646 protein-coding genes, 1 tRNA gene, 1 other RNA gene and 5 pseudogenes (2 of these 653 running past the window's edge) are annotated in these 922,746 nt (G+C 57.3%); 362 read left to right on the top strand and 291 right to left on the bottom strand.

Going from position 1 to position 922,746, the window contains the following annotated elements; genetic code table 11:
• The 3 genes from EC9_RS17090 to EC9_RS17080 form a co-directional block, all read left to right on the top strand.
• On the top strand, positions 1–218 hold the 3' end of the coding sequence (locus EC9_RS17090) for a hypothetical protein (RefSeq protein ID WP_145347081.1). 622 nt of this gene lie to the left of the window's left edge; 218 of the gene's 840 nt are visible here — the last part of the coding sequence; the start codon falls outside the window, past its left edge; it ends in the stop codon at positions 216–218.
• Positions 219–660: 442 nt separating this feature from the next.
• The gene (locus EC9_RS17085; RefSeq protein ID WP_218934208.1) at positions 661–1,353 is read left to right on the top strand and encodes a response regulator transcription factor; all 693 of its coding nucleotides are present in this window, start codon (positions 661–663) and stop codon (positions 1,351–1,353) included.
• A gap of 139 nt (positions 1,354–1,492) precedes the next feature.
• A complete protein-coding gene (locus EC9_RS17080) occupies positions 1,493–2,776 on the top strand; it encodes a PQQ-like beta-propeller repeat protein (protein WP_218934207.1) in 1,284 nt (427 codons plus the stop codon).
• Here EC9_RS17080 and EC9_RS27165 read toward each other — a convergent pair.
• The 3 genes from EC9_RS27165 to EC9_RS17070 all read right to left on the bottom strand — a co-directional run bounded on the left by EC9_RS27165 (position 2,773) and on the right by EC9_RS17070 (position 7,805).
• On the bottom strand, positions 2,773–2,907 hold the full coding sequence (locus tag EC9_RS27165; RefSeq protein ID WP_261342877.1) for a hypothetical protein: 135 nt from the start codon (positions 2,905–2,907) through the stop codon (positions 2,773–2,775). The two genes, EC9_RS17080 and EC9_RS27165, sit on opposite strands and share 4 nt — an antisense overlap.
• Positions 2,908–3,701: 794 nt before the next feature.
• Positions 3,702–5,156: a DUF1501 domain-containing protein gene (locus EC9_RS17075; RefSeq protein ID WP_145347076.1), complete on the bottom strand. Its 1,455-nt coding sequence runs from the start codon at positions 5,154–5,156 to the stop codon at positions 3,702–3,704.
• Positions 5,157–5,162: 6 nt separating this feature from the next.
• On the bottom strand, positions 5,163–7,805 hold the full coding sequence (locus tag EC9_RS17070) for a PSD1 and planctomycete cytochrome C domain-containing protein (RefSeq protein WP_145347074.1): 2,643 nt from the start codon (positions 7,803–7,805) through the stop codon (positions 5,163–5,165).
• A 237-nt stretch (positions 7,806–8,042) separates the two neighbouring features.
• Between EC9_RS17070 and EC9_RS17065 the strand changes: the two genes are divergently transcribed.
• The 10 genes from EC9_RS17065 to EC9_RS17020 all read left to right on the top strand — a co-directional run bounded on the left by EC9_RS17065 (position 8,043) and on the right by EC9_RS17020 (position 22,939).
• On the top strand, positions 8,043–9,095 hold the full coding sequence (locus EC9_RS17065) for a threonine aldolase family protein (protein ID WP_145347072.1): 1,053 nt from the start codon (positions 8,043–8,045) through the stop codon (positions 9,093–9,095).
• A gap of 117 nt (positions 9,096–9,212) precedes the next feature.
• Positions 9,213–10,214 (top strand): glycosyltransferase family 2 protein, encoded by a 1,002-nt coding sequence (locus tag EC9_RS17060; RefSeq protein ID WP_246105737.1) that lies wholly within the window; start codon positions 9,213–9,215, stop codon positions 10,212–10,214.
• Positions 10,207–11,805 carry a hypothetical protein gene (locus EC9_RS17055; RefSeq protein ID WP_145347070.1) on the top strand — a complete coding sequence of 533 codons (1,599 nt, stop codon included), beginning with the start codon at positions 10,207–10,209 and terminating at the stop codon, positions 11,803–11,805. The genes EC9_RS17060 and EC9_RS17055 overlap by 8 nt, the downstream gene beginning before the upstream one ends.
• Before the next feature lie 21 nt (positions 11,806–11,826).
• Positions 11,827–13,116: a glycosyltransferase family 39 protein gene (locus EC9_RS17050; RefSeq protein ID WP_145347068.1), complete on the top strand. Its 1,290-nt coding sequence runs from the start codon at positions 11,827–11,829 to the stop codon at positions 13,114–13,116.
• Position 13,117: 1 nt separating this feature from the next.
• Positions 13,118–16,354: an AsmA-like C-terminal region-containing protein gene (locus EC9_RS17045; protein ID WP_145347066.1), complete on the top strand. Its 3,237-nt coding sequence runs from the start codon at positions 13,118–13,120 to the stop codon at positions 16,352–16,354.
• Between the two features lie 27 nt (positions 16,355–16,381).
• Entirely contained in the window at positions 16,382–16,693 is a 312-nt protein-coding gene (locus tag EC9_RS17040; RefSeq protein WP_145347064.1) for a hypothetical protein, read from the top strand.
• 141 nt (positions 16,694–16,834) lie between these two features.
• Positions 16,835–19,582, top strand: coding sequence for a PSD1 and planctomycete cytochrome C domain-containing protein (locus tag EC9_RS17035; protein ID WP_218934206.1), 2,748 nt, complete (start codon positions 16,835–16,837; stop codon positions 19,580–19,582).
• A 55-nt stretch (positions 19,583–19,637) separates the two neighbouring features.
• Positions 19,638–21,065 carry a DUF1501 domain-containing protein gene (locus EC9_RS17030; protein WP_145347061.1) on the top strand — a complete coding sequence of 476 codons (1,428 nt, stop codon included), beginning with the start codon at positions 19,638–19,640 and terminating at the stop codon, positions 21,063–21,065.
• Between the two features lie 205 nt (positions 21,066–21,270).
• Positions 21,271–22,110, top strand: coding sequence for a diaminopimelate epimerase (gene dapF / locus EC9_RS17025; protein ID WP_145347059.1), 840 nt, complete (start codon positions 21,271–21,273; stop codon positions 22,108–22,110).
• A gap of 88 nt (positions 22,111–22,198) precedes the next feature.
• On the top strand, positions 22,199–22,939 hold the full coding sequence (locus EC9_RS17020) for a lysophospholipid acyltransferase family protein (RefSeq protein WP_145347057.1): 741 nt from the start codon (positions 22,199–22,201) through the stop codon (positions 22,937–22,939).
• A 93-nt stretch (positions 22,940–23,032) separates the two neighbouring features.
• On the opposite strand, the gene EC9_RS17015 is transcribed toward EC9_RS17020, so the two are convergent.
• On the bottom strand, positions 23,033–24,115 hold the full coding sequence (locus EC9_RS17015; protein ID WP_145347055.1) for a hypothetical protein: 1,083 nt from the start codon (positions 24,113–24,115) through the stop codon (positions 23,033–23,035).
• 427 nt (positions 24,116–24,542) lie between these two features.
• Between EC9_RS17015 and EC9_RS17010 the strand changes: the two genes are divergently transcribed.
• Entirely contained in the window at positions 24,543–25,211 is a 669-nt protein-coding gene (locus EC9_RS17010) for an RNA polymerase sigma factor (protein ID WP_246105736.1), read from the top strand.
• A 135-nt stretch (positions 25,212–25,346) separates the two neighbouring features.
• Positions 25,347–26,960, top strand: a complete 1,614-nt coding sequence (locus EC9_RS17005) for an anti-sigma factor family protein (protein ID WP_145347053.1) — start codon at positions 25,347–25,349, stop codon at positions 26,958–26,960.
• A gap of 84 nt (positions 26,961–27,044) precedes the next feature.
• Here the strand turns inward: EC9_RS17005 and EC9_RS17000 are convergent, their stop codons facing one another.
• The 4 genes from EC9_RS17000 to EC9_RS16985 are packed head-to-tail and all read right to left on the bottom strand — an operon-like array spanning position 27,045 to position 32,408.
• A complete protein-coding gene (locus EC9_RS17000; protein WP_145347051.1) occupies positions 27,045–28,685 on the bottom strand; it encodes an ABC transporter permease in 1,641 nt (546 codons plus the stop codon).
• Positions 28,682–29,635, bottom strand: coding sequence for an ABC transporter ATP-binding protein (locus EC9_RS16995; RefSeq protein WP_145347049.1), 954 nt, complete (start codon positions 29,633–29,635; stop codon positions 28,682–28,684). Before EC9_RS16995 ends, EC9_RS17000 begins: the two co-directional genes overlap by 4 nt.
• Positions 29,632–31,959, bottom strand: a complete 2,328-nt coding sequence (locus tag EC9_RS16990; protein WP_145347047.1) for a hypothetical protein — start codon at positions 31,957–31,959, stop codon at positions 29,632–29,634. The genes EC9_RS16995 and EC9_RS16990 overlap by 4 nt, the downstream gene beginning before the upstream one ends.
• On the bottom strand, positions 31,956–32,408 hold the full coding sequence (locus EC9_RS16985) for a hypothetical protein (RefSeq protein WP_145347044.1): 453 nt from the start codon (positions 32,406–32,408) through the stop codon (positions 31,956–31,958). The genes EC9_RS16990 and EC9_RS16985 overlap by 4 nt, the downstream gene beginning before the upstream one ends.
• A 285-nt stretch (positions 32,409–32,693) precedes the next feature.
• On the opposite strand from EC9_RS16985, the gene EC9_RS16980 reads away from it, so the two are divergent.
• From EC9_RS16980 to EC9_RS16965, 4 genes are all read left to right on the top strand, one after another.
• Entirely contained in the window at positions 32,694–34,310 is a 1,617-nt protein-coding gene (locus tag EC9_RS16980) for a permease (protein ID WP_391556702.1), read from the top strand.
• A gap of 972 nt (positions 34,311–35,282) precedes the next feature.
• Complete coding sequence (locus tag EC9_RS16975; RefSeq protein WP_145347043.1) at positions 35,283–35,912, top strand: hypothetical protein; 630 nt, start codon at positions 35,283–35,285, stop codon at positions 35,910–35,912.
• A gap of 109 nt (positions 35,913–36,021) precedes the next feature.
• Positions 36,022–36,801, top strand: coding sequence for a creatininase family protein (locus EC9_RS16970; RefSeq protein WP_145347040.1), 780 nt, complete (start codon positions 36,022–36,024; stop codon positions 36,799–36,801).
• Between the two features lie 145 nt (positions 36,802–36,946).
• Positions 36,947–38,254: a DUF1015 family protein gene (locus tag EC9_RS16965; protein WP_145347038.1), complete on the top strand. Its 1,308-nt coding sequence runs from the start codon at positions 36,947–36,949 to the stop codon at positions 38,252–38,254.
• A 151-nt stretch (positions 38,255–38,405) separates the two neighbouring features.
• On the opposite strand, the gene EC9_RS16960 is transcribed toward EC9_RS16965, so the two are convergent.
• The gene (locus tag EC9_RS16960; RefSeq protein WP_218934205.1) at positions 38,406–38,981 is read right to left on the bottom strand and encodes a PEP-CTERM sorting domain-containing protein; all 576 of its coding nucleotides are present in this window, start codon (positions 38,979–38,981) and stop codon (positions 38,406–38,408) included.
• Between the two features lie 555 nt (positions 38,982–39,536).
• Between EC9_RS16960 and EC9_RS16955 the strand changes: the two genes are divergently transcribed.
• The 5 genes from EC9_RS16955 to EC9_RS16935 all read left to right on the top strand — a co-directional run bounded on the left by EC9_RS16955 (position 39,537) and on the right by EC9_RS16935 (position 44,081).
• Positions 39,537–40,283 (top strand): ParA family protein, encoded by a 747-nt coding sequence (locus tag EC9_RS16955; RefSeq protein ID WP_145347034.1) that lies wholly within the window; start codon positions 39,537–39,539, stop codon positions 40,281–40,283.
• Positions 40,276–41,319 (top strand): ParB/RepB/Spo0J family partition protein, encoded by a 1,044-nt coding sequence (locus EC9_RS16950; RefSeq protein WP_145347032.1) that lies wholly within the window; start codon positions 40,276–40,278, stop codon positions 41,317–41,319. The genes EC9_RS16955 and EC9_RS16950 overlap by 8 nt, the downstream gene beginning before the upstream one ends.
• 240 nt (positions 41,320–41,559) lie before the next feature.
• Complete coding sequence (locus EC9_RS16945) at positions 41,560–42,426, top strand: LTA synthase family protein (RefSeq protein WP_145347030.1); 867 nt, start codon at positions 41,560–41,562, stop codon at positions 42,424–42,426.
• 145 nt (positions 42,427–42,571) lie between these two features.
• The gene (locus EC9_RS16940; protein WP_218934204.1) at positions 42,572–43,609 is read left to right on the top strand and encodes a S49 family peptidase; all 1,038 of its coding nucleotides are present in this window, start codon (positions 42,572–42,574) and stop codon (positions 43,607–43,609) included.
• Between the two features lie 22 nt (positions 43,610–43,631).
• Positions 43,632–44,081, top strand: coding sequence for an RbsD/FucU family protein (locus tag EC9_RS16935; RefSeq protein WP_145347028.1), 450 nt, complete (start codon positions 43,632–43,634; stop codon positions 44,079–44,081).
• 36 nt (positions 44,082–44,117) lie between these two features.
• Here the strand turns inward: EC9_RS16935 and EC9_RS16930 are convergent, their stop codons facing one another.
• Together EC9_RS16930 and EC9_RS16925 are read right to left on the bottom strand one after the other, a co-directional pair.
• Positions 44,118–45,179: a sugar transferase gene (locus tag EC9_RS16930; RefSeq protein ID WP_246105735.1), complete on the bottom strand. Its 1,062-nt coding sequence runs from the start codon at positions 45,177–45,179 to the stop codon at positions 44,118–44,120.
• Positions 45,180–45,383: 204 nt separating this feature from the next.
• Complete coding sequence (locus EC9_RS16925) at positions 45,384–45,932, bottom strand: tRNA (cytidine(34)-2'-O)-methyltransferase (protein WP_145347025.1); 549 nt, start codon at positions 45,930–45,932, stop codon at positions 45,384–45,386.
• A gap of 65 nt (positions 45,933–45,997) precedes the next feature.
• Here EC9_RS16925 and EC9_RS16920 point away from each other — a divergent pair, with 65 nt between their 5' ends.
• From EC9_RS16920 to EC9_RS16875, 10 genes are all read left to right on the top strand, one after another.
• On the top strand, positions 45,998–46,684 hold the full coding sequence (locus EC9_RS16920) for a zinc ribbon domain-containing protein (RefSeq protein ID WP_145347023.1): 687 nt from the start codon (positions 45,998–46,000) through the stop codon (positions 46,682–46,684).
• Between the two features lie 118 nt (positions 46,685–46,802).
• On the top strand, positions 46,803–47,669 hold the full coding sequence (gene metF / locus EC9_RS16915) for a methylenetetrahydrofolate reductase [NAD(P)H] (RefSeq protein ID WP_197451228.1): 867 nt from the start codon (positions 46,803–46,805) through the stop codon (positions 47,667–47,669).
• A gap of 138 nt (positions 47,670–47,807) precedes the next feature.
• A complete protein-coding gene (locus EC9_RS16910; protein ID WP_145347021.1) occupies positions 47,808–48,821 on the top strand; it encodes a hypothetical protein in 1,014 nt (337 codons plus the stop codon).
• A gap of 447 nt (positions 48,822–49,268) precedes the next feature.
• On the top strand, positions 49,269–50,222 hold the full coding sequence (gene mch, locus EC9_RS16905) for a methenyltetrahydromethanopterin cyclohydrolase (protein WP_145347019.1): 954 nt from the start codon (positions 49,269–49,271) through the stop codon (positions 50,220–50,222).
• Positions 50,219–51,109, top strand: coding sequence for an ATP-grasp domain-containing protein (locus EC9_RS16900; RefSeq protein WP_145347017.1), 891 nt, complete (start codon positions 50,219–50,221; stop codon positions 51,107–51,109). Before mch ends, EC9_RS16900 begins: the two co-directional genes overlap by 4 nt.
• A 52-nt stretch (positions 51,110–51,161) precedes the next feature.
• A complete protein-coding gene (locus tag EC9_RS16895; RefSeq protein WP_145347015.1) occupies positions 51,162–52,823 on the top strand; it encodes a fatty acid CoA ligase family protein in 1,662 nt (553 codons plus the stop codon).
• A 386-nt stretch (positions 52,824–53,209) separates the two neighbouring features.
• Positions 53,210–54,598: an asparagine--tRNA ligase gene (gene asnS, locus EC9_RS16890; protein ID WP_145347012.1), complete on the top strand. Its 1,389-nt coding sequence runs from the start codon at positions 53,210–53,212 to the stop codon at positions 54,596–54,598.
• Positions 54,599–54,616: 18 nt separating this feature from the next.
• Positions 54,617–55,594, top strand: coding sequence for a tRNA glutamyl-Q(34) synthetase GluQRS (gene gluQRS, locus EC9_RS16885; protein ID WP_145347010.1), 978 nt, complete (start codon positions 54,617–54,619; stop codon positions 55,592–55,594).
• Between the two features lie 61 nt (positions 55,595–55,655).
• Positions 55,656–57,272 (top strand): isochorismatase family protein, encoded by a 1,617-nt coding sequence (locus EC9_RS16880; RefSeq protein ID WP_145347007.1) that lies wholly within the window; start codon positions 55,656–55,658, stop codon positions 57,270–57,272.
• Between the two features lie 213 nt (positions 57,273–57,485).
• Positions 57,486–58,250 carry an FHA domain-containing protein gene (locus EC9_RS16875; RefSeq protein WP_145347005.1) on the top strand — a complete coding sequence of 255 codons (765 nt, stop codon included), beginning with the start codon at positions 57,486–57,488 and terminating at the stop codon, positions 58,248–58,250.
• Positions 58,251–58,269: 19 nt separating this feature from the next.
• Here EC9_RS16875 and EC9_RS16870 read toward each other — a convergent pair whose 3' ends face one another.
• Together EC9_RS16870 and EC9_RS27350 are read right to left on the bottom strand one after the other, a co-directional pair.
• On the bottom strand, positions 58,270–58,833 hold the full coding sequence (locus tag EC9_RS16870) for a flavoprotein (protein ID WP_246105734.1): 564 nt from the start codon (positions 58,831–58,833) through the stop codon (positions 58,270–58,272).
• A 2,158-nt stretch (positions 58,834–60,991) separates the two neighbouring features.
• The gene (locus EC9_RS27350; protein ID WP_391556730.1) at positions 60,992–61,231 is read right to left on the bottom strand and encodes a pentapeptide repeat-containing protein; all 240 of its coding nucleotides are present in this window, start codon (positions 61,229–61,231) and stop codon (positions 60,992–60,994) included.
• A gap of 915 nt (positions 61,232–62,146) precedes the next feature.
• On the opposite strand from EC9_RS27350, the gene EC9_RS16860 reads away from it, so the two are divergent.
• A complete protein-coding gene (locus EC9_RS16860) occupies positions 62,147–63,148 on the top strand; it encodes an acyl-CoA desaturase (protein WP_145347003.1) in 1,002 nt (333 codons plus the stop codon).
• A gap of 113 nt (positions 63,149–63,261) precedes the next feature.
• Here the strand turns inward: EC9_RS16860 and EC9_RS16855 are convergent, their stop codons facing one another.
• Entirely contained in the window at positions 63,262–64,371 is a 1,110-nt protein-coding gene (locus EC9_RS16855; protein WP_145347001.1) for an alpha/beta hydrolase, read from the bottom strand.
• A 197-nt stretch (positions 64,372–64,568) separates the two neighbouring features.
• Here EC9_RS16855 and EC9_RS16850 point away from each other — a divergent pair, with 197 nt between their 5' ends.
• On the top strand, positions 64,569–68,015 hold the full coding sequence (locus tag EC9_RS16850; protein WP_218934203.1) for a PVC-type heme-binding CxxCH protein: 3,447 nt from the start codon (positions 64,569–64,571) through the stop codon (positions 68,013–68,015).
• Between the two features lie 272 nt (positions 68,016–68,287).
• Here the strand turns inward: EC9_RS16850 and dnaG are convergent, their stop codons facing one another.
• Positions 68,288–70,141, bottom strand: coding sequence for a DNA primase (dnaG, locus tag EC9_RS16845; protein WP_246105732.1), 1,854 nt, complete (start codon positions 70,139–70,141; stop codon positions 68,288–68,290).
• 18 nt (positions 70,142–70,159) lie between these two features.
• On the bottom strand, positions 70,160–71,860 hold the full coding sequence (locus EC9_RS16840) for a hybrid sensor histidine kinase/response regulator (RefSeq protein WP_246105731.1): 1,701 nt from the start codon (positions 71,858–71,860) through the stop codon (positions 70,160–70,162).
• A gap of 956 nt (positions 71,861–72,816) precedes the next feature.
• On the opposite strand from EC9_RS16840, the gene EC9_RS16835 reads away from it, so the two are divergent.
• The 3 genes from EC9_RS16835 (at position 72,817) to EC9_RS16825 (ending at position 78,317) form a co-directional block, all read left to right on the top strand.
• Positions 72,817–74,415: a hypothetical protein gene (locus tag EC9_RS16835; protein WP_449314238.1), complete on the top strand. Its 1,599-nt coding sequence runs from the start codon at positions 72,817–72,819 to the stop codon at positions 74,413–74,415.
• A 212-nt stretch (positions 74,416–74,627) separates the two neighbouring features.
• Complete coding sequence (gene rlmKL, locus EC9_RS16830) at positions 74,628–76,883, top strand: bifunctional 23S rRNA (guanine(2069)-N(7))-methyltransferase RlmK/23S rRNA (guanine(2445)-N(2))-methyltransferase RlmL (RefSeq protein ID WP_145346995.1); 2,256 nt, start codon at positions 74,628–74,630, stop codon at positions 76,881–76,883.
• Positions 76,884–77,309: 426 nt separating this feature from the next.
• Complete coding sequence (locus tag EC9_RS16825; RefSeq protein WP_145346993.1) at positions 77,310–78,317, top strand: fatty acid desaturase family protein; 1,008 nt, start codon at positions 77,310–77,312, stop codon at positions 78,315–78,317.
• A 32-nt stretch (positions 78,318–78,349) separates the two neighbouring features.
• Here the strand turns inward: EC9_RS16825 and EC9_RS16820 are convergent, their stop codons facing one another.
• The 3 genes from EC9_RS16820 to EC9_RS16810 form a co-directional block, all read right to left on the bottom strand.
• Positions 78,350–79,312, bottom strand: coding sequence for a type II secretion system F family protein (locus EC9_RS16820; RefSeq protein ID WP_145346991.1), 963 nt, complete (start codon positions 79,310–79,312; stop codon positions 78,350–78,352).
• Between the two features lie 98 nt (positions 79,313–79,410).
• The gene (locus tag EC9_RS16815) at positions 79,411–80,379 is read right to left on the bottom strand and encodes a type II secretion system F family protein (RefSeq protein ID WP_145346989.1); all 969 of its coding nucleotides are present in this window, start codon (positions 80,377–80,379) and stop codon (positions 79,411–79,413) included.
• A 20-nt stretch (positions 80,380–80,399) separates the two neighbouring features.
• On the bottom strand, positions 80,400–81,725 hold the full coding sequence (locus tag EC9_RS16810; RefSeq protein ID WP_218934202.1) for a CpaF family protein: 1,326 nt from the start codon (positions 81,723–81,725) through the stop codon (positions 80,400–80,402).
• 426 nt (positions 81,726–82,151) lie between these two features.
• Here EC9_RS16810 and EC9_RS16805 point away from each other — a divergent pair, with 426 nt between their 5' ends.
• The 8 genes from EC9_RS16805 to EC9_RS16770 all read left to right on the top strand — a co-directional run bounded on the left by EC9_RS16805 (position 82,152) and on the right by EC9_RS16770 (position 90,859).
• Entirely contained in the window at positions 82,152–82,679 is a 528-nt protein-coding gene (locus EC9_RS16805; RefSeq protein ID WP_145346985.1) for a hypothetical protein, read from the top strand.
• 387 nt (positions 82,680–83,066) lie between these two features.
• On the top strand, positions 83,067–83,696 hold the full coding sequence (locus tag EC9_RS16800) for an RNA polymerase sigma factor (protein ID WP_145346983.1): 630 nt from the start codon (positions 83,067–83,069) through the stop codon (positions 83,694–83,696).
• A 57-nt stretch (positions 83,697–83,753) separates the two neighbouring features.
• Positions 83,754–84,752, top strand: a complete 999-nt coding sequence (locus tag EC9_RS16795) for a hypothetical protein (RefSeq protein WP_145346981.1) — start codon at positions 83,754–83,756, stop codon at positions 84,750–84,752.
• Positions 84,753–85,178: 426 nt separating this feature from the next.
• Positions 85,179–86,591, top strand: coding sequence for a DUF1501 domain-containing protein (locus EC9_RS16790; protein WP_145346979.1), 1,413 nt, complete (start codon positions 85,179–85,181; stop codon positions 86,589–86,591).
• Between the two features lie 215 nt (positions 86,592–86,806).
• Entirely contained in the window at positions 86,807–87,064 is a 258-nt protein-coding gene (locus tag EC9_RS16785; protein ID WP_145346977.1) for a hypothetical protein, read from the top strand.
• 660 nt (positions 87,065–87,724) lie between these two features.
• Positions 87,725–88,186 carry an Lpg1974 family pore-forming outer membrane protein gene (locus EC9_RS16780; protein WP_145346975.1) on the top strand — a complete coding sequence of 154 codons (462 nt, stop codon included), beginning with the start codon at positions 87,725–87,727 and terminating at the stop codon, positions 88,184–88,186.
• A gap of 250 nt (positions 88,187–88,436) precedes the next feature.
• Entirely contained in the window at positions 88,437–89,849 is a 1,413-nt protein-coding gene (locus tag EC9_RS16775) for an aminotransferase class III-fold pyridoxal phosphate-dependent enzyme (protein WP_145346973.1), read from the top strand.
• 2 nt (positions 89,850–89,851) lie between these two features.
• Positions 89,852–90,859 carry an arginine N-succinyltransferase gene (locus EC9_RS16770; protein WP_145346971.1) on the top strand — a complete coding sequence of 336 codons (1,008 nt, stop codon included), beginning with the start codon at positions 89,852–89,854 and terminating at the stop codon, positions 90,857–90,859.
• 25 nt (positions 90,860–90,884) lie between these two features.
• On the opposite strand, the gene EC9_RS26600 is transcribed toward EC9_RS16770, so the two are convergent.
• From EC9_RS26600 to EC9_RS16755, 3 genes are all read right to left on the bottom strand, one after another.
• Positions 90,885–91,295: a DUF2752 domain-containing protein gene (locus EC9_RS26600; RefSeq protein WP_218934201.1), complete on the bottom strand. Its 411-nt coding sequence runs from the start codon at positions 91,293–91,295 to the stop codon at positions 90,885–90,887.
• A gap of 316 nt (positions 91,296–91,611) precedes the next feature.
• A complete protein-coding gene (locus EC9_RS16760; protein ID WP_145346967.1) occupies positions 91,612–92,829 on the bottom strand; it encodes a glycosyltransferase in 1,218 nt (405 codons plus the stop codon).
• Positions 92,830–92,960: 131 nt separating this feature from the next.
• Positions 92,961–93,644 carry a redox-sensing transcriptional repressor Rex gene (locus EC9_RS16755; protein ID WP_145346965.1) on the bottom strand — a complete coding sequence of 228 codons (684 nt, stop codon included), beginning with the start codon at positions 93,642–93,644 and terminating at the stop codon, positions 92,961–92,963.
• 451 nt (positions 93,645–94,095) lie between these two features.
• Between EC9_RS16755 and EC9_RS16750 the strand changes: the two genes are divergently transcribed.
• Positions 94,096–95,745, top strand: coding sequence for a hypothetical protein (locus EC9_RS16750; protein ID WP_145346963.1), 1,650 nt, complete (start codon positions 94,096–94,098; stop codon positions 95,743–95,745).
• A gap of 111 nt (positions 95,746–95,856) precedes the next feature.
• On the opposite strand, the gene EC9_RS16745 is transcribed toward EC9_RS16750, so the two are convergent.
• Entirely contained in the window at positions 95,857–96,060 is a 204-nt protein-coding gene (locus tag EC9_RS16745) for a hypothetical protein (RefSeq protein ID WP_145346961.1), read from the bottom strand.
• Positions 96,061–96,207: 147 nt separating this feature from the next.
• Between EC9_RS16745 and EC9_RS16740 the strand changes: the two genes are divergently transcribed.
• A complete protein-coding gene (locus EC9_RS16740) occupies positions 96,208–97,407 on the top strand; it encodes an aminotransferase class V-fold PLP-dependent enzyme (RefSeq protein WP_145346959.1) in 1,200 nt (399 codons plus the stop codon).
• A gap of 85 nt (positions 97,408–97,492) precedes the next feature.
• Here the strand turns inward: EC9_RS16740 and EC9_RS16735 are convergent, their stop codons facing one another.
• On the bottom strand, positions 97,493–97,741 hold the full coding sequence (locus EC9_RS16735; RefSeq protein WP_145346957.1) for a hypothetical protein: 249 nt from the start codon (positions 97,739–97,741) through the stop codon (positions 97,493–97,495).
• 298 nt (positions 97,742–98,039) lie between these two features.
• Here EC9_RS16735 and EC9_RS16730 point away from each other — a divergent pair, with 298 nt between their 5' ends.
• Positions 98,040–99,854, top strand: a complete 1,815-nt coding sequence (locus EC9_RS16730) for a peptidylprolyl isomerase (protein WP_145346955.1) — start codon at positions 98,040–98,042, stop codon at positions 99,852–99,854.
• A 39-nt stretch (positions 99,855–99,893) separates the two neighbouring features.
• Here the strand turns inward: EC9_RS16730 and EC9_RS16725 are convergent, their stop codons facing one another.
• Entirely contained in the window at positions 99,894–100,814 is a 921-nt protein-coding gene (locus EC9_RS16725; RefSeq protein WP_218934200.1) for a GNAT family N-acetyltransferase, read from the bottom strand.
• Positions 100,815–100,935: 121 nt separating this feature from the next.
• Here EC9_RS16725 and EC9_RS16720 point away from each other — a divergent pair, with 121 nt between their 5' ends.
• The gene (locus EC9_RS16720; RefSeq protein WP_145346951.1) at positions 100,936–102,216 is read left to right on the top strand and encodes a PDZ domain-containing protein; all 1,281 of its coding nucleotides are present in this window, start codon (positions 100,936–100,938) and stop codon (positions 102,214–102,216) included.
• Between the two features lie 357 nt (positions 102,217–102,573).
• Here the strand turns inward: EC9_RS16720 and EC9_RS16715 are convergent, their stop codons facing one another.
• The 5 genes from EC9_RS16715 to EC9_RS16695 all read right to left on the bottom strand — a co-directional run bounded on the left by EC9_RS16715 (position 102,574) and on the right by EC9_RS16695 (position 107,410).
• On the bottom strand, positions 102,574–102,891 hold the full coding sequence (locus tag EC9_RS16715; RefSeq protein ID WP_145346949.1) for a metal-sulfur cluster assembly factor: 318 nt from the start codon (positions 102,889–102,891) through the stop codon (positions 102,574–102,576).
• Positions 102,892–102,932: 41 nt separating this feature from the next.
• Entirely contained in the window at positions 102,933–104,240 is a 1,308-nt protein-coding gene (gene sufD, locus EC9_RS16710) for a Fe-S cluster assembly protein SufD (protein WP_145346947.1), read from the bottom strand.
• Between the two features lie 113 nt (positions 104,241–104,353).
• The gene (gene sufB / locus EC9_RS16705; protein WP_145346945.1) at positions 104,354–105,760 is read right to left on the bottom strand and encodes a Fe-S cluster assembly protein SufB; all 1,407 of its coding nucleotides are present in this window, start codon (positions 105,758–105,760) and stop codon (positions 104,354–104,356) included.
• Between the two features lie 96 nt (positions 105,761–105,856).
• Positions 105,857–106,678 carry a Fe-S cluster assembly ATPase SufC gene (gene sufC, locus EC9_RS16700; RefSeq protein ID WP_145346943.1) on the bottom strand — a complete coding sequence of 274 codons (822 nt, stop codon included), beginning with the start codon at positions 106,676–106,678 and terminating at the stop codon, positions 105,857–105,859.
• 84 nt (positions 106,679–106,762) lie between these two features.
• Positions 106,763–107,410, bottom strand: coding sequence for a helix-turn-helix transcriptional regulator (locus EC9_RS16695; RefSeq protein WP_145346941.1), 648 nt, complete (start codon positions 107,408–107,410; stop codon positions 106,763–106,765).
• Between the two features lie 281 nt (positions 107,411–107,691).
• On the opposite strand from EC9_RS16695, the gene EC9_RS16690 reads away from it, so the two are divergent.
• The 5 genes from EC9_RS16690 to EC9_RS16670 all read left to right on the top strand — a co-directional run bounded on the left by EC9_RS16690 (position 107,692) and on the right by EC9_RS16670 (position 118,332).
• Positions 107,692–108,795: a glucose 1-dehydrogenase gene (locus tag EC9_RS16690; protein ID WP_145346939.1), complete on the top strand. Its 1,104-nt coding sequence runs from the start codon at positions 107,692–107,694 to the stop codon at positions 108,793–108,795.
• A gap of 1,145 nt (positions 108,796–109,940) precedes the next feature.
• Complete coding sequence (locus tag EC9_RS16685) at positions 109,941–113,276, top strand: PVC-type heme-binding CxxCH protein (protein ID WP_145346937.1); 3,336 nt, start codon at positions 109,941–109,943, stop codon at positions 113,274–113,276.
• Positions 113,277–113,391: 115 nt separating this feature from the next.
• Positions 113,392–114,267: a class I SAM-dependent methyltransferase gene (locus EC9_RS16680; RefSeq protein WP_145346935.1), complete on the top strand. Its 876-nt coding sequence runs from the start codon at positions 113,392–113,394 to the stop codon at positions 114,265–114,267.
• 72 nt (positions 114,268–114,339) lie between these two features.
• Entirely contained in the window at positions 114,340–116,799 is a 2,460-nt protein-coding gene (locus tag EC9_RS16675) for a prolyl oligopeptidase family serine peptidase (RefSeq protein ID WP_145346933.1), read from the top strand.
• A gap of 213 nt (positions 116,800–117,012) precedes the next feature.
• Positions 117,013–118,332, top strand: coding sequence for an outer membrane protein assembly factor BamB family protein (locus EC9_RS16670; protein WP_145346931.1), 1,320 nt, complete (start codon positions 117,013–117,015; stop codon positions 118,330–118,332).
• Between the two features lie 100 nt (positions 118,333–118,432).
• Here the strand turns inward: EC9_RS16670 and EC9_RS16665 are convergent, their stop codons facing one another.
• Positions 118,433–119,806 carry a Gfo/Idh/MocA family protein gene (locus EC9_RS16665; RefSeq protein ID WP_145346930.1) on the bottom strand — a complete coding sequence of 458 codons (1,374 nt, stop codon included), beginning with the start codon at positions 119,804–119,806 and terminating at the stop codon, positions 118,433–118,435.
• A 448-nt stretch (positions 119,807–120,254) separates the two neighbouring features.
• On the opposite strand from EC9_RS16665, the gene EC9_RS16660 reads away from it, so the two are divergent.
• The gene (locus EC9_RS16660; RefSeq protein ID WP_218934199.1) at positions 120,255–121,958 is read left to right on the top strand and encodes an FAD-dependent oxidoreductase; all 1,704 of its coding nucleotides are present in this window, start codon (positions 120,255–120,257) and stop codon (positions 121,956–121,958) included.
• A gap of 599 nt (positions 121,959–122,557) precedes the next feature.
• On the opposite strand, the gene EC9_RS16655 is transcribed toward EC9_RS16660, so the two are convergent.
• From EC9_RS16655 to trpC, 7 genes are all read right to left on the bottom strand, one after another.
• Positions 122,558–123,955 (bottom strand): sulfatase-like hydrolase/transferase, encoded by a 1,398-nt coding sequence (locus EC9_RS16655; protein WP_246105730.1) that lies wholly within the window; start codon positions 123,953–123,955, stop codon positions 122,558–122,560.
• A gap of 126 nt (positions 123,956–124,081) precedes the next feature.
• Positions 124,082–126,985: a discoidin domain-containing protein gene (locus tag EC9_RS16650; protein WP_218934198.1), complete on the bottom strand. Its 2,904-nt coding sequence runs from the start codon at positions 126,983–126,985 to the stop codon at positions 124,082–124,084.
• A gap of 113 nt (positions 126,986–127,098) precedes the next feature.
• Entirely contained in the window at positions 127,099–128,574 is a 1,476-nt protein-coding gene (locus EC9_RS16645; RefSeq protein WP_145346926.1) for a DNRLRE domain-containing protein, read from the bottom strand.
• Positions 128,571–129,089 carry a sigma-70 family RNA polymerase sigma factor gene (locus tag EC9_RS16640; protein ID WP_145346924.1) on the bottom strand — a complete coding sequence of 173 codons (519 nt, stop codon included), beginning with the start codon at positions 129,087–129,089 and terminating at the stop codon, positions 128,571–128,573. Before EC9_RS16640 ends, EC9_RS16645 begins: the two co-directional genes overlap by 4 nt.
• Before the next feature lie 349 nt (positions 129,090–129,438).
• Complete coding sequence (locus EC9_RS16635) at positions 129,439–131,298, bottom strand: FAD-dependent oxidoreductase (protein ID WP_145346922.1); 1,860 nt, start codon at positions 131,296–131,298, stop codon at positions 129,439–129,441.
• Positions 131,299–131,337: 39 nt separating this feature from the next.
• A complete protein-coding gene (locus EC9_RS16630; protein ID WP_145346920.1) occupies positions 131,338–132,225 on the bottom strand; it encodes a sugar phosphate isomerase/epimerase family protein in 888 nt (295 codons plus the stop codon).
• A 105-nt stretch (positions 132,226–132,330) separates the two neighbouring features.
• Positions 132,331–133,116, bottom strand: a complete 786-nt coding sequence (gene trpC / locus EC9_RS16625) for an indole-3-glycerol phosphate synthase TrpC (RefSeq protein ID WP_145346918.1) — start codon at positions 133,114–133,116, stop codon at positions 132,331–132,333.
• 158 nt (positions 133,117–133,274) lie between these two features.
• On the opposite strand from trpC, the gene EC9_RS16620 reads away from it, so the two are divergent.
• The 5 genes from EC9_RS16620 (at position 133,275) to EC9_RS16600 (ending at position 137,845) form a co-directional block, all read left to right on the top strand.
• The gene (locus tag EC9_RS16620; protein ID WP_145346916.1) at positions 133,275–134,705 is read left to right on the top strand and encodes a hypothetical protein; all 1,431 of its coding nucleotides are present in this window, start codon (positions 133,275–133,277) and stop codon (positions 134,703–134,705) included.
• A gap of 145 nt (positions 134,706–134,850) precedes the next feature.
• Positions 134,851–135,855, top strand: coding sequence for a hypothetical protein (locus tag EC9_RS16615; RefSeq protein ID WP_145346914.1), 1,005 nt, complete (start codon positions 134,851–134,853; stop codon positions 135,853–135,855).
• Between the two features lie 67 nt (positions 135,856–135,922).
• Positions 135,923–136,150 carry a hypothetical protein gene (locus EC9_RS16610; RefSeq protein WP_145122194.1) on the top strand — a complete coding sequence of 76 codons (228 nt, stop codon included), beginning with the start codon at positions 135,923–135,925 and terminating at the stop codon, positions 136,148–136,150.
• Between the two features lie 14 nt (positions 136,151–136,164).
• A complete protein-coding gene (gene xerC, locus EC9_RS16605; RefSeq protein WP_145122196.1) occupies positions 136,165–137,064 on the top strand; it encodes a tyrosine recombinase XerC in 900 nt (299 codons plus the stop codon).
• Positions 137,065–137,203: 139 nt separating this feature from the next.
• On the top strand, positions 137,204–137,845 hold the full coding sequence (locus EC9_RS16600) for a hypothetical protein (protein WP_246105729.1): 642 nt from the start codon (positions 137,204–137,206) through the stop codon (positions 137,843–137,845).
• Between the two features lie 16 nt (positions 137,846–137,861).
• Here EC9_RS16600 and rdgB read toward each other — a convergent pair whose 3' ends face one another.
• The 3 genes from rdgB to EC9_RS16585 are packed head-to-tail and all read right to left on the bottom strand — an operon-like array spanning position 137,862 to position 140,959.
• Positions 137,862–138,476 carry an RdgB/HAM1 family non-canonical purine NTP pyrophosphatase gene (rdgB, locus tag EC9_RS16595; RefSeq protein WP_145346912.1) on the bottom strand — a complete coding sequence of 205 codons (615 nt, stop codon included), beginning with the start codon at positions 138,474–138,476 and terminating at the stop codon, positions 137,862–137,864.
• Positions 138,477–138,481: 5 nt separating this feature from the next.
• Positions 138,482–139,306 carry a hypothetical protein gene (locus EC9_RS16590; protein WP_145346910.1) on the bottom strand — a complete coding sequence of 275 codons (825 nt, stop codon included), beginning with the start codon at positions 139,304–139,306 and terminating at the stop codon, positions 138,482–138,484.
• Positions 139,307–139,315: 9 nt separating this feature from the next.
• Positions 139,316–140,959 (bottom strand): MotA/TolQ/ExbB proton channel family protein, encoded by a 1,644-nt coding sequence (locus EC9_RS16585; RefSeq protein ID WP_145346908.1) that lies wholly within the window; start codon positions 140,957–140,959, stop codon positions 139,316–139,318.
• A gap of 437 nt (positions 140,960–141,396) precedes the next feature.
• On the opposite strand from EC9_RS16585, the gene EC9_RS16580 reads away from it, so the two are divergent.
• Positions 141,397–143,442 carry a prolyl oligopeptidase family serine peptidase gene (locus EC9_RS16580; protein WP_145346906.1) on the top strand — a complete coding sequence of 682 codons (2,046 nt, stop codon included), beginning with the start codon at positions 141,397–141,399 and terminating at the stop codon, positions 143,440–143,442.
• A gap of 441 nt (positions 143,443–143,883) precedes the next feature.
• Here the strand turns inward: EC9_RS16580 and EC9_RS16570 are convergent, their stop codons facing one another.
• Both EC9_RS16570 and EC9_RS16565 read right to left on the bottom strand, forming a co-directional pair.
• Complete coding sequence (locus EC9_RS16570; RefSeq protein ID WP_145346902.1) at positions 143,884–145,674, bottom strand: aspartate kinase; 1,791 nt, start codon at positions 145,672–145,674, stop codon at positions 143,884–143,886.
• 49 nt (positions 145,675–145,723) lie between these two features.
• Positions 145,724–146,929, bottom strand: coding sequence for a cofactor-independent phosphoglycerate mutase (locus EC9_RS16565; protein ID WP_145346900.1), 1,206 nt, complete (start codon positions 146,927–146,929; stop codon positions 145,724–145,726).
• A 248-nt stretch (positions 146,930–147,177) separates the two neighbouring features.
• On the opposite strand from EC9_RS16565, the gene lpxD reads away from it, so the two are divergent.
• From lpxD to EC9_RS16550, 3 genes are all read left to right on the top strand, one after another.
• A complete protein-coding gene (gene lpxD, locus EC9_RS16560; protein ID WP_145346898.1) occupies positions 147,178–148,230 on the top strand; it encodes a UDP-3-O-(3-hydroxymyristoyl)glucosamine N-acyltransferase in 1,053 nt (350 codons plus the stop codon).
• A gap of 81 nt (positions 148,231–148,311) precedes the next feature.
• On the top strand, positions 148,312–149,241 hold the full coding sequence (locus EC9_RS16555) for an LpxI family protein (RefSeq protein WP_145346896.1): 930 nt from the start codon (positions 148,312–148,314) through the stop codon (positions 149,239–149,241).
• A 173-nt stretch (positions 149,242–149,414) separates the two neighbouring features.
• The gene (locus EC9_RS16550) at positions 149,415–150,191 is read left to right on the top strand and encodes a phosphatase PAP2 family protein (RefSeq protein WP_145346894.1); all 777 of its coding nucleotides are present in this window, start codon (positions 149,415–149,417) and stop codon (positions 150,189–150,191) included.
• Positions 150,192–150,217: 26 nt separating this feature from the next.
• On the opposite strand, the gene EC9_RS16545 is transcribed toward EC9_RS16550, so the two are convergent.
• Positions 150,218–150,736: a peptide chain release factor family protein gene (locus tag EC9_RS16545; RefSeq protein ID WP_145346892.1), complete on the bottom strand. Its 519-nt coding sequence runs from the start codon at positions 150,734–150,736 to the stop codon at positions 150,218–150,220.
• 406 nt (positions 150,737–151,142) lie between these two features.
• Here EC9_RS16545 and EC9_RS16540 point away from each other — a divergent pair, with 406 nt between their 5' ends.
• Entirely contained in the window at positions 151,143–151,370 is a 228-nt protein-coding gene (locus tag EC9_RS16540) for a hypothetical protein (RefSeq protein ID WP_145122217.1), read from the top strand.
• 3 nt (positions 151,371–151,373) lie between these two features.
• On the top strand, positions 151,374–151,571 hold the full coding sequence (locus tag EC9_RS16535; protein WP_145346891.1) for a hypothetical protein: 198 nt from the start codon (positions 151,374–151,376) through the stop codon (positions 151,569–151,571).
• On the opposite strand, the gene EC9_RS16530 is transcribed toward EC9_RS16535, so the two are convergent.
• Positions 151,568–153,184 (bottom strand): calcineurin-like phosphoesterase C-terminal domain-containing protein, encoded by a 1,617-nt coding sequence (locus tag EC9_RS16530; RefSeq protein ID WP_145346889.1) that lies wholly within the window; start codon positions 153,182–153,184, stop codon positions 151,568–151,570. The two genes, EC9_RS16535 and EC9_RS16530, sit on opposite strands and share 4 nt — an antisense overlap.
• Before the next feature lie 189 nt (positions 153,185–153,373).
• On the opposite strand from EC9_RS16530, the gene EC9_RS16525 reads away from it, so the two are divergent.
• The 6 genes from EC9_RS16525 (at position 153,374) to glnA (ending at position 161,963) form a co-directional block, all read left to right on the top strand.
• Positions 153,374–154,189: an SDR family oxidoreductase gene (locus EC9_RS16525; RefSeq protein ID WP_145122220.1), complete on the top strand. Its 816-nt coding sequence runs from the start codon at positions 153,374–153,376 to the stop codon at positions 154,187–154,189.
• A gap of 163 nt (positions 154,190–154,352) precedes the next feature.
• On the top strand, positions 154,353–155,438 hold the full coding sequence (locus EC9_RS16520) for a sugar kinase (RefSeq protein ID WP_145122221.1): 1,086 nt from the start codon (positions 154,353–154,355) through the stop codon (positions 155,436–155,438).
• A 140-nt stretch (positions 155,439–155,578) separates the two neighbouring features.
• The gene (bioD, locus tag EC9_RS16515; protein ID WP_218934197.1) at positions 155,579–156,277 is read left to right on the top strand and encodes a dethiobiotin synthase; all 699 of its coding nucleotides are present in this window, start codon (positions 155,579–155,581) and stop codon (positions 156,275–156,277) included.
• Positions 156,278–156,361: 84 nt separating this feature from the next.
• A complete protein-coding gene (locus EC9_RS16510; RefSeq protein ID WP_145122223.1) occupies positions 156,362–157,402 on the top strand; it encodes a galactitol-1-phosphate 5-dehydrogenase in 1,041 nt (346 codons plus the stop codon).
• 21 nt (positions 157,403–157,423) lie between these two features.
• Positions 157,424–160,450: an MMPL family transporter gene (locus EC9_RS26595; RefSeq protein ID WP_218934196.1), complete on the top strand. Its 3,027-nt coding sequence runs from the start codon at positions 157,424–157,426 to the stop codon at positions 160,448–160,450.
• A gap of 88 nt (positions 160,451–160,538) precedes the next feature.
• Positions 160,539–161,963, top strand: a complete 1,425-nt coding sequence (gene glnA / locus EC9_RS16495) for a type I glutamate--ammonia ligase (RefSeq protein ID WP_145346885.1) — start codon at positions 160,539–160,541, stop codon at positions 161,961–161,963.
• A 262-nt stretch (positions 161,964–162,225) separates the two neighbouring features.
• Here glnA and EC9_RS16490 read toward each other — a convergent pair whose 3' ends face one another.
• The gene (locus EC9_RS16490; protein ID WP_145346884.1) at positions 162,226–166,470 is read right to left on the bottom strand and encodes a GEVED domain-containing protein; all 4,245 of its coding nucleotides are present in this window, start codon (positions 166,468–166,470) and stop codon (positions 162,226–162,228) included.
• Between the two features lie 689 nt (positions 166,471–167,159).
• On the opposite strand from EC9_RS16490, the gene EC9_RS16485 reads away from it, so the two are divergent.
• The 8 genes from EC9_RS16485 (at position 167,160) to EC9_RS16445 (ending at position 181,032) form a co-directional block, all read left to right on the top strand.
• Complete coding sequence (locus EC9_RS16485) at positions 167,160–169,532, top strand: DUF1592 domain-containing protein (protein ID WP_145346881.1); 2,373 nt, start codon at positions 167,160–167,162, stop codon at positions 169,530–169,532.
• Positions 169,533–169,560: 28 nt separating this feature from the next.
• On the top strand, positions 169,561–170,862 hold the full coding sequence (locus EC9_RS16480) for a DUF1552 domain-containing protein (RefSeq protein ID WP_145346879.1): 1,302 nt from the start codon (positions 169,561–169,563) through the stop codon (positions 170,860–170,862).
• A 205-nt stretch (positions 170,863–171,067) separates the two neighbouring features.
• Positions 171,068–174,874 (top strand): S1 RNA-binding domain-containing protein, encoded by a 3,807-nt coding sequence (locus EC9_RS26590; RefSeq protein WP_218934195.1) that lies wholly within the window; start codon positions 171,068–171,070, stop codon positions 174,872–174,874.
• Positions 174,874–175,365 (top strand): hypothetical protein, encoded by a 492-nt coding sequence (locus tag EC9_RS16465; RefSeq protein ID WP_145346877.1) that lies wholly within the window; start codon positions 174,874–174,876, stop codon positions 175,363–175,365. Before EC9_RS26590 ends, EC9_RS16465 begins: the two co-directional genes overlap by 1 nt.
• A 236-nt stretch (positions 175,366–175,601) precedes the next feature.
• Complete coding sequence (locus tag EC9_RS16460; RefSeq protein WP_145346875.1) at positions 175,602–177,047, top strand: IS4 family transposase; 1,446 nt, start codon at positions 175,602–175,604, stop codon at positions 177,045–177,047.
• Between the two features lie 294 nt (positions 177,048–177,341).
• Complete coding sequence (locus EC9_RS16455) at positions 177,342–178,886, top strand: sulfatase (RefSeq protein ID WP_145346873.1); 1,545 nt, start codon at positions 177,342–177,344, stop codon at positions 178,884–178,886.
• Between the two features lie 317 nt (positions 178,887–179,203).
• Positions 179,204–180,343, top strand: a complete 1,140-nt coding sequence (locus EC9_RS16450) for an LptF/LptG family permease (RefSeq protein WP_218934194.1) — start codon at positions 179,204–179,206, stop codon at positions 180,341–180,343.
• Positions 180,340–181,032 (top strand): TIGR04283 family arsenosugar biosynthesis glycosyltransferase, encoded by a 693-nt coding sequence (locus tag EC9_RS16445; protein ID WP_145346869.1) that lies wholly within the window; start codon positions 180,340–180,342, stop codon positions 181,030–181,032. Before EC9_RS16450 ends, EC9_RS16445 begins: the two co-directional genes overlap by 4 nt.
• Before the next feature lie 54 nt (positions 181,033–181,086).
• On the opposite strand, the gene EC9_RS16440 is transcribed toward EC9_RS16445, so the two are convergent.
• The gene (locus tag EC9_RS16440; protein WP_145346867.1) at positions 181,087–181,932 is read right to left on the bottom strand and encodes a sugar phosphate isomerase/epimerase family protein; all 846 of its coding nucleotides are present in this window, start codon (positions 181,930–181,932) and stop codon (positions 181,087–181,089) included.
• A 306-nt stretch (positions 181,933–182,238) separates the two neighbouring features.
• On the opposite strand from EC9_RS16440, the gene EC9_RS16435 reads away from it, so the two are divergent.
• The 3 genes from EC9_RS16435 (at position 182,239) to EC9_RS16425 (ending at position 185,284) form a co-directional block, all read left to right on the top strand.
• Positions 182,239–183,063, top strand: coding sequence for an MlaE family ABC transporter permease (locus EC9_RS16435; protein ID WP_246106144.1), 825 nt, complete (start codon positions 182,239–182,241; stop codon positions 183,061–183,063).
• Positions 183,063–183,977, top strand: coding sequence for an ABC transporter ATP-binding protein (locus EC9_RS16430; protein ID WP_145346863.1), 915 nt, complete (start codon positions 183,063–183,065; stop codon positions 183,975–183,977). The genes EC9_RS16435 and EC9_RS16430 overlap by 1 nt, the downstream gene beginning before the upstream one ends.
• A gap of 92 nt (positions 183,978–184,069) precedes the next feature.
• Positions 184,070–185,284: an MlaD family protein gene (locus EC9_RS16425; RefSeq protein WP_145346861.1), complete on the top strand. Its 1,215-nt coding sequence runs from the start codon at positions 184,070–184,072 to the stop codon at positions 185,282–185,284.
• Positions 185,285–185,539: 255 nt separating this feature from the next.
• Here EC9_RS16425 and EC9_RS16420 read toward each other — a convergent pair whose 3' ends face one another.
• The 5 genes from EC9_RS16420 to EC9_RS16400 form a co-directional block, all read right to left on the bottom strand.
• Positions 185,540–186,646, bottom strand: coding sequence for a hypothetical protein (locus EC9_RS16420; RefSeq protein WP_145346859.1), 1,107 nt, complete (start codon positions 186,644–186,646; stop codon positions 185,540–185,542).
• Positions 186,643–187,593 carry a dihydrodipicolinate synthase family protein gene (locus EC9_RS16415; protein ID WP_145346857.1) on the bottom strand — a complete coding sequence of 317 codons (951 nt, stop codon included), beginning with the start codon at positions 187,591–187,593 and terminating at the stop codon, positions 186,643–186,645. Before EC9_RS16415 ends, EC9_RS16420 begins: the two co-directional genes overlap by 4 nt.
• A 10-nt stretch (positions 187,594–187,603) precedes the next feature.
• Positions 187,604–188,761 carry a sialidase family protein gene (locus tag EC9_RS16410; RefSeq protein ID WP_145346855.1) on the bottom strand — a complete coding sequence of 386 codons (1,158 nt, stop codon included), beginning with the start codon at positions 188,759–188,761 and terminating at the stop codon, positions 187,604–187,606.
• Positions 188,762–188,882: 121 nt separating this feature from the next.
• The gene (locus tag EC9_RS16405) at positions 188,883–189,293 is read right to left on the bottom strand and encodes a transthyretin-like family protein (RefSeq protein WP_145346853.1); all 411 of its coding nucleotides are present in this window, start codon (positions 189,291–189,293) and stop codon (positions 188,883–188,885) included.
• A gap of 102 nt (positions 189,294–189,395) precedes the next feature.
• Entirely contained in the window at positions 189,396–190,322 is a 927-nt protein-coding gene (locus tag EC9_RS16400) for a DUF1559 family PulG-like putative transporter (protein ID WP_218934193.1), read from the bottom strand.
• A 422-nt stretch (positions 190,323–190,744) separates the two neighbouring features.
• On the opposite strand from EC9_RS16400, the gene EC9_RS16395 reads away from it, so the two are divergent.
• The 5 genes from EC9_RS16395 to EC9_RS16375 all read left to right on the top strand — a co-directional run bounded on the left by EC9_RS16395 (position 190,745) and on the right by EC9_RS16375 (position 199,019).
• Complete coding sequence (locus tag EC9_RS16395; RefSeq protein ID WP_145346849.1) at positions 190,745–191,899, top strand: XylR family transcriptional regulator; 1,155 nt, start codon at positions 190,745–190,747, stop codon at positions 191,897–191,899.
• 132 nt (positions 191,900–192,031) lie between these two features.
• On the top strand, positions 192,032–192,382 hold the full coding sequence (arsC, locus tag EC9_RS16390) for an arsenate reductase (glutaredoxin) (protein ID WP_145346843.1): 351 nt from the start codon (positions 192,032–192,034) through the stop codon (positions 192,380–192,382).
• Positions 192,383–192,695: 313 nt separating this feature from the next.
• Positions 192,696–193,493: a type I methionyl aminopeptidase gene (gene map / locus EC9_RS16385; RefSeq protein WP_145346841.1), complete on the top strand. Its 798-nt coding sequence runs from the start codon at positions 192,696–192,698 to the stop codon at positions 193,491–193,493.
• Between the two features lie 409 nt (positions 193,494–193,902).
• Positions 193,903–195,684 (top strand): efflux RND transporter periplasmic adaptor subunit, encoded by a 1,782-nt coding sequence (locus tag EC9_RS16380; protein ID WP_145346839.1) that lies wholly within the window; start codon positions 193,903–193,905, stop codon positions 195,682–195,684.
• Positions 195,681–199,019, top strand: coding sequence for an efflux RND transporter permease subunit (locus EC9_RS16375; protein ID WP_145346837.1), 3,339 nt, complete (start codon positions 195,681–195,683; stop codon positions 199,017–199,019). Before EC9_RS16380 ends, EC9_RS16375 begins: the two co-directional genes overlap by 4 nt.
• A gap of 10 nt (positions 199,020–199,029) precedes the next feature.
• On the opposite strand, the gene EC9_RS16370 is transcribed toward EC9_RS16375, so the two are convergent.
• The 3 genes from EC9_RS16370 to EC9_RS16360 are packed head-to-tail and all read right to left on the bottom strand — an operon-like array spanning position 199,030 to position 200,241.
• Positions 199,030–199,368 carry a tRNA-binding protein gene (locus EC9_RS16370; protein ID WP_145346835.1) on the bottom strand — a complete coding sequence of 113 codons (339 nt, stop codon included), beginning with the start codon at positions 199,366–199,368 and terminating at the stop codon, positions 199,030–199,032.
• The gene (locus tag EC9_RS16365) at positions 199,368–200,003 is read right to left on the bottom strand and encodes an HD domain-containing protein (RefSeq protein ID WP_391556701.1); all 636 of its coding nucleotides are present in this window, start codon (positions 200,001–200,003) and stop codon (positions 199,368–199,370) included. The genes EC9_RS16370 and EC9_RS16365 overlap by 1 nt, the downstream gene beginning before the upstream one ends.
• A gap of 1 nt (position 200,004) precedes the next feature.
• Positions 200,005–200,241 carry a FliM/FliN family flagellar motor switch protein gene (locus tag EC9_RS16360; protein ID WP_246105728.1) on the bottom strand — a complete coding sequence of 79 codons (237 nt, stop codon included), beginning with the start codon at positions 200,239–200,241 and terminating at the stop codon, positions 200,005–200,007.
• A 543-nt stretch (positions 200,242–200,784) separates the two neighbouring features.
• Between EC9_RS16360 and EC9_RS16355 the strand changes: the two genes are divergently transcribed.
• The 6 genes from EC9_RS16355 (at position 200,785) to EC9_RS16330 (ending at position 208,224) form a co-directional block, all read left to right on the top strand.
• Positions 200,785–201,561 (top strand): NRDE family protein, encoded by a 777-nt coding sequence (locus EC9_RS16355; RefSeq protein WP_145346831.1) that lies wholly within the window; start codon positions 200,785–200,787, stop codon positions 201,559–201,561.
• 301 nt (positions 201,562–201,862) lie between these two features.
• Positions 201,863–202,609, top strand: a complete 747-nt coding sequence (locus EC9_RS16350; RefSeq protein ID WP_246105727.1) for an alpha/beta hydrolase — start codon at positions 201,863–201,865, stop codon at positions 202,607–202,609.
• Positions 202,573–203,850 (top strand): MFS transporter, encoded by a 1,278-nt coding sequence (locus tag EC9_RS16345; protein ID WP_145346828.1) that lies wholly within the window; start codon positions 202,573–202,575, stop codon positions 203,848–203,850. Before EC9_RS16350 ends, EC9_RS16345 begins: the two co-directional genes overlap by 37 nt.
• Before the next feature lie 15 nt (positions 203,851–203,865).
• Positions 203,866–204,189, top strand: coding sequence for a hypothetical protein (locus EC9_RS16340; RefSeq protein ID WP_145346826.1), 324 nt, complete (start codon positions 203,866–203,868; stop codon positions 204,187–204,189).
• A gap of 123 nt (positions 204,190–204,312) precedes the next feature.
• On the top strand, positions 204,313–206,124 hold the full coding sequence (locus EC9_RS16335) for a hypothetical protein (RefSeq protein WP_145346823.1): 1,812 nt from the start codon (positions 204,313–204,315) through the stop codon (positions 206,122–206,124).
• A gap of 45 nt (positions 206,125–206,169) precedes the next feature.
• Positions 206,170–208,224 carry a CocE/NonD family hydrolase gene (locus tag EC9_RS16330; RefSeq protein ID WP_145346821.1) on the top strand — a complete coding sequence of 685 codons (2,055 nt, stop codon included), beginning with the start codon at positions 206,170–206,172 and terminating at the stop codon, positions 208,222–208,224.
• A 103-nt stretch (positions 208,225–208,327) separates the two neighbouring features.
• Here EC9_RS16330 and EC9_RS16325 read toward each other — a convergent pair whose 3' ends face one another.
• The 3 genes from EC9_RS16325 to EC9_RS16315 all read right to left on the bottom strand — a co-directional run bounded on the left by EC9_RS16325 (position 208,328) and on the right by EC9_RS16315 (position 211,417).
• Positions 208,328–209,107, bottom strand: coding sequence for a class I SAM-dependent DNA methyltransferase (locus tag EC9_RS16325; RefSeq protein ID WP_145346819.1), 780 nt, complete (start codon positions 209,105–209,107; stop codon positions 208,328–208,330).
• Between the two features lie 577 nt (positions 209,108–209,684).
• A complete protein-coding gene (locus EC9_RS16320) occupies positions 209,685–209,927 on the bottom strand; it encodes an acetyltransferase (protein WP_145346817.1) in 243 nt (80 codons plus the stop codon).
• A 449-nt stretch (positions 209,928–210,376) separates the two neighbouring features.
• Complete coding sequence (locus EC9_RS16315; protein ID WP_145346815.1) at positions 210,377–211,417, bottom strand: linear amide C-N hydrolase; 1,041 nt, start codon at positions 211,415–211,417, stop codon at positions 210,377–210,379.
• Positions 211,418–211,859: 442 nt separating this feature from the next.
• On the opposite strand from EC9_RS16315, the gene EC9_RS16310 reads away from it, so the two are divergent.
• From EC9_RS16310 to EC9_RS16280, 7 genes are all read left to right on the top strand, one after another.
• A complete protein-coding gene (locus EC9_RS16310; RefSeq protein ID WP_145346813.1) occupies positions 211,860–216,095 on the top strand; it encodes a serine/threonine protein kinase in 4,236 nt (1,411 codons plus the stop codon).
• Positions 216,096–216,221: 126 nt separating this feature from the next.
• The gene (locus EC9_RS16305) at positions 216,222–217,979 is read left to right on the top strand and encodes a hypothetical protein (RefSeq protein ID WP_145346811.1); all 1,758 of its coding nucleotides are present in this window, start codon (positions 216,222–216,224) and stop codon (positions 217,977–217,979) included.
• 112 nt (positions 217,980–218,091) lie between these two features.
• Positions 218,092–219,999 (top strand): hypothetical protein, encoded by a 1,908-nt coding sequence (locus EC9_RS16300; protein ID WP_145346809.1) that lies wholly within the window; start codon positions 218,092–218,094, stop codon positions 219,997–219,999.
• Positions 220,000–220,235: 236 nt separating this feature from the next.
• Positions 220,236–220,760, top strand: a complete 525-nt coding sequence (locus tag EC9_RS16295; protein WP_145346807.1) for a DUF4198 domain-containing protein — start codon at positions 220,236–220,238, stop codon at positions 220,758–220,760.
• Between the two features lie 156 nt (positions 220,761–220,916).
• Entirely contained in the window at positions 220,917–222,071 is a 1,155-nt protein-coding gene (locus EC9_RS16290; protein WP_246105726.1) for an SDR family oxidoreductase, read from the top strand.
• 6 nt (positions 222,072–222,077) lie between these two features.
• Positions 222,078–223,169, top strand: a complete 1,092-nt coding sequence (locus EC9_RS16285; RefSeq protein WP_145346805.1) for a glycosyltransferase family 4 protein — start codon at positions 222,078–222,080, stop codon at positions 223,167–223,169.
• A gap of 70 nt (positions 223,170–223,239) precedes the next feature.
• Positions 223,240–223,920 (top strand): RluA family pseudouridine synthase, encoded by a 681-nt coding sequence (locus EC9_RS16280; RefSeq protein WP_246105725.1) that lies wholly within the window; start codon positions 223,240–223,242, stop codon positions 223,918–223,920.
• Between the two features lie 44 nt (positions 223,921–223,964).
• Here EC9_RS16280 and EC9_RS16275 read toward each other — a convergent pair whose 3' ends face one another.
• Positions 223,965–225,596 carry a cation:proton antiporter gene (locus EC9_RS16275; protein WP_145346803.1) on the bottom strand — a complete coding sequence of 544 codons (1,632 nt, stop codon included), beginning with the start codon at positions 225,594–225,596 and terminating at the stop codon, positions 223,965–223,967.
• Positions 225,597–225,878: 282 nt separating this feature from the next.
• Between EC9_RS16275 and EC9_RS16270 the strand changes: the two genes are divergently transcribed.
• Positions 225,879–226,157 (top strand): DNA-directed RNA polymerase subunit alpha C-terminal domain-containing protein, encoded by a 279-nt coding sequence (locus EC9_RS16270; protein ID WP_145097559.1) that lies wholly within the window; start codon positions 225,879–225,881, stop codon positions 226,155–226,157.
• Between the two features lie 290 nt (positions 226,158–226,447).
• Here EC9_RS16270 and EC9_RS16265 read toward each other — a convergent pair whose 3' ends face one another.
• Positions 226,448–227,692, bottom strand: a complete 1,245-nt coding sequence (locus EC9_RS16265) for a hypothetical protein (protein WP_218934192.1) — start codon at positions 227,690–227,692, stop codon at positions 226,448–226,450.
• A 331-nt stretch (positions 227,693–228,023) separates the two neighbouring features.
• Positions 228,024–228,983 carry a carbohydrate kinase family protein gene (locus tag EC9_RS16260; protein ID WP_145346799.1) on the bottom strand — a complete coding sequence of 320 codons (960 nt, stop codon included), beginning with the start codon at positions 228,981–228,983 and terminating at the stop codon, positions 228,024–228,026.
• 20 nt (positions 228,984–229,003) lie between these two features.
• Here EC9_RS16260 and EC9_RS16255 point away from each other — a divergent pair, with 20 nt between their 5' ends.
• On the top strand, positions 229,004–230,011 hold the full coding sequence (locus EC9_RS16255; protein WP_145346797.1) for a hypothetical protein: 1,008 nt from the start codon (positions 229,004–229,006) through the stop codon (positions 230,009–230,011).
• 24 nt (positions 230,012–230,035) lie between these two features.
• The gene (gene mutY, locus EC9_RS16250; protein WP_246105724.1) at positions 230,036–231,139 is read left to right on the top strand and encodes an A/G-specific adenine glycosylase; all 1,104 of its coding nucleotides are present in this window, start codon (positions 230,036–230,038) and stop codon (positions 231,137–231,139) included.
• Positions 231,140–231,185: 46 nt separating this feature from the next.
• On the opposite strand, the gene EC9_RS26585 is transcribed toward mutY, so the two are convergent.
• Positions 231,186–234,473 (bottom strand): protein kinase family protein, encoded by a 3,288-nt coding sequence (locus tag EC9_RS26585; protein ID WP_218934191.1) that lies wholly within the window; start codon positions 234,471–234,473, stop codon positions 231,186–231,188.
• 281 nt (positions 234,474–234,754) lie between these two features.
• On the opposite strand from EC9_RS26585, the gene glgA reads away from it, so the two are divergent.
• Complete coding sequence (gene glgA / locus EC9_RS16240; RefSeq protein WP_145346795.1) at positions 234,755–236,248, top strand: glycogen synthase GlgA; 1,494 nt, start codon at positions 234,755–234,757, stop codon at positions 236,246–236,248.
• A gap of 50 nt (positions 236,249–236,298) precedes the next feature.
• On the opposite strand, the gene EC9_RS16235 is transcribed toward glgA, so the two are convergent.
• Complete coding sequence (locus tag EC9_RS16235) at positions 236,299–238,320, bottom strand: ATP-dependent DNA helicase (protein ID WP_145346793.1); 2,022 nt, start codon at positions 238,318–238,320, stop codon at positions 236,299–236,301.
• Between the two features lie 397 nt (positions 238,321–238,717).
• On the opposite strand from EC9_RS16235, the gene EC9_RS16230 reads away from it, so the two are divergent.
• Together EC9_RS16230 and EC9_RS16225 are read left to right on the top strand one after the other, a co-directional pair.
• Positions 238,718–240,472 carry a hypothetical protein gene (locus tag EC9_RS16230; protein WP_145346791.1) on the top strand — a complete coding sequence of 585 codons (1,755 nt, stop codon included), beginning with the start codon at positions 238,718–238,720 and terminating at the stop codon, positions 240,470–240,472.
• Between the two features lie 264 nt (positions 240,473–240,736).
• Positions 240,737–242,029: a Gfo/Idh/MocA family protein gene (locus EC9_RS16225; protein WP_145346789.1), complete on the top strand. Its 1,293-nt coding sequence runs from the start codon at positions 240,737–240,739 to the stop codon at positions 242,027–242,029.
• A gap of 772 nt (positions 242,030–242,801) precedes the next feature.
• Here the strand turns inward: EC9_RS16225 and EC9_RS16220 are convergent.
• Positions 242,802–243,680, bottom strand: a complete 879-nt coding sequence (locus tag EC9_RS16220; RefSeq protein WP_145346787.1) for a pyruvate kinase — start codon at positions 243,678–243,680, stop codon at positions 242,802–242,804.
• Between the two features lie 412 nt (positions 243,681–244,092).
• Here EC9_RS16220 and rtcA point away from each other — a divergent pair, with 412 nt between their 5' ends.
• Complete coding sequence (gene rtcA, locus EC9_RS16215) at positions 244,093–245,109, top strand: RNA 3'-terminal phosphate cyclase (RefSeq protein WP_145346785.1); 1,017 nt, start codon at positions 244,093–244,095, stop codon at positions 245,107–245,109.
• A 28-nt stretch (positions 245,110–245,137) separates the two neighbouring features.
• On the top strand, positions 245,138–246,538 hold the full coding sequence (locus EC9_RS16210; RefSeq protein WP_246105723.1) for an RtcB family protein: 1,401 nt from the start codon (positions 245,138–245,140) through the stop codon (positions 246,536–246,538).
• A 200-nt stretch (positions 246,539–246,738) separates the two neighbouring features.
• Here the strand turns inward: EC9_RS16210 and EC9_RS16205 are convergent, their stop codons facing one another.
• The 4 genes from EC9_RS16205 to EC9_RS16190 form a co-directional block, all read right to left on the bottom strand.
• Positions 246,739–250,161: an acyltransferase domain-containing protein gene (locus EC9_RS16205; protein ID WP_145346783.1), complete on the bottom strand. Its 3,423-nt coding sequence runs from the start codon at positions 250,159–250,161 to the stop codon at positions 246,739–246,741.
• Positions 250,162–250,182: 21 nt separating this feature from the next.
• The gene (locus EC9_RS16200) at positions 250,183–251,178 is read right to left on the bottom strand and encodes an SMP-30/gluconolactonase/LRE family protein (protein ID WP_145346781.1); all 996 of its coding nucleotides are present in this window, start codon (positions 251,176–251,178) and stop codon (positions 250,183–250,185) included.
• A 750-nt stretch (positions 251,179–251,928) separates the two neighbouring features.
• The gene (gene tnpA / locus EC9_RS16195) at positions 251,929–252,381 is read right to left on the bottom strand and encodes an IS200/IS605 family transposase (protein WP_145346779.1); all 453 of its coding nucleotides are present in this window, start codon (positions 252,379–252,381) and stop codon (positions 251,929–251,931) included.
• Positions 252,382–253,075: 694 nt separating this feature from the next.
• Entirely contained in the window at positions 253,076–254,848 is a 1,773-nt protein-coding gene (locus tag EC9_RS16190; protein ID WP_145346777.1) for a cytochrome c peroxidase, read from the bottom strand.
• 579 nt (positions 254,849–255,427) lie between these two features.
• Between EC9_RS16190 and EC9_RS16185 the strand changes: the two genes are divergently transcribed.
• Positions 255,428–255,964, top strand: coding sequence for a TIGR03067 domain-containing protein (locus tag EC9_RS16185; RefSeq protein ID WP_145346775.1), 537 nt, complete (start codon positions 255,428–255,430; stop codon positions 255,962–255,964).
• A gap of 203 nt (positions 255,965–256,167) precedes the next feature.
• Positions 256,168–256,653 (top strand): MgtC/SapB family protein, encoded by a 486-nt coding sequence (locus EC9_RS16180; protein ID WP_145346773.1) that lies wholly within the window; start codon positions 256,168–256,170, stop codon positions 256,651–256,653.
• Between the two features lie 139 nt (positions 256,654–256,792).
• Here the strand turns inward: EC9_RS16180 and EC9_RS16175 are convergent, their stop codons facing one another.
• The 3 genes from EC9_RS16175 to EC9_RS16165 form a co-directional block, all read right to left on the bottom strand.
• A complete protein-coding gene (locus EC9_RS16175; RefSeq protein WP_145346771.1) occupies positions 256,793–257,275 on the bottom strand; it encodes a pyridoxamine 5'-phosphate oxidase family protein in 483 nt (160 codons plus the stop codon).
• A gap of 87 nt (positions 257,276–257,362) precedes the next feature.
• On the bottom strand, positions 257,363–257,929 hold the full coding sequence (locus EC9_RS16170) for a type 1 glutamine amidotransferase domain-containing protein (RefSeq protein ID WP_145346769.1): 567 nt from the start codon (positions 257,927–257,929) through the stop codon (positions 257,363–257,365).
• Between the two features lie 172 nt (positions 257,930–258,101).
• Positions 258,102–259,100 (bottom strand): NAD(P)-dependent alcohol dehydrogenase, encoded by a 999-nt coding sequence (locus EC9_RS16165; protein WP_246105721.1) that lies wholly within the window; start codon positions 259,098–259,100, stop codon positions 258,102–258,104.
• A 186-nt stretch (positions 259,101–259,286) separates the two neighbouring features.
• On the opposite strand from EC9_RS16165, the gene EC9_RS16160 reads away from it, so the two are divergent.
• Entirely contained in the window at positions 259,287–260,879 is a 1,593-nt protein-coding gene (locus tag EC9_RS16160) for a glycoside hydrolase family protein (RefSeq protein WP_145288795.1), read from the top strand.
• 126 nt (positions 260,880–261,005) lie between these two features.
• On the opposite strand, the gene EC9_RS16155 is transcribed toward EC9_RS16160, so the two are convergent.
• The 5 genes from EC9_RS16155 to EC9_RS16135 all read right to left on the bottom strand — a co-directional run bounded on the left by EC9_RS16155 (position 261,006) and on the right by EC9_RS16135 (position 267,804).
• Positions 261,006–262,592 carry a sensor histidine kinase gene (locus EC9_RS16155; RefSeq protein WP_145346767.1) on the bottom strand — a complete coding sequence of 529 codons (1,587 nt, stop codon included), beginning with the start codon at positions 262,590–262,592 and terminating at the stop codon, positions 261,006–261,008.
• Entirely contained in the window at positions 262,570–263,223 is a 654-nt protein-coding gene (locus EC9_RS16150; RefSeq protein ID WP_145346765.1) for a response regulator transcription factor, read from the bottom strand. The genes EC9_RS16155 and EC9_RS16150 overlap by 23 nt, the downstream gene beginning before the upstream one ends.
• A gap of 3 nt (positions 263,224–263,226) precedes the next feature.
• On the bottom strand, positions 263,227–264,387 hold the full coding sequence (locus tag EC9_RS16145; protein ID WP_145346763.1) for a YHYH protein: 1,161 nt from the start codon (positions 264,385–264,387) through the stop codon (positions 263,227–263,229).
• Positions 264,388–264,494: 107 nt separating this feature from the next.
• On the bottom strand, positions 264,495–265,211 hold the full coding sequence (locus EC9_RS16140; protein ID WP_218934190.1) for a hypothetical protein: 717 nt from the start codon (positions 265,209–265,211) through the stop codon (positions 264,495–264,497).
• Between the two features lie 172 nt (positions 265,212–265,383).
• Positions 265,384–267,804 carry an outer membrane protein assembly factor BamB family protein gene (locus EC9_RS16135; protein WP_145346761.1) on the bottom strand — a complete coding sequence of 807 codons (2,421 nt, stop codon included), beginning with the start codon at positions 267,802–267,804 and terminating at the stop codon, positions 265,384–265,386.
• A gap of 632 nt (positions 267,805–268,436) precedes the next feature.
• On the opposite strand from EC9_RS16135, the gene EC9_RS16130 reads away from it, so the two are divergent.
• The 15 genes from EC9_RS16130 to EC9_RS16055 all read left to right on the top strand — a co-directional run bounded on the left by EC9_RS16130 (position 268,437) and on the right by EC9_RS16055 (position 295,722).
• Positions 268,437–269,054, top strand: coding sequence for an SOUL family heme-binding protein (locus EC9_RS16130; RefSeq protein ID WP_145346759.1), 618 nt, complete (start codon positions 268,437–268,439; stop codon positions 269,052–269,054).
• A 126-nt stretch (positions 269,055–269,180) separates the two neighbouring features.
• Positions 269,181–271,919: a phosphoenolpyruvate carboxylase gene (gene ppc / locus EC9_RS16125; protein ID WP_145346757.1), complete on the top strand. Its 2,739-nt coding sequence runs from the start codon at positions 269,181–269,183 to the stop codon at positions 271,917–271,919.
• 152 nt (positions 271,920–272,071) lie between these two features.
• Positions 272,072–274,225, top strand: coding sequence for a peptidase domain-containing ABC transporter (locus EC9_RS16120; protein WP_145346755.1), 2,154 nt, complete (start codon positions 272,072–272,074; stop codon positions 274,223–274,225).
• Positions 274,222–275,700 carry an HlyD family secretion protein gene (locus tag EC9_RS16115; protein ID WP_246105720.1) on the top strand — a complete coding sequence of 493 codons (1,479 nt, stop codon included), beginning with the start codon at positions 274,222–274,224 and terminating at the stop codon, positions 275,698–275,700. The genes EC9_RS16120 and EC9_RS16115 overlap by 4 nt, the downstream gene beginning before the upstream one ends.
• Before the next feature lie 529 nt (positions 275,701–276,229).
• On the top strand, positions 276,230–277,687 hold the full coding sequence (locus EC9_RS16110) for a TolC family protein (RefSeq protein WP_218934189.1): 1,458 nt from the start codon (positions 276,230–276,232) through the stop codon (positions 277,685–277,687).
• Positions 277,688–277,864: 177 nt separating this feature from the next.
• Positions 277,865–278,884 carry an SDR family NAD(P)-dependent oxidoreductase gene (locus tag EC9_RS16105; protein WP_145346751.1) on the top strand — a complete coding sequence of 340 codons (1,020 nt, stop codon included), beginning with the start codon at positions 277,865–277,867 and terminating at the stop codon, positions 278,882–278,884.
• Between the two features lie 1,261 nt (positions 278,885–280,145).
• Entirely contained in the window at positions 280,146–281,612 is a 1,467-nt protein-coding gene (locus EC9_RS16095; protein ID WP_145346749.1) for a DUF1254 domain-containing protein, read from the top strand.
• Between the two features lie 104 nt (positions 281,613–281,716).
• Positions 281,717–283,159 (top strand): DUF1254 domain-containing protein, encoded by a 1,443-nt coding sequence (locus EC9_RS16090; protein ID WP_145346747.1) that lies wholly within the window; start codon positions 281,717–281,719, stop codon positions 283,157–283,159.
• A 93-nt stretch (positions 283,160–283,252) separates the two neighbouring features.
• Positions 283,253–284,290 (top strand): DUF1214 domain-containing protein, encoded by a 1,038-nt coding sequence (locus EC9_RS16085; RefSeq protein ID WP_218934188.1) that lies wholly within the window; start codon positions 283,253–283,255, stop codon positions 284,288–284,290.
• A 79-nt stretch (positions 284,291–284,369) separates the two neighbouring features.
• Entirely contained in the window at positions 284,370–285,941 is a 1,572-nt protein-coding gene (locus EC9_RS16080; RefSeq protein WP_145346745.1) for a DUF1254 domain-containing protein, read from the top strand.
• Positions 285,942–286,301: 360 nt separating this feature from the next.
• Positions 286,302–288,764 (top strand): arylsulfatase, encoded by a 2,463-nt coding sequence (locus EC9_RS16075; protein ID WP_145346743.1) that lies wholly within the window; start codon positions 286,302–286,304, stop codon positions 288,762–288,764.
• Positions 288,765–288,864: 100 nt separating this feature from the next.
• Positions 288,865–290,946, top strand: coding sequence for a hypothetical protein (locus tag EC9_RS16070; protein ID WP_145346741.1), 2,082 nt, complete (start codon positions 288,865–288,867; stop codon positions 290,944–290,946).
• A 95-nt stretch (positions 290,947–291,041) separates the two neighbouring features.
• On the top strand, positions 291,042–292,439 hold the full coding sequence (locus tag EC9_RS16065; RefSeq protein ID WP_218934187.1) for a DUF1254 domain-containing protein: 1,398 nt from the start codon (positions 291,042–291,044) through the stop codon (positions 292,437–292,439).
• A 108-nt stretch (positions 292,440–292,547) separates the two neighbouring features.
• The gene (locus EC9_RS16060; protein WP_145346737.1) at positions 292,548–294,080 is read left to right on the top strand and encodes a DUF1254 domain-containing protein; all 1,533 of its coding nucleotides are present in this window, start codon (positions 292,548–292,550) and stop codon (positions 294,078–294,080) included.
• A 106-nt stretch (positions 294,081–294,186) separates the two neighbouring features.
• Positions 294,187–295,722: a DUF1254 domain-containing protein gene (locus EC9_RS16055; RefSeq protein WP_145346735.1), complete on the top strand. Its 1,536-nt coding sequence runs from the start codon at positions 294,187–294,189 to the stop codon at positions 295,720–295,722.
• A gap of 123 nt (positions 295,723–295,845) precedes the next feature.
• Here EC9_RS16055 and EC9_RS16050 read toward each other — a convergent pair whose 3' ends face one another.
• The 3 genes from EC9_RS16050 to EC9_RS16040 form a co-directional block, all read right to left on the bottom strand.
• A complete protein-coding gene (locus EC9_RS16050; protein WP_246105719.1) occupies positions 295,846–296,844 on the bottom strand; it encodes a DUF1593 domain-containing protein in 999 nt (332 codons plus the stop codon).
• 456 nt (positions 296,845–297,300) lie between these two features.
• Positions 297,301–297,894, bottom strand: coding sequence for an HdeD family acid-resistance protein (locus EC9_RS16045; RefSeq protein WP_218934186.1), 594 nt, complete (start codon positions 297,892–297,894; stop codon positions 297,301–297,303).
• Positions 297,895–298,079: 185 nt separating this feature from the next.
• Positions 298,080–298,385 (bottom strand): Dabb family protein, encoded by a 306-nt coding sequence (locus EC9_RS16040; protein ID WP_145346731.1) that lies wholly within the window; start codon positions 298,383–298,385, stop codon positions 298,080–298,082.
• A gap of 444 nt (positions 298,386–298,829) precedes the next feature.
• On the opposite strand from EC9_RS16040, the gene EC9_RS16035 reads away from it, so the two are divergent.
• The 7 genes from EC9_RS16035 (at position 298,830) to EC9_RS16005 (ending at position 307,374) form a co-directional block, all read left to right on the top strand.
• Positions 298,830–299,159, top strand: a complete 330-nt coding sequence (locus EC9_RS16035; protein ID WP_145122105.1) for an ArsR/SmtB family transcription factor — start codon at positions 298,830–298,832, stop codon at positions 299,157–299,159.
• Between the two features lie 102 nt (positions 299,160–299,261).
• Complete coding sequence (gene arsD / locus EC9_RS16030; RefSeq protein WP_145346729.1) at positions 299,262–299,633, top strand: arsenite efflux transporter metallochaperone ArsD; 372 nt, start codon at positions 299,262–299,264, stop codon at positions 299,631–299,633.
• A 38-nt stretch (positions 299,634–299,671) separates the two neighbouring features.
• Complete coding sequence (gene arsA / locus EC9_RS16025; protein ID WP_145346727.1) at positions 299,672–301,468, top strand: arsenical pump-driving ATPase; 1,797 nt, start codon at positions 299,672–299,674, stop codon at positions 301,466–301,468.
• Positions 301,469–301,479: 11 nt separating this feature from the next.
• A complete protein-coding gene (locus EC9_RS16020; RefSeq protein ID WP_145346725.1) occupies positions 301,480–301,920 on the top strand; it encodes an arsenate reductase ArsC in 441 nt (146 codons plus the stop codon).
• A 141-nt stretch (positions 301,921–302,061) separates the two neighbouring features.
• Positions 302,062–302,898 (top strand): hypothetical protein, encoded by an 837-nt coding sequence (locus EC9_RS16015; protein ID WP_145346723.1) that lies wholly within the window; start codon positions 302,062–302,064, stop codon positions 302,896–302,898.
• Between the two features lie 57 nt (positions 302,899–302,955).
• Complete coding sequence (gene tssK, locus EC9_RS16010; protein WP_145346721.1) at positions 302,956–304,425, top strand: type VI secretion system baseplate subunit TssK; 1,470 nt, start codon at positions 302,956–302,958, stop codon at positions 304,423–304,425.
• A 231-nt stretch (positions 304,426–304,656) separates the two neighbouring features.
• A complete protein-coding gene (locus EC9_RS16005) occupies positions 304,657–307,374 on the top strand; it encodes an FtsK/SpoIIIE family DNA translocase (protein ID WP_145346720.1) in 2,718 nt (905 codons plus the stop codon).
• A gap of 63 nt (positions 307,375–307,437) precedes the next feature.
• Here EC9_RS16005 and EC9_RS16000 read toward each other — a convergent pair whose 3' ends face one another.
• The 7 genes from EC9_RS16000 to groL (EC9_RS15970) all read right to left on the bottom strand — a co-directional run bounded on the left by EC9_RS16000 (position 307,438) and on the right by groL (EC9_RS15970) (position 316,993).
• Complete coding sequence (locus EC9_RS16000; protein ID WP_145346719.1) at positions 307,438–310,548, bottom strand: [protein-PII] uridylyltransferase family protein; 3,111 nt, start codon at positions 310,546–310,548, stop codon at positions 307,438–307,440.
• Between the two features lie 162 nt (positions 310,549–310,710).
• The gene (locus tag EC9_RS15995; protein WP_145346718.1) at positions 310,711–311,016 is read right to left on the bottom strand and encodes an FmdB family zinc ribbon protein; all 306 of its coding nucleotides are present in this window, start codon (positions 311,014–311,016) and stop codon (positions 310,711–310,713) included.
• A gap of 125 nt (positions 311,017–311,141) precedes the next feature.
• On the bottom strand, positions 311,142–311,729 hold the full coding sequence (locus tag EC9_RS15990) for a nucleotide exchange factor GrpE (RefSeq protein ID WP_145346717.1): 588 nt from the start codon (positions 311,727–311,729) through the stop codon (positions 311,142–311,144).
• Positions 311,730–311,860: 131 nt separating this feature from the next.
• A complete protein-coding gene (gene dnaJ / locus EC9_RS15985; RefSeq protein ID WP_145346716.1) occupies positions 311,861–312,997 on the bottom strand; it encodes a molecular chaperone DnaJ in 1,137 nt (378 codons plus the stop codon).
• Between the two features lie 100 nt (positions 312,998–313,097).
• The gene (gene groL / locus EC9_RS15980; protein WP_145346715.1) at positions 313,098–314,717 is read right to left on the bottom strand and encodes a chaperonin GroEL; all 1,620 of its coding nucleotides are present in this window, start codon (positions 314,715–314,717) and stop codon (positions 313,098–313,100) included.
• Positions 314,718–314,868: 151 nt separating this feature from the next.
• Positions 314,869–315,165, bottom strand: coding sequence for a co-chaperone GroES (locus tag EC9_RS15975; protein ID WP_145122129.1), 297 nt, complete (start codon positions 315,163–315,165; stop codon positions 314,869–314,871).
• Between the two features lie 112 nt (positions 315,166–315,277).
• The gene (groL, locus tag EC9_RS15970) at positions 315,278–316,993 is read right to left on the bottom strand and encodes a chaperonin GroEL (protein WP_145346714.1); all 1,716 of its coding nucleotides are present in this window, start codon (positions 316,991–316,993) and stop codon (positions 315,278–315,280) included.
• Between the two features lie 523 nt (positions 316,994–317,516).
• Here groL (EC9_RS15970) and EC9_RS15965 point away from each other — a divergent pair.
• The 4 genes from EC9_RS15965 (at position 317,517) to EC9_RS15950 (ending at position 324,180) form a co-directional block, all read left to right on the top strand.
• A complete protein-coding gene (locus EC9_RS15965; RefSeq protein WP_246105717.1) occupies positions 317,517–318,161 on the top strand; it encodes a DUF3467 domain-containing protein in 645 nt (214 codons plus the stop codon).
• 15 nt (positions 318,162–318,176) lie between these two features.
• On the top strand, positions 318,177–318,842 hold the full coding sequence (locus tag EC9_RS15960; protein WP_145346712.1) for a Maf family protein: 666 nt from the start codon (positions 318,177–318,179) through the stop codon (positions 318,840–318,842).
• 611 nt (positions 318,843–319,453) lie between these two features.
• Complete coding sequence (locus EC9_RS15955) at positions 319,454–322,831, top strand: DEAD/DEAH box helicase (protein WP_145346711.1); 3,378 nt, start codon at positions 319,454–319,456, stop codon at positions 322,829–322,831.
• A 5-nt stretch (positions 322,832–322,836) separates the two neighbouring features.
• On the top strand, positions 322,837–324,180 hold the full coding sequence (locus EC9_RS15950) for an HD domain-containing protein (RefSeq protein WP_246105716.1): 1,344 nt from the start codon (positions 322,837–322,839) through the stop codon (positions 324,178–324,180).
• Positions 324,181–324,215: 35 nt separating this feature from the next.
• Here EC9_RS15950 and fliD read toward each other — a convergent pair whose 3' ends face one another.
• The 4 genes from fliD to EC9_RS15930 all read right to left on the bottom strand — a co-directional run bounded on the left by fliD (position 324,216) and on the right by EC9_RS15930 (position 332,151).
• A complete protein-coding gene (gene fliD, locus EC9_RS15945; protein WP_145346710.1) occupies positions 324,216–327,260 on the bottom strand; it encodes a flagellar filament capping protein FliD in 3,045 nt (1,014 codons plus the stop codon).
• 159 nt (positions 327,261–327,419) lie between these two features.
• The gene (locus EC9_RS15940; protein WP_145346709.1) at positions 327,420–330,257 is read right to left on the bottom strand and encodes a flagellin N-terminal helical domain-containing protein; all 2,838 of its coding nucleotides are present in this window, start codon (positions 330,255–330,257) and stop codon (positions 327,420–327,422) included.
• Positions 330,258–330,979: 722 nt separating this feature from the next.
• Positions 330,980–331,540, bottom strand: a complete 561-nt coding sequence (locus tag EC9_RS15935; RefSeq protein WP_145346708.1) for a DUF447 domain-containing protein — start codon at positions 331,538–331,540, stop codon at positions 330,980–330,982.
• Positions 331,537–332,151 (bottom strand): anthranilate synthase component II, encoded by a 615-nt coding sequence (locus tag EC9_RS15930; protein WP_145346707.1) that lies wholly within the window; start codon positions 332,149–332,151, stop codon positions 331,537–331,539. The genes EC9_RS15935 and EC9_RS15930 overlap by 4 nt, the downstream gene beginning before the upstream one ends.
• Between EC9_RS15930 and EC9_RS15925 the strand changes: the two genes are divergently transcribed.
• The 11 genes from EC9_RS15925 to EC9_RS15875 all read left to right on the top strand — a co-directional run bounded on the left by EC9_RS15925 (position 332,132) and on the right by EC9_RS15875 (position 343,245).
• Positions 332,132–333,613: a hypothetical protein gene (locus EC9_RS15925; RefSeq protein WP_246105715.1), complete on the top strand. Its 1,482-nt coding sequence runs from the start codon at positions 332,132–332,134 to the stop codon at positions 333,611–333,613. The two genes, EC9_RS15930 and EC9_RS15925, sit on opposite strands and share 20 nt — an antisense overlap.
• Positions 333,614–333,777: 164 nt before the next feature.
• Positions 333,778–333,984: a hypothetical protein gene (locus EC9_RS15920; RefSeq protein ID WP_145288818.1), complete on the top strand. Its 207-nt coding sequence runs from the start codon at positions 333,778–333,780 to the stop codon at positions 333,982–333,984.
• Between the two features lie 66 nt (positions 333,985–334,050).
• Complete coding sequence (coxB, locus tag EC9_RS15915) at positions 334,051–334,974, top strand: cytochrome c oxidase subunit II (RefSeq protein ID WP_145346706.1); 924 nt, start codon at positions 334,051–334,053, stop codon at positions 334,972–334,974.
• Positions 334,971–337,529 carry a cytochrome c oxidase subunit I gene (ctaD, locus tag EC9_RS15910; RefSeq protein WP_145346705.1) on the top strand — a complete coding sequence of 853 codons (2,559 nt, stop codon included), beginning with the start codon at positions 334,971–334,973 and terminating at the stop codon, positions 337,527–337,529. The genes coxB and ctaD overlap by 4 nt, the downstream gene beginning before the upstream one ends.
• A gap of 8 nt (positions 337,530–337,537) precedes the next feature.
• Positions 337,538–337,939: a transmembrane prediction gene (locus tag EC9_RS15905; RefSeq protein WP_246105714.1), complete on the top strand. Its 402-nt coding sequence runs from the start codon at positions 337,538–337,540 to the stop codon at positions 337,937–337,939.
• Positions 337,939–338,601, top strand: a complete 663-nt coding sequence (locus EC9_RS15900) for a cytochrome c oxidase assembly protein (RefSeq protein ID WP_145346704.1) — start codon at positions 337,939–337,941, stop codon at positions 338,599–338,601. Before EC9_RS15905 ends, EC9_RS15900 begins: the two co-directional genes overlap by 1 nt.
• Positions 338,598–339,695, top strand: coding sequence for a c-type cytochrome (locus EC9_RS15895; protein ID WP_145346703.1), 1,098 nt, complete (start codon positions 338,598–338,600; stop codon positions 339,693–339,695). Before EC9_RS15900 ends, EC9_RS15895 begins: the two co-directional genes overlap by 4 nt.
• 198 nt (positions 339,696–339,893) lie before the next feature.
• On the top strand, positions 339,894–341,012 hold the full coding sequence (locus EC9_RS15890) for an AI-2E family transporter (protein WP_218934184.1): 1,119 nt from the start codon (positions 339,894–339,896) through the stop codon (positions 341,010–341,012).
• Between the two features lie 111 nt (positions 341,013–341,123).
• Positions 341,124–342,179: an NAD-dependent epimerase/dehydratase family protein gene (locus EC9_RS15885; RefSeq protein ID WP_145346701.1), complete on the top strand. Its 1,056-nt coding sequence runs from the start codon at positions 341,124–341,126 to the stop codon at positions 342,177–342,179.
• An 83-nt stretch (positions 342,180–342,262) separates the two neighbouring features.
• Complete coding sequence (locus tag EC9_RS15880; RefSeq protein WP_145346700.1) at positions 342,263–342,898, top strand: vitamin K epoxide reductase family protein; 636 nt, start codon at positions 342,263–342,265, stop codon at positions 342,896–342,898.
• Positions 342,898–343,245: a hypothetical protein gene (locus EC9_RS15875; RefSeq protein ID WP_145346699.1), complete on the top strand. Its 348-nt coding sequence runs from the start codon at positions 342,898–342,900 to the stop codon at positions 343,243–343,245. The genes EC9_RS15880 and EC9_RS15875 overlap by 1 nt, the downstream gene beginning before the upstream one ends.
• A 435-nt stretch (positions 343,246–343,680) precedes the next feature.
• Here EC9_RS15875 and EC9_RS15870 read toward each other — a convergent pair whose 3' ends face one another.
• Entirely contained in the window at positions 343,681–344,892 is a 1,212-nt protein-coding gene (locus tag EC9_RS15870; RefSeq protein ID WP_145346698.1) for an alpha/beta hydrolase fold domain-containing protein, read from the bottom strand.
• A 218-nt stretch (positions 344,893–345,110) separates the two neighbouring features.
• On the opposite strand from EC9_RS15870, the gene EC9_RS15865 reads away from it, so the two are divergent.
• From EC9_RS15865 to EC9_RS27345, 3 genes and pseudogenes are all read left to right on the top strand, one after another.
• Positions 345,111–345,572 (top strand): MarR family winged helix-turn-helix transcriptional regulator, encoded by a 462-nt coding sequence (locus EC9_RS15865; protein WP_145346697.1) that lies wholly within the window; start codon positions 345,111–345,113, stop codon positions 345,570–345,572.
• Positions 345,529–346,187 (top strand): annotated as a pseudogene (locus EC9_RS27020) (siderophore-interacting protein); the annotation flags it as partial. The gene EC9_RS15865 and the pseudogene EC9_RS27020, both read left to right, overlap by 44 nt.
• Positions 346,188–346,319, top strand: a complete 132-nt coding sequence (locus EC9_RS27345) for a hypothetical protein (protein WP_391556739.1) — start codon at positions 346,188–346,190, stop codon at positions 346,317–346,319.
• A 117-nt stretch (positions 346,320–346,436) separates the two neighbouring features.
• Here the strand turns inward: EC9_RS27345 and EC9_RS15855 are convergent, their stop codons facing one another.
• Together EC9_RS15855 and EC9_RS15850 are read right to left on the bottom strand one after the other, a co-directional pair.
• Complete coding sequence (locus EC9_RS15855; protein WP_145346696.1) at positions 346,437–349,232, bottom strand: FtsX-like permease family protein; 2,796 nt, start codon at positions 349,230–349,232, stop codon at positions 346,437–346,439.
• Complete coding sequence (locus tag EC9_RS15850) at positions 349,229–350,002, bottom strand: ABC transporter ATP-binding protein (protein WP_246105713.1); 774 nt, start codon at positions 350,000–350,002, stop codon at positions 349,229–349,231. The genes EC9_RS15855 and EC9_RS15850 overlap by 4 nt, the downstream gene beginning before the upstream one ends.
• A gap of 518 nt (positions 350,003–350,520) precedes the next feature.
• On the opposite strand from EC9_RS15850, the gene EC9_RS15845 reads away from it, so the two are divergent.
• Positions 350,521–353,514 (top strand): FtsX-like permease family protein, encoded by a 2,994-nt coding sequence (locus tag EC9_RS15845; RefSeq protein ID WP_145346695.1) that lies wholly within the window; start codon positions 350,521–350,523, stop codon positions 353,512–353,514.
• A gap of 195 nt (positions 353,515–353,709) precedes the next feature.
• Here the strand turns inward: EC9_RS15845 and EC9_RS15840 are convergent, their stop codons facing one another.
• The 6 genes from EC9_RS15840 to EC9_RS15815 all read right to left on the bottom strand — a co-directional run bounded on the left by EC9_RS15840 (position 353,710) and on the right by EC9_RS15815 (position 358,638).
• Positions 353,710–353,928, bottom strand: coding sequence for an addiction module protein (locus EC9_RS15840; RefSeq protein ID WP_145346694.1), 219 nt, complete (start codon positions 353,926–353,928; stop codon positions 353,710–353,712).
• A 228-nt stretch (positions 353,929–354,156) separates the two neighbouring features.
• Positions 354,157–354,687 carry a hypothetical protein gene (locus EC9_RS15835; RefSeq protein WP_145346693.1) on the bottom strand — a complete coding sequence of 177 codons (531 nt, stop codon included), beginning with the start codon at positions 354,685–354,687 and terminating at the stop codon, positions 354,157–354,159.
• Between the two features lie 105 nt (positions 354,688–354,792).
• Complete coding sequence (locus EC9_RS15830) at positions 354,793–355,287, bottom strand: thioredoxin family protein (protein WP_246105712.1); 495 nt, start codon at positions 355,285–355,287, stop codon at positions 354,793–354,795.
• Positions 355,288–355,609: 322 nt separating this feature from the next.
• On the bottom strand, positions 355,610–356,479 hold the full coding sequence (locus EC9_RS15825; protein ID WP_218934183.1) for a sugar phosphate isomerase/epimerase family protein: 870 nt from the start codon (positions 356,477–356,479) through the stop codon (positions 355,610–355,612).
• Positions 356,480–356,833: 354 nt separating this feature from the next.
• A complete protein-coding gene (locus EC9_RS15820; protein ID WP_145346691.1) occupies positions 356,834–357,628 on the bottom strand; it encodes an SDR family NAD(P)-dependent oxidoreductase in 795 nt (264 codons plus the stop codon).
• Positions 357,628–358,638, bottom strand: coding sequence for a Gfo/Idh/MocA family protein (locus tag EC9_RS15815; RefSeq protein WP_145346690.1), 1,011 nt, complete (start codon positions 358,636–358,638; stop codon positions 357,628–357,630). Before EC9_RS15815 ends, EC9_RS15820 begins: the two co-directional genes overlap by 1 nt.
• A 243-nt stretch (positions 358,639–358,881) precedes the next feature.
• On the opposite strand from EC9_RS15815, the gene EC9_RS15810 reads away from it, so the two are divergent.
• On the top strand, positions 358,882–359,727 hold the full coding sequence (locus tag EC9_RS15810; RefSeq protein ID WP_145346689.1) for an amidohydrolase family protein: 846 nt from the start codon (positions 358,882–358,884) through the stop codon (positions 359,725–359,727).
• 194 nt (positions 359,728–359,921) lie between these two features.
• Here EC9_RS15810 and EC9_RS15805 read toward each other — a convergent pair whose 3' ends face one another.
• The 3 genes from EC9_RS15805 to EC9_RS15795 all read right to left on the bottom strand — a co-directional run bounded on the left by EC9_RS15805 (position 359,922) and on the right by EC9_RS15795 (position 363,680).
• Positions 359,922–360,683, bottom strand: a complete 762-nt coding sequence (locus EC9_RS15805) for an HpcH/HpaI aldolase family protein (protein WP_145346688.1) — start codon at positions 360,681–360,683, stop codon at positions 359,922–359,924.
• A 60-nt stretch (positions 360,684–360,743) separates the two neighbouring features.
• Positions 360,744–362,255, bottom strand: a complete 1,512-nt coding sequence (locus EC9_RS15800; protein ID WP_145346687.1) for a sodium:solute symporter family transporter — start codon at positions 362,253–362,255, stop codon at positions 360,744–360,746.
• 132 nt (positions 362,256–362,387) lie between these two features.
• On the bottom strand, positions 362,388–363,680 hold the full coding sequence (locus EC9_RS15795) for an MFS transporter (RefSeq protein WP_218934182.1): 1,293 nt from the start codon (positions 363,678–363,680) through the stop codon (positions 362,388–362,390).
• Positions 363,681–363,692: 12 nt separating this feature from the next.
• Between EC9_RS15795 and EC9_RS26580 the strand changes: the two genes are divergently transcribed.
• Positions 363,693–363,896 (top strand): hypothetical protein, encoded by a 204-nt coding sequence (locus tag EC9_RS26580; protein ID WP_218934181.1) that lies wholly within the window; start codon positions 363,693–363,695, stop codon positions 363,894–363,896.
• On the opposite strand, the gene EC9_RS15790 is transcribed toward EC9_RS26580, so the two are convergent.
• The 15 genes from EC9_RS15790 to EC9_RS15720 all read right to left on the bottom strand — a co-directional run bounded on the left by EC9_RS15790 (position 363,893) and on the right by EC9_RS15720 (position 379,461).
• Positions 363,893–364,330: a RidA family protein gene (locus EC9_RS15790; protein WP_145346685.1), complete on the bottom strand. Its 438-nt coding sequence runs from the start codon at positions 364,328–364,330 to the stop codon at positions 363,893–363,895. The genes EC9_RS26580 and EC9_RS15790 overlap by 4 nt on opposite strands.
• Positions 364,331–364,884: 554 nt before the next feature.
• Positions 364,885–365,619 (bottom strand): tetratricopeptide repeat protein, encoded by a 735-nt coding sequence (locus tag EC9_RS15785; protein WP_145346684.1) that lies wholly within the window; start codon positions 365,617–365,619, stop codon positions 364,885–364,887.
• On the bottom strand, positions 365,616–366,191 hold the full coding sequence (locus EC9_RS15780; RefSeq protein WP_246105711.1) for a hypothetical protein: 576 nt from the start codon (positions 366,189–366,191) through the stop codon (positions 365,616–365,618). Before EC9_RS15780 ends, EC9_RS15785 begins: the two co-directional genes overlap by 4 nt.
• On the bottom strand, positions 366,181–368,250 hold the full coding sequence (locus EC9_RS15775) for a type II and III secretion system protein family protein (protein WP_145346683.1): 2,070 nt from the start codon (positions 368,248–368,250) through the stop codon (positions 366,181–366,183). The genes EC9_RS15780 and EC9_RS15775 overlap by 11 nt, the downstream gene beginning before the upstream one ends.
• A 314-nt stretch (positions 368,251–368,564) precedes the next feature.
• Entirely contained in the window at positions 368,565–369,752 is a 1,188-nt protein-coding gene (locus tag EC9_RS15770; RefSeq protein WP_261342875.1) for a TadE/TadG family type IV pilus assembly protein, read from the bottom strand.
• The gene (locus EC9_RS15765) at positions 369,745–370,827 is read right to left on the bottom strand and encodes a TadE/TadG family type IV pilus assembly protein (protein WP_145346681.1); all 1,083 of its coding nucleotides are present in this window, start codon (positions 370,825–370,827) and stop codon (positions 369,745–369,747) included. The genes EC9_RS15770 and EC9_RS15765 overlap by 8 nt, the downstream gene beginning before the upstream one ends.
• A gap of 2 nt (positions 370,828–370,829) precedes the next feature.
• A complete protein-coding gene (locus EC9_RS15760) occupies positions 370,830–371,174 on the bottom strand; it encodes a DUF192 domain-containing protein (protein ID WP_145346680.1) in 345 nt (114 codons plus the stop codon).
• A gap of 3 nt (positions 371,175–371,177) precedes the next feature.
• Entirely contained in the window at positions 371,178–372,101 is a 924-nt protein-coding gene (locus EC9_RS15755; RefSeq protein WP_145346679.1) for a type II secretion system F family protein, read from the bottom strand.
• Between the two features lie 13 nt (positions 372,102–372,114).
• Positions 372,115–372,966 carry a type II secretion system F family protein gene (locus EC9_RS15750; protein WP_145346678.1) on the bottom strand — a complete coding sequence of 284 codons (852 nt, stop codon included), beginning with the start codon at positions 372,964–372,966 and terminating at the stop codon, positions 372,115–372,117.
• Positions 372,963–374,366: a CpaF family protein gene (locus tag EC9_RS15745; protein WP_145346677.1), complete on the bottom strand. Its 1,404-nt coding sequence runs from the start codon at positions 374,364–374,366 to the stop codon at positions 372,963–372,965. Before EC9_RS15745 ends, EC9_RS15750 begins: the two co-directional genes overlap by 4 nt.
• The gene (locus EC9_RS15740) at positions 374,363–375,622 is read right to left on the bottom strand and encodes an AAA family ATPase (RefSeq protein WP_145346676.1); all 1,260 of its coding nucleotides are present in this window, start codon (positions 375,620–375,622) and stop codon (positions 374,363–374,365) included. Before EC9_RS15740 ends, EC9_RS15745 begins: the two co-directional genes overlap by 4 nt.
• Positions 375,619–377,352, bottom strand: a complete 1,734-nt coding sequence (locus EC9_RS15735) for an RcpC/CpaB family pilus assembly protein (protein WP_145346675.1) — start codon at positions 377,350–377,352, stop codon at positions 375,619–375,621. Before EC9_RS15735 ends, EC9_RS15740 begins: the two co-directional genes overlap by 4 nt.
• A 175-nt stretch (positions 377,353–377,527) precedes the next feature.
• A complete protein-coding gene (locus EC9_RS15730) occupies positions 377,528–377,881 on the bottom strand; it encodes a class III signal peptide-containing protein (protein ID WP_145290607.1) in 354 nt (117 codons plus the stop codon).
• Between the two features lie 498 nt (positions 377,882–378,379).
• Positions 378,380–378,718: a DUF2946 family protein gene (locus tag EC9_RS15725; RefSeq protein ID WP_391556729.1), complete on the bottom strand. Its 339-nt coding sequence runs from the start codon at positions 378,716–378,718 to the stop codon at positions 378,380–378,382.
• Between the two features lie 557 nt (positions 378,719–379,275).
• Positions 379,276–379,461 carry a hypothetical protein gene (locus EC9_RS15720; protein WP_145346673.1) on the bottom strand — a complete coding sequence of 62 codons (186 nt, stop codon included), beginning with the start codon at positions 379,459–379,461 and terminating at the stop codon, positions 379,276–379,278.
• Between the two features lie 286 nt (positions 379,462–379,747).
• Here EC9_RS15720 and EC9_RS15715 point away from each other — a divergent pair, with 286 nt between their 5' ends.
• From EC9_RS15715 to EC9_RS15680, 8 genes are all read left to right on the top strand, one after another.
• The gene (locus EC9_RS15715) at positions 379,748–380,962 is read left to right on the top strand and encodes a DUF58 domain-containing protein (protein ID WP_145346672.1); all 1,215 of its coding nucleotides are present in this window, start codon (positions 379,748–379,750) and stop codon (positions 380,960–380,962) included.
• Positions 380,943–383,177 carry a transglutaminase family protein gene (locus tag EC9_RS15710; RefSeq protein WP_145346671.1) on the top strand — a complete coding sequence of 745 codons (2,235 nt, stop codon included), beginning with the start codon at positions 380,943–380,945 and terminating at the stop codon, positions 383,175–383,177. The genes EC9_RS15715 and EC9_RS15710 overlap by 20 nt, the downstream gene beginning before the upstream one ends.
• Positions 383,174–384,157: an AAA family ATPase gene (locus EC9_RS15705; RefSeq protein ID WP_145346670.1), complete on the top strand. Its 984-nt coding sequence runs from the start codon at positions 383,174–383,176 to the stop codon at positions 384,155–384,157. Before EC9_RS15710 ends, EC9_RS15705 begins: the two co-directional genes overlap by 4 nt.
• Positions 384,157–384,609, top strand: a complete 453-nt coding sequence (locus EC9_RS15700) for a hypothetical protein (protein ID WP_246105710.1) — start codon at positions 384,157–384,159, stop codon at positions 384,607–384,609. Before EC9_RS15705 ends, EC9_RS15700 begins: the two co-directional genes overlap by 1 nt.
• Complete coding sequence (locus tag EC9_RS15695) at positions 384,606–386,171, top strand: permease (protein ID WP_145346669.1); 1,566 nt, start codon at positions 384,606–384,608, stop codon at positions 386,169–386,171. Before EC9_RS15700 ends, EC9_RS15695 begins: the two co-directional genes overlap by 4 nt.
• 272 nt (positions 386,172–386,443) lie before the next feature.
• On the top strand, positions 386,444–387,463 hold the full coding sequence (locus EC9_RS15690) for a DUF1559 domain-containing protein (protein ID WP_145346668.1): 1,020 nt from the start codon (positions 386,444–386,446) through the stop codon (positions 387,461–387,463).
• Positions 387,460–387,891 (top strand): carboxypeptidase regulatory-like domain-containing protein, encoded by a 432-nt coding sequence (locus EC9_RS15685; RefSeq protein WP_145346667.1) that lies wholly within the window; start codon positions 387,460–387,462, stop codon positions 387,889–387,891. The genes EC9_RS15690 and EC9_RS15685 overlap by 4 nt, the downstream gene beginning before the upstream one ends.
• A gap of 749 nt (positions 387,892–388,640) precedes the next feature.
• Complete coding sequence (locus tag EC9_RS15680) at positions 388,641–389,909, top strand: hypothetical protein (protein ID WP_145346666.1); 1,269 nt, start codon at positions 388,641–388,643, stop codon at positions 389,907–389,909.
• Positions 389,910–390,141: 232 nt separating this feature from the next.
• Here the strand turns inward: EC9_RS15680 and EC9_RS15675 are convergent, their stop codons facing one another.
• The 7 genes from EC9_RS15675 to EC9_RS15645 form a co-directional block, all read right to left on the bottom strand.
• Positions 390,142–391,152, bottom strand: a complete 1,011-nt coding sequence (locus EC9_RS15675; RefSeq protein ID WP_145346665.1) for a Gfo/Idh/MocA family protein — start codon at positions 391,150–391,152, stop codon at positions 390,142–390,144.
• A 55-nt stretch (positions 391,153–391,207) separates the two neighbouring features.
• The gene (locus tag EC9_RS15670) at positions 391,208–392,062 is read right to left on the bottom strand and encodes a sugar phosphate isomerase/epimerase family protein (RefSeq protein ID WP_145346664.1); all 855 of its coding nucleotides are present in this window, start codon (positions 392,060–392,062) and stop codon (positions 391,208–391,210) included.
• Between the two features lie 11 nt (positions 392,063–392,073).
• The gene (locus EC9_RS15665; RefSeq protein WP_145346663.1) at positions 392,074–393,612 is read right to left on the bottom strand and encodes a sodium:solute symporter family transporter; all 1,539 of its coding nucleotides are present in this window, start codon (positions 393,610–393,612) and stop codon (positions 392,074–392,076) included.
• A gap of 145 nt (positions 393,613–393,757) precedes the next feature.
• A complete protein-coding gene (locus tag EC9_RS15660) occupies positions 393,758–394,924 on the bottom strand; it encodes an exo-alpha-sialidase (protein ID WP_145346662.1) in 1,167 nt (388 codons plus the stop codon).
• A 41-nt stretch (positions 394,925–394,965) separates the two neighbouring features.
• The gene (locus EC9_RS15655) at positions 394,966–395,880 is read right to left on the bottom strand and encodes a DUF1559 domain-containing protein (RefSeq protein WP_145346661.1); all 915 of its coding nucleotides are present in this window, start codon (positions 395,878–395,880) and stop codon (positions 394,966–394,968) included.
• A gap of 119 nt (positions 395,881–395,999) precedes the next feature.
• Positions 396,000–396,443: a hypothetical protein gene (locus tag EC9_RS15650; RefSeq protein ID WP_145346660.1), complete on the bottom strand. Its 444-nt coding sequence runs from the start codon at positions 396,441–396,443 to the stop codon at positions 396,000–396,002.
• 1 nt (position 396,444) lies between these two features.
• Positions 396,445–397,125, bottom strand: coding sequence for a GntR family transcriptional regulator (locus tag EC9_RS15645; protein WP_145346659.1), 681 nt, complete (start codon positions 397,123–397,125; stop codon positions 396,445–396,447).
• Between the two features lie 154 nt (positions 397,126–397,279).
• On the opposite strand from EC9_RS15645, the gene EC9_RS15640 reads away from it, so the two are divergent.
• The 3 genes from EC9_RS15640 to EC9_RS15630 are packed head-to-tail and all read left to right on the top strand — an operon-like array spanning position 397,280 to position 401,881.
• Entirely contained in the window at positions 397,280–398,263 is a 984-nt protein-coding gene (locus EC9_RS15640) for a dihydrodipicolinate synthase family protein (RefSeq protein ID WP_218934180.1), read from the top strand.
• Positions 398,260–400,122, top strand: coding sequence for an FAD-dependent oxidoreductase (locus EC9_RS15635; RefSeq protein WP_246105709.1), 1,863 nt, complete (start codon positions 398,260–398,262; stop codon positions 400,120–400,122). The genes EC9_RS15640 and EC9_RS15635 overlap by 4 nt, the downstream gene beginning before the upstream one ends.
• A gap of 58 nt (positions 400,123–400,180) precedes the next feature.
• Complete coding sequence (locus tag EC9_RS15630) at positions 400,181–401,881, top strand: alpha/beta hydrolase fold domain-containing protein (RefSeq protein WP_218934179.1); 1,701 nt, start codon at positions 400,181–400,183, stop codon at positions 401,879–401,881.
• Positions 401,882–402,548: 667 nt separating this feature from the next.
• On the opposite strand, the gene EC9_RS15625 is transcribed toward EC9_RS15630, so the two are convergent.
• From EC9_RS15625 to EC9_RS15600, 6 genes are all read right to left on the bottom strand, one after another.
• A complete protein-coding gene (locus EC9_RS15625) occupies positions 402,549–402,806 on the bottom strand; it encodes a hypothetical protein (protein WP_145346656.1) in 258 nt (85 codons plus the stop codon).
• Between the two features lie 282 nt (positions 402,807–403,088).
• On the bottom strand, positions 403,089–406,151 hold the full coding sequence (locus tag EC9_RS15620; RefSeq protein WP_145349179.1) for an efflux RND transporter permease subunit: 3,063 nt from the start codon (positions 406,149–406,151) through the stop codon (positions 403,089–403,091).
• An 83-nt stretch (positions 406,152–406,234) separates the two neighbouring features.
• Positions 406,235–407,590 carry an efflux RND transporter periplasmic adaptor subunit gene (locus EC9_RS15615; RefSeq protein ID WP_246105707.1) on the bottom strand — a complete coding sequence of 452 codons (1,356 nt, stop codon included), beginning with the start codon at positions 407,588–407,590 and terminating at the stop codon, positions 406,235–406,237.
• A gap of 49 nt (positions 407,591–407,639) precedes the next feature.
• On the bottom strand, positions 407,640–409,295 hold the full coding sequence (locus tag EC9_RS15610) for a TolC family protein (protein ID WP_145346655.1): 1,656 nt from the start codon (positions 409,293–409,295) through the stop codon (positions 407,640–407,642).
• 248 nt (positions 409,296–409,543) lie between these two features.
• A complete protein-coding gene (locus EC9_RS15605; protein WP_145346654.1) occupies positions 409,544–410,008 on the bottom strand; it encodes a hypothetical protein in 465 nt (154 codons plus the stop codon).
• Between the two features lie 338 nt (positions 410,009–410,346).
• Positions 410,347–411,174 (bottom strand): CvfB family protein, encoded by an 828-nt coding sequence (locus tag EC9_RS15600; protein ID WP_145346653.1) that lies wholly within the window; start codon positions 411,172–411,174, stop codon positions 410,347–410,349.
• A 429-nt stretch (positions 411,175–411,603) separates the two neighbouring features.
• Between EC9_RS15600 and EC9_RS15595 the strand changes: the two genes are divergently transcribed.
• Positions 411,604–411,909, top strand: a complete 306-nt coding sequence (locus EC9_RS15595) for a VF530 family protein (protein WP_145346652.1) — start codon at positions 411,604–411,606, stop codon at positions 411,907–411,909.
• A 100-nt stretch (positions 411,910–412,009) separates the two neighbouring features.
• Here the strand turns inward: EC9_RS15595 and EC9_RS15590 are convergent, their stop codons facing one another.
• Positions 412,010–412,468 (bottom strand): hypothetical protein, encoded by a 459-nt coding sequence (locus tag EC9_RS15590; RefSeq protein ID WP_145346651.1) that lies wholly within the window; start codon positions 412,466–412,468, stop codon positions 412,010–412,012.
• A 229-nt stretch (positions 412,469–412,697) separates the two neighbouring features.
• Between EC9_RS15590 and EC9_RS15585 the strand changes: the two genes are divergently transcribed.
• Positions 412,698–416,045: a PVC-type heme-binding CxxCH protein gene (locus EC9_RS15585; RefSeq protein WP_218934177.1), complete on the top strand. Its 3,348-nt coding sequence runs from the start codon at positions 412,698–412,700 to the stop codon at positions 416,043–416,045.
• 210 nt (positions 416,046–416,255) lie between these two features.
• Positions 416,256–417,482: a LamG domain-containing protein gene (locus EC9_RS15580; protein WP_145349178.1), complete on the top strand. Its 1,227-nt coding sequence runs from the start codon at positions 416,256–416,258 to the stop codon at positions 417,480–417,482.
• A 709-nt stretch (positions 417,483–418,191) separates the two neighbouring features.
• On the opposite strand, the gene EC9_RS15575 is transcribed toward EC9_RS15580, so the two are convergent.
• The 4 genes from EC9_RS15575 to EC9_RS15560 all read right to left on the bottom strand — a co-directional run bounded on the left by EC9_RS15575 (position 418,192) and on the right by EC9_RS15560 (position 425,501).
• On the bottom strand, positions 418,192–422,391 hold the full coding sequence (locus EC9_RS15575) for a hypothetical protein (RefSeq protein WP_145346649.1): 4,200 nt from the start codon (positions 422,389–422,391) through the stop codon (positions 418,192–418,194).
• 810 nt (positions 422,392–423,201) lie between these two features.
• On the bottom strand, positions 423,202–423,939 hold the full coding sequence (locus EC9_RS15570; RefSeq protein ID WP_145346648.1) for an SDR family oxidoreductase: 738 nt from the start codon (positions 423,937–423,939) through the stop codon (positions 423,202–423,204).
• The gene (locus tag EC9_RS15565; RefSeq protein ID WP_218934176.1) at positions 423,936–424,412 is read right to left on the bottom strand and encodes a MauE/DoxX family redox-associated membrane protein; all 477 of its coding nucleotides are present in this window, start codon (positions 424,410–424,412) and stop codon (positions 423,936–423,938) included. Before EC9_RS15565 ends, EC9_RS15570 begins: the two co-directional genes overlap by 4 nt.
• 288 nt (positions 424,413–424,700) lie before the next feature.
• Positions 424,701–425,501: a 3-keto-disaccharide hydrolase gene (locus EC9_RS15560; RefSeq protein WP_145346647.1), complete on the bottom strand. Its 801-nt coding sequence runs from the start codon at positions 425,499–425,501 to the stop codon at positions 424,701–424,703.
• A 464-nt stretch (positions 425,502–425,965) separates the two neighbouring features.
• On the opposite strand from EC9_RS15560, the gene EC9_RS15555 reads away from it, so the two are divergent.
• Complete coding sequence (locus EC9_RS15555) at positions 425,966–427,066, top strand: DUF1559 domain-containing protein (RefSeq protein WP_145346646.1); 1,101 nt, start codon at positions 425,966–425,968, stop codon at positions 427,064–427,066.
• A gap of 236 nt (positions 427,067–427,302) precedes the next feature.
• Here EC9_RS15555 and EC9_RS15550 read toward each other — a convergent pair whose 3' ends face one another.
• Positions 427,303–428,103, bottom strand: coding sequence for an endonuclease/exonuclease/phosphatase family protein (locus EC9_RS15550; RefSeq protein ID WP_246105705.1), 801 nt, complete (start codon positions 428,101–428,103; stop codon positions 427,303–427,305).
• 109 nt (positions 428,104–428,212) lie between these two features.
• Between EC9_RS15550 and EC9_RS27340 the strand changes: the two genes are divergently transcribed.
• Both EC9_RS27340 and EC9_RS15540 read left to right on the top strand, forming a co-directional pair.
• The gene (locus EC9_RS27340; protein ID WP_145346644.1) at positions 428,213–428,605 is read left to right on the top strand and encodes a GTP cyclohydrolase, FolE2/MptA family; all 393 of its coding nucleotides are present in this window, start codon (positions 428,213–428,215) and stop codon (positions 428,603–428,605) included.
• Between the two features lie 240 nt (positions 428,606–428,845).
• Positions 428,846–429,820, top strand: a complete 975-nt coding sequence (locus EC9_RS15540; protein ID WP_145346643.1) for a fructosamine kinase family protein — start codon at positions 428,846–428,848, stop codon at positions 429,818–429,820.
• Between the two features lie 32 nt (positions 429,821–429,852).
• Here the strand turns inward: EC9_RS15540 and EC9_RS15535 are convergent, their stop codons facing one another.
• Both EC9_RS15535 and thiD read right to left on the bottom strand, forming a co-directional pair.
• Positions 429,853–431,316: a sulfatase family protein gene (locus EC9_RS15535; protein WP_145346642.1), complete on the bottom strand. Its 1,464-nt coding sequence runs from the start codon at positions 431,314–431,316 to the stop codon at positions 429,853–429,855.
• A 229-nt stretch (positions 431,317–431,545) separates the two neighbouring features.
• On the bottom strand, positions 431,546–432,310 hold the full coding sequence (thiD, locus tag EC9_RS15530) for a bifunctional hydroxymethylpyrimidine kinase/phosphomethylpyrimidine kinase (RefSeq protein ID WP_145346641.1): 765 nt from the start codon (positions 432,308–432,310) through the stop codon (positions 431,546–431,548).
• A 572-nt stretch (positions 432,311–432,882) separates the two neighbouring features.
• Here thiD and EC9_RS15525 point away from each other — a divergent pair.
• On the top strand, positions 432,883–434,679 hold the full coding sequence (locus EC9_RS15525) for an exo-alpha-sialidase (protein WP_145346640.1): 1,797 nt from the start codon (positions 432,883–432,885) through the stop codon (positions 434,677–434,679).
• A gap of 590 nt (positions 434,680–435,269) precedes the next feature.
• On the opposite strand, the gene EC9_RS15520 is transcribed toward EC9_RS15525, so the two are convergent.
• The 3 genes from EC9_RS15520 to EC9_RS15515 all read right to left on the bottom strand — a co-directional run bounded on the left by EC9_RS15520 (position 435,270) and on the right by EC9_RS15515 (position 436,846).
• Positions 435,270–435,680, bottom strand: a complete 411-nt coding sequence (locus tag EC9_RS15520; RefSeq protein ID WP_218934172.1) for a rhodanese-like domain-containing protein — start codon at positions 435,678–435,680, stop codon at positions 435,270–435,272.
• Between the two features lie 77 nt (positions 435,681–435,757).
• Positions 435,758–435,922: a hypothetical protein gene (locus EC9_RS26570; protein WP_197452621.1), complete on the bottom strand. Its 165-nt coding sequence runs from the start codon at positions 435,920–435,922 to the stop codon at positions 435,758–435,760.
• Between the two features lie 51 nt (positions 435,923–435,973).
• Entirely contained in the window at positions 435,974–436,846 is an 873-nt protein-coding gene (locus EC9_RS15515) for a TIGR02452 family protein (protein ID WP_145346638.1), read from the bottom strand.
• Between the two features lie 325 nt (positions 436,847–437,171).
• Here EC9_RS15515 and EC9_RS27010 point away from each other — a divergent pair, with 325 nt between their 5' ends.
• Positions 437,172–437,354 (top strand): hypothetical protein, encoded by a 183-nt coding sequence (locus EC9_RS27010; protein ID WP_246105704.1) that lies wholly within the window; start codon positions 437,172–437,174, stop codon positions 437,352–437,354.
• A gap of 186 nt (positions 437,355–437,540) precedes the next feature.
• Here the strand turns inward: EC9_RS27010 and EC9_RS15500 are convergent, their stop codons facing one another.
• The 4 genes from EC9_RS15500 to EC9_RS15485 form a co-directional block, all read right to left on the bottom strand.
• The gene (locus tag EC9_RS15500; RefSeq protein ID WP_218934827.1) at positions 437,541–438,623 is read right to left on the bottom strand and encodes an ADP-ribosylglycohydrolase family protein; all 1,083 of its coding nucleotides are present in this window, start codon (positions 438,621–438,623) and stop codon (positions 437,541–437,543) included.
• 8 nt (positions 438,624–438,631) lie between these two features.
• On the bottom strand, positions 438,632–439,612 hold the full coding sequence (locus EC9_RS15495; protein WP_145346636.1) for an AAA family ATPase: 981 nt from the start codon (positions 439,610–439,612) through the stop codon (positions 438,632–438,634).
• Positions 439,609–440,190, bottom strand: coding sequence for a nicotinamide riboside transporter PnuC (gene pnuC / locus EC9_RS15490; RefSeq protein WP_145346635.1), 582 nt, complete (start codon positions 440,188–440,190; stop codon positions 439,609–439,611). The genes EC9_RS15495 and pnuC overlap by 4 nt, the downstream gene beginning before the upstream one ends.
• Before the next feature lie 501 nt (positions 440,191–440,691).
• Positions 440,692–442,137 carry an IS4 family transposase gene (locus EC9_RS15485; protein ID WP_145346634.1) on the bottom strand — a complete coding sequence of 482 codons (1,446 nt, stop codon included), beginning with the start codon at positions 442,135–442,137 and terminating at the stop codon, positions 440,692–440,694.
• A gap of 444 nt (positions 442,138–442,581) precedes the next feature.
• On the opposite strand from EC9_RS15485, the gene EC9_RS15480 reads away from it, so the two are divergent.
• From EC9_RS15480 to EC9_RS15460, 5 genes are all read left to right on the top strand, one after another.
• On the top strand, positions 442,582–443,898 hold the full coding sequence (locus tag EC9_RS15480; protein ID WP_218934171.1) for a glycosyltransferase family 4 protein: 1,317 nt from the start codon (positions 442,582–442,584) through the stop codon (positions 443,896–443,898).
• Between the two features lie 57 nt (positions 443,899–443,955).
• Complete coding sequence (locus EC9_RS15475) at positions 443,956–446,199, top strand: GH92 family glycosyl hydrolase (RefSeq protein ID WP_145346633.1); 2,244 nt, start codon at positions 443,956–443,958, stop codon at positions 446,197–446,199.
• Between the two features lie 253 nt (positions 446,200–446,452).
• Positions 446,453–446,737 (top strand): hypothetical protein, encoded by a 285-nt coding sequence (locus tag EC9_RS15470; RefSeq protein WP_246106141.1) that lies wholly within the window; start codon positions 446,453–446,455, stop codon positions 446,735–446,737.
• A gap of 433 nt (positions 446,738–447,170) precedes the next feature.
• Positions 447,171–448,838, top strand: a complete 1,668-nt coding sequence (locus tag EC9_RS15465) for a LamG domain-containing protein (protein WP_145346631.1) — start codon at positions 447,171–447,173, stop codon at positions 448,836–448,838.
• A 72-nt stretch (positions 448,839–448,910) separates the two neighbouring features.
• Positions 448,911–449,765, top strand: a complete 855-nt coding sequence (locus tag EC9_RS15460; RefSeq protein WP_145346630.1) for a M15 family metallopeptidase — start codon at positions 448,911–448,913, stop codon at positions 449,763–449,765.
• Positions 449,766–450,144: 379 nt separating this feature from the next.
• Here EC9_RS15460 and EC9_RS15455 read toward each other — a convergent pair whose 3' ends face one another.
• The 4 genes from EC9_RS15455 to EC9_RS15440 all read right to left on the bottom strand — a co-directional run bounded on the left by EC9_RS15455 (position 450,145) and on the right by EC9_RS15440 (position 466,646).
• On the bottom strand, positions 450,145–450,471 hold the full coding sequence (locus EC9_RS15455) for a hypothetical protein (RefSeq protein ID WP_145346629.1): 327 nt from the start codon (positions 450,469–450,471) through the stop codon (positions 450,145–450,147).
• Positions 450,472–450,739: 268 nt separating this feature from the next.
• Positions 450,740–451,732 (bottom strand): DUF1559 domain-containing protein, encoded by a 993-nt coding sequence (locus tag EC9_RS15450; protein ID WP_145349175.1) that lies wholly within the window; start codon positions 451,730–451,732, stop codon positions 450,740–450,742.
• A 217-nt stretch (positions 451,733–451,949) separates the two neighbouring features.
• A complete protein-coding gene (locus EC9_RS15445) occupies positions 451,950–452,606 on the bottom strand; it encodes a GntR family transcriptional regulator (protein ID WP_218934170.1) in 657 nt (218 codons plus the stop codon).
• A gap of 1,419 nt (positions 452,607–454,025) precedes the next feature.
• The gene (locus EC9_RS15440; protein WP_145346627.1) at positions 454,026–466,646 is read right to left on the bottom strand and encodes a choice-of-anchor Q domain-containing protein; all 12,621 of its coding nucleotides are present in this window, start codon (positions 466,644–466,646) and stop codon (positions 454,026–454,028) included.
• A gap of 801 nt (positions 466,647–467,447) precedes the next feature.
• On the opposite strand from EC9_RS15440, the gene EC9_RS15435 reads away from it, so the two are divergent.
• Together EC9_RS15435 and EC9_RS15430 are read left to right on the top strand one after the other, a co-directional pair.
• Positions 467,448–467,747 carry an MTH1187 family thiamine-binding protein gene (locus tag EC9_RS15435; RefSeq protein WP_145346626.1) on the top strand — a complete coding sequence of 100 codons (300 nt, stop codon included), beginning with the start codon at positions 467,448–467,450 and terminating at the stop codon, positions 467,745–467,747.
• Positions 467,748–467,834: 87 nt separating this feature from the next.
• Positions 467,835–468,425 carry an N-acetylmuramoyl-L-alanine amidase family protein gene (locus tag EC9_RS15430; protein WP_218934169.1) on the top strand — a complete coding sequence of 197 codons (591 nt, stop codon included), beginning with the start codon at positions 467,835–467,837 and terminating at the stop codon, positions 468,423–468,425.
• A gap of 80 nt (positions 468,426–468,505) precedes the next feature.
• Here EC9_RS15430 and EC9_RS15425 read toward each other — a convergent pair whose 3' ends face one another.
• The 4 genes from EC9_RS15425 to EC9_RS15410 form a co-directional block, all read right to left on the bottom strand.
• Entirely contained in the window at positions 468,506–469,909 is a 1,404-nt protein-coding gene (locus tag EC9_RS15425; RefSeq protein ID WP_145346624.1) for a UdgX family uracil-DNA binding protein, read from the bottom strand.
• A gap of 70 nt (positions 469,910–469,979) precedes the next feature.
• Positions 469,980–471,233 (bottom strand): putative DNA modification/repair radical SAM protein, encoded by a 1,254-nt coding sequence (locus tag EC9_RS15420; RefSeq protein ID WP_145346623.1) that lies wholly within the window; start codon positions 471,231–471,233, stop codon positions 469,980–469,982.
• Positions 471,234–471,330: 97 nt separating this feature from the next.
• Positions 471,331–471,549, bottom strand: coding sequence for a hypervirulence associated TUDOR domain-containing protein (locus tag EC9_RS15415; protein WP_145346622.1), 219 nt, complete (start codon positions 471,547–471,549; stop codon positions 471,331–471,333).
• Between the two features lie 312 nt (positions 471,550–471,861).
• The gene (locus tag EC9_RS15410; RefSeq protein WP_145346621.1) at positions 471,862–474,867 is read right to left on the bottom strand and encodes a sulfatase-like hydrolase/transferase; all 3,006 of its coding nucleotides are present in this window, start codon (positions 474,865–474,867) and stop codon (positions 471,862–471,864) included.
• A gap of 171 nt (positions 474,868–475,038) precedes the next feature.
• Between EC9_RS15410 and EC9_RS15405 the strand changes: the two genes are divergently transcribed.
• The 4 genes from EC9_RS15405 (at position 475,039) to EC9_RS15395 (ending at position 480,756) form a co-directional block, all read left to right on the top strand.
• Entirely contained in the window at positions 475,039–475,641 is a 603-nt protein-coding gene (locus EC9_RS15405) for a sigma-70 family RNA polymerase sigma factor (protein WP_145346620.1), read from the top strand.
• Between the two features lie 453 nt (positions 475,642–476,094).
• Positions 476,095–476,337, top strand: coding sequence for a hypothetical protein (locus EC9_RS26565; RefSeq protein WP_218934168.1), 243 nt, complete (start codon positions 476,095–476,097; stop codon positions 476,335–476,337).
• On the top strand, positions 476,334–477,740 hold the full coding sequence (locus EC9_RS15400; RefSeq protein ID WP_218934167.1) for a hypothetical protein: 1,407 nt from the start codon (positions 476,334–476,336) through the stop codon (positions 477,738–477,740). Before EC9_RS26565 ends, EC9_RS15400 begins: the two co-directional genes overlap by 4 nt.
• Before the next feature lie 271 nt (positions 477,741–478,011).
• Positions 478,012–480,756, top strand: coding sequence for a serine/threonine-protein kinase (locus EC9_RS15395; RefSeq protein WP_145346618.1), 2,745 nt, complete (start codon positions 478,012–478,014; stop codon positions 480,754–480,756).
• Positions 480,757–480,904: 148 nt separating this feature from the next.
• On the opposite strand, the gene EC9_RS27335 is transcribed toward EC9_RS15395, so the two are convergent.
• Positions 480,905–481,111, bottom strand: coding sequence for an NAD(P)H-hydrate epimerase (locus EC9_RS27335; protein ID WP_391556728.1), 207 nt, complete (start codon positions 481,109–481,111; stop codon positions 480,905–480,907).
• Between the two features lie 200 nt (positions 481,112–481,311).
• The gene (locus EC9_RS15385; RefSeq protein WP_145346617.1) at positions 481,312–482,577 is read right to left on the bottom strand and encodes a redoxin domain-containing protein; all 1,266 of its coding nucleotides are present in this window, start codon (positions 482,575–482,577) and stop codon (positions 481,312–481,314) included.
• 612 nt (positions 482,578–483,189) lie between these two features.
• Between EC9_RS15385 and gdhA the strand changes: the two genes are divergently transcribed.
• The 3 genes from gdhA to EC9_RS15370 all read left to right on the top strand — a co-directional run bounded on the left by gdhA (position 483,190) and on the right by EC9_RS15370 (position 487,899).
• On the top strand, positions 483,190–484,617 hold the full coding sequence (gdhA, locus tag EC9_RS15380) for an NADP-specific glutamate dehydrogenase (protein WP_449314237.1): 1,428 nt from the start codon (positions 483,190–483,192) through the stop codon (positions 484,615–484,617).
• 29 nt (positions 484,618–484,646) lie between these two features.
• Complete coding sequence (locus EC9_RS15375) at positions 484,647–486,287, top strand: acetolactate synthase large subunit (RefSeq protein ID WP_145346616.1); 1,641 nt, start codon at positions 484,647–484,649, stop codon at positions 486,285–486,287.
• A 172-nt stretch (positions 486,288–486,459) separates the two neighbouring features.
• Positions 486,460–487,899, top strand: a complete 1,440-nt coding sequence (locus EC9_RS15370) for an aldehyde dehydrogenase family protein (RefSeq protein ID WP_145346615.1) — start codon at positions 486,460–486,462, stop codon at positions 487,897–487,899.
• A gap of 900 nt (positions 487,900–488,799) precedes the next feature.
• On the opposite strand, the gene EC9_RS15360 is transcribed toward EC9_RS15370, so the two are convergent.
• The gene (locus tag EC9_RS15360) at positions 488,800–489,792 is read right to left on the bottom strand and encodes a DUF3179 domain-containing protein (RefSeq protein WP_145346614.1); all 993 of its coding nucleotides are present in this window, start codon (positions 489,790–489,792) and stop codon (positions 488,800–488,802) included.
• Between the two features lie 967 nt (positions 489,793–490,759).
• Between EC9_RS15360 and hrpB the strand changes: the two genes are divergently transcribed.
• Positions 490,760–493,369 (top strand): ATP-dependent helicase HrpB, encoded by a 2,610-nt coding sequence (gene hrpB / locus EC9_RS15355; RefSeq protein WP_218934164.1) that lies wholly within the window; start codon positions 490,760–490,762, stop codon positions 493,367–493,369.
• A gap of 518 nt (positions 493,370–493,887) precedes the next feature.
• Here the strand turns inward: hrpB and EC9_RS15350 are convergent.
• The 4 genes from EC9_RS15350 to EC9_RS15335 all read right to left on the bottom strand — a co-directional run bounded on the left by EC9_RS15350 (position 493,888) and on the right by EC9_RS15335 (position 499,755).
• Positions 493,888–494,712: a methyltransferase domain-containing protein gene (locus EC9_RS15350; RefSeq protein WP_145346612.1), complete on the bottom strand. Its 825-nt coding sequence runs from the start codon at positions 494,710–494,712 to the stop codon at positions 493,888–493,890.
• Positions 494,713–494,920: 208 nt separating this feature from the next.
• Positions 494,921–496,054: an AI-2E family transporter gene (locus tag EC9_RS15345; RefSeq protein ID WP_145346611.1), complete on the bottom strand. Its 1,134-nt coding sequence runs from the start codon at positions 496,052–496,054 to the stop codon at positions 494,921–494,923.
• 535 nt (positions 496,055–496,589) lie between these two features.
• Positions 496,590–498,461 carry a sodium:solute symporter family protein gene (locus EC9_RS15340; RefSeq protein ID WP_218934163.1) on the bottom strand — a complete coding sequence of 624 codons (1,872 nt, stop codon included), beginning with the start codon at positions 498,459–498,461 and terminating at the stop codon, positions 496,590–496,592.
• A gap of 583 nt (positions 498,462–499,044) precedes the next feature.
• A complete protein-coding gene (locus tag EC9_RS15335) occupies positions 499,045–499,755 on the bottom strand; it encodes a hypothetical protein (RefSeq protein ID WP_145346609.1) in 711 nt (236 codons plus the stop codon).
• A gap of 1,758 nt (positions 499,756–501,513) precedes the next feature.
• Between EC9_RS15335 and EC9_RS15325 the strand changes: the two genes are divergently transcribed.
• The 5 genes and pseudogenes from EC9_RS15325 to EC9_RS15310 all read left to right on the top strand — a co-directional run bounded on the left by EC9_RS15325 (position 501,514) and on the right by EC9_RS15310 (position 503,618).
• Positions 501,514–501,858, top strand: coding sequence for a hypothetical protein (locus tag EC9_RS15325; RefSeq protein ID WP_145346607.1), 345 nt, complete (start codon positions 501,514–501,516; stop codon positions 501,856–501,858).
• 59 nt (positions 501,859–501,917) lie between these two features.
• Positions 501,918–502,121: pseudogene (locus EC9_RS27330) on the top strand (HNH endonuclease); the annotation flags it as partial.
• A gap of 162 nt (positions 502,122–502,283) precedes the next feature.
• A complete protein-coding gene (locus EC9_RS27005; protein ID WP_246105703.1) occupies positions 502,284–502,469 on the top strand; it encodes a hypothetical protein in 186 nt (61 codons plus the stop codon).
• Positions 502,470–502,708: 239 nt separating this feature from the next.
• A pseudogene (locus EC9_RS15315) lies at positions 502,709–503,263 on the top strand (multicopper oxidase domain-containing protein); the annotation flags it as partial.
• Positions 503,264–503,339: 76 nt separating this feature from the next.
• Positions 503,340–503,618: a metal-sensitive transcriptional regulator gene (locus EC9_RS15310; protein ID WP_145346605.1), complete on the top strand. Its 279-nt coding sequence runs from the start codon at positions 503,340–503,342 to the stop codon at positions 503,616–503,618.
• Positions 503,619–503,873: 255 nt separating this feature from the next.
• On the opposite strand, the gene EC9_RS27000 is transcribed toward EC9_RS15310, so the two are convergent.
• From EC9_RS27000 to EC9_RS15295, 3 genes are all read right to left on the bottom strand, one after another.
• Entirely contained in the window at positions 503,874–505,253 is a 1,380-nt protein-coding gene (locus tag EC9_RS27000; RefSeq protein WP_246105702.1) for a hypothetical protein, read from the bottom strand.
• A gap of 113 nt (positions 505,254–505,366) precedes the next feature.
• A complete protein-coding gene (locus EC9_RS15300; RefSeq protein ID WP_145346604.1) occupies positions 505,367–508,882 on the bottom strand; it encodes an efflux RND transporter permease subunit in 3,516 nt (1,171 codons plus the stop codon).
• A gap of 11 nt (positions 508,883–508,893) precedes the next feature.
• Positions 508,894–511,029 (bottom strand): efflux RND transporter periplasmic adaptor subunit, encoded by a 2,136-nt coding sequence (locus tag EC9_RS15295; RefSeq protein ID WP_145346603.1) that lies wholly within the window; start codon positions 511,027–511,029, stop codon positions 508,894–508,896.
• A 1,067-nt stretch (positions 511,030–512,096) separates the two neighbouring features.
• On the opposite strand from EC9_RS15295, the gene EC9_RS15285 reads away from it, so the two are divergent.
• A complete protein-coding gene (locus EC9_RS15285) occupies positions 512,097–513,617 on the top strand; it encodes a TolC family protein (RefSeq protein WP_315852291.1) in 1,521 nt (506 codons plus the stop codon).
• Between the two features lie 151 nt (positions 513,618–513,768).
• On the opposite strand, the gene EC9_RS15275 is transcribed toward EC9_RS15285, so the two are convergent.
• The 5 genes and pseudogenes from EC9_RS15275 to EC9_RS15255 all read right to left on the bottom strand — a co-directional run bounded on the left by EC9_RS15275 (position 513,769) and on the right by EC9_RS15255 (position 522,093).
• Entirely contained in the window at positions 513,769–514,311 is a 543-nt protein-coding gene (locus EC9_RS15275; RefSeq protein ID WP_145346600.1) for an RNA polymerase sigma factor, read from the bottom strand.
• An 85-nt stretch (positions 514,312–514,396) separates the two neighbouring features.
• Positions 514,397–518,389: pseudogene (locus EC9_RS15270) on the bottom strand (efflux RND transporter permease subunit).
• Positions 518,390–518,391: 2 nt separating this feature from the next.
• Positions 518,392–518,745, bottom strand: a complete 354-nt coding sequence (locus EC9_RS15265; protein WP_145346599.1) for a four helix bundle protein — start codon at positions 518,743–518,745, stop codon at positions 518,392–518,394.
• A 9-nt stretch (positions 518,746–518,754) separates the two neighbouring features.
• Positions 518,755–520,917 carry an efflux RND transporter periplasmic adaptor subunit gene (locus EC9_RS15260; RefSeq protein ID WP_246105699.1) on the bottom strand — a complete coding sequence of 721 codons (2,163 nt, stop codon included), beginning with the start codon at positions 520,915–520,917 and terminating at the stop codon, positions 518,755–518,757.
• Between the two features lie 252 nt (positions 520,918–521,169).
• A complete protein-coding gene (locus EC9_RS15255) occupies positions 521,170–522,093 on the bottom strand; it encodes an anti-sigma factor family protein (RefSeq protein WP_145346597.1) in 924 nt (307 codons plus the stop codon).
• Between the two features lie 187 nt (positions 522,094–522,280).
• On the opposite strand from EC9_RS15255, the gene EC9_RS15250 reads away from it, so the two are divergent.
• Positions 522,281–522,670: a hypothetical protein gene (locus EC9_RS15250; RefSeq protein ID WP_145346596.1), complete on the top strand. Its 390-nt coding sequence runs from the start codon at positions 522,281–522,283 to the stop codon at positions 522,668–522,670.
• A 99-nt stretch (positions 522,671–522,769) separates the two neighbouring features.
• Entirely contained in the window at positions 522,770–523,375 is a 606-nt protein-coding gene (locus EC9_RS15245) for a class I SAM-dependent methyltransferase (RefSeq protein WP_218934162.1), read from the top strand.
• 730 nt (positions 523,376–524,105) lie between these two features.
• Here EC9_RS15245 and EC9_RS15240 read toward each other — a convergent pair.
• From EC9_RS15240 to EC9_RS15215, 5 genes are all read right to left on the bottom strand, one after another.
• Complete coding sequence (locus tag EC9_RS15240) at positions 524,106–524,771, bottom strand: ThiF family adenylyltransferase (protein ID WP_246105698.1); 666 nt, start codon at positions 524,769–524,771, stop codon at positions 524,106–524,108.
• Positions 524,768–525,439, bottom strand: coding sequence for a hypothetical protein (locus EC9_RS15235; protein WP_246105697.1), 672 nt, complete (start codon positions 525,437–525,439; stop codon positions 524,768–524,770). Before EC9_RS15235 ends, EC9_RS15240 begins: the two co-directional genes overlap by 4 nt.
• A 704-nt stretch (positions 525,440–526,143) precedes the next feature.
• Positions 526,144–526,216: transfer RNA gene (locus EC9_RS15225), tRNA-Asn, on the bottom strand.
• Positions 526,217–526,622: 406 nt separating this feature from the next.
• Positions 526,623–527,462, bottom strand: coding sequence for an alpha/beta hydrolase (locus EC9_RS15220; protein WP_145346593.1), 840 nt, complete (start codon positions 527,460–527,462; stop codon positions 526,623–526,625).
• Positions 527,463–527,532: 70 nt separating this feature from the next.
• A complete protein-coding gene (locus EC9_RS15215; protein WP_246105696.1) occupies positions 527,533–528,384 on the bottom strand; it encodes a glycosyltransferase family 2 protein in 852 nt (283 codons plus the stop codon).
• A 420-nt stretch (positions 528,385–528,804) separates the two neighbouring features.
• Here EC9_RS15215 and EC9_RS15210 point away from each other — a divergent pair, with 420 nt between their 5' ends.
• Positions 528,805–529,779 carry a hypothetical protein gene (locus tag EC9_RS15210; RefSeq protein ID WP_145346592.1) on the top strand — a complete coding sequence of 325 codons (975 nt, stop codon included), beginning with the start codon at positions 528,805–528,807 and terminating at the stop codon, positions 529,777–529,779.
• A 13-nt stretch (positions 529,780–529,792) separates the two neighbouring features.
• Here EC9_RS15210 and EC9_RS15205 read toward each other — a convergent pair whose 3' ends face one another.
• Together EC9_RS15205 and EC9_RS15200 are read right to left on the bottom strand one after the other, a co-directional pair.
• Positions 529,793–530,926 (bottom strand): cysteine desulfurase family protein, encoded by a 1,134-nt coding sequence (locus tag EC9_RS15205; RefSeq protein WP_246105695.1) that lies wholly within the window; start codon positions 530,924–530,926, stop codon positions 529,793–529,795.
• 286 nt (positions 530,927–531,212) lie between these two features.
• Complete coding sequence (locus tag EC9_RS15200) at positions 531,213–532,187, bottom strand: aldo/keto reductase (RefSeq protein WP_145346590.1); 975 nt, start codon at positions 532,185–532,187, stop codon at positions 531,213–531,215.
• Positions 532,188–532,476: 289 nt separating this feature from the next.
• On the opposite strand from EC9_RS15200, the gene EC9_RS15195 reads away from it, so the two are divergent.
• Positions 532,477–532,692 (top strand): hypothetical protein, encoded by a 216-nt coding sequence (locus EC9_RS15195; protein ID WP_145346589.1) that lies wholly within the window; start codon positions 532,477–532,479, stop codon positions 532,690–532,692.
• Between the two features lie 89 nt (positions 532,693–532,781).
• Here the strand turns inward: EC9_RS15195 and EC9_RS15190 are convergent, their stop codons facing one another.
• Entirely contained in the window at positions 532,782–534,182 is a 1,401-nt protein-coding gene (locus EC9_RS15190; protein WP_145346588.1) for a DUF6666 family protein, read from the bottom strand.
• A gap of 232 nt (positions 534,183–534,414) precedes the next feature.
• Between EC9_RS15190 and EC9_RS15185 the strand changes: the two genes are divergently transcribed.
• A complete protein-coding gene (locus EC9_RS15185; protein ID WP_246105694.1) occupies positions 534,415–535,272 on the top strand; it encodes an NHL repeat-containing protein in 858 nt (285 codons plus the stop codon).
• A gap of 60 nt (positions 535,273–535,332) precedes the next feature.
• Here EC9_RS15185 and ispD read toward each other — a convergent pair whose 3' ends face one another.
• Positions 535,333–536,031, bottom strand: a complete 699-nt coding sequence (gene ispD / locus EC9_RS15180; protein WP_145346587.1) for a 2-C-methyl-D-erythritol 4-phosphate cytidylyltransferase — start codon at positions 536,029–536,031, stop codon at positions 535,333–535,335.
• Positions 536,032–536,044: 13 nt separating this feature from the next.
• The gene (locus EC9_RS15175) at positions 536,045–537,241 is read right to left on the bottom strand and encodes a Gfo/Idh/MocA family protein (RefSeq protein WP_246105693.1); all 1,197 of its coding nucleotides are present in this window, start codon (positions 537,239–537,241) and stop codon (positions 536,045–536,047) included.
• A 217-nt stretch (positions 537,242–537,458) separates the two neighbouring features.
• Here EC9_RS15175 and EC9_RS15170 point away from each other — a divergent pair, with 217 nt between their 5' ends.
• From EC9_RS15170 to EC9_RS15160, 3 genes are all read left to right on the top strand, one after another.
• A complete protein-coding gene (locus EC9_RS15170; protein ID WP_145346586.1) occupies positions 537,459–537,983 on the top strand; it encodes a hypothetical protein in 525 nt (174 codons plus the stop codon).
• A 176-nt stretch (positions 537,984–538,159) separates the two neighbouring features.
• Positions 538,160–540,949 (top strand): DNA polymerase I, encoded by a 2,790-nt coding sequence (gene polA, locus EC9_RS15165; protein WP_218934161.1) that lies wholly within the window; start codon positions 538,160–538,162, stop codon positions 540,947–540,949.
• A 378-nt stretch (positions 540,950–541,327) separates the two neighbouring features.
• Entirely contained in the window at positions 541,328–542,875 is a 1,548-nt protein-coding gene (locus tag EC9_RS15160) for a hypothetical protein (RefSeq protein ID WP_145346585.1), read from the top strand.
• 281 nt (positions 542,876–543,156) lie between these two features.
• On the opposite strand, the gene EC9_RS15155 is transcribed toward EC9_RS15160, so the two are convergent.
• The 6 genes from EC9_RS15155 to EC9_RS15130 all read right to left on the bottom strand — a co-directional run bounded on the left by EC9_RS15155 (position 543,157) and on the right by EC9_RS15130 (position 550,604).
• Positions 543,157–543,567, bottom strand: a complete 411-nt coding sequence (locus EC9_RS15155; protein ID WP_145346584.1) for a carboxypeptidase-like regulatory domain-containing protein — start codon at positions 543,565–543,567, stop codon at positions 543,157–543,159.
• A gap of 270 nt (positions 543,568–543,837) precedes the next feature.
• Complete coding sequence (locus tag EC9_RS15150) at positions 543,838–544,887, bottom strand: DUF1559 domain-containing protein (protein ID WP_145349165.1); 1,050 nt, start codon at positions 544,885–544,887, stop codon at positions 543,838–543,840.
• 651 nt (positions 544,888–545,538) lie between these two features.
• The gene (locus EC9_RS15145; protein WP_145346583.1) at positions 545,539–546,909 is read right to left on the bottom strand and encodes an MFS transporter; all 1,371 of its coding nucleotides are present in this window, start codon (positions 546,907–546,909) and stop codon (positions 545,539–545,541) included.
• A 294-nt stretch (positions 546,910–547,203) separates the two neighbouring features.
• A complete protein-coding gene (locus EC9_RS15140) occupies positions 547,204–549,033 on the bottom strand; it encodes a biotin/lipoyl-containing protein (protein ID WP_218934160.1) in 1,830 nt (609 codons plus the stop codon).
• Positions 549,034–549,113: 80 nt separating this feature from the next.
• On the bottom strand, positions 549,114–550,280 hold the full coding sequence (locus tag EC9_RS15135) for a sodium ion-translocating decarboxylase subunit beta (RefSeq protein ID WP_145346581.1): 1,167 nt from the start codon (positions 550,278–550,280) through the stop codon (positions 549,114–549,116).
• Positions 550,281–550,289: 9 nt separating this feature from the next.
• A complete protein-coding gene (locus EC9_RS15130; RefSeq protein ID WP_145346579.1) occupies positions 550,290–550,604 on the bottom strand; it encodes an OadG family protein in 315 nt (104 codons plus the stop codon).
• Positions 550,605–551,021: 417 nt separating this feature from the next.
• Between EC9_RS15130 and EC9_RS15125 the strand changes: the two genes are divergently transcribed.
• On the top strand, positions 551,022–554,474 hold the full coding sequence (locus EC9_RS15125; protein WP_218934159.1) for a mechanosensitive ion channel domain-containing protein: 3,453 nt from the start codon (positions 551,022–551,024) through the stop codon (positions 554,472–554,474).
• A 111-nt stretch (positions 554,475–554,585) separates the two neighbouring features.
• On the opposite strand, the gene EC9_RS15120 is transcribed toward EC9_RS15125, so the two are convergent.
• Positions 554,586–554,774 carry a hypothetical protein gene (locus EC9_RS15120; RefSeq protein WP_145346575.1) on the bottom strand — a complete coding sequence of 63 codons (189 nt, stop codon included), beginning with the start codon at positions 554,772–554,774 and terminating at the stop codon, positions 554,586–554,588.
• A gap of 373 nt (positions 554,775–555,147) precedes the next feature.
• Between EC9_RS15120 and EC9_RS15115 the strand changes: the two genes are divergently transcribed.
• Complete coding sequence (locus EC9_RS15115) at positions 555,148–555,477, top strand: invasion associated locus B family protein (protein WP_145346573.1); 330 nt, start codon at positions 555,148–555,150, stop codon at positions 555,475–555,477.
• Here EC9_RS15115 and EC9_RS15110 read toward each other — a convergent pair.
• Positions 555,474–556,772, bottom strand: coding sequence for a MerR family transcriptional regulator (locus tag EC9_RS15110; protein ID WP_246105692.1), 1,299 nt, complete (start codon positions 556,770–556,772; stop codon positions 555,474–555,476). The genes EC9_RS15115 and EC9_RS15110 overlap by 4 nt on opposite strands.
• A 486-nt stretch (positions 556,773–557,258) precedes the next feature.
• Between EC9_RS15110 and EC9_RS15105 the strand changes: the two genes are divergently transcribed.
• The 4 genes from EC9_RS15105 (at position 557,259) to EC9_RS15090 (ending at position 562,037) form a co-directional block, all read left to right on the top strand.
• Entirely contained in the window at positions 557,259–558,539 is a 1,281-nt protein-coding gene (locus tag EC9_RS15105) for a CehA/McbA family metallohydrolase domain-containing protein (protein ID WP_145346569.1), read from the top strand.
• Between the two features lie 137 nt (positions 558,540–558,676).
• Complete coding sequence (locus EC9_RS15100; protein WP_231745705.1) at positions 558,677–558,949, top strand: hypothetical protein; 273 nt, start codon at positions 558,677–558,679, stop codon at positions 558,947–558,949.
• Between the two features lie 110 nt (positions 558,950–559,059).
• Entirely contained in the window at positions 559,060–560,631 is a 1,572-nt protein-coding gene (purH, locus tag EC9_RS15095; protein WP_145346567.1) for a bifunctional phosphoribosylaminoimidazolecarboxamide formyltransferase/IMP cyclohydrolase, read from the top strand.
• Positions 560,632–561,077: 446 nt separating this feature from the next.
• Positions 561,078–562,037, top strand: a complete 960-nt coding sequence (locus EC9_RS15090; protein ID WP_145346565.1) for an SMP-30/gluconolactonase/LRE family protein — start codon at positions 561,078–561,080, stop codon at positions 562,035–562,037.
• Between the two features lie 113 nt (positions 562,038–562,150).
• Here the strand turns inward: EC9_RS15090 and EC9_RS15085 are convergent, their stop codons facing one another.
• From EC9_RS15085 to EC9_RS15075, 3 genes are all read right to left on the bottom strand, one after another.
• Positions 562,151–563,479 (bottom strand): sugar porter family MFS transporter, encoded by a 1,329-nt coding sequence (locus tag EC9_RS15085; RefSeq protein ID WP_145346562.1) that lies wholly within the window; start codon positions 563,477–563,479, stop codon positions 562,151–562,153.
• A complete protein-coding gene (locus EC9_RS15080) occupies positions 563,476–565,893 on the bottom strand; it encodes a DUF1588 domain-containing protein (protein WP_246105691.1) in 2,418 nt (805 codons plus the stop codon). The genes EC9_RS15085 and EC9_RS15080 overlap by 4 nt, the downstream gene beginning before the upstream one ends.
• A gap of 91 nt (positions 565,894–565,984) precedes the next feature.
• Positions 565,985–567,304, bottom strand: a complete 1,320-nt coding sequence (locus tag EC9_RS15075; RefSeq protein ID WP_145346560.1) for a DUF1552 domain-containing protein — start codon at positions 567,302–567,304, stop codon at positions 565,985–565,987.
• 310 nt (positions 567,305–567,614) lie between these two features.
• Between EC9_RS15075 and EC9_RS15070 the strand changes: the two genes are divergently transcribed.
• The 4 genes from EC9_RS15070 (at position 567,615) to EC9_RS15055 (ending at position 573,630) form a co-directional block, all read left to right on the top strand.
• On the top strand, positions 567,615–569,594 hold the full coding sequence (locus EC9_RS15070) for a right-handed parallel beta-helix repeat-containing protein (RefSeq protein WP_218934158.1): 1,980 nt from the start codon (positions 567,615–567,617) through the stop codon (positions 569,592–569,594).
• Between the two features lie 69 nt (positions 569,595–569,663).
• Positions 569,664–570,536, top strand: coding sequence for a hypothetical protein (locus EC9_RS15065; RefSeq protein ID WP_145346556.1), 873 nt, complete (start codon positions 569,664–569,666; stop codon positions 570,534–570,536).
• Positions 570,537–570,680: 144 nt separating this feature from the next.
• On the top strand, positions 570,681–571,250 hold the full coding sequence (locus EC9_RS15060) for an ECF-type sigma factor (RefSeq protein WP_145346554.1): 570 nt from the start codon (positions 570,681–570,683) through the stop codon (positions 571,248–571,250).
• Positions 571,251–571,359: 109 nt separating this feature from the next.
• Entirely contained in the window at positions 571,360–573,630 is a 2,271-nt protein-coding gene (locus tag EC9_RS15055) for a serine/threonine-protein kinase (protein ID WP_145346552.1), read from the top strand.
• Here EC9_RS15055 and EC9_RS15050 read toward each other — a convergent pair.
• From EC9_RS15050 to EC9_RS15030, 5 genes are all read right to left on the bottom strand, one after another.
• Positions 573,569–576,859, bottom strand: a complete 3,291-nt coding sequence (locus EC9_RS15050) for an efflux RND transporter permease subunit (protein WP_145346550.1) — start codon at positions 576,857–576,859, stop codon at positions 573,569–573,571. The genes EC9_RS15055 and EC9_RS15050 overlap by 62 nt on opposite strands.
• Positions 576,856–578,469 (bottom strand): efflux RND transporter periplasmic adaptor subunit, encoded by a 1,614-nt coding sequence (locus EC9_RS15045; RefSeq protein ID WP_145346548.1) that lies wholly within the window; start codon positions 578,467–578,469, stop codon positions 576,856–576,858. The genes EC9_RS15050 and EC9_RS15045 overlap by 4 nt, the downstream gene beginning before the upstream one ends.
• Positions 578,470–578,892: 423 nt before the next feature.
• The gene (locus tag EC9_RS15040; protein ID WP_145346546.1) at positions 578,893–580,413 is read right to left on the bottom strand and encodes a hypothetical protein; all 1,521 of its coding nucleotides are present in this window, start codon (positions 580,411–580,413) and stop codon (positions 578,893–578,895) included.
• Positions 580,414–580,495: 82 nt separating this feature from the next.
• Positions 580,496–581,383: a DUF1559 domain-containing protein gene (locus EC9_RS15035; RefSeq protein WP_145346544.1), complete on the bottom strand. Its 888-nt coding sequence runs from the start codon at positions 581,381–581,383 to the stop codon at positions 580,496–580,498.
• Positions 581,384–581,459: 76 nt separating this feature from the next.
• A complete protein-coding gene (locus tag EC9_RS15030; RefSeq protein ID WP_145346542.1) occupies positions 581,460–581,888 on the bottom strand; it encodes a hypothetical protein in 429 nt (142 codons plus the stop codon).
• 373 nt (positions 581,889–582,261) lie between these two features.
• On the opposite strand from EC9_RS15030, the gene EC9_RS15025 reads away from it, so the two are divergent.
• Positions 582,262–583,404: a GntR family transcriptional regulator gene (locus tag EC9_RS15025; protein ID WP_218934157.1), complete on the top strand. Its 1,143-nt coding sequence runs from the start codon at positions 582,262–582,264 to the stop codon at positions 583,402–583,404.
• Positions 583,405–583,953: 549 nt separating this feature from the next.
• On the opposite strand, the gene EC9_RS15020 is transcribed toward EC9_RS15025, so the two are convergent.
• From EC9_RS15020 to EC9_RS15000, 5 genes are all read right to left on the bottom strand, one after another.
• A complete protein-coding gene (locus EC9_RS15020; RefSeq protein WP_145346538.1) occupies positions 583,954–585,456 on the bottom strand; it encodes a mannitol dehydrogenase family protein in 1,503 nt (500 codons plus the stop codon).
• The gene (locus EC9_RS15015) at positions 585,453–587,177 is read right to left on the bottom strand and encodes a purine-cytosine permease family protein (RefSeq protein WP_145346536.1); all 1,725 of its coding nucleotides are present in this window, start codon (positions 587,175–587,177) and stop codon (positions 585,453–585,455) included. The genes EC9_RS15020 and EC9_RS15015 overlap by 4 nt, the downstream gene beginning before the upstream one ends.
• A 231-nt stretch (positions 587,178–587,408) precedes the next feature.
• Positions 587,409–588,590 carry a DUF3500 domain-containing protein gene (locus tag EC9_RS15010; RefSeq protein WP_145346533.1) on the bottom strand — a complete coding sequence of 394 codons (1,182 nt, stop codon included), beginning with the start codon at positions 588,588–588,590 and terminating at the stop codon, positions 587,409–587,411.
• Between the two features lie 289 nt (positions 588,591–588,879).
• Positions 588,880–589,275, bottom strand: coding sequence for a hypothetical protein (locus tag EC9_RS15005; RefSeq protein ID WP_145346532.1), 396 nt, complete (start codon positions 589,273–589,275; stop codon positions 588,880–588,882).
• A 101-nt stretch (positions 589,276–589,376) separates the two neighbouring features.
• On the bottom strand, positions 589,377–590,342 hold the full coding sequence (locus EC9_RS15000) for a DUF1559 family PulG-like putative transporter (protein WP_145349162.1): 966 nt from the start codon (positions 590,340–590,342) through the stop codon (positions 589,377–589,379).
• 586 nt (positions 590,343–590,928) lie between these two features.
• Between EC9_RS15000 and EC9_RS14995 the strand changes: the two genes are divergently transcribed.
• The 14 genes from EC9_RS14995 (at position 590,929) to ltrA (ending at position 617,165) form a co-directional block, all read left to right on the top strand.
• On the top strand, positions 590,929–591,378 hold the full coding sequence (locus EC9_RS14995) for a TadE/TadG family type IV pilus assembly protein (RefSeq protein WP_145346530.1): 450 nt from the start codon (positions 590,929–590,931) through the stop codon (positions 591,376–591,378).
• 37 nt (positions 591,379–591,415) lie between these two features.
• Positions 591,416–592,579, top strand: coding sequence for a VWA domain-containing protein (locus EC9_RS14990; protein ID WP_145346528.1), 1,164 nt, complete (start codon positions 591,416–591,418; stop codon positions 592,577–592,579).
• Positions 592,580–592,585: 6 nt separating this feature from the next.
• A complete protein-coding gene (locus EC9_RS14985; RefSeq protein ID WP_145346526.1) occupies positions 592,586–593,002 on the top strand; it encodes a TadE/TadG family type IV pilus assembly protein in 417 nt (138 codons plus the stop codon).
• Between the two features lie 190 nt (positions 593,003–593,192).
• Positions 593,193–597,710, top strand: a complete 4,518-nt coding sequence (locus EC9_RS14980; protein ID WP_145346523.1) for a PAS domain S-box protein — start codon at positions 593,193–593,195, stop codon at positions 597,708–597,710.
• A gap of 306 nt (positions 597,711–598,016) precedes the next feature.
• Positions 598,017–599,357 (top strand): hypothetical protein, encoded by a 1,341-nt coding sequence (locus EC9_RS14975; RefSeq protein WP_145346522.1) that lies wholly within the window; start codon positions 598,017–598,019, stop codon positions 599,355–599,357.
• Between the two features lie 695 nt (positions 599,358–600,052).
• On the top strand, positions 600,053–601,147 hold the full coding sequence (locus tag EC9_RS14970; protein ID WP_145346519.1) for a linear amide C-N hydrolase: 1,095 nt from the start codon (positions 600,053–600,055) through the stop codon (positions 601,145–601,147).
• 150 nt (positions 601,148–601,297) lie between these two features.
• A complete protein-coding gene (locus EC9_RS14965; protein WP_145346517.1) occupies positions 601,298–603,235 on the top strand; it encodes an amylo-alpha-1,6-glucosidase in 1,938 nt (645 codons plus the stop codon).
• Between the two features lie 286 nt (positions 603,236–603,521).
• Positions 603,522–606,680 (top strand): PSD1 and planctomycete cytochrome C domain-containing protein, encoded by a 3,159-nt coding sequence (locus EC9_RS14960; protein ID WP_246105690.1) that lies wholly within the window; start codon positions 603,522–603,524, stop codon positions 606,678–606,680.
• A gap of 80 nt (positions 606,681–606,760) precedes the next feature.
• Positions 606,761–608,164 (top strand): DUF1501 domain-containing protein, encoded by a 1,404-nt coding sequence (locus EC9_RS14955; protein ID WP_145346513.1) that lies wholly within the window; start codon positions 606,761–606,763, stop codon positions 608,162–608,164.
• A gap of 289 nt (positions 608,165–608,453) precedes the next feature.
• A complete protein-coding gene (locus EC9_RS14950; RefSeq protein ID WP_145346511.1) occupies positions 608,454–609,416 on the top strand; it encodes a DUF1559 family PulG-like putative transporter in 963 nt (320 codons plus the stop codon).
• 349 nt (positions 609,417–609,765) lie between these two features.
• Positions 609,766–610,167, top strand: a complete 402-nt coding sequence (locus EC9_RS14945; protein ID WP_145346509.1) for a hypothetical protein — start codon at positions 609,766–609,768, stop codon at positions 610,165–610,167.
• A 62-nt stretch (positions 610,168–610,229) separates the two neighbouring features.
• A complete protein-coding gene (locus tag EC9_RS14940; protein WP_145346507.1) occupies positions 610,230–613,256 on the top strand; it encodes a DUF1553 domain-containing protein in 3,027 nt (1,008 codons plus the stop codon).
• An 18-nt stretch (positions 613,257–613,274) separates the two neighbouring features.
• On the top strand, positions 613,275–614,705 hold the full coding sequence (locus EC9_RS14935; protein ID WP_246105689.1) for a DUF1501 domain-containing protein: 1,431 nt from the start codon (positions 613,275–613,277) through the stop codon (positions 614,703–614,705).
• Between the two features lie 1,230 nt (positions 614,706–615,935).
• Positions 615,936–617,165 carry a group II intron reverse transcriptase/maturase gene (gene ltrA / locus EC9_RS14930; protein ID WP_246105688.1) on the top strand — a complete coding sequence of 410 codons (1,230 nt, stop codon included), beginning with the start codon at positions 615,936–615,938 and terminating at the stop codon, positions 617,163–617,165.
• 147 nt (positions 617,166–617,312) lie between these two features.
• On the opposite strand, the gene EC9_RS14925 is transcribed toward ltrA, so the two are convergent.
• Positions 617,313–618,632 (bottom strand): NAD(P)/FAD-dependent oxidoreductase, encoded by a 1,320-nt coding sequence (locus EC9_RS14925; protein ID WP_145346503.1) that lies wholly within the window; start codon positions 618,630–618,632, stop codon positions 617,313–617,315.
• Positions 618,633–619,364: 732 nt separating this feature from the next.
• Between EC9_RS14925 and EC9_RS14920 the strand changes: the two genes are divergently transcribed.
• From EC9_RS14920 to EC9_RS14910, 3 genes are all read left to right on the top strand, one after another.
• Complete coding sequence (locus tag EC9_RS14920; RefSeq protein WP_218934155.1) at positions 619,365–620,300, top strand: D-alanyl-D-alanine carboxypeptidase family protein; 936 nt, start codon at positions 619,365–619,367, stop codon at positions 620,298–620,300.
• A gap of 234 nt (positions 620,301–620,534) precedes the next feature.
• Positions 620,535–621,782, top strand: coding sequence for a dipeptidase (locus tag EC9_RS14915; RefSeq protein WP_218934154.1), 1,248 nt, complete (start codon positions 620,535–620,537; stop codon positions 621,780–621,782).
• A 402-nt stretch (positions 621,783–622,184) separates the two neighbouring features.
• Positions 622,185–623,483, top strand: coding sequence for an alpha/beta hydrolase family protein (locus EC9_RS14910; protein WP_218934153.1), 1,299 nt, complete (start codon positions 622,185–622,187; stop codon positions 623,481–623,483).
• A 308-nt stretch (positions 623,484–623,791) separates the two neighbouring features.
• Here the strand turns inward: EC9_RS14910 and EC9_RS14905 are convergent, their stop codons facing one another.
• The 6 genes from EC9_RS14905 to EC9_RS14880 form a co-directional block, all read right to left on the bottom strand.
• Positions 623,792–629,155, bottom strand: coding sequence for a DNA repair ATPase (locus EC9_RS14905; RefSeq protein WP_145346497.1), 5,364 nt, complete (start codon positions 629,153–629,155; stop codon positions 623,792–623,794).
• A gap of 236 nt (positions 629,156–629,391) precedes the next feature.
• Positions 629,392–631,533: a flotillin family protein gene (locus EC9_RS14900; RefSeq protein ID WP_231745678.1), complete on the bottom strand. Its 2,142-nt coding sequence runs from the start codon at positions 631,531–631,533 to the stop codon at positions 629,392–629,394.
• Positions 631,526–632,179, bottom strand: a complete 654-nt coding sequence (locus tag EC9_RS14895) for an OB-fold-containig protein (protein WP_145346495.1) — start codon at positions 632,177–632,179, stop codon at positions 631,526–631,528. The genes EC9_RS14900 and EC9_RS14895 overlap by 8 nt, the downstream gene beginning before the upstream one ends.
• A gap of 347 nt (positions 632,180–632,526) precedes the next feature.
• A complete protein-coding gene (locus EC9_RS14890; RefSeq protein ID WP_218934152.1) occupies positions 632,527–633,981 on the bottom strand; it encodes a DUF1501 domain-containing protein in 1,455 nt (484 codons plus the stop codon).
• The gene (locus EC9_RS14885; RefSeq protein WP_145346493.1) at positions 633,978–636,224 is read right to left on the bottom strand and encodes a serine protease; all 2,247 of its coding nucleotides are present in this window, start codon (positions 636,222–636,224) and stop codon (positions 633,978–633,980) included. The genes EC9_RS14890 and EC9_RS14885 overlap by 4 nt, the downstream gene beginning before the upstream one ends.
• A 13-nt stretch (positions 636,225–636,237) precedes the next feature.
• Positions 636,238–638,481: a DUF1549 domain-containing protein gene (locus EC9_RS14880; RefSeq protein WP_145346491.1), complete on the bottom strand. Its 2,244-nt coding sequence runs from the start codon at positions 638,479–638,481 to the stop codon at positions 636,238–636,240.
• 661 nt (positions 638,482–639,142) lie between these two features.
• On the opposite strand from EC9_RS14880, the gene EC9_RS14875 reads away from it, so the two are divergent.
• The 7 genes from EC9_RS14875 to EC9_RS14850 all read left to right on the top strand — a co-directional run bounded on the left by EC9_RS14875 (position 639,143) and on the right by EC9_RS14850 (position 646,704).
• Entirely contained in the window at positions 639,143–640,558 is a 1,416-nt protein-coding gene (locus EC9_RS14875) for a UDP-glucose 6-dehydrogenase (protein ID WP_145346489.1), read from the top strand.
• Positions 640,559–640,699: 141 nt separating this feature from the next.
• Positions 640,700–641,476 carry a hypothetical protein gene (locus EC9_RS26990; RefSeq protein ID WP_246105687.1) on the top strand — a complete coding sequence of 259 codons (777 nt, stop codon included), beginning with the start codon at positions 640,700–640,702 and terminating at the stop codon, positions 641,474–641,476.
• Complete coding sequence (gene wecB, locus EC9_RS14870; protein ID WP_246105686.1) at positions 641,473–642,660, top strand: non-hydrolyzing UDP-N-acetylglucosamine 2-epimerase; 1,188 nt, start codon at positions 641,473–641,475, stop codon at positions 642,658–642,660. Before EC9_RS26990 ends, wecB begins: the two co-directional genes overlap by 4 nt.
• 224 nt (positions 642,661–642,884) lie before the next feature.
• Positions 642,885–643,943: a dTDP-glucose 4,6-dehydratase gene (gene rfbB / locus EC9_RS14865; protein WP_145346484.1), complete on the top strand. Its 1,059-nt coding sequence runs from the start codon at positions 642,885–642,887 to the stop codon at positions 643,941–643,943.
• A 155-nt stretch (positions 643,944–644,098) separates the two neighbouring features.
• Complete coding sequence (locus EC9_RS14860) at positions 644,099–645,085, top strand: GDP-mannose 4,6-dehydratase (RefSeq protein WP_145346482.1); 987 nt, start codon at positions 644,099–644,101, stop codon at positions 645,083–645,085.
• Between the two features lie 45 nt (positions 645,086–645,130).
• The gene (locus tag EC9_RS14855) at positions 645,131–646,192 is read left to right on the top strand and encodes an NAD-dependent epimerase/dehydratase family protein (RefSeq protein WP_145346480.1); all 1,062 of its coding nucleotides are present in this window, start codon (positions 645,131–645,133) and stop codon (positions 646,190–646,192) included.
• An 8-nt stretch (positions 646,193–646,200) separates the two neighbouring features.
• Complete coding sequence (locus EC9_RS14850) at positions 646,201–646,704, top strand: methyltransferase family protein (protein ID WP_145346478.1); 504 nt, start codon at positions 646,201–646,203, stop codon at positions 646,702–646,704.
• Positions 646,705–646,727: 23 nt separating this feature from the next.
• On the opposite strand, the gene cydB is transcribed toward EC9_RS14850, so the two are convergent.
• The 3 genes from cydB to EC9_RS14835 all read right to left on the bottom strand — a co-directional run bounded on the left by cydB (position 646,728) and on the right by EC9_RS14835 (position 650,089).
• Positions 646,728–647,756, bottom strand: coding sequence for a cytochrome d ubiquinol oxidase subunit II (gene cydB, locus EC9_RS14845; RefSeq protein WP_145346476.1), 1,029 nt, complete (start codon positions 647,754–647,756; stop codon positions 646,728–646,730).
• Positions 647,756–649,225 (bottom strand): cytochrome ubiquinol oxidase subunit I, encoded by a 1,470-nt coding sequence (locus EC9_RS14840; RefSeq protein WP_145346474.1) that lies wholly within the window; start codon positions 649,223–649,225, stop codon positions 647,756–647,758. Before EC9_RS14840 ends, cydB begins: the two co-directional genes overlap by 1 nt.
• 420 nt (positions 649,226–649,645) lie before the next feature.
• Positions 649,646–650,089 carry an Hsp20/alpha crystallin family protein gene (locus tag EC9_RS14835; protein ID WP_145346472.1) on the bottom strand — a complete coding sequence of 148 codons (444 nt, stop codon included), beginning with the start codon at positions 650,087–650,089 and terminating at the stop codon, positions 649,646–649,648.
• A 988-nt stretch (positions 650,090–651,077) separates the two neighbouring features.
• On the opposite strand from EC9_RS14835, the gene EC9_RS14830 reads away from it, so the two are divergent.
• From EC9_RS14830 to EC9_RS14620, 43 genes are all read left to right on the top strand, one after another.
• Positions 651,078–651,962, top strand: coding sequence for a sugar nucleotide-binding protein (locus EC9_RS14830; RefSeq protein WP_145346470.1), 885 nt, complete (start codon positions 651,078–651,080; stop codon positions 651,960–651,962).
• Positions 651,959–652,819, top strand: coding sequence for a glucose-1-phosphate thymidylyltransferase RfbA (gene rfbA, locus EC9_RS14825; protein ID WP_145346468.1), 861 nt, complete (start codon positions 651,959–651,961; stop codon positions 652,817–652,819). The genes EC9_RS14830 and rfbA overlap by 4 nt, the downstream gene beginning before the upstream one ends.
• On the top strand, positions 652,816–653,679 hold the full coding sequence (locus EC9_RS14820) for an ABC transporter permease (protein WP_145346466.1): 864 nt from the start codon (positions 652,816–652,818) through the stop codon (positions 653,677–653,679). Before rfbA ends, EC9_RS14820 begins: the two co-directional genes overlap by 4 nt.
• A 19-nt stretch (positions 653,680–653,698) precedes the next feature.
• Positions 653,699–654,937, top strand: a complete 1,239-nt coding sequence (locus EC9_RS14815; protein ID WP_145346464.1) for an ABC transporter ATP-binding protein — start codon at positions 653,699–653,701, stop codon at positions 654,935–654,937.
• A gap of 153 nt (positions 654,938–655,090) precedes the next feature.
• A complete protein-coding gene (locus tag EC9_RS14810; protein ID WP_145346461.1) occupies positions 655,091–655,651 on the top strand; it encodes an FkbM family methyltransferase in 561 nt (186 codons plus the stop codon).
• Positions 655,652–656,485: an asparagine synthase-related protein gene (locus EC9_RS14805; RefSeq protein ID WP_145346459.1), complete on the top strand. Its 834-nt coding sequence runs from the start codon at positions 655,652–655,654 to the stop codon at positions 656,483–656,485.
• Positions 656,482–657,645 carry a glycosyltransferase family 4 protein gene (locus tag EC9_RS14800; protein ID WP_145346457.1) on the top strand — a complete coding sequence of 388 codons (1,164 nt, stop codon included), beginning with the start codon at positions 656,482–656,484 and terminating at the stop codon, positions 657,643–657,645. Before EC9_RS14805 ends, EC9_RS14800 begins: the two co-directional genes overlap by 4 nt.
• A complete protein-coding gene (locus EC9_RS14795; RefSeq protein WP_145346455.1) occupies positions 657,645–658,763 on the top strand; it encodes a glycosyltransferase family 4 protein in 1,119 nt (372 codons plus the stop codon). Before EC9_RS14800 ends, EC9_RS14795 begins: the two co-directional genes overlap by 1 nt.
• 17 nt (positions 658,764–658,780) lie before the next feature.
• A complete protein-coding gene (locus EC9_RS14790; protein WP_145346453.1) occupies positions 658,781–659,992 on the top strand; it encodes a glycosyltransferase family 4 protein in 1,212 nt (403 codons plus the stop codon).
• On the top strand, positions 659,989–660,999 hold the full coding sequence (locus tag EC9_RS14785; RefSeq protein ID WP_145346451.1) for a glycosyltransferase family 2 protein: 1,011 nt from the start codon (positions 659,989–659,991) through the stop codon (positions 660,997–660,999). Before EC9_RS14790 ends, EC9_RS14785 begins: the two co-directional genes overlap by 4 nt.
• Positions 661,000–661,061: 62 nt before the next feature.
• Complete coding sequence (locus EC9_RS14780) at positions 661,062–662,168, top strand: glycosyltransferase family protein (RefSeq protein WP_145346449.1); 1,107 nt, start codon at positions 661,062–661,064, stop codon at positions 662,166–662,168.
• Positions 662,165–663,151 (top strand): NAD-dependent epimerase/dehydratase family protein, encoded by a 987-nt coding sequence (locus tag EC9_RS14775; protein ID WP_145346447.1) that lies wholly within the window; start codon positions 662,165–662,167, stop codon positions 663,149–663,151. Before EC9_RS14780 ends, EC9_RS14775 begins: the two co-directional genes overlap by 4 nt.
• Positions 663,152–663,326: 175 nt before the next feature.
• A complete protein-coding gene (locus tag EC9_RS14770; RefSeq protein ID WP_218934151.1) occupies positions 663,327–664,088 on the top strand; it encodes a class I SAM-dependent methyltransferase in 762 nt (253 codons plus the stop codon).
• Between the two features lie 206 nt (positions 664,089–664,294).
• Positions 664,295–665,140: a class I SAM-dependent methyltransferase gene (locus tag EC9_RS14765; protein WP_218934150.1), complete on the top strand. Its 846-nt coding sequence runs from the start codon at positions 664,295–664,297 to the stop codon at positions 665,138–665,140.
• Positions 665,141–665,165: 25 nt separating this feature from the next.
• Positions 665,166–666,095, top strand: a complete 930-nt coding sequence (locus EC9_RS14760) for a glycosyltransferase family protein (protein WP_145346441.1) — start codon at positions 665,166–665,168, stop codon at positions 666,093–666,095.
• A gap of 28 nt (positions 666,096–666,123) precedes the next feature.
• The gene (locus EC9_RS14755; RefSeq protein WP_145346439.1) at positions 666,124–666,897 is read left to right on the top strand and encodes an FkbM family methyltransferase; all 774 of its coding nucleotides are present in this window, start codon (positions 666,124–666,126) and stop codon (positions 666,895–666,897) included.
• Between the two features lie 121 nt (positions 666,898–667,018).
• On the top strand, positions 667,019–667,804 hold the full coding sequence (locus EC9_RS14750) for a hypothetical protein (RefSeq protein ID WP_145346437.1): 786 nt from the start codon (positions 667,019–667,021) through the stop codon (positions 667,802–667,804).
• Positions 667,794–668,792, top strand: coding sequence for a hypothetical protein (locus EC9_RS14745; protein ID WP_145346435.1), 999 nt, complete (start codon positions 667,794–667,796; stop codon positions 668,790–668,792). Before EC9_RS14750 ends, EC9_RS14745 begins: the two co-directional genes overlap by 11 nt.
• Positions 668,792–669,439, top strand: a complete 648-nt coding sequence (locus EC9_RS14740) for a sulfotransferase family 2 domain-containing protein (RefSeq protein ID WP_145346434.1) — start codon at positions 668,792–668,794, stop codon at positions 669,437–669,439. Before EC9_RS14745 ends, EC9_RS14740 begins: the two co-directional genes overlap by 1 nt.
• 19 nt (positions 669,440–669,458) lie before the next feature.
• Positions 669,459–670,532, top strand: a complete 1,074-nt coding sequence (locus EC9_RS14735) for a glycosyltransferase family 2 protein (protein WP_218934149.1) — start codon at positions 669,459–669,461, stop codon at positions 670,530–670,532.
• Positions 670,533–670,846: 314 nt separating this feature from the next.
• Positions 670,847–671,455: a hypothetical protein gene (locus EC9_RS14730; RefSeq protein WP_145346430.1), complete on the top strand. Its 609-nt coding sequence runs from the start codon at positions 670,847–670,849 to the stop codon at positions 671,453–671,455.
• A 568-nt stretch (positions 671,456–672,023) separates the two neighbouring features.
• On the top strand, positions 672,024–672,275 hold the full coding sequence (locus tag EC9_RS14725) for a hypothetical protein (RefSeq protein ID WP_145346428.1): 252 nt from the start codon (positions 672,024–672,026) through the stop codon (positions 672,273–672,275).
• A 195-nt stretch (positions 672,276–672,470) separates the two neighbouring features.
• Positions 672,471–673,691: an acyltransferase family protein gene (locus EC9_RS14720; protein WP_145346426.1), complete on the top strand. Its 1,221-nt coding sequence runs from the start codon at positions 672,471–672,473 to the stop codon at positions 673,689–673,691.
• A 6-nt stretch (positions 673,692–673,697) separates the two neighbouring features.
• On the top strand, positions 673,698–674,624 hold the full coding sequence (locus tag EC9_RS14715; protein WP_145346425.1) for a glycosyltransferase family 2 protein: 927 nt from the start codon (positions 673,698–673,700) through the stop codon (positions 674,622–674,624).
• Positions 674,621–675,370 (top strand): class I SAM-dependent methyltransferase, encoded by a 750-nt coding sequence (locus tag EC9_RS14710; protein ID WP_145346423.1) that lies wholly within the window; start codon positions 674,621–674,623, stop codon positions 675,368–675,370. The genes EC9_RS14715 and EC9_RS14710 overlap by 4 nt, the downstream gene beginning before the upstream one ends.
• A gap of 28 nt (positions 675,371–675,398) precedes the next feature.
• The gene (locus EC9_RS14705) at positions 675,399–676,847 is read left to right on the top strand and encodes an MBOAT family O-acyltransferase (RefSeq protein WP_145346421.1); all 1,449 of its coding nucleotides are present in this window, start codon (positions 675,399–675,401) and stop codon (positions 676,845–676,847) included.
• Positions 676,848–676,952: 105 nt separating this feature from the next.
• The gene (locus tag EC9_RS14700) at positions 676,953–677,963 is read left to right on the top strand and encodes a hypothetical protein (protein ID WP_145346419.1); all 1,011 of its coding nucleotides are present in this window, start codon (positions 676,953–676,955) and stop codon (positions 677,961–677,963) included.
• A complete protein-coding gene (locus EC9_RS14695) occupies positions 677,960–678,922 on the top strand; it encodes a hypothetical protein (protein WP_145346416.1) in 963 nt (320 codons plus the stop codon). Before EC9_RS14700 ends, EC9_RS14695 begins: the two co-directional genes overlap by 4 nt.
• Positions 678,919–679,923, top strand: coding sequence for a glycosyltransferase family 2 protein (locus EC9_RS14690; RefSeq protein WP_218934148.1), 1,005 nt, complete (start codon positions 678,919–678,921; stop codon positions 679,921–679,923). Before EC9_RS14695 ends, EC9_RS14690 begins: the two co-directional genes overlap by 4 nt.
• Positions 679,924–680,027: 104 nt before the next feature.
• On the top strand, positions 680,028–680,882 hold the full coding sequence (locus EC9_RS14685; protein WP_145346412.1) for an FkbM family methyltransferase: 855 nt from the start codon (positions 680,028–680,030) through the stop codon (positions 680,880–680,882).
• The gene (locus EC9_RS14680) at positions 680,870–682,027 is read left to right on the top strand and encodes a glycosyltransferase family 4 protein (protein WP_145346410.1); all 1,158 of its coding nucleotides are present in this window, start codon (positions 680,870–680,872) and stop codon (positions 682,025–682,027) included. The genes EC9_RS14685 and EC9_RS14680 overlap by 13 nt, the downstream gene beginning before the upstream one ends.
• A gap of 339 nt (positions 682,028–682,366) precedes the next feature.
• Entirely contained in the window at positions 682,367–683,179 is an 813-nt protein-coding gene (locus EC9_RS14675; protein ID WP_145346409.1) for a hypothetical protein, read from the top strand.
• 459 nt (positions 683,180–683,638) lie between these two features.
• A complete protein-coding gene (locus EC9_RS14670) occupies positions 683,639–684,784 on the top strand; it encodes a glycosyltransferase (protein ID WP_145346407.1) in 1,146 nt (381 codons plus the stop codon).
• 7 nt (positions 684,785–684,791) lie between these two features.
• Positions 684,792–685,823, top strand: coding sequence for a glycosyltransferase family protein (locus tag EC9_RS14665; RefSeq protein WP_145346405.1), 1,032 nt, complete (start codon positions 684,792–684,794; stop codon positions 685,821–685,823).
• Positions 685,824–685,965: 142 nt separating this feature from the next.
• Entirely contained in the window at positions 685,966–687,447 is a 1,482-nt protein-coding gene (locus tag EC9_RS14660; protein ID WP_145346403.1) for a hypothetical protein, read from the top strand.
• Between the two features lie 346 nt (positions 687,448–687,793).
• Complete coding sequence (locus EC9_RS14655; protein WP_218934147.1) at positions 687,794–688,501, top strand: glycosyltransferase family 4 protein; 708 nt, start codon at positions 687,794–687,796, stop codon at positions 688,499–688,501.
• Positions 688,502–688,507: 6 nt separating this feature from the next.
• Positions 688,508–689,635, top strand: a complete 1,128-nt coding sequence (locus EC9_RS26985) for a glycosyltransferase (protein WP_145346399.1) — start codon at positions 688,508–688,510, stop codon at positions 689,633–689,635.
• 30 nt (positions 689,636–689,665) lie between these two features.
• Positions 689,666–691,441, top strand: coding sequence for a carbamoyltransferase family protein (locus EC9_RS14645; protein WP_246105684.1), 1,776 nt, complete (start codon positions 689,666–689,668; stop codon positions 691,439–691,441).
• Between the two features lie 92 nt (positions 691,442–691,533).
• Entirely contained in the window at positions 691,534–693,216 is a 1,683-nt protein-coding gene (xrtU, locus tag EC9_RS14640) for an exosortase U (RefSeq protein WP_145346397.1), read from the top strand.
• Between the two features lie 32 nt (positions 693,217–693,248).
• The gene (locus EC9_RS14635) at positions 693,249–694,712 is read left to right on the top strand and encodes a tetratricopeptide repeat protein (protein ID WP_218934146.1); all 1,464 of its coding nucleotides are present in this window, start codon (positions 693,249–693,251) and stop codon (positions 694,710–694,712) included.
• Positions 694,713–694,841: 129 nt separating this feature from the next.
• A complete protein-coding gene (locus EC9_RS14630; RefSeq protein ID WP_145346393.1) occupies positions 694,842–695,588 on the top strand; it encodes a hypothetical protein in 747 nt (248 codons plus the stop codon).
• A 51-nt stretch (positions 695,589–695,639) separates the two neighbouring features.
• Positions 695,640–697,352, top strand: a complete 1,713-nt coding sequence (xrtU, locus tag EC9_RS14625) for an exosortase U (protein WP_145346390.1) — start codon at positions 695,640–695,642, stop codon at positions 697,350–697,352.
• Positions 697,349–698,758 carry a tetratricopeptide repeat protein gene (locus EC9_RS14620; RefSeq protein ID WP_145346388.1) on the top strand — a complete coding sequence of 470 codons (1,410 nt, stop codon included), beginning with the start codon at positions 697,349–697,351 and terminating at the stop codon, positions 698,756–698,758. Before xrtU (EC9_RS14625) ends, EC9_RS14620 begins: the two co-directional genes overlap by 4 nt.
• Before the next feature lie 11 nt (positions 698,759–698,769).
• On the opposite strand, the gene EC9_RS14615 is transcribed toward EC9_RS14620, so the two are convergent.
• Together EC9_RS14615 and EC9_RS14610 are read right to left on the bottom strand one after the other, a co-directional pair.
• Positions 698,770–700,518, bottom strand: a complete 1,749-nt coding sequence (locus EC9_RS14615; protein WP_145346386.1) for a TIGR03545 family protein — start codon at positions 700,516–700,518, stop codon at positions 698,770–698,772.
• Positions 700,515–701,189 carry a TIGR03546 family protein gene (locus tag EC9_RS14610; protein ID WP_145346384.1) on the bottom strand — a complete coding sequence of 225 codons (675 nt, stop codon included), beginning with the start codon at positions 701,187–701,189 and terminating at the stop codon, positions 700,515–700,517. The genes EC9_RS14615 and EC9_RS14610 overlap by 4 nt, the downstream gene beginning before the upstream one ends.
• Positions 701,190–701,585: 396 nt before the next feature.
• On the opposite strand from EC9_RS14610, the gene EC9_RS14605 reads away from it, so the two are divergent.
• Entirely contained in the window at positions 701,586–701,900 is a 315-nt protein-coding gene (locus EC9_RS14605; protein ID WP_145346382.1) for a hypothetical protein, read from the top strand.
• A 144-nt stretch (positions 701,901–702,044) separates the two neighbouring features.
• On the opposite strand, the gene EC9_RS14600 is transcribed toward EC9_RS14605, so the two are convergent.
• The 3 genes from EC9_RS14600 to EC9_RS14590 form a co-directional block, all read right to left on the bottom strand.
• Positions 702,045–703,310: a hypothetical protein gene (locus EC9_RS14600; protein WP_145346380.1), complete on the bottom strand. Its 1,266-nt coding sequence runs from the start codon at positions 703,308–703,310 to the stop codon at positions 702,045–702,047.
• A gap of 63 nt (positions 703,311–703,373) precedes the next feature.
• Positions 703,374–705,833: a DUF1549 domain-containing protein gene (locus tag EC9_RS14595; RefSeq protein WP_145346378.1), complete on the bottom strand. Its 2,460-nt coding sequence runs from the start codon at positions 705,831–705,833 to the stop codon at positions 703,374–703,376.
• A gap of 71 nt (positions 705,834–705,904) precedes the next feature.
• Positions 705,905–706,729, bottom strand: a complete 825-nt coding sequence (locus EC9_RS14590) for an enoyl-ACP reductase FabI (RefSeq protein WP_145346376.1) — start codon at positions 706,727–706,729, stop codon at positions 705,905–705,907.
• A 214-nt stretch (positions 706,730–706,943) separates the two neighbouring features.
• Here EC9_RS14590 and EC9_RS14585 point away from each other — a divergent pair, with 214 nt between their 5' ends.
• The 3 genes from EC9_RS14585 to EC9_RS14575 all read left to right on the top strand — a co-directional run bounded on the left by EC9_RS14585 (position 706,944) and on the right by EC9_RS14575 (position 713,217).
• Entirely contained in the window at positions 706,944–708,896 is a 1,953-nt protein-coding gene (locus tag EC9_RS14585) for a sigma-54-dependent Fis family transcriptional regulator (RefSeq protein ID WP_145346375.1), read from the top strand.
• Positions 708,897–709,036: 140 nt separating this feature from the next.
• A complete protein-coding gene (locus EC9_RS14580) occupies positions 709,037–709,468 on the top strand; it encodes a peptidylprolyl isomerase (RefSeq protein ID WP_145346373.1) in 432 nt (143 codons plus the stop codon).
• Positions 709,469–709,479: 11 nt separating this feature from the next.
• Positions 709,480–713,217 (top strand): CRTAC1 family protein, encoded by a 3,738-nt coding sequence (locus EC9_RS14575; RefSeq protein WP_145346370.1) that lies wholly within the window; start codon positions 709,480–709,482, stop codon positions 713,215–713,217.
• Positions 713,218–713,347: 130 nt separating this feature from the next.
• Here EC9_RS14575 and argF read toward each other — a convergent pair whose 3' ends face one another.
• The 3 genes from argF to argB form a co-directional block, all read right to left on the bottom strand.
• Positions 713,348–714,283 carry an ornithine carbamoyltransferase gene (gene argF / locus EC9_RS14570; protein ID WP_145346369.1) on the bottom strand — a complete coding sequence of 312 codons (936 nt, stop codon included), beginning with the start codon at positions 714,281–714,283 and terminating at the stop codon, positions 713,348–713,350.
• Positions 714,284–714,319: 36 nt separating this feature from the next.
• The gene (locus EC9_RS14565) at positions 714,320–715,531 is read right to left on the bottom strand and encodes an aspartate aminotransferase family protein (RefSeq protein WP_145346367.1); all 1,212 of its coding nucleotides are present in this window, start codon (positions 715,529–715,531) and stop codon (positions 714,320–714,322) included.
• A 102-nt stretch (positions 715,532–715,633) separates the two neighbouring features.
• Positions 715,634–716,515, bottom strand: a complete 882-nt coding sequence (argB, locus tag EC9_RS14560; protein ID WP_145346365.1) for an acetylglutamate kinase — start codon at positions 716,513–716,515, stop codon at positions 715,634–715,636.
• 454 nt (positions 716,516–716,969) lie between these two features.
• Here argB and EC9_RS14555 point away from each other — a divergent pair, with 454 nt between their 5' ends.
• From EC9_RS14555 to EC9_RS14530, 6 genes are all read left to right on the top strand, one after another.
• Entirely contained in the window at positions 716,970–717,704 is a 735-nt protein-coding gene (locus tag EC9_RS14555; RefSeq protein WP_145346362.1) for an SDR family oxidoreductase, read from the top strand.
• Between the two features lie 115 nt (positions 717,705–717,819).
• A complete protein-coding gene (scpB, locus tag EC9_RS14550; RefSeq protein WP_145346360.1) occupies positions 717,820–718,797 on the top strand; it encodes an SMC-Scp complex subunit ScpB in 978 nt (325 codons plus the stop codon).
• A gap of 561 nt (positions 718,798–719,358) precedes the next feature.
• Entirely contained in the window at positions 719,359–720,513 is a 1,155-nt protein-coding gene (locus EC9_RS14545) for a DUF1559 family PulG-like putative transporter (protein ID WP_218934823.1), read from the top strand.
• A gap of 61 nt (positions 720,514–720,574) precedes the next feature.
• Positions 720,575–721,036, top strand: coding sequence for a hypothetical protein (locus tag EC9_RS14540; RefSeq protein ID WP_145346356.1), 462 nt, complete (start codon positions 720,575–720,577; stop codon positions 721,034–721,036).
• A gap of 249 nt (positions 721,037–721,285) precedes the next feature.
• Positions 721,286–722,524 carry a heparan-alpha-glucosaminide N-acetyltransferase domain-containing protein gene (locus tag EC9_RS14535; RefSeq protein ID WP_145346354.1) on the top strand — a complete coding sequence of 413 codons (1,239 nt, stop codon included), beginning with the start codon at positions 721,286–721,288 and terminating at the stop codon, positions 722,522–722,524.
• A 57-nt stretch (positions 722,525–722,581) separates the two neighbouring features.
• Positions 722,582–723,853: a heparan-alpha-glucosaminide N-acetyltransferase domain-containing protein gene (locus EC9_RS14530; protein ID WP_145346352.1), complete on the top strand. Its 1,272-nt coding sequence runs from the start codon at positions 722,582–722,584 to the stop codon at positions 723,851–723,853.
• An 89-nt stretch (positions 723,854–723,942) separates the two neighbouring features.
• Here the strand turns inward: EC9_RS14530 and EC9_RS14525 are convergent, their stop codons facing one another.
• The 4 genes from EC9_RS14525 to gmd form a co-directional block, all read right to left on the bottom strand.
• The gene (locus EC9_RS14525; RefSeq protein ID WP_145346350.1) at positions 723,943–724,890 is read right to left on the bottom strand and encodes a DUF1559 domain-containing protein; all 948 of its coding nucleotides are present in this window, start codon (positions 724,888–724,890) and stop codon (positions 723,943–723,945) included.
• A gap of 178 nt (positions 724,891–725,068) precedes the next feature.
• Positions 725,069–725,452, bottom strand: coding sequence for a hypothetical protein (locus EC9_RS14520; protein WP_145346348.1), 384 nt, complete (start codon positions 725,450–725,452; stop codon positions 725,069–725,071).
• Positions 725,453–725,728: 276 nt separating this feature from the next.
• Entirely contained in the window at positions 725,729–727,066 is a 1,338-nt protein-coding gene (gene ahcY / locus EC9_RS14515; RefSeq protein WP_145346346.1) for an adenosylhomocysteinase, read from the bottom strand.
• A gap of 329 nt (positions 727,067–727,395) precedes the next feature.
• A complete protein-coding gene (gmd, locus tag EC9_RS14510) occupies positions 727,396–728,424 on the bottom strand; it encodes a GDP-mannose 4,6-dehydratase (RefSeq protein WP_145346344.1) in 1,029 nt (342 codons plus the stop codon).
• Between the two features lie 291 nt (positions 728,425–728,715).
• Here gmd and EC9_RS14505 point away from each other — a divergent pair, with 291 nt between their 5' ends.
• Together EC9_RS14505 and EC9_RS14500 are read left to right on the top strand one after the other, a co-directional pair.
• The gene (locus EC9_RS14505; RefSeq protein WP_218934144.1) at positions 728,716–729,453 is read left to right on the top strand and encodes a 4'-phosphopantetheinyl transferase family protein; all 738 of its coding nucleotides are present in this window, start codon (positions 728,716–728,718) and stop codon (positions 729,451–729,453) included.
• A 34-nt stretch (positions 729,454–729,487) separates the two neighbouring features.
• Positions 729,488–731,296 carry a glycoside hydrolase family 2 TIM barrel-domain containing protein gene (locus EC9_RS14500; protein WP_145346340.1) on the top strand — a complete coding sequence of 603 codons (1,809 nt, stop codon included), beginning with the start codon at positions 729,488–729,490 and terminating at the stop codon, positions 731,294–731,296.
• 145 nt (positions 731,297–731,441) lie between these two features.
• Here the strand turns inward: EC9_RS14500 and mgtE are convergent, their stop codons facing one another.
• From mgtE to EC9_RS14480, 4 genes are all read right to left on the bottom strand, one after another.
• The gene (mgtE, locus tag EC9_RS14495) at positions 731,442–732,803 is read right to left on the bottom strand and encodes a magnesium transporter (RefSeq protein ID WP_145346338.1); all 1,362 of its coding nucleotides are present in this window, start codon (positions 732,801–732,803) and stop codon (positions 731,442–731,444) included.
• A gap of 112 nt (positions 732,804–732,915) precedes the next feature.
• Positions 732,916–734,076 carry a trans-sulfuration enzyme family protein gene (locus EC9_RS14490; RefSeq protein WP_246105683.1) on the bottom strand — a complete coding sequence of 387 codons (1,161 nt, stop codon included), beginning with the start codon at positions 734,074–734,076 and terminating at the stop codon, positions 732,916–732,918.
• Positions 734,077–734,138: 62 nt separating this feature from the next.
• Positions 734,139–735,377, bottom strand: coding sequence for a M16 family metallopeptidase (locus tag EC9_RS14485; RefSeq protein ID WP_145346336.1), 1,239 nt, complete (start codon positions 735,375–735,377; stop codon positions 734,139–734,141).
• Positions 735,378–735,477: 100 nt separating this feature from the next.
• The gene (locus EC9_RS14480; protein ID WP_246105682.1) at positions 735,478–736,713 is read right to left on the bottom strand and encodes a M16 family metallopeptidase; all 1,236 of its coding nucleotides are present in this window, start codon (positions 736,711–736,713) and stop codon (positions 735,478–735,480) included.
• A 350-nt stretch (positions 736,714–737,063) separates the two neighbouring features.
• Here EC9_RS14480 and EC9_RS14475 point away from each other — a divergent pair, with 350 nt between their 5' ends.
• Together EC9_RS14475 and EC9_RS14470 are read left to right on the top strand one after the other, a co-directional pair.
• Positions 737,064–737,999 (top strand): 2-hydroxyacid dehydrogenase, encoded by a 936-nt coding sequence (locus EC9_RS14475; RefSeq protein WP_145346334.1) that lies wholly within the window; start codon positions 737,064–737,066, stop codon positions 737,997–737,999.
• Positions 738,000–738,647: 648 nt separating this feature from the next.
• Complete coding sequence (locus EC9_RS14470; RefSeq protein WP_246105681.1) at positions 738,648–739,634, top strand: DUF1207 domain-containing protein; 987 nt, start codon at positions 738,648–738,650, stop codon at positions 739,632–739,634.
• Positions 739,635–739,981: 347 nt separating this feature from the next.
• Here EC9_RS14470 and EC9_RS14465 read toward each other — a convergent pair whose 3' ends face one another.
• Entirely contained in the window at positions 739,982–740,854 is an 873-nt protein-coding gene (locus EC9_RS14465; protein ID WP_246105680.1) for a hypothetical protein, read from the bottom strand.
• Between the two features lie 1,210 nt (positions 740,855–742,064).
• Between EC9_RS14465 and EC9_RS14460 the strand changes: the two genes are divergently transcribed.
• Both EC9_RS14460 and EC9_RS14455 read left to right on the top strand, forming a co-directional pair.
• Positions 742,065–743,714, top strand: a complete 1,650-nt coding sequence (locus EC9_RS14460) for a leucine-rich repeat domain-containing protein (RefSeq protein ID WP_145346331.1) — start codon at positions 742,065–742,067, stop codon at positions 743,712–743,714.
• A 591-nt stretch (positions 743,715–744,305) separates the two neighbouring features.
• Positions 744,306–744,707, top strand: coding sequence for a hypothetical protein (locus EC9_RS14455; RefSeq protein ID WP_145346329.1), 402 nt, complete (start codon positions 744,306–744,308; stop codon positions 744,705–744,707).
• A gap of 286 nt (positions 744,708–744,993) precedes the next feature.
• Here the strand turns inward: EC9_RS14455 and EC9_RS14450 are convergent, their stop codons facing one another.
• The 3 genes from EC9_RS14450 to EC9_RS14440 form a co-directional block, all read right to left on the bottom strand.
• Positions 744,994–745,851: a methyltransferase family protein gene (locus EC9_RS14450; protein ID WP_218934143.1), complete on the bottom strand. Its 858-nt coding sequence runs from the start codon at positions 745,849–745,851 to the stop codon at positions 744,994–744,996.
• 537 nt (positions 745,852–746,388) lie between these two features.
• Entirely contained in the window at positions 746,389–746,886 is a 498-nt protein-coding gene (locus EC9_RS14445; RefSeq protein WP_145346325.1) for an iron-sulfur cluster assembly accessory protein, read from the bottom strand.
• Positions 746,887–747,489: 603 nt separating this feature from the next.
• Positions 747,490–748,053: a DUF4339 domain-containing protein gene (locus EC9_RS14440; protein WP_145346323.1), complete on the bottom strand. Its 564-nt coding sequence runs from the start codon at positions 748,051–748,053 to the stop codon at positions 747,490–747,492.
• Between the two features lie 595 nt (positions 748,054–748,648).
• Here EC9_RS14440 and EC9_RS14435 point away from each other — a divergent pair.
• The 3 genes from EC9_RS14435 to EC9_RS14425 are packed head-to-tail and all read left to right on the top strand — an operon-like array spanning position 748,649 to position 750,810.
• The gene (locus tag EC9_RS14435) at positions 748,649–749,560 is read left to right on the top strand and encodes a sugar phosphate isomerase/epimerase family protein (RefSeq protein WP_145346321.1); all 912 of its coding nucleotides are present in this window, start codon (positions 748,649–748,651) and stop codon (positions 749,558–749,560) included.
• A gap of 12 nt (positions 749,561–749,572) precedes the next feature.
• A complete protein-coding gene (locus EC9_RS14430; protein ID WP_145346319.1) occupies positions 749,573–750,094 on the top strand; it encodes a PH domain-containing protein in 522 nt (173 codons plus the stop codon).
• Positions 750,091–750,810 (top strand): PH domain-containing protein, encoded by a 720-nt coding sequence (locus EC9_RS14425; RefSeq protein WP_145346317.1) that lies wholly within the window; start codon positions 750,091–750,093, stop codon positions 750,808–750,810. Before EC9_RS14430 ends, EC9_RS14425 begins: the two co-directional genes overlap by 4 nt.
• Positions 750,811–750,888: 78 nt before the next feature.
• On the opposite strand, the gene EC9_RS14420 is transcribed toward EC9_RS14425, so the two are convergent.
• Together EC9_RS14420 and EC9_RS14415 are read right to left on the bottom strand one after the other, a co-directional pair.
• Positions 750,889–752,256, bottom strand: a complete 1,368-nt coding sequence (locus EC9_RS14420) for an SGNH/GDSL hydrolase family protein (protein ID WP_145346314.1) — start codon at positions 752,254–752,256, stop codon at positions 750,889–750,891.
• A 204-nt stretch (positions 752,257–752,460) separates the two neighbouring features.
• Positions 752,461–753,678 (bottom strand): 2Fe-2S iron-sulfur cluster-binding protein, encoded by a 1,218-nt coding sequence (locus tag EC9_RS14415; RefSeq protein WP_218934142.1) that lies wholly within the window; start codon positions 753,676–753,678, stop codon positions 752,461–752,463.
• A 432-nt stretch (positions 753,679–754,110) separates the two neighbouring features.
• Here EC9_RS14415 and EC9_RS14410 point away from each other — a divergent pair, with 432 nt between their 5' ends.
• From EC9_RS14410 to EC9_RS14390, 5 genes are all read left to right on the top strand, one after another.
• The gene (locus EC9_RS14410) at positions 754,111–755,541 is read left to right on the top strand and encodes a sulfatase-like hydrolase/transferase (RefSeq protein WP_145346311.1); all 1,431 of its coding nucleotides are present in this window, start codon (positions 754,111–754,113) and stop codon (positions 755,539–755,541) included.
• Between the two features lie 379 nt (positions 755,542–755,920).
• Complete coding sequence (gene guaA, locus EC9_RS14405) at positions 755,921–757,504, top strand: glutamine-hydrolyzing GMP synthase (RefSeq protein ID WP_145346309.1); 1,584 nt, start codon at positions 755,921–755,923, stop codon at positions 757,502–757,504.
• 5 nt (positions 757,505–757,509) lie between these two features.
• Positions 757,510–758,298, top strand: coding sequence for a glucosamine-6-phosphate deaminase (gene nagB, locus EC9_RS14400; RefSeq protein ID WP_145346308.1), 789 nt, complete (start codon positions 757,510–757,512; stop codon positions 758,296–758,298).
• Positions 758,299–758,422: 124 nt separating this feature from the next.
• Entirely contained in the window at positions 758,423–759,379 is a 957-nt protein-coding gene (locus EC9_RS14395; protein WP_145346306.1) for a rhomboid family intramembrane serine protease, read from the top strand.
• Positions 759,376–760,767: an MATE family efflux transporter gene (locus tag EC9_RS14390; RefSeq protein WP_145346304.1), complete on the top strand. Its 1,392-nt coding sequence runs from the start codon at positions 759,376–759,378 to the stop codon at positions 760,765–760,767. The genes EC9_RS14395 and EC9_RS14390 overlap by 4 nt, the downstream gene beginning before the upstream one ends.
• Positions 760,768–760,810: 43 nt before the next feature.
• On the opposite strand, the gene EC9_RS14385 is transcribed toward EC9_RS14390, so the two are convergent.
• A complete protein-coding gene (locus EC9_RS14385; RefSeq protein WP_145346302.1) occupies positions 760,811–763,768 on the bottom strand; it encodes an O-antigen ligase family protein in 2,958 nt (985 codons plus the stop codon).
• Positions 763,769–764,275: 507 nt separating this feature from the next.
• On the opposite strand from EC9_RS14385, the gene EC9_RS14380 reads away from it, so the two are divergent.
• Positions 764,276–764,914, top strand: a complete 639-nt coding sequence (locus EC9_RS14380; RefSeq protein ID WP_145346300.1) for a hypothetical protein — start codon at positions 764,276–764,278, stop codon at positions 764,912–764,914.
• Between the two features lie 218 nt (positions 764,915–765,132).
• Positions 765,133–766,398 carry a polysaccharide biosynthesis/export family protein gene (locus EC9_RS14375; RefSeq protein ID WP_145346298.1) on the top strand — a complete coding sequence of 422 codons (1,266 nt, stop codon included), beginning with the start codon at positions 765,133–765,135 and terminating at the stop codon, positions 766,396–766,398.
• 160 nt (positions 766,399–766,558) lie between these two features.
• Here EC9_RS14375 and EC9_RS14370 read toward each other — a convergent pair whose 3' ends face one another.
• Entirely contained in the window at positions 766,559–767,872 is a 1,314-nt protein-coding gene (locus tag EC9_RS14370; RefSeq protein WP_246105679.1) for a DUF1598 domain-containing protein, read from the bottom strand.
• Between the two features lie 326 nt (positions 767,873–768,198).
• Here EC9_RS14370 and EC9_RS14365 point away from each other — a divergent pair, with 326 nt between their 5' ends.
• Positions 768,199–770,154 carry a sigma 54-interacting transcriptional regulator gene (locus tag EC9_RS14365; protein WP_261342958.1) on the top strand — a complete coding sequence of 652 codons (1,956 nt, stop codon included), beginning with the start codon at positions 768,199–768,201 and terminating at the stop codon, positions 770,152–770,154.
• A gap of 35 nt (positions 770,155–770,189) precedes the next feature.
• Here the strand turns inward: EC9_RS14365 and EC9_RS14360 are convergent, their stop codons facing one another.
• Positions 770,190–770,687 carry a Coa1/Tim21 domain-containing protein gene (locus EC9_RS14360; protein ID WP_145346295.1) on the bottom strand — a complete coding sequence of 166 codons (498 nt, stop codon included), beginning with the start codon at positions 770,685–770,687 and terminating at the stop codon, positions 770,190–770,192.
• 291 nt (positions 770,688–770,978) lie between these two features.
• Here EC9_RS14360 and EC9_RS14355 point away from each other — a divergent pair, with 291 nt between their 5' ends.
• On the top strand, positions 770,979–771,956 hold the full coding sequence (locus EC9_RS14355; RefSeq protein WP_145346293.1) for a 3-keto-disaccharide hydrolase: 978 nt from the start codon (positions 770,979–770,981) through the stop codon (positions 771,954–771,956).
• A 79-nt stretch (positions 771,957–772,035) separates the two neighbouring features.
• Here the strand turns inward: EC9_RS14355 and fmt are convergent, their stop codons facing one another.
• The 7 genes from fmt to EC9_RS14320 all read right to left on the bottom strand — a co-directional run bounded on the left by fmt (position 772,036) and on the right by EC9_RS14320 (position 782,627).
• On the bottom strand, positions 772,036–773,004 hold the full coding sequence (fmt, locus tag EC9_RS14350) for a methionyl-tRNA formyltransferase (protein ID WP_145346291.1): 969 nt from the start codon (positions 773,002–773,004) through the stop codon (positions 772,036–772,038).
• Entirely contained in the window at positions 772,997–773,581 is a 585-nt protein-coding gene (gene def / locus EC9_RS14345) for a peptide deformylase (protein WP_145346289.1), read from the bottom strand. Before def ends, fmt begins: the two co-directional genes overlap by 8 nt.
• 53 nt (positions 773,582–773,634) lie before the next feature.
• A complete protein-coding gene (locus tag EC9_RS14340; RefSeq protein WP_145346287.1) occupies positions 773,635–774,711 on the bottom strand; it encodes an FAD:protein FMN transferase in 1,077 nt (358 codons plus the stop codon).
• A 95-nt stretch (positions 774,712–774,806) separates the two neighbouring features.
• The gene (locus EC9_RS14335; RefSeq protein WP_145346285.1) at positions 774,807–775,148 is read right to left on the bottom strand and encodes a zinc ribbon domain-containing protein YjdM; all 342 of its coding nucleotides are present in this window, start codon (positions 775,146–775,148) and stop codon (positions 774,807–774,809) included.
• 159 nt (positions 775,149–775,307) lie between these two features.
• Positions 775,308–776,717 (bottom strand): DUF1501 domain-containing protein, encoded by a 1,410-nt coding sequence (locus EC9_RS14330; protein WP_145349152.1) that lies wholly within the window; start codon positions 776,715–776,717, stop codon positions 775,308–775,310.
• A 59-nt stretch (positions 776,718–776,776) separates the two neighbouring features.
• Positions 776,777–779,815 (bottom strand): PSD1 and planctomycete cytochrome C domain-containing protein, encoded by a 3,039-nt coding sequence (locus tag EC9_RS14325; RefSeq protein ID WP_246105677.1) that lies wholly within the window; start codon positions 779,813–779,815, stop codon positions 776,777–776,779.
• 250 nt (positions 779,816–780,065) lie between these two features.
• Positions 780,066–782,627 (bottom strand): GumC family protein, encoded by a 2,562-nt coding sequence (locus tag EC9_RS14320; RefSeq protein WP_218934141.1) that lies wholly within the window; start codon positions 782,625–782,627, stop codon positions 780,066–780,068.
• Positions 782,628–783,204: 577 nt separating this feature from the next.
• On the opposite strand from EC9_RS14320, the gene EC9_RS14315 reads away from it, so the two are divergent.
• Positions 783,205–784,476 (top strand): 6-phosphofructokinase, encoded by a 1,272-nt coding sequence (locus EC9_RS14315; RefSeq protein ID WP_145346281.1) that lies wholly within the window; start codon positions 783,205–783,207, stop codon positions 784,474–784,476.
• Between the two features lie 66 nt (positions 784,477–784,542).
• Here EC9_RS14315 and EC9_RS14310 read toward each other — a convergent pair whose 3' ends face one another.
• A complete protein-coding gene (locus EC9_RS14310) occupies positions 784,543–785,748 on the bottom strand; it encodes a GIY-YIG nuclease family protein (protein WP_145346279.1) in 1,206 nt (401 codons plus the stop codon).
• Between the two features lie 127 nt (positions 785,749–785,875).
• Positions 785,876–786,193: a divalent-cation tolerance protein CutA gene (gene cutA, locus EC9_RS14305; protein ID WP_145346277.1), complete on the bottom strand. Its 318-nt coding sequence runs from the start codon at positions 786,191–786,193 to the stop codon at positions 785,876–785,878.
• Between the two features lie 170 nt (positions 786,194–786,363).
• Here cutA and EC9_RS14300 point away from each other — a divergent pair, with 170 nt between their 5' ends.
• From EC9_RS14300 to EC9_RS14280, 5 genes are all read left to right on the top strand, one after another.
• Positions 786,364–789,975 (top strand): hypothetical protein, encoded by a 3,612-nt coding sequence (locus tag EC9_RS14300; protein ID WP_145346275.1) that lies wholly within the window; start codon positions 786,364–786,366, stop codon positions 789,973–789,975.
• 183 nt (positions 789,976–790,158) lie between these two features.
• Positions 790,159–791,448 carry a serine/threonine protein kinase gene (locus EC9_RS14295; RefSeq protein ID WP_145346273.1) on the top strand — a complete coding sequence of 430 codons (1,290 nt, stop codon included), beginning with the start codon at positions 790,159–790,161 and terminating at the stop codon, positions 791,446–791,448.
• Between the two features lie 27 nt (positions 791,449–791,475).
• Complete coding sequence (locus EC9_RS14290) at positions 791,476–792,294, top strand: PP2C family protein-serine/threonine phosphatase (RefSeq protein ID WP_145346271.1); 819 nt, start codon at positions 791,476–791,478, stop codon at positions 792,292–792,294.
• A 59-nt stretch (positions 792,295–792,353) separates the two neighbouring features.
• Positions 792,354–794,288 (top strand): hypothetical protein, encoded by a 1,935-nt coding sequence (locus tag EC9_RS14285; RefSeq protein ID WP_218934140.1) that lies wholly within the window; start codon positions 792,354–792,356, stop codon positions 794,286–794,288.
• 68 nt (positions 794,289–794,356) lie between these two features.
• Positions 794,357–795,196 carry an alpha/beta hydrolase gene (locus EC9_RS14280; RefSeq protein WP_145346267.1) on the top strand — a complete coding sequence of 280 codons (840 nt, stop codon included), beginning with the start codon at positions 794,357–794,359 and terminating at the stop codon, positions 795,194–795,196.
• Positions 795,197–795,284: 88 nt separating this feature from the next.
• Here EC9_RS14280 and EC9_RS14275 read toward each other — a convergent pair whose 3' ends face one another.
• The 5 genes from EC9_RS14275 to EC9_RS14255 all read right to left on the bottom strand — a co-directional run bounded on the left by EC9_RS14275 (position 795,285) and on the right by EC9_RS14255 (position 803,247).
• Positions 795,285–796,784: a sulfatase family protein gene (locus EC9_RS14275; RefSeq protein ID WP_145346265.1), complete on the bottom strand. Its 1,500-nt coding sequence runs from the start codon at positions 796,782–796,784 to the stop codon at positions 795,285–795,287.
• An 80-nt stretch (positions 796,785–796,864) separates the two neighbouring features.
• Positions 796,865–798,151 carry a metallophosphoesterase family protein gene (locus tag EC9_RS14270; protein WP_145346263.1) on the bottom strand — a complete coding sequence of 429 codons (1,287 nt, stop codon included), beginning with the start codon at positions 798,149–798,151 and terminating at the stop codon, positions 796,865–796,867.
• A gap of 7 nt (positions 798,152–798,158) precedes the next feature.
• On the bottom strand, positions 798,159–801,305 hold the full coding sequence (locus tag EC9_RS14265) for an efflux RND transporter permease subunit (protein WP_145346261.1): 3,147 nt from the start codon (positions 801,303–801,305) through the stop codon (positions 798,159–798,161).
• A complete protein-coding gene (locus tag EC9_RS14260) occupies positions 801,302–802,582 on the bottom strand; it encodes an efflux RND transporter periplasmic adaptor subunit (protein WP_391556727.1) in 1,281 nt (426 codons plus the stop codon). The genes EC9_RS14265 and EC9_RS14260 overlap by 4 nt, the downstream gene beginning before the upstream one ends.
• 182 nt (positions 802,583–802,764) lie before the next feature.
• Positions 802,765–803,247, bottom strand: a complete 483-nt coding sequence (locus tag EC9_RS14255; protein WP_145346257.1) for a MarR family winged helix-turn-helix transcriptional regulator — start codon at positions 803,245–803,247, stop codon at positions 802,765–802,767.
• Between the two features lie 413 nt (positions 803,248–803,660).
• Between EC9_RS14255 and EC9_RS14250 the strand changes: the two genes are divergently transcribed.
• The 3 genes from EC9_RS14250 to EC9_RS14240 all read left to right on the top strand — a co-directional run bounded on the left by EC9_RS14250 (position 803,661) and on the right by EC9_RS14240 (position 806,231).
• A complete protein-coding gene (locus EC9_RS14250; RefSeq protein ID WP_145346255.1) occupies positions 803,661–804,254 on the top strand; it encodes a peroxiredoxin family protein in 594 nt (197 codons plus the stop codon).
• Positions 804,255–804,529: 275 nt separating this feature from the next.
• Positions 804,530–805,084, top strand: coding sequence for a hypothetical protein (locus EC9_RS14245; protein ID WP_145346253.1), 555 nt, complete (start codon positions 804,530–804,532; stop codon positions 805,082–805,084).
• A 217-nt stretch (positions 805,085–805,301) separates the two neighbouring features.
• A complete protein-coding gene (locus tag EC9_RS14240; RefSeq protein ID WP_246105676.1) occupies positions 805,302–806,231 on the top strand; it encodes a DUF1559 domain-containing protein in 930 nt (309 codons plus the stop codon).
• 49 nt (positions 806,232–806,280) lie between these two features.
• Here the strand turns inward: EC9_RS14240 and EC9_RS14235 are convergent, their stop codons facing one another.
• From EC9_RS14235 to EC9_RS14220, 4 genes are read right to left on the bottom strand one after another with little or no spacing between them, the layout of a single operon-like run.
• Positions 806,281–807,645, bottom strand: coding sequence for a coiled-coil domain-containing protein (locus tag EC9_RS14235; protein ID WP_145346248.1), 1,365 nt, complete (start codon positions 807,643–807,645; stop codon positions 806,281–806,283).
• Complete coding sequence (locus tag EC9_RS14230; RefSeq protein ID WP_145346246.1) at positions 807,642–813,887, bottom strand: protein kinase domain-containing protein; 6,246 nt, start codon at positions 813,885–813,887, stop codon at positions 807,642–807,644. The genes EC9_RS14235 and EC9_RS14230 overlap by 4 nt, the downstream gene beginning before the upstream one ends.
• On the bottom strand, positions 813,884–814,522 hold the full coding sequence (locus tag EC9_RS14225) for a 4Fe-4S single cluster domain-containing protein (RefSeq protein ID WP_218934139.1): 639 nt from the start codon (positions 814,520–814,522) through the stop codon (positions 813,884–813,886). Before EC9_RS14225 ends, EC9_RS14230 begins: the two co-directional genes overlap by 4 nt.
• Positions 814,519–816,357: an AAA family ATPase gene (locus tag EC9_RS14220; RefSeq protein ID WP_218934138.1), complete on the bottom strand. Its 1,839-nt coding sequence runs from the start codon at positions 816,355–816,357 to the stop codon at positions 814,519–814,521. The genes EC9_RS14225 and EC9_RS14220 overlap by 4 nt, the downstream gene beginning before the upstream one ends.
• Positions 816,358–816,808: 451 nt before the next feature.
• Between EC9_RS14220 and EC9_RS14215 the strand changes: the two genes are divergently transcribed.
• Positions 816,809–818,080 (top strand): lactonase family protein, encoded by a 1,272-nt coding sequence (locus EC9_RS14215; protein WP_145346241.1) that lies wholly within the window; start codon positions 816,809–816,811, stop codon positions 818,078–818,080.
• Positions 818,081–818,094: 14 nt separating this feature from the next.
• Here EC9_RS14215 and EC9_RS14210 read toward each other — a convergent pair whose 3' ends face one another.
• Together EC9_RS14210 and EC9_RS14205 are read right to left on the bottom strand one after the other, a co-directional pair.
• Positions 818,095–819,558, bottom strand: coding sequence for a DUF1501 domain-containing protein (locus tag EC9_RS14210; RefSeq protein WP_145346239.1), 1,464 nt, complete (start codon positions 819,556–819,558; stop codon positions 818,095–818,097).
• Between the two features lie 74 nt (positions 819,559–819,632).
• Complete coding sequence (locus EC9_RS14205) at positions 819,633–821,663, bottom strand: PSD1 and planctomycete cytochrome C domain-containing protein (protein ID WP_145346236.1); 2,031 nt, start codon at positions 821,661–821,663, stop codon at positions 819,633–819,635.
• Positions 821,664–822,016: 353 nt separating this feature from the next.
• Between EC9_RS14205 and EC9_RS27325 the strand changes: the two genes are divergently transcribed.
• On the top strand, positions 822,017–822,283 hold the full coding sequence (locus EC9_RS27325) for a transposase (protein WP_218934137.1): 267 nt from the start codon (positions 822,017–822,019) through the stop codon (positions 822,281–822,283).
• Here EC9_RS27325 and EC9_RS26980 read toward each other — a convergent pair.
• Positions 822,231–822,386: a hypothetical protein gene (locus tag EC9_RS26980; RefSeq protein WP_246105675.1), complete on the bottom strand. Its 156-nt coding sequence runs from the start codon at positions 822,384–822,386 to the stop codon at positions 822,231–822,233. The two genes, EC9_RS27325 and EC9_RS26980, sit on opposite strands and share 53 nt — an antisense overlap.
• On the opposite strand from EC9_RS26980, the gene EC9_RS27320 reads away from it, so the two are divergent.
• Positions 822,318–822,674, top strand: a complete 357-nt coding sequence (locus tag EC9_RS27320) for an ISAs1 family transposase (protein WP_391556726.1) — start codon at positions 822,318–822,320, stop codon at positions 822,672–822,674. The genes EC9_RS26980 and EC9_RS27320 overlap by 69 nt on opposite strands.
• On the opposite strand, the gene EC9_RS14190 is transcribed toward EC9_RS27320, so the two are convergent.
• The 3 genes from EC9_RS14190 to EC9_RS14180 all read right to left on the bottom strand — a co-directional run bounded on the left by EC9_RS14190 (position 822,671) and on the right by EC9_RS14180 (position 826,320).
• A complete protein-coding gene (locus EC9_RS14190; protein WP_145346232.1) occupies positions 822,671–822,964 on the bottom strand; it encodes a hypothetical protein in 294 nt (97 codons plus the stop codon). The genes EC9_RS27320 and EC9_RS14190 overlap by 4 nt on opposite strands.
• Positions 822,965–823,125: 161 nt before the next feature.
• A complete protein-coding gene (locus EC9_RS14185) occupies positions 823,126–823,641 on the bottom strand; it encodes a DUF6933 domain-containing protein (RefSeq protein ID WP_391556700.1) in 516 nt (171 codons plus the stop codon).
• Between the two features lie 2,022 nt (positions 823,642–825,663).
• Positions 825,664–826,320, bottom strand: a complete 657-nt coding sequence (locus EC9_RS14180; RefSeq protein ID WP_145346228.1) for a DUF4230 domain-containing protein — start codon at positions 826,318–826,320, stop codon at positions 825,664–825,666.
• A 785-nt stretch (positions 826,321–827,105) separates the two neighbouring features.
• Here EC9_RS14180 and EC9_RS14175 point away from each other — a divergent pair.
• The 8 genes from EC9_RS14175 to EC9_RS14140 all read left to right on the top strand — a co-directional run bounded on the left by EC9_RS14175 (position 827,106) and on the right by EC9_RS14140 (position 831,981).
• Positions 827,106–827,711 (top strand): hypothetical protein, encoded by a 606-nt coding sequence (locus EC9_RS14175; RefSeq protein ID WP_145346226.1) that lies wholly within the window; start codon positions 827,106–827,108, stop codon positions 827,709–827,711.
• Between the two features lie 31 nt (positions 827,712–827,742).
• Positions 827,743–828,111: a DUF1257 domain-containing protein gene (locus EC9_RS14170; RefSeq protein WP_145346224.1), complete on the top strand. Its 369-nt coding sequence runs from the start codon at positions 827,743–827,745 to the stop codon at positions 828,109–828,111.
• Positions 828,108–828,302: a DUF2997 domain-containing protein gene (locus tag EC9_RS14165; protein ID WP_145346222.1), complete on the top strand. Its 195-nt coding sequence runs from the start codon at positions 828,108–828,110 to the stop codon at positions 828,300–828,302. Before EC9_RS14170 ends, EC9_RS14165 begins: the two co-directional genes overlap by 4 nt.
• 14 nt (positions 828,303–828,316) lie before the next feature.
• The gene (locus EC9_RS14160; protein ID WP_145346220.1) at positions 828,317–829,801 is read left to right on the top strand and encodes an AAA family ATPase; all 1,485 of its coding nucleotides are present in this window, start codon (positions 828,317–828,319) and stop codon (positions 829,799–829,801) included.
• A gap of 92 nt (positions 829,802–829,893) precedes the next feature.
• On the top strand, positions 829,894–830,838 hold the full coding sequence (locus tag EC9_RS14155; protein WP_145346219.1) for a hypothetical protein: 945 nt from the start codon (positions 829,894–829,896) through the stop codon (positions 830,836–830,838).
• Positions 830,839–830,849: 11 nt separating this feature from the next.
• On the top strand, positions 830,850–831,095 hold the full coding sequence (locus EC9_RS14150) for a hypothetical protein (RefSeq protein ID WP_145346217.1): 246 nt from the start codon (positions 830,850–830,852) through the stop codon (positions 831,093–831,095).
• A gap of 102 nt (positions 831,096–831,197) precedes the next feature.
• Positions 831,198–831,413, top strand: coding sequence for a hypothetical protein (locus EC9_RS14145; protein WP_145346215.1), 216 nt, complete (start codon positions 831,198–831,200; stop codon positions 831,411–831,413).
• A gap of 85 nt (positions 831,414–831,498) precedes the next feature.
• Positions 831,499–831,981, top strand: a complete 483-nt coding sequence (locus EC9_RS14140) for a hypothetical protein (RefSeq protein ID WP_145346213.1) — start codon at positions 831,499–831,501, stop codon at positions 831,979–831,981.
• Positions 831,982–832,238: 257 nt separating this feature from the next.
• Here EC9_RS14140 and EC9_RS14135 read toward each other — a convergent pair whose 3' ends face one another.
• The gene (locus tag EC9_RS14135; RefSeq protein WP_145346211.1) at positions 832,239–833,054 is read right to left on the bottom strand and encodes a hypothetical protein; all 816 of its coding nucleotides are present in this window, start codon (positions 833,052–833,054) and stop codon (positions 832,239–832,241) included.
• A 244-nt stretch (positions 833,055–833,298) separates the two neighbouring features.
• Between EC9_RS14135 and EC9_RS14130 the strand changes: the two genes are divergently transcribed.
• A complete protein-coding gene (locus EC9_RS14130) occupies positions 833,299–833,685 on the top strand; it encodes a hypothetical protein (RefSeq protein WP_145346209.1) in 387 nt (128 codons plus the stop codon).
• 6 nt (positions 833,686–833,691) lie between these two features.
• Positions 833,692–833,919, top strand: coding sequence for a hypothetical protein (locus EC9_RS14125; RefSeq protein ID WP_145346207.1), 228 nt, complete (start codon positions 833,692–833,694; stop codon positions 833,917–833,919).
• Here the strand turns inward: EC9_RS14125 and EC9_RS27315 are convergent.
• Positions 833,912–834,133, bottom strand: coding sequence for a metallophosphoesterase (locus EC9_RS27315; protein ID WP_145346205.1), 222 nt, complete (start codon positions 834,131–834,133; stop codon positions 833,912–833,914). The two genes, EC9_RS14125 and EC9_RS27315, sit on opposite strands and share 8 nt — an antisense overlap.
• Before the next feature lie 299 nt (positions 834,134–834,432).
• Here EC9_RS27315 and EC9_RS14115 point away from each other — a divergent pair, with 299 nt between their 5' ends.
• The 4 genes from EC9_RS14115 (at position 834,433) to EC9_RS14100 (ending at position 837,847) form a co-directional block, all read left to right on the top strand.
• Positions 834,433–835,329, top strand: a complete 897-nt coding sequence (locus EC9_RS14115; protein ID WP_391556725.1) for a helix-turn-helix transcriptional regulator — start codon at positions 834,433–834,435, stop codon at positions 835,327–835,329.
• Positions 835,330–835,505: 176 nt separating this feature from the next.
• Positions 835,506–835,865: a hypothetical protein gene (locus EC9_RS14110; RefSeq protein WP_145346201.1), complete on the top strand. Its 360-nt coding sequence runs from the start codon at positions 835,506–835,508 to the stop codon at positions 835,863–835,865.
• A 100-nt stretch (positions 835,866–835,965) separates the two neighbouring features.
• The gene (locus EC9_RS14105) at positions 835,966–836,199 is read left to right on the top strand and encodes a hypothetical protein (RefSeq protein WP_218934135.1); all 234 of its coding nucleotides are present in this window, start codon (positions 835,966–835,968) and stop codon (positions 836,197–836,199) included.
• Positions 836,200–836,548: 349 nt separating this feature from the next.
• Entirely contained in the window at positions 836,549–837,847 is a 1,299-nt protein-coding gene (locus EC9_RS14100; protein ID WP_145346197.1) for an MBL fold metallo-hydrolase, read from the top strand.
• Here the strand turns inward: EC9_RS14100 and EC9_RS26555 are convergent.
• The 14 genes from EC9_RS26555 to EC9_RS14035 all read right to left on the bottom strand — a co-directional run bounded on the left by EC9_RS26555 (position 837,844) and on the right by EC9_RS14035 (position 860,474).
• The gene (locus EC9_RS26555) at positions 837,844–837,999 is read right to left on the bottom strand and encodes a hypothetical protein (protein WP_218934134.1); all 156 of its coding nucleotides are present in this window, start codon (positions 837,997–837,999) and stop codon (positions 837,844–837,846) included. The two genes, EC9_RS14100 and EC9_RS26555, sit on opposite strands and share 4 nt — an antisense overlap.
• Before the next feature lie 47 nt (positions 838,000–838,046).
• Positions 838,047–838,583 (bottom strand): hypothetical protein, encoded by a 537-nt coding sequence (locus EC9_RS14095; protein ID WP_145346195.1) that lies wholly within the window; start codon positions 838,581–838,583, stop codon positions 838,047–838,049.
• A gap of 231 nt (positions 838,584–838,814) precedes the next feature.
• Entirely contained in the window at positions 838,815–839,633 is an 819-nt protein-coding gene (locus tag EC9_RS14090) for a hypothetical protein (protein ID WP_145346193.1), read from the bottom strand.
• 996 nt (positions 839,634–840,629) lie between these two features.
• On the bottom strand, positions 840,630–842,030 hold the full coding sequence (locus EC9_RS14085; RefSeq protein ID WP_145346191.1) for a hypothetical protein: 1,401 nt from the start codon (positions 842,028–842,030) through the stop codon (positions 840,630–840,632).
• 508 nt (positions 842,031–842,538) lie between these two features.
• Positions 842,539–846,264: a hypothetical protein gene (locus EC9_RS14080; RefSeq protein WP_145346189.1), complete on the bottom strand. Its 3,726-nt coding sequence runs from the start codon at positions 846,262–846,264 to the stop codon at positions 842,539–842,541.
• A gap of 152 nt (positions 846,265–846,416) precedes the next feature.
• Positions 846,417–847,196, bottom strand: a complete 780-nt coding sequence (locus EC9_RS14075) for a hypothetical protein (RefSeq protein ID WP_145346187.1) — start codon at positions 847,194–847,196, stop codon at positions 846,417–846,419.
• A gap of 283 nt (positions 847,197–847,479) precedes the next feature.
• Entirely contained in the window at positions 847,480–850,029 is a 2,550-nt protein-coding gene (locus EC9_RS14070; protein WP_145346185.1) for a bifunctional serine/threonine-protein kinase/formylglycine-generating enzyme family protein, read from the bottom strand.
• An 84-nt stretch (positions 850,030–850,113) separates the two neighbouring features.
• On the bottom strand, positions 850,114–850,740 hold the full coding sequence (locus EC9_RS14065) for an RNA polymerase sigma factor (RefSeq protein ID WP_145346183.1): 627 nt from the start codon (positions 850,738–850,740) through the stop codon (positions 850,114–850,116).
• A gap of 137 nt (positions 850,741–850,877) precedes the next feature.
• Entirely contained in the window at positions 850,878–852,848 is a 1,971-nt protein-coding gene (locus EC9_RS14060; protein WP_145346181.1) for a DUF2779 domain-containing protein, read from the bottom strand.
• 133 nt (positions 852,849–852,981) lie between these two features.
• Positions 852,982–856,092: a type I restriction endonuclease subunit R gene (locus EC9_RS14055; protein ID WP_145346179.1), complete on the bottom strand. Its 3,111-nt coding sequence runs from the start codon at positions 856,090–856,092 to the stop codon at positions 852,982–852,984.
• A gap of 3 nt (positions 856,093–856,095) precedes the next feature.
• Positions 856,096–857,019: a DUF5655 domain-containing protein gene (locus EC9_RS14050; RefSeq protein WP_145346177.1), complete on the bottom strand. Its 924-nt coding sequence runs from the start codon at positions 857,017–857,019 to the stop codon at positions 856,096–856,098.
• Positions 857,016–858,122: a restriction endonuclease subunit S gene (locus EC9_RS14045; protein ID WP_218934133.1), complete on the bottom strand. Its 1,107-nt coding sequence runs from the start codon at positions 858,120–858,122 to the stop codon at positions 857,016–857,018. The genes EC9_RS14050 and EC9_RS14045 overlap by 4 nt, the downstream gene beginning before the upstream one ends.
• Before the next feature lie 254 nt (positions 858,123–858,376).
• Positions 858,377–860,224, bottom strand: a complete 1,848-nt coding sequence (locus EC9_RS14040) for a type I restriction-modification system subunit M (protein ID WP_145346173.1) — start codon at positions 860,222–860,224, stop codon at positions 858,377–858,379.
• Between the two features lie 43 nt (positions 860,225–860,267).
• Positions 860,268–860,474 carry a MerR family transcriptional regulator gene (locus EC9_RS14035; RefSeq protein ID WP_145346171.1) on the bottom strand — a complete coding sequence of 69 codons (207 nt, stop codon included), beginning with the start codon at positions 860,472–860,474 and terminating at the stop codon, positions 860,268–860,270.
• Between the two features lie 940 nt (positions 860,475–861,414).
• On the opposite strand from EC9_RS14035, the gene EC9_RS14030 reads away from it, so the two are divergent.
• Positions 861,415–863,034 (top strand): hypothetical protein, encoded by a 1,620-nt coding sequence (locus EC9_RS14030; RefSeq protein WP_145346169.1) that lies wholly within the window; start codon positions 861,415–861,417, stop codon positions 863,032–863,034.
• A gap of 381 nt (positions 863,035–863,415) precedes the next feature.
• On the opposite strand, the gene EC9_RS14025 is transcribed toward EC9_RS14030, so the two are convergent.
• On the bottom strand, positions 863,416–865,521 hold the full coding sequence (locus EC9_RS14025; RefSeq protein ID WP_145346168.1) for an ATP-binding protein: 2,106 nt from the start codon (positions 865,519–865,521) through the stop codon (positions 863,416–863,418).
• Between the two features lie 366 nt (positions 865,522–865,887).
• Here EC9_RS14025 and EC9_RS14020 point away from each other — a divergent pair, with 366 nt between their 5' ends.
• Complete coding sequence (locus EC9_RS14020) at positions 865,888–866,622, top strand: metallophosphoesterase family protein (RefSeq protein WP_218934132.1); 735 nt, start codon at positions 865,888–865,890, stop codon at positions 866,620–866,622.
• Positions 866,619–867,455 carry an alpha/beta hydrolase-fold protein gene (locus EC9_RS14015; RefSeq protein ID WP_145346166.1) on the top strand — a complete coding sequence of 279 codons (837 nt, stop codon included), beginning with the start codon at positions 866,619–866,621 and terminating at the stop codon, positions 867,453–867,455. Before EC9_RS14020 ends, EC9_RS14015 begins: the two co-directional genes overlap by 4 nt.
• Positions 867,456–867,934: 479 nt before the next feature.
• On the opposite strand, the gene EC9_RS14010 is transcribed toward EC9_RS14015, so the two are convergent.
• Positions 867,935–868,498 (bottom strand): hypothetical protein, encoded by a 564-nt coding sequence (locus EC9_RS14010; protein ID WP_145346164.1) that lies wholly within the window; start codon positions 868,496–868,498, stop codon positions 867,935–867,937.
• 644 nt (positions 868,499–869,142) lie between these two features.
• On the opposite strand from EC9_RS14010, the gene EC9_RS26550 reads away from it, so the two are divergent.
• Together EC9_RS26550 and EC9_RS14005 are read left to right on the top strand one after the other, a co-directional pair.
• Positions 869,143–869,319: a hypothetical protein gene (locus EC9_RS26550; RefSeq protein WP_218934131.1), complete on the top strand. Its 177-nt coding sequence runs from the start codon at positions 869,143–869,145 to the stop codon at positions 869,317–869,319.
• Between the two features lie 2,399 nt (positions 869,320–871,718).
• A complete protein-coding gene (locus tag EC9_RS14005; protein WP_145346162.1) occupies positions 871,719–872,369 on the top strand; it encodes a hypothetical protein in 651 nt (216 codons plus the stop codon).
• Here EC9_RS14005 and EC9_RS14000 read toward each other — a convergent pair whose 3' ends face one another.
• Together EC9_RS14000 and EC9_RS13995 are read right to left on the bottom strand one after the other, a co-directional pair.
• Complete coding sequence (locus EC9_RS14000; RefSeq protein WP_218934130.1) at positions 872,370–873,482, bottom strand: reverse transcriptase domain-containing protein; 1,113 nt, start codon at positions 873,480–873,482, stop codon at positions 872,370–872,372.
• A gap of 722 nt (positions 873,483–874,204) precedes the next feature.
• Complete coding sequence (locus tag EC9_RS13995) at positions 874,205–874,411, bottom strand: hypothetical protein (RefSeq protein WP_145346158.1); 207 nt, start codon at positions 874,409–874,411, stop codon at positions 874,205–874,207.
• Positions 874,412–874,763: 352 nt separating this feature from the next.
• Here EC9_RS13995 and EC9_RS13990 point away from each other — a divergent pair, with 352 nt between their 5' ends.
• A complete protein-coding gene (locus EC9_RS13990; protein ID WP_145346156.1) occupies positions 874,764–875,006 on the top strand; it encodes a helix-turn-helix transcriptional regulator in 243 nt (80 codons plus the stop codon).
• A gap of 431 nt (positions 875,007–875,437) precedes the next feature.
• Here the strand turns inward: EC9_RS13990 and EC9_RS13985 are convergent, their stop codons facing one another.
• Together EC9_RS13985 and ssrA are read right to left on the bottom strand one after the other, a co-directional pair.
• Positions 875,438–877,261 carry a hypothetical protein gene (locus EC9_RS13985; RefSeq protein ID WP_145346154.1) on the bottom strand — a complete coding sequence of 608 codons (1,824 nt, stop codon included), beginning with the start codon at positions 877,259–877,261 and terminating at the stop codon, positions 875,438–875,440.
• A gap of 329 nt (positions 877,262–877,590) precedes the next feature.
• Positions 877,591–877,971: a transfer-messenger RNA gene (ssrA, locus tag EC9_RS13980) on the bottom strand.
• Between the two features lie 377 nt (positions 877,972–878,348).
• On the opposite strand from ssrA, the gene EC9_RS13975 reads away from it, so the two are divergent.
• Positions 878,349–879,869, top strand: a complete 1,521-nt coding sequence (locus EC9_RS13975; protein WP_145349150.1) for a phytoene desaturase — start codon at positions 878,349–878,351, stop codon at positions 879,867–879,869.
• A gap of 15 nt (positions 879,870–879,884) precedes the next feature.
• Here EC9_RS13975 and EC9_RS13970 read toward each other — a convergent pair whose 3' ends face one another.
• Entirely contained in the window at positions 879,885–880,721 is an 837-nt protein-coding gene (locus EC9_RS13970; RefSeq protein ID WP_145346152.1) for a ThuA domain-containing protein, read from the bottom strand.
• Positions 880,722–880,986: 265 nt separating this feature from the next.
• On the opposite strand from EC9_RS13970, the gene EC9_RS13965 reads away from it, so the two are divergent.
• The 3 genes from EC9_RS13965 (at position 880,987) to EC9_RS13955 (ending at position 883,784) form a co-directional block, all read left to right on the top strand.
• Positions 880,987–881,343 (top strand): hypothetical protein, encoded by a 357-nt coding sequence (locus EC9_RS13965; RefSeq protein WP_145346150.1) that lies wholly within the window; start codon positions 880,987–880,989, stop codon positions 881,341–881,343.
• A 75-nt stretch (positions 881,344–881,418) separates the two neighbouring features.
• Positions 881,419–882,714 (top strand): alpha/beta hydrolase family protein, encoded by a 1,296-nt coding sequence (locus EC9_RS13960; RefSeq protein ID WP_246105672.1) that lies wholly within the window; start codon positions 881,419–881,421, stop codon positions 882,712–882,714.
• A 110-nt stretch (positions 882,715–882,824) separates the two neighbouring features.
• On the top strand, positions 882,825–883,784 hold the full coding sequence (locus EC9_RS13955; protein WP_145346148.1) for a putative 2-dehydropantoate 2-reductase: 960 nt from the start codon (positions 882,825–882,827) through the stop codon (positions 883,782–883,784).
• A gap of 5 nt (positions 883,785–883,789) precedes the next feature.
• Here EC9_RS13955 and EC9_RS13950 read toward each other — a convergent pair whose 3' ends face one another.
• On the bottom strand, positions 883,790–884,764 hold the full coding sequence (locus EC9_RS13950; RefSeq protein WP_145349148.1) for a glycosyltransferase family 2 protein: 975 nt from the start codon (positions 884,762–884,764) through the stop codon (positions 883,790–883,792).
• A 144-nt stretch (positions 884,765–884,908) separates the two neighbouring features.
• On the opposite strand from EC9_RS13950, the gene EC9_RS13945 reads away from it, so the two are divergent.
• Positions 884,909–885,931, top strand: a complete 1,023-nt coding sequence (locus tag EC9_RS13945; protein WP_145346146.1) for a ThiF family adenylyltransferase — start codon at positions 884,909–884,911, stop codon at positions 885,929–885,931.
• 259 nt (positions 885,932–886,190) lie between these two features.
• Positions 886,191–887,354 carry a helix-turn-helix domain-containing protein gene (locus EC9_RS13940; RefSeq protein ID WP_145346144.1) on the top strand — a complete coding sequence of 388 codons (1,164 nt, stop codon included), beginning with the start codon at positions 886,191–886,193 and terminating at the stop codon, positions 887,352–887,354.
• Positions 887,355–887,464: 110 nt separating this feature from the next.
• Here the strand turns inward: EC9_RS13940 and EC9_RS13935 are convergent, their stop codons facing one another.
• The 7 genes from EC9_RS13935 to EC9_RS13905 all read right to left on the bottom strand — a co-directional run bounded on the left by EC9_RS13935 (position 887,465) and on the right by EC9_RS13905 (position 899,604).
• On the bottom strand, positions 887,465–887,743 hold the full coding sequence (locus EC9_RS13935; protein WP_145284375.1) for a hypothetical protein: 279 nt from the start codon (positions 887,741–887,743) through the stop codon (positions 887,465–887,467).
• A 762-nt stretch (positions 887,744–888,505) separates the two neighbouring features.
• On the bottom strand, positions 888,506–890,158 hold the full coding sequence (rny, locus tag EC9_RS13930) for a ribonuclease Y (protein WP_145346142.1): 1,653 nt from the start codon (positions 890,156–890,158) through the stop codon (positions 888,506–888,508).
• Positions 890,159–890,285: 127 nt separating this feature from the next.
• Positions 890,286–890,660 (bottom strand): hypothetical protein, encoded by a 375-nt coding sequence (locus EC9_RS13925; protein WP_145346140.1) that lies wholly within the window; start codon positions 890,658–890,660, stop codon positions 890,286–890,288.
• A gap of 325 nt (positions 890,661–890,985) precedes the next feature.
• Positions 890,986–892,359 carry a PhoPQ-activated pathogenicity-related family protein gene (locus EC9_RS13920; protein ID WP_218934128.1) on the bottom strand — a complete coding sequence of 458 codons (1,374 nt, stop codon included), beginning with the start codon at positions 892,357–892,359 and terminating at the stop codon, positions 890,986–890,988.
• A gap of 84 nt (positions 892,360–892,443) precedes the next feature.
• Positions 892,444–896,985 carry a DUF6797 domain-containing protein gene (locus EC9_RS13915; protein WP_246105671.1) on the bottom strand — a complete coding sequence of 1,514 codons (4,542 nt, stop codon included), beginning with the start codon at positions 896,983–896,985 and terminating at the stop codon, positions 892,444–892,446.
• 79 nt (positions 896,986–897,064) lie between these two features.
• Positions 897,065–898,453: a TIGR01777 family oxidoreductase gene (locus tag EC9_RS13910; protein ID WP_145346136.1), complete on the bottom strand. Its 1,389-nt coding sequence runs from the start codon at positions 898,451–898,453 to the stop codon at positions 897,065–897,067.
• A gap of 128 nt (positions 898,454–898,581) precedes the next feature.
• Positions 898,582–899,604, bottom strand: coding sequence for a sigma-70 family RNA polymerase sigma factor (locus EC9_RS13905; RefSeq protein ID WP_145346134.1), 1,023 nt, complete (start codon positions 899,602–899,604; stop codon positions 898,582–898,584).
• A 383-nt stretch (positions 899,605–899,987) separates the two neighbouring features.
• On the opposite strand from EC9_RS13905, the pseudogene EC9_RS27310 reads away from it, so the two are divergent.
• From EC9_RS27310 to recG, 4 genes and pseudogenes are all read left to right on the top strand, one after another.
• Positions 899,988–900,134 (top strand): annotated as a pseudogene (locus EC9_RS27310) (helix-turn-helix domain-containing protein); the annotation flags it as partial.
• 81 nt (positions 900,135–900,215) lie between these two features.
• Entirely contained in the window at positions 900,216–900,878 is a 663-nt protein-coding gene (locus EC9_RS13900; protein ID WP_246105670.1) for a cobalamin B12-binding domain-containing protein, read from the top strand.
• Positions 900,879–901,398: 520 nt separating this feature from the next.
• Positions 901,399–902,592: a sterol desaturase family protein gene (locus tag EC9_RS13895; protein ID WP_145346130.1), complete on the top strand. Its 1,194-nt coding sequence runs from the start codon at positions 901,399–901,401 to the stop codon at positions 902,590–902,592.
• A 62-nt stretch (positions 902,593–902,654) separates the two neighbouring features.
• A complete protein-coding gene (recG, locus tag EC9_RS13890; protein WP_145346128.1) occupies positions 902,655–904,751 on the top strand; it encodes an ATP-dependent DNA helicase RecG in 2,097 nt (698 codons plus the stop codon).
• Between the two features lie 19 nt (positions 904,752–904,770).
• Here the strand turns inward: recG and EC9_RS13885 are convergent, their stop codons facing one another.
• On the bottom strand, positions 904,771–905,478 hold the full coding sequence (locus EC9_RS13885; RefSeq protein WP_218934127.1) for an endonuclease/exonuclease/phosphatase family protein: 708 nt from the start codon (positions 905,476–905,478) through the stop codon (positions 904,771–904,773).
• Between the two features lie 458 nt (positions 905,479–905,936).
• Positions 905,937–907,217, bottom strand: a complete 1,281-nt coding sequence (locus EC9_RS13880) for a tetratricopeptide repeat protein (RefSeq protein WP_145346124.1) — start codon at positions 907,215–907,217, stop codon at positions 905,937–905,939.
• Between the two features lie 445 nt (positions 907,218–907,662).
• On the opposite strand from EC9_RS13880, the gene EC9_RS13875 reads away from it, so the two are divergent.
• The 9 genes from EC9_RS13875 to EC9_RS13835 form a co-directional block, all read left to right on the top strand.
• Positions 907,663–908,700, top strand: a complete 1,038-nt coding sequence (locus EC9_RS13875) for a lipid II:glycine glycyltransferase FemX (protein WP_145346122.1) — start codon at positions 907,663–907,665, stop codon at positions 908,698–908,700.
• Positions 908,701–908,806: 106 nt separating this feature from the next.
• Positions 908,807–910,261 (top strand): MBOAT family O-acyltransferase, encoded by a 1,455-nt coding sequence (locus tag EC9_RS13870; RefSeq protein WP_145346120.1) that lies wholly within the window; start codon positions 908,807–908,809, stop codon positions 910,259–910,261.
• Positions 910,261–911,166 (top strand): hypothetical protein, encoded by a 906-nt coding sequence (locus tag EC9_RS13865; RefSeq protein ID WP_145346118.1) that lies wholly within the window; start codon positions 910,261–910,263, stop codon positions 911,164–911,166. Before EC9_RS13870 ends, EC9_RS13865 begins: the two co-directional genes overlap by 1 nt.
• A 198-nt stretch (positions 911,167–911,364) precedes the next feature.
• Positions 911,365–914,337, top strand: a complete 2,973-nt coding sequence (locus tag EC9_RS13860; RefSeq protein ID WP_145346116.1) for a secretin N-terminal domain-containing protein — start codon at positions 911,365–911,367, stop codon at positions 914,335–914,337.
• A gap of 116 nt (positions 914,338–914,453) precedes the next feature.
• Positions 914,454–916,151 (top strand): GspE/PulE family protein, encoded by a 1,698-nt coding sequence (locus tag EC9_RS13855; protein WP_145289459.1) that lies wholly within the window; start codon positions 914,454–914,456, stop codon positions 916,149–916,151.
• Positions 916,152–916,159: 8 nt separating this feature from the next.
• Complete coding sequence (locus EC9_RS13850) at positions 916,160–917,371, top strand: type II secretion system F family protein (RefSeq protein ID WP_145121660.1); 1,212 nt, start codon at positions 916,160–916,162, stop codon at positions 917,369–917,371.
• A 279-nt stretch (positions 917,372–917,650) separates the two neighbouring features.
• Positions 917,651–919,840, top strand: coding sequence for a threonine--tRNA ligase (gene thrS / locus EC9_RS13845; protein ID WP_145121662.1), 2,190 nt, complete (start codon positions 917,651–917,653; stop codon positions 919,838–919,840).
• Between the two features lie 818 nt (positions 919,841–920,658).
• Positions 920,659–921,777, top strand: a complete 1,119-nt coding sequence (locus EC9_RS13840) for an Lpg1974 family pore-forming outer membrane protein (protein ID WP_145346114.1) — start codon at positions 920,659–920,661, stop codon at positions 921,775–921,777.
• A gap of 232 nt (positions 921,778–922,009) precedes the next feature.
• On the top strand, positions 922,010–922,746 hold the 5' portion of the coding sequence (locus EC9_RS13835; RefSeq protein WP_145346112.1) for a dockerin type I domain-containing protein. 18,844 nt of this gene lie beyond the right edge of the window; the window shows 737 of its 19,581 coding nt (coding positions 1–737); it begins with the start codon at positions 922,010–922,012; its stop codon lies off the right edge, out of view.

Here is a 922,746-nt window from a genome sequence, read left to right as displayed (position 1 = left end):
TGCGGTTGGAATCTCGCCGCGATGTGCACGCGTTAGATCATCTTGCAATCGAAGTTCCATTGGAAGTTGGCAATGCGGTTTTGATTTCCCCCACGGCAACGCCATGTGGAATCGGTGAAAAGATGCTGATGGGAGAACGTGTCGATGAAGTTCGAGACGTGGTCGCGTTGGTTCTTCGCTTGACGCAGCCCCCATCGATTAAATCGATCTCTAACTGAGACGTCGGCTAGCGTCCCCGGTATCCCTTGGTGGGAGATGCGTTTTGAGGCATCGATGTAGATATCGGTTTCTCAAATAGTGCGCGATTTGCGATCACAATTCGCATTGTGAATGAATGTGTTGCGTCTCACGGCGTTTCCTCGATTCCAACGTTGTGTTGTCGACGCTCGTTTCGCTTGCGCCGCGTGAACGTTCTACGCAAGACTTTGAAAGAAAAGTTTGCTTTCTGTGGCGACATCCGATTTAATGTCGTGTGGTTTAACAGAATCCTCATGATGTGGGGCGAATCGCGACTTTCGACGCGTCCTGTGTCTGCGCAGGATCCTGTTTGCCGCTCTTTTCGGGAGCGTCGTTTCGATCGGTTTACTGTTTCGTTGACGAAGGCTTCGCGGTGAGAGCCTTTTTCTTTTGGCGGTCAACGAACGGCAGTAGGTGGTTTGTGTGAATGGGTATTCAAACGCTCCAAGCGACGAGGATTCACGATTCCAACCTATCATACGGATCGACACTCCAACGGTCTATTTGGTCGACGACGATCTGAACGTTCGTAAATCGCTGCAGGAATTGTTGGATGCGATGGGACTGGCATTGCGTGCCTTTTCGTCGGGGGAAGCGTTTTTGAAGGCGTACGATGGTTCGCCCGGTTGCTTGATTACCGACATTCGGACGCCTTCGGGGTTGGCGGGGCTCGAACTGCAATCGCGGCTTGCAAAAACGCCGGTTTCGTTGCCGTTGATTATTACGGCTGCGGTGGCCGATGCCTCGCTTGCGGTGCGAGCGATCCAAAATCATGCTGTCACGTTGATCGAAAAACCTTATCGCGATCATGAATTGATCGAAGCGATCCAGTCGGCGCTGCGGTTCGATAGGATGCATCGCCAACAGGACGTTAAAACGCTTGAGGTCTTCAAAAGGTTGGCGACTCTTTCGGCCAATGAAATGCAAGTCTTAGAGCTGATTATCGAAGGGGTTACCAACAAAGTGGTCGCCAAACGCTTGGATGTCAGTATCCGTACGGTGGAGAATCGGCGCAAACGAATCTACGAAAAGATGCACACCGATTCGGTCGCTGCGTTGGTTCGGATGGTTGTGGAGGCTCGGATCCGGACCGGGCAGAGTGTGCAACAGCTTTGAACGACCCGCGGTTGATCATGGCCGGCTGTCGAAATATCCAGGCAATGATCGTTTGCCGGTGCGCTGACGTTGGGATTCGGCCACTCTACAATGGTCGGCACCCTCGTTCACGTCGACCTCACTCGTTAAGCGAAGCGTCATGCTCAAGCCCCTCTTCAGCTGTTTGTGTTTGTTGACCGTTCTGCCCGCTTGTGACGCAAGCGATCCGGTCATCGCAACTCCCACGCCATCGGCCGCTGGCAGCGTCAGTAATTGGCCCTGTTGGATGGGACCTAACTACGATGGGATTTCGATCGAAGCGAACTGGTCGGAAGAATGGCCTGCCGCCGGTCTGGAAGTCGCCTGGACCGGTCAGTTAGGAATCGGTTTCAGTTCGATCTCCATCGCCGACGGAAGATTGTTTTCGATGGGGCATGTCGATGGCGAAGAGTTTGTCTACTGTTTGGATGCCGCCACCGGGAAAACGCTTTGGACGCATCGCTACGCCTGCGAATTGGTCGACAACCTCTATGAAGGCGGTCCGGGCAGCACGCCGACGATCGATGGCGATCTCGTCTATACGCTCGGCAAGCAGGGCCAGCTGTTCTGTTTTCGCGCTGCTAACGGGGAGATCGTTTGGCAGAAGGATTTGCAAGTCGATCTCGAGATCCCGATGCCCGAATGGGGATTTAATAGCTCGGCACGCGTGGTCGACGATGCCGTTGTTTTCGAAGCCGGCCGCGTCGTTTCGTACCACAAGCTGACCGGTGAGAAGAACTGGCAGAGCGAACCGCATCGGGCGGGTTATGGTTCGGTTGCCCGCTTCGCCGGTGAGCGTTCGGGTTTGTTAGCGACGCTCGACTGCGATGCGGTCCGGGTTACCGATGCTACCGACGGATCGGAGATCGCTTCGTTTCCCTGGAAGTCCCCGTTTGGTACCAATTCAACGACGCCGATCTTGGCTGGCGATAAGGTCTTCATCTCGACCGGATATCAGGTTGGATGTGGTATGTTCCAGCTGCAAGAGGATGGCCTCGATTTGATCTACGAAAATCGATCGATGCGGAACCACTTCAACAACTGCATCCTCTACGACGGCTTCCTCTATGGTATCGACGGCAATTCGAACCTAGGCCGCGTCGTCCATTTGGTCTGCATGAATCTGGAAACCGGCGAGGTCGCGTGGCGCGAGCGCGGGTTCGGATGCGGATCGTTGATGATCGCCGATGGCAAGCTGGTCATCCTTGCTGACGATGGGAGGTTGGTTTTGGCAGAAGCCAACCCCGAGGAATACCGTCAGCTGGCGAGTTCCCCCTTTCTCGAAGGGCGATGTTGGACGGTTCCGGTACTGGCGGGCGGCCACATCTATGGCCGCAACGCCGCAGGCAAGATCGTTTGTGCCCGCTTGCCCGCCAAGCCGTCGACGAATCCCGACGGCGCTTAAGCCAACAGGCCCGGAATAACTTGGCCCGGCTGGCCGTCGGTGAGCGTTTGGTCGCGGTTGGCGCGATGGAACGTCAGCTGTTCGTGATCCAGGCCAAGCAACAGCCCCTGTGGATGGGCAGTCGTGGGCATCCAAACTTGCCCACGTTGTCGAAAACGTTGGTCAAGCACCATCGTGGATGGTCCGAACCGACTAGTAGATCGATCGTGCCTGTGTCCAATCGATCATCGTCGCTGTCGTCGCGGGGGCTGCAGCCGATCTGACAGTCGGAGCAACAGTGACAGTAACCGAGCGCCGCATCGCAGTTAGGCGGCTTCCGTTAATCGATAAGGCCAATGATGAAAGCGGCTAACAATCAATTTGGGAATCAATTTGGGGACAGCCATACTCTGGGGGAAATTTGGGAAATTTGGGGACAGGCAGTTTTGTTATTGTTATCGAATGAAACACAATGCAAAGCTAGAAGCCAAAGCACGGGAATGCCGAGACTGCGTTACTGTTGAAAGCCATGGAACTGGTGGCTTTTCAGCAAGCAGTTTCACTGTGTGGAGATCGCCAAGGACGCAGAAGGGGACAACCCGAGAGGCCTGGCAAAATGTGGCTGTCCCTCAATCGTGACGCCCGGCCAAAGTATGCCTGTCCCCAATTTTTTTGGGCCTTCATCGAAACGATTCGCGCGGTCGGCTGAAGCCTTCACTCCAGCGGAAACTGGGGGACAGGCAGTTTTGTCATTGTTATCGAATGAAACACAGTGCAAAACAAGAAGCCAAAGCACGGGGAATGTCGAGACTACGTGCCAGTTGAATGCCATGGAACTGGTGGCTTTTCAGCAAGCAGTTTCACTGGGTGGACATCGCCACGCCTTTGGGAAGGACGCGCGGCGGGGTACGCTCGCGCTGAAACGAGAAAATATGATACGACGTGCTTAAGCCAACAGTCCCGGGATCACTTGCCCCGGTTGGCCGTCGGTGAGCGTTTGGTCGCGGTTGGCGCGATGGAACGTCAACTGTTCGTGGTCTAGGCCAAACAGATGCAGCAGCGTGGCGTGGTAGTCGAAGTGGTTGACGACATCTTCGATCGCTTTGTGACCCCACTCATCGGTCTTGCCGTGCACGTGTCCAGCTTTAAAGCCGCCGCCGGCGACCCACATGCTGAATCCGTGGGTGTTGTGATCGCGACCGTATTTCGCGCGACCGGCATCGTTTTGCACGACAGGTAAGCGGCCCATCTCACCGCCCCAGTGGACGACTGTCGAATCGAGCAGCCCGCGCTGTTTCAGATCCCGCACCAACGCGGCACTCGGTCGATCGACCTTGCGGCACGCTGCCGGAAGACCCTTGATGATGCCGCCGTGGCTGTCCCACAATTGGTTCGCGGTGTAGACCTGCACGAAACGGACGCCCCGTTCGATCAACCGACGAGCGATCAGGCAACGGCTGCCGTAATCGGCGGTCTCCTTTTCGTGCATCCCATACATTTCCTGAGTCGCCCGGCTCTCTTGACTCAGGTCCATCGCATCGGTCGCGGCAACTTGCATCTTCGCCGCCAATTGGTAACTGGCGATCCGAGCTTGCAGATCGTGTTGCCCCGGCCGCTGGGCGCGGTGCTGTTCGTTCAATTGCTCCAGAAATTCGAGCGCTCGCGCTTGAGCTTTTCCTTTAAGGTGAGCTGGCGGAGTCAGGTCGAGGATTCGTGGTTCGGTCGGCCGGATCACAGTTCCTTGATAGACCGATGGCAGCCAGCCGTTGGACCAGTTTTCCACGCCTTGGACGGGCAGTTGGCCTGGATCGATCAACGCCAAAAACGAGGGAAGGTTATCCGCTTCGCTCCCCAGTCCGTAGGTCAGCCAGCTGCCAAGCGAAGGCCGGCCGGCGGTGATTCGGCCGGTCTGCAGAGCGCGGATCGATTGGCCGTGGTTGTTGACGCCGGTTTTGGTCGACCGGATCAGGCAGATTTCGTCGGCGATCGACCCGGTGTGCGGGATCAGTTCCGACAATTCCATCCCACATTCGCCCTTCGGCGAGAATTTCCATGGCGAAGCAAAGATCTTGGAACTTGCGTTGGCCGCGTCGTCGTATTTGATCTCGTCGGGGAAATCTTCACCGTCATGTTTGACCATCTCCGGCTTCGGATCGAACATGTCGTGGTGGCTGGGCCCGCCCTGCATCCACAACGAAATCATCGCCTTGGCTTTGGGCGGATGGTGCGGTTGCTTGGGGAGCGTGTCGAAGGATAGCGGTTCCAGGTTCGGTTGCTGTGGATTCGCCTTGGCTTCCTGTTGGTTCATCCATGCCATCGCCAACGATCCAACGCTCATCGCGCTTGAGGCCATGAAGTGTCGGCGTGCCGATACGCTATCGATATTTGGTAGGTTCGTCATTGCGTCTTAGTCCACGTACAAGAATTCGTTAGAGCTGAACAACATCTGGCACAATGTCGCCAGCGCTTCCTGGTCCGGAGTTCGTTGAGGCTTCTTCTTTGCATCGGCCTTGTAAGCCGGCTGCGTCGCAAAAATAGCTGCCTGTTCGGCGACCAAATCTTTTGCGGCAGCCCGTTCGTCGTCGCTGCAATCGCGAGCGAAGATCAGTCGCCAAGCGAGCTGGATTTGCGTGTCGAGATCATCAGCGGCGTCGCGTTGCAATCGCTCGGCAAGCAACCGTGAGTATTCGAGCACTTGATCGCTGTTGAGCATCATCAGCGACTGCGTTGAACTGGTCGAAGGCCGTCGCAGGTCGCAATTCGGAGTCATGATCGGTTGATCAAACGCTTCCAACACGCTCAACGGTTGGCTTCGTCGGACCTGGACATAGACGCTGCGTCGCAGATCTTCACCCTTCATGTCGATCACCGCACCGGGACGGCCAGCGCTGCTGTTTTCGATTCCGATGACGAAGCGTCCGACGGGATCGGGCATCACTGGAATGGCCGGTCCAAACGGCTTGGAATTGATTTGGTCGGCGATCGCCAACATACTGTCCCGAATCGCTTCGGCATCGAGACGCAACAGACGCGCTCCGCCGTAGAGTTCGTTGTCCGGATCGGCTGCGATCTGGTCGGGGGCGACGCGCAATTGTTGTTGCCATGCTGTCGAAGAGAGGATCAATCGATGGATGTGCTTCAGGCTCCAACCGCTGTCGATAAACTCTGACGCCAACCAATCGAGCAATTCCGGATGCGACGGCGGTTGCCCAAGGACGCCAAAATCGTTGGGGGATGTGACCAAGCCGCGGCCGAAGTGATGCATCCAGATTCGGTTGACCAAGGCCCGCGCCGTCAACGGATGTTTGGGATCGGTCAATCGCCTGGCAAATGCCAGCCGTCGCCCTGTGGTTGGCAACGCGGTGTCGTTGGCGGGGACCTCGGGAAGGTCGACGTTCATCGAAACGACGGTCAGTCCTCCCGGTTGTAGTTCCTGCTTGGGTTGCTCGTGATCGCCGCGATAGAACAGTTGGGTCACCGGCACGCGTCCGGGAACCTCGGTCAACGCTCGAACAAATTCCTGCTTCGGCTTCTTGTCGCGAACCTTCTTCGCCTCCGCCGCCATCGCCTTCAATTCGTCCGAGGCCTTGCGATCGTAAAGGTACAGCGAACTGGCCGTCACGTTCAGCTTGGGATACTTTTTGATCAGAGCTTTCTGTTCATCGGTTCGCTTTTTTGCTGGCGTCTTGTGAGTCTCGCGAGCCAGTTCGTGCGTCTCTTCGGGCAGCTTCTCCAGTTGTTTTTCGAACGTAGCGTTGATGAATTCGGTCTGTTTGGCGATTCGCTTGGCGTCGAGCTTTTTGGCTTCGGCTTCCACCTTCGCCGCCTCGGCTCGCATCGCATCGGTGTACAGCGAAACCAAACGCTTCGGCGGGCTACGCCATTTCTGCCAATCGAATCCCGGCTCGAAGATCGCTCGGAAACGGAAATAGTCTTCGTGCGAGATCGGATCGTAGCGATGGTCGTGACATTGGGCGCAACCGACAGTCATCGCCAGCAACGAAGAGGAAACGATCGTGACGGTGTCGGCGATCGTCGCGTTGCGAGCCACGTTGACGTCGTCGACTGCCCCGCCAGTCCCATCGGGAGCCATCCGCAAGAATCCGGTCGCGGTCAGCAATTCGGCGTCTTCGGCGCTTAAGTTGTTCAGCGGCGTGGAGATCATTTCGTCGCCAGCCAGTTGTTCGTGGATGAAACGATCGAACGGCTTGTCGTTATTAAAGGCGCGGATCACATAGTCGCGGTATCGCCACGCATGGGGCCGCGGCGCGTCGACATCGTTGTAGCCTTCGCTGTCGGCGTAACCGGCGACGTCCAACCAGTGCCGGGCCCAACGTTCGCCATACTCATGTTTGCTCAACAAGCGATCGATCCATTGCTGCCAGGCGACCTGATCGTTGTCGGCGGCAAACGCTTCGACATCTTGCGGCGTTGGCGGCACGCCGTGCAGATCGATGAACAGCCGGCGAATCAAGGCATTTGCAGGGGCGCGAGGACTGAATCCAAATCCTCTCGCTTCCAGCTTGGCCAACAAAAAGGCGTCGATTGGGTTGGCAACCGCCTCAGCGTCGGCAACTTGCGGAACGGAAGGCCGAACGATCGGCAGCAACGACCAATGCGATCGTTCCTCTTCGGTGATCAACATCGTGTCATCGATCGATTCGGGCTCGGGGCGAAGCGTTGTCGCTCCCGCCTCGATCCACTGTCGCACGATTTCAAGCTCCTCTTCGCTGCACAGCTTGCTCTCGTCCGGCGGCATCTCGCCATCGCGCATCCGTTGGAACAGAACGCTTTCGTCGGCGGCACCGGGGATGATCGAGGGGCCCGAATCGCCGCCGGAGTGCATGAAGCGAACTAGCCGTAGATCCAACGATCCCTCGGGATGCTCCTCTTCGCCGTGGCAATGGAAGCAGTGCTTTTTAAAGATCGCGCGGACGTGTGTTTCGAACTGCGGAGAATCGGCTGGCTCGCTGCCAGCGACAACTTGGGGCAGCAGGAAACTGATCCCAGCGACAATCAAGCCTAGGGTGACGAAAGGTTTCTGATGCATCGCAAACCTGACGGGAAGGGGTGGGCCGATACGCAGACGCATCGTGCGAAGCGAAACTTCGCAGTCGCGAGGCAGCGGGAATAGGAAGGAGGATTGGAGGCGGGGGGGGGGTGGTTTATTGTGACATGAATCGCAGCGAAATGAAAGACATCTACGCACTATCGCAATGATTCATTCTCGTTAAGCTAGGATCCGAACGTTTGCGAAGACTTTTCAACCTCGGGATCGACGAAGACGATGAACGCTATCGAACCTGGATTTCAGTTTGCCAGCGACAATACTTCGGGAGTCTGTCCCGAAGCGTGGAATGCGATGTTGGAAGCCAATAGCGGATACGCAGCCTCTTATGGGGACGATCCATGGACCAAACGGGCTCGTGAGCTAGTTCGTGAGATCTTCGAATTCGATTGCCACGTCTATTTCATCTTCAACGGAACGGCCGCAAATTCGTTGGCGCTAGCGTCGATGTGCCAGTCGTATCACAGCGTGTTGGCTCACCAATTGGCGCACGTCGAGACAGACGAATGTGGTGGTCCGGAGTTCTTTTCCAACGGCACGAAATTGTTGTTGGTCGAAGGCGAAGGAGGCCGCGTCGATCCGGCGGCTGTGGAAAAAGTGGTCCGCCGCCGATCGGACGTGCATTTCCCCAAACCCAAAGTGCTCAGCATCACTCAAGCGACGGAGATGGGGACTGTCTATCGCGGCGAGGACCTCGACCGGATCTACGAAACCGCGCGACGCTTGCACTTGAACCTGCACATGGATGGTTCGCGATTCGCCAACGCGCTGGCGACATTAAACGTCTCTCCGAAAGAGCTGACTTGGAAGGCCGGAGTCGATGTGCTGTGCCTGGGCGGAACCAAAAACGGGATGGCGGTCGGCGATTGTGTCGTCTTCTTCGATGACGATCTCGCGTATGAGTTTGAGTACCGGTGCAAGCAGGCCGGCCAATTGGCTTCGAAGATGCGATACCTGTCGGCGCCTTGGGTTGGTCTGTTGGAATCGGGAGTCTGGCTGAAAAACGCTCAGCATGCCAACGCGATGGCCCGCCTGTTTGCCGAGCGGTTGCAGGCGTTCCCGGGCGTCAGCGTTCGCAATAACGTCGAATCCAACGCGGTCTTCCTGCAGTTTCCACCCGCGGTCGCCGCGGCGCTGCGGTCCGCCGGTTGGCACTTTCACGACTTCATTGGCGTCGGTGAATCGCGGCTGATGTGTTCTTGGAACACGACCGAGCAGGAGATCGAAGCGTTCCTGAAATCGCTGGCCGACGCGATCAAGCAAAACCCTTGAGATAGCGTTTTCCCGGGCTCTGGGCTATGATGTCGGGCTCGCCACCGCGATCCCCAGCTGGCAAGTTGGCCCGCTTGCCCACCCTTTTTTCCCTCCAATTCGCAGCTTCATTTTACAGTGACTCAGCCCACCCCCCCCGCCGCTGCCGCTGAATCGATCAGCTTTGTGATCCCAGTCTGCAATGAAGAGGACAGTCTCGACGAATTGCATGCGGCGATCAGCGAAGTCGTTCAGGAAAACGGCTACGACACCGAGATGATTTTCATCGACGACGGATCGACCGACGCATCGTGGCAAAAAGTGCAGGGCTTGGCAGCTCGCGATCCCCGCGTGCAAGGGCTACGCTTTCGCACCAACTATGGAAAAGCTGCCGGCTTGGCCGCCGGGTTCGACGCCGCTCGCGGCACCTTCATCATCACGATGGATGGCGATCTGCAGGACGATCCGAAAGAGATCCCGCGTTTCCTGCAGCGGCTGCACGAAGGTTTTGATGTCGTCAGCGGATGGAAGCAGGTCCGGCACGATCCGTGGCACAAGGTCTTGCCCAGCCGCGTTTTTAATTGGATGGTCGGTGCGTTGACCGGCGTCCGCATCCACGACCACAACTGCGGATTTAAGGCCTATCGCCGCGAGGTCTTCGACGAGGTGAAACTGTACGGCGAACTACATCGCTTTGTCCCCGTATTGGCCGCCGCCAAGGGATGGCGCGTCAGCGAGATCGCTGTCGAACACCACGCTAGGAAATATGGACACTCGAAGTATGGTGTGCGGCGATTGGTGAAAGGTTTCTTGGATCTGGCGACCGTCTATTTTTTGACCGGGTACTCGCAGCGTCCGCTGCATCTGATGGGAACGACAGGGATTTTGAGCACTCTGTTGGGCCTGGCCGGATTGGTTTGGTTGTCGATCTCGTGGGTCTTCACGCGGTTGAACGATCTTCCTGAAGACGACATGCATCTGCACACTCGGGCGATCTTCTACTTCTGCATCATGGCTTTTTTAGTTGGTACCCAGTTGATGATCGCTGGATTGTTAGCCGAATTGCTGACCGCAACCTCGCGACGCGAGGTGCAACCGTATTCGATCGCAGAGCGCACCGAGGCGTCGACCGATGTCTGAGATTGCCCAGTCGAAGGAACGCCAGCTGCGGCGAATGATCTATCTGCTGCTGACCGTGATCGCCACGACGATGATCTGCGGACGAATCGCGGTGGTTCGATCGAGCACCGGCGAAGTCCCATTTCTGAGTGCCAACGATCGAAGCCGATGGTGCACGATTTCGTCGCTGGTCGACGATGGAACCTATGCGATCGACCGACAGGTCGATTATCGCGAACCGGTGCGAAAACGCCGCGTTTGGTACACGATCGATATGGTCCGGCATCGCGGCGAGGACGGACAACAACACTACTACAGCAGCAAGCCGCCGCTGTATCCGACGATGTTGGCGGGCGTCTATGCGGCGTTTAAAACCCTGACGGGAGCCAGTCTTTTTGGCGAACCGTTTATGGTTGGCCGTTGGTTGCTGGTGCTGACCAATGCCCTGCCGATGGTCGTCTATTTTGCCATCATGCTCGGGCTGATCGAACGTTATGGGAAAACGAACTTCGGCCGTTTGTTAGCCGCGAGTGTGGTCACATGTGGCACCTTGTTAGTACCCTTTGCGATCTCGTTGAGCAATCATCTGCCGGCCGCGATCAGTTCGGCGGTTGCCCTGGTCTGTGTGCTGGCGATCTGCGATCGACGCAGTTCGCCAGCCCTCGGTTTTGTGGCCGGTCTTGCCGGTGGATTTGCCGCGGCAAACGAACTGCCTGCGCTTTCGATGGCTTGTTTGTGGGGCGCTCTGCTGCTCTGGTCGTCAGGGTTGCGAGCGACTTCGATGTACGCGCTGGGCTTGATGGTTGTTGCTGTCGCGTTTTTCGGAACGAATTATTACGCCCACGGCAGCCTGCGACCTCCCTACACGCATCGCGGCAGCGGTCCAGAGATCGCTCGCATCGAATCGGTTGCCGACGCCCCCGATATCGCAACGATTCGCCCGCTGTTGATTCAAGGGGATCGCGGCGACGATGTGACAATCGATGGCGAGACAGCGATGGAGATCCGCGAGACGACCAAACCCGATCTGCTGGAAGTCTGGCTGCCCGATTCCCAGATGCGTTACGCGATCAACCGCGATGGCGCCGGCTGGATCCTCGGTCAATGGGATGACTGGTACGAATATCCCGGGACGTATTGGCAGCCGAAGTACCGGGCAGGTGTCGATAAGGGAGAGCGGTCGCGCGGGCTGTACGCCTTCCATGCGACGTTTGGGCATCACGGAATTTTTTCGCTGACGCCGATCTGGTTGCTGTCGATCGTCGGATGTTTGTGCTGGATTCGCAGCGAGACGGTTTGCTATCGCAACCTCGCCGCAGCGATCGCTATCGCCACGCTCGTCTGCTTCGCGTTCTACATCGCTCGGCCATTGATCGACCGCAACTACGGTGGTGTCAGCTGTGCGTTTCGCTGGATGCTGTGGTTCATTCCGCTGTGGATCTGGCTGCTGCTGCCCGCCGCCGACTGGATATCAAACCACCCGGTGGGGAGGGTGCTCGGCTGTGGAATGCTAGCGGCCGGGCTGTTTTCGGTGGTCAGCGCCCTCGAAAATCCATGGCAACATCCCTGGATCTACCGATACTGGGACTATCTGGGCTGGCTTAGCTATTAACCCGTCCACTACTATTCGCGGATGTTTCCCATCCGAACCGCATACGTCTTTTCCGCTATTCTGCTCGTCGCGCTGACGGTGCGGTGTGGGACGGCGTATTGGTGGCAAACACGTCTGGATCGACAGGACCAGCACTTTGCCTTCGGTGATTCGGAAAGCTATTGGGCCCTGGCGACGCAGATCGCTCGCGGGCTGCCGTATGAATATGGCGGCCCCGAGGCGAAGATCTTTCGCGTGCCGATCTACCCGTTGATGATCGCCCCTTGGATCGACGACGACGATCCGTATCGAAACATCCTGGGCGTCCGCATGCTGGGCTGTCTGCTGGGGACGATTTCGGTGGCGGGCGTGATGTATTACGCGCATCTTATGTTTGGCCCGATCGCCGCGGCGTGCGCTGGCGGTTTGGCGGCGCTTCATCCCGGCGCGATCTCGATGAGCATCTTGGTTCTAAGCGAAGCCCCCTTCTGTCCATTGATGGTGGGCAATTTGTTGCTGTGGCGGTTGGCCTGGATCGCGCCGACGTTGAAGTCGGGATCGGGATGGTCGATCGCCGCCGGAGCGATCGCCGGACTGGCGGTTCTGGTCCGACCCAGTTGGCTGTTGTTCGCTCCCTTTGTTTGTCTGCTGCAGTTCCTTCGGCAACCGAGTCAGTATCGCAAGACCGCCTGGATGGGCTTGGCAATGCTGCTGGGATTTGCCGTCGTGATGTCGCCATGGTGGGTTCGCAGCTATCAGATCACCGGTCACTTTGTCGTGACGACGTTGCAGGTCGGGCCGAGCATGTACGACGGCCTGCACCCCGGAGCGACGGGAGCCAGCGACACGGGGATGGGATTCAATTCCGAATTCGCCCGTCAACAACGTTTACACGATACGGAAGCCACGGTTCTCGACAGCACATTTGAGTACCGTTTGAACCAACGGATGTCGACGGCGGCGAAGACCTGGGCTCTCGAAAATCCAGGCGAAGTGGTTCGCTTGGCCGCGGTGAAAGTTGCCCGTACGTGGCGGCCATGGCCCACGGCGAGCGAGGTTCCTGGGGTTGCGATCCGGTTCGCGTCGGCGGCTGGGATGTTGTTGGTTGTTGTTCCGGCAGCGATCGGTTCGTGGCGGTACCGCAAGCTCGGTTGGTTGGTTTTACTGCTCTGGATGCCAGCACTCTACTTCACTTCGTTACACGCCGTTTTTATCGGATCGATGCGATATCGATTACCGGCGGTCTTGATCTTGACCATCCTTGCCGCCCCCGTTTGGGCGACTTGGTTGGGACGTTTGGTTACGCGCGATTCCAAACACGCAGCGGATTGAAATGCAAAATGCGGTAGCAACACGACAACGCGACACCACAGGGCGAGTCTCTGTGTGGGTGCTCGTGTTGTTGCTGTTGATCGCGGTTGCCGCAGCCGCTTGGTCGGCGCTTCCCACAACGGCCGGTGAACAGGTGCGACGGCATCTGTTGAGCAAGTTGCGCGAACACTACCGCGAAGCGTATGTCGACATCGGGGCGGCGAGATACGAACCGGGCCGCGGTGTGGTGATCGAACAGTTGGTGCTTGGGGATGCCGCGCGACAGGGGCAGTGCAAGGCGTTGGTTTGCATCGAACGGATCGTCGTCGATACCGATTTGAGTTTGCAACGGCTGGCCGACTTCGATTTCAGCCCGAAGAAGCTGACCATTCGAGGGTTGGAGTTGACGTCGCAGATCGATCCCGAGGGGCATTTGGCGATCGAACAATTTTTTCCTTTGCCTAAATTTGGCCCCGGTGCGGAAACGATCGAGATCGAGCGTGGGGTTTTATCGGTCATCGATCCGGCCAATTCCGACGCGCGTCCGATGGTGGTTCGGGAAATCAAAGGCCGGATCCTGAATCGCCCTCCGAACCCCGCGGATCCAAAGACATTCCAACTGACCGCGGAAGCCGACTTCTTCGAGTTGCTGGAAGTCGTGGGGGAATTCGACTCCGAAAAATGGAACGTTCGATCGCGTTTGCGGCGTGCGGAGTTCAATCGAACGGTGGCCGCCCAATTACCTTTCTGTCTACGGAATCGTCTTACGAAATTAGCGGGGCTGTCGGCGACATTCGATGGCGTCGCTTCGGTCGAAGGAGGCTCTCAACAGGCTGCGCTCAACTGGGTTAGCAAAGTTGATTTGATCGATGGTCGCTACGAGTCGTCGTTCCTGCCGTATCAGATGGAACGCTTGCAGGGAGAATTTTTTCTGCGTCCGAGTGGTTTGGAAGTTGCGTTGCTGTCGGCTCGGATCGGCGATGCTCGTTGCGAAGCGAAAGGGGCGACCCAAGGTTGGCGCTGGCCGATGCCGCTGTCGTTTTCATTGGATACCGAAGAGCTATTGCTGCACGAAGAGTTGGCATCGTGCACACCGCAGAAGTGCCAAGAGATCTTCCAGCGTTTGAACCCCCGCGGTCGAATTGCGGCCAATGCCAACGTTCGCTTCGACGGCCAGAAATGGAGCTGGCAATCGGCGATTCAATGCTTGGGGCTCGATGTCCAATTCGATCGGTTCCCCTATCCGGTCAAAGATGTCCGCGGCACGATCTTTTCCAGCGATCGGGAGACGATTGGCCAAGGGCTGGTCGGGCGTTTGGAAGGGCAACCGCTGCGATGTAACTTGCGGTTGGAAAAACGCGATCCAGCGGCCAACAACCGAACGACGTTGGTCGAACTGTCGACCGAGGGGCCGCTGACGATCGACGAGACGCTGTTGACCTCGCTGACGCCTCGGGGAGAAGAGACGTCGAAGCTGGAAAATTTGGTCCGCTCGCTGAATGTTTCAGGGAAGGTTTCGTTGGCGAGCAGCAAGTTTGAAAGCTGGGCCGACGGTACACGTACCAAGATGATGGATCTGCGGTTTGAACAGACCAACCTCCGCTACGATCGTTTTGCCTATCCGATCCATGACATCCAAGGTCAAGTGTTAGTCGACAACGATATCGTCCATATCTCCAACGTCCGCGGTCAGAGTATCGATTCGGCGTCGATTTCGGCGCGGGGTATCTGCCAATCGCTTCCCGCGGGAACGCTTTTCCAATTGGAGATCGATGGCTATGGAATTTCGATGGATCAATCGCTGCGACGCGTCTTGGCCGCCGAGCACCAATCGATCTGGGACACGCTCGGGCCGTCGGGAGTCTTGGAGCACTTGAATGTGTTCATCGATCTCGCGCCAGGCCAGACCACGCCTCAACTGAAGATTATGGCCGATCAATACCCGCGTAGCGATCGCCCGCCACGCTCGGTCAGCATCACGCCGGAAAGTTTGCCGTACCGTTTGAACATCACTGGTGGGCGGGCCGAATATGTCGACGACCAAGTGGTGATCTCCGATCTGCAGGGTTGGCACGGTCAATCGCGGCTTAACGCCCAGGGACGCTGTGTTCGCCAAGCCGATGGGCGTTGGGTGTTGAGCGTCGATGCTCAACCGCCGACCCGTGTATTGGTCGACAACGATCTGCTGACCGCTTTGCCAGAGGAGGTGCAGGGGACGTTCCACGCCCTGCAATTGTATGGGCCCCCGGTCAGTCTGCGGGGGACCGCAAACTTTGCATTCCCCGATCACGACCATCCCGATCTCGATTTTGATTGGGATCTGCGGCTGCAATTGGAAGGAAACCGGATCGGCGATGCCGGACCGGTTCACGATATCCGGGGCGAGGTGCAGATTGCGGGAGAACGGATCGCTCAAACGACCAACGCCACCGGAAACGTACGGTTAGATTCTTTGCACGTCGACAATGTGCAAGTGACCAACGTGCAAGGCCCGATCTTAATTCGCGAAGATCAATTGTTTGTCGGCCAAGCGGTTCACGATGGCCGCTCGGAATCGGTCGCAGCATCGAGCAAATCGATTCGAGGCGGCCTGTTTGGCGGAATCGCCGAACTCGATGGCCAGATGGATCTGACCAGTGGGCGATTTGACGTCAACGGCCGTTTCGACGGGATCGATTTTGCGACGCTGTTGCGCGATTTAAATCAGCCGGCCCAGCACACCAAAGGAGCCGGACGAGCGGTGATGCGGCTGCGCGGTTTGCTGGGCGATTACCAAACGCTCTCCGGGCAAGGGGCCGCCAGTTTGCAAGACGCCAGTCTGTATGAGTTGCCTGCGGTCGTGCGGTTGTTGAATATTCTGAGCGTGAAACCGAACCACGACGGCGATCTTTCCAACTGTGAACTAAAGTTTCGTTTGGACGGTGAACAAATCAGTTTCGATGACATCCGCATCTGGGGCGACATCCTGGTGCTGCGTGGTTCGGGGACCGCAAACCTACGTCAAGAGCTCGATCTGCGATTTGAAACCGGCGTCAGTCCAAACAACTTGTGGAGTCGGTTGCTGAACCCGTTGAAAGATCAACAGTATACACTTTGGACGATCGATGTGACCGGAACGTTGGCCAATCCGGTGTTCGATAAACGGACGTTGAAACAGATCGAACAGGCGCTCGAAAGGCTGTTTCCTGAATTCGACGGCGACAACTCAAACCGGCGAACCGCCGGACGCACCACGCGACAGGAACTCTTGACCCGATAGCTCAACTCAACAGGGGAGATGATTGCGATGTCCATTGAACCCAGTGCTGCAGTGACCGGATTGGCAGGAACCGCGCGAGCCCAGCAGCGCGGCAGCGACACCGAGACGGTTCGGAATCAACAGGCCGCGGTGAATCAAAGTGAATCCCCAGGGCAGGCCGAAGGAGCGGATCAGTTGACGCTCGAAGCCAGCAGTAAAAGCGGGGATCGCGATGGGGATGGGCGGCGGCCGTTCGAACTGCAAGAACGTGAGCATGCGGACGAAGAGCAAGGCGATCCGCCGTCGAACGTGAAGCCGATCGACGATGACTGTGGCGAGCAATTGGATCTCGAAGTCTAAGTCAACAGCGACACCGAATCGCAAGTTGAGGCTGTCGTCGGCTGGCAACGCATGTTCCGGAATAATGTTGGTCGGCGGTATTTTAGTTCGGCTATAATGGTGCCCCTCACGCCATCTCGCCCCTTCCTGCCGTGGATGAACATGAACCGACTGCTTGCCTGCTCGCTGTTCGTGCTGCTGATCGATCCGCTGATCGCCGAGGATTCGATCGATTTTGTCGAACAAGTGCGGCCGATCTTTCAACAGCATTGCTACGCTTGTCACGCCGAAGCGAAGCAAAAAAGTGGCTTCCGGTTAGACATCAAGGCGGCCGCGTTTGAAGGCGGCGATGGCTATGGTGCCGCGATCGTTCCGGGCGAGCTCGACGAAAGTCCCCTGATCGAACTGATCACCAGTGACGATCCCGACACGCGGATGCCTCCCGAAGGAAACCGACTGTCGCCAGCGGAGATCGATCTGTTGATCCGTTGGGTTCAACAGGGAGCTGACTGGCCCGACGGCGTCGACCTTGCCACGTTGGAAGACCGTACTGATCACTGGTCTTTCAAACCGCTCGCCTTTCCAATCGACGCGGCGGCTTCCGATCCGCACACCGCCGCGGACGGACAATTGGATGCGGCCAACGGTTTGCGGATCGATGCGTTTGTGCAAAACGAACTACAACGACATGGACTGACACTCTCCCCCGCGGCGCCGCGCCGCGACTGGCTTCGCCGCGTCTATTTCGATCTGATCGGTTTACCTCCCACGCCGCAACAGATTGTCGAATTCGAACACGATGATTCGAGCGAAGCCCAACGCCACGTGGTCGATCGTTTGCTGGCGTCGCCGCGCTACGGAGAACGCTGGGGCCAGCATTGGTTAGACGTGGTGCGGTATGCCGACACGCATGGCTTCGAGGTCAACACGCCGCGACCCAATGCTTGGCCCTATCGCGATTATGTGATCGCGTCGTTCAACAACGACACGCCCTACGACCAATTCATCCACGAACAATTGCATGGCGATACGATGCAGCAGGATGCGGCGACGGGATTTTTAGTCACCGCGGCCGCGCTGTTGCCAGGACAAATCGGGAAGGACGACGCGTCGAAGCGATTGGCTCGGCAGGACGAATTGGCCGAGATCGTGATCAATACCGGAGAGGCCTTTTTGGGGCTAAGCGTTGGTTGCGCTCGATGTCACGATCACAAATTCGACGCGATCTCGCACACCGACTATTTCGCGATGCAAGCTTTTTTCAGCGGTGTGAAATATGGCGAACGACCGATCGCGTCGGAGGATAGCGATCGGCGACGTCACCAGGCGGCAAAGCTGGCGACGCGAGTCGACGAGATCGAAAACGAACTGCAGCAAGCGGCCGATATCGCGATGCCGGCGGCGACCGAGGCGCAGATGAATTCGCTGGCGTTTGAACCAATCGATGCGAGGTTCGTTCGGTTTACGATCCACGATTGCAATCGGCATCCTTCGTTGGGGTTGATCGAACCGTGCCTAGATGAGTTCGAAATCTTTGCCGCCGATCCGGTGGAGACGAACGTGGCGTTGGCGTCTCGTGGGACGAAGCTGACCGCATCGGGCAGCCGGACTTCGGACAAACACCGACTCGAACACCTGAACGATGGCCTTTATGGGAACAGCCACAGTTGGATGTCCGATACCGCAGGCCGTGGTTGGGTGCTGTTGGAACTGCCCGAGGTGACGTCGATCGGGCGTGTCGTTTGGAGCCGCGATCGACAAGGGAAATTCAGCGACCGGCTGCCGACTTCGTTCACATTGCAGGCGGGGCCTTCGTTGGACGCGATGCAACATCTGGCCGGGCTGGCCGAATCGCAAGTACAAAGGTCGCAAGCGCTGCGCGACGAGAAACAGTCGCTTGAAAAACAGATCGAACAATTAAACAAGACGCCCCAGTTTTTTGCCGGCAGGTTTACAAAGCCCGAACCGACGCATTTCTTGTTGCGTGGCGATCCCGAACAGCCGCGCGAACTTGTTCCACCGGCGGTGCTTACCGCGTTGGGTGACGTTCGCTTGGCGGGCGACGCTTCCGATCGAGAACGCCGCATGGCGCTGGCCGATTGGATCGCCCGCCCCGACAATCCGTTGACCGCTCGCGTGATGGTGAATCGGATTTGGCAATGGCACTTCGGGATCGGATTGGTTGGCACGCCGAGCGATTTCGGCCGCAGCGGCGAGCGACCGTCCCACCCCGAGTTGCTCGATTGGTTAGCGGCGGAGTTCATTCGCAGCGGATGGTCGGTCAAACATTTGCATCGCTTGATCGTGCTGTCGCAGACGTACGGGCAATCGAATCAAATCGTTCCCGCCGGGCAGGCGGTCGATGCCAGCGTTCGCTTGCTGTGGCGATTTCCGTCGCGACGAATGGAAGCTGAAGCGATCCGCGATTCGATGCTGGCCGTCAACGGTCGTTTGAATTTGACGACCGGCGGACCAGGCTTCGATCTGTTCAAGTCGCGTGGGGGATTGAGTGGTTTCCCGCCGATTGAATCGTTCTCCGATCAAGGTCTGCGGCGGATGGTTTATGCGCACAAGATCCGGATGGAACCCGAAGCCGTCTTCGGCGCGTTCGACTGTCCCGACGCAGGCCAAAGCGCCGCCCGCCGGCGACAATCGACAACGCCGATCCAGGCGCTGAACCTATTCAACAGCCGGTTCACGATCGAGCAGTCCGAAGCGCTGGCTGCACGCGCGGCGGCCGATGTCGGTGGGGACGTGCGCGATCAAATTCGGCATCTCTATCGGCTGACATTGGGTCGCGATCCCGAACGCGATGAATTGGATTCGGCTGAAGCGTTGGTCGGCCAGCATGGACTGCCGACCTTGTGCCGCGTGATCTACAACGCGAACGAATTTCTGTTCATGCCGTGATCGCACACGCCATCGGACGTCCTCCCCGCGGTTCCTGAGAAAGAGCATTGAATTCATGAACAATCGACGACGTTTTCTGAGCGACGCGACGACCGGTATCGGTTCGATTGCGTTGGGCAGTTTGTTGGCTGGGGAGCGAGCAACCGCCGCACGGCCAGCGATCGATCCGGCCCGGCCTTATGCTGCGCGACCGTCGCACTATCCGGCTAAAGCGAAGAATGTGCTGGTGATCTTTTGCGCCGGCGCGGTCAGTCAGTTGGAGACGTGGGACTTCAAGCCGGAACTGATCAGGCAGGATGGCAAGCCGTTGAAGGACGGTCCTGCAGTGACGTTCCAAGGACCCGCGGGGGAACTGGCGCGACCGCAGTATACGTTTCGTCCGCGCGGCGAAACGGGGAAGATGGTTTCCGACATGATTCCTCATTTGGCGGAACTGACCGACGAGTTTGCGTTTATTCATTCGCTGACCAGTAAGAGCAATACGCACGGACCGGCGGAGAACTTTCTTTCGACGGGGTTTGTCGAAGACGGATTTCCCAGCGGTGGCGGATGGGTAACGTACGCGTTGGGTAGCGAAAATCAGAACCTGCCGGCGTTTGTGGCGATTCCCGATCCGCGGGGCGTGCCGCAGGCGAGCGTCAACAATTGGGGAGCTGGATTTCTGCCGGCGGAGTTCCAAGGGACGCCCTTCAGTTCGAAGAATCCGATCCGGCATCTCGCTCCGCCGCCGCAGGTCTCCGCGGCTGCTGATCGCGCGGCGCGGGCGCATCTTGAAAAAATGAATAGGCGGCATCTGGAACGTCATCCGGGCGACGGCCAATTGGCCGCCCGGATCGCCAGCTACGAATTGGCGGCAAGGATGCAGTTGAGTGTTCCGGAGATCAGCGACTTGAGCACAGAGACCGCTCAGACGATGGCGATGTACGGGGCCGATGATACTTCGAATCCGATCAAGGCGGCCTATGCAAAGAACTGTATTTTGGCGCGACGGTTGGTCGAAAGTGGAGTCCGGTTTGTGCAACTGTTCAACGGTGCCTACGCCAGCGGCGGCGAATTGAACTGGGATGGTCACAGCAAACTGAAAGAACAATACGACCGGCATGCCGAGATCATGGATCAACCAACTGCGGCGATGATCCGCGACATGAAAGCGCGCGGATTGCTGGAGGATACGTTGGTCGTTTGGTGTACCGAATTTGGCAGAATGCCCATGTTCCAAAAGGGAGCCAAGGGACGCGATCACAATCCCGATGGCTTCACGTGCTGGTTGACCGGTGCGGGCGTGCGGCGTGGTGTCAGCCATGGCGTGACCGATGAACTGGGGCGCAAGGCGGTGGAAGATATCCATCCGCTGTACGATCTGAACGCGACGATCCTGCATCTGTTGGGGCTCGATCATGAACAACTGACCTTTGAACACAACGGGGTTCAGCGGCGATTGACCAATGTGGAGGGGCATCGGATCGCCGAGGTCTTGGCGTGATCCGCCTGTTTGGTGCGGCAGGCGATCGCACCTATTTCGTGAAACTGGGCAAAAGGTTATTTTGGCGTGCGGGTTCGCTGCGGTTTGCGCACGCACGGCGGGCACCGATTTTGGGACACTTTCCTGTCGGTTGGCAACGCTAGCTAGCGTTCACCCTCACCATTCCAACTAGGCTCGACGCGGGCCCATGAGACTGAGAACGACGATGCAATTTACGAAGATGCAAGGGGCGGGGAACGATTACGTTTATATCGATTGCTTTGCGCAGCCGACCCCCGCGGATGTCGACAAGCTGGCGATCGCGATTTCCGACCGGCACTTCGGCGTCGGTGGCGATGGCTTGGTTTTAATCCAGCCTTCGGAAATTGCCGACGCGCGGATGCGGATGTTCAACGCCGATGGCAGCGAATCGGAGATGTGTGGCAATGCGATCCGCTGCGTTGCCAAATATCTGTACGACCACGACATCCGGCGGACACCAACGTTGAACATCGAAACGGGTGTCGGCGTTTTGAAACTGGAACTGCAAGCCGAAGGCGATCGGGTGCAGCAAGTGACCGTGAACATGGGGAAACCCATTCTGGAAGCTCCTCGGGTTCCAACGACGATCCTGCCAACGGGGGCGGTGGTCGACGAACCGTTCGAGATCGATGGGCACACGTTGTCGGTGACCTGCGTTTCGATGGGCAATCCGCACTGCGTCTGCTTTGTCGAATCGGCAACCGATGAATTGGTGTTGGGACTGGGGCCGAAAATCGAAGTCGATCCGCGGTTTCCCAATCGCACGAACATCGAATTTGTCGAAGTCATCGGTCGTGGTGAATTGCGACAACGGACGTGGGAGCGTGGTTCGGGGGAGACGTGGGCGTGTGGGACTGGTGCGTCAGCCGTCTGCGCCGCGGCGGTGCTGACCGGACGCGCCGATCGAGAGGTTTTGATTCATTTGCTAGGGGGTGACCTTCGCTTGCGATGGGATGAGACCACCGGCGAGATCTTCAAGACAGGGCCTGCGGTGGAAGTGTTTAGTGGCCAATGGAACGCTTAACCATCGCGGCGGCGCAGGTGTTGGGATTCGTGGCGTTGAAAGCCAGCCCGTGCCGAGCGACCGCGTCGCAATTTGAAGGAACGCCGCTGTGAAACTGACTTCGGGATGGATTGGCGGTTCGTTCAGTTTGGGGACGTCGATCGCGGTTCGCGCGTGGATGAAAACGCTGCGGTTTCAGATCTCCTATTACGACCAAAGCCACGATCCGGTGAACGCTTCGTATACCACGCCGGGGATTTATATCTTCTGGCATGAATACATACCGTTCATGTTCTATCTGCGCGGACACAACGACGTGGCGATGTTGTTGAGCCAACACCGGGATGCGGAAACCCTGGCGCGGGCGACACGTTTTGTCGGCTTTGGCACAATTCGAGGGTCGACTTCGCGCGGTGGGATCACGGCGCTACGGAAGATGTTTCGGCAGGGCAAGTCGATGAATCTGACGATGACTCCCGACGGACCGCGCGGTCCGCGACGGGAGCTGGCCGCGGGCTGCGTTTATCTCGCGTCGCGTCTGCAATTGCCTTTGATTCCGCTGGGCCTTGGGTACGATCGGCCGTGGCGGATCCGACGGGCGTGGGATCGATTCGCGGTGCCGCGGCCGGGCAGCCGCGCCCGAGCGATCATGGGGCCGGGGATTCGGATACCGGCCAAAGCTGATCGAGATGACTTGGAAACCTACCGTCGACAGGTTGAAGTCGTCTTGAACCAATTGACGGTTGCCGCCGAACAATGGGCCGAAACCGGGCAAGCCGTCGGCCAACCGTTTGTCGCCTCGCGAGCGCCGCGCGGGTTGCAATGGATGCGCAATCCGTCGGAAGACTAGAAAACCGGACTGCGGCTATCTTGGGCCATGCGGGCTCTCAAAAGTTCCCGAACGGTTGCGAGAGACCACGGTGCCGGGGAGCCCCGATCGGTTTCAAACCAGCATCGAGCTGAAGATCAGCCAACGGAAGGTGAGGATCGTGCAGACGAGGCACATCCACCAACACGCCGTTTGCGCGAAGCGGTGTTTCCGCAATCCAATCAACAGCCCGCAGGCGCCCAGCGTGACGGTGGCTTTGAAGGCGATCAGCGCCGCCGGGGAATCGACGAATTGGGCGCCGACGGGATTGATCTCTCGCATCTGTCCGGCTCGAGATGTCAGTAGCGTCCAGACGAGATCAAGCGAAGCGTGGGCGCAGATCAACGCGACCGAAATGACCGTCGCGCGCGACATCACGTCCAACAGATTTGCCTCGGGGAATAACGCAGGCGTCTTGGGCGTGGTCATCATCAGGTGTCCAAACGCGTAGACGCCTACCATCAAGCCAAACATCGTCATCGGATACGTCAACTGGTTCAATGCTGTGGCGGCACTGACTTGGGCGCGGTTGATTTGATTGGCGCGTTCGTAGCGTTCCACGACGACGGTTGCCGCGTCGATCAGATCTTGTGATGGCGTGTAGCTGGTGAACCATGCTTCCATCGACTGTAGTTGTTCTTGATCGGCGATCGAATCCTGGAGTTCCTGATAGGGTTCCGATTCGCGATCGAACTTCAACAGGTTTGCGCAAAATACATTTTCATTCAGAATCACCGCCGGGCTATCGCTGAAGGCGAAGACCGCTCGATTGCCGCGCAATGATTCGACAACGTGTCGTTGAAGATAGCGGTTGTTGCGGAATTGACGCGAGGGATTGTCGTTGCGTCCACGGGGGCGGGATGTCTGACTGGTCCCAACCCAAATCTTGTAGCCGTTGACCGACAGGTGATCGGTGTTTGGGGTGGAGGTGATTTCAAAGGGCCAGGCGATTCGCTCGCCATCGACAAACAGATACCCCTTCTCGATTCGGGTGACTCGAGATTCTTGATCGAAATGCAAGGGGCGTTCTCTGATCGAATCGCGATGCGAGTCGGTCGGCTGTCGACTGGCAACGCTCATCTCCGGTTTGGGCTCTGCCAGCGCGGAAAACGGAGCGCAAATGATGGCCGAATACAAGATCACCGTTCGTAAAATCATTCTATCCTTCCTTCACGCGATCGTTCACCGGTTGGCGTGGACACGTCGATGTAAAATCGCCGTTCCGAACGCCCTCCGCTCCTGAGCCCCCATCTTTGCGGGGATTATTTGCGCCGTCAACGCATGGCAATAGAAACCCTAGCGGCGATGGGAAGTTTCGGCGGGGCGGCAAGCTTGTCGGGTTTTGCGTCAACCGCGCCCGTTGAGCGGGGCGTGCGGTATTTCCTTTGTGAATCGTCGACGCCCAAGGGCGATCAATTTTCCGCGAAACTTTGTCGGATCTTGTCGGTTTAAAGTTTCTGGGTGACGTAGTTTCCGCAGCGGTCGTGCGCTAGACTGAACGGCAGCACATTCTGCGGATTCTGGCGACCACCTGAGGCCCGAATATCGCAAGTTCTAATTCCTTAAGCCGAAGGACGATTCGACTTTGCCCGTTAGCCCATCGACCGCGTTGCGTTATCAACAATTGGACCCCGATGTCCGTTTGATGCTGCGCGTACGCAACGATGACGCCACCGCATTCGAAGAGTTAGTACACCGATATCAGAACCGTTTGGTGCAGTTGTTGGAACACTTGGCACCCCGCCGTGACATGGCCGAAGACTTGGCACAAGACGTTTTTATGCGAGTCTACCGAGCTCGCAAGAGTTACGAACCGGGAGCCAAGTTTTCCACTTGGCTGTTTACGATTGCGGGGAACGTCGCGAAAAACTCGCTTCGTTCGGCGAGTCGACGGCGCGAGGTTCGCGCCACCGACGCGCCACGCCGCAATGACACCGAAAGCGATGCGACGTTGGAATCGTTGGCGTTGGCTGCCAGCGGCCAAATGCCCGCTCGTCAGATCGAAGGCTTGGAAAGGGCCGAGATCGTTCGGATGGCGATTCAAGAATTAAACGAACGCCAACGGATGGCGCTATGGTTGAGCCGGTTCGAAGAACTGAGTTATGCGGAGATCGCCGACGTCATGAAGATGACTCCGCAAGCGGTCAAAAGTTTATTGTCGCGAGCGCGGGTGAACCTGAAAGAAATTCTGGAGCCCTATGTGAATCAGGGTTCCAATTTGGCGACCGCCAATAAAACCGAAGACCCCACGTAATTCGGGGCTCGACCGCGTCGCGCGTTCCACGGCGCCGCGTCGGTACAGTTTCCGTGGAACAATCACGAGCGATTGAACGCCGCGCGATCTGCGATAGCGCGGCGACATCGCGGCCTTTTTAATGTAAGTGGAATCATGGAAGCAACACGCCCGATCGACGACGGTTCGCCCAGCGACCTCGACGAACAATTGGTTGCCTATCTCGACGGTGAACTCGAAGATGACCAACGGGCTGCGCTCGAAGAACGTTTGATGGAAGATCCCGATTGCAAACGGCGCTTGCGATCGCTGCAGCAAACGTTCGACATGCTGGACGAACTGCCACGCACGACGGTCAATAACGATTTTGCTCGCACCACCGTCGAGATGATTGCGGTCAGCGCATCGCAAGAGTTTGAAATCGTCAAACAACGTCGCCCCTGGAAACTATCCGCCGCAGCGGTTGGTCTCTTGTTCACCACCGCGGTCACGTTCATCGTTGGGGGCGTGATCGTTCGCGGTTACCAACAAGAACAGCAACGCGAACTTGTTGAAGGACTGGCGGTCGCGGAGCATCTACGCGCCTATTCGCAGATCAAGAGCGATTCGGATTTGAAATTTTTCGCCTCGCTGGCCGAACAGCCCGCGTGGCAAGAGCATATTTCGATCAGCCGTGATCTGGAGGAATTGCCAGTTCGCAGCGTCGAGGGGCGGTTGGCGGCGGTTGCCGAACCAGAGCGGACGACTCAGTTGGCAGAGATGCCCGCCGATTTGAAACGGGATCTGCAATTGCAGTACGAACAATTGGTCGCTCAGCCACTCCAACGGCAAACGGAGTTGAAGGATTATGTGCGGCAGATCGAAGCTCGCGACGATGCCGATCGATTGACCGAAACGTTGGTCAGTTACGTCGATTGGCTCGATACACTTTCGCCCCCAAAGCAGACGGAGTTGCAATCGGCCGCTGCCACCGAACGTTTGCGATTGGTCACCGCCACGATTCAAGAGACCCGTCGTGGGGATCATGAACAACTGACGGCAGAGGATCTCGACCAGCTGTATGCAGCGCTATTCAAAATCGCCCAGTCGCGGGTCGACGAATTGCCAGACGCACTTTCGGGCGAAGCGTATGCGACGTTGCAGCGGCGCGCGGAAACCGTCAGTAAGGAATTGTCGTTAAACGCCGACGAGGTGATGGCGCACATTTTGGTCAAGTTGTATGTCCTTCCAGCGATGCGAAGGGGCAGTTCGACCGACGGTTGGTGGGGGAAGGTGAGACCGGTAACGGCGGAAGAGAAGAAGTTGGTCCGCCAATCGCTTAGCGCCAAAGCGACTCAATTCCTGCAGAATGTTCAAGACTCCGGGGACCAATCCAATCGGTTGTTCTACTGGACGATGTTTGCGGCTTGGAAACGTTCGCCGATCGATGGCTCGGGCAACAGTCCGTTGGATGCCTACGAATCGGCCGATGCGATGCTTCGCGAACGGATCGATCTGAGCGATCCCAACGAAGCGCTCAAAGCGCTGCGCAGTCGCGGCGGCGGTCGATCGGGCTTTCGGCCTTGGGATGGTCGCGGCGGCGAAGGGCGTGGCGGTGATCGCCGAGGCCCCGAGGGGCGCGGTCCCGGTTTCGATCCGCCAGGTTTCGAAAACGGAAAGCGAGGTGGTGGTCCGCCGCGCGGCGACAACCGTCCCGGCGATCGTCGAGGGCCGCGAGCAGTCGGTGTGCCACGCGATAACCCTCCCTCGCAACCCGACGCCGACAAATGACCTTGGCGATCGGAAACCTTTGTTGCGTTGGATGATTCCGTCTCTTGGTCGATCGCTGTAGAAATCAAATCGGTCGCGGCTGGGTTACGCCAACGGATCGCTCGACGTTTCGCTTTCGGGCAGTGGATTCAGCGCTGCCAGTTCATCCAGCACGCGCTGCGGTGTCGAGACGCGGCGGACCATCACGTCGCGTCCGACGTAAAGTAGATTCGCGGCAACCGCCAGCAATCCCATCGTCAGGACCATCCATGGGATCGATACCGCAGCGGCACCATTGGCGAACTGTCGCAGCGTCCAAGCCCAATTGGTGATCTGGGTTTCGTCCCAGGTGAAGCTGCGAAAGTTGTTCACGTACAGCCCGATCGAATAGGGGATGATACAGCCCAGCGACATCATCAACAGCGTGGCGACAAGCGACACAAACGGCGTGACGCTTCCTTTGCCGCGGACCATCGAGACCAATAAGTGCGTGATCCCGAGAAAGAACATCATGTAACCCAACAGGGTCAGCCCGAGCGGAACGATCGACTGGTTGTTCGCGACGCGATTGATCACGCCCGAGGCTTCCAACGCATAGATCGCGGCGACGATGCCAGCGAAGCTGGAGATGGCGAAGACCATGCCGGTGCCCGGACCAGGATTCAGCCAGGTTAACAGAACGCGACCGAGAAAGGTTTTGGGGAGCCCGCGTCGAACCCGCGCCGACAATGTCTCCGATTCACCCAACATCAATCCGCCCATCGCGATCCAGTAGAAAGCCGATAGCACGAGGATGACGATGCCTGTTCCGCGGCCCGGAAAGAAGTCGTAGAACATGCTGCGCGAAAAACGGACGCCCAGCTCCGCGGAATACATGAGCAAATAAAGTGCCCAGAAAATGGCCACCGCTTGCAGCACCAGCATCATGATCCGCAATCGCGTCGATCGATTCTCGCTGACCGGCGACAAGGCGGCGGCTGACGCGACGATCAAGAAAATCGAAACGCCCAGGTAGAGCGTAAGGATCGCTAGCAATAGTACCAGCAGTTCGCTGTCGTCGCTGCGAATTCCCGATGTCATCAAAGTCATCGCAAAAGCACCGTGCAGGTATTCCGCCAACAGAACCAACAACAGCATTCCGATCATCAGCAGCGATTGCAACGATCGCGTGTTGGAGATCGATGCGAGGAACAGCCCAACGACGACCATAAAGACCGACGTCAGAAAGGTCGACGCGATCAAGAGCGCAATGCTGGGCAGGTCGATCCCGCGCAAGATGTAGGTGAAGGCAACACACGGAACCAGCGCGGTAAAGTAGATCACCAACTGCAGCACGGAACTGGCCAGTTTGCCTAGGATGATCTGGTAGGACGAGAGTGTCGTGATCGACAGGACTTCGTACGTGCCGTCCTCGCGCTCAGCCACCAACGATCGATTGGCCGCCATCGGCGCGACCAACATCATCGGCACCGCCAGGACCCAGTAGTATCCCATCAGCATCGCGCGGCCGCCGGGAACATAATAGATCCCCGGCATCATCAACAGCGTACCGGCGAACGACCAGATCCAGGCGCCAAGCAACAGCACGGCGAAGGTCCAGATAAATTGACGACTCTTTAGCGCCTGCCGCGCTTCTTTGACAAGGATCGGATTGCACCAATCCCCCGCGCGATCGAAGAACGCATCGATGCGTTGGATCCACAGCGGAGCTTCCGCGGTCGTCGGTTGCGTCGCTTCCTGACTCATTGCACCAACCCTTCGGTAACTTGCATGAAGACATCTTCCAGCGATCGGGCGTGCGATGAAAATTCCGCGACACTCACCCCCGCGGCGATCAACGAAGCGAGCAGCGTCGCCTGGTGAGTGACATCCCCTTCGTATTGGAACCGGACCAATTCTCCATCGACGATCAAGTGGCTGACATGATCGTTGCTCTCCAGCATTTGAACCGCCGTGTCGCGATGGTCGATCACGCGAACGACAAACTCGCGATGCGTGCGCTGCTGGCGCTGGATCTCATCGACGCTGCCGGTCGCCAACAGACGACCCTGTTCGATAATCCCGACCCGATCGCACATCTCGGCTAGCTCGGTCAGAATGTGGCTGCTGACCAAAACGGTTTTGCCATCTTCGGCGAGCGCCCGGATCATCCTTCGCAATTCGATCCGCGCCCGAGGGTCCAAACCGGCCGCCGGTTCGTCGAGGATCAGAACCGCCGGATCGTGAACCAGAGCGCGCCCCAGACACAGCCGCTGTTTCATCCCTTTGCTGAGTCCGCGGATCGGTTTCTCCGCGATGCCGTCCAATCGCGTGAAGTCCATCACCCAGCGGACCCGTTGGTGCCGCTGGCGCCCGGCCAGTCCATAGGCCCGCGCGTAGAAGTCGATGTATTCGTGACAGTTCACACTCGGGTAGGTTCCAAAGGCGTCGGGCATGAAACCCAATCGACGGCGAACGTGATCGGGATCGTTGACGACTGAAAAACCGTCGACGTAAGCATCCCCCAATGTCGGCAATTCGAGCGTCGCCAAGATCCGCATGCTTGTCGTCTTCCCCGCGCCGTTGGGGCCGATGTAACCGAACACCGTTCCACGGGGAACGCTGAACGAAACATCGTCGACCGCGCGGGTCTTGCCAAAGTTGCGGTGCAGCCGCCGCAGTTCGATCACCGAATCGTCGCTATGGTAGGGAATCATTCGGCGCTCTCCGCAGTTTCGTCTTTCGTCACCGAAGTATCTTCGTCGGCTGGGGCACCGCTTTGGGAAACCGGATCGGGGTCGCCGACGAATCGAAGCTCGCCCATCATCAAGTGAATGCATTCGACCGGCTTGGCACCTTCGATCCCGATCGCGTCGGCGGGAACTTCCGCCATGGCGACAAAATGGTTCGCCGGCGGCGTACCCTGTTCAACCATCGTGCTCCGGAACATCGCTTCGACCAGCCCACCCACGTTGGCGGTGGTGAATGACCGTGGTCCGCTCGTGTTTCGAAGCCGCCGCATGTTTCCCAATCGAAGCAGTTCGCTTTGCGATGCGTCTTGATACCCGGCCGGCAGTTCCGGCGCGTGGTCCAAAAAGTTGGTCGTCATCCAGCGCGCCGCATCGACTGGCAACATCGCGACCGCGTCGGCTGCACTCCCGGCGTCGATCGCTTCGGCGAACCAAATGCGTTTGCTAGCGTCCGCCAAGAGGATCGATGCGATGGGGTGTCGGGTTTGGTTTTCGACGCGGACGATCCCTTTGCCGCGACGGGCGACGACTGCTCCGCAATCCATTTGAGGCGTGATCGCGACGAATTGCGATTGGGTGCGCGACGGCATGAACGTCCCTTGCAGCCGGAGTGCGTCGCCATCGATCACGACCTGCGCGGCTCCCGGATCATCATTCTCTTGCGACCGCGCCCCCGGTAGCTGCGGTTCTCGCAATGGGTAGACCGCTGTTTCGCGCGACCACGCGACGCCGTCGCGCGGCCGGAGTCCGGAGAAATAGGTCTGTCGCGACCAATTCACGCCCTCGCCGCTAGCATTCAGTAGCGTCAGGTGCCGGATCCGGACTCGGCTGCCGAACCCGTCGGCGATCATCGCGTAGAGTCCAATCGAGGCGGTACAGATCAGGGCCACGATCGGAGCGAAGACGAAAAACAGATACAGCCGCTTGAGGTACAGGAAGACGTAATACGAAACGGGGCCGACCAGCAGCACAAACAACGAGATCATCCCCAGGAAGGTATAGACCGGGGGCTGCCCCACTTCGGCGATCAACCAGGTCCAGAAGTTGCTGTCGCCGCGAACGATGTCGAAGCCCAGTCGGTTCTCGGTCCCGATCTGCATCGGGGCCGCTGCGGCGATGGTGCTCCATTGCTGAACCGATCCGGGAAATGGAAAGGCATCGTCGATGCAAACGATCTTGCCGGCCAGGTACGGATGCGTCGTGACCCTTTTCTGAACCGAACGGGCCCCTTCAACCAGCAAAAAAGGATGCTGCAGACTGGCGTTGGGTAGGGTTCGTTGCTCGAGCTGCCGCGGGCCAGGGTTCCGTCCCATCCCAGGTGGGTTGTGCGGGAGGCCGGATTGCGATGCTTCTTGGATCTTCGATACCGTCAATCGCTCCCAAGCATTGGGCAACGAGAAAAGGTCGTTTAATTCAGCAGTGCCGGAATCACCATAGGTCCAGAGAACGCCGCCGGTCGCGAGCCATTGACGCAACGCTTCCATCGCCGTCGGGTTCTCTTCTTTGATACGCTGCAGCGCCTTGACCGACACCATCACGGCATCGGTGTCATTATATAATGTCCAGCGGTTGGGCAGCCGATCTTCGTGCACCGTCTTGATGGCAAGCGAGGAATGCCCCGGGTTCTGAATCGACGACTTCGCCGCTTCGTGTTCAAGTTGCTGGGGCCGGAAATAATGTGGCGGCATCCGCTCGCCACGCGACGCCATCCACAACGATCGACAATCCGGAAACCGTTGCCAATCGGGCGGGTCCGAATCGACCGTCCGGGCTTCGATGATCGTGAGCGTCAACTCGGGAATATTGTCCGTGGTCAAAAAGACCGGCGTCGATAAGTCACTGTCATCTCCCGGCAAGACGACTCCATCTTCCAGAACGCGAACGCGGCATTGCGCCCAGGGATAATAGATCGGGACTTCCAGCACCTCGCGATGGATGCTGTCCGATTCGCCCAATTGGATCGTCTGGCGGAAATCAAAAGTGTTCTGACTTGGCAGCACCGACCGCGGTCTCAACTCGATCGTCAGTTTTCGGTCCGCTCCAAAACTGGGACCGATCGCCCGCACTTCGACCGTCACGGGACAGACTCCGACTCGCTTGGTTTCCCCCGCGGTCACCGTCAATGCGATCCCCGAACCCTTGGCGCCATCGACGGGGAAGTCTGCTAGCAATTCGTCGGCAAAGGAAGCTTTGGGTGTCAGAGTGCCGACCGCCAAGGCGGTGGCGATCAACACGAGCAGCGATGATGCCCGGTGACTCAATCGGCGGCGGATGCCGCGGCCACCGATCATGACTTCACCTCGTGTTCATTCCCGGGCGTGGGATTCGCGTCCCTTTGCGTCGACGAGGTTCCCAAGTTGGCCAACGCGTTGGGGGCCCAGATCACCATGAACAGGACCGCGTAGATCGCAAACATTCCGCCCATCACGGCCAGGGTGACCATCGCGGCCGAGGCCCACAGGCTACCGAGAACCGATTGCCGGAAGATCCATGCGACCAGAACCGAGAGGGTGAAGACGATCGAAAACCACCGCAAGGTGAACCGGGGCAGCAAGCCATCGGATTCCACGTTTTCCATAATTGTAGATGAGCCCGCTGGATCACCCGCTGGCGGCGACCGGTCGTTCCGGATCGCGGCGGGCGGAGTGGATTGGATTGTTGGGGACAAGATCGGCGGCACGCTATCCGCCGACCGCGGATCGGGCCGAGCGGCGGAGAGGGTGCTGCGGTTGCTGGTCACATTGTAGGAGCAATCGAAGCGAGGATGCAAACACCCATGCTGGCAATTAGGGCTAATCACTTTTCCAAACTGGAGGCTCTCGGGAAATGGTAACCCGACGCGTACGCGAGGAATTCACGCGGTGCCTCGCTTACGCGTCGGGTTACCAAAATGCCTAAACTCAAACAGTGATTCGCCTATGCTGGCAATTGTCGAACACTGCGTTACGATAACGACCAACGAATAGTTGCTCAGCTTAGGCGGAAGCTGCGACTTCTTTCTCCCCACGTCGCAAGGTCTCAACTCGTGAGCAACGACCGATACCGCTGGTTTGCCGTAGGCGACATCAACGCCTTCTTTGGTTTGATGTTGGATAACGTCGCGGGGCTGATCCTGGTGGTCAGTCTGTTAGCCGGCGTCTTCCAGTTCCCGGCCGAAGTCGCCGTGCAGGCGATGGTCCCCGGAACGGCGATCGGCGTCTTCGTTGGCGATCTGATGTTCTTCGCCCTCGCATTCTGGTTGGCCAAACGGACTCGCCGCAGCGACGTCACCGCGATGCCTTTGGGGCTCGACACGCCCAGCACGTTCGGGATGGTCTTCTTTGTCCTCGGTCCCGCTTTCATCGATGGCAAGGTTCGGCTGGGACTCGACGAAATGGAAGCGGCCCGTTTCGCGTGGCACATTGGGATCTGGGCGATCGTGATGAGTGGACTATTTAAAGTCCTCTGCTCTCCGGTCAGCGGCTGGATTCGACGAAGCGTTCCGCGGGCGGGGCTGCTCGGTTCGCTGGCGGCGATCGCACTGGTGCTGATCAGCTTTCTTCCATTGTTGGATATCTTGAAAACGCCGCTGGTCGGTTTGGTCGCTTTGGCGATCGTATTGACTTCGCTGATCGGCCGCGTGCCGTTGCCATTTCGCGTCCCCGGCACCTTGGGCGCGTTGATCGTTGCCGGCGGGATGTTCTATCTGTTGCGAGCGTTGGGCGTGGAAGGGTACGTGGCGTCGGGGGAGCATACGATCACGCCGACGATGTTCCCGACGATGTGGTTGGAAGCGTTTGAGTTCCAGTGGCTCGAGCGCTTTAGCGAAGCGATGAAGTACATGCCGATCGTCCTTCCGTTCGCGATCGGAACCGTCGTTGGCGGGATCGATTGCACCGAGAGTGCCGCGGCGGCGGGAGACGAATACCCGACCGGGACGGTGATCTTTGTCGAAGCGATCGCGACCTTGGCGGCTGGGCTGTGCGGCGGCGTGGTCCAGACGACGCCTTACATCGGGCATCCGGCTTACAAGCAAATGGGCGGCCGCGGCGCGTACACCCTGGCGACGGCATTGTTGATCGGAACCGCGGGTGTCGGCGGCTACTTCGTCTACTTCTACCAGATCATTCCCGAAGCGGCGGTCTTTCCGATCCTGATCTTTGTCGGACTGGAGATCACCGCGCAAAGCTTCTCTGCAACTCCCACCCGGCACTACGCTGCGGTCGCCTTGGCCTGCGTTCCGGCCCTCGCCTTTTTAGCCAACAGCTTTCCTTCGCAGATCTTTGGCGATCCGTCCTACTCGATCGAAGGGCTCGGCGATCCGGGGTTGCGGGACAAGCTGCAAACGCTACTGATCCTCTCCAACGGATTCATTCTGACAAGTCTGCTGTGGGCGTCGGCACTGGCTTCGATCATCGATCAGCGATTGCGTCGAGCCGGGGGGCTGTTTCTTATCTGCGGTTTGTTGACGGTCTTCGGTGTGATCCATTCCCCCGTTCCCGGCTCCCCGTTGTATTGGCCATGGAGTGCGGAGGCGGCGATGGTTCGCCAGTTCGCGTTGGGGTACGCCGTGACCGGACTGCTGTTGGTCGCGTGGTCGTTCTGGTTGCTGACGATCGCCGCGCCTTCGGACAGTCGCGCCGAAGAGGTCGAATCGGAATAGTCGCTCAGGTTTGCCGAACCGAGGCGTGTGAAACCGGAAGAGTTTGTGCACGTGTTCCACGTGGAACACTTCGGTTTCGGGCAGCGGCGTTTTTGAACGGGCGCGTCTCCTGAAATGGTAACCCAACGCGTAAGCGAGGATTCTTCCACGGATGCCTCGCTTACGCGTCGGTTTTTCAGGAGACGCTATGCCCGAACTGAGTCGCCCTGCGGGCTCGCCCGCCTGGGTGCCACTGGCTATGCCAGTGCTCCACAAACGAAGCACCAAAGGCATCTCCAGCCGATCGTGATGGCGGAACCCTCGCCGTTTAGAATTGGAGAATCTGTATGTTGATTCCAATCTCTCTGCTTCGCTGCAGGAACACTGGCATAGCCAGTGGCACACAAAAACAACGCGTCTGGGTGCCACTGGCTTTGCCAGTGCTCCACAAACGAAGCACCAAAGGCATCTCACGCCGATCGTGATGGCGGAACTCTCGCCGTTTGGCATTGGAGAACTTGTTTGTTGATTCCAATCTCTCTGCTTCGCTGCAGGAACACTGGCAAAGCACCAAAGGCATCTCACGCCGATCGTGATGGCGGAACTCTCGCCGTTTGGCATTGGAGAACTTGTTTGTTGATTCCAATCTCCCTGCTTCGCTGCAGGAACACTGGCATAGCCAGTGGCACACAAAAAAAACAACGTGCGATCCAGCATCAAGCCACTGGCCATTATAAATGACACGCCCCGCTGAGCTGTCACCCGACCGGCAAGCTCGTCAGGACTAATCCGTGTTTGTGCTTAGGCAAATTAGCCGCCACGCGTTAGCGTCCGGTTCTCCAGGTAAACCGGTCGCTAAGCTGATACCTCAAATTGAAACACTGAATAGCCCTGCGGGCCCGCCGCGGCGATTTGTTTCGGTCGTGACGGGGCATTATATTGTTGAGTGCGATTTTTTCCGCTTCTTATCTTTTCCCGGGAACGGCTTTATCCATGATTACCCTTCGGATCGCGTGCGCACTGTTGGTCGCATCGGCGGCCAGCGGCTGCAGCAAAGAGAAACTGAACGAATTGGTCGATCAGGCGAAAGAGACTGCGACGAGTGTCGCGTCGGATGTTTCGTCAGAAGTGAAATCGGCGACCGAAGAGGCGGTTGCCAAAGTGGAAGCGACGACCCAGCAGGTTGCCGAGACCGCAGGGGATGTCAGTGGCATCGGCGACACGACCGGCAAGGGGATGATGACGTTGGATTCACCGACCCAGTTCGCCGCCAGTTATGTGCAGCTGATCGCGATCAACCCGGGCCGACCGGCGGTCTTGAAGATCTCCAGCAGCAAAGATGGCGACGACGAGACCTTTCCCGCCTTCCTGTTGCAGGCGAATCTTTCGACGGCCGGAGATCTCAACGCATTGGCGGGGCAGACAGTTTCAGCGCGGTTGTTCGCGCAGAAGGAAGCTGGCGGTACGATTTGGTTCTCGCCCGAGGATCAACCGGTTCCGGTCACGATCGCCGTCGAGCAAGGGAAGGTGACCGCTCGGATCGAGAATGCGTCGGTGATGAGCAGCAGCTCCTCCCAGGAGACTGCTGTTTCGGGGACCTTCGAATGTGTCCTGCATCCGTAGACGCTCTGGCACGCTAGGTCGATCGAATGTTCCGTTTAAGGATGCCCTACGGTCTGTGCGTGGTATCCTGCCGCCGCTGATCTCCTGCCTTTTGAAAGTCGCTGTTCCAATGAAGTCGATCCTCGAAGAAATCACATTGACCGATGTTCGCGATGGCGACTTCCGCGTGGCCGTGCTCCCGTTTGGAGCCACCGAGCCGCACAACCTCCATCTACCGTATGGTACCGACACGATGGAGAGTCGTTGTATCGGGCGGGCGGTTTGCGAAGCGGCCAATGCACAAGGGGGCCGCGTGGTGTTGTTGCCGACCATCCCCTACGGCACTGAAACGAATATGAACGCATTGCCGCTGGCGATGAACCTGAATCCGTCGACGATGCTGATGGTCGTGAAGGATTTGGTGGAATCGATCCAACGGGCGGGGATCCGAAAGATCGTCTTCTTGAACAGCCACGGCGGGAATGAGCTGAAGCCGATCCTGCGGGAACTGCACGGCCAATGTGCGTCGCAGATCTTCCTCTGCAATTGGTTCCAGATGGTTCGCGACCGGTACCACGAGATTTTCGACGTCGCCGAGGACCACGCCGGCGAAATGGAGACCTCGCTGGCGTTGGCCTACTTTCCCGATTTCGTCGCCCTGGAAGATGACAACAGCCTGCGTGCCGATTCGGGAGCGAGACGGCCGATGCGATTCGAAGCGCTCAACGAAGGTTGGGTGTCGATCACACGTCCGTGGCATCTGTTGACGACCAATTCCGGTTCGGGAAATCCGCATGCCGCAACGGCCGAAAAGGGACGCGCGGTGATGGACTTGATCGTCCAGCGGATCGCTCCGTTTTTGGCAGAGTTAAGCCAAGCGGAAATCGACGACCAATTTCCCTTCGCGTAAAACTTGCTACAAGCGTTTGGGGCGGGGAACGAATCCCGCTTTCCCATCGCTTGCTCGCGGTGCGGGCTGCGACAACTTGGGCCTCGAAGCGTACAATGAATCGCTGTTCTCGACGTTTCATTTCGTATCAGCCCCCGAAGTCTTCATGCCGGAAATTTCCGCGATCCGTGCCCTGCGTTACAACCTTGGCCATGTCGGCAACCTGAGCGACGTCGTTGCTCCCTCAGTCGATGCACTCCGTCTCGAACAGAGAGACATCTTATATAAGCGACATCCGGCCGGTTGCATTCGATTGATTGCCAACCGCGAGGAGCCGGGGGACGTTCGGGGCAGCAGCGACCAACGGGCGGCGAAGTTCTGGCGGCGTTGGCAAACCGAAGGGGTTCTGCAGCATGAAGCGGCTCCCGAGGTCTACATCTACCAACAGACGTTTGCTGATGGAGACCAAAGCGTCAGCATGCGGGGCATCTTGTGTGGTGTTCGTTTTGATTCGCCCGAAGACCGCCGACTCTATTCGGCCAGCGAAATGGATGACGCCATCGTTCAGGAACGCTTCGATTTAGTGCGTCAATGCGCCGCGAACTTCAGCCCCGTGGTGGGCCTTTGTTCGGATCCGGGTGATCGGCTGCAGCATCTATTGGATTCCGCGATTCAGGATGGGTTGGAAATTACGTGCGTCGACGATGCTGGAGTCCGGCATTCGATGTGGCCGATCAGCGACGCTCGGACGATTGGTGCCATTCAAGAGATCGTTGGTCCTTCGCCAATGCTGGTCGCGGCGGGAGAGGATCGTGTGCGGGCGAGCGAAAGGTATTTCAGCTGGTTGCAAGAACATGAGGGTCCGGTCGCAAGCGATCATCCCGCCAATTTTGTGCTGACCCTAATCTGGCGGCTCGAGGATTCGGTCGATCTGCTGCACTCGAGTCATCGGGTGTTCGGCGGCGGCAATCCGATCAGCAGCGAAGATTTGGTTGCACGGATTGGGGAATGTTTCACGTGCAACACGATCGCCGAAGGACCCGATGCGGCCGAAATCGCATGGACGCCGATCTCCACCAGCGATCACCAGGGACGGTTAGCAATCTATTGTGGCACGGATCGGCGTTGGGTTTTATGCGAGGCCAAAGAGGCGGCGATCGACCGTTTGCGCGAACTGTGTCCTGAAGCGAGCGACGAATGGTGCGAGCTTTCGGTCAATCTATTGCACCATTTGATCATCTCCGATCTGTTGCAAGATGCCACGCCGACGATCCAATATCGTCGAACGATCGAAGATCTGGTGACCAAGCTCGGTGGGCCGGAGGCATGTAGCTATGCCGCGTTGGTGCCGCCGATCGATGTCGACGCGATGGAGACGATCGCTGTTCAAGAAGAACAGCTTCCCGCGAACACGTTTCATCTGGCTCGCGAACCCCTGACCGGGCTCGTCTTCAATCCGCTGAATCGACGCTAACGCATCGAGGCTGGAGAAGCTCGCATCGATTGGTTTCGTCGCTTGGGCGATCCAACCGACTGCGTAGGCAATCGCTGTGTGCGGATGGTTGACGAGAAGCACGCACGCAATATGTAGTCTGCTGCGTGCGGTAGCGAGTTGCAGGGACGAGCTAGTCGGCCGCGGGCGCTGGAGCCAATTCACTCTCGTTGCGGTCTTCTTTCAATCGACGTTGGCGTCGTCGCAGCAGAGCCGCTCCGGCAAGTCCGCTGGCCATCAGCGCGAGCGATCCTGGTTCGGGAGCTGCAGCGGTTTGCGCCGACTGGACCTGGATCGGCTGGAAACCGGTTGCGTGCGTAGGTCCGGCCGACAGCGGAACATTGTAGCCAGCACCAAGAACGATATTCTCAAAGCTTGTGAGATAGACTTCGCTGTTGGTGCCGCTGAAGCCGGTGCCATAGTTGAAGCTAAAGTTGCTGACCGTGCTGATCGTTCCCGATTGATTCGCTTGTCCAGCAAACTGGGTCGCTAGAAGCAATCCGGTCAGCATGTTGGCGTTGTCGAATTGTAGGACCAGCGCGGCGCTAGTGTCGCTTGTCGGATTGCTTTCGAATTGAAACGCATTGCTAAGGACAAAGGTTGTCGTGTTGGGGGGAGAAGGGTCGGTAGCGTTGGTGTCCCAATACGCTCTCCCGGCCGATCCAGCGTTTCCAAGCGTTCCAGTGTCGGTCCCTTCGAACGAAAACATGCGGTTGGTCGTATCGAGGAGCAAGATGATATCCGCCCTGGCGGAACTGCTCGAAAGCAAAAGAAATACGATAATTGCGAGACGTTTGATCGACGCTGTAGTCATTGTTGATGGTCATCCTGACTTGCCACGCGGTGGTAAGCGAACTGCCCTGATTCGCTTGCGGAGTGTACATGCGTCACTATGGTAGCCGTGGTAAGGGTTTATGGAAACTGGCCATCGTCCGCATGTGAAAATTATTTTCGATTGGGGCAGATGACTTTCTGTGTCTTGGCCATTTGTGTCGATCGGCGATCGGGTGTCGGTTGAATTGCGTCTGGTTTCTGCAAGGCGACCGCGTGGTACAGCCCCTTCATCCGCTACTGTTTCCCGTGAAACCACCGGTCCTAAAACTGGCATTCTGCATTTTTGTAGTTCCTCGCTAGAATGGGACCTCAGGAGAACACGCATCGAATCGACGAAGCGAGGTTTTCCAAGGGCGGCCAGGATGGCTGCATTCACCAATCATCATGGAGGCTTCGCGTCGAGACTGACCGCTCGGCATTGCGAAACAAGATGGGTCGGATCCTGTGCGTTGCGAATCAGAAAGGGGGCGTGGGCAAAACCACGACCGCCGTTAACCTAGCTGCCGGTCTGGCTCGCGGAGGCTATAAAACTCTGCTGGTCGACATGGATCCGCAGTGCAACGCCACCAGCGCGCTGGGGATCGAACCGGCGAAGCGTCATCCGTTGATCGATCCCAATACGCTCCGCGACAGTATTCGCGAATCGACCGAAACGAATCTCGATCTGTTGCCCGGCAGTCGTTCGTTTCAGGATGTGGATCAATTGGCCAAGGCGACCGGTTCCGAAGCGGCGATGTTGCGTAGGCATTTGGAGACTGGCCTGCACTCTTATGACCACGTCTTGATCGATTGCCCACCGTCGTTGGGGACGTTGACCCGCGCCGCGCTGGCGGCGTCGACAGAAGTTCTGATGCCCATTCAATGCGAATATTTTGCAATGGAAGGGCTGACCCAAATGATTCACGTGATCCGCGAAGCGATTCAAGCCACCGATGGCCGACTGACCTTTGGCGGGATCTTGTTGACGATGTACGATCCTCGTTTGGAATTGACCCACGAAGTCGATTCGGAGGTTCGGGAGTTCTTTGGCGAAATCGTGTTCGACACCGTTGTCCCACGCGATGTCGCGTTGACCGAGGCACCTAGCCACGGCGAAAACATTTTTCAGTATTCTCCGCGATCGCGCGGAGCCTACGCTTATACTCAGCTTTGCATGGAGGTACTCGGCCGTGACTAAAGATCGAAGACTTGGAAAGGGATTAGCCGCGCTGTTGGGCACCCCGATCGAAAACGAACGTGGTGGCGACATTGGGCTGTCGACCGAACCACGGTCGACGCAGACCGAATCGGCAGCACCGGCGACGAATGTTGCACCGGTCTCGCGGCAGGCAACCAAATTGCAACCAAGTGACATCGACGACGGGACCGTTCCCGCGGGGCAAGTCGTTCATTTGAACGTCTACGAGATCGATAACAATCCATTCCAACCACGACGCCAGTTCGACACCGAAGAGATCGCCGCGCTTGCCGAAAGTCTGAAGTCGCACGAACAATTGCAACCGGTGATCGTTCGGCGCGATGGCGAACGATACCAATTGATCTCGGGCGAACGCCGCTTGCGCGCTGCGATCCATGGCGGCATGACAACCGTCCGCGCGGAGATCCGCGAAGCCGACGACCGGATGGTCGCCGAGTTGGCGATCGTCGAGAACCTGCAACGCAAGGATCTCAACGCTGTCGAAAAAGCGATGTCGTTCCGCAACTACATCGATCAGCACGGCTGCCCGCAAAACGAATTGGCGAAGCGGTTGAAGATCGATCGCAGCACGGTTGCCAATCTAATGCGGCTGTTGGAATTGCCCGATGCCGTTCTCGATGCGATCCAAGAAGGAACCCTGACCGCCGGTCACGCCCGCGCTCTGTTGCCACTTGGGGACGATGATCTGCAGTGCGAATTGGCGGAAACGATCGCCAAGGAGCAGTGGTCGGTTCGGCAGACCGAGTCGCACGTTTCGGATATTCTGCAAGCGGAAGAGGATCAAGAGACCGGTGGTCAGGCGGCTTCGGCGGTTCGCAAAAAGCAGGTCGCTTCGCCGCAGATCTCGTCGCTGGAACGTCAGCTACGAATGGATCTCGGGACCAAGGTCGAGATCAAACAGACAGCCAAAGGGAAGGGAAAGATCGTCGTCCATTTCGCCAACCCCGAAGAGTTCGAACGGATTACCGCGGCGATGGCGGGCGAGGGGAGTTACCCGGAAGTTGCTGCGGCGTAGTTCGTTTGCTGCGGATCGAAGCTCTACCGCCGCGATCCGCATTGGCTGTTTGGTGCTTGTTGGTAGACAGTCGGGAAAGGCTGTCGCACGGCGGTAGCCGACCGCCACAAGAATCGATTTAATGGGGGCTCCCGCAAATTTGCCCGTGGCCCCCGGTAGACATCGTGATCGATTCCATTCTGCTCTGCCGATCGCTTCGGCAGTTCGCTCTCCAGTATCTTCAGTGCGTGGAGCTTTCCAATGTCCAATGGTGAGCTGACCCATCCGCGGATCGGGGTGCTGTCTGTCTTGGCAGCGATCACGGTTGTGGTTTTGCAGATTGTGTTTGGACTGTGGGTGCGTTTCGATTACGGATCGCCATTTGGCCAAGCTGTTTGGATCGGGCTGATGTGGCTCGGATGTTCGATGACGGCATCGGTCTGCTTTTCGGCGATGTTCTCGTGGCGACGTCTCTTCTTTGGCGCGGCGGCTTTCGTCTGGCATGTCTTGGTGATGTCGATCTGCTGGCGTGAATCGCCGGTACGGTATATGTTGTTGTTGGGTGGGTTGCTGGTGCTGCAGTCGACCGTCTCGACGCTGCTCGGCGTCCCGGCTTGGTTGGCGTGGCATACCAACGAAGGCGATCTGCCACGACGGTATCGGTTTACGATCCGGTCGGTCATGCTGGGGACCACTCTGGTGGCGGTTTTGCTGTCCGCGGCACGGGCCTATGACGTGCCGGTTGTTGCGGCGCAGTTGCTAGCGGTTCCGTTGTTTGTTTTGCTGTACATCGGTTCGGCGTCAACAATGCTAGCGTATGCGCACTTGCGAATCCGCGCTCTCTGTTTGTTGGCGGTTCTGTTTGGCGGAGTGATCCTCTATTCTTGGGTCGCGACGGCGTTGAGTTTGTCGGTTGGGGATCGCCGGACGCTTCGTGGGTTCCTCGATTCTTTGTCCGACTATTCTTCGGACGCCTTTGTTGTGCAGATGCAATTGGTGCAATTCGGTCTGTTTACGGTCGGCTGCTGTTTATGTTTTGCCTTGGGCCGGATCGACCAGCGCGATTTTGAGCGACAGCAGGTTTTGGAGCGGACGCTAGCCTCGGCAAAGTCGCCGCAGCAGTCATGATCGTTCGATGACAGGCAATATGCGGCGGGTATTGGACCGGGTAGCGTTTGTTTGGTGACAGTCGGTGGGGTGAGATTTCCGATCCGTAAGGTAGTGCGTTAGGAACGGATTCCGCGCCGCTCGACCCGCTGATCAGAGCCGCTGCATGACACGCCTATTGATTCTTTGCACCCTGTTTGCGTCCAGCATTGGATGCGGCAAACACGCGATCCAAACCAACAATTTGATTCGGTTGATGCCCGCCCGGGTGCACGTTTCCGCCGATCCGATTGCGATGCAACCTCAAGTCCTACGCGATCGATCGCCACTGAAGGCGATGCCTGTGCAGGCGGGCAGCTGTCGCAAGATCGCTTTGATCGACGTCGATGGGTTGCTGGTCAACCAGAACCAGGCGGGGATCGGTTCGATGGGGGACAACCCGTTGGATATTTTCCGCGAGAAGTTGGACCAGGTCGAACGCGAAGGCGATATTTCGGCGGTTATCATTCGCATCAACAGCTACGGCGGCGGCGTGACCGCGTCGGACATCATGCGTCGCGAACTGGAAGCGTTTCGCGAGCGAACCGGGATGCCGATCGTGGCGGTCTTGATGGATATCGCGACCGGTGGCGGATACTTGCTGGCTACGGCGGCCGATCAAATCGTGGCTCACCCGACAACGATCGTCGGCGGGTTTGGCGTGATCTTGAATCTGTACAACCTCGAAGACGCGATGGCGCAGTTTAACGTCGCCGGACAAACGATTCGGGCCGGAAAGTTTGTCGACATCGGATCGCCTGAGCGATTTTTGGAAGAGGACGAAGAGGAACTGCTGACCGAGATCGCCGAACAATATAACGAGCGTTTCAAAGACGTCGTGCTGCGTTCCCGACAACGCATCCATTCCGACGCGGAGATTTTTGACGGACGGATCTTCACCGGAACGCAGGCAGAAAAGTTGGGCGTGATCGACCAAGTCGGCTATATCGACGACGCGATCGCTGCGGCACGAGCCTACGCCGGCGATCCCAACGCGTGTGTCGTGATGCTGCATCGCGATCAGGACAAGGCGCGAACTCCTTACGCCACGACGCCAAACGAACCTACTCAATTGATGGCGATGCCGCAGATTCCTGGTTTGATGCGTTCACGCTTGCCAACGTTTATGTATATTTGGCAACCCGATCCCGGCCTAGCACCTTAAACCGCAGCGACCTTTCTCTGTTATGCTCAAACACGAATTATTGCATCCCAAGATCAACGAAGTCCTGGCCCGCGGCGGACATTACAGCAAAGTCTTGATCGCCGACGGAAACTATCCCGCGTATCACACGTTGGGACCCAGCGCGGAACTCGTTAGTCTGAACCTCGCGCCGGGATTGGTTTCGTGTTGCCAAGTCCTGGCGACGTTGTTGACGGCGATTCCGATCGATGCCGCCAACACGATGATGTATCCGCAATCGGGGCCCTACGCATTGCCGGCCGATCCGCCGGTGTGGGATGAGTTCCGCAAGTTGTTTGCCGATGCAAAAAGCGATGTCCAGCTGGAACCGATCGAACAGATGCAATTCTACGATGCGGTGCGATCGCGCGAGCACATCTTGACGATTCAGACCGGCGACCAAGCGATCTTCGCCAACCTCTTGTTGACCATTGGCGTCCGCCGCGGAGCGTAGGATGGCAGCTGTCGACGGCGAGAGCGCCAGAAGGGATCAGTGGTTTCCGCGGGCTTTGACCGGCACGATGACCGTCTTGGCGAGCAGTTTCATGTCCAGCCAAGCCGAGCCTTTGTCGACGTAGCGGAGGTCCATTCGCATCCAATCATCAAACGCGATCTCTTCGTGTTTCGCCGTTTGCCAAATTCCCGTGATCCCCGGTTTGACATCCAATCGGCGACGTTGCCACGTTGCGACCGCACGACTCTCCGACCACGGCAAAGGGCGTGGCCCGACCAGCGACATTTGCCCCAAGAAGACGTTGACCAATTGGGGCAGTTCGTCGATGCATGTCGCTCGCAACACCTTGCCGACCGGCGTGATCCGCGGGTCGTTCTTGATCTTGAATGCCGGTCCGTCCCGTTCGCTCAGCCGTCTAAGTTCGGCTTGCTGTTGTTCGGCGTCGACGCGCATCGTTCGCAACTTATAGATAGTGAACGGTTTGCCGTCGGCACCTTCGCGCACTTGGCGGAAGATGGCGGGACCTTTCGAAGTGCAGCGGATTGCCAGGCAAGCCAAGGTGATCGGCACGGCGGAAATCATCAGGCCGACTCCCGAGCCAACAACATCGACAAACCGTTTGGCGATACCCCGTCGACGAGATGCGATCGGTTGCGGTGGCATCAGATGTCCCGACGGGGGATCGTGATCGTCGTGCCGATCGAACAGTTGTTCCTGTTGCCACGCTTCGGGATCGTAGGCAAACAGCTCCAGTGCACACTTCAGCCCGGCGTTGAACAGCAAATCGCGGAGATCGTCGATCACGATCCGGCCCCCTTGTTCGGGGGTGTCGGTTAGCACGATCCCAACTGTCGCGCGGCTACGATGGCCGAGCGTGTCGGTCAACCGCAAGCGACGATGAAGCAAACGGGCGGCGCGGACGACATCGCTCCGGCGACAATTTTCCGGTGAGAGAACCACGTCGATCAAACAGAATGGAATCTCACGGCGGTCGGATCGCAGGCGCTCGCGGTTCAGTTCCCTAGCTAACTGACGCTCCGACAGCAGCAGAGGCGTTGTCGCTCTGCTGGCTCGATAACCACCCAATAGGTTTGGCATCCAGGTCTGTCTCATCTGTAGTTATGTACATCTAGGGAGAATTTGTTCAGCTCTTATACTAACCAGCGGTGCGGAATGGAAAATGGAGATTCGCCGATATTATTGGATTTTGTGTGCCTAATGAGGGGGCGATGGCCCCTCTGTGGTGTCCGCTGGGCCGTGTCGGTGGTTGGACGACAGGTCTGTAAGCGTTGTGGCCTGCGTTCACGACAAAAGGCCATGTTGTCTTAGAACCTCATAGACGGCGATAGCGGCGGTGTTCGAAAGGTTCAAGCTGCGAACCTGTTCGGTCGTGGGGATCCGGATCGCTTGGGGGGAATCGAGATCGAGAATCTCTTCGGGCAATCCCGCCGACTCGCGGCCAAAGACGATCGCGTCGCCCAGATCGATCGGCGCTTCCCACAGGCTGCGTCGGGCGAAGCGGCTGAAGTACCAGAACTTACGCTGCGGTAGGGCTTGTTGGACTTCGTCGATCGAATCGACAAGCTGCAGATTCAGCATGTGCCAATAATCGACGCCGGCTCGGCGAACACTGTGCTCGTCGATTTTGAAACCCAGCGGCCGCACAAGCCACAATTTGGCACCAACGGCGACACACGTCCGCCCAATGTTTCCGGTATTCTGTGGAATCTCGGGCTGGTACAGTACAACATGCACCGGTGGCTCGTCGACTTGCAAACAGGGGGCGGCATCGGCGAGACTATCGCTCGGCACGTCGGGCTCGCTAGTATCTGACGACTTTTCATTATCCATTATGGCAGCTCGGTTATTGTGGGTTGCTGCTGACGAACCGCGATACGGGACAACCCTTCTTCGACATGGCAATTCGAGTTACCTGTGAAAAGTGCCTGACGCGATTCAACGTCAGCGATAAATTTGCTGGAAAGAAAGGCCCTTGCCCCAAGTGCAAGGCGACGATCCAGATCCCGGACAAAACCGAAGAGGTCGTCGTTCATGCGCCCGTGGACGATGGTCCCAAGGATTCCACGGGCAAGAGCGTTCTGAAGCCGATTATGCGCGAAGAGGTGCGAGTTACCAAGCTCGGCATCTTCTCCGTCGCCGGTTCGATCGTTGCGGCGATCATCGCGGCGGTCGTGATTCGGTCGATGGAATCGGTGCCGGGCTGGATTCCGCCGCTCGGTGCGCTGTTGCTGGCTCCGCCTTTAGTTTGGTCCGGCTACACGTTTGCTCGCGAGCAGGAACTGGAACCCTTCTACGGACGCGAACTTCAAGCCCGCGTCGCCATCTGTTCGGTGCTGTTCGCGCTGCTCTGGGCGCTCTACGCATTTGTTCCCGCTTATGTGATGGACTACGACAGCGTCGCCGAGATGCCGATCGGTGCGGTCTTAGTCGCGTTGGCTGCGATGTTGGCCGTTGGCACTTTGATTTCGGTGACGACTTTCGAATTGGAAACCGGTGGCGGCGTCGTGCATGCCGGGTTCTACATCGTCGGGACTTTGTTGTTGGCGATGTTGGCTGGCATCCCGCTGTTCGCGTGGGCCTGATCGCGCAGCTCTGCTAAGCTCTCGATGCGGTGTCATTGTTGGACGTCGCGGGATTCGTAACAATACAGCCCGCTTTGCGTTCCAAATTTCGATCCTCTGGATTTCCCTGCTTGTTCTTATGTCGCTATCTCAGTTATTTCGTGGCGGTGGATGCCCCATCTCGTTCGAACTCTTTCCGCCGCGAACACCGGCGGGCTTCGAATCGTTGTATCAACACGTCGACAGTCTCAAGCAATTCGATCCCGCCTTTTTCACCTGCACCTACGGCGCCGGCGGCTCGACTCGCGACAGCACGTTGGATGTGGTCCGCGAAGTCAAACGGCGAACTGGCAAACCTGTCGCATCGCACCTGACCTGCGTCGGTTCGACCCAGGACCAACTGCGCAGCTACCTGACCGAAGCGGGAACCCTCGGCGTCGACTACATCGTCGCGCTGCGCGGCGATCCGCCCAAGGGAGAGACCTCGTTCACCGCAGTCGAAGGCGGTTTCCGGTTCGCCAACGAACTGGTCGAGATGATTCACGCCGAGTTTCCCGAGTTTGGGATCGCGGTCGCCGGTTATCCCGAAGTCCATCAGGAAGCTGTCGACGCCGACGTCGATATGGAGAACCTGAAACGCAAAGTCGACGCGGGGGCCGATTGCGTCGTCACGCAGTTGTTCTACGACAACGACGACTTCTTCCGTTTCCGCGACGCTTGCCAAGCTGCCGGGATTGAAATTCCGATCATTCCCGGTCTGTTGCCGATCACCAACTTCGCGCAGGCCCAGCGGATCGCTTCGATGTGCAAGGCGAAGTTGCCGCAAGGGTTGGTCGATCGTTTCAACGAAAACGATTCGGCCGAATGGCAATTGAAAGTTGGCATCGAACACGCCCAACAGCAAACGAACGATCTGATTCGCCGTGGCATCGACGGGCTGCATCTGTATGTGCTCAACAAGAGCCAAGCAGCGGCTGAGGTCTTAGCGGGTGTCGATCGCGGTTAATTGCGCCGCGACTAATTCGGGGCGCGTGACGGGATCGGTGGCAGCGGTGGTCGAATGTGCTTACGCACGGTTCGTGAAGAGTTTATCATCATGGCGATATAACTCACCCTCCAACCCGTTCCCTGGAATTCACGAGCCATGCCCGATTGCATTTCTTTGAAACCGAACGTCGATCTCGGGGTTGTCCCCACGCATCTGAAATTTGTCGGAGGCTTGGTCCCCGACGAAGCGGGCAAGTTGCCACGCGACGCCGATGGGAAATTGGTTGTCGTCGCCAACATGGCCAAGCTGTGCAGCGAATCGTTGGTCCGTATCAGCTGCGTCCAAGTTCCGTTTTTTCCGGGACTCGACGAAGCCGATGTCAAAGAAATGGTCGACGGTTTCCGCGAACTGAAACTGCAGGTCCACTTCATCATGATGGTCGGCGGCGCCGATCCGATGAATCCCAATGACGAAGACGCGGTGGTGGAGATTCTTGTCGGCGGTTTGTCGGCGGCGAAGAAGCACGGCATCGAAACCGTTTCATCGACGTCGGTCGAAGAGTGGTTGAAGCCTGGTGCGACGCGTAAGGAAGGTGACGAGTTCACCGCCGCGGTCGCGCAGAACGTTCGCGTTCACAGCCGTGCTTTTAAAGAAGCCGAGCTGGATGGTTCGCCGGTCAAAGCGTGGCACATCGAATTCCTTCGCGGTGGCGAATTCAAGACCTTCACCGACATCGGTCGGATCTGGACGTTTGTCGAAGCTGTCAACAAAGAGATCGGCAAGTCGTTCTTCAAGGTGATGGTCGATGCCGCTCACTGTGGCGATTCAACTCTGTCGATTCCCGAGAACGAAGCGATCATCCAAAAGATCGCTGATGGGGACGGTTTGGGTATCTTCCACGCATCGGCCAAGACGACGCGCGGTTGTCTATCGACCGACGATGGTTGGATCGGCGCGCTGCTAACTGCATGTGCTCGCACCGGGAAACTGAAGACAGCTTTTGTCGAAGTCTTCCATCACGAAGATGCAGCGCTCGAAGGGCTGCGCAATCTCGATCCCGGCCACGGCTTGGATACCTGCGACGGACGGACCTACGACCAGGTCGTCTTGGATGGATTGACCGATGTCGCGCGACGGTTGAACAACCTATCGGTCCGCGGGATCCTTTAGGTCCGATCGGCACCAGCGCATAAAAAAACCGGTCATCTCCATAAATGAAGATGACCGGCCATATGGTTATCCCTCAGTTATTGCGGCAAAAACGGAGCCGCTGGGAGAATGACAGGTATCGGACGTGCTACTGCACTAGCCCTTAATTGATACGAGTCAACCCGATTAAATTGGTCTCTCTGCCGGAATGCAATCTGAAGGATGCGTAGAACAAATTCATGTCCCACAATCGTAATCTTAGGTCAGCCGAGGCTGACGGCAAAGGTTAGTTCGGCGATTGAGACCATTTTGAATTAGCTTTTTTCTGACGAAGCCGGCTGTGCCTTTTTTGCTCGGTTCGCTTCCCAACATTACCTCCACTTTTCAACGGGCTTTTTTCAAGCGATTCCGTTTGTTTGTGCGCCTGTTTCCGACCATGTTCGACGTTTTTTGCCTCGAAGGAATTTAATGACTCAGTTCAATCAAGCCGCCTTTCAGACCGCCAACGACCTGGAAGAGAACCTCGCAGAATATCGCGTTGGTTCGACGACAATTGGGGGCGCGACGCTGTTCGATCTCGGTATCGAGCACCGCGGGGGGCTGGTCGCCGGCGAGATGCTAGCGGATGTCTGCTTGGGAGCCGCAGCTGACGTCTTCGCCGCCGCCGAACCGGGAGCGATTGGAACCGGAGTTGTTGTGAAGGTGGCGACCGACAACCCTGTCGGTGCATGTCTGGCCTGCCAATATGCCGGCTGGCCTCTTTCGGTCGGCGATTATTCAGCGATGGTCAGTGGCCCGATTCGCCTGTTGCGCGGGAAAGAACAACTGCTTGGAAAACTGGGGCTCTCCGAGAGTGGAGCGATCGGTGTGGCGGTGCTGGAAGCTGACACCTATCCAACCGAAGCTGCGGTTTTGAAGATCGCGGAGGAGTGTTCGATCGAGCCCGAACTGCTGACGATTCTGATCGCACCGACAACCAGTATCGCCGGGAACATCCAGGTTGTCGCGCGAAGCGTCGAGACCGCGATGCACAAGCTGCACGAAGTTGGCTTCGACGTCAGCGATGTCCTCTCGGCAACCGGAAGTGCGCCGCTGCCACCTCCGGCGCTGAAGTCGATCGACGGGATCGGTCGCACAAACGATGCGATTCTTTATGGCGGATCGGTCACGTTGTTCGTCGATGCCGACCAGTCGGTGATCGACGAGATCGGCCCGAAGGTTCCCAGCAACAGTTCCAGCGATTATGGCAAGACGTTTGGCGAGATCTTCGCGTCGTACGAATACGATTTCTTCAAAGTCGATCCGCAATTGTTCAGCCCCGCCGTGGTGACGTTTGTGAATCTGCGCAGCGGGATCAGCCGCACCTTTGGTCAGCTGAGGCCCGACATTTTGGAAACGTCATTCGGTTGCAAGTCGCAATGAAGTTCTTAGTGCTCGGGCCCGATCGCGGTTGGCATGCGAACCAGTTGCGCACCGCTGCCGAGAAGGCGGGCGATTCGATAGCGTTTACCGATTACGAAGCGTTGTCGTCGATCGTCGGTGACGGGGATATGCTGCGTTGTGATTCTCCGGCAGGCGATCTGCATGCGTTCGACGTCGTGCTGACGCGAACGATGCCGCTGGGCACTCTGGAACAAGTGACGTTTCGCTTGAGCATCTTGCACGCGCTGCAAGAATCGGGAATCCGGGTTGCCAATCCGCCTCGTGCCCTCGAGATCGCGATCGACAAATATGCAACGACCGCGCGGCTGCATCGTCTCGGCTTGCCGGTGCCGCGGACCGCGGTATCGCAGACGCGAGCCGATGCGATGGCGGCTTTTGAGCAGTTCGATGGGCCGGTGGTCGTCAAGCCGATGTTTGGCGGCGAGGGACGCGGCGTGATGCGAATCGAAACACGCGAACTGGCTTGGACTACATTTACGACGCTGCAGCAGCTTGGCGCGGTGATCTACCAGCAGGAATATATTCCCTGCAACGGGCAAGATCTTCGTCTGTTTGTCGCTGGCGATTTAGTTTGGGCCGTGCAAAGAACCAATCCGGATGATTGGCGGACCAACGTTTCGCAAGGCGCTTGCTGTGAACAAGTTGCGGTGACGGAGGCTTTTCGCCAGCTCGCGACCACGGTTTGCCGGTCGCTGCGGTTGCACGTCGCGGCGATCGATCTGATCCAAGACGCGGCAGGGCGGATCTATGTGCTCGAAGCCAACGGCGTGCCGGGTTGGAAGGGAGCACAAAGTGTGATCCAAGAGAACCTCGCGGAGCGGATCATTGAAAGTTTTCGTGCGCCGATCCCTCTTGTCGGCTCATGAGCCAACGCCTTTTCAAACCCTCGAACAACGATCGCAACCCCAACAGCTCCCCATGACAGAATCATCTATCGAGGAAACCGTTCGCTGCAACGTCGCCGATCGCTTGGCGACGTTCGCACAATCGCAGCCCGATCAGATCGCGATCGCGTTTGCTAAACCGGGCCGACGGCCACGCTACGACACGATCACCTTCGCCGAATTGGATCGACAATCGACTCGGATTGCTCGTGGGTTGTTGCGGCACGGGATCGAGCCGGGAACGCGGTTGGCGATGTTGGTACCCTTTGGGATCGACTTCATTCGCTTGGTGCTGGCGTTATTAAAAGCCGGGATGGTGCAGGTGCTTGTCGATCCCGGGATGGGGAAGAAGAACCTTATCGAATGTCTCGCCGAATCGAAGCCGCAGGGTTTTATTGGCATCCCCAAAGCGCAGGTCGCCCGGCTGTTGTACCGCCAGCGGTTTCCCGAGGCCAAGCAAAATATTTGTGTTGGTGGACCGATCGCCTTCGGTGGCGTGTCGCTTGCGAAGATCGAAGCGTTGGGCGAACAGCCTGTCGAATTGCCGATGACTTCCGAAGCCGAAGCGGCGGCAGTCATCTTCACCACCGGCAGCACCGGGCCGCCCAAGGGAGTCGCTTACACGCATGGGACGTTTGAGCATCAGGTGCGGTTGATTCAACAGCAGTACAACGTCGCGCCGGGGACAGTCGATCTGGCCTGCTTCCCGTTGTTTGGATTGTTTGACGCGGTGATGGGAGTGACGACGGTGATTCCCGATATGGATCCGACGCGGCCCGCCGATGCCGATCCCGAAAAGATCTTGGCCGCCATCCGCGACTGGAAGGTTACGCAAGCCTTCGGTTCGCCGGCGCTTTGGCATACGGTCAGCAAGCATTGCGTAAGGGGAGGGATTTTTCTGCCGACGGTACGCCGCGTGTTGTCGGCCGGCGCTCCGGTCCCTCCGCAAACGCTGGCATCGGTTCGCAGAATGATCCATTCCGAAGGCGAGGTTTTTACACCGTATGGAGCGACCGAATCGCTTCCCGTTGCGTCGATTGAATCGCGCGAGGTGTTGGACGAAACGGCTGCGAAAACTCGCGAAGGCGCTGGAACGTGTGTCGGCCATCGATTTGCCGACATGATGTGGCAAGTGGTCGAGATCGACGAGGGACCAATTTCGGAGATCAGCGACGCCAAACCTGTTTCGCATGGGACGATCGGGGAATTGATGGTCAGCGGTCCCGTGGTGACGCGGAACTATGTGACCCGCCAAGATCAGAACGCGATTCACAAAGTGCAGGATGGGGCGCGGATCTGGCACCGAATGGGAGACGTCGGCTACTTGGACGATCAGGATCGCTTTTGGTTCTGCGGTCGGAAGGCTCATCGAGTGGAGACGCCGTCGCAGACGCTGTTCACGATCTGCTGCGAAGCTGTCTTCAATGAACATCCCGATGTCTATCGGACCGCCTTGGTCGGACGTGGTGTACGCGGCCAGCAGACGCCGGTCTTGATCGTCGAACCGCACGCCGATCGGCGTCCGAAATCGGCGTCCGAACAGCAAGCGTTGCTCGACGCATTAAAAGCGATCGGCAAATCGCATCCTCACACCGCCGAGATCACCGACATCCGGATCTATCCCGAGCGGTTGCCAGTCGACATCCGCCACAACTCGAAGATCTTTCGAGAACAGTTGGCCGAGTGGGTGAAGTAGTTTTCTTTGCTTGTGTCGGCCTCTGGCCTTCTGGGTTAGTGACCGCTGTAGTTCCGGAGGCTTACACCTCCGGCAGGTCCTATGCCGGCCTTCGGCCTGAAAACTGGATGCTTGCTGGAGGGCAACGGTCCCTGTCTCTGCACTACAGGCCGGAGGCCGACACACCCAATGCTGGCGGTGTAAGCCGCCGGTGGCGAGTGACCGAACCAGAAATGAGGCCGGAGGCCGACACACCCAATGCCGGCGGTGTAAGCCGCCGGTAGCTGGTGAGCGAACAACCACTGAGGCGAGCGCCTCGCCCCGTGGTTCGCTGTTCAATCGCAGCCGAGTCGATACAATCGGTTTCTTTCAAACGATGCACCCCGATTTGGCAAGGATGAAAGCTGATGCCGTTAGAAAAGTTGTTCGTGTCCGACGCTCGAGACGTCGCACATGTTGGCAAGACGGTCTTGATTCAAGGTTGGATCCGCACCCGCCGCGATTCCAAAGGGGGCTTCAGCTTTTTGGAGATCAACGATGGCAGTTGCATGGGGAACATCCAAGTCATCGCCGACGCCGATCTAGCGAACTACAAGGACGAGATCCAGCGGTTGTCGGCTGGTTGCAGCGTCGCGATCGAGGGTGAGGTCAAAGCGTCCGAAGGGAAACAGGCGACGGAGATCCAAGCTTCTCAAGTGACGGTTCTCGGCTGGGCCGACGATTTTCCGCTGCAGAAGAAACGCCACTCGTTCGAAAAACTGCGCGAATGGGCTCACATCCGGGCTCGGTCGAATACCTTTGGCGCCGTCGCGCGGGTCCGAAACCAGATCTGCCAATCTATCCATCAGTTCTTCCACGAGAACAACTTTCTGTACGTGCACACTCCGATCATCACCGCCAGCGATTGCGAAGGTGCTGGCGAGATGTTCAAGGTGACGACGTTGGATCTGGACCGATTGGCCAAGTCGGGCGGGCCGGTCAATTACGAATTCGACTTTTTCGACAAGCCCTCCTTCCTGACCGTCAGCGGTCAATTGGAAGCGGAGACCTATGCGACGGCGCTCGGCCGAGTCTATACATTTGGCCCCACGTTCCGAGCGGAGAATTCAAACACAAGTCGCCATCTTTCGGAGTTCTGGATGATCGAACCCGAGGCGGCGTTCTTCGATCTCGCCGACGATATGGCTTTGGCGGAATCGTTCCTGCGAAAGATCTTGTCCGACGTGCTGAATCACTGCGACGAAGACCTGCAGTTCTTCGACCAGCGAATTCAAAAAGGGCTGATCGAATCGCTGCGGAAAGTCGCTGAAACGCCGTTCCAGCACATGACCTATACCGATGCGATCAAGGTCTTGGAAAACTGTGATGAATCGTTCGAATTCCCGATCGCTTGGGGAACCGACCTGCAAGCCGAACACGAGCGTTACCTGACGGAGAAGCATGTCGCCGGGCCGTTGATCCTTACCGATTACCCATCGTCGATCAAACCGTTCTATATGCGGTTGAGCGACGACGGGAAGACGGTTGCCGCGATGGACGTGCTGGTTCCCGGTGTCGGTGAAATCATCGGCGGAAGCCAACGCGAGGAGCGGTTGGATGTGCTGACGCAGCGAATGGCCGAGATGGATCTTCGCGAAGAGGATTATTGGTGGTATCTGGATCTGCGTCGCTACGGCACGGTCCCACACGCCGGATTTGGACTGGGACTTGAGCGTTTAGTGCAATACACGACGGGGATGGCGAACATCCGCGATGTGATCCCGTTTCCTCGGACGCCCGGCAACGCGGATTTTTAATTGGAGAGGGCCGCTTCGATGTCGCTGGACGCACCGCCGGTTGGTCGCTTGGCTCCGTCGCCCACCGGGGCGCAGCACCTTGGCAACGCGAGAACCTACATCCTCGCATGGCTCTCGATCCGCAGCCGCGGCGGTCGCGTGGTGCTCCGCATCGAAGATATCGATTCGCCGCGTGTGAAGCCTTGGGCTGTGCAACAAGCGGTCGACGATCTCGCTTGGCTGGGACTCGATTGGGACGAAGGGCCCGACATCGGCGGCCAACACGCGCCGTATATCCAGACGCAGCGGATCGATCGGTACCGCGTGGTCTTGGATCGATTGCGCGAGCAGGATCTTCTGTACCCGTGCGCTTGCACGAGGAAGGATATCGAAGAGGCCGCTTCGGCGCCTCATGAATCGCAGGATGGGCCTGTCTACCCCGACACCTGTGCCGGTTGGAACGCGGGGGATCCGCTGCCCGAAGCCGGCCAATTCTGCTGGCGGTTCCGATCGCGACGGCAGCGCGTATCGTTTGTCGATCGCGTCGTGGGGCCGCAATCGAAGATCCCGCACGCGGTGCTTGGCGATTTCCCGGTCACGCGGAAGACCGGCGATGCGGCTTACCAGTTGGCGGTTGTTGCCGACGACATCGCGATGGGAATCACCGAGGTCTGCCGCGGCGACGATCTGTTGCCGAGCACCTTTCGGCAGATCGATCTGTTCGAAGCGTTGGGACACCCGTTGCCACAGTTTGTCCACGTTCCGTTGGTGGTCGGTAGCGATGGACGTCGGTTGGCCAAGCGGCATGGCGACACGCGGCTTAGCTATTTTCGCGAGCGCGGCGCGCGGCCCGAAGCGATTGTCGGCTGGGCGCTCTGGTCGGCGGGACTTCTTCAATCGTGGCAACCGATCCAACCACAAGAGTTTGTCGAATCGTTTACCCTCGATGCGATCGCTTCGGAGAAAACGATTGTCACGGTGGCAGAGTACCAGAAAATTATCGACGCCTCATTTTAGGGAGGTTGTGGTATGATGCGTTTCTGGAAAATCGACTTGCTAAAAATCCGAGGCCTATGAAATGAATTGGATCCGTCGCGTTGCTGTGTTGCTCACACTCTTGGGATTTGTCAGCGTGGGACGCTCGACACTTGCCGCCGATCCACTTTCGTTGAGCCTGCGTTATCGAACCGAAACCGATCAAGATTCGGGCTTGTTCCATACGCTGCATCGCGACGCCGATTGGAATCCGAAAGAGACGGCGATCATCTTGTGCGACATGTGGGATGTGCACAGTAGCCAAAACGCGGTGCGGCGGGAAAAGCAGATAGCACCGCGGTTGCAGCAAGTTGTCGAAGCGCTGCGTCGCGAAGGGGTGACTGTGATTCACGCCCCCAGCGGATGCATGAACTTCTACACCGATCACGCGGCGCGAAAACGAGCCATCGACGCTCCCAAAGCGAGCAATCTTCCAGAGGAGATCAACGCGTGGTGCTACAAGATTCCCGAGGAGGAAGCGGGCGTCTATCCGATCGACCAGAGCGACGGTGGGCGGGACGATGACCCTGTCGAATATGAGGCTTGGGCGAAGGAGCTGACAGCGAAGGGGCTCAAGCCGCTGTCGCCGTGGAGTCGCCAGATCGATGTACTGAAGATCGACGCGGGGCGCGACTTCATAAGCGATTCGGGATCGGAGATCTGGAACGTAATGGAAGCTGCGGGGATCAAGAACGTGATCCTAGCAGGAGTGCACACGAACATGTGCGTGTTGGGGCGACCGTTTGGTCTGCGGCAGATGGTGCAAAACGGCAAAAACGCCGTATTGATCCGCGATTTGACCGACACGATGTACAATCCGGCTTCGGAGCCGAAGGTCAGTCATTTCACCGGGACCGACTTGATCGTCGAGCACATCGAAAAGTTTGTCTGCCCAACGATCACGAGCGATCAGATCATCGGCGGCAAAGAATTCCGATATGCCGAGGACGATCGACCGCACGTGGTGATGTTGGTTGCCGAACGCGAATATGCGACCGACAAGTCGTTGTTGGCGTATGCGGTTAATCCGCTGGGGAAGTCGTATCGCGTTAGTTTTGTCTACGCCGACGCGGAGGACAAAAACGATCTGCACGGTAGCGAGGTGATCGAATCGGCCGATCTGTTATTTGTGAGCGTTCGCCGGCGGACGCTGAAGACGGAGCAACTGGAACGCGTGCGAGCACACATCGCCGCGGGAAAACCGGTGGTGGGAATTCGCACCGCGAGCCATGCGTTTCATGTCCGCAACGTCGACCCGGCCGAAGGTTATGCGGAATGGACGACGTTTGATCCCGATGTCTTTGGCGGCAACTATACGGGACACCACGGCAACAAACTGTTGCCGCAAGTCACCTTCGCCGCGATCACGCATCCGATTTTGGAGGATGTCGATCGGATGCCCTATGTCTCCGGCGGATCGCTCTATAAAGTATCGCCGTTGGCCAGCGGAACAACGGTTCTTATGAACGGTAAATACGAGGGCTTGCCATCGGAACCGCTGGCGTGGACGTTTACTCGCGCCGACGGCGGGCGATCGTTTTATACTTCGCTGGGACATTCGAGCGACTTCGAACAGCCCGCTTTTCGCGTTATGTTAGAAAACGCCATCGGCTGGGCGCTCGATCGTCCCGCCGCATCAAAAGCGACTGCGAAACCTTAAGCTAGGTGAACGCACTGCTTGGTGACGCGGCTTGTCCGTGTTTGGTTTTCGACGAATTGGCCAGCACGTCGTTGGGCGGCGTTGGCCAGAGTGGCCGGCCGCGATCGCGCTGCGGTCGATACCTGAAATTAGATCGTTGATTTGCAGCAGATTGTGGCGACATCTGCGTGCGAAGTCTCGGATCGTTTGGACTCCTTTTCTTTTCTGTGCAGCATGACCATCGAGCCCGTCAACAATATCGAACCCTCTAACCGCAGCTGGTTGATCGGATCCGGCGACGATTGCGACGTCGTGATCGACCATCCGAAGGTTTCCAAGCACCATTGTCAATTGACGCGGACGGGAGATCGGTTGTCGATCCAAGACGTCAACAGCGAGAACGGAACCTGGATCGATGGTGTTCCCTACGTCGGTCCGAAGCCGATTCGCCGCGGGTCTTCGATCATGTTGGGCGAAACGGTAGAGATGTTGTGGCCTGTCGATCTTATCGAGTTTAAATCGGTGATCGCGATCGGTCGTTCGCAAGACAACGACGTCGTGTTGGATAAGCCGAACGTTTCGGGACGGCACGCTCGGTTGATCGACGATGGGACCGCGTTGTGGATCGAAGATTGTGGCAGCACCAATGGCGTGGCGTTGAATCGTCCCGACAACTTAGTGCGGCATCATCGCGTGGTCCCGGGGGACGCGATCTATCTGGGGTCGACGCGGATCACGATCGATCGGATCTTAAAGGTCGGTGTGGCGACCGATAGCGTCAACGGGCAGGTTTTTGCCGATCGATTGGCTGAGAAGATGTTATCGACGACATTGGTCAGCGACGGGGAGCGAAAGCGCCAGCAGAAGTTCCGCAGCGCGCTGCTGACCTGCTTCGCGATCGCCTCGATTTTGATCGGGGCCGCCTGCGCCGTCTATTTTGCAAGGATTGCCGAACCGACCGGCCCGTCGGGCGACCGGGTGCCACAAGCCGTTCGTTGAACGAACGCCGCGGATTGCATTAGGCGATCATCGAACGAACTTTCTGTGTGATCGCATCGGGTTCGCTCATTCGCCCCGAGCCACGCTTTCGGCAACTCAACCAGCCCTCTTCGGGACCGATCTGGTGGACGCCATCGTCAGCTAGTTGGCGGATGTTCCGTTGGACTGCCGGTTTGCTCCACATCTGGTTGCTCATCGCAGGGGCGATTAAGACAGGGCATGTCGCTTGCAGATAAAGCGTGGTCAATAGATTGTCGGCGATGCCGTGGGCAAATTTTCCGATCAGATCAGCGGTTGCTGGGGCAACGCACAACAGGTCGCAACCCTCGGCCAATTCAATGTGTGGCCCCAGTGGCCAAATTGTTGGGGCATAGCCGGTTGTGGCAACCGGATGTCCCGAGAGGGCAGCCAGCGTGTTGGTTCCGATGAACTGCTCGCTGGCGGCGGTCATGACGACACGAACCTCGATTCCACTTTGGACCAATTGGCTGACCAAACTGGCCGCCTTGAACGCGGCGATGCCGCCACCGATGCCGACGACCACGCGCGGCGAGCGGTTGGAGATCGAAGAGGTTGTGTTCATGAAAGGAGATCGCGATCGAGTGCCCCGGCGTTTGCGGCACTCAGGTTCATCGGAGGTTCACGGGTTAATGAAATCGTCACGAATCGACGCCCTTTGTGGCGATTGATGCATGTCTCGACGGATACGCTGGCTTGGGGGGTATTATCACCACAATCCGCAAGATCGTTCAATCCGGCACACTCATCCTATTCGACGAACTTCCCGCTTAACGGCAAGCTTTGTTCAGAAGGAGAAAAGACCCTAACCCCCCCATGAGCCGATGAAAGTGGTGGCCATCCCACCTTGTACGCCTCGCCCGCATCGAGCCGTATCTAAGCAACTACCACCTTTATTCCAGACGCGTAACGCAGTCCAGGTACGGACGGCAGTCGTTAAGACAACACGCGTCGATCCGTCATGGAGGATTTATAATATGTCGCGCAATTTACGTTTATTCCTGTGTACAATCGCTACGATCTATGGGGTTTCGCGAGCCTCCGCTCAATCGTTCTTGGGGCCTGTCGGTCTGGCACCGGTTGCCATTGAAAACGGCGCGCCACTGTCCATCGTCCGTTGGAACAGCCAGTTGTCTCCGCAAGTCGGCACGCATGACACCGCCGGTCCGCGGATTGCCGACGCACCGCAAGCGGATGACGATCAACCGGTCGCTCGCGTTGCGGAACTGGCGCCAGCCGACGATGCCGCGGTTGCGGCGATCGATACTCCCGAGTTGGATCTCGTCGACGCCCCTTCGATCACTTCGGCCCCAGCGAATGCCGGCGAAGCCGTTGCGGATGAATCGGTCTTGATCGTCGAAACAACCGAACTAACAACAGGTGAAAGCGACGCATCGGACGGCGAGGTGTCTCGGGATATCCCTACCGAAGATTTTGCAACTTCTTCGGATCTCGCCGAAGAATACCAACCGTACGACCTTCCTTCGGCCGATATCGTTTTGGTCGAGATCTATCCTGCGGAAGTCCGCGTTGCCAAGAACTTCGTCGAGCTGCCGAGCGACGTTGAGGCGAACGCGACCCAGGATAAAGAAGCCGCAGCAGAGAACGCTGCGGTTCAAGCCCCTGACGACGACTCCATTGATTCGCAACCCGACGTCGCGACCATCGACGCGGTTGAAGAAGTAAACGCTGGCGAATCGAATGTAGAAGCGTTGAACGGGGCCGATGACCAGCCGGTGGCTGACTACAACGATGATGAACTGTTTGAACTCGAGGGTTGGGATCATGCGGAATCCGACAACGACCCAAGTGAAGACTCCATCGTACCGAGCACTGACGACGCGGCCACAACCGATGCCAAAGCTGCATCGCAACAAGCCGAAGAGCTCGGAATGCCACAGCCACCGGCGGCGGAAATTGCCGCAACCGACGATCTGATCGAAAACGACGTCGAATCAATCGACACTCTCGAAATCGCTCCCGCGGCAGCCATCGATCCCGCGGTTGAAGAAGCTGAAGCCCTGTTGGCCCAAGTGCTCGACGAAATCGAAGTCGAAGCCATCATGGCCGCTGAAGCCCACGACGCCGAAGCTTTGGCAAGCGATGTCGCGGCAATCAACCGCGATTTGTCCGACGCTGCCGACGATCTTGCGTCCAACGAAGTGCCCGCCGATGACGCGGAAATCGCATTCGACGAATCGGTTGCCGACGAGAAGAGTGCTGTCGATGAATACATCGCCGACGAGATGCTCGCTCAAGCGGTCAAGATCGACGACATCGTCTATGACAACGTCGGCAGCGACGAACCAGCGGCCGAAGCGATCACAGACGAGAGCGACGCGTATGCCTACAGCATCGATGACGACTACGAAGTCGCTGCTGAAGAAGTCGCTGCGGATGAAGGTATCGAATCGGAATACGACTACGCCTACTACGATGAATTTGATTGGGGTACGGATGTCGCAGCCAGCGATGACGTCGCCGCGGATGAAGAAGCGGGCGAAGCGCTTGTTGCCGACGATGTAGCGGGCGACAGCGACTACGGATATGACTACGACTACTACGACGACGCCTATGGATGGGACGCCGAATTGGCTGAGGTCGACGAAGTTGCAGTCGATGAAGAAGCGGGCGAAGAGCTTGCTGCCGACGATGTATCGGGCGACAGCGACTACGGATACGACTACGACTACGACTACGACGACTATGGATGGGACGTCGAATTAGCTCAGGTCGATGAAGTTGCAGTCGATGAAGTTGCAGTCGATGAAGTTGCAGTCGATGAAGTTGCAGTCGATGAAGTTGCAGTCGATGAAGTTGCAGTCGATGAAGTTGCAGTCGATGAAGTTGCAGTCGATGAAGTTGCAGTCGATGAAGTTGCAGTCGATGAAGTTGCAGTCGATGAAGTTGCAGTCGATGAAGTTGCTGTCGATGAAGTTGCTGTCGATGATGGCTATAACCACGACTATCGGTACTACTACGACGAAGAGATGGCTGCTGCTGCCGCTGCGTTCGACCGAGAAAAGGTCGAAGAAGTCGCATCGGATGAAGCTGCGGATGCGGATGTCGCCAGCGTTGACGCGGATGGCGAAGCGTCGGCCGACGACGAGATGAGCGGGGACGAAGAAATCGCGGCCGAGCTGGCTGTCGAAAAAGCGTCGGGGGACGAAGATGTTGTTGCGGTCAGCGATGCGAACGAAGTTCCCAACCAGTGCCTGGAAGATGAATTGCAATGGCAACTGTCGTTCTTGGCCGGTTCGCAGCCCGAGCTGCAGTGGGCTGCCAATCCGAGCCAACTGGCTTCGCGAATTGCTGCCATCTTGGTAAAGGCAAGCGACGCGTTGTCAAGTCTTGGGCATCCGGTTGTTGCCGCGGCCCAAGGGGAGCAGGCAGCGATCGAAAATGCGACCACTCAGGTGGAAGTTGGCCCCGTATCGGAATGCACTCCAGTTGAGGCTGGCAAGACGGTAAGCAGTCTGGATGCGGAACCGGTTGCCGAAGCGATCGTGGCTCCCCCGATCCAAGAGGCGACGATTCAGATCGCTGCTGAACCATCAGCGGCTACGATCAACCGATAGCATTGTCCGCTGTAGCGGACGCCATTTGAAACTGAAGGCTAGTGCGACAGGCTTGTTGCACTAGCCTTTTTCGTTTGGATGCTCTCCGCTGCATTGGGGCATTTTGTCCGTTCTGGTTGCTTCGTTGGGGCGAAATGATGAAAATACGAGGATTGGCCAGGCAGGGGAGTCTTGATTTTCGGCATACCCCTAAAGCGCTGATCGTATTAGGATGCCGGTTGAACCGGCTGTGCGGATGCCAGCGACCGAATCGGCGATCCGAGATCCTCAACTTTTCCCTTAGAAAACCCCGATTTCATCATGTCTACCGAAGCGATCGAAGCCCCCGACCAGGAATCCGGCGATTCGAGCCAAACCACGCCCGCCTCGTCGGGGCGTCCACCACGCGTCGATATCCCAGAAACGGCCAAGCCGCCGGAGCTGCAAGTTACCTATGCATTGGTGATCGGATTGGTCCATCTTGCCGCGTTGATGGTTGTTATTCCACCGATGGCGGGGTATCTGTTCTCATGGTCCGGGCTCGTTTTGGCCGTACTGGGCCATTTTTTCTACGGCATGATTGGGATCAACGTCTGTTACCACCGGTTGTTGACCCACCGTGGTTTCAAATGTCCGCTGTGGCTTGAACACAGTTTGGCCGTGTTGGGAATCTGCAACCTGCAAGACAGCCCCGCTCGTTGGGTCGCGATCCACCGAATGCACCATCAACACAGCGATCATCAGCCCGATCCACACACTCCCAAGGCGGGGTTCTGGTGGTCGCACGTCGGTTGGGTGCTCTACCGCAATCGGGACCACGACACGACCAGCCATTTTGAACGCTACGTCCGCGATCTGTTGCGCGATCCTTTCTACTTGAAATTGGAAGCGCGATGGCGTTGGTTTGGGATCTTCGCGTCCCATGCGCTGCTGTATTATCTGATCGGATCGGCGGTCGGTTATTACATGACCGGCACGCTCGCTGGAGCGGTTCAGTTGGGACTGAGCTGGTTTTTCTGGGGAGTCTTCGTTCGTGTGGTCGTTGTTTTGCACGGCACTTGGGCCGTCAATTCGCTGACCCACGTGATCGGTTACCGCAACTATGAGACCCGCGACGACAGCCGCAACCATTGGTTGATCGCAATACTGACCCACGGGGAAGGCTGGCACAACAACCACCACGCCAGTCCACGAGCTGCGATGCATGGTCATCGCTGGTGGGAATACGACATGGCGTGGTCGGTGATCCGGATGATGGAAATCGTTGGTTTGGCAACCGATGTCGTTCGTCCGGGCAAGACGGCGGAACCCGCCGATTGGTGATCGCCTCCGATTGGGAATCTGGCAGCCACCGAGTGACGGTTCTCAGCTGATTCGACCAAACCTGTCATCCGAGAAGCGTCGATCGATTCAGCCCCCGACGCGAAGCAAGTGGTTCAATCGTCGCTGCGTTGAACCCATGGCAAGACATCCATGTTGTCGACGACGTTCTGCTTTATAAAGCTGGCGATGCTGTCGAGAACGTCGGGGCCACGCAGGACGAGGTTCGCACCGGATAGGTTGGCTCGGACCCGCATCGCTTTGACGGGCAGAGGCTGAGCGTTGTTGTACTTGCCCGACACTCGGGCTCGTTCAAACAGTTTCGCCAAACGATTCGCTTCGGAATTCTCGCTGATCGAGCTTCCCGAGACGATCATCACGGGCATCCGGCTGACTGCGGGGTGTCGCGTGGCAAAGTCGCCGCTGACACCGTTGACCGATTTCAGTGGTGAAACGAGGACCAACGCCTTGACGTCTTGTCCCTGTTTCTTGCTGCCGATCGATGGCCAGTTCCAATCCATCATCGCCCAGTTCATCGCCAGGATCGCACCCTCTTCGATTCCGATCACGGCCAGCGCGTTGAGGTTCAGTTTTTCCTCGTCGTTTTCGGCGCGAAGAAACTTTTTCGCAGCTTCCATGTCCAACGCAACCACCGCTTCCATGTCGCGCTTGGTCGCTCGTTCGACTTCGATCGGTTTGCCATCGGGGCCGATCACGCGGCTGCGGCCGTGGCCACGAATGTCCAACAACGCGACCGCACAGCCTTCGGCTTGCAGTTTAAAGGCCAACGGGACGTAAGGGCTGGTTTGCCCCGACCATTCGTGAACCAACAGCACGGTCGCCGCTTTCTTGCCTTGATCCGATGGGAAGTATCCGATCTGCAGCTGGACGCCATCTTTGGTTGTGACCTTTTCCAGACGCGGTTTAAGTTCCTCGGGGATCTTCTTTTTGGGCGCATTGTTGGGACGCGTCGTTTTTGGTGGAGTCGATGTTGTGACCGGGCGAGCCGTCGGGGCGGGTTGTGTCGGCCGGGGAGCCGCCGCGCGAGGTCGTGGTTGGGTGGGAGCGACGCCACCGGGGGCCAGCGGATCAAAGGCCGGACCTTGTCCCATGGCGACAACCGACATCGCCGCGATGCCACAGAGAACTAAAAAGAAACGCAACCCAATTTTCTTTGCCACGGTGGCATCGCTGGCAAGGCTGACAGCATGAGGACGTTGTTTCATAAGTTTGGTTCCTGCCTTAGGTCGCATCCTGAAGTTATCGATAAGATTCCTTGGTCTTTTCTAATGCTAAGCGCCCAGACATGCTGGGTCAAACAGTGCTTGGGGCGACAACACGCAAACCCGATTTGATTTATAATCGACGATCGCCCAATCCCCCCAACCCCATCCGCCTACCTTTACTGATAGGAAAGCTCTCTGTGATCCGCAACCATTCCTTGGTCTTTGTGCAGCTGTTGCTTGCGATGCCCGCCACCATTCTATGGGCTCAGCGAGATTTGACCGATATTCCCGATCCCGATCCGCAAGCCGAGATGGCGGCGATGCGATTGGATCCGCAGATCGAGATCAATCTGTTTGCGTCGGATCCGATGATCAAGAAACCGATCCAGATGAACTTCGACAGCGACGGTCGATTGTGGGTCGCCAGCAGCGAAGTCTATCCGCAGATCGAACCCGGCGCCGCGGCGACCGACAAGATCATCGTTTTGCAAGACACGACCGGCGATGGTGTCGCCGATCGCAGCGACGTGTTCGCCGACGATCTTTTGATTCCGACCGGTATCCTGCCAGGCGATGGCGGGGCGTATGTTGCCAACAGCACCGAACTGATTCATTTGAGCGACACCGATGGGGACGGTCGCGCCGATCAGCGTCGAGTCGTGTTGAGTGGTTTTGGCACCGAAGACACGCACCATCTGCTGCACACGCTGCGGTGGGGCCCCGATGGTTGCCTTTACATGAACCAATCGATCTACATCCACAGCCATGTCGAAACTCCTTTCGGAACGCGGCATCTCAACGGCGGTGGGATCTGGCGTTATCGCCCCGAGACACAGTCGTTGGAGGTGATGTGCAAAGGGTTGGTCAATCCGTGGGGGCACGTTTTTGATGCCTATGGCCAATCGTTCGCCACCGATGGTGCGGGCGTGGAAGGGATCAATTACGTCTTTCCGGGGGCTGTGTTCGCGACCAGCCCCGGCGCGGTGCGACACTTGCGCGGACTCAACCCCGGCAGCCCGAAGCACTGCGGTCTGGAAGTTCTTTCGGGGACGCATATCCCCGACCCGTGGCGGGGTGATCTGGTCACCAACGACTTCCGCGGACATCGCGTCTGCCGGTTCACAGTTCGCCCGCAGGCCAGTGGATACAATTCGCGCCAGCAGCCCGAATTGATCGCCAGTCAGCACGTCGCGTTTCGGCCGATCGACGCCCGGATGGGACCCGACGGGGCGATCTATATCGCCGATTGGTACAACCCGATCATCCAGCATGGCGAAGTCGATTTCCGCGACGACCGCCGCGATCGAGGGCATGGTCGGATCTGGCGTCTGACGTTTAAGAATTCACCTCTTATGAAGCCGACGCCGACCGGCGACCTCGCCGAACCGGCGCTGTTGAGTTTGTTGGAAAGCCCGGCGCTCTGGTTGCGGCAATTCGCGCGTCAGGAATTGAAGCACCGTGATTCGGATCGCGTGATCGATTTGCTGACCCAGTGGCTGGGCGACGCTTCCGACAGCGAGGCAAAGTTGAATCGACAGTTCGAAGCGATGTGGGTTCGCGAGTGTCTGGACCGCCCCGATGGGTATCTCTTGAAGACGCTCGCTGTGTGCGACAACGAACACTTCCGTGCTGCAGCGGTTCGGTATATCGGCCTGCGTCGCGATGACTTGCCCGACGCGTTGCAGTGGCTGCAAACCGCTGTCGCCGACCCGAATCCTCAGGTCCGGCTCGAAGCGGTTAGTGCGTTGGGCGAAGTCGGAACGGCCCAAGCCGCAGCGATTGCGCTGGCCGTGCTGGACCAACCGATGGACGACAACCTGGACTTTGCGCTTTGGAGTGCGCTGCGGAAATCTCAGTCGCAGTGGATCGAAGCGATCGCCGCGGGAACCTTCGACACCCAACAGAAGCCGGCGCGGTTGGTGTTTGCGATTCGCGCCGCAGCGACGCCAGCGGTTGTCGCTCCGGTCGTGGCAGCGGTTCGCAGCGATCGGATCGACGTTTCACAATCGATGCCCTTGCTGGATGCTTTGGCTGACGCGGCGGACGCCGAATCGCTGAACGATCTGTTGCAGATCGTGTTGGATCCCGAAGGTAAATTTTCCGACAGCGATCGTGCCGCGCTAATCGCCGCGGTGGTGCGACAGAAAGAAACTCGCAACGTGATGCCGACGCAGGGCCCCGCGATGTTGAAGGCGTTTGCGGAACAGGCATCGCTGGAATCCGATTCGCCCGGCGAGCAAGCGTTACTCAAGGCGATCGGTTTGTGGAAAGCGGCGGCGCTGCAGCCGATCGTGTTGGCGGCGATCGGGCGGGCTCAAGCGAGCGACTCGCTGCCAATGACCGCACTGACCACGTTGGGGCAATTGGCGTCGGAGCCTTCGTTGAAGGCGTTGACCGCGATCGCCAACGACGCCCAGGCCAAGACTTCTTGGCGGATCGCTGCGATCGACGCGTTGGTCGGTCCGCGTCCCAACCTGGCGGCGCGTGCGGCTTGGGAATTGATGGCTTCGCGCGAAGCAGCCCCTTGGGGAGAGCAAGCGATCCGAGGGACGCTGCGCCGCAAGGGAGGGCCAGGCCGTTTGCTCGAAACACTTGCGACGGTGAAGTTGCCCAGCGACGCCGCCCGCGCGGCGATCCACGAGGTCCGGGCCGCCGGCAACCATCCGAAATTGGAATCTGCGATTCGTGAAGCGGGCAAATTGGATGACGCCAGTTGGAAGATGTCGGCCGCGCAAACCGAAGAACTGACCGCCGCGGTCCTTGCCTCCGGCGACGCCGCCAAGGGAGAGACGATTTTTCGCCGCAGCGAATTGCAATGCATCGCTTGTCATGCGATCGGTCCCGCCGGCGGACGCGTCGGACCCAACTTTGTCAGCTTGGGTGGAAGTGCTCAGATCGATTATTTGATCGAATCGCTGATCGACCCGAACGCCAAGGTAAAAGAGAACTTCCATTCGGTGATTGTCGTGACCGACGATGGATCGATCGTGCAGGGCATCCTCGATTCGGAGACCGAGGAATCGTTGACGGTTCGCCTGGCCGACGGCAGCAAAAAGACGATCCCTCAAGAGACGATCGATCAGGTCGGCGAAGGGCGTTCGTTGATGGCAGCCGGTCTGGTCGATTCGCTCACCCGCGACGATCTGGTCCATTTGGTCCGCTTTCTATCGGAACTAGGGCGGACGCCAGCCTATACGCTGAAGACCGAACCGATCGTCCGCGCCTGGCAGAAATTGATCCATTCTCCCGAGGCGAACCATCTGCTGAATCGCACCAGCGTCGATGCGGTCGCCACCGACAATCCCGTTCTGGTTTGGGAGAATACGACGACCCGTGTCGATGGCCGCGTTCCGGTGGCCGAATTGCCGCAATTCAAGCAGCATCACACCGCACCGCCGACCTCGTTCATCCGGTTCGATTTCGAATCGTTCGACGATCAACCGATTCGGATCGTGTTGCCCGAGACCGACGCGCTGAAGATGTGGGTCGATGGCAAACCGATGCCGATCTGGAACGCCGCGGAATTGAAGCTTGCCAAAGGGAAGCATCGCGTCACGCTGGCGATCCGCCGCGATTTGATCGGCGAAGATTTTGCCGTCCAGATCGATTCCAAAACGCCCGTCGCGATCCTGGATCACTTTTAACGCAGTACCGTTCAACGAAGCGTAGTGGACGAGGTTACGAGTCCTTTTGCATCAGACCAAATCGCTGTGACTCGTAACCTCGTCCACTACGTCCCGCCGCTAATTCTTTCGACGGTCCGATGCTCCTACGTTGAACGGTATTGACTTTTAACGGCGCTCGGCAGGAAAGGGCTTCAAGGGCGGGCGCTTTGCAAACGCCCGTTGCCGGTTTGCAGCCCGGTGGGAAGTGCTGGAAGTCGCCTGGTGAAGAACGACGAGCGGACGGCGGTCGGTTATTCAGAAGAGGGTGGCGGTGTCAGTAGCCCCTGCCGCGTCCGTTCTTGAGCGAACATCTGCTTCAGCAGTTCCATCTCCTCTTCGTCGTCCAGTTGGCTCGATTCGAGTTCCTTCAACGTCTGCTGCCGTTGATGCGACAGTTCGGTGCCGCGGAAGCGATCGATCACCGCCTGCATCCTCTCTTCGGGAGGTCCGTTGACGGTTGCCGCTTTGTCATCGACCGACTGCTGGAAATTGACCAACACGCCTTTCAGGTGGGCATCTTCGACGGCCAGCAGGACGTTTTGGATGTCCAGGTCGTGTCCCTCCAGTTCCAGATCTTCGTAGACCGTCATCAGCGCCCGGGCGGTATCGGTTGCTAGCCAACGCGGTTCGATCGCTTCGAGCGCTTGAGGAACCAGTTCCGACATTTCGATCATTAGTTCGAACAATTCGCGGTCGATCCCGGTAATCGGTTGTCGCCGGACCGGTGCTGGTGGTGCTGCCGGTTCGGGTTGTCGCTTGAACTCGCGTCGTTGCCGAGGGTCTTGGCGATGTTCGTCGATGCGTCGCTGCAGCGTTTCGGCTGGCAATCCGAAGGTCCGTGCCAACCGCATCACCGTCTGTTCGGTTCGCAGGGTGTTCCCGTTTTGCGGCGACTTGGCGACCAAGCGAAGCATCGAATCGAGGGCGGCCGATGCGGCATGCGTATCGCGGACCAGATCGACGCCATCGGTCGCGCGGGCCAATTTGTGATCGATCGCATCGGGGGCTTGGGCGACCAATTCCTTAAACGCATCAGCCCCTTGTTCGTTCAGGAAATCGGCTGGATCTTGGCCTTGAGGGAGTGTGAGGACTCGCATGTCGACGTCAGCGGCGACAAACAATTCAACGACCTCGTCGGCGCGGCGTTGTCCCGCCGCATCGCCGTCGAGAACCAGCACGATCTGATCGACAAATCGCTTCAGCAACCTGACGTGACTTTCCCCCACCGCGACGCCCAAACAGGCGACTGCGGTTTCGATGCCGTGCTGGCGAGCGGCGATCACATCGGTATAGCCCTCCATGACAAGCGCTTGCCGTTGCCGCTGCATCGGTTGGCGGGCCATGTTCAACGCATACAGATGCTGACTCTTGGAGAACAGCTTCGTCTCCGAAGTGTTCATGTATTTGCCGCCCGATTGATCGCCGATCATCGGGACGTGGCGGCCACCAAACGCGATCGGACGATCTTGTAGATCGTAGATCGGGAACATCAACCGGCCGCGAAAGAAATCGTAGTGGCCGCTGCCGGAATTACGGGCCAGGGCGAGCCCCACGGCTTGCAAAATCTGCGGACTGAAACCGGCGTCCAGGGCGGCCCCTAACAGCCAGTCCCACTGGTCGGGGGCGAAGCCGATCCGGAAGCGGACGCGATTCTCTTCGTCGATGCCACGCTGCTGCAAATAATCGCGGACGACCGCAGCGGCGGGCGACTTTTCCAGATAGTTAAAGAACCGCTCCTCGGCCCATTTCATCGCCGACAGCAGGGTCGCTTTATCGTCGACCGATCCCTTTTCGACCGGGGTGCCGCTGCGTTGGATCTCGATCCCCGCGCGGTCGGCCAAAATTTTCAGCGCTTCGGGAAAGCTGACGCCATCGCGGCGCATCACAAAGCTGAAGACATCGCCGCCGATATCGCAGGGCCAGCATTTCCAAGACTGGCGGACGGGGTTCACCGATAGGCTGGGCTTTTTATCGTCGTGCCAGGGGCAGCGGGCGACAAAGCTGCTTCCTTGACGGCGCAGCTCCAACGAACTGCCCACGACATCGACGATATCGTTGGCCTCGCGCACGCGTTCGCGGACATCAAAATCAGCCGGCAGAGACATCGATCACACCTGAAAAGGTTAAGCCGCCGCGGCTAGGAGAATCGTCTCGAGGACGTCGATCAATTGATCCAAGCGGAACGGCTTGAAGAGGATCGCTTTGGGGTGCAGTCCGTCCTGCCGCGCTTTGACGATCGAGTGCCCCGGATCGTAACCAAAGCCGGTCATCAAGATCATCGGGACATAATCCATTTGATTCTTCAAACGCAGCATCAACTGGTAGCCCGAATAATCGGGCAGCCGGATGTCGCTGATGATCGCATCGTAGCTGGCCGCCCCTTGGCTGCAACGGACCATGCGGACCGCTTCATCGCCGCGTTGGGCCGTTTCCACGATGCATCCGTAACGCTCCAACAACGTATGGGCGTCGTCGAGAACCTGGGTGTCGGCATCGACGACCAAGATCCGTTTGTCCATCAGGTTGGGGTACTGCGGTTTCTTTGCCGATGCCGGAACGGCTTCGACCGGCGTCAAACGCTCTCCGATCTGTTGGATCGTTTGCTTGATATCGCGGGCGTTTTTCAAGATCCGCCGAACGCGTTCGGCGAGATCCGATTCGTGGCCAATGTACTGTTCCAGAACGTTGACCGCGTCGTTAAGAATTTGGTCGACCGGCAGGGCGACGGCGCTGTGAATCGCTTCGCAGCTCTGTTGGGCGGTGTTTGCTTTCTGAGCCATCAACAGTTCGAGTGTATTGAGGGCTTGGGCGACATCGCGAGCAAAGATCTCGAGGAATTGAACGTCGCTTTCGGAGAACGCACGGACCTCGGGGCTTTCGATGTTGATCGTCCCAAGAACTTGATCGTGCAGCATCAACGGAGCGGTCAACGAACTGCGAGCCCCTTGGACCCCTTGGATGTACAGCGGGTCGACCGAGACGTCCTCGCAAAGATAGCTTTCGGCGGTCGCTGCGACGTATCCTGTGACTCCATTGCCATTGGGGGCAGCTTGCAGTTTGCGATCGGCGGCCGCTTGGTCGATGCCAACACTGAACAACGGTTGCAGTTCGCCGGTCGATTGTTCCAACAGACGGACTTCGACGACATCGAAGTTCAGCAGGTCGTGAAGGTAGTGGTGGATGTTTTGCTTCAGCAGATCGATCCGCTGGCTGATATCCATCAAGAAGATTTCGTCGGGCCGAATATCGGCCAATTCGCGGCCCGCGCTATGGATCGCTGCAAGCTTCTGCTGCTGCAAGATCTCCTCGGTCACGTCGCTGACCGTAACGATCAAATTGCGGCCACTGCCCGATCCGCGCAGCGGGGCGGCGTGGACCTGATAGTAGTTGTTGTTGGCGGTGTGCAGTGTCGTGTTGATCGCCAAACCGGTCGCTAGGGCGGTGTGGAAGGGGCAAAAATCGGGCCCCATAATCTCTGGATTGTCCAGCGCGTCATAAAACAGCGTGCCAACCAGCGAATCTTTACCCGACCATTCGTGTAACCGACGATTGGCCCACAAGATTTCATGGTTTTCGTTCAACATCGCGATACCATCGGGCATATCGCGCAACATCGCTCCGCCATGCTGCAATTGGATCAGCTCATCCCGAGCATCCAACGAGGTCAGCGGAATGTAGACGCCGTCAAAATCTTCCTTGCTGAGTGCCGCGAGCGCTTCGGTTGCCGTGGCAACCGATACGACCTCGGCTCGATCACTCGTGAAGTCCGTTAGCGGAGAACCATTGTCCCCGCCAATTCGTAATATTCGCGATGTGTTGGTCAACCACTCATCTCCCGCCGCTGACGACAATTTGATGTGACCCAGTCCTCTTCCGCCAGTTTCAATATAGGACAGTAATTCGGAACTTGGCAATGGTAGTCAACGTTTCGGTTGAGCCGTGCGGATCAGTTGCAACAGTCGTTTTTGTGAGTTGGGGTCCGCTTTGCGATCGGTAGGTCTCGGACGAAAGCTGGCTCAACGGTCGATTCGACTGCCGTGTAACGAGCCATGGACGATCCGGCGTCGATGGGGAAACGCCTAGCATGGCTCGGCTGCCTATGGGGCTGTGAGTGGTGTTGCGGGCGCGTTATCGGAGCCTGGGACGCCGCTGCCTTCGGTGCTGATGCCGCCGAAGGTGGGGTGATGGTCCGTCGGGATCGGCTCTGCCTATCAAACGTGAAGCATCTGCCAGCCAGAGGAACCGAAGGCCTAGTCTATCGTGGTTAAAGAGCTCGGCAACGGGGAATGGCAAGCGGAAAAGATGAAAGAGTTTAAAAGTGTTTTAAAAAAAATTAAATCGTGCGGGAAAAAATGGATTTTACGCTTGCTTTGCGTTTTTCTTGAAATCTGACATTCTCCCACTTTCCCTCCCCTCGCATGTTGACTTCCCCCTACCTCAGTGTAGATTCTTCCAAACGCACTGCTGGGGCAACATAGTCAAGCCTGGCAGGATGCATCGAACATGGTTTGCCTGAGGGCGAAAACACTTTTTTTGGAACATGTGGAGGTTAACCTACATGAATGTTAAAACTTTGGTTGCGGCCCTAGGCCTTGTCGCTACGTTGACGTTTGCGACACAAGCTCAAGCTGGCTGCGGACTTCTTGGATGCAAGAAGTCTTGTTGTGAAACTAGCTGCTCGTCGTGTGGTTCGGCTAGCGCTTGCGGTTGCGAAGCAGCTGCACCTTCTTGCGGCAGCAGCTGCGGTGGCTCGGCTTCTTGTGGTGGCTGTGCCCCACAAATGGTTACCGAAACACGTATGGTCACTTCGACCGTCATGCAACAAGAAACACGCACTCGCATGCGTAACGTTGTTCGCTGCGTTCCTGAAACCAAGACCCGCACAGAAACCTACACCGTAATGGTTCCTGAGCAACGCACTCGCACCGAGTCGTACCAGGTCGCCGTTCCTTACACCGAAGAGCAAGCCTACACCGTACGTGTTCCAGTCGTTTCGACGAAGACACAATCGTACACCGTAATGGTTCGCAAGCTGGAATCGGTTGAGCAACCTTACCAAGTACAGGTTCCTTACACCGAGAACATCGAACAAACCTACACCGTTAACGTGCCTTACACCGAAACACGTCAACGCACCTACAACGTCTCGGTTCCTTACACCGAAAACGTTGAACAGACCTACACCGTTAACGTGCCTTACACCGAAACACGTCAACGCACCTACACCGTTAACGTGCCTTACACCGAAGACGTTGTTACCGACTACACCGTTCAAGTTCCTTACACTGAACAAGTCGAACAATCGTACACCGTTCAGGTTCCAGTAACCGAAATGGTTACCCAAACCTACACTGTTCAAGTGCCACAAACCGAAACTCGCACTGCAACACGCACCGTTTGCAAGCGAGTTCCTGTGACCACTTACAAGAGCGTTAGCAAAGACATGGGCAGCTACCAATGTGTTGCTCAAGAAGTTGCATGCGGCGGATCTTGCGGCAGCAGCTGTGGCAGCGCTTGCGGCAGCAGCTGTGGCGGATGTGGATCTTGCGGCAGCAGCTGCGGAAGCGCTTGTGGCGGATGTGCAACTCGCACCGTCATGAAGAAGGTTTGGGTTCCTAACGTTGTTTGCGAACAAGTTCCTGTAACCACTTACACGACTCAAAGCGAAGAAGTTCCTTACACCTACACGGTTCAAACTTGCACCACCGAGACCAAGACTCGCGAAGTGCCAGTAACCAAGTACACGACTGAAACCAAGACCCGTATGGTCAACGTTCAGAAGTGCCGCACTGAAACTCGTCAACGCACGAGCCAAGTCACCAAGTGCCGTCAAGAAACTCGTACTCAGGACTACACCGTTCAATTGTGCCGTCAAGAGACTCGCACCAAGAGCGTTCCTGTGACCAAGTACCGCACTGAATCGCGTACTCAGGACTACACAGTTCAACTGTGCCGTCAAGAAACTCGGACCAAGAGCGTTCCTGTGACCAAGTGCCGCGTTGAAACTCGCACCCGCACCGTTCAGGTTGCTAAGTGTGTTCCTGAAACTCGCACCCGCGAAGTTCAAGTCACCAGCTACACCACTGAACAACGCACTCGCACCGTCAACAAGACTCGTTGCGAAACTCAAACCCGCGAAGTCGCTTACACCGTAAGCGTTCCTCAAACTCAAACTCGCGAAGTTACCTACACCGTAAACCGTCAAGTTACTGAGCAAGTGCCAGAAACTTACACCGTTTGCGTTCCTGTTCAGGTTCAACGCGAAGTTCAAGTCCAAGTTCCAGCTCCAAGCTGTGGCTCGGCTGCTCCTAGCGGATGCAGCAGCTGCGGTTCGGCTGCACCAGTCGCTTCGAGCGGCTGCAGCAGCTGTGGTGGCTGAATTTAAGACCTCCACGCATCTTGCAAGATGAAAGTGTGCCCCAGGGTGTCTTCGGATGCCCTGGGGTTTTTTTATGCCCTCACCGACCGGTATCGATCGAACCACCGATTCCCATCCCTTCGCGATCTCACCATTCTGCGATATCGTGAACGATTCCCGCGTCGATGACGCGTTGGATGCTCCCAGAACCCTCGCGAAGCTCTTCTGTTCACATGTCTGATTCCCTCGATTTAATTGCTACCTGTGCCTTTGGTCTCGAAGCCGTGGTCCGCCGCGAACTGGCCGATCTGGGGTATGTTGGCAAAGTGCTCACGCCCGGGCGAATCTTGTTCGTCGCACCGCCGGAGGCGATCTGCCGTGCCAATCTTTGGTTGCGGTCGGCCGATCGTGTGTTGGTCCGTTTGGCCAGCTTTGAAGCCGGCGACTTCGACGCCCTGTTCGATCAAACGCGCGATCTTCCCTGGAGCCAATGGCTGCCCAAGGACGCTTGTTTTCCGGTTTCTGGGAAGTCGCACAATTCTCAATTGGAAAGCGTTCCAGCGATCCAACGGACCGTGAAGAAGGCAGCGGTGTTGGGGATGCAGCGAGAATATGGGACCGAACTGTTGGACGAATCCGGGGCCCAATACAAATTAGAAGCGTCGTTGATTCAAGATCAGATGACGCTAACGCTCGACACGACCGGACCGGGATTGCATAAACGCCCTTATTGCGAACGTCCAGGTTTGGTTCAGATCAAGGAAACGCTCGCCGCTGCGTTGGTGATGCTGAGTTTCTGGAACCGCGACCGGCCGATGGTCGATCCGTTTTGCGGCAACGGCACGATCGTGATCGAAGCTGCGATGATCGGCCGCCGGATGGCACCGGGGCTGGGACGCAGTTTTTCCTCGCAACAATGGCCCACGCTTTCGCAAGCGTTGTGGGAACAGGCGACCGACGAGGCGTTGCAGCTGCAATTGCCCGAACTGGAGGGGCGGATCATCGGTACCGATGTCGATGGACGCGCGTTGGCGGCGGCTCGCGAAAACGCACACCTGGCCGGCGTGGAGGGTTCGGTCCATTTTCAGACCAAGTCGTTCGATGCGCTCTCCAGTCCCAAGCAGTACGGTTGCTTGATCACCCACACGCCCTACGACATGAGCGGCCGCCGGAATCCCGGTCAGGACGCGCTCTACCGTTCGATCCCGTTGGTTCTGCGGCGGCTGACCACGTGGTCCCATTACGTGCTGACACCGCACCCGCGGTTTGAACAGATCGTCGGACGCGACGCCGACCGCCGGCGGAAACTGTACAACGCCCGTACCGAATGTACTTATTATCAGTTCCATGGACCGAAACGGCCGCGGCAGGGGGGCGATGCCGATCCATCGGGTGCCGCGGTATCGGTCTCTGACGATCCAAGCGGTCAAGAAATCGAACCGGGGACAGAGTCGGAAGTGGCAGCCAAGATTCAGCCGTCGCCGGTCCCCTCGCGGCCGGTCCAGGCGATTACCCCTGCCTTTGGGCACCTGGACGCCAAGGCTCACGAACAGGCTGCACTGTTTCGCACGCGGTTGACCAAGCGGGCAAGGCATTTGCGCCGACTGCCGACCCGCCAAGGTGTGACCTGTTTCCGACTGTACGAGCGGGATATTCCCGAGATTCCGTTGGTTGTCGACCGCTATGGCGATCATCTACATATTAATGAATACGAACGGCCGCACGATCGCGATCCGGCCCAGCATGCCAACTGGTTGGACCTGATGGCGCAGACGGCAAGCGATACGTTACAGATTCCCAAAGGGCAGACCTTCTTAAAACGACGTTCGCGGCAATCGGGATCGAGCCAACACGAGCATGTTGCCAGCGAGCAATACGAGACCGAAGTCGACGAGGCGGGGCTGCGTTTTATCGTCAACCTATCGGATTACGTCGATACCGGGCTGTTTCTGGACCACCGGCTGACGCGGGGGATGGTCCGTGGCGAGGCGGAGGGGAAATCGATGCTGAATCTGTTTGCCTACACCGGTTCGTTTTCGGTCTACGCCGCCGCCGGGGGGGCGTCGCGGACGACGACCGTCGACTGGTCGAACACTTATTTGGATTGGGCCCGGCGGAACATGGCGCTTAACGGATTCAATGGTTTGGAGCACAAGTATCATCGCGATAGCACGCTCGATTTCCTTGCCAATCACGTTCCCAAACCGACCTATGACCTCGCGGTTGTCGATCCGCCAACGTTCTCCAACAGCAAGCGGACCGACGATGTTTGGGAGGTACAGCACGGGTATGTCGATCTATTGAATTCGGTGCTGAAGCTGATGAACCCCGGAGGCGTGGTCTACTTCAGCAGCAATTTTCGGCGTCTGAAGTTTGACCACGGCGCGATCGAAGCGACCGATATCCGCGAGATCTCGGCGCAAACAGTCCCCCCAGAATACCGAAACCGCCGTATCCATCGCTGTTGGCGGATCGTAAAGCAGCCGTAGCGCGGTCCCCGGCGTGAGAACGACCCGTTGCGGAACTCGTCAACGGCCTGTTGATTTAATCGCATGCGAACTTCTTGGATTAGCCGTTTGGGCGTTAGCCCAGGTTTAGCAGTGCTTGAACCGGGGCTAACGCCCAAACGGCTGATTAAATCAACAGGCCGTCAAGAGTTTCGGGGGGCATCGGCGGTGGATCGAAAGACTTGACGTCTTCCGCTACGCTGAAAAATGGCCAACGCTATGAGGGGAAAACCGCTTCTCGGTTAAATGCCCTGTGACTCCTAGAGGGAAAGGGGTATATTCCGGCATCTGCGGGATGCAGAAACGAATACCTGCGAGCCGTATGGCGAATGGGACTTACAGCAGGCCCCTTCATTGCTCCGTTCGATTCGGTGTATTTACTTTTCTGAAACGACGGCAAGCAGCTGAATGACCTTTGACAAAACGACCGACCAACGTGGGGATCCGCGGTCTCCCAAGCAGCTGCTAATCGCTAGCAAGGAATTTGCCAGTGAGCATCGCCTGCTCAGTTGGTGGCATCTCTGGTCGACGCTTGCCGTTTGTTTTGCGTTGATCGGCGTATCGATCAGCGATCTCTCGCTGTGGCTGCGGATTCCGGCAAGCATTGCCGTCGGTTTGGTCACCGTCCGTCTATTTATCATCTACCACGATTATCAGCACAGCGCGATCCTCGCCAAGTCGGTTTTGGCGCGTTGGATCATGGCGACCTACGGCATGTTGGTGCTGGCCCCGACAAGCGTTTGGAAGCATTCCCACGATGTGCATCATCGCAAGAACTCCCAGACCTTTGGTGCCAACGTCGGTTCGTATCCGATCATGACGACACACGCTTATGCCAACGCGTTGGCTTCGGAGAAGTTCTCCTACGCCGCTTCGCGTCATCCGCTGACGATTGTCCTGGGCTACTTCACCGTCTTCATTTGGCGGATGTGTTTGCAGGCATTCATCTCCAACCCGCGCGAGCACTTCGACGGGGGCGTTGCGATTTTGTTGCACGTTGCCCTAGCGATCGGGCTGTTGATGTTCGGCGTCGACGTCATGATGTTGGGGCTGATCGTCCCGCTGTTTGTCGCTTCGGGCTTAGGAGCGTATCTGTTTTACGCACAACACAATTACCCGTCGGCGAAGATGCACCCCAGCAGCGAGTGGAGCCATGTCGATGCAGCGCTTCAGTCGTCCAGCTTCATCCCGATGAACCCTGTGATGAACTGGTTCACTGGCAACATCGGTTACCATCACGTTCACCATTTGAACGCGCGGATCCCTTTTTACCGCTTGCCCGAAGCGATGGCCGCTCTGCCGGAATTGCAAACTCCCGGCGTTACCACGCTTCGTCCCGGTGACATCGCCGCATGTCTGCGGCTGAAATTATGGTGTCCCGACCAGGAAAAGTTTGTCGGCTTCAACGGCATGTAAACTAGACGACGCTGAAGCGGCGCGTTTGTTGTCTAGAACGAATCCTGAGCGATCATGGCGATAGCGGCCGGTCCAACCAGCACGACAAAGATGCCGGGGAAAATGAAGATGACCAGCGGGAAGATCAGCTTCACCGCACTCTTGGCTGCCTTTTCTTCGGCGATTTGACGGCGTTTCACACGCATCGAATCGGACTGAACTCGCAACGCCTGGGCGATGCTGCTGCCGAATTTGTCGGCTTGGATCAAAATCGACGCCAGCGCCTTGAGATCATCGACGTCGCTGCGGTTGCCGAGCAATTTGAGGACTTCGTTTCGTGGTCGGCCCAGTTGCAATTGCGCGTTGGCGACGCCAAATTCTTCGGCGATCACCTTGTAGGTTTTTCCCATTTCGGTCGAAACCTTCCGCATCGCTTGATCCAATCCCAAGCCCGCTTCGACGCATACGACCATCAAGTCCAACGCATCGGGCAAGCCGAGGAAGATGTTCTGTTTACGGCAGCTGATGATCCACGACAGCGCCAACTCGGGCAGGAAGAACATGATCCCGCCAGCGATCACCAACTTCAGCAGCGCGTCTTGGCTGAATCCTTGGGCGATGACCGCGATTCCGCCACCGATCACGAGACCGACGAGAGCGGAGATGACTTTGAGGGTCAGGAACATCGTCGATGCGCCTTGGTTTCGGAACCCGGCTTGCATCAACCGCAGTTTCAGTTTGCCTTGACTGACTTCGTCTTTGGGTTGCAGCGAATTGGCCAACGGCGCGGCGCGATTTAGCACCGACGCCAAGGCTTCCTTCTTTGTGGCATCGGGATCGCCTTGTCTGCCGTCGCCTCGCTGGGCTTGGCGGAGTTCATCAAGACGCGATTCCGCGCGGTTCGATTCGTCGCCTCCACTGACCCGTCCCAGGATCAGCCACGCGACGGCTGAGACGCCAACGAAGATGGCACCCAGGACGATAAAGCTGGTGGTTTGTATGTCGGCTTCGAACATCAAAATATCCTTGTACCAAAATCTAATTTGACGTGCCGCATTGAGCGTGTCGCGGCGGGTTGCAATGCATTCATGCCCGGATCAAAGGCCACCAAACGTTAGACTCGAATCGTGATAATCTTGCGGATCACCAACGCACCCAACAATTGCATCACCAACGCTCCGGCCATCATCTTGCGGCCCATCGGATCGGTAAACAGCATCATCGCGTAGTCGTAATTCAAATACAGCATTGTGAGGAACAGGGTCGGTGGCATCGCCAACAACACGATTCCGCTCATCCGACCTTCGCCCGTCAACGCGGCGACTTGGCCTTGGATCTGCAAACGTTCGCGGACCAGATGGCTGATCTTGTCGAGGATTTCGGCAAGGTCACCACCCGTTTCACGCTGCAAGATGATCGCCATCGCGAAGAACTTCAGGTCCATGTTGGGAACGCGTTCGGTCATGTCGTCGAGCGCTTCTTCCAACGCGATACCGAGGTTTTGTTCTTCGAAGCAGCGGGCGAATTCCTTGCGGATCGGATCGCGCATTTCGCTGGCGATCAAACCGAACCCTGCCGCCAACGAGTGGCCGGCTCGAAGGCTGCGGGAGAGCAGTTCGAGGGCTTCGGGCATTTGGTTTCCGAACTTCGACATCCGTCGGTTCCGCATGAACATCACGTACAAAAACGGAATCGACGCTAACATGCCGCCCAACAATGGGCCCAGCAGGACGGGGATCGGGGTCACAAAACAGACGCCGATACCTGCCGCAAACAAGCCCGCAACAAGTGCGAAGAACTTGCCTGCGTTCAGATTCAAATCGGCCTGTTCGAGGTACAACCCCATGCCGGGAAGCGATTTCAGCAGCGCATCGAGTCGGTCTTTCCCTTCGTCAAAACCGCCTGCGTAAAGCGCCGTCGCTTGTGCCGGATCATCGGGGCCCTTTTTGAGCCGAGCCAGGGTGTCGAGCCGATTTTCGGCGGTCGATGGACCTCCGGCTTCGGAGTCGACCATCAACCAGGCCCCGGCGATCAACGCCGAGATGCCAACGCCCACGGCGATTACGATTATCAATGTTATCATGCTTGGTTACCTCAACGGCGCTATGCTTCCATCATCACGCGCTCACGGAACGCACTGGCTGGCAAACGAATTCCCTTGCCTTCCAATTTCTCCATGAACGTGGGACGCACACCGGTGCAGATAAAGCGACCTTTTGCCTTACCGTCGGCACCAATGCCTTGTTGGTCAAATCGATAGATGTCTTGCATTACGATCGTGTCCTGCTCCATCCCGACGATCTCGGTGATGTACGTGACACGTCGCTTTCCGCCTTGCAGACGGCTGGCTTGGATCATCACATCGACGGCGCCGGCGATCTGCGATCGAATCGCTTTGACCGGCATTTCGAAGCCAGCCATCATCACCAACGTCTCCAGACGCGCGATGGCGTCGCGTGGATTGTTACTGTGGATCGTCGTCAACGATCCATCGTGACCGGTGTTCATCGCTTGCAACATGTCCAATGTTTCACCACCACGGCATTCGCCGATGATGATCCGTTCAGGACGCATACGCAGAGCATTCTTGACAAGATCCGTTGCCGTCACCGCGCCGTTGCCTTCGATGTTTGGCGGCCGCGTTTCCAGACGCACGACGTGATCCTGTTGCAATTGAAGCTCCGCCGCATCCTCGATCGTGACGATCCGTTCGTCGTGCGGGATGAAGCTGCTGAGCGTGTTCAGGAGAGTCGTTTTACCCGAGCCCGTACCGCCCGAAATGATCATGTTCATCCGAGCTTTGATGCAGCCTTCCAGCAGCATCACCATCTCGGGCGTGAACGCTTGGTAGTTCAACAGATCTTCCAGCTTCAGCGGGTTGCTGCCGAAACGACGAATTGAAACCGCCGCACCGTCTAGGGCTAGCGGCGGGATGATCGCATTCACACGGCTGCCGTCTTCCAAACGGGCGTCGACCATTGGGCAGGTCTCGTCGACACGACGGCCGACCTTCGAAACGATTCGGTCGATGATCTGCAGCAGGTGTTTGTTGTCGCGGAATTCGACCTCGCTCTTCTGCAGCTGGCCTTCCTTTTCGACATAGATGTTCTTGGGACCGTTGATCAGAATATCGCTGACCTTCTTGTCCTTGAGGATGATCTCCAACGGGCCCAGGCCAAACGTCTCGTCCAGAACCTCGTCGACGATCCGTTCGCGCTCCTGACGATTCAGCAGCGTCTCTTCGGCGTCGCACAAGTGCTCGACGACCATCCGGATTTCGCGTTTGAGCGTATCGCCTTTGAGATCTCCGACCTTCGAAAGGTCCAGCTTGTCGACCAACTTGCTGTGGATACGCCCTTTGATCTGCTCAAACTGTTCTTGACGGCTCTGTTCTGGGCGACCTGCCGTAGGATTCATCGTTCGTGACATTTCAGCTTTCTCAGCAAAATTGCTTGTTGTTCTCAGTTTGCCGCCAGTGTCGATAGACCGTGGCCGCAAAGACTGGGTTTGCTTGACACGTTGGCCCCGTTGCGTGGTGTCAACCAAATCTTCTCAGGGAAACTTAGCTTACAAATGCATGTCGCTGCGCCGGTTGTGGAAAAAATGCAACATCGCGCAACCTCGCCCGAGCTACTTGAACTGCGGAGTCGGCAAATCCGTTATATCCCTCAGCCTTTTCCCCGAAGCTCCGTCTTTGGGGCGGCGGTACAATCGACAAATCAGGAATTCGTACCCTCCAACGCGGGCAAATTTTGTTTGCCGGCCCACTCGCGATTCACTAGGCTCAGTCGATTCCCCACCGATTGGTGGGCGGAACGACAGTCCCGACGCGTCTGGAGAGAGGGGATGATTCGAATGCACCACACACTTTTGGCGGTCGCGCAGTTGCTGGTGGTCTGCTCTTGGGGATTTGCACAAGGAGCGCAGACAACGCCGAAAGGGGCCGACAGCGATCGGTTACAAGGTCTTTGGATCGCCGATCTGGCGCCGGGCTTGCAGGGGAGGATCGAATTTGAAGGCGACCAGTTGCGTTTTGCGCACATCCACCAAGACGACCACAAGCGAGTAATCTGGGACGGCTATTTTGCCTTGAACGAGCAAGCCGATCCCCAACAGATGGATTGGCTGCCGCGGAAGGGCTCGCAGCCAAAGTCTGGGGGGAAATCGGTGCCGGTGAACCGCGCCATCTATCAATTGCAAGGCGAGCTGTTGTTGATCATTGGCAGCACGCAAGGGGGACGCCCGACGGCGTTCTACAGCGGTGGGGGGGAACAGCGTCCCAAGACGATCATTTTCCGCCGGGCTCCGGATCGGCCAGATCCAGTCGCCATACCGTTGAATCTAGGCTCGGTTCCGCTGAGCCCGACCCCCACGGGGCGATGATCTCCCGGTGGGAAGCCTGCTGTGCTTCGACTTTTGTTCGCTAGAATCATTATAAAAATCTAGAAAGATCTGAATTTACGATGAAGAAGGGAGCCGGAAGCGATGGCGGGGACGAAGCCCTTGGGTTCGAATTTTACTGGAAAAACGGGGGTGGAATGCCAGCATTCGCCGTTATGGCGAGGCATGGCTGACCGCCAAAGTGATTGACGAAGCGGATTGGGGTGGATTAAGCTGAGTCCAGTCTTTTACGCGTCTTTATTGATTCGCTGGAACGTGATTTACGCTTCCGGCAACACGTTTTTGAACGCCTTGTCTACATAAGTCTTTATTCCAACTGATCGTGCCGAACCCCCACCTTCTGTTCGGCGAGAGGCCAAGTGAAATCCTATGACGGCTACGCTAGAGTCCAACGAGTCGACGCTCGGCTACGACGACGTATCCGACGAACAACTGCTGCTGACCTACCGCAGCAGCGGCAATCGCGCCTTGTTCGAAGCGCTGATGCAGCGTTATCAGAGAGAGATCTACAGTTACCTGCGGCGGTACCTCGGTGACGCCGAGCAGGCCGAAGATGCCTTCCAGTTGACCTTCCTGCAAGTTCACTTGCGAGCGGAGACATTCGAAGAGGGACGAAAATTTCGTCCCTGGTTTTATGCGATTGCAACGAACCAAGCGATCGACTTGCAACGTAAGAACCGTAGACATCGAATGGTCAGTCTGGACCGAACCCGCAATGTCGACGACGACGAATCGAAGTGGACCGAGAAATTAGTCGGCAGCGATCCCGATCCGTGGTTGGTTGCTTCGGGGCGTGAAAACCAGGAAAGCGTTCAAGGGATTGTCGCCCAGTTGAGCGATTCGATGCAGAAAGTCGTTCAATTGGTCTATTACCAGGGGTTGAAATATCGCGAAGCTGCCGACGTGTTGGGAATTCCCGTCGGGACGGTCAAAAGCCGTCTGAACGCCGCCGTCTCGCGATTGAATCAACTCTGGGAAGAGTCTCAGTCGGTGAAGTAACGCACCCGCGCGATACTTCATCTGCACCCAGGGCAATGTGAAGAGGGTTCGTCGACGATGCGCGAAGATCTGCTTGGATATTTGTTAGGTGCGCTGGAGCCCGAAGAGGTTCTGCGTGTCGAAGCGCTGTTGGATTCGGATCCCGATGCTAGGGCGGAATTGCAACGGATCAAGGAATCGTTGCGTCCGTTGGATGAAGAGTCCGAATCGTTTGAACCGCCAGCCGATTTGATCGGCCGCACGATGGACTTTATCGAGGCCTCCAAACCCCAGCCTGCCGCTACCCCTTCGGTCGATTCGGCGATTCCATTTTCGGAAACCGGGCTCTCGCAACGGGGGGCATCGACGCGTCGTTGGCGAATTCCCGATGCGTTGGTTGCGACGGTCTCGATGATCGTTTTGGGAGGTTTGGTCTTTCCGGCGATTCTCGAAGGGCGTTACGAGGCGCGGCGGACCCAGTGCCAAAGCAATCTCCAGGAACTAGGGACCGCGTTGGCGCAGTTTGCGATCAGCGAACCCGATCAACGATTGCCCAAGATCGATCTCCGCGGGCCGCTGGCGTTTGCGGGGGTCTATGCGGTCGATCTGAAGGAACACGATCTGCTCGACCGAGAAAACGCGATCTGGTGTCCTTCGCAAAACCAGCCGTCGACGTCAACTATTGTGCCCAGCAAGCTTCAATTGCAGGAGGCTTCGTCGGCCGAGTTGTTGCGTCTGCAAAACGTTTCCGGGGGCCAATTGGCTTACACCCTCGGCGTGATGGACGATCAAATCTACCACGCGCCGCGATATGAATCGCGATCGACGTTTGCGATCCTGGGAGATGCGCCGGTTCGCACTGCCGATGGCACTCTATTGGCTCACGATGGTCGCGGCTTCAATCTGCTCTACGAGGACGGCCGAGTGCGGTTTGTCTCCAGCACCGCGGCTCTGGGAACCCAAGACCAACCGTTTGTGAATCTCGAGAATCGGATCGAAGCGGGGCTGAATGTCAACGACGCTTCGCTTGGCGAAAGCGACCGAGCTCCGTTTGTTTGGGTCAAGCAATCGCTCTAGGCGATCGTTGGCCAGCGTCGATGCTTCGGTCGCTGTAATGCATCCGTGAAATCGGCTGGCTCGTCCAATCAATAACGCATTGGCACTCTTCGCGATGGCGCTTCCAAGCCACGGCCCGTGGCGTCACCAATCTCTTTGCCAGCGGAACGTTCTCCAGTGTCGCGGTCAGGACCATGACTAAGCTGGCCCAAAACGATAGGGGCAGCATCTTTTGGAAATCCGGTACACCGCCGGAGGTGATCTGTAGCTGCGCGATGAGCCTGTTGTGTTAGTGCATGGATATTCGCGCCGGAGAGGAGGTCTGGAGATTCGCGGCGGAGAATTTGGGGGATGAAAAGTTCGCAATCGCCTCTATGAAGCGATACAATCCCGTCACTGTCCTCACCCCGCCCTCAATCTCCCGCCTCGAGGTAAAGCACTATGGACATGGGAAAGATTCGTATCGATCGCCGCACCGCAATCGTGGCCTCTAGCGTTGGATATGCCGGGATGCGGTTGCCGTCGGCGGCGACGGCCAGCCCTGGTTCGCCGGCGACGCGATCGGCGGGGAAGGCGAAATCGACGATCCTGTTCTTTTTGTGTGGCGGGGCGTCGCATGTCGACACTTGGGACATGAAGCCCGATGCGGGGAGCGCTTATCGAGGACCGTTTGCTTCGATCCAGACCGCCGCCGCCGGAATCCGGCTGTGCGAACATCTACCGATGACCGCCAAGGTGGCCGATCATCTGGCGATCGTCCACGGTGTCAGCGATCGCGGCCGGGCAACGGGTGACCATCACGCCGGTTATTACTACAACCTGACTGGACACGCCCCCGACAACACGTTCCGCACGCAGGGCAATGACCGGCGTCCCTACGCCGACGACTGGCCTTTCATGGGATCGGTCGTCGCCTCGCGTCGCGAGCCGCACGAGTCGTTGCCGCAGGCGATCACTCTGCCTCATAAGCCCAGTCGACCTCCCTACACGCGGCCGGGCCAATTTTCGGCGCGATTGGGAGCCGAGTTCGATCCGTTTTATTTGAGTAGCGATCCAGGGCAACCGCTCACCTTCCAGGCCCCTTCGCTAACATTGCAAGATGGCGTCACGCGCGACCGGTTGAGCGATCGTAAAGGATTGCTGAAATCGATCGACGGGGCGCGGCGAACGTTTGAGACCCACGCGGGTGCAAAGAACTTTGAGATCCAACATCGCAAGGCGTTTGAGCTGTTGGCATCGACGGCGACCAGCCGCGCGTTTGATGTCTCCGAAGAACCGTTGGCTGTTCGCGAAAGGTACGGCCAGACCGTCAACGGCACCAGCCTTTTGATGGCTCGCCGCCTGGTGCAGGCGGGCGTTCCGTTTGTGACCGTGTTTTGGAAAGAGGACACCAGCATTCAGGCAAAGTGCAAAAGCGCTGGCGGGTGGGATACGCATGGAAACAATTTTCAGTGCCTGCAGGAAAACCTTCTACCCGAATTCGATCGTTGTTATTCGGCCTTGCTCGAAGACCTTGCGCAAAGCGGATTGATCGACGACACGTTGGTCTTGGTCTCTAGCGAGATGGGACGCAAACCAAAGATCGGCGACGTTCGATCGGGCGGCGTCGTCGGGGCGGGACGCGATCACTGGACCGCTTGCATGAGCAACCTGTTTGCCGGCGGTGGCATCCGCGGTGGCCAGATCTTCGGCGGGACCGACAAGCGAGGCGAATACCCGGAACATCAAACGATTGGTCCGGAGGACATCGTGAAAACGGTCTACAAGGCGATGGGAGTGAACGACCTCTCGGCGATCGATGCCAGCGGCCAGCCGATCAGTTTGTTAGCCGAAGGCGAGCCGCTTCACGAGCTGTTTTAAAAGTACCTAACAAGTTTTATCAGCTCCCTCGCCAACCAGGGCGTTGGTTTCGTTGTATCCGCAGCGTCCTGCGACTATCTTTTACGATCGTGGATTGATACGATTTTCGCTTGCGATGTTCTGGTCTTCTGACGCTACAGCGATGTTTGGTTGCCCGCATCTTTCCTCATACTGCGTTAAACCTTCTGAGTCGCAGACCGCTAGGAACACGAATCATGAAGAAACACGAGTGGCGTGAGACAACCGACGAAGGCGAAATTCGTCTAGCCACCGCGACACGACACGCGGGGAAATGGAAACTGCGGTCCCGCCTGAAATCCGAAACGGAATGGACCGAATTTTCGGTCATCCCACTCGACGATCTCCAAACACTTCACGACCTTGTCTCGAATAAATATCAGCGTAGTCGTGCGCCTTACGAGCACGTCTTGGAGCTCGAGGCCCTAATTGCAGCGGCGGAACTCCGGAAGTAGTTGGCGAGCGTTTGCGGTAGACGTTTCCCGCAACTTGTGTTTCTGAATTGTCAGATGCCAACGATTCGCCACGACAGTGCCACGTCATTGGCGACCGAAAGAAAGCCGGTTGGTTTTTTCTCGCTGAATCGATCGATTGGCTGATGGAAACTTGTGTGGTTTCTACACGAATGTTCCTTCAATAGCGTTCCGACAATGCCATTTCGGTTTCTTATGCCGACAGACCAAAGAGGTTTCACGATTTCGGCATTGAAATGATTTCATATGCGATCGTTGGAACGGTGGTACTTACGGATGACTTTGGCCATGCACAAGACTTGCTTTTACCTTCTCGCGTTTCAATTTTGCTCCCTTGCTAGTTTTGCTAACGCCGCCGACAACGACTGCGGCGATTTCGGAGCCTCTTCATCCTGCAACAGCAATCTCTGTTGCAAGTCCAACAGTGGCTTCTTCGCAGACGCGGAATTGACATTGTTGACACCGCATTCGGGGTCTGTGACGATTGCCCCGCTCAGCAGCACCGCGATTTTACCCGAACGCGATTTGGGTGTCGGTGGTCGTTATTGGTTGGGCTATCGGGCGGAAACCGGTTTAGGATTTCGATCGCGGTATTGGTCTTTCGACCAAGAAGCGGTTGGAGGTCCTACGTTGGATCCAAGTTTGACAGCACAGACTTGGGATGCTGAATTGACCCAGCTATTCACACGTGGCCGCTACTCATTCGATCTGTCCGGTGGTGTCCGTTGGGGCGAAATCGATGATCAAGTGGCCCCCGTGCTCACCGAATCGTTTAACGGTTGGGGATCGACCGTCGCTTTGTCGGCAAGTCGGCAACTTGGTAACGGTCCTTTTTCGCTGATCGGCGGAGCACGCGGATCGCTCCTTTTTGGTGATCATGTCGTCAACATCGTGGGGGCTCCGATTGCCTCATCGCAAGAGGTGATGCCTGTGTTGGAAATGCAATTGGGCGGCGAGTACTCCCAGGAATTGTGGGGAACCCACGCCTTTGCACGGGCTGCTTTTGAAACACAGTTGTGGGAACTTCCTCCAACGGCGCTAGGGCTGCTGGATCAAAACATCGGCTTCGTTGGCGTGACTTTCTCGACAGGCATTCGCTTCTAACGCGAATTCCGTTTGACGAGCACTTTGAAATTGAACCGGTAACGCATCATGCGTCTACCGGTTTTTTTATGGAGTGATCGAGGAAGAATCCGTCTTCGATTGCTCCGTCGCGACGAGGCGCCAGTCGTTGGTTGGCGCCAGATTCCGCCGAGTTCCATATTGCGGCGATTGCGCATTGGCGGCGTGAGACTATATACTTGAAGTTTCCATCGTTCCGGTTTTCGCGCTATTGTGTTCAGGTAAACGGTTCATGAACGACGACAACTCTCGTCTTATCGCCGATCGATTTCGCAACGACCCGCGGGTCGCTCAGGCCAAGGCCTTGTTGGCTGAAACGCTCCGCGAATATTCTGGTTCGCTGACCGAGGTGCGCTCCGCCAATCCACAGCTTGCGGAAGCTTATGCGGTTCAATTGGCGCGGCTGACCGAGGCCCGCGGCGCGGCCCCCTATTTCCCTTACATCGCCAGCGGCATTGGCAACGGTCCGTGGGTCGAATTGGCCGACGGTAGTGTCAAGCTGGATTTCATCGGCGGGATCGGCGTCCATGGGATGGGGCACAGCCACGAACAGATGTTGGACGCGGCGATCGACGGCGCTTTGGAGGACACGGTGATGCAAGGCAACTTGCAACAGAACCGCCCTTCGATCGAAATCTGCGAACGCTTGCTGGCCATGGCGAATTGCTGCGGTTCGGACTTGGGGCACTGCCTGCTGTCGACAAGCGGTGCGATGGCGAACGAGAACGCACTGAAGATCGCTTTTCATGCGCGTCGCCCAGCGGATCGGATCATCGCCTTTACGAACTGTTTCGCGGGGCGATCGCTTGCGTTGGCGGCGTTGACCGACCGACCAAGCTACCGCAGCGGACTTCCGGAAACGATCCTCGTCGACTATTTGCCTTTCTATGATCCGGCGAAACCGGGCGAGAGTACGCAAGCGGCTGTCGATCGATTGCAGGAATTGTTGGCCCGATATCCGGGGCGGCATGCGGCTTTCTGGGCCGAACCGATTGCGGGCGAAGGGGGCTACGTGGCGGGAAGTCCCGAATTTTTCAAGACGCTGTTGAAACCGATCCGGGAAGCGGGAATCCTGACGGTCTTCGACGAAGTGCAATCGTTTGGGCGGACCACCGCGCCGCTGGCCTACCAATCGTTTGATCTGGATCGGTATGTCGATATCGTCACGATTGGCAAGATCACGCAGGTTTGTGCGACGCTTTATCGCAAACAACTGCAGCCGACCGCGCCGATTCTCAGCCAAACCTTCACCGGGGCATCGGCGTCGATCGCGACCGGTCAGCGGATGTTGGACCAATTGGCGTCGGCGGGATGTTTTGGTGTCGACGGCCGAAATCAACGCAACCACGATCATTTTGTCAGTGGCTTGCAGTCCCTTGCCCAGCGGTACCCAGGGCAGGTTCAAGGTCCTTATGGCAAGGGGATGATGATCGCGTTGACGCCCGGCGACGGCAGCTATGAAACAGCCAATCGCTGGGTTCGCGAACTCTACGACGCGGGGCTGATCTGTTTCTTGTGCGGCGGGAATCCCTACCGAATTCGCTTCCTGCCGCCCCCAGCTATTACGACGCCCCTGCACATCGATCAAGCGATCGCGATCATCGATCGGATGTTGCAGACTTCAACCTCGACACCGGCAAGGTAACGATGGAAATTGTACGCGCCGCAACGCTCGACGATTGGGAACCGCTGTACGATTTGATCGGCCGAGCCGGAGTCGGTTTGACGTCGCTGCGGTTGACGAAAAATCAGCTGCACGAACGACTGGAGTGGTCGCACTTTGCCTTCACTCGCAAATCGGAACGTCCCGGCGGCGAACCGTATGTGTTTGTGATGGAAGATCTGGCATCGGGATCGTTGGTTGGAACGTCGTGCATTTTCGCCAAGACCGGCGGCTATGAACCGTTTTACACTTATGAAATCGTCTCGGAACCGAAATCTTCCGTCGAACTCGACGTTAGCGCGGACGTGCAAAGTCTGCATCTGCAGCGGATCCACGACGGTCCGACCGAAATTGGCAGCCTTTTCTTGCTGCCCGCATTCCGCGGTCGGGGACGCGGTCGCTTGCTGTCGATGGCCCGGTTTTCGATGATCGCGCAGCGGCCGGGGCGGTTTGCAAAAGAAGTGATTGCGGAGATGCGTGGTGTTTCGGATGCCACGGGGAAAAGTCCGTTTTGGGAGGCGATTGGACGACATTTCTTTCACGTCGATTTCCCCGTCGCCGATGCGTTGTCGACCGTTTCGAAGAAGTTCATCGATGATCTGATGCCACAGCATCCGATCTACTTGGACCTGTTGCCGGAAGAGGTCCGCGAGGTGATCGGTCAAGTGCACGAACAGACACAGCCGGCTCAAGCGATGCTCGCGAGCGAAGGTTTTGTGTCGCGTGGATTGGTCGATATATTTGATGCCGGCCCTATCCTGCATTCGGATCGCGATTCGATTCACAGTGTTGCCAGTTGTCGCAATCCAAGGGTTCGGGCGGGAGAAGTCCCCAGCGATGCAAAGCGACAGATCGTGACAACATCCGCCGCACGGTTTCGAGCTGTCAACAGCCAGGTGCACTGGATCGATGAAGGGACCGTTGCGCTTCCCGAAGCGACCGTCCGGGCGTTGCAATTGAGCGCTTCGGATAATGTCTGGACGCTTGGTTAACGCTGGGGCAATGTCGATGCATCGGTTAGTTTTCTTCGGGTGCGTCTTTGACCGATGTGGTCGGACTCGGTGGGGCGAACCAACTGCGAGTTGGTGACGGAACATTGCGGGCGATGAAATAGCCGATCAGCACGACGAGAATCGTCCAGGACAGGGTGGCCGTCGTGCGTTGGCCGGTTCGTCCGCGTCGACGTTCTCGCCAGATCAGCCCCAGCACGACCGGACTGCCAAGAACGACCAACGGGTTCATTCGGATGGCGGTCGTCACGTCGCCATGCAGGATCGCCCACACGGCCCGCGTGGTGCCGCATCCTGGGCAATGCAGGCCGGTCATTTCATGCAGCGGACACTTTGGGTACCAAGACGTTTCGTTGGGTTCAAAGTGGTGCAGGAGGAACCCACCCGCAACGATCAGCACTGTGGCTGCGGCGAACATCAGCAATGTTCGCCTATGGCGATAGGCCGTGGATCGCGGAAGTTCGGGGGGATTGGCCATGGCGGAGAGGTGCGATCCGTCGTTTCGGAGATCATTAAAAAACGACGCCGCGGTTCGCCGGAACTCTCTTGGTGATTGAAGGGCCATGCCCGCTCGGATGCCTGGTACGGCGAGTCCATTTGTATTTGCCGCAGTCCCGATGGGAAATCCTCTCACCCGCAAGGAAGCATCGCTGGCGCCGGCGACGCTCGCTTCAAACGAGTTTAGCCGTCGGGCGAGGATAGGGGGAGAGTGCGGGCGACCGGCCCCAGGTTTGCTAACGATCGACAACTTTGTTGTAGACATCGGCAACGCCGCGGGCCATCGCCATATCGGAGAATTCAGCGGCGTGGCGTTCCGATGCGGATTCGGCCAATTCATGCCAGGAAACCTCGCCGCTGACCAACCGCGTGATCTGTGCCGCCAAATCTGCGGGATCGTTCGGAGCGGCCAGCAGCCCTTCGTGATCGTGTCGGATCGCCTCGGGAGTTCCCTCGACGCGGGTGGCGATCACCGGCACTGCCGCAGCCATTGCTTCGAGGACGACCATCGGCAGTCCTTCGCCAAACAGGCTCGGTAAAACCATCGCGTCCAACTGGGCCAAGGCAGCGGGAATGTCGTCGACAAATCCGGTGAATTCGACGTCGGGGCCCAGTTGCAATTCATCGATCCGCGAACGAATGCTCGCTTCGTAGGCGGGGGTTTCGAAAGGGCCGACGCATCGCAGGCGGACGTCATATCCGGCATCGCGGACAATACGTTGGGCGTCGAGCAAGGTCTCAAGTCCCTTGCGAGGGCGATGCAGGGCGACGATGCCAAGCGTCCAGACGCCACCAACTTGCGGGAATTCCGTGCGTGGAGGACGAATCGTCGGTACCCCGTTATGAACTGTCGAAACGTTTGCAGCATCAAATCCGCACCCGATCGTGTGCTCCCGCAAGCTGTTCGAGACTGCGATCTGATGCGAGACCGAAAACAGGCAGAAACGCTCGGTCATCGCGTTGATGCGGTTCTGAATCGGACGGGTCGAATCGGCGGCGGCGGGGCTGTGAACGTGGTATACCCAAGGTCGCCGCGCTTGCCGCGATGCGTACGCCGCGATCATCGCCGAACGTGGCGTATGGGCATGCAACAGCTGGTAATTGCCATCGCGAGCCAGTTTGGCAACTCGCCGCGCCGCAGCGATGTCCCAGCGGTTTCGCATCTTCATGTCGAACAACTGGCTCGTTTCCACGTCGAAGTGCTTGGGGAAACGATCGGGGGTCAGGCAGGCGAAATCGACACTGACTCCAAATTCCGGCAGACAGCGTGCCAAATGGGTTTGAACGCGTTCGGCTCCCGAGAAATGTTCACCGTTGACAACGTGCAACACGCGCAATACCCGCTGACCGCGGCGCCCCGGATTGTGGTGCGCGGGCTGCTTGGAAAGATCGAGGTGCGGAGTGGCGATCGTCGCCTGGGGTGTGTGTTCGTCGAACAACAATTCGTTGGCCACTTATAGGCTCCTTGGCTAGCGAAACTAGGTTGCGTCCCCTGAAGCATAGCTCTCCCCTGCAGGATGGGGGAGAAAATTTCGCAGCAAGCCATTCGACGACGCAAACACCCGTTTTCCGGTGCCGTCGTTGGTTACTTTTGGCTGACAACAGCAAACGAAAGCTGCTGCAATTCGCTCGCCAGATCGACGTTCACAACGCAAACGCCGGGGAATTTCTGCAGCGTCCGAGGGGCAAAGTTCAATATGCCCGCGACTCCCGACGCGGCCAGGCGTTTCGCCACGGCATCTGCGGCATCGACCGGTACCGCCAGGATGGCCAGCGTAACACCTTCGGTCGCGATGGTCGTTTCAAGTTGATCCAGTGGTAGGATCGGAACCCCTCCGATGCTGCGGCTGCAGATCGCGGGGTCGGTATCGAAGGCGGCGACCAATTGAAAGCCTTGCTCGTCGAAGCCGCGATAGCGCAGCAACGCGTGCCCGAGGCTGCCCGCACCGATGAGAGCAACCTTCCAAGAGAGGTTGGTCCCCATCGTCTGACGGATTTGTCGAATCAGCGGCACGATTTCGTATCCCACGCCGCGCTGCCCCATCGATCCCAGATGGCTCACATCGCGGCGGACGACAGCGTCGCTGACCGACAACAACTGCCCCAACAACTTGCTGCTGACGTGCGATTCTCCCTCGCGGCGCAAGCGTCCCAGTTCGCGTGCATAAAGAATCAAACGGGCGACAGTCGCTGGGGGAATGGCGGGATTGATAGCACTGCCGGGTGGGAAATCCGGCTGGCTGTTGGGTTCGGTAGGTTCTGCGGCCATTGGTTCCCCGGAAACGGTTGCGAACGGCCCCCATATCGTTATTCCGGTTGGTGAACGATGCTCGCCAACAACGGGTTGCCTGTCCCGATTCTAACGATTGGGGGATTGCGTTTAAACAACGAATGTTGGCTGAAGGCAACGGTCGCGGCGTTTGATAACCCACACAATCGTTAAATCTGACAAGGAATGAACCAGCCAAACACCGCAAACCTTCTAATTTTACTTTGCGTTGCTCTTTAACTATCCCACCTTTGTTTCGCAGTCGATGAAATTGATGCACCGAGAGCGGTCTACCCTGCCTGGCTATTTTGCCACGATCTGGGTCGCGTCTCATTGTTGCCACTGGTTTGCATATTCCCCGCGATGTGTGGCGAGACCAATCTCGAGCAGACCAGATTCAAGCGTATGTCAAGCAAGGTTTCCGTTAAGCAAGATCCGAGGAGAGTGGGAAATGAGAAAGCTAATGCTTCTGCCAGCGATCGCAGCTATGTTGGCTGTCGGTTCGGCAAAGTCGGCTGATGCGGCGTATTGTAATGCCATCAGCTACCAAGATTGTGGTGGGTGCGCCAGCGCATCGGATGTTGTTCCAGCCGCATCGGGCGGTTGTGGAACACACACCGTCATGAAGACCGTTCGCGAGACGGTTTACGAACAGGTCCAAGAGACCCGTTACCGCACACGTTATGTTCGTAGCACCGAACAACGCGAAGTTCAAGCGACTCGCATGGTTCCTGTGACAACACAGAAAGAAGTTCAATACACGGTCATGAAGCCTGTGTATGAAACTCGCACCAAGGTGATCAACTACACGGTCAAAAAGCCTGTGTACGAGACCAAGACTCGTGTCATCAACTACACGGTTCAACGACCTGTGTACGAAACCAAGACTCGCGTCATCAACTACACAGTTCAAAAGCCTGTGTACGAAACCAAGACTCGCGTCATCAACTACACGGTCAAGCGACCTGTGTACGAGACCAAGACTCGCGTCATCAACTACACAGTTCAAAAGCCTGTGTACGAGACCAAGACTCGCGTCATCAACTACACGGTTCAAAAGCCTGTGTACGAGACCAAGCAACGCACGATCAACTACACCGTTTATCGTAACGTTCAAGAGCAAAAGACACGGACTGTAAACTACACCGTGTACAACACCGTTCGTGAGCAACGCTCTCGCACGGTCACCAAGAGCCGCATGGTTCCTGAGACCTACACTCGCACGATCCAAGTTCGTGGCGGTCACTGGGAGACTCAGACCTACGAAGTTCCCGGCCCAACTCGCACCCGCGTGATCCGTGAACCAGGTACTTGCACTTGGGATCCATGCCAATGCAAGAACGTTTACACACCAGGTTGCTGCCGCACCGAAACCTACCAATGTGCTCCTCGTACTTGCACAAAACGGGTTTGGCACCCAACTTGCGAAACCAAGGAAATCACCTGCACTCGCTACCGTCGCGAATGCTACACGGTTGAAGTTCCTTACACCGTTTGCCGTCAAGTTGCTGAATGCCGCACCAAGGAAGTCTGCTACACGGTTTGCCGTCGCGTTCCTGAATGCCGCACCAAAGTTTGCAACTACACCGTCTGCCGTATGGTTTGCGAACCACGTCAAAAGACCTGCACCTACAAGGTCTGCCGTATGGTCTGCGAACCACGTCAAAAGACCTGCACCTACAAGGTCTGCCGAATGGTTTGCGAACCACGTCAAAAGACCGTTTGCTACAAGGTCTGCCGCATGGTTTGTGAGCAACGTCAGAAGACCTGCACCTACAAAGTCTGCCGTATGGTTTGCGAACCACGTCAAAAGACCTGCAACTACACCGTCTGCCGCATGGTTTGCGAACCACGCACCAAGACCGTTTGCTACAAGGTCTGCCGAATGGTTCCCGAGTGCCGCACTCGCACCGTATGCTGCACCACGATGCAGAAGGAATGCTACACCAAGACGATCTGCGTACCGAAGTGCGAAAAGGTTTGCGAACCTTACACCGTCACTCGTTGCGTTCCACGAACGATCTGCAAGCAAGTTCCTGTTCAGGTTTGCTGCCCAGCACCAGCGAGCTGCGGCGGATGCAACAGCGGTTGCGGATGCTAGAACGTTGACTGGACCACTTAGGGTCTGCTAACGAAAGCCGAAGAGGGTCGAAGCTGTAGCTTCGGCCCTCTTTTTGTTTGACCAGGCTGCTCCGTTTGGGCGGGCCTTCGGTCAGACCTGCTCGCGGAACGTCATCCAGCTCATGACACCAAGGGCGATGCTGAGTATTAAGAAGGCGATGTCCATCATCATACTGGCCCCTTGGAAGGGCGCAACATCATCCATGCCTGCCATACTCATTCCAAAGTCGGAGGCAAATAAGATAAATAACAGAGCAGCCACCACAAGGCTGATCAGGCATAGTGCCTTGGGCATCAACGATCCTCGGCTTATTATCGCGGTACTGACGTGCATGTTGGGAAGCCAAGTGCATCAGTATAGTTAAAGAAAAGTGTTTCACCTAAGCCGATTAGCACGAATCTGGGTTCGTCCTACAGGCGGCACGTATTTTAGTGATTATGCATGTCAAACCAACCACTATCCACCGAATATTCGCTGCAGTCCGATCCTTGGCTGTGGTGGCGGTCCAAGATGCCAATCGCACAGCGGTGGGCCTACTTTGATCACGCGGCCGTTGCCCCACTTTCGGAACCGGCTCAATTGCGGATGATCGGGTTCGCCGACGAAGCTGCACAAACAGCCACTACTCTCTGGCCGTTTTGGGCCAAGGGGGTGGAGTCGTTCCGTAGCGGTGTTGCCCAATGGTTGGGCGCATCGACGGCGGAAATCGCGATGATTCCAAACACATCCCATGGAATCAATCTCGTTGCCGAAGGGTTTCCCTGGGAATCCGGAGACAATGTAGTCACCTTTGCCGGCGAATTCCCGTCGAACCGTTTGCCATGGGATAATCAGAAATCCAAAGGAGTCGAAGTTCGCACCGTCGAGTCTCCCGGCGGCGAAGTTTCGTTCGACGCGATCGCCGAACAGATCGATGACCGAACTCGCATCGTGGCGATCAGTTGGGTCGGATATGCATCGGGGTTTCGAGTCGATCTCGATGCGCTGACCGAATTGGTCCACTCCAGAGGTGCGTTGCTGTTTGTCGACGCGATTCAAGGAATGGGAATCTATCCGATCGATGTCGCCAAGACTCCGATCGATTTCCTTGCCGCCGACGGTCACAAATGGATGTTGGGCCCCGAAGGAGCCGGTTTTGCGTATATTCGCCGGGAGCACTTGGATCTGCTGCGCTGCACGCATGTCGGTTGGCACAGCGTCCGCAATTCCGCTGACTTTGCCAACGCGCAGCTCGATCTACGCCCCGAGGCTTCCCGTTTTGAAGCTGGATCGGCGAATATGGTGGGGCTGTTGTCGCTAGCGGAAAGCGCTTCCATGTTTTGGAAAGTCATCGAAGCGCACGGACGCGATGCGATCGCCAATCGGGTCCTTCAGACAACCGCTACGTTGGTCGAGCGTCTGCAGCAAGCTGGCGCAAACGTTCTGCACGATTGGCCCGCAGCCAACCGCAGCAGCATCGTTGTGTTCGACGTCCCGGGGGTCCCCCCAGCGGAGGTCCGTGGGATCGGATTGCAGCAAGACGTTGTACTTAGTTGTCGCGGCGGAGGCGTGCGAGCCAGCGTCCACGTTTACAACAACGAACAGGATATCGATCGATTGATCCAGGTCGTTGAGACCGCTCGGACGCTGTCGTCAACTTAAGTTGCCTTCCTCTGCGACGCATCGCTGGGGCGTCGCATGATTTTTTCTACGAAGCCGGTCCGGCCGCTTGTCGGATCGTAGATCCCTAGGATTTGGCGGGGTCCAGATCGTTCAGCGATTTGCCCAGCCGTTTGCGAGCGCCGCCGCGTGCGGTTCGGCTGCCGACTCGCTTGGTTTCCCCGTCGCTGTCGTTTTTCAGAAACGCCAGGATATCGGGATCCATTGTTTCGGTTTCGGCGGGCGTACCCATGGTTTCAATCGCATCGCTGACACCCAGCAGGACCGATTGCTTTACACCCTGACGCATCCAATCGAAGAAATTCACGTTGACCATTGCCTAATTCCCTTTGGCAAAATTTTGGATCGAGCAAGTCAGGCCATACTGCGAGAGCCTGGCAACGACCTGGACGTTAACGATCCGCCGGAGTGCGTGTCCAGACAGAACCGCACCGCAGCAATTTTTTTGGCAAAGAAAAGACGTCGGCAACTTGCCCTCGACTTTTCGCAAGTTGGTCTTGAGCCAAAATGAACTTTTTTTCTAATCTCCCGCCATCGGTTGAGCAGTCCGAGCTTGTGCTCAGTCGAACGAAGGATTTCGATTCAATGTCGCTCGATGGTTAAGGAGAGGCCAGATGACGACCCTGAAAACAACATTACTAAACCCAACCGCCTGCCGCGGTTTGGTTTTTGCAGCGGTTTTGCTGTGCATTGCCAGTCCCGCCGTGGCTCAACAGGCCGCAGCGACTCCAAGCGAAGTGGTCGCTGTCGTCAATGGAACGTCGCTCTCGCGGAACACGTTGGGCGAAGAAGCTCTGCGACGCCACGGCGAAGACGTTCTGGAAAGCATGGTCAATAAGTATCTGATCCTGCAGGCATGCAAGCAGCACAATATCACGATCACGAACAAGGATGTCGAAGACGAGATCGAGCGGATTGCCGGGAAGTTCGGCCTGTCGGTCGATCGCTACCTGCAGATGTTGCAGCAGGAACGCAAGATCGCTCCGGCCGAATATCGTCGCGATATCGTTTGGCCAATGATCGCGTTGCAAACCTTGGTCGCTAAAGAGACCCAGGTGACGCCCGAAGAATTCAATAAGGCGTTTGCCAGTCAATACGGCGAATCGGTCAAATGCCGGATGATCATGGTGGGCAAGAAGCAGGTCGCCGAGCAGTTGCACGCTCGATCGACCGCCGATCCGGCTCAGTTTGGCCAACTGGCGAAAGACTTCAGCGAAGACGAAGCGAGTGCCAGCGTGCGAGGTATGATCCCGCCGATCCATCGTCACACCAGCGATCCGAAATTCGAAGAGATCGCGTTTTCGCTGAAGCCCAACGAAATCTCCGCTCCTTTCCAGATCGCCGATCAATGGATCATGCTGCAATGCGTGAAGCACTTGCCAGCGATGCATCCACCAGCTCAGCAGATCGCAGCGATTCGTCAACAGATCACCGATCGAATCCGCGACCAAAAGACTCGCGTTTCGGGAACCGAGCTGTTTCAAAAGCTGCAACAACAGGCGCAGGTCGTCAACGTTTTGGCAAACCCCGAATTGCGTAAGCAATATCCTGGGGCGGCTGCTTTGATCAATGGCCAACAACTGACGTTGGCTCAAGTGATCGCCGAAACGGTGAAGCGACACGGTCTGGATGTTCTCGACGGCGAAATCAATCGAACGTTGTTGGAACAACAGCTTAAACGCCAGAACCTGCAGGTCACGCAAGAAGAATTGGCTGCCGAAGTCGCCCGCGCCGCCGAGTCCTACGGCTTCATCACCGCCGAAGGAAAGCCCGACGTGAAAAAGTGGTTGGCCAATGTGACCGAGGAACAAGGCGTTAGCGAAGAATTGTACATGCAAGACTCGGTGTGGCCCTCGGTTGCACTGAAGAAGATGGTGCAAGCCGAAGTGAACGTCACCGACGAAGACCTTCGCAAGGGGTTCCAAGCAAACTTCGGCGAACGCGTTGAGGTCTTGGCGATCGTGTTGTCGGATCAGAAGAGTGCCCAGCAGGTTTGGGATATGGCTCGTGCCAACCCAACCGAAGAGTTCTTTGGCCAATTGGCCGAACAGTATTCGATCGAACCGGTTTCGCAAAGCAACCTCGGACGCGTGCCTCCAATTCGTCGTCATGGTGGCCAACCGGCTGTCGAAGACGAAGCTTTCCGGCTGCAGCCAGGTGAGCTCAGCGGGATCGTCGCAACCGGCGAACGTTACATCATCATGCGATGCCAGGGGCGAACGAGCCCGATCGTTGCCGAGATGGACGCTCAAGTTCGCGAACAATTGGTCCGCGACCTGACCGAAAAGAAGACTCGGATCGCGATGGCCGAAAAGTTCGACGAATTGAAAAGTGCCAGCCAGATCGACAACTACTTGGCAGGCACGACACAAGACGGTCGCTTGGCCGCAGCTCCTGCTGCCGCGGCGGCAGAGGCTGCGAAGCGCTAAGCGATCCAGTTTGCCTGGAATGAGTTGCCGCAGGTTTCGTCAATCGATCCTGCGGCCCCAGACCGATTCGCCAAAGAACGATGTGAAGCCGAATCGTTCGTAGATCTGTTGGGCGGGATCATTCTTCTGGTCCACGCCCAGGTTGACCGTCTGCAAGCCTCTTTGTTGGGCGATCCGCCCCGCTTCGCTCACCAACGAAGCCCCCCAACGATTTCCGCGGGCACTTGGCACCACGCCCATGTAGGTCAGTTCCAGTGCGTTTGAATCGACAAACGGCAAGGTCAGCACGCATCCGATCGCTTCCCCTTTGTGCTGAGCGATTCGCCAAGCGGTGGGATCGTGTTGCGGCATCGCCCGGTACGACGCAAGCGTCTCGCTAGCAATGCGATATTGGTTCATCGAGGGGCAGTCGCGGGTGTCGATGTAGGTTTGCTCGACTAGTTCGACTATCTGTTCCTCCGACAATTCCGTTGCGTCGACAAACGTCAGTTCGGGCGACACTTGGGCGTTCAGCGCAGACGCTTCGACCGACAGGTATTGAAGGTCTGCCAGGTGTTGGAACCCGACGGCCATCAATTCCGCCGGGGGACTTTGGGTGTCGCACGTCGATTGGATAAAGCGAACGTCCAGCGCGTGCAGATAGGCTGTCAGTGCCTGGAACAGCGGTGCCGCGACTTCGGCGGCTGCTTCGGGTGTCAGTTCGTCCTGTTCTTCGGTCGCGATCCGCAGGCCAACCAGAACGCCCGTGCCCCCTGGGAGAGCCGACCCTATCACCGCCCCTCGCATCTGATCACCGCAAGCGGCGACCAAGCCTACCGTTTTGGCGTCTGGGTTTTTTAGAGCGCCGGCGACGGATGAAGTGATCAGGTGCCGACGCATCTCCGATTCGCCAGCAGTTAGCAGCGTGACGATTTGGGCTGATTCCGCTGGCCGAGGGGGACGGACTTCAAGTTCGTTCAATGGTTCGCTCTCCGGGGTGACCGCTAGGGTGGTTATGTGCAGGATACCGCTTGCGGCGAATCCCATCCTTTCCGCTACAATGTAATGGTTACACTTCAAATCGATCAGAGGGAGATCACCGATGTTCAGGCGATTCAAAAAGTCAGCCGTCTTTTTTACTTGCCCGATCCCGTTGGCTGTGATGTTGTTATTTGGTCGTGCCGACGCACAACAGCTGCCTGCACCGACGCAAGATGCGCCGGTGGTGATCGGTGAAACCCCGGGGCTTCCGCAAGCCGTGCCGACGCAGCGGGCCAACGCGTTGCCGGAACCCTATCTTTTGCCACAACAGGATCCACAATCGGATGCCCCGGCAACGGCTTCCAAGCAGCGACCCTCGCTGGGTGTGGTTGCCGAAGAGCGTTCGGATCGTGCCGGTTTGACGGTCCTTAGCGTCCGTGAACTTTCGCCAGCCGAGCAAGCGGGTGTTCGTGTCGGCGACATCCTGACTGGCCTTAACGGACGACAGGCAACAACGATTGAAGATGTCTCCGACGCGCTCAGCCCGTTGCGGGCTGGGGATCCGGTCGCGATCGAGGTCTCTCGCGACGGCAAGTTCTTTGAGCTGCGAGCAGCGATGTCCGATGCTCCGCCCCCCGTCTCCGATGTCGTGCCGGTGGGGCCCGAATCCGAACCGGGTGAGATGGCAAATGGAGAATCTCGTGGTGTGTTGGGAGTTCGCGTCGAAGACGCCGCCGCACCGCGAAGCGGTGCCCCTGCGCTGCGAGGCGCACGTGTGGTCTCGGTCTCGGCGCATTCGCCAGCCGAATCGATCGGCATTCGTCCAGGAGACACGATCGTTTCGATCGATGGACAGGTGATGTACGGCGCTCGTGAATTGACGAACTTTATGGTTACCGCACGGGCCGGCCAAAGCGTTGAGATCGGTTATTACCAAGACCGCGTGCTTCGCCGTAAACGGATCACCTTGGCTGATTCGGGCCAGCCGATGTCCGCGGACGCCGAGTACGGTGAACGCGACATAGCTCCGGGGATCGTGATTCGACCAGGTGCCAACGTCGGCGAAATTCTGCAAGACGTTGGGCGATCGATCGACAGCTTCTTGGGCCCTCGTCGAGCTCCCGCGATGCCGCAACCGGCTCCGTTGAACTCATTTGCTCCGCGAGGTCCAGCTGCGATTCCGGCACCGCAATCGATGGCCCCCAAGCCGCAACCGACGATCCCAACTCCCGCGTCCAAGCCGGAACCGGCAGAAGAGATTACGCAGTCCGACGACGCCAGTGAAGTGGTGCGGTTGCGTCAGCAAGTTCAGGAATTGCTGGAGCGAATGCAGCAGCTGGAAAAGCAGGTCGAACAAGCGGAGCAACCGAAGGCCGACGCAGACGAAACCGAAGCGCCGTAGCTGTTGCTCGGTTTGCATGGCAGGGAACGAGGGGGATGATTCGCTGCGGAGCAATCCCCCGGTGTTTCAAGGCTGCCGGCCTCTCGGAGAGCCGTCATTTCTTGCCGGGCGGTTGAGTTGAAGAAACGTTTCAACCTTCGGGCTGCATGCCCTGGAATGCTCCATCGGGCTTGGCGAATTTTGCCGCGGCTGACGAGACGCGTCTGCCGTAGAGAATTGTCGACGGGGAGCGCTCGCTGGACGTAAGGCGGATGTTCCGCGTCGAGCGAACTTCTTGCGATGGTATCCCGCCTCCCAAAGCGTATCGCCTGGTGAGACCAGGCGATTGAGGGACGGTTGCTTAGACTTGCAGTTCGTCTAAAAGATGCCCAGTTGGTCGCGGGCGTCGTCGGTCATGCAGTCGGGGGTCCATGGCGGATCCATCACGACTTTGACCTCCGCCGTTTCGACCCCTTCGCATTCTTCGATCGCAGCTTTCGCTCCGGCGACCAATTGCGGGCCGGCTGGGCACATCGGGCTGGTCATCGTCATGTCGATTTTGACGTCGTACTTTTCGTTTTCCTTCTCGGTGATGTAGACCTCGTAGACGAGGCCCAGATCGACGATGTTAACGAACAGTTCCGGATCGATAACCTTCTTCAACGATTCGCGGACGGTATCTTCTTGTAACGGCATTTCGGTAAGCTCCGCCGAATATTAGGGTGAATGGACGTCGCTTACGCGTAGTCTCGTACTTGTTTTGCAATCGCATCGCCCAGGGCGTCGCGAACGCTTTCGATCGAGATCCGGTCGAAGATCTGCTGGAAGAATCCGGTGACGATCATCCGTACCGCTTCCTTCTGCGTGAATCCGCGGCAGCGAGCGTAGAAGATCTGTTCGGCGTCGACTTGGCTGGACGTGCTGCCGTGGGTGCAGCGGACGTCGTCGGCTTCGATCTCCAAGCCGGGGATCGAATCGGCGCGAGCCGAACTGCTGAGCAACAGGTTGTCGTTGCGTTGGTAGCCGTCGGTCTTTTGAGCGATCTTGTCGACCTTGATCATTCCCTTCCAGACCGTTTGGCTGTTGTCTTGTTGAGCCGATTTGTACAGGAAGTCGCTGTGGCAGTTGGGTGCCGAGTGATGCTGCAGGGTGTGATACGCCAAGTGTTGGCGTCCCTCGGTGAACATCACGCCGTTGACTTGGCTGTCCGCTCCCGGGCCGACCAGTTGAACCTGCTGGTTCACCTTGGCAAAGCCGGCCCCCATCGCACTGATCGTCCATTGCAACGTCGCATCGCGGTCGACGATCGCTTGTTGGTGAGCGAAGTGGAATGTTTTGTAGCCCCAATCCTGCAGGGTTACAAAACGCAAGTGCGATCCGGGGCGTTGGATCAATTCGATTGCGCCACAGTGGAAACCGCCCGCCTTGCGATCGAAGCTGTTCGATTCTTGCAAGACCGTTGCTTCGGCTCCTTCTTCCAACACGACAAGCGTGTGGGAGAGATCGGTTGCGCCGTCGTTCATGAACGACGACATGTGCAGCGGTTTGTCGATCACGACGCCACGCGGAACATACAGGATCGAACCGCCGCTCCAGAACGCAGCGTGCAACGCGGCGAAGCGGTCGTAGGTCGGATCGACTGCCGAAAAGAGCAGCGGTTGGATGATCTCGGGATGTTCGTTAACCAGGCGGTCCAGGCTGCCGAAGATCACGCCTTTGGCTGCCAGTTCCGGATCGAGCGATTCGCTGACCGTGTGGCAATCGAGCGTGTCGACGTGGCCGGCCAAATCGACGCCCACGTTCAGCAACGGGTGTGTTTCGGCAGCGGCTGGAGTGTCGGTGGGGACGGAGAATTTGTCGAGGTTGAACAGCCGCAAATCGCTGCGAATCCATTCCTCGTGCCGACGATGCGGCCATTCCATCTGCTGGTAGCTTTCCCACGCTTTTCGCCGCGCGTCGACAACCCATTGCGGTTGCGACTTGGTAGCGAGGAACGCTTCAAAGCCTTCGGTATCAAATTTGGTTTGCGTCGCTGTTTGTGTCATGTCTGATTTTGGTGACGTCTAATTGGTTTTTCTAACAAGGAAAAGCGAGCAAATCGGAGACGGGGCCTCCAGCAGCACGAAGCGCTAAAGGCCCTTGGGGTCGATCCGATTGCTTAGCCGACGCTGCCTTCCATCTGCAGTTGGATCAGCTTGTTCATTTCGACGGCGTATTCCATCGGCAGCTCTTTGACCAACGGTTCGATGAACCCGTTGACGATCATCGCGCTGGCTTCCTGTTCGGTCAGGCCGCGGCTGAGCAGATAAAACAGCTGCTCTTCGCCGATCCGCGAAACGCTCGCCTCGTGTCCGATCGAGACGTCTTGTTCCAAGATCTCGATGTAGGGATAGGTGTCGCTGCGGCTGATGTCGTCCAGGATCAACGCGTCGCAGACGACGTTGTTCTTGCTGTGGTGAGCGCCCTTTTCGACGCGAACCAGCCCGCGATAACTACTGCGGCCGCCGTTCTTGCTGATCGATTTGGAGATGATCTGGCCGGTGGTGTGCGGCGCGGCGTGGACCAATTTGGCACCCGCGTCTTGATGCTGTCCGGCACCCGAAAACGCGATCGACAAGATCTCGCCGCGAGCACCTGGTTCCATCATGTGAACCGCAGGGTATTTCATCGTCAGCTTGCTGCCCAAGTTACCGTCAACCCATTCCATCGTGGCGTCGCCGTAAGCGTAAGCTCGCTTGGTGACCAGGTTGTAGATGTTGTTGGCCCAGTTTTGGATCGTCGTGTAACGGGCGCGAGCACCTCGTTTGACGATCACTTCCACAACCGCACTGTGCAAGCTTTCGCTGCTGTACATCGGCGCGGTGCAGCCTTCGACGTAGTGGATGCTGGCCCCTTCGTCGACGATGATCAACGTCCGTTCGAACTGACCCATGTTCTCCGCGTTGATGCGGAAATAGGCTTGCAGCGGGAATTCGATCTTCACGCCAGGTGGAACGTAGATGAACGATCCGCCCGACCAAACGGCGCTGTTGAGCGCTGCAAATTTGTTGTCTTCGGGCGGAATGATCTTACCGAAGTACTCGCGGACCAAATCGGGATGTTCGCGAACGGCGGTGTCGGTATCGGTGAAGATCACGCCCTGCTTGGCAAGATCCTCTTCCAACGAACCGTAGATCACTTCGCTCTCGAACTGCGCCTTCACACCCGATAAGAACTTGCGTTCGGCTTCGGGAATGCCCAGCTTTTCGAAGGTGTCTTTGATCTCTTGAGGGACGTCGTCCCAAGTCTTTCCCTGATGATCGGTCGGCTTCAGGTAATAAAAGATATCCTGGAAATCGATATCGATCGCACCGCCCCACTTGGGCATCGGGCGTTCTTCGAACGTCTTCAGGCTCTTGAGCCGGAAGTCGAGCATCCACTTCGGCTCGTTCTTGATCTCGGAAATCTGGCGAACGATCGTTTCGTTGATACCCTTTTGGGCCTTGAACACTCCGGTCGTTTCGGTCCGGAAGTTGTACTTGTTGATCTCGCCAATTTCGGAGTTGTCTGCGATATCGATCGCCATGGGAAATTCCTTATATAGGTTAGCCGCCTAAAATCGAGCGCGGCGTTTTTGTTCGTCGTTTGCGTCGAGCAGCGATTTGAATCGCCGGTTCGATGCTTAGGCTTCGACAGCTTCTTCGGACAGCATCTCTTGGTTCAGAGCATCCGCTTCGGGGTGGGCCTTGCGAATGCGGTCGTATCCGTTTGTGTGCAATTCGTCAGCCAATTCGCTGCCGCCGGTTTCGACGATCCGGCCGCCCAACATCACGTGCGTGAATTCGGGCGGATTGTGTTCGAGCAATTTGTCGTGGTGGGTGATGATCAACAGACCCATCTTCTCGCGACCGATCTCGGCGATCGATTCGCTGGCCAACCGAACCGCATCGGCGTCCAGACCGCTATCGGTTTCGTCGAGGATCGCGAAGGTCGGTTGCAGCATCGCCATCGTCAAGATTTCGGCTCGCTTCATCTCGCCACCGCTGAATCCGTCGTTGACGTAACGGCGAGCGAATTCGACATCCATTCGCAAGTGTTCCATCTTCCCCTTCAGTTCCTTGCGGAACTCACGCATCGGGATCAGCTCTTCCCCTTCCTTGCGTTCGGGGTTGCGGACGTTGGTCGTCGCGTGGCGCAGGAAGTCGGCCATCTTGACGCCGGGGATCGCCATCGGGCGTTGAAAGGCCATGAAAATTCCACCGCGAGCCCGTTGGTCGGGGCTCATCGCCAAAACGTCTTCGCCATCCAAGGTGATCGAACCCTCGGTCACTTCGTAACCGGGGTGTCCCATGATCGCCAAGCCCAGGGTGCTCTTGCCGCTACCGTTGGGGCCCATCATGGCGTGGGTTTCCCCGTGTCGGATGACCAGGTCGACGCCGCGAAGGATCGGTTTGTCGCCAACGGAAACGTGCAGATTGGTGATGGTTAAGGTTGGTTTTGTCATGATTTCTTCGATTCCTAGTTCTCTAAACTAAACCGCACTTGGCGTGCCGCCCATTGGGGGGCCGCTGTCGGTTCGTTTGGTCGGTTATTGGCTTGGTACGGGAGCAAATTGACAACACGAATGCCCGTCTAATTGGCAGCGAGACAGCTCCATCGGTTGCCCCAAAGCCTCGCTCAACATCTCTTGTTCTAAGTGACACATGTCGCGTCGCTCGCCTTCGTCGGTCAGGTCGGGGTAGGGACAGGCGTGAACGTCCAAAACGGGCAGGCTGCCGTCGTTGGAAAATTCCGCCAAAATCCGCTTCTCCGCTAGCAAATGCGACATCGAATCCATCCGATTCGCTAAACTGCTGTCCGCCAGTTGCTCGCGGTATTCCGCCCCCACGCGTTGGGCGATCCGCTGCAGCAGCCACTTGCGACTTTCCGGGTCGGGCAATTCGCTGATCGCTTGCCACATTGCCACCGCAAGTTGGCCCGGATCGGCACCCGCCTGGCGGTGTCCCGCAGGACTGAGCATGTAGGCAAAACTCGGTCGCCCGCGGCCGCCGCTGATCTTGGTCCGTTGGACCAATCCCATCTCGAGCATCCTGTCGATTCGTTGGCGAACCGCCGTGGCGGTCACTCCCATCGCATCGACAAGATCCGCGATCACCATCGATTCATGTCGCCTCAGCTGATCCAACAACTGCCGGTCGACTTGGCGAACGTCGGTCGTTGGTTGCGTAGGATTCATGGGGTCCGATCGGAGAGTGCGAGAAGCTTTGCTCTCTTCACTCTAAGGGCATTCGATCTTTTTGACAACGGACCCTGTCAAAAATAAATTCGCCCCGCAAGAAGCCCACTCCAAATAGCAGCAATCCGCTGCTACGATGGGGCGACCCGCGTCGGCTTATATGCAATCAATGGAGTGATGTGCACCCTTGGTCGCTTTTTAATTCGAGTTTCCGCTGAATTGTCGCACCGCCGAGTCGGGATCTTTTTAACCACTCAAAAATTTACCTAACTGAGACACTTATGAAAGCCGTCGCCGTCACGCCTGGAAAGCCTAACAGCGTCCACCTCGAAGATATCCCCATGCCAAAGGTGTCCGATATTCCGGACGAGAAGGGGGTGTTGGTTCGTGTCTTAAAAGTGGGAGTCGATGCGACCGACCGCGAGATCAACGATGCGTTGTACGGCAATGCACCTCCCGGATTCGAATACCTGGTTCTCGGCCACGAATCCTTTGGCGTTGTCGAAGCGGTTGGGTCGAAGGTACGTCGCTTTAAGCCAGGCGACTATGTAACAGCCACCGTTCGCCGCCCCGGTGGTTCGATCTACGACCAGATCGGCACCTACGACATGACAAGCGAAGAGACCTATTATGAGCGCGGTATCAACCTGCGTCACGGTTTCTTGACCGAATACTTTGTCGACGCCGAGGACTACATCGTTCGCGTGCCGCAGGGTCTGAAGCACTTGCACGTGCTGATGGAACCGATGAGCTGCGCTGCCAAGGCGGTTCACCAAGCGTATGAAGCCCAACGTCGGATGAAGGTCTGGCGTCCCGAGGTGGCTTACGTTTTGGGAAGCGGTCAGATCGGTCTGCTGACGACGCTGATCTTGAAACTGCGTGGCCTGGACGTTTACACGATCGCTCGCGGCGAAGCGCCGAACTTGAAGAGCGAGATCGTCGAGGGGATGGAAGCCAAATACGTAAGCACCAAGCAGACGCCGCTGGAAGAGTTGGTCAAGCAGACCGGCAAGCCAGAATTGATCGTCGACGCGACCGGCAGCAGCCAGTTGGCCTTCGATGCGATGAAGCACCTGGGACACAACGGCGTCCTGGTCTGGACCAGCATCACCGGCGGCGACAAGACGCACACCTTGCCAACCGACGAGATCAACATCAACTGGGTCCTTGGCAACAAGTTGTTGGTCGGCAGCGTGAACGCCAACCGCGACCACTTCGAGATGGGCATCCGCGATCTGGCATTGGGCGAGATGATGTTCCCGAGCGTGTTGGAAAAGATCCTAACCAGCCCCGTCGACGGCCTGGACAACTACAAAGAGATGATGCGTCTGTTGGTCGAAGATGCCAGTGCGTTGAAGGTCTACGTCAACGTCGCCGACGAATAGTCGACGCGCAAACGGCGAGTCGTTTCACCCGCCCGGCGAAGCTGCGAGGGTCGGGAAACAAGCGTTCAGCGATGTTTTCCGGGAGGGCTTGCCCCGTCCAGTGGCGAAGCCACGGAATGTAGAAGCCTGGGACGCAAGTCCCAGGAATCAGGCGAATCAGTCCGCTTCACACCGCAGTCGCGAAGCGACGACAGGTGCACGAATCCCGGCGCATGACGTCGCTTCGCGACTACGGGGGTGCGTTTTTTTTAACCAGGGACTTGCGTCCCTGGCTAGTGCATGCCGTCGCTTCGCGACTGCTGCGCCCCCGCCTTCACCCGCCCGGCGAAGCCAGGGAGGGTCGGAAAACAAGCGTTTAGCGATGTTTTCCGGGGAGGGCCTACCGACGTTTCGAACATTAGCGAGCGCCTCGTGACGCCCCTCCCCGAACTTCGCTTCGCTGGTTCGACCCTCCCCCGCAAACTGCGTTTGGGGAGGGTGAAGTGCAATGCAATTCACCCGCCCGGCGAAGCCAGGGAGGGTCGGGAAACAAGCGTTCAGCGGTGTTTTCCGGGGAGGGCCTACCGACGTTTCGAACATTAGCGAGCGCCTCGTGACGCCCCTCCCCGAACTTCGCTTCGCTGGTTCGACCCTCCCCCGCAAACTGCGTTTGGGGAGGATGAAGTGCGATACAATTCACCCGCCCGGCGAAGCCAGGGAGGGTCGGAAAACAAGCGTTCAGCGGTGTTTTCCGGGGAGGGCCTACCGACGTTTCGAACATTAGCGAGCGCCTCGTGACGCCCCTCCCCGAACTTCGCTTCGCTGGTTCGACCCTCCCCCGCAAACTGCGTTTGGGGAGGGTGAAGTGCAATGCAATTCACCCGCCCGGCGAAGCCAGGGAGGGTCGGGAAACAAGCGTTCAGCGGTGTTTTCCGGGGAGGGTTTTCCGACGTTTCGAACTTTATCGATCGCCACGCGACGCCCCTCCCCGAACTTCGCTTCGCTGGTTCGACCCTCCCCCGCAAACTGCGTTTGGAGTAGGGTGAAATGAAAACCGTCGGTGGCGCACGACGCCTACCTACGGCTAGTTTTGCGATCTTCGTCGATCACGCGCTCCCCAACGAGCCCGTTCGATAAATTCAACCTCTCCTCAAAGAGCACCTCGTATGTCTCGCTTGCTGTCGGTTGTGGTCCTCTGTTTTCTATCCTGCTGCAATTCCGCAGTACTCTTCGCCCAGGCGACCTCACCGGCTGTCGAGCCGGTCATCGCCGCGGCGTCGAGCGAAGGCCAGCAAGCGATCGCTGGCTTCAAGAAGCCCGACGGATGGACTGCGACGCTCGTGGCGGCGGAGCCCGATGTTGCGAACATCGTTGCGTTTGATATCGATCGCAAGGGCCGGTTTTGGGTGTGCGAATCGTTCCGCCAAGACATCGGCGTGACCGACAATCGCGGCCATGACAACAAATGGTTGCGAGCCGATCTGGCGGCGCAGAATGTTCAGGATAGGATCGACTACCACAAGCGGCTGCTGGGCGATCAAGCGATCACCTACGAACAGCAAGACGATCGAATTCGGTTGCTGCAGGATACGACTGGCGACGGAAAACTGGACAAGGCGACGGTTTTTGCCAGCGGATTTAACGGGATCGAAGAAGGGACCGGAGCGGGCGTTTTGGCTGTCGAAGACGATGTCTATTACACCTGCATTCCCAAGCTGTGGAAATTGAACGATCTCAACGGCGATGGGAAATCCGATCAACGGACCGCACTGGCCGACGGGTTTGGCGTCCGCGTCGCCTTTCGCGGCCACGACATGCACGGTTTGATCCGTGGTCCCGATGGGCGAATCTACTTCAGCATTGGCGACCGCGGCTACAACGTGCAGACCGCCGAAGGGAACCATCTGTTCGATCCGGGCAGTGGGGCGATCTTCCGCTGTGAACTGGACGGTTCGGACCTGGAGGTCTTTGCCACCGGGCTCCGCAACCCGCAGGAACTCGCCTTCGATGAATATGGCAACCTGTTCACCGGCGACAACAATTCCGATAGCGGCGACCGGGCGCGGTGGGTCTACATCGTCCAAGGTGGCGATACCGGCTGGCGGATGAACTACCAATATTATGGCGACCGCGGGCCTTTCAATCGCGAAAAGATCTGGCACCCGTTCCATGAAGAACAGCCGGCTTACATCGTGCCGCCGATCGCCAATTTTGCCGACGGTCCGTCGGGGCTGACCTATTACCCTGGGACCGGGCTGAGCGACGATTGGAAAGGCCGCTTCCTGTTAGCCGATTTCCGCGGCACCCCGGCAAACAGCGGCATCCGCACCTTCCGCGTGAAACCGAAGGGAGCGTTCTTCGAACTCGTCGACGATGAACAACCGCTGTGGAGCATCTTGGCGACCGACGTCGCATTTGGACCCGATGGCGGGATCTACGTCAGCGACTGGGTCGACGGTTGGGTCGGGCAAGGGAAGGGGCGGATCTACCGCTTCGCCGATCCACAGTTCTCCGAATCGGAAGTTGTCAAAGAAGTTCAATCGCTCTTGGCGGGCGACTGGAAAGAACTGGGCGAAGCCCGGTTGGTCGATCTGTTGGGACATGCCGATCAACGCGTTCGCTTGGCCGCGCAGTGGCAGTTGGCCGCGCGCTCGGCTGCCGATTCATTCCGCCGCGTGATCCAAGACCCGACGCTTTCGACGGTCAACCGGCTGCATGGCGTCTGGGGATTGGGGCAGATCGCGCGCACCGAAGGGCTGTCGGCCGAACTGATTCAAGCGGTCGAACCTTTGGTCGTCGATGGCGATCCCTATCTGCGAGCCGCCGGAGCCGACTTGCTCGGCTCGCTTCCCAACCATACTGTCTCGCGGCACTTGCGCGATGCAATCGACGACCAGGACGATCGCGTTAAATATTTTGCCGCGATGGCCGTCGGCAGCCTCCGCGACAGCGAATCGTTCGACTCGATCGTGCGGATGTTGGAACGGAACAACAATCAGGATCCGATCCTGCGACACGGCGGGATCATGGCTCTGTCGCAAATCGCCAGCAGTTCACAGATTGCCGAACTGAAAGATCATCCCAATCGGTCGGTCCGCCGCGCTGCAGTCGTGGCTCTGCGGCGGCACACGTCGCCGCTGACAGCTGAATTTTTGAGCGACTACGAACCGATGGTCGCTCTCGAAGCCGCCCGTGCGATCAACGATCTGCCGATCGCCGAGGCGATGCCCGCGTTGGCCGACCAGATCGCCCGGCCGACCGATGACGACGCGCTGATGCGGCGCGTCTTAAACGCCAACTTCCGTATCGGCACTAACGATCGCCTGGTCGCCGTCGCGCGTTACGCAGCCGAACCATCGGCCAGCGAATCGTTGCGGTTGGAAGCGTTGGAGATGTTGTCGCAGTGGAAGGCTCCCGACGCCTTGGATCGCGTGATCAATCATTGGCGTCCGATGAAGCCGCGTCCCGAAGCGGAAGTCGCCGCAGCGGTGACAGACCAATTGTCGCGGCTGCTGTCGGCGCCAGAGCCGATCGCGAACCGAGCGATCGAGTTGGCGGCGGAGTTGGAGATCGCTGAGATCTCGCCTCAGTTGATCGCTCGCCTTTCGGACGAATCGATCGATGTTCAGACCCGCGCCGCGGCGATGCTTGCGCTGGCGCGGCTCGATCCCAAGGGAGCCCCTGGATTTGCCGGCAGCGCTCTTGCGGCTGACCAGCCCGAATTGCGGATCGCCGCGATCCGAGTCCTTGCACGGCTCGATGCCGCCAATTTGATGCCAGCACTGCGCGACGCAGTCGCCTCGGACCATTCCGCCGAACGCCAGGTGGCGTGGGATCTTTTGGCGGCTAACGAATCGGCTGACGCGACGCACCAGATCGAAGATGGCTTGCAGCAGTACATCGATGGCGATCTGCCTGAAGATGTTTGGTTGAACGTCCTCGAAGCGGCCAAGGGACGCGTGAACCCATCGCTTGCCAGCGATCTTGCGGCTGCCGAAGCACGTTGGGCTCAGGACGATGCGTTAGCTAACTATCGAGCTTCGCTTGTCGGCGGTGATCGGGCCGCCGGTGAAAAGCTGTTCTTTGAAAAGACCGAACTCTCCTGCGTCCGCTGTCACCGCGTTCATCGGCAAGGTGGCCAAGTCGGCCCGGTGTTGACGACGATCGGAGCCCAGCGAGATCGCAAATACCTGCTCGAAGCGATCGTCCGTCCCGACGCGGCGATCGCCAAAGGCTTCGAAACCGCAGTCATCGCCGACGACCTGGGCCAGGTTTTCACAGGCATCATCCGCGACGAGACCGATGACGCGGTGCGGTTGATGAAAGCCGATGGCAGCGAGGTGACGATCCCAACCGAAGAAATCGTGGCTCGCCGCCGCGGCAAATCGGCGATGCCCGAAGACCTCGTCAAACAGATGTCGCCTCGCGAGATCCGCGATCTGGTCGCCTATCTGGAAAGTTTGAAAGTCGATCCGCGCGCCGGTGGCGGTGAGATCGAATGATGTTTGGTTCTGATAGAATATGTCTCTTGGCATTTTATTGCCGTCTGTCGTTCTTCGTTACCAATGCGGTTTCTAGAGACCGTTCGTCAGCTGAATTCAAATCGATGGCAATTCTATGACTATTGAAGAGGAAGCGACCGCGTCGACGAACGATCGAGAGACTCCCTTCGCATTTGGAAGGAATTGGGCGAGTTTCTTAGCAAACCTGAATGAAGAACGCATTGAGGCCGCCGAAGAGTCATTGCGTCGATTGTTGCGAAGAGACGATCTCGAGGAATGTCGGTTCCTGGATGCCGGCAGCGGAAGCGGTTTGTTTAGTCTCGCGGCACATCGACTCGGAGCCGCCGTTGTCTCATTCGATGTCGACAGCGAATCGCGTGCCTGCACCGAGCGGGTGAAGTCGCAATACGGTGACAACGCTGAAAATTGGCAGGTTCTATCTGGTTCACTTTTGGATCAAGATTTCCTCGACACGCTTGGACAATTCGACGTTGTTTACTGTTGGGGCGTTGCACATCACACCGGCGACATGTGGACGGCGATTGCAAACTTGTGTCGCCATGTGAAACCAGGTGGTTCGCTGGTTCTGGCGATCTACAATGATCAGCTGTATGTTTCGCGAACGTGGCTAATTGTCAAGAGGATTTACCAACGCCTCCCCGCGTTCGCTCGGCCTCTCTATGTTTGTGCGATCGGATCCGCCGCGTTTGCGAATCGGTTTGCCGTAACGTTAGTCGCTTGCTGTTTGCGATTGCTTACCTTGCGCAACCCGTTTGTGCCGCTGCTCAACTGGGCACGCGAGACTCAGGCTCGTGGGATGCATGGATGGTACGACTTGGTCGATTGGGTAGGAGGTTGGCCGTTTGAGGTCGCTCGGCCCGAAGAGATATTTCGCTTTGTCCGCGACCGCGGGTTCGTGCTCCAGGAAATGACCACATCGATTGGGCATGGCTGCAATGAATTTTCATTCGCTCGCGATCCTGAACAGTAGCGAAGCGGCGGTGATTAAACTTGCTCCCGACGGTCACTTTCTCGACAGCGTCTCGATTGATTACGGAATCTCATGCGTCACAACCGAGTGCACGTTGCCCTATTGACTGTCATCGTGCTGCTGCTGACCGATGGCACGATTGCGGCACAGACTTTTGGGTCGCTTGCAAGGCAAAATGTTCATGCGGCGTTTGGTAACGACGGCCAATCGATGTGGTATTCGGTGAACGTTCCAGGCGGGTTTGAGTACTACAAGGTCGACTTAGAGTCTGGCGAGAAGTCGCCGTTGCTGGACGTCCAGAAACTTCAAGCGGCTTTGGCCAATGCGACCGGACAGAAGATCGGTCCAGCGGATTTACTCCGCTTGCGCCGCGTCGAAGTGCTGGCGGACGGAGCGATCGCGTTTGATTCGCATGAGGCGCGGTGGCGTTTTACCGTCGCGGGACAACTTGGCAAATTGGAGGGTCCGCCTGCGGAAGTCGCATCGCTGTTCACGCGCAGCAAGCGGTCGAATCAGGGAGGCGAAGCGATCCGGTTGCGGATCGTCAATCAAACCGCTTTGCCGATCCAATGCGTTTGGTTCGCAACCGATGCCAGCCAACGCAAATACCAGTCGATTGTTCCGGGAAACGAGATCGTCCAACCGACCTATGCCGGACACGTCTGGAGCTTGCGGGACGATCGCGATCGGGAACTGCTGCGATTTGCCGGCGACGATCAAACCGGCGACGTGATCATCGACCAAGCCTGCCTCGATCTGTACCAGGCCTTTCTGAAACCATCGCGTACAAAACGGAAACCGAAGAATCAGCGATCGGGCGAATCGCGGAGGGTTTCTTTGCAGCAAGGCAATCTTTGGTTTGCACCCGAAGAGGGCGACAAAGTTGCGTTGACCGAAGATGCAGACGATCGGATCTCCTACCGCAGCCTCAAGCTCTCGCCATCGGGACGCTACGCGGCGGCGCTTCGCGACCAGCGGCCGGCTGAAGAGCGGGTGATTCGGATCGTCGAATCGAGTCCGCGGCAACAGACTCAACCGATCGTGCACGAGCTGCAATACACCAAACCAGGCGACGAGATCACGCAAACCCGCATCGTGTTGTTCGATCTGGAGACTCGCCAAGCGGTCGACGTGCCCCATGATCTGATGGAAAACCCGTGGCGGATCGATCGACTTCAATGGCTCGCCGACCGCGATCAACTTACCTGTCGGTTCAATCAGCGCGGGCATCAAGTGCTGCGTTTATTTCGGATCGATCCGGTTGATGCGACGGTTGTTCCGATCGCTGAAGAGGCGAGTGATACGTTCATCCACTTCGGCCGGCACCAGATGCGTTGGATCGCCGGCGAGTCGCAATTGTTGTGGTCGAGCCAGCGCGATGGTTTTCGACATTTGTATCGCTACGACGTCGCCACGGGCCAGCTGATCAATCAAGTCACGCAAGGCTCTTGGGTTGTTCGCGAAGTGATCGAGGTTGATGAAGCATCCGAAACGATCTTGTTCAGCGCGTCGGGGATCGTGCCTGGGCAGGATCCGTATTACCTGCACTTGTGCCGCGTCCAATTCGATGGCAGCGAGCTGACAGTTTTGACGGAGGGGGATGGGACGCATCGCTGGGAATTTTCGGAGGATCGCCGCTGGTTGATCGATCGATTTTCGCGAGTCGACCTACCGACGGTGACTCAGCTGCGCCGCGCCAGCGATGGCGGACTGGTTTGTGAATTGGAGCGGGGCGATTGTCAGGCGATGCTCGACAGCGGTTGGACGGTCCCGGAGCGTTTTGTTGCCAAGGGACGCGATGGCGAGACCGATATCTATGGAATCATCATCCGGCCGGCAAACTTTGACCCGTCGACCAAGTATCCGATTCTCGAGAACATCTACGCCGGGCCGCACGATTCGTTTTGCCCCAAGGCCTTTGATGTGCTGCCGCGCGATCACCAGATGGCGAACCTTGGTTTCATCGTCGTCCGGATCGATGGGATGGGGACGGCGAACCGAGGTAAAAAGTTTCACGATGTCTGTTGGAAGAATCTCGCCGACGCCGGTTTCCCCGATCGCAAGCTGTGGATCCGAGCCGCGGCAAAGAAGCATCCCGAGATGGATATCGAGCGCGTCGGAATCTACGGCGGTTCAGCGGGAGGCCAAAGCGCGATGCGTGCGCTGATCGACCATCACGATCTGTACGACGTAGCGGTCGCCGATTGCGGATGCCACGACAACCGGATGGACAAGATCTGGTGGAACGAGCAATGGATGGGATGGCCCGTCGACGCGTCGTACGCCGACAGCAGCAACGTCGACCACGCTCACCGTATGCAGGGGAAACTGATGCTGATCGTTGGCGAGATCGATAAAAATGTCGACCCCGCGTCGACGATGCAGGTTGCCGACGCGTTGATCCAAGCGGACAAAGACTTTGAGTTGCTGGTGATGCCCAGCGTTGGCCACGGCGCTGCCGAAACTCCCTACGCCAACCGCCGCCGGGCTAAGTTCCTAGTCCGGAATCTGCAGGGTCGCGAGCTGGAGTAGCTTCCTTCATCGGACCAGCTCCGACCCGCGGGGAGTGATAGTTTTGCGATCTCGCGAAAAGGTTGTCATTGACAGACGGGACGCGGCCGGTGACAATCGGCAGCCTAATGAGATGCATTCTCATTAGCGAAATTTAAAAAGCCCAGCCAGCCAACGTATTTGTAGCCAGCTCCAACGGGTTCGCATCATCACCTACTGCCGCTGAGTCTACAAATGTCCGATTTTCATCGATTCTCGCTCCCTCTGGGGCTTCTTGTTTCCTTTGCCGCCGCGATCGATGTGGTCGCCGCGCCGCCGAGTTGGCCTGAGTTTCAAAACGGCGGGCAGGCTGTCGCTGCGGAAGTGAAGCTGCCGACGCATTGGGCTCCCGATCAGAACATCGCTTGGACCGCCGATATCGTCGGCTACGGCCAATCCGCTCCCATCGTGGCTCACGACCAGATCGTCGTCACGTCGACCAGCGGCGAGAACAAAGACGACTACCACGTGTCGGCATACGACTGCGCTAGTGGCGATCTGCGATGGCAGGTCGATCTGAAGAATCCATCTCCCTTTAAGAACACGCCGATGGTCAGCCGAGCCGCTCCGACAGCCATCGCGACCGACACCGGCTACATCGCCTTTTTCGAAGGAGGCGCATTGATCGCGTTGTCCCCCGAAGGGAAAATGCTGTGGCAGAAAGACCTGGTGGCGGAGTATGGCAAGATCGAAGCGCGGCACGGTTTGTCCGCTTCGTTGGAACAGAACAACCACTTGGTTTTTGTGTGGGTTGAACGAGGCGAAGAGCCGTACATCTTGGCACTCAACAAAACCGATGGCGAAGTGGTTTGGAAGGCTCCGGGTGTCGGTGCGACCTCATGGGCATCGCCTCGCTTGATCCCCGTTGGTTCGTCGCACCATTTGGTCTGCAGCGCCAGCGGCAAGATCGTGGGACTCGATCCCGCCAGCGGCGAGCGGTTGTGGGAATTCGACGAGATCTCCAACAACACCTCGTGCACGCCGATGCCTGTTGGCGACGGACAGTTCTTGATCGGCGCTTCGGATGGGCGAGGCGAGACCGCCGCCGGGGCTGCGGCAGCGTCCAACGGGCTGATCGAAATCAGCAAGGGGGAGGATGGCAAGTTCACCGCCGCCTATAAGTGGCAAGCGAAAAAAGCGACTTCCACTTTCGGAAGCCCCGTCGTTGCCGGCGAGACCGCGGCGATCGTCAACCGCACTGGAGTCCTGTACCGATTGGACCTGCAGACCGGCGATCAGGTATCGATCGCTCGGACCGCCGCGGGCGGGATCTGGGCGACGCCGATCGTTTCGGGAGACCGGATCTATCTGTTCGGCAACAAGGGAACGACCTCGGTCGTCTCGTTGACCGAGGGCAAAGAGATCGCCAGCAATCGCTGCTGGGATGCAGAAGCCGAATCGGGCGAAGGCGTTCGCAGCGGCAGCGTTTTGTATGCTGCTGCCGCCGCATCGCCCTATTTGATTCTCCGCCGCGGCGACAAGCTGTACGCGATCTCGGCGGAAGATGAAAAGTAGGTTCGCCACGCGCCACGATATTGCGTGACGCGGGTTCGCGAAATTGTCAGCCAGCGCGACAGCCGCCGAGTGTGGCGGCTGAGCGAACGCCGGCAAGCGGTTACATGTTGATCTCGTAACCCTTGCGATCTTCTCGCGACAAAAACGCATTGGCTTGGTCGTCGCCAACGATCTCACGCTTGGTTGGATCCCACTTGAGTTCGCGATCCAAACGCATCGCGATATTCGACAGGTGACAGATCTCGAGCATCCGGTTGTGCGACCAGACGTCGGAGATCGGTTGCTTCCGCGACTTCATCGCTTCGATAAAGTTGGCTGTGTGGTTCTCGCTGACCGCGCCGCCGTAGACCTCTTCGATCGCTCCTTCGGGCAACGGATTTTCCTTGAGTGCTTCGACGGGAGCGCCGACGATCTTGCCGCGGTTGACGAAGAACCGGCCTTCGGTTCCTTCGAACATGATGCCGTTATCGCCAGCGCTGTTGATGATCATTTCGACATCGTTGGGCATGTCGACCTGGATCTTGAAGCTGGTCGCTGTATTGTATTGATCGTGGACCACAGGGGTGCCGTCTTTGTATTCGACAGGCAGGCTGTATTCCAACGGCGTGATCTTGCTGGGGCCGGTGTCGCTGGCTCCCAGCGCCCAACAGGCGATATCGACGTGGTGGGCGCCCCAGTCGGTCAGTTTACCGCCGGAGTATTCGTGCCAGTTACGGAACGAGTAGTGGCAGTTGCTGTACAACGGCACGCCGCCGCCATAACCTTGACGCATCTCGGGGAGAGCGCGGTAGTCGACTTTAGGCGCTGGGCCGAGCCAGAAGTCCCAATCGATTTCCTTTGGCACTTCGGCGACCGGGATCACGGGGGAAGCCACCATGCCGCCGATGCCACAGGTTACTTTCTTGACCGTACCGATCCGCCCCGCTTTGACCAACGCGATCGCTTGCAGGAAGCGCTGTCCCGATTCGGTCCGCTGCATCGTGCCGACCTGGAAGACACGGCCGGTCTCTTTGACGACCTTCTCGATCAGTTTGCCTTCGGCGATCGTCAGCGTCAGCGGCTTCTCGCAGTAGACGTCTTTGCCGGCATACATCGCTTCGACCGAGATCTTGGTGTGCCAGTGATCTGGAGTCGCGATCATCACCGCGTCGATGTCTTTGCGGTCCAGAATTTCGCGGTAGTCTTTGTAGCCGTCGAGCTTCTTCTTTTGCTTCTCTTCCGCTTTGGCAAGGTTGGCCCCCAAGACGTTCGAATCGACATCGGCCAGAGCGGCGAAGTCGGCGAATTTGAACGACTTGTTGGTGATTCCCCAACCTTGGTTTCGCAGTCCGATCGTCGCGAAGACGGGGCGTTCGTTGGGCGATTGCAAGGCGAAGGCGCGGTTGGCCGAAGGGGCGACGAAGGCCGCGGCACCGGCGGCAGCGGTTCCCTGCAGGAAGCGACGGCGCGAGGTTGTTTTGCGAGATACGGACATGAGGCAAATCCTTATGGAGTCATTGATTTTTAAACTGTTTTTACAGTGTCAGCGTGGCAGCTGGCACCCTTGATGTGTCAGCATTGGCCAGCCAGCCGCCAAAAGCGTTTTTTATGCAGGCCTAATAATAACCAAGATCGGCCCCTGCTGCACGATCGTCAGCTTTTACCCTCCAATCCCAATTGGAAAATCGAGATCGGTATCGGTTGTGCGACGTAAATCACGCCCCGATCGCCCTTGCGGGGCATTGGGCCCCCGGGGCAGCGGAGTGCAATCGCTGCGTGGTGTCTGCGGTGACGGGGGCGACGGAAACGTAGCCGTCAAAAAGACTGGAGATGTCGTACAAGTCTCGGTATGATGATCGATCCGACACTCACGAGGTTGGACGTCGTCACCGTCGCCGTTCACCAAAGTCATCCCCCGATCCCACCTTCGCACTCCTCCTGCCATGAATATCTCGAACAGCAACATCAACCGCCGGGGCTGGATCCAAGCCAGTTTGGCGGCTGCCTCGGTCGCGTCGATGCCCGCTCCTCTGTTCGCCCAGTCCGAACCGGAACGAGAGGCGGACGTCGTGATCATCGGCGGTGGCCTTGGCGGATGTGCCGCAGCGATCGCCGCGCTTCGCAGTGGTGTTAAAGTGGTCATGACCGAACCGACCGAATGGATCGGTGGCCAGTTGACAAGCCAAGCAGTTCCGCCAGACGAGAACGCCCGAATCGAAACGAACGGTGCAAATCAGTCGTATCGCAACTTCCGGTCGCAGATTCGCCAATACTATCGCGATCACTATCCGTTGACCGACGCCGCCCGCGCCAACCCGCGACTGAACCCCGGCAACGGGAACGTTTCAAAGCTGTGCTGCGAACCGCGGGTGGCGTTAGCCGTTCTGGAACAATGGCTGATGCCCTACGAGCAATCGGGGCAATTGGTCGTGTTGCTGCAACATGTGCCGACGTCCGCGGAAGTTGATCGCGACCGCGTGTCGGCGGTGAGCGTTCGCAGCGCGAAGACCGGTGAAGCGACGGTCTTGCGTGGCAAGTATTTCATCGATGCGTCGGAGCTTGGCGATCTGTTGCCGTTGACCCAAACCGAGTTTGTCACCGGAGCGGAAGCGCAGTCGGAGACTAACGAGATGCACGCGGCGGAGGTCGCCGATCCGAACAACCAGCAGGCGTTCACCGTCTGCTTTGCCATCGATCATCTGGCCGGTGAAAACCACACGATCGATCGCCCCGAAGAATATCGATTCTGGCGTGACTACGTTCCCCAATTGACTCCCCCTTGGCCGGGCAAGCTGCTCGACTTCACCTACACCCACCCACCGACGGGCGTTCCCAAAAAGCTGGGCTTTGATCCGGCGGGAGGCAAGTCGGTCGATGGTGCATTGAACCTCTGGACCTATCGGCGGATCATCGACGCGACGCTGTTTGAACCGGGGCATTTCGCCGGCGATATCAGTCTGATCAATTGGCCGCAGAACGATTACCTGCTGGGCAATCTTGTGGGTGTGACCGAGGAGCAGGCTGCGCAGCACGTCGCCCGGGCGAAACAGCTGAGCCTAGCGCTGCTGTATTGGTTGCAGACCGAAGCGCCGCGCCGCGATGGCGGGACCGGCTTCCCCGGCCTGCGTTTGCGGGGCGATCTCGTCGGTACCGAAGACGGTATGGCCATGGCGCCGTATGTGCGAGAGTCGCGGCGGATTCGAGGGGAGTTTACGGTCCTGGAAGAGCACGTCGGACGAGAGCAGCGAGCGGCCGTCAGTGGGAAATCGATCAAGAGCGTGAAGGCTGCCCGTTTCGAAGATTCCGTCGGTATCGGCAGCTATCCAATCGATTTGCATCCCACTTCCGCCGGCAACAACTACATCGATTTCGCATCGCTGCAATTTCAAGTTCCACTCGGGGCGCTGCTGCCGGTTCGGATGCGCAATCTGATTCCCGCCTGCAAGAATATCGGCACGACACACGTCACCAACGGCTGCTATCGCCTGCATCCGGTCGAATGGGGAATCGGCGAAGCGGCCGGGGCTCTGGTCGCTCACGCGATGCAAACCCATCAGACGCCTCACGCGATTCGAGCGAACCCAAAACGGCTGGCCGACTTTCAAAACCAGATCCGCAAGCAAGGGATGGCAACCGAGTGGACGTAAGCCGCGGACAGAAAGCCAGGGTTTGGGGCGGCACCGCATTCTTAAAAACTCAGTTGTCTTTTCGTCTGGCTCTTTTAGAACTGGATGCTTGGCTGAAGTGCTCCAGTCGCTCTCTCCGCACCACAGGCCGGAGGCCGACATAGGAACTGCCGGCGGCGTAAGCCGCCGGTACCGGCAGCACCACAAATCCCAGAGGCCGCTGGCCGACACATGGATGTATTCCTTCTGTCGGTCTCCGGCCTAGCATAACGCTCCACCTTGGCCACCGGCGGCTCACGCCGCCGGCACTAGATTTGTCGGCCTGCGGCCTGGGAGGCCCCCTCTGGTTGGTAGCGGTATGCGTTGGACAAAAAGATCCCTAGGCCGCAGGCCGACACACGATCTGCCGGCGACGTAAGCCGCCGGAAGCGGCAACACCACCAATCCCATAGGCCGGAGGCCGACACATGGATGTATTCCTTCTGTCGGCCTCCGGCCTAGCATAACGCTCCACCCTGGCCACCGGCGGCTCACGCCGCCGGCACTAGATTTGTCGGCCTCCGGCCTTAGACACGGACACAATAAGCGGACAGAAAGCCTTTAGATTGGATCGGCGATCGTTAGGGCTTTGTTTGTCGCAGCGGTTTCCAATCGGGATAGACCGGTCGGTCCTTGGTGTTTCTTCCCGCTTTGTTGCCCGATGGTGCCGGGGGAGCGGAATCGAGGACGGCCTGCAATTGGCGGCGAGCGGCGGTCTGGGCCTCTTGGGCGGGCTTGTCCGATAGGTCGTTTCGCTCCTCCAGATCCTTGGCCGGTTCGTAGAAGCGGCCGTCGCGATAGAGTTTGTATTGGGCGGTCCGTGCGAACTGTCCTGCAACCTTGTTCCAATAGGGTTCGTAGTGGCAGAAGACCGAATCGCGTGGCTGGCCGACTTTGCCGCGAAGCTGAGGCAAGAAGCTGCGTCCGTCGATCGGATCGTCCTGCCCCAACGAAACTCCCGCCGTTGCGGCGAGCGTCGGATAGATGTCGGTGAAATCGACGAGATCGTCGACCACCTTGCCGACCGCGGTATGCCCTCGCCAATAGGCGACCAAGGGGACGTGGGTTCCCATGTCGGTCATTCCCCCTTTGCCTCCGCGGATCGTCTGCCCGTTCCACTGCGACCGGATTGCCGTGTGGGTGCCATTATCCGACGTGAATAGGATCAGGGTGTTGTCCGCGATTCCCAACGCTTCGGTTTTCGCGACGATCCGGCCGACGATCTTGTCCATGTAATGAACCATCGCCTGGAAGTTTTCCTTCTTCTGTTTGCGAAGTCGGTTTCCGGCCTGCGAGCGGTCGCGGTCGCCAATGGTGTCGGGAGTGGGGACAAATGGATTGTGAACCAACACCATCGGATAGTAGGCGAAGAAGGGTTTGCCTCGGTTGCGTGCCATGAAGTCGCACAGGAAATCGCAGACGAGATCGGGGCCATACTTGCCGTCGTTTTCTTCCGCACTGATGAACCGACCGTACTGTTCGATCGGAGGACTCCAAAAACGTTCGCTCTGGGAATCGACGGTTCGTGTCAGTTGCCACAACGCGTACTCGTCGAATCCCAACTGGTTGGGGCGCGTGGGATCGTCGTGACCGGGCAGTTCGTTATAGAGCCCATTCAATTGCCACTTTCCGGCAACCGCGGTCTTGTACCCCGCATCGCGCAGCAGATTTGCAAACGTCTTTTCCTGTGGATTCAGGTAACCGAAGTGGGTGTAGTTTCGGAAGTTGTATTTCCCGGTCATGATCATCACGCGGGAGGTCGTGCAGATCGGAGTCGAATAGCAATGGGAGAACCGAACGCCCCGAGCGGCCATCGCGTCGATGTGAGGCGTTTGATAATCCTCCGCTCCGTAGCAACCAAACGCTTCCCAACTGACGTCATCCGCCATGATCAACACGATATTCGGTCGCTCTGCAGCGTGGAGGGCAACCGACAGATTCAGGATGACAAGCGAAAGCAAGCGGGGCGCGATGTTCATGGTTTCCCTATCGTTGTCCATAGGAATGGAACGTGGATGTGACCAGCCGACGGAGTGCACGATGAATATACCACCCTCGCCATGGCATGACGTCCGCCGGCCGATCCCTGTTTCCAACCACTTGCATCAATCGTAGATCAACATCGCCGACGCGGTGGTGTCGACGTCGCACGTGGCGCGAACCCAGTAGGCGCTGAAGCCGGTGGGGAACTGGTGCTTCACCGATTGGCCCGCTTTTAATTCGAACGCGCGGTAGGGAATCCAACATCCCGTTCCATCGACATCAACTTCCAAAGCGATCGTCGCGTCGGCGGTCGTTGTCAGTTCGATTTGCTTGTTGTCGTAGCCGGTCATTAGATAGGGATCCGACGGCTGGCCAGCGCTCACGGGGCTGTCCTTCCACGGTCCTCCGATGCCCCGCGGCTTGCCGAGTTTCCAAAGGTCATCGACCACGCCCGCCCAAACCGCAGCGCGGCCGTCGTCGCTGCGGAAGATGTGCTCACTTTGGGCGTCGCTATCGATCCCCGTGAACAACAGCAAACCGTTGTGCGAACAGAAATCGTGGATCGCGAGATTGTGCGTCGCGACCGGGCGAATTTTGGCGAGTCCTTGGGCGTTCTTCGCGGGCAATTCGTAGAACGTTCCATGAACATTTAATAGATCGCGTTCGGTGGCCACTTCGCGACAAACGCGGGCCAGTCCAAACGCAGCGCTGTGGTCACGTTGAATGTTGGGCCGGTCGGCAAACAACGCCACTTCGGTGACTCGCATGAAGCCGTTCGATGGCGAGAACAAGCGAATATGTTGTGCCGTCACCGGTTTGCTTAAGGAGACTTCACACTGCTTTTGCTGGTTCCCGCGGACCTTGCCGTCGGGAAGCGTCGTCCATTGATCGCCTTGCTTGATTTGAATGTCAAAGTCGCGGACCACTAAGTCGGCGCTGTTGTTCCATCCGGTCACCACCCAGACATTTTGGAACGTCTTCGCCTCGCCAAGATCCAGTTCCAACCAGTTCGATCCTTCTCCCGATCGCCCCACCCAACGGTTGTCGTCGGCAAGACTGCCATCGACAGCCCCTTGAGCCTGGTAGTCGGCGTGAACCGAACTCGCAGTCGCCTTGGCGTTGAGCGACAGGCTGTTGGAAAGGATATCGGCGAGCGTAACGTTCGCCGCAATCTTCGTGGACGCCGCGTCGCCGGTGGCATACAGGTCGTTTTTCGGCAACCGGTACCGCTTGCCATCTTCGACGATCACAATCGAAGCTTCGTCCGACGTATAGGCACCCGCTGGCTGAGCGACGTTTGCAATCAGCTTTTGCGCCGCACCGGGATCGTCAACGGCGACAAGCTGCATCTTTTGATTCAGTTCGTAATACTGGATCTCTTTCACACTGGGCTGCGACGATGCAGCCAACCCCAGCCGATCGTGCGACAGACTTCGCATCAGGCCATAGTGGGTCGGCTGACCATCGGCCGGAGCTAGCCCCGCGAACATGGCGTCGTTGCTCGCGTCGCGGGAGTCCCGGTTGCGATATTGAAAGTTCGCCGTGACCGACGACGCAGCTTGTTGGCTGGTCAACCGAATCCACGCGCCACGGGCATCGTCGTCGAATACGATCGAGACCGCTTCGCCCGCCGGAACGGTGACGTCTCGCAACGCGGTCCATTGGTCGTTCCCCTGTCGATCGACTTCCAGAGTGAACGTCACCGCGTCATCCGAGGCATGATTCAAATGCAGTTGACGGTAATCGTAGCCCGCGAACAGATAGGGATCGCTGACTTGGCCGGCGGCAACATCGTCGCGCAACCAGACCGAACCGCGTCCGATCGGCGGTCCCAAGTGGTCCAGTCGGTCGGAATCGACGAACCAGAGATTGGAATTCGATTCTTTCGGGGCTCCGTTTTTGGCTTTGAAATCGCGCGTATTCATGAACTCCGCCGCCGCGGAGTCATCGCAGCCAAAGACTACTTTGTCGTTCCAGCGGCAGAAGTCGCCGATCACTTTCAAGTAGTTCGATCGGGGCGCGATACCCGCTGAATTCTGCTTTGAAAACGTCGCGGGGAATCGCCAGAAGGTGCCGTGCATCGTCGCCAGCAGATCCTGCTGGCCGATCTCCCGAATCCGTGGCCACTCGGTATTCCACCCATGCGAACCGTCATAGCTGTGGCTTCCCTTGGGCAGTCGATAGAAATGCCATTGTTGATTCTCCAGAAGCCCCAACAGGATCGATCGCGCGTCCCAACCCAACGTCCAAACCGGATCGGTTTCGGGATTCGGATTGCCGTGGATTCCTCCTGGCCCGGTCAGCTCGGTGAACTGATTCCGCCGAACCATCTGCCAGTCCCCTTCGCCGAACCACTGCGCCAGCGCCCCTGATTCAATGGTTGGATCACGGCTGACATCACGATGCCGTTCGCCGTTGTTGGCGTACAGCAACCGGCCTTGGCTGGAGTACAACCCTTTGCCGTGGTAGCCCGGCAATTTGGAAAGGCTTCCGACCTCGGGCGCTCCGCCGTTGCCATCGCGCAGCAGGCACTTCACCTCCAGCGAATTCACATCGACTTCATAAAGTCCCTCTTCCATCGTGGCGTAGTAGACTTTGCCCGCCGGATCGACCAAGTGCCGCGCATTGCCGGTCAGCCGCCCGAACATTTGGGGCGGCGGAATCACACGGACGTTGCGATCGGCATCGATCACGTAGGGACCGATCAGCAATTGATTGGATTCACGATGAATCATGCGATTCGCCGGAGTTCCTCCCACGCTGTCGGGAAAGATGATCTGCTGAAGATCGGCAGTGATCTCATAAAGCTTGTCGGACGATCCGTTGGGGCGGTGCGGGGCATAGGTGACGCACCACAGCCGACCCTGCCACGGCACGACAGCTCCGGTGCCGCACTCGCCTTCACTGTTCCACATCGTCAGATGCGGATAGACGCCGGAGACCGAGATCGGTGGGGCCGCAAAAACCGTGGTCCAGCTGAACAGCAGCACCAGCATTGTCGAGAGCGTTCGAATGGTTGGGGGCATGTGCATGAGTTTGTCGTAGGGATGTTGGGGAGTTTTTGTTGAGGGGAATTTCTGAAAGGGGATTGGGTGGATTCGTGGGGGAATGGGTGGAGGTCGCAAATTGAAACCGCCGCTCAGTTGGAGGAGGATTGCGGCGACCGGCAGACGACGCGCAACATCGGCGGCAGCCCCGACGGATGCTCTTTGCTCGCAAAGGCATGGACCAATCCATTGCCTGTCGATTCCTGGGTCTCGCGAACGACGATCAAGGTCACCGCGCCGTTGGTGTCGGCGGCGATGAAGTCCTTCAGTTGTTCGGTCCTGACCGAAACGGTTCCCGTTTGGATGCCTTGCCGAACTTCAAACGATCCGAGCGCGATCGCGGCCGTGGGATCGACCGCTGCGGCGCGAGGGTCTTGTCCGGGAGCGTTCTCCCAGGTGATGGTCTGTTCGTCCCAGTCGTCCCGCGATTCGTCGATCAGTCCAAACAGATGGAACGTGGAATCGGGTTGATGCGACGCGAATCCGAGATCGCTGGGCAGCAGGTTCAATCGCAATTCCGCCTGTTCGATATCCAGCCCTTGAAGCGATGCAACATCCAACGCCAAATAGACTTTGCGATCCCAATCGCTCAATCGTGGCAGACAGTGTTTGACCAACAACAATTCGGGCGATGTGTAGTCGCTTGTCTGCTTGCGAAACACAAATGCGTCGCGGCCGCGGCCTTGCGCTGTCGAGATCAGGAAGGTGTTGGTTGCCGGTGCTACCGGAGCGTTTTTACGGACCGACTTGACGAGCGACATCTCGGGGCCTGTGTCGGTCGCCGAGATGGAATCGGCGCCGACGTGAACCGTCTGCTGTTGGATCAGTCTTCGCGATTCCCCCGAAGCGCGGTTGGTCACGTCGACCTTCCCCGACAACACTTGAACGCCGGTGTTCCCGTAGCGCTCGACTCGCACGGCGAACTCCGTTCCGAGATCCAAGATTTCCGTGGTTGCGGTCTCCACGACAAATTGAATCTCCGCCCCAGGAACGTTGGCGATCAATTGCCCCGAATGGACTTCGCACAGCGTGGGAGAATGCAGGCTGATGTCGATCGGTGCCTCGAGCGACAGTTCCACGCCGTTGTCAAAACTCAGCTTGGCAAACCCTTCTACCAGTTCTAAACGGCCCGGTTGCAACCGCGACCCGACCGCTGTCGGTAGCGTCCCGGCACCCCATTTACAATCGGTGGCAGTCGATATCGCGGCGATCTCATTGTGTTGGGAGGCCGCATTCCAGGTGGAAGTCCACCATCCAAAGAACGCCATCACCGAGAGCGCCGTCGCGTAAGCGGCGTGCAATTTCCAACGCCGCCGGTCGCCCGATCGCGTGGCAATCGTTTTCTGTTTTGCGGTGGGCGAGTTGTCATCGGACGGTTCTTCCAACGCATCGATCCACGGCGCGGCGGTAATCTTGGCCTGCATCAGATTGTCCACCAGACTTGCGTCGGCAAAACGCCGCGCGTTGGCTGGGGCGGCTTCGATCCATTCGCCAAGCTCTGCCAACTGTGGTTTGGTCAGCGTGCCATCGAGATAGCCACTGATCAGATCATCGGGGTCATCGGTCACGATGCGAATCCTTCCGCCGCTGCTTTGGCTTGCACGCAATTGCGTATCTGTTCACGAATCCGCTGCAACGCTTTGGCGACTGCGTTGGGGCTCATGCCAACTTGCTTACCAATCGCCGCCGGCTTGAGGTCGTTTTGGTAGCGGAGATCGCACAACTGACGGGCGCGACCTTCCAATTGGTCCACACAACCGGGAACAAAATCCAGCATCGGTGAAGGGTTCATTTCGTTGAATGCGGTCTCGATACATCCGATGACCGAATCGTTGAAAACCAGTCGCTCGCGGTGGCGGCGGCGGAGATACAGGCCGATCTGATTCCGCGCCACGCCGATCGCCCAAGCGTTGAATGGAAAGTCGGGGTTGTAGGAATCGATCGACTCAAAAATGGCCAATGCCGTCTCTTGCAGCACGTCGTCGCGGTCGCGGAAATCACGAACGATCGACGCCACAAACGCTGAAACGATCGGCTGGGCCGACGTCCAGTGCCGCGTCGCAAGACGAGTGGATTCGTTCATGGAAAGCTCCCGTTGAGGTGTCTCTAATGTCTACTTATCCGCCGCCAGTAAATCGTGACACGATTTTAGTTGGAATTTAGAAAAGTTGTTTGAACGCGTTATCCGATCGCCTGGGCAAATACCGGATGATGGGACCGCGGGCAGGATGGAAATGAGAGGATCAGCGAAGGAGCCGCAACCTTGTGCCGGCCTCCGGCCTCTGTGTTGCATTTGCCTAGTGTGGGAACCAGCGACTTACGCCGCCGGCATTAGGTGTGTCGGCCTGTGGCCTGAAGGTCGGAGCGGAGCCTAGCCGCCGAGCGCGGCCTTGCATTTGGAGACCGGAGGAAGACAAAGAAACGACCGGGGACTACCGAGCGTGGCGGAGCCAGGCGTCGCGGATCCAATCGCGACGCGATGAAGTTTCCGACGCTGATGCGGAGGCTGGTGTTGGAGAAGGTTCCTCGGGAAGCAATTGGTTCCAGTGCGCAAGGACTTCTTCAGTGACGGGCCGATCGAGTTCGGCGAAGTGTCCTGGAAAGGATGCGTTGTATTGACTGCCCAACGATTTGGGACGGGGCTGTTCGGCGGGAGCCAGCCCGTGCAGGCCGCCGCGTGTTCCCCACCACTGCACGGCGGCGAAGTCGGCGGATTCGGGAGGCACATCGGCGACGTAGATCGTTGCGCTGCCATCGGCATGCAATCGCTGCTGCAAGCGTTGAACATCGATCGCTTGCAGCGGAAGGTCTTGTTCGATCTGGATCGCCGCGGCCCAGCCGGCTGCTTGCCCCAGCGACGACCAGATCGGTTCGAGCCGCAGGGCGCCGAAGCCGAAGTGGCTGGCCGAACAGGCGACCGGAACCAGCAGATTTTCCGTGATCGCTGGCACGATCACTCCGTACGGAATTTGGTAGGGAGGAACCTTTTTGTAGAATTCCCCCTCGTGCTGGCCGTCGAATCGCGAGCCGGTTCGTCCGGTCCCGTGGCAGTTATGCACGTAATCGCCGATCGCGATGCTGTCGCGGTGCCATACCGCTCGGGCGTCCCCTTCGACTTGCCGCGTATCTCGACCGGTGAAGACGTGTTGTCCGATCATCCGTCGCGCCTCGCGAATGTACAACTGAGGCGGGATGCCATCGGTATCGGGGAATTCATCGCGGCAAAAGCCCCAACGTCGGGCGTCGTCGCGAATCGCTTCGGGCACCGCGGTGTCGTGCTGCAGAAAATAGAGCAGTCCAAGGTTGTAGGCGTAGTGCGCCGCGACGATCTCCGCTCGCGTCGCCGGGTCGCCATCGGGATAGGCGTCGTTGATATCGGGCATGGACAATCGCACCAATGCGTGCGGCGTGTCGTTGATGTCGGCCTTGCTGTTGGGCATGCCGGGGAAATGGGCGCGGAAGATCCCGCTGTGGTCCGAGGCAAAAACTCGCTGCTGTTTTCCAATGGCCAAGACGGGAAGCACCGCCAGGAAATCAGCCCGATCGTAGCCTGCCGGCTGAACCGGTTCGCGCATGTTCGCTGGATCGGTCGTCATGATCAGACGCAGGTTGTAGCCTTGGACCTGGCCGTCGGCCCGACCTTCCGAATCGCCCGCTTGCGATTCGCCGTATTGCTGTCGAGACTCGCGTCCGACGTGGTAGCGTTCCCCGGCGGCGGCCATCAGATCGCCTTCATAGGTTGCGTCGATATACGTCAGGGCGTCGACTCGAAGCGGTTGTCCGCTGGGATCGACAAAGGTTGCCGAAGCGATTCGCCGACGACCGCCAACAAAGGGTGTCGTCGCAACCCTGTGCAACGATTGCCGTGGAATCAATTGGATCGACGGCTGTTCGGCGATCATCGCTTGCAAAATTCGCAAGTTGACCGAAGGTTCGCCGTGCGTGCCACGGAATGCCGCTTGCACCTGTTCCGAATCGGCACCGTAGCGTTTCACATAATCGGCTTCGACCCGTTGGGAGAAATCGAGGAAGAAACCGGTCAGTGCTTCGAACGAACGAAAATCGGTATGCGAGAGGCCGCTGGTCAACATCCCGCCGATCCGGTCGGTCGGTTCGATCAACGCAACCCCGTGTCCCGCTTTGGCAGCGGCGACCGCAGCGGCGATGCCGGCGGGAGTCGAACCAAAAACACAGACATCCGTTTCGATTGCGGTTTCGGTTGCTATCGCACCGACGCACCGCAGCGCAAGTACCAACAGCAACACGATGCGTGGAAGCACGTACCTGATCATTCCCGAGGATTCCTGTTCGTGTGATGACCCACGCGTTTGTTACGCAGGCCAGTATTCCGCGATCTTGCGTTTCAAAAAGTCGACGCTGCGGGCCAGTTGATCCATCCCGTCGACGCCATCTTCGATACTGATCCAGCCATCGAAGCCGACGCGGCGGAGTTCGGTAAAGATCGCGTCGTAGTCGTTCAGTCCCTTGCCGATTTCGCCGTGGCTGAGTCGCTTGGCGTATCCGGTCGCTCCGGTCTCCTCGCGGCGGAGATCTTCCAACGTCCCTTCCTTTAAATAGCGATCGCTGGCATGCATCGTGACGACGCGATGGGAGACGCGACGCAGCAGTTCCAGCGGATCTTCGCCAGCGAGATAGGTATTGCTGGGATCGTAATTGACGCCGAAGTTCGGATGATCGACGCGGTCGACCAGCATGCAGAAGACATCCATCTGTTGGGCGAATTCAGGGAACTCCCAAAAGTCGTCTTTGTAATGATTTTCGATGATCAGCGTGATCCCGCGATCCTGGGCATAGGGGAGGCATTCACGAATCGAATCGGCCGCCAATTGGACCCCTTGCTCGATCGATAGCTCCGGGCGACGCTGGCCGCTGAGGACGCGACAGTACTCACCTCCCAAGGCCTCGGTCATATCGATCCATCGCTTCTGCTTAACGATCTCGGCGGCGCGGAACGAAGCGTCCGGATGGGTGAAGTCGGGTGAGCAGCACATCATCGGGATCACCATCCCCCGCGATTCGACCTCGCTGCGAAACCGCGGCCAATTGGGTTCGTCGGCCATTTCCAGAAAGCCCGCGTACCATTCCAATCCCTGCACATCCAGTTCGGCCGCCAACGCGATCCATTGCGAGACGGTCATCGTTCCCTCTTTGCACAGCGCGTGCATGAAGGCTTTGGGAAATGCAGCTAGTTTCGGCATCGTGATCTTTCCTGAGGGAATGGAGGGAGCCGGAATCGCAGTTTGGCAGGAGAGCGATCGTCGGCGCGACGCGTTATTTGCGATACCGTGTTGCCTGGCCGCGGTCTAGGATTTGCCTAACAGGGTGCGAACCGCTTGGCCGATATCGGACTGCCGCATCAGCGATTCACCGACCAGGATCGCTTTGACCCCAGCAGCGCCCAGCGACTTGACGTCTTCATTTGTCCGGATCCCGCTCTCGCCGACCAACAGCCGGTCGGCCGGGATTTGCGAACGCATCCGAATCGTATGACCAAGATCGGTATGGAACGTTCGCAGGTCGCGATTGTTGACGCCGATCAAGCGGCCTTCGGTTGCCAAAACCGCTGGCAAGTTTTCGTCGTCGTAGAATTCGATCAACGTTTGCAGCCCCAATTCGCCAGCTTGTCGGTGCAGGGTGATCAATTGTTCGGCACTCAAGCACTCCGCGATCAACAGCACGCAATCGGCTCCAGCCGCGCGGGCTTCCAACAATTGATATCGATCGATGATAAAGTCTTTGCGCAGCAGCGGGATCTGGACGGCGGCGCGGATCTGCCGCAGGAATTCCAAATTGCCTTGAAAGAAACTCTCGTCGGTCAGGACGCTGATGCAGGCGGCACCCGAATTGGCGTACGTCGTGGCGATCGCGACCGGATCAAAATCCTCGCGGATGATTCCCGCCGATGGGCTCGCCTTCTTCACCTCGGCGATCAATCGGACTTCGTCGGTCGCGGCCAATGCGGCGTGGAAGTCCAACGGGGCCGCCGCTGCGGCAGCCAAAGCTTCCAATTGCTCGATCGGTCGCACCCGCTTTGCCGCCGCCAGTTCTTCGTGTTTCTTGGCGATGATCGTGTCGAGAATCGTGCTCATGCGGGCAAATGTCCAATGGCCAATGTGAAAATGTCAGCGGCAAAGGCTGCATTCTAAATCAGCGAGACAAGACAACAAGCACGGCGGGCTTTCATTTGAAGGGGCGCCGACGATAATTAGAGTGGAAGCGTGGTTTCTCCAACCAGGGACAATCCGGAATGAACATGAACCAAACGAAGCAAAACCTCTCCGAGTGGGCTAGCGAGTTCCTCGAAGAGCGGCTTTCCCAAGCTGCGGCAACGATTCGCAAACCCGAATTGGCAAGCGAATTGCGGTCGAAGATCAGCGACGTGGTGAACAGTTTACCCGGTTCAGCCGCTCGCGAGGTGGAGCGGTTTTTTGATGCCGCCCGCCAGCACGCTGCGACGTTGGCCGATTACATCCACCCCGAAAATTCAATCAATACCGCTTCGATTAATGCCAGCGGTACGCTGATGCTGGGGGGCTGCGGCATCCCGGTGGCGTTGGCGATGCAACATCCATTGTTGTTCCACGCGACGCACCAAAACGCAACGGCGCGGAATTCGGTGCAACGCGCGCTGCAAACCGCATCGATTAAGCTGACCGGACACCATGTCTTGGCGGCTGATAGCATCGAAGCGGCGATCGTCGCGGTTGCCAAATCGGAAAGGGGGACCGAGATCTTCGTGGTCCCCCGATCGCAAGCCATTCAATTGCCTTCGGGGATCAGTCTGCCCGATCTGTTGCGATCGGCGAACTGCAAAGTTGTCGAAGTCGGATCGGTCGACGGTTGGTCCCCCGAAAGCGTCCGCAGCGAATTGAAGGACGATCTGGAGAAGTGCGGGCTGGTGACAGCCGACCGGATCGTCGACGGCACCGTAGGCGAACCAGTTGTCAGCGAACCACCGAACGACACGGTAGCCGGTTTGCGTCGGTTGATGCATGTCGCACCTTATGTCGCACCTTATGTCGCACCGCGCGCGTTGGACGATCTGGTCAATCCGGCGATCCCGACGCTGCAGCAACGCAGTCGCGACGTGTTGCTGATCACATCGGGTGACGGTTTGTTGGGGGGACCGGCGCTCGGTTTGATATTTGGCGAAAGCACATGCTTGCAACCGATCTCTCAATCGCGCGATTGGTGCTGGTTGCAAGCCGATCTGACGGCCCAGGCGACGATGATCCTGGCGCTGCAAATCTGGATCGATGGGGCCGCCCCTGAAGGTTCAATCCTGGCAATGCTGGAAACGAAGCATGCGAATCTGGTCGATCGAGCGATGCGTATCAAAAATCGCCTGGAACAAGCGGGCTATCAAGCGACCGTTTGCAGCGAACAAGTCGTGGCCCGACTGTGGCCGGGTGCCAGTTGGAGCCTGCCGTCGGTCGAGATCGAGATTCGCCCGGCAGCCGATTCAAACGAATCGGTCGAGGCGCTGGCGAAGCGGTTGAACCAGTCGAATCCGATGTTGCTGTGTAAAACAACTGGTGATGGGGTGGTGATCAACCTGCGTTGGGTCGCACCGGCACTCGACGCGAAACTTGCCAAAGTGGTTACTGCCGGTTGCGATGAGATGACGACGATCCCCGCGGGGGATGGTCAACCAGACATCTGTGCTATCGAAGACTGATGTTCCCACTTGTTCGATGGGTGGAGATTGCGGCTAGGCCGCACTTTCCTTCAAATCGGAATAATCGTTAAAGTCGATCGCACGGCGCGGTCGAATCTATCGATGGGGAGGGTGGAGCTGCGCATAACTTGCATTGAAGTGTGTGATGTTGCGCTCATCGATAACCACCTGCTGCCTGTTGTTGCTCCTGCTGATTTCGGCGTCGGGCTGCAGCTTGGTCCCCGACGCGATCCACGATCCGCAGGTCCACAATCCGTTTCCCCAATTGAAACGGATCGCTGTCCTGCCATTCTTCAATCAGTCCAACGAACCGACACTGAATCAAGACGCGGTTGCCGAAGCCTATTACGGGGAATTGCAAGAGATCCTCGGCTTCGAAGTCCTCCCCGTTGGCGTGACCAAGCTGAAATGGCACGAATTCAATCGCCAGTACGGCGATTCGGCTGGCCCCGACTATTTCCAACGCTTCGCCCAATATCTGGATGTCGACGCGGTCGTCGTCGGTGCGGTCACCGATTTCACTCCGTATTATCCGCCTCGGATGGCGATGACGACGCATTGGTACGCCGCCAATCCCGGCTTCCATCCGATCCCGCCGGGCTACGGTCTGCCGTGGGGAACGCCAGAGGAAAAAGACATCCCCCGCGATGTCGTCCTGGAAACCGAATTCGAATTGGCTCGCGCTCAGTTGAAGACTCAGTCGCCGCAGAGTCCCGCCGCCCCGGCACCTCAGGCTCCCTATCCAAGCAGCGACACCCCGCCAGCTCCTGCCGACATGACGATCTTCGACCCTACCGCTGGCGACCCCATGATTGCTGGCAGCCTGCCGGGTGGATGGCCCGACCCTACTGGTCTGATCCCCGATCCACCAAGCGTCGTTCCCCCGCCAATGCTAGCGCAAGCAGAGCCGGTGCTATCACACACGCGAATCTACCGCGGAGACGATTCCGAATTTACGCAAAAGTTGGCCGATACCTTCTATTCCGATGATGACGCCCGTTTTGGAGGGTGGCAATCTTACCTATCCCGCAGTGACGATTTCATCCGTTTTTGCTGCAAGTTGCATATAACCGAAATGCTCGGTTCTAGGGGGGGCAAGCATAAAAGCGACCTCATCCTTAGGTGGCCTATCAGCCGATACGAACGCTAGGCAGTTCAGGCAAGATGGACCTGAGGTGCGAAACTGGCGAACACGAGCACTTTTAGGGCGTCACTGGATGGACAAGGAAATCAATGTTCTGGCTCTCGTCAAAGGAGAGGAGAAGTTTATCTTTTTGTACGACGACGCAAATCGGACCGAGACCTTACGGTTGTTGGGACGTTTTGCAGCCGATCCCGAGATCGACTTTTCGTGGTACGACGCGGCGGTATTGAGCAAGCGGATTCGCGACTCGATCCCAGCCGTGGTTGAAGAGGAACCGATCCACCGACGATTTGCAGCCTAAGGAATTTGATCGCGATGCGTAGCGCTATCCCCCAGTTCTTGCAATACCTTGCACATGAACGCAACGCTTCGGATCTGACGATCAAGGCCTACCGCGAAGATCTGTTTGGGTTGGTCGAGTTTCTCGAGGATCAGCGGGGCAGCACGCCGAAGCCGCAGGACTTGTCGCCGCAAGATCTCCGTGGCTACCAGGCGGCGTTGCAAGAGGCCGATTACGCCCGCAACACGATCTCGCGGAAACTGGCTTCGCTGCGAAGCTTTTATCGCTTTGCCCAGCGGCAGGAACTGGCGACGACCAACCCTGCCAGCCCGCTACGGAATCCGCGGCGACAGCGGAAACTGCCGCACGTCCTCTCGGGGGGCGAAGTCAATCGGATCCTCAAGACGCCGCCGACGAACGACCCCAACGGCCTCCGCGACCGCGCGATCCTGGAAACGCTGTACAGCGCCGGGCTGCGTGTTAGCGAATTGGTCGGACTGAACGACGGCGATCTCGACTTCGACCAACAGATCATTCGCGTTCGCGGTAAGGGACGCAAGGAACGGATGAGCCCGTTGGGTTCGTTTGCCATCCGCGCCCTGCGACGTTACATGCCGACTCGCAATCGCGATCCGAAAGAGCCTCAGTCCCCTTCGGCGGCTACGTTTTTGAACCGCTTCGGTCGCCGATTGACCACGCGCAGCGTCGGCCGGATGCTGGAAAAACACATCCAGGTCGCGGGGCTCGACACGCGGACCAGCCCGCACACGCTGCGGCACAGTTTTGCCACGCATCTCTTGGACGCGGGAGCCGACATCCGTAGCGTTCAGGAATTGCTCGGGCACAAGAGCCTGGCGACCACGCAGATCTACACGCACGTCAGCGCCGCCAACCTGTTGGCGATCTACGAAAAAGCTCATCCGCGAGCTCGATAGCAAACCCTGCGTCGAGCCCTCTTGCCGTCGGCCGCGATGTCGTCCGGCGGCGTCTCTTTTAAGGCGGGATTGCTATTGCCGTCGGCCGCCGATAATCGCGACAGTACCGGCAACCATGTGGAAGGGAATGCGCGAACCATTGAATACCTTATATCATCTGCACCGAACGGTCTTTGTACCGCTGGCCCTGTGCGCCGCGATTCTGCTCGCAGTGCCAGGTTGCGGCCGGCTGATGCATCAACTGATCCCGCCATCCCCACCGACGTCGTTGACTGTCAATCCAGCGATGCTGCCGGCCGTGAAGCCCGACTTTTTGTGGCTGCAAGTCGTCGACACCGTGGACGATTATTTCCGAATCAAAACCGAGCAGCCGCTGAACGGAATCGACGGATCGCTGGAGACGACCTACCGTGTGGGAGCTTCGATTTTGGAGCCGTGGAACCGCGATAGTACGCGTGGATTCGAGCGCTTGCAAAGTACGCTGCAATCGATCCGCCGCAAAGCGATCGTCAACGTCCACGCTCAGCAATCGGGATATTCGATCGAAGTCGTGGTGCTCAAGGAGATCGAAGACGTCGATCACAGCCAAGGGGGAAGCGAGGGCTCGCTGTCGCTTCGACACGATGGCACAGTGACCCGCAGCGATGAGATCTTCACCGGCGAACCGATCACGCTCGGCTGGATTCCGCTTGGACGCGACACCAGCCTGGAACAAGTGATCCTAAACGAGATCCTCGATCGCGTCCTCGAACCCGATCGCAAGAAACTGCTGCATCATTGATCCACGTGGGCGCGGTTTACTGACCGGCCAGTTGATCTAACAGCCGGCGAAGTTGCGGAATGAATTCCCGCAGCGCCCGCGCTCGGTGGCTGAGCGCCTTCTTTACGCTGGGGCCAAGTTGCCCGAACGTCAAGTGATACTCGGGGATCTCGAACATCGGGTCGTATCCGAATCCGTGCGTCCCGTGACGCTGTTGGATGATCCGGCCGCAACACTTCCCGTTGGCGGTCAGTCGTTCGTTCCCGTCGGGATCCGAAAGACTGAGGTAGCAGTTGTAATAGGCGGTGCGGCGCTCCAGCGGCACCCCCTCCAAACGCTCCAACAACAGGTCGTTGTTCTTTTCGTCGGTTGCATCGGCACCCGAGAAGCGAGCGCTGTAGATCCCCGGCGCCCCGTCCAGTGCGTCGACCGACAGACCGCTGTCTTCGCCGAGCACCCACTGCCCCAGATGCTTGGCTTGCTGAGTCGACTTCAGCCGGGCGTTCTCGGCGAACGAGTCTCCATCCTCGACGACTTCGATCGCCGTGGACCAATCGGCCAACGTGGTCAAGCGGACTCGATCGGCTGGCATCACGGCTTGGATCTCGATCGCCTTTTTACGATTCCCCGTCCCTAGTACTAATTCAAACATCGTGTCTATTTCGCCTTGGATTGTTTTTCCGTAAACACGCTCAGATCGATCCGTCCCTTGCCGACGACAGGGATCTTGCCGTTGCGCAGGTCGTTTGAATCGCAAAGCCCCTTCAACGATCGATACGTGCTCAACCCATCGCTGCGAACCAGGAAGACGATCGAGTCATCCTTGCCATTGAGGACCTTGTTCATCAACGCTTTGAAGTCTTTGTCGCCAGCCGCCTCGGCGGTCCGGATTCGTTTGGGTGGCGACAGGTTGTGCATCACCAACGCCCCCTCGGCGCATTCGACGAAGTGAGGCGTGAAGGAGAGCCCGCTGCCCTGTGGCAAAACGGTCACGTTCCCTTCGGTCGGAACGTCTTCGCGCTTCTTCAGTTGAGCTTCCAGCTGGGCCAGTTCTTCCTGGACCGCCGAAAGTTCGGTCTGCATGTCGCCGATCGTTTCGCGATCCTTGGGGTTCACCTGCGGGATCACGACTTCCATCTTCTTCTGCTCTTCCAGCTGCTTCTCCAGCTCTTCGGTCTCTTTGAGCAGTTCTTCCAGCTCCGCCTGCGTCAGCTTGCGTTCCTGCTGAGTTTCTTTCAGGTGGAGCGCTGCGGAATTGGAGACCGAGATCCGTTGTTGCAACTGCTGGATCGATTCATCCGCCTCTTTCTGCTTCTTCTGAACCGATTCGTATTCTTCGATCTGCGCGATATCGGGAGAATCGGTTTGCGCAAGGGCCAGCGTGGCGATCATCATCGTCAACACGCCGATCACACAGGCAACGATACTCAAAAATGGAAACAGTGAGATATCGTCGTCGTTGGTTCGAGGACGTCTAGCCATGATCGATTCCTATCGCCTTCCGTTTCGCGAAGCCTTCTTCGAACCGCCGCCAAACCAACCGGAGCGGCGAGTTTCGACTTGTTGCACCACGACCTGTTGGTCTCCCAGTTTCTCCAGCACTCCGCTGAGGCTGGAGAGCCCGCGATCGAGCCCCGCCAGGTGTTCCTGCATCGTGTTTTGCGATTGAGCAAACGTGCCACTGACATTGGTGTTCATGCTGGCCGCTTGATCGGCAAGATTCGCCAGCGTGCCTTGAATCTTCTCCGCCGCGTTGGCCATTTGGTCCAATTGCGCCTGCAGCACCGCTTGCTGATCGAGCGTCTGTTTTTGCAGCATCGCAACGTGCTGTTGTTGCTGTTGTTCGATCCGACCGTTGACTTCGTCCCAGCCTTTGGAGACCTGCGAGGTCAAGCTGGTCCCGATCGCGTCGAGCTTCTTCAGCCAGCGTTCCATCTCGGCGTGCTGGGTTCCCAGCGCTTGTTCGACCGCCGCGCGGAAGATCGCCACGTCGCCGCCGCTGTTGGCTCCACCAGCGCCCCGTTCGGCACCCCCTTCGCGACCGTCGTTCAACCGTCGCAACAGGTTCTCGTTGCAATATTCATCGACGCTGGAGATCAAATCCTCTTCGCTCTTCTGCAGCGCCGACGCGGGCAGCTTGACCAACATACTCATGATCAGCGCTAACAGCGTCGTATCAAACGCGGTTCCCAGACCGCCGAAGACGTCCTGCAACGCAGCCTTCATCGCGTCCATGTTACCGCCGCCGCTGAGGCTGGTCGCCAAACTGGCAACCGCCGCGCTAACGCCCATGACCGTACCGATAAAGCCCAAGATCGGCAGCGACCAAATGAAGACCTTCAAAATCGTGTAACTGCCGGCGACGTTGTTCGCATCGATCGCCGATTGCGATTCCATCATCGTGACCGTTTCGGCGGCACTTTTGCGGACGCGGAAGTGCTCGATGCCTCGGACCACGCGGTTGACCAAAAACGTGTCGCTCGATGCACCGGGCAATTCGTTGATGTTCACGATGAACCGATCCAACGAATCGACGGTGATCTCGTTGGAGATTTCCACCGGCAGGACGTCCAACAGCATCGCGTCTTTCTGTTTCTTCAGGTTCAACCATTTCAGGAACAGGATCGCCAATGCCCAAAACATCAACAGAGTCGTCGGGAAGGGGACCGGGCCGCGATCCCAAAACAGTTGCCCGAATTGGAACTGCCGCAGCGGATACATCAGCCCCAGCCAGATGACCGTCGCAACCGCACCGATCAATCCGCTGATCACCAAGCTGACGTCGCTGCTGGCCGCTTCGCCGTTGCCCGCGCTGAACCAGCTTTTCTGAGGACGTTTCGCTTTGACGTGACGCTTCTTGGCCGCCGGCGCAGCTGGCGCAACAGCGGGCGTGGCCGTGAAGTTCGGAACGGCGGGGGCTGGCGTGGCGGCAGGCGCAGGTTTCGCGGCGGCCGGTTTTTCACCGAGATTCAGATTAGGGAATCCGCCGGCGGTGTCGGTGGCTTCCAAAGGATCTGCGTCGGGGATTCGGACCGTCGCACGGCAGTAGGGACAGGCCCGGCTCTTTCCCGCCAGATCGATAGAAACCTTCAGCGATTTGTTGCATTTGGGGCAAGGGATTTTGAAAAACGACACTGGGGAAAGCTCGCGATTAAATCAGGAATGAGGTTCAAAGCGGAGGCAATGGAACGCAAACCCAAGGCAATGTCCCCAGCAGGTGCGGTGGGGATCTTTCCCCGAGATGGCCGTGTGGCCACTTCAAGGGTTACCCTGAGTCCCATACGCATGGGGGGGGCTTCTGTGAAAAGCTGCTTGAGACGTGGTCTTCGTGGAATGCTTGCGTCCGCTAGCTCTCTATAGTCGCCCAAGGTTGGCCTCTCATCAAGGTATAGTCTTGGGAAACAATGGGTAAATCGTTTTTTGCGGGGCAGACGGTTGGGGGAGGTCGGTCGAGTGCGAAGCTCGCGGCCGTCGCACCGACGTCTGTTTGTCCTAATTTGCAATCGGGAGACGTTTCGAGCATGATTGGGCACCCTCACGATAGCCCATTTCTCACCCGGGAATCTCTCTCCATGCGAAGCTTGTTTTTCAGTTTCTCTCTGGTCCTATTGTCCAATCTGGTTCTGGCCGACGGTCCCGCGGATAACCTTGCCACCACCGTTCGCCCCGTGCCGCCTGTGGGGATCGAATTGAAACCGGCCGATCGCGACGAACTGCTCGCGGGATTGGAGAAGCTGAACGCGAAGATCCAGCAGATTCGCGATGCCAAGCAACCGCTGGGGCAAGCGTTGCTGCCCGACGTGGAGATCTTCTCTCGCGCAATCCGCGATGCCGTTGCCCATCGCGAACTGTTCGCCGAACGCGACATCAACAAGGCGCGGCAGGTTCTGGCCGAAGGCCTCGCTCGAGCCGATGCGTTGGCGTCGGGCAAAGCCCCATGGACGACGCAGAAGGGACTGGTCGTCCGCGGCTTCCGCTCTCGCATCGACGACACGGTCCAGCCTTACGGAATGGTCGTCCCCGAAAGTTATGCGTTCTCCGGAGCGACGCGGCATCGCTTGGATCTATGGATGCACGGCCGCGGCGAACGCAGTTCCGAAGCTGTCTTTATTCATGAACGCATGAACCAAGTCGGCCGGATTTCGCCATCCGACACGCTGGTCCTGCATCCCTATGGCCGCTACTGCAACGCCTTCAAATTCGCTGGCGAGATCGACGTCCTCGAAGCCTTGCGGCACGCTCGCACGCAATACCGCGTCGACAATGATCGAGTCAGCGTTCGCGGGTTCTCGATGGGAGGAGCCGGTTGTTGGCAGCTGGCCGTTCACTATCCCGACCTGTTCTTCGCCGCAAACCCCGGGGCTGGATTCTCCGAGACGCCTGAGTTCCTGCGAACCTTCCAAAACGAAACGCTCGATCCGACCTGGTACGAGGAAAAACTGTGGCAGATGTACGACTGCACCGGCTACGCCGCCAACCTGTTTAACCTGCCAACCGTCGCCTACAGCGGCGAACTGGACAAGCAGAAACAGGCGGCTGACATCATGGAACAAGCGATGCAGCAGGAGGGATTGCGTTTGACGCATCTGATCGGCCCGCAGACCAAGCACACGCTCCATCCCGATTCGCTGCAGTTGATCGAACGGAAACTAGCCAGCCTCGCCCGCGTCGGACGCGATCGATTGCCCGAGACGATCGATTTTGTGACCTACACGCTGCGCTACAACAAGTCGTTCTGGCTGACCGTCACGGAGCTCGATTCGCATTGGGAAAAATCGACGGTTCGTGGCGGCTTGCAAGGGCAGGGCAACACGGTCCGATTGAGCGTTGCCGGAGTTAACGGATTGCGGATCGAACTGCCGGCGGGCGAGAGCCCCTTCGATCCGCGGCATCCGGTGAACTTGGAACTGACCGTCACGGGGGCGGGCGGCGCAGGTGAAGGCTTTTCGCAAACGCAGACCATCGTCGGACCGCAGCCCGAATCGGATCGATCTTGGGTTTGCGAAGTCTACCGCGACGGATCGACTTGGAAATTGGGCGGTCGCCCCACGACGGGACTGCAGAAACGCCACGCGTTGCAGGGTCCGATCGACGATGCGTTTATGGACCGCTTCATCCTTGTTGAACCGACCTCGCCGGCAGCCCATCCGGCGATCGACGCTTGGACACGCGCAGAGTTCCAAAGACTGGTCACCGAGTGGCGGCGGCAATTCCGCGGCGACGCGATCGTCCGTCGCGACGTCGATCTGACCGACGAAGAGATCGCCAATTGCCACTTGATCCTGTTTGGTGATCCGTCGAGCAATTCAGTACTGGGATTGATCGCCGACAAATTGCCGATCGGCTGGAACGACAAGACAGTCACCGTCGGCAAGCAACAGTTCGACGCGGAACATCACGCTCCGGTAATGATCTATCCGAATCCGAAGAACCCGAACCGATACGTCGTGCTCAACAGCGGATTCACCTACCGCACGTTCGCCTATTTGAACAACGCACGGCAAGTTCCCAAGCTGCCCGACTGGGCGGTTATCGACGTGAGAACTCCAGCCGATTCGCTCTGGCCCGGCAAAGTAGTCGACGCCAACTTCTTCGACGAAAGCTGGCAGTTGCGGTAGCAACGGGGAAGCTTTTGTAGCGCCGGGCGGGTGAAATTAGGCGTCTGATGTGATCAAGAATTCACCCTCCCCAAACGCAGTTTGCGGGGGAGGGTCGAACGAGCGAAGCGATGTTCGGGGAGGGGCAGTCGGAGGTAAACCTGCGTCGTTGGATCCCGTTGAATGCCCTCCCCGGAAAACTCGCTAAACGCTCTTTCTCCGACCCTCCCAGCTGCGCTGGGCGGGTGAAGTTATGCATCCGGTGTGATCAGGAATTCACCCTCCCAAAACGCAGTTTGCGGGGGAGGGTCGAACGAGCGAAGCGTTGTTCGGGGAGGGGCGTCGGAGGTAAACTTTCGTGGTTGGATCCTGGTGAATGCCCTCCCCGGAAAATTCGCTAAACGCTCGTTTTCCGACCCTCCCAGCTGCGATGGGCGGGTTAAGTTGGCCGGGAGGAGACGCTTACGATCGCAGCGATTCGGCGAAGGTCTCTCGCAGCAGACGTTCGGTCTCGGCCGCTTTGTCGCTTTGAATCACGACGTTCACCTGCAGCTCCGACGTGTTGATCATCTGGATATTCACACCCGCCTGGGCGAGGGTGCGGAACATGATCGTACCGACGCTGGTGTGGCTGCGGAGTCCGATACCGCTGACCGAAAGCTTGGCGATGTCGTCCGCCCCTTCGATGCCACGCAAGTTGAACTTCTTGCACAACGCTTCGGCCACGGCGCGGCTGTTGGCATAGTCGGCTTTGGGGACGGTGAAGCTGACGCTTGTCGTGCCATCTTCGCCGTCGTAGCCCTGGACGATCATGTCGACAAAGATCCCCGACTTGCCGACGTCGGCAAAGATGTCGGCGGCGATTCCGGGACGGTCGGGAACGCCCAAAAGCGTGATCCGCGCTTGGTCGGGAACCAGAGCGATATCGGTCAGAGTCAGCTTTTCCAGGGTGTCGTCCTGCAGCGTCGCGACGACGCTTTGCAGATCGGCGGTCTGGCTGCGGTCGTGCTGAATTCGGCTCCAATTACGAGCATCTTCGGCAACGCTATCCAACTTAAACGTGTTGTGGACAACGCGCAGCGCGTCTTGAGCCTTATCACGCGGTACAAGTGCCGAGATCTTGATCTCGCTGGTCGTGATCATATAGATGTTGATGCCCGCTTCAGCCAATGCGGAGAACATCCGATGGGCGACGCCGGTTTGCTGTGCCATCCCCAAACCGACGACCGAGATCTTGCTGACGTTTTCGTCGTACGAGACGCCCTGGGCTCCGATCTTTTCGATCGCGTCGCGGGCGGCTTCCAGCGTGACCGCCAGTTCGCTGTTCGGAACGGTGAAGGAGAGATCCGCCCGGCCTTCGGTTCCCATGTTTTGCACGATCATGTCGACAGCGATCTTGCGGTCGGCGATCCGCGAAAAGATGTCAAGGCTGGTGCCGGGAACGTCGGGAACGCCCAGGATCGTCACGCGAGCTTCGTTCTTAGTCATCGCCGCACCGCAGACCGGTGACGATTCCGATTCGCATTCGGCGACGATCATCGAACCAGTAGTGTCGGAGAAGCTGCTGCGAACATGGATCGGAACGCCAAATTTCTTGGCGAATTCGATCGAGCGGTTGTGCATCACGCCAGCCCCTAGGCTAGCCAGCTCTAACATCTCGTCGTAGCTGACCACTTCGACGCGGCGAGCTTCGGGCAACAGCCGCGGATCGGTGGTGTAGACGCCGTCGACGTCGGTGTAGATTTCACACGTGTCGGCGCCCAATACCGCCGCCAGTGCAACCGCCGTGGTGTCGCTGCCGCCACGGCCGAGCGTGGTGATGTTGAATTCATCGTCGATGCCCTGGAAACCGGCAGCGATCACGATGTTGCCCGCATCGAGATAGCCTTGGATTCGCTGGGTGTCGATCGATTGGATGCGAGCTTTGGTGAAGGTGTTGTCGGTGCGGATGCCCATCTGGGCCCCGGTCAAACTGACGGCCTTGTAGCCCAGCGATTCGATCGCCATCGCCATCAACGCTACGGTCACCTGTTCGCCGGTCGACAGCAACACATCCATTTCGCGAGCCGGCGGCCGTTCGTTCAGTTCATAGGCGAGTTCGACCAGGCGGTCGGTGTTCTTGCCCATCGCGCTGACGACGGTGACAACTTGGTGTCCCTGGGTGTGGGCGCGGATCGCTTTGCGAGCGGCGGCGCGAATCTTTTCGACATCGGCAACGCTGGTGCCGCCAAATTTCTGAACGATCAATGACATGGCTGAGTTGAGGTTTGAGCGTGTGGTTGACGTGGAGCGATGGGGAGAGCTACTTGGCTGTAAATTCTTTCATCAAATCCCATCCCTGGTCGAAGCTTTTGCCGGTCGATGCGGCAGCGACTTCGTCAAACGTTTGCGCCGGATCGGCCTTCGTGTCGGAACCGGCGATCGCAAACGGAACCATGCCGTGCGTGTGCTTTTTGGTGGAACAGAAGGTCGGGTGATCGGGCATCACCAAAATCCGATACTCACCCTGCGACTGAATCGCCGCGTGCAGCGGGCCGACGATCTGCGAATCGATCTGTTGCAATGCTTCGATCTTCGCGTCGTGCCGCCCCTCGTGGCTCGCTTCGTCGGGAGCTTCGATGTGAACGCAGACGAGATCGTATTCCTTGAGCGCTTCGATCGCCGCTTGCCCCTTGGCTGCGTAATCGGTGTCCAAATAGCCAGTCGCTCCGGCGACTTCGATTCGCGGCCAACCGACGATCGCGGCGATTCCACGCAGCAGATCGACAGCCGTGATCATCACGCCTTGCGGGCCATAAGCTTCGCGAAACGGCGGCAAGCTGGGCGCAAGCCCCTGGCCCCACAACCAGACATTGGTCGCTGGCCGTTTGCCGGCGGCGCGGCGGGCGACGTTGACGGGATGATCGGCGAAGATCTCGTGCGAAGCAGCCATCAGCTCGCTGATCAAGTCGCTGCCGGGACCGCGCGGGAAATCGTCGACGACCGGCAGATCGGTCAGATCGTGCGGGGCGCTGGTCCGTGTTTCCTGCCCGAACGGTGCGGGCGAATCGGCTGAACCGCGAAACAGCATCAGATTGCGGTAGCTGACGCCGGGGACAAACTGGATCTGATCGCTCCCCAGTTTCTCCTGCAGCGATTTCAGCAGCTCGGTCGCTTCGGCGGTCGTGATGTGATCCGCCGTAAAATCGACCATCGTCTGGTCTTCGATCGTGACCAGATTGCAGCGAACCGCCCAGTCGTGGGGGCCCAGCTCGATCCCTTGCGCAGCAGCTTCCAACGGCGCCCGGCCTGTGAAGTACTGATTCGGGTCGTAGCCCAGCAGGCAGAGGTTGGCAACTTCCGAACCGGCTGGGAAATGAGCTGGCGTGTTGTTACTCAAGCCAACCGTACCTGCAGCCGCGATCGCATCCATGTGGGGAATTTGAGCTGCTTGCAGCGGGGTTTTGCCCCCCAGAGCTTCGAGCGCTTCGTCCGCACATCCGTCGGGAATGATGATGACATATTTCATAGGCAAAGTCTGGCTGCGCCCCTTAAAAAACGCAAGTAGGATAGCGAGCAGTCGCGGATTCGCTGCAAATCGCCCGGTTTACCAAGAGGCTCGCCGCCGCGAAACGCATTCATATTGCGACCGAGACCGCGAAGTTGTTATTTAACGATGCAGATATCTGCGAACGCGATGGACGCCCCAGCCAGGCGGGCGATTCGCACGATCGCGAGTCTCATCCCGCAATTTTCGCCTAAGCAAGGAAGCCACCCATGAAGCCGATCGCCATCCGCCAGCTTGCAACCGAACTTGCCGCCACCGTGATCGGCGACGATTCGATGCAGATCACCGGTGCCAACCCGATCGGCGAAGCATCGGCCAGCGAAATCACGCTGTTGGACAATGTTGAACGTCGGTCCGATTTGGAATCGACAGCAGCGTCGGCCGTCGTCGTCGCGTCAGAACTCGAAAACTGTTCGCTGGTTCAGCTGATCGTGCCGGATGTTCACGCCGCGTTTATGGAGATCGTGGCAAAGTTCCGCCCCTCGCAGATCGTGGCACCTGCCGGAATCAGCCCCCACGCTGTCGTCGACCCTTCGGCCGAAATCGCCGACGATGCGACGATCGGCCCTGGATGCGTGATCGGTGCGAACGTCACGATCGGGCCTCGCTGCAACCTGGTCTCCGGCGTGACCGTAATGTCCGGCTGCACCTTGGGTTCGGAAGTGAACCTGATGCCGGGCGTGCTGCTGTATGAAAACACGATCCTCGAAGATCGCGTCTGGATTCATGGCGGTTCGATTTTGGGAGCCTTCGGTTTTGGATACCGCCAGTCTGAAGGAAAGCACATCCGCACCGGGCAGCTCGGTTACGTGCACGTCGAAAGCGATGTCGAGATCGGCGCCGCGGTGACGATCGATCGCGGCACCTACGGCGCGACGCGAATCGGAACCGGCACCAAGATCGACAACCAAGTACAGATCGCTCACAACGTTCAGGTCGGTCGCCACAATCTAATCTGCTCGCAAGTCGGAATCGCCGGCAGCAGCAGCACCGGCGACTACGTCGTGCTGGCCGGACAGGTTGGCCTGAAGGACCACATCAAACTGGGCGACGGCGTGATCGTGGGAGCTCAAGGTGGCGTGATGGCCGACTGCGAAGCTGGCAACGTCTACCTAGGCAGCCCAGCGACGAAGCAGAAGGAACAGATGCAGATCTTTGCCATGTGGCGTCGTTTGCCTGAGATGCGACGTCAGATCAAGACGCTCGAGAAGCAGCTTTCCAAAATGCAGGACAACAGCGCTTCGCAAGCGAAAGCCGCTTAGTCGCCGCAAACAAATCCAACGGCCCGCGCGGAATAGCGCGTCGGGCCGCCTCAATCCCTTCACTTGCATCCCCTGCCCGCCATGAACTCGGCAATCCATTCCAGTCCGCCAACCGGCAACACTTCGCAGAGTGGCAGCACCGTCGGGCTGATCGCTGGATGGGGGCGATTCCCGATCCTGGTCGCCGAATCGCTGAAACGGCAGAACCATCGCGTCGCTTGTGCCGCAATCCGCGGCCACGCTTGCGAAAGCTTGAACGACATTTGCGATGAGGTCCGTTGGTTCGGCGTCGCCAAAATGGGAGGCCAGTTGCGGTTCTTCCGTCGCCACGGTGTCCAGCGGATGACGATGGCGGGCAAGCTGTTCAAAGCCGACCTGATGTTCCAAGGTTCGGTTTGGCTGCGGCACCTGCCCGATCTGTTCTGCATCCGCACGATGGCCCCTCACTTTATTACGCGCCGAAAAGACACGCGCGACGACACGCTACTGACCGCCGTCACCGACGCCTATCTGGCGCGCGGGATCGAGGTCTGCCCCGCCACCGATTTCGCTCCGGAGCTACTCGTGAAACAAGGCCACCATTCGACACAGCGGTTGAACAACAAACAACAAGCCGACGTCCGTTTTGGCTGGACGATCGCCAAGCAGATGGGCGGCCTGGACATCGGCCAAAGCATCACCGTGAAGGATCAGACCGTCGTGGCTGTCGAAGCTGTCGAAGGGACCGACGCATGTATCGAGCGATCGGGCAAGCTGTGCGGCAAACGCGGCTTCACCTTGATCAAAGTTGCCAAGCCGCAGCAAGACATGCGATTCGACGTCCCCACGATCGGGCCGCAGACGATCGAACTGCTGGCTGCCGCCGGTGGCGAATGCATCGTGATCGAAGCCGACAAGACGATTGTCGTCGACCAGGATGAGGTGACGCGAATCGCCAACGCCCACCGGATCGCGATCGTTGCCGTCAACGATGCCGAACTGGCGGAGAATGAGAACATTTTTGCGGCGTGACGCCTCGCCAAACGACCAACCTTAACGCGATTCGCTATTCCGACACCCCCACACCGTCTGTTACAAGATCGGCTCACACGCCGACAGCGACCTCGTCCATTGTCGATGTGAGTGTGAAACCGCGGCGCCGACTGTCGCCAGATGCCGTTCTCCGCGATCAGAAAAGAATCATTGTGAATCCAGAGCCTCAAGAGCCCAGCCTTAAACTGTATCCGGGACCGGCTTGGTCGGCCCGTTCCAGCAAGCCGCTGCAACCGCTGCTGTGGTTCGGCGTGGCGGTGATGCTGTTGAGCCCGCTGGCTCTGTTTTGCGATTACGACATCGCGGTTTGGTTTTGGGAAGATCGATTGCCAGGCGACTTTCGCAAAGCGATCTACATCTCCGAGTTCTTCTCGCACGGGCTGGGCGTTGCGATGATCATCACGGGGATCGCGATTCTGGTCCCCGAGAAACGCTGGTGCTTGCCGCGTCTGGCCGCGCTGTCGTTCGGCAGCGGCGCGATCGTGACGATATTAAAGATGTTCATCCTGAGGCGGCGACCCAACGATTTTGATTTCGCGACGGCGCGGGAGGATTCGATCTATCAATGGTCGCTCGACGCCTACCTGCAACACGTTGCGATCTTCGATGACAGCACATTGCGTTCGTTCCCCAGCGGTCATGCAGCGACCGCCGTCGGATTATGCATCGGGATGATGCTGTTGTTCCCTCGCGGGCGGATCTATTTTGTTTGTATGGCGACGCTTGCTTGCACCGAACGACTGCTCTGCCAAGCTCACTTCCTTAGCGACGTCCTGGGGGGCGTGGCCGTTGCGACGCTGTGGTCCTACATCTGCCTGCACCCGCGAATGCTAGGCGTTTTGTTTGGGCACATGGAGCCCGAGGGACGTGGCTTCAAAGTTCCCAACGTCGACGACTTGCGTGGCAAACCGTACAAGCGAGCCGCTTGACCGGACATATCGCTACCGGTGCGAGGCTACTTCAGTCGATGGCGTCCAGCCTGCTGGCGAGCTTGATTGACGACGCTTAGCGTCTGCGGTTCCTGTCGCAGAAAGCGAACGACCTGGCTTGCCGTGGTGCTCCAGAATTCTGCCGCCGCAGCCACATCGCCTTCGCTGGCAAGCGTTCGATTCAGCACATCGGCCAGGATCACGGGATAGACCTCGTTGCCGATCGCCACGCGAAATTGCGAACCGCCATACTGACGGACCAGCGGCGCCACGAACTCTTCCACCTCCTCGCGGATATGGATCGCAAGCTCGACGCGCAACCGCGCGATCGCCACACTGCGGTTCTCCGCTTGGCTGCGCCGCTCCGACGCCTCCGCCGTTACGCCCGTCGGGCGATGCTTCAACACGACGGCGCTGGAAACCTTGTTGCGATGTTGGCCGCCAGGCCCGCCACGGCGAGTGAACTTGACCTCGCACTCCTGGATCAACGCCTGCTCGTCGAGTGCGACAGCAGGAATCGAAGAGGAACGGCTAGGCTGCGACATCGAGAAGAATCCAAATCAACAAACAGGGTTCACATGCAAAGAGGGAGCATACCATACCAGCACGAAGCGCAAGCGAGTGATCCGGTCCCAATCACCCCACATACTAGCACGAAGCGCAAGCGAGTGACGCACCCGACAAAACGGATGGCGGACGGGAGGGATTCACTCGCTTGCGCGTCGTGCTGGTATGGGGATCTTGTGCCCCGGGTGAACACCTAGTTAACCGCTGCGAAAACTTCTCTGTTACGGCGGCTCGACTGTAACGTATAATCTGCTGCCCGATCGGAAGAACCTTGGCTTGCACGAGCGACCGAGAGATCCGCCGCGGCTCTTTTTGCTTCACCTGCCGCGGTGTCATCTGCACCGCCGGCACAACTCATACAGCTTCACCCCGCAAAGCGATCTCATGCCGTTCATTGAATTGACTGGCCAAACGTTGTTGGACGTGATCAACGATGGCGAAATTAATCCCGAAGAACTTCGCAGAGCGGGAGTCACCAGCACGTCGGTGCTGCGAGTGAACGAACACGGCGAACTGGAGATCCGCAAACGCAACGGATGGGAATTGATCGGCGGCCTGCTGGGCAATTACGAAGACCGGCTGCGCAAGGTCACCGGATACGATTGGGTTTAAACGATGAGCAGTCCACGAAACAGTCGCCCTATCGAAGGCCGGATCCATTGCGGCGACCGCTGCATGGGGCCGATCAAACTGCCGCTTGGCCCGTCCGAAGAGTTTTTGGATGAGTTCAATCGACTCTACGGCGGGATCCAATTGCGGATCGAAGAAGCGGCCGCCACACCGACGACCGCTCCCGCAACCGGCGACAACTAGCGGACGCGCATGATTCGCTTCGAAACATGCTGCTTGCCCGACATCATCGTCGCGCGGACTTCGATCGCGTGCGTTCCCGGCTTCAGATCCACCGGCAACGTCGCCTGCCAGATGTGAGGCGTGTCGCGAGCCGCCGGCAAACCGGTCCACGCTTTCTTGCCCAACGATTCTTCTAATGCGAGCGCGGCGACATAAGCTGGATCTTTGGTCGTCGTCTGCTCCATCGGCTTCCACGCGTCCTCGTCACCGATCCGGAACTCGCACTTCGTTCGCTCCGAACCATTGAAGACGTTGACCACAACCTTGGGCAACTGATCGGCCTCGCTTGGCAACGCCGCCAGTTCGATCTCTTCGGGAGCGTAGATGTTCATCTGGTAATGAGCCGGTCGCGACGCAGCACGGAATTCAAGATCGTACTTATGCCCGTCGAAGGTCATGATCGAGTAGCCGTTGGGGCCGCCATCTTTCATCGTCGTGTGCGGCAGTCCACGTTCATCGGGAGCACCACGCCACCAGCTACCGCAGACGGTCACGTTGATCACGTGGTGATGTTTTTCGGGCCCCTTCCAGCCATCCTCTTCGCCGATGAAGCGGTGTTCCATGTAATGCGCGTGAGCGGAGATCGAAACGGCAAATGGCCGCTGTTCGATCAAACGATACAGCTCCTGCCGGTCGGTGACGCTAACCAGTGGGATATGCATCATCAGCACAACCAATTGATCCGCCGGGATCCCGGCCAGATCGTTGCGGATGAATTCCATCTGCCGCTCGCCCAAGCCGCCGGTGTATTTGCCTCGCTTCCCCGGCGTGTCGACGGTCCACATCACATCGTCCAAGACCATGAAGTGAACGGGGCCGTGATCAAACGAATAATAGGACGGACCATAGTGTCGCTCGAACGTCTCGTCACTCGTCTTGTCGTCGGTCGCGTCGTAGTTGATGTCGTGGTTGCCGATCACGTTGTACCAGGGAATCCCGATCAGCGCGATCGCTTGGTTAAAGGGCTTCAACACGTTGAGGTCATCGAAGGCGATGTCTCCCAGCGTGACGCCAAACGACGCCTGATGGGCTTCTTCAGCGATCACTTGCTCGATCACATCGTGGGCGATGTATTCGACTTCTTTGACGTTGCGAGGCTGCGGGTCGCCAAACATCAACGCCCGGAACTGATTCGGTTCGGCTCGCTTCACCAACGGGAAATCGACCGACTTCGGCAGCGGCCCGGTCGGCGCGACGCCTGGGAATTTCGTTTTCGGCGAACCGGCGGGCTTGTGAATGTAGAAGAACTGCGGCAGATTCAGCTCGTTAACCGGAGTCATCCAGTTCCGCGGCTTGATCACAAAGATGATCGCATCGTCGCTGATCTTCAGATGGTAGCGACCGTCGGCATCGGTCTTCACGATCGCTTTGCCATTGCTGACGCGGACGTCGGGAAGCCCCGGTTCGCCCGGATCGCGGCGGCCATTTCCATTTTGATCATCGAACACGATCCCGGTGGCGTCGATGTTTTCGGGACCATCGGACGGTCCGTGGTCATGCCCTTCGTGGGCGCGGCAGGGAAGCGACCCGAGACCGAGGATCGCGACAAGCAGAACGAGAGCGGAGATTCGCATGGCGTGAAGTGTTGGGGTAGGTGGGGTGAAGTTCAAGTTTAGGTTCCGGCGGGAGCGAGCATTGTACCCACGGGCCAGCGCGGTGTGGGAACCGCTGATACTCTCTTCCACTATTATTAATATTCGTTATCGGGTACCTTTACCCCTTCTAGATCAATTCAGCATTTCTGTATTTGAACCAGGGAATTCATGAGCACCGAGATCTTCAGTTTGGTTGGTTCCACCGCAGTCGTCGTGGGTGGAACAGGCGTCTTAGGTGGCGGCATGGCCCAAGCGTTGGCTGATGCAGGAGCCAAAGTGGCGGTTGTCGGCCGCAGCGCCGAGCGTGGAGAAGCGCGTGTTCGCGAGATCGAAGCGGCGGGCGGAACGGCGATGTTTCAATCGGCCGACGCGCTCTGTCGCGATTCGTTGACAGGTGCCCGCGATGCGATCGCCAAGCAACTGGGAACTCCCACCATTCTGATCAACGCCGCTGGCGGAAATCACCCCGACGCAACGCTGCCACCAGGAAGCGACTTCTGCAAGCTGCCGCAAGAAGCGTGGCAGGGCGTGTTCGATCTGAACCTGGTCGGCGGCGTGCTGTTGCCCAGCCAAGTCTTCGGCGAATCGATGCTTGCGGTCGGTAAAGGTTGCAGCATCATCAACATCGCTTCGATGGCTGGCATGATCCCGCTGTCGCGCGTCGTCGCCTATTCGGCGGCCAAAGCGGCAGTGATCAACCTGACTCAGTTCCTGGCACGCGAATGGGCCACGCGTGGCGTTCGCGTCAACGCGATCAGCCCTGGATTTTTCCCAGCCGACCAAAACCGCAAACTGTTGTTCAACGACGATGGCAGCTACACCGAACGCGGTGGGCAGATCATCGGGCACACTCCAATGGCTCGCTTCGGCGACGCAAACGAGTTGGCTGGAGCCGTCGTTTGGTTGGCTGCTTCGAAAGCTTCGTCGTTTGTGACCGGACAGAACATCGTCGTCGACGGCGGATTTTCTTCGGTCACCATCTAGCCGATTCGTTCAACACATGCCATCAATGGTGCAGCCCCCTGTTGCCACAGGATGCATGCGCTGTGATTGTTAGCGTTACGGTTGATCGAAGCGGTCGCTGCCGATCAACACACTCTCTCTGACCCTAATCAAGACAACCATCCTTACCAAATTTGGAGACACTATGAGCGTTTTAAACATCAAATCCGAAGCCGACTTGGATTTCCTGGCCCTGGGCGCCGTCGTCCATCGCTTGGATCCTGGGACCACCGTATTCCGCAAGGCACGCGAATTTAAGGTCCACGTTTCGGGTGGCGAATACAACTGTGCCGCCAACCTGTCGGACTGCTTCGGTTTGAACACCGGCGTCTGCACCGCGATGGTCAATTACGGCATCGGTGAAATGGTTCAGGCTCGCATCCAAGAAACGGGAGTTCGCCCGTTCTACAAGCATTTTGAACACGATGGCGTACACGGACCAAACATCGCTACGGTTTACAGCGATTGTGGCTGCGGCGTTCGCGCTCCTGTCGTCTTCTACAACCGAGCCAACGAAGCGGGCGCGATGCTGAAGCCTGGCGACTTCGATTGGGACAAGTTGTTCAGCGGTGGCGTGAAGTGGTTCCACAGCGGAGGCATCTTCGCAGCGTTGTCGGCGTCGACTTCCGAGTTGGTGATCGAAGCGATGAAGGCGGCTCGCGCCAAGGGAACGATCTGCTCGTTCGACCTCAACTACCGCGCCAAGCTGTGGAACAAGTTGGGCGGACTGGAAAAGGGTCAAGAGATGATCGCCAAGATCGTCGAAAACGTCGACGTTCTGTTCGGCAACGAAGAAGACCTGCAAAAGGGCTTGGGCTTCAGCGGTCCCGAAGTGGAAGAGAAGAAGGATTCGAAGCTGGATCCGGAAACGTTCTTCCAAATGATCGAGAAGACCGTCGCCAAGTACCCGAACATCAAGATGGTCGCCACCACGCTGCGTGAGGTTCACACGACCAACCGTCACGATTGGGGTGCGGTTCTGTGGATCGGTGGCGAGAAGCACGTCGCACCAACTTGCCAGTTGGACGTTCTGGATCGTATCGGTGGCGGCGACGGATTCGCTTCGGGTCTGATCTACGGCCTGTTGGACGGACGTCCACACGAAGAAGCACTTCGCTTGGGCTGGGCTCACGGAGCTCTGTTGACCACGTTCTCGGGCGACATCAGCAACGCTAAGCTGCCAGAAGTCGAAGCCTTCGCTCAAGGCGGTTCGGCTCGCGTGCAACGCTAAAGCGTAGTGCAACAAGTGGTGCTGCGACTCTGCTCGCAGCCTCTCTTTTATATAAGGTAGCGCCGCGACAAAGTCGCGGCTCCTCTGAAAGTCGCGGCTCCACGGAAGCTGCAACTCCACCAAAACCGTGGAATCCACCGTTGGGATCGCTAACGTTTATCGCCGGGACCGACACCGATGTCGGCAAGACTTTTGTCTCCAGCCTGCTGGCTGCGGCGATTCTCCAGCGTGGCCTCCCTGTCGGCGTCTATAAACCGGTCGCCAGTGGCTGCTGGTTGGAACAGGATGAACTGGTCAGCGGCGATGCGGTTGCACTCTGGCAAGCCGCCGGCAAGCCGCTGGATCTGGAACACGTTTGCCCGCAGCGATTTGCCGCGGCGCTCTCCCCTCCACGAGCTGCCGAAGCCGAGGGAAAGCTGGTCGACGTCGATCGAATTCTTGCCGGCCTATCGCCTTGGACCGAAGACTTTGACCATGTCCTGATCGAAGGAGCCGGCGGATTGTTGTCGCCGCTGGCGGATGATTTTCTGAATGCCGACCTGGCAGGAGAGTTGGAAGCCGACGTGCTCCTTGTCGCGGCCAACCGCTTGGGCGTCGTCAACCATACGCTGCTGAGCGTCGAGGTCTGCCGCAGCCGCTTGGGACGCGATCCGATCGCGATCGTCTTGAACCAAGTCGGTCGCGAAGGCTGCGAATCGATGAAGACCAATCGCGGCGAGATCCAACGTTATGTCGGCCAACTGCCGATCATCGAGGTTGGATTTGAACAGCAGAGCTTGCTCGAATCGGCGGGCGCAGAGGAATTCATCGGCCGGACCTTACGCACGCCCAGCGCTTAGCGTTAAAATCGACGACTTTCCTGGCGAGCTTACGTCGCCCGGAAGCGGGATTTCCGCGTCGTATCTCTGATTATGGATGGCCCCATGAAAGCAATGCTGCTGACCGAATACAAGAAATTGGAACTGGCGGAGATCCCCGTTCCGGAACTAGGCCCCGACGACGTCTTGGTTCAAGTCAAGGCGTGCGGCATTTGCGGCAGCGACATCCACGGCTACGACGGCAGCACCGGCAGGCGGATTCCGCCGTTGGTGATGGGGCACGAAGCCTCGGGCGTCGTCGCTTCGGTCGGCAGCGGCGTGTCCGATCTGCCCGCCGGCACGCGAGTGACTTTCGATTCGATGGTCTGGTGCGGCAAGTGCCACTTCTGCCGCCGCGGCGAGATGAACCTGTGCGACAACCGCCGAGTGCTGGGCGTCTCGTGCGGCGAATACCGTCAGTACGGTGCGTTCGCCGAATACGTGGCGGTTCCTCGTCACATCGTTTACGAATTGCCCGATGCCGTCTCGTTCGAACAGGCTGCGTTGATCGAAGCGATCTCCGTCGCGGTCCATGCGGCGGAACGGACTCCAGTCTCGCTGGGCGACACCGCGGTGGTCGTTGGCAGCGGGATGATCGGTCTGCTGGTGATCCAAGCGATCAAGCTGGCCGGATGTTCGCGAGTGATCGCGACCGACCTGAATGCAAACCGTTTGGAAGTTGCCAAAACGCTGGGGGCCGACGTGACGATCGACGCATCGAAAGAAGATGTCGTCGCCCGCGTGGCGGAACTGACCGGTGGCCGCGGCGCCGACGTCGCTCTCGAAGTCGTTGGTGCGACGCCGACGGTCAAGACAGCGATCGACAGCGTTCGCAAAGGGGGCACCGTCACGCTTGTCGGAAACATCTCGCCGAACATCGACCTGCCGTTGCAGTCGGTGGTCACTCGCGAGTTGAACGTGCTGGGCAGTTGTGCCTCCAGCGGAGAATACCCGGCCTGCATCAAGTTGCTGGAAACCGGTCAGATCCAAGTCGAACCGTTGATCACCGCCAAGGCGACGCTCGAAGAGGGCCCCGCTTGGTTTGAGCGATTGTATGCCGGAGAGCCCGAGGCGATGAAAGTGCTCATCTGCCCCGCGGGCCTCTAACCCACATTCCGACAGACTATCATGCCTCCGCTCCTTCCCCACCTCAGCCAACGCTGGTCGCGTTTCGTCATCCGCCACTGGCGTTTGGTGCTGCTGTTGTGGCTGGCTGCGGTGATCGTCAGTCGCGTGGCCGCTCCGACTTGGAAACAAGTCGCCTACGACGGCGACTTCGAACACCTGCCGCCGACGACCGCCAGCGTGGCGGGAACCAAGCTTTTGGACGCCGCGTTTCCGACCGAGCGTCCGCGCAGCCAGTTTATGATCCTGTTCGCTCGCGACGGGAAGAAGATCGGAAAACGCGACCAACACGTTGCGATGGATCTCTCGCGGCGGCTGCGCCATCGCCTCGGCTGCGTTTACGTCCGCCGAGCTCTTGCCAGCGGATGGTCGGGCAAGACGGCGCCGGTCAACGATCATGTTCGCGAACTTGTCGACGACGCGATGGACGCGTTCGACCGTTCGATCGAACTCGACACGCTCTTCTACGAATACTTCGAGGATTCGGTCTCCGCCGGTACCGATCCGTGGTACGAACCACGGGTTGCAATCGCGTATTGGGATCGCGCACGGTTGCACGATTCGCTGGGCAAGCACGACCTCGCCGCAAGCGATCGCGAGATCGCTCTCGCGTTGGATCCCGAGATCGAATCGGCGACACCGATCGAAGACCGCGACAAATCGTTGGACTCGATGCTGGACATCCTGTCGTGGGACGACGAACGGATCGGCAAACGGCTCAGCAAACGCGATCTGCGACTGGTCGTGATCCGTTTGGAGAACGAGTTCCTGGCGACGGGGAACATCGAACTGATGGAGTCGTTGGACAAATTGATCGATTCCGTCCGCGCCTATTCGTTGCCACTGGCCGAACCGGGATTGCGAATCGAGATCGCTGGATCGGCAGCGATCGGTGGCGAAACATTGATCGCAGCCCGCGATGCGATCCAGTACACCGAATGGTTTACTGTGATCTTGATCATGATCATCCTGGCGGTTGTCTACCGCGCACCGGCGCTCGTTGCTGTGCCGTTGGTGTCGATTGGTGTTGCCGTGATCTGCGCGACGGGCTTGGTTTCGGCGCTCGCGTCGGCTGGTCAAGAACCGGGGATGGAATGGATCGGGCTGAAAGTCTTCACGACATCGAAGATCTTTGTCGTCGTGATCCTGTTTGGTGCGGGAACCGATTATTGCCTGTTCTTGATCGCGCGACTCCGCGAGGAAGCGGGCGATTTGGACTGGGGACAAGCTGTCGAGCAGGCGCTGTCAAAAGTCATGGGCGCGTTGTTGGGGAGTGCGTTCACGACGGTCGTCGGGCTGTGGATGATGTGGGTCGGCAACTTTGGCAAGTTCCACTACGTCGGACCGATCATCGCGATCTGTCTGTTGGTTGGCCTCGCGGTCTGCACGACGTTGACTCCCGCTCTGCTGTACGCCTTGGGGCCGCGCGTCTTCTGGCCGGGCAAACTGGAACGCAACGAGAAGCAAGCTGTCTTTTGGGAATTCATCGCGCTGGTCGTGACGCAGCGACCGAAGTGGATGCTGGTGGCGGGGATCGGTCTGCTGGCGATTCCGGCGGTCTACGGCTTCCGCCACGAAGGGGATGTCAGCTACGACATCACGACTCAATTAAACGCCGAAGCTCGCAGCCGGCAGGGCGTCGAAACGCTTTCGCATTCCTACTCGCTGGGTGAATCGAACCCGATCGTGTTGCTGTTGTTGCACGAACAGCCGATCGATCCGGAGGTCGGCCGCGCCTCGCTGCGCGACTTGGTCGCGGCGATCTACGAGGTCGACGGAGTCCGCGGTATCCGCTATCTGGAAGATCCGCTCGGTGACAACCCGCCGGGCAAACGGAAGAGTGTCTTTGCGATCGAGTCGTTGGTCGGCTGGGTCTTGAAACAGCATCGCGTTAGTCGGCGGTACTTCACCAGCGACGAAGCGTCTTACGCAAACCGCTTGATCCGTTTGGATGTGATGGTCGACGAGGAGCCGTTTGGCGAAGCGGCGGCCGAAGCGTTGGAACGGGTGGTCGATCGCGTCGAGGATTTGCGGAACCAGTTCCTGTTGGTGCTGACTCCCGAAATCGGCGGCATCGAAGCGACCGACCTCGCGATCGGCCAGATCCAAGACGCGATCTCGCGGCTGGAAAAATCACTCCCCGCGTCGACGCAGCGCCGCAGCGGCGTGAAGGCTGTCGATTGGCAACTGAGCACATCGGGGATGGCTTGGTTCGACTACGACGACACTTCGGAGGTCGCCGGCCGAGGCGAGGTGCTGGTGACGATGAACGATCGCAGCGGATTGGTGCCGTTTGCAAACCGTTTGATGGAAGTGCTGCGCAACGGCGATCCCGAACTGGGAATCGACCGGCTGCCCGATGTCAAAGCCCGGTTGATTCCGTCGCCGATCGCCGATTGTGAGTTCCAAGTCACCGGGACCAGCATGGCGATGCAGGACTTGAAACAGGTGACGACCGAAGACACCACGCGGATCAAAATCTTTGTCGTCGGCGCGGTGCTGACGATTCTGTTGATGGTCGTCTGGCGGGTAGGACTCAGCATCTATCTGATCGCCACGGTGCTGCTCAGCTACTACGCCACTCTGGGGCTAACCGTTGCATTCTTCCGGACAGTTTACGGCGACCAATTTGTGGGGCTCGACTGGAAGCTGCCGCTGTTCCTGTTCGTGATCCTCGTCGCCGTCGGGCAGGACTACAACGTCTACCTGGTGACGCGGGTTCTGGAAGAACAGAAGCGCGGCGGTCGGCTGGCTGGATTGCGGCGAGCGATCATCCGGACCGGCGGGATCATCACCAGCTGTGGCGTCGTGATGGCGGGGACCTTCTTTGCGATGACCGCATCGGCCTGGGCACCCGAGCTTTTCCAATGGGTTGGCCTGTCGCAGGCTCAGGAACAGCCGGCGATCATGCTCCGCGGGGTCGTCGAACTCGGGTTCGCCTTGGGGCTGGGCGTGTTGGTCGACACGTTCTATGTCCGGACGATTTTAGTCCCCGCGTACATGGCCGCGTTTGATCAGCGCATCCGCTGACCGCCGACTCCCGACGCAATCGCAAAGATGTTACAACAGGACCGTAAAACCCTGACGATGCAGATTCCCGAGTGCCCGGAGCGAAGCGATGGCGAGCGTAAAGACCCCGCAAGACGTATTGTCGATGTGTCGGCAACACGATGTCAAAGCAGTCGACTTTCGATTTACCGATTTCCTGGGCGTTTGGCACCATAAAACCGTCCCCGTTTCCGAACTCACCGAAGATCTTTTTGAGGACGGTACCGGATTTGACGGTTCCAGCCTGCATGGCTGGCAAGCGGTTCACGAGAGCGACATGCTGCTGGTCCCGCAGCCGGAGACGGCGTTCCTCGATCCGTTCACCAACTTGACGACGCTGAACCTGATCTGCAACGTGCAGGATCCGATCACCGCCGATTCGTATCCTCGCGACCCACGCTACATCGCTCGCAAAGCTGTTGGCTATCTCACATCGACGGGGATCGCCGACACCGCTTATATCGGTGCCGAAGCTGAATTTTTTGTGCTGGACGACGTGCGGTACGATCTGACATCGCAGGGATCGTTTTACAGTATCGACAGCAACGAAGCTCCTTGGAACCGGGGACGGATGGAATCGCCCAATCTCGGGCACAAGATGCGGACGCAAGCCGGGTACTTCCCGTGCCCGCCGTCGGACCAATTGTTCGATCTCCGCAACGAGATCATGCAGACGTTGACCGATGTCGGATTGAGCGTCGAATGCCATCACCACGAAGTTGGCGCGGCGGGGCAATGCGAAATCGATCTGCGGTTCGATCAACTAACTCGCACCGCCGACATGATGATGATCTACAAATACATCGTCAAAAACGTGGCTCGCCGCAACGGCAAGACCGCCACCTTCATGCCCAAACCGATCGCCGGCGAATTTGGATCGGGGATGCACACGCATCTGTCACTGTGGAAAGATGGAGATCCGTTGTTCGCAGGTTCCGGATACGCGGGGCTCAGCGATCTGGCGGTCCACGCGATCGGCGGCATCTTGCACCACGCACCCGCCTTGCTGGCCTTCACCAACCCGACGACAAACAGCTACCGCCGCCTGTTGCCCGGATACGAAGCGCCAGTCCATCTGGCATACGGTCGCCGCAATCGCTCGGTTGCTTGCCGCGTGCCGATGTACAGCCACAATCCAAAAACAAAGCGGATTGAATTTCGATGTCCCGATCCGAGCTGTAATCCGTATCTCGCGTTCTCCGCTATCCTGATGGCGATGATCGATGGTATCGCCAATCGGATTAGTCCCGGTGAGCCGGCGGAGCAGGATTTGTTTGACGTTGCGGCCGATCAGCAAATCGGACTCGGCAACACCCCGGCTTCGCTGGAAGAGGCGCTCGTCGCACTCGAAGCGGACAATGATTTCTTGCAGGTGGGCGAGGTCTTTTCCGAAGATGTGATCTCCAACTGGATCAAGACCAAGCGGGAGTTGGAGATCATGCCTAACCGCGTCCAGCCGACGCCATTGGAATACTGTCTCTACTTCGACGTCTAATCCGAGATCCTTCGTCGAACCTGCCACGACCTTCGTTGGCGTTGGCTGGGGAAGTCCCAGGGATCGGTGCCGTATTTTTCGATCGGGCAAACACGTTGCCGTGGCACTCTCGAAAGCTCTGCCCGCATTGTTGCGGATGCTTCGATTGCGTGAATCCGCCGGCCTGGTGAACCGCCGGTTGGCTGACTCGCTTTCGCGTTCACCACTTCCGCGGCAGCGCTGCTCCATTGATGTGCGATCACTTCCTCTGCGGAACCGTTTTTTAAAGCGGCCACTGGGCAAGCGCGATCTCCAACGGATCGGTTTGTTCCTTCGGGTCTTGATCGCGTTTGGATGGCGTTGATTCGTGGGGGCGATCGACCCGAAACCGGATTTCCGTTGAAGGCTGTCCGAGCACTCGATCGACATCTTGTTCGCCGATGGTACTGAAAACGATTTCGTCGATCGTTTCGGGATCGGCGTGCAACGCGGCAGGCACTGGTGGAATCAGCATCTGTTGTTCGCCGGCACGCAGATTGTTCCTGGCGATGTGATTGATCACTCGTAGTGCATCGACAGGCGTCAATTGTCCATCGCGGTTGGTGTCGTAGTATTTACCGGGGAAGTTTTCGCTTAGACCCGCCGCATCGACCAAGCCGAAATTCCCCACCATCATGTCCCGACGATACAACTGGTTCAGGATCTGCAAAGCATCGATCGGGGTGATCTCTCCGCTGTTGTTCACATCCAGTGGGATCAGCGGGTTGGTCCAGTCACCGCCACCGGACAACCGCACTGTGACATTGCCAAGCGTCAAGACCTGGACGAATTCATCGCCGTCCACCTCGTGTCCGCTGACGGTCCAATCCCCTTGAAATATTGGAATGTCTTTGACATCCATTCGTAGTGTTAACGTGTTGGTTGTGGGGGAAATACTGGAGACCGTCGCCGCGTCCAAGACGACGACGCTGCTGCCGTTGCCAGCGATATCGATGGTTTCGATACGCTTCAAACCTGCCAGCGTTCCTTGGTCGAGGTTACGATCGGGATCGGTCGGGGTCAGCGTGTCGTCGCCATCGCCCCCATCGATTCGAATCTGGCTGTCGGTCGGTCCCAGATCGCCCAGATGGAACGTGTCGCCGGTCGCTGGAGCATTGATCTGCAGCGCGCCAAAGAGTTGATGGTCGGCGGAGAAGAGCACGTTCGCGCCTTGTGAGACGACGATCTGTTCGTCGATGCGTTGGATCACGGTGTCGCCCGATGCCGTGTCGATCGTCACCTCCGCTCGTGCCGCACCGTCGGTTAATTGGACCTGATAGTCTTCGACTTCGCCATCGGCCGCTGCCCCCACGCTGGGCAAACCGCCAGTGGAACTGATCCGGAATCGGGCGTAGGTCGTTCCATGATCGGCGCCGGCAGGGATTGTGACGGGGACAAAATTTGTGCCCGGTTGCATTGCCAGCGAGGTCGCGATCTGTTCGCCCGCGTCGGTCCAGTCGCCGTCTTGATTGAAGTCGATCCAGGCATCCAGTTTGCCGTTGGCCGATGCCTCGACACGAAGACTCCCCTGCGTCGTTTGCGAATCCGATGCGATCAGCCCGGTTGCAAAGGTCACACCGTCGTCGGATGAATCGGCCTGAATCGTTAGGCCTGCGTCACGTTCCAGGGTCGGCGCGGTTCCCAAAAAAAGCGAGCTGCCGAGGTGCCGCGCCCCATTGTCTGCCAGCAGCGATGGGTAGGGGGCGGGTGCGTCACCGAAGTCGGAATCGGGAGGGGGCAATTCGTTGTCCAAGTTTGTCGCCGCGATGGTATCGATAGCCATCTGATAATTTGGATCGGTCGAGATTGCATCGCCTAACAGAATGTTCAGCGGTTGGTCGTTGTCGAGCACGGCGTCATCGACGCCGCGAACCGTCACCGTTTGGGGCGTCAACGCATTGCCGGGGGTGAAGATCAAGGAGGCCTGGTCGACGGTCGCTTCTCCCGTATTGGATGACGCGATGGGGATCGTCACCGTTCCGGTGGGGATCGTGTTCAGCGCGACGGTGAATGTAAACGAGTCGCCCGATTCGGTTGTCGTTGGAGTGTTGGGGACGTCGACGGTGATGCCGGCGGTGTCGTCATCGAGATTGGTGATCGTTATGTTCGCCGGATCGAAGCCGGCGAAACGAGGATCGCCGGTCAGTGTCGAAGTGATGATCGTTACCACCGCATCGCCGTCATCGTATCGATCGTCCAGGCCGGCGATGTCGACGGTAATCGGTTGGATTCCGTTTTCGGGGGTGAAGACGATCGATGTTTGCGACAAACTCACTTCGCTCGGATCGTTCAATGAAAGGTTCAGCGTGACGGGGGCCGATGGAATCGCCGACAGACCGATCGAAAACGATGCCGTCAGCGTTCCGGCTTCGTCGACGACAAGCGAATTCACGCCGCTGTAGATGAGACCGGCCACGTCATCGTCCTGGTTGGTGGCGGTGACGTCCAAGGCATTGATGCCGTCGTAGCGGGAATCGTTGCTGCGTGCTGCGCTGGTGAGGATCGTAAAGCTGGTGTCGCCATCGGCGAGATCGTCGTTGATACCGGTCGCAGTAACGGTCTGCGGTGTATCCCAGTTTTCGGGGGTGAAAATCAATTCGGATGTCGATAGGTTCGCTTCGCTGGCGTCGGAAATCGACAGCGGGATGTTGACGGCGGCAAGCGGTTGGGAATCCAACACGATCTGAAACGAATCGCTTTGCCCCGCTTCGGAAGTCAGCAATCCCGAGGTGGGAGAGACGCTGATTCCGGCGACGTCATCGTCGACATTGACGCCAGTGATGTCGTGGGGATCGGTTTGATGGTACTGCGGATCGGCGCTGACCGCGGGGTGTGTGATCACCGTAAAAAGTGCATCCCCATCGTCGACATCGTCGTTTCGGCCTGTGACGGTAACAACTTGCGGGACGTTCCAATTGCTGGAATTAAATGTCAATCCGCTGGTCGACAACGACGCTTCGTCGGATTGGGCGACGCTCAATTCAATGCTGACATCGGCTGTCGGTTGAGATTCCAAAACAACAGCAATCGTGTCGCTGTCTCCCGATTCGGAAGTGGTCAGCCCCGACGCGGGCGAGACGTTTATCCCCCAATGGTCATCGTCGACGTTGACCAACGCAACGTCGTCGGGATTCAAGCCGTGATAAAACGGATCGGCGCTGACGATCGCGTTGGTGATGATCGTATAGCTAACATCTCCATCGTCGATCGAATCGTCGACGCCGGTGACGGTGATGATCTGTGGCGTCGTTGCGTTTTCGGGAGTCAGTGTGATCTGCGTGTGAGAGAGGCTCCCTTCGGCGGGGTGCGAACTGGACAGATCGATCACCACATCGGATAAGGGGAGTGACCCCAACGAGATCGCAAAGGTTTGGGAATCTCCCGATTCGCTGGTCTGCAAGCCGGAGATGGGAGCAACGATCACCGACGGTCTTTCCACGATCGTTCCAAATGCCATCCCGTATCGATCGTCTTCGGGAGTGGCGGGATCATTCACTAGATCGATCAAGACTTGGTCGGGTGTCAACGCAACGTCGATGCCATACACCGACAGCTCGTTCCGGTCGCCGTCGGCGGGGTCGAGGGTGAAGTTCACGTTTTTAGAGGCTGCGATTGCTTCGAGTTCGATACTGAACACCTCGACGTCTGAAATCGAAGAGATGAAATCGAAGTAAGCCGGGGTACCGACGCCGAAAATATTGGCCGCGACATCTCGCAAACCGTTCGATTGCAGCGGACCGGTTCCCCCCAGTTCATCGAAGACTTCGATGGATGTTGGGTCGAATGCGCCCGAACTCAGGCTGCCATAGATGATCTGGTTGTTGAGCGTTGCGCTGCGCGCATCCAGATTGTACAGGAAGGCTTGCGGGTTGACCGTTTCGGATTCTGGGTCGGAAAAAATGGGAATCTCGCGGACTTCCGCCGATGGAAACGGTCCGTTGTCAATCATCGTGAGCCCCGACGTGTCGATGCTGAGGTTGGGGGCGTCGACGAACTTGTAGTCTTCGCCGACAAACCGAACGATCAAATCAAATGGATCGCCCGAACCGACGTCGCCGTTGGCGTTGCGTGGTTCGCGACCGGTCTGAAACACCGTCACCGAATCGGGGCCCATATCGAGCCCTTCGGGCGACTCGATGGCATATTTGATCGCCTGTTCCATGCCGAGAAACAACGAGGGCGTAGTTCCACCGTTTGGAGAGAATGGGATCGTTGCGGTGCGGCCGTTTCCGATCAATTGAATCGATCCTCCATCGGCATCCATCAAATTTTCACCGAGCGAGAGGATCTGGGTTTCGCTGAGCACGGGGCGATAGGCGTGTGCATTTTCGGCAAGGATATCGGCGTAGACGGTAAACGCACCTAGCGCAACATTCTCCAAAAACCCCTGCCGCTGGTCGTCGTATTGCAATTCCAGATCGAACCGATCCCCGACCGCAACCGCAAACTGTCGCTGCGAATCCAGGATCGATTGGCCGTCTTGGGTCACCTGCAGCTTCAATTCAAGGAGCGCATCGCCAGCCAGTAGTGCCCTTGATTCCAGTCGCTCAAGTCCGTTTTGACGTTGTCGCCGCGCATTGCACTTCGATCGCCTTACGCCAGATTCCCTCTGAAACATAATCGCTTTGCCGCCTTGGATCGTGGAACGCCCCAGCCGTTGCATTGGAGCTCGATTTCAGTCCGAATCTCGCCGTCGGGGTGTTTGCCTGGTTTGAGATGACACCCTGCTGTCCGGCCGGTGCGTGTGCGCCGGATGGGTGGGCTCGGGTGGTTGGGGGTAGGTTACCCGTCTGCAGCCGACAAACAATTCCCGCGCGCCGTTTGTATCCAAATTTTTTGGAACTTATTTTGACTCTGCTGAAGCGCACGGCGGCTTGGCCCCGCAACTGGCGGGGTTTAGGGCCGGACAAAACGTTCTCGATCCGCCTGCTAAATTTTGAGAAATTTCGCGTCGTGGGGCGACATGGCGGGGTATGTCACATTTTCCATTCGAGGTATCGGTCGACAGCCAGCGGTATTCGCCCAGAGCGACGTGCGGTTTTGTGGTTTCTGGAATCGTTGGTATGGGTATAATGCAACTCAGCCCCACGCAACATTTTGATCGGACGCTCGTTCTATCTGGAGATATGCGTCTATCCCCCCCGCCTTTTGCAATCGTTCGTTTCACCTGGTATCGAAATGGTCTCTCCACGTCCACTCGTCGCGCTGTTGATTGGTTTGTTGACAGGCCCATGCTTGTCGGCCGCTCTCCCACCGGCGATCGATCAATTCCTCACCGCTCATTGCGTGGATTGCCACAGTCCTGACAACGCCGAGGCGGGGTTGGATCTGCAATCGCTGCAGCGTTCGGTCGAGACGACCGGGCTGGCCAACCGCTGGGTGCGGATCATCGAACGGGTACATGCTGGCGAGATGCCCCCTCCCGAGGATGCCGATGTCGAGGCGGATCACGCCGCAGAGTTTGTGAAAGCGTTGGGCGGTTGGATTCGCGACCAGCAAAACGCCTCGGCGAAGCGGAACGGCCGCGTCCCAGTCCGTCAGCTGACCAATCTGCAATTGGAACGCTCCCTGCACGACCTGCTGGGGATCGATCTGCCGCTGACTCTTGCGATGGCCGACGAACAGCGGACGCAAGGCTTCACGAACATCGTCGAATCGCAGTCGATGTCGCATTTCCAGCTGGAACAGCATCTGCGAGTTGTCGACCTCGCGTTGGACGAAGCCTTCCGCCGCGCAACGACGCCGCCGGACGAATGGAAAAAACGCTTGCCAGCTGAAAAAATTGTCCGCACCAGACCCAAATCGCGGACTCGCGAACCGGAACTTATCGACGGCAAGGCTGTCGTTTGGAGCGGGCGGGTCATTTATTACGGTCGGATCCCCGCGACCACCGCAAAACAGGACGGTTGGTACCGGTTCACCGTTCGTGCGTCGGCATTAAAATCGCCGAGCAATGGCGGCGTTTGGTGCACGATTCGCAGCGGCCGCAACGTTTCCAGCGCTCCCTTGTTGGCGTGGGTCGGCGCGTTCGAAGCGACCGAAGATCCCAAGGAGACGACCGTCGAAGCTTGGTTGAACAAAGGGGATATGTTGGAGATTCGTCCCGGCGACCTAACGCTCAAGGCGGGGCGGTTTGCAAATGGCCAGATCGGTACCGGCGAAGGGGGACCACAGGACGTCCCGGGCGTCGCGATCGATTGGATCGAGGTCGAACGCTTCCATCCCCACGCCGACGACGCCCAGGTGCAACAGTTTCTGTTTGGCAAACACGCCGTAAAAACCAACCAAGATCCGGCGAAAGCCGAACTTAAGCTGGACGATCCCAAAAAAGAGATCGGACGGCTGATGGCTCTGTTCGCTCGCCGCGCGTTCCGTCGCCCCGTTCCTTGGGAGGATGTAGTCCCTTACGTCCAGATGGCACACCAAACGCTGGATGATTCGGGCGATCCGATCGAGGCATTAAAGACCGGGTATCGCGCGCTCCTCTGCTCGCCCCGTTTTCTCTACTTCCAGGAACAGCCGGGGCGTTTGGACGATCATGCGATCGCAACGCGGCTCAGTTATATGCTGCAGGGTTCGAGCCCCGATGTGGAACTGATGAAGCTGGCGGCAGCGGGCAAGCTGCGGAATCGCGAGGTTCTGCTGCAGCAGATCGATCGCTTGTTGGAGGGCCCCGGTGGCCGACAATTCATCCGCGACCTCGCCGACCAATGGCTCGATCTGCACTTGATCGATTTCACCGAACCCGACCGCAGGCTCTACCCCGGCTTCGATGTCATCGTGCAGCAATCGATGCTCGACGAAACCCATCGTTATCTCGAAGAGATGCTGCGAGAAGACCTGCCGATCGGGTTGATCATCGATTCCGACTTCACGTTCCTCAACAGCCGCCTGGCCCGTTACTACAAGATCGATGGAGTCAAAGGGGATGTGTTGGAGCGAGTTGCGTTGAAGCCAGAGGTTCATCGCGGTGGACTTCTGACGCACGGATCGATTATGAAAGTGACCGCCAACGGCACGACAACCTCGCCGGTGATCCGTGGAGTCTGGGTTTCGGAGCGATTGTTGGGCCGCGAAATCCCACCGCCGCCGGAGAGCATTCCCGCGATCGAACCGGACGTGCGGGGAGCGAAATCGATTCGCGAACTGTTAGCAAAACACACCTCCGACGCATCCTGTGCGTCGTGTCACCGCGATATCGATCCACCCGGCTTCGCGCTTGAGAACTTCGATCCCTCGGGCCGCTGGCGAACCAAATACGGAAACCCACGCAAAAAGAACAAGATGCCGCCGATCGATGCCGGATTCACGATGCCCGACGGACGGGAGTTCAAGGATTTGCAGAGTTTCCAAGAATTGGTGCTCGAAAATCCAGAACGATTGGCAGCCAATGTGGTTGGTAAATTGATCGCTTTCGGCACCGGAGCACATCCGCGATTCGCAGATCGCGAAGCTGTCGACCAGATCGTTCAACAGACCGCCGACAGCGGATATGGATTCCGTTCGCTGATCGAAGCGACGATCACCAGCCCCTTGTTTCTAAACAAATAACGCACGTTGACCCCGAGGCAGAATCAAGATGTTTTCATCGATCGAGTTCAATTTTCGCAAACGCTTGCCCCGCCGAACGATGTTGCGCGGCACCGGCGTCTCCCTGGCGATTCCCCATCTGTCAGCGATGCAGTCGGCGTTTGCCGATCCAACGACAAACCAAGGTCCGCCCAAACGCTTCGTCGCGATGACGCTGGGACTGGGACTGCATGGCCCCAACCTGAATCCAGCCGAAGCGGGCAAGGAGTTTAAGCCGAGCCGCTACCTGAAACCGATCGAAGACCTGCGTTCGTCGTACACCGTGATCTCGGGAAGTTCGCACCCTGGGGTCGGCGGCGGGCACAAAGCTGAAGCGAGCATCTTGACGGCTCGCAACGTCGGTGCCAGCGGCGGCGGTCGGAACTCGATCTCGCTGGACCAATACATGGCCAAGCATCTCGGCGGCGAGACGCGATTCCCATCGTTGGTGCTCAGCAGCAGCGGCAGCAATAGCCCGTCGTACACCGACAACGGATCGATGATCCCGGCGCAAGACCGCCCCTCGCGGCTGTTCGACCAGTTGTTTGTCGACGATTCGCCGGCCGCTCGCGACCAACAAGCCCAGCGAGTTCGCGAGGGCCGCAGCATCATGGACCTCGTGTCGGACGATGCCAAGCGATTGTCGAATTCGCTGGGAGCGTCGGATCGCGACCGCATGGATGCCTATTTCACAAGCGTCCGCGATCTCGAGCTTCGCATGGCGGCGTCGGAGGAATGGGCGCTGCGTCCGAAGCCAAAAGTCGACGCGAAACGCCCCATCGATATCGGCAACGGCAACGACTTTGTCGGCCGTCAGCGATTGATGAGCGATATGATTCGGATGGCTCTGGAGACCGATTCGACGCGTTATATCGTCTACCATCTCGGCGGCAGCGGCGGCGTCGTACCGTTGCCCGGCGTCGAAGAAGGCTACCACTCGCTCAGCCACCACGGCTTGGACGAAGAAAAGCTGGAGCAACTGGCGGTCGTCGAAACCGCGATCATCGCGGCTTGGGGCGATTTCCTCCGCTCGTTGGGACAGACCGACGATCAAGGCAATTCGCTGTTGGACCAAACCTCGGTATTGTTAACCAGCAACCTTGGCAACGCGTCGAATCACAGCAACCAGAACATGCCGGTGCTGTTGGCTGGCGGTGGCTTCCGACACGGACAACACTTGGCGTTCGACACGAAAAACAACTACCCGCTGCCAAATCTTTACGTCAGCCTGTTGCAGGACCAAGGCCTTCCGGTCGATCAGTTCGCCAGCGGCACATCGACGATGCGTGGTCTCGAATTTAAGAATGCCTAAAGCGCCTGCGTCTCCGCACCCCACGTTTGGATCGAAACAAACGGGGGCCAATTCGGGTTGATCGGTTGACATTCGGCGATCGAAACCCTAGATTCCGAAAGCTCTTTAGAAGCCCACTTGATGGATTGATTTTCAATCCCTTTGGTTGATGCACCTCCCCCGTGGCGAAGGGCCCCGCCACACGCCCCATATGAGCCTCTTAGGCATGACTGTTGAAATTGAAGCCATCGCACGCGAGACCGGGTGCGATGCCGCAAGCTTGAAGATTGCTTTACCACTGATTCGCCAAGGCTACCTGCCGCCGTTTTTGGCACGCTACCGCCGCGATGAATTGAACGGACTGTCCGAAAATGCTCTGTGGTTGTTGCACGGTGCGGTTTCGCGAGAACAGTCGATCGAGGAACGTCGCGCGGAACTGCGCCAGCTGGCCGAACGTTCGGTCTGTGTCGATACCGCTTTGGATAAAGCGATTCGGATGGCCGATTCGGGACGCCACTTCGATCGCCTGACCCGTCTGATTCGCAATCGCAACAGCGTCCTGGACGATGCGTCGCGGTTGGTGATTCGTGTTCTCAACCCGCAAGAGAACGATTCCGCGGATCTTCAAGCGATCGCGACCGAATTGCTGGGGACAGAAGAGAACAAAGCGAGCGCAGCGGTCAGCCGTTTCGAAGAAACGTTGCAACGCGAGCTGCCCAACAATCAAGAACTGATTGGCATCGCTACCAGTTGGCTGATGCGAAACGCCAAGATCAAGGTCGGCAAGGTCTTCGATCCACACGGCGAATCGGAGGAACCGGCCAAGGAAGTCGATGAAGCCAAGCCGAGCCAACCTGGAAGCGTCAGCCCTGCCGCTGGAGCTCAGGCCAGCGAAACGGCAACGCCGGTGGCCGATGCGACGACGTCAAGCGATGCCGTTGTCGCAACTGAAGCCGCTACAACCGAAACGCCTGCGGTAGACGAAGCGGCGGCCAAGGCAGCCGAACCGGCCGCAACGGATTCCACTGAAGCGACCAATGCCGCTGCAGAGACGGCGCAAGCCGAATCGACCGAAGCAGCACCAGTTGCTGCCGACACCCAGCCGGCGCCAAATGAAGAGAGTAGCGTGGCCGACGCGACTGCCGACGCTCAAGCTACCCCGGCGCAAGCGGATGGCGAACCGGAAGCCGCCGTGGTCAATGGGGAAGCCAAAGCACCCGATGCGGATGCCGTTCCTTTGGAAACTTGGTCCAAGGACGCGCCAGCCAAGAAAAAGAAGGGATCCAAGGGGGATTCGTCGACCAAAGCGAAGCAGCAGGATGCCGCCAAGCGGGCCAAGAAAAAGGTATCTCCACGTCAACGGCGGCGCCGTTGGTTGGTGGGAGTTCTGGAGCCATTGGCGAACAAAAAGTTTGCACCGAACAAATTGTCGGCGTTCCAAATTCTGATGTTGGCTCGCGGCCTTCGTTCCAGCGTCGTCGAGGCGTCGTTCGATTACAACCGCGGCGAATTGATGCAGCAATTGCAGAAATCGGTCGCTCGATTGAACCCTCACTTTGCGGACCAATTGGTCGCCGCAACGGTTGCTGCCGAAGCATCGCTGTGTGCCGCTGCCGAAGAAGCCTTCTGGGATCGCCAGCTCGATTACGCTGCGGAACGTCTGGTCGATGTGATCGCTGACAGCTTCCGCGATCTGGTGCTTCGAGAACCAACCACCGCTCGCGGTCTGATCGCTATCGACGCCGTCGGCCCGCGGACTGCCGCCTTGGCTGTTCTCGACGGCAACGGGCAACTGTTGCACACCGAAGACGTGCCGTGCCAGTTGTCCAAGACGATGCGCGAACAGATGGTCACCAAGCTTGGCGAACTGTGTCATCAGTACCATGTCGACAAGATCGTTATCAGCAATGGACCGGCGCGTCGCAATTGCTTGATCGCGTTGACCGAACTGTTAAAGCAAACCCAAGCGGGCAGCTTGCACTGGACCTTGGCGGATCGATCGGGTGCCGATCTGTTCGCATCGGCCGATGCCAGCGATCCGGTGCTTCGTCAAACGCCGCGGCGTTTCCGCGCCGCCGCTTGGATCGGTATGCAGTTGCTCGATCCGATCTCCGCTTACACCAAGATCGATTATCCGCGATTGCGGTTGGCATCCTACCAACGCGAACTCGATGAGCCCGCGCTGGCGAAATCGCTGCTGAGCGTGATGACCAGTGGGATCGCGGCCAAGGGAGCTGATCTGAACAGCGACGACATCGGATGGCTGACCCAGCTGCCCGGCGTGACGCGCGAATTTGCCAAGGCAATCGATCTCCGACGCCGCGAGGAATTGTTCACCTCGCGCGACCAATTGACCGAACTGGGCGAATTGTCCGAAGCCGATCGTCGGCAGATGGTCCCGTTCCTGCGAGTCTTTGGCGGATCGCAGGCGTTCGACGCAACTTTGATTCATCCAGACGACTACGGTTTGGCGGAAAAGCTGTGCAATGCTGTCGATATCCCGATGCCCGAATCGGCACCTCCCGGATATCAGCCGCCAAATTATGAGGTCGCTCCGGTCGCCGAAGTGGCCAGCGAAGAACCCGCCCCAGTCGATGTCATCGGTGTCGCGACAGGCGATGCGGATGAAGCCGACGCGGAAGGTTTCTCGTTGCCCGAGGCCGACAGCCAACCGAGCGACGAACCTGCGGCCGAACAAGCCAGCGAGGAATCGGAACCAAATGCCGAGACCGCTGTCGACACGCACCCCGCCGCCGATCCGGCGACCAGCGAAAACGAAGCCGCCGCAGAGGGTGATGCCGCTGCCGAAACGGCTGAAACGCCTGCCGATGCTGAAAGCGAAACAGCACCTGCGGAGGGCGAAACCGCAGCCGACGCAGATGGTTTGGCGGTCGAAGGATTCGCCGAGAAGACCGATGCCGTGCCGCCCGTTGTCGCGGTGGCCGAGGCGTTGCCGATGCCAAAGCATCCGCTGCCCGAACGGAGCAAAGTCGACAAAGTGATCAAGGAATGGCAGGTCGGACGCCATCGCGTCAACCAAATCGTTCACTGGTTGTGCGAACCGTTTTCGGTACCGAAGGTCGATTTGGCACCTGTCGCATTGATGCCTTTGATTCCAAAATTGGACAATCTGAAGCCGGGCGATCTCGTTTCGGGGGTTGTCGTCGGCGTCGCCAAGTTTGGCGTCTTCGTTGAATTGGGACCCGATTGCAGCGGTCTGATCCACGTCAGTCGGATGTCGAAAGGCTTCGTCGAAGATCCTCACGAAGTTGTCCAAGTGGGCGATGTTGTGAACGCTTATGTCACGGCGATCGAATCGGGCCGCCGACGCGTCGCACTGTCGGTAATGTCGCCAGCGGAAGAGCAAGCTGCGGCCGATGCACGTGCTCGCCGCGATGGCGAGCGTGGACAACGCGACCACGGAAATCGTGGCCAGCAACGGGGTGGTTCGCGGCCTGCGGGGAACCGGGGCGGTCAGCCAGCATCCGCTGGAAACGGTCCCAGCCAAGGTGGTCGTGGTGGCCAAGGCGGCCAATCGGGTCGCGGCGGTCGTGGTGGTCAAGGCGACCGATCGAATCAATCCGGACGCGGCGGACCGCGCCGAGATGGTGGCGGACGCGGTGGTCGCGATGGTGGTGGACGCGGGCGAGATGATCGCGGACGCGGACGCAATCCTCAGCCACGGACGTTTACGGTCACCAGCTCCAAAGAACCCGAGAAGCAGATCTCCGATTCGATGAAGACGGGCGAAGAACCGTTGCGATCGTTCGGCGCTTTGATGCAGTTCTATCAAGAGAAAACCGAGCCTGTAAAACCTGCTGCTGCAGCGTCCAAGGAATCGAAAAATTCCGACGGCGAAGCGGCCGCAGCCACACCTGCAGCTGCCGAAGCAACGGCTCCCGCAAGCGACAAGGCTCCGGAATCCGAAGCCGCTGCTCCACAAACCGTCGAACTGCCCAAAGAGGTAGATAACGCTAAGTCCCCCGCCGACGAGAACGCTTCGGCCAACGCCGAAGCCAACAAGGGGAACTGATGAGCGGTGAGGATTTCTCGAATCGTCTCGACGCGGCCATCCAACGTGGCCGCCAGCGAGGATTGCACGAGCAGGCGGCCGCCAAACAGGAAGCGATGAGCGAAGAGGAGCTGCGGCATCTGCACAGCTCCTACCGACTCTCGCTTTCGGATCGGATCGAAAAGGCTGTCGCCCAACTCGCGAGCCACTTTCCCGGCTTCCAAACCGAGACGCTGTTCGGCGAAAAGGGTTGGGGCGCCGCATGTGGTCGCGACGACCTGAGCATGGAGCGTGGCCGACGCACGAATCGCTTCAGCCGACTGGAGATGACGATCCGGCCGCTGAACGAGTACATGGTCCTGGAACTTAAAGGCAAAGGGACCGTGTCGAACAAAGAGGTCTTCAATCGCAGCCACTTCGTCGATTTGACGGAAGCCGATTTGAGCGAGTTCGAGCGGCTGATCGACGCATGGGTCGTCGAATACGCCGAACAGTTTGCTTCGCGCACCTAACGCTTGGTTTTGGCTGGCTGCTCGATCGGCAATTCGCATTTCGCCAGGCGACCTAGTCGATCTGTGATCGTTTAGCCGCAATACCGTTCAACGAAGCGTAGTGGACGAGGTTACGAGTCCTTTTGCATCAGACCAAATCGCTGGGACTCGTAACCTCCTGTTGATTACCCACAAGTCGCCGCAAAAATAGCTCGTTTTGGCACGGTATTTGCGCTTGTAGTATTTCATTTTGCACAATGAAATCTCAAGGTGAAAGCATGCAACCGACCAGTATCGCATACGAATTTCAAGATATTCAACTTGGAGACAAACGTCTCAACGATCGAGCCGAAGCGTTGCTCGCCTCGCTGGCGGCCAACCCTTCGGCCAGTATCAACGAAGCTTGCAGTGGCTGGGACGAAACCAAAGCCGCCTACCGTCTATTCGATAACCCCAACGTCGATCCCGAAGCCATTCTCGGGGCTCACGCTGAAAAGACACTCCAACGAATCAAAGCCCAAGACACCGTTTGCATCGCACAAGATACCACCGAACTGGACTACACCGCGCATCCGCCCGGAGGCGTCCGCAATCTCGATCGCTTAGGCCGCCGTGGACTTTACGATCATTCCCACATCGCCTTCACGCCGGAGAAACTTTGTCTCGGGGTGGTCGGTGTTAAGTTCTACGATCGCGACAAAGAAGCGCTCGGCACCAGCAAGAAGCGAGAAGGCCAACCCCTACACACCGGCGAAGGGCAACGATGGCTCGATGGTTACCGCAAGGCCTGCGAGATCGCCGGAAAATGTCCTGAAACTCAGATCGTTTCGCTGGCCGATCGCGAAGGAGACATCTACGACATTTTCGTCGAAGCCGATCAGCATGAAACACCGGCTCAGTTCGTCATTCGCTCGCAGCGAAAACGCTCGTTGCCGGAGAAAGACCCCGATGGCGGGCCTGCGGCTTATAAGAAAATGCGTGCCGAAATCGCATCCGCCCAGCCGGTCGCTTACCGCGAAGTCCAGCTTCCCCAAACGCCCGAGCGAACCAAAGGATCAGGAAACAAACAACACCCCGGCCGTGAAGCACGCACTGCGAAGTTAGAAATTCGAGCGAAGCGGATGACTCTTCGTGCGCCACACAACAAGCAGTCTTCGATGCCGCCGGTCGAGATCAGTGTCGTTTGGGTGAGCGAGATCGATGGCCCAGGCGACGGAACCGAAGTCGACTGGCTGTTACTGAGTTCTCTGCCGGTCGACACGATTTCCCAGACGCTGCGGATTGTGGATTTGTATGTGGCTCGTTGGCCAATCGAAGTATTCTTTCGAGTTTTCAAAACTGGCTGCCGGGTCGAAGAGATTCAACTCGAAGCGAGAGACCGACTGATCCGCGCGTTGATGTTTTACAAAGTGATCGCATGGCGGATCATGTTTGTGACCTTCTTAGGCCGCGAGTGTCCAGAGCTTCCCTGTGATGTCGTCTTCAGCGAAGCGGAATGGAAGTCGGTCTGGAAAGTGGTGGAAAAGACGCCTCCCCCAAAGCAAGCTCCTGAGCTGTCACAATTCATCCCGGTCCTTGCGACCCTTGGCGGCTACAATCACCGCGAAGGCGACGGTCCGCCGGGAGCCGAAGTGATCTGGCGAGGCACGCGGCGAATGCTCGACTTCGCCCTCTGCTGGCAAGCCTTCGGACCAGACCAATGACTTGTGGGTAATCGACAGCTCGTAACCTCGTCCACTACAACCCACCGCTAATTCTTGCGACGGTACGAGGCTCCTTCGTTGAACGGTACTGCGATTAGCCGGTACGTTTGTGCTTCTTTGGCGAACGGCACGCCTGGCACAACCCTGTGATTGGCTTGGGTTTAAGCGTTGGGCTATGCCTGTGGTCCCACTTGCCATCTTCTGTTTTCGTCCGCTCAACGAGATACAATAGACCGACGTGTTGGGGGCCGAACGATCCCCCTTCTTCTTAGAACAGTGTCGGAGTCTTCAACGATGATGAAAACCCCCGCGATTGTTGGGCTGATGCTTGGGCTGTTGCCTGCGGCGGCCTGCGTTGCCAGCGAACGTCCCAATATAATGGTCTTTTTGGTCGACGATATGGGGGTGATGGATACTTCGGTTCCGTTCTTGACCGACGATCAGGGCCATCCGAAGCTTTATCCGTTGAACGATTTCTATCGCACACCGAATATGGATCGGTTGTCGCAGCGGGGGATTCGGTTCAACCATTTTTACGCGATGAGCGTTTGTTCGCCGACACGGAATTCGATCATGACGGGCCAAAACGCCGCTCGCCATCGATCGACCAACTGGATCAACCCTCGGAAAAATAATGCTGGTCCGCACGGTGCCCCCGATTGGAATTGGGGCGGGTTGACCGAGCGAGATGTCACGCTGCCGGCAGTCCTGCGTGCGAACGGATACAAGACGATGCACGTTGGCAAAGCGCACTTCGCGCCCGAAGGGCATAAGGGTTCCGATCCGTTGAACCTTGGTTTCGACATCAACGTCGCTGGGGCGGCGTTTGGCGCGCCCGGCAGCTATTATGCGCAAGAGGGCTACGGTCGGTTGAACAAACGCAAGCATCATGCCGTTCCGCACTTGGACAAGTATCACGGTAGCGATACGTTTTTGACCGAAGCGCTGACTTTGGAAGCGAAGCGATTGGTCGCCGAAGCGGCGGGTGGTAACAAGCCGTTTTATCTGTACTTCTCGCATTATGCGGTTCATGCACCGTTCGATTCCGATCCGCGCTTCGCAGCGCATTACAAGGACTCGGGGAAACCAGCAAAGGCTCAAGCGTTTGCGACGTTGATCGAAGGGATGGACAAATCGTTGGGCGATATGTTGGACCAGTTCGACGAACTGGGGATCGCCGAAAATACGTTGGTCTTGTTTCTCGGAGATAACGGCTCCGACGCGCCACTTGGCGATCAGCATCAGGTCGCCTGCGCGGCGCCGCTGCGGGGCAAAAAGGGAGCCCATTACGATGGAGGCATGCGGGTACCGTTCATCGCCGCCTGGGCGAAACCCGATTCGACCCAATCGATGCAGGAACGCTTACCAATTCCCGCAGGGAAAATCCAAAGCCAGGTCGCCGCGGTCCAGGACCTGTTTCCTACGATTCTCGAGCTCGCCGACGCCCCTGCTCCCCGTGGTCACGTTGTCGACGGTTCGCCGCTGCAAACGCTGTTGACTGGCAAGCCCGATCCGCAGCGGAAGGAACAGTTTCTGATGCACTATCCCCACGGGCCGCATCGCAGCAATTATTTCACTTCGTGGCGCGACGGCGATTGGAAAGTCGTCTATCACACGCTCCCCAATGAAAAGACCACCGGCGGCTTCGTGCAATTCGATGGCGGCCACTACGAATTGTTCAACCTAGCGGACGATCCGTTTGAATCGACCAATCTGGCGGAATCGCATCCGCAGGAACTGACGCGGATGATGCAGGGGCTGATCGCGCAACTGCAGGCCCACGACGCGCTCTACCCGGTCGATGATGCTGGGCACGAATTGCGCCCTCAATTGCCATAGCGGCACGGTCGAGCTGCGGCGTTGAAATGCTTGCAATTGTGAGTCGCAAGGGGGAACGTGAGAACGCAGGGGCGAATTCCCTATGCAAATCGGGTTTGGTGTCGGCGAAAGACTATCGCCACGTCTTCGTCTCTGGAGGCCGGGAGAATCGCGTGCTAGCGTATCGCGGCTGATAGCTCGAGTTGAAAAACGGATTCGCCCTGGGCTGATTTGAATTCGCCCGTGACTTGGCTGGCCAAGTTGTGTATCACGTTGATTGGCGGAGTGCGAATGGACGCCGCTGAGCAAATCGCGGCGCAATGGCTTGGATAACAGTGATGACACGGATTGATCGATATTTGCTGGCGACCTATCTACGGACTTTGCTGATCTGTTTTTGTAGTCTGGCTGGAATTTTTGTTGTCTTTCATGCGTTCAACAACATGGAAGAACTTGCTGAATACGCGCGCCGCCAGGGAAGTTTCGTAAACGCTTTTGTTGGCTATTACGGTCCCTTTTTGCTGGCGATCTTCGATGCAACCAACGCGATTTTGGCAGTCTTTGCGTTGGTCTTTTCGGTCGCGGTGTTAAAACGTAACGGGGAGATGACTGCCCTGTTGGCCGCCGGTCTGTCGCATGGAAGGATCTTGCGACCGATGTTGATTGCCGCTGTGATCGTGATCATCGTGGCCGTCTTCAACCGCGAGCTATGCATGCCGAATTGGAAAGACCAACTGGGAACAAAGGCCCAGGATTTGACTGGCCAAGTGCAACGCGCCTTGAAACCGTGCTACGACCGGATGACCGGGATCCAGTTTCATGGTCGTGGTGTGATCGTAGTCCGAAAAGAAATCGTCGCTCCGGCGTTGATGATTCGATCGGAAATTCCCGGCTTCGGAACACAGATCGTCGGTGAACAGGCCGTCTGGACCGACGCTTCGGATCAACATCCCGGCGGCTATTTGGTCTCCAGCGTGACACAGCCGGAAAACGTCGACACGATCCCATCGGCCGGATTTGGCGGTCGACAATTTGTGCTCACGCGGGCCGATCATCCCTGGCTCGAACCGGGACAATGCTTCGTCGTCTCAAACATCGAATTCGAACATTTGGTCTCCGGAGCCGATACCGACCGGCTGTCGTCGACGCTTCAATTGGTCCGCAACATTCAAAATCCGAGCGTCTATTCGGGGCCCGATGCCGAGGTGATGTTGCACACGCGAATCGTTCGCCCTTGGTTGGATATCAGCCTGGTGTTGTTGGGGCTGCCGTTGGTGGTGACGCGAGGCGACAAGAACCTGTTTGTCGTCGCGGGGTGGGGCCTGGGACTGATCGCGATGTTCTTCTTCGTCAAAACGTTGTTCAACGGTCTCGGATCCAGCGAGACCCTGATCTCGCCGGCGATGGGAGCCTGGGGACCGATTCTTGTCTTCGCGCCGATGGGGTACAGCCGTTGGAAGGCGGCGGACCGAACATGACACCGGCCGAGATTTCGGTGATCATTCCCGCTCTAAACGAGGCCGCAAATATCGAGCGCTGCGTTCTGTCGGCGACGGCGGCTGGGGAGGTGATCGTCGTCGATGGCGGTAGCGACGACGCGACGACGCAAATCGCGGAGGCCGCTGGAGCCAAGGTGCTCACAAGCCAAGCCGGTCGTGCGGCGCAGCAGAATGCCGGCGCGAAAGTTGCCGCCGGGAGGACGCTTCTGTTTTTGCACGCCGACAATCATCTGGCCCCTGCGGCGATCCAACAGGTCTGCGATGCAATGAGCAAATATCCCGAGCGATGGGGCGGAGCGTTGGGCCAGCGGATCGAAGCCGCCGGATTTGGGTTCCGGTTATTGGAATATGGCAACGCGTGGCGGGTTCGATGGCGCGGCTTGCCCTTTGGCGATCAAGCGATCTTCGTACGGCGAGATCGATTCAATGAAGTCGGTGGTTTTCCCGACGAACCGATCATGGAAGATCTGATCTTGTCGCAGCGATTGCGGCGGATCGCCAGGCCGCTGTTATTGTCCGGTCCGGTCTACGTCGATCCGCGTCGCTGGCAACACAAGGGCGTGCTGCGACAGACATTCCGAAACTTCGGCTTGCAGATCGCATTTGCGTTGGGCGTCAGCCCGCAGCGGTTGCGATCGTATTACGCCAACCACGCGGACTCGAATTAGCCATCGGCCGCACAGCGGAAAGCTGGACGGCCTTGGGAAGTGAACGCGGACCGATTAGGCCAACAGTTCGCTCTTCAGCTTTGTCAGCAGTGCAACGGCGGCACCGATCTCTTTCAGCTGACGCTCGGGTTCGGCAGGGATTTCGCGTTCGATCGTCAACGGACCGGTGTAACCGATCTCCTTCAACGTTTGCAGATACTTCCGCATGTCGACTTGGCCTTCACCCAGTGGCACTTCAGCACCCCAGGTTTCACCCGGCTTGTCGCTCCAGGTGCCATCCTTGCAGTGGATGCTGCGGACGTACTTGCCCACTTTTTGCAGCGCTGGGATCGGTTCGCCCGTACCGTAGAGGATCATGTTGGCGGGATCGAAGTTGACGAACAGGTTGTCGCGATCGACGCTGGAGAGGAATTGCAGCAGACCGTCGGCGGTTTCCTGACCGGTCTCCAAGTGAACGCGTTGGCCGTTGTTGGCTGCGTGATCGCATAGATCGCGCATCACGGTGACGATCCCTTCATAGGCGGGATCGGTCGTTTCGTGTGGCACAAATCCAAGGTGCAGCGCGACGACATCGCACTCGATCAATTTGGCAAAATCGGCGATCTCTTTCATCTCTTGCAGCCGGGCTGCCCGCGTCGCTTCGGGAACCAAGCCGACGGTTTCCACAACGGTCGGGATGTCGGCGTAGCTCTCGCCTTCGAAGCCGCCGAAAACCGCGGTCAATTCGACCGACATCTCCTTCAACTGACGGAGCAATTTGTCAGCGTTGGCCTGGGTTCGCGTTTCCGCTGCCGGTGCGTGCAATTGAATCGTTGGCACACCCAACTCTTTGATCACTTCCCAGCGAACGCCCAAGCCTGCATCGACCGATGCAAACACTCCGATTGGCCACTTTTCCACGTCAGGTTCCTTTCAAAGGTCTATTCGCCCCGTCGCGTCTAACATCAAACGCGGGTTTGCCCTGTTGTATCAGAGTCGACCGGCAGCGACCAGCATTGCTAGCGTCGCTCCAGCCATCTGGAGTTCGCCCCGCCGCAAAGATAGGCCGGCACAACCGGTCGGTTCACCTCAAGCCGCAAAGTCGGTGCAACCGATACAAACTAACACGGCGAGTTTTTTTGGATCGCCGGGAACCTTTTATTCTGACGCGATCTCATGCCATCCGCTGCTAGCCGCTCGCAACGCCATTCCGCTCATCCGCAAGGGATGCGCGCCGGGCTCCGCGATTGGGCATCCGACTGGGGCAAGATCGTGGTTTCGGGAATCAGCACGGTCGGCGGGATCGCTAACTTCACCCTGCAGATGCTGCGGTGGATCTTTACGTCGCTGCCGCGGCGGGAGACGATTCTGCCGAACTTCTACCAGGTGGGCGTGTTGAGCCTGCCGGTGGTCGCGTTGACGGGAACCTTCATCGGGATGGTTTTAGCCGAAAACAGCTACTACCAATTTCAATCGATCGGTCTGGAAAGTCGGCTCGGCGGCGTGATCAATATGACGCTGGTCCGCGAACTGGGGCCGGTGCTCGCGGCGACGATGTTGGCCGGACGCGTCGGCAGCGCGATGGCAGCGGTGCTGGGGACGATGCGAGTGACCGAGCAGATCGATGCCTTGGCAACGATGGGGGCCGACCCCATTCATTATCTTGTCGTGCCGCGGTTTCTCGCCTGTATCATGTTGATTCCGGCGCTGACGATCATGGCCGACTTCATGGGAATCGTCGGCGGATATTTTTATAGCGTCGTGATTTTGGGGATCGATCACGCGGCTTACCTGAACCATTCACGTCAATTCGTGACAGGGTTTGACCTGTTCACTGGGATCTTTAAGAGCTTGTTCTTCGGTGCCGTGATCGCTGTGGTCAGTTGCTACCGTGGTTTTCAAGCTGAAGCGGGAGCCGAGGGTGTGGGCAAAGCAGCCACGTCGGCGTTTGTCCATTCGTTTGTCATGATCCTGGTCCTCGATCTCGTCTTGGGCCGGTTGTTGAACATGATCTACTTCGCATTCTGGCCATCGGGAGCTTCGCTACTGTGATGGATTCGGACACCCAAACGATCGAATTGCCCGAAGAACCGCCGGCCCGTCAGTACCTGCTGGACGCGCAGGATCTGCACGTCGAGCTTTCGGGGCATCACGTCCTGAAGCGAATCAATCTGAAGATTCCGCGGGGCGAGACGTTGGCGCTGATCGGCGAGAGTGGCTGTGGCAAGACGGTTTTGATGAAGACTTTGGTCGGGCTGGTGCGCCCGTCGCGTGGAATCGTCCGTTTCGATGGCCAAGACATCGCCGCGATGAAACCGGCAGAAGCTGTCAACTTTCGCAAGAAGATTGGTTTTGTTTTTCAGAACGCCGCGCTGTTCGACAGCATGACCGTTGGACAGAACGTTGCCTTTCCGCTGCGGCAGCATAACGTCGTCGATGCCGATCAGGTGGAACCGCTTGTGTTACGGGCGTTGGGGGAAGTTGGGCTGCCCGATGACATCGTTCGCCGCCGACCGGCTCAGCTGTCCGGCGGGATGCGAAAACGGGTCGGCATTGCGCGGGCTTTGATCCTGCAGCCCGATCTGGTTTTGTACGACGAACCGACCACCGGTTTGGACCCGATCGTCAGCGATGTGATCAATGAATTGATGCTTGGTGTGCGTCGCAAGTATCCCGTTACCAGCATCATCGTGACCCACGACATGAACACCGCCCGAAAAGTTGCCGACCGCGTGATCATGTTATATCCGCGTCGTCGTTTGAAGGACCACGAATCCCAGGTCCTGTTCGATGGCCCGCCGACATCGCTCGAGAATTTTGAAGATCGTCGCGTCCGCCAATTTGTACGTGGCGAAGCGGGCGAGCGATTGATGGAGATGCGGCAGCTGAGTGAAGAGATGGACGAGCAGTTGGACAACGACAGATTTGAAAACGAAGACGACGACGAATCGCCTTTGGTTCAGTAGCGGTGGTTTACGCGACGCCGCGTCGATACCGACCGGCGGCGCGCACGATGGCTCGACGGAACTTTTTTTAAGCACAAGGTAAATAGAAGATCATGGACGATCGCAGACTTGAATTTGGCGTTGGCGTGCTGGTGCTCGCGTCGATCGGAGTTTCCATCATCTTGATGTTCATCTTCGGTGCCTATCCGGTGCTGTTGAAGAAAGAATATCCAATCACCGCGAATTTCCCTACCGTCGCCGGGATCGATGTCGATACGCCCGTCGTGAAGTACGGCTATCCGATCGGTCGCGTCACCAAAATCCAACTCGGTGCCGACGGTGTCGACGTGATGATGATGATCGATGCCAAATATCCGATCCACAAAAACGAGATTCCGCGAATCGGTTCGCAGCGGTTGGTCACCGGAGAAGCTCGCATCGAGTTTGTCAAAGCCAATGAGAAGCAGTTGTTGGAGTTGTTCGATGGCAAGGTGAACAATCCGCCCGACGGGGTCTTGCAGCCGACGGAAACTGCGTTTGCGCAAGAGTATGTTCCGGAGGATGGTTATTACGTGCGAGTGACCGACGGGGTTTCATCGGATCCGTTTGCGGTGCTGATGAGTCTCGAAGGGGAGTTTCGCGGCACGCTGAAATCGATCGAAGACGCTGGCAAGTCGGTCGACTCACTGGCTTCGCAATTGGAATCGAACGTCAAAACGCTCTTCAAGGGAGACGGCACGCAGGTCCAGCAGATCGCGCAACAGACCTCGCAGACGTTGGAGCAGGTCCGCAGGACGGCGGCGGAAGTCGAATCGATCCTACAAGACACGCAGATGAAAGAGAAGTTGAAGGCGTCGTTGGATCGCTTTCCGGTACTGCTAGATGATGCGCAAGAGACGATGCATGTCGCTCAACGAGCGATCCAAAGCTTCGAGAACGTCGGCGACTCGGTGAACGATACGGTCAAGTCGGTTGACCGCACGGTTCGCAACATCGAACGCTTTACCACGCCGCTGGCCGACAACTCCGACGAATTGGTCGCCAACGTGCTGCGAAGTCTCAACAATCTGGACCAAGTCTTGGTGCAAGTCGCATACTTTACGGAGCAGTTGAACGAAGGGGACGGGACGATCAAACGCTTGATCGAAGACGACGAACTCTACTGGCAGGTCCGGCGGATCGCCGGCAACATCGAAAACCTGACAGCTCGTGTTCGCCCGATCGTCGACGACGCGCGCGTCTTCGCCGACAAGATCGCTCGCGACCCCGGCACCCTCGGCGTCCGCGGAGCGCTCAGCCGGCGACCGCAGGGAGCGGGGCTGAAGTAAGACCGCAGCGCTGCGGTTAATCGTTTAGCCGCGTGCCCAGCGGGCCGCGCGTTTGAACGTCCGTCGCGATGAACGCGCGGGGCGTTGCCGCCGCGGTTAAACGATAGGGCTAAGCGAGCAGCCTTAGTGTTGTGCGAGGCGTTGTCGCCTCCTTGTTTAGCTGCGTGCCCATCGGGCCGCGCTTTTGAACGTCCGTCGCGATGAACGCGCGGGGCGTTGCCGCCGCGGTTAAACGATAGGGCTCAACGAACAGCCTTAGCGTTTGGGGCTCGCCGTGATGCTCCAGACCTTCGGCGTCCTCACCCGTGGCCGGACCTCGCCGCTGGGGAGGATGATCCGGTTGTTCCACCGAACCGCTACCGTGGTGACCTGATTCTGTGGCATCGAGCCTGCGGAACTCCAGCTGTCGCTGATCGTGTCGTACGCTAAAGCTTGCCGCGGGAAGCCTGGATGATCGTCCCGAAGTGCGTCGGAGCGATCGAATAGCGTTCCGTCGGCGCCGCCGAGCACCAGCAGGTGGCGTTTACCCAATCCGATCGATGTCCCTGCCATCACACAGCGTGGCGCTGAACTCCGTTGTCTCCAGCTCTCGGTCGCTGGCGAGAACTCCCAGACATCGTCTAGGAATTCAATGGTCCCCGCCACTTCGCGGCGACCGCTGATCACGTACAAACAATCCTCTTGCCCATTGTGTTGCGCCACGGTCAGGTTGAACGCGCGACGGCCGCCGGGGCACGCTGGAAGTTCATGCCACTGAAACTGTGCCGGATCGTTTCGTGCGGATGAATCGAGCGACCAAAGATTGTCCATCGCCGAATCGAGTCCGCTTCCACTCTGTCCACCGGCGAGATAGATGACATCGCCAATGAGAGCCGCCTGACCGTAGACACAGGGGCGCGGCAGTTTGGGATAATCGCGTCGCTCGAACTTTCGAGTCTGCGAATTCCAACGCAAAACAAACACAGCGTCGAACGTATTGGCCGCATCATTACCGCCGATGCAGACGATGCCGTCGGGCGTCGAAACGGTCGCTCCGTAAGCGATCGGTCGGGTTAGCGTGCCGCCATCGATCCACTGCAGCTGCTCGCCCGCACGGATCAGCACATGAATCCGGTCGTGCCAGATCTTATCGGTTCCCCAAACGGGCCGCGGAAAGTTTGCGCCGCCGGCGACGATCAGGGCGTCGTTGTGGACTCCTACAAACGGGCCGGCAACTCCCAGTTCGTCCGGCAGCTCGGGAAGCGGTTGCCATTCCAGAGCGGCGATGGTTGGCGAATCCTCACCGCGGCAAAGCGCCGCCGAACCACTGATCATAGCAAGCATGATCCCGAGCATTGGCCATGAGACGTGGGAAGCATTCATGTGTTGGATCCGATCGATTGCAGGCCGCCAACGTCCACGGCATCGAAGAAGCTAATCGCATCGAGATCGCTCCGCAAAGCATCGCGTTGCGACGGTGTAAGCGTTGCGACCGGCAGGCGACTGGGGCCGCAATCGTGGCCGATCATCGACATGATCGCCTTCTGGGCACCTCGTGGTCCATAGGGGATAAACGCCCTAACGATCGCTTGCGACAGCGACTGTTGACGACGAGCTTCGCCCAAATCGCCAGCGGCAAAGGCGGCCAATAGACGCTGGTAGATCGGAGCCGCAAAGTTGTAGGTGCTGCCGACGGCCGCTTGAGCACCGGCGCCGAGTCCGCTCAACAACATCTCGTCCAATCCCCACAGCAACTGGAATCGGTCGCCAGCAAACTCCAAACAGCTCTGGAATTCAAACACGTTGGTCGACGTAAATTTGATCCCGCGCAGCGTCGGGATGCGATCGGCGGCCAGCCGCAAAAAGTCGACCATGCTGTAATTAACGCCGGTCACTGCGGGGATATGGTAGTAATAGAACGGCAGATTCGGCGCTCCCGCGGCGATCTCTGCCATCGAATCGACAAGCGTCTCCACACAATCGGGCTTGAAGTAGACGGGACTGACGGCGGAGACCGCGTCGGCACCGATCTGTTGGGCGTGGGTTGCCAGTTCCCGGGCGCTACTCAAGCTTTCGCATCCCACCTGCACGATCACCGGCAATCGCCCGGCGGCCGATTGCACGAATGCTTCGGCGACGGTGCACCGTTCCGATTGCGTCAGCGAAGGACCTTCGCCGGTGCTGCCCAACACATACAACCCCGCGATTTTGTCGTCGACCAAGTGATCGACCATCGCGGGGATTGCAGCGGTGTCGAGCGTTCGGTCGCTGGCCAGCGGCGTAAAGGTTGCAGCGACCAAGCCCTGCAACGGAGCGGTTTTCAACGGCATCGGTTCACCATTACTTGTTGTTCGAAGTCTTGGTATCTTTGGCCATCGCATCGGTTTCGGCAATTTTGAACCGAGTCGAAACGACCGAATGTTTTTCGGGGCCGGGAGCGTATTTGACGTAAGTCGTCGCGACAATCGTTCCGTCGGGCAGCAGTTCCACGCCCGGATAACCGCAGTCGAGTCGGTTGGAGGCGTAATTCTGCAGCAGCTTGATCCGATATTGTCCGGGGCGACCGTTGCGGATGTCGTCGTAGGTACCGACCCAAGCGACGAAGTCGCCGCGAGTTGGGCTGTTGATCGCGACGTCGCGGAACGCGAACACCCAGCGACCATCTTCCAGTTGTACGCCGATGTGTCGATCGCCTGTTAAGCCCCACGACGTGTCGACCGGTTCGCTCCACGTTTCCCCTTCGTCATCGGAGAACATCATCAAACTGCGGCCACGATGGGTGTTCTCTCGCATCAGCACGCAGATCTGTTTTCCGTCGGGGGATCGCAAGGCAAACGGTTCGCAGGGATTCTTCCCTTCGACCGCGGCGACAACTTCCGGTTCGGACCATGTGAATCCGCCGTCGTTTGTCACGGTCTGCAGAACCTTCAGCGGTGTGCGATCCTTCCCGTCGGGGCCCTTGTGGAAGAACCCGATGTAGCTGCCGTCTTTGCGTTGCAAGACGCTGCTGAAGGTCATCACGCAAGGAAATCCAAGTGGCGGCATTTCCTTCCATGTCGCCCCACCATCTTCGCTCATGATGCTGGGCATTCCCGGACCGCCCCGTTTGCCGAGCGCTGCCGACCAAACCCACAGCCGTTCCTTTTTATCGGGCCCAACCATCCGATAGATGCTGGGACAGTTTTGATGCGTCGAGAATCCGGCTGGCAATTGTTTGTCGAGACGCGACCAGTTGAGTCCACCATCGGTGCTCTTGGCCATCGGGCCGGCGGCACCGCCGTGATTGATGCACCAAACCGCGAAGATCGTTTTTCCATCGGGCATCAACAGTGTCGTTGGATGTCCTTGGTAGACTTTGGGTGTTCCCTCTGCGATCGTTACATGACGCTCGGTTTGCTGGGCGATGTCGACGATCGGAAGGTTGGGTTTTTCGGCGGCACTGACGAACCCAAAGCCGCCCAAGAGACAGCCTGCGGAAATCAAAAATCGTTGGAGCATGGTGAGGGATCCTTTGCTGGAGTTGGTTGCGGGGAGTCGGAAGGAAACGAGGGGAGAGCGCGGCGAACCTCAAGCTATCGAGTAACGCAGCGCCAGGAAGTGTGCAAGGCTTTGCCTTAGTCTACTGCAGGGGAAAGTCGATCGTTTGCGAACCGGGTTCGACCAGGGCGGTCAGGGTGGACTGGGAATTGTATTTCGCGGGCAGCAGTGGCATCGCATCGTTTGGCGATTGATCCCCTTCCATCGCCGATTCATTGCTGATCGTGACCTTGTGATCACCCAGTAACGCACCGGGAGTGTCCTTCACAAACAGCAGTTCATATTTTCCTTCGTCATCGGTCATCGCAACCGACGGACGCCCTTCTTGAGGTTGGAACGTCACGATGGCACTCGGGACCGGTTGCCCTTCGTAGGTGACGACGCCCGTGACAGAACCGAGTTCAGGCAGGTTCGATCCGCTGCAACCAACCAATGCGAGAGTGAGGACTGCGGCGGCGAAAACAGATCGTTGCGGAGAAACGGAAAGTAACATGGCAAGTGAAGGCATGGTAAACCGGAGAACGCGATGGAGGGGAGGAAGTGAATTGTTAGGCAGAGGGCCGATGGCGACCCTCCTTTTGTCAAATGCGGTTCGTTACGGTAACGAGACCGGATTTCCATCCGACTTGTGCCCCAAATACTGATAGACCGTTTGGTCGATGGTTTCGGAAAGGAAGCTGACCGATCCATCGCCAAGAACAAACATCGCACCGCCGGGATGAAGGCTGGTGAAGGGCTGGTTGCCCGTCCAATTGGTCGCCGATAACAAAGCGGGATCGTTGATGGGGGACGTGACGACGCCGACGATCGTCAGCAAACCGCCACCGCTGCAGGACAAACATTTGTGCGTCCGCGGTGCGCCAGGCCAAACGGCCGCTCCATAGCCGTCGTCGGTACCGGTGGTCCGTTTTTCTGACGACCGTTCCCCGATAAACAATGTATTGCTCAATCCATCCAACACGTCGCGGAAGGCGACTTTTGCGTTGACGCCAAACGCACCCTCGGGGCGAATCGGCAGCGGTTCGTTTTTGACCCATTGCCGCAAATAGCCAAAGACGGCAGGGTAGTTCGATCGCCCAAAGCTTTCGACGTGCCCACTCTGGTCCTCACCGATATCCGACGGACAACGATAGGCGGCTAATGGCTGATCGACCAATGGACTCAGGTACTGTTCTTTTAAATGCTTTTGCGTGACTTCCAACTGGTCGTACATGTTCTGCGACTCGAGGAATGGAAGAATCAACGCACTCCATGCCCATCCCGATTTGGCAAAACGACAGCCGTCGGCGACGCAAACCTTATCGGTTTCGACACTCAACTGGCCGGTGGGCAGGACGCGATACGTATCGTGGTAGTTGTGCAATGCCAAACCGATCTGCTTGAGATTGTTGGAGCATTGCATCCGCCGAGCCGCCTCGCGAGCCGCTTGGACCGCGGGCAAAAGCAGTCCGACGAGTATGCCGATGATTGCAATCACAACCAGCAGCTCGACGAGCGTGAATCCGAAAGGTTTGCGTTTCATCTCATGAACCTTAAACGTAAGTAGGAAAGTCGAATGAACGTTCTCGTTGTGGAGACAACGTTGAGCTTTGTCGTCGCGAAATCGAGCTGAACTTGTCGGTCGTCTGCACGGCCATAGCGTTTCGCATACCACTTGCCCCTCTTGTTGGGGTGCTTGGTGCGGTGGGATCTCAATGCGGTGGGATCTCAATAAAGCTGTTTGATCAGCCGTATGGCGGCTGCAGTGCCCATGTAGGCACCACTGCATTGTAAGTTAAGATTGTGTAGCGACAATTCGCATGTTCCGCAAAAGTATTGGCATTTTCACTACTGCAGGTTACGTTGGTTTGTGACGGGAAGCGTGGCTTGCGTTGAAGGAAGTTGTTTCAAAACGAATAGGATGTGTCTTGGTATCTCATTGCTGTTTGCGAAGCGGTTGGAAGTATGGAAACTCGTAACGTGGGGACGACCGGATACGAAACTCGCAACATCCTGCTGGCCTTGGGGTGGTATTACCCCGAGATTCACCATGGGGTCGCCCGTTTTGCGCGGGATCATCATTGGCATGTGACGGCCGATTTCGATGACTTGGTTCCTGAGCACTGGCGAGGCGATGGGGTGGTGACGTTGCTGGGAGCGCGGCAAGACCTGTGGCGCAAGCTGCGACGCTTGAAGGTGCCGATCGTCGATTTGGCGGAAAGCCGCCCCGATATCGCGTTGCCTCGGGTCACGATGGACAACGCGGCGATCGGTCGCATTGCTGCGGACCATTTTGTCGAACGAGGGTTTCGGAATTTTGCTTTTGTGCATCGCTGGGATCTGGGCGTCAGCCGCGTTCGTCGCGACGCGTTCCAAACGGCGCTGGCAGCGGCAGGGCATCGATGCGAGGTGCTGAATTGGAACAAGGAAGCGGGACGCAGCTCCGACACGCGCGAACAACGACACCGGTGGTTGGTGCGGCGGCTTTCGGCCCTTCCCAAACCGTTGGCCGTGTTCGCGATGCGCGATGTGGAAGCGGTGGAAGTGATCGAGGCGTGTATTGCCGCGGAGATCGCAATTCCCGATCAGGTCGCGGTGTTGGGCGTTGACAACACCTATACGATCTGCGATTGTCTGCGCGTTCCGCTATCGAGCGTGAACACGAATTGGGAACAGGTCGGATATCAAGGGGCGGCGTTGTTGGAACGTCTGATCTGCGGCGATCCAGTTCCCGCGACGCCGATCTATATTCCCGCGGTAGGCGTTTGCCAGCGACGCAGCACCGACAGTCTCGCCGTGGAACATCCCGCCGTGGTCGCCGCACTACGCTACATCCACGATCACAGCGCCGAAGCGATCGATATGACTGATGTCGTGCGGCACGTCGCGATGTCGCGCAGCGGGCTCGAGAAAGCGTTTCGCGAATACTACATTCGCCCGCCGATGGAAGAACTGCGACATGCGCGACTCAACCGAGCTCGCAGGGAACTGTTGGAGACCGACGATAAGATCATCGCGATCGCGCGCCGCACCGGGTTTCAAACATCGCAAAACTTATGTCGCGTCTTTCAGCAACAGCTGGGGATGACGCCGAAGCAGTTTCGTTTGCAGCACCGATAGCGTCCGCGATTCGCGGTCCTCTTCGATCCGATTCGTCGACGCGATACAATCATTCCCCCGCGTCGGCCGAGGATCGATCGAATTCCTGCCGCGTGCTGTCCGAGTTCTTTTCCGCAACGCTGCAGGGATCCCATGACCACGATTTATCACAACCCTCGCTGTTCGAAATCGCGAGCCGCCGTCGAACTGCTGGAAAACCGACAGATCGAACATACGGTCGTCAAATATCTCGAAACGCCGCCGACCGAAAAAGAACTGGCCGAAATCGTCGCGATGTTGGGGATCGCGCCTCAAAAATTGGTGCGTCGTGGCGAAGCGTTATTTAAAGAACTGGGGCTAGGGGAGCAGGAACTGCCGGACAAAGAGTGGTTGGCGGTTTTGGCTGCCAACCCAAAGCTGATCGAACGGCCGATCGTCGTCCACGAAGGTCGAGCCGCGATCGGCCGTCCGATCGAGAACGTCGCTGCGATGCTGGACAACTGAAATGCTTCGTTGACGGTTGCATGTTTGCATTGAAAGGCCCGTTGGGTAGCACCTTTGCGGAACGCTATTCCTCACATGTGCTGCTGGTCGCGCTCGCGTCTGGTAGCGACGATGCGGGGATTTGTCGGCCAACGCGAATCTTGACGCGACTGATTGGTTTTCAATCTCCAGTTTGTTAAACTTGTGTGTTCGCGGGTTGCGGGGCAGGAGCTTTAAAATACGCGATGTTTTAAACTGATTCGATTTGCTTATAGCTGCGTTTGCGCGATCTTCGATTTCCGATCTGGTTTGGGCGACACAAAGGACTATTGGAATGTTACAAAACCGGAAAAAACTGTTGCTGCCAAAAGCGGGACGCGAAGCGATGGGGGCGGCGGGGCGATTCAACGCCAAGCTATTGGATTACGTTCGTCCGCATGTCAAAGCGGGGATTCAGACCGGGGTGATCGATGAATTGATTCACAAGTTCACGATCGATCATGGCCACAAACCGGCCACGCTGGGATACCAGGGCTTTACCAAAAGTTGTTGCACAAGTGTCAACGAAGTGATCTGCCACGGCATTCCGGGCGATTACACGTTGGTCGATGGCGACATCGTCAACGTCGACATCACGTCGGTCGTTAACGGTTGGTTTGGCGATCAATCCGAAACGTTTTTAATCGGCAACGTCAGCGAAGAAGCACGCGCCGTCACGCAGTGCGCGTTCGATTGTCTGTACATCGCGATCGACGCACTGACTCCTGGTTGCAAGGTTTCGGTGATTGGGGAAGCGATCGTCGCCGAAGCCCACAGCCGCGGCTTCACCGTCGTCCGCGAATATGTTGGGCACGGTTTAGGACGCCAGTTCCACCAGGATCCATCGATTCCTCACTATCCGAACCGGCAGAGCCGCCAAGACCGTTTGTTGCCTGGAATGGCATTTACCGTCGAGCCGATGATCAACGCTGGCAGCCGCTTCACCTCGTTGGACAATAACGACGGCTGGACCGTGCGAACCAAAGATGGTCGCTATTCGGCACAGTTCGAACACACCGTGCTGATGACCGAATCGGGGCCAGAGATTCTGACGCTCACAAAAGATGGCCCGCAAAAAGGGCACACCTTTTAGGTCCGCCGAGGTCTTTCCGTTGGCTCGCATGCCAGCTGCACCTCGCGAGGCGCGACGTTCCAACACAGATCGATTGCTTCACGCGGAGGTTTTTCCGGCGCGCGATATCGTCGGGTTTGCTGGTTGTTCCGCGAGCTAACGCCGGACAGTTGAATTGCGTTCTGATTCAACCGATGGCTCTTCCTCTGCAAGCGAAAAATACGCCTGCCGCCCCTAAACCCACGGGGGGCGATGCGCCCGATCGGACGGTCTAACGCCCTTTTCTTCTCGCCATTGCCATCGCAATTGTCTCGGCAGGGTTGCCGGATCCGGTAGAATCTGTGACCGGAATGATTTTTGTGGCTCGAGGTAAAAAGGATCGAGTGTGCGCGCGTGTATACCGCAGTGGTGGCATAGGTTGGCCGATTGGATGCCGAATTCGGTGGGCAGGAGGATGGTGGGACTGTTCGCCAGTTGCGCGCTGCTGTTTGCCAGTGGCTGTCAAAAGACGCCTGTTGAATACGAGAGCAAGCCGCCGTTGCCGGTCACTTTGCTGACACTGAACAAGGCGATTCCGGCGACCTCTTATTCCGGTTCGGGGAGCGTCAAGTCGTGGAAGACCGAACAGATCGGTTTTGAAGTCTCCGGCCGCATCGAATGGGTTCTCGAACCTGGCAAGGACATCGATGGGCGGGTGGTCGATCCCGATGGAAAGCTGCTGCAGCCCGGGACGCCGTTGGCGCAGATCGATTCCGCTCGGTACGAGATCGCTGTCGAATCGGCGGAGGCCAATCTGGAGGTTGCCAAGTTGCGGAAGGAGGGCATCGAGATTCGTCTAAAGGAAGCGTTACCTTCGGAACTGGATGCCGAACGGGCGAATCTGAAGCTGGCGAAGTTGGAGTTCGATCGGATCGAGAAGCTGCACCAACAAAATGCCGCTTCGCTGTCGGAGTTCGATCAAGCGCGGAATCTCGTGCAGGCCCGACAAGCATCGCTCAGTTCGCTGCAGGCGAGCGAAAAACAGACCGAGGCGGAACTTCAATCGGCCGCGGCGGAGATCCGCCGAGCCGAGCAAGCGTTGCGCGACGCCCGTCGCGATCTTGACAACACGACGTTGTACGGTTCCTACCAAGGACAGATTTCCGAAGTAATGGTCGTTCCAGGCAGCGTTGTTTCGGCTGGTTCGCCGGTGTTGACGTTGCAGATGACCAATCCGATTAAGATCGAATTGGAACTGTCGTCGCGACAGTCTCGAGTGATGCGAAAACGACGGCATTTGCCCGTTTCGTTTTTGTTGCCCGATGGAACCCCACGCGTCCAAAACGGATTTGTCTACCGGATCGCACCCAGCGCCGATCCGACGACGCGAACGTTTGCGATGACGATGTTGATGTTAAACGAGAAATTTCAGGACACTCCGATCGAATCGTTGACCAACGCATCGGTTGCCACGTCGGAACACCTGTGGCCGTTGAAGTTGAATCGGATGATGGTCACCGACCCCGGGGTGATGCTGGTCGAAGAGCAATCGATCAGCCGGGATGAACAAGGTCCGTATATCTATCAGGTGACCAACGCCAAGCTGCGCGATGTTCTACCGAGTGTCTTGAAGGTCCGACAGCAGCGGATCGTGGAAAACGAACTGCGGGTTCCCTTTTTGGGGAACTGGATCTTCCGCTCGTTTACCTTCGTCGATCCCGAACCGGTCGATGAAGAGACGCTGTACGTGGGACAGTTGAAGTTCCAGGACAATCGTCCCCAGGATTGGGATGGCGAATCGGTCGTCTTGGATGCCGGATCGCAATGGATGTTGCGGCCTGGCGATTTGGTGACCGTCGATTTATCGAGCAACGTCGTCGAACCGGGGTTTTATGTTCCGATCGAAGCGATATTCGAGGAATCGGGCGAAACGTCGCTGTTCGTGTTTGATAACGGTCGGGCCAAAAAAATGGAGGTTCATATTCCACCCGCGGAGGATCTGAATGCTGGCTCGCTGGTCGAGATCGAATCGGATCAATTGGTCGACGGGATGCAGGTGGTTGTTGGCGGCGTCCATTTTTTGCGAGACGGACAAGCGGTCCGAGCGCTCGGTCAGGTTAGCCTCGATGCGATCGTCCGCGAAGAGGCGGGGTTGAACGACCCAGCTGAGGCCGACAAAGCGAACGCACTGAACGCTATCACCGCTCCAGCGGAGGCTCGCGAAGCGCAATGACTCTTCCTGCACTTGCCGTTAAATATCAACCGATCGTCATTTCGTTAGTTCTATTGGCGATGGCCAGCGGCGCGATCACTTACGTCACGATCCCGCGCCGCGAAGATCCCGAGTTTACGATCCGTGTTTGCGTCGTTTCGACTTCGTGGCCCGGAGCCCCAGCGAAAACTGTCGAAGAGCTGGTGACCGACAAGATCGAACAGAAACTTATCAGTATCGAAGAGGTCCATCTGACGCGATCGACGACGCTCACCGGTCAGTCGACGGTCTTTGTGGAGCTGGAGGATAGCGTCCCACCGGGGGAGATCCAGAAGGTGTGGGACAAGGTTCGGGCGCGAGTCGATCTGGTGCCGATGCCAGCGTCCAATGTGCGACCGATCGTCAACGATGAATTTGGCGATACCGCGGTGTTGTTGTTGGCGGTCCACCAGACACCGACGCACGGCCGCGCGGAGATCCGTCCGCAGGATCGTTATTCAGCCCGCCAGCTGGAGATCTTTGCCGAAGATGTTCAGGATTCGTTGCGGCTGCTGCCGGGCGTCGCCAAGGTCGAGATGTTCGGCCAACGCCAGGAGGCGATCTATATCGAGACCGACCTGGCAAACTGGGCACAGCTGGGCCTGACCACGGCTCAATTGGAATCGCTTGCGCGGGAGCGGAACATCATCGAAGCGGGTGGTGAATTGGATACCGAATCGGGACACTATGCGGTCAACACCGGCGGTGAATTTAACGCGGTCGAAGAGATCGAACAGATCGCCAGCACGGTGCACACCGAAGATGGCGACAATAGCGTGCCGTTGGCCGAACTGGGGTTAACCGTCACCCGCGGCTTGGAGGATCCGGCCGACTACATCTGCCGGTACGGGGATGCGACGCACAGCACGCCGGCGGTGATGTTGGGAATCACGATGAAGTCGGGATCCAACATCATCGAGGTCTGCGATGCGGCGAACGCTCGCGTGGCGGAATTGATGAACATCGAACGCCGCTTGCCCCCCGATATCGCCGTGACCGCGGTCTCGGACCAATCCGAAAGCGTCGCCAAAAAGATCCGCGACGTGCTGATCAATGTGATCGAAGCTGTCGTGATCGTGGTGATCGTCGTCTATCTGGTCGTCGGTTTTCGGACGTCGTTTGTGATGGCCGCCAACATCCCGATCGTGGTGCTGATCACGCTGGGGATCGTCGCGCTATTTGGTGTTCAATTGGAACAGATCTCGCTCGCCGCGATGATCATCTCGCTGGGATTGTTGGTCGACAATGCGGTCCAGGTTTGCGACCAAGCTCGGACCAACCAAATTCAGGGGATGCGTCCGTTTCCCGCGGCGATCGAAGGGGCCAACACGCTGGCGATCCCGATGTTGGTTGGAACGCTCACGACGATGGCTGCGTTCCTGCCGATGTTGGTCTCCCTGGAAGGAGGCGGCAAGGAATACGTCTACAGTTTGCCGGTGACCGTTTCGACAACGTTGGCACTCAGTTGGCTGTTGGCGATGAGTTTGTGTGTGATCTTGGCTGGATGGTTCATTCGCGCTCCCAAGCCGGACGAATCGGGATCGCCAGTTGTCGCGGCGTTGTCGTTTCTCCGCAACTTGCCGTCGCGTTTCGGGAAAACGTCACCAAACCCGAAACCGGCGGGGGCTCGGACCGGCGAGAGCGAGAACCTCGCGTTCCGCCTCTATGGCGTGATCGGACGTTTGGCGGTCGACGCCAAATGGGGCACCGCATTGTTGGTGCTGATTTTGATGGTCGGGATCATGACACTACCCGTGAGCAGCGAGTTTTTTCCTGAGGCCGACGGAACGCAGTTCGCCGTGAAAATCATCCTGCCCGAGACGGCCACGATCGCCGAGACCGATCGGGTCGCCAAGCAGGTCGAATCCGTGATCCGCAAGTTGGCCGATCAGGGGGCTGCCGATGCGTCTCGTTTGCGTTCGATGCGGACGATGGTTGGCGGTGGCGGGGCGCGATGGCATCTCGGCTGGGAACCCGAACCCAAGACGCGGTCTTTTGCTGAGATTTTGGTCCGCACGACCAACGGTTCGGTCACAAAGCAATATGCTGAACGGGTTCGCGAGGTTTGCGAACGGGGAGACGATGCTTTGGGAATCGAACCGATCGTGGGAGCCCGCATCGTGCCGGTTCAACTGGCCCTCGGACCGCCGGCCGATCCGTTGGTCTTCCGCATCGCGGGCAATGGATTTGCCGATCCGGTGGTGCTGCGAACGGCAGCAAATCGGCTGAAGAAAATCGTCGACCAACAGCCCGAAACCTGGGACGTCAACGACTCCTGGGGCGTCGATGGGTTTCAGGTTCGCGTCGATGTCGATCAGGACCGCGCCGTGTTGGCTGGCGTCACCAATTCGCAGGTCGCCCGCACCCTCAACTCCTATTACTCGGGGCTGCAGCTGACGACCTTTCGCGAGGGGGACCATCAGGTTCCTGTCTATTTCCGTTTGCGAGCCAGCCAGCGGCAATCGATCCGCGGTCTCCAGGAATCGTACGTCGAAGGGGACAGCGGAAAGATTCCGCTCGCTTCGATCGCAAGCCTGCAGCCCAGCTTTGAATTGGCCCGCATCGAACGGCGGAATATGAATCGAACGATCGAAGTCAGTTCCCGGATGGAACCGGGAGTGACCGGAAACGACGTTGTCTCGCGAGTGCTGAAGTCCGACGCGATGCGGCAATTGCAGGCCGGTCTGCCCGTTGGCTATTGGATCGAACCGGGGGGAGCCTTTGAAGAGAGTGCCGAGGCGGGAGGCCAAATGATGACTTCCTTCGCGATTTCGTTTGTCTTGATCGTCCTCTGTTTGATCTTCCAGTACAACGGCTGGGCAAAACCGCTGGTGATCCTATCGACGCTGCCGTTGGCCCTTGTCGGGGCTTGGCTCGGTTTGTACCTGTTCGACAAGTCGTTGGGTTTTATGCCTCAGTTGGGGATTTTGGCGCTGTTCGGAATCGTGCTCAATACCGCGATCATCTTCATCGAATTTGCCGACATCTTGATCATCGAACGGGTCGGGCTGAAACGGCGGTCGGGGCTTGCCGACGGGCCAATCGTCGGACTCAGCATCGACGAATTCCGTGAATGCTTGGTCGCCGCGGGGAAGCAGCGGATGCTGCCGATCTTCCTGACGACCGCGACGACGGTGGGGGGCTTGATACCGCTGGCGCTCGGCGGAGGGCCGTTGTGGGAGGGGCTGGCCTACTGCATGATCGTGGGGCTTTTGTTGACGACCACGTTGACGTTGGTGATCGTCCCCGCGTTTTATGCGATCCTGGTCGAGACCTTTGGCGTGCAACCAGTGAAGATCGCCGATCCGGAAACCTAGAGACGGGCGTTCAGGCTAGCCTCGCGCCGTTGTCGACGATTTGATCGGGAACGGCCAGCACCACCGCGCCATCGGCGCGGTGGAAACCGGTGATCAAGCATTCGGACATGATCGGTCCGATCTGTTTGCGAGGAAAATTGACGACGCCGATCACCTGGCGGCCGATCAGTTGTTGTGGGGTGTAGAGGTCGGTGATCTGGGCGCTGCTGCGGCGGATGCCGATCTCGGGGCCAAAGTCGACGCGCAGCTTGTAGGCGGGCTTTCGCGCTTCGGCGAAGACTTCGGCCTCCACGATCGTGCCGACGCGGATTTCAACTCGCTGGAAATCATCCCAACTGATTTCGTTCATCAAGCGTTCTCCGTGGCGTCCCATTCCGATTGGTATTGATCCAAAAACGACTGCATGAAGGCGTGTCGTTGGTGGGCGATTCGGCGGGCGGGTTCGGTGTTCATCAATCCCGACAATCGGAACAGTTTGTCGTGGAAGTGGCCGATGCCCGTCGGATGCTGGCCATCGGCGTTGTCGGATCGATGGAACGGTTGTCCAACGGCAGCGCCATATTCGATCGTACGGACGATTCCTATCGCACCCAGAGCGTCCAACCGATCCGCATCTTGAACGATCTGCGCTTCGATCGACAGCGTCGCGCGATCGGTCCCCTTGCGGAAGGAGATCGTATCGACGATCTCCACGACCCGATCGATGGTCGATTCCGCCACCTGCACGTCGCCAAGAATTTGACGCGAAAACTCGCCGCCTCGTTCGATCCCGTCGTGGAATTTGGCATCGCCGATGTCGTGAAGCAGGGCGGCCAGGTCGATTACAAACCGGTCGCCACCCACCTCCGCTTGAATCTGCCCCGCCATCCGATAGACACGCAGGACGTGATCGACGCCGTGCCCCGCCTGTTGTTCGCTCATCCGCTGACAAACGATCCGCTCAACCGCTGCGATCTGTTGGCGTTGTTGGTGGTTTAACGGCACTTCAATCGCCTTGTTCGTTCGCTTCGCCAGCCAGTTCTCGGACGCGGAGCCCAAACTTATCCCCCAACTTGACGACTTCGCCCGAGGCGATCGGTTCCTTGCCGATCACCAGGTTCAACGGTTCGTCGTACCCTTTTTCGAACGTCAGCATCGCTCCGGTGGTCAGATTCAGGACATCTTCCAACTGGATCTTCTTGGTCGCCAGGATCACCGAGACCTCGGTTTCAATTCCAAGCACGCGTCGTTGAAAAGAGGGGTCTGCAGTTCGCACGGTCATACCTGCTGGGAGCATTAATGGGGGCGTGGGCCCCATTGGAGATTGAAGTGACGGCGCATGTGGCGGTTGGGTTGGAAGACGCAAATTGTCCGCACGCAGCGTTTTCCTATCATCGGCATCGGCGATAGGGTCCCTTCAAGCCAGATTTGGCTGTTTCACGCACCGAACCCAATGCGTGTAACGGTTCTCTTTTTTGTATTCGCTGCGGTCTGCCTGTTGCGAAAAGTGAACCAGACCGTTGAAATGCTCCCTCAACAGCCTCTGAACCAAACCGTGTCGGGATACGTAAACTAAGGACAGCGAATAGTTTACCGTTGCTCGGTAGAGGGAATTGCGGAAAACGAGAAGGATTCAAATTCCTCGGCGGAACCCCCCGGTAGGGGGTGCAACCGGGGGGCGCAACGCGATACATTTAGTTGAGCTGGTGCAGGAGACCAGTTCGGCAATTTTTGCCGATGTTAAACGATTCTAAGCCTCTGATCTTTGGAAAGTGACCTTACCACGATGTGCTTATTGGCTTTGCAATATCAATTGGTTCCTGAAAGCCCAGTCTTGGTCGCGGCGAACCGTGAAGAATACTTCGACCGCCCCAGTTTGGCCCCCTCGATCCAGTCGGGAAAACCGCGCGTCCTGTGCGGAATCGACCAACGCGGTGGTGGGACTTGGCTGGGTGTGAACCAGAATGGGATGTTTGTAGGAATTTGCAACCGTGCGACCGTGACCCCTTTGTTTGGGCAGCGATCTCGTGGCTTGTTGTGTCTGGATCTGTTGCGTTGCGGATCGTCGCGGAAGGCTTTGGAAAAAGCCCAAACCGAATTGAGCAAGACGCGATACGAAGGATGCAACATCATGATCGCCGACGCCACTGCGGGCTTCGCGATCCATTCGGAAGAAGAGCACGAAGTCGTCGAACTCGTCGAGGGGCTGAACATTATCGGTTCTCGCAACTTGAACGATCCGACCGACGAACGTGTCGCGATGGCGCGTCGATTGTTGACGTTGCAAACGCTCGACTCGCCCGTCAAGTTCCTGGCCGTTGCCAGCAAGGTCTTCGCTCGCACTCCGACTCTGCCCGGCCGACCTTCGATGGTTGTTCGCGGCAACGATTACGGAACCGTCAGCAGCACGCTGTTGTCGCTGGGCGTCAAGCCTCGCGATGCGATCTATCAGTTCTCGACGGGAGCTCCGGATCAAGCGAAGTATGAAGACTACTCGCCGCTGTTGCGTGATATCCTCAGCCGAGGTCTGCGTGAGGCGCGAACCAAGGCGCAACGCGCTTAATGTTTGGCCCGGTAGAACATGGGGTGGTGCGTCCCGTTGACGCAGCCCCCAGGTAACGCGAAAAACGCCCACCCTCACCGCTAGCCGGTGCGAATCTCTCCCCTCCCTCCCGCTGAAGCCGCTTCGACTGTTTCTGCTTCCCTCTTCCGTCCCCCCACTCGCCACGAATGGTGCTTTGATGCCAAGCCTTTGCCGATTCTTGTCGTTTGCGATTTTGTTGGGTGTTGCGCCGGTCGCGGTCTGTTTTGCTAAACCCGACGCGCCTGCTCACGTTTACAAAACGGTGGATGGGCGAGATTTGATGCTTTACGTCACGGAGCCTGCGGGGGCGGAGTCGAAGCAACCGCGTCCGGCAATCGTCTTCTTTCATGGCGGCGGCTGGGTCGGGGGCGAACCGGGACAGTTCAATTCTCACAGCCAGTACTTTGCCTCTCGCGGCGTGGTCTGTTTCCAGGTGCAATATCGTTTGTTGGATCGCAAATCCAAGACACCTCCGGTCGATTGCGTCCAGGACGCCAAATCGGCGATGCGTTGGATTCGGGCTCGCAGCGAACAGTTTGGAATCGATCCGAATCGCATCGCGTCGGCGGGTGGATCGGCGGGTGGCCATCTGGCCGCGTTTGTCGGCTGTGTCGACGGCGGGGATGCGGCGACCGATGATCTGCCCGTCTCGGCCAAGAGCCAGGCGATGCTGTTGTTCAACCCGGTGTACGACAACGGCCCCGGTGGCTGGGGAACGGCCCGCGTTGGCGATCGCTATCGGGAGTTTTCCCCAGCGCATAATCTGAGCAAAGACGATCCGCCGTCGATCGTGTTTTTGGGCAGCGAAGATCGTTTGATTCCGGTCGCCACGGCGGAAAAGTTCCGCGACGATTCTTTGGCGGTGGAAGTCGATAGCGAACTGCATGTCTACCAGGGGCAGGGGCACGGCTTCTTTAACGTTCGCAACGACGATGGCCTTTGGTATCACAAGACGGTGATCGAAGCGGACCGGTTTTTGAACAAGTTGGGATGGATCGACGGTCCGCCGACGTTGCAGAAACCGTGACCGAAGCGACCGAGAAAACGCCGCGTCTTTACGACCGCAACTTCATGTTGGCGCTTGCTAGCCAAATGTGTTTTGTGATCGCTAACACTCTGATGGCTCACTACTCTCGTTGGATCGAGTTCCTCGGTGGCGATCTGGGGCAGGTCGGCATGATCATGGGAGCCAGTGCGACGCTGGGGTTGTTCTTGCGACCTTGGATCGCGCAATGGATCAATCGCTTGGGTTCCCGAACGATGTGGTTGTACGGGTACCTTTTGTTTTCATTCTCCGCAGTGGCCAATGTGTGCCTGGATGATCTCAATCCATTGATCTATGCGATCCGCGCCTGCACGTTGTTAGCTGCCGCGATCGTGTTTGCCAGCGGATTGACCTACATTTCGCAAACCGCGCCAGAGCATCGCCGGACCGAAGCGATTGGCGTCTTGGGGGCGGGGGGATTTGTGGGAATGTTGATCGGCCCCTGGCTGGGCGATCTGATCTTAGGCAACGGTGCGGAAACAGCGCTCGTCGCCCGACAGCGGGCCGATTTTGTCTGGTTGTTTCTCGTCGCGGGGGGAAGCAGTTTGTTGCCGGCGCTGTTTTTGTTGATGATGCGGACCCCCGCCAGCAATGGGACGCGGCGGTCGGTGAAGCTGTCCGATTTCGTCGCGACGACGCTTCAGTATTGGCCCGGGGCGATTCTGTTGGTCGACTTTGTCTTTGGCGTCTGCATGACAGCGCCATTCATCTTTGTCGCCAGTTTTATCGACAACGCGCCGCTTGCGATCGGCAAGGTGTCGGTGATCGGGATCTTCTTTTTGTGTTACGCCGGCTGGGGCGTGACCGTTCGATTGTGGTTGGGCGATCTGCCCGACCGGATCGGGCCACATAAGATCCTGATCTTGGGGATGGCGTCGATGGCGATCGGCATGTTCAGCTACAGCCTCGTCAGCGCTTCGCACGCATGGTTGATCGTGGTCCCGGCGCTGTTGACGGGGACCGGCCACGGGATGATGTTTCATACGATGACTTCGTTGACGATTCAGCCTTTTCCAAACGAGGTCCGTGGAACGGGAGCGGCGCTAGCGATGATGATGTTGGATCTGGGGACGCTTGTCGGTGCACCGGTGTTGGGGTACGTGGGGGATCGATTGGGATTCGCCGCGTTGTTTGCAACCGTCGGCACGATCTGTGTGCTTGGGCTGGGCGTTTATGTGTGGCGCGGGGACACGTCGACGCGAATGGCAAGTCTTTCTAATTGACCGGTGGAGGTTCCCATGCTGCAACGACATCTCGCCCTGACTCTGTTGGACGAATGCACCGGACGCGATATCTGGCCGGTCGAGCACTGCCGCAGCCGAGGTGTTCCCGAAGCCTGGATCGAAGAACTGGCGGACGCTTTGGAATCGAGCTTCCGGAACGACCGCGACACCATTTATGTCGATGGGACGCCGACGAACCAGTTCCATGGCATCCGCGACGTCGACCTCGCCATCCGCTTGGGTAAAGAACTGGGGATCGACGTCCATCGAGCGACCTCGTTGGCAATCTCTCGGCCGGGAATTGTCCAAGCGATCAAAGAAGCTGTCGAAGAGGGATAACGCTGCAGAGGGGGCTGTTCGTTTGTCGATAGCCACGACCGATCGCAATGCACACGCGTGGGGACGCGAGTGGTAAGATGGTTCCATTCTTATCACCCTCTTCTGTTATCAGGAGCGTTCGACATGTTTCGGTTGTTTTTCTTGTTGTTGCTTGTCGTGTCTGTTCTCCCTGCGATTGCAAATCCCGGCAATCGCGATCCCAATGCAAGTTTGGGAGTGCACGGATTGTGTGGCGACAGCAAAGCCCTGGTTGCCAAGTGCGAATCGCTTTGGAAAGCCAATTTTAAGGATGTGGAGGAGATCAATGCGGCGCGTACCAGTGGCCGGATCGAAGAGATTTCACACCAAGTGATTGCCCGTTGCACCTTTGCCGGAACTGAAATAGAGCATCTGGCCGAAGATTTGATCGACATGGGCGAACCGGCTGGCTTTGAACTGCGGATCCGCGGCAAAAAGATGTGGGGCGAAGCCCATCACGGCGCTGTCTTTTATGAACGAACGCAACGCGGACAAAAGCTGGAGGCGGCTGCTTACAAAGCGTTGGACAGAGGGACGCGCGGCCGAGAGAAGGAACTGCAACGAATTAGCGAACTGGCTTCCAAAGGCAACTTGCAAGCCGCGGCGGCCGCCTATCGGTCTGCCGAAGAAAAATTGTGGGACGATTTGATCTGGATCCATTTCACGAAGCGCGAGCCCTACATCAAGCCATTTGAAACGGTCTTCCATTCGTTTCAAAACGCTTGGCACACCGAACGCAAAGCGGCTTCGGCGACAAGGTTGAAGGAGATCCTCGCGAGCCAGACGCCCGATCTGGAAGCCTTCTCCGCTGAACTGACCGCCGCGATTTCATCGATCGGTCAAACCGGCAGTTGCGAAATCGAAGGCACACCGGCGACCGGCCCCGACGCGTTTGCAAAGTTCTTCGCGAAATGGCAGGCAGCCCAGCTAGGGTTGGTCCGCTGTCAAGGAATCTATTGGATCCTGCAGAATCTCGATGCGGTTCCCAAACAGGGGCATGGACCTTGGACGCAAACCGCGGCCCAGTGGAACAACAAGATGCTGGCGATGCTGCCGCAATTGATCGTCGCCGATGCGAGTCGCGCGACGGCGGCTGATGCCGCGGGCCTCTATATGCGTTACCTCGACGTGATCGCACCCCTCGCAGGCCACACCCAGTCCGCGGACCTGGCACGAGCGGTTCAGCCACCGCTGGCTCAGCTGTTGAAAGCGTCGCCGCAAGCCGATGCGTTGGTCGATCGTTACTGGCGAGCCACCGACGATCTGTTGACTTGGCGGGCCCGATTGGCCGCTGCGCAAGCGAAAGAATTGGATTCGAGCTTCCCCGGGTTGGCGAGTGTGTTCGCGCAAGCCAACCAAAGTTCCGACGATTATCAGGGGTTGTTTGCGAAGTCTAGTAGTCGGCCGACAACACCGACGCTGCGGATCAGCTCTCCCGAATTGCTTGTGGTTCCAACGCCTAAACTGCTCGAAGCCCAAGTTCGCGCAAGCGGTCTGACTCGAATTCCCGGAGGAGGCCGTTTTGCGTTGTCGGCTTATCGCGATCGCGTGTTTGCCAACGTTCCCGCTGCGATCGATTTCTCGCCGCAAATCGCTGCGTTGACCAGAGACCTGTTGGTCGCGGAATCCCAACCGCCGCTGACGCTGCGGGCCGCGATGGCGTTGGATTCCGCCGCGGAAGTCGATCTGGTCGCGATCGGCGGAACGATCAAAGGCTTCTACTTGGAATCGGTGATCGCCCGATTTGCATCCTTGCCCACCGCGGCTGCCGTGCTGTTCCCGTTACCCGCGTTACCAAGCGATGGGGAAAATCAAGAACAGATGATTGGCTTGAATCAAATGATGATGCGATTCGACGTTCTGCCCGCCTGGGTGCAACACGACTATTTTGTTGCGGACCTACGTCAATTAGACTGATGCTTCCTACCTCTCCCTACCTACCTTTAACCCTACCGAACATCGATGATACTGCTGAAATCCCTTCCGCACCGTGCCTGTCTGTTTGCGCTCGCGTTACTTTGGATCACCCCGGCCGTTGCGGAATATCCCGGCCGCGGGCCGATCGACGCCTATCTGGCCCAGCGGACTGCGACCGTTGAATCGCGTTGCTTGACCGAACCGCTGACCGCCGATCAATGGAACGCCCAGCGGCCTGAATTGGAACTGCAGCTGCGCGATATGTTGGGCCTGAATCCTTGGCCCGAGCGAACGGATCTGAAGCCAACGATCGTCGATCGGATGGAGTACGACGGGTATGCGGTGGAACGAATCCATTTCCAATCGCGTCCCGGATTGTATGTCAGTGCGAATCTGTATCTGCCAAGTGCTGGCGAGGGACCGTTTCCAACGATCCTCTACGTCTGTGGCCACGCGCGGGTGAAAGAGGATGGCGTCAGTTATGGCAACAAGGTCGGATACCATCACCACGGAGTCTGGTTCGCCCGTCATGGCTATGTCTGCATGATGATCGATACGATTCAATTGGGTGAGATCGAAGGGATCCATCACGGCACCTATTCGAAAGGGATGTGGTGGTGGGCTTCCCGCGGTTACACTCCCGCCGGTGTCGAAGCATGGAACTCGATGCGTGCACTCGATTATTTGGAGACCCGCCCCGAAGTGGACGCCAAGCGTTTTGGAGTGACCGGCCGCAGCGGCGGCGGATCTTATTCGTGGTGGACCGCGGCGTTGGACCAACGCATCAAAGCGGCCGTGCCGGTCGCTGGGATCACCGACATGCGAAACCATGTGGTCGATGGATGCATCGAAGGGCATTGCGATTGCATGTTTATGGTCAATCGATTCGGATGGGACTTCGCAACCGTCGCCGCGATGATCGCTCCGCGGGCGCTGTTGTTCGCCAATTCGCATCGCGACCGAATCTTTCCATTGGACGGTGTAATTCGCACGTACCAGAAGACGACCAAGGTTTACGAAGCCTTGGGAGCTCTCGACAAGGTCGCCGTCCACATTACCGAAGGTCCTCACAAGGACACACAAGCGTTGCGAGTCGGTGCGTTTGCCTGGTTCGAAAAACACCTGAAGAATTCGACCGACGAGATCGAAGAAGTCGCTCGCAAAGTACACGAACCACAACAACTGCAAGTCTATGTCGACGGGATTCCGGCCGATCAACGCGTGACCGATGTGCAGGAGTGGTTTGTCCCACAACCGGCGACCGCGAAACTGCCGACCGAAAAAGCCGCATGGGGCGATCTGCAAGCCGATTGGATGTCGCAGTTGAGCGACATTCCGGGAGCGACGACGAATTTGGAAGGTTTTGATCTGCAAACGGTCAAAGAAGTGAACCGCCAAGTTGTTGCTGGCGTTGTGTTTCAAACCTTGGAAATCGAATCGACGTCGCCGCTGAAGAGTTACGTGATCGCTGCGGTGCCACAAACCGGCAAGCCGATCGATGGCGTTACGGTTAGTGTCGGATCGCCCGATCAAGAGAACCTCCAGTTCATCGTCGACGGGAAAACGATCCAATACAACGTGGAGAAAGATCAATTTGCCGCGTTGGATGCCGTTGCTAAACAGATCGCTGGCAAGAGTGAAGCCGTCCTGTTTCTGATGTTGCAGGGGGATGGCAAGACGCGTTGGATGGAGAACGTAAAAGAGACGACGCATCTGCGCCGCCGGTTACATTTGGTCGGCCAATCGATCGATGGGATGGGCGTTTCGGAGATCCGTGGCCTGTTGGCGCTGATCGCCGATCGAGCCGAGGGGCTGCCAGCGGCAGAAACCGTTCGTATCGAAGCAAGTGGATCGGCCGCTTGCATGGCGATCTTGGCCAGCTTGGGGAATCCAGACGTCTCGTTGGCTCTGCACCAATTGCCAGCTGATTTAGCGGACGGACCGATTCTGCTGGGACTATCCAAAGCGACCGACGTGACGCGGCTGTTGGCACTCGCCGCCGCGGAACATGCACTGACGATCGACTCGTCCGAGAGCGAATCGGCCCAGAAAGTGTTGTCCGCCGCCAAACCGTTGGGCTGGAAAATCTCCGCCGAATAGTTGCTTTAGGACGCTGGAGCGATTGGAAACTGCACCGCTCGATCCGGCCCTCGTGTGAGAGGCCGGGTCGAACGGTAGCTTCATGGCGGCGATCCGGGGATGGCTAGCTGCCGATCTCGTTGACTTCAAGAAAGTCTGTTGGGATGTCGGCGGTCTTTTGCGCGACCAAGGCGAAATAATACAGCGGAGTTCCTTCCATCGATAACCGGTGTCGGTAGCGTTCGATGTGATGGATGTCCAAGTATTTGGAGAAGATCAATTCTCGGATGAATCGCGAGAAGCCCGAACTGTCGGAGCGGTCGAGGAACGTTTCTTTGATGTTAAACGCCACCCAGCCTCCCTTAGCGACGAACTGCAGCGATTGGAAAAACGCCTCCGGCGGGATATCTCCAAATCCCAAGGCGGCGACCGAGGTCAGGCAATCGATCGACCAATCGGAGATCTCTTCGGCCAGTTCCGGTTTCAAGTTGGTGAAATCCGCGACGTAATATTCGTCGTAGACCCCAGGACGGTCGCGGTAACAAGCGTCTTTCGCCTCGGGAATGATGTCCGCACCTATCAACCGAGCGACACCGTAGGCTTTCAGCAGTTCACCCATCATGCCGTTGCCGGCTCCCAGATCCAGAACCCGCATCTCGGTGAAGTTCTGTTCGCTGCCGTCGAGCGTCCGTTTCAGCAACTCGCCAACTTTCTTGGGCGACGTGCATTTCAACCGATCATAGAAGACTTGCTCGTAGAGCCCCGGTCGCAGATAGATTTGGTCGTAGTCGTGAAAGCGTAATTCCAACCGGCGGTCCCCCTCCACAAGCTGAAATGTGACCTCATCCTGTTCGAGGTTATTGGCATCGTGTGGTGGGAACTGAATTCGGTGTCGGTGAGGCATGTGTCCTGTGCAGGGTTAAGTTGCCATCGATGGCATATCGGTCGCAAGTCCCCGGCGGCGGCGAGAGCCTGCTCTAGAAAAACGCCCGATTTCGCCGCTCGGGTGCATTGGATCGTTAGCGAGGATCGTCACTACAAGCGGATGTGCAAAAGTTTTCAATCCATCGCTTCGGGAAGGCATTGTACGCGACGCGTCACTTGGGGGAATCCGGGGCAGCCCCCGACCGCGTGCCGACTGGCGGTTCTAATCCGAGCAATCATCCGCAATTCGCCAGTTTTCAGTTGGCCAAGTGAATCGCGTTGGTCAGCCGGTTTGCCTGTCTGTAATGCGATTCGGGCTCCGTTCTGGATCCCAATCGCACGGTGGCTGTACCCGCGGGTAAATCGGTTCGGTATCTCGATTTGCCAATCTGAAAACGTGGATGGAGGTCGTCGATGCAATCGAGTCCTCACAGTTGACTGTATGTCGGCCACTGTTATCGACGGCTGTTCGCTCTTGCCTACCTTCACTAACCTACCGCCGCGTGACCCGAGCTGGTTCGATGTATCCTGCGACCAGCCCGGGGACGCCGCGTGCGCTAGTGGCCAACTGGCGTATAACGTTTCGCGATATCGGTGCATTGGTAGTGTGCATCACACCAACACTGCGGCAACGGTTCGTTGGAAGGAAAGACAAGTCCTTCCTTGCGGAACTGCATCACCTCTTGCTCCTCTTCACCCGCCTGCCGCCAGCCAAGCACACAGCTTGATTGCGGGTTGGCCAGTTCGTCGACGCGTTCGATGCGCACTAGATCGCCAGTCGCTCTTTCTTTGACAAACATTGGAAACCTCCTTCGGAAGAAATAGAAACATTCGTTCTCGAGGCTATGGCTGCAATCGGCGTTCCAGTCGCCGAGATCGCAGCGAATTTGGGACCGTTGGTGCTCGCATGCCGCTGCTGTTGCTGGCGATTTCGATCTGCCGCGATTCTCGGTGGGGGCGGTGCGGGAATGCTACCGAAAAGAACGTGAAGGAACATCAATCGCATGCTCCTCCAGCTCGCCGCAGGATCTCGCGAGGGACGTTCGGCGCGTGCCGAGGGGACGGGCCATCGTCTCACTTCGCAGTGGAGACGTTGGCGGAGTTGTTTTTTGGAGGCGACTTTCGCTTTGATGCTTGCCATCGCGACGCTCCCGTCGACGATCGAACGATCTGTACCAAGGGACACGCTTCACCCTTGTACTATGCGCTTTAGATCGCCGCGGGGCAAGTTGATCGCGATCGGGCCGACTTAGAACGGCGCTTGCGGAAGCGTCTGGAAATGCGAGCTGACGTCGCCGGAGAGATCGATGTTGTCGGGATCCAAGACCTTAACGGGGGCACCGGGATTCAGGTCGAACTTTGAAAGTTCGGCCCAGATCACGTTGGGGCTGGTCGTCAGTTCGAAGAAATAACGCAGGTTGGTCAGGTTCATCACGGTGCGATACTCCGTGTTGTAGATTCCAAACCCTTTGTAGGGAGCACCGAAGGGGACCGAAACGTTGCGGGCGATCGCCAGCACACCGGCAACCGCTTCGCGTTCGTTCTTCGGTTCGGGCAGCAGCGCCGCATAGTAGCTTGCCCGCTGGAAGCGATCGGTTGGTTTGACGTTTCCGGGCAGAGGCGTTTCGCTGCTGGGATTGGAGAAGTCGAGCTTGTCGAGCAATTCGATCTGCTGATCGTAGGTCGGGTCGTTGGTCATGATCCGAAACTGCCGACCGTGATGGACGACCAGCTTGCCATCGATGAACTCCAGGATCGCCGAGTCGCCGCTGGCGTCTTCGATCGCCAGATGGACCGTCGCCATGCGTCCCTTCGCTTCGACCATCACGATCTGGATCGCTTCTTGCAGTTCGATCGCTTCTTTGACGTTGGCCGCGTTGTCCAACAGGTACTGTCCCCACAGCCCCGCGTGAACCGCTGGCTTCGTTTCGTCGCGCTCGCCGAAATCGGTGGCGGTTAGGAACAGCATGTGTACGCCCAAGCCCTTCTCGTTGAACCCGTCGGCGGTCCCGATCCCGTAGACCGTGGTGACCAAGCTGCCATATTTTGAGGTCCACTTCGCCGGGTTCTCTTTGACCAGTACCTGCGGTCCCACTTTTCCGCCGTCGTGTTGCAGACCGCGCGGCAGCAGCGTCAAGATCGGTTCGGTCGATGTCGGCCAGTCCATCGTCCGCGACACGACGACCGCCAGCTTATTGCTGTTCCACAGGATGCGAGAACAGGCTTGGACCGTGGTGGCAGCAATCGCCAACGCCATGATGCTAAAACAGGTCAAATAAAGTCCGCTCATCGAAGTTCCTCATCGTTGTCGTTCGATCGGTCGTGAAGCAATTAAACTCTGCCGCAACCACGCCCGAATCGAGCGAGATTTCAGCCAGCACATGCTTGGTCGTTGTAATGCAAACTTATTTCGACTGACAGCCCCATTGCCTCTTTCACTATTGGGACGCCAGCGTTTCGGCGGTCTCGCTGAGTTTGAGCGGGTTGTGAGGACGGAATCTACATTTTCGGATCCCGGTTGATATTGGATGCAATGCACCACGACAAGACTTCCTTCGGGGGCGTGCAGCATTTCGTCGCGATGTCCGGACAACGCGGCTGGCCGATAGCTTGCGACTCGGCCGCGAACTTGCCAGCGTGGCGGCTGATACCTCAAATTGAAGCACTCAATTGCTCTGCAAACCTCCCAACGGTTTCTGGCGTTTGTTGGTTGGGGTGCTATATTGGCTGTCATGAGTCACCAGTTAGACCTAGATCGGATACTCGCCGCGCTGCGGCACATGGGAGCGTCGGCCGACGCGCATCAAGACTTTCTGCGCGATGCGGTCGATACGGGCCAGTCGATCGATACGATTCTGCAGCGGATGGAATCGGACGGCGCGATCGATCCGTCACAATCGTCTGTGATCCGGCAGATGTTCGATTCGCTTCCCGAATCGGCGTCGCAGCAGGAAGTGCAAGCCTTTGTCGACGCGGCGCTGCAGACCTTTCCTCCCGAGGTTTCGACCGACGACGCGAGTCAACACGACACGCTCACCGATTCGCAATTGGATTCGGTCGAACAATCGACGGGCGCTGCGGATCCCGGCGAGGCCGATCCGTTCAGCACGATCCCCAGCGCCGCTGAGAACGATCCCTATCAGACGCTGCCCAACACCGATCTGGGGCCGACTCGCGAGGTGACCTCTCACGGTCAGGACCGCTTTCGCAAACTGCACAAGCATGCCGAAGGTGGCCTGGGGATGGTCTCGCTGGCCGAAGATCTCGACTTTGGTCGCGACGTGGCGATCAAGGAGATCAAGGAACGGTTTGCCGATATCCTCGACAGCCAGAACCGGTTCATCTACGAGGCGGAGATCACCGGACGTTTGGAGCATCCCGGGATCGTGCCGGTCTACGCGTTGGGACGCTACGACGATGGCCGTCCTTATTATGCGATGCGGTTCATCACCGGCAACAGCCTAGCCGACGAGATCGCGACCCTGCATGCTCCCGAGAATGGGGAACATTTTACCGGCCGGCTGCGCAGTCTGTTGAATCGCTTTCAAAGCGTCTGCAACACGATTGAGTATGCACACAGCCGCGGCGTGCTGCATCGCGATCTGAAGCCGGCCAATATCATGCTGGGGGAATACGGCGAGAATTTGGTCGTCGACTGGGGCTTGGCCAAGGCGACCGACCACGTGGCCGAAACGGCCGATCCTGGACAACCCGTTTCGTTGTCCGGTTCCGGCGGGGCGAAAACGCAGCAAGGCGCGGTGGTCGGAACGCCCTATTACATGTCGCCCGAACAAGCCTCCGGCGATCCGCAACAGATGGGCTCCCAAGCGGATGTCTACAGCCTTGGGGCGACGCTGTATCATCTGATGACCGGCATCGCTCCTTTTTCGAATCAAGGCTTTTCGTCGGTCGGCGAGTTGCTGGAACAGGTCCGCAGCGGAAATGTGCCCTCACCACGGTCGATCCGCAGCGATCTGCCCAAACCGTTGGTGGCGATCTGTCGGGCCGCGATGGATCCCGATCGCGAGCGGCGCTACAAAACGGCCCGCGAATTGGCCGAGGATGTCGACCGCTATCTGGCCGATGAACGCGTTTCGGTCGTCCGCGAATCGTGGCTTGGTCGGGCGGGGCGTTGGGCGCGAAAGAACCGCAGCTGGAGTGCGGCGTTGATCGCGTCGACGTTTGTGATCGCGTTGGCGACGTCGACTGCGACCGTGATCTCGTTGAATGCGTTGGAGGAGACCAAGACGGCTCAGCGGGCTGTCGAACGGGCGAACGTTAAACTGCAAAACCAGTTGGCGTTGTCGCAAGCCGAACAAGAGTATGACGGTCAGATCGTTGTCGAAGAGCGGCGGCAGAGTCAACCGAATCTACCGGTGGCCGAAATGCAGCTGGACCCGCAGCTTGCGCAAACGCTGACGGGAACGCTGGATGAAATCGAAACGCTACGACAGCGCGTCGGGGAACCGCCGCAGGATGAATTGCGGCGGATGCGATTGTTAAACGTCTGGACCAACCCGATCAACTTGTTGTTGGACCAACGCGTGATCACCCTTGAGATCGAATCGAGGGTCGAAGCCGAATTGGCTCGCGTCGCCGCCGAATATCCGTGGCCCAAATCGAAGGAGTTTCTCGCGACGGAAACCCAGGTTCGCCAGCGATTGGAGCAACGGTTGCAGCAGTGGCGTCCGCTGGTCGCCGAAGCGTATCCCGAGGACGAATTCAGCGCCGACGATGGTGTTTGGGTACGTGAACCCGTTGATTTCAGCGACGAATGGCTGCTGCCGCTGCAGGAGAATCCCAAGGGGAACGTCTCCATCGCCGTCGACTTTGGGATCGAATCGCTGCAGACGCCGATGATCGGTTTGCTGATCAACTCCGACGAGGAACGCGGCTATCAATTTGTCGTCGCCGATCAAGATTACGACCCGTCGTATCTCCCCGACGATTTGATGACGTTGGAAGAATCGAACCAGATGGATCGCGTGCGGATGTACATCATTCGCAAAGATCCGCTGCGGGGCGACAGTATCCTGCGCCAGCAACCCGTTGCATTAAAGAACAACCTCCGCCTGCGGGCGCGGCGGCAAGGCTTGACCGGACTCAGCTTCTCCGTCGGTGGCCGCGACGCGATGGAGTTCCAAGATCCGTTCCCGTTGAGTCCACAACATCCGGGAGAACTGGGGCTGATCTGTCCGCCATCTGCCGTGGTGCAGCGGCCAGTCCTGGAGTACCAGGTGGCCGATGACACGTCCCTGGTGGCCGATCGCGAGATTCAATTGGGTGATGAAGCGTTTGCGGCCGACGACATCAGCGGGGCTCGCAGCCACTACGCCAAACGGCCGCGCGATGTCGAAGCGCTATTCAAGCTGGCGCTGACCTACGAATATGAATCGCCGCAGGAGTATTTTCAGCGTCTCGAAGAGATCGTCGAGAACCATTCCCCCAGCGGTTCGGACGACGAAAACGACTCGCGTTGGTACCTCTATGCAGCGGTTCGGTTGTTGGCGGTCTACGCTGACACCCCGGTACTGCGAGTTCGGATGTCATATCTGCACGATAAATTGCAGACGTTGTATTCGATGGAAGATGTGCAGCGGTTGATTCCCGCGTCGGACAAGCTGCAGTTTTCCAAGATGCTTGTCAAAGCGGGCCAGCGGTCGCGGATCGCGTTTTTGACCGAGGGGGATGCCGATGCGCTGCGGTCGGCGATCGATCTGTTCAGCGAGGATCCCGCGTGGCGGCGGATGGCCGTTTGGCGTTGGTGCGATGTGATTCGTTGCGACCGTTCTTTGACACCACACGAAGCACGTTTGCAAGCGATACCGGAACTTCGATCGCTGTTGGACGAGATCGATCAACTGCCCCAACCCGACGAGATCGAACGGGCGGCGATACTCAGCGACCTCGTTTGGATGTTGATTCTGGAACAGCGGTACGACGACGCGCTGCAGACGATCGCGCCATGGTTGGACGACGACATCGACAAGATCGCATCGGCCCATCTGCCGCTGTTGATCGATCGGGCGCGGATTGCCCATGCCCAAGAGGACCTGCCGGCGGCGCAGCGCGATCTCGAAGCGTTCCTCCAACGCGTCGATCCCAAAACGCCGATCGAAGGAATCCATTATTCGCACTTTAGCGAAGCCTGCGGGATTTTGGGAATCATCCTGGAGGATCAAGGGGACATCGCCGGTGCGAACAAACTGTGGCTCGAGGGCCGGATCCGGAATTGGTACAAGGGCTGGCCGACGCCGCAGGAACTTTCCAGTATCTCGGGCGTGCCGATGGTTCTCGAAGCGTTCAATGCCGAACCGATCTTAGTCTGTTGGTCCGACGGATACCGCGCCGGAGAGATGCGGAAAGTGATGGAGGCGGTTCTGGGCGGATCGGGAGTCGACGACCGGGTGCTGTTGAACATCATCCTGCGGAGCGAAAAGATTCCGCCGGAGTGGATCGAACAGATCTCGTCGCATGTCAACGACGGACCGCGAGGTCGACGGATCGGGCGAGCGAAATTGCTGCGGCAAGATTCGATGCGCGACGTCTTCCTGCTGCCGTTGAACATGATCCTGTATCAAGCGATTTTGCAGATCGCGTACGAAGGGGACGCCACGCTGAAGCAGTACCCCGAGGTCGATTCGATCCTCTACAGCCAATGTATTTCGCTGATCGACCACTTCCAGGAAGGCGCCTTCTTCCAACGGGAGATGCAGTTCATCGTGGGGGCTTGGTCGGGAGTCGATTGGAACGGCAAAACGTTTGAAGAGCTGGTGCAGCGATTGGACGATCCGCCACTGACCTCGGGGTTGGCCCTCGTGTTCGCCATGCAAATGATCAAACACCATGGCAAACTGGAACTCGGTCGCGAAGTGTTGCAGCAATATGTGTTTGATCGCGCCGACGAGATCCCGGAACTCTATTTGCAGCTGGCTCGAGACGCTCTGCAAATCAAACCCGTTCCGTAGCCGGTTACGTCTTCCTTGGTGATTTTGCCTAACTACAATGGTGGCGTGCCGCGATGCGGATCGTTTGTGATCGCACGTCGGTAACTCTCGACAACTTTGCTTTACACACCCCGAAGTGCTGATCCGATGATGCGATTTGCTCAACAATGGCTCCTGCTTGTTCTCTTGGTCGCCCACGTGGCTGCCGCCGATCCTGCGGAGCATTTCCCTGACGATACGCGTTTCTTCGTCTCGATCGCCAATTTCAAAAGCTTTCAAGAGAAGCTGGCGGCGACGAGCATGGGACGGTTGTGGGACAGTCCGGCGATGGCCAACTTTCGGACCGAATTCGCCGACAGCGAACAAGACTTCTCCGCCCGCCTCCGCCGCGCCTACGGCTTCGACGACAAGCAGCTGAAGGAATATGCGTCTGGTCGTCTGTCGATCGCGGGGTTGGAATCGGCCGCTGACGAATTGTCGATGAGTTTCTTGATCGAAATGTCTGCCGAAAGTGCGCAGAAGATGATCGATGAGGCGGGGCGGCAGATCGTTTCCGATGGGGGCCGCGCCAGCAACGCCAGCTTTCCGATCGCGGCGAAGATCTACGACATGTCCGACGACGAACAGGTGCTCTACGCGTACACCGACCACGGTTTGTTGATCAGCGGCGATGTGGCGATCGCAACCCGCATCGTTTCGGGCTGGGCTGATGCCGCGAATTGGAAGAGTCTGCAATCGGTTGCCGCGTACCAACGCATGACCGCCGCACCGCCACGCGATGGCGAGGCCGACGTTCGTTGGTATGCCGATGTGATCCGATTGGCGGTCGTGATGAATAAGAAGGAAGGGACCGTATCGAGCGCTCATCCCGATCGCCCGCCATTCCCGCTGCGTCATGGGTTTGCGGGGATCCAAGGGATCGGCGGATTTGGCTGGATTGGCGACGGCGGATTTGACTTCTTGAACGACATCCAGATCGATGCGCCGCCGCCTCGCGAAAAGGCATTGAAGTCGCTCGACTTTGTCGCTGGCGACCTCACTCCCCCCGCTTTCGTTCACGATACGACCAGCAATGCGATGGTCAATCGTTGGAACTTGCTGTCGATGTTGTCCAACATCGGGGATGTCTACGACGACGTGACCGACGCCCCCGGCGCGTGGGAGGCGACGCTGGGCGATTGGAAAAACGATCTCGGTTTCGACTTGATCGGTGGTTTGTTGCCGATGCTGGAACCGGAAATTGTCACGCACAGCGATTACCTGGAGGCGGAGCGGCGAGAGCGAACCTTGATCGCCATCCCGATCGAAAACCCCAAGGTGCAGGAGCGCCGCGTGGCATCGTTGATCTACCGATTTTTGCGGAATGATAACAAAGCGATTCGATCCCGGTTGCCGCGGCAGAAGTTCGATCTCTGGGAGATCGCGTTGGAGGACAAGCAGGGCAATTCCACTTTCACTCGCGCTGGCATCATGGTCGCCGATGGGCGGTTGTGGATCTCCACGCACGCGACGATGGTCCAGGATGTGGTCTTGGGGAGCCAAGGCAAACCGCTGGCCGAAAGTCAAGAGTTCGCGGCGATGACCCAACGCATGGAACCTTGGACGACGGAGCAGTCGTTTATGCGAGGGTTTGTCCGCGGCGATCGCGATATCCGTCACACCTACGAGATCCTTCGCAGCGATGGACTCGATGGACTAAAACAAGCCGAGAGCATGTACGGCAACATGTTGTTGATGCTGTTGAAGTCCGACGAAGACCGCCCGCGGCCCGACACCGATTTTTCCAAACTGCCTCCGTTCTCCGAGGTGCAAAAGTACTTCGGGATGATCGGCAGCGTCGGCAATTTGACCGATTCAGGATGGACGATCGTGATCGGTGCCTACGACCGCGAACAGACCGATTGATTCTCGCGGCTCCAGGTCCGCCGGGACTTGGAACTTCGATGACATAGCCCGCATGAATGCCCGCCACCATTGATTTGACTTCACAACTTGATCTACCACTTGAACCTGCACCATGATGAAATTTCGTAGCGCCCTGCCGTTGTTGGGTTTGTGTTGGATGCTGTCGCAAACTGTCGATGCGGATGACTTGATCGATCGGATTCGACAATCGACGTTTCAACCGATCACCGATGCGACGCTGCAACAGCGGCGATCCGAGGCGGTCGATGCGTTGCGGGAGGCCGATGCGATGCTGCAGTATGCCGGCAGCGGTCCGGCCTGGCGAGACTATTTGTTGTTCGATCCGTTGGGCGAAGCGTTGGCGAGCGACCAAGTGGACGATGATGCGATCGAGGCGGTCACCGCATCGATGTATCGTCTGGCGGGACTGCACGATGGAATCGAGCGGCCGTCGTTGACTCGTTTGCGAAAGCACTTGGTCGATCTGCGAAGCGGACTGGTGTTGGCCCGTCGGCAGTCGATTTCGGCGGAAAAGATTGCCCAGTTCGAAATCGATTTGGAACAATTTCCCGACGACCCGGAACTGCTGGCCGATCGGCCGACAACGCTGGCTCAAGACTTCGAAAAACGACGGGATGAATTTGCCGATCTGTTGGCCCTGCAGGATCACGCCAGAACGTCGGCGGAGATCCGACGCATGGCGCAGCTGACCGAATGGTTTCGATCGCGCGAACAACTGGCCGCTGAATTGGCTCGCGTCGCCGACCGCTTTGGTCGGGCGAACACGAACGTCGATGTCTCCGCCGCCGCCTTGGCGACACTCACTGCGCGGCAGGTGACCGAAGTCCAGCCGATCCGCGAAAACAAAGACAAGGTGCAGGTGACAGGCCAGGCGGTGTTGACGGGTGTCGCGACGATGCATCCGGTCAGCGGCACTTCCCCCGGTCAGTGCGAGGTTCGATTTCAGGGGACGGTACAATCGACGATGAACGGCCGCCAGGGACCGGTTTCATTTACGCTCCGCGGCGACACCGTGCTGACGGCTCAGAAGACAGTGATCTTTTCCGAGGACCAGTTCCTGACGCTTAAAGGAACGGCGCAAGCCAATTCCAATCTGCGCACCGAACAGGTTTGCAGCAAATTCCGGGGCGGTATCGGCAAGTTGGTGCGGCGAATCGCCGGGAACGAAATCGCCAAAGAGCAACCGCAAGCGCGGCACGATCTTTCCAACCGAACCAGCGATTCGTTTCTGAAGCGGTTCGACGAAGACATCGTCGAAGAGATCGCTGAAGCCCGCCGTGATTTCGATATCGAGGTCCAACGATCGCTGCTGCGATTGAACGTGCAGCCACAAACCTTCGACTTTTTGACCGATCCCAGTAAGTTGACCGTCGCGCTGCGGTTCGATGCGGGACTTTCCCAACCGGCCTACACTGCGCTGCCGAAACAGGCGGCCGGCGACATCGGCGTGATGCTTCACGAATCGACGGTCGGCAGCGTTTGCCAGCGGATCTATGCGGGACGGAAGATCGACAGCATCCGCCGCGAGTTCCAGGTTTTGGGGATCAAGCTATCGGAGAAAGATCAGGAGCAGATTCCTGAAGGGATGGGAATTCATTTTGCCGACGAGCGGCCGATCGAGGTCGAATTCGAAGGGAACAAAATTTCAATCGTGTTGCGTGGGCAGACGTGGTTCTTGGAAAATGTGCCGTTGGTGGCGATGAACGTTCGTTTCGGGTACACGGTGGAACAACGCGACGGGATGTATGTTGCCGTCCGCGGCGACGATGTCCAAGTGACAGCCCCCGAAGGGATGCGTGGCGGACGCTTTATTCAACAGATGAACGTCCTCAAGCGACGGTTGTTGGACGAATTGCCGGCCGATTTTAAGTTCGAACCGATTCCGGTCGCCAAGCTGCCCGATCCGGTCAACCGGCTGGGAACCCTCAATATCGCTGAAGTGCAGACCAACGGCGGCTGGCTCAACGCGGGCCTGCAAGGGGACCGCATGCGGCAGTAGCGTGGAATGCTATCGCGGTCGTGGTGCGGCAAATTCACGGTTCTTTGCGAATCGCTCTTTTTTCCGGCGGCAAACTCGATTAACCTCCCGATCCTCCAGCCTTCTGGCTGGAGCACACTAGCCTGTTCACGCCGCTCGTAGAAGTTTCGATCTCGAAACGAGTTTGGCTGTGAAGATTTCCTCCCCTTTCGACGGTGGTTGACATCCGCCCTCACCAACTTGCAAGGATGCATTCGATGGACCTCACAAAGCGTGCGCTGCACTTTTTGTTGATTGGAACCGTTGTTTCGTGGCATATGCCAATCGCCACACTGGCTGCCCAACAACCGCCGGCGGCGATCGCTGCAGCTCCAGAAGTTCACACGATCCCCGTTCTTCTGGCGGGTAATCGTACGCTGCAAGGGACGTCGGTGACGCGCGACGGCAAGCCGGCCGCCGGGAAGACCGTCGTTCTTGGTCAACAAGGCAAAGTCGTCGCCAAGACGGCAGCCGATGAAAATGGACGTTTCCAATTCACGATCGACAAGCCAGGCGACTACCAGATCGCGACCGCTGACGCCGCGGCATTTCTCACCTGCCACACTGCAGCAACCGCGCCGGCGAAAGCTGTCAAGCAGATTCTCGTTTCGCAAGATGCGATGATCGCTCGCGGGCAGCAACCTATCTCGGCGCTGCTGCATCCATTGTTGATCGGTCTCGTCATCGCCGCGGCGATCGTGATTCCAATCGCGGTCAGCAACAACAAAGACGACGCCAGCTGAACAGCCTGGCTGCTGTTTGTTTCGTTAAACTGCGAAACCTCGCGATGCGAAGGCAATAAAAAACCGGGGCGAGGGAATTGAAAAACGCGGGGCGATGCACGCGCGGTTAAACTAGAAAACCTGGTGTTCGCTGCCATGGATCGCTGATTACAACCAGTGATTTGCTTGGTCGGAAGCGGCCTGCGGTTTGCCACGATCGATGCGGTCTGTTACAAGGGGGAGGACTTTCTTTCCCCAGACGATTACTTCGTCGCTTTGTTGCACCTACAGGCCACTATGGACGCAGAGATACCGCTGCCTTTGATCGTCACCGGAATCGCTGGTGTCGCTGGTTACAATGCCTTCCGCTATTTGCGAGCTCGCTTTCCCGGCCAGGTCTACGGGGTCCGCCGCGAGGACAATTGGCCTCTTTCGGGCGATGGGATCCTGGGCTGCAATTCCGACGACTTCGATCGCTGGCAGCAGATCATCGATCAGATCCAACCGGCGGCGGTGCTGAACTGCGAGGGTTCGTGTGCCCTGAAATCATGCGAATTGGATCCGCAGATGGCCGAGCGGATCAATGTGACGAGCGTCGAAAATCTGATTCGCGTGCTCGCGCCGACAACCCGCTTCATCCACCTCTCGATCGATTTGGTCTTCTCGGGCGATAAAGATGGTGGATACACCGAAGAGGACACTCCCGATCCGGTGACCGTCTATGGCAAGACGATGGTCGCGGCGGAGCGGTTGGTTTTGGAGCGACGCCCCGACGCTTGTGTACTGCGGATTTCGCTGCCGATGGGGATCAGTTTCAACGGGCATGCTGGAGCGATCGATTGGATCCAGTCCCGTTTTAAGAACGGCCGCCCCGCGACGCTCTACTTCGATGAAGTCCGCACGCCGACCTATACCGATTGCTTGAACCTGGTGGTGGAGCGGTTGTTGGGGAACGATTTGGCGGGGCTGTATCACTGCGGTGGGCCGCGGAATTTGAGCCTCTACGAGATCGCTCAGGTCATCAATCGCGTTGGCGGCTACGATCCCAAGCTGTTGATGGGATGTCCGCGGATCGACGCCGGACCGATGCCGCCGCGAGCGGGCAACGTGACGATGGACTCCAGCCGCTTGATCGCCGCGTTGGGCGATGAGGTCTTTCATCCGTGGCCGTTGGATTGTTCGATGGTTCCCAGCGATGTCGACTGGCACCACGATCGATCGACGTTGCAGGGATCGCCTGAACTGCTGGCCGACGTGCTGTATCGCAACCCGCGCCGCGTCGATTCGATGCCCGAGTTCGAAGATATCGAATCCCCCTCGTCGTCGAGGTAGCCACGCGTGCGAATCACTTGTGCCATCCATTCGCTGACCGGCGGCGGTGCCGAACGCGTGATGGCCGGATTGGCAAACCGAATGGCGGTCGAACATGCGGTCACGCTGATCACGCTCGATGCGGCGGGCGAGGATCGCTATCAATGTGACGAAACGGTTGAGCGAATCGGTTTGGACCAGATGTCCGAGAGCGGTTCAATCTTCCAGGCGATCGCCAGCAACCGACGCCGGATCGCAGCGATTCGCAACGCGGTTGCGGCCAGCAAGCCCGACGTCGTCCTCAGCTTTTGCGACAAAATGAACATCCTGACGCTCGCCGCCTGCAAGCCGCTGGCGGTGCCTGTCGTCGTCTCCGAACGGACTCAGCCTGCACATCAACCGATCGGACGATTTTGGGAGACGCTGCGCCGCTGGCACTACCCTCGCGCCGCCGCTTGCATCGTGCAGACCTCTGCCGCCGGCCGCGCTGTCTCGGCCTGGACCTCCGCGGCGACGACGATCATTCCCGTCGCGATCGATCCTCCCGACACCAACCGAATCGTCGACGATGTCGATCGCCGCAAGAAGACATTGGTTTCGGTAGGCCGATTGTCGCAGGAAAAACAGATCGATCGCTTGATCGATGCCTTTGGGCGACTTCCCGAATCGCTGATCGATTGGAAACTGAAGATCTACGGCGACGGACCGCAACGGCCGGCGCTCGCCCAACAAATCCAGACGCTTCGCTTGACGGAGCGCGCCGAATTATGTGGCTGGTGCGACGACGTCGGCGCAGTGTTGGCGAAGGCGGGAGCGTTTGCATTAACCAGCCGCTACGAAGGCTTTCCCAACGCGTTGTTGGAAGCGATGGCATCGGGCGTTCCATCACTGTCGGTCGACTGCGACAGCGGTCCCGGCGAGATCATCGACGACGGGCAAACCGGCTTACTCGTCGAACAGGATGATCCCGCCGCGTTGTCCGCCGGCTTGGCGCGGCTTTTGGCAGACCGCGACCTGCGGCAACGCCTCTCGGACGCCGGGCGTTCGGTCGTCGATCGGTACAGCTGGGATCGGTTTGTCCAAGCGTATCTGGATGTCTTGCGATCGGTGACCGCTTGATTCATTCGCTGATTTGGTCGACAGTATCGCTCCGCTTCTTCGCTGATCCACGCTCCCTGAGGTTCCTGGTTTGACAACGCCGCCGTTCCCGATCCTATACGAAGACAATCATCTGCTGGTGGTCGATAAACCGGCGGGGATCGCGACGCAGGGTGTCACCGACGGGACCAGCGTCTTCGACCAAGCATCCGAATACATCCGCGTGAAGTATCAAAAACCGGGGAAGGTCTACCTGGGAATCGTCAGCCGTTTGGACACCGTCACCAGCGGCGTTTTAGTTCTGGCGCGGACCAGCAAAGCGGCCAGCCGGTTGTCCGATATGCTGCGTCGGCGGACGATCGAAAAGCGTTATCTGGCGGTCGTCGAGGGAACGCTTCCCGATGCGGAAGGGACGCTTATCGACTTCGTCCGCAAAGACGATGCGGCCCACCGGATGGTCGTCTGCCGCGAGTCGACGGCGGATGCTAAGCGAGCCGAACTGCGGTACCGCGTTATCGAATCTTCGGGACGACAGAGTTTGATCGAGGTCGAATTGATCACCGGTCGGAAGCATCAGATCCGCCTGCAGTTAGCCAGTCGCGGGATGCCGGTCATCGGCGATCGTAAATACGATGCGTCGTCGACGTTTCCGCAGGGGATCGCACTTCACGCGTGGCAGCTGACGTTTGAACATCCGACGCGGCGCGAGCCGATGTCGTTCGAGTGTCGCCCGCCAAAATCTTGGCAACGGCTGTCGGTTCAGCTGCCGTAGAACAGCTCGGCTAACGTCGGCAAATTATGCGGCAGGGCCGGTGGCTATTCGACCGGCCCCACGGCGCGATCGCACCACTGCAGCATCGCCTTGGACGCTTCGGCTTCTTCGCTGACCACCGCCGCGGCTCCCGCCTTCATAATCCGGTGGACGTTCCCCTGATAGCGACAGCGGACGATGATCTCCGCATCGTGATTGATCCCACGCAGCGCGGTGACGATCTGCAGCGCCGCGTCGTCGCTGGGAACGCTGACGATACACAAACCGCAGGTTTCGGCTCCGGCCCGGTGCAGGATGTCGGGATCGCGTGCGTCGCCGGCCGTCGTGTGGAAGCCCTGCTGAGCAAAGCCGTGCAGATTGATCGGACTCTGATCGACCAACCGTACCTCCGATCCCATGATCTCCAACCGCGAAGCCAATTGGCGGCCGATCAACCCGATTCCGATCACGATCGCGTGCCGCGAAACCGCACTATCGCGTCGGTGTTGCATTCCGTGAAGGTCTTCGTCGGGCGACCGCTCGGTCCAACGCAAACCGTATCGAATCAATTGCGGCGTGAGAATCAACGTCCCCAACGCGATGAACAGCATCCGGTTGTAATCGTCGCGGCTGATCAAGCCCAATCCAGCGGCTTCGGAGATCAGCAGGAAGGAGAACTCGCCCAGTTGAGCCAGTCCCAATCCCATCCCAAACGCCGTCTTCCACTGCAGACCGACCAGCTTCAGCGCGATCGAAGCGGCTCCACTTTTTAGGACTAGCATGCCAATCAAGCCAGCGGTCAGCAGCAGCGGTTCCTGGAAGAACATACCGGGATTTAACAGCGTCCCGATCGTGACGAAGAAGATCACCGAAAACGATTCGCGAAACGGCAGCAAGATCGAATCGATCTGCCGGCTCAAGCGATTGCCGCTCAAGATGATCCCCGCCGCAAGCGCTCCCACAGCCGATGGCAGCCCCAATTGGAATGCCGACCAACAGACTCCACCCAGCAAACAGAGCGTGAACAGCATCACCAGTTCGACGCTTCGCAGTCCCGCCAGGCTCGGCACGATCCAGCGTCCGACGACGCTGCGACACGCGAGCAACGCTGCGAGAAAGATCGACGATTTGAGAGCCAGCAACAGGTAGGTCGTGATCGTCGGCGGTTCGCCTTGATGCGTCAACAACGGGACCAACAACATCAGCGGTACCAGGGCGACGTCTTGGAACAACAGGATCGCGATCGCGCGGCGACCGTGCGGCGATGCTGTCAGTCCCCATTCGGCAAGCGCTTTGAAGACGAGTACGGTCGAACTGAGTGCGCCGGCAAATCCGGCCAGCACCGCGGCGTTCAACGACATCCCAAACGCCATGCAGACGCCTGTTAAAGGGACCGCGACCAGAAACATCTGCGTGGCGCCGCCGATCATCGAATAGCGGCTGAGTCGCATCAGTTCTTCGAGCGAAAATTCGAGCCCGACGGCAAACAGCAGCAACAGCGCCCCGAACTGCGCCAGCACTTCGAGTTCGTGGTCCTGTTGGTTGACCAGATTCAGCGCGCCCCCGCCGATCAACGCTCCCACGACCAGATAGCCAACAAGCATCGAAACGCCGATCCGCTTGCAAACCGTCCCCGCGATCAAACCCGCTCCCAGCACGATCAAGACGTTGACGGTAAGCGATTCGATGTTGTGCATTGTTGCCTAAGCGGCGAGAGAGAAACGGTGGACTCCAAAACGATCGACCGCTTGCCTGACGCTGCCTATCGAAACGAATGCAAGTTTAATGCAATTCGGCGATTTTTCGCAGCGGGGGCGGGGAAGCGACGACATCATCGAATCGGGGCTTACGCTATCAAATAAATTGTAAAATTTTCAAAAGGATTCGCCTGAATCGCTTTGCGACTTTGGTCCCGCTCGCTAAAATTCCCGCACCGACCCAATTAATTTGCTTTCCAATGTCATAGGAGGACTGAAGCAATGACCCGCATTCCGCTAAGTCAAGCCGAAGAGCGTGCCCGCCTGCGTAGCGAGCGTCTGGAACTGAGTATCGCTGAGATGGAGCTTTCGGTTCGCACGACCAATTGCTTGGAAGAGACAGGCATCTTCACGGTCCGCGACCTGCTGCAGGCCTCCCCAAAACGTCTGTTGGGAATTTCCAACTTCGGTGAAAAGACCCTCGAAGAGGTCTACGCAGCGTTGGAAAAGTTGGAGTTCTATCGTCCGGGCCGCAGCGCCCAAAACGAAGTCCTCTGCTAAGAAGCCATCGCGATGATTCCAAGCCCCAGCGATGGTTGGGGCACAAAAAAAGACAGGCCGGCAAATTGCCGACCTGTCATCTTTGAATCAGGATTCACTCGAAGCGCGAGTGGGTTTTCAGTAGAAGCAACTCAATCGTTTGATTGTGGTCATGGCGACGGTGGTTTGCATCCGCTACGCCGGTCTTGTATCTCGCTTCTGTTGAACGCTTGATGAATTGAATTCTTTGTTTCCGTGCAAGGTCTTCCCAGCCGACCGGCGACACTTAAGCGTTGCCGGCGAAGGCTGTTTTAGTTGCAGCAGCAGTTGCAAGCTGGAACTTGGATTTCTTTGCAAACGTTCTTGCAGACCTGAACTTCAACGGTTTGTTGTTCGCAGTAAGGAACGCAAACGGTGTAGTTCTCGGTGACTTGCTCTGGAACCTTCTTGCAAACGGTGTAAGAAACTTCACGAGTGCGGCATTCTGGAACGCACACGGTGTAAGAAACTTCACGTTGGCGGGTTTCGCAGCGAGTCTTGCAAACTTGACGTTCGCGAGTTTCGCAAACCATGTTGACAACCTTGACTTCACGAGTGCGGCACTCGGGAACCATCACGGTGTACTTCACGGTACGAGTGCGAGTCTCGGGACGGCACTTCTTGACGGTGTAGCAGCGAGTTCGTTCTTCGCAACGAGTCTTGCAAACTTGAACTTCGCGTTGACGCGTTTCGCAACGAGTCTTGCAAACTTTGACTTCGCGTTGACGCGTTTCGCAACGAGTCTTGCAGACGTTGTAGGTGCGAGTTCGCTCTTCGCAGCGAGTCTTGCAAACCTTAACTTCGCGAGTTCGCTCTTCGCAACGAGTCTTGCAAACGTTGATGCAACGTGTGCGAGTTTCGCAACGAGTCTTTTGAACTTGGCAGCAGATCGTTTGTGGGCAGCCACAAGCGTCGGTTACCGTGCGAGTTTCGGTTTCGGTGTAAGGAACGCTAACCGTGTACTCTTCAGTGCGAGTTTCGGTGTAGGGAACGCTAACCGTGTAGGTTTCGGTCTTCGTTTCGGTGTAAGGAACGCTAACCGTGTAGGTTTCGGTCTTTTGTTCGGTGTAAGGAACTTGAACCGTGTAGTCGACGATCTTGGTTTCGGTGTAAGGAACCTTAACCGTGTAGTCTACGACCTTGGTTTCGGTGTAAGGAACCTTCACCATGTACTTGGCGGTCTTTTGCTCGGTGTAAGGAACCATCACCGTGTACGATTCTTCACGAGTACGGCACTCAGGGACCATGACCTTGTAGTTGACGGTCTTGGTGCTGCACTGAGGGACACGAACCGTGTAGGTTTGCGTTTCGGTGTAAGGAACCTTCACTGTGTACGATTCGGTGCGTGTTCGCTGTTGAGGAACTTTCACCGTGTACGATTCAGTCCGCGAGCGTTGCTCTTGCACATTGCGGTAAACCGTTTTCGTTCGCGTTCGTTGCTCTTGACGCGTCTTGGCAACGTTGACGACTCGAGTTTCGGTAACCATCTGAGGAACGCGAATGGTCTTGGTGACCATTTGAGGTCCACACGCAGCGTCGCTTGGGCTTCCTGCCACGCTACCGCCGCAATCCGATGTGCCACAATCATTGCAGTCGGCAAATGCCATTGGACACCAAACTGCAATCATCGCTGCAAATAGACCAGACATTAGGAAATGTCTCATCATCGACTCCCTTCCAAGGATTGGTAATTCTACTGTTTTCAAATTTTCAAAAGTCACACATCACAAAGTGTGCTTGCTAGGGTATCGGGGCAATCCTGGATAAATGACAGCGTCAGCGAAAAAATGACGTGTGTAACGGTTCTCGGGTATTCAGCGAGAGTGCCGGTCCGCGCGATCTCCCGCTTTAACCGGTCCCCAAACCCGCCAGGTTCATGGTCGTTTTGAGGTCGGTAATCGCGGTCGTTGCCCCGCTAGCGGTCACACAAATTGCTCCGTTTGCCGCAGCCAACCGCCCTGCATCTTGAGGCGGCATGCCCCGCAATAGTCCCGCGATCAGGCCGGCGTAAAACGAATCCCCCGCCCCGGTCGTGTCGACGATCGCCCCTGGAGGCTCGACCGGATCGATCTGCCAAAACGTTCCATCGGGCTCCTGCAGCAGCGCCCCGTCGCTCCCCAGTTTGACTCCCAACAGTCCCACCGCGCCGCAGCTGCGGTAGACTTCGATGATCGCCCGCGGATCCGACTTCCCCGTCTGATGTTCCGCTTCGCTATGGCTGGGGACGTAGACGTCTAGATGCGGCAGGATCTGGTCCAACGGCTGCAGATCGCCTCCGCTGCCGGCAGCATCCATTGCGGTCATACAACCTGTCTCGCGGATCTTCGCAAAGATCTCAGGGAGATCGTTTTGCAGATGCGGCAGCAAAGAATAGTACCCGATCAAAAACATGCGACTGGCGGCGATCAGATCCAAATTGTCCAGGATCATCTGGCGATCGATCATCCGCGGCGCCCCTTGATGATGGGCGAAACTGCGTTGGCCTTCCGAATCGATCATCACCACGGTGGTGCTGCTGGGCAATTCGGCGTGCCGCAGCAAGCGGCTTGTGTCGACTCCTTGCTTCTTATAGTTTTCTCGCATGATGGTGTTCCAGGCATCGTTGCCTGTATAACTGAGCATCGCGACGCCCAGTCCCAACCGCGACATCGCGATTCCCGCGTTCGACGCCAACCCTCCGGTCGTCAATCCGATCGGTTCGACACGATGCATCCGCCCCGCACCGACAGGTTCGTCCAACGACATCGGTCGGACCAAGATGTCCGCGGTGCACGATCCACATACGACGCAGTCCCACTGTTTTTCCATTTCAAACTACCCAAAGACTAATGGACAAATCGCTCGACCAAAAATTGGCTCGGATCGCCGCCGACCCAACCTGTAACGACTTCATTCTTGCCGACGCCAAAGATCCCGACCTGGCGTTTGGTTTGATGGGGCCCGGTCCCGCCGCGGCGGACCAACGGCATCGCTTCCGAACCCTCGACGAATTTCGCGACATCATCCGCGAAATCGTCGATCGCAAACTCGTCGACATCATGCTGATGAGCGCCAGCACCAGTGAGATCTTAACGATTGATGAACGGATTTTCGACGACAGTCCGGTCACCCCCGCCGCTCGCGCCAACGATACCACCGATATCTGGTTCGCTCCCGGGTCGCATTACCGCCATCAACCCTCGCTGCCATTCAGCAGCACCACGATCGATCACATCCAGTCGGGCAAATACGAGTGCCGCGACGTCGAACGCACTCAAGGTGCCAACCTGGGCCTCTATTCGATCACGCTCAACAACGATGCCGAGCGCGATGCTTTGACGTTGAACCACTACAAACAATTCCGTTTAGAAGCCGAACAAAAAGGCTTCCGACACTTTTTGGAAGTCTTCGCCCCCAATGCGATCGTCCATCCCGTCGAAGATGTCGCCAGTTACGTCAACGACTGCATCGTCCGCTTGCTGGGCGGCATCACCCGCGCCGGGCGGCCGCTGTTTTTGAAGATGCCCTACTTCGGCCCCGCCGCGATGGAAGCGCTGGTCCGTTACGATTCGTCGCTTGTCGTCGGCATCCTCGGCGGATCGGCGGGGACGACGATGGACGCCTTCCGGATGTTGGCCGACGCCAAAAAGTATGGCGCTCGAGTCGCTCTGTTTGGTCGAAAGATCAACTTTGCCGAAGATCAGATCGCCTTCATCGGATACCTGCGGCAATTGGCTGATGGGACGATCACGGCGGACGAAGCGGTCCGCGCCTATCACGGCGATCTACAGACGCTCGGCAAGACGCCGCATCGCGAACTGGCGGACGATCTACAGATTACCCACTGCCCGATCTAAGCGACGGTGAAGGAGAAGGATCCCTTGAGTTCAGCAGCCGAATCGATCGATCACGATCCACGATGGCGCGATTCGGCATGGCGCAGTCGATTGCGGCGGCGATTATTGCAATGGTTTGAGACCAATTCGCGGACGCTCCCCTGGCGGCAGAGTCGCGATCCGTATCGCGTCTGGATCAGCGAGATCATGTTGCAACAGACGCAGGTCGCCACCGTAATCCCCTATTTCGAACGCTTTACCGAGAGCTTTCCGACGGTCGCCGAATTGGCCGCTGCCTCGGAACAGGAGGTGCTTCGGCACTGGGAAGGGCTGGGGTATTATCGCCGCGCCCGCCAGATGCACGCGGCGGCGCAGAAGATCGTCGAGGAGCACGACGGCGAATTCCCAGAGCAGTTTGCCGATGTGTTGGCGCTGCCTGGCATCGGACGTTACACCGCCGGGGCGATCCTTTCGATCAGCCGCGACCATCGACTGCCGGTGGTCGAAGCGAACACGTTGCGATTGTACAGCCGATTAATCGGGCTTCGGTCGCCGCCAACGATCGCTGCGTCGCAGCGAGTGTTGTGGGAATTTGCCGAATCGATTTTGCCGCAGCGTGGCAGCGGCCATCTGAACCAAGCCGCGATGGAACTTGGCAGTCTCGTCTGCACGCCGCGATCGCCAACCTGCGACACCTGCCCGTTGGCTGCGGGATGTGTGGCGCGCGAGATGGGGCTGCAGGAATCGATCCCCGGCAAAGTAAAGAAGATCCAATACGAAGACCGTCGCGAAGTGGCCGTTGTCGTTTGCGACCAACAGCGGTTTCTGGTCCGTCAGTGCCAGCCGGGGGAACGTTGGGCCGGATTGTGGGACTTCCCTCGCTGCGAAGTCGCAGGGGATGCCGACGCGATGCTCGTCGCCGCAGATCATCTGCGCGATGCGTTTGGGCAATCGATCCAGCCCCCACAACCGTTGATGCGCATCAAACACGGAGTCACCAAATACCGGATTATGCTGGAGGTTTTGTCGGCTAAGCTGGCTGGGGAAGCCCAACCGATCAGCGACCCCGGCACGCGTTGGCTGACTCGGACACAGATCGGCAAGCTGCCGCTGAGCACGACGGGGCGGAAGATCTTCAAAAAGTTATAGCGATCGCGGGCGAGAGGTTTCCACGCGGGGAATCGTTCTCGCTCGTCTATTCTTTGATCACAAACTCGGGCTGCAGCGTGTAACCCGCCGTTTTGGCACCATCGCGCGTCGTGACCAAGATCACTTGGTTGTCGGTCTCGTCGGGATCGGGGCCCAACAACCAGATCAACGCCTGCTTGGGATCGGCCGGATCGGTTAGATCTTTGACGATGTTGGCCCGTTGGACCAACTGGGTTAGAACGTCGCGCAGCTTGACCCCATCGGCTTTGAAATCGCGGATCTGTTGGTTTTGCGTGATTCCCATTTTTTGCAGATCGTTGCCGAGGATCACGACCTTCAGTTCCGGGCTCCCCTTGGGCCGAATGTTGTTGATCTCATCGACCACGGTTGAGCCAGCGAAGTGGAGCGGTTCTTGTTCAAAGCTGACCTTGATCGGTTTCTCCAACATCTCATCGATCGTCCACGGCTTGGCCGCCGCGGGGCCCGCCGCCATGCTGACCGTTCCCTCGGGCGTGTTCATCGCCAACCAAGAACCTAACAACACGTTGGGGGCGGCTTGGCTAGGGAGATAGAAGTTGGCGACCGCTTGGTTGTCGCTGATCCCAGTCCGCGATTGAGCATCGACCGCGTCGAGCATCCGCGGCAAGCGGAGCGCCAACGCCCGCCACGAAGGATGGGGAGTCGAGCGGTTGAGGAACGCTTCGGCGTGGATCGGTAGATCGGAGAACTGTGTTGTCAGGCGTTGCTTCAAGACGGCCACCGAGGTGCCGCCGCCGGGGGCCAGCCGAATTTCGCCGTACCATGTCGGATGGAACTGCATCGACAACATCGCCACCGAGGTGTCGGGGATCAACATCTGTTTAAGCGGAGCTGCGATGCTGGGGGCGTAATCGGCCAGCATTCGTTTTCCGTCGGCAAACAGAAAATTAGGGGTGACCACCACAGTGAACTCGCCATCGCCGCGGACGTGTTTCCAGGTCTGTTCAAACTGGCGAGGCAACGGAATTTCGCCTCCGCCAATTTCAGCGACCTGTTGAATCTGTTTGACCGAACCGACAGCAAAATGTTGAATCGGCATCGAATCGACCGGCGATTCTTTTGCGACGTAGTAGGCATCGGTATCGACATCTTCACCGGCGAAGATCGTTTGATCGCCAGCGACGACCGCCGCTTCGGGATCGCCCCACGCTTTTCGTAAACTCCCCAACGATCGTTCGTCGACAAGTTCGACCGATAGCGCCGCTTGAATTCCACCTGCGGAACTCCCTTCGACCGCCATCGTCAAACGTTCGACTTCACCCAACGGCACGCCGATTCGTTTTTCCAATGCCGCCAACGCAGGCTGTAGTTCGGTGTCTATCGCCGCCATCAGCTTGCGGCCGGGGCTTGTTGCAATGATGTCGGCCGGGCGCAGAACGACGATCATTTGTGGGCCAGGTGGCAACATCGTCAGCGGCGGCGGATCGCTCTCGTCCGGCGGCAACCACAACGCATAGCGATCATCGATGACATCAAACGTTCCCCCTGACGAACGCGTCGGGCCGTCGGGCGTCGGTGTCGCGCGTGGTGTTGACGTGGCAACGGCTGCGGGACGGGGAACCGACGGCAACGCGACTGGTTCGGGATCGGGATCGCGACGCGGCCCGCGATTGTTCATCAACAACACGGCGATCAACAGGGTCAGCATCGAAAATCCGACGCCGCCGATCACCATGGCGGCTGCCTTTTTCTTCTTTTTCTTCTTCTTGCGAGTCCGTCCCGCAGGGCGTTTCTTTTTCGGCCCCGGCGATTCGTCGTCGGGCATCGGTTCGGCAGCGACCGCGGTTCCGGTTGCAGCGGCCGCCGCCTGAGGGACCGCCGCCGCAGCAGCAGCTTGGACGGCAGCGGCGGGTTGAACTGGGGTCGGATTCGCCGTCGGCTGTGGTGACGCAACGGGTTGAGCCGCAACGGGAGCTGCCGGTTGGGCGACGGGGGCTACCGGAGTCGATTGATTGGGGGGTGCCGCGGCAGTTGATGGTGTCGCCGCACGGTGGCCAGCGGCCGGAGCCGGCTTCGATTTAGGCACTGACGCAGCGGCCGGCGTCGCGGCTGCTGGGCGCTGTTTCGGTTGCGGATTGGTGGTGGGGGCGTCGTTTGTCGCAATCGGTTGAACCGGAGCGGGCGTCGGCTGCGCAATGGGGGGGGGGGCCGGCACGGGGGCCTGCGGAGGCGCGGCGGCCGCTGGCGGTTGCGCTGGTGCTGGCGGGGGCGTTGCCGCGGCGGGAGCTGCCACGGCGGGAGCTGCCACGGCCGCTTGGGGATCGGATTCGATCACTTCAAAGATCGACATCAACTGGTCGGCCGAAGGGATTCGCGCGTCGTGGTTTTTGGCCATCAAGTGGGAAACGACGCGCAGCAGCGGCTCGGATCGATCCCCTTGCTGAACGGCTTGCAAGCCTTCGGGGATCGCGCTGGAATGAAGATGGATCAGCGCGTCGGGCTGTGAAGCCGAATAGGGGGGCTGGCCAAATCGGGCGAGATAAAGCAAGCAGCCCAACGCGTACAGGTCGGTCGATTTATCGGGATTTTTGCCAGGGAGGCTGAATTCAGGGGCGGCAAATGCGCTCAATGGCAATCCATCCCCCTTGGGATCGAGCGCGTCGAGACATCCGACGGGTTGTGGTTCCAGCGGCGACACCGGCCGAGTGATCGGGTCGCGCAACAGGATCGATTCCCCTTGATCGGTGACCCAGACATAGCGTGGGTGGATGCAACCGTGGGGCTGGTCGATGGCGTGCAGGGCCGACAGGGCGGCAGCCAATTGTTTCCCCATGCGGTCGACCAATTCTTGGGGCAGTCGTCCCGCTTGCAGCCGCTGGGCCAACGTTTTACCAGGTGGCAGATGCGACCATAAAACTCGCTCACCGGTGGGGGGGGCGATCAGGTCATATGACTGCAGATGGTCGGATTCGATCCGGCGAGCTTGGGTGAATCGATTGCCAACGGTTTTGGCTGCTTGTTTGGGATCGAGAAAATAGAGCAAGCATTTCGAGCTGGCTTGTCCAATTTCGCGGTCGAAAGCGTGAAACCATCCTGTAAGGGGGGGGCTGTCGACAGGTTCGGTCAGCGAATATCGGTCGAAGACGAGTCGCTGGGAGGATCCCGAAAGGAGATGTTTCGCTTGGAAAAGGGTCAATTCCCCGGCCCCGATCATCCACTTGGCCAGATCTTTGGCACTGATCGGCGGGCCGCCATTGCTTTGCACGTAAGCGACGGCCCAGAGTCGGCATTGCGCTGCATCGGCGAGACCACTGTTTGCGATGCGATTCCAAAAATCGTTGACCGATACCGACATGGACACTTACAGGGTTATTAGATTCCGAGGCAGAGGGGGGCGTGGGGCGGCACAAGCCGTAATCCTTGCCCAGCAAGTTTACTTCGCCAATTAACAATGACCCACCCACCTTATAAGTTAATCGAAAAGTCTTCAGACAACCCAGGGGTAATCGTCGTGGCAGGTACACGTTTCTTGGGGTATGTTCAATAGAAGACCGTTTGATATCGGGGGCCGGGGGGCACCCGCGCTGCCGAACCGTCGAGCATCATGAAGTGACATCGACCGTGGAATTGAGCCCGTTGAATATCGTATTACTGACTACCGAAGCTGTTCCATTCGCCAAGACCGGCGGGCTAGCCGACGTCTGCGGTTCGTTGCCGCAGCAATTGGCCGAGCGTGGGCACAAGGTGACGGTGATTATGCCCGCCTTTCGCCAGGTGTTTGGGTGTGGTCGGCCGATCGAACCGACAGACCATAGCGTCTCGGTCGAGATCGCGGGCAAAACGGTCACAGCGCGATTATTGAAAAGCTATCTGCCCGGCGATCAATGCGAAGTGCTGCTGATCGACCAACCGTCCTACTACGATCGCGAGCATCTGTACGGCGACGCTCAAGGTGATTTTTGGGATAACTGCGAACGCTTTTCTTTTTTCTGTCGGGCCGCTCTGTCGGCGATCGACACCCTCGATTCTCCCCCGGATATCGTCCATTGCAACGATTGGCAGACCGGTCTGATCCCGGCCTATGTCGCCAACCGCTTCGAATCGCATCCTTGGATGGATCATGTCACGACGATCATGACGATCCACAACATGGCCTACCAGGGACAGTTTTGGCACTGGGATATGTTGCTCAACGGCCTCGGTTGGAGCGAGTTCACGCCGGACAAAATGGAGTTCTACGGCCATCTGAACCTATTAAAGACGGGACTCGTCTTCGCCGATTCGATCACCACCGTTTCGCAGCGATATTCTCAAGAGATCCAGCAGGCCGAATACGGTTGCGGTTTGGATGGGGTGTTGCGAAACCGACGCGACGTGCTGTCGGGGATCGTCAACGGCGTCGACTACCAGATCTGGGATCCGTCGACCGACCAACATCTCGACACGCATTATGGCATCGACGATTGGAAGGCTGGCAAGCAGGCCAATCGCAGTGCGCTGCGACAGGAACTGGGGTTGGAGGACAATCCCGAGATTCCTTTGATCGGATTGATCGGTCGCTTGGCCGACCAAAAGGGCTGGGATCTGGTCACTGAAATGATGAACAACTGGTTGGGCGATGGTAGCCCGGTGCAGTGGGTCGTCTTGGGAACCGGCGATCCTCGGTATCACCAGACGCTCTCTGATTTGGCAAATCGCTATGGCAAACGCCTCGCCGTCCATCTCGGTTTCTCCGACAAAATGGCTCACCGCATCGAAGCGGCGTCGGATATGTTCCTAATGCCCAGCCGGTATGAACCGTGCGGGTTGAACCAGTTGTATAGCCTGCGTTACGGCACCGTTCCGATCGTCAACCCGACCGGCGGTCTGGCCGATACGGTGACCGATACCACCGACGAGACGGTCCGCCATCAGACGGCGACAGGTTTCCATATGAACAGCTTTCACGCCCGCGCTTTGGGCGAAGCACTCGATCGCGCGGTAACGACCTATCGCGATCGGCCCGATGTATGGGAACAAATCGTTCGAACCGGGATGCAGCAGGACTGGTCGTGGCGGCAGAGTGCGCTTCGTTACGAACAGGTCTACCAGGAAACGATCAACCGAGTTCATGGCGAAGTCGTCGGTTAACGTCGCCATACCACTGCAACATCGCCGCTGGAGTTCTCGCCAGGGCGGCTTCAGCTCTGTCGAGCGCGGACGCTGTGTACGACCCGATGGCAATCGGGCAACGATTCAAGGAAGATCCGACCATACGGTTTGGTCTGCACGCGCGGATCGAGGATCACCACCATCCCGGTATCGGTTGCGGTTCGAATCAATCGCCCAAAGCCCTGTCGCAGCTTGATCACAGCTTCGGGCAATTGGTAATCGACAAACGGGTTACCGCCGGCGGCGCGGATCGCTTCCAAGCGGGCTTCCAAAAGTGGATGGTCGGGGACGCTGAACGGCAATTTCGTGATGATCACGTTCTGCAACGCGTCTCCCGGCACGTCGACTCCCTGCCAGAAACTGTCGGTGCCAAACAGCACGCTCCGTGGATTGCTGCGAAACGCATCGAGGATCTGCGTCCGCGATTGGTCGCCTCCTTGGGTGAACAGCGACATTCCCTGTTGGACCAACCAAGGCGTCAACGCCGCGGCGACTTTCTTCAGCAGACCGTAACTTGTGAAGAGCACAAACGCGTGCCCATCGGTCTCCAAAATGTAGCGTTTCACCTGTTCGGGGAGCGCCCGTTCGAAGGCCTCCCGCTGGCTCGACGGATCGGGCAAGCCATCGACAACGATCAGTGTCGCTTGGTCGCGATAGTTGAACGGGCTGCCCACACGCAGCGATTCCCCGCCGGTGAGCCCGACGCGAGAGCGATAGAAATCGAAGTTCGCTTCGCTGCCGACCGCCAGCGTGGCGCTTGTCATCACGACCGAACGGGTCTTCTGGAACAGCATCTCGCGTAGCGCTTCGCCGACATCGATCGGCGTCGCCGCTAGATTCACCCGGTCGAAACCGCGATGCGACCGCGTTCGTTCGACCCAGTAGACGTAGCCATCCAACAGTTGTTCGTTCCACGACTTCAGCGATTCAGCCAACACCGTCAACCGATCGTGCGCCGACATGAAGTCCTTGCGGACCGATTCGTTGTCCATTCCATCGCCATAGCGTTTCAATTGCTTCGCCAACGCCGCTAGCGGATCGCTGACGACGTTGGGCGTCAGGTTCGGTCGTCGGACGCGTCCGTTGCGGCGCGGGTCTTCGTCCCACCAATCCAAGAGGCCAGCAAAGTACTCGTCGGCGGCGAAGTGGCAACGGTCGACGTCCTGTTGCAACCGCTGCAGATCGTGAGCGATCAACAGCCCCTTTTGCGTCCGCGGGTTATACAGCTTGTTCAGGATGTAATCGATCTGCCCGTTGGAAACTCGGATTCCCAAGTGGTCCCCGGCGACAGCTTCGATCGTGTGGCATTCGTCGAGAATCACCGCGTCGTAATCGGGCAATAAACTGATGTCCTGCTGTCGCAGCGCCAGATCGCTGAAGAACAGAGCGTGGTTGACGACCAGGATCTGAGCGTTTTGCATCCGCCGGCGAGCTGCGTAATAGAAGCACTTATCGTGCGTCTCGCACTTGCGTCCCATACAGTTACCGCTGTCGCTGGCGACTTCATCCCACACGCCAGCTTCGATCCGCGTCGGCACGGTGCTGCGACTGCCGTCGGTCGTCTCCTTGGCCCATTCGGTGATCTGACGCAGCTGAACGTGCTGCGTATCGCGTTCGAACATCCCGGCGGCTTTGGTCTGCGCCAGCTTCAAACGCCGCAGCGAGACATAGTTCGATCGGCCCTTGACCAGCACCGACGAAAACTCGCGCGGGATCACACTGTTTAAAAGCGGCAGGTCTTTCATGATCAGTTGTTCTTGCAAGCTGATCGTGTGCGTCGAGATCACCACTCGGCGAGGTCGCGGCGGATCGCCCGCCGAATCTTCGGCCTCCTCTTCGCGTTGGTCGCCAGTGGCGAACAGAATCGCGGGGACCAGATAGGCATAACTCTTCCCCGTCCCTGTCCCCGCTTCGGCGACAAGATGGTGCCCCTGTTCGATCGCATCGGCGACCGCATCGGCCATTCGCAGCTGTTGCGGGCGGTGTTCGTATTGCGTCAGTCGCTTGGCGATGCGTCCATCGGGGCCAAGGATACTGGCGGCATCGAGCATGAGCGGACTTCGGTTGAGGAGAGCAAAGGGGGAATTTCGCCAAAGCGGCGTGGAAACCTGGAGTTTAACGCAGAAGGCCGGAGTCGGAAATCACAACGGCTGAATTTGTAAGCTATCTTCCCAACAGAGGCGTGCGCGCCGCGGGCTACCGAGCGAAACGGGACCTAAAAACCTTCGCAACCCGCACTCGCTGCACCCCGTAATCGTTGTATTTTTCCAAATTCTCGCTTCCTCGTTAAGAATGATTGACGTTGGTTGGTGGGATTTGGTCCAACAAGCATTCCGCAAACCGAACTCCAACGCCGCCCTAGGTGTTGGCGGTGGAACTTTAAAGAGAGCCGCGAAGCGTTGCGACTAATCGCTCGCGCTCTCTGCAAACCTATCCGTGGTAAAAATCATGTCGACTCAAAACAAACCAGCACTTGCAATCGTCGTCCTGACGGCAATCCAATGCTTGGCAATCGCTGCGCCCGCTCAAGCTGGCCCGCTTTGCGATTGGTTGTTTGGTCGCAACCGCACCGCCTACTATGTCCCCACCGGGACCTACATGCCGACGCCGCAGGGGCCAACGGTGACCGCCGGCTACCTGCCGACCACCAACGTCGCTTACCCACCGGTCTATAACGGCCAGCAACAGTTCGGATCGACAGCCACTGCGTTCCCGCCGCAAGGCATGGCCGTCACCTCCTATTCGCTGCCGACAGCGAATCAGCCCGCGCTGCCGGTTGGAGCTGCCAACTATTCAGCCGGTTACCGCGGCGGTTCGCTAAACCAATACGTCCTGCCACCCACCGGCACGACAACCGCCTATTCGCCGATCACCGGCCCAAACGCTGGCAATCAGAACAGCCCGCTGCAAACGGCCCCTTACTATTGGCCGAACCAACCGCGGCAAAGCTTCTTCGGTTCGTGGTGGCCCAACGTTGGTTCGTATTTTGGCTCCGGCAACTACTATCCATCGAACACGCCCTATCCAACCAACACGTACACCAGCAACTACTGGTCCAGCCTACGCGTCCCCGCATCTGGATCTGCTGGGGCACAGATGTATCCACCAACGACAGCTGGCTACCCAACCGCTGCTCCGGTGACCGCTGGCTATCCGACCGCCGGCTATCCGAACGCGGCTCCCGTCACCGCCGGCTATCCCAGCTATCCGACCAATCCAGTTGTCAGTGGCAGCCCTGTCACGACAACCCCTTCGTATTCCGCCGGGTTCTCGCCGCACACAAGTTATTCAACGAACACCTATAACGTCCCGGTCACCTATTACCGTCCAATCCAATCGGTCGATCCGCGAACCGGTCAACAGGTCACCACGATGCAGGGTTGCCGATCGTACCAAACCCAGGTGCAACGTGTTCCTTCCTATTCGCTTGGCGGATCAGCTCCTGCACCTCAGTGCTCGGGCGAACCACAATGTCCTCCCGGTTCTTACGAATCGAAGCCAGGCTACGGCACCAACCAATACGCACCGGCCACCAACCCTTACAACCAACAGGTAACGCCACCGGGAACGCCGACCAATCGTCCTTCGTTTGGCAACGCTCCGGCTCAACCGAACTACGGAACGCCCCCCGCAGCTCAGCCAAACTATCCGGCTCAAGGAACTCCGCAGGGAACGTATCCACAGAGCACCTACCCGCAGGGGAACAACTACGGGGCTCCGCCACAAAACGGTAACGACCAAACGCCGATGCAGCAGCCTCAGTTGCAAACCAACAACAACACGTCGCTCAGTCTGCCATCGTTCCCTGGAACGGGAGCGAGCAATTCGCAACCTGGCTTCCAGTATCAACAACAGCAACCGTCGACGCGATTGGATGTGAAACCGATCCCCGCACCGGCTCAGTATCAGTTCCAATACAACACGACCGACGATCGCACCGCTCGTCGCGAACCGGTTCCAGCAGAACGTGGTTCGTCGAACGTTGCTCAAGCGACCTACAAGACGATCCAATGGGCGGTTCCTAAGTCGAACCAACGGACCTCCGTCGTCACGGTCTCGACGCAACGCAACGAATTGCCACGGTTGACCGCTCCGCGAAACACGCCGCCGCAGCAAACCGCTCCGCGCTACAACGCTCCCGCTCGCCCTGCACCGCAAGGCAACGGCGGCTACCGCGACAGCGGCTGGGTTAGCGGACGCTAGAGCTTCCGTTGCGATAAACCTGTCGCCAACGCAGCAAACAGCTTTCAGAGAGCTCCGATTCGTCGGAGCTTTTTTCGTTTTGACGCAATGAAACCATAGATCCTTTCATTCCGGGCACGCCGGTAATCTGCCCTGACACGACTGCGGCTTTGCTCTGTCAGCCGGCCGATTCGACGCTGAACCGACGCGGCAGGCGTGTTACAATACGCCTTCAAATGCTGCGTAAATCTTCCCTCCACCACCGCTCACGATACGGAACCCGCCATGCAAGCTGCTCGCCCCACACGCCGCACCGCGCTGAAAACCTCCGTCGCCTTTGGCGGCTACCTGATCGCGCCGGAAGTTTCGGCAGCGGAGTCGACTTCGGCGAACGAACAATTGAACATCGCCTGCATCGGCATCGGTGGTCGCGGAGCGGCGAATGTTAACGGAGTGAAGAGCCAGAATTTGGTGGCGTTGTGCGATGTCGATCAGCAGCGGGCGGGCAAGGTCTTTGAGCAGCACAACCAAGCTGAAAAGTTCGCCGACTACCGCAAGATGTTCGACAAACTCGAGAAGCAGATCGATGCGGTTGTCGTCAGCACGCCCGACCACACGCACTTCCATCCGTCGATGGCGGCGATGGAACGAGGCAAACATCTGTACTGCGAAAAACCGATGGCCCACTCGGTCTGGGAAGTTCGCCAGATGACGAAGATGGCGGTCAAGCAGGACGTCGCGACACAGTTGGGTTGCCAACGGCACGCTTTGGCCAACATGCACCGTTCGGTCGAACTGATCCAAGCCGGCGCGATCGGCGACGTCAGCGAAGTTTACAGCTGGGTCGGCGGGTCTCGTGGGATGCCATCGATCCCGAAAACATTCCCCAAGGTTCCCGAGACGGTCGATTGGGACCTGTGGTTGGGACCGGCGATGCCTCGCCCCTATGATTCGACTTACTGTCCCTACGGCTGGCGTTTCTGGTGGGACTTCGGCACCGGCGAGACCGGCAACTGGGGCTGCCACATTCTGGACATCCCCTTCTGGGCGCTGGGACTGAAATATCCATCGCGCGTCGAAGGATCGGGCCCGGAAGTCGATGACCAACGAACGCCCAAGCAGATGGCGACCAAGATGCACTTCGCCGAACAAGGCGTCGATCTGCACTGGGATCACGCCAGTGCAGGCCCCGCGAAACTGAAGGAACTGGGCATCGATGGCAAAGGGATGAACACGCTGTTTATCGGCAGCAAAGGGATGCTGTTGACCGGCTTTAATAAGCTACGGCTGTTGCCCGAAGAGAAGTTCGCCGACTTCAAAGCTCCCCAGCCGACGATCCCCAAGTCGCCGGGCTTCTACAAAGAATGGATCACCGCCTGCAAGGGTGGCGAACCGGCGACCTGCGACTTCCGCTACTCCGGCCCCTTGGCCGAGACAGTCCTATTGGGCAACGCAGCCTACCGCGCCGGCGGCAGCTTCGACTGGGACGGGCCCTCGCTGACAGCATCGGGCAACGACGCCGTCCAACCGTTCCTGAAAAGCGAATACCGCAAAGGCTGGGAAGTCGCCGAGGTCTGATCCCCGCAAGCGGTCCAAACGCTGAAGCCCAACCGTCAGCCGCCCCAATCGTTTAACCGCGTGCCCAGCGGGCCGCGCGTCCACACTCCCAAGTCGCCCATGCAACGACAAAGCGCGGGGCGATGCCCACGCGGTTAAACAAAGCACTCCAGTCGTTTAACGAAGGAGCCTCGGACCGTCGCAAGAATTAGCGGCGGGATGTAGTGGACGAGGTTACGAGCTGTTGATTACCCAGAAATTCCCCGAAGGGAATCAAGCAATTAGCCGTAGGTAAGCGCAGCGCCACCTACGGTTTCGACGGAACTCACCACGCTGACCGCGCAGGCGGTCGCAGAATCCCGCGCAGTTGCGCTGCGACCACCTTCGGGGTCGGCCGTTCGCGTCTCGCGTCATTCCGGTGGTATCGCGTTCGCTCAACCACCGGCTAATAGCTGCCACGCCGTCGGCGTGGTTGCGACTTGTGGGTAATCAACAGGAGGTTACGAGTCCCAGCGATTTGGTCTGATGCAAAAGGACTCGTAACCTCGTCCACTACGGTTCGTTGAACGGTATTGCGGTTAAACAAAACACACCAATCGTTTAACCGCGTGCCCAACGGGCCGCGCGTCCACGCCCAAGTCGCACATGCAACGACAACGCGCGGGGCGATGCCCGCGCGGTTAAACAAAGCATTCAAATCGTTTAACCGCGTGCCCAGCGGGCCGCGCGTCCACGCACAGGTCGCACATACAACGACCGAGCGCGGGGCGTTGCCCACGCGGTTAAACTATCGCTAATTTGCCGCCAGCGATTGCGACAGCTTTTGCACGGTATCGAAGAACGATTGCGCGTCGTAGCGTTTCTTGGCGATCAACGTCGCGAGGTCGTCGTCGATCTTGTACTCGCGTCCCGGCGGCAGCGAGACGACGGCAAACGCATCCTCCGATGGAATCCCTAGCGTGAACCGGTCGCCATCGACATGCATCACGCGGTTTTCCACTAATTGAGGTCGCAGCAACACGATCTCTTTATTCGGGACCACGTATCGCGAACCGCCGTACCCATCGAGGACCCAACAGACAGTCCCAACGGATCCTTGTGGCGAGACCCAGACGAAGAAGCGGACGATTACCTTTTTATGTTTGCCGTCTCGCAACATGATCGTCGGCGCATCGAAGATCGCTCCGTCGCGATATCGAGCGACCTGAACGATCTCCGACAGCGCCCGCTCGTTGGCGGAAAAGACGGCCCCGCCGATCATTCCCAAATCCGCTCCCAGCGACTTGTGCGTGTCGCTGGTGATGACAACATCTTGGCCATCGATCTTGGTCGTAAAACCGACACCAATTTTGTCCAAGGTGAATCTCCCCTCGGCATCTTTGGCGACGTTAGCCATGTAGGCGATGTTGAAGAGCGAGGCGTAATGCTTCACGGTCGAGGAAGCAGCATCGACGTCCCCCTTGCCCAGCGAACCATTGACAAATAGCAACAGGTCCGACCATCCCTTGGCCCCATCGGGCGTGATCACCGTTCCCGCCGGGATGCGTTCCAACGGCTGGATATTAAAGTCTCGCGAGACCGCTTCGACGCCAACGGCATGTTGCGTCGTCCCCAACGCAGCAAATAGAACGGCTAAAACAAGAGTTCGCTGGACAGGCTGACGAATATCCATCGCGTTTCACCTCAGTAAAGAAGAACAACATTGTCTGTTTGTATCTTGCAAGACGCGATCACGTCTCTCCATAGACTGGCCGCAGATTATCAAAATCGCTGTCGTCTGACAATCAAACCGACACTCCGATCTGCGACCCAAAGGCCAGTTCCATCTGGGAATGGCCTGCCCAGAGAGCGACACGCAATGCAAGCATTTATTCCGATGGGAGAATCCAGCCGCCGGCACCGGCCTGCGAACGCCACTCCATTGCTGTTCTGGAACCAGCAATTTGCGTACCGCATGGGCGGACGAGAACTCAACGATCGATTCCCAACAAATCCCCCAAATAGCGCGAGCCTCCGCCACGTTGGACTGTCCCTTACCGATACGATAGCGGAACGCAAGGTTCTGGTGAAATGGAGTGTGGGTGATGATTGAAATCGATGGTTCGCGAGGCGAAGGAGGTGGGCAGATCCTGCGGACCTCCTTGGCTCTTTCCATGGTCACTGGCCAACCAGTCCGGTTTGTGAACATCCGGGCCGCGCGCAGTCGTCCCGGTTTGTTGCGGCAGCACTTGACCGCGGTCAAAGCGGCCGGGGCGATCAGTGGCGCAAAAGTCGATGGCGATCGTTTGGGATCGATGACGCTCACGTTTGAGCCATCGAAGATCGAAGCGGGCGATTATCACTTCGCGATCGGTTCGGCGGGGAGTTGTCTGTTGGTGCTGCAAACGATTTTGCCTGCCCTGATGATTGCCGACGGTCCGTCGCGCGTCGAGTTGGAGGGTGGAACACACAACCCGTTTGCACCGCCGTTCGAATTCCTGGAGCTGAGCTTTTTGCCGCTGTTGAAAGAGATCGGACCCGAGGTTCGGTTGACTCTCGATCGACCGGGCTTTTATCCGGCGGGTGGTGGTCGCTGTAGCGCAGCGATTACGCCAGCGGAAAAGCTGCAACCGATCGAGCTGATCCAACGGGGAAAGCTGTTGAATCGCGAGGCGTTGGCGATCGTGTCCCGTTTGCCGGCGAAGATCGCGGCACGCGAACTGGAGACCGCCGCGCGGACGCTCGGTTGGCCAAAGAGCACCTTAAAAGTCGAACAAGTGACGACGTCGCCGGGCCCCGGCAACGCGTTGTTGTTGAGTGTCAGCTATGAAAACGTGACCGAAGTGGTAACCGGATTTGGCGACGTGAAGGTCTCTGCCGAACGCGTGGCGAAGCGTGCCGCCGGTGAACTGAAGAAGTATTTGAATGGAACAGCGCCGGTCGGAAGCCATCTGGCCGATCAATTGTTATTGCCGCTGGCGATGGCTGACGGCGGACAGTTCCGATGCCAGCAGACGACGCAGCATACGTTAACGAACATCGAAACGATCAAGATGTTTTTGGATTTGGAGATCGACGTTCAGCCACAAGATGATGAATCCGTGTTGATTCGAATCGGTTGATCGATGGGATGAGGGATGTGGGAGAAGCATGATGAAGACGCGTGAACTGAACAACTTGGGAATTCCAAAAGGGATCGCGATGCAAGCGGCTGTCGAAGCGGTCCGCAACGCGTCGGCCAAGGGCTTGAAGCGACCTGAACTACGAACCGCCATCGCGGCGATTGTCGAAGACCCTTCGTCGGCGGTCGACGATCCTCTGTGGGGATCGTTGGCCGATGCTTTGCAGACCGTCTTCTCAGCTCAAGACCGTTACATCGGTCGCGACGAACCCGCTCCCTGGCGTCAGTGGGGTGACGGGCTGGAAGCTGGTGCGGTGTCGCAGATGGTCGACGCTTGCAAGCTGCCGGTGACCGTATCGGGTGCGTTGATGCCCGACGCGCACTTGGGTTACGGCCTGCCGATCGGTGGCGTGCTGGCGACGAAGGACTGCGTGATTCCTTACGCTGTCGGCGTCGATATCGCATGCCGGATGAAGATGACAGTTTTGGACATGCCTGTCGAAACGCTCGATACCAATCAAGATCGATTGCGAAATGCGATCGAGCGTGAAACGCAGTTCGGGATCGGTGCGAGTTTTCGCAAACGGCGGCAACACGAGGTGATGGATGCCGATTGGCGCGTCTCGCCGATCACGTTCCAGAACAAGGACAAGGCGTGGAAGCAGTTGGGAACCAGCGGCAGCGGAAACCACTTCGTCGAGTTTGGCGTCTTGACGCTGCCGGTGGACGATTTGGGATTGGCAGCCGGAACGTACTTGGCGCTATTGAGTCACAGCGGGTCGCGGGGAACGGGAGCGTCGGTTTGCGCGCACTACAGCAGTGTGGCCAAAGCGACGCACCCGGAACTGCCACGCGAACTGCAGAACCTGGCCTGGTTGAAATTGGATACTCAGGAGGGCCAAGAATATTGGAACGCGATGAATTTGATGGGGGAATACGCAGCGGCCAACCACGCCTGCATCCATCGTGAAATCGCAAGCCACTTGGGAGTCGAAGTCTTGTTGGATGTCGAGAACCATCACAACTTTGCCTGGCGAGAATCGCATGGCGGAGAGGAGCTGATCGTCCACCGCAAGGGAGCGACTCCGGCGGGCCAAGGCGTGTTGGGAATCATCCCCGGTTCGATGGGAACTCCCGGATACGTCGTCCGCGGAAAAGGAGTCGAAGAGTCGCTGTTGAGTGCTTCGCACGGCGCGGGGCGGCGGATGAGTCGCACCGCGGCGAAGAAGCAGTTCCGATGGAAAGAGGTGAAGAAGTTCCTGGACGATCGTGGGGTGACGTTGATGTCGGCTGGGCTGGATGAAGTCCCGATGGCCTACAAAGACATCGACCAAGTGATGGCATCGCAGCACGATCTGGTCGAAACCGTCGCCCGCTTCGATCCGCGTTTGGTCAAGATGGCCGAAGCGGGAGAACGACCGGAGGACTAACGCCGGATGCTATGGCTGTCGCGAAGAAACTTCACCCTCCCCCAACGAAGTTTACAGGGGAGGGTCGAACGAACGGAGCGAAGTTCGGGGAGGGGAGTATGCAGTCATCGATCCAGTATCGATGCCGCTCCCCGGCAATCTCGCTGAAGGCTCGTTTGCCGACCCTCTGAGCTTCGCCGGGCGGGCGAAGCAAACCGCTGCTAAACCGTTGCGTCGATGACGGCGGCGAGGATCTTGCCGTCCCCTTTGCCATCCACGTCGTGACTCAGTTCCGCGGTCCAGCGATGGCCGGCCATCGCTGGCAACTGGGCCAGCAAGTTGCCGGCGATTTCGGCTGTCGCTTGTCCCTCGCCGTCGCAGGCGATGACGCGGACGTTTTTCCAGTCACCCAACAGCCCCAGGCCGGTCGCCTTGGCGACTGCCTTCTTCGTCGCGAGGATCGCAGCGAAGCAGCGCTCACGGTTTTCGCACGCCGACAACAGCGAGACCTCTTCAGGCAGCAACGCCTCTGCAACGTGAGCCTCTTCGACCTCGGCGATCGGATGGACCGCAACGCCAACGCGGCGGGCTGTCGATGCAAGCGCGTAGCTGAGTTTGTTGCAATGAGCTACCGAGATGTTCGGCATCACCGCGTCGGCCGCTGGTACATCACCTGCGCTTGGATGTTGAGCTCGCCTTGGCAACGCATAGGGTCGGCCGTTGCCATCGTGCCGCGTGTCGATATCGGACATGTATAGCCGCTGACCGTGCTGTTGATGCCACAACCGACGAACGGCATCTTTGGCGACGACGCGGCCAAAGACCCAGCGAACCTTTTCGGCGTGAGGGATTTGCGCGTCGATGAAGTCTTCGTATTCCTGTTCGCTCAACAACACTTCGGCTGCCGCTCGCAACAGCGTCGGTTGCGACAGGTCGTCCAACCAAGCGAACCGCGCCGTGGCGATCGCATCGTCCGCCGCCGAAGCCTGCGTCGCAAACTCTTCCGACAAATGGTAGACGTTCTTGGGGCCGTGGAAATTGACTTCGTGAAACGGCAGATAGAAACGCCACAGTCGAACGCCGTTGATGCGATTCCAAACGCGTCCCTCGCCGTCGATCGAAACGACCGAATGAGTGAAGTGCCGCGGCGATTGCTCGTCCAAACTCCCGTGGCATTCAAACCGCGTTCCCACTGCGGGCCGCGGTCCGAAGAACTCGACGCTCTTCACCTCAAACGGCAACATGATCCGCCCCGTCTGGTCGGGCTGTTCCAGATGCCAGGCCGCGTTGGGATGCATCGCGACATCCAACAGGACCGGATCGCCAAGGAATTCGACCGGTCGATCATCGCGGAACAGCTCATCCCGCGGCAGGACTTCGATCGTCGATTCGATTCCTTGTTTGCCGATCTTCGCCAGGCTGCGGACACCTTGGAACAATTCGCCATGAAACAAATTGTTATACATCGTCTTCAGCGTCGTCTCGCACTGCTGAGCGTCGGTAAGTTCCAACGGCTGGGCGAGCGGAGCTTCTGGATACGCAGCCGCCAGTGTCACCGTGCCAACCGCCGCCAGCTTCGGCTTGTCGCCAAACGGCTCTTCCCGATTCCCGGTGTCCATCACGCGGACCAGCACACGCGTCGTCGCGTCGTCGTCCGCTGGCATCAAGGTCGCTTCGATCCGGATCGTGATCGGATCGCGCTCGTAAAACGCCAACCATCGCGACAACTGGACTCGGCTGATCGAACAGACGACCCGTTCGGGAGCCAGCTGCAGCGCCGCCTCCATCATCATCTCCAGCGTGAACGTCATCGGCATCACCGGCAGCCCACATTGCTCGGGCCGGATCGCGCTCACCTCGCGGCCGCCGACGGTGTGATGCGTCGCGTAATGTTCGATCGCTGGATCGAGCAACCGATGCATGACCAGATGCATCCCCGGTTCAAACTCGCTGACTTCGCCCAACAGCGGCAATTCGGGACGGGGCAATCCGCCTCCGCCGCCGCTCGCCGCTTCCTCAAACGCATGCTCCTCGCCCGACCATAGGCTTTCATTCGCCAGAATGTCATCGGTGGGCAGCGCCGCCGCGGCGGCCAGGCGACGTCGCGATCGATTTCCGGCCGTCGCACGTCGTCCGCTGCGAGAACCGATCGTCCGCCCCGCGTTCTTGGCAACGAGAAACTGCTGCATCACATCGCTCTGTTCCGCCAGCAACTGCTGCATCGTTTCCAGATGCGACGACATTACCGAGTCGCTTCCGGGAGCGATCGCTGCGGCAACCGCTTCGCGCGGCGACGGCGGAACAAAAGAATTCCCTTGAGCCTGCCGGAACTGCAGATCCAACGCCTCCAACTGGATCGGAACGTGATGCGCAGCCAGTTGAGCCGCGGCGTGGACGATCTGATCGGCGGTCGACAAACGGGGCGTGTCCATCGGAATCGCCGCATGCGGCTGGCCTCGCAAGATATCGGCGACAAAGGAACTGATATTCCCCCGCGGGCCAACTTCCAGGAACAGCCGCACGCCGTCGGCGTACATCTGTTGGATCAGCGATTGGAATCGGACCGGGTTGTGCCAATGAGCCAACGAGAGCTGGCGGATCTGGTCGCTGTCGTCGGGGAAACGTTCGCCGGTGGCACACGAATACAACGGCACATCGGGCGATCGGAAACCGACGCGATCGAAGGCGGCACGCAGCGGGTCCATCAGCGGTGCGAACATCGGCGTGTGGTAGGGCTGCTGCAGCGAAAGCGCCTCGACGATCCAGCCCGCTTTTTCGATCGCCTCACGAACGCGCCGCGTCGCTTCGCGTCGGCCAACGACGATCGATTGATGCGGGCAATTGTCCATCGCCACCATCGCCTGGTCGCTCATCCCCGCTGTCGCCAACGCTTGGAAGACGACAGGTTGCACCTTGTCGGCGGCAGCGGCAACGGCCAGCAGTTCCGCGTCGCCGCCCCCCGACTGAACCTCCATCTGGTTCATCACATTGGCGAACATCGGCAGTTCCGTCGTCAGCTCCATCGACCCGGCGGTCATCAGTGCCGCCAATTCGCCGGCGCTGTGACCGGCGGCGGCTTGCATCGGCACGCCCAACATCTTGGCAACTTCGCTCAAGCACCAGCCCGCGCTCAAGACGCTCAACATCGCATTGTCTAACCGACGCAACAACTGTTCGCCTCGATCGCGATCGTCCTGCAACCAACCATCGATAAAGTAACGCAGGCTCTGGAACGGCGGGCCAATCTGACGGGCAAAACCGTCGCACTGTTGGAGCACCGATTCGACTTCGGGCCACTGGGAATCGAGCCCCTGCAGCATTCCCAGGTACTGAGCCCCTTCGCCGGGGAAGAGCCACGCGATGCCACCGGACAGGCCCAGCGGTTCGGGATAATAATAGATCCCGCCGACATCATGGATCGGTTTGTCGGGTCGGCGCTCCAAGCGATCGGCGGCGCGAGTCGCTAACAAACGCAGCGCTTCCTCGCCGTCGGCGACGATCACCAACCGTTCGGGCGCATGCGGATCTGAAGTTGCCGATTCCCCACCAGCCAACGCTCTCAGGTTCGCAACCAGTTGAGGTTGCGATTCGGCCGCGATCACATATGGTTTCAATCGGTCGGAGCTTGCGTTGGTATCGGTCATCGGTTCCAGAGTCAGTCGAGGCTATCGCAGTCGAACGCGACAGAGGTACGAATCGGCGGTGATAAATAGGTCCTTGCCATCGGGGCCGCCGAGGGTGCAGTTGCTGGTTCGTTGGCCCGTCAGCAAACGGCCGATCAGTTTTCCCGAGGGTTCAAAAACGTAGATCCCGCCGGGGCCCGAGGCCCACAGGTTGCCTTGCGGATCGACGGCCAATCCATCGGGCAAACCGGGCAATTTGCCTACCTGATCGGTTGCATCATAAAGGATCGACATTGCCCCAGCGGTACCATCGTCATTCAAAGCAAAGCGAGCCCAGATTGCCTGTTTGGGGTCCGACTGAGCCACGTACAACGTTTTTTCGTCGGGAGAAAGTCCGATTCCGTTGGGACGAGCGAGTTCCTTGGAGATCAGGGTCAGGGTGCCATCGGTCGCCAAATGGTAGACGCCACAGAAGTCGAGTTCACGCCGCGGGTCGTCGTATCGCTTAGGCATTCCGTAGGGCGGATCGGTGAAGTAGATCGCTCCGGAAGAATGAAGCACCAAGTCGTTGGGGCTGTTCAGTCGCTTGCCTTGATAATTGTCGACCAGCGTTCGCTTGCCGCCATCGCGCGTCAAAACGCTGACGCGGCGATCGCCATGTTCACACATCATGACTTGGCCCTTGGCATCCAACGCCAATCCGTTGGCACCAGGTTCCAAGCCGTAATAAGTGTTACCGGTGTAGCCGCTGGGGCTCATGAACAACGACACGCCGCGCTTCGCATCCCAACGGAAGATCGAATTTCGCGGGATATCGCTCAGCAACACATAGCCATCCTCCTCGGGAACCCACAGCGGCCCCTCGGACCATGTGAAGCCCGACGCAAGGACTTCGATCTTTGCATCTTTTGCCAACAACTTGTCTAGCGCAGGATCCAAGCGTTCGATGCGGCCAAGCGAATCCTGAGCCGAACAAGGTTGAGCGGCCAGTCCAAACAAAATCGCAGCCAGCGCAAGGGAGCGGAGAGCGAAGGTCATGATGAAGCCTCAAGAGAGTTTTCCAGGAGGGGGAAGAATCCGCTCCCGCACCCAGTGCCTATGGGGGCGGGAGAGCACGCGGAATAGCTTAACCACTCACCGCTCCAATGGAAACCAAATCAGAACCACCGCACTAGATTTCCAGCCATCTCCTCGAACACAACCGATCGGTGTCTTTTTTTGACTTGTAGCAGGAATCCCAATGTTCAGCGATTCAATCCGAAGCTGCCTTGATGCCGGTGGCCCGAACAACACCTACCAACGATGCAAACCGTCTGTCACCAAGCTGTGACCTTCAACCAGGCCGGAGGCCGACATATCAACTGCCGGCGGTGTCAGCCGCCGGTCATGAAGGTCGAGTCCCCGTCTAGGCCGGAGGCCGGCACATGGAATACACACATGTGTCGGCCTCCGGCCTTGGAATTTATGGTGCTGCCGATACCGGCGGCTCACACCGCCGGCAGTTCGTGTGCCGGCCTGCGGCCTAGGGATTGGTGGTGCTGCCAGTACCGGCGGCTTACACCGCCGGCAGATGGTGTGTCGGCCTGCGGCCTGATGGATGTTGACACAATCGGCTGATACTTTGAGGCACGGGGGATTTAGTGAGCCGTATAAATCTCATTCTCCCACCTTGATCAGGTACTGCATCAAGGGCGGCTTGCAGGCCGGAGGCCGACACAAGGAATGCCATCGAGCCAGCAGGCACAAGAAGAAATTGATTGCCTAAATGCAGCTCCCTAAACCTTCGGACTACTCCCAAACTCGCGCTGGATCGAATTCGATTTCATGCTTTGCCAAAAGCGCGAGATACTCATCCTGGAAGGTCTGTTGCGCATGATGTGTCAACTGATTTTCGATATACCTGACAACCCTGTCGGCTTGAGAAGGGCTAACCGTAAACGCGCCGTAGCCGTCTTGCCAATGAAACTTGAGCTTTCCCGCTCGCGCGTCGTTGATCTGTCGACTTGAATTAGACTTCAGCGCTCCTACGAAATCGGCAACCGCGATTTTAGCTGGAATCCGGACCAGTACGTGCGCATGGTCGTAGAAGCCACCAATTTTGATCGCGAACCCTTCAAGATTTTTTGCGATTCCAGCCATGTACGACCAGACTTGGGCGCGAAGCGCATCGTCTTGCAACAACGGGCGTCGATCCTTCACGCTAGAGACGATGTGATAGAGCAACTGTTGGTGCGTGGACATGCTGGTACTCCACCCGAATCGATTGGTGTCGCGATACAATATTGTTTAACGAATCCAGCCTACACCGCTTCAACCTAATGTTAAGAGTTTTTGAGGCAAATTTGATTGATCGATTACCGGGACTCAACACTCGATTGTGCCGGCCTCCGGCCTAGGGAGTTTTCTTGGTCCTCCGCTAACCGGCGGCTTACACCGCCGGCAGTTCGTGTGTCGGCCTCCGGCCTGGTATTTTCCTATCATAAAATCATACCGGCGGCTTACACCGCCGGCAGATCATGTGCCGGCCTTCGGCCTGGGGGATTGCTGAAACATGTCCTTGAGTTTGGTGTGGTCGGGCAGCCGGGGGACTCGGTGCGCTGAAGCTATGTTGTTGCCCCTCGTTCAGGACAATAGACAAGAGCTGTTTTTAGGCCGGAGGCCGACATAACTAATGCCGGCGGTGTGAGCCGCCGGTAGCCAAGGCCGGATGCTGAACCAGGCCGGAGGCCGACACAAGGAATGCAAGAATGTGTCGGCCTCCGGCCTTGGGCGAGTTCTTACTCGGCCGCTAACCGGCGGCTTACACCGCCGGCAGTTCGTGTGTCGGCCTGCGGCCTGAGACTTTGCTGATCGCCATATAGTGGCCGCATACGCCGCCGGCACTAGATTTGTCGGCCTACGGCCTGGTGCTTGCCGAGATGGGGGATTGGGCACCCTATAGGCTGCGCAGGAAGGTCAGCAGGTCTTCGAGGTCGGGTTGGGAGAGCGGTTGATCTAGCGTGTGCTTGTGCTCGGTGAAGACAGCTTCCAACGATTCGGCTCGTAGGTCGTGGAAGTAGCGTGGGCCGCGCTGGCCGACGCCCAACAGCGATGGCGGGTTGAAGCGGGTGTGTCCGAGTTCGTCTTCGAGCCCAACGTCGTACAATTCCGCCGAGGTGTATTTGCTGCCGGCGTGGCAATCGTTGCAGCTTTGGCGTTCGAAGATCGCTTGGCCGCGCGCGATCGATTCGCCGACCTCGGGGATCGAAGCGTCGACGACCGGCGGCGGTGGGACCAAGGAGTCCAGAAACGCTGTCAGCTGAGTCACCTGTTCGCCGGTGAGTTTATTGTGCCCCTGCATCGTCGTGCGGACGGTCCGCTGCAGTTGAGCCTCCAATTTTGCGTCGGCCCCGATCCAGCCGAAGGGAGCCGTATCGGCGCGGCCCAACAGCGAGATAACTCGCTTGGGCGACGTGTAGGCGCCGTCGCTGAGATTGTCCGCTCGTTCGTTCACCGCGTGGCCGCCGGGATGACAACTGGAACAACTCATCCAACCATCGTGCGCCAGCGACGCGTCGTGAAACAGGCGTTCGCCGAGTTCGGCTGTCGTGGGAGTCCAATCCTCCGACAAGCGAACTGTTTTCAATACGCTTCGCTCTCCGATATCGATCTGGGTCAACGAATCGTCCAGACGATTGACAACCCAACCGGTCTTGCCGCGGCTATCGACAGCAACCGCTACGGGATTGATGCCGACGGGCAGGCGAGCCAATTCGTAGAACTCTTCGTGGCCGATCGCTACTTCGTTCGCTCCACCCAACGGAACGATAACGATCCCGTCGACGGTGCAGACGAGATCGTTCGGATCGGCGCCTCCCTGTCCAACAATCCCGATCGGATCGATGTGCCCATCTTTGTAGAAGTTCTCTTCGTCGGCTTCCATCACACGGCCGCGGTCCAACCAACGCAGATCGTTGGAAACCATCATGCCCCAGTGGATGTCGTTGTTGGATGATTGAGCGGCGGAGTTGAGCATCTGGTGCGAAACGATCAACCGCTTGCCGTCGGGATCGTCGACCATCCCGCGGATCCGATGCCCGTAGAATTCGATCTGCCGGAGTTGTTCCCCGGTCGACGCGTCCAGGTAGGCGATCTGGCTGCCAAACGCATCGACTGCCAACACGACGTTTTCCGGCTGCAACAACCGCAATGTCTTGGGAGAGAAGTTTAGATTCCGAGTCCAGACCGGACGCGCCGGTTCGTCGATAGCGGGGCGAGCCACACACGTCACCTGACGACTCCACAGCCCCGCCACCAACAACTGGTTCGCTTCGCCAGCGATCACCGAGACAGGATTTTTCACGCAATCGATAGATAGTCCCGTGGATAGTTTGCCGCCGTCGAGCGTGATCTCGAGCAACCGGTTTCCCGTTTGATCGATGGCCCATGCCGTCTCATCATCCAGCTGTTCGATCGCTACCAAATCGCCACCGATCGCAAGCTGCGATTGAATCTCTCCCGAATCGGCATCGAGTGCGAGGATTTCGCCGCTGCGTTGGCAAGCGACCAAAAGCACTCGATCGCCGGCGATAAAGCAGGCGTCGACAGGTCGCCGTGATTGTTGTGCTTCAACCGATGTCGCAACGCTAAGGGCGATACCGATGAACAGAACAAACGATCGGCCCAACGGACGGCAGATTTTTTGAGGATGTTTAGAATCGTTGCGCATTGAATGGGTTCCAGTTCGATTCCAGGCGGTGGCGACGCGGGAGTTGGAATCCCATCGAGCCGCACTAGATCATAACAAAGGTCCGATCCACGCCATACAGCAAGCTCCAGGCGAATGTTGATTTCCACCATTTTCCGCGAAGGAATGTGCGGGGCAAGCATGGACCAACCGCAGACTCGTGCCGCTTTCGGCTGGCGTTACTTCATCGATAGGGGACTCACTCGCGTTTGGAAGTGTTGCAGGAGCGGTTCCGGTTCACGGGAGGCTTGCAACATCGCGGCGGTACAACCGAAACGTCTCCGGCGATTTGGGGCTGTTCTCCGAGAGGGCCCGGTTTCGCTTCCTCCTTTAACTGTTGTCCGGTCGCATGGCTGCTGCAGCCTAGATCCGAGCCGCCGGCCGACGTGGCGATGTCGTTCGCAAATCGGGCCAAGTATGGGAGCGGATCGGTCAAATCGGAGCCAAACCGACCAAATCGCTTTGCGTTGATTGCGTGTCGCCAAAGAGAGAATCGTTGGGCACGAAACGTGCAACGGGGGAAAGGTGTCTCAATCCAATCAACCCGTTCGGAGAAATCGAATGTTCAAAAAAATGACTGTCCATCTAACGACTGTTTCCCTTCTTCTAGGCCTTGCCTGCGTCGCAGTCGCGGACAACCCGACCAACGAACCGGTGATGCAGCGGTTGCAGGGTCGATGGGAAGTCGTCGCAGGCGTAAACCAGGGGCGCGAGCTGTCCGAAGTGGAACTCAAGGGAACCTACAACACTGTCGCGACCAACACGATCACGACTTATGATCGCAATGAGCACCAGCGGTTTCGCGCCGTCTTCAGTATCGATTCGGCTGAGGATCCGATTCAGATCAACATGACTTCGGTGCCGCAGAAATCGACGGTCGCCAAACGCGACTTGAAGGTTCCGACGGAAGACATCGTCGCCGCGGGGATCCTCAAATTCGAGGGAGATGACAAATGGTCGCTCTGTTATGCGTTGCCTGGAAACGATCGCCCCACGAAATTTGAATCGCCCGAGGGGAGCAAGGTGATGTTGTTTCATCTAGTGCGACGGCAGGGCGATCCCGTTCCCGATGGTCGTTCGGCGAGCAAGGCGAAGTAGATGCCACCGTCGCCTCTTTGTGTGACTTCAAATCAGCCGGTCCGCTCGCGTGGGGACCGGCTTTTCTCGTTCGATCATTCAGCGCCTGATTGGTTCTGCATCTGGCGCCGTCGTAAAATAGCGTTAGTTGGGCGACGCCGATCAGAGCGGCTTCACGCCTGGTTGCGAATGCCCTTTTAACGCGTCGTTGTGCCGAGTCAAAAATGTTGCAAGAGCTTGACGTTCAAAATCTACAAACGATCGCGATCGCTGCCGCCTGTGGCGCGGTGTTGGGAATCGAGCGTGAGATCGCTGGCAAACCGGCTGGTATTCGCACGCATATCTTCGTCAGCGCTGGATCGGCGTTGATGATGATCCTGGGGCAGGAGATCGTCGACCAATTCGCTCAGCACGAAAAGGATGCCCTTCTGAAAGCCGATCCGATTCGTATTCTGCAGGCGATCGTGGTGGGGATCAGCTTCCTTGGCGCCGGCACGATCGTCCATCAAAAGCGGGAGGGCGTCGAAGGTCTAACGACGGCGGCGACGATCTATCTGACCGCTGGCATCGGCGTCGCTACCGCAGTCGGCCGCGTGTCGCTTGCGCTGATGCTGACCGCATTTGCTGCGGTGGTGCTGGTAGTGCTTGGTTTCGTGGAAGATCGGATCGCTCGCCACTTCCATCGTAAGAAAGCGAAGAAGCTGGATTAGTGCCGGCTAATTCGCGTGAGAGTAGATACATTCTGAATGTTGACGTCGCTCTATTTCGTGCCGGTGAGCGATTGAAACTGCGGGCACCGGCAATGAAGAGTCGTTTCGAAGGCTGGTGACTCCGATTGTGGAGCGTCGTCTATAGCGGGACGTACGCGTTGGTTGCTTCATCGGTCTCGGGACGCTTCCCTTGCAGGTAAGCCTTGCCAGCTTTGATCAGATAGGAGACGCCTTGCAAGCCGGAGTTGTCCCAGTACTGGCCGTGCAGCGGCTCGATGCGTAGCAGCACGATCGCTTGGCTCGCCTTGCCTTCGGGGAACCAGACCTTCCAAGCCTCTTTCCACAGTTCGTTCAGCTTCGCCCGATCGTCGACAGCTTCCGCGGTCCCGGAGATCGAGACGAACTTGTGGCCGCTCTGCATCGTCACCGCGACCTCGACGTCTAGCATCAGGTCGGCAACTTTGCCCGAGTTGCGGTCGGTGACGAACCATATTTGGCCATCCTTTTCGACTTCGGCGATCGCCATCGGACGGGCGTCGAGCGTGCGGTCGGTGCTGCGAGTGACGAGCATCGCGTTGTCGAATTCTTTGACGAGGTCGATCAGTTTTTGTTGAGTATCCATGGTGATTGCACCTTTCGATTTTGGGAGGGCGGAGGCGATCGCATCGCCACTGCGACGATGCGATGCAGCGGCTGGCGACGCCAGGAATTAGGCGGTTTGCTGGGCGTGTTTACCCTCGGCAAACTCTTCGATCGCTTTGTCGCAGAAGGCGGGCAGATCGTCGGGGTTGCGACTGGTCACAAGTCCCTCATCGCAGACGCATTCCTCGTCGACCCACTGGGCTCCCGCGTTGATCAGATCGGTCTTCAAACTGGGCCAGGATGTCACCTTGCGACCGCGGACCACGTCGGCTTCGATCAACGTCCAAGGTCCGTGGCAGATCGCTGCGACAGGTTTGTGCTGTTTGAAGAAATCGCGGACGAAGTCGACCGAGTGGCTGCAGGTCCGCAGCGAGTCGGGATTGGCAACGCCGCCCGGCAGGACAAGGCCGTCGAAGTCTTCGGCTGTGCTGGAATGAACCGATTGGTCGACCGGGAAGGTATCCCCTTTTTCGTCGTGGTTCATGCCTTGGATCTGTGTGTCTTTCGGCGAGACCAAAACACACTCCGCCCCCGCGGCTTTGATTGCTTCCCTCGGTTTGGTCAGTTCAACTTGCTCAAAACCATCGGTCGCCAGAAACGCGATCCGTTTACCTTGTAAAGATTGGCTACTCATTGGAATCTCCATTTTTTCTGAGTGAAGGTTCGTTCAGAAAGTGGAGAAGCAGATCGCGTGCCAAGGCTTCGTTCTTCGCGATGCTTGCCGATATGCGCGGTGAGGCTGGTTGCAAACGAAGCAGCTTGGAGTCCAAGCCGCCAGCCGCGCGGCGGACTCCCATCGAGGACGGCTAGCTGTTAATCAGCACAACTTTGCCCCGATCGACTCCCTGTTCGATGCGGCGGTGCGCCGCGGCGGTTTCGCTCATCGGGAACTGACTGTCGAGCGTGATCTTCAGCTTGCCCAGTTCGTACAGACCGATCAGTGCTCGCAGATCGTCACCGCACGGTTTGGCGAGCATCACTTTGCCCCGCTTCGACAGCGGCGTCGTCAACAGCGACATCATGATTCCCTGGACGTCCGGTTCGGTCGAAACGAAGCGGCCCGAATCGGTCAGGACCGCACGGGCCGCGAGATAGCCCGATTTCCCGGCTGCATCGAAGATCAGATCCCATCGCTCGCCGGCCTTGGTAAAGTCGACTTTGTTGTAGTCGTAAAAGACGTCCGCCCCCAGTTCGCGACAGAAGTCTTCGTTGGCGGCGCTGGCGATGGCTGTGACGTGGCAGTCGTAAGACTTGGCAACTTGCACCGCAAACATCCCCACTCCGCCGCTCGCTCCGTTGATCAAAACGCGTTGCCCCGCTCGGATCTTGCCGTGGTCGCGGAGCGATTGCAGGGCGGTCGTTCCCGCCAACGGGATCGCTGCGGCTTCTTCGGTCGGCAGCGTGTCGGGGATTCGGGCGGCGACGCCAACCGAACAGACAGCAAAGTCGGCGCAGGCACCGCCGCGGATGTAGTCGAGATACGCGATCACGCGATCGCCCGGTTTGAACGGGGCGTCGGGAGCACAATCGGCGACGGTGCCGGAGATGTCGTAGCCGGGAATGCGTGGAAAGCCGAAAGGCAACAGCCCCTTCATCTCGCCGCGTCGCAATCGGTAATCGATCGGATTGACGCTGGACGCTGCCACCGACAGCAGCAATTGCCCCGGTAATCGCCGCGGAATCGGTAGCTCGGCGCGATGCAAAACGTCGGCTTCGCCATAGTCGTCGTAGACGATCGCCTGCATCGTTTGGCCGATTGGACGCTCGCTGGCGGTTGCGTCGGCTTCCCTATATTGAGTAGACATCGATGGTTTCCTGTAAAAGTGGGCCTGCCAAGGGGCGGCTGCAAATTGCTGTGACAGCGGCGAGCCGCTACGGTAGACGAGCGGCAAACCGCGTGCCGATCGTTGCAATGCTGCGATCCAGGGCCGATTCCGGCCGCTGACGCCTCGTCATGCCCGCCTCGAACTAATCTGAACCGAAGAGTAGCAATGTTTGCAGAAACCGATGGCAGCCGCAAAACGATTGGCGATGTGGACGTTCTGTTTCACGACGGCCTTTACCATTTGTTCCACCTCGTGTTGCCCAATCACGATTTTATCGCGCACGCGGTCAGCACCGACGCGATCAATTGGCGACGCGTGAACAATGCGCTCTTCATCGGCGACCCCGGCAGCTGGGACGACCTGATGTTGTGGACGATGCACATCTCTCCCGATCCGCACAAACCGGGATCGTGGCGGATGTTTTACACCGGGTTGTCGCGGCGCGATCAAGGAAAGTACCAACGCTTGGGGATGGCGGTCAGCGACGATCTGTACCGTTGGAAGAAGACGCCGGTCCATTGGCAGGACCATCGCGGTCCGCGAGATCCCGAACGGGTGAAGCAGGCGGTGCGAGAGAGTCGTTCGCAGGAGGCCGATGCGCGGCATGCGACGTTCGACGCGGAGAGCTGTTTTCCGCTGGAGCCCGATCCGAAGTACTACGAGTCGTCGTTGGATGAAGGGCGACACTGGATCAGTTTCCGCGATCCGTTTTATTACCACGACGGCAAGGCGGGATGGTTGTTAGCGGCCGGGCGGATCAACACCGGGCCGATCGTTCGCCGCGGTTGCGTGGCGCTCATGAAGGAAGTCGAACCGAATCGTTTTGTCGCTCAACCGCCGCTGCACCATCCGCGGTTGTACGACGACATCGAAGTCCCCAACGCGATCTGCGTCGACGACGACCACTATTTGATCGGCAGCATCCGCGAGGACGCCAAGATCCGCTATTGGCACACCAAGAAGATCGGCGATTCGTGGCTCAGCTACCACGACAACGTCTTGTTGGCTCAAGGGAATTACGCTGGCCGCGTTTGTCGCGACGACAAGGGCTGGCTGTTGTGGAATTTCTATTCGATGGATATCGGCGATCGGACGGCGGAGAATTTGATGCCGCCGCCGAAACGCTTGGTCAAGAATGGCGAAGGGATGTTGCGGGCGGTGACCTTCGAAGGGATCGACGCTTACGTTCGCGAACCGGTTGATTCGCGGTGCATCCACAGCTTGGTCGACGATGCGGGACCGCGGGTCGAATATTGTCGCGTCGATGGCGGCCATCTGGACCTCGCGTGCGACAGCGGATTCCAGGCGTTTGTCTTCGATGAGACGCTCGACCACTTCCGCTTTCAAGCGATGCTGCAGATGAAAGGCGTCGGCAAATGCGGCTTGGTTTTCCGGGCTGATCCGGAGACGCGAGACGGATATTATCTGTCGCTCGATATGCTCAAAGAAGTCGCACAACTGCGTGCTTGGGGGACGGGCGAAGCTGGCAGCGGTGAGCACATGATGCAGTTCCGGCCGCTGCAAACGGGGTTTTGGTATTCGGAGATCCGAACCGAAGCCGAGGTCCAGTTGATCGTCTTCGGCAGCTATATCGAGCTGTCGATCAATGGCAGAGTCGTCTTGTCGCTAGCCGATCAGACGTTTTCGAAAGGACATCTGGGAGTCTATCTGGAAACCGCGGAGCTGCGAGTTTCCGATATCCAGCTCGAACGCCTCGCTTCGCCCAGCCAAACCGACGACCACCTGGCGAGCGGTTGAGCCATTCGGCACGCAATCTGGCGTCTCCCCACTCAATGCTCTTTCAGGGGGTTGCGCTGCTTGCTGCGAACGATCGCGTCTGGAACGCATCGCAAGCGTACTTTCGCGTCACAGTGTGAGAGGCACTTATTGACCTGCCTGTAGCGGAGTGGTGTGTGGTGTTGTCGCTCCCTTTGGATTGGACGCATCTCGATCGTTCGAGTGATTGTCGGATAGCGTGCTGGCGAGCGGGAGATGGACGGTGACCGTGGTTCCTTGATCCAGTTGTGATGCGATCTGCATCGTGCCGCCGTGGTTGGCGATGATTCCTTGAGCGATGGATAAGCCGAGTCCGCTGCCGCCGTGTACCCGCGACCGCGCTTTGTCGGCTCGGTAGAAGCGTTCTGCGACGTGAGCAAGGTCGGATTCGCTGATCCCAATTCCGTTGTCCCGCAGGATCAATTCGACCGACGAATCTACGATGGCAACGGAAAGCACCGCCTCCCCATGGGGACGGTTATAGGCGACGCTGTTCTTCAGTAGATTGAAGATGACGCGTTCGATTTGCTTTGGATCGCCCGAAACAATCGCGGGCTCAAGTTCGCTGCGAAGATTCACCTCCGCCTGCTGTGCCACGGGACGCATCAGGTCGATGCACCGCGCGGCTACAAGATCGACTCGTACCGACACGCGTTCGGTCGGCTGGCTCGAAAAGTCGAGGCGAGCCAAGGTGAGCAGCGATTCGACGAGATCGGACAGCCGTTCGCTTGCGGAGCTGCAGGTTGTCAGCGTCTTGATGTATTCTTCGGAGGTCCGTTCCCGTTTCAAGGCGAGTTCGATTTGAGACTGGATCACCGCCAAGGGGGTCCGCAATTCGTGCGACGCATCGGCGGCGAACTGCCGTTGTTGATCGAACGAACGTTCCACGCGATCGAAGGCGTCGTTGAGGATCGTCGCCAGTTGACCTAGCTCCGACTCGGTCTCCACGACGTTGATCCTCGGCGACATGTCGGCTGCGGAAAAACGGGAGGCGGCATCGGAGATCGCCGCGATCGGACGAAGGACCGACCGCGCCAGCCACCATCCTCCGCACAGCCCCGCCGCGAGGATCAGCATTGCAAACGCAGCGATCCGCAGCGCGAGTCGATTTAGCTCGGCAATCTCGCTGCCGATGTCTCGTCCGACAAGGATCAGCGATCCCGCCGGACCGACGATTCGGACTTCGCGAAGGATCGCGTTGGGGCCGTCTCGCTCTGGCGCTTCGGGCTGCGATTGACTTGGTTTCAGCGAAAATCCTTCCGGCAACCGCTCCGATTTCAGTTGCCGACCATCTTCCAGCCAGATGCCGAAGTAGGGTTCCGGTTGGTTGTCGCGTCGGTCCGCAAGCTCCCGGGGAAGGGAGAGCCGCAGATGGTCGTCGGCCGCAAGAAGCTCGTTGAGCGGGCGCTCTGTTGTGTCGAAGCCCCGCAGATCGAAACCGCGGAGGCTGCCGTCGAGAACGCGCGCTGCGGAGGTGAGTTCGGCATCGATTTCATTCAGCCGCGCGCGACGCGCTTGGAGAAACCACGCCGTGCAAAGTCCCACGACGACGCTGACCAGGATCGCGGCATGCCACATCTGCAGACGCCAGGCGATCGATTGGGGCAACGAACGCCTGGGGGAATCGTGGGCTGGCTGTGGGCGACCGTCGACGGAGAGATCGCGGGCGAGGTTAGGTTTCGATGATATAGCCATGTCCTCGACGTGTGGTCACGAAGTTCTTGCCAAGCTTCTTGCGAATGTTGTAGATGTGCACGTCGACAAGATTCGAGAGCGAGTCTTCGTTCTCATCGAAGACATGATCGTAAACGGTGCTGCGCGACACGAGTTCACCTCGATTGAGGGCCAGTAGTTCAACGAGTGTGTATTCCCGAGCCGTTAGGTCGACGGGGTGGCCTTCTTTTGCAACCGTTCGATTGGCCGTGTTGATGACAACCGAACCGATGACGATTTCGGCCTTCGCTTGACCGTGACTTCGCCGGATCAGAGCTCGAACGCGGGCCGATAGTTCGGAGAGCGAAAAAGGTTTGCACAAATAGTCGTCGGCGCCGCGGTCGAGCCCCCGCACTCGCTCCTCCACCGTGTCGCGGGCGGTAAGGATGAGCACCGGCGTGGCGTGCGTTTTGCGCAGTTGGGCTAGCAGTTCCCAGCCGTCGATCTCTGGCAGCATCAGGTCGAGCACGATCGCATCGTAGCTCCACTGCCTCGCCTTCTGTAGACCGGTCCGTCCGTCGGCGGCTTCGTCGACGGCGTAGTGTTCTTCTCGCAGCGACGTTGCAACGGCGTCTCGTAGACCTGGCTCATCTTCGACGACTAGAACTCGCATCAATCATCCCCGGCGTGGAGGCCGACGGTCGTCGGGACGCGGTGGCGGCGGCCCACCGCCGCGGCGATCGTCTTGGTGGGGACGTCGTTTGTAAGTTTCCGTTCGCGTCTTCCCATCGGGTTCCTTGTAGATGAACTTCCATGTCTCCGAATCGACGGGCGAATAGGTGACTGTTCCGGTTTGGCCCCGCAGCCGATACGTCAACACGGATTGTTCTTTTGACGTCTTAAAATCGGTGATCGTCGCGCCGCGCAACGGTTGCAAAGCGGGACGTAGCGGTGAGTCGCGCGGTTGTGGTTCGATCTGATCGCCGCGAACCGTCACGACACCTCGCATCCCGCCGTTGATATAAGGATACGTCGTCGTGGCATGATAGTGATATCGCCCCTGGGGATCAAATTGGCCATTGAACTCGTCCAGCTTGCCGACGGGAGAACCATCGGCCTCGGTCAATCCGTAGATCGGAAAGCCATCCAAGGCGAAGGCGATCGGATTGCCGGGGCCCACAATTTTCTGGAGGTGAACCGGAGCGACGTGATAGTGGTAGTCGTCGCCTCTGCCGCAGTGGCCTCCGAATTCATCCAGCTCGCCAGCGAGAAAGGCATCGTCCCCGCGGTTGTTGAGTGCATTAAAGATCGGGACTCCGTTGACTGCCAACGCGATCGCTCCACGATAGAGATTGTCTTTCGCGGAGATCGGTTTATCAGCCAACTTGGGATGCAGCGGAATCTGCCAGGCGTTGTTGCCGGTGAAAGGTTGCGGCAGTGGAACTTGTTGTTGCCAAGATCGAATCCCAACCATCATGTTGTGGTCCGGCAGGCCATTGGATTCGACAAAAAGGGTGTTGGCATCCCAGCGAACCTTCAAGTCGTCAAATTTCTTAAAGTGTTGGGCAATCGCTGGCTCGTCGTTTTGGGTGCTCACCAATGTCGTCCCGATCAGAATGTATTGAGGCGATGTATTGATTTGCTCGATCGCCCGTTGAACCTCGGGCTGAGAGGACTGGGAATGATCGCGTTGATCGGAATGGTTGTTTGTGGCGTGCGAATGCTGGTCAGTTGAATGATGGTGACTGTGGTGCTGATGCCATTCGTGCGCCGACACGGAGAGTGGAACAAGCATCGCGACCGCGAAACCGAGCGAGAATCGAAACGTCGATATCATGTTGAGTTCTCTTTCTTATCGATGGCGAGTTCAATGGTTCTTTGCGCGCAGCCAGCGTTGCCGAGTTGCCGATTCACGCGCGGCGGAACGCTGTGGTTGAGATCAAATCAGTTCGATTCAAGGATGGGAAACCGCTTCGGTTGGCTTCCGTCGGGAGGTGAATCGACTGTCAGCCGAAAGAGAACTGTGTTATCGAGTTCCAGATCGTCGGCCCAAATGAACTTCGCCCCTTCGAAATCGTATTGGTAGAAGGGACGCTTGGGCCTTACTGTCTGTTCGTCGTACGCTTTAGCCGCCTGCCACAAAGAGTCATCGAAATCGATCGCGAACCAGTTCTCGGGGAGCTCTTCGTGGACGACTCGCGGATCGCGGGTGTCTCGGTCGATCGGGCCGTAAGAGACCGATTTCGCCTTCCAATGCGGTCCGGTCACCGTGCCGTCGGCCAGCTTCAGAATGAACCCGCCATCGCCGATCTGCGTGTTGTTGTATTCCATCCCCGTCTTGGCGTCGGCGTTGTCTTTTGCGATCACCGCCAGTGTCATCGGGTACTTGGGGAAGACGTCGACTGAAATTACGTTGTGCGGCATGAACCGGATCGAATCGACAGCGACCAGTTCGCCATTGATGTACAGCGAGAACCAATTGTCGGCGTAGACGTTCAATCGCAGCGTGTCTTCGATCTCCGGTTTTTCGCCTCCGCCGGGCCGAGGTGGGCGGCGACCTTCGCCACGCTGTGCCAAACTGGCCCCAGTCGTCCAAAGGACTGTCGTGGCAATGGCGACCAGCAAAAGGGCTGTCGCTGGCTTTCGATACGATTTGTTCATGGGATCACCCAACGCGATGAGGTTTGTTCTGGTCGAGCCTCCGTGGCATCGTTTCAGGTCATCGTAGAACGGCGTACCTGAAGTTGAGATGAAGCGTCGCTGGAATAGTATTTTCACTACACGCTACCGAGACAGCGCCGTTAGCCCAGTGATCCGCCAGTTGGCGTTGCGATCATCGTTCCAGCAAGAACTTCCACATTCGTGGCGACTGTGTCCGCCAACTGACCCAGTCGCTACCGGTGGCGGTGGCTTCGGTCGTGACGTCGTGTCCGCCGTCGGCGAGGATCTTTGCGACATTCACAGCCTGGAGGCCCATGTTCCAGTTCTCCGCTGGGTTGCGGAATTCATAGCGACTCCTCTGCACAAGAACCCTGCATCGCTCGTTCGGTAATTGGGCGAGTTGCTGGAACATCGGATGCATCATTTCAAACGCGAACAGGGAATGGCATCCCACCGATCCAATTTGATCGCTTACCGGAAGCGTGGCCATCAGCGCGAGCGACGCACCAAATCCGCCGCTCAGGCTCGCGCGGTCCTTTCGGTCAGCGGAGGTGCGGTATTCGCGATCGATCATCGGAATCAGCTCTTTGGCAAAGAACTCGGCATAGCCCTTCGCTCCTTGCATCGGATAGAACCGCTTGTCGATGAAAACAACCACTGCCGGACGAACCGTTTTCGATTGAATCAAGCGATCGATGATCGCCACTTGGTTGCCACTTTGCATGGCGGATTTGCCATCGTGGACATAGACGACGGGGTAGCGGTCCTTCGATTCCGAATAGTTGGGGGGCAGATAGATCGAAAGGTCGACCGTCTGGTTCAGTTCGTCGCTTTGCAATTGTGTCTCATCTATCGAGCCAGCGGGCTTGTCGCTCGAGACGTCGACGTCGATTGCGGCTTCATCGACGACGTTCCCTTTGTCGAACCAGGAAAGTTCAAGCGACGACTTGGCCTTCCGGAAGATCGGCTCCATCTCGCCCGCGACCAGACTGCTGGTGACGTGACGATCCGACACCGGATCGAGCACCGGTTGGTAGTCGGCATAAAAGACGTACGAAAGCCGCGTTGCGTCGGGGATGCGGACTCCAAAATAGAACAACTTGGTTCCATCGACGCGTTGCATCACCCGTTCTTGCCGCATTCCAAACAGTTCGCTTGCCACGGCAACATCGGTGTAGTCGCCTTGCAGGATGAAGTGGACGAAATCGCCGTCGATCAGCGGCAGCGACTTGTCTTTCAAATAGCTGTCGATGACCGCTTGTTTGTTGTCCGATGCGTCGACGGTTTTCAAGAACGATGCGAAACCAGGCGACACCTGCGACCCTTCGGCGGCGACCGATTCGGCTCGCGTTCCCGGTTCGATATCGATCCGAGCGATCGCGCCGAGGCTGCGCAGGTAGATCGAACGGCCCGCGATCGAAGGTAAGGCCCACATCAGTCCATCGGTTCCATCGTCACCCTTTTCAAAGACTTGCACCTTCGTCACTTCGTCGTAGCCATCTTCGGAAACGTCGCCGATGTGCAGCGAGCCATCGATCGTGGCAACAACTAACCTTCCGGCGACGGTCGCGAGGAAACCGTTGCTGGGCGATCGGGTTCGCCATCGTTGGTCCCCTGTCTCGGGATCGACGGCGACGAGGAAACGGGAGGAATACGAACAGAGCAGCCCGCCCGAGATGACCGGCACACAATAGGAGTTGCGAATGTTGCGTCCCGACCAGCGCTCGGTGGCCCCGTTGGATTGAAGGTTCAGGCTGGTGGAGCCATCTCGCATGTCATTAATAAAGAGTCCTGAACCGGGCAGCGGAACCGGAAGCACAGCTGAGGCTCCGCCGTGCGGTCGGGACCAAATGACTTTTCCTGTGGTTGGTTCGATGGCGAACAGCGTCGTGTTCCCTGCGACGAGTACTACCGACTTCCCATCGACCTGAACCGGTACGGCGGACTGGAAGGCGACGCCATCTTTGCCCGCTTTCCATTTGACTTCGCCCGTCGCTGCGTCGAATCCCATCACAGCGCTGTCGTCGGATCCAACGGGGAGGATCAACATGCCGGCGTGCACGATCGGCGACGCTCCAAATCCGTAGACGTTTGAGGCCGCGGAATATTCTTTCTTCAAGTCGTGCTGCCAAACCACGCTCCCATCTTCCAATGCATACGCCGTCAGGATGCCGTGCGGTGAAAGGTGATAGGCGCGAACATCATCTGCGGCAGGTGTTGCCACCGGACCGTCGAACGATCCGTTCGCCCCGATCATGACCTTCCCGGTCGGCGTTTTCCAAAGCGTCTCCCCAGTTTCTGTAGACATCGCAAAGACGTATTCCTGGTCGGCTTCCACATCTGCCATCGCAGATACCAGCAGGCCACCCGATTTCACGACACCGGAATAGCCACTGCCGACCGGATGTTTCCAAACAACCTTCAATTGCAATGGACCGCTGGATAGTTCCCCATCGTCGATTGCCGCCGAACCGTCGTGCTGCGGCCCGCGAAGCGAAGGCCAGTCATCCGCGACGCATGCAACCGCAAGCAGCCCGCAGACAAATAGTCCAACCAGGCAGGGACGTGTTAGCTGACTTGTGTTGGTGATCATGAGTAGCGGCCAGTGGGTGCGAAGAGAAGAACGTTCCTGCGAGCAAGCCTATTCAAACCTGTTCGACACGATCGCGTAATTTGTTGACATGTCTATTGTTTATGTGTCAGTCGGGCAGTGTCAATCCGACGGGCATGCGTCGACGAACCTACAGAGGCCTGTTTCCGATCCGCGGTTCCGTCTCCCCGTTCTAACGCACGCGGGAGTCCCTTTGCACCACACGCTCGTTCGGAAGTGCTCCAGAGGGGGGGCTTCTCCGCCGGGATGAAAGTTTTTTTCCATCATTTTTCCGTGCGGGTAACCGCCGGTGTCGGTACCCCCAAAGTTGCGGCAGTTGGAGCGGCGATTGACGCCATCGTTACGGCAACGCAGTGACCGCATGGGCTTCCGCCTCGCTGGCGTGCTGGCCGACGAACCGTGCCGACTGGAGAGCGGTTCCTAACAAGGGGGAGTGCTCAGCCCGAGAAGCACCTCAAAGTGTGGGTGGATTCCGTTGCAAACAATGCCAAGCAAACGCTGGTCAACTTTTGAGTCGCGTCTATGAACCTTCCGAGGGGAAGTCCGGTGAGGCTTCATGGTGGGGGAAACGGACTTAGATGTCAGACGACCTAGGTATAGCGGAGGATTATGAGATGAGAAAAGCAAAATGGATCGGTGTGACCGCACTCTTGGCGGCGTTGGTATTTGTTGGAAAAGGAAGCGCCGACTACGAAACGGCTGCTTATGATGTTGTCGAGAAAGAGGGGGAATTCGAGATTCGCGATTACCCCGAGCTTGTCATGGCGAGCACGGCGATGGGAGCTTCCGGCGGCAACGGAAGTTTCATGCGGTTGTTTGGTTACATAAGCGGATCTAATCAAGCGAAACAAAAGGTTGCGATGACGACGCCTGTACTTATGAAACCGTCGGCTGAACAAGACGCGGGTTCGATGAGTTTTGTCGTTCCGAAGCAAGTCGCTGACGAGGGAACTCCGGCACCTTCGCGGCAGGATGTGAACATAACAAAGCGACCTGCGGGACGGTTCGCGGTGATTCGATTTTCCGGACGCATGAACGACACAATGCGAGAAGAGGCCCAACAGAAACTTCGCGATTGGGTCGAGGCGAAGGGTTTGAAAGCTGGCGAGTCGATGGAATACGCCAGCTACGATCCTCCTTTCACTCCCGCTCCCTTGCGTCGCAACGAAGTCTTTTTACGATTGCAATCCGACGAAGTGCAGACCGAAAGGGTTCAAGTATCGTCACCGTAATCGCAGAAGAAAAGAGATGGGAAATTATCGAGAAGGCGGAAGCTCGATGGATCTCGTAGAACACGAGCCAGATTCGGAACGGCTCGCCTTTTTGATAGACCTCCAGAAAACCAGTTGAAGCTTCGAATGAACCCATCGATAGACAATGTAAAAGACACGCAGCTGCGCGATGAGATCAGTTACCTCGGTGCGATGCTGGGTGAGATCATCCAGGACTTCGAAGGGGAGGAAGCGTTTGAGTTAGTCGAGGAGCTGCGGCGGTTGGCGTGGGAGCGTCGCGAGGGGAGCGAGTCGGCAGAGCAAGAAATGCTCAGCCGGATCTCAGAACTGGACGAGCATCAATCGGCGGTCGTGATCCGGGCGTTCAGTTTGTTCCTGGACTTGATGAACGTCGTCGAGGATCGCGCTCGGGTTCGCGTGCTGAACGAGCGTTCGGCAAAACTGTGGCCCAAACCGGTTCCCGAATCGATCGGCAGCGCGGTCGAAACGCTGCGAGCGGGAGGACGCGACGCAACCGCGATGCAATCGATCGTGGATCAATTGCATGTCGAACTGGTATTCACCGCCCATCCGACCGAAGCGAAGCGACGATCGCAGCGGACGCATCTATCGCTGCTGCGGACTCTGATGGCGTCGATCGATCGCGAGGCGGACCCACAGCAGAAATCGCGGTTGGAAGAACAGATGCTTCGCCAAGTCGCATTGGCGTGGCAGACCGATCTGACGCGATCGCGGCGACCGACCGTACTGGAAGAGGTCGCTCGGGGGCTCTCCTTTAAACCCGTGCTATGGCGTGAGATCCCGCGGATCACCGAAGAGCTGAACCAATCGCTGTCGGATCAGTTCGGTCCGCAGGTCGCCGCGACGAAGCCATTGATCACTTTCGGTACTTGGATCGGTGGTGACCGCGATGGGCATCCTGGCGTCACGTCACCGGTCACCGAATCGACCTTTGAATGGTTGCGACGCGAGGCGCTCGCCTTTCATTCGCGAACCTGCGAACAATTTTCGTACTCCTTGAGCGTTTCCGAAACGCAGCTCCCCTTGCCGCCAACGCTTCGCGCGGCGATCGACGAAGCGACGCAGCAGTATCCCGAGCTGGAAGAGCACTTGGCTTTCCTGCCCTCGACCGAACTCTGTCGACTGTGGCTCAACACGATCGGTTGGCGGTTGAAGCAGACCGAAAAAATGTCGCTGTCAAGCGGCACCGGAGTCCGCGGCGCGTATGCCAATGCAGAGGGTTTGCTCGCAGACGTCTCGCTGCTCGCCGACGCGATTGGGCAGACGGTGGCGGCGAAGTATCTCAGCGAAGACCTGCGAACTTGGGTGACGCAGATCCGCACCTTCGGATTCTATCTGGCTCGGTTGGATGTTCGTCAGAATTCAAAAGTCCATCGCGAAACGCTCGACGAATTGTTGATCGCCACCGGTCTGTGTGAAGCTCCACAAGATTTGACCGAAGTCGAACGCATGGCGCTGTTGGAGAAGACGCTCTCGCCCCAGCTGCAGTTGCCGACTGAAGAAGTCTCAGAGACCGGTCAAGAAGTGTTGGCGACGTTCGACGTCTTGCACCGTGTCTCGACTCGTTATGGTCAGACGGGGATCGGGGCCTTGATCGTCAGCATGACCTCGACGGCCAGCGACATCCTGACGTTGTTGTGGTTGTGGCGGCACACGTCGAAGCCGTCGGTAAGTTACAAAGTCCCGCCGCTGGTACCGTTGTTCGAGACGATCAGCGACCTGCAGGCCGCTCCCGAAATCATGGAGAGTCTGCTGCGATGCGAGTCGTATCGCGAGGCATTGTCGGCGCATCAAGATCGTCAGTGGATCATGCTTGGTTATTCGGACAGCACGAAAGACGGCGGTTATTTGGCGGCCAGCTGGGATCTCTACAAGGCACAACAAACGCTGGCCTCGGTCGCCAAGCAACACGATGTGCGGCTGACCTTCTTCCACGGTCGCGGCGGCTCGCTCGGTCGCGGCGGCGGACCCGCGGCGCGGAGCATTCTGTCGCTGCCACATGGAACGTTTGATGGCACGTTGCGATTGACCGAACAAGGGGAAGTGCTGGCCGACCGGTACGACGACCAAGCGATTGCCCATCGCCATCTGGAGCAAGTCGTGTGGTCGTCGCTGTTGGCGGCGGATCACGCACAACGCTCTCCCGAACCGGCGTGGATCGATTGCCTGGACAGCGCCGCACGCGTCTCGTTGGCTCACTACCGCGAGCTGTTAGAAGCGGACGATTTCGTCGCCTTCTTCCGCGACACGACGCCATTGACGGAGATCGAACAACTGCCGATCGGCTCGCGTCCGTCACGCCGGAAACCGGAAGGTGGATTGTCCGATCTGCGAGCGATCCCGTGGGTCTTCTCCTGGACGCAGGCCCGCTGTCTGTTGCCGGCGTGGTACGGCGTGGGAACTGCATTGGCGAAATTGAACGCCGATTCGCCCGACGTGGCTCGCGAGATGTATCAACAGTGGTGGTACTTCCGCGATCTTGTCGACAACGCCGAACTGGCGCTCGCCAAATCGGACATGAAGGTATTTCAGCACTATATGCGTTTGACCGCGGGCAGCCCCGGCGAGACTTGGATCGCCGACCGGATCCAGAAGGAATATGAGACCAGTCGCCAACAGATCCTGGCCCTGAGTGGCGGGAGCGAATTGTTGGATGGGACGCCGTGGCTGAAGGAATCGATCCGCGTTCGCAATCGGTTCATCGATCCACTGAATCTGTTGCAAGTGGAGCTGTTGCGGCGTCGCCGTCAATCGGATCCCGACGCGGCTGCGGCCGACAAACAACAGGTCTTGCTGCGATTGACCGTCAACGGGCTTGCCGCAGGTTTGCGGACCAGCGGCTAAGAAATAGCTCCAAACCTGGCAGCAACCTGGACTTAGGATGAAAGTGGACGGACGATGGAAGATGCCGGAGCCCGTTCTTTTGAGCCGGAAAAGGTTGCCGACGATCGACCCGCGATGCGGATGAACCTTATCAAACGACTTCTCACCAACTTATGAAACAACCGAAATCTCAATGTGTCGGTGCGGTTGCCATTTTGGAAAAATTGGCGAGTGCGAATCCGATCCTTGAACGCGACGCACCGCGCCGTGCGATGTTTGAAGTGGTTGAGGCGTGGCCCGGTGATCCGCACCGGTTGTGGTGGAAATGGTTCAGCGAGGCGGCGATCAGTCTTGGCTTGCGAACCAAGACGATCGATGGCTCTCTCGATGAAGTTTCCCGTTTGGCGGGGCTTCGCGCGCCGCTGATCTTCTATCGCGAACAAGCCAGCGATGGGAAAGCCGAATGGCTTGGGATCGTCGCGGCAAACCGCAAGAAGTTCCAAGTCGTGGTGGCAAGCGAAGAAACCGAAGCCACGCACAGCGTGTCGCCACGCGGCCTGCGTAGAATGCTTCGCGATTTCGCCAACGAAGACAAGCTGCGATGCGTGGTGGTTCAAGCGGACAAATCGCTTTCGATGGAAGCGAGCGGCCCCGATAAGAAGCTGGAACCGAACGAACGTTTGTGGCAATTGCTGCGTCCGGAATCGTCCGATATTTGGTTGGTGGTTCTGTTCGCGTTTGTCGTCTCGCTGCTGATGCTGGCTTCGCCGATGGCGGTCGAGGCGTTGGTCAACACGGTGGCGTTTGGACGGTTCTTGCAACCGATCGTGATCTTGTCGGCGATCCTGTTGACGTTCCTCAGCTTCCAAGGTGCGATTCGCGGGTTGCAGACGTACGTCGTCGAGGTGATCCAACGCCGTCTGTTCGCTCGGGTCGCGGGTGACCTCGCGTTCCGATTGCCTCGCGTGGAAACCGAGCCGATCGACGGGAAGCATCTGCCGGAGGTGGTCAATCGATTTTTCGACATCACGACGATCCAAAAGGTCGCGGCGCAATTGCTGTTGGATGGCGTGGGGCTTGTGCTAAATACGTTCATCGGGATGGCGGTGCTTGCCTTTTATCACCCTTGGCTGCTCGGTTTCGACATCTTCCTTGTCGTCGCGATAGCGATCATCGTGTTTGGCCTTGGCCGCGGTGCTGTGGCGAGTGCGGTCAAAGAATCGAAACAAAAGTATCTCATGGCTAGCTGGCTAGAAGACATCGCCCGCTGCCCGACGGCCTTCCGCAGCGATGGCGGAGCGGACTTTGCAATGGTCCGTGCCGACCGCTTTGTCGCTCAATACCTCGCAGCGCGCAGCAGCCACTTTCGGATCGTGATGCGACAGGTGTTGTTCGCGCTGGGACTGCAAGCGGTCTCCAGCACAATCTTGCTCGGCTTGGGAGGCTGGTTGGTGGTGGCCGGCGAATTGACGTTGGGCCAGCTGGTGGCGGCGGAACTGATTGTGACGGTGATCGTCGGGGCGTTTGCCAAGTTCGGAAAACATATGGAGAGTTTCTACGACCTGTTGGCGTCGGTCGACAAGCTGGGGATCCTATTCGATCTTCGCACGCAACGCGACGACGGCATGCTGAGTCTGGATACGACTCAGCCGGCCAGCCTTGAATTACATGCGTTGACCTACAAATGGGACGGCGCCGCCGCGATCCTGAATGAAGTGGACGCGTCGGTCGAAGGGGGCGAGCGGGTTGCGATCCTCGGCAGGTCGGGCAGCGGGAAGAGCACGTTGTTGGATTTGATCTTCGGTCTGCGCAGTCCGACAGCCGGCTTCTTGACGATCGATGGCACCGATCCCCGCGATTTACGCCCCGATGTGTTGCGCGCACGCGTGGCGATCGCCCGCCCCGAAGTGTTTCATGCTTCGGTGGAAGAGAATGTGGATCTGCGTCGCGACGACGTGACCTCCACCGAGGTCCGCGACGTCTTGCGTTCGTTGGGCCTGCTGGACGCGGTGCTGCGATTGAAAGATGGGTGCGATACCGAACTGACGAGCGATGGGGCTCCATTATCGACGAATCAGTCGCGGATCTTGACGCTCGCCCGCGCCACGATCGGCCGGCCGGGACTGCTGTTGATCGACGGCGTGTTGGATGGGCTCGGAGGAACCGAACTCGAACAGTGTCTCGAGTATTTGATGGCACCGCATCAGCCATGGACTTTAATCGTCGCGACGTGTCGGGAAGACATCGCGGCCCGATTTACGCGTACGATGGAACTAGGATCCCAGGCCGCTGCGGATTCCGATTTTCATGGTGGAGTCGCACGATGAAAGTAGCTGCAGAAGAACCGTCGTCGCCGCAAGCTTTGCTACCGCAGAGACCGCGTCGTATGTTGGCGCCGGCGGCTTACAGTGAAGCGGCCTTTCCGTCGCTGCGATTGGCAAGGTCATCGCGTTTAGCGCGGCGGATCGGTAAAGTGTTGTTGGTCGTTCTTGTCGTCGCCACGTTTGCGGTGGCGATCGCCCCGTGGCAACAATCGATCAAAGGTTCCGGAACGGTGATCGCATTTGCGCCGTTCGAACGGCAACAAACGATCCAAACTCCGATCAAGGGACGGATCGTTCGATTGGGAGACAACATCGTCGAGAACGGTTTTGTCCGGAAGGGCGATCTGATCGTAGAGGTCGCCGATATCGACCCCGAATATCTCGGCCGACTCGAGAGTCAGCTGGACGCTTCTCAGCGTCAGGTCGCCGCGGCTGAGACGTTGTGGCGGGCGAGCGAACGCAACCGCGACGCTGCCATGATGGTCGTCAGTTCGATCGAAGCTCAAGTCAAAGCGTATGAGTTAGTCAAGAAGCAGGTCGTCGCCGCCGCGGATGCCGATGTCGAGTCGGCACGCAACAAAATCCAGGCCGAGCAGCAACAGTTGGCCGAGCAGCAGGCGGCGCTCGCGCAAGTCCAGGCTGACTTCGATCGGCAGCGTATGTTGTACGACGAGAAGATCGCTTCGCAATCCAAGTTCCAATCAGCGCAGCGGAAACTGAAAGAGGCCCAGGCGAAGGTCGAGAAATCGAAAGCTTACGTGAGGGCTGCCCAAAGCGAATTGGAGAGCAAGCAGAGTGATCGGCAAGCGAAGGAGCAGAAGGCCCAAGTCGACATCGATTACGCCACCGCGACGCTCCGCAAAGCGACAGCGGACATCGCCAAATCGGAAAGCGAAGTCGCGAAGGCAGAATCCGATCTGACGAAATCGCAGAAGGATCTATTGGATAGCGAAACAAAAGTCGCGCGGCAGCGGCGTCAGGAGATTTTGGCTCCGTTCGATGGCTATTTGACGCGGATCACCGCCAATCAAAACAGCCAGGTTCTCAAAGAGGGAGGCGTGATCTGCACGATCGTCCCCGATACCACCGACCGCGCCGTGCAAATCTGGCTCGATGGCAACGATGCGCCACTCGTGGAGGCAGGGCGGCATGTCCGACTGCAGTTCGAGGGTTGGCCAGCAATTCAATTTTCAGGTTGGCCAGCGGTCGCCGTCGGCACGTTCGGCGGCCAAGTGGTCTCAGTCGATGCTACCGACGATGGCAAAGGGAAGTTTCGGATCCTCGTCCAACCCGAGGAATCGGGACAGCAGTGGCCCAGCGATCGTTTCCTTCGTCAGGGCGTTCGGACCAACGGCTGGGTGCTGCTGGAACGCGTGCCGCTGTGGTACGAGATCTGGCGGAATATGAACGGCTTCCCGCCGGTTGTTTCGACCGAAGAGCCCAAGAACAGCAAGCCGCCTAAACTGCCGAAGCCTTAGTGCGAATAAGGGGGCGACGGTTGGTTGGACGAACCGAAAACCGGGTGTCAAGCTTTGCCATGGTGGCACAACCGTCAAAATCTGGATGCGGCTGAGCCAGCAAAACCAAGCGTACCGATTCTAACTGTAGTGCGACTTATCTGGTTTCATTGCAAGTTATGGTTTAAACGGTTTCTAAGTGACTCGTCAAGATTCCCATCGACAACGAGCCCAGCCGATCGCGTTAGCGTATGCAGCGTTGATCGCCCTCGCTTTCGTTGGCTGTCGAGCGGGCAATAACGGGCCGAAGTCATCGAGCAACTTTGCCGCGCCTGCAATGGTCGCTCAGCCTACCAGCGCGGAATCGCTTGCCACTGCAGAGACGCTCGCAGCACCAGTGGATGTTGATGCCGCGCCATTCTCACTAGCATCCCACACGACGCGACCGCAAGCGGGCCAGACGTCCGCCGCTCCGAACGCTAGCGTTCCTGCCGTAGATTCTGCCACGAAGGTCGACAAAGCATCACGCGGGCCCAACCTGCAAGAAGCTTTGCCCTTCCGGTTGACGTTCGATGAATCCGATCGCAGCGGCGAAGAGACCGATCCACCGACGCCCGGCACGTCGGATGCGACGCTGGCCGAACCGTTGGCCGCTCCCGAGCCAGACGTGGTTGCCCCGGTATCACTGATCGAAGTTGTCGCTTCGATCCATGCGACCTTCCCGCTGTTGGAAGTCGCTTATCAGGACTACCAAATCGCCGCTGGCAAGCAGACCGCAGCGTGGGGCGCGTTCGATACAAAGTTAAAAGCGTCGAGTGAGAACGGCCCGCTAGGATACTACGAAACCTACCGCAACGGAGCAGGTTTTGAACAGCCTGTCTATCGTGGCGGCGAGGTGTTTGGTGGCTACCGGATCGGTCGCGGTGAATTTCAACCTTGGTATCTGGAGCGCCAGACAAATGATGGGGGCGAGTTCAAAGCGGGCTTTAACGTTCCGCTGTTGAAGGATCGCCAGATCGATGCGCGACGAGCGGAGCTGTGGCGTGCGAACTACGATCGTCAACTGGCGCTCCCCGAGATCCGATCCCAGCTGATCCAGTTTGTTCGCGACGGCAGTGTCACGTACTGGAGCTGGGTGGCGGCGACGCAGCAGTACAAAATTGGAGAGCAAGCTCTCGCATTGGCTACGACTCGGAATCAACAGTTGAAGCGGAAGGTCGATCTGGGCGACATCGATCCGCCGGTGCTGCAAGACAACCTGCGAGCCATCGCGCAGCGAGAAGCCAAGCTGATCGACATGCAACGCAAGCAACATCAGACCGCCGTCAAGTTGTCGTTGTTCTATCGCACGCCCGACGGGATGCCGATTGTCGTCGACGATTCGATCGAGGTCGCATTTCCAATGCCGACCGCCGTCGTTCGCGAACGGTTCGAAACCGATGTCGCCCAAGCTTTACTGCAGCGTCCCGAGTTTGCGGCGCTTAATTTGCAAGCCCGACGCGCGGGGGTCGATTTGTCCGAGGGACGCAACGATGCCCTGCCGACGATCGATGCCCAGCTGATTGGCTCGCAAGACGTCGGGGCGCCCACGAGTAGCAAACGGGATAAGTCGCCGTTCGAATTGGAGGCGGGGCTGTTTGTGGAGGTCCCCGCGCAGCGTCGCAAAGCGGCGGGCAAGATGCAAGCAGCGCGTGCTAAGCTGACGCAGATTGCAGCGAAGCGACAGTACACGTCGGACAAGGTTCGGGCCGAACTCGAGTCCGCGTTTATCGCGCTAGATGCGGCCTACGAACGGCTGCAACAGGCGGAGGAATCGACGCGATTGTCGGACTACATCGCCGATGTCGAACGTCGCAAGTTCGACCTTGGCGAGAGCGATCTGCTGGCGGTCGTGTTGCGCGAGCAATACGCTATCGAAGCGGCGATCTACGAGATCGATGCCAAGCTGGAATATTACATCGCCAGAGCGGATTACGACGCGGCGATGGCGATCGATTGGCCACAATAGTCGGCCGTAAGTTTCAGCTCTCCAACTCGTCGTCGGCCGCATCCTCGATGCTTCCTTTCTAACGCGAGTTTCTGCGTTCTGCGGATCTGCAACGAACCTTCGCCGATCGAATCGGCACGTCGATTGCATGATGGTGGATGTGAACCAATCAACTCACACATCCCCCACACGAACTCGATGAATACATTTTCCACGTTCGCTCTCTCTGCCGCCATTGGCTATACGGGACTCAAAATCACCCGAGCTGTTGCTCGCCGCAAACGAAACTTCGCCTGGCAAAACAAACGCGTCGTCATCACTGGCGGTTCGCGCGGGCTTGGTTTGGTGATTGCCCGACAGCTGGCCGACCAAGGTGCTCGAATCGCGATCACCGCTCGCGGTGAAGAGGATCTTGCTGCTGCGGCGGACGAGTTACGCGCTCGCGGTGCCGAGGTGATCTCGCAAACCTGTGATGTTCGCCAACCGGAACAAGTGACTCGCTTCATCGATCAAGTGGTTCAGCGTTACGGTGGCGTCGATGTCCTGATCAACGTCGCGGGGATCATCACAGTGGGCCCACTCGATGCGATGGAGTTCGGTGACTTCGCCGACTCGATGAACACAAACTGTTGGGGTGCATTGCACACGTCGAAGGCGGTGCTGCCGCACATGCGGTCCGCCGGATGGGGACGAATCGTCAACATCGCGTCGCTGGGCGGCAAGCGAGCCGTCCCGCATATGCTCCCCTACGCAGCCAGTAAGTTTGCGTTGGTGGGGCTGTCCAACGGAATGCGGGCGGAACTGAAACAAGAGAACATTTTTGTCACGACAGCTTGCCCCGGATTGATGCGAACGGGGAGCCCGCGGAACGCCAACTTCAAAGGCCAGCATCGCGACGAATACGCTTGGTTCAGTATCGGCGATTCTCTACCGGTGATGTCGATGGACGCTGCGACGGCGGCGACGCAGATCTTGGACGCATGCCAGCAAGGACGCGGCGAAGTCTTCATCCACAGTCCGTGGAACATGACGATCGCCCTGCAAAACCTTTGTCCCGAACTGACGCAAGAAATTCTCGCCTTGGCCGCGATGGTTCTTCCGAAAATGGGAGGCATCGGTCGCGATTCCGCCAAGGGGCACGAGAGCCAATCGGCTTGGTCACGGTCGGTACTCACCACGCTGACGCAGCGTGCGGCCGCGATGAACAACCAGTTGTAGCAAATTTGGCCTGTCCTCGCTTTGCACAGTCTTTGCTACAACAGCTGCTGTATGGCATGGGGGGGAGACACTTAACGGAGGGGAGGCGGTCCGAACCAAACGGGAGTGCCGAAAACGATTTGCTGTAACGGTCGAGTCAGTGACTGCGATCGATTGGATTGGTGAATCAACCGGATCGTGTTCCCATAAACGTGAAACGGTCGCCCCGGGCGTTCGTGGACAGGCATCGCTTGGACCTGGGTGCGATAAGCTCCCCTTGGCAGAATCACGGGACTCCAGCCAGTTGGCGATTCTGCGTCCAGCGACACTTGAAAAATTGAAACGATGAAGAGGAAGGCGAACAGTCGATTCATGTTCATTTTTGATCAATACCCTAAACTTCCGTTAGTTATCCGATGTAGCCGTACTGGACCGGCCAGTCCGTAAAAAGCCGACAGCATGCCGGAAGCCCTGATTGAGGCTACTTCGCAAATTCACGGCGAGTCGTCATGCACCTGAATATATTCATAACCTTGTGCTTGCCAGCACGCAAAACTCGGGATTGGCCGATTTGGCAATAGCCTAGCGGCCCCCTCTTTTAGGATCGCTGTCTTTGGTTTAGCGGACGGGTTCCGAACGTTTGTCAAACAGAAGTTCTGTCGGCGTTGTGACATGGATCTCGCAACATGCGGGAGAAATGCACGGGCACACCGGAACGCGGGAGCAATATCACCCATCCGACGTGAAGTTTGGATGAATTCAACCGTTGGTTTCGCAGGATCCGCAGCCCTGGGTTTACTGTGTAGTGGTTCGAGGTGGACACACCCAGCTCCAACGGTTGGTGAATTTCTAGCTTGCTATTTTCTGCAGCGCACGCGCCATGGATACGGTGAATGGGACTGGCGTTTCGTTGAGTTTCACTTCCGATGCGCAGTGGACGAGTGGTTCGAATGGCGGGTTTGCAAAACAAATTTGCTGGATATGGATAGTCATAAATTATAGAATCCGAGACCTAATCGCTTTTGGATCCGTCCTGACACTTCGGAAGGAGGGGGCTTTGTGATGGAAATCGAAAGTTTTCAGAGGCCTCGCTTTCCAACATAGCACACAATCTACATAGACTCGGTGTGGTAGCACTTTTCCAAACGGATAAATCCAACTGTGGTTCATTCGCGTAAGCGTCAAGCGCTGCGGCGAAATCTCAATCCGTCATCTCTTAAAAACGAATTCAATGAAATTTTCTTTTGGTCGAGGGCTTCGGACATTCGCCATTCTCGGCGCAATGGCCTCAGCCGGCAGTGGTTCCGCGTTGGCTCAAGTCTCTCAAGAAATGCTGCGAGCGATCGGCATGCCCGACTCGGTCGAGACGCCGATCGGCAAGCTGGAGTTTTTTGACGGCGTTCCCAACAACGCCACCATCGACAAACTGTACGACAACCTCGACCGGATGCGGGCTGTCGAGGTCTACCTCAACAACCAGGGTGCCGCGTCGTTAAATGCGATGTGGAAAGGAAATGCAGGGATCGGTGCGGACGCTTCCAACAAGGTCACGATTACCGAGCAGCTGCTGAAACCGGAGTCACTCTACCTCACGGGGAACACCTCGACTCTATACGCCCTCACCTATCTCGATCTGAAGACCGACGGACCGTTGGTGGTCGAGCTTCCGCCGGGCATGTTGGGGTTCCTGGACGACGCCTGGTTTCGCTTCGTCGAAAACCTTGGCGTGATCGGTCCGGACCGAGGCAAGGGGGGCAAATATTTGCTGCTTCCCCCGGACTACACCGGCGCCGACCCCGAGGGCTTTTTCATCGTCAAGCTTCCGACCTACAACAACCTGATGTTTCTGCGCGGATCGATCGCGAAGGGGCTGAAACCTGCGGTGGAGAACATCAAGTCGAAGCTGCGGATCTATCCACTCGCCAAAGCGGACGATCCTCCCGCCACCGAGTTCATTAACTTTTCCGGCACCAGTTACAGCACGATCGTCTCTCGCGACATCAGCTTCTTTGAAGACCTCAACGAATTGGTCCAGGCCGAGCCGATCGATGCCATCGGACCGGAGATGCGAGGCCAATTGGCGGCGATTGGGATCGTCAAGGGGAAACCTTTTGAACCCGATGACCGGATGAAAAAGCTATTGAACGAAGCTGCCACGCTCGGCAACGCCACCGCGCGTGCGATCACCTACCAACCGCGTATCGACGGCGTCTTCATCTACCCCGACACGAACAGCGCCTGGACAACGGCATACGCCAACAAGAACACGTCGTTCGAGGCGGACGGCGCGATGGGGCTAGATGCACGACCGCTGTTCTACTTCAACGCGACCGGCGTCACGCCCGCGATGGCGACCAGCCACGCCGGAGCAGGATCCGACTATGCCTTGGCATATTTGGACGCCGACAAAAATGCGTTCGACGGCGCGAAAACGTACAAGCTTCACCTGCCGCCCAATGTGCCAATCAACAATTTCTGGGCGGTCACGATTTACGACACGCAGACGCGGTCACTGCTGCAAACCAGCCAGACCTTTCCGACCGTCGGCAGCCAGAGCGAAGGCTTCCAGAAAAACGAAGACGGTTCCTACGATGTCTATTTCGGTCCGAAAGCTCCTGTAGGCAAGGAGAGCAATTGGCTCGAAACCATCCCCGGCAAGAGTTGGTTCACGATTTTGAGGATGTACGGTCCGCTGGAAGCATGGATCGAAAAGACCTGGCGGCCTGGAGAGATTGAGCTCGTCGAATAGTTCGGCGGTTCGATTTTTGAACACGCAAACCGCGGCGTTGCCAAACGCCCTCGATTGAGAATCAAATACAGCCTTTTCACCCTTTAGTCCCGATAGCGAATCCCATGAAAACCTATTCGATCGCCTACGCGGCTGTCACTGCCGTCGCGGTCACATTCATCGCAAGTGGGCGACACGACGTCGGCGCGGCTGACGCGCCGACGGTTCCTTCTCCTACGGAAACGAAAGCGCTCGCCGAGCAAGGGTTCATATACGGGCTGCCGATAGTGATGAATTATGCCGTGATGTATGAATACGCTGTCGACAAAGGGGGCAGCCAGTTCAAGGCCCCGTTCAACCAGTTGAAGAACGAGCCGCGTGTTTACACCTACAAGGACACCGCGGTTATCACACCCAACAGCGACACGCCCTACTCCTTCACATGGCTCGATCTGCGAGCCGAGCCGATCGTGCTGACCGTCCCGGCTGTCGAGAAGGAACGCTATTACGCCGTCATGATGTGCGACGGAAATACCTACAACTACGGCTACATTGGCAGCCGTGCCACCGGCAACGATGCCGGCAGCTACATGGTCGTCGGTCCCGATTGGAAAGGCGAAAAGCCCGAAGGCATCAACGAAGTCTTCACCTCCACCACGCCCTTCTCGCTGGTCGCGTATCGGACCCAGTTGTTCGATCCCGCAGACATGCCAAACGTGATCAAGGTCCAGGATGGCTACAAGGTGGAACCGCTTTCCGCCTTCCTTAAACAACCCGCACCTGAGGCCGCCCCGGCGATCGACTTCATTCCGGCGACCACCGCCGGTATCAAGGAGAACTTCTGGAGCTATCTGGATGCGGCGCTTCAATATGTTCCCGAGACGAAGATGGACAAGGAGATCCGCACCAAGCTTGCGACGATCGGCATCGGCCCGAACAAAACATTCGAGATGAAAGAACTTTCGCCAGAGCACAAAAATGCGATCATCGATGGGATGAAGGCGGGGGACGAAAAGATCAGCACCTACCTGGCTTCCGGTATGACCAACGTCAATGGTTGGCAGATCGGGTCGCTGCCGGGGGACGAAGCTCACTACAACGGCGACTGGCTGATGCGCTCCGGCACCGCCAAGGCCGGACTTTATGGCAACAGCGCCGCCGAGGCCGTCTACCCGCTGACTCGCGTGGATGGCAATGGTGAGACGCTCGATTGCAGCAAGAACAACTACACGATCACCTTCCCTGCAGGGCAATACCCGCCGGTGAATGCGTTTTGGTCGGTGACGATGTACGACGGCAAGTCCCAGTATCTGATCGAGAACCCGATTAACCGCTACCTGATCAATTCACCGATGATTCCGAACATGAAGAAGGGAGACGATGGATCTCTCACCCTGTACATCCAAAAAAACAATCCCGGCGGCGATCTGGAAGCCAACTGGTTACCGGCACCAAATGACACAGTCTATTTGGTGATGCGGCTCTACTGGCCAACGACCGAAGCTCCGTCGGTCCTTCCGCCCGGCAAAGGCAGTTGGAAGCCACCAGGCATCGTGAAGGCGAAGTGATCGCCTTTTGATTCTGATCCAGGCGGGCCGGACATTTCCAGTCCAACCCGCTCACTTAAGCAACCCATGACAATGCAAAACTCAATCCATCCAATGACCATGAAAACAAACATCTTCGCCATCACATTAACTCTTGCCGGCGCACTCACCGCGGCGACCGCCAACGCGCAATCCGATGCTGCCGCACCAATCGTTGTCAATGTCGATAACTTTAACAAAGCGCAGACCGACTTTGAGTTTGAAGGAATCCTCAAGATGTCGGGCATCAACCAGGTTCACAGCAACCGGACGCCGACGCCAATCGACAAGCAAAATGTGATTCGAATGAACCGCGATACGCTTTACAGTATCGGCGTGATCAACATTTCCAAAGGTGCGACGGTAACGCTTCCCGATAGCGGCAAGCGTTACATGTCGTTGATGGTCATCAATAATGACGGGTATGTGAACGATGTCTATTACGGCGGTGGCTCACATGAATTGACGTTGGAGAAGTTTCAGACGCCTTACGTCGGCGTCGTGATTCGTACCCTAGCGAACCCGGAAGATCCTTCCGATCTGGCGATCGCCCACAAGCTGCAGGACAAGATTCAGATCGATGCCGGATCGGACCAACCGTTTGTTCTGCCGAACTACGACAAAACCAGCTACAAGGCGACTCTCGACGCGATCCTTGAATTGGCAAAGGGGCTGAAGCGATACACCCAGACATTTGGTTCCAAAGCCGAAGTCAACCCGGTTCACTTCATGATCGGCACCGCATCGGCTTGGGGCGGCCTGCCGGACAAGGCGGCTCAGTACATCAACGTCCAACCGAACCTGCCGGTAGGCGAATATGAAATCGTTGTCAAGGATGTTCCCGTCAAAGGCTTTTGGTCGATCAGCCTCTACAACGAAGCGGGCTATTTCCAACAGAACAAGTACAACGCCTACAGTCTCAATAGCCTGACCGCCAAGCCAAACAGCGATGGTTCCTACACCATCCGCTTCGGCGGAGATCCCGATACGACCGAGAACTGTCTTCCGATCATGGAAGGCTGGAACTACGCCGTCCGCATGTATGAACCGAGCCAAGCGATCATCGACGGCAGCTGGACGTTCCCGGGCCCGCCGACCAAACGAAACAAGTGATTCCATTTACTTGCAAAAGAATGAAATCGGCTAGACCTTCACAGGTCACCTTCTCACGACTCTCAACACACTGGATTCCATGAAACTCAACATCATCACCCTCACGCTCACCGCAACGCTCGCCGTGGGAACAGCGTACGGACAAGACGATCCTGCCCGTGAAGCTGCAAAAACAAAAGCGGCATCGATCCCGGCCAAAGTCCAGACGGTCGCCGGTGAACTGAAATACTTCGATGGCGTGCCGATCGGCAACACCAACGACCTTGTCTATGACTACCTGACCCGCTCGCGCGCTCTCGGGGTTTACCTCGACAATGTCGGGGCGGTCTCGATCTATAGCGTCCTTGCCGGCATGGCGGAACAGGGGGCCGACGCCCCAAACAAGATCGCCATCTGGGAACAGATGATGGATTCCCGCACGCCGGTGATCACATCAAATACCTCCACGATGTATGCCTACGCTCCCACCGATCTTGCGAAAGATGGCCCGACCGTCATCGAGATTCCACCCGGCATGCTGGGATTCCTTGACGATGCTTGGCAACGCTTCGTCGGCAACATGGGTGTCACGGGGCCAGACAAAGGAAAGGGAGGCAAATACCTTCTGATTCCGCCTGGCTACACCGGGGAAATCCCAGACGGATATTTCATCCTGAAGCCGCTGACGAACCGGAACTTTCTGTTCCTGCGGGGCTCGGTGAAGAATGGTCTCAAAGCGGCGGTCGAGAATTTCAAGACTGGACTCAAGGTCTATCCGTTGAAAGATGCCGCCAATCCAGCGCCGACGGAACTCGTCAACATGTCGGGTCGCACGTTCAGCACGATCTTCCCGAGCAACCTGGAGTATTTCGAGATCTTGAACAACATCGTCCAGGCCGAGCCGATCGATGCGGTCAACCCGGAAGTGCGTGGGTACATGGCGGCGATCGGCATCGTCAAAGGCAAGCCGTTCAATCCCGATGAGCGGATGAAGAAGCTGCTCATCGAAGCGGCAACGCTCGGCAATGCCGCAGGACGCTCGATCACCTACGATCCGCGGATCGATGGAGTGAAGTTCTATCCCGATACGAAGAGCCAGTGGGTGACGGCTTACGCGAATAAGAACACATCGTTCGAAGCTGACGGAATCATGGGCCTCGATGCGCGGGTGCTGTTCTACTACAACGCCGGCGGCGTGACTCCCGCTATGGCAACGCCTCATGTCGGAGCCGGCTCCGACTACGCATTGGCATTCCTGGATCAAAACGAACAGCCATTTGATGGTTCGAAGACCTACAAGCTGCACCTGCCACCGAACGTGCCAGTCAACAACTTCTGGGCCGTCACTCTCTACGACACCCAGACCCGTTGCCAGCTGCAGACCAGCCAGCTGTTCCCCACCGTCGGCAGCCTGGACAAGGGAATCGAGAAGAATGAGGACGGCTCCTACGACGTCTATTTCGCACCGAAGGCCCCCGAGGGCAAGGAAGGCAACTGGCTTGCCACCAACCCTGGAAAAAGCTGGTTCTGTATCCTTCGCATGTACGGCCCACTTGAACCAAGGATCAACAAGACCTGGCGGCCTGGAGAGGTCGAACTGGTGAACAAGCCGGTCGGCGAAGGCGGCCTGATCGAGGAGATCGAAGAGAAGCTCGAGAAGGCGATTAAATAGGCCTACTGTTATGAACCCTCGCGGATTGGCTCTCACGAGTCGATCCGCGTTTTTTTTTGCCTCTCACAAGCCGGGGCCCTCGGGTGACGCGCCGCGACAGAAGCATCGCGATAGGTACGTGGGCGGACCGCAGGAACGATGGATCGACAAGATCGGGCGTCCGAGCGAGAACAAATTGCTAAACAGGCCAATCGGCGATCGCAGCCTTCCCGCAGAGATCGATGAGGAGGTCGAGGAAGCGATCAAATAGAACTTCGCAATTGAATTCCATTGGCCTAAGCATACGCGTTGGTCCAAGCGTTCAGCAGCGATATTCCCACTTCCCTCTCAATCATCGAACCCTCAACTTCACTCAAATTCATGAATCATCGATTACGCGAAACCTCAAGAGCCCTACTGCTCTTAGTTCTTCTTTCAAGCAGTTCCGCCCTACAGGCACAGCTGCAAACCACCGGCACGCCCGGATCCGCGGCTGCGACGACGACCATCAGCGGCAAGCAGCTTCCGGCTCCGCAACCACCCGGCGAAGGTAAAACCGGACCGACGGTCGCCGATTCAAAAACCTGGTGGCCACCACGCGTCGTCCCTAAAAAAGGAGCCCCCAACGTCTTGTTGATCATGACCGATGACGCCGGTTTTGGTGTCACCGGTACCTTTGGCGGTGTGATTCCAACGCCGGCCTTGGACCGAGTGGCTAACAACGGATTGCGTTACACGCAGTTCAACTCCACCTCGCTCTGTTCGCCCACCCGTGCGGCATTGCTCACGGGGCGCAACCACCATTCGGTAGGCTTTGGCGTGATCACCGAACTTTCCACCGGATACCCGGGTTACGACTCGATCATCGGCGTGGACAACGGGACGATCGGTCAAATCCTGAAAGGGAATGGATATGCCACATCCTGGTTCGGGAAAAACCACAATACACCATCGTTTGCCTACAGCGTGGCGGGGCCGTTTGATCAATGGCCTTCAGGAATGGGGTTTGATTATTTCTACGGCTTCCAAGGTGGCGAAACCGACCAATACACGCCCTACCTTTTCCAGGATCACACTCAAATTTTCCCGTGGAGAGGGAAGCCCGATTACAACTTGTCCACCGATCTGGCGGATGAGGCGATTGCCAGGATGAAAGCGCTCCAGGCCGCGAATTCCGACCAACCCTTCTTTATCTATTACGCACCGGGCGGAACCCATTCACCTCACCAGCCACCCACGGAATGGATTGAAAAGTTCAAAGGGAAGTTCGATATGGGGTGGAACAAGATGCGGGAACAGATCTTTGCGAATCAAAAGCGATTGGGTTTGATTCCCGCCAACACGCAACTGACACCTTGGCCGGATGCCCTTCCCGAATGGGAATCGCTTTCATCCGATGAGAAGAAATTATTCGCGCGGCAGGCGGAGGTGTTCGCAGCTTTTGCCGCCTATACCGATGATGAGATTGGCCGTGTGATCCAACAGGTCGAGGACTTGGGCGAGTTGGACAATACGTTGATCTTCTACATTTGTGGTGACAATGGAACCAGTCCCGAGGGCACACTCTTGGGAACGCCTAACCAACATGCGTCGTTCAACGGTATTCTCGATATTCCCGTAGCGGACCAATTGAAGCTCTATGATGTCTGGGGATCACGGGAAACCTATCCACACATGGCTGTCGGATGGGCCTGGGCATTTGACACGCCCTTCAAATACACCAAGCAGGTCGCATCCCATTTCGGAGGAACTCGTCAGGGGATGGCCATTTCCTGGCCAGGGCATATTGACGATATCGGCGGGATCCGGACCCAGTTTCACCACATGATCGATATCATGCCCACGATCATGGAAGCGGCCGGGGTGAATCAACCTGAGGAAATCAACGGCATCGCGCAAAAGCCAATTCAAGGCACCAGCATGGCATACACCTTTAAGAAGGAGAATGCGAACGCGCCATCCGCGCGCAAGGTTCAATACTTTGAGATGATTTCAAATCGTGGCATCTACAGTGAAGGCTGGTACGCCAATACGGTGCCTCCTCACGGACCATGGATTTTGAATGCAGCCTTCCCTCCGATCGAAGATTACAAATGGGAGTTGTACAACCTGAATGATGATTTCTCTCAAAACCACGACCTCGCCGCGGAAAACCCGGAGAAGCTGAAGGAAATGCAGGCACTCTTCGATCAGGAGGCCAAGAAATACAATGTGTTTCCTCTGGACAACCGTCAGTTCGCTCGTTCGATGGAGCCCAGACCGAGCATGACCGTTGGCAAGACCGAATTCACTTACCAAGGTGTGAATCCTGGGATGTCGGACTCAAACACGGCAAATATCTTGGGACGGTCTTACACGATCACAGCCGAAGTGACGGTGCCGGACGACGGTGGCAACGGCATGATCGTGACTGCCGGAGGCCGGTTTGGCGGATGGGGATTTTACATTCTAAAAGGTGTCCCCGTCTTCGGTTACAACATGCTGGGGCTCGCGCAATACAGATGGGCTGCAAAAGAACCGCTCACCGCAGGGAAGCACACTCTTGTCTATGACTATATCTATGATGGTCCGGGTATCGCAAAGGGTGGTGCCGGAACTCTGAAGGTGGACGGAGTGGCTGTAGATTCGCACGAACAACCCAATTCAATCGCGTTCATCCAGGTGATGGATGAAACCTTTGATGTGGGAGTGGATACACGGACCGAGATCAATGCGAAGGATTATATCCTACCGTTTGATTTCACCGGATCCATCGATCAGCTTCATATCAAGCTTGGCCCCACCCAATTTACTCCAGCCGAACAAAAGCAGATCAAGGATGCTCACGACCGCGTGAACGACTGATCTCATTGACCCATATTTCGAAAAGTTTACCTGGTTCCGGCAGGCCGTCGCGAAGAGCGGGAACGGTTTCAGGGGCGGGCATAAACGAAAGAATCAAACCATGAAAAAAGCGAATCGACTAGCCGCGAAATTCGCAGCACTTGCCTTATCGGCCGCACTTCTATCCGTCCCGGCCTTCGCTGCTGATGGCATTACCGGACGAGTCGAGGCCGGCGGCGCTCCGATCTCCGGGGCTGAGGTGACCCTTTGGCTGGCGGGGCCGGACGCTCCCCAAAAACTCGCCGAAGCGAAGACCAACGAAGATGGCAGCTTCGACCTGGCGTTTGCCGATGGGAAGGGCGACGGCGGCGTGATGTATCTCATCGCGGCGGAGGGAAAGTCGAAGCTATCCTCCGGGAACGGACCGAATCCAGCGACCACCTTGATGGCCACGTTGGGGACCAAAGCTCCCGCGCGCGTGACGATCAACGAGCTGACCACCGTGGCCTCCGCCTGGACCGGTGCGCAGTTTCTGCACGGCATCGTGTTGCGTGGCGATGCACTTGGCCTGAGTATCGCCGCCGGAAACGTGCCGAACCTTGTGAATCTCGAAACCGGTGGGCTGGGACCGGTGATCATGGATCCGCTGAACAGCTCGGAGACCACCACCTTGGCGAAGCTGAACACGCTGGGCATCCTGCTGACTGCCTGCGTCACGGAAAAACCGGACGCGTGCGATAAGCTCTTCGCAGCCGCCACACCGCCGGGCGGCGTCGCTCCGACCAACACGCTGGCCGCGGCGCAAAACATCGCTCGCTATCCGTGGCACAACGCGGACAAGATCTTCGGATTGCTGGACACATTTTATCCCGTCCCCGCCGGAAAGCGGTGGCGCGAGGTGGATCTAATCCCTTACCTCAACTTCGCTCCCAGTTCGTGGACCCTTTCGCTGGTTTACTCCGGCGGAGGATACAACGGTGTCGGCGGCATCGCCATCGACGGTGAGGGCAACATGTGGTCGGCTAACAACTTCCTTGTCGGTGGGCAAACAACGATTTTTGATTGGGTCGGCGGCGGCATCTCGAAGTTCGCGCCGAACGGCAAACCGCTTTCCCCGATGATCAAAGGCTTTCGCGGCGGCGGCGTCGACAGCGCCGGCTGGGGCATCGCGGTCTCCGGCGATGACAAGGTCTGGGTGACAAGCATTATCGGCAGCACCATTTCCGTGTTCGATCGCAAGACGGGGAAGCCTCTTTCGCCAGAGACCGGCTACAACCTCGACGGAAAACTCGGTGCGATGCAGGGCATCATGGTCGCCCCGAATGGCGACATCTGGACGCTCGACAACGACCACAGTCAGATCGTTCACCTGCCCAAGGGGGACGCCTCGAAAGGCCGCATCTACGGTCAGGTCGTCGACGGCAAGCCTGTCGATGGCACCCTCCAACTGAAAAAGCCCTTCGCCCTGGCCATCGACCAAAATGATTATGTCTGGGTCACCAACAGCGGCTCCAACACCGTGACCCGTTTTCCAGCCAACGATCCGGGCAAGGCGGTGGACTTTGAGGTCGGATACAGCCCGCACGGGATTGCCATCGACAGCCAGGGCAACGCCTGGGTCGCCAACTCCATCGGCCACATCGGCATCCGGGAGAAACTGGCCTTCGTCGCGGAGAAGCTCGAAGCGAGGTTTGGGAGTCACGATGGTTCGGCCAGCAAGCGCGCGGCCAAGGAGTGGATCGATCTGTGGGAAATCAGCGACAAGTTTCCCGGTGGCGACGTGTCGATGATACGACCCGATGGAACGGTTCTCGGCCCCTTCAACGCCGGCAAGACGATGAACGGTGCCTGGGGCATTTCCATCGACGGCAATGACAACATCTGGGTCTCGAATTCGATGAGCCACAACCTCTCGCAGTTGTGTGGTGTGCGGACCGAGACCTTCCCGCCGGGACTTAAAACCGGCGATGCGATTTCGCCGCCGGGGGGCTACATCGGCGGCCTGAAAACCATCACGGGCGTCGCCGCCGATTCTGCTGGCAACGTCTGGGTGGCCAACAGCTGGGACCAGACACTTGCCGGCTTCAAACAAGTGCCGGACGAGGCGCTCTCCACCCGCTTTGCCGCCAACACCACGGTGGTCTTCTTCGGCGTGGCCAAACCCGTGCACACGCCCTTGATCGGCCCGGCCAGAGCGGAATAGATCGTCCGTGCGCCAAGCCAACGTTCCTACCAATGGATAACCTGAGAAGTGATTCGCACCCTTATCACCGAAGCTCCAACCCAAGGATAAATCTCATGAAACAAAAATTCATCACCACCCTCGTGTCGGCCGTGGCCGTCCTCGCGCTTTCCCCGATCGGGCAGGCACAAGACGTCACGCCGGAAGAAGCTCGCGCTATCGCCAAGGAAGCCTACATCTACGGATTCCCGTTGGTGGATAGCTATCGGATCCAGTATGCCTACTTCGTCGACAAGGACAGCAAGTCCTACAAGGCACCGTGGAACCAGCTGAAGAACATCCCGGAGGTCTACACACCGGCCGATACCGCCATCCAGACGCCGAATTCGGACACGCCTTACTCTTTCGTGGGCTTGGACCTGCGGGCCGAACCGATCGTGATCAGCGTTCCCAAGATCGAGAAGAGTCGCTACTACAGCGTCCAGTTCATCGACGCCTACACCTTCAACTTCGCCTACGTCGGTTCGCGGGCGACGGGTAACGACGCCGGCAGTTTTCTGATCGCCGGACCAAGTTGGAAGGGTGAGAAGCCTGCGGGAATCAAGCAGGTGATCCGGTCCGAAACGGACTTCGACATGGTCCTGTTCCGCACCCAGTTGTTCAACCCAGCGGACCTTGAAAACGTCAAGAAGATCCAGGCTCAGTACAAGGTGCAGCCGCTGTCGGCATTCCTTGGGACCTCCGCTCCCGCAGCCGCGCCGGCCGTCGATTGGGTCAAGCCACTGACCGAGGAGGAAGAGAAGAGTTCGCTGGAGTTCTTCAACGTCCTCAACTTCGTGCTCGGCTACTGCCCGGTCGATCCCACGGAAGTCGAACTCCGCAAACGCTTCGCCAGGATCGGGGTCGAGGGGGGCAAGAGATTCGATCCCGCGAAACTTTCGCCCGAGATGAAGGACGCCATCGAGATGGGCCGGATCGACGCATGGGAAGCCTTTGCCGGCGACGTCAAATTACTCGAAGTAGGAAAGATTACTTCCGGGGATTGCTTCGGCACCCGCGAGTATATGAAGAACAACTACCTCTACCGCTGGGTCGCCACCATCGGAATCTATGGCAACTCGAAACAGGAAGCCATGTATCCGGTCTATCGGGTCGATTCCGCCGGGGAACCGCTCCGCGGTGAAAACCGCTACACCCTGCATTTCGCCAACGGTGAATACCCGCCGGTCAAGGCCTTCTGGTCACTGACGATGTATGAGCTGCCGCAAAGCCTGCTGGTGGCCAACCCGATCAACCGCTACCTCATCAATTCGCCGATGCTTCCTGAATTGAAAAAGGACGCCGATGGTGGCCTGACGATTTACATCCAGCATGAATCGCCGGGCAAGGAACTGGAGGCCAATTGGTTGCCCGCACCGAAGGGCCCGTTTGCGATGTACATGCGACTCTACTGGCCAGCCGAAGCAGCGCTCGACGGCTCGTGGACGGCTCCGAAACTGAAAATGATGAAGTAAAACCCGTCATCGCTTTTGAACCACGCGGGCCCGTTCACTCGATCCAGCCCGCGGATTGAGCAGTGAGTTTCAACCACCCACCCAACAATCAAGTAAGGAATCCATCCCATGAAAACCAGAACAACAATCGCCGTCGCTCTCGCCCTTACATGCGGTTCCGCATTGGCGCAAAAAACGCCGGGCTACAACGAAAAGATCCCGGTCGAAATCATGACGCCCGACAAAGTCGAGACCAGCATCGGCACGCTCAAGTTCGACGATGGCATCCCCGATGCCGAAACAACGCAGAAACTCTACGACAACCTCGACACGCTCCGCGCGGTCGAGACCTTCCTCAACTTCATTCCCGCCACTTCCATCGAAGGGCTTCGGCTGGGGCAGATCGCACGCGGCGCGACCGAGTGCAACCAAGTGCTCCTTTTCCAGGACTTGTTGGATTCCAATCCGCTGTTCCTCACCGGCAACACCGACACCGTCTATTGCCTCGGCTTGCTCGACTTAAAGAAGGACGGGCCGACCGTGGTCGAAGTCCCGCCGGGTTGCGGACCGGGCACCTGTGATGATGCCTTCTTCCGCTTCGTCATCGACATGGGGATTCCCGGTCCCGATCGAGGCGCCGGCGGCAAGTATCTCATCGTTCCTCCTGGCTATGAAGGCGACGTGCCGAAGGACAAAAAGGAGGGAGGCGACTACTACGTCGCGCACTCACGTAGCTATGTGAATTGGGTGCCTCTTCGCGGGTTCCTCGTCGACGGCAAGACCGACGCCGCGGTGAAGATGTTTAAGGAGGGAGTCAAAATCTACCCTCTGAGCAAGGCCGACAATCCTCCGGCCATGGAGTTCATCAGCTGCTCGAAAGAATTCTTTAACACGATCCACGCCAACACCTACGAGTTCTACGAAGAACTGAACCACGTCATCCAGCAGGAACCCATCGACTTCATTGACCCGGAACTTCGCGGCATCGCCGCCTCCATCGGCATCGTCAAAGGCAAGGAATTCGCCCCAGACGAGCGGATGAAGAAAATCCTGACCGACGGAGTGGCCATTGCCAACGGCACCGCCCGCGCGATCGCTTTCCGCAACCGCGATCCACGCGCGAAAATCTTCGAAGACCGCCAATGGACGAGCGGCTTTATCGGCGGCGACTATCGCTGGCTCGGGGGCGACGGTCTTGCAGGCCGTGATCTCGATGCCCGCACCTTTTTCTTCTACCTCGCCACGGTGAACACACCGGCGATGGCCATGAAGATGGTCGGCAAGGGCTCGCAGTACGCGCTCGTGTTTGTCGACAAGGATGGGGAACCGTTTGACGGCTCGAAGAACTACAAGCTTCACATTCCAGCGAACGCCCCGGCCAAGGATTTCTGGTCGGTCGTCGTCTACGATCCGCAGACACGCTCCGAACTCCAGACCAGCCAGCCCTTCCCCAGCAAGAACAACACGGGTGACAAACTCATCGAGAACGCCGATGGCTCGGTCGATCTCTACTTTGGCCCCAAAGCTCCCGAGGGCAAGGAAGCCAACTGGACCGCCACTGTGCCCAGCAAAGGCTGGTTCGCTTGCTTCCGTCTCTACGGCCCGCTCGAACCATGGTTCGACAAGACCTGGAGACCCGGAGACATCGAACTCGTGAAGTGATCCTCCTTCGCTCTTGAACCACGCGGGCCGGCTCATTCGATCCGGCCCGCGGATTGAGCATCGTATTTCAACCACCCAACCAACAACCAAGTTTGGAATCCATCCCATGAAAAGCAGAACAACGCTTGCGGCAGCCCTTGTCCTAACAACATGCGGTTCCGTTTTTGCCCAGAAAACGCCGGGCTACAACGAAAAGATCCCGGTCGAAATCATGACGCCCGACAAAGTCGAGACCAGCATCGGCACGCTCAAGTTCGACGATGGCATCCCCGATGCTGAAACAACGCAGAAGCTGTACGACAACCTCGACACGCTCCGCGCGGTCGAGACCTTCCTCAACTTTATTCCCGCCACTTCCATCGAAGGGCTTCGCCTGGGGCAGATCGCACGCGGCGCGACCGAGTGCAACCAGGTGCTCCTTTTCCAGGACTTGTTGGATTCCAATCCACTGTTCCTCACCGGCAACACCGACACCGTCTATTGCCTCGGCTTACTTGATTTGAAAAAGGACGGGCCGACCGTGGTCGAAGTCCCACCGGGTTGCGGACCGGGCACCTGTGATGATGCCTTCTTTCGCTTCGTCATCGACATGGGGATTCCCGGTCCCGATCGAGGTGCCGGAGGCAAGTATCTCATCGTTCCTCCCGGCTATGAAGGCGACGTGCCGAAGGACAAAAAGGAGGGAGGCGACTATTACGTCGCGCACTCTCGCAGCTATGTGAATTGGGTGCCTCTTCGTGGGTTCCTCGTCGACGGCAAGACCGACGCCGCAGTGAAGATGTTTAAGGAGGGAGTCAAAATCTACCCTCTGAGCAAGTCCGACAATCCTCCAGCGATGGAGTTTATCGACTGCTCGAGAGCCGATTTCAACACGGTTCACGCCAACAATTTCGAGTTCTACAACGAACTGAATCACGTCATCCAACGGGAGCCTGTCGACTTCATCGACCCGGAACTTCGTGGCATCGCCGCCTCGATCGGGATCGTCAAAGGGAAGGAATTCGCCCCGGACGATCGTATGAAGAAGATCCTGACCGACGCGGTCGCGATTGCTAACGGCACCGCCCGCGCGATCGCTTTCCGCAATCGCGATCCTCGCTCGAAGATCTACGAAGGCAGCCAATGGACGACCGGCTTTATCGGCGACGACTATCGCTGGCTCGATGGCAACGGTCTATCGGGCCGCGATCTCGATGCCCGCACCTACTTCTTCTACCTCGCCACGGTGAACACGCCTGCGATGGCCTTGAAGATGGTTGGCAAGGGCTCGCAATACGCGCTCGCATTCGTCGACAAGGAAGGCGAGCCTTTTGATGGTTCGAAAAACTACAAGCTTCATATTCCAGCGAACGCCCCGGCCAAGAACTTCTGGTCGGTCGTCGTTTACGATCCGCAGACGCGATCCGAACTGCAAACCAGCCGGCCCTTCCCCAGCAAGAACAACAAACGCGATCCACTCGTTGAGAACGCCGATGGCTCGGTCGATCTCTACTTTGGCCCCAAGGCCCCCGAGGGGAAGGAAAACAACTGGATCGCCACCGAGCCGAGCAAGGGCTGGTTCACCGTCCTCCGCCTGTATGGCCCACTGGAGCCATGGTTCGACAAAACCTGGCGTCCGGGGGAAGTCGAACTTGTGAAATAGTGCAGCGCCGACACTGAACTTTAGAGTAGTGGACGAGGGCACGAGTCCTTGCGCGCCAGAGTTCAAGGGGACTCATGACCTCGTCCACTACCATCAGTCCTAGAATCAAAGTTTGACAAACCACTAGGGCTTCGTCACGCGATCCATCCGCTGTTTCCAGTCTTCAAGGTACGCGCGGCGCCAGGTGCTGACGGTCTTGGCTCCGGCGCGGTTGGCTGTGGACAGGCCTGGATCGGGGTTGTCGGTCCAATACTGTTTGCCGTGGTCGGGCGCTACGAAAGCGCCGCCCCAATGCGGCGCTGTGGGATCGTTGGCGTCGCCGCGAAGCAAATAGAGCAGCGACGGCGTGTCGCCCATCTTGATGTCCCGTTTCTTCTGGAAGAAGAGATCGCCGAGCGCGCCGTGCCCCTTCACGTTCTGTTCGACGAATCGAAGGTTGCCCCACTCTCCCTCTTGTACGCCGCCCATGTACATGCCTCGGAAAGTCGCGTCACTCTCGATCCACCACAAGTCCTTGTGATGCTCGAATAAGTAGTCGCGAGCCGCCGGGTCCTGCACCGTATTCCAAGATCCGATCGAATAGAGGCGTATGTGTTCTTTGATCGAAGGATCGTCGTGGATCGCCTGAGCCACGTCGGTGATGCTTCCCCAGACGAGAATCCACAACGGCCGTTTGTCGACGGCATGCGCCCGTTCGATGATCCATCGCGAGCCCTCGGTCGGTTGGGACCAGCCTTTCTGCGGTGCCTTTTCGTGCGCCCCCTGTTTCGCGATCTTCCGCAGCGCATCGGGAGCGGGATAGTCTTCCGGATGGGCTTTGAGGTTCGCGTAATCCCGGCCATAAGCATCGATCACTTCGACGATGTCCTTCGTTCGCCCCGCGTCGGGCGGCGAGGCGATGATACCTTCCAAATCCAAAACGTCGACGTACAACAGTAGATGGACCAGCGATTGAAAGTCGTCCGGGTCGGAACCGCCAATGTCGGTCGAGACGATCAAACGCGGACGATCGCCCTGCAGAGCGCCTCCCGGCGGGGAAGCTGCCAGCGCTGCATTGTTACCGATGGCGAGGACGGATAGAAACGCCAACAAGACGGTCGGGCAGTGGAGGTTGGTCTTCAAAGGAAGCTCCTTGGTTGGGCGGCGATGCAGCGGCGATGATTCCATCATTATGCATGTCGGACGCTGAGGCCGCATCTCGCCGATCGCTACGTCGAGCCTGACGAAGCGGAAAAGAGAAAGATGCCCCTGGGACGATCTTTGTTTCGCGGAGTTGACTTGCCCGTCGCATCGGTTGGGCATCCGGCGATCGGAGAGTCGTTTCGTTTACGCGGCCGATGCGATGCTGCTTCCCGATCGGAGCCCCTTGTCAGAGGCCGTTCTATTTTTGGGCAGACCAGCCCACGGACACCAGCGCAAGTCCAGGTTGCTGTTGCCTATGCCGGCACGACGTACCACTGAATCGGCTGCTTGATCGTCGATGCGTATCGACGATCGAAAAGGAGCCGAATGCCTTGCCGCGACGCCACCGGATGCGTGGACGTCGCGAAACCACATCTGGCGACGTGGCTTACTAGTTTAGAGACTCTTAAGTTTCCGAAACTGGAAGGCGCAGTAAATTGCGACAAGCCCAAAGAGGATCGCGAAACCGCCGCTGATCCGGATCAGCACGCTGGCGGAAAAGAGGGGAGCAAGTGCGAGGACCACACCAAAGAGAATCGAAAAGACGCCATCGAGGATCATCCACCCTTCACCCTCAATCGCTTTCCGCTCGCGAATCGCGACGATGATTTCCAGGATTCCGCTGAGAATCGATCCGGCTGCGATCAACAGCACGACAGTCATTGCCGCCACGGCCCCGATCAGCGCTGGATGCCCCGCAGCAAAAACACCGGCCGCAATCGCCACCACGCCGCGAAAGATCGTCCATCCCCGAGATTCGGTCCAACCGGCAAGCCCCGCGACAACTGCCAAAACACCATCGGCGATCAAGAAGCAACCGATCATGAAGGCCCAAGCCAACAGGGTCAGCCCTGGACTGAACAGGGCGTAGAGCCCCAGCACGATCAACAGCAGACCGCGCAGCAGCAGCACCCACCAGTTTGATCCGATCATATTCAAGATCGGATTGTCATTTTCCATTGGCGATGGGGTGTCATTTGTCGTCGACATTGATTTTGTTTCCTTTTGAATAGCTGCCAAAGCGGCCACAGCGCAATCGCTGTTGGCACCGCTCCTCGTTTGGCGTTCCGAATGCGGACGCATCATACAAGTAAAGGGGAGATACAGCGAACCCCCACAAGGCCCGTCGGAAGAACTGTCACCAAGCGGTCTTGTTGCCCAGGCACAATGGCGTCTCAATCCAACGGTTCGAAGTCCGATTCTTGGAAGTCGGCAACTTCTTTGAGCCAGCGTTCTTGGACAAACTCGACGTGCGCCGGATGATCGCAGTAGGCAGCGAAGTGTTCCGCGGTCTCGAACCACATCGAGATTCCAAAACGGTGCGAGTTCTTGGGGCTCGTCTGCCGGCGGATCTGAAAGTTGTGCACGTTGGGGATCGATGCGAGTTCCGCTGCCGCGGCGAGAAAGTCGCTCTCGGCGGCGGAGTCGGCGGGATGGGACAGTTGGAACGTAACGGTGTGTTCGATGGGAAGTTGGGTCATGGTGAGCGGACTGCCTGTGGAAGCGTGGCCTGGAAGATAGTTGAGGTTGTGTCGGCGGGGGATTCCCGGTGCCAGCCGAAGCGAGCAGACGCGGAGCACCCACAAGCCGATAGGTGAACGGAAGGGCTGGGGTATCCAGCGAGCCGCCGCGGTTGCAAAGCGAGTTCGCGCGGCGATTGCGTACACAGATTATCGGCTGCTTCACCGCACCGCAACGTTCGTGACGACGACCTCCGGGGCGAATCACTCTTTCAAACGGGAGTGTCATAAGAATTGGTAACCCGACGCGTCAGCGAGCAATTCGCGCGGTGCCTCGCTTACGTGTCGGGTTACCAATAATGCCTAAGCTCATGCACTGATTTGCCCTGCCCCCACTTCTTTCCAGTTGACTCCGCCGCGACCGGCGGATATCCTAAATCGCAGATTGACGATTAAAGGGAGTCCATGGCCAAAAAATCAAGTGTTAAACAAGGATGCGATTCGACGCCGGTAAAGCTGGCTGCGGATGCGTCGGCGACCGATTTTGCGAAGCTCGCGTGGGCGATCGCTCATCCGGCTCGCGTTCAAATCGTCCGCTTGTTGATTGGCCGCAAGGCGTGTGTTTGCGGCGACATCGTCGCGCAACTGCCCCTCGCCCAATCGACGGTCTCCCAACATCTGAAGATCTTGAAAGAGTCGGGGTTGATTCAAGGTGAAGTCGACGGGCCCAAGGTCTGTTACTGCATCAACGCCGACCGCCTGGCGCGACTGAAGGAATTGGTTGCCGGATTGTAAGTCCGGTTTTTATTTCGCCTCGATTATCGTACAGCGGCGATAAACGATATTCCGATAGACAAACGTAGAGTTCCAGTTTTCACTTTCCCCGAGGAGCATGAGATGACGACCGTGACGATTTATGACAAGGCGATGTGTTGTTCGACGGGAGTTTGCGGACCGCAGGTCGATCCCGTCCTGCCTCGCTTTGCCGCCGATCTAGACTGGTTGGCCAGCCAGGGACACGAGGTCAAGCGTTTCAACCTGTCGCAAAACCCAACCGAATTCGTCGCCAACCCGATGGTTCAAAAAATGCTTGCCGAAGCGGGCGTCGAATGCTTGCCATTGGTGATCGTCGACCAACAGATCGTCAGTCGCGGTGAATACCCATCGCGCGACAACCTGGCGATGTGGACCGGCACGCCGCTGAAACGCCCCACGTCGCTGCCGGTGACCGGCGGCAGTGGATGTTGCGGCGATACGGGTTGTTGTTAGTTCACCGTTTGTAGTTCAGATTCCCCCGAGGAGCGGTCATGGATCATTTGCAAAACGCGACGCGAAATTTGTTCTTTACTGGAAAAGGTGGCGTTGGCAAGACGTCGCTCGCTTCGGCGACAGCTGTCCAATTGGCCGAAAGCGGCCAACGGGTGCTGTTGGTTTCGACCGATCCGGCGTCGAATCTCGACGAGGTGTTGGGGACGGCGCTCGGCAACGAACCGACAGCCATCCCCGACGTCGCGAATCTGTACGGCATGAACATCGATCCCGAAGCCGCGGCCAACGCTTATCGCGAGCGGATGGTCGGTCCCTACCGAGGCGTGTTGCCCGATGCGGCGGTCAAGAGCATGGAGGAACAGTTCTCCGGATCCTGCACCGTCGAGATCGCAGCGTTTGATGAGTTCTCCAAATTGTTGGGCGATCCTTCGGCGACGGCGGAGTTCGATCATGTGATCTTCGACACCGCACCAACCGGGCACACCTTGCGTCTGCTGACTCTCCCGTCGGCCTGGTCGGGCTTCATGGAATCGAGCGTCTCGGGGACCTCGTGCCTGGGCCCGTTGGCTGGATTGCAAGCGCAACAAGCGATCTACAAACGGACGGTCGCCGCGCTCAGCGATGCCACCGCGACGACGTTGGTGCTGGTGACGCGTCCCGAAGCGTCGGCGTTCAACGAAGCTGCCCGCACGAGTGTCGAGCTGCGAAAGTTGGGCGTCTCGAACCAGCATCTGATCATCAACGGCCTGTTCCAATGCGAAGACGAATCGGGCAGCGACCCGATCGCGACCGCACTGCAGCGCCGCGGCGAAGCTGCCATCGCAGCGATGCCCGATACCGCCAAAGAACTGCCGCGAAGCATCGTGCCCTGGTCGTGGGCGGGGCTGATGGGAATCGAAGCGCTCCGCAATGTCGGCCGCCCGGCCGAGGCGGAAGTCGCGACCGATCAGAGCCCCGCGCCGATCGAGAGCTTCCCAGACGGGCTCGAATCGCTGTTGGACGATTTGGCCGCGCCAGGGCATGGCGTGATTTTGGCGATGGGCAAAGGGGGCGTTGGCAAAACGACAGTCGCATCGGCGGTCGCTGTCGCATTGGCTCAGCGCGGCTTGCAAGTTCACCTGTCGACGACCGATCCGGCGGCTCATGTGACGGCGATGCTGGCCGCGGACCAGTTGCCGGGGCTGAGCGTCGGCCGCATCGATCCCGTACAAGAGACTGAGGACTATCGAGCCGAGGTGCTGCAAACCGCCGGAGCCGACCTCGACGCCGCCGGACTCGCGTTGCTGGAAGAGGATCTGCGATCGCCCTGCACCGAGGAGGTTGCCGTCTTCCGAGCGTTCGCCAAAGCTGTCGCCGAAGGGACCGACCGGTTTGTCGTTTTGGATACCGCACCGACTGGGCACACGGTGCTGCTGCTGGATGCCGCGATGGCCTATCACCGCGAGGTCACTCGGCAGACCAACCAGATGCCCGAATCGGTCGAGAACCTGTTGCCACGGCTGCGCGATCCCGACTTCACCCGCGTGCTGTTGGTTACGTTGCCCGAAGCGACGCCGGTCCACGAAGCGGCAGGCCTGCAAGCCGACCTCCGCCGCGCCGAGATCGAACCGTTCGCCTGGGTCGTCAACCAAAGCCTGCTGCCGTTGGCGGTCAGCGACAGTTCGCTGCGGCGGCGCCAGCACCTGGAACTGCGGTATGTCGAAGAGGTGCAAAACGAACTGAGCCAACGGATCGCCTTGATCCCATGGCAAATCGATCCGCCCACCGGCGTCGAAGGACTCAGCCAGCTGACCGCCGCGAACCACAACCAACCCCATCAACCCGCATCCTCTTGAGGTTCATGCAGATGACAACCACAGCAAAAAAGAAGATCCTGTTTTTGTGCACGGGTAATTCATGCCGCAGCCAGATGGCCGAAGGATGGGCGCGTCACTTTCATTCCGATCGATTGGAGATTCACTCCGCGGGAATCGAAGCGCACGGGCTGAACCCCAACGCGGTGGCGGTGATGCAGGAAGCGGGAGTCGACATTTCCAACCAGTCGTCGAAACTTGTCGGCACGCTGGCCGAAGTGCCCCTGGACATGGTGATCACCGTCTGCGGTCACGCCGACGAAAACTGCCCCGTCTTTGCGTCGCAGACGCAAACCGTGCATGTAGGTTTCGACGATCCGCCGAAGCTGGCTCGCGATGCCGCCACGCCGGAAGAGGCGATGGATCACTTCCGCCGGGTTCGCGATGAGATCCGCGACTTTGCTCGGGATCGTCTACTCAAACTGGTCGGCTAACCGTACCTTTGCGGAGCCGCGGGGGGCGCATCGAGGGAATCTAGACGAGTAATCTGGCCAAGGTCGCGTCGCGGGTTAGAATGGACGCAGATACACCGGTTTGACGCCGGCTCCTATTTCTCGCTGATCAGATTCGACTCTATGGCCATTCGTCTCAAGTGTAAGTGTGGTAAAGACTTAAGTCTCAAGGATGAGCTGGCGGGCAAGTCGATTCGCTGCCCGGGTTGCAAGGAAGTCCTGAAGGTTCCCAGCGGCAACGCCCCGCCGAGTCGGCCCGCTGCCGCCGCCCCGTCGCAACCGAAATCGTTTCCCGCCGCCGCCGCCGCCGCTGCACCAGCATCCGGTGGTGTCGGTTCGTTGTTTGACGACGAAGGGATCGGTCAATTGACCGGACCGGTCTGTATGGCTTGTGCTAAAGAAATGCGTCCGGGAACCGTGATCTGCATGAACTGCGGATACAACACGCAGACGGGAGAGCGGATCCAGGGCTTCACCGAATCGCAGGATGAGGCTTCCGAATTTGGGCATGCGGCGTTGGACGAAGCGGCGGCCCACATGCGTCGCGACGCGAAGGTGCAGCAGCAGATCAGCGGCACGGGGATGCCGGTCTGGATGTTGGCGACGATCCTGATGTGTTTGGCCGGATTGGCGGTGATGGGCGTCTTCGTCAGCAATGCGATCGCGGCAGAGGAAGGGGCGGACGGTTCGTCGCCGGTCCCTCGCGGAATGCTGTTGGCAATCCTGTTGTTTTTGCAAGTTTGCGGCATGTATTTCTGGATCAAGATCATGATCCACGGTTTCAAAGAATCGCCATTGCACGGCTTTCTTTCGCTGTTCATCGGTCTGTATGCGATGATCTATGCGTTCCGGCGTCCGGAGATCAAGACCTACGGCTGGTCGATGCTGACGCTTTCGATCATCTATTCCATTGTCTTCTTTGGCGGCTTCGCTCTGCTTGGCGTGCTAGGGCTTGGGTAATCGGACGATTCGCTTTAAACGCTATCTTTTCTCCGACGCTCAGGGTCGGCGGTTGGAATGGTCGAAGGAGACCGAAGGCTTTCCAGAGTCGCTGGTTCCTTCCTCCTTCCCTCGGGCTGTAGATCGATGTTTGTTAACGCGCCGGTACATTGGCATGAAGGAATGTTTCTGAGACCTCAGCACTTCCAGATCTCCGAACGAAACATTCACGACCAGATCCGCGACAACGTCCAATGGAATCGCCACTTCAGTTGGGGCTTGCGACGCTTCCGACTCGACCCGGCAGCGCTCGCCAACAACCGGATTGTCGTGTCGGACCTGGCCCTGCGAATGCGCGACGGGACCTTGATCGCCTATCCCGAATCGGGCAGCCTGCCCGAACTGGACCTGCGGCAAGCGATGCTTGGCAAACAGACGCTGACCCTGTTTGCAGCGATTCCGAAACAGGAAGCTGCCGCCGCCGCAACGTCGCGATATCGCGTTGAATCGCTCGATTTGGAGGATGCGAATTCGGGACAGAATCCGCGCCCGATCCAGTTGCGCCGGTTGAACGTACGGTTGTTGTCCGACGCCGATGATCATGCCGGTTATGCGACGATGCCGTTGGCGCGCATCCGCCGTGCCGATCACGCCGAAGGAGCTCCCGAGCTGGACCGCACCTACATCCCGCCGCTGTTGGCGGTCGATGCCTGGGCGACGCTGGAGCAAGAGATCGTGCGGCCGGTATTCGATCGGATCGGCAAAAAGTTGGACCTGGTCTCCAACCAAGTTGTCTCCCGCGGGATCACGTTCGATTCGACATCGCAAGGGGATCGAATGATCCTGGAACAGATGCGAGTGATGAACGAAGCGTATGCCGAACTGAGCGTGCAGGCCTTCACGCCCGGGATCCATCCCCTGGAGATTTTCCGCGAATTGCTCAGCTTTGTCGGGCGGATGGCTGTCTTTACCGCCGGTCGCCGGGTCCCCGATCTGCCGAAGTACGATCACGACGACTTGGGATTGTGCTTCTGGACAGCACGGCGGTTGGTCGACAGCGTCTTGGATGCGGTGATCGAAGCCGAATACAGCGAGCGCGCCTTTGTCGGTGCCGGGCAACGCGTCCAGGTCGCGTTGGAACCGGCTTGGTTGGAACCGGGGCAACGCTTGTTCGTCGCCGTCGCGTCGTCGCTGCCTACCGAACAGACCCGTCTGTTGGTCGAAAAGCGGTTGGATATGAAGATTGGAGCGGGCAGCACCGTCGATGAATTGTATCGACTGGGGCGAGCCGGGCTGCAGTTCAGCCATCACACCGATCCGCCACGCTGCCTGCCAATGCGTCCCGGACGCGTTTTCTTCAGCATCGATCCGAAGACGTCGGCCGACCAATGGTCCGCTGTCGAACGGAGTCTCTCGTTGGCCGTTCGCTTCAACGAAAATCTAATCGCTGGAGACGTGCAAAACCGCCAAGCGATCGATGTGATTATCGATGGACGTCCGGCGAGGCTGGAATTTGTGCTGTATGTCGTCCCGCCGTCGGCGGTTTAACGAGAGCTCGGATGCCGCGCCGGCGGAGCAAGTCTGTGCGTGGCGACAGCCGCCAAAACTGCGATGATCGCACCGGTTGTGCCGCCCGCTAGCATTCCCTTGGTGTGTGCGGTTCTGCGTGCCGATAAGTCCAATTGGACAAACAGACGAGGCTCAGGGATCCGAGCTTCCGAGGTTTTGGTGCGCCGGGCGACATGAGGTTGTCTGCGGATCACACGGAGGAACTGATATATGGCCCAGCCAGCCGCAGCCCCAGAAGAGGCACCGCGGAGTATTCGACGCGACGTTGCAGCGATAGCTATCGCTGCGCTCACGACGATCCTGGCCGTGTCGTTGTTCACGTTCGACCCCGCCGATCCGGTCGAACCGCCTGTCTGGCCTCTCTGTTCGCTTTACACCCCCGATGCGTTGGTCTTCCCCGAAAACGGACGGATCACCAACGCTTGTGGTTATTGGGGGGCGATCCTCGCCGGATCGCTGCTGACCGGTGCGGGGATCGGTGCCTGTTTGATCGTCTCAGTACTCGGCGGGACCGCGATCAGCGTGCTGTGGAAAGGGGGCGTTTCGGCCCCGATGATGCGTTCGCTGGGCTGGACTCTGGTTCTGTTGTCCCTGACGACCGGGGCATCGCTGTCGGAAATGGACCTCGCCAACATGCCTCTCGTTGGCGCCGGTGGCTATCTGGGTGCGATGACCAGCACTTGGTTGCGGATGCACTTTGCTTCGGCGGGTGCTTGGATTCTGACCTTCACCTGCCTGATGTTCGGGATGCTGATGGCAACCGATTACATCTTGGTCTATGCGACCAGCAAAGTGGCCAGCACCAGCGCCAAGACATCCGTTGCGGGGTTGCGTCAGGTGGGCAAGATCTTGCCGAAGAAGTCGCTGCATGCCGGGCACACCCAATCGGACCTCGACGATTCGAGCTATCTGGATGGGGACGATGCCGACGAACCGCAACCCGAACCAAGCGTGCGAATTCGCGGCCGCAAGCCGGAGACGCTGAAGGCGGCAGCCGACGTCGATGCGGAGCACGAGACGTCCGCGGGGACCGAAGACGAAGGTGCAGCGGCGGAGAGCGAGGTTTCCGAAGAGGCTGTGGAAGCGGCGGAAGAGCCAGCCGCGGAACCGCAGACTCGCGAATTGGTCGTCGAAGACGAGAACGTCACGCTACGGTTGGATCCGCCGCATGAAGAGGAGCCCGAGCAGCACGAACTGAAGGTCAAGACGAAGCAGAACCGCAAGCCCAACACCGAGTCGTTGAACGATTCGATGCGCGAGCAATTGCCCGAAGGGGCCGACGATTACCTGTTGCCCGCGGTGACGTTGTTGGATGAATCGGATGACATCTGTTACGACGATCAACTTGTCGAAGTCCGCCGCAAGGCCCGACTGTTGGAACAAGCCTTTGCCGACTTCAACCTGAACGTACGCGTCAAGGAGATCGAGACCGGTCCGGTGATCGCGCAATACGAAGTCGAACTGGAGAAGGGGCTGCGACTGAATAAGATCACCGGCTTGGCGGACGATCTGGCGATCGCGCTGCGTGTTCCCACGGTCCGAATCGTGGCACCGATCCCAGGCAAAAACACCGTCGGTGTCGAGGTTCCCAACGATACGCGGCAGACGGTGCGGTTGCGCGAAGTGATCGAAGAGTGCAGTGGTTCGGCGAACAAGATGAACATTCCGGTCTTCTTGGGCAAAGACGTCTCCGGCAACCCGTTGACCGTCGATCTGGCCAAGATGCCTCACCTGTTGATCGCCGGTCGAACTGGTACGGGTAAAAGTGTTTGTTTGAACTCGATCATCACATCGATCCTGATGACTCGCCGTCCCGATGAGGTGCGGATGTTGATGATCGATCCGAAGATGGTCGAATTGTCGGGATATGGCCGCTTGCCGCACCTGATGCACCCCGTTGTGACCGACATGAAAAAGGCGGAGGCGATTCTCGCCTGGGCTGTCGACAAGATGGAGGAACGGTATTCGTTGTTGGCCAAGGTCGGAGTCCGGCATATCAACGGATACAACCAGTTGGGACGCGAGGAATTGGAGCGACGATTCCAGCCCGAGAACGAAGAAGAGGCGGCGAACATCCCCGATCACCTGCCCTTTATCGTGATCGTCGCGGACGAAATGGCCGACTTGATGATGACCAGCGGCAAAGATGCCGAAACGCACATCATTCGACTGGCTCAGAAAAGCCGTGCTGTCGGTATCCACTTGATCCTCGCGACGCAAAAGCCGACCGTCGACGTAATCACCGGTCTGATCAAGAGTAACCTGCCGGCAAGGCTCTCGTTCCAGGTGGCTAGCAGCAGCGATAGCCGCGTTGTTCTCGATGCCAACGGTGCCGACAAACTGTTGGGCAACGGCGACATGTTGTTCCTGTGGCCCGGTACCAGCACGATGATCCGCGGTCAGGGAACCTACTTGAGCGATGAAGAGATCGATCGCGTCGTCGACCAGTGCAGCATGACCGAGCAGAACTTTGTCGGCGAGTTGATGAACCTGAAGGTCAAAGACGAAGAGGGGGCCGCTGGCGGCGACGAACCGACCGCCGCGCTGCGACGCCGCGACGATCTGTACGAAAGTGCGATCGAGGTCGTGCTCAACGAAGGGCGAGGCAGTCTGTCGCTACTGCAACGCGCCCTGGGGATCGGTTACGGCCGCGCTGCCCGGATGATCGACTTCATGGCCGAAGACGGAATCGTCGGCCAATACAACGGGGCTCAAGCTCGCGAAGTCATCATTACGGCGTCCCAGTGGGAAGCGATGAAAAACGGTGCGGAACAGCCCGTCGAACCGGCTAAGCCGGCGAAAAGCAAACCGAAACGACCGCGGATCGCCGCGCCGGAACCCGAATGGGACGACGACGAGGAAGCCGAACTGGAGGAAGAGGACGTGATGGAGTACGACGAACAGCCCGAAGAGAGCTGGGAAACCTAACAGCCAGTTAACGGCTGTCCGCGCCGAGTCTCCGACATTTGCACGTCCCGCTGGTGAAAACCATCAGCCGGGAGGATCGAGTGGCAACGGACAAAGCTTGGCGAACAGATCGCGATGAACGCGTTGATGCTGCTCGCACTGGGCCAGCAACGTCGCCGCATCGGGGCACCCCAGCAGATAGACCAATTTGTCCAAGACCTCTTTTTCGGTCGGCAGATCGTGTCGTTGGGGAGTGTTCAACAGTCGCAGCGCCGATTCGACTCGCCGTAAGTACGCGTAACCATCTTCCAATTGGTCGGCGGTTTCACCGTCCAATATTCCCGCCCGACGCAAGCTTTCGATCGCGCCAAGCGTTCCCGAAACGAGCACTTCGGGATGGGCTGCGGTGTGTTCCAATTGTAACATTTGGACGATCAGTTCGACGTCCATCGTGCCACCGGCGGAGCGTTTCAGGTTGTGGGGGGAAGCGTCTTGTTGGCTGGCGATCCGCAGATCCCAGACTTGCCGATGCAGATCGGGAATCTCGCTCCCTTGCTTGACGACTTCGCGGATCGATTGCATCGCCAGATTCTGCGCGGCGGTCGAACCATAGATCGGCCGCGCCTTGCAAATCGACAACCGCTCCCAAAGCGTTCCCGATCCCCCTTCGAAGTAGTGCACCAATTGAGCAAAAGGAACGGCCAGGATGCTGCTGCCACCGCTGGGGCGCAGCTTGGTATCGACGCGATACAGCCGACCCTGAGGCGAAACGGCGTTCGCCAATTGCGTTGCACGCTGGCATAACTGGTTGAAGAAGTGGTTGTTGGTCGTCCCTTCGCTGCGTCCGCCCCGTCGCGGTTTGGTGTGCCCTTCGCTTTCATAGAGAAACATCAGGTCCAAATCGCTGTGGTAATTCGGCTCGCGGCCTCCCAATTTCCCAACCGCCAGGATCACCAATTCGCACGGTCGACCATCGCGCGTTTGCGGATCGCCGAAACGCTGCGCCAAGATTTCGTATTGTTCATCGACGATCCGCTGGATGCAGATCTCGGCGCAATCGGCCAATGTTTGGTGGGTCGATTGAATATCGTCTTTTCCCAACACGTCGCGGACACCGACGCGAAGATGGACCGAATTGCGGAAGCTGAAAAGTATTCGCGGTACATCTTCCGCACCGCGGCACAACTCGGTCGCCAACGAATCGAGTTCGTCGTGCGAGGGCAAGCGATTCAGAATCAACGAATCCATCAATTCGTCGATCATGCCCGGATTGCTGGTCAAAATTCCGATCAGATAGGGACCGACCGCCGACAACCGAACGACCATGTCGAGCGTTGCCGGCGCAAAACTGGCCAGTTCCCATAGCGCGCTCTTGCCACCTAACGAGTCGCTGAACCGAACCATGTTCTCTAGCGCCAGCGAAGGGTCGGGCGTTTTGGCGACCGACGCCAGCAAGCGAGGCGCGATCGCGGCGAGAAAGTGGCGGCAGCGACGCGTCGACAGGAACGGGATCTTTTCGTTTGCCAGCTCCATCAGCAACTGGTACGCCTGCTTCGGATCGGCAAAATCGAACGGCTGCAACGCTTCGATGATCTGTTGATCGCTGGGATCAGGGTCCAACACCAATTCGGTTTCGATCGGCACCTGTTCGTCGTCGCCAAAGGCATCGTGCAACAGATGGTCGAGAATTCGGCGGTTGACCGATTGCATCTCGGCCAGCTTGCTGCCAAAGGCGGCGACCGACTTGTTCCCGTCGGCATCACGATAACCCATCCGCCAACAGAACCGCGTCAGTTCGCGGGGATCGTCGGGAATCGTGTGCGTTTCCAGATCGAACATAATCTGCAGATGATGTTCTACACTGCGCAGGAACTTGTAGTTTTCCGAAAGCACCGTCGCTTCTTGAGGCGTCAAGCAACCGACCTGTTGCAACGCCTCGATCGCGTGCAACGTGTTGCCGGTGCGAAGCGGTTCGAGATCGCTGCCGTTGAGCAGTTGCAGGAATTGGATCGAGAATTCGATATCGCGAATTCCACCATGGCCGGTTTTTACGTTCCGCGCTTCGTCGCCAGCTCGCTTGGCCCGTTTTTCGATCCGCCGCTTGATGTGCCGAATCCCCGCGATATCGGCTCGGCTGAGAAAGGTCCGGTAGATCCAAGGCTTCAGCGCCGTCAGAAACTCCGTCCCTAGATCGAGATCGCCCGCGATCGGCCTCGCTTTGATCAGCGCTTGGCGATCCCAGGTTCTGCCGCTGGTGCCGTAATATCGAACGGCCGAAGCCAGATCGGAAACCGGCGGTCCGTTTTCTCCAAAGGGACGAATCCGAAGATCGACCCGATAGGCGGCGCCAAGTTCCGTCGGTTCGCCAAGCAACCGGATGATCATCCGCGTCAAGCGATCGAAATATTCGGTCGCAGGTATCGACCGCGTCCCGTTGGTCTTTTCCGCTTCATCGCACAAGAACATCAGATCGATGTCGCTGCTGTAGTTCAGTTCGGAACCGCCCAATTTGCCGAGGGCCAACACGACCAAACGGGCTCGCGTTCCATCGTGCCGCACCGGAAATCCGCGAACATCTTCCAACAACCGCTGCGCCGCAATGACCGCACCTTGCGTGATCGCATCGGCGAGAAAAGATATCTGTTGCGTGACCCGTTCAAGCGGCGCTTCGCGGATGAAGTCGCCATACGCGATCCGCAGCGTTTCACGCTGCTTGTAAAGTCGCAATACCCGCATCACCGCCTCTTCATCGCGAGCGGACCGGAGATCGTGCAACAGATCGTCGATCAGAACTTGGTAAGCGACCGGTTGGCCATCGGTAATCCGCACCTGATCGAAAGAATCGGGGGCGCGGACCAATTGGTCGGCCAGATATTGGCTGGTCGAAAAGATCCGCAGTAGGGTTGGGAAAGCGTTGGGGTCGCGTTCGAAGAGCGCCACCAAAGACTGGGGGCTTCGCGATGCGGCGATGAAGCGATCCAGATTTGCCAGCGCACTGTCGCGGTCGCTGGCATCGGGAAGATGGCTAGCCAATTGGCTGCACAGAAAACCGAACATCTCGTCATTCAAACCGCCGCGGCGAATCGAAGCGAGCGATTGCAGACCCTGCTGAGGATCCTCTACCCCCAGCGACTGCAGCCACTGGGCGGCTGCATCGGGATCTGTCAGCTGGTCGTTCTCGTTGGTTAAAGACATGGCAGGAGAGGCCTCGGCGAGCGGTTGCGGTTTACCGGTATTCCCGGCCTCTCGATTCTATCAGTCCCACCCCGCGATACCACACCGGACTGCCGCCACTTTACGCGGCGGCCTACGCTTGACAAAACTGGGGTCCAAGGGGGGACGATCGCTCCGTCCCGATCAATCGGATGCCTTCTTGGGCTTCGCAGTCGATTTCGCCGAGGCGGATTTGTCGCTCGATTTCGATTCCGACTTGGGCTTGCTGCTCTTCTTGTCCGCCGCGGCTCCCTTCTTGTAGGACTCGCTGCGGTAATCGGTCTGATAGAAACCAGAGCCTTTGAACACGACGGCGGCACCGGTGCCAAACAACCGTCGCAACTTCAACTTCTTGCACTCGGGGCACTTCTTCAAATGCGGATCATTGATCCCTTGAAAATGCTCAAACTCGTGACCACACGCATCGCATTCGTAATCGTAGGTTGGCATTCATTGGTTCCTGAAAATAGTTGATAGACAAAGTCACCGATCCGCCGCAGGTCTCATAACCTGATCCGGCGGAGCGATTCGAACGGCCACACAATCGCTCTCGGGCGATCGAGGCAAACCCGCCGCTAATTGCCCGTGCTGACGACAACCTGGCTGGGCCGGACGACGCGATCGTGCAGCTGGAAGCCGCGCGTCGCTTCGATCATCACGCTGCCAGCGGGATATTCGTCGCTGGGCATTTGCGAGATCGCTTCATGAACATGGGGGTCGAACGTTTCGCCCAACGCTGGGATCGGAGTGCAATGGAATTTCCCCAACGTGTCGACAAATTGCTTCGCAACCATCTGCACACCTTCGGTCAACCCTTCGGTCGATTGCGAGGTTTCAGCCGCTTCGATCGCGCGTCGCAGGTTATCGAATACGCCCAACAGGTCGTGCATCAAAGGGAGCGATGCGAAACGAATTTGTTCATCCGCTTCGCGACGAATCCGTTTGCGAACGTTCTCCAGTTCGGCATGCAATTTCAAAATTTGATCGTTCGCTTGAGCCAGTTGGACTTCCAACGATGGCTCGCTGCTGTCGCCACCGATTTCACCCGCGACCGCTTCCAACGCGTCGTCGTTGACGCCCGCTTCGGACGTTGCGTCGAATCCGACATCGTCGTTTGGGGTTTCGGTGTTGTCGATGTTTTCGTTCGATTCTTGATTATTCATAGTGGGCGAGCATCCTGTCTAATGTATTGAGTGCAACGTAAATCTGAGGCACCAAATCCATCGCACGCTACCGTTCCGACACCGCGATTGCGCGACGTGGGAACGCCATTGGCCGGTCGAGCGTGTTCCGGTTAAGCGTCCGATTCCTCGGGTTCAAAAAATGTCTTGATCTTGTCCAAAAACGATTTGCGTTCGGGCATCACATGCTCCTCGTCGAGTTCGGCGAGCTGGCGGAGCAATTTTTCCTGATGCTCGTTCACTTTCTTGGGGACTTCGATGAAGGTTTGCACCAACAGATCACCTCGGCGACCGCCGCGAGGATCGGGCATTCCGCGACCTCGCAACCGATAAACCTCACCGCTGCGCGTTCCCTTTTGAATCGTCAGCGTTTCGCGTCCGTCGAGCGTTGGCACGTCCAGCTCTGCCCCCAGGACGGCCTGCGAATACCCGATCGGCAACTGAAGGATCAGATTCGAACCGTCGCGTTGGAAGAGCGAATGCTCGACAACGCTGACAAAGCAATAGGCATCGCCGGCTGGTCCGCCATCGGGGCTCGCTTCCCCTTCGCCCGTGATTCGCACCCGCATTCCGTCGTCGACACCCGCTGGGATATCGACGTCCAGACTGACCTGACGTTCTTCGAGCCCTTGCCCGCGGCAACTCTGGCATGGATCGCGGATCACTTTACCCGCTCCGCCGCAATGCGGACACGAAGTCTGCACACGCAGAATGCCGGCCGATTGGATCACTTGGCCGACACCGCCACAAGCGACGCAGGGTTGCGGTTCACTTCCCTTGGCCGCGCCCGATCCGTCGCATCCGGTGCAAGCCACGCGACGGCGGAACTTCACCTCTTTGCGAACTCCGCTAGCCGCCTCTTCCAGAGTCAGCGTGACATCGCAACGGACGTCGCCGCCACGTCGGACGCGTTTGCGACGACCGCCACGGCCGCCACCAAACATATCGCCAAACGATCCGCCGAACATATCGCCGAAGGCTTCGAAGATATCCTCGACGTCATTGAATTGTGGACCGCCACCGCCCAAACCAGCGTGGCCGTATTGATCGTAACGAGCCCGTTTGGTTTGGTCGCTCAAGACCTCGTAGGCTTCGCTGACCTCTTTGAATAGTTCGACGGCGTTTTCGTCGTTACGATTCGTATCGGGATGGTATTTGATCGCCAACCGCCGGTAAGCCTTGTCGATCTCTACTTTGCCAGCTTCTTTGCTGACACTCAATACTTCGTAATAGTCGCGTTTTCCGGCCATCCGATGATCCCGTCGTCTCTGCTGCAATAAACAGGGCCACTACCGATAGAGTGCGGAAGTGGCCCTGTGCTGTCGCTAAATCGGTCGAATCCGTCGCTCGTTACGAGACGACGCCTTCTACCGTACGCTTGTCCTTGTCCTCTTGGTCGAAGTTGGTGACCAATGCTTCGGTCGTCAACAACAGACCCGCGATGCTAGCCGCGTTGGCGAGCGCCGTGCGAGTCACCTTGACAGGATCGATCACACCGTAAGTGAACATGTCGCCATATTCGCCGGTGTAAGCGTTGTAGCCGTGGTTCTCTTTCATTTGTTCCACGGTGTCGACGACAACGCTGCCGTCGATTCCGCCGTTGTCGGCGATCTGACGCATTGGAGCATCCAACGCGTGCAAGACGATGTCGACGCCGATCTTTTCGTCGGCCTTCGCACCCTTCTTGCAATCTTCGACCGCTTGCTTGCAGCGAACCAAAGCAACGCCACCGCCGGGCAGGATGCCTTCTTCGACAGCCGCGCGGGTCGCGTGCAACGCATCTTCGACGCGAGCCTTCTTTTGCTTCATGTCCGCTTCGGTTTCAGCACCGACGCTGACGATCGCAACGCCACCAGCCAACTTGGCCAATCGCTCTTGGAACTTCTCTTTATCGTATTCGCTGTCGGTCTGTTCAATCTGAGCACGGATCTGCGAAACACGCTTGTCGATGTCGGCACGCTTGCCGCCACCTTCGACGATGGTTGTCGCGTTCTTGTCGACAGTGACCTTCTTGGCGCGGCCCAGGTGTTCCAGCGTGATGTTTTCCAGCTGGATGCCCAGGTCTTCGCTGATCAGCGTACCGCCGGTCAGAACCGCGATGTCGCCCAACATGGCTTTGCGGCGATCGCCGAACCCAGGTGCCTTCACAGCACAAACGTTCAACGTGCCACGCAGCTTGTTGACAACCAACAGAGTCAGTGCTTCGGCATCGACATCTTCGGCGATGATCATCAAAGGTTGACCGCTTTGCGCCGACTTTTCCAGGATTGGAACCAGGTCGCGAATGTTGCTGATCTTCTTTTCGTACAACAGCACCAACGCGTTTTCCAGGTTGGCTTCCATCGTGCCCGGATCGGTGATGAAGTAAGGCGAAACGAAGCCCTTGTCGAACTGCATGCCGTCGACGTAGGAGACTTCGGTTTCCCGAGTCTTGCCTTCTTCGACAGTGATCACGCCGTCTTTGCCAACACGCTCCAACGCGTCAGCCAACAGGCCGCCGATTTCGTTGTCGTTGTTCGCACTGATCGCGCCGACGCTGGCAACTTGATCCTTGCTGCTGACGGGACGACCCATTTCGTGCAGCTTGGCCGAAGCCGCTTCGACGGCGCGCTCGATACCGCGACGAATCGCAGTCGGGTTGCTGCCGGCAACGATGTTGCGAAGACCTTCCTTGAAGATCGCTCGCGCCAACACGGTCGCCGTGGTGGTTCCGTCGCCCGCCAAGTCGCTGGTCTTTTGAGCGACTTCGACGACCAACTTGCAGCCCATGTTTTCGAAACGATCTTCGAGATCGACTTCTTTGGCAACCGTTACACCATCTTTGGTAACGGTCGGCCCGCCAAACGATTTGTCGATGATTACGTTGCGGCCGGTCGGGCCCATCGTGATCGCGACAGCTTGGGCCAATTTATCAACACCTGCGAGCATGCGCGCTCGGGCGTGATCATCAAAAAGCAATTGCTTTGCCACGGTATTGTGTCCTTAAGCGTTGCGGTGAATGTTCGTTTTATTGGAGACGGGCAGTTATGTTCCTGCCCGAGGTTCCGAATCGCAGACGACCGGTCTGCGACAGCGGTTTCAACCGACAGACTCAACAGCCTGCCGGGGCATTGGAATCGGTTCAGACAACCTTCGCCAAGATGTCGCTTTCGCGAAGAATCTTCAGCTCTTGGCCATCGACTTCGATCTCGCTGCCGCCGTAACGACCGTAGATCACGACGTCGCCGATCGCAACGGTCAACTCACCGCGGCTGCCGCTGTCCAACAACTTGCCAGGACCCACTGCGACGACGGTTCCACGCTGTGGTTTTTCTTGAGCCGAATCGGGGAGCACGATTCCACCAGCGGTGGTCTCTTCTGCCGATGCAGGTTGAACGACGATGCGGTCATCCAAAGGACGAATGTTGATCTTTGCCATCTGTATAGCTTCCTAACTGATATGTTTTATTGAGTTTTTGTTTTTGAGATTGAACGAGCCGTCCGGGGATACTGCAGATGCGTAGTCCCCGGACTTCCGGAAAAGGGCCGGCTTACATCATGCCTGGCATGCCACCCATTCCGCCCATGCCTGGCATTCCGCCCATGCCACCCATTCCTGGCATTCCGCCCATGCCACCCATTCCATGGTCGTGGTGATGGTCGTCACCCGCTTCTTCCTCGACAGGAATTTCGGTGATCAACGATTCGGTCGTCAGCAGCAGCGAAGCAACGCTCGCCGCGTTGGACAGCGAAGTACGCACGACCTTGGCGGGATCGATGATTCCGGCCTTGATCATGTCGACATACTTGTCCGAATTGGCATCGTAGCCTTCGTTCTTGTCCTTCAGGTTGCGAACGCGATTGACAACCACGCCACCTTCGAGACCCGCGTTGCCAGCGATCGCACGCAGAGGCTTGTCCAAGACGTTGCGGATGATCCGAACGCCCAGTTTTTCGTCTCCTTCGGTCGACTCTTCCAACTTCAGAAGGTGCTTTTCGCACCGGATCAGCGCGACGCCACCGCCGGGCACGATTCCTTCTTCCAAAGCCGCTTGCGTTGCCGCGCGGGCATCGTCGATCAGCGCTTTGCGTTCTTTCATTTCAGTTTCGGTTGCTGCACCGACGCTGATTTGTGCAACGCCACCGGCCAGTTTGGCCAAGCGTTCTTGCAGCTTTTCGCGATCGTAATCGCTGTCGGTCAGCGAGATTTCGTTGCGGATTTGAGCAACGCGAGCGGCGATCTTATCCTTGCCGCCAGCACCGCCAACCATCGTGCAATCTTCGCTGGTGATCTTAACCTTCTTAACGGTTCCCAGATCGTCCAGTTTGACGTTTTCCAGATCGATGCCCAGATCCTTGAAGATCGGTTGAGCGCCGGTCAGAACGGCGATGTCGCCGAGGATCGCCTTGCGACGGTCGCCATAGCCAGGAGCCTTGACGGCACAGACGTTTAAGATGCCACGCATCTTGTTAACGACCAAAGTCGCCAACGCTTCGCCTTCGACGTCTTCAGCGATGATCAGCAAAGGCTTCTTCGATTTGCTGACTGCTTCCAACAACGGAATCATCTTCTTGTTGCCGCTGATCTTCTCTTCGAAGATCAAGACCAAGCAGTTTTCCAGTTCAACAGTGACTTCGTCTTGGTTGGTGACAAAGTGTGGCGACAGGAAACCGCGGTCGAACTGCATCCCTTCGACAACGTCGACGGTCGTCTCGTTGGATCGACCTTCTTCGACGGTGATCACGCCATCTTTGCCAACTTTGGCAAATGCGTCGGCCAAAACGCGGCCGATTTCGGGATCGTTGTTACCAGCGATCGTCGCAACTTGGCGGATCTCCGCCTTGCTCTTTTCGCTGATTGGGGTCGACAGCTTCTGGATTGCAGCGGTGACCATGTCGACCGCCTTGGCGATCCCACGGCTGAGCGCCATCGGGTCGGCTCCGGACGCTTCCATCTTCAGCCCTTCGCGGAAGATTGCTTCGGCCAACACGGTCGCCGTGGTGGTTCCGTCGCCAGCGACGTCGTTGGTTTTGCTGGCCGCCTCTTTGATCAACTGGGCACCCAGGTTTTCGTTGGCGTCGTCCAGATCGATGTCCTCAGCAACGGTTACACCGTCCTTGGTCACCTTGGGCGAACCCCAACCTTTGTCCAACACTGCGTTGCGACCACGAGGGCCCAACGTACTGCGAACCGCACGCGCCAATTTTGCGGCTCCCGCCAAGAGCGGTTGTCTCGCATCGTCATCAAACACGATCTGTTTTGCCACGTCGTGTCTCTCCTGTGAACGTCATTGTGTCCGAGTCGCCAAGCCGTCAGGCCCAACCGACCCATAAAAAATGTGAACGGTGATATCGCTGCAGTGCCAGGCTGCCATTCGTCGCACGCGGCTCATGGGAGTCCGGTCGCGCAGAGTGGCAGCCCGCCACTGAAGCTCCCCTTAAGAGCAAGATGTGTGCCAAACCGCTTTGATTAATTGCAAAACGCTATCATGCAAGGCTTTACGCAATATCGCTCCACATCCAACCACCCCCCTCCGAGACCGTGGTGCCAGTTTGGCAGATCGGCAGCGAGCGGCGGATCGCTCCGTCCCCGCTACGTTATTGCCCGCTGTGGATCCCCCACGGCAGCGCCGATGCGCTTGAGCCCCCCCATTGTCTTTCCCTGGCGGACAATTCCGCTACATTACAGCGGCGACCGGCTGATTCCGCACCGAATGGGATCGTCGATTTTGGCGTATATATAGGTATATGGTCGCGATAGACTCTCTCTTCCCATTGTGGCAGGCACCGATGAACGATAATCCGTCTGAAGATCAACCCGCACCTGTTGAAGGTGGTCAAAACCTGCGGGCCCGAATTCCAGATCACGTTGGCGAAGGGGTCTTTTCGACCGGCGCGATCGTTGTCACCGGCCCGACCGAGTTTGTCCTCGATTTCGTGCAGAACATCTCCCGTCCCCACCGTGTGGCCACCCGCGTTGTGCTGCCCCATCCGGTTCTGCCCCAGTTTCTCGATGCGCTCCGCAAAAACCTGGAGATCTACACCAACCGCTTTGGTGCACCGGCCGATCCCCCCAAACCCCCTGCCGATGCTCGCCGACCGACGCCACAAGAGATCTACGACGATCTGAAAATGAACGACGCGCTTCTCAGCGGCGCGTATGCCAACGGCGTGATGATCGGCCACGGCGCGGCGGAGTTCAGCCTCGATTTCATCACCAGCTTCTTCCCTCAGTCGGCCGTCAGTGCACGCGTTTACATGGCGGCCGGGCAGATCCCGCGGCTGATCGAATCGCTCGACAACGCGATGAAGCAACTGAAAATGCGGACCGGCCAACTTCCGCCGCCAAAGCAGAACCCGCCATCGACACAATCCCCCGGCGACGATCTGTTGCCCCCCAACGAAAACCGCCCCGATCCCGACGAACCTTCGTAACAGAGCAGCCGATCGATGAGTGATACTCCACCGCCGCAGACCGCTTTCTCGCGGATCGTGTTGGCCAGCGGATCGCCGCGGCGCCGCGAACTGATGGAACAAGCGGGATATTCGTTTGACGTGATCCCCGCCGATCCGTCGGTCGAATGTGGCGTCTGCAGTTCCGAGACGCCACCGGAACTTGTCGCGCGGCACGCGTTTCGCAAAGCGGAAGATGTCAGCCGGCAGGTCGATGCAGGGATGGTGATCGCCGCCGATACCGTTGCGGCTTGCCGAGGCCAAATTTTGGGCAAACCCGAAGATCGCGACCATGCCCGGCAGATGCTGAAGATGCTGGCAGGAACCCAGCACGCCGTCTTCACCGGCGTTTGTTTGTGGTCGCTGCCGGACCAGAGGGCCAGCCTGGACGTTTGCTGCACGCAATTGCAGATGGAAGCGATCGACGACGCCACGATCGAGGCGTATCTCGACAGCGACCGTTGGGTCGGCAAAGCGGGTGCGTTTGGCTACCAAGATGGCAACGACTGGCTGCAAATCCTTTCGGGCAGCCCATCGAACGTCGTCGGTTTGCCGATGGAGCGGTTGCAGGAGATGTTGGCCAGCTTTGCCGAAACAGCGCAAGCGATCGATGTCTCCGCTCGCCAAGCCCCTCTTGTCGACATCGAGCGTCCCTCATCGTGAGCGAAATCCCAACAATACTAGCACGAAGCGCAAGCGAGTGAATCCCGGCACGCTCACTCGCTTGCGCTTCGTGCTGGTATCGGTGTGAATTCACTCGCTTGCGCTTCGTGCTGGTATTGCTCGTATCTCGCGCGGCGACCTCGATGCTGCGGCGGGTGGGTAAGGGCTTCATTCGCGGGCGCTGGAGCGATATATTTAGAGGCTTGTCACAATTGCTCCCAGGCTGGGAACCTATCGATCGCTCCGCGGGTTGCGTAAGAAACACCAACACGAAGCGCAAGCGAACCAAATACCAGCACGAAGCGCAAGCGAGTGAATGAATACCAACACGACGCGCGAGCGAGTGGATTCTTCACGCTCACTGGTTTGCGCTTCGTGCTCGTAACATTGTTTTCACTCGTTTGCGTTTCGTGCTCGTAACGCGTGCTCGTTAGAATTCCCCAGCCGCTCCCGCAACCGCCAGGGCATCTCCGTTTTTGATTCCGGGACATGGATAACGTCCGCGGCGCCACGTTGCGTCGGATCGTCTGCCGCATCGGCGAACGACCTGTCGCGACCAGCGTCCCGTCAAAACCGAAGTCGCACTGCCAAAACAGAAAGGCGTCTGTTCGATGGCTTATAACAAACGCGGACGCGCTGCTCGCGGTTCGGTCTCCCCCAGTGCCACGTCGATGCTGAAGCAAATTCTGAGCGAAGCTTCCGGCGGACTCGGTTCCCCCACCAAAACGCAATGGTCGCAGGACGATCCCCCGTCGACCAACCCGCTGGTGCAGCGGGGTGTTGAGCGCGTTCGCACTTGGTACGAAGCCTGCCTCGATATTCTCGATTCGTTTCCCGACAGCATCACCGATTCGGATAGCTACGAATCGCCGCACGCCTTTTTTGTGTCGGCCGTCTATTCCGACGGCACCGTCACCGGGCAATACCGCAAAGGGCCCGAGCGGCACGATGTGATGTTGGCCATCCCCGATGGCAGCGGTCGGAAAAAAATCGCTTGCAGCTGCAACGTCTCGCTGGGCAAAAGCTACTGCGAACACACCTTCCACTTTGTCGACTACGTCTACGAACAATTGCGAGACACCCGCAGTTGGTTGAACCGACAGGTCGCCCAAGGGCTGTTTACCGCGGGGAGCTTCGATCCCAGGAGCTTTGATTTCAGCAGCCGAGCGCGGATCGAACGCATTCTCGAAGACCTGCCGATCGCCCCGCCCGACTTGGATCTCGAAGACGCGCAACTGCCACCGTCGCGATCGGTGTCGCAGGATCGCATCGCTTGGAATCTCTCGACGCGGGGAACCGATCACGAGATCTTGGCGATCCATCAGCAGGCGAAGAAACGTGGCAACGGCTGGACCAAGGGACGCCGCGTATCGGTCTCGACGCTCAACGTTCTCGAGGTCACGCTCAGCGAAGCCGACCGCCGTGTGCAGTCGCTGGTGCAAATCGATTCGAGTTATTATCGCGTCAGCACGAAACTGGACACGATCGCGGTACTTCGCGAATTGGTCGGCCAGCCGAACGTGCTGTTCAACATGCACCCCGCCGAGGTCGTCCGATTCGACCCCACGTTCCAGTTCTGCCGCGACGAACAGCAGTGTTGGTTGGAGTTGGTCGGCAGCAAACCGCACAACAACATGTTCTTGTATAACGAGGACTGCATGGTCCACATCCGCAACGACTTGGCCAGTATTCGCATCTGCGACCTGCATCCGAGCCAGATGAAGACGGTTGTCGCGGTCCTCAAGCTGCCGCGGATCCCCGTCGAGTTTGAACAGGATCTGTTGAAACGCGTCGCCGATCTACAGCGCGTGATCAACGTGAAAGTCCCCGAATCGGTCGCCGGCCAGATCATCCCCGACGCGTGTCGCCCCGTCGTCTTGTTGCGTTCGCACAGCACCGGATCGCTCGACTTCGGCGTCCGCGTTCGCGACGCGATGGATGTCCTGCATCGCCCCGGCACCGGTTTGATGCTGAGAGCGGGAAAGCACGAAGGCCGCCCCGTGCAATTCCAACGCGATGCCGACGAAGAGATCCGCGCGTCGGATGCTCTGCTGGGCAAATTGGGGCAGAAACCGGGAGAGTTTGACGGCGGCATCAGCGACTTTGAAGCGGCGATCGGGCTGGTCGGATCCCTGCAAGATCTCGAATCGACGGGGATCGAGGTGCTGTGGGACAAAACGTCCGAAAAACCGCTGCGTGTTCTGGGATCGGTCACGACCAGCAACGTCAGCGTCGGTATCAACCGCAAGCACGATTGGTTTCAACTGTCTGGCAACTGCGATCTTGGCGAGGAATCGGTCCCGTTGGCCGAACTGCTCAACGCGCTCCAGAACCCTGGGGAGGAGAGCGTTCGCGGCGACTTTGTCCGGATCGGCGACAAGGGCTGGACGAAGATCGAAAAGGGCTTGCGAGCTAAATTGACGGGACTCCGCGATTCGGTCACGCAGGATCGCAAGGGGCTGAAGTTCGACGCCACGTCCGCCTCGGCGGTGCGTGATTTCTTGAGCAACGACGTCCAAGTCGAAGCGACGCGTGCCTGGCATCAGTGCCTGACGCGATTGGAGCGAGCCGAAAAACTCGAGCCCGTCCTGCCGGCCGGACTCAACGCGACGCTCCGCGATTACCAGACCGATGGGTTTCGCTGGCTGCGACGACTGGCCGAGTGGGGCGTCGGCGGGATCCTCGCCGACGACATGGGATTGGGCAAGACGCTGCAGACCTTGGCGGTGATCTTGGATCGCAGCAGCGAGGGGCCGACGCTGGTGATCGCGCCCACATCGGTCGGGTTCAACTGGGTTCGCGAAGCCGAACGCTTTGCGCCCGACTTGAGCGTCCATCTTTACCGCGATACCGACCGCAGCGAGTTCTTGTCGACTGTGGGTCCCGGCAGTTTAGTCGTCTGCAGCTACGGTCTGGCGCTGCGAGATGCGGATGCATTAGCGGATGTGAAGTGGTCGACGCTGGTCCTGGACGAAGCTCAAGCGATCAAGAACAGCCGCAGCAAAACATCGGCTGCGATCGCATCGATCCCCGCGCAGTGGAAGGTCGCGTTGACGGGCACGCCGGTCGAAAACCATCTGGGCGAACTGTGGAGTTTATTCCACGTGATCTCGCCGGGCGTCTTTGGCGGTTGGGATCAATTCCGCAAACGGTTCGCTGGCCCGATCGAAAAAGACAACGACGAATCGCGACGCTTGGCGTTGCGGGACCGCTTGCAACCGTTTGTGCTCCGCCGCACCAAGACCGAGGTCCTCAAAGACCTGCCGCCACGTTCGGACATGAACCTGTATGTCGAACTGACGGCGACCGAACGGATGATGTACGACAAGGTGCGAGCGTCGGCGCTGGGCGAGATCGACCAGATCGCTAATATTGGCGATGTCAAAGACCAACGCTTCAAGATCCTGGCACTGCTGACGCGGTTGCGGCAGATCGCGTGCAGCCCACGGATGGTCGATGAATCCTTCTCGCAGCGGTCGTCCAAATTGCAGTTGTTGCAAGAGACGGTGGCGGAGCTGAAAGAGGAGGGGCATCGCGTGCTGATCTTCAGCCAATTCGTAAAGCACCTGACGCTGATCCGCGAGATGTTCGACAGCGAGGGAATTCGTTATGAATACCTCGACGGTCAGACTCCCGCCGACCAACGGCAAGCCGGCGTCGATCGCTTCCAAAACGGTGACGCCACCGCATTTCTGATCTCTCTGAAAGCTGGCGGCACGGGGCTGAATCTGACCGCCGCCGACTACGTGATCCACATGGATCCCTGGTGGAATCCGGCGGTCGAAGACCAGGCGACCGATCGGGCGCACCGGATTGGTCAAGAAAACCCCGTGATGGTCTACCGATTGATTTCACAGGGGACGATCGAAGAAGAGATTCTGAAGTTGCACGATGCGAAGCGCGATCTGGTTTCGGGAGTCATGGAAGGAACTCACGCGGCGGCCAAGTTGTCGACAACCGACCTGATCGATTTGGTCCGCGGGAGCTGACGCCGATGAACCGCCAAGAAATGTTATCGCAGATCCCCGAACTGCTCTCCTTTGCCGCATCGCCTCGCGTCGTTCGAATCCCGCCGGAGATGAACGTCCCGATGACCGATCGCGCCGCGCGATTGCTCGACACGCCGCCGCTGCGACGATTGAGCCAGGTGAGTCAATTGGGATTGGTCGGCTTGGTCTATCCCGGGGCGACTCATTCGCGGATGGAACATTCGTTAGGCGTCTACCGCAACGCGTTGATGTTTCTGCAACGCTTGGTCACAACAAAACGTTTTGCCGAAGTCGTCGACCCACGCGGTGCGGAGCGTTTTCTACTGGCGTCGCTGTTGCACGATGTCGGTCACTGGCCGTTCTGCCACCCGATCGAAGACATGCGTTTGCCGGGCGTGCCGCGCCACGAACAGCGAGCTCGGCGGATCATCGGCGACGCGGAGATCGCCGATCGGATTCGGAACGATTGGCAAATCGAACCGGACGAAGTCTGCGATTTGTTGGACGGCAAAGATCTCTCCGACGAGAACCAAGCGCTCAGCAGCCTGTTGAGCGGGCCGATCGATGTCGACAAGATGGACTACTTGATTCGCGACAGCCTGCACGCCGGCGTTCCCTACGGCCGCAACTTTGACACCGGGCGGTTGATCGGTTCGTTAGCCATCCATCCGTCGCGGCCTCGTTTGGCGATCACCGACAAAGGCCGCACGGCCGCGGAGATGATGGTCTTTTCGCGTTACATCATGTTCAGCGAGGTCTACTGGCATCCGACGGTTCGCAGCGCCACGGCGATGCTGCAACGAGCGATCTACCAGCTGCACGAACGGTTGGATATGGACAGCATGTGCGAATTGACCGACGCCCCGTGGATCGAACGGTTGTTGATGGCCAGCGCCGGAACCGATGTCCAATGGTTGACTCAAGGATTGTTTGGCCCCAAACGGCGATTGTTCAAAGAGATCGGACAGTTCAGCGTGTTGGATTCGCCGCAGATTCATGCGTCGCTTGCGGGCAGACCCTATCCGTGGCTGGTCCGTTGCAGCGAATCGTTCGCCCGATTGGCGAGCGCAGCGACCGGCCGACGCGTCGGGCCCACGCACGTCTTGATCGACGCTCCGCCGCAGAAGTTGGAGGTCGATATCAACGTCGATGTCGTCGACGAGCAGGGCGTTGTTCGCACGCTGGGTGATGTATCGCCCGTCGCGGCGGTGTTGGCACGCCAGCAGTTCGATAACTTCGTCAAACGGGTCCGGATCTTCGTCTGCCCCGAACTTCGCGACAGCATCACCCCGCAGCAAGCGCGCGAGATCCTGGAAGCTGCGGTGGAACAGACGCCCGACGCGACGTAGATCGTCGGCATCGGGGGCTCGCGTCGATCGTCATGCTACATCGTGATCGGTGCGATGTTGCCGATGAAGCTCTGGTTGGTTTGCAGCTTGGAAATCGCTTCTTCCATCGCGTAGTACTGCTTGTACAGCCGCGCCTCTTCCGATTCGAGCCGCACGTTATACGATGCGATACGATCGTTGTTGGTTTCGATCCGCTGCTGCAGCGAATTGTTTTTGTTCAATAGCACGCTGTTGCCGACACCGGCCAGCTTGTCGACTGTCTCTTTGATCCGAGCCGCCACGCCGGTCGTTTCGGTCGTGAAAAATTCTTTGACCGAATCGGGATCGGTCTCCAGCTTTGCCGTCAACTTGCTGGTATCGAAGGTCATCTTGCCCGAATCGGACAATCGGACACCGATCTCGCCGAGCGATTTGATGTCGCCGGCGGCGTTGATCCGTCCGGTGAACAGGTTTCCCAGCTGGGACTGCATCCGCAATACTTCGCCGCTGCCAAACAGCAGGCCGACCGATTGCGTCGCTTCGTCGAACGCTGTCAACGCATCCATCCGATCGACCAAGCGGTTGTAGGCCGAAACGAAGTTCGTAACGCTGCTGACGACAGCGCTGTTGTTCTTCGTGACGTCGACATCGACCGCCGAATCAGTGACCTTCTTGGCGGTTAAGGAGAGCCCGCTGATCGCGTCGCTGAAGACGTTGTCGCTGCTGTGGAAGAGCGTCGCAGTTCCCGATTCGCCGACTTCGATAACGGCATCCTGAGCCGACGCTGTCTGCCGCAGTCCGATATCGAATCCCGTGGTCGAGACGGCCAGGCGGCCGTCGGTGCCTCCGCGTTTGCTGAGGATTTCCAAGCGTCCACCAGCGGCCGAAGCCGATGCGTACTGCCCAGCGTCCTGGATCTTCGCCGCGATCGTGGCGACGGTATCCGATGCATTGACGTTCACGGAAATGCCCTGCGAACCAACGATCGCGCTGGTCACCTTGCCATCGATTACGCGCGACTCGGCCGTTCCGGCGATACCCAAACTGGCAGCCGATGTGCGACCGTTGCGATCGGTGATCTTTAAGGTCCCCTCGCCGTCGCTGGTATCGACGATCTGGATTCCGTTGCCGTCGGCATTCAGGCTCGCTTCGACACCGATGCTGAGACTGTTGATCTGGTCGATCAAAGCGCCGACGGTTTGCGATTCCAAAGCGCCAAGGCTGACGATCGACGCTTGCCCCGTCGAGTCCTGGATCGTAAACGAACCGGTCCCCACGCCGTTGCCTTGGTTCAGTTCCGACAACGCGGTGTTCCGCGAAACGTATTGAGCCCGCAGGTTGTTGCCGTTGGCATACGTATCGGTCGTGTCGATCTCCAGGCCCAACTTCGCCGCAGTCTCGTCGAGGCTGGAGACCTTTAAGTTGCTGGTCGTCCCGCCGGTCAGATCGCGGATCGCGATCCCGGTCCCTTGGTCGTTGTAGTCGGCTTCGATGTCGAGTCCGCTTTCGTTGATCGCGGTGATCACATCGGCAACGCTGTTGGCTGCCGACAGATCGACGTCGGCGGTCGAACCGTCGTGAGCCGTGATCGATATCGTTCCCAGCGTTCCCAGGCCGGCTCCGCCAGCCAACGTACTCAGGCTGACCGATTGCAGACCCGATTGCAGCGCGATCCCGGTCGTCGAATCGGCTTCGCCTTCGAAGACGAGTCCCAGGTCCGACGCGGCCGTGCTCCCTTCGGCATCGGCGATCGTCAGCGTTCCGGTCCCTTCGCTGAGGTCGGTCAACTCGATCGCGTCTCCGGAAGCCGACAGGCTCGTCTGCAGCTTGGGATCGGCTTCGTTCAGCACGCGCAACAAGTCTTCGATCGTTGGATTGGATTGCGGATCGATCGCCGCGCCCCCGTCGACGACTGCGAAATCGGCGGTCGATACGGCTGCCGATCCATCGCCTCCGGCGGTTGCGGTGAAGAGCGCCGACAATTCTTCGTTGCCAGCCAACGCATCGGCGATGTTTGTCGCGGTGGTGTTCCCCTCGTCGATATGGAAAACCAGTTGTTTGCCGTAAGTTCCCTCCAACAGTTCGACCGTCTCGCTTCCCGCGGCGACGCCGACATCGTTGACAAACAGAACTTCCAAGCCGTCGTAATCGCCTCCTGCCGCGACCGTTTCGATCGTCAGACGGGCGTTGGGATCGGCGGCAGTCGTTGTTCCCGACGCGTTCGTTGCTTCGCGGGAGAAGTCGCCAAAATCGATCGACAATTCGGTCCCGTCGCGGAGCGTGATTGCGATGTCATCTTCACCGGCAAAGCCGACGCCGCGGCCGTCTCGTAGACTCGACAACGAAGTCGCTGCGGAGAGCGAATAGATATCGCGTCCACTGGCCGAATCGCTTGCGGTATTGATCCCGCGCAGGCCTAGATCGGACGCTGTCGAACCGCCGCCAACTTCGCTGACACTCAAATTTGATAGCGTCTTGCCCGTCTTATCGGTCAACACGATCTTGTCGCCCGAAGTCGATGCACGGACATCGATGTCGGTCGATTCGTTGATGCTCGCCAAGACGTCGTCGATCGTCGTGGCGCCGCTGAGGTCGATCATCGCGGAATTGCCGCTGCGATCGGTGATTCGGATCTGGCCGCGCTCCACACCGCGGCCTCCATTAAGATCTTCCAGAGCGGCGCTGCTGTCGATGAAACCGCCGGTTTCGATCTTCAGTTGTCCGCTGTAGCCGAGCGATTCGGTGCTGCTGCCCAGATCGCGGGAACCGAAGCTGTTGGTCTGCGCTAATTGGACCACGCGGACCTGTTGATTCTGCAGATTGACCGAATCGGCGGTCTGAGTGACCGACAGGGCTTCGCTGTTCGAAGAGGCGACCGATGTCGTCTCGTAGAGCGTTTCGCGGCCAAACGCGGCGCTGGCCAGATCGAGTCCGACAGCCAATGCTGTCAATTCGGTGATCGCGACCTGTTCCTGCTGTAGCGCCGCGGTACGAGACGACAGCAAATCGCGGGGCCGCGCCGAAATTCCCATCAATTGTTCGACGGTATCCTGGATCGGAATCCCGGTGATCAAACCGACAGATGATTGAATAGTTCCCATGGTATAACCGTTTGGGCAGCAGAGATCGAAGGGCTTTAAATTGGGCTGCGGATCGAAGGGGTGACAACCCGCATAACCGTTACTATCGGCCTAAGCAAAACGGCGGCTCGAATGAATCGAACCGCCGTGTCGAGATTTAATAGGTGTTCCTGGTGGGGATTAACCCAGCAGCGAAAGCACGTTTTGTGGGTTTTGGTTTGCCAGCGACAAGACCGAAGTACCCGATTGAACCAGAATCTGAGCACGCGTCAGGCGAGCCGATTCGGCAGCGAAGTCGGCATCGCGGATGCTCGATTCCGCTTCCTGCAGGTTCGCTACGGTGTCGTTCAAGCTGACCAAGTTGCTTTCGATCGTCGTTCGTTGGAACGCACCCAATCGACCGCGAAGCCCGGTTACTTGATCGATCGCTTCGTCGACGATCGCTGCCGCCGCGGTGGGATCGGTTCCCAGAGCAGCACGACCACCTTCGCCCAATTCGAACAACTTGCCGCTAACTCCACCCAATTGAGCGGTGTTCACGCTGCCGATGCCGATGCGAGCCTGTTGGTTCGCAACAACTTGGCTACCCAGTTGGAACAGGGCTCCACCACCGTTGATGTCGAATTCGATCGAACCGACGTAGTCCGCTTCGACCGACATGTTCAGGTCGAGCGTTCCGGTGTTGATCGTCAGCTTGTTGCCGTCGCCGCTAGCATCGACGCCGTTGACCTTCGCCTTGACGTCGGTACCCGTCGCCCGATCTCCTTCGTTGACTGCGGCACCAAAGGTTCCGTTTTCACCCTCTTCGATGACCTTCAGATCGACAAACGATTTCGATCCGTATTCGCTGGAATTCAATTCCAGCGTGGTTCCGTTTGCAACCGCTGTGACGCCCGTCGCTTCGGAGACCAGGTTGATCTGCGAGATCAATTGCTCCAGCGTGGTGCCGGCACTGATGTTGAAGACTTCCGAACCCGTGGCACCGGCCAATTCGAAGACCACGTCGGCGGTGATACCACCATCGTCGGCATCTTCGATTTCGGTTGTTGCGATCGAATCGTCGGCGATGTGCAGGATGCCGTCGCCATCGTTGGTCGTCAATTCAGCCGAATAACCGGTCAGATCGTTTTCGATCGCCGCGATGATGTCGGCCAGATCGGTGTCGGAGTCGTCGTCGACGGTGATCGTGATGTTGTTGTTTTCATCGACGCTCGCCGTAACCGCTCCGCCCGTGTCGCCACTGCTGTCGATCGTGATCGTGCCGTTGAACTCTTGTCCTTGTGGCGTGGTGATCGTGATCTCATCGGTTGCCGTCGAACCGGTACCACCGCTGAATGCTTGGTCGGTGAGGTCGTCGCTTCCGTCGGTGGCGAAGACGTTGTCGGCGTTAATCGTCACAGCGAACAGATCGCTGAAGGTGTCGGTGCCGTCCAACAGCGTGGTCGAAGAATCCAAAGCGGCTTGGATCACCGACAGGTTGTGCGCGGTGGTGTTGTCGACGGTGATCGACAACTTGCCATCGGCGAACGAGACTTCCGCCGCGGCGTTGGATCCGCCGGTGAACGTCAGTGCCGCGCCATCGTCATCGGTGACTCCCGATGATGCGAATACGTCGGTTCCAGCACTTCCCAATTGGATCTTGAAGTCGTCTTTGAAATCGTCGTTCGCTTCCAAAGCCGCTTTGATGTCGGTCAACGTTTGATCCGAGAGGTCATTGACGGTGATCGTCAACGCATCGCCGGTTCGGCTGACCAAAGCCGCTGCGTTGGTACCCGCGGTTCCGGCACTGAGCGAGACTCCTGCGGTATCGTCCGTACCATCGGATCGGAAGAGGACTTCTTCGTTTCCTTCAGCAACGTTGAATTCGAAATCGGCATCGCCAGCCAAAGCAGTTTGGATATCTTCCAAAGTCACACCGGTCGTATCGTCGACGGTGATCGTCACGACACCCGCCGCTTCGGCGACCGAAGCGGCACCACTGGCGGGAGTACCGCTGACGATATTAACTGTCAGTGCATTACCAGCGGTTCCGTCGAATGCTCCGCCAGCTTTTGCCGAAACGGTGAACGCACCCGTCACGCCGTTGACGTCGAACCCACCCGATTCGGCTTGAGCGGTCGCGGTGTTGCCAGCTGCAAATTGAACCGTTGCGGCGTCGCCTACTGCACCGTCCAGGGCACCTCCCTCTTTCGCCGAGATGGTAAAACTGCCACCGCCAGCAAGTACCTTCACCGCGGAGGTGGATTGCGTTAGTGCGGTCGTCTCGCCACTGGCGATATCGACGGACAGTTCGTTTCCTGCAATGCCATCGAGGCTGCTGCCATCGAGGACGTCGACGGTGAAGTCTGCACCGCCAGCGGTCGTCAAGGGGTCGGTCTTCGCTTCATCCGCCGCACCGGTCGAATTCGTCAGGGTGATCTTGCCCGTGCCGGCACCCGAAGCCGGAACGTTTTCGATCGCCACCGAAGCCTTTGTCGCTGCTTCTTGAACCGAGACATCGACTTGGATCTTGCCAAGGTTGCCCAAGTTGGCTTGGTCGATCTGAATGTTTTCGATCTTGTCGAAGTTCGATGTGCCGCTGGTCAGGAAGTCCAAGCTTCCATCCAACAGCTTGCGACCTTGGAATGTTGTCGTTTGCGAAATTCGGTTGATCGCTTCCAACGAGCTGTCGACCTGCAATTGGTTCGCCGCGATTTCGTCGGGGCTCAAAGCTCCACTATTCGCCGCTTCAACAACCAGGCCGCGAACGTCGTTCAACAGCGTGCTCACCTGTCCCAGGGCGCTGTCGGCGGTCGCGATGATTTGGTTGGCGCGCTCGGTGTTGCTGACCGCTTTGTTCAAACTGGTGATTTCGCTTCGCAGCGCTTCGCTAGCGATCAAACCCGCCGGATCGTCCGATCCCGAATTGATGCGAAGACCGGTGCTCAAACGAGTCAGTGCTTCTTGTAAATCGCCGTTGGATGATTGCAATCGGTTTTGTGCAACGAGCGATGGAACGTTAGTATTAATCCGGGTCATATTTTTTTTCCCTCTATGCGGTTCAACGTGGACCTGTACTTGGACCCGCTCAAATCAAGCGGGCTACCCTTTGTGGCGCGGAACCACAACAAAGCTGAAACGTGGACCGGGCGTCTGACCGCGACGGCGTTCTGCGGGTTGCTCGTGAGATTCGACTTCGCGACTCTACGGCGTCCTTCACCAACAACACGTTCACTCGACGCATCGTTGGCTGCCAGCGATCGGGAGAGGTAGCACTACAGATGCTACTGACCCCCTGTCTCCGACGAAGTATAGATCGGGAATGTTTGTTAGCATTGTGAAAACAAGGTTGGCTTTTCCTTCGTTTAATACTTCCCCCCCGCTACCTTCACTACAACCGCTACAATCGATTTACAGGCGTAGCGACCTTGACGATTGCATCGGTTTTACCGTCGCAAACTTTTCCCGAACTATTGACGTATGCGACTCTTTCAACTCTCAAATCGAGGGATTCAGCCCTCCCTCGGACCTCTACAGGACCCGGTAGATGTAGCCGCTTGGTGAGGATGATGGGCCGTCTTGCATTGCAGAATCGGATCGTTGGTCGGCTCCCAGGCGAGAGAGAGCGACACCACGAAGGATGACTCTCTGAGGGAATGTATGAAACCCAGTTTGCCTACACTGGATGCATCGGCTAGCAGGGTGTTCCGGGTTTTCCAAAACGATAGAAAACCATAATCTTTTTCATCGATCGGGGTCTGTTAACCAACCCGCTGCCGAATCGTAGCTTGCAAAAGAGCAAAGGCTTCCCGTTCGGCATCCCCTGCCGTCTTATCGACCAAGACCTGCAGGCGTTCCAGATCAGCCAACAGTTCCGCCGCGGGCAACAGATGAGTCCGCGTCGCCAGGATCGCCGCTTCGACGACAGCGTGTTTGGCTCGATTGAGTCCAAAGAATGGCGGGCCGGTTCCTTCGGCTCGGATAGCGCAATCCGCCGTGGGACGCTGCGGATCGTCGATCCACCGCACGACTTCGACCGCCAACCAACGACTCGCCTTTTCCAACACAAACCATCCACCGTCGAGCGGCCTGACCGCCGGCGGCGGTTCGATCCGCCCGATCGCAGCTTGTGCGATCATCAACACATCGTCGGTCACATGGACCACAGCCCGCGAGGTCGCGCGAAGATTGCCGTAAGTCGTCGACGTCTTAAACGGCCGCAATTGGATTTGCGTGATCCCCGCGTCGACGATCGGTCCCATCGGCGCGACGTTTAATTCCCCGCTGGCACTGACCGATGTGACAAGACTCTCCAAGATCATCGGTTCGCCCCCGTCGGTTCGGCGGGAGTCACGAGTTCCAAAAAGTTCTTAAGCATCTCATCACCATGTTCGGTCAGGATCGATTCGGGATGAAATTGAACTCCGAAGATCGGAAACTCCCGATGACGCAGTCCCATCACCAATCGATCTCCCGAATCGCCAACCTCCCGATCGGTCCACGCGGTGACTTCTAGTACGTTGGGAATCTGCGCCGCATCGGCGACCAACGAATGATACCGAGCCGCGGGAAAGGGATTGGGCAAGCCGCGAAAAAGTCCGTCGCCACAATGTTCGATCGAACTGGGAACGCCATGCATCGGCTCGCTGCGAACGATCCGCCCGCCAAACGCTTGCGCGATGATCTGGTGCCCCAGACAAACGCCAAGGATCGGCAACCGCCCCGCAAATCGGCGAGTGATCTCCAGACAAGCCCCCGCTTGATCGGGAGCCTGTGGCCCGGGAGACAAGACGATCGCCGCCGGCGCCATCGATTCGACATCGTCGCCGTCGATCTTGTCGCTGCGAACGACCAATGTCTGATGCCCCTGACGCCGCACGTAGCGAGCCAGGTTGTGGACGAAGCTGTCGTAGTTGTCGAGCACCAGTAACATCGCCGCGATTCTAACGCTTTGCATCCTTCCCAGCCAGGATATCCCCCGCCGCCGCTGGCACAATTCCTTCTCCTGCCAACTGCTCGCTTCCCCTACAGCTTGGTTCGTCAGCGACCAATCAGGCGATTTTGCTGCCGCTGCGATCGCTATCGGCGGTTCGGGCACGACGCTTGCAGAGCACAAGGAATCGCGAGGGCATCGGTTCCTGGCGAAAAACGCTTCTATCAACCACAGGATTCCAATGCTCCACAGCCCTGCTGCGACGCCATCCGCCGACGGACTGATCGAGATCGGCGTGATCATCGCCGGGCCGTTGGACGATGTCGACCGGCAGAGCGCATCGCGGGCAATCGAACAGACGCGTCGCGATCTCAGCGAGATGATGCCGGAGTTTCGCTTCCGTATGCTGCAGAGTCGCCGTCCGGAACTGGCCAGTGAAGGGAGGACACAGCCGAGCGTTTTGCTTCAGCAAGCCGCCGAAGAACGAGACGCCCGGCACTGGGACTTTGTCATCGTCTGCACCGCGTCGGATCTCGTCGGCAATTACGCACCCTTCTGCTTCGCCGCCCTCTCGCGACCGCTGGACGCCGCGGTGATCTCCCTCTCCTTGATCGATCCCCCAGCGATCCACGACAACGCGGAAACGAAAGCTCGGATCCGCGCGATCGCTCATCGAACCAGCCGCTTGATGCTGCACGCGATCGGCCATTTGAATGGGCTCAGCGGTCAGGAATCGCCGCAGAATCTGATGTTTCGTCCCGCCACGGCGGAAGAGATCGATGCGATGCAAGAGCTCGCTCCGCCGCAGATCGACGCGATGCACGACGCGATGGCCGAGATCGCCGACCAGCGGCTCGAAGAGAGCACCAGTCGCCCGGCCAGCCGAATCGCGTTTTTGGTCCGCGCCGCGTGGATCAACCGACGCGAGATCGCTCAAGCGGTGATCGGAGCTCGGCCGTGGCAGTTCCCACGCCATTTGAGTCGCCTGACGATCGCTGCGGTCTCGACAGTTGCGATCCTCCTGATGACCGCCGAAGCATGGGATCTTGGGCTCTCGCAAACCGCGGGCGAAGTCGCGACGCTCGCCTTGGCCAGCCTGATTCTTACCACGATCTACGTCGTCTTCCGCCAACAATTACTGGTCCGTCGCGGACGCCAGCACACCGAACAAACCGTCGTCACGTCGACCTCGGCGCTAGCGATCGTGCTGTTGGGAATGTCCGTCACCTGGATCGTGCTGATGGTGATCGGCGTCAGTTTTTCCTGGCTCCTCTTCGATGGTGATCTGATCGCCGCATGGGCCGGTTCCAACGAAATACGAGCTGGCGAAATCGGCCTGGCAACGTTTGTCCGCATGTCGGGCTTTAGCGCTTCGCTGGGGCTGTTGATCGGAGCGTTGGGAGCCAGCTTTGAATCGCAGCATTACTTCCGCCACATCATCTTTGTCGACGAAGAGATTTGATCGGCGGATCGAAAAACCATGCAATCGATCGGACCGAGCAGCTCTGCAGCCAACACGATCACAGCGTGTAACAGTCTGCGGCCGCGAACCAAATCGGTTGGCATGCTGATTGCATTGCAAGCCCGCAAACTCGAAGCACACTCCAACCCGACAGGATTCTTCCGATGCAATTTCATCCATGGCAATCCGTAGCCATCGCCCCACTTTTGCTCTGCCTTTGCGGTTGCGACGGCAACGTTGAAACGACCGACGACGCGACGCGGATCGAAGCGGAGATTCCCAAGCTGGAGATCGGTGACCAGCCTCTCGACCTTCAACCCTCGACCGACGGCGACGTCGATATCGACACGCCTCTCCCCGGCGATTCGTGATCTTTCCAGCACGCCTCAAATTCCGATCGACTTGTTCATTTCAGCCGACCTGGATCAACGCTCCCCATGCCCCAATCGACGCTCCAACCCGCCGGCCAAGCTGCCGAGGCGATCGCTTTGTTGTTCTATTGGATGAGTGCCGGGGCGGTTCTAATTTGGATCATCGTCGTTGGCCTGGCTGTCTACGCGATCTACCAACCCGGCCAACATAATCCTCAGACGATCAAGCGTTGGGTGATCGGTGGCGGAGCGGTCTTCCCGACGATTGTCCTGACCGGATTGCTGTGTGCGTCTCTCCCGATGATGCCCGAACTGCAGCGTCCGGCTCCCGAGGGTAGCTTGGAAGTCCACGTCAGCGGCGTCCGTTGGTGGTGGCGGATTACTTACCGCGTCGGCGATGAACACCTCGTCGAGACGGCAAACGAAATCCGGCTTCCCGTCGGCCGCCCCGTCGAATTCAAACTCGACAGCGAGGACGTCATCCATTCGTTTTGGATCCCGGCGTTGGGAGGCAAAGTCGACATGATGCCCGGCCGCCAAACGCGGTTGAAACTGCATCCGACGCGCGTCGGAACCTTTCGCGGCGTCTGTGCCGAGTTCTGTGGTGCGGCGCACGCTCAGATGAACTTCGACGTCGTCGTGATGCCAGCCGATGAGTTCGACGCCTGGCTTAAGCAACTCACGCGACCGACGGCTTCCTCGCAAGAACCCGATGCGGTCGCTGGCGAAAATCACTTCTTTGCCGTTGGCTGTCACGCCTGCCATGCGATTCGTGGCACTCAGGCCAGTGGGAGCATGGGGCCCGACTTGACTCACTTTGGATCGCGTCCCAGCATCGCCGCGGGGCTGCTGCCGAACAATCGCGACAATCTCGTCCGCTGGATCACCGAGACCGACCTCGTGAAACCGGGCGTCGACATGCCGGCGTTCCACGCGATGGATCGACAGCAAGCCGCCGAGATCGCCACGTTTCTGGAAGGGCTGAAATGAGTGACCATCCCGACGGCAACAAGCCCGAATCGCACCCGACGTCCGATCCGACGACAGCTCCCGCGGCGGAACTGACCGATCAAGAGAAGCGGCTGTTGGAACCGTGGAAGACGCCGACGGGATGGCGGTATTGGTCGGCGGTGAACAACTCCGAAATCGGCCTCTGGTACACCGTCACCGCGTTTGCATTTTTTCTGTTTGGCGGCGTGCTGGCGTTGATCATGCGAGCCCAGTTGGCGATCCCCGAAAACGATTGGCTGACTCCCGATCAATACAACCAAGTCTTCACGATGCACGGCAGCGTGATGATGTTCCTATTTGCCGTGCCGATTCTCGAAGCGATCTCGATCCTGTTGCTGCCACAGATGATGGGAGCCCGCGACCTTCCCTTTCCACGTCTGTCGGCTTACGGATATTGGTGCTTCTTGATCGGCGGGATCTTCGTCTGCGGTTCGCTCTTCTTCGGCGTCGCCCCTCGCGGCGGCTGGTTCATGTATCCGCCGATGACCACCGAATATCAGACCGATGTCGGCCCCGACATCTGGCTGCTGGGACTCTCCTTCATCGAAATCGCATCGATCGCCGCCGCCGTCGAACTGATCGTCGGCGTGCTGAAGTGCCGGCCGCCGGGGATGCGATTGAACCTGATCCCGCTGTACGCTTGGTACATCCTGGTCGTTGCCGCGATGATCCTGTTCGCTTTTCCACCGTTGATCGCCGGCGATCTGTTGATGGAACTGGAACGTTCGCTCGACTGGCCCTTCTTCGACGCATCGCGCGGCGGCGATCCGATGTTGTGGCAGCACTTGTTTTGGATTTTCGGACACCCCGAAGTCTATATCGTCTTCCTGCCGTCGATCGCGCTGCTGGCGATGATCGTCCCCACGTTCGCCCGCACGCCGATGGTCGGTTATTCGTGGATCGTCCTGGCCGCCGTCGGAACGGGCTTCCTGAGCTTTGGCCTGTGGGTCCACCACATGTTCACCACCGGGCTGCCGGGGCTGACGATCGGGATTTTTTCGGCAGCTTCCGAAGCCGTCGCGATCCCGACCGGGGTGCAGATCTTCTGCTTTATCGCCACGCTGTTGATCGGCCGCGTCCGCGCTTCGGTCTGTTTATGGTTCGCGTTGGCCGGCCTGGCGACCTTCATCATCGGCGGCCTGACCGGAGTGATGATCGCGATCGCGCCGTTCGATTTCCAAGCTCACGACACCTACTTCATCGTCGGCCACTTGCACTACGTCTTGGTCGGCGGCACGATCTTCCCGATCATGGCTGGCGTCTACTACTATTACCCGCTAGTGATGGGGAAACAGTTGTCCGAGCGATTGGGCAAACTTGCCTTCTGGTTGACCCTGATCGGGTTCAATGTCAGCTTCTTCCCGATGCATCTGACCGGTTTGCTCGGGATGCCACGCCGCGTCTACACCTACCCGGCCGAGATGGGCTTCGACACGCTGAACCTCGTCTCCTCGATCGGCGCGTTTGTGTTAGCCGCTGGCTTTGCGGTCTTCCTGTGGGATGTTGTTCGTCCGAAGCGAAAGCAGGCGCATGCGGCGAGGAACTGTTGGAACGCGGGGACGCTGGAATGGCTGGCCGATGTCCCCGACCAACCGTGGGGAATCCGATCGATCCCGATCATCGAGAGTCGTTATCCGCTGTGGGATCAAGCGAACTTTGTCCGCGACGTCGACGAAGGGAATTTCTATCTTCCCGATGCCGAAGAAGGGCTCCGCGAAACGCTGGTCACATCGACGATGGACGCCCATCCGCAACAGTGTCTACGCGTCCCGGGGCCGTCGTTTATCCCGATGTTTGCCGCGATCTTCACCGGCGGCCTGTTCATCCTTTCGACGTTCCACTGGTACACCGCCGCCGGGATCAGCGGCCTGTTGGCGTTGGTCTGCATAATCATTTGGCTGTGGACCGGCACCGCACCGATCCCCGAGAAACCATGCAAAGACGTCGGCCGCGGGCTGCGTCTGCCGCTCTACGTCTCCGGTCCTCAAGCGGTCGGTTGGTGGGCGATGTTCATCACGATGCTTGGCGACATGACAGCCTTTATGGCGTTGGTCTTCGGATACTTTTTTTACTGGACGGTACACGAACAGTTTCCGCCAGCCGACCAGCCCGGCCCGGGGATCTTCTATCCGCTTGGCGCTTTGGCTGCCGTGGGCGTCGCTTGGGCATGCACTCTGGCCGCACGCCGGTGGAACCGCCGCGATCGCCCCGCCCTGTTTTATTCAGCCATCGGCATCGGGGCGTTGGCGACGATTCATGCTGGCGTCACCATCGCCGCCGCTCCGATCGCCAACAAGATGGATCCGACCAGCCACGTCTATCCGGCGATGGTCTGCGTGTTGGTGCTTTGGATGACGCTTCATTTGGCCGTCGGTTTGCTGATGCTGATTTACTGCGCCGCACGACGCATGGCGGGCAGGATGGACGCGGTCCACGACGCCGACATCATGAACGTCTCGCTCTACTGGCACTTCATGGCGCTGACCGCGGCGATCACCGTCGCCGTGATCGCAGGCTTTCCTTTTGTTGCATGAGGTGACCGATGACGGATGCAACCGACACGACAACGCCGACAGTGAGCTACCGAGCGCTGCGGAATCACATCCTCTGGTTGCTGATCCCGCCGACGACCTGGGCGATCCATTTTCTAGCCAGCTATCTCACGATCGCGATCGTTTGCGCCAAATCGGAGACCGGCGATGCGATGCCGATCCGAATCGCGATCGCGGTTTATACGCTTGTTGCGTTGGGGGTGATCGCGTTGGTTGGCTGGCACAGTCACAGGCAGCATCGCCACGGCGACGCATCGCCACCGCACGACGGCAACACGTCGGACGACCAGTTGCGATTCATCGGTTATGCGACGCTTCTGTTGGCTGCACTCAGCAGCGTCGCCACGCTCTTCACCGCGTTGGTTGTCCTCTTTATCGGGAGCTGTGACTGATGCGACCGATGCTTTGGAATTTGGGATGGTTGGTTTTGGCAATCGCCTGGCTTGGGCCACTGCCGGAAATGGCCAGCCATTCCTTTGCGGCTCACATGACGCTGCACATGGCGGTCGTTGCCGTCGCGGCGCCGATGTTGTCGATCGCCGCGGCGGGTCGTCGTTGGGATCCGGTGCTTCGATTTCCGAAGCTGTTCGCCCCCGTCCCGGCATCGGTTGGCGAGCTGTTGATCGTCTGGGCCTGGCATGCCCCTGGGCTGCATCACTGGGCCCGCCACGATGCGGTCGGGTTTGTTGTCGAACAGTCGATGTTCCTGGCCGCTGGCGTTTGGGTTTGGCTGTCCGCTTTCGGTGGTTCGCAGCCGCGAGACCGCGGCCGCAGCGCCGCCGGGGTGATCGGGCTGTTGTTGACTTCGATGCACATGACGCTGCTGGGCGCGTTGTTAGTCATGTCGCCACGGTTGCTCTATTCCCATCATCCCGGAGGCTCAGGGCTGACGCCGATCATGGACCAACATCTCGGCGGCGCGGTGATGCTGGTCGTCGGCGGGCTGGCGTTTTTGACCGGCGGATTGTGGCTGACGCGCGATCTCGTCGATTCGATCCGGATGCCGATCGGGGCGGCGAAGAGATCATCCTTTGGAAAGGCGAACACACGATGAAACGACGACTGAAAGAGCTTTGCATCCTGCTGGCCGGGCTCGGCGGAATCGGCTTGTTTGTCCTCGTCTCGGGGATCGCACCGATCAACGCCAGCGGCGGGCATTGGCCGATCACGCGTTGGTTCTTGGACTACGCAAGCGATCGGTCGGTCGACTTCCACAGCTCCGGTATCGAGCCGCCACCGCTGGATCAGCCTGGCATGATTCGTTTGGGCGCGGCAACCTACGATTCCAACTGCCGCTGGTGTCACGGACGTCCAGGCAGCCCGGCTCCCGTTGTCGCCGGGCACATGACTCCCTCGCCTCCTTACCTGCCCGGCACGCCGCTCGATAAAGAACCTCGCGAATTGTTCTACATCGTCAAGCATGGGATTAAGTTTGCCGGGATGCCCGCCTGGCCAACTCAGGCTCGCGACGATGATGTTTGGCCGGTCGTAGCGTTCCTACAACAGTTGTCACAGCTGGACGCGGAAGACTACTATCGCCAAGTGCGAGTCGAAACGGAATCCGATTCAGCGATCGAGCGACTTGCGGCGCAGGCATGCGCCGCATGCCACGGAACCGCAACGTCACCCGCTGCCGGACCGCGAGTTCCTTTGCTCGCATCGCAGTCGAAAGCGTATCTCGAACAGTCGCTGCAGGCCTTCAAAACGGGAGCGCGACACAGCGGGATCATGCAACCGATCGCCGCCCGGCTGACCGATCCGCAGATCGCAAAACTCGCAGCCCACTACGCCGGGCAAACGCAAGTCGAACAGGAGTCTACGCCGGCGGCAGCTTCGGATTCAGAACCGACGGCTTCCGACGAACAGATAGAACTCGGCAAGTCGCTGGCCCATCGAGGGGACCGACAAAAGAAGATCGCCGCCTGCGTCGCCTGCCACGGTCCGGGAACGATCGAGCGCAGCCCGGACTATCCGAAACTGGCCGGGCAACCCGCTTGGTACTTAAAGGAGCAGTTGGACTTGTTGCAACGGCGGGCTCGCGGCGGAACGGCGCGCGTCGATCGCATGCATTCGATCGCCGATAAACTGTCGACGCAGGAGATCGAAGCGTTGGCCAACTACTACGCCCAATTGCCGCTCGAAAACTAGCGGGATAAGTTTGCTGAGCGAACGCAGCCGAATTAGCGGCACGCCAATTGCGATTCGTGTTTCGTCGACGGAACCGATGTTCCGCCGCTCCCGCAAACGCCTCCATGGGGTCGGATCGAACAACCTGGTTCATCTGCGACCATGCGATTGCTCGGGAGCCGAACGAGCACCGCAATTCTCTGGTCGATACCCAAATCCATGCCTCGCCATTTTTCATTCTGGCTACTGATCGGATTGATCGGCCTCTTCGGCTTGCTGTTCTTCCACGTCATCAAACCGTTTGTGCTGGCGATTTTTATCGCGGTCGTGCTGACAGTCCTTTTTTCGCCGCTGCACCAATCGCTGACACAGATCATGTCGGGGCACGATCGCATCGCCGCCGGGGTCACAACCGGGCTGGTGATGATCGTCGTCTTGTTGCCGATCAGCGTGACGCTATTGATGGCGGGAAACCAAGTGACACAGATCGGCCGCGACGCTGTCGGTTGGTTCGACGGGCGTTCGGGCGATGCGTTGGACGAGACGATCGAGAAGCTGGAAAAGTCGACGGTCGGTTCGGCGATGAATCGAGTCTACCGGAAGCTCGATCCGCCGCAGCGGCAGCAGATTCAGGAATCGGTTTCGCGGATCTCCGATGGATTTACCGCCGAACTGTACGACAAAACCCGCGGATTGATTTCCAACATCGTCACCTTCGGCATCGGCCTGTGCATCATGGCGTTGTCGTTCTACTACTTCCTCGCCGACCGCGAACTCTTTACTCGTGAAGTCCATCGGATGATGCCTTTGGAGAACGAGGAGGAGCAGCGGTTGTTCGATAAATTCCAAAGAGTCTGCCGCGGCGTCGTCTTGGGAACCGTTGTCGCCGGCGTCGTCCAAGCCGCTTTGACCGGGTTGGCGTTGGCGGTCCTCGGCGTCCCCAATGTTTGGCTGTTGATGGTCGTCACGATGTTCTGTTCGTTCATCCCTTTTATCGGTGCGGCCGCAGTCTGGGGATCGGTTGCCACGTGGTTGATGATCGAAGGGGATTTCGTATCCGCGATCGGGTTGGCGATCTACGGAGCCGCTCTGGTGTCAACGTCCGACAATCTCGTCCGCGCCTACGTGATCGGAAACCAAGCCAAGTTGCATCCGCTGGTCGCCCTGGTGACAGTGCTTGGTGCGTTGAAGCTGATGGGGCTGTGGGGCATCTTCGTCGGTCCGATGATCGCTGCCTTCTTCTACGCGCTGTTGAACATCGCCCGCGATCGAGTCGTCCGGCAACAACAACAGCAGCAAGATGGCGACGACCTCGCCACGACCCGAATCTCCGCATAGCAGGCGTTTGAGCATTCGTTGATGCGATCGCATTGGCATGCCAATTGCGTCGGAGGTTGCAGAGAGCAAGAGTCATCCCTCATCCATCCTTCGAGCGACTGGAGTCCCATAATGTCCGAAGATCGTCCCGCAGTTATCGTCACCGGAAGTTCGGGTTTGCTGGGACGACCGGTCTGCACGCAACTGGCCGACCTCGGCTATGAAGTCTATGGATTCGATCGGGTCGGCCTGCCCGAACCGCCCAAGCGGCACCCTTGGATTCACGATATCGAATGCGATATCAGCAGTTATGAAAACGTTCGCGGTGCTGTCGATGACGTCCGCCGCCGCTGCGACGGGCGGCTGGCCTCGGTGGTGCACATGGCCGCCTTCTACGATTTTTCGGGCGAACCGAGTCCGCTGTACGAAGAGATCACCGTCAACGGGACCGATCGGCTGCTCAATGCACTCAGCGACTTCGAATTGGAACAGTTTGTTTTTACAAGCACGATGTTGGTGCATCAGCCCTGCTCGCCGGGCGAACGGATCGCCGAAGATGATCCGCTGCAGGCGAAGTGGCCGTATCCGGAGAGCAAGATTGCGACGGAGCGTTTGATTCGCGAGGGGCATCCCGGCGTCAGATCGGTGGTGCTTCGAATCGCCGGCGTCTATACAGATTACGGACGCCAACCGACGATCGTCCAACAGATCAAACGGATCTATGAACGCGACTTTCAAAGTCACTTCTTCCCAGGGGATACCGCGGCGGGGCAAGCTGCGGTTCACTGCGACGACGCGATCGCCGCGATCGTTGCCACCGTCCAGCGGCGATCCCGTATCGAACCAAAAACGGCGATCTTGATCGGCGAGCCCGAACCGCCGTCTTACGAAACCCTCCAAGACGCGATCGGTCAGCGGCTGCACGGCAAAGACTGGCCGACGCTCTACGTGCCACCGTCGCTCGCCAAGGTGGGAGCCTCCGTGACCGACACGCTCTCCGGCGGCGATGCGTTTATCAAACCATTCATGGTCGACATGGCCGACGACCACTACGCCCTGGACATCGCGCGAGCCAAAGAACTGCTCGATTGGGAACCCCGGCATCGCTTGATCGACTGCGTGCCCAAGATGATCGATGCCCTGAAGGATGATCCCGACCAATGGTATCAACAGAACGGACTGAAGTAGTTTGCTTCGGCAATGATCTCGCGAACCTGAAGCCCGGACGAACCGCACATTAAGCCAGACGTGCCTTTTTAGAAGAGTCATCGATGTTTTTGAAAGCCACCATCCCCTGCCACGATCTCGATCGGCCCGTGCCGCCGTACAAGCACAATCCGTCGGCCTGGTCCCAACGGATCCCGATCTGTTTGCTGGCTTTTGTCGCCGCGGGGATCTCGGTCCATCTGTCGCTGTTTCAGTGGGGGCTCATCGAATCGGTCTGGGATCCGTTTTTTGGCGACGGATCGAACAACGTCTTGAAGTCGGACACAGCCTTGCAAATGTACCGGATGTTGGGAATTCACGATGCCGCCTTGGGAGTGCTCGCCTACCTGGGCGATGCGGTTCTGGGGCTAGCCGGTTCGCCACGCCGTTGGCAGTATCGCCCCTGGTTGGTGGTCCTCTTTGGAATCGATGTGATTCCACTGGGAATCGTCAGTGTCATTCTGGTGGCGGTTCAAGGACTGGTTGTTGGATCGTGGTGCTTTCTCTGTTTGATGACCGCTCTGATCTCTTTGATCCTGGTCTACTGGGCGTGGGACGAAGTGCGAGTTGCGTTGACTTATCTGTGGATCGTTTGGAAACAGAATTGCGACCGCCGGCTACTGTGGGATGCCTTTTGGGGCAATCGCAGCGAACCGTTGGATCGCGCTGCCGAAAGCCTTTTAGCCCGAGAGGTGAAGTGATGTGGGGACGAGTCGTCGAAATCATGACCGCGGCCTGGATGGTATTCAGCCCATACATATTCGCGGGCGATCACAGCGAAACGCTGTTGATTCTGAATTCTTTAAACGCCTTGATGATCGCGTCGCTAGCAGCCCTCTCCTACTGGCCGCCCACACGCTACGCGCACGTGGGAATCCTGATCGTCGCCACCGGGATGTTGATCTGGGGCCGATTCGCCGAACTTCCTCCGCCCCCCTTTCAACAGAACTACATCGTTGTCGGATTGTTTCTGATGATGATCGCGATCATTCCCAACGAAGCATCCGATCCACCGCGGGTGTGGCAAAAAGAGGTCGACCACGCCTAGAAGCGGACATTAAGCCGCTTTTATGAATGTAGTGCCGATACAACAAGAGGTGTGCTGGACGCTTCGAAGGCCGGAGGCCGACACAAGAACTGCCGGAGACGCAAGCCTCCGGTCCCGAGAAGGCCCCAAAGCCGAAAGGCCGGAGGCCGGCACATGCCCGCGATGAATGTGTGTCGGCCTGTGGTGCGGAGACCGCGAAAGGACCACTTTAACTAAGCATCCGCTTCTTAATATCACGGCGATTCCAACCCACCACGACGGTGAGGCAGAATCTTCAAACGCCCTTCGGTTCCATTTCCGATACCGCGATCAAGGAGAAGGGTGGAGAGAGCGATGATAGAATCGTGTTCAGCGTTGGGGAGCGGACCTTGCGACGACGCGAGCGGCGTCTGTTGAGCTCGCCGCGAAATGGAAGCGAACTTCTCGATCGCTCCACTAAGGTGCCGACGTTTCACCCGACGCCTTGGCAATCAAGAAGGCTTCGATCGACTCGTAGGGATTCTCCGCTTTGATGTCGGGGGCGGTGACGATGCATTGCAGCCCAAGTGGCTCCATCGCTTTCTGCATCGCCAATCCCAATCGCACGTGATGCACCCAAACCGACGATTCGGTCTCGAGAGTCACCGGAACGTTGGGGCGGCTGTAGAACATGTAAACCGCAGCGGTGTCATCTTCGGATAGGTGCGAAATCGGCGAGGCCTCTTTCATCAACGCGCGGATCTCGGGCTTGTCGAATTCCGATTCGTCTTCGATTCCCACGAAGGCGGGTAGGGCAGGACCCGGCTGAAGATCGGGGAGACCAAACCACTCGCGAAACAGGTGGATATCGTACGCGGGTTGGCCGTTCATCGCTCCGGCCGCCACAATGCGCGTCGATTGCCGCGCGACGGGATCGTCGCTGCTGGGGTCGGCTAGGTCGTCGTGGAAGGCGAGCCATAAACTGATTCCCGCGCCAGCCGAACCGCCGAAACAAACAACGCGCTGCGGATCGATGTTCCATTGGTCGGCCCGATGCCGCAGCGTTTGTAGGCCGCGAGCGGCGTCGTGCATCATGATCGGATAGGGGCCCGAATCGGACAGCCGGTAATTCATCGCGGCAACGGCAACACCGGCATCGAGAAACTTGTCGATCGTGTCGGGGCGAATCAGCGATTTGTCGCCGCCGCGAAAACCACCGCCATGGATGAAAATCACCAGCGGCGTCGGCTGTTTGGCATCGGGGATCGGCCAAAGATCAAACCGCTGCAACGGATGATCGCCATACGCGACATCGGGAACCGGCGCGACGACTTTGGGGGCGCGATTGCGACGCGTCTGCGGCGTCCGGTTCTTCGCGTTGGCAGCTTGGTAGTCGCGAGCCTCCTGCCAGCCCAATTCGCCATCTTTGTTCGCGTCAGCTTTGGGAAAACGCTTCAACAGTTGCTTCAGTCGCTCTTTTCCCTCCGGTCCCGAGCGCTGCTTCTGCAGGTGGGCCGCCAGTTCGCGGGCCGACAGGATGCCATCCTTATTGGTATCGCTTTCGGGGAATCGTTTCAGCAAAGCCGCCCGTCGATCGGCAGCCTCTCCCGCTGGCCTTTCTGACTCCTGACAGAATCCAGCCGACGCGATCAATGAAGAACAAAGCAGTAGGGCGAAGTTGTATTTCATATTCCTATCAACACTCAAAGAAAGCGAATGTTCCGGTGGAAAACCGATTGTAGCACCTCCATTGTCGTGCGATCGAAACGACGCCCAGTCCGGTAGTCACTGCAGCGGCGCACCATTTCTGCAGCGCGATCGCCGTTACGCATGCAAGAGCCAGATAGTTGACAAAGTCAACCGTCATGTAATAATGTTGACAGTGTCAACTATCCGTGGAGTCCAAGATGACTGAACCCTCGCTCAGCGATACCCTGCACCGCTTGATGCACGCCTACAAACGGCAGCTCCGCGCGGGCATCGAAACGCAGCAAATTTCGCTTCCGATCACCCAACTCCGCGTCCTGAAATGTATCGGCCGGATTCCCGAGTGTACGGCGAGTTCGATTGCCCAGCGAATGAACCAGGACAAAGGGCAACTCGCTCGCCTCCTCAACGAACTGACCGACGCCGCACTCATCGACAAGATGGCGAATCCGCAAGATCGCCGCAGCCACTTCCTGGTTCTAACATCCGCTGGGAAACAGATCCTTGCGAAACTCGAAGTGGTGGAGAAACAGGCGGCGGCGCAAATGACCCACGGTCTAAGTAGCAAAGAAATCAAAACCTTCATCCGCATTGCCGCCGCGATGATGGAGAATTCCGATGACGGCGGCACTTCCAAGAGAGGAACTCAACGCGATGGCTAAACCTACTCCAATCGAACTCGAAGTGATCCGAACAACTTCGCTCACCGAACATATGTTGCGGGTCACGCTCGGCGGCGACGCGCTTGCATCCTTTCCGGAGGATCAGGAGAGCGCCTATATCAAACTGATCTTTCCTCAGGGTGAGGGCCAACGCCCCATTCTGAGAACCTACACGATCCGGCACCAACGCCCGACGGAAATCGATGTCGACTTCGCCCTCCACGACGCAAAGGGGCCCGCCTTAACATGGGCGGCCAACGCGCAACCAGGCGACCGTATTCTGGTTGGTGGACCGGGTCCGAAGAAGTTGATCCAGCATCAGGCCGACTGGTTTCTGTTAGCAGGCGACATGTCGGCTCTTCCCGCAATCAGCGTCAACCTGAGCAAGCTGCCCGCCGACGCGGTCGGATATGCTGTGATCGAGGTGCTCAGCGAATCCGACATCCAATCGCTAGACCATCCCGAAAAGATGGACTGCGATGGGAGATCAACCCGCATCCCGATCCCAACGGAGAGTTCCTGCCGTCGAAAGTCGAAACGTTGCCATGGCTGGAAGGTACCCCCGCGGTTTGGGCCGCTTGCGAATTCAATAGCATGCGGAACCTGAGGCGGCTATTGAAACAGCGAGCCGACCTACCGAACTCCCATCTCTATCTGTCGAGTTACTGGAAGATCGGCCAAACCGAAGACGAACACAAAGTCGCCAAACGCAACGACAGCGAACAGGGTGCAGCTGCGGTTTCCTAGATCCCGTTGAAGGCTTAGCGGGTACGAATCGCCCCGCTTCCCACAACCACAGCTCGACGGGCCGTCGCGCATCAGCGGCGGCCCGTCGGTGAATTCGCCTGACGGCGCGACGTCAACTCAGGCGAAATCGCCGCCGGCTTGCAGCAGGGGCATCGGCCGGGTTCGGCGAATCGTGATCGCGGGCCAGGTGGCGGTCAGGAGGCCCAACACCTGGACGATCAACACACCGATGACGATCGGAAGCCAGGGGATGACCATCGGTGGATGCAGCCCGCCGAAGAAGCTGACGTATTGCGCCAATGCGGCGCCGCACCATCCGCTGAGGATGCCGAACCCGATGCTCAAGACGCCCGCGACCAAGGCGATCATCAACCCTTCGACAAGGATCGCGCGGGCCAGTTCGCTGCTGGTGAAGCCGATCGAACGCAGGACGCCAAACTCCCATCGCCGCGCTCGGACCGAAGCCAGGATCACGTTCAAGACGCCGATGCAAGCGATCAACAACGTGACCAGTGGCAGCACGCTGATCATCCACAACCAGCGTCGAGCACCGTTGAGCAGTCGGGCACGGATGCTGTCGATAGATACAACGCGCGCACTGATTTCTTCGTCTCCGGTTCGGTCGATGGCAAGCGCGTCGACCATTCCCGAGATCGCCCGTTCGATCGCTTCTACATCCGCTTCGCCACGAGCGTAAGAAAACCAGACGTGCGAAGCGACCGGCAAGTCAAAGTCGTCGGCGACTGAATCGTAGTCGGCAAAAATGAGCGCCGCGGCGCGATGGGTTCGCGGTCTCAAGCCGGTCAGTTTGGTTTGCCAATGCCAGCCGGGTAACCGCACGGCACCGGCGATCGTATAGACCGCGGTCGCGCCGGCATTGCGAGGCGGATCGACCGCCAAAGTCTCGCCGACCTTCAAACCGGTTTCTTTAAGGAAGTGGTCGGGGACGATACATGCGTGCCCCTGCTTCATCCTCGCCACGGCCTGCTCTGGATTGCCAGCGACCCAATCGAGTTGCAAAAGCGGGTTTTCGCCGGCAAACGCTCCTTCGGGATCCAAGCCAACGATGATCACATTGTCCTGTCGAATCACCGACGGTCGGTCGGCGCTGCCGGTGAGGTCGTCGACCAGCCGCGGTTGCTCGACGACCAGCGGCAAGCAACGGTTGGCGTCGACATTGGACAAAGCGGCGATTTTATCGACCTGATCGACCGGCAAACCCGGCTTGATCACCGCGATCGCGTCGGGAGTCCAGTCGCCGGGGACAAAGGCTTCCAGCATTGTAAAGCCCCAGACCTGAATCCCGACAAACAAGCCTAAGCCAAACGCCATCGAGACCGATGCGCCGACGGTCCGCCAAATATTGTTGGTGATCTGGCTGGCCAGCAGCTTGGTATCGATAGCGAAGATCCGAGCCAGCAGCGGCCCGAGCAAGCGGTCGACAAAGACGACGATCGACGGCGCGAGGACCACAAACCCGATCGCGATGCTGGCGAAACTTGCTGCCATCGCCAGCCAGATCCTGCTCTCGCCCGGCGGAAAGACAAACGCCACCAATGGGCCGATCGCCAACAGGATCGATCCGATCACAAGACTCGGCCACGTCACCGACGACGCGTCGGTCGACGATTGCCGCGGCGCCATCGCGTCGACCGGTTTCACGCGCGTCGCGTTATAGGCCGGAATGATCGACGCCAACAACGCCCCGCCGATCGCTGCGATCGCCGCGAGAGTTAGACTGCTGGTCCCAAACCCAACGCCGTGATACAGCAAACTGCTGAACAGGCTTTCGACGACCTTCAACAGCCCCCACCCCAAAGCGATGCCAACGACCAGCCCGATGCTGCCCAACACAAGGCCTTCGATCACGATCAGCAGACCGACCTGTCCGCGCGTCAGCACGACAGCTCGCAAGATCGCGTACTGGCGAATCCGTTCGGTCACTCCCATGCTCAGCGAGCAAAAGATGACCAGCATCGCAACCAACATCGCGACACCGGTCGCCGCGTACGATTGCATGCGGACGTTTTGAGCGGCCGAAGCTTGGTCCAGAGCCTCTTCGATCTCGAACGCTTGCTGGAACTGCAGCGGGACCAAATGGTCGCTCAACCGCGGCCCCCAGCTGAAGCGGAACTTCGTGATGTCCGCCTCCGGATCGACGGCGACGCCCAACAAGCTGATTTGAAACGGCTCGCCGGTGACGCGTTCCACAAGGGGAACCGAGAGGAATGCTTGCCCCGAGCTGGGCGTTAACATCGGGATGCCCGTCGAGCCAGCTCCGAAGAGCGTCGGCGCGTTGACGATCCCACCGACGCGAACCGGTAGCGTCGTTTCGCCCGCTTGGTTTGGTCGCGGCAGTTCCAGCGTCAGTCGATCGTCGACGGCAATCCCATGCCGCTTTGCGACATCGGCGCGAACAACGATGCTGGGCAGTTCACCGCTCGCATCCTCTGCCGTCGAATCGATCCATTCGCCTTGCAGCATCTCGAACGGCGGCTCGGGAGCATCGGTGGCGAGAAACATCAGCGACGGCAAAGGGCTGTTCGATCCCGAACCCGAACCGCCGCCACCGCCCGGTTGATCGCCGGGGAGCGGCTGGTCTTTCAGTTCCAGCACTGAGATCCGTCCGGCCCACATCGCATCGACAGCAAGGACGGCAGGGTCATCCAACAGCGGAGCGATCGATTCGGGAGGCACGAAATCGGTCGGTTCACCACTGATCGGCGCGATCGCCAGCTCGTAGCGACCGAGCGCTAGGTTGGCGTATTCATCATAGGTTTTGTGAAGTGCTTCGTAGCTGCTGGTGACCCAGATCACCATGCTGACCGCCGCAGCGGTTGCGATCGTGGTTAGGATCGTCCGGGCTTTGCGCTCGCGCAAGAAGGCGATGGCGAGTTGTAGGATCTTGTTCATGCAACCGTCTCCGCGCCGAGTGCCTCTTGGTACTGTTGAGCGACGGTTTGCGGATCGCGGCGGCCATCGGTCTGCAGCTCGGCGAGGTTGGTTCCATCTTTGAGGACGCAGATCCGATCGGCCCACATCGCGACGTGCGGTTCGTGGGTGACCATCACGATCGAGCGGCCTTGGTTGTCGACCAAGTCGCGCAGCAATTCACAAATCTGAGTACCGGTGACCGAATCGAGGCTGCCGGTCGGTTCGTCCGCCAACAGGATCGTTGGATTGCAGATCAGCGCCCGAGCGATCGCGATCCGTTGCTGTTCGCCCCCGGAGAGCGCTCCCGGTTTATGGTGCCGTCGTGCGGTCATTCCAAAGCGTTCGAAGAGTTCATCGACGGTGGCGTCGAGCTGTTTTCCCAAGCTCTTGGGAGCTGGCAATCGAATGTTGTCCTCGGCCGAGAGGCTAGGGATCAAGTTGTATGCCTGAAAGACGATCCCGAGGTTGTCGCGGCGGAACCGGGTCAGCGGACCATCGGCCAGCTGGGACAAGTCCTGCCCGGCGACCAGCACGCGCCCCGCATCGACGTCGATCAAACCAGCCATTGCATGCAGCAGAGTGCTTTTGCCCGATCCGCTTGCTCCCATGATCGCGACGAATTCACCTGGCTCAACGGAAAGACTGACACCGTCCAACGCATGAACGACGGTCCCTCCTTGTGGATACTTCTTGACAACTTGCTGGACGTCTAACGGAATGGCTTGGGAGGAGGATTTCGTTTGAAGCACGTATTTTCTTAGGGGCTAAATGGGGAGAGGGAACAGCGTGAAGCGAAGGTTGAATCGCCATGTTGGAGTCGAGCCTTCAGGCGATCTCCGCGCAAATTGGTTTGTCGTGTTGGAGTGGAGCCTTCAGGCGATCTCCGCGCAACTTGGATTGTTGTGTTGAAGTCGAGCCTTCAGGCGACCTCCCCGACGGAAGATCCGCCACGGGCGGCGGAAATTACGTCGTGGCACACGGTCGGGCAACCGGCAGGTTAAAAGCGATTTTCCACCCCCGGACAGTCGCCAGCGTTGGGGATGGATGACAAAACGGAATGCCGCCAACGGGACGGCATTACCGTGCAGACGCCAAGTAGCAAAAGGCAGGCCACCAATGGAATTTTGTCCGCCTGGTTCGACTTTCCGCCGCGGTGGCCGCAAAAAGCGATCAGCCATCGGCGTTGGGCACGCGATGTGCAAGACGAGCTTGGCCTGGTGCTTCTGCCCCCACCTGAAATGATCCCATCTGCAAACGATTGCCCCCTATGACGAATCTCCGTTTCCTCTTCAAACTCGTCTCGTCCCAACTGCGTCGCCATCCGGGGCGAGCCGTCATCACGACGCTCGGCGTGATCGCTTCGACATGTGCCGTCGTGTGGGTCGCAAGTGGTTACGACGCGTTGGTCAGCCAGTTTGATGAGAATGCCGGAAAGTACCTTGGTCGCTACGACGTGTTGGTGATGTCCAAACCGGCTGGGCCTCCCGGCGCATCGACGCCAGCGGTTCCGGCGGCACTGATCGAAGAACTGGAACAGGACGCGGGCGTCTTGGAGGTCAACCCGACCAGCAACTATCGCGTCACGGCGACGCGTGTCGCGAAGGCTTCGGACGACGAAGTGGATACGTCGCCGTTGGGGCTGTTGATCGGCAGTCGCCCGCCGGTTAATGGAGCCCCGCCGATCGGCCCCAAACTGGTCAGCACTCCGGCGGCCGAAGCACCTTATGAAATGGTCGACGGCACTTGGCTCGACAGCGATGGCGATGCCAACGACGTTGTGGTTGCCGAACAGGTTGCCAAAGAGTTAAAAGTTGCGGTGGGAGACGAGATCCTGGTCACCAGCTTTGGCAACCAAGTCAAGCTGGACGTCATCGGGATCGTTGAACAAGTCGACTTGGCACCTTCACTGAATACACCGGGCGGACGCGGCAAGCGTGGCGGGGCTAGCCGTGGCGAAAAGGGGGAAGGAGGTCAGGAGCGTGGCGGTGATGCATCGGCAAAACTGGCAGGTGGCAAAGCGAACGGACCGGCGGGCCCTGGCGGACGAGGCGGGAAAGCAAAGCCCCAAGCGGAAGGATCGCAAATCCAGCTGCCGACCGGCTTCGGATCCGGAATTGCAACCGATGCTCTTTATGTTCGCCCGGCGATTGCCGCCAAGGTCAACGGTTATGAAACGAAACCGGAAGTGCTTCAAGTCGCACTGCGCGATACCGTCACAGTCGCCCAGTTTCGCGAAGCTTGGCAGGCGCGATTTGCCTCCAACAAGCCGGCAATGCAACTTATCGACTTCGAAGCGGTCCGCGGGGGGATGGAATCGAGTCGCAGCGTCTCGGGACAGCAATCGCAAGCTTGGGCCGCGACCGGGATGGCTTCACTGGCCGCGATCTTCATCATCTTTTCGACACTAAGTATGGGCGTGAGCGAGCGGGCCCGAGAGTTTGCGATGCTGCGTGCCGTCGCGTTAACGCGGTCTCAAATCGCTGGGATCATCGCGATCGAAAGCGTTGTCCTGGCGATGATCGGTTGGGGCGGAGGTTTGTTGGCGGGGTGGCTGATGGTGTTGGTTGGCAGCCGCCTGCTGCCCGGCCTGTTCAGCTCCGGTGCCGTGTTGGGTTGGGGCTGCGTCTTATTGACGGGAGTGACCGTGTTGGTCGGAGCACTCGGAGCCGCGATCGTGCCAGCTTGGCGTGCGTTGCGAATTCAACCGCTGGACGCGATGTCGCCGCGCACCGCGTCACCTCGATTCCATTGGTGGATCGCGTTGGGAGTCCTCGGTTTGGTGATGGTCACCGCGACTCCGATCACCGTCTTCGCGATGCCTTTGTCGGATGAGGCACGGAAATGGTGTTACTCGTTTGTCACCTACCCTCTGCTGTTGATCGGCATGATCCTGTTGGCCCCAGCGATCGTTGTCTTGTGCGAACGGATCTTTGCACCGCTGGTCACGCGTCTGTTGCGATTGGACCAACGGATGATGAAGCCCCAATTGGCCAGCAACCTGTGGCGCAGCGTTGGTGCGACGTTGGCGCTGTCGGTCGGATTGGGGCTGTTCGCGTCGACTCAGACTTGGGGCTATTCGATGCTGGTCCCGTTCACGCCGGGCGATTGGATGCCCGACGCGTTGGTTGCGTTTCATCCGGTAGGGCTGTCCGAGCAAGAGGAATCGCGGGTCGCGGAGGTCGACGGCGTGAAAGCGGACGACGTGATGCCGCTGGCGATCGAACAGGCGAAGTTCGATTGGGGCGACGTGGGACCACCGAAGCGGCTGCGCATGGGAGGGGACAACGGGATCGTCTTTGGACTCGATCCTCGAGCAGCCTTTGGAGGTGAACATCCGATCGCCGATGTCCAGTTTGTGGCAGGGGACCGCGATTCGGCGATCGAACTGCTGGCAGATGGCAAGCACTGTGTGATCCCGGAAGACTTTGCGATGGCTTCGGGGCTGGGGATCGGCGATACCGTGACTCTGATTCCACCCGCCGCCGAAAAGGAGCGTGTCCGGTACGAGATCGCCGGGATCGTGTCGCTGCCCGGATGGCAATGGATGACCAAGTTCTCGGGCGTCCGTCGACATTTTGTCCGCACCGGCACCCTCTTGTTTACCGACCGAGCCGCCGTGAAAACCGACTTTCACCTGCCGAGGACCGAATTCTTCTGGGTGAATTTTGAACCGGGGCAGGACTTAGAAACGATGGAAACGCGATTCCAAGCGATCGCGGAGGAACAGGCGGGCGAGACATTTCAAGCGACCGGCGTGGGAGAAGTGAAAGCGTACCGGCCGTTCGCTCGGATGACGGCAACGGAAACAGTCCGCACGGCGATCAGGAAACATGCCGACGGGATGATCTGGGGAATGAGCTACATGCCGTTGATCACCCTGGTGGTGATGTCGCTGGCCGTTGCCAATACGATCATCGCGTCGGTTCGATCGCGAACGTGGGAGTTTGGCGTGATGCGTTCGATCGGCGTGACACGCGATCAATTGATTCGGCTGGTCTTTGCCGAAACGCTGCTGATCGCCCTGGCCGCCTGCTTGCTCAGTCTGACCTTCGGATTGATCGCCGGTTGGTGTGGCGTGGGAATGGCACAGTTTGGCGGCTGGTTCGCCGGGCCCCCTTCCTTCCGCATCCCCTGGAGCCAACTCGGATTCGGCTTCGGCTTGACCTTGATCCTCTGCCTGCTGGCCGGCCTGTGGCCCGCAATGCGAACCGGCCGCGCCGAACCGTTGGCCCTGCTGCAAGCGGGAAGGGCGACGCAGTAGGCGGACGTCAGCGATAAACGTCGACTTACGGCAATCCATGTGAAACTAACCGCATGTCCGCGTAGAAAAGCAGAGAATCAACCAATGCCCGAGTTGAGACAGTCGTTAAGTAGATTCCTAGTTCAGCCCGGATTTGGTTGTAAAAATCGGCTCCCCGTTCGAGATCGTGTTCGGCACCCTTGGTGATCCGAATCTTCATTGCAAGCGGACGGCGAGGCGTTTCTTTGCATCGGCCCAGTCGCTAAGCGATTCCGTGCCGTCTTGCAGCCCCGCGACACGTTCGGCGACGATGTCACGGTGCCATGTCGGTGGCGCGGCGTTGTCTGGGCCTTGTGAAAGCCGTTTCCAGAGCATTTCCATCGCGATGATTTGCTGATCGCGGGAAAGCCCGTCAATAATGGTTTCAAGGTTCATGGCGTTCCTCCAGGAGGATTGTATCAGCAGGTTGAACAACCTTCCATTCCAAGCCTCGCTGGCCACGCAATTGCCGGACGACGCTCGACCAGCCACGTTCAGTCATGCCGCGTTCAGTCATGCCGCGTTCCCCAAATAGCGTCAACTTGCCCGAGTCAGTCGATAGCGGCGTTTTCTTCGAATCGCTGCGTGGCCCGGACGAAATCGTCGTTGCACGGCTTCTGATGCTCACACTTGCTTAAAGCGATACGGATGTTCGGGCAATTGGATCGTGGGGGTTGCCTCTTTTAATGCGTCATAGAGCGCTCGGCGACTGTAGTGGTAGTTCGGAGTGAGTTGGATCGTTTCCCCCGACTTCATATACATCACGGTCGTGGTGTAGTTGGTGTGATTTCGATATGTTTGGCGGATCCCTTCAATCTCACTCACCGGAACCGAAAACGAATTGGTCTTCGAAATCGGGTCGTCGATCGTGAATCGATTCGTGTCGACCGACAGTCGGAATCTGCCATTATTCAGCCAAAAGTAGATGGCTAAAAGCAATAAACAAACTTCGACCACGGGGACCGCGATGTTGATCCAATAAAACAGCTGAGCCCTTGCTTCGCCCGGTTCGATCCATTTGTGAGCGGCAGCATACATTGCGAACAGGACCACCATATTGAACAACAAAACCAATGCGGTATGTCGCTGTTTCCGCTCGTAATGATAGAGCAGGGTCGGATTGGGATCGGGGGGATGCGATTCGATCTCTTTCATTGGAGCTCAAACTTCCTATCGGTTTGCTTGCGTTCCACCGTGGCCTTTGCTCAGCACCAGCCGTCCGCACTACGTCTTGTTTACGCGTCGCTAGAGCCGCGTCGACTAACTCTCTGCAAGCTCTTTTGCCTCATCAAGCAGTTCCAAAAATTCCGCTTTCGACATGCCTCCCTGTTTCCACTGAAGCACATTCCCCGTTGAGTCGGTCACTACAGTAAGCGGCGTTGCCCCCACCTGATATCGAGCGACCGTTGCACTCGATCGAGGATCGTAAATGTCGATCGCCACAGGGACCAGCGACTCATTGACCAACGCCGACACCTGATCGTCCGCCCAGACGGTCCGTTTCATGATCCGACACGGAACGCACCACTGGCTCGTGAAAAAGAGGACCATCGGTTTGCCTTCGGCGACCGCTTGATGTTGCGCCGTATCAAAATCGTCGGCCCAAGCGACGCGGTTTGTCGGAACGTAGAAACAGTACCAAGCGTAGCCGAGTGAAATGACGAGAAACGCGAGCCAGAAGCACCGCCAAAAGTGGAAGAACCTTTTTCTGGAGGCGTTTGTCGGAGCAGCGGTTAGAGACGAAGCGTTACTCACGGAATCATCAGGGGTCATCGGGTGCGATTGTAGGAAAGTTGTGCGACGCGACACGCACCAGCCTGTGCTGGCGGCGACGTCCAGCAGATCTGGGACAGTCCTAAGGCACAAAACGGAACCGATGAGGGCGCTATTTTTTTGAAAACCTTGCCCGAGCTGCCGAACGCGAGAGCTGTGGGCGGGGCGATCGGTATCGCCAGCCGCCACGAAATGAGCCACTTCAGTCCTGCCGATATCGATCGGCACTCATCGCGACAGGGGAAGTGGCGTGGCGATTTACTGGCAACGCAAGTTGCTGCTAAATGAGTAGAGTCAGAACGAATCAGCTGGCGACGAGACCGTCCCAGACTTTGCGATTCTCGTGCATCGCAGCAACGATGTCGTTGGGAACTTTCCCATCTTCCAGCAGGGTCCAGCCCGTGAACTTCGCCTGCTTTAACATTGCGAAGAGCTGTTCCCAAGGGTAGATGTCGGATCGCAGATCGTGGATGTGGACGACGTTGATCTTTTCTTTGACCAGGTCGAAGTTGTGCTGCAGGCCTTGGCCGGAATGATCGGAGTTGTTGCAGTTCCAGCAGACAACCGCGTTGGGGTGATCGGCGACCTCGATCATCCGATGGATGTTGGGCAGCTCCGCAGAGCCGTCGCGTCCGTGCACCTCCAACCGAATCACGACGCCATGTTCGGCCCCAAATTTTGCGACCTCACGCAACGACATTCCGATCTGATTCAACGTCTTTTCGATGGGAACATTTTTCGGAATCCCATTGGGACGCACTTTGACTCCGCTGCCGCCAACGTCGGCGCACAACTTGATGAACTGTTTCGTTTCATCGATGTTCTTTTTCACGATCGCTGGATCGGGGGAGTGGTATTCGCAAGCGCTTCCCAGTCCGACCAATTCGACGTCCGAATCGGCGAAGCGTTTGGCGACTTCGCTGCGCTGCCCCGCGTCCAGCGAGATCTCGACGCCATGCTTGTGCGTGCTGCGCAATTCGATGCCGCGAAATCCGGTCTCCTCGCAATTGCGAATCAACGTCGGAACGTCCCAGTCGCGTCCCCAGTTGTAGGTCACCAGGCCAAGTTTCATTCCGTCGGCCTTCTCGCCCGCTGTGGCAAGTCGCGGCTGCGATGCAAGCAAGCCTGCGGAGGCAATCGTCGTTGTGGCTAAAAAATTTCTTCTTTTCATCATTTTGTCGCTCTTGTGGAGAGATGGGGTGACGTTGCCAACATCGTTTGATGTGGGCATCCAGAGGAACAACCGCCGCCATCGTGAAGCAGCAGTTGTCGCAGTGATCGTTTCACCGATCGGAAGGAATCCATAGGTGGGGATGCTCATCTTAGCACGAATCAACACGTTGTGGTTGAGTGTCGTGCTCGGGCAAACAGGGCTATTCAGTGTTTCAATTCGAGGTATTAGCCGGCACGCGTCCGTGCTGCGTTGTTGAAGAGAACCGGAGGCTATCGCGCGGCGAATGCTACCTCAAAACGGAACCAATGATTTGACTGGCGCGTTGACGACGGTGTCCGTAGTCCGCGGGCTGGACTACCAAGCGGTCCAGCCGCCATCGACCGTGAGGTTTTGGCCGGTGATGTAGCTGCCTGCATCGCTCGCCAACAGCAGCAAGGCCCCTTTGACTTCGTGGGGCAAGCCCATCCGATTCATCGGCGACTTGGTCTTCAGACGCTCGACCATTTCCGGCGGCGCCTTTTGCGTTGGGAAGGGACCGGGACTGAGACAATTAACACGAACACCGTCGCGAGCCCAATAAACGGCAAGGTGCCGCGTCAATTGGATGATGCCTCCCTTGAGCGTATGGTACGACGCGGGACTGGCGGGGCAGATCCCTTCGTAAGTATCGGGGTAGGAACCGACGAGACCATACATCGACCCGATATTGACGATGCTGCCGGAGGCACCACGCCCGACCAAATGGTCTCGCAGCAATCGCGACAGCAAAAAGTAGCCGGTGACATTCCGCATCACGCGATTGAACTGTTCGGCCGTGACGTCGGTCAAATCGTGGCTGTCCGCCGCATTGCCGTTGTTGATCAGGATATCGACGCCACCAGCCAATGAGACCGCGTCGGCAAACCCTCGTTCGATCGAATCGTCATCCAGCTGATCCATCACGACGCAGTGATGTTGCGTGCCGTCGGCGCATGGCAGCGACGCAGCGGCGGCGGCACCGTTGTCTCGATCGCGGCTCGCGACGATCACTGAAGCCCCCGCTTCGGCAAGCGCTCGCGCCATCGCGCTGCCAAGCCAACCGGTCGCTCCGCTGATCAACGCGACTCGGCCGGAGAGATCAAAAAGATTTTGAATCGTTGGATCGTTCATTAGATGTTTACCGGCTGTACCGTTTCCCAGCTGCCTGTTTTGCGTGATTTCGAAATCGCCAGTGTCGACATCAGCGTGCTGATACCATCGTCCAACGAGCACAACGGATCGGCCCGACCGTCGAGCAGGTCCAAGAACGCCTCGGCTTGCCGTATGTAATAGTCATCCCGCTCATGCACAAACGATTCCATCTCGGTCCAATCGCCGCCGATCTCCCGTGCTGCGAGCCAACGTTGGCCTTTCAGTTCCCAGCGAACGGCTCCTTCGGTGCACAACACCGTGATCACAAACTCATTGACATATTGATGCTGGTTGACGCTGATGCTGGACATCACGCTGCCATGCCGGGAGATCAGGTTCAGAGTGTCTTCCACCTCTACGCCATCGAGCACTTCGTGCGATGCATCGACGACAACCTTCGTGGCAGGGCCAGCAAACCATTCGACGGCGTTCAATTGATGGGGCAAGCTGTCTTGGATCAATCCGCCACCCTGCGCCGGATCGGCATAGTAGATGTCTCGATAGGCGGGCCGGTAGAACGGAAAGTTTTGACCGGAAGTGACTTGGATTTGCACGATCCGACCGAACTGCCCCGATTGAACCGCGGCCCGCATGTTCTGCAAAGCGGGTAGGGCGCGGTAGACGAACCCGACGCCAACGCGCAGATTTTTCTGGCGGACCGTTTCGAGCAACTCGGCGATGCCGTCAGGTTTCAAGCTGAGCGGTTTTTCGATCAACAGATCGAGACCGCGATCGGCCAATCCGCGGGCCATCGGGATGTGCATCGGAGCGGGCGACGCAATCACGGCTGCCGAGAACGGTTCGTTCTCCAACGCTTGCTCCCACGACGGGTAACCGTTGACCCCATAACGCTCGGACACCTCCCGACGTCGGTCGTCCATCGGTTCGCAGAAGGCCATTTTACAGCGGCCCGTCGATTGGAAACAACGCAGGTGGCGTTCTCCGATGGAGCCGGCACCGATCACAAGAATGCTTGAGTTTTCTGTCATAATCGCAGATTGTACTCGATCGTTTCACCACGCACGGGGCGGCAGCCCCTATAAATAAACCGATTTGAAAAAGAGAGCGAGACGCCCCGCTTCGGCTCGTTCAAACAACTCTTTGACGCTCGTCGAGGACCGCCCGTTGGATGGTTCGACGCGCTGTCGACCGACCTGCGGCGACAACAGAACGCGGCCGAAGGTGTCCCGGTTCTTCGTGTTGCTGTTACCCGCCGTGAATAAGGAAATCCCATGATCACCGACATCCACAGCCATACCTGGCCCTTCCCCGATGCGTTTGACGACGAGTTCATGCGGCAAGCTTCGGCGGCAAAGGCGGGAGCCGTTGTCGATCTGACGATTCGATTGGAAGACTACCGCAACACGGCACCGCAGGGAACGCGGACGGTTGTGTTCGGCGGCAAAGCTCGCTTGAGCGGTCTGTGGGTCGACGACAACTATGTCGCGGAATATGTCGCAAAAGATAGCGAACATCTTCGCGGCTTCCTTTCCATCGACCCAACGCAATCGGACTGGGAACGCGAAATGCGGCACGGTCACGAGGAACTGGGGCTTTGCGGTGTCAAGCTGTTGCCGATGTATGCCGGGTTTGGCGTCGACGACGAGCGTTTGGAACCGCTGTGGAAATATGTCCAACAGAAATCGTTGCCCGTGTTGCTGCATACCGGGACCACGTTTATCCGCCAGGCACCGCTGAAGTACACCCTGCCCCGATTGATCGATCCGGTGGCAACCCGCTATCCGGAGATCCGGTTTGTGTTGGCTCACCTGAGTCATCCCTACGAGGGAGAGTGCGTGGCGACGATTCGCAAACATCCCAACGTCTATTCCGACATCAGTGCGCTGCACTATCGCCCGTGGCAGCTCTACAACAGCCTGATGCTGGTGCAGGAGTATGGCGTTTGGGACAAGCTGCTGTTCGGTTCGGACTACCCCTTCACCACGGTGAACGATTCGATCGCGGGATTGCAGAAGTTGAACACGATGGTTGAAGGGACCAACTTGCCCCGGTTGGACGATCAAAAGATCGAACAACTGATCCATCGAGACGGCTTTGAGATCTTAGGGATCCGTTAAACACAATACCGTTCAACGAAGCGTAGTGGACGAGGTTACGAATCCTTTTGCATCAGACCAAATCGCTGGGACTCGTAACCTCGTCCACTACATCCCGCCGCTAGTTCCTTCGACGGTCCGAGGCTCCTTCGTTGAGCCGTATTGCCATTAAACAAGCCGCTCCCGAAATTTAACTTACGAGCGACAGGTGTCGCTCAGGTCAGATCGTTGAACCGCTGACCGTCTTGGGCAAGCGCAGCGGACCAGCTCTGGAATTCGCTGCTGTTGACCAGCAGTTGCGCTCCCAGGTCCTTCCGCTTTTGCATCTCTGCGGTCGGCAGCGTCGGACCGCCAAACGCTTTGCCATGTTTGCGGCAGGCAGCTGCAACAATCTCCCACGCCTGGTCGAGCGTCATCTCTCCGCTCTGACGCAATCGCAGTCCCAGGTCCCCGGGACCCACGAAGATCATGTCGACCCCTTCGATCGCAGCGATCTCTTCCACATTGCGAACCCCTTCGGGCGTTTCAATCTGCACGCACAAGAAGGTTTCGCGGTTCGCCCAGGCGACATATTCGTCGGCATCGTGGATATAGAAGTCGGCATCCAGGCCAGCGTTGTCGATTCCGCGATCTCCGATCGGCGGGAACTTGACCGCATCGACCAGCATCTTCGCTTTTTCAGCTGTCGAGACGTGAGGGATCAGCAACCCGGCGGCGCCATCTTCGAGATACCGACACAGCCCGGTTTTCTCCAGTGTCGGAGGGCGGATCATCAAGTCGATGTCGTACAGATGGGAAAAGGCGAGGAGCGCTTCGACCTCACGGGTCGTCATCGCCCGATGTTCCAAGTCGATCCAAATGCAATCGTACCCCGCCCGCGCCGCGTGGCAGACATAAGCCGGCACATAGTGGCCGATAACACATGTCTTGATCACTTCGCCTTGGCGTATTTTTGCGAGCGTTTTACTTTTTCTCATCGTCCGTGTCGCTTGTAATGTTTGTTTAGAAAAGAGGTTTAGATTCCGCGTTGCCGAAGACTAACGGCCTTTGCTTTTTGAGGGATACAGCGGTGCACAAAGGAGGCAGGCCGTCGTGCCCACAGTTAAACCTGCCAGTAGAGACGCTGGCGCGATCCACTGGAAGCTGATCGGATCCAATCCCGTGTCGGGATCGGTTCCGAAGATCACTCCTGAAAATGCAATGGTCACTGCAACGCCGACGCTTGCCACCGTGCCGATCCAAACGCCAAGTGCGTTTGAGAAAGGTACAAATAGGGCAAAGAAGAACAGTAACGCAATCGGGACTGACAGCAAGTTGACGGTTTTGTTCGTCACCGCCATGAAGTTTCCGGGAATGTATTCCATGAAGGTGCTGATCAACACGACGGTGGTTCCAATGGCGACCGCCAACGATCGGGCATACAGAAGATGCTTCTTCTCCGTCGCGGGTTTCCGGCCGAAGCGATCCAGGTAATCGGTCATCACGACGGCGGTGATCGAATTGACCCCCGAATCGATACTGGACATCGCTGCGGCAAACAGTCCCGACACGACCAAACCGGTGACGACCGGCGGCAGATGCGAGGCGATGAAGTGTGGAAACAAACCGTCCGCTTGTGCTTTGAGCGACACGTCCTTGGGCATAAATTCAGGATGGGCCTGAAAATATCCAAGCAACGCGATTCCCACGAGTCCCAGTGTGGCTCCGACCACCATGGCAACAATCAATTGGATCGCGATGGCTCGCCGCGCGGCCTTCACATCCTTGGTCGCCATGAACCGTTGCACGGATACTTGATCGCCGGCCGATGTGCAGACCGTCCAAAGAAAGACCGAAAGGGCCGATCCGAACACGGTCACTCGGGTCGCTGGATCGAGACTGAAGATCGGTTGGGAATCCCAAGCATCACCGGGCCATTCCGATGGGAACCATCCGAGTCCGCCCATCTGGTAGGTGACCACGCCAAGTACCAATAACGACCCGCCGTAAAGCAACAGCGTTTGCATCGTGTCGGTGATCACCACCGCTTGCAGTCCGCCCAACGAAGTGTAAGTGACCGCAAAGATTCCGGTGACCAAAACGATCCAAGGGACCATGTCGTCGCCGACCCCGATCATGATCGCGATCGCTTTGGCGGTTAAAAATACGAGTAACGACATCCATACAAGTCGCAGCAACACAAACATCGTTGCGCCAAGCAATCGGATACTGAGCCCCAGTTGGTTCTCGAGCAATTCGTACGCACTGGTCACCCGCTGCCGCATGTAGACGGGCAGCAGAACCAACGCCACAAACAGATAGACAAACGGGTAGGCGAGATAGTTGGTCAGATAGATCGGCCCTTTGCCGAGCACTTCGCCCGGAATCGCCAGATAGCTGATCGTGCTCAACAGCGTCGCAAACAACGAAATCCCGATCAGGATGGGATTCATCTGCCCGGAGCCGACGAAATATTCGCTGGTATCCTCCTGCTTGCGACCGTAATACCAGCCGAGCCCGATCGTGGACGTGGCATAGAGAAACAAAATAATCCAGTCGATGATGGCCATTGTCTGTGGTGGGTTGAGAGAGGCGTGAAGAGATTAGGTGGGGTGAGAGGGGGCGAGGGCCCCGATTCTAGTCGATGCGACACCGATCGTGAAATCGGGCGGATTGATCGCGACGACCCGTTGGCACTGCCGCTATGAAATTTTACGTTGGGCGTTGATACCTAAAGCGCAGAGGGCAGCGACCAGATAGCCGGCTGAAAACAGATAAAACGCTTCGTGCCAGTCGCCATTGTGATCCCACTTCTTCAGCACGATGGGGACCAGTAGCGGCGTGACTGCGGCGCCAAAGTTGCCCCACATGTTTCCCCAACCGAAGACGGCCGCCGTGTTTTTGCCGCCGACATCTTGCATGTAAGCCCAGACCGCGGGAACGCTCATGTCGGTCATAAATGCGACAATCGAAGCGGCGATGACAAACGACCAAGCCGATTCCAAGTGCAGACAAGAAAGGTAGGCGCACAGCGCGACCGTAGAACAACCGGCGATGGGGAGCGAGCGTCCCCATCGCGTCCCAAGCCGTTGCGTACAGATATCGGTCAGCGGACCGCCTAACAGCATGCCGCCGATTCCAGCGAACAAAACGATCGTCGACATCAAGCCGCCGATTGTCGCGTCGACCTGCTTCACATCCTGCAAATAGGTCGGCAGCCAAGTGACCAGGAAAACCCAACCGATGTTGACCCCAAACTGCAAGGCGCACATCATCCACATCGTTCCGCTGCTGACGAGTGTCAGAATCGGCGGAAACGCAGCGCTGGAGCCTCCTTCGTCCGGACTGTCGAAGCGGGTGATCAATTCCCGTTCTTCGGCGTTGCAAGCGGGATGGTCCAACGGCGTTTCGCGAAAGATTCGCCAGAAATAGACCGCCACAAATAGCCCGGCCAATCCGTACAGTGCCAGCACGATTTGCCAGCTCAAATAGTCTTTCAACAGCCAGGCGGTCAGCAGCGGTGCGATCGCGCCACCGAACCGGCCACCAAACGACACGATGCTACTGGCGGTCCCGCGACGTGGAAGTTCGATCCAACGTTTCACCAAACTGCCAGCGGTCGGATAACATCCCGCTTGGGAAAGACCAAACAGCAGCCGCACCACCAACAGCATCGCAAAGCCCGTGGCAAACCCCGTCAAGATCGTGCTGATCGACCAGACCGCGATATAGATCGGCATCATTCGCCGGGCGCCAAAGCGGTCCGACAGCCAACCGGCGGGGACCTGAGCGAGCGCGTAGGAGAAGAAGAAGGCGGACATCACCATCCCAACCTGTTCGTCGGACAGATCGAGCGACTGGCGAAACTCCTTCAGTTTTGCAATCTCCGCGATACAGATCCGGTCCAGATACAACATCACCGCAGCAAGCGTCGTCGCTCCGATCACGTGATAGCGAATGCGTGTGGGGGACTCGCGCTCGGATTCCATCGTCATAGATTCGCGCTCGTGGGAAAGGTCGCTGCGACGGTTGTGAATGGAGCCTGGTTGGAAAAGGAGGGGAGCCAGGTGGCGGTTCCCAAACCAGGAATGCGGCAGGAGGAAACCGACCAATGCGATTGGTCGGCCGAGAGTCGATCCAATGGACCGACCGAGCATTTTTCATTTTTTCATTTGTTACGGTATCGTCTGCCGGCAGCAAACGTTCGTTAAACGATTTCGAAAACCGCTTCGACTTCGACCGCGACACCGGTTGGCAAGGCGGCAAAGCCGAGGGCGCTGCGGGCGTGATACCCATCGCCATCTTTGCCGTACAGTTCGTGAAACAGATCCGACGCACCGTTGATCACCAAGTGCTGATCGGTGAAATCGGGAGCCGAATAAACGCACCCGAGCAGCTTGACGACCTTCAAACCGTCCAGTGTTCCATGCGTGTTGCGGACCGAACGAAGGATCTTTTCAGCGCACTCGCGGGCAGCTTTGTAACCCTCTTCGACCGACAATCCGCCGCCGAGAATTCCCTTGATGTCGCTGACGTGTCCCGAAGTGATCAACTGGTTGCCACTTTTGATGCAGAGATTCAGATAGCCGTTAGGCTGATCGCTGAGGTCGATTCCGAGATCGGTTGCTTTCTGCTGGGCTGACATAGCGGGACTTCTTTCGTGAAGGCTGGATGGAGGGATTGAAATTACGATGCCGCAATTCCGCGGAAGACTTGACCGAAGAGGATACCGCCCCGGCTATCATTTGCCAATCCAAGCACCGCGTCTGCCTTGCGTCGAAACCCATGACAATAGGCCTGCGGAACAAGCCGCACGAACGGCGTCGTGATGGGAAACGCCATTGCGGCACGCCAGGTGTTGGATGATCTTCCCTACGTTTGCCCTTCGCGCTGTCCGCACCCTCTAAATACCTGAAGCGAGTCGGCGTTGTCGTTCCGGTAAACCGATCGTGCGCCGCCTCGGACAACTCCTTCCAGCGGATATCGCCTTCATAATAGAAGACAACGCCAAGCGACAACTCGGGCGTTTCGCGTCCGAGGGCTGGTGACAGATCGAAGCATGCGTTCCCGCGCTGCGGCACCACCAAGCTTTCCAAATTCCCAAATTCAAAACGTCGCCCGGCCACCGAGTTCGTCATCGGATACTGCTGCCCGCAAGTCCACGCCGCAATTACCCGAGTGCGCGTTGTGGAATCCGCGCTACCGTGCAGAAGCCGCCGTATCGAGCGCCGCCAGGAGAGTCTCCGTTTGTGCGTCGGGCGGGGCCGACTGCATCGCTTGCTGCAGATGCGCCCTGGCGGAGTCGACGTTTCCGGCGTCGATCTCTAGGACCGCGAGGTTGTGATGGGCTGCCGATTCACCGAGAGCCTCGGAAAAATGACGCAGCGCCGCCGCAGAATCCCCCTTGCGATAATGGATCATCGCAAGCGTTGATTGAAGGCGGCGGTTACCGGCGTCGTTTTGCAGTCCGCGTGTCGCTTCGGCGATCGCTTGATCGAAACGCCCCGATTCCATCAGCGTCCAGGCAAAGTTGTTGGACAGATCGCTGTCGTCGGGCGAGCGCTGGACGATCCGTTTATAGCGCTGAATCGCTGCATCGTGGTTGCCAAGGTCGGCGTACAGCGGAGCCAATTCGGCATCGAGCGGTTCGCCCGCCGGATCGAGCTGCTCGACGTGTTCGTACAGTTTGACCGCTTCTACGGCGTGGCCTTTGGAGGCGACCGTTTTCGCGGTCTGCATGCAGAGCGATCGTTCGCTAGGCATCGGTTGACGCTTCGTCTTTGCGACATCGGGTGTCGCCGATGCCAGCGGCTTCAAGAAGTCGGAATCGGTGTCACGCTTCTTGCCGATACTGCCGCAACCAATCGCAAGCGGAACCGCGACCACCATCAGCGCCGCGAAAAATCGCCGGGTTCGATTGAATTGCAAACTCATTGAAACATGCCCCCAGTAACGTTCATACCAACGCTTTGCCCGCCAAATCCCGAGGCCTGCGAGATCGGTGCGCCCGTCCCTGCGATCGGGTTGCCGAAACCACCGCCAACGCGTTCGGCGAGTTGACCTTGCATACCGAGAGCCGCGGGGGTGGCGACTTCCACAACGGGAGCTGCAACGCCCAGCGAAGCGAGTTGAGCGATGACCGATTCGACGCGAGCTGCGTCTCGAAGGTCGTTGCCCGATGGTTCCACGATCGAGGGTTGGCTGAATACCAACCCACTGTTCGCGTTGCGTGCCATCCGATCGATCGCTGCGGGAGAGAGCGTGGCGCTGGTTCCGATAAAGTCGGATTGGTAGAAGACCGTCTGGTCCGCGACAGCACTGATGACCTGAGCGGTTTGCCAATCGCACAGCTTCGCTCCTGCCGGTTCGGGAATCGCCCCGGCGGGAATGTCTGCACAACAATCGACTCCCATGAAGCCACCTCGCGACGCACATCCGATCGCAGCGAGCGAAACGAGCGTCAAAGCGCCCGCGGCCAATTCGAAAGACTTGAACTTATTTAACATCGTGGCCTCGCTGATTTGTGTTGCCAAACGCTGAGTTCCCCTCGGCACCGCCTTGCCCAATCGATTCGACAGATCCCAACGGTTCCGTCGGTGCGGTGGAGAAGACTGGCGGCGTCGGCATTCCATTGCGACTTGTGCCAATGGCGGTATGCGGTACAGGTGCCGGGCGAGGGCAACAACGATCCGTTGGACCGACATCTCCCAACATGAACAGTTCGGGACAACAGTGCTCCGCTCGCTTCTGCCTCGCATAATCGGTGCGGACCGACGATCGGTGGTCTCGCGAACGTCGACTCTCCAAACGATTGGCGATGTAAAATTCGATGTCGCTCGGTTCAAAGACATCATCGCCCGGCAGCGGCAACGGTTGGCACGCATCCACCGGGGCGACCAGATGCGGCGTGACAAGAATCACAAGTTCCTGTTCGCCGCTGCTGCTGCGATTCACGCCGCCGGTGGCACCGATGAAGGGCAAGTCGCCCCAGAACGGAACGCGTTCGGTACTGGCTCCGTAATTGGTTTGCAGCAGTCCCGCGACCGCAATCGTTTGTCCGCTGCGCAGCTGGACCGTGGTCGAAAAGTTGCGACTGTTCAAACCGGCGACTTGTGTTCCACCACCACCGCCGCCAATGCTTGTCCCCAGCGACTCGTCGCGCGTGCTGACCTCGGCATTCATCTGCAACCGGATCACGTCGCGATCTTGAATGACGGGAGTGAATTGCAACTGCACGCCAAAGGGAACAAACGATACGCCCTGCAAGTTGTTCCCCGTTCCGCCGCTGCTGATGACCGGAATCGGAAACTGACCACCGGCTTGAAATTCTGCCGGTTGGCCGTTCATGGCAACAAGGTTCGGTTCGGCGAGGGTGCGTGAAAGGTTCATCCGGCGGAGCGCTTCGATGGCCAGTTGCACCTGCCCCATGTCGAGCGATGCCAGAATGTTGCTGCTCGATTGTCCCGCATTGCCCGCGGCCTGAGCAAGATTGCCCGTGAGTGATTGAAAAACCGTCAACCCGCTGTCGTTGTTGACTCCAAAATTCAAGCCGATGCTTCGGGCCGCGGAACGATTCACCTCCGCCACCGTGACCTTGAGCATCACCTGCTGCTCACCGACGACCTTCAATTGGTTGATGATTCCAGCTTGAGCCAACGCGACGGGGTCGAACAAACGCCGCTCGAAGTCGGCATCGCGTTGGGCTTCCAACCGCTCAGCTGCAGTTGCGAAGTTGAGGTTCGTCGTTGTCGACTGCAGCTGAACTTCTTGATCCGCTGGCGGCTGCGAAGCTCGCGTTCCCAACAGGATGTTCAAGATCTGCGACATCTCGTTGGTGTCGGGGACCTGTCCACGAACGATCAAGCGGTCAGCGATCTCGTTGAGTTCGATGTAGCTGTTGGGAAAGGTGGTGTTCAGTTCCTCCTGCAGATCCACAGTGGGACGCGCGAACAACGGATCGGCATACACACGCACCTCATACGCGACCGTGCTCTCACCCGAGGGCGCTGTGGGATCGCGGAACCAAAAGATCAGCGTCGTCGTACCGGGCTGCAGACCGGTGACCGCGACCTCCCTGCCGCTGCGTTGATCGATCGTTTCGGTGCGGATGATCGTTTCCGACGGCGTATAGATTCGCGTCGGCGTGTCGGCCAACTGAAGCACCTTGGGACGTCCCAGCACCAATTTGAGCGGCAGCTCGGGATCGATCGTCGTTGGAATAAAACGATTCTCTTTGTCAATCGCCTGGTCCGTTGGCGCGGGCAGGATCAATTCCGATGGGAAATCGCTCTGAAGCCGAAAGCTCGGATACGGATCCGCTCTGCGACGCTCCCCTGCTGCCGGAAAGGTGCCTCGTTCGCCTGGGATCGGAAATTCCGTACCCGCTGGCGTGTGCAGACGTTCGGCTGCGTTAGCAGGCTGCAGCAGTGGGGCTTGAGCAAGCGACGTGCGATCTGGCGGCGATTGAGCGGATGCCCAAGCAGTCCAGACAAGCCCACACGCGAGGCAGAGAAGCCGCGACCGGGGCGATTGAGTCCCCGTTTTGCGGTACCGAAATGGTTTCATGGTGATTCCGTCAGTCAGACAATGGTGCCGGAGTGCTTCCCATTGGGATTCCGAGCAAGGTGACAACAGCACCTAACAAGGAAGGAAAGATTCGAGCGTTAAATAGTCCGACCAAAGACAAGCCTCTCTTTCGGCACAATCGGTAATGTCACTTGAAGCAATTCAATCCAAACATCCAGCAGAGGCGGCAATGTTTACGCAGGCTACGCAGCCTGCAGCCAAAACATGAGCGAGGTACGCGCATCATCGATCGCCATCCGTTGATGAAGCCGACCAAACGACTGTTAATCGCTGGTCGCATCGGAGCAAGCGATTCAGTGGAGGGTGCGTACCAGCGCTGGCTGAACGGCAGATTCGAACGTCCCGAGTAAGTCCAGATTCCGATTGCGTTGAAGGATTGCTGAACGCGTCGCCGGCGAGAGCTTCCCCAGTTCCGGCCAGGCATCTTGCAATCGCGGAGAGGCGTTGGCGCGGAACGGTCGACTGTCGGGCAGCTGACAGAATCCGATCACATAATATCCCTCTTCCACCGGCATACCATCAAATTCGCCTTCGATGTAGCCGACGATCGCGGCATAGCCAGGCGTTGTCGGAGCGGATGCGTTCTGAAGCGATGGGTCGTCGGGAGCAGCCATCGATGCGCCGAGACGATGTTGAGGATTGTCCAATAACATCCACTGCGAGGACTCAGCATAATAGGAGTGGTCGAGCAGCTGCAGAAAGTCGCCGCCGGTTGCCTGGCCCACGTAGACGATCGGTTGTTTGACAGCGATCGCAGTCGCGCGAATCGCCACGCCATCGCGGCGGATGTCGTAAGCATCGGTGGCAGTGGTGCGAAACGGCATCAAATGGCCGATCATCAGCGGCGAACCGCTGCCGCTGGAACTGACACCCGCGATCCGATCCAGCGGGTTGGCGATCCCGTCGCGCGCCGGTGTGCGGCGGATGCGGGCGAGAAATGCATCGGGTTCTTCTGGCCCCGAACCGCCGCTGACAATCAAGTCATCGCGAACATAGTCGTCCGACTCCACATGGTTCACCCAATGCGAACTGGATTCATCTCGATAGACGCCGCGAACGAAGTCGCCATGCAGTTCGTTGGCGTGGTTCAATTGAGGATCAGGGCGATAGTTGAACTGATGGCGTTCAGGAAACCAATCCTCGACGCGCGAACCATCGCCAAACCGAGGGCGCTGCAGCGCATCTCGTTGGACCAGCGATTGATCTGGGCCAGCCCCTAAGGAAGTCGTATTTGATGTCGGGTCGAGGTCGTCGTCGAAGACGTTGCGGATCACATTTCGCGCGTCCTCGCGGCCAAGCCCTGCTCGATCCCGTGCCCCTTCCAACGCCGCCGTGTTGACTGCCGTCTGCATCATTCGGCGCGACAACACAACAAAACCAAAGTCGAAGGTGAGTGCAAGGACGCCGACTAACGCGAGGATCAACAAGAACATCAGAATCAGGCTTTGGCCACGTCGATCTCGCCGCTTCGTTCTATTCACCAAACACCTCGCGACGATAGATCGCTTGAAACGACATCACTTTGCGATAGGGACGAACGATCCGCGTAAGCGCCTCCAATTCCCCCAATCCATAGGCGCCCGCGTTGGGGGTGGATCCAGGCTGGTGCGATGCAGGAGACCAGCGTGCGGATGGCTCTTCGATCTGATAGCACACGCCGAGGTCGACACCCGGCGCCATGACGGTGTCACCAACGATCACGATGCTGCTGCCTAGCGTTCCGTTCGGATTGTCCACGTCGTCGACCAAGGAGGTTCGATTGATCATCGTCGTCGCTTGCTGCGGGTAGTTGATCCGCAGCGCCACCATTCCCGGTTCGAACGAAGGGAGCGTGGGATCGGTGTCGTAGCAGAGCTTGAAAGGACTCTCCGGCGCGGTATCGCCGTTGCCGTCGTGATCGACGCGAATCTCTTCGACGGGAGCCACCCACTTCACGATCGTTTCGCCTGCGGTGCGAATCGTCGAGGGAACAAAGCCGCCCGGCGGCGGGTTGTCATTGGGAAACGGTGGCGGGGCGGAGATGTCGCGACGACGGTACTGGACGATCGGAATCAGAACCGTGCGTTGACCAGTGCAAGTGTTCCGAACGATCGCTCCAGGGTACCGCAGCACCTGTTGGCCATCGACAAAATCGGTGACCATCACCGAAACCAACAAACGATTCAATAAAGGAAGCGAGTCGGCATACTGTTGCAGGCCACCGTCGAGCCCCTCGTAATCCGTTACGGGGATGATCAGGTATTGCTCGTCGTAAATTCGATTTCTGAAATCGACTTCGCCAGCAATTGGTTCCGGATCGATGCAACTGTCGGCCGCAACCGTATACGTTTCCAGTCGCCCCAGCCCCAGTTCTCGATCTGGCGGCCAGGCCATTCGCGAGATTTCTTGCGCGGTCACGTCGACAGCTTGCTGCAGCACATTCGCCCTGAAGAAGAATAAACCGAAACTGATGGTCGCTCCGATCAACAAGATGATGACCGGGACAAGGATCGCGAACTCCAATAGCGCTTGCCCACGCCGATTTGCCGCCGACAGGCTTCCCTGGCGTGGCCGCATGTCTATTGTTTGGGATCGCTCAGGCGAACGCAGGATCCGACCGTCAATCGTTTCGCCGCATTGGGAATTTCCAACACCGATCGCGCTCGACCAGCTGGCAAGACGATCGACCAAGGAGCCACGTCGCTGCGGTGCTCCAGGATCGTTCCCTCGTCGTCGAGAAAGTAGACATCGATCGGCACGCGCATCCACATCGTATGAATCGATCGACAGGGATCCAGCCAAAGAGCAAAGCCAGGTTCGAAATTTCGGCGCAGCATCAGTCCGCAAAACCGCTGCCACGGCGTCGCCGCGATGGCGACGCGGTCCAGCAGAACTTCGTTGGTCTGAAAGTCGATCAAGTGCATCGTTCATTGTCCTGTGACTCCGCGAAGCGTCTGTCCCATCGCTCCGAAGGCTTGAAAGAGCATGGGGCCGAGCAGGACGACAAAGATGCCCGGCAAAAATCCAACGACCATCGGGACGACCAACAGCGTGGGGACCGCCATCGCTGCCGCGGTCGCTTTTTCTCGTCGACGCGCCCGCATCTCGGTGGCTTGTGTTTTCAGCGTCTGGCCCATCCCAGCCCCTACCTGCTCCGCCTGGACGACGGCCGACAGGAATGTGGAAAACATCGGAATCTCGACGCGTCGCATCAGGTTTCGCAGCGATACGATCCGGGAACGGCCCGCCAAGTTGTCCGCTTGAAACCCGCGCAGTTCTTGGGCCAAAGGCCGGTCGGCGTCGCTGGCAGCAAGGATCTGATCCAACGCCGCATCAAACCCGACTCCCGCTTGAGATAGCGTGTTCAGCAGGTCGAGCATCAACGGCAGGTCTTGCTCGATCTCTTGAACCCGTTTGCGTCGCACCGAACGAACCAACAGCGTGGGAACCAAAGCCAGCACGACCAAGAAAAACCATGGCGCCGCCAACGCGAAAGGGACCATCACGTTGCCTACACCGCCTGGGATTGAGCGGATAAAATCGACAGCCACATCGATCGTACCGACGGTCCGCAGTTGCATCCAAACGAAGCACCCCAGCGCGAAGAGGATGATCGTCGATGCGACAAAGGCGGGAACGGCGATCGCGCTGCGAAACCCTGCGCGGTACAACCAACCCGAAACGCCGTGTAATCGGCGTTCATCCAGACTCGGATCTTGCTTGCCGCGATCGGGGGAACGATCCTCCGCGAGCCGCGCACCAATACGCGACTGGTTGGAAATCCAGTGCCAACTCCACACGCCCAACGCGGGTGTCAACAACAACAGGATCACTAAAACGACAACGTCCATTTCAATCGGGCACCTAGATTTTGGGACGACTGATTCGTGAAACCAAGGCGACGCCGACACCTTGCAGAAAAAGACTCACCGCGACCAACCACGAACCGACCGTGCTATGGATAAAACCGAGGAATCGCGGCGGATCCGCCTGCCACATCATCGCCGCCATCAACCAGACAACGGCCAACACCGTCAGCGTGGTGAGCGTTCCCTGGGTGCCAAGCGTTCGAATTTGCCTTGCGATTGCCAGGCGATCGCGAATCGTGCCGCCGATCGCCGACAACGTCTCGGCCAACGCACCGCCGACTTGCCAGTTCACCGTCAGCGTCATCGAGAACAACCGAAACGTCTCGGTCGGAACGTGTTGTCGCAACAGATCAAAGACATCCGGGGGCGCATCCCCCAATCGCAATCGCGCTACCATCTCGGTTATTTCATCGCGCAACGGACGCGGGGTATATTCGGAAGCCTGCTGGAGTGCCGCTTGCAGCGAAGCACCAGCACTGACACTTGCGACCAAAACATCGATCGCATCGGCCAGTTGCGATTCGATCCGCGCCAATCGCCATTGATAGATCCACGCATCCGCTTCGCTGGCGATGAAGGAGATGATGATTGCGATCCCCACAGCGATGTTCCATGGCCAGTTCCCCAACCACCCCAACGCGATACCGATCGGAATCGCGATGCCCCATGGGATCAAGCGATGACGCCGGGCAAAGGGGGCCTCGGAAACGACGGCCGGCCGGACCACCGCATCGGCAGCACTCAGCCGATGCAAGATCGACTCGCGGCGAGCCGCGTGAACCCAATAGATCGCCAGCCCGGCGATCGCGGCAATCAGACCACTGGCGGGTATCAAAACGCTGGTCATCGGGCCGGGCTCCCGAACCAACCGCGATCGATCTCATGGATCCCGCGCGATGCAAGTTCATCGACAATCCGAGGAACGACTCCGGTCGCTTGAAACGTTCCCGTCAGCCGTCCTTCGCTTCTACCCGTCGGCTGGAAAACGAAAACGTCCTGCAGTTGCGGCGTCTTCCCCTCGATGCCGACGACCTCCGAAATCTGCGCCACACGTCGTCCGCCATCCTCGTAGCGGCGGACATGTACGATGTAGTCGACGGCCGAGACCGCTTGCTCGCGAATCGCTTGCGAAGGAAGCTCCATCCCCGACATCATGACCATCGTCTCCAGCCGAGCGAACGCGTCGCGGGGACTGTTGGCGTGGATCGTCGTTAGGCTGCCATCGTGCCCCGTATTCATGGCTTGCAGCATGTCGAGTGCTTCGCCGGCGCGAACCTCTCCCATCACGATCCGATCCGGTCGCATCCGCAACGCGTTGACAACCAGGTCGCGCTGCGCGATCGTCCCCTTTCCCTCGGTGTTCGGGGCGCGTGTTTCCATCCGGATCACATGGGTTTGCGACAGCATCAACTCCGCCGCATCTTCGATCGTAATGATCCGTTCGTTTTCCGGGATCGCTTCGGCAATCGCTCCCAACAGAGTCGACTTACCGCTGCCGGTACCGCCGGTCACAATCACGCTCTTGCGATGCCGGACAAGCACCTCGAGAAAACGATCCATTGCCGGAGAGAACATTCCCAGTCGCACGAGGTCCTGCCGCGTTAAACGCCGCCGTCCGAACCGGCGGATGGAAAGCGTCGGCCCGTCGATCGTCACCGGTGGCAAGGTGGCGTTCACTCGGCTGCCGTCGGGCAAACGCGCGTCGACCATTGGCGACGACGTATCGACTCGCCGTCCTACACGCGATGCGATCCGACCGATGATGCGGACCAAATGTTCATCGTCACGGAACCGAACATCGGTCTCTTCCAGCACGCCAAAGCGTTCGACGTAAACGGAGTCGAACCGGTTGACCAGGATATCGGTCACTGCGGGATCGGCCATCAATGGGGCTAGCGGGCCGGTGCCGAGCGTTTCCTCCAACAAGTCGCTGGCCAGACGATCGCGTTCGGTTGCGTTCAACGGCCAGTCTTCTCGCGCCAGGACGTCGGCGACAAAAGCTTCGATCAAAGGCCGTAATTCCGCGTCGCTGCGGGTCAACGCACCTTGGCGATTCAGTTCGTCGATCAACCGCTCGTGCAGATCCCCCTTAATCGCTTGATACTCGATGTTGCGATTGACGCGGCGCGGTGTCGCCGCTTTGCTGTCGTTCTGCAGCGATTCTTCGACGTTTCTCCGCAAGCGATCTTTGGGAACCTCGATCGATTTCTGTTGCAAGCGTTCCCGCAATGTCCGCCGGTCGTTCATCGCAACTCGCCTCCCAAACGATCTTCCAACGCGACCGAATCGATCAAATCGCCGCCGGCTTGCTGCGGTGCAGCCACCGTAGCCAACGGCAAACCGCCGGCTGGCGCCACCGCAAATGCTTCCAAGTCGTCGGCAAGCGTTCGGATCGCCGCAGCCGCTTTGTTCCATCGAGTGGCGTTGAGGACAAACGGCCGGCCGGTGTTAGCGGCCAAGATCACGCGTTGATCGTGCGGGATAACATAGTCGGGGTTTCGGCCGAGATAACGACCGACGTCCGACGCACGCGGCCCTCCGGCTCGCGTGGAGTAGCGATTTAGCAGGACCCGTTGGCGATGCTGGGGGAATTCGACTTCGTCAAGCAAACTGAAGAAGCCTCGGACCGTTTGTAGCGTTGGCACCACATTTTCCACCACGATCACCGCCTGGTCGCACAGATCCAAAACCGCCATCACTGTTCGATCGAACAGAGGAAACGTATCGATGATGACAAAATCGTAGCTCCGCCGCGCCATCAGCAGGATCCGCGACAAAAACGAATCATCGATCTCGGAGGCTTCGATCGCATTCTCCGGTGCGGCCAACAGATGGAGTCCCGATTCGTGGACCGTCATCAATTGAGCCAGCAGGCTCTCGTCGAGTCGGTCGCGCTGCTGCCACGCGTCGACCAACGTGGTATCCGGGCTTAGATCCAACTGTGTCGCACAGACTCCCATCTGCAACGAACTGTCGATCAACGCAACGCGGTCGGGATACCGCATCGCGAGGGTGACCGCAACGTTGACCGCCGCTGTGCTCTTGCCAACGCCCCCTTTGTTGCTGATGAAGCTGATCAGTTTGCCATCGGCCCGATGGGACTTGCGACGCGGAGCCAAACGCCGCTGCAGGACCTGTCGAAAATCGCTGCCGGCGACAGGACGCCGCAGAAAATCTTCGACTCCCAGCCGCAACGCCCGCATCATCATGGAGCTTTCGGTCGATGAAGCCGGCAGTCGTTGAACGTCGTAGACCCCAACGATCGTCGCGTCGGGAGCCGCAGCGATCGACTCCTCCACAAGCGTCTTAAGCGTCTCGAAATCCTCGCCGATCTCGAGGATCACGATCGAGGGCTGAAGATCTTTCGCAGCGCCAATCGTTCCGCGAAGGTCGCTCTGAAAATGAAACACCGGGTGCACGTTAGGTGCACTGGCCATCGCATTGCGAAGCTCTTCATCCAACGAACTCTCGGTCCGATGGACCAAAATGCGAGGACTTGTCATTGGCCCCTCCGATACCCACGCACAACGCGGTTGCCACCAACGATCGATTCGGTGATCGCAATCCCGCTCAAAGGATCGGGGTCTGATTCCAGTCCGTCGCTCGTCGCGGTCGCGTCGATTGCAGGCGTCAATGACGCCAGTTCCGATGGATGCGATCGCGCCACGCAAAAGACGGTTTGCTTCTGAGCCAGCGCTCTGGCAACGGCGGAGACCTCGTCCGGACGCGTTGCCAGCACGACGTGTTGATCGCGCCGCTGGACCACGATTGCATCGGTCGCCAAGACGCGATTGACAGCGCGGCTTTGCAGTTCCCCCAGCAACGCCGGCGACAGTTCGACTCCTTGCAAGGTCTGTTGCAGATCGACATTTGCCGACGCTAACAAATCGCAACGATCGCCACGCGATAACTCCTCCACGCCTTGCACATCGGAGAGATCGACGGTCAGCGCCATCCGGTCGGCAGGAATCGCAGCGGTCAGCCCTGGCGGGGTCCCGACGGGAAACAGATCGGCATCGCTAAGCGATGTTCCCGCAGTGAGCCTGCGTGATGCGACCCGCCCCACCCAATTCGACCGCGATCCATCGACAAGGTCGTCGACGGCAATCTGTTGGTACGCTTCGATTTCCTTGATCAAGCTACCCGGTGGCAGAAAGTCCTGTTCGCTGAAGATGTACCCCGGTTCGACCCCGCGACGGAGCACTCTTCCAATCAAGTCTTCGGGCCGCGCGATCCAGCCGTCCTGAATATCGGCCGGTTCAAAATAGTACTGCCTCAGTTCCCCAGTCGTTGGTTCGGCGAGATCGCTCGCTCGAATCGGTTGGAACGCTTCGACCGCCACCGCGGTTGCTGGCATCGGGATCCGGCCTTCCAAGCGATTGATATCGTTGGCCAAAGGAGCCTCCTGGCCGCTACGCGTGACCATGTGGATTTCCAAATCGTCCCCCAAAGCCTGCGTCAGTGGAACCGCTTCGGCCGGATCGATCGCGATCGCCACCTGTTCGTCTTTCGCGTTGTTGACAGTGCGGCCGCGGGTGTCGGTTGCGTCTAGCTGCAAACCACCCTGAGTCGTCATGATGCGGCGGGTTGTCAACGCGATCATTTCAGCATTTTGCGCGAGGATCCGAACGCCGTTGAGTGGAATCGGTTTGCCTCCGCGGGCTTTGATTCCTCCCATCAACAATCCGTATTCCGAACTCGGCGGTTCCGACTTCTTTGGAAGACTGGCTAACAGATCAAACCGGTCTCCCGACTTAAGAAATCGTAGCCCCGGAATCTTTTCGGCCGAGAGGAAAAAGCCCTGCTTCCCCGATGCGATCCCACCGACGATACCACTGCGACTCCCCTCGGGAAGAAAGTCTTTTTCGCTGAAGACAAAATCCGCTCGCTTGTCGCGAGCCATCACGCGACCGATGATTTGATCGACGCGCCGAAACCACTCGGGATGACTTTCGACTTGCTCTTTGGGCAGCCAGAAATAGCTCTCCTCGCCGCGGGACAAATCGTAAACATCCTCGCGCCGGACGACGTCGAACGCACGAAGATCGACAAGAGCTTTGGGGACCGGAACCATGCCTTCACGGGACGGCTTTTGCGCAAGCGGTGCGGCGCGGTCCAGCCATCCGGCCGCGCGCACGATGCCGTAGGTCAACGAGCATCCGGCGATCAGGACCGCGATAACGATCGCGGACTTTGGGAAGGTCGATGCGGGCGGACGATTTCGTGTAGCCATAACAACCAATGACAAGAGATCTGTTTCAAGACGTGGCGTTGGCTCCTTCCAAATTTCGGGTGCATCCAATGCATCCGGCCAAGCAGCCTCAAGGGACTGCTTGGCCAATTGCTACTGCTAACCTCACATCGCGAATCCAACTAAAAAATTCGATGGACGTCGCGTCTGCGAAGAACTACTCGGCGACAAATGCTTCCGCAGCGTTGCTGGCAGCCGTGACGACGTTGTTCTTCATTTCACCCGCGGTTGCGTTTCCGGTGACGCTGTCCCACGAAACACGTCCGTTGCCGATGTTGGCGCCGTTGCCATCATCTGCAAATTCGGCGTATTCACCGGTCACGATCGGTGCGTTGTCTTCGGCGTGAGCGCCGGGCAACATGCCAGCACCGATGGCGTATTGATCGGCAACTTTGTGCCCGAAGATCGATACAGCGACCAATGCGATCAGCGCCACAGCGGCGACGATGATGATATACTCGACCAATCCCTGGCCACGACGGTTCTTACGAGGAGCGATTCGCTTCGACATGTTTGTTTCTCCCTTTGTTGGAAAAACGAGTTGAGAAATTGTAGGTGCCGCCTGACCAGTTCTTCACGCAGCAGCGACCGGAAAACCGCGTGAAGCCGAATCTCGCTGGACAACCTTGCACCGCAACCGACCGCAGTCGGATAGCATGGCACGATCATCGACGAACTCTCGGGAGTGTATCGAGTTGATGAGGAATCAATGCCCTCCTGCAAATGCCCAATCACGCTCTGAGTAAGCATTGCGATATCGGGCCCGCAGCAAATATCAAAAGCGCCCCACCGCGCAGACGAGACCGATCGGGTTTGGTCGGACCGTATGACCGAACACGCCGCGCGCGGCGGGACATAGTGTCATAACACCCATACAAAGCCGTGATGCGCGCAAGGCGAGCCCAGTTAATCCAATTGGGATGGAATCATCGTGGGATCGGCTTCCAAGCATTCACGCTCGCGCGAACCGAGGTCAACACCTCAAGTCACCCGACGAGGATGGGAGCGATCAGGCCGCAGCAGGCGGTCCACGGGGTTGGGCAATTGCGATCGAAGCGTCGATCGGCAATGGGGTCGCAAGTTCGTAGGCTGGCTCGCAGGCATATTCAGGTGCAAGCAGCTGCAGATCGAGCGAAACAGGACCACAGGAATTGGCTAGCGACTGACAGATCACGCAGGTATCGGAATCGTGATCTTGAGCCGGTGCCGAAGAAGGAGAGTCGGCGGAGTTTTCCGTCGATTCGTGGGCGACAACGTGATGATCGCAGCCGTGCGAACAAACCGAACGGGCTTGAACAATCGCCGCGTCCACGACCTTGCAATCGCCGTCGCATGTGGCCACGTGCATCCATGCCGGTGTGTGCCCAAAGGCAATCACGCAGCAGAGCATGCTCGATAAGATAGGCCGGACCGACGAATACATCGTGGACGTTTCGTTTTCTAGAGTGAGGTGAGTTGCAAAATGGTCCGACCAAAGACTGTTGCGTTTCCTACGATGAACCAACGATAGCGGTTCGTCAAGTCGACGAAAAACTTTTCTGGGACGATAGCGGTGGCAAGCAACCGACGTGAACGCTTCGGATCCGCGACTCGCCACCGCAGGCTCGCCGGAAAACATCAAAGTCAAATTGGATGTCGACGGCTTCACCTGCGCACGTTGGAAGACTTCACCAAGTGTGGGGACGGAGACACGTTGTGATGCAAAAAAATCGATGAAGCTGTCATGAAACCGTTGCGGTTCCGAACCGTGTTGCTTGACAAGCCGTATGTTTGGTAAACAATCACAACATCCTTGGTCGGACCGTTGAACAACATTTGCGCGACGTCGTGTCTAGCGTCCGCTGTTTCTTAATCATCGATGGTTTACCAACCTTGGCTTCTCGGCGGATCCTGACGACTTACGCTCTACTCGCGACGATGCTGCTGAGCAATGTCGCAGGTTGGTTGCACGTCGGCTGCTGTCATCCATCGGATCTTGCCTCCGCAGATCCCGCCGCCGCGGCAACGCATGCTTGCGGTTGCCAGCATCATTGCCATTCCGGTCCAACCGACGAAGAAACCGATCGGGATTCCGATTCGGCGCCCGAACACGATTCGGATCAATGCAGTGTCTGCCAGAGTTTTTTCGCATCGCGTTTTGCCGCGATCGCCAATGCCGATACGATCGTTTGGACGACGCTGGCAACCGAACGCCTTCGTTTTCGCCGCGACGTGTTGTCGATCGAATCGCTTTCTTTGAACGGACTTTCTGTCCGAGGACCTCCGAGCGCGTGAACGTGCGCAGCCATTGTTTTGGCTGATGTGCGAATGCTCATGTCGGCTTATTCCAAGCCGACAATCCGCTCTGAATGATCCTCGTACCGAAGGTGCGTACGTCATGTCGTTTGACCTTGTTGCGTCCCAAGAACCCAATCGGCTGTCGCGTTTGCTGACGACCGATTTCTGTCCTTGGGCGAATCGTTATCTGTATTGGTTGAAGGAACCGGTGGGCTGGTTTGTGCTCGCCACCGCGATCAGCGTGATCGTTGGAATCTACCTCGCTCCCATCGGTTGGACTCTCGCCGCGGCGCTCGCTGCAGTGATCGTCGTTGGGATGGCGTGGCCAGCGGTTGCCGTCCGCGCGGTGGAAAGTTCGCTGAAGCCGAGCCAATCGCAAGTTCATGAAGGAGAGCCCTGCGAACTGCAACTCGCCGTGCGGAACCGGTTGCCGATTCCCGTCTGGGGCTTGGCGGTCGAAGGCTTCTTGGATCGGCGATGCGATAATGACGCCGAAGCGGCAGTTCCCACAGTCGCCCTTGCGTTTGTTCGCGGCCTGGCGATCTCGACCTATCGGTTTTCGATCCGCCCGGAACTGCGAGGCCGCTATCCAAACGAAGACGCCCTGCTGACATGTTCCTTTCCCTTCGGGATTTGGACCGCCAAGCGAAAGCTGAAAAACGTGTCGCCGGTAACCGTCTGGCCCAAGGTCTACCCGGTCGCCGGTTGCACGGCGATGACCGGACGCCGCCCGACCGATTCCGGCGACGGGAACCGCAGCGGTCGCAGCGGTGATTTCCTGGGTGTTCGCGAGTACCGTCACGGCGATAGCGCACGACAGGTCAATTGGGTCGCGACGGCGCGGTCGGGAGATCTGATCGTCACCGAACGGAGCGGTCCGCAGTGCCCAAGTGTCGACGTGATCGTCGACGTCGGTCGATCGGGGCGGGAGCCCTTGGCCGATCGGATTCGCGTCGCTGCCAGTCTGCTGGCCAACCTGCACCAATCGGCCGTCCCGTTGCGCGTTCACATCGGCAAGAATTCGGTTCAGGTGCGGCGCGGCTGGGATGGTTTTGTCCAAATCATGGACGCGTTGGCGGAGGTCCCCGCCGAAGGAGAACTCGACGCCTGCATGCCCTATCCATCGCGGAACCGAGCGACGATTGCGATCGCCTCGAGTCGCGATGCGGAGATTACCGTTTGTGTTTCCGATCCGGCGGTCAATCCCCGTTCGGCCGACGGTCACTCGCACCGCATGATTCGTCGCGATCGCGGCTTGGCGAAGCAGTTGCTTTCGTTCTGGACGGAGGTGCGGGATGTCAACTTGGTCGCGTAGACGCACCGAGACGATCGCTTTGGCGGTGTTAGCAATCAGTTCGGTCATTCCTCTGCGTTGCTACGTGGAATCGGCGGCCTGGTTTCCTGCGGAAATGGCAGCGCTCGCGATCGCCTTTCTTGTGGCCGAAGGTGTCCGAGCTTTCGGCGGCAATGAGAAGAATTCGCGACGATGGATCGATTCCGCCACCGTCGCGTTGGGCGTCCTACCGGTGCTCTTCGCAATTGTCGGCCGCATGATCGGTTCGCCGATCGCGTTTGAGATGTCCGGCTTAACAACATTTGGCGCGGTTTCGCTCGCCATGGCGATTGCGGCCCGCACGAATCAAACGCGTTCGCTGTCGCTGATCCTCAGTGGATTCCTGGTCTTGTTCAGCGCATCGATCTCGGATTCCGATTACGCCGTCGCCTTGCCGTTGCTGTGGATGCTCGCCTGTGTTTGGCACTTGATCGCCAACCATTGGGAACGACTCGACCTGGCGATGCCCGATTCGGTTCAGCGAACCTGGTCGCTGCGGCCGAAGATCATGATCGTGACCTTGCTGGTGTTGGCTGTCGGAGCGTATCTGGTCAAGGACAGTAGCGCGGGACTGCAGCGGCTGACGCTCGGCTTGATGCCGACAAGTGGCGGCAGCGAGTGGTCGGACCCTGCGGCCCGTGGCGGCGTGGGAACCGGCGATGCAGCGATCGCTGCCAAAGATCATGCCGAATCGTTTGGTGCCGTCGATTCGGACATCATGCTCGAATCGACCGAATCGTCGCTGTTCGACATGTTCAACGACATGATTGGCGAGCCGAAGGAAAAAAACAAAAAGCAGGAACGGGCCCAGGCGATGGGGCCCGACAACTTCATCCAGTCGCATGAACGCAATGCTAAGAGCGAGCAAGGTGGCGGGACCTTCTCGACCGATCGGCTGCCGCCGAAGAAGCATCACCATTTCAAAGATGCCAAAGACGCCAGCGTGGTCCAATGGGACGGTCCCACCGGCATCCGATTGGCGATGCATCGCTATGACACCTTCGACGGCCGCGATTGGTCTCAGACGGCCGATTTGAAAAACGAAAAGTTGACGCCTGTCGTAATCGACGAGGCGACCTGGTTCTTCGATCCGGTGTTGCGAGGCGTGCTGTCGCGCGATCCCGACGCCGCCTCGGTTGGCTTGCTGAAGGTGATTCGTCTCGATTCGCTGCGTCTCCCCGTTCCCATGCTGACTGCGGGAATCCATATCAAGGAGATCGATCGACAGGACTTCTTCGCCCTCTCGGAGGATGGCTGTTTCTTCATGCCTGGCCGCGAGCGGGTTCCGCCACTGACGGTTGTCCACGTGGCGAGCCTTGGATTGATGGAGGATGAAATCCGAGATGGCCTTGAAGTGCGAGAGCCGCCAGCCGCCGTGGTCCCCGAGATCGACTCGCTTGTGCAACAAATCGTCGGCGACGAAACCGACACGTACGAAAAGTTGCAGTTGATCGTATCGCACCTTCGCAGCGAATTCAGCTACGACCGCGACGGGGAATCGACAGCAACATCGTTATCCGATTTCCTGCAGTCGCGTCGCGGTGGGGACCATCTTTTCGCCACCACCGCAGCGCTGATGGCGCGACAGATCGGCATGCAGACTCGCTTGGTTACGGGCTTCTACGTCCGTCCCGATGCGTTTGACATCTCCGCCGGTCATTCCTCCGTTCTGCCGCAAGATGTCCATGTATGGGCGGAAGTGCAATTGGAGGACGGTCGGTGGTTTGAGATCGAACCGACCCCCGGTTTCCAACAACCTCACTATCATCCTTCATGGCGGCTGGTTGCTCAACGTTTTGCAGCGACCTATTGGACCACCTTCGTCGGCGGGGCGTTGGCGCTGGTGCTCGGGTACCTTTCGCGATCCTATTGGGGCGACTGGCTGTTGACAGTGATCTGGACGTTTGGTCGTTGGCTTCGTCCACGCCATCGAATTCGTTTGGCGATTGGAATCATCGAAGCGCGGGCCCGGTTGGCCGGCAAGCGTCGTCCGGTTGGAAGGTCTCAGCGAGCCTGGCTTGAACAACTGACACGCACCGACGCAACGATCGCCCACGCCACAGAAAAGTTTTTTGATGCCGCCGACCGCTTGTTCTTCGGTCACGGCAACGAACCGACGGACCACGATGCGACCGGGTTGGTCGATCTTCTTCACGTCCGCACTATCACCGCACTATCCAAGGAGGCGACGTCATGAACGCGTCCGCCGATACGATTTCCTCCACGCAACCGGCCAACGCCGATGCGTCCCCCGACGTCTCCCCTCTGCGCGATTACCTGCGCAGCGTTCTGTTGGGCAAAGAAGACCGGATCGATCTAGTCATCGCATGCCTGCTGTCGCGTGGGCACCTGCTGTTAGACGATTTGCCGGGGACGGGAAAGACCACACTTGCCAAAGCGATCGCCGATGGGATTCACGGCCGTTTGTCCCGTGTGCAATGCACACCCGACTTGATGCCTGCTGACATCACCGGCTTCAGTATGTTCAACCAGAAGTCGCGGGAGTTCGAATTCCATCCCGGCCCGGTGTTCGCCGATGTGATGTTGGCCGATGAGTTGAATCGGACGACTCCGCGTACGCAGAGTGCGCTGCTGGAAGCGATGGCGGAGCGGCAAGTCACGATCGACGGAAATCCGCATCCGCTGTCCCCCACCTTTTTTGTGATCGCCACTCAGAATCCGATCGATTCCCACGGTGCCTATCCATTGCCCGAAGCTCAGCTGGATCGGTTTGCGATCAAGCTGCGGATCGGATACCCCGACCGCGAGGCCCAGCGACAGATCCTGCAACGCGAGGTCCGCGATTCCAATGGAGCGAATAACGGCGAGGATCGCAAAGCAAGCTCGCCCCTTTCGCTGAATGACCTGCAACGGTTGCAGCAGAAGGCCCAATCGGTCGCCGTACATCCGCGCGTCGCCGACTACCTGATCGACCTGGTCGAAGCGAGTCGCGCGGACGAATCGGTCGAATTGGGCGTCAGCCCACGCGGCATGATGTGCTGGCAAGCGATCGCTCAAGCGTGGGCGATGTTAAAAGGACGCGACTTTGTCACCCCAACCGATGTCGCCGATGTCGCTCAGCCCGTTCTTTCGGTCCGTTTGCTCACTCGCGGTGAAACCGTCGACAACGCGATCGATCGAATCATGAATTCCGTCCCCGCTCCGGAGTACAAGTGATGCGTTTCCAAACAATTTGCAACGGCATCGTCTTAACGGGACTCCTGTTGTTGGCGGGATGTGGCGACGAACAAACCGCCAAGACGTCGCTCTTTGAACACGATCACGAAGTGGCCGAACATTGGCCCGACGATTTTGCCGACGCTGCGGTCAAGCTGCGCCAGCGGCTCGATGTGTCGACCGACGAAACGGCCGATGCGAAACAGGCGGAGTCTGAAATTGCGGATATCGTCAGCTGGGTTCCTGAGATTGCCGCCGATACGGATCTGCCGGAACAGGACTGGATTCCGTTGGACAATGCAGCGGAATCGCTGATGGCGAATCTTCGATCCAGCGGCAATGAATTGACCGACGCCAATCGCAAGCAAACCGTTGCGTTTTGCGAACTGATCGAAGAAGCGATCGCAAAACTTTCCGCCCCCATCCCATCGCCGCAAGGAGCCTCGCTATGAATTCTCCCTCAGCAATGTTTGTCGGCGGATTGGTTCGTATCGCGCAAGGCTTCATCGCCGTTGCACCGACTTTATTGGTCGGGTTGTTGATCGCGGGAATCCTACGCTACTACCTGGGCCGCGATGGCACGCGGCGGCTGTTTGGCGGCGATTCGCTGCGCTCGCTCCCACAATCGTGGTTGATCGGCATGTTACTGCCGGTCTGTTCGATCGGCGTGCTGCCGATCCTGATTCAGATGCGTCGATCGGGAGTCAAACCGGGAGCGTTGTCGGCGTTCGCTTTGTCCGCTCCGCTGTTCAACCCGCTGTCTTTGTTGTATGGCCTGACGCTCAGTCGTCCGCTGGTGATCATTCTGTTTGCCGTCGGATCTTTGGTCATCGTGACCGCGTTGGGGTTGTTGTGGGATGCCTTGGATCGACGCAAACAAGCGGAGACTGAACCGACGTCTGAAACCGCGGAGCCGAATTTGATTGGCCCGCGCCGTCTGGCAGCGATGGTCGTTCAGATGTCGCGCGATGCCACCGGAATACCGATGGCACTGACGCTGTTGGCACTCTTAGGACTTGGCCTGTTGGCCGTGGTGTTGCCCTACGGTGCGATGCAACACAGTGTCGAACGCGATGATCCCTTGGCACCGTTGACGATGTTGTTTGTCGCCGTTCCCGTTTACGCGACACCGATGTTGGCGATGAGCCAGTTGGGGATGATGTTCCAACACGCCAACTCCCCCGGCGCCGCCTTTACGTTGCTGATACTCGGCACGGGGATGAATCTCGCCACGCCGTATTGGTTTGGCAGACATTTCGGTTGGAAGGCGGCCGCCACGTGGATGACCGGCTTGTTATTGATAGTCCTCGGTATTTCCTACGGCATCAACAAACCGCTCGTGCCGCCGGGAGTCGAACCGGCCGGGCATACCCACGCGTTCGACATCTACGCCAATCCCATTCCTCCCAATGAGGGCAACGTTTGGCAGAAGGCGAACGAAGCGATCGACAAACATCTGGACATTGCAGGCAGCATCGCGGTGGGCTTTGTCGCCCTGCTGGCGCTGGTCGGATTGATATTGCGAAGATTGGGGATCGATGAGGCACGTTTGGTGACGACCGCGCCCGAACCAACGGAAGCGGCTCCGCCTCGAGGATTCGACATCCTGGTGCCACGAAGCGTCATCGGAGCGACGATGCTTGCCGGTTTGGTCGCTCTGAGCGTCGTCGCCTGTTACGCCTATTATCCGTCGCCGGAAGAATGCTTGGAGGAAATCGCGTTGGCTCGCAGCGAGTGTTTATCGGCAGCCAACAGCGGCGATAAGGAGCACGCATTGTTCTGGTTGCCGGTTTGGGAAGAATGGAGCCGGCGGCTAGAGGTGGGAACCTTCCTGCGTCGCGGTGAATTGCGCCGCTACCAAAGCATGCAGGGATACCTGATTCGCAAGAAGTTAGAACTGCTGGAACACGAACTCGAGCACGATCCCTACGAGCCGGAAGAGGTGAAGGCGGTGGTGCGGGGAATTTTTGCAACCAATTCGCGTTGGGTGCAAAGCTTTCGCGATCCATCGTAGGTTTTGCGAGGCGAGAAAAGGTTTAGTGTTTCGGATGATTTCGTCGGATTAAACAGATCGTTTTCGCTTTGCTTCGTTCAACCGCGTGCCCATCGGGCCGCGCGGGCTTTATACACGCGGGGCGATGCCCACGCGGTTAAACGAGGAGAACTCCTTACTTGGTGTTTAAGACGCCGATATCTGCCGGTTTTGCCCACCGCCGCGATCGATGAACTATATTGTTCTGCGGTCGGACCGGAATCCTTCTGTGAACGAAGCTCTGGACCAAATCTATGAAAACGCCTCATACGCGCCTCGGCTTTACCCTCATCGAGCTGCTGGTCGTGATATCGATCATCGGTATCTTGGTCGCCTTGTTGTTGCCAGCGGTGCAGGCTGCGCGAGAAGCGGCGCGACGTACCGATTGTGCGAACCGTGTGCGGCAATTGGCCGTTGCAACGCACATGCACCACGATGTTTTTCGCTACTTTCCGCCGGCACGTTACGAATCGCGTCCCGATGCCGATCCTTCGAATCAATGCGGATTGGAAACGCCAACTTGGCTGGCCCGCGTGATGCCGTTCATTGAACAAGTTTCGCTGGGCGGCCAATGGGACTGTTCCAAACCGTGGCACAAGCACGACGAAAATGTTCGCACGGCGGTTCCCGATATCTTCTTGTGCCCTTCGCGTCGCGCCGGCACGCAACCGATCGGGACGCGGAACTTGCGAACGACTGTCGATGGTGGCGGCGGTCGCTTGCCCTGCGGGTGTCCGATTCCACCACGCACCGACGATGTCGCTGTCAATGTACCCGGCGCGCTTTGCGACTATGCAGGAAACCATGGCGACCTCACTCCCGGCTCCACCGGTGCACCGACCGACTTCTACTACGGCGGCAATGGGACGGGAGTTATCATCAGCGTTCGCCCCAACTGCAAAGACGGCGAAGCGGTCAGTCCATCGGATCGGATCCGCATGGCTTCGGTCACCGACGGGACGTCGAGCACGTTCCTGTTCGGCGAAAAGTTTGTCCCGCTGGCTCAGCTGGAACAGTTCCCGTTTGATTCGCCCGCCTACGATGGAGACCATCTGCCGGCGTCGTGTCGACTGGCCGGTCCGGGCCTGCGGCTGGCCAACGGCCCCAACGATCTCCTGGCCGACATGTTTTCATTTGGCAGCTGGCATCCCGGCGGCGTCCACTTTGCCTTGGTCGACGGGAGCGTTCGATTCTACAGCCCCACAACCGACACCAAAGTCCTCGGATCGTTGGCAAACCGGCACGATGCTCGCGTTGTCGAGTTGATGCCGTGAGAACACCAAGTTCGACAATCCTCTCATTCGCCATCGGATGCCTCCTGCTGGTCGCATCGATAGGCTGTGGTCCCCCGATCGGTCCCACATCGGGCATCGTGCGATTCGACGCCGGCGAGCCTGTTAGGTCGGGGAGTATCGAATTTCGCAGGCTAAGCGACAAAGAACGATTCGCGAGTCGAATCTCCCCCGAGGGCGAATTCCAGCCGGCGAACCAAGCTGGCGAGATCGGTCTTCCACCGGGATCGTACGAAGTCGTCGTCGTTCAAATCGTGCTGACCGAAGACCTCGCAAAATCGGTCCATGCTCACGGCAACACGGTTCCCCGTCGCTACGCCGACTACTACACCAGTGGACTTTCTGTCGAGGTTGCCGAAGCGCAAACCGAACCGATTGAATTGATTCTGGAAACGGACGACGCATCGTAGACGCGTTGCGAACAACGGTGCGGCTCAATTCACAGGCCCGACGCCACACCAAGCCGTCGGTTCGATGACGCCTCAAAAAGTCACGGGGACGCTTGCCACGCACGGTGGCCGGCGACCTGCCGCATGTTGTGCACGCTTTTGATTGATCGGATTCGCGATCTAACGGACCGATTGCGATAGACCAATCGAGCGAAAGGTCTCGGTTTGGTGTTGGCTTGGGACGGGCGTTTCCCATCGCTGCTGGCATTCTCTCGCAGTCCCTCGGTCGCCTTACGGTGCTGGCAGCAAAGGGTGATCCCGGATGTCCATTTCTGTTTTTGCTCAGTGTCTTCGTGAGAGGATTCATCGTGGGACTGAAGCGGGGGCTCTCACGGAGGCACTACGGCACGGAGGTTTGGCAAACTAGCGACAGCCATGATTTCTGTTCTCTGTGCCTTCGTGCCTCCGTGAGACGATCTATCTGGCGAGGAAACGGGTTTCTCTCACGGAGGCACCAAGGCACGGAGTTGTGGTGACGTAGCGCCAGACACGATTTCCTTTCTCAGTGCCATCGTGCCTTTGTGAGAGTTTTCATCAGGCGTTGGGGAGCACGGTGAGGGGCTGCCATTTCGAATGTGTGGCTTCGGCGTTTCCGGCGTGCGCTGGAGGTTTCGATTCCCAATGTTTCCGCGTCGCCGTCGACCGGTTACAATCGGTGATTCGACGTCCCCTCCCGACATGCCTCCCTCCCGCCACATATTTCCATCCCCATGACAGATCAAACGCTCCCTCGTCGTCAATTTCTCGCTCAGCAAGCATCGCTTGCGCTGCTCGGTTTAGGCGCGCTGCCTCTTGCCGCGGCAGCGTCGGAGAGCGAGTTTCCGGTTCGCAAGATCACCAGCGGGCCGAAACATCACTGGTTCGGATACTACGACAAACTGCAGTTCGATTCGAGCGGACGGTACGTGTTGGGAATGCAGGTCGACTTCGAACACCGTTCGCCAACCGCCGACGACACGATCCAAATCGGGATGGTCGATCTGGCCGACGGCGATCGCTGGATCGAACTTGGTGAAACGAAAGCGTGGTCGTGGCAGCAAGGCTGCATGCTGCAGTGGTTGCCTGGATCGGACTCCGAGATCATCTGGAACGATCGCAGCGGCGATCGCTTCGTGTCTCGGATTATGGATGTTCACACGAAGAAAACCCGCACGATTCCCCATCCGGTCTACAGTGTCAGCCCCAACGGCAAGACCGCTGTGACCGCCGACTTCCGCCGCATCAACGATGTCCGTCCCGGATATGGATACGCGGGCCTTGCCGATCCGAACGCCGAAGTTTTGGCTCCCGACGATTCGGGCATCCAACAAGTCGACCTCGTCACCGGCGAAGCGAAAACGATCATTACGCTCGCCAGCATCGCGCGGACCGGCGCGATTCCGAAACCGGAATTTGGCATCAAACACTACTTCAACCATCTGCTGTTTAGTCCCGATGGTTCCCGATTCATCGCGTTGCACCGCTGGCGTTACCCCAATGGCTCTCGGTTGACACGCATGATCACCGCCAACGTCGACGGAAGCGATCTGCGGATCGTCTGTGGCAACGGTTATACGTCTCACTTCATCTGGCGAGACAACACGCACATCCTCGCCCAGTCGCGGCACTTCGATGGGAACGACAATTGGGCGAACTTCCTGTTCGAAGATGTCGATGGCGGAGGCGACGTCCGCGAAGTTGGACGCGGCGTCCTGGATGGCGGCGGGCACCTCAGCTACCTGCCTGGCAACAAGTGGATCCTCAACGACACCTACCCCAAGGGGAAGGCGCGTCTGCAGACGCCCCATCTGTTCGAAATCGCGACGGGACGACGGATCGATCTGGGCGGTTTCCACCTGCCCCCGATCTACAAAGGGGAGTGGCGAGTCGACACGCATCCGCGACTGTCGCGCGATGGCAAACTGGTCTGTATCGATACGCCTGCCGAGGGTGAAGGCCGACAACTGCATCTGATCGATATCAGCAAAGTCGTCGGCTAAAAAATACGTGGCCTGCCGCGCGGCGCCGAAGCACGCTCCAGATCCAATGCTCAAGACTCAGAACTTCTGAGTCTGCATTGGGCAATGCAGGCGTAGCGCTCCTCCCCCTTTCCCAAGCCTGTTGTCGGCAGGCTCAGGGCGATCGGAAAAAGCCTCGGCAGGGTTTGGAAGCGTGCTGAACAATTTGGGGGAGGCGCGAATTTGCGGAGGCAAGTCATGCCGGTCATCTGTTTTAAAGCGAGACCACGGATTTCTTCGACATGCTTTCTTGCTCGGCTTCAACAATGCGAATTGCTTCCGCAGCGTCCCTGAAGGTGATCCGGTCCGATGGAACGCCACGTTGGATGCAATCAACGAAGTGCTTTAGCTCGATTTCGTATCCCAGCCCCTCGGCAAGGGGAATCGTCGTCTTCCCTCCCTCTTCGGTGACAAGTGTCAAAGAAGGTGCATCGCTGAGGCGATAAACGGCCGTGGCATTGTCAAAGTTAACAATGTACTCCATCTCGAATCCGAAGCCTGGCACCATGGACCAGCCACCTTCGGCGGTGACAATGGGAATGTCGTCGTAGTGATAGTTCGTGAGAACATGGTCGCAGTGTGTTGTTGGCTTCGAGTATCCATGCGACGACACTGATTTTGGGGTACCGAAGAGGTAACGGATGAAATCGACGTCGTGAATGTGCAAGTCGAGGAGCGCTCCTCCCGAGGCTTTCCCGTCACTATAAAATGGGCCGCCCGGAAACTGAGTAATTCGGCGAAAAGTGGCCGATAGGACAGCTCCATAGGTCTTTTCTTCGACTACGTTTTTCAGCCAGTCCCACCCGGGCCAAAAACGCATACACATCGCACAGAAAGCAAGCCCCTCGGCTTCATCCGCGGCATCTGCCAATTCCAACGCTTCGGAATACGTACGAGAAAGAGGCTTTTCAATAAACACATGCTTGCCAGCACGAAGTGCCTGTTTTCCAAATTTCAAGTGCGCTGGTGTCGGAAGGCAAATGTCCACCACATCAACATCCGGGGCTGCGATTAGCTCCGATGCATCTGCATACTGTCGCACCGTACTGAAATCAAAGCCACCTTGCTTTTGCCCTTCGATATTGCCTTGGGCACTCGACTTTCCCGAGCGTCTATCGGGATCCATGTCGGCAACGGCAACAACTTCGACGTCTGGGCATTTTCCATACGCCTCCAGGTGAACGGCCCCCATCATTCCGATTCCGACAACACCGACCTTAATCATTTCCTGCGTCTCCAGTGGTTTATTCTATGTAAGTTTATCGCTGCGAAAGGGGCGGTTATGTCACAACTGCTTTCAGCAGGGCGTTAAGCGTTGTCGCCGTCCGCTCTAGCCGCCCTTCTTGAAACGGGAGCATTTCCGCGACCACCGTTCCGTCGTATCCGATTTCTCGCAGCGCTTCGATGGTCTCTTCCAAGGGGACGTCACCTTCATCGAGTTCACAAAACTCGTAGTTTCCAGCGAAGCCGAAGACGTCTCGATATCCCTTGACGTGTACACGTTTGATTCGAGAACCGAGCAATTGAATCCAGTCTGGCGGATGCTGCTGATAACCCAAGAGATTCCCCGCGTCGAAGTAAACGCCCAGCCAGTCGCTGCTAACGCCGTCGATAAAATCACGGAGTTCTAAAGGGGAATAGAGAAAACCATTCCACACATTTTCGATGCACAGTGACACCCGACACTCTTCGGCAATCTTCAAGAGACTTTCCACGGCATACTTCGCGCGATCCATTGCATGGTCATAGCGCACTCGTTCCGCGGGCGATATCGGACTGGTGACGACCCCAGGCACGTACAGTAACGCTTCGCACCCCAGCCATGCAGCTCGCCGAATGGCTTCACTGTGCAAACGAATCGATTCGGATCGAACCGATTCGTCGTTGCTGACCGGATTGAATGCCCAGCTCATGCCGCTAGCCAGTGTGTTCACCCTGATTCCGGAAGCATCGCACTGCTCCCGCATCGATTCGCACTCGCCTTCGGTCAATTGAACATGGATCGCTCCTTCAGGAGCGATCGCCAGTTCCAACGCGTCGAACTGTTGCTCTTTTGCCAATTGCAAGGCGGTGGTCAACGAGCACGTACCCTCTAATCCACCTGGAAGCGACCAATAGCTTATACCTGATAACATTCGTTTTCCTTCTAATTTCCTTCAGCGGAACTCGTGGAGACAGACGCGTCGCGTGCAGTCGAAGAGTTTTGTTTGTGTGGAATAGGTAAGAGTGAGACAGCGGACCCTATGCCCAGATTTACGGCGACGGAGAGGGGGGCGATCCATTGAAAGCTAATAGGGTCTCTTCCATCATCAAGGTAGCCAAAGATGGGGCCCGAAAAGGCGGCGAGTATTGCGACCGTGGTGCCTGCAATGGCCCCCGCCCAGACCCCGATCGTTCTCGAAAATGGAATAAACAGGGCGAAGATAAAGAGACAGAACAGCGTTGGCGCCAGCAAGTTTGCCGTTTTGTTAGTTACGGCAGTTATGTTGCCCGGTACATTGCCGATCTGGGAACTCCCAAGAACCACCGAAACACCAACCGTCAGTGCAATCGTTTGCGCAAGTCGGAGGTGGGATTTTTCGCTTTTGGGATGAAAGCCCAGGCGGCCAAAGAAGTCGGAAATCGTAACCGCGGCAATCGAATTGATGCCCGAGTCCAAGCTGGACATCGCCGCAGCGAACATCGCAGCAACGACCAAGCCAGCGATTCCTGCTGGAAGCTCATTGGCGATAAACCAGGGGAAGATGGAGTCGGCTCCTTCGGTTGTGCTTAAATCAAAGGGAATGCGGTCCTGGAACACGTTGCAATAATGCAAAATCGCGAAACCGGTGATCCCCAAAAGCACGCTGACAACCATCGCTGAAATCGCCTGGAAAAGCGATGCGGTTCGAGCGCTCCGTGCATCCTTGGTCGACATGAAGCGTTGGATTGCAGTCTGATCTCCGCCAGAGGTGCAGATCAAAAACATCCAGGTAGATAGGATAGTCCCCAACACGGTAACACGTGTCGCAGGATCGAAGCTAATAATTGGCTGGCTGTCCCAATGGGGTTGCACCTCGTTTGGTATCCAATCGATGCCTGTTCGTAGAGTAACAAGCGCCAATACGCACAGAATGCCAGCGAGCAAAAAGCAAGCTTGCAAGAAGTCCGTGATGATGACCGCTCGAAAGCCCCCCATCGATGTATAGATGATCGTGGCAACTCCTGTTGCAACGACCAACCCGGGAATCCATTCTTCGCCTATCCCGAGCATGACCGTCATCGCTTTGGCCGACAGATAAATCAGCAGCGACATCCAGACGATTCTTAAGACGATAAACAGGCAGGCGCCCAAAAGACGGACACTGAGCCCCAACTTATTCTCAAGCAATTCATAGGCGCTCGTCGTTCGCTGCCGCATGTAAACGGGCAGCAAGATGTAACCTACGAAGAGGAATGCGAGCGGATATGCGAAGACCCTGGTCAAATAGACGGGGCCCTTGCCGATGACCTCACCGGGCATCGAGAGATAGGAAATCGTACTCAGTAGCGTGACAAACAGCGACACACCCACAAGGAACGGGTTCATGTGCCCTGAACCGACAAAGTACTCCTTGGCCGATTCGTTCTTTCGGCTCATGTACCAGCCGATTGTCATCGTCACGACACCATAGAGCGCGATCACGACGTAGTCGATCGTTGTCAATCCGCTACGAGTTGTCTCCGGTATCGATGCCAGAAACGCGAGGTTCGGGGGACTTGCCGAAATCGACCACCATCCGTACAGCAAACCACATCCCACGACAGCATTCCTCGAAAGTAAGAATCAGCATCAAGCGAAGCTTCATGCGCTAGCGAGCTTCGTTCCAGTCGAATTCCAGTCGAACGATGTCTGGGCTTTTTGCCTGCGAATCGCGCCGGTACGTGATGATGTTTAGCCGACGATCCTTGGCGGAGCCCGTGAAGTAGGGCATTGCATAGTAGCCATCGACAATTTTTGCTTGGTTTCGCGGCCCGAGAACGACTCCTTGCTCGACTTCAAGGCTTTCTTCATCGACACGGAAAAGGCAGAGTTCCATCTTGCCGGTCTTTCGATAGTTTCGCCCCAGCAGATACAGGCCATCACCTTCGCGGAACAGGCGCGGCCGGCCAACGATGCCGCGAATCTGGTCATACTGCTCGGTCAAATTCCTCGATTGACGCACCTCGAAAGTGCGGTCAACACGGTGGAGTCTTGCCTTGTTGTCGTAGCCACGAGTCGCCACGATGAAACCATCTTCGCTCGCAATGAGGCAGCTTTCATTGATCGCAGCCCCACCAAATTCCTCCGTGAGATTGCGCTCGAACTTCCATTCCTTACCGTCGAAAGAAAGTGCAGTAACCGTTCCGTAGATCCGTTTCCCTTGGGCATCGAACCTGGTCTTCGCAGCGGAGAGCTCAGGAAATGTCATCGCGAGGACATAAATGACACCATTGACTTCGACTCCATCAAATACGTAGCCATATTCGACTCCATCAATCGCACCCCAGGGCTGCATCGGGGAATAACTAGCGCCTGAATCGGTCGTGGTCACGAATTGAACGCCTACACGGTGGTTTGCTCGCTTCCCTTGGTCGACAACAACTTTTTGCACGTCGACGAAGTTGCCGAGACTGCCGTCGCTAAAGCGAAGCCATTCACCCATCTGGTAGATTAAGCTTGGGTCGTCACTAACGATCTTGCGCGATTCAATCTCGTTGGTGACGACATTAAAGCGAGCGACTTCCAAGGGGGCACCCGTGTCATTCGCATGGCTTCGCCCTCGCTTGTACGAAATGAGAACATGGTCCTCATCGCCACGAACGATCGCAGGGAAGGCGAGATATGCATTCTCGTTCTTCGCGGTGAATTCATCAGCACCTAGAATGATTTGTTCCGTGAAAACCGTCGGCGTTTTGAACGGTATCTCTTCGCCGCAAACAAACGCAGGCACCGTTAGTGCGGATAAAATCAGGGTAATCGTACAAGCTGTTTTCATAGTTCATTCTCTCGGTGTTGGAAGACTTTGTTGGTTTGCGATTAATCAAGCGCAGTAGCGACTTCACCGCCATTTCGACTCGCCGTTGCCTTGTACAAGCCAAGGTCTACAGTTTCAGATACGAATCTCACAGATCCATCACATTGCACGAAATGGGCTCCGCCGGGGTGTTGGCTGCCAAAACTAACATTGTTGAAGTTGCCTGATACCGCGGGGGTGATTCCGATTCCATCAACAATGTTTTTGCAAGATGTGCACGCAGATCCTCCACAGCCGCGGACCCACATGCGAAAGACCGTCCCTGCGTCGTTCCAGGACAGTTCCCCTAAAGCAAACGTATTGGAGGTTCCGTCGGTAATGTCTCGAAACTTAATCTTGCTGAGGTCGTAAAAGACTCCCTGCCGAGCAAATCCCCCATTGCTCGCAAGTGTTTCGTCGCTTTGATAGGTACCGCCGGTCTGTGCGTTGACTCCTTTAGGTCCCATCACTCCTAGATAGTGAGCTGTGTATAGGTCTGGGTAGCTGAGAGAGCCGCCCGATGTTGTCGCATCGAACTCTCGAGTCGAACTTGGGCACAAGAACGCGTCGACTCGGTTTGCCGAACTGTTGCGTTCGGTAAGGTACGAGCTGCCGGAAAAGTCGATTTGATCATGGACGTTTCCTTGTTCGAGGAATGGAAGCAAGAAAGTGTGCAGCGACAGTTGATTTGATCGGACAGCCAAGTCGTAGCTTCCGTTGCCGCCCGGAGGAAACACACGGAAAACGTCGTGATAGTTGTGTATCGCAAGCCCGAGCTGCTTCAGGTTGTTCGTACACGACATGCGTCTGGCGGCTTCACGAGCTTGCTGAACGGCAGGAAGAAGCAATCCAACCAGAATGCCAATAATGGCAATTACAACCAAGAGCTCGACGAGTGTAAAACCTTTCCTGCCGGAAGCGTTTCTAAATGTGGACATGGTAACTGTTCCTGTTACAAATGCTGAGGGATGGATGAATTGCGCAGTAGCACTCGAAGTGCTCGTGCAATGAATCGGGGAATGCTCGGTGGGGTTTGGCCCAACAGGGGGCGCGCGTTCTATTTCGCTGGTGAGGTGGGGACTACCAGGTTGAGGTCCTGAATTTCTTCTTTGATATCGATTGTTGTTTCCCAGGCTGGAAACAAGAGGCGACCATCCTCGGCTTCGATTCCTGCGTCGTCGGTAAAGGTTTTTCCGTCGAACCCGAGTACCTTCACGATTTGAGGCCCTCCCAGTGCGTTGCGTCCTCTGCTGGTCGACGTATCAAACCTTCCGTCTTTTATTTCCGAAACGCCCTGCGATCCTTTGTTACCCTGGGAACTATCGGGGCTGAAAATGACCCGGCCTCGCGGAATCGGGGCTCCTTCAAATTCGACGGTACCTTGCACGCGATAGGTTGGCGGTCCTGTGGCTTGTCCGGTGCAACCTGTGGAAACGCAGTTAAGACAGGCCAATAACGTCAGTACGACGAAAGAGCTAGTAGAATGATTCGAGTTCAACATGCTAATTTTCCAGATCAGATTCGATGGCAGCGCGGATGACTCGGTCAGCCGAGCGAAGGATATGTAGTTTTGAATGCGATTCTGCTTCATCTTCACGGCGTGCCTTGATGTGTCCGACAATCGCCAAATGATCATCCACTGCCAGCTTTTGATGCGAAACGAGCTCTTCGCCCGAGAGTTCACTGCGGCTCTTCTGGCGGGACAAAATGTAGAAGACGTAGAAGCACTCATTAAGAAGGGCTTTGAGTGCTTCCGACGTTCGATCGTTACGACACGATTCTGAAAGCGCTTCGTGGAATCGTCGATCCAAGATGCCCCATCGCTCCGCCGTAGCCTCGCCAACCGACGCGTTCATTTCGTCACAAATGATCGTGAGCCGGAGAACGTCAGCCTGGCTCGCGTTGGTGGCAGCTGCCCGAGCAATTCCGCCCTCCAGCATCGCTCTGAATTCGTACAGCTGGCGAATCTCTTCTGCCGAGTATCGGCGCAGCCGAACTCCTTCGCCTTTGCGTCCTCCTTGTAATGCCCCCTGCGCGACCAACCTCGTCAAGGTTTCCCGGACGGGAATGCGGCTTACGCCCAGTCGGCTTGCCAAGTTCCGTTCTACCAGGTTGCTGCCGCGCTCGAATTCGCCAGAAAAAATTAGATCGGAAAGCTTCTTGTGAACTTCGTTGTCGCTCATATCAGCCCCTTGTAGGAATGCACTTTTTTCGGGCGATGATTGCCTCACACCTTGCATGGTATCGCGTGGTATACCATGATGCAACAAAGGAATGGCAGATTATGCCAAGATTTTCGTTCGACATAATGAACGTACTGATAATGCAATGAGAACCATGTCCATCGAAGAGAAAAACTACACGTCGTCTGGATCGATCAACTTGGCGGACGTTGACGTCATTGCCGCTGCCGTGACTCCTTGTAAAAGGCCCGGCGAAGTCGAACCGGTGGCAATGCAGCGACTTGCCCAACGCCTTTCGTCTCACGGTTGCAACGGTTTGTTCGTGTTGGGGTCGACAGGAGAGATGGTCCTGGTCGATGACGATGCGCGGAGGGTTGTCGTCGAGGCGGCTCGGCGTGGAACACCGCGCAGCACATCGCTAATGATTGGAATTGGCGGCTACGCGGCGAAGCGATCCATTGAGCTGGCAAAGTGTGCCCATGAAGATGGTGCTGATGTTGCTATTGCAACGGTGCCGTTTTTTCAAAAACTGAGCCAACCGGAGATCCTTGCATACTTTACGGAGATTGCAGACGAATCTCCGCTACCTATTGGGATCTACCATCACCTTCGCTTGCCGAGTTCCATTTCCGTTGAGAGTATGTTTGAGCTCGCCCAGCATGAAAACATTGTTCTCTGCAAGGATACAAGCAACGATTTAGATCGCATGCGATTGCTGTGCGAAGGCTTGCAGGGGCAACTGTTCCGAATCTTGCAGGGGATCGAAAGTTTGGTTCTTGAAAGCATGCAATTGGGCGCCAGCGGTTGTGTGTCTGCGCTGGCGGGGATCGCACCGCAATGGCATCGCGATTTGGTGGATTCGTTTAAAAGTGGCGATCTGGCAACGGCCAACCAGTATCACCAGCAGATCCTCGGTCTCAGCCAATTATTCCAACTACCTCAGCGTATGGAATCTCTGGCGCATCAAATTCATCTCTTAAAGCATGCGTCCAAGGTCATCGAGCTCCTGCCAGATGACTCTGGCTTATCACGTGGTTTCCAGCCCACCGAAGAATACAACCAGGCGATTCGCGAGATCATCGAAGCGAATAGCTTGCCTCATATCTTGGACCGACCATGCAAAGCGAACCTTCTGTGAATTCTGATACCAACAACTTCAAGCAAACCCAACTTGAAACGGATGTTCTCGTCGCTGGAGGTGGCCCCGCGGGGACCGTTGCGGCACTCGCGGCAGCTCGCTGCGGTGTGAAGGTCATCCTTTGTCAGGACCGGCCGATGCTTGGGGGAAATGCCTCCAGCGAAATTCGGATGCATATCGTCGGGGCTGACTGCAGCGGGAAACGGGGGGCGGAATTGCAGACTGAGGCTCGCGAAGGAGGCATCATTGAAGAGATCCGGCTCGAAGCGAGTGTCCGCAATCCGCAGCGATCGTCGTCGGTCTTTGACCTGATCCTCTACGACCTGTGCAGAAACGAACCCGACCTGACACTGCTCCTAAATACGGCAGTCATTGACGCGGATGTTGTCGATGGCGAAATTCGACGAGCAGCCGCCATCCGAACGTCCACCGAACAGCAATTTTCAATTGCCGCGAAGGTGTTTTTGGATTGCACCGGAGATGGACGGTTGGGTGTTGCCGCGGGAGCTTTGTTTCGGGAAGGCCGGGAAGACAAGCAGGAGTTTACTGAGTCGTTGGCTCCTCCGATTGGAGATAACTGTCGACTTGGTTCGACGATCATGTTCCAGGCGCGAAAGCATGATCGGCCCATGCCGTTTGTCGCACCTTCTTGGGCGAGGAATTTTACCGAAGAGGAACTCTCGCTACGTCCCCATGCCGAAAACGTGCTCGATCGCGGCCTGGAGTACGGGTATTGGTGGGTGGAATGGGGCGGGATGCTCGATACGATCCGCGACAATGAACACATACGAGACGAACTGCTGAGTATCGTCCTCGGAGTTTGGGACCACGTTAAGAACGGCGGCGATCACGGTGCCGACAACTGGGCGCTGGAATGGTTTGGCTTTATCCCCGGAAAGCGGGAGAGTCGCCGATTTGTCGGACACTCGACGCTTACGGAAAACGATGTCATGACATCCTCACCTCATAGCGATGCCATTGCCTTTGGAGGCTGGCCAATCGATATGCATCCACCCGAGGGTGTCGATGCCCCGGAGAAACCGCCATGCGTACAGCATCCTGTCCCTAGGCTGTTCGACATTCCTCTGTCGGCTTGCATCAGTCGGAATGTTACAAATCTGATGTTTGCTGGACGCAACATTTCTGCCACGCACGTTGCGTTCGCTTCGACACGCGTGATGGCAACATGTGCCGCCATGGGCCAAGGCGTAGGAACTGCCGCAGCAGTCGCCGTCCAAAACCAAATTAGCCCGGCGAATCTGCTCAGCTCACCTGATCTAATCCGGCGCGTTCAACAACGCATCCTCCGTGACGACGGTTTTCTCATCGGCCAGCAAAATCAAGATCACACCGACATCGCCAAGCAGGCAACAATCCAAGCGACCAGTCACCACATCGATTCTGTTCCGGAGAACGTGTTAAGTGGCCAGACCCGCGCTGTCCATGGTGAGGGTGGAGTGACTCCGGGTCGCGCCTTTCCTGGAACGCATCGTTGGATGAGTGATCCGGATGAACAACTCCCCGCGGCGTTGACGTTGAGATGGGAAAAGGAGCAAACTGCTCGGGCGATTCGCCTCACCTTCGATACGGGGATGCACCGCGTCCTGACATTCAGCTTGGCCGATGCCTACACCGACAAAATGCTCTGGGGAATCCCTCAGCCCGAGACCGTACGCGACTACGATATTGAACTAGGGCACGATTCGGCTTGGCGAAGTCTCATGCATGTTCGTGGGAACTATCAACGCTTGCGGGAGCACGCGTTAGATACTCAACCGTTTGATGCGATTCGGATCACGGTCCGGTCAACCAACGGAATCGACCACGCACGTATCTGTGAGGTCCGCGTCGAGAAGTAGCAGAATCCTTTTGAATCAGGTACGGAATTCGCCCGGAGAGACATCGATTATGTTGAGTATGAAACGAACGCAGTTTGTGCTGGTTGGAATTGCTTTATTACTCTTGCTGAAGGCCTCTGCCAACGCACAGACTCAACCAGCAATCGACCAGGCGAACCAGCGAAAGTGTTTGGCAATTTTGGAATCCGGATTGGAATCCGTGGAATTCTGGCCGTCAATGCATGCTGCCGAAGCGTTGACGATGAGCGGTGAGAGAGAAAAGGTACGGCGGCATCTTGGGCGGTTGGACTGGCAGTCGCTGGATGATCAAAAGAGGTGTGGAGTCTTTCGGGAGCTGGTTAGAAGTGGAGATGCGGCATCCGTTTCGATGCTTTATTACATCTTGGCAAATCCAAAGTCGACCGGTCGTGTCCATGCGGCAGAGAGCATCTTTAAGCTCAATATCGGCAACAATTCAAACGCCTTGGCGGATGCCGCGAAGTCCGACGACGAAGGTCTTGCCTTGTTTTCAGCCGCGGCATTGGCGCGACGGGGGGACTCAAAAGCATTATCAGCCGTGAGAGCGGCTCTATCCGATCCTTCTTCGACAATGCGCCGACGCGCAGCGTGGATCTTGTCGACCGTCGGGGACGCAACCGACCAAGCTCGGCTCCATCAGCTGTTGCCTGGTGCTGTTGAGTCTTTGGAGCGTGTTCAATACCAGCACTCTCTCGCCGCTTTGGGCGACGTGACGCAATTTCGTTCGATCCAAGCGAACCTTATCCACTCCGATCCAAGAGTTCGCGCAAGTGCGGCTGTTTATGCCGGCGAGTGCAACCTAGATTCGACCGCCGAACTTATCCAGCTTCTTGATGATGAGGCCTTGGACGTTCGGATTCGGGCGGCGCACCGTTTGTTGGCCAGCGTGCAAGACAAGCCTCATGAACTATCCGAGAAGGTTAAACGCACTGCGCAACGTGGCGATCATATACGAGGGGTCGCATCGTTCCTTAAGCCCGATCGCAAGTTAACGTACAAGACAGTATCTGACCGTGATCTGCAACTGCACGTGTTCTTACCGGAGAATTGGAATGCCGCGAACAAACGCTCCTGCTTTCTCATCATCCATGGCGGCGGCTGGGCTGGTGGTGTTCCCCAACGGATGTACCCTTTTGCTGACTACTTTGCCAATCAAGGTATGGTCGCCATAAGTCTGCAGTATCGATTGCTCGACAAAAAAAGGAACGTGGACGTATTTGACTGTGTACGTGATGCACGGTCGGCAGTGAGATTCATCCGCACGCATGCTGAAGAACTTGGTGTTGACCCGAATAAAATCATTGTCAGTGGCGCATCCGCGGGCGGGCATCTAGCGGTGGGAACTAGCTTGTTTCGTTCGGTAAACGAGGCAGGCGAGTCCACCGCAGTATCTTGTGAGCCCAACGCTTTGGTACTCCTCTATCCCGTCATCGACACTTCTTCCGAAGGTTATGGCCAGGCGAAGATTGGAGCGCGATGGAAGGAACTCTCTCCAGTCGCCCACGTAAAAGAGAATGTTTCCCCAACGATTGTTTTTCACGGGACGGCGGACACGGTGACGCCGCTGAAGGGGGCTGAACAGTTTACTGCCGCCATGGCTCAGCTCGGCAATGAGTGTTCCCTCGTCCGCAATGATGGAGGAGCCCATGGCTACCTTATTTACGATTTGTTCTGGTATTTCGATGCCCAGATCCAAACAGAGCAATTTTTAAAGAAACACAAGTTGCTTAAGAAGCAGTAGATGAAACCCTTTACGCACTGAAAAGTGGCGGCCATCGGGTACTGTCAATCAATTCGGTGCTCGAACGCCTCGATGCTGATCTCCCCATTCAACTGCATTCGTTCGACAAGCCTGTTATTCCATCGTAGCTGTCAGGTGCGACCTGTTGATGTGGTGACCATTTCCTGGACGCACTTGGGGCGTCGATTGGGCGATTCAGTAGGTTGCCATGACGAACAAGACGACAGCTAAATAGAGAGCCGCCGAAAGTTCACGCATCAATCCAAGTCAGATGCCGTGCAAACATTTTGTGAGCCGTAGTTAGGGTGCTTTCGGTCGTTGCCCGCCTGGGCCTGTCTGGACGGTTTTGCTGCATCATTGGACGGCCAGGGGAAAATGGTTAGAGCGGAACATTTAGGATGTTAAGTTCGGAGGCAGGCAGTTTCTTGAAAAAGAGGATTGGGTAAACGAGTTTTCATCGCCCAAGTTTGGCAGGCAATCCTCCTCCAGCAAGTTAGGACAACGCCTCGCTTCCAGCCGATTGACGATGCCTTCCAACGGGAGCAGCGGCCTGCCAGCAATGAACAGTTTCGAACGACTGCGTTAGAAATAGAGATCTAACGGATGTAACGCCACCAAGAGTCACTCAAGGTCGCTTGAGCGGAGGCGGTGAGCCGAATCCTCGGCATCAGCCTTGCTCAGTGCCAGAGAAACGTTCGCGACCGAGGCGTTTCATCGCATCGGGATTCCATTCAACAATCCGACCTGCGGCGATGTCTTCATCGGCCTCGCTTAGAGCCTCGCCGACCCGACGATCAACCAGCGCCTGAAAGTTGGCGATATCATCCAACCGAACCAGGTAGACAGGGCCGCCGCCGGTATCGCCGTCGATGCGTACAGGCCCCACCGGATGTTTTTCGAGAGCCGTGCGGATTTCTGGAGTCATTTGCGGAGTCATGATCCAAGTATACCGGACGCTTGCCCGCTAGACCAGCAAATCGGTGCTTCGATCCGCTACGTCAGGTATGCCGCCAAAGCCGCCTATGCGATGGTGAAGTGGCAGTGCGGGGCCGTTTTTTGTCGGTGAAGCGGCAAGCTGACGGTGTTCCAAAAACCGCTGATGCTCGACGCCCCTAAGACCTGGGGGCCACGTAACAAGCAGCGGAAATAGCGGTTTGCGTTTCAGCAAGTGTCACGCTCGCACCTCACTTCGCAATCGCGTGCGTTCTCACGCTTGCGGTTGGGATTTGAAGAGCGCGACGATGTCTTCGAGGATCAGGTACAGACAGGGGATCAGGACCAGGACGATCGCCGTCGAGAAGAGGATGCCAAAGCCGAGCGAGATCGCCATCGGGACGATGTATTGAGCTTGCAGTGATTTCTCGAAGATCAACGGCAATAAGCCGCCGAAGGTGGTCAGAGTGGTCAAGAGGATCGGCCGGAAGCGACGCAGGCCCGCTTGCGAGATCGCTTCGAACGCATCGCAGTCCAGTTTGCGGCGGCGGTTGGCGTAGTCGACCATGATCAGCGAATCATTGATCACGACGCCCGACAGCGCAATCACACCCATCAGACTGACGAGCGAGATGTCGTAGCCCAACCAGATGTGTCCCAGCACCGCCCCGACAATTCCAAACGGAATCGCGACGAGCACGATCAGCGGCTGGACGTAGTCGCGGAAGGCGATCGCCAACAGCGAGTAAATGACCGCCAACGCGAGGCCGAAGTAGCCCCATAGCGCCGATGTCGCCCGCCGCATCTCGGCATCGCTCCCTTCGAAACTCCAGGTGATACCTGGATAGTCTCGTCGCAGCTCGGGAAGTGCTTCGGTTTGCATCGCCGTGATGACTTGCGTGATCGCCCGCTTCGGTTCGACGTCCATGCTGACGCTGATCGCGCGACGGCCATCGCGTCGATTGATCCGCGAAAAGGCAACGTCTTTTTTCAACTCGGCAACATCCAGCAGCGGTACTTCGGCCCCGCTGGGCGTTCGAATCACGAGGTCTTCCAAATGGTGAATGTCCTCGCGTTGTTCTTCGGGCAATTTAACGCGCACCTCGACTTCGTTTGTACCTCGCAGCAACCGCAGGGCGAGCGAACCAAAGAAGGCACCGCGGAGCTGTTCGCCCAGCGATTCATCGGTCAGCCCCAGGGCGCGGCCCTCGGGTCGCAAGTGGAAGTCGTATTGTGCTTTGCCGCGGTTATAGTTGTGATTGACATCGCGAACGTATGAATATTGTTCGACCTTATTCACAAACGCAGCGGACGCCTTTTCAAGCACCTCGATATCGGTGTGACTGAGCGCGATACTGATATCCCGCCGATGGCCGCCGGGCCCTCGTTCAGCTTCGAACGTCACTTGATCGACTCCCGGCAAATCACCGATCGAATCTCGCCACAGTTCGATGACTTCATTGGCCGTCATGTCGCGTTCGTCGGGCGGCCGCATCACGATCTCAACATCGATAAAGTCTTGGCCGCGAACGTTGGTTTTGATCCCCTCGGCCACTTCGTAAAGGTTGTGCTCTTCGAACATTCGTAAGCTGGCTTCGGTGACCACGCGTGCGATCTCCGCCGATTGATCCTGCGTCGTTCCGACGGGCATCCGCACACCGGCTTCGATCTCGTCTGCCGATACTTCGGGCATCAGGATCATGCCCATGTGAGCACTTGTCGCGTAGCCACCGACCAACAGAAACAAACCGACAGCGATGCAAGTCGTAACGTAGCGAAACCGCAGACACAGACGCAGCACCGGACCGTAGAGGATCTCCACCACGCGATTGAAACTGCTACCAAATGCTTGTTGCCCACGATGCAGGAATTGGGTCAACCATAACTTGCGTCGAACCTTTGGCGTGTGCGCCAAGTGAGCGGGCAGGATGAAGAGCGATTCGACAAGCGACAGCGCCAGAACGATGATGACCACCACCGGCAACGGGCTCCAAAACTTCCCCGTCTCGCCGGGAATGAACATCAGTGGCACAAAGGCGACGATGTTGGTCAAGATGCTGAACACAACCGGGGCGGCGACATCACGGGTTCCGTGAATCGCTGCTCGCTCTAAGTCGCGGGCCGTCTGGCGTTCTTCGTAGACGTTTTCACCGACGACCACCGCGTCATCGACAACGATTCCCAGCACCACGAGAAAGCCGAACAGCGAGATCATGTTGATGCTGATGCCAGCCAAAGGCAGGAACAGCAGGCCGCCGATAAACGAGACGACCATCCCCATCATGACCCAGAACGCCAGGCGAAACTCCAGGAACAAAGCGAGGATCACCAGTACGATGACAACCGCCTGCATCGCGTTTTCGGTCACCAGTTCCAAGCGTCGACGAAACTCTTCCGCATTGTTGCGGTCGATCCGCCAATCGACGCCGGGCGGCAGCACGCTTTCAAAGTCGCTCATCGTCTTTTCGACCACGTTGGCGATGTCGATGGGAGATTGAGCGCCAACGCGGAAGATATCGAGCTCCACCGATGGCGTTTGGCTGAATTGCGAGTGAAAGCCGACCTCTTCAAATCCATCGCGAATCACGGCCAGATCGCCCAACATCACCGAGGGCCCCGAGCGTCCCGAGACGATCTCGATATTTGCGAATTCATCCGCCCATTGCTTGCGAGCCTTCACGCGCAGCAGGATTTCCCCGGCGCTGGTTTGCACCGAACCAGCGGCCACATCCTGGCTGGAGGTGCGGATGATCTCTGCCACTTCGGGCAGCGTGAGGCCGTACTCGCGGAGCTGCTGGCGAGGGATTTCGATGTGCGTCACGTACTGTGGAACGCGTCGCAATTCAACTTGCGTAATCTCTTCGGTCGACAGCAGCGTGTCGCGCAGCTGTTCGGCGAGTTTGCGGAGTTCCCAGACGTCGATCGAACCGTAGATCGACACCTGCATGACTTCGCGTTGGTCGGTCTGAAGTCGGACCTCGGGTTGTTCGATCTGATCGGGGAAGGTGCGGATGCGGCTGACAGCTTGGTCGATATCCTGAAACGCTTTCATGCGATTCTGACCGGCGACCAATTCGATCAGCACGGTGCCACGCCCTTCGCGAGCTTCGCTATCGATCCGCTGGATCCCATCGACACCGCGGACCGCCCCTTCGATGGGACGCAAGATTCCCTGCTCCACTTCCGCTGGCGACGCGCCGGGGTAACCGACCTCGATCTCGACGATATCGAGCTGCGATGGCGGGAAGACCTCTTTTTGCATCGAGATCGCCGACCAGATGCCACCGCCCAACAGGATGAACATCAATAGATTGGCGGCGATCGAATTGCGGGCCATCCACGCGATGGGGCCGCTCGTTTCCGAGGTCTGTGCATCGATCGGTTGGTCGTCGTTCGATTCGATCTCGTCGGCAGGCTGGCTCACTCGCTCGCCTCCGCAGATTCGGTGTCGTCGGGTTTGATGTCGACAGTTTTGATGTCGTGGGTTTTGGTGCCGTCGGTCTTGGTGCCGTCGGTCTTGGTGCCGTCGGTCTCAGTGTCGCCGGTCTCAGTGTCGCCGGTCTCAGTGTCGCCGGTCTCAGTGTCGTCGGTCTTGCTGTCGCCGGTTTTGGTGTCGTCGGTTTCCGCATCTTCCGCCTCCGCGGGGGCGTCGACCTTGCGAAGCTTGACGCCGTTGGCGACGGTCGCGAGCGTCGTGGTCACGACTTCATCGCCCGTCTCCAGCCCGCTGCTGATGTAGGCAAATTCTGGATCGCGAAACTCGATCTCCGTATCGCGGATCTCCAGTTCTCCATCTTTCATCACCCAGACCGTGTCGCCATCGTGGACGTATTCACGGTGCAGTCGGACCACGTCGTCGATCTCTTTGCCGGCGATCTCCACTTTTAACAGCGAATCGAGGATCAACGGCGGCACGTCGGACTCCAGTCCCAATGGATCTTCGACAACCACCAAGACGCGTGCCAGTCGAGTCTGTTCATCCAGTGAGCCAATCATCCGCTCGACGCGGCCGACGCGATGCACTTCGTGTCCCCACGCATCGGGATTGTGCAGGATGGCTTCGGAGCCGTGTTGTTTGTCGCTGGAGAATCGCACCCAACGCAGATTTCGAATTGGAACCGCTGCCATCACCCAGTACTGATCGATGCCAACAAGTTGCCCCAATTCATCGCCCGGTTCGACCTGGGAACCAACGTTGACGGAGCGGTCGAGAATCTGAGCGTCGAAGGGAGCCAAGATCTCGGTTCGATCCAAATCGAGGATAGCGCGTTCGACAGCCGCTTTGGCGGCGTTTAACCTCGATAGCAGCGACGCCGATTGGGGTTCTCGCAATACCAGGGCGGCGTTGACCTTGCCAATCGAATCGCCCAACAGGTCTAGCTCTTGCTTGGCCAGTTTCTTGCGTCCGGACTCGATTTCCCAATCGGCTTCCACCTGTTCCAATTCACTTTTGCGAATCGAAACGGTGTTCTCAAAGTCGGCCGGATCGATTTGCATCAGCAGGTCGCCTTCGCGAACCATGCCTCCGGGGGCGAAAGAGGGCGCGAGCTCGAGCACTTGGCCGCGAATTCGCGGACTGAGCACGATGTCCTGCGCGGGGCGAACGGTCCCCAATACCACCAGATTCGGCGAATAGGTGTCGCGTTCGACGATGATGGTTTCGACCAGAGCCGCCGATTTGCGTTTGGCGTTGATCTGCTGTGCTTCGGGTTCCGTCTGGTAAATCCACCACACCCCAGCCGCAGAGCCCGCCAAGATCGCGAGGCACAGGAACATATTGGCAAGGAGACTGATCCAGCTACGGCGTGGTCTGGAATGGCCAGCTTCACTCATTTAAATCGAATTCTTTGGCGGGCTTCACCGTGCCACTTCCGGCTGCGGGCGAAGGCAATTCAGTGGGGGCGGGAGATGCGTCGACTGGCATCCCGGCAGGAGGGGGCAACAATTCGCCCGCGTCGCTATCGTCAAACTCATTCTCTGAGGTTAATCGCGGGGCGTCCAAGAGCAACCCATTGTTTTCAATCGGCCGCGTGTCGAAGGTGCCCGCCAGAGCCAAATACAAACCGATACGGATCTGGATTAGATCCAATCTGGCAGACAGAAGCGATCGTTGCAAGCTTTGGCGAGACTGAGCAGCGCTGAGAACGTCCAAGTAACTGGTATTACCGGTAATAAAGTACTGAAGCAGCTGCTGAGAGGCGAGTTCCGCACTCTCGAGCTGAGCTTCCAGCAATTCGATCCGCTCGATCTGCCGACGCTCCAACGCCAGCGCATCTTCGACTTCCTGCAGCGCGATCAATGTCGTTTGTCGGTATTCGCTGAACCGCTGCCACACGACAGCCTGCGTCCTGGCGACTTCGGCGCGTCGCTGGCCGCCGTCGATGATCGGGCCGATCAATTGTCCGCCGAGCGAAAGGAACCAGTCCCGGAAAAGCGTTTCGGGATTCTGAGCCGAATTGACAATCGAAGCTCCGAGGTTCAACCGCGGGTATTGATCGCTAACGGCGGCAGCCACATCTCGGTCGGCTGCGGCCAAGGCAAAGTAGGCGGCGCGGACATCGGGGCGGCGATTCAGCAGATCCGCGGGCAGACCGGCGAATGGCATCGGCGGGAGTTCGGGCAATTTGTCGCCCGGTTGGTACCTGGCGGTTTGGGGAGGTTGCCCGGTGAGCACCGCCAGCTGGTGTTCGAGCACTTCGATGCCGGCTCGCACGACAACCATCTGCTCCATCGTCGATTGCACTAACTGTTGCTGACGCAAAACGTTGGGGCCGCCTTCGCCGACTTCCGCATACCGCAACTCGACCGCTTTCAAGCCTTCCCGGTTCGTCTCGACTTGTTCTTCGAGAAGTTTTATCTGAGCGTAGGATTCGATCAGCGAGTACCAAGTGCGGGCGACTTCTGCGGAAAGTGACAGTGCAACCGCTTGATAGTCCGAGCGAGTCGCTTCGGTCCGAAAGCGTTCGGCGTCGACGCGCGAACGAATTTGTCCAAACAGATCGACCTGGTAGCTCGCATCCAGCCCCCACGTCATCTGCGATGCATCTCGCCCCGGTCCAAATGTACGCGACGACTCAGAAAATCCGTTCACATCCCAGCACCAATCCGACGCAGCGATCCGCGTCACCGCTTGAGCGGCTCGCAGGCGACTGAGCGCGACGGCGAGATCAAAGTTATCGCCGAGAGCCAAATTGACCTCGCGATCCAAGCCGTCATCGTCGAACGTCGTCCACCATCGCTCCGGTGCAATCGTTTCGCCACTCTCGGACATCGACGGCAGCGAACTGGCAGCGAAAGTAGGCATCGGCCCTTTGCTAGCGCAGCCAATCAACACCGCTAGCGCCGGCGACAGCAGCAAAAGCATCGCCAGCGCCGCGAACGAGGCGGCGATTGTCCGACGATAATCCCCTGTGTCGGCAGCCGACTCCGCACAGTTCGACCGATAGTTTGAGCGTTGCTGATCTGCCACGTGATTTGCCATGGATTGCTAGCTTAAGTCCTTCGGTCGCGACATTCCCAACAATCGGAAGCCGTCTACTTGTTAGCTCGACGTTCCACGCCCCCCACTTGCCCGTTTCCCCAAAAGCCCTCAGCCACCCACGATTTTGCCCAGACTGCCAAGAGTCACATCCAACAATCTCCCGAGCGCCCCCGGACAAGCCGTAGCCGAAGTCGTCAAGACTTCCGGGCCCACACAACGCACTCCTCCGAAACTCCTGCCGAGTTTCGCTACGAGATGTTTTTGTAGCGCAGCCCGATAGGCCCCAATCGTTTAACCGCGATGGCAACGCCCCGCGCGTTGGTGCCGCGCGACGCGCGGCCGAAAGCCAATCGTTTAACCGCGGTGGCAACGCCCCGCGCGTTGGTGCCGCGTGACACGCGGTCGAAACCCAATCGTTTAACGGCGGTGGCATCGCCCCGCGCGTTGGTGCCGCGTGACATGCGGTCGAAACCCAATCGTTTAACGGCGGTGGCATCGCCCCACGCGTTGGTGCCGCGTGACATGCGGTCGAAACCCAATCGTTTAACCGCGGTGGCATCGCCCCGCGCGCTGGTGCCGCGTGACATGCGGTCGAAACCCAATCGTTTAACCGCGGTGGCATCGCCCCGCGCGCTGGTGCCGCGTGACACGCGGTCGAAACCCAATCGTTTAACGGCGGTGGCATCGCCCCGCGCGTTGGTGCCGCGTGACACGCGGCCCGCTGGGCACGCTGGGCACGCGGTTAAACGAAGCGGCGGCTACCTTCTATGATCCGTCAGAGATCAGACCGCATTGACGCCGCATGCCACCCGTTTCGGAAACACTGCCCCCGAAGGGATCGAAGAAGGTAGCCGGAGGTCGCTGCGCACCTCCGGATTGCGAAACCGATAGCGCGAAAACTATCCCGGCGGGATTGAAGACTGTTCTACGCGCTTCCACACCGACGTTGCCACCACAAATCATCGAGACAACGCAGATGATCGACTTCCGATCGCATGGGCCACCAACGATAACATACCGTTCCAGGGACACCACAGATTTAACCACGCGATCACACCAGGCGTATGCCATCGCTTTCGATGGTAATCACTCGCTGCTTGAACAAGCCACCGATCGCCTTTTTGAATTGTCCCTTGCTCATTCCCAAGAGCTCAGCGATCTGTTCTGGCGGTGACTTGTCGTGAACCGGGGCAAACCCATTGTGGTCTTGCAAGTAATCTTGAATCACTTGGCTGTAGCTGTCGCGGATTTGTTGGCCGCTTTTCAGACTCAGGTCGATCTTGCCGTCTTCGCGAATGTGTTTGATGTAACCGCGAATGCTCTGCCCAAAACTGAGCCGTTGATCGACTTCGTCTTTGTAAAGCAGCCCCCAGTGGCTCTGATCGACGATCGCTTTAAAGCCCAGTTCGGTGCTGTTTGCGATGATTAGATCGACAGCCTGCTGCGGTCGGAAATCGTGTTGATCATCCTCCTCCACGATCTTGTCGATCTTCGACGTCGCGGTGATCCGGTTCTGGTTGTCCAAATAGAGAAACACGATGTAGGACTTGCCCACGACCATCGGGCGATGTTGTTCCGCAAATGGAACCAAGACATCCTTGTCCAATCCCCAATCCAAGAACGCCCCGACCGGCGTGCAATCCTTGACCATCAAGTACGCAAACTCGCCCACCTCGGCTTTGGGGGTTTGCGTGGTCGCGATCGGCCGCTCTTCGGAGTCCAGGTAGAGGAAGACCTCCACAGTATCACCGGGCTCCAAATCGGGGGGCGTATGTTTGTTGGGGAGCAGAATCTCGCCGAGATTTCCGGCGTCCAAATAGACTCCGAATTCAGTCTCCTTGACCACCTCTAAAGTGTACGTGCTGCCGATTTCAATCATGAACTAAAGCCTTCGTTGCCTTTCGCGGATGCGTGCTGGGATCAATGGGAGCGAAGTGTTTGGGCAGCATTTTCAGTCGTCGGCGCAGACGGAATCGTCTTACGTGATGCCCCCCAACACGAAGCGTTTCGTAGCCCAACAGTCGCTGCAACGCCAGCTCAGCAAAAACTCCCGGTTCGCTCGAATCAACAACGCGGCTGATATTGTCGGTTGCTGCACTCAAATGATAGTCCACGCAATTGCGGCAGCGGAAGCCAATTGCGCCGTGCATTGTGGTTCTGCCTGTAAAGAGTTAACATCGCTACGTCAGCTGAGGGCTGATCGGTCCCAAAGCAAAGCTTCGATCTGTATCGCGGCAACCTCGACTTTTTGGCGCGAAACGGATTCGGTTTCCGCCCTGGATGACTTCCCCGATTGCTCAAGGAAATCATGAATCAAACTCAGCCAAACAATCCGCTCCACGGCATCACCTTAAAAGCGATCCTGGAGTACTTGGTTGCCGAGTATGGTTGGGTACAGCTGGGTGACCGAATTCAAATCCGATGCTTCCAGAGCGATCCGAGCATCACCAGCAGCCTTAAATTTCTGCGCAAAACCGACTGGGCACGCGCCAAAGTGGAGCGGTTGTATGTGAATTCGATCAGCTACGACCAACGGAAGGGAAAGAAGAGCGAGCCTGCGAAGAGCGTTCCCACTCCTACCGAAAGCGTTTGGGATCGAGCACGCCGGGGTTAACGAAGCCTATCCGATGGGGATGCGGGGCGATTGACGCGATGATTCGTATCCGCGTTCGGATGTCGCCGCGACCGCCCAGTTCGCAACGCGGCTGGCGAGTCTAGAGCCCCGAGGTCTGCAGGCGGTAGTCGAAGCGAAGGTCCGGATGCACTTTGTCGATCGCCTTGCCAATCTTCTTCAGTTGCGTGGCGTAGAGATTCGCGCTGACGCGGCAGTCGCCAAAGCTGATCTGCTTGTCTTTGATCCGCCGACAAAAATGAATCCGCACATGCAGCTCCGTCTCCTTATTGCCCGAGAAACGTAGCGACTTGTCCATCCATCGGACCACCTTGCGAAGCGTCTTTTTGTGGATGCGTCCCGGTGTGTTGAGATGATCGTCGATCTCGTCGCACAGCTCGTTTGCATAACCGATCTCGTCGTCTGCTTTCATCAACAGATACGTCAGCAATTCTTTGCTCTCGAGTTTGAACTTGGCCATGCGAAGGCAAACTTCCAGCAGTTCGTCCTGTTCTAGCTTGACGAGCTCCTTCTTCAAATGGCTGATCGTGGCAGCTTTCATAACGTCTCGATTGGGAAAGCAAACGGCTCCGGACTTATAATCAACGAGAAACGCCAGCCTACCCGGCAACCACAGATCGAGGAACCGCAGGACGCGTGAACCGCTGTTTTCCTTGCAGATAGCGGAGTGGGTAGTTAGACTAGCCATCCTTTTTTTGCCGCTCACCCGGCCTAAAACACACACGCTTCGGCCGACCGCCGAGGTTATCTCCACGAGCTGAATGAACGTCATGAATCAACGATCCCCCGCTTGGATCATCGCCACCTGCGTCTCGCTGTTCCTGTCATCGTCGCTGATCGCCCAAGACGCAGATGACACGCAGAAACGTCCAGCTTTGGAGTATCAGAAATGGAGTGGGACGATCAATGTCCCCGATCCGGTTGCGATCAGTGTCGACGATCAGGGGCGTGTTTTTGTCACGCAGACGCGTCGTCGAAAATCGCAGGATTTGGACATCCGCGCCAATCGCGATTGGATTCCCAATGACGTGGGATTCCGAAGTGTCGAGGACAAGCGGCAGTTCTACCATTCCCAACTTGCCATCGGTGGCGACGACAAACAGCAGAGCAAACATGTTGGTGATCTGAACAAAGACGGACATCACGACTGGCGCGACTTGACGGTGATCAGCGAACGCATCTTGCGACTCGTCGACTCCGACGGCGACGGAACCGCGGATGAGATGACGACGTTTGCCGAAGGGTTCAACACCGAAGTGACGGGGATCGCCGCGGGAGTCATGGCGCTCGATGGCGATGTCTGGGCGACGATCGCACCGGACGTCTGGAAGTTGGGAGACGCCGATGGCGACGGGATCGCCGATTCACGGGAAATCATGGCGACCGGTTTTGGGCTGCACATCGCCTACGCCGGTCACGACATGCATGGTTTGACGCTTGGCCCCGATGGCAAGGTGTATTGGTCGATCGGAGATAAAGGGATCAACGTCACGACAAAAGAAGGAAAGAACATCGCCTACCCCAACCAAGGCGGCGTGATGCGGTGCAATCCCGACGGCAGCGATTTTGAAGTCTTCGCCCATGGCTTGCGGAACGTGCAAGAGTTTGCCTTCGACCAATACGGAAACATCTTCGGTATCGACAACGATGCCGATCAACCCGGCGAACGCGAACGTTTTGTAGCGATCGTCGATGGGATGGATGCGGGGTGGCGTTGCCACTACCAGTATCGCGGCAGCGATTACAACCCTTGGACCGATGAGAAACTTTGGCAGCTCGCCGAAGACCAACACCCGGCCTACATCATTCCTCCGCTCAGTCATTACATCGACGGTCCGGCGGGTTTCAAATTTAATCCCGGCACCGCGCTCAGCCCCGCCTATTACAACTACTTCTTTGCGACCAACGCGCCAGCTGGGCATCAGTACGCGTTTCGTGTCGAGGCCGCGGGTGACAGTTTCCGCATGGTCGATGATCACAAAATAAAGTCCGGCGACGCGATCGTGGGACTGGCATTTGGTCCCGACGGAGCACTCTATGGTGCCGACTGGGATGGCGGTTATCCGTTGGACGAAAAAGGGTCGGTTATTCGCATCGATGTGCCTGGTGCCGACCTCGCGGTTCGCTTCGAAGTGCAGAAGTTGCTTGCCGCTGGATTCGATGCACGGGAACTCGATGATTTGATCGCATTGTTGAGTCATGCGGATATGCGTGTCCGCATGGGCGCTCAGTTTGCACTCGTGAAAAAGAAGCAGGCCGAGCGACTGCAGAGTCACTTGAGATCCCAATCGGTCGACACGTTGGCGAAGCTCCATTGTGTATGGGGCTTGGGACAACTGGCACGATCCGGCGATTTGGCAGTGATCCCGGCGTTGGTAGGTAGCTTCGGCGATCATGATCCAGCGGTTCGTGCTCAAGCGGCCAAGACGATCGGCGAGATTCCCCAAGCAAACGCTGACGCCGGCACAATTCCAGGGCTGATCAAATTGTTGGACGATGAGGATTTGCACGTCCGCGTCAACGCGGGACTCGCACTCGCACGCCAGCCGAGTCCCGCCGCGGTTGGGCCGCTGTTGAAGCAAAGCGAACTGCTGAACGCCGACCAGCATTACCTGAGGCATTCGATCGTGTCCGCTTTAGCTGCTTCGGCCAGCGACTCCCAATTGGAGGCTCAAGCTGACAACCCATCCGAAATGACAAGGCTTGTCTGCGTGCTTGCCTTGCGCCGCCAAGGAAGCCCGTTGGTCGCGAAATTTTTGCCGGACACGTCCGAATGGGTTGCCACCGAGGCGGCCCGCGGGATCCACGACGACTTGTCGATCCCCGACGCCTTGCCCGAACTTGCAGCAGCCCTCGATGGCTCTGCAAAACGTGGCGAACCGTTTGTGCGACGCGCGATCAACGCAAACTTTCGTTTGGGTACGGCGGATGCCGCCGCCCGCTTGCTCAACTACGCATCGAATACGAAGCATCCTGTCGATTTGCGAGTCGAAGCGTGCGACGCGCTGAGTCAGTGGCTGGCGCCGCCGGTTCTCGATCGAGTCGAAGGAATTCGTCGAGATCTGCCCGTGGCCCCTCGTAGTTTTGATGGCGATCCAACGGCCGTCGTGCTGGGGCAACTGGCTTCCGCGGGAGAACCCAGCATTGTGGTGGCTGCGGTACGGGCAGCGAGAATGCTGAACGTCGTAATCGCTCCAGCGGCGTTGATCGGATTGCTTGAAAACAAGGAAGCGTTGACGGAACTAAGGATCCAGGCCCTCGACTCGATTGTGCAGATGGATCATGAATCGGCAAAGGAACTGTTGATATCCAACGTCGATTCATCCGATACCGCGCTCAGTATCTACGCGATCCAGAGGCTTGTCGATCGTTACCCAGCCGACGCATTGGCGGTCTTAGAACACAAGTTGCAGCAGACCGACGTGATCGCCGTGAAGCAAGCTTGTATTGCGGGACTCGGACAAATTGCTAACCGCGATGCCGATGTGGTCTTGCAGCGGATGGCGTCGCAATTGTTGGACGACTCGCTGCCCGAAGACTTGTCGCTGGACGTCTACCAAGCGGTTCAATCGCGCGGCGATGATGCAGCACCGTTGCGTTCGATCTTGCCCAAGCTGACTCAACGACAAACCGAACGCGCCGCAGCGCTGAAGCTGGGTGATACGGCGGACCAGGTGAAGTTTGCGTTTTCGGGGCAGGGGGGCGACGCGGAGCGTGGGAAACAGATCTTCCAGACGAACCTGCGAGCTCAATGCAGTCGCTGTCATCGCATTGGCAAACGTGGCAGTAACATCGGCCCCGAGTTGACGAAGATCGGAAAACAACGCGATGTGAACCATCTGCTGCGAGCTGTCGTCGCCCCGAGCGCGGAGATCGAACCGAAGTATTTCACGCAGGTCGTTCTGCTTCTTTCTGGACAGGCAGTGAAAGGGAGCATCAAAAGCGAAAACGACGACGAGACAATCGTCATCGATAGCAGCGGGAAAGAGATCAAAATCGTAACCGATGAGATCGAAGAGATCATCGACCAAAAGGTCTCCCTGATGCCCGACATGACCGAAGCGCTATCGCCACTGGAAGTCCGCGATCTCGTCGCGTTTCTCAAATCACTGAAGTAGATCGCCGCGAAGGCTGTTCAACATCCTTCCATCCCGGGCGGTATCGTTGATAGATCGACGGAACGAGCGTCTGTATTAGCAGCCGCGTTCGAAACAAATCAGCCACGCCGCGCGTGCGGTTCCTGTAGCTTGAAATCATTGAAACATAAGGCATCTAGAAATTTGGGCATCACCAAAATTCAGCGGATCAACCGGCAGCTGTTCATCGCAATGTTCGCGGCATGGATCTGTCCCGGATTCAGTGTGGCGGACGACGTAAATACAAGTCGCTCCGCTGTTGTCGACACACCGGGCCTCGTCGCGTTTTGGGATTTTGTTCAGCGCGAGCCCGATGGCGAGCGACGGTTCACGGCGCATGTACCGACAGGTTCCCCGACCGATTATCCGCTCGACGCTGCCAACTACGTAAACGACTATTGGGGGACGGGGCGTGAGGCGACGTACGCCGATTTCCCACTGCTTGGCCGCGGTCCCTTCGGCAACGCGATTCGGATCGTCAAAGAAACCGATCCCGATTTCCGCCCCTTCCTTTACATCCCACGCTCGCGGCTGCACGACACACCGTTGGATATCAAAGGGGCCGGCAAATCGGTCTCGGTCGTCGTCTGGGCGATTCGTGAAAGTGGCAATCACGCGTTAGCAGGGATCTGGCACGAGGGAACCGACCTAAAACAGAAATCGACGGACAGCATCGCCAAGGTGGAACGTGGGCAGCGGCAATACGCGCTCTTCGCCGGATTGAATAAACAGGGGAGCGCTTGTGGGCATGTGTCGGAGAACGGCGCAAGTTCATTCCAAAACAAATACGCCCTTCACAAATGCAACTCCGCTGGCCAATCGCCAGCCGTCCCCGCGGATTCCCCAGCCGAGAAGCTCGACGCATCGTGGCAGTGTTTTGCGATGACGTTTGACGACGACAAAGACGAACTGACCGGCTGGCTCAACGGCGTCTCGGGGGATCGCTGGCTGGAGAACCCGAAAAAGGACGGGCTGATCTCTTATGCGTACAAGGCGTACATGCAGGGGCATTTCGCCAAGCTGCCGGGCAAACAAGCTGGCGAAGATCCAAGCTTTCCCAAAGACCAATATTACAATCCGCCCGAAGGAGAGCCGTTGAGTGTGAAGGTCATTCGCGAGTCCGATGGCCAACGGGTCGAGCTGCGTGAGCATCGCTTCACGAAGATCGAAGTCACTTTGCAAGACGGCAAAGAAGTCGCTCGCGAGCTCGTTGCATTGCGGCTGAATCCGTGGTGGTATCCGCACGGGATCTATACCCCGAAGGACGACCAAAGCGGCGGCCCGTTCACCATCGGCCGCGTCATCCACAGCGCCCGCACCGTCGGCTTCACCGGCTGGATCGGCGGCGTCGCCGTCTTCGACCGAGCACTCTCCGAAAAGGAATTGCAAACCCTGGCTGCACTAAGTCACGCTCGATAGCTACGCCAACGCCGGCATGAAACGCAAACAAACCAACCGGGCCGGCGAATCGCACCATCGGCTGAATGCCCGAAAGCAATCGGCGAGGGGATGAATTCTTCATTTTGGTAGCTGTAGTCTGCTTGGTTCTCGAACCCCGCAGGTCAAAATCGCCGGTATCCCGCTGGCAAGTTTGGGGTGAGCGTTTCGCTCGCTATCTGGCCAGTTCCATCAGCATAAAGGCTTTCATTCAAGCGGAGCGTAGATCCCCTCGGAACGAACCTTCAAGCTCTGGAAAAAGAATCGCACAGGGAATCGTCGAGCCTCGCAGCCAAAGTTCTTTGCCTGTCGAGCTGCAGGATCGAAGGCATCGTCATCACGTTGACCAGAAACACAACAATCGCACAGCGGCCCAAGTTGACGAGGTCTGCCTGCGAAGAATGCTCACTAGTGTACTAGCGATTATTGACACGGGGATGCAAGCAGACCTCCGTCAGCTTCTCCCAAAGGTTTGGGCGAAGGATCATCCGGCGCAAGTCTGCAGCTATCGCTCAAAAGCGATTAATCGCCCGGGCCCCGAAACTTATAAGCCCACCATTGAAAAATGCCAACGCGACAGCACTACCCATCCCCTATTTTCGCCCGAAGCAGGGCAGAAGCCTATCTCCCGTCCCGTTTGCTCGTGTTGCCATCAAATTCCAATGTAGCGTCTGGGTAGCTCACCGCCGTACTACATCAGCGATAGGTCAATCACGACTACTCTAATTTCCACCCCGTCAGTGCCACGGATTTCGTCGGCCTGTCGATTCAGTTCTGCCCGTGCCACATCGATCGAGGGCCAGATCGGTCGGTGACTTTTATTCAGGCCAGTTGCATCCAGCCAGACCACGACGAAAATACCTATCGCTGTTCCTGTCTGGTCCAAGTACCTGTCAACAAGCTGTGACTTCATACCCGTTTTCGCCTCAGGATTGCAGGAGCGTTTCACTTCCACGGGGACGACGATCGCAGAACCTGTGGAGGTTGCGCGTCCCGGCGCGGACACTAGAACGTCGACTTCTGATCCAGGCTCCCCACCATCGGCAACCGGCACTTGTCGCCGATGAAGCTGCACTTCACGGTCAGCCACGACGCCGTAGCGTGCGAAGTATTGGCGAATCACCCGACGCATCTCGTCTGAGTAAAATTCTTCGGCTCGTGGGGTTGGTGCCTGTCCGTGTGGTGTATTCCAATAACGCTCACGAAGCGACTGACCAGAACCACAGACTTCCTGTTCGAGTAATTGAACTGCTGCGACCACACCATCGAGTGCGTCTGTATCGTGTCGGATCAAACGTCGCTCATGTGAATCAAGGATTGCAGCCACAGTCTCAACCGGAATTGCCTTACGATGTCGCAGACGATATTCCCGCTCCGCGCGCGCACGTGGTCGTCGTAGCCAGGGAAAACGCGATCCAAATCTTACTTCCAGTCGGCGGAGCGCCGTAACACGTTGCTTTGCATAGATCGGTTCCTCGTTTTCCTGAGGATCCGACAGCCAGCTCACCAACCGGTCCCTCAATGTTCGAGCTTCGTCGTCACGTGAGACATAGTGAGCGCCGTCGTGCTGAGGATCGCTGTCTGGTGGATAGTAATCGAACAGAAACTCGGCAAGGTGGCCGATGACGATGGGACTTGTATTATTCAAGAACTCATACTCTTCATCCCGAAACCTGCGACCGGACCCACTAGCGAATTCGGCGAGTAGTACCTGAGCCGCTTCAGGATTCCTGTTAAGGAATCCTGAAACTTCTCCCCAATGAGTGTCACATCGCTCAAGAAATAGAGCAATGACCAGTTCACACTCCTCTTTGTCCGCATCACAGTTAGACGTTTTAGAAACACGCTCACTAATGGCACTGGCTGCGTCGTCCAGACGGCGACGCAGCACAAACTGAGCCACGTCGCGCAGCGAATAACGCGTGATGTTTTGCGACCTTATCCGGTCACATAGAATCCTATCAAGGAGCGGATCTTCGATCGGGGCACACAACTGAAGAACTGAGCTCAACAGTGATTGAGCTGATTCGATTTGCTTGCGGAATGTACCAACGGCTAGCCGCCGAATCTCTTCGCGAACCGAACCACTGACATGTGAATGAAGGCGACGGAACAGCTCGTACTTTGGTTCGTTGGGCTCTCCAGAGAGATATAGGTGCTGTTCACGCAAAATGAACCACGCCCATCGTGACCACCATTCATCAGGCTGCGACTCCAACCAATCGGGATCCATTTCCTGAACGAGCCAGAAGGCCGCGATCGCCGTTGTATCAATTGCATTTAGTGGGACCTTTCGAATCCTCGCCGGATCGTCGTTTTCGGAACACAACAGGTAGGCCTTTGCAGCAGCGACGACTTTTTCTCTAGTGTCGGACGTGGCTTCGTTCCAGCCGGGAGTGACGGTTAAAAACCTCTCGCATCCGTAGTGGCGACTGCGTGTTTCCAGTGACAGGTTCCGACACACTCCGCGGAAGCTCAGCGGGCTTTGAGTTGCCGCTACCGAAAGCGACTGCACGACTCGGTCAGCCGGAGGAGGGTCCAAAGTATATCCGTCGTCCCGGCCCCCGCGGCCGTGGATGCGCTCGTACTGTTGTCTCTGGCGTTCGGCCTCCTCTGACCCCAGTTCGACATACAGGGGGAGGTTCAAAACCGTCGCGACTGGCTCTGACTGTCGGTTCGTGAGCCAGATCTCAAGGCAGTCGACGTTATCCAACCACGGCGTGAACGAAGTAAACTCGGCATAGCGTAAGCGTACGTCGTCGTCCAGAGATTCATCAAGTGCACGCTGGATCAACCAACCAAAGTCCTCAGCAAGGGGGAAACAAGGAATCGAGTGCACCAGCCATCTGAGTTCGGCCATATCGGTATGGCGGCTAAGCAGCAGGTCGATCAACTGACGCCTAATTTCTGGCTCCGCTTCTAAGGGCGCCAGCGCAGCGTCGGACGGGGTACAACTTAGCGAGTGATTCTCAATGGGCAGTAACGGACACTTCCGATATTCCTGTGAAGAGCGTTTCAGAATTTCTATGATGAGGTCAGCAATGGCTTCATCATCAAGACGATGAAGGGCCGAATGCACGATCTTTTGAGCAATCTTAAATGGAGCATCATAGTCGTCCTCAAAATCCGCGAATTGCTGCCCTGCCCATTCAAGACCTTCCCGGCGACAGTCAGCAGCATCAAATCCTTCCTCCACAAGCCGCCATAGAAAAGATGCGTAACTGCCATGAAAACTCTTGCGTTGTCGAGGTGTGAGAGCTGCCAGGACTTCTTCGCCACTTAGGTTCTCGGGCCAGTTACTCTGTAACGCGATTCCCTTCAGTTCCTCGTCCGATACGTCTGGGGCATCCGTAATGAGTGGGATGATCTGAGCTCGAAGGTCCGGTCCAGCCAGTGCACAGATCGCGTGTGCTGCGTCCTTGCGGGATTCAATAGGAGCGTCTTGATCATTGGCGAGATCAGTAAGATCGGCATATAAATCAGACAATTCCCACTCTCGGACCATTCTGATCGCACAATCAAGCACATCTTCGCAACCCGACTGCCGTTCCAACAAGACTGGTCGAAGCACAGATTCGGCGGCAGCGAAACGCAGCCCTGAGATCTTAATGCCCCCCCGAGAAAGTTGCATGTCCGTGATGCAGTGCCGCCGACAGAGGTCCAACAGGGCGAGAGTCGCGGTCCGCCGTGTCGCATCATTACTGACCTCGGAGAGCCCGATGACTTCGGGGTCCGTTTCAGCAATCCACCGGGCGACTTCGAAATTTAAACCTGATGCGACAGCAGCCGTCTCGCGAAGTGGACCGGCAACCCCGTCCTGCCATCCGGTCGGACTCGCAAGCAAGGCTCGAGACTGGTGCAATGGAAGCTTAGCGAGACGACGTCCAGCGAGATACTCGGCGATCAGTCTATGACTGAACGTGAACGGCTTAGTCTCATCTGATTCACATAGGCCTGATCGTGACACCGCTCTCAGGAGAGCGTAATCTAGCGGGGCTCCATTCGTTGGTAGATCGGCAAGGTTATGATGGCTTAGACAGGCTTTAACATGATCATCGCCCAGAGAGACGGCCCGATGGTCGGAAAGCAACAAAAGGCAGGCGATTTTTTCTGCAGCATCAAGCAATTCGGCTGGACTTCTGGCCGGCGCGTACGGGTTGCCATCCGCAGTCTCTTGCCTCTCTTCACGTTCGCATACCAACCGGTGGACGGCCCGCCTGAACAATTCACACCTATCAGTAGCAATTGCTCCTGAATCTCGAAACTCATCTATCAACAGGCGAAGCGTCATTGGTTGTGCGACAAGTGTCTCCACGCGGTTCGCTGCAACCGCTTGGAAAAACGCGTCGCTGTCGCCAAGCCTCTCGGCAGCGATGGCCGCTTCCTGGTGTTCGCGTGACAAAGGCTGGAGTATCGCTACGGACACGTCCTGCTGATATGCGTCGGCCAGGGCAATACGGATCTCTTCTGGCCAGACAGTGGAGCGACACGCGATCAAAAGAGTCCGCCTGATGTCGCTCAGGTCACGTTTTATCCATTCCGAGACAATCAAGTCGATTCGACGGATCGGAATCATTGCTTCGTCGAGCGCATCCAGCATGAGGACGGTATCTGACGGACTGCCGCGGAGTTCTTCGGAAAGTTCTTTCAGACCATCTCTTAGACTCGGGCCGGACAAGTCGATACTTAAATCGACGAGGCGTCTCTGCACGACACAAGCTCCGGACTCTTGAAGGCTCTTCGCCAGTGAGTTGAGTTCATGTGTCTTTCCGAGGCCTGCCGCACCAAGGATGCAACAGACGCCCAGGTCGAGCAATTGCTCGGTTGATGTGGTATAGCGGTCTTCGCCACGCTTTACCAGCCATTGCCGTTCGATTCCCCAATCCGCCATGTCTTAATCCTCCGTGATTTTTCGTTCGCACTATCGTCTGGGGAATACAGCCAGCGTTGAATCGCTGAAGTGACGTTCCCATGATGAGGGTGTTGTTTTCGACCAAAGATAACTGAGAGGCATGGCAATCTTCGGTCTTAATCCAGATAGATTCTATCTCCAGGAAGGTGTAAAGGTAAACGGAGCATTAATTCCTTCACTACTTGGTTCTCCCGAAGAGCTGGTCAAACTATCGGGCTTTGATAACCCTGCTTGTGAACCGTTCCCTCGGTATCGCGTAGTTCCAACAGTACCGACCTGCAAGATAGTTACTGAACCACAATGGGCAGTCGCAAAGGCAGGAACGCTAGGCTCGTCACATGACGGCGAGAGGTGGACTCAAAACCCGCGTCAACTCAAGGAACTGTTTGGGTTCGTTTGCGATCCCTGCGTCCTCCTTCGAGGAATTGCCATATCACTTCGGCAAGGTCATTCGGCTCACGGTGCCTAACTATCGGCCAGTTGTAAGATCTGGACTTCCATCAGTCCGCGACTACAGATCCGCATATCACTAGTTGTGCCGTTATAGAACTGCGTGCGATCCGCTCAATGTTCGAACCGTTTGTCATTTGAAACATCGTCGACTTCGACGGAGCGTTGCCGGAAACTGAACTGCAAAACCTCGCGAAACTGAGCCGTGCTAAGTAGAAGCTGTTGAAGGTGGCCCCGGTTCCGCTGCCGCAAAGTGGCGAGAGTGCTTAAAAAGCTTGCTCGTCCCCGATTTCGACGCTTGGATGTTCAGTGCGAATGGTCGGCATCAACTATGTTGCGCTAATTCATCGATCCGCCGTCGACGCGGATGGTTTGTCCGGTCATCCAACGCGCCGAATCACTTGCGACAAAGGAGACGACGTCCGCGATGTCATCGGGATGTCCAAGTCGGCCAAAGGGGGACATGGCGGCGAACTTTTCTGCTGCGTCATCGCCACTTTGTTCAAACATCCCCGGAACCGTCGCGCCGGGTTGGACTGAATTGACAGTGATGTCTCGCTCGCCGAGTTCTTTGGAGAGCGAAACAGTCATCGCATCCAGTGCGGCCTTTGTCGCGGAATAGACCGCGGTGCCAGCCATCGGTCGCGCGGCCAGGCCGGACGAAATGAAGATCAGTCGTCCGTTGCACCCGATCCGCTTCGCAGCTTCCTGCGCCGTAAGAAACGATCCTCGCAAATTGACCGAGACCATCGCGTCGAATTGTTCGATCGTCAGGTCGACGATCGGGCACTTTGTGATCGTTCCTGCATTGACAACCACCGCGTCGACACCACCAAACGCCTCTTCAGCCGTCTCGAACAACTTGCGAACCTGCTGCGGATCGGCGACATCCGCTGCCGCCTTGATCGCATTGCCACCGCCGGAAACGATCTGCTCGACAACCTTCGTCGCTCCCTCTGCGTTGGAGCCGAAATGCACAACGATTTGGAAACCGTCGTCCGCCAATTTTTGGCAGATCGCCCCGCCGATCGCTCCGGAGCCACCCGTGACGATCGCCGTTTTCAGTTGCTTGTTCATCCTGCGGTCCCATCTCCAGGTGTCGTTGTGGTTGCGGCGGCTGATCCGCGCGATCGCATTGCGTCGATCGAATAGTCATCGTAGCGACGCAGCAGCCACAGGGTAAAGCATGCCGCCAGCATCGGGATCGCTGCGAAGAACAGCAGGTGCGGGTAGGTCCAAGGATCCGCGTATTGCTTGAACGAGCTGAACGTTGAAATACTGTGCAAGATCAGGATGATCGGATAGGTAATGTTTCGAAACGCACCGAGAGCAAACGCGATCACCAGCGCCAATTGAATCGCTCCGATGCCGTAGGCTAGCGAACTGCTCAGCGAAGGGACCATGTAAAACTTCTTGAACACCGCGGCAGCATGTTCCGGGTTGACGAACTTGTCGATCGTCCACATAAGGAAGACGCTGGTGATGCCTAGCCGGATCAGTAGCAGGCAAAGGGCGAGTTGTGGTCGCAGCTTGGGGTCGGAGTCAGACACGCGATTCTCCTCGATAAGTAAGATGGATGAGAGGCTAGCGCGAATGGAACGATGCCAGTGTTCGATTCCGCTATGCTTCATGGTAGGCCGACGTCAATGACGCCGGATATACCTCTCGTGGACCACCGCCGAACACCACAAACCGGCGAGCAGCAGGTTCCATTGGGCGTAGTCGTTGGAGTGAAACCTTCAGGCGATCAGTGCTGCGGACAAGGCGGCTGAATTCGCCTAATGGCTCGACGTCAACGCTTCAGAACTCGAGTGCGGCACGATTGGACTTTGACGACCTCAGTTGGAATCCGTTGGCACCAGGTCGTATCGGTAGGCGTGTTGATCCAGCGGTCGAATCCAAACGTTGCGGAAGCGAACCGCGTCGCCGTGATCTTGCAGGAACAGCGGTCCGGTGGTCGTTGCTATTTGTTTCTTCCAAATCGCCTTCAAGTAGTCGGTCGTGCCCGAGCGGTAGGGATGATAAACGCTTCGCGGTTCACCGAATTCGGCAGCGTCTTGAACCAATTGTCCGTTCAGCCAGGCGGTGATGGTTCCGTTGGCTGTAACTTTGCCATCGGAATCGCGGCGCGGAGCACGGTAACGGATATCGTAGACCTGCCATACACCACGGCCTCGCTCGGCGGGGACCAACGGTTTGCTAAACCCATAGATCGCTCCCATGTCCGAATCACCCAGTCGCTTCTTCTCTGCTGAGTGGATGATCTGCATTTCGTAGTTCCCGTGTATATACAACCCACTGTTTCCCGGCCCATCTTCCGGAAGCATGAACTCGGCGTGGATATCCGCGTCGCGAAAATGCCACTTCGAAACGATATGGTTTGCTTTCTGGCCACCCGAACTTTCGAGGGTTCCATCCACCACGGGCCAATCGATCGGTTCACCATGCTTATTGAGGAACCCGACATCGGCCCCACCATCAAACAACACGATCGCGTCGGCGGGAGGTTCGACTGGCAAGTGAGTCTGGTCGGGTTGGAACTCGAGCGTTTCTCCCGGTTCCTTCGCGGTCGCCGATTCGACGGCAAGGAAGACGGTTAATGCCAATGGAATCAATCGCAGCGGATGCAAGTTGTTCATGGGTAGCTAGCGTGGAGTGCAGGAGCGAAGGAGATTGCCGAGCAGCCATTGTAGTCTATCGACGCAAACGATGATTTTCGCTGCGCGACAGCTCCCTGCATCGATCTGAATCTCGAGATCCAGAACCCGCCAAGGAACTTCATCTCGTCTTGCGCCTGTAAATAAAGTTCAGGCTGCCGGGGATCGGTCTACATATCAGTCGTAGAAAGCGAATCGGCTGCAAACCAGCAACTGACCAGTGCAGCTGAAAAGTTGATTCCGCCCCGTTCCCGTGCTCGACGATGCAAGGCACCGGCTTGACGCCCCCAAAATTGCTGCCTATCATCTGCTGTTGATATTGCGTCTCAATGTCACCGCTCATGTCAGCCAGCCAATTCAATTAGCCAGCCAGTTACGTGGGATACCTTTCGTTGCGCCTATTAGTGCGCATGATCCGTTCCACCCAAATTTGAATTTGACTGGCCATGCCTACCCTGCCCCCTCGCCAAACTAGTCCCTCCAAAACTCTCGGTTTCACTCTCGTCGAACTGTTGGTGGTGATCGCCATCATCGGTGTTTTGGTCGGTCTGTTGCTTCCCGCCGTCCAATCCGCCCGCGAAGCGGCCCGCCGCATGCAGTGCAAGAACAACGTCAAGCAGATTGCCTTGGGGATGTCGATGCACGAGCACACCTTTGGGCACTACCCTTATTCGCGAACCGGATCGCTGTGGCGGATCCTCAGCTTCGTTGAACAGGAAGCGTTGGCAAACGTCTTCAACGATGCCAAGCATCCTAACTACAACGATCCGGCCTCCAGCGAATATCGCTGGGGATACAACGGCCAGATCGGCACAGCTTGGAGCAACAAAGCGGATTTGGACATCGCGGCGGGCACCAGTTTGTCCGTCTTCCAGTGCCCAAGTGCGACCGGAACGCGAGCTGTTGAAGACAGCGGCGTCGCCCTAGGCGTTTCCGATTACACGACCCCGCGCGTCCCCGCACTGCGTCCGGTCGGACATCCGCTTTATTACCAGAGCGGCGAGCCTCAGATGCAGTTCAGCACCGCGATGACTCCCGCATCGGGATCGCGCAATCGCAATCCTCTGAACAAAGGGGGCAAAGCTCGCGACATCACCGACGGGTTGAGCAACACGATGATGTACTACGAATGTGTCGGTTCGCCCGAGTTGTTTGTTCGCGGGACTGTCGCCGCTCCCACCGGCGGTGCCAGTCTGGCTTGGGCAGGCAGTGGAGATGGCGTGAAGATGCGTGCTTATGCTGCGGACAATTTGACGGCCGATACGTCGAATACCAACCGTGGCGTCTCGTCGTCGGGCGACCCTTCGGTTCCCGACACCGCCACCGACTGCTCCGCCAGCGCCGCCTGGGAAGCGACGATCGACACGTGCGGAAAATACAGCGTCATGAATCACACAAACAAGAGCCAGCCCTACAGCTTCCACCCTGGGATCGTGAACGTCGGATTGTGCGATGGCTCGGCGCGATCGCTCAGCGAAACCGTCGACGTCGGCGTTTTCCTGAACCTGATGCTCCGCAACGACGGCCAAGTCTTGGGCGAATATTAAGCGTCAACAGCCACGCCGTCGGTACCAGCCTACGATACCCCGTATCGTGGACGAGGCCCGCGCCATATCTTGCAACATTCTGCCATTTATCATTCTGCCAATCGATAGATCAGGCGAATTGTGGCAGGATGATGTGAGCAGATTGACTTGCAAATCGGCCTCCGCATCGCGAATCTTGACGCCGAGAAATAACATCGCGAGGATCATTAGGAAGCTGATTTTCAATGGCTGCAAACCTATTCCAGGTCCGTCTGAAGTTCCAATACGGCAAAGATGGCTCGGTGGTCCGATGCGACCGCCTCGTCGAGGACTTTGCACTCGATGATCTTCCAGCGTTTGGCGGGACTGTGCAGAATGAAGTCGATCTGAATCGTCGGCGGATTCACCGGGTACGTTGCCATGGGCTTTTCATTGGCGGACGTCCACTTCGTCTTAAACTGTCGCAGGGTTTCGCTGTCGGGACGGGCATTCATGTCACCCGCCAATAAAGCAGGAAGTTGGGGGTGGCCGGCGAGCCGTTCATTGATGAACTTCGCCGAAGCGAGGCGTTCGCGTTGGTCTGGGCGATGATCCAAGTGAGTGGCCAGCAGCAGCAGCGGCTGATTCGATTTCGGCAGCGCGATCTCCGCCTCGATCATTCCACGCTGCTCGCCGTCGTCGATGTTTGGTAACCGATGATTCTCGTGTCGGATGATCGGGAATCGCGAGAGGATCGCGTTGCCGTAGTGGCCTCCCTGCAGGTCGATGTTGGCACCGAAGACGACATTCATTTTGGTCAGCCGAGCCAGTTCCGCAGGCTGATCCACATCGCCCGATCGCTTCACGTTCTTATCGACTTCTTGTAGCGCTACCATATCCGGTTCGACCGACAGGATCACGTCGGCGATTCGCTGCAGGTCGAGCTTGCTGTCAACTCCTGCACCATGATGGATGTTGTAACTGAGCACTCGCAGACGCAACGGTTCGGCGGAGTAACTTGCGGACAGAGGCGCCAGCGTCATCGCTGCCAACACGAGATATTTGATTAACGGTTTCATCGTTTTCATGACTCCTGGTTTTGCCGATCGTGATGTCAGCATTTTGGAACGAACATCGCACGGCTGCTGAGCGTCGATTTTGTGTGGGGAGGGTGCGCAAACATGCTTTATGCCCAAGGCGCGATTGCCTCAAGCAAAGGGCTGGTGCGGTCGTTGTGGCGGAGGTGACGAGCCCCTATCAATCCATTCCCGTCGCGTTGTTCGTGGCGGCTCTCGTCTCGACCACGACGTTTTCGGGACAGCACGGGGGACAGTCTACACCGGGAAGCCCGATGCTCACCATCGACGCCCCTGTCTGCTGAGCAGAAATCACCTGAAAACAACACAAGTCACCGCTGACGTACAGTCCTATGACAATCCAAAGTTCGTCGAGAACTCGGTGCGCGATCTCGCGATGAGTCCAAAATCGGATGCGAGAATTGCTTGGTTCCGTTGCGGATCGGAGAACTTTGAGTCGCTCCAGCAGCACAACGCATTTGCACAGATCGAGATGCGAACCTAACGGAGGCAAGGTTGCGCGTCTTCATCTTCCGAGACGGCAGTGGATGATTCTAAAGAGGGCAGCGTAGAAACGCACTGTCGACCGAAAGTTTCTCGAACGACCGTCCGGTTGGCGCTACGGCGACACATCTAAGCAGGTCACATTGTATTTTTCGTTTGACCGCGAGCCCATCGGGCCGCGTTGCTTTCAAAACGCTGGGCACCAATACGAGCTCGCCCCAAGCGCGTTGCAGTTGGTGAAATGGTTTGCGATCGCGGCTTTGGTATATTGGAGGCCTACCTCATTTCCCATCTGTCCCAACGAAGGAATGGAAAGCTGGACCCATCCATTGAAGCAGCGGTCTGTCGGCTGATGTCAGAACGTCGCGGCGAAGCCGTCGCGATCCGCGGCTGCCGATCCTTGTCGGGAGGAAGCATCAGCGAAGCTTGGCTTGTCGATCTGCTGCCCGATGGCCAAGTCGTCGCCAAGATCAATGCCGCCCATTTCCAAACAGCGTTCGAACTCGAATTCCAAGGACTCGATGAACTCCGCGCGATCGGCGCGATTCGTGTTCCCGAGCCGCTGGCGGTCGAAAAGGTTGGCAATCGAGCGATCTTGGTTTCCGAGGCAATCGGGCGCGGCTCACCCTCTCCCGATTTCTTCAAGCGTTTTGGACAGCATCTGGCCAGCCTGCATCGCTTATCCCAACGCGAACCGGACCATCGGTTCGGATACCGCTGCGACAACTATTTAGGCTCCGCACGGCAGCCCAACCGCTGGTGCGACGACTGGCCGACCTTCTTCGCCAAACATCGATTGGGGTTCCAAATCGATTGGGCTCGGCAGCAATCGATCGGAAGCCGTGACTTGTTTCCGTTGGTCCAGAGCGTCATCAAACGCTTGCCAGCGATGTTGGCACCGGCGACCGAACCGCCCGTGCTCCTGCATGGTGACCTTTGGAGCGGCAATTATCTTTGCGATTCAGACGGCCAGCCGGTGATCTTGGATCCAGCTGTCTACTACGGACATCGCGAAGCGGAGTTGGGTATGCTGCTGTGGATGGGCAATTGTCCCAACGCATTCTATGAAGCGTACAACAAATGCTGGCCGCTTCGAACAGGCTGGCGCGAGCGGGCCGAGGTCTACACACTGTATCATCAACTGAACCACCTGAATCTGTTTGGTGCCGGCTATTTGTCCTGTTGTGAGGCAACGGCTCGTCGATTGCTTCGCTAGGAATATTGCGATCGACCATCACCCGATGGGATTCACCGCTTGGTCTTCTCCGTTGCGTGCAAGCCGGCGTAATCGTCTCCATTGAGACTTCGGACCACCGAACGCATCCAGGAGTTCAGTTCCTTCTGCATCCGCTTCAATCGAGCTTGTTGATCGGGGGTGTCGGAACGATCGGTTGTTTCCATTGGATCATCCGCCAAATTGTAGAGCTCGTAGGTTTTGCCGTTGATGCGATGGAGTTTCCATGGCCAGTCGGTCCATGCCGCATGTCCCGTCGCGACGTCTTCGGAGAACTGCGGGAATTCGTCGACGTCTTTTCGGATCCGTGGTTCATCGTGCGGCAGGGGAGCTCCAGCTTGCTGCTTTTCCATGATCGCTTTCTGGATCCGGTCGCTGTAGGTGGATTGCCCTTGCTGGAACTTGTGCCAGAACCCCAGCGGCTTGCTCCGTTTGTCCGTCTGCCCCGCGATGATGTCGCTGATGTCGATGCCATCGAGTGGGTGTGGAGGCGTCGACTGAATCTCAGCCATCGCTAGCAGGGTTGGATAGATGTCGCAGGTCCAGGCTGGCACCTCGGTTCGTCCGCTGAGTTTGCGAGCGGGCCATTCGATGATCGACGGGATTCGCAGACCCCCTTCGTAAATGCTCCCCTTGCGCTGGCGACCGCCCGAGGTCGCTGCGTTCAGGCCGCCGTTGTCGCTGCAATACCAGAGGATGGTGTCGTCGGCGATCTCCATGCGTTTCAGCTCCCGACGCAATCTCCCCAGCTGCTGATCCAGCAGGGTGATCTCGCGATAATAGCCCGCCAGTTTTTCGCCGTCATAAAGCGAAGGACCTTCGGGGACTTCCTGATGCGGATCGTGAGGGGAGGGGAACCAAACGACGGCAAACATCGGCTGGTCGCCCTGTTGATGTTGCTGCAGGAATTCGAGGGCATCGTCCATCGCGAGGACCGATCCCTTCCCCTGCCGGTGTTCGATCTTGCCATTGCGACTTAGATACGGATCGTTGTCGAAGTAGTTGAGCCCGACAACCCATTCATCGAATCCCATCCCGCTTGGGTTGCACGGCGAATCGGGTTGCCCGGAGCCCAGATGAACTTTGCCAAAAATTCCCGTGACGTAACCTGCATCCTTCAGTGATTCGGCGATCGTTTGTTCGTGAGGACGCATGTAGCGACCGTGGTTGGTGACCTTGGTGCGAATCGGCGAACGTCCGGTCATCACGCTGGCACGCGTCGGCGAACAGACAGGTGCTGCGGCGTAGAAGCGATCGAACACGAACCCCGCGCCGGCCATCGCGTCCAGTTCCGGGGTCTGCACAAACGGATGTCCGTTGTAGCCGACGTCTCCCCATCCCTGGTCATCGGCCATGACAAGAATAATGTTCGGCTGCGATTCGCTGGTGCTGTCAGTTTGGGTTTCATCGGCCCGCAGCCATGGAACCGGGAACAACAGAAACGGCAAGACAAGCAGGCTGTGCTTTGGAAAGATCATGGCTGGTTTCATTTCGAACAAAACATTTTGACTTAGAAGGTGAAGGCTCAAGCGACGCAACGCGGCGATGGAGCGGTTGATGGCAAGCTGTCCATTTCAGCTAGGAGATCGGCACAGATATAGTAACCGCCGCATGGACCGTGAGGGATAGGTTTCTGTAGAGCGTCGATCGATTCATGAGCGGCGGCCATGGGATCGCAAGCAAGGAATGGTCGATGGCGATTCGATGTCATAGATTCACCGGCCCATAGCCTTTGCCTAGATTGGGCGCCGTGCGAATCGCATTGACAACGTACAGCTTCGCTTGCTCAACAGCTTCAACCAGCGGCATATTCTGTGCAAGGCTTGCGGTGATCGCTGCGGAAAGAACGCATCCGGTGCCGTGAGTATTACGTGTATCGATTCGCTCTCCGCCGATGCGATGAAACTCATTTTCGGTGAACAACCAATCGACCGACTCCGAACCGACTTGACCTCCTTTGACGAGCACATTTGTTGCTCCCAATTGATGAATCATCTGCGCAGCCGTCTGCATCGACTCCAAATCATCCACGTCGATGTTTGCTAAACGGGCTGCTTCCATCCGATTCGGGGTGACCAAGAACGCATGCGGCAGCAATTCGCGACGCAGCACATCGATCGAAGCATCGTCCAGCAACGGCACGCGATGCTTGCTGATCATGACCGGATCGACCACCAAGGGAAAGCTGAATGAAGAAGCCCGCGCGGCGACCGCATCGATCATCGCGGCGCTACCCAATGCCCCCGTTTTGGCTGCTGTCGGCGGAATATCGTTGAGCACAGCATCCAATTGAGCCAGCACAAACTCGGGATTCATTTGTTCGATGGCGTCGACGGTTTGTGTGTTTTGCACCGTCAACAATGTAACGACACTGGTGCCATAAACCCGATGGGCGTGAAATGTCTTCAGATCCGCTTGCAGCCCCGCACCACCGGAGGGGTCCGAACCGGCGATAGTTAAAGCAACATGCAATGTCAGGGGCTCCGAGAGCAAGAGAGGATGGATCGCGTTGGGGGAGCAATGCGAACACGCTCCAATCGCGATCAGTTTATCGCACTCTGTTTTCTGAAGCGACGTGACGCACTGATGGAACAGTCGACAACGGGAGGGGGTGAAAATCACCTCTGCGATAGACCACGACTGGCGGACACTCCGGGGGCAATTCAGAATCCTTCCAACAGCGAACAATGCCAAAGAACCTCAGACAGCAGCCACGATTCGGGACGGACTCATTTTGCGTTGATGCCTGTCCCCTTTTGCTACCGGTACGCGAGCCCGATGCGCGCGATGATCCCGCAGCGATCACAGTCCGACTTGCTTTTTGACAATCACCTTCGGATGCAATGACAGGGTCTGCGGTTGTTCCCTGATATCGCCCCCCCCTGATCTCATCGACGCCCCGATTTTGATAATGTTATACATCACGAGAGGTGGGGCGAGTGGCATCGTTGCCCCTGCGATTCAAGGTGGCTGTCGCTGCCCAAAGCCGTCAACCTGGGTTTGGCGATCGTGGCAGTTGAACAGACAGGATAGAGAGGAATTGGATGAGCGAGCGTTTTGTGTATCTACTGGGGTTGGCCTTGTTCACAGCGGCCGCAGCGGTGGCGTCGGAACCGCAGCCCGATCGGGTCTGGCCAATGGACTCCGTCTCCTCCGAGCAAGTTCGTTACAAAGGTAGTTCCCCTGCGGAGGCGACTGGAGTTCACGACCAATCGCTTGTTCTGAAAGGCAAGTCGCTGCTCGAAGTCAACGACTCCGCCACCGTGCCCAACAGCGGAAAGCCGTTCAGCTTGGTCGTCTGGTTCAATCCCTACAATCTCGATCGCGGCCAGCAGATGATCGTCGGGAAGAATCGCTACGCTTTGAACGAGCGCGAGTGGGGTGTCATGATCGACAGCGACCAGAAACTGCGACTGTACGTGCAGCAAGATGGTTGGAAAACGACGCACGCCGACGCGCCGCTCAATCCAGGAGCGTGGCACCAGGTGGGACTTGTGATTGCCGATGACAAAGCGGAACTGTGGTTGGGCGGCAAGCTCGCTGGGACAGTCGAACTGAAGCAGCCGATCGCGCAGACAAAAGCACCGCTAACCTTCGGCGGCGTCGATGACGACGGCCGAATTCGTCAAACCTTGATGGGTGCGTTGGATCAAGCGATGCTCTTCAATCGCTCGCTCACGCCAAGCGAAATGGCATCCCTCTACAAACCGGTCACGGCGACTCACCCGATCCCCGACTTTGCCGAACCGTTTCCAATCTGGGACCCAGCTTCGCCGCTGCCCGTTGCCGCCGACATCCCCACTTTAAAAAGCGTCAAGTTTCATGTGATCAAAAAGTGGGATCGGGAAGCGGACGGGTACACCTTCCTACACGGCGTGGGGCTCGGCTGGCACAAGAACAAACTCTACGCCTCGATCGGTCACAACAAGGGAGCGGAGAATACAGTCAGCGAGGAAGCTCAATACCGCGTCAGCAAGGACCACGGACAGACTTGGAGCGAACTGCGAGTGATCGATGCCGGGGAAGAACCCGATCTGGCGGTCAGCCACGGCGTCCTCCTCTCGAACGCCGGAAAACTTTGGGCCTTCCACGGCGCCTATTACGGCAAGATGCAGAAGATCCACACGCGGGCATATTCGCTCGACGAAGCATCCGGCGATTGGGTCGAGCATGGGATAGTACTCCGCAACGGGTTTTGGCCGATGAACCAGCCTGTGAAGATGAACGATGGCAACTGGATCATGCCGGGCATTTCGGCTGGGCCTTATTCGAGTAACAAGACGTTCCCGGCGGCGGTTGCGATCAGTCGCGGCGACGATTTCACCAACTGGGATTACGTCGAGATCCCCGCTGGCGAAGGCATCGATCGGATGTGGGGTGAATCTGCGAACTTTGTCGATGGCAAGCGAGTATTCAACGTCTCCCGCTACGGCGGCGGTGCTACCGCACTGATCGCCATCAGCGAGGATTACGGACGCACCTGGACACCGTCGCGAATCAGCAACCTGCCGATGGCTACGTCCAAGCCCGTCGCGGGAACACTCAGCACAGGGCAGCAATACCTGGTTTGCACTACGGCCGGAAACAACGGCGGCCGCCGCACTCCACTTACGATCGCCGTCACCGCTCCCGGCGAAACCATCTTTCACAAGGTGTTTGTGATTCGCCGCTCCCAGCACCCCGGCCAGCCGGGCGAATCAGCGGACAGCCTGAGTCTTTCCTATCCCTGCGCGATCGAGCATGATGGGCATCTCTACGTCGGTTATTCCAACAACGGTGGCCGACGCGGTAACCTCAACAGCGCCGAACTGGCGATCATTCCGATCGCATCACTTCAGTAGAAAGAACCCCAGCGAGTACTAGCAGCGACACAAGGCCGTCCGCCGCCGCAATCGTATTAGAAGTACCGTAGCCAAGGTTCAATGACTCCCCATAGTTCTCACAATTTCAATAGCTGGTCATGTCAACTCCCACATGGTCCCGCAGTCCCTCCAAATCATTCTGCCAATCCTTCACGGCTCGCCGTTGCGAAGCGAGGAGCTGTTGAGATCGGGCCGTTTGTCAGAACGCGAGACCTGACCGTGCGGGTTTGTTGGCAGAATGATGAGGGAAGAATGATTCAGGGTATGGACGATGCCGCGAAGGGCAGGCGTTAGCGAATCCCATCAACGGCGTTCTGCAAGATCTCTTGCCAGCCTCCAAAAACAAGCTCTCTCACCATACGTTTAATCCGCTGATCTCTCTCGAAAACGAAGCGTTTGCGTCAACACCACCATCTTGTCGTCGCTGCAAATCATTCTGCCCCATCATTCTGACAGTCCTCACTGCTACTCGGTGCGAAACGCCAGTCATTCTAGAATTCGGCCCTTCGGCAAAACGCAACGCCTGCCCCTGTGGATTTATCAGAAGAATGATTCGTATCGATCGCCGTTCACGTCTTCACGTCGTATCGATCCGGCACGTGGAAGATCCGCCAATACGGATGCACGGCGTCGGTAGCTTCGCCGTCTGGCGATTCGAGCGGAAGGCCTGCGCGGCACCATCCGAGGATGCTGTCGCGATAGTTCGCGGCGTCGATGCCGCTGGCAGCCAGTTTGCGAGCGTATAAATAGCTGCGTCCGCCCACGGTGCAGTAGGTCACTACGCGTCGGCCAGAGAATTTTTCATCCGAGCTGGCTTCAAATTTCTGCTGCGTGATAGCACCGGGAATCCGAGATACGGCTCGTTCCGCATCGCTGCGAACATCGACCAACACCGGCGGCGATTGGCTCGAATTCATTGCGGAGTGAAGCTCCGCCGTCGAGATCGTTTCAACCGCCGGCCGACCAAGCGATCGACGCACCGCCTCGATCGCCCCAAATGAAGCATTGCAGAGTCGAAGGACGATATCGCCAAGTGCCATCGCGATTCACCGCGCCGCTAACAGCGACCACCTTCGCAACAGGTCTCGCAGATTCGATGGCACACCGTGCATTGCAACTTGCCTCGGATGTCGATCAAGCGACCACCACAGACCGGACATGCGGGAACGGAAGCTTTTACTGGATCTTGCTTTTGCGGGCGTTCGTCGGAATCGTTCTGCATCGTTTTGCCTTCTCCTTGCGGTTCGGTAGTCGATCGTATCGTCTCACAGCGTCACGCTTCCGAAAAGACGTCGCTAAAGGGACGCAGGTACCGTCGCTGCTGCGACCAATCGGCGATGGCAAAGATCACGCTTGAAAAGACGCCTGCAAAGTCACCTTCCAACGCGTCTCGGAAATCCTTCGCCGTCTGCAGCGGATCGTTGCCAAACGCACCACATCCCCATGCACCCAAGACAAGTGAGTTGTATCGATAGGCTTGAGCAATCGCAAGAACGCGATCGATTCGTTGCCGAAGCATTTTCGCCGACCGCGCTCGTCCGATCGCAGGAGCGTACGGTGCCGCGCACGTGAGGAAGCTGAGCAACCAAGGTTGATCGTACTCCATCCCCGCGTCGTCGCGAAAGACAGGCACGTCGGGCGACAAGATCGCCCACGCACTCGATGCCGCCGGATCGGTCTCGCGGTGAAAATCATACATCGGATCGCCCAGTAGGGTCGCGTACAACGCACTGCAGCGGCAGAGCGCTTCCTCCTGAGCCGTCGCGCCACGCAAGAATCCGCCTCCTGTCTCGACACCGTTTGCAAAGTTCAACGCCAACGGCCGATACCCTTGTTCCAACAGATCGCGAGCGGCAGCGAACGTCGTTTGATTGGCAACGGTGACATGCATCTCCGAATACCTGTTGCTCTCAACCGGAGGCAGCAAAGCGTCTGGCGGAATGGAAACCTTCGACGCTTTTGCGGTTACGATCGACGCAGCCCAATCAACGGTCCCGGCGTCGGTGAGGTATTCTCCACGATCGATCGCTTCCAAAGCCGACCGCCCGAGCGACTCCGCGATTTCATGACGAATCTCCAGAACACTCTGGTTCATGCGAGCCAGTTCGTCGGAATCGACAACCGGCAGGAAATGCAGCTTACTCATCGCGTTATCTCACCATCGTATCAATCGCTCGGATACCGTTTTCCATCCTATGCAGCCAGCAAGGAGTCTTCTAGTTTAACCGCGTGGGCATCGCCCCGCGCTTTTAGTGCCTATGCGGCGTGAATCGCTCGCGAGTACCTCATCGCAGCCAGTTCCCCGTTCAGCATCAGCTTGGTCGTGATCCAAGCTGCTCTCCTCGACTCTCCCAGCTTTCGAGAGATCGATCGCCCTAATTGGCCATTGAACTCGTCGCCGTCCTCGTGAGTGGCACGTTCGTCGTCGAGACAGACCTTCATTCGTCCTCGTCACTTGGGAGTTGTGCCTGGTGAAGTTCACCATGCGTTTGTCGGGTGCCGACAATTTTCCAAGCGACACGTCCGTTGTTGTTCCCTTCGGCAACGCTCGCTGCGCCGGTACCGGGACTATTGAAATCGGCGTCTTCGGCGAACTGAAGTGCGCCTCGGTCCGGCAATTCGACCAGCTTCTTTTCGTCGACGAGTTGCTGTAGCAGCTCTCGGTAGCTGGTCCAACTGTCGCGGGGCCCAGCGTCGCTGTCGATCCTTTGAGCACCACGAAATCGCCGTCGATCTCTTTCGCAGTTGCTCTTGCCTTCCCTGAAACCATGCCCGTCCCGAATCGCTCGTGCTCGGCAGGCGGGATCCACGCAGGCGAGCTTCGGGATTCCCAGCACTGTTTAGTAGGGCGGGGCGAGGCGGCGGAAGCCGTGGTAGAGGACGATTTGCAGGAACAGCAGATTACGGAGCAGAACCGCGATTGGCTTAACTGTCGGAGCCTTGGTCGTGAAGCGTGACACCGCTCCGCACTGCTGAGGGGCTTTAGCAAAATCGACAGTGGCGAGTGTCTCGGCCACCTTCTGCATCCATGCGATACTCCGCGGATACTCTGCAATTCCCTCGATCCACGCAATCGGAATGCCGTCGCGACGGACTCCCGAACCTACAATTCCACCGACGATCGCGGCTGTCGTGTCCGCGTCTCCCCCACATTCGATGATGCTCGTAACTGCGCCGCGAAAGTCATTCGGATGCGACAACCAGGCATGAATCGCCACCGGAACCGTGTGGTCGATGTAGCCGGTGACGCCGCGAGTGAGTCCGAGAGCGTCTGCAAAACGCCGCGTCGACTCACCAGCCTTCACGCTTTCGATGGCTCGGCGAAGTAGAGCGATCAACTCCGTTGCCTCGTTACCAAGCGTATCGCGAACTTGTTCGAACCAACGGTTGGAATCGATGGCGACATGTGCTCCTGAGTGTCGGGCAGCGAGCGCCACCGCGATTGCACCAAATTCTGCTTTGGGATCGGTGTGTGTCATTCGAGTCGAGGCTCGGATCATCTCGAGCATTTGAGAAACGTCTGGGATCGCCACGCCAAAGATCGCTGCCCGCATCGCCGGACCGTTCCCGGCGGAAAAGACACCGGCGGAAGTTGGCTTCACCCCCAACCATAACTTGATCGCCGAACGTGCAGTCGCCATTCCGACTCCCGCGGGCAACGCCAAGATCCACCACTTCAACCGCGTTGCGAATCGCTCGACGAAGAGATCAACATCGCCTCCCGCTTCAATCAACGATTGCGCGACCATGCAGGTGTGTTCGGTATCGTCGGAAATCATCCCGCGTCCGAAACAGAACCGATATCGGTCGGGCGGACCGAGTAAGCGGGAAGCTCTATCGGGAGCGATGCCTTCGTAGGGTAAGCCCATCGCATCGCCGACGGCGGTTCCCAAGATGCACCCGACGATGGCTTCGCGTTGCAAGACTTCGCTCATGAATCCAATGCCCGTAGATGCTCAATGACTTGGCTGACACGCTGCGGTCGCGAACCCGAAAGCTTAACGAAACGGATGTTGCGGCGAATCAGATCCGCTTCGATCTTCGCTTGAAAATCGTTGCGGTGCATCTCACCGCTTCGATCCCAAGTGTCATCGTAGGGGATGTCGGTGTCGCAAAGAAAGCAGAGTTGGTATCGACGGGAACATTCGTCAGCCAACTGTTCAACCGTCGGATCTGCTGTGCCGTGGTAATCCAGAGAGAATTGATACGTGGTCGTTGCGTCGGTATCGACAAACAGATAGCGGTCGGCATCCAAGATCACATCGTCTTCGCGTTGACGATGCCCGACTGCGATTTCAGCCAATTGCCCTAGTGTTAAGCGCCGGTCGATTTGATGTGTTTCCCAGTACTCGCGACCAAATTCCGGCACCCACTTCGTTTTCAAAAGCTCGGCCAGTTCGCGAGCGATTGTTGTCTTGCCCGTCGAAGGGGCACCGAGAAAGACAACCTTCTCAATAAGGTCGCGATAAACGATCGGAGCCAGGAAACTGCGGTACCGATAGGGGGCTTCGCGAATCGCGGTCCCCGAAATTGGGATCCGTGTTCGGGCTTCATCCACGCGACAGTCGATCGCTCCCAACGCTTGACTCACATGCCTGCCATAAAATTCGCTACTGTAGAAACGCGTAACGTCCCGTCCGGTGAGCAACCGGCACAAGTAGGCGTCGTGAAGGGCGGTGATTTCGGGAGCATCCCCAACCATGGTCGGGCCATCGGTGGCCAGCACGACCTCGACGCTCGGGTACAACGTCTCAATCCAAGCGGCTCGCGTTCCTAAGGGGACCGACGTGACTTCCGGAGCGTCGTAGATCACCACGATCACGTGATCATTCTCGGCAATCGCTCGCTCGATGACCATTTGGTGCCCCCGATGCAACGGTGCATATTTACCTAACGTTAAGCCCAATGTCATGCTGCGATCGCCTCGATTTCCTGTTTCCGTCGCTGCTTGTTCCAAGTTAGGAAGCCGATGGTGGCGAGAATCAGAAACGCAGTGTAGAGCACTGCGGTCGCGTGGAGGTCTTTCGTATAGTAGACCCAGATCGCAACGCAATCGACGCAGATCCAGAATCCCCAATTTTGAAAATACCGTCGAGCCAGCAATAGCTGAGCGATAAGACTGGCCACCGTTGTAAATGCGTCGGGATAGGGGAGCGAGGCATCTGTCCATCTCGCCATTGCCCAGCCAACGGAAACGGTTCCAATAACCGTGACGGCGATCCAACCCACAAGCCACGACATCGGAAGCGATTTTACGATCAGGTTATCATCCCCCGCATCATCACGAGTCCAGCAGTACCAACCATAAAACTGCAGTCCGACGTAAATCACATGCAGCACCAAATCCGAATAGAGTTTCGCATCGTAAAAAATGATGATGAACAGCAGGACCTGAATCAAGCCGGTCGGCCAACACCAAACGCTGCGACGAATCGTTAGCAGGACGCACAGGAAACCGAATCCGGTCGCGGTAAGTTCGATCAAGTTCATCACAGCTGTTTTTGCCGTCCTCAGACTTCTGGAAAAGCGTCTCAAGCAAAGGGTAGCGACCGTTGGCCCTCGATTGCGATCGCTTCATTTGGGCGCCGTCGAAAATTCTAAACGAAAATGACGCCTGCGGGGATTGCGTCTTCGCAGCAGTTTGATCGTGGCTTATGCGAACCACCTCGCTACGGATCGCAACTACGCTCCCTTCCCCAACGCCGCAGTTCGACGGATTCGACTTTCCAGACAAAGTGGGCTGCGTCGTTTTCTAGGAACGCTGCAGCGCACAGTACGAAAGTATCGCCATTGGAACGAAGGCGGCAGTAGTGGACGAGGTCACGAGTCCCCTTGAAACCACAAAAGAAACGCCGGTTTCGATGGGACGCGTGACCTCGTCCAACCCGCAGGTATTCGCCGCGTACAGATTTCACCGGCCTGTTTGTCGCCAACTGCATCTTCGTCGTTCTTCGTAGTGGACGAGGTCACGAGCTGTCGATTACCCACAAGTCATTGGTCTGGTCCGAAGGCTTGCCAGCAGAGGGCGAAGTCGAGCATTCGCCGCGTGCCTCGCCAGATCACTTCGGCTCCCGGCGGACCGTCGCCTTCGCGGTGATTGTAGCCGCCAAGGGTCGCAAGGACCGGGATGAATTGTGACAGCTCAGGAGCTTGCTTTGGGGGAGCCGTCTTTTTCACCACTTTCCAGACCGACTTCCATTCCGCTTCGCTGAAGACGACATCACAGGGAAGCTCTGGACACTCGCGGCCTAAGAAGGTCACAAACATGATCCGCCATGCGATCACTTTGTAAAACATCAACGCGCGGATCAGTCGGTCTCTCGCTTCGAGTTGAATCTCTTCGACCCGGCAGCCAGTTTTGAAAACTCGAAAGAATACTTCGATTGGCCAACGAGCCACATACAAATCCACAATCCGCAGCGTCTGGGCAATCGTGTCGACCGGCAGAGAACTCAGTAATAGCCAGTCGACTTCGGTTCCGTCGCCTGGGCCATCGATCTCGCTCACCCAAACGACACTGATCTCGACCGGCGGCATCGAAGACTGCTTGTTGTGTGGCGCACGAAGAGTCATCCGCTTCGCTCGAATTTCTAACTTCGCAGTGCGTGCTTCACGGCCGGGGTGTTGTTTGTTTCCTGATCCTTTGGTTCGCTCGGGCGTTTGGGGAAGCTGGACTTCGCGGTAAGCGACCGGCTGGGCGGATGCGATTTCGGCACGCATTTTCTTATAAGCCGCAGGCCCGCCATCGGGGTCTTTCTCCGGCAACGAGCGTTTTCGCTGCGAGCGAATGACGAACTGAGCCGGTGTTTCATGCTGATCGGCTTCGACGAAAATGTCGTAGATGTCTCCTTCGCGATCGGCCAGCGAAACGATCTGAGTTTCAGGACATTTTCCGGCGATCTCGCAGGCCTTGCGGTAACCATCGAGCCATCGTTGCCCTTCGCCGGTGTGTAGGGGTTGGCCTTCTCGCTTCTTGCTGGTGCCGAGCGCTTCTTTGTCGCGATCGTAGAACTTAACACCGACCACCCCGAGACAAAGTTTCTCCGGCGTGAAGGCGATGTGGGAATGATCGTAAAGTCCACGGCGGCCTAAGCGATCGAGATTGCGGACGCCTTCGGGCGGATGCGCGGTGTAGTCCAGTTCGGTGGTATCTTGTGCGATGCAAACGGTGTCTTGGGCTTTGATTCGTTGGAGTGTCTTTTCAGCGTGAGCCCCGAGAATGGCTTCGGGATCGACGTTGGGGTTATCGAATAGACGGTAGGCGGCTTTGGTTTCGTCCCAGCCACTGCAAGCTTCGTTGATACTGGCCGAAGGGTTGGCCGCCAGCGAGGCGAGCAACGCTTCGGCTCGATCGTTGAGACGTTTGTCTCCAAGTTGAATATCTTGAAATTCGTATGCGATACTGGTCGGTTGCATGCTTTCACCTTGAGATTTCATTGTGCAAAATGAAATACTACAAGCGCAAATACCGTGCCAGAACGAGCTGTTTTTGCGGCGACTTGTGGGTAATCAACAGGAGGTCACGAGTCCCCTTGTAAACGCGACGGCAACGCCGGTTGAGTTGGGACTCGTTACCTCGTCCACTACGGGGCATCGCAGGTCGTTAATGGAACTCGGATAACGCAGCGGGTGCCTACTTGTTAGGCACGAGCCGTGGATTTGACGAACTGCGTTCTGTCGGCTGCATTTTGATCTGCGGCTGTAAGTGGCGTTCACACATGGGGTTGGAACGAATCTTGCCGACGCAATGACGGCGATGTAATGGGACTGGCGCGGAAGTTGCCTTTTGCCTGATATCGACCACGGGCGGATTTGCTGGCCAATGGGTGCACGGGGTGCTCATTCGATTCGTTCCTGTCTTTGCTAACGGGAGTTGTACGCATGCCTTACGCAAACTGGAATACGATGTCGAAAACAAGCGGTATTCCATATCGTAATCTGATCCTCGTTGTTCGCGCCGATCCGATTATCTGCGGACACTCGACCGAAGCTCGCAATCTTGCCGAAGCCGCTCGCGCCGCGGGGATCGAAAACGTCCATATCGTCAGCTACCCGTTGGATGTCTTGGCCGAATCGGGACTGCCGCTGAAGCCCCTGGATTCAGTCGCTCCCTACTCGCCGGGGATCTTCGTCGATCGTCCCGAACCGGTGGGAGACTACAAAGTTCTCGACGGTCGACTCGGCTATGCGATCGCAGGTCACTTGATCGATCTTGTGAATCGATTGCCTGGACGCACCGCGATCATGAATTTATACCTCGTGCCGCATGGCCAGATGGTGATGCAAAGTGTGGAAACGCTTCGCGGCATGGGAACGCGAGAAGCTCCCGCGACGATCGCCGAAGCTGTCGGTTCGGATGTAACGAACGTTGTCGCAAACGCTCTCTCCACTGGACAGCTTGGCGCCGCCGCGATCGTCCTACAAAACTACCTTGCCCACGATCTGCCGGTTGCCGTCAGCGAATACACGCGGAAGTTGATCATCGAAGCGGGCCAACAGGTCGACGAGCGACTGAAGACAACGTTCGCCTACCAACTGGAATCGCGGGTCCGGATCAGCTATCCCGCAATCGATACCAGCGTCTACTTGAGTGTCGCTGAGCAAGCGGATGAAAACGCCAGCGTGCTCGCAGGTCGCGGTCTCTCGTCCGATGGATTTCTACTGTTCCTCAGTCGCCTGAGCAAAGCAAAGGGTGTGGACGATCTGATTCACGCCTATCGGGCCAGTCAACTTTATGGCAATAAGGTGTTAGCGATCTGTGGCACCGGCCCCGATGCCGACCGTTTGATCGAACTCGCCGCTGGCGATCCCAACATTCGCTTCTTCGATGACGTTGGAGACGAAGAAAAGTTGGCGCTGATGCACAGCTGTTATGCTTATTGCCTGCCGAGTAAACCGCGTCCCGAATTCACCGAGACGTTTGGGATCGCAATTGCCGAGGCGATGCTGTCGGGAGGGCTGGGACCGGTGATCACGACGCGAACCGGCGGGATCCCCGAAGCGACGGGGGACCACTGCCTGTATCATGCTGCCGGCGACGTTGCCGATCTGACGTCCAAGTTGAACTTGGTGGCGTCGATGTCCGACTGGGATCGTGGCGGTTTGTCGCGAGCGGCGCAGCAATACGCTCGGCGTTTCGACCGCGCCGTGATCCTCGATCGGTTGCTTTCCGCACCGGCGATTCGCGCGGTTGCGTAATCCGCCCCGCCCGATGTTTCCCTACCGGCCACCCTTTTTTGAGAACGACGAAGACTGATGCTTGAAGAGAATCGCGAGGCGGAGCGATCGACGTATGAGCCCGCGCGGCCACGCGATTGCGTGAATCCCTTCATCGGTACCGAGCCGGTGGATCTTCCTCCGCCGACAGGTTTGGCGGCGAAGTGGTGGTGGCCCAAACCACAAGTCGGCAATACGCATCCGGGGGCTTGTCGGCCGATGGGGACCGTCAGCGCGACGGCCTACACCGGCGGTTATCCGACCGGGTATGGCCGCTATGGGAAATCGCTCGAAGGCAAGCCGGTGCCGTTTATCGATCGGATGCTCGTCTCCGGCTTCACCCATTTCCAGCCCTCCGGTGTCGGCGCGATTCGCAAGTACTACAACTACTGTCGCGTCACGCCGCTGACAGCGGAAATCGGTGGGCTCGGTGCGTTGGGAACGGCTTGGGAAGTGTTGGATGAACAGGCATCGCCCGGTTACTACGCATGCCGCTTGGACAAGTCAGGGATCCGGGCGGAGATCACCGTAACGCCGCGCGGCGCCGTTCATCGCTATACCTTTCCCAAGTCGGAACGTGCGTCTTTGGCGGTCGATTTTTCGCACGGCGGAATTCATATCGAAGATGGCAGAACGATTCCTCTGCGCGCCGAATTTCGGTTGCTCGGCACGCGGACCGCTGAAGCTTGCGTGACGATGGAAGGGCTGCCGATTCGGGCCGCCGTGGAGGTGCATGGCTTTGGTCCCGCCGATTTTGAGTCGAGCCTTTGGGTGGCGGGGGAACCGTTGACCGGCGAGCGTGAAAAGTCGTACGACTACATTCGCGAATCGAACTATCAACCCTTTGGAGTCGTTTTCAGCGGTCCAACCGAAGAGGGACAAGTTGTCGAAGTTCACGTCGCCTTCTCCTTCCGCAGTCGACAACAAGCGTGGCGAAGTCTGTCCGGTGGAGCACGCGATTTCGACTCCGCTCGGACCGTGACGGAGTCGTGTTGGGACGACAAGCTCGGTCGAATCGACGTCAGCGGCGGTACCGAAACCGAACGTCGCGTCTTCTATTCGGCTCTTTATCACAGCTTGATCAAGCCGTGCGAAGCGAATGACGAATCGCCGTTTTGGCCCTGGGACGGTCCCTTCTATTTCGACTTCAGCACGATGTGGGACATGTACAAGACACAGCTGCCGCTGGTCCTGTCACTCTTCCCGCAACACGGTGCCGATTTGATCAACTCGATGCTGACAGTCGTCGAAATGGAAGGCAATTTCCCGATCGGTTATCGACTCGCACGCGGGTACGACCGTTTCGCCCATCAGGCCAGTGCGCTGGCGCATGTCGTGATCGCCGACGCCTTCAACCGCGGTTTGGAGGGAATCGATTGGGACCGTGCCGTGACGATGATGTGGAAAGATGCTGGCCGCGCGTATGGAGAAGCCTTTTTGCAAGACGGAGTCGTCCATCCGATCACGCATACGCTCGACTTGGCTTACGGTTGTTACTGCACCGCGCAAGTTGCTCAAAGCATTGGCGACGACGCGACAGCGACGAAGATGATGCGGCTGGCGGGCCGCTGGTCCAACGCTTATGACGACAATGGGCTGCTGCGTGAATCGACTTATTACGAGGGGACGCTCTGGAACTACAGTTTCCGTTTGTTGCACGACATGGCGGGGCGGATCGCGTTGCATGGTGGGGACGAAAAATTCGTCGCCGATCTCGATCGGTTCTTCGGATTCGGGGCTCCTGACGTTTCGATCCCCGGTCGCCAACCGTCGGCCGAAGAGATGGCCGAAGGTTACGCGTTGGGGCGATTTGAAGGTTTGAACAACGAACCGGATATGGAAGTTCCGTACGCCTACGTCTATGCCGGTCGTCACGATCGGACCTGCGAGATCGTTCGTGCGGGGATGGCTCAAATGTACGGTGACAGTCCCGGTGGGATGGTTGGGAATGACGATTCGGGAGCGATGAGTTCCTGGTATGTCTGGAACGCGATTGGCCTGTTTCCCGTCGCCGGCCAGAACGTCTACCTGATCGGGTCGCCAATCTTTACACGCAGCCAATTGCGGCTAGGGAACGGCAGCATCTTCACGATCGAAGCACCGGAAACGTCGGCGGAGCGTAAATACGTCGCCTCAGCCACACTCAACGGCAAACCGCTACAGCGTCCCTACCTTCGCTGGCAAGACATCGCCGCAGGCGCGACCCTGCATCTGGAAATGACCGCCAAACGGACCGCCTGGACCACCAAGCGCCCGCCGTCGGTAAGCGTTAACGAATGCTGATCCATAGCTCAATACCGCGCCACCAAAACTCAGTGCCTCCGTGAGAGCAGTCTGTACGTCTGCATGATGGTGTCTCTCACAAAGGCGGCCTGTCCGTGGCCGCGAAGCCTCACTCTGGCTTGCATACGGTTTGTGGTAAACTGCGATAAAACCAGCACGGTCTACGGAGCGGGCTGTGGTTTTCAGTTGCGCAGTTGTCGAGCGTCAGGAGCGAGAGTTGACGAGCAGAGAAATCGATCAAAAAGCCGCGATCATGATTGTGATCGATCACTTCGGCAACGTTCCGCCAGGCACCAAGTGTTCCGCTGTCTTTATCGATACGCCGAAGCTTCGTCGTGAACAGGAGTTCTACGCAAAACTGTACAGCGAAAACGGTGTCCATGATCCGGAAATCCTTCGAGAGATGGTGGCGGCGAATGTGCCCGACAGTCCGTATTGGTTGGTCTCCTTAAAATACGTCGATGGGGCATTGGGAGATGTGAGTCGACTGCACCGCGTGGACGCCCGAACCGGAAAAGTACTCGCCGAACCGGCGTGAGTTTCCGCTCCTGCCGTTGCTGCGCCTCTCGATTTGTCCCTCACACCGTCTGTGTTGGTCAACGCTTTCGAAACGCCAGTTCGAACTCAGGAGCCGGAAGATCGAGCTGTCCCCATGTGTACTCAGCCCGTTGTTCCGGTCGCACGACTGGGCAAATCGCCTGTCCTTTGGCCCTGTGAATAGATCGCTGGAGAGACGGTGAGCTGCGCGCTGTGTATCCTTGCGCGGGTGTCACGGGGGAGCAACGCGGCATTGTCGTTTTGCAGTGATATCCGCGATGCTTCGAACCGTTTGTGCGTGCCTGTGGATACTGCAAATCGAAACGCGAATTTGTCCAGAGGGCACAACGCACGTTGATCGCATCGGTCTTGCGAAGCGGTTATAGTCGGTGCCCAGACGACAACGAGACTTACCCTTGAAGGAGCATCTTGCGATGACTGTGCGACAGAAACTGTTTCCGGCGATCCTCTGCGTGAGCAGCTTTTGTACAGCCTCTGCGTTGGCTGATCCGCCGGGACCTGTCGGACACTGGAAACTGTCGGGCGATGTTGCTGATCACTCCGAGCATGAGAACCACGGAACAAATCGTGGCGTCGATCTCAAGGCCTCCGGGCGCGATGGCAAAGCGGAGACGGCGGGCGGTTTTGATGGCCGCAAAAGTTATGTCGAAGTCGCTGACAGCCCGTCGCTCGATTTTTCAGGGAACGATTTTTCAATCGGCATGTGGGTGAATACCGCCGCGGAATTAGATGACGTGCTAGGCGATCTTGTCAGTAAATATGATCCGGTCAGCCGACGTGGGTTCAACTTCAGCATCCAGAACTACTCGGGCGTCACTTCGTCGCAAGCAAACGATCGCCATCTGCACTTCGGCATCGACAACGGATCGTCTGTTGACCAGTGGACCGATCATGGGCAGCTCGGCAACGCGGTGATGATCTTTGGAATGGCGGTCTACCAGGGACAGTTGTTTGCGGGAACATGCGAAGCTGGCCCGACGCAATCGGGACGCGTGTTTCGCTACGACGGGAAAACATGGACCGATTGTGGAAGTCCCGACAAATGCAACGCGGTCTCGGCGTTCGCTGTCTACGACGGCAAGCTGTACGCCGGTGTCAGCAAGTATCGCTTGGGCGGATCGTCGTTGGAAGAATCGGAGAACCCCAATCTCGGCGGTAAAGTTTATCGCTACGATGGCGATGACCGTTGGACCTATTGCGGCACGTTGCCCGAGACCGAAGCGATCAACGGCTTGGTTGTCTATCGCGGAAAGCTGTACGCCGGTTCGCTGTACGCTCCCGCTGGCTTCTTTCGCTACGAAGGTGGAACCGAGTGGACGTCGTGCGGCACGCCCGACGGTAAGCGGGTCGAATCGCTGACGGTCTACAACGGTGCGATCTTCGCCAGCGGATACGACGAAGGAGCCGTCTATCGTTACGATGGCGAGCGGTGGGAACACCTGGGCATCTTAGAAGGTGCCAATCAAACGTATGGCTTCGCAACGCACCGTGGCGATTTGTATGTCAGCGAGTGGCCTAACGCGAAAGTCTTCCGATGGGGCGGCGGCAAGAACTGGCTTTCCGCGGGGCAGTTGGGCGAAGAGTTGGAGACGATGCCGTTGATGGTCTACAACGGCAAGATGTATGGCGGCACCTTGCCTCTGGCCGAAGTCTATCGCTTCGACGAACCAAATTGGACGCAAGTCGGACGCCTGGATCACACACCCGATATCCGCTACCGCCGCACGTGGACGATGGCCGTATTCCAGGGGCGGTTGTTCGCCGGGACGTTGCCTTCGGGGCGTGTACATTCCATCGAGATCGGCCGCAACGTCAGCTACGATCATGCCTTGCCAAGCGGTTGGGTGCATTTGGCCGCGGTACGCGACGGGAAGCAATTGCGGCTGCATGTCAACGGCAAGCAAGTCGCAACGTCGGCTGTTTATGAAGAGAACGATTACAACATTTCAAACGACCGCCCGCTTCAGATCGGCTTCGGCGCGCACGATTACTTCAACGGCAAGATGAGCGATCTTCGAGTCTACAATCGTGCGTTGACGCATGAGGAAATCGAGCAGCTTGCTAAAACAGAATCGCCATAACACCATCGTCTGGCCGTTAAACAACCAACATTCACGACACCACAACTTAAATCGACATCACGGATTGATCCATTGAAGACAATTTCGGCCGTCCCTTCGCGACGTGACTATTGGGCTCAGCAAATGCAGCTGGGCTACGACCTGATCCAACAGGTCATCCCCTTCGAGGTTCACGAATGTGGCGAGGGCTTCGCGTCGCTGCCCGATGCGGCGGAACGAGCGGGTATCGAGATGCAGTTCTCTGAATCGAAGATCGCTGGCGAACTCGAGCGAGTCTTTTTCATCCGCGAAGGGTTGGTCAACAAACTGATGGACATCGGTCGTGCGATGAACGATCGCGGCTGGATTTTGAAGATCGAAGATGGCTATCGATCGCAGGATATGCAGAGTCAGTTGGTCCGCAAGCCGGAGTTGTTTGATGCGATCCTGAAGAAGTGCATCTGGGAAAACGACGGCCAGCTGCCTCCGACGGAACTTGTCTTTCGCCGGGCGACGGTCTTGATCGCGAACATTCCGAAAATCGGGACGCACATGTCGGGATCGGCTGTCGATATCTCAGTTTTCCGCCGCGACGACGGCAGCGAGGTCTGGCGTGGCAATCCTTACCTGGAGATGAGCGAGCGAACGCCGATGCGGTCGCCGTTTATCGAAGCCGATGATCTGCAGAACCGATTGGAGATCACCGCGCTCATGGAAGCCCACGGCTTCATGCACTTCCCGTTCGAGTTCTGGCACTACAACCAAGGCGATGCGATGGGAAACATCCTCAGTGGTCACCCCGCTCCCGCTCGCTACGGACCAGTTCATTGGGATCCGCAAACCAATCGAGTCACTCCGTACGACGAACCACTTCGTCCCCTGAATCCTCTCGACGCGATCGAGCAAGAGATCGCCGCAGCAACGCAACGTGCGACGACATCGATCTAACGCGCGAATAAATGCGGATTACCCGAACCAATATTTCGATTTCGCCAGGCCTAGGCGAAATTCTCGTCCTTCAGGGCTCGTAATCGATACCTGTGTACTACCAAACCTGCCGCCTTGTTGCGGAGCAGGAATCACGCAGCCGAGTCCAAACGTCCCACCGGTCGCTGGTGGACCGTGCGACCGTCGCGATGCCTAAAATATCGGACGAGTTCATCGAAAATAAAGCAACCGGCTGCCAGGGGCGAGACGGCGCAATCGATTCACAAAATACAGCGGAAAGCGATGTGACGATTGGATTACATCCGCCGTGCCCTACCAACGGTTCGCAACCGTTGTATTAAGTATCGGTCGACATGTAGTGCAGACAATCGAGTTCCAGCTACTCGTTCGCTGACACCAATGCAAAAGCAAGATCGGTGCCCGAATTCATCTCAACGGTTGCGGTTAGTTCGCTGTTGGCGTTATACCGTTCCGAAATCACCTGGCGAGTATTGCCGGGATCGTCGGGGTCCAAGTCTTCGTTTTTGACAATTTCCACTCGATGAGTACCCGGAAGTACCTCGATTTCAAATCGCCCTGACTCGATCGCTGCGATGAACTCCCCGTCTGGTACATGGTGGTCACCTGGGTCGTTGGGGATAAAGGAAATTTGCCCATACTCCAAGGGTTGTTGGTCAAAGGTTACGGTCCCAGTTACGATTGTCATCCCAGGCTGGACAGGGAGTTCAGAATGTTCACACCCAAGCAGTAAAGCTATGACGGATAACATTGTCGATTTCCAATTTTTAATCACCGCGACATTTCCTTAGAAGACAACTCAATTTCAACTGAAACACATTTCAATATTCGATACTCACAATCCGTTCACTGCGAGTTTAGTAGCCGCCTGCAACAAACTCCGCGCAGGCGCTACGCCGACGGTGTGGGGGGGCCACATTTAGCAGTTCATGTTTTTCCAATGGGAAGAACATCTACTAAAACGGCTCCAGGACATTTCCGTCGTTGCGACTTCCGAAATGGCGGTATGTCGTCGTTGAAATCGTTTCGGCAATAAAACGGACTGACCCGTCCGCCAACGCACCCTGGATTCCCCCGGGATGCATACTCCGAGCATGAAGATATTGGCTCGAGGAGGTTCCGGTGACGACACATGGCGTTCGTTGAGGATTGCTGCAACGTACCATTCGGTCCGCCGAACGTGTGTTGGGCGGATTCCGTGTGCTGAACAAAACTGTTGGACCGAAAACATTCCAGACAAGTCCGCGCCAATCGGAAGCGTTACCAATATTGGAACTGGAGGTGTTATTCTCAGGCAACAGTATTTCACTGAGCATCAACGTGTTGGAGGTGCCATCGGTAATATCACGAAACTTGGTGCCATGTCTTGGAATGAAGATCCCATCTAATCTTGAACCTGTCACATCCGTTCCCACCATTGTTCCCGTAGATCCTTGGCAGCCGACGTAGTTGCTGAAAGTCGATTCCCTCACGTCAACGGGACCAACAGCACGGAGGTACTCTGTTTTCCCAGCCCCAGGATCGCTTGGACAAAACAGTGTTTCAATACCGCCGCTTGCGCCGTTCCAGTAAAGCGGTAACTCTCCGTTGGGGTTGTGATTTGCAATCATATCAGCCATTGGCCCCTGTTCGATGTAGGGCAACAACAATGTAATCCAACCAAGGCGACTGTGGAATTTCCCTGAATCGGGCCCGGTTGGGTATTGAGGTTGACTAAATATCGTTGTCCCAACACACCCAGGAGGCATTCGCCCATAGCTCGATTCATAATTGTGCAACGCCAAAGCCGTCTGTTTCAAACGGTTCGAACATTGCATGCGCCGCGCCGCCTCGCGTGCTTGCTGGACCGCGGGCAACAACAGCCCAACCAAAATGCCGATAATCGCAATCACAACCAACAGCTCTACCAAAGTAAACGCTGTTCGTTTTCGATTCGTGCAAACATACATACGTCAATCTCCTCAATTTGCTATTACTGAATAGAAGCAACAAAATATGAATTGGATTCAATGCGCGATTGACTCTGGCGAAGCGGGAACACACGCCGAGCGATGCAGTTCGCGGTACCTTATGGAGGGTGGATTGGTGGGCCAGAATCTTGCGATTCTGGTAGTTTTTGCGGTGGCAGCGTGGACGCGGACAGTGCGTCGAATTGCGATCAACAACTTAGGTGTAAAATGATGCGAGGGCCATACTCAATGAGTGTTCCAGATGTTGGCGCATTGCAATTGCAGCCTGTTCTGGATCGCGGGACTTCAGCCCCTCATAAACCTCTATGTGTTTTTGACCCGGTATTTCGGTTGTCCGGTTTTCGGTTTGATCCAAGGTCACCAATCTATCCAGCAATGGCATTAACGAAGGCCACAGCTCGGGCACACCACAGAACTCAACAATGGTTCGATGGAACGCAATGTCTGCGTTGCGACAGCCCTTGAGGTCATCGCCAGCAGCAAACAGCCGGTCGACCTTGTCAGCGAGCCCACGCAACACCGAAAGCTGCACGTTGTCGACACGTTCAGCGCATCGCCGGGCCGCTTCACATTCGATTGCCATGCGTAGCACCCCTTCGCTGCGGACGCGATTCAGGTCTCGCGTGATGACACGTGCCCCCGACTTGCCCTCCAAGCGAACCAACCCCTCAGCAGCCAACGCCTTGATCGCCTCGGACGCAGCATTAATTCCCGTTCCGTATTCGCCAGCAATAGGGCGTAGGGTTAAGCGGGTGTCGGCAACCATTTGCCCGCTGAGAATCTTCGAACGTAGATCCAGGAATATCCGGCGTGCCTTCGTTGGAGTTGCTTGGGTTGATGATTCTATTGGCACGACACACGTCCTCAATACTTAGCCTTAGCCGAAGTTGCGATCATCGCTCTACGGAAGAATGTGCCCCGGCAGGTGGCGACGCCGCGCGGGACCCCACCGCTGGGGAGCACTCAGGTGCCCCCGGAGTGTACCAGCACTGTTGGTGCTGTCAATAAAAAAACCACCATTGCGGTGAAAGACGTCCCCGCACACAGAGGCCCCCTTCGCTAGGATAGTTTGAGAAGGAACGTACGTCGGTTTTGCTGTCACCCAACCCCACAATGCCATGGTTGCAGGCACGTTTAGTGGACTGGCTGGCAACAATCGTTCATCCGATTCCAAGCACGCGATCCAACGATATCGCAGCGTTGACATCGCGGAAGCGTCACGAGTCGTGTTAAACGCAGGTTCCGGATGCAGCGGATCGTGCATCCGCTGCCGTGTTGAGGAGTTGGAGCATGATCAATTCGCGGTCGGATGCGTGGTTCCCCGCGTTGGGGCCCATTCAGTGGACGTGGACATCCTGTTGACGGATAGACGTGTATTCTCGATGCAGCCACATTTGGATGACATGACAAAATACGGTTGAAAGGCCCCGTGGAATGCAGATGCTTATCCGCTGAGTTAGTGAGAGCGGAAATGGTGGCTTGTCGCGGTGATGACGGCGACACGATTTGGTTGTTCGACGCGCAGGATCTGCCACGGTTACTGTTGGAGCGGAGCTTCTCGCTGGGCGCCGGTCGGGAGGACTTGGTTCCACTTGCCAGCATTTCGCATTGACCTGTGTTAGGCAAACAGTCCTCCTTCAGCACCCCTTTGTTTCGCGTAACTTTGCGTTATTCGCGGGCAGAACGATCGTGATTAGCCGACGCAATCGGCGGATTAGAAATCGTGTTTCAAGTGGTATCGGTTCGGAGCATTCAAGAGGAGTCAGCATCGAAGCGTTCAAGAAAAAATCGCCGGACCGTTGGTCCTACGTTCGATTATTTGTCGCACCAAACCCAAGCCGGCGCTTCGCTCGTGGGGGCTCGTCACGCTTTGGCCTGGGCGATTGCAATGGATCGGAGCTTCGCCCCTCAGGACAGGTTCGGACGCGGCAGCGATTTCCGTCTGCCCTGCGACGGTTTCGTGTTCATTCGTCTGCGGAATTCGGGGCGTTATGCCAGCGGATTTCCCTCATCTTAGACACGGCACGTCCGGCATTGACCGGTGTCGATCCGGATGCACCAAGGTCCAATACAGGTCATGCGTCTCGATGCGTTTTTTTAACGCGTTGGGAATCAACATGTCGGAACGCCGTATGGGATGCCGCCGCCGGCGTCCCGACTTGTTGTGCCTTTCTCGATCGCAACCGGTCGCGTGTCTTTCGCTTCCGTGGGGGAGAGTTACGGGAGAACAAGCCAGACGTCTCCCGTTTGCCACCGGTTCCAGGAGGTCGAACTAGAAAACGTCGGCGAAAATCTTATCGACGCGTTCCTCGTATTCCTCTTTGCTCTCCTGCTGGTCGTCTTGGTCATCGACTTCGTCGACGTTCGCTCCGTCGTGCACTGGGGAAAACGCTGTGGCAACCGAGAAACTGTCAAGGGAGCCAATCTTTGGTGCGTTCGCAAACGCGGCATCGTTCAAGTTCGCCGATTCTGCATGCTCCTCTTCGTCGCCGTGATACTCTCCCGACGGTGCCACCAATACGTTGGAAGCCGCGGTCGACTGATTCAACCAATTGAGGACGCGCAAGGCATCGATAGGAGTCACCTGATGGTCGCCGTTGACGTCGATCTGGAATTCGCCGTCGGCACGCTGCGCCGAAAGCGCGGTATCGTCCACGGAGTTCAAGTGATTCAGGACGATCAAGGCATCGACGGGCGTCGTGTTACCATCGCCATTGACATCGACAGCTTCCGAACGGTTTTGCCAAACGCTCCGATCGGCAATCGCGCGCAACACAAACGTGGTGCTGCTGAATTGAACCGGGGTGCCGCGATCCGTTGCGGTAACCGTGATCGACCATTGGCCCGATTCCGGGATCGCGTTGCTGTGGAACGAGAGGTTCGCCGGATCAAAGTCGAGCCATTCGGGTAGCGGCGATCCATCGGTTTGACGGGCGTTGTAGAACAACGGCGTTTCCGAATCGGGATCGACGAAGGGATCGTCGGCGATATCGAATTCGAAGGGCTTCCCGACCGTTGCGGTGAAGTTGGGGAGTTCCGCGACCGGTTCTGGAGCGGCGTTGTTCGGCATCACGACCACCGGCGAACCGGCGATGTTCAGCGGCAAGACGTTGGTTACCTGCGGATTGGGAGCCATCTCAAAGGCTTGGAACAGGTAAGCTTGACCTTCGGGGGTAAAGGGAATCGGAATGATTCCCGACGTCGTGCCGTCGGCGCCCCCTTCGGCCAATGAAATAAGTGTCGCATTGGCAATGCCCAGCGTCACTCCATACTGAGGCAGGTAGGTCTCGCCGGTTTCGGTCCCCCACGCGAAGACGATGATGCCGTCGGGCGAGATGTCATTGACGCCCAACCAGACACGCTCGTCGAGCACCTCTTTAAAGAACAGTTGAGGACCGGTTTGAACATCGTCATTCAGAATCGTCCCGGTCGCGCGACCTTTACCAGGGACGACGCGAATATCTTGACCGCCCGTACCGAATTGAGGCGACAGATCGACGAAGAACGTCTCATCCTGTTCGACATCCGTGTCACCATTGATTGTGATCGTAAAGGTTTTCTGCTGTGTCGCAGAGTTCGACGGATCGAATTGGACGTGAGTATCTGCAGGCTGGAAATCTGAGCCGGTTACAAAACCTCCAGATGCCGAGCCATCGACGGTCTCATACCCTGGACTGATGCCTTCGGACAACTTGCCGTCGAGCGTAACGGTGAATTCCAGCAGAGTCGTGCCGCTGTCGCCTTCGAGAATCTCTGCGGCTTCGATCGACAGTGTGGCAAAGTCGTTATCGGTGATCTGGATGTCCTGGATTGGCGTGCTGCCCAGGGTCAATCCGCTGGAGGGGGCGGAAATCGTCAATGTCGCGGTTTCCAGCGCTTCGACCAAGTCATCGTCGGTGACGGTAAACGTCACGCTGCCGCTGGACTGACCATCGGGTATCAGTATTTGAATCCCCGACGTGTTGGGATCGTCGTCGGTGAGCGAGTAGTCACCTGCCGTGATTGCGCCATTGCTGACGCCCAGATTGACCCATTGGTCACCGACGACCGTTGAATCGGCCATTGCCGTGACCGTGATCTCGGTTTCATCGGCTTCCGCTCCGCTGTTGGTGCTGAGGCTCAAGTTCACTTCGGCAGGACTTAGGATTTGTGTTTCCACGATCAACGCTTCCTCGACGGTTTTTGGTGTCGTGCCGTCGATGTAGTTGCCATCGACCTGGATCGTCGTGGTGAACGGCCCCGGAGTGGTCGGAGCATCGACGGGGACGCTGAAAACTCCAGCTGGGAGGTTGTCATAGGTGATGCCATTGACAGTCACCGTGAAGTCGACAATTTCTGAGGAGCCTTGAAGGTCGACGTCGTAGAAGATCAGCTCACCAGGAAACGCCGTATCCACGCCGTTAGCAAGGCTGACCGATATTCGGGGTACTGAAGATTCAAACGCACCGATATCCACCGTGTCCCCGATGATGCGGTCAAACCCGGTGCCGCGTTGATCGGTGGACAGTTGCGTGCCGCCGGTCGTCCCATCACCGGTGGCAAGTGCATTGTCGCCAGCGTTGATGGCGGGGGAACCGGCGATCAGGGCATGCGTCAGCGTGGGGCCGCCGTTGTTGGCGAGGGTTGTGTCGATCACATCGGTGATCAAAACACTGACCTGGTTGTTGTTCGTGCCGTCTGTGAGTCCTCCGGCTGATCCCGCATCGCCGACGATGTTGGATGCGGAGTTCGTGGTGTCGATCATCAGGGCATGCGTCAGCGTGGGGCCGCCGTTGTTGGCGAGGGTTGTGTCGATCACATCGGTGATCAAAACACTGACCTGGTTGTTGTTCGTGCCGTCTGTGAGTCCTCCGGCTGATCCCGCATCGCCGACGATGTTGGATGCGGAGTTCGTGGTGTCGATCGTTCCGCTAATGTCGTCGGGTGTTGCTCCGCCAGTGTTGGCGAGGGTTGTGTCGATCACATCGGTGATCAAAACACTGACCTGGTTGTTGTTCGTGCCGTCTGTGAGTCCTCCGGCTGATCCCGCATCGCCGACGATGTTGGATGCGGAGTTCGTGGTGTCGATCGTTCCGCTAATGTCGTCGGGTGTTGCTCCGCCAGTCGTGTTGCCGGCGACAATCGAGTTGACGAGTGTCAGGTTGGTGTTGGTGGTGAGTATACCGCCGCCGTCGGGGCTTGCACCGCCAGTGGCGTCGTTATTGACGACGGTCGAATTGATCACCGTCAGTGTGCCTTCGTTGTTGTAGATCGCCCCACCTCTTCGGGCTGAGTTTCCAGAGAACGTCGAGTTGATGATCGTTGTCACAGCACTGCCACTTCCGAATTGACGGTTCTCAATCGCTCCGCCTAGACCACTGGGGGAAGTCGATGCGGTATTTCCCACAAACGTCGAATCGCTAATTGTCGCGGTAATGCTCCCGGAGTTGACAGCATTGAGATGAATTCCGCCCGATCCATTCAACGTCGATGTGTTGTTCTCAAATGTGGAACGCTCAACAACCAACGTGGAACTGATCCCAATGGCGTTCACACGGATTGCACCTCCAAAGGCGTGCGATGAATTGCCCGCGAATCTGGAATCCCGAATCAAGAGGGTTCCATTTGACGAGAGGATTCCGCCTCCGTCACTGCCAGAGGTGTTATCCACCACCGCCCCATTCAGAAGCTGAATCATGCCCGACGAGGTGTTCAGAATGCCAGCCCCATCTGCAACAGTGTTTGTGAATCCGTCGGCGATTGTGAGTGAATCAAATGTCACGTCATGATCGCCGTTGGCGATGTTGAACACCCGTGACGCATCATCGCCACTCACCGTCAACAGGTCAGCACTCGGCCCGTTGATGGTGATGTCGGAGGAGATCGTCAGTTGCGTGCCGCCGAGCGTGATCACATCCGGGATGGCATCGGTGAAATTGGTGGTTCCGCCTGTGCCATCTCCTCCAAAGGTGATTTCATCGAGCGTGTCGGGGGTGAGATTTGCAAACGCAATCGCTTCCCTCAGGCTGGTCAGGAAGTCGGTGTTGTCGACGACATCGCTGGCCGTGGTCACAACCAGACTGGGGGCTTCGACAAAACCCTCAAACGCCCCGATATCGACCGTGCCATTGAGGATTCGGGCAAACCCGGTGCCGCGTTGATCGGTGGACAGTTGCGTGCCGCCGGTCGTCCCATCACCGGTGGCAAGTGCATTGTCGCCAGCGTTGATGGCGGGGGAACCGGCGATCAGGGCATGCGTCAGCGTGGGGCCGCCGTTGTTGGCGAGGGTTGTGTCGATCACATCGGTGATCAAAACACTGACCTGGTTGTTGTTCGTGCCGTCTGTGAGTCCTCCGGCTGATCCCGCATCGCCGACGATGTTGGATGCGGAGTTCGTGGTGTCGATCGTTCCGCTAATGTCGTCGGGTGTTGCTCCGCCAGTCGTGTTGCCGGCGACAATCGAGTTGACGAGTGTCAGGTTGGTGTTGGTGGTGAGTATACCGCCGCCGTCGGGGCTTGCACCGCCAGTGGCGTCGTTATTGACGACGGTCGAATTCACCAGAGTCAGCGTCCCCAGATTTTGAATCGCCCCGCCGCGACGGGCGGAGTTGCCGGAGAAGGTGCTGTTAGTGACGATCGTGGTCAGCGTGCCGATGTCTGGAATGCGATTCCAAAGTGCTCCGGCATCACCGGCTCCGATGTTGTCGACAAACGTGGAATCCGCGATGATCGCCGTCATTTGCCCGCCGTTAACGGAATTCAGCACGACACCGCCGCCGCCGGTGACGTTGTTGGTCGATCGATTCTCGCGAAACGTTGTGCGTTCGATAATGACGTGCGTCGCCGGGACTGTTGCAAAATTAGGGTTGTGCGTGACCGTGATCGCCGCGCCAAGCCCGTCCGACTGGTTGTCGATAAATTGCGAGTCGCGCACCGTCAAATCGCCGTCCAGCGAAGAGACCGCGCCGCTTTCTACCCCAGCATTCGAGGACAACACAGCATTAGTGATCGAAATCTGCCCGTGCGAATTGCTCCGAATGCCCGCACCATCACGATTTAAGTGGTCCGTCTTTCCATCCGCGATGGTCAGCGAATCAAATGTCACGTCATGATCGCCGTTGGCGATGTTGAACACCCTTGACGCATCATCGCCACTCACCGTCAACAGGTCAGCACTCGGCCCGTTGATGGTGATGTCGGACGAGATCGTCAACTCGGTACCGCCCAGCGTGATCACATCCGGGATGGCATCGGTGAAATTGGTGGTGCCGCCGGTGCCGTCTCCGCCAAACGTGATTGTACTGGCGTCGGGATTGGAGTTCGCAAACGCAATCGCTTCCCGCAGGCTGGTGAGTCCGTCGAACTCATCTTCGATGTCCGCGTCAGTGGTCACGACCAGGCTGGGGGTTTCCGCAGAGGCGATCGTGTTCGTATCGGTTGCCGTATTATTGCCAGTGACGGGGTCATTGGGATACGGAACATTCACCGTGACATCCAGAGAGCCCGTGACACCGGGATCAATGGTGCCCGTCACTGTAATGGTGAGTGTGCCGCTAACAGGCATTTTAACGACATCGATATCGAGTTCGTTTCCAGAAGAATTGTCCGTGATGCCAGAAGTTCCGCCAGTTGGCGTGATGCTGGCAACACTTACCCCCGTCAGGCTGGCTGGCAATGTACTGAGAATTGACAGAAGAGATCCGAAGTAGGGGCCATCGTTGGTGACGAAAATGGTGTAAGTGACGGGATCACCAGGGATCGCTGTGGTTTGACCATCATCCACGGTGACCGAAAGGTCAGCTTCGGGGTGGATGACCGTCAGTACTACGTCGTCCCCATCACCACCTTGATAAGTGATCGTTGCATCGAGCGGTGCCCTACCACCGTCACCGCTAAAGAAGTTGCTGATCGTGGCACCTTCAGGCAGTCCATCGAATGTGCCCGTGCCGCCGGTGCGATTGATGATTTTAAATGATTCGCCTCCTACGCGGCTGCCCACAAATCCAGCAAGTCCGCCCAGATCCAGAGCAACGCCCGATCCGATTGAAACGGCCCCCGTCGCGTCGATCTGATCGTACGACGTGCCCGGTGAATTACCATTGATCTCGACTTCGTAGGTGCTGTTATCAGCAAAGGCAAAGTTACCAGTGACACTAAGAATTCCGGGCGATTGACCGGGAGCCACCGTGCCATCAACGGTTACGGTGTCGCCACCGGACATGTTGAGATCTGCGCCAGTAAGATCATGGACCTCACCGCCGGTGATCAGGTTCAACGCGTCATGGAATGTCGCGGTGTTGATGTCGATGTCACCGCTGCTGGCATCGCCGATCGTGATGCTGCTGAAACCGTCGCTGAGCATTCCCAGTTCCGTGTCGTCGAGGTTCAGGTCGCCCGTGCCGCCGCCGATGCCGATGGTCGTACCCGCCGTGCGAGGCCGGATGGTCAACGCAGCGGTCGACTGAACATTGGTGGTGCCCTGCAACGCGATCGAATTGGCGTTGATCGTGATCGCGCCCGTGGCGGTCCCGCCGCCGATAATGCTGGCGCCACTGGCCCGGAAATCAGGTGCTTCTCCGTTGCCAGTGCCAGTGATCGTGATCTCGCCAGCTACGCTGCTTACCTGAAAACCATTGATTCGCACACCGTCATCTTCAGTCGGGCCGCGGCCGCCGGTTCCGGTGATGATGATCGAGGCTGCGTTCTCCCCTGCACCTGTCGATTCGATTCTTCCGCCACTCGCTAAAATACCATGATTGTACAAGCTCGATCCGTTGCCGCCCGCCCCGGTGATCAGGATGTCGCCATCGACACTGCTGACGTTCGTGGTGCTGCCTAGAATTCGCACGCCGAAATTATTGGACGCCGCATTTCCGCCGGACCCGGTGATCGTGATCATTCCCGCACTGGAACCGGTCGCTGTCGAACGGACACGAGTTCCGCCTCGCAGGTCGACGCCGTAAAGGTCCGAGGTGCCACTGTCAGTGGCTGCGCCGTGGCCCAGTAGCTGGATATTGCCAGTTCCCGTCGTTTGAATCAGGGCGTTGTTCGCGTCCAACCCGATGAAGCGCGCCGTTTGAGCACCTGCGGAATTCGCATTCAGCGTAATGCCGCCGTTGACTGTCGTAACGCTGGAACCACTGTTTAGGACAATTGGTCCCGAAGTCGTGATGTTCACCGCTCCGATCCCGGTGGTGGCGATCGTGCCGTTCACAACCGCCCGGTCGAAACCTGTTCCCCCGGTAATGGTGAACCCACCAGACAACGCCGCCTGAACACTATCGACGGTGATCGTGTCATCGCCACCCAGCGTATCAAACACGATGCCGGTTACGTCGGTACCGGAAAATGTGACGGTGCTGGTGCCGTCGCCCGTGGCTCCGGCAATCGGCGCATTGATAGTCAATCCACCATTGTCGGTAAGTGTGTAGGTGCCCGCAGCATAGCTGAGCGTCAAGTCATCGTTGGACGTGCCGCCGTTGATATCCTGAATCGTCAACACACCTGAAACAAGCGTGACTTCCGTGTCGTACGAATCGTTGTCGGTGATCGCAACGGTGCCCGACGTGGTCGCGCCCAGCGTCAGACCCGCCGAGGGATTCGAGAGATTAAAGGTCGCCGTTTCGGTCGGTTCGACCAGCGTATCATTTTCAATGGTGAAATCCGCCGTGCCGGTGTTCGATCCAGCCGCAATGGTGATGGTGGCCGTGAGTTGATCGAAGTCGTCCGACGTGATGCCGATGCCGGTGACATTGACCGTCACGGTTTGCTCGGCGCTGACGACGGCATCCGCCGTGGCGATGACCGTGATGACGGTTTCACCGGCTTCGCTGCCCACGTTGCTGCTGAGTGACAGGTTCACGTCCGCGGTTGCGGGAGTTGCCGCTTCAAACGCTCCGATATCCACTGTCCCGCCGACAATGCGGTCAAACCCGGTGCCGCGCTGGTCGGTGGTGAGGGCGTTGCCAGTCGCAGTGCCGTCTTCGGTGGACAGATCGTTGTCTCCGGCGTCAATGGCGGGAGAACCTGTGATCAGGGCGTGCGTCGGTGTGGGGCCGCCGTTGTCGGCGAGGGTTGTGTCGATGACGGTGGTGACGTCAACTGCGGTGATGTCGCTGCCGGTGAAGCCGGTGCTGTCGGTAGTATCGCCGATCAGGTTGTTGGCGTCGCCGACGAAGGTGCCCCAGACGTCCGGGGCGGTGCCGATTGTCGCCGTGTTGCCCGCCACGATGCTGTTGATGATCGTGGTCGTCCCGATACCCCGTGCAATGCCCCCGCCATTGACAGCGGTATTACCGGTCACTGTCGAGTTGACCATGGTCAGCGATCCGTTGCTGTTGATCCCGCCACCACCAGCCCCCCCCCTGTTGCCGGAGACGGTGCTGTTGATGATGACAACGGTGCCGGCCGACCTAATACTCATCCCACCGCCATAATCCGGAAGACCAACATTCTCTATCCTGTTCCCGGAAATCGTGCTGCCGACCACCGTAAGCGTTCCGGCATAGACGCGAATTCCGCCGCCGGCACTATTATGACCTTCGGCCGTATTACTGGCCACCCAACTGTCGACCAGCGACACATTGCCGCCGTCGATAAGCATCCCGCCACCGAACGTCGCCTTGTTGTCGCGGACCGTGGTGCGTTCCAAGTGGAGTGTGCCGTTCTCCTGGTAGATGCCTGCACCGTCTTGCCCCCTGCTGTCGGACACGACCGCGTCGCTGATCGTCACCGTGCCGGTCGACCGATTCCGTATTCCACCGCCATCCCCATACCCGGTGTTTCCCTCCGCAATCGTCAGCGAATCGAGCGTCACGTCGTGATCGCCACCTGCAATGTCGAACACACGGCTGGCGTTGTTGCCGCTGACGGTCAGCAGGTCGGATCCGGGGCCGCTGATGGTGATGTCGGAGGAGATATCGAGCTGCGTGCCGCCCAGGGTGATCGTGTCGGGCGTGGCATCGGTGAAGTTGGTGGTTCCGCCTGTGCCATCTCCTCCAAAGGTGATTTCATCGAGCGTGTCGGGGGTGAGATTTGCAAACGCAATCGCTTCCCTCAGGCTGGTCAGGAAGTCGGTGTTGTCGACGACATCGCTGGCCGTGGTCACAACCAGACTGGGGGCTTCGACAAAACCCTCAAACGCCCCGATATCGACCGTGCCATTGAGGATTCGGGCAAACCCGGTGCCACGCTGGTCGGTGGACAGTTGCGTGCCGCCGGTCGTCCCATCACCGGTGGCAAGTGCATTGTCGCCAGCGTTGATGGCGGGGGAACCGGCGATCAGGGCATGCGTCAGCGTGGGGCCGCCGTTGTCGGCGAGGGTTGTGTGGATCACATCGGTGATCAAAACACTGACCTGGTTGTTGTTCGTGCCGTCTGTGAGTCCTCCGGCTGATCCCGCATCGCCGACGATGTTGGATGCGGAGTTCGTGGTGTCGATCGTTCCGCTAATGTCGTCGGGTGTTGCTCCGCCAGTCGTGTTGCCGGCGACAATCGAGTTGACGAGTGTCAGGTTGGTGTTGGTGGTGAGTATACCGCCGCCGCCGGGGCTTGCACCGCCAGTGGCGTCGTTATTGACGACGGTCGAATTGATCACCGTCAGTGTGCCTTCGTTGTTGTAGATCGCCCCACCTCTTCGGGCTGAGTTTCCAGAGAACGTCGAGTTGATGATCGTTGTCACAGCACTGCCACTTCCGAATTGACGGTTCTCAATCGCTCCGCCTAGACCACTGGGGGAAGTCGATGCGGTATTTCCCACAAACGTCGAATCGCTAATTGTCGCGGTAATGCTCCCGGAGTTGACAGCATTGAGATGAATTCCGCCCGATCCATTCAACGTCGATGTGTTGTTCTCAAATGTGGAACGCTCAACAACCAACGTGGAACTGATCCCAATGGCGTTCACACGGATTGCACCTCCAAAGGCGTGCGATGAATTGCCCGCGAATCTGGAATCCCGAATCAAGAGGGTTCCATTTGACGAGAGGATTCCGCCTCCGTCACTGCCAGAGGTGTTATCCACCACCGCCCCATTCAGAAGCTGAATCATGCCCGACGAGGTGTTCAGAATGCCAGCCCCATCTGCAACAGTGTTTGTGAATCCGTCGGCGATTGTGAGTGAATCAAATGTCACGTCATGATCGCCGTTGGCGATGTTGAACACCCGTGACGCATCATCGCCACTCACCGTCAACAGGTCAGCACTCGGCCCGTTGATGGTGATGTCGGAGGAGATCGTCAGTTGCGTGCCGCCGAGCGTGATCACATCCGGGATGGCATCGGTGAAATTGGTGGTTCCGCCTGTGCCATCTCCTCCAAAGGTGATTTCATCGAGCGTGTCGGGGGTGAGATTTGCAAACGCAATCGCTTCCCTCAGGCTGGTCAGGAAGTCGGTGTTGTCGACGACATCGCTGGCCGTGGTCACAACCAGACTGGGGGCTTCGACAAAACCCTCAAACGCCCCGATATCGACCGTGCCATTGAGGATTCGGGCAAACCCGGTGCCACGCTGGTCGGTGGACAGTTGCGTGCCGCCGGTCGTCCCATCACCGGTGGCAAGTGCATTGTCGCCAGCGTTGATGGCGGGGGAACCGGCGATCAGGGCATGCGTCAGTGTGGGGCCGCCGTTGTCGGCGAGGGTTGTGTCGATCACATCGGTGATCAAAACACTGACCTGGTTGTTGTTCGTGCCGTCTGTGAGTCCTCCGGCTGATCCCGCATCGCCGACGATGTTGGATGCGGAGTTCGTGGTGTCGATCGTTCCGCTAATGTCGTCGGGTGTTGCTCCGCCAGTCGTGTTGCCGGCGACAATCGAGTTGACGAGTGTCAGGTTGGTGTTGGTGGTGAGTATACCGCCGCCGTCGGGGCTTGCACCGCCAGTGGCGTCGTTATTGACGACGGTCGAATTCACCAGAGTCAGCGTCCCCTGATTTTGAATCGCCCCGCCGCGAAGGGCGGAGTTGCCGGAGAAGGTGCTGTTAGTGACGATCGTGGTCAGCGTGCCGATGTCTGGAATGCGATTCCAAAGTGCTCCGGCATCACCGGCTCCGATGTTGTCGACAAACGTGGAATCCGCGATGATCGCCGTCATTTGCCCGCCGTTAACGGAATTCAGCAGGACACCGCCGCCGCCGTTGACGTCGTTGGTCGATCGATTCTCGCGAAACGTTGTGCGTTCGATAATGACGTGCGTCGCTGGGGCTGTTGCAAAATTAGGGTTGTGCGTGACCGTGATCGCCGCGCCACCCGCGGCCGACTGGTTGTCGATGAATTGCGAGTCGCGCACCGTCAAATCGCCGTCCTGCGAAGAGACCGCAGCGCCACTCCCACCAACATTGGATGTCAGCACGGTATCCGTGATCAAAATCTGCCCGTGCGAATTGTTCTGAATGCCTGCCCCGTCTGTGGAGCTGCTTCTTCGCCCGTCCGCGATCGAGAGCGAATCGAATGTCACGTCGTGATCACCGTCGGCGATGTTGAACACTCGGCTGGAGTCATCGCCGCTCACGGTCAGCAGGTCGGATCCGGGGCCGGTGATGGTGAGGTCAGACGAAATGCCGAGCTGTGTGCCACCCAGCGTGATAATATCCGCCGTACCATCGGTGAAGTTGGTTGTGCCACCTGTTCCGTCGCCACCGAACGTGATTTCATCCAGCGTGTTCGGAGTGAGGTTCGCAAACGCAATCGCTTCACGCAGACTGGTGAGCCCGTCGGTGTTGTCCGTGACGTCCTGATCCGTCGTCACGACCAGGCTCGGAGCTTCAGGGGCTTCAAACGCCCCGATATCCACCGTTCCGAACAGAATTCGGGCGAAGCCGGTGCCGCGTTGATCGGTGGCCAGCGGTGTGTCGTCGCCTCCGCCGATCATGGCGTCGGCTCCGGGATTGATGGCCAACGCGTTGTCGCCCATGTCAATCGCGTTGCTGCCCGCCAGAATCGCGTGCGTCAGCGTGGGACCGCCGTTGTCGGCAAGGGTGGGTTCGAAGTTGGTCACTGCGGCAATGCGACCGGGGAAGCTCGCGTCGTCCGCCAGATTGTTGCTGCCGGAAATGGTCCCTCCGTTGATTATCGAGCCATCGCCCCCTGTGTTTCCGGAGAGGAGGGTGTTTTGAATCGCTAGCGATCCGTTGTTGATGAAGAACGCGCCATCGCCGGATGCCGAGTTTCCGGCGATGGTGCTCTGACTGACAATAGCCTGCGTGCCGCCCAACACGTCAATGGCGCCCCCGTTCCGGCCAGCGACATTACCCGACAACGTGCTGTTCACAACGCTGAGTCTCCCCTGCTCACTCTCAATTCCTCCGCCGTCAAGATCCGCGTCGTTGCCGACGAGCGTCGTGTCGCTCAAAGTCAATCTTCCGGAATTGAAGATTCCACCTCCGTGGAGTGTTGCTGAGTTTTGGGAAACGGTGCTGCCGATGAAATTCATCCGGCCGCTGTTCAGAACGCCTCCACCATTCACTGTTTGCCCTCCGGTGAGGGTCAGATTGACAATCTGAACGTCGGCCCCAGACGTCACTTCAAGAAGTCGAAACTGCGGACTTCCCTGCGACTGGTCTCGAACGATGGCTCCATCCTGAATCGTGAGCCGATGTCCACCGTCACTCAGAAGTCTCGGCAATCCGTTCGCACCGCTACCGAAAACGCTATCAGAATTGTCGACCTGGCTCAGCGTAAACGTCTGCCCCCCCAGATCGATGGTGTCGTTCTCACCATTCGCGTTGGCCGTGTTGATGTTGGCGATCAGCTCGGCGACGTTGCCCGGCGTAAGCAACGCCAGCAGCCGTCGATCTTCCAGTTGTTCCAGTAAACCCAGCCGGCGACGTGTTCGCGACGCGGTGCGAAGTGCCCTCGCCTTACGCTTTTCGAAAATTCGTGAAGTGAAGCCATCGATATATTTTTTCGCAGAGAGCATCTTGCGCCTTGGGGGGTCTTAGCCAGCACGGTCGTCATCGGCGCCACATCGTCAACTAGTTCCAATGGGAGCGAGTAGACGAGTTTAATAGTTAGAGTGGGGAGGCCAACACAAGAAATCTGTATTTTTCTAATCAAGCCGCGGATCATCGACTCGCGGCCACGGATGAGAACGAACGCCTGCGGCTGAGCACGCCACATACCAGTTTTTTCTAGGTCTGCGATGACATTTGCGGTAAAACGACTCGTGTTGCGAAGCAAAACTACACAAGTGTTTCTATAGATACTGCTTGCCCAATCTAAACCGTGACGGGGCGAGATGGTGCAGAATGTTTAAGCTGTATTCGCGGCGAGTTTGCAACTCGCGGTCGGGGCTTTTGTGGGTGCCGTGGATCGAGATAACGGCGCGGTCTCAGCCAACATATCGTAACGGCGGCAGAATTCCTGTCACCGGTCCCCTGACGCCAGGGGCGTTCAGTGTTTGGAGTTAGGCACTCTTGGTAACCCGACGCGTAAGCGAGGCGCCGTGTGAATTCCTCGCTTACGCTTCGGGTTACCATTTCCTGAGACGCTCCAGTTTGAAAAATTGATCAGCCCTGCCCTTGACGCGTCCTCGCCGTTGATTTGCCCAAACGGCATACGGGAAGACGGGGGACCATTTTTTGACTACGCTCACGATCTCGCCTACCGTTGGGTTGCGATGATCCGATCCGCAGATGTGCTTGCCGTCGAAACCAGCCGGATGCGGACGATCCAACTTGAATACCGAAGACAAGGCCGGTGCCTTGGGGAATCAATTGAAATGAAAGTAATCGTCGATCTGTGCGTCGTTCCGATGGGAGTTGGCGTTTCGGTCAGCAAGTACGTAGCCGAATGTCAGAAGGTCTTGCAAGATGCTGGGCTGGAACACCAGCTTCACGCCTACGGCACAAATATCGAGGGTGACTGGGATGATGTGTTTGCCGCGATCAAGCATTGCCACCAGCGTGTTCATGCGATGGGGGCGCCGCGCATCACGACAAGCATCAAGGTCGGAACACGCACCGACCGCGACCAAACGATGCAGGATAAAATCGACAGCGTAACCAATGGGAATCTTTGATTGCTCCACCGCCCCGATCCGGTTTCCAACCGGCGATGACGGAAGTGTCCGACAGGCATGAAACCGCACGAAACAAGGCAAGAAGTTATGGCGATTATCGTGATCGACGCCGGACACGGCGGTGACACGAAAGTAGGCGGATCCTCCGCCAACAATGCCACCGCGCCGGAGGGGACGCTCGAGAAAGACCTCACCTTGGACTTCGCTAAACGGGTGCAGCGAATCCTGTCGGCGATGCACGACGTGCGGATGACGCGACAGACCGATGTGAACGTCGGGATTGCGGCGCGAGCTCACGTTGCTCGAGACGCAGCGGCGGATGTCTTTCTTTCGATCCACTTCAACGGCTTTTCCAATCCAAGTGTGCAGGGAACCGAAACACTTGTCTGGCCAGGCACGCGGCCGCCGGAGAAGTCGTACGCGTTAGCCAAACTGATTCAGAAAGCGACGGTCGGTGCCACGGGGTATCGCGACCGCGGCATCAAAGATGAGCGACGACTGGGCGTTTTAAACCCACAGAATCACGTCGCCAAGACGGCTCGTTGTTTGGTGGAAATCAGCTTCATCACCGGCCCCGGAAAGACAAACGCCGAATCGGATGAAAAAAGGCTAAAAGACGAGCGTTACAAAGACACGATTGCCGAAGCGCTCGCCGAAGCGATCGAGGCGTATCTCTAATCCCGGTGCGAGAGCTGGAGTCGAGCCTTCCGGCGAACTCCCCCCCGAGTCGCGAGCAAACCAGTTCCCCCATCGAACCGCTACTTAACCGATGCCAGGTCTTCGACAAGCTGCGTCCGCATCTGCGATTGTCGCGCCGCATCTTGCATCCGCAGAATCGCTGCCGGATGCCAAGTTGCGATCGTGATGTCGCACCAATCGGTTCGCATCACGTTTCCTCGATCTTTCGTGATGGCAAAGTCGCGTCCAAACAACGCTTGGGCCGCGGTTGCTCCCAGACAAACAATCACCTGGGGACCGATCGCGGCAAGCTCCGCTTCCAACCAAGGCCGACAGGCGTAGATCTCTCGCGAATCCGGTTTCTGATGCAAACGCCGCTTGCCGCGCGGCGTCTCGGTTTCCCTAAATTTGAAGTGTTTAACAACGTTGGTGATGTAAACTTCGCGACGCTCGATCCCCGCTTGTTTCAACGCCTCGTCGAGCAGCTTGCCCGCCGGTCCGACAAACGGATGCCCCTCGATATCTTCGCGGTCGCCTGGCTGCTCACCGACCAGCACGATGCGGGCGGTTGGCGAACCTTCGCCAAACACCGTTTGCGTGGCGCACTGGTGCAACGGACAGGCACGGCAGGTGGACGCCGCCTGACGCAGCGACACCAAGTCGCCATGCTCGGGCATAAAGTGCGCTGCTGTTTCCGCAAAGCCTTCGTTGGTTTGAATCATCGCGTCGGCGCGTGCCGGAGCCTCTCGCAATAGATCGTCGATCAGTTCTGCCTCGGGCAGCGTGGGCCAGTGTCGGACCGGCATCTCGCGCTTCATCGCCGCGACCTTGACGCGTGCTGGGTTAAAGATCGATGCATAATACGCCTTCCAAAGATCCTCCAACGCATCCTCGCTGGGAGCTTCCGACGCGGGCACTCCCGGTCCGTAGTGCAATGAAGTCTGATCCCAAGTCACCGATTCGTCAGGCGTTAAGATCGACCAATGCATGCCACTGAAACGACGTGCAAAAAATGGAGCGGCCAACCTAAGTATCCGGTGGTCGGATCGGTGCCACGCGACAAACTGCTCCTCCGCGTCGATGGTATCGACTTTTCGAAACCGCACAAACGCTTTCATCTTGTGGATGTCTCGGCTGACCGCTTTTCGCATTTGCGTCAACCTGTACACATCGTCGTCGGTTGTCACTTCCAACAGATGACGTTCACCGTGAGTCAGCCGCCACAACGTTCGATAAAGCAACGACCAACGGCCCGATTCGCGATGGCTGGCGACATATCGGGCGAGCTCTAAAAACGCTTTAGGAACGCTTGGCGTTGTGCCTTCTCCACCAAGATCCGCAGCGGTTGGCGACGGCTCGTCATCGAACAGAGATCGCTCTGTCCCCCCGATCCATTGCACGTCGGTCGGTGAAACGCCCGACGCCAACAGACGCCGCGCTGCGTCGCGCCAGTCGTCAAAGGTATCGACGTGAATGGATTGCATGGGGAAACTTTCAGCGGGACGCGGCGTGAGGCATCTTGTTTATGGCCGATGGAATGCGGCCGCACTGAGCCTAGACTTCTCCGGAGAGCGCCGAACTGGCGGCGTCGAACAGCATCAACTGCTTCGTTTTTGGTTCCGCCTTGGAACGCAGATCCAGCTTGTCCAGATTCAATAACGCGGGGTTGTGATTCGCGGTCAAGACGAAGAACTTGGCGCGATTCCAGGCGACTCGCAACTTCTTCATGTCGCCGCTGGCGAGCGACTGAAAGCGACGGATGTTCAAGATGCGTTTGACGTTCCTCGCACCAATCCCTGGAACTCGCAGCAGCTCTTCGCGGCTGGCCTTGTTCACGTCGACTGGAAAGTAGTGCCGGTTTGCCAGTGCCCAGGCGAGTTTCGGATCGATGTCTAGCGAAAGATTCTGGTCCGCCTCGGCTACGATTTCGCTAGCGTCGAAACCATAGAAACGGATCAGCCAATCGGCTTGGTAGAGGCGATGCTCGCGAACCAACGGAGGCGACTGGCCGGGAAGTCTCGCGTCGGCATGCGGTATGGGACTGTAGGCCGAATAATAGACTCGTCGTAGGTTCTGCACGCTGTAGAGTTGCGAAGCCGTCTTGAGCACTTCGACATCGGGCGCGTCGGTCGCACCGACGATCATCTGTGTGCTTTGGCCGGCGGGCGTGAATCGCGGCGGCTTGAATCCGGCTTTTTGCTCCTGCTTTGTCTCGTCGATCTTGTCGCGAATGCCCGCCATCGCACCTTCAATTTGAGGCTTCTTTTTCTCGGGAGCCAACTTGTAGAGATCTCCTTCGGTCGGCAGTTCGATGTTGACGCTCAAGCGATCGGCCCACAAGCCCGCTTCCTCGATCAGCGACTGCGACGCGTTGGGGATCGTCTTCAAATGGATGTAGCCGCCGTAACGTTGTTCCGTCCGCAATTTCTTGGCGACAGCGATCAATTGCTCCATCGTGTAGTCGGAAGTTTGAATGATTCCCGAGCTGAGGAACAGTCCTTCGATGTAGTTGCGTTTGTAGAACTCCATCGTCAGCGAGACAACTTCGTCGACAGTGAACCGAGCCCGCGGGGTGTCGCTGGAGATGCGATTGACGCAGTACTGGCAGTCATAGATGCAGTAGTTGGTCAGCAGGATTTTCAGCAGCGAGACACAGCGTCCATCGGGCGTGTAGCTGTGGCAAATCCCCATCCCCTCGGTACTGCCAATCGTGCTGCCCGGTCGTGTGGTCTTCGCACCGCTACTGGCGCACGAAGCGTCGTACTTCGCAGCGTCGGCCAAAACCTGCAGTTTGTCTCGTACATCCATCCAACATTCCAAGTCAGTGATCGCCGTGATCGTTTTCGCCACAAGTCCCAAACAGCATGAAACTCACGCAAATCGACAGACGGATAGAACCGCAAAACTAAGCCTGCGTTAACTCGCTTTGTCTCTTCAGCACCTCGTCGCCATCGTTCTGTTGGATCAGATAAGCCGGTTCCTCATCCGTTGCATTTCGCGTCACTTCGCTCCCCTTGATGGTTCGCGTGACCTTGCTTTCAAACGCGTCTTTGATCTTCCCCTTGCCCACACCGGAACCGAAGTTCCACTGGACGGACTGATTCTTTTGGAATTCTCGGCTCATCTTCTTGCTCCCTGGAATGTGGACGTCGGACCGCGATGCAGACCCGAAAGGTGGAGAAGGTAGAGCAATCCCGATGCCAAAAGACATAGCGGCCTCTGCCGCAAATGAATCTGGGCAAGCGTGCGGCCCTCGTTGCCCAGTCAAACGGCGGGCTCTGTGAGCGCGAGACGCCAACAAGCGATGCGATCTTGCAAACGGCCTCGTAGCGGAAGTCGTCAAGACTTTCGAACGCAACGAAACTCTCGACGAGTTCCGCTACGAAGGGGCCGTGGCAACGAAACTCTTGACGAGTTCCGCTACGAAGGGGCGGATTTACCTGGCTCGGCGGCCTCGACCGTTCATTGGATCGAGCTCGCCCCAATAACCGCCGATGATGTGGGGGAATTTCCCAGGCGTCACGTGATAGTGTGGGCCGCGGATTGCGTCTTCGTGCAAGTTGAAATCGTTGAGTGGGTTTTGTCGATTGTCTTTCGCCAACAAACCATCGGCTTCATAAGGTCCGTAGACAGGCAGGCCGTCGAACGCAAATCCAATCACCGATGAGTGCATCTTGCCTTCGTCGCTCCACGGCGTCTTCACACAAACTGGATACTTGTGATAGTGATACGCACTCTGTGGACTTGGGTGGCCACAGCAACGATCCAATCGCCAAACCGCATCGGTCTCGAAAATGTGGTCAAACGGATTGAAGAAGATCACTCCATTCGTGGCGACGCCGATGGGGCCCATTGGCAAAGCCCCGTTGGCGTTCTTGTCGTCCATCGCGATCGGATCGGACGCCATCTTCGGTTCCTTAGGCAAGTACCAAGTGTTCGCCTTCTCTTGGATGTAGGAGGGATTCCCGTCCAGCATGCGCCACTTGTCGGGGAAGGTCGCGGTCGGATGGTTTGGCAGATTGCGACTTCGCATCACGATGTGATCTTTCGTCACCGAAATGACAACGGCGTAGGGCTTGGGCTCGTCCTTCTCGACGATGTTGCCTTCAAAATCTTTATAGCCGGCTCGCAGCCACGACGACATGTTCCCCGCAAACGGAGCCTCAAAGCGATCCGATTTGTAAAGCAACTGATCGGCATTGGTGTAATCGAACTGCTTGGGAAGTCGCTTCGCTCCGCCTTGCGAATCGAAGTACCAGCGTCCGCCAAGTGCCACAAGCGAATTCGGATCGGGCTGCGGGAATTGTCGTTCAGCGTTGGCTGGCGCTTCGTACTCGGCGGGTACTGGAATCGGTTGCAGGTTGACCGAGTTTACCCAGAACTCGGACTGCTTCCCTTTGCCGGTTCCATCGGTGAATCCGACGCTCAACTTGACCGAATCGATCTCAGCGAAGGGAGTCCGGAAATCCATCGCGTAGGTGCGCCACGTTCCCAGCCCAAGGCTCGCATTGGTCCCTTCATCTTTAAAGTCTTTTCGCTCTTGGACAACCTGCGGGTAAACCCGCGTCTTGATAAAGTCCAACGAACCATTGCGTCCCTTCTGGAAAAACTCGACCTTCAAATACAAGTTGTCTTTGTCGACAGCAAAACCGTCTTGAGCCATGCCGAGAATGTCGAAGCGGTACCAGCGGTCTGCCGGCTTGATATCGTTGCTGACGATGGAAGCTTCACCGGCCAACTGCTTGTCGCCGTTGAGATCGACCGCCGACATCAACCGAATTCCTTTACCGTTCGATTCCGTCAGGCGGTTTCCCAAGATTCCAAAGTCCGCATCGCCTTGAAGCTGCACACCAGCCAGCGACGATCCTTCGACGACACTCCTCTCCGTAGCGGAACTCGTGGAGAGTTTCGATGGTGTGTCGAAACTCTTGACGACTTCCGCTACGACGGGGGTTGCAGGTTGGTCGGCGGCGACTTGTTGTTTGAACTCCGTCAGCTCGCCTAACAAGTCGGCAACGATTTTGCTGTGGCGTTGAGCGAGGTTCTGCTGTTCGCTAGGATCGGCGACGATGTCGTAAAGCTCCACTCCCGCAGCGGATTGGATCAGTTTCCAGCTGTCTTGAAAGATCGCGAAGTCTTCTTCGGCGATCACGATTTGGCGTGGTTTGGATCGCCCGCTGACAAGATTGGGCCACAGGTTTTCGCCGTCGAGCGGCTTGTCGCGGAACTCGTCAAGAGTTCCGGTTTTATCGGACCGCCGAAAGTCTTGACGACTTCCGCTACCGGTGCCGAGTTGGACACCGACGGCGCCGGCCAAGGTTGGCAGGAGATCATGGATTGCGATCATCTGATCTGACACGGTCCCTGGCTTCACGATGCCGGGTGCATGAATGATGCAGGGAACGCGAATCGCTCCGTCATAAACCTGCCGCTTCTGTCCACGCAGCGGAGCGTTGGTTCCCATCCGCGCCGCGCCGTTGTCCGATGCAAATACGATGATCGTATCGTCGCGCATCCCCTGCCTCTCGATGGCGGTCATGATCTTCCCGATTCCTTGATCCATCGATTCGATCATCGCGGCATATGTCGCACTGCGTTCATCGAGTCGACCGCGGTACTTGGCAATCAGGTGCTCGGGAGCTTGAAATGGACTGTGCGGAGCGTTGTAGGCAACCACCATACACAACGGCTTTCCCCCGTAGCGGAACTCGTCAAGAGTTTCGGTCGACTCCGTTCCTTGTCGAGCGTCTTGACGGTTTCCAGTCCGGTTGCTGGGACGAAAGTCTTGACGACTTCCGCTACGGCGGGTTTCGATGATCCGGATCGCTTCACGAGTCAGCAGGTCGGTGGCGTAGCCCTCTTCTTCGACCGCCTGGCCATTTCGCTGCCAGTCGATCTGGCCTCGTCCGTTTGTGTGTTTGTAGTAGTCGATCGAAGCATCCAGGAAACCGTAGAAGTGGTCGAAGCCGCGACGAGCGGGGTTGTGCGCCACGTCTGTCGAGCGGCTCAAGTGCCACTTCCCAACCAATGCGGTTTGGTAACCGGCGTCCTGGAAGTCGGCTACCAGTAATCGTTCGCTCATCGGCAGCCCCTCGTCCCGGGGACGAACCGGTCCGGTAATTCCGTAACGATGCGGAAAACGCCCGGTCAGCATCGCGGCCCGAGCTGGACTGCAGGCTGGGTAGGCGTAGAAGCGGTCCAACTCCAGCCCTTCGCTTGCCAGTCGATCGATGTTGGGCGTCTCGGCAACTCCTCCATGAAAACCGACGTCGCCCCATCCCAGATCATCGGCTAACAGGATCACGACGTTCTTTTGCGGCGGCGTTGCGTCAGCCTGATCGCGCTGCGCCGATGCGGTGCTGCATTCCAACAGTCCGGCCAACGCAGGCAGCATAAGAAGAGCGGATGTGCGGAGCGTAAGGAGCGATAGGATTGGTTTCATTGTCGTTGTTCGCTGGTAGAATGGGCGTGGCGTCGCGGAACTCGTCGAGAGTTTCGTGGTTCAATCCAGGAATCATGTTCGGAAGTCTCAACGGCTTCCGCCTCAACTGCTGATTCCTGAACTCATAAACCCGCGTTCTCCGAACGATCTACTGGCTATCTGAAAAAATTTATGGCCGACGACCTCGAAGAACGACTCAAACATGGCGACACCGCCGCGTTTGGCGAGTTGTTCACTCTGCATCGGCCGCGAATTTGGCAGATCGTCCACTTTCGCCTCCGCGACAAAATTCGTGGCCGCGTCGATCCCGATGACGTGGTGCAAGAAGTCTTTCTCGAGGCAGAGAAGCGACTTCGCCACTACATCGACGGCGACTTCCCGTCGCTGTTCCTGTGGCTGCGACTAGTAACCGGCCAGACGCTCAGCAAAATCCATCGCACGCATCTGGGAACCGAATCGCGAAACGCTTCGCGAGAGGCCGCCCCAGCCGGCAACAACGTGTGGGGCAACACATCGCTTTGCCTTTCGCAGCGTTTCATCGCCCACATGACCTCGCCCAGCCAAGCTGCGGTTCGCGGGGAACTGATCGACGAAGTGCGGCGAGCGCTCGCAAACATGAACGACATCGACCGTGAAGTTCTGGCGCTGCGGCATTTTGAAGAGCTAACAAATCAGGAAGTGGCGATTGAATTGAACATCAAGCCGAAGGCGGCAAGCATCCGCTACATGCGAGCGTTGGAACGCCTCCGCGTCGTCCTGGAAGCGCTCTCGTAGCGGAACTCGTCAAGAGTTTCGACCACTCTCTTTATTGTCAGGTTTTACTGTGGCCAACGAAAGTCTTGACGACTTCCGCTACGCGGGGGCGGGCGGAAAAACTTTTCAATTGTCAGTAGATCTGTCGCGGCGGCGGGGTTTAGTTCCGTAGGTCATTCCGAAACCCCAGATAGTGAGCCAGCTCAATGCGACGTTTTCGATTAATTGTTCCGCTGTTTTGTTTCGCGTTCCTGCTGAGCGATTCGCTGGCAAGCGCTCAGCCACCGGGAAGGGAGCGAGCCGGTCGAGGGCAGGGTGGCGCCGGAATGGGGGGCCAACAGGGCGGTCAGCAGCCCCCATGGGTTGCGATCTTCGATACCAACAGAGATGGAGAGCTATCGAAAGCGGAAATTAGGGATGCGGCGGCTTCACTGTTGAAGCTGGATCGAAACAAGGACGGGAAGATCGGCGGCGATGAATTTCGCCCCGCCGGAGGTCCCGGTGGACCTGCGGCAATGGGCCAGCGGGGAGCCGCGGGCAGACCTCGAGGCGGCGGGGGAGGACGCGGTGACGCAATGGGAGTTGGACGAGGTCAAGCTGGCGTGCGTGGTCCGGGAGGCGGCGGCCGTCCCGGAAATGGAGGGCCTCCCGGTGGAGGCGGCGGGCGCGGTGGCGATCCGGGACAAGCAGATGCTGCGTTCGTCGCGCAGATCATGACGCTCGACGCAAACAATGACGGCTCGATCGCACTGGACGAATTGCCCGACCACATGCTCGAAGCTTTTGCAATCGCCGACGCAGACAAGAGCGGATCACTCGACGAAAAGGAGCTGGTCGTACTGGCGGCTCAATTTCGTCGCAACCAACTCAATCCCGAAGGTGGGCAGCCTGTAAAAAATGCTCCAACCCAAGCTCGAGCTCGCGAAGGCAGAGGAGAGACCGGAATGCAAGGACAGCGAGAGTCGCGACAACGCGGCGGTGGCGGGCAGGCAGCTCGCGGTGGCGGCCGACCTCGCGACAAAGTTCGCCCCCGCGATACGGAATTCCAAGAGAAGTTTACGGTAGGCTCGACGCTGCCGGAATCTCTACAGCTGTATAATACGGATCGCGAACTGGTCGCTGCTAACAGCATCTTCGACGCAGAGTACACAGTGATCGTGGGCGGTTGTTTGACTTGTCCCGAGTACCGCAATTCGTATCCGGAGATCGAAGCGGTCGCCGCAGATTACGCTGACAAAGGAGTGCAGTTCTACTTCTTGTATCAATCGCTAACCCATCCTGAGAACTGGGGCTTCGTTCAGCCGACATCGATTCAGGAACGGTTCGCTCAGGTTGAGCACGCAAAAGAGTTGCTGCAGACATCGATCCCGTGGCTGACCGACACGATGGACAACGAGATGAAACAGCATTTCGGAATGACGCCAAACTCACAGTTCGTCTTCGATCGCGACGGCAAGATTGTCCATCGCGATTCGTGGGGACGAGGTTCTAGCCTGCGAGAGTCGTTGGAAAAACTGGTCGGTCCTTCCCCAAAAATCACAACGGTCGCGGATCTGAATCTGCCACAGTTTGGACGGCACAAAACGTCCCCTGCGGACATGCTGGTCGAACGCAAGTCGGTCGACGGAATCGCCGTCCCTTTGAAAGTCGCCGCCGGTGGAGAAGCATTGAACGTCAAAGATCTGCTTTCTTCAAACTTTGCCAAATCCAGCCGCTACGCCAAGCTGCGTCCCGAAGCCGATCAACAACTGTTGAAGACCGGCACCGGAAAACTGTACCTCGGCTTTCGTCAGGATCCGGTGCTGGGAGCTGAATGGAACAACCTGGCTTCACCGCCGCGATATCGCGTCACCGCCGGTGGCGTAACGGTGACACCAGCGATGGCCGAAGCAAAAAAGCTGAACGTGGAATCGGACACCGAACCGCGCGAGTTCTTGCTCGACGTGCAGAACTGGGAAGCCGGCAAACCGATCAAGGTGGAGATTCAGTACTTCGCCTGCAACAAGAAAGAGGGCTGGTGCAAAGCGGTTGAGCAAGAATTCACCATCTGGCTCGAACAGGATCCAACGGCCGGCATGGTCAATGGTCGAACTCATTTCCCCGGCGGCCGGAGAAGGTAGGTAATATTTGCGTAGCGGAACTCATCAAGAGTTTCGTTAGATTTGCGTCCCTCCAGGTAGCGGAACTCGTCAAGAGTTTCGACGTCAACCAGAATCTTCGTAGCGGAACTCGTCAAGAGTTTCGGAGTTTGACGATCCGCCGCGAAAGTCTTGACGACTTCCGCTACGGTAAATGTAACACCCACGAAAGTCTTGACGACTTCCGCTACGATTGATATTCCGATCACCGTACTAGAGAACTGATATGCAACGCTTCATTGCGACTCGCTGAATGGAAATATCCGACACGACCGACGACGTTTTGGAAATCGTCGATGTCCTCGCGAGCGACTTTATCGCCCGTTATCGCGAAGGTGATCGACCGACGGTGGAGGAATACGCGCATCGACATCCTGAGTTAAGCGATTCGATTCGCCGAATGTTTCCGCTCGTTGCCTCGATTGAACGGATAAAGATCGGTGAACAGGTCGCCGAAGACGGAAGTGCAACTCTTGCGGGCCGCGTCCTTTCGCAACTCGGCGACTTTCGTATCGTTCGCGAAATCGGTCGCGGCGGAATGGGAATTGTCTTTGAAGCCCATCAACAATCGCTCGACCGTACCGTTGCCATCAAAGTGCTGCCGAAGCAAAGCCTGCTGGACGACGAGGCACTCGCGAGGTTTCGCACCGAAGCGACAACCGCCGCCGCGATGCATCACACCAACATCGTGCCGATTTATGGAACCGGTGAGTCCGACGGTTCGCACTATCTAGTCATGCAATTGATCGATGGTGAGTCGCTCGACACGGTGATCGCGAACGGTCGTACGACGTCTTGTACCGACGCAGCCCGCATCGGTCAGCAGGTAGCAGATGCGATCGCCTATTCGCACGCCAGCGGTGTGCTCCACCGCGACATCAAACCCGCCAACATCCTGATCGAAGCAGATGGTACGGCGCAAGTCACCGATTTTGGATTGGCAAAGAACGTCGGAACCGATCTCACAAACTCACGCAGCGTCAGCGGCAGCCTGCGCTACATGGCTCCCGAACGATTCGCAGGAATTTCCGACCAGCGAGGCGATGTCTACGCGATCGGTCTAACGCTGTACGAATTGCTCGCTGGACGACCGGCGTTTGAGGAGAGCGACGCCGAACATCTGATCGGTTCCATCACCAATCCTCGCCTGCAGTCGATCCAAGCGATTCGCTCCGACGTTCCAATCGATCTTGCCACGATTGTCTCCAAGGCGATCCAAGTCGATCCCGATCTGAGGTATCAGTCGGCAGCCGATTTGCGCGACGATCTCGGGCGATTCCTCTCGGATCAACCGATTCATGCTCGCAAGATCTCCGTTGCGGGCCGCCTTGTTCGCTGGGCGGGACGCAATCCGAAGCTGGCGGCCGCGATCACAGTCGCTGCGGTCGCACTATTGGCAGCGACGATCGTCTCGACGATTGCTTACGCAATCACATCAGCGGCGAACCAACGCTCCGTCATCGCTTTGAAAACATCGGAGCAAACCGTCGACCTTGCGCTACAATCGCTCGATGGAATTGTCGACGTGGTGTCCGGAACGCCAGCTTCGTCCAGTATCGCTATCGACGATTCGTTCGATGACGACTCGCTCCCAAACGTCGGACTCGAACCCTCGCCCGTTTCAGCGAAGATTTTGGAACGCCTGCAACCCATCTATGAACGACTGTCGCGGCAATCGCCGACTCGCCCCGACATCATTCTGCAAATGGTGGACGCCAGCATCCAGCTTGCGCGTATTCAACACGCATTGGGTCGAACGCCCGACAGCATCGAAACGCTAAATGCCAGTGTCTCCCTGCTCAACCGTAGCGGAAGTCGTCTAGACTTTCGTCAAACACCCGACCGTCGTAGTGGAAGTCGTCAAGACTTTCGACAATCCTCCACTCGCACCTCAAACCAACAAGACATTCGTCAACCACAACCCGCGAGCCCGACGGACGAAAGTCTTGACGACTTCCGCTACCCTGCGATTCCCCACGATGATTTGTACTTGAGACTCGCTAGGTTGAACAACGACCTCGGCGAGATGCACGCTGGCGAGTTCCGCCGTGAGCTGGCAAACGCGTGCTACGAATCAGCTATCGAAGCCGCATCGATACTGGACGGTTCCAACATCGCGGGCCGGATCGAACTCGCTCGGGCACATCTGAGTTTGGGAAATCGACCGCCACAACACCGCCGTGGCGAATCGCTTACCGTCGAACAAAGAGCGGCCGATCTCTCGCACATCAGTCGCGCGATCGAGATTTTGCAGAGCTTAAAAGACTCGCAGCAGCAATCTGCAACAATCAATATCCTGCACGCAAGAAGCCTACTCGCCAGATCCCGCTCCACCCGGCCCGTAGCGGAAGTCGTCAAGACTTTCGATTCCCCCAACTCCGCACGCGGTTCCTCCGAAACTCTTGACGAGTTCCGCTACGCCGGGAACGGGAAACGTCGTGATTTTCGCGAAGCCGTTTCGATCTTACGCGACCAGCTGTACGCAACGCCGGACGATACCAACGTGCGGTTCGAATTGGTCGCAACGCTGGCCGACGTAAACGTTCGCGGACTCCGCTCGCCAGCTCGAACGCACGAAGTCTCGCAGCGACTGCGCGAAGCGTTAGACGAACTTGGCAAGCTGCGAACCATAAATCCCAACAACGCTTTGTTCCAGGCATCTGAAGTTCACCTGCGGCACAAGATTTTCGCAATCGCGAGAAGCCAAGATCAGTTCGATGAGGCGGACGCGATGCTCAGCGAGGCGATTCGGTTGCAAACCTGGCTCATTCAAACATGGCCTGACAGCGTTCGACATCGTTGTTGGCGTGCGATGCTGTACCGAAGCCAAGCAACGCTGTACCGACAGTGGGGAAATCCTGGAAGGGCGAAAGACGCCATCGCAAACGCGAAGGCTGATCTCGATACAATCGACGGAGAATACTCCGATCACCCTCTAGTAACTCGAACTCGCGATGCGATCACCCAACTCACCAATGCGTCCCCGTTTCCCGACTGACGTGTCGACGATGCCACGGGATAGAAGGAGCCGCTGCGACAGTAGTACGCGAGGCGCCGAGCCTCCCTCAGAGGAACTTTAACCGAAGTTTTACGTGTTCCTTCAAACGCTGCGTTAGGTCAAAGAAACAGGGTTTCGCCTCGCACGTCTAAACGACGGGTAAACGAATCTTGCGGGATAAGGGGAAGGATACGGAATCGTTCGCTCCCCAACAGTGGAGTCGCCGCGCGGCAACCAATGCACCAACGCCATTACCGCCTTTGCCTGCGAGAACAATCACATTCTTGCCGTGAAGCGAATCGTCCAAGAATCGAGTGGAAGCTTGTCGGGCCAAACCGCGGCCTGCGTGTTCCATCATTTGCAGCAACTCAATCCCATAGTCCTCGATCATGGCACGATCGACCTCAAATATTTGTTCCGTTGGCAGCCGCGGTACCGAACTGGCGGCAACTTTTGGGAAACGATCGGTCGTATTGGACACTCTTATTCATCGAACGTGTGGTTGACCCGAGTTGCGTGCGTCGGTTGGAAACATCGAACCCGTACGAAAACGCCCTACTTGAGACGTCGGGGATGCTCAAAGCTAAATTCTTCTGACTTGATCATCTCTAGTGTTTCATGCAGTGACGGACGATCGCCCCAGAATGTCCCGTAGTAGGTGAGACGCACGCGTCCTTCCGGATCGATGATGATTGTGGACGGTCTGTTTACATACTCGGCGTGCACGGCAAATGACATCGGGTCGACGCCGTACTGAGCACCTACCCCACCAGCCAGATCGCTTAAGTGGGGCCACCAGACGGATCGCAGATATTTCTGCTGAAACGAAGCTTTCGAAAACCAGTAGTCTGCATCTTTTTCCTTTCCAACCATCAATCGACAGCGATAGAGATCGTGACACTCGATCGTTGCAACCACAGCATTGGCTTCATCAAACTCCTTTTTCATCGACATCAATTCTTTAAACTCTCCGTGACAAACGGGACACCAATCGGCGAAGATCCAAATCAGCACTGTCCATTTTCCGTTGCCAGCACGACTCAGTTGCCACGGATTTCCCTCGCTGTCACTTAATGTGAAATCCGGAGCAGGCTGGCCGACTTGAACTTGTTTAAACGAAGCCTCGTCCAATGCTCGGAAGGCGGCAAGTTGCATCTCTGTCGCCCCCAGCCGCTTCTCGATCTGGTCAATCGCTAGTTCGGATTGGTGTCGAACGTCACGCGATTTGTCTCGTTCAAAAACCTGGCGTAACAATTCAAGCGACTCCACCGACTCCAATTGGCCTAGCGACATCGCCGCCTGCGAACGAACAAGTGCCATTGGGTCGGCCTCCAAAACATTTTGTAACGCACTGGCAGCCTCCTTTTGACGCGCGATTCCTAATGCTGCTGCCGCAATTTGCCGTACGTGCGGATCGTTGTGCTCCAGCCCCGCTACGACGGCATCCAGTTGTTTGGGCAGCGAACGTGTCAAGTCACGGATTGCCAACAGGCGGACCTTCCAATCATCGTTCGCGAGGTCGCTAACGCCATTCTTCGCTAAGACACGATCATTTGTAAACGATCCATCTTCATTAAGCGGCTGAAACTCATGTGTGTTAACACGATCGAAGATCGCGGCTGTTTGGCCAGCCACATCAGTGCCCGTCGACAATGCGATCACGATGAAAGCGACGTACGACAAATTCGAGTGAGAAACCATTGCTGGATCTTTCCGATTTTCACGCTTGCCCAAAACAGGCTTCACTCCGTTGTCGAGCCCGCCGACGGTGGTGTGTCTGCGTCGGTCGATCGATACTGCCGAACCCAATGTTTTTTGCATTCTCAATGCTTCCTCTTCTTGAACTCAGGTAGATGTCGTTGCCGCGAGTGGCCTTGATTATACGTTGCAGCGGATTGCTGGCTGTGTGTGTGTGCTCACAGACGACGGCTCAACGACAGGCACCGCTGTGACGCATTTCCTGGCAGTTCCAGTTGCCAAGAAGCAGGCAACAACACCGCCTCGCCAATCGTCAACGGCTCATTCAGTACCAAAGCTACGCCACTCAGCTAGAGGAACTTGACCTCAACCGCGCCCAGCTAAAGTTGGTCCGCTCAGCGGGGGAGTCGCCACTGAGAGGACAAGACAGCTTTGATTTCTAACACCAAGTGGTGTAGCCGGTGCACCGATACAGTCATTGACATATCGCCGGCCGTACTGAAAGCGAGAGAGCGTCAATGACGCTCAAACAATTCGGCTCCGTCAAAATCATGATTCCCCGCGACAAATTGAGTGATTCAAAGCACGAAGCACAGACAGGCTTTCGATCGCTCGACACAGGTCTGCCTAAGATTTCCCGCGAATTCCAGTCGCGTCCGAGCATCTTGCTGTAAGGAGCTTGCGTTTCCCACGTCAACTTCACAGAGCCCCATCGCGGTCAATTACGGCGGAGTGTTGGGGCCGGTAGACACGTCCACCAAACGGCAAGCCATCACCACGGAGATTGGAAACACCATGCCCAACAAAGCCACTTGGATCGACACGTGCTCAGATACCGAATGCTTCATGCAGGGGCTTGAACGTCGGAATCCCGGGGAACTGGAGTTTCATCAAGCGGTGCGGGAGTTCGTCGAAACCGTCATGCCGTTCGTGCTAAAACATCGCAAATACAAAGATGCTCAGATACTCGAACGGATGACAGAGCCGGATCGAATCGTCATCTTCCGCGTCACTTGGGAAGACGACGCAGGCAACATTCGAGCGAATCGGGCGTGGCGTGTGCAATTCAACAATTCGATCGGCCCGTACAAAGGCGGAATGCGGTTCCATCCCGACGCGACGTTGAGCGTCCTGAAGTTCCTCGGCTTTGAGCAGACCTTCAAGAATAGCCTGACGGGGCTCCCGATGGGCGGGGCCAAAGGGGGCGCGAACTTCAACCCCAAGGGAAAGAGCGATCGCGAAGTCATGCGATTCTGTCACTCGCTAATGATTGAACTCCATCGCCACATTGGCGAAGACACGGACGTTCCGGCTGGAGATATCGGCGTTGGGGCTCGTGAGATCAGCTATCTGTTTGGACAATACAAACGACTTGAAAATCGCTTTGCGGGTATCTTGACCGGCAAGGGGCTGACCTTCGGCGGCAGTCTCGTCAGGACCGAGGCAACCGGTTACGGATGCGTCTACTTTTGTGAGAACATGCTCAACCATATTGATGACAGTCTCAAGGAAAAGACATGCGTGGTATCGGGATCTGGAAACGTCGCGATCTACACCGCTGAAAAGGCTACCGAACTGGGCGCAAGGGTCGTCGCCATGTCCGATTCATCCGGCTTCATTCACGATCCAGCGGGCATTGATGCCGAGAAACTGGCTTTCATCAAAAATCTCAAGGAGGTGCGTCGGGGACGAATCGCGGAGTATGCCGATAAGTTCGAGGGCGTCACGTTCCTTCCCGAAGAACGTCCTTGGAATGTGCCGTGCGATGTCGCCTTTCCGTGTGCCACGCAGAACGAGATCAGTCTGGACGATGCGAAAGCGTTGATTGCCAACGGAGTCAAAGCTGTCTGCGAGGGAGCCAACATGCCTACCGAACTGGCGGGCGCTCATGCATTTTTAGGAGCCGGGATTCTTTACGCTCCGTCGAAAGCCGCGAATGCCGGCGGTGTTGCAGTCTCGGGTTTAGAGCAAAGCCAAAACGCACTGCGACTTTCGTGGAGTCGTGAAGAAGTCGACGAGAAGCTGAAGACCATCATGCGTGATATCCACGACAAGTGTGTTGAGCATGGTCAGACCGACGGATTTGTAAACTATGTACTTGGCGCAAATATTGCAGGGTTCATCAAGGTCGCCGACGCCATGCTGGCTTACGGCGTCGTCTAAATCGAAGAACTGCTCAAACAGGAATCACCATGAAAGCGTCTGATCTATTTGTCAAAGCCCTGGAGAACGAAGGCGTCGAATTTGTCTTCGGCATTCCAGGCGAAGAGAACCTCGATTTCCTCGATTCACTGTCGCGGTCGAATATCCGGCTGATCCTCACCCGACACGAGCAAGCTGCCGGTTTCATGGCAGCAACGTATGGACGCCTGACGGGCAAATCGGGCGTTTGTCTTTCCACGCTCGGGCCGGGGGCAACAAACCTAGTAACGGCCGCCGCATACGCTCAGCTAGGCGGCATGCCGATGCTAATGATCACGGGGCAAAAGCCGGTCAAGACGAGTAAGCAAGGTCAGTTCCAGATCATTGACATCGTCGACATGATGCGTCCGTTGACGAAATACACGAGGCAACTTGTCAGCGGAGCCAACATCCCATCGCGAGTCCGCGAAGCGATGCGTCTGGCACAAGAAGAAAAACCTGGCGCTGTGCATCTCGAATTGCCGGAAGACATCGCCGCCGAGCAGGTCGACGAGCAACCGATCCCCGCCAGTCTCGTTCGGCGGCCGGTCGCTGAAGACAAATCCATCCACGCGGCTGTAGAGATGATCCGTGCTGCCGAGTCGCCCCTGTTGTTAGTGGGGGCCGGAGCCAACCGCAAACGGACATGCAACATGCTGCGGAAGTGGGTTGCCAAGTTGGGTATTCCCTTCGCGACGACTCAGATGGGCAAAGGCGTCATTGACGAGCGAGACCCGTTGTTTCTCGGCAACACAGCCCTTTCGTCGAATGACTTCGTCCACCGCGCGTTCGAGGCGGCCGACCTGATCATCAACGTCGGCCATGACGTGGTCGAGAAGCCGCCGTTCTTCATGCACGCCGGAGGCGTCAAGGTCATCCATGTCAACTTCTCGTCGGCCTCTGTCGATCCGGTCTACTTTCCGCAAGTCGAGGTCGTCGGCGATATCGCGAATAGCATCTGGCGGTTGATGGAGCAGCTAGAGCCGCAGCCGCACTGGGATTTCTCTCGCTTCATGACCGTTCGCACAGCCGGTGAGACCAGCGTTGCCCAAGGTTCCGACGATGATCGTTTTCCGATCTATCCGCAACGGCTAGTTGCCGACGTCCGGCAAGCAATACAAAAACGCGGAATCATCGCACTCGATAACGGTATCTATAAGATTTGGTTCGCACGAAACTACAAGGCAACCGCGCCCAACACGGTGTTGCTCGACAACGCCCTGGCAACGATGGGAGCCGGGCTGCCGTCAGCGATGGCGGCCAAACTGGTTCATCCGGATCGGCAAGTGATGGCGATCTGCGGCGACGGTGGCTTCATGATGAATTCACAAGAACTGGAAACGGCGGTGCGGTTGAAGCTCGATCTCGTCGTCCTTGTTCTCCGCGATGATGCCTACGGGATGATCAAATGGAAGCAGACGAACATGGGGTTGAAAAATTTTGGCCTGGACTACGGCAACCCTGACTTCGTGAAGTACGCCGAAGCCTATGGTGCAAACGGGCATCGCGTCGCGTCGAGTGAAGCACTACTGCCGTTGCTGTCCCGCTGCCTGAATTCGCCCGGCGTCCACCTGGTCGAAGTCCCCATCGATTACTCCGAAAACGATCGCATTTTGAATCACGAGATTCGAGAACTCAGTAGCAAGATTTGAATGATGCCGTTAACGCATTGTATACAAATAGGAGAGCCAGTTTGAAACCGAATCCGCCCGCAAAATCGATTCAAGAGCGACGCACATTTGACATAGGATGCGTCTACGACCTCGACCGCGGTCAAGATCGTACCCGACCGAGGAATACCCAAATGCCAGTTCCGGAGAAACCATGCTAACGAACTCATACCCCTACTATCTTGCGAATGAACCCGTCGCTGCGAATCAGGACCTGGTCGTAACGGACAAGTACACAGGTGAAGCTGCAACGAAAGTTGCATTGGCCGACTCCGCGGCGATTGATCGTGCGATTGCCGCCTCGGTTCAAGCCGCCGAGCCGATGCGCCGCATGCCCCCTTACGAACGACAAAACGTATTGAACCATTGTGTGGCCCGATTCACCGAGCGATCCGAAGAACTGGCGATGTCGCTGTGCATCGAAGCGGGCAAGCCGATCAAAGATAGTCGTGGCGAAGTGTCTCGCCTGATCGATACATTTCGCATTGCGGCGGAAGAGTCGGTGCGGATTGGCGGCGAAGTTATGAACCTAGAAATCTCACCGCGTGCACGCGGCTATCGCGGGATGTACAAGCGAGTGCCGATCGGCCCGTGTTCGTTTATCTCGCCGTTCAACTTCCCGTTGAACCTTGCCGCTCATAAAGTCGCCCCCGCGATCGCTGCCGGTTGCCCGTTTGTCTTGAAGCCGGCCAGCCGCACGCCGATCGGAGCGTTAATCATTGGCGAGGTGCTCGCGGAAACCGACTTGCCCAAGGGCGCGTTCTCGATCCTTCCTTGCCGCCGCGACGGGGCTGACTTGTTCACAATGGACGATCGCTTGAAGTTGCTTAGCTTCACTGGTTCGCCGGCCGTCGGCTGGGATTTGAAGGCTCGTGCTGGAAAGAAAAAGGTTGTGCTGGAACTGGGCGGCAACGCGGCCTGTATCGTGGACGCCGATTCCGATTTGAACGACGTGACGCAGCGGCTTGTCTTCGGCGCGTTCTATCAATCGGGGCAGAGTTGCATCGGCGTGCAACGCATCCTGGCCCACGACAGCATCTACAACGAACTGCGCGACCGGCTCGTCGCGGCGACCATCACGTTAATAGCTGGCGATCCGAAGGAAGAGTCAACGTTCATCGGCCCCATGATTTCCGAGCAGGAAGCCGCTCGGCTCGAATCGTGGATCACGACTGCCGTGCAGGCCGGTGGAAAACTTCTCTGCGGCGGAAAACGAGACGGCGTGATGCTCCACGCGACGTTGCTTGAAGACGTGCCCCAAGACCAAGCCGTTTGCACGCAAGAGGCATTCGGTCCAGTCGCTGTGATGAGCCGATTCAACAACTTTCAGGATGCATTGAATGAAGTCAACGACAGCGTGTTCGGATTGCAAGCGGGCATTTTCACACGCGACATCTACAAGATCCAACAGGCTTGGGACGAGTTGGACGTCGGCGGTGTGGTGATCGGTGACGTGCCGAGTTGGCGCGTGGACAACATGCCTTACGGCGGTGTCAAAGACAGCGGTCTTGGACGAGAAGGAGTTCGATTCGCGATGGAAGACATGATGGAACTTCGTAATCTTGTGATCCGCACTCCCGGCAACACCATCTGATTTACCCCACGCACGGACGAATCCCATTTCCTGATCGACTTCAGCGACTCAAGCTCGCTCTGTGCCTCATGACTCTCACCATTTGGGTCTGATCAATTCAACAGTCTGGAAGCTCTGGGGGCGCCTTGGCGTTGCAAACCGAGTTGTTACTGACAGGATTGATAGGCTGGTGTCCGATCTATCGAGCATGCCGAGTTCGTACTACGCGGACTGCTGAAGATGATTGACAAGCGTGAACTCATCCTCATTGGTATGCGTCGACTCTTCCGCCATATTCGTGTTCTGCGTTACCAACAACACAGACTCGGATGTCTCGTCGCGCCGACGTCCAGCGAAGCACCACGCTCCCAACAGACATTTAGAAGCGAACAGAAAACCACAGGTTGGGTCGGCACCGCATTCTAAAGAAACCAGTTTTCTGTCCGGCTCTTTTAGAACTGGATGCTTAGTTGAAGTGCTCCAATCACTGGCTCCGCGCCACAGGTCGGAGGCCGACAAATCTAGTGCCGGCGGCGTGAGCCACCGGTTGCTCGTGTGCGAACAAACAAACAGTCCGGAGGCCGACACATACCGAAGGCCCACATGTACCGGCCTTCGGCCTTAGAAGGGGACATAAAACCTCTGGTTGGTTCGGCACCACATTTTTAAAACGCGGTTTTCTGTCCGGGTTTTAGCCGAAGCGTTGAATGTAGCGATGTCGAAGTCATGGTCAGAACGATGGCATTGAGGGTTCAACACGCGCTGTACGGCGACACGCGAAACTAGACAGTTGTGGTACCCAGTTCGTTTGGAATCGACGGTGACGGTTTCGGAAAGAGAGCAGGGCGGTCGGCATTTCCGCTGACGACGTTAAGTTTCGCAAGTTTTGAAATCAGTTGTTGAGCGATGCGAAGCACAACGTTAGCGACCCGCGATCTCCGTTTCAGGGTGGAACGCATACCATGCGAACCAAAACGTATTCATCCATTGAATCCCGACATCCGCCTTAATGACTCGGATCGTTTGATCCTCGACATCGAAGGCAACTGTGAATTTCCTACTGCCGAGCGACTTTTCGATTTGCACCGACTTCCCTCCAAACGCAGAAATGGGAATCGCAATTGCGTTGGCGTCGTCCCAAACTCCCAGCACACTTTCTTTTAGGCGCAACGAGTTGCTGATCGGCTTTACCGGGAACATCAGGTTGGGCTGATTGAAATAGCGTGTGTACGGACTGGCTTGATAGTTTCGCCTGTGACCGGTTTCGGGTGAGAGTACCGTTGTCTTTGGATTGCGATTCTTCCAGGCAGCCCATGTGGTCAGTTCCATCGGCAAAACGGTCAACTTCATCCTCGCACCGGGACCCGAAACGCCCTCGCCTTTCAACTGCGACCAGAGGCTCTCTGTATCGGACCGGTCGTACATCAATACGTTGCTGTTGTAGAGCAATCCCGAGACGCCAAATTCCAGTTCTCCGAGCGACGTCCGACGATCAAAAACGACTGCGGAGTCACAAAGCGGACAATAGGTCACAGCGATCGGTAGTTCGCCGATGCGATCGTTGATGATCTCGTGATAGTTCAAAATTGCGAGCGGATAGGCACGCGTTTCTCGACCCAACACAACGCCAATCACACGATCGTTGGCTCGCAAGTAAGTCGCTTCCGCAGCCGACACCATTCGCGGATTGGAGAGAGAAGGAATACCGTCTTTGGGAGGGCCACCGGAGCGGATCTCTTGGACCGGAATGGTCGCTTGCCTCAAGTTAAACCCAATCCCCCCTTGCGCTCGAAGCTGAACCGGCTGGACAGTCAGCTGGTCACTATCAATGTGACGTTGCAACGACCATGCCCCTGCAATCGCAAACGGAATGAAAAGCAGCAAGCTGCGGATAAGTCCGGACTGAATCCTCATTTCGAATCAACTCCCTTTCGACTGATCGACGTTTTGGTGACCTTGATGCTTCCGCGAGAGACCTCACGGAAATAGCGACTCTAAGTAAGCAAGACTCTTCCCCGACGAACAACCATCGCTCGCCCCGGGCTGGAAACCACGATGTTCAAAACAAGCGTTTGACACGTTTCGCGATGTTTTTGCATTTCGTTCCTCGACTGCTGGTCGAGTAGCTCACCTGAACCACTCGATTCGCCGCCTACCGCAAACACCAACGAGCAACCGAATACACCGTTTCAAGGATCAGGCACGTCGAATACGGTTCGGCAGCAAACAATGGGCAGGCGTACGAATCCATCGCCGACACGCCGATTGCATTCTCTCAACGACGCAATGATTGGGCAGTGAAGCAACGCACAGATCACAAAAGTTAATCAGATGCGTTATCGTGCAATCAAATTTGCAATGTGATGCGTTGAGGCATTGGGATCGCAAAGACCAAGTCGCGTTGCTGCGGTGATAAGGCCTCCGCGACACAGCGAACAAGCGGAACCTGCTTTCCGTTTTGTATCCCACGACGCTATGTCCAGTGGCAATGTTTTGCACTAACGGCAAATTGCGTTTCAAACACAACAGCCGTAAATAACTTCGGGAATTGAACCGGGGAAGCGGCCACCTGAGTTGACGATTTGCATTTGCGGGTCGATAAAATCTATTTCCAAGCAGGTCATATTGTTTTTTCGATTAACCGCGAGCCCATCGGGCCGCGCGGCCCTTCAACACGCGGGGTGATGCCCACGTGGGAAACTAGAAAATTCCGTGCTTGCTGTTTATATAGGGCCCTCTGAGGCTGTGATTTAGTGAGGTGGCGCACTCGAAATCCGTGAGCGGCGAGGCGCTAGGCGCCGGTTTTTCCCTCATCAATGAATTGGGTTCCTTACCGGCGGCTAGCGTCTCGCCGTTCATTGGAAAAGAATCACAGCACTCCTTGAGTGCAACGGAGTTTCAAACCATTACCGACCCGGAAATAGAACGATTGCCGATCGCCGATTGCGTTGATGCAATCCTTGCGGCGTTGGCTCGCGGCCGGTCGGTGGTGCTTAAAGCGCCGCCGGGAGCGGGCAAGACGACCGGCGTGCCGTTGGCTCTGTTGGATTCTGACGCTTCCGAGTTGTCGGCCGGTCAGCCAGGTAAAATCCTGTTGGTCCAACCGCGTCGCTTGGCCGCACGCAGCGCCGCCGCTCGGCTGGCAACGCTGCGGCAGTCGAAACTTGGCAACGAAGTCGGCTATCACGTCCGCTTCGATCGCCAAGTCGGCAACGAGACGCGTTTGATCGCGATGACAACTGGCATGTTGCTGCGTCGGCTGCAGGACGATCCGCTTTTGGAGGACGTCGGTTGCGTTATCCTCGACGAATTCCACGAGCGCTCGCTCGACGGTGATCTCGCCCTGGGGATGCTGTGCCGCATCCGCCACGCGCTGCGCGACGACCTGCGACTGGTGATCATGTCGGCGACGCTCCAACCGGCGCCGATTGTCGAGTTCCTGGGGGATGCCGAGGGGATCGAGAGTCGAGGGCGATCGTTCGACGTCGCGATCTCGCATGCGAGCGATCTGTCGACCGATCGGATTGAAAACCAGGTGGTGGCCGCGTTGCCCGAGATGTTGCGTTGCACGGCCGGACATATCTTGGTCTTCCTGCCCGGCGTCGGGGAGATCCGTCGCACCCAGAACGCGATCGAAGCAGCCGGTTTGGCCGGCGATTGCCAGGTGATGCAACTTTACGGCGACCTGCGGCCCGACCAGCAAGACCGTGTGATCGCCGCCAGCGGCCAACGTAAAGTAATCTTGTCGACCAACGTCGCCGAAACCTCGGTCACCATCCCAGGCGTGACCGGAGTGATCGACAGCGGGTTGGCTCGCGTGTTGCGTTACGACGACCGCGTCGGGCTGCCCCGGCTGCAGATCGAAAACATCTCGCAGGCTTCGGCGACGCAGCGGGCCGGGCGCGCCGGGCGTACCGAGCCGGGTGTCTGCCGGCGATTGTGGCCCGAGACGCTGCAGCGGACGCGGCCTCCAGCCGACTCGCCGGAAATCTTGCGAGCGGACTTTTCCGGCGCTGCGTTAACGCTGGCCGCCTGGGGCGAACGCGACGCGACCGATTTTCCCTGGCTTACGCCGCCTCGCTCGGATTCGGTCGACCGGGCGTACCGGTTGTTGGAGTTGCTAGGCGCGGTGGATGCCGATCGCGTGGTAACGTCGATGGGCAAACAGATGGCGGCCCAACCGCTGTCGCCGCGACTTGCCCGGTTTCTCGTCGAAGCCGAACAGCTGGGGATCGCCGACGATGCGGCTCTGGCTGCCGCTTTGTTGACCGAGCGCAGCCCGTTTGATCGCGATTCATTGCCAACGGGAGCGGATGTCGGCAGCTGTGACGTTGCTCTCCGCGTGCAGATGCTCAAGGACCTGCGGGACGGCAACGCCGACGTTCGGGTGCCTCCGGGAGCGGTGAAGACGATCTGGAAGGTCGCCGATCGCTTGGTGCAGCGAGGGCCGAAGTCGTCGCCGCGCCAGCAGCGGCCGAGTGGCGTGACAATCGCCGCCGATTTGCTGGCCCGTGCCTTGCTCGCCGCATTTCCCGATCGCGTCGCCCGACGCAGATCTCCCGGCAGCGCGCAGGGCGTGATGGTCGGTGGCCGCGGGGTTCGGTTGCACCGTGGATCGGTCGCCTGTCACGTGGCGACAGCGCAGGCGGATCGCGCGGAATTGTTTCTGTGCCTGGACGTCGATGCATCGGGCACGGAGGCTCAAGTTCGCATGGCGACGCAGATCGATGCTCGCTGGTTGGACGACGACCAGGTGCGGCGGGTCGATCAGCCCCGTTTTGATCCGCAATCGCAAGCCGTGCAGATGCGGCGCTGCCTCTATTTTTCGGATCTGCTGCTGTCGGAGGCGCCGATCGCTTGCACGCCTTCGCCCGAGTCCGCGCAGTTGCTGTACGACGAAGCCGCTCGCGATCATGCCCGCGTCTTTCCACCCGACAAGCCTGAGGTCGCTGGGTTGATCCACCGCGTTGCATTCCTCAACAACCACGCCCCCGACCTGGGATTGCCGCCGCTGGACGACGACCGCATCAACCAGGTGCTGCGCGAGCTTTGCCAATCTCGCACCTCATTTGCACAATTGCGTTCCGCCCCTTGGTTGGACCATTTGCTGGGCAGCTTCGATTACCAGCAGCAGCAAACGATCGAGCGTCAGGCGCCGGTGCGGATGCAGGTGCCCAGCGGCAATTGGCAGAGGATCGAATACTCGCCGGACAAGCCGCCGGTGATGCGGGTCAAACTGCAAGAGCTGTTTGGATGGACCGATACGCCACGGATCGCTGGCGGCCGCGTTCCATTGCAATTGCATTTACTGGGACCCAACCAACGGCCCCAGCAGATCACCGACGACCTCGCCAACTTTTGGAGAACGACCTACGCGGTGGTTCGCAAAGAGCTGCGCCGGCGATACCCCAAGCACCATTGGCCCGAGGATCCGTTGTCGGCCCAAGCGACCCGCAACGGCATGCAACATCGCAGGCTCGAAAAGAAATAGGCCGCCAACCTAAGGCGGCCCTGTCCGGGGCGTTTTCGTATTCATGACTCCGGAGGAGTCCGCGTCGGTAGCTCGGGGCGGAAGCCCCGAGAACGTGTGGCAAACCACGTCGACGGCCCCGGATGGGGCCGTCCTAAATCGATGCATGTTGATCCGGTTCGGTCGACGACGGCCCCGTCCGGGGCGGGTTTGTCCAATGCGTGCATGCCTTCTCGGGGCTTACGCCCCGAGCTACCGAAGACGGCCCCGTCCGGGGCGTTTCGTGTTCATGACTCCGGAGGAGTCCACGTCGGTAGCTCGGGGCGGAAGCCCCGAGAACGCGTGACAAACCACGTCGATCGCCCCGGATGAGGCCGTCCTGAATCGATGCATGTTGATCCGGTTCGGTCGACGACGGCCCCGTCCGGGGCGGGTTCGTGTTCATGACTCCGGAGGAGTCCACGTCGGTAGCTCGGGGCGGAAGCCCCGAGAACGTGCGACAAACCACGTCGATCGCCCCGGATGGGACCGGCGTGAATCTAATTTCGCCGCAACAGGAGCAGATCTGCCGCCAGAGTGACGTCCATCGCCTGAACTTCATCTAAGCGAGACTTCTGGGAATGTCGCACCGCACGGTACGTCATTGCCAACGCGTCGGCGATCGCGTCCGGCTCCAGTTTGACGTTGTTGTTCCAATGCTTCCGATCAACGACTTCAAGACCGACATCCGTCATCTCCTCGGCAATCAATTCCCAACGACTGCGGCGATGGCCAGCTTGCTGGACCTTCTCGCGAAGTTCGATCAGATCATCTTCGCCCGGCACGGCGACCACACAGATCCCTCCGGGCGCAAGAACGCGGTAGATCTCTGAAACCGGACGCCGACCGAAAAGTGAGATCACGCGTTGAACACTTTGATCGGCCGCCGGCAGCTCGCGATCCGCGTTCGCCAACACCCAAGTCGCCGCAGGCCATCCGCGTGCAGCCAACTTGATAGCCCGTTTGGAAAGGTCGATACCGCAGTACGAATCGGCGTCGTCGCCAAACAACGCAGGACCAAACGATCCTTCACCACACCCGAGATCAAGCGTTCTCAGATTTGTCTCGGTGCGGTTCGCCGCGAGCCACGGACGCAGGGTTTCGATCAGCGATAGTGCGTGTCCACGTTGAAGCCAACGGTGCCTGGCCAAAACAGCATCTAACGAATCCCCAGGATTCTTCGACTTCTTATCCTGAGGTTGCAGGAGATTCCAATAGCCCTGTTTGGCTTGATCAAAATGATGGCCAGCGCAGCACACCAGGCCTTGCTCACATGGCTTAAGCAATTGTTGGCAATCTCGGACGGTGCAGCGCAGTTGAAACATGGCCCGATTGTAAATGCGAAGACACAAACCAACAGGGGGCTTCACAGCGTCGCCGGATAGGTCACGCGTCTCAATCGTACAGGGGAACCCTTGCCCGAGCTGCACGTTTTCCGCTCACATCGGACAACACATGTTCAATCAATTTCGTGAACGCGATTCCTTGGCCAAATAACATCGTGCCGAAAGAGCCCCGGGCGACCGACGCTTTTCACGCGACCAACTTGCGATCTTCTGCATCCCCGGAGGCTGCAAATCGTCCAGCCATCAAATCCGCAAGCGGCCTGGTTGAATCGATCCGTTGCAGCAATATTTTCATGGCCGCAGTAATGGGAGTTGCGAGAAACATCCCAATCACTCCCCACATCATTCCCCAAAACATAAGTGCAACCAGCACCGTGACAGGGTGAAGGTCCGACGAATTCCCCATGATCTTCGGCTCGATCAAATTGCCACTGATAACCTGAATACCACAAGTGACAACGATCGCTGACGCCATCCAACCGATGCTCCCTTCGGGATTGAGCAGGATCAGTGGAATCGGAAGCAAGCTTGCAACGAGCGGCCCAATGTTTGGCACGAAATTTAACAGGAACGCCAACACGCCAAACGTGAATGCCATGGGGACGCCGAACATCCGCAGCGCGATGCCAAAAGCCAATCCTGTGAAGACGGAAATGATCGTCTTGAGTCCCAGATAGGAACGGATTTGTTGATCGATCTCGCGCACCATCGGCCAATCGTCGCCGACCGCCGGGGTGCCGATCAACAAAAAGAAGACGTAAATCATCACGATGACACACGTCGACACAAGATTGATAAAGGCTTGGGAGATGATCGAGATCCCGTCGCGGATAAATGCGTCGACAAACTCGCTTGCGTCTCGCGCAGGGGGCTCGTTTGCTTTGACGGTTCCAGGCGACTCGGTTACGTCGACTGACAATTCCTTTGCAGGCAAAAACGAAGCAACTTCATTTTCGATGCGACTGCCGATCTCTTCGACGCGGAGTTCGGCCCAGTCGACAATTTCTTGAACGCGAATCCGATACATTTCCGAATTGGCATTCAGATCGACCATCGACATCCAAACGGAGACGCCAAACGCAATCATCAGCCCCACGCCGGAGACAAATGTGAGCCCCGCGGCGATCAGCCGGTTCACGCCCAAGCGTCTCTCCAGCGTCGTCAATATGGGGCTTACGCCGCTGACAACAATGAGCGCAACCACCAGCGGCACCAACACCGGGCGCAGCCAATAGATCGAGAAAGTGACTGCAACGACAGCCAATGCCATCAGGCAAACGGTTTGTACGCGAGTGTCTGTCGTTGGGTCCTTGGGAATCATAGAGCACGAAAATACCAAGAACGCCCAGAGTGGGGAAGCGATGGCGCCCTCGAAAGATGCGATCCTCATACAAATCTTAGCTTCACCACTTAAGAAAATGACTGAATCGCAACGCGGTGACACGGTGATCGCAGAGGGGCCGTGGGCGAAAGACACTCTGCGTCCTCGGCGCCTCTGCGTTTGTTCTTCCTGCCCTGCACCCGACCACCAATGTCAGTTGCTTCAAGACGCGTCAACTTGCACCCGACGTGGTTGCCTCTAAGCTGCAACCGAGCGAACGACTCTCGATCGCTGCGGTAGGCAGCAGCAAGACTTGCATGGGACGGGGCGACAAATGGCCCCCCAGAGTCGAGTCACACGAAAGAACAAACCGCTCGACCAGAACGCTCGCCTCGTCCCAGTCCTGCGGAGACATCAACAAGCCCCCAGTAAAATGCCTAGACGCCCGTTCTTCCCGCAGCGTCCTGGCGACGCAATTCGAGGCCAACCGCCACGCCAAAGGCAATCATTTTGTGGATGTCCCCTACTGCTGCTCCTACGAATGAGAATCGACTCGTGTCAATCGCTTCACCAAAACGGCAACGATCGCTGTCAAAATGGCGGCGATCCCGCCGCACAGCGCCGCGGCTTGGTAGTGCCCAAAGATCAGGTTCCCAATTCCCGGCAGCACCGCGTAAACGATCCCCGTTGCGGAGAGGGCGGTTAGGATCGAAAGGCCAATGTCGGTATCGACCTTGACGTTGGGATTGCGTTCGGCGACCGGCTTCCAAAACGGTCCGCCCGGCCTGACCATTTGAAAGAACCTATCGAGCGTCGCGTCATCGACGGGGGGCGTTAACCAAGTGACGATCACCCACAGCGCGATCGTCATCACGGCAACAGAAAACATCTTGACCTCCGGCCCTAAGATGGGGCCGCCGCCATCGGCGGACACCAGTCCGCTGGCAAGCGCGATCGGTTCGACTGTCAAGAAAAACAGAAGCGATCCGAACATCGAAACGATCTCGCTCCAAGCGTTGATCCGCCACCAAAACCAACGCAGCATAAAAACGGCTCCTGTGCCAGCGCCCAGCGCCAATAACAACCGCCAAGCAGCGTCGACCGATTGGCCAAACATCAGCACCGACGCGACGCCACCGGCCATCAACACGATCAGCGACGCATAACGCGACGCTCGGTTTAATTGTTTTTCCGTTGCGTCGGGACGCATAAACCGCTGGTAGACATCGCGAACTAAATACGATGCGCCCCAGTTCATTTGGGTGCTGAGCGTCGACATGAACGCGGCGAAGAACGTGACAGTCAACAGGCCGCGAAGTCCCGGAGGACTGAGGTCGCGCATCACTCTCGGAAAACCGACGCCAGAGTTAAAAGCGGGATCGGCAAGTTCGCTTTGACGCAGTTCCGGGTACATCGCAAGCGCAGCCAGCGCTACGACTAACCATGGCCAGGGACGAACACAGTAGTGGGCGATCTGAAACCACAGCGTCGCGAGCAGCGAATGACGTTCATCTTTGCAAGCCGCCATCCGCTGAACGATAAATCCGCCACCGCCGGGTTCAGCGCCTGGATACCATGTCGCCCACCATTGCACCAACAGCAGCAACAAAAATACATGCAGCGGCAGCCACGCGTTGGCACCTGTAAAATCGGGGATCAAATCAAACGCTGCCGTGCCGCCCTCGCCAAAGTTCTCGATCACTTTGGCTTCCAATTGCGAAGCGCCACCGAAGTGCGCGATCGCCAGCCATGCCAAGGCAATACAGCCGAACATCGCGAGACAGAATTGCAGCGCATCAGCGACGGCAACGCCCCACATCCCCGAAAGCGTCCCATAGACGCCCACCATCATCAGCGTTCCAGCGATGATCAACCAAGGCCGAACCGACAGCGCGTTATCGCCGAATACCGTTTGTTCGAGCGTCGACGCGGGCAGTTCGAACAAGACAGTTTCGTCCAACACCATGAACATCGCCGACGTCACCCAACCGATGATGATCGGATTGACGATCAGGGCGACGTAGATCGCCCGGGAACCACGCAGCAGGGCCGCCGATTTGCCCGAGTAGCGTAGCTCTACGAGCTCGACGTCGGTCATCACGCCCGACCTTCGCCACAGCTTGGCATAAACGAAAACAGTGATCATGCCACCGAGCGCAAACGACCACCAAACCCAATTCCCGGCCAGACCGTGCTGAATCGTAAGCCCAGTTACGGCCAACGGCGTATCTGCGGCAAACGTTGTCGCGACCATCGACGTCCCGGCAATCCACCATGGCAACGACCGTCCAGAGACAAAATACTCCGCAATGTCCTTGCTGGCTCGATTGCGGAACCAGAATCCGATCCCAATCGTGATGGCGAAGTAGGCACCGATGATCGCATAGTCGATAGCGGTTAGGATCATATTGGGTTCTTGGCTGGGGGTGAATCGTCGCGACCGTCGCGACGATCTAAGGAGCTGGACGAAGCGGAATCCGTATACGTTAGCGGATTTCAGCCTCCGCAGGAAAAGGGAGGGGGGCTTAAGAATCTTCGAGACATCGCCCTGGATCATTTCGCGGTCGGGAAAAAAACTGCGTGGGATATCGCTAAGGGACGGCCAGGGCTATTCAGTGTTTCAATTTGAGGTATCAGCCGCCACGAGCTAGCGTCCGGTTTCCCTGGAGAACCAGACGCTAGCGCGTGGCGGCTGATTTGCCTAAGCACAAACACTGATCAGCCCTGCTCGAACCGCCACGAGCACTGGGCTGCAGGTGAAAGTCGCAATCTCGAAACGGATTTATCGGCGTGGCGTGCAGGCGACCGAGCGATTGCTGAGCAGAGACTACATCCGGCACGACGCCAAGCTCTCGAAGTACAATTGCCTCACAACGGGTTAAACCCGGCCCTTAAGCTTAAAGGTTCCAGTTCGTACTTCAGCCAAGAACGAGACATCCGATTGGCACGTTATGAAAGATTGAATCGGGAAGTCATTTTTGAGCCGTCCCTTAGAAGCCTTCCTTTTTTAGTTCACTGCTCAATGCGCTGCGTGTGGGATACTTTTGCCGAATCGCGTCCGCTTTCGCATCCGCCATCGGTTTGCCGCAAGCCATAGCAAGCAAGCCCAGCTGCTTAGCTGCACGCTGATAGGCGGGGCGGTTTTTTTCGGAGATCGCGCTGTCGATGCGACCGATTGTAAGTTCGGGATTTTCGGCGATTGAAGCCAATTGTTTTTCGAGTGCTTTCTCCGCTGCGGCTTTTTGTTCTGCCGATCGTTTTGCCGCCTCTGCAAGTTGGATTCGCAATCGTTCGGCTTCGATTTTGGACGCAGCCTCTCGCAATTGTCCCAATGTACGCTCCCCAGTTCCAAGGTTTGGAGCCTCAGACGCCTGGGTGCGGATTGTTCTGAGCAAATGAGATGACGCGTTGTTCGGCTCGGCTAAGCAACGCCGTAGGTTGTCCCTAAGTTCAGCCTTGGAGAGCGATGCCATCCATTTGTCGATCATGGAATCGTCGCTTGCGCTCTTGTTCTGTTCAGGGGATGCTTCGGACGCGACCGACAATAGGTCCGGGTCAATCTCGTAAAAACTGCGCAACCGGTCTAGCGCGTAGTGTTGGTCACGAAGTCCCGCTGGTACTGGCGGCTCAATCGCGTCGTCGTCCCAATTGAATGCGAGATGCGCGATGTACAGCGGTCGCAGATCACCAACGATCAACATCTCACGAATCGGAATCAAATCGCTAGCGAGACTCTGGACATCCTCCATCCATTCCCAGGTCCCCGCGTCGCCTTCTGGTTCCAAGGTCAGAATTCCTGCTGTCCCCGTTCCATCGGGTTCCCAAAAGATTCCCTCCTCGAACAGATAGGGTTTGATCGCATCGGCGAAAGGAAACCCGTCGGGCAGTCGGAAAGCGACTCGCCGGATTCCATAGTTGGCGTAGTGGACATGAACGTCGTAGCCACGCCGCATCATCTGGTCGACATCACCGCGAAAATCGCCAAAGTGATATTCGTTTGTGAATGACCAACGGGAAATCTCCGCTCGAGTGGATTGTTGGCGCATGAATTCCAAGCTTGCATCATCGAGCGGCCCGTCCACTGCACGAAATTCAATCCATTGATACTCTGACATCGTTTTCGTCTTAAAAATCTGGGGGAAGAACTACTGCACGATTGGATTTCCAGAATTGCCAGATCCAAGCGGCACGACCACAACTCTCATATCTGGTGCTCGAAAACTCTTTTAGCAATACCGCCCCGGCTGTCCAACGGCCTGGTAATACCGATCGCGATGCAGTCGCTACGAACGCTTGATATCCGATACAGAATCGAACATGTTAGGACCACCGCCATCGCTAGCGGAATCAAGCTTACGCTTCTGCCCAAAATGCCACGCTGCAATGTTTCATCGCATAGCAGCCGAAGAAACGCACGCCGGAATAGGTTCCTGAGCCTGCAACAGCTGTCCCCAATGCCGAGAGATCATCGGGATAGACCGATCGCTACTAGACGATTGCTCATTCGTTCCGACGGTTTGGCAACCGTTCCAGGGCCAGTCGATTCGCCGATATGATGTTCAATATTGCAAGCGGTGTGAAGCCTGCTTGTTTGCGGTGCACGTACACAATACGATCCTTGCAGTGCAAAGGCAACACTACGAGAGGGGAATGCGTCACGCGCTGCTTTCGTTCTTCTTTACCCAGCGAACAGTGAATCATGGCGGCATCGGACGCGCAGCAGTTCTTGAATGACCTCGACAAGAAGCTTTGGACGGCTGCGGACCGGATGCGATCTAATCTGGATGCTGTGGTCTATAAAGTTGCATTTTGGGGACAACCATTCTTAGAGCTAAAGCGAGCATTTTCTGGAGAGTCGAGAGTCATTGGATGGGCTGCTGAAGGTGCGGAGTAGCCGCAGTGCAGCTCACTCGGGAAGGTAGTGATTTTGGGATAGACCTTTCAACGGATTGACGGGAGCTTGCATCCAGGGCCTGCCTGCGTCGAGCGGGTTCCGCGCAGAGACTCTCCGCAGTTCCGGCTGACCGCTAGTACAGTCGCGCGAATCGCTTGACCAGGTCGCACCAGTCGGGCCGTCGAACTAAAATCGGTGCGACAGCTTCGGAGGGGGCAAGCTTCGCATATCTTCGCGCAACGGCCGCACGATCTGCACCTCGTCGAGATCGATCACCTCGCCCCTGGCTTGCCGAGACATCTCCAAGCCCCCCGCAAAAGATGCCTAGACGTATGCTAATCCCGCGGCGTCCTGGCTACGCAATTCGAAGGCAACCGCCTCCCCAAAGGCAATCATTTTGTGGATGTCCATTACTTCAGGTTCCATCGGGGACTATTGAGCAGCGGTGGCTGGAAACCGCAAAATCCCTTTCTCGCTGGCGGAAATGTCGGGTCACGCTTCCAGCGTGCGTGGACACCGTAGTAATCGCTGGTCTTTCGACCGTTTCCCGTGATACAATGGGTGCATGAAGTATGTAATTGATCTTCCTGCCGATATTCAGCATTGTCTTACCGAACGTGCCAACGAGACCGGGCAAGACGTTGCGCAATTGATCCGACTAGCGGTGACGCGGTTTGTTTCTGAGGAAGTAAGTGCGAACGGAGACGATTCCAAGTGGCCCCAGGCTAAAGACGACCGTCGCTGCGAATTGATCGATCGTGAAATTGCTGGCACGATTAGTCTGTCTGAACGTGCGGAGCTTGCGAGTCTGCAAAGGGGCGCTGAGCAGCATTTCGATGAAATAGCATCGCCGCCGATGGAAGAATCTCTCAAGCTGCACAAGCGGCTAATTTCTCGGCCGGATGCGTAGCGTGCCACCGCTTGCGTTTACATACCCCGGCGGACCGTTAGTTCGTCGTCACGGGCCGAGTGGTTATTCGGACGTCCAATCGTTCAGGCCAATGGTTACGCGACGAGTTTTCATTTCGCTGTGTCTACTGTTTGGTTCGCGAACAGTGGGGAAAGCGACTAGGTGAATTTGACCTCGACCATTTCGAGCCGGTCGCTAGTTCGCCAGAGGCGAGCTTGGATTACGACAATCTCGTCTACTCGTGTCACGCCTGCAATCTCCGCAAAGGCCAACGACAGGTTCCAGATCCAACCCAACATTTTCTGGAATCGGCTGTTCGCGTCCATCTCGATGGGCGACTTTCAGGATCAACCGACGAAGCACGCCGCGTGATCGCGGTGATGGGATTGAATTCAGCGAATCTAGTTCGATGGCGACTTACTTGGATGCGGATCATCGACATCTGCCAGAAGAATGATCCTGAACTCTTCGCTTCACTGATGAGTTACCCGGACGATATTCCAGAGTTGTCGGCGCTCACGCCACCAAGCAACTCGCGCCCCGACGGTATTGATCGTTCGTATTACGCCCGGCGTGCTAGCGGCAGCTTGTCCAACGGGTTCATCGTTTAGGTAGCGACGAACTTTAATCACTCTTCTCATCAAGCAAACCATCTCCCAGATCGGCTGCGGAAGAGAGAAGGACTTAAGGGCGGACCATGCGATTTTCCCATGCAGCCTCAGGCAATGACGAAGACGTTCGGAGGGGCGACGATCCAACTGAGCAGCCAACTCGACGATTCCACTTTGCTGCGAATCTTCGCTGCGGTCGTCGCTGTCACTGACGGAGTTAACATCGAGGATCTCGAACGATTCACCTGCATGGGCACACGTTTTGGGTGACCGGTCACGAAGGAGCTCGCATACCCAAGAGTGCCTGGGTGCCACGTAACAATGAACTGGTCGGTGTCGCTCAAGCATCAAGCTTTGAGTTCATCGCCAACAACCCCGGCGATTGGATTTTCCATTGTCACATGATGAACCACATGGTCAAACAAGTGGGACCGCGAGTGCGCGATGACGCTTCGGTCGATCAGTACCTCGCGAATCTCAGTAGCCGTCCGCAAGTCGACGCTTCACGAAGTGAGAAATTCGCGACGCCAGGCTACCCGCAGAAGATGCAGGGCATGGAGATGTCGGAAGAATTTATGAAAGCGATCTGGAGCCGAAAGGAAACTCGCGGTATGCGAGCGAATTACGCGATGGCGGTCAAAGGATTGATGACCGTGCTGCGAGTTCTGCCAGACGACCTGTATGAGTTGGTGATGAACAGCGGCCAGCCGGTTGAAAAAGGTGCGGTATTCGCTGAAATCGTTCGTCGTTTCGGTGACCCCGATAAGTACGAAGCTGCGCCCAAGATGATGTGAAGCGGACTAACCGTGGAGCCGTTTAGAGGGTAAAATTAGCGATTTGCGAAACGAACCTGCCCAAAAGTCCCTTCGAATGCTCTCCGACGACGAGAAAAAGAAGCTCAACAATCGACTTCGACGTGTCATCGGACAAGTCGAAGCGGTCGGTCGTATGATCGAGGATGACGAGTACTGCGTCGATATCCTGATGCAATTGTCCGCCGCAACGGGGGCACTTAACAAGGTCGGCCAGATCGTACTGGAACAACACGTCAAGACCTGCGTCAGCGACGCAATCGAAAGTGGTAACGCCCAAGACCGCGCCGAAAGGATCGAAGAGCTAATGAAAATCTTCCGGAAGTACTCCGAGTGAGCAACGAGAGTTGAGCGACGTGAGCTTAAGCACGGCAGGGCCAGAATTTTTGCTCCCCCCAATAACCTTCATCCCCGATTTGCGAGGTCGTGTGGCGTCGATTGAAACCGAAAAAGGCAGGGGTGGCGTGGTGCCATCATCACTTGCGTGAATCGGCCGGCGACACCACCCCCGCGTGTGGCAGATAGGGGGCTGGGAGTGAAGGAGGTGCGAGAATTTTCTCCTTCACTCCCACCTCCCTCACTCCCAGATCGATTAGCGAATTGTTGGAGCTTCAACTCCTTGTGACTTCAACACAGCCAACCACTTTTGCGGTTCTGCTGCGATCTTCTTCGCGCATCCGGGGCAACAGATGTAGATCGCTTTCCCGTCCGCGTTGACCTTGTAAGGTCCGCCCATTGCATCAAGCGGTTCGTCCATCACAGGGCATTTCTTTTGAGCCGCGATAAACGGCGCATCGGCAGAAACGACTTTGAAGATGCCTTCCCGAACCTGTTCGGTACCTGCGGGAACGGACGCTTGATTGCCACTGCCGTAAACCATCGCTAAATACTTCGCTGGCTCGGCCTGAATCTTCTTGATGCAGCCTTTGCAGCACAGATAGATCGGCTTGTCGCCAACCATCACCTTGATCGGTGTGCCCATGCCACCGAGAAGTTCATCCATCACGGGGCAAACCTTTTGGGCAGCGATGGCCGCTGCGTCGGCTTGGGTAGATGTCGAGACGGTGATCTTGGCGATCGTCGTAGCTGCTGGCTGAGCACTGTTTTGCGTGCCGTTGCCGTAAACCATCGCCAGATACTTTGCTGGCTCGGCTTGAATCTTCTTGATGCAGCCTTTGCAACACAGATAAATCGGCTTGTTACCAACCATCACCTTGATCGGCGTCCCCATGCCACCGAGAGGTTCATCCATCACGGGGCAAACTTTCTGGGCGGCAATGGCTGCTGCATCCGCTTGCGTAGCCGTGGTCACGGTGATTTGCGGGCGACCGGCAGCGTATTTAGCCGGGTCTGACTTGACCGCATTGACGCATCCGGCACAGCACACGTAGAGCTTCTGTCCGTTGACATCGACGGCGACGGGATCCCCCATGCTGCCGAGCGGCTTGCCGCTGACGGGACAGATCTTTTGTCGTGCGATCGCCGCGGCTGCTAGTTGTTGCTCGCTGGCCGGAACGGTGGCGACTTCGTTGAAAGAGATAGTGCCGGCCGCAATACCAACCAATTGCACATCGACGTCAATTTGTCGACCAGCGATTTGCGACAAGTTCACAGGAGCGGTCAAGGCTCCTTTGCCATTGGGCAACAAGTCGTAGCGATAGCGCTTCGCATTGCCTTCGACTCGTACCGAAACGGCACCGCGTGCTCGGTCGACAGACACCGTCTGACCGGCGCGGTCATAGACGAACATTTGTAGCCCGCCTTGTGAAACAATCGTTTCGATTTGAAGGTTGCCGGTTTGTTTCAAGCTGCCGCCATGCGGCCCCGCTTGCGTCGCTTCACGAGCCTGCGTCATGCCGGGCATCGCGTGGTTGTGACCAGCGTGATTGTGCTGCGATTGAATCGTCTGCCCAAACACGCCCGATGTGTACATCGCGAGTGAGAAAGCGGTGATGATGAGTGTTCGTTTCATGGGAGTACTCAGAGGCAAAAGTCAGGACACCGTCCGTTGGGTCCGTCGATCTTGGTGAGGTTGAGTGTTTGGATGCCTGAGTCGTAAATTTCTTCACGGGCAAACGAAAAGTTTTATGCCGCTTTCATGAGTTCCTCCTCCGGCATCGCTTCGGTGCCTTCCCAAAGCTCGTCTTGAAATCCGAAACGCATTTTCAATTCCAGGTAGCCGCAATAAAGCGTCGGCACGATGAACGAAGTGAATGGTTCGGCTAGCATGCCACCAAACACGGGAATCGCCATCGCTCGGGCAACGTCAGCACCACGGCCTGTCGCAATCAACACCGGAATCAATGCAGCCAGCGTCGTGACCGTAGTCATCATGCAGGGTCGAATGCGTTTGAGTCCCGCTTCGTAAACCACGTTGCGAATGTCTTCGACCGATTCGATCTTGCGTTTCTTGAGAAGCTGATGGATGTAGGTCGCCATCACGACGCCATCGTCAACCGCGAGACCGAACAACGCGATGAAACCAACCCAAACTGCCGTGTTGAGTTCCACGCCCATCGTTGCAACTGCGATCATGCCGCCAGCGAAGGCGACGGGGATACCGGAGAACACCGCTAACGAAATCGAGAGGTTTCGGAACTCCATGTAAAGCAACATCAGATTGATGCAAATCACCATCGGAATGATCCACATCAAGCGTCGATTGGCTTCGATTTGATTACGGAAGCTGCCGACGGCTTCGAGGGAATAGCCGGCTGGCAATGACAACCGATTCGGATCGGACGGAGGTAGCGACTGAGCCTTGCGGAGCTGTTCTTCGATCGCGGAGACCGATTCTAAATCTCCCTTGCTGCCATTGGTCATGAACGAAACATGAGCGACGAGTCGACCGTTTTCGCTGTTGATTGCACCCGGCCCCCAGGTCGTTTCCAGCTTTGCGAGTTCTTCCAAGGGAACGACGGCCCCCGACTGCGTGACGACGGGCAAGCGTTCCAAACCGTCGATCTGTTCACGAAGGTCGCGGTTGTACCGCAGTCGTACGGGATAACGCTCTCGTCCTTCGACCGTCTTGATCAGATTCATTCCGCCGAGTGCCGTTTCGATGACTTGATTCACCATCGACGAACTCATCCCGTACCGCGATGCCGCCTCACGATCGACCGTGAACTCGACGTAGGGTTTGCCAAGCACGATGTCGGGATTGACCGTGCCGGCGTTGATCAGCGGTGACTTCTTCAATTCAGCCGAAACATTCATCGCCGCGTCAGCCAATTCGTCAAGCTGGTTGCCGTAAACTCGAATGGCCATCGGTGCCTTGATGCCGGACTGCAACATCACCACGCGGCCCTCGATCGGTTGTAACGCCGACGCGGGCGTGACACCGGGCAACGTGGCGACGCGGTTGATTTCGTCCCACACGTCGCGAGCAGTGACGCCTTCTCGCCACTCGCTTTCGGGCTTGAGCATCACGTAGGTTTCGACCATCGCGGCTGGCGCGGGATCGAGTGCCGATTCGACGCGACCGATCTTGCCAAGCACATCTTTGACTTCGGGAATCTGACCGATCAGAACATCCTGCGTCTGCAGCACCTGCATCGCTTGCGAGAAGCTTGCCGCTGGATAGAGCGTCGGCATGTAGAACCAGCTTCCCTCGTCCAACGCGATCCAGTCGTCACTTTGCAAACCGGTGAAGACGTGTTTGGCATCGACGTAGCCGGGGAAATCGTTCAGTTCGGCACCAAAGAAGTTCGCGACCTTTTCAACTGGACGAAGTACGGTCGGCATTCCGACGTAGGCTCCCACGCCGATGATCAACAGCACCAACGGAAACGAAAGTGCGAATGCTTTGTGATTGAGCGCATGTCGTAGTCGCGCTGCGTATATCCAGCGAACGAAGCGGCTGGAAGGAATCTCTTCGATCGGCCGAATTCGTTCTCGCATCAACTGCCATCCGCCAATGAACCCGATCGTGGCCGCAATGGCGGTCACAAACCAGGTTTCTAAGCCAAAGCGTTCTGCGAGCCGTGATCCCCACAAGAAATGGGACGCGGCACCGAGCAATCCGGAGAGCGACAGCGCGGCAACCAGTGCGGTCGATCTTCGACGCACGCTGCTCCGCAACATCAATCGACACAAGGCGGGCACAATCGTGACGGCCGCGATCATCGCTGCAGCAATCGCAAATGTCTTGGTGTAAGCCAGCGGGGAGAACAGTTTGTAATCGCGACCGGTCAAAAAGAAGACTGGCAAGAAACTGACAATGGTTGTCGCCACGGCGGTCACGACGGCCGGTGCGACTTCGACCGTTGCTTCGTAGACGACTTCCGTTCGAGGTTGTTTGATTCTCGCCTCTTCGCTACCAGACTCCCAATCCGAAAGATGCTGGTAGATGTTCTCCGAAACAATGATCGCCATGTCGACCATCGTGCCGATCGCGATCGCAATCCCCGCCAGCGACATGATGTTCGCACCGACGCCGACCACTCGCATCGCAATGAACGACATCAGCACTGCTGCCGGCAAACAGATCGCAACGACGAAACTGCTGCGAATGTGCAATAGAAACAAGAGGATGATGATCGCAGTAATGATGATCTCGTCACGTAACGCATGCGTCAGCGTCGCCATCGTCTCGTCGATCAGTCCGCTGCGATCGTAGACGCCGTGGATGGTCACTCCTTGCAGCGATGGTGTGATCGCGGCGATCTTCTCTTTCACGCGGTCAATGACGACTCGCGGATTTTCGCCATATCGCATCACGACCACGCCGCCGACCGCTTCGGCTCCGTTGTAGTCCAATGCACCGCGACGAAAGTCAGGGCCAATCTGCACATTGGCAATGTCACGGACGCGAACGGGAACTCCGTCACGCTGCATGATGACGGTGTCCTCGATGTCCTCGACCGCTTTGTTTTTGTCACCGCCAGAGCCGAGGAACCCCTTGCTGCGGACGATGAACTCCATGCCGGTCGTCTCAACCGTCTTTGCACCGACGTCCAAATTCGATCCATTGATCGCCATCGCCAACTTATCTAGCGATACGTTGTGGAAGCGAAGCTTGTCGGGATCGACTTCGATCTGATACTGGCGAACGTAACCGCCGATCGACGCGACCTCGCTGACCCCTTCGACCGCCTGCAACTCGTACTTCACAACGAAGTCTTGCATGCTGCGAAGTTCCGCCAGCCCCATGCCTTCCTCGGGTGGCTGAAGCGTGTAGTAGTAAACCTGTCCCAATCCGGTCGCGTCCGGGCCAAGTTGTGGCACGACGCCATCGGGCAACTGTGACGCCGCACTGCCGAGTTGCTCAGAAACTCGACTGCGTGCCCAATAGAAGTCAATTTCGTCCTTGAACGTGACCTGGACAAAGCTGTATCCGAACATGCTCTTGCCACGCACCGACTCCGCACCGGGAACAGCGAGCAACGAAACGCTCAGCGGATAGGTGACCTGGTCTTCGATGTCCTTTGGCGAGCGACCCGGCCAAGGCGTCAACACGATGACTTGGTTCTCGCCAATGTTAGGAATCGCGTCGATCGGAATCGACTTGAAACTGATCCAGCCCGCGACGCTTAGACCAACGGTCAGCAATACCACCAGCCAGGGTTCTTTAACGCAAAAGCGAATGATTAGATTTAGCATGGTTCGTCTCCTTACTGCACCGTACGAGCGATCGAGGGGATTTCGCTAACCGGCATCGCCATGTCACGGACGACTTCTCCGCACGTCAGCATCTCGCTGCCCCAATACGGGTTCTGCAAATCGCCGCCGGGCTGCATCCAGTCGCCACCGCCGCCAGGAACCATCGGGCAGTAATAGTGCGTCAACTTCACAGCCGTCTTCGGCCCGCGAGCCACCGTGGCCGCTCGCAACATCGCGTGACTGACGCCGCGATAGGCTTCGCGAGCCGTTTCCAACGAACCATCCATACGAGATGCCGCACGGCGAGCGGTCGCAAACTTGCGTTGAGCTTCATCGGGAACACCGGCCGACAGTTCTAGTTCGCGGAGTCCTTCGATCAGCGTGTTCAATGCGACGGGCGGAGGCGTTTGGTCGGCCGCCATCGCACATTGGATTTCAAAGTACGCGTCGTAGGTTCGATCAAGCGTTTTGCCAGCGTCGGTCGCCAACATAACGGGGTTCGTTTTGGGAAGCTCGAGCGGTCCCGGTGAATAGCTCGGTGCCTTCGTGGGGTCCATCAACGATGGGTTTCCGGCGAGCTGCATTTGTGAGTCGATCAAGAAATTGCCACCTGTCGCAACCGTCTCACCAGCCGAAAGCCCTTCGACGATCACCGCTTCTTTTCGATTCATGGGACCGACTGTCACTCGGCGTATCTCAAAACGACCGGGTTCGGTTTCGACGTAGATCACGCTATTCTCGCCAGCTAGAAGCACGGCGTCGCGCGGCACAGTCACGACTTGCTGCATCGGCAAAGGCTCTGATGCGAACCCAAGTTGCGACGTCGGCACCAAATCCATATCGCAAAGTGGGCATGTCCCCGGTTCGTCGCGGATGACCTGCGGGTGCATCGGGCTGATGTATTTGTTCGCCAACGCCGGATCGTAAACTTGGTCCATTGGGATTGCTGGCACGGTGACCCGAGCAGTCGCGTAGTCGCCTGGTCGCAGTTTGCCGTCAAAGTTCATGATCTCGACACGGACGCGTACCGTTCGAGTCTTCGGGTTCACGGTGGGGTCAATGAAAGCGACGCGGCCGGTAAACACTTCGCCGGGCATCGACTGAATTTCCGCTTCGACTTGTTGACCGAATCGAACAGCCGATGCGTCGTCGGGAAACAGATCAAGCATCAGCCAAACACTGCTTAGGTCGGCTACTCGGTAGAGCTTGTGTCCCGTTTTGACGTAGTCGCCTTCAACAGCCGACTTCTCGATCACTGTTCCACTCTGCGGTGACTTGATACGGATACGCGACATTGGTTTACCCGACTTCCCCAACTGGTCGATCTGACTTTCCGTCATCCCCAGTTCAGTCAAATTCTCCCGAGCCATCTTGTTCAGATCGCCGCCAGAGATTTGAAAGCGACCGATCTTGCCATCGCTGTTCATGCTGGTGATGAACTCGGTTTGTGCGGTGTAAAGCTGCGGGCTGTAGATCAACGCCAGGTCGTCGCCTTCATTGACCTTCACACCGGCGTAGTTCGCGTACATCTTTTCCAGACGGCCGTCGATGTACGCACTGATGGTCGACAGTTGGCTTTCGTCGAAGTCGATCGAGCCGATGGTGCGGATCGTTCGATTGACTTCGCCCATCATCGACATTGCCGTTTGAATACCGACCAACCGCCGAGCGGATGCTTCGATAGTGACCGAGATACCATCGCCGCCACCGCCGCCGGTCGCTTCGACCAGTTCCATCGCACAGACGGGGCAGCGACCTGGTTCGGTGGACGGTGGCGTGCACATCATCGGGCAGATGTATCGCTTGTCTTCGCCACCAACGGCTTCGGACACGGCTGCATCTTTGCCGCCGGAGAAACCATCAGCGGTCAACCACTGCGTTCGCTGTGCGACACCGAGCAGGAAAAACACGAGACCGGCGACGACAACGACAGTTGCGGCCTGCACGCCAGTGCGCAACAGCCATGTCGAAGCAGAGGGGGAGACTGGGAGTGAAGGAGACTGGGAGCCCATGGGCTCAACATCTCCCTGACTCCCCCGCTCCCCATCTCCCGAACTCCCCGTCTTCTCATCTCCCATACTTCCCTCCGCCACATTCGTGACGTCGGGTTCCGGTTCTTCGGTTCGTTTATCTTCTTCCTGATTCATGTCAGTTCTCAATGCGTTCTACGGCACACGACGGTTCCAGCCACAATCGCCAATCGGTACGGCGATCGATCCGCGATCTGCTATGCAGCGCCGATCGCAAACCAATCACTCACTTGGCGGATATGCCCGGTGGTTCTGCTTGCTGTGGTGACGCGAAATGGATCGCGCAGGGATGCAACTCGGAAGGCCTCCGGCAGGATGAGCGCGCAGCATCGATCACTGGAAAGCCAAGTTGGTGGTAAAGAACTGCGAGCGCGCAGTTCTCTCAAAGAGGCGGCGCTAAATGCGCCAGATGCAGAGAATCCGCTGCGAGAAGTGTGGAGCCAGACTACCGATCGGCAATCGTAAGTTCCCATGCTCGGACAGGAGCGAAAGACCCGATTCGGTTTGGGTGTGATCTAAATAGGCAATCACGACCAAGTCTCGCTCTTGTGAAACAGGCGACCGCTGAGGCGCAGGTGCTATCGGCTCCGAACGCACCCCGCACCGGCAGGAAGATAACGAAGGTTGTCCGTCTACCAATTCTTCGCCATCGCCCGGCGACAGCTTGCCAACCGAACCTTCGGAATCGTCGACGCGCTGCTTTTTTTCAGATGTCTTGTCACAGCATCCGCCCGGCTTGGGCTTGATTTGGCTGCAGCAACCGCAAAAGCCACCATCGGCCTCGACTTCACATATATTGCAAGCGTTGCATCGCGACTGTGCGTTACAGCACGCTCCTTGAGCACATCCGGCGTGCGCAATCGCAATCGGCTGAATCACCATTGCAGCGATCAGGCAGAGATTAACGACGGTGCGAATTATGGGGGAGTTGCTCAATGTGACCTTCCGAAAAAGATACCCATGCCAGGTATATCAAATGTATCGCAAAATCGGCTGCATTGTTCAAGGGGAAACAGTCGGTTAGGCAAACTTTGACTGCGTTCAGTATAGCTCATCAGGATATTCACGCCATGGATCGGCAAATTCCACAGCCCACGACGAAACTCGCGAAACGTCTGCTTTTGGCAGCATTGATCGCTTCATCGGCGTCTGGCTGCGCTTCGCAGCGGGACGTTAGCGTCTCGATGGCACCTCCGCAAGTCGCTCCGACCAACTCGGTCGCAATCCGCGCGGTCGACTGGCAGCAAGTCCTCAGCGAACCAGAAACAGGGACCATTCGACCCGTCGGCTACAATGATGGCGTCGTCTTCGCAGCCCCTACCCTCATCGCGCAAGCCCCCGCGGAAGCTGGCGAGCGCAGCACCGGAAAAGCGCTGCAGCTCGACCCGCCTAAGGAAGATGGTGAGTTGGGAGATGGGAGTGAAGGAGACAAGGAAGCCGTAGGCAAAGAAAACGGTAATGAAGCGGCCCCTGAGAAAAAGGAAGCCAACTCCCCTTCTCCCAGCTTCCCCCCTGCTTCAGTCGACTACTACATCAGCACGGCACTCGCGCGTCACCCTAAGTTGCTTGCTGCGCGACAGCGCGTCGCCGCTGCGACCTATGTAATACCACAAGCCAAAGCCTTACCCGACCCGACGTTCAACAACACTTTCTGGCCGATCCAAGATCAAGCCCTGGAGACCGCTGCAGGGCGGGTCGGTCACCAGATGTCGGTCAACCAGATGGTTCCGTTCCCGAAAAAGCTGCAAACCAAAGCTGTCATCGCCAGTCGTGAAGTTCAGATCGCGCAAGCGGAGGTCGATCTGATCGCGCGTGAGATCACGGAATCGGTTCGGCTCGCCTATTACGAAGTCTGGTTCGCAGGCCGAGCGATCGCGATCATCGAAGAGACCAAAGACCTCGTCGCCGATCTAACCGATGTTGCAGAGGCGAGGTATCGCAGCGGCGGATCCCAACAAGATGTCCTGCGTGCCCAACTCGAGACCGATCGCCTCGACGAACAATTGATCTCGCTTCGCAAACAAAAACAGATCGCTCAAGCGGATCTCGCCACGCTGTTACAACAGCCTGTTGGACTCGTCCCCGAAACGACTGACAGGCTCGACATTGCCGACACGCCCCAGCAGATCGAATCGCTGATCTCGCTGGCCGAACAGTGCAATCCGAAACTGCGTGGCCTGGCTTGGGAGATCCAACGCGATCGAGAAAAGCAACGTCTGGCCTGTTTGCAGAAGTACCCCGACTTTACCGTTGGCGTGAATTGGGGATTGATCAGCGACAGCAGCAGCGTGCTCAGTCCCGTTGCCAACGGCCACGACAACATCAGTTTCAATTTAGGCACGACGCTTCCTATTTGGCGAGATAAGATCGACGCGGGGATCCGCGAAGCGTCGCATCGAACCAGCAGCACAACCAGACGCCTGGAAGCCGAACGGGATGAGCTTTATGGCAAGATCCGGCGTTTGATCGCGCAAGCGGATGCGTTGAGCGAACAACGTGACATCTACGAAGACCGCATCATTCCTCGCACCGAGGACACCCTGAAACTGTCGATCGCCGACTACCGAGGCAAACGAACCGACTTCTTCACGCTTATCGAAACCTACCGCGAACTCCTCATGTTCGAGACCCAGTTAGCCCGCATCGACGCCACGCTGGCCGGCACGATCGCTCAATTGGATCGCACGGTGGGCTGCCCTTATTAAGAAGTAGGGGAGTTGGGAGTGAGGGAGTTGGGAGAATGCAACTTCTTCACTCCCAACTCCTTCACTCCCAACTCCTTCACTCCTAACTCCTTCACTCCCAACTCCTTCACTCCCAACTCCTTCACTCCCAACTCCTTCACTCCCAACTCCTTCACTCCAAAAGCTTCCGCAGTTCCCGACGCGCACGATTCAGCCGCGAACCGACGGTCCCTTCCGGGATGTCTAGCGTCTGGGCGATCTGCTGGTACGACAACCCGCTCTCTTCTTTGAGCGTGAAGATGGCTCGCAGTTCCGGATCGAGTTGATCGAGGGCCTGACGGAGCATCGCGATTCGTTCGTCTTGCTCGACGTGGTCGGTTGCCAGCATCGTTGGCTCAACGATCAACTGCTTCGTCCGTCGATGCTTCTCGCGTCGCAGATGCTGCAAAGCTTCGTTGGTGGCCAATCGGTACAGCCAGGTCTGGAACTTCGATTGGCCGCTGAACTGGGCGAGCCGCGTGAACGCTCGGACAAAAGTTTGTTGCGTCAGGTCATCGGCGTCCTGTGGGCCGACCATCCGAACCATCAAACGGAAGACGCGATCCGATGTCGCTTCGTAGATGCTTCGTAGCGCATCGCGATCCCCGGCCGCACCGGCATTTACCGTTTCGTCGTCAATTGGTTCATCTTCGCTGCGTTCATTCCGATGCTGCATTCAGCAAATTGTAGTCATACCCCACGGGGGTACCAGCTGCCTTGCGTGGACTGAGGAAAGGCAGACTCTCAGGCTCCTTTCAGATTCAAGCGTTCTCGGCGAATCGCTCGTCCTTAATGCCCAGCCGCAACTTCCACTCCATCGCGCTGCAGTACAGCACCGGGACGACCAGCATCGTCATGATCTCGATCGTCATGCCGCCAAAGCTGGGGATCGCCATCGGAACCATGATGTCGCTACCGCGGCCGGTCGACGTGAGCACGGGGATCAGGGCGAGCAGAGTGGTCGCGGTAGTCATCAAACAGGGTCGAACGCGTCGCATGCCGGCGGTGACCGTGGCTTGTCAAGCTTGCTGAGCGTTTTCAATGCGATCCTTTCGGAAACTCTCGTCCAGGTACGATGCGATCACCACACCGTCGTCGCTGGCGATCCCAAACAGGGCGAGGAAGCCGACCCAAACGGCGACGCTGAGATTGATCGTTTTGACTTGGAACAAATCACGCATATCGGTTCCCAAAATACTGAAGTCCAGGAACCACGTGGTGCCGTATAACCACAGCATGATGAAGCCGCCGGCCCACGCAATCAGGATGCCACTGAAAACCAGCGATGTCGTGATCGCCGATTTGAATTGAAGGTACAGGATCAAGAAGATGATCCCGAGGGCGAGTGGCAGCACAATCGCCAAAGTCTTCTGCGAGCGAATTTGGTTTTCGTAGTTGCCAGCGAAGGTGTACGTCACGCCTGCCGGCAACGTGAACTCGCCGGATTCGATCTTCGCTTGCAGGAACGCTTGAGCATGCTCGACGACATCGACCTCCGCTTCACCGGGTTTCATGTCAAACAGAACGTAACCGAGCAAGAACGTGTCTTCACTCTTGATGACTTGCGGGCCGCGCGTGTAGCGGATGACGGCGAGCTGGCCGAGCGGAATCTGGGCACCCGATGGCGTCGGGACCAATATCCGATCGAGTGATTCGAGATCGTCGCGCAGCTCGCGAGCATAACGCACACGAACGGGAAACCGTTCGCGACCTTCAACGGTCGTCGTGATTTGCCGGCCGCCGATCGCGACTTCAATCACGTCCTGCACACTGCGGATGTGCAATCCGTACCGCTTGATAGCATCGCGGTCGATGTCGATTTCCAAATACGGCTTGCCTACAATCCGGTCGGCGATGACAGCAGACGATTGAACGGTGGGAATCTGTTTCAGCAGCGATTCCAATTCCAAGGCAACCCGTTCGATGGTTTCTAGGTCCGGGCCTTTGACCTTCATTCCCATCGGCGCACGCATCCCGCTTTGCAGCATCACGATCCGCGCTGCGATCGGTTGCAGTTTTGGCGCCGACGTCGTGCCAGGAATCTGGGCCGCCGTCGTGATCGCTTGCCAAATGTCATCAGGCGAGCCGATTTCGTCTCGCCATTGGCGGAACGATCGACCGGCTGGATCAAGGATCAATTCTCCGGCTTCGTCGCGGACGAAATCTTTGGCTTGGTCGTCATAGCGAAAGTTCAGCCGATGGCCGGCTACGTCCGATTTGTATTCTGACTTGTAGGTGATGTAGGTCTCGATCATCGATACGGGAGCCGGATCGAGTGGCGTGTCGGCGCGGCCGATCTTGCCGACGACCGATTCGACTTCGGGGATCGAAACAAGCAATTGATTCTGCAACTGCAACACATCCATCGCTTCGCCGATCGAAGCGTGCGGCATCGTCGTTGGCATGTAGAGGAACGAGCCCTCGTCGAGCGGCGGCATGAACTCTTTGCCCAGTCCCGGCAGGACGTTCGTTGCTGCTTGCCACGGTCGTGAATTTCGGATGGACGCTTCGGATACGCCAACCAGCGAAAACGTCTTGGGAACGATGCCGAACACTTTGTCGACACCGAGCCACGCCGATCCGCCGAACAGCAAGATCGCTGTGGGTAGTGTCAGAAACGCGAGCTTGTGATTCAGGCACCAACGCAGGATTGGTTCGTAGAGGAATCGCTGAAAGACGGTAAAGAACCCAAGGATGCCGCCGATCAATCCGCCGACGAACAACAAGTTCAGCAGCAAACCCTTCTGCGGCCCGAGCGGCAACCACTCCTGCGTCAGCAGCACACCCACGACCAACGCGGCAACGGCACTGGCCCCGTAAGGTCCATATCGCTGGAACCGTTCGGGGATGCGTTCTTCCCACAACTTGTAGGCGGACAATCCGATCAAGATTGCTCCCACCCACCAAGTCAACAGCATCGACGCGGCGATGCCCAGAATCAGCAAGGCAAACCAAGCTCCCCTGCGCAGGCTCTTTGATTCGATTCGGCCGCCCATCAAAATGTGAGCCGCCGGCGGAATGATGGTCAACGCGACAATCACTGACGCGGCTAATGCAAACGTCTTGGTGAACGCCAACGGACGAAACAGTTTCCCTTCCGCACCAATCATCGTGAAAACGGGCAAGAAGCTGACAACGGTCGTCGTCACGGCTGTCAGTACCGCACCGGCGACTTCGTGAGCCGCTTTGAAAATCACCGTCAGCTTGTCATCTTCTGGCGCAGCCTCATCCAAGTATTTGAGAATGTTCTCTGTGAGAATGATCCCCATGTCGACCATCGTGCCGATCGCGATCGCGATACCCGACAGTGCAACGATGTTGGCATCGACCCCGAAAGTTTTCATCGCGATAAAGCACATCAGCACCGCGAGCGGCAACAGAGCACTGATCAGAAACGAACTACGCAAGTGAACAACCATCACCAAGATCACGATGATGGTGACCAAGATTTCTTCGATGAGTGCCGTGTTCAGCGTTCCAAGCGTTTCGTAGATCAATCCGGTTCGATCGTAGAACGGCACGACGGCGACTTGGCTGGTCGTGATCCACGCGGGCCATTTGTCCTGCGACATGCCGCGAAGATGCTTCACCCAAGCGTCGCTGCTGGTCGTTGCTCCGGTGATGGATTCAAGACCGTTGCGATCCGCGTACAGGTCAACTTCGTCGGCGGTCGTTTTCTGGTAGTCGACCAACACCTTCGTCGGCAGGCCGGGCGATACCTCTTGGATTCGCTGTTTGATGTTCTTGATCGCCGCCAACGGGTTGTACCCGTATCGCACCACCGCGACACCGCCAACCGCTTCGGCACCGGCTTTGTCCAACGCACCTCGCCGCAGTGCCGGACCTAGCGACACGTTGCCAACGTCGGCCACCGTGATCGGCACGTTATCGGTCACCTTCACGACCGTCTTTTCGATGTCTTCGACGCTTTCGATGAAACCGAGACCGCGGATGACATATTCAGCCTTGTTCAGTTCGATCGTCCGAGCACCGACGTCGACGTTTGTCATCCGAATCGACTCAAACACATTGGCAAGCGTCACGCCAGCGGCCCGCATCGCGTCGGGGTCCACGTCGATTTGGTATTCTTGAACGAAGCCGCCGATCGACGCGACTTCACTGATCCCTTCGGCCGACGTCAACGCGTAGCGAACGTAGTAATCCTGGATCGTTCGCAGTTCGCGCAGATCCCAGCCACCTGTTGGATTGCCATCGGGATCGTGACCTTCGAGCGTGTAGAGATAGATCTGCCCGAGTGCCGTCGCGTCCGGTCCCAGCGTTGGTTGGACACTTTCTGGAAGCGTGCCGGCCGGAAGACTGTTCAGCTTTTCCAGCACTCGCGTTCGCGACCAATAGAAGTCCGCGTCTTCGCCAAAGATGATGTAGATCGACGAGAAGCCGAACATCGAATAGCTGCGGATCGTTTTGACTTCAGGGATTCCCAGCAGCGCGACCGTCAATGGATAACCGATCTGGTCCTCGACGTCTTGCGGGCTGCGGCCCATCCACTGGGTGAACACAATTTGTTGGTTCTCGCCAATGTCCGGAATCGCATCGACGGGAACGGGATCGCGAGGCAACGCTCCGGTGTCCCAATCGAACGGAGCGACCATGACGCCCCACACAATCGTCGCAATGACCAGCAGCAAGATGACAAGCTTGTTGGTCAAGCAAAACCAGATCAGCCGGCCAAGCGGACTTCGCTTCGCTTCGTCTAGTTGAGAGTCGAGGGTTGAGGGTTGAGCGTTGGGCATGTTTAGATGCTCAAGCTTCGTTTAAGTCCGCTGGTCATTCGTGCGATTTCTTCGCAGTCCTTGTAGAGTTTGCATGCATCTTCTTTCGCGATGAATTCTTGCCTTTGAGCGATATGGAGCTGAGAAACAACCTCCATCGTTGAGCCGTAGGCGATCTGAAGGAATCGAGAAAAATCTTTCTTGGAGTCGCGAGCACTTCCCTCTGCAATATTGGATGAGATTGACACCGCGGCTCGCCGCATCTGATTTGCCAGTCCAAACTTTTCGTAGTCCGGAAATTCGCGAGTCAGCCGATAAACGTCAGCGGCCAAGTCGACCGATTTCTGCCAAACGTCGAGCTTTTCAAATCCGAACATCGCCTCTCCCTATTTGCTCTCAACTCTCGACCCTAAACTCTCAACTCGATCCGCGCAGCGGAGCATCGACGCGCCGTAGTACGGATTGCGAACCGCGTCGTCGGATTGAAGCCACGACGCACCGCGACCCGCGAAGGCCATCGGACAATGAAGCTCATAAAGTGTTTCGTCGGTCGGCAGTCCGAACATTCGCTCGAGACTCAACATCTGCTCGGACAGTAAAGCGAACCCGCTACGCAAAGCGGCGAGATTGTTCGCCTCCTGCAATCTTGCAACGATCTCGGACAAGTCGCGTTTCTCTTTGCCCCACACTTCGACCGCTTTGGCTTCGGAGACGATCGGCAGCAAGCCCGCCAATCGCTGATGCAACGGCTCGACCGCTCGCTTCGCGGCTTCCAAATCCTCTGCTGCGAGTGCTTGGCTAAGTTGCAGATAAGGAGCGACAAAACCACTGAGTTGCTCAGCGACTTCAGGCGGAGCATCCATGTTCGCCATCGCCGGCATCTGCATTTCGTCGTGTAACATCGGCAACGGGAACTGAGCCTTCATCTGATCAATGTGCTGCCGAGTTAACGCGAAGACCCGATCGGCTTCACGCATGGAATTCACCTCGCGGCCCTCAGTGATATCGTTCCGCAATAGCATCACGACCTCGAACCACGGCGGTCGCATTTGTGGACCGATCAAGTCCGCCGGCACTGCCTCGACAGCTTTATTGAGTTGGTCATAGCCTTCGCGAATCTCTGCGAGGTTCGCAGCTTCAACCCTTTCTTGAATCGTTTTGTATTGCTCAACAATACCCTGCATCGCATCACGTACCGCTGGCACCAAGTTCATCGGACTCGCGTCCATCGTCACCCCTTGGTCTGCTTTTGGCATTTCCATGCCGCCGTGGTTGTGGCCTCCTCCGCCGCCACCTTGCGGTGTCATCATCGAGGGCTTCGCAGAAATCTGGAGCGCACTATCGAGTTTGAAGTTGCCGTTGGTCACGACCAAGTCGCCTTCTTCGAGCCCTGACTTCACTAGGTAGAAGTCGCCGGCGCGCGGACCGATCACAATCTCGCGACCTTCGTAAGTCGGCTTGTCGGCGTCGGGAATCTGGACGTACACAATCGCTCGCGTTCCCGTCAGCAACACAGCCTTCACCGGCACGATCAAAGGTTTTGCGGCGCTCGTTGGCTCCGCTGTGACGTAGCCAAGCGACTCGGCTCGCACCAACGGCATGCCGCAAATGTCACAATCGCCCGGTTGGTCTTTTATGATTTCCGGGTGCATCGGGCTGATCCACTTTCCCGCCAGCGAAGCGTTGAGCACTCGACCGCCCGCCGCGATGTCACTCTGCACGATTGCTCGCACGAACATTTCCGGTTTTAAGCGACCATCATCGTTCGGTACGTTGACTCGCACCTTCACCGTCCGAGTGTCTTCGTTTAGCACCGGGTCAATGAACGCGATTCGGCCGCGGAACAATTCGCCGGGATAAGCTTCTGTTGTGAACTCGACGTCCTGCCCGTACCGCAACCAAGCCAAGTCGGATTCGTAAGCATCCATCTGAACCCATAAGACCTTTAAGTCAGCGACGGTGTAGATGCGGTCGCCCGTTTGAACGCGATCGCCTTCTTGCTTGTTCTTCGAAACCACCACGCCACCGACGGGCGAGTAGATCGTCACGGTTTCGGAAGACGTGCCACGTTCTTCGATCGTCTGAATCTGCTCCGCCGTCAAACCGAGTAAACGCAGCTTCTCGCGAGCCGATTCAGCAAGATCGAGTGGTTCGATGAATCGTGAGGTACTCAGCGGTCGATCACGCTTGGTCACCGCAAGCAGTTCTTCCTGTGCGGTGTAAAGTGCCTCGCTGTAGATTTGCACCATGTGGTCCCCCTTCTTCACCTCGACGCCGGTGAAGTCGACGAACATGCGTTCCAATCGGCCGGGGACCCAAGCAGTGATGTGGGCGAGGCGAGTTTCATCGTATGCGACCTTGCCGACCATGCGAACGTCGGCCGTCACGTATTGGCGACGCACTGGGCTGACCTGAAGGTTCATTAGGCTCTTGATCGCGGGACTGATCGAAACCGTGCGAACGCCGTCGGCCGACTCCCCGACCGGAACCAAGTCCATGCCGCAAACCGGACAACTGCCCGGACCATCGCGACGTATTTGCGGGTGCATCGCGCAAGTCCAAATCGACGGCTTACTTTGCTTCTCCCCGGAATTCGACGTAGCGGAAGTCGTCGAGACTTTCGCCCCGCCGGCAAACCAAGATGCGACGAAGACACCAAGCAGCACAAACGCCACCGCTTGAGCAATCCAAAGTTTTCCGCGGTGGCGTTTGAAGAATTCCATCATGCGATTGGTTGAGAGCTCAGGGTTGCGAGTTTGTCAGATGGAAATTTGGCCGGACGCTTTGCTCTCATTACTCTCTCAACTCTCGACATTCAACTTCCCCAACCAGGTCACCAGCTTCGCCACTTCGTCTTGGTCGCGAACGCCAACAGCCGTGACGCTTCGCGAACCCTGCTTCCAAGTTGCCGCGATACTGGAATCGAGATCAACGAGGCAGCAATTCTTGTCGCCACACATCGCCATACTCTGCCGGCGACCGCCAAACCAAGCCGTCTCTTCGTCGTCATGTTCAAACAGAACCAGCGTCGAACCGTCGTTACGCTTGCAAACCGCCTTGACGCAGGTGCAGCACGGCATCTTCAAAACGCTCGTCGATGCCAACGAATACCCCTCGGGAAGCCCTTTGGAAACGACAGGACGATACCCAACCAACTTCATCGCACCGTCGGCATCGACCTGTTGGCCGCGGTACTTCGTGAGCAGCATATGGTCCGCAGCATCGGGGTCGACGCTCAATATTTGCACATAGTCCTCCATGACCTTCGAGAATTCGGCATCGTGTTCGTGATGCCCCACCCCGTCATGCGAATGCGAGTGCGCGGCGATCGCTCCACCGATATGCCTCTCCTTCACCACGACGGAGGCTCTGTCGACAAGCCAAAGACTCAAGCCCAGGGTCAGCAATACCGCAGCCGCCATCGAAACGACACCGGCCCGGTAGGGCGACTGGCTGAACCATTGGGCGACTCGCGACGGCAGCGTCGCTGAATCCCTGCCGCCAGGCAGATCGCTCTCGATGCGGTCCCACAAATCATCTGGCTTCCTCGCGACAGGAACGCCGGCGAAGGTAGCCCCGATCGCCGCATACGAACTCAGCGACTCGGCACAAGCCGCGCAGCCTTCGACGTGTCTGGCGACCAACGCCTGCTGTCCAGCCAACAACTCACCATCGTGATACGCCGACAGTTGTTGTTGCACCGTTTCGCAATCGTTGGATGACATGACCGGATCGTTCCCTGAGGGCATCTCTAAAGGACACAGGTTTTAGATGTTTGAAGTCTGGATTTCTTCATCAGTTTAAATAGATATTTCAAATTCTTTCTGCGCCCCGTGAAGAAAGCAACGGCCCGTGCATCCAAATGGACGTCAAATCCACGATCCGTTCTCATGATTCCGCAAAGGACCTCCAATGCGACTATCAAATCGAGTCCCTGTCCTCATTGCAGCCAGCCTGGCTGTCGGACTCTTTGGCTGCAGCCCGGCCGCCCCTAACACACCACCCGCCAGTGCCGATCACGAATCGCACGCCCACGAGGAGCATGTTCATGGTAGTGAGCATTCCGCCGCAGATACGGCTTCCTCGATGGAAGAGCAGATGTCTGGACTGAAGCAGCTGTCGCCGGAGGACTACAAGTCCGCGATGGCCCAACACATCTGTCCCGTCAGCGGCGAGATGCTGGGCACGATGGACGCCCCCAAAAAGTTCGACGTTGAAGGCAACAGCGTCTGGATTTGTTGTGACGGCTGCAAAGACAAACTGCTCGCCGCCCCCGACAAATACCTCGCCAGATTGAATTAACTTCGCCCGATACCGCGATTACCGAAAGTACATATGCCCACGACTGCACTTCTGAAACGGGTTTTCTCAAAACGACCGACAAGCACTATTCAAAGTGCTTTGAGTGTCTACGACGACTACGTGTTCGATAAACGCTATCAACTTGACACTCGATCCGAGGTCGCCATCAACGACCTGGACATCAGCCAAGAAGACAAACAGCATGCTGACAAATACAAACCGACACGGGCTCGATACTTTCGCAAGATCATGGAGAAAGTCGTTCTCCCTCGCGATGGAGTGTTCGCCGATGTTGGATGCGGTAAGGGCCGAATCCTTTTGCTCGCTGCGGAGCAGGGATTCGACCAAGTCGTCGGTTTAGAAATTTCGCCTGCCTTGTGTCAGATCGCAGAGCGAAACGTTGAGACATTCAAAGAAGCGAGGCCCAAAACGGGTTCGATTAAAGTCGTCTGCACCAACATCCTCGACTACCAGATGGACGGCAGCGAAACCGTCTTCTTTTTGTATTCGCCCTTCGACCATCCGGTCACCAAAGCCTTTCTGGAAATGATCCGGCAATCACTCAACGATCATCCACGGGATCTATGGCTTATCATCGACGAGTTTCGTTTTCCCGAATTGCTGGAGGACGATGAACTCCTAAAACAATCGATTGTCTACGAATATGGATCGGCCATCTTCCACGTCTATCGCCACCACCGCTAATTCTCGACGGAGCCTCCTCGTGAGACTTTCAATCATTGCCGCGATCGCCGTGTTTTTTACGGCGTTTCTTGCTGTGTCAAACCATGTTTGGCGGTGTCTCTCAGGTTCTCTGGGGCTCGGCTTAGAGAGCCTGAGGTGTTGACTAGCTTCCGGGCGCGTCCACGGCCTATTCGTGACCTGGGCGAGTGGATTCAAACAGGGTGGATGTTGGGTAGCCAAGACTCGAGTGATTTCGGTCTTGCTTGTAGTAGCTGAAGTAACCGCCGAGCTCGCGCTCTCCCTTCGCGAAAGCAGCCCACTGCGGATTCAATTGCCTAATCCCTACTCTCATGAAAGTGGACCAGAAATGGGGGCATTTCACATTCTCTCGCTGTTTAGAGAGTGGAAAAGCTTCAGCTAAGCCAAAGAACGATGGACCACGTGAGACTTTCTGATAGCTAAAAAAGGAACGTCGTGACCGCTTCGAAGGGCGGCCACGACGTTCCGGTGGTTAGCGGCGGCGGTGGTGATTGCGTCTGCTCCGGCTGCGGCCGACGTTATAGCCTTTGCGACTGCCGGTGCGACTGCCGGTGCGTTTGCCGGTGCGTTTGCCGGTGCGTTTGCCGGTTTTGTAAAACCACCATGCCACGAATCCGATGATCAGCCATCCTGCTAAAGCGTCCAATTTCCCTCCTTACGAACACGTGTTGGGGCTGGGGCCTCGGTGAAAGCTCGTGCCCTGTCTGTTTCGTTAGGAAGCGTCTTGAACGTCCCATTCGCCGGAAAGCAGATTGACGCTGGTGTCGGCGTCGGTTGGGATGTCGCGGAGCCAGCGTGTAAACTGGTGAACCATCAATCCCGCTGCGATGCTGGCGGCGTAGACCGTGCTGCGTGACGTGCAAGTTCCTTGCTGGGCGTCGGATGCGGCGAAAAGTGTCGAAGCGTAATGAGATTCGGACTTGTTGTCGGTGACGGCAAGGACTCGCAGCACTTCGCCAAGCATCCGGCCATCGGCCCAGAACCCCGCACGCGACTTTACCGAACGCCAGATTGCAGATCGAGCGGCGATCGAATCGACGCAGCAAAACACTGCATTGCCGATGTCTTGGCGCGGACGAAAACGGTCCTCCACTCGAATGACATCGATCGTTGGATCAATTTCGCCAATGGCTTGCGACGTGGCAAACGGTTTTGCCCATCCAACCTCGTGCTTTCGGTAGCCTTGCGTTGTCGTGTTGGACAAGTCAACGCTATCGAAGTCGATCAACTGGATTCGCGACGTTCCGATCGAAGCGAGCTGCAACGCCACATGTCGACCGATCGCGCCGACACCGATCACCGTTGCGGCGACATCCGCCAACCGATCCATCGGGACCAGCTGGCGTTGTCGCTCAAAACGGTTATGGGGCGCACTCAACTGACTGCCTCCGAGAGATTGTCACGCCAGCGATCGGTTGCTAACGGAGCATGCTCCCACCAATCCGAATCGCAGGTCTCAAGAAGTGCACGATCCGATGCAAATGGATCGCTGACCGTGACGTTGTCACAGTATTCGATGAACCAAGATTCATGGTCGGCAGCCGGAAACTGGTGGGCGAATTCGACACGCGACCGGAGCCGCCATTCGGTACCGGGACCGACATTGAAACGGGCTCGCGTGCAGGTGTTGCCCTCTTCGGCAATGATATGCATCACCGCCCAGTCGACTCCACCAAAACTGCGTTCGAACGTTTCTTCATCGGTAACGCTTGGAAACGGCGACGCCGCGGGATGCGGTTGAATCCAAATTCTTGCAAACTGCTCCGGTTGTCGCCCCGAGTCAACTTGCTGGTCGAAGAAGTCGGCTACGCTGTCGTCATCGAATTCGACCGAGACGACCGAGCAAACCTGTTCGACAAGTTGGATGTCTTCAACCAGTAGCAAAACGTTGGCGTTAGAGAGTCCGAACCCGCCCACTTCAGTGGGACCGATATCACGCAGGTACAGCAGCTTTGCCATCGCGTATGGCGTAAACCGCAGTGACCGATTGATTGGTGTCGCGACGGTCTTCTTCACTCGCTTCGTTTTGTTTGGTGACGCAATCATCACAGGCTCCTTCAAAGAGACAGGTGTTACAAAAAGAATCGCCGCAGTCGTCGCACGACTTCAGGCACACTTGACAGACATCGTCGCCACAGCGCTCGCACGACGAGATACACTCACAGCAAAACCGATCCAGGCATGAGTCGCACGAGGTACTGCAATCGGGACATCGTTCGGTTTCGCATTTGCAGCATCCGAGGACTTCATCTCGGACGACGTTGTCGCCACATAATTGGCAAGTGACTCCGTTCCAGTCTGCAATTTGCACGGACATTGAATCGGGATTGTAGATCCGAAGCACGTGATCGACGCTGCAAAAGAAGTCGAGCATGCGACCTCTGGCAAATGGCGATCGAGACTGACACACCTCAGTCAAACTGAAATGCAGCCGTGCGGGGCGCTCCGCGAGAAGGTTCTTAGGGCACTCCATTCCGACCGGGTCAAAGCTCGCCCGCGTAAACCAGTTCGACGAGCCAAACAGGAAACCAGAGAGTTCACTGGGGTGTCGGGCGAATCGGGGTGGTTTGATTCGTAGGCCCGGACTCTCTCTGCAAAAGTGAGACTCTCGAATTTCGACGCCGCGATGTCGACGCCGCGATGTCGAAACGTCGCGAAAAACCGAGCGTAAACGAAAAAACGCCCGCGGGTGTCATGCACTACCGCGGGCGTTGAATGGTTTGTCGCTAGTTTTCAGAAAACTGAAAAAGCTCCCCCGAGAGGACTCGAACCTCTGACAAGGCGGTTAACAGCCGCCTGCTCTACCAACTGAGCTACAGGGGAATATGGAGCGGATTGCTGCTCCGGGGACGCCCAGGTCCTTCGTGGGACTTGGGTTTCCGAGGCGGCGTTCCTCTCGTGTCCGAAATTTACTGTATCACTTTCATCCTCGCAAGGTCGCCTTAGGGGCTATCGGCAAGCTTTTTTCACAACTTGAGTCGTCCTAGCACGGTTTGTACCAATCGTGCCGGAAAAGCTTGACTTTCCGGTAGTTCGTGGTTGCGGTGAAGCCTCTGCGCGTCGGCACCACGCTGCAAATTTTCTGGCTCTGCTGCGCCGAAAAGCTGGGACTCGAGCCTTTGGGCGAACGCTGCAGCGCGTGAATCGGCTGAAGCCTTTACTCCAGCGCTAAGGGCTCGGTCGGCTGAAGCCTCGACTCCAGCGTTTGGGGCTCGTTCGGGGGATGCCTTTACTCCGGCGGCATGTCAAACATTTCGGTCAGCAGCCATTGCAGGCCCGATTGGATCGCGTCGAGGTCGTCGGCGCGGTAGGGGGTGTCGTGTTCGGCTTCGGGCAGGACGACCAGCCGGTGCGGGCCGGCGTAGGCGTCGATGATCGATTGCTGCAGCCGCGCGGGGACGAGGGCGTCGAGCTGCGATTGGACAAACAGAGCGGGCAATCGGCAGTCGCTGGCGGTTGTCGTGGCGTCCATCTTCGCTTCGATCGATGCCGCGATCCAGGTTCCGCCGCGATGCGCGTTCCACCAGGCGTTGCCGTCGCGGACCATGTCGACAAGCGGCGGCGGGTTGCGAATCATCAGCGCGTCGGCTGCGCGTTGGCTGGCCAAATACAACGCGGTCACCGAACCGAGACTGTTGCCGACGATCAAGGTTTTGGTGTTCGTATTTGAGTTGGTGCCGACGCGGTGCTGTTGCAGATGATCCCAAACGGCAAGGACTGCGGCGGGGATGTGTCGCAGCGAGGCGGAGCCTTGGCTGAGTCCGTAGCCCGGCGGATTCCAGGTCCAGACTTCGACATCGCGCGGCTGGAAGAGGAGGGCGGGAAAAGCTGTCGATCGCTCGGCGCGGCCGCCTGTCCCAGGCAACTTTAAGATCAGCAGATCGGCCGGCGGTTGGTCGAGTTCCAACGGCGCTGCGGCTTGTGTGCCGGCAGGCTTCCGCGCGGCGAAGCATTCGATGTCGCCTTGCGGTCCGTCGACGATCATCCGCGTCGCGGGTTGTGGATCGTCGACCACGCGCCGCGAGGGACGAAGGATAAAGCGGTCGGCGAGTCGTTTGCGAAGCCACATCGATGAAGTTCCAACACGTTCGAAGTTCAGCCCCGCGTTTCGATCCGCACCGCCTGGACCAACTGGCGGCTCAATCCCAGCGGCTGTACCGTAACATGCAGTAGATCGCGTTGACACCATCGCGCCAACCGATCTTCTTCCCCTCGTCGTAGCCGCGACTCTGGTATTCGATCGGGACTTCCATGAACCTTTGGCCGCTGCGAGCCAACTTGGCCGTCACTTCGGGTTCAAATCCAAATCGGCACTGTCGCAGCGTCAGCCCTTGGATCAGGTCACGGCGGAACGCCTTGTAACAGGTCTCCATGTCGGTCAACCGTAGACCGGTCGTGACGTTGCTGAGCCCGGTCAGCACGCGATTCCCCAAGCGATGCAAGAACGAAGGGTCCTGCACTTGGTTGCCCAGATAGCGGGAACCGTATGCGATATCGGAGAGCCCATCCTGGATCGGCCGGATGACTTTCATCAGATCGCGGGGATCGTATTCGAGGTCGGCATCTTGGATCGCGATGATTTCACCGCGGCAGTGGCGAAAGCCCATTCGCAGGGCGGATCCCTTGCCGCGATTGCGACGCCGCAGGACGATCGTCAGCCCGGACTTCCCGCGTTGGCTAGCCAGCCATTCGGCGGTTCCATCGCTGCTACCGTCGTCGACGACGATGATTTCTTTCGTGATCGGCAGGGCTTGGACCGCGGCGATCACTTGCGGCAGCGTCTCGCGTTCGTTGAAGACGGGGATCACCACCGACAGCTCCGGCGCGCCGGGTCGGTCGTCGGTGAGCGACTGTTGGACCAACGACTGCGCCTCTTCGAGCAGATGCATGCAGTGTTCGGAATTATCGAATCCGCGGGCACGCGCGTCTTTTTCTTTAGCGGCTGGACGATTTTCGGTCGACGCGGAGGTTGCGGTCAGGATCTTGTTCATCGTGCTTTCTCTTCCGGCAGTGGAATCCGCATAGCCAAAGGAGGCGGATACTGATACAACGAAACCCAAGGTACGGGGACGTTGTTCAACTCTTGCACATGGTTTCGAATCGCCCCGGTTGCAAGATCCCCGGCAAACCAAAACCGTGGGCCCGCTGGACGCTTTGTAGCGGTCGTGGGATACGCATCGATTGCACCGACGGCGGCGGAGTTGGTGAGGATCGACCGCGCAACAGGAGCGTTTGGTTGCTAGGTAGAACCGGACGCTAGCGCGTGGCGGATGATTCGCGCGGCGACGCGGGTGGAATGACGCTGTCTTGGCCCCGCTCCCCAAGCTGGCGTTCGCTTACCCTATAATGGATCCAACAAGAATCGGGCGGCACCGCCTGCAACGCTTTCCACAGATTAACGGAGCCGATCGATGATGTACTTTCGAATTTGGATCACGCTGATCTTGGCAGCCCAAGGTTCAATTATGCTCGGACAAGAGATCCCGCTGACTCCCGGATGCGTCGTCCGTTTCGCCACGGTCGCCGAGGGGGCCGAGGTTTTAGCGGCGGAGGATACGTTCACGCAGCGACTGAGCCGGTTCGATTTGCAGAGTCGGTTGAACACGCGTGAAGAGGTGAGTTCCGCCGATTATCGCCGCTCGGCTGTCGAAGACATCCAACCGTGGACCGATGCGTTTATCGAGACAGTACGCCCGGCGGTGGAGCAGTTGGCGGCGCGTGTGGGAGAGTGGAATCTGCCGCTGCCCGAAGAGATCTTGCTGGTCTGCACCAAAGGCAATTCCGAAGCGGGGGCGCCGCACACACGGGGCAATGCGATCGTGTTGCCCGAAAAGCGGATCGTCCGCCGCCCCGAGGATATGCTGCGGCTGTTGGCTCACGAACTGTTTCACATCGTCTCGCGTCAGTCGCCCCAATGGCGCGACCAAGTTTATGCAACGATTGGATTCGAGCCGTGCGACGAGGTGCAGTTGCCGGCGGCGGATCAAAACCGACGGATCACCAATCCCGACGCCCCGATCGTGCAGCACTACATCACCGTCGACGTCGATGACCAACCGGTCGATGTGGCCCCGGTGCTGTTTTCCAGCGTGGCGGAATACGATCCCAGCGGCGAGAAGTCCTTTTTTGCGTATCTGCAGGTCCAGTTTGTGCAGCTTGAAAAACAAGATGGTATCTGGACACCGGTCTTGCGTGACGATGGCAGCTTCGTCGGTCACGCGATGGGCGACTTGGACGGCTTCATGTCGCAGGTGGGACGGAACACCAAATACTTGATCCATCCCGAGGAGATCTTGGCGGATAACTTTTCGTATCTGGTGACGGGCAAAAAAGTTGCCTCGCCCGAAGTATTGACGCGGGTCGAAGCGTTGCTGGTCGGCCCGTAAGTCTGCCGGCGAATCAGCTTTCCAATGCACGGATGATCTGGTCGGCTGCTTGATCGACCGATTCCTGCGACGTCGTCCAACCGACGCTCACTCGCAGCGTGCATGCGATTTCTTGTTCGCTGAGTCCGATGGCGACCAGGCAGCGGGTCATCCAGTCCTGCGGTTGAGCACAACGAGGACGGGAGATGACCAGATCGGAGGTCGCTTGGTTGAATTGCAAGGGAACGCGAATGGGCAGCGTGATCAGCGACGTGTTGGGCAGCCGGGAAACTTGACTCCCGAGCACCCGAGGCATCGGCGAAACCGCCTGTTGCACTCGGGCTTCGAACCGGTCGCGGAGCGCGGCCATCGCATCAGCGGCCTCCTCAGCACCTCGCGCGGCCATCCTCGCCGCCGCGCCAAGACCGATCTCACCGGTGATGTTTCCCGAACCGGGCCGCAGCCCCATCTCTTGAGCTTCGCCGTACAAGATCGGCGATAGTTTCAGGCCGCGGCGAACATAGAGGGCTCCGATTCCCTTGGGGCCATACATTTTGTGACCGCTGATCGCGATCGTGTCGGCTCGCAACGACCCCGTATCGATCGGCTGTTTGCCGGCCAGTTGAGCCGCATCGCAGTGCAACAGGACTCCGCGAGCGTGGCAGATGTCGGCGACTTGGCGAACCGGTTGCAGAACGCCGGAAATACTGCACGCCGCCTGGACACAAACCAGCGCCGTATCGGGCTGAAGCATCGCATCGAGTTGTTCGGGGTCGACGCGACCGTCGGGATCGACGTCGAGGTATTCGATATGCCAGCCGTCGAACTGCAGCGAATTCGCGGTGGCGATCACTGAATCGTGCTCGCTGGCCGAGACGATCACGCGGCCCGGCGGCTTACCGGCTTGCTGCCAGGCACGGCAGACGCCCAGAATCGCCAGGTTGTTCGCCTCGGTGCCGCCGGATGTGAAGACGACTTCGAACGGATCGCAGCCCAACAGATTGGCTACCTGTTCCCGAGCCGTGTCGACGAGCTCACCCAACGCCAAGCCGGCGGGATGCTGCTGGGTGGGCAACAGAAAATGTTCGTCCCAAAACGGCTGCATCGCTTCGCCGACCGAAGGGGCCAACGGCGTCGTGGTGTTAAAGTCTAGATAGATGTGTCTCAAGGGAACTGTGACCTCGTCAACCAAAAACGATGCAAATCGGGGCCAGGATAAATCGCTTTTTTGCATCGGGTTCCAGACGCCACGGGCTGGCGTTCGGTTCGCTTGAAAAACCGGACGCCAGCGCGTGGCGGGGGATACCTTCGCCGATTTGCACTGGAATCGGAGCGACGGATTCGCCCCGGTAGCCCCATGTTAAGATAGAGCGATTCGGTGATCGTTGCGGCCGACTAGCAGAGTGACAGTTTCCGCGAAAGAGCAACGCGATTGTACCGGTTGAAGCGGCTGGTTAGACAGCCGATCGCCCCGCCGCCGGGCCGCGGTCGGCGATCGCTTGGTCGATCCTTGCCCTTTGGTCAGTCGTAAGCTGCCAGGAGAGTGCCGCAGCGGTCTCGCTGATTTGGTACGGTCGCTTGGCTCCACAAAGCGCGGCGGTGATCCCCGGATGATGAATCGTCCAATTGATCACCACATCGGAAACCGTTCGGCCGATCTCGATCGCCAGCTTGCGGAGCGCGTCGACAAAGTCTTGATTCTTCTGCCACTCATCCCCCTGGAACATCGGGTATTTCGCGCGGCCATCGCCTGGAGCGAACTGGTGGTCGCGAGACAATTTGCCTGCCAACAGCCCCTTCATCAGCGGCCAATAGATGATTGCCGAAGCGCCGTTGGCTTCGCACCAGGGCAGGATGTCGTGTGTGATCTCCTGCTGCAACATATTGAAGTGAGGCTGGACGGCGGAGATCGGGCAGACGGCGTGGAATTCTTCCAGTTGTTCGACGTTGAAATTCGAAACGCCCACACTGCGGGTCTTGCCAGCGTCCATCAAACGTTTCAGTTCGCCCGCCGATTCGGACACCGGAACGTTCGGATCGGGACCGTGCAGATAGAGCAGTTCGACGCGGTCGGTTCCCAACCGCTGCAGACTCTCGTCGCATTGGCGGCGAAGCGTCGCGGGGGAAGCGTCTTGAACGCGTTGGCCCTCGGCGTCCCAAGCGATTCCGCCTTTGGTCGCGATCGCGATTTGGTCGCGGCGATTTCCCAAGCCGCGGCCGATCAGCCGTTCGCTCTCGCCGTTGGCACCGTAACAATATGCGGTGTCGAAAAAGTTGATCCCGGCGTCGAAGGCTGCATCGAGCGTCGCCAGGCTGTCGGCGTCGTTCACCTCCAAACTGGTCATTCCGGCGATCGGCCAACAGCCCATCGCGACGGGAGAGACCCTGATATCGGTTTGTCCCAAGGGGCGAAGTTCGGTGGCAGACATGGTTTGATGGTTCCCGGAATCGAGGTCACAAGCGAGGTCGCGACCAACACATCCACTGGGCAAACGCGACCAACTCGCTATAACGGTCGGCTTGAGCCTATGTTATCGTTTGCGGCGCAGGTTGCGAAGCGGTTCCCGCGGTGGCGGCTGATAGCTCAGACGGCGGCGGTTCGAGCCGAAGCGATCGCTAGCACTGCGGAGCCCGCGAGTTGCGGTTTCCCGACGAGACAACTTTTCCTGACGCCGGCCAACGCGCGGCGATACAGTTAACCAACCCACGAGATTTCCGATGCGTCCATTGTTGACCCTGACCACCGCTGTCCTGATCCCATCGACGCTGTTGGCTCATCCCGGCCACGGTTCGGTCGCCAGCGAAACCGCCCCGGCGCTGCACTATCTAACCAGTGGATCGCACATCGGTTGGGTGGCTGTCGTCGCGATCGCCGCTGTGGCAGCGACCGCTGTAGTGCGAAGCCGCCGCGCCGACGCTCGCCGCGCCGGCTGAGAAGTTTTGCCGGCGATGGAAGTCGTCGGCAAAAGAGTCCGATTCGACCGGAACATAGAATCCTGGTCGATTCGTCTCACACGGCCGACCTAGCGGCGGTCGACCATGAAGCTGCCGTTGTCGGCGACGTTAAACAGCGGTCGGTAGTAGTCGCGTCCGCCAGCGATCCGTCCGCCTGGAGTCCAGACAAACGAGATTCCCAGGTTCCAGCCCTCCTCTTGATTCCCATTGGCCGAAGAGCCATCGTCGGGGATCAAGTAGTCGAAGCCGGTTCGCAGTTCCAGGCAGCGGCCCATCGGAACATCGAACGACGCTCCAAGCAGCACGTCGGAGCTGCCGCTGAAGCCGACATTCCCTTCGACTTCGACTCCGTTGCCCATCGTGCGGCGGTGGAAGAAGCGATATTGATCGGTCGCCAAAAAGCCAGCTTCGGTGGTCGTGTTGACGCCCGCATCGTTTAGCAATTGGGCAACCGAACCGCTCGTCTGCGTGCTCTGCGTCAATCGGAAACCAAACTCGTTGACCGGTGACACCTTCCAGCTTAATTCGCCGCGAATCTGCAGCAGATCGACGTCGTAGTACCATTGATCGCTCAGGTAATCGACGACCACGCCACCCTGCCATCCGCAATCGACGCGGCGATAAACGCCACCGGTCAGGAACAGCTGGGTTCGTTCGTCGGTCGTAAATTCCGCTCCGCTCAGATTGCTCTGCGTCGCTCGCAAACCAAACTGCCAACCGAACTCACCGCAGCCGATGAAGTACAGCGGTCGGCCCATGTTGAAGCCTTGGTGAAAACCGAAGCTGGCCGATCCGTCGCGCTGTCCGGCGGTGTTACCCGAAGCGAAGTTGGGCGGTCCTTTGAAGCCTTGCACGCCGACGAAAAATTCGGTTCGTCGCCAATCCCACCATCCAAACGGATCGCAAGGAGCGCAGCCAGGTTCGACGCAGGCGTTGCATCCGCAACCGATTCCGCAGGCGTCGCCGGTGCAGCCGGCCCCTTCGAATCCACAGCTCGGTTCAAAACCACAACTGGGTTCAAAACCGCAGCCCGGATCGTAAGCCATGCCGATTCCGCCGCTGCACGAATCGCAACCGCACGACGGTGCGCCTTCGACGTAAATCCCAGCATCGCCGGGGATATAATGTTCGTTGTAGCCGACCTGTTTGACGCCCAACCAGTTCGGTGAATTGGGTTTTGCCGCGGGGCGACGGACCGCCGTTTTCGGGCGCGAGCTGGCCGCGCCGCTGCCGACGCGAGCCGGTTGCGGTGCGGGAGCGTATTGTCGCCGAGCGTTGGTCGGTTGCTGGGGATGCGAAACCAGCGTCTGCGCTTCGGCTGGTGGTTCGACCGTCTGCGGCGCGGCGGCCGCTTCGGCTGCCGGAGTCGCTTCGGGGACCCAAGTTTGTTTCGGTTTGACCGGTGCACGCAAGCTGTTCGTTGGAACCGTTTGATCCTCGGCAGCGGTCGCGAGATTCGTTAGAATCATGGCAAACGCCAGAGCGAGCGAGCACTGGATTCGAGAGAGTGGATGAGTCGTGATCATAATAACCAACCTAAAGTTCTGACTTCCGAGCGTTGTCGCAAAGCGCGGCGGTCCGCTGGAATGATAGAAAGCTGTTTATGTGTTATCGTCCGGCAAACTCTGCTCAATCAGTAAAACCGTTAAATTCGTCAAACTTTCCCTAACCGTCATATCTTTACATTGGGCCGCCGGTCGCATGAAATTCGTCTGTACTTTCGCTCAAGTGGCCGCCCTGTCGGTCGCACTGCTCGGTGGTTTGTCCGCAGAAGAAACCGTCGACGAGGAGACTGCCAGCCGGCCGAAGTATCCGCTAGCAATCGCAGTCGATGCGGCGGAGGCGTATGTTGTCGATCTCGATCTGCCGGGCGTTTGGAAGTTGTCAGCCGAGGGCCAGCCGACGCTCTTCGTCCGCGGATCGAAATGGATTCGCAAACCGCTGAACCGACCGCGGTGCGTCGCGATCCTTCCCGATGGTGACTTGTTGATCGGCGACACGCCGACGCGCGAGGTCTATCGAATCGCAGCGGCTGGCGGCGAACCGCAGCCACTGACGGCCGGCGGGATCGGAATCCCGATGAGCATCGCCGTCGATGCCGACGAAAACGTCTACGTCGCCGATTTGGAGACGCGGACAATCGTCCGATTTCCCTTGGCCGGGGGCAAAGTCGAAACGTTCGCGCAGGTCAACACGCGGGGGCTGAGCCTCGATCCCCAAGGCCAGTTGTGGGCCGTTACGCAGGACAAGGACCAATTGGTGCGGATCGATTCGGCGGGCAAAGCGACGCCGGTCGTCAGCGATCGCCCGTTTCAATTCCCTCACAACGTTGTCGTCACCGATTCGGGCGACGCGTTTGTCACCGACGGATATGCCAAAGCGGTTTGGCGGATTCCCGCTGGCGGCAAACCGGAACAGTGGTTAGCTGGCCCGCCGCTGATCAATCCCGTTGGACTCGCGATCCACGAGGGGAACCTGTTCGTCGCCGATCCGCACGCGAAGAACATCTTCAAGATCGAGATCGACAGCAAACAGATCACGCCGCTGATTAAAGAGTGAAGCTGAGAATCGAATCGCTCAGGCCCTGATCGCAGCGAGCTACGCTGCGGTTCGGTTTCGTTATCGCGATGCTTGAAGGATGGCTTCGGCCAACAGCAGGTCGTCGGGACCGGTGATTTTCAAATTCATCGGCGAGCCTTCGACAAGGAAGACCTTGCCGCCGGCGCGTTCGACGAGACTGGCGTCATCGGTCACAGGCCAGCCGCGCCAGCGAGCGTAGGCGTCGATCAACAGTTCGCGGCGGAACATCTGCGGCGTTTGCGCTTCCCACAATCGCGAACGGTCGACGGTTGTCTGAACTATCGATTCGTCGTCGGATCGCTTGATCGTACCGCGGACGGGAGTCGCCAGCATGACGGCGTCGCGGGTTGTTGCGGCGTCGAACAAACGCTGCAGATCGGTATGCGAAACCAGAGGTCGCGCGGCATCGTGGACGGCGATAAACGAAGCCCCTTCGATCCGCTCGATCGCTCGCAGCACGCTCTCGTATCGCTCGCCGCCCCCATCGACTAGATCGATCCGCAGCGACGCGACCGCATCGGCGAATTCGCTCTCCCACCGCGGGCGGTCGTCGGGATGGATCGCGATCACGATCTGTCCGACTTCGGAAAACGAGCGCAGCCGATTTGCCGCGTGCCACCAGACGGGATGTCCCGCCAGGGTGGCAAAGATCTTCGATTGCGGGCCGCCAAAGCGACGGCTGGTCCCGGCCGCGGGTAGAATCACCGCGACCGATCCAGGTTCCAAAGTTGCGTCCATCGTTACACTCAACCTACCTGCGAGCACGCTCGTGCTTCAGCGGCAACCAAGCCGCGTCTTGCTTGCTGCTGGCGACGCACTGTTGGATGAAGTACATTCCTTCAACGCCATCGTTGACGTTCGGGTAGATCGTGTTGACCCGTTCGATTGGGCCCCCTTCGGCTCGCGCGACCATCGCGTCGAAGGCCGATGCGTAGACGTTGGCAAACGCTTCGAAGAAGCCTTCGGGGTGACCGCTTGGCAAACGGCAAGCCGCTGCCGCACCGGCGGTTGTGTGCGGTGCGTTCGGGTCGCGGGTGTAGATCTTGTGCGGCTGGCCGTTGGCGCGAACGATCATTTCGTTCGGGTTCTCTTGCCGCCACTGCAACGCTCCCTTGGTCCCGTCGATCTCGATCGTGACGTCGTTCTCGCGGCCGTGGCTGATCTGCGACGCGGTGACGGTTCCCAGGGCTCCGTTTTCGTAACGGATCACGGCGGTTCCGTAATCGTCCAGCTTGCGGCCCGGTTCGAACGTTTTCAGATGGCAACTGATCTGTTCGGGCAGCAGTCCGGTCATATAGCGGCCCAGATTGTACGCGTGCGTGGCGATGTCTCCGAAGCAGCCAGCGGCTCCACTTTTGGTGGGATCGGTCCGCCAAGCTGCTTGCTTTTGGTCGGAGTCTTCCAAGCGGGTTCGCAGCCAGCCCTGGATGTAGTTGCTGCGGATCGCTTGGATCTCGCCGAGGTCACCGTTGGCGATCATCTCGCGAGCTTGGCGGATCAGCGGATATCCGGTGTAGTTGTGGGAGAGGGCGAAGATCACATCGCTTTGGTCGACCGCCTTGGCAAGCTGTTCGGCTTGGGCAAGATCGAACGTCATCGGTTTGTCGCAGACGACGTTGAAGCCGGCTTCGACAGCTGCCAGTGCGACTTCGAAGTGAGTGTGGTTGGGAGTGGTGATGCTGACGAAATCGATCCGTTGATCGTCGGGCAACTTGCTCTCGCCGTCCAACATGTCTTCGTAGGAACCGTAGGCCCGGTCTTCGCTGATCGCATAATCGGGAGCCGAAGCTTTGGACCGCTCAGGATTGCTCGACAGCGCCCCGGCGGTGACGACGGCGCGGTTATCAAGGCAGGCCGCGATCGAATGCACACGTCCAATGAATGATCCCTGGCCGCCTCCGACCATCCCCATCCGCAGCTTTCGGTTCAGCGGTGCGTTGATTCCCATCTTGTCCTATCTCCCGTAATTCATCTGTAGTGCGATTCGTCCGCCCCGCGATCGATTGAGATTTCGCCGAGTGGTGGATTTGTTTAAGGATATGCATCGTAAATCGCAGCGCGTTGGCGTACAATCCACCGTGCCGGTTCTTGTGGAGGCCGATCCCTATATTGTCCAATGTTCGGAGTTGAAAAGAATGAACGAGACTTCCTCTTGTTGTGCTGGAATGAAAGGATTTTACGGCGCGTTGGCGGCTTGTCTGCTGTGCGGTATCGGGTATCTGGTCGGCATCCAAAACCGCGACCCAGGTTTTTCGTTGCCTCCGCATCTGATCAACGCGACGGCCAGCGATTCGGGAGATGAATTTTCGATCGCGACGGGGCGTGTCAGTGGCGACGCCGAGGGGTTGTTTGTGCTGGATCACGCCACCGGACAATTGCAGTGCTACGTGATGTATCCGCGGACGGCGAAGTTCGGTGCGGTCTTCAGCACCAACGTCGGCGAAGCGCTGGCGGGACGCGGCGAAAAAGGTGCGAAGTATGTGATGGTGACCGGCGATGCCAACTTCCCCGGTGGTGGACGCAATGCCCCTGCGGGAACCGTGCTGTACGTGTTGGACGCCACCAGCGGTGCGTTTGTCGCTTACGGCTTGCCCTTCGACCGCACGATGCTGACCGCCAACCGGCCTCAACAGGGCGTGCTGACGCCGTTGGATGCGGGCCAAGTGCGGCAGATGGCGATTCGCGAGTAGAATCGCTTCGGCATATTGCGCTGGGCCGGGCGATCGTCTGCCCCGGGGCTTCAGTCTCGCTGCCGCTCGGTTGCGGTGGATCTTTCCCCGGTGGTTGGCTCTTGCCAATCGCTGGCAAACCCGACATAACTGCCGGGAGAAAAGGGAAAGCTTAATCCACCGGAGACGTACAGCCGATGACCGACGCACTAATCAAACGGCTGTTCTTGTTGGACGGTATGGCGCTGATCTATCGCGCCCACTTTGCCATGGTCCGCAGCCCACGCTACACCTCCGGCAACGTCTGCACGTCGGCGGTGTTTGGCATGACCAACGCCATCCTGGATATTTTGAAGCGGGAGCAACCGACGCATATTGCCGCGGTCTTCGACACCTCCGCTCCCACCCACCGGCACATCGAATATCCCGCCTACAAAGCGCAGCGCGACGCGATGCCCGAGGATCTGTCGAGCCAGATTCCGCTGGTCTTCCGTCTGTTCGAAGCGTTCAACATCCCGGTGATCACGATCGATGGTTACGAGGCGGACGACATCATCGGCACGCTTGCTCATCAAGCCGAACAGCAGCAGTTTACGACCTACATGGTCACGCCCGATAAAGATTTCCAACAGCTGCTGACCGATAACATTTACATCTACCGTCCCGGACGTCAGGGTTCGAATCACGAAGTGGTCGGCGTTTCGGAGGTGTTGGAAAAGTGGGGCCTCGAAAACGTCCGACAGTTCATCGACATCTTGGGTTTGATGGGGGACGCCAGCGACAATATTCCCGGCATCAAAGGGATCGGGGAAAAGACGGCACAGAAATTGATCGCCCAGTTTGGATCGATCGAAAACCTGTTGCAATCGACCGACAAACTGAAAGGCAAGCAGCGCGAACGCGTCGAACAAGGGGCTGACGACGCGGTCCTTTCCAAACGGCTGGCGACGATCCTGTTGGATGTCCCTCACCAGATCGATCTCGATTCGCTCAAGGCGAAGGAATTCGACAAAGACCGGCTGAGCGAACTGTTTATGGAGTTGGAGTTTGAGACGTTTGGTAAACGGATGTTGGGCAAGTCGTTCTCCGTGGGAGCGACCAAAGCCAAAGTTGTCCGCGAGAAACGGGAAGCCGAGATCCAACAGCAATTGTTCTTCGACGAACCTGTCGACGAGAAAACCATTCGCAACTCGCCACACGAATACCACACGATCACGACCGCCGCGGAACGGGCTGATCTAATCGAGACGCTGTTGGGGCAAAAACGGATCTGTTTCGATACCGAAACGACGGGGCTGAACCCTCGCGAAGCGGAACCGTTGGGAATGTCGTTTTCCTTCGCACCGAACCAGGCGTATTACGTCGTCTGTGGCGAATCGGCCGAAGCGACAAAAGAAGTGTTGGAGCAGTTTCGACCGGTCTTCGAAAACGAAGCGATCGAAAAGGTGGGGCACAACCTTAAATATGACGTCACGCTGTTGAAGTGGCAGGGGACCGAAGTCCGCGGCACGTTGTTCGATACGATGCTCGCGCATTCGATGAAAGAACCCGAGATGCGCCACGGACTCGATTATCTGGCAAAGCTGTATCTGGGCTACACGCCGATCCCGACCAGCGATCTGATTGGTCCCAAGGGAAAAGATCAGAAGAACATGCGCGACGTGCCGCTGGAACAGCTGGCGGAATACGCCTGCGAAGATGCCGATGTCACCTGGCGGGTAAACGATGTGCTGCGAGACGATATCGAAAAGCGAGGCGTCGGCCAGGTCTGTTACGAAGTCGAATGCCCGTTGATCCCCGTGCTGGTCGATATGGAATTCGAGGGGATCCGTTTGGATGTCGATTCGCTGGCGATCTATTCCAAACATCTCGAAGGGGAGATTGCCGATCTGACGGCGCGAATTCACTCCGCCGCCGGACGGGATTTTAACATCGATTCGCCAAAGCAATTGGGCGTCGTGTTGTTCGAGGAGCTGCAGATCGACAACAAGCCGAAAAAGACGGCGACGGGGCAATATTCGACTCGCGAATCGGAACTGCTGCGGCTCTCCGGGCGGCACGAGATCGTGCAAGATATCCTCGATTACCGCAGCGCGGTCAAATTGAAGAGCACCTATGTCGATCAATTGCCGGCCGCGGTGAATCCGAAGACCGGCCGATTACACACGCATTACAGCCAGACCTGGACCGCAACGGGGCGGATGCAGTCGAACGATCCGAACCTGCAAACGATTCCGATCCGCAAGGCGCGAGGCAAAGAGATTCGCGCGGCGTTTGTGCCTCGCAACGACGACTATCTGATCCTCTCGGCCGATTATTCGCAGATCGAATTGCGGATCATGGCGGAATTGAGCCAAGACGCCGGGATGATCGAAGCTTTTACCAGCGGCGAGGATATCCATTCGGTCACCGCGTCGAAGGTCTATAAAGTCGATCTTGCCGACGTCACTCGCGAGATGCGCGACAAAGCCAAGACGGTGAACTTCGGCATCCTGTACGGCATCTCCGCTTTTGGGTTGCAGCAGCGGTTGAACATACCTCGCGGCGAAGCGTCGGAGCTGATCGACAACTACTTTGAAAAGTATCCCGGCGTTCAGACCTACATCGACGCGACGATCGAGTTTGCCAAAGAGAACGGTTACGTCGTCACCAAGACCGGCCGGCGTCGGTATCTCCGCGACATCACCTCGCGGAATCATTCCGCTCGCACCGCGTCGGAACGGTTGGCGATGAACAGTCCGATTCAGGGAACCGCCGCCGACATGTTGAAGCTGGCGATGATCAAGGTCCACGCGGCGCTGAAGGCTGCGGAGATGAAGACCAAGATGCTGCTGACCGTCCACGATGAAATCGTCTTCGATCTGCACAAGTCGGAACAGGAGACGGCGATCCCGTTGATCGAAGAAGCGATGCGGACGGCGTTTCCGATGAGTGTGCCGATCGTGGTCGAAACCGGTGTTGGTAACAACTGGTTGGAAGCGCACTGATCGCCGACAGCCATCCGGTTTGGTATCCACGCCAATCAGCCGCCACGCGATAGCGTTCGGTTCGGCACCGACACGGAACCGGACGCTATCGGCTTGTCGGCTGATACCTCAAATTCAAAAACGGATTCGCCCTGGCGATTCCTTCAGGCCAATAGGCATCGTTGGCAACCCGACGCGTAAGCCGAGGCACCGCGTGAATCTCTCGCTTACGCGTCGGATTACCGTTTGCTGAGACGCTGCCGTTTGAAAAAATGAGTTGTCCTAGCGGATCCTTGCTGTGATTCGCCACCACGTGGGGGAATCTGCTAAGATCTTGGCTTCCACATTTCAACGTCTCGCCCGTTTGCTGCCTGCTATCAGCCCCCACGGCCATTGATTATGAAGTTTCCGATCACTCTATTGTTGTTCGTCCTGGCCGCCTTGCCTTGTGCTGCTGCCGACGAAGCGGACTACTACCGAATCATTTCGATCAGCACTCCCAAGGCGCAAACTGCGTCGCGATCGCAGAATTGGAAACCGGCTCCCGATGGGCTGGCGTTGGAGGTCAGTGGGATCACGCGGGTCGATGATTCTCGGATTGCCGTCGCGATCCGCAAGGGAGAGGTCTGGTTTTTGGACGGCGTCTACGACGATCCGCCCTCCAATGTCCAATACCATCGTTTTGCGTCGGCGCTGCACGAACCGTTGGGGTTGTTGAAACATAACGACGCGTATTACTGTGTCCAGCGGAGCGAGCTCACTCGGCTCGCCGACCTCGACGGCGACGATGTTGCCGACGAATACTTGACGGTAGCCAAAGGCTGGGGCGTGACGGGGCACTATCACGAATACGCTTACGGTCCGAAGCTGGATGGGCAAGGAAATCTGTGGCTGACGCTGAACATCGGCTTGGGGCTGAACAAGTCCCAGCAGCAATATGCAGTCAGCGATCCCAAACTCGGCTATCGCCAGGGGCTATGGCGTGGTTGGGGGATGATGGTCGATCCGACCGGAAAGCTGAGTCCCGTTTGCGCCGGGATGCGATCGCCGTCGGGCTTGGGCGCTAACGCGGCGGGCGACATGTTTTATACCGACCAGCAAGGGAACTGGGTCGCTACGAATTCGCTGCATCACATGCGCAGCGGTGTTTTCTTTCATCACGCCGAAGCGCTCGCGTCGATGAGTCAACCGGGATCGACGCTGAAGGGGATCGATCAGGTTCCCGACGGGCTGGCATTGCCCGAAGCGCTGCAGCGGATGCCAGCGATGAAACCGCCGGCGGTCTGGTTTCCCTACAAGAAGATGGGGCAATCGACGACCGACGTGATGTTGGATGCAAGCGAAGGGGGCTTCGGTCCGTTTGCTGGGCAACTGTTGATTGGCGAATTCACCCAAGCGTCGATCAATCGTGTCTTTCTGGAAAAGGTCGGCGGCGAATATCAGGGCGCTTGTTTTCCCTTCCGCCGCGGATTGGGATCGGCCGTGCTGAGGCTGACACAGGGACACGATGGAAGCGTTTTTGTGGGACTGACCAATCGTGGATGGAGCAGCCTTGGAGAGGCTTCGTACGGTTTGCAGCGGTTGGTTTGGACCGGCAAAATGCCGACCGAAATCCAAGAGATGCGAGCGACGCCCGACGGATTCGAATTGGTCTTCACCAAACCGATGGATCGCGACAGCTTGCAGGACGCCGATTCGTATTCGATCCTCAGCTACACCTATCGTTACCAATCGGGATATGGGAGCGATGAAATTCAAGACCGCGTCTTAAACGTAAAACCAGTCGAGGTGTCGGCTGACGGCCGCCGCGTTCGATTGAAAGTCGACCCGCTGCGTCGGTACTTCGTTCACGAACTAAACGCGCCCGGCGTCCGTGATACCGAGGGGCAACCGCTGCTACACTCCAACGCCTACTACACGCTGAACCGGATCCCGGCAAAGAACTGATCGCCAGGCATGGTTCCCTAGCGATGGGGATTCCGATTTTGGTGCCGCCAGTCGCTTCAAGCGATTGCGCGGCGCGGCAACCCGAACTCGCGTGTCCGCTAGTACCCAGGGCTATTCAGTGTTTCAAACTGGAGCGTCTCTGGAAATGGTAACCCGACGCGTAAGCAAGGAATTCACGCGGTGCCTGGCTTACGCTTCGGGTTGCCAATAATGCTTAAGCACAAACACTGGTTAGCCCTTCGCTAGTGCCCCCTGACGTGGGGCAACGAATGTGGGCGATGCTAGAATTCCGACAGGTCAAAATCGAACTCGTTTTCGCCAGCGACAACATCAATCTGTTTGCTGTAGCCCGCCGGTGTCGTCGGTTTGCTCTCGTTCCCTGTCGGCTGTGTCACGGTAAGAAGGACCGTCTGCTTGCCCATTCGTGCCCCCGCTTCTCCGTTGGCATAATCCAAGACATATTCGCCGTTAGGATTGGTCACCGCTTCGGACGGTGCGCCATTGCCGCTCTCGGGGACAAACAGCAACGTCACGCCAGCCAACGGCTGGCCGAGATCGGTTACTCGTCCCCGCACATCGGCGAGCATCGGATCCGATCCGCTGCAGCCTGTAGAGACCGACAAACACAACACAATGAACAGACATGCTATGTGCTGGAAGAAATCGCTGATGACAGATTTTTGCCGACTCACAGCTGACGCTCCTTTCCTCAAAGGACCGCCGTTCCCGGCGGCCCAAAACAATTTCAGAGATTCGAACCTATCGAAATCGTTCTCCGCATCGCAGCTCGCGGACTCAATCGATTTCAGCATTTATGCCAACCCGCCTGACGAGCTCCCGTTTCGCCTCAACGGGTACGGCGACGAATTTTCACGAATAGGAATCGCATTGTCGACGCATTCTATTCCTAAACGACCTCGACTCCGATTGTTGCATCAGGTCGGGTCGGAATCGCTCACACTTTATAGTCCCGATTGCACGAGTCCATCGTGGCGATCGGCCAGTTTGATTAGGTTCAAGTAGTCTATGGTTTCAGAAACAAAGCGTACCGCTCCATCGGCCACAGCAAACTGGGCTCCGCCGGGGTGGTTCGAACGCAGGGTTGTATTCTTCGCGAGGCCGTGAAATTCGGAACAGGAATTATTCACATAGATACTCGAGTTCACTGGGCGCATAATCGTCGTCAAATTGTACGCTTGGGAATTGGCATTCCCAATCGCGTTCCCGCTGGACCACATTCCCCCGCGACGATTCCCAGAGCGACAGTCACGCAAACGCGAAGCGCCCGTCGACTGCTCACGAAGCGAGGAAGACTGTTCCCCCACGCAGAACGTATTGCTGGTTCCATCGAGAATGTCGCGAAACTTCAGGACCGGCGTGGTAGGATTGGCCAAGTTGCTGGAAATCGGCATGACGCCATTAAAACTCTGGTGCCCCACGCCGTTGACCGACGGTGAGACTCGCGCTGCGATATTGCTTGGATCTTGGGACGTTCCTGCGATACCGACATAGCTGGGCACCTGCACGGTGATCACGGTGGGAGCCCCCAGTCCGCGCGTTCCTCCACTGGTATTGTCGGTTTGAACGTTCGGGAGATCGCTCGAGGGACAGTCGTAAATATCGATCACCGTCCCGTCCTTAATCTTCCAGTTGCGATCGGTCCCCGTCCCTACCCAATCCGTACCGACGAAGGTGGCTTGATCGTAGATCGCTGTCTGTTCGATGAACGGTAGAATACGAACCAACCATGAAGCTTGAGCCTGGTTCGTTATGTTCGGATCGCCTTCGGGCATCCCTCCTGGCGGAAGTTTGCCAAACGTGTCGTGGTAGTTGTGAATTGCGAGTCCAATCTGCTTGAGGTGATTGCTGCATTGCATTCGGCGAGCGGCCTCTCTAGCCGCTTGCACCGCTGGCAACAATAAACCGACAAGAATCCCAATGATGGCAATCACAACCAGCAACTCAACGAGCGTAAAGCCACGCCTCTTTTCAAGACTTTGAACTTTCCTCATCGCACCCCTCCCTGCATTCAGCTTTCACAGACGACCAAACAATGGATTCAAAAATAGACGAGCTTGAATCCAAATAAATGCACCACCCTGGGGTTGCGAACATACCAGAAGAGCGTCAAGAGGTCACGCGGTTATAGTTGCGATTTTCATGATTTTTTTATTTGATCACACGTCCGCATGACGGCATTCCACTGGAATCATGCCGCGACGCCGATTCGATTTTCGCGTTGCTGCATGGAGAACGGATGCTCGCGGTGAAAGCTGCGCATCTTGACAACGACATCCCCCGCGCACGTCGCCTCACTTAAACGTCTCGATCCACCCGCGATGTTGATCGCAACGTCAAGTTCCTAAGCTGCCAGCAAATAGTCTTCGTTTAACCGCAATACCGTTCAACGAAGGAGCCTCGGACCGTGAATAGAATTAGCGGCGGGATGTAGTGGACGAGGTTACGAGTCCCATCGATTTAGTCTGATGCATGCAATAGGACTCGTAACCTCGTCCACTACGCTTTGTTGAACGGTATTGCGTTTAAAAGTGATGCCAGCACTTCGGGCGGCGGATGTTCTCCACGTTGGAAGGATGCCCACGCCACATTCGATAGCGTGGAGAATAGGAAGGCAAGGCGGAGTGGCGAAGCGTAGATCCGATTCATTCGATCGGCGACACGATCGAGGCGTCCTTTTTCAGCGTGGGATGTTCGCCGCTGAGCCCTACCAACGCTTCCCCCGCGTCGACAGAAGCTTCGGCGGCGGCAGCGATCGCCAGCGATGCAGCCGATGGCGCCGCGTTCGGATCGATATCACTGGCGACTTCAATCCGTCCGACCAGCCATAACGTAGCCAGAGTTGCCGCGGCGGCGATCCAACCGACCGTCCCAAAATTTTCCAACTTCCCATCGCTCGATTCGACCACGATCATTCCGCCCAGATAGGCCCCGATGCCGCTGGCGACATGCTGCACCGACGAATTCGCACTCAGGAATGCGCCGCGGCGTTCCCGGCGCACGCTGCTGGTTACGATCGCCATCGCGGGAATCATCCGGCCCACATTGCAGACCATCAACGCACCAAAAATCACCACGGCGATCGCAACGTGCGTGGCGGGAAGATGGGTGACGACAAACAACATCACCGCCGACGCGGGGGCAACGATGCGGTAAACGCGTCGCTTGCCATAGCGATCGGAGAACCGTCCAACCATCGGCGCCGCGAACAACGTCAACGCGCCACCAAAGATATAGATCAACGGCAGTTGGTTTTCCGTCATGCCGACGTTGCTGACCAAGTAGGCGCTCAGATACGGAAAGACGGTGAAGCTGCCGATCATCAACGAAACGATCAATGCGAATGCGTTCAAGTGATTGCGATGAGAAAACGTTTCGACCAGCGACTTCAGTGGGTTGGTTTGCACATCGTGAATGTGAGCGTCCAACGGCGGCAAGGCCAGACGCGCCAACAAGAGAATTGGAACTCCGCCCAATGCCAGCACCACAAACGGGATGTGCCAGCCGAAGTTTGTCCCAAGGACCAATCCAAAGGGAACGCCCGCGACCGAAGCCAAAGCAAAGCCTGTCATCAGCGTCCCGGTAGCGCCGCCGCGGCGCTCTTCGGGAAAGACGTCACCAATGATCGCCATCGCAATCCCTCCCAAAACACCGCCAAACGCTCCCGTCACCACTCGGGCGACCAGCAGCAGATGATACGTAGGGGCCAGTCCGCAACCGAGGGTTCCCAGCAGAAAGCCGGCAAACAGGGCAAGGAAAGTTGTCCGCCGCGCAAACCGATCTGCCAACGACGAAGCGATGATGCCCCCAACTCCAGCGGCGAAGGTGTAGGAGGAAACAATCAGACCAAATTGCGTCGGATTGATTTGCAGGGTCCGCATCAACTGAGGCCCCAGCGGCATGACGATCATAAAATCGACGATCGTGATGAATTGAACCGACGCCAGAATAAACAACACCAAGCGTTCGTAGCGTGTTTGCCGAATCGCTTCCGATACGTCGTGACTTCCTTCCATGCGTTATGATCCAAAACGGTGGGCGGCGCGGGCGATTCTTCCTTTCGATTGTGCGACGTTTACCGCGCCGCGTCGATCGGGGGTTTAGGTGTCTGTCTGGGACACCCCCGCAGTGATGGAGGTTCACGAAGATCGAGGATCTCGTCGGCGGAAGCGATGAATCCCGCGCATTGCCGCGCTGGAGTAAGAGGCTTTAGCCGAATTTTCAGCGCGCGGAGAGGGCTCGTCGGCTGAAGCCTCGACTCCAGCGTTGGATTCCAGCAAAGCAATTCAACTCGGGCGATTGTCCGAAGGTTATGCCGTGATCGTTGCCAGCACCTGTCCTGTCGCAACTTGATCACCGACCTGGACGTTGACCGTGGCGACGGTGCCGTCGATTGGCGACGCGACTTCCATCTCCATCTTCATCGCTTCGAGAATCAAGATCGATTCCCCTTCGCGAACCCGCTGTCCCGGTTGGACAAGTTGTTTGAAGACGCTGCCGGGCATCTGGCTGGTGATGTCGGTCGAGCTTGTGGATCCGTTGGATGCGGAGCTGGTTGTCGTGGAACCGCCCGATTCGGGTTTGATTGCGACGCGGTAGACCTTGCCGCCGACGGTCACCATGTTCCCTTCAAAGGCCATGAAGATGTCGTTGCCGTTGACCGAGACGTTGTATTCGGCGGGGCCATTGGTCGTCGCTGCCGGAGCCGCGGCGGCAGCGGCCGCTTCGGCTGCCTTGTCGATCTTGCGGATTCCGAGTTCCGCTTTGCCTTGCAGGAACCGGACGCCCTTTTCTTTACACGTCGACGCGATGAAGATATTTTCGTCGGTCACCGGCAGGTCGGCTTCTTGTAATACGGCGGTCGCCGCTGCGATTCCCTTGGATGGATCGGCGTCGTTTAGTTCCAGCACCGGACGCGTTGTGACGGGAAGACTCAACTGGTCTTCGGCCAATTTGACAACATCGGCATCGGGCGGAACGGGCGTTTTGCCGAAGTAGCCGAGGACCATTTTGCCGTACGGTTCGGCGATCTTCTTCCAGGGGCCAAACATCACGTTGTTGAAGGCCTGCTGGAAATAGAATTGCGAGACGGGAGTGACCGAGGTGCCGTAGCCACCCTTGCGGACGACATCGCTCATCGCCGCGATAATCTGCGGATATTTCTCCATGATGTTGTTGTCACGCAACATCTGGGTGTTGGCTGTCAGCGCGCCGCCCGGCATCGGGCTCCATGGGATCAACGGTTCGACAGCTGTCGCTTCGGGAGGCAGGAAATAATCTTTCATGCAGTCCTTGAAGACCTCTTCGGCCGCGCGGACCTTTTCGACATCGATATCAAGATCGTATTCGGTGCCACGCAGAGCGTGCCACATCACCAAGATATCGGGCTGACACGTGCCGCCCGAACAGGGCGCCATCGACAGGTCGATCGCATCGGCTCCCGCGTCGATCGCCGCTTTGTTGGCCAGCACGCTGACGCCGGCGGTTTCATGCGTGTGGAAATGGATGAACGTGTCGGCGGGCAACATCTTGCGAGCCGCGGCGATCGTCTCGTAGACCTTCGATGGGACCGCGGTTCCCGATGCGTCTTTAAAACAGACGGCGTCGAAGGGAATGTCGGCATCCAAGATTTTTCGCAGCGTGTCGCTGTAGAAGGCGGCGTCGTGGGCACCGGTGCATCCCGGGGGCAATTCCATCAGCGTCACGCAGACTTGATGCTTCAGTCCCGCGTCGGTGATGCAGCGGCCGCTGTAGATCAGGTTCTCGACATCGTTTAACGCGTCGAAGTTGCGGATCGTTGTCATGCCATGTTTTTTGAAAAGCTTGGCATGCAGGTCGATGATGTCGCTGGACTGCGAATCGAGGCCGACGACGTTCACGCCGCGAGCCAGGGTTTGCAGGTTGGCATCGGGACCGGCGGCGCTTCGAAACGCATCCATCATGTCGAAGGCGTCTTCGTTGCAGTAGAAGTACAACGATTGGAAGCGGGCCCCGCCGCCAGCTTCCAGCCAGCTGATCCCCGCGTCGCGAGCCGCTTCGACGGCGGGCAGGAAGTCGGGGGTTAAGACGCGAGCGCCATAGACCGACTGAAACCCATCGCGGAACGCCGTACACATGAACTGGATTCGTTTCTTCGCCACTGAATCGCCTTTGCTGATTTCGTCTTCGTTAGTTTTTAATTCGTTTGGACAAAGCTTGTCGTTGCTGTCGCGCTACCGGATCACGTTAACACCGACCAGAGCACACCGGCGGCGATCGCCGAACCGATCACTCCGGCGACATTGGGGGCCATCGCGTGCATCAGTAGGAAATTGTGCGGGTCGGCTTGTTGGCCAACCATCTGCACGACGCGCGCCGAATCGGGGACCGCGGAGACACCCGCCGCACCGACCAATGGGTTGATCTTATCGGTCAGGAACCGATTCATAAGTTTGGCGAACATCACGCCGCTGGCCGTGGCGATCACAAACGACAACGCACCGAGACCGAAGATCAGCAGCGATTGCGGTTTCAGGAAGGTGTCGGCTTGCGTGCTGGCACCAACCGAAAAGCCGAGCAGGATCGTCACGATATCGATGAAGGCGGTTCGCGCGGTGTTGGCCAAGCGTTCGGTGACGAGGCTCTCTTTCAACAAGTTGCCGAAGAACAGCATCCCCAACAACGTGATAGCTCCCGGTGCGATCAAGGCACAGATCAGGAAGGCCGCGATCGGGAAGATCATCCGCTCGCGCTTGGAGACCTTCCGCGGCGGCTTCATGCGGATCAAACGCTCTTCGCGCGTGGTCAACAGTTTCATCACGGGCGGTTGGATCACGGGGACCAAGGCCATGTAGGAATAGGCGGCGATCGCGATCGCGCCCAGCAGATCGGGGGCGAGTTTCGCGGCCAGGAAGATCGCTGTCGGACCGTCGGCGCCGCCGATGATGCCGATCGCCCCCGCTTCGGGCAGCGTGAAGCCGAGCCAGACGGCCCCCAGGAACGTGGCGAAGACGCCGATCTGCGCGGCCGCCCCCAGCAGCGTCAGCTTGGGATTGGAGAGCATCGTGGAGAAGTCGGTCATCGCGCCGATGCCTAGGAAAATCAGCGGCGGGTAGATGCCTAGACTGACGCCAAGGTACAGGTAGCTGAGGACGCTGCCGGGCTGATACTCCACGACGCCATTGTCGAGGATCCAACGGTGATGGTCGTAGACTCCCATCGCCATCCCTTCGATCACCGGAATGTTGCCGACGATCGCTCCCATCCCAATCGGGACCAACAGCAGCGGTTCATAGTCTTTGACAATCGCCAGGCCGATGAACACGATCCCGACAAGGATCATGATCGCGTTGCCGGGGGACATCGCCGCAAATCCGGTCGTGTTTATAAATTCAAGCAGAATATCCATTGTTGTCTTTTAAACCGGACCGTCGGATTGAAGCTGTCGCTGAAACTCTTGATGCAAGACGAACCCGATCGCGGCCAACACCGCGTCGTCGTCCGGAACGTGACTCTCAGGATGCGCTGCCCCGCCGTGAGATTCTTCCACCTCGGGCCAGAATTTTTCGGTGATCGCCAGGATTCGCGGCATCGTGGAGATGAACAGACAGATCAGCAGCAGCGCCGATCCGACGATCAACATCCCGCTGAGCGCGATCACGAGAGCCTGCGGCAATTCGTTGGGGGCAGGCTGCGGATTGACCGCGGCCGCTGTAAGGGCGAGCAAATACATCTTGAGGCGGTTCCCAAACCGAGGCAGGAAGGGGGAGGCAGGCACTGGATCTGCCCGGTAGCAAGCGTGGAAGAATATCGGATCGCGGCCTCGGATTCACCCCCTAAGGGTAAATAGTTTCCAAAAATGTCCAGTGTCGGGCGTGCGGTCCGCCGAAACGGTGCAGTCGTTCCAGCTTCGTCGCCACCTGCAGCAGCGAAGAGGCGGCAGCGAATTACCGAAGTGCCCTTTCGCCGATCGCGAGCTTATCGGATCATCGGGCCTATGATGGAATATGTAAGGAATCGAATCGTCGACGCGTCTGAAAAAACTCTCGGTTTAGTGCGGAAGCCGCCACGGCGGGTCGCGGTGAGGCGGTTCGTCTCGGAAAAACCGCACGTCGAAACGGGGCTGCGTAACAAGCAGACGTTCCAGCCAATGGGATCGAACGAAGCTGCCGATGGAATCGGATCGTGCAGCAGGTCCCGAACCGTTTGGCTCTCTCATCGATTCATTTTTGCGAGCCTGATGCTGGTCGTTGCAGTCGCGACCTACGGCACCGCTCAAGATGCGCAACCGCCGGCGGCGGCACCGGCCGCAAGCGCGGCACCGATCGCTGCGTCGGCCAGCGGCGAAACGCCGCACTTGCCCAAGGTGGAGGCGATCAAGCGGCGTCGCGATGAGATCGACCAAAGCAAGGACTTGGATGACGAGGCGCGGACCGCACTGCTAGCGACGATCGATGAGACGCTGCAGAAGATGACCGAGACCGAAGCGGCGGCGACGCGGCTGGAGGCGCTGAAGCAGGCTGCCAAAAACGCTCCCGAAGCGACGGCGGCGGCGGAACAAGCTTTGGATCAAGCCGAGGCGGCGGGGGCTCCCGACCCGGAGTTCTTCGGGTCTCCCGACGAATTGCAGGCGGCGAAGTTGGCGGCGGATCAGGCGGTGGCCGATGCGCGGCAACAGCGGCAGGAACTCGAAGCGGCGCGAAGCACTCGCAGCGAACGCCTGACCGCGCTGCCGCAATTGCTTTCGGACACCCGCGAATTGTTGAACGCTCGCCTGCAAGCGCCTGCGCCCAAAGCGACCGAGCAGGCGTTGCCGTTTTCAACGCAGGCTCAGCAGTGGTTGCAGATGGCCAGCATCGGATTGCTGCAACAGCAGTTGGCCGTCTACCAACAGGAGAAGACGACGTTCGAGCTGGAACGGCCGTTGATGGAAGCGCGAATCAAATTGGCCAAGCTGGAAGAGCAGCGGTTGCAGGCCCGCGCTACCGAGATCGCGAAACGTTTCGCCGAGGATCGCGTGCTCAAGGTCCGACGGCGGATCCTCGAGTTCGAGGAACAGATCGCAAAGACGCCGTTGGCCGATGGCGAATTGACGATCGAAACCCGCGATATCGCTTCGTCGTGGCAGTCGGTGGTGCAAGGCCAAGCCGATGTCGAAGCCGAATTGGCGGAACTGTCCCGAGAGTCGGACAAACTGAAGCTGGAATACGAATCGATCAACGCGCAGGTCGAGAAGGAGTTGGAGAACGACAGCGGGTTGAGCAGTGCGATGGGGTTGATGCTGCAGCAGAAGCGCGCGTCATTGCCGAATCAGACCAACCTGCGGCGACAGATGGTCCAAACCAACGACGAGCTCGATGACATGCGGTCGCTGTTGACCGAGATCGGATTGGTCCGCGAATCGATCTCGCGGCAAACGTCCAGTCATATGGAAGGGAATGAACGGACGGCGTCGGACTACAAGGTCCTCGAACGCTTGCTCGAACAGATCGAACAAGATGCAAACAACTACCGCAACACGCTGCTGAACAAGAGCGTCGAGCAGCAGGACTACATGAAGTCGATTCACCGTTTCGAAACGATGATCGCTGGTCGTGTGTTGTGGTTCCGCAGTGCTGAGCGTTTGGGCTGGGACGATTTCCCGCTGGCTTGGCGAGCGTTCCAAGGGCTCGTCTATCCTGCCAATCTTCGCAGCGTCGTCAATGCGTTGTGGGAGGAGGCTCAGGAGAACATCTTTTTGACCGTGACTTGGGGCGCGTGCCTGCTGATGCTGCTGTTCGCCGGGCCGCGGTTGCGGCGGCGGTTGCAGGATCTTGGGGCCGATGCGAATCGCGGGACGTCGGTCGATATGAAGCCGACGTGGTCGGCAATCTTAACGACGCTTGTCTTGGCGTTGTTGTTGCCGTTGGCATTAGCGATCCCGGGCTGGCAGTTGGCTTATGCCGACAAATTCCCTTCGTACGTCGAAGCGACGGGTTACGGGTTATTGTTCGCGGCAATGTTCGTCGCGCCGTTGGAATTGATCCGCCAAGTTGTTCGCCCCGGCGGGCTGGCCCGAGCACACTTTGGATGGTCCGATCGATCGGCCACCACGTCGCGGATGCACCTGCGATGGTACATGGATCTGGCGCTGCCGTTTGTCTTCGTATGGGCATTGCTGACACACTGCGGAAACGTCCGCTGGGAAACGTCGCTAGGACGGTTGGTCTTTTTTGTTTTGATGCTGCAAACCGCTTGGTTCGTGCGGGGCATCATGCATCCGAAGACCGGCGCGCTGTCGCTGTGGTTGCTGGAGCACCGCGACGGTTGGATCGATCGGTTGCGAGTCGTCTGGCACACGGCGTTCTCCTGCACTCCGCTGCTGTTGGGGCTGATGTCGTTGGCCGGATACACGTACAGCGCAAACCAGTTAGCCCATCAGCTTTACAAGACGTTGATGTTAGCTGTCGCGTTGATCTTGGTTGGTGGTGTGATGCGGCGATGGGCGATCCTGAACCGCCGCGCGATGGCGATTCAACAGGTTCGCGATCGGATGGCGGCTTCCGAAACCGCGGACCGTTCGCCGATCGAGCTGACTGAAATTCCGGAGGTCAACATTCGCGAGGCGAGTGCGCAAACGATGCGTTTGATCTCGACGACGCTGACCGTTGCCGGGCTATTCGGATTCGCATGGATCTGGACCAGCGTGCTGCCGGCGGTCGACTACTTGGATCGGTTTACGATCATCCCGGCGTCGAATCCCGGTGGCGATCCGTTAACGATTGGGGATATCGTGATCGTCGCCCCGTTGATCGCGCTGACGTTTATCGCCGTCCGCAACTTGCCCGGTCTGTTGGAGACGACGCTGTTGCAGCGGTTGCCGTTGGACAACGCGGCGCGGTACGCGATCAAGACGCTCAGCAGTTATGTGATGTTAGCCGCTGGAATTATGTTGGCGGCGAGATCGGTCGGCGTCCGCTGGGAGAGCATCCAGTGGTTGGTCGCCGCGTTGGGTGTCGGTCTCGGGTTTGGTTTGCAGGAGATTTTTGCGAACTTTATCAGCGGGATCATCCTGCTGTTTGAACAACCGCTGCGAGTCGGCGACGTGGTCACGATCGACGGCACGACCGGAGCGGTCTCTAAGATCCGGATGCGAGCCACGACTGTGATCAACTGGGATCGCCAGGAGTTGATCATTCCCAACAAAGATCTGATCACCGGCCGGTTGGTCAACTGGACCCTCTCCGACACGACAAATCGCTTGGTCGTAAACGTTGGCGTCGCCTATGGCACCAATACCGAACACGCTTGCGAGGTGCTGCGGCGGATCTGCGACGATCATCCGAACATCTCCAAAGATCCAAGCCCCGTGATCACCTTTGAAGGGTTTGGCGACAGCACGTTGGACCTGGTGATACGTTGTTATCTGGCGTCGTTGGACAATCGTTTGTCGACAGTTCACGAACTGCACACGAACATCCATAACGAGTTTAACGCAGCCGGGATCGAGATCTCCTTCCCGCAGCGCGATCTGCATCTGCGATCGTTCCCCAAGGAACTGCTGACCGGAGCGCAGTCGACGTCGGGAGAAAATGGAATGCCGATTCGCGAGCGAGCGAAATAGTCCGCTGTACGCGAGCCGATGGCGCATAAAAAAACAGCGTCGCGTGAAACAGTAAATTCACGCGACGCTGTTGCAATATTCTTTATGCGATCCGGAATCCCGGATTCGCGATTACTCAGCTGCTGGAGCTTCTTCAGCTGCAACAGGAGTTTCAGCTGCGGTCGTGGTGTTGCCACCATCGGCAGCTTCGGTTGCTGCAGGTGCGTCGGTGCTAACGTCAGCGCCTTGATCGGCAGGAGCGCATCCAACCATCGAAATCATCCAAGCAGCCAGGGCGATGCCAGTTAAGTAGCGTTTCATCGTTTTCTCCAAAAGGGACATGGTTTGTAGGTTTGTTACCAATCGCGAACGCCCAAACTTAACGCAATCCTCGCCAAAGTTAAAGGCATGGATGGCGGGTCTAGGGGAGCAAAAGGCCACTTTGCACGAATCGGGAAGCCTTCCGGTTTACCGATTCGGATGCAAGCGAGCCGATCGTTACGAGATCGGCCTGCCGTTGCCGAGTTTCTTGGACGTTAGCCTTTACTTGATCGCAACGACGCGAACGGTTCTCTAACCGAAAACCAATTAGCAGGGTGGTAGTGTGTGGAGCAAACAACCTGGAGGTCGAACAACAGGATATTGGCGGTTCTAACGCAAACCAAACCCACCACGATCCAAAGGCTGTGCCAGAATGAAACGCATTACCTCAATTGCGATGCTCGCCGTCGTCGCGTTGGCTTCGTCCCACGCAACCGCGCAAGACAACGAACTTCCCGCACCAGGGCGGATCGTGTTGGAAGAATCGACATCCTACAACTCGCAACCGCAAGCGTTGACCGTCGCCCAGCTGCGACAACAAATCGCAATGGAAAAATCGCGTCAGCGACGAGCGCGGATGGAATACAACGCGTGGCGCGGTTATTCGCCGCTGCGACCCACCGCATCGGACATGCCGATGATGCGAAGCAGCATCGTCTATCCGCAATACCGAGTCAGCTTCGTCCCCGTCTACGCTCGCTAAACGGGTTCCGGATCGAGATTTAAACGCTCTCGGGCCGCTGCCGCCCAAGGGCTCTCGGGGGCCAGTTGCAAGAACCGCCGCCAGTGATGGTCGGCTTCGATCTCGCGGTCCAATTCGTCCAGCGTTCTCGCCAGGTTGTAGTGCACGTCGGGGTAATCGTCGTGAACTCGCAACGCTCCGCGGAACGCCGCCACGGCCAATTCTTTGCGCCCCATCTCGGCCAACAGGCCGCCTAGGCTCGCCCGGGCTTCGACAAAGTCGGGGTCCAATTCGATCGCGATCAAATACCGTTCGCGAGCCGCCCACGATTCGCCCATTCGGTAGAACAATTCGGCCAGCTGGAAACTGATGTCCGCCCTGGCTCCATCGCGAGCCAAGATGGCGTGGTAGCAGTCGATCGCGGCTTCGAATTCTCCGTCGTCTTCGCTGTCGAAGGCCTTCTGTTGCAACGGATCGATCTCGCCCTCTTCCTCGACAGGTTCGGGATCCGAGTTTCCAAACGCCAATACCGACGGGTTCGTCTCCGGTTCGGGATCGTCTTCCAACGGCAAGGCGTCGAAATCGATTCGCAGTTGCCCGCCCGGTTCGATCAGCCCCTCGCCTTGGCGAAGCAGCAGCTGTTTCCCTTCGATGATTACCGACAGCTGTGCCAGCGGCCGGTCGACGCTCGGCAGGACCTGGGAGAGCGATTCCAGTTTCCGTTCGATCGCCGCAACGCTGGCTCCGGCAGCAAGCAGTTCGGCCAATCGGCGAGCGGTCGCGATCTCTTGGAACTCAAAGTAGGGCAGCTTGTGGACAGTTCGGGCCGGCACGATCAGGCCGCGGCGATGCCAGCGACGAATCACGCGGACCGAGACGCCCAACAGATCGGCCAGCATCGCCGGCGTGTAGAGTCGTTTGACAGCTTGTTCGGCTTCGACCAATCCCAGCCGCTGCCAGAACTCGGTTTCCGAAAGGACTTCGATTTCGCCGCGGGCGGCCGCTTCGCAAAGTTCGTCGGACAGTAGATCCCCTTCGGCCAACGGCGATTCTTCGGCACCGATCACGACGATGTCGACCGCCATCGACGGTTGGTCGCATGCGATTCCCGAGTGTTCGCGGATCAACCGCATCGCATCGCGTCGCGATAAGCCTCCCAGCTTGCCGGCAAACGCGATCCGTTTCCCTTTGATCGGCGAGTCGTCGCTGGTCGGTTCGGGCGACAGAGTCTCGTCGTCGGTGAGTTCGTCGTTGGCGTCGTCCAAAGCGGAGACAGAATCAGCGGTTTCGTCATCCGCTGGTGTTAGATTGGTCACGCGGCTTCCTTCTGGCGGTCCAATAAGATCTGTAGAGTAAACGCGTCGGCCGATTTCGGACGCTCGTTTGCGTGGCAAGAGCCGAATCGGCGATCGGCGAAAAGTCCCATCGGCGTGGCTTGCATCGGCGACCGCCGATGCGGCCGGCCGCATCGCCCGTTGCGATACCAATTTTGCAAATTAACAACGTCTCGGCAAGCAACCCCGCTGAGATCCTCGCTCGGGATGGTCCACGTCGGTTGGAACCTCGCATGCCACGTTTGGTTGCGATTGTGAATTGTATGTTAGAACCCGCCGCGGCTGAACCCGGCGGGGCGGTTCCCCAGTATAATGCGACCCCCGATCGTTCAGCGTTAGGACTGGTTGATTGGATCGCGTCGATTGTTTGGGAACGCTTGATTGCGGCTTCCTGGCAATCGTTGCTCTCCTCGCTCCACCCCCGCGCCCCTTCCCTTTCACCTCTTACCAACGGACCTGCCCCTCGCCATGCCCTACTCCCACTGTCTGACACTCCGCCCCCTGCTCGCGACTTGCCTGCTGATCAGTTGTTTCGCTCTCGTGGGCGTTGCCGAGGATCCCGTGCCGGCCCAGCCGACGCTGCGTTGGTGGAAAGGGAACATGCACACGCATTCGCTGTGGAGCGATGGGGATGATTTTCCCGAGATGATCGCCGAGTGGTATCGCACCCAAGACTACAACTTTCTCGTCATCTCCGACCACAACGTATTGGGGCTCGGGCAGCGTTGGATGAAGCAGACCGCAATCGCTAAGCGCGGCGGGCAATCGGCGCTTGCCAAGTACAAGGCGCGGTTTGGCGGATCGTGGGTGGAAACTCGCGGGGAGGGGGACGACTTGGAAGTGCGGCTGAAACCGTTCGATGAATTTCGGTATTTGGTCGAAGACCGAGGGCAATTCATCCTGATTCCAGGAGAAGAGGTAAGCGACCGCGCCGCCGGAAAACCAATCCACATGAATGTTTCCAACGTCGGCGAATTGATCAAGCCGATGGGCGGAGCGACTCCCGTCGAAGCGATGTCGAACAATTTGCGAGCGGTCGAGGAGCAGTCGAAACGCTTGGGTCGCGAAGTTCTGATGCACCTGAATCACCCTAACTTTGGCTGGGCGATCACCGCGGAAGAGATGGCTCAAGTCACCTCGGAGCAGTTCTTCGAAGTCTACAACGGGCGCCCGGGGGTGAACCACTTGGGCGATGCCACGCGTCCATCGATCGAACACATGTGGGACATCGCCAACGCGATGCGGTTAACCGTTTTGGAGGCGACGCCGCTGTTGGGCCTGGCGACCGACGATAGCCACGATTACCACGATGGCATGCTGTCGCGAAGCCTCACCGGCCGCGGCTGGGTGATGGTCCGATCGGAATATCTGACTCCCGAACACCTGATCCAAGCGTTGCGACGCGGCGACTTTTATGCGTCCAGCGGCGTCAGTCTGCAGGACGTGACATTTGATCCCGAATCGCGTACGTTGACCGTGAAGATCGATCCTGAAGCGGGCGAAACCTACACGACTCAGTTCATCGGAACGCGAATTGCTCCCGATGCTGACAAGACGCTGATGCCAGCCAAAGAGAAAATCGGGGTGGAATTCGCCAAGCAGGAAGGGAACGTGGCGACCTACACGATGCAGCCCGGCGATTTGTACGTACGAGCGACCGTGACGTCCAGCGAAGGGGCCGATCGCCCGTCGTTTAAGGACCAGAAGAAACAGGCCTGGACGCAGCCGGTAGGATATGAGACACGCTGATCGCCCCAGCCGATAAGGAAACCGATTGGTTTGCCATCGCCTTTGACCGGACGTGTCCGAGTCACAGGCGATGATTGGGGTAGTGAGATCGACAAGGATCCACAAGGGATCGAGCAAGCAAGAAGGAGTACCAAGCGATGCGAGAACTATTACGACGAGCGATGCAGCAATCGGACGATTTGGTGGTTGAAATGGATTATATGGATTGTCACGGTCGCCACACCCGGCGCGTGATCAGCCCGATCCGTTTCACATCGTCGGAACATTTTCTGGCACTCTGTCTTTGCCGCGAAGAGCCGCGGAATTTCAACCTCAGCCGCTGCCGAAACCCTCGTTTGCGATGGGCCGCCGACGTCGTGATGCCTGTCGAATTTGCCGAACCGATGCAGCCGGTCGGGGCTCGCAATTGATCGCACCGGGTTGACCTGAGTGTCGCAAATCCTTACACAAACAGCTATCCCGCGTCGGTTGGCTTGATGCCGATGCGCTAGCTCGCTCCCCCTGTGCAGGAATTTGATTTGTGACCGACGTTGTCCCCGTCCGAAATGCTTTGATCAGTGTCAGCAACAAGCTTGGGCTGGTCGATTTTGCACTCGCGCTGCAAACCGCGGGTGTTACGCTGTTCAGCACCGGAGGCACTCGCAAGCACTTGGAGGATGCGGGGATCTCGGTCGAGGATATCGCCAACTACACCGACTTCCCCGAAATGCTCGATGGACGTGTCAAAACGTTGCATCCAAAAGTCTTCGGCGGAATCCTGGCACGCCGCGATAAGCCCGAGCACATGGATGCGATCGCCGAACACGATATCGAGCAATTCGATCTGGTGGTCGTCAATCTGTATCCCTTCGAAGCGACGATCTCGCGCCCCGGCGTGACGACCGCTGAAGCGATCGAACAGATCGACATCGGTGGCCCCAGCTTGGTCCGCGCCGCTGCCAAAAACAGCTCGCACGTTGCGATCGCGACCTGCGCCGAACATTACTCCGCGATCGTCGACGAAATTCAAACGCACGGCGGTACCCGCAGCACGCTGCGTCGCACGTTGGCGTGGGAAGCGTTCGACCACTGCAGTCGATACGACCGCACGATCGCCGACTATCTGCGTGGCGAGTCGGTTCGCGGCGACTTCCCCCCTGTTATCACGCAAACGTTCCGTCGCAAGGCGGTGCTGCGATACGGCGAGAACCCGCACCAACGCGCTGCGTTGTACGCCAATGAGATTTCGACGTCGGCGAACCTTGTCAACGCGATGCAGTTGAGCGGCAAAGAGCTTTCCTACAACAACCTGTTGGATCTCGATTCGGCGTTGGGAATCGTTCGCGGTTTCGCTCAGCCTGCCGCCTCGGTCATGAAACACAACAACCCCTGCGGCGCTGCGACCGGACAGAGTCTGGCGAGTGCTGTCGAGAAGGCGATGGCGGGCGATCCGTTAAGCGCTTTCGGATCGGTCTTGGGGTTGAACCGCACCGTCGATCTGGCGACTGCCGAATTGCTCTGCCAACCGGGGCTGTTCATCGAAGCGATCGTCGCTCCCGATTTCGAAGCCAGCGCTGTCGGTCTGCTGACAACCAAACCAAAATGGCGCGACAACGTGCGACTGATGAAAGTTGGTCGTTTGGAAGATCCGATGCCGCCATTGGCACAACGCTTCATCAGCGGTGGGATCTTGGTTCAAGATGCCGATCGCCAAGCGGCGGTTCCATTGCAATGGAAGACCGTCACAGCCGAAACCGTTGAAGACGAGGTCTGGGACGACATCTACTTTGCTTGGGAAATGGTCAAGCACGTCAAGAGCAACGCGATCGTGCTGGCGAGCGACACGTCGCTGGTCGGCGTGGGAGCGGGGCAGATGAGCCGTGTCGACAGCGTCGAGATCGCGATCGAAAAAGCTGGCGAGCGATCGACCGGAAGCGTGTTGGCATCGGACGCGTTTTTCCCATTCCCCGATTCGATTCCGATGGCAGCCGAAGCGGGTGTGATCGCGATCGTCCAACCGGGCGGTTCACGCAAGGATCAAGACGTGATCGATGCCTGCAACGACCACGGAATCCCGATGGTCTTCACCGGCCGCCGACACTTCAAGCACTGATCGGCCAAACCGCCGAAAACGTCAACGCCGCCGCAATTCCCATCTCACTTGCGCCTTCGTCCCATACCAGCACGAAGCGCAAGCGAGTGAATGCCCTGAGCATCTCATACTAGCACGAAGCGCAAGCGAGTGAGAAACTCCACGTCTCGTGGGGGGCTCCGATTCGTAACCGCTCCGATTCGTGACCGCTCCGATTCGTGACCGCTCCGATTCTGCGGTGCTCCCACGGTCGAAAGGCCGCGCCTTTTGCGACACGTCTACCGATTGATCTCTCTGCAATCGGCGGCACTCGCTGGTTCGATACCTCCCCACAATGGCCCCGCGTCGCGAGGGCTGGTAACATTCGTGAGGCCAGCGGAATACCGCATCGCTGCGACGCGCTGCCGCGGGCTCGGATTGCGAATTCGTCACAATCATCACTCCAGCATCCAACGTCACCAACTGCCATGACTCAAAGAATCACTGCGACTCCGTTTTACCGACCGTCCGATGCGGCATTGCGTTTCCTTCCCGAAGGGCCCTATCCCAACGGCCCTTCCAAGATGAGCTGGGTTGCGATTCAGCATGGTCCCGATGCGACGCAAGGATCGTTGAACGTTTTCGATTTTGAATCCGGCAACAATCGATCGCACGTTTTGCCTGGTCGTCCTGGATTTGCATTCCCCTGCGACGACGGACATTCGTTTGTCGCCGGTTGCGAACGGACGTTGGGGATCTTTCATCCGTCGGACATGACGTGGTCTCCCTTCTACGAGAACATCGATGGGACGGTCGAAGGGACCGTGATCAACGACGGTTTGGTCTGGGAAAACAATCTGATCTTCGGGACCAAGGATCTGGAATTCAAGACGCCCAAAGCGGGGCTTTATCTGTGGCGAGGCAGCGATGGCAGTCTGATCCAATTGCGCAACGACCAGGTCTGCAGCAATGGCAAAGCGATCGTGGAGGTCGACGGCAAAACCTTCTTGATCGACATCGACTCGCCGACGCGGAAGATCGTTCGCTATCCGATCGACATCGCAGCGGGTACGTTGGGTGATGCGGAAGTCGTCGTCGATCTGACCGCCGACCCGGGAGTTCCCGACGGCGCGATCGTGACGCCCGACGGTGGATCGGTGATCGTTTCGATCTACAACCCGAACCCCGCACCGCACGGCGAGACGCGGCAATACGACATGAAGTCGGGCGAATTAGTGACGGTCTGGGAAACTCCCGGTTCGCCGCAGAATACCTGCCCCAACCTGATCGAGCACGATGGCAAGGTGCATCTGGTGATCACGACGGCGGTCGAGCATATGCCCGAGGATCGGCAAGCCGACGCGCCGCAGGCGGGCAGCCTGTTCATCGCGCCGACCGAATTTGAATCGGTTGGAAACTGTCCACGTTTTCCGTTGGCCGGACTGTAACGGTAGGCTGTGTTGAAGCAACGGTCCGGGAAACCGCGGCCGTTGCATTCCGCAGGCCGCGCGTCACTGAGCGAGGCCGATGCTGCCGATCGATGCAAAGAGCAAGGCTCGACTTACTTCCGCATCCCCAAATCGTGTTCGATCTGCTCCAGCGGACGCCCTTTGGTTTCGGGGACCATGAATAGCACCCACGCCAGTTGCAGCATCATCATGAAGCAGAAGAATCCAAACACGTAGCCCGGTTCAAACATCGTTACCATCGACGGAAAGAACAGCGTCAGTAGCGCGGCGAAGATCCAGTGCGTAAAGCTTCCCAACGACTGCCCTTGAGCGCGGTGGCGGTTGGGGAAAATCTCCGAGATAAGCACCCAGATGACCGCGCCTTGGCCGACGGCGTGAGCTGCGATGAAAGCAAAAATGCAGGCCGGTACGATCGCAAAGTTCTCGGTGAAAAAGGCCCAAGAACAGAGCGCCAGCGACGTGATGTAGCCGAACGATCCGACCGTCAACAGCGTGCGGCGTCCCAGTCGGTCGATCAGCCAGAGGCCGATGAAGGTGAAGATCAGATTGGTGATACCGATCCCAATCGACTGCAGCAGCGCTCCCCTTTCGCCCAAACCTGTCATTTCGAAGATCCGCGGTGCGAAATAGAGAATCGCGTTGATCCCCGACATCTGATTAAAGAAGGCGACTAGAAACGCCAGCATGATCGGCTTGGACATCCTCGCGCTCCAAAACCCACCAGTGCTGGAGGTTTCGTGAGCGACCGATGCGATGGCGTCCGCTTCCGCCTGGATCTCAGCTTCGGTCGATTCGGGATGAATCAACCGCAGCACGGCGATCCCACCCTCGCGGTCCTCGCGACGACCGATCAACCATCGCGGGCTCTCGGGAAGCCCGAAGCACATCGCGCCGTAAATCAACGCCGGTATCGCTTCGACTCCCAACATCCACCGCCAGGCATTGGCACCAAGCCCGCCCAAAAGCATGTTGGAGACGAACGCGATCAGGATCCCAAAGACGATGTTGAACTGAAACATTCCGGCCAAGCGACCGCGGTGTTCCGGTGGAGCAATTTCCGAAATGTAGAGTGGCGCTGCGACGGTGGAGACGCCGACCCCCAGCCCACCGAGAAAGCGAGCGATCATGAACGAATAGACGTCGGTCGCCAGTCCCGACCAAACCGCCGACAACAGGTACAGCAGCCCGATCGTTATCAATGTCTTCGTGCGGCCGAATCGGTCGGTGGGCCAGCTGCCGATCAGCGACCCGACGACCGTTCCCCAGAGCGCCATGCTCATCGCGAGCCCGTGCTCGAAATCGCCCAGGCCCCACAGAGCTTGGATCGTTTTCTCCGCTCCCGAGATCACGACGGTATCGAAGCCAAACAGAAAGCCGGCCAGAGCCGCCGTCAGGGACCAATAGAACAGTCGTTGGCTCAAGATCCGCCCCGCTGCTGCTGACGCGTTGTCGTTTCTCCTGCCCGATCGACCGTGCGATAGAGGTAGGCGTCGGAGGTGAGTAGCGATGCGAGCAGAGCTTTCATGCTGCCGCCGCTCTCTTGATAAGCCTGATAGGCGTCCTGCAATACCGGGGCATCGTGGACCGTTTCGTTGCGGCCCATCCAGAAACGGAAGGCGTGGCGGACGAAAACCTGTTGCACGCGTTGGCTGGTCGCCAAGCGATCGATCATCTCCAACGCGTTTTCGACCGGCCCATCGATTTCGGGATCGCCGCTGTCGCTGATCGCGCCGCTCGTGTCGACTGGCTTCTTCTGCTCTTCGGTCCGGTACAGTCCAAGATGGTTGTACATTTCAAACGGCAGCCCCAGCGGGTCCATCTTGCGGTGGCAACGCCAACATTCGTCGGCTCGCGTCACACGCATCCGATGCCGCAACGTCGACTTCGGCTCGACGGGCAACATCGCATCGACAGTGATCGGAACGTCAGGGACCGCGTCGCCAAGCAGACGCTCGCGAATCCAACGGCCACGCAAAATCGCGTGGTTGTCCATCGCATCGGTATGCGCGACCAACCAACTGGGATGCGTCAGGATCCCTCGCCGCTGATCGGGCGGCAGAGTCGTCAGCGTTCGGGCCGTATTCAGCGGTTTGACGACCTGGGCAACGCGGGCGTGAATCGTTTCCCCTTTGGGCAGCTTCGCATTTTGAATCGTCACCCGCCGCATCTGTCGGGCGGTCTTCTTCCCCTCGACGGCTTTTGGCTTCGGTGGCGGATCGGAGCTGATGAACTGGCCAAAGTAAGGTGCATCCTGCGGTGCGTTGTAGACGACGCGGTCGGTGGTCAGCAGCTCGCCCAGAACGTTTTTGTCTTCCTGCAGAATCAGTTCGATCAAACGATCGGTGTTGGCGGTCATCGCAAACATCGCCCGATAGTGCTTCTCGGCGTTGAACTCACCGCCGGCACTTATCAACGCTTTGTTGTCCTTGCAGACATGGCCTGCCCGGTCGTAATCGAAGAACTCGCGAAAGAACTGCAACACGCGCGGCTTCCGAATACTGTCGTCGGCCAGAATCCGTTCGATCTCGCGTTTTGCATCCTGCCGTGTCTTTAAACGCCCGTCGGCAACCGCTTGCTGCAACGCTTCGTCGGGCGGGATGTAGCTGAAAGCCGCATTGATCGCCAACGCCAGCTCTTGGTCCTGCAAAAGGACGCGGCCATATTGGTCGGGCGTTCCATATTCGGCCAGCTCGGGACGAAACAGCGCGTCGCGATCCAAGAAGATCGGCGTCAAACCGAGCAATGCCCCTTCCTTTTTCCCCAGGTCCGCGATCGCGTCGTTTAACAGGCCCAGATATTCGGCGGTCTCCGCGTCGGACGGTGGGCGGCAGGTCAGGGCTTCAAACAGATAATTGACAGCCGCGATTCGATCCTGCTGCGTATCTTTCTCCTTGGCCATCAGGTCGTGGACGGGAGTGATCGGGCGCTTGGGGGATTTGCCATAAAAAAGGCTCTGCGCCAGCCCACGCAGATCGCCATGTTTGTACTTCTTGTCGATTTGGCCGACCTTGTCGGCGAACTGGTACGGTTCGGCATCGGGCCCATAAGCCATGAACCGCAAAATGTCTTCGGCCGTGTTGGCGATCTGAGTCGCTTCGGATCCGTTCACCGAATAGAGGTTGGCATAGTTTCGCAGGCCATGGTGATTTTCAGTCGTCAGCATCGGCGGGAATCCGGTGATCGCGGCGGCGTATGCGGCCGTGCCGCCCACCCAACCGATCACGCGATCCAGCCCGTAATAGACTTTCACTTCGCCGTCGAGATTCGGATTGATGTGATCGCCGCGGGTTCGCAGTCCGGGCCGCTTCGGATCGTAGTCGGGCTCGCGCGTGATCAACGCGTTCAAACGGGTCAGATGTTCCTGAGGATGCAAACGCCACAGCCGCGCCGGCGTCGAGGTCGGTTCGATCCAGTCGGGGATCTCGCCAAACAAGAGGTCGTGATCCAGATGGTTCCCCTTGGTCGGATGCCGATGCGTCTCGAAACCGCCATGATCCTTCATCGCCCGCTGCAATTCCGCGGTGATCCACGTCGACAGCTTCCAACGCAGGATCGGATCGGGCTGCAATTCTTCCGCCGGCGGCATCTCTTTTAGCGCAACCTGTTCCCAAACCGTCTTCCAAAGCTCGGCGTTGTCGATGGTGACGTCGGACAGTTCATCCAGAGCGACGCCACCTTCCTGCGTGTTGGCGTCGTGACAATCGATACAGTACTGATGGAGAAACGCTGTCGCCGTCGCCCCCGACATCGGCGGCTGATCGGCCACCGCCCACGATCCAAGCGAAGGGACGATCAGCAAAAACGCAAGCAATGAGGAGAGTCGGAGCATTGGCATCGGTTTCAAAGTCAGTGGCACGCCGCGGATTGCAGATTGAGATCGGATTCGTCGTTCACAGCTGAGGCGAATGTTCAGCCGTCAAGTCGCGTTAGGCCATGATCTCTTCGATCGGGCCGACCTTGGTGTCGTGAACTCCCGCCGTATTCTTGTTCATGTTGAATCGGTCGCGCGTGTCGCCGACCGCATGCAGCAGCGTGGTGTAGAGGGCATTGATCGGACGCTTGTCGTTCATCTGGATGAACTGCCCCGTCTTCAGCCGCCCCGCACAATTGCCCAACAGGATGAAGGGCCAGTTGTCGCCGCTTGTGTGCTGCTTGTTCGCGTTGTTGCTGGTGTAGACGATCAACGTGTTGTCCATCATCGTTCCGTCCCCTTCCGGAACCGATTCCAGTTCTTTCATCAATTTGACGAGCATCTGGCAGTTGTATTGGCGGATCTTGATCCAGATCGGATTGTCAGGTTGATCCATGTGGCCAAGGTTGTGACCGGCTTGTGCGATCCCCAGTCCCTTCCACGCGCCGAAGATCTCGCCCCGTCCCGAACCGATCGTTAGGACATTGGTCAGGCCGGCTTTGAGTGTTGCGATTCCGACATCCAACAGCGAATCGTGCCAGTCGGTTTCGAATTCCGGTTTGAGGAACTTGTCGCCATATTCGGGAGCAAACTTTTTCAGATGATCCGAAACGCCAGCCAATCGCTCGCGGAGCCCGTTGATCTCGCGGAAGCCATCGACGTAGCTGCCGTACCGCTCGCGATCACCCTGCGGAAGCGAGCGGCCATGCTGACCGGCCAGTTGCTCGACGCGATTGAAGACCCGCGATCGGGCTTCGAACCGCTGCTTGACATCCCCAGTCGCGATCCCACCAAAGATCATCTGGTATAGATCGTTGGGGTTGGAGTGCATGAACAGCGGCTTGCCAGGACCGGCTGCCGAAAGCGTCGCCAAGGTCGGACGCGAGATCATGTTTTCCAACGCATCCATTCCGATACACAGATGCGGCAGGATCGTCTCGGGCAGCAACTGACTCAGCTCATGATCGATCGTCGCGCCGCTGGGCGGAATCCCGATCCCACCGCGGTAGCCACCCAACGCTCCAAAAAACGCGCTGTGCGATGGACTGGTGTGCCGACCATGCAGCCCGTTGATGATCGTCATCTTGTCTTTGTAAGGTTCCAACGCCTGAACCGGTTCGGGCAATGTGATCCCCGAAAGCGATGCATCGTGATCGAGCCCCTGAGGGATACAGGTCGCGGGATCGAAGCCCTGGTTTTGCAAGAAGAAGATCACGCGTCGCGGCGTTCCAGGCCGAGCTGCCGCGGCTTGCACTCGATTCGGAACCAACGGTCCACCCAACGCAGCTCCCATTCCGGCGGCAGTCCCCATCAACATCTTGCGGCGATTGATCATCTTCGGAAATCCTTTTGACGGTGGGGATGAGCAGGAAGGTGGTTGGCAGGGGCTGCCGAGACTTTGTTTTGGCTATCGCAGGGCGAGCCGCATTTTACCGGACGGTCGCGTCAGAAGCTACGATGTTTCAGCCGTCCCGTTTATTGGGATGATTTTGGAAAAAAAACGAAAAACGCGATCTGCCGGGCGATTGGCGACGGTTTTCTACAGGTCACTCTCGCCAATGCCAGACTCGCACTTCGCCCGGCCGCTCATTAGAATCGTACAACTCCCGCCCAATATTCCCTCCACCTTGCCACGAGCCCCCTCGATGAATCTGTTTGCTGGAAGTTTGTTAGTCGCCGCGACTTTGCTGGCCAATGCTGGCGTCAATCAATCCGCGATCGATGAGGTTCGATCGGGCAAGCGGACCGAAGCGCGAGCCGCTTGGTGGGGCTTCGATCCCGAGGACTCCACGGCGGCGTTGCAGAGTGCCATCGATTCGGGTGCCAAGCGAGTGATCGTCGAGGACATGGGCCGGCCCTGGATCGTCACTCCGCTGCAGGCCGCCAGCAACCAGGAACTGATCTTCGAAAAGGGAGCTGTCCTGCAGGCGAAGAAGGGAGAGTTCAAGGGATCGACTGATTCGCTGCTGAGCGTGACTGGCAAAAAGAACGTCACGATCCGCGGCGAGGGTGCCACCTTCCGGATGCATCGCGACGATTACGCCAAGCCGCCGTACAAGAAGGCTGAGTGGAGGCACACGCTGCAGATTAAGAGCAGCAGCAATGTCCAGGTGCTGGGGCTGACGATGGCCGAGAGCGGTGGTGATGGGATCTACTTGGGAGTCGCCACCCGCGGCGTCACCAACAAAAACATCGTGATCCGCGACGTCGTCCTCGAGAAACACTACCGCCAGGGAATCAGTGTGATCACGGCCGAAGATCTGTTGATCGAAAACACGATCATGCGCGACACTGGCGGCACGTCGCCGATGGCCGGGATCGATTTCGAACCCAATCATTTCAGCGAGCGGTTGGTCAACTGCGTGATGCGGAACTGTATCGCCGAAAACAACCAAGGCGTCGGCTACGCGTTTTACCTTCCCAATCTGACCGCAAAGTCGGCGCCGATCTCGATTCGCTTGGAGAACTGCATCGCCCGCGGCAGCAATCGCGCACCGCTCTCCTTCACCAACGGCGAAGGGAAGGGACAGGGGCCGATGACCGGCACGATCGAATTCGTCGACTGCGACTTCTCCGGCGGCAGCGGTCCCGTCGCGACGATGAACCGCAAACCGGCCGTCGGCGCACGCGTCCGTTTCATCAACTGCCGCCTGGAACCAGGAGCCAGCAAACCGACGACGCCAGTGATTTTTTTCGCCTCGCGAGCGGGCAACCAATTGGACGTCGGTGGCGTCGATTTTGAAAACTGTCAAGTTCACGATCCGCAACAGCGACCGTTGATCGGATTCTACGACGGTGCCAGGGAACTGCATTTGATCGATGTCACCGGCACGATAAAAACGACATCCGGCGACACCCAACGGACCGTCGAAATCAATCAGAAATATCTCGACGATCTACATCCGGGAAACAAGTTCCAACGGTTCCCCAAATACGAAACCGACGGGACAACTTTCATTCCGTTGAAGGCGATGAAACCCGACGCGATGCTGCCGCAGCCCAATTTCACGCTTCGCGGCTCGGGAACGTTTGTGCTGTTTGCCGAAAGCGGCACACCAGTGGAACTGAAGCTGAACCACAGCCACGTCGGTAACTACACCGGGACGCCGGTGGTTGTCGAAGCGATCGCGCCGAGCGGCAAGAAGTTGCCAATCGGTGAGGTTCCGCTCGATACGACCGGCTCGCTTGGTTTTGTCGCTCCAGAATCCGGAATCTACCAAATCCCAATCGATGTCGGCCCGAACAAGTTTTCCTTGGAAGCGACCAATTGCCCGACCGTCATCTCCAGCGAAACGGGGCGCGTGCGGTTGGTTTACTCCGTCGGCAAACTCTACTTCTACGTCCCCCCGGGAACCAAGCAATTTGGCGTCAAAGCCTCCGGCGACGGAGGTGAAGTTGTCGGCCTCTCGGTCTTGAATCCGCAAGGGAAGTCCGTATGGCAGAAAGAGAAGATCTCGGCCCCCGAACAATTTGTTGGTGCTCCCGAATCGAAACAGGGCGAGATCTGGACGCTGCAAATTTCGCGTCCTTCATCGGGACGCATGGAAGACTATTTCATCGAACTGCAGGGGCTGCCACCCTTCCTGGCAACGCATCGCGATTGCTTGTTGCAGCCTGCCCCCTAGTCGCTGCCAGCGGCGTCGACCAACGATCACACAACACCCTGTTCCACCCGTCCTGCGATTGCATTTTCAATGAAGCGATTTGGCTGCATCCTTTTACTGTTGTTCTTGAGTGGCCCCGTTGCCGCGCAGGCGTTTGTTCCCAATCTCGGTCCCGATCTTCCGTCGATCACCGTCCGTTGTGGGGAGGTGACGTTGAAGTTGCGTCGGCAATCGCAGTGGACTCCCGCCCGCATCGATTTCCGCGGCACGCCGATGACCACCGAAAGGAGCGCGTACGGGACGGTCTTCCGGTATCCGGAGATCGGCTTCATCGGAACGGGGCACTTGGAGAACGAGCCCGAGGAATTGCAATCGCTAGCCTTCTACGTCGACGGCAAAGAAGTCGTTGCTCCGACGGCGGAGCTGTCGGGTGAAACGTTCCGATTTGTCAGGGAGTCCAAGATTCGCGGTTTTCGGCTGACCAACGTCTTCGAAATCAAAGAGTATCGATTGTACGAAACCACCACGGTGGCGGCTGATGTCGAGACGCCGCTGGACCTGGTCTACCACTTCATGCACGCCTGGACGCCGACGGTTTCGGCGCTCGCAGCGGGAAGCGATGGCAATCCGCAGGCCGATCTGGTTCAGCCGCTGTTGGACGATGACGGCGTCGACCGCAAGTTCTACATCAATGCAGCGGTCGATTGGATGTCGGTCTACGAACCGGGCAGCCAACAATTTGCTGTCTCCCGTTTGTTGGAAACGCCCGAGGCGGCTGGCAGCACGTCGAAGGTCTGGAACGTCGTCGGAACGTATCGAAAGTATTATCTGACAGCATTTCAGAACCAAACCGTTCCCAAGGGGTTTAAGGGAACCTGGCGGATGGTGACGGGATTTGGCGAGGGGGATCGCGAGCAGTGGCCGGAGGCAGCTCGCACTCTGGCGGGCGAACTGAGCAAATAACGCTCGCGAAACTGGCTGCCGACGCGTGGCGGCGGATACCTGAAATGGGAAGACCGATGTCGCCTTGATCGATCGCATGCGACAAATATGTATTAAAATGAAGCTGCCCAACATGTCGCTTCGTTTCCATTGGCTCCCTTTTTTATGTCCGACATCACCCAGATCCTGCATCAGATCGACAACGGCGATCTGGCGGCGGCCAACGATTTGCTCCCCTTGGTCTACGCGGAACTGCATCGGCTGGCGAAGCGGAAGATGCAGCATGAGCTTGCCGGGCACACGCTGCAGCCGACGGCGCTGGTGCACGAAGCGTACATGCGGTTGGTAGCTAGCAACGTGGGGCAGGAGTGGGATGGACGAGGCCACTTCTTCGCCGCGGCGGCTGAATCGATGCGGCGGATCTTGATCGAGAGCGCTCGGAATCGCAAGAGTCTCAAGCGAGGCGGCGATTGGGCGCGGTGCCAGTTGGCCGAGGAGGATGCTGTCGCCGTCCCCGACAACGCTGAAGAACTGCTGGACCTCGACGCCGCGCTCACCAAGCTGGCGGAAACCGAACCGGAGATGGCTAAACTGGTCGAGCTACGTTATTTCGCCGGTCTCAGCGTCGAAGAGTCGGCCAAGGCGCTCGGCATCTCGCCACGAACGGTCAAACGCAACTGGGCCTTTGCCCGAGCCTGGTTGGGACGCGAACTGCGGGTCGAAGCGGACTGCTAAAAATTTTTGGCCCCCGACGCGTTCAGAATTCGCATTCTAACAGGTCGTAGTTTCGCTCCGAAATCGACCACCGCCCAATGGATTGGCATTTGCGAGGTTGCCCCACCCGATGAGTCCCAAGCACGAAAAGACGATTTTCTTCGAAGCGCTCGAAATCGAATCGCCTCGCGCGCGGGAGGCCTTCGTGCAGGGAAGCTGCCAAGGGGATCCCAAACTGTTGGATGCTGTCTCGCGATTGTTGGCCGAACACGATCGCGCCGACAACCCGATCGACCATCCCGTCGTGGCGAGCTTGCCGACATTCGATGCGGTCACCCAACAGGTGGCTCGATCGATCGAAGCAAATCACCCTCCGGGGACGATGGTTGGTCCCTACAAGTTGATGGAACAGATCGGCGAAGGGGGCTGCGGATTGGTCTTCGTCGCCGATCAACAGGTGCCGGTCCGTCGCCGCGTGGCGCTGAAGATCATCAAACCGGGGATGGAAACCCGCCAAGTGATCGCCCGCTTCGAGGCCGAACGGCAAGCGTTGGCGATGATGGATCATGAGAACATCGCCCGCGTCTTCGATGCCGGTGTGACGCAGACCGGGCAACCTTACTTTGTGATGGAACTGGTCCGCGGCGTTCCATTGAACGAGTTTTGCGACAACCACCGACTCGACACGCGGCAGCGGTTGGAGCTGTTTCTTTCGATCTGCAACGCCGTCCAGCACGCTCATCAAAAGGGGATCATCCACCGCGACCTCAAGCCTTCGAACGTCTTAGTGACGCTGCAAGATGGCCGCCCAATCGCCAAGGTGATCGATTTTGGAATCGTCAAAGCGATCGGACAAAGTCTGACCGACAAAACGATCTACACGCGGCTCGCGTCGATGATCGGGACGCCGGCCTACATGAGTCCCGAACAGGCGGAGATGAGCAACGTCGACGTCGACACGCGCAGCGACATCTATTCGTTGGGAGTCTTGTTGTATGAACTGCTGACCGGATCGACGCCGTTTGTCGTCGGCCGCTTGAACAGCGTCGGGTTCGACGAATTGCGGCGGATCATCCGTGAGGAGGAACCACCGAGTCCCAGCACGCGGCTGAGCACGTTGGGCAATCAATTGTCGACAACGGTCTCCGCCAACCGCCGGTTGGAACCCGCCAAACTGACCTCCTTGATGCGTGGCGATCTCGACTGGATCGTGATGAAGGCGATCGATAAAGATCGTGCCCGCCGGTATCCCAGTGCGATCGCCTTGGCTCAAGATGTCTCTCGATTTTTGGAAGGCCAGCCGGTCGAAGCCCGTCCGCCGTCGACGCTGTATCGTTTTTCCAAATTCGCCCGACGCAATAAGGTCGCCTTGACGACGGTCTCGCTGGTTGCCGGTGCGTTGGTGCTGGGAACGGTCGTCAGTCTTTGGCAGGCGCGGGTGGCCTACCACGCGATGGAACAGGCTCGTATCGCCGCCGCCGCAGCCAAAAGTTCCAACGCGGAACTGGAGGGATTTACCGACCGCTTGCGCCGCGCCAACACGTTGATCGCCTCCGGCCGCGCCTATGCCGACGCCGGCGACTGGTCCAACGCCAACGAAGCATTTACCAACGCGACTCAGACCCAGCCCCGTTATTTCCACGCTTGGATGGAGCGGGGATCGCTGTACGCCAAAATGGGGCTTTGGGAAATGGCCGCAAGCGATTACCGCAAGGCGCTCGAATTGGGATCTCCCGTCGACGGAGTGCAATTCCTGGGAGTCCCGCAGTTATTCGACTACGTTGGCGATCACGCGAAGTATGAACAACTCGCCAAGGATCTCGCCCAATCTAGCAGCGGTTCGTTGGGGACAATTTTGCGAGGCCAGTTGGTCGACCAGCCGTCGGCTGAGGTCTCTGCACAGTTGGCGGTTTTGGGTGAGCAATTGTTGGAAGAGCGTCGGCTGAGACCCGATGGCCGGCCGACGCGGACTTCGCGGATTCCTCGGGGCCCCAAGTTGTATGTCGCCGGTTGGGCCCATCTGCGCAATGGAGATATCGATCGGGCGATCGAGCGGTTGGAAGAATCGCTCGACGAAGCGACGATCTGGCCGGCTAGCGGGATCAATTACCCGCTGCTGGCGATCGCTTACACTCAAGCCGGACGCAGCGACGACGCGGCCAAAGCTTGGACGTTGGCAAAGCAATCGCGGGATCAATGGCTCGACCAATCGATCGAAACCCAACAGGGAACGCCTCCGATTCCGTGGTTCGATTGGATCGAGTTTCTGATGAACTATCGGGAGGCTTCGCTACGGCTGACCGGCGAACTCCCTCCCGACGATCCTCGCTTGGATCAACTTAAGTCGCTGGCACGGGGGGCAATTGCGAACTCAGCTCCGGATCCTCTTCCGAGCCCGTGATGCTGGCCGTGACCAAATACATCACTGGAACAAAGATCAACACGATCAGGGTGCTCAGCCCCAAACCGAAGGTCAAACTAGTCGCCATCGGCGAAACAACCTGAGCTTCTTTGGACCGTTCCAACAGGATCGGGAACATCCCAGCGATCGTGGTCAGCGACGTCAGCAGCACTGCGCGGAAACGCCGCCGTCCGCCATCGATGATCGCTTCATGTAACGGCAGCCCGTCGCGAACGCGGCGGTTGATAAAGTCGACCAAGACGATCGAGTCGTTGACGACGACACCCGACAGCGCGACGATCCCAAAGATACTGAACAGCGTCAGATCGATATCCATCACGATGTGGCCGACGATCGCGCCGATGAAGCCAAACGGAATGATCGACAGGATCAAGATCGCTTGCCAGCTGGATCCGAACTGGATCGTCAGCAGCAGGAACATCGCTCCCATGACGACGATAAATCCAACGGTCAGGCTGTCGACCGTTTCGGTTGTTTGCTCCTGTTGTCCGCCCCACATGATTTCAACGCCGGGAAATTCCGCTTCCAGCGTGGGAACAAAATTGGCTCGCAGGTCGGAGACGACGTTAAAGGCATTCCCTTTCGATTCATCGACGTCGGCGACTACGCTGATCGAACGCATCTGATTGATGCGGCGGATCTCGGCGTAGCCCCGCTGCACGTCGACCTCCGCGATTTGGTTGATTGGACGCTCGACGCCTTCGCCGGTGCGAACTCGGATTCCATTGAAGCTGACAAGCGTGTTGCGGTCCTCGCGAGGATAACGGACCCGCAGCGGCACCTCGTGCCGGCCGCGTTGCAACCGCATCACCTCTTCGCCGTAATAGCTGGCTCGCACCGTCCCAGCGACATCGGCCAACGAGATTCCCATCGCCTTGGCGTCGTCACGAACTTGCATCCGATACTCCCATTTCCCCTGTCGCGTGTCGGTCGCGATGTCGGATACGTAAGGATATTCGGCCAGCTTCAATTTGGTCCGCTCAATCGCTGCGTCCAATTCATCCAGGTGCTGCGACGAAGCCATCAATCGGACCTCGATCGGCAGCGACGCGGGGCCACGCGGCGTCGCTCCAAAGGCCAACGATTCGGTTCCTGGCATCCGCCCCGTCTCTTCACGCCACATCCGAACGATCTCGGCGCTGGAAACGGTCCGCTGGCCGATGTCGTTCAATTGCACGAACAGCCCGCCGATATGGCTGGACGACGCCGCGGAGACCTCGTCGCCGGTCGATCCGACCGTCCGCTGAACCGCTTTGACAAAACCCTTTGGATCGGTCGTCAGCCCTTCGTCGATGCTGCGTTGATTGACTCGCCAAATCGCAGCTTCCATACGCTGCGTGGCGGCATCGGTTGTCTTGACGGGCGTGCCATCGGGATAGACGACTTGCGCGGTCACAAACCCAAAATCGATCTTCGGCAGCAATAGGAACTGCACCATCCCCGACCGGACGACGCCGATCGACAGCAACAACATCCCGGTGGCGACCGAGATCGTGATCGCCGGGTTTCGCAGCGAGATCTTCAGGAACGGGGTATAGATGCGTTCGATGAACCATTCCAACCAAACGGTCACGATGCCGTTGGCCTTCTTGACCAGCCACGCCAACGGATGCAACGGCAACAGCAACCAGACGACCACGTCCAGAAAGCGGCTGCGGCGATGGGACAGGTGCGACGGCAGGATCGTTAGACTTTCGAACATCGACAGCAACAGCATCGCGCCGACGCACAGCGGCAACACCACGGTCATCCGTTGGATGTTCCCTTCCAAATACATGATCGGGCTGAACGCGATGACCGTCGTTAGCACAGCGGTGATCACGCTGGGAGCCACTTCGGTCGCCCCGTCGATCGCCGCGTCGCGCCACGATTTGCCCATCTGTTGATGGGCGTAGATGTTTTCGCCGACAACGATCGCATCGTCGACGACGATTCCCAACGCGATCAAAAAGGCGAACATCGACGTCATGTTCAGCGTCATGCCGCCGTAGTACATGTAAATGCAAGCGCCCAACAACGAGACGGGAATCCCGAGCGAGACCCACCACGCCAATCGCATCTCTAAAAACAATGCGAGCACAACAAAGACAAGGATCAGTCCCATCCAGCCGTTTTTGGCCAGCAGGTTCAAGCGGTCGCTGACCGTTTTGGAACGGTCGCGCATCGTTATCATCGAATAGCCGGCGGGAAGGTCGTGTTTCGCTCGAGCGGCAAAGTCTCGCACCTCTTGAGCGACGACCAACAGATCGTCGGCGCTTGTCGTTTCGACGGAGATCACCACGGCGGGACGACCGTTGATTTCGTTGACCGCTTCGTCGACGGAGAACTCATCGCGAACGCGCCCCAGGTCGCCGACAGTCAGCACGACGCCGCCGGCTTGGCTGACCAACGGGATATTTGCGATCTCTTCGCCGACTTCGTGCTTGTCGCTGCCACGCAGCACGACCTCTTGCGATTGACCTTTTAACGTACCGCCGGGCAACTCGACGTTGTTGTTACGAACGATCTCCGCGACATCGCGCAATGACAAATTGTATTCGCGGAGCGTCCGTTCGGGGATTTCAATGTCGATCTGATATTTCGGCGCACCGACAAAATCGACGACTGAAACCGAAGGCAACGCAAGCAGGTCGGTCCGCACCGATTCGGCAACGCGGTGCAACGCCAGCGCCGCTTCGACCCGCTTTTCAGCCCGCTCGGCCCGATCGACGCCTCGCGACGAGGAACTGTCGCCATCGGAACTTTCCGCCTCGGCATCACTTTTGGGCCCCATGACCGCCACGCGAATCGCGGTGACAAAATTGGTTCGCAGTCGGATATCGGGACGTTCGGCCAGTTCGGGGAAGCTGGGGATTTGATTGATCAGCGTCGTGACTTCGGTCAACACGCGTTGAGCGTCCATCTGCGTGGCGTCGCTCTCGAGTTCAAACGTCACGCTCCCCAAGCCCTCGGTCGCGGCGGAGGTCATCTCATCGATGCCGTCGACGGTCCGCGTCGCCTCTTCGATCTTCTCCAGAATCCCCTCTTCGATCTCGTCGGGACTGGCTCCCGGATATTCGACCGACACGGTCAGGACATAGAGTTCGAAATCGGGCCAGAATTCGCGTCGCAGATTTGCCAGACTCCAGGCACCTAAAACCAAGGTCCCCAGCATGATGACATTCATCGCCTGCGAGTTTTTGACGGCCCATGCGATGATCGACTTCATCGTGCCACTCCGCTAACCAAGGTCGTTTTGGGGCGATTCCGATCGGTCTGGCCGCCATCGGTCGCGGGGGAATCGACGCCAACATTTCCCACCGGCGGCCGCTTCGCCTTCGAATCGCGAGCCTTGGCGGTCATCACCGGTAAGCCGTCGCGTGGATCGTTGACCGGGGAGATGATCACCGAAGCAAGCTTTGATACATCGGCGGGCGAAGCGCCATCGCTGTCGTCCGCGGATGCAGCGGTTCGGGCCATTCGATGCTCTGGTAAACGAGCGTCGACGATCACATCGCCGTCGATCTGCCCGACGACTTCGATTTGGACGATCCGCATCTTGCCATCGCGATTGATCCAGATCCGGTCGCCGGGGCGAATCGCCGATTCGGAAACGCGATACAACGGACGCGTCGCGTCGACGTGCAGGTGAACCGAAACGAACATCCCTCGCAACAATTGCCGCGGTCCGTCGACACCACGTTCGACGCCGGGCGAGTCCGGCGACTGGTCGTTCGCAGATTCCCGGGCGAGAGCAAATGCGTTGGTCCGTATTCTTTCAACCGCTTCGGGCGAGTCGACGCGAAACAGACAGGGAAAGGTCCGCGTATCCTGGTCGATTCCAGCGCCATCGATCCGTTTCAGCACCGCCGCCCATTGATAGGTTCGGTTGCCCAAACGGTATTCGATGTTGCAATTGACTTCGGGCAGGTGGTGTGCCGCGGAGGATCCGACCTCTTCGAGATTGCCAACGGAGTTGCGTGCGTTCCAAACCCAATACATCTGTTCGACCGTCAGGTTCGACCGAACCTCGACCGCGCTGACATCTTCGATCGTGACAAACGAAGTTCCCGCCGCGACAAACGATTGCTCTTCGACGTTACTCATCACCACGCGGCCGCGGATCGGAGCGCGAACGACGGTGCGGTCCAGATCCAATTGGGCTCGCCGCCGCGCGACCTCCGTCGACGCTTGCCGTTCCACGATCAGCTTCCGCTGCGCTTCGAGCTCGCGGCGTCGGTTTTGCAGTTCGACCACCGCAGCGCTGGCCGAAAGTTCGGCTTCCTCGGCGGCGTCGACTTCGGCGATCGATGCAGCATTCTGTCGGACCAGCGAATGGGCCCGCTTGCTCGCCGCTTCGGTCAATTGAGCGCGGCGTTGGGAGAGAGCAACCAAGGCATCCGTGTTTTGAATACTGACATCGATCGCTTCCAGCTCCGCCGCTTCCTGATTCTGCTGGGAGACCAATCGCTGCACTTCGAGTTCGTATTCGATGGGATCCAACCGAACCAGCACCTCGTCCTTCTCGACCATCCGCCCGGCACGCATGTTGGGCGACAGTTCGACGACACGTCCGGCAACCTCGGTCGCCAATCGGATCTCGCGGAGCGGAACGACGACGCCGTTAGCGGTCAACGAAACGGGGCCTTCATGAATTCGCAGCGCTTCGGTATCGACGACCGTCGCCGCCGGTTTTGGCGGCTTTGACATCGCCGGCCGCTCGCGTTTGCCCAGTTTGGTGTAAGCGATCACGCACATCGTGAGCACGCTGGCGGAGACGGCGAAGTTGATAAACAGATGGACGCGAGAACGCCTGGCCGCAACGTTTGATTCATTCATGCGGTTGTCCCAATCGGAGGGGTATATTGCTGTTGGAAGGCCGAGTGCTCTGCCCCGCACTCGGTGAACTCGTCCCCAAGTCATGCGAAAACGCTCGCCGGGCGGGGCCAATTTTTCGCAAGAATCGCGAAAGACAGGGAATTCCGGGCGGATCGACGCATTAAGAAAAGCAAATCGCCAGGCCGTATGGCCTACCGATTTCGCGGTGCGTCGGCGATTTCTAGGCTCCAAAGCCGCGGAGGCGGCGGTCGCATAAAGCCTGCGGCGGCGCCAGCCGCAGGAGAGCGTTCCACGGGCAAAACAAAAGAGCCCCGGTCAGGGGCGACAGGGTTCGAATCTGTCGCCCCCAACCGGGGCTTGCGTTTCAGGCAGCATGTAATCCACCTGCGGGGTCAGCCGCAGGATCGGCTTACGTGAATGGAATCATTTTTTCGCGACGGCATCGCTACTTGCCGTCGATTCGCCAAATCGGAAGGCATATAGCTTGGTCCCGAACTGCAATTCGAAACGGAGTCGAACTGGTTGTGCCGCCAGTTTGGAGACGTCGGCATTCCCACCCCAAGTCACCTTCCATTCGGTGGAGTTGGCCGTATGGATGCGGTCGCAATCATCCATCGTAAACCCGGGCAATGGATTGCCGGCCTCGTCTTGGATTTCAACACGAGCCAAGCCGATCGCGGACGTCTCGATATTCAAGTTCAGTGAGTTGCCGTCAAAGTTCAGCGGCGGTGTGGTGAATTCTCCGCCAGCATACTCCGCCTCAACACAAGTGAAGCCGTCTTTGCGTAGCACGACGCGGCTGAGTGTGGCACGTTTCATGGCTTCCGCGTTTCCCGTGTGCGGGTCGTCGAAACCGATGTAGTACATCCAGATCTCGTCGTTGACAACATGCATACCGCGAGACATGTACATCGACAGCGAATCGAAGCTGCCTGGTTTGCCCGACGCGATCCAAGGTTTGCGGTCGTAACGTTCCCACTTGATGCCATCCCGACTGGCGTCGAGTTCCATATCTTCGACGCCGCAGTTGTAGGTGAAGTGGGTTGGGCTTTTTGGGTACTTCGACATGTCGATCGGCAAATACCAATCCTCGTAAGATCGGTAACGGCAGTTGAACAGGAAATACGCGTCCTGCGCGTGCGGATACTGAACGACCTGGGGACAGTAGAAGTCCATCACTTTCACACCGCCGAAATTTGGGTCCTTGTCATCGGGCTCCAGAACCACCTCGGGCATCGGAAATTTCGTCGGGTCGTCGCTGACAGCGCGCCCTATCGTACGGCGGGCGTACTTATTTTCGCCACCGTACCGCTGGGTGCCAATCGTCTTGTAATACGGGACCCGTTCGGGCGGGCACTCGTAAATTTTGTTCACACGGACGTAAGCCACGTACTTGTTGATCCGCGTGTCGTAGAAACAGACGTTGTGGCTGTCCATACCATTGGGATACCGGGCCTTTTGAGGGAAGACGCTACTGGTGAGTGTCTGCCAGTCAGTACCGTCGGCGGAAGCACGCATGGTGTTATGTAAGCCATCGAACAATTTGTAACGTTCGCTAGGGTCGGCCTTGGGGTCGACGAACACCGTGGCTCCGCTGAAGTAGGCGCCCAAGATATCGTCGGGCTCGGGTTGAGTAGCCCCCGACACTCTTCGCCAGTTAACGCCGTCCTTGGTCAAGGCACTCCACATTCTGTATTTGCCATCGGGCGCGATGATCGAAGAGTAACCACCTAGGCTGCCGACTAGGCACTTATGATTTGTCTTGATCGGCTTGCAGACTTCGATACCGACGTCCTTGACCGATTCGAGATATCGCCCGTCGATAAATATCTGATTCCGATCGCCGATGTCGATCGTTTCGCAATAGGCCGACGAGCAGCATGTTGCTGCCACGACAAAAAGCATCGCGATGTGAGTTGCGACGCGTTTATTGCACATATCCATAAGAAATCCTCAGAGGGTCGTTGTTGATACAAGTGCGTCACGTGCAAACCACTTGGACGCGTTCAGATGTGAGACCGCAGCATTAGTAGGGTCTTGGGACTTCGCCTCCGCCGCGAGTGGCCAGGTCTTGAAGGATGGAGAGTGGGATGTTTTCCGTTAGAAAGCGAACGGATCCATCGGCAAGGAGAACCTGGCAGCCGCCGGGATGGTAGCTAGAGGGGCCCGTGAAGTTATCGTTCGCCACATAGAAGCTGTCCAAATCGGTGAAGTTGACGTTAACTCCACCTTTGACCCCCATACCGCCCGAGAACATGGCCCAGGCATACAGGTCATTCGATCCCGGCGCGTCGCCAACGGATTCGCTGAATGCCAGCGTGTTGCTCGTTCCGTCGGTGACGTCTCGGAACTTCGTTTTGGAATTGAAATAGAACATTCCGTCTCGATTGGAATCGACAACGCCAAGCGAAGTCGATCGTCCCGACGTCCCATCTTTGCCGCTATGGGCAACTGGAGAATAGTGAGTCCCCCACGCATGATCCCTTCCTGGCAATTGCGATGTAACGTATCGGCCTTCATCTTGAGGATTGCTTGGACACAAAAATGCCTCCAGCCGCGTCGTGATGAGATCTGTGTTGACGTTAGGAGTAATCGTTGACCCCGACTTTCCCATCAAAGGAAGGCTAAAGTCGAATTGGTCATAAAGTGACCCTTGCTCCACATAGGGCAGCAGCATCGTCAAGGCGCACTGCTGTTCCACCGTTGTCGCCCCGATACGACCAAACGGAAACTTGAGATGCGTGTCGTGGTAGTTGTGCAGGGCAAGGCCGATCTGTTTCAGGTTGTTGCTGCACTGCATTCTTCTAGCCGCTTCGCGGGCGGCCTGCACCGCGGGCAGCAGCAGTCCGACAAGAATTCCGATGATGGCAATCACTACTAACAGTTCAACGAGCGTAAAAGCTTGGCGTTTCATGGGAACGGTCCTCTCTTGAAAAGTGAAAATTGTCAATCGTGAATATGCGAGGTAATCGTGACTTCTGGAGATCGCACTAGAGTTCAAAGTCCTTGGTGATGTCGGTATCGTCTGTGGTCACGATCAGCGGGTCGATTTCAGAATGAGTGTTGAATTGCTTTGGCAGATACTGCTCGCGCGCCTCTTCAGCGACCATGCCAAGATCGTTTGGCGTGGCTCCTTCGAGCGGGCGGTAAGCCGTAATCTCAACGCTATATGAACCCTCGCCAACTGCGGCGCGGTCCGCAAACTCGTAGGCACCTTCCTTGATCTTCCGAGTCCGCACGGGGGCATCGGTCCCTTCGCTGGGGACTAGGCGGATCACTCCGTCAAGAACAGGTTCTCCTTGATAGGTCACCGTACCGGTAACCGGGATCAGCCTCATGTCGTCCAGGGCGGGGCCGCATCCAGCGAACAAGAGGGCAATCGCGGCGGGCAAAACGAATGCGAAGTCGAGTTTTCTCATTTCGGTAAATCCTTCTGAACTGTGCCCAAAGCGAGACGGTGGGATGGGCGACAGGAGTTGAGGTGGGGGGGGCAGGCGGTGGGATGGGGGACAGGCGGGGAAATTGCAGCATGCCCCCACTGCCGGCCAGGCTACGAGAACAGCCTAAGGTATGCAAGAGGTTCGCACAAGTTAAAACTATGAAATTTGGTCGAAATCTTGCGTTTTGAACGAGAGTGATAACTGCACCTTAGGGTGGCAGATGACCGCTTGGACGACGTTAAGGCGACGTGCAATCGCGTTATCCGGTTGGGCTTGCCGGGACTGGGCGTTTGACAAACCTGTCGCTATCTTGTATGGTCGGTTCCATACAAGTCGAACGATGCGAGGTCATATGTCGAATGTTTTGGATGGGATGAAAGGGCTGGCTTGGTCCAGCGAGGCAACGTCGCAACCTAAATACGAGCAACTGCGAAACTACGTGGTCTCGCAAATTGAATCTGGCGGTATCAAAGCCGGTGCCGCTTTGCCTTCGGAGAACAAGCTCGCCGAGGCGTTGCACGTGGCTCGCAGCACGATTCGCCAAGCCTTCGCCGTGCTGGAGCAGGATGGCCTGATCTATCGGGTTCACGGCAAGGGGACTTTCGTTCATGACGAAGCCCGGCAGCGCTCCCGCAAAGGGCAAGATCTGTTGGCCCTGATTGTTCCCGAGACGGACTCGGCCTTTTATCCTTCGTTGCAACGCAGCTTTGAGAGAGCGGCAGCGAAGTTGTACAACCAGGTGATTGTTTGCAACACAAACAGCGATATCGACAAACAGGCCAGTGCGATCTTGCAGTTAATTGATCTGCGGGTTGCCGGGGTCGCTATTGTTCCGACTCCTTCACCAATCACACCCGCATTTCATATCCGACAGTTGCAGCAGCACGGGATTCCTGTGGTGTGCTGCTCGCGCCCCGTCGCTGGGGCGCATACTCCACTGCTGGCGATTCCGTTCGAAGAGGTTGGGCGACGAGCGGGTGAGGCAATACGGCAAGCGGGGCATCGCAGTGTCGCTTACTTTTGTCTTGGGCGCAGCATCGCTTCGGCGGCCTATGAAAAGGGGTTTCGGGAATCCATAGGGCCCAAAGCCAGTATTTCCGTGGTCGTAGCAAACTGTGGGTCAACAGACTACGACGCGTTGCAAGAGGAAAGTGGCGAGGAGCTTGAGGAGCTATTTCGTCGAGACGATCCACCCACGGCGATCTTCTGCAGTTTTGACTCACTAGCCGAATGGGTGTACCTGCAATTGTTGAAGCTTGGCCTGCGGGTGCCCCAAGATGTGTCGGTCGTTGGGTTTGGTGGAACTGTTCGAGGTGGCGGATTCGCGAGTCAACTCGCTTCGGTGACGATCGATGAAGTTGGTCTGGGCACGCAGGCAATCGAATTGCTCACCAAGATGCGACATGGCGAACTCGCGATCGATGCGAACGAATCGCGAAATCTGACGCTGTCGTTCTGGGAAGGCAGTTCCTTGGGCCCGTGTTCGTCAAAGTGACCCTGCGGGCAGCGATTCCCTGGGCTATGCAAATGCCAGAAGCTTCACCCCGTCAGACTAAAGATCTGCGATCCCTTCGGGCTCGTTGCACGAATGGGCCTCGCATTCCGGAGGTGCGCCGCTGCGCGACGACCTCCGGCTACCCTCTATCATCCCTTCGGGATCTCGTCGGGCCGGACACTATCGTCGTGGCATCCCGTCGACCGCGACGCGGGCGCACCGGTTTCGGATATAGTCGATCGCAACGCGGGCGCAATGGTTCCGGATATAGGGCCGAAGGCCAGGCGATTTGCATTGCCCAGGCCAACGGCCTGGGACCCCATGACACGCGAAAATAGGAAGGGCCAACGGCCCGGCAATTTGTTAGCAAAGCGATCCGCCCCTCGCAAATTGCCGGGCCGTTGGCCCTATGGATTTCACTTGGCAATCACGCCACCCAGGCCGTTGGCCTGGGCTAAGCAAATGGCTGGAGCTTCGCCCCGCAAAACGAATGCAAAACGGGCGGGGGCCTCGGCCCGCTTCCATCAGGATCGCCCCGCTTCCTGTTGGCTACGAATCGCTTTCGTCGCTCAAGATCGCTTGCATCGTCGCGGTGACGTCGGGGTTTTTGTAGATTCGATCGATCAGGTAGGCGTAGGTCTTTGTAAATCGCTGGTTTTCGGCGAGGTCGCCGAAGACCGATTGAACTTTCAAAAACGCTAACGGATCCTCGCCGGTATTCTTCGCCGCGGCGTGGAGTTCCGCTTTCAGACCGTCGGTGATTTCCAACGCCTTGCCGTGTCGATCGACTTGTTTGTCGCTGTAATAACACCAAGCGGCGAGGACCAGCGTGGCGTAGCGGATGCTGCCACCGCTGGCCAGGTTCTCTCGGATCGTGGGGATCAGAAAGACCGGCAGCTTGCTGGAACTCTCCAGACAGATCCGCGAGAGACTGTCTCTGATCTTGGGATTGCCGAACCGCTCGATCAACGTCTGTTTGTATTCGTCTAAGTCGATACCAGCGACAGCATCCAACACCGGCGTCGCTTCGCGGTCGAAAAATTGGCGAAGGTACTGGGCGAACATATCGTCACCGATCGCTTGGTCGATCGTCTCGTGCCCGAAGACCGATCCAAGGATCCCCAACACCGAATGCCCGGCGTTTAACAGCCGCAGCTTCATCTTCTCGTAGGGCGTGACATCGGGAACAAACTGGACGCCTACGTCTTGCCAATCGGGCCGACCGGCGGAGAAGTCGTCTTCGACAACCCATTGGCAAAACGGTTCACAGGCGACGGGCCACTTGTCGTCCAGGCCGAACTCGGTGCGCAGGAAGTCGATGTCGGCGTCGCTGGTCACCGGGGTGATCCGGTCGACCATCGCGTTGGGGAAGCTGACTTCTTGCTCGATCCAATCGGCCAGCTGCGGATCTTGCAGCCGCGCAAATCCGATCAGCATCTTCCGCGTCAGATCGCCGTTGTGCTGGATATTGTCGCACGATTGGACAGTAAACGCGGGCAGCCCCAGTTGACGACGCTTCGCCAATGCCGCGGTCATAAATCCGAAGACCAACCGTGGTTGCAACGGGTGATCGATGTCGTGCTGCGCATCGGGATTCGACGCGTTGAATTCACCCGTCGCCGGATCGACGTTGTAGCCCCCTTCGGTGATCGTCAGCGAAACGATCTTCGTCGCGGGATCAGCCATCCGGTCGATGACGGCTGCCGGGTCGTCGCATCCCATCAGAAAATCGACGATCGATCCGATCACTCGCGTTTCGATCCCACCGTCGGGACGCTTGACGATCAGCGTATACAAGTAGTCTTGGTCTCGCAGAATCGTCGCCATCTTGCGGTCCGATTCTCGCAGCCCCACACCGCAGATCCCCCACTGCGGATCGCCGCCGGCTTCGAGCAATTGGTCGGTGTAAAACGCTTCATGGGCGCGATGAAATCCACCCACGCCCACGTGAACGATCCCCGTCGTCAAACGGCTGCGATCGTAGGTCGGCCGCGCGATTGCAGCGGGCAGGTGAGCGAGATTCGATTGCGTCAAAGGGAGCGGTGGGTTCATGTTCGCGCTTGTTGGAGTGATTTCGTGTGTTGCAAAGCCCAGTAGGCGGAGGCGAAGTAGGTGATCGTGAAGACAAAGCCCCATCGATAGAAGGTGGCAGCGTTGCTCTCGTAGGCGGCCATGTCGGGGCTGCCGAACATCACAACCAATCCCAGGATCAAAGTCAGTGCCAACGACGACCAGGCGGTGCCACGCAAGACCTTCTGAAGCAACGAACTGTCGTGCACCGGTTCGCCTTCGGCCAGAGCCTGTTGCGTTTGAAATTCTTTGATCGCTTCGTTCCTTTCACGCTCCGCCGCTTCTTCGGCTGGGTAGCTGTCGCGAGCTCCGTAAAGACTGGCCAAGAATGTATAGAGCACGATCGTGACCGCCCAGGTCGGCAGGAACAGATAGAAGAAGGAGATGACTTGCAAGTAGTTCAGTCCAAAACCAAACGCCAGCCCGACCGCCCAGGCGGCGACGGCGGGAGTGCTGTGCGTCAGCCCCCGATATTTCGCCCAGTATCGGGTTAGGCCGATCCGCGGGAAGAGAACGTGTTCGGCAAAGACGATCCCGCCGACCGGAACGACGATCAATCCCGCGTAGGTCAGCAGCGGCAGGATCTGCTTGTAGACAAACGGGAAGCAGGCGATCACGACGGTGACGACGCCGACGGTGAAGGTGACTTGCATCCGCGAGTGCTTGTGAAAAATCGCTTGAGCCGCCAGGCCGGCGCGGTATAGGTTCGCGTTCGCTGTCGTCCAACCGGCGATGATCACGATCACGTATCCCGAAAGCCCCAACGCTTGGTAAGCCACGTCGCCGGGATCGAGTTCGACAATCGTGCGCTGCAGCAGCACTGCCGTTCCGGCTCCCATGATGCCCGCAGCGATCCAGGCGATGTAGTGACCAAACAACATGCCGGCACTGGTGCACAGTCCGTAGATCGATCGTTTTGCGTAACGCAACAGCGCCATGTCGATCAGGCCGAAGTGGGTGATCGTGTTGGCAGCCCATGCGAAACCGATCACCTCCCACAAACCGATCCCCGGCTTCCCCTCGCTGTTCAGCCCGGTCCAAATCGATTGATCACCGATCGTAATGAAGTCGGCGAAACTTGTCAGTTGCGTGCGGCCGAGCACCGAATCGGCAAGGGCTGGGAACAACGCAAACGCGCCGCAGACAAACATCACGACTAACCAGGGACCGCAGATCCCCGAGAATTCGGCGACGGCATTGAACCCGTACATCGCCACCAGGACAACGATCATCCCAACGCCGACGACAACCAGCACAAACAGACTGTTCGTCGGATACCACTGCAATTGCGCGGGGATGCCAAACAACAACCGCACCGCCGTGCTGGAGACCGTGATCATCGCGGCGGAGATCACCGTGAAGATCAGGACGTTGGCCCAGTTGTATAGATCGCTCATCGAATCGCCGGCGATCTTGTGCAGGTACGTGTAGAGACTCAGCCGCGTCTGAACCGCGATCGGCGTCGTGATCAGAGTCCAGCTGAGGATCGCCAACACGTTGCCGATCAACAGCCCGATCAAGATGTCCATCGTCGTCGCACCGAGGGCGACGAAGGTCGCGCCGATCACAAACTCGGTCGCCGCGACGTGTTCGCCGGCGTAGAGTCCCGCGAAATGGGTCCAGCCGTGCAACTTGTGCTCGGGAACCGGCAACTGTTCCGGATTGATCTCAGCGATCGCGGACGAGGCGGATTCGTTTGGCATGCGATTTCAGAATAGGTGGATCGCCTGCGCCGCTGTCGATCGACAGATTGCAACGCGTGAGATCGAGTGGTGGAATCAAAGATGAGTGGATGCCCCAAGGGCGATGGCGAAACGGCGGCGTCGATGGCTGAAGTCATCGACGCGACGAAACACCTCACTATCCTAGCAGATCCCGATCCCCGGTCCACTCGCTACCGTCCATGGTTCGTAAGATCCCCGTTAGCTGGCCGCCTACTTTGTCGGTTTCGCTGGCTCGTGAGGATGCGAATGGTCGTGCTTTTCGTAGTGCTGCCGCAGAAGATCCTTGCCGTAGTCGTTGCCGTTAGGCGTTCGGACGACGGTATGGATGTGCTCTCGCACAGGAATTCGCCCACGTTGCGGAGCGATCCGGCGTTGGTGATCGAATTCGATAAGGATCACCGGGCTGTGGACACGGTAATAGAAAACGCCTTCGGGATCGGTTTCTCCGATCCAAGCGAAACAGGTCCGATCCAGGTGCTTTTCGACTTCGGACATCTTCACCTTGGCGTGACCATCGGCCATGTTGCCGACGTATTCCGCGATAAGTTCCAGCAACAGTTGCCGTTGTTTTTCGTTCAACTTCTTTCCCGGGATGCCCGCGTAATCGAGATCGATGTTGTCGTGAAACGCTTCGGCGAGGTTGTTGGTTCCTCCTTTTTGACTCGACAGCACCGCTTCGGTTCGCTGCTGCGGATCCAAGGATTGCATGAACGTATAGCCCTTATCCTGTTCGTCCTGCATGACAACGGTTCCCTTGAACTTGCCCGAATCGGCGCGGATCGGTTCGCTGCCCATGAAGACCGGCGACATCACAACCTGATCTCCCAACACAAAATAGTTGATCACCAAGTGATGGCCATCCAGCTGCCAGCCCCAAGGCTGGGTCTGCGACGGTTCGCCCATGATCGTGATGTAGTACAACCATTGCCCGTATTCGTCGAACTTGCCCGAGAGCTCGGCGAGCGTCTCGTTCAGCTTCATGATGTCCTGAGTCTTCTTCAGTCCCTTGGCACTCAAGCCGGCTTGCAGCATGTCGAAGGCGGCTGTGCGCTGCGTTTCGTTCATCTCTTCAAAGCTGACGCCTTGCCGCTTGTACGAATGTTGGTTCGCCCATTTCCGCCACTCGATATCGTCGACCGGGAACGTCGTCCGCGCACGTTGCGGTTCGCTCAACGTGCCAAGAAACGCATCGGCAGCTTCCATCACCGGCCGCGTCGAAACGCCTGTCGATTCGATCGGGAACAGTCCCGGTTCCGGCTTCGCCCCCGGAAAGATCCCCCGAAACGCTTCGGAGATCTCGCGGTCGAATCCTGGCGGTTGGGCGATGGCGGCAAGGATCACCAAGCCCAAGAGACCGACGGGCAGAACAAAACGAGTGATCGTTCGATGCATTTTGATTTCCATGGTTGGCAAATTCGGGGGAGTCGCTACGCACGAGCGTATGGAGCTCATCATAACGCTCCGCACGGGGAACCGGAAATGCCTTGTCAGAGACCATCGATCAGGCGTAGAGAACGGCTACGCCTTTTGGATATTGAGACGGAACGCTTGCTGGAGCTAGCGTTTCACGGATCCCATCGGAATTAGTCTCCACTGCTTGCCCGTTCGCAGCGCCTTGAACGGACAGCGACAGCTGATACTCTATCAGCGGTCGCTGTTGGCAGCATCGATTCGGCTTACCCTACTTGCTGGTAACCTCGAAGTCGATGGTATTGGCGCCTCGTTCCACAGTGGCTGTCAATTCAGACTTGGTATTATAGATGTTGGCGACTTTCAACATCGGAGCATCATCGCGTTCTGCACCGCGAATCCGAACAACGTAGTCGCCCGGAGGTGCGCCGGCATTGTCGTCCCCGGGGTAGTGAAGTGAATACGAACCATCGGCTTGAGTGAAACCGAGGCCGACTGCGGTAACGCCAGGATTTGTTGGGGCGAACTCAATTTCCAACCCTTCAGCAGGTTGACCATCCAGCGAAACGGTTCCTGTCACCGTGGCGAGTTCAACACCTGAGTTACAGCCTGCGATGAAAACGCATGCCAACAAAAACGTCAGCGGAAGAACAGTTGATTTTGTCATTTGTATATCAATAGAAGGGGAATGATAAATAAAAAAACGACGCCTCGGAATCTTGTGTTTTCCGAGGCGTTGAGAAAGTGTAGCGGTCGGCCGAGAGCAAATTAGAAAGGCGATTTGAAGGGCTGCCCATCGTCTCGCCAGAGCATTGCATTCAAAACACCAATTTGGCCAGCGACCGACGACTCACGCTCGACCGTTTCCGATAGAAAGTGGGTCGAAGCATCGACCATCAACACTTGTAGGCCGCCGGGATGAAGGCTCCCCCAGCCCTTGCCCGTGTTGCCGCTATTCAAGGTCGCGTAATCGTAATTGATGTTGAAGTAGCCACGAAACAAGGTCTTCAACGTAGCATGGTTCGAGGACCCCAAATTGTTGTTCCCAACCCCCAGCCAAGATGCAGCGTGGGTCCTTTTGTAGTCTCGTTCCGAAACAAAGATCGTGTTCGAACTGCCATCGAGTACATGGGCGAACTTAAGAAAACTGTTTCCAAAAAACATCCCTCGGACTTTATCTGCTCCGGCGGGCTGATCTTGCCAACCAGCATTTCCTACATAGTTTGAAAGCGCTACTCGCGGGTTGGTGAAAGTCCCAAAATTGGGCATTTCGCTATCTGCAATATCCGGACCGGTGTCGGACGGGCAGCGGTAGAAGTCCAACGTCGTCTGGACAAGCGTCCGTTCAGGACTTGGATTGGTGGCCGCTGCGTTGAGAACTTGATTTAGCGTGCGTGTTGTCGACTGCAATGCGTCATACATCGGTTGCTGTTCAACAAACGGTAGGATCGCAACGCCCCAGCCCCACTCTGGTTGGTAGTTGTAGGCGGAACCACGATAGTTGAATCCTGCTGGAAAACATTGGTACGTGTCGTGGTAATTGTGGAGCGCAAGACCAATCTGCTTCAGGTTGTTGCTGCACTGCATCCGCCGCGCCGCCTCGCGCGCTGCTTGAACCGCAGGAAGCAAAAGACCAACCAAAATTCCAATAATCGCGATGACGACAAGCAGTTCCACCAAAGTGAAACCACGGGCGAGCCTTTGACGCTCACAGGGAATGGTAACTGTGTTCATAAATTGTGCCTCATGCGGGATTCGCAAATGGAAGGGGAGCTTGGGGGGAAGCGTTTCGTTGGTGGGAAGCGATTCGTTGGTGGGAAGCGGACGGCACGCTTTTCAACGATCCTAGTCAGAACGGAATGAATGGTCAACTACATTAGGGCGTTCGTGCCAGACCTCGCTCTCGCTTGAGGAGCTTGTCCGGTTGTAAAGTTCTTTCGTCAGCCTCTTTTCGGGTGGATGAAGAAAGCTCTTCGGTTTCCGTTGCGATTTCGCACTGGTGTGCCATCCCAGGGGCGTTCCAGACCGGGAGGCACGCGGACGCTCGCCGCAGCAGCGTTTACGGTCGCACCAACGAGAACCTACGATAAACACGGAACCCCGTGGTGGCGCCGACCGTCGGGATTTCGGAGGGCTGGGCAGATCGCATAACAACGCAGTGTTGTGGGGCGGAGGCGTTGTGGAAAAACAACGGAGAAATTTCCCGCCTGGGACCACTGCGTAGCATAGAGTTTCTATGTGTTTCCGTTTTGCGAAGCCTCACTGCGATGAGCCGGTTTCGTGAACTGCCGATTCCGTAACAAAACTCAACAGCCTTTCGATGCAATACAAAACAGGTCCGATCGGCCGTCGAAGCCGAAAGCCGAAACGGGATCACCGGGCACGCGGTCCCATACGTTTGGGGGCGGCCGTTGCTGAACTCGCATTCTGTTTGCCGGTGTTCACTGTCGTAACATTCGGATTTATCGACGTCACCAACTACATCTACTTCAAACAAACACTGAAGGTCGCCGCGTATGAGGGCATCCGCGCTGCTGCCGACGTGGGTGCGGTCAGTGCGGACGTCAATGGCGCCATTGATCGAATGCTGACCGCTCGTGAGATCGAAGGTTGGACGCTGACGCCTCCCGCCAATCTAACAACGGCCAAGAGAGGCGATCTGTTGCAGCTTGAACTGACAGTTCCGATCTCCGAACTGGCCCATTTCTCGTCTTTCAATCTGCTTGCCGATCGAAATGTCACCGTGTCGGTAACTGCTGTCAAAGAGTAGTCGCCCTCGCAATTTTACCTCGATTTGGATCCTACAAATGCCTCTAAAACGCTCTCCTTCCCAAACACGAACCGGTGCAATTCTGGTGATGTTCTTGTTTATGTTGGCCGCTTTGATTGCGTTGGGCACGATGGCGCTCGATCTATCGTTGGTCGAAGCAGCGCGAACCGACATGCGCATCGTGTCGGATCTTTCGTCGAAAGCCGCTTCGGTGGAATACACACAGACCGGCTCGATTTCGCTAGCGAAACAACGTGCGAAGAATCTTGCCGAGCAAAACAGCGTGATCGGTGCAAAAGGCTTTAAATTGGCGAACGCCGATATTCTCGCGGGGAATTCGCAACGGCAAACCAACAACAAGTTTCAGTTCAGCGAAGATGCGACGCCGATCAATTCGTTCCGCGTTGTCGCTCGGCTGGGAGGTGGTTCGGTGAATCCCGGACTGCAATCGTTGTTCCCGGGAGTTCGCAACGGGGAAGCGACCGATCTGTCGCAGATGGCGACCGCCACAGAGATCAATCTTGACATCGTGCTGGTGCTCGATCGATCGGCATCGATGGCGTTTGACCTGTCCGGGGTCGATTGGGTTTATCCGAATCGCCAAAGTTTTAGCTATGCGTATTTTGAAGCTCCGCAACCGCGAAGTCGTTGGGACAGTCTCGAAAACGCGATCGATGTCTTCTTCGACGAGATGGGGCAAAAGGAAAAGAAGGAACACGTCGCGTTGGTTTCGTATTCGGCTCCCGAGTCGCAGTACAGTGCCGTCTACCGAAGAACGTTCACGGCGACTGAGGTGACAACGAACGCCAACTTCACCAACGACTATTCGGTGGTTCAAAACGCGGTGCGGGCGATCGGTAACCGCGAGATCATCGGCGGGACGGCGATCAGCAGCGGCATCGATCGAGCGCGGTCGTTGATCCGAAACTCTCCCAACGCCAGCTTTTCGGAGAAGGTGATCATCCTGATGACCGACGGGCAATGGAACGTCGGATACAACCCGGTCCAGGCAGCGGTGTATGCAAAGAATGAAAGGATCACCATCCATACGGTCAGCTTCGGTGCCGGGGCCAGTTTCTCGGTGATGCAAGATGTGGCCGATACAACTGGGGGAACGGCGTTCCAAGCGGCTAGCGATGAAGAGCTGCAGACGGCGTTCCGAGAGATTGCTCGTTCGATTGGGCTGTCGTTAACGGAGTAATATGCCATGAAGTTCCAACACCAACGACGCCTTCGATTCGAACGACGCGGTCGCCAGGGAGCGGTCACCGTCGAGATGGCGTTCTGCATCCCGATCCTGTTGTTTCTGTTCGTGGCCAGCGCCGATGTGATCCGTTACAACTTGCTGCGAAACATGGTTGCCCAAGCCGCTTATGAAGGCGCGCGAACCGCGTTGGTTCAAGGAGCGACGATTGCCGAGGTGCAGGGGGCGGTCGACGACACGATCACGGCGTTCAATCCAAGATTGAGCTATGACGTGACCATCGATCCCGCGACGCTACCGACTCTTGCCGCAACCATTCGCGTGACGGTCGATTGTGACCTAAGCAGCGATGGATGGATTGTGATGGGCAAATTCCTCGATTCGCAAATCTCGCATTCGATCGAGATCCAGAATCAATAGCGCGACCGCAAGAGTGTAGCGCGCATTAAGCGGAGGTGTACGCGTGTCCGATGGCACCTGATCTGGAGGCGTTGCTGCGCTCCGATCGATTCGTTCCGTCGATTGCCTTACCCACGGTTGTGATGCCGTCGCGAAGTTCCCACAATGAAGCCTTGACAGGCTACGAATTCGCCACTGGAATCACTCTTCAATGCAATGGGCTCAAACCTCGAACCGAGGTGAGGTCGACCGACCAACGGCGATCATCGGTATCGGTTGTGCCGCGTCGGAAAACGACGCGATCGGGCGTCTGTTGGACGGGCTCCCCCAAAGCACCGGGGCTGCGTTCATCATCGCGCGTACGTCCATCGTCGACCGTTTGCTCGATTCCCACGCTGACGCCGCAACGATGGCGATGAGCGAGCTTGGCGAGTCGCCGATTCTGCTGCGGCCCAACCATATCTATTGGGTTCCCCCAAACAACTGTCTTCGTTTTGGCGACGCTGGCGTTGCTGCGATTGCCAACGATGCTTCGGTTGAATCAACAAATCCGATCGACGAACTCTTCGCCGCGTTGGCGGAAATCAAACAGATCCCCGTTCTTGGTGTGCTGGTTTCAGGGCCGGGCGCCGATGGCCGAGCGGGGATCGAGACCTTGGCTGCTGCGGGCGGTCAGACAATCGTATCGGATCACGAGTCTGTCACGGGCTCTGGAACTGCACCCATCGGGACCCGAATCGCAAAGTGGCTGTTGCCAATACAAGCGGATGGAGGGCCAGATGTGGACGATGCGATTCTAGATACCCAGCGGCAGTCCGAGCCGTCCCGAACCGAGCTGAAGAGCGCGGTTGAAGATTTGGCTGGATCCAATGAACAACTGAAATCGACCAATGAAGAACTGCTTCGGTTGAATGAGGAACTGCGATCGGCCAACGAACAACTGGCGACTTCGAAGCAAGAGATTCAAGCTGGCATGGAAGCGCTGCTGCGGGCTCGCAGCGATTTGCGAAACCTGTTGGAGGGAACCCAGATCGCGACGATCTTCTTGGACGCCAGCGGCAGGATCAAAAGCTTTACGCCAACGGTTCGCGACATCTACAACGTTTGCGAATCGGACATCGGTCGACCGTTATCGGAAATTGCGCACAAATCGGACAAGATGCCAGCGATTCCGCAGGTCGATAAGCTGAGCGATGAGATCGCGTATGTCGAAGACGAATTTCAAACGACCGAAAGCCGTTGGTTTCTGCGCCGTGTGCTGCCCTATCGATACGATCATCAACCCGATGGAGTGATTCTAACATTCGTTGATATCTCCGATCGCAAACGAGACGAGATGCGGTTGGCGGCAACACACAGCTTGACACAATTGTTGGTCGATACCGAATCGTTCGACGATGCGGTTCCTCAGTTGTTGGAGAATCTGCGACAGATTCTGAATGTCGATGTATGCCTGTTGTGGCTGGTCGATTCGAAAACTCGCCTGCTGGAATGTGTCGAAGCGAGCGTGGCCGATGCGTCCGCGCCGTTGATTCAATTTGCTCAACGGAGCAAAGAATGGCGATTCCAGAATGGATCGGGTCTGCCCGGATACGTTTGGGAAAGAAGACAGCCCCATTGGATCGAAGATGTTACCGCGACCGATGGTGATTCGGAGGTCTTTTTTCAACGGAATGAATTAGCCCGCGAAGTGGGGATCGTCAGTGCGATGGCATCCCCCATTTCCAGCGGCAAACATTTCCGGGGGGCGATCGAATTTTTTTCGACGTCGAAACTCGATCGGGACGATTCGAGCCTGCGGATGTTGCGCGATGTCGGCCGTGAGATCGGCCAAGCGATTCGTCGCAAACGACTCGATGATCGCTACCGCGACGAAGAGGCCCGCAAAGCTGCAGTTCTCGATGCCGCCTTGGACTGCATCATCACGATGGATGTCGACGGCAAGATCGTCGATTTCAACGCCGCCGCCGAAACGACGTTTGGCATTTCAAAGGGAGAGGTGACGGGCAAGTCGCTGGCCGACACCTTGATCCCCGCAGAATTTCGCGAAGCGCATCGACAGGGACTCCAGCGCTACCTGGATTCGGGGCAGGTTCGTGTGATCGGCAAACGTGTCGAACTGCTCGCGCTTCGGGCCGATGGAACCCAGTTTCCGATCGAACTGGCAATCAATGTCTCGCTTAATCGCGATGGCTCGCCATTTTTTACCGCCTATCTTCGCGACATCAGCGAACGCAAAGCGGCGGAAGCGGTTTTGGAACAGCGGGCGAAACTGGCCGGGCTTCACGGATCGTTGGCGGTCGCGTTAGCCGGCGCGGCGCCGTTGCCCAAGATCTTGCAGACCTGTTGTCAGCAATTGGTCGATGTTCTCGACGGCGCTTTCGCCCGTATCTGGCTGTTGAACGAAGCGACTCAGGTCTTGGAACTATCCGCCAGCGCGGGTCTCTACACGCATCTCGACGGTCGACACAGCCGAATTCCGATGGGCGAATTGAAAGTGGGGCAGATCGCGTCGACGCAGCGACCTCTGCAGACAAACGACGTCTTGCATGACGGCAGCGTCGGCGATCCCCAATGGGCGGCAAGCGAAGGGCTTGTCGCATTTGCTGGGTATCCTTTGGTCGTCGAAGGACGCGTCGTTGGCGTCGTTGCGTTGTTTGCCCGCCATGCCCTGGTCCCCGAAGTTTTCCAACAGATGTTGCCGATCGCCGATGCGATCGCCCAGTGCATCGCCCGGAAGGAATCCGAGCAAGAACTGCTCGACCGCGAGCGGAAATTGCATCTGGCGATGGATGCCGGACAACTGGGAACTTGGCACTGGGATATCTTGGCCGACCGAGTCATTTGGTCGGATCAACTGTTCGAACTTTTTGGTTACACACGGAATCAATTCCTGCCGACGCGAGCTGGTTTTTTAGAGATCATTCACGTCGACGATCGCGATCGAGTTGCCCAACGGATCGACGCCCTTTTCACCGGTCGATGCGAATCGTTCGACATGGAATTTCGGATCCTTCGCGGTGACAACCAAGGTATCGTCTGGAGTTCCGGTCGCGGTGTAATTCGCCGCGATCGAGATCGACAGCCGTTGAGTATCGTGGCGGTGGCGAGCGATGTTACCGAGCGGAAGCGTTGGGAATTGGAACTGGCCGATCGCGAGGCACAGCTACGCCGTGTGATCGACAATACGCTGTTCTTTATCGGAGTGTTAGGAGTCGACGGAACGCTGTTGGAAGCGAATGCGACCGCGCTGAAGGCGGGGGCGATCGATCGAACCGAAGTGGTAGGCCGAAAATTTTGGGACTGTTATTGGTGGAACTTCGAACCCCAATCAATTGCCCGATTGCAGGAGGCTGTGGTTCGGGCTGTCGCGGGTGAAGTGGTGCGTTATGACGTCGCAGTGCGGATGGCCTGTGAGACGCGGATGACGATCGATTTCATGCTCGCCCCGGTCCGCAACGAAGGTGGCCAAATCACGCATCTGATCGCTTCGGGAGTCGATATTTCCGATCGCGTTCAGGTGGAACAGGCGCTGCGAGCCAGCGAGCATCAGGCGCAATTGGCCAATGCGTCGAAGAGCGAGTTTGTGGCGAACATGAGCCACGAGATCCGAACTCCGATGACCGCCGTGCTCGGCTATGCCGATCTGTTGTTGGCTCAAGAACAGGATCCCGAAAAGCTTGAACATCTTCGCACGATCCAACGCAACGGCAATTTTCTGTTGGCCATCATCAACGACATCCTCGATTTGTCGAAGATGGAAGCTGGCAAGATGGAGATCCACAATGAACGGTTTTCCGTCGCGGAGATCGTGGGGGATGTCCGTTCGATGATGGATGTTCGCGCCGCCGAACGCCAACTGGACTTTGAGGTCGAATTCGAGGGGACGGTTCCGGAACGAATCGATAGTGATCCCAAACGCTTGCGGCAGGTCCTGATCAATCTGACCGGCAATGCCGTGAAGTTCACCAAGTCGGGGAGCGTGCGATTGCAGGTCAGCGAATTCGAGCGGGCGGGAGAATCGATGATTCGGTTCCGTGTAATCGACACGGGAATCGGCGTTTCGTTGGAGCAACAGGAGCGTCTGTTTCAAGCGTTTTCACAAGCCGACGCCTCGGTCAGCCGTTCGTTTGGCGGAACGGGGTTGGGGTTGGCGATCAGCAAGCGTTTGGTCAATATGCTCGGCGGCGATATTTCGGTCGAGAGTGAGCCGGGCAAGGGGAGTTGTTTTACGTTTGCGATCGCGGCTGGCGACGTTCAGGATCAGCGACGTATCCGACCGAATCTCGACGATGTGATCGAGGGACCGGTCGATGCCCGTGACCGCCATGATGCCAGCGACACACAGCTCGATTGCCGCGTGTTGATCGTCGATGATCGGCGCGATGTTCGGTTTCTCAGCTCGCGCATCTTGTCCCAAGCGGGGGCGGAGGTCGACCAAGTCGAAGATGGGCTCGAAGCGATCGAGCGTTTGACAACCGATCCTGAACTCATGCGTTCGGTCGATTTGATCTTGCTCGATATGCAGATGCCGCGACTCGATGGCTACCAAACGGCAACGCGTCTGCGGGAACTGGGCTTCGATAAACCGATCGTCGCCCTCACCGCCGATGCGATGCAGGGGGATATGAACCGTTGCATCGAAGCCGGCTGCAACGACTTCCTCAGTAAACCGATCGATAGAAATCGATTGATCGATACCGTCATGCGTTTAACGCAGCGTTCCTAGACTTCCGTGACGCAATCGTTTGGCCCAACGGCGGTGATTGTGGCCGGACACCGGTGGCGAAAGCGATCGACGGCAAGACGTGAATCGTTTGACTTTGCCCTCTTCAACGGGCACAAATTCTATTGCGAACACGTTGTCCGTTGTCGCGGTACGTGCGTCGCGTGAATGCGGAATTGTGGGCGATGCCGCCAGCGATTCGTCTCGGCATCCGTGATCGATTAAACTGTCCCCGATGCGTTCAATCGCGCCCCACTCCAACCGATGCGGATTTCCTTTCGCATAGCCCCCAATTCAAGAGTCCCAGCCATGAAATCGTTTGCTCCCCTGTTGCTCGTATTGGCCGCGATGGAAGGAATCTCGCTGTCGCAGAACGCCCCTTATGACATGCCGCCAACTGTCGAACCACCTTATTATCGGGTTCGTTATGCAGCCTCTTCACAGCCGGCGGAACTATCCTATCCGGTGGCTTATACGGTATGGATGCCGCCAGGTGTCGAAAAGCTGCGTGGGGTGATCGTTCACCAACACGGTTGCGGCGAAGGGTCGTGCAAGTCGGGACAAACCGGGGCGTTCGATTTGCACTGGCAAGCGTTGGCGCAGAAGCATCGGTGCGCGCTGCTGTCGCCGGCGTACGAACAGCCAGCCGGAACCGATTGCCAGATGTGGTGCGATCCACGCAACGGATCGGATAACGCGTTTCAAACCGCACTGACCGACCTGGGAGAACTATCGGGGCATCCTGAACTGGCCGAAGTCCCCTGGGCGCTGTGGGGTCACAGCGGCGGTGGGCATTGGGCCGGCGGGATGTTGATGTTGCATCCAAATCGGATTGCGGCGGTTTGGCTGCGATCGGGCGTTCCCTTGTTCGAAGCGGTGGAAGGACGCAACATCAAACCGCACACATTGCCCGACGCGGCGCTGACCGTTCCGACGATGTGTAACTTCGGAACCAAAGAGGGTTACACCGACAAGGAGAGCCGTTTTAAGGGCGTTTGGCCCAGCAACGAAACCTTTTTCAAAGCGATGCGGTCCCGCGGTGCCTTGCTCGGTATCGCCATCGATCCGTTGACCAGTCACGAATGTGGCAACTCGCGCTACCTGGCGATCCCGTGGCTGGACACCTGTTTAAGCGAACGCTTGCCTGAAACGAATGGCCAACCGCTTCGGCCGATGCCACAATCGACGGCCATGCTGGCACCGCTCCCCGTCGACGAAGCCGCATTCACAGCTGCTGTTCCAGCCGCCGAATACAAGGGCGTTCTTGCGACGTCGATCTGGCTGCCCAACGAAGCGATCGCAACGGCGTGGAAACAATTTATCACCGATTCGAATGTGGCCGACGTCACGCCACCGCCGGCGCCAACGGACGTCCAAATCGTCGGCGACCAATTGACCTGGAACGCCGCGGCCGATCTGGAAAGCGGCATCGGGCACTTCATTATCGAGCGCGATGGCAAGACGCTGGCGACAGTTCCCGAAAAACCATTGAATCGATTTGGCCGGCCGCTGTTTCAAGGGCTGCAGTACAGCGATACGCCCACCGTTCCCTTGGCGACGATGCGTTGGACAATCGACAAATTGAAGCCGGGAGAAACAAACCCGTACCGCGTTCGCTCGGTAAACACCGCGGGTTTGATTTCTCCGTAGTCCCACGGTCATCCGGCCGACCAAACCATTTTCAAGAATGCTCCGCTGTTTTTGGCCAGCGAATTTCGCCGCGTTTGGTTGGTTCGGAGGGAAGTTGTTTGGGGTGAGGCCCCGATCAAATCAAACGTTCCAAGCCGTCGAGGATTGGATCGAGGCCGAACTCGAGATCGCGCAGGACGTTGTAATGCCCAGCGGCCACCTGCCGAACGGACTGGCTGCGTTTGCGAAGGGCATGTTTGTTGGGAGAGCGAATCTCGTTGGCAGTTCCGCAGGTCAAACCAGTGTTTCCATTTGAGGTATCATCCGGCACACGCTTGTGTCCGGTTATGCAAGGGAACCGGACGCTAACGGCTCGTCGGTTTAATCAGCCGATTGGGCGTTAGCCCCGGTTCCGCTGCCACTAAACCGGGGCTAACGCCCAAACGGCTAATGCAAGGAAGCTCGTTGTGACTAAACCGACAAGCCGCTAACGCGTGCCGGCTAATTTGCCTAAAGGTAAACAATGAATAGCTCTGGGCTGTTCCGTCGCCGGGAACAATGATGAGGTACATTTGCAGAGGACCTGGGAGCACGACTGAGGATCCGTCGTTCGCTCCGAATTGTCCTCGTTGAATTGGCTGCAGAAGCTCACCATTCTGCACTCGGTTCTTCCTCTCAATACTCTTTTTTGTCCCTGGTCATTTGGAGCCCACGTCTTGAAGACTTTTTGGAAACTCAGCGTCATCTTCGCAATCGCCGCGATCGCCATTCTTTCATCGACGCCAGCCCCCGCCTGCACGGGGATCACGCTCTCGCCAAAGGACGGTTCGGTGATCTTCGCCCGGACTTTGGAGTTTGCTAGCGATCTGAAGTCGAACGTGATCGTCGTTCCACGCGGCAAGGAATACGTCGGGACGGCGCCTGGGAATCAGCCCGGTCTGCGTTGGACCACGAAATATGGAACGATCGGTGCCAATGCGGTCGACCTGCCGTACATCATCGATGGAATCAATGAGAAGGGGCTGCACGTCGGGCTCTTCTATTTCCCAGGTTTTGCGAAGTACCAAACGGTCGAAAAACAGGACTTCGACAAATCGTTGGCCCCTTGGGAATTCGGTACCTATCTGCTGGGAACCTGTGCAAACGCGAACGAAGCCGTCGCGGCGGCCGGTAAAGTTCTCGTCGGCGACGCGGTACAAAAGGAGATGGGAATCGTACCTCCGGCGCACTTCATCGTCTCCGACGCCGCTGGCAACTGTTTTGTGCTGGAGCATGTCGATGGGGAACTGAAGGTTCACCAAAACCCGTTTGGCGTGATCACCAATTCGCCCGCGTTCGATTGGCACGTTACGAATCTCAGCAACTACATGACGCTTTCCCCTGAGAATAAACCGAATATCGATCTCGCTGGAAAACAGATTGCCAGCCTCGGTCAGGGGAGCGGCATGCTGGGGCTTCCCGGCGACTTTACGCCGCCATCGCGGTTCGTTCGCGCCGTCGCTTATTCGCAGACCGCTCTGCAATCCGCCGATGCCAAGTCGGGTGTATTGCAAGCCTTTCATATTTTGAACGCGTTCGATATTCCAGTCGGTGCTGCCGCGGGGATCGAAGGCGGGCATCGTGTCTTTGACCGCACGCTTTGGACCAGCGTCGCCGATCTGAAAAACGGACGGTTCTATTTCCGCACGTTGGAGAACAGTCAGATTCGAATGGTCGACATCACAAAAGTTGATCTCGACGCAGCAGAAGTACAATCGATCTCGATGGGTGGCGAAGAGCAGATCGAAGACCTCTCAGCCACTGCGAAGTAGGTCGGAGCAGATCGATTGCGAAGGTAAGGTCTGCTGGCGAGCCCGCGGGCTTTCGCGTATTTGCAGCGGAAAAGCGGAGCGGGATTCTTGTAGTCTGACCATTCCTATCCGGCTCTACATACCCGGCTCCTTTTGAATGGCGGTGCTGCGATGACAGTTGATGACGACCGAGACTTCTCCGAATGGCTCGAGACCGATGGGCTCGGCGGCTTCGCTTCCGGAACGGTCTGCGGTCAACGGACGCGTCGCTACCACGCGTTGCTGTTAGTCGCGGAAAAGCCGCCTGCCGAGCGCGTGGTGCTTGTCAACGGTATCGACGTCGTGGTGGAAACGCCCGACGGAGAGTATCCGATCTCGACGCAGTACTATCGCGGCGATGTCCGTTCGCCCGACGGTGGCAAACGGCTGGAATCGTTTTCGATCGATCCGTGGCCGACTTGGCGGTTTGAGATCAGCGAGGCGGTCACGATCATTCAAGAGCTGTTCGTTCCCGAGGGGCTGCCTGGCGTAGCCATGCGTTGGCGTGTGGAGGGGCCGCGACGTGGACTCGCACTACGCGTGCGTCCTTTCCTGTCGGGACGCGATTTCCACACGTTACATCACGCAAATTCCGATTTCGATTCAACGACGAATCGCGCGGCCGGTTCGCTCTCATGGCAACCCTATCCCGACATGCCATCGATCCACGCCCAAGCTAACGCTCGGCTTGTCGAAGCGCCCGATTGGTACTACGGCTTCCTTTATACTGCCGAACGGGAGCGTGGCCTCGACGACATGGAAGACCTTGCCACGCCGGGCGAGTTCCATTGGGACTTGAATCCGCAAGACGCTTACCTATTGCTGTCGGCCAACCAGCCGATGAGTAAGCTTTCGGGAAACGAGGGCCTTTCCGCGGAGAACTGTTACGCTGCGATCGCGCAGAAGGAACGTCACCGTCGCGAACAAGCGGGTCGCGAGACGGAGACCGTTCGTTCATATATCGTCAAGCGTGGCGCAGGGGCTTCGGTGATCGCCGGTTATCCCTGGTTCGGCGACTGGGGACGCGATACCTTCATCGCCCTCCGCGGTCTCTGTTTGACATCGCCCGATCGGCTCGCGATCGCCCATCGGATCTTGTTGTTGTGGTCCGAGACCGTTTCCCAAGGGATGCTCCCCAACCGTTTTCCCGATCGCGGCGACACGCCCGAATACAACGCGGTCGATGCTTCGCTGTGGTACATCGTGGCGGTTCAAGAGAGCTTCGACGCCCACCGTCGTGAAAAGCGAGGGCTTCCGCATGAAGAGACGACTCGTCTGTTGGCCGCCGTCAACGCGATCTTGGCTGGTTATACTGTAGGGACACGTTATGGCATCCGGATGGAGGACGATGGTTTGATCGCGGCTGGAGAGCCGGGTGTTCAGTTGACTTGGATGGATGCCAAAGTGGGCGACTGGGTCGTCACGCCGCGGATCGGCAAGCCGGTCGAAATCCAAGCCCTTTGGATCAACGCCCTCGCGTTTGCAAGCCGTTACGACCGCGATCGTCGTGTGCAGCTGGAACTCGCCCAAGCATCGTTTACTGAAAAGTTCTGGAACGAAGTCGACGGGTACCTTCACGATATCGTCGATCTCGACCACGTATCGGGAAGCGTCGACGCGGCGTTTCGTCCCAATCAGATCTTCGCCGCCGGCGGGCTGCCGATCGCGCTGTTGGACGAAGAAAAGTGCCGACGCGTGGTCGAAGCGGTCGAAGCTCAATTGCTCACTCCCATCGGCCTGAGATCGCTCGCCCCCGGTCATCCCGATTACAAGCCGCGCTATCAAGGCGACCTGCGAACTCGCGATGCCGCGTATCATCAAGGGACGGTCTGGCCGTGGTTGATGGGCCCGTTTGTCGAAGCGTGGTTGAAAGCCCATGGTGGTTCTGCAGCCGCCAAGTCGCAGGCGAAGCAACGGTTCTTGCAACCCTTGCAGGAACATTTGCAACAAGCGGGGTTGGGGCATATCAGCGAAGTCGCCGATGCCGAACCGCCTCACACCCCGCGCGGCTGCCCCTTCCAAGCCTGGTCGTACGGGGAATATCTGCGGATCAAAGCAATGGTTCAGTGATCGCGTTTCCGCGACACTGTGGTTCCAATCGTGTATGCTGGTGTGGTTGTGCCTGTCGACGCACTTCACCCTCCCACGGCATGCCGTGGGAGGGTCGATAAACGAGCCTTCAGCGAGTTTTTCGGGGAGGGCTTACCGGAACGCCCCGCGCGGGTTCGGACCTCCGGCGACTCGTTGGAATAGGAACTCTACAGTCAGCCCAACCTTCCAGTTTCCTACCACCTTTCAGCATTGATGTTCGCGCCGAATGCGATCTCTAAACGCTCGCCTCCCACCAGGTAAACCCGTGATCCGCCATTTCACGCTGCTTGTCGCATGTTGTTCGATCCTTTCGGTCGCTGACGCAGCGGAACAGCCTATCGATTTCGGACGCGCGATCCGTCCGATCCTGGCCGACAAATGTTTTGCCTGTCACGGTCCCGATCCCGAACATCGCGAAGCCGATCTGCGGTTGGACATCGCGCCGCCAGCGGATTCGTCGACGATCGTCCCCGGCAAACCGGAGGAGAGCGAATTGGTAGCGCGGATCCTTTCGGACGATCCCGATCTGCAGATGCCGCCGGCGGGGACCGGCAAACCGTTAACGGATCAGGAAGTCGAGTTGCTGCAAAATTGGATCGCTGAGGGAGCCCGATACGAACAGCACTGGGCATTTGTTCCGCCGACACGCCCCGCAGTACCTTTCGCCGTCGATTCGGCAAAGCCTTCCACGACCGAAGCGCCTGCCGACACGGAAGCCGTAGCTTGTGAAACGCTTCGCAATTGGATCCGCAATCCAATCGATGCGTTTGTATCGCAGCGATTGCTGCAAGAAGGAATGGTTCCGTCACCGGAAGCGGACCGCGTGACGTGGCTGCGACGGTTGAGTCTCGATTTGATCGGCTTGCCCCCCAGCATCGCGGAGGTCGATGCGTTTGTGGCCGATCGATCGCCCGACGCCTTTGAGGAGCAGATCCAGCGGCTGCTCAACTCGCCTCATTTTGGAGAACGCTGGGGAAGGATCTGGTTGGACGCGGCACGGTATGCCGATTCGAACGGCTACGAAAAAGATGCGCCGCGTCAGATGTGGTTCTATCGCGATTGGGTCGTCGACGCGTTGAATCGGAATATGCCGTACGACGATTTCATCGTTCAACAGATCGCGGGGGATCTGATTCCCGATGCAACACAAGCGAATCTTGTCGCCACCGGTTTCCTGCGGAACTCGATGGTCAACGAAGAGGGGGGCGCCGACCCGGAACAATTCCGAATGGAAGGAATGTTCGACCGGATGGATGCGATCGGCAAGAGCGTCCTGGGGCTGACGACTCAATGTGCCCAATGCCACACGCATAAATACGATCCGTTGACGCACGAAGGCTACTACCGCATGTTTGCCTTTTTGAACAACACCTACGACGCGATCATCCCCGTCTATACGCCTGACGAGCAGCAGCAGATCGATTCGATCGAGGCGGAGATCGCAGCGATCGAAACGGAGCTGAAGGCATCGATGCCCGATTGGCGGGAGCAAGTGCAAGCGTGGGCTGCCGAATCGCAAAAATCGGTGGGCGATTGGCAAGTCTTGAGGCCTAACGACATCCCGTACGAAGGACAGAAGTTTCGCGTGCTCGACGATTCGTCGATCGTCAGCGAGAGTTACGCTCCGGCAAATTCGGCACCTCAGTTTGGGATGACGACCACCGCGGAAAAGATCAGCGCGATCCGAGTCGAATTGCTGACGCATCCTCAATTGCCGCGACGCGGTCCGGGACGTTCGGTTCGCGGGACAGCGGCACTGACAGAAATGACAGTCTATGTCGCTCCGTTGGATCAGCCCGAGAAGCGGACCAAGGTGAAGATCGTTTCGGCGACCGCCGACGTCAATCCGGCGGAAGCACCGCAACCGGATTACCTGATCAATATCAGGGCCCAAGGTGGCGACAAACGTGTCACCGGGTCGATCGCGTATGCCATCGATGGGGATAAGAAAACGGCGTGGAGCACCGATGTCGACCCCGGTCGACGGAACCAACCGCGTAAGGCGGTCTTTGTCTTCGAGCAACCGGTTGGGTTTCCGCAAGGAACCGTGCTGACGATCCAGCCCGAGATGCGGCATGGCGGTTGGAACAGCGATGACAATCACAATTGCCTGATGGGACGCTATCGGTTTTCGTTGACGACCGATGCGGCGCCGGTTGCTGATCCCGTGCCCCATGCGGTTCGCGAGATCTTGGCGAACTCGCCAGACCTCGACACGCCCGAACCACTGTCGGCTGCGTTCAGCTACTGGCGAACGACAGTCGCCGACTGGGCCGATGCCAACGCAAAGATTGAAGCGTTGTGGAAGAGCTACCCCGAGGGGACGAACCAATTGGTGTTGGAGCAGCGGCTCACCAAGCGGAAGACATCGATCCTCGATCGAGGCGACTTTCTTAGCCCCAAGCAGGTTGTGGAACCGGGCGTGCCGGAGTTCTTGCATCCATTGGATCCATCGGCTCCCGCAACTCGAATGACGTTTGCCCGTTGGTTGGTCGACAAGCGATCCCCGACGACCGCCCGTTCGGTCGTGAATCGGATCTGGCAAGCTTACTTTGGAATCGGACTTGTCGAGACGAGCGACGACTTCGGCTTGCAGAACGCCCCGCCATCGCATCGCGAACTGTTGGATTGGCTGGCTGTTGAGTTGATGGAGAACGATTGGCAACTGAAGTCGATCCATCGGTTGATCGTCTCCTCGGCGACCTACCGCCAATCGTCGAACGTGAGCCCGGAGGGCGTGGTCGATTCCAAGTCGAGCTCTTATGAAGACGATCCGTACAACCGTCTGCTCGGTCGCGGGCCGCGGTTCCGCGTCGATGCAGAGATCGTCCGCGACATCGCGCTGTCGGCTAGCGGATTGCTAAACACTAAGCTCGGTGGGCCGTCGGTTTACCCGCCCGCTCCCGGTCTGTTGTTCGAGCCGCCCGCCAGCTATGGGCCCAAGACATGGAACGAAGCGACCGGCGAGGATCGCTATCGTCGTGGACTCTATACATTCCGCTTCCGTAGCGTCCCCTATCCGATGCTCGACGCGTTCGATGCCGATCCGGGGAACGTTTCGTGCGTTCGGCGGAATCGATCGAACACGCCGCTGCAAGCGTTGACGCTGCTGAACGAACCGCTGTCGATGGAGTGCGCGATCGGATTGGCGAAGCGAATCGTTCAATCGGATCAGGCCGATGATGCGAGCCGATTGCGGTTTGCTTTCCGGACCTGTGTGGCGCGTCAGCCGACTACCAACGAATTGCAAACGTTGCAAAACTTGTTGGACAAGCAGCGTCAACGGATTGCGAGCGACGAAGTCGATGCTGCCAAGATCGTTCAATCGCCCGAAGCGGCTTCGGACGACGTCGACCAGCTGGCTGCTTGGACTTTGGTTTCCCGCGTGCTGCTGAGTCTCGACGAAACGATGACCAAAGAGTGACGTTTTGCAGTGACTGTGATTCCCTGAACTCCGTTGACTGAAGCTCTCCTGAACGCCTCCCTTTTTGTGAATCCCAATCGATGACAACAAATCCCATCTCGCGACGCTGGTTCATGCAAGATTGTGGCGTCGGGCTTGGATCGATCGCCTTGGCGAGTCTGATCAACGAATCGGCGGCGTCTACGGCGGATGATCCGATGGCTGTGAAGAAGCCTCATTTTCCGGGCAAAGTGAAAAACGTCATCTTACTGTTTATGGCGGGGGCGCCGAGCCAGTTTGAGCTGTTCGACAACAAGCCCGAATTGGCGAAGTTCGATGGCCAGTTGCCGCCGGCGGAATTGTTGGAAGGTTATCGGGCGGCGTTCATCAATCCGAATTCGAAGCTGCTGGGGCCGAAGTTCAAGTTCGCAAAGCATGGCCAGTCGGGAGCGGAGATCTCGGAGCTGCTGCCGCACACGGCGAAGGTTGCTGACGATCTGACGATCATCAAATCGATGAAGACCGACGCGTTCAACCACGCTCCGGCACAGATCATGATGAACACCGGATCACAGTTGTTTGGGAAACCGAGTCTCGGCGCTTGGTCGCTGTATGGACTCGGCAGCGAATCGCGCGACCTGCCCGGCTTTGTCGTCTTCAGCTCCGGAACCAAAGGCCCCAGCGGCGGATCGAGCAACTGGGGCAGCGGCTATCTGCCGACGGTTTATCAAGGCGTCCAACTGCGCAGCGTCGGCGATCCGGTCCTCTACCTGTCGAATCCCGCCGGTATCGACTCCCGCGTGCAACGCGATTCGTTGGACGCGATCTCCGAACTGAATCGCCAGCGGCTGGCCGTGACCGGCGATCCCGAGATCGCCACGCGGATCAATTCATTTGAGATGGCGTATCGGATGCAGTCGAGTGCCCCCGAGCTGATGGACATCTCGACCGAAACGCAGAGCACGTTGGATCTGTACGGTGTGAAACCGGGGGACTCCTCGTTCGCAAAGAACTGTCTGTTGGCGCGGCGACTTGTCGAAGGGGGAACGCGGTTTGTGCAACTGTTCCACGAAGCGTGGGACCAGCACGGCAACCTCACCAAAGACATCAAGAAGAATTGCCTGGCGACCGACCAGGGCTGTGCCGCGTTGATTCAAGATCTCAAGCAGCGGGGAATGCTCGACGAAACGCTGGTCATCTGGGGCGGCGAGTTTGGTCGCACGCCGATGGTCCAAGGAGGCGGCAACGACGGCCGCGATCACCATCCCAACGCCTTCACCATGTGGATGGCGGGCGGCGGGATGAAACCGGGGATTACGTACGGCGGCACCGACGACCTCGGCTTCAACTCCGTCATCGATCCGATCCACGTCCGCGATCTACACGCCACGATCCTGCATCAATTGGGCTTCGACCACCAACGCTTGACCTTCAAATTTCAAGGACTCGAGCAACGGCTCACCGGTGTGGAAGAAGCCCACGTGATCGACAATATCTTGGCGTGAACGACTTCTCGCAACGAGCAGCGAGCGCATCAGCGGTGTCTACAACCGCCGTAGGACGCGGAAGCGAAGCCCCCCCGGTGGCTATGGTTTGGTCGCTAGGAAGAGCCTTTGCTTCCCATGACAACTGTCCGCCCATGACACGAGTTGCCGGGAACGGCGCCTTACGGTGTCGTTAGGGGCGGCGATTTGTTTGTTGACACCCTGTCCCCCTCTCCTGTAGCATGTCGTACATCTGATCGTCCTGTATATACTCGGGGCGTTTTTTCTGCATTTGTAAAGGCAAGTACGAATGAAACAGTGTAAGGCTCGCACCCGAAACGGTGGCTTCACGTTGGTCGAACTGTTGGTCGTGATCGCGATCATCGGAATTTTGGTCGGGCTGCTTCTGCCGGCTGTTCAAGCCGCCCGCGAAGCGGCACGTCGGATGCAATGTTCCAACCAATCCAAACAGTTGGCCCTCGCATTGCACAACTACCATGACACCCACCTCTCATTTCCTGCGGGGTTGATGAACACGATCTCGTATTGGCCTGGCGATTCGGCGTTGGGCGCTTCGGCCCGCGGTGGATGGTTCGGCCCGATACTCCCGTTCGTCGAACAATCAGCGATTTACGATGCGTGGATGGCAGAACAGCAGGCCGGGGTTAAGAACATCTTTTTCAGCCTCAGAAAAGAACCGATCGCAAGCTTTAACTGCCCGTCGGATCCTGGAGCGGGAAAAGTGACGACAGACGGCATTGCAGGCAACTATCTTCTCTGCGGTGGCGGGTATGCCTGGGGCAATGAAAACACCGTCACCGATTCCACGGGTAAACGTCCGACGGGAATGTTCTACACCCAATCCTGGATTCGAATGCGGGACGTCATCGACGGAACGTCCAATACGGTGCTGGGAAGCGAAATCATTCTTGTGGACGATCTCGAAGGGACCCCGCCGGCAGGCTGTGGATCTCGAGATATGCGGGGCCTGTATTGGAATCATGTCCACATGGGAAGCTTGATTCTCACCGCGCGTCCCCCAAATTCGACAGCTGGCGATATCATGAGCTGGGGCGGCCGAAGCACGCGGCATGCACCGCTGGCCAGTTGTTCCAACAACGGCGGGATCGTTACGCCTCGCAGCCATCATCCCGGGGGTGTCCAGGTGATGCTTGCCGACGGATCGGTTCGCTTTGTAGCAGAAACCATCGATACCAGCCTGTTTCAATATCTTGGTACCAAGGGGGACGGCGAGGTGATTGGGACGTACTAGCGTCGTTCGAGTCGGTTCATTTCTGTGCATCAAGCGATTCGCAAACCCTTCCCACGTCACGCATTTTGCATCACCGCTCCGTTGCGATCGCTTTCCGTTCTGCCACGAACGGGGCGCAGTCGCCGGGGCGCTGATTTGCCACCCCGTTGCGATCGGCCCCGGCACGATCACCAACGTTCGAAAAGGACGCACTCCCATCCTGAGTCAAATCTTCTTCGAACCCTTCGGCGTGCCCGTTCACGTCGCAAATTTCCACGCATCCTGCTTGAACCCACTTTCAAGCCTCCCCTCTCAATAGCCTCCTGATCCGCGAGCAGACTCGCGTTCGAATCGTAGAAAGGATCCACACATGATGTACTTGCCACGCCACGCGCTATGGTTATTAGCGGTCTCCGTTTTTGTCGGCTGTTCCAACTCTGGATCCGGCCTCGCGCTCTACGAAGTATCCGGCGAAGTGGTTGTCGATGGCCAACCGCTTGAAAACGGATCGATCACATTTGAACCCGTCGACGGGAAAGGAGGAGTCTATGGAGATCAAATTCAGAACGGGCGGTACACCGTCCAGGTTGCCAGTGGAGAAAAACGAGTCAGCATTCTTGCCAGTCGTCCTTCCAAAGCTTTGGGACCCGATGGGAATCCAATGTCGGAGCAGTACATCCCGGCAAGCTACAATACAAAAAGCCAGTTGACGGCCAACGTGGTTGCGGATGCACAAAATGAAGTCGACTTTACGCTTGATGTCGGCAAGTGATCGGCGCCCGGTCGTTTGTAAGTCGATCGATTTCACCTCGCCTATAGTTCCTGCCCCGCATCATGAGAATGTACCTTCCTAAGCCCTTTCAACGCCGCACGCAATGTACCGTCATCGTTCTGATGACTCTGGGAATGTTGTGCTGTAGGGCGAGCGTTGCGGCTCCTGTCGATTTCGTTACTCAGATCGCGCCGATTCTTCAGCAGCATTGCGTTCACTGTCACAACGAAACGCGGAAGAGTGGCGAGCTGTCGCTTGCGTTTGGCAAAGATCTTTTGAGTTTAGAGTTTGTCGTCCCGGGCGAGCCCGAAAACAGCCATCTGATCGACACGGTCACTGCCGATGCGGGCGAGAGGCCTTCGATGCCGGAGGAGGGTAGTCCGCTAAGCGAAGACCAGGTGACGACGATTCGTCAGTGGATCGCTGAGGGAGCGAAGTGGCCCGAAGGTTTTGAAGTCCAGCCGAAGCCGAAAGCGGACGGTTCGTGGTGGTCGCTTCAGCAGGTGGCCGACGTGCCGCTGCCGGATGTTTTGCCCGGAGGGTCGTCGCATCCCATCGATCGATTCATTCAACGTCGGCTGAAACAAGAACAGCTCTCGCCGTCGCCACAAGCCGATCGTCGGACCCTAATTCGCCGCCTCTATTACGATCTGATCGGATTGCCTCCCACGCCCGAAGCGGTCGCGGCGTTTGTGGCGGATCCCGATCCCAAGGCGTATGAAAACCTAGTCGACCAGTTGTTGGATTCGGATCACTTTGGCGAACGCTGGGCAAGACATTGGTTGGACATTGCGCACTACGCCGACACGCATGGGTTCGAGCGGGACAAGCTGCGTGACAATGCGTGGAGATACCGCGACTACGTCATTCGAGCGTTTAATGATGACAAGCCTTACGATCGGTTTCTGCGGGAACAAATCGCGGGCGATCTGATCGCTCCGGACGCTCCTGATTCGGTGATCGCGACCGGCTTCCTCGCGGCGGGACCTTGGGATTTTGTAGGCCAAGTCGAGGCGAGGAGTCCCATTTTGCGGCGGGCCGCCCGAGCACTCGATCTGGACGATATGGTCACTCAGGTGATGACATCGACGATGGCGATGACGGTGAATTGCGCGCGTTGTCACGATCATAAACTCGACCCGATCACGCAACGGGAGTATTACCAACTGACCGCTGTTTTCGCGGGACTCTCGCGAAAGGATCGCGTTGTCAGTCATGCCGCCCAATCCGACTATGAATCGAACAAGGCGCGCCTGGAGAAGTCGATCGCGGACCTGCAAACCGAGATCACACAACTGCAGGGGGAGGGCGTTGATCTGGCCGATATCGTTGGAGGTGGCAATGGATATGGAAGCGGTAAAAAGGGGCGAGGGATCGATCCGCGGACGGGCTTAGTACAAGAGTCGTCGGTCAGCAGTTTAGGCGACGTTCGGTCGGGGCACTTCTCCGCCAGCGACAACCCCTTTGTCGACGGCGTCTTCATTCCGGCGTCGTTAAAAACGCAAATCAGTTCGACAGGCGTGTTTGTGTCGGAGCTACCGAACAACAGCGGCAATGCGTGGGATGCGATTCGCCATGGCCCGGTGACCAGCCAGTTTTCAAGCACGTTGGGAAGCACCGACTACAACGCCGACGGGCATTCGATGATCGGGCTGCATGCGAACGCTGGGATCACGTTTGATTTAGATGCGATTCGCGATGCGTTGATTTTGGGCAAGCCTGAAGCGACGAAGACTGATGGCTTTGAGTTTTCAACCACCGTCGGTTACGGCGGGCGGACGGTCGAACCGAGTGCTGAGTTCCACATCCTGTTCGACGGCGAATTGATTCTCCGCAAGCGAATCGGCCGCAACGACGTCGTTCACGTTTCGCGAGCGATCCCATCGAGCACGCGTTTCCTGACGTTGGTCTCGACCGACGGCGGGAATGGATATGGGCACGATCAGGTGAGTTTTGGCGATCCACGCATCCGGTCGGTTGCGGCAACGGAGATTGCGGATCAAAAGCGAGAACAAATCGATCGGCTTCGTTCCCAAGTTAGTGAGTTGGAATTGGAACTCAAGTCGCTTGTTGCCCCGCCGGTCTTCTTTGGTGTCGCGCCGCAAAATCCGCCGGCCGTGCATGTCCTCTCACGCGGCGATCCCGAATCGCCGGGAGAAGCGGTTTCGCCGGGCGGTTTGAGTTGGTCGAAGGAACCGCTGGAGTTTGGCGATGCCACAACGAGCGATAAGGAACGACGCTTGGCCATCGCCGACTGGATCGTCGATCCCCAAAACCCGCTGACGTCACGCGTGATCGTCAATCGGTTGTGGCACTGGCACTTCGGATCGGGGATCGTCGATACGCCCAGCGACTTTGGCTTCGGTGGTTCGTTGCCGACGCATCCGGATCTACTGGACTGGTTGGCCAGCGAGTTGGTTCGGCAAAAGTGGTCGCTCAAGGCGATCCACCGGCTGATCGTGACGTCGCAAACCTATCAACAGGTGAGCCACCGACGCGCTGGAGCGATCCCGCCCGGTGAAAACGATCCCGCCGTAATCGATGTCGATAACAAATTATTGTGGCGCATGAATGGACGGCGGTTGGAAGCCGAAGCGGTGCGGGATTCGGTGTTGGCCATCAGCGGCAAATTGAATGCTGAGATGTACGGTCCCGGTTTTCGTGACTTCGATTACCAGGAAGCGTATGCGCCGATCTATACCTACAAAACAGCGGACTCTCCCGAATTGTGGCGTCGCAGCGTCTATCGCTTCACCGTGCGGACGACCCCTTCGTCGTTCATGACCGCGTTGGATTGTCCCGATCCGGCCAACTTCACTCCCAAACGCAATGTCACTACGACGGCGCTTCAATCTCTGGCGATGTTCAACAACGATTTTATGTTGCGGCAATCGCGTTACCTGGCCGATCGGATCGCGGCCGAATCGGACCAGGTCGACAACCAAATCGAACTTGCCTTTCAGTTGGTGCTCGTCCGTTCGCCGTCGACGAAAGAGCTGCAGGGAGCGCGTGAATTGGTTCAACAGTTTGGCTTGCTGCATCTCTGTCGTGCGTTGTTGAACGCGAACGAATTTGTCAATTTGGACTAACAGGATTCGAGAAACACTGTGGAAACATTCAATCGACGTCAGGTATTGCAAACCGCTGGCGGCGGACTCGGCTGGCTTGCGTTGCAGTCGATGTTCCACCAACAGGCTGCGGGCGCTTCGGGAACGAAGCGGCTGGACCACCCGGCCCGCGCCAAAGCGGTGATCCAGATCTTTTGCCCCGGCGGAATGAGTCAGGTCGATACGTTTGATTACAAGCCCGAGTTGGAAAAGCGTTCGGGGAAACCGTTTGATCCCGATGGAAAGCTGCAGTTTTTTGCTTCGAAGCCAGGCAACTGCCAATCGAGTTTTTGGGATTTCAAGCAGCATGGCGAGTCGGGACTGTGGGTCTCCGATCTGTTTCCCAAGCTAGCGAAACAGGTCGACGATCTGGCGTTCATCTATTCGATGCAGAGTAAGACGGCGTTGCACGGGCCCGCCTGTTTCATGATGAACACCGGATTCACGCTGCCTGGATTTCCCAGCATGGGATCGTGGGTGACGTACGGGTTGGGAAGTGAAAGCGAAGACCTGCCCGCGTTTGTTGTGCTGCCCGATCCGAAGGGATTGCCGCCCGGCGGGATCATCAACTGGGGGGCAGGCTTTCTGCCGGCGGTCCATCAAGCGACGACGTTGGATTCGCGTGCCGGACAGCAACCGATCAACGATCTGTTTCCGCCAAAGGATTTTGCCGAAGTCGATCGCGCGTCGGATCAAGCGGGGCTCGATTTTCTGCAGTCGCTCAACCGCGAACATCTAGCCCAGCGTCAGGGTGATACCGATCTCGAGGCACGCATGTCCGCCTACGAACTGGCGGCGCGGCTTCAATTGAGTGCCCCCGAGTTGTCTGATCTGTCGGGTGAATCCGCGGCGACGCAAGAAATGTACGGAATGAACGATGAGACGACCGGTGACTTCGGACGCCAGTGTCTGCTGGCTCGCCGATTGGTGGAACGTGGCGTGCGATTCGTTCAACTGTATTGTGGCGCGGAGAACACGACGGCCAAAAAGATTCGTCCCAACTGGGATTCGCACGAGGATGTCGTACGGGACCACGGGCATTGGGGGCGCGTTCTCGACACGGGAGCTTCGGCGTTGCTTGCCGATCTGAAACGAAGCGGTCTGTTGGATGAAACGCTTGTGATCTGCACGACGGAGTTTGGCCGGCAACCCGCGGCTCAAGGAGCCTCCGCCGCAGGACGGGATCACAATGCCGGTGCGTTCACGGCATGGCTAGCGGGAGGCGGAATTAGGGGCGGAGTCGGTTATGGCGCGACTGATGAACTCGGTTTCAAGGCGGTCGAAAAGCCGACTTACTGCTACGATCTTCACGCGACAGCACTCCATCTGCTCGGTATCGATCACACCAAGCTGTCGTTCTATCACAACGGCATCCAGCGGCGATTGACCGATGTGCATGGACACGTCATTCCCGCGATCTTGCGCAGCTGAACCGGTTGGTAACACAGTGACGCAATCGGTACGATCAGTGGCGGTTGGATTGCATTAGACGTCAGATTGTCGAACTGAAATATACCAGTTCAACTGCTTCGCGGCGGATGTTATACGAAGCAATGCCGCTGGCGCTTTACCAAACGCATCGAGCGACTAGATCGTCCGCCAGGCAGCATCGGAGTAGCCCTTAGCTCCTGGCTATATTTCCGCGGGAATCGGCCGCCAAGGTTCGGCCCGTCCGATTGTCGATCGGTATCGCATTGGGGCACAACAGCAGGTGGCACCGGCATTGACTCCGGATCCCTCTGATATGTTTGCCGTTCGCACATGGCACTTGTGCTGACTCCGGAGGAGTCCACGTCGGTAGCTCGGGGCGGAAACCCCGAGTTCGATTGGCAGGAATTCCCCTTCGCCCCGGATGGGGCCGTTGTGAATCATGACGTGTTAATCCGGGCCAACCAACGCCGGCCCCCCCGGGGCGCTGTCGCCTTATTTGGGGGTGGATGATTGGTTCTTTGGTCACGCATTCATCTCGGGGCTTCCGCCCCGAGCTAGTGCGCCTGCGAAGGCGGTTGAATTGTCGGGTGAAAGTCCCGATCGGGGATGTCGTTACCGCCCCATATCCGAAGGTAACTGCGTTTTCGACAGAAAAGGTGGAGAGCAACCGGAGGAGAATGAGCAGTCCGTAACAAAATGAACTCGTTTCGGCCAAGCCTGTCGGGGAGCGTCCTAGCAACTCGCGAACCTCTGATCTCACGCAACGGCCCGATGATGACCACGAGGTCAGTCGGTTTTCAAGCCGACGGTCGGTGAGACGGCTTGCACGGTGAACGAACCTGTAACGTGATAAACCGAGGCAAGCGAAATGGCAGTAAGGTGGTTGGAGATGGAATGCTCGGAAGTTCAATCGAGATAAGCAGGGAAGCCAGAGCAGCGTCGACAGACCTTTGAAACGCTCAGCTCTGGAACCAGAGCCTTCGTAGTAGTGCCAGAACGTCGGGAACCAAACCCGACGCGAGCGAAGGAAGGCAGGAAAGTAGATTCGAGAAGTCACACCACATGAGAAAGAGTCAAAGTCAACGTCGGAAACTTCGTGCTCGTCGCGAAGCGAAGAAGAAAGACACGGAGCTTCTGCCCGAGCGAGTGCCCTTTGCGGCTAAACCTCGGGAGGATCTGGACGCGCGCGATATCCGCTCGTGGACCAGCCGTGCGGTGTGGACTGATCGAATGTTGTCGACACTCGTCGAAAGACGATTGAAACACGGCAAATGGCATTCGCTGATCGACAAAGTCACTTCGGAGCTGAACCTGTTTCAAGCCGCCCGCAAGGTGACGGCTAAAGACGGTGCAGCGGGCGTCGACGGCCAGGACTGTGAAGCGTTCGAGGAGGGCTTGATCGTGGAAACACGCAAGCTCGGCGGACAAATCACAGGTGGTCACTACACGCCCTCGCCGGTGCGTCGGGTTCACATTCCCAAACCGGGAACGCCGAACCAGACACGGCCTTTGGGCATTCCGACGGTCCGTGACCGCGTCGTGCAAACGGCGTTGGTCCATGTGATCGAGCCAATCCTGGACAACGAATTTCACGAGCGAAGCTTCGGCTTTCGCCACGGACGTTCAGCTCACGATGCACTTCGCATCGTGGAGCAGAAGATCGAGGAAGGCTATGTGTATGTAGTCGATGCGGACCTGAAGGGTTACTTCGATTCGATCCCCCGGGACAAGCTGATGCGGTTGCTCAAGCAGCACATTGCCGATTCCAAAGTGATCGAATTGATCGAAGCGTTTCTCGGCAGCGGCATCATGGAAGACTTGCACTTACACAACCCGATCGCGGGCGTGCCTCAAGGTGCGGTTCTTTCACCGGTGTTGTCGAACTTGTACTTGAATGACCTGGATCACACGATCGCCGGTGAAGGTTTTGAAATGGTGCGCTATGCCGACGACTTCGTCGTGCTGTGTCGCAGCGAGTTCGAGGCGGAAGTGGCGCTCGAGGAGATCAAGAGGTGGGTCAAGAAAGCGGGTTTAACGCTGCACAGCGGGAAAACGAAGATCGTCGATAGTCGAGAGAAGAGCTTCGTCTTTCTGGGTTATTCATTTCGCGGGGACAAGATCTATCCTCGTGCGGAAAGCCTATCGAAGATGAAGTCACGGATAGTCGAACTGACGCAGCGTAAGCGGCCCGACTCGATCCAGCGGATCGCGTTGGAGTTGAGTCGCGTGCTTCGTGGATGGTTCGCCTACTTCCGCCACTGTCGGTGGACGATCTTCAAGGATTTGGACGCGAAGATTCGCGGGCGGCTTCGGCGTTTGTTATTGCAGCGTCACCGCAAGAACCCAGCTCGTCTGCCACGGACTCAGCGTTGGCCGAATGCATATTTTACGGCCGCGGGTCTCTATAGTCTGCGAGAGGCCCACAACCGTTTCGCGCAATCCCTTTCGGGGGCCTACTGACTGGAGAGCCGTGTGCGGGAGAACCGCACGCACGGTTCGGAGGGAGGGGAGTCCGGCTTAACCGGACTTCCCTACCCCTATCCGATGCCAGCCCCTCCGGGACGGATGAGTTGCTCTTTGTGACCCCGACGGGTTCATGTTGGACTTTCAAAAGCGGTTGAGACGGTAAGGATGGGGATCGATATGGGGTGTTTGGCCTGTGACCATTTCGGAGATCAGTTTGCCGGTCGCCGTCGCCATCGAGAGACCAAGCATGCCGTGCCCCGCCGCCAACCAGACGTTCCCGTAGCGAGGAACGCGGCCGACCATTGGAATTTCATCGCAGCTCATCGGACGCCAGCCGGTCCATCGTTCGACGAGAGGATCGCGAATGGGATCGTGCAGATAGAGCTTGGCCGCATCGGTCAGCAGTTGCAGACGGTCTTCACGCAGCGATGCATCGAAGCCAGCGAATTCCATCGTCGAACCGATTCGCAGCGCGGTTGCGGTCGGCGTGATTCCCACGCGATGATCCTCAAATAGCATCGGATACTTGGGGCAGATTACGGGGCGTTGCATCGTGATCGAATAACCTTTGCCTGGCTCCACGGGAATGCGTGCTTTCAGCTTTTGTTGGATCATCCGCGACCATGCTCCGGTGGCGAAGACCACCTGCTCGGCTTCGATGCGACCTTGGCTGGTTTGGATGGCATTCGTCTTGGAGCCGGTCGATTCGAGGTCGTAGAACTCGCAGTTCTCCCGAATCTCCACCTGCTTCGCTTCCAGCAGGCTTCGCCATGATTTCATCAATAGGTGGGGACGTAGATGGGCATCTCCGTCATACATCCAAGCGCCGCAGGCGAATTCTTTCAATGCGGGCTCGCGTCGCAGAAGTTCGGCTTGATCGAGTCGCTCGAAGCTCTCTCCAAACTCGTCGATCAGCAACTGGTTCGTCGCCTCAAATGACTCGAAGTGTTTGCGGTCGCTGTGAACAAACATCAAACCAATCGATTCCCACTCGCAATCACCGAGTCGCCCGTCGTCGATCATCGACTGATACAACTTCCGTGACGAGCTGAGCATCGCGTGCCGTGCATGGCCTGCTTGGATCATATTGGGCTGATTGCAACGCATGGCAAACTTGAGGAACCACCACCACATCTTCGTATCGATCCGAGCCCGAATCTTGAATGGCGAGTTCTTCGAGAACAGCGTCTTCAGCGACGAAACGACCGCGCCGGGGCTGCAGAGCGGAAGGATATGACTCGGGGAAACGTAGCCGCAATTGCCGTGCGAACAGGCGCTGCCAAAGACGCCTTGATCGATAACGATCACTCGGCTTCCCGCGTTTGCGAGATAGTAAGCGCAGGCAGCACCAACGACACCACCACCCACAACCACGATCGGCTTTTCCCCCGTGCCAACCGCTGAAAAATCTTGTGGGGCAGATAGGGGCGGTGCGTTTTTCGAATTCGACTCGGGAAGCATCGCTTAGTAGACCTTTGGGCAAAACGGAAGTGGATACGTGGATGATTTTGTTCGCTGCGTCGAGAAGTAACAATACGCTGGTGCGCAATTTGATGGGGCCGGTGCCCAACGCACCTTCAGCGACCATGGCTTGGTATCGCAACATCGCGCTATGCTCACCGCCACTCCAATGGGGTGGCATCCGCAACCGGCCAACGCCATCGCGAGGCGAGGTCCCCAGAGACCATCGTGCTGCCGGAGCGAAACGAACAATCGATTTGACCACGCCGCGTTCCCTGCGGTCGTACGTTCCAACGAAAACAGCGATCGATGGCGAGACATAGGCTACGGAGATCCCGTCACTGGAATTCGCATACTGCGGAGTGGAAGGAGGAACGTGCACGCTTGCATTGGTACGGTCACAGTCCCTAAGCCTAAGCGATTTATCGCCGCTGCCAATTATGTTGCGCAATGTGTCAGTTGTTTTGCGCAATAAGGCATTTTCGCATATCGGTTGACCAAACTAATTTGGTGCGGTGGCTTGGAGGGAAATGCAGTGCGGCGCCGTCGTGTACGATGGGACACGAGGTTGGAACGTATGCCGTACGGAGGCTCTGCCGGCCACTTATTGAAGTTAGGTGGTTTCAAGCTGCCGCCGCCTGCACTGCCTCAGCGGCCGTGATGCCTCAACCTTGCGACGCGTTCGGTGTGACCGATTTACTTCGATCAATCGATAGGAATTTTGGAAGACACATGCTACCTCCCTGTTTTGCCTCGCGAGCTGTGGTCGGAACGACAGCGTCCCTGTTCCTCTGCGTCGTGGCGGTCGTTGCGAGCGATCCGGTTGCTGACGCTCCGAAACAATCCCCCGATCCACTCGAAGGGCCACCATTCGTCACTTGCAAAGCGTGGATCATCGCCGATGCCGATACCGGCGAAATCTTGGCGGGCGACAGTCAGGACGACGAACGCAATCCCGCCAGCATTACGAAGATCATGACCGCCTTGGTTGTTTTGAAGCTCGCCGAGAAGTCGCCCGAGGTCTGGGAAGAAATGATTACCTTTTCCGAGAGAGCTGATGAGACGCCTGGTTCGTCCTGCTGGCTAAAAACGGGAGAGCGTTTGCCGGTCGAAGACTTGATCTACGGGCTGCTGCTCCCCTCGGGCAATGATGCATCGGTTGCGATTGCCGAACACTTTGGCCCCAGGTTGGCTCAGGGAAAGGAGACTGGTTACGACGCATTTATCCGAACCATGTGCGAGACGGCTCAGCAGCTTGGGATGGAGCGGACGAGCTATGGCAATCCCCATGGGCTCACCGAAGAGGGACATCTCACAACGGCCGCCGACATGGTCAAACTGACCCGCGAGGCGATGAAGTACGAGAAGTTCCGTGAAACCGTGGCGACGCGACGACATTCGACGACCGTACAGACGCCCGATGGGAACGATCGGAACGTCACCTGGAACAACACCAATCGCTTGCTGAAGCAAGAAGGTTATTTGGGCGTGAAGACAGGAACCACCAGCGCCGCGGGAGCGTGTTTGGTTTCGGCGGCTCAACGGAACGAGAGACGCCTCATCATGGTCGTGCTCGGTTCGTCCAGCAGCGATGCGCGCTATGCCGATGCACGCAACTTGTACCGCTGGATTTGGAAACGGCTCGCCGCGGATAGTGCGGATGACTGATGCCAGCGCCTGGCCTCTACAGGATTGGTTTGGTTTGCCTAGAAATGTTTGCGGTCGGCGATACCAGAAAGTGCCTCGGTCGATCCCTGTTGAGCCGGCCGAAACGGTTTGGGGCGTTGCCCCGGTCGATAGTGTTGTTGTTTCGTTATCGCTGTCGCGTTGGTGTGAAGGTTTCGGCTTGAAAGAGTGATGTTCTGTTCGTCTCAATTAGTTTATGACCCTCGGAGGCATTTCGTGAAATCCATCTACCGCATCATTTTGGGAATGGTGGTTCCCGCGATAGGGACCGTGGTTGTCGCCGCGGCCAACGCGGATGAGCCTAGGGAGACGCCGGGGATTCAGATCACAGAAAAGGCAAGGGAAATCCATGCCAAAAGTATCGTGATCGACGGTCACAACGATCTTCCCTGGAAGATACGGACCGACAGCGATCGTGGGTTTGAGATTCTCGACATCGCAAAGTCGCAGCCGCAATTGCACACCGATATCCCGCGTCTGAAGGCAGGCGGGGTGGGAGCGCAGTTTTGGTCGGTTTGGGTGCCGGTCCGACTCGGGTATGACGGGGTGGCATTTTTAACGACGGTCGAACAAATCGAATTGGTCAAAAAGATGGTGGCAACGTATCCCGACCATTTTGCTTCGGCGACAACGGTTGCGGACATCCGCCGGATCCATGGGGAAGGGAAGATCGCGTCGTTGATTGGTGTCGAAGGAGGGCATTGTATCGAGAACTCGATCAGTAATTTGAATCATTTTTTTGAACTCGGCGCCCGCTACATGACGCTGACCCATTCGGACAGCCTCGACTGGGCCGACTCTTCAACCGACAAGCCGAAGGCAAATGGTTTAAGTCCATTCGGCAATGAGGTCGTTCGGCGGATGAATCAGTTAGGAATGATGGTCGATATCTCGCATGTCTCGCCAGGAACGATGCACGCAGTACTCGACACAAGCCAAGCACCGGTGATCTTTTCTCATTCATCGGCCCGCGCCGTCGCCGATTCTCCACGCAACGTTCCGGACGATGTGTTGAAACGAATCCCTGAAAAGGATGGCGTCGTGATGGTCAACTACTTCTCAGCCTTTGTTGTCCCCGAAGCGGTTAAAGTCTATCACGCTGGGTTGGATTACCGTCGTGAGTTGGCGAAGGATCACAGTCCGGCCGAAGTTTCGGCATTGTATAAGGTTTGGAAAAGCAAGAACCCGATGCCGCCTGGTGATATCGATGACGTGTTGGATCACATCGACCACCTCGTCAAGGTCGCCGGTTGGCAACATGTTGGGATTGGCTCCGATTTTGATGGGATCAGTGCAGTACCCGTTGGTTTGGAAGACGTCAGCACCTACCCGGCCATTACGCAGGGACTGCTCAATCGTGGTTACACCGAGGAACAGATCCAGGGGATCCTGGGAGAGAATCTGCTTCGAGTGATGGAAAAAGTGGAAGCGACGGCGACAGAGCTGCGGCCGACATCGAAGTAGAAACGCAATCTCCTAAGTTTGATCCCGCAGGGATCCTAGAAGGTAGCCGGTGGTTTGAGCGGAGCGAACACCACCGGTTGCAATATCGTAATCAAACGCCGTCCCCGGCATGGGGCGCAGAACGGTCTGCAATCCATTCGAGATTTCCTGCGCGCTTCAAATATCTGGTACATTCGCCCAAATCAGCTCTCGGATTCTGGAATTGCGTGTTCTGGCAAACACATCGATACCAGATCTGAGGCTGCCCCTCAAATAAAGACAATCCTCCGTACGTAGGCCGTCGAGTCTTCGTTGCGGATGAGATTGTCACCCACCTGATCGACTCCTGGAGATATCATGACTAGGACCTACCTGCCTAGGCGAAGGATCGCCATCTCTCGTCCCGTTGCCACCGCTGTGTGGATGTTTGCGCTGGTTATGCCCGCGTTGGGGCAGAAGTTGGACATCGAGAAAGAGAGCGTTATACAGAGCGGACGCTCTGACGGGCGTCATTTGAGTACACGGGGATTTCAGCAGTATCTGTTACGGAACTCGCAACCGAAACTGGCATTTAATCCGGAGTTCTCGTCGGAGGAATTCGTGCAGTGGCAGACGCAGGTGCGGGGCAAATTGTTGGAGCTGATGAATTTCCCGGAATCGGTTCCTCAGCCCGAACCTCGCCGGCTTTGGATTCGAAAGCGGGAAGGGTATGTGCTGCAGAAATGGGAACTCTATCCCGAACCGGGCAGCGTCGTTCCCTTCCTCGTACTGGTCCCCAACAGCGCGACACCCGCAAATCCAGCACCGGCGATTATGTGCATCCCCGGTTCATCGGGCACGAAAGAGAATCTGGCCGGCGAGCCGCCGCTGGGGCCGGCATTCAAGCCGGATGACCGCAATCATGCTGGCTGGCTTCATGCGCAGCGTAATCAGCAGGCGGTGCAATATGCCCGAGCTGGTTTTGTCGCGGTGGCGGTCGATCATCCAGGAACCGGAGAACTGTCCGACCTGGCCCGTTATCGTGGCACCACGATGGACGATCGCAATACAATTTCCCGCTACCTGATCGACATGGGACGAAGCTTTATCGCCCTCTCTGTGTTCCAAAAGCTACAGATTCTGGAGTGGGTGCGCGAGCAACCGCACGTCGACGCCGAACGCATCGCCGTCAGTGGCCATTCGCTTGGAACGGAGGCTCTGTTGGCGCTAGCGGTGCTCGACCCGCAGATACAGGGCATCGTGTGGAATGATTATCTTGCCGCCACGATGAAACGGGCGAAAGCCAGCACCAAACCGAACCGCCGCGGGATCAGGCCTGGTGCGAACTGGTTAGGCCACTCGATTCCGGGCTTGTGGCAGTGGTTCGACTACCCCGACCTTGTCGCCTCCCTCGCTCCACGTCCGCTGATCGTGACCGAAGGAGGTCCGACCCATTCATTGAACCTCGTGCGCAAGGCCTATCAGATCGCCGGGGCTGCGGATGACGTTTCGATCCACTACTACCCGCAATACCATGATCCGGCGAATCGACGCGATGGCGAGCCAATCCCCGAGGGCCTGACCGCGACCGAATGGCTGGACTATGCCAACGTGCATGCCGCGCATCACTACTTCAAGGGATACCTCGCGATTCCATGGCTGAGCGGCCAGTTCCAACTGCCCGATCCCGGCGAAGTCTATCCGCCAGCAGCGCCAGAGGCCGTGAAAACGCTTCTCAAATGAGACAAGCGATCGACGCGGGGACGATGACGTCTCCTGCAACGTGAAGAGTGAATGGGCGGATCAGCAATCGACTGCGGAAGAAGTGTGACGCAACGAATCGTTGCTGTTTCAGCAGTCGCCGTTGCGCTGGACGGAACTAGCGCAAACACCTGCTGCGTATGATTTTCGGTCAGTTCAACCGTGCTGTCCCCAACGCGGTATCTTGCCTGTCGCGATGCCGTTCGTCATGCGCTGGTTGCTCGTCGCGTGTGTGCGGTTCGCGACGAAATCAGGACGCTTAAACGGAACACGCCCACTCGACCGCCGCGCTAGCCCTTCGCTTTGCCGGGCTTGGCGGCCGACGTGAGATCTTCTTGCAGACGTTGGTAGTCTTTTAGACACGCGTCGACAGCTTTGGCGATGTTATCGTATTCGGGGCCTTTGGTTCCCACGGCGGTTAACAGTGGGATCCATTGCTGCATCAATTGGAACTGCGTCTTGACGACATCCAACATCACGCGCGGCACTTTGTGCTGGACCATTACTTTTTGAGGCGGTGGGCCCGAGGAGTTTTGTTGTGCGAGGGTCGTCAGTTGGGTCGAGGTGCTGCCGAGCGTCTCGCTTAACTGTTGCCCAACGGCCAGCATCCCATTGCGGAACGAAGCCAGTTCGTCGTGCAGCCGATCGGTTTGCGAGTTGTCGTTGCCGGCAACGGCTTGAACCATCACGCGGCGAATCGATTCCAAACCGTCGCGCAATCCGCCCAGCTGTTTCATCAATTGGCCAACTTGATCGCCGCTGTCGAGTCCCTGGAATCGGACGCTCTCCGAAAACGCGTATTTGATCGCTTCCCAACGCTCCGCTTCTTCGGGAGTCAGGATTCCCATCAACTCTTTGAACTTCAGAACATTCGATTCGTTGTCGGTCGTCAGCGTTTGCGAATCCTGTTCGTAGTTGCCGACGATCAGCGATTGCAGTTCTTGGTCGTTCATCACCGCGACCACCTTTTCGGCGATCCGGTTCATGTTGCGGTAACTGCCCTGCAATTTGAATGGCGGTTCGGTGCGGTAGGCGTCCGCTTGAGCGGCCGACCGAATGTATTGGCGATTGACTCGCAGCACGACGTCGCGAACCTTGATCAGTTTCCGCAGAACGCTGTACATCTCGCGAACCTGATCCATCGACAGGTTGCTCTCCAGATCGATCCCTTCCATCGAACCAAGGGTTGCCGCGCGGATCAACGTTCGGGCGTCGCGAGGGCTCGCGCTGGCCAGCGGTTGCAGGGCGGTGTTGCTGGTCAGACAGTTCTCCAGATAACTCATCTCGAACGCTTCCGCCGAATCGCCGATGATCTCGCCGAGGTTGTAGACATCGGCGCGATTGCTGAGCATGTCTGGGATCTGGAAGCGATCGCCACTTTCGGTGTATGGGTTTCCGGCCATCACCACGGCGACGCGTCGGCCGCGGAAATCGTAGGTCCGCGTCTTGCCCTTCCAAACGCCTTCGATCTTTCGCGTCGCATCGCACAGCGAGATAAACTTCTGCAGCAGTTCGGGATGCGTGTGCTGGATATCGTCCAGATATAGCATCACGTTGTCTCCCATTTCGAGCGCCAGGTTCAGCCGCTCGATCTCTTCGCGAGCCGCGGCGTTGGGAGCTTCCGAGGGATCCAAGGAGGTCACGCCATGACCGATCGCGGGGCCGTTGATCTTCATAAAGATGATCCCCAGCCGATTGGCGATGTATTCCATCAGGGTCGTCTTGCCGTAACCGGGAGGACTTATCAGCAGCAGCAGGCCCATCCGATCGGTCCGCTTCCCTTCGCCTGCCACGCCGATCTGTTTCGCGAGGTTGTCGCCGATCATCGGCAGATAGACTTCGTCCAACAAGCGGTTGCGAACAAAGCTGGTTAGGACGCGAGGCCGGAACTCTTCCAGCTTCATCGCGTCGCGAGCCTCGTCGACCAGTCGCTGTTTCGTGTCGTGCAAACGTTGGAAACGCGGAACGGTCTCACGCGTGAAGTGTCCCAAGCGTTGGAAGATGTCGTGATAGCGGAGCGTCATCTGCCCCTTGTTGATGCGGCGATGGGCGCCAGCGAGGTTCGTCAGTTCGACCGCGACGTGAGCGTCGGAGATCTGAGCCGGATCGGGAGCACCGTCGATCAGCAGCCGCGCCAGTTCGTCGCGATAGAGATCGTTCGAATCGAGACCGTCGTGGTCGTAATGCATCGCCAAAAATGCGGCAGACCAGTTGCGAGCCAAGACCATCGATTCGGCTGGCTGTTTGGCGTTGTCTTTCAGGCCTGCGGCGACCAAGCTCTGCCGCTCTTCCCCGACGACGTGTTCGCAAAAGTCTTCGTACAACCGTGCCGCGCGACGGCTAACGACTGGGAGATCGCTTGGGTCGACCAATTGATCGAATAGGTAGGCTGCGGCTTCCTCGGGCCGGACATCGGCAAAGAGGTCGGCGAACGTCGGATCGTCAGCAATTTCCGCGGTCAAACGGGCGCGGAACTCGACGGCCGGCTGGGCTTGCGGGAACGCCTGGGCCAATTTTTGAAAGCCCCCGATCCAGCCGGTGTACATCTTCCGCGTGCCGCCGATCAACAGATGCGACCACCAATACCAAGCCGCCGCTCGGACGTCGGGGCGATGTTTGGCGAGACCGATCGTGCGGTCGATCTTCAGCAAGGCGGCTAACAGCTTCGCCGCGTCGTGGTCGTGAACACCCTTGGCGTAGCCTTCGGAGTAACGCCCCGACATCTGCTGCTGCACCCAACGGATCTGTTCGGCTTCGGGCAGTCTTTCGAAAGTCCGCTTGTCCATGTGCGGCGCGGTATCGTCGTCGCGGTTCGATTCGGCGGCTTCCTCTCCCGCGTCGTCGTCCTGCGATGTTTCGGAATCTTTCGCAACGTGCTTTCGCCGCGCCGGCTGCGACAGTTCATTGTAGAGTGCATAGGCCAAGTATTCGCCGCGGTAGACATCGCGGTTTTCGCTGACCACTTCCTGATTCATCAAGTCGTGGACGTCATCGAGGTCGGGATGCGACAGCGGTTCAAAAAACTGAGTCCCCGTCAGGTGGAGATTCAGTTGATCGTTCCGCATCACCGTCGTCAGATCCAACGTCTGGGTGTTGACGCCAAATTGATGCTTGCCCAATTTGATCCCGGTGCCGCCGTCGACGAACAGTTCCTGGCGATCCTTCAATTGCCGGATCGCATCTTCGCGGACGCTCTTCAGTCGGCTCTGGATGTCTTCGATGCGGACGGTATCGTCCAATTCCGTCAGCTGGTTGACGATGCCTCGCACCTTTTCGACCATCAGGTCGGCGGCGAAATAGGCATGGATCGTGTCGACAGTGTCGAACGATTTCATCCGCGATGCGATCCCTTTCAGGATCCGATCTGCGGCCGAACCGAGCGCTTCGGCACGGCGGTTTCGGGCTTCGACAAGTTGAACTTTCCGCGATTCAAACGCGTTGTATAGCTCTTCACGTTTCTCCGCCAACTGGCCAACAAACTCATCAAATTCGGCAAATCGCCCTTCGAGTTCCTCCAGTTGGACCATCACCTTGGTCAGATAGTTGTCGCACTTTTCAGGCGAGTCGCAGACGTCGAGGTAACCGTTGACGGTTTGATCCAGCAGTTTCAACTGCGATGCAAACTCGGCGCGTCCCTCGGTCCGGACCAGATCGCCCATGCGAGCCTTCAGAGCGCTACGCACTCGGTTCAGCGAAGCGAAGACGTCGCTGATCCCGTCGATGATCTCGGTCCGCTTCGTCGTATCTTCGATCTGCAGGTTGCTGACGGTTTCGGTCAGCAGTTCCAATTGGCTGCCGGCTTCGTCGATATCCTTTTCCAGCCGCTTTGCATCGGTCACCTTTTCGATGCTTTGGACGGACGCTGCCGCTTTTTCGACCCGCGCCTCGTACGGTTCCAACGCCCCGTCGGATAACATAAATTCGACACAGCGGCGGCTCAGCCGATCGGCCTGTTCGCCGATTTGCGATTCCAGTTTTTCGATACGTTCTTCGTCGACGTACCGCAATTCGCGGAGCCCGATCGCGTGGCCACGCTGCGTCCGCAGTTCGGCGAGTCGCGTGACAAAGGCATCGACGGCTTCGAAACGCGATCGGTCGATCGCCTTGAGCAACTCAGTGACCGCCTCTTCGACGACGACCGTCGCCGCTTCGGTTTCGCGGCGCAGGCGGACTACTTTTTCAAACTCTTCGACAGCACTCTTCGACGCCTCGCCGATGGCTCGCAGCGGTTGATCGGGATGGTGCGTTTCGGCTTTGTCTAACCAAAAGTAACTGTCGAGGATGTCGGAAGTCTTTTTGACGAGATCGACGTACAGACCCTCGTAGGAATCGTCCTTCTCGACCAGCTGCAGGATCTCATGGCATTCGGCCATCCCGCGGACAAGTTCTTTGTTGCCGATCTTGTAGAGCAGCGAATCGGTGTTGCTGTCGGGAACGAAGTCGGAACCGACAAAGGGCGTTTGCCAGATCTGCAGCGCGTGGTGCTTCTGCGGTTGGTCGTCTTGTCCTTTGAAGCAAACCATTTCGCCGGCGTGGAAAAACGCTTGGCCATGGCAAACCAATGGCGTTTCGACTTGTTGCCGGATCAGGTTGTAACGCAGTTGAACATAGGCACCGCTGGCGCGATTGTAGAACAGATAGATGAAGTCTTCGCCGTTGGGGGCGGCGATCGTCTTCTCATAGATCAAGTCGGTCAGGCCGTGGTCGAAGATCTTGTATTCGCCGGTTTGCAGGTAATAGCCGTCGGGGAAGATGATCCCGTGATCGTCGGGCAACAGCACGCAGGAGTGCTCGATCGCATCCAACCGCATCGCTTTTTGGATCTTTGCGTTGTACAGCAGATAGCGGTAGTTGCGCTCTTGATAGGGAAGGATCTTCAGCAGGATCAGATTGCCCAACAATGCGTAATAGGTTTCCGCATCGTCGAGTGTTTGGTCGGCGTTGTCGACAGGTTCGGCGTAAATTCCGCGGCCGCTTTGCGTACTGTTTTCGACTTTGATCGTTAGATCGCCGCCAACGGTTTCGACAAAGACTTGGTCTTCGATCGAGATATGAGGATGCACGCCGGCGACGTGTTGATCGCGCGTCGTCCGCTTCCAAAGGAATTCGTGCTGCGGCGGGTATCGGACCTCGTGATCGCTGCGGTTATCGATGTATTGCAGTTGGCCCGCTTGGATCCGCCATTTGAACGTCTTGATGTCGGACGGATTTTTGCCGACGCGAAAGACCATGTGGACGAACGGGCCGGTCTGAAAGAACTTCGCGAACGCCGCCCCTTTGTAGTAGCGATAGATCTCGTGGAAGTCGCGTTCGAAACGCTCCTCGCCGATCAATTCGAGCGACTCTTCGTGGAACTGGTGGTCTTCGAAACGATAGACGGCGAAGACGTCGTTCAGATGGGTTTCGGTCTTCAGACCAAATTGGACGTTGTATCCAAACAGGAAATGTTTGCCGACGGGCAACAGATCGCGCGGCACGCAGTTGTGTTCGGTGGTGATTCGCTCGGTCGCCAGCAGGACCGTGTCGATGTTGCCGAAGACTTCGGAGCGGTCGGCGTTGAGTTGGTCCAACCGCGAGCGGAGTTCACCGGCCGCATCACGCATCCGGTTGCGGAGGATCTCGTACGTTCCGGCAGCAAGTTTTGTTTCGCTCATAGGTGTTCGTTCATCCCCGTGCGGTGCGGCGTCCCGATGGGGCGGCGGTGTTCGATTGACTGAGAGCCGCGACGGCCAACGTTTGTTGGGCTGTCATCAAACGCGTTTGCCAGCGCGAGCGGAGGCGATGCTCCGTCGGCTGGGCAAAAAACGTCGATGCAACGGCGTGGAAGCATGGTGCAAAAAATGACGACCGCCCCCAGGGAATCCCTCGGGGCGATCGGGCTGTCAGCTGGTTAGCTCTTCGCCCCGTTCTGCAACGGCTTCGCTTCCAGTTTACCGACCTTGCGTTCGGTGATCCCGGCGGTGCTGGCCATCCCTAACAGGCTGCCCAGTTGGTTGCGGGTTTCATCGGTATTGGCCAGTCCCATCAGCTTGGCGATCAAGGCGGCGATCGAAAGATCCTTGATGTCGTCGGTGCTGAGGTTGAACTTGTTGACCAGGTCCATCAGGTTGTCCCGGAAGTAGTCGGGGTCGCCGTTGAAGAAGGTCTGTTTGACGTCGGTCGCTACGCGGCTGTTGTAGACAAAGCGATCGATCGCCTTGCCACCCTTGACCGCCGAAGTGATCTGGTCGAAGAACTCGCCATCGCCACCGACGATGTCGATGCGAGCGGCTTTGAGTGCTTCGCCAACCACACCGGCTTGCGATTCGGCGATGCCGCGTTGTGCGTCGATCGCCGCGATCTCGACCTGCTTGTCCTTGTCCAGTTTGAGCTTGAACTCTTCGTGTTCTTTGCCGACACCGTCCAACAGCTTCATCGCTTCGGCCTTCTCGGTGATGCCGGTCGCTTCGCTGCTGTACTTCTGTTGCATGACGTTGGCTTCGGCCAAGCCTTCCTTCTCGATCGCAGTAGCACGGGCTTCGATACCCTTCGCTTCGGCGACAGCTTTCTTTTCGATGATGACCGCTTCGGCGGTGCCTTCTTTTTCCATCGATGCGGCGCGAGCTTCTTGCACCTTGGCTTCAGCCAATCCGCTGGCCGCGGCTTTCGCTGCATCGGCTTCGGCCGTCATCTTGGCCGCTTGCATTTCTTTCTCCGACCGATCGCGAGACGCTTCGGCTTCGATGCGGATTTTGTCGGCCAACAGTTCGGCCGCCATCTTGGCCGCTTCGGCTGCCTTCGTTTCTTTGATCAACGATTCTTCGGCGGTCATCGACGCCGCGGTGATCTGAACCTTTTTCAGCCGGTCCGCCGCCGCGAACTCTTCGGTATCCTTGATCTTTTCCTGTTCTTCGACGACGGCTCGTTCAACCGCCACGCGTTCGCGGATGACCTCTTGTATGTTCCGCTTCTCGACTTCGATCGCTTTCTCTTTTTCGACTTGAGCGATGCCGACGACGCGTTCACGCTCGGTCGCTTCCAGTTCGCGATCCTTCAGGACGCGTTCCTGTTCGATCCCGTCGGTGCGTTCCTTGGCACGCAACGCGACCAAGACCTGGCGTTCCTTGTTTTCGTTGGCGACGCCCAGTTCCTCTTCGGTGGTGATCCGAGCTCGTTCGGACTCCAGCCGTTGTTCCTCTTGAACCTTCTTCGCCGCGGCGCGTTCGCGAGCGGAGATCTCGGTGACTTCGCGTTGTTGTTTTTCGTTGGCTTCGATGCGTTGCTTTTCCAGCTGCAGAATCGTCTCTTCCGCCTCGACGTCCTGTTGCTTCAGCGTCTTCTCTTTTTCACGCGTGAAGGCGTTCTCTTTGACCTTTTCTTTAGAGGTCAATTCGGTGATCTTCTTGATACCCTCGGCATCGAGAATGTTGTTCGGGTTCAGCAGTTCCAGCGGCGTCTGTTCCAAGAAGTCGATCGCCGCATCGTCCAGTCGGTAGCCGTTCAGATCGGTACCGATGACTTTCAGGATCTGATCCTTGAAGTTATCGCGTTTGTCGTACAGGTCGACGAAGTCAAACTGCTTGCCGACGGTTTTCAGTGCTTCACTGAACTTGGCGTCGAACAGTTCACGCAGTGTATCGATCTGGCTGCAGCGTTTGGCGCCGATCGATTGCGCGACCTCGCGGATCTCTTCTTCGCTCTTGTCGACACGGATGAAGAAGGCGACTTTGATGTCGGCGCGGATGTTGTCTTGGCAGATCAAACCCTCGGAACCTTCACGGGCGATTTCGAAGCTCTTCAGCGTCAGGTCCATCTTCTCGTATTGATGGATCACAGGAACGACGAAGATACCGTTGCCGGTGGCGACGCGAATCTTGCCCCAACCGCTTCGAACGATCGCCTCGTCGGGGCCGACCTTGCGGTAGAACTGGTTTGCCATCGCGGCGAAACTGGCCAGCAGAAAGAGCAATCCGATGATCGCGACCGCAAGGATCGCGATGCCGTTGATAAACCAATGGTCAGAGAACTGACCCAAAACCAAAACGCTACTCATCTGCTTGAACCTCGTCGTCGATAGCGGTTACCGTGTATATCCGGCGTTCTTGATCAAAGTCGATAATTGTGGCGAGGTCACCCTTTTTCAAAGTTACCCCGTCGGTGCGAACGTTTAACAACAACGGCGCCGCGTCCGTTTTAAATCGAGCCTGGCCAAAGTCGGTGTCGGCTTGGCCGGTGCAAATTTGGCAGACTTGACCAAGCAACATCTCCGCGTTGTATCGCGCGGTCACGAACCACTTCTTCATCGGTTCGGTCGTAAACTTGGTCAGCACCACGCCGATTACGGCCGAACGAGCTGACAGCAGTCCGGCGGTCCACCAATTCGCTTGGTAATCGGAAGCATCCCACGTCACCCACAACACGGCTGACGTGATCCACCAAAGTAGTGTAAAGAGCCCTCCCCAGATTACAATTGGAATCTGGGCTAGATTCAACCATCGAAACGTGAGCATTCCAAAACCGCCGGCCGAACCCAAATCGAAATCGGCGTCGAAATCGAAATCGGGGGCGTCCATGTCGAGATCGATCAACCCAAACAGGGAAACGATCGAGTAGACGACAAGGAAAGCCAACAAAATCGATGCGGGTAGCACCGGTTGGGCGGCGATAATCTCCGCTGCACGTTCAAAATAAATCCACAAGGCGAGCACTCCTTCAGCACAAATCTGGCAGGGGCACATGGAAACATAGATCGCAAAATCGATCGGAACAGGTGAAACTGCCGCCGGTTAACAGGCTTGAAGTTGTAACGGAGCGGGCGCGCGAATGGAAAAAATTTATTGGGCCAAGGTAAGCGGAGTGTACGCTTTGGCATCGACTTGCGTGGTGGAAAGCGACCGGCTGGCAAGTGGGAACGAGAGCCGTCGCCTGTTGAACGCCAATCACATAACGCGATTAAACCCCAGGATTCGCTAGCCTATTCAATGAAAAAGCCCCAGGACGCAGAACATCCTGGGGCATGATCGTGTTTCGAATTGGCCGGATGGAACTATCCCATCAGTTCGGGAATCGGAGCACCATGGTCGACGATCGGCGTTGGTCGACCATTAAAGTCTTCGATGAAGACGCTCTTGGAATCGATTCCCAGATGATGGTAGATCGTTGCCAAAAAGTCGCCGGGGCCACAACGCCGCTCGACAACATCTTCGCCACGTTTATCGGTCGCACCGATAAAACGACCTGTTTCGATTCCGCCGCCGGCCCAGATATTGGAGAACGCGCGCGGCCAGTGGTCGCGGCCGGGCTGCTTCGTTCCCGACGGAGCGCTTGCGTTTCCAGCACCGGTGCTCGGTTGATGCGAGATCTTGGGAGTCCGGCCGAATTCGCCGGTGACGACGACCATCACGCGCTCGTCCAGCCCACGCTCGTAGATGTCTTCGATCAGTGCCGTGACCGCTTGATCGTACGCGTCGGCGCGGAAACGCAGAGCATCAAAGATATGGTGATTGACCGCGTGGTCATCCCAGTTGTTGACGCGACCGCACAGAGGTCCGCGGAGACTGCTCGTCAAAACCTCCACGCCCGCTTCGACTAATCGGCGAGCGAGCAGCAGTTGTTGCCCCCAGGCGTTGCGGCCGTAGCGATCCCGCGTGCGATCGTCCTCTTGCGTAAGATCGAAAGCGTCTTTCGTTTTGGGATTGGTCAACAGCGTCATCGCCTGGGTTTCGAATTCGTCCAACGCTCCCATCTCGCCAAAATGATCGAACGATCGTTCCAGCGTATCCAGTTGCTGCCGCAACGTTGTTCGTCGTCCCAGCCGCGCGACTTGGTTGGCGTCGGTTAGGCCGATGTTAGGGACCACGAACTTGGGCGAGTTTGGATCGCCGGTGACCGAAAAAGGTGAGTAGGCATCGCCCAGGTATGCCGGTCCGTTGTATTGGAGTGGCGGATTAACGCCGACGTACGCGGGCAGCGGATTGGTCCGCGGGCCCTCTTTGGATCGCAGGTAATTGGCGACCGACATCCAATCGGGCAACCGCGGTTTCGGCTTGTCGCGTGTGTCCGAATCGCCCGACAGCAGTTGCATCGAACCGGCGGGATGGCCGCCAGCCCCTTGGTACATGCTGCGCAAGACGGTGAACTTGTCGGCGATCGCTGCTTGGCGAGGCAGCAGTTCGGTGAACCGCATCCCGGGAACTTTGGTCGGGATCGTGTTAAAAGGGCCGCGATATTCGCTGCCCGACAACGGCTTGGGATCGTAAGTGTCGATGTGCGAGTTGCCGCCTGGCTGCCAGACCATGATCACCGCGGTCCTTTTTCGCTCTTTGCCGTCAGCGGTTTGCGTGGGCAGCGGGCTGGCCGCTTGCAGTCGCATGATTCCGGGCAGGCTCATGCTGGCGAATCCCGCGAGTCCCAACCGCATGAAACTGCGGCGGCTGCCGGGGCCAAAGTTCCGTGGGCCACTGCAATGCATTTCGGAAGGCTTTGTTTTCGGGTTGCTCATTTGGATTCACCTTGGCTAACACGGATCGAGATCGGTTGAGAGATGACGATATCGGCGATATCTTTTGGCTGCGTCGACTTCTTTGCTTTCGCAAGCTCCGCCGCTGCGACTGCCAAGGCTGCGTCGGCAGCTTTCTTTTCCGCTGCCACCGCGTCGGCAAGCTTCTGCGAATCGGCCTTTTGGTCTGGCGAAGCGGTTGCGGTTTCATTCGCCAGTCGCGTCACCTCGGCCGTTAGGTCGGTAACGGTTTGTTGTGCCTGCGCGTGGGCGGCTTCAGCGGCGACTAATCGATCGGGATTGTCGCGGTGCTTGGCAACCGCGCTGCCGTAGAATGCGATCGTGTAATCGCCAGGCGGCGTCTTTAACTTCGCCAGATCGAGGATTGCTTCGGAGGCGTCTTCGTTTAGCTTGAGGTCGAATTTGGGGACGCCTTCAAATCCGGCGCCCATGGTTCGCAGGCCCAACAGCGTGCCGGAGAATTCACCACGGCGGACGTGTTGCAGTGGAATCTTCAGAGTCTCACCCGCCTTTGCTTCCCAAACCTTCTCTTCAGTAGGGGCGATTGTGATCGCAGCAAATTCCGATCCGCCGACCGATACGGGGATATCGGCTAACAATCGTGGAGCGGGAATTTCCGACCAGGCGTTAGTCACAGGCCACGCGACCGATGCGACGTGGCACGGATGCGTAACCGGTTTGTCGCCTATGGTTGCCGTCGCGGTGAACTTCGCCATCGTAAGGCCACGTGGCGCGTCTTGATGCGCGGTGACCAGCATCAGACCACGCGCCTTGCCAGCGGGAATCTTCAGGCCGGTGGTGGTGACACCATCGGGGAGATTTTCCAGAGTCAATTCGATCTCACCGTTGAAGCCATCGCGTCGTACGGCGACCACTTCCAACGCGACGGTCGATCCACCGCGGAGCGCTAGTGGTTTGGAGAGTGCGTTGCGGTCACCGTTTCGCAGGACCATGTGCAGCGGCCAAGCAACGACAGCAAAATCTGGCTCCGCCTGGCGGATGATCAATCGATAGACGTTGTTGGGGTCGATTCGCGTGCCGCCAAAAAGATCGGTGATCTGCAGACGATACTTTCCGTCCTCTCTGATCTCCATCTTGCCAAGGATGTCGGTCGAACCGGCGTTGTAGGGGGGGCCGTCGTAGGCGTAGGCGTTGCTCGATCGTTTGATCGGACTGGCGATATCGGACAGTTCGACCAGATCGACTAGCTTTTCATCGGCTCCTTCGCCGATCACCTGTTGAACGATGATCGAAGCATCGGTGGGGCGACCGAGTCGTTCCGAAGCGACTTCGACCCACCAGACCTCTCCCTTCTTGGCGGTGAATTCGAAGGCATCGACATCGGCGGCCGGGAAGAAACTGCCCGCGATGTCGCACGGCAGCGTGATCGCTTGAACCGTTTCGCGATCGTTGTTTGGTTCGGTCTCCGATGCTGACGCTTCGGCGGCCAGTCCAGTCGGTGGCCACGAAAAACTGCCGACGGCGCGGGTGCTCGGCAGGCGTGCAAGTGGTGCGTCGGCGGGGACTTCTTGAACTGCCAGTCGGTAGAAGCATTCCGCTCCTCCCTTAAACGTCAGATCATGGACTTTGACCGTGTAGTCGCCATCGGCTGGGACGGTGTAGTCCAGGGCACCGCCACGTCGTTCGACTAACATGTCGCGTCCCTGGGCGTCGGCCAAGATCAGAACGGGGTTCATTTTCGAATCGATCCCCGGGGCCGCGCAATCGACGACTAATCGTTGCCCCTTCTTCGCGGAGAACGAATAATGGTTCGCTGCGCGGACGGGAAGAGTTGCGTTGCAGATGCTGTTGATTTCGATCGGCATCGCTGTTTCGACCGATGCACTCGGTTTGGTCTGCGTGACTTCGGGGAGATCACTGACGGTGAAGACCCGAGCTGACGAGATTCCCAAACGGGACATCACCCTCGCTGTATGGATTCCCGGAGGGCAATCGGCGGCGATCGAAACGACAAACTGATTGGCGAGCGGTTTGCCCGACGCATCCAGCTTGGGCGTCGCGGTGATCTTCGGGCTGGAGAACAACAATTGTTCGGTGTTCTCGATCGTTTGGCCGGTGATCGCAACATCGAATTCGCTGCCAACTTGGCCCCCCATCGGCATCGTGGTCAACAGACGCGGCGCGGGCAGGCAGACCGATTGGGCCATCGAGGTCGAGGCGACGACGGCGATCAATGCCGAGGCGATCGCAAATTTCTTCAGCATTTTGTGCTTCCGTTTAGTGGTTGAACAAAAATTCTTTGGTGTTGATCAATGCCCAAACCAGATCTTGGTAATTGTTCCGGGCGGCGACCTTGGCGTCGATTGGCTTGCCGTCGGCGTCGACCGACGGTTGGGCTAGATAGTCCAGTGCGATTTGAAGCTCTTCCTCGCGGGGCGGGCGAGCGAAGGCAGCGAGATAGAGTTCGGTGATCTTTTCCGTATCGGAAGCGTCGGCTTTGGACAACCGATCGGCGCGGCCGTTGGCGGTCGCGAGCTTGCCTTTAATGTCGGCAGCGTTTAACAGATGCAGACTCTGCGCTAGCGAAGCTGATTGGACGCGTTCGCACTCGCAGACGCTGCTGCTCTCGGGACGACCGAAGACCTTTAGGAACGGAGAGGCCCGGTTGTAGCTGTTGTCAGGTAAAGCGATCGCGCGGGTCCCGGCGGGGAGATTGGCAAACGAAGTCGTCGCGCCGGTAAATTGGTCGATCGAATCGAGCATCACTTCGGCTTGCATCCGCCGCGGGTAGAAGCGGGAGTAGTTTTGGCGATCGGCGAGATTGTGTTCGTTCGGCGTCGCGGACAGTTGATACGCGTTGGATTGCGTGATCGTGCGAACCAGTTGTTTCAGGTCGAATCCGCTGCTGAGGAAATTCTCTTCCAGCGCGGCCAACAGCTCCGGATTGGTCGGCGGGTTCGTGTCGCGAATGTCGTCTTCAGGTTCAATCAAGCCGCGGGCGAAGAAGTGCTTCCAGTAGCGATTGACCAACGCTTTGGCGAAAAACGGATTCTCGGGGCGACTCATCCAATTCGCCAAGCGTAGCCGTGGGTCCTCGTCGGCGGGGATCTCGCCAACGTCGTCGCCCAAGGCGGCGGGGCGAACTGTCAATCCGGTTTTGATGTTTTTCGATCCGGCGATGCCTCGCTTATGGAAGATCAGATCCTCGCCGCGGGTGTCGGTCGGTTTGCGGCCGACTTGGCTGAAGAAAGCGGCCAAGCCGTAATAGTCGTCTTGGCTCCAGCGTTCAAACGGATGGTGATGGCACTGAGCGCATTGCATCCGAACGCCAAGGAATAACTGGGCGACGTCCTCGATCTGTTCCTGAGGTTGTTTGACGCGTTTGTACCAAGCGACCGGTGGGTTGGCGATGATCGTACCAGTTGCCGCCAGCAGTTCGCGAGCGAGTTGGTCGTAGGGCGTGTTGGCCAGCAGGCTGTCGCGAATCCAGGCGTGGAATGCGAAGTTCGAAGTGATATCGCTTGCACCGTCGCGGCGGTTCTTCAGCAGCGAGGTCCATTTGTTCGCGAAGTAGTCGGCGTAATCGGGACTCTGCAGCAGATCGTCGATTAGTTGATCGCGTTTGTCGGCAGCTTCGTTTGCCAGGAAGGCTCGCGATTCCTCGTCGGTTGGCAAGCGACCGGCGATATCCAACGAGACGCGGCGGATAAACGTGGCGTCGTCGCAAACCGGAGATGGCGGAATGCCGAGCGTCTTCAGATTGCCGAAGACGAAATCGTCGATGAAGTTACGCGATTCGGGCAGCTGCGGAACGGGAGCTCCAAGCGGGATCGAGCCGTTAAAGACAGCGACCTGTCCTTGGTAGCGAACCATCACGGCAACTTTGCCTGGTATCGATTCGGTCCGCACCAACCCGGTCTCGCTGACTTCGGCCATCGCGCGATCGTTGCATTCGTAGACGGCCAGTTCGGTCACGTCACGGCTGCTGCCGTCGGAGTAATGGGCTATCGATTTGAGTTGTTGCTGCGATCCGGCGGCGACCGTTTCGTGCCCCGGCAGTACTTCGATCGACGTGAGCGTCGGTTCGGCACCGGTGGAGTTGGGGGCGCCTTGAGCGATCCAGCGCCGCAGCGTGGCGTAGCCTTCGGATTTTGGGGCCAAGCGAACACCGCCGCCGTGGGGAACCTCTCCGACGGCTTTGACTAGCAACAGACTGCGTTCGGGATCGGTCGGGAACAGGCGACGACCGCGGCCTTCGAGCACCAGGTGGTCGTAATCTTCCTGCGGCTCAAAACCGAACAGCGACAACTGGAAACCGTTCTGCCCGCCGCCAGCTTTCGCGTGGCAGACACCAGTGTTGCAGCCCGACTTGGTCAACACGGGGACGACATCGTTGATGAAGCTGACAGTCGGTTCGGACTCAACAGCATGAACGTTCCCGAACAGAACCAGCGGAGCGAGCAGGGCGAAACAGCATCGTGTGACGTTTCGTCGCAAACGATCGAGGTCGCGGTGTGTCATATTTTGTCGCAGCTTGAGGTGGGAGTGGTGACGGAGAACCACAAAGGCTGGCAAGGTGGGCGCGCGCGCTGTGAACCCAATCTATCGCTTCCGTAACACACTGTCCACGAAGATCTTCGAAATTTGTAAGACAGCAGGGGGGGGCGTTTTCGCTTTCGATGGAGATGCAAATGACATGCCATCCGCCGGTTTTCTGACAACGTTTCCACAGGCTCGCAGAGGGCATCCCGGAAATGTTTCCAGAAGCATCGAAAAATGTCGCGTAATACGACGTCTGGTGGATGCACGCAATTTCGGTGCGGTTCCGATTGGCAGCACCAATGTGGTGCGATGTTTGCCTCGAAATCGGGCAACGTCAGCCTGCTGTGGTAGCAGTTTTCAGCGCCATCGGCTGGCGAAGGCTTCAGCTGCAGCGGGGCAGCTTGCGTTACATGTTGGTGGGGTACAAACGGATCAAGCCGGGCAGCCCGATCGGCTGCAACGGCTTCACGTAGGAAAGCGGTGGATCGCGAGAAGTGACCAAATAACATATAACGCGTTCACGCTACCCGGTCGGCGATAGCAACCGCGGCGAGTCTTTGCGGGGCGAGGGCTGCAAGCGAAGCATCTGACGCCAATACCATTTTCAATACACATTGCGTTAACGAGTTGGGATTTCCTCATGAGTGCGGCTGAAAAACTGAGTATTTGTTGCATCGGCGCTGGGTACGTCGGTGGTCCTACGATGGCGATGATCGCCAAACAATGCCCGGACATCCGCGTGACTGTTGTCGATATCAACCAGGCTCGGATCGATGCTTGGAACAGCGACAAGCTGCCGATCTACGAACCCGGTCTGCAAGAGGTGGTCGAAGAGGCGCGGGGCCGCAATCTGTTTTTCTCGACCAACGTCGCCGACAGCATCCGCGACGCCAAAATGATCTTTATCAGCGTCAACACGCCGACGAAGACCTACGGTATCGGGGCGGGACGGGCTGCGAATCTGGAGTTTGTCGAACGCTGTGCGCGAATGATCGCCGAGCATTCCGATAGCGGTCATAAGATCATCGTCGAAAAGTCGACGCTGCCAGTGCGAACCGCCGAGGCGGTCAAGCGAATTCTCGCTTCATCGGCGCGGCCGGGCGTTTCGTTTGATGTGCTCAGCAATCCCGAGTTCCTCGCCGAGGGAACGGCGGTCGAAGATCTGTTGGCTCCCGACCGCGTCTTGATCGGTGGCGAATCGCGCGACGCGGTTCAAACCCTTGTCGATGTCTACGGTCGCTGGGTTCCGCGGGAACAGATTCTGACGACGAATCTGTGGAGCAGCGAGCTGTCGAAACTGACAGCCAACGCCTTCCTGGCTCAGCGCGTCAGTAGCATCAACGCGATCAGCGCGCTGTGTGAAGCGACCGAAGCCGATGTCGACGAGGTCGCTTCGGCGATCGGCACCGATTCGCGGATCGGTCCAAAGTTCTTGAAAGCCTCCGTTGGCTTTGGCGGCTCCTGCTTCCAAAAGGACATCTTGAACTTGGTCTATCTGTGCGAACACTTTGGCTTGCCCGAAGTCGCTGCGTATTGGGAGCAGGTCGTGCAGATGAACGACTACCAAAAGCAGCGGTTCACGCGGCGGATCGTCAAGACGATGTTCAACACCGTCAGCAACAAGCGGATCGCGGTCTGGGGATTCGCCTTTAAGAAAGACACAAACGACACTCGCGAGAGCGCGGCGATCTACGTCTGTCGCGATCTGTTGGAGGAGCGAGCCAAGTTGACGATCTACGATCCCAAGGTGGGAATCGAGCAGATCAAGAGCGAGTTGGCTTATGTGATGCAGAACGACCCGGCTCGGTACGGTGGCGATGTCGAAAAGTTGATCGACGAAAATGTCACCGTCGCCGACAGCGCTTTGGCTGCGGCCGAAGGAGCTCACGGCGTGGCGCTGCTGACCGAATGGGACGAGTTCAAACAGCTCGACTTCCAAAAGGTCTATCAATCGATGCAGAAGCCGGCGTTTTTGTTCGACGGCCGCAATCTATTGCACCATCGCAATCTTACCGAAATCGGTTTCGAGGTTCACGCGATCGGCAAGTTGTGTTAACGCTGCCAGCGGATTCCGCAAATTGAAACCTTTCATCGCTCTGAGTTCTGGCCTCTTGGGGCAAGCCTGACGTTTCGAGGTATGGTATAATGCGGCACCGCAGGCTTCCCTGCGCAATGCTCGCTTTTTTGTGGAACTCCTATGACACTCCCCTCCGATCCATCGAGTCCTGAATTCGTCGCCGCCCGGCAGGCGGCGATGTTGTCGCAGGATGGATTTAAGGGAGTCGATGAGACCGATCCATCGGGGCCGTGTGGGCACGCGTATGGGATTCGCAAAAGCGCTTGGTTGACGACTGCGTTTCGAAACCAATACAGGCCCGAATCGATGAACGTTCTTCCTCAAGAAGTGATGGATTGTCTGAAGGATGCAGGTGTCAGCAACTGGGTTTTGATGGGGCTGCACGGCTACGTCGGCTACCTGTCGCAACCGCGCGCCACGCAAGATGTCGATGTGATGGTGCCGTACAGCCAAAAGAAGAAGGCGATGAAGGCGATCGGTCGACGCTGGCCGGCCCTGCAGGTCCGGGAACTTTCACAGGTTGTCCGGTTCCTCGATCCGGCCGAAACCGATGCTCATGACAAACCGATACCTGTGATCGACCTGATGTTGCCATGGGGACCGTTTCAAGTCGCGATCCTTGCAGACCATGTAGTGGTCGACCGGCAGACCGGCAATCGCCTGCCATCCATCGAAGCCGCAATCGTTTCAAAATATGCCGCGATGGTGTCGCCACACCGCATTGCAGAGAAGAAAGACATCGACTCGCACGATTTTCGAGCGATGGTCCGACGGCATCGCGACAGGTTAGACATCGCGAAACTTCAAGGTCTAGCTGCCGATGTGTGGGAGGGAGGCGATCAAGAGATCGTCGACTTTCTCGACCGTGCAATGGACGGAAGGCCACTGCGGCTTTGAACAAGATTTTAGATCCGCGTCAGAACATCTGCATTGTCGTTGGTACGCGGCCCGAAGCGATCAAGATGGCTCCGGTCTATTTTGCGCTGCAGAAATCGGCCTCTCTCCGTCCGGTCCTCCTATCGACCGGACAGCATCGCGAGATGCTCGACCAAGCGTTGGCGGCGTTTTCGCTCACACCGGATCATGATCTGAATTTGATGCAGCCGGGGCAGAGCCTTGCCGACATCACCAGTCGCGTGATCTCGAGCGTCTTTGACTACCTGGTCGAAACGCGTCCTGCGGCGGTTTTGGTCCAAGGGGACACGACCACCGTGTTCGCGACGGCGCTGGCGGCATTTTATGCAGGCATCCCGGTCGGACATGTCGAAGCGGGGCTTCGAACGCACGATCCACAAAACCCATGGCCCGAGGAGATGAATCGTCGGCTGGTCGCACCGATCGCTCGGTGGCACTTTTGTCCAACGGTTCAAAGCCGAGAACATCTGCTGTCCGAACGGATCGACGAAGCGAATTGTTTTGTGACCGGCAATACCGTCGTCGATGCGCTGTTATGGATTCGCGGAACGTTGGCTGCCGAAAAACGAACTGCTGGCCAGATCGCTCGCCGCGTCGGGATCGGCGAAGCATTTGCCGGCCGGTTTCTCGACAACCTCGCCAGTCGATGGATTCTTGTCACCGGGCATCGCCGCGAATCGCATGGTCCTGGTTTCGTAAAAATGTGTGAAGGTATTCTACGCCTTGTAACGGAGCATTCCGATCTTGGAATTTTGTTTCCTGTGCACCTGAACCCACGTGTTCGCGAGCCGGTGATGCAATTGTTGGGCGATCACGACCGCATCGAATTGATCGAACCGGCGGGCTACGAAGATTTTATCTGGTTGATGGATCGCTGCACGTTCCTGTTGAGCGACAGTGGCGGGGTTCAGGAAGAAGCGCCCAGTTTGGGCAAGCCCGTGCTGGTGACGCGTGAGACGACCGAACGCCCCGAAGGGATAGCGGCGGGGACTTGTCGATTGGTCGGAACCGATCCCGATCGGATTTTTGCCGAAGCGGAACTGTTGTTGTGCGATGCCGATGAATTTACGCGCCGCAGCGGATTGAAAAACCCGTATGGCGATGGCTCCGCAGCCGATCGGATTCGCCAGATTCTAGAGAAATCGATGGCCGCCAACGGAACGTAAATGTTAACGTTGGATTTTCCTCCGGTTATTCTGCTCGTATTTCGCTCGCCGCGGTTGACCTTCCCGGGGGAGCGAACGACCATATTTTAAGTAGGGGTGTGTGGCTTTGCGACAACTGTCGCAGTCGCATTGCGGGTGCGGAGATGTAATCGACTTCGTTCCTGGACCTCGACATCGCCTGGACACGTAACATCCTCCGGTTCGCATTACTCTACACAGCTATCATGAAAATCTTAGTCACTGGCGGTGCCGGTTTTATCGGTTCCAATCTAGTACGGCACCTATTGGCGGAAACCGATCACGAAGTTGTCAATTTGGACAAATTGACCTATGCGGGCAATCTCGCGTCACTAGCGGATATCGAACAGGATGCGCGCTACCGATTTGTGCAAGTCGATTTGTGCGACGCCGAAGCTGTCAAAGCTGTATTCGACAAACACGATCCCGATAGCGTGATGCACCTGGCGGCCGAGAGTCATGTCGACCGGTCGATCGATTCTCCCGGCGACTTCATCCAGACGAATGTTGTTGGGACCTACCATCTGTTGCATGCCAGCTTGAACCACTATCAACAAATGGAACCGCCGCGCCGTGAGGGCTTCCGTTTCTTGCATGTTTCAACCGATGAGGTCTTTGGTTCGTTGAGCATGGACGATCCGGGGTTTTGTGAAACGACCCCTTACAATCCCCACTCGCCCTATTCGGCCAGCAAGGCTTCGTCCGATCACCTGGCCCGCGCGTGGCACGATACCTACGGTCTGCCGGTCTTGGTAACCAATTGCTCGAATAATTACGGTCCCTATCAATTCCCCGAGAAACTGATTCCGGTGGTGATCTTAAAGTGTCTGCAAGGTGAGTTGATTCCGGTGTACGGGCGAGGCGAAAACATCCGCGATTGGCTGTACGTGGAAGATCATTGCCGGGCGCTGACGCGTGTCCTGCAGAAAGGTACCATCGGAGAGACCTACAACATTGGTGGCAACAACGAACGCACGAACCTCGATCTGGTCAAGATGCTGTGCGGTCTGTTGGATGAGCTGCAACCCGCCGCCGATGGCAAGCGATATGAAGAGAACATCCGGTTCGTGACCGATCGCCCCGGGCATGATCTGCGGTATGCGATCGACGCGACCAAGATCGATCGAGATCTCGACTGGCAACCGGCCGAAGATTTTGCCAGCGGGTTTCGCAAGACCGTCCGCTGGTATCTGGAGAATCAAACATGGTGGCAGAACATCCTGTCGGGCGATTATCGGTTGGAACGCTTGGGGCAGAAGGGCTAACGTGTGCCAGCGGATGCGGCGAATCGGGGACCCGCGTTGCCCGATGCATCAGCCGATTGCCGATTGATGGCACTGGGTTTTGTCGCTAGGCTGGCTCGCTTGGCGAACAACAGAAACGACGATGGATCGACGATCCCGAAGGGTAATATTGACGCATGCGGAAAGCACTGATCACCGGTATTTCGGGACAAGATGGCAGCTATCTCGCTGAATTGTTGCTGGCCAAAGGGTATGAGGTTCATGGGCTCGTTCGCCGGTCCAGCAACACGGTTCGGGCGCGATTGGACCATTTGTTTGGCGATCCGACGATCTACAACCAAAAATTGTTCTTGCACTATGCCGATATCGATGACACGACAACGATTCGTCGGCTGTTGATCCGGATTCAGCCGACGGAGGTCTACCATTTGGCGGGGCAGAGCCACGTGGGAGCCAGTTTTGAGATCCCCGAATCGACCTGTGAATTCACCGCGATGGGGACGCTGCGATTGTTGGAAGTGCTGCGCGATCTCCCCGAGCGACCGCGGATGATGCAGATCAGCAGTAGTGAGATTTTTGGACGCCCGAGCGACGCGCCGCAAGATGAATCGACACCGATGAACCCCGTTTCACCGTATGGCGTTGCCAAGGCCTTCGCGACGCAAATGGTCCGTGTCTACCGCGACTCCTTTGGCTTCTTCGCCTGTAATGCGATCTGCTTCAATCACGAATCGCCACGTCGCGGCGAGAGCTTCGTGACCCGCAAGATCTCGTTGGCGGCGGCTCGGATCAAACTCGGCTTGCAGAAAACGTTGACCCTGGGCAACCTCGACGCGCAGCGCGACTGGGGCTATGCGCCCGAATACGTCGAAGCGTTCTGGAAGATTTTGCAGCACGATACGCCCGACGACTATGTGATCGCGACGGGGAAGAGTCACACCTTGGGCGAGTTTCTGGAAGCCGCGTTCGGTTCCGTAGACCTGGAGTGGCGCGACCATGTGCAGACCGACCCCAAATACATGCGTCCGGCGGAATCCCACCGACTGGTCGGCAACCCCAAACATGCCATCGAAACACTCGACTGGCAGCCCCGTACCAAAGCACCCGAACTCGCTGCGCTGATGGTCGAACACGATCTACAAGCGATTCGGTCACACGGCTGAAATGACGACCTCGCAAACCTAATCACGCCTGGGGTGTTAGTAACAATGAAAAAACTACTGGTTACCGGATCCTCTGGCTTGATTGGCTCCGAAGTCTGCATGTACTTTGCCGCCGCAGGCTGGAAGATCCACGGGGTCGACAACAATCAACGCGCCGTATTTTTTGGTCCTCAAGGGGACACACGTTGGAACCAGCGACGGTTGGCAAGCCGAATTGATGGATTCGAGCATCATGAGGTCGACATCCGGGACCGCGAAGGCGTTCTATCGCTGGTAAGCGAAGTCCGTCCCGACGCAATCGTTCATACGGCAGCGCAGCCCAGCCACGACCGCGCTGCGACGATCCCGTTCGACGATTTCGACACCAACGCCGTGGGGACGTTGAACCTGTTGGAAGCGACACGACAGGCCTGTCCCGAAGCGCCGTTTGCTCACATGTCGACCAACAAAGTCTACGGCGATCGCCCCAACACGATCGCGTTGCAAGAACAGGAAACTCGCTGGGACTACGCCGATCCTGCCTACGCCTGCGGGATTCCCGAAAGCTTTTCAATCGACCAGTCCAAGCATTCGCTTTTCGGAGCCTCCAAAGTCGCCGCCGACGTGATGGTTCAAGAGTACGGCCGCTACTTCAACATGCCCACCTGCTGTCTTCGCGGCGGTTGCTTGACCGGTCCCAATCATACGGGAGTCGAACTCCACGGCTTCCTCAGCTATCTAGTGAAGTGCAATCTGGAAGGCAAACCGTACACCGTGTTTGGGTACAAAGGTAAACAGGTTCGCGACAACATCCACAGCGAAGACGTCGCTCGATTTATCGCTGCGTTTATCGAGACGCCTCGCGTGGCGGAGGTCTACAATATCGGTGGCGGCAAAGCGAACAGTTGCTCGATTCTCGAAGCGTTCCAGATCACCGAACGCTTCACGGGACGGCAACAACGATACAGCTATAGCGATGAAAACCGGATCGGCGATCATATTTGCTATTACAGCGACCTGACGAAGATGCGGGCCGATTATCCCAACTGGGACCTCACCGTGAGCTTGGAGGAGACGATCGAACAGATCGTCGCCGCGTGGCAGCAGCGGCCGAAAAGCGATAGCTGATCCAAGCCATGCCTGATCCAGGTTCAGATCGTCAGCGTGCGGCAGCAACGGGGCGGACCGGTCGTTCGGAGCTCCGCCCGTCGGGATTCGATCGGGGGCTCGTTTTTGTCCAGTTTCTGGTGCCGACTCTGCTGATCTTTTCGCTGCGCATCGATCGCGCAAACGCCGCGGCATTGCTGATCTGCATCGCCGGAACCCTCTTACACGTCGCAGCGTTGCGATCGCTGGGCAGACGGAATCTGCGCGTGCTACCGCAGCCAAAAACCGACGGAACGCTGACCGTATCGGGCCCGTACCGTATCGTCCGCCATCCGATGTACACGGCGCTGCTGCTGTTCTGCAGCGGACTCGCCGTCGCTCCGCTGGCCTTTTGGAAAGTGGCGGCAATGCTGGTCCTGTTGGGCGTGTTGATCGTCAAGGCGAAGCGTGAGGAAAAGTTCCTCAGTCGATGCTATCCAGAGTATGCTGCGTACGCGAAATCCAACTGGATGTTGTTGCCACCGATTCTTTGAGGTCGGGGCGGAGCTTGCGCCTCTCAGTAGCTGTGCGGGTCCAGCTTCACCTTGCCGCGGAAGATCCAGTAGATGATCACGGTGTAGCTGAGCACGCAGGGGATTCCGATCGCCGCGATGATCAACATCGTTCCGAGTGTGGCTTGGCTGCTGCGTGAATTTTCGAGCGTCACGCTATAGGCCGGATCGATTGTCGATAGCATCAGATTGGGAAAGATCGCGACACTGAATAGCGACGCAAACGCGAGGATCACCATCGCCGAGGAGAAAAAAGCGTAGCTGGGACGTTTCAGATGCATCGCTCGCGGGATGTTTAAAACCGCCAACGCGTTCAAGATCGGAACGATCCAAAGTATGGGGAAGTTCGCGATGTTTTCGGTAGCATGCGGAACGTGCCACCACGTCGCAAGCGTCGCGGAGACATAGAGTCCGGCGAAGGTGAGGAACAACGGGTGGATCGCCCGCTGGACGCGATCCTGCAGTTCGTCTTCGGTCTTCAGATACAGATAGATCGCTCCGTGCATCGCGAACAATGAAACTGTCAACGCTCCGATCAACAGCGGGTACCAATAGATCTGGCTCAACAGGTTTCCCTGATAGACGTAGCGAGGTCCCAGCTCCATCCCTGCCATCACGTTGCCGCCAGCGATTCCCAGCAGTGCCGCCGCGGTCAGCGAAGAGGCGAAGAAACCGAAGTCCCAGGTTTTTCTCCATCGCGGCGATTGCACTTTGGAGCGAAACTCGAGGCTGACGGCGCGGCCGATCAGACAGGTTAGCAGCAGGAAAAACGCTGTGTAAAAGCTGCTGAAGACCGTTGCATAGGCGACCGGGAAGGCGGCGAACAACGCCCCGCCGAAGGTCACCAACCAGACCTCGTTGCCGTCCCACAGCGGACCGATCGAATTCATCACCAACCGCCGCTGGCGATCGTCTTTGGCGATGAAGGGATGCAGGATTCCCACACCGAGATCAAAGCCATCGAGGATCGCGTAGCCACACAGGAGCGCGCTCAGCAGCACAAACCAAATGAACGTCAACAGTTCGTAATTCATTACGTTTCCTTATCCATTAACGATCCACCGTACGCTGTTCCGCCGTGCCCAATCGATTCGGACATCGATTCATCCTTGTGGCGACGCTTGTATTCGGTCAACTCCTCAGGCGAATCGGGGCCATGCTGGATCTTCTGATTCAAGACGAAGATCCACACCGCGAACAGCAGCGAATAGATGATTCCAAACAGGATGATCGAGCTGAGCACCTGCTCTGCCGTCACCGATTCGCTGAGCCCGTCGGCGGTCCGCATCCCCATCATCTCGACGCCGTTTTGCACCGACGGATAGACGATCCACGGCTGGCGTCCGACCTCGGCCGTGATCCAGCCGGCTTGATTGGCGGTCATCGCCGCCAGCGGCATCACAACAACGGCCCACAGCAGCCAGCGACGTTCGCCGTAGGTGCCTCGATACCACGACCAACAGGCCATGCCCGCGACAACGATCATCAAGGTCCCCATCCCAACCATCAAGTGGAAGGTTTGAAAGGGAAGCCAAATTGGCGGCCGGGCGTCTTCTGGAATTCGATCCATTCCCGGGACCGGACGCGTCGGGTCGTTGTAGACCATCAGACTCAACAGCCGCGGGATCTGGACGCCGAAATGAACCTTCTTGTTCGCCGCGTCGGGCCATCCGAACAGATAGAGCCCCGTCGGTTGGTCGGTCGTCTCAAAGTGGGCTTCGATCGCAGCCAACTTGGCAGGCTGCGTCTCGACAAGTTTTTGAGCCGAATCGTGGCCGGTCGCCCCTGCCAAAATCGTGAATAGCAGCGCCGTTGGAAGCGCGATCGAAAGGCATCTCCGAGCCACCGCGTCGTGCCGCCCGCGAAGCAGATAGAAGGAGCAGACCGACGCGACAAAAAACGCCCCCAACACCAAGGCGCCGATCAGAGTATGGGTCAGTCGGTCGACGGAGGAGGGATTGAAGACCATCGCCCAGAAATCGGTCACCTCCGCCCGCGGCATCTGCTCTCCTTGAACATCATGCCAAACGATGTGGTATCCGGCGGGCGTCTGTTGCCAGCTGTTGGCGACGACGATCCAGACGGCGCTAAACGCCGAACCGAGAAAGACCATCAGCGTGCTGAACAGATGCATCTTCGGGCCGACGCGATCCCAGCCGAACACTAAGACCGCTAAAAAGCCACTCTCTAAGAAGAAGGCAAAGATCCCTTCGGCAGCCAATGCCGATCCGAAGACGTCGCCGACGAAGCGGGAATAGGCGGCCCAGTTGGTGCCGAATTCGAACTCCATCACGATTCCCGTGGCCACCCCCATCGCAAAGTTGACGGCGAAGACGCGGGTCCAGAATCGAGCGGCCGCTTCCCAAGCGGGATTGCGGGTGCGATAGAACGCCAGCTCGCACAAGAACAACTGCAGCCCCAAGCCGATCGACAGCGGCGGGAACAGATAATGGAACATGATCGTGCCAGCGAACTGCAACCGGCTGAGGATTTCAACGTCCATGGGGCAATGTCACGCTCCGAAAGTCACGGGTCTGAGAATCGGCTGTCGATCCCTCTATTGTTGGCGCAGCCCCCCGCTTGCATAGATGTGGCAGAAAGTCACTGCCTGAACTTCTCTCGCAAACCCGCAGGTACGAGCGCCGAGAGTGATGTGGATGGGCATCATGGACAATGAGGCGTTGGCGTCGAGCCTTTCGGCGATTCGATCGCAAACGCCGCGGACGACGGCTCGCTCCGATACGGAATCGGTCACTCTTTGCGCAGCCTGGAGATTTCATGCGCGGAGAGGAGATTGTTGAGTGCGTTAAATCGAGATGAAAGAATCTCCGCCGGACGAATCGGAGCGATTCGTCCGCGGAGTCTTTCCGGTCCCATTCCTCCGTCGTATCGACCGGGAATGGCGGCTCTTCCGGCTGGCGGGCTATGGCGTCTTGATCTCGATCCGCTTGGGAAGGACCTCGGCTCGTTTGCAAAGCCGGACGTGCAGCAAGCCATTTTGATACGAGGCATCGATCGAATCGGGATCGACCGAGTTGGAGACCCGCATCGACCGCGACATATCCCCCCACGTCCGCTCATCGTGCAGATAGGTTCGGTCGGTCGTATCGGGTTGATGGCGTTTGGCCGAAATCTTCAGCAAGCCATCCTCGAAGCTGACGTCGATATCCTCCTGGTTGACCCCCGCGAGTTCCATCTCCAGATGGACATGCTCTCCCGATTCCCACACCGAAGCGGGGGGAGTCCACTTGGTGGCGGCAGGGTTGGTGCCGGGATAGAACAATCGATCGAACAGCTCCTCCATCTCGTGTCCCGCAATTCCAAATGCGCTCGGAACAAGCGCTCGGGTCATGTTGTAACTAGACATGGCTCATACCTCCGTCCATTTGAACTGAAACCACGATCAACCCCAACTGCCCGACACCACGCAGTGCAAAATTTGGCAGTTGGCGTCTCGCATCGGAAGTTCTTGCAAGATTTGTACCAGTCCCCGTCAGCTCGATGGTGAAAGTTTCATCCTCAAATAGCGATCGATGGGTGGGACGCAAAGACGCGGTCTTTCAGCACGTTGGAGGGACGCATGCTGCAGCTCAACACCGCCCGGGAGTATGTCGGTGCCGCCGCGTGCTGTGGAGGGCCGGATTGGCTGGCCGAATGCATTGTGAAGCGCCGAACCAGCGGGTCCGCTCCTTTAGGGGGGGCGTGCAGCAAGAGTGCCTTCCAGGGGGGCGAGGTGCAGTATTTTTGGGGCCTAATCATTGTGATTTTTGCGATATCAGTGTACGATCTGGAACCGAGAGAAAGCGGCCGATTGACTGGCTTGCCACTACCCCCAGAGCGGATGCGTTCGACGTGGTGTTGTGGTGATAGCTGTTGAATGAAGGACGCTTTCAAATGACGAAAACGGACACGACTTTTCCCGTGATGTGCCAAGGCATCATGACTCGTGGCCGCGATTTACGTTGCGACGACGAACACGTTCGGCCCCCCCCTCGAACGACGTGCTGCGGTTTACCGCAGCTCCTCCAATGACTTGATCGATCGGTTGTGCTGACTGCGCCATCTCCCGGGTATTCTAAAATTTGGAATGCCCCAATTTCGATGGACGCAACGCATTGTCCGATCCACTATTTAACATTCCATTGGCGAATTTGCGTGATCCAGGATGGGCCGCGCCACTTTTCACTCGCTACCAGTAGACCGCGCAAATGCGACGGAAACTGCTTCGTTAAACGAACACAATCATGCATGGATGCATACACCCCACAAACCGGACTGCAATCGAAGGTGCCTGTCACCCAAAGGAACGAAGTGCGCGCCGCCGACGCGGCGTCACGTAGGCAAGAGTTGAAGACTTGATATTGCTTCTCGGCGGAACGGGGTACGTTGGCAACGCTTTTTGCGAACTGTTGACGCGGCGTGGGATCGATTTCCGATCGATCTCACGGTCCGATTGCGACTACACGCAGCGTGACGCGCTGATCGGTCTGATTCGCGAAAGCAATGCGAGCTTCTTGATCAATGCAGCCGGTTACACAGGCAAGCCAAACGTCGACGCTTGCGAATTGCAGAAGTCGCAGTGCCTTGCCGGTAACGCTGTCTTGCCCGGGACGATTCGCGAAGCCTGTGCGATGGCTGGCGATTTGCCTTGGGGGCATGTGTCAAGCGGTTGCATCTACACCGGTGTACGCTTCGATGGCAGTGGGTTCCGCGAAGAGGACGAACCAAATTTTTCGTTCCGCACCAACAATTGCAGCTTCTATTCTGGTTGCAAAGCGTTGGGAGAGGAGTGTCTTGCGGGAGCCGAAAACGTTTACGTTTGGCGACTTCGCATCCCATTTAATCACCGCGATTCTCCTCGCAATTATTTGTCCAAGTTGATGAGATACCATCGCTTGTTGGAAGCGACGAATTCGATTTCCCATCTCGGCGATTTTGTTCGCGCCTCGCTTGAGTGTTGGCTGCGACGCGTCCCGACTGGGATTTATAACGTGACCAACACCGGCAGCGTGACAACGCGGCAAGTTGTAGGGATGATCGAACAGGAATTGAAGTTGGGTAGGACGTTCGAATTCTTCGATTCGGAAGACGAGTTTATGTCGCTGGCCGCAAAGACGCCTCGGTCTAATTGCGTGATGGACAACCGAAAGCTGCGTGCGACGGGAATTCCAATCGCCGATGTCGACGATGCGATTCGGGAGTCGCTACGAAGCTGGATCCCCGAGGGGGCATCGGTATGAAGGGGATGATACTAGCGGGGGGCAGTGGCTCGCGACTGCATCCGATCACCCTGGGGGTCAGCAAACAACTGATCCCGATCTACGACAAGCCGATGATCTATTATCCGCTGTCGACCTTAATGTTGGCTGGAATTCGCGAAGTTCTCGTAATCTCCACACCGCACGACCTTCCCGCTTTTGAACGTTTGTTAGGTGATGGATCGCAGTGGGGGATGTCGTTCTCCTATGCCCAGCAGCCCAAACCCGAAGGGATTGCGCAGGCGTTCATCATCGGCCGTGAATTTGTCGGCACCGACCGTGTCGCCCTCGTTTTGGGCGACAACATTTTTTATGGACAAGGTTTTCGCAAGACGCTAGCTAACGCCGCCTCGAACGAAACGGGAGCGACAATTTTTGGCTATCGAGTGACCGACCCGCAGCGATATGGAGTGGTCGAATTCGACTCCAACGGAAAAGCGATTTCGCTGGAAGAAAAGCCGTCCAAGCCCAAAAGCAACTTCGCCATCCCCGGCCTCTACTTCTACGACAACCACGTCCTCGAGATCGCAGCCAACTTAAAACCATCGCCCCGAGGCGAATTGGAGATCACCGACGTCAACCGCGCCTACCTCGAATCGGGCCGCTTGCACGTCGAGCAATTCAGCCGCGGCTTCGCCTGGTTGGACACCGGCACCAAAGACAGCCTCCTCGACGCCTGCAACTTCGTCGCCGCCGTGGAAAAACGCCAGGGACTCAAGATCGCCTGTCCCGAGGAGATCGCATACTCGCAAGGCTTCATCAATGGCGAGCAACTTGTTGCAATTTCGCACCATTTTAACAACGACTACGGTGCCTACTTGCAAGGGATCTCCAATTGAACGATCCGCGACCAGTGCTTCGTGAACGCGTGATCACGCCACATGGTGGTTTCGATGCTTTTACCGACGCGATCGCAGCGATGATAAGCGACATACCACAAAGTCAGGCACTCGCTTGGCGAATGTTCCTGCGCGATACCCGGGCGATGTATCGTCAAAGTTTGTTGGGATACTTTTGGATCCTGCTGCCGCCGCTGGCGACTGCCGCGATCTGGATATTCTTAAACAATGAACAACTCGTATCGATCGATACCGGCAATGCGCCGGTGCCAATATTTGTCTTGACCGGAACGGTATTATGGACGGCATTTAACATGTCGGTCGTCGGCATGCAGGCGATTATGGCGGAAGCGCGGAGCGTCCTGTCCAAAGTCAATTTCCCTCACGAAGCGTTGGTCCTATCCGGGATCGGCAAGGCGCTCTTAAACACGATGATTCCGGCGTTGGTTTTGATTCCCGCGCTGCCAGCCTACGGAATTGCGTTCTCGTGGAGCATGTTGTTGTTCCCGCTTGGTTTCCTAACACTTGTAGTATTTGGGTGTGCTTTGGGCCTGATTTTGGTTCCTTTGTCCGCGCTGTACATGGATATTGGCCGAGCTGTTCAATTGGGTTTGCGATTTGGTTTCTTTGCGACGCCCGTGATCTACGCGCTTCCAGCCTCGGGAAGCATGCACAATCTGTTGCTGTTGAACCCTATCACCGCGCCGTTGGTCTCCAGTCGCTATTGGTTGATTGGCAGTGAGTCGCCCTTTGGGGTGTTGACCGGGATCACGCTGATTCTGAGTTTCTTGGCGTTGGTTGCTGCGACCGTTGTATTTAAGGTCACCATGCCTCATATCATTGAGCGAATGAACGCTTAATCGCGAACTGCAATTCGTTATGTCCAACGATAGTGAAGTATTAATCCGCGCCGAACATGTTTCCAAAAAATTCTGTCGGTCGCTGCGCCGTTCGCTCTGGTACGGCGTCCAGGACATGGCGACGGCTTTAAATCCGTGGCACCAAGACTCCGGGCATGATGGTTCGACGCGAGAGTTGCGATACGATGAGTTCTGGGCGGTTCGCGATGTCTCCTTCGAGGTGAAAAGGGGCGAGTGTCTTGGGTTGATCGGACACAATGGCGCTGGGAAGAGCACGCTGTTGAAAATGTTGAACAGCCTGAATCGCCCCGACGAGGGGCGGATCACGATGCGAGGTCGTGTAGGCGCGTTGATCGAATTAGGGGCTGGTTTCAATCCCATCCTGACGGGCCGCGAGAATATCTACAACCAAGCCGCTTTGCTCGGATTTTCAAAGCGGGAGACCGATGCCAAGCTCGATGCAATCATCGACTTCTCGGAACTAGAAGAATTTCTCGACATGCCGATGAGGAACTACAGTTCGGGCATGAAAGTCAAGCTTGGTTTCGCGGTGTCCAGCCAAATGGAACCCGATATTTTGCTGATAGACGAAGTCCTGGCGGTTGGCGACGTTGGATTTCGCTACAAATGTTTGAATAAAATTGCGGACCTGTTGGATAATTGCGCCGTGATTTTTGTATCGCATTCAATGACACAGGTGATGCGGGTCTGCACGGAACTGCTTGTTCTGAATCGTGGAAAGCCGGAGTACCTAGGCCGTAGTCTCCCTGACGGACTTGAAACCTACTTCCGGCTGTTCTCTGCGGGTAGTACAAGTGTCGTTGGCAGTGGTGAAATTCAAATCACCAAAGTCAAAGCTAGCTGTGGGCAGAACACTTGTGAACTGGGCGGTGTTGTGTTGGCACGGCATGGTGACCGTCTTTGTGTGCAGCTAGATCTAAAATGCGATGACCATATTGACCGAGCAACAGCTCAAGTCCTCTTCTGGAACCAGGAACTGATCCCTGTGTTGGATGCTGTTGGTCAGGATGGGCACGGTCAACAGTTTTCACCGAAGGATGGCAATGCCAGCCTATCATTGGAACTCGACGCACTTCCACTGAATGCCGGAGCTCACCAGGTCAGTATTGTTTTGACGGCGTCTGACTTAAGCAGAACGTACTGCCATATGAGTAATTCGTTTGGGGTGAATGTTGTTGGCGGAAGCCCTGCATCTCGTGCCGGATGTGTCGCGACCGGAACCTGGGCTATTACCTGATTTTTCAACAAATCCTCTTCCCATAATTATGGTTGCATATCAATTGTGTTCTGGCCTCAACTGAAAGTTTGCCGGCCTGTATCCCAGGTAACGCAAGCACGTCTAAGCTCATCTGTTGTTACCGGAGAAACTCTTTCTGCCGAGGACGAATACTTGTTCTCTGAATTGCGTCGGGGGGATATTGCTATCGACCTTGGAGCAAACGTCGGAAAAATCACACAGTTAATGGCAAATACTGGCGCAAAAGTCCATGCGTTCGAGCCCGATCCGAACGCCTTTCGCGTGTTGGAAAAGAAGTTTCGCTGGAATTGGAACGTGCGTCTCCACAACGTCGCAGTTTCAAACAAGGTTGAGAGAATGAAGTTGTTCTTTCGTGAAGAACACTTGACCGATCCCGTCAAATATTCGGTAGGGTCAACGCTAAACCCTAACAAGACAAATAACAACAACGCCTTCTACGCTGAAGTTGATGTTATCAGGTTTTCTGATTTCCTGAGAAGATTTAGCCGCATACGTGTTTTAAAAATCGACATCGAGGGTGCGGAGGTTCATGTGTTGGAAGACCTGCTTAATAGAGATCTCCTGCGACGGGTCGACATCACACTTGTCGAGACGCATGAAGAGTGCATTCCGGACACTTCGCAAGGCATGGCCGTGATACGTCAACGTGTGAAGGATGCCGGTCTCTCTAACATTTACTTTAATTGGATATAGTTGCCAAGTTTCTATTTGTTATGTGCCAATGGTTCTAATGGAGACGGTGGCGATGAAATGTTGGCGGGATACGGGACCTATGGGAATTGGTTGAGGAAGGTCGATTACTACCGCTCTGCGAATGAAACCGGTTGGCGCGGTAAGATTCGTCCGTTGGCAAAGGCAGCCATGCCGTGGCGTTACTCGCAGGCTTATGATACATCATCCGACCCTCAGCATTGGACGGACTGTGTGAATCGGTATACCGACGCCGCGCGAGAGCGATTGTGGCGGCCTGAGCTGCGATTCTTGACCGATCAGCGCGATGAAGCGTTTGACCACGCATTTGAAATTGGTGGCGGTTTGCGCGGCGTCAATCGAGTGCAACGTTGCGACATGGAGACGTTTCTTCCGGAGGACATTCTTTGCAAGGTCGACATTGCGAGCATGCGTTTCGGTTTAGAAGTCCGACCGCCAATGCTGGATCGAAACTTCTTTGGATCGGTCAGCTCGATTGCCCCCGGCGCTTTATACGCACGGGATTCCGATGGACACAGCTACAGCGGTAAGATCCCACTGAAAACACTGGCCGCAAAGAAGCTTGGCGGTGCGTTTGCCAACCGACCAAAACAAGGCTTTGTTATGCCGTTGCAATCTTGGTTCGATCGCAACACCGGTCAGGCGGATGACGTTCGCCAACGACTGACAGACCCTGGAGCCAGTATCGCCCAGTGGTTTGAGCAAGAGCAAGTTCATGTAAACCTGGATGCGGGACGTGTTGTCAACGTTTGGTTGTTGTTGGTACTCGAAGAGTGGCTTTGTCAGATTGGCAGTCGTGAAACCAGTGCCGCATGAATAAAATCTCGCAAGCTTCGATCGATCGGTTTGCCGGTGGTCGATTTCTATTCGTGCTTGGACAATACGCGAAACTTGGTGGGGCGGAACGTCAGGCGATCATCCTGGCGGATCAACTAAGACGACGAGTTGGCTGCCATGTTGAGTTTTTGGCGTGGGGAGGTGAAGGCCGGGTTTCCAGTGAAATCAGGGAACTGGGCATCGAACCTCGCGTCTTTCCGCTCAACTGGAACAACGGAAGGATTTCGCAGCTCATCACCCTGCGTAGATTGCAGCGGTACCTGCGCTATGAATTGCGTCCTGACTACATTTTGCCGTATATCGGCTTTAACTGCAAAATTGTCGGAATGGTGTGGCGGCGGAGCAAGGCGAGTTTCACGTGGTGGAACCAACGCGACGAAGGGCGAGACATTTATGGCAGCAAGCTGGAACATAAAATAATTCATTCGGTGCCCAAAGTCGTATCGAATTCATATGAAGGGCGTGACTTTTTAGTCAGAAAGTTTGGGCTCCCTGAAAATAGAATCGAAGTACTCAACAATGGAATCGTAATACCTCAACGATCAGACAACTCCCATTGGCGGGAAACCTTAAGCATTCATTCAGATCAGCTATTGATCACGATGGTCGCAAACCTAACACAATTCAAGGATCACACGACGCTGCTAAAGGCGTTTGCGGAACTCCGCAAGACGGATGTTGGCAAACACTGTCATCTTGCCCTTGCAGGTCGATTGGCAGAATCGACCGATCTGTTAAAAGTACTTGCATTCGACCTTGGTTTATGTGGATCAGTGCATTTTCTTGGCGCTGTTGCTAAGCCTGCCAGTTTGTGGAGTGCGACAGATTTTGCCGTGCACAGTTCCGAAACAGAGGGCTGTCCAAACGCAGCGCTCGAAGCGATGTCGCACGGTTTGGCAGTTTGCGGCACCAATATCTCTGGCATGCGTCAGGCGGTTGGGGATACGGAGGCCGGCGACGTATTAGCCAGTCCTCGTGACGGGGACGGCTTGTTTCGCATTATGCATCGTCTGGCAAGTTCGTCTAATGAACGGTTGCAGCGTGGAGAGAGCAACCGGCGTCGAATTGTACAGCACTTTAGCCCCGAGGGACTTGCGGAGCGCGTTTTGCAACTGATCAATGAGCATCAGGTTATTTAATGGGACTTAAATCGAAGTATCGTCAGTGGAGAGTCGCCCGCGCGGATAACGATCGCGCAAAAAGTATGCAGGGCCGGCAATCGGTCGCCCTTGGGTTCGCTTGGCGTGCGGCAAACATCGGTGGTGTACGCCGTCATTTGGAATGCATTGAAAAATATTCACAGCATGCGGTCGCGTTGTACCCAAGTACTCCTTCGCACGACTTCTTAAAAACGCGTGATGAAAGATCCCAATACCATGCGGATTTGGGCGATCCGTTAATTGATCGGCACAGTCTATTTCACTCTCACGTCGATCCGGATTTCATTGCGATTGCTCAGCGTGCGCAACAAGCCGGCAAGGCTTGGGTGCACACGTATCACGCATTGTATTTTGCAGAGGACTATGGCGGCAAACTTAAAGCTTGGCAAGAAAAAACTAATCACGCATTGTTAAATCACGCGGCAAAAGCAGACGTTCGTATTTGCGTGAGCCCGTGGCTGGCAGGTTATTTGCTGGATCAGCATCGTATTGAAACAGTTGTCATTCCCAACGCCGTCGACGTCTCATTCTGTGATGGAATTAGGGCAAAGACGCAGGATGGTGCACGTATCAACACGGTGGTTTTTGTAGGGTCAAATGACGAAGTCAAGAATCCATCCGCGTTTATCGAAGTCGCCAGGCGTCTACCAGAGTTGCAGTTTTCAATGGTTGGTACTGGATTGACCAGAGGTAATTTCGAGGAGCGTTATTGCGTTGAAGTGCCCCTGAATGTCCAACCGTTGGGGCCGCTGTCTCATGAAGCCACGTTAGAATTGCTTTCACGCTGCTCAACGTTGGTGATGACTAGCCATCGTGAAGGTTTGCCAACGGTCTTGCTGGAAGCGATGGCAATGGAGAAACCTTGCGTGGCACCCAGGTCCTACGGTTGTGCTGACGTGATCGGGAGCGAGGAATTTGGTTTCCTCTACGAACCGAATAATCTTGAGGATTTGAAATGCAAAATCGGCCAATCGGTTAAGCTTGGACGTATGCCAAGGGCGAGGCGGCGCGTTGTCGATTCATTCAGTTGGCCAGTGGTTGCCAAGCAACTCGATGACATCTATTCGGGGCTGTTGAGCTCTTCCACACGCTTCTAAGCGTAAAGCGTTTGCTGATGCCCCCACGTTACCGCATTGCCGTTATCACGCGCACCTACCCGCCCAAGGGCGGAGGCATCGCGGCAGCACATTTTAACCTGGCCAGATGCCTGCGGAAACGACATGACGTCGGCATCTTTGCGTTCGACGATAATGACGCGGCGGTTGAGCCCAACGTGACACGTGCGAAGACTGCGGCCCCACTGGCCTGGATGCTACAGGCGGCAGCATCCGCTTGGATTAGGCGGTACGCAAAGGGGGAAGCAGCTACGAATTGTCAACGTATATTGCGGATCATTCCCGCGGTGCGGCGTTTGAACCGTTCGCTACGATCGTTCCGTCCCAATTTTGTCCTATGCCCCGATAATTTTGTTCCCGCCCTGGCGCTCAAGCTTCCCTCCGACAGCAAGTTGATCTGGGTCGCACACCACAATTATCGTCGATTTGAAGGCAATCCAATCGCAACGCAGTACTCGTGGATCGACCTGCAACTTGCGCACCGGTTGGAATTGCGGGCGTTCCGAAAGGCAGATGCCGTTGCTGCTGTCTCTCAGTACATCGCGGACGTGACACGCCAGACCTTTAACCCGGACTGTGATGTTCGGGTCATTCGGAATTTTGTCGATACGGAATTTTTGGATCAACTGGGGGACTCTTCTCCGAGAACGCGACTCGGTGTTTCTTCGCAAGCAACGTTGGTCTACATTCCATCGGGTGGTGCGGTGATAAAGGGTGAACGATACACGTGCGAAATCATTCGTCGCCTTTCTGTCATGGGTGACATCGCTTTTTTTGTCTCGGGAGCTATTTCTCAAACGCTTCGATTCGAATTAGACCAATTACCAAAACAAGTCGTAGTCTATGCGCCAGGTTCCCAGTCCTACATTCGCAATCTGGCGGACGTTGCGGCGTGTGACTGGGCGGTTTCCCCAACGCTGATAGAAAACTTCAGTAGTGCACTTGTCGAGGCACTTGCGTTGGGGCTACCGGTTGTCACCTGGGACGTGGGGGGCAATCGTGAACTGGTTGAATCCGGTGTCAATGGCTTCGTCGTTCCATTTATGGACATGGAATCTTTGATTCAACGTGCGATGGAATTGGCGAATTCGTCGGAACTGCGTGCTAGAATGCGAAAGAACGCGAAGGCTTCTGTCACGAATCTTGTTCGTCCCGAACGGGTTTTGGAGGAGTATGACAATCTGTTCCAAAGCGTTCTCGCTACGTCATGAAGCGTTCACCAAAATTCGCGGTATCGATCGTTACGCCGGTCTATAACGCTGCGGGTATGGTCCGATGTGCGGTAGAGTCGGCGGTGGCGTTGCCGGAGGTGGGTGAGGTCATTCTGGTCGAAGATGGATCGCCCGACGGGGCGATTGATGTTTGCCGCCAGTTGGAAAAAGAGTTTGAAAAAGTCAGGATGTTGCAGCATCCCGGAGGCGAGAACCGTGGGGCAGGCGCCAGTCGCAACCTGGGCATCCAGCACTCCCAGTTTCCGTTCATCGCATTTCTCGATGCAGACGATTGGTATCTGGAAAACCGCTTCGAAGCGGACAAACAGATCCTGTCCCAAGACTCAACGATCGATGGCGTCTACAACGCGCTAGGAAATCACTACGAGAGCGAGTCACTGCGGCAAATGTGGCTCGATCAAGGGCGCCCTGAATTGCTGACGCTGACCGGGGGCGTGCCGACGCCCGAAGAGTTGCCGCTGGTCTTGTTGCACGCGCATCCGACGATCAAAGGTGATTTCAGCACCGATACCATCACGGTCCGGCGCGAGTTCTTTGATCGGGTTGGCCTTTTTCATACCGAGCTTCGGCTGCAACAGGACACTCACATGTGGAAGCGGATGAGCGCTTTTGGGCGGTTAGCGGCTGGCAACCTGGCAACCCCCGTCGTCGTCCGGCGAGTACATGCCAACAATCGCATGACCCAGGTGGATGAACATCACAAGTACATGGAATTGTGGTGGCGAGACCTTGGGCAGTGCTTCCGAAACGGAAGGGTTCGTTCGGACATCATGCAGGCCTATCGCCGCGGATACGCAAAATTTCGCGCCGGGCGTGGTGAGCGATGGAAGGCAGCCAAGGCAATCGGCATCTGGTTGCTGCATGAACCAAGTCAATTTCGGGAACGTTATGGTTTTTTTGACCAAACGGTGCGTGAGGCGTTTCGATCTACTCCAGTCATCGACCGAGTTTTGTCGGTGAAAAATCGATTTATTAGTGCGGAATAGCCGTGCTCTGCGAGCACCTGTCATGAATAACACCCGATTCCTAATATAGCCATTCCTACATAATGCGAATTCTCGTTGGTAATATTCCGCTTCCCAGCAATCGCTTTCTTGTCGATCTGAACGCAGCGATTGCCCAAAATCACGAACTGACTCACGACCATCGGCGTTTTTGGAACAGAGAGGGGGACTTTGATGTCGTGCATTTGCACTTCCCCGAATATCTCACCAACGAGGTTCAGCAGGCCTATTTCGACGATGCGCTCGATGACCAAATGTTTTCGGATATTGAAGCACGTATGGCGTATTGGTCAGCACGCTCCAAGATCGTTTTTACGCGGCATGTGTTGTTGCCTCACTTGGCGACAACCAATCCGCGTTGGGAGCAATTGTATGAAATGGTTTATCGATATGCGCATGGCATCGTCCATTTTGCTCAACCAAGCATTGATGAATTCAACAGCCGATACTCCGATACGGCGTTTGTGCACGGTCCGCCGCAGCATGTAATCGTGCCACATCAAAATTATTGCAGCTTGCCAAATGTAATTTCACGCGTGGAAGCACGAAATCAGCTCGGGATTCCTAAGGAAGCACGCGTCATGCTCGTCTTTGGGGCGGTACGGAATGACGCAGAGCGAGCGTTGATTTTAAACACGTTTCAAAATATCGACGACAAAAATAAGTTTTTATTGATTTCCCGATGGCGAGAGAAGTTGTACCATGTCTCGTGGATTCGTTTAAAATATTGGTTGCGTGATTTGACTCGTCTGTACTACCGCTTACATCCCCGATTTCGCCTGAATTACAGCTTCGTTGAAGACAACCATACACAGCTCTATTTAAATGCTGCCGATGTACTGTTCATCCCTCGGCTCAAAGTACTAAATTCCGGCAATATCACCTTGGGAATGACTTTTGGGAAAGTTGTCGTTGGTCCCGACTGGCTTGATGTTGGTCATCTGCTGCGCGAAACCGGAAACGTTGTGTTTGATCCCGAGCGACCGGCGACCGCCGCCAAGGCGATGGAGCGTGGGTTCAACTTGGCTTCCGATAGCACGCTCGGGAAGCAGAACCAGGAGCTCGCGCTGTCGCAGTGGTCTGCGGGGCAATGTGCCGATTTATACGCAAACTTTTTCCGCGTTCTCACAACATCGAGTATCCGTTCATGAAGAAGATTCTAGTCACCGGCGGCGCCGGATTTGTTGGTCGCCGGTTTGTTAAGCGTTGCCTCGACAACGGGGATCAGGTGCACTGTGTCGATCCGATCGCACGTGATACCGGGGGGATCCATCCAGACGGTGGGTTTCCATTGTATGCTCCGTTCGACTATTCCAGTTTTCATTTTTATGAACAGGATTGTCGACAGTGGTTTCGCGAACATGACGACGATGATTTCGACTACGTCTTTCATTTGGCGGCGATGGTTGGCGGTCGGGCGATGATCGAAAATAGTCCGCTTGCCGTTGCGGACGACCTTTCCATTGACGCCGAATATTGGCAGTGGGCCAAGAAGGTCAAGCCTGCTAAAACGGTTTGCTTCAGTAGCAGCGCTGCCTATCCGATCGGTCGTCAGCGCGAACAGGGGTACCAGCTTCTATCCGAAGATATGATTGCCTTTGACGACGACATCGGAATGCCCGACATGTCATACGGTTGGGCGAAACTGACCTGCGAATATTTGGCACGGTTGGCGTACGAGAAGCACGGCTTGAAGTCGGTTTGTTACCGTCCGTTTAGCGGATATGGGGAGGATCAAGATGACAGCTATCCGTTCCCGAGCATTTGCAAGCGGGCGATGGCCCATGTCGGCGAGGAGAAGTTGACGGTGTGGGGGACTGGGGACCAAATGCGGGATTTCATCTACATCGAAGACTGTGTCGACGGCGTCTTCGCCACGATGGATAAGATCAATGATGGCGACGCACTGAATCTCTCGACGGGCATCTACACCAGTTTTAAGCAATTTGCCCGCATCGCGGCGGAGGAATGCGGTTACGAGCCCGAGGTGGTTGGATTGTCCGACAAACCTGCTGGGGTACATGCACGCGGTGGATGTACCAAAAAACAGGTGGAGTACGGGTTTTCGCACAAAGTGGACTTCCACGCTGGAGTTAAGAAGGCGTTAGAGCTTTATGCGTCGCAAACGCAGTAGGGCTCATGGATATTTGCAACGGTATGGTCGGCTGTTGAGACCCGAGTTTATAACGATACTTTTAGGCAAGACATTGAAACGCTCTCTAATCGCACGAGGTCTGAATAAGCTCCATCACGTCACGGAAAAGTTGCGGCCGACGCACGGATCTGCGAGTACAGTGCCCCCAAAGTACGTGAACACACTTCGAAGCATCGAGGCTTGTTGTGGTAGTTTGGATGGAAAGTCGGTTTTAGAGGTGGGCAGCGATCCCGCGGGCAAGTTTATGGCATATATAAGCCACGAACGTGAACTTGTTCGTGGTGTTGGGATTAACCCGTGCCTTCGTGAAGAAAAGTCGTTCGGTAATGTTCAGTTGAAACGGGTTGATGCGCGGCATATGCCGTTCGGCGACAACCAGTTTGATGTAATTACATCAGTGTCGGTCCTGGAACATGTTAGAGATCTAGAGTTGGCAGTCGCAGAAATGTTTCGTGTTGTTCGTCCTGGTGGTTATTTGTGGGCTGAGTTGGGGCCCGTCTGGTCAGGTAGTTGGGGGCACCACCTCTGGATCGATTCATTTCAAGGAAAGACTGTTAGTTGGCGAACACATGCCCTGCCCCCGTACAGTCACCTCTTAATGACTAAAGAGGAAATGCGTGGATGGTGCCAGAAACAGTATCAAAATGCAGAATTGAGTGAGGCCATAGTCGAATTCGTTTATCATTCGGATGAACAGAATCGATTGTTTTACAGCGACTACGAGAGAATTGTCCAAGAGTCTCCTTTTGAGACCGTTTTTTTTGTCGGGATTCCTGATGTCCCGCTGAGACCAGGTTACGAGTGCAGTGATAGTGCAACACTGTTTCGGGAGCTTGCGTTGCGGTATCCAGGGAAATCCGGCTTTGGGTACCATGTTATTTGTATGCTACTTTATAAGCCAGAAGTTGCTGTCTGAAGTACGGTGTAATTTGGTTCTTTGGTGAAGTGTTTATCCGGTTCAACTTGACTTGTGAATAAAACGTCGCGTCTGGTGACCGTCGAACTTGGTATTCCCGCGTGAAGTCTAGTTACAGGATGTTTGTGTTGAATTATTCCGAACCGTGGCGTTGCTCATGTGACAAGGGTTGATGGTTGCAGGTCTGCTTTATGAGGAGGAATTTGGTGCAAATTGAACGAGTTGGATGTTACAATTGTGGCAGCGTTAGGAACACGCCCTACGACACGGAAAACGGATTTCAGCTTGTCAAATGTAGTTCATGTGGGCTCGTCTATCTTTCGCCGCGTCCTTCGCAATCCGAAATCACTGCGGCGACGAAAACTGGTCAGCATCGTGGCGACGATTTAATCGACACAACGGGAATGTTCAGCGATGCCGCAATTCCACGCTATCTGGATATCCTCAAGGATTTTTTTCCGAAGCGGATGGAGCAAACAGCCTCTTGGCTGGATATAGGCTGTGGACATGGTGAGTTCATTACTTCAATCGAACGGTATTTCGGCGGCAAGGTGTCGGCAAAGGGGTGTGAGCCCAACAAGTCTAAGATCGCTAGTGCCAATCGTCACGGATTGGATGTGACGTACTTTGACCTATCGTCACATGATCGCGAATACGATATCGTGTCGGCGCTGAACGTCTTTTCTCATTTGCCAGACCCTATTGAGACACTCCGTGACTGGGGGCAACTGATTCGGCCAGGGGGGCTTCTGTTTTTGGAGACAGGTCACAGTTCCCATTTAAAACCGGTGGATCACCATAAGCCGTATTACGTCCCCGACCACCTCAGCTTTGCAAACCGTGGGATTGTCGAAAGCATTCTTGCTAAGATTGGATTCCGTGTTTGCAAGACGAAAATCTATAGACACTCCGTTTTCCTTCCGCTGAGCTGGAAGGCGACCCTGCGAGAAGGGGGGAAGCTAGTGTTGCGGCGGCCGAATCGCTTTCGCGAAATGTTTCCGAAGCAACCCAAACGAGACATGTTTATTCTTGCCCGTCGAGAGAATTTCTAGACGGCCACTTTGAGCGGTAGAGCACATGAATTCTTCCTCTCTTGCGCCAATAGTGCTGTTTGTTTATGGACGCCCTGAACATACGCGTGCCACACTCGAATCCCTTTCACGAAACGGACTTGCGAAGGAATCGTTACTCTACATTTTCGCCGATGGACCTCGCAATGATGCTTCCTTGAAGACCCTCGAGGCGATTAAGGAGGTGCGGAAAATTATTCGAGAACGCCCGTGGTGCGGTGAGGTGAAAATCGTCCAATCCGATATCAATCGCGGTTTAGCCAAGTCAATCGTCGAAGGAGTTGGCTCAGTTTGCGAGAAGCATGGGGACGTAATTGTGTTGGAAGACGATTTGGAAACGTCTCCAGGGTTCTTGCGGTATATGAATGATGGTTTGGCCGTTTATCGCAACGACAGCACCGTAATGCAGATTTCGGCTTTTAACATTCGCAATCGTTTTTTCGCTCCACAAACGGGCTTTTTGCGGACAAGCACCTCCTGGGGGTGGGCGACATGGCAGCGTGCATGGTCGCTATACCAGGAGGACGCAAACGCGTTGATGGTCGGCGTGCAGAAAAAAGACGCACGGGCTTTCGATCTCGGTGGGGTTTCGTTTCATCACGAGGAACTTCAGCGGAATATCGACGGCGATTTAAGCACGTGGGCGGTAAAATGGTACGCGACAATATTTTTGCATGATGGCTTGTGTCTGTACCCCCGTAAAACGATGGTGCGGAATTTGGGCTTTGATGGGACAGGAGAAAATTGTCATGAAGATGCGGAGGGCTTTCATCGCCAGTGGCGATTAGCGTCCCGAATCCGCGTCAGCCGCCAGCCGGTTGTCGAGAACAATATCTATCTTTCCGCGATGCAGAGACATTACAGAAAACTTCTGAAGCGATGGACCAAGACGCGGCTTCGGGACCGTCTTTTAAGAAAGCTCGATTTGTTTCGTTGAGCACCGCGGTCAGGAAATACGATTTTCAATGAAAAACTTTGTTAAGCGTGCCTTGAACGCCTCTCTGGCACCCATGGGATTGGAACTCACACGTATCCGGCGCGATGCCTCGCCGCCAGTCCCGAAACATGCCTTGCCGACTTGCAAGGAGCGGCTTGCACAAGCGAAGTCAATCGGATTTGTGGCCAGCGATATTATCGATGCCGGAGCCTTCACGGGTGGCTGGACGTCGGAGGTGAGTTCCATTTTCCCCGACGCGCGCTTTCTGGTCATCGAGCCTAACCCGCACACGCAGCAGAAGATCCGGGACAGCATTGCCGGGCTTTGCGGGCGCGCGACATTGATTCCAAAAGCTGTTGCGGACGAACCGGGTACGCTGGCATTTAATATTTGGGGGGATCCCAGCCAAGCAACCAGCGCATCGCTTCAGTCGCATGTCCGGGGCGATGCCGGGTGCCAAATTGATGTTGACGTTGTGACTATCGATTCGCTGATCGATAAACACGGTTTTGCTCCGCAATTAATAAAACTCGATTTGCAGGGTGCGGAAATCAGGGCGTTGCATGGTTGCAGCGAGGCGTTAAAGCGGACGGAGATGTTTGTCGTTGAATTCGGGTGCCTGCAAGCCTACATCGATCGCGCTACCCCAAGAGAACTTATGAACATCTTTTATGACAACAACTACTGTTTGTATGACATTGTCGACTGCCACTACCGCCCTTACGATAACGCACTAACTGGTGGTGACTTCTTTTTCGTCAAGAATTCAAGCCCTTTGAAAGAGCATCTTGACTACTCCTAAACGCGTCGTCGACGCGCGGCTATTCTCAATCGAGATACGACGATTGCTTGAAATGAGATTGTCATCTTCTCTGCAACAGCATTGACGGCTCTGAAGTTTTGTCTCGTCTTCTTCGCTTTTTATGATTCGCCTGTTCACCTCGTTCTATTTGGCGCCCGACGATGCACGTTTGGCGGAGATTGTTGAGTGTTTGCATCGTAACGTTGCTGCCAACGCTGTTGATGAAGTTTGCCTGCTTTTGGAAACCTGTTCGGGACCGTTTGAGCACCCAAAGATTAAGGCGCGTCCAATTTCAGGGCGTCCTCTGTATCGCGACTTGTTCGAATGGGCACGGGAGTCCTGCAAGTCAAATGACGATCTGTCGATCGTTTGTAACAGCGATATCTACTTTGACTCTTCGCTGCTCGCGCTTCAGCGGACCTTGCAAGCTAACCAGTGTGTGGCCCTGACGCGATGGGATGTACGCAATAATGGTTCCGCAATCCTGTTCAATCGCAACGATACTCAAGATGCCTGGATCTTTCGTGGGCCGCCTCGGGACATCGTTGACGATTTTCCCATTGGGGTACCCCGCTGTGACAACCGTATAATGTACGAACTGCGTCGGGCCGGCTATCTAGTAATCAATCCTGCCTTTTCCGTCCGCTCTTACCATTTACACGCTGGGCAGAGAGAGGAATATGACCAAACAAAGTTATCAGCCTTTGTGGATCCCCCCTACCAGTACCTTTGGCCGCACAATTTGTGCTCGCTGAACCGCACACTGTTGTACAACCTGTTGCATCCGTCGGAACGGATTGGTTGGCGTATGGATTGGCGTTGGCTTCGCGGTACGTTACCGGTGCGATGTCTGCAAAAATTTGCATCGGCGTTAACACGCACCAAGGGGGCAACCGATGTTGCGTAAGTTGGTTCGACGCTATCGCGCGACGCATCTGTCACACACCAACCGGCGTGCCTTGGGGCGGGTTGTCACCGGCGGCAAAGTCCGCGGCCGCGTGCCCATTTTCTTCATCTTTACGCCCGAATTGGTGCATTTTGCACCATTCTGTATGCACGAAGATTTGCCTGGTTTCGAATCGGTGATCGTGCTGAATGCGGTGTCGGCCGATGACGAGTATTGGTTGCGGAAGACGCTTCCCAATCGTCCACTTGTCCGTCTGTCCGCTTCGCTTCGACGCAACTCGCAAAGCATGCTTGCGCATGCCGACGTTCTGAAGGACCTTTGTTCTGTCTGTCCCGAAACGTTTTGCATCCAGGATCCCGATTGTTTCGTTACCGATCCCACCTTTTACGATTCGGTTTCAATGGACCCCGATGTGCATTTTGCAGCGGGACCGTTTACGAAATCCACAACGGATCACGGTCTCGATATCCCCGACACGTTTTTCTTGATGCTGCACGGCGCTGCAGTGCAACGGATTCGCGATAAATTTGGCGTTTCAGCAGATGTTACTGTCGAATTGCCGACAGTCGCGGCAAACGAGGTGCGGACGATCGGTTATAAGCCGGGAGAGTACCCTGAACAATTTAAGGGCTACTTCGATACGTTGCAGGCCTACTGGCTACTGTCGCTTGCCGAGGGGCGATCGTTCAACAAATTGCCTGGTGATGGAGCAAGTCTTTACCACATTGGTGGTACGAGTTATCTAAAAAACAGCGATTTGAATTTGTCGCATTGGGACTTCTGGCCGCTGAGCGTTCGCTACTTCAACATGCGTCTGTTGGAGTTCGATTGCCTCGCTCGGTTCCGCGAACGCTTCAGTTACTTGAATGACATCCACGGGGCCGCAGACCGATTAGTAATGGATTACCCGGAATTTTTGAAGTCGTCGAGATATTCGAACATCGATAAAATTCTGAACGCCGTGGGGCCGGTCACGAGGGCGTTTTGATGGCGGTCTTCTACAATTCCAGCCACAGGGTTTATGCCTTCGTCAGTTTCAAGGTTTTGTACTCAGCGTTTACGGCCGCATCCGCCTGGGACGAACTGGACGTTGTACCGCGGCCCCGGATGTTGATGCGCGAGATTTTAAATGGCGGCCTGCCACCCGCTTATCATTTGGTTCGATCTCCAGTTTCGCGTACCGTTTCGTGCTTCATGGACAAATACCGAAAGCAGCCAACGCGGATTGATTGCGAGGGATTTTGTTGGCAGCATTGCCACGAAATCCTGTATTCACATCTAGGCATCACAAGGGGAGCCTCGGATTCTGAGATAGCAGACGCATTCCTGCGTTTCCGCTTTGACGAATTTGTGAACTTGTTACCCGATCTCTACCATCGCGACGCCCACTTCAATCCACAGGTCTGGACAAACCGTCTGTTTTTCGCTGGTAAGCATCGAATGCGATGGCCGCAATGTAAGATTTTGCGGGTCGAGGAGTCCGAGTCATTGGTGGTCATTCCCGATATTGATTTTTCGACAAAGACGAATACGACGGGGCATATTGAACGCGACTTCGAAGTGACCGATGCACAACGATCGGTCATCCACCAATTGTATCGCGCCGACCTTGCCTTGGACGGATGCGTCAGTTGAAAGCTTTTCGCAGCTTGCAATGAACACACCTCTCGTCACCGTGGTCATCCCGCATTTTAATCGGGCGGATCTGTTGGTTGAAACGATTGCTTCGCTGAGGGCGCAGACGTTCCCGAATTGGGAGGCGGTTGTTGTAGATGACGGGTCCGATTCGGACCAGTGGGAAGCGATCCAGCAGATGCGCGACGATCGGATTCAGGTGGTCGCACGAGACAGTCAACCCAAGGGACCATCGGCGTGCCGGAACATGGGCGTTGGGATGAGTCGAGGAACGCACGTCGTATTTCTCGACTCAGATGACTTGATGGCACCGTGGTGCCTGACGAATCGAATGGACTCCGTTGCCCAGAACCCGGAGCAAGGTTTTTGGGTCTTTCCGGTTCTCTTGTTCCAGCATCAGATGGGAGACTCCGAAGTCGGCTGGAACGATTTTCAGTCAGGACCCGATCTGATGCGGTTTATACAGGCGGATCCACCGTGGCATACCTCGTCTCCGATTTGGACAAGGACCGCACTCGACGACCTTAATGGATTTAATGAGGCGGTGATGTATGGAGACGACACCGATTTACACATTCGCGCCTTGTTGCGGAAGATACCTTACGCCAAGATCGATTCCGCCCTTCCGGATCTGTTTGTTCGTCGCGACGCGTCACCCAGGATCACGAATTCGTTGTCGGAAAGCATGATCGAGTCGCGGCGGGTACGTCTACTCGAAGGTTCCAAAGCGTTATCGGATGCTGACCGCCGGAGTGTCGAGGCTTGGGCGGGGCAATATTTTGTCGAGTGTGAGTTTCTGCTGTTCAATACGTCGAAACCAACAGCCAACATGCAAGCGGTTGTGTCGGATTGGACGGCATCGCATCACCCAAGTTGGGGCCAACGATTTGTGGTGCAATCCTATCTGACATTTGCCATCGCAACACGCGACAGGGCGTACGTTCTGTTGAGAGTCGCACGCCGCATCGTAATGAATATGTTGCCCATGTCTTATTTCCCCGATGGTGGATCGTTTCAAAATACAACGCTCTCAAAAGAAATAATCGAACAGGTCCGATCTCAACTGTCTAAGACGGTCACAGTTTCCAGGTGATGTGGCCTTTAAGGAACTGCTAAGATCAGCGTGTTCAAGCCTAAACGCGATCGTCAAGCAGCCGGTAATGGCTGTTTTGACGGGTGGTCATGCGGCGAACCAGGAAACAAGCACTTAACAATTCCAGATTAGCCAATGTCTCAACAACTTCGTGAGCAAGTAAAAGAATCCAGCTACGTTGTCGGCTGATATTTACGCGTCCCATTGCGTCCATCATCGTCTCCAACGGAAGATTCGGTTCCAATTTGTTGTTGAATCTGCTTTCGTCTCACCCGCGGGTAAAACATTGTGGAGAACGCTTCACCGATAGCCGAATGAAACGCAAAGACTTCAGCGATCGACACTTGTTGAAGAAGTTCAAACAGGATTTGCAAAGGAAAGGATTCGAAAAAGCCGTCGGCGCAAAGTTCCTTTATTACCGCCTGAAAGGAGAATACGCCGATCGATTTAATGCGCCGGCGTTACGGGACGTGCAACAATACATCTTGCAAAACCGGCGACTGCGAATTGTGCATTTGACGCGGCGGAACGTCTTGCGGACGGTGATCTCCATGATTGCGGCACCAAGACCAGCGTCTACCGTGCTCATGATAAGACGCAACTGCCTAGCGATGCGACCGTCAAAGTCTCGCCAGAAGACTGCCTCGCACGACTTCAAGTGGTGCGCAACTTTGAAACAAAAGCTCGCCAACGGTTTTCTCACCATCCCATGCTGGAAATGGTATATGAAGACTTGGTTGCTAATCAAGATCAAGCAACAGACCGTTTGCTGCGTTTTTTTGAATGTCGACCGCATACCGGTGAGCGGTCGCATGGTGCGACAAAGCAAAAGTTTGCTCGATTCGGTATTAAATTACGATGAGTTGGCAGGAGCATTGGCGGGAACAGAGTGGGGATCGATGCTCACGGACGATGTCGTTTGAACAAACATAAATGAACAGAAGCGACTCGATGACTAAAAAAGTCAAGTTCGTGATCGGAGGCGCCCAGAAATGTGGAATGTCGGTATTATCGGTAAGTCTCAGGGCCCACCCCGAGATTTTTATCCCAGCGCAGAAGGAACTGCATTAATTTAATAGCCCAGGCCGCTTTCGGCTGGATTGCTTTAAGGTGACACGAAGATATTTGGCTTGGGCATACGAAAGAAAGTTCTCCCACGCCGCGGTCGGAACAACATGTGGAGAGGCAACACCTGACTACATGTATTGGGAGACTGCGGCCGGGCACATCTGGCGATACAACCCAGGTATGAAGTGGATCGTGATTTTGCGTCATCCCATTTATCGGGCGAGATCGGCTTGGGCGATGAATTGTTGTCGGACCGTTGAACAGTTATCACTCAACCAGGCACTCGCAACCGACGTCCGACGTTCGCAAGACACGCTTCCGTATCAGAACCTAATGTACTCATACGTGGACCGAAGTTATTATGCAAATCAAATTCGTCGATTGATACGAGTGTTCGGCCGCTCCCAACTCCACTTCTTGACGATGCGTGAATTTCGTGTTCGACACAATGAGTCTCTACGTCAGTGCTTTGAATTTTTGGGTGTTGACAGCAGTTTGACGTACGAAGCGAGAACCGTGCGCGAGGGGATTTACGAGAACGCACTCGATCGCATCATCTATGAGGAATGGTTAGACAGATTCCGCTGGGACATAGAAGAAACCGCCCAGTTGACTGGGAAAGACCTGTCAGCGTGGCTTGCTTTGGATTATTTGGAAGAATCCAGCGACGTCTGACATCATTACCGTGATAGAAACATCGTGGAAGACATTGTGGTTTGGGGCGACGCGGTTTGTGTGAACCGCAAAAATGTGCACCGCTCGATCGACCAGTCCTCTTGCGGAATTTCAGTAATGACAGTGCTTTCGGCCACAGAACGGTATTCGACGTTTGCAAGCGTGTGAGTGAATAGAGTTTTGCATTTGTCTGGCATGAAAACAACAGGACCAAAGTCGCCCCGGGCACAGCAATCTGAATTTGATCTGTCTCACATGGTCGATGGGGGTTCCGGAAAGAAAGCGTATTACGCCGCCATGGATGGATTGCGGACGGTCGCCATTACCATGGTGCTGGTTGAGCACTTCGGTGGTCCGCTGGGAAGTTACTGGGCCGCGGGCTATTACGGTGTTGACCTGTTTTTTGTGATCAGCGGGTTCCTGATCACAGCGATATTGATCAGAAACCCCGCTTCATCATTCCGTGAAAGTTATGTCAAGTTTATGGGTCGGCGTTCGTTACGGATTTTTCCCGTTTACTACTTCGCCTTGCTTTTGCTTTGGATTGGCAATTTTCCACAAACGCGGGAAAACATGCTGTACTTGGCAACGTATACATGGAATTATGCAACGGTGCATTTCAAGGGCGAGGGCAATAATTTGTTCTACCTTTGGTCGCTGGCGGTGGAAGAACAATTTTACTTGGTGTGGCCTCTGATTGCGTTGACGCTTAGACGTAATTTGGTTGCGTTGTTTGTTGTCACGATTTGTATCGTCGCGATCGGCTATTCACAGTTGGTACTGAATGTTTTCCCCTCGCTGCAACCCTACAATTACGTCGGCCTGATAAATCGCATGGGATCGCTGGGACTTGGTGCTGCGGGTGCGATCGCGGTATCACTGCGCTGGTTTCCACGGTTTTGGTATCAGAGTTTGACGTTCGAAATCGTCGTGTTTGCGGTCCTTGGCTGCGCACTCACCACGGATCAGGTGTTCCGGTTGCCATTGTTGGGATTTTGTTCGCTGGTGTTGGTGACGAAAAGTATGGAAGGCCGCTTTCGCGTGCCCGGCGTCGCTGCCGTTCTGCAGAGCCGAATCGCCGTCTACATCGGACAAATTTCGTACGGCATCTATGTCTACCATTGGCCGCTGGGCGTGTGGCTGACGTGGTACGTGTTTGATCCGATTTGGACGAACATCGATTTCTCGCTGCTGGGGCCGCTGTCGATTCTGCGTTGGCATGCGTGGATCGTCAAGCTTCCCTTGTTCTTTGCGGTTACCGTGTTTGTCGCCCATCTATCGCACAAGTATTTCGAACGACCAATTCTGCGGTTGAAAGATCGCTGGTTCCCGACCCGATCGGCGATGGACGACCGAACTCGATCGCTGACGCTGTCTCCGGTGCGTTCGGACGACTCGCCAGAAATGCTGCATTAACCCACGATGGCCGTTTCCAATTCTCCTGTCGTTTCCGTATTGGTTACCGTCTACAACCGAGAACAATACCTCCAAGCGACGCTCGTTAGTATTTTGCAATCGAGCTTTTCGAATTTCGAAGTGGTTGTCGTCGACGATGGGTCGACCGACGGTTCCCTGGATATCGCCCAGGACGTTGCCCAGTCGGATCCCCGCATCCGCGTCGAGTCGAATCCTTCGAATCTTGGAGACTACGGCAATCGCATGCAGGCAGCATCGCTTGCACGCGGGAAGTATATCAAATACGTCGATTCGGACGATCTGATCTATCCACACGGTTTACAAGTGATGGTTGATGCGATGCAGCGCTATCCCGATGCCGCGCTGGCGTTGGCGCATTCGATGCCCGAGGACATTTCACCCTATCCGTGGTATTTGAAATCGATCGAAGCGTATCGCAAACATTTCTTAGGACGCGGTTGCATGAGTTGCGGTCCGACCGGCGCGATCATCCGCCGCGACGCGTTTGATGCGGTAGGCGGATTTCGCAAGCAGTGGGGTGTCTTGTCCGATTCGGAACTGTGGTACCGGCTTGCGGCGGAATATCCTGTCGTCTTGCTGCCTCCCGGATTGGTTTGGTGGCGGCGGCACGACGCCCAGGAGTTCACAAAAGACGATGCCAGCGACGTCTACATGCGTCGCGGCTACGAACTTGACATTGCTGCAGTGGGATGTAACTGTCCGTTGTCGGAGGCCGAGAGAAATCAGGCAATCGATCTCAAGAAAAAACAATACGCCCGGCGAATCATCTCGCTAGCGTTACGAAAACGGAGGATTCGGAAAGCCTGGCGGCTTTATCGTGATTCGGATCTTTCCATTGCAGATATTGTAAACGCGTTCGTCTCCCGCCGATGGCCTCATGTATCGCGACCTAAGTATCCCAAAGTTTTATGAAAATTCCATTCACAAAATATGCGATTAAGGGCTACAACGCGAGGCTTGAGCAGCAATTCGATGAATGTCGGGTTGCCAGCGAAGCGATGCAACGTCGCAGCCACGCTCGGTTTCATATCATCAATGCGTTGCTGCAAAATACCCAGCAAAAGCGGTATCTGGAGATCGGTGTTCGCAATCTGGAAGACAATTTCAATCGCATCAACGCCGACTTCAAAGTTTGTGTCGACCCAGGATACGAGGCTGCAATCAACCACGCGACCTTTCCGATGACAAGCGACGAATTTTTTGACCAGCTTCACAACGACCAATTGGACATCGAACACAATCGTTTCGACGTGATTTTTCTCGATGGTTTACATCTTGCCGACCAATTGTATCGCGATATCCAAAATGCGCTGCAGGTCGTGGCCGACACTGGTTTCGTTGTCTTGCACGACTGTAATCCGCCGACGCTGCACCATGCTCGCGAGAATTTTCGAGAGCAAAGTCCAGCCGCGGGCTTTTGGAACGGCACTTGTTGGAAGGCGTATCAGCGAATCCGCACCGAAACGGACAAGCGATGTTTTGTTGTCGACGTCGACTGGGGTGTCGGTGTGATCGTCAATCACGATGAAGATCCCGCCTATCGGTTGCCGGCGACGGTGAATCCGTTTTACGAATTTCACGTGCTGGATGCCAACCGCCGCGAGATCTTGAATCTTGTCGAACCGATGGACGTTTCGGAGCTGCGGGAAAATTTGTAACAACCTTTTTGGTATGCTTGCCTAAGCAATGCTATTTCACTCGCCCGAGTTCTTCGCATTCTTTCCGATTGTGTTTGCCTTGTATTGGGCAACGCAACGTTGGTTGTGGGGGCAGAATCTGTTGGTCCTTGTCGCCAGCTATGTCTTCTACGGATGGTGGGACTGGCGTTTTTTGGGGCTTATCTTCGCGAGCAGCTGTTTCGACTTTGTCGCGGGGCGAGCGATCGATGTTAGCAAGTCCAACGCGCGACGACGATGGCTCGTGATCAGCAGCCTGGTCTTTAATCTCGGACTGCTTGGGTGCTTCAAATACTTCAACTTTTTTGCTGCGGAGCTGGCTGCGGGATTCGAATCGATTGGAATCACCCTGGACGCTGCAACGCTGAATATTGTGTTGCCCGTTGGGATCAGCTTTTACACCTTCCAGACGCTCAGCTACACGCTAGATATTCACGCCGGAAGGATGAAGTCGACGCGCGATCCATTGGCATTTTTTGCGTTTGTGGCATTCTTTCCCCAGTTGGTCGCGGGCCCGATCGAACGGGCGAGCCATCTGTTGCCACAGTTCTTCGTGCGGCGGCGGTTTCAATACGCAACGGCGGTCGCTGGCAGCCGGTTGATCCTGTGGGGATTTTTTAAGAAGGTGTTGGTTGCCGATTCGTGCGCGGTCTTGGTCAACGATATCTTTGCGGACTACCCGTCGCAGTCGGGATGGACGTTGTTGATGGGAGCGTTTTTTTTTGCGTTCCAGATCTACGGGGACTTCTCCGGATACAGCGATATCGCTCGCGGACTGGGGCGTCTGCTCGGGTTTGACCTGATGCAAAACTTTGCCTTTCCCTATTTTTCACGCAATGTGGCAGAGTTTTGGCGTCGTTGGCATATCTCGTTGAGCACTTGGTTTCGCGATTATTTGTTCATCCCCTTGGGAGGCTCGCGGGGCAGCAAGGCGATGGTCGCGCGGAATCTATTGATCGTTTTTGTTGTCAGCGGATTGTGGCACGGAGCCAATTGGACGTTTATTGCTTGGGGCGCCGTCAACGCATTGATGATCATGCCGATCTTGTTCATCCCGATGGGCGGTCGTGGCACGGAATCGGTTGCCGATGGGCGACTGCTGCCATCGCTGCGAGAAACGTTGCAGATGGTAATCACCTTTGCAGCGATTTGCGTCACCTGGATCATCTTTCGCAGTGAAACGTTGCCCGATGCCTATGCCTATCTATGTCGTATGGTGGATCAATGCATCGCCTATCCAGGTGGCGTTTTGGTTGCGTTTCGGCGCTATCGATACGAACCTGCAATGATATTGGTCGTGTCGCTCGTCGCGAGTGAGTGGATTTCGAGATGGAAGCAATTCAGCTTTGATCGACTTCCCTTAGGCGTTCGTTGGACGCTGTACCAACTGGTTTTTTCTGTCGTGGTTTGGATAGCGATGTACCGCGACACCAGCGAGTTTATTTACTTCCAATTTTAGTTCGACGACGCGAGATCGTGATTTTACCATGATTCTGGTGTTTTGTGCGTTGAGTATCGTTTGTTGATGGTTGGATGATTGCCGACGTCAAACCTTGGTCTACCAATGATTTCAAGCAATATTGCATTGGTAGCACCCGTTCTCCGAACATCACGTTTAGTTGGCACTCGCTGCATGGATAAATTCCTTGTCAAAGTGTCGGTTTTTCTTGTCGCATTTTTCGTAATCAACTCAGGGTTTGCGCTGTATGTCGCTGGCGGTCTGACTGAAAACCGCCGCAGCAAGTACCATTGGGCATGTAGCCTTGCCGGCAACCAATTCGATTTAGCCTTCATCGGATCATCGCGCGTCGAAATGACGGTTGATCCTCGGGTGATCGATGATATCGTCCATACAAACTCGATTAACATTGGAGCGAGCGGTGCTGGCGCAGGGGATCAATATCTGCTCGCGACCAAGCTTCTGCGCGGCAACAAAGTTGATACTGTTTACTACCAAATTGATTATTTGACGCTTGCCAATAAATTCAGCTATCCTTTTAAAGACTACATTTGGCTTTGTTACGACGACCAACGCGAGGTTCAAAGCACCGTCGTCGACCATTGTGGTGCGGCGCGATATTGGGCATGGAGCGGAATTCCGTTTTTGCGACTTATGGAATTTTCATCGCAATACGATCTATTTCCACATCGCAACGCAGGAACTTATTGGAATGATCGGAAGGGAGGGCAACAGCGAGACACGCCGGATGCCGCTTCCTTGGCGGACCAATTTGCGGTGTATATACCTGATAGTCTGTCCGTTAAGTACGTGTTGAAAACAATCGAACTGTGTAAACATAACGATGTCGAATTGGTGTTATTCCAAGCGCCTTTACGGGCCCAGCTAAGTTTGGTTTCTGATTTTCCAGCATGCACAACTTGGATTGACGAGTTGGTCGAAAGCCGCGGACTAGCATACTGGGATTTTTCTGATATCTACCGAACTCGCGGTGATCTGTTTTACGATAATCACCATTTGAATTCTGCAGGAGTTTTGGAGTTTTCGTCTGAACTTGCCAAACGTATCGCGGCAAAACGGGCCGCGTCAGATGCCGAAAGGCTCACGAACGAATGACAAAATACATCGGTCGCTTGGCCTTGTTTCTTATCATTAGTGTTTGCGTAGCTTATTCGCTGGATCAGATCGTTTCGGCAGGTTTGCGGGACTGTCGACACGCTGAGTTTGGATCCTGGCATGATATATACAACTCTCGCGTCGATTCTGATCTAATCATTCTAGGGTCCTCGCGTGCGATGGCCCATATTTCGCCGCAGATTTTAAGTGGACGGCTCGATATTAGCGCGTTCAACTTGGGGTTTAACGGCTACCATTTTCCGATGCAGCGGGTGCGTTACGAGGAATTTCTAGCGTTTAACCGACAGCCTTCGGTGATGGTGCTTGCCGTCGGGGTGACCAGTTTGCACGATAGAGTGACGGTCTTTCAGTACGAGCAGTTTCTGCCGTACTTCCATCGGGAAAAATTGATCGATGCAATCGCGCACTACGATGGATTTGATCCGTTTGATCGATGGCTGTCGATGTATCGCTATCGTGGCCGCAGCGATTTGTTAACGCTTGGCGTGCGGGTTGCTCTAGGTGGCACGGCGATCGAAAGTGAACGTCAACGTGGGTATCTTGGCCGCGACACTCGCTGGGATGGTACTTTCGACGTGTTTGCACACGAAAATGCCATTGGGTACCAATCTGAGATCGATCCGGCCGTAAGGGAGAGCTTGGATGAATTTGTCGGCCAGCAGAGTATGAATGGTACGCAAGTTATCATGGTTTTCACTCCTGAATACCAACCGGGACAGAAATTGTGCCGAAATCGGAAAGAGGTTGTGCGGATACTTAACACGATCGCAAACTCGCACGGTGCAGCGTTTCTTGACTACTCATCAAGTCCTGTTTGCGGCGATCGTGAGCTGTTTTACAATTCCCAACATCTTAATCGCGTCGGCGCGGAATGGTTTTCTAAGATGCTGGCCGATGACATCGCGTTAATTCTCGAAGTGAGATCTGGGGCGAAGTGAGTCGGCCAACGGTATCGATCGTGATTCCAGCGTACAATGTTGGACGTTATATCGATGACGTTTTGCGGGCCGCGCTGGGACAGTCCCTGCGCGATTTAGAGGTCGTTGTTGTCGACGACGGGTCGAGCGATGATACCGCAGACCGAATCAAGCGCGTGTGCGATCGGCGATTGAAATATGTGTTCCAAGAGAATGCAGGCCAATCGGCGGCGATCAACCGCGGCGTTGCGGAGTCAAGCGGCGATTTCATCAAACTTCTCGACGCGGATGACTGGATTCATCCAGAGCATGTCGCGGAGCAGTTGGCGGCACTTGCTGGACACCCAAATGCCATCGCATCATGTCGCTGGGGATACTTCACCCGCGATTTTCGACAGCCTGCTGTCCAGTCGGAACACACCAATTGTTCGTATCGCGATCCAATGCGTTGGCTTTTCGATTCATTGACGATCGATCAAGGCATGATGGGCGGTTGGATGTGGTTGATTCCGAGAGGCGTGTGGGAAAAATCGGGTGGGTACGATCGACGTTTATCTTTGAACAACGATTTCCATTTCAGCATCGCGTTGGCACTTGCTGCCGAATCGATCCAGTACGCCCCCTCGGCCATTTACAGTTATCGGACCGGCGTTGCGGGCGCTCTGAGCGGCAGCCAGGGACGCAGCGCGATGGAGTCGGCGCTGTTGACAACCCAGTTGGGGACCGATTTGTTGCTCGCACGCGAGGATTCCACAGAGATTCGCCAGTTGTGTGCGGATCGGTTCCAGCAGTGGCTGTACCAGTTCTATCCGGAACATCTCGATCTCGCCGAGATTGCCAACGAGCGAATCCAGCAGCTTGGCGGCAGTGAATTGCCCTTGCGCGGCGGTCGGGTGATGCAAGCCTTGTTGCCCGTTTTGGGATGGCGACGGGTGCGGCGCTTGCAACACTGGGTTTATGCCCATGGTTGGCAGCGCGTCTTGCGGGCCAAAGCGCGGCAGCGCGTATCGCGATTCCAATAGGTCCTTGCGTTCGCTTGGGACACTTCTGTTTCGTCTGTGGCGGTCGACGGAGCCATAACGCTCGGGGCTGTCTTACCTGCTCTTGCATCGCTTGAAAAATTACTATGTCTGAAATTGCCGATCTTTTCGACCGCCTGCTTCGCCGAAATCGTTGGTTGCCGCGGGCAGCTTGGCTCCGTGGTCGGTTGCGGGCTCCCTACCATCGCCTCTTGTCACGCGGCGATCGTGGCTTGCCCCTGAGAATCGGTGGCGCCCTCGACGTGCGATTGCCTGTCGATTTTTGCGCTCGCGAGCTGCAGCGCTATGAACCCGAGACGGCGGCGGCCATCCATGATTGGGTTGTCAAGCATCCGGGGGGAGCCTTTATCGATATTGGTTGTTCTTATGGGTACTTTTCATGTGGCGTGTTGTTTGCCGATCCGACGGCACGCGTCTTTGCGATCGACGCTGATCTCCCCAGCCTTGCTATCACGCGTCATGTTTGTAGTCTAGCAGCCGACGTTGGGGAGCGGCTTGGATTGTATAGGACGTTGATCGGCGAGGAGGGAACCGAGTGTGTAAGCGCGGAAGGCTTGAAGGCGCAGACGTTGACAACGCTCCCCGATCCGGCGCTGAAGCTGGATCCTCAGTCGACAAACTATGTGAATCTAGACACACAGATCGATGAACGCCAATTGCCAAGGATTGCGCTCGACCGTTTTCTGGCCGAAACGCTAGGAGACCAGCCAGTTGCGTGCCTTGTGAAGTGTGATGTCGAAGGGGCCGAACAAGTCGTCCTGGAAGCGGCGAGCGAGACTTTGCGCGACCGCAAGCCAACGATCCTGGTGAGCGTCCACCCTCCCTATTTGCCGAAATTTGGAGGCAGTGTCGAAGCAATTCGTGCATTGATTGAGTTGCAAGGATACACGATCGATGTTATCGGCATCGATCACGAAGAGCATTGGTTGTGCACTTGTTAATGGACAACCAACACCATATCGCAGCGATCGAACCTTCGGGCCGACTGTACGGAAGTGAATACTGCTTGTTGGATATTCTCGATGGGACCGATCCCAACCGGTTTCGCTGGACGGTGCTGCTGCCTCGCGGCAACGGGTTCGACGAACTGTTGCGGCAGCGCGACATCCGCTGCGAATTTATCATTCCCGCATCCCTCGGCAATTCGGGAAAGCTACGACGGGCCTCGGTATATGGGCGGATGCTGTGGCGGTTGTGGCGGATGCACCCCGATTTGTTGTATGTAAATCAGGCCGGTAGTCTGCGGGCCGCAAACGTGATGGCCAAGGTGCTGGGGCTGCCTGTGGTGTGCCAGGTCCAGACCCTTGAAGACGCCCGATGGTTAAGCGAGCGGCAGCATCTGCAGCGCTGCGTCCAGGCCTTTGTCTGCAACTCGGAATATATCGCCGATCAAACACGCGTTGCAGAAGAGAAGAAGTGTGTTTTGTATCAGGGGATCCCCGAGCATCGTTTGACGCGTGCGATAGAAAACGCGGGGCTCCCTAGGGCGAAGCAATCCCAGGAACCATTTGCGATCGGAATTCTCGGTCGAATTGCGGTTTCCAAGGGGCATTATTTGCTGTTGGAGGCGGCCAAGCATTTGCTCGCCGATGGGATGGATTGTCGCTTTGTCGTGATCGGTGAAGGCTTGACCTCGGCCGATACGAAGGCTTATCGCGACGAAGTCCAGCGTGCGGGACTGGCGTCTCGATTCGAGTTTCGAGGTTATCGAACCGATCTCCAGCACGAGCTTGGTAGGTTGGATGTCTTGGCAATCCCATCGATCGCTGAACCGTTGGGGCGCGTGTTGTTTGACGCCGCTGAGTTTGGGGTCCCCGTTGTGGTCGCCGATTCAGGCGGACTGGGCGAAGTTTCCACGCGTTTTTCGATAGGTGTTCGATTTCAGGCGGAGAACGACGAATCGCTCGCAGAAGCGTTGTTGCAAACCGCCAAGAATTACGAGCAAGTCGCAAGCTCATTCCAGACTACTGCGGTCGAAATGTTCCGCCGACTTGCAAACGATACGTATATGGAAACCATGCAACGCATTCTGCAATCCGCTGTTTCAAGCCAGAAAACGTCGGAAACGTGGCTGGGGGACAAATGATCGAACAGCTTTGGCGAAATTTGAAAAAACTATCGAGCGTCAGTCGGCCGTTTCATTGTGTCGCAGAAATCGGCAGCCCTGATTGTCCGCTTCGCGGTAAGGGGCGTGGACGCATGGGCACTGTTTTGCGTTTGGTGATTCCAGATCCGCGGCTCACGAGCAGTACTTGCACAACCAGCTGTAGGCTCGCCCGATCCCCTCTGGCGGACGGGTTGGTGTGGGCGTTAATCGTGCCGAACGTAAATATAATTTACGCAATTCAACGTAAAATCGTTGACGCAAAATGCGGGATGTATTAACATTAGCGAACTTACCACGTCACAACCGGATGCACTCAAAATGATGAACTTAAACAAAATTATCGGACTTGGCTTTTTGCCGTTGGTGCTTTGTTTCGCTGGCACAAACGAAGCCAAAGCGACTCTGATTAGTGAATTGTTTGAGTTTAATGCCAACAACAATTCCGTTGTTACTACGGTCACTCAAACAGTGACGGCTAACGTGTGGGGATCACAGGTTATCCAGTTCGACCTCAATCTGACTGTTACCGACGCCCTAGGCGGTTCGGTTTTTGATACGAGCACTGGCAACGGGTTGTCGCTCGCGTCGGGTGGCGGGTTGCAAGTTGGAGACAACTTGGGGTTTTCGGTCACGCTTACAGGTTTTGACGGTGACTTTGATGGTGACGGTGGCAACGTTACGCTCGGAGGGCTCAACATCAAATACCTAGGAACATGGCTCGCCACCGGAAATGCTTCCAGCGGCACTGTTGTTACGCCAGCGTTTACACCCGGCTCGTCTGACTGGACTGACGCGAATCTCGGCCCGCCTCAGTTTTTGGGGCATACGCCAGGTGGACGGAATTTTGTAACGGGGCAGTCGCCTGGGGGGAACTTTAATGTGTCCTCTGGTTTTGATATTCCTTACACCAACGCAGCGAATGGTGGTTCTTCAAACGCTTTGATCACCTCCCTTTCTCATGTTACGACAGGCTCGTTCGATCCAGGGTATACATTGAATCAGGTTGTTGTACAAGTTCGAGCGAACCCTGAGCCATCGAGCCTGTTGTTGGGGTTGCTTCCAGCTTCAGTTGCGATGATGCGGAGCGGTGGACGCCGTAAGATCAAAAGCTTCTTTTCGCGAAAGAAGTAGTGTTCAGCTGTCTGTGCACTTCAGGCAATTGCCCGTAATCTCTTTTTCGAGTTTGGTTGGGCTGTTTGGAGCCAGGCATGGTGATGCAGTTTAAAGTCTGCTTTTGCAGACAAAGTTGGCGAATGATTTCATCGCTCATCTATTTGCGTGGCTGGTTCCCAGCACCTCGCAGTGTCTGCGTTTCGGTCCCCTCTCTCATACACGCCTCGCGTTTGTTCAGAAAAGAGGTGGATTGGCCATTTGCCCCGCAGTGTAACGCTTTTATGCGTAGCGTTAGCGTTTACATGGCGATTTGATTTGAATCGGCGCGCAGTATGGTAAGGCTTTCGATCGCTCCTCACTGGATGCCTAGCAATGTTTTACGTTGACTCGGGCAGTCTAGTTCATAATCGAGCGAGACATTTTGCGGTTGAGCCCACCCGATGGATTTAGCATGATCGGTCGATCGGATTTCAATCAATGAATAGGAGGCGGGTTGCTGTTGTTCATTGGTTTCCGGTGGAATATTATCCGCCAGCGATGAATCTGTTGCGGACTCTTGCCGACGCCCCTGGGGTGGAGGTGCGGGCCTACACGTGCCACAACAACCGAGGACGCGGGGTCTTTGACAGTGAAGGCGTTCAGGTCGCACGGTGTCACTTTCCCGACCGCAACGTTTCTTGGTTCCGTCGCCTAGTGCGTTACGCTTTCTTTCCGTTGCTCACCTTGCTGCGGTTGCTTTTCTGGTGGCCCCAGGTGATTGTCTACATTGAGCCGCATTCTGCATTGCCTGCGTTCTTATACTGCGCTCTCAACCGACGCGCCCAGCTATTGATCCACAGCCACGAATACCACGAGCCGCGGGAATACATGCAGCGTGGAATGCGAATGGTGCGGATGAATCATTGGCTGGAACGACGCTACTTGTTCCAGCGAGCCGAATGGATCTCCCAGACAAATCGGGACCGAGTCAAATTGTTTCGCGCCGATCACCCGGCGGTCGATGCCAGCAAGGTCCACGAGTTGCCCAATCTGCCTCCGGCAAGTTGGTCACGAGTGCGAAACAGATCGTGGCAGGAGCGTCGCGACGGGGAGTCCTTGCGTCTGGTCTACGTGGGGTCGCTCTCGCTGCGAGACACGTTTCTACGTGAAATCGTTCAGTGGGTTGAGTCTCAGACCGACGTGGAACTGGATATCTACTGCTACAACAGCGATTCGGATACGGGACGCTATCTATCGGAACTGTCGTGCGACCGGATCGGTTATTTTTCCCATGGGGTCGACTACGATGAACTCCCGGAATTGTTAACTCGCTACCACGTTGGATTGATTCTGTATCGTGGCATGACGCAGAACTATGTTTTTAATGCTTCGAACAAATTGTTTGAGTACTTGGTCGTCGGATTAGATGTTTGGTATCCGCAGCAGATGTTAGGCGTGAAGCCGTATGCGACGTTCGCTGATCGTCCTCGCGTGATCGAACTCGACTTCGAGCAACTTGCGGACATCGATTTCGAACGGTACAGACAGCGGGATGAACAGCTACCCTGGCGCGATCAGACCACTTGTGAAGATGCGCTTTCGCCGTTGAAAGAGTTGATTCTTTCTGAAACATCTAGTCGTTGATTGACAAATGTCTCGAGGCTTGTATATCGGAATCCAGACGGCCGGCACGACTTCGCGGATGCGGTGCGAAACGCTGCAGCGGATCCTACCCACCATGGCCTGGGATGCGATCGATACCGACACCGCGTTTGCGAATGCCTCCAGGGTATGGCGTAGTGTCGGATTTCGTTGGAAATTTGGCCCGATGGTCGCTGCGGTAAATCAAAACGTTTGCGAGCAGATCGAGGGGCAGAGATTTGATTTGATTTGGGTCGATAAAGCGATCTATCTGTTCCCGTCCACGGTGCGACGCTTACGCGACACCTGCAAGACATTCGTCCACTTTACTCCGGATACTGCCTTTTTCGGCAACCGTTCGCGGCACTTCTTCCGGACCGCCGCCCTGTTCGACCTGCTGGTGACGACAAAGTCCTTCGAATTGGACCAATACGACGCATTGGTAGGCAGTGGGCGGGTGATGTTGGTGACACAGGCCTACGACACAGCACTACACCGAGTCTCCGATTGCAAGCCAGTTGAAAAACGCCGCGATGCGGTCTTCGTCGGGCTCTGCGAACCCGATCGGCAACGCTGCGTTGAAACGCTGTTAGATGCTGGCGTGCCTATCCGCTTGGGCGGGCGTGGGTGGGAAAAACTCCTCCGACGACGGGGCTCCGACGCTCGTTTGACATTTCTCGGCAGCCGAGTGTTTGGCCTGGACTATGTACGGGCGATTGCGGAAGGTTCGTTGGGCCTGGGGTTGCTTTCGAAGCGGTTTCCCGAATTGCATACAACCCGTACACTGGAGATTCCAGCTTGTGGGACTGTCGTTGCAACGGAACGTAATGTAGAAACGACGCAAATCTTTTCGCCGAACGAGGCGTTGTTCTTTGAGAACTACGACGACCTTGCCTGCCAGGTCGTCAATTTGCTGGGGGCGAGGGAGAAGCTTGGGAAGCTGGAACATGCCGGCTGGAAGCGAGTGACGACGGGGGGGTACAGCTATGACTGTGTGCTTACATCGGTTCTCGATCGGGCTGGATTCGGGCAATCGTTATAACCGTTGTCTGTGACGATGCGTCGCCGTTTGCGCATGTAACGATGCGAAACACGATTTCGTTTCTTCGTCAGCGATACAACAATAGGCTGCACGCATTTTATACGTTGAAGCATTGGCTGCGAGCGAGTGAAGGGTTAGAGGATTGAGCGCACACACCATTTCTGCCGATGCCGCGATGCACCGCGACGAAGCGGACCTTGGGCATCTGCCCTATTTGGTTCGTAAGTACAGGGTGTTGGAGCGCCGCGGGCTCTCGCCAACCGCGGCGATTCTGTTGGCCGTTGCAGGGATCGCTGGCTATCTGCAGGTCTGCCCGAACGAGTTTCTTGTAATGCTGGTGTTCGGCACCACCATGGTGGAGTTTGTTCGAAGGATGGATCAGGGGATTCCGCTGTTGCAGATCACAGCGCTGCTGGCAGTGCTTCAGTGGTTGGTTGGACCATCAATCACCTACTTTACCAACGTGGCACATGGACGCTACTTCATGTACGTCGTTGAATCTTATTATTTCCAGTTCGCACTTCCCGCCACAGCTGCCTATTGCATCGCACTTCTGATGTTAGGTTCTTCCCCCAGGCAGAAATTGCTAACTCAAGCGATGGATCGACAGCATTTCGTACGGATTGGATTCATTTTGGCCGCGATAGGAGTCGCTTGTTTCTATGCAGCAGGCAAGGCGCCCGGTGGGCTTCAGTTCGCTTTGTTCTTGGCCAGTCAACTGCGTTATGTCGGGGCCTTGTACTTTCTATTCTCCTACCATCGCTACCGTTATCTCTTTGCTATTGCGTGTTGCAGTCAGCTGTTTATTACGAGTAGCGAATCGGGAATGTTCCACGATCTAATCATTTGGTTAATGATGATCTTTACGTATTGGTTCGCGCAGTGGAAATGGAAGGTCGACCAAAAGCTTTTGTGTATCACGTTTGCGTTCCTATTTGTGTTTGTGATTCAGGCGATTAAGCAAGACTATCGCGAAAAACGGATGGCGGGGATGGAGGTTACGATCACTGGTGAGGTGGCGCGTCTGATGAGTAATTCCGAACCGGTTCTCGAAGGAGAGATTCTCCCGTTGGCAACGGCTCGCCTGAATCAGGGGTGGATCATTTCTGCTGTTTTGGCCAACGTCCCGTTTAAGGAGCCATATGCCAACGGTGAGACGGTCATCGAGGCGATTAAGAGTTCGGCATTGCCTCGCTTTCTGGCGCCGGACAAAAAAATGGCGGGAGGCCAGGAAAATTTTCGTCGCTTCACCGGATTGCCGATCGAAAATGGGACGTCGATGGGGATCAGTCCTTTGGGGGAAGCCTTTGCTAATTTTGGGATCCATGGTGGGATCTTGTTTATGGGACTCTTTGGGGCGTTTTTCGCGCTGTTCTACAACTTTGTCCTGCTGCATGTCGTGAAGCATCCCGACTTCCTGTTCTGGGTTCCGTTGATCTTCTACCAAGGTATTAAGGCGGAAACGGAATTGGTCGTCGTCTTGAATCAATTGGTCAAAGGAGCCGTCATCTGCTTTGGTGGGTACTGGGTCTTGCGGCATTTCGTGATTCCGTATCACCGTCCTTTTCTTGGAACCCAGGCAGCGGTCCTAGGCCGGCCAGCGGAATCCGATGCGACGGTCTAATTTGTCGATCTGGCTAGCAACCGTTGGTTTAGGGAGACAATTCGGTGGCGTTGCCGGAGTTGCAAGAGCCTGTGCCCAAGCGATCCAAGATAGTTCAGACTGGAGCCTACGGCGGACGATTTCTTTGCTCGACGAGAAACGTGCCGTTGGTCAGCCGCTCCGATCGACTATTGGTTACGCTGGGAATCGCAAGCGGTTCGCAGTGGCGATGTTGCGGCAGGCACTCGATCGCCCTCACGCAATCGTCTATGACCATGTCGATATTGCGCAATGTCAAACCATCCTGCCCAAGCGTTTACGGTCCCCGCATGCGTTATGGGTTCATGGCGTTGAGGCATGGAAACGTTTGCCACAGCGAAAACTTGCGGCGATGGAACAAGCGGAACTGCTGATCTTCAACTCGGAATTTACCAGGCAACGCTTTGAATCATTTCACTCGTTGAACGTCGAACAGATCGTTGTTCCATTGACGTTTGAGATGCCAAGTTGTGACATCGATCGATTGTCGCAACGTCGACCTTGGATCTTAACCGTTGGGCGCATGGAACCGGATCGACCGAAAGGGCATGCGGAGACGCTGGCGGTGTTGCCGCAGTTGATCGAGAAGATTCCCGATTTACAGTGGCATGTTGTCGGTGCTGGAAAGCACTTGGACAGCTTTCGGAAGCAGGTGCTTCAGTCGGGTTGCCAGGAACATGTTGTAATTCATGGTTTTCTGACAAACGAGAAGTTGCTTGAACTCTATCGCCAATCGCGAGTTTTCTGTATGCCCAGTCATGGCGAAGGGTTTGGGATCGTTTACCTAGAAGCGATGAGCCAAGGCTGTATTCCGATTGGTTCGACCGAGGATGCTGCTGCAGAGGTCATCGGCAATGGGGGGGCGTGTGTCGACCTCGCTCAGCCCGAGCAGCTGGCAGATCGGCTCGAAGAGTTGTTGACAATGGGCTCCGAGAGATTCGATTCGATATCACGGAGAGCGATCGTCCGTAGTGAGTCGTTTTCTCCCGACCGATTCGCAATGCGATTTACGAACGCATTGGCAAGGGTCTTCTAGATAGCGATGCATGTCGTTCACATCGTTCGCGATCTGGATTGTTCCAGCGGTGGGCCGAGCCGGTCGATTCCTGCGCTCGCACTGAGCATGGCGCACCTGGAGCCAGCGATCCGTGTTTCGGTGTTATTCCAAGACCGTGGCCAAGCGGTAACCGTCGATGTTGATGATGCTGGCGGCGTTCGCTTTGATGCAATCCCGTCCGCCAAGAGGTCTTCCGGCCTCGCGGATGCGCTGGTGAGGATTCATGCGGAGGAAGCGGTTTCGGTGGTGCATCTCCACGGTTTGTGGAGCCCGACGGTACACGGTGCGGCTCGGCGAGCAAGGGCGATTAGGGTGCCGTACGTTGTGTCGCCCAGAGGCATGTTGTCGGAAGCATGCCTGAACGTAAAGCCGCTTCGGAAGCGAGTCGCTTGGAACCTTTATCAGCAGCGGGATCTAAGATTTGCTGCCGTGATCCATGCGACCAGCGAGGCAGAACGCGACGATTGTATGCGTCGGGGGCTGACACAGGCGATCGAAATCGTTCCAAACGGGTGCGACTTGCCACCGGATAGTGCCTTGCCTTTGCCTCGGGCTTTTCCTGTCGGTCGAGGCAAGCCGTTTGCAATTGCTTTGGGGCGGATCGACCCGGTGAAAGGGCTTGATGTTTTGGTCGAAGCGTGGCACCAGGCTGCTCCGTTGGATTGGCCGCTTGTAATCGCTGGGGCCGGGGAATGGAAGTATGTTCAAGAAGTAAAGCACCTGATTGCCGTCGCTGGTTTAAGCGAGCGAGTTCATTTGATTGGTGAAGTCGACGAGCAGCAAAAGTGGTCAATGCTTGCTGCCGCCGGGTTTCTGGTAAATGCTTCGCGAAGCGAAAATTTTGGATTAGCGATCGCCGAGGCTTTGGCCAGTGGGACGCCCGTGGTGGCCACGCAGGGTACTCCCTGGCAGATCGTGCAGAGGGAACGATGTGGTTGGTGGGTCGAAGGCACGTGCGCCGGAATTGCTGATGCGATTCGGCAGGCGACAGCACTCGCCGATGATCAGCGCAATCAGATGGGGCAGCGTGGTAGGTTGCTCGTTTCCACACAGTTTGCCTGGTCGAGCGTTGCGGCAAAAATGTTGGCTTGTTATGAACAAGCGTTGCGTTAGTTTTTGGTTTTGGAAGAAAGTAAGCTTTGAATGACGATCTCGGTTTTAGGAATTAACGCATATCACGGCGATGCGTCGGCGGCAATCGTCGTCGACGGTCAACTGGTCGCCGCAGTGGAGGAAGAGCGTTTCAATCGGATCAAGCATTGGGCCGGTTTTCCCGCTCAGTCAATCCGCTATTGCTTGGATCAGGCAGGAATCACCTCCGAACAGCTCGACCACGTGGCGATCTCGTTTAATCCCAAGGCGAACCTGGCTAAACGGCTCGGCTACGTGATCAAGCATCGCCCCAATGGACGGGCGGTCCTGGATCGACTGCGCCGGCAAGGCAAGACCTTGGCATTGGAAGATCAATTTGCCAGGGCTGTTGGAGTCGACAAGCGTGCAATTCAAGCTCGTTTTCATCGCATCGAACATCATCAGACGCATGTCGCTGCGGGCTTTCTGATCTCACCCTTCGACGAAGCCGCTGTGTTGAGTGTCGATGGGATGGGGGATTTCACAAGCACCTTGACCGCCCTTGGCAAGGGGAACACTTGGTCGGAATTGGACCGCGTCTACTACCCGCACTCGTTGGGGTTTCTGTACAGTGCGATCACGATGTACCTTGGATTCCCGTATTATGGGGACGAATACAAGGTGATGGGCTTAGCTCCCTATGGCGAGCCCGAATATGTCGATGCGATCCGTCGAATGATCAAGCTTACCGGAAATACGTTCGAGCTAAATTTGGACTACTTCAACCATCATCGGTTGGGGATCCGGATGAATTGGAATGATGGGGCACCGGTCGTCGAACCGTTCCTGACCGATCGTTTAGTTCAAGAATTAGGACCGATTCGATCGTCCGATGCCCCGGTAACGAAGAAGCATGAGAATATCGCCAAGAGTTTGCAGGTGGTTACCGAAGAGGTCATCTTGCACATGCTGGAGCGACTTCACCATCAGACAGGGCAGACCAAGCTGTGCATGACGGGAGGAGTGGCGATGAATTCGGTCGCCAATGGAAAAATTACTGAGAAGACTCCTTTCGAGGAGGTTTATGTTCCTGCGGGGGCGGCGGACAATGGCACCTCGTTCGGCGCTGCTTTTTATGTTTGGAATCGGGTGTTGGAAAAAGGACGCTCCTTTGTTCAAGATCACGCGTATTGGGGGTGTCAGTTTGGCAACGACGAGTGCCTGCAGGCGATCGAAGAGCTTGATTTGCCATTTCAGCGCTACGACGACGACGCGCTGATGGAACAAACTGTCGACTTGATGATCGATGGGAAGGTTGTTGGTTGGTTCCAGGGACGCATGGAGTTTGGCGCACGGGCGCTTGGCAATCGATCGTTGATCGCCGATCCGCGACGCACCGACATGCGTGACATCATCAATCTGCGCATCAAGTTTCGCGAGAAGTTTCGTCCATTTGCACCGAGCATCCTCGAAGAACACGTAGGGGAGTGGTTTGCGATCGAGGAACATGCACCTTATATGGAGAAGGTTTTGCCAATTCGTTCCGACAAGCAGGCATTGGTTCCCGCGGTGACGCATGTCGACGGAAGCGGTCGTCTGCAAAGTGTTTCAACCCGCACAAACCCTAGATATCATTCGTTGATATCGGCGTTTTACAAGCGGACGGGGGTTCCAATTGTGCTTAACACATCGTTAAACGAGAATGAGCCAGTCGTGCGAACCCCAGCGGAGGCGTTGAGTTGCTTTTTGCGAACCGACATGGATGTGTTGGTCTTGGGGAATTTGATCGTTGATCGCAGTAACCCTGCCTTTCCATCCCAATATCGTAAACGCGTTGCATCCACGTAGGCGGCCGCGACGGTTAGGTCGCGGAAACCGGAGTGGCCGAATGCCTCCGTCGGTTTGAACAATTACATCCTTAGGGAAGAGTTATACCACGCATGTCTGATTTGGCGGCAGAATCGTTTGACGTTGATACAAATCATGAAGGCTCTGTGGCCTGGCAGGATCTGAAGCGGCGGGCAGCGTTTTATTTTGTTGTCTTGGCCAGTTTTGCGCCGTTGCTTGTATTGCATTTCAAGCAGCTCTGGGCCTTCGAGCACTATCAGTTTTTCCCGCTATTGTTGATCGCAATCCCGGTGCTGATTTCGCATTTGTGGGTATCTGCTCCGATCCCTCGAATAATCCGTCCGATTTGGCAGAAGTCGCTGTTGCTGGCCGGGCTGTTGCTGTTGGCAATTGCCTATGTTGCATGGTCGCCAAACCTTGCTGCGTTGGCTTTGGCGGTTACCGCAGGAGCGATCTTGTTGGAACTCTATCAGCAGGGCTGGCTTTCCCGCTTTCTGCCGTTGTGGTGCCTGTTCTTTTTGTTGATCAAGTTGCCGCTGAATCTCGACATCGATCTGATCTTTTGGCTGCAGGGTTTAACGTCGACGTTGGCGAGCCGGTTGCTCGATTTCACCGGAGTCAACCATGTTTTGGCGGGGCACATCATCCAGACTGCCAATGACAAATTTCTGGTAGAGGAAGCCTGCAGTGGGATTCAATCACTTTTTACGCTGGTTGCCGCCGCGGCCATTTTTTTGACGGTCTATCGCCGGCCATGGTATCACTGCGTTGCTCTGGTGGGCTGTGCCGCCTTCTGGGCCTGTACGATCAATATTGGCCGCGTCGCCGGTGTCGTGATCGCGATGCAGCACTTTGGGATCGATATTTCGACAGGAACGGCTCACCAAGTCTTTGGACTGGTCTTGTTCGCGTTGGCGTTTGCGTTGCTATTCAGTAGCGATCGCTTGCTGCTGTTCTTCCTGGAATCCGACGAAGTGGTCGATATCGATTTCGAGGACTATCCGACGACCGATCTCAGCGCGACCGCAACTGAAGAGGAATCGACGGAAGATCGGTCGCTTCGTCTTCACGTGCAAAACGGCTCGACCTGGATTTATGTCATCGGTGGTGGCTTCGTCCTGCTGCTGGTTTTGCAACTAGCGACACTCGCGTTGCAAGCGGAATCTGTTACCGTGATCGATCCTGATAATCCACAGATGATCACTGCATTGAATGAAAACTCGCTGCCCGAAACGATAGGGGAGTGGGAGCGTGTTGAGTTCGACGCCGAATCGAGAGCATTGACGAATTTTATGGGACGCAACACTGCCAGTTGGGTTTATCGGTCGCCGAGAGGAACCGCTACGGTTGCGATCGATTTCCCGTTTCTCGGTTGGCATGAGTTAACCGGTTGTTATGCCGCTCTGGGGTATGACGTTTCTGCTCGCGAAGTGCTTGCGACGGAAGATAACGATAAGATTCAGAGTGTTCAGGCAATCGTCGCAGCACCGGACGGTGAAGTTGGTCATCTTTGGTTCAGCGAGTTCCTCCAGTCTGGGCAGCCGCTCGTTCCGGCAGGCAATAGCTCGGGGACGCTACAGTACTGGCTCTCGCGATTTCAGTCGGCGTTTCTCAAGCAAACGGCTTCGTTGCGTCGTGACCCGTCCAGTTACCAAGTTCAATTGTTGTACCAATCTAAAGATCCACTTGACGAGCAGCAAGCAACCGCGATGAGGGACTTCCACCATCAGACTGCGATAACGCTTGTCGAGCTGATTCGCGAGGTGACCCAATGAGGCCGAGAAAAACACGTCGTAAAGGTTGGCTCTTGATCCTATTTGCTCGGCCAATCCATTGGCTGGAGACGCGTAAGACAAGCCATTTATGGCCCGCACTCCCCGCGGCAATCGTGATCGCCGCTGTTTTGCTGCCCGCTATGCTTAGCCCCTTGCTGCAAGGTCGGACTGCACAACGCTATAAAAAGGCTGTCAATGAAGCCGTCATCGATCATGACTATCAAACCGCGGCGTTGTTTTTGCAGAAGATTGATGGCAATTCCCCCGTCGATTCCAGTGTGCAATTTAACCGTGCTGTGGTCGACGAAGCATTGGGACGCAGCGACGCCGCATTAAAGTCCATGGACCTCTTAGCACCGGAGGACGAATTCGGCTATGGCCGAGCGCACCTGTGGAAGGCGCATCGTTTGGTCGCCAGTATTAAGGAATGGACGCCAGCCAACCTCTCACCGCTGATACACCACCTCGACGGAGCGGTGGCTGAGGAGCCTAATCTTGCCGACGCACACTTGCTTTATGGATTTGCCTACCACAAAGCGGGTATGAAGAGCGAGGCGATTGAGCATCTGGAAAAGATTGTTGATCAACGTCCCGAAATGCACCTTACTCTCGCTGATCTTTACGATCAGGTCTCGGAAAAGTCTCAAGCAAAGAAGCATTATAAGCTGGCGAAAGCTTATCTCGAGGAGCTCCTTGCAGAGGAGCCCAGCGATGCCACAGCTCGAACTCAGTTGGCGTTGATCCATTTTAGAAATAGCGAGTTCCCCGAGGCTGAAAAGCTGCTTGTCGAAGGAATGCAACTAGCCACCGAAGCCGGCTTACAACCGCAGTCGAAGACGTTGGCTTCGACACTGGCAAATCTATATGTCCAGCGCGTCGATTCTCTTGCGCTGGAGAGTGATTCACTGGAATCACAAGTGCAGATCATTCGGCTGCTTGGGCAAGTTTTGACGCTCGAACCAGGCAATCAAGCGGCGATTGCGCGACTTGCTGAGTTCTCGCGGTTCGAAGGGGATGCAGGAGAGCAAGCGCAACAACTGGTAAACAAGATGCTTGCGTCGGGGCATGCCACGGCGACCGCCCATTTCATTTTGGGCACTCACGCAACCCAAGGTGGAGATTCGGCCAAGGCGATGCAGCACTTCAGGCAAGCCTATCGCAAAAATCCACAGATGCCTGCGCTGTTAAACAACATTGCTTGGTTCATGTCCCATAAGGAACCGCCAGAATACGAAAAAGCACTTGGTTTCAGCAGTCGCGCTGTCGAACTTGTTGAAGCGAACAATCCAATGTACCCATACGTTATCGAAACTCGGGGGCAAATCCATGCGGCACTGCAGCAGTGGGAGCAGGCTCTCACAGACTTGGAGCAGGCGCTTCCCGTTCTGAAGGGGGCGGTTGAATTGCATCAAACCCTTGCAAAAGTCTATGAGGCTTTGGGGAACAAGGACTTGTCGGAAGAGCACGCACGGATTGTCAAATCGTTGACAAACTAGAAGCTAGGGGCCGTGGTTTAGGCAGTTTGCGAAGAGAAGGGGGAAAATAACCGAGATGCCAGTTGCAACGGAAATGCCTTGTGTTACGATTTACGAAAACTGAATACTCCCCACGAGAGGTACAACTCGATGAGACTTTCGATAATCATCGCAGCGCTGGTTTGCGTCTTGTCGCAACAGCAGGCGGAAGCCGTTTTAACCCTGCAATTTCAAGGTAATGGCCTCAACACGACCATTGTTGATGGAAGTGCCGACGACACTAACGTAAATGTTGGTGCAATCACAGTCGATCTCACTTCATTGGCTGGATGGCAAAGTGGCGCAAGCTTTGTTGTCAACGCAAACACCCTTGGTGCCGATGCCGGATCGGGACAATTGAATGTTCAGGCAGATTACGACTTCACCGGCGGCAACGTTCCAGCAACACCGATTCGAGTTTCGACATCCGAACTGTTCACCGTTGCGGGAGCCCCGATCGATTTCTTTCGGCATTCTATCTCCACAACGGGAGACGGGACTTTAACCGATAGTTCCGGCTATTTCTCGACGTCGTTCCCCGATCCAGGTCCACTGAATCCTTTCGATTTCAGTAGTGGCAGCACGTACAACCATTCTCTTGTGCTTGCTCCGCCATCGGTGTTGTCGCCATTTGCTGCTACACAAGAGACGGTTGGAGGACTTGGAGATTTTGGTACTCGGCTTCGCGTCGCCAACACCTTTACGGTTAGCTTGACGGCAGGTCAGATTGGTAGCGTGCAATCCAGCACAATCGTTAATCCCGAACCTGTCAGCTTGCTACTTTCCAGTTTTGGTGCATCCGCTTTTGGACTTGGATACCTTCGCCGACGAAAATCGAAAGCTGCACCAAAGGCTTAGCGTAGCCTGGTAAGTGACAGTCGATTTCAAAAGCATTTCCGAGTCATCTACGTGACAACAGAAACTCCACACGCACTCCCTTCTCGGGGAGTGCGTTCGTTTTATAGCTTCCTTCCCAATTGGCTCTCGATCGACCGTTTTGGTCTGGGGCTGCTGTTAGTTTTGGCTGCGGCTTATATTCCACTATCGCTTCGATTGGCGAGGTGGCTTTGGTATCGCGACCACTACAGCTTCTTTCCGCTGGGGATCGCGGCGGGCCTTGCTTTGATCGTTGCGGCATTTTCCGATCCAAGCTATAAGCCAACTTCTAAGTGGCTGCGTCGCTCTTTGATCGCGATTGCGTTCCTGAGCCTATTGGTTGCCACCCTGCTGGTTTCTCCCTGGCTTGCCGGGGTGTCGAGTATGTTTTTGCTGGCGGCACTGATCTATTCTCTTGGTGGGGGGCAGGTCGCGAAGAAGGCTTTGCCGGCCTGGTTATTGTTGTGGTTGGTGATCCCCATTCCGCTCAGCTACGACCGCGAGCTGATCGTTTTTCTGCAGGGAATTGCCACCCATCTGTCCAGTGGTATCTTGGATTTGTTCGGCTATCGACACATGGTGGATGGTGTTGTGCTCCGCTTGCCCTCCCAGTCGTATCAGGTCGAAGAGGCTTGCAGTGGGGTCCAATCGCTGTTTTCAGCATTGTTCTGTACAGGTCTGTATCTGATCTTGAACAAGGCTGGCGTCGTGAGGTCCCTGTTGGTTCTGGTCGCTGCTTTCTTCTGGGTCTTGGTCGCCAATATCTCGCGAATTGTTGCCGTTGTCGTCTTGAAGGAGGAGTTTGCACTGCCGGTGGATGTGGGCGTCTATCATCAGATGTTGGGAGTGATTTTCTTTGCATTGACTCTATTGGCAATTTTCAGCACCGAGCGTTTTTTATGCTTCCTGTGGCCGGCGTCGATTCCTCCTTACTGGCATAAGGAACATGAGGCAAAGGCTGGCGATACCAAGCCGAAGCGGAAGCGAAAACGACGTCCGATCTCCAGTTTCTTGGGAGCGCGCGAGCGGCGCGTCGTGCTTGGGTTGTTTGGAACGCTTGCACTCGTACAGTACACGTCGATTGCGTTAGGTGGATCGATGGCATCTGCGTCCCGTGCGGATATCGAACTCCTCGCGCAGCCCTGCGGAGATCTTGTTCCCCCGACGCTTGGCGGTTGGCGTAATGTCGAGTACCAGCATGTCGTGAGAGAAAGTGGAAATGTGAATGGCGAAGTCTCGCAGCTTTGGATTATGTCCAAGGGAGCGCTTCGAGCGCAGGCGTCCATCGATGGCCCTTATACCAATGGTTGGCATTACCTGACCGATTGCTATCGAGGCCAAGGGTGGGAAGACACCAACATCAAATTTTCAACGTATCGCGATGCGGGCTTCGACCGCGGTGGTGATTTCATGGCATTTGATGTCGCAAAGGAACCAGAGCAGTACGGGCTTGTCACAACCGGTCTGTTCGACAACGAATTCCGCGGGTTTCTTGCCCCTGAAGTGAAAAAAATGCAACGGCATGCGGGGCGATTGAATGACCTGCTTCGGCTCGTTAAATCTCTCTTTGGCGGCGGCGATGCAACCGTTGCAAAAAGCGATAGCCTTAGCTTTCAGATCCAAGTCTTCTGTCAGTCACCTGAGCCGCTGACCGATGTCGAACGCGGTGATCTGGCGGATTTGTTCCACCGGTTCCGGCAGCATGTGGCTCCTCTAGGTGATAGTGTAGGAACAGACTCGCAATGATGTACGACGGTGATTTTGAACGCGGTGAACGCTATTTTTCCGATCTTCTGATGGGGCTTCCGGCCGTGTTGGGATGTTTGGTGCTCACCCCCTTTTTATTGTACGTATGGTCGCGTGAAGCGAAGCTGGAGGATATCTATCGTCACGCCGCAACGCGCGCCTACGATGCACAGCAGCACGACTTGGCGGTCGTCTGTTTTGACCGATTGATTCGCATCAACCCTCGCCTTGAAGACCGCTTCCATCTCGGGCTGTCTCTCGTCGCAGCGGGCGATCAGGAGCGTGGTTTGCGGATCATGTCGGGGATTGCATCGCCGGAGAAACAAGGATTTGGCCCCGCGCATGTTTGGCAAGCCAAACAATTGATGGTCAATCCTGAGGCCGACCTCGAAACGATCACAACGGCAATCTCTCATCTTTCCAATGCGAAAAAGACCCTCTACAAGGACAGCGAGGTTAACTATCTGCTGGCAACTTGCTTTTGGGGAACCGGTTCGACCGAACGAGCATTGGAATCGTTAAGAGACGCTTCACTTCAAAACCCAGCGTACTACTATGATCTATTCAAAGCTTGCCAGAAGCACAAATTGCTGCCTGAAACGAACAAGGCAGCCGAACTGGCGAGCGATTTCCTGAAGCAGCAGGTTGCCAGTCATCCGTTGGATCGCGATGCACGCTATCGATACGTTGAGGTGCAAATTTGGCTCAATGTCTTCGACAATGCCGAACAAATACTTCTGCAAGGAGCCGATGTTGATCCGGATGGGGATTGGAACAAGACGCTTGCCAAAGCCTATCTTGCTCGATTTCGCCAACGAAAAAGCGAGCGAGTTAGTTTGGATGAACTGCTGTCCTATCTTCAGAAAGCACTTGCCGCAGATCCTGAGAGTACGGATGTGATCAAGGAGTTGGCGGATGTTGGTATCGTCGACCCCAGCGGAAGGATCGAAAAGATGCTGGAGCAATCGCTCACTAGTGGCCGCCACAATGCGATTGTCCATTTTGTACTGGGCTCGCGTCGGTGGCAGCTAAACTTAGTCGACGATGCCGTTTTCCATATGAAACGCGCCTACAAGCTTGATAAGAGCTTAAGCATCGCAGCCAACAACCTCGCCTATTACGAGTTACTCAAAGAAGATGGCGACCTTCAAAGAGGGTTGGAATTGATCGATGAATTGCTCCAGGAATTCCCCGATTCGCACGCCTTTCGTGAAACGCGCGGGCAGCTGCTGGCAGGGTTGGAACGTTGGGAGGAGGCGTTGGATGAATTGGAATACGCACTGCCAAAGTTCCCCCAGGAAAAACGGCTGCATGCCTCATTGGCGTTATGCTACGATGCCATTGGACAATCTAAATTGGCATCGCAGCACCGTGAAATCGCTGCTGCAGTGCAGCAGTCCAACTAATCACGTGGACGCTAGAACTTCGGCATTGGGACTTCTAGGCCGCGTTGCAGTCGGCCGAGGTAGAGGTCGGGTGCGCCGAGTTGTTTGACTAGCTTTTGGCTGATCTCTTCGACGCTTCCGTCGACTTCGGTCAGGGTCTTGCGAACCTGCGTCTGTTGCTGCGTCAGCCAGACCTGCAGTTCCCCAACTTGGTCGCGGTAGGCGTTGTCGGCCAATCCCATCAACTGGGTTTTCGTGGCGGCGGTCTGTGCTGCCAGACCGTTCTTTACCGCGTTGGAGAAGAGCCCCGAAAGGTTGCTGGCGACGTTGATCTTCATCGTGTCCCAACGACCACCAAAGCGGGCCTCTACGTTCACTTCCCGAACGTCTTGAAGCGAGTCGGACAGCGACGATACCAACGCTGCGTTGTATTTGTTCGACGGAATCTCCGCGGAAACGTGGGTGTTCCGCATCTGCGAGATTAGCTTGCCTTCGACATGATCTCCGTCGACCAGCATCTGAACCCACAGCTCCACGCCACCTGGCTGCAAACGAATCGAGGTTTCCTTCGAATCGCCAACCGCCAACGTGTTGATCGGCAATTGGGGCCAGTGCAACGTCACGTCATCCCACGAGCGTTGCTCTTCGGTGTGACGTTGGAAGTCGACACGAACGATCTGAGGTCCGTCCAGCTTCAATCGCCCAACCAGCGGTCCGTTGGCCAGCAGCGGCTGAGTTGTGATGTTTTCCATCACGCCTTGTAGATCGTATTTCACGCCGTCGACTTGGATCTCGCCAGATACTTCCGCCAGTTGGACCAGCCAAGATGGCGGCAGTTTACCGAGCACAAAGTTGAAGTCCTTGCCGCGGGTTCGCTCTGACTCGGGGCTGACGACTGTCCAGTCGGCGACCGAACGGCTGCCGTCGAGGAACGAGCGAACGCGATCCAGTTGTGTTGTAACAACCTGGCGAAACATCTCGGGGCTGAAATCAGCTTCTTGCCCATCGGCCAGCGGGATGTATTCGGCGACGCGGTCGACGTCGGCTTGACGCGCCTGTTCCATCCGCGCCAAATCGGCTTGCACGGCCAGCGGCAAGTCGTCGATCGCCTTGCGGACGACCAGCAGGTCCTGTCGGATGGCTTCAGCTTGTTGGAGTGCACGTTGCAGTTGTGGCAGGTCGCGCAATGGGTTGTCGATCCCTTGGATCCCGTCGCGCACTTCGCGGATCGCCCCTTCGAGCTGTTTCGCTCGCGCGGTCAGCGATTCGTATTCATTCTTCCAGCGAATGCGAATGTCTTCGGAAGTCTTCACGGTTTCCAGATCGCGAGCGAATGCGGTGGCGTGGTCCTTCGCGTAGTCTTGCAGCAGGCCTGCCAGCTTGCCGGAAAAGCTCTCGCCATTGGTTGCGGGAGTTTCACGAGTCGCCAGTCGCCCATCGGTGGTCCGCGCTTCGTTCACCTTCAACCCGGTGATTCTCGCCTTTTCGACAACCCATTGGCGTCGGACGAGCGCCGAAGGCTGCAACCGGAACTCGATCAGTTCGGCTTGAACCGCGTCTTCCATCTCTTTGGACGGATCGGCGATATGGACCTCTTCGAAATAGATCCGTGGTGGCCACAGATCGATATGCGTTTGTGCGATGTCGACGCGTCCGCCCGTCGCTTTCTGCAACGTTTGCTGCGCCGCGTAACGGACGGCTGGGCCGAGCGCTAGACGGATCAAGACGATCACGAGGACAACAATGAGAACTCGGGTTAATACAAATCGCCAGCGAATCATGCTGCCTTCTCCTGCTTCTTGACCTGGGGAGTTCCGCCACACGTTGCCTTGGGACCGCTGGAAGCGATCGGTTTGGCAGCTGTTTGGTGTTCACGATGAACTCGAATCACATCGACCTGCGGTTGCGGCGAACGCTGCGGCGCGGATGTCGCCGCGACCGGTTCGGGGGCCACGTTGGTTTCGACATCCGATACGGAAGTCGTCTGTCGCACGTCGGCATCTTCCGCTGTGCCTGGTTTTTCCTTGGCGATCGCGCGGAACAACGGCAGCGTCAAGCTGTAGGTTGGGAACAACGTCATCAATCCAAACAACAGGCTGCCCATCACGACGGTGTTGTTTAAATCAGTCCATGGGATCAGCGGTTGCTGCCAGCTCCAGGCGTAGAAGCCTTGCAACGCAGGCTGTTCCAAGACCCATTGCCCCAATTGGTGCGTGAACGGATCGAACAGGACAGCAGCAAAGCTGACGGCCACGGCGGTGACCGCTGCCATGGCGTGGTTGACCCGCAGGATCAGCACGACAAAGACGAGCATCAGCGCGGCAAGATTACCCTTAGGGACAACACCTAACAGCACGCCCAAGGCCATCGCCCAAGCGAGTTCCTCCGGTTTGTCACGTCCCGCAAGTGCTTTGCGAACACCTTGGATCTGACGATACAGCCAAATAATCACAGCGAAGGGCTCCCGCCAAAAGTAAAAAAGTCAGCCTGCAACAACGCGAACCTTACGCAATGACTATCGACCGCTGGTATCCCTACATGCAGCAAAACCGTTAAAGTTTTACTTTGGGAAAGGCGATCTGATAGCAAAAGCCCCGTTTCCGACCCGACTGGTGGCGGCGAGAAGCTCAGTCTATTTTTTCTACTTTGCGCAACCCTCACATCCCGAAGGATCGGGGCGAGGAAATCGTTCTCGCCCGATTCCGGGATTTGAGAAGCGAAGTTCGCCCGCATCGTGGGACGATAGACACTTTGCCCGACGGGTTGAGCGGAATGAATCCGCTGCGACGAGACCGGGGCAAATGAAACATCCTACCTATGCCGGCATCAATGGAGTGACAACGCGACGATGATTGCGAATCCCATAGCTCAGATCGACATTTCCCGTCTCCGAACGCTCGTCCAGAATACGCTCAGCGAACTCGGCCAACTGGAACCTGGGGCGTTCCCGATCACCCAGCGTGTGATTGCAAAAGGTGGCACGCCGTGTGGCCTCTACTTTTGCTTGCATGGTCCTCGTAGCGTCAAATTGACCGCCGTCTGCGACATGAAAACCAGGGCGATCTACTTCTACGGTACCGATGGGCAACGGACCAGCCAGCTGCCGATCAGCAGTCTCAACGATGCGGGACGCACACCCGTCACCGTGCAACGCAACTGCTAATGATCATGTGATCCCAAAACCGGGGATGCTTCGAATCCACAGTTCGCTAGCGGACTGTGTGGGCCTCTCGCCGATTGCTACGGCGATGGAGGCCAGTGGGACGGCGGAGTGTCTCAGCCCGATCTAAGGCTCTCTTGCCTGAATCTACCGACGGGGCAACGCATTGAAGGTGTACCGGTTCAAGTGCAGCTTCAGTTGGTCCTGGTTGCCGATCTCTTGGATGGTTCTTTGCCCGTCGCGGCGGTTGGATGCCGATTGAAGCTCCAGTCGAAAGCCGCTTGCCAACTGGCTCTGCTGCAGCACCGCCAAGGCGACGCCGGCCTGGAATCTCGACTGCGGATAGATCGGGACCGACAGGCAATCGATCGACCAGCGATCCAGATTCACCTGACGCGTCGAGGAACCGGCGGCGATCGGCACGGCATGCCGCTGCAACGAAGCGGGCAAGCGTTCGATCGACCGCTCGTCGATCAGCAACCGCACGCGGCTATTGTGCGGCGCATACAAGCCCCAAGCCAACCAGTGATCGTAGAAACCAAACGGCTCCAACAGCGGCGCCGCGCTAACCGCCGCCAGCATCACAACCGCCAACGGCTGCAAGTGAGGCCGCGACAAATGGCTTTGCGATTCCGCCCGCGGCACCTCTGATTCCTTATCCGCTTGCGTCGCATCAACGCCCGCACCACCGCTAACCTTCCAAAACAGCAACCCGACCATCGTCGCCGAGACGAGGTTCCAGATCAGCACGCCCGGTTGATGGTTTAGTCCCAGCGGTCCCAATAGCACAAACAGGATCAGATGCATTGCGATCGCCGCCAAAACAGCCGCCCCGCGGGTGCGAGCGAAGACGAGCGCAACCGCGATCGCGATCTCGCCGATCGGAAAACTCAAGGTCGCTGCGACCAACAGCGTCTCTGGCCAGCCCTCGATCGATTGCCCCGTCATGCCGACCAAGCCGCCCAGGAAATCTCGCCCAATCGTATAGACAAATTGATAGTCGAGCTTGCTGATCCCGGAAAACAGGTAGATGCTCACCACCAGGATCCGAATCATTCGCAGCGCAACCGCGGCGCGGCAGCAAGCGATCGCAATCAACATCCAAAAGATCTGGTAGGCCCAGGGCTGCAAGCGATGTTGGTCGCCGACAAACAGCAGCACCAGCGAAAACGCGGCTGTCGACAGAGCAATCGTTTGCAAGCGAATCGATCGCACGGCTGCCGCCGCTGCTGCGGCGATTAACATCACCGCCGCAGCGATCGGATCGATCGTGGGTGGCAGATCGACAGCAAGCCGCAACAAGGGGATCTGTGGAAACGGTTCGGGAGAAAACCACAGCCGCCACGTCGCGGCAACCAACAGCACCAGGCTGACACAAACGGCGCGACGGACCCAATCGATTCGATGACTCACAAAAACCTAACGTCTTAAAACTTGGCCCACTAGAAAATTGGCTCGAACCAAACAGCGATTCGCTTACCGTACCAACAGGAATTCGGGCAACATGCAGATCGCCCACAAAGCGTCTTGAAGGCTCGCTTCGTTTGGTTGTTGGCCGATCGCTTCAGCGAACAACCTCGCCTCGACCTCGGTCGGCTGACGCGACAGCGCGGCCAGGAACAGCGACCGGACCAACGCGTCGGTCGGCTGTGGCGGCTGCTGCAATATGCGACGCGCTCCGGCGGCAAAGCTGTTCGCCAACGCGGCGTCGTTGGCCAGATCGATCGCTTCGAGCGTCGTTAATCGATCCGGACGCATCGATACGATCTGTTCTCGCATCGGCCGTCCTAGCGATTTCATCAGCGCTGTGTTTTTCATCAGCGAAGCCCGAACCGGCGGCAGATTGCCATCTCCCAAAGCGACGCGGGCCAACAGCGTGCGGCCCTCCGCCTGGATCAGGCTTTTCCAAGCGGCCACGGCGGGAACGACCTCCGCCGGCTGCCATTCGGTTGGCAGATCGGTAAGTTGCCCCTTGGTTTCTTTGGGCAACGTGTTGCTGAATTGCCAAGAGTCGTCCGATTTCAGCCGCTTCACCGCGCCATCGTCGAGCGTTATTTGGGCCTGGAAATAGAGCCCGGCCGGGTTAGGAGACGAACCTGCATTTTTTGCGATCACCAACAGCGTGTTCTCACCCTTGGTCAGATGCTTCACCAACGGAACCGTCTGCGGACGCGTCCAGTTGTCTCCGGCGGCGACGCGGCGTCCGTTGATGAACAGCCGGAATGCGTTGTCGCAGGTGATCATCGCGCCGCCAGAGGCGACATCGTCGGCCAGAGTGATCGTTTTTCGCAGCGCCACCTCGGCCCCTGCCGCGGGAGGCTGGACCTCCGACGCGCCCCAGATCCAATCCCCGTCCATGGCGATCGATTCCAACGCTTCGTCGCTGAGATTGCTCCGCACCACTGGCGCGTCGAACTTTTCCGGTCCGCTGCCGGTCAGTTGCCAGATTGCATCGAGGAACTGCTCCGCCGTCATCCGCCGGGCTCGCGGGCCACGATAGACGTAGGTCTCCGACGATTCGGGCTGGGCAACCGTTTCGGTTTGCGATTGATAGGCCTCGCTGGTGGCGATCCGCTTCAGCGTCTGTTTCAGATCAAAACCGTTGGCGATGAAATCACTGGCCAGATAGTCTAACAAGTCGATGTTCCAGGGCTCGTTCTGCATCGCGTCCAACGGATGCACGATTCCTCGCCCCATCATTCGGTACCACAAGCGGTTGACGATCGTGCGGGCGAAGCGGCCGTTTTCGCGATCGGTCATCAGGTCGGCAAGTTGCTTCAGTCGATCGTCTCGCGGCGCGGCGGGATCGATCGGGCCGAGCTCTGGAAACATCCAGGCGGCTTCGGCCATCTGCCCCGTCGGCTTGTCGCAGCGATGCAGTTCCAGCGGCCGCGAAGCGTAGATCGCCGCCAGCCCGTACGCATCGCGCAACGTCCATCGATCGATGAAGCTGTCGTGGCACGAAGCGCACTTCATGTTGATCCCAAGAAACGATTGCGACAGGCTCTGGGCGAATTGGATTTCCAGCGTCTGCCCGGCGCTCACTTCGCCTCGCCACTTGATGCCGTCGATGAACCCGCGGCTCTCCGCCGTCGGCGGCGCTATCAATTCTCGCGCCATCTGGTCGAACGGTTTGTTCGCTAGCAGCGAATCGTACAGCCAACCGCTCACCTGTTTGCGACCGCCGGTGATGAAGCCCGTGCCGCTGTAGTCGTTGCGCAGCAGGTCGTTAAAAAAGGTAAGCCAATGTTCGGCGTAAGCGAACCGATCGGCCAGCAGTTCATCGATCAAACGCTCTCGTTTGTCGGGATCTTGGTCGGCTAGGAATTCCTGCAACCGCTGCGGCGTCGGCAGCAGACCTGTCAGATCCAGATGCACTCGGCGAGCGAAAGTTGCATCGTCGATCGCCATCGGACGCGGCAAATCGTTATCGACAAGATAAGCGTCCAGGATCCGATCGATCGGGTGATTTCGGCCATCGATAGCCGCGGGGAGCGGCGGCGTGCGAGGTTTCAACGGCGGCTGGTAGCTGTTGATCGCAAACGTCAGCTCCGCATCCCACGGTAATCCTTGGGCGATCCAACGCCGCAGAATCTCCACTTCGGCGGCCGACAACCGAGCCCGATCCGACGGCGGCATCTGCGCGTCGGGATCGTCGGAGGTTATCAATTCGAGAAGGTGTGAAGCGTCGGGAGCATCGAGATCGATGATCTGCGATTCGATCAGGTCGCCGCGGGTGTTGATCGAAAAATCGCCTTCCCGTTCCCGACCGCCGTGACAGGTGACACAATGCCGCTTCAAAATTGGAGCGACATCGTGGGGAAAGTCGATCTTTGCATCGTCAGCTTGACCGCCGCTGGCCAGTGCCAGGGCCAGCAGCACGCAGAGGGAAAACCGTTGGGGAATAAAACGGCGACAAAACGTCAAGCGATTCATTTCCAAGGCAGTCCCGTATGCGGCGTTTCATCGGCAAACAACAATTCGGCTTCAATTGTAGCCGAGCGAGCTTAGCTCTGCTGTTGCTTGATCTTGTCCAGCAAGCGGCCGGGGCTGCCCATCGCGTGGTATCCACCATCGATGTGCAAGATCTCGCCGGTGATGCCTTGGCTGGCGGGGCTCAGCAAAAACGCTCCCGTCTTGCCGACTTCGCCGTGCGTGATGTTGCGTCCCAATGGCGCCATGTGTTCGTACAACGCCAGCATATCGTCGACGCCAGCCGCTTTGCCAGCCAAAGTTCGGACCGGGCCAGCGCTCAGCGCGTTGATGCGGACGCCTTGTTGTCCCAGATCGTAAGCCAGGTATCGCATGCTCGCTTCGAGAGCGGCTTTGCAGATTCCCATCACGTTGTAACCGGGGACGCACTTTTCGCCGCCGAAGTAGGTCATCGTGGCGACCGATGCACCGTCGGCGAGGATCGATCGAGCTGCGTTGCAGACAGCGATCAAGCTGTAGACGCTGATGTCCATCGCCAGCTTGAACCCATCGCGGCTGGTTTCGATCGTTTCGCGGCCTAGATCGGCGCGATCGGCAAACGCGATCGAGTGCAGCAGGAAATCGATAGTTCCGAATTCCTCTTTCGCCTTGGCCATGATGCCAGCGATCTGTTCGTCGTTGGAAACGTCCAACGGTTCCAGGAACTTGGCGTTAGGATATTTGTCGGTCAGCTTGCTGACGCGGGTGCGGTTCTTGCGTCGCTCGTCATCGGGACGATCGGGCAGGTGGGTAAAGCCGACTTCGGCGCCCCCCTCGAGCAATTCTTGAGCGATAGCCCAAGCGATCGAATGGTCGTTTGCAACGCCCAATACCAAGCCCTTCTTTCCAGTAAAATCCATCGCGACGTACTGTCCTTTCTTTAAGCAATGCGAAATGCAATTCCAATCCAGGGCGGGGCATTGGTCCCGACATCGCTGGATGCTACCTCGATAAAATCAATCGTTAAGATAACAATCGAGTGCCTAAAACGTCTATCAGGCCAGTCGCGTTAATGACTCTGTCGTCGCCCAAGCTGGCTGGGCGGTTCGTCTCACGCAATCAAGTCCTCGCGAAATGCCAAGTAAAACCGACTATTTTTCGTCACATTGGCCCTCCGTTGTTCGCGAGCTCAGCTGTGAATTACTCCGCCAAGTTGCCGCCGGCGAACCGCTGGGGACGACATTTTACCCAGCGATCAGCGGCGTCTTGGCCGATTTTCGGCCCGGCGCGATCGCGATCGTTCGCCAACGCGGCATGGACTGGGGGCTGGAACCCGCCTTTGCCGCCGCCTCCGATTTCCGCATCGACGCGGTCCCCGAAGTCGTGATCTCAACGGCGCTCGAAGCCCAATTCATAGGTCACGACAGCGGTTGGGTCGCCGCTGCGATCGTGTCGAAGGATCGGGCCCCCAGCGTGCTTGTCGTCCAGTTGCCCCGTTCGGCGGTCGATCAAGTCGACGCGCTGCGACCGATGATGATCGGGTTGGCGGAACTGTCGGCGATGCTGCTGCAAATCGCCAGCGACCAAGCGGCTCGCGGTGCGGAGATCCAACGCCTGACGACGATGTTGGAGATTGCCGCTACGTGGCAACAGCAACGCGATTGGACGGAACTGCTCGAATCGATGGCCGAAGCCGCGACGCAGTTGTTGGACGCTCAACGAGCCAGCATCTTCTTGTGGGACCGCCGTCGGTCGCTGTTGGTCGGCCGCCCGGCGATGGGCGTCGAAGGAGGCCAATTGGAAGTCGACGATTCGGCCGGAATCGTCGGCGCGGTGCTCGGTTCGGGCGTCGCCAAACGCTGGGATGCGTCGGACAGCGAATCGGAAGTCAATCGCAAGCCGGACGCTCAGTTGCAGTTCCAGACGACGTCGCTGGTTGCGGTACCGTTGAACAACCGCAACGGCAAACGGATGGGAGTCTTCGAAGTCATCAACAAACGCGACGGGCGTTTCACCGAACACGACGAACGCGTGCTCAACGAGTTGGCGGTGCATGCGGCCGCGGCGATCGAAAACTCTCAAGAGCGGGAGCATCTGGCTCAGAACTGCGACAAGTTGGCTCTTGCGGTCGCCGAAAACGTTCAAGTGATCGGGGAGAGTCCGTCGATCGTGACACTGCGAAAGACGAGCGATCGCGTGGCAAAAACCGATCTGTCGGTCTTGATCCTCGGGGAAAACGGAACCGGCAAAGAGGTCCTCGCGCGTTCGATTCATCTGTCGGGAGCCCGACGCCACGAGCCGTTTATCGCTGTCAACTGCGCGGCGATCGTCGAAACGCTGTTGGAAAGCGAATTGTTTGGACACGAGAAGGGAGCGTTCACCGACGCGCACGAAGCCCGCGCCGGGAAGTTTGAGATCGCCAATGGCGGCACGTTGTTCTTGGACGAAATCGGCGACATGAGCCTCGGCGGACAGGCGAAACTGCTGCGGGCGCTCGAGGAAAAGGTGATTGTTCGCGTCGGGGGCTTTACGCCGATCACGACCGATGTCCGCGTCTTGGCTGCGACCAACCAACCGCTGGCCGAACTTGTCCGTCAAAAACGGTTTCGCGAAGACCTCTTCTTCCGCTTGAACGTTGTCACCTTAAAACTGCCGCCGCTGCGCGAACGCGGCGACGACATCCTGCTGCTGGCTCAACATTTTTTGGAAGACTTTGCTCATAAACAGGGGCATCGCGTTCCGACGCTTTCCCCCGCCGCCGCCCGCGCTCTGCGATCCCATCTCTGGCCGGGCAACATCCGCGAGCTGCGGAATCTTATCGAACGCGTCAGTTATCTTTGCACATCCGACGTAATCCAGCCGTCGGACCTCAGCTTCTCGCAGAGTCCTAACGAACAATCCGACGCCCAGCGGTTGGCCAACAAGTCGCTGAACGAGGCGACTCGGCAGTTCCAGATCCAGCACATCCAATCGGCGATCCAACGCGCCGGGCGAAACATGACCGAAGCCGCTGCGATGCTGGGCCTACATCGCAGCAACCTGTACCGCAAAATGAAGCAATTGGACCTCGAAACGTTCGACGAATGAATGCGTTGGCCGAGTGGCGTTTGCTTCGGGGGACAGGTTGCCGGGCCCGCCGACACCCTTTAAGCTGACGCCTAAACCAACTTGTAATCCACACTGGCAGAAACTCCTCTGCCCGTTCAACTCCCAGCCGGAGCGTTTCGTTGAAAACTGCAACATTTGAAACAACTAAAGGTACCATTCGTATCGAACTGTTCCCCGAACAGACACCAAAGACCGTCGAGAACTTCGAGACTTTGGTGGGCAAAGGCTTTTATGATGGTCTTAGTTTCCACCGCGTGATCCCCGACTTCATGATCCAAGGTGGTTGCCCTCAAGGGACCGGAACCGGCGGACCTGGTTACAACTTCGAAGACGAATTTGTTCCCGAACTTCGTCACGATGGTCCCGGCGTTCTGTCGATGGCCAACGCTGGACCTAACACCAACGGTTCGCAGTTCTTCATCACCCACGTCGCCTGCCCTCACTTGGACGGCAAGCACAGCGTGTTCGGTAAAGTGATCGAAGGCCAAGACGTTGTCGATTCGATCGCTCAAGGCGACAAGATGGACAAAGTTACGGTTTCGGACGAATAAGAAGTCGAACCATGACGCGTCGATATCGAACCTCGGCGAAGGGGAATTCCAAAAGCGGCGCCGTCTCCAAGCCGCTGATGGCGGCGCTAGCGATCTTTATCGTCGCCGCCGTTGGGATCTGGTTCTTCACGCGACCAAAGGTCGATGTCCAGCAGACGTTGACCCAGTTGCGGACCGCTGTCGGGCAGATCGAAAACCTCGAGGTCGATCAGGCGCAAGCAACGCTGCTGGCGATCCAGCCGCTTTTCCCCGACGATCCCAGTCTGCAGCAGAACCTTGCCGTCAATGCGGTCTCCCGCTTGCGGCAACTGGCCGCGACGATCGACAACGTAAGTGTCGATCCCGAGGTTGTCGAATCGGCACGTCAGCAGTTTCCTGCCGCGGTCGCCGCGGCGCAGCAGAATATCGACAGCTTCGCCGCTCTGGCTGGCGAAAACGCCGCCGCCGCTTGGCTCAAGTCACGCCTGATGCAAGTCGAGGCCTCTCGAGTTGCTCCGTCACAGGCGACGCAACTGGCTGCGGAAAACGTTCGGTTTTTGACCGAAACACTCGCCGAGCATCCCGATTGGTTGGCGCTCGTTGGCCCGCTAACGACCGCGTTGGACGAATCGACCGACGACGAACTTTCGCAAAGCGTTCTGCCGACGCTGATCGAGGCGAGCGAAGCGAATCCCCGCAATCTGTTTGCCGTGATGCAGGCGATTAACGTCGCGGTCAAGCAACGCGATCCCGCGGCAACGCGATTGTTGCAGCGATCGAAGGAACTCGCCGAACCGCTGGTGCCGGAGACCTCCACGATCGCCGCCTCGCTGGGAATGGAGCCGTTGGCCGTTGCCGATCGTGTGATCCAGGCGATCGCCGATGACGATTGGCAGCAGGCCGGACTGTACACAAACTATTGGATCAACCTGCACAAAGGGACGGCTGCCTATCGCACCGACCTGCGACTGGCGACGCCTCACGAACTCGATTTCCTTTCGTTTGATCTGTCGCGACGATTGGGAGATCAGTGGGCTGCGTCGCATCGAGAAACAACGCCGCCGATTCCAATCAGCTTCGACATTCAAAGCGTCGCCGAAACCACAGGGTCCGCGGCGAAACAGGTCGCTTGGGTCGACTTCGATCTCGACGGAACTTCGGAATTGGCGGTCCTCGACGAAGACGGTTTGAGCATCCTGCAAAGGGAGGACGATCGTTGGCAAAGGATCGCCACCGCGACGGTTCCTGCGGACAGCCAACGTTTTGTCGTCGCCGATTTGTTTCTCGTCGATTCGAGCGATCGCAACCGGTTGCGAAAGTCGCGCGTTCAGACGACGGATATCAGCGACGCCAGGCGCGCCAATCAACACGATACGTTTCGCAGCTTTGTCGTCTCCGGGCCTGCGGGAGTGACGGTGCTGCAAGCGAACCCCGAGGCGAGCGATCCGCAGCAGCGATTGCGGACTCCGGAAAAACCGACAAATTTGGAATCGATCACCGGCGTAACCGCTTCGATCGCCTGCGATATCGATGCCGATGGCGATATCGATCTCGTTCTGGGGACCGAGACCGAGGGCGTGCAGATCTGGATCAATCGCGGGAACATGACTTTTTTTCCCGTCTCCGCGCACAGCCAATTGCCGCCGTCGGACAATCCGGCGATCGATTTTGCGTTTGTCGATTTCGACCGCGATCTCGATCTCGATCTGCTAACCGTTTTGCGCGACGGAACGGTCGGAGTGCTCGAGAATTTGCTGCATTTGCAATTCCGCTGGCAACCGAAAGATTGGCACACCGGCGACGGCGGCGTGGCGACAAAGATCGGCGTCGGCGACATCGACGGCAATGTCTCGTGGGATCCGATCATCGCACAGGGGGACGGGCTGCAGGTCGTCTTCAGCGAAACGAGCGATATCGGGGTTTGGAAAAAGGTCGGTCAGGCGAATTCGCCGTTGGCTGGGCCGCAATTTGTCACCAGCGAGTTTAACAACGACGCTTGGTTGGATCTCGTCTCGTGGAACGAAGCGGGCTTGGCGATCGATAGCCTCGGCTTCGATGGCGCCGCCAGTTCGCTGGGCGAATTTGCGATCGAAGCCGACGCGGCGATTCGCGACGTCAGCCCAGGCGACTGGGATGGCGATGGACGAATCGATCTGGCGATCGCCAGCGACGATGGTGTTTGGATCGCGAGCAACACGACGCAGGGAACGGGCAATTATCTGCGAGCCAGTTTTAAGGGGATCGATGACAACGCCAGCGGCCGCGTGAATCATTACGCGATCGGATCGGTTCTGGAGCTCCGCTACGGCCCCTACTACCGCGCTCAAGTCATCACCGATCCGATCACTCATTTCGGGATGGGGACCGAATCCGAAGCGATCACGCTGCGAGCGATCCTTCCCAACGGCGTCACTCAAAGCGTCGTCCAGCCCGCGGCGAATCAGATCCTTTACGAACAGCAAACGCTCAAGGGATCATGTCCCTATCTTTACAGCTGGGATGGAGAGAAGTTCGCCTTCGTCACCGATTGCCTTTGGGCGGCGCCGCTGGGGCTGCAGGTTGCGCCCGGAAAAGTTGTCCCCGATCGTCCTTGGGAATACTTGAAAGTCGATGGTCGCTTCGTTCAGCCGAAAGATGGATTTTATGAGCTGCGGATCACCGAGGAGCTTTGGGAACTTGCCTACTTCGATCATCTGCAGCTGACAGCGATCGATCATCCCGCCGACGTCGAGATCTTTACAAACGAGAAGGTTGGCCCGCCGAGCATCGCCGAGCACAAGATCCACGCGTTGGATAAGGCTTGCATCCAACCGGTTCGATCGGCCGTCGATTCATCCGGCGACGATGTCACGCAACAATTGCGGCACGCCGACGAGGATTACGTCCAAGGATTCCGGGAACAGTACGTCCAAGGATTGTGCGTTCCGCACTGGATCGAATTGGATCTGGCCGACATCGACCCAGCCGCCAAGCGATTGTCTTTGGTGCTGACGGGATGGATCTTCCCGACCGATACGACACTCAATATTCAGATTGCCCAGAATCCCGATTTGGCGAGCGTCATCTATCCCGTTTTGGAAGTCCCCGACGGCGAAGGTGGCTGGCAGAAAGCGATCCCTTACATCGGATTCCCGGGCGGGAAGACGAAGACGATCGTCGTCGACATCACCGGCAAATTGAATCCCGAGGATCGTCGGGTTCGGATTCGCACCTCGGCTCAAATCTATTGGGACCAAGCGGTGGTTGCCGTCGATCCGCCCGACGTTGAGACCCGGCAATACGCATTGGAACTGCAATCGGCATCGCTCGGCTTCCATGGCTATTCGGCTCAGCTGCCGCGGCAATCGACTCAACCGCATCGCTACGATTATGAAAACGCGTCGACCGCGCCGAAGTGGCCTCCGCTGAGCGGGAATCTTACGCAGTATGGCGACGTTTTGGCGAAGCTGGCCGCCTGGGATGACGACATGGTCGTGATGGCGGCAGGCGACGAGATGCAGCTCCGTTTTCCCGTCCCCGCCGAACCGATCCCGGTGGGCTGGAAGCGGGACTTTGTTCTGCACTGCGTCGGGTGGGATAAAGATGCCGACCTGCACACGCTGGCTGGTCAGACGACGGGTCCGCTGCCGTTTCGGGCGATGAGTGCCTATCCGCCGCCGATCACTCAGGCGGGCGAAGCCGAAGCGGCCCGCAAGCGGAACGCCGCGACGCAGACTCGCAGTCAGCAGTACCGCGAGTTTTGGCAGCGCTCGGCGGTCCCAGGTCTATAGAGAAGCTGACGCCGCGCCGTCGCTGCGGAAATGATTCTGCAAGCGACGGCGATCGAGAGGAGCTCTCGATAAGAAACACGCGACAGGAAAGCGGCCGTTGAATGGCCGCGATTCTTTTATGGCCGCGCGATTACTTGACGTTTTCCGCGATCCAGTTCGGTTCGATCAGCCACACCAACAGCGCCTTTTGAGCGTGCATGCGGTTGCCGGCTTGCTGAACGATCGCACTCTGCGGGCTTTCGATCACGCCTTCGGTGATCTCTTCGCCGCGAACCGCTGGCAGGCAGTGGAGGATTTGGCACTCCTTGGGAGCGGCCGCCTGCAGGGCTTCGTTGACTTGATAGTCTTGGAAGATCTTGACGCGTTCGGCACGTTCGTCCTCCTGTCCCATGCTGGTCCAGACGTCGGTGTAGATCGCGTCGGCATCGGCTACCGCCGGCATCGGGTCGCGAACCTGCTCGATTTGCGCGTCGGGATATTCGCTGCGAATCCGCTCGATCCACGGGGCATCGATCTCATATCCGGCGGGGCAGGCCAAGGTGAAGCGAGCGTCCAGCATCGCGCAGATCAGGGCCAAGCTGCGGGCGACGTTGTTGCCGTCGCCGACAAAGACTATGTGTTTGCCCGAACATGTGCCAAACGTCTCGAGGATCGTCAGCATGTCGGCCAAGGCTTGGCAGGGATGCGACAGGTCGGTCAGGCCGTTGACGACCGGCAACGCGTTGAACTGCGCCAGTTCTTCGACGCGGTCGTGGCCTTTAGCTCGGCAGACGACGACGTCCAGATACTGACCGATCACGCGGGTGAAATCGCTTGCCGATTCCCGGGTCTTCCATCCGACATCCGAACCGAGAAACAGACTCGATCCGCCCAGCTGCGCCATTCCGGCTTCAAAGCTGACGCGAGTCCGCAGGCTCGGTTTTTCGAAAAGCAGACCAAGCACTCGGCCTGGCAAGATCGGCGTTCGGTCGCCTTCGGCCAGTCGCGTTTTCAGTGTCAGCGCGGTCGCCAGGATTTGTTTGACTTCGGCGGGCGAGAGATCAAATAGCGTGCGTAGGTGACGCATCTTCGGATCCTTAAAATCAGATAATCGGACGGATAATTAGGCTTCGATCGATTCGCGACCAACCGCTTGCAATGCTTCGGCGATGATGTCCAGACCACGCTCCGCATCGGAGAGTTCTAGATTCATTGCGGGCAGCAAACGCAAGATGTTACCTTGGGTGCAATTGATCAACAGACCTTGTTTCATGCATTGAGCGACGATCGGTGCGCCTTCGATATCCAGTTCGATACCGATCATCAACCCGGCGACACGCACTTGGCGTACGAATTCAAACTGATCGACCAACGCGTTGGCCTTGTCTTCGATCAATTGACTCAATTGCTTTGCATGATCCAACAGCCCCTCGGCTTCGATCGTTTCGATCGCTGCAATTCCCGCGGCTGCCGCGATCGGATTGCCGCCAAAAGTCGACGCATGCGTGCCTGGTTTCAGGCTGGCAGCGATCTCGGGACGGGCCATCATCGCTCCGCCGGCAATGCCGCCACAGAGCGATTTGGCGAGCGTCATGATATCGGGTTCGACACCAAAATACTTATATCCAAACCACTCGCCGGTCCGGCCGCATCCGGTTTGAACTTCATCAAAAATTAGTACCAGGCCGTGCTCGTCGGCCAGTTCTCGCAGTCCTTGCAGGAAACCGTCGGGCGGAATTTGAACGCCCCCTTCGCCTTGAATCGGTTCGAGCATGATCGCACAGGTTTGATCGCTGACCGCTTCGCGAACCGCTGCCAGATCGCCAAAGGGACAATAGGTGAACCCGGCGACCAACGGGCCCAAGCCCTCGTGATACTTTGGTTGCGCGGTAGCGGTCAGGGCGCCAAGGGTTCGGCCGTGGAAACCGCCGGTGAAGGTGATGATCTTGTAGCGTTCGGCGGGCGTGTGCAGCCGCGCCAGCTTGATCGCCGCTTCATTCGCTTCGGCACCGCTGTTGCAGAAAAACGCTTGGCCGCCAAAGCTCCGCTCGCTCAACAGTTGAGCCCACTGGCCCTGCTGTTGCATGTACCAGGTGTTGGGGACGTGGATCAATTCGGCGACCTGCTTTTGGACCGCTTCGACGATCCGCGGCGGGCAGTGTCCCAAAAGATTGCAGCCCCAGCCCGGGAACAGGTCCAAATACTCTTTGCCTTCGCTGTCCCAGACCTTCGAACCCTCGCCGCGGACCAAATTCACCGGGTAGCGAACGTAGTTGGGGATCACAAATTGATCGAACAATTCCACGGTGTCGGACGACGAAAGGTAATCACTCAAAGGACGATGCTCCACGCTCGGAAATAGGGGAAAGCGATAAAGAGGACAAGGGGACGCGGCGGGTTCGCCAAATTGTCTTGCGACGTTCTAAATCTCGCAACGTTATTGAATCGGCAGCCGTTGCTTGACGATCTCAGTCCCGATGCCGCTGGTCGTATAGATTTCCAGCAACAGGGAGTGTCGCAGTTTGCCATCGACGATGTGAACCTTGCCCACGCCGCGGTCCAACGTCTCCAGACAGGCTTCGACTTTCGGGATCATTCCCGCGTCGATCACGCCCGACGCGATCAGTTCTTTTGCTTCCTCGCTTGTCAGCGAGCGGATCGTCGTGCTGGGATCGTCTTTGTCCATTCGGACGCCGTTGACGTCGCTCAAGAAGATCAACTTCTCGGCTCCCAACGCCTGGGCGACAGCCATCGCGGCGGTGTCGGCGTTGACGTTCAGCGGATTGCCGTCGGGGCCCTCGCACATCGAAGGGATCACGGGGACCTGGTTAGTATAAGAGAGGCTCTCGATCACGTGGCGGTCGACATCGGTGACGTAACCGACGGCGCCGAGGTCGGCTTCGCCTTCGAGTTCGAGTTTTTTGCCTCGCAAAACGCAGGTCGTATCGAAGCTCAGGTTCATCGCCCGACCTCCCATCCGCTCGACTTCCTGCGTGATCATCGTGTTGGTTTCGCCAGCGAGCACCTTGCGGACGATCTGCAGCGTGCCGGGATCGGTCACGCGGCGTCCTTTAATAAAGACCGGCTCGATTCCCTCGGCAGCCAGCGCGCGATTGATCGCCTTGCCGCCGCCGTGCACGATCACGGGGCGCATCCCGACGGTTTCCATAAAGATCACGTCCAGCAGGATGTGATGGAGCGCTTCGGTATCGTCCAGCAAGCTGCCGCCGAGCTTGATGACGGTCGTCTTACCTCGGAATTGACGGATCCAGCCCATCGCTTCGATTAAGGTGTCCGCTTTGGCAATTGCCTGATCCACACTGGCTCCTTCGCGCCGGAACGTTGACGACGCCGACGGGTGGCCATCGTCGCATTCAATTTGGTCGAGGAAAAACGTGTTAATGTACGCCTCCAATGGTTTCTCTGTCAATCCAGAGCACCCTGCGGCCAGTGCTGTGAAGTGTTTATGATCAGGCAAATTAGCCGGCACGCGTTAGCGCGGCGTTGTCCCAGCGAACCGGATGCTAACGCATGCTGGCGGATGCCTCAACTTGCAACCGCTGAATTGCCCCGGACCTCGCGGCGGGGCGACCGCCTGCCGCGGAAACGTTTCGCACTCGATGAGCCCCCGCTGAGCCCGATCGCTGTTGGCGATCGTCGGTATTCGGGATCTTAACAGTCGTTATATTGAAGACGTTATCAACAATGGAAGCTCGCCAGCGGATTCGCTGGGGTTGTGTAAATTCGTACATCGGGAACAGGGATTCGACAGGATGAGTGTTTTGAAGGATAAGGTCGCCGTCGTCGTCGGTGGCGGGACGGGGATCGGCGCGGGGATCGCTCGCGGGTTTGCCGAAGCGGGCTGCCGCGTGGTGATCGCCGGACGTCGGATCGAAACGTTGCAAACATTTGCTGATTCGGTCGCTTCGCCCCACCCGATCGCTGTCCGGTCGGCTGATGTCGCCGATCGCGAGAGCGTCGACTCGCTGTTCGCTTGGGTTGCCGAAACGATCGGCCCTGTCGATATCGTCTGCAACGCGGCGGGAATCAACATCGCGACCCGTTCGATGGCGCAGATGCAGCCAGAGCAATGGGACCAAGTATTGGCGATCAATGCGACCGGCGGGTACAACGTGATGAATGCTGTTCTGCCCGCGATGCGAGCTCGCCGCGATGGCCTGATCATCAACATCTCCAGCATCGCCGGCAAACGCGCGATCCAGCTTGGCGGCATCGCTTATTGTGCCAGCAAGTTCGCCATGACTGCGATGGGAACCGCGGCGTCGAACGAAGTCCGCGACGAAGGTGTGCGGATCACCAACGTCTATCCGGGCGAAGTCAATACGCCGCTGTTGGACAAACGCCCCAATCCGGTCAGCCAAGAGCATCGCGATTCGATCCTGCAGCCAGAGGACTTTGGTGCGCTGATGGTCTCGATCGCCTCGCTGCCGCCGCGAGCTCATGTGCCGGAAATCGTGCTGAAGCCGACAACCCAAGAATGGTTTTAATCCTTTCAACTTTTGAGCTTCTAAGTCGGCACGCCAGCGTGCAAAGTCTGCGCGGCGCGATGTCGCCGCCGACGATCTTCGTTTCAATCTAGCCCCGCGTAAAGTGTGATCAACCATGGATGACGACAACACTGCCGACGAGGAACAAGAAGGTAAAGCCAAGGTCGACGACGAACTCGTCGATGAGCTAGGCGAGTCCGAGGAAGACGAAGCAGAGGTTGAAGCAGAAGACGAAGCAGAAGACGAAGCAGAAGACGAAGCAGAAGACGAAGCAGAAGACGAAGCAGAAGACGAAGCAGAAGACGAAGCAGAAGACGAAGCAGAAGACGAAGCAGAAGACGAAGCAGAAGACGAAGCAGAAGACGAAGCAGAAGACGAAGCAGAAGACGAAGCAGAAGACGATTTTTCGTTGGACGATCTCGGCGCAGCTTATGCCGAGGCGATGGTTGAAGCTGGGCTGATGCCCGAACCGCCGCCTGCGGAAGTGGCCGACACCGAAGCGGTGGAGGAGGCGGCGGCGGCTGAAATCGATCCGATCGACGAACAGCTGATCGAACCGCCGACGCCCGAGGGAATCGTCGAAGCCGCGTTGTTCATCGGGCACCCCGAAAACAAGCCGTTGACCGCCAAAGAACTCGCTCGCGTGATGCGCGATGTGAGTCCCAAGGAGGTCGAATCGATCATCGAATCGCTCAACGCGATCTATCGCGAGGATGGGCACGCGATGCGGATTGACAAGGAACAGGGGGGCTACCGGATGTTATTGTCGCCCGAGGTCGATGCGGTTCGCCGTGTCTTTTACGGCAAAGTGCGCGAGGCGCGGCTGTCGCAGGTGGCTCTGGAGATTCTGGCCTTGGTCGCCTACCAGCCCGGCATCTCGGCTCCCGATCTCTCCAATCAACGCGGCCGCGATTGTGGTCCGCTGTTGAATCAATTGGTCCGGCGACGCTTGTTGGACGTCACGCGAGAGAAAGCCGAAGGAGAGGGCCGCGCGGTCCCCAAATATTATCCGACGCAGCGTTTCTTGAACTTATTCGGATTGGGCAGTCTCGAGGATCTGCCGCAGGTCGACGAAGATGTGCTGCCGATGTAAGGCGGCAGTGTTGGGCTGCGCTCGAAGCGTCGTCGAATCGACACCGGACGCCGCTGAAATCGTCAGCGGATTGGGTAGATGAGATGAAGATTGTCTGCTTGGGGAAATTTTTTTTGCCCACCGGTGCTCTCCGTCGGCCGCGCGATGTTGGGCGGCAGCTGGAGAGCGGCGCTGTCTGATTACCGCCTCTGGTCGCGGTACCGTGTGAACGGCTTGAAGGCTGTCGATCGTGGTGGCTCTCCCGCGATTTGCTGGATTTCTAGCAAATGCCCGTCCCCTCCTTTGGTGTGTCGCTGTGGCGGTTCCTGTTGATTGAGATGTTGGGTTGTGCGCGGTTCTTCTGACTGCAGACTGTCGCCGTCGGAGGATGGCAGCATTACTTCGGGGCATCGCTTTGCGCAGAATTAAAACTTCTGCGGAGAGAAATCTCTTGACTGTAGAGTGTAATCGAATCTAATCAGCGTTGAGATGTCTAACACGTCGCGCTGAGCGCCGCGTCGACATTCAATGCAAGCGCTCGCTTCGCAACTTTTCTTAAATCTATCGATTCGGAGTCATGACATGTCTTGTGTCCAAGGTCCGCGTTTTCGAAAGACAGGCTTCACGCTTGTCGAGTTGTTGGTCGTTATTGCGATCATCGGCATTCTTGTTGGCTTGTTATTGCCAGCGGTTCAAGCGGCTCGCGAAGCCGCCCGTCGGATGCAGTGCACCAACAACATGAAGCAGTTTGGGATCGCGATGCACACGTTCCACGATGTTTACAGGGCGTTCCCTATGGGCGATGTGCCGCGGGCGGCCAGCGATGGTTACATGTACGTGCAAACCCATGCGACGATCGCATTGCTGCCGTTCATGGAACAGACGGCGTTGCAAGACGCACCTGGTGTCAACGGAGACTGGTACGACGCGGCCGCCAGTTCGGACATCGAAACGGTGGTGCTGGAGACGGCGATCTGTCCTTCGGCGACGAACGGGCCGACTAACCCGGTCGCTCAATGGGGACCGGCGGGGGATGAAATCCATTCTCCCAGTATCGGTGTGCCTGAGTTTGGGGCGATGCACTACGCTTTCTGCAAAGGGATCAACGATGCATGGGCTGTCGATTGGGACCGCGCTGACCAACAGGCATCTGGGTTCATCCTCGCTGCCGATGGTCGTCGTCAACGAGGATCGAAGAAGGGCTATTTGAACGGCCCGATTCCGGCTTCGGAAAAAGGGATGTTCAATCGCGCGACGAAGGTCCGGATTGCGGAGGTGACCGATGGGACAAGCAACACGTTTGCGATGGGCGAAGCAGCTGGGGGATCGGCCTGGCCGCTGTGCCGCGGGGTGAACTGCACCAATCCAGACTTTGGTGGTCAGCGGTTCGAAGCCAACTTTGGCTGGTTGGTTGGCCAGCCTGGAGACGAGGATCTGCCGAGCGTGCTGGGAACCAACGCCTTTGGTTGCACGATGGAACGCTTGAACAAATGGCCCGTCACCGACAGCTACATGGCGCTAGATTCAGGAGGCGACCGTAGCGACCAGCAACGCGATACCACCAGCAGTGCCAACGGCGGGCTCAACAGCACGTCGAACTTCCGCAGCCAACATCCGGGCGGCGGGATGTTCCTGTTGGCCGACGGGGCGGTCCGTTTCGTCAGCGAGACGATCGACATGACCCTGTATCGCGGCAGCTCGACGATCGGTGGGGGCGAAGCCCTCACCGGTCTCTAAGCCACGTTCCATCACGTTTTGTGATTTCTGCGCACGACACCGCCCGCTTGGAAGGCTTGCGGTGTCGTGTCGAGGAAGCGTTGTTGTCTGCTTCCTGAAGATCAAATTCAACCCGCCGCGGGCTTTCGGACGCATCGCCGTCCATGCGATCCGCGGCATTCCATTTGAGGGTACTCGAGATATGATGCGCGTTGTCGTTTGGGTCGCTCTGGCGATTGGAAGTCTTGGAATTATGGGGTGTGGTGGCGATCCGGAGCCGACGGCGACCGAACCGCAAGCGCCGGGGCAGATGGCAAAATCTGACGATCAGAAGAAGGAGTATCTGATCGAGATGCTTCACCGCAAGAACAGCCTCAAGAAGAACGCTCAAGCGGCACGCGAGTTGGGGCGGATGGGGGCATTTGCGAAGGGAGCGATTCCTGAGTTGCAAAAGGCGATCGAGGAAACTTCGGACGAGAAAGTTCGAAGCGACGCCAAATCGGCGATCCAAGCGATTGAAACCGCCACCGCCGCCACGCAATAATTATCTTCGCAGTAAAAAGTGGTCCCGCGCACCGTGGTCCCGCGACTCCGCTCGCGGGCCGCTGCATTACGTCAAATCTCCCCAGCTCCGCTCGCGGGCCCCATTACTACACCGCCCACTCCTCCCAAACTCCGCTCTCGAGCTCACAAAAAAACACCTACAAACCATCCGCACCATCGCGCGCACCGGGGCCTGCCACAGGCAACGCTCCGGCAAACGCTAAATCCCTCAACGGGCGAACTCCAGAAAATGACGGCAGCCATCGAAAACCCATCCGCTGCCGTCGATCGATCCGACAGTCGCAAGCGAATCGTGTCATTGGATCAATTCCGCGGTTATACCGTTGTCGGAATGTTGTTAGTCAATTTCCTGGCCAGCTTTTCCGTCTCGCCAGCGGTGTTGAAGCACCATCACGATTACTGCAGTTATGCCGACACGATCATGCCGCAGTTTTTGTTTGCGGTTGGGTTTGCCTTTCGATTGACGTTTGGTCGACGAGTGCAGCGCGATGGCGCCGCGGCGGCCAACTGGCGGATGGTGCGGCGTCTGTTGGGACTGATGCTTGTCTCGATCGTGATCTACAACGTCTCCCCTCCTGCAAGCACCTGGGAAGAGTTGGTTGCGTTGGGGCCGGCGGGGATCCTGCCGGAACTGCTGAAGCGGAACTGGTTTCAAACGCTGATGCACATCGCGGTGACTTCGTTGTGGATCCTGCCGGTGATCGCCGCCACCGCGCGGGTTCGTTGTTTGTGGATGGTAGGAAGTGCGATCGCGCATGTGCTGCTGTCGTATTGGTTCAACTACGCATGGGTGAACACCAGCCCCAACGGAATCGATGGCGGGCCGTTGGGCTTCTTGACTTGGTCGGTTCCAACATTGATGGGCACATTGGTTTGCGACGCTGTGATTGCGGGGGCCGGCCGCGCGCCGCTGCTGCGTCTGGCCGGCTGGGGCTGCGGTTTGATTCTGCTTGGTTACGCGATGTCGTGTGGGACGCGAATGTACGACGTGACGCCAGCGCTGCCGATCTCGGTCAGCGATTCAAAGCTGGCGGACGATCCGGTGCTGCCAACCGCCGCACAGTTTCACCGTTGGTGGGACGCGAAATCGTGGAGCGACCGGCTAGCCGAGCCGCCGTTTGTGGCGCCGCCCGACCAGTCGCATCGCAAATGGAACTACTGGATGATGAGCCAACGCGGCGGGACGCTGTCGTACGTCACGTTCTGCGCTGGGGTTTCGGTGCTGGTCTATCTGCTGTTCTACATCGCGTGCGATCTGTTAACGCTGCGTTGGTCGTTCTTCCAGACGTTTGGAACCAATGCGTTGGCGGCGTACGTGTTGCACGAAATGGTCGGGATGGCGGTCAAGCCGTTCATTCCCAAAGACTCACCCGGCTGGTATGTCGCATCGGGACTGTTGCTGTTTTTTCTGATCACGTGGACGTTTGTCCGCAGTTTGGAGAAGCAGAAGATCTTCTTGCGGCTGTAGCTTTTACGGATTCGCGTTTGCCTTGCTTTTTTTCTCTTTTCTCGTCAGGTGCATTCGATGTCTTCAGCCGCGGTAGATCCGGTGGCGACCGAGGCTCGGTCGTCTCGCGTTGTTTCGATGGACCAGTTTCGTGGCTATGCCGTTGCGGGAATGTTTGTCGTCAATTTTTTGGGCGGACTGTCGATCACGCACCAAGTGCTCAAGCACAATAACACGCACTTCAGCTGGGCCGATTCGATCATGCCCGGTTTCCTGTTCGCCTGCGGTTTTTCCTATCGGCTGTCGGTGATCAAGAAGGTTGCGAAAGCGGGCCGCCGGGCAACGTGGATCGGCATGCTGCGTCGTTCGCTCGGATTGGTGCTATTGTCGTTGGTGCTGTACGGATTGGGCAGCAGTTTCAAAACGTGGGCAGGCGTCGATTCGGCGGGGGTGCATAAGTTTATCGCCGAACTGATCAAAGCGGATTTGTGGGAGGTGTTGGCGATCATCGGCGTCACGCAACTGCTGCTGGTACCGGTGATCGAGTGCTCGCCGCGGGTGCGTTTGGCGATCGCGATCGGTCTGTCGATCCTGCACATTGCGCTGTCGGGATGGTTCAATTATTGGTTCGTCTACGGACAACCGAACTGGTTCGACGATTGGCTGGGAACGACCGGCCGCCGCGCGTGGGACGGCGGTTGCTTTGGATTGATCAGTTGGAGCGTGGTGATGCTGGCCGGTTCGTTGGTCTATGACCTCATGTCGAGTCAATCGATTCGCCGCGCCGTCGGCGTGCTGCTTGTCAGCGGAGCCGTCTTGATGGGGCTGGGCTATGCCGCTTCTTGCCTGACGACGCTTTATGATGTCCGCGAAACCAATGCGGTTCCGGTGGTTAGCGACAAAGACGAAAGGTTTGCCGCGTCGCCGGTCGTCCCGCCGTGGGCGAACCTGGAAGGACGATCGTGGGGATCGCTATTGGCGGAAGCTCCGTTTATGGAGCCGCCGGGAACCGAGCAGCGAAAACTGAACTACTGGATGATGGACAAGCGAGTTGTCACGCAAAGCTTCATCTGGTTTTCAATCGGAATGACCTGTGTGGTCTACGCGTTTTTTGTGCTCGCCTGCGATCTAGGATCGCTGCGCGTGCGGCTGTTTGCGCTGTTTGGCCAGAACGCTTTGATCGCCTACGTGATCCATCATCCCGTCGCCGAGATGGTTTTGCAGGTCGTTCCCAAGGACTCGCCGCTGTGGTGGGCGGCGACCGGAATGCTGATCTATTTCTTGATCACTTGGTTGCTGGTCTCGGCATTCGCCAATGCGTTTACGCCGGCGAGGCCAGTAAAGTCTTAACGATTCGGCCGGCAGTAGGATTGGTTTCGCAGCTGTAGCGTTTCCCGACGCCGTTGGTTTCCGAGCGGCGCCGGGATGGAAGCAGCATGTTAGAAGCTGGCGTTCTGGATCGGTTCGCCACCTTGGCGAGTCGACAGCGCGCGGTAGACGTCCAGGTCGATCGTGTCGCTGATCATTCGGACCGAGCCATCGGCCAGAGTGAAGTGAGCTCCGGTGACATGTTCGCTGCTGAAGTCTTCGAAGTGCATGTGATCCGAATTCGGCGAGTGGTCGGTTACGCCAACGACCCGTGCTTCGGGCTCGGCAGCTTCGGGGATGACGCCGTGCCAGATCGCACTTCCTAGACGCCCGAAGCGTTCGCCAACCATCATCGTGCTGCTGGTGCCATCGACGAAGTCGCGGAAACGCAAGCGGCTGTCAGCGAAAAACGCACCGTCGCCGCGATAGGGATTGTCGTGAATCTCAAACGATCCGAAGACGCCGACATAGTTCGACTTCGATACGGTGAACAGATGAGGGCCGTCGTGATCGACGCTTTCAACAATCGCGCTGCTCATCGCATACGAGGTCGGAGCGACGACGCTGGCACTGTGCGAGTGGACATGGCCGCCGGAACCTTCGGCGATCAAGAACTGGTCCGGGGCGATGTCGCTAGGGCAGATGTACATCGAAAGGACCGTTTCGCGAACGGCATCGTGGATGCTGTCTTCGATCGGCAATCGGAAGTCGATCTGCTCATAGACGTTGTTCTGTTCGGCGAACGGCAGGATCGCGGCAGCCCAGCCCCAACCCGGTTCGAACTCGCCTTGGTAGCTGATCCATCCGGCGGGGAACTGGCGGAACGAATCGTGGTAGTTGTGCAAGGCCAGGCCGATTTGTTTGCAGTTGTTTTTGCACTGGGTTCGTCGTGCGGCGGCGCGAGCGGCTTGCACGGCGGGGAGCAACAAGGCGACCAGGATTCCGATGATCGCGATCACGACCAACAGTTCAACCAGCGTAAAGCCGCCGCGAGGGCGTGCGTGTTTTGAGGACAACATCAATGGCTTCTTATCAATGAATGAGATAATAGGTATTCGGATGAACTCGGATCGTAGGAACCAAATTCGGTTTCCTGGGGCGATCGAGCAGCGGCGCGCAGCAGATCTTCAGGGGATCTAAACGGAGGCTATCGCGCAGACAGACTTCCAGCGGATGCGTAAGCATCGCTAGCGATACCTAGACACGCGGCGGTCCGCGCGGTGAATAAGAAGCAACGTTTTCGTTGGGATGCCCTACCGTTGTCGTAGGGTCAGCCTGTGCAATCGCGTCGTCCGCAGCAAGCCGCTGCGGTGAGGCGATCGTTGGATTGGCGTGCGAATAGAAATCGCAAAGGGCACAAGCTCCATCACAGTCCGTCGCAACATCGGCAACCGAATCGGTCGGTGCCGCCTCGTGGCAACATCCGTCGTGACAGACAGACTTTTCCGTTGGACAGTTGGCGTGCGAGCAATCGCCGTGACCGTGCAGCCCAAAGATCGGGGCGTAATGCATTCCCGGTCCACCTGCAAATAGCAGGAAGTACAGCAGCAGCGTCGATAATCGAGCGCGTGGGGAATGCAACGGATAGGTCTCGGAGTGAATGAAGCTTCTTTTTAGTATCAACGTGCCGGCAGAGAAGTCAATCGCAGCTCTCCAAGATTTCACGTTGGCCCAGCTTGATTTCGGTAGCTTCTACGGCAGCGGGAGCTAAATCGTTCGGGCGGCCGGCGCGATGGTGCCATAAAAAACGGCCACGCGTTTCGCAACGCGCGGCCGTATCATCATTTGGTTAACGCTGGATCGGGTGTCGAAAATGCCCCCAAATGAAGGCGTTCACTGGACCCCGATCGCAGTCGATTAATAGCGGTAGTGGTCGGGCTTGTAAGGGCCTTCAACTGGCACGCCCATGTATTCGGCTTGGTCTTCGGTCAGCGTCGTCAGCTTCACGCCCAGCTTATCCAAGTGCAAGCGAGCGACTTCTTCGTCCAAACGCTTCGGCAGCAAGACGGTTTTGACTTCGTATTGATCGGTGTTCGACCACAGTTCCATCTGAGCCAAGCATTGGTTGGTGAACGAGGTGCTCATCACAAAGCTTGGGTGTCCGGTCGCACAGCCCAAGTTAACCAGGCGGCCTTGAGCCAGAACGATGACCGAGTGGCCGTCGGCGAAGGTGTAGCGATCGACGGCACCGATGTCAGCTGGTTTGATGTTCAGCTTGGTGACCTTGCCCGCAGCGACTTCACGCTCCAGCCACGCGATGTCGATTTCGGTGTCGAAGTGACCGATGTTGCAGACGATTGCATCGTTGGGCATCGCAGCCATGTGCTCGCCCAGGATGATGTCCTTGTTACCGGTGGTGGTGACGAACAGGTTGCCTTCTTTGGCGGCGTTGTCCATCGTGGTGACTTCGAAGCCTTCCATCGCAGCTTGCAGCGCGTTGATCGGATCGATTTCGGTGACGATCACGCGGCAACCGTAGCGTTGCAGGCTGTGGGCACAGCCCTTTCCGACGTCACCGTAACCGGCGACGACAGCAACTTTGCCCGCCAACATGATGTCGGTGGCTCGCTTCACGCCGTCAGCCAGCGATTCGCGGCAGCCATACAGGTTGTCGAACTTGCTCTTGGTCGCCGAGTCGTTGACGTTGATCGCAGGAACCTTCAACAGGCCCTTCTTCTCGAGGACTTGCAGGCGGTGGATACCGGCGGTCGTCTCTTCGCTGATTCCGCGGATGTCGTCCAGCAGTTCGGGGAAGCGTTCGTGAACCATCGCGGTCAAGTCACCGCCATCGTCCAAGATCATGTTCAGTTTTTCACCGCTTGGGAAAGTCAGCGTTTGTTCGATGCACCAATTGAATTCCTCTTCGCTCATTCCCTTCCAAGCGTAGACCGGGATGCCAGCGGCTGCGATCGCGGCGGCGGCATGGTCTTGGGTGCTGAAGATGTTGCACGAGCTCCAAGTTACGTCGGCGCCCAGTTCGACCAGGGTCTCGATCAGAACGGCGGTTTGGATCGTCATGTGCAAGCAGCCAGCGATGCGAGCGCCAGCCAATGGCTTCGATTTGCCGTACTTTTCACGCAATGCCATCAAGCCTGGCATTTCGTTTTCGGCCAGCATGATCTCTTTGCGACCAAATTCGGCCAGCGAAATATCTTTGACTTTGTAAGCTTCTCTGGTCATTTCAGCTTGTGACATTCGTTTGAACTCCTGAGTCGTGCCCCTTCGGAAAGCATCGTGGCGGTCGAAGGGAAAATTGTAGGATGGATAGACAGCCTCGGTGCAGCCATCGCCTGAACCGCCAGCCGCCTGCATTTACCTTACCGGTAAAATTTGAGGGGCTTCACATCGGCAGCATAACACAAAGGTTGCTCGAGGTGCATGGCGGTAAACCTCCGCCACGACTGCTAAACGGATTTTACGCTGCAGTGAAATTAGCGAGCCAGCCTTTGCTGGCTCGCTGGCATTTCTCGATCGCTGCAACGATGTGCATCTCCCTGCCATTCTGTGCGGGGACGCCGATTCTTTTAAGCACTGCCAGCGACAAACGTCTTGGCGTGAGCTTCGCGCTGTGCCAGTTCGAGGTCGTGTTCGACCATGATGCGAGCCAGTTCGCGGAGGTCGGTCGACGCGGTCCAGCCCAGCTTTTCCTTCGCTTTGGAAGGATCGCCCAACAGCAATTCAACTTCGGCCGGCCGGAAGTAACGCGGATCGATCTCCACGTAATCCTCCCAGTTGAGTTCCAGTTGCTCGAAGACCAAGCGAAGGAATTCACGCACCGATTGAGTTTCGCCAGTCGCCAGCACGAAGTCGTCCGGCTCGCTGTGCTGCAGGATCCGCCACATTCCTTCGACGTAATCCTTGGCGTAGCCCCAGTCGCGTTTGGCGTCCAGGTTTCCAAGATACAGTTTCTTCTGCAGACCCGCTTTGATCCGCGTCGCGGCGCGGGTGATCTTGCGGGTTACAAATGTCTCGCCGCGGCGTTCGGATTCGTGATTGAACAGGATCCCGTTGCAAGCGAACAGGCCGTAGCTTTCGCGATAGTTGACGGTTTGGTGGAACGCGTAAACCTTTGCACAGGCATAAGGGCTCTGTGGGTTGAATGGCGTCGTTTCGGTTTGCGGTGTCTGCAGTACATCACCGTACATTTCCGAACTGGAAGCTTGGTAGACGCGGACCTCTTTGATCTTCTGCAGTTGTCGAGCGGCTTCGAGAACGTTCAACGCCCCCACGCCCACGGTTTGCAACGTGTAGACCGGTTGGTCGAATGAGACCCGCACGTGGCTTTGGGCGCCCAGGTTGTAGATCTCGTCGGGCTTGATATCGAGCACGAGGTTGGTCAACGCCTGGCCGTCGGTCAGGTCGCCGTAGTGCAGCATCAGCGTCGGGTTGGCGTGCAAATCCTGGTAGATGTGGTCGATTCGCTCAGTGCCAAAAGTGCTGCTTCGGCGTACCAGTCCGTGTACGAGGTAGCCCTTCTCGAGCAGCAATTCAGCCAGGTAAGAACCATCTTGGCCGGTGATCCCGGTAATGAGTGCGGACTTCTGGTCTGCCATGAAAGACTGCCTTGGATAGGTAAGTTGGTTAGAATGTTCGGGCAACAGGCCTCATCGAACTAACGATATCAAATTTATCTTCGCCGAAGCAACCGCTTTGGGGCACGCGAGATGGACAAATACGCTTTTCCGTGCCCTGCGGCTGCGCGATGCCTAGCCAGGCCGGCGGCGGCGTCGTCACTGCGGCTAAATTAGACTAGAAAATAACAATTGATGTTGCTGGAGGGGCCAACAGCTCCCCCAACAGATTCTGCTCTTCTCCGCTGCACAAACCAAAACCGATTGGCCTGGATGTTTTCGTCTCCTCTTCTGTCGCCGAACACCGTCCATCTGTGGCGGATCGATCTGGAGCCCAACGGAGGCCCGTTTCCCGATTGCCTGGTCCCCGAGAACGATCTGCTGGCTCGAGAGGTGTTGTCGGACGAGGAGTTTGCGAAGGCGAGTCGCTTCGTTTCGCAACCGCTGCGATTGCGGTACGCCTCGGCGCACGTGGCGATGCGATTTATTCTCGGCAGCTATCTGAAGCGCCCCGCCGCCGAAGTCGTCCTGGCGGTGGAGAAGATGGGCCGGCCGATCGTCGACTTCGCCGCGATGCAGCTCGCTCCGTCGCTCTTCTTTAATCTGTCACACACCGAAGACATCGCGCTATTGGCGGTTGGTTCCCAAAATCCGTTAGGCGTCGACATCGAAGCGATCCGCGAGATGAAGTCGCGGCCGGGAATCGACCGCCAGGTTTACACCGAGACCGAGCGGCAGCGGTTGCTCGACGCCAGCAATTCGCTGTGGTTCGATCACTGGACTGCCAAAGAAGCAGTCTTAAAAGCGACGGGCTACGGCTTCTATCTCAGTCCCTTGCAGATCGAAATCGACGCGAGTCTCCGTTTCGCTGTCGCCAACGAAAAGTCGGGCCCTTCGCGGTGGCTGCTGCATCGCAGTCCTCCTTCATCGCGGTGGTCGGCGACGCTGGCCACCTCGGCACCGATTGAGGCGATCGATCAGCTGGAGTTCCCCTGGCAGCAGATCCTTTGATCCGATCTTTCCACGATCCTAAACGAGGTCTCTCATGTTCGCAGAACGATCGAAATTGCAAGCTCTCGTTTTGGCGACGTTGTTGGTGTTCATCGTGGTCGGCGAGACGGCAGCTCAAATTCCAGTAACCCTTCACCACGATCAGACCGACGGATTTCGCCTGCTCCGCGGCGGCAAGGATTACGTCGTTCGCGGCGTCGGCGGGACGCAGCACTTGGATCGCTTGTCGGCGGCTGGCGGGAATTCGATCCGCACTTGGTCGACTGAAAATCTCGATCATGTGCTCGACACCGCTCACAAAAACAACTTGAGTGTCTGCGTTGGATTGTGGTTGGGACATCCGCGACATGGTTTTAACTATCAGAGCGAAGCAGAGGTTGCGGCTCAATTGCAGACCTGTGTCGATGCGATCACAAAATACAAGGACCACCCGGCGGTCTTGATGTGGGGAATCGGCAACGAGATGGAGGGAGACGGCAACAATCCAGCGATCTGGTACGCCGTCGACCACATCGCCCGAGTTTGCAAACAGATCGATCCGGCGCATCCGACGATGACGGTGATCGCCGAACTGGGGCAGGACAAGGTCGGGCAGATCGAACGCTATTGCCCCAACATCGACATCATCGGCGTTAATTCTTATGGCGGGATCGCGTCGCTGGATCAACGGTATCGCGCCGCCGGGGACAGCAAGCCTTATATCGTCACCGAACATGGGCCACATGGACCGTGGGAGGTCGAAAAGACGCCGTGGGGTTCGGCGATCGAAGCGACCAGCACCGCCAAGGCGGCTCAATACGCTGTCGGCTTCCGCGAAGCGGCTCGCCAAAAATCGAGACTCTGCCTCGGCTCGTATGCCTTTTTGTGGGGTGACAAACAGGAGACGACGGCGACATGGTTCGGGATGTTGTTACCCGACGGATCGCGGTTGGCCGCTGTCGATGCGATGACCGAAGCGTGGACGGGCAAGCCGCCCGAAAACCGATGCCCTCAAATCGATCGCCTCTCGCTGGAACAGACCGATGGACTGAAGCCGGGGGACAAAATCCGGGCGACGTTGGTTGCCAGCGATCCCGAGTCCGACCCGCTCATAACCAAATTGATCCTGCGACACGATTCGGGAACGGTCGGCGTCGGCGGCGATTGGCAAGCCGAAGAGATTGCGCTGAGCGATGCGGTCGTGGGGGACTCTCGACAAGCGGTCCTAACGGTCCCCGACGCAGGCGGTGGCTATCGATTGTTCGCTTATGTTCGCGACAGCAAAGGTGGAGCCGCTGTTGCCAACATCCCGCTGCGCGTCGATGCGCCAATGATCGCGATTGCGTCGCCCAAGCCCAAGCTTCCGTTGATCGTTTATGGTGACGCGATGGAAACCGAGCCCTACGCGGCATTGGGATTCATGGGGAACACGTCGGCTGTCAAAATGACTTTGGACAGCCGCGACGATCCGCACTCGGGGCCAACGTGTCTGCAAGTTGAGTACACGGCGGCCGACGGCTGGGGAGGTGTTTTCTGGCAATCGCCGCCGGGAGATTGGACCGGATCGCAGCCCGGCGGTTTCGATTTGTCCGCCGCGGGAGAATTGCAGTTTTGGGTTCGCGGAGCCGCAGGGGGCGACGTGGTGAACTTTGTCCTGGGAGCGATCGATGGGGACCAGCCCTATCGCGACACCGCCAAGGTGGAAAGAAAAGATGTTCGGTTGACCGACCAGTGGCAGCAGATCCGCATTCCGCTCGACGGTCGCGATCTGACGCGGATTAAAACGGGATTCGGTTGGTCGCTGGCGGGACAAGGCAAACCGGTGACGTTTTATCTCGACGATATCCGCTACGTCGCTCGATGATCATGGCGGCAGTGGCTAGTGGTTTGTCAAACTTTGATTTTAGGACTGATGGCAATGGACGAGGTCACGAGTCCCCATAATCTCTGGCGCGAGCTCGTGACCTCGTCCACTACCTCAAATTCAAATATGGATGAAGCACTAGCCGCTATTCCGCGACGCCACTGAGCACGATGCGGGCGACGTTGATGTAGATCATGATCCCTAAAATGTCGACGATCCCCGCGACAAACGGATTGCTCATCAAAGCGGGATCAAGTTCCAAGCGTTTGAACAGCAGCGGCAGCAGGCCGCCGGCGATCGCTCCGCTGCTGATCACCAACAGCACGGTGATTGGGATCGTGATCGCTGCGTAGGGGCTGGGGGCGACAAACAACGCAAAGATATATCCGATCGTTCCCAGCGAACCTCCTAACAGCACGCCCATCATGACCTCGCGGATCGCGACGGTCCGCCAGTCTCCAACTTTCACATCGCCGCTGGTCAGCGCCGTGATCACCAGCGTCGCCGATTGGCTGCCGGTGTTCCCGCCGCTACTGATCACCAACGGGATGAACCAGGCCAACCAGATGAATTTTTCCAGCTCGACGTCGTAGTGCCTCAGCAGAAGCATTGTCAACATCGCGGCGAAAAAGAGGACGGTCAGCCAGATGCCTCGCTTCCAGGTCAGCGTGAGAATGTTCTCTCGCAGGTAACCTTCATCCAGCGGAGCGACCGCCGCGATCCGTTGAACGTCTTCGGTCAATTCGTCGCGCAACACATCAATCACGTCATCGTGCGTGATGATCCCCATCAGCACGCGGCCCTCGTCGACCACGGGAATCGCCAGCAGGTTGTAGCGTTCGACCTTTTCGGCGACCGATTCTTGATCTTCGTCGATCTGCACCGTGACGATATCGGTGTCCATCAGTTCGCCCATCGTGGTGTTGGGCTTTCCCATCGCCGCGATCAATTGACGCCCCGATACCACCCCTCGCAATTGGTGATCTTCGTCGACGACGTACAGATAATAAATCGTCTCGTGATCCGCGGCCTGACGGCTCAGGTCGTCCAACGCTTCGCGAACGGTCAGCGAGGCGGAGAGCCGAACGAAATCGGTCGTCATCAGCGCGCCGGCGGTCTCTTCGGCGTGGCTCTTCAGCCGCATGATGTCGCGGCGTTCGGCCTCGGGCAACAGCGGCAGGATCTCGTTGGCCCGCTCGTCCTCCAGTTCGTGGATCAGGTCGACCCGATCGTCCGAAGGCATCTCGGCGACCAAGTCGGCAAGCCGCTGCGGATCCTCTTGTTCCAGGATCTCCAGCTGACGCTCTTCCTCCAGATAACTGAAAATCTCCGCTCGCAGCGCCACGTCGGCGTGCTGTAAAACCTGCCACGCCTCGTTGGCTGTCAGCCCCTCCATGAACTCGGCCGTGCGGACCGGATGGAGTGCCGTGCAGAACTCTGCAAGATCCGAATCGTTCGATTCGGCAAGCATTTCACGCAGTTCGGGTAGAAATAGAGTATTGACCATGGGGCTCTAAGTGGGCGCGGCGTGGTGTGGCGGACGGTATTACATCGGCGTCAAAAAAGTGGGAGATAGCTTTTTGGGGGGGAGCTGCGGGCTCGTTTCAGCCAGCGGAAATTCAAACCGATTCGATGGCTTGTTCGATATCTTGTCGTAGATCGTCAAAATCTTCTAGACCCACCGACAGGCGGACCAGCGCGTCGGAGATGCCAGCTTTGGCGCGATCGGCGGGATCGTAACTGGCGTGCGACATCGATGCAGGTTGTTCGATCAGCGATTCGACCGCACCCAAACTGACGGCCAAGTGGAACAGGTGCGTCTTGCCCACCATCGCGGCGGTCGCCTTGAAGTCGCCCGCCAGTTCAAAGCCGAGCATCGCACCGTAGATGCCGTCGAATTGGCGCGCGGCCAGTTCGTGGCCGGGATGCGATGTGAGGCCAGGGTAATAGACTCGTGAGACACGAGGGTGGGCGGCGAGCCAATCGGCCAATCGCGCCGCGGTTTTGCTCTGCTCGCGAATCCGAACGTCCAGCGTCTTGAGCCCGCGGCCGATCAGAAAGCTACTGAACGGATCGAGGACCGCTCCGGTTGCGTTTTGGACAAAATAGAGTCGGTCGTAGAGTTCTTTGACGGCGACCGAGAGGGTTCCGCCCAAGCAATCGCTGTGGCCACCGAGGTATTTGGTGGCCGAGTGCATGACGATGTCGATCCCAAATTCCAGCGGCCGCACCAGGACGGGCGTTCCGAAGGTGTTGTCGACACCGATCAGGGCGCCGCGAGAATGGGCTAGTTCCGCCAGCGCGGTGAGGTTGGGGATCGAGAAGAGCGGGTTGCCGATCGTTTCCGCCCACAGCAGTTTTGTATTCGGTTGGATCGCCGCAGCGACAGCGTCCAGATCGGTCATGTCGACAAGCGTCACCGAGATCCCGTTGCGATCGCAGATCTTGTGCAGCAAGCGGTAGGTGCCGCCATAGATGTCTTTGCCGGCGACGACATGGTCGCCATTGCCCAACAGCATCGTCACGCAGTGCGTCGCCGCCATCCCGCTGCTGAAAGCTAACGATCCGACAGCTCCCTCGAGCGAATTGAGCGTCGCTTGCAGGTTCGACCGCGTCGGGTTGCCGCTGCGCGAATAATCGAACTCGCCCCACTCACCCGCTCCGGGTTGGCGAAACGTGCTGGCGAGATGGATCGGCGGCACGACGGCTCCGGTCTGCGGATCGATCGAGTTGCCGTCGTGGATAGCGCGTGTGCGGAATTTCATAGGTCGCTGAGTCATCGTGGGATTGCGGATGCGGGCGGTTGGGGAATGGGCAAGGGATCAGTGGAGGATTGCGAAGATTAGGTCGCTGGCGATTTACTGACCGTGCGGACTTCGGTTCGATAATGCATCGGGAATTCGGCCAACACGCGTCGCAAATCGCTATCGCTGACCGATCGGTATCGCTGCAGTTGATGATCGAGCGTCTCATAAACGCCACGCAATTGCCAGGCGTTGCCGATCGAAAACATCCGGTTGCTAGGGCGTTCGCTCGACAGAATCAGTCCCGCACACATGCGGTTTTTCGCCTGTTCGATCTCGTCGTCGGTCGGTCCATTTTTAACGAAAACTTCAATCGCCCCATCGACAAGTTTCAGGTTCGCGTCGACGTCTTCGGGGGCACAACTTAGATAGGTGAACAACAGGCCTGCGTCCTGAAATTCTTGCGTCCACATCGTCGCCACATCGGCCCGGCCGGTGTCGATCAGATCCCAGAACAGCCGGCTGCCCCCTTCTTCGCCCATCATCGAGACCAGCATCCGCATGGCGAATCGGTCATCGTTGGCGATCGATGGGGCCGCACCGACACGGATCACGTAGGTCTGGCTGGAATCGGGGACTTTCAGGTCGATCTTCGTTTGTTCGTCGGTCGTCGTGGCGGGAGTCATCGCCGCAGATTCGACGGTCGGCCAATCGCCGGCGAGCGATTCGACCTGCCGAACGACCTCGTCAAAGTCGACACATCCGGCGACCGACAACAACATGTTCTTGGGATCGTATCGCCGATCAAAGTAGCCACGCATCGCGGTCGAGGTCATCTGTCCGATCGATTCGGGAGTCCCCAACACGCGGCCACCCAGAGGGTGCCCGGCAAAGTAAGTTTCCATCGAACGTTCGAACGCACCAAACGGCGGTTGGTCGTCGTATTTGGCGATCTCTTCCAGGATTACTTGACGTTCGGTCTGGAAGTCGTCGTCTCGCAGCGCCGGACGCATGATGTCGCACAACAGATCGATTGCCCGGTCCTGGTACTTCGGCAACACGGTCGTGTAATAAACCGTTTGCTCTTCGCTGGTGTAAGCGTTCGCTTGGCCACCTAGTTCGTCCAATTCGCGATTCACATCGGCAGCGGTCCGCCGCGATGTTCCCTTGAAGACCATGTGCTCCAGGAAATGGCTGAGCCCTAATTCTTCGGGCCGTTCGTCGCGAGCTCCCGTGCGAACAAAGAACCCAAACGCCGCGGTATATCCCGCCGGATTGATCTCCGCGATGATTTGCAGTCCGTTGGCGAGCGTGTGCTGTTTGAATTCCAAAGTCATCTTAAGTGGGTCACATGCAAGTAGAGGTTGGGTTTTGATGCAGGTCGGCGGCGGCATTTGTTTCCGACGACCTTGCGTTTGGATCGAAGGATCGCGTCGCTTAAGGAACCTTCAGCGGTTCGGGGCCAACGGTGACGATCCGCAAGTCTTTCGGTGGATTGCGTTTCCAGTAGTCGACGAGGTCGGCGGTGGTCAGCGCGTCGATCTTCTTTTGCAATTCGTCGCGCGATTGCACGCGGCCCAACAGGTACCAATCCGAAACGATCGCCGAGGCCCGCGACGCGCTCGATTCCTGTTCCATGATCAGGCTGCTTTGAATCCGCACCTTCAGCCGTTCCAGTTCGCTCTCTTCGATTCCATCGGCGATCCCTTGCAGTTCCTGCAGCGTGACGTCGAGCGTCTCCTGCGCCCGTTCGGCGGTGGTCCCTGCATAACAGAAGACACCTCCGCCCTCGCGCATCGAATGGCAACCGGCGGAGATCGTGTAGCACAGCCCACGCTCTTCACGGACCCGCGTGAACAACCGGCTGCTCATCCCGTCGCTCAACACGCCGATGGCGGCTCGCATCGGGTAATAATCCGGATCGCCATAACGAACCGCGGGAAAGGCGATTCCCAGATGCGTCTGTTGGGATGGATGTTCGATATGTTCGTAACCGGCGGTCCCAACGACCGGCTCTTCGCTAATCGGATCGCCGGGCTTCCAGTCGGCGAACAACGTTTCGACATGCGACCGAACGACGTCCCAATCGAAGTTGCCAGCGACCGACAGCATCGCGCCGCAGGGTTGGTAGCGACGTTGATAGAACGATCGGATGTCAGCGGCATCGATCGCCATCAAGCCCGCTTCGTCCCCCAGAGAATTCCGTCCCAGCACGTCGCCATAATGCATCTGTTTCAAACGGTTCATCATCGTTTGCGGCAGGTCGTCTTCGGCGGCTTGCAATTCTTGCAGACACATCAGGCGGGCGTCTTCGATCTGGTCGCCGGGCAGATGCGGCCGCATCACCATATCGGCGTACAGTGTCAGCGCATCGGGGAGCGATTCGGCCGGCATCGATCCGCCAAAGCTGCCGTGGGCCGTGGAGATGCTGCTGGATCGATCCAAGCCCAAATTGTCTTGGATTGCTACCAGATCGCGGCTGCTGTGATTGCCCGCTCCGCGTTGGATCATCTCGTTGACAAAGCCTGCCAAGCCGAGTCGGTCGGGAGATTCGAAACGGCAGCCGGCGGGCAACATAAATGCGAAGGCCGCCGAGCGCAGCCAGGGCATTTTATCGCCTAGCAAGACAAGGCCATTGTCGAAGGTGTGATGGAGCGTTGTTTCGTAAGGCACGGATTGCCGCCAAATTGGGTGTGCAAATGAAATACAGCTGCCGAGATTATGACCGAATTGATGGTTGGGCAGGAGGGGGAGAGAGGGCCTGCTGAAATCGAGCGGGCGGCACCGTGGGGGGACGAAAATTTGAGACCAACTTACCGGTGCCGTCCCTTTGGGGCCCGATCTTATTCGGTCGCTGTTTTGCCGTTTCGGTGATGCCTTGGTCCACGTCGACTGTTCGCCTTGGGGCCCAAATCGCCTGGTTTGCACAATTTGCAAAATCGGTGCTGCAACGTTCGATAACAACGCGGAAAAACGCAAGCAAGTAACTGCAGCAGTCCTCCAATGGGTATACAATCACCGGCATGAAAGACATCATCCTCACCGATCCGCTGCCCGAGTTCTTTTTGCCTCCTGCGCAGGTACGATGTGAACTGCGCTATTTCGATTCGGCGACCGATGCCGACTTCGCCGCCGCCCGCGGCATCTTGGCCTACGGGCATGTCCGGATCGACGGCCAAATGATGGATCGATGTCCTCAGTTGCGTGTGATCAGCAACCACGGTGTTGGAGTCGATCATATCGATTTGCAGGCTGCCGCGGCGCGAGGTATTCCGGTCGGCAACACGCCCGGATGTGTCGACGCGGCGACAGCCGATCTGACGATCGCGCTGATGCTGGCGACGGCGCGGAGGTTGGTCGTCAGCGATGCGTTCGCCCGAAGCGCGGATTTCACGCAATACAACCCGGCGCTATTGATCGGCCAAGAAGTGACCGGCAGCACGTTGGGGATTGTTGGAATGGGGAGGATCGGATGCGAGGTAGCGCGGCGAGCCAAAGCATTTCAAATGCGGTTGCTGTACCACAACCGGTCCCGCCGTCCCGAGGCCGAAGCGGAGTTTGGCGTCGAATACCGCTCGCTGGATGATCTGCTGCAAGAGTCCGATTTTGTTTCGCTGAACTGTCCGCTGACGTCGGAGACGGCGGGCATGATCGGCGCGGCGGAGCTTGGAAAGATGAAACCGACGGCGATCCTGTTGAATCTGGCTCGCGGGCAGGTCGTCGATACGCAAGCTTTATATGAAGCGCTTCGCGATGAAACGATCCAAGCGGCGGGATTGGACGTCACCGATCCCGAACCGTTGCCGCGAGATCATCCGCTGTTCCAGTTGTCCAACGTGATCATCACGCCTCATCTGGGCAGCGCCACCGGCCGCACGCGACATACGATGATGCAGCGGACGCTCGAAAACCTGTTCGCCGGTCTCGACGGCCAACCGCTGCCCAACGAAGTCCAGTAGTCACCGCGACGGACCAATCTTTCGCTGGGCGACTGGGGGTCCATTCCGGAGGATCATAGAGCTGACCGAGAGTTGTCGTGTCGGTTAACGCTTGCGCCACATGGAATCCGCTGTTGAAATTCCTCCTTGCCTGGCTCGTCGCAGCAGCAAACGCATTTGCTGGCATTGCATGAGAGAATGCGAACGGGTGCCATGGAGCAATAGCAAAGCGTGGCCCGGATCTTTTGACTGTTCATCAATGTCTCGCAGATGCTAGCGAATTCTATTCGGCGAAATCCCGCGTTGTGCATTTTCCCGAAGAGCAACACGACCGATACGGCCGATATATCCAAAAGGATCGCGACGCGATCGTACTACAAATCGCGTTTCGCTAGCAAAGAAGTTGGCGATTGCATCGCGAACAGAGATGACCTAAGGCGGCGGAAGAAGAGGTGAGCACTCGGCCCAAGCAAAGCCAGGGGCAGCCTCGCACTCTGAATCCACGCCGCGACACCATGGAGCTGCTGGCAATTGCCGACGCGGCGACGAGCTGACGAAGCGGATCGTCCTCGTCGATATCCTCTGTGGGTTCGTAACTGAGTTTGTATTGCTTCGAATTCAACAATGCAGGCAAGCTGTTTGTACCGTTCAAACTCCTCGAACCGCCTATTGGCAGTCGTCAGATCCTTCGCATGGATCGTGTTGCTGTTGAACGCCCCGCAGTCCGTCGTCACGGGTGACGATGGGATTGCAGTGGTGTCGTGGAGTGAAGTCGCTGAGCTTGCTGCCGCTTCGGCGATCACCGTCGAGGAGCCGGTTGTCATTTATGAGTCGGCTGCCCAGCCCATTCCGCCGTTGCCGCCGGCGATGATCACTGCTGCGGCGCCTCAAGACGCGTGGACTTGGCAGACGCTGCCCGAGGGTTTGATGTGGCACTCCTATATGGCGGGGCCTCACGAGCCGCGAATCTCCACGGTCCTCTTCAGTGAACACGATGGTGGTGCGTTTTGGGACGCGACGTTAGGTGGCCGCGTCGGCCTGCTGCGTTATGGCACCAGCGACGCGAAGCACCCCGAGGGTTGGCAATGGGATCTGGAAGGTGCGGTGATCACGCGTTTGGATCTGTACAACTCCGAGGACGTTGAGTCGAACGATTTCCGCTTTGGGACCGAGCTGACAAAAGCCTTGGGTGCGTGGTCGCTGAAGTTTGGCTACTTCCACATCAGCTCCCACGTCGGCGACGAATATATGGAGCGGAACCCGACGTTTGAACGGATCAATTATGTTACCGAGTCTCTGATCCTGGGTGCCAGCTACCAGGCTCTCGATTCGCTGCGTCTTTACGGCGAAACCGCATTTGCATTTAAAATGTCCGGCGGAGCGAGGCCGTGGCAGTTTCAAACCGGATTTGAGTATGTGCCGGTTCCCAAGTCGCTGAAGTGGGGCGGACCGTTTACCGCGATGAATCTCGACATCCGCGAAGCGGTTGGATATTCGCCGAGCTTGACCGCACAAATGGGCTGGCAAATTCCCGGCAGCCAATCCGGCCGACGGCTCCGTTGGGGTGCTCAATACACCAACGGCCACAGCACCCAATTCGAATTCTTCCAACGCAAAGAACAGACGATCGGCGGCGGCATCTGGTTCGATTACTGATCCGATGATGACGGATTCCATCAGGTGTCGTCCGAGGCAAAGGGCGCAGTTCCATCGTCGAGTGCCGACCTATCGCTCCGCTCGGGAACCATACGGCAGTAGAGTGCGACAGGTAAAGCTTGGGGACAGGCATTGTTTGAACTCGGGAATGTTCGCGAGTCGGGGGGAGCGATGTTGGTTACCGAAGGCTGCAGGGACAGCTACGGGGGGCGTTGCGTGATGCGTATCGCGAGTTCAACACAATCTTGGGTGGGGCCATTTGGCTTATTGGGGCTGTTTTTTGGGAGAGGCGGCGCATTGATCGCCAGAGATTGTGCGGTTTGAGGGCAAATCGGGTTCTGGCGTCGCTATGGGACTGCACCGATCAGTGGATTGCCGGGAGCTTGGATCCAGGCTTGGCCACGCCGTCTGGCCTCTTGAGCGAGACTCTCCGAAGTGCCGGCGGCGCGTTTGAAAATGCGTCCAAAACGCGAAACCAAGTTACACCAAGCGTGGGGCTCCAGCCCGATACGCCTCAAGATAGGTGCAAGCTCGGCCGGAATCGAACCACGCTTCTCGTTGCAGAGTTTACGCCCGGTCCAATCGAGCAGTTCGAGATAACGGGTTAGAGAAATTGACAAGAATCCTTTGCAGCTTGCCCGCCGGAAACTTGGTTCGATATCGGGGCCGGTCGGATCATCGCGCTCGTTGATTTCCACCGGACTCATCCATCCACTATGGCGTGGTTTGCAGGATCGTTCCCAGTCGTGCGACAGTGTTGGGGGCTCCGCCGCCGTCTCGACGATGTCATCGATCCGCTCCTTGGCTCCAGTGAAATCGCTACGTTCGAGCGATTCGGCTATCGCAGCCCGGATCGGATTCAAGTCGACATAGGCTGAACAGGCAAGCACGCTCGCTTCGTCGAGCAAGACCTGCGCCTTGTATCTTCCCTCCCAGAAGTGGCCGGTCACGCCATCTTCGGCATTACTGCGTCGGGCGATGTTTTCCGCAGTGCACCGCATCCACCAACTGATGTCCGACAGTCGCCGGCGCCGTTGGGCGAGGATCTTCTGGTTGCTCGCAATCATTTGGACCTCGGCAACGCTGGGATCGGCTGGCGAGCCATCGTCGTTGCGGCGATTGGGAAACAAACGCAGCCAGCGGTGTGCCACTTCTTCGTCGGACAAAGCCGCAACCACATCCGGCCGACTGCGTAAGACCAAGTGCAGATGATTGCCCATGATCGCGAATGTTAGGCAATCGATGGCAAAGCAGGAGGCAAGAAATTCGAGTCGGTTTCGGATCCAGCCGCGACGATGTTCAAACGATGTCCCTGTAAGACGGTCCAGGCCGCACAAAAAGGCTCGGCGGACGCACCGTTCGATGCAATGCACGATCTGCACCTGATCCGGATCGATTACCTCTCCCCTTGCCTTCCGAGACATTACCAGAGCCCTCCAAAAGCCAAGCCACTTCGCCTTGGACCAAAACACTTTGCAATTCTAGGCGTCTCTGCCTTCCCAGGCAATTGGAACGTGCCAGTCCCCAATCGTTCTCCTCAATCGTTCTTTTGCAGCGTTGGAGTCAGGAAACCGGCGATTATCTGCCGAGCCGGCGGACGCCCGACGAATTCGATCGCGTCAGCGGAGAGCCCGACCATAGCGTTCGGGTGCGACCGCGGCCTTCGAAACAAGAGATGTGTGGCACCAACGGGAAATATTGAAACCGATTCGCTCGCAGGCACCGCGTCGGTTTCGACAGGGACGGTCCGTAGCAATACCAGCACGAAGCGCCACCGAGTGAGCGGGCGAATTGGGACAGGCATCGACTTCAAAAGAGCCTGTCCCCAATCGAATCGCCAAAACATGCCTGTCCCCAATCGTTACCCAATCATTCCCCTTGGTATTCGTGGCAATTCCGAGGAACGCCGGCCACTGCGTCTGCCGATCTCTGCTACTACCCTAGACACGATCGTCGCGGGTGCAGAACAAACTGGCCTGCCGCAAAATACGTTGGTAGGTCTCGCCCTGCGTCGGCATTGCGCAACGCAGCGCCGACGCAGGACGAGACGATAGTGCGTCTTGAGCAGTTCCTCTAGCTCTGACACCAAATGGGGCGGCGTGGTCGCCAACGCAAAGCAGTTTCATGGCTTGGGATAACGCCTGGCCGCAGTTTGCCACGTTTCATCTTGCTCAAGTGCAATTGCGAAATCCCCGGCTTGATGCCCCAACCCACCAGTGTGCTGCCAGCTGGACCGAGGCAACAGCCACAGCAACTTTCCGTAAGCGTCTGCGTTGGCCGATTTGCCCAATGCTCTCCCAGGTAGCGCAATGGAGTGGGCGTGAAGTCAGCCTCGGGATAGCAAAACGGAACACTTGATGACTGCCCACTCGCCGGTTCTAATGGGGGGGTGCACTGCTAACACAAAGCCCCCTCTGAAGCCAAAGCTCGATGTCCAAAACTCATTTGCGATTTGTTGGTCTCGCCTTGTTGTGCGCTATCACGCACAACTTCGGATTCCCCGCAAGCGTCCAAGCCGCCTCGCCGAATATGGTCCGAATCCATACTTGGACAGGCGACAGATACTTTGGCCCACTCATCGACGAAAGCGAGGATGAGTTGTCGATCTTCGACATTGCAGCCGCGACGACGGTCAACCTCAAAAAGAAGGCGATCGAAATAAGAGTCGGTGACATCGAAGAAGTACTGGCTGATTCGCACGTCCCATTTGCTTCCTACGCAGCGTGGAAGCTCGGCAAGATATTGAAGGCTGGACGACTCGAAGCCACCATCGTCCACAATTCCGAGAAAGGAGTATTCGTGAATCGCGGATCGGAGGACGGAGTCGAAACCGGCCGTCGCTGTGTCTTGCTCGGAGATCCCGAGACGATCGTCGATCCTACTAATGATGAAGTGTTGGGAATTATCCGCGAACAACTCGGCAACGCGATCCCATTGACGGTCGTTTCCGAACGGCTAAGTACAATCAATTTCCCAGAGCCAACGGACGAAGATGCTCAACAGGTGATAGACGCCTTCGCAATGAAACGGCAAGTAGAGATCGAGCAGCAAGCCAAACGAATAGTTCTCGCACCGCCTCGATGGAAGCCATCCGCCGATGCCGATTCCCTAACCGATGACGCGAACTTTCTCCATGCTCACCTCATCTCGGAGTTGGTCCGATACGGTTTCAACGTCGTGTCGAAAAAGCAAACGGAACTAATGCGACAGCGGATCGCTGACAAGCGTCAGATTGCAAGCCGTGACGTACCCGATATCGAAATCGCCAAGGAAGCCAAAGCAGATGTTCTTGTCTCTGTCGACATGCTCGCGAAAGGCATCACTTGCCAAGTTCAGCTGCAAGCTACGGATCTACAGACAGATGAATACCTTGGCATCGTTTCCGGTAGCACGCGCCGGAAGAACCTGAAGGAGGAATCGGCACGCTCTATTGATTTTACGAATGGGATCAACGCGGGGAAACAATTAGGCATTCGAGTGAACTCCGTTTTCGTTTCTCTGTTTGCGCTGGCGGATTTCGTCCACTTCAACGATGACGGAAGCGTCAAAACGATCAGGTGGGGCAACCGCCCCATGATGCCTGAGCAATTTGCTTTAGTCTGCGGCTTGAAGTCCTTGCAAGAATTCCAGTGCAACTATTCTCACCTTAATGACTCGGACGTCAAAAAACTATCTGCGTGCTCAAACATATGGCACCTTGGAATCTGGGGGAATCGAATCACCGAGGAATCCTGCGAAACGATCGCCAACGAATTCCCCAAGATCACTGCGATCAATATTGGTGGTACAAAAGCTCTCACAGAACAGGGAGCGAAAACGCTAGCCACCAATCGCAATCTTAGTTCAATCTATGCCTTTGAGACAAACTTGACAGATGAAGGGCTGACGCACCTCGCGACGCTTCCCAAACTTCGTCAGCTAGTGATCAACAATTGCAAAATTTCAGATCGTGGACTCGCTTCTCTCCACGATCGGCATTCCCTTGCACTATTGGACATTCGCAGGACGAGAGTATCAAAACAAGGTGTCGAAAAGATTCGGGCCGCACTTCCAAAATGCAATGTGGTATCAAATTTCTAGCCAGAAGTACGGGCGGCTCATTTTGGTTCGCATTCAGCACACACCACATTCTACGCACGTTGGGGAATCAACCGGTATCCGGCAAGCAACCTTTAAAGCTGCCACAAGCCAGGCACTGCCTCTCGTCGCGAAATGAAGCACCTACCCGGGCCGATGAACCTATCGAGAACCGAAATTGCGGGATAGGTGGGTAATACCACGATAGGATGAGTATTCCTCCCATTTCCCATTACCAATGGGTATCCCTCCACTGAATATGGTCGAACCAAAGGTTGGAAAACCGAGGCACCCGTCGGGTTCTGACCCACACAAATTTGTGTTCAGGAAGATGTGATTTTCTCGCGTGAAATCGAGATCGCTTGACTCCCAAGATCATCCCCCCGTGTTGTTCTCGCACCGCGTCAATTCTTCATTCGGGTAGCTCGTAAAGTCTTGTGAGATCAGCTAGTAGTTGTCAATTGCAAACATCGGGCACCCTCTTACAGCTCAGGTTGGATTCCAGTAACGGACGGTTTGGGAGCATCGAATGTTCAAATGTGTTTCAGTTCCAATTGAGTTGGGTATCAAGGAGATCTTGCAGTGATGAGGAATATGAAATTGACAGTGTTCTCAGGTCTAGCTTTACTGTTTGGGTGTGAACATTCTGAACTCCCTGTGCAATCCGGTATGACAATCGTTTTTGGGACCGTCACGATTGATCAACAACCGCTAGACTATGGGCAAATCTCGTTTATTCCAAGCGACCCTGGTGACCACCATGTTCCTGATGGGGAATTCATCGCAGCGATCGAGGCCGGGCGATTTGAAATCGAGATCCTACCTGGTACTCATCGAGTGGAAATTGTCAAAAACGAAGGCTTGGATCCAGACGTCCCCGGACAGATCCGGCAGGTACTTCCGGAACGGTACAACGTCGACAGCGAATTGGTTGCAACCGTCGAGATGAATCCGAGCACCGAACTGGCGTTTGCACTGGCGTCATCGAATCAGTAGCTGGGGGAGCTGTTCCCTTGGTTGCTGAAACTCTTGATGCTCTCTCTGCTGAAAACGTACGTCGGTAGGATTGATCCCGGCAACCGTTCGTGACAGCGTGTCAACGAAAGCCATAAAGCCCGCGATGGCAAACCAACACGAGGCGTTTCAAGCATTGATCGCAACAATCATTTGTCCCGGCCAAGACGTTGACGTTGAATTCTGGCTGCAGCCAACGAATACCAAACCGCCGATGTGCAGGTTACTTCAATCTGCGCGATGAAGGCGGCTTGTGCACACTGGTTTTCTAGGTGATGCGTCGGCAGAATGTCGGTATCCAGCATGAAACCCGTCGCCGATACTCCAAGTACGAGTCACCAAATCGCCAAACCATGTCCTGTTCCTCGATTGGGCGAACAACAAGGTGCCACACGAGCGCGCCGAGCAATGCGTACAGCAAGATGGGTATGGATTGAAAAACTATTGCAATTGCGATCCCCTGACCAATTCCAGCGATCGCCATCGGATTACGTACATAGTGATAAGGTCCCGTCACGACCAGTTCGTTGGTTTGATCGAGCGGAAGCGGAGTTCCAGCACCGTCGCGAACCATGACGTAGGAACTCGTCAATCCAAGTGCGCTGCAACAAGTGAATACAAGCAAACCGAGAAAGAAGCGGAATTGAAGTTTTGGCATCGAGAGAACTTCGAAGGCATCCAAAATAATGTACGGGATGACAGCCAACGCCAAAATCCATATGCAAACGATTTGAATTATAGTCTTGGCGACATTCAGAGAGAAGCTCGATGAGGCATTGCGAAACAGAGAATCGTTGAAACAAAGGAAAAGGTTGTATCCAAGTCCCAACAACATCAGTCCGGTGGGCAAGAATCCACTGTGTGTAAGAAACGTTGCGTTCGCACAATACAAGGATGCGTATCCAAATGCTCCCAGGACAATGTGCTCAAGCGAGGGGAGTTTCCGGTACGCGCGGATTGCAGAGAGGGCGCCGATTATGACAACATCGGGAGCGAAGAAAGCCCAGAATGCCGTTGGTGGAATCTCGTCAAACTGGAAGGCATCGAAAAATGTTCGATTGGTCGCAAGTCCAACCCACCAAGCGCTGATCAATGCGGATTGAAGCAGGTAAGCAGTCTCTTTCATTTGCGAACCTTCAAATCGCATAACGACGGACATAACCGGGCTGTGCGAAGTTGGTACTTTTCATGCCTGTACGGCACCTCCGCTCTGGTTTACTGCATTGTTCGACAATTCAGCGAGCGATACGCTAATACATTGCCAGACCAATCAACACAATAAGAGCGAATTAAGAATAGCACATCCGGATAAGAGTGTTCGAAGCACAACAAAAAGTTTATTCGGTCTCCATGAATCAGCCTTCCAATATCGAAGTCCTAAAACCAATGAGGTGGCGATTTGAAACGGAAACAATCAATGTGCGACACCGAGTGCGTCCCGAGGCTGCTCCTCCATACCTCCGGACGTAGAGGCCTCGATGACGTTGGCGACCATGATTGTCAGGAATGATAACCACCTTAAACTCCGCGACATATAGACACCGCTATGGTGAGCCCAGAGTGCTTTCATTCGAATACCTTCTTACGTTGCAGCACGATATCCAGCACCGAATTGCGAGAGTTGCTCTTCCGTTTCAAGCGGTCCTTGCTCCGCCACCTAGGTTTATCGAATGGTTCGCCTGGTCTGTGATGTCGAATCGTTTGGATTGTCAAAGGTGAATCCAGCCTTACCGTCCGCGTGCACGACCCAGTCGACTGTAGCGCCTTTCGCGTTTGGCCAGCTCCCGTAGTCGATTGCGATCACAAAGCCGTGCATATCGTGCCCCCAGTCTGTTTCCTCTATGGGACCGTTGTCGATTTTCAGGTCGTGAACATACCCCGTCGAATCATCATGGTTGACCAAGAGTCGAACATGGTTTGGGTAGTTCGCAGTCTCACGCCCGAGAAATTCTCGAAATTTGTCTGCCGCACGGTTTGTAACTGTCAATGTTTGGTCCACCCCTTGTACCCATGGATCGAGAATGACGGCCCGGTTCTCAGTATCATTCGATGCTAGGTAGACGTGCAGTCCGTGACTCAACACGTGGCGTTCTAAAACATGGCAACGATCGAATTCACAATAACTTATCCCTGGGTTGAGCGTTTCGAATTGAGCCTGCATTGGTTTGTGCAATTGGATTACGGCTCCCACACCGATCCGCATATAGAAACCGTTGGCTCGCGACGAATCACAAGTATCGCAGTGCAAAAACCATAACGGAGAGTCGTCGGGTAGATAGACCACTGCGTCAACTGTCCAAGACTCACAGATTGCGAGCGATACAAGTTCTCGTTTAAGACAATTCGGACAAATGATCCACGGCATAGTGTACCCATCGTTGTGAGATCGGTTGGTCTATGTTGGGCGAACGACTAAAATCACGCGGGTGCGGCCAAGTGACTCGCCATCAGGAAACGCGCGACCCGCAACTCGCGTGCATTTTTTTGTTATCCGAATTTGTGATTTACATGTTGTTATCCGGACAGTCTACGGGATCGCAAGTTGTATACCCCCCCCGGAACTAAACACTCAAACGTCTTGCAGGCACTTGAACTGTCTAGGACTTCAATTTTTTGTTGTCCGGAGCCATTGTCACCAAGGTACCGAAACATCGTGGCCGAGCCATCATTATCATTAGATGTCACGCGGTAGCATGAACCAGGAGTCATATTCATTATTAAGCCTTCCACGTCGCACTGCGTTTGCAAACAAAATGATTGGGGATTACTTGGAAATAAGATCGTCTTCTGGACGCAAATGCCGGAGATTGGATAGGTGCTCTGTCATTCGGAACATAAGCAAACAACCCTCAAAAAAGACCCGCATGCCAACGGCAAGTATGAAGAGATAGATAATCGTTACAACAGAAATGATCGCCGCCTGAAGAACGGGATAGTTCAAAAGCGCATAGCCTATCGAACCGACGCCCAAAAGAACGAGTAACAGCAAACTAGCGGCGAACAGAAATCCAATTAGACGTGGAGTTGCGAATTGTTCAAACTTGAGGTCAAGAAACCAAAGCTTTTTCGACACGTTATCTGACGCTTTTAGTGCGGTGCGAACCGCCTCCGGCGATTTTCGGCTCGGTGGTGGTGCGGACACACCGGGCCCCGACTTAGGGAACAGTCCATTAAGAGCGCTAGCGACTCTTCGGCTAGGCATTCCTTCGTTCCATACTTCTGTCTCAGGGCTGATCGTTCCGTCAGCGGCCAGTCGCTTAAGCTCTTCAGTCGCTATCGGCCCGATTTGTTCGTCGCCAACGAAGTAAAACCATTCAGTAGCTGCCATTTCGTGTTAACCTCGATAATGTTGGTGGTAGTTGAAAAACATTGTGAATGTTATAGCGAGTTCAACCTCGCAGGATTTCAATCGGATAACTATGTTTCTCACCTGAACGACCGGGTAAGAAAGAAGAATTTACTTGTTCTCACTAGTTCGCGGTGCACGATCGACCGCTAACGTTCGGATTTCACCAGGCAAGCCCTTTTGTCAACTTGCCGTTTGCGGTGGTGTCAAAGCTGACAATAGCCTGGTTAGTGTGGTGGCATGTGTCAATTCAGTTGGGGTGGGTAGGGCCTTGACACTTCCATGAGAAAGATGTCGAGATCCGACACGTGTCAGAGTGGGCCGAGAGACTCGGGCAGGCAGCGTTCGAAATCGACAGTCTCACAGCGTGGGGGAGCGATGGCGATTCCCGAAGGCTGCATTGGATGGGGAAATGAAAACATGCATTCGTCCGGAACTGACCGGTAGGGCGGTCCCGGCGAGCGGCAAAAACTTGGGAATAGGGGGGCGCAGGTGGGTATAATCTCCGCGTCGGCTGCTTTCGACGCGATGGGCGTCGGGAGCTTTCGTTGTCCCCCAACACCGTGATTGATCTCTCATGCAAGTCTCTCGACGCCACTTCTCCGCCACCTGCGCTGCCGCTGGGGCGGCTCTTGCGCTGCCTCAATTCGCGCGTGCTGCCGATCGCGATTTCCAGTTCCAGTACCTGCTCGGTTCGTGCATGTATGGCTACGCTCCGGTTGCCGAGATTCTGCCCGAAGTCGCGAAGACAGGCTCCGTTGCGTTGGACATCTGGCCCAAGGCGCACGGCGATCAACGCGAGCAGTTGGATGCGATGGGAGAAGAGGCGTTTGCGGTACTTCTGGAACAACATAAGGTTCCGCTGGGCTGTATCACGCAGTACAAGCTGGGGCCGTTTGGACTGCAGGATGAGATGCGGCTGGCACAACGCCTCGGCTGTTCCACCATCGTAACCGGCGGCAAGGGGCCCAAGGGATTGCAGGGAGGTGAACTGAAGCGCGGGGTGGCGAAGTTTGTCGAACAGATGAAACCGCATCTTGCGGTGGCGGAAGAGACGGGCGTCACGATCGCTATCGAAAACCACGGCAACAATTTGATCGAATCTCCCGATTCGCTGCGGTGGCTGATCGATCTGTGTCCCAGCGATCATCTGGGAATTGCTTTGGCACCGTATCATTTGGACCAAGACTCCGAAGCATTGGCCGAACTGATTAAGTCTCTCGGCGATCGGTTGTCGGTCTTTTATGCCTGGCAATACGGGATGGGATGCATGAAGAAGCTGCCGAAGTCACAGGAATTGCTGCAAATGCCGGGGCGAGGCGAGCTCGATTTTGGACCGCTGGTCGACGCGTTGGTCGAGACCAAGTTCAGCGGCTGGACCGAGATCTTTATGCATCCGGTGCCGCGGGGGATTCCGATTTTGGAGACGACGGCCGAAGTGACCGCTGAGATCAACCGATCGCGATCCTACCTCGAAAACCTTTTGTAAACGAGAATCGACGTGACCGAATCGCCTCCGCCGCCGCAACCCTTTGACGCGTCGAAGATCACGCGTCCAGACGATTCGCTGCTGGTCTATTACCTGTTGGTCGCGGCCTGCACCGTCGTCGGGTTTCCGTTTGTCTTTCTCCCGTTGTGGATTCGATTCAAGACACTTCGCTATCGATTCGACGACACGGGCGTCTCGATGTGTTGGGGGTACTTTTTTCGACGCGAGGTTCATCTCACGTATCGACGTTTACAAGACATCCACGTCACGCGGAACATCGTCGAACGCTGGATGGGACTTTCCAAATTGCCGCTGCAGACCGCTTCGGGAACCGCCGGGGCGACGATGCAGATCGAAGGGATCCGCGCTCCCGAACCGCTACGCGATTTCCTGTATGCCCAGATGCGAGGGGCGCGGAACGAGACGCTTGATTCCGAATCGGATGATGGCGAGGATGACGTGTTGGGCGTGTTGACCGAGATCCGCAACGAACTGCGACGGATTCGAAACGAGCCGGCGGGAGACGAGACATGACAGCTCCCGTTGCTCGATCCTCGCCGTGGATCTATCGCGGCGTTTGGAAAATTCTCGTCGATTGCTTTCGCGTTCCCGATCATCCGCCGACGCTGCCCGTTGCCGACGGCGATTTCTATCGCAGCTTCCAACCCTCGCGGGCGTTCTTGAGCTATCTGAAGTTCAATTTTTGGGTCGTCGCCGTCGTCATCGACCTCTTGATCGCTGTCGCGTTGGGCGTGGTGGCGATCGAAGCTGACAAGCTCGCGCTGGTGCTGACAGGAATCGCGATTCCGCTGTTGCTTGTCGGGCATCTGGTCGCTTACATCGCGCTCCATCTTCGCTATGACACGATGTGGTACGTGATCACCGACCGCAGCCTGCGAGCCCGGCGTGGGATCTGGGTGATCTATGAGCATACGATCACGTTTGAAAATGTGCAGAACGTCTATCTGCGACGCGGTCCGCTGCAGCATCTGTTTGGGATCTCGGAGATCGTCGTCGAAACCGCGGGTTCGTCGCAGGGGGAGGCCGAGAGTCCATTCGCCAGCGGCAACAAGCTGCTGGTTCAAGGGATCGAAGACGCAGCCGAGCTACGCGAACAGATCATGTCGCGCGTCAGTCAGTCACGCTCGGCAGGATTGGGAGACGACCGCCCCGCGTCGCCGACAAGCGGATTTTCGCCAAGGCACCTGGCGATGTTGTGCGAGATCCGCGACGAGATCAAATGTCTTTGATGTCAACGCAAACGCTGTTTCATGGCCCACCAGCACCACTGGGGCGCTTGCGATGGTCGCAGCTTTAGGCTATCGAACTCATTCGCCTGCGACTTGGCGGATCGCGATCTGATGCGTCACTGGTTGCATGGCATCGGCGATCGCATCGGCTAGCGGTTTTCGGACCGCTTCGGTTTCCTTGACGGCGGCGTCGAAGTCCTTTCGCCCTTCTGGACCGTGGAAGTTCTTCTTCACCTGCAGCGTCTCATACGCTTGCTTTTTGGCGACCGCCGCATCGACGCGGTCGAACGATTCGCTGAACGGATTCTCGGGAAACTCCCACGCCAAGTGGATCCCTTGGGCGAGTTCTTCTGCGGTGTAGGTTTGCGTCTGGTTGCCCCAGGTGATCTCCCACTTGGTGCCAGTCGCCGCGTTGACCTTCAAAAGGAAGCGGTTGAGGTCTTCGTTGAAGGGAACAAGCGTCATCCCCGATCGGATCGAATTTTCACTGTGCAGCGTTCCCCGCGCACAGAAGGGATAACGCGTGCTGGTGACCGTTGCGACGCCGTCGGCATACGAATCGATCGAGTGTCCGCCGTTGGCGGTCGCCGTGTTTTTGTCGGTATCGATCTCGATTGTTCCTAGGTCGCCGTCCAGCCCCAGCGATCGCAACATCGTCCAGGCCATGATCACTTGCCCGGCCCAACCGGGATGGATCCCATCGCTGCCGGCGACGCGATAGGGCTTCTCTTCGGTGGCGTCATGTTGAGCGGGTGCGAAGACTTGAGCCTGCAGCATTGGCCAGAAGATGTCGGCAAAGCGGACTTGTTCAGCCTGAGCCACGCCGATCGCGATGTCTCGCAAAGCGCACAGGTTCAAGTTGTGTTGTTCCAACGTTCCCGATCGGCTCTTGACCCAAGTCGCGATCTTGCCGGCACAGCCAGGCGAACCGACGACGACGCGAACGTCGTTCGCTTTAAATTTCCGCACGATCGCCGTGTAATGATCTTCGTACCATTGCCCGTTGGTGACGTCGAACGGTCGGTAGCGCGAATCGTTCATGCCGTAAGCCAACGTGGCGATCGTCGGAGAGAAGGTCAGGCAATCCTTCTCCATCCGCCGCAGAAAACCGTCGGTCTTCTCGCCGCTCCAACCGTACTGCCGCGCGGTGATCTGCAGTTCGGGAACGCAGACCGTCAGATAGGTCTCGATCAGCCGCGAGTACATCTTTTGTTCGGTGATCGAATCGCCGCAGATCGCCAAACGATCCCCTTTCCGCAACAGAAGCTCACCCGGCTGTGGCGCCCGACGAGGATTGAAGCTTGCAAACGCCGGATCGTCCGGCTTCGTCTCGTACAGGTACGGGCCGAGTTTCGGCGGCGCGGCGGGGGGACTGGCGGGCTGAGCCAACGCTTGGCTTGCGAATGTCAGACTGAAGAAGAAAACAAGCGTAAGCGAACGAAGCATGGTGGCATTCTCGGCGAAGTGTCGAATCAAAGCGTGGTAGGAACGCCTTCATCGGGAGACGCTGGTTCGAATTCTACCGATCGACGAATGCTGCGTCAGCCCAGCAGGGGCGTCCGCGGGCAGATCTGTTTTCCCAACCGATCTTCCATCGCGCGATAACGGATTCGGCCAGGTCGCCACGGACGAGGCTTCACGCGTCGAGGCTCAGGCGTCGACGATGGTCTCTTCGGATGGTCGGGCAACGCAGGGGAGGCATTCGTCTTCGGCGATCGGGCTGAACGACGGTGCCTGGTCGTACTGGACTTTTCCTTTGAGCAGCTTTTTCAGGCAGGTACCACAAGCGCCGGCGCGGCAGTCGGCGTCCATCTGCACACCCGCTTTTTCAGCCGCGTCCAACAGGTTGCCGTCGGCGGCGTTAAACGACAGCTTCTTGCCGCTTTTGCGAAATTCGACCGGAATCGGCTGGCTCGCCTCTCCTTCGACAACTGCCGCCTGCGGCTTGGGGCCGCCAAACGATTCAAAGCTGACCGAATCTTCGGGGACGCCCCACTGGATCAACGCATCGCTTAGCGACGTCATGAATTCGGGCGGTCCACAAAGGTAGTAGCTGCCGACAGGTTGGCTGACGACGCGCGAGATGATCTCGATGCTCAACCGGCCCTTCAAGTCAAAGTGATCGCCCGGCTGCGGCCGACTTTGCAAGACCACCAGTGTGAAATAGGGAGTTTTGCGTTCGAGTTCCCGCAGTTCATCGACCATCGGACAATGGGCACCGTCTCGAGCCGACAGGAAGACGATCACCGATCGGCCTGGCTGCATCTTGGTGACATATTTGGCCATGCTGGCCATCGGCGTGATGCCGACTCCCGCGGCGATGCCGACGACGAGGTCGGTCCGTTGGATATCGAGAACAAATCGTCCGCCGGGAGCTCGCGCTTGCACGGTGTCGCCGACGGAGATCGTGTCGTGCAACCACGCGCTGACCTGGCCGCCGTCGATTCGTTTGACCGTGATCTGCAAATGGGTCGGTGAAGGGGCATCGGAAAGCGAATAGCAACGGGCGGCGACGGGCGCGGCGCCAGGTTCGTCGACGCGGCCAACCATCAAAAATTGTCCCGGAACAAACGAAGGCATTGGGGTGCCATCGGGATCGGCAAAGACGAAGGTCTTGCAATCGGCGGAAACCATTTCGGTGTGAACGACACGCAGGCTTCGCCATCCGGTCCATGCGGGGGAAAAGGGACGGGAACGGTCGGCGGCGACGACCTGATCGGCCAATTGCGAATCGGCGCGCGAGCACCAATCGCGCCAGTGGGCGCGCAAGCGTTGGTGGGCCGTCGCGGTTCCGGTCGCAAGGCCTATCAATTGGGCAATTACCGCCAGGATCGTAATGATCCCGATAATCATCAGCATGGAATCCATGAAAGTTTCCCAGGGGGAGCGTTTGTTTGGGGCATGCGTCCGACGTCGGTTCCAACCGATAGTTTTCGCGCTGACGCGGCAAATCGCCGGACAATGTCTTCTGGGGTGGGGGGCTTCGCGGGGAGCTTGATCATAATTTGTCGCCGCTGCGATCCGCGAACTCCCCATTGGGACTTCCTGAAAATCTAGGTTACGCGGCGGGGCGACGCTGAAAATATTCGGCGCAATCGCTGCGGCCGGTCGGCGGCGGTCGGATTATTGCCGGTTGGATCTGCCACGCGGCGGGGAGAGTGCCGATTTAGGAGCCCTTGAGGCGTTCCGGCTTGGTATACTGCGTCGGTTCTGTTTGGGTGGGATGGCGTATGCTGTGCGACCCAATAGCGAGTTGAATTGTGTAACGATTCCAGATTTCCAGAGAGGTTGTTGTTTGTAATGCGTCTTCCATCCACGCTCGCCACCCTGTTGGTTTTGTTCGCCGCCGTCCCATCGACCGCTCAGGAATCGGGGGAACGTCCCAACATCCTGTTTCTGTTTTCGGACGACCAGTGTTATGAGACCGTTGGGGCGTTGGGGAACGATGAAATCGAGACTCCCGCGTTGGACCAGTTGGCTGCCCGCGGGACAACATTTACTCATTGTTTCAATATGGGGTCGTGGAGCGGTGCCGTTTGCGTCGCTAGTCGGACGATGCTCAACAGCGGTCGCTATGTGTGGAGTGCGAACGCGATCTATGACAAGAGCGAACAGGAGCGGAAGGCCGGGCGTTGGTGGAGCGAATATCTCAAGCGGGCCGGATACAAGACCTACATGACAGGCAAATGGCACGTGCGGGCCGACGCAAACAAGGCGTTCGACGACGCTCGTCACGTCCGCGGCGGAATGCCACAACAAACACCGACCGGTTATGGACGACCGCTAGCCGACGGGAGCGACCCGTGGTCGCCATCGGATCCGAAGTTTGGTGGGTATTGGAAAGGGGGGAAACATTGGAGCGAAGTGGTCGGCGACGACGCGATCGATTTCATCGACGATGCCGCTGGCCAGGAGAAGCCCTTTTTTATGTACGTCGCTTTCAACGCGCCGCACGATCCGCGGCAGAGCCCGCAAGAATACGTCGACCGTTACCCCATCGATCGGATTTCGATTCCGAAGAACTTCCTGCCGCTGTATCCTCATAAGGATGCGATTGGCCTGGGGCCCTCGTTGCGCGACGAAGCGTTGGGGATCTTTCCGCGGACCGAACATTGCGTGAAAGTGCAACGCCAGGAATATTATTCGATCATCACGCACATGGACGCCCAGATCGGTCGGATCTTGGATCGTTTGAAAGCTGCGGGAATGGCCGACAACACCTGGATTTTCTTCACGTCGGACCACGGGTTGGCATGCGGTCACCACGGATTGATGGGGAAGCAGAACATGTACGACCACAGCGTGCGTGTCCCCTTTATGGTCGTGGCTCCAGACGTCGATGCGGGGCGACGAATCGACGCTCCGATTTATCTGCAGGATGTGATGCCGACGACCTTGCAATTGGCGGGCGTCAAGAAGCCCGATCACGTCGATTTTCAGAGCGTCTTGCCGTTGTTGGCTGGACAGGGGGAGCGACGCGAATCGATCTATGGCGCCTATCTCGACCTGCAGCGCAGTCTGCGGACCGACCGGTATAAACTGATCCTTTATCCGCGGGCCAACGTGGTGCGGTTGTACGATTTACATCGGGACCCCGACGAGATGAACGACCTTGCCGGCGATCCCGCTTCGGAAACGATCATCAAGCGGATGTTTGCCGAACTCCGCCGCCAGCAGGCCGAACTGGGGGATTCTTTGGATCTCAGCGAGCCGTTTGCGGATTGGATGTAGGACCTGCGGGCGACATCATTTGGCGGTCCTTAGGGCGATCGGGGATCGCGTTGCCCACGGGGTAGGATGGGCCCGATCGATGCCACGAAAAACATGGGAAGCGGTGGCGGTCAGGCGCACTGGAGCGGCTGGGCTGGGGGAATTGAACCGGCCGACTGGAGCGGATTGGCGAAGGTGAAAAGCGGATTTGCGACCGTGGCTCTAGCGCACCCCTGTGGCCTTCTGAACAGCTTGGCTTATACTGCCGGATTGTTTTTGAATCCCATTCTTAAGACTTTAGCCGACCGAACGTCCGTCGGGAGTTTGTCGGTAGAGTTGGGCGATGCCAGCGGCGATCGGGTCGCAGCAGAGCGATCGCCGAGACAGTGAGCCAGTCGATATGAGCACTCCTGCAAGCGAAGTTATCACGGACAGTTCGGCGCTGATGGACGAGCGCGTCTTGGTCCTCGACTTTGGTTCGCAATACGCACAGCTGATCGCCCGCCGTGTCCGCGAACAAAACGTTTATTGCCAGATCGTTCGTCACGATATCACCGCCGAACGGATCGCCGAATACGCGCCGCGCGGGATCATCTTGTCGGGCGGCCCGTCGAGCGTCTACGAAGATGGGGCCCCGCGATGCGACCCCAAGTTGTTTGAACTCGGTATTCCCGTGCTCGGTATTTGTTACGGAATGCAGCTTGCCTGCGACGCGTTGGGCGGCAGCGTTCAACACACGCCAAGTCGCGAGTATGGGCGGGCTCATTGCGAAGTCACCGACGCATCGGATCTGTTCGATGGCTTGCCGACCAACATGCAAGTTTGGATGAGCCATGGCGATCAAGTCTCTTCGGTGGGAGAGATGTTTCATGCTCAAGCACGCACCGAGACATGTCCCTTTGCCGCTGTCAAACACGCCAGTTTGCCGGTCTACGGACTGCAGTTTCACCCCGAAGTGACGCACACTCCCGAGGGAAAACAATTGCTGCGGAACTTTGTGCTGCGAGTTTGCGGTTGCACGGGGAAGTGGCAGTTGAGCGATTTTGCTGAAGAGACGATCGGCCAGATTCGCGAGATCGTTGGCGATCGACGCGTGATCTGCGGTCTTTCGGGCGGCGTCGATTCGTCGGTCGTGGCGGCGTTGCTGTACAAAGCGATCGGTCCTCAATTGGCCTGCATTCTCGTCGATAATGGTCTGTTGCGAAAAGCGGAACAGGCGGACGTTGTCAAAGCGTTCACCGAGCATTTCAAAGCCGATCTGCACGTCGTCGATGCTGGCCCGCAATTCATGCAGGCGTTGGAAGGGATCAGCGAACCGCAGGAGAAGCGACGGCGGATCGGATATCAATTTATCGAGGCTTTCAAGTCGGAAGCGTCGAAGATCGAATCGGCGCACTTTCTGGCACAAGGGACACTCTATCCCGACGTGATCGAAAGCGGTGCCGCTCAGGATGGCCCGGCGGCAACGATCAAACTGCACCACAACGTGGGCGGTTTGCCCGATGAACTGGGCTTTGAATTGATCGAACCGCTTCGCGATTTGTTCAAGGACGAAGTCCGCCGGTTGGGGCTGGAACTTGGTTTGCCCGAAGATCTTGTCTGGCGGCATCCTTTCCCCGGTCCCGGTTTGGCCGTTCGTTGTCTCGGAGAGATTACCGCCGAGAAATTGGATGTGTTGCGCGAAGCCGACGCGATCGTTGTCGAAGAAGTCAAAGCGGCGGGACTGTATCGCCAGACGAGTCAAACGTTTGCTGTACTGTTGCCCGTTCAAAGCGTGGGCGTGATGGGCGACGCGCGAACTTATGATAATTGTGTCGCGGTTCGGTCGGTCGATACCGACGACTTCATGACGGCCGATTGGTCGCGTTTGCCGTACGATCTGCTGGCCAAGATCAGTACGCGTATCATCAACGAGGTCAAAGGGGTCAACCGTGTCTGTTACGACATCAGTAGCAAACCCCCAGCAACGATTGAGTGGGAGTAGAGAACTTGCGTATCATCATTGAGAGCGATGCTGCGGCAGCGGCAAACCGCTGTGCAGCATTGATTATCGACCAGATCCAGAAGAAGCCCGATTCGGTTTTGGGGTTGGCAACCGGGGGAACACCGGTCGCTTGCTACCAAGTGCTGATCGAGATGTACCAGGAGAAATTGGTAAGTTTCGCCGCTTGCAAGTCGTTCAATTTGGATGAATATGTCGGCTTGGCGGGAGATCATCCGCAGAGCTACCGGCACTTCATGCAAACGAATTTGTTCGATCATATCGATATCGATCCGGCCGCAACCCATGTCCCCAACGGCTTGGCCAAGGACTATGAAGCGTATGGCGAAGTTTACGAGCAACAGATCGCCGATGCGGGAGGGATCGATCTGCAGTTGTTGGGGATTGGCACCGACGGCCACATCGCGTTCAACGAACCGGGCTCTTCGTTGGGCAGCCGCACGCGGTTGAAGACGTTGATGCCGGAGACGGTCCAGGACAACGCACGGTTCTTCGAATCGATCGACGAAGTGCCACGATTGGCGGTCACGATGGGAGTCGGGACGATTCTCGAATCGCGGCAGTGCCTGTTGATGGCGACCGGTTCGCACAAGGCCGACGCGATCGCCGCTGCGATCGAAGGTCCGGTCACCTGTCAGAATACCGCTTCGGCCTTGCAATTGCATCGCGACGCGATCTACGTTCTCGACGAAGCGGCGGCCAGTGGGCTGAAACGCCAAGCATATTACCGCAGCAGCGAAGAGATGCACCGCAAGATCGTCGAACAGGGACTTTAGAACGCGCGGTGGCATCGTGCGAAAGTTGCCAACCGATGCAATGGGGCCTATTTTGGGGCGGTGGGTGGCGCTTGCGGCCGACCGATCGCTAGACCACTGAACACACCTGCGAACAAAGAAACTCATGCGTAAGATCGGCGAATTGACGGAACGAGCTCAAGCGGTCCGATTCTGCGATTACTTGTTGACGATCGATATCTCGGCGATGGCAGAAACGTCGCACAGCGATGCCGAGGCGTGGGCGGTCTGGATTCGCGATGAAGATCGGTTGGAGGAAGCGCGAGCTCAATTCGCCCATTTCCGCCAGCAACCCGACGATGCGAAATACAACGTTCAAAAGCAAGCCGAAGAGATTCGCAAGCAACAGGAAACGAAGAACCGCGATCGCTTGAAGCAGCAGCGGAAGGTGGGCGGTTCGTCGTGGGCGGGGTCGGGGAATTACATGTCCCAGAAACCGCGGCTGACGATCGCATTGGTGATCACTTGTGTCGTGCTCTTTTTTGTCACCGATCCTGGCGTCAAGCGGGAATCCAATGACGCGGGCCTACGGCTGTATGACGGGATGCGGTTTGTCGGCATCCAAGACTTTGTCGAATCGGAAGGCGATCCGTTAGCGTCGATCAAAAAGGGAGAGATCTGGCGGGTCTTCACCCCGAATCTTCTGCATGGCAGCATGATGCATCTGGGATTCAACATGCTGGCGCTGTTTTTTCTGGGCGGCGCGATTGAAAGGCTGCAGAGTCCGTGGGCGTTCGCGGTGTTGGTATTTTTGACCGGCGTGATGGCGATCGTGGTGCAATCGGTCTTTCCGCCAGCGCTTGGCGGATCGCCGAACGTGATCGGAATCTCGGGCGCGGTTTACGGGCTGTTCGGATACCTCTGGATTCGGCCGATCTTACAGCCAAGTTTCCCGAACCTGATTCCGCCGACAACGGTCATGATGATGTTGGCGTTCATGTTCATGTTCATTCTCGTGCCACAAGGATCGATGGGGGGCGTATCGGTTGCGAATGTCGCCCACGTGGCGGGGCTTGTAACCGGAATCGCGTGTGCAGCGGTGGCTTCTCGAATGTCTTCATGAATATCTGGAATCGTCCTGCGGGGATCGCGGAAGTGCTGCGTGTCGCGCTGCCGTTGATGATCAGCACGGGGTGTTTGACCCTGACTCTGTTTTCCGATCGGACGTTGCTGCTGTGGTACGGTCAGCCCGAGATGGCCGCGTCGATGGCTGGCGGGAACCTGTTCTGGACGCTGACCTGTTTTCCGGTCGGCATCGTTTCGATGACCAGCGCGATCGTAGCTCAATATGCGGGCAGCGGACAACAGCAACGGATCGGCCGGCTGATCTGGCAAGCTGTCTGGTTCACGTTAGCGATCTCTCCGTGTCTGTGGCTGCTGATCCCGATGTCGCGGTCGATCTTTCTTGCCGCGGGACAAGACCCGTCGCTTATCGATCTGGAGACGATCTATCTGCAGTGGTTGCTTGTCGGTGCCAGTGCTGTCGTTTTGGAGTCGGCGTTGGCGGGGTTCTTCAGCGGAACCGAACGGACTGCGATCGTGATGTGGGTAAATATCGTTGCATCGATCCTGAACCTGATCCTCGATGTCGTGTTGATCTTCGGATATGCCGGCTTTCCAGAACTGGGAATCGTCGGCGCAGGGATCGCCAGCAGCGTTTCGTTTTGGACCAAAGCGATCATCTACTTCGTCTTGATGCATCGCCGCTGCGACCGCGAGCGATATGGGATCGCGGCGGGACGTTGTTTCGACGGGGCGTTGATCCGCCGCTTGCTCTATTTCGGCGTTCCGGCCGGTTTGCAATACCAAGCCGAATCGGGCGGGTTTGCAGTGATCGTGCTGCAGATCGGGCAGGTTGGAACCGAGGCGTTGGCGGCGACTGCGATGGCGATCAATTTCAACATGGCCGCGTTTGTTCCCTTGATCGGCGTGTCGATCGCCGCTTCGGTCTTGGTCGGCAAGCATCTGACCGAATCGGGGCCGATCCTCGCCGCGCGGGCCGCGGTTTCGGCGGCATTGTTGGGTGTCTGTTATTCCGCAACGTGGGCTGCTGCCTACATCCTGATTCCCGATACGCTGCTGTCGTTGTATTTGGCGGGGAACCAAGGCGAGACGATCGCGTCGACGATCGCGATCGCTCGAGTGTTGCTGCGGTTTGTCGCCGTCTACTGCGTTTTTGATGCCGCTCAGATCGTCATCGGCGGGGCGTTGCGCGGTGCGGGGGATACTTGGTTCGTCCTGTTTGCAAGCGTTGGTGTTGCGGTGACCTGGGTTGTCGTCGGTCTGATTGGGAAAGGATATACCAGCGATCCGTTGCACTGGTGGTGGTGGATGTTGACCTGCTGGGTGATGTCGATGACGGTAGCGATGCTCGGCCGATTCGCCCACGGTCGGTGGCGAACGCTGCGGATGGTGGAAACTCCCGACCAACCGACCGCCGCGCTTCCATAGCTTGCGGTCGATGGAATTGCAGTCGGACCGAGCCGCTTCGAAGTCAATCGTTTTCCGGCGGCGAGACGTCGGCGGCGCGGAACTGCGACGCAAGATCTTGGAAGCGGCGATTTAGCGGTGCCTGCAGCATACAGCGTTCGATCTGCGCCACCGCTTCTTTCTGCTTGCCGTTCCGCATCAATAGATGTGCAAATTGCTCGCGCCAGACAACGTCGCCGGGACTCATTTGCACCGCATCGCGGTAGGCCTGTTCGGCGGCGGCAAAATCGTCGCGGAGCAACGCGACGCGGGCATTGAAGTAATGCCATTGGGCGTCGTCGGCAACTCGCGGCACGAGCGGTTTATTCGCTGGCCCGTCGGAATCGGCGACCTGACTGTCGTCGGTCGCATCCGCCCGCGCCAGTTGTTTCAGCGAAGAACGTCCCTCGCGGGCGATGATCGCGTCGATGCGGGCCAATAATTGTTCGCGGGTCGCCGGATCCTTGGTCAATGATTCGGCAGCGACCAGCAGGGCGGCGGGATCATCGGGAGCGAGGCTGTTCAAATCGGCATCGATCTCCAATTGTTGAATCGTTCGCCAGACCGATGCCAGCCGTTCCGGTGCCAATTGCAGTTCGTCTCGCCAGATCGGCTGTGCCGCCTGGGGACCGGGATAGACCGCGGCCAACACGCCCAGCCGTTCCAGGCCGTCGGGGCGACGAATCTCTAACTGGTGCAACTGTTTCAGCCAGCGTTCGCTCTCCTGGTAGCTGTGGTCGACGAAGTCGAGCATGAGCAACAACGAATAGGCTTTATCGTTTAAAGGGGCACAACGCAGTGACGCGAGCGTCTGGTCACGTGCCGCCAACAACGGTTGCTCCGATTGACCAGGCAGTAATACCGAATGCCAATCAAGCGACGGTTGGTTTGATGCGGCGCGTTGGGTATGGAATTGGTAGCGTTGCAGCAGCGGGGCGGTCCGTTGCCAGCGGCGTTCAAATTCTAGACGGCTGAGATCGGCAGGTTCTTCCCGCAGCAAGTCGGCACGCGATTGCAGCAGGATTGCCTGAGCATCGGCGAGCAACAGGTCGGGGTTATCGGGATAGCGAGCGGCCAGTTGATGGGTTTGGGTGGCGATCGCATCGATCGATTCGACGGCGTCGACCCTTTCCGGTTGCCAAGCATCCAATTTCCGCACGACATCGTCGATTTGCGCTGCTTGGAATTGCTGCGGGATCGCTAGGGCAGCGGTCGCGAGGCATCCCGTCCAACAGGTCAGTGCAAGCACGAGGTCGATCGCTCGCTGACGCCCCGAACGATGCCGCCGCTTTGGCTTGCGCGATCCTTCGGATGCCGCGTGCCGCGCGTGGTGCGATCGCCGATGCGAGGTTCCTCGGGGCGGATCGCTTGCTTTCGAAGTCTCGTACGACGTCGTTGGGGAATGGGAAGATGAATGAGCCTTCAGTGGCGGATACTCGCTGGTACTGGAACGCCGCGACTTGCCCGATTCCTGTTTGTCGTCGGTTTTGGAGCTCGGCTTGCGAGCCTGTTTCTTGAAGACGGGTTTGACCGACGCACAAACGGCACCCAAGATCAATGCGGTGAGGATCGTGTTGGCGGGCAGGAGGATTCCAAAATCGAATGATTGGGAAACCATCAGGCTGGGAATCGCAAACCATGCCGTCGTTGCGATCGCCGCGTCGGTAGGCGTGTTCTTGAAATAGGATAGGTTCCACAGCAAACGATAGGTCCATGCGATTCCAGCGATCACCAGCCCGATGACGATCAGGCCTCCTTCGAGCAACCATTCAAATGGCATTCCATCGGCGTTGAGAAACCAAGCCGATCCGCCGACCCGTTGGAACGGCATGTAGGCGAATCGGTAGCTGCCGAGGCCAGCACCGCCGGGTAGATAGTTCGCCGACGCGACGAGGCTGTCTTGCCAGTGGTCCAACCGGCCATCCTGCAGTGCATCGTCTCCCCAAACTTGGGCGAAACGCTCTTGGACCGTCGAGACCATTCCGATCGAACCAAGCGTTAGGCCAAAGCCGACAAAGCCGATCGAGATCGCGATCAGTGCGGTAAATTTTCGGCTGCGGTTGATCGAACGCAAACCAACGACAAACGTACCGGCCAGCGTCGCCAACATTCCGCCGCGCGATCCGCTGATGAAGATTCCGCTGGCGATCACGATCGCAAGGACGACGATGACGACCGACAGATTGTCGGTCAGGCGACCGAAGCGAGTGATCCGGCTGACCAATTTTTCCCAACCGCTGTTCCCTGAGATACGATACCGATCGTCATTCTTGCGTTCTTTCAGCCGCGTGCGATGGCGATAAACGAGCGTCCCGATAGTGCACGCCAAGCATAAATTGAGATATCCGGCCGCGTTGTTTCGATTGACAAACGGACCGAAGGGGAGGGCGGCGTCGGTGGGAGCGAGCAGTTCGCCCTGACCCTCGTTTACGTTGATCTTGTCAGCGATGCCGATGTAGCTGATCGCAACGCCGGCGATTGTCGCCAGGGTCAAAAGGATCAACAGATCCTTCTCGCCGCGGAGAGCGACCGTTCCGATCAAGACAAAGCTTGCGAAACAGGCAGGTAACACGAGGTAGGAGAGCGTGTACCACGGGGCGACGCTGATCGGCATCGATGTCGCCGCAGGGATGTCTGCGGAGATTCCCCACTGCGCATGCGCAGTATAGCTGGCCGGTGCGATGATCTGGGCCAAACCACTTGGCAGTGGCAGCGTCTGGAATGCTGCGTATCCCCAGATCGCAAGCGCTATAAATGGCAAACCGTAGACCAGTCGCGAACTCGGGCGGCGGGTGACGACCAACGGCAGCAGGGCGATTAAAAGCCCGACCGTGGCAACCGCCAACGCCCATTTCGTCCATGGCAGGACACCGCCGTAATCCCACGCCGCCGCTGCGGGTACCAGCGATGCGAGCACCGCAATCAAACGTCGCCACAGCAACGCCAGGCTCTCGGAGGTCGTCCGTTGGACAGCATCGGGCATTGGGAAATCAAGGGGGAAAAAGCGGTGGTGATCGGAAGAACAACAGCATCTGCTAGCGTCGAACGCGGCGTGAGTGTGTCGCCAATGCGGGCGTCATGGGATGGATTCATCGCAAGAAACGCCAGCGTGGAAAGAGCTCCAGCATGATCATAAATCGAGCGGGTAACAAGCTGTCCCCCCGACAGGTGCATGTCGATTTGGCTTGCTGCGGAAGATCCATCGGTTCAATCGGAGCAGGGCACTTAGCAGGAAAATCCAAATGATTCCTCATCACCGGAAGATTCACTCAATCCGACATAACCCATTGGGCGATGATTAGCTTTGTAAGGGTTGCGTCTCGGTGCACTGGTGCCGTACGCGAAAATTTTGACTGCCGTTGTAGCCGGGGGGGCCAACATGGCGGATTCTAGATCATCGATTAATAGTTGTCGTACACGTATTGTTCGAACGCGACGCGCTCGAATTCGAGCGGTTGTCGCAGGCATCGCCTGCTCATTCGCCGCTTCGATGTTAGTTGTTTCAACGGGTGGCTGCACCGCATTTGCGGGGCTCAGCAATTCGCTGGACTACAACGAATGCTGCGACGAATTTGTGTTGGGGTATCGCAATAGTGCCTGGAGTGCCCGTGCGTGGCACGAACGGAAGGCCTGTTTCGCGAATGAAGACTATCGCTACCATTTCCGCGACGGTTTCCGTCAAGGTTATGAGGATGTCGCCAATGGGGGCAACGGTTGCACACCAGCCTTTCCGCCACGCAGCTACTGGAGCTGGAAATTCCAGTCTCCCGAAGGCCAACAACGCGTGAACGCTTGGTTCGCCGGATACCCACACGGGGCTCGCGCCGCCGAAGAGGATGGCCTGGGGAACTATGGCGAGATCCCAATGAGCTACCAAATGGAGCAGGCTTGCCAAGCATGTGGCCTGGGGGAACCGGCGGCAACGATCGCCGCGGCGCCAGCTGTCGCTCCGAAACCGGAACCTAAACCGGCTCCGCTCACAGGCTATGAAGGCCTTTTGGGTGAAGGCGAAACGATCGTCGGCGACGTGCAAGTGGAATCCGAAACAGCTGCTTCGGCCGTTGAATCCGCTCCGCCGCGAATCGGTTCAGGAATTGGCAGACAATTCAATCGTCCGAAGCCATTCTAGTGCGATGATCCTTTTCCGCTGAATCGCGATGCGATCCAGCCGGGAATAATTAGCATCTCCGTTGGCACGATCCAACGGACGACGTGCATTCTAACAGATCCAGTCCGCAGACGCCGAAACGAAGAGCCTTTGTGATGAATGTCGAAACCATAAACCAATCCGCAAAGCGCGTGCCCGTTGCCGCTGGCCTCCTTTGGGCCATGTGTCTAGGTATCGTGATGAGTTCCGGCTGCACCAGTCTGACCTCTCCGATCAGCGGCATTCCAGCGCGGCGCTTGCCACCACAATTTTTTGCACCACCAAAAAATAACCTCGTCCCTGTCGATATCTCGTTGCTATCGCAAGAGGCGCCGCGGAACTATATTTTGGACTCCGACGATGTGTTGGGTGTCTATATCGAAGGTGTGCTGCCATTCAACGCTCCCGATGTGACACCGCAACTTCCGCCGGTTCACTTCCCGGATGCCGATAGCACGCTGCCACCATCGATCGGTTTCCCGATCGCTGTGGCCGAAGATGGTACGATTTCGCTGCCGTTGGTCGAACCGATCGATGTCCGCGGGATGACGATCGACCAGGTGCGGGAATTGGTTCGCCAGGCCTACATCAAGGCGGAGATCTTGAAGGATGAAAAGGCACGCCCTGTGGTCACGTTGATCAAAGAGCGGACCTATGACGTGATCGTCGTTCGCCAAGATCAATCGTTGACTCAAAACGAAGTGAACAGTGGCAGCAGTGTTCAACGCGGCAGTTTCCAAGGTGCGTCGGGTAGCATCGTGAAATTGCCGGCCTATCAGAACGACGTCCTGCATGCTTTGATGCAGACTGGCGGTCTGCCAGGAGTAACGGCGAAGAACGAAGTCAAAATTCTTCGTGCGAGCCAAGAAGACAAAATGCGTCGAATGGAGATGGTTGCACAACACTACCGCGAACAAGAGCGGCAGCGTCAACTGAACCCCTGTTTTTGCCCTCCTCAGATTCCCGAGGACGACACCGCCATTCGGATTCCTTTGCGAATTCCACCAGGGGCTGTGCCAAACATTCGTCCGCAAGACGTGTTGTTGAAGAGCGGCGATATCATCTACATCGAATCGCGTGATCGCGAGGTCTTCTACACCGGTGGTTTGTTGCCCGGTGGCGAACATCCTCTGCCACGTGACTATGACTTGGATGTCTTAGGTGCGATGGCGATCGCGGGAACCGGTGTCAGCAGCCAAGTTGGCGGAGGCGGCGGCGGTGGCTTGAGTGCCAGCAGCGTCGGCGGTGTCCCACCGGGACGACTGTTCATCCTCCGCAAGACACCGTGCGAAGGACAGGTTGTTATCGAAGTCGATCTCGCTGCGGCGACCAACGACCCGCGACAACGACCATTGGTTCAAGCCGGCGATATCCTGGTCCTGCAGTACAAGTGCGAAGAAGAAGTCCTGAACTTCGGTCTGGGAACGTTCTTCACCTACGGAATCCAGGAACTGCTACGCAACTAGCTTTTAAGAGATCTGGAAAGCGTTCGTCTCGCAGAAAAAGGCCAAACCTTGGTTTGGCGACGAGAACGAACGAGCAAATTTCCCGCGAGCCGCTGTCGAATGCCTTCGGGTTTCGGCAGCGGTTTTTTGTGCGCGGTCGATTGCTGATCGATTCTTAAGATCAGCCGTTCCACCACCACGATGCATCAGCTTTTGCCGCCGATTTGCCGTGGATCGAACCAAGCGTTTCGTCTGAGGTTTGGCGTTCAATGATTTCAAACGCGTTGATGTCGACACCGCCGGAGGTTGTCACAATCCAGCCCTTGCGACCTCGCAAGAAGCTGCATTCGGGCGAAATCGCGGCCGGGGCGGTGTAGACCGAAACGGGCACTTGGGTGCCACGCCCCATCAAGAGATCGAGATTGACGCCAGCGGTTTCGTCCAGACGTTCTTGAACGATCAGAGTCGCAATGACACTCAGATCGATCATGTTCCGCAATTGACCGAAGACCGGGAACTGTTGGCTCAATTCGCCGTAGTTCTCTGTCATCAGATCGGCCCAACGTTGAGCCTTCGGATCGGCTTTGGCGTTGCCGACAACTTGACCGTCGGCACCGATCAGATCGTTTTCGGTCATGGTTTTCACGCCACGACCCGACAGCTGCCAGGAGAGTTTGTCTTGGGAGTGAGTCAACGCACTGTAATCGCAAGCCATCCACCAACGCGGGTTGGCGTTGCTTTGCGTCAACGAACCACGGGCCATTTCCAAGTAGCTTGGTAGAGCGGCGAGGCGGGAGGGTTCCAACCCCATCGCGATCCGTTTCATTTGATAGTCGGCAGCGACCAGAATACGGGCGTAATGGCTGTCGGTGGGGACGCCGGTCAATTTAACCATCTGCGGGCCAAACGCCTGCTTCATTTGAGGTTCCAGCGACTTGGGGTTCTGCCCGTTTCGCAGATGCACCTTGGACAGCAAGCGATTCAAGCGTTGATGTCCCTCGGCGGTTGGTTCGATCGAGCAACTGATTCCGCCGCGTCGTGCGGATTCAACGCTTTGCATCGCCGTTACCAAGTCGTCGATCAACATCATCGGTTGACCACTGATCGCACCGACAACGGCCGCATCGTCGCGAACGATCCACGGTTCGGCGGGGCCAGCGATCACGATGTCGTTCTGCTCGGGGTAGGCGAAAACGTATTGCACGCGTTGTAGCCCGGCCAGGTAACGGATCTCTTCGGGCAGATCGTCTCCGGTTTCCAGCGCCGTGGCGATCGCCTGCTGCAAACCTTTCAGCGAGATCATCCGCATCGCTGCTGGCTTGGCGAGTTCTCCCGCTCCACCTTTAACACGAACGCGAACGGCTTGAAGCGACTGCTGTTGTTCCGCTGGGGTCGCCGCACGAACCACGCCTCCAGCATCGACCATCACACCACCCACGGAATTCTGACGAAGGCCGGTCTGTCCGGCGAACGATGGTGCTGCGATTAGGATCATGCTGGCTATGCAGATTGCATGTCGAACACGAACCTGCAAACCTTGTGGACATTTCATCAAACGAACTCCCAACGCTGACGCGTCGATACCAAGTGGGTAGAATCTCTCTTTAGACAAGCGGCGTAGACGCCGTTTCAATTGTAGGTCAAAAAGCTCCCCGCAGGGAACGATTGACTCGCGTTCGCCGTCTGCATGTAAAATAGTCACAAAACAGCCCTAACACAACATTTTTGCCCGCGGGTTATCTCTTGTCTGAGGCCATTCATTCTGAAGAAACCGCACCACCGGCCTATCTGGTAATTCGGGAGGGGAGCCGATGGACCGATGTGTTCAGTCTGGTGCCGGGCCGAAGGACGACGATCGGACGCTCTTCGGGCAGCCATATCGTGATCCGTCACGAACGGTGCAGCCGCCAGCATGCCGAGCTTTTTGCCGAGCAAGGGGATTGGATTGTCCGCGACAATGCCAGTCGCAACGGGACCCGTATCGAGGCGCAACCGGTTCATGGCGATCAAATCATTCGGGCGGGACAAACACTAGAAATCGCTGGCTGCCAGATGGTCTTTGTCCATGACATTGCCGATGCGTTTGAATGTGAATCACCAACGGTTGGCGGCGGCACGCCCGAAGGAAGTGGGGTGCTGGAGGAGCAGCAGACGGTCGAAGGGATCGACGCCGGAGAAATCACGCATCGCCAGCGGAAGAGTCCGTTCTTGGAACAACGGCTTCGCAAAACCAAGGCTTCCGAAAGTGCTGGGGCGGCGCAAAAGTTGTTCCAGTTCGCGTTTGAACTTTCACGTTGCGAGACGATCGACGCCGCGGCGGAATCGGCCCTCGATACTTTGATCCGGCACACCGGTGTCGCCACCGGCGCGGTGATGCGGTTGTCCGACGCGGCAAAACCCGAATCGAACGATCCCAACGATCTCGTCCTGATCGCGACGCGGCAACGGCTGCATCGCAGCTACCATCGCGTTCCCGATTTTGTCGCTGAAACGGTCCTTCGCGACGGCGAAGCGGTGTTGGCTCGCAATATCCGCGACGATGCGGCCCTTGCCAGTCCCGACAGTCGAGGGGAGATCAGCACCACCAGCACCGTTTGCGCACCGATCCGAATCGAAAAACAGTCGATCGGTCTACTGCATCTTTATTCCTCCGACGACGAACCCTCCCTGGAACCGGAGCATTTGGAGTTCGCATTGGCGGTCGCCGAAAATTTGGGACTTGCGTTTCAAAATCTCCTTCGCCAGGCCAAGCTGGCGACGCGGTTGGACCGCAGTCGCCAGAAAGTCGATCAGTTGCGGGAACAGTTGGAGAAACAAACGAAGATCGTCGGCGACAGTCCCGAGATCCGCGCGATCAGCGAAGCGATCCGTCGCGCGGCGCCGACATCGGCAACGGTTCTGATCCGTGGCGAAAGTGGCGTCGGTAAAGAACTTGTCGCACAATCACTGCACGATCAGAGCACGCGCAGCGAGGGACCGTTTTTGTGTTTGAACTGCGCGGCCCTCTCGCCATCGCTGTTGGAAAGCGAGTTGTTTGGTCACGAAAAAGGGGCCTTCACCGGTGCCACCGATCGCAAGTTGGGCAAGTTTGAAGCGGCCGATGGTGGCACGTTGATGCTGGATGAAATCGGTGAGATGAGTCCCGAGATCCAAGCGAAGTTCCTTCGCGTGCTGGAAGGGCACGCCTTTGAACGCGTCGGCGGCAACCGCTCGATTCGCGCCGACGTGCGGGTCGTTTCGGCAACCAATCGAGACCTCGAACTCGAGGTCCGCGAGGGGCGGTTCCGCGCCGATCTCTATTTTCGACTGCACGTATTGGAGATCGTGATCCCGCCGCTTCGCCAGCGTGGACGCGATATCCTGCGGTTGGCCAATCACTTCTTGAAGCTCTACTGCCGTCAGATGGGGCGTAAGATCGAAGGCTTTACCGCCGCCGCGGAAAAGCGATTGATGAAATACCCTTGGCCGGGGAACATCCGCGAACTGAAAAACGTGATCGAGCGAGCTGTCGTCTTGACGACGAAGACATCGATCGATGCCGATGATCTGGTTTTATCAAATGTTCATGTCGCCGGATCGTCGACCGACGTAGGCAACGACGAGGTCGGCTTCGAAGAACAATCTCTGTTGGACGTCGAACGCCATCATATTCTGCAAACCCTGCGGGCAACCGCTGGCAATAAGAGCAAAGCGGCTTCGATTTTAGGGATCGAGCGGTCGACGCTCGATCGAAAGTTGAAACGCTACGATCTTGGGCCGCGCGACTGGATCGAATAGGTCCGGCGGCGGGAGATCGATGCGAGACGAGCTTCTTATGCTTGCGGTACCAGATCACCGCTGTCGATCTGCAGTTCGCCTGTGTCGATTTCCAGTTCACCGCTGTCGATGTCAAATTCCATCGGAATCCGATCGTCTTGCTCTTGCAGATCGATCTCCGTTCCATCCTCCAAAATCAACGTCCGCAATTCCAGCCCGGCTGGCCCCGTGGCAACGACGACCTTGCCTGAACCGGCGGTCCCTTCGACGGAGAAGACGAGTTGCTGTGGCCCTCCCTGATCGGCGAGTTCCCCGGTGCTTTGAAAGTCGATTTCGGCCGATGTCACGTCTCCAAGATTCTGTTGGACGATCCGGTTTCCCTTGATCGTTTCGACCGAATCGCCATACGCCATCCAGGTCAACGCGACAGCTCCCAAACAACCACAGCAGATGATTCCCAGTCCGATCAGGACCACGGCGATAACGATCTTGATCGCTTTGTTTGACTTCGGTGGATTGGGAATGGGGGCGTCATCCGGCGAGTAGGTTGACATGGGTTTGCGTTCCTTCGTATTGATTTTGTGGTAGCGTCGCCGATGCGGTGCAGCTTGATCGGTGGCGCGTGCGGAGTGGTGCTGGCACCATTGCGAAGATTATGGGACATCGGTCGTCGCTGATCAATGCGACGACGATTTGAGTCCGCGAGGAACGAATCGGTTCGCAACGAAAAATGGCCCGGCCATCAGCCCTCGATTGGAATGTTGTGATCAAAATGTTTCCCTTCGCGAGGGACGATGGTAAGCTAGCCGACTGAACAAACACCTCCCCCCGAAATAGAGAACCCAATGAAACGAATCTTTGCATTGACCCTGAGTGTAGCGCTGATGAACGTTGGCCTGATGGCCGACGATGTCGATTTGAAAGATACCTACTTGGATCCCGCCACGGCGCCGATCGATTACCAAATCCAAGGGGAATACGAGGGGACAGCCGGTCCCGACTCGCTCAAGTTTGGCGTCCAAGTGATCGCTTTGGGGGACGGCAAGTTCCGCCTGATCAGCTACGGCGACGGACTGCCCAGCGCGGACGTCTCTCACAAAAACATCAAGACCGAGATCGATGGCGAGTTGCAAGGAGATGCGGCCGTATTTGCCAACGATCTGTTCAACGTGGAAATCTCCAACGGTGAACTGAAGGTCTCGACAGCGGCCGATGGAATCTTGCGCGGTACGCTCTCTAAGGTTCAACGCGAGAGCGACACGCTGGGGGCCAAGCCGCCCGCTGACGCATTGGTGTTGTTCGACGGATCCTCCGCTGGCGCCTTTGAAAACGGCAAGTTACAAGGCGATCTGCTGGCAGCGAATTGTTTCAGCAAGGAGAAATTCGGCGATCACACGCTGCATCTCGAGTTCCGCACGCCTTTTAAACCCAAGGCCCGTGGACAGGCTCGCGGTAACAGCGGCGTCTATATGCAGAGCCGTTATGAATTGCAGGTCCTCGATTCGTTTGGATTGGCGGGGAAGAACAACGAGTGCGGCGGCATCTACCAAATCGCCGAACCAAATGTCAACATGTGCTTTCCACCGTTGCAATGGCAGACCTACGACATCGATTTCACCGCTGCCCGCTACGATGACCAAGGGAACAAAACCAAGAACGCGCGTGCCACGATCCGTCACAACGGTGTCGTGATTCACGACGACCTGGAACTTCCTCACGGAACACCTGGCCGCCACCCCGAAGGGCCCGAGCCCGATGCCCTGTATCTGCAAGGTCACGGCAATCCCGTGGTCTATCGCAATATCTGGGTTGTGAAGAAATAGGCCGCTGTGCGAATCGACGTCGGGTGATAACTCGCGGGGCCAGCTTCGGTTGCCCGGCGAGTTGCGACGTTGATGTGGATTAGAGAATCGTTCCGGCGGGCAATTGGTTGCCGCGCATGAACTCATCCGCTGTCATCTCCCGCTTCCCGGCGGGGACCAACCGCAGGATCTCGACGCAGCCGTCCGCCGCCGCGATCAGTAGCCGACGAGCGTCGACGATCACTTGGCCCGGGGCGGCATCTTCTGGACGAGCGGTTTCGGTCGCAGCGATTTCGCGAATCACCAACCGTAGCGGTTGCTTCGCTCCGGTTTCGGCCAACGTAAACGCTTCGGGCCAGGGTTGCATCGCGCGGACATGGAAGTCGATCTCGCGAACCGTTTTTGTCCAATCGATCCGGCCGTCCGCTTTGGACAACCGTGGCGCCTTGGAAACCAAGGCTTTGGCCTGCGCCGCGCCGATCGGCGACTGGCCATCCCACGTTCGCAGGGTTTCGATCGCGTCGAGGGTCGATGCGACCCCCAGTTCGCTGAGCCGATGTTCCAATTCGCCCGCGGTCTCGGTCACCTGGATCGGCGTCGTTGCCGAAGCGATCACCGGCCCGCCGTCCAATCGCGGCGTCATGTGGATCACGGAGACCCCGGTCTCCGGATCACCGTTCCAGAGCGCCCATTGGACCGGTGCGGCTCCGCGATAGGCGGGCAGCAGCGAGCCGTGCAAATTGATGCCCCCCAGGGGAGCAGCTTCGAGCGCCGCGGAGCTTAAGATTTGGCCGTAATCGCAGACGACAAATAGATCCGCCTGTTGTGCCTGCAAGCGTTCGATCGCATCGTCGTCGTTGATGTTCGGCGGATCGTAAACCGATAGATCGTTTGCCGCGGCCCACTGTCGAACCGGACTTGGAGGTGCCGGTTTGCGGCTTTTGCTGATGATCTCCGGACGGGTGACGACCATCGCGATGGAATCGCCCGATTGGCGAATCGCTTCAAAGGCTGGTACAGCAAAGGGGCCGGTTCCCATCAAGACCATCGTCAACGGGCGATCAGGCATAACGCTGCTCCCACTCGTTGCGGCGTTGGATGATCGCTTCGTCGGTTTCGATCGACCCCGTCTGGCGTCCGCTGTCGCGAGCGATCTCGAATTCGGCCAATACCCCTTCGAGATCTCGCCGCGATTCATCGGTCATCCGATCGATGAACATCACGCCATCGAGATGGTCGTTTTCGTGCTGCAGGACGCGACCTAGGAAGTCATCGACGGTCCGTTCGATCGGATTGCCTTTGAGATCGAATGCGCTCAGCCGAATCTCTTTGGGGCGAGTTACATTTCCGAAGACGCCTGGCAGACTCAAGCACCCTTCCTCGGCTTGCCAAGATCCTTTGGGACGTTGGATGACCGGATTGATCAGAACCAATTCTTCGCCATCCCCCTTTTCGCCACTCGGATTGACGACAAACATTCGCAACGGGATGTCGACTTGGTTGGCGGCCAAGCCAACGCCTCGGGATGCGTACATCAGGTCGAACATTTCGTCCACCGCAGCCCGCAACGCCTTGTCCACTTTGCGGATCGGTTTGCTTTTGTAACGGAGCGTCGGATGGGGATAGGGAACAATTTCAAGTGGCATGGCAACTGGTGCGGGCAAAATGGCGGATCGGGCGGTAAGCCCCAATTATAGGATCAGTCCTGTTCGATCACAGGCGGCTTGCTCCAGTCGACAAAACGGCCGACCGGATGGGGCAGATACTTGCCATCGGCACGCTCTAGCATGAACGCATCCAGTCCCGCGTCGACCGCAACCTGCGGTCCCTCGGCCGGGCCCAGCACGTTCAGCGCGGTAGCCCAGCCATCGGCCAGCATGCAGCTGGATGCAACGACCGAGACCGACGCTAGGCTGTGAGTGACCGGGCGGCCGTTGCGAGGATCGATCGTGTGGGAGTAGCGTTTTCCGTCGATTTCGAAGAAGTTGCGGTAGTCGCCTGAGGTGGCGATCGCTTCATTCTCGATAGCGACCGGGAACAATAATATGGTCGTCAGTTCGTCGGGGCGTTCGACTCCCGCACGCCAAGGACGGCCGGGACCTTTGTCGCCGCAAGCGCGGATCTCACCCCCGATGTTCACGAACACGTTTTTGCATCCCAGGCCAACCAACAGGTCGAGGATGCGGTCGACGCCGTGTCCTTTTGCGATCGCCGATAGATCGACACGCAGCAGCGGTTTGTCTTTGCGAAGCGCTGGGGGATCGCTGCGAACGTGCAGCGATTGGTAGCCCGTCGATTGGGCGGCGGTGTCGATCGCTTCCTGGGACGGGAGTTCCTGTTTGTGATCGTGGGGGCCAAAGCTCCATAGGTTCACCAACGGACCGACGGTCACATCCAACGCGCCCCCCGATTTTTCAGAGATCTGCAGCGCGGCGGCGACGACCGACGCGGTCTCCGGCGAAACGTCGAACCATTCGAGGCTGGTCGAATCGTTGAACCGAGAGATCTCCGATGTGGAGATGTAGGTCGACATTTGATCGTTGACGCGGCGCAGTTCGCGATCGACCAACAGTTGCCAATCGGCGGCGAGATCGGCCGGAGGATCGGCGATTTTGACCTCGTACTGAGTCCCCATCGTCTTGCCCGCAACCTGCAAGATCTCGGCGGCGACCGGTTGCGATGGCTCTTGGGCGATGGGGCGTTCACATCCGACAAACAACAGCGCCGCTGCAAACAGCAGACGCAGGGAAACAATCGTATCGGAGCGTATCGTCATCAAACTACCGCTTTGTTCTATTTGGGTTTCCTGCCTCGATGCGTCCGCCGATCGGATTTGCGCCCTCGATCGACGGGGCGTCACCGTGAGGGGGACTAGGCTTTTTTGACGAATTCCGACTTCAGTTGCATCGCGCCGACGCCGTCGATTTTGCAATCGATGTCGTGATCGCCATCGACGATGCGAATGTTTTTGACCTTCGTGCCGACCTTGACGACCAACGACGTCCCTTTGACTTTCAGATCTTTGATCACGGTCACCGTGTCTCCCGATTGCAACGGGTTGCCGTTGGCATCGCGAATTCCCGGTTCCTGAGCCTCGTCGTCCGTTCCCGCGTTGGCTGTCCATTCGTGGGCGCACGATGGGCAGATCAGCAAAATGCCGTCTTCATAGGTGTATTCGGAATCGCACTGGGGACAGTTTGGTAGATCGCTCATCGTTGGGTATTGGGGCTTGTGGTAGGAACGTGTCGAGGGAACGTCGCGACCAGTTTAACCTTTGGTCTTCGAACGCAACACCGGCGGAGCCCCATCCGCAAGACAACACGAGGTGAGGAGACGGTGGAAGAGGGGGACGTAAGCGAGCCGTCGGCCTCATTAACTCGAAGCGATTAGATCCTCGACGACGTGTCCTTTGACATCGGTCAAACGCATGTCGCGGCCACCAAATCGGAAGGTCGATCGCGTGTGGTCGACTCCTAATAGATGCAGCATCGTGGCGTGAAGGTCATGTACCTCCATGCGGTTTTCGATCGCTTTATATCCAAATTCGTCGGTGGCTCCGTAGACGGTACCGGCTCGCACGCCGCCGCCAGCCATCCAGATCGTAAAGCCTTGCGGGTTGTGGTCGCGCCCGTTGCTCCCTTGGGCAAACGGAGTGCGTCCAAATTCCCCCGCCCAGACCACCAGCGTTTCATCCAACATGCCCCGCTGCCGTAGATCCTTCAACAGCGCAGCGATCGGTTGATCGACAGCGCGGGCGTTGTTTTCATGCCCCTCTTTTAATTTGCTGTGTTGATCCCAGCGGTCGGCACCAACGGACGGGCAGGTCAGTTCGATAAAGCGGACGCCTCGTTCGACCAGCCGCCGGGCAAGCAAGCACTGGGCGGCGTAGATCTTCGTCGGGCCGTACTTCGCATCGATGCCATACATCGATTGGATGGAGGCGGGTTCGTCGGCAAGCGACATCAATTCGGGAACCGCCATCTGCATTTGATAGGCGAGTTCATAATTCTGGATCGCTGACTCAAGACTATCGTGTTTGCCAAAATGTTCGACAGACATATCGTCCAAGCCGCGGACGAGGGCGAGCTTGCGGAGTTGGGCTTCAGCTGACTTCTCGGTCCGTTGGATATTGGCAACCGCGGAGCCCGACGGTTTGAAGACCGATCCTTGATAGCTGGCTGGCAGGAATCCGCTGCCAAAACAATCGAGCCCTCCCGGTGGAATCAATCCGCCGTTGATCACGATGAAACCGGGCAGGTTCTGGGATTCGCTGCCCAAACCATAATTCACCCACGCCCCCATGCTGGGACGCCCTTGCAAGCCACTGCCCGTATGCAAAAAGTAGTTTGCAAAGGTGTGTTCGGGAAACTCCGAGACCATCGACCGAACCACCGCGAGTTCATCGGCGCAGGTACCGACGTGCGGAAACAGTCCGCTTACCGGAAGCCCCGATTCACCGTAGTTCGTAAACTTCCAGGGACTATCAAGGACCTTCCCCGTGTTGTTGAACTGGGTCGGTTCGACTGCGAAGAACTCGCTCGGCTCCCTGCCATTAAACTTCGTCAACATCGGTTTGGGGTCGAAGGTGTCGACCTGCGATGGACCACCATCCATGTATAAGAAGATAATGTTCTTGGCGCGAGGTGGATGGTGCAGTCCATGCAACGCGTTCCCCAAAAGCGTTGGGCTGTTGGTGTCGACGGCTTCGCTGGTAAACGCGGGATCGGCCGTCAGTGCGGCCAGAGCGACCGCGCCGAAACCGCTGGCGGTACGTCGCAGCATTTCGCGACGCGATGTTGGATGCGGTTGATGTCGTTGGCATGGGAATCGAAAGGATGCGTTCATCGTAGGAAAATAAACTCCTTCGTGTTGATGATCGCGTGCGCCAGATCGGCCCAGCGGGAAATGTCGGTGAGCGTTTCGGCGGTTGTTGGCGAGCCGAGGAATTCCAGCGCTAATTGCAGTTCCCGTCCGGTCGGTTGGCGTGCGATCGCCGTTTGGTACATCCATCGGATCCGTTGTTCGGCGACGCTCGGATCGGCGGAGCTTGGAAAGCGTTCGATCGTCCGCTCGGCCCATCGCTGGGCTTGGGCGACGACCAACGGATCGTTCATCAGGATCAACGCTTGGGCGGGAACGTTGGAAACGTTGCGCCGTCCCATCGTGCTAAACGGGACGGGGGAATCGAAGGTGAGCATGAACGGCGACAGAAAGTTTCTGCGGACCGAAATGTAGATCGATCGCCGCCCCGCACCATCCAGCGGACCGTTGACGCCGGGGCGTCCACGGCCGTCCATGAATCCGGTTAAGTGAATCGGGATCGGTTCACCATACATTTGATCGTTCAAGCTTCCCGAAATGGTAAGCAGGGAATCGCGGATCGCTTCCCCTTCCAAGCGTTTGGGCCAGCGATGGTGCCACAGCAAATTTTTCGGGTCGGCGGCAACCGCCGCGGGATCGGCGAGAGCGGACATCTGATACGTTCTCGATAAAACGATATACCGGATCAGTTGTTTAATGCTGCGGCCGTCGGCTTGGAATCGTATGGCTAAATGATCCAACAGATCGGGATGTGTGGGCCGTTGTCCCAAGACGCCAAAGTCGTCGGTCGTGGGAACGATTCCTCGCCCCATCAAATGATGCCAGACGCGATTGACGATGACTCGCCAGGTGAGTGGATTGTTGGGATCGACGATCTGTTCAGCCAGTTCAAGTCGGCCACTCCCGCGGGCTATCGGAAGCGGTTGGTCTCCGGTGATCGCCGTCAGAAAGTGGCGAGGTTCAAGCTTGCCAGGGTTGCTGGAATTTCCCCGGATCAACACATGGTCGTCCTCTCCGGTGCCGTCGAGCATCGCCATGGCAGCGTGAGATTCGATTTGGATTTGCTGTTTCAGCGACGCCCGAGCATCGGCCCAACGCTGCACCAAATCGCGGACGGTCGAGGCGACGTCCGATTCGCCGGTCATGATCTCGTCGAGATGTTGTTGGCGTTCTGTTGCCGAAGCGACTTGCAATGCCTCGTTCGCTTCTGCCGCTTTCAGTTGCTCGGGGGAAGCGTTTTTCAAGACCATCGAAATTTCGAGCGTCGCGTCTTTGGCGGGCGTAAACTCCAAATGGACGCGGTGCCCAATGTAGCGCTGCAGGTTCAGATGGACCCAGTTCTGCTTCGCTGAAAACTCTTTGATCGTCTGGCCGTGCAGTGGTCCGGCGACCAAGCGATGCGAATCGACGCAAGCGACAACGTGCCCGCTGCCGTGGACGCGGCAGGCGATGTTGCCCTGCTGGACTTCGAACGTGGGAGTCCGCAATGTGCGGCCCGCACGTGGAATTTTGAGTAACGAGTTCCGATGGTGGATCCCTTTTTCGTGGATCGACCGAAGACCATCCCAAAATCGATCGCTGGCCGCGGCAGTTCGCCGGACCACGTGCAACTTTGGTTGGCCGTCGATAGAGGTGATTTGCAGTTCGCCTGCGTTTCGAGGTCGGTCACCAAAAACGAAGCCGTTCTGAATATAGTCCGCTGCGTCGATCGTGGCGTAGTCGACGACCAAACTGGCGTCGGGGGGCAGCGGGGCTCCTACCGGTGTCGGTGGGTAGCTTGGTTTGGACAGTGCGGCCTCGATTTCGGTTTGATACTTCGCGTCGAGTTCGGACAGCCGATCAGCGATAGCTTGATTGTGTTGCAGCGATTCGAACCGGACCTGTCGATAATCGCTGCCTTGCAAAAAGCCTGAAAGCGCGTAGTAGTCAGCTGTCGAGATCGCGTCGAACTTGTGATCGTGGCAGCGTGCACAGGCGACTGTCACTCCCAAAAATGTCTTCGACATGACATCGATCATATTGTCGAACCGGTCCGATTCCTCCTTGCGGATATCGACAGGGGAATGGACCCATTCCCCCAGGAACCAGAAACCGGTACCCAAAACCGATTCGTTGAACTTCGATTCTGGGTGAAGGCGAGGCGAGGGGAGCAGGTCGCCGGCGATATGTTCCCGGATCCATTGGTCGTAGGGAACGTCGGCATTGAGTCCGCGGATGACGTAGTCGCGGTACTGATATGCGTTTCTAGAATCGTTATCGAATTCGTGGCCGCGCGATTCCGCATATCGCACCAGATCCAACCAGTGGCGGCCCCATCGTTCACCAAAACGTGGCGAGTCTAACAGCTGGTCCACCAGATACGCTGTCGCTTCCTCGCGGGTGTCATCGAGAAACGATTGCAGTTGATCGGCGGTCGGAGGCAGGCCTGTCAGGTCGAAGTATAGACGCCGCGCGAGGGAGTTTCGGTCGGTGTCTTGGGAAGGCCGCAGGTCCGCCTGTTCCAGCCGATGCAAAATAAAGCGATCGATATCCGAACGGGGCCATGCGGTATCGGAGACTGGCGGCGGGGTGGGGGATGTCAGCGGTTGCCATGCCCAATGTTCGGCAGCTCGTTGTTGCAAGTCGAACGCATCGCGCTGTCGATCCGATTGCGGCGGTGGTTCGTCCGGCCAAGGAGCTCCCATCGCGACCCATTCTTCAATCGCGGCGATCTCTCCGTCGGGAAGCTTCCCCTTGGGGGGCATTTCGTACGATTCGTAACGGATCGCTTCGACCAACAGGCTCGCGTCGGCGTCGCCCGGTTCGAGAGAGGTTCCCGAATCGCCCCCTTCGATCAACGCGGCGCGACTGTCGACTCGCAGTCCCGCTTGCAATTTGGCGGCATCGACGCTGTGGCAAGCGTAACAATGTTCGACAAGAATCGGGCGAACCCGTTTTTCAAAGAACTCCAATTGCTCGGGCGTTGCCGCCTCCGACGCCCAACAAGGATCGGATTGGAAACAGACCAATACGATCGCAACCGAAAGAGAGCATAGCGTCGAGCGAAATGGATTCTTCACGGTAGCGCGGTGGGGCAGGAGTTGGAAACGGTGAGAGGGCTCCAAACTCGGGCAACGCGCAGGTTAGAGACCTGCACCATTGTAGGGTTATCTGTCACGGGAAAACAACAATCGAGTTCGATATCCGCGACAGTGCGTTCAGCACGACCCTGTTCCGCTCCTGCCACTCTGCGCCATCTGCGGCGCAGAACGCAATTTGCCGAGGGACGAAGATGCAATCGGTCGTTGGTGCGTCCCGCGGAGTCCGGCTCTATACCGATTTGCTGCCAGTGGCGGCGTGACCGTTGACAGGTTGGGCCTTCGCACCGCGGGAAGGGGTTCCTTCCGCAGGGCCTTCGGGGGCTTCGTAGTAGTTGCCGTATTCGTATTGGTCGCCGACACCGTAGCTGTTGCCGTAGGAATATCCATAGCCGGAGCGATAATAATCGCCGCCATAGTAGTTCGAGCGCGAGCGGTAGTACTTCGAACCGTAACCGTAAGCCTCCCGGCTGCCGACACCGTTGACCACGACGCCCAACACATTGGCACCCAGGGTTTCGAGCATCCGCGAAGCGCGAACTGCCATCGGACGGATCACTTTGCGAATGCGAATCACCAGGATCACGCCATCGACGCGTCCGGCGATATTGCTGGGGTCGGTGACTGCCAGCAACGGCGGCGTGTCGATCAAGATCAGATCGAATTTTTCCTTCAACAGGGTTAACATCTGGTCGAACTTCGGCGACGACAGCAGCTCCGCCGGATTCGCTGGCCGTTCACCGCAAGGCATCACGCAAAGGTTCGGGATTTCGGTCTCCTGGACCGCTTCGCCGATCATTTCCGCCCCCGATTGGCGCGGATCGTCGGGCATGTTTTGCACCATCCAAGCGACGCCACGCTTCGATTCCAGCTTGAACAGTTGGTGAACGCGTGGGCGACGGAAATCGCAATCGATCAACAACACGTTCTTGCCCGCTTGAGCGGTTGTCACGGCCAGGTTCGCGGTGATCGTCGACTTACCGTCCGATGGGACCGCACTGGTGACCTGGATGACTTTGTTCACGCCATCGCGTTTTTGGTTGCTGAAGTAGAGCGCTGTGCGGATCGCCCGATAGGCTTCGCAGAACGTGCTTCGCGGCTGGAAATAGGTACACAAGGATGGGTCGAGTTGAGATTTCATCTCCTTGACCTTTTCCATGTCGGGACGGACCGCGGGGATGTGTCCGATAACCGGCATTCGCAGGTGTTCGGCGATCTCGTCGGGGCTGTGGTACGATTTGTCGGACCATTCCAGCAGATACCCGATCCCGGCAGCCCCCAACAATCCCAGGAAGCAGCCCATCGAAAGGTTGCGGGACATCGAAGGTGCGATCTGCCAACCTCGCTTGGGCGAGTTCAGTTCCGAGACGCGTCGACCATCCATATCCGAGACGATGTTCAATTCGTCGAAACGGGCGACGATCCGCTCGTACAGTTCGCGTTGACGTGCGATATCGCGTTCGAATCCGGCGGCTTTAACCTCCGCTCCTTCTTCGATCCGGGCTTGTTCGCGTTCGTTGTTATAGGCGTCGCTGATCACAGCAAGTTGTTGATCGAGCGATTTGAGACCTTGATCCAAGGCGACCAAGCGGATGTTGATCTGACGCTGCAGGGTCAGCATTGGATCTTCGGGGCCGGTCTCTCCGGCGGCTCGCAATTTCGCTTCTTCGTCGGCTTGAGCCTGCAAGGCTTCGAGTTCTTTTTGCATCTCGCGTTCGAGCCGCTCTTCGCTCGCTTCGACTTCCGCAATCAATTGCTCGATGCCATCGATCTTGATCCGCAGCGATGCGACCGCTGGATGGGAGGGGGCAAACGCGGTCAACAGCTCCTGTTCTTTCAGTCGCAGCGGGAACAATTGATCCTGCCGCATCACTTCGGAACGCTTTTGCACCCGCGGAGTCAGCTTGCCGGTCAGTCGTGTTGGCGCCCCATCGGCGATGCCCGCTTCGTCGCCGGCCAAAAGTTCATCCTTGGGAAGCAACGATTCGCCGAGAGCTTGCTTTAACATCGCCAGGATCGCCTCGGGGTCCTGTTTCGCTTCCAACGCCTGGCTGATCGCTTGGTGCTGACCAAACATCGTGGTCCGTTCCATGCTCAGCTTTTGCTTTTCGGCAAGCAATTGATCGGCATTTTCACGGTGCACGCTGGTCCGGGTGCCACCCCGATTCACTAGCAACGTGGTTTGTTTGAATTTGTCGTACTCGCGTTCCAGTTCCTGCAATCTCTGCAACACGTCGCCCCGCGCTTCATCGATAAACGACAGCGTCTCTTCGCCGACATTGCGATGCAGGCTCTGTAGATACTTGGAGTAGGCATCGACAACGGATTGGACGATCCGCCGCGATTCGTTGGGGTCGTTGCAAGAGTAGGCAACCGTGATCACGTTACCACCCATGTTCCCATTGACTGGCGACAGCTTCAGCGATCCGCTGCCCGAAAGCGCAGATGCGATCTGTTCATTGGACATCCCCGCGAAGGTTTTGGTCTTCGATAGATCGCCCATCTGCGCGGCGTCGCGAAGGACCAGTTCGCTGCGGATCACGCGGATCTCATCGGCCAGCGGGTTGGAGGAGGCCTGATACTCCAGCCCTTCGATCGGCATGTTTTTTGCCGCGTTCGGGGTGGTGATCTGGACCTCGGCCGACGATTGATAGACCGGCGGTTGCTTGGTGTAGTACAAATATCCCAGTCCCACGCCCAATAACGCGCCGAACATCAGCAACCATTTGCGACGCCAGAGCATCCCGACGTAATCAAACGCCGGCATTTCATGGTGCATGCCCACCGAGTTCATTGTTGGATCCATTTGATTCATAATTCGCAGCCGTCTAGCGTGAATTTGGGGGCGGTGGTCGATTGCGACCGGCAGAGGAGAGGCGGTATCAGCCCGAGGGTTCCGTCCAGCCATCTTATACAGCAGGTGTACATTCACCCAAGTACTTGAACGAAAAATTGGTTTAAGTCTCTATCTTGTGACGACTCTTGCGTTGGCCAGGCTAGGTTTAACGATTGTGCGGATGATCGGATTCATTGTGCTCTGCCGACGGACATCTAGTGTACAAACCGGTTGCCAGGGAGATCTTCCTGCTTGGATGGGGGCGCGGCAGCGTTCGCTTGGGGAGAACAGCACGCCTGTCGCTCCGGGGCGAGCAGGAAATCCTTGCCGTTGCTTGGCCGCACTTTCTAAAGACGTCTTGTTCCTCGCCGATCCTCCCCGACGGAGCCGAGCAACGGGCGTTGCCGATTTGCCGCGGAGCCTTAGAATCTAGCCCTATTCCTGGTTTGCCAGCGAAGCGAATTCGTGAATTGCCAGCAATCGGCTGGCCGCTTACCCAACAAACACCTATCGAACCGATTCAGGCACTCTTTCCATGTCACAAGAAATCAAACGCGTCGCCATCCTGTTCGCCGGCGGGCCCGCACCAGCTGCCAATTCCGTGATCGCAACCGCTGCTCAGTCGTTTTTGAAAGAGGGCATTGAGGTCGTCGGCATCAAGCACGGCTATAGCCGATTGGCTGAATACACCGCGGCGGGGCCGATGCGTGAAGGTGTCGATTACATCAAGTTCACCCATGAGATGCTGGCGCACGCTCGGACCAGTCGCGGGATCATGATCGGCACGGCGCGGACCAACCCTGGAAAGCATGTCTCTAGTCCAGAGCATCTCGACGACGCTGAATTGTCGGCACCTCTCCGCCGCGTCTACGAAGGACTGAGCTCGTTGGGCGTCGATGCGTTGATCTCGATCGGCGGCGACGACACGCTGAAAACCGCGAACAAGATCAAGATGTTCCAAGATCGTTTGCCAGAAGACGCCAAGCGTTTCCCTGTCGTGCATCTGCCGAAGACGATCGACAACGATTACATGGGCATCGATTTTACTTTTGGTTACTTCACCGCTGTCGAAACGTTGGCCGAAGAGATTCGCAACCTGAACTACGACGCTTCGGCCGGTCGCGCCTACTTTATCTGTGAGGCGATGGGCCGCAGCGCCGGTTGGTTGGCTTACGGTGCCGCGATCGCGGGCGAAGCGAGCATGGTTTTGTCGGTCGAAGACATCGCCGGCAGCCTGCGGGGCGAAGAAGTTGTCAACGCCGATACCGGAGAGACTCGCCCGGTGATGGAAATCGACCGCGTCATCGACCGCATGGTCGACATGATGTTGGCTCGCGAACGCCAAGGACGCGAGTATGGCGTGATCGTGATCGCCGAAGGTTTGGCTGAATTCCTCCCAAGTAAAAATTTGGAAGGGATCGATCGCGACGAGCACGGCCATATCGCGATCGCTCAGATCAATCTCGGATCGATGATCTCGGGCCTGTTGGCACGTCGTTATGAAGAGCGGACCGGAAAGACACGCAAAGTCAACGGATTGCAACTCGGCTACGAATGCCGTTGCGCTCCGCCGCATGCCTTCGATGTAATGCTCGGTTCGCAATTAGGGGTTGGTGCCTACCGCGCCCTCAACGAAGAAAAATTGAATGGTGTGATGGTTTCGGTTTCGGGACAGTTGGACCTACACTTCGTTCCCTTCGATAAATTGGTCGACCCGCAAACCCTGGTTACCAAGGTACGATTCATCGAACGCGACAGCGACTTCTACAAGCTGGCTCGCTTCTTGGAAACTTGCATCGACGATTGATCCGTCCCGCGATTCATCAGCTCGGGGCGAATCTTCGCCTCGGGCGCCCCGTCGACGATGGAGCGATCACACGCGGGCCAGGGCGCGATAGCGACGCCCGGCCTCCGATGGGTGAAAGGTCCGTTCGAGTTCTTGCGGCTGTTTTCGCAGCCAGTTCGCCACCAGTGAAAGAGTGAACGGAAACGGGCTCGCCGCGCGATGGTTCTCGGGATCGGCGAGGACTCGCTTCCAATGAGCGACCCGTTGTCGAGCCCGTTGGTATTCTTCGGGGCATCGCGGGGCGACAATCGATTCGCACACTTCTCCGCGCCGAATCAAATACCAGACGCCACGCGGGGCTGGTTCGTCCGGCGTATCGTGCTCTCCCGGCACTGCGTAGATGAAGGTGTATTTGCGCCGCGCCGCCGCCAGAAACATCAGCTTGCGATGCAGGAATTCCAGAGCGAGCAGATCGCGGCTCATCCGGGCCGCCAATTCGTATTGCTGCCCCTTTGCGGCGCGTTGGATCGTTTCGCGGATCGCTTCTAGAGGTGCGGCGTGAAAACCATCCAAAAAGCTCTCCGCTTCGGCAACCTGTTGATCGTATTGGCGGCGCGTGCATTGCCCCACGCAGGGCCCGCTGCAGCGCCCGATTTCAAATCGCAAACAGCCCGGCCGCTGTTGAAGTTCGAACAGTTGCAATTGATCGGCGAAATAGAGTTCTTGTTTGCTGCTGCAATCGCGCAAGCGAAAGAAGTTGTTCAACGCATCGACCGCTCGCTGCATCTTGCCCGCCCCCATGAACGGACCCTCGCTGGCGACAACATCGGCCGGCGGCATTCTGTCTAAGAAGAAATAGGGAGCCGGAGCGCCGCCCAAGCAGAGATAGACCGGGCGTTGCCGTTTGGGGATCTCTTGAACGTTCCATCGCGGTGTCCAACGGCGGATCAGTTGCTGTTCGCGCAACAGCGCCGCAAATTCACTCGGCTGCGATTCCCACAGGATCGTTTGCGATCCCTGGATGATGCGTCCCGCCTTCTCTTCCGCATTGCGAGGGCTGAAGTAGGAGAGCAGGCGCGTTCGCAATCGCTTTGATTTGCCGACGTAGATCAATTGCCCGCGGCGATCCAACATTCCGTAGATGCCGGGCGATTTGGGACACTGTTGGCGAACGAGTGATCGCAGTTGGACGTTGGTCGCCGCAACGACTTGGTGCGTCGTGCGCGGTCCCAACGGGTCCAGTGGATTGGGCCCAAAGCCTTCAAATCGTTCGGGGTATCGATGCAAATCCATTTGTCCACGGGTGACTAGCCCGCAATCCTGATTGATGTGCCGTCGAGGCCGACGACTTCGGATGCCCCCGGAATTCTAGCACTTCCAACGACGCGACCAACCCTGGGAATCCTGGGGGCCGGTGAGCCTAACGCGTCTGTTCGGTGATCCAGTCCAGGTATCCCGCCGCTCCGGCGACGATCGGGACAGCGATGATTTCAGGTTGCTGATACGAATGCAGTTCCTCGATCAACCGCTCCACATCGGCCAGCCGCGAGCCGACGGTCTTGATGCTCAACCGGAATTCTGGCTCGCAGTGAACGCTCCCGTCCCAACGGTAGTGGCTGGCGATCGGCCCCTCGACCTGGACGCACGCAGCGTAACGCAGTTCGATCAAGCGTGCCGCGATCGCCGTCGCCTCCGCTTCGCTGGCCGTCGTCGTGGTGATTTGCAGAAAACCTTCCAATTGATATCAACTCCCAGAATGATGTTGGGTTGGGGCCGCGATTCTGTTTAGAATCGGCGGTCTTTTCGTAATGATAGGTAGCTCGTGCGCAAACAACAAACGCTAGGCCTGGGCAGATGAGCCGCGGTGGGGTTTGACGCATCGGATTCCGATGGAGCAGGAGGCTCGTGGTGCAAGGCATCGATAACGACATGGACGACGCGTTGGAATCATCGCGTCGGCGGACCGATCAAGTGCGTCAGCGACGCCGAATGCGGAACCGATTCGCTTTTGGAGTGTTTGTTTTTACGATCGTGCTGGTCGTCGCGGCTGGTCCTTCGATCGTCTGCAATTCTCCGATCGCCGATTCGTTGTTGGGCAGCAATGCAAAAGCGTACGGTTGGGAAGCCAAAGCGTATGGGATTCGGCTGGGATGGCTGACGCCGCTGCGGTTGGACGATTTGGAATTGGTTGGTCCCAGCGGACAGACGCGGTTGACCGCGTCCCGGATCGAAACCGAAGTCACGTTGATCGATTTGATCTCGGGACGCTCCGATTACGGGACCGTCCAAGCGACCGGGCTGCGCAGCCAATTGTCTGTCGATTCGGGGACCACCAGCTTGGAACAAGACCTCGCTGCGTTTGACAGTTCGGCGCCGTCGCAGCCTGAATCGTCCGACGCTTCCCCATCGGGCCCGGGCCAATCGCCGACGTTCAAGATCGTCGTCCGCGATGCAGAGGCGGTATTGATCAATGCGCCGACCGGCGAGCAGTGGAAGCTCGCCGATGTTTCGGCCGACCTTGAATTCACCGGCGATCTTCCCCGCGGTGACGTTGCGATGTCGTTGATCGATCCGCAAGCCAGCCCGGGCAGAGTCGAATTGCGTTTGAGCGGGTCGACCGCCGACGGTGCCAGCGCGTTGCAGATCGATACGAATCTGGCGGCGCTGCCGATGTCGATCGCTAAACTTCTGGCGACGCGGTTTCCAACCAACGATGGCATTGCGCCGCAATATGTCGCTGGCGTTGCAGAAGGCTCGCTGCGGTTGACGTTCGACGCCAGCGGCGCGATGCGCGGCGACTTTCGCAGCTTGCAGTTCCGCGATCTTCAGGTCGGCGACCCGCGTTTGTCCGACAGCCTGTGGGCCATTCAAACGGCTCGTTTGGAAGGTTCGTTTTTATATACCGCCACGCATCTGCAAGGCATCGGTTTGCGTTTGAGCAGCGATGTGGGCGTTGCCGATTTGAACGGCACCTTCCGACTCGCCGAATCGGACGCGAACCAGCCGCTTGACGAAAATCCATTTGCTTGGTTGGAAGCGCTCACCGGAACGGCTGGCCTGGAAATCGACTTGGCAAGGTTGACCCGGGCGGCTCCGGGCCTGCTGCCGCTGCGCGAAAACGCTTCGATCGAATCGGCGATGTTGCGCGGCAGTCTCAGCGGCGTTCAGGACGCGACCGGATTTATAACGAACATCGATTTGGAATCCGATCCGATCCGAGCGACATCGTTTGGGCGACCGTTGCAGATCGAACCGATGACGATTCAATTGGCCGCGCGACCTTCGGGAGCTTGGATCATGGCGGAACGGTTGCAGATTCGCAGCATGTTCGCCAACGCAACGGGCAGCGGTGATCTGCGGAATGGGCAAGCCGAATTCAACGTCGACCTGGGCCGATTGGCGGGAATGCTGTCACCGTTGATCGACCTTTCCGAAACCGAACTCGGCGGCAGCACGTCGGGCAGCATTCGATGGACCGCCGAACAGGATGGGCTGTGGCGATTGGACGGCCAAGCGACGGCGGCCAAGTTGGTGATCGGACTGCCTGGCGGTGAATCGATTCGCGAACCATCGGTCGATTTCAAAGTCGGTGCGATCGGTGTTTGGGCCGTTGACCACCTGGCTCGTTTGAATCAAGCGGGCGTCACGTTGCGGAACGCTTCGCAAACGTGGGACATCGCCTTGGAACAACCGATCGACAACCCCAGCGCCAATACCCTGTTGCCGATCAAGGCGGTCGGCAAGGGACGGATCGCGGCGGTCGTCAGTCTGCTGAGGCCTTGGTTGCCAACCGAGATGGGAGCGGCTGAGGGGCAGTTCGACGCAACGCTGCACGCCGATATCGCGATGGGCGACGGCGTTTTGCGGGCGGCCAGCGTCGCGATGGAACAACCCGCCGTTGCGTGGTCGGGGGCTCGGTACAGCCAATCGACACTGAAGATGACCTTCGACGGCAAGTTGCCGATGGCGATGGATCCGATTTCGATTCGGTCGTTCACCGCGCAGGGAAATGCCGCGGCGCTGAACGTCCAGGGAGACTATCGGCCGGCCGGTATCAGCGAACTCGAAGTCGCTTGGCGAGCTGACATCGAACGGTTGCGGCAATCGAGCGGTGATATCGCTGGCAGATTCCAACCGATCCAATTGACCAGTTTTGCACCGCAGCCGGCGGTCGAAGCGAGCACTTATCAGTTCAAAGGTACTGTCGAAGGGCGGGCCAGCGTCCGCGGCAGCGATGGCGTATGGAAGGCGAATGTCGACGCCAGCGGCGATAACCTGGAACTGCTGCAAGATGTTGGCGTTTCGGGTTCGGTCGATATGAACAACGTTCAGCAAGCGATCCCTCTGCAAGCCAACACCGAATCGCTGTGGCGCGAGCCCAATCTAAAGTTGGTTGGATTGGTTCAGTATGGCGAAGCCGATGGTGCGATCGACGCGGAGGAATTGAAGATTACGACCCAGTGGCTCGATGCGACACTGGCGGGGAAGTACCGATCTGACGCCACCGACAGCGTGTTTTCGGTTTCCGGGCCGGCCCGGCTGCGCAGCGATGAGATCGCCCGGCGGCTGCAAGATTTGATCGGCCAGCCGATTCAGATGACCGGGACCAGCGAAGGTCCGATCGATCTGCAATTCCGGATGCACGGTGACGATCCGGCCGACGTCGTGGCGTCGGGAACATTGGCTTGGGATTCTGCGACGATCGCGGGAGTCGAGATCGGTGCGGCATCGATTCCAGTGAAAGCTGCCGCCGGCCAGATCGAGATCGCACCGACGACGATTCAATTGACCAAAGGGCGTTTGAATCTGGCTGGAAAAGCCAGTTACAGCGACGACCCGATCTGGATCCAACCCGCACCGGGGTTGATTGCCGAAGGGGTTCAACTGGAAACCGAGATGACGCGGACGTGGTTGAAGTATGTCGCTCCGCTGTTGGCCGACGCAACGGACGTCAATGGAACGTTCAATTTGGAGATCGACCATGCGATGATCTATCCGATGGAACCGGCGCGAAACAAAATCAACGGCCGCCTGGGAATCGACCAAGCCCAGGTCGGGCCCGGCCCGATCGCAAACAGCGTCGTTGGCGTGATCGGCCAGTTTTCCTCGCTGGGTGGAAGCAAGCCGCTGACCGCGGGTCGACAGTGGATCGAACTGCCCGCCCAATCGGTCGATTTCGTAATGGAAAACGGCGTCGTCACGCATCAACGTTTGATGATGCAATTGGACGACGTGCAAGTCGTTTCCAGCGGCAGCGCGTCGCTTGACGGACGCTTGGAATTGAACGCTCAGATCCCGATCGAAGCAGCTTGGGCGGGCGGCGATATGCAGAAGGCGGGAATGATTGGCCAGACGTTCCAGATTCCAATCGATGGGACGTTCAGCCGCCCCAGCCTCGATTCACGCGGGGTTCAGGAATCGCTGACCCGTTTGGGAACCAAGGCGTTGGAAGAGACGGCGAAAAACGCGCTGCAGAAGGAACTCTCGCGAGGCTTGCAGAAACTGTTCGGCAATCGTTAGCCATCGCGACGCCCGGGCTCGCCCCGTGTCGTGGCGTTGGCGCGATGATGATTTGCATACGGTTTCGGAAAGTTGTCGATGCGATATGCTAGGCGTTGAGTATCATTCGAAGTTAGTTCGCTCGGTTTCCTCGGTTCGATTGTCTATCGCGAGGCGACGTGGATCTTTGATCGGTGCACCTTGATGATCAAGTCTCGACAGAAGCTCGGAAAATACCAGATAGAGAAGAAGCTCGGTGAAGGGGGCTTTGCTGGTGTTTATCGCGCGCTCGACACGATCGAAGGTGTTCGCGTGGCGCTCAAGATCCCGTACTCGCAGTCTTTGAGTTCCGATACGTTGGAAGAGTGTCTCAAGGAGGTCCGGATGATGGCCTCTTTGGATCATCCGCATATCCTGACGCTGAAGAACGCCGAATTCATCGAAGGGCATTTTGTGCTCGCGTTTCCCCTGGCCGAACAGACCTTGGGCGATCGGATCACGAAGCGGATGTCGATGTCGATGGGGCTCAGTTACGCCGAACAGATGCTCGAGGCGGTGTCGTACGCCCACGAGCGACGGATCATCCATTGCGATATCAAGCCGGAAAATATGGTCTTGTTTCCCAATGGGGATCTGCGGTTGACCGATTTTGGAATCGCCAAGATCGCGCTGCGGACGCTTCGCGCGTCGGGGTCGGGAACCGTCGGCTACATCGCCCCCGAACAAGCGATGGGGCGACCGTCTTTTCGCAGCGATGTTTTCTCATTGGGATTGGTGCTCTACCGAGTCTTCAGCGGTAAGTTGCCCGAATGGCCCTTCTCCTGGCCGCCTCCCAATTACCGCGCGCTTTGCGACCGGGTGAGTCCCGAATTCGTCGAGATGCTGCGGCGGTCGCTGCTGATGGAACCGCAACGCCGCTATCGCAATGCGACGCAGATGCTGGGCGTTTTTCGGCGGCTGAAATCGCGGGCGATCCTGAACAACGAGGCAACGGCAAACGCCGGTAAAAAGAAGAAGACCCGACGCGATTGGCGGACGCTGCGGTATCAGCAATTCCTGCGGAACTACGGCAAATCGATCGATGTCAACGGAACGTGCAAGAAGTGCCGCGGCCCGGTCGCCGAATCGATGGTGGCCTGTCCCTGGTGCACTTCGGACCCAACCCTGCATGTCCGCGAAACCCGTTTCCCGCAGGTCTGCCCGCGCTGCGAAGGGGGGATGAAACTCGATTGGCCCTATTGTCCCTGGTGTTTCGGTGGGGAGTTCGAACTGGGGTCGACTCGTTCGTTTACCGATAAACGCTACACGACCACATGCGAGAACGAAGCGTGTGGTGGCCAGTTGATGCCGTTCATGCGATACTGCCCCTGGTGTCAGGTCTCAGTCCAACGGGTGTGGAAGCTCACAGGTTCGAAGGACAAATGTCGAGCGTGTGGTTGGGGCGTGTCTCGCGAATTTTGGAGCTGTTGTCCTTGGTGCGCTGCGGACATCTAGACCACCCAGGCAAAGGACGTTCAGCTGGTGCTCAATTCAGGCGATCAAGGCCCTTCGATTATCTACCGCAACCGTCAGATGACCCGGTCGGTAGTCCACGCGACTGCCGGTGGGGAAGCGGCTGTCTTTTCTACGCGCTGTCCCGACAAAACGACCCCCAACGAAGATGTTGCGGCGATCATCCCTTGCGGTAAAGATTCGTCTGTCCTGATCGTGGCCGATGGCATGGGAGGGCATTCGGCCGGAGAGGTCGCTTCGGCGTTGGCGGTCCGTGAAATGGTGCTGGCGATCAACGAGGCGCTGCAGCAAAAATCAATGTTGCGGATCGGGATCATCAACGGTTTTGAACGCGCCAATCTCGCGGTCCAGGCGATGGGGACCGGTTCGGGGACGACGCTGGCGGTAGTCGAGATTTCGAAAAGGGAAGTGCGTCCCTACCACGCCGGCGATTCGATCGCCTTGGTCGTCGGCTCGCGAGGCAAGATCAAACTGGAAACGACTTCGCATTCCCCCGTCGGCTTCGGTCTCGCTGCCGGATTGTTGAATTCCAGCGAAGCGATGGAGCATGCCGAACGGCACGTGATTCTGAACGCCATCGGTTCGCCGTCGATGCGGATCGAAATCGGTTCGCCCATCCGATTGGCCGCCCGCGACAGCGTGATGTTGGCCAGCGATGGATTGACCGACAACGTGACGGTCCAAGAGGCGATCGCGCGTATCCGCAAGGGAAGTATCGGCGATTGTGCCAACGAACTGACGCAGTTGGCCACCGACCGGATGGCTCATCCCGACCAGGGGCGTCCCTGCAAACCCGACGATCTGACCGTTTTGCTATTCCGCCGATAATCCGGTTAGACTGTAGACTGATAATTCGCTCTCGACGCGTCCAAATGATGGTTTCCAAAATGCCAAAGCCAACCCTTCCTTTTCCGACGGCAACCGCCGTGGCTGCCGTTGTTTTTGGATTGATGGGGATCGTATTTGCCGGTTCGCTGCCACGGCTCGCCGCAGATGACCGCCCCGATGCTCAGGGTGACCTTCAGCTGAGAGAACAAGTCGATCGATTGATCGATCAATTGGGCGACCCCAGTTACGCAAAACGGATCCGCGCTCGCGGTGAATTGCAACGCATGGGCTTGCTGGCGTTCGACGCGTTGCACGCCGCCCAGATGAACGACGACAGCGAGATCGCGATGGCGGCTCGCTATCTGGTCGAAAGTCTGCAGGTCAGTTGGTCGACCGAAGATGATTCGACCGATGTGCGACAGATCCTCAGCGAATATGGCTCGCAATCGGAGGTCGAACGGAAGAGCCGAATGGACCGGCTCGCTGCGCTTCCCGACCGCGAGGGACTTGCCGCCCTCTGCCGTTTGGTCCGCTTCGAAACCAAGCTGCGGCTCAGTCGCTCGGCGGCGCTGTTGATCATGCAGCAGCCGATCGCGGCGACGGTCGAGGGGCGGCGGCGCAATAGCGCGGTGATCGAGGAGTCGCTGGGATCGAACGCGCGCGAAGCGGCCAAGTGGTTAAATCTCTACGCCCGCGACCTCGCCGGTGGCGAATACGACGGGCCGGCATGGCGGGCGTTTATCTCGGCGGAGCGAGATCGTGTGGCAAGCCAGACGACCCGATCGAGCGATGATCTTGCCGTGCTGGAGCTCTACCGGATCTGTGCGGTTCGCGCCGCGGAGTTTGGGCTGGAATCCGAATCGCTCGATCTGGCGACGGAGAGTTTGGAGCTTGTCGAATCCCGCAAACAACCCCTTCGCGATGCGGTCGAATGGGCGTTGGATCACAAGATGTGGACGATCGTGCTGCAGCTGCTCCGACGCGATCCCAGCGACTTCAAAAACGATGCCTGGCTGTCGTACGCCGTGGCCCAGGCGCTGGCCGAAACCGACAATGAGAAGGAAGGGGAACGCTGGGTTGCGCAAGCTTTGGAGCTTGCGCCTTTGGCGCCGCTGAACGAAGACGGCAGCAGCCCGATGACAGCCGATGCGCGGCAACAAGCGACGCAGCGTCATCTGTTGGTTGCGATGGAATTGGTCGGCCGCGGTCGTTTCGATTGGGCACAACGAGAGTACCGCTATGTCATCGATCGCTGTCCGATCGATACTTCGTCATCCGCCGATGCTCGCTGGAAACTGGCGATGATCCAAAGCGAATTCGAACAGCATCGCGACGCGGCGGAAACGTTGCAACCGACGGTGGAACGGATGAAGATCGATCGCGATTTCCGCCGCATCGTCGAACGCGAACTGATCTATTCTTTCGACGACTTCGAAGCCCGGATGCACTACAACGCCGCCCTCGGGCATCTGCAGGCGGAGCAACCGGAAGAAGCCGCGGAGGCCTTGAAGGCAGCGATCGCCGCCGATCCGTTGGATGGCGATATCTTGATCGCGATGTACCGATATCCCGGCGATGAGCAATGGAAACGCGATACCAACCGCGCGATGCGTACTGCGCTGACCGAGTTCGAACGAATGATCCGCGATGAGGAACGGCAAATCGTCGGCATTAATCAATTGCAGCGGAAGCGAATCATTTCCCACTACTGCAACCAATACGCATGGTTGGCCGCCAATACCAATGGTGATCTGAAACGCGCGTTGGCCTACAGCCGCCGATCGTTGGAACTGACCCCCAAGCTCGCGTCGCTGACCGATACACTTTCGCATTGTTATTACGCGCTAGGCGATTACGATGCCGCCGTCCGTACCCAACGCGAAGCGGTTGCCTTGGAACCCCACTCGCCACCCATTCGCCGACAGCTCGAGTTTTTTATCAAGAAACAACAAGAGCATCACGCGAAACAGAACGCCGCGTCGGACGACAGCTAACCAAGTTCCTCGCCCAGCGATTGTTGCCGGGCGTCCCGCCCCACTCTCAACCCCACCAGAACTCACTGATGCACATCTCTGTTTCCATTGTCCGTTTCGCGGTTTTTGCTGTTCTGCCGTTTGTCGCATTGGTCGATGTTGCTTCGGCTCAAAAGAGCGACGCCGTTGCGCCGAAATACACCACCGTCGCCGACGTACCCTATCGCAGCGGCGACGATCTGACCGAATACATGCGCGAGCGCTGTCGCCTGGATATCTACTACCCAACCGATACCAAGGACTACGACACCGTGGTTTGGTTTCATGGCGGCGGATTGACGGGGGGGAACAAGTCGATTCCAAGCGGTTTGAAGAACAAAGGGATCGCTGTCGTTGCGGTCAATTATCGTTTGAGTCCTGCCGTCAAATCCCCGACCCATATCGAGGACGCCGCCGCTGCGGTCGCTTGGACTTTTAGGAACATTGCCAAATACGGCGGCTCTCCCGAGAAGATCTTCGTCAGTGGGCATTCCGCCGGCGGCTATCTGACCAGCATGGTCGGGCTCGACACGCGTTGGTTGGCGGCTCACGATATCGACGCCAACGACATCGCGGGGTTGATTCCCTACAGCGGTCACACGATTACGCACTTCACCATCCGCGCCGAGCGTGGCATCGGCGGGAAGCAGCCGATCGTCGACGACCTGGCACCGTTGTATCACGTTCGCAAAGATGCTCCGCCGTTGTTGTTGATCACCGGCGATCGTGACTTGGAAATGCTGGGCCGCTATGAAGAAAACGCCTATCTATGGCGGATGATGAAAGTGGCTGGGCACAAGCAAAGCGAGCTGTTGGAACTACAAGGTTATGGTCATGGAATGGCCGAACCCGCCCATCCGTTGATGCTGAAGTTTATCAAGTCGCACTAATCGATCGAACGCATCGATGGGACGGCGCTGCATCGTCCCTTCGGATAACGCGGATTGCGAGTTCGCATCCGCGCGGCGTCGGGGCGAGCTATTTGCCTTCGGCGGCCCAGCGTTTCATCAGTGCGATGTTCTTCTGAAGTGCCTGCAGGTACTCGGCATTGCCGCGCCGCTGTACCGAGTCGAGGTAGACCGCCATGTCGCTGTCGTACATCGCCGCCGATTCCGGTTGCCGCCCCTGGTCGCCGGTTGTCTCCATCCATTGATCCAGTCGGGCCCGCAGCGATTTCAGTTGCTCTGCAAACGCGGGATCGTCGGCGAGGTTGTCGATCTCGTGTGGATCGCTCTTCAGATCGTAGAGCTCTTCCGGCGGGCGGGTTTCCCGAAACAGTAGCTCTTGGGTCGCGTTCAATTTCCCCGCGGCGTGCCACTGCCGCAGTGCGATCAAGATCTGCTTGGCGTCTTTGTAAGCACAGGGCTGCAAGTAAGGTCGGTTCGGCAGGAAGTTGCGGATGTATTTGAAATCCTCAGTCCTCACCGATCGGATATGTTCGACGGTTTCGTCGCAGCGGTCGCGGGCGGCAAAGACCGCCGATCGTGGTTGGTACTCGGCCGCCAGAATATCTCGAGCCTGCATGTTCGCCGGAATCGGAATCCCCGCCGCGGCAAGCGACAGCGCGGCGATGTCGATGTGTTCGACGAGATCTTCGCGACCCGTTCCCGCTGCGATTCCCGGTCCGGCGATCACCAACGGCACATGCAAGCCCTCGTCGTACAAAAACTGTTTTCCGCGGGCGTGGCTGATCCCATGATCGGTCATGAACAGGATCAACGTATTGTCGCGGACGCCTTCGGATTCAAGTCTCGCGACAACTTCGCCTACCATCGCATCGGTCATTCGCACCGAATCGAGGTACGCCGCCCAGTCGCGGACGATGTCGGGATGGTTGGGATAATAGGGTGGCAATTCGACAGCGCTGATCGGCGTCCGGCTGCCCAGTTCTTTCTCCGCTGCCGTCGCGATCTTTTCCCAACCACGAGCGTCTTTGCCTCGCAACTTTCCGCCCTGAGTTTGGATCTGCGCGAAGAACGGTTGACCGGGCTTCCGATCGCCCCAGTCGTTGCTGTCGTAGATCGATTTGTCCCACTGGAAGTTGTAATCGGTCTTGCCGAGCTTGCCATTCATCGGCCAACCGGTGATCGACGTGTGATAGCCCGCCTCTTGGAACAACTTGGGGACCATCGCAACGTCGTCTGGCAATTCGATCTTCTCCGTCCCGCGACCGCTGCGATGATGATGCGCCCCGATACTGGTTTGATACATCCCGGTGATGAAGGCCGATCGGCAAGTCGAACAGACAGGAGCTGTCACATACGCGTTCGTGAACTTTACGCCAGCCGCTGCCAAGCTGTCGACGTTGGGCGTCTCGATCGCCGTCTCGCCGTAGCAGGAGAACTCCGCCGACATGTCGTCGGGAATGATCCAGACGATATTGGGAGGAACGTTTGGATCGGCGGCGTTCAGAAAACCGCTGGTAAGCATCGCGAACGGGAAGACTGCCGCGACGAGAAGCGTCGAGTTGCTTTTCATATCGGAACACTTGAAAGCGAGGAGAGGGGCGAGCGTACGTTGGCGCAAAAGTGCGACGCCATTGTACCAAGCTCGATCGCCTATCGTTTGCCGTTCCAAGTCTGCTGGTGCAACACCTTCCCGTCCAGATCGGTGATCCGAATCTCCATCGACGGATCGGCTGCGTTTTGCTCGGCATCGATGATCGTTAGCGTTGCCTTTTCCGCGGTCGGCCCGCCTCCGACAAATTGCAGAATCGGCATCTCTTCGGTTGCGGGATCCAAACGGTCGCGGTGCATGTGTCCGGAGACGACTGCTTGGAAGCCACTTTCGACAAGTGTTGGCATCCACAACTTGGCGCCAAAGCCGCTGAAGCTGGCATAGCCTTCGAGCGTCGTGCCGTCGTTCTGATCGGGGAGTCCGCGCAAAGGGATGTGACAGGCAACGATCTTGAAGGGAGCGTCGCGGACCTCGGGTTGATTGACAGCCTGTTGCAACCACGTCGCCTGACGCGATCGGTAGGGTTCATAAGCTGCCGTGCCGGCGAAAACCGGATGGCGATCGGGTTTGTCTTCTCCCGTATCCATCGTCACGAGCGCCAGCGGACCGATGCGAACGGCTTGGTTATAGGGGAGTTCGGAAGACTCGGGGCAGCCGACAAAACAGTCGATCGTTTCGCGAGCCCGCTGGCCGCGGACGTCATGATTCCCGTTGCTGAAGACCAGCGGCCGCGTACTAGCCCACGATATGCTCCGGTCTTTCGCTGGGTTCAGCATAATCAGAGCCGGCTGATCCGACGCGTCGAAGTCGTTGCAGGTATCGCCGTTCCAGATCAGCAGGTCGGGATCCAACGCTTCGATCTGAGCATGCAGCTGGCGGATCGTTTCCAGATTTTCGTGCGTGTCGTTGATGCTGACGACTCTCACTCGCTTGGCGCCGGGATCGGGCAACCGCAACGCGTAGACGTCGGTCGCCTGGGGCTCGCCCCGCTGCAAAACGTAGGCGTTCTTATATGCCAGCGGTTGGACGACGACGCGGTAGAAAATCGGTTGGCCAACCGGAAACGGTTGGTCGTGTTGCACGCGAACGTGCAACGCCCGATCATCCGCGCTGACCAAGCCGTGCTGGCTGGCAATCGCTGTGTGCTTCAGATCATAGCGATCCAGGCCGTATTCAACCCAAGCGGTCGCCAACTGATCGACGGCGATGCTGACGCCAAAACTTTCGGCACGCGGGTTTTGCACCACGGGAGGACTGGCGATCAACGAATCGCTCGACGAATCTTCCGCCGCCGCATCCTGGGAGGCTGCGGGGCGAGCCAGCGCGATTGCGGAGATCGCCATCGCGCTAACGGGAATCGAACCGATAAACTGACGTCGATCAACCATCCGAACCTCAAGTGGTTTCAGCCACCCGTTTCCTGCCAAACCGACGCAGCAGAACGTAGAAGACTGGAGTCAAAAACAGACCAAACAGCGTCACGCCCAACATCCCACCGAAGACGGCGGTTCCGAGCACCCGGCGCATTTCGTAACCAGCACCAGTTGCAATCAACAGCGGCACAACGCCCAGGATAAACGAAAACGCTGTCATGAGAATCGGACGCAAACGCAACCGGCAGGCGGCGACCGCGGCTTCGAAACGATCCTTGCCTGCATCCTCTTCCGCCTTGGCAAATTCGACGATCAGAATCGCGTTCTTACACGCCAATCCAATCAATACGATAAAGCCGATCTGGGTGAGGATGTTGTTGTCCATATCGCGGAACCAGACTCCGACCAATGCGAACAGCAAGCACAACGGCACGATCAAAATGATCGCCAACGGCAACAACCAGCTCTCGTATTGAGCGGCCAACGCCAGGAAGACGAACAAAACCGCTAACGGAAACAGGAACACGATCGTGTTGCCGGCCTGCTTCTCTTGAAACGCAATCTCGGTCCATTCGTAACCGAAGCCCGGCGGAAGCAGTTCTTCAGCAAGCTCCTCCATCGTCTGCAGCGACTGTCCGGTACTGAATCCAGGAACCGTGGTGCCGTTCAAATCGGCTGCCGGATAGAGGTTGAAGCGGACCAAACGGTCGGGACCTGCGATCTGCGAGACGTTCACGACCGACCCCAGCGAAACGGTTGCACCGCCAGCGCTGCGGGTTCGCATGTGCAAAATATCGCTCGCGTCATCGCGGAATTCCGGTTCGGCCTGAGCTGTCACTCGATACGTTCGCCCCAGGAAGTTGAAGTCGTTGACGTAGACCGATCCGAGATAGATCTGCAGCGCTTCGAAGATGTTGTTGACCGGAACGTCCAACATCTGGGCCTTCGTGCGGTCGACATCGGCATAGACTTGCGGAACGTTCATGTGCAGGTTGGTGAAGACCTGCGCGACGCCGGGCTGCTGGTTGGCAGCTCCCAACATCGTGCCCGTCACTTCGTTCAGCGCTTCGACACCCGCGCCGCTGCGGTCTTGGACATACATCTTAAATCCACCACCACGGCCGATACCGCGAATAGGCGGCGGCGGGATGATGAAAATCTGAGCTTCGTTGATGCTCGAGACCTCTCGCCGCATGTCGGCAACGATCTCGTGGATACCACGCCCTCGCGCCGCCCGTTCTTTGGCGTCTTCAAGTGGCAGGAAGGTCACCGCCGCATTGGGACTGATCGTAAAGGTCGCCCCCGAGAGTCCCGCGATACCGACAGCGTGTGCCACACCGTCGATCTTGCCTCCGATTTCGGCAACGCGTTTGACCACTTCATCGGTCCGCGACAACGACGCACCATCGGGCAAACGGATGCTGACGATCACATAACCTTGATCCTGATCCGGAATAAAGCCAGTCGGCACCAAGCCAAAACTGAGCCCGGTACAGACCAACAGAACGAGATAGAGCACGATGGCAAAGCCACTCTTTTTCACAAGCCGACCGATCACGGCGGCGTAGGCGTTGCTGGTGATATCAAACGTTCGATTGAACAAGCGAGCGAACCAACCGAACGTGACGTGTCCCAATTTCGAAAGCCCATGCTTTTCCTCACCTTTGGGACGCAACAAAAGCGCGCACAACGCGGGGCTGAGCGTCAGCGAGACAAAGGTTGAAATCGCCGTGGAGATCGAAATCGTTAGGGCAAACTGCTGATAGAACTGGCCGCTGATTCCTGGCACGAAGACGGTCGGCACAAAGACCGCAATCAAAACAAGGGTCGTTGCGATCAGAGCCGAACCGACCTCGTCCATCGCCTTGTGCGTCGCTTCTCGCGGCGTCATCCCTTCGGCGATCAAACGTTCCACGTTTTCGACCACCACGATCGCATCGTCGACAACAATACCGATCGCCAACACCAATCCGAACAGCGACAGCGTGTTGAGCGTGACCCCGATGAACTGCATCACGGCAAACGTTCCGATCAAAGAGATCGGAATTGCGATCACTGGAATGATCGTTGGACGCCAGCCGTGCAGGAACAGGAAGACCGTGAAGACAACAAATACGGTGGTGATCAACAGCGTTTCGAAAACCTCGTTGATCGACTCCTCGACATAATCGGTTGGGTTGTAAGCGATCTCATATCCCATTCCCTCGGGGAAATCTTGGCCCATCTCCGCCATCACGCGTTTGACTTCTTTGGCGGTATCGACAGCGTTGGTACCTGGGCGTTGATAGATCAAGACCGCGACGGCAGGCTTTCCATCCAGATAGCTGCGCCGCGAATAGTCTTGGGCTCCCAGTTCGATCCGCGCCACGTCTCGCAACCGCGTGACCCGGCCGGCATCGCCTCGCTTGACAATGATGTCGCCGAATTCTTCGGTCTCGATCAACCGCCCTTGGGTCGTCACGTTCAACTGAAAGTCGCCGGTGTCGTCGTTCGGCGGCTGGCCGATCACGCCTGCCGCGACTTGCACGTTTTGGCCGCGAATCGCCGCCACGACGTCGCCAGCTGTCAGGTCGACGTGGGTCATCTTCTCGATGTCCAACCAAACCCGCATCGCGTATTCGTTGCCGCCCGCGATACGGATCTCACCGACTCCGTCCAGTCGCATTAGCGCGTCGCGAATCCGGAGAAACGCGAAGTTACTGATGTACAACTGATCGCGACTGTTATCGGGTGAGTTCAAGTGAACGACCATCAACATGTCGGGAATCTGTTTCTGCGTCGTGATTCCGATCTGGCGAACCTGTTCGGGCAAACGCGTTTCAGCGATCGAGACCCGGTTCTGGACAAGAACCTGCGCGTCATCGACGTCGGTGCCCAGTTTGAACGTCACCGTCAGCTGCATCGTGCCATCGGAGCTTGACGACGATTCCATGTACAACATGTCGTCGACGCCGTTCATCTCTTGTTCGATCGGCGTCGCCACGGTATCGGCGATCACTTGTGGCGTCGCACCGGGATAGGTTGCTCGGACCAAAACCGTCGGCGGGGCGACGCTCGGATATTGCGAGACCGGGAGCGTCAGGTAGGTGATCCCACCCACCAACACGATCAAAAACGACAGCACTGCCGCAAAGATCGGTCGTTCAATAAAGAAGTGAGGGAATTTCATGAGGACACCTCACCAGACGCGATCGCCACAGGTAGTTCGTCGGGCGTGGGCGAGATCCATTGGTCCGCAGGTACCGGTTCGTAATCGTCGGGCAACCCGTCCTCGACGACTTCGATCGTCCCTTCGACAGTCTTCACCTTGAGATCGGGGCGTGCTTGCAGCAGGCCTTCGATCACCAGTGTTTCATCGCCGACCAATCCTTCGCGGATCACTCGTAAACCGTCGACGATCGGACCTGTCTTAATTGCTCGCCGCTTAATCATGTCGCCGTCAACAACATAGACATACTGCGTCGATTGATCGGTACCGATCGCGGAATCGGGAATCAAAACCGCTTGTTTCGCCGCGCTGCCGGGGATGCGAATCCGGCCGAACATACCGGGCAACAACAGATTGTCTTCGTTGGGGAAGACGCAACGTGCACGCATACTGGCCGTATTGGCGTCGAATCGGTTGTCGACAAAGTCCATGTGGCCGTGGTGAGGGAAGCCCTGTTCATCGACCAAACCTAAGAAGACGGGATTCTTGGCAACCCGCGAACTTTCGCGTTCACCAGATCGTGCCAGTCGAGAATATTTCAGAACGTCCTGCTCGTTGGCGTCGAAGACGCAGTAGATCGGGTTCATCGATGTGATCGTGGTCAGCAGCGATGAGGTCGACGATCCGCCAGCGATCAAGTTCCCCTCGGTCACGTACTGGCGACTGATCCGTCCGGTCACAGGAGCAGTGATTTGCGTGTACTGCAGATTCAACTCCGCAGTCTCCACGCCGGCCTGCGCGACTTCGATCGCCGCTTCGGCGGTCGCGTGCGCAGCTTGGGCGGAACTGATTCCTGCTTGAACCCCTTCGATGTCCGCTTTAGCTTGCAAAAATTCCGCTTCGCGTTCGTCCAGCTCTTCCTGCGACGCGGCGCTCTGTCGCGTCAACGCTTGGGTTCGCTTGTACCGCAAACTGGCAAGTTCCAACTTGGCTTCCGACTGCAACGCCCGAGCCTTCGCCTCATTGATCATCGCTTCGGTCTGCTTCAGTTGCGATTGCGATTGTCGCAGCCGCGCCTTGGCCGAGTTGAGTTCGGCCTGGAATGGACGCGGATCGATCGTGAACAACAGATCGCCCGCTTGGACAACTTGCCCTTCATCGAAATAGATCGACTGCAAATATCCGCCAACGCGGGCTCGGATTTCAACGAAATCGACAGCTTCCAGCCGGCCGGTGTACGCATCCCATTCGACGATCTGTTTCGTGATCGGTGATGCCACGGTGACCGTTTGCACCATCGCAGGAGGTTTCCCCGCGGGCTGCTTTTTGCAGCCGGTGACAAGTACCGCGGTCAGCATGAACAGAAACGCCACTTGCAGCGGCATTGGGTGTCGTGCGGGAGCGAAACTCCGAAAGAGTTGCAGTTCCCGATTCGTCAACGATTTAGACACGTGGTCTCCAGTTCCCCGAATATTTTGATTTAAGTGGGCAGTTTGTCGTATTCGACAAACGATTCCCTGACCTTTTCCGCTAGCCCTATCAGGCTCTTCAGTTCCGTTGAATTCAGTTTGGCAAACAGATCCGTCTCCATGCCCTTGAGTGGTTGCATCGCTGTGTCGGCCAGCTTTCGGCCCGCTTTGGTGATTCGCACATGCACCACGCGGCGATCTTCGTCACATCGCTCGCGCTGCACCAGACCTTGGTTTTCCAGGTGATCGACCAGCGAAGTGATCGCCGGGACCACTTGAATCATCCGCTCGCCAATCTCGCCGCATGTCAACGGCCGGTCGGCCAACAACAGATTCCGCAACACGTTGAACCGCGATAGCGTTAAACCGTGCTCGCGAAAGTAACGAGACAGTCGAACCTCCAACTGATCGCCGATGCGCAGCAGATTCAGCAACGCCTCTTGCTGAAGCGATACAAACGGGATCGGGCGATGGAGTTCTTCCTGTAGCTTCATGCGATCTTTTCACTGATTGCAAGGACGTGTATCTGTCAATAGCTTACTAGTGAGATATTATGCGTCAAGCGTTTCGTGAACGAGTTCAATTTGACATCGACTAAGCAAACCACCACCTGTCGTGCGGTCGGCAAAGCCAAACGCGGGGGCGGTGGTAGGGCGAGTCGATTGCCTTTACCGGGGCAGGTGAATCGGGCGGGTTCAAGCGATCGGCCGTCAACGCAAGTTGCCAACTGTCAATTCCCGTGGCCGCCCGGCGGCGACAGGTGCTTGATTTCTTCAGGTATTGAAGGGAGTTGGCTTCACATGGTCGACGGGCACAGTCACAATCTATGACCAGTATACGTCACCGGCAAGGTTCGGGTTCCCGTTCCTTGCCATCCCCTACTCAAAAACAACGAGGTGTGAAGCTGATGCGAATCTTGCAACAAATGAATGCGTTTTGTGTGATGACTCTTATCGCGTTTTCGATCTCCGCGAGCGTGCAGGCCGAATCGCCCGCCCCCGTGCAGGCAGCCAAAAAAGCGTTGGCTGTCGGGCAAACCGCCAAGGATTTTCAATTGCAGTCGGTCGGTGGAGAGCTGTCGGGCGAAGTTAAATTGAGCGACGTGAACGCCGATGGCAAGGTCGTTGTTGTGGTTTTGCGAGGCTTCCCCGGCAAGCAGTGCCCCGCCTGTTCGGCGCAGGTAGGTGACTTTGTCAAAAATGCCAGCAAGTTCGCCGCCAAGAACGCCAAGGTGTTGTTGGTTTATCCGGGCCCGAAGTCGCAGCTGGATCAACGCGCTGACGAATTTCTGCAAGGAACCAAGCTCCCCGCTCCGCTCACCTTCCTCTTGGATCCAGGTTACACCTTCACAAACGCTTACGGTCTGCGTTGGGACGCGCCACGCGAGACGGCTTATCCAACGACGCTGGTCCTCGATGAAGCTGGCAAGATCCAGTTCGTTAAGATCAGCGAAACCCATCGTGGTCGTTCTTCGGCCGCCGAAGTTCTCGAAGCGTTGTAAGAACGTTTGAGCCTGCTTGCCAGCACCGGCATGCATCGTTCATACGGATCATTGGACCAACCGTTGGTGAATTCTCGCCAACGCGAAGCGGCGGTCCGCCGCGATGTGTGCCGACCGGATGACCATGCTTCCAACGCCGGGATCGCTTCGTGGCGGGGAATATGAATTCTTGAAGTAGCGAGTTCCATCGGCGAGGTCAGCGTGTACAGTAGCTCGATATTGGAACAGCCAACTCGGCTGCTAAGGTTCGACTTTGAAGGATGGTTCCCGCCAGAATGACGCGACGCCGTTGGCTCAACGCGGTTGTCGGTAGTTTTTTGATCCTGCTGATCGCAGCCGGTTCGGTTCTGACTCCCGGCGTTCGACATACGCATCACGGGGGTGACCATGCGCACTCCCATTCGCTGTCACACGCCCATCCGCACGATCACGGGCATGGCGGTCACCATCATCCTCATCCCCGTGGATCCGACGCTGCTACCGAGATCCACGCGGTCGCATCACACGTCCACATTTCGTTTTTCGGCTTCGAGTGGGTGCTTCCCGATTTCAGTGACGCACACGTAACGCAAGTCGCCGACCAAACGTTCTCCTATCCATCGCAGACCGTTAGCGGCGACACGACCGAGGTCGGCCCTTCATTTACGCTTGCCCAATGGCTTAACTTATTGTTCTTGTTTGGCGGCCCGTTGCCCGATCCGACAAATCTCATTCCCTACGGTGGCTCTTCGTTTCTCACCGATCCTGAAATCGGTTGGGCCAGTCGTCTGCGTGACGCCCCAACGGTCCCGCCTCCTGATTCCTATGGCCTCCCGTTTTTCGTCGCCTGATACCACGGCGGCGCAAAAACACTTCTAGCCATAGTCATTCCGCAATCCCGATCCGTCCTCACTGTTTGTTGGAGGGATACGCGGGCGGTGCGCTAGCTCGTTGCACTCTGCTGCTCGGGTTGCCTCTGGTCCGTTGGGAACTTTGTTTTCAAAAACTCAAGCCGCTTCCGGCGGTGCGCTTAGATTGCGCCCACCCGCGGCCACTCAGGAGATATTCGTGTTTTCCAGTTACCGAACCCCGCGTCCCACACGTGGGTTTACCTTAGTCGAACTGTTAGTTGTGATTGCGATCATCGGCGTTCTGGTCGGATTGTTGTTGCCGGCGGTCCAACAGGCCCGCGAGGCCGCTCGTCGGTTCTCGTGCAAGAACAACCTGAAACAACTTGCCCTCGGGCTCCACAACTACGAATCGACTTTCGGATTGTTGGCCCCTGGCTATTTGCACAAGTTCGATGCGACCGGAGCCGGCGCCAACCAGATGGGCGCTGCATGGGGCTGTTTGATCTTGCCTCAAATCGAACAGCAGAACCTTCACGATCAATTCGACTTTAACATTCCGATGTTCGATGTTCGCAACCGACTGCCCCGGGAACAATCGCTCCCTGTTTTCTTGTGTCCGTCGGATCCGTTCTCCGAAGGCAACTTTGTCGTTCGCGACGAAAGCGCCTCGCCGATTGAACAATATGCAGCGGGCAGCTACGCCGCGAACTGGGGCCCTTCCACCGCAGCGGTCAATCTCGACGACACGCCGTTGCAAAGTCAGGGCGTTTTCTATCGCAACAGCGCCACCAGGTTTCGCGACATTACCGATGGCCTCTCCAATACGCTGTTCTTAGGCGAACGGACCAACGGCCCGTTGCCAGGGACCACCGTTGGCGGACACGCATTCTTCGAAACCGCTTGGTCGGCCGCGGTCCGAGAAATTACGGAACTGACCGACGACCACGGGCACATGGTTCTGTTTGAAACTCAGTTCCGCCCCAACCAGATCGGCACCGATGATAAAGGGTTGTCAGCCCCTCATGCCGGGATCGGCCAGTTTGCGATTGCCGATGGTTCGGTCCGATCGATCAACGAAACGATCGAGGAAGCCGTCTACAACGCCCTTGGAACGCGCGGCGGTGGAGAAGTGGTCGGAGAGTTTTGATGGACGCATCGGTCGCCTTAAGACTCGACTCCAACCGGATCGATCCAATTCACGGACGCTTTGATTGTTGCTGTCGTTCCTGCTTCTTGACCATCGTTTCGATTTGCGCTCGCCGTTCATCCGTCTTGGTGATGACGGCGATTGGTGTCGATCCGATCGGACGGGCGGTGAGGACCTTCGTTTCCAAACCCCGCCGGTCCAGCTCACCCATGACTTCCGCATGCGACTTGCACCACGTGGTTTCCATTTCAACATCGCGTTGCTGCTGCATGGCATTGCTGGAACCTGGATCGCCATAGCGAACAAGCTGCGTCTTTAAACGATCGCCGGCGACCGTGCTCAGCTCGACGGCATAGTCTTGGCTGCCCGGAGCCTGGACGACGACCTTGCCATCTTCGGCCCAGCCGGTCGCCATCGATTCGCGCACGTCGTATCCCATCGATTGCAGTACCGAAAGGATCGCCGCGCGACTTGCATCCCGATCGATCCGCTTTGCTTCCGCTTCGGTCCACACGGAGACTTCGGCTTGCAGTTCGGCGCTGTCCGCAGTTTCGTCTCCGCGAGCACGCTCGATCCGTTGCCGCAGCAATTCCGCGTCGGCGTCGAACGCTGCCAGTTCCGCTTCCAACCCGTCGAGAAGTTCGGCTCGGCGTTCCAACGCTCGCCGCCGCTCGAGTTCTTCGCCCAATTGGATGATCAACGAATCGGTCTGCAATCGCTGTCGCGCCGCGTCGTCGATTTGACGAACTTCCGCGATCCGCGTCAGCCACGGCGAAGCATCGCCAAGACCATCCAGAACGGAAACCTTGGCAGCAAGTTGTTCCAAACGCACTTCCGCCGCAGATTTTTTAGCCGGTTGTGCAGCCAGCCATTCGTCGACCGAAACCGTTTCGTGGCCATTCGCCAATAAGTCGGCTTCCCCTTGCAAATCGGCATCAGCTCGCCGCTGCGCTTCCATCGCCAACGCGTCCAATGCGATCTGCAATTGGACCTCGTCCGGCTTGGCCAGCAGATCCGCTTTCATCGTTGCGAGGTTCGCTGCGTCGAGCCGCAAGACCGTCGCCGCGATTGCGGTGGCGATCGAACGCTGCCGACCAAGCCGCTCCGCAACCGAGGCGATACGTTTTTCTTCGAGCTTCGATTTCAATTGCAGCGCGCATTCCAACGTTGCGTTTGCTTGATCGAGTATCGCATCCAGGGATCGCGGCAATGCGGTCGCTTGCCGGTCGGCGTCAAGGCGCGCCAGCGCATTGGTCAACGAACCGAAGACCCGCTGAAGGGTCTCGTCCTCGGTTGCTTCGAGCATCGCTTGGATCTTTCGAAACTGTTTTTCGCTCCGATGTCGCAGCTTCCGAAACTCGCGTTCTTGAGCGGCTCGGATCGCCCGAACGTCGACAACTTTGGGACCACTCATGTGTTGCCTACCGCTTTCTTAACCGCTTCGAGTAATCGTTTTCGCTCCGTCGTTTCATCGACCAACCACATCCGCGACCAAACCCGGTAGATCGTGGGGACGGTCGATTTGAGCACGTCGCGACGCCAAAGCTCGCGGTGCCGCGCGTATTTTAAATCGGGATGGCGTGGCGAATCGCATTCGATTGCGATCGCAAACATGCCATCTTCGGGCCGGCGGATCGCAAGGTCGAATCGAAACGCGTCGTTCGCCCGAGGGCTTTCCACGACATAGCCTTCGGACTCCAAAAACGTTTGCACTTCGATCACGAAGGAGTCCGCGTGCGCATCGGTCAGCGACCGCGTCGAACTCCGCGGGCCGAAGGCCCCTAGAATCCGAGTGGCATCGTCGAAGCGAGCATCGGAAACCGCCTTGGCGTACATCAAATAGGCTTGCAGATAGTCGCGAGGCGTTTGCGGCGCGACCAGACTTTGCCGTGTGTCGCTGATTCGTTCGAGTGGCATCGACGAATAGATCACCATCCGATGTTTCGCCCGCGTCGTCGCGACGTTCAACCGCCGTTCGCCACCGCGCTGACCGAGCACGCCAAAATTGCGTCGGAAGCTCCCTTGGGCGTTGTTGCCAAACGTTGTCGAAAAGATCATCCAGTCCCGTTCGTCTCCCTGCACGCTTTCGACGTTCTTGACAAAGAAACCGCAACGCTCGCCGTCCTGCACGCGATTCCGCTGCTGCATCAACGCTTGCCGAAACGCTTCGTCCTGTTCGGCCAACAGCTCCAGTTTGTCTTCGATCAGCTCGGCCTGCTTCAAGTTGAAAGTCACCACGCCGATTGTCGGTGTTGCCGCGATCGGCATCGACGCCCAGAGCGTTCGGATCGAATCGACGACCCGATCCGCTTCGATCTCGTTCGATTGGTTCTCATACACTCCGTCGACCTCGACGAACTCGATCGGCTTCAGCTCAGCCACCTTCTCAGGCGGATGCAGCACCGGAACGCTCAAGCCGTTTTCATAATAGGCCGCATTGGAGAAATCGATCAGCTGGCGGTACTTCGATCGATAGTGAACGTTCAGCATCACCTTGGGGAAGACCGGCGAGGCGAGCTCCAACAGATCGCCGCAATCTTTCACCTCACGGCGTTTCCCTCGGCTCTCGATCGCATCCTCTAGCTCCTCCCCTTCCAAGTCGGTCGGGGTTTCATCTTCATCGTCAAACGCAGCGGCAAAAAACTTCGCGGGCGGCAATTGCTTTTCATCACCGCTCACGACGATCGTCTTGCCGCGATAGATCGCCGGCAGCGCGTATTCAACCGGCAATTGAGACGCTTCGTCGAAGACCACGACGTCGAACAATCCCTGCTGCAGCGGAAAGATCCGCGATACGGTATCGGGATTGGCCAGCCAGATCGGCCGCATTTGATACAGCCCAAATTCGCGTCCCATGTCGACGGTTTCACGCAGCTTCTTCGCGCGCGGTCCGGTGAACATCAGGATGTCGTCCCAGCGGTTGCGTCGGGCGATCTTGTCGACAGCGGGCAGCTGAGGCACCAGCCGTCGCACCGCCTCGCCCAACGCTTTGCAACCGTCTCGCAGCTGTGCCACCTTGCTCTCAAATTCTTCGCGGTCGATCAACAACCACGGCCATTGTTCCTCTGCATTGGCACGCCACGCCAGCAACGCCTCGCGCTGCACCGTTTGTCGCATCAAATCGCCAGCTGATTCCGCAGGCATCGATTCCCAAACCTCTCGTTTCGGTGCCATCGCCGCCAGTCCCGACCTTACGACATCCGAGATCGAATCCGATCGCAAGCGGAACGTTTGGAATGCAGCTAACGAATCCCAAGCGGCAACGATCCCGTCGGTCTCCTTGTTTGTCGGTTCGCCCAATCGCAGCAAACCTGTTACGCGATCGATCCACGCAGTCTCGAACCATGCTTCTAATGGTTGCAGCGTTTCGAGACTCTCATTCCGCAATCGATCCAATCGAACGCCTTGGCTCGCGGCAGTTAAGAATTCACGAATCGCCAACGAGGTGCCTGCTCGGAGGGCTAAATGGTAATGATCGCGACAGGGACAGTTGTTCCCCCGATCGATCAGTGCTTTAGCATCCTGCAATCTTGTCATAAGAGACCGCACCTTGTCGCCAAGCAGCTGCGAAGAGAGATTCACCACGGGAGCTTCCAACTGCAACCGCATGCGGGCCTGTTCGTATCCGCGGCAGCCCACGCGTGCCGCCGCTTCGTATTGCAGCGCATCGCCGATCGCGGCGATCTCTTCGCCAACTTGCGCTGCGTCGGATCCGCAGAACTGAGCGAGCCGCGATACGGCGCTGTGATAGGGCGGCCAAATCTTTCGCAGCCAAGAACGCTGCCAACGCGAGATCGTTCGACTGTCGTGGTGCAATGCGTCGATTTCGGCGTCGGATAACGGCGAGAGCTTCGTCCGCAACAGCAACTCACTCTCGGGAGCCAGGTTGGATTGAGCGTCTGCGGCGAGTCCGGTCAATCGATGGAGCTCTGCGTCGGCGACTCCACTTTCAAACAGCTCCACCCATTTCCCCGTCGTCGCCAACGTCGGTTCGGATGTCGCCTCGATAGCCGTTTGATGCTCCGATAGCCAGCCTTCCATTGCACGCATGTCAAACTGGTTGATGTCGACGACGCGCGTCGCTTCTTCCAGCTCTTCGTGCCGTATCCCTTCGCACTGGATGAAAGCATCCAATGCATGCTTCACCGCAACAATGGTATCCCGGTCGGCGGAGAACCTTTTTAAGGCATGCAGGCTGCTGTTTTCATAACGTGCGGCTAACCAAAGCGGGGCGATCGATTCGATCTGTTGTCCGATCGCTTTTACCGATGCAATCGCCAGCGGTTTCAGCAGGGGACGCAGCGATGGCACCGAAACCGTGGTGGGCTGATTGCCATGTTCGATCAGATCCGCGACGACCTGTTCGTAGGTCAAACCGCTCTGCAGCACAGGATGCGTCATCGCTTCGTGGATGCGATCGAGTTCCGCCTCCAATCGGCCAACTTCTGCCGCCTGTGTCCGATGTTTCGCAGCCGCCGACTCGCGTCCCAATTGCCCACGCAGCTCCGCCAATTCCGCACGCAATCTCGTGAGAAACGGCTTTCGGTCGCGTGATGGATCCCCAATTAAAACGGTTCGATCGCCAAGCCCCGACGATTCCAAGCGATGTCCGACCACCTCCAACGCCGCTTGCTTTTGGCAGACAACCAGGACGGTTTGCCCGCGAGCAACCGCGTCGGCGACGATGTTCACGATCGTCTGGCTCTTCCCCGTTCCGGGCGGTCCCTGGATCAGAAGCCCCGGCGGATTGCGGGCTGCAAAGACCGCAGCCTCCTGTGACGGGTCGGCTTCGGTGACCAGAAACCGTTGCTCGGTCGGAGGGATGGGAGCTGGTATAACATCCTCGGCGCAGTCCAACCGCAGCAGCGTCGCCGCCGGTGACGCGTCGAATGGAAGGTTTTGCAGCTTGTCCAATTCGTCGGCTAGTTCCTGCCCGGCAAAGTCGCATTGGAAGATCACGCCGCTGGCGACGAGGCGGCAATGAATGTCCTCCGGCAACGAAGGCTCGGCTGGCAGCGGCGCCGACTCGGCAAGGACCTGCTCGTGTGCGTCGGCAAACAGCGGCTGCAGAAACTCGATCAACTGTTCCCCGGTGATCGAATCGCGACTCTGAATTTCAAGTAACGCATCGGCAAACCGTTGCTTCTTTTCTTGAGTCAGCAAAACGCCGTAGGCTGGATTCAATCGAACGCGTTCTTGTTCGCGATCGGCAGCAATGCGTAGCGAAGTGTTCTGCCCTTCGGCATAGTCCAACTTCACAGGCCACAGCAATAAGGGAACAAAACGTGGGCGACTCTGCCCCGCATCGACATCTCGACGGACGAGGAAGGGAAACCCTAAATGCAGCGACGAGATCCCGGTATCGCGTTGGTAGTTTTCACAATTGTTCCGCAATCGACGCAGTCGCCGTTGCAAAATCGGATCGCCCGCCAACACGCTCGGGTCGACGCGCGATGGGTTGCCATCGTTACCGATGATCGCGTGGATCAGCGAATCGGCCTGGATCGCTCCGCTCCCTAATTGGGCGACATCGATCCGAGCTGAATTTTTGCTGATCCTCAGCGACATTAACGGACCGCGTTGGACACTCGACAACACCTTGCGGCGGAAGAAGTCCATCAGCAACCGCCAATGTTCGCCCCCCTCCGGCTTTTGCCATTGCTCGGCTGGAACGCACAGAAGCGCCACGGCTCGGGCCAATGAGATCCGATGTTCAAACCGAAACGTGTCGGCCCATTGATCCGCAGTGGCCACTCCACAGCGAACGAAATCGGACAAGCGATCGCCGAGGGCTTCAAAGACTTCACGCCGTCCTTGTTGCAAACCTTGCCGCGCAGCTTCGCGATCCCAAAACGTTCCGATCCCCGCGGCGTTGGCTTCGCGTTCGGCTTCATCCAACAAGTCGTCTGCCGAACGGAACTCTGTCAGCGGAGCGGCCAGCAAGACCAACAGTTCCACTTCGCTTAACGAATGCTTCGACAGCAGATGAGCCAATGCAAGGTGCCGCGATTCGGGCCAATCAGCTTGCCGGCGACCCCATTGTTGCAGCAGCGTCTCTCGGTCGACGATCAGCGACAAGGCATCGAACCTCGCCGCGTCGATTGGGATCTCTCGCTTTTGAATCAGACGTTCGGCCGCTTCGCGACGCTCGGCAACGTCGACAAACCACAACTCTCGGCTGATCCGCATTAAGTGCGACGCAATCGAACCCCGCAGCCAAGCGAGACTGCGAACCGCTGTTGCTGCGAACGATGCTGGCGAGACGATCTCGCCGTCGAAGCAGAGCGGCAATTGATCGTTAAGCACCAACAAGGCCAACATCAGTTGTTGGTCGCTACCCAACGAGTGGTCTTCGACGATTGTGTCCCAATTTTCCCGGGCGCGATCGTCCAATTTCCCCTCGGCCAACCATGTCCCCAGTTCACCACTGGCCAATTGAACGACAGCGTCTTGCCAATGTTCAGGCGATGCCGCGGCCAAGGCGTATCGTGCGGCGGAGTGGTAGTCCTCGTCACCCAAGCGAATCGCAACGCCTTGATCGTCGGCGTCGAGATCGCTTTCGAAGTAATGTTGCAGATCCGTTTCGCCCGCCAACCAGGCGGTCACCTGTGCGTGCCCCCATCGACGTGAATGGTCGCGTGTTAAAAGGCCCTTCAATAACGTCTGCCAGCTGTCGTCGAGCTCTTCGGGAATCGGAACGGGGCGCGTGAGGATCAATAATTGGAACGCACGTGAATCGATCTCTTCGAACAAGTTGCCGCCGGTGAGCCGTTCCAGCAGGATCACACCAAGGCTCCACCAATCCGATGCAAACGTACTGATCCCCGCAAAACATTCCGGCGCCGTGTAACGCGACGTCCGTGGATTGGGAGCGACGTGAATTTCCAGTTCCGCAACCGCAGCGGCGTTATAGTTCGATACGACGAGATCGATCGGATCCGAAGATTGCAACCCGATGTTTTTCGGTTGTAAGTCGCGATGTAGTAAGCCAGCATCCTGCAGATCGTTCAACGCCGTCGAATTCTGATCGACCAAGTCTCGGCAAAACGCTTCTTCGAAAGGGCTTTCGATCGCAAGATCGACGATCGTTCCATGTGGACAGGATTCGTAGACTTCAAAGCTGCGGTGATCTCGATCGCCAACATCGATCAACCGCAAGCAACGGGGCGAATTCAGCGACAGTAGAATCGACTGGACTTCTTCGTCGCGATCGATTCCAAGCGGGTAGTGCTTGCACAGCAGTAGGTCTTTGCGATCCGTTGCCTCGTTACTGACTGTCGGTTCGACAAGATACCGATCCGCAAGATCGTCTTCCTGTTTAAGCGTTTGTACGACCCGATATCGATCGCCGAATATGAGCGACGCGTCGTCCGCGGGCTGTTGCTCGGCGGTTTCGGACGCCACGTCGCCACCGCACTCGATACAAACCAAGTCGTCGGGGAACATCGCATGCCCGTTTACACAGCGGCGTTCGTCGGCTTGGGGCTCATCTTCGTCTGGGCCTTCAACCGTGGTGCCTGCCGAATTGGGAACTGTCGCAGCAACCGTGGCGACACTAAACCCGCAGCCGTTGCCGGTCGTTCCCTCGCCACTGCAATACATCTCGGTGAGGTCGTTGGGGTGGCCGCACTTGGGGCAGATCTTGACCAAACTCATCCGCGCACACCATCCAACAGTTGATCCGATGTCCCCGCAGCAAAGCCCATCGCGGCCAGGCGCCGACGAATTTCAGCCATCGCGTTTGGTTTGGGGATACCCGCGATCCAAACCGTATCGTCATCGAAACAGAGATCGAGCGTTGGGGCTACGTCTAGGTTTGCATACCGCTGCGCCGCGATTGGCGTCAGCAAATGCATACGCTGATTGTCCGATCCACGCAGCGGTTGCGTCTGCGGCTGTTTGGCGTCGTAGGGTTCGCTGATCAACACATCCAGTTGCGCCACGATTTCGGGATACCGATCCCACAACAACTCCGCCGAATAGCCGGAGAAGAGCAACACGTCGCCCCCGTTTTTTGTACGCCACCATTTCATTAACGCCGCGACGGCGTCGGGCTGGTCAAAAGGTTCACCACCGGAAATCGTCAGCCCATCGGCGGCAGCGGTCCACGGGAGCAGGGTTTGCGTCAGTTCATCCAGCTGGATTGCGTTGGTCCCCGGTTCCCAAGTATCGCGGCTGATACATCCTGGGCACTGAATCTGGCAGCCTTGAAACCAGACGCCCACGCGGGCGCCAAATCCCAATGAATGGATCGGGTAATGAATTCGGTTGATCGAAATCGATTGCGTCACGCCAGCTCCACCGTTGTCAAACCGTCGCGGTGATCGATCCGCCGAACGATGATCGCCGGCGATTCGGGGGCGTCGAACAACGCGCGCGCCAGCGGGTTGATGAAATGGGCTTCCAATTGATTGCGGACGCCGCGGCCGCCGTTGGAAAGATCGGCGAGACAAAGCTCCTGCAGCGACCGCCGTGCAGAATCTTCGATATCGATCGGTCGCCCCGTGGCGGTTTCGACCTGCCTGCAAATTCCCGCCAACATCATGTCGAAGATCTCCGCCGCGACATCGTCTCGAATGAAATCGAAGACAACGATATTTTCACCGATCCGATTCAAGATCTCCGGCCGACCGATCTCTAGCTTGAAGAAACGATCGATCTCCGCTCGCACCTTCGCTTGCATCGATGGCAGGTCGTCAGTTGGAGTGGCGTTGGGGACACGCTTGCCCCGCTCATCGATCCGATACAGGCCGAGGTTCGAAGTGAAGATCAAAAACGCTTCGGAGAAGTAGACGCGTTCACCTCGGCCAGATGTCAGGACACCGTCGTCGAGGACTTGCAGAAATTTGTCGAGGATCCGCGGGTGGGCTTTTTCGATCTCGTCGAACAAGACCACGCTGAATGGTTTCTCTCGGATCGCGTTGGTTAATTCGCCGCCGGTGTCATAGCCGACGTAGCCCGGAGGCGCGCCGATCAAGCGTTGGTCGGAATGTTCCGCCGCAAATTCGCTCATGTCAAAGCGAATGTAGGCGCTCTCGTCGCCGAACAACAGTTCCGTCACGGTCTTCGCCAGTTCGGTCTTTCCGGTTCCGGTCGGGCCGGCCAGAAACGCAACGCCGCGGGGACGTCCCGATCGGCCTTCGTTACCCGAGAGCCCGATCACCGATCGTTTAATGATGTCCAGCATCTTGGTGACCGCGTGATCCTGCCCCTTCAATCGACGAGCGACAAAGCTGTCGGCGGTCGTAATCTTTTCGCGATCCAGCTTGGCCCAAGGATTTTCCGTCACGCCCAGCTTGAAACGCCGCACGCCATCATCCAGACGATCGATCGAAACTTGTTCGTTGCGACACAGTTCGGTGATCGAAATCACATCCAGCAGCATCAGGCCGTGCGTCTGTTCGACCAACGAACGCTCCGCCGCCGCGATCTTTTCCTCGCTAGCCTGGCGTGCCCCGGGGATCCCGGGAATCAAGCTCTTCGCGATCAGCCCCCGCGTCGTCCGATCGGGGACGGGCAAGGTGACTGCTCGCAGACGCGGATTGCCGAGGACAAACCAAGGCGGCAGATCCCCTTCTTGGTCGGCGATCCAAACGATCGGATTAAAGAGTGTGCTTGCGTCGGGGCCGCAGGGGCGCGCTTCGACGTCTAAACTGAGGATCAACGATGCGGTAAACCAATGGTGTTCGTCATCGGTCTGCAAATCGGGACGGACCAAATACCGCGACGAGAAATCGGCTAACACAGCGATCGGCTCGGGTTCGCTGCGGACCAGAGCGGGGAACAGTTCAAAGAACCTCGCTACACTGGCCGGCGAGTGAAGGTTGTCGTTCCACCTCAGATCGAATCGGTCGCTGAAGAATTTCTGTTCCGCCGTGATGTCGATCCCGCTGACCAAGGGAACGGAGAAGCCGTTAAGCGGATCGAAGGCCAGCACATGGGCGATGCCGCGGCTGCGCAACAGTTCCGCAAGGAAACTTGTCAGCGGCAGCGGCGCGTAGCGATCGTCGGCGATCGCCCAAGGGTAGCGATCGCGCACATTGCCGCTCAGCAAAAACTGGCTCTTCAGCGGCAAAAAGCGAGCGAGATCCAACGCCCATCGAGGCAAAGCTTGCGGCGATTCCATACAGCGCATCCTGGCATCAAACCAAAGTCTTCAAAGCCGCTATCGTACCAGGAATTCGTCCGCCCGCGTCTCCCCTAAAAATGCAAACCGCCTGGCAGCGCCGAGGGGAGCACAACCAATGCCGGCGGTGTCCAAAGCCCGGAGGGCGACACAACCAGTGCCGGTCGTGTAAGCGACCGGTTGGCAAATCAGTCGTGAGCGCCTCGAGCCCGGAGGGCGACATAAAGGGCGATTGTGTCGGCTCCCCAAGGCCTGACGGCCCCCGGCATTGGGTGTGGCATCCTTCGGGCTCAATGAGGCACAGCCGGCGCAAGCGTATCGCCGCAAACGACAACTGCCAATTTTTTGCTCAGCCGATTGCGGCGCGTTGCAATCGGCGGTGCGGTCTGAATATGATGGCAATTCCCGCCACGCATGCTAATCCAAACCCTCCGCTTGAAATGACACCTCCATGACGCACGTCTCATCGACTCGCCGCCGCTTCCTGCAAACTTCACTTTCCTTGGCCGCTGTCCTTCCGATGGCCATTGGTCTTCAAGCCGCTGATCCCGCGACGACGGAGCGTCCTTTGATGGCGTACGTCGGCACGTTCAGTTCGCCATTGAAGGACATGCTGCCAACGCAAGTCGATCTGCCGCCGGGCAACGGTCGGGGCATTCATACGTTTCGCGTCGACCGAGAGACCGGAGCGTTGACCGCAGCGGGGGACTATCCGCTGGGGACCAGCCCCAGTTGTTTGGTCGTCAACGCGGCGGGAACGCGGATCTATTCAGCGAACGAAACCGATCGCGTGGGAGCCGACAAGCAGGGAACGGTTAGCGCGTTTGCGATCGATCCAGCCGATGGGCAGCTGAAACTTTTGAACACAGTACCAGCCGGCGGTGCGGGGCCAACTTACGTCAGCATCCATCCCTCGGGGAAGTTTCTGTTGGTCGCCAACTATTTTGGTGGCTCCGTTTCGGTGATGCCGATTCTGGAAGACGGACGTTTGGGCGAGGCGAGCGATACGAAAGTTGACGAAGGACCGATCGGTCCCACCAAAGCGACTCACGCGCCGGAGGGAAGCTTTGCGATCAGCGGTCACGATCGCACACACGCTCATATGATCGAATCGGATCCTTCGGGCCGGTTTGTCCTGCACGTCGACCTTGGTTTGGACAAGATCTACGTCTGGAAGTTCGATACGAAAACGGGAACCTTGCACGCGAACGATCCCGCCGGTGTCGACTTGCCGCCCGGCGACGGTCCGCGGCATTTCCACTTCCATCCCGAAGGACGCTGGTTCTATTCGATCCAGGAGGAAGGATCGACGATCGCCCTGTTCGACTACGATCCCGAAGCGGGTCGTTTGACGCCGCGGCAAACGATCTCGACGCTGCCCCCCGGTTTCACGGGCAGCAATTTTTGCTCCGAGATCTTGGTCTCCTCCGACGGACGATTTGTCTACGCCGGGAATCGTCTTCACGACAGTATCGGGATCTTCGCGATCGGCGACGACGGACAACTGAGCTACGTTGGCGAAGAGTGGACGCGGGGCAACTATCCACGCAGCTTCAACTTCGATCCAACCGGCAACTTTTTGTATTGCTGCAACCAGCGAGCCGACCATGTTACGGTCTTCAAGGTCGACAAAAAGACGGGCAAGCTCGACTTCACCGACAAATACGTGCCGGTCGGCAATCCATCGATGATCACCTTCCTGGACCTTGGCAAAGTCGACTGATCGACCTACTGCGGCTAGGCGATCAGATCGTGGACGACGCGGGCGGGATCGACTCCCGTCAGCCGGAAGTCGAGGCCTTGGAAACGGACCGACAAGCGATGGTGATCGAATCCCAACAAGTGCAGAAGCGTGGCGTGAATGTCGTGGACATGCACGGGGTTTTCGATCGGACCAAAACCAAATTCGTCCGTTTCGCCGTAGACCAAACCGGGTTTAAATCCGCCACCGGCGAACCACATCGTGAAGGCGTCGATGTGATGGTTGCGGCCTGTGTTCTGGCGGACTTCGCCCATCGGCGTCCGGCCAAATTCGCCACCCCAGATCACGATCGTATCCTCTAGCAGTCCGCGTTGCTTGAGGTCCATGACTAGCGCTGCGGAGGCTTGATCGATCTCCTTGCAGTTCTGGGGAAGATGCTGCTGCAAGTTTTCCGTTGGCCCGCCGTGGTGATCCCAATTTGTGTGGTACAGCTGGATACAGCGGACACCGCGTTCGACCAACCGCCGGGCCAACAAACAGTTTCTCGCATAGCTCGATTCATTTGGGTCTTTGATCCCGTAAAGCTCCAGCGTCTCGGCGCTTTCGTCGGTCGTGTCCATTAGTTCCGGGGCGGAGCTCTGCATCTTGTAAGCTAGCTCATAAGCATTGATCCGCGTCGCGATCTCCTGGTCGCCCGTCTCTACCAAGCGTTTCAGATTCAATTCCCGCACGCTATCGATCAATTGGCGTTGCTGAGCGTCGCTGATCGACGATGGCGTTGAAAGGTTCAGGATTGGATCGCCTTGGCTGCGCAGCGGTACTCCTTGATAGGTAGTCGGCAACACACCGCTTCCCCACAAAACCGCCCCGCCGCGTGGCCCTCGCGGTCCACTTTGCAAAACTAGGAAGCCGGGCAGATCGTCGCACTCGCTTCCCAAGCCGTACGTGATCCAAGATCCCATGCTCGGTCGCCCGAACTGGCCGCTGCCGGTGTTCATGAACAGCTTGGCCGGAGCGTGGTTAAACAGATCGGTCTTGCAGGTTTTTACGATCGTCAGTTCGTCGACGATCTTTGCAGTATGCGGCAACAAATCGCTGACCCACGTACCGTTTTGGCCGTACTGTTGGAACTTCTGCGTCGGACCAAGCAGATTGCTGCGGTGGCTGCTGTCCATAAACGCAAACCGCTTTCCAGCGACGAGGCTTTCGGGAATCGGTTGGCCATTGAGTTCGGTCAACTTTGGCTTGTACTCAAACGTTTCCAGCTGTGTCGGCCCGCCCGCCATGAACAGAAAGATCACGTTTTTCGCTTTGCCCGGAAAGTGGCTCGGCTTCGGCGACATTGGGCTCTGCGAACTGGAGTCACCTTCCGCCCGGCTGCGCTCAGCCATCAGCGACGACAACGCGATCGACCCGAGTCCCATCGAGCAGCGGCTGAAGAAATGACGCCGCGTTTGGTCGCGAAGCAGATCGGCGTGTGAGTTCGTTTGAGGAGGCATCGGTGATTCCGTCGTTTGAAAGTCTATATCGTTTGCGTCGACGTCCAGGTTCGGCAATGTCGCCGCTGGCGGATCTATTCGCGAGTGATCGTTTCGTCCAGATTCAACATCGCTCGCGCTGCACCGAGCGTGTCCAAGCGTTCCAAGATCGCAAGCTCATCGGGCGATGCCGATCGCGAAGTACAACGGCGGAAGGCTGCCTGCAGACCATCGCGTTGGATGATCTTTTCGAGTGCCGTGGCAAATTCGAAGAATGCCGGATCGTTCATCAGCGTCAGCGCTTGCAGCGGGGTGTTGCTGCGGATACGACGCGTGCAACTGCTGAGACCATCGGGAGCGTCGAAAACGTTCAGCGATGGCGGCGGCGTGGCGCGGAACTTAAACGTATAGATTCCGCGGCGATACCGGTCCTCACCCTTGCTGGTCCGCCAAGACCGCTTCACCTGCCCCTGCCCCATGATCCCATCGGGAATCGGCGGATAGACGGGCGGACCGCCTAGCGTGGGCGACAACAATCCGCTGGCCACAAGTGCCACGTCGCGGACGATCTCCGCATCCAACCGCAATCGCTGCTGGCGGCCCAGAAGGTAGTTGTGCGGATCGGTTTGGTCGAGATCCTCGCGTCGACGCGAAGCCTGTTGATAGGTCTCGCTGGTGACGATCAAGCGATGCATCTCTTTCAGGCTCCAGCCGCGTTCGACGAATTCGATCGCCAACCAATCTAACAGCTGCGGATGCGACGGCGAACTTCCTTGCAAGCCGAAGTCGTTGTCGATCTCCGACAAACCGCGGCCAAAATAATGTTGCCAGATCCGATTGACGATCACACGCGCGGTCAGCGGGTTTTCGGGACTCATGATCCAGCGGGCTAGATCGAGCCGATTGGCAATTCGGTCACCGGTCTGCATCGGATGCAGGATCGATAACGTTCCGGGGGAAACTTCCGCATCGGGACGGGTGAAGTCTCCTTTGATCAGGACGGTGGTTTTTCGCGGTTTGGCTCGCTCCTTCATTACCAGCGTCGTCCGCTTATCGTCCAGCTTGAGCGTCGGTTCGTCTTGGTTATTGAGGAACGCAAACATCTGGTAATATTCGACCTGCGTGATCGGATCGAACTTGTGGTCGTGGCATTGGGCACATCCAACGGTCAGTCCCAGCCAAACGGTTCCGGTCGTCGCGACGCGATCAAAGACGCTGTCGACGCGGAACTGTTCCTTGTCGATCCCACCCTCTTGATTCAATTGCGTGTTGCGATGGAAACCGGTAGCGATCTTCTGGTCCTGCGTCGCATTGGGCAACAGGTCCCCGGCCAATTGCTCGATCGTGAAGGTGTCGAAGGGCATGTCGTTATTGATCGCATCGATCACCCAGTCGCGGTAACTCCAGATCTGTCGTGGGGCGTCGATCGAGTAACCGTTGCTGTCGGCGTACCTTGCTTGGTCGAGCCACCAGCGGCCCCAGCGTTCTCCGTAGTGAGGACTGGCCAGCAAGCGTTCGACAAGGTCGCGATAAGCGGCATCAAAATCTTTGTCGGCCGCCGAGACAAACGCATCGACTTCGGCGGGCGTTGGCGGCAGTCCGATCAGATCTAAACTGATCCGCCGAATGAGAGTCTCGGGAGTCGCGCGCTCCGATGGCGTGAGCCCAGCATCGGTTAAACGCGACCGAATAAAACTGTCGACCGGATGTTGGCTGGCCGACGGTTCGGGTAAAGAACTGCGGTGCGGCGGAGCGAAGGCCCAGTGTTGATCGTAGGTCGCCCCTTGGGCTATCCAGTTGCGGAGCGTCTGCTTTTGAGCGGCGGTCAGTTGTTTGCCCGACTCGCGGGGCGGCATCACGGTGTCGGGATCGTCCGACAAAACACGAAGCATCAACTCGCTGTCATCGGGATCGCCGGGAGTGATCGCTGTCGAACCGCCATCGGCACCGGTAGCACCGGCAAACGTGTCTAACCGCAGATCGGCTTCGCGCGCCGCTTCGTCAAACCCGTGGCAGGCATAACAGTACTCTGCCAGAATCGGCCGGACATCGCGATTGAACTCGACATCCGCCGCCGAGAGTGCGGGGATACCGCCGAGCAACAAGCCGAGCAACGCGATGGTCATGCGACGATCTGAATAGCGAAAGTGCACGTATTTCATGCTGATCTGGGCCAACGTTTACGTGTAATGGGAGGGGGACGCCGCAGGGGACGCGAGGCGGGACGAGCCTCCATCATAACACGAAACCAAGCCGTTTGCCGGTCGGCCAGCAGGGCAAATGAGGGCTATTCAGTGTTTCAATTTGTGGGACTTGCTGCGTCGTATTCTCCGTCGAGGTTGATGGAGTTGTATTCAACCTACGGAGAGACGACTGTGAAAGTTCCCGTTGCTGGGAGTTTGCTGGCCATCTTGGCAACAATTCCCGACTATCGCGGGCAAAAGGGACGACGCCATTCTTTAGCTACCATGCTGGCGGCGTGATCACTCAGGCAGACATACTAGGTCATACCAATGAACACACGTCGGCGATTCAGCTTTTGCGCAGCGTTGTCTTGGAGGGACGAATGGTGACGTCCGACGCAGTGATTTGCCAGCGGGATATCTGCAGACATATTACCGATTCTGGGGGGGATTACCTGGTCGCTGTGAAAGACAATCAACCAGAGCTGAAGGAGACCATTGAGTCGGAATTCAGGTCTGGCCGCTCCCCCCTGCAGCGAACACGTTCGGCAACAGCAGCTTGAGGTTCACCGCACGGTCGACAAAGGGCATGGTCGCGTGGAGATCCGCGGGATCGAAACCAGCAACCGTCTTGTCGGCCACGTCGACTGGCCCGGCTTTGCGCAAGCGATTCGCCTCACGCGGACTCGCATTCTCGGTGGCGTACGCCAGACGGAAATCAGCTATGCGATCACCAGCGTTGATCGCGAGCGTACTGATGCACGCGATCTTCTAAAGTTCGTTCGAGGTCATTGGGGAATCGAGAATCGCCTTCACTGGGGTCGCGACGTTGCGATGGGCGAAGACAAGTGTCGAGCTCGAACCGCCGCGATTCCCCAAAACCTCGCAGCTCTTCGAAATGCCACGCTGACACTGGTTCGGTCGAAAGGTCATAACGCGATCACATCACCCTAAGGCGTCTTGTCACCAAACCGATGGAAATCAAATCCATCCTGCAACACTGAATAGCCCCGGGCGTCAAGCCGACAAACGTGAAACAGCTGCACCAACGGCATCAGCACACGGTTCACCACGTCGTAGTCTGAAGCAATCGGGTCCCAAGACAATCCCACCACGAACCGCCCACACAAGACTCCGAACACCACAGTTAAAACCAGCCAGCTCGAGCCCACCAGCAGCTGTGCAGGCAGTGGATTGGCCCCGCCCCACCATATTGTTACGTTGGCAATCGCAAGGTTGATCACCGAACCAGGTGCCCACGCCAATCTGATACAAGCCGAATTCGCCAATAGACGAAAGAAGGGCAATGGCCCTATGGATGCCGTGAACGATCTCAGCGATAGTCAGGACCAGCGAGATCGCCAATCCACGGACGACAATTCGCTAACGGTCATCGATCTATTGGTCAATCATCGCCGATCTGATCCACGAGCTTCGAAAACACGACTTTGGGAAAGCCGTACTTCCGCCCATCGGGGCCGTTTAGTGCGGACATCGGCGTCTCATTCAAGCGATTACCAATTTCGCTCAGCGCCATATCGTCTTCGAGCATGAACTTGGCCGCATGGATGTGGTCACTCATCGATCCAGTGACGGAGCGGTTTAGAGCTTTGGCGAAGCTGATCGTCCCGTTCGATGGAGCGATATATTTCCGGTAAACAGTTTGCTTGCCGTCGCCGGTCGCAAAATCCCGAATCGCGTCCAAAGCTTGCGCTACAAAGGTGCTGCCGTCCGTGATTCCACGGCCGTTCATAAGACACGAATAGAACGAAGCCGTATTCGTCAAGATGATGTACTGGGTGCGATCAGCGGTGAAGAGATGACACGACCAATCGGCGTAGGGATTTTCATCCAGCGGCATCTCGACCAACTTCCCTGTTTTGATCTTCGTGTTCAGTTTTTGAGAAAGTCGCAGGATCATCGGCCCCAGTTCCAAAATGTAATCAACGGTTGCAGCACCGTCGAAATCGACACAAACGCCTAAGTGTTCGATGTCAGTTTATCGTGGGACTCCCGATCCAAACAATTGCCCGACACAGAATGCAGGGCCAATCCGTGTTTGTGTTGACGCGAAATAGCAGGCACGAGCTGGCACGGTGTTTTCCAAGCCCCAGCAAACGTGCTTTCGCATCGTTCCACGTCGATACACTCATTCCTCGCGTTGTGATCGCAGGCCACCGCGGAGGTCGCATGCGTTCCGCGCTCCCCCCGGGATTGTTCTGCGAGAAGGGGGCCGGCATGCCGGAGGTGCGCTGCTTCGCGACGACCTCCGGCAACCATCTTCGATCCCTTCGGGACCGAAGAGCCCCGGAAACCGCTGCCGACAGCAAAGAAAAAAGCCGCCTGCCAAAGCTCGGCAAGCAGTTTTTTAGTGGAGGCGGCGGGGCTCGAAATGCGAAGTCGTAAACCAATGAAAACAAAGGATTTACGGAGAGGCCAATTTTCTAATTGGACCTGCAGAGGGCCCAATCTACGCGACTAATTGGACCTCTTCCGGACGCTCATTTTTCGCCGACGACGACGTCGGAATCTCTTCCCCCCATCACTTCGGTTGAGTTCGCTTGCGACCTGGTTCGCGGTGGCGACAGGTGATCACCAGTGCATCATTGCGAAGACCTAAATCCTGGGCAATTCGGTGTTGTTGCGAGTAGGTGAAGACCTTCAGCTCTTCCAGCCCATCCTTTTCACAGTCAAAGCCCAGCCATTCGGTCTTGGCGAGCGGTGCTGCTTTCGTTCCACACCCAGTGATGGTTCAGCCACTCGGTGGAAACCGGGACGAAACCACAAATTGCACGCTGGGGGGACCTGTCGGGGATCCCATTAACCGATGAGCTGATTGAATTGCTGCAGTTCTGGGTACGACTCACTAGTGGAGCATAAGAGATGCTCTTGGCTGAGCTTCGGACTGTAGATCGGGACGCTACAACCAATCAGTCGACTTCAAAGGGTAGCCAAGTCGGGCTCAATCGCCAAAAGTAACCCTGATTCCTCTTTAATTGCTATAGAAAAAGGGTTTCAGCGTGTCACTATCGTGTGCACGGGAAGGTCCGTGAATCTGGGGAACAATAAATGGACGAGAAGACACGCAAACAAATTGAATTGGCCACTGTTCTGGTGCGTTCGGAAGGTATGGAACCAGACGAAGGCGGCCAGGGCGTGCAAATTGGCAACGGATACAATCTCACAGCGGCACACTGCCTGAAGTTTGGTACAGATGGTGGGATCGCACAGAGAACTTACACGATCTATGACATTGATCGATCTGAGGGCGAGCCCATTTGGTGCTCGCCTGTGTGCATTGATACGTGCTCCGACTTCGTATTAATTAGTCCCTGCGATAGACAAGAGCTCAGCGAGCGTCACTCGGAATTCGTAAGCTTCTTCGAGGATGTCGTCCCAATCAAAATTCGTCGGCATCCATGGCAGCTAGACGAGTCGATCAGGTGTGAGATCATGACGCACCTCGGACCTGGGTGAGTGGGCAAATGACAAGATTCTCCGACGAGCCATTCGCTTGGTTGGAAGCTGACGAGAACATCATTGGGGGCACATCCGGTGGTCCGATCGTCGACGACGATCGGACAGATCATTGCTGTCGTGTCGATAGCCGGTGGAAGTAGCGGAGCGACGACCAGTGGCCCTCATTCGATCCCGTCGCTGTTGCTACCGCCTGGCTGCTCAAGTCAGTCGCCGGTAAGGTGTGAGTTGAAATCGGTTCAGAACCTTCAGAGATCTAAAGTTCTGTGATACGTTCAAGCTCGTTGACAAATTTGAATCGCTCTTGTTCTGATGATGCGGCAGATGCGTTTTTCAGCACTCTCGTTGTTAGCGAAGTGCTGAGTTTGCCAGCGACCGCGGCGAGCTGTTTTTTTCGGTTTTTTTTGGGACCCGTGCTTTCGTCATACGAGTCAGAATCCCAGCGGCGGAAGCATTCTCAGTGGAATCAGCGATGTTCGCGATTCAAGGATGTCAGTAGAGTATCGGTGGCTGCGGATTCAGCATTCGTTCGTTCATCAGGCCATTGGAAGCTGACCGTATAACCCGTCCCCGCGTAAAGTGCCGTGACGATACGCTCAGCTGACTCCCTTGCATCAGCCATGTACTCCGGACTTTGGCTCACTTGGGCAACGACCTTTTGAGCCTCTTTCATCGCCATCTCGTGCAGGTGAGAGTTCTTCCCGAGCTTGTCACGAGTGAACCACCCATCGTGCCAACAGACACTCTCGGTTTCCCAGTGCTTGGTCTTTTCATGGTTGACGCGAGGAGACAGAACTTTCAGAGCTGGCATTTCGAGAACCAGAGCCTTGGCGACTTGATCCGCCTGATCAAGTCGGACTTTTGTGAGATCAAGCGAGATCAATGCATCACCTGTGATCATCCAGGATGCTTTCAGCGAGTTCGACTTAGCGGTTAGCATGTCCGAAGTATGGATTTTCAGGACGCACAAATCACCAATCTCGGTGATTCGTTCAATCGTCGGCGTGCTGTCCACGACGACTTTGGAATCGCTGCTGTTCCAGTTAAGTTCGATATACGTAGCAATTCCACCAGCGGAGGCGATCAGGCCAGCAAAGATAAAGGGGAGAGCGAAGAGTTTCATTTTAGGTCCCTTGTTATGGATGTCGTGACTGTTGAATTTAAAGTTTTTGGGGCGTTTGACGGTGATGGAGGTGTCTACTGGTCAATCGATACAGTGTTTGAGTAATTGTGGATCGCTGTCGTGAAGGCGATCAGCTCTCGTGGTTCCGCGTGCTGCCGTTCAGAGGCGTCTGATCCAACCGTCGAAGTGCTTGACTCACTTCCGCAGCCGACAAGCAGTGTCATCAGGAATAGAGCACCAATTGTGCGGCCAATAGAACGGAAGTCAGTTCGGTTCAGATTTGCGGTGAAGCGGGACATTTGTGGTTCCTTGTTGAGATGGTTTGCGGTTTCGTTCTCATGACTTCGTTTTGCGTTACACCCATACCTATCGAGGGTGCGTAACATGCGTTTCTGCCGCCTTGGCCTAAGGCGGTGAAAACAGCGTGATTTACCGAGGAAACACGTGACCGAAAGGCCTAAATCATTGGCCGATCGGTGTCACTATTACTAGGGAAAACTTAGCTCTTCCAGCACTCCAAATTCGAGCCCACAGCCCCGTCTTCCGGTCATCTCATCACGAGATGCTCGGTGGGCGGGGCTTTTTTCGTTTCCAGATCCTTTTGCAAAGGGAGGTCCGTATGGCCACAGCTTTGATTGCGGCCAGCAGCGTGCTGGTCGTGCTACTCACCCTTGGCTGGGTCAGAGAGTTTCGACTGCGGCGTGCTCTGCAGTCGCTCCTGGCCCGAGTCTTTACCCATTGGAGAAATACCCATGAAGCAGATGAATCACCTCCGCAGCGTCGCGATGTTCGCGGCAGTGCTAGTTCTGGCAGCAATCGCTGGATGCGGTAGATCACCTGATGAACGGCTTGCCGAATTCGCTCAGCAAACGATGACGGAGCAGATCAAGCAGAATGGTCGTATGGCTGATCAGTCGCAAGCAGTTGTCGAAGAAAGCCATCAACTCGCTGAAGCTGCAAAAGAATTGGTCGAACACGACGCCGAAGCTCGTCGCGAGTTGATTGCGGCCCAACAAGAACTGACGACTCAGTTCAACGAACAACAGTCGGCCATTTACAAAGGCCATGATCGGCTGGAACAGGATCGTCGCGAGATTGCTGATCAACGCGATCGGGATCCCATCGTTGCGGCCGTGATTCAGAACTTCGGAATGGTGATTGCCTGTCTGTTGCCTCTGTTCGTTTCCGTGTTCGTGATTCGTCAAATGCAATCGCAGGAACCGGATCATGCCGCTGTTGCCGAGCTGCTCACGCTGGAGCTGACCAGTGAAGAGCCGCGACTTCTCCCCAATCCACGTCTGCGTCCGGACAAGCTGACTCAGAACGAAGAGGAAGCCCACCACGCATTGCTTGCCGGTGAATCGACTGCTGACGTCGAGCCGCCATTCTAAACCATCATGCAACCATAAGGAGAACAAACCCATGAGTCATATCGTGGAAATCAAAACCGAAGTCCGTGATCCCGTCGCCATTCGTGCGGCGTGTCAACGATTAAAGGTGCCGGGGCCTGTCTTCGGTGAATTTAGATTGTTCAGCACATCAGCGATCGGCTGGGCCGTGCGATTGCCGCAGTGGAGGTTTCCGGTTGTCTGCGACGTTAATACCGCAAAGATCGCATACGACAACTACGAAGGCCGCTGGGGAGACACCAAACATCTGGATGGATTTCTCCAGGGCTACGCCGTCGAGAAGGCGAAGCTCGAAGCTCGCAAGAAGGGGCACACCGTGACGGAGCAGTCACTCGCCGACGGCTCCATCAAATTGACTGTTTCGGTCGGAGGTGTTGCATGAGCAAGACCATCGAAATCGTCGTTACGCCGACGGGGCAAACGCACGTTCAGACCAAGGGCTTTGTCGGTAGCGACTGCCGTCAGGCCAGCCGGTTCATCGAACAGGCACTGGGCAGGCAAACTGGCGAAGAGCTGACAGCTGAGTTCCATCAACAGGCAAGTCAGCAGCAATCCTATCAACAACGTCACTAACCAGGAGATCGAATTTGAAACTCACCAACCGTCTCTCCGAATACGTGAGAGCATGCTTTACAGGCATCTGGATTGAATCCCACGAACACCAAGATGCCCTCACTGAAATTGCCCAGCTCTGCCTCGACCAGCAATGGCAACTGGCAACCTGGGACATTGAATCCGGTTTAAACGCACCAGGTCAAACAGAGCAGGATGCCAGCGGCAATGATCCGTTGTCGGCGATTCGATCCATCAACGCATTGGCCACGCCCGACGGCACGGCGATTCTCGTTCTGCAAAACTTCCATCGGTTCCTGCAGTCGGCTGAAGTAGTCCAGGCACTATCGCGTCAGATTATCAACGGAAAGCAGAACCGCACGATCGTGGTCGTGCTTTCGCCGGTGGTGCAGATCCCAACGGAGCTGGAGAAGATGATCGTTGTGATGGAACACGATCTGCCAAACCGCCAGGAACTCCACGAGATTGCTCGTGGTATTGCTACGGAAGAGGGCGAACTGCCGGAAGACTCGGAGCTGCAGCCCATCCTCGATGCGGCGGCGGGGCTGACTCGAATGGAGGCCGAGAACGCTTTCAGTTTGTCGCTCGTCCGCCGAGAAAGGATCACATCGGATGCCGTCTGGGAAATGAAAACCCAAACGCTAAAGAAAAGTGGTTTGCTTTCGCTGTATCGCGGCGACTCGGACTTTAGCGGCCTCGGAGGCCTGTCGGCCCTCAAGGCGTTCTGCAAGCGGGCCATGCTACAGCATCACCGCGACAACTCACTGAATCGACCGCGTGGTGTACTGTTGCTGTCACCGCCGGGCTGCGGCAAGTCGCAGTTCTGCAAAGCCCTTGGCAAAGAAGTCGGACGGCCCGTGCTTAATCTCGACGTCGGCAGCCTGATGGGTTCGCTTGTCGGGCAGTCGGAGGAACGCACTCGCCAGGCTTTGCGGGTGATCGATGCGATGGCTCCCTGCATTGCGATGATCGACGAAGTGGAAAAAGCATTCGCAGGGATGAACGGCAGTGGCGATTCCGGAGTCGCTTCAAGGATGTTCGGCACGTTCTTATCGTGGCTCAATGACCACGAGTCGGATGTGTTCGTGGTTTGTACAGCGAACGACGTTTCCAAGTTGCCACCGGAGTTCAGTCGTAGCGAACGCTTTGACGGTGTGTTCTTTCTCGATCTCCCCAGTCGTGAAGAGAAGGACGCGATTTGGAAGATCTATCGGGATCTCTATGGAATTGATCCCTCGCAGAGCATTCCCGATGACACGAACTGGACGGGTGCCGAGATCAAGTCCTGTTGTCGTCTGTCGGCACTGTTGGATCTTTCACTGAAGCTGGCTTCTCAAAACGTGGTGCCCGTCGCCGTCACTGCGTCCGAGGCCATGGATCGTCTTCGGACCTGGGCAAGCGGTCGGTGTCTGTCGGCCAGTCGCTCAGGCATCTATCAGCAGACCAACGGGACGCCCAAGACTCGTCGCCGAGTCAACCGCGAACCGTCGAACAACTGAGACTTTTTCTAACATCCAGATTTTACACCTAGCCGGACGGTGTCCTCATGTGGGATGCCGTCCGGCTTTTTCTATTTCATAGGAGATTCAAGATGACAAGTGTGTTGGATGAACCTCGCTCGCTGGCCTCGACGTCGGCGAGTGATCGACTTCGCTCGACCATGGCTGCGGCCCGGTTGAGTTTCAACTGGTTGGGTGTTCGCAAATCGTTGACGTCGGAGCAGAAGACTCAGGCCGCCGATTCCTTCGACGCTGAGTCGAAGTATCTGTCGGCGTCGAAGAAACTGATCGACACGACCCACCCCGTATTCAAAGCGGTCACGTCGGTTCGATCGCGAGCGGTGTCGTACTGGAAAACAGTATCGCTGCCCTATCCCGAACCGGGATTGCGGCTCATCAAACGTGAGATCATCGGTGACTTTAACAAGCAGATGGAAGTGTTTCGCGATGAGCTGGCTATTGCCGTTTCCGAGCTCGACCTGCATTTCGCTGAAATGCGTGAAGCCGCCCGTGTCCGACTCGGCGACCTGTTCGATGTGAGCGATTACCCGGCAACTCTGGTCGATGAATTCGCGATCACGCACGACTTTCCGGCTGTCGAGCCGCCCAACTATTTACGGCAACTCAACCCGGAAGTCTACGAGTCGGAATGTCGCCGCGTGCAGTCTCGCTTCGTCGAGGCTGTCGAGCTTGCCGAGCAAGCGTTCTTGGAAGAACTCGCGAAGCTCGTCGAGCACTTGACCGAGCGGATCGCTGGCCAAGAGGACGGCAAGCCGAAAGTATTTCGCGACACGGCGGTGACGAACCTGAACGAATTCTTCGATCGATTCCGATCACTCAACATCGGCTCAAACGAACAACTCGACCAACTGGTCAGTCAGGCCCGAGCGGCAGTCAATGGAATCGGACCCCAAGAATTGCGAACGAGCGAGCAACTTCGCCAGAGTGTTTCCACTCGAATGGTTGCCGTGCAAGCTGGACTAGACCAATTGCTTGTCGACCGCCCTCGCCGCAATATCCAGCGGCGGCCTCGCTAAAGGAGGGCGTCATGCAATTGGTAATTCAACAAGGCGGAACCGTTCATTGCCTCTACGGCGAAGAACTGGAACTGCCGCAACTCGGCTCATTGGCGATCGCTCGCGGCAGTCATGTTGAGCCAACCGAAACGGGGCAGTGGACTGCTGACCTGTCTCCTGTCAACGGTCCGGTTCTGGGACCGTTCCCCAGCCGCAGTACTGCTCTGACGGCTGAACGCCAGTGGCTTGAAGCTCACTGGCTCACTCGGGCTCGCTGAACGCAGGCCTCTTTTTTCGTCTGTGCCCCAACGTCGGGGCGGTGATTCCTTCGCCGCTCCACTTCGGGGCGGCGTTTCCTCTTTCTCTTTTGAGCAAACGCTATGACGCAAATGCAACTTGATCAACTGGTGGCCGAGGCGACCGGCGATGATGTCCGAGCGATTCGCCAACGTGGCTTCAGCGTGGCAGATCCGTTTGAAGTCGCATTCGACCCCGAGCCCGACAATCTGCAGCCGCAGATGATCGACTGGGATGAGCTCGAACTCCAACGCAACTTGGCGTTCGTCTCTCAAGGACGCGTCCGTCACTTCGTGTAAACGGACATCCCTTTCTAGCCACGTCCTCGTTCGGTTGAGGGCGTGGCTTTTCATTTCCATCACTTCCATTCAGGAGATATTCAACATGGCACTCACACTTTCCGTCGGCCTGCAGAAGAATGTCGGCCTCCCCGACTACGGTTCGCTTTGTGCAAGCTGTCACGTCGAGTTCGAGATTGACCGTTCGCTGATCGACAACGACCTGGAAGGGTTTCATCGGAAGGTCGCTGGTGCATTCGCCGCATGCCGCCAAGCGGTCAATGACCAACTCGTACAGCAATCGGCCTACTCTTCTTCCCCGCAAAGCAACGGCAAGCCTAACAGCACACCCCATCACAACGGACACGCCCAACACAGCGGCAATGGCCAGAGCACGGCTCGCGACGTTGGAACGGCCACTCAGAGCCAAGTTCGGGCCATCTTCGCGATTGCCAGGCGACAACGAGTCGATCCCGCAAGTCTGGTCCACAAACGGTTCAACGTCGACCGTATCGAAGACCTGTCGCTTCGCGAAGCCAGCACACTAATCGACGAGCTCAAACGTGGACTGGTCGAGTCGCGGGCCTGATTGAGGTCGCTCCGCCACCGGAGCGGGAGCATCTCAGTCACCGTCAGCACTTCAGCCCGACTCCACTCACGCAGTGCCACGGTTGCGGTAGTCGCAACCGGTGTGTTGCGTGATTGGGGCAGCGGCAAAAGCGAAAGGCGTACCGTCCCATTTAGGACCGCAGGCCCTTTTTTTAGATATTGGCTTTCGCTTGCCCTGAGCCTCGAAGCACAAGAAATATTGTCATTATCAAGCCAGCAAACGACATGGCATCCGAATCAAGCTTCCGAAAATAGTCGATTTCGATTCTGAAAGGCGTTCACTACCGCACGTCTTCCTGCATCATCAGAACAATCTTCAGGATTCCAGGAAAATCTTTCAGGAAACTGCTCAAAAGCAAAACTCATTTTGACAGTTTCTCCTGCTAAGTTCCTGATACCCATGTCGAGCACTTTCTCGAATCTCTCGAGCCAACAATTTGGGGCGAGGAAACGCTTATAAAAGTGTTTCGGAGCAAGCACTCTCAAATGGACTTGAGACGCACCCAAAATTGGCTTTATCTCAGGGTTGTAGCTAAGTGTTTCCGCATTATCTCGTGAAAAGATGTAGGCGAGTCCATACCGCAGAACCTGGATTGCAGCTTTCAACGGCGTCTCGCTTGCACCGTCCGGTCTAGGCCATTTTAGCTCGATCATTGAATACGTTGCGTCCGATCTATGCACGAAGTCCACCGAATCAGGGCCCGTACCCGCTACGCCGGATGCAACTGGAACTTCGTTCGCCCACCTGTTGTCATTCACACTCTGCATATACCTTCTTTGAAGAGAGACCTCTAGACTCGGATTGTCACCGAGATCCAGATTTTGGGTGTGCCGCCAATTTTCAGCTCCTCGGGACGGTTCGCCGTCCCAATTCGTTTCCAACCTTGCATATAGCTTCCGTAACAGCTTACCTCCGTCGCCGATTCCTTCATTTTGGTCACACAGTCTGAGGAGGCTTGTCATGCTTCGGTAGCGAGATGCGGTGCCGTCCCAGGTGTCGTCCATGTTCAACCAACAATCAACGATTTCGTCAAATCTGTCAAAAAGCGGCATGTCTATGGTCCTTTGCAAATCAATGATTTAATTTCGGGAAACTTGGTACTGGTGCCAATTCAGGCCGCGACAAGAGCGTGTCAATCTATGTTGTTCGCAAAGCTTTTTCTGACACAGTAGTGTGAGAGCTGCTTGTTAAAGCTGATGGCGGCACTCCATCGCTACTAGTCCAGGCTTCGAATTCGGTACCGACTCGTTGGTTTGCTCCCGCAAGACAGCCTTCTGCCAATTCGCCAGTCCGACATTGTACGAGCCAACGCCCGAAGCCTCCATCATCCAGCAGCCTGGTGACCGCCGAAATTTCAGTTTTTCAGGATCACCAATCACCAAGAAAATTCAATATCTCCCCAGCAACAATCTCGATGCGGAGCGGTGGTTTTGGGCTTGCTTGATCTCATTGTCGTTCGTTCCTGACAACAATCTCTCCACCTTCTGTAACTTGCCAAATCGTTTTGGTTGCTGGTTCGTACGCCGTCAGAACGCCTCCGAAGCCGCAGCCCGTGTCAATGCAAACGCAGGTTCCGTGGTCTCGTATCTCGTTGGCAGCCGCGTGCCCGACGATAGCAACCTTGCCACTCCGGTGATCGCAGATTTCCATCTCGTCGATGCCAGTCCATCTCAGCACGGATGAAAGCTGATGTTGCAACGGCGTGTAGCTGCAAAAATTCGCGTGCGTGAAGAGGAAGTGAGCGGTTTCGTAGTAATCCAGGCAAGTTTCCAGGAACCTCCAGTGGCTTGCCGGAATGCCATCGAGCTTTCGGTTTCCGTAGGAATCGACCGTCCCTTTGCCACCACTCATCACGAACCGGTCATAGGCATACCGGTCATTCCGTGCGTCGAGGAGCATTTCATCGTGGTTACCTAAGGATCGGAACGAGCTCGCAGCGTTCCTGCAGTTCGATCAGACACTCAATGACTCCTTTCGAATCTGGACCACGGTTAACATAGTCACCCAGAGTCACAATCACGTCGTCTTGTGACGGCTGGATAACTCGGGTCAAGGCTCGTAAGGCAAGAGCATGTCCGTGGATGTCTCCGATCGCAATGATGCGACCGTTAGCGGTAGGTTTCGTGATCATGTATCCTCCGGAGATAAACAAACGCCCAGGTTACCGGAGTCTCGCGACAACCGTGGGGCAGCCCAATCTGTCAGCTCCATCTTTGACATGCACTGGTTGTCAATTGGCGAGAAGCGTCGCACTCGAGGGCAAGCAAAGTCTAAGGATTGAGGTTTGGAATGGCAAAAAAATCAGGACCGAAGAAAAACATTCCGAAACGTCCGGATGGAGATCGAAGGGTTCGGCAAAATCTACGGATCGCCCGAGTTCTTCACGTCCTGAACCTCATCCAGTCGCGAGGGCGGTGGAATGTCAGTGCCATCGCCAAGGAACTGGGTTGTTCCAATCGGACGATTCACCGGGATCTGAATGTGTTGGAGTTTTGCGGGGTTCCGTTTTACTTCAGTGAAGAGGAGCGGTGCTACCGAGTTCGATCCGACTTCCGATTCCCAACCCTCGCACTGACGGACGACGAGGTACTTGGGCAAGCGGTTGCGACGGCAATCACCCAAGCCCCAGGACTCGACATCGGTCTTGGTGCGACACCGACCACGACTCGTCTGGCTTCCGTATCGAAAGAGGAATCGAAACAAATCATCGCGGACGTCATTAGCTTGGTCGACGTTTTCGACCTGAAGCTGGCCGACCACAGTCAACATCGGGAAATCCTGAAGACGATCCAACTCGCACTGCTGGATTTGAATCAAGTCACTGGGGTTTACGAATCACCCTACGAAGAATCCCCCGTCAAGCTTACCTTGCACCCGTATCGACTCTGCTTGGTCAAGCAGGCCTGGTATGTGATCGGACACATCGACGGAGAGAAGGAGGCGAAGACCTTCCGTGCCGCTCGATTTAAGAGCCTGCGGCAAACGGAGGCTGTTGCCGACCGTCCCGAGAAGTTCGATCTTCGGAAATACTTTGGCAACGCTTGGTCGGTTTACCGAGGAGGAAAGAGCTACGACGTGGAACTTCGTTTTGATGCTTCCATAGCCAGCACGATTGTGGAAACCACGTGGCATCACACCCAGACGCAGAAGAAGCATCGGGATGGCAGTGTAACGTTGAAGTTCACTGTGGATGGCCTTGAAGAAATCGGGCACTGGATTCTCGGTTGGACGGGGAAGGTCAAAATCGTTCAACCGGAAGAATTGCGAAACGAAATCATCCGTTCGTTGAACGCAGGACTCGAAATGAATTTGGCGAAACCGAAATAGGCCTGCCCCAAGCTGTTCGGGTCGGACAAACGCAGCCAAATTTTAGAAGCGAGGGATCCAAGCCGGACGCCCAGGCGGTATTTCAAAACCCCGATTTCCCACGGCGACTCTGACCCATGTTGGTCAGTTCCTGGAGGTAAAACGTCAGCATTCGCATTCCTATCGAGGCATCGCTGATGACAGTCCGTTCACCACTGCGGTTCGACGAGATCTTTTTCACCTACCGGCTTCTGTTCGAGACGCTGAATTTCAGTGAGTCGATCGAGAAGACGGCGGAGCCAAGATTCTGGAGGTTGGGTCTTTCGAATGGAGCAATCGAAAACTTCATTCGGGTCATGCAGGTTTGTCAGTGCACGATGTTGCCGAAGATCCAACTCGGCCATGTGCCACCGACCGTAAGTTATTGCCCATGGCAGAATCAGAACGCCTTTCTCGACAGAGTCTGCGAGCTTCAGAACTGGCTGGAAAAATACGGCAGTGAGCCATGCGATGTCGAGCCATTTATCCACGGATGGGCAAGAAGCAAACGGCGATGAAAGCCCCTAGCTCTCCTCCCCTTATCCGGAGACTGCACGGCGAGACGCAGCAACCGGCGGATGAATCCCTGAATTCCTTCCTCTATTGGGCAACAAAAAAATGTGCGACCGACCACTGCGTGAACCCGACAGCGGCAATTATGGCGTCGGACTGTTCGTGATCCTTCTTTCGCTATTCATACCTCTGAGCATCGCATCGGTTATTGTCACCCCCTTTATGATTCTGTTCGAGATCGAACGTCAATCGACCATACACTGGTGGTCGGTAGGAATCACAGCCTTCATTCTTACCGCAATCTTTCTGATGATCCTGGCTCGCCGCCAAATCAACTGATTTCGTACGGAGGCCAGTCGGGGCTTCGCCGAGTCAATGCCTAGCCAATTGAAGAACATTTGCTCGATTTGTTTGGCACTGACCCAACTGTGGCAGAGTCGTCCGGTATCGTGGTGATTATGACTCCCGGAGACAGGCTGTTCCCACCTAGGGAAGCTTGTTGGTGCAATCCCGCCAGCTTCCGGCCGTGATCACACACTGATTAAATTCAGGCCGTGGCCACTAAGCTGGTCAGACTGGCAACCGAAGGGGTGACGGCCAACGTCAAGCGAGAGACAACAATCGGTTCTCCGGGAGTCATTTTCAGATTCAAACCTTCCACACTGAACACGAAAGAACTAGACAAACAATGCAATTGACGATCTACAGGGGAAGCAAAGAAGTCGGCGGCAATTGCATCGAAGTTCAATCCGGTACGACTCGAATCATCCTGGACGTCGGGATGCCGTTATTCGATGAACAGGGGCAAGCACACGACGGATTCTCCCTGGGACGGATGACGAGTGCGGAGCTTAAGGCCAACGGAATCATCCCCAAGGTTCCTGGTCTGTTCTCAGGTGACAGCTCACCCGATGCTATTTTGCTTTCGCACGCTCATCTGGACCATGTTGGGCTGTTGCGACACACCACCCCTTCCATTCCTGTTTATGCCAGCAAGGGAACCAGCAAGATGATGTTGGCCGGAAGCGTGTACGCGAACCAGCAAGAACTTCCCAGAGATCGATCCCGAGAAATCAAGCCGAAACAAGCGGTCGTGATCGGCGACATGGTCGTGACGGCATTTCCAGTCGATCATTCCATCCATGGTTGCCTTGCCTTTCTGATCGAAGCCGACGGGAAGCGCATTCTCTATACCGGCGACCTGCGACTGCACGGACGGCGGCAGGGCGAACACACGCAGATCATTCAGAAGTTCAATGGCATCAAGTTGGATGCCATTATCGTCGAAGGAACGCACTTCGGGTTCGACAATGGGAGTGAAGCCACAGAGGGTGAACTGGAAGCGGAGATTATCGAACAGGTCAAAGCTGCCCCTAGCCTGGTGCTTGCGTCCTTCTCACCGCAAAACATCGATCGACTCCGATCGTTCATCCGTGCAGCCAGAGAAGCAGGGCGGACATTCGTAGCAGACGCTTATACCGCTTTTGTCCTCCACCTAATTAGTTTCGATGCCAAGCTGAACAACCCGCTCAAAACGAGGAGCGGACGAGTCTACTTCCCGGATTCCCTAAAAGAGAAAATCAATCAGCGGGGAACGAACCGGGCAAACGAAATTTCCCGGGATACGGAAATCACCATGCCCGAAATCATGGAGTCACCCGAGAAATACGTGATGGTTTTCCGGCCGAGCATGCTGGGCGACTTCAATGGACGCATTCCGTCAAAGACGCTTTGCCTCTACTCAACGTGGCATGGTTACAGCCAACGTCCCTACTGGCAAGAAGTCAAAAAGTCGCTGAATGAAGTCCAAGGCAAAGTCATTCATGTTCACACCAGTGGACACGCCCTGTCGTCTGACCTTGTGAAGTTCACCAGAGCAATCAATGCCAAAACGATCATTCCGATCCACAGCTTTGAGCCGGAGGCATTCAAGGATCATTTCGACAACGTGACAATTTCCACAGACGGACAAACGATCCAGATCTAACCTTGGTCAATCGACCAAGGCAGATGATCGAGAGGCTGAACCGCTAGTTCGTTCGGACGCGAATCGTCACCGCTGATGCTCAGAAACTGAACGGGCAGGTCGGCTAGCTCCAACTGCTCCAGGAGTTCACGGAAGCCACCCCACTTCTTCATTGACTGGCCTTCAATGGAAGTCAGACATGGAAGTGATGAAAAAAGTGTCAAGCACTATCTCGATCAAAGCCGGAGCGGGTCGAAAGTTCGACTTGATGCCGATCTCCTGGCAGCATTTGCTCGTGTTCATCGAAGAAGAATCTCGGATGAACGTCGTTCAAGCAGAAGGCATCGGAAACGGTTGATTTGAGGTAACTGCCTTTCGGGTGATCACCGCCATGTGCGACGCCCCAATCTCCACTCCCCAAACGAACAACACGTCCACGAGGCAACCCGCAGGGCGAGTTCCCGATTTGCTCGACAAGCTCACTAGCGTTCCGGTGATGTAACCCTGCGAGAATTCGGATCACATCTTCCCAAACATGCACATGACCGGCTTCTCCCCCGACATAGAACGCGTTTGGAAAAACCGCGAGCCGCCAAGCATCTTGGGAAATCGGAATCCAGTAATAGGCCCCCGTAAACGGAAGCCCTCGCTTCACTGCCAACTGATGGCGATGATGCTGTTGGCTGGTTACCACCGCTGTTCGTGTGGCGGGATCGACATCCCCCAGCCAAGGACTTTGCCACTTCTTTTCCAACATAGATTGCCTCACAGATCAGTAATCCAACAATAATACCACAGCAGGCTGACAAGGCTGGGACACAATCAGTTCAGATTGGAATCATTCGGCAGTGCTTGAATCGAAGATGACGGTTTGCCTAGACGACTCGAGTTTCAGATTGCCACCAGTACCGCCGCAGAGAATTAGGCCTGAAGCAACCGATGGAAGGGCGGCCATCAATGGTTTCCAAGCACCCTCTCCAGCCAAGATTTACTGAACCTGAGCTGCGGAGCAATTCCCGATCATCAAAGCTGGTCGCGAAACGATCGCCATCGGAATAGATTCAGGAGTCCCGGCGAGGCGAGTTCCCATTCCAAGCCGACGTTTCATCTGGACGACCCTCGCGAACACTTCGGTCAGTTCCTTGCTATTCTGCCCAATCCGATCCTTGTACCGCTCCAACTGCTGGATGACTTCTGGAACTTCACCCGTTGAAGAAACAAAGAGCCTTCCATCAGCAATGGTCTTCACCTCAACGAACGAGAACGCCCTCGCCACCGGATCGAAAACACAGAGATCAATCTTGTCGAATCTGCGTTCACCAGGACCCTGGAATGCGATTTCTTGATCGACGATCAAATTACTCGGTCGGATGGCTAACCGATGAATCACGTCCCCTTCAGCTCCACGGCCATCCATTCGAGCCTTGAAATGCCGAAGCGTCTCGGAATCCAAATTGCCCAACTGGAGCGGAGCAACATGGGGCGAGTACTCAAAGCCAGACTCACCGAGAACAACCTTGGCATAACGTGACTCTGTTCGTGCTTGTGGGATGTAATCGAGACTGATTGATCCGGAAACTTCGCCATCACGCAGCGTTAACTCTCGGATCAGGGCTTTGCCTCGGTAATAAACCGTGATGCTGTTATCCCCAATCTCAGGAAACAGATCAGGGTCGGCAATGATGGAACTCAGAAACGCAGGTATGCTTTCAAGCCATTCGGCGGGTACGCTGCGGCGGATCAAGTCGGTTTTCTTGTGCATTTTGGGGGTTGAGAACCAGGGATAACGTGATGTTGATTCATTCATGCCGAGATTTTGGCAGTGCAACCTGTCGACGCTAAGTCAGAGCAGATCTTGGTCACACAGTCTAACCGATACTAAGATGGTCGTGAGTTCGGTGCGAAAGCAAAGGCCTGCTATCCCATCGAGAACCGTAGGCCTTTTTTTAGCTATTGGCCCGCTGCTCACAACTGCATTTGAAAGGTTCGATACGAAACTCGTTGTGCCCGAGTATCTTCGAGTTTGGGTCGTTTAGCCGAGGAGTAGACACAACGCTTAGGCCGCAGTCAGCAAATGAGTTACGTGTGTCTCCGAAGCCGCCACGTCGGCCCAAACTAGAGGACGATTTAGAAACATTAATAGCCCATCGCGTCGTTGAACTCGAGGTAAGCCTCTAGGTCCAACACCCGCATCTTTATGCCCTCTGAGTTTTCCCCGACATACATAACCAAGATATCAGCGAGCTCTAGCTTGCGTCTGAGCCGAGTCTCAAGACATGCTCGGTGCAAATGACCGTCACTTGGCAGCATCCCAGCAGCCGCCCAAACTTCGGGACGGACGACATGATTTTCTCGCCACGATATCGACAAACTGCAATTGTGACAGATAGCCATTTGTTGAGCGGAAAGCTTCTTCTTTTTCTTTCGTGTCATCGTACACCATTTCTATGTTAGGTTTGTAGAATACGGCAGCGTTCCTGGCGTTCAACTTCGGACCGCCATCGCCGTTAACACCCATTCCTATCGCAAGGAAGTAACACCGAAGCAGCTGACTGGGATTTTCGTCATGTCTAGGTGGACCCAACACACCCGATACATCCCGCACGGCGACTGAAACTTGTGCCAATGAAAAACGTCTTGTTTTGACGCACGCACCTGTCGAGACGGCCTAACACGCATGCGGGCGTCGGCGAAGAGAAATGGTAATGAAAAGGCCCGCATCCCCTCGTAGTGAAGGAAGCGGGCTTGATAGTTGGCTCTTACTCAGTGCCATCAATTTGAGCGATGCCTGGTAAACGGTGTATCAAGCTTCCTTTCGTTGCTCTCTCCCATTGTGGCTTGACGAATCCCGTTGCTGGCTTAGCTGTTGCAGGCGATCGGAAATGGCTTTCGCGAATTCCGTAAAACGTTCCTCCTCTTCGAGCAACTTTTGCTCGTCCTCTTCGATGCGAATTAATTCTTTCCTATGAAATTGCTTCCTGCTTTCCAACAACGACCACCCCCGATCGAGAGTTTTTCGTTTGTCGTCGAGCTCTGAGTTGGTCTTAGCGATTTGTTCGTCAATCGACAGCTCCTCATCCTCTTCGACAGAAAACTGGATGCCCGCGACTGCGAGTCGCTCATGGATTTCACTCGAAGCATCGCGTCTCGCTTGATAGTCAGGGAAGCGTGCGTGAATTTCTCCACTGACCGGGAATTTTTCTGACTGTTCTAGACTGACAACTGCTTTATAGACGTCACGTTCGATGCCCGTAATAAGGCCGCCATGCTTCGCAATCACATGCAGAAGTGTTCTTTCTATTTCGTCAATTTCTTTACGCCGCTCGCTAGCGGTGGGAAAGTGCTCCGGCAGATCGGATCGACTACCATTCTTGGGACGATAACCAAGATCAAAATCGTAAGAGAAACAGCGGGAATTCCGCAGGGCACCCTGGTTGCTCCAGCATGACTGGTAACACTCAAACGTACTTGGGTCCGTAAACTTGAAGTCGATTCCCTTAGTGTTTAGCTCTTCAATCACATCTAGTCGCTCTTCGTGAGATAGTTTCCGGAAGTCTCTCCGAAATTGCTTACGATCGAAATGTCTTTCCCAAAACCATAAACGCCTAGCGTGTAAGGTTCGCTCCTCGGCCAGCGGTTCCGTCCGCACCCCCCAACTTTCCAATTTCTGGACAATGTATCGATCTGCCTTTTCTCGATCCGCTTCGGAAAAGAACATTCCGATTAAGTGATCATCGCTGGCAAGACCTGGTTGAAATCCGAAAAAGAAGAATTTCGGTTCGGTTTTGCCTTCGTACTTGAGAACTGGTTTGCCATCGGCTCTCACTTCCCCTCTGTATTTCTTGATTACTGAGGCGATTTCATGCTTCAATTCGTCTGCCGCGTCCGCAACCTTTTTGGAGGAATCGAGACTCACGCCACGTTCAAGTTGGCATTGCCGAATCAAGTGTTCATGCGATATTGTGAATGCTCTGAGGAGTGGCGAACTACTGTAAAAGCAATTTGTGCTTCTATCGACGATGGTTACTTCATGGTCCAACTGCCAGAACCGCTTGAGTAGTGCAACTCGTTGAACGTTCGTCATCTCGCCGAAATACTCATTAAATTCGTGTTCCAGCTCCCAGAGATCATCTTCACTGATCTTTTTTCTTGCGAGCTTCCTTTTTTGTTCCACGATCGCGGTTTGCACGTTTGCTTTGTTCATGATCCAAATTCCAATCCTGTATGGGCGTTCTGAGGTTATGCGGCAGGTATCTCCTGCTGCGTTTCACCCTATTCCTATCGAGGGTGCGTAACACGCCAGCTAACTTGTGGACGCCGGTGCGCCCCCACAGAAAGCCTCCTCCAACGCGAGGCTCCCGGTTCAGCGTTGTGGTGTCGAGGAAAGCTGCCTCGCCCCTGCTGCGTAGACTGATCACGAGGGGATCACGTCGAAACCAAAAAAACACCGCTCCAAGGTAGACACGCAGAATCGAAATTGGACTCGTGCCCAAACGAAGCAAAGCTCGATCGCACGAAGCGAGCAGTTGAGAACGTGCGGTCGGCCATTGCGGTCGGCCATTGAGGCCGGCCATTTCTATCCGCCCCCCATGCAGTGCATCGATTGCGGCTACCGCAGTCAGTGTGCTGCGTGGCGAGGATAGGGGGGATTCGAGGCCTGCTGTCCAGTTGGGGCTGCAGGTCTTTTTTTAGGTGTTAGCAGAGTCGGCTGCCTACCACTCGATTATGTCGAGAATATTTAGATTCAGCGACAATTTTGGATCAGCGTATCCTTCTTCAGTCACGCTTAAAAAACCGAGCTTAGATTCTCCCAGCCAACAATATGTCGGCAGCGAAGACGATGCCCCCTTGAAACTGGGGAGCAAGCATTTCCCAATCAATATTCCACTCGATGAATACCGAACTAATTCAGAACCCGAAATCCAAAACCACTCGCCGTCGCTGCTTTGTTGCAGTCCCATGTCAACTCGAAGACCACTCGCTTTCCACAGCGTCTTTGCAGTACGCGTGTCAATGCAGTAGACATCACTGCCTCTGTTTCCGACGATTGCCAGATCGTCAAACACATTAAAGGTTGAGTCTGGACCGTATCCCACAGGTATGCGACCTGCGATTTCACCGTCGCTACCAATAATCACAACCGACTGATCAGTGCGAACAACAATCGCATTCGCCTTAGTAATCGCCACATTAGTCGGTATATACGCAGCTGTACCAATCGCCGAGAGGTCAAAGCTCGCCACCTTTTTACCCTCGTGCTGGAGCGTCGCCGTCCCACTCTTCGGTTCCACAATTTGGATTAACTCGTCCGCTAGGAAAGAAATCTTGGAAAGCAGCGACAGGTCATCCCGCCAAAGCTCGCGTCCACTGTCGCTGTAACCAACGAGGGCGGTCGAAGAATCTCCTCCATCTGATGTGTGCACGCGTTCATAGCGAATTAATCCTGAAGCTGAAAAGATCGTCGAGCTCTTGTCCAAAACGCGTTTGTCCGGGAAAAGATTTTCCGTGCTGAAACGGATCGTCTTTGACTCGACGTTGCCCCCATTTGAGACCTCCCATAACGTCAAGGAGAGCCGGTCTTCAGTTTCCGAAATCGCTCGGCCTCCTCTAGATGACGACAAAAGTCCGCTGTCAGACAGACGCAGTTTGCTACCATCCGCGTTAAGATGGACCGCAACCGGTCCAGACAACTCGTCAAGTGCGACAGTCTTCAGAATTTCCCCGGAGTCCGTTATTACAGCGATCTGATGGTCGAATCCGCTGGCAGTGCCGGCAAAGAAGACGTCGCGTCCAGCGACAAGGAAAGTCTCCCACTCCTCAAGCTTAATGGGGACATCATGCTTTTCAACCAGCAATAGGTGCCGAAGTGAATCGCCCAAATGGAATGCCGCGAAATGGCCTGCTGAGTCCTTAATCAGCTTGTTTGCGTCTCTTTCTAGCAGCAGCACCACAGACTGTTCAATTAGGCTCCGGTCGCGATCATCTACAGCTCCCCAATGCTTGCATAACATTAGCAGCGGTGTGTCACCGGATTTGTTTTTTTGATTGACGTCAAGTTTCTTGTTGAGCACAACCTTGAGCAATTCCACATCCGCTGCATCGCAAACACTGTGGATTAAGTTATTTCCTTGAGCACTCACTAAAGAGAGTTCTGCCCCCTCTGCGAGGAAGCAGTCTAACACCTGTTCAAATTGCTTGGCGACAAATGCCATCGTGCTAATTGGTCGATCTTTCCGCGTGCCAGTTGACTTTGAGAGGAAAGTCGCAAGCACCAACTGAAGTGCCCCATCCCCGCTTTTGTCCGTGGCTTTAAGGTTGAAACCGCTCTTCCGGAGAGACTGAAGCAATAATCTCAAATTGGCGAAGTGACTCTTGTGTTTTTCCCCACTCGCGAACGTGTCGTCCATGGCAGTAATGTGAACTAAGCTCCTTCCTGAATTGTCAAGCTGCCTTAAGTCAACTCCGTTGCGTTTGAAGAAATCAAAAAAGGTGTCGAGTTGTCGAATGTCGAATTTGGAATCAAACTGACACTGTTGCAAGTAAGACTCGAACGCAACATGCAGAGGCGGGCTTCCCACTTCGCCCAGTTCGGAAAGACTCTCACCGAAACTGGCTAGTGCACTCAGCGTCAATAGATCTCTCTTTTGAGCAGCATGATGAACCGGTGAGTAGTTGCTCTCCATTGCTTCCTTGGTTTCTTGATAAGCACTCGAAACCTCTATAGAGAAGTAATCTTTCGTGCGTTTGCTAAGGTAAACAGAGTCGTCTGATATCCTCTGTTCCCATTTTTCGGCTCCGACAGCCGCATGAAAGTCTTTCCATTCAGAAGTGATGGGAACGTTGAAGTGAATGGACGAGCATGTGAGCAATCGTCGAAGGTCTTTCATTTCGTCGAAGTATTCTCTTTCTCGAATCGCGGCTTCATTCGGAGAAAGGCCGGCAGCTTCGCGGAAGACCCGGATTTGACGTTGGAAGCCGTTCTCCAAACTATATGATTGGGTTCCGGAGTATGTCAGCGGTAAGACGGCTCTACCTTCGCTTTCAAAAGTGGTTGTCACTGTCGACAACACGGCACGCCCTTTTGATTGAAGCGGAAGCTCGATCTGTATCTCGTAGACTCCGTCAGAAATCTGCTGCAAGACTGTAAACCCATGATTTACAGGTTTTGTTGCTTGTAGCAACGTTAGTGATCCCATTTCAGCAACAATCTCATCAGGCTTGGGCCATTTAGCCCATTTTGCAACGCCAGGTGTGACAGGTGTTCTATTGAGGGAAGCAGGGGTGTGGTCGCCGCGAGCACCGTCGACCTGCGAAGATGTACTTGCATCTTCAATCTGCTCGACAATGCGGAATGAACTGGCATCCCCCATGGTTTCAACGAATTGGTTGCTGGACCCGCTTCGGAAATATCCAACTGCTATTAAGAGCGTCAATGTGACAATTGGAACAGAGGCGATACCAATTTGCATATTTCTCGGCAGTGTTTGCCAACGCGAGTAGACTGTCTGAATCAGCTCGATGGCTTGCGGGGTCGTTGCCGCCGATGATTCCGCGAGGGCGTCTAGTTCGCGAAGCTTCTCACTGACCAGGAGATCTTTATCTAACGTGTGTCTCTTGAGAGCTGCGTCGACGGTCGACTGGCGTGCCTTGTGGATTACCTTTTGGTTCTGCTGACTTTCCTTCCGAACATCTCTCAGTTCCACCTTTAGAGTGGCTGCGTCTCCGATTCTGGAGCGATCAAGCTCTTTCGCAGCGTATGCCCTATGATCGCCCACGGTCTGCTCGACTTGCTTAACGTTCTCGCGTGCCGCCGCGACTTGCTTTCGCTGGCTAGCGATGGCCTTCAGCACTTCCTCCGTCTGGTCACATCGAATCGCCGGTTTTTCTTTAGATATCAGCAGTGCCGTGCCGAGGGCACGATCGGCGGAACCGATCTTGAGTTCCTCAACCTTGATCTGACCTGCAAGCTTCAATTGCTGAGCCTGGATCTTTGCCTTCTCCATCATGCCCGCATTTTCGCCCGCCACTAGCTCGGCCTTCTGCCGTTGCAGCGTTTCGATTTGCGACTGCAACGCTTTTCGATCGGCGAACAACGGATTGTCGGGTAGCTCACCGGCTCGAAGACTAGCAAAAGCCGCCTTGCCGAGTTCGCCCGCGAATCCCGCGAGCTTCTTCTTTTCGGCCGCAAGTTGTTTCTCCGCTGCTGTGAGCTGTGCTTCTGCTTTTTCCAATCCGGGCAAAACCTCGACCAGCTTCGCATCGAGTACCCGCAACGCGGCTTGGCGTGACTGCAAACGGTCGTGTTCAGCGATCAACTCGTCGAATTCGGTGGATCCCCGCCCTGGCGAGTCTGGACCGAGAAGCATGTCGGCGACTTCGTCATGCAGTTCTTTGTACGACTGCTTTGAATCCTTCGTGACGTGTGAACTATCCGTCATGTCTATTTGCCTGCTGATGCGAATTGTGCACTTATGAATCGACGATGTGTACCAGACTTTTCCATACAAACGGGGCTACTTAGTGTAGCATGCTCACGCCGCCATTTTGATGGACTATTTCCAACGGTTTAACAAAGTTCCCGAGTGTAATCTTACAAGGAATATAGTCGAAAAGAATCAAACTTCCTTTCCTGTCTGACGTCAAACTCGGACTCGAGTGCACTGAGAACCGCGAGCCCATTCTGAGAGAGATCGTTTTTGTCTGTCCCGAATGGTGCACTGAAAGCGACATAAGACTTGGAAGACTTTCCGTAATGGGCTTCGACGATTTCAGATCGAACAAGGACTTTATCACCCATTCGAATCTGCTTGAAAACGGAATCAGGAATATCGTCACCGCAAATGAAATCAAATACCTGTCCCTCAGAGCCGTAGGTGTTGTAGAGTTCAGGAACGAACACTCTGATGTAGTCGACCTTCTTGGAGGACAAGAAACCCGTTGATATATCCTTGCTACCAAGTTCAGCAACCTCAAATTCCCAAACAACTACTTCCCCAATCACATTCTTTTCTAGAAATGACTGAAGCTTTGCGTTTTGCTCCTTCTGAACAGCAGGATTCCCACTGGCGACCGCTCTTACCAGGTGGTTGCCGAGACACACATCAAGTGCGATGTGAGTTCGTTCACGGCTCGTTGAATCCAGTTGAATCGGAGCAGCAAAAAGTTCCTCAGCGGTTCTGGAAAGCTTTTCTTCCGCTCTGGCAACAGCTTTTGCCCGTTCGTATTTGCACACGCTATACATGAAGACAACACCGAACAACATCGAAAACATTATCACTATCGCGGTGCTTCCCGAACGACAGCCGTGGGGCACTGTTTCAAAACACTTTCTTGAATCACTCTTGGCAAAGCCCCGTTTTGACAATTTCATGTTCAGTTTTTTCTGCTGAATGCGGGTAATGAAGAAGCGTTTTTTTTCGCTTTACACCCATCCATATCGGAACGGCGTAACACCGAAGCGAGCAAGCTGATGTTTTGTGGTTCCATGCAGCCCCCAGCACATCCGACACACCCAGCACGCAACTGGGACTTGTGCCGCAGGGAGCCGTCTCGCTTCGCCCCCATACCTATCGCGGGGGCGTAACACGGATGCCGCAAGAAATCCCGAAATCCCAGAAACGCCGGAACATCGCGGCTTTTCGATTTCGCGTGGGCTACCGAGCAGGTAGCTCGATCACGGGCCGCAAACCGATGTTGCCGCTGCGAGTGTCGGGCTCATGGCTCTGTCGCCAGTAAGACGTCGCAGAGAACGGAGGATTGGAATAGCCGCCGCCACGGATGACCTTGCGTGAGCCTTCGGCAGGTCCTTTGGGGTCATTGTTGCCAGAAAATGCGTAGTAATCAGGCGAGAACCAGTCGGAACACCACTCGGAGACGTTTCCGTGCGTGTTGTGGAGCCCAAATGGATTTGGTGCGAATGCATCAACGGGCTCCAGCGTCAATTTGCGACCACTGATCCTCAAGCTGGCCTGGCTCGGTTCAATCTGGTCACCGCTCCAGAAACGAGACGTCGTTCCAGCTCGGCAGGCGTACTCCCATTCGGCTTCGGTTGGCAGACGCAGTTTACCGCCCGTCGGAATGTTCGTACCGGACTGGGTCAACCGATTGCAGAAATCAACGCAAGCTTTCCAGGGAATCTGCGTGGCCGGGAATGTGGTTCCATCGCCCGTGACCGGTGTCAGTCCGCCTCCCATGACATCACGAAACTGCTGCTGCGTCACTTCGTAGCGACTGAGATAGAATGGCTGAGCGATCGTGACCCGATGAGCAGGTCGACTGGACTCAGCCCATTCCGGCTTGTTGCCAGCCATCAGAGACAGCGATGCTGGCATGCCCATCTCAAAGGTACCCGGCGGTATCAAAACAAACTCCAGTTCAAAATCCGGATTTTGGCCTGTTACAACGGTGAGAGTTTCAGCCAGCCCCAAAGACTCACTCCACGCCTGGCGGCTCGTGCGAATGTCGGTCGCGGAGAATGGTGCCGAAAGCGTCTTGGAATCGGCGGGGGTCATCATTGCCGGTGCAGCATTGGCCATCTTGCCGGACATCGGGGCCGTGCTTCCAGCTTCAGTTGGTCTGGTTCCTGGATCGGAGGGGATCTCCATCTCTTTCGGCCTGAGCGGTTGCTTGGCAACGCCCGCAACGCCAATGGGCTCGAAGCCCTTATTTCCCCCTGAGCGATCTTCGATCCGAACAGTCAGTTGATCTCGGCCCGTGACTGTGATGCTGGTCGGATTTAGTTGCCGATTATCGGGGCCTTCGAGTGACAGTTCATAGGTCCCCCGATCAACGACAAACTTTGGCTGATCGCCAAGCTCAACAGACCGAACCTTCCCGTCTTCACTGGTGATTTGAATGATGTCGCCGGGTTGATGGTTCTCGACCCGAACCGTCGCCTGTTGGTCGGTTTTGAAGGTGATTTGAAACGCACCAAATCCCGCGACTCCGACCAGCAAGACAGCGATGATCGGCCACCCGACGCCGCGACGCTTCGGCTGTGCCTGGGTTCTTGCTTCAGTTGTTGGAGCCGACGACGGCTCGCGTGGATTCGCTGTTTTCTTTCTCGGGCGTTCGACAACTGGTGAAGGCTTCGGTGGGTCTGGCGGTGCTCGTTTGTCGGTTGCCGGTTCCAATGGTTCGATCGACTCCTGCAACTGCTCGAGCTGAACGATGACCGCGTAGACGCTTTGTAGGCGAGCGGTCGGCTCTCGCTGAGTCAATCGTTCGGCGAGTGCGGTGAGCTTCTGAACAAGCTCGGCTTGCTTCGCTTCTGCGAACACTTCCGGCAGCTTACTGAGTAAATACTTCAGCACACGGCCCACAGAGTAAATATCAGAACGATTGTCGACGGTGCCTGCCCCGTAGGCCTGTTCGGGTGACATATAGCCGACCGTTCCGCCCCCGACTCGACTCGCTGATTTGCCGGAGTCGGCGGCCACGGCCAGACCGTAGTCGATCAGTTTGATCGTGCCATCGGTCAGCCGCATGATGTTCGCAGGTTTGACATCCCGATGGATAAATCCTTTGCCGTGCAGTTGCTCCAGGGCACGGCAAGTGCCGAGTACTGCGTCAGCGATCTCGCTGGGCGTCTTGATCTGTCCCTTGCTGGCGAGCTGCTGGAGGGATTCTCCGTCAAGCAACTCCTGAGCCAGGAACAGGTATCCATCATGTTCCCAAGCGTCGTAGGCCCGGACCAGGTTGGGGTGTTCCAGCTGACCGGCGGTCTCCATTTCCCGGAGGAAGTGTTCGTGTGAAACGGGATCGTCCTGCCGGTACCCTCGAATCACTTTCACGGCGACGGGGCGTTTCAGCCGCACATGCCGACCCTCGTAAACCTCTCCCATACCGCCATAAGCAATCAGCCGCAGGACCTCGTACTGTCCCAGTTGGCAAGGCACGGTCAGCGTGAGTCGCCGGTCTTTGGACTCCAGCACCGGTGCGAAAAACCCCAACACGGAGTTTGCCGTCTCCTTGAGAGTTTCCGCTTCAATCGCGGTTCGGGCTTTTTCCAGATCATCAGGACTGACCCCAACCAATTGTTTCGCGAATGCGTCAGGCGGATCTTCGATTTTAGAGAGCGAATCCTGGCACTTCCCGCATATTTCGACATGATCGCAGACGGATTCCAGCCGCTCCCCCGGTAAGTTGCCGTGGGTCAGGCGGATGAGCTCCTCTTGCGTTGGGCAACTTGCGATTTCGGCCATGATTGCTGTACCAAATGATTCGTTTTGAGTCCGGGCATGCTCCTTCGGATGAATATCGGAAGGGCGTAACACCGAACATCCGCATTATAAATCTTCGCTGGTTTCATCGATCATCAAGTCTCGAAGCCGCTTCAGTACACGCTGTTTGGCAACCCGCACCGCAGCGGTCGTTACATCGAACTGTTTGGCAATCTCGGATGTCGGGACTTCCTCGACGGTGGTCAGCCAGAACATCTGCCAGGTCTTTTCGGCGGTCGATTGCCGAACCAACTCCAACGCCCGGGCTTTCACTTCTTCGAGTGCTTGCTGTTCGCCTTCGATTTCGTCGGCGTCCTTTTGATCTTGAGAAACGACTTGGTTGAGCACTTCCTGGGGAACGCCCTGATCCTCTGGCCGTGATCGGAAGTAATCCGCAACCCGTCGCTGAACGATGGTGCGAAGCCAGCCACGGAACTTGCCTTTGGCGGCATCACGCTCGAAATTCCCGATGCTCCTGCAGATCTCGTAAAAGCTTTCCTGCAGGATGTCGTCCTCTGCCGCTGACGGAATATTCTTTTTGCGGATCCAGAACTTCAGTAGCGGCGTGTAGACCAGCACGAAGCTATTCCACCGCTCCTCCGAGACCTCCTTCAAGTCGAAGATCATGCTGGAACGCGTCGCCAGTTCCGACCGGGGCTGGGATGGTGGACTGGAAGGCTCTTCGGGTTTCATGGCTCGTTCTCTCAATCAAATCGCAATTTTCTCAGTGTTACTCAGTGGTTGCTACTTTGCCTGCTCCGACCTTCCCTTTGACGAAATGACGATCGTTGCGGGCCAGACCGATCTCACTAACTCCACAAGGCAACACTTCAGCGTGGATGGTTCCGCCACGATTCGACAATCATAACCATCGCAAGCGTGTCCAGTTCGCAGTACTTGAGTAAGCCCTGCTCAACCTTTTTTCGATATCCCTGCGGAAGCGTCTCTTGCTGCAGGCGGAGGTAGGCAGCCATTGCAGCTCCGCCGCCACGAATGTCTTCGTCAGTCCAAAATTCGTTCCATGTCTCTCTGTCAATATCATCGAAGACCGCAGGAAGCAGCTCATAGGGATCGATGACGGTATCCTCTCTAAATTGAATCCATGTCTGCCTGGAGAAGTTCTGGCTGGAACGGGAATCAACCTCATATCCGTAAATTGGATACGAGTACTTTTCTTGAAGGAACGCGGAGTCGGTTAAAACAGCGGGCAGAACGTACTTGATCGACTGGGATCCCCTCATTCTCGGGTGGTAATAGTGGCGAGCGACAAGCTCTCTCAGGTCGACCATATCTCGATCGCCTACCGTCCATGGATTCGGATGAGACCGGGTTGGTCGGGAGACCGAACAGGCGAAGTTCCGCAGCTCTTCATAATCACTTTCGTGGCGACCGAACTCGTCTAATTGCTCAACGATGTGATTGAGAATCGTATTCTCGTGAGCGGCATATCGGAAAATCGTTCCGTTATCCCCATCCAACGAAGACTTTAGATTCCGAAGGAAATCGAAGTTGGGAAATGCTCCGAGTTCGGAATTCAGGTATTGGCCGGTATGGGAAACGCTTCCGTCTTCGCCAAGCGTATGGTGCGAAAATTGAAACGCTAGGCTCTGGTAAGGCCGCAAGCCCCGGTGGAGCGGGACGGCCGGGGCCGCCGTCTCGAAGTCGATGAAATGCAGTGGGAATCTCCAGGTTCTGCTTACTTCCGCTAGCCCTTCAGTGTCGACAAAGGCATTGCTGCTGCTCGACTTAAGAGAATTCAGTCGAACCCGCTGCATCTCTTTTGGGTGCAATCCGGGTTTCGCGTCTGTCTCGAAATCGAGATCGTCTTCGGTCAGATCCTCGAGTGCGATGCGACGTTGATCGATGAATTCCTGAGCTCGCCGAAAATTGTTAAGGTCAAAGACCGTCGGGCGGTCAAAGTCAGCGTCTGACCAGCCGAGTACTTCTGACCAGCATTCCCGGAAACCGTCTTGTCGGTCGTTGTCGGATTGCTGCTGTGTGCAGCGAAATTCGCAATCGCGGCAGTGAACTCCAATTTCTGGAGTGACTTTCGTGTCACGTGAGTAGTTATCCGCGAGCCAACGGACGTACTGTTCAAAGTCACGACCGCCGAAGTCGTCGCTGCACAATTCGTCAATGTGTCCGTCGACCCTTCGTCGCTTCAGGATTTCGCGGCAAATCGAGCCCGCAGGGTCATCGCCAACGAATACGCAGGAAGTTCGCGAGCCATCGCTTTCGATTTTGAACAGTCGGTGCAAACCATCGACGGTGCATTCCTCGGTTTTATCAACGCACATCAACCACGATGAAACAGTAAACGTGGGGAACGCCTGCTGGAAGATGAGACGCTGAAAAGCGACGTCGAGCAAGTATTTCTTCCAGTCAGAGAGGACGCCACCTCGGGTGCCCCGAAACGGATCACTGTCATTTCCATCGATCGACTTGGCCTTTACTTCGATCAGCTGGAGCTCGTTTCCTTTCTTAACCAATACGTCGATTCGGCAGAACAGATTCTCGTAAGCGACTGCGGCCTCAAAGATCACGACATCGTTCTGAAGAAGAAGTTGGCTGGTTTCCTCCAGTGCCGTGTCATAATTCAAGGTTGAAACGTCATGGCCGCCCGGGAAATAGAGCTTTGCGAGTTCACCGACAATCATCCCGCCTTCCGCGAGGCTCTGAAGAAACTCATCCGCCTCTCGTGAGTTGGCATACTCAGGTTTCTTCGTGTAGAAGAGCTTGGTTGGGCATCCGTGGCCAAGGATGAATCGAGATTTGGTCAGGTAACGTGTCATGAGTTCCATGTTCTCTATTATTGAGTCATCTAACGCTTCGTTGTCTCGTTGAATCACAAGAGCTTTTCGATACGAACCCTGAACGATTCGTCGGTTCGATTGGGCTTGAGACGGCAAATTGGAATGCTTGCCTAGCTTCAAATCACGCTCCTATCGCTCGGGATTTGAGTTTTTCATACAGCCCCAACTGATTCAGCATCAGCCCTTTCAGGCTTTCGCGGATTTCGGCTGAGTTCAATGCTTTGCTGCTCAGGTCGACCTGCACGTCCATCGCGTCGATGATCGCATTCATGATCTCGTTGGTCAGATCTGGCGAGTTCGCGAACTGCTCTTTTGAATTGTTGGCAGCCTGTTGCTGAAGGACCGTCGATTCTAGGACCTTCTCGTTGAGTGTCGTCGCGTGAGACAACTGGTCGCCGTCGGTCGTGTCCGTTCCGTAGATCTCATTCAGTTTGGAAATGATCTCGGTCAGATAGGCCTTTTGTTTTTCACGGATCGCACCGCTGCCGATTTCGGTCAGCGGGTTCAGCTTGGGGGCATCTTTGTCGGACAGTCCGAGATTCCGCTTGCCGCGATTGCTAAGTTTGTGATGAGTGAGTGTCACTTCCGACAAATCGACGCCCTCTCGTTCGCGACCAAACTTCAATAGCCGGACCAGCTGTTTGAAGAAGATGGCCCGCTTTTCGAAGTCCGTGTTGCCGTAGTCAAAGATCTGCGACAGAAACGTGTACGCTCTCAGATACGTCAACACGTCGCCACGAAACAGAATCAGTGCATCCATCGTATCCTTGGCGGCCTGAATCGCTTTCTCGTCCTTATGTTCGACCGCTTCCGCATGAGCCGACTTGGCCGCAGAGAACCTCTTCAGCAATCGACCGGCAACCGGCGTGATCGCCGCTTCCAGTTGTTTCTGTTTCGCGTTCGGATCGAGCACCACGTTGACGACGCGGTCGATTTCGTATTCGTCGTAGAAACCTAACGCATCCAGCTTCGTCCGAAGGTCGAGGATGATGTTGGGGTCGGTGGCGTCCGAAAGCTGTGCGGTCGTGAAATACGTTTTGAACGCATCGAGGACTTCCCCCGGTTCATTCACGAAGTCGAGCACGTAGGTATCGTCCTTGCCGGGATAACACCGGTTGAGCCGGGACAGAGTCTGCACGGCCTGAATCCCGGCCAGTCGCTTATCGACGTACATGCCGCACAGCAGCGGCTGATCGAATCCGGTCTGAAATTTGTTGGCGACCAACAGAATTTGGAATTGGTCATCCTTGAAGGCCTCAGCGATGTTGCGACCCTTCAGGTCCGAATTTAGTTGTGTGCTGGTTTCCTTGAATGGTTCTGGGCCCGATTTCTTGTCATTCACTTCGCCGGAGAACGCAACGAGAGTTTGCAGTGGGTAGCCTTTTTCCTTGATGTACTTGTTGATCGCCAGTTGCCAGCGAACCGCTTCCAGTCGGCTGCTGGTCACCACCATCGCTTTGGCTCGACCTTCGAGCAACGGAGCAACGGTCTCGCGGAAGTGCTCGACGACGATCTGGACTTTCTGAGCGATGTTGTAGGGGTGCAGCCGAACCCAATTCATCAGCCCCTTCACCGCGGTGCTGTGTTCGACTTCGGTGTCGTCGAATTCCTTGCCCGCGTTGGCTAGTTTGAAAGCTAGCTTGTAGGTCGTGTAATTCTTCAGCACGTCCAGGATGAAGCCTTCTTCGATCGCCTGCCGCATCGAATAGACATGGAATGGAGTGGGGAGATTGTCTTCGGTCGATGGCTGTGTAGGATCGGGGCGACGACCGAATAGCTCCAGCGTCTTCGCCTTCGGAGTCGCGGTGAAGGCGACGTAGGTGATCCCCGTATCAGCAGCACGGGAGGCCATTTGTTCGGCCAGAATGTCTTCGCTGCTGATCGCTCCGCCGTCTTCGAGTTCCTGTTGTTCTTCGGCAGACAGCAACATCTTCAGTTTCGAAGCCGCTTCGCCAGTCTGCGAACTGTGGGCTTCATCCGCGATCACCGCAAATCGTTTGTTCTGCGTCGCGGCCAGTTCACGCACGGCCTGTAACGCAAACGGGAATGTCTGGATCGTGCAGACGACAATCTTCTTGTCACCCGACAAAGCATCTGCCAACTCGGCACTCTTGCTCCCCTGGTCGCCTTTGATAATCGCCACCACACCCGCAGTTCTTTCAAACCCACGAATGGCGTCCTGAAGCTGTCCGTCGATCACTCGGCGGTCCGAAACCACCAGCACGGTATCAAAGACCTTCTTGTCGTTTGCATCGTGCAGATCAGCCAGAAAGTGAGCGGACCACGCGATCGAATTGGTTTTGCCGGAGCCTGCCGAATGCTGGATCAGGTATTTCTCACCGGCACCTTCGGCCAAGACAGCCTGCTGAAGTTTGCGAGTGGCATCGAGTTGATGGTAGCGAGGAAAGATCAGCTTGGTGATCTGCTTCTTCTCGTCCTTTTCAGCCACCATGTAGCGACCGAGGATCTCCAGCCAGCCGTCGCGATCCCAGACCTGTTCCCAGAGATACGAGGTGCGGTAGCCATCGGGATTCAGCGGATTGCCAGACGCTCCGTGGTCGCCCAAATCAAACGGCAGAAAATGAGTGCCGAAGCCTGCCAGCTTGGTTGTCATCTTCACACGGCTGCTGCTGACGGCGAAATGCACCAGGGCACCCGAAGGAAACGACAGCAGCGGTTCCGCAGACTGTCCTTTGGGCAGGGGGTTACGGTCCTTCTTGTACTGGTAGACCGCGTCGTCGATGCTTTGGGTGTTGTCCGTCTTGATTTCGACCGTTGAGACCGGAATCCCGTTCAGGAACAGCACCAAGTCAATGTTGTTCTTGTTGTGCAGCGAGTCACGCACCTGCCGGACGACTCGCAGTCGGTTGGCGGCGTACCGCTTCATGATGTCCGGGTTCATCGCCAGAGCGGGCTTGAACTGAGCCATCCGCAGCGGCTTGCGAAGCCCAAGCACGTCGAACCCGTTCCGAATCACGTGCAACGTGCCGCTCTTGTTGAGCGAGTCGCGAAGCCGCTTCAGGAGAATGGCTTCGGCAGAGGCCCCGTGGTTCTTGGTCAGCGTGGCCCAAGCATCGGGATCGGTTTCCTGAACCCAGGCCAAAACATCGGTGGGAAAGAGAGCGAGCTTGCGATCGTAGTCGGCAGCGTCCTCTTTGGCGTACAGCCAGCCGTGTCCCGCGAGGTGGTCGCAGATGTCGTTTTCGAATTCGATTTCGTTGTGGAGTGCCATCGATCACGACCCCTCATAACTGGCTTGCATCAAAGGCAGGGCCTTCTCCAGGTCCGCGTGGCTTCGAATAGTGACTTCCAGATCACCAGTTCCCCAATGTCCGATATTTCGAACATCACGTGTAAAGCCTTCTTGCAGATCGATCGAATCAGGATTGACTTTGATGTAGCAGATGAGACTGCCAGCTCCGGCCCGAACTTCGACGCTGACAAAATTTTTCAGCCTCTTGAATGCCACGTAGAGCTTGAGGGTTTTGACCTGAACATCGTCGCCAAAACCAAGACAGGTTGCTTTCAATGCTTCGTAAAGATCGATCAAATCAGGCGAAGCATCACCCAGCTGTTCCGTGACAGTTTTGTCCTTCTGTTTTGTTTTCGTCTTTCCAACGACAACAATTGGATCGACATCGACAGGGGAAGTCGCCTGAACCGCGTTTACCAGCTCTAGCAGCAAAAACTCTTCACCGAATCGCAGGTATCGAAGCAGCTCGATGTTTCGATTCATTTGCTTAACGGCGTGACCATCGTACTTTGTGAAGTCACCTGCAATGCACAAGAGCCGAGGGCTGGACCATTCGATTGTGCTTGCTGCTTCCTGGCCCAGGGTTTTAAGAACGAGCAACTCAAACTCGCCTTTGTGATCAAGCAACCAATCGAGGTAGAACAGCCCCTGATTGATCACGTTTTCATTGCTAGCTCGTTTGTATTCGATGATGCATGGGCAGCCGTTTTCATCAATTCCCAGTGTGTCGATCCTGCCACCGTGCGTCTTACCGGTGGAGTGCTCGCTGGCGAGAAACCGAATGCCAAGGAATACATCGAGGTGCTTCTCGATCAGCGTTTGCAGGGACTTTTCCAGTGCAACAGATTGCCCCTCAAGCAAGGTGACACCGCTGCCATTGGTGCGAAACAGTTTGATGTCGCTCACGCCATCGCCTCCTCGGATGCAAATCCTCGAACGTCGATCTTGCCGGTGACGGCAGCGGAGATGAGGGCGGTGCGGCGTTCTTGGAGAAGTTCGATGGCTCGTTCGGCTTCCGCTTCGAGTGAGTCAAACTCACCAAGTCGTTCTCCAAGATAGTCGGATATCTCTTGTTGCTCCGATGTTGGCGGCTTGGTGATGCGGTAGTTGCAAATTGTCCCGACATTCACATGGGGGGATGCCGCACCAACGGTATCAACGTCACCCTGTCGGTAGACATTCTTGGAATTCAAGTGCCACATTAGAAAGCGAGCGTCGAACTTGGCGTTTGCTCGAAACTGCATCATGCGTTGGCCGAGGCAAAACCTGTCATTTGCCGTCACCAGAGCAGCGTGTCCCCATCGACCACCTTCTCGACTGTAGACAATGTCGTTTTGCAAAACTGGCTCTCGACGAATCCTGTGGTGGTACTCGTACTCATCGACTCGCTTCATTATTTCGGGAAACAATTTGCCATCGTCGAGATCAGAAGTACGGATCGCCAGAAAATCACCGTCATCGTTGTACGTTGGCGTGTCGTGCGGACAATCCACGATTCTGGATGTCGCGTGCTTCAGTCGAGACACCTCCCAATGTTGCGGGACATCGCCGAGCCATTGGATGCCGGAGGGTTTCAGGGGGGCGTTGGGGTTCAGGCCTTTGGTGACCGCGTGACTGATGACCGCCTGACGCTTTTCCGCAAGCAACTGGGTCAAACGACGCTGCTCCGACACCAAACCGTCGATCTTCGACGTTTCTACATCGAGGAACGACGAGATCGCCTTTTGCTCGTCTTCGGGCGGGAACGGTGCTCGCTCATCGAGATACTGAGACTGATCGAGGTTCTGAATTCCCGACGTTTGTTTGATTGACCGATAGTTGAGACGTACTGAGTACGCCGCTGCGTGGCAGTATCGCCAATACGAAGGAACCATACCCTCCGCGAGTTCCATCTTGGCAACGAAGTTGGAGCAAACGGCTGGCTCGTCGTGGTTATAGAGCACGACGAATCCGACTGGCTGTAAGTCACCACCGCCTGACTTTTCCAAGAGCAGATTTCCATTCGACAACGTTCGCTCGCTCCGTTCACTCTCCGTCACGTTGCGAACCGTCGGGATGTCGTCGCAGACCGAAAGTTGTTCTCGGTCAAAGTCAGCGACTCGCACGCACGGAATATCGTTCTCGTCGCCTTTCGCCTCGCTGCCCCAAATTCCGTTCCTGCAACTTACAGTGGACCGTTTGAATCGGTCGATGTCCCAGTGTTCGGGGACTTCGCCAAGCCATTCGACGCCGCTGTCTTCGTACTCGTCGTAAGCCGGAAAACTCATTGCGAAAGCTCCCCGATCATTTCGACGATCCGATCCGTCACCCCTTTCAATTCCGTGTCGATCTCATCCAACTCACGCGGCGGTTTGAACACGTAGAAATGGCGGTTGAACGGAATCTCGTAGCCGATCTTCGTCTTGTCGTGGTCGATCCATGCGTCGGGAACGTGCGGCACGACTTCTCGCTGGAAATACTCGTCCACATCTTCGCCCAGCGGAACCTCTTCGCTGTCTCGCAGTTTGGAGTCGGGCTTGGGCTGGCCTTTCCGTTTACCTCGCGTTTCGAGGACGGGGTTGCCGTCGTCATCAAGTAGCGGTCGCTCGACCGAGATCGTCTGGTAGCCAAAGTCGGTCGTCTTGAATATGCGGCTGATCGGGATGGCTGTGAGCGGCAAGGCGCTAGCCGCCGGTGTTTTGGGTTTGCCGTTTGACGATGCTGAAGAACCCGCGGCTAGCGCCTTGCGGCTCACGCGCTTGCCGGTTTTTTCGTCGATCCAAACTTCTTTGGCTTCCCCGAACAGACGTGTGATCTCGTCGATGTGGTCGCTGGAAAGTTCCTTGCGTTTGCTGCCGAGACTTTTCCGCATCTTCTGCCACATCGCACTGGCGTCGATCAACTGCACTTTGCCCTTGCGGCTGGCGGGCTTGCGGTTGGTCACGATCCAGATGTAAGTGCTGATGCCCGTGTTGTAGAACATGTCGGTCGGCAAACCGATGATGGCTTCCAGTAAATCGTTCTCCAGCACGTAACGGCGAATCTCGCTTTCCCCGCTGCCTGCGTTGCCGGTGAACAGGGGCGAGCCGTTCAAGACGATGCCAAAGCGACTGCCTCCGTCTTTGGTCGGTCGCATCTTGGAAATCAGATGCATCAGGAACAGCAGCGAACCATCGCTGACTCGCGGCAGGCCGGGGCCGAAGCGACCGTTGAAGCCGTCCTGCTCATGCTCCTTTTTGATTTCCTTCTGGATCTTCTTCCATTCGACGCCAAACGGTGGATTGGAAAGCATGTAGTCAAACTGCTTGCCCGATAGACCATCGTCGGACAACGTGTTGCCGTGGATGATGTTGCTGATATCCTGACCCTTGATCAGCATGTCAGCTTTGCAGATGGCGTAGGACTCGCCATTGAGTTCTTGACCGTACATCACCAGCCGAGCGTCCGGGTTCTGACCGCTCAGATGATCCTCGGCGACCGATAACATGCCGCCCGTTCCAGCAGTCGGATCGTACAGCGAACGGACAATGCCGGGCTTGGTCAGGGCGTCGTCGTCTTCGATGAACAGCAGATTGACCATCAGCCGAATAACTTCGCGTGGAGTAAAATGTTCTCCGGCGGTTTCGTTGGAGAGTTCGGCAAACTTGCGGATCAGTTCTTCAAAGACGTGCCCCATTTGCTCGTTGCTGACAACTTCGGGATGCAGATCGATATTGGAGAACTTTTCGGTGACCAAATACAGCAGATTGGCTTTGTCGAGACGCTGTACCTGCGTGTGGAAATCAAAACACTCGAAGATGTCCCGCACTGCCGGTGAGAAGGCGTCGATGTAGGAGAACATGTTCTCGGCGATGTTGTCCTGATCGCCCATCAGCTTTTTGATGTCCAGTGGCGACGTGTTGTAGAACAGCAGGCCGGACTTCTTCAGCAGGAACGGCTCGGGGTTAATCCCGGCGTCCTCGCGTTTTTGTTTTTCCTTAAGGACCGCCTCTTTGGTCGGAGCCAGTACGCAGTCCAATCGACGCAACACCGTGAACGGTAGGATGACCTTCCCGTACTCGGACTGCTTGTAGTCACCCCGCAGCAGATCCGCGACCGACCAGATAAAAGAAGAAAGGTTGTGTTGGCTCATATGTCAGTTGCTTCGTGCATCCAATAGTGATCATTGCTTCGCGTCAATTCGCTTTCCGCGACACCGGTTTCGCCACCGAGTCGAGGAACTTCTGCAGGTCCTTCCGTCGAAACAGCCGGTATCCATTCGCCGGATTGACCTGCACCGGGACCTTCCCCAGCTTGGCCCACGTTCGCAGCGTATTCTGCGAAACGCCTAAGAATTCTGCCGCCTCTGCCGTCATCAAATAGTCATTCAATTTTTCAGTCATCTCGTTCCCCTCGGAATAAAGGGAGACTGTCCTGTTCTGTGTCCCCCAAAAGGGTAGCAAAGTCTGCAGCCGAATGCATCTAGGGAGAGAGCCGGATGGAGTGGGCTTTCAATTCCGGATTTTAAGGCGGCAGGCTTTTGGCCCCAGCACAGGCCCACACACCCGACACGGCAGTCACGCGAGCTGCTTTAAACCTGCAAAAGACGGCATCAACGCGAAGGATTCGGTCGTGAAGGCCAGTTCGTGTTACGGGGTCGCGATATTCATCCAGTGAGTCCGGGGAAGACAGCTTTAGCCTTCTACCGGTCGCCCGTGCGGATGCGAAAGGGGCCTGGGAAACGAAGCCTGCGTGGTTTTCATTTGCCTTAGGAACCCGACACACCCAGCACAGCTGACACGCCAGTTTGGCGGGACTCGATTGGCAATCCCCAGAACCCCAAGCAGAAGGAGGAACGACGGTGACCGAGATGTTGTTCAGGCCAAGACGGATTGAACATCATCGAGCCCTTTGAGCTGAAGGGCACTTCGAGCGGTTCCGTCCATGCAGCCCGGACGGAGCCCGCACTGCGAACACTGGCCAAGTGGTTGGTGATCACATCGGAGAAGGGCTCACACTACCTGTCACGGCATCCGCTGGCCATGAAACCGTGATGGGCGGCACGTTGGAGTCATCATTAGGAAGAATCCACTGCCAAAAGCGATCCAGGCTCACGCCTGATTGCTCCTCGAGTCGCCTCGTTGGCGACAACAGCTTTCGAGGGTTCCAAGGAGGGAAGGACCAGTTTGTGTGTGGTGTTGGCCACGTTGTCTTGCCACCGAAATCCCACGACCCAATCACAAGGTGCAACAGATGATTCTTGCAGTGAACGCAACGTCGCTTTGTTGTGCAGGGTGTGATGGGTATGTGGGGACAAATGATCCTTCACGAAAAGGTTTTTCAATGATTTCCAAAGTAACGAATGAGGCACCAAATGACTCGAAAATGTTTTGCGGCCTGAATGGCTGTCCGCAGGTGTATTGGCACGATGAGTCGCCCGCCTCGGTTAACTTCGAGGTGCTCGGCAGGGCCTTGGCCCTGTCAGGTGATTTGTTCCGGCGATCTGGTCACGACGGTGGACTGTTTCTGGTGCTGCCCGATGGCAGCCCCCGGAGCATCCTGAAGGGCAAACAGCTTTCCGCAGCGATTGTCGATCGCATTGATTTGCATCGGTTCCACAACGAAAAGCAAAAGCCCAGCCGGATTTCTGCCGGGACGCTGGATGAGATACTTCACACCGAAGCGTTCCTGTCCATGTTCGCTCCAGTGGATCGGATTTCGTCGCAGCCCGAGTATCTGCCAGGATTCACACTGACGAATCCCGGCTACAACGACGGCGGCGACGGGCATCGAGTGATCTTTGTTGGTGAGTCAGCTGAACCATCCGGTTCGATGGAACGAATCAACACGTTTCTGGATGTCATGGACTTCGACACGCAGGCCGACCGGGCGAATGCCGTGGCTGGATTGTTGACGGTTGCACTCAGGCACCATTGGCCTGGTGGCAAGCCGATCATTCTGGCAACGGCGTCCAAAAGCCACAGTGGCAAGGACACGGTGCTCGACTTCATCGCAGGACAGACGCCCAAGACGTCCGTTAGCTGGGAGCCAGCTGACTGGGCGACTCAGAAGGCGATCATCGCCAGTCTCAATACGGATCCTTCACTGGGAATGATTCGGCTTGAGAATGCCCGTGTGAACGGAAGCTCGAAGATCGCGTCGGCGTTTGTCGAGCGATTCGTCACGGATCCGGCTCCGACACTGTACTCTCCGGGGTGCGGTTCGGAACCACGTCGAATTCGCAACGAGATCGTGATGTCGATGTCGACCAACTTCGGGGCGTTGTCAGAGGACTTGTTGAACCGGGGACTCCCGATTCACCTCAAGCCCGACGGCAGCATCACGGATCGGCAAGACTCGATCGGGAATCCACGACACCAGTACCTGCCTCGTTATCGTGAAGAGATTGCCGCGGAAGTCCACGGCATGATTGAACGCTGGCGAGCAGTCGGTATGCCGCTGGATGACTCCAGGTATCACCCCTGCACGGAGTGGGCATATGTCATCGGTGGCATCCTGATGGTCAACGGTGTTGAGGGTTTTCTCGACAACTATGCCGACCGTCGCGTCGCCGACGATCCGATTCGCAGCAGAATCGCGGTGTTGGGTTCGCATTTGCTCAACAAATGCTTGCCTATTGGTGAAGTCGTCGGCGAGGTCATTCGACTGGGCCTGATGGACCCACTCGTTCCAAAGAACGAACGCAGTGGTCTCGAAGCCCAGAAGCGTGGACCCGGCAAAGTGCTGAGTGCTCATCTGAACGAAAAGTTTGTCGTGCCTGCCGAGGATGAGGAGGATGAGCGTGTTGTCTTCCGACTGGAGAAGGTGAGGAGGCGGTTTGAGCACGGAAAAGCTGAGTCTCGTTACGGCTTCTTCGTGGTCGAAGAAGCGACACCGGATGACGACGGTCTCGATTGTCCAGACGAGTGGGTGAGCAGAACGGACTATCCGAAGATCGCCTGAGTGTGTGACATCGGTGCCGATGTGGTCAAGGCAAACCTTGGACCACGCCTGTTGGCCCGCTAACTGCGTTCGTTCGTAGTTGGCGGGCCTTTTTCGTTTGGGCTCGCCAGGCCCACTGACAACGACTTAAGCAATTGCTGTAATCGACGGCGTGTCGGGCTCGGTGGTGTGCTTCGGCAGGAACAGCACTTTGCAGCGAAAGAAGACAGCAAACCAAAAAGGTTGATTCGCGAGAAGCTTGGTCGACGGCTCTCGTCTTCCAAACGTATCAAAGTCAGCGATCGGGCTATCGATATTAACGCAGCAACCGAAGTAAGGCCGGAGGCATGTTTAGGGGGGGGGAACTGATTGTCAACTTCAAAGAAAACTTTGTGCAGGTTCCTAGGCTGCCTCTTCATCCGACTCGTCGGCAGACCTCAATTCAATATCGCCATCAATCCCAAGCTTTCGAAAAAACACTTCGTTTCGCTTCTTTGCATCAGCAATTAGCTTTTCAAAAGTAATGATCTGCAAGAGTGCATTTTCACGAGGCATATGCACAGTAAATCCCTGGCCGTCCGGCGATTCAAAATACGTGTATCCAGACATGTACTTAGTTAGATTTTCAACAATATGGCAAATCACGTAGATATGGATGGGAGAATTTTCCTCAATCCGAAACCTGCGGCCAGAATGCATGATGAGTTTGCTTTCGCGGATTTCGCGGATGTATCGCAAAGCTTGAGCAACCGGGTGCTCTTTTTCGTTGTAGTCTTTGCGTTCAGGCTTCTTGAACTCAATCAAAGTCAATGATGAGAAAGGCGGTTGCTTGTCGCCAAAAGCAAAAGTTGCGTCGAACATTTTGTCGTAGGCGATTGCAACATCTGGTCGGTCCTTAGATACGGATCCGTCGAGACCCATGGTCCTAAGCGGAATGTCGGATGCAGCAAACTGCTGAAACGCTAATCGCTCGTCAATTAGCCAAAGATTGGATTCGTCCCATGCAATATCGTTGCTCGTCTGCTTACGAGGGAAAAAAATGTCATGAATCGCATCTTCATCGCGAAATTTTCCGTCACCGTCCTGAGCCATGCTTGCATCAAGAAAGTCAATGACCGCCCTGCGATCCGTTACGTATTCGGCTAACTCATAAACTGCCATTTGCCCCATGTCGCGGATGATCTCGCGATACCCCTCGGTGAACTCCCTTAGTTGGTCCGTGTTTTCGCGAACGGTTTTCGACATTTGTCTAAAACGTTTGCGGATATCCCCCTTCCAGTCACTATAGATACTCCACACCTCTTTATCGAACTCTCGCTCAGACAGGCCGAACGGAATCTGCATCAGATGTTCAATCCGGTGGGTCAACAGCGGCATGTAGGGCAGTTTTTTATTGCAATATTCGATGATTCGCTTCCGATGTTCCGCCTCGAGTGGATCGATGTCGCTCGCCAGAAACTCGCGTCCCGCTTTACTAACCTCATCGACAATCATCTGGATCGTTGGCAGATCGTCCGGAAACAGATCGCCATCCTCCGAGACGTCTTCAAGTGCAAATCCAAGTCTGTCGGGGTTTGCATTGCTGTCGAGCACAAAGCCATTGACAAACGCCACGTAAAAATATCCGCCTTGGGCACTGTCGAGCTTTTTCTTGGTCGGCAGAATTCCCTTTGGAACGTCGTGCTGCGTCACGACACGACCATTGGCACAAAGCATGACCTCATGTTTATCAGCTACTCGCGTTTTGCACTTGCTGTGGGTGATTGAAAGGTCGTGGCCGTTGATTTGTATCGTTTGCTCTTGCTTTCGAATCATGAACTCCTCGCTGCAAAAACGATGCAGGTCAATTTCCCTATCATCCCATTTGTCGGTGATTTCACATGAGATGCCATCATCGACGCTGAAACGCTGGAAAAAGTGTTGAACAAAGCTTCTGGTAATTGCATCGAGGTGCTTCGGTGCCTTTTTTCTATACTTTTGCTCGAAGTGTTTCAGGACAACGATGGTTTCACAATCTGCATCAGCGAAAAATTCGACTGTGTCATCGGAGACGCCCTCGGGCGTTCGGGTGATCGCGAACCTCCTCTGCTTCCATTTGCCCGCCTCTGCAAACGTGCTCGTAACGGTCGCTTCACCGAACGCTTGGAGGTAGCTCAAACGCCCAACACCTTTGCCGCCAAGTCTCCGCTTATGTGAGGTGTAGACGGTCTTAAATGCTTGCCAGTTCTCATCGCGAAATCCAATGCCGTTGTCGATGATCGTCACCCCAGTTAGTTCCGGTGGCGTCGATTGTCCTTTCAGATCACCGGCCTCGATAGTTCGCTGTGAATCATCGCGGTGAATTAGAATGCGGATCTTGCCGCCCGGTGGACCGGTCTCTATCCGCCTGCGTTCTTCGATGGCATTGAAGGCGTTTTCGACGGCTTCAAAAACTGGCTGGAATCGATCGCTCTCCTTGAGCCTGTTCTGTTCCAGGTAGTATCGATAGTCGATTTGCTCGAAGCTCATAGGGATGCCCTGGAGGTGCCCATCAGATGGAAATTAATGAATGCAAAAGTCGTCCGAGAATTGCGAGGCAATCTTCAGTCGCCACACGGACCGATTGCGATGTTGTTTAGCGACGATAAAGTCTCTCACGCCTGCAGAATACTTCCTGGCGACCTAACAGCAGAAGCCAACCCGACGTGTTTCTTGTCTCTTAACACTAACAAAGTGTACAGGAGAGCACAGCCAGGGAGGGGAGCGAGGGGCAGTGGCCGCTGAACGCGACTGAACAGATGAATGTTCAGCCCCATGTTTTGAAACGGGGCCGTCGCAGCCGATTGGCAGCGGAAGCCCGATCTCTCTGCGATTCTGAAGTACGATCCCCACCTTTTGCTGGCGGCGGGCGATCAGATCAGCAGCATTTGGCAGACGTGCGGTGAAGAGAAGAAGGACTGCGTGAAGCCGTATGCCGATTTGATCGACACCTACCCGAAGCTCTTTCGCTCGATTCCTTTCCTGCCTGCCTTGGGCAATCACGACCGGGAGATTCGCACCCGTGGCAGCAAGCCTCCCGCCGAGCCGGTCTGTGACGTTGAAGCGACCGCCTTTTGTCGTTTCTTCGAGCTTCCCGGCAATGAATGGAAGTGGCACTTCGACGTGCCGCAGTTCGGCGTGCGGTTCGTCGCACTCGACTTCAACCATATTTCAGATTTCGGGACGACCTGGCAGACCTGCCAGGCCTTCGGCGAGGACTCGGAGCAATTCCGGTGGTACGAGAGACTGATGGAGAAGCCCAACCCCTTCGTCGTGACGCTTTACAACGAGCGGAACGCCAGCATCCGGAATCAGGCAAAAGGGAAATGGCACGACATTTTTCGCAAGGGAACGCTTTGCATTACCGGCTTCGGGTATTATGCCGAGCGGGCAAAGGTCGATGGCTTCCCTTACTACAACACGTCGCTGAGCGGCACGGGGAATCAGTATCCATACCCGCACTCGAAGCTTCTGGCGGGCGAAGACAGCTATGTCCTGCTGACCTTCGACCGGGAGGCGGGAACGATGACGGTCGAAATCAAGGGGCTCGACGGGGACGTACTGGATCGTAAGGAGTTCGAGAAGCGATGAAAATTGGTGGGATTGTCTGCAGCCTGCTCATCCTCGTTGGGCCGCTCATTGCACTGGGCGACGAGGATATCGAAATTTCCAAAGTTCAGCGTGACCAGCAGGGTTTTCTCGTTCACGCTGTTGAGTCTCCCCATCAAGCGGGACGCACCGAGATCAGAGTGCTACTGCCGGATCGAACCGAATACGGCAAGCGATACCCGGTCGTCTACGTTCTGCCGGTCGAGCCAGACCGAGAAAATCGATTTGGCGACGGTCTTCTCGAAGTGAAGAAACACGATCTTCACAACAAGCATGGCGTGCTCTTCGTTGCCCCCACTTTCTCGAACTTGCCCTGGTACGCCGACCACCCCACGAAGTCGGAGCTACGCCAGGAGAGCCATTTCCTGAAGGTCGTCCTCCCGATTGTCGAGCAGACCTATCCGGTGTCGAAAGAGCCGAGGAATCGCTTGTTGCTCGGCTTCAGCAAGTCGGGCTGGGGAGCGTTTACTCTGCTGCTTCGGCATCCTGACCACTTTGGCCGGGCCGCTGCATGGGATGCACCGCTGATGATGACCCAGATCGGAAAATACGGCACCGGCGATATCTTGGGTGCCCAGGAGTGCTTTGACAATTACCGTCCCGACCATCTGATCCAGATGAACGCCGAGAAGTTGCGGGGAGAGAAGCGGCTGATTCTCACTGGGTACGGGAACTTCCGAGAGCATCACCAGCAGGCCCATGCTCAGCTCGACAAATTGCAGATTCCGCACGAATACCGCGACGGTCCGCAGCGGAAGCACGACTGGCACAGCGGTTGGGTGAGCGAGGCCGTCGGGCTTCTGGTTTCTGAATGACAGGAGCGGGCTTTAACGATCTTCCGTCGGTTCGCTCGCCTACAGCATCGTTTTCAGCGGCTCGAGATCGGCCAGTCGGTTCTCTGTGCCAACTTCGATCAACACTGACTCCGTCAGACGTTTTTTTTGCCAAGCTTGGAGATTATGCGTCAAGTTGTTCTTCAATTTACAGTTTGGCGTTTAGATCCGCGTCATGCAACTGCGGAATGAGCATCTCTCGCTGGCTGGTTTCCCATTCGCAGTGTGGCGGAAGGCTGACCAAATCTGAAGCGGTTACGTGCTTCAACCGTAAGCCTTTTGCAATGCCAACGACGGCGTGACCTGCCTCGTGAAGGGCATCACACCTTTCTGGTTTCCGGTTAAGGTCAGATGTTTGAGTAAACTAGGTGCGAACTCTCGGAGTGACGCATGACGTCTGCCGTAATCGGGCACGAACGGAAGACGTTGATATTAGTTGCCGCGTGAATGAGTGCTCCGGGTCACGGCATTGTAAGGGCCTCCAATTGCTCCTTCACTGCTGGAACGACCATTCCCTGATTGAATGCATATCCTGTATCACGGCGGATTGCATCGAAATATGCCACTACGTCTACGTCTGGAATGTGTTGGCCGAAAAAACTCTGTGTTTCGTCAATTAAGAACCTTACAAACTGTGGGACAATCGCCAGAACTTGATCGACATCGACTATTTGCTCACGCTCTGGAGCCCACAGAATCTTGAACGGATTCTCATTGTGCGGGCCAAAGCCGGACGACCCAAACTTCGGGTAATTCGTTTGGGCTCGCCAGGCGTCATATGAATCACGATTGTATGTATGCAGTGCCTGATCGGTTATCACGATCATAAAGAGTGACAAAATGAACTTCGAGCGATCATCATCTGGAATTGGAGCCAAATCGGCTCGAACAGAGTCCCAATTTGGGCCCCCAAAGAAGACCACGGCGGAGTCTCGCATGATGTTTTCACGCACAGTGTTGTTTGGGCGAAGAAACTCAAGTCTTGCGAGTTGCGACGGAAACGTCTGATAGAAGTATTCACGCATGGTCGATTATCTTTAGAACTAACGATGTAATTATGCCCGGTTGGTCCGGAGATAAGGGCGGGAGAAAAGTATTCACGACGGTTGCACCTTCGGGGGCTTCGGTGACAGATGGGGTGTTCTCGCCGGTTCGGCAGGGACTTATCGCTGGTGCCCCCGTCTGTCTTGGGTCTAGCTTGGCAAGTTTGGGATCCGGTTGCAAGCAAAATTCGATGGCACAGGTCGCGAGGGACGAGTAGCCGACTGAACGAACATCATGAAGAGAGCAAGTGACTCAACGGTCGTGGCGACGAGAAGTCAAATCCACGCTGATAGTTCGCCGTCTGGAGAATCGGCAATTTGTCAACCGCCCGAAGGACTGCAAGGCTCGATCAGGCTGCCGTGTGGGGCAAGGGCGTACGGGAAGGATTTGTTTCCCCTTAAAGACCTCGACACACCCGGCACGGTAGGTACGCAGCACTTCCAACTCGGCAGCTCGACTGGAGTCGCAGCCTCTGCCCAAGAAGTCACACGAGCAATCGTCCGATGCAGCCTTAGGTGTTACGCGTTTTTGATATCCACCGAGTGAGTCCGGCGGAGCAAGTTCCACATAGATCGTGAGCGACCAGCCAATTAAAAGCCCTCACCGATTTTGGTTCGAAAGATCAATGACTGACCTGATCTCTGCGAACAACACGAGCCGCTTGAAGGCGACTGAAGAAAACCAACTCAACAGCTTCAAAAGGAAACTACCGATGGATGATAAAACGAAGGGGACGGTCAAGCACAATCTGACCATGCCGAAGGAAAACCCGCCAATTCAGAAAATTACTCACCCACGTTAGTCAATTGAAAATCCACATGCCCTCCTCCCGATATCAAACTAGCAGGTCGTGTAAATTCCGGATTTTAGGTTCCGGCCGCATTAAGGCATCGTAGATACTCACCAGTCGTCGCGAGAAACACCAAGGACAAATGTGGTTGTAAAAACATTTGTCAGTCATCGGTTTTACGTGGAACCCACTCGGCGGGCAGTTGAGAGCGTAGGTAAAATGCAAAGCTCGGCTAGGGTCTTTCTCAATGGCCCGGTAATACTGGCAACGTATCGAGAGTTGGAGTCTCGCAGCAGCATACCAGGGCTCAGGAACGTCCGGCTCGCAGTTAGCTAGTATGCAGTCCTGAGTAAGCTGCTGAATTGGCGGGTTAGCCTTCAGCATGGTCAACTTGTGTTTGATCGTCCCCTTCAACGGGGTTTCGTTCATAGTTAGTTTCCTTTTGCAATACGGGGCATGGCCCTCCAAGTGCAAGAAAGTCAAAAAAAGAAGGGTACATGATAACTTGCGAATATTCGCAAGTTATCATGGTCTACTTTCTTTCAGAAAGTATCCCGGGCAGTTTTCAGGAACTGTCTCGGGGGATGGTTTAAAACGAAAAAATTAAACGGCCAAAAAAGTCGTCCAATTCATGTTGTCGACGAAGGCGATTTCAATCCAACGCTCTCATCTATCTATCTATTTTATTTCGTATACTAAGCGTATGCCACGAAGGCGGGCGTAGCCCTTTGATCTCATCTGTCCTCTTTTCAAGCTAAGAGGATCCCACGAAGGGCCTTGGTGCACACAACCACACTAAGAGTCTACCACGAAGGCCTATGCTGTACACGACTACACCACCAAGGGGCTCCCACGAAGGTTCATGTCGTGCCTAGGTTATCTGCGTATGGTACACAAAAAGGGCCTATGTGTACGTGTACCGCGTGCTGGGATACTTTCCGTAGGAAAGTAGACCATGATAACTTGCGAATATTCGCAAGTTATCATGGTCCCCCATTTGTGATCATTAATCGCACCGTGCGATTATCCTGCGATAGCGGATTACCTGCCGTACGCGTTAGAGGGCATAGGGAGCACCTCACGCCAGCTTGGGCTGTACTTGGTCTCTAAGTCCTCCTTGGCCTGTCGGAGGCCTCTAGCGACCCGTTTTCGGCGATCTCCGTAGATCTCAGTGGCCGAGAGACCTCCACATCCCGCGTGGTGCCACAGCATGGCCCTGTGGCTCACGTAGAGCTCCAGGCCCTCTCCTTGGACCCTATGGCTGTAATCGACGTCAGCGGCCCAACCAGGAGCTCTGAAGATGGGGTCCAAAAAGCCCACAGCCTGCAATGTCTTTCTAGGTATCAGCATGCAGGTACCGCCTGCACACCGCAACGGATCTACCGCAACCCTCGCCGGGAGGGAGGGTGAGTGGTTCAGAATCAGAACCCGACGCTGCTCTTGAGGCGGTTGGCCCTATATCTCTTCCCGAAACCACACACATACGGAGAAACTTATTGACGCATTTTGTCAATATTCGGCTCGTTAATCGGCCTGGCTAACCTCCTGAATGCGGAAACCAGCCCGGTTTGACGGGATCGGTGACCGCTTCCAGGCCTTAGCGACCGCATTTGGCGGTTACGGAAAAGGATTAATTAAGCAGTGTCGCCACGACTGCCAGGCTTTTGGGGCATGGTTGCAGGCGATTTCTTCCACGGACTCGCTCGCTAAAACTGGATCTCGACGCGAATCCGCAGGTCCGGCTAGAAATTGTTAAAGAGCGTCAGGAGCCTAAAGGGAAGATCGCAAAGCTAAATGTAAGGTATCCATTGCCAATTCGACTGGCGTGTCTTGCGAATCATCAAAGTTTTTGGCATCCCTGCGGTCAAATATCTACAGCGTTTCCTTTGATGCGATTTATGTTAGAGTTTTTTTCAACGAGCAGGAAATCAACAATGCAATCTTCCAGTAGAATTCACATTTCCGGTACTCGACCTTCGTCACCAATCATCGACAACCACAAAACTTGATTCTGTCACTCAAACTCGCGTTCACTGGATACCGTTCCTTCGATACAATGTTTCGTGCATCAATTGTATAACCGGGACTTTTAGAGAGTGTAATGCAACGTGGCGTGGGAGAAGCGTCGAAACGGTCGGAGATACTTCTATCTTTGCCAACGCATGTCGGATAGCCGGGTTCATAAACAATACTTCGGCAAGGGACTGCGTGCGAAGACGGAATCGCTCCGTTTGGAGTCGGAGGCTTGTCAGAAGAAAATAGACTCGCAGCTTCGAGAAGTGATCGTTGAGCTCGACTCGATGGCGGAGGATTACGCGAGCTCAACACGATTACTCTTTGAAGCCCACCTTTATGCCACCGGGTATCACAACCCCAAAAGCCGAGGATAGCGAAAGCGAAGGAGCGGTCAGATGATCAAGTCTGCAGAATGCGAGAATCAGGAGCAGGGAGACAACGGCTTGGGACCATGTGAATTGGCTTCCGGAAAAGTGGCTCTGGAAGAAGCGGTTCGCCGGTGTCGTGGCGGCGACCGAGATGCGTTAGTCACGCTTCGCCAAGCGATGCAGGGAAATCCAGACCTGTTCAGCCGACACGGTCACGTTGCGGCCAAAGTTCAAACGGAATGGATTCGTGCCGTCTCGGGTCCTGATTTGTTTGAGCGAGAGGTGATGTTCAAGAGTGCCCGAGAACTTCGGCAAGGATTGATAGAAGAGGGCACCGGCAGCCATCTGGAGCGACTGACGGTTGACCATGTCGTTGCCGCGAATCTTGAGCAGGGCTTCCATGGTCTGATTGAGGCGAGGTGCGTCGGCAAGGGCATCGAGTTGCCCAAATTCCAGGTTGAGGCGTCACAGCGTGCTGCTCGACGCCTTGAGAAGGCCCTCACGGCTTTGACCACGCCCCGTGCTCTTGCCCCGCGAATGGAGTCGCACACGGAACTGGTCAGCGAGGAACCCACCGAAGAAAAGGCTCACGAGCCAACCGCATCGCATCCCCCTGCTGAGACCAACCGCTTAACCGCAGTTTTCGACAGGACGCGACATCCGGTTCCATTGAATTGATCAAACAGCAGGAAGCCAATGCGACACGTCCACCTGAGCACGCTCGGCTACGCGTCGGCCCGTCTTCCAAGCTGCCTGAGCGGCTTCGTCAGTGAACTCAGACATATTCATGCCGCATTGATCGGCCAATACACGAACGCGTTCAGCCACAACCGGCACCTCAGCTTTGCTGACGCCCAGAGCCTTCTGTGTCATCCATGACATCCCGATTGACGCGACTTCAAAGCCGGTGAGTGATTCATCTTTTTCGTGTTTGTGTTTTTGTTCCAACAAGTTGGCCTCCAGCTTGCACCAGCTGGATTCATTGACCCTGACTCGCAGTTCTCCATTGACCGATCGCAGGTTGAAGCCGGTCCAGTTCACGCGGTCACCACATGCGAGATCGTTAATCGCCTCATGCGAACTTTCGTTGATCTGCATGCCGATTTTTACAATGCGATTTCGGAGTGCATCAAAACATTGGTTGGCAGTTTCCTGGGTATCGCAGAAGACTGCGAGATCGTCCGCGTAACGAACAAGCATCGTGTCTGGGAAGTTCTTGCACCACCAACGATCCAGCAGGTGATCCAGATAGACATTGAGGCAGATCGGCGAAAAGGAAAGCCCCTGCGGGATGCCACGCTTGCGATTCCGGTCAAGCAGTTCTTCGATTAACCCCATCACTGGTGACTGATGAAGGCGGGAACGCAGGATTTGCAGCATCCGATTCTTGGGAACCGTTCCGAACGCGTCACGAATGTCACATGCGACCATGTGGTGCATCCCTCGCTCAATCATTGATTTCGCAGTCATCACGCAGTGGGCCGGTGACCGCTTGGGACGGAACCCCATGCTGAAATCATAAAAATCAGGGTCGAGGATCGGCGTCAACAGGTTGGATAGATTGCGAGCAACGATACGGGTTTCGTCTGGTGGAACCTCGATCGTTCGGGATCCTTTCTTGCCGGGCTTGGGTATTTTGTACTTTGTGTACTTCCCGCGTCGAAAGCTGCCGTCGAGCAGTTGGTTTTTAATTTCACGCAACCAATCCCAGGGATACCAGTTTGGGAGTGAGGCATACTCATCACGGATGATTCGCCGTCTACCGATGTTGTCAATTGCGATCGCTAACATTCGAGGGCTGGCGACTGCCTCGAGTAAAGAGTAGCAATGTTGGTGCATCCGTTCTTTCTTGATGCGAGCCCACTCCTGGACGTCGGAGTGATACGCATCGAGTGGGCTTTCGTCCTCCGATCGGTTGCCAAGATAGTTGCGTTGAAGATAACGGTGCCGAAGAGGCGAAATGGATTGGTAGGACAGGTGTACGGGCCCTTGATGATGTGAATTGGTCTTAGGAAAAGAACCGGGGCGGAGCACGTATGCCCAGCCCCGGTTGAAAAAAAAAATGAGGTTCGGGCGGTAGCCCGAGGAAAAAAAAACAATAATGCAAGCATCTCTTCCTCAAGCGTGTATCCCTCGAACGGCACCCGCATGATTAGCAGTGCGGATCGAAGATAGATGAAGACACCATATAGATGACCCTCTCCATCCGGGGTTTGAGTTGTTCTCCTTCTGTTAGAGCTGAGTAGTTAAGGATTCCACTGAACTTGGCCATTGTTCTTCCCGCCATCCTATGTCTCTGAACATCTCTTCTTTGTGAAACCAGAATCTCGAATGGAGCTCGGTTCCCGAGAGAGTGTCGAGTGAGGCGGTTGCTTCCGATGTGGATCGCATGGATCGGCTTGAGCAAGTCATCAGGGAAGAAAAAGGCAAAGTTGCGATCATTGGTTAACAATCGTTTCAGTGGGCTCTTTGGTTTCAGTGGGCTCTTGATCCTCGATTCAAAATTCCGGAATTTAGATCGAGTCGATGATCTTGTTCATTTCTTTGGCGTCTTTCTTGGCCTGATTGATCACGGCCTGTTTCATGTAGTCGCCGACGTTCATGCCCTTCATGTTGGCTGCCATCGTGACGACGGCATGTTCCTGATGAGAGAGGAACACCTTCATTTGCTTCGTGAGCGGTTTGTTGGCTGAATTGTCGTTGGGCATTTGCTTGTTCATTGCATTTATCAATTCCTGTCGCGTTTCGCGACTGCATGGATAGTATTCGCCTTTGCGTGACCGCAAAGGACCCTAGGGTCCTTAACGACCCCCGAAGGCCAATGCTAACCTGAAGACCGTCATTGGTCAATTCCACAAGGGGATTGTTTTAAGTTCCGCAAGGAAGGCCCAACGAGTGGGTTGAGACACCACTTGTTCCAGGGTTTTCAAGATGGCCAAACCAGAGAGCCAATACGCCCCGGCTCCATCTCGAAGAGAGATCGCACTTCACCTACTACTTGTCCGTCCGACTTGTTTGGCACAACGCGTCCAACATGCTCATTCCACTTCATCAGCAATGGAGGGTTGAGCGATGGCGAATTCACCTCTCACGCCTGGTCAGCTCGAACAGTTGGCCGACATGATCGCGGAGCGAGTGGTAAAACAGCCTCGTTGCCTCGGCAAGGCAGAACTTGCCCAGAAGCTCGGTGTCAGTACTAGCACCGTTGAACGATTGATGGCCGAGAAGAAGATTCCCGTTATCAGGGCCGCCCGGCGAGTCCTGTTCGACATCGAAGCCGTGCTGGCGGCACTCTCCACGAATAACGAAGAGTGAATGGCGGGAAACATCAAGGCTCGTCTCGTGGCGAGTCTTGTAAGCGGAAAGCAAATCACGATCAGACGAGAGGATCACAATGGCATCACTGCAGCATGCGACAGAAGACGGACGCGACAGCTGGAAACTCCGGTTCTACCTCAACAAGAAACGCAAGGTGATCGGTCTAGGGACGATTGCAAAAGCCGACGCGGAGGAAGCGAAGGAAAGCATCGAGTATTTGATCGAGTGTTCAGATCGCTCCAGAACGCCTTGCAAGAGCACGCGACAATGGCTTGACCGAATTCCAAATGGCCTGCACAGTCGCCTGGCAGCCCTCGGTTTGTGCGAGGCGAGAGTGGTTCGGGATCTACCGACGACCGTGATCGCCTATTGCCGAAGCTACATTGCGGGACGCAAGGACTGGTACACTGCGAATTCGGGCAAGCAGTTCAAGCGAGGCCACAGTCTTTCAGCTTTTGTCGAACGGTGGTGGAATGCACCTCACACTCTTTTGCGATCACTCGGACATCTCGGGTTCCCGCGTTCCAGTGATCCATGATTTTGCTCGTCAGTGGATCGTGAATAACGAGCGGGTCGGGAACGTCGTCGAACATTGGCTGGAGATGCTGTCGGTAATCTTTCTGAGCCTCGAAGAGATGGGCCCAGGGGCGATTTGAGTAGTGTTTGAAAAGCAATTTGTCGCCCTTGTGCGGGATGCCGTGTGCCAGAGCAACGCTGGCGAGCACGGCTCGATTCTGTTCGCTACCGAGCCAGTTGCTAAATTGATCTCGAAGCGTTCCGAAGGGGAGACTGGGGACCGCACCCTTCCCCTCCGCTTTGACAACGCGAGAAAGTAATCGACGCCACTCGTTGGAAAATGACGTCTGAGCATTACGGGATGAGTCGCGATAGAGATTTGCTCCTGTGTTCGTCAGTAGCATTCGCTCGGCCGGCTTCAATTCACGCTTGAGTCGTTGCTGGAGTTCGGCGTTCCACCACTCCGTCAGCTGGACGGTTTCTGGCCACAGCAACCACCAACCGACAACATCGGTCTTTGGCCGTAATAGCCCACACCATGAGTCATCATCGTCGCTGTCAAACTTGAGGCCTTCACTGGTCCATGGATGACGCTGATTCAGAAACAGATCTTCCCACTCGACCCGCCCAATCTCGGCTGCACCGTGCGAACAGTTCAGGCACCATAATAATTTCAGCCGTTGAGCTGGCATGGCGTGCTTGTAGATAAGCTTGAGGTGCTCGACGCTGAAAGTCTTGAGATCGATGTCCTGGATCGAACGTCGATCGGAGGGCAGACGTTTGACTTTCGTTTCGATCAAGTCGAAGTCTTCGGGACGCCGCCAGGCAAACTTGTCGGAAGTGTGAAGCCATATAAAGAACCTTCTGAGCTCGCCAACGTGACTTGCACAGTGCTTTTTAGAAAGCGGCCCCTTCGTTCTCAGGTTGAGCGGACGGTTTTTCCAGAAGTCGTAGATCTCCAGACAACGCGTAAAGTCCAGCATTGCCAGGGGCACGTCAGGTTGTCGATTCTGAAAGTTATCAATCATTCCGAGCATGTGATGGCCGCTGCCATCAAATTCACCAGCCTTGGTGAAGTAAGCCTTCCGGTGCTGGTAATATTCTCGCAGGGCCTCATGAAACGTTCCCGGAATAAGGGGGCTGTTCTTGGTTGGGGGCTTTTGGGAACGAACCTTTGCGGTGGTAACGATGGCTTCTCGTGCCACCTGTTCGTGGAACCGAGCCGTGTCATCGATATGTTGCTGCGACATGGTCCACGGGACCGATGGGTAGGCTGCCGTCAGTCGGTTGAGCAACTTGAAAGCATCCTGCCACGACAAGTCGTCGATAGTTGGCGGGTGCGAATCGCGAGGCCCCGAAAACAACTGGGTAAAAAAGCCAAACCGGTAGTCGACGTGTTTGCTGCGATAGATGGAGGGGAGGAGTTCAGTCAGTGGCGGAAGGGTTATGGGGCGGATGCCCAGCCTGATTTGCTCGGCGACCCACAGGGCAAGCGGCGACCATTGGGCTTCACGGCCAGCCACGGTGACGCCACCGTTCCTTCCGCTGCTCCCAAACGCGGACCACGCTCTTTCCTCTGGTCCCCGGCCGCCTTCCGCTGTCGAACCGAGGTGGGGTGTTTGCCGTCCCAAGAGCCTCTGGGCTTCTACCTCAACGACGAATTCCGGAAGTCCTATCAACACCTCTGGATCCACAAAGACTTGGCTGAGGAAGAACTGCTGGTGGTCGTTCCACAACTCCCGCATTCGTGAGATGCGAGCCTCGAGTTCCAGCGAAGTAAGTTCGCGTGGAAACCGCCAACGGCTTCCCCTGGAGCGAGAATCGCTCTCCCTTGGCGTCGCCGTTTCGACCTGATTTGCGACGTTTGTGCCGTCGCGTGATTTTGCCGCTGGAATGGTTGATAGCGATACTCCCTGGCTCTATCCACTAGCGTCTAATTGGACCCGGAAACCAATCTAATTGGACCTCCGACTGGACCTATTTGACGCTACGGGGTTTCAGAAAGCAAGGAAATCGCCGTAAACCTATGAAAAGAGCCAACTTGCGATTTCTCGCAAATTGGCCCTAGTGGAGGCGGCGGGAATTGAACCCGCGTCCCGCGATGCATCCACGGCACCGTCTACGTGTGTAGTCAAACTATTTATGTCTCCTCGAGGAAGACTATTCGCTTACCAAGGCGCTGCCTGACAGGCTCCCCGGTTCGCTAACTCGAATCTTGTTTAACTCTCCGCGTCTCGAGTAGGACGGCGAGCGATCCAGAATTGTGACGGATACAGAAGACGACTCTGGCGGTCATCTAAAGATCCGGGCTACCTGTTCTTAGGCGGCCAGTGCGAAACTTTCGTCTGCAACTAAAAATTGTGATCAGCTTTTTACGTGGCCAACTGATCAACCACGACACGCGAGCACGCGCTTCTATTCATCCGGTCGAATCCAGATCGCCCCCTTTTCAGAGGACCTCTTGGATGGCTAAACCGCAATCAAATAAAAACTGCGTTCCAACCGCGACACAGCTCTGCCGCCACGGGATCGCTCCCGCAACAAGCTCGCTTGCGTCACGCCCGAATTCTAGCTTGTTTTCCTCCCAAGGCAACGCCGATTCGAACAAGTTTGTTCCGCCGCAATGGGTGTATCCTCTGCCGCACAATTGACTTACGCTTGTCGTCGAAGTTGGGCCCCTCGCGGTTTGGCCAACTGGACGCTTGCACCAAGAATGCCGAAGCGTCCGCAACGCGCGGTCCGACGGGGTGGCAACAGGAGCTGGCGTCCAACGCGGACGAAAATGGAAAGCTATCGAGTGCGGTTGCGCTGACAAGGAATTTCGTGAAGCGAAACGTTGTGATTATCGGTGCCGGGCCGGGCGGTCTGGCGACGGCGATGCAGTTGGCTGCTGCCGGGTTGAACGTGACGGTGTTGGAACGCCGCGGCCAAGTTGGCGGAAGGACCTCGGCGATCGAGGCCGATCGGTTCCGCTTCGATCTCGGCCCCACCTTCTTCTTGTACCCGCGCGTTTTGCGCGAGATCTTCGCTTCGGTTGGCCGAGACCTCGACACCGAGGTGCCGATGCGACGACTGGAGACTCAATATCGACTGACCTTCGGCCAAGGGGGACAGATCGACGCGTCGAACGATCTCGAAGCGATGGACCGCCAGATTCGCCAGTTCGCACCAGCTGATGCCGGCCAGTTGAAACGGTACTTGGACGACAATCGCGTCAAGCTGGCGCGGTTCCGCCCGATCCTGGAGTCTCCGTTCAGCTCGCCGTTGGATCTGCTGCGGCCCGACGTATTAAGGGCCTTCCCGCTGCTGCATCCGTTGAGGTCGCTGGGGTCGGAGCTGGAACGTTATTTCAGCGATCCACGGATGGTGATCGCGCTTTCATTTCAGGCGAAGTATCTGGGGATGTCGCCGTTTCGCTGCCCGAGTCTGTTCAGCATCCTGTCGTTCCTCGAATACGAATACGGAGTCCATCATCCAATCGGCGGTTGCGCGGCGGTTAGCGAGCGGATGGCGGAGATCGCCCAGGCGATGGGAGTGCAAATTCGCTTGAACCAGCCGGTCACGGGACTGCAGTTTTCGGGACGGCGCGTGACCGGAGTGCAAACCGAAAACGAAACGATCGCTGCCGATGCGATCGTTATCAACGCCGACTTCTCCGCCGCGATGCGAGACCTGGTCCCCAACAGGCTGCGGCGACGGTGGGCCGACAAAAAGCTGGCCGGCAAAAAATACTCCTGCTCCACCTTCATGATGTATCTGGGTGTGCGAGGCGAGATCGACGGACTGGCTCATCACAACATCCACATCGCGCGGGATTACCAACAGAATCTCCGCGACATCGAGATCGACCACCGGCTGTCCGACGATCCTTCCTTTTATGTCCAGAACCCCGGCGTGACCGACCCGACGCTGGCACCCGAGGGACATCGCTCGCTGTACGTTCTGGTCCCCGTAAGTCACGAGCATCCGAACATCGACTGGGCAAAAGAGACGCCGCGATTCCGCGAACTGACGCTCGATCGCTTGTCGCAAATCGGGCTGCCCGATCTGCGCGACCGGATCGTCTATGAAAAGATCGTCACGCCAGCGGACTGGTCGGGAGAGCATAAGATCTATCGCGGGGCGACGTTTAATCTGGCTCACAACCTGGGGCAGATGTTGCATCGCCGCCCACAGAACCGGTTCGAGGAACTCGACGGCGTCTACCTTGTCGGCGGCGGCACGCATCCCGGCAGCGGGCTGCCGGTGATCTACGAGTCGAGTCGAATCTCGAGTCGGCTGTTGTTAAACGATTTGGGAATCGACACGTCCTTCATCGACGCGGCCGCGGCCACGTCGAATTGAACGAAAGACGAAGCGTTATTTCTTCGCAGCTTCGGTGTCCGCTTTGGCTTTTAATTCCTGAGCCGCCGAGAGTTCGGGGTTCGGCGTCGCGTCGCCCGGCTCTTGGCCCAACATCCACTTCATCCCGCCCAACAGCGACGCGAGATAGGTCTCGTTGGTCCAGACGTCTTCGCGATGCCCGAGGCTCATGTGCATCGCTTTGCCATCGCCATATTCCTTCACCCACAACACGGGGACGTGGTACGGTTCTTTCAATTCGGTCTTGGCCATGTTCAGGCTCATCAGCACGCGGACCTTTTCGGGCTGCCAATTTTTAAAGCGATAGATCTCATCCTTTAGCGTCACCTCTTCGCCCCAGGGCTTGCTGGCTGGATGGTCTTGATCGTGAACGGTGATCGTGACTGTCGATCCCGCTCCCCAAGGATGCCCGTTAAACGTGCCACCGATCATGTCCCAGTATGGCTTGTAGTTATGAAAGGTGTCGGCGGCGGAGTGGGTGCCGATAAAGCCGTGCCCCTTCTGCTTCAGCCAATCGTTAAAGAAGTAGTCGAGGTCCTCTTCGGCGATCGGCAGGTCGCCGGTGGTGTAGAACAGAACGAGGTCGTAGTGTTGCAGCTTCTCTTTCGTAAAGTCGGCGGCGACATCCTGCGTGCAATCGGCGCGGAACAGACCGGTGGAGACACCCAATTCGGTGATCGCCCGTTCGGCCGGTGACAGCGGCATCTTCTCGCGTTTGACCGGACCGTGGCGGTAGCCGGCGCTCTGCGTGACCATCAACAAGCGAGCCGGTTCGGCAATCGCCAACATCGCCATCGAAGCGACAAGGCTGAAACAAAATAGCAATCGAACCATCGATCGAGTCTCCAGAAGATTCAGTTTAACTTTAGTTGGGGGGCGGGCATTTCAAGGCCATCAGTTTAGTCGCTCGCCAATGCCAGGTCTGCTTCGCGGAGGGAAATCGGTTTCCGCGTGGTGCAGCGAGCGTCGCAGCCACAGCATTTCCAACGGTCTCCGTCGAATTCAATCCGCGAAAAACTTGGCTTTTGCCCCGCCGACGCAATAATAACGCGGGCGTCACCGGGGCCAGGTTTTTCGAGTGTTTGAGGTTTTACAAACGATGAGCAGACTGCGATGCGAGGGCTGGTGGGAACAACAGGGCCTGGGCCGACAACCGATGGAGGATTTGCAGATTGTGTTCCGCGAAGGCCAGGTGTCGGGCAGCGGCCGCGATATCGTGGGAGCTTTTACGCTGAGCGGACAACTGCAGGGTGAACGGGCGCTGTTGGTGAAGCAGTACCTGGGCTCGCACCGCGTCGATTATCCCGGTTCGTTTGATGGGGAAGGGACGTTGCAAGGTCTATGGAGCATCGATGGATTTGGCGGCAAGTGGATGATTCACGTGGCTCGCGATGCGGAGGCCAATTCAAATCGCGAGGTGGCGGAGATCCAAGACTGGCCGCCAGCGAAGGCGTAGCCCCGCGACTTGCATCGCCTGGGGATACCGAGCATCATGTGGGACTGAAATTCCCTTCCTGGAGATCCCGCATCGATGCCTACCACCGCAAAATCCACGACTCTGCAAATCGCAACATTCTGCCTCGCGTTGACGCTCCCAACGGCGATGCTGTCGGCACAGCCAGCCGGCTACAATTACGACGAAGCCAAAGTTCCGGCCTACACGCTACCCGATCCGCTGGTGATGGCCGATGGCACTCCCGTCACGTCGGCTGACCAATGGCCTAAGCGTCGCGACGAGATCATGGACTTGTTCCTGCAAGAAGTTTACGGCAAGGCGCCAGGCAAACCGGAAGGGTTGCACTTCAAAGTCATCGAACAGAGCGACGACGCGGTCAACGGCAAGGCGACGCGGAAACAGGTCCGCGTCTTCTTCGATGCCGATGAAACCGTGGCGATGGATATTCTGATCTACCTGCCCAAGAAACTAGTCGACGCGAAGCAGCCGGTTCCGACTTTCCTGACCCTCAATTTTTTTGGCAACCATTCGATCTCCGACGACCCGGCGATCGTGTTGTCAGAGAGTTGGATGCGGTCGAGCAAAGAGAAGGGAGTCGTCGACCATCGGGCGACCGAAGCGAGTCGCGGAGCGTCGGCGAGTCGTTGGCCCGTGGAGACGATCATCGATCGCGGCTACGGATTGGCGGCGATCTATTACGGCGATATCGACCCCGACTTCGACGACGGTTTCAAGAACGGTGTCCACGCTTTATATGATCCGCCCGCCAAAGACGGCTGGGGATCGATCGCAACTTGGGCTTGGGGATTGAGCCGGGCGATGGACTACCTGGAAACCGATGCCGAGATCGACGCAAACCGGGTCGCCGTCTTCGGCCACTCGCGTCTAGGCAAGACATCGTTATGGGCCGGTGCGTCCGATCCGCGATTTTCGATCACGATCTCCAACGATTCGGGATGCGGCGGAGCGGCGATCAGCCGCCGCGCGTTTGGCGAAACGGTTGCTCGGATCAACACAAGCTTCCCGCATTGGTTTTGCGACAACTACACGAAATACAACGACAACGAAGCTGCGTGCCCCGTCGACCAGCATCAGCTTGTCGCATTGATCGCTCCCCGCAGCGTCTACATCGCCAGTGCCCAAGGGGATACCTGGGCCGATCCACGCGGCGAGTTCTTGAGCGCCGTGCATGCCGCACCTGTCTACCAGCTGCTGGGAACCGATGGAATCGGCGGCGAAACCGAACTGCCGCCAGTGAACGAACCGATTATGCACACGATGGGCTATCACATCCGCACCGGCAAGCACAACGTCACCGACTTCGATTGGAAAGCCTACATGGACTTCGCCGATCAACGGTGGGGCAAGTAGTCGCGGGCCTGGTCGGTCGCCTTTTGCTGTGCGAAAGTGCGATTCTGGGGCACGCTCTTTCGCGGAGCGAAAGGCGACCATCGGAACTTAACTTAGGAGCGAACAACGGAATGTCGTCGAAGCGAAGTTATGCGATCATCGGTACCGGAGCACTCGGCGGATACTACGGCGGTCTGATGGTTCGCGCCGGGCTGGACGTTCACTTCCTGTTGCGATCGGACTTCGATCACGTGCAGCAGCACGGATTGCGAATCGATTCGAAAAACGGCGACTTCCATTTGCCGCAGGTCAACGCCTACCGCAGCGCCGCCGAGATGCCGGCTTGCGACGTCACGATCGTGGCGATCAAGACGACAGCAAATGAACAACTGGCAGATATTTTGGCTGCCACAACGCGCGACGGCGGCGTGGCGCTGGTGCTTCAAAATGGATTGCACGTCGAATCCGATGCGGTCGCTGTGGTTGGGCCCGATCGCGTCCTGGGCGGTTGTTGCTTCTTGTGCAGTAACAAAGTCGGACCGGGACACATCGACCATATCGATTACGGCCGGATCGCGTTTGGTGAATACCGCGCCGACGGCTCGGTGCAACCGATCAGCGACCTGACTCGAGCGATCGAAGCCGATCTGCAAAGTGCGTCGATCCCGGCCGAAGCTGTCGACGATCTGATCAAGGTCCGCTGGCAAAAGCTGATGTGGAACATTCCCTTCAACGGTTTGTCGGTCGTGTTAAACGCATCGACAGCCGAGATCATGAACGATCCTGCATCGGAAGCCCTGGCCGAACAGATCATCCGCGACGTGCGAACTGCTGCGATGCAGTGCGGCAAGACGATCGATGAAGCGTTTGTCGACAAGATGATGAACGATACGCGGGCGATGGTCCCGTACGACAGCAGCATGCGAGTCGACTTCAAACAGGACCGGCCGATGGAGGTCGAAGCGATCGTGGGCAACCCGTTGCGAGAATTGCAGCGTCACGGCGGCCAATCGCCACGACTGGAAATGCTGTATCAGCAATTGACGTTCTTCGACCGGCGGCGGACCAAACAACATACCTCGCGCGGCTAATCGATCTACGCGGCGCGGTTCATGGCAACGGTCTGGTTTGCGGATTGGTTGATGCTGCGGATCGCAAATGGGCGGCGATTGCTGCGTTGGTAATAGAGTCGCGTGTTCATTTCGCCAAGTAGCCCAAGCCCCAAGAACTGCAACGAGACGATCCCCATAAAAACTGTCAGCAGCAGCAGCGGATTGCCTGTCATATCGATGCCACTGAAAAGCTTCATCGCCGCGACGCCGAGGCCCGCGAAACCGCTGACCGCAAGGGCCGCAAGCGCCAGTCGGCCCAACAGCTTCATCGGCCGATCCATGTAGTCGATCAAGAACTTGACGGTGATCAGATCCAACACAACGCGAGTCGTGCGGCTGAGCCCATATTTGCTGGTCCCAAACTGCCGGGCGTGATGGGCGACGACCATCTCGTGGCACCGCGCGCCGCGGGCATGCGCCAGCACGGGGATGAAGCGGTGCATCTCGCCGTATAGATCCAATTCGTCGGCGACTTCGGCCCGAATCGCTTTGAGCGTACAGCCGAGGTCGTGGATCGGCAGCCCGGTCACCCGCGAGATCAAGCGGTTGGCGATCAGCGAGGGGAGCTTGCGCGTGAGCCAAGTGTCGTGGCGATCCTTCCGCCAGCCATGGACCAGGTCGGCCCCTTGGTCGATCGCATCCAGCATCGCAGGAATATCGTGCGGATCGTTTTGCAGATCGCCATCGAGCGTAACAAGCACGCGGCCGCGGGCCTGTTCGAGCCCCGCTTGCATCGCGGCGGTCTGACCGTAGTTGCGGCGAAAGTGAACGACTGTCACGCGGCGGTCGCGGGCGGCGATCTCGTCCAACCGCTGCGAACTGCCATCGTTGGATCCATCGTCGACGAAGACGATCTCGGTCGCCGCGGGCAGCTGAGGCATCACCCCCGTCATCCGATCGTATAGCGGACGGACGCTATCGGCCTCGTTGAAAATCGGAATAATGATCGAGAGATCCACGTCGTGACTCAACGGTGTTTTGGAGAGCTTGGAAGCGCAGAGCTTACCGAAGCAACGCCCCCCGAAACAACGTCAATCGCGGCGGAGGCAGTTGCGCCAATCCGCGCGAAGTGATTTGCATGTCGCACCCCAATAAATAGCAATATGACTCGTTCGACACGATACGCACGCCAAATTCAATTTGCCCCGATCGCCGCCGATGGCCAAGCGCGGATCGCTGCGGCGCGTGTGCTCGTGCTGGGTGTCGGTGCGTTGGGAACCGTCGCGGCGGAACTGTTAGCTCGCGCGGGAGTCGGATTTTTGCGGCTTGTCGATCGCGATACCGTTGAATGGAGCAATCTGCAACGCCAGTCGCTGTTCGAGGAATCGGATGCTGAATTGCAAATCGCCAAAGCAGCGGCGGCAGCGGCGCGGCTGACACGGATCAATAGCGAGATCGAGATCGAGGCGGAGGTCTGCGACGTCGATCCGGGCAACATTCTGCGGCTGATGGCTGGCATTGATCTGGTCATCGATGCAACCGACAACTTTCCGACCCGGTTGCTGTTGAACGACGCGGCGGTCAAGTTGGGCAAGCCATGGGTCCACGGCGGTTGTGTTGGAGCACAAGGGCAGGTCGGATTCTTTCGCAGCGTCGATCGCCCCTGCTTCCGCTGTGTCGTCCCCGATCTGCCAGAAGCTGGATCGGTTGCGACCTGCGATACCGCGGGGGTTTTAAATGCCGCAACGCATACGATCGCCAGCCTGCAGGTCGGCCAAGCGATCCAATGGATCGTCAGCGGAAATGCATCGCTGCAGGGGAAACTGCAATCGATCGACCTGTGGACCTCAAGAACGTTGCAGATCGAGATCCGTAAATCGGCACAGGCGAATTGCCCGCTGTGTCAGCAGCGGTCGTTTGATTTCCTCAACGGCGACTTCGCCGCCCAACCGATCGTTTTATGTGGCCGCAACGCGGTGCAGATTCCCGGTGGGCGAGCGGTTTCGATCGACAGGATCGCCGCTCAGTGGCAGGAGATCGGCGATGTGCAACAGAACCGTTTCTTGGTCCGCTTGAGCGTCGCTCCCTTCGAGATCACGCTTTTCGCCGACGGAAGGGCAATCGTTGCCGGAACCGAGGAGGTCGCTAAAGCCCGATCGCTGTATGCGCAATACGTTGGCCAATAGACAAGGGAGATCAGCCAACGCAATTTCACCAATCGTGGCTCCTGCAAAAACTAGGCATCAATTACCACCTGGGGGGAAATGGCAGCCATTATTTCCTGAATCTCAATTTTGCGGGCTCGCCCCCCTATGGAAGAGCAGCCGCTTTAATTAGATTGGAATTCTACCTTGAGGGGAAAATTCGGCACTTTAGTCGGCTCTACTTTGATTTGGCTCGAGCGCGGCTATGAAAACTCTATACAAAAGTTAAGGACTGAACGTCATGCGTTATGCATTTCGCCTTGCAGAGCTCCTAGGGCACAATCCCGACCGCCGCCGCCGTCCGGGTACGATCAAGGCGATCGTTGAGCACACCGGCCTGGACAGGCATCAAGTTGCTTCGCTGCTGAAAAATGAAGCGAAGTACATTCCAATCGAAGCACTTTCGAAGCTCTGCGATTATCTGATCGATCACGGCCACGCGACGCCAGCCGAATTGCCCGGAGCATTATTTGCAGTTCGCGCCGAACACTTTTGGGAATTATTGGCCCGCCGGCGCCAGCTAGAGCTGTGCGTAGGCATCCGCCAGGGGGATGTCAACGACGCTCCCGAACAGGCTTGGGTCGTCGCGTCCGACTCGGTTTTGATGGGCGCATTGCTGAACGGCGTCTCGACCCTCGGCGGATCGGCTCGCCACCATGCGGCCGGTTCGAGCGCCAACGGCACGACCAAAGCCGAAGAGAACCCTCCGCAACCCGAACGTTTGCTGCAGACACTGGTCTGGAGTCCCGGGCACGTCTCGACCGAAGAGACTCACCTGCGTGCGAATTCGGTGTACGAATCGTTCTCCGGTGCCCCCGGCGACAAAGCAATGGTTTGCATCGGTAGCGTGAAAAGCAACCCGGTCGCCGAGGTGCTGTTTTCGGAAGCGTTTGGCTGCGACCCGTTTGTTTCGCAAGACGATGTGGAAAAGGCATCGGACCGCGCCTGTCCTTTCTTCATGCGATACCGGGACTTCGATCCCAAACCACCATCCTCCACAGCGGGGGAACGGTTGTCGAAAACCGAAGCTGCCGACAAGCCCGGCCTATGGGTCGAGACCGACAACGGGACCTGGGAATGGGCCGGTGGCGGACAAAACTCCGACGTCGCGTTGGTCTTCTACATCTTCCGCGAAGCATTGGGGCGGCTAGACATGGTGCTCAGCGGATTCACCGGGCGAGCGACTCGCTACCTGGCGAAAACCCTGGCCACTCGCAGCGAAGCCTTCTGGCCACCGGTTTACGAAGAACCACACGTTCAGATCGGCGCTTATATCGTCGAATACGAAACCGACGGTTCGAAGGCGAAGAGCGAAGACTTGTTGATGACCAACGTCTCTTCAGCGGCCAAGATCACGCCACTGTCGGCCAAAGCGATCGAGCGACGTATCGTCTCCAACGGCTAGGTTCGAGACGCAACCTAACAGTAGTGGACGAGGCCACGAGTCCTCGCAAAGGGAATTTTCCTTGGGGACAGAGGGACTCGTTACCTCGTCCACTACGGGGCGCGGGCGCTTTAGGCCGCGCGGCGGATTTCGATCGTCGGCTCTTCTCCGAACAGTTCGCTGCAGTCTTGGCGAACGGCGACCGATCCATCGGGATCGAAGATCTTGACCTGGTTTTCTTCGACGAACCAGATCGCGGTGTAGGGACCAAAAGCGAAGCGGCGGCCGCAATAATGCCCGTCGCTGATCAAGATTGACTCGGTTGCACTCCAAACGTTGGACGGATGGCTCTTCGAGAACCAAGCCTGCAGAAAAGCTCTGACTTCATCCAAACGTTGTGCATTGGACATCGGGTGCGCTCCGGAGTTCCTCTTGTTTCAAATCCTACAAGCCTCCTATCGGCATTTGTTCGCCCCGGTCCAGCGTTTTATCGGTCAAAAACGCACGAGCTTTGCAGATCGCCTAAACTAACAAGCGTGGATGGGGATTGGCCCAGTTCCCGGGGCTTGCGTCGCGAGGCTAACGCATGACGTCGCGTTGCGACTGCGGGCTTGAAATGGCGTGATGGAGGGCGATTTCCTGGGACTTACGTCCCAGGCTGTTGCATGGCATGGCTTCGCCACTCGAAAACGCGTCAGTCGCGAAGCGACGCCATGCGTTAGCCTGGTGACGCAAGTCCCAGGTGTAAGAAAACGTGGCGCCCCACCAGCCTTCACCCTCCCCCAAACGCAGTTTGAAGGGGAGGGTCGAACCAGCGCAGCGGGGTTCGGGGAGGGGAGGCACGCGGCAACTTGCGGCTGGTCTGTCCCACGGGAAAACCCTCCCCGAAAAACTTGCTAAACGCTCGTTTTCCGACCCTCCCAGCTCCGCCGAGCGGGTGGAGTGCTGCTTAAACGCAATACCGTTGAACGAAGCGTAGTGGACGAGGCTACGAGTCCTTTTGCATCAGACCAAATCGCTGGGACTCGTAACCTCGTCCACTACGTCCCGCCGCTAATTCTTTCCACGGCCCTAGGCTCCTGCGTTGAACGGTATTGTGCTTAAACGGGCGAGCAACTTCACCCTCCCGGCTGCGTCGGGCGGGTGAAGGGGATTGTTGTGGCGGCGGAGTGTTAGCGGGCTAGTTCGGTGAACCGGCTCTCGCGGACCACGGTGACTTTGATCTCGCCGGGATACGTCAACTGTTGCTCGAACGCCTTGGCGATGTTGCGGCAGATCGCCGCCGCTTTGGCATCGTCGGTGATCTTGGAGTTGGCGATCACTCGCAACTCGCGGCCCGCTTGGATCGCAAACGCTTGTTCGACGCCATCGAAGTCGGTGGCGATCGATTCGAGTTCTTCCATCCGTTTGACGTACCGTTCCAACGATTCGCGACGAGCCCCGGGGCGACTGGCGCTGCAAGCATCCGCGGTCGCGACGAGCACCGTGTAGGGGAATTCGGTGATGATCTCGTCGTGGTGGCCAAAGGCCGCGTGGACGACTTCGGGCGATTCGTTGTGACGCTTCAATAGATCGGCACCGATCTTGGGGTGGCCCCCTTCGAGTTCGTGGTCGGCCGCTTTGCCGATGTCGTGCAGCAATCCGCAGCGGCGAGCGACGTCGGGATCCAAACCGATCATCTCGGCGATCATGCTGGAGAAGTAGGCGACTTCGATGCTGTGCCGCAACACGTTTTGGCTGTAGCTGGTTCGGAAGTGCAGGCGGCCGAGCATCTCGATGATCCGCTTGTTCAGCCCCGGCACGTTGACTTCGTCGGCAGCTTCTTCTCCCTTGCGACGGATGAATTCGTCGAGATCCTTCGACGTCTGTGCGACGACTTCCTCGATCCGCGAGGGATGGATGCGGCCGTCGGAGATCAGTTTGTCGAGCGATTGGCGAGCCAGTTCGCGGCGGACCGGATCAAATCCGCTGACGATCACCACGCCGGGAGAATCGTCGATGATCACGTCGATCCCGGTCGCCTTTTCGAACGCGCGGATGTTGCGTCCCTCGCGGCCGATGATCCGCCCCTTCATATCGTCGTTGGGGATGTCGACGGTGCTTGTCGTATTCTCGGCGGTGTGCACTGCGGCGTAACGCTGCATCGCCGTCAACAACATCTCGCGGGCCTTGGCATCGAGCGATTCAGAGAGGTGGCGTTCGTGGTGCAGGATCGCCGTGCCGATCTCTTGATCCAGTTCCATCTGCAGCGTCTGCATCAACTGCTTCGACGCCTCCTCCTTGGACATCCCGCTGGCCTGTTGCAGGATCTTCTGCTTTTCATCGGTCAGTTGATCCAGCCGCTCGCGTTTGCGATTAACCGCTTCGAGCTGTTGAGCCAGCCGTCGCTGGGTGTTCTCGAGCCCACGTTCCTGTTTCTTCAGCCCCTCTTCGGATTGAGCCAGCGTGGCGGCGCGAGATTCCAATTCGTGGCGTGTCTCACGGAGTGATTCCTTGACCCGGCTGATCTCCTCGTCCGCTTCCGCCTTGTGCCGAATCACGATCTCCTTGGCTTCCAAGGCTGCGTTTTTATGGATCGATTCGGTCTCCATCTTGGCCTTTTCGATCATCGCTTGGGAATCGAGCTGGGCCTGGCGGATACCGCGTTTGTCGAGCGTCCGTTGGTAGAGCCAATTGCTGTAGAAACCGAACAACGCCCCGGCCAGGGCGAGCAGAATCAGGGTCGATGTAGAAACCAACCAGAGGCCGAACTCCGAAGCCGACTCCTTGTCGACTGCCGCCAGCAGATGGAGCTGCAGCCCCAAGATGTTGTCTAGCGCGTTCATCGCGAACTCCCTTTATCGATCAGGAAGAATTCACGACCTTTGCGGTGGTTGGCTGCAGCGCAACGCCAGCGATAGGACTCGTTGCGATCTACCGATCTCAACGCTTCCAATCTGTGACAGTTCCGCGTTAATTGGTTGAATCGACAGGCGTGATCGGTCGGCTTGAATGAGAGGAATGAAGCTCTGCAGCGGCGAATATACGTGGCATAAAAAATACGAGCGTCCTTAACAAGGGACGCTGCGATTGTTTTCCTGGCGTTGCGTCGGCGCAACAGGCACCGCAGCCGGAAGGACAAAATCCGAGCGACTCAAGATCGCTCGGTAGATTTCGCCACAAAATCGAATTCTCAGACCAGGCTGCTCGCGGCAACGCCCCGACACGGTCGGTGGAGGCTGCGAGGATCGCTAACACATGGCGATCCGCACGCAGCAGCCCAACGCTGCCAAGCAAGTAAAACAGTCCGAGGACAAAGAGAAGCAGTAACATCAATACGTACATCATTTAGCTTTGCGACCAAATTTGTCGAAGCCAACCAGCGGCCAACCAAGGCCCGGGTCGAAAAGTCTTCGTATATTCAAATTCAGTGGAATGGGCGTTGTCGAATGGCGAACGCCCGCAAAAATCAACCTAATGTGATTAGCAAGGTGGTCTTCACCACCGCTCCCTAGGTTAGCCTGGATGATACCCGTGATCCTATTAATGTGCAATCATCTTCGCCCCGAAACCCCGCCGGATTGTTCGTCGGCACGCATTGGTATTCCCCAAAAACGATCCAATCGGAGAAGTCGGTTGGCGCTGCGGCCGCTGTCAGTCCGGTGCCGCGAGATCATTGCGCGCCGCTGGCGGTCGTTACTTTCAAGCCAGGCAATACCTGCACCATTGTTGTGATCGACAGCGGAAAGGTCGTCGGACCGTCGTATTGAGCTTCGATCATCCCGACCACATAGCCCTCGTCGGGCTTTGCCAACGGCAGCCGCCACGTTCCATCGGATTCGGCCGACAACGCTTTCGCGTGCCAGCGGGCGTCACGGAAATCGCGGCTCTTCGATCGCGCGATCCAACCGTAAACGCGGCTCGGCGATTTGTCGCTGCTGGCAACGATCGCGGTGCTTCCCGCTTGGTCGATGCACTGCGACTGCAGCGTTGGCAGCGGGGTCTTGGTGATCATGCTGCGATGCAGAGCCGAGATCGAACCGATCATCCGCGAGATGTCTTTCAGACCATGACCGTTATTGGGGATGTTTAACAGCGTCCGCGGCTTGGGAAGATCTTCGAAGTAGAACTGCTGAGCATCGACAGGCCAATAGGGATCGTTGGTCCCCAATATGACCAGCTTCGGCATCTTCAGTTTTTCCCGCTGAGTGTAGGGATCGATCATCTGCATCAATTCGTTCCCAGCCGGCGTGCCGATCGATTTCTGTAAACCGAGCTTTGTGTAGTCTTCGATCTGCGGCGAATAAGCGCCCCAGGCGGCCAGTTGATGTTTCATCTGCGGTTCCATGTTCAACATGTCGATCACCATCGGTGCGATCGCTTTGACGCGAGGATCGGTCGCTCCCAACAGATACGTCGTCCAACCGCGCTTGCTGGCTCCGGTAACGGTGAACGAATCGAGTTTCAGCTTCCATTCCTGTTCCGCGACTTCGGTCACCGCGTCCAACGCCCGCGATGCGGCTCGCGCCATGGCGGGCAGCAGCGGCCATGATCGGTCCTCCGTCTCGTAGTACTTCTTCAACGTCATGGCGATCAATGCATCCTCGTGCAGTCCGCCCATCATCGGCTGAAACGGCACCTGGCGGATGATCGCGACGGGAGACTTCAGATCGCGAGCCATCACCGCCATCAACTTCGCCGTCTCGGGCAGCGGCAACGCGCCGGGACCGTTTTCATTCCAGCTCTCCTTCCAACGTCCTCCATCGATCAGCATCAGGGCGTTGTTCTGCTGAGGGTCGACCTGCGGCGGTAGGATCACGATCAACGTATGTTGCCACGTCACGCCCTGCCAACGCTGTGACGTCAAATGCAGTTGCAAGTACTCGCAATCGGAAATCTGTCCGCGATCGCAGATCTCCCATCCGTAAGCATCATCGCGCTGCATCACCATCTCGGCGAGCGACATCTCGGTGGCGACGTCCTGCCCACAACAGACGGCTTGAAACAGCAGCGGGAACAAAAACAACAAACTACAAATCCATTTCATATCTGGAGCAGCTTTCATCGAGGAGCGGGAGTGATCGTTAGTTACCGAGAAGTTGACTGAAAACATTGTCATCTGAAAAGAGCTTCAATTTTCGTCGACAACCATGATACCGTTCATCACCATCCAGTGGCCAGGAAATGTACACAAGAATGGATAACGCCCGGGAATCGTTGGCGCATGAAACGCGACACGCTGTCGATCGCCAGCAGCAACGATGTCGGTATAGACGAGCACGTCGTCCGATTCGGGAACGTATTGCCGGGCAAAGGCTGCCGGGTCGGCGATCAATGCATTGGCCAATTGCCCCACCTGCGGCAATGTGCCGGGGCGCACCAGAACCCAATTATGTGGGACGACATCGGGATTGATCAGCGTCAATTCGATCGCCTCCCCCGCCCGAACTCTCAATTCCCGCTGGGCAAACGTCAGATTCTTGCCGGTCCGCAATTCGACCTTCCTCGCACCATCGATCGCTTCGCCCCATGGATTCGGCACCCGCACCGAATTGGTCTCCAGATCGACCAACATCGGATGCGCGGCGATCGTCTTCTGCCGAGGTCGATAGCCGTCGAAGCCTTCATACGGTGAGTCCAGTTTGTGAACCGTCACAAACAGATCGTGCCCCGACCCGGCGGGATTGCACGATGGCGTCGCGTCGTCGTTGACGCGCAATCGCAAATGCAATTGATTGACCGGTTGCAGATCCGGAATCTCGAGAAAGATCGATCGTCCGTCGCCGCAGCGATGCACCGAACGGATCTGCAACGGATCGTGCCCCGCAACGCCGGGATGTGTCGGCGAATACTCCGGCGAACCGTAAGCTCCGCTGTACCGATAGTTCCAACACTGGGCAAATTGCCGACCGACATCGGTCGCGATCGACGGATCGACTGGCAATGCAAAGTCGACGCGGATCCCATTGCGATGCGTGTGAAAGCCGGTCGGAACTTGAAACGCTTCGCCTGTGAAGCGGACGCGTTCCAAACAACCATGGTCGGGCGTGTACGATCCCCAGCCCGACATGCCGGCAACATACAGATGCCCGTCGGCCGATCGGAAGCGTCCGCGATGAATGCCCGATCGAAAGTCACCCGCCATCGGGACGACAGCTCCTTGCGACTGGCCGTCAACTTCGTCTCGCAACACGACAAACCAAGATCCTGCACCAAACGAGAAATGCAACAACTGGCCAGCCAATGGTCCAAAGCGTTCATCCGGAACCTGCGTTTGTCCGCCGCTGGAGTTGTCGAGTCCGCGCGGCAAGTAAGCGAGCGGAAATTGTGGCGGTTGGTCTTTGCGTGGGCCGCCATATCCGAAATGAGGTGGAGCGCCCACGTCGCTCGTCAGTGAAAGATCGACAGCGTGGATCATCGATGCCGGCGTCCAAGATCCTTCCGAAACCGGAACCGTGACTGTTTGATCGCTCAACAAACCAAGGCCATCGGGATTACGAAAACCTGTCGCCACCACATCCGCGCGCTGCCCGTCGGGAGAAATCCGCATGAGTCCCTGATTCCCCGACGCGGTATAAAAATTCCCCGCCGCATCGCGTTGCAACCCGCAGATGTAGTCATGCCCGGCGGGCGAGGTTTCGAAAGCGTTGCTGAAACACTCGTAGAAGTCGGCTTCGCCATCGCCGTTGAGATCGGTCAACCGAGTCAATTGATCTCGGCACTGTACGTAGATCTCCCCATCGGAAACGACGATGCCCAACGCATGGTGCAGGCCAGCGGCAAACCGCCGCCAACGTGCCTTCCCAGGTTTTGTGGACTCCGAATCCAGACCGCTCACCCGCCACACGTCCCCCTGCATCGTGCAGACCAACGCGTCACCATCGGGCAGAAAGTCGATTCCTCCGCAAAACATTGGCATCCGCCAAGGATTGTCGATCGGCAGATCGATGCTGTCGATTGCAAAGGGCCGTCCCGTACCGGGCGTGATCTTCGTCTCCAACGGATGTGGCCAGCGACTGGGGCCGCCGCGAACCACATGCCGCAGCGAATGCTCTTCGATCGGCGCACGCTCGCGGCTGAACTCACCATTCTCGACCCAACCCGTATCGAGGAAATCGACGCCATCGATCGTGTAGGCAAACACGACGCGATCCCCGTGCCGATAGAACCCTTTGTATTGGAACGGTTTGTCGGGAGCCGATTGATCCGGCAGGGAAACCGGTTTGCCTTGCATTCGCAATCCACCGACAAAGCCGTGTCGAACCGAATCGATCCGAACGAATCCACCTTTCCAAACCGCATCGAAGGTCAACGTGTCGGGGTTGAAGCAGGCCGACAGTTCATGTTCGTCGCCTAAGCGCACGCAGACGCCGCGGGGGACGGTGACGCCATTGCCGCGAAAGACTCCCGCTTGCACCGATCCCAAATCGGCTTGGTTCCAATCGTCGCTGGCCCAGGTCGTTTCGTTCTGATTGCCCCAATGTCCCTGTTGGCCGCCGTCGAGCCCAGGGAACGGCGACAGCAGCATCGGCACTTGCGACTGCTGGCGGAAGTACTCCGCTTGTTTGGTGTAGAAATCGAAATGCCGGTCGCGATTGACCGCGTGTCGCCAGAATCGATAGTTGTTAGGTTGCAACGGTTCTTGAGTGACAGGGAATTCCATCGGCGCATGATTCTGAGCACGCGTGAGCGCAGCGATCCACTCGGCTTGGGGCGGTTGGCTATCGCGGCCCAGTTGATCCAAAAAGCAAAATAGATCCAACTGTTGCTGGAGGTCCATCGCCGCCGTGAGGCCTGCCGGCATCAGGCTGCCGGCGGGCGATTCGTGTTCGATCTCCGCAGTATCGATCGCGATCAACGCTCCCGACGCAGGATCGCGCAGTGTCAGCTGCTCCTCCGTCTCTCGATGCTTGTAGCCCGCGATGATCTTTCCCTCGGCTGTCAGGACATTCCAGGTTTTGTATTCCGGCTGAACCTCTCGCTGCGGCCATAACACCGATTCGACGATCTGTTTCAACTTACGTTGAGCCGCGACGTTTGAAAGCGATGGCCCCACCTCGCCTCCCACCGGCCCCACGCGATGGCACGACAAACACGCGAGCTTTGCATCGGCGAAGACGCGCGCACCACGGATCGCGTCGCCCCGGACAGGTGCTTCGGAAACCAGCGTCTCGACAAGCTTGGGATCGTAGGGACTCTGCTGCGACTGCGGTGCTGTCGGCGGCATCGTCGATGATTGCGATCCCTCCGCCGGTTTTGATGGCTTGCGAAAATCCCACCAACCTATGGTCGCATCATCTCGCTCGACGCTGGCTTGCGGCTCGGCTGGTAACTGGCGGACACCTTTCGAGATCCGCAACCACTCGATATCCCCCGCCAACCGCGGTCCACCTTTGACCAATCGTCCAACTCCCAATCCACCGGGAATCGGTCCGCCGCGGCCCATTGTTTCGATCGCTTGATCAGCCACCTTGCGGCCATCGACGTACAACCTAGCGCGATCCGTTTCGTAATGCATCGCGATCGTATGCGGTTTCCGATCGCAGATCATCGCCTGAGTATGCACGTGGTCGGGCTTCTTGCCCGGCAGATAAGCGGTCAAGCGACCGCTGGCGTTCATCGAAAACAGCTCCCAGTGGTCGGAGGATTGCTTCGTGTCGCTGGCGACCAGGATGTTGTATTGATCGCGGCGCTTGAGCCTAACGCGGCATTCGACTGTGATCGGCGGCTTCCGGTAAGCATCCGCCCCCGGGAACAGACGACCGCTATGCTGGGAGTCCGGCGTCGGCGTGGCGGTTGCAGGTTTGGGACCTCCGCTGCCCGGTTCGTTTAGCTCGCGGCGAACCCAAGCCAACCCATCGAGATTTTCCTGCAGTGAATCGCGGGCATCTAATTCGTTGCGATGGTCCAGGATTCCAATCGGCCCGTCGTATCCGCTCTCGACCACCTTGCGGATCATCGACAGCTCGTGGGCTCCCTTGCCGATGCCGAGAATCTTCGGTTCCGCCTTGACGTTCATGCCGTTCAGATTTAGACAAATTAAATACGGCTTCATTTGCGAAAGGGCAGCGTCCCAATCGTCTATCTTCCCGTGTCCATGATGGAAATTGTAAACGATGCCAACATGATCATGCCCCAGTTCGCGCAGTCGCTGGCAAACAGCGATTAGATTTTTCGGCTCTCCACCCCAACCGCCGTGATTGTAGAGTCCCAGTTGAGAACCGATCTGCTTCGTCCACTGGGCCAACGGCAGCAATTGCTGCGCGGCCGCTTCGACCTTGTCCCCATCAGCCCGATCGCCGGGATCGGCCAACGTCTGCCAGATCTGTGGATGCAGGTCGTACTTCTCGAACAGCTTGAATGCCGCTTCGTGATGACTCCAGAATGCAAAGAACTCGATCCCTTGCTTCTTGTATTCCAGAATCTCCTGCTCAAACGTCGGCACATGTTCGGCACGCCAGTCGTAAGCACAGCGTCGGATGCCAAGCTCCTTCAACATCGCTGCCCGCTCAGCCGGACCGCGTCGCTTGGCGTCAAAGGGAACGATACACCATGCGGCGAGATTCTCTTGTCGCAAGACGCTCGGCGGATCGTCGTCAGCTGACGCAGCGCACGGAACGAAGATTAATAAAGCGAACGTGAAGGAGATGAAAGCGGGGGAAAGTCGAAACATTGGCGACGCCGTGACTGGAGGATGATTGGCCGCTACTACGTGGGCAACGGCGACATCTTAACACAACCACAGCGAACGATCATTTCCCGAGCAGGTGACGGAGACAGGTCGTCAGGTCTTCGAAACGGAAGCGATACCCCGACGCTTGCAGTTTGCTTGGGACGACGTGCGTGCTGGCGAGCAGCAACGCGTCAGCCATCTCTCCCAACGCCAGTCGCAAAATCGGTGCGGGGGCCGGAATGAATGCCGGCCGATGCAGGACTCTGCCTAGATCGCGAGCTAATTGGCCGCAAGTGACCGAATTGGGGGCGACGACATTCACCGGTCCGCGCAGCGTGGGCGTTTTGATCGCGTGGTAGATCGCACCGATCACGTCGTCCAATGCCACCCAGCTCCACCACTGTTTGCCATGGGAAACCGGTCCGTTGACGCCGAGCTTCGCTGGCAGCAACAACTGCTGCAACGCACCACCTTGGGGCGACAACGCCAAACCAATGCGAAGATTGACGACACGGATCCCCGCCTCTTCGGCCGGCTTACAAGCCGCTTCCCACTGCCGACCGACATCAGCCAAAAATCCCTCGCCGATCTCGGACTCTTCGCTAAGGATTTCATCGCCCCGGTCGCCGTAGATCCCGATCGCCGACGCACAGACCACAACTTTGGGAGGCGTTTGCATCGCAGCGAGATGTTCGCACAAAGCTCGCGTCTGCGTGACGCGACTGTCGATGATCTGCTGTTTGATCTCCGGGGTCCAACGTTTATCGGCGATCGGTTTGCCGGCTAGATGAACGACCGCGTCGGTTCCCGCAAACGATTCGGGGTCAAACGAATCGCTCCAAGGGTAGATCGCTTCGACTGCGGAGGAATCGCTGTCGGTTGCCGGATCACCGCGCAGAAGTCGCACGATGTCGTGCCCCAACAGCGTGGCGACGTTATTGAAACAGGAACCGACCAAGCCGGTCGATCCGCTGACAGCGATCCGCAGCGGTTCGGGATCGTGGTCGGCGAACATCTGCAAGTCGTCGCGCGTGGTGCGATGGCGGTAATTGAACATCGCGTCGAGAGTCCGAAGCACCTTGCCGGAGCCCAATGCCGCCCCGATCGCGCCGCCAGGCAATCGGTAGTCGACGGTGTCGCACAATTGAGAACTCTCGGACGATTCGCCTGGTTCAAATTGATGTCGATGGGACCAATTGGCAAACGGACCAGAGATTTGGATATCCGAGAACAAACTCGGTGGCTGATAGATTTCGTGCCGCGCGTGCCAGCGAATCGGCAGCGGCCCGAGTTGCGTTTTCAGCACCACTTCGCTGCCTGGCCGCAACGAATCATCGCTGCGTTCGATCGCGACCGATTCCCAGGGGGGAATTAAACGGGAAAGCGCCCCGATCCGGTCGTGGTAGGAAAACGCGATTTCCCGACGAACCGGTAGGTCGACGGAACGTTGGTATTGCATGTTTCCCATGGAGATTCCTGTAGCCCGAATTGGAAGGTCGCAAGAGTTCTTGGTCGTCAAGAACTTTCGCGGCCGTCCATTCTATCAGCGTTCGGATATCCATGGTCGGAAGTGAGACGGAACTTGGCAAGCCAAGATTAAACGCTGCCCAACTCGTGGAAATCGGCAATGGCAGCCATCTCTTGCAATTTCGCGATCGCTCGCGATTCGATCTGCCGCACTCGTTCCTTGGAAATTCCCAACCGCCCAGCGATCGCCTGCAGCGTTTGAACTTTGCTGTGCGCTCCGATCGAAAAACGTGCACGAATGATCAATTTCTCACGTCGATCGAGCGAATCCAACAAAACTGACAATTGGCCGCGCAGTTGATGCCAGCGTTGTTCTGATAGAAACGATTCACGCGGCACTCCCGCCTCGGCGATTCCCGCCTCATCCAAACCGTCGAGCGTCCGCGCGTCATCCGCCTGACGTTGGACAACGACCTGATAGGAGTTCCGACGCACGACCTGTGTCGCGTAGGTGCTGAAGCGGAACCCGCGGGAGTAGTCGAACTTCTCAACCGCACGAATCAGGGCCAAGATTCCATCGGCCAGAAGATCGTCGAAGGTGATTTGCGGGTTTACAAACTTCTTCACGATCGAAAAGACCAGTCGCAGATTCGCCTCGATGATCCTGTCGCGATGCCAAGCCGCCAACGCTAGCAACGCGTGGATTCGATCAACTTGCTGAACCGCCGTCTTGGTGAATGGCAAGCTGTCGCGACACTTCGACGCCATGCAGAGCAGGAAATTCATCCGCCCAAACAACATCACCTCCTGCTCTGGCTTCAACAGATTCGCGGAACAAAGTCGATCCAGGTGAGTCGGCAACCCCTCGCCAGGCCGGTGATGCGGGGTCGTTTCACGATCCAAATCGACCGCGACGTCGAATAACAGCTGGCCGGCGCCGGGAACATGGAACTCAGGATTGTCGATGAATTCTATCTCTTGTTTGATCAGCCGACGCTTTTCCGCCTCGAACTCCTCCGCCGAAACGTGCCGCCAACTGGCAACCATGTCAACTTCGTCGAGCACCCCCGCAAGACCATCGGTGTTAAACCAATCAAACGGATACCGAGGAGCTAAATGCAGGCTTCGGAATTGATTTAGTGCGATGATCATTGTTAACCGTTCACTTTGCGACAGTGGATTGGATCAAATCGTTCGCTCGAAACGTTCATAACGTTCAAAACGTTCTCCATTTGCTTTTTACCGTTGTCGGAAGAACCACGCAACTTATATTCCCAAGAAAATGATAATTTCGTGAGGTCGATACGACTTTTCAGGCCTTTAATCAGTTGTTCGGCCCAAAAGAAATACCGCCCAGCCGCCCCCCAATACCGTGGAATTGCGAATTACCCCGATTGAAGCGTTGACACCCCTTAATAATGAAACGTCACCCTTTGATTGACCAAATTCCGTTCAAAACGTGCAAGGTCGTGGACGATTCATACAGATGACCGAATCGGCGACGCCCTCCCCCAACCTCCGTCCCCTGCGATCACGTGAACTCAGTCCAATATTCACCAAAGCAAATCGCCGACGCCATGCGCGTTAGCGAATCGTCTGTGAAGCGCTGGTGCGATCGCGGTTTGATTCCGACGATCAAGACGGTTGGGGGGCACCGTCGTATCTCTATGGACTCGTTAACCCGGTTTCTGCACGAGACGCAGCGAACGTTAACGGCCCCGGAGAAATTAGGGATCAGCGACCCCCCGTCACTCGCCGCACCTGTGAAAGTTAACGTTGGCGAAAGTCATGACTTGGTCGAATCGTTCACCAACGCGTTGCTAGCGGCAGACGAATCGACTTGCCGACAAATTATTCATCAAGCGTTCAAACGCAACGATAGCTTCATCGAAGTCGCCGCCAGCGTTGTCTGTGCTTCGATGAAATTGATCGGTGAGCGGTGGCAAAACGGCCAATCCGACGTACTTCAAGAGCGTTACGGTTGTGAGATCTGTTTCCGCTTGGTGAACGAATTGGCCCAGTACATTCCGCTGCCAGGCCCCGAGGCACCGTTAGCAATCGGTTGTGCCCCACCGGACGACCAATATCAATTACCTACGCATCTAGTGGAGCTTGTTTTACGCGAGGCGGGTTGGAACGCGCGCTCGTTGGGAAACAACCTGCCCCTTGAATCCTTGCTTGACGTCGTCACGCGTTACCAACCGCGACTGGTTTGGGTAAGCATTTCAGTGATCGAAGACCGCGCTTCGTTTGTCCAAACGTTTAACGATTTTGCCCTTCGTTTACCCAAAGGCGTCTTCTTGGTGGCTGGCGGTCGGGCGATGGACGATGATCTGCGACCACAACTGCGCTACTCCGCGCACTGCGACAACTTCTACCAACTGGCCGGTCTTGCTTCGGCCATGCTCAGCCAACAGGGCGAGTAGCCGCGTGTGCCGCGGATTTCTTGTTGTTCGACAGCGTCTTGCATTTGGTAGGTCCCGCTGCGCGATCGGGTTCCGCAAAACGCGATCAAGTGAACGGCGATCGTTGCGAACACGATCGCGCTAATTTTGCGGGAAGTCGCCCTCGCTGGCTTCGGAGTCCAACGTTGCTATCGGCATAATATCGCGCCCCGGCAGGTGGAACATCAAGGACTTCAGAATAGCTTCGGCCGTGCCGCCGTTCACGGTTTCGATGCACCTCTAGGTGCCCCGCCGTCGAATTCTCCGACGCCCTTGAAGGCATCGTCGGCCCCCTCGTATGCCGAGCGTTGCAATGCCTCGGGAGCAACTGCGGGACGGCCGTTCACTCAACCACCATGTAGAGGCAAGGTTTAGCTTGCGCTAGGTTTGCTAGACGGCAAAATTTGGCGAGAAACCCAGCGAAATTCCGTGCTAAGCTGGATTGCAGAAGGTCTGCTGGCTACCCTAAACCGCCTCTTGGTTCTCCGACTTATGCCAGGCAATGAATACTGAAAACGCAAAGCCACAACAACGCTTTTTGCCGCCACCGCCGGGGGCTGAATATCCGCTCATGGGCTCTGCGGTCGGGGGCGGATCCTACAACAGCCACCTCGTCGCGGGCGTTCTGTTTATCGGGCTTGCTGCGATCGGTGCCATCGATTGGTGGCTAGTGGCCTGGATCGATGGTTGCTTGGCGATCGGTCTATTGTTGGACCGCCGGACCATGAATCGCAAAATAGCGTTGCGGGCGATGCCGGGGCAGATGCTGCTGTACTCTCAAGTCGCCCTCCGCGCGGCGGTCCACATGTTCCCCTATTATGCTTTTGCCTTCGTGTTGTATCTGGGGATGGCACCGGTCGTGCTGCCGCTGAACTTCGCGATCAGCAGCTTCGTTATGCTGTATGGCTTTTACATGCTGCTGCGGGTCTATTGGCTGGTCCATTACTTGTGGGTGCTCAACTTTCGCTGGGAGCATGCCGGGCGAACTTTCCAAACTCATCAGGCCAACTTAAAGACTCGCAGGTCCGCAATTCAACATGTGCTGTGGGCCTTTTTCCTGGGGAATGTCGGTCTCGTCGTCCGCTGTTCAAGTCAAGTGATCACAATCGCCGGCTTTGAATATCTTCGTCAATCGCTGAATCTGGATCTTACCCAACATCCCACGCTGAACGTCCACGTAATGTCGATCTTCTGGGGCACGGTGGTCGTATGGTTGGCAACGTTCTGGTTTATGTTGCAACCGACATTCTTGATCTACTACCGCGTTCATCGGACCTTTCACAGTTGCCGCCCGTTGTACGACAGCGTTCACAGCATCCATCATCGTGGCGTTTTGCCAACACAACTCGATTCGGGCACCATCTCCCCGCTGGAATTCGCACTCACCGAATACAACCTGCCGGCTGGCATGTTGGTACCCAATTGGTATTGGACATTGGGGCAGATTATTTTGGCCTTCGCTGGCCATCTCCCGTCGCACGACACGAACACCTGGATGAAGACCGGGCATCATCATCTGCTGCACCATCGGCTGTTCAACGTCAATTTCGGCTTGATCGCTCGCGAGGACAAACGCTACGGATCGTTTTATTGCGAACCTCCGCAGGCCGCTTCCGCTCCGGAGCCATCCGGCGAAGCGGCCCCCCCAGCCCGTCGTCGGCACGCCGTTGCAGCGTTAGCCGGCGAGGACGACTGAACTAAATTTTCCGATCGTGGTATACTGCGCGGCGACCCATCTCTCGGCAATCCGCGTGGCGCATGAACTCCAATTCGCAATCCACCTCCCCACTGCAACTGGCGACCGCAACCCAATTTATCAAAGGGGTTGGGCCGGCCCGCGCCGAACAATTGCTCCGGTTAGGGTTGCGCACCGCCAGGGATCTTTTGTTCTTTTTGCCTCGCGATTACGAACACCCCGCGCCGCGAACGCGAATCGCTGATCTGAAGGAAAATCTCCCCGCATCCTTCGTTGCGACCGTGACAGAGATCGACCAGATCACGACCAAAGCGGGGAAATCGATTTTGGGCGTCTTGGTGGAGGATGATTCGGGGGCGGCGCGGATGATGTTCTTCAACCAGCCCTACCGTCTCGATTCGCTTCCCCGCGGCCTGCGGGTTCTGGTCAGCGGGAAGCCGCGACTGGCTGGAATGCGGATGGAGTTGGTCCATCCCAAAGTGATTCCGCTGGAAGCGGAGGAACTGCCCGGGAAACAAGCGATCCTGCCGGTCTATCCATTGACCGATGGAGTCAATCAATCAAATATGCGGCGCGCGATTGCTGCGGTAGTCGACGAATTGGCCGATGAAATCGCGGAAGTGATCCCCGAACCGATCCGTCAATCTGCGTCGTTAGTATCGATTCAAGACGCAATGCGAAACATCCATCAACCTGAGGATCAAACCGCGTTGGATGCGGCCCGCCGCCGGTTGATCTTCCAAGAGTTGTTTATCCTGCAGCTGGCTCTGGCGCTCCGCCGTCGCAAATTGACAAGCGACCTGCGTTCGCCGCCGCTGCCGGTCGACGCAGCGATCGACGCCCGGATTTTGAAACGCTTTCCGTTCGAATTGACGGGCGACCAGAAGAAAGCGTTCGCGGAAGTCAGTGCCGACATGGCGAGACAGTTTCCGATGAACCGCTTGGTCCAAGGGGATGTTGGCAGCGGCAAGACAGTGATTGCGCAATACGCGATGTTGTTGGCGGTCGCAAACAAACATCAAGCCGTTTTAATGGCCCCAACGGAAGTTTTGGCGAGGCAACATTTTGAAACCTTCCGCAAATCGCTCAGCCGCAGCCGTGTGCGGCTGGGATTGCTGACCGGTACGCTTTCGACGCTCGATCGCCGCGATGTGCTCAAAGCAGCCGCCGACGGCGAGATCGATCTGTTGGTCGGCACCCAGGCGTTGTTGAACGACAAGGTCGTGTTCAAGCAGTTGGGGCTGGTCGTGATCGACGAACAACACAAGTTTGGAGTCTCGCAACGAGCGAACCTCCGCCGCGGCGGACTCGATCCACATTATCTGGTTCTTTCCGCGACACCAATTCCACGGACCGTCGCGATGGCGGCGTTTGGCGATCTGGATGTGACGACGCTCAAGGAAAAGCCCCCCGGCCGCAGCCAGGTCCATACGTATCTCGCCAAGGACGATTGGGCACAACGCTGGTGGGACTTTCTGGCGCAACGGGTCCGTGAGGGGCGACAAGCGTTTGTCGTGGCGCCGCGTGTCGATTCGGCGGAACAAGAAGATGTCAGCAGCGCCCAACAGATCTTCGACGAATTAAGAACCGGCCCGCTGAAATCGTTTCGCATCGGACTGTTGCATGGCCGGATGAGTCCCGAAGAAAAGAACGACACGATGACCCGTTTTGCACAGGGCCGTTTGCAAGTCTTGGTCGCAACCACAGTGATCGAAGTCGGTATCGATGTCCCCAACGCGACAGTGATGACGATCCTGGGGGCGAACCGTTTCGGGTTGGCTCAACTGCATCAACTGCGAGGCCGCGTTTGGCGTGGCTCGCATCCCGGTTACGTCTGCGTCTTCACCGACAAGGAAGGGCTGCCCGAGGATGACGAGCGTTTAAATACGTTTGCCAGCACCAGCGATGGATTCGCACTGGCCGAAGCCGACTATCGCATGCGAGGCCCAGGCGACCTGTTGGGCGTTCGCCAAAGTGGCATGCCGCCGCTGCGTGTTGCCGATCCGCTGCGCGACACCGAGATTCTGGAAGCCGCTCGCGATTTGGCGATGGAGATTGTCGACAACGATCCCCACCTGGAAGATCCATCGCTGGCGTTATTGAAGCAACGCGTGTTAACGCGTTACGGCAACAGCTTGGATCTAGGAGACGTCGCATGACCGCTGGGCAAATCGGCGGCTAATTGGCCAGCTTAAAGACGGCCAGCACCGGACGGTGATCCGATGCCATCGATTCGTCCACAACGCGCGACTCGACCATTTTTAACCCGCCGCCGCGATAGAAGATGTAGTCGATCCGCGAGGTGGGCTTCTTCGCCGGAGCTGTCGGCGACGCCGCGAGGTCGATCGCGTTGTTCCAGCGGTTTCCAAGAATTTCAATCGGTTCCGAACCGGGAACGGAGTTCATGTCACCGGCGAGCACCGTTGGCACGTTGTCGGTGCCGAACAGTCGGTTGATCGCTTCGGCTTCCGCGACTCGGTCGCCAGGAACGTTGTGCTGGAAATGCGTGCTGACGAATCGTAACGGACGCCCATTGGTGCATTGCACGACCACCGAAATGGCACCGCGAGGATAAGTCGTTAAACTCTCGGTCGCCGGCGTGTAGGGCAAGGGATGAATCTGTACGTCCTCGATCGGCATGCGCGTCAGCACTGCATTGCCGAATAGCCCGCCCTGATAATGCTGAGTCGGACCCATTCGAACCGCCAAGCCGGTCAATTCGGCTAACCTCTGCGCCTGATGAACGCGACCGGAACGTTCGACCATCACGTCGAGCTCTTGCAGGGCAACCAGATCGGGCTTCGCGGCGACGATCACTCGCGCAAGTCGCTCCAAATCATAGACGCCATCGTTTCCTTGCCCGTAATGGATGTTGTAGCAAAGCACACGAAGCGTCTGTGACGAATCCGCTGCCAGACCGCTGTGGCACCCAAAAAAATTCCAAGCAGAGCAAACGCTATACAACGACAATTTAAACCGGTGGTCTTCATGTTCTCGATTCCTGTGTGGTTTTCGATCGTGTTGAAGCGACGATGGATTACGGATCAAAGGCCGATGATGGCGTACGAAGATGATCGCGTTGGCATCGAACGCTGCATACCGGACAGGCCTACCAGTCCGCCCTTCGGGCAAATCAACACCGAGATCCCGCGTTGAATCGACCAGACACGCGACAAAGAATCTGGCTTCCTGTCTGCTTAGAACCATACACGAGCTTCTCGCTCGGAGCACAAAAAAACCGAGGCCCTCAAGAGAGCCTCGGTCGAATCGCAAAATTTCTCGAGATGCGTCGCGCCCAATCGGGGCGCCAGTGAAGCGCGAGCCCGGTCCGCGACGCAAGCAGACTAGCCGCCGATAGCCGGTGGCATCGCAAAACCACTATTGCCGCTTGCTGGAGTTTCCACGGCGGGTGCCGCAGCAGCAGGCGTTGGTGTTGTAGTCGCTGGTGTCGTAGGCGTCGAATCCGCTGCGGGGACAACACTGGTCGGGGCCGGTGGCGTCTCAGCCTGTGGTGCGTTTACACCAATCGACGGAACCGACTCGGACGCAAGTGGCGTGTAAGGGGCTGGAGCACCATACGGTGCAAGCGCCTCGGCAACCCCGCTGGAGATCGAAGCGGTCACCGGGCCGGGCTGTTCGGTCAACGCCCGATATGTATCTTGCACACCTTGGGAGACATCTTTCACGCTTTCGGTAACCGACGTGGCGGCACTGAGCGTCTCCTTCGTGACCTGCGCGATCTGCGTCCCACCGAGCTTATCCAACAGATTCCGAGCTGGCTCGAGAGTTGGATCGATCTTCAACGCGGTCTCCAATTCGTTGCGGGCTTCCCCAACCTGTTGGCGTTTGAAATTCAAGTACGCCATGTTGTAGTGCGCAACGGCTGGTTCGTGTGCCTTTTCCAGCGTCGCCATCGCTTGGGAGGAGTCCCCCGCGTCCATGTAAACCGTTGCTAGATTATTGGCAAACCGTTTGTTTGCTGGTGCGATGGCAATCGCTTTTTGGATTTGCGCGACCGCTTCGTCATACTTCTTTTGCCGGGCCAGGACTAGGCCCAAGTCGTTGTACAAAGTGGGTTCGCTTGGGTCAGCTTCGATTGCCCTCCCAAAGTAGCTGACCGATTCATCCAAGTTGTTCTGCCGGTCGTTCAGACGTGCGATCGCCCCAAGGGCAGGACCGTTCTCCGGATCGACTTCCAACGCCTTGGCATAATTCTCGATGGCACGGTCGAATGATCCGCTCGATTCCCACAGTTGGCCGTTGGCCACGTAGACTTCGGGGCCAAGATTGTTTGGGGTATTCGTCAGGCTGAGCGCATCGGTCGGCTTCGTCGGGTCATCGATCGGAGCCGATGCTCCGAAACTGAACGCCCCACCAACCAGATCGCGAGCTCGTGTTCCCGCTGCGGCTAGCATGCCCGTGAATCCTTCCGATTCTGTGGCGGCAGCGTTGGTTTTTCCGCCAGGGACGGTGACCACAGCAACCTTGGGCTCCTGCTCGGAACTGGCCGCACGGTTAAACGGATTAAGGTTTAACGTCGACAATCCAGTCGTCGATTGGCATCCGGTCCCGCTGACAATAATCGTAACGAGCGCCAAACGACGAAGTTTCTTCGTACCGTCCATGGCACAGCCCCCTGATTTAATGGTTTAGAGTGGGTATTTGCTGCCGGATGTGCAATCGATGCGCGGCGGAACCGCGCTGGCGATCCGACTCAAATGATTTAATAGAGCCCACCTGGGCCGTCGTTTCCTGTTGCCCTTGCTTTCAGCTGAATCGGAACGATCGACACGATCGCTTCATTCGATTCCCTGGTTTTGCGGCAAGTTATTGAAAAGTTGCTGGACACCGACACCAGATTAGACCACCATCTTACCTAGGCTAACCACTTGGGCCAAAGTGCCACCTCCGGGAGGGGGCGTTAGGGACGGCGGTGGCGGCGCTGATTTCGAAGCCGATTAGGCTTCGATTTCGCCTCATTGCTTCGTGTTGGGCGGCTTTGCAGTGACTCGTATTGGGCGGATGTCGAGCTCTCGTCCTGCGCTTGCAGTTTTCTTCCGGGACGTTTAAGTGCATCCGATTAAGACACCTTCGCTTCGATACCGAATCATTTACCCCTCGGACGCCCCGAGCGAATGGGATGCGTTTGTTCATGCTCACCCCGACGGTTCGGTCTTTCACACCGCGGGAATGTGTCGCGCCTTCGACCAATCGCGTCGATACCAATCGCTAGCGATCGCGGCTCAAGACGCACACGGTCAAATCCTGGCGATGATCGCACCGGTTCGAATCGACGCGATTTCGACGCTCGCCCGCGCCCTAACATCCCGCGCCGTGATGTTTGCCGAACCGTTGTGCGGTGCGCACCCTCAGGCGTCAGTCGCAGCCGAGCAGTTATTGGCGAAACACGACGCGAGTGTTTGCAAGTCGACTCTATATACCGAGATCCGCTCGTTGCGAGCCGCAGTGGTCGATTGTCCGACTTTGGCGTCGGCGGCATACCAACCGCGAGCGTTTCTAAATTACGTGATCGATCTGACGCAAAGCAAGCAGCAACTGTGGAACAACATCGGGAAACAGATGCGCGGCAACATTCGCCGATCGCTGAACCGTGGTGTCACAATCGAAGTCGGCAATTCTCCCGAGCTACAACGGCGCGCCTACGCGCAGATTCTTCAAAGCTTGCGACGGGCGATCGTTCCCTGCCCCAACATCGATCTGTTCCTGGCCGTGCAACAAGAATTGGGAGACGTGCTGCAGGTTCGCGTGGCAAGTTTCCGTGGCCACGACGTCGCGGGCACGATCAGTCTGGCCTGGAACGATCGATATTTCGCTTGGTATGGCGGCACCAACCGGCCGCGAAGCTTACATCCGTTTGCTTGTATCGTTTGGGACGAGATTCAGTGGGCTCACGATCGCGGGCTGCGATACTACGACTTTGGCGGTGCCGGAGATCCGAATCGTTCCTATGGTCCACGCGAATTTAAATCGCGGTTTCATGGTGATCTAGTCCAGATTGGACGTTGCCGAAAAGTTTATTCGCCACGACTGTTGGCACTCGCTGAACGCGGCTACGAATCGCTCAAGTCGCTCGCCGGGTCGACATGATCCAGCGAATTCTTCGGTATCGCTGGACGCGGTTTTAGCTAGGATAAGACACCACCGACCTGCCGCCAGCGGGCGATACCTTCGATGCTTCTCGACTTCAGCCAGCGTGTTATTTAACAGTTTCGCCTTCCTGATCTTCTTACCTTGCTTCTTAGCGATCTATTGGACGCTTCGTGGCCGGGGGCGGATCGCGTTCTGCCTTGCCGGCAGCTACCTGTTTTACGGATGGTGGGACGCCCGGTTTCTCGGCTTGCTGATCCTCTCGTCGGTCGTCGACTTTACCGTTGGCCTCGCGCTCGGGAAAACCGATTCGCCATCGCGGCGGCGGCTGCTGTTGAGCCTCAGCATCGTCAGCAATCTCGGCATCCTCGCAACATTCAAATACTTCAACTTCTTCGCCGACAGTCTGCAACAGCTGGTCGCGCCACTGAACTGGTCGCTCGACTGGCCGACGTTAAACCTGATCCTGCCGGCGGGAATCTCGTTCTACACGTTTCAAACGCTCAGCTATTCGATCGACGTCTATCGCAAGCAAATCCCGCCGCAACGAGACTTCCTGCGTTTTGCAACCTTTGTCGGCTTCTTCCCTCAGTTGGTCGCCGGGCCGATCGTGAGAGCGGGCGAGTTTTTTCCGCAGCTGGAAACCGACCGGCGCTTCGCGTGGGAAGACTTCGAGAGTGGCTTCGGCCGCGTCCTCCAGGGCTTCTTCAAGAAGATCGTGATCGCCGATTCGATCGGCACCGTCGTCGACCCGATGTTCCGCGATCCCGAGGGCTTTTCCAGCCTCAATACCGCCATGATCGTGGTCCTCTACGCGTTCCAGGTCTATTGCGATTTCTCGGGTTATTCCGACATCGCGATCGGCACTGCAAGGATGTTGGGAATCCGGCTGCCCGAAAACTTCCGCACGCCCTACCTCGCCACATCGCCGGCCGATTTCTGGCATCGCTGGCACATCACGCTGTCGACCTGGCTTCGCGACTACGTTTACATCCCGCTGGGAGGCAGTCGCCGCGGAGCTTGGAAGACCTACCGCAACCTCGCGATCACGATGCTGTTGGGAGGATTGTGGCATGGAGCCAGTTGGAACTTCGTCATTTGGGGAGCGATCCACGCGGCGCTGCTGATCGCTCACCGGATCTGGATTTCGTTCCTGGGGCCGCCGTCGACGCGGATTGCCGATTGCGAAACCTTTTCGGCAGCCTGGCTGCAGCGACTAGGAATCGATGCCGCCAAGTCTGCGATGATGTTCACCGCGCTCTGCATCACCTGGGTCTTCTTCCGCAGCGGCAGCTTCGATCAAGCGGTGCAGATCCTCGCCCAAATCGCCTCGCTCGATGGGCTCAGTCCCTCGACGCTGCAAAACCGGATTCCGCTGCTGAAGGCCTGTGGTCTGGTCAGCATCTTGGCCGGTTTTGAAATCGCGTCGCAGTTCATCCGCTGGGCGCAACTGTTTCTCCGCATCCCCGCCGCCCGCGCCGTGTATTATGCATGCTTATTGTGGTCGCTCGCGCTGTGGGGCACCTTTGACGGCAAGCAGTTCATTTACTTTCAGTTCTAATGTTGAACGTCGACCTTCCAACCAAAACCGCTCGGCGGATCGGACTGGCGATTCTCGCGTTCGCGGCGCTCGTGATCGCCGGGGATCGGATCGGTGCCCGGGCGATCGATCGCGCCGTGATGTCGACTCAGTTTCGATACTCTCAGCTGTACCGTGGCGATCTGCCCGGCGAGATCGTCGCGTTGGGAAATTCGCGTGGGCTGCACATGTTGCATCCGCCAGCGATCGCGGAGATCACGGGCCAACCGACGGTGAATCTCAGCTTTAACGCCTTGCCGGTCGTCGCCATGCCGGCGCTCTGGCACGATTATTTGCAGCGGCATCCGGCTCCCAAGCGGTTACTGTTCGAGATCAGCTGCGTCAGTCGCGAGGACGAAGTCGGAGCGTTGGAACGCTTTACCGCCTACATGTTTCAATCGCCGATGTTGTGCGAAACGATGGCGGCGTATCGCCCGGAGGAGTTTCGGGCGTCGCAGTTTTCGCACCTGTATCGGTTTAACGGCGAATTTGCGATCCGCAGCCTGTTCTATCTTCGCGGTGACGACCAGAACTGGATCATGCCCAACGATGCGACCAAGCCGCAGATCGACAAGATGCTCAGCTACGGTGCCGAGCCGATTCTGTATTCTCAGCTGCACGTCGACGCCGCTCGACAAGTGTTGCAGTTCGCCGATCAGGAAGAGATCGAAGTCGTGTTATTTGTCGGCCCTTTTCACCCGCGGTATCTGCAGATCATCCCGGAACTGCCCGAATGGATCGACTGGCTGCAGCAGGAACTGGGGCGTCCGATCGCCGATTATTCGGCTGCATTCACTGAAAACGAAGCCTTTTCGGACCATATGCACCTGAATCCCCGCGGCGCCCGCCGCCTGGCCGAGCTCCTCCACCGCGACGGCCTGCTCTGATTGAGGGCGTGGTCCCTCGAACACGGACCACTTCGATTTCCTACGGAACTCCGACGCTTTATCGGGGTTAAATCGAGGTTCGGAGCGCCTTGCCGACCAGATTTCGCCTGAAAACGGCGGAAGCTATGTCTGAATTCCGCTAGGCGATTACGATAGCAACAACCTCCTTTCACACTCCCGTGACCTGCCGATCATTCGATGAAAGCTTCGTATATGCCTCGATTTGTCCCCCGGCACCTCCGCGCCGCCTCGATTCTGCTGCTACTAGCCACTCCTGCGGTGGGACAAGAGCCAACCGACGACGCTGCCCCTGCTGCGACTTCCGCTGCCGATCAAGCGGAAGCGGGGCAAGCTGCTGCCGAACAACCGGCCGCTCAACAACCGGCCGCCATACCGCTGGCTGCTGAAAAACCAGCGGCTGCCGCAGCCGAACCTCAGCAGGACAAGGCGTTGCGAGCGGCTGTCGCTCAAGCGGCTGGGGCTCCCGTGGCGGAAAAGTCGGCTGACGTCCAATTGCGATTCAATTTTTCGGGCCAACCTTGGGGCGATGTGCTGCAGTGGCTCTCTGAAGAGGCCGATCTGCAGCTGCAGCTCGACCAACCGCCCCCCGGAACGCTCAGCTTTATCGATCCGACGCGGTCGTATTCTCCCAACGAAGCGATCGATCTAATCAACCGGATGCTGTTGGACAAAGGCTACGCCCTGGTCCGCCGCGGGCGGCTGTTGATCGTCGTCGATCTGGAATCCGAACTTGCTCCGAAGCTGATCCGCGAACTGGCCGAATCGGTCACCGCGGACCAATTGGACCAGCGCAGCGGATCGGACATCGTCCGCTGCATCCTGCCGTTGGGAGGCGTTTCGCCGACGACGGCCCAAGAGGAATTGAGCCAATTGATCGGTCCCTGGGGTTCGGTGATCGTGCTCGAATCGTCGCGTCAGGCGATCGTCGTCGAGACCGTCGATAAATTGAAAGCGATCCGCGAAGCGTTGCGACAAGCCAACGGCCCCGGCGGAATCGCCGGCGACGTCGTCGCGATCGCGTTGAACCATCGTACGCCCGACGAAGTCCTCGCTGTCGCGCGGCAATTGATGGGACTGGGCGACGAGAACTCGGCCGAAGGGATTCAGATCGCGACCGATCTGTTTGGCGCAAATCTATTCGCCGCGGGCGAACCGTCGAAGCTATCACAGTTCCGCGCGATCGTCGAACTTGTCGACAAACCGATGTCGATCGACGGGCAAGAAGCTGTCGAGCCACCGGCGCCGCCAAGCCTGCAACGCTACCCGCTGAGCACCGTTGCAACCGACACGGCGTTTAACGTCTTGTCGACACTGTTGGCTGGCTTGCCCGAGGTGCGGATGAGTGTCGAACCGAACACCGGATCGATCATCCTGTGGGCTCGCCCCGACGAACAGAAACTGGTCAAAGACACGATCGAGATGCTCGAGGGCAAAGGGACCGGTTTCGAAGTCATTCAACTCAACCGCCTCGATCCGCAGTCGGCGGTCCTGACGATCAACAAGTTCTTCGCCGGCGGTGGCGATGGTGCCGGCAAGGGGCCAACCGTCGACGGCGACCCGGTCTCCAGCAAGCTGTGGGTCAAAGGAACGCCCGACCAGATCCAAACGGTTCGCGAGCTGATCCAACAGATGGAAGGAAGCACCGAGGCGGGACTGTTGGACGATCGCGTCCGCTTGTTGCCATTCTCCGGTCGATCGGCTGAAAATACGCTCGAGCAGTTGGAGCTGATCTGGCAAGCGACCGGCCGTAAAAACAAGATCCGATTTTCGACCCCTTCGAAGTCGGAGAAGGCTGCGGTTCCCGAGCGACGGATCGAACGTCACGACACCCCCGGCCAAGATTCTGAAGATTCCGATTCGCGAGACTTCGATGAATCCGTCGATCGCGACGGACCGCTGACCAGCCACAACACGCGGCGAACGATCTTCACGCAAATTACGCGGGCCGGCGAAAGCGATGCAAACGAAAGTGAAAAGTCCGACGATTCCGCCGGCGCCGAGATCGTGATCTCACTGACGCCCGGCGGGATGATCATCGCATCGGACGATGTTCAGGCGTTGGACCAATTTGAAGAGCTGTTTCGGGCGTTGGCTGACCAATCGGCCGGGGCTAGCGACACGCCGACAGTTTTCTGGCTGAAGTATTCCAAAGCCGAAGAGGCATCGGCGCTGCTGAACAACATTCTCAGCGGGACCGGCGGCAGCGGCGGTGGCGGTGGCGGCGGCCTGACCGACATGGCAGGCAGCATGTTGGGTGAACTCGGCGGCGGAATGTTGGGCGGCTTGCTGGGACTTGGCGGTGGCGGAGGAGGAGGCGATGAATCGGGCCCGATCTTCACCACTTCCGGCACGGTCAGCATCGTCGCCGACCCGCGACTGAACGCTTTGATCGTGCAAGCCAATGGATCCGACCTGCAATTGGTCGAGGATCTGTTGAGCGTCATCGATCGCGAACAGAGTCCCGAGGCGGTGCAGACCACCGGCAAGACCTATTTAATTCCCGTGCAATATCAAGACGTCAACGATATCGTCAACGTCTGCAAAAGCGTCTTCAGCGACCAGATGGAACAAGCCGCCGGTGGCGGTGGTGCCAAGCAGCCCTCGCCGCAAGACATCGTCAACGCCTTGCGATCCGCTGGCGGTGGACGTGGCGGTCGCGGCGGAGGTGGTGGCGGCGGAGGACAGGAACCGACGGAGATGAAAATGAGTCTCGCCGTTGATGCGAAGAACAACATCGTTATCTTGAAAGGTACGCCTCAACATTACCAACAGGTCAGCGAACTGATCTCCAGTCTCGACATCCGCGGCCCCAACAGCGAAGAGCGAGTGGAAGTCGTGTCGATTGGTGGCGGCGTGAATCCCAAGATCGTCCAAGAAGCGTTGACCAAGGTTTTGGGGGCTCAAGCGACAACAGGCAGCACGACATCGGGAACTTCGTCAACGACCAGCAGTTCGTCCAACGGAAGTTCATCCTCCAGCAGCGCCAGCGACGAAGCGGCCACGGCGGCGCGGCGAGCTGCGATTTTTGAACAACTACGCAGCCGCGGTGCCTTCGGTGGCGGAGCGACCGGTGGACGGGGTGACAGAGGCGGACGTGGTGGAGGAACAGGAGGCGGCGGTGGCGGACGCGGTGGTCGCGGCGGCCGATAGTTCCGGATCGACTGCGTTCTGCAAACCATTGGGCGTTCGATGCAACACGCGTCGGCGTCGATGGGAGTGATAATTCAGGCGGGCTCTGCGGCCCACAAGGTGACAGGATATTGATCATGATTATGGAAGCTGGCGAGATCTTGGTTCGACGCGGACTGCTGGACGAGGATCAACTGCGTCACAGCCGCGCGAGCGATGCGCCCAACGTGATCTCGTCCGCCGTCCAACTGGGATACGTCGACGAACGGGCCGCTTTGCAAGCTTTGGCCGAAGAGGTCGGGCTCGACTTTGTCGACCTCCGCGAAGTCGATGTCGATCTCGACGCCCTGGAAGGCTTCTCGCAAAAACTGATCCACCGCCAAACCTTGTTCCCGCTGGGACAGCGTGACGGATCGCTGATCGTTGCCACGTCGGACCCCTTGGATCTCTACCCGCTGGACGAAGTCAGCGCGTCGACGGGCAAGAGCGTGATCCCGGTCGTTGCCGAACACAACGAGATCCTTCGGCTGATCAAGAAACACTTGGGCGTCGGCAGCGAAACAGTCGATGGTCTGCTGGCCGCCAAAGAGGATGCCGACGGAGTCGAACTGCTCGAGGATATCGAGACCGACGGAAGCGAACTTTCCGAACAAGCCCAAGAGGCGTCGGTTGTGCGGCTTGTTAACGAGATCCTCGTCGAAGCGATCGAATCGCGGGCGAGCGACGTGCACATCGAATCGCAATCCTCGGGGATCAAAATTCGCTACCGGATCGACGGCATCCTGCATCCGCAACCGGTTCCGCCCGAGATAAATCGCTTCCAAGCGGCGATCATCAGCCGCTTGAAGATCATGGCGAGATTGAACATCGCCGAAAAGCGGCTCCCTCAAGACGGTCGCATCAAGCTGCGGGTCCAACGCCGCGAGATCGATGTCCGTTTGAGTGTGATCCCGATGATCCACGGCGAGGGCTTGGTGATGCGTATCCTCGACAAGGGATCGATGGTCTTCGATCTCCAGGGTCTGGGGATGAGCGCTCACACCTACGAACAGTTCCGCAAACTGATCCGTCTGCCGCACGGCATCATCCTCGTAACCGGACCGACGGGTAGTGGTAAAACGACGACGCTCTACAGCAGTCTGCTGGAGATCAACAGCCCCGACAACAAGATCATCACGACCGAAGATCCCGTCGAGTATCAGTTGGATGGAATCAACCAGATCCAGGTCCATCCCAAGATCGGACTGACGTTTGCCGCATCGTTGCGTTCGATCCTCCGGCACGACCCCGACGTCGTGCTGGTCGGCGAAATTCGCGACTTTGAAACGGCGGAAAACGCGATCCAAGCATCGCTGACCGGCCACTTGGTCTTCAGCACTCTGCACACCAACGACGCCGCGGGAGCTTATACGCGTATGGTCGACATGGGAGTCGAACCGTTCCTGGTCGCTAGTACCGTCGAAGCCGTGATGGCCCAGCGGCTGTTGCGACGGCTGTGCCCGCACTGCAAGGAACCGTTCGATCCCGAAAAAGACGACATGCCGGCCGATTTCCCTTGGGATAAATTGGACGACAAAGCGCTCTATCGCCCCGTCGGCTGCCGCGAATGCCGCAACGTCGGTTACATGGGGCGGATGGGTATCTACGAATTGATGGTCACGACCGAACAGGTGCGTCAGTTGGCGCACGACCGGGTCAGTTCGTGGGAGATCAAACGGGCGGCGTTGGCCGACGGCATGCATTCGCTGCGTCACGACGCCTGGGAGAAGACGATCGCTGGCAATACGAGCGTCGATGAAGTGCTTCGAGTGACCAAAAGCGATCAAATTAAGTAACCGAACCTATGGCTGAATTTGCTTACACCGCGCGGTCGATGGATGGCCAACGCGTGACCGGAACCTTGACCGCGGCTTCGGAGCGTGAAGTCTCCGCTCAATTGGCCGGCAAGAATCTGTTCCCCGTCGACGTCAAAGAGGTCAAGGAACAGTCGGCGATGCAGTTGCTGGGAGGCAACGGCCGCGTCAACGGTCAAACGATGGCCATCTTCTACGCGCAACTGGGTTCGTTGTTGCGCAGCGGCGTACCGATGATCCGGTCGTTGACGTTGTTATCCGAACAAGCATCGAACAACACGCTCAAAGAAGTCCTCCAAGATATCAAGACCCGCGTCGAGGATGGCGAACCGTTGGGCGAAGCTTTGGCGCGTTACCCGCGCGTCTTCAGTTCGATGGGGATCAACATGGTCCGCGCCGGAATGGAAGGCGGCTTCTTGGAAGATGCCTTGGACCGCGTCGGCGAATTCACCGAACTGCAGGAAGACCTCAAAGGACGCACCGCCAGCGCGTTGGCTTATCCGATCTTCCTGTCGGTCGTCGGCACCGTGGTCGTCACGATCCTGTTGGTCTTCTTTGTCCCCAAGTTTGGCGAACTGTTCGCTCGCTTGGAAGCCAAAGGCCAGCTGCCGTTGGCGACGACGACGCTGTTGGCGTTCAGCGAACTGTTGCAATCGTACGGTCTGTTTCTGTTAGCCGGCCTGATCGCTGGAGGCTTCTTTTTGAAGATGCAACTGGCGACCGAAGCGGGCCAAATGTGGGCCGACCGAGTGAAGATCAAACTGCCGATCGTCGGCGGTATCCTCTTGAGTCTCGCCGTCGCAAGGTTCTGCCGGGTCTTGGGAACGCTGTTGACCAACGGCGTGCCGATCTTGCGTTCGCTGGAGATCAGCCGCGCCGCCGCGGGCAATCGCGTGCTTGGAATCGCCGTGGCCGACGCAGCCGAAAGTGTTCAATCGGGCGAAACGCTCTCCTCGCCGCTGGCCTCCAGCGGTCACTTTCCCGCCACGGTGACGGAGATGATCCGCGTCGCCGAGGAATCCAACACGCTGGACAACGTATTGATCCAAATCGCTGACGGCTTGGAAAAACGGACGTTCCGCCGCTTAGACCTGTTTGTCCGGCTGCTCGAACCGGTGATGTTGCTGGTCCTCGCCGGCGTGGTCCTGTTTGTCGTGATGGCGTTGTTATTGCCAGTGATCAAAAGTAGCAGTGCCCTGTAAATCGCGGTTTTCTCGCTGCGGACGGCTGTGGAAGCAGGCGGTCCGTTGCGAATTTCCCGTCTCGGCGCGTAGGCGTCCGGGTGTTCCCGGGGATCGAAAAACCGCTTGGCGCGAACTTTCCTAGCGAAAGACCATCATTCCCCTTGGTCGGCATCGGTCGATTCCTAAGATTTGGCTACGTCGCTTGACGTGGTCGGCCGGTTCTGGACACTTTACCGATAGCGACGCCCTTTGTTTCGGCGTCATTCGATCTAGGGAAACTGCGCGGAGGAAAGCGTTGTGGCGAATATTTGTGTCAAACTGCCCGATGGAACTGTTCAAGAACACCCCGAAAACACTACGGCATTGGATGTCGCCAAGGGGATCAGCGACGGGCTGGCTCGCGCCGTCGTCGCCGCCGAAATCAACGGCAAAGTCGTCGATGCCTTTCGCCCGTTGAGCGAATTGTCCGACGAAGCGGAGATCCCGCTGACGCTGCTGACCAATCGCGATCGCACCGCCCTGGATGTTCTTCGCCACTCCTGTGCCCACATCATGGCCCGCGCTGTGATGCGTCTGTACAAAGGTGTTTCGCTCGCCTTCGGCCCGACCACCTCGGGCGGCTTCTATTACGACTTCGATCTCGAACATAAGATCAGCGAAGATGATTTCGCGGCGATCGAGAAGGAGATGAAGGCGATCATCAAACAGGGCGAACCGTTCGAACGCTTCATGCTGACCCGCGATGAAGCTGTCGATCTGTGCCGCGACCTTAACCAAGACCTTAAAGTCGAACATATCGAGACCGGCCTGAGCGCCGAGGAATCGGTCAGCTTCTACCGCCAAGGCGAATTTGTCGACCTCTGCCGCGGCCCCCACATCCCCAACGCCGGCAAGATCAAAGCGATCAAGCTGCTGAGCGTCGCGGGAGCCTATTGGAAAGGCGATTCTTCCGGGCGGCAGCTGCAACGTCTGTACGGCACCGCGTTCTTCGACAAGAAGGAATTGGCGGCTTACCTGGAGCAATTGGAAGAAGCTCGCCGCCGCGACCATCGCGTGCTTGGCAAAAAACATGGCCTGTTTGCCCTCAACCCGGAAGTTGGTTCGGGACTCTGCCTGTGGTTGCCCAAGGGGGCTCGCGTCCGCGTGACGCTGGAGGACTTCCTGCGAAAGGAATTGTTAGGACGCGGATACGATCCTGTCTACAGCCCACACTTGGGACGCGTCGAACTGTACGAAACCAGCGGTCACTTCCCTTACTACCGTGATTCGCAGTTCCCGCCGCTGTATGCTTCCGAAGCGGGCAGTTTGCTGGACGCGATGACCCAGCGTCTGGAATCGGGATCGATCTCCAAAGACGATGAAGACAAGCTGATCGCCGCTGCGGAGGTCTTGGGTGTCAACTTCGACGGCTACAAACCCTCGGCATCGGCAGACGATAAGAAGAGTTGGATTCACGGTTGGCAGACCGCAAACGAGCGGTATTTGGTCAAGCCGATGAATTGCCCGCACCACGCCCACATCTTCAAAGCTCAACAGCGCAGCTACCGCCAACTGCCGTTGCGATTGTTCGAATTTGGAACCGTCTACCGTCACGAACAAACCGGCGAACTCAACGGCATGTTGCGCGTCCGCGGGTTGACCCAAGACGATGCGCACATCTTCTGCACCGGCGACCAGGTCGAAGAAGAGTTCCGCGCGACGATCGAACTGACCAAGTTTGTCCTCGAGAGCGTTGGCCTGGATGATTACCAAGTCCAGTTGTCGCTGCGTGATCCAAACAGCGACAAATACGTCGGCTCGCAAGAGAACTGGGACCGCGCCGAATCGGCACTCCGCGGAGTGCTTCAAGATTCGGGGCTTTCGTATGGCGAACAGCCAGGCGAAGCAGCCTTCTACGGTCCCAAAGCCGACTTTATGGTCCGCGACTGCATCGGGCGTTCGTGGCAATTGGGAACGGTTCAACTCGACTACAACCTCCCCGAACGATTCAAGCTGGAATACGTCGGTGCCGACAACGCGGCTCACCGCCCTGTGATGATCCACCGGGCGCCATTCGGTTCGCTGGAACGTTTTGTTGGGATGTTGATCGAACATTTCGCCGGCGCCTTCCCATTGTGGCTGGCTCCCGAACAGGTCCGCATCTTACCGCTCAGCGAGAAGTCGACCGAATACGCGATCGCGGTAGCCAAGCAGATGGAAGAAGCCGGTTTGAAGACGACTGTCGATCTGAAGAACAGCAAGGTCCAAGCAAAGATCCGCGACGCCCAACTGGAACTGGTTCCTTACATGGCCGTCGTTGGGCCGCAGGAAGCCGAAGCCGGACACGTCGCCCTCCGCGATCGCATCGATGGCGATCTGGGGGCGATGCCCATTGCCGAAGCGATCGCGCGACTGCAACAAGAGGTCCGCGAGCGGAAGGTGCGACAAGTCGTCAAAAGCAACTTCACGCAAATCGAAGACGACGGAGCCGAACGCTTCGAAGGCTAGATAAGCCTTCGTCGATGACTCTCGATGTAGAAACGCCAACGGCGGCCGATCGAAAGTGCCCCCTGAGTCCGCTCTCTGGGCGGGCCCTTGGGGAGCGTTGGTGAACGCTGTTGTCGTAGGGTGATGTTTTCCAACGTCTCCCTTGCGTCGCCCCGTTGCGCATCGAGTGCGTCGATGGCGTAATTACCAATGCGAGCCGTCAGGCTTCAAGGCGTCGGCATGGATATCACGGCTGTTGCTCAATTGCCTATGAAAGTAGAGACTTAGTAAACCTTTGCACCGGCTGCTTCCTCTCTATTCTTCGTCGATCTTCGGATCGAAAAACAAACGGGCGACGAGATCTGGTGAATCTCCCAGTCACGGGCTCAAATCTTCTCTTCACGCAGACCGGTGCGCGCTCGTTGTTGAGTGGTAGGTTGCTCGTTCACACTAGACAACGAGCAGAACAGAACGGTCATCTAAACGGATGGAACCGAATCTAGGGCGTCAGGTTGCAACGAATTGGTTACTCAATTGGTCGGTGAGACGACGGTTACGGTGCGATTCACCCAATTTAGGTACACGCCAACGTTCCAGTCACGCGATACGAGGAATATCGCGATAGCAGAATGTCGGTCGGTTCTTGCCAGTCAAAGCCCGATTCGAAAGGGAGCTATCGCGGTATCGATGCTCTACCGATCGGAAACGATTGATTGGGCGGTTCATTTTTCGCGCGTGAATCAAACACACATGTATTGATTGCTCCAGTAACAACGTCCCTTCGGATGGCAGCTACGAGAGCAACGCGCTAGATAGTTGACGGGGCACGGAGGTTCGAGATGAAGGTTTGGGCAAGCATTTGTCTAGGGTTGGTTTCTGTTAGCTTCTGCAACGCCGATTCAGGGCAGCCGTTCGAGGCAGGCATTCTTGGTGTCGAAGACGGCGGACTTTGGCAGCAGCATCTGCAGCGCGTGGAACAACTTGATCAGAAGGTCGAAAGCCTGAGCCAGCGACTGGCGGCGGAGGAAGCGGAAAGTTCGGTTCGCTACCAACCAAAACGCCCTCGTGTCCCAAGCAGTTCGTTGTCGCGGACCGGTTGGAATGCGAGCGTTGATTACTTGAACTGGACCGTTCGGCGCCGCGGACTCGATTACGCGATAACAACCGACGATAGCACGCGAGCTGTAGGTGCTGGCGACGTCCACAATGTCTCGTTTGGAAGCGATTCGGGGATTCGTGCGGGGCTGCACTACACGACCGCAGTTGGATGGGAGATCGGATTTCGATACACCCACTTCGGCATCGATGCCGCAAGTTCCGCGGCAGCGCCGGGAGGCGGGAATATGTGGGCGACTCGCAGTCATCCCAACGAGAATGAAGAGGCGCGCACCGCCAGCGCATTTGCTAATCTCGATTACGATGTCTTCGACCTTGAACTGAGTCGCTGGTTTTTGATAAATCGCGTGGCGGCAATTCAGTTTTTGGGTGGCTTGCGATGGGCGTCGATCGATCAAGATTTGCGAATAGATTACGATGGCGACGATTTCACCAATGCACAAGTGTTCAACAGAGGAAGCGTTGACGGTTTTGGAGTTCGATTGGGTGCGTTGGCGCAGTGGCGTCTATCGTATGGTGTGAGTTTGTTCGCTCGCGGTGCTGGAACGATTGCTTACGGGAAGTTTGAAAATCATCTCCTGGAAACAAATCTGAATGGTGCCGACACGATTGTCGACGTAACGGATCGGTATGAACAAGCCTTACCTGCAATCGAAGCGGCCGCGGGAATCTCTTGGCGTTGTGATCACATCGAACTAGCGTGCGGATATGAACTAACAAATTGGTTCGACGTGTCCGACCGATCGATGTTCGTTGACAGCGCTCACGAAGGCGCATATTCTCCCAATTCGATGAATCTGCTGCTGGACGGCGTGTTTGCCAGATTTGCATTCCTTTACTAGGTGCCGATGGCATGCATAATGCCGCGAGTGGCTAGGGCACACTGGAACGGAAAGCTGGCCGGAGCGCAAAGAGCCGCAATTTGTTCGCAAAATCGTTAGATATCCCGTTCAGAATCGCCAAAAACATCCGTCGATGATTTATGATCATCGACAACATTGAACACCGAGAATAGACCATTCGCGGAACGTTCGACCCGCCAACGAAGCTGCGACAACATCAGGCAATAGCGACATGAAGAGTAAGCCCCGTCGATCACCCAAACGCTCCCGTCGCAAGCCAAAGTTAATCGACAAACTGTACCGAAGACGAGCGAATTTTGAGTGCCTCGAAAGCCGTTTGTTGTTGGCCGCTACACCCGACCTCATAAGCGCTAGCGAAGTGAACTTCGTTGGGACAGCCGGGACTGACGCGGTCTACTTGCGGATCGATGCCGGAAAGCTTGAATTCAGTTCCGATGGAATCGCCTGGAATAACGACTTGAGCCCGAGCGCAGGGATTCAATCGATGACGATTTCCAGTGCGTCGGAGATCGCCGTCAATCTTGGCAATGGAGATGACAGACTGCATCTCGATTCGTCACTCAATGCGCTGCCTGTTGGGGCTTCGTTAACGTTCAACGCGGGCGGTAATAACGATACTCTATTTGCCGAGGTGACGGGGAATGACGACTTTCAACTTTCTGCAAATCAGTTAATCGCTGGTGCCGCCACGTTTACGTTCAATAGCGTCGAGAACGCGGAACTCACCGGCAGCAATGGGACCAACAGTTTTGAACTTTCCGGATGGAACGGTTCGGCAACGCTGAAGGGTGCCGCGGGGAACGACCAGTACCAGCTAGATTCTGCATCAAGCAGCGTGTCGATCGTTGATACCGACGACGGAGACGCGTTTGCGCCAACGAGTGGTAAGAGCAAGCTCGTAACCGGATTGTCCGACCTGGTCGACGCCGTCGATGACTTGAGCGAGAC

The organism is Rosistilla ulvae, assembly GCF_007741475.1.
Taxonomy (GTDB): domain Bacteria; phylum Planctomycetota; class Planctomycetia; order Pirellulales; family Pirellulaceae; genus Rosistilla; species Rosistilla ulvae.
The sequence above is the reverse complement of the archived record's forward strand: the minus strand, read 5'-3'. Positions and strand labels throughout refer to the sequence as shown.

Coding starts and splice junctions, on each gene's coding strand:
- trpC (WP_145346918.1), bottom strand. CDS start 133,116: ATGAGCACGATTCTCGACACGATCATCGCCAAGAAACACGAAGAACTG.
- EC9_RS14250 (WP_145346255.1), top strand. CDS start 803,661: ATGCGAATCTTGCAACAAATGAATGCGTTTTGTGTGATGACTCTTATC.
- EC9_RS14620 (WP_145346388.1), top strand. CDS start 697,349: ATGATGTACGACGGTGATTTTGAACGCGGTGAACGCTATTTTTCCGAT.
- EC9_RS15825 (WP_218934183.1), bottom strand. CDS start 356,479: ATGATGAAAAGAAGAAATTTTTTAGCCACAACGACGATTGCCTCCGCA.
- EC9_RS17000 (WP_145347051.1), bottom strand. CDS start 28,685: ATGAGTCAGGAAGCGACGCAACCGACGACCGCGGAAGCTCCGCTGTGG.
- EC9_RS15440 (WP_145346627.1), bottom strand. CDS start 466,646: ATGCTCTCTGCGAAAAAATATATCGATGGCTTCACTTCACGAATTTTC.
- EC9_RS17070 (WP_145347074.1), bottom strand. CDS start 7,805: ATGCATCAGAAACCTTTCGTCACCCTAGGCTTGATTGTCGCTGGGATC.
- EC9_RS16220 (WP_145346787.1), bottom strand. CDS start 243,680: ATGGATATTCGTCAGCCTGTCCAGCGAACTCTTGTTTTAGCCGTTCTA.
- EC9_RS15050 (WP_145346550.1), bottom strand. CDS start 576,859: ATGAAGTCGATCATCGCATGGGCCGTCAAAAACTCGCAGGCGATGAAT.
- EC9_RS26985 (WP_145346399.1), top strand. CDS start 688,508: ATGCATGTCGTTCACATCGTTCGCGATCTGGATTGTTCCAGCGGTGGG.
- EC9_RS15670 (WP_145346664.1), bottom strand. CDS start 392,062: ATGTTATCAGGTATAAGCTATTGGTCGCTTCCAGGTGGATTAGAGGGT.
- EC9_RS16065 (WP_218934187.1), top strand. CDS start 291,042: ATGAAACAAAAATTCATCACCACCCTCGTGTCGGCCGTGGCCGTCCTC.
- EC9_RS16375 (WP_145346837.1), top strand. CDS start 195,681: ATGACTCTTCCTGCACTTGCCGTTAAATATCAACCGATCGTCATTTCG.
- EC9_RS14090 (WP_145346193.1), bottom strand. CDS start 839,633: ATGAATGAATCAACATCACGTTATCCCTGGTTCTCAACCCCCAAAATG.
- EC9_RS16420 (WP_145346859.1), bottom strand. CDS start 186,646: ATGAATGCTTCCCACGTCTCATGGCCAATGCTCGGGATCATGCTTGCT.
- EC9_RS15570 (WP_145346648.1), bottom strand. CDS start 423,939: ATGAACAAGCAACTGAAAACGGCGATCGTCACGGGTGGCTCCGGAGCG.
- EC9_RS15300 (WP_145346604.1), bottom strand. CDS start 508,882: ATGCTAAATCTAATCATTCGCTTTTGCGTTAAAGAACCCTGGCTGGTG.
- EC9_RS14530 (WP_145346352.1), top strand. CDS start 722,582: ATGTCTTCAGCCGCGGTAGATCCGGTGGCGACCGAGGCTCGGTCGTCT.
- EC9_RS15785 (WP_145346684.1), bottom strand. CDS start 365,619: ATGAGTTTGCAATTCAATCGAACCCGGCGATTTTTCGCGGCGCTGATG.
- EC9_RS15475 (WP_145346633.1), top strand. CDS start 443,956: ATGCTTGAAGAGAATCGCGAGGCGGAGCGATCGACGTATGAGCCCGCG.
- xrtU (WP_145346397.1), top strand. CDS start 691,534: ATGTCTGATTTGGCGGCAGAATCGTTTGACGTTGATACAAATCATGAA.
- EC9_RS15690 (WP_145346668.1), top strand. CDS start 386,444: ATGAAAACGCCTCATACGCGCCTCGGCTTTACCCTCATCGAGCTGCTG.
- EC9_RS15555 (WP_145346646.1), top strand. CDS start 425,966: ATGCCTACCCTGCCCCCTCGCCAAACTAGTCCCTCCAAAACTCTCGGT.
- EC9_RS15415 (WP_145346622.1), bottom strand. CDS start 471,549: ATGAGCCGAGAATTCCAAAAGAATCAGTCCGTCCAGTGGAACTTCGGT.
- EC9_RS15965 (WP_246105717.1), top strand. CDS start 317,517: ATGAACGATAATCCGTCTGAAGATCAACCCGCACCTGTTGAAGGTGGT.
- EC9_RS15055 (WP_145346552.1), top strand. CDS start 571,360: ATGAGTCCCAAGCACGAAAAGACGATTTTCTTCGAAGCGCTCGAAATC.
- EC9_RS15430 (WP_218934169.1), top strand. CDS start 467,835: ATGGCGATTATCGTGATCGACGCCGGACACGGCGGTGACACGAAAGTA.
- EC9_RS15115 (WP_145346573.1), top strand. CDS start 555,148: ATGAAACGCATTACCTCAATTGCGATGCTCGCCGTCGTCGCGTTGGCT.
- EC9_RS14615 (WP_145346386.1), bottom strand. CDS start 700,518: ATGATTCGCTGGCGATTTGTATTAACCCGAGTTCTCATTGTTGTCCTC.
- EC9_RS14750 (WP_145346437.1), top strand. CDS start 667,019: ATGATTCGCCTGTTCACCTCGTTCTATTTGGCGCCCGACGATGCACGT.
- EC9_RS14575 (WP_145346370.1), top strand. CDS start 709,480: ATGACGCGTCGATATCGAACCTCGGCGAAGGGGAATTCCAAAAGCGGC.
- EC9_RS15840 (WP_145346694.1), bottom strand. CDS start 353,928: ATGAACCTTGAAACCATTATTGACGGGCTTTCCCGCGATCAGCAAATC.
- dapF (WP_145347059.1), top strand. CDS start 21,271: ATGCAATTTACGAAGATGCAAGGGGCGGGGAACGATTACGTTTATATC.
- map (WP_145346841.1), top strand. CDS start 192,696: ATGTTACAAAACCGGAAAAAACTGTTGCTGCCAAAAGCGGGACGCGAA.
- EC9_RS14910 (WP_218934153.1), top strand. CDS start 622,185: ATGTTTGCGCTGGTTATGCCCGCGTTGGGGCAGAAGTTGGACATCGAG.
- EC9_RS16230 (WP_145346791.1), top strand. CDS start 238,718: ATGTCGACTCAAAACAAACCAGCACTTGCAATCGTCGTCCTGACGGCA.
- EC9_RS15780 (WP_246105711.1), bottom strand. CDS start 366,191: ATGTTAAATAAGTTCAAGTCTTTCGAATTGGCCGCGGGCGCTTTGACG.
- EC9_RS15480 (WP_218934171.1), top strand. CDS start 442,582: ATGCCTTACGCAAACTGGAATACGATGTCGAAAACAAGCGGTATTCCA.
- EC9_RS26555 (WP_218934134.1), bottom strand. CDS start 837,999: ATGAAGAAGTGGGGTGGCTTCCGTGAACTCCTGGAGCAGTTGGAGCTA.
- EC9_RS15125 (WP_218934159.1), top strand. CDS start 551,022: ATGGGATCGAACGAAGCTGCCGATGGAATCGGATCGTGCAGCAGGTCC.
- EC9_RS26550 (WP_218934131.1), top strand. CDS start 869,143: ATGACTGACCTGATCTCTGCGAACAACACGAGCCGCTTGAAGGCGACT.
- EC9_RS14905 (WP_145346497.1), bottom strand. CDS start 629,155: ATGAGCGAAACAAAACTTGCTGCCGGAACGTACGAGATCCTCCGCAAC.
- EC9_RS15995 (WP_145346718.1), bottom strand. CDS start 311,016: ATGCCAACCTACGATTACGAATGCGATGCGTGTGGTCACGAGTTTGAG.
- EC9_RS16750 (WP_145346963.1), top strand. CDS start 94,096: ATGAGAAAGCTAATGCTTCTGCCAGCGATCGCAGCTATGTTGGCTGTC.
- EC9_RS17045 (WP_145347066.1), top strand. CDS start 13,118: ATGCAAAATGCGGTAGCAACACGACAACGCGACACCACAGGGCGAGTC.
- EC9_RS16165 (WP_246105721.1), bottom strand. CDS start 259,100: ATGTCTACTCAATATAGGGAAGCCGACGCAACCGCCAGCGAGCGTCCA.
- EC9_RS13945 (WP_145346146.1), top strand. CDS start 884,909: ATGACTCGTTCGACACGATACGCACGCCAAATTCAATTTGCCCCGATC.
- EC9_RS15285 (WP_315852291.1), top strand. CDS start 512,097: ATGGCACCTCCGCAAGTCGCTCCGACCAACTCGGTCGCAATCCGCGCG.
- xerC (WP_145122196.1), top strand. CDS start 136,165: ATGCGTAGCGCTATCCCCCAGTTCTTGCAATACCTTGCACATGAACGC.
- EC9_RS15090 (WP_145346565.1), top strand. CDS start 561,078: ATGACTCAAAGAATCACTGCGACTCCGTTTTACCGACCGTCCGATGCG.
- EC9_RS26595 (WP_218934196.1), top strand. CDS start 157,424: ATGCCTCCGCTCCTTCCCCACCTCAGCCAACGCTGGTCGCGTTTCGTC.
- EC9_RS16965 (WP_145347038.1), top strand. CDS start 36,947: ATGCCGGAAATTTCCGCGATCCGTGCCCTGCGTTACAACCTTGGCCAT.
- EC9_RS16935 (WP_145347028.1), top strand. CDS start 43,632: ATGCTCAAACACGAATTATTGCATCCCAAGATCAACGAAGTCCTGGCC.
- EC9_RS15275 (WP_145346600.1), bottom strand. CDS start 514,311: ATGCAGCATCGGAATGAACGCAGCGAAGATGAACCAATTGACGACGAA.
- EC9_RS15710 (WP_145346671.1), top strand. CDS start 380,943: ATGTCAACTTGGTCGCGTAGACGCACCGAGACGATCGCTTTGGCGGTG.
- rny (WP_145346142.1), bottom strand. CDS start 890,158: ATGAACGCGCTAGACAACATCTTGGGGCTGCAGCTCCATCTGCTGGCG.
- EC9_RS16345 (WP_145346828.1), top strand. CDS start 202,573: ATGGATCGACGGTCCGCCGACGTTGCAGAAACCGTGACCGAAGCGACC.
- EC9_RS14295 (WP_145346273.1), top strand. CDS start 790,159: ATGATCAAGTCTCGACAGAAGCTCGGAAAATACCAGATAGAGAAGAAG.
- EC9_RS15650 (WP_145346660.1), bottom strand. CDS start 396,443: ATGTTGAACTCGAATCATTCTACTAGCTCTTTCGTCGTACTGACGTTA.
- EC9_RS14075 (WP_145346187.1), bottom strand. CDS start 847,196: ATGAAATTGTCAAAACGGGGCTTTGCCAAGAGTGATTCAAGAAAGTGT.
- EC9_RS16740 (WP_145346959.1), top strand. CDS start 96,208: ATGTCAAACCAACCACTATCCACCGAATATTCGCTGCAGTCCGATCCT.
- EC9_RS16150 (WP_145346765.1), bottom strand. CDS start 263,223: ATGCGAGTTCTAGTCGTCGAAGATGAGCCAGGTCTACGAGACGCCGTT.
- arsC (WP_145346843.1), top strand. CDS start 192,032: ATGACCACGATTTATCACAACCCTCGCTGTTCGAAATCGCGAGCCGCC.
- EC9_RS14215 (WP_145346241.1), top strand. CDS start 816,809: ATGACGCACGTCTCATCGACTCGCCGCCGCTTCCTGCAAACTTCACTT.
- EC9_RS15080 (WP_246105691.1), bottom strand. CDS start 565,893: ATGCCAATGCTCCGACTCTCCTCATTGCTTGCGTTTTTGCTGATCGTC.
- EC9_RS16045 (WP_218934186.1), bottom strand. CDS start 297,894: ATGTCGACGACAAATGACACCCCATCGCCAATGGAAAATGACAATCCG.
- EC9_RS15350 (WP_145346612.1), bottom strand. CDS start 494,712: ATGTTTCAACTGCGCTGCACCGTCCGAGATTGCCAACAATTGCTTAAG.
- EC9_RS14375 (WP_145346298.1), top strand. CDS start 765,133: ATGAGTTCCGGCTGCACCAGTCTGACCTCTCCGATCAGCGGCATTCCA.
- metF (WP_197451228.1), top strand. CDS start 46,803: ATGTCGCTATCTCAGTTATTTCGTGGCGGTGGATGCCCCATCTCGTTC.
- EC9_RS14000 (WP_218934130.1), bottom strand. CDS start 873,482: ATGTTAGCGATCGCAATTGACAACATCGGTAGACGGCGAATCATCCGT.
- EC9_RS16955 (WP_145347034.1), top strand. CDS start 39,537: ATGGGTCGGATCCTGTGCGTTGCGAATCAGAAAGGGGGCGTGGGCAAA.
- EC9_RS17080 (WP_218934207.1), top strand. CDS start 1,493: ATGCTCAAGCCCCTCTTCAGCTGTTTGTGTTTGTTGACCGTTCTGCCC.
- EC9_RS16185 (WP_145346775.1), top strand. CDS start 255,428: ATGTTCAAAAAAATGACTGTCCATCTAACGACTGTTTCCCTTCTTCTA.
- EC9_RS15335 (WP_145346609.1), bottom strand. CDS start 499,755: ATGTTGATCGTTGGTGATCTGCGACCGCTGTACATCGCGCATCTCGCA.
- EC9_RS15920 (WP_145288818.1), top strand. CDS start 333,778: ATGCAATTTCATCCATGGCAATCCGTAGCCATCGCCCCACTTTTGCTC.
- EC9_RS14965 (WP_145346517.1), top strand. CDS start 601,298: ATGACAGTTGATGACGACCGAGACTTCTCCGAATGGCTCGAGACCGAT.
- EC9_RS17040 (WP_145347064.1), top strand. CDS start 16,382: ATGTCCATTGAACCCAGTGCTGCAGTGACCGGATTGGCAGGAACCGCG.
- EC9_RS14705 (WP_145346421.1), top strand. CDS start 675,399: ATGCTATTTCACTCGCCCGAGTTCTTCGCATTCTTTCCGATTGTGTTT.
- EC9_RS15835 (WP_145346693.1), bottom strand. CDS start 354,687: ATGAAAGAGATCGAATCGCATCCCCCCGATCCCAATCCGACCCTGCTC.
- dnaJ (WP_145346716.1), bottom strand. CDS start 312,997: ATGGCCGGAAAACGCGACTATTACGAAGTATTGAGTGTCAGCAAAGAA.
- EC9_RS16005 (WP_145346720.1), top strand. CDS start 304,657: ATGGCCCAGCCAGCCGCAGCCCCAGAAGAGGCACCGCGGAGTATTCGA.
- EC9_RS15120 (WP_145346575.1), bottom strand. CDS start 554,774: ATGAAACGCTACTTAACTGGCATCGCCCTGGCTGCTTGGATGATTTCG.
- EC9_RS15420 (WP_145346623.1), bottom strand. CDS start 471,233: ATGGATGTACGAGACAAACTGCAGGTTTTGGCCGACGCTGCGAAGTAC.
- EC9_RS15385 (WP_145346617.1), bottom strand. CDS start 482,577: ATGCAAAAAACATTGGGTTCGGCAGTATCGATCGACCGACGCAGACAC.
- EC9_RS14875 (WP_145346489.1), top strand. CDS start 639,143: ATGAGTGCGGCTGAAAAACTGAGTATTTGTTGCATCGGCGCTGGGTAC.
- EC9_RS15400 (WP_218934167.1), top strand. CDS start 476,334: ATGACGCTCGACGCAAACAATGACGGCTCGATCGCACTGGACGAATTG.
- EC9_RS16485 (WP_145346881.1), top strand. CDS start 167,160: ATGGTCTCTCCACGTCCACTCGTCGCGCTGTTGATTGGTTTGTTGACA.
- EC9_RS15360 (WP_145346614.1), bottom strand. CDS start 489,792: ATGAGGATTCAGTCCGGACTTATCCGCAGCTTGCTGCTTTTCATTCCG.
- EC9_RS13935 (WP_145284375.1), bottom strand. CDS start 887,743: ATGTCCAATGCACAACGTTTGGATGAAGTCAGAGCTTTTCTGCAGGCT.
- EC9_RS15030 (WP_145346542.1), bottom strand. CDS start 581,888: ATGAGAAAACTCGACTTCGCATTCGTTTTGCCCGCCGCGATTGCCCTC.
- rdgB (WP_145346912.1), bottom strand. CDS start 138,476: ATGTTTGAATTAGTACTAGGGACGGGGAATCGTAAAAAGGCGATCGAG.
- EC9_RS14285 (WP_218934140.1), top strand. CDS start 792,354: ATGCCAAAGCCAACCCTTCCTTTTCCGACGGCAACCGCCGTGGCTGCC.
- EC9_RS16610 (WP_145122194.1), top strand. CDS start 135,923: ATGGACAAGGAAATCAATGTTCTGGCTCTCGTCAAAGGAGAGGAGAAG.
- EC9_RS16570 (WP_145346902.1), bottom strand. CDS start 145,674: ATGTCATTGATCGTTCAGAAATTTGGCGGCACCAGCGTTGCCGATGTC.
- EC9_RS16430 (WP_145346863.1), top strand. CDS start 183,063: ATGGATTCGGACACCCAAACGATCGAATTGCCCGAAGAACCGCCGGCC.
- EC9_RS15470 (WP_246106141.1), top strand. CDS start 446,453: ATGATTGTGATCGATCACTTCGGCAACGTTCCGCCAGGCACCAAGTGT.
- def (WP_145346289.1), bottom strand. CDS start 773,581: ATGCCACTTGAAATTGTTCCCTATCCCCATCCGACGCTCCGTTACAAA.
- EC9_RS16480 (WP_145346879.1), top strand. CDS start 169,561: ATGTTTTCATCGATCGAGTTCAATTTTCGCAAACGCTTGCCCCGCCGA.
- EC9_RS13920 (WP_218934128.1), bottom strand. CDS start 892,359: ATGAAATGGATTTGTAGTTTGTTGTTTTTGTTCCCGCTGCTGTTTCAA.
- EC9_RS14925 (WP_145346503.1), bottom strand. CDS start 618,632: ATGCTTCCCGAGTCGAATTCGAAAAACGCACCGCCCCTATCTGCCCCA.
- EC9_RS14415 (WP_218934142.1), bottom strand. CDS start 753,678: ATGGATTCCATGCTGATGATTATCGGGATCATTACGATCCTGGCGGTA.
- EC9_RS16080 (WP_145346745.1), top strand. CDS start 284,370: ATGAAACTCAACATCATCACCCTCACGCTCACCGCAACGCTCGCCGTG.
- EC9_RS16690 (WP_145346939.1), top strand. CDS start 107,692: ATGAAAGCCGTCGCCGTCACGCCTGGAAAGCCTAACAGCGTCCACCTC.
- EC9_RS14800 (WP_145346457.1), top strand. CDS start 656,482: ATGAATAAAATCTCGCAAGCTTCGATCGATCGGTTTGCCGGTGGTCGA.
- mch (WP_145347019.1), top strand. CDS start 49,269: ATGACTCAGTTCAATCAAGCCGCCTTTCAGACCGCCAACGACCTGGAA.
- EC9_RS14155 (WP_145346219.1), top strand. CDS start 829,894: ATGACAAGTGTGTTGGATGAACCTCGCTCGCTGGCCTCGACGTCGGCG.
- EC9_RS14320 (WP_218934141.1), bottom strand. CDS start 782,627: ATGAACTCGGTGGGCATGCACCATGAAATGCCGGCGTTTGATTACGTC.
- EC9_RS13940 (WP_145346144.1), top strand. CDS start 886,191: ATGCGTTATGCATTTCGCCTTGCAGAGCTCCTAGGGCACAATCCCGAC.
- EC9_RS14980 (WP_145346523.1), top strand. CDS start 593,193: ATGCAATGGGCTCAAACCTCGAACCGAGGTGAGGTCGACCGACCAACG.
- EC9_RS15890 (WP_218934184.1), top strand. CDS start 339,894: ATGCCTCGCCATTTTTCATTCTGGCTACTGATCGGATTGATCGGCCTC.
- EC9_RS27000 (WP_246105702.1), bottom strand. CDS start 505,253: ATGAAACGAACACTCATCATCACCGCTTTCTCACTCGCGATGTACACA.
- EC9_RS15865 (WP_145346697.1), top strand. CDS start 345,111: ATGACTGAACCCTCGCTCAGCGATACCCTGCACCGCTTGATGCACGCC.
- EC9_RS14175 (WP_145346226.1), top strand. CDS start 827,106: ATGTTCGCGGCAGTGCTAGTTCTGGCAGCAATCGCTGGATGCGGTAGA.
- mgtE (WP_145346338.1), bottom strand. CDS start 732,803: ATGGTCAATACTCTATTTCTACCCGAACTGCGTGAAATGCTTGCCGAA.
- EC9_RS15560 (WP_145346647.1), bottom strand. CDS start 425,501: ATGAACAACTTGCATCCGCTGCGATTGATTCCATTGGCATTAACCGTC.
- EC9_RS16775 (WP_145346973.1), top strand. CDS start 88,437: ATGAACGACGACAACTCTCGTCTTATCGCCGATCGATTTCGCAACGAC.
- EC9_RS14995 (WP_145346530.1), top strand. CDS start 590,929: ATGCAATACAAAACAGGTCCGATCGGCCGTCGAAGCCGAAAGCCGAAA.
- fmt (WP_145346291.1), bottom strand. CDS start 773,004: ATGCCTGATCGCCCGTTGACGATGGTCTTGATGGGAACCGGCCCCTTT.
- EC9_RS15870 (WP_145346698.1), bottom strand. CDS start 344,892: ATGAAATACAACTTCGCCCTACTGCTTTGTTCTTCATTGATCGCGTCG.
- EC9_RS16090 (WP_145346747.1), top strand. CDS start 281,717: ATGAAAACCTATTCGATCGCCTACGCGGCTGTCACTGCCGTCGCGGTC.
- EC9_RS14185 (WP_391556700.1), bottom strand. CDS start 823,641: ATGATCCTGCGACTTTCTCAAAAACTGAACACGAAGATCAAAACAGGG.
- EC9_RS16260 (WP_145346799.1), bottom strand. CDS start 228,983: ATGGAAAAACAGTGGGACTGCGTCGTATGTGGATCGTGCACCGCGGAC.
- EC9_RS15010 (WP_145346533.1), bottom strand. CDS start 588,590: ATGCATCGAACGATCACTCGTTTTGTTCTGCCCGTCGGTCTCTTGGGC.
- EC9_RS16565 (WP_145346900.1), bottom strand. CDS start 146,929: ATGAAATATGTCATCATCATTCCCGACGGATGTGCGGACGAAGCGCTC.
- EC9_RS16325 (WP_145346819.1), bottom strand. CDS start 209,107: ATGCCTCACCGACACCGAATTCAGTTCCCACCACACGATGCCAATAAC.
- EC9_RS15745 (WP_145346677.1), bottom strand. CDS start 374,366: ATGAACGACCGGCGGACATTGCGGGAACGCTTGCAACAGAAATCGATC.
- EC9_RS14835 (WP_145346472.1), bottom strand. CDS start 650,089: ATGTCTAGTTACAACATGACCCGAGCGCTTGTTCCGAGCGCATTTGGA.
- EC9_RS16755 (WP_145346965.1), bottom strand. CDS start 93,644: ATGGCCGCAGAACCTACCGAACCCAACAGCCAGCCGGATTTCCCACCC.
- EC9_RS16640 (WP_145346924.1), bottom strand. CDS start 129,089: ATGAACGAATCCACTCGTCTTGCGACGCGGCACTGGACGTCGGCCCAG.
- EC9_RS13840 (WP_145346114.1), top strand. CDS start 920,659: ATGAAGGTTTGGGCAAGCATTTGTCTAGGGTTGGTTTCTGTTAGCTTC.
- EC9_RS16355 (WP_145346831.1), top strand. CDS start 200,785: ATGTGCTTATTGGCTTTGCAATATCAATTGGTTCCTGAAAGCCCAGTC.
- EC9_RS14140 (WP_145346213.1), top strand. CDS start 831,499: ATGGCACTCACACTTTCCGTCGGCCTGCAGAAGAATGTCGGCCTCCCC.
- EC9_RS27335 (WP_391556728.1), bottom strand. CDS start 481,111: ATGGAACACGCAGGCCGCGGTTTGGCCCGACAAGCTTCCACTCGATTC.
- EC9_RS14220 (WP_218934138.1), bottom strand. CDS start 816,357: ATGGAATCGCCGCAAGCTTTGCCTCGATGGGCGTTGGATCTCGCTCGC.
- EC9_RS14745 (WP_145346435.1), top strand. CDS start 667,794: ATGTTGCGTAAGTTGGTTCGACGCTATCGCGCGACGCATCTGTCACAC.
- EC9_RS15100 (WP_231745705.1), top strand. CDS start 558,677: ATGCGAGAACTATTACGACGAGCGATGCAGCAATCGGACGATTTGGTG.
- EC9_RS15740 (WP_145346676.1), bottom strand. CDS start 375,622: ATGACAAGTCCTCGCATTTTGGTCCATCGGACCGAGAGTTCGTTGGAT.
- EC9_RS14850 (WP_145346478.1), top strand. CDS start 646,201: ATGCCTGATCCAGGTTCAGATCGTCAGCGTGCGGCAGCAACGGGGCGG.
- EC9_RS14585 (WP_145346375.1), top strand. CDS start 706,944: ATGCCAAGTAAAACCGACTATTTTTCGTCACATTGGCCCTCCGTTGTT.
- EC9_RS27005 (WP_246105703.1), top strand. CDS start 502,284: ATGCGGATCATCGACATCTGCCAGAAGAATGATCCTGAACTCTTCGCT.
- EC9_RS16070 (WP_145346741.1), top strand. CDS start 288,865: ATGAAAAAAGCGAATCGACTAGCCGCGAAATTCGCAGCACTTGCCTTA.
- EC9_RS16190 (WP_145346777.1), bottom strand. CDS start 254,848: ATGCGCAACGATTCTAAACATCCTCAAAAAATCTGCCGTCCGTTGGGC.
- pnuC (WP_145346635.1), bottom strand. CDS start 440,190: ATGAACTTGATCGAACTTACCGCGACCGGATTCGGTTTCCTGTGCGTC.
- EC9_RS16675 (WP_145346933.1), top strand. CDS start 114,340: ATGCGTCACAACCGAGTGCACGTTGCCCTATTGACTGTCATCGTGCTG.
- EC9_RS16925 (WP_145347025.1), bottom strand. CDS start 45,932: ATGGATAATGAAAAGTCGTCAGATACTAGCGAGCCCGACGTGCCGAGC.
- EC9_RS16350 (WP_246105727.1), top strand. CDS start 201,863: ATGCTTTACGTCACGGAGCCTGCGGGGGCGGAGTCGAAGCAACCGCGT.
- EC9_RS15955 (WP_145346711.1), top strand. CDS start 319,454: ATGGCTTATAACAAACGCGGACGCGCTGCTCGCGGTTCGGTCTCCCCC.
- EC9_RS16930 (WP_246105735.1), bottom strand. CDS start 45,179: ATGCCAAACCTATTGGGTGGTTATCGAGCCAGCAGAGCGACAACGCCT.
- EC9_RS16340 (WP_145346826.1), top strand. CDS start 203,866: ATGCTGCAACGACATCTCGCCCTGACTCTGTTGGACGAATGCACCGGA.
- EC9_RS14015 (WP_145346166.1), top strand. CDS start 866,619: ATGAAAATTGGTGGGATTGTCTGCAGCCTGCTCATCCTCGTTGGGCCG.
- EC9_RS16535 (WP_145346891.1), top strand. CDS start 151,374: ATGAGCAGTCCACGAAACAGTCGCCCTATCGAAGGCCGGATCCATTGC.
- EC9_RS14955 (WP_145346513.1), top strand. CDS start 606,761: ATGACAACAAATCCCATCTCGCGACGCTGGTTCATGCAAGATTGTGGC.
- EC9_RS14310 (WP_145346279.1), bottom strand. CDS start 785,748: ATGGATTTGCATCGATACCCCGAACGATTTGAAGGCTTTGGGCCCAAT.
- EC9_RS16305 (WP_145346811.1), top strand. CDS start 216,222: ATGATGCGATTTGCTCAACAATGGCTCCTGCTTGTTCTCTTGGTCGCC.
- EC9_RS15625 (WP_145346656.1), bottom strand. CDS start 402,806: ATGACTCCAGAAATCCGCACGGCTCTCGAAAAACATCCGGTGGGGCCT.
- EC9_RS15295 (WP_145346603.1), bottom strand. CDS start 511,029: ATGAATCAGGAAGAAGATAAACGAACCGAAGAACCGGAACCCGACGTC.
- EC9_RS15655 (WP_145346661.1), bottom strand. CDS start 395,880: ATGTCCACATTTAGAAACGCTTCCGGCAGGAAAGGTTTTACACTCGTC.
- EC9_RS15450 (WP_145349175.1), bottom strand. CDS start 451,732: ATGTATGTTTGCACGAATCGAAAACGAACAGCGTTTACTTTGGTAGAG.
- recG (WP_145346128.1), top strand. CDS start 902,655: ATGAACTCCAATTCGCAATCCACCTCCCCACTGCAACTGGCGACCGCA.
- EC9_RS27315 (WP_145346205.1), bottom strand. CDS start 834,133: ATGATCACGAAACCTACCGCTAACGGTCGCATCATTGCGATCGGAGAC.
- EC9_RS15585 (WP_218934177.1), top strand. CDS start 412,698: ATGAATCAACGATCCCCCGCTTGGATCATCGCCACCTGCGTCTCGCTG.
- EC9_RS14255 (WP_145346257.1), bottom strand. CDS start 803,247: ATGAAGCTACAGGAAGAACTCCATCGCCCGATCCCGTTTGTATCGCTT.
- EC9_RS14990 (WP_145346528.1), top strand. CDS start 591,416: ATGCCTCTAAAACGCTCTCCTTCCCAAACACGAACCGGTGCAATTCTG.
- EC9_RS14485 (WP_145346336.1), bottom strand. CDS start 735,377: ATGACTTTGGAATTCAAACAGCACACGCTCGCCAACGGACTGCAAATC.
- EC9_RS15200 (WP_145346590.1), bottom strand. CDS start 532,187: ATGTCTGCCACCGAACTTCGCCCCTTGGGACAAACCGATATCAGGGTC.
- EC9_RS15035 (WP_145346544.1), bottom strand. CDS start 581,383: ATGAAACGCCAAGCTTTTACGCTCGTTGAACTGTTAGTAGTGATTGCC.
- EC9_RS13865 (WP_145346118.1), top strand. CDS start 910,261: ATGTTGAACGTCGACCTTCCAACCAAAACCGCTCGGCGGATCGGACTG.
- EC9_RS16785 (WP_145346977.1), top strand. CDS start 86,807: ATGAAGAAACACGAGTGGCGTGAGACAACCGACGAAGGCGAAATTCGT.
- EC9_RS14070 (WP_145346185.1), bottom strand. CDS start 850,029: ATGGCCGAAATCGCAAGTTGCCCAACGCAAGAGGAGCTCATCCGCCTG.
- EC9_RS16510 (WP_145122223.1), top strand. CDS start 156,362: ATGAAAGCAATGCTGCTGACCGAATACAAGAAATTGGAACTGGCGGAG.
- EC9_RS16790 (WP_145346979.1), top strand. CDS start 85,179: ATGGGAAAGATTCGTATCGATCGCCGCACCGCAATCGTGGCCTCTAGC.
- EC9_RS15775 (WP_145346683.1), bottom strand. CDS start 368,250: ATGAAACCATTTCGGTACCGCAAAACGGGGACTCAATCGCCCCGGTCG.
- EC9_RS14670 (WP_145346407.1), top strand. CDS start 683,639: ATGAATAGGAGGCGGGTTGCTGTTGTTCATTGGTTTCCGGTGGAATAT.
- scpB (WP_145346360.1), top strand. CDS start 717,820: ATGGATGACGACAACACTGCCGACGAGGAACAAGAAGGTAAAGCCAAG.
- EC9_RS16300 (WP_145346809.1), top strand. CDS start 218,092: ATGATGAAATTTCGTAGCGCCCTGCCGTTGTTGGGTTTGTGTTGGATG.
- EC9_RS15800 (WP_145346687.1), bottom strand. CDS start 362,255: ATGGCCATCATCGACTGGATTATTTTGTTTCTCTATGCCACGTCCACG.
- EC9_RS16465 (WP_145346877.1), top strand. CDS start 174,874: ATGAGCGGTGAGGATTTCTCGAATCGTCTCGACGCGGCCATCCAACGT.
- EC9_RS16580 (WP_145346906.1), top strand. CDS start 141,397: ATGCGAAGCTTGTTTTTCAGTTTCTCTCTGGTCCTATTGTCCAATCTG.
- ahcY (WP_145346346.1), bottom strand. CDS start 727,066: ATGTCACAAGCTGAAATGACCAGAGAAGCTTACAAAGTCAAAGATATT.
- EC9_RS16135 (WP_145346761.1), bottom strand. CDS start 267,804: ATGATCACCAACACAAGTCAGCTAACACGTCCCTGCCTGGTTGGACTA.
- polA (WP_218934161.1), top strand. CDS start 538,160: ATGACCGACGCACTAATCAAACGGCTGTTCTTGTTGGACGGTATGGCG.
- EC9_RS27340 (WP_145346644.1), top strand. CDS start 428,213: ATGCCCAAGGCGCGATTGCCTCAAGCAAAGGGCTGGTGCGGTCGTTGT.
- EC9_RS14920 (WP_218934155.1), top strand. CDS start 619,365: ATGCTACCTCCCTGTTTTGCCTCGCGAGCTGTGGTCGGAACGACAGCG.
- EC9_RS16525 (WP_145122220.1), top strand. CDS start 153,374: ATGAGCACCGAGATCTTCAGTTTGGTTGGTTCCACCGCAGTCGTCGTG.
- EC9_RS15735 (WP_145346675.1), bottom strand. CDS start 377,352: ATGGCTACACGAAATCGTCCGCCCGCATCGACCTTCCCAAAGTCCGCG.
- EC9_RS16180 (WP_145346773.1), top strand. CDS start 256,168: ATGTTGCAAGAGCTTGACGTTCAAAATCTACAAACGATCGCGATCGCT.
- EC9_RS15960 (WP_145346712.1), top strand. CDS start 318,177: ATGAGTGATACTCCACCGCCGCAGACCGCTTTCTCGCGGATCGTGTTG.
- EC9_RS15695 (WP_145346669.1), top strand. CDS start 384,606: ATGAATTCTCCCTCAGCAATGTTTGTCGGCGGATTGGTTCGTATCGCG.
- EC9_RS15975 (WP_145122129.1), bottom strand. CDS start 315,165: ATGGCAAAGATCAACATTCGTCCTTTGGATGACCGCATCGTCGTTCAA.
- EC9_RS13995 (WP_145346158.1), bottom strand. CDS start 874,411: ATGAACAAGCAAATGCCCAACGACAATTCAGCCAACAAACCGCTCACG.
- EC9_RS16975 (WP_145347043.1), top strand. CDS start 35,283: ATGATTACCCTTCGGATCGCGTGCGCACTGTTGGTCGCATCGGCGGCC.
- EC9_RS14385 (WP_145346302.1), bottom strand. CDS start 763,768: ATGCCCGATGCTGTCCAACGGACGACCTCCGAGAGCCTGGCGTTGCTG.
- EC9_RS14280 (WP_145346267.1), top strand. CDS start 794,357: ATGCACATCTCTGTTTCCATTGTCCGTTTCGCGGTTTTTGCTGTTCTG.
- EC9_RS15630 (WP_218934179.1), top strand. CDS start 400,181: ATGAAACGAACGCAGTTTGTGCTGGTTGGAATTGCTTTATTACTCTTG.
- EC9_RS26590 (WP_218934195.1), top strand. CDS start 171,068: ATGACTGTTGAAATTGAAGCCATCGCACGCGAGACCGGGTGCGATGCC.
- EC9_RS14735 (WP_218934149.1), top strand. CDS start 669,459: ATGAACACACCTCTCGTCACCGTGGTCATCCCGCATTTTAATCGGGCG.
- EC9_RS15610 (WP_145346655.1), bottom strand. CDS start 409,295: ATGGCAAATCACGTGGCAGATCAGCAACGCTCAAACTATCGGTCGAAC.
- EC9_RS16140 (WP_218934190.1), bottom strand. CDS start 265,211: ATGAACAAATCGTATCGAAAGCCAGCGACAGCCCTTTTGCTGGTCGCC.
- EC9_RS16730 (WP_145346955.1), top strand. CDS start 98,040: ATGACGACCCTGAAAACAACATTACTAAACCCAACCGCCTGCCGCGGT.
- EC9_RS14095 (WP_145346195.1), bottom strand. CDS start 838,583: ATGTTGGAAAAGAAGTGGCAAAGTCCTTGGCTGGGGGATGTCGATCCC.
- EC9_RS14030 (WP_145346169.1), top strand. CDS start 861,415: ATGATTTCCAAAGTAACGAATGAGGCACCAAATGACTCGAAAATGTTT.
- EC9_RS14085 (WP_145346191.1), bottom strand. CDS start 842,030: ATGAACAAAGCAAACGTGCAAACCGCGATCGTGGAACAAAAAAGGAAG.
- EC9_RS15515 (WP_145346638.1), bottom strand. CDS start 436,846: ATGAGTAAGCTGCATTTCCTGCCGGTTGTCGATTCCGACGAACTGGCT.
- tssK (WP_145346721.1), top strand. CDS start 302,956: ATGGTCGAAGGAGACCGAAGGCTTTCCAGAGTCGCTGGTTCCTTCCTC.
- EC9_RS14505 (WP_218934144.1), top strand. CDS start 728,716: ATGTTTTCGTCTCCTCTTCTGTCGCCGAACACCGTCCATCTGTGGCGG.
- EC9_RS14145 (WP_145346215.1), top strand. CDS start 831,198: ATGACGCAAATGCAACTTGATCAACTGGTGGCCGAGGCGACCGGCGAT.
- EC9_RS14730 (WP_145346430.1), top strand. CDS start 670,847: ATGAAACGCAAAGACTTCAGCGATCGACACTTGTTGAAGAAGTTCAAA.
- EC9_RS15040 (WP_145346546.1), bottom strand. CDS start 580,413: ATGGATATGTGCAATAAACGCGTCGCAACTCACATCGCGATGCTTTTT.
- EC9_RS16620 (WP_145346916.1), top strand. CDS start 133,275: ATGAACATGAACCAAACGAAGCAAAACCTCTCCGAGTGGGCTAGCGAG.
- EC9_RS17015 (WP_145347055.1), bottom strand. CDS start 24,115: ATGATTTTACGAACGGTGATCTTGTATTCGGCCATCATTTGCGCTCCG.
- EC9_RS17075 (WP_145347076.1), bottom strand. CDS start 5,156: ATGACGAACCTACCAAATATCGATAGCGTATCGGCACGCCGACACTTC.
- EC9_RS16895 (WP_145347015.1), top strand. CDS start 51,162: ATGACAGAATCATCTATCGAGGAAACCGTTCGCTGCAACGTCGCCGAT.
- EC9_RS15220 (WP_145346593.1), bottom strand. CDS start 527,462: ATGTGGCTTCGCAAACGACTCGCCGACCGCTTTATCCTTCGTCCCTCG.
- EC9_RS16685 (WP_145346937.1), top strand. CDS start 109,941: ATGTCTCGCTTGCTGTCGGTTGTGGTCCTCTGTTTTCTATCCTGCTGC.
- EC9_RS15045 (WP_145346548.1), bottom strand. CDS start 578,469: ATGAATGAATCAAACGTTGCGGCCAGGCGTTCTCGCGTCCATCTGTTT.
- EC9_RS16945 (WP_145347030.1), top strand. CDS start 41,560: ATGTCCAATGGTGAGCTGACCCATCCGCGGATCGGGGTGCTGTCTGTC.
- EC9_RS15580 (WP_145349178.1), top strand. CDS start 416,256: ATGTTCGCGGCATGGATCTGTCCCGGATTCAGTGTGGCGGACGACGTA.
- EC9_RS15065 (WP_145346556.1), top strand. CDS start 569,664: ATGAAGCGATTTGGCTGCATCCTTTTACTGTTGTTCTTGAGTGGCCCC.
- EC9_RS14360 (WP_145346295.1), bottom strand. CDS start 770,687: ATGTCAACCTACTCGCCGGATGACGCCCCCATTCCCAATCCACCGAAG.
- EC9_RS14440 (WP_145346323.1), bottom strand. CDS start 748,053: ATGGCAGCTACTGAATGGTTTTACTTCGTTGGCGACGAACAAATCGGG.
- EC9_RS16995 (WP_145347049.1), bottom strand. CDS start 29,635: ATGATTCCCTACCATAGCGACGATTCGGTGATCGAACTGCGGCGGCTG.
- EC9_RS15885 (WP_145346701.1), top strand. CDS start 341,124: ATGTCCGAAGATCGTCCCGCAGTTATCGTCACCGGAAGTTCGGGTTTG.
- EC9_RS16380 (WP_145346839.1), top strand. CDS start 193,903: ATGCCGAATTCGGTGGGCAGGAGGATGGTGGGACTGTTCGCCAGTTGC.
- EC9_RS26565 (WP_218934168.1), top strand. CDS start 476,095: ATGAATTTCGCCCCGCCGGAGGTCCCGGTGGACCTGCGGCAATGGGCC.
- EC9_RS15615 (WP_246105707.1), bottom strand. CDS start 407,590: ATGTTCCTGTGCCTCGCGATCTTGGCGGGCTCTGCGGCTGGGGTGTGG.
- EC9_RS16875 (WP_145347005.1), top strand. CDS start 57,486: ATGACCATCGAGCCCGTCAACAATATCGAACCCTCTAACCGCAGCTGG.
- EC9_RS14880 (WP_145346491.1), bottom strand. CDS start 638,481: ATGACACACCGCGACCTCGATCGTTTGCGACGAAACGTCACACGATGC.
- EC9_RS16370 (WP_145346835.1), bottom strand. CDS start 199,368: ATGAACGAAATCAGTTGGGATGATTTCCAGCGAGTTGAAATCCGCGTC.
- EC9_RS14275 (WP_145346265.1), bottom strand. CDS start 796,784: ATGAAAAGCAACTCGACGCTTCTCGTCGCGGCAGTCTTCCCGTTCGCG.
- EC9_RS15075 (WP_145346560.1), bottom strand. CDS start 567,304: ATGATCAATCGCCGCAAGATGTTGATGGGGACTGCCGCCGGAATGGGA.
- EC9_RS15705 (WP_145346670.1), top strand. CDS start 383,174: ATGAACGCGTCCGCCGATACGATTTCCTCCACGCAACCGGCCAACGCC.
- EC9_RS14460 (WP_145346331.1), top strand. CDS start 742,065: ATGTCCAAAACTCATTTGCGATTTGTTGGTCTCGCCTTGTTGTGCGCT.
- glnA (WP_145346885.1), top strand. CDS start 160,539: ATGGCGAGCGTAAAGACCCCGCAAGACGTATTGTCGATGTGTCGGCAA.
- EC9_RS16900 (WP_145347017.1), top strand. CDS start 50,219: ATGAAGTTCTTAGTGCTCGGGCCCGATCGCGGTTGGCATGCGAACCAG.
- EC9_RS16450 (WP_218934194.1), top strand. CDS start 179,204: ATGACACGGATTGATCGATATTTGCTGGCGACCTATCTACGGACTTTG.
- EC9_RS14445 (WP_145346325.1), bottom strand. CDS start 746,886: ATGCAGGCTCAATTCGAAACGCTCAACCCAGGGATAAGTTATTGTGAA.
- EC9_RS14500 (WP_145346340.1), top strand. CDS start 729,488: ATGTTCGCAGAACGATCGAAATTGCAAGCTCTCGTTTTGGCGACGTTG.
- EC9_RS16060 (WP_145346737.1), top strand. CDS start 292,548: ATGAAAACCAGAACAACAATCGCCGTCGCTCTCGCCCTTACATGCGGT.
- EC9_RS14450 (WP_218934143.1), bottom strand. CDS start 745,851: ATGAAAGAGACTGCTTACCTGCTTCAATCCGCATTGATCAGCGCTTGG.
- guaA (WP_145346309.1), top strand. CDS start 755,921: ATGAGCACTCCTGCAAGCGAAGTTATCACGGACAGTTCGGCGCTGATG.
- EC9_RS16650 (WP_218934198.1), bottom strand. CDS start 126,985: ATGCCCCCAACCATTCGAACGCTCTCGACAATGCTGGTGCTGCTGTTC.
- EC9_RS16695 (WP_145346941.1), bottom strand. CDS start 107,410: ATGAATCCTACGCAACCAACGACCGACGTTCGCCAAGTCGACCGGCAG.
- EC9_RS16435 (WP_246106144.1), top strand. CDS start 182,239: ATGCGCGCCGGGCTCCGCGATTGGGCATCCGACTGGGGCAAGATCGTG.
- EC9_RS17055 (WP_145347070.1), top strand. CDS start 10,207: ATGTCTGAGATTGCCCAGTCGAAGGAACGCCAGCTGCGGCGAATGATC.
- EC9_RS13850 (WP_145121660.1), top strand. CDS start 916,160: ATGGCTGAATTTGCTTACACCGCGCGGTCGATGGATGGCCAACGCGTG.
- EC9_RS14675 (WP_145346409.1), top strand. CDS start 682,367: ATGATGAACTTAAACAAAATTATCGGACTTGGCTTTTTGCCGTTGGTG.
- EC9_RS13955 (WP_145346148.1), top strand. CDS start 882,825: ATGTCGTCGAAGCGAAGTTATGCGATCATCGGTACCGGAGCACTCGGC.
- EC9_RS16670 (WP_145346931.1), top strand. CDS start 117,013: ATGTCCGATTTTCATCGATTCTCGCTCCCTCTGGGGCTTCTTGTTTCC.
- EC9_RS13970 (WP_145346152.1), bottom strand. CDS start 880,721: ATGGTTCGATTGCTATTTTGTTTCAGCCTTGTCGCTTCGATGGCGATG.
- EC9_RS14010 (WP_145346164.1), bottom strand. CDS start 868,498: ATGCGTGAATACTTCTATCAGACGTTTCCGTCGCAACTCGCAAGACTT.
- EC9_RS16035 (WP_145122105.1), top strand. CDS start 298,830: ATGGCCAAAAAATCAAGTGTTAAACAAGGATGCGATTCGACGCCGGTA.
- EC9_RS16805 (WP_145346985.1), top strand. CDS start 82,152: ATGCACCACACACTTTTGGCGGTCGCGCAGTTGCTGGTGGTCTGCTCT.
- EC9_RS17005 (WP_145347053.1), top strand. CDS start 25,347: ATGGAAGCAACACGCCCGATCGACGACGGTTCGCCCAGCGACCTCGAC.
- ispD (WP_145346587.1), bottom strand. CDS start 536,031: ATGGACGCAACTTTGGAACCTGGATCGGTCGCGGTGATTCTACCCGCG.
- EC9_RS16660 (WP_218934199.1), top strand. CDS start 120,255: ATGAATATCTCGAACAGCAACATCAACCGCCGGGGCTGGATCCAAGCC.
- EC9_RS14490 (WP_246105683.1), bottom strand. CDS start 734,076: ATGACTCAGCGACCTATGAAATTCCGCACACGCGCTATCCACGACGGC.
- EC9_RS15405 (WP_145346620.1), top strand. CDS start 475,039: ATGGCCGACGACCTCGAAGAACGACTCAAACATGGCGACACCGCCGCG.
- EC9_RS13880 (WP_145346124.1), bottom strand. CDS start 907,217: ATGGACGGTACGAAGAAACTTCGTCGTTTGGCGCTCGTTACGATTATT.
- EC9_RS16815 (WP_145346989.1), bottom strand. CDS start 80,379: ATGATAACATTGATAATCGTAATCGCCGTGGGCGTTGGCATCTCGGCG.
- EC9_RS15345 (WP_145346611.1), bottom strand. CDS start 496,054: ATGATTCCCAAGGACCCAACGACAGACACTCGCGTACAAACCGTTTGC.
- EC9_RS16530 (WP_145346889.1), bottom strand. CDS start 153,184: ATGCGAATCTCCGCTCTCGTTCTGCTTGTCGCGATCCTCGGTCTCGGG.
- arsA (WP_145346727.1), top strand. CDS start 299,672: ATGGATCATTTGCAAAACGCGACGCGAAATTTGTTCTTTACTGGAAAA.
- EC9_RS16055 (WP_145346735.1), top strand. CDS start 294,187: ATGAAAAGCAGAACAACGCTTGCGGCAGCCCTTGTCCTAACAACATGC.
- EC9_RS15160 (WP_145346585.1), top strand. CDS start 541,328: ATGAAGTTTCCGATCACTCTATTGTTGTTCGTCCTGGCCGCCTTGCCT.
- EC9_RS14760 (WP_145346441.1), top strand. CDS start 665,166: ATGAATTCTTCCTCTCTTGCGCCAATAGTGCTGTTTGTTTATGGACGC.
- EC9_RS15255 (WP_145346597.1), bottom strand. CDS start 522,093: ATGTCATCCAACGATTGCGAAACGGTGCAACAACAACTGTCGGCGTAT.
- EC9_RS15410 (WP_145346621.1), bottom strand. CDS start 474,867: ATGAAACCAATCCTATCGCTCCTTACGCTCCGCACATCCGCTCTTCTT.
- EC9_RS15930 (WP_145346707.1), bottom strand. CDS start 332,151: ATGTTACTGGTGCTCGACAACTACGACAGCTTCGTCCACAACCTGGCT.
- EC9_RS16870 (WP_246105734.1), bottom strand. CDS start 58,833: ATGAACACAACCTCTTCGATCTCCAACCGCTCGCCGCGCGTGGTCGTC.
- ltrA (WP_246105688.1), top strand. CDS start 615,936: ATGTTGTCGACACTCGTCGAAAGACGATTGAAACACGGCAAATGGCAT.
- EC9_RS15020 (WP_145346538.1), bottom strand. CDS start 585,456: ATGAACCCACCGCTCCCTTTGACGCAATCGAATCTCGCTCACCTGCCC.
- EC9_RS15760 (WP_145346680.1), bottom strand. CDS start 371,174: ATGCACTTGATCGACTTTCAGACCAACGAAGTTCTGCTGGACCGCGTC.
- EC9_RS16540 (WP_145122217.1), top strand. CDS start 151,143: ATGCCGTTCATTGAATTGACTGGCCAAACGTTGTTGGACGTGATCAAC.
- EC9_RS15195 (WP_145346589.1), top strand. CDS start 532,477: ATGCGTCCATTGTTGACCCTGACCACCGCTGTCCTGATCCCATCGACG.
- EC9_RS14595 (WP_145346378.1), bottom strand. CDS start 705,833: ATGAATCGCTTGACGTTTTGTCGCCGTTTTATTCCCCAACGGTTTTCC.
- EC9_RS14605 (WP_145346382.1), top strand. CDS start 701,586: ATGATTGCGAATCCCATAGCTCAGATCGACATTTCCCGTCTCCGAACG.
- EC9_RS14380 (WP_145346300.1), top strand. CDS start 764,276: ATGTTAGTTGTTTCAACGGGTGGCTGCACCGCATTTGCGGGGCTCAGC.
- EC9_RS14685 (WP_145346412.1), top strand. CDS start 680,028: ATGTCTGAAATTGCCGATCTTTTCGACCGCCTGCTTCGCCGAAATCGT.
- EC9_RS14785 (WP_145346451.1), top strand. CDS start 659,989: ATGAAGCGTTCACCAAAATTCGCGGTATCGATCGTTACGCCGGTCTAT.
- EC9_RS16665 (WP_145346930.1), bottom strand. CDS start 119,806: ATGTCCGTATCTCGCAAAACAACCTCGCGCCGTCGCTTCCTGCAGGGA.
- EC9_RS14985 (WP_145346526.1), top strand. CDS start 592,586: ATGAAGTTCCAACACCAACGACGCCTTCGATTCGAACGACGCGGTCGC.
- EC9_RS16820 (WP_145346991.1), bottom strand. CDS start 79,312: ATGTTCGAAGCCGACATACAAACCACCAGCTTTATCGTCCTGGGTGCC.
- EC9_RS15755 (WP_145346679.1), bottom strand. CDS start 372,101: ATGGACGTTGTCGTTTTAGTGATCCTGTTGTTGTTGACACCCGCGTTG.
- EC9_RS15265 (WP_145346599.1), bottom strand. CDS start 518,745: ATGTTCGGATTTGAAAAGCTCGACGTTTGGCAGAAATCGGTCGACTTG.
- rfbA (WP_145346468.1), top strand. CDS start 651,959: ATGAAGGGGATGATACTAGCGGGGGGCAGTGGCTCGCGACTGCATCCG.
- EC9_RS14260 (WP_391556727.1), bottom strand. CDS start 802,582: ATGGTGCAAACGGTCACCGTGGCATCACCGATCACGAAACAGATCGTC.
- EC9_RS15235 (WP_246105697.1), bottom strand. CDS start 525,439: ATGATTGCGTCACCAAACAAAACGAAGCGAGTGAAGAAGACCGTCGCG.
- EC9_RS14890 (WP_218934152.1), bottom strand. CDS start 633,981: ATGAGCAACCCGAAAACAAAGCCTTCCGAAATGCATTGCAGTGGCCCA.
- EC9_RS15990 (WP_145346717.1), bottom strand. CDS start 311,729: ATGAATAATCAAGAATCGAACGAAAACATCGACAACACCGAAACCCCA.
- EC9_RS14410 (WP_145346311.1), top strand. CDS start 754,111: ATGCGTCTTCCATCCACGCTCGCCACCCTGTTGGTTTTGTTCGCCGCC.
- EC9_RS15325 (WP_145346607.1), top strand. CDS start 501,514: ATGAAGTATGTAATTGATCTTCCTGCCGATATTCAGCATTGTCTTACC.
- EC9_RS14775 (WP_145346447.1), top strand. CDS start 662,165: ATGAAGAAGATTCTAGTCACCGGCGGCGCCGGATTTGTTGGTCGCCGG.
- EC9_RS15715 (WP_145346672.1), top strand. CDS start 379,748: ATGTCGTTTGACCTTGTTGCGTCCCAAGAACCCAATCGGCTGTCGCGT.
- EC9_RS14055 (WP_145346179.1), bottom strand. CDS start 856,092: ATGGCACTCCACAACGAAATCGAATTCGAAAACGACATCTGCGACCAC.
- EC9_RS14725 (WP_145346428.1), top strand. CDS start 672,024: ATGCGTGAATTTCGTGTTCGACACAATGAGTCTCTACGTCAGTGCTTT.
- arsD (WP_145346729.1), top strand. CDS start 299,262: ATGACGACCGTGACGATTTATGACAAGGCGATGTGTTGTTCGACGGGA.
- fliD (WP_145346710.1), bottom strand. CDS start 327,260: ATGGGAACTATTCAATCATCTGTCGGTTTGATCACCGGGATTCCGATC.
- EC9_RS15260 (WP_246105699.1), bottom strand. CDS start 520,917: ATGCACCCGCAAATACGTCGCGATGGTCCGGGCAGTTGTCCGGTTTGC.
- EC9_RS14455 (WP_145346329.1), top strand. CDS start 744,306: ATGAAATTGACAGTGTTCTCAGGTCTAGCTTTACTGTTTGGGTGTGAA.
- EC9_RS14855 (WP_145346480.1), top strand. CDS start 645,131: ATGAAAAAACTACTGGTTACCGGATCCTCTGGCTTGATTGGCTCCGAA.
- EC9_RS15935 (WP_145346708.1), bottom strand. CDS start 331,540: ATGATCTTGGAGAGTCTTGTCACATCGGTCAGTGCCAGCGGGGAATTA.
- EC9_RS15815 (WP_145346690.1), bottom strand. CDS start 358,638: ATGACAGAAAACTCAAGCATTCTTGTGATCGGTGCCGGCTCCATCGGA.
- EC9_RS16720 (WP_145346951.1), top strand. CDS start 100,936: ATGTTCAGGCGATTCAAAAAGTCAGCCGTCTTTTTTACTTGCCCGATC.
- EC9_RS15880 (WP_145346700.1), top strand. CDS start 342,263: ATGTTTTTGAAAGCCACCATCCCCTGCCACGATCTCGATCGGCCCGTG.
- EC9_RS16880 (WP_145347007.1), top strand. CDS start 55,656: ATGAATTGGATCCGTCGCGTTGCTGTGTTGCTCACACTCTTGGGATTT.
- EC9_RS15940 (WP_145346709.1), bottom strand. CDS start 330,257: ATGACCCGGATTAATACTAACGTTCCATCGCTCGTTGCACAAAACCGA.
- EC9_RS15950 (WP_246105716.1), top strand. CDS start 322,837: ATGAACCGCCAAGAAATGTTATCGCAGATCCCCGAACTGCTCTCCTTT.
- EC9_RS17050 (WP_145347068.1), top strand. CDS start 11,827: ATGTTTCCCATCCGAACCGCATACGTCTTTTCCGCTATTCTGCTCGTC.
- rtcA (WP_145346785.1), top strand. CDS start 244,093: ATGATTGAAATCGATGGTTCGCGAGGCGAAGGAGGTGGGCAGATCCTG.
- EC9_RS15495 (WP_145346636.1), bottom strand. CDS start 439,612: ATGACATTGGGCTTAACGTTAGGTAAATATGCACCGTTGCATCGGGGG.
- EC9_RS16410 (WP_145346855.1), bottom strand. CDS start 188,761: ATGCTCCAACGATTTTTGATTTCCGCAGGCTGTCTCTTGGGCGGCTTT.
- EC9_RS16590 (WP_145346910.1), bottom strand. CDS start 139,306: ATGGCTAGACGTCCTCGAACCAACGACGACGATATCTCACTGTTTCCA.
- argF (WP_145346369.1), bottom strand. CDS start 714,283: ATGCGTCACCTACGCACGCTATTTGATCTCTCGCCCGCCGAAGTCAAA.
- EC9_RS14790 (WP_145346453.1), top strand. CDS start 658,781: ATGCCCCCACGTTACCGCATTGCCGTTATCACGCGCACCTACCCGCCC.
- EC9_RS15820 (WP_145346691.1), bottom strand. CDS start 357,628: ATGAACGATCCAACGATTCAAAATCTTTTTGATCTCTCCGGCCGAGTC.
- EC9_RS16320 (WP_145346817.1), bottom strand. CDS start 209,927: ATGTTTGTCAAAGAAAGAGCGACTGGCGATCTAGTGCGCATCGAACGC.
- EC9_RS14545 (WP_218934823.1), top strand. CDS start 719,359: ATGTCTTGTGTCCAAGGTCCGCGTTTTCGAAAGACAGGCTTCACGCTT.
- EC9_RS16175 (WP_145346771.1), bottom strand. CDS start 257,275: ATGGATACTCAACAAAAACTGATCGACCTCGTCAAAGAATTCGACAAC.
- EC9_RS13990 (WP_145346156.1), top strand. CDS start 874,764: ATGGCGAATTCACCTCTCACGCCTGGTCAGCTCGAACAGTTGGCCGAC.
- EC9_RS15250 (WP_145346596.1), top strand. CDS start 522,281: ATGCGACTATCAAATCGAGTCCCTGTCCTCATTGCAGCCAGCCTGGCT.
- EC9_RS15660 (WP_145346662.1), bottom strand. CDS start 394,924: ATGAAAACAGCTTGTACGATTACCCTGATTTTATCCGCACTAACGGTG.
- EC9_RS16920 (WP_145347023.1), top strand. CDS start 45,998: ATGGCAATTCGAGTTACCTGTGAAAAGTGCCTGACGCGATTCAACGTC.
- EC9_RS14740 (WP_145346434.1), top strand. CDS start 668,792: ATGGCGGTCTTCTACAATTCCAGCCACAGGGTTTATGCCTTCGTCAGT.
- EC9_RS14555 (WP_145346362.1), top strand. CDS start 716,970: ATGAGTGTTTTGAAGGATAAGGTCGCCGTCGTCGTCGGTGGCGGGACG.
- EC9_RS15730 (WP_145290607.1), bottom strand. CDS start 377,881: ATGTCGAAGCGAATCGCTCCTCGTAAGAACCGTCGTGGCCAGGGATTG.
- EC9_RS15810 (WP_145346689.1), top strand. CDS start 358,882: ATGATCACCGACATCCACAGCCATACCTGGCCCTTCCCCGATGCGTTT.
- EC9_RS16795 (WP_145346981.1), top strand. CDS start 83,754: ATGCGCGAAGATCTGCTTGGATATTTGTTAGGTGCGCTGGAGCCCGAA.
- EC9_RS14330 (WP_145349152.1), bottom strand. CDS start 776,717: ATGCTGCGACGTACCGCCAGCGGTTTCGGCGCGGTCGCTCTGGCCGCA.
- EC9_RS14335 (WP_145346285.1), bottom strand. CDS start 775,148: ATGAGCGATCTACCAAACTGTCCCCAGTGCGATTCCGAATACACCTAT.
- EC9_RS15535 (WP_145346642.1), bottom strand. CDS start 431,316: ATGATCTTTCCAAAGCACAGCCTGCTTGTCTTGCCGTTTCTGTTGTTC.
- EC9_RS15340 (WP_218934163.1), bottom strand. CDS start 498,461: ATGATCCTAACCGCTATCGACTATGCGATCATCGGTGCCTACTTCGCC.
- EC9_RS16105 (WP_145346751.1), top strand. CDS start 277,865: ATGAATACATTTTCCACGTTCGCTCTCTCTGCCGCCATTGGCTATACG.
- coxB (WP_145346706.1), top strand. CDS start 334,051: ATGCCCCAATCGACGCTCCAACCCGCCGGCCAAGCTGCCGAGGCGATC.
- EC9_RS15750 (WP_145346678.1), bottom strand. CDS start 372,966: ATGACCAGCGTTTTGATACCCGCCAGTGGTCTGATTGCCGCGATCGCC.
- EC9_RS14355 (WP_145346293.1), top strand. CDS start 770,979: ATGAAACGAATCTTTGCATTGACCCTGAGTGTAGCGCTGATGAACGTT.
- ppc (WP_145346757.1), top strand. CDS start 269,181: ATGAACCCATCGATAGACAATGTAAAAGACACGCAGCTGCGCGATGAG.
- EC9_RS16155 (WP_145346767.1), bottom strand. CDS start 262,592: ATGGCTATATCATCGAAACCTAACCTCGCCCGCGATCTCTCCGTCGAC.
- EC9_RS13855 (WP_145289459.1), top strand. CDS start 914,454: ATGATTATGGAAGCTGGCGAGATCTTGGTTCGACGCGGACTGCTGGAC.
- gluQRS (WP_145347010.1), top strand. CDS start 54,617: ATGTCGCTGGACGCACCGCCGGTTGGTCGCTTGGCTCCGTCGCCCACC.
- EC9_RS14525 (WP_145346350.1), bottom strand. CDS start 724,890: ATGTTGTCCTCAAAACACGCACGCCCTCGCGGCGGCTTTACGCTGGTT.
- EC9_RS16295 (WP_145346807.1), top strand. CDS start 220,236: ATGGACCTCACAAAGCGTGCGCTGCACTTTTTGTTGATTGGAACCGTT.
- ctaD (WP_145346705.1), top strand. CDS start 334,971: ATGAGTGACCATCCCGACGGCAACAAGCCCGAATCGCACCCGACGTCC.
- EC9_RS14035 (WP_145346171.1), bottom strand. CDS start 860,474: ATGACTGAAAAATTGAATGACTATTTGATGACGGCAGAGGCGGCAGAA.
- EC9_RS14950 (WP_145346511.1), top strand. CDS start 608,454: ATGAAACAGTGTAAGGCTCGCACCCGAAACGGTGGCTTCACGTTGGTC.
- EC9_RS16145 (WP_145346763.1), bottom strand. CDS start 264,387: ATGATATCGACGTTTCGATTCTCGCTCGGTTTCGCGGTCGCGATGCTT.
- EC9_RS14040 (WP_145346173.1), bottom strand. CDS start 860,224: ATGAGCCAACACAACCTTTCTTCTTTTATCTGGTCGGTCGCGGATCTG.
- EC9_RS14885 (WP_145346493.1), bottom strand. CDS start 636,224: ATGCTGAAGAAATTTGCGATCGCCTCGGCATTGATCGCCGTCGTCGCC.
- EC9_RS15485 (WP_145346634.1), bottom strand. CDS start 442,137: ATGAAATCTCAAGGTGAAAGCATGCAACCGACCAGTATCGCATACGAA.
- EC9_RS16315 (WP_145346815.1), bottom strand. CDS start 211,417: ATGAGCGGACTTTATTTGACCTGTTTTAGCATCATGGCGTTGGCGATT.
- EC9_RS16255 (WP_145346797.1), top strand. CDS start 229,004: ATGGACAAATCGCTCGACCAAAAATTGGCTCGGATCGCCGCCGACCCA.
- EC9_RS15900 (WP_145346704.1), top strand. CDS start 337,939: ATGCGACCGATGCTTTGGAATTTGGGATGGTTGGTTTTGGCAATCGCC.
- EC9_RS16330 (WP_145346821.1), top strand. CDS start 206,170: ATGATACTGCTGAAATCCCTTCCGCACCGTGCCTGTCTGTTTGCGCTC.
- EC9_RS16655 (WP_246105730.1), bottom strand. CDS start 123,955: ATGAACATCGCGCCCCGCTTGCTTTCGCTTGTCATCCTGAATCTGTCG.
- EC9_RS14695 (WP_145346416.1), top strand. CDS start 677,960: ATGACAAAATACATCGGTCGCTTGGCCTTGTTTCTTATCATTAGTGTT.
- EC9_RS16990 (WP_145347047.1), bottom strand. CDS start 31,959: ATGATCGGTGGCCGCGGCATCCGCCGCCGATTGAGTCACCGGGCATCA.
- EC9_RS15575 (WP_145346649.1), bottom strand. CDS start 422,391: ATGGCGGATTGGGGAATCGAACGGCAATGGCTGGTAAAGCGTGGCGAA.
- EC9_RS14940 (WP_145346507.1), top strand. CDS start 610,230: ATGAGAATGTACCTTCCTAAGCCCTTTCAACGCCGCACGCAATGTACC.
- EC9_RS15680 (WP_145346666.1), top strand. CDS start 388,641: ATGACAGATCAAACGCTCCCTCGTCGTCAATTTCTCGCTCAGCAAGCA.
- EC9_RS14235 (WP_145346248.1), bottom strand. CDS start 807,645: ATGAGTGGTCCCAAAGTTGTCGACGTTCGGGCGATCCGAGCCGCTCAA.
- rfbB (WP_145346484.1), top strand. CDS start 642,885: ATGAAAATCTTAGTCACTGGCGGTGCCGGTTTTATCGGTTCCAATCTA.
- EC9_RS15700 (WP_246105710.1), top strand. CDS start 384,157: ATGCGTTTCCAAACAATTTGCAACGGCATCGTCTTAACGGGACTCCTG.
- EC9_RS15015 (WP_145346536.1), bottom strand. CDS start 587,177: ATGCCAAACGAATCCGCCTCGTCCGCGATCGCTGAGATCAATCCGGAA.
- EC9_RS15620 (WP_145349179.1), bottom strand. CDS start 406,151: ATGGCCCGCAATTCGATCGCCGCCAATCTATTGATGTTCATCCTGTTG.
- EC9_RS16235 (WP_145346793.1), bottom strand. CDS start 238,320: ATGCTCGATGCCGCCAGTATCCTTGGCCCCGATGGACGCATCGCCAAG.
- EC9_RS16860 (WP_145347003.1), top strand. CDS start 62,147: ATGTCTACCGAAGCGATCGAAGCCCCCGACCAGGAATCCGGCGATTCG.
- EC9_RS14060 (WP_145346181.1), bottom strand. CDS start 852,848: ATGGAACTCATGACACGTTACCTGACCAAATCTCGATTCATCCTTGGC.
- EC9_RS14710 (WP_145346423.1), top strand. CDS start 674,621: ATGAAAATTCCATTCACAAAATATGCGATTAAGGGCTACAACGCGAGG.
- EC9_RS15175 (WP_246105693.1), bottom strand. CDS start 537,241: ATGGGAATCAACGCACCGCTGAACCGAAAGCTGCGGATGGGGATGGTC.
- EC9_RS16855 (WP_145347001.1), bottom strand. CDS start 64,371: ATGAAACAACGTCCTCATGCTGTCAGCCTTGCCAGCGATGCCACCGTG.
- EC9_RS15845 (WP_145346695.1), top strand. CDS start 350,521: ATGACGAATCTCCGTTTCCTCTTCAAACTCGTCTCGTCCCAACTGCGT.
- EC9_RS14005 (WP_145346162.1), top strand. CDS start 871,719: ATGATCAAGTCTGCAGAATGCGAGAATCAGGAGCAGGGAGACAACGGC.
- EC9_RS16095 (WP_145346749.1), top strand. CDS start 280,146: ATGGCCTCAGCCGGCAGTGGTTCCGCGTTGGCTCAAGTCTCTCAAGAA.
- EC9_RS16460 (WP_145346875.1), top strand. CDS start 175,602: ATGAAATCTCAAGGTGAAAGCATGCAACCGACCAGTATCGCATACGAA.
- EC9_RS16455 (WP_145346873.1), top strand. CDS start 177,342: ATGATGAAAACCCCCGCGATTGTTGGGCTGATGCTTGGGCTGTTGCCT.
- EC9_RS13895 (WP_145346130.1), top strand. CDS start 901,399: ATGAATACTGAAAACGCAAAGCCACAACAACGCTTTTTGCCGCCACCG.
- EC9_RS13910 (WP_145346136.1), bottom strand. CDS start 898,453: ATGGGAAACATGCAATACCAACGTTCCGTCGACCTACCGGTTCGTCGG.
- EC9_RS15905 (WP_246105714.1), top strand. CDS start 337,538: ATGACGGATGCAACCGACACGACAACGCCGACAGTGAGCTACCGAGCG.
- EC9_RS16085 (WP_218934188.1), top strand. CDS start 283,253: ATGACCATGAAAACAAACATCTTCGCCATCACATTAACTCTTGCCGGC.
- EC9_RS16745 (WP_145346961.1), bottom strand. CDS start 96,060: ATGCCCAAGGCACTATGCCTGATCAGCCTTGTGGTGGCTGCTCTGTTA.
- EC9_RS15370 (WP_145346615.1), top strand. CDS start 486,460: ATGCTAACGAACTCATACCCCTACTATCTTGCGAATGAACCCGTCGCT.
- EC9_RS16395 (WP_145346849.1), top strand. CDS start 190,745: ATGGAAACTCGTAACGTGGGGACGACCGGATACGAAACTCGCAACATC.
- EC9_RS13905 (WP_145346134.1), bottom strand. CDS start 899,604: ATGATCATCGCACTAAATCAATTCCGAAGCCTGCATTTAGCTCCTCGG.
- EC9_RS16800 (WP_145346983.1), top strand. CDS start 83,067: ATGACGGCTACGCTAGAGTCCAACGAGTCGACGCTCGGCTACGACGAC.
- EC9_RS15185 (WP_246105694.1), top strand. CDS start 534,415: ATGAAATTCGTCTGTACTTTCGCTCAAGTGGCCGCCCTGTCGGTCGCA.
- EC9_RS16425 (WP_145346861.1), top strand. CDS start 184,070: ATGGACGATCGCAGACTTGAATTTGGCGTTGGCGTGCTGGTGCTCGCG.
- EC9_RS27165 (WP_261342877.1), bottom strand. CDS start 2,907: ATGCCCACGACTGCCCATCCACAGGGGCTGTTGCTTGGCCTGGATCAC.
- EC9_RS16520 (WP_145122221.1), top strand. CDS start 154,353: ATGAGCGTTTTAAACATCAAATCCGAAGCCGACTTGGATTTCCTGGCC.
- EC9_RS15025 (WP_218934157.1), top strand. CDS start 582,262: ATGTCGAATGTTTTGGATGGGATGAAAGGGCTGGCTTGGTCCAGCGAG.
- EC9_RS15190 (WP_145346588.1), bottom strand. CDS start 534,182: ATGATTCTAACGAATCTCGCGACCGCTGCCGAGGATCAAACGGTTCCA.
- EC9_RS16735 (WP_145346957.1), bottom strand. CDS start 97,741: ATGGTCAACGTGAATTTCTTCGATTGGATGCGTCAGGGTGTAAAGCAA.
- EC9_RS14755 (WP_145346439.1), top strand. CDS start 666,124: ATGAAAAACTTTGTTAAGCGTGCCTTGAACGCCTCTCTGGCACCCATG.
- EC9_RS14720 (WP_145346426.1), top strand. CDS start 672,471: ATGAAAACAACAGGACCAAAGTCGCCCCGGGCACAGCAATCTGAATTT.
- EC9_RS14630 (WP_145346393.1), top strand. CDS start 694,842: ATGAGACTTTCGATAATCATCGCAGCGCTGGTTTGCGTCTTGTCGCAA.
- EC9_RS15215 (WP_246105696.1), bottom strand. CDS start 528,384: ATGAACAAGATCCTGACCGCAACCTCCGCGTCGACCGAAAATCGTCCA.
- EC9_RS15645 (WP_145346659.1), bottom strand. CDS start 397,125: ATGAGCGACAACGAAGTTCACAAGAAGCTTTCCGATCTAATTTTTTCT.
- EC9_RS13965 (WP_145346150.1), top strand. CDS start 880,987: ATGAGCAGACTGCGATGCGAGGGCTGGTGGGAACAACAGGGCCTGGGC.
- EC9_RS14080 (WP_145346189.1), bottom strand. CDS start 846,264: ATGACGGATAGTTCACACGTCACGAAGGATTCAAAGCAGTCGTACAAA.
- EC9_RS14340 (WP_145346287.1), bottom strand. CDS start 774,711: ATGACGATACGCTCCGATACGATTGTTTCCCTGCGTCTGCTGTTTGCA.
- EC9_RS14025 (WP_145346168.1), bottom strand. CDS start 865,521: ATGAGCTTCGAGCAAATCGACTATCGATACTACCTGGAACAGAACAGG.
- EC9_RS15425 (WP_145346624.1), bottom strand. CDS start 469,909: ATGCAATCCATTCACGTCGATACCTTTGACGACTGGCGCGACGCAGCG.
- EC9_RS15550 (WP_246105705.1), bottom strand. CDS start 428,103: ATGAAACCGTTAATCAAATATCTCGTGTTGGCAGCGATGACGCTGGCG.
- EC9_RS16015 (WP_145346723.1), top strand. CDS start 302,062: ATGGCCATTCGTCTCAAGTGTAAGTGTGGTAAAGACTTAAGTCTCAAG.
- EC9_RS15855 (WP_145346696.1), bottom strand. CDS start 349,232: ATGAACAAGATCCTACAACTCGCCATCGCCTTCTTGCGCGAGCGCAAA.
- EC9_RS15105 (WP_145346569.1), top strand. CDS start 557,259: ATGCCCTACTCCCACTGTCTGACACTCCGCCCCCTGCTCGCGACTTGC.
- EC9_RS15465 (WP_145346631.1), top strand. CDS start 447,171: ATGACTGTGCGACAGAAACTGTTTCCGGCGATCCTCTGCGTGAGCAGC.
- EC9_RS15590 (WP_145346651.1), bottom strand. CDS start 412,468: ATGAAAGCTGCCACGATCAGCCATTTGAAGAAGGAGCTCGTCAAGCTA.
- EC9_RS16825 (WP_145346993.1), top strand. CDS start 77,310: ATGACCTTTGACAAAACGACCGACCAACGTGGGGATCCGCGGTCTCCC.
- EC9_RS16120 (WP_145346755.1), top strand. CDS start 272,072: ATGAAACAACCGAAATCTCAATGTGTCGGTGCGGTTGCCATTTTGGAA.
- EC9_RS14420 (WP_145346314.1), bottom strand. CDS start 752,256: ATGCTTCGTTCGCTTACGCTTGTTTTCTTCTTCAGTCTGACATTCGCA.
- EC9_RS15435 (WP_145346626.1), top strand. CDS start 467,448: ATGAAAGTAATCGTCGATCTGTGCGTCGTTCCGATGGGAGTTGGCGTT.
- EC9_RS14370 (WP_246105679.1), bottom strand. CDS start 767,872: ATGATCCTAATCGCAGCACCATCGTTCGCCGGACAGACCGGCCTTCGT.
- EC9_RS14900 (WP_231745678.1), bottom strand. CDS start 631,533: ATGAGTAGCGTTTTGGTTTTGGGTCAGTTCTCTGACCATTGGTTTATC.
- EC9_RS16040 (WP_145346731.1), bottom strand. CDS start 298,385: ATGACCCAACTTCCCATCGAACACACCGTTACGTTCCAACTGTCCCAT.
- EC9_RS15395 (WP_145346618.1), top strand. CDS start 478,012: ATGGAAATATCCGACACGACCGACGACGTTTTGGAAATCGTCGATGTC.
- EC9_RS15375 (WP_145346616.1), top strand. CDS start 484,647: ATGAAAGCGTCTGATCTATTTGTCAAAGCCCTGGAGAACGAAGGCGTC.
- EC9_RS14700 (WP_145346419.1), top strand. CDS start 676,953: ATGATTTCAAGCAATATTGCATTGGTAGCACCCGTTCTCCGAACATCA.
- EC9_RS14170 (WP_145346224.1), top strand. CDS start 827,743: ATGAGTCATATCGTGGAAATCAAAACCGAAGTCCGTGATCCCGTCGCC.
- EC9_RS15725 (WP_391556729.1), bottom strand. CDS start 378,718: ATGCACGTGGCCACATGCGACGGCGATTGCAAGGTCGTGGACGCGGCG.
- EC9_RS16810 (WP_218934202.1), bottom strand. CDS start 81,725: ATGTCACGAACGATGAATCCTACGGCAGGTCGCCCAGAACAGAGCCGT.
- EC9_RS14315 (WP_145346281.1), top strand. CDS start 783,205: ATGTCACAAGAAATCAAACGCGTCGCCATCCTGTTCGCCGGCGGGCCC.
- EC9_RS15875 (WP_145346699.1), top strand. CDS start 342,898: ATGTGGGGACGAGTCGTCGAAATCATGACCGCGGCCTGGATGGTATTC.
- EC9_RS14230 (WP_145346246.1), bottom strand. CDS start 813,887: ATGAGTTTGGTCAAGATCTGCCCCAAGTGCGGCCACCCCAACGACCTC.
- EC9_RS16075 (WP_145346743.1), top strand. CDS start 286,302: ATGAATCATCGATTACGCGAAACCTCAAGAGCCCTACTGCTCTTAGTT.
- EC9_RS15005 (WP_145346532.1), bottom strand. CDS start 589,275: ATGACAAAATCAACTGTTCTTCCGCTGACGTTTTTGTTGGCATGCGTT.
- lpxD (WP_145346898.1), top strand. CDS start 147,178: ATGAAGCCGATCGCCATCCGCCAGCTTGCAACCGAACTTGCCGCCACC.
- EC9_RS16400 (WP_218934193.1), bottom strand. CDS start 190,322: ATGAAACGCAAACCTTTCGGATTCACGCTCGTCGAGCTGCTGGTTGTG.
- EC9_RS15640 (WP_218934180.1), top strand. CDS start 397,280: ATGTCCATCGAAGAGAAAAACTACACGTCGTCTGGATCGATCAACTTG.
- EC9_RS14475 (WP_145346334.1), top strand. CDS start 737,064: ATGAAAGACATCATCCTCACCGATCCGCTGCCCGAGTTCTTTTTGCCT.
- EC9_RS15525 (WP_145346640.1), top strand. CDS start 432,883: ATGAGCGAGCGTTTTGTGTATCTACTGGGGTTGGCCTTGTTCACAGCG.
- EC9_RS14395 (WP_145346306.1), top strand. CDS start 758,423: ATGCGTAAGATCGGCGAATTGACGGAACGAGCTCAAGCGGTCCGATTC.
- EC9_RS15540 (WP_145346643.1), top strand. CDS start 428,846: ATGGTTTGCGATCGCGGCTTTGGTATATTGGAGGCCTACCTCATTTCC.
- EC9_RS16635 (WP_145346922.1), bottom strand. CDS start 131,298: ATGATCAGGTACGTGCTTCCACGCATCGTGTTGCTGTTGGTACTTGCG.
- EC9_RS16415 (WP_145346857.1), bottom strand. CDS start 187,593: ATGCCGTTGAAAACCGCTCCGTTGCAGGGCTTGGTCGCTGCAACCTTT.
- EC9_RS14425 (WP_145346317.1), top strand. CDS start 750,091: ATGACAGCTCCCGTTGCTCGATCCTCGCCGTGGATCTATCGCGGCGTT.
- EC9_RS15455 (WP_145346629.1), bottom strand. CDS start 450,471: ATGACAATCGTAACTGGGACCGTAACCTTTGACCAACAACCCTTGGAG.
- EC9_RS16680 (WP_145346935.1), top strand. CDS start 113,392: ATGACTATTGAAGAGGAAGCGACCGCGTCGACGAACGATCGAGAGACT.
- EC9_RS15130 (WP_145346579.1), bottom strand. CDS start 550,604: ATGTATTTGCTCGCCCTTACAGCGGCCGCGGTCAATCCGCAGCCTGCC.
- EC9_RS14860 (WP_145346482.1), top strand. CDS start 644,099: ATGCGGAAAGCACTGATCACCGGTATTTCGGGACAAGATGGCAGCTAT.
- EC9_RS26585 (WP_218934191.1), bottom strand. CDS start 234,473: ATGTCGGTATCGGTCAACGATTTTTGGAATCGCATCGCAAACAGTGGT.
- EC9_RS13960 (WP_246105672.1), top strand. CDS start 881,419: ATGCCTACCACCGCAAAATCCACGACTCTGCAAATCGCAACATTCTGC.
- EC9_RS17035 (WP_218934206.1), top strand. CDS start 16,835: ATGAACCGACTGCTTGCCTGCTCGCTGTTCGTGCTGCTGATCGATCCG.
- EC9_RS14165 (WP_145346222.1), top strand. CDS start 828,108: ATGAGCAAGACCATCGAAATCGTCGTTACGCCGACGGGGCAAACGCAC.
- EC9_RS15795 (WP_218934182.1), bottom strand. CDS start 363,680: ATGACGATGGAATCCGAGCGCGAGTCCCCCACACGCATTCGCTATCAC.
- EC9_RS17065 (WP_145347072.1), top strand. CDS start 8,043: ATGAACGCTATCGAACCTGGATTTCAGTTTGCCAGCGACAATACTTCG.
- EC9_RS15790 (WP_145346685.1), bottom strand. CDS start 364,330: ATGTCAGCCCAGCAGAAAGCAACCGATCTCGGAATCGACCTCAGCGAT.
- EC9_RS14645 (WP_246105684.1), top strand. CDS start 689,666: ATGACGATCTCGGTTTTAGGAATTAACGCATATCACGGCGATGCGTCG.
- sufD (WP_145346947.1), bottom strand. CDS start 104,240: ATGACACAAACAGCGACGCAAACCAAATTTGATACCGAAGGCTTTGAA.
- EC9_RS14245 (WP_145346253.1), top strand. CDS start 804,530: ATGACGCGACGCCGTTGGCTCAACGCGGTTGTCGGTAGTTTTTTGATC.
- EC9_RS16205 (WP_145346783.1), bottom strand. CDS start 250,161: ATGACCGATACCAACGCAAGCTCCGACCGATTGAAACCATATGTGATC.
- EC9_RS14205 (WP_145346236.1), bottom strand. CDS start 821,663: ATGACCATCGCGTTGCTCGGCTTGTTGCTCGGCGGTATCCCCGCACTC.
- EC9_RS26570 (WP_197452621.1), bottom strand. CDS start 435,922: ATGCAGAACGATTCCGACGAACGCCCGCAAAAGCAAGATCCAGTAAAA.
- EC9_RS15600 (WP_145346653.1), bottom strand. CDS start 411,174: ATGATTGAAATCGGCAGCACGTACACTTTAGAGGTGGTCAAGGAGACT.
- asnS (WP_145347012.1), top strand. CDS start 53,210: ATGCCGTTAGAAAAGTTGTTCGTGTCCGACGCTCGAGACGTCGCACAT.
- EC9_RS15895 (WP_145346703.1), top strand. CDS start 338,598: ATGAAACGACGACTGAAAGAGCTTTGCATCCTGCTGGCCGGGCTCGGC.
- EC9_RS16630 (WP_145346920.1), bottom strand. CDS start 132,225: ATGCCGAAACTAGCTGCATTTCCCAAAGCCTTCATGCACGCGCTGTGC.
- EC9_RS15805 (WP_145346688.1), bottom strand. CDS start 360,683: ATGAGAAAAAGTAAAACGCTCGCAAAAATACGCCAAGGCGAAGTGATC.
- EC9_RS14465 (WP_246105680.1), bottom strand. CDS start 740,854: ATGGGCAATCATCTGCACTTGGTCTTACGCAGTCGGCCGGATGTGGTT.
- EC9_RS16160 (WP_145288795.1), top strand. CDS start 259,287: ATGTTTGCAGAAACCGATGGCAGCCGCAAAACGATTGGCGATGTGGAC.
- rlmKL (WP_145346995.1), top strand. CDS start 74,628: ATGTCTGATTCCCTCGATTTAATTGCTACCTGTGCCTTTGGTCTCGAA.
- EC9_RS16270 (WP_145097559.1), top strand. CDS start 225,879: ATGACCCGCATTCCGCTAAGTCAAGCCGAAGAGCGTGCCCGCCTGCGT.
- EC9_RS16310 (WP_145346813.1), top strand. CDS start 211,860: ATGAGTCACCAGTTAGACCTAGATCGGATACTCGCCGCGCTGCGGCAC.
- EC9_RS14590 (WP_145346376.1), bottom strand. CDS start 706,729: ATGGATTTTACTGGAAAGAAGGGCTTGGTATTGGGCGTTGCAAACGAC.
- sufB (WP_145346945.1), bottom strand. CDS start 105,760: ATGGCGATCGATATCGCAGACAACTCCGAAATTGGCGAGATCAACAAG.
- EC9_RS16405 (WP_145346853.1), bottom strand. CDS start 189,293: ATGTTACTTTCCGTTTCTCCGCAACGATCTGTTTTCGCCGCCGCAGTC.
- EC9_RS14150 (WP_145346217.1), top strand. CDS start 830,850: ATGCAATTGGTAATTCAACAAGGCGGAACCGTTCATTGCCTCTACGGC.
- EC9_RS14795 (WP_145346455.1), top strand. CDS start 657,645: ATGGGACTTAAATCGAAGTATCGTCAGTGGAGAGTCGCCCGCGCGGAT.
- EC9_RS14840 (WP_145346474.1), bottom strand. CDS start 649,225: ATGGACGTTGAAATCCTCAGCCGGTTGCAGTTCGCTGGCACGATCATG.
- EC9_RS14105 (WP_218934135.1), top strand. CDS start 835,966: ATGTGCGACCGACCACTGCGTGAACCCGACAGCGGCAATTATGGCGTC.
- EC9_RS16225 (WP_145346789.1), top strand. CDS start 240,737: ATGCAAGCTGCTCGCCCCACACGCCGCACCGCGCTGAAAACCTCCGTC.
- EC9_RS16115 (WP_246105720.1), top strand. CDS start 274,222: ATGAAAGTAGCTGCAGAAGAACCGTCGTCGCCGCAAGCTTTGCTACCG.
- EC9_RS14780 (WP_145346449.1), top strand. CDS start 661,062: ATGCGAATTCTCGTTGGTAATATTCCGCTTCCCAGCAATCGCTTTCTT.
- EC9_RS16275 (WP_145346803.1), bottom strand. CDS start 225,596: ATGCACAACATCGAATCGCTTACCGTCAACGTCTTGATCGTGCTGGGA.
- EC9_RS14110 (WP_145346201.1), top strand. CDS start 835,506: ATGACAGTCCGTTCACCACTGCGGTTCGACGAGATCTTTTTCACCTAC.
- EC9_RS15070 (WP_218934158.1), top strand. CDS start 567,615: ATGAATCTGTTTGCTGGAAGTTTGTTAGTCGCCGCGACTTTGCTGGCC.
- EC9_RS14435 (WP_145346321.1), top strand. CDS start 748,649: ATGCAAGTCTCTCGACGCCACTTCTCCGCCACCTGCGCTGCCGCTGGG.
- EC9_RS14815 (WP_145346464.1), top strand. CDS start 653,699: ATGTCCAACGATAGTGAAGTATTAATCCGCGCCGAACATGTTTCCAAA.
- EC9_RS14125 (WP_145346207.1), top strand. CDS start 833,692: ATGTTGCAACGGCGTGTAGCTGCAAAAATTCGCGTGCGTGAAGAGGAA.
- EC9_RS16130 (WP_145346759.1), top strand. CDS start 268,437: ATGAGAAAAGCAAAATGGATCGGTGTGACCGCACTCTTGGCGGCGTTG.
- EC9_RS14210 (WP_145346239.1), bottom strand. CDS start 819,558: ATGCCTCCTCAAACGAACTCACACGCCGATCTGCTTCGCGACCAAACG.
- EC9_RS14975 (WP_145346522.1), top strand. CDS start 598,017: ATGAAATCGTTTGCTCCCCTGTTGCTCGTATTGGCCGCGATGGAAGGA.
- EC9_RS15310 (WP_145346605.1), top strand. CDS start 503,340: ATGCTCTCCGACGACGAGAAAAAGAAGCTCAACAATCGACTTCGACGT.
- EC9_RS16615 (WP_145346914.1), top strand. CDS start 134,851: ATGTTGCGCTCATCGATAACCACCTGCTGCCTGTTGTTGCTCCTGCTG.
- EC9_RS16210 (WP_246105723.1), top strand. CDS start 245,138: ATGATGAAGACGCGTGAACTGAACAACTTGGGAATTCCAAAAGGGATC.
- EC9_RS14390 (WP_145346304.1), top strand. CDS start 759,376: ATGAATATCTGGAATCGTCCTGCGGGGATCGCGGAAGTGCTGCGTGTC.
- EC9_RS14180 (WP_145346228.1), bottom strand. CDS start 826,320: ATGAAACTCTTCGCTCTCCCCTTTATCTTTGCTGGCCTGATCGCCTCC.
- EC9_RS15060 (WP_145346554.1), top strand. CDS start 570,681: ATGTCCGACATCACCCAGATCCTGCATCAGATCGACAACGGCGATCTG.
- EC9_RS16000 (WP_145346719.1), bottom strand. CDS start 310,548: ATGTCTTTAACCAACGAGAACGACCAGCTGACAGATCCCGATGCAGCC.
- EC9_RS16910 (WP_145347021.1), top strand. CDS start 47,808: ATGCCCGATTGCATTTCTTTGAAACCGAACGTCGATCTCGGGGTTGTC.
- EC9_RS15765 (WP_145346681.1), bottom strand. CDS start 370,827: ATGCGGCCACGCCAGGGAAGCCTGTCGGCGGCAAATCGGCGTGGGCAA.
- EC9_RS16960 (WP_218934205.1), bottom strand. CDS start 38,981: ATGTTTTCGTTCGAAGGGACCGACACTGGAACGCTTGGAAACGCTGGA.
- EC9_RS16970 (WP_145347040.1), top strand. CDS start 36,022: ATGAAGTCGATCCTCGAAGAAATCACATTGACCGATGTTCGCGATGGC.
- gmd (WP_145346344.1), bottom strand. CDS start 728,424: ATGGCAGACCAGAAGTCCGCACTCATTACCGGGATCACCGGCCAAGAT.
- EC9_RS14535 (WP_145346354.1), top strand. CDS start 721,286: ATGACGGCAGCCATCGAAAACCCATCCGCTGCCGTCGATCGATCCGAC.
- EC9_RS26990 (WP_246105687.1), top strand. CDS start 640,700: ATGACACTCCCCTCCGATCCATCGAGTCCTGAATTCGTCGCCGCCCGG.
- EC9_RS14065 (WP_145346183.1), bottom strand. CDS start 850,740: ATGAAACCCGAAGAGCCTTCCAGTCCACCATCCCAGCCCCGGTCGGAA.
- EC9_RS14265 (WP_145346261.1), bottom strand. CDS start 801,305: ATGAAATTCCCTCACTTCTTTATTGAACGACCGATCTTTGCGGCAGTG.
- EC9_RS26600 (WP_218934201.1), bottom strand. CDS start 91,295: ATGTTCGCCGCAGCCACAGTGCTGATCGTTGCGGGTGGGTTCCTCCTG.
- EC9_RS15145 (WP_145346583.1), bottom strand. CDS start 546,909: ATGGAAGGAAGTCACGACGTATCGGAAGCGATTCGGCAAACACGCTAC.
- EC9_RS15170 (WP_145346586.1), top strand. CDS start 537,459: ATGAAAGGATTTTACGGCGCGTTGGCGGCTTGTCTGCTGTGCGGTATC.
- EC9_RS14665 (WP_145346405.1), top strand. CDS start 684,792: ATGTCTCGAGGCTTGTATATCGGAATCCAGACGGCCGGCACGACTTCG.
- EC9_RS16200 (WP_145346781.1), bottom strand. CDS start 251,178: ATGACCTTCGCTCTCCGCTCCCTTGCGCTGGCTGCGATTTTGTTTGGA.
- EC9_RS15595 (WP_145346652.1), top strand. CDS start 411,604: ATGAATCAAACTCAGCCAAACAATCCGCTCCACGGCATCACCTTAAAA.
- EC9_RS15150 (WP_145349165.1), bottom strand. CDS start 544,887: ATGAGGAAAGTTCAAAGTCTTGAAAAGAGGCGTGGCTTTACGCTCGTT.
- sufC (WP_145346943.1), bottom strand. CDS start 106,678: ATGACAAAACCAACCTTAACCATCACCAATCTGCACGTTTCCGTTGGC.
- EC9_RS16265 (WP_218934192.1), bottom strand. CDS start 227,692: ATGGTCACCAAGACCATTCGCGTTCCTCAGATGGTTACCGAAACTCGA.
- EC9_RS16445 (WP_145346869.1), top strand. CDS start 180,340: ATGACACCGGCCGAGATTTCGGTGATCATTCCCGCTCTAAACGAGGCC.
- EC9_RS16770 (WP_145346971.1), top strand. CDS start 89,852: ATGGAAATTGTACGCGCCGCAACGCTCGACGATTGGGAACCGCTGTAC.
- EC9_RS15210 (WP_145346592.1), top strand. CDS start 528,805: ATGATGTACTTTCGAATTTGGATCACGCTGATCTTGGCAGCCCAAGGT.
- EC9_RS14945 (WP_145346509.1), top strand. CDS start 609,766: ATGATGTACTTGCCACGCCACGCGCTATGGTTATTAGCGGTCTCCGTT.
- EC9_RS15000 (WP_145349162.1), bottom strand. CDS start 590,342: ATGAACACAGTTACCATTCCCTGTGAGCGTCAAAGGCTCGCCCGTGGT.
- EC9_RS14270 (WP_145346263.1), bottom strand. CDS start 798,151: ATGGTTGATCGACGTCAGTTTATCGGTTCGATTCCCGTTAGCGCGATG.
- cydB (WP_145346476.1), bottom strand. CDS start 647,756: ATGAATTACGAACTGTTGACGTTCATTTGGTTTGTGCTGCTGAGCGCG.
- EC9_RS16545 (WP_145346892.1), bottom strand. CDS start 150,736: ATGTCGCAGCCTAGCCGTTCCTCTTCGATTCCTGCTGTCGCACTCGAC.
- tnpA (WP_145346779.1), bottom strand. CDS start 252,381: ATGTCCACGCACCAACAGTTGCTCTATCACATCGTCTCTAGCGTGAAG.
- EC9_RS13915 (WP_246105671.1), bottom strand. CDS start 896,985: ATGTTTCGACTTTCCCCCGCTTTCATCTCCTTCACGTTCGCTTTATTA.
- EC9_RS16020 (WP_145346725.1), top strand. CDS start 301,480: ATGACAACCACAGCAAAAAAGAAGATCCTGTTTTTGTGCACGGGTAAT.
- EC9_RS16555 (WP_145346896.1), top strand. CDS start 148,312: ATGAACTCGGCAATCCATTCCAGTCCGCCAACCGGCAACACTTCGCAG.
- EC9_RS14135 (WP_145346211.1), bottom strand. CDS start 833,054: ATGCCGCTTTTTGACAGATTTGACGAAATCGTTGATTGTTGGTTGAAC.
- EC9_RS15135 (WP_145346581.1), bottom strand. CDS start 550,280: ATGGATATTCTGCTTGAATTTATAAACACGACCGGATTTGCGGCGATG.
- dnaG (WP_246105732.1), bottom strand. CDS start 70,141: ATGTCTCTGCCGGCTGATTTTGATGTCCGCGAACGCGTGCGCGAGGCC.
- EC9_RS16170 (WP_145346769.1), bottom strand. CDS start 257,929: ATGAGTAGCCAATCTTTACAAGGTAAACGGATCGCGTTTCTGGCGACC.
- EC9_RS16715 (WP_145346949.1), bottom strand. CDS start 102,891: ATGCCGTTACAAGAAGATACCGTCCGCGAATCGTTGAAGAAGGTTATC.
- EC9_RS17030 (WP_145347061.1), top strand. CDS start 19,638: ATGAACAATCGACGACGTTTTCTGAGCGACGCGACGACCGGTATCGGT.
- EC9_RS16335 (WP_145346823.1), top strand. CDS start 204,313: ATGTTTCGGTTGTTTTTCTTGTTGTTGCTTGTCGTGTCTGTTCTCCCT.
- EC9_RS13925 (WP_145346140.1), bottom strand. CDS start 890,660: ATGATGTACGTATTGATGTTACTGCTTCTCTTTGTCCTCGGACTGTTT.
- EC9_RS15675 (WP_145346665.1), bottom strand. CDS start 391,152: ATGATTAAGGTCGGTGTTGTCGGAATCGGAATGATGGGGGCCGTTCAC.
- EC9_RS16835 (WP_449314238.1), top strand. CDS start 72,817: ATGGTTACCGAAACACGTATGGTCACTTCGACCGTCATGCAACAAGAA.
- EC9_RS14715 (WP_145346425.1), top strand. CDS start 673,698: ATGGCCGTTTCCAATTCTCCTGTCGTTTCCGTATTGGTTACCGTCTAC.
- EC9_RS16940 (WP_218934204.1), top strand. CDS start 42,572: ATGACACGCCTATTGATTCTTTGCACCCTGTTTGCGTCCAGCATTGGA.
- EC9_RS13860 (WP_145346116.1), top strand. CDS start 911,365: ATGAAAGCTTCGTATATGCCTCGATTTGTCCCCCGGCACCTCCGCGCC.
- EC9_RS14100 (WP_145346197.1), top strand. CDS start 836,549: ATGCAATTGACGATCTACAGGGGAAGCAAAGAAGTCGGCGGCAATTGC.